This window comes from Burkholderia sp. MS455, from assembly GCF_016899445.1.
GTDB lineage: Bacteria > Pseudomonadota > Gammaproteobacteria > Burkholderiales > Burkholderiaceae > Burkholderia > Burkholderia pyrrocinia_C.
In genome coordinates, this window is record NZ_CP041779.1 from 57672 (window position 1) to 963735 (window position 906064).

Consider the following 906064-nt stretch of genomic DNA (forward strand, 5'->3'; position numbering starts at 1 on the left):
CGTAGCCGCGCCCGTCGAGCGCGACGCCGCCGTATCCGACCACCCTGGCGCCACCCGCCGCCGGCGCCGCGACGACGGCAACCGTGTCGGCCGCATAGGGGGACGCCGTTATGCCACCCGGATGCGCGACGATCGCGCCGCTCAATCCTACCGAGCCCGACCCGTAGCGATCGCCCTTGGCGAACGCGCCCTGAACCGTCGTGTACGGCGTGCGGTACTGGCCGGACACGCTGCCCGAATACGTCGCACCCGCGTCGCGCGACGCGGAAACCGAATAGCTGCCCTGGTTCTGCGTACCGACGAAGCCGCTCGCCGTCATCATCGACGTGACCCCGCGCACGCTGTCGTGCGCGACGTTCGCACTTGCGCGCGGCGCTTGTGCCGAGCGACCGAGCGGCAGCGACACGGTCAGCATGTACTGCGTATCGACGTCGCCGCCGATCGCGCGGGCGCGGTTGACCGAGATGCTGTAGTCGACGACGCGGAAACGGTTGCTGTAGCCGATCTGGAATTGCGTGTCGGTGCCGCGGCGCTCCCAGTAATTCTGCGTGTACGCGCTCACGAACAACTGGCCGCCGTTGTCGCCGAATCGCTGCGAGGCGGTGACCGATACCCGGTTGCGCGCGCGCCAGAGCGGCTGTGCAGCGAGGCCTGTCGCGTTGCGCCTGGCGTTGTCGACGTAGGCGAGCGCGTTGTCGAGATCGAGATAGCCGGACGACGAGAAGCGATACGCGGCCACCGACAGGTTGCTGTTCGTCGCTTCCAGCGTCTTGCTGTACGTGATGCGCACGCTCGCGCCGCTTGCCCGCCGGCCGTTCGACGACGTGAATGCGCCCGACACGTCGAGCGCCATCGCGCCGATCGGCGTGTTGAACGCACCGCCGACGAGCAGGTTCTGGTAGTCCTCGTTCGCGAGCACGCCGCCATACAGCGTCAGCAGGTTGGACACGCCACGCGCGTAGGTCGCCTGCACGATGTGCGGCGTATACGACAGATTCCTCTTGCGCACCACGCCCGCGACGAAACCGAACCGGTTCATGCCGGGCCGCAGCGATTGCACGACCGATGCGTACGGCACCTTGAATACCCGCTCGCTGCCGTCCGATTCGGTGACGGTCACGTCGAGATCGCCGCCGTAACCGGTCGGATAGAGGTCGTCGATCACGAACTGGCCGGGCGGCACGGTCGTTTCGTAGATGACCGCGCCGCTCTGGCGCACGGTCACACGCGCATTCGAATTCGCGATACCGCGAACGACCGGTGCATAGCCGCGACGGGAATCGGGCCACATGCGATCGTCGTTGGCGATCTGCACGCCGCGAAACGGAAACGTATCGAACAGCTCGCCGGACGTGTTCGCGTCGCCGAGCCTGACGCGCGCCTTGAGCGCCGTCAGGTCGCGTTGAACGTAGGTGTTCGCGATGCTGTAGTGCTGGCCGCCGCGATTCTGCCAGTTCAGCGCGCCGTCGTGACGGAAGTACCATCCGCCCGCATTGATGCCGGCGTTCAGTCCGACGTATGCCGCACTGTCGCTCCGGCCGTTCGCGACGTTTCCGTAGAGATTCGCGCTGTAGCTGACGAATCCCGCGGTCACGCCGCTGTCCCACATCGACGGATCGACGTAGCCGCGGGCCGTGCGGCGCAACAGCGCTTGCGGGACATGGATGTCGAGGCGCGCCGAGCCGGCGTCGAACGACGCCGACGCGCCCGGCAGCAGCGAATCGAACGATTCGCACGCGGCGGGATCGGCGAGCGGCGCGAGCGCTTCGGGCGCGATCCGGCTCGTATCCGCGTTGATCCTGTCGAGCATGCGGCGGCTGAAGCACACTTGCGGGCCGTTTGCGCCCGATTCGCGCACGGTGACGTCGTCGCGGCCGAGCAGCGCCCCGTTCAGGTACACGTCGGCCCGGTATTCGCCGGGCCAGACCGGGTTGCCCTTCTCGAAACGGGACAGGTCGATTCCGCTGTCCGGCGACGTCAGCACGAAGTCCGGGTCGAACTGCAGCGTCCGGGACGGCAGCCCGTCCCCCCGGCCCGGCCCGCCGATCCGGGGCTGCGGATCGGCGGGCGCAAGCTCGCTCGCCGCTGCGCCGAGCGGCAGCGCCGACCAGGCGAGCAACGCCGTCGCGTACGAGCGCCGGAGCACGAGCGCCGGCCGACCGGTGCGCGGACCGGATGCGGGATGGATGCATTTCATGGGCTTCGTTTCGAATGCTCGAATTGGACGGATCGCTGACGTGCCGCGGGCTCGGTCTGAATCCGACCCGCGTCGCCCGGCAACGCGCGCAGGCGGCTCGAATGCCGAGGTCGAATCAAGGCGTGGCCTCGAGCACCGCCGGCCATTTCACGTCGGTGCCGAAGTCGTTGATCGTCGAATAGTCGAGCTTTGTGCCGGCCGGGAGGCTCGGCAGCGGCATGTTCAGCGCAAACAGACGGTCGGCAGCGGGCGCGATCATCGCGCCGTCGTCGATCGTGTACGTGCGGCCGTCGTGCACGACTTGCGCCGACAGCACGGTGACGTTGAACGGCGACGAATTGGTCGCGCGCAGCAGATGGCCTTTGCCGCCGTCCGGCGCGGGCGCGAGTGACCATTTCACGCCTTTGGCCGCCTCGACCGCCCCATCGGCGTCGAGGCCGGCCGGCCGGAAGAACACCTTGATTCGCGAACGGAACGCGAGCTGCAGCATGGTCGTCGACGGCTGATCGGCGGTTTTCGGCGGAATGTCGAGTACGTTCAGCCAGAACACGGATTCCCGGTCTTGCGGCAGCGGATCGCCGGTATAGACGATCCGCAACGTCTGTCCCTTGCCCGGATCGACGCGAAAGATCGGCGGCATCAACACGAAAGGCACCTTGGCCGTGCCCGGGCGCGAGCGCGGGTCGCCGTCGTCGAGCCATGCCTGCACGAGCGCCGGATCGGTGCCGACGTTGTCGATCTTGGCGGTGATCTCCCGATCGCTGGCCGGATAGACGAGGCGCGTGCCGGAAATGATCACGCCCGCGATGCCGTGCTGTACGGTGCAGGCCAGCACGACGCATACGCAGATCGGCAACCGGCGGAAGAGAAACGAGAGGAGCGAGTACATCGTTCGATGAAGAGGGAAGGGGAAGGCCGCGCGACGGGACGCTTCCCCGGAGCGGCGGTACCGCAGGCCGGAATGGCCCGCGTCGCGCGAGTCGTCGATGCCGGCCGTACGAGACGGCCGGCATGACGGCTTACAGATAGTCGATCGAATACGTGACCGACGTGCTTACACTGCCGGCCGTCGCCGCGCCGAGCGAGTAGTACTGCGCGCCATAGACCATCGAGGCTGCGTTGTTGACGAGGTCGACCGGACGACCGTTGCGCTGGCTGACGTCACCGGCCTTCAGCGCTTTGCCGTCCATGTCGAGAAGCTGCACGGCGACGTTGGTCGCGGCGTTGGTCAGTGCGCGGTTGTAGAGCGTGCCGTCCCCGCCGTTGACGTTCGGGCCGGCCTCGAAGAACGCGCGCACCGATTTGCCCGCGTTCGTACAGTTGCTGAGCGCGATGGTGAAGTTCGTCGCACCCGTTACCGCGCCCTTCGACGCCAGCGAAGCTGCGCCCACGCTCGGAAGCTGGACCGTACCGTTGTTGTCGGCATCGTTGACCTTGATGGTGCAGCTGGCGCCGCTCAGCGCACCCGTGATGTTCACGGTGCCGTCGTATGCATGCGCCGCGAGCGGCATGAACGACATCGCCGACGCCGTTGCTGAGGCCAATAGAATTTTCTTCATCATGATCCGGTATCCTTTTTAATCGCTCAAAAATTCCCACCGGGCACGCAAGCGTGTCGGGAGGGATAAAATTAACTTGCTCGATTCGTTCCGACTATCGCAATCCATCCAAAAACGGCTCCCGTTCACGATCCCGTTGGCCGATGCGGGCCGCGGGGTCGAGTGGCGTGCCGAAGCGACCGAAGCAATCGGCACGCATGTCGTCCGGATGGCGAGTCGTCGCACCGAACGCTTGCCTATCGGCCGGTCGGGCGAGCCGCGGCGGCGAGGACGGCGAGGACCGACACAGTCGCCGCGGCCGCGATTGCGACGCCTGTCGCGAAGACGACCTTGCCGAGCGTCTCGACGGCGCCCGTCTGGGTGTTGTCCGAAGGAAACGGATTGACCCAGGGTTCGCGCGGCGCGGCCGGCTTGAACAGGCTGTTGATCCAGTCGGCGATGGCGCCGCCCGAAACGGTCGCGAGTTCCATCTTGCTGATTTCACGCATGATTCACCTTCTGACGAAATCGGATTGGCATGGCCGGCATCGCGTCGCGCGTGCCGGCCCGTGCTATGACGGCAGCAGGCGCCGCCGGAACGGCGCCCCCGCCTCGCATTACTTCGGTGCCGGCAGGTTCGGGTCGAACAGGCCTTCCATCACGCGGTTGAAGACCTTGAGCGTCTGCTGTGCCCCATTGACCCAGCCGTAGATCTTGCCGCCGACCAGGCCCAGGCCGGCGCCGACGAGCAGGCCGACACCGGCGCTGAGGATGCCTGCGCCCAGGATGCCGCCGGTGCTGCCGCCGGTTGCGGCCCCCTTGAAGCCGCCGGCAACCAGACCTGCAACGCCGCCCAGCACCCCCGCCCCCAGGTTGCCGAAAAGGCCGCCGCTTACTTCATTCAATTCCATCGTGGTCAACTCGCGCATTTGAAGTTCTCCCTACAGTTACGCACTGCCGATCGTCGAAAGCCGGATCGGCATCGGCTCTCCCGTCGCGCATCGCGCGCGACGGGCACTCCACTTGCGGCGGCGCTAGGCGACCGCCGGATCGAACCGCGCGTCGACGCCCATTTCGCGTGCGCTGCCTCGCGCGAGCTCGACGACGCGATCCGCGCTCCGGATCGTCTCCGGCCGGTGCGCGATGATGATCCGCGTGATGTTCATCGCGCGCACCGCATCGTTGATCAGCCGCTCGCGTTCGACGTCGAGATGGCTGGTCGCCTCGTCGAGCACGAGAATCGCGGGTTTCCGGTAAAACGCGCGGGCGAGCAGCACGCGCTGGCACTGGCCGCCTGACAGCGACGAACCCATGTCGCCGACGAGGCTCTGATAGCCCATCGGCATCGCCGCGATGTCGTCGTGGATCTGTGCGAGCCGCGCGGCTTCCTCGATGCGCGCCTGGTCGGGCTGCGGATCGAAGAAGCCGATGTTGTCGGCGATCGAGCCGGCGAACAGGATGTCGTCCTGCATCACGCAGCCGATCAGCTCGCGGTGCTGATGGAGCCCGAGTTTGCGGATGTCGATGCCGTCGACGCGCACGCTGCCGTGCTCGGGCGTCAGCAGGCCGAGCAGCACCTTCGCCATCGTGGTCTTGCCCTGGCCCGACGGGCCGACGAGCGCGACCGATTCGCCCGGCGCGATCGAGAACGAGCAGCCGTCGAGCACCCACGGTTCGGTCTCCGTGTAGCGAAAGCGCACGTCGCGCACGTCGATCGCGGGCGCCGCCGCGTGGCCGCCCGCCGCCGGCGCGCGCGCGGCCTTCGCTTCCATGTCGGATTCGGCGTCGGTCAGCACGATATCGGCGAGCCGCTCGCCGTGCAGCCGCAGCATCCGGAAATCGATCACCGTGCCGATCAGGCCCGCGCCGCGCGCCATGAACTGATCGGCAAAGCTGACGAACGCGACCAGCATCCCCGCCGAGAACTGCCCGTCGATCACCTGTTTCGCGGCCAGCCACACGAGCGCCACGCGGCCCGCGCCGGAGATCACGCCCTGCAGCGTCGAGAAGCCGATCGACAACCGCTGGATCACGACGTTCTTGTTGGTGGTCTCGACCACGGCATTCGCATAGGTCGCCACGCGCGCCTCCTGCTTGTTCGCGAGCTTGATCGCCTGCACGCCGCGGATCGACTCGAGCAGGTTCGATTCCGCGCGGGCCGCGTACACGATGTGTTCCTCGTTCGCCTGCCGGAACGGCCGGTACGCAAGCCAGCGGATCGCGCCGTACGCGGCGAACAGCCCGAGCACGAGCCACGTGAGCGTCGGGCTGTAGACGAACAGCATCGCGAGCGTGACGATTGCCATCGCGCCGTCGAGCAGCGCGCCGACGAATTGCGTCGTGAGCGTGCCCTGGATCGTGCCGATCGCGCCGAACCGCGACACGACGTCGCCGATGTGGCGCTGCTCGAAGTACGTCATCGGCAGCCTGAACAGATGCGAGCAGACGTTCGCCGTCCACTGCACCCCGAGCAGGCTCGAGAACCACGTGACGACCCACGAGCGCAGCGCCGCGACCGCGTTCTGGAACAGCACGACGAGCAGGAAGCCGATGCCGAGCAGCGTCAGCAGGTCGGCGTCGGCCGACACGAGTACCTGGTCCATCACCCACTGCATGTAGAACGGCGTGACGATGCCGAACACCTCGAGCGCGACCGACAGCAGCAGCACCTGCGCGAACGCCGCGCGGATGCCGGTGACGCCGCCGATGAGCGTCGCCATCGAGATCGATTCGCGCTCGCGCGCCCGCGCGAACGACGGCGACGGCATCAGCTCCAGCGCGACGCCCGTGAAGTGGTCGGACACCTCGGCAAGCGGCACGTCGCGCACGCCGCGCGCTGGATCGTGGATCGTGATCCCGCTGCGCGACACCGACTTCAGCACGACGAAATGATTCATGTCCCAGTGCAGGATGCACGGGCGCCGCAGCTTGCCGAGCTCGTCGAGTTCGAGCCGCAGCGCGCGCGACGCGAGGCCGAGCCGGTAGGCCATCAGCATCACGTCGTTGAGCGTCGCCCCTTTCAGCGACGGGCTGAAGCGTCTGCGCAGGCTGACGAGGTCGAGATCGCGGCCGTGATAGCTCGCGATCATCCCGACGCACGCGAGCCCGCACTCGGCCGCCTGCGTCTGCAGCATCACGGGCAGACGACGGCGCCAGCCGAATTGCAGGGCATCCATCCATTTCATCGTTCAACGGGCTCCATAGCGAATCGAATGCGCGGGGCGTTCATGCCGACGCGCGGCGGCCGAGCGCGTACAGCGGCTCGAGCACCCACTCGATCAGCCGGCGCTGGTCGATCAGCACGTCGGCCTCGAGCGCCATCCCGGGGCGCAGCGTTTCGCGCCTGCCGTACGCGACGATGTCCTGGCGATCGAGCGCGACGACCACGCGGTACAGCTGCTCGGGCACGTTGGTGCGCCCGGTGAGGTTCGCGACTTCCTGAGGCGACAACGCGGTGCGCGATACGTCGGTCACGCGGCCGAACTGCTGGCCGAATTTCTGGAACGGGTAGGCCTCGTAGCGAAGCACGACGCGCGCGCCGGTACGCACGAAGCCGATCGCGCGGCTCGGCACCATCAATTGCGCCTCGAGCAATGCGCCCTGCGGCAGCAGCGAAACGACCGACTGGCCCGCGTTGACGACCTGCCCCGGTTTCGCGAGCAGCGTCGCGACGACGCTCGCCTGGGGTGCGCGCAGGATCACCGCGCGGCGTGCCTCGTTTTCCGCGATCAACTGGTCGACGTCGGCGAGCTTGCGCTCGATGTCGTTCTGCTGATTGCGGGTATTGAGCGGCAATTCGCGCAGCTGCTGGCGGATCTGGTCGAGCTGCTGCTCGACGTCGAGCCGCTGGCGCGCGAGATCCTGCAGCCGCGCCTGCGCATCGAGCAGCGCGGCTTCCTGCTGCTCGACCTGGCTGTTCGACGCGTAGCCCTGCTCGCGCATCGACTGCAGCTTGCCGAGCTGCCGCAGCGAGAGTTCGGCCTGGCGCGTGCGCTGCGTCTTCTGCAGCGCGATCTGCGCGAGCTGGTCGTTCAGCGCCGCGGCGCGCGCATGCAGCCCGCGTTTCGCTTCGCCGCTCAGTTGCGACTGGCTCGCGAGATCGGTCTCGAGGCGCGCACGCTGAAGATCCAGCTGCTCGCGGACCCGCTCGCGCGTGCCGCCGAGCTCGGTCGCGACTTCGGCCGACACGGCCATCAGCTCGGCGCCGGCCGCGACGGTCTGTCCCTCGCGCACGCGCGTGTCGATCACCGTGCCCGTCAGCGGCGGCATGACGGCCAGCAGCCCTTTCGCGGGCAGCAGCTGGCCGGCGACGCGCTCGCGCTTCGTGTAGGTGCCGAGCACGAAGAACGCGACGACCGCAAGCGCTGCGGCCGTCGCGACACCGATCGTCAGCCAGCGCCACGGCGGCGAATACAGGCTGACCGTGCCCATCAGCTTGTGCTTGGTCGCGTCGAGCGCTTCCTGACGGAACAGCGAATCAGTCATGTGTCGCTACCGGTGAGACCGAATGGAGGGAGACGGAATCGCGCATGGTCAGCCTGCCGGGCGGCATGCAATCGCGGCGACGTCCGCTTCGCCGAGCGTGCCGAGCGCGGCCGACAGCTGCAGTCGCGCGCGCAGATAGCGATAGCGCGCGTCCGCAAGATCGCGGATCGCCTCGAAATAGCGCTGCTGCGCGTTGAGTTCGTCAATCTGCGTGCGCAGCCCGACTTCGCGGCCCAGGTGGGTCGACTTCACCTTGCTGTCGGCCGACGCGAGAGCGCGTTCTTGCGCGCGGATCAGCGCGGCGCCGTTGGTGATGCCGAGATACGCGGCACGGGCGTGCTCGCGGGCCTTGCGGCGCGCATCCTCGAGCGCGTCGCGTGCCTGCTCGCGCCGCCGGTAGGCTTCGCGGCTCGCCGACAGCGGGCCGCCGCCAGCGAACAGCGGGATCGTGACCGTCACGCCGATCATCGACGAACGGGTTTTCGACGTCGTGCCGAACACCGTGTCGAGCCCGTTCTCGTTGGCGCCGCGGCTCCAGTTCGTGCCATAGCTCGCCTGCAGGTTCACGACCGGCAGGTGCGCGCCCGTCGCGGCGACGACGTCGGCCTGTGTCTGCTCGGCCAGCTTCTCGGCGATCCGCACCTCGACGTTCTCGAGCGCGGCTTCATCCATTGCGGTCGCGAGATCGACTGGCGGCGTCGGCGGCGTGCACTGCCATGCGACCGGCGCAAGCGTATCCGCCGCGAGGCCCGTGAGCCGCCGCAGCGTGCCGCTCGCGATTTCGAGATCGTTCTGCGCGCTGACCTTGCGCGCGAGCGCTTCGTCGAGGTTCGCGCGCGCCTCGTCCACGTCGGTGCGCGTGCCATCGCCGATCCGCAGCGCTGCCTGCGCCTGGTCGAGTTGCTTATGGAATGCCTGCTGGGCGGTTTCGGCGGCCTGCAACACTTCGCGTCCGAACAGGACGTCGAAATAGGCGCTGGCGACATCGGTGATCAGGGTTTGCGACGCCTTCTCGTACTCGATGTCCGCCTGGTCGGCAAGCGTGCCGCCGCGCTTGAAATCGGCGACGCGGGATACATCGAACAGCGGCTGTGTGACGGTTACGGAAGCGCTGTGACGGCGGACCGCTGCCGCATACGCCGCGGTGGGCTGGTCCTGCTTCGTGTAGTTGCCAGTGAGTTCCGCGCGCGGCAGCAGTCCGGCGAGACCCTGCCAGCGTTTCTCGCGACCGGCGAGCTGCGCGTTGCGAGCCGCGCCGATGCCCGCATCGAAGCGCCGCGCCGCGTTCACCGCGTCGAGCAGGTCGGCCGCGTGCACCGGCCATGCGGCGCCGAGCCAGCCGAGAACGGCCACCAGCCGGAAGGATCGTGTCGAAATCATCTGCCTGTACGCACCGCCGCATGTCGGTCGCGAGAACCGCGGCGAGGTTACGCCGCAAAGCAGAGGATTATTCAGTCATGCGTGACGGCACGATATCGTCGTTTGTCCAATTTTCGGCTCGTACTGGCAGGGGCGCGAAGGGCGGAATGCGACGGAGCACCGAGCGGGGATAGCGGCACGCCGCACGAAGCACAGGCAAGCGCCCCGCGACAAAGGAGAACGCTGAGGAAGTCCGGTCGGAGCGAAATGCCGCCATCAGCCAACAAATCGACAGTTTGACGAGCCTCGCCAGTTGCGACGGCAGCACTAGTGTTCCCATGTTGGTGGCCGTCAATGCCCCGCCTGTTTTCGGCAGGCCGCGACATCGGAAAAAATTGGATGTTTCGCTATAGGTTCGATGTTTATTTAGGACTATTTTTCGAACAATTTCATTGGTGAAATTTTGCCTAGATATTTCCCTTTGAATGAACGGTGAATTGTAATGGAAGACTGTCTTGATAACCGCGTGATTCGCACGATCTCGCGCGGCCCGGTGCTCGTCTCGGTACTTCTGGCTTGGGCTCTCACATACGTCGGCGGCATTTTTTTCTGGGTTGGCCAATTTGTATTCGAACTTCCATTTGGCCCCTCCTCCGGTGCGCTGCCTGAAATAGTGAAGTACGACCTATTGACTCGCCTGTTTGTCGGCTCACTCGTTGCTCCAATAGTGGAAACATTTCTATTCCAGTGGCTTCCCATTCGGTTGATTCGCCGCACATTCGGAGCGAGTGTTTGGTCAGCCATTGGTACTTCAACTCTTGTGTTCAGTGCAACGCACGGCTACAGCATCCTGTACGTGGCAGTCGCTTTATGGGGCGGGCTGATTTTCGCAACGGTCTTCGTGCTGCGTGATTACCCCGGCGGCCGCCCCTTTTTGGTCGTCGCCACCGCCCATGCCGCCCGCAACATGCTGGCAAGTATCCTCATCTGACGCGAACGAATCGTTCCCGGGTCAATCGGGAGAATCGTCGCCAATTGGCCGGATGAATAGGCCCTGAATCCAAATCGGCCGAGGCAGCGCCCGTACCTCGGGACGAATGATCCGCGCGTCAGCGCCAGCCGAGCAGCACACGCCCCATCGCATCCAGCCCCATGTCGAACAGGTGCGACACGAACGGCACGAGGTTCGGCACCATCAGCTGCACGAGCAGCAGCCCGACGAGCATCGTCACCGGAAAGCCGACCTGGAACACGCCGATCTGCGGCGCCGCGCGGTTCAGGATGCCGAGCGCGAGGTTCGCGATCAAGAGCGCCGCGACCACCGGCAGCGCGAGCAGCAGCCCCATCTCGAACACGGTCGCGCCGAACGCGGCGAGCGTGCGCCAGCCGGGCGCGTGCAGCAGGTCGGCCGACACCGGCAGCGACTGGAACGATGCGGCGAGCGCGGCGAACACCTGCAGGTGGCCGTCCACCGCGAGGAACGCGAGCATCGCGACCGCGTTCAGGAAGCGCCCCATCACGGGCGTCGCGCCGCTCGTGTGCGGATCGAAGAAGGTCGCGAAGCCGAGGCCCATCGACAGCCCGATGAAGTCGCCGGCCGCCTCGACGGCCGCGAACACGAGCTGCATCGTGAAACCCATCGCGACGCCGATCAGGAACTGCGTGACGACAATCCAGATGCCCTGCGCGGAGAACACGGTGACGTCCGGCATCGCGCCGAGCGTCGGCGCGACGACCAGCGCCATGAATGCGGCGACGCCGATCTTCACGCGCACGGGTACCGCCGCGTGACCGACGACGGGCGCCGTCGCGACGAGCGCGAGCATCCGCACGAACGGCCACAGGAAGGCGGTGAGCCAGCCGTTGAGCTGCGCGTAGGTAACCGAGAACATCGCCGCCGGGTGGTGCGCGCGGCTCAGCCGGCGCCGAGCGTCGCGACGTGCAGCAGCGTCTGCCGCAGGTAGTCGAGCATCGTCGTCAGCATCCACGGACCGGCAATCACGAGCGTCGCGGCGACCGCGAGCAGCTTCGGGATGAACGACAGCGTCGCCTCGTTGATCTGCGTCGCGGCCTGGAACAGGCTCACGACGAGGCCGACCGCGAGCGCGACCAGCAGCAGCGGGGCCGCGAGGAGCAGGCCGACCATCATCGCCTGGTGCGCGAGGGTCATCACTTGTTCGGGCGTCATCGCGCGTGTTCCTCCGCTGCTTACGTGAAGCTCTGCGCGAGCGAGCCGATCAGCAATTGCCAGCCGTCGACCAGCACGAACAGCATCAGCTTGAACGGCAGCGACACGGTGGACGGCGACACCATCATCATCCCCATCGACATCAGCACGCTCGCGACGACCATGTCGATGATCAGGAACGGGATGAAGACCGTGAAGCCGATCTGGAAACCCGTCTTCAGCTCGCTCGTGACGAACGCCGGCACCAGCAGCGACAGCGGCACGTCCTCGGGCCCCTGCATCGGCGCCGCCTTCGAGATCTTCGCGAACAGCGCGAGATCGGTCTCGCGGGTCTGCTTCAGCATGAAGGTCTTGAACGGCGCGACGCCGCGCTGCACGGCCTGCTCCATCGGCATCGTGCCGTCGGAGAACGGCTTGTAGCCGTCGTTGTACGCACGGTCGAGCACCGGCGACATCACGAAGAAGGTGAGGAACATCGCGAGGCCGACGAGCACCTGGTTCGGCGGCGTCGTCGCGGTGCCGAGCGCCTGTCGCAGCAGCGACAGCACGATGATGATGCGCGTGAAGCTCGTCATCATCAACACCATCGCCGGCAGGAACGACAGCATCGTGAGCAGCAGCATCGTCTGCACGCTCAGCGAATAGGTGGTGCCGCCGTGCGGGCCCGGGCTCGCGTTGAACGCGGGCAGGCCGTTCGCCTGCGCGTATGCGAGCGCGGGAGCGACGCAGAGGATCAGCACGGGCGCGAAGCGCGCCGCGCGACGCAGGAATTCGTGTTTCATCGGAATGCGGGAACGGAAAGAGGGCGCAGCGCCATGTCAGCGGTCCTTGCCGCGACCGAGCCGCTTCGCGGCTTCGCCCGCGAGCGCGTCGCGAAACCGCGAACCGAACGTGCCGGGCAGGCCGCCTTCGGACGAGGCGGCGCCGGCGGGCACGTCGGCCGAACCCGATGCCGCGGCGGCGGTTGCCGCCGCCGGGCCGGCCGGCAGCGTATGCAGCAGCCGAACGTTGCCCGGCGCGACGCCGAGCACGAGCCAGGTGTCGCCGATCTCGACGATCGTCGCGCTTTCCTTGGCGCCGAGCCCGACGCTCGACACGACCTTCAGCGGGCCGCCGCGCCGTGCGGGCTGGAAGCCGAAGCGGCGCGCGAGCCACGCGCACGCGAATACGAGACCGATCACGACCGCGAGCCCGACGAGCGTCTGCAACACCGCGCCGATGCCGAGCGACGGCGCGGCCGAGCCGACCGTCACGCTCGACGCGATCGAACCGGCGTTATTCACCGCGTTCATGTCGGCGGCGCCGGCCGGCGCGCTGGCGAGCGACACGGAAAGCGAAGCGGCGACGGCAAGCGCCGCCGCGATCGCGATGCGCGCGCGGCGGCCGGGCTTCGCGACGTTCATCGATTCAGCTTCCGGATGCGTTCGGCCGGGGTGATGATGTCGGTCAGGCGGATGCCGAACTTGTCGTTGACGACCACCACCTCGCCCTGCGCGATCAGGCAGCCGTTCACGAGCACGTCCATCGGCTCGCCCGCCATGCCGTCCAGCTCGACCACCGAGCCCTGCGCGAGCTGCAGCAGGTTGCGGATCGCGATCTTCGTGCGGCCGAGCTCCACGGTCATCTTGACCGGGATGTCGAGGATCATCTCGATGTCGTTGTGCGTCGAGCTCGCCGCGGCCTTCGACAGCGGCTGGAACACGCCGGCGCCCGTCGCGCCCGGCTGCACCGGCTGATGGTTCTGCTCGGCAAGCGCGGCGGCCCAGTCGTCCAGCCCCTGCTCCTCTTCCGCAGCGGCCGGTGCCGCCTGCGTGTCGGCGGCCGATGCCGCGAGGGCCGCATCGGCGATGGCTTGCACGTCGTCCTCGGGCGTCTGGTTCAGCTCACTCATATCCACCTTCCTTCATCGTATCGCCCGCGCTGATCATCTTCTGCACGCGCAACGCATATTGACCATTGAAAATTCCGTAGCCGCACTCCATCACCGGCACGCCGTCGACCTTCGCGGTGATCGTGTCGGCGATTTCCAGCGGCAGCACGTCGCCCGCGCGCAGGTTCAGGATCTTCTCGAACGTCGACGGGATCTCGGCGAGATTCGCGCACAGCTCGACTTCGGCGGCCTGCACCTGCTGCGACAGCACGCGCACCCAGCGGCGGTCGACTTCGAGCGCCTCGCCCTGGATCGGCGAGCTGAGCACGTCGCGGATCGGCTCGACCATCGAGTACGGCATGCAGATGTGCAGCGTGCCGCCCGTCGGCCCGAACTCGATCGAGAACTGCGTGACGATCACGATCTCGTTCGGCGTCGCGACGTTCGCGAACTGCGTGTGCATCTCCGAGCGCACGAATTCGAACTGCAGCGGCCGCACGCTCTTCCACGCGGTCGCGTAGTGCTCGAACACGAGGTTCAGCAGCTTGCCGATGATCCGCTGCTCGGTGGCCGTGAAATCGCGGCCTTCGACACGCGTGTGAAAGCGCCCGTCGCCGCCGAACAGGTTGTCGACGACGAAGAACACGAGGTTCGGGTCGAACACGAACAGCGACGTGCCGCGCAGCGGCTTCACGTGCACGAGGTTCAGGTTCGTCGGGATCGGCAGGTTGCGGGTGAACTCGCTGTACTTCTGCACCTTCACCTGGCTCACGGAAATTTCCGCCGTGCGCCGCATGAAGTTGAAGATGCCGATCCGCAGCAGCCGCGCGAAGCGGTCGTTGATGATCTCGAGGCCGGGCATCCGGCCGCGGACGATCCGCTCCTGCGTCGCGATGTTGTAGGGGCGGACGCCCGATGTGTCGCGCAGCTCGTCGACTGAATCGGTTTCGCCCGTGACGCCCTTGAGGAGGGCATCGACCTCCTCCTGGGACATGAACTCCTGGTGGCCCATGCGCGCTCCTTTCGCGGCCGCGTTACTGGACGACGAATTCGGTAAACAACACGTCGTCGACCTTCGCGCGCTGGTTGCCCGGCTGCGTCGGCTGCTCGATCAGTTCCCGCAGTTCCTTCGAGAGCGAACGTTTGCCGTCCGGCGTCGCGAGATCCTCGGGATGCTTGTTCGACAGCGCGAGCAGGATCCGGCTGCGGATCTCCGGCATCCGCGCGGTCAGTTGCTCCTGCGCCTTCGGGTCGGTGAGCTTCAGCGACAGGCCGACGCGCAGGTAGTGCTGCGCGCCGTCGTCCGACTGCAGGTTCACGGTCAGCGGGTCGAGCGGGAAGAATACCGGCGCGGCGAGCGGCGCCGGCTCGGCAGGCGCGCTCGCATGGCCGACGCCTTCCTTGCTCAGGAACACGTACATGCCGCCGGCTGCGGCGGCGGCCGCGCCCAGCGCGATGACGGCGATGAGCGCGATGCGCTTGAACTTGCCGGAGGAAGCCGGCTTGTCGGCGGTCGGGTTTGCGGTCGTGGAGGCCATGTGAATGCGTGCGTGATGTCTCGTAGCATGCATTGTTCGGCATCCGGGCCGAGCCCGATGGGCGGAAAAGAGGGGGGAATTGTGGCTATATCTCAGCCGATTGTCGGCCCGGTGCCGGCGGGATGCACGGTGGATGGGGGCGGAAACGGCGACCGGGGCAAGCCCGGCCGGGCGACGGCACAGGAGGCGCCATCGTTACGATGGCGGCCGGCCCGTTGCGCCGAGCCGGCCGACGCCGGCAGGATGGCTCGACGACGTGCTCAGATCGGCAGCAGCGTCAGCAGCGGCGCGATCAGCACCATCGCGACGCCGGCGATCATCATCGTGAGGCTCGACACGACGCCTTCCTCGCTGCCGATCTCGCGCGCCTTCGCGGTGCCGACGCCGTGGGCGGCCGCGCCGAACAGCGCGCCGCGCGCGAGCCGCGTGCGCATCGGCACGAGCGCGAGCACGATCTCGCCGAGCAGCATCCCGCAGATGCCGGTCGCGATCACGAACAGGGCCGTGAGGTCCTTCGGCGCGTGGATCTTGTCCGACACGGCGAGCGCGAACGGCGTCGACACCGAGCGCGTCATCAGCGAGCGCTGCAGTTCGGGCGACAGGTGCAGCAGCTTCGCGAGCAGCAGCGACCCGCACACGCCCGCGCCGATCCCGACCGCGACGCCGACCGACAGCGACAGCCAGTGCCGGCGGATCAGGTCGCGATACTCGTAGATCGGCACCGCGAACGCGATCGTCGCCGGGCCGAGCAGCCACATCAGCCAGCGCGTGTCGCGGAAGTAGACCGAATACGGGATGCCGGTCAGCAGGACGAGCAGCACCAGCACGCCCGGCACGAACACGAGCGGCGAGAACAGCAGCGTCTTCCTGTATGCGTAGAGCCGCTTCGACACGAAATACAGCACGACCGTCAGCACGAAGCAGCCGAACGAGATCGCGGTATTCACCTTGTCGGCGGACAGGTTCGACAGCAAGGCAGGCATGCGCGGCTCCGGCTCAGTGGGCAGACACGGCGCTCAGGCGCGCACGGCGGCGTTCGGCGAACACGCGCTGCGCGGCGAGCCGGCGTTCGAGCTTCGCGGCGAGGTCGACCGCGACGGCCACCGCGACCATCACGAACGCAGTGCCCGCGAGCATCACCAGCGCGATGCGCCAGCCGTCCTCGCGGAACAACCCGCCGTACTGGACGGCCGCGACGGCGGCCGGCACGAAGAACAGCAGCATGTCGGACAGCAGCCAGTTCGCGCCGTCCTTCACCCACGCGGGTGCGACGCGGCCCGAGAACAGCAGCACGAGGAGCACCGCGAGGCCGATCACGCCGGACGGGATCGGCAGTCCGACAGTGCGCACGGCCCAGTCGACCGCCAGCCACAGCGCGCCGAGCGCGGCGGCCTGCAGCGCGATCCGGCCGGTACGCGTCATGCTGCCCGAAGCGGCAGGGCGGGCGGCGAGTGCGGCGGTCGGCTTGGTCATGGCGGGCTCCCTACAGAAATTCCGTTGATGGTGCGAGTATAGGGTTTCCCCTAACCATAAATAAAATGACTTGTCTCTATCCTTGTCATTCCAATTCGGAATTCGTTTTTGATTGCCGCACCAATTTGGGGAGTCATCGATGGAATTGCGCGCGCTGCGGTACTTCGTCGAGGTGGTCCGCCAGCAGAGCTTCACCGCGGCGGCCGACAAGCTGTTCGTGACCCAGCCGACCATCAGCAAGATGGTGAAGGCGCTGGAGGACGAGATCGGTTCGCCGCTGCTGCTGCGCGACGGCCGGCAGATGGTGCTGACCGACGCGGGGCGGATCGTGTTCCAGCGCGGCCAGGACGTGCTCGCCGCGCAGGCGCAGCTGCAGTCGGAGCTGAACGATCTCGGCACGCTCGGGCGCGGCGAGCTGACGATCGGCATCCCGCCGCTTGGCGGCTCGCTGTTCACGCCGATCATCGCCGCGTACAAGCAGCGCTATCCGAACATCGAGCTGAAGCTGTTCGAGCAGGGCGCGCGGATGATCGAGGCGGCGCTGATGTCGGGCGAGCTGGAGCTGGGCGGGCTGCTGGAGCCGGTCGATCCGGCCACGTTCGACGTGCTGCCGATGGTGCGCGCGCCGCTGTGGCTCGTCGCGCCGCGCGAGTCGCGCTGGGAGGATCACGCGGCCGTGCCGCTCGCGGATCTCGCGCGCGAGTCGTTCGTGTTCTATGCGGAAAGCCTCGCGCTGCACGACGCGGTGCTCGACGCGTGCCGGAAGGTCGGCTTCACGCCGTCGATCGTGAGCCGCAGCGGCCATTGGGATTTCATGGCCGCGCTCGTGCATGCGGGCGTCGGCATCGCGCTGCTGCCCGAGCCGTACTGCCGGCGGCTCGACGCGGGGCAGTTCACGTGCCGGCCTATCGTCGAGCCGGAAATCACTTGGGCGATCGCGCTCGGCTGGCTGAAGAAGGGGTATCTGTCGCACGCGGCGCGCGCGTGGCTGGAAGTGGCACGGGCGACGCTGCCCGTCGCGCCCGTCGACGATCTCGCGTTCGGCGGGTTGCGGGCGAGGGAGTGACGGCCGAACGCGGGGACGATCAGACGTGCTGGACGGGGCCCGGATACCGGGCAACGGTGTGATCGTGCGTAAGCAGGGTAACGCCCTCGGAGATCGCCTGCGCGATCAGCAGGCGATCGAACGGGTCGCGATGCACCGGCGGTAGTTGCTCGACGGCGAGGACGTGTGCGCTCGTGATCGGCAGTTCCACATAGCCGGCGTCGAGCAAACTGCGGCGAAGTACATGCGGCTCGACTTGGAAATCGTCACGGTCCAGCCCACGCTTGATGACGATCTCCCAAAGACTCGCCACGCTGAAGAGCAGGGTATAGGCGGAATCCTCGATGAGCGCACGGGCGCGGCCCGGCAGTTCCGCCGCGTCGGCGGCGGCCCAGAGGATCAAATGGGTATCGAGCAACAGCTTCACGCGTCGCCCTCGAACAGTTTCCGGATGTCGTCCCCGCCCATCGAGTCGAAATCGTCCGGGACGCGAATCTGTCCCTTCATGAAACCGATCCGGCTCGGCGGAGCCGGTTCCCGCGTATCGATCGGCACCACCTTGACAAGCGGCTTGCCGGCTTTTGCGATCACGAACGGTTCACCGGCATGGACGGCTTCGTCGATCAGGCGCGAGAGATTCGTCTTCGCGTCGTGCATGTTGTAGGTCTGCATGGCATCCCCAATTAAACTAAGTTTAACAACAAATTGGGCTTAGTTTAATTGAGCAGTGGGATCTGCGCAATCAGTAGGAAGATCTAGGACACACGCCGCTGCGCCATGTCGCCATCAATGCCCCATCGCCGGCCCCGCGCCCTTCCTCGGCTTCGTGATCCACACGAGTGCCGCGAGCGCGATGAACATCACCGCCGACAGGTGGAAGAAGTCGTTGGTCGCCATCATGAATCCCTGCTGCGTGACGAGCTGGTTGAGCTGCGCATTGGCCGTCTGCCCGACGATGCCGAGCTGCGCGAGCGCGCCCTGGTAGTCGGTCGTGTTCTGCGCGTAGACGCTCACCGATTCCGACAGCCGCGCATGGTGGTAGATCGCGTCGTTCTCCCAGAACGTCGAGCTGGCCGCGGTGCCGATCGCGCCCGACAGCGTGCGCAGGAAGTTCGACAGCCCCGACGCGCTCGCGAGCCGCTCGTCGGAGATGCTCGACAGCGTGATCGTCGTCATCGGCACGAAGAAGCACGCGACGCCGATCCCCTGCACGAGCCGCGGCAGGATCACGTGGTTGAACGGCACGTCGAGCGTAAACGTCGCGTTCCACAGCGACACGCCCGCGAACACGATGAACGCGAAACTCGCGACCATTCGCAGGTCGAGCCGGTGCATGTTGCGGCCGATCAGCGGCGACAGCACCAGCGCGAGCAGCCCGACCGGCGCGGTCGCGAGGCCGGCCTTGCCGGCCGTGTAGCCCATCACCGTCTGCAGCCACAGCGGGAAGATCACGACCGAGCCGAAGAACGCCATGAAACCGAACGAGATGATCAGCGCGCCAAGCGCGAAGTTGCGGTCCTTGAACAGCGACAGGTCGACCACCGGCTCCTTCTCGGTCGCCTCCCACACGAGCATGAACGCGAGCGACACGACCGCGATCAGCGCGAGCGCGACGATGAACGACGAGTTGAACCAGTCGCGGTCCTTGCCGAGGTCGAGCATCATCTGCAGGCACGACACGCCGATCACGAGCAGCGCGAGGCCGACCGCGTCGATCCGCTGCTTCGACGTCTTCGTCTCGCGGCCGCGCAGCAGGAAGTACGCGCAGGTCGCCGAGAACACGCCGATCGGCAAATTGATGTAGAAGATCCACGGCCACGTGTAGTTGTCACTGATCCAGCCGCCCAGCAGCGGGCCGAAGATAGGCGCTACGATCACCGTCATCGCCCATAGCCCGAGCGCGAGCCCGCGCTTCGCGGGCGGGTAGCTGCGCATCAGGATCGTCTGCGACAGCGGCACCATCGGCCCCGACACGAGGCCCTGCAGCAGCCGGAATGCGATCAGCGTCTCGAAGTTGGTCGCAAGGCCGCACAGCGCCGACGCGACCGTGAACGCGAGCACCGACAGCGTGAACAGCCGCACCTCGCCGACCCGCCGCGCGAGCCAGCCGGTCAGCGGCACCGCGATCGCGGACGCGACCGAGTACGACGAGATCACCCACGTGCCTTCGCTCGTCGCGACGCCGAGGCTGCCCGAGATGGTCGGCACCGCGACGTTCGCGATCGACGTGTCGAGCACTTCCATGAAGGTGCCGAGCGCGAGCCCGACAGTGAGCAGCGCGAGCGCGCCGCCAGTCAGCGGCGCGGGTTCGGCGGCGGGGGAGGCGGCAGATGCCGTGGTGGCGGACATCGGAATCTCCTAGACGCGGCGCGCGCGACGCGCCGGCACAACGCACGGGCGCGCGACGCAGCGCGGCCCGGCCGGGTGGAACGGATCAGGAAAGAAACGCAGCGCGTGCCTTGTCATCTTCTGCCCAGACAGAGAAATAAACGAATGCTTAACCTAGACATGGGGCCTCCGTGCGCATCAGCAGTCCGGTTCGTCGGGCTTCGGGCAACCGGTCGTGCCGGGCCCGTTGGCGATGAAGCGCTGCAACAGGCCGGTGAGCGTCGCGAGTTCGTCGGCCGAGAAACCGTCGAGCTGCGCGTTGAGTGCGGTCGCGATCAGCGACGGCAGCGCGCGGGCCGCATCGGCGCCGCGTTCGGTCAGCGTCAGCTCGATCATCCGGCGGTCCTGCTCGCTGCGCGAGCGCGCGACCAGCCCCTTGCGTTCGAGCCGGTCGAGCATGCGTGTCATCGAACCGCTGTCGTACGACATCTTGCGAGACAGCTCGAACGGCGTGCGCGCATAGCCGCGCGACAGCAGCAGGATCACGCCGATCTGCTGCGCGGTGAGGTCGAGCGGCTCGAGCGCGCGGTCCATCCGCTCGACGAGCGCCTGCTTCGCCTTCGACAGGTAATAGCCGAGGCTCGTTTCCAGCGCGATGTTCTCGGGATCGTAGAGGCTGCCGGTCATGCGATTGCGCACGCAGCAACAGTGCGTTTCGGGTTAAAACGCGCCCAGTATCTTGAAAAATGATTGCTTAGTCAATATTATTTGAGGCAATCAGTTACGACGTGCATGTTGCACTGCCGGAGACTATGTTCTGACCGATTCGCCCGCGCTGCCGGGCACCCGAGGATGTTCGCGATGCTGTTCCTGAAAAATGCCGCCGGCGCGCTGCGCCGCAACCTGACCGATACCGCTCATCATGTGTTTTCCGGGCCGCACCGCGGCTGGAAGATCGCGCTGTACGTGACGATGCTGGTCGTGCCTGGCGGCTCGCTCGCGGCGCTCGGGTTCGCATGGTTCGATCATCGCCGGCAGCGCAACGCGAAGGGCGGCGCACGCCGCACGAGCCAGCCGGCCGCGACGGAGCCGTCGTCATGGCGGCCCGCCGCCGAGCCCGTCCCGGTGCCGGTGCGCTGCCACTGACACTGTCGCTCCCGCTTTCCCGACTGTCCTGCCTGTTCCGACTGATTGCCGGCCGCGGCCGCCGCGGCCGCCGTCGCGCGCCTGTCTTGCCGCAAGCGATCCGTAATGGCCGGTAACCCGGCCGCTCGCACCGGTAACACATTCCGGCCGCCGCGCACCGTACCCTTAGGGCTGCGCGGCTTCCCCGCCGTCAGTTACCATTTGTCCGCCAGCGGCATGACGACCGCATCGCGCGACGCCGCTCGCCGGCCGTCGCGCCCAGACAGGAAAACCACGATGCCGTACGCCTCCCTCCCGCGCGCCCTTCGCCCGCTGAGCGCCGCCGTCGCCGTTGCGACGGCCGTGCTGCTCGCCGGCTGCGCCGTCGGGCCCGACTATCACCGGCCCGACACGTCGATTCCCGCCGCATTCAAGGAAGCGCCGGCCGGCTGGAAGGTCGCGCAGCCCGCCGATCGCGCCGATCGCGGCCCGTGGTGGACGGTCTACAACGATCCGCAGCTCGATGCGCTGATCGGCAAGCTCAATGCGTCGAACCAGACCATCGCGCAATCGGCGGCCGCATACCGGCAGGCGCGCGCGCTCGTCACCGAGGCGCGCGCCGCGTATTTCCCGACCGTCGGGCTGACCGCGTCGGGCTCGCGCGCCCGTACGCCGCGCACGTCGCTGTCGTCGGGCTCGTCGTCGAGTGTCGGCAGCGGCTCGTCCGGATCGATCGGCAACAGCTACAGCGTCGGCCTCGACGCGAGCTGGGAGCCCGACCTGTGGGGCAAGGTAAGCCGCACCGTCGGCGCGCAGCGCGCCGGCGAAGCGGCGGCTGCGGCCGATCTCGCGAACGCGCGGCTGTCGCAGCAGGCGCTGCTCGCGCAAACCTATTTCCAGCTGCGCACGTCCGATGCGCTGCAAAAGCTGCTCGACGACACCGTGAAGTCGTACGAACAGTCGTTGAAACTCACACAGAACCAGTATGCGCAGGGCGTCGCCGCGCGCGCGGACGTGATCCAGGCGCAGACGCAACTGCAGAGTGCGCAGGCCGCGTCGATCGACAACGGCGTCGCGCGCGCGCAGTACGAGCATGCGATCGCGACGCTGATCGGCGAACCGGCATCGACCTTCTCGCTGCCGCCGAACCCGCTCGCGGCCGAGCCGCCGATCACGCCGGTCGACGTGCCGTCCGCGCTGCTCGAGCGCCGGCCCGACATCGCGGCCGCCGAACGCCGCGCGGCCGCCGCGAACGAACAGATCGGCGTCGCGATTTCCGCATTCTTCCCGACGCTCACGCTGTCGGCCACCGGCGGCTTCCAGAGTTCGGTGTGGTCGCAGCTGTTCACGCTGCCGGCGCGTTTCTGGACGGTCGGCCCGCAACTCGCGGCCACGCTGTTCGACGCGGGGCTGCGCGCCGCGCAGACCGACGCCGCGCGCGCGACCTACGACCAGGACGTCGCCGCGTATCGCCTCGCGGTGCTCACCGCATTCCAGGACGTCGAGGACAACCTCGCGTCGCAACGCATCCTCGCGCAGGAAATCGACGTGCAGCGGCAGGCCGTCGACAGCGCCGAACACTCGCTCGCGATCGTCACGAACCAGTACAAGGCCGGCACGGTCGCATATCTGAACGTGCTGACCGCGCAGACCACCGCGTTCACCGCGCAGCAGAAGCTCGCGACGATCGCCGGGCAGCGGATGGTGTCGTCGGTCGGGCTCGTGAAGGCGCTCGGCGGCGGCTGGGATGCGTCGGACATGACGCGCGAAACGGGCGACATCGCTGCGCCGGCGCTCGTGCCGGCGTCCGGTGCGGCCGCGCCCGCGGCAACCGCGTCGTCGGCCGCCGCGCCGCTCGCGCAGAAGTAGGAAGAGAAGAGGGCGACGCGCGCGTCAGCGCATCGCGTCGCCGAAGATCAGCGACACCTCGTTGTTCCCGATCGGGTGACCGAGCAGGTTCAGCAGCCCCGCGAGGTTCGCCTGCTGCTCGGGCGCCGCATGCGCGGTGCCGCGGAACGATCCCTGGCCTGGGCCGAAGCTGCCGTGTCCGTCGAGGAACAGCGGGCCCTGCGTCGTCGACAGGTCGAGATCGGCGCCCGCCCCCTTCGCCTGCAGCACCGCGCGGTACGAACCGAGCGGCTTCACGCGCGACACGCGCGAACTCATCGAGTCGATCGTCACCGTCAACTGGCCGAACGCGTTGTTGCCGAACAGGCGCCAGTCGGTCCAGCCGAGCCGCACGTCGCCCTGCAGGTCGAGCGTGTTGAACGGCGTGCCGAGCCCCGCGAGCAGCGACGCGGGCACGGCCATCGTGCCCGCCGACAGCACCGCGCCGCGCCACGTCGCATCGAGCGTGACGGCATCGGGCATCGCCTCGGTCTGGCGCATGCGCATCTGCACGCGCCCGGTCAGCAGCGGCCAGAAGCCCGTGGTCCATTCGACCCGGCCCGGCAGCAGCGTCGCCGCGCTCTGGTCGGCGCCCGGCGCGAGCATCAGCGTACCCGAGCCGTGCCACAGCGACCCGTCCGGATCGACGAGATTCACGTGAGCGCCGGTCGCACGCGCGAACTGCGGCGCGATCCACGCGGCCGGCGCGAGCGCGACGAGCGTCACCGCCGTCGCCAGTCCGCCCGCCAGTACCCACGGCAATGCGGCGGCGAGCCGCTTCGTCCATAGCCTCATCGGCCGACCGCCGCTTGCGTCATCCACTGCGTCATTTCTGCGTCGACGGTTGCATCACGGCCGTCAGGTCGACCTGGCCGTCGTCCTTCAGCGCGGTCGCGTGCGCCTCGCCGACCTGCACCTTGAACTGACGGCGCGCATCGTCGAGCCACTGCGTCCACACCGGAAACGACACGTTCTTCATCTGGATCTGCACGCCGTTGCCGACGATCTGCACCTGCGCACCCTGCAGCCCGTGATCGGACAGCGACGCGGTCAGCGCGTCCTTCAGCGCCAGGCCGGTCGGCGCGACGCCCTGCGCGGCGGCCGTCAGCGACTTCGCCTCGTTCGCCTGCGCGGTCATCTGCGCGAGTTCGCGGCGCATCGTCGGCAGCTCGCGCTGGATCCGTGCGCGGCCTTCCTGCGCGGGCGACCACAGCACCGAATACGCGATCGCGACCGCCAGCACGGCGCCGCCCCAGCCGAGCAGCATCTTCTCGCGCTGCGAGCGCTCGCCCCAGAACTGGGTCAGCGTCTGGTTCAGTTGTTCCGTCTTCATGAGCGGCTCCGGATCGTCCATTTGCCCGTGTTGCTGTCGACTTCGCCGGACAGTCCGTTGCGCGCGAGGCGCTGCGTGAAATCGGGATCGACCTTGACCTCCGGCTTGAAGCCGACGTCGAGCCGCCGGTCGTGATAGTCGAGCGACGCGATGCCGTTCAGCGGCAGCGCGCCCATCGAGCGCGTCAACCCGCTCGCCAGCGCGAGGAAATCGTTCGGCGACAGCTCGCCGGCCGCCAGGCGCAACTGATCGAGCTGGCGCTGCATCTGCGCGGGCGGATCGAGCACCGTCGTCGTCTTCGGGAATGCGGACAGCAGCGTTTCGGTGATCTGCGCGGACAGCGCATCGCGCTCGCGCGACAGCTTCCACCAGTGCAGGTTCATCCCGATCACCGCGACGCCGAGCGTCGCCGCGACGAGTGCGATCGGCACGCGCAGGCGCTTCACCGTCGCGCGGTCGAAGCGCCACGGCTGCGACTCGAATTCGAACTGGCACAGATCGAAACGCTCGGTTAGCGCACGCCGCGCGAACGTGTCGAACGACAGCGGCGCGGCGCCCGGCAGCAGCGGGCCGTCGGTGCGGCCGACCGACGCGAGCCGCGGCTCCGCGCCCGGCTCGCCGAGTTCGTACAGTTCGACGTCGCCGCCGCCCGCGAGCGCGGCCAGCGTGCCGGCCGCGCGCGACGCGGGCGCAGCGAAGCCTTCGCCGAGCGCACCGCGCGCAACCGCAAGTTCGAGGCGCGGCGCACCGGCCGCGGCCGGCAGCGCGCCGGCTTCGACGAGCGCCGGTTCGACCGCCGTCGCGAGCCCGAGCACGGCGGCGACCGTCGCCGGGCGGGCGGGCGGCTCGACGGCGTCCGCGACAAGCGCGGCATCGGCCGCGACGGCCGCTTCACCGTCGGCCGGCGCGGCCGAAGCCGTTTCGGCCGACGTGCGCGGCGCCGGCAGGCAGCGGGTCGCGGGCACCGCGCTCAGGTGCCGGTGGCCGGCCGCCGCGAACGCGTCGCAGATCGTGCGGAACCACGCGCGATCGACGACGGCCAGCACGCGGCGCCCGTCGGGCAGCGCGGCCGGATCGAGCGCGATGTGGCAGCCGAGCGGATCCTGGATCAGCTGATCCTCGACGATGTTGGGCAGCGCCTGGCGCAGCTTCGGCCCCTTGAGCGGCGGCACCTTCGCGGCCAGCAGCAGCACGTCGCGCGCGGCGACGATCAGCACCGTCGCATTCGCGCGCGGCAGCAGCGCGAGCGCGGCGCGGCCCGCGCGCTGCACCTGGCCGGCCTTGTCGACGAGCGTGAACGGCAGCTCGGGCCACTGCCATTCCTGCAACGGCACGGCAGGCTCGCGCGGCGGCAAAGAAACAATCAACGTGCTCACAAGAGCTCCTCTCCCGAATGGCGTCGTTATAGCTGGTCGCGGATACGCACGACCCGCGTCGAGTGCGTGGTCGGATCACGATACACGAGCGACGTGCGGTCGACCTCCGCACGTTCGTGCTGGATCCGGCCATGCACGATGAAATAGCTCGAATTGACGTCGACGAGGCTCGAGTCGAGCGTCACGTTCGGCGCGCCGGCGCCGCGCAGCGCGAGCTGCACGTCGCCGACGTTGCGGAAAAACACGGTCTCGCGGCGCGACACCAGCGCCTGCGCGGACGACACGCTCATCCCCGGCATGAGCGCCGCGATCACCTCGGCCGGCGCGGTGTTCATGTTCACGGGCGTCGTGGTCGGCAGCACGGTGACGAACGGGCGCAGCCGCGCGACCATCTCGGGCGTCACGCCGTCGACGTCGAGCAGGCTGTCGACGCTCGTCATCATCAGCGGCGCGGGCCCGCGGTCGCCGCCGGACATGCCGGGATCGTCGGTGAAGCCGCCGGTCTGCTGGTCGCTGGTTACCGGCGCAGTGGCCGGCGCCGTGCCGCCGCCGCCGGGCAGCGTCGGCATCTGGAAGCGTGTCGCCGAATGCAGCAGGCCCGCGCGCACCTGCAACGCGATGCGTTTCGCGAACGCGCCGTCGTAGCCGAGCGTCGTCAGCAGGCGCTGGAACGCCTGCAGCTGCGTGACGTTCAACTGCAGCACGCCGGGCGCCGGCGACGACACGAGGTTGCGCAGGTTGAACTTCGCCTGCGCGTCCTCGATCGAGCCGGAGAGATAGGTGTCTTCGCCGCCGTTGTCGTTGGGCGCGCCGATCCGGCCGAGGAAGTCCGACAGCTTCGTCTTCGCGATCGGCACGCCCCAGATCCCGCCGAGATACGTGATGCCGGGCGCCGTATCGCCTTCGGAGCGCAGGATCATCCGCGTCCAGTCGAGCGCGCCGCGCGCGACCCACTGCGCCTGCGCGATCACGCGCTGGTTCTCGATGCGGCGGATCTGCACCTGCTGGCGCCACAGCATCCCCGAGACGAGGATCGCCGACAGCGCGACGACGAGCAGCGCGGTGATGATCGCGGCGCCGCGCTGGCGGCCGCGTGCATGCGCGCGCGCGGCAGCGCGGTTGATGGTGAGCGGACGGTGAGAGCGCGCGCGCATCGTCATTCCCCGACGAGGAACACGCGCGTGACCGGCACGCGCAGCGACGTCGCACCGATGCTGACCTGCAGCCCCGTCACCGCGCGCGGCGGCGGCGCGTTGCCGATCTGCGGCACCTTGAGCGCATCGTTGTTCTGCGCGAGCGCGTCGTCGGCCGTCTGCAGGTTGGTGGTCCAGCCCACGCGCGGCACGTACAGCTTCGCGTCGATCGCGCCGACGCCGCCCATCAGCGCGACCCAGCTCCAGCCTTCGACGCTGCTGTCCTTCAGCACGCCTTGCAGCCGGTTCGCATCGTCGAGCGGCGGCGACGCATAGCGCACGACGCGCCCGCCGGCGATCCGGTAGCGGACCACCTGCAGCCGCGGCGCCGCGCCCGGCACGTCGAATTCGCGAACGATCTGCAGCGTATTGCCGGCGACACCGATCGCCGGCTGGCCGGCCTCGTCGTCGGTCGCGGCAAGCCGCGCGTCGATGCGCATCTGGTCGAACATCTGCGCGAAGACGCGCTCGTCTTCCATCGCGGACGCCACCTTGTCGCGGCCGCGCATGACCTGGTCGAGCCCGCGCCACGCGAGGATGGCGACCACCGCGAGGATCGCGATCGCGATCATCAGCTCGATCAGCGTGAAGCCCCGGGCGGAGCGCGCGTGCGGGCGCCGCATCGGCGCGTCAGAGCGGACGGCTGGTTTCATTCGCGACCACCGTCACCATCTGCGCGAGCACGCCGGAGCGCCCGGGCATGCTCACCGAAACCCGGACGCGCCGGAACACGGGGTTCGGCGTGGCGCTCACGCTCTGCGTGCAGACGAGCTGCACGTTGCCTTGCGAACAGTCGAAACTCTGGTCGCCGATCTGCGGCCACGCGTGCGTGAGCCGCAACTGCGCGAGCGCGTTGTCGGCGCTCCAGCCGGCCAGCAGCCGGCGGTGCAGTTCGGATGCATTGGTCGCCATCGTGCCGACCGCGCGGATCGACGCGGCGAGCGCGACCGCGATGATCGCGAGCGCGACCAGCACCTCGATCATCGTGAAGCCGCGCGACGAAGAAACGGGGAAGGGCAGGCGACGACGCATCGTCATTGCACCTCGTAGCGGCCGTTGCCGGTGCCGACGATCGTCGCGCTGCCGACGGCCGAATGCAGCGTCACGCGCACCGGCGTGTCGACGCTCTCGGTGCCGAACACGACGCGGTTCGCGCGCGTGTCGGAGCCCGGGTAGTCGATGTCGGCGCCCGTGACGCCGCCATCCCAGTCGCGCGGGCGCAGCAGGTCGTCGCGCAGCGTGCGCCAGCCGTCGGGCGAGCTCACGTCGAAACGGAAGCCATGCGCGGTCGGTTGCCACGCGATCGGGCGCGCGCGCACCTGTGCTTCATCGCCGGCGGTCTCGAACAGCAGCGCGATGCGCTGCGCTTCCTCGCGCAGGTCGGTGCGCGGATTGCGCGTCAGCGACAGCGACGCGAGCGACACGAGCAGCCCCGCGATCACGAGCACGACCAGCATTTCGAGCAGCGTGAAGCCGCGCGCGAGCGAGCGCGAGCGCCGCACGCCGTGCTTCATCGGCCCGCCATCGGCGCGCGCCGATACGGACGGCGCCGTGCCGCGATGCGCACGGCAATCGCGGCCGCGGCGGGAAGTCGTGCGAATGGCGAGCATGAAGAGCGGGAACGAAGCGTCGGGACGATCAGCGCCGGCTTATTGCCACGAACCGATGTCGGAGTCGTTGCTCTCGCCGCCTTCCTTGCCGTCGGCACCATAGCTGAACACGTCGATCTCGCCATGCACGCCCGGATTCAGGTACTTGTACCCGTTACCCCACGGATCGTTCGGCAGGCGCTCGAGATAGCCGCCGTCCTTCCAGTTGTTCGGGATCGGATCGGTGGACGGCTTCTGGATCAGCGCGTTCAGGCCCTGTTCCTGGGTCGGGTAACGGCCGTTGTCGAGACGGTACAGCTTGAGCGCCTGCATGATCGTGCCGATGTCCTGCTTCGCGGCGATGCGGCGTGCCTCGTCCGGGCGGCTCATGATCTTCGGCACGATCAGCGCCGCCAGGATCCCGAGGATCGCGACCACCACCATGATCTCGATCAGCGTGAAACCGCGCTGACGACGCACGGCCGCGTTGCGGCGAGTGATCCACGTTTGCATGACTGACTACCTCTTTCCAAAAAATGTCGTCGATTGAGTGACGCACCCGGCGCACCGGACGATTACCTGACAGCAACCTTCCGGACCCGCGGGCGCGGAGCACGCATTGTAAGGCGCGCGTCGCCGAGGGCTTTCACCCAACGCAAATTTCATATACATCCGTACAATAGCGCGCATGAACGCGCTCTCGATCCGGATCCTTTCCCTAGCCCTCTTCGCGGGTTTGTGCGCGACGGCCACCTACTGGGTCGTCACGCTGTCGGCCCGCGAAGCGCCGCTGCCCGCCGCCGCCGCGCGGCCGCCGATCCGCACCGAGGACGCCGCGGCGCTCTTCGGCGGTCAGCTCGACAAGAATCCCGTGCAGGACATCCACCTGTTCGGCATCCTCGCGCTCCAGCGCGGCGCCGCCGCGATCATCGGCATCGGCGGCGAACCGCCGCGCGCCGTGTCGCTCGGTGCCGAGGTCGCGCCCGGCGCGAAGCTCGCCGAAGTCCGCCCCCGCTCGATCATCGTCGACCGCAACGGCGCCCGCGCCGAAATCCAGCTTCCGGCGAACACGCCGTCCCCCGCGATCTACATGCGCTGAACGGCGACGGCCTCATCGACCATCAGGGGCCGTCACTGCACCATGTTGTTCAGCTCGATGATCGGCAGCATCACGGCCAGCACGATCACGAGCACGATGCCGCCCATCGCCAGGATCAGCAGCGGCTCGAGCAGGCTCGTCAGGAACATCGTGCGGCGTTCGAGCTCGCGCGCTTCGCCTTCGGCCGCGCGATCCAGCATCGTCGTCACGTCGCCCGTCGCTTCGCCGGAACGGATCAGGTGCACGAGCACCGGCGGAAACGTCTTCACGTTGTTCAGCGCGCGCGACAGCGCGGAGCCTTCGCGCACGCGCACGATCGCGTCGTCGATGTTCGCGCGCATCGCGCGGTTCGACAGCGTCTCGCCGGCCGCCTGCAGCGCGCGCAGGATCGGCACGCCGGCCGCGGTGAGGATGCCGAGCGTGCTCGCGAAGCGCACCGTGTTGTAGCCGCGCACGAGCTTGCCCGCGAGCGGCGCGGTCAGCACCCAGCGGTCGAACGCGAGCCGCGGCCCGGCGCGGGACAGCGTCGCCTTCACGAACCAAACGACGAGTGCGACCACGATCAGGATCGCCCACCACCAGTGCCGCACGAATTCCGACAGCGCCATCATCACGACCGTGAGGATCGGCAACTGCTGTTTCGTGCTCGCAAACACGTTGACGACCTGCGGCACCACGTAGCTCAGCAGGAACGTGACGATGCCGAACGCGATCAGCGTGACGATGCCCGGATACGTGAAGGCCAGCAGGATCTTCTGCTTCAGCGCGTTGCTCTGCTCGATGTAGTCGGCCAGGCGCGACAGCACGATGCCGAGCTTGCCCGTGTGCTCGCCCGCCGCGACGAGCGCGCGGTAGATTTCCGGAAAATCGCGCGGATGCTGGCCCAGCGCATTCGCGAGCGAATGGCCGCCGAGCACCTCGGCGCGGATCGCGGCCATCAGTTCGCGGATGTAGTCGCGTTCGGTCTGCTCGGTCAGCACGCCGAGCGCCTCGTCGAGCGGCAGCCCCGCGATCAGCAGGCTCGCGAGCTGGCGCGTGAGGATCGCCTGTTCGCGCTGCGACAGCTTGCGGCCGAACGCGAGCCGCTGCGTACGCGCGCCGCGCGTCGCGCTGGCGGCCGGCTCGACGACGAGCGGCGTGAGCCCCTGCGTGCGCAACTGGCCGCGCGCGGAACGCGCGCTGTCGGCATCGATGACGCCTTTCTGCGCGTGTCCCGCCGCATCGATCGCTTCGAAACGGAATGCCGGCATCGCGCTATGCGCCTCCCGTCACGCGCAGCACTTCCTCGAGCGACGTCGCGCCGGCGGTCAGCCAGCGTTCGGCGTCGTCGCGCAGCGTGCGCATCCCTTCCGCGCGGCTGGTGGCCAGAATCTCCGCGTCGGCCGCATTGCGATGGATCAGTGAGCGGATCGTATCGTCGACCAGCAACAGTTCGTATACACCGCGCCGGCCCGCGTAGCCCGAATGCCCGCACTTGTCGCAGCCGACCGGATGCCACAGCGTGCGGCCATCCTCGTGCCGCTCTTCCTTGCAGACGGGGCAGAGCTGCCGCACCAGGCGCTGCGCGAGCACGCCGAGCAGCGACGATGCGAGCAGGTACGGCTCGACGCCCATGTCGGTCAGACGCGTGACGGCCGATGCCGCATCGTTCGTGTGCAGCGTCGCGAGCACCAGGTGGCCCGTCAGCGACGCCTGCACCGCGATCTGCGCGGTTTCGAGGTCGCGGATTTCGCCGATCATGATCACGTCCGGATCCTGGCGCAGGATCGAGCGCAGCGCACGGGCAAAGGTCATCCCGATCCGCTCGTTCACCTGCGTCTGGCCGATGCCGCCAAGGTCGTATTCGATCGGATCCTCGACGGTCATGATGTTGGTCGTCGCGGTTTCGAGCCGCGACATCGACGCATACAGCGTCGTCGTCTTGCCCGAGCCCGTCGGGCCCGTGACGAGCACGATGCCGTGCGGTCGCGCAATCAGCTTGTCGAACTGGACGAGCGTGTCGCGGCCCATCCCGAGCGCTTCGAGATTCAGGCGCTTCGCATCCTTTTCCAGCAGGCGCAGCACCGCGCGCTCGCCGTGCCCGGTCGGCAGCGTCGACACGCGCACGTCGACCGGCCGGCCGCCGACGCGCAGCGTGATGCGGCCGTCCTGCGGCAGCCGTTTCTCCGCGATGTCGAGCTGCGCCATGATCTTGATCCGCGAGATCAGTGCGCCGTGCAGCGCCTTCTTCGGGCGCACGACGTCGCGCAGCGTGCCGTCGACGCGAAAACGCACGACGGACGAATTCTCGAACGGCTCGATGTGAATGTCCGATGCCTGTTCGCGCGCCGCTTGCGTGAGCAGCGCGTTGATCATCCGGATGATCGGCGCGTCGTCTTCCGATTCGAGCAGATCCTCGACTTCCGGAATGTCCTGCATCAGCCGCGACAGGTCGACTTCGCCTTCGACCTCGCCGACCACCTGCGCGGCGCTGCCGTCATGACGCGAGTAGGCCTGGTTGATCGCCTGCGCAAGCTCGTCGGCCGGCACGCGGTGCACGGAAATCGAGCCGAAGTTGCGCGCGATCTCCGCGAGCGCGGCGTCGCTCGTGCGTTCGCTGATCCACACCTCGAGCGTGTCGTCGAGCTGGTGCGCGATCAGCACCTGGCCGCTCTTCGCGAAGCCGTACGGCAACAGGCGCGCGGCAAGCGGCGACGGCGGCTGCCGGTCGCCCGGCGCGCCGTCGTGGGCGGAAGACGCGAGCATGTCGCTCACTGCGAGGCTCCCGGGGCGGTCAGCGGCTGTTGCGGCACCGCCTGCTGCGGCACGCTCTGCGGCTGCGCGGGCGTCTGCTCCGGCAACGGCTGGGCCGGAACCGGCACGACCTGACGCTGCACCTGCTGGCGGCGCATCTTGTCGAGATCGAACAGGTTCCCTGCCGGTGTGCCACCCTGGCTCGGGCCGAGCGGCATGGGCGGGACGATCGGGTCGTCCTTGTCGCGAATCACGTTGTTGTCCGACTTGTACGCGCCCGTCACGCCCTGGATGTAGTCGTAGCGGTTGGCCGTGACTTCCTGCGCGGTACTGCGATCGGAGATGATCACCGGGCGCAGGAACACCATCAGGTTGGTCTTCTGGCGCTGCTTCGATTCCGAACGGAACAACTGGCCGATCCACGGGATGTCGCCGAGCAGCGGTACCTTGCTGTTCGACACCTGGTAGTTGTCCTGCATCAAACCGCCGAGCACGATGATCTCGCCGTTGTCCGCCAGGATCGTCGACTGGATCGAGCGCTTCGTGAAGGTCGGGCCGGTCTGCGCGTTGGTGGTACCGCTGACGACCGCCGAATCCTCCGTGTAGAGCTGCAGCTTCAGGATCCCGCCGTCGGTAATCTGCGGCTTCACGTGCAGCGTCAGGCCGACGTCGCGACGGTCGTAGGTATTGAACGCATTGCTCGTCGTACCGCTCGTCAGGTTCGAATACGAACCGGTCGCGATCGGCACGTTCTGGCCGACGACGATCTTCGCTTCCTCGTTGTCGAGCGTGATCAGGTTCGGCGTCGACAGCACGTTCGCGTCGCTCACGCCCGCGAAATACTGCAGCAACGCGCCAAGCCCCTGTACGCCGAACATGTTGTGCAGCCAGCCGATGTTGAGGCCTTGGCTCAACGCCCCGAGATTGGAAGCCAGCCCGCCTCCGGTGATCCCGCCGGCGGCGTTGGTCACGCCGCCCGCCGTCAGGTTGACGATGCTGTTGCCCAGGCCCAGCCCGGGGTTCAGGTTCGTGCCGCCGAGAAACTGGCCGCTCGCCACCTGCCACTGGATGCCGAGGTTGCCCTGCGTCGTCGAGTTCAGCTCGACGATCAGCGCTTCGATATAGACCTGCGCACGCCGCGCGTCGAGCTGGTCGATCACCGAGCGCAGGTTCCGGTAAACCGGATCGGACGCGGTGATGATCAGCGAGTTGGTCGCCGCATCGGCCTGGATCATCCCGCCCGGCTGGTTGTCGTCGCTCTTTTCCTTGTCGCCGCCAAGCAGGCCGCCGGAGCCGAGTCCGCCGCTGCCGGACGTGCCGCCGTACGACGACGAGGACGACGAACCGCCGAGGCCGCCCGACGGCAGCGGCGGGGTGCCGGACGACCCGGTCGAGAAGTTGCCGCTCGACGACGAGCCGCCGCTCTGGTTGAAGCTGTTCGCATCGTTGGACGACGCCGACGAGCCGCTGTCGTTGCCGCCCTTGCCGAGCATCCCGCGCAGCGTCTTCGCGAGCTTCACCGCATCGGCGTTGCGCAGCGGCACGACGTGCATGTTGCCGGGCACCGCGCTCGGCGCATCGAGCTGCTGTACGAGGCGCTTCGCGGCCGCGAGGCGCGAAGCGCTCGACGCGCGCAGCATCAGCGAGTTGGTGCGCGGGTCGGCCGTGACCGACACCTTCAGCGTTGCATCGCTGTTGCCGATCGCGCCCGGATCGAGCATTTTCTGCAACTGCGCGGCGAGGTCGATCGCGTTCGCGTTGCGCAGCGGAACGACCTGCACCTGCGCGCCCGCGGCGCTGTCGACGCCCGCGATGATCTGCGCGATGCGGCGCACGTTGTCCGCATAGTCGGTCACGACGATCGTGTTGTTCGCCGGGTAGGCCGTCACCGTGTTGTTCGGCGAGATCAGCGGCCGCAGCACGGGCAGCAGGTTGTTCGCCGATTCGTTGTGCAGCTCGAACACCTGCGTGATCACCTGGTCGCCGCGCGCCTGCGGCGCATTGCCGACATAGGTCGGCACGCCCTGCAGCTTCGCGTCGGCCTCGGGCACGACCTTCAGCACGCCGTGATCCTGCACGAGCGCGAAGCCCTGCATGCGCAGCGCCGACTGCAGCGTCTTCAGCGCCTGGTCTTCCGGCACCGGACGTTCGGCAACGAGGTTGAGCTGCCCCTTCACACGGGGGTCGACGATGATGGTCTTGCCGGTTGCGGCGCCGATCGCCTTCGCGACCTGGTCGATATCCGCATTCACGAAGTTGAGCGTGACCTGAGCGTAGGCGGCCTGCGAGACGATGATGCCGGCGACGACGAGGGTCGTGGCAATGCGCCGCATAACGAAGCGATTTCTTGTCATGGATGAATGGGTCGATGCCGGCTCAGGCCGCTTCCGGCGGTAGTGCTGGGATCCAAGTCCGAAAAAGGCGACATTAGCAGTTTTTCATGTCCGAAATATCACATTGATCCGAAGACTGTCTCACATACGACATGTATCCGGCGAGTCGTATGCAATATGTAAGATTCCGCGCCATACCGGCATGCCGGCCATCGCCCCCGTTTCGCGATGAACCGACACGGAAATGCGGTATAACCCGGCTGTCGTATTTCCGCATGTCGCAACCTGACGGACTGTCGGTATGATACGTGCGACAAGTTTCTCGCCGCACGAATAACAGGCACGGGTTTTCCCGATCCTCGCACAATTCCTTTTCATTTTCGCCCCATGAACAGACGGTTCGCTTCGATTGCGTGGATTGCCGCCGGCGTGTGGTTCGCCAGCGCAAACGCTCGCGCGGATTGTTTCGACGAGGCGGCCAGATACCAGCAGGTCAATCCGCTGATCCTGCGCGCGATCGCGTGGCAGGAATCGCGTAACCGGCCCGGCGCGCTGAACAAGAACACGAACGGCTCGATCGACTACGGCCTGATGCAGATCAATTCGGTTCACCTGTCGACGCTGTCGCGCTACGGGATCGACCGCGGCACGCTGATGGAACCATGCAAGAACGTGTACATCGCCGCGTGGCATCTGAAACAGAAGATGAACCGCTACGGCAACACGTGGCAGGCCGTCGGCGCCTACCATTCCGAAACGCCGTCGCTGCGCGACAAGTACGCGCGGCAGATCGCCGGCATCCTGACGCAATGGAAGCTGCTGCCGCCCGCGCCATGACGTCGCGCCGCATCGCGGCCTGACGCGGCGCCGGCCGCCCGGCGCGCGTTTGATGCACAATGCGGGCTCACGCCGCAGGTTCGCCCGTCCGCGGGCCGATCGCGCCCCGGAAGGGCGCCGCGGCCGCTTTTTCATCTTTTCCGTTGGTGTGTACCGCAATGAACCAGCCGTTGCCCGTCACCGTGCTGTCCGGCTTCCTCGGCGCCGGCAAGACCACGCTGCTCAATCACGTCCTCGCGAACCGTGCGGGCCTGAAAGTCGCCGTGATCGTCAACGATCTCGCGGCGGTCAACATCGACGCGTCGCTCGTGCGCGACGCGCAGGCGCTGTCGCGCGTGGAAGAACGCCTCGTCGAAATGTCGAACGGCTGCATCTGCTGCACGCTGCGCGACGACCTGCTCGTCGAGATTCGCAATCTCGCGTCCGAAGGCCGCTTCGACGCGATCATGATCGAATCGACCGGTATCGCCGAGCCGATGCCGATCGCCGAAACCTTCACGTTCGTCGATGACGACGGCGAGTCGCTGTCGAAAATCGCGCGGCTCGACACGCTCGTCACCGTGGTCGATGCGTACAACTTCCTGCGCGACTACGGCTCCGACGACGCACTCGCGACGCGCGGCATCGCCGCATCGGAAGAAGACGATCGCACGCTCGTCGAACTGCTGATCGAGCAGATCGAATTCTGCGACGTGCTGGTGATCAACAAGGCCGACCTCGTCGGCGCGGACGAACTCGCGCGCCTGCAGCACATCCTCGCGCGGCTCAATCCGCGCGCGCATCAGGTCGTGTCGACGTTCGGCAACGTGCCGCTCGACGAAGTACTGAACACGGGCCGCTTCGATTTCGACGAAGCCGCGAATGCGCCGGGCTGGCTCGCGTCGCTCGATCACGATCACACGCATTGCGACGACCCCGAATGCCATGACGAACATCATGCGCACGTGCACGGCGAAGCCGACGAATTCGGGATCGGCAATTTTGTTTACCGCGCGCGCCGGCCGTTCCATCCGGCACGACTCTGGGCGCTGCTGCACCAGGAGTGGCCGGGCGTGCTGCGCAGCAAGGGCTTCTTCTGGCTCGCGACGCGCAACGACATCGCGGGCTCGCTGTCGCAGGCGGGTGGAGTATGCCGGCATGGCCCGGCGGGTCTCTGGTGGGCCGCGCAGGATCGCGCGGAATGGCCGGACGACGACGAGCTGCTCGCCGAAATCCGCGCCGAATGGCACGGCGATCTCGACGACCGCACGGTCGGCGATCGCCGGCAGGAACTCGTGCTGATCGGCATCGCGCTCGACGCCGATGCATGGCGCGAGAAACTCGACGCGTGCCTGCTCACCGATGCGGAATTCGCCGTCGGCGCGGCGGGATGGAGCGCGTTCGACGATCCGTTCCCGGCGTGGGATGTCGATTCGCACGACGACGACGATCACGGCGACACGCAAATCGTGCACGCGTAACGGCATAGTAACGGCTTGTAAAAACAACCGTTAAATCTTGCAAGAGCGGCGCGGACTGTGGCGAAAATGCCGCGCGCGCCCAACAAAAAACCCGCCGAAAGGCGGGTTTTTTCTGGAACAGGCGCTGGTTTAACGCTTGTTGACGGCGTCCTTGAACGCCTTGCCAGCCGTGAACTTGACCGTCTTGGCTGCCGGGATCTTGATGGTTTCGCCGGTCTTCGGGTTGCGGCCCGTACGTGCTGCGCGCTTGCCCGAACCGAAGCTGCCGAAGCCGATCAGCTGAACCGCATCACCCTTCGACACGGCCTTCTTGATGACTTCGAGCAGCGTGTCCAGCGTTTCGCCGGTTTGAGCCTTGCTGGCGCCCGTTTGGGCGGCGACGGCGTCGATCAGTTCCTGTTTGTTCATTAAGGTTCCTTTATCAGGTTAGGTTGACACGAACAGCGCGAACGCGCCGATTATACGTGCGCGAACCGTGCCGTCGAGAGTCAGACTCCGACGACACAGCGCCGAATCCTGGCCCGCGCGACGCGCCCTCCGGCTTGCCGGCGGCCACCCCGCGGTACGGCGTTGCTATGATAGCGCAGCGCAAACCCAATAACGACAAGGGTTTCAAAGATTTTCATCAGTATTTCGCCGAATGAATCGTCGATTGCCAGTTTTTTGACCTGCGCCAACCGGACAGGATACGCAGCGCCGTCCGCCCGTGCGCGGCCCCGTTGGCTTTTTCCAACGGCCGCTCGGACGACCTCGCGCAATCCCTTGCCAGGCTTGGCTGCCACGTTTTTTGTTTCGCATGCCCGACCGACTTGTTCCCGCCACGCTCGCGCTTCGCGACGACGGCACGCTCGCTTCGCCCGAGTACGGCGACCTCCATCGCGGCGCATCAGGTGCGCTTGCGCATCACCTGTGCGTCTCCGGCAACGGGCTGCCGGCGCGCTGGCAAGGCCGCCGCACGTTCACGATCGTCGCGACGGGATTCGGCGCGGGCAGCCACTTCCTCGCGACATGGGGCGCGTGGCGCGACGATCCGGCGCGCTGCGAGCGGCTGCATTTCGTCGCAGTCGAGCCGCATCCGTTCTCGCGCGACGACCTGCGCCGCGCGGTTTCGCATATCGTTGCGAACACAACCATATCGGCCGACGTCGACGCCCTGGTCGACGCCTGGCCGATGCTCGTGCCGGGCCTGCACCGGCTGGAATTCGACGCAGGGCGTGTGGTGCTCACGCTCGCGTTCGGCGATGCCGTCGACATGCTGACCAAGCTCGTCGCGCGCGCCGATGCGTTCCATCTCGACGGCTTCACGTCGTCGAACGACGCGGATCTCCGCGCGACCGACGTGGTTCGTGCGCTCGCGAAAATCGCCGGCGAAGGCGCGACGTTTGCAACGCATGCGAATTCCGGCGCCGTGAAACACGCACTCGGCGAATCGGGTTTCACGTATCGTGAAGTCGACGATTCGCTCGTCGGCGAATATGCGCCGCGCTGGCGTACGCGCCGGCACGAGCCGCCGCGCGCACTGCCCGTTGCGGCACGCCGCGCGATCGTGATCGGCGCGGGCCTGGCCGGCTGCGCGGTCGTCGAACGCCTGGCCGCGCGCGGCTGGGACGTCACGCTGATCGAGCGGCACGAACGGATCGCGAGCGAAGCGTCGGGCAATCCGGCCGGCGTATTCCATCCGCTGATGACACGCGACGACAACGTCGCAAGCCGGCTCACGCGCAGCGGCTTCCTGCACGCGATCGCACGCTGGCGCGCACTCGAACGCTCGGGCCATGCGTTCGCGCGCAGCACGCACGGAATGATCCATCTTGCCGAATCGGCCGGCGACTTCGCGCGGATGCGCGACGCATTCGATGCGTTCGGCGCACCGTCCGACTATGCATCGCTGCTCGATACCGATGCCGCGCGCGCACATCTGAACCTGCCGGTCGCGCATGGCGGCCTGCTGTTTCCGCACGGCGGCGCCGTCTGGCCGGCCGGGCTGTGCGCGGCGCAATGCGCGGCGGCCGGCGAACGCGTGCGCTTGCTCGCGTCCACCGACGTCGCGCGGCTCGAGCGACGCGGCGACGCATGGCATGCGCTTGATTCGACGGGCGGCACGCTGGCCGAAGCGCCCGTCGTCGTGCTTGCGAACGCGGGCGACGCCGTGCGTCTCGCGGGGCTGCAGCATGTCGTGCTGCAACCGGTGCGCGGCCAGCTCACGCTGCTGCCGCCGGGCAGTACTGCACCGCTGCCGTGCCCGGCGATCGGCGACGGTTACGCAGTGCCGCTCGACGACGGCACGCTGCTGATCGGCGCGACATTCGAACCCGACGACGTCGATCCGGCGATGCGCGCAGCCGGCCACGTCGAAAACCTCGACCGCGTGCGGTACCTGCTGCCGGGCCTGATCGGCGACGTTCCGGATCTCGGCACGCTGCGCGGCCGCGTTGCATTCCGCTGGGTCGTCGCCGATCGTCTGCCGCTGATCGGCCCGCTCGCGGACGAAGCGCAGGCCGTCGCGAACGCACGCGCGCTGAGCGGCGCAAAGGCGCGCGACCTGCCGCGCACGCCCGGCCTCTACGGCGCATTCGGTTTTGGTTCGCGCGGCCTCGTGTGGGCCGCGCTCGGCGCCGAACTGATCGCATCGCAACTCGAAGGCGAACCGTGGCCGCTCGAGCGCGAACTCGCCGAAGCCGTCGATCCCGCACGCTTCCTGATCCGCGCACTGCGCGCACGCCGCATCGGTTCGGCCGGCTGACCGGCCGCGCGAATCGTTCACAGTTTCCCGATTTCCCCGTGCAAGGTTATCCACCCAATGCTGTGGATAACCTTGCGAAATCCACACGCACTTCGTGTGTAATCACAGTGGACGTAAACTGGGCAACTCGGCACAGCTGTGAGGCGGCCCCAAAGTTGCTCATCTCAAACTTCTGTGCACGAACAGCCTGTGCAACGGGTTATGGTTTCGCCAACACATTGATCCATCAGCGTAAACCGAAGTTATCCACAGAACTGTGCGTCCTTTGTTAACTTCTACTACGTATATATACAAGTAAACCTTTGAAACCAAAGACCTGTGGTGCCGCACAGCGCCGCGAGTCGTATTCAATGGGTTCCAGACCGAAAAAGCTGTGGCACAATCGGTTTCCTTCGCGTTCGTCCGGCCAGGCGCCGGACAAGCTTCAATGGAACGGTCGGCACGATTTCGAATCTGAATCTTCGAGACTGCGCAGTCCGTTCACACACCAGGCCGACAATCCAGATCGGCAACCTGTGCGACTTTCCGCCGGATGGCGGAACAGGCGGACCCCATGTCCCGCCGTCGTCGACCACAACAATCACATTCGGGGCGATACCCAGCCGGCGCGCATCCATTTCTGACGCTTGACCCCGCGTCGCTGGCGGTTGCTTCCAAAGGAGAAGTCACCACGATGAAGTCGGCGTTCTCATTTCTGCCCAACTGGCCGCTCGCGCCGGATGCCGTGTTCTGGGCCGGGCTCGCGCTGTTCGCGGCCGGCCTGTGTGGCGAACTGTGCTATCGCGCATGGCGCCTGCCGCGCATCACCGGTTATGCGGTAATCGGCCTCGTCGCCGGTTCGTTCGGATTCGGCGTGATCGACGCAAGCACCGACGAAACGTCGCGGCTGCTGATCGACGTCGCGCTCGGCCTGCTGCTGTTCGAGCTCGGCAGCCGCCTCGACCTGCGCTGGATCCGGCGCAATCCGTGGCTCGTCGCGTCGAGTCTCGCGGAAGCCACGCTGACGTTCGTGCTCGTGCTGTTCGTGATGCTTGCGCTCGGCGTGTCGGGAATGGTCGCGCTCGTGCTGTCGGCGATCGCGATCGCGACGTCGCCGTCGATGGTGATCCAGCTCAAGACCGAACTGCGCGCGGAAGGGCAGGTGTCGCAGCGCCTCATCACGCTCACGGCGCTCAACAGCGTGTACGCGATCGTGCTGACCAAGCTCGTCACGAGCTGGCTGCACCAGGAAGCGTACGGCAACGTGTTCGCGACGATCCTGCAGCCGCTCTACCTGATCGCCGGTTCGTTCATCGTCGCGTATCTCGTCGCGCGTTCGTGCAATTTCCTGTTCCGCCACATGACGTCGACGATGCGCGACGAGCATTCGTTCGTCGCGCTGTTCGGGCTCGTGATGCTGGCGATCGCGGTGGCACAGGCGCTGAAGCTGTCGACGCTGCTCACGCTGCTGCTCGCGGGCATCATCGTGAAGAACCTCGAAGCGCGTCCGCAGCTGTGGCCCGAGCATTTCGGCACGGCCGGCTGGCTGCTGACGGTGGTCCTGTTCGTGCTGACGCTCACGTCGTTCACGTGGGGCGACATCGCACTCGGCGGGCTGCTCTCGATCGTGCTGATCGTCACGCGGCTTGTCGCGAAGCTGGCCGGCGTCGTCGCGTTCGCGAAGCCGAGCGGCATCGGGATGAAGCAGGGCGTCGCGCTCGGCATCGCGCTGACGCCGATGTCCGCACTGTCGTACCTGCTCGTCGACGATACCTACCAGCTCTATCCGAATTTCGACCCGCACCTGCGCGCGATCGTGATGTGCACGATCGTGATCCTGCAGCTCGTCAGCCCGTTCGTGGTCTACCGCTGCCTGTCGGCGGTCGGCGAACGCAGCGACAGCAACTGATTCCGGAACCTGCCATGGCACTCGAAACCTTCGTCAATTCCGAACCGTTCACGTTCGGCGTCGAACTGGAGATCCAGGTCGTCAACACGCACAACTACGACCTGACCAAGGCTGCATCCGACCTGATGCGCCTGATCCAGGGCGAGACCTTTCCGGGCAACATCACGCCGGAAATCACCGAGAGCATGATCGAGCTGTCGACCGGCATCTGCCATTCGCACGAGCAGGCGGTCAGCGAGCTGCATGCGATCCGCGACGTGCTCGTGAAGGCGGCCGACCAGCTCAACGTCGGGCTCGCCGGCGGCGGCACGCACGCGTTCCAGCAATGGAGCGACCGGCAGATCTACGATGCGCCGCGCTTCCAGTACATCTCCGAGTTGTACGGCTATCTGGCCAAACAGTTCACCGTGTTCGGCCAGCACGTGCACATCGGCTGTCCCGATCCCGACAGCGCACTGTTCCTGCTGCACTCGATGTCGCGCTTCATTCCGCACTTCATCGCGCTGTCCGCGTCGTCGCCGTTCGTGCAGAACGTCGACACGGGCTTCCATTCGGCACGCCTGAATTCGGTGTTCGCGTTCCCGCTGTCGGGCCGCGCGCCGTTCGTGCTGACCTGGGACAGCTTCGAGGAGTACTTCATGAAGATGGTGAACACGGGCGTCGTCAACTCGATGAAGGATTTCTACTGGGACATCCGCCCGAAGCCCGGCTACGGGACGATCGAGGTGCGGGTGATGGATACGCCGCTGTCGGTCGATCGGGCAGCGGCGATCGCCTGCTACATCCAGACGCTCGCGCGCTACCTGCTGACCGACCGGCCGTTGAAGCTGTCGGAGGACGACTACCTCGTCTATACGTTCAATCGTTTCGAAGCGTGCCGCTTCGGGCTCGAGGGCACCTGCGTGAATCCTCAGACGGGTGAACGCCGCACGATCGCGGAAGACATCCTCGACACGCTCGACCGGATCGCGCCGCATGCGGCCGCGCTCGGTTCGCGCGCGGCGCTCGACGAGATCGGTGCGCTGGCGAAGGCGCGCGTGAACGACGCATCGTGGTTGAGAACCGTTTTCAAACAGGAAAAATCGCTGAACGAAACGGTCCGGCAGCAGTGCTTACGCTGGCGTGAATGAAAAAATGTTTTGCAGATTGCGGGCTCGACCGCGTTGCGATTCGCTGAACGACAGCCGGCCCGGTTTCAGGCCGAAATCGTTGCCAGTCGCCCCGAAAATCTGTGGATAACCCGACATTCCTCTGCAAAGTCAACGATCTGCGGGCGGGATAACCCGGTGGATCAATGCCATTCGCCCGATGGCCGATCCGAACAGGAAAATGCCGGCGCAGCCCGTTTCGCGGTGCGCGGCATTGCAGGCACAACGAAAAAATTCAGTTATCCAGTGATTTTCCACAGAATGCGGGGGATAACTTAGCTGTGCGATTTTCCGCTCTCGCTTAGAATGTCGGCTTTGCGGACACCGGAACGACGCGTGTCTCACCGGTCGCCGCGAATGCGACCGCCGCGTGTGCCTCGCGACGGCCGTGCTGACGCACTCGCAAGAGCGCGTCTGTTTTGAGATGGACATTCGATCTCCACACTACGGCCGCTCGGCATTCCGGGCGGCGGCAAAGCGAAAAGACTATGAGCGAAGGCGTTTACGGGAACCAGGCTTCGGGACGTGTCACCCACAGCCTGCTGCGGTTGAGTACGGCCATGCGAAGCCAGGCATGGGATTGGGCGGAAGGCGCGGGCCTGACGCCGACGCAGGGCGAAATTCTCGTGCTGCTGCTGCAGCGCAAGGGTCCGATGCGGCTCGGCGAGATCGCGCGCGAGACGCAGCTCACCGCGGCGACCACGAGCGATGCGGTCAGCACGCTCGAGACGAAGGGGCTCGTCGAGAAGCGCCGTGCGCTGGACGACGGCCGCGCACTGGCCGTGCGCCTGTCGGCCCGTGGCCGTACGGCCGCGAAGAAGGCGCTGCAATGGCCTGAATTCCTGACGAAAGCGGTCGGCAAGCTCGGCGCGGACGAGCAGGGCGCACTGTATCGCGCGCTGCTGAAGACGCTGCGCGAGCTGCAGGTGGCCGGCGCGACGCCGCCGCAGCGCATGTGCGTGACGTGCGCCCACTTCCAGCCGGGCAAGCTGTCGAAGAAGACCGTGCATTACTGCGCGGCGCTCGACATCTCGATGTCCGACAGCGACCTGCGTCTCGACTGCTCGGTGCAGGAAGAAGCCGACGCGGCGACGCAGAAGAAGACCTGGAAGATTTTCGCAGGCTGACGTCCGTCGATCGACCGGGAGGCCGATGATGAACGCTGAAGTCGTGGCGATCCGCCATGTGCATTTCGAGGATCTCGGGAGCTTCGAGCAGGTGCTCGGCGAACGGGGCCGGCGGGTGCGCTATGTAGACGTCGGGTCGTCGCGGTTCGAGGTGCTCGACGTGCTCCAGCCGTCGCTGTTCGTCGTGCTCGGCGGGCCGCTCAGCGTGTACGACGATGCGCAGTATCCGACGATTGCGCCGCTCGCGGCGCTCGTGCGCCAGCGCATCGACGCGGGGCTGCCGATCCTCGGCATCTGCCTCGGCGCGCAGTTCATCGCCCGTGCGCTCGGCGCGCGCGTTTATCCGGCTGCACAGCACGAACTCGGCTGGGCGCCGCTGACGCTCACCGATGCCGGTCGCGCGTCGCCGCTGCGCCATCTCGATGGCGCGGCGACATCGATGCTGCACTGGCACGGCGATACGTTCGACCTGCCGGGCGGCGCGATCCATCTCGCATCGACGCCGGCCTGCCGCCACCAGGCATTCGCATGGGGGCAGCACGTGCTGGCGCTGCAGTGCCATCCGGAAATCCGCACCGACCGCTTCGAACCGTGGCTGATCGGGAACGCCGGCGAAATCGCGGCGACGCCGGGCATGGACGCCCGTCAGTTGCGCGCCGATACCGCGCAGCACGGCCCCGCGCTCGAGACGGCCGCGCGGCGCATGTTCGCGGAGTGGCTCGACAGCATCGGGCTCTGACGCCGCGGGCGACGCCGTTCGCCGCGAATCCCTGGCCCGGCCCGCATCCGTTGCAGGCCGGCGCATCGCTGCTTGCAACGCATTTCCCGCCGCGCCGGCAACCTGCTGCCGGCCGTACCTGACCATCCGCTTACTGCCGACCGCGCCATCTGCACGCTTCAAGCCCGCGTGCTACGCTCGTCCGCTCTTTCCCTTTCCAGGCGAGCGGCCTCCATGACTGCGCTGTTTTCCCCGTTCACGCTGCGCGGCGTGACCCTTCCGAACCGGATCGTGATCTCCCCGATGTGCCAGTATTCGGCCGAACGCGGCGAAGCGACCGACTGGCACATGATTCACCTCGGCCATCTCGCGCTGTCGGGCGCGGGCCTGCTCTGCATCGAGGCGACTGCGGTGGAGCCCGACGGGCGCATCACGCACGGCGACCTCGGCCTTTGGGACGATGTGACCGAAGCCGCGCTGAAGCCCGTGCTGGCCGCGATCCGCAAGCATTCGCCGGTCCGCATCGCGATGCAGTTGTCGCATGCGGGGCGCAAGGCGTCGAGCGACGTGCCCTGGCAGGGCGGTCAGCTCGTGTCCGTCGCCGACGGCGGCTGGCTGCCGCATGGGCCGTCGGCCGTACCGCACAAGGAAGGCGAGACGCCGCCGCTCGCGCTCGATGCCGCAGGCCTGAACCGGATCCGCGATGCGTTCGCGGCGGCCGCGAAGCGCGCCGCGCGGCTCGGCATCGACGCGATCGAAGTGCATGCCGCGCACGGCTACCTGCTGCACCAGTTCCTGTCGGCGCTCGCGAACTGGCGCACCGACGAATACGGCGGCTCGCGCGAAAACCGGATGCGTTTTCCGCTCGAGATCTTCGAGATCGTGCGCGCGGCGTTTCCGGAGGATCGGCCGGTCGGCGTGCGCGTGTCCGCGACCGACTGGGTCGAAGGCGGCTGGGAGCTCGACGACACGATCGCGTTCGCGCACGAACTGAAGCGCCGTGGCTGCGACTGGATCGACGTGTCGTCCGGCGGCGTGTCGCCGCTGCAGAAGATTCCGCTGGCGCCCGGCTACCAGGTGCCGTTCGCGCAGGCCGTGAAGCGCGCGGTCGGCATGCCGACGATGGCGGTCGGCCTGATCAACGAGCCCGCGCATGCGAACCGGCTCATCGAGGCCGGCGATGCCGATTTCGTCGCGATGGCGCGCGCGATGCTGTACGACCCGCGCTGGCCGTGGCATGCGGCGGCCGAGCTCGGCGCGCAGGTGACGGCGCCGCCGCAGTACTGGCGCTCGCAGCCGCGCGAGCACAAGGCGTTGTTCGGCGACATCGCGTTCGGCCAGCGTTGACGCGTCAAGCGCGCAATATTGCGCGCGATGTTGAACGAAGCAATATCGAACGTGTAGGATGCGGATGATTCGCCGCATGCCCCGACGCGGCACCGACCGGTGCCGCGTTTTCGTTTGGCGCGCGCCAGGTCGCGATCGCGGCCGTCTTCCATTCATTCGTCTTCACAAGGATTCGTTCGATGAGTTCACGCAGGATCGCGGTGCGCCGCTCGGGAGTACACGGCAAGGGCGTGTTCGCGGTGGCGCCGATCAGGGCCGGCGAACGCGTAGTGGAATACAAGGGCGAGCGAATTTCGTGGAAGGAAGCGCTGCGTCGCCATCCGCACGATCCGAGCGAGCCGAACCATACGTTCTACTTCGCACTGGACGAAGGCGGCGTGATCGACGGCAAGGTCGACGGCAACAGCGCGCGCTGGATCAACCATTCGTGCGCGCCGAACTGCGAAGCGGAGGAGGTCAAGGGCCGCGTGTATATCCACGCGCTGCGCGACATCGGGCCGGAAGAGGAGCTGTTCTACGACTACGGCCTCGTGATCGACGCGAAGCTGACGAAGAAGCTCAAGCGCGAATACGCATGCCATTGCGGCGCGGCTTCGTGCCGCGGCACACTGCTCGCGACGTCGGACGACGGCGAGAAGAAGAAAAAGAAGAAGGACAAGAAGGACGGCAAGTCCGAGTCCAGCGCGAAGGACAAGAAAAACAGGAAGTGACGCAGGCGGCCGCGCATCGTGCGCTGCCGCTTCAGCAGTCCTTCCCGTTTCCTTATCCGTCGGGCGGTCCGGTCAACGCTCGCCCGACGCGAATCGCCCGATGGTCGCTCAATGCGCCGACGCGGCGGCCGGCGTTTCGCTGGCCGGTTTCTCCGTGCGCTGGGCGAGCGGCACCCGCACCACGAAGCGCGAACCGCCTTCCGATGCATCCTCGTACGACACGGTGCCGCCATGCATCGCGATGATGTCGTGCACGATCGCGAGGCCGAGCCCGGCCCCCGTCTCGACGCCGTTGCCGCTTTGCGCGTCGCCGCGGAAGAAGCGCTTGAACAGGTCGGCCTGCTGGTTAGCGGGTACGCCCGGGCCGTTGTCCTCGACGACGATCTCGGCGGCCGGCTGGCCGTCTTCGAGCGCACTGCGCGCGACGTTCACCGTGATCCGCGCACCGTCCGGCCGCGCGAGCGGCACGTATTTCAGCGCATTGTCGAGCAGGTTCGCGATCACCTCGCGCAGCAGCACGGGGTTGCCGCGCACAATCAGCTTCTCGTCGTCGCCGGGGTCGTCGCTGCGCTGGAAGCCGAGGTCGACATGCGACGCGAGCGCACGCGGCACCCACTCGGCACCCGTTTCGAACGCCATCGCCGCGAGGTCGACGTCGACGAACCGCGCGGCCTGTTCGCCCGGCTCCGCGCGCGCGAGCGACAGCAACTGATTCGACAGCCGCACCGCGCGGTCGGCGGCCGCACGCAGCTCGCGCACCGCGGCGAAGGTCTGGTGCGGGTCGCGCGCGACGGCCGCCTGCTCCGCATGCAGCTTCACGGCCGTGAGCGGCGTGCGCAACTGGTGCGCGGCATCGGCGATGAACTTGCGCTGCGCGTCGAGCGCGGTCTTCAGGCGGCCGAGCAGCGCATTCATCGCGCTCGTCAGCGGCCGGATCTCCAGCGGTACCTCGGTTTCGTCGACCGGTTCCAGCGACGTGTGGGTCTGCCGGTTCAGCGAATCGGCGAGATGCGTGAGCGGGCCGAGCTGCTGGTTCACGACACGCCACACGATGCCCCAGCCCGCGAGCAGCAGCAGCAGCAGCGGCATCATGATCGCGACGAGGAATTCGGCCGCGATCCGGTAGCGATGCCGCACCGGCTGCGCGACTTCGACGACCATCGGCTTGCCGCCTTCGACATTGTCGACGCGCACCTGCGCGACGCGCACCGCGCGGTTGTCGTACTCGGCCTCGAACACGTACGCGTGATGCATGCGGCGCACGTTGATGCCCCGCAGCGGCAGCTTCGGATCGCCGGCGAGTTCCTGTTCGCCGTCGCTGATCCGGTAGATCAGCGCTTCGGCGGGATCGGAAAACATCGCCTGCGCGAGCGGCGGCACCGTGAACGGCGCGTCAGGGCCGGCGATCTGGATCTGTTTCGAGATGGCGGTCGCGAGATCGGCGAGCGAGCGGTCGATCACGTGCTGCGTGTATTGCCACGCGAGCCAGTAGGCAATCAGGCCGCTCATCAGCGCGAGCATCGACAGCGGTGCGGCGAGGCGCCGGAGCAGCGAGCGGCGCAGGCTGGTGGTCACAGCCGGATCAGGAGACATTTCGACGGGCAAATGGATAAGCGCCGCTCACGGGGAGCGGCGCGGTCGTGCGCCGGGCGGCGACGCGGAGCAGGGCGCATAACGCCGGCGGCACACGGCCGGCCGGCGCTTGGCCGCTCAGACGCTCGCCGTCTGGCGGATTTCCTGCAGCAGGTAGCCGAAACCGCGCACCGTGACGATTTCGACGCGGCACTGCTCGAGTTTCTTGCGCACGCGGTGCACATAGACTTCGATCGCGGTATCGCCGAGATCGCCGCCGAAATGCGTGAGGTGATCCTGCAACTGGGCCTTGCTGACGACGCGGCCGTGACGCAGCAGCAGCATCTCGAGCACCGCGAATTCGCGCGGTGACAGTTCGAGCGGCTTGTCGTCGTTGAAGATGCGGCGGTCGACGCCCGACAGGCGGACGCCGCCGAGCGACACTTCCGGACGCGGCATGTCGCTGTGCGGGCCGCTGCGGCGCATCACCGCGCGGATGCGCGCTTCGAGCTCGGCCGGCTCGAACGGCTTGAGCATGTAGTCGTCGGCGCCCGAGTTCAGGCCCTGGATCCGGTCGTTCAGCTCGTCGCGTGCGGTCAGCACGATCACGGGCGTATGGCGGTTGGTCTGGCGGAAGCGCGTGAGCAGCGTCATTCCGTCGATGCCCGGCAGGCCGAGGTCGAGGATCACGAGTTCGTGGCGGTTTTGTGCCAGCGCCTGTTCGGCAAAAATGCCGTCATGCACCATGTCGACGGTGAAGCCAGCCTGCTCGAGGCTGCTCTGGATACCGCGTGCGATGGGGCGGTCGTCTTCGATCAGAAGGAGTCGCATGAAGTTCGCTCAAGTACAATGGGTTGGCGGTTCAGGCACGCGGACAGCACGAAGCCGTTTCCACAGGGGCGCCGCATCGCGTGACATCAAGCATGGCGGCCAGCGAACGATTAAATCCAATCATGTCCGATATTTCGATCAACGACCTTGAAGCCGCGATCAATTTCTGGCGCGCCCGCTCGCCGTCGAGCGGCGACGAACTCAAACTCTGCGAAGAGGCCAGCGCGCTCTCCAAGCCGTATGCGCTGCTGATTGTACAGCGCGAAAGCGCGCTGCAACTGGAAGGTTTGGACCCCAAGGCGCGGAAAGCATACGAGACTTACGTGCGGCTTAAGGATGGCTTGGAAAGCTGAAGGCTTTCGCTGACTACATCCTAGAAAACGTTCAGCGAAATGAAAAGTTGACGCCCGCGCGCCGAAAGACGCGCGGCGGCAGAAGAAGGGCTCAGGCGGCCGGTTGCGCGTGCGCGCCGGCGCGGTCGACGAACAGCGCGAGTTCGATGTCGCGTTCGGTCAGGCCGTCGGCGTCGTGGGTCGACAGCGTGACGTCGACGCGGTTGTACACGTTGAACCATTCAGGATGGTGGTTCATTTCCTGCGCCTTGATCGCGACGCGCGTCATGAAGCCGAACGCTTCGTTGAAATCGGCGAAGCGCAGGCTGCGCTGGATCGCGTCGCGGCCCGGCACGGCCGTCCAGAGCGGCAGGCCTTCGAGCCGGGTCTTGCGTTCTTCTGATGTGAGCTTGTGGATCATCTTGCACCTCTCGTTCGGTAACGGCGCCCGTGCGCGGCTGCGCCGCGCGGCGCAGCCGGCACCGGTCATTGTTTCATAGTTGTGGGACGGCCATCAGGCGACGGGTTGGCCGGCATCCGGCGCACGCTGGCGCGTTACGCGTCGGCGTCGTCAGGCCAGCCTTCGCCCGTGCCGCGATGCAACACGCGGTCGGTATCGAGCACCGCGCCAGCCGCGAATTCGGGCAGCGCCGCGAGCCGGTCGGCCAGCGCGCGGCCGTCGACGTCGGCGAGCGCGAACAACTGCGCGAAATCGTCGATCACGAAGTAGGTCTTCTGGAACGTGTCGATCCGGTATTTCGTGCGCATCACGCGTTCGAGGTCGAAGCCGAGCCGGTTCGGCGCCGCGCTTTCGAGGCTGTACAGGCTCTCGCCCTTGCTCGACACGATCCCGGCGCCGTAGATCGACAGCCCGTTCGTGCCGCGCGGGTCGCGGATCAGCCCGAATTCAACTGTATACCAGTAGAGGCGAGCGAGCCGCGCAAGCGCCGCTTCGTCGTCGGCGACCGCGAGCGCGGTGCGGCCGTACGCCTGCATGTAGTCGGCGAACACCGGGTCGATCAGCAGCGGCACATGGCCGAACAGGTCGTGGAAGCAGTCGGGTTCCTGCAGGTAGTCGAGCTGGTCGGGACGGCGCATCCACCACGTGACCGGAAAACGCCGGTTCGCGAGATGCCCGAAGAATACGCGGTCCGGCACGAGGCCCGGCACGGCGACGATTTCCCAGCCCGTCGCGGGCTTCAACTGGCGGTTCACGTCCGCGAACGACGGTACGCGATCGGCCGGCAGGTCGATCTTGCCGAGCCCCGCGACGAACGCGTCGCAGGCGCGCCCGCGCAGCAGCGCCGACTGGCGTGCATAGAGCTGCTTCCACACCGCATGGTCGACCTGGCCGTAACGTTCGAGCGACTGGTCGATGGTGAAATCTGCGCGGGTTTCGAGGCCCGCGTCGAACTGCTCCTGCAGTTTCGCGGTGACGACGGTGGACATGATCAGGCTCTGCACGCTGTGGTTGGGAACCATGCAAGTGTAGAGCGGCCTGCGCGCGGAATGGGCGCAAAGTTGGCGTTGATTTGCCTGATGATGCGATAATCTCGCATCAAATTGCGAATCAATGCGGAGAATGCTCATGCTGGAACTCGATCACTTCGATCTCGCGCTGCTGGACGTGCTGCAGCGCTTCGGTCGCGCGACGCATCAGCAGCTCGGCGAGGAGGTGCCGCTGTCGCCGTCGCAGATCGGCAGGCGGCTGCAGCGGCTCGAGGCGGCCGGCGTGATCGAAGGCTACCGCGTGATGCTGCGGCCCGAAAAGCTCGGGCTCGGCGTCACCGCGTTCACGAGCCTGAAGCTCAAGCACCACGGCGATTCGATCATCGAGCAGTTCCAGCAGCAGATCGACGTGCTGCCGGAAGTGCTCGAATGCCATGCGGTGGTGGGCGATGCCGACTACCTGCTGCGGATCGTCGCGCCCGACCTGAACGCGCTGTCGCAGTTCGTGATGAAGAAGCTGATGCGCGTGCCGGGCGTCGACAGCGTGCGCTCGAACATCGTGCTGACGACCTTCAAGCGCAACGGTGCGCTGCCGCTCGCGCACCTGGCGCCCGGCGCCGCGTGACGCGGCGGCCAGAGCAAGCCTGCTATTAGCGGGAACCGGCCCCAGGCGGCGCGTGCCGCACCGTCGCCGGCGGGGCCGGATCAGGCCGCTTCGTGCGGCGTGTCGGCGTTCAGCAGGTCGACGTACGCGACCGCGACGAGATCGTCCTGCGACACGCCGAGCCTCGTGAACACGTCGTGCGCTTCGGCTTCGCCGCCGGCTTCGTCGTCGTCGGGGCCGAGCACGACTTCCAGTTCGATGAAGTCGCCGAGGCCGTCGACGCGGTCGAGGTGGATGCGCGTGCGACCCGCGAGGTACACGTGCCGTTCCTTCGTCACGATCCCGCGCGTGGTCAGCGCGGTCGCGAGCAGCGCGTGCATCGCGTCGGGATTCGTCACGGGGCTGCGCGTGTAGTACGACGCCTTCGGGCCGTCGCGGTCGTCGCGCTGGTAGAAGATCAGTTCGGCCGGCGTGCCGTCCTCGAAGCGGCGCAGCTTCAGCCGGCCGCGCGGCACGTCATAGAAGAAATCCTGCTGGCGGTAGAACAGCGGCGCTTCGGCCGCGAGCGTCGCCGCGCGTTCGCGCAACTGGTCGAATTCGCGGGCGCGGGCTTTGATCTCGATGTTGCGGGCCATGCGGGTCTCCTTCAATCGGGGTCTCGCGGTGTGCGAACGCACAATCTAGCAAAAAGGCGGGGACGGCGGCGTGACGACGGGCAGGGGGCGGCGAGATGACGCGTGTTGCGCGCGGCGCCGGCGCCCGGCGTGTGGCGGCCGCGCCTTCATCAACATCGCTCATATCGCCCATTGGGCTTCGATCAGCCGCAGCGCGGCCGCAATCGTCGGCTCGTCGCACCGCTCGGCGAGCGTCACGAACGTCAGTTCGGTCGGCACCGTCACGCGTTCGACGATCGTCAGCGCGTGCGCGTGCGCTTCGGCCAGCGCGGTCGAGTCGCGCGCGAGCGTCAACCCGATGCCCGATTTGACGAGGTCGAGCATCGACTGCTCCTGGTCGACCTCGGCGACCTTCACGGGCTGCGCGCCGGCTTCCGCAAAGCGCCGCGACAGCAGCCGGTGATGCGCGGACGCCGGCGGCGTCCAGATCCACGGTAGCGCGGCGAGCGCACGCCAGTCGTGCGCGCGCTGCACGCGCTCCTTCCAGCCGGCCGGCGCGAGCACGCGGTACTGGAAATGCGTGAGCGTGACGGTGTGGAACAGTGCGCCGTCGAGCTGATCGTCCTCGCCCGGCCGGCCGATGTAGTAGCCGACGTCGAGCGCTTGTGCGCGCACCTGTTCGATCACCCAGCCCGACATCCCGTGCCGCAGCGCGGTTTCGATCTGCGGATGGGTCTCGACCAGCGCGCGCAGGAAGCCGCCGAGCCGCAGGAAGCCCGGATCGAGGATCGTGCCGATCCTCAGCCGGCCGCGCACCTCGTGCCGCAGCGCAGCAGCGGCGCGCTGCACGTCGGCGGCCGCGGCGAGCGCGCGTTCCGCGTGCGGCAGCAGCGTCTGGCCGTCGCGCGTGAGCGCGAGCCCGCGCGACGTGCGCGTGAACAGCGTGACGCCGAGCGTTTCCTGCAGATGCTTGATCTGCAGGCTGACGGCCGGCTGCGTCAGGTGCAGTTGCGCGGCGGCGCGCGTCAGATTGCCTTCGCGCGCGACCGTCGCAAACGCGCGGAGCAGGGTGAGATCCATCGTCGTGATATGAGCGCTGCTTATAACGCAGTTCAGCATAACTCATTGGATCGGCGGCCGGCAGCCGGAGTACGCTTCATCGGTCGCGTCGCCCGGCGCGTTCCGGCGGCACCTGGCGGGGAGTATGGCCGGGCAGGCGGGCGCTGCTGCAGACACCCGCCGTGACGCACTATGCTGGAAATGATGCGCGGCATCGCAGCGCGCGGCGCACAACAACGAGATTTGCATGGGATCGGCGTAAGCGCTAACACCATCCAGCCACGCCATGGGACCGGCGTAAGTGCTGAAGCACGAACTTAGGTCGACAGCTTTGCATGGGACCACCGTAAGCGCTAACGTTGGTCGACAGCCGTGGGGATGGAGTAAGCGCTGAAGCGCCAACTCCATCCAGCCACGCCATGGGATCAGAGTAAGCGCTAAAGCGCTAACTCTGATCGACAGGAGACAAGCAGTGACTACTCAACGCACGCTCGAAGGCGATTTCGATTACGTGATCGTCGGCGCGGGCACCGCGGGCTGCGTGCTCGCGAACCGCCTGACCGAGGATCCCGACATCCACGTGCTGCTGCTCGAAGCGGGCGGCAAGGACGACTATCACTGGATTCATATCCCGGTCGGCTATCTGTATTGCATCGGCAACCCGCGCACCGACTGGCTGTACAAGACGCAGCCCGAAGCGGCGCTCAACGGCCGCGCGCTGTCGTATCCGCGCGGCCGCGTGCTCGGCGGCTGCTCGTCGATCAACGGGATGATCTACATGCGCGGCCAGCGCGAGGATTACGACAGCTGGGCGCAGGAAACCGGCGATGCGGGCTGGTCGTGGGACAGCGTGCTGCCGATCTTCAAGCGCAGCGAGGATCACCATGCGGGCGCGAGCGACGCGCACGGCGCGGGCGGCTACTGGCGCGTCGAGAAGCAGCGGCTGCGTTGGGAGATCCTCGAATCGTTCGCGCAGGCAGCGCAGCAGACGGGCATCCCTGCGACCGACGATTTCAACCGCGGCGACAATTCCGGGGTCGGCTATTTCGAGGTGAACCAGAAGCGCGGCGTGCGCTGGAATACGTCGAAGGCGTTCCTGCGGCCTGCGATGGCGCGCCCGAACCTGACCGTGATCACCGGCGCGCAGGCGCAGCGCGTGAACTTCGAAGGGCGGCGCGCGATCGGCGTCGAGTATCACGGCGGCGGCACCGATTATGTCGCGCGGGCGCGTGCGGAAGTGCTGCTGACGTCCGGCGCCGTGAATTCGCCGCAACTGCTCGAACTGTCGGGTATCGGCTGCGGCCGGCGGCTGCAGGCGCTCGGCATCGACGTCGTGCAGGATCTGCCGGGCGTCGGCGAAAACCTGCAGGATCACCTGCAATTGCGGATGGCGTTTCGCGTCGAAGGCGTGCGCACGCTCAACACGCTGTCCGCGCACTGGTGGGGCAAGCTGATGATCGGCGCGGAATACGCGTTGCTGCAGCGCGGGCCGATGTCGATGGCGCCGTCGCAGCTCGGCGCGTTCGCGAAATCCGATCCAGACGATCCCGCGCTCACGCGCCCCGATCTCGAATACCACGTGCAGCCGCTGTCGCTCGAGCGCTTCGGCGAGCCGTTGCACAGCTTCAACGCATTCACGGCATCGGTCTGCCATCTGCGGCCGACGTCGCGCGGCAGCGTGCATGTCACGAGCGCCGATCCGGGCATCGCGCCCGCGATCGCGCCGAACTATCTGTCGACCGACCACGATCGCCATGTCGCCGCCAACGCGCTGCGCCTCACGCGCCGGATCGCGTCCGCGCCGGCGCTTGCGCGCTATCGTCCCGAGGAAATCCTGCCGGGCACACGGTATCGGACCGAGGCAGAACTGATCGAAGCGGCCGGTGCCGTCGGCACGACGATCTTCCATCCGGTCGGCACCTGCCGGATGGGGCGTGCCGACGATGAGCGCGCGGTAGTCGACAGCCGGCTGCGCGTGCGCGGCATCGCGGGGCTGCGGATCGTCGATGCATCGGTGATGCCGTTCATTACGTCGGGCAACACCAATTCGCCGACGCTGATGATCGCCGAGCGTGCGAGCGACATGATTCGTGCCGATCGCCGCGCGGCGCGCGACGCGACGCCGGTGCGAACGGAGGCCACGGTGACGGCCGCGTGACGGAACGCTGACACGCGCGACAGCGGGCCGTCATGCGGGCGCCTGCTGATTCGATATGCGAAACAAGCTGCCGTGCCGTTGCAGCGGCCATGCCGGTTGCGGCGGTTCGAACGGCAAGATCCATGCGGGCCGCGCGGCTTGTTTGATTGCACGCGTGCCGCGCCGTGCGGGCGGTCAACAGCCGATGATGCACGTGTCAAAAAAGCGTGGCGAAAAACCGTGCATGGCCGCATGCGGCATCGCGGCCAGCCCTATAAGTGCAAATCCCGATGATTGCACTGCACCAACGGCGCGACAATGTTGCGCAATGTGCATACGCGTCGGCGCGGGAGACCACCCTCGAGGCGTACCACGGCGCCCGGGGGCAGCCGGCTGATCCGCTGACCTGTTCGCGGCCGCTTGCGCCACGCTTCCCGGTGCTTCGCCTGACTTCGTACGGAAGGGAACATGATTCTCGGCGACACGATTCTGGAAACACGCGGACTGACGAAGGAATTCAGGGGTTTCACCGCCGTGAACGGCGTCAACCTGCGTGTGCGGCGCGGCGCGATTCATGCGCTGATCGGGCCGAACGGCGCGGGCAAGACGACCTGCTTCAACCTCCTCACCAAGTTCCTGACACCGACGGCCGGCCAGATCGTCTTCAACGGGATCGACATCACCGACGAGCGGCCTGCGCAGGTGGCACGGCGCGGCATCATCCGCTCGTTCCAGATCTCGGCCGTGTTCCCGCACCTGACCGCGCTGCAGAACGTGCGCATCGGCCTGCAGCGCGCGCTCGGCACCGAATTCCACTTCTGGCGCAGCGAACGCACGCTGAAGCGGCTCGACGATCGCGCGATGGATCTCCTCACGCAGGTCGGCCTCACCGATTTCGCGCACGTGCCGACCGTCGAACTCGCGTACGGCCGCAAGCGTGCGCTCGAGATCGCGACGACGCTCGCGATGGAACCCGAACTGATGCTGCTCGACGAACCCACGCAGGGGATGGGCCACGAGGATGTCGACCGGGTGACCGCGCTGATCAAGAAGGTCGCCAGCGGCCGCACGATCCTGATGGTCGAGCACAACATGAACGTGATCGCGGGCATCTCCGACACGATCACCGTCCTGCAACGCGGCGAGGTGCTGGCCGAAGGCTCGTATGCGGAAGTGTCGAAGAATCCGCTCGTCATCGAGGCCTACATGGGCAGCGCCGATGCGGCGCTCGCGGGGGCGCATGCATGAAGCACAGCGAACGGGAGGAACGCGAATTGAGCGGCGTCGAGAGCGGTACGCCCGCGCTGGAGATCACGGGCCTGGAGGCCTGGTACGGGGAATCCCACATATTGCACGGTGTCGACCTGACGGTGCATCGCGGCGAGGTCGTCACGCTGCTCGGCCGCAACGGCGCGGGCCGCACGACGACGCTGCGCGCGATCATGGGCCTCACGGGGCGCCGCAGCGGGTCGATCAAGGTCGCGGGCAGCGAGACGATCGGCCTCGCGACGCACCGCATCGCGCATTTCGGCATCGGCTACTGCCCGGAGGAGCGTGGAATCTTCTCGAGCCTGTCGTGCGAGGAAAACCTGATGCTGCCGCCGCCGATCGGGTCGCGCGAGCATGCGATGTCGCTCGACGAGATCTACGCGATGTTCCCGAACCTCGCGTCGCGCCGGCAGAGCCAGGGCACGCGGCTGTCCGGCGGCGAGCAGCAGATGCTCGCGGTCGCGCGGATCCTGCGCACCGGCGCGAACCTGCTGCTGCTCGACGAGATTTCCGAAGGCCTCGCGCCGGTGATCGTGCAGGCGCTTGCGCGGATGATCGTCGCGTTGAAGGCGCGCGGCTACACGATCGTGATGGTCGAACAGAATTTCCGCTTTGCCGCGCCGCTTGCCGACCGCTTCTACGTGATGGAGCACGGCCGCATCGTCGAGCATTTCCGCGCGGCCGAACTGGAAAGCAAGATGCCGACGCTGCACGACCTGCTCGGGGTGTGACGCCGCCCCGTTTCCCTTGCCGCTAGCCGTGGCGGCCCTCGAATAACCACAACGCATCAGAACAACAGGAGACGTCAATGAAAATGAAGACCCTCGCACACGCCTGTCTCGCGCTCGCGACCGCCGCACTCACCGCCGGCGCCGCGCATGCCGCGGATACCGTGAAGATCGGCTTCATCACCGACATGTCGGGGCTTTACGCGGACATCGACGGGCAGGGCGGCCTCGAGGCGATCCGCATGGCGGTCGCCGACTTCGGCGGCAAGGTGCTCGGCAAGCCGATCGAGGTCGTCTATGCGGATCACCAGAACAAGGCCGACATCGCCGCGTCGAAGGCGCGCGAGTGGATGGACCGCGGCGGGCTCGACCTGCTGGTCGGCGGCACGAACTCGGCCACCGCGCTGTCGATGAACCAGGTCGCGGCCGAGAAGAAGAAGGTCTACATCAACATCGGCGCGGGCGCCGACACGCTGACCAACGAGCAGTGCACGCCGTACACGGTCCACTACGCGTACGACACGATGGCGCTCGCGAAGGGCACCGGTTCGGCGGTGGTGAAGCAGGGCGGCAAGTCGTGGTTCTTCCTGACCGCCGACTACGCGTTCGGCAAGGCGCTCGAGAAGAACACGTCGGATGTCGTGAAGGCGAACGGCGGCCAGGTGCTCGGCTACGTGCGGCACCCGCTGTCGGCGTCGGACTTCTCGTCGTTCCTGCTGCAGGCGCAGTCGTCGAAGGCGCAGATCCTCGGCCTCGCGAACGCGGGCGGCGACACGATCAACGCGATCAAGGCCGCGAAGGAATTCGGCATCACGAAGACGATGAAGCTCGCCGCGCTGCTGATGTTCATCAACGACGTGCACAGCCTCGGCCTCGAGACGACGCAGGGCCTCGTGCTGACCGACAGCTGGTACTGGAACCGCGATGCGGCATCGCGCCAGTGGGCGCAGCGCTACTTCGGCAAGATGAAGAAGATGCCGTCGAGCCTGCAGGCGGCCGACTACTCGTCGGTGACGACCTACCTGAAGGCCGTCCAGGCTGCCGGCACGACCGACTCCGACAAGGTGATGGCCGAGCTGAAGAAGGCGAAGGTCAACGACTTCTACGCGAAGGGCTACATCCGTGCGGACGGCAGCATGATCCACGACATGTACCTGATGGAGGTGAAGAAGCCGTCCGAATCGAAGGAGCCGTGGGACTACTACAAGGTGCTCGCGACGATTCCGGGCGAACAGGCGTTCACGACCAAGCAGGAAACGCGCTGCGCGATGTGGAAGTAAGCGCCGCGCCGTGGCGCGCGGCCTGATGCGTGCCACGGCGGCGGGCCGGGCGGTGCGCCGGGCACGCACCTGCCGTGCGCCGCATGCGCGCGCAGCGCCTGACGGTTGCGCGCGCAACGAACCTCATTCTGACAGGCGGCAGATTCGATGGAAATCTTTGGCATTCCGTTGCCGGCGATGCTGAGCCAGTTGCTGCTCGGGCTCGTCAACGGCTCGTTCTACGCGATCCTGAGCCTCGGGCTCGCGGTGATCTTCGGGCTGCTCAACGTGATCAACTTCGCGCATGGCGCGCTGTTCATGCTGGGCGCGATGCTCGCGTGGATGGGGCTGACGTACCTCGGGCTGCCGTACTGGGCGATGCTCTTGCTGGCGCCGCTGGTCGTCGGCGCGTTCGGGATCGCGATCGAGCGCTCGATGCTGCGCTGGCTGTACAAGCTCGATCACCTGTACGGGCTGCTGCTGACGTTCGGCCTGACGCTCGTCGTCGAGGGCGTGTTCCGCTCGATCTACGGATCGTCCGGCCAGCCGTACGACGTGCCGTCGCAGCTTTCCGGCGCGACCAATCTCGGCTTCATGTTCCTGCCGAACTATCGCGCGTGGGTCGTCGTCGCGTCGCTCGCGGTGTGCCTTGCGACGTGGTTCGTGATCGAGAAGACGCGCCTGGGCGCGTACCTGCGCGCGGGCACCGAGAACCCGAAGCTCGTCGAGGCGTTCGGCGTGAACGTGCCGATGATGATCACGCTCACCTACGGCTTCGGCGTCGCGCTCGCCGCGTTCGCGGGCGTGCTGGCCGCGCCGGTGATCCAGGTGTCGCCGCTGATGGGCCAGCCGATGATCATCACCGTGTTCGCGGTGGTCGTGATCGGCGGGATGGGCTCGATCCTCGGCTCGATCGTCACGGGCCTGATGCTCGGCGTGATCGAGGGTTTCACGCGCGTGTTCTATCCCGAAGCGTCGGCCACCGTCGTGTTCGTGATCATGGCGATCGTGCTGCTGTTCCGCCCGGCGGGCCTCTTCGGCAAGGAAAAATGATGCAGAGAAAAGTGCTCTACGGCGTGCTGCTCGCCGCACTGCTCGTCGCGCCGTTCATCGGCGCGTATCCGGTCTTCGTGATGAAGGTGCTCACGTTCGCGCTGTTCGCGGCCGCGTTCAACCTGCTGATCGGCTATACGGGGCTGCTGTCGTTCGGCCATGCGATGTTCCTCGCGACCGCCGGCTACGCGACCGGCTATTCGATGCAGACGCTCGGTTTCACGCCGGAGCTCGGCGTGCTCGTCGGCACCGTCGCCGCGACGCTGCTCGGGCTCGTCGTCGGGTTGTTCGCGATCCGCCGGCAGGGCATCTACTTCGCGATGATCACGCTCGCGTTCGCGCAGATGGTCTACTTCATCTACCTGCAGGCGCCGTTCACGCACGGCGAGGACGGCCTGCAGGGCGTGCCGCGCGGCCACCTGTTCGGGCTGCTCGACCTGTCGAACGACGTCGCGCTGTACTACGTCGTGCTGGCGGTGGTCGTCGTCGCGTGCGCGTTCATCGTGCGGGTCGTCCATTCGCCGTTCGGGCAGGTGCTCGTCGCGATCAAGGAGAACGAGGCGCGCGCGATCTCGCTCGGCTACGACACCGACCGCTTCAAGCTGCTCGCGTTCATCCTGTCGGCCGGGCTCGCGGGGCTGGCCGGCTCGCTGAAGGTGCTCGTGCTCGGCTTCGAGACGCTCTCCGATGCGCACTGGACGATGTCGGGCCTCGTCGTGCTGATGACGCTCGTCGGCGGGATGGGCACGCTGTTCGGGCCGTTGCTGGGCGCGGCCCTGATCGTCGCTTTGGAAGACCGGCTGGGCGACATCGGCGAATGGCTCGCGTCGACGACGGGCGTCGCGTGGTTCCATTCGCTCGGCGAATCGACGACGATCGTCACCGGGCTGATCTTCATCGCGTGCGTGCTCGCGTTCCGGCGCGGCATCGTCGGCGAGATGGTCGCGCGGATCAAGCCGCTCAGGGCGTCCTGAGCGCGTGCCGCGCGCGTCGCGCCACGTTGATGCGAAGCACCATCCGGCGCGCTCCGGAACGGCGTCGCAGCGGGCTCGAGACGGTGCCGCGCGGCAGGCTGGTGCCCCATTTTCGTGCGGCGATGCACCATAGGGGTAAATGCTAAGTTGCCGTGGTGCTTAAGCCTCTTTAAGATTCATTTCAGTTCTGATGCACCGCGAAACGAATTTGCAGGTGGAGAACGAGGAGACAATCGAGGCACAAAGTGCCCGGACCCCAAAGCGCTGTTGGACGGAATCCAACAGCGCTTTTTCATTTGCGTGCACGGATTTCCACCGATGGTGCATCGGCCTGCGCAATTGCCGTATTCCGCGCTTGCATTCGCACCGCGCCTTTTCCGCGCTTCGCCGCGTCCCCCGTTTTTTTCCTTTCTCGCAATCCGGTCGCAGATGGCACGTTGCGATGCGCAGGCCGTCCGGGCTTACCCGGTTGGCGTGCGCGAAACGCGTCCGTTACACTTGGCTTTCGCCGACCGCGCGGTCGGGAAAATCGGTCGGCAGTTCTCCTACAAGCACAATGCAGAAGAGGGAGTACGGTTGGATGAGCAGCGCAGGACGATGGATCGGGGCAGAAAGGGCGGCTGGCGCCGCTCGTTCGTCATTGAGTGCGCATCGGTACTTCCCGGCCTTTCCGAGCCGTCCTGCGGCCGGTACGCGCGCTCCTGCGCGATTCGCCGGCATGGTGCCTTCGCCGGTCGTTGCGCTCGCACCCGTTTCGGCATGAACCGCCGCTTTTCCTATTTTTCGCCGCCGCCGCGCGTGGGCGGGCCGAGCCTGGCCGGCGCACCTTCCGGCAATCGTTGCGCGCGCATCGATCGCGCGCTCGCTCCGGCATTTCTTCGCCTTCTTCATCCTGACGACACTGCTGCTGCGCATCGTGGCGGTCGAACGAACGTGTCGGCCGCGATGTACGCGCACGCGCATGCGCCGCGCCGTCGGGATCCTGCCAGGGTGGCGGCGTTTCACGGGAAAACGAGCGTAGGCGCGGCAAGACGAGATAGTTAAATTATTAACTTGTTTGGGAAACGGGAGCCGCCCGAGCGACCCGCGGATTTTTCGAGCAGCGTTTGGAGACAACATAAATGAAGATGAATCGATGGATGGAGGCCGTGCTTGCCGTGGGCCTCGTGTGCGCGGCGGCCACGGCGTCGGCACAGGTGAAGATCGGCGTGACGCTGTCGGCCACCGGGCCGGCCGCTTCGCTCGGGATTCCGGAAAAGAACACGATCGCGCTGCTGCCGAAGGAAATCGCGGGCAAGAGCGTGCAGTACATCGTGCTCGACGATGCGTCCGACACGAGCCGCGCGGTGCAGAACGTGCGCAAGCTGATCGACGAAGACCACGTCGACGCGATCATCGGTTCGTCCGTCACGCCGAATTCGCTCGCGATGCTCGACCCGGTGTCGCAGGGCAAGACGCCGACGATCTCGCTCGCGGCGAGCGCGCAGATCATCGCGCCGATGGACGCGAAGCGCGCGTGGATGTTCAAGGTGCCGCAGAACGACCAGCTGATGGCCGACGCGATCGCCGGCTACATGGCGAAGCACAGCGTGAAGACGGTCGGCTTCATCGGCTTCGCCGATGCGTACGGCGACAGCTGGTACAAGACGTTCAGCGCGGCGGCCGAGAAGAACGGCCTCAAGATCGTGTCGAACGAGCGCTTCAACCGCACCGATGCATCGGTGATGGGGCAGGTGCTGAAGCTGATGGGCTCGAATCCGGATGCGATGCTGATCGCCGGCTCCGGCACGCCGGCGGCGCTGCCGGCCAAGACGCTGAAGGAGCGCGGCTACAAGGGCAAGGTGTACCAGACGCACGGCGTCGCGAACAACGACTTCCTGCGCGTGTGCGGCAAGGATTGCGAAGGCGAGATCCTGCCGGCCGGCCCGGTGCTCGTGACCGACCAGCTCCCGGATTCGAACCCGGTGAAGAAGGCGGCGCTCGGCTACAAGGCCGCGTACGAGAAGGCCTACGGCGCGGGCTCGCTGGCGACGTTCGGCGGCCATGCGTGGGATGCGGGGCTGCTGCTGCAGCGCGCGATTCCGGAGGCGCTGAAGAAGGGCCAGCCGGGCAGCGAGGCATTCCGCGAGGCGCTGCGCGCGTCGCTCGAAAGCGTCAAGGATCTGCCGGTGTCGCACGGCGTGATCAACATGACGTCGACCGATCACAACGGCTTCGACACGCGTGCGCGCGTGATGGTGCAGATCGTCGACGGCAAGTGGAAGCTGCAGGCCGAGTAAGCATCACGTGAAACCGGCGTGCGTGGCGCGAACGGCGCCGTGCCCGCCGTCGGCAGGGCGCCGGGCCTGACGGGCCGCGCCCGTGCCGCATGGAACCACCGGGGCCCGCCGCGTGGCGCCTGACGCTTCGATCTTGCCGTCCGTGCGCCCCGGCCGTTCCCGTCGCCGTTTCTCCGCAGCATTCTCGATACAAGACACGTATGGATCTCTCGATTGCGGCGATCCTCGCGCAAGACGGCATCACGACCGGCGCCATTTATGCATTGCTGTCGCTGGCGCTCGTGCTGGTGTTTTCCGTTACGCGGGTGATCTTCATTCCCCAGGGCGAATTCGTTGCCTACGGTGCGCTGACGCTTGCGGCGTTGCAGGCGCAGAAATTCCCCGCCACCTGCTGGCTGCTGTTCGTGATGGGCATCGCGTGCTTCCTGCTGGAAGTCGGCGGCCTGATCCGGCATCGCGAACGCCGCCATCAGCTCGGCCGCACGCTCGCGACGCTCGGCAGCCGCTACATCCTGCTGCCGCTCGCGGTGTTCGCGATCACGCGCAGTTTTGCCGTGCAGCCGATGCCGATGCTCGCGCAGATTGCGCTGACACTCGCGATCGTCGTGCCGATGGGGCCGTTCGTCTACCGGCTCGTGTACCAGCCGATCGCCGAAGGCACGACGCTGCTGCTGCTGATCGTGTCGGTCGCCGTCCATTTCGCGATGGTGGGCCTCGGGCTGGTGATGTTCGGCGCGGAAGGCTCGCGCACCAACGGATTCTCGGACGCGTCGCTGTCGATCGGCAGCATGACGGTGTCGGTGCAGAGCATCCTGGTCGTCGTCACGGCACTCGTGCTGATCGGTGCGCTCTACGTGTACTTCGGCCGCACGATCGCTGGCAAGGCGCTGCGCGCGACGTCGGTGAACCGGCTCGGCGCGCGGCTCGTCGGCATCGGCACGACCGAAGCAGGGCGGCTCGCGTTCACGTTCGCGGCGGGGCTCGGCGTGCTGTCCGGGATCCTCGTCGGCCCGCTGACGACGATCTACTACGACTCGGGCTTCCTGATCGGCCTGAAGGGCTTCGTCGGCGCGATCATCGGCGGGCTTGTCAGCTATCCGCTCGCGGCCGCCGGCTCGCTGCTCGTCGGCGTGCTCGAATCGTATTCGTCGTTCTGGGCGAGCGCATACAAGGAGGTGATCGTGTTCACGCTGATCATTCCGGTGCTGCTGTGGCGCAGCTTCGTGACGCCGCACGCGGAAGAGGAAGAGGAGTGACGCGATGAAGACGATGGTACGCAACAAGACCTTCTGGGTGTTTCTCGTGGTGCTGTTCGCGCTGCCGGTGCTGCCCGGCGCGCTGCAGGTGCCCGAGTACTGGATCACGCTGCTCAACTACATCGGCCTCTATGCGATCGTCGCGATCGGGCTCGTGCTGCTGACGGGCGTCGGCGGGATGACGAGCTTCGGGCAGGCCGCGTTCGTCGGCATCGGCGCATATGCGACCGCGTTCCTGACGACGCGCTACGGCGTGTCGCCGTGGCTCGCGCTGATCGTCGGCGTCGTGCTGACGGCGCTCGTCGCGCTGGTGCTCGGCGCGGTCACGATGCGGCTGTCCGGGCACTTCCTGCCGCTCGGCACGATCGCGTGGGGCCTCGCGCTGTTCTACCTGTTCGGCAACCTCGAACTGCTCGGCAAGTACGACGGGATCAACGGGATTCCGGCGCTGAACCTGTTCGGCATCACGCTCGACAGCGGCCGCAGCCTGTATTTCCTGATCTGGGCCGTCGTGCTGGCCGCGATCGTGTCGGTACAGAACCTGCTGAACAGTCGGCCGGGTCGCGCGATCCGCGCGCTGCGCGGTGGCGGCGTGATGGCCGAGGCGATGGGCGTGAACACTGCGTGGATGCGCGTCGTGATCTTCGTCTATGCGGCCGTGCTGGCAGCCGTGTCGGGCTTTCTGTACGCGCACCTGCAGCGCGCAGTGAACCCGACCCCGTTCGGCCTGAACCACGGGATCGAATTCCTGTTCATGGCCGTGGTGGGCGGCGTGTCGCATGTCTGGGGCGCGGTGCTCGGCGCGGCAATCCTCACCGTGCTGCAGGACTACCTGCAGACGCTGCTGCCGAAGCTGCTCGGCTCCGAAGGCAACTTCGAGATCATCGTGTTCGGCGTGCTGATGGTGCTGCTGCTGCAGTACGCGCGCCAGGGCGTGTGGCCATTCGTCGCGAGGCTGTTCCCGCGCGGGCCGCGCGCGCATGTGCCCGAGCATGCCGATCCGTTGCCGCAGCGCGCGAAGCCAGCGGCCGGCGAGCCGCTGCTCGTCGTCGACAACGCACGCAAGCAGTTCGGCGGGCTCGTGGCCGTCAACGACGTCAGCTTCGACGTGAAAGCAGGGCAGATCATCGGGTTGATCGGCCCGAACGGCGCCGGCAAGTCGACCACGTTCAACCTCGTGACGGGCGTGCTGAAGCCGACGGGCGGCACGATCACGTTCCGTGGCGAGCGCATCGACGGGCTCACGTCACGCCAGATCGTCCGACGCGGCATCGGTCGCACGTTCCAGCACGTGAAGCTGCTGCCGGCGATGACGGTGCTCGAGAACGTCGCGATCGGCGCGCATCTGCGCGGACATACCGGTGTCTGGCGCAGCGTGGCGCGGCTCAATGCACACGAGGAAGCGCAGTTGCTGGCCGAAGCCGCACGCCAGATCCGCCGCGTCGGGCTTGAAAAGCACATGTACGACGAAGCAGGCAGCCTCGCGCTCGGCCAGCAGCGGATTCTCGAAATCGCGCGTGCGCTGTGCTGCGACCCGACGCTGCTGCTGCTCGACGAGCCGGCCGCCGGGCTGCGTTACCAGGAGAAGCAGCAGCTCGCCGACCTGTTGCGGCGGTTGAAGGCGGAAGGCATGAGCGTGTTGCTCGTGGAACATGACATGGATTTCGTGATGAACCTCACCGACCGGCTGGTGGTGATGGAATTCGGCACGCGGATCGCGGAAGGGCTGCCGCAGGACGTGCAGCAGGATCCGGCGGTGCTCGAAGCGTATCTGGGCGGGGTGGAGTGATGACGGACACGACGATGCCGATTCTCGACGTGCGCGGGCTGGCAGTCCGGTACGGGAAAGTGGAGGCGCTGCACGGCGCGGCGATCAAGGTCGGTGCCGGGCAGATCGTCAGCGTGATCGGCCCGAACGGCGCAGGCAAATCGACGCTGCTGAACGCGATCATGGGCGCGCTGCCGGTGACCGGGCATGCGTCGGGCGCGGTCGTGTATCGCGGCAACGACGTCGGCGCGTTGCCGGTCGAGCAGCGTGTCGCGCGCGGGATGTGCCTTGTACCGGAAAAGCGCGAGCTGTTCAGCACGATGACGGTCGAGGACAACCTCGTGCTGGGCGCGTATCGGCGCAAGCAGGCAGGTGAGTCGAACTTCCTCGACCAGCTCGATCACGTGTTCGCGCTGTTTCCGCGGCTGAGGGAGCGGCGCAAACAGGCGGCCGGCACGCTGTCAGGCGGCGAGCGGCAGATGCTCGCGGTCGGCCGCGCACTGATGGGCAAGCCCGACCTGCTGATGCTCGACGAGCCGAGCCTTGGGCTCGCGCCGCTGATCGTGAAGGAGATCTTTCATATCATCAGCGCGTTGCGTGGTACGGGCGTTGCAACGCTGCTGATCGAGCAGAACGCCCGGGCCGCGTTGCAGATCTCCGACTATGGTTATGTGCTGGAGACGGGCGAGTTTGCGCTAGAAGGGCCGGCGGCCGAACTTGCGCAGAATCCGCGCGTGATCGAAACGTACCTCGGGTTGGCGAAGAAGACGGCTTGATAGTCGCGGCGGTTGGCGGGAAACGGGCGGCGTGTTTCACGTGAAACACGCCGTTTTTGTTTGTGGGGTTGGAGCAATGTCTCGATGGCCGGTGGTTCGCGGCCAGGGGATAAGTATCTGGGGAATAGTCGGAAGTTCTGTGTGGCGGCGGTGGGTAACGTGTCCACAGAGCGGGTGACGATCCTGCGTCTCGTTCGGGAGTGGGTGGCCGCGTGTTCCACAGGCTGGATTCCTGGTGCATGGATCTCTGCACGGGCTGACGATGTGCCGAATCTCGGGGATAAGTGCCGGACCAACAACAGGGAAGTCTGTGATGAGGCGGTGGCACAGAATCTGGTGCCAAGGCTGTCATGTCGGCCACAGGAGTCGATGTCGGTCTGTCCTCTACGGGCCATTTCCCAACTGATCTATTTTTTGCACAGCCACGACGATGTGCGCCATCCCGGCCGGGAGCCTTGCTAGAGAAGGCACGACCCCACGAATTCACCCAGCCGCAGCCGAAAAAACGACGAAATGAACAGACCCTACCATTCGGACGGCCTTCGAGTGAAAAGCGAACCCGCTATAATTCGGCCCATACATTTCTCTGATAGGTTCGTGCGCAGCCCTGCGTACGGAATCCACCATGCTTTTTCCCACAGAATTTGACGTCATCGTCGTCGGTGGCGGTCACGCCGGCACGGAAGCGGCGCTGGCGTCCGCCCGGATGGGCGCGAAGACGCTGCTGCTGACCCACAACATCGAAACGCTCGGGCAGATGAGCTGCAATCCGTCGATCGGCGGCATTGGCAAGGGCCATCTGGTCAAGGAAGTCGACGCGCTGGGCGGCGCGATGGCCGCCGCGACGGACGAGAGCGGTATTCAGTTCCGGATCCTCAATTCGTCGAAGGGCCCGGCCGTGCGTGCGACGCGTGCGCAGGCCGACCGCATCCTGTACAAGGCCGCGATCCGCCACCGGCTCGAGAATCAGCCGAACCTGTGGCTGTTCCAGCAGGCCGTCGACGACCTGATGGTCGAAGGCGACCGCGTGGTGGGCGCCGTCACGCAAATCGGCATCCGCTTCCGTGCTCGCGCAGTCGTGCTGACGGCCGGTACGTTCCTCGACGGCAAGATCCACGTCGGCCTGAACAACTACACGGGCGGTCGCGCGGGCGATCCGGCGGCCGTGTCGCTGTCGTCGCGCCTGAAGGAGCTGAAGCTGCCGCAGGGCCGCCTGAAGACCGGTACGCCGCCGCGTATCGACGGCCGAACGATCGACTTCTCGAAGCTGGACGAGCAGCCGGGCGACCTCGATCCGATCCCCGTGTTCTCGTTCCTGGGCCGTGCAGAGCAGCATCCGCAGCAGTTGCCGTGCTGGGTCACGCATACGAACGAGCGCACGCACGACATCATTCGCGGCGGTCTCGACCGTTCGCCTATGTATACAGGCGTGATCGAAGGCGTAGGGCCGCGTTATTGTCCGTCGATCGAGGACAAGATCCATCGGTTCGCATCGAAGGAATCTCACCAGATCTTCCTCGAGCCGGAAGGGCTGACGACCAACGAGTTCTACCCGAACGGGATCTCGACGAGCCTTCCGTTCGACGTCCAGCTCGAGCTCGTGCACTCGATGCGCGGCCTCGAGAACGCGCATATCCTGCGCCCCGGCTACGCGATCGAGTACGACTACTTCGACCCGCGCGCGCTGAAGGCATCGCTCGAGACGAAGGCGATCAACGGGCTGTTCTTTGCGGGCCAGATCAACGGCACGACCGGCTATGAAGAAGCGGCCGCGCAAGGCCTGCTGGCCGGCCTCAATGCGGGCCGCTACGTGCAGGAGAAGGACGCATGGTGCCCGCGCCGCGACCAGGCATACCTTGGCGTGCTGGTCGATGATCTCGTGACGCGCGGTGTGGCCGAGCCGTACCGGATGTTCACGAGCCGCGCCGAATATCGCTTGAGCTTGCGTGAAGACAACGCCGACATGCGCTTGACCGAGATCGGCCGCGAACTGGGCCTCGTCGACGACGTGCGTTGGGACGCATTCAGCCGGAAACGCGACGCTGTTTCACGTGAAACCGAACGCCTGAAGTCGACGTGGGTCACGCCGAAGACGCTGCCGCCGGAAGAGGCGACCGCGCTGCTCGGCAAGGCGATCGATCACGAATACAGCCTCGCCGAGTTGCTGCGCCGTCCGGGCGTCAGCTACGACGGCGTGTGCGGCCTGAAAGGCGGCGAATGCGGCCCGGCCGAGCCGTTGACCGACGATTCGGTGCTGCTCGAACAGATCAAGGAGCAGGTCGAGATCGGCATCAAGTATCAGGGTTATATCGAGCGCCAGGCATCCGAGATCGAACGTAACGACGCGAACGAGAACACGCGCCTGCCGGACGGTATCGATTACCGCGAAGTTCGTGGCTTGTCGTTCGAGGTGAGCCAGAAGCTCAACGAGTTCCGGCCGGAAACGATCGGGCAGGCGTCGCGCATTTCGGGCATCACGCCGGCGGCGATCTCGCTGCTGATGGTGCACCTGAAGCGCCGCGGCCTGGGCCGCCGTAATGGCACTGCCGCAGAGGCAACGGAGCAGGGGGACGGCGCCGTCCCGACGCAACAATGACGGCGCGTCGCGCGCCGGCGGTTAATCGGGACGTACTGGAAGGGATGCTCGTCGACGGCACGACGGCGCTCGACCTTGCACTGACGGATGCACAACGCAACCAGTTGCTCGACTATGTCGCGCTGCTCGGCAAGTGGAACGCGGTCTACAACCTGACCGCGATTCGCGACCCGAAGCAGATGCTGATTCAGCACATCCTCGATTCGCTTTCGATCGTCCCGCATCTGCGTGGCCGTGCGTCGCCCCGCGTGCTCGACGTCGGCTCGGGCGGCGGGTTGCCCGGGATCGTGCTGGCGATCGTCGAGCCGGACTGGCAGGTCACACTGAACGATATCGTGCAGAAGAAGTCGGCATTCCAGACGCAGATGCGCGCGGAGCTGAAGCTCGCGAACCTGTCGGTGGTCACCGGGCGAGTCGAATCGCTGCAGCCGGGCGTCGAAGTGCCGGAAAAATTCGACATGATCGTATCCCGCGCCTTCGCTGATCTGTCCGACTTCGTTAAACTTGCTCGACATCTGGTCGCGCCGGGCGGATCGATCTGGGCAATGAAGGGCGTACACCCGGACGACGAGATTGCACGGTTGCCGGAAGGCAGCCGTGTGAAGCAGACGATGCGGCTGGCGGTGCCGATGCTCGATGCCGAGCGGCATCTGATCGAAGTGGCCGTCGACGAAGCGAAATGAAGGCGCGCGGTACGCGCCGTTTGTTTGAAGGTAAAGGGAACACACCAACGATGGCAAAGATCTTCTGCGTTGCGAACCAGAAGGGGGGCGTCGGCAAGACGACGACATCGGTCAATCTCGCCGCAAGCCTTGCAGCGCAGGAGCAACGAGTCCTGCTGATCGATCTCGACCCGCAGGGCAACGCGACGATGGGCAGCGGGATCGACAAGGCCGCGTGCGAATCGACCGTGTACGAGGTGCTGGTCGACGGCGTGTCGGTGACCGATGCGCGCGTGCGTCCGGAAGGCGTCACCTACGACGTGCTGCCCGCGAACCGCGAGCTGTCCGGTGCCGAGATCGAACTGATCAGCATCGACAACCGCGAGCGCCGGCTGAAGGCCGCGCTCGAGCACGTGGCCGACGACTACGACTTCGTGTTGATCGATTGCCCGCCGACGCTGTCGCTGCTGACGCTGAACGGGCTGTGCGCGGCGCATGGCGTCGTGATCCCGATGCAGTGCGAATACTTCGCGCTGGAAGGGTTGTCGGACCTCGTCAATACGATCAAGCAGGTTCACGCGAACATGAACCGCGACCTGAAGATCATCGGCTTGCTGCGCGTGATGTTCGATCCGCGCATCACGCTGCAGCAGCAAGTCTCCGATCAACTGAAAGCGCACTTCGGCGACAAGGTGTTCGACGCGGTAATTCCGCGCAACGTGCGCCTGGCGGAAGCGCCGAGTTACGGGCTGCCGGGCGTCGTGTTCGACCGCAACTCGCGTGGTGCGCAGGCGTATATCCAGTTCGGTGCCGAGATGATCGAACGCGTTCGCGCGTTCGAGGTGTCGTGATCCGGACATGAGCGAAGCGAGGAAGAAAGACATGAACGCGGTACCAAAGAAGAAGGGCTTGGGACGTGGCCTCGAAGCGCTGCTCGGCGGCAGCGCCGATATCACTGAAGCGGTGAAGATCGAAGGGGCGCCGAACACGCTCGCGCTCGGCAAGCTGCAGGCCGGCAAGTACCAGCCGCGGACGCGGATGGACGAAGGCAGCCTGCAGGAGCTCGCGGCAAGCATTCGCGCGCAGGGCGTGATGCAGCCGATCCTGGTACGGCCCATTTCATCAGACAAATACGAGATCATCGCGGGCGAGCGGCGTTTCCGCGCGGCGCGCCTGGCAGGCCTCGACGAAGTGCCGGTGCTCGTGAAGGATGTGTCCGATCAGGCCGCCGCGGCGATGGCGCTGATCGAGAACATCCAGCGCGAGGATCTGAACCCGCTCGAAGAGGCGCACGGCATCCAGCGCCTGCTCGACGAGTTCGGTTTCACGCACGAACAGGCGGCCGAATCGGTCGGCCGTTCGCGCAGCGCGGTGTCGAACCTGCTGCGCCTGCTGAACCTCGCTTCGCCGGTGCAGACGATGCTGTTGGCCGGCGATCTCGACATGGGGCACGCGCGCGCGCTGCTCGCCGTCGATGCGGCAACGCAGATCACGCTCGCCCACCAGGTCGTCAACAAGCGCATGTCGGTGCGCGAAACCGAAAAGCTCGTCGCACATACGACGAAGGAAGCGCCGGCCGTGAAGGCGCGTGCGAAGGACGACGGCGGCCGCGACACGCGCCGTCTCGAGGAGGAGTTGTCTGACCTGCTCGCGTCGACGGTGAAGATCAAGCTCGGCCGCCGCGGGCGAGGGCAGGTGATGATCGACTTCGGTAACCTCGACGCGCTCGAGGGCATTCTCGCGCGGCTGCGCGGCAACGTAGCGACCGAAGAGTAACGAATTGACGATGAAGGAGACGGGCGCACCGGCGCCGCGCCGGTGGCTCGGATGGCTTGCGCAGGAGCCCGTGCTATCGGTGCTCGTGCTTGGCCTGCTCGTGCTGCAATGGGTGCGTCCGCAACCATTTTCCGTACTCGCCGGTCGAGTCGACTGGCAGACGGTCGCGACGCTCGCGGGCCTGCTGATGCTGACCAAGGCGCTCGAGTTGTCCGGCTGCCTGATGTGGCTCGCGCACCGCATCGTGCATCACGTGCATTCCGAGCGCGGGCTCGCGATGTTGCTCGTCGTGTTCGCGGCAGCGCTGTCGATGTGGCTGACCAACGACGTCGCGCTGTTCGTCGTCGTGCCGTTGATGGTGTCGCTGCGTGCGCTGACGCCGCTGCCGTTCCGGCGGCTCGTGATCGTCGTCGCGCTGGCCGTCAACGCGGGGTCCGTCGCGACACCGCTTGGCAATCCCCAGAATCTTTTCCTGTGGCAATTGAGCGGCATGTCGTTCGGCCGTTTCGTGGTCACGCTCGGGCCGCTCGCGATCGCGCTGATGGCGCTGCTGCTCGCGCTGACCGCGTGCGCGTTTCGCGCGAAACCGCTCGACCTGTCCGGCGACGTCGTCGCATTGCCCGTGCAGCGCATGCACGCGCTGATCGCCGCGGTGCTGTTCGCGGCATTCGTGCTGCTCGCCGATGCGCACCATCCGCTGCCGGGTCTGGTTGCGGTCGCGATCATGCTGTTCGCCGTAAAACGTGATGCAGTCCTGAAGATCGACTGGCTGCTGCTGCTGATCTTCGTCCTGATGTTCGTGGTGCTGCGCAGCGCGGCTGCGCTGCCCGTCGTGCACGACGCGATTGCGCATGCGCGCCTCGATTCGCCGCTGCGCGTATTTGCGGCCGGCGCCGTCCTGTCGCAGGGGATCAGCAACGTGCCGGCCGCTATCCTGCTATCGGAATTCACGCACGACTGGCGCGCGCTCGCGTTCGGCGTATCGGTCGGCGGCTTCGGTTTCGCGATCGGTTCGCTCGCGAACCTGATCGCGGTGCGTCTCGCGAAGGAGCCGCGCATGTGGCTGCCGTTCCACCTGGTCTCGATTCCGTTCGCGCTCGTGAGCGCGGTACTCGGCGCGTGGCTGCTCGTGCACGGTTGAGCGTTGCGGCACAGGTGTGCGGTTCGAGAGGCGGGGAGGGTGCACGGCGTTCGCGATGGTTGCGAGGCTGTTGATAAGTGCGGCGATTCACAGTCGATCGTCTGTGGTGGCGCGACAACTGGCTGGATGGTTCGATGCACCGGCATCCGATCGAATTGCGTGTATCGGGTGCGGCTGACTGGCCGCAGTGTTTTGCTTGTCCGGGGATGTCGCGCCGAGTCGTTCCGGGCAGTTGCATCACAGCGGATTTTCGGCGGCGATCGTGCCGTTTCGTTCGATCCCGCGTCGGGCATCGCTTCCACGCCATCCACCGTCACCGGACATTTTTCGAGCAAGAAATGCCGGGGCAAAAATTTGACCTTACAACTGTCATCGTACGTCGTCGAATCGCGTGTTTTTCACATGATGAGGCGTCGTTTTATGCAGGTTTTTGTCGCGTCTAAAGCCTTGAATCACTTGCAACTATCGCTTACAATCGCCCGGATTTGTTAGCTAGGCACCCCTGAAAGCTTTCGGAAAGCTTGGGGCCGGATTCAAGGATTTTGCGGAAGATTGCGATGGCGGGTCAGGCGCCGGACGACAGGCACGATGATCAGCGCACGCAACGCACCGCTTCGGCGGCCGGCGAGCGGCGCGAATCCGACGATGACTGGGATGCCGAGCAGCAAGATAACAACATCGTTCCGCTCACACGGGCAGAGGCCGAAAGGCTGTTCGGCCCGGACGTGAGCAAGCCCTCGCGCGTGACCCCCTACAAGGTGGTGTTCGCGCAAGTGGTCTTGTCCCTGGTTGCAACGCTGGCGTGGTGGCTGTTTTCGAAGTCGCCGGGCGCCGCTGCGCAATCCGCGTTTCTGGGTGGGGCGATCGGCTGGGTACCAAGTGCGCTGTTCGTGGCACGACTGAAGGCAGGTGGTTCGGCCACCGTGATGAGCTGGGTGATGGGCGAAGCCCTGAAGCTCGGCCTGACGATCGGGATGTTCGCAGCAGTGGCGTTCGGCTGGGCCGGCGTGCACTGGGTGCCGTTCCTCGTCACGTACCTCGTCGTGCTGAAGACGTACTGGATCGCGCTGGCCTGGCGGTAAGCAACAAGCAGCGTGCGGTTTCGACAACGAACCGCACCGGCCCGTTCCCGCAATAGCGTGTTGCGGAACAGGCAAAACGATTTTCGACAATTTGGGTGGCATTAACGATATGGCAGCTAGCGAAGGCACGCGCGGTCCGGATCCGTCCGAGTACATTGCGCACCACTTGCAGAATTTCTCCACCTCGCATCAGACGTCGATTTTCGACATCCACGTCTGGAATCTCGACACGCTGTTCTGGTCGATCGTATGCGGCATCGTGACGATCCTCCTGCTGCGTCTGGCCGCCCGCAAGGCGACGTCGGGCGTGCCGGGCCGTTTCCAGTGCGCGATCGAGATGCTCGTCGAAATGGTCGAAGACCAGTCGAAGGCCATCGTCCACGGCAATCGCACCTTCATCGCTCCGCTCGCCCTCACGGTGTTCGTGTGGGTCGCGCTGATGAACTCCCTCGACTTCCTCCCGGTCGACCTGCCGGGCCGCGTCATCGGCCTGCTCGGTCTGTCGGACGTGATTTCCCACCATCGCATCGTCCCGACGGCCGACCTGAACGGCACGCTCGGCATCGCGCTCGGCGTGTTCGTCCTGATGATCTACTACAGCATCAAGATCAAGGGCGCGGGCGGCTTCGTGCATGAGCTGCTGTCGGCCCCGTTCGGTGCCCACCCGCTGCTGTGGATCCCGAACCTCGCGCTCAACATCGTCGAATATCTCGCGAAGACCGTCTCTCTCGGTATGCGGCTGTTCGGCAACATGTACGCGGGTGAGCTGTTGTTCCTGTTGATCGCCCTGCTCGGCAGCATGTGGAGCTTCGGTGGCGACGCAACGTTCCTCGGCTTCGTTGGTCACGTGATCGCGGGTAGCGTCTGGGCAATCTTCCACATCCTGATTGTTCTGTTGCAGGCATTCATTTTCATGATGCTGACGCTGGTGTATCTCGGCCAGGCGCACGACAAGCACTAAGCGCGGCGTGCAAGAAAGAGTCTTCGTTTTAGTTTTTTAAATCTCAGTTCCAAGTCTTTTCACAAAGGAGTGATCATGCAAGCTTACATCGCCAACATCCAGGGTCTGACCGCCATCGGTATCGGCATCATCATCGGCCTGGGTGCAATCGGCGCCTGTATCGGTATCGCGCTGATGGGTGGCAAGTACATCGAAGCCTGCGCACGTCAGCCGGAACTCATCAACCCGCTGCAAACGAAGATGTTCCTGCTGGCTGGTCTGATCGACGCTGCATTCCTGATCGGCGTTGGTGTCGCAATGCTGTTCGCGTTCGCGAACCCGCTCCTGTCGAAGCTCGTCGCAGGCTAAGGTTCCTCGGAAATATGTGTCCGGCGCAAGCCGGCGCAGGGCGGAACGGAGACTTGGGGCGCTGATCGAATGCAACTCGATGAGCGCCTTACCGTTTCATTTTTCCGGAATAGCAGATAAGGAAACACCGTGAATCTCAACGCAACTCTGTTTGCGCAAATGGTCGTGTTCCTGGTCCTCGCGTGGTTCACGATGAAGTTCGTGTGGCCGCCGTTGATCAACGCCCTCGACGAACGTTCGAAGAAGATCGCCGACGGCCTCGCCGCCGCGGAGAAGGGCAAGGCGGAACTCGACGCAGCGCACAAGCGCGTGGACCAGGAACTCGCGCAGGCCCGCAACGACGGCCAGCAGCGCATCGCCGACGCTGAAAAGCGTGCCCAGGCGGTCGCCGAGGAAATCAAGGCCAACGCCCAGGCTGAAGCCGCCCGCATCGTCGCCCAGGCGAAGGCGGAAGCAGAACAGCAAATCGTGAAGGCGCGCGAAGCGCTGCGTGGCGAAGTCGCCTCGCTGGCCGTGAAGGGCGCCGAGCAGATCCTGAAGCGCGAAGTCGATCAAACGGCCCACGCCCAACTGCTGAATCAACTGAAAGCCGAGCTCTGATCATGGCCGAACTTGCAACCATCGCCCGCCCTTACGCAGAAGCGCTGTTCCGCGTGGCCGAGGGCGGTGACATCGCCGCCTGGTCCACGCTCGTGCAAGAGCTGGCCCAGGTTGCGCATCTGCCGGAAGTACTGTCGGTCGCGTCGAGCCCGAAGGTGACGCGCACGCAAGTAGCCGAGCTGCTGCTTGCTGCGGTGAAGTCGCCGCTCGCGGCCGGCGCCGAAGCGAAGAACCTCGTGCAGATGCTGGTCGACAATCATCGCATCGCGCTGCTGCCGGAAATCGCCGAGCAGTTCGAGGCGCTCAAGAACGAACGTGAAGGTGCTGCCGACGCCGAGATCGTGAGCGCGTTCCCGCTGAACGGCGCGGATCTCGAAAGTCTCGTCTCGGGCCTCGAACGCAAGTTCAAGCGCAAGCTGAAACCGACGGTCGAAGTCGATTCGTCGCTGATCGGCGGCGTGCGCGTGACGGTGGGCGACGAAGTGCTCGACACCTCGGTTCGCGCGCGCCTCGCATCGATGCAGGCTGCGTTGACCGCCTGAGCGCCACGCCGGCACGCAACAGAATTGACTATCAGGAGCGAATAATGCAACTCAATCCCTCTGAGATCAGCGAGCTGATCAAGAGCCGGATCCAGGGCCTTGAAGCGAGCGCAGACGTTCGCAACCAGGGCACCGTGATCTCCGTGACCGACGGTATCGTGCGTATCCACGGCCTGTCGGACGTGATGCAGGGCGAAATGCTCGAGTTTCCGGGCAACACGTTCGGCCTCGCGCTGAACCTCGAGCGCGACTCGGTCGGCGCGGTGATTCTCGGCGAATACGAACACATCTCGGAAGGCGACGTCGTCAAGACGACGGGTCGCATTCTGGAAGTCCCGGTCGGCCCGGAACTCGTCGGCCGCGTGGTCGATGCGCTCGGCAACCCGATCGACGGCAAGGGCCCGGTCAACGCGAAGCTGACCGACGCGATCGAAAAGATCGCCCCGGGCGTGATCTGGCGCAAGTCGGTGTCGCAGCCGGTGCAGACGGGCATCAAGTCGATCGACGCGATGGTGCCGATCGGCCGTGGCCAGCGTGAGCTGATCATCGGCGACCGTCAGTGCGGCAAGACCGCGGTGGCGCTCGACGCGATCATCAACCAGAAGGGCAAGGACCTGATCTGTATCTACGTCGCGATCGGCCAGAAGGCTTCGTCGATCATGAACGTGGTTCGCAAGCTCGAAGAAACGGGCGCGATGGAATACACGATCGTCGTCGCCGCCACGGCATCGGATTCGGCAGCAATGCAGTATCTGGCACCGTACGCCGGCTGCACGATGGGCGAATACTTCCGCGACCGCGGCCAGGACGCGCTGATCATTTATGACGACTTGACCAAGCAGGCTTGGGCATACCGTCAGATCTCGCTGCTGCTGCGCCGCCCGCCGGGCCGTGAAGCGTACCCGGGCGACGTGTTCTATCTGCACTCGCGTCTGCTGGAGCGTGCGGCTCGCGTGTCGGAAGAGTACGTCGAGAAGTTCACGAACGGCGAAGTGAAGGGCAAGAGCGGTTCGCTGACGGCACTGCCGGTCATCGAAACGCAGGCAGGCGACGTGACCGCGTTCGTTCCGACGAACGTGATCTCGATTACCGACGGCCAGATCTTCCTGGAAACCGACCTGTTCAACGCAGGCATCCGCCCGGCAATCAACGCCGGCGTGTCGGTGTCGCGAGTCGGTGGCGCCGCTCAGACGAAGGTCGTGAAGAAGCTGTCGGGCGGTATCCGTACCGACCTCGCGCAGTACCGTGAGCTGGCCGCATTCGCGCAGTTCGCATCCGACCTCGACGAAGCGACCCGCAAGCAGCTCGAGCGCGGCCGCCGCGTGACGGAACTGCTGAAGCAGCCGCAGTACCAGCCGCTGCAGGTGTGGGAACTGGCCGTGTCGCTGTACGCCGCGAACAACGGCTACCTCGACGACCTCGACGTGAAGCAAGTGCTGCCGTTCGAGAAGGGCCTGCGCGAAAGCCTGAAGACCAGCAACGCTGACCTCATCAAGCGCATCGAAGACACCAAGGATCTCTCGAAGGACGACGAAGGCGCACTGCGCTCGGCGATCGAATCCTTCAAGAAGTCCGGTGCCTATTGATCCGCGAGTGACACACTGAGGCCGCGCGGGTGCTGATGCGCCCGCGCCGCTTCGGTCAAGGAGCAAGCTATGGCTGGAATGAAGGAAATTCGCGGCAAGATCAAGAGCGTGCAGAACACGCGCAAGATCACGAAGGCGATGGAGATGGTGGCCGCATCGAAGATGCGCCGCGCGCAGGAACGCATGCGCGCTGCTCGTCCGTATGCGGACAAGGTCCGTGCCATCGCCGCGCACATGAGCCGCGCGAACCCGGAGTACCGCCACCCGTTCATGGTGGCGAACGACGGCACGAACACGGCCGGCATCATCCTCGTCACGACGGACAAGGGGCTGTGCGGCGGGCTGAACACCAACGTGCTGCGTGCGACGGTGCAGAAGTTCAAGGAGCTGGAAGAGAAGGGCCAGAAGGTCGAAGCCACGGCGATCGGCAGCAAGGGCCTCGGTTTCCTGAACCGCTTCGGCGCGAAGGTGATGTCGCAGGTCGTGCACCTCGGCGACACCCCGCATCTGGACAAGCTGATCGGCGCGGTGAAGACGCAGCTCGACCTGTACTCGGAAGGCAAGCTGTCGGCGGTTTATATCGCTTACACGCGCTTCGTCAACACGATGAAGCAGGAAGCCGTGATCGAGCAGCTGCTGCCGCTGTCGTCGGAACACTTCGAAGCCGATGACGGTACGCCGGCCACGTCGTGGGACTACATCTACGAGCCGGACGCGCAGGCAGTCGTTGACGAACTGCTCGTGCGTTACGTCGAGGCGCTGGTGTACCAGGCCGTCGCGGAGAACATGGCGTCCGAGCAATCGGCGCGGATGGTCGCGATGAAGGCCGCGTCCGACAACGCGAAGACGGTGATCAGCGAATTGCAGCTCGTGTACAACAAGAGCCGTCAGGCCGCGATTACGAAAGAACTGTCGGAGATCGTCGGCGGCGCAGCCGCTGTTTAAGCGCGCGCCCGGACGACAACTGCGCCTTTGCGCGAGTAAAGAATCAGGTATTTAAAGGAAAAGCGATGAGTACTGCTGCTTTGGTAGAAGGCAAGATCGTACAGTGCATCGGCGCCGTTATCGACGTGGAATTCCCGCGCGACAGCATGCCGAAGATCTACGACGCGCTTATTCTCGATGGCTCGGAACTGACGCTCGAAGTCCAGCAGCAGCTGGGCGACGGCGTGGTCCGCACCATTTGTCTGGGTGCATCCGACGGCCTGCGCCGCGGTCTGACCGTGAAGAACACGGCAAATCCGATCTCGGTGCCGGTCGGCAAGCCGACCCTCGGCCGGATCATGGACGTGCTCGGCCGTCCGATCGACGAAGCCGGCCCGATCGTGAGCGAACACACGCGCTCGATCCACCAGAAGGCCCCGGCGTTCGACGAACTGTCGCCGTCGACCGAACTGCTCGAAACGGGTATCAAGGTCATCGACCTGATCTGCCCGTTCGCAAAGGGCGGCAAGGTTGGCCTGTTCGGCGGTGCCGGCGTGGGCAAGACCGTCAACATGATGGAGCTCATCAACAACATCGCGAAGGAACACGGCGGTTACTCCGTGTTCGCGGGCGTGGGCGAGCGTACCCGTGAAGGGAACGACTTCTACCACGAAATGAAGGACTCGAACGTTCTCGACAAGGTCGCGCTGGTGTACGGCCAGATGAACGAGCCGCCGGGCAACCGTCTGCGCGTCGCGCTGACCGGCCTGACGATGGCCGAGCACTTCCGTGACGAAGGCCTCGACGTGCTGTTCTTCGTCGACAACATCTACCGTTTCACGCTGGCCGGTACCGAAGTGTCGGCACTGCTCGGCCGTATGCCGTCGGCAGTGGGCTATCAGCCGACGCTGGCTGAAGAAATGGGCAAGCTGCAAGAGCGCATCACGTCGACCAAGAAGGGCTCGATTACGTCGGTCCAGGCCGTGTACGTCCCTGCGGACGACTTGACCGACCCGTCGCCGGCTACGACCTTCGGCCACCTTGACGCAACCGTCGTTCTGTCGCGTGACATCGCTTCGCTGGGTATCTACCCGGCGGTCGACCCGCTCGACTCGACGTCGCGCCAGATCGACCCGAACGTGATCGGTGAAGAGCACTACTCGATCACCCGTCGCGTTCAGCAGACGCTGCAGCGCTACAAGGAACTGCGCGACATCATCGCGATTCTGGGCATGGACGAACTGTCGCCGGAAGACAAGCTGTCGGTCGCGCGCGCACGTAAGATCCAGCGTTTCCTGTCGCAGCCGTTCCACGTCGCTGAAGTGTTCACGGGCTCGCCGGGCAAGTACGTGCCGCTGAAGGAAACGATCCGCGGCTTCAAGATGATCGTCGACGGCGAGTGCGACCACCTGCCGGAACAGGCGTTCTACATGGTCGGCACGATCGACGAAGCCTTCGAAAAGGCCAAGAAGATCCAGTAAGGGTCGGGTGTAACGCAGCGGGCGCCGAGCGTTCGCGACGACTGCCGTTCCGGCAGCTTTTCGCGGACAGGCGCCCACGTAATACGCTCAACCCTAGCCGTGCATGGGACGGGAGTCAGCGCAGAAGCGCCGACTCCCGCCGACAGGAGTCGATATGGCAACCATCAAAGTAGACGTCGTCAGCGCGGAAGAGCAGATCTTCTCGGGCGAGGCGAAATTCGTCGCGCTGCCGGGCGAAACGGGTGAGCTGGGTATTCTGCCGGGCCACACGCCGCTGATCACGCGGATTCGTCCGGGTGCGGTGCGCATCGAAGTCGAGGGCGGCAACGACGAATTCGTGTTCGTCGCGGGCGGCATTCTCGAAGTGCAGCCGGGCGCCGTGACGGTGCTCGCCGATACCGCGATCCGCGGCAAGGACCTCGACGCGGCGAAAGCCGAGGAAGCGCGCAAGCGTGCCGAGGAAACGCTGCAGAACGCGAAGTCGGACCTCGACCTCGCGAAGGCGCAATCCGAGCTCGCGACCGCGATGGCGCAGCTCGAGGCGATCCAGCGTCTGGCGAAGATCCGCAGCCGGCACTGAGCCGCGCCGCGTATCCCGCGAAAGAAAGCAGCCTTCGGGCTGCTTTTTTTTCGCCTGTCCTTTGCGTGCCGCGGTGTTTCGTCCGGTCGTGCTATTTCATCCGTCCGCCGCGAATTGATGTCAGAGTGTCGTCAGCGGAGCGCGTCATCATCCGCAGTCAGGCCGCCCGTCGCGAGTGTGGCGACGGAGGCGGGCGCAGCAAGCGCACGCGGGCCGATCGGACAAAAAAGACGGAGACATTCATGGCAGCAGACCTTGGCGTGGGGGCGCTGATCGCGCCCGAAAACGGACTGTCGTACGTGCGCGGCGCGACCGACGTGCCGCTATCCGAAGCGACGATCGGCCGGTTCCTGTGCGATACCGCCGGCCGCTTCCCCGAACGTCCGGCGGTCGTGTTCCGCGAGCAGCAGGTGCGCTGGACCTGGCGCGAATTTGCAGACGAGGTCGACGTGCTCGCGGCCGGCCTCGCCACGCTCGGGATCGTGAAGGGCGACCGCGTCGGCATCTGGTCGCCGAACCGCAGCGAATGGCTGCTCACGCAGTTCGCGACCGCGCGTATCGGCGCGGTGCTCGTCAACATCAACCCGGCCTACCGGCTGTCGGAACTCGAATACGCGCTGAACAAGGTCGGCTGCAAGGCCGTGATCGCGGCCGAGCGCTTCAAGTCGTCGGCGTATGTCGAGATGCTGCAGACCATCGCGCCGGAGCTCGCGACCGCGACGCCGGGCAACTTGCAGGCGGCGCGCGTGCCGAGCCTGCGCACGGTCGTGTCGATGGGCGACGTCGCGCCGGCCGGCATGTTCCGCTTCGCAGACGTGATGACGCGCGGCCGCCAGGCCGTCGACCCCGCGCTGCTCGATGCGATCGGCGCGACGCTCGAGTCCACCGACGCGATCAACATCCAGTTCACGAGCGGCACGACGGGCAGCCCGAAGGGCGCGACGCTCACGCATCGCAACGTCGTCAACAACGCGCGCTCGATTGCGATGGCGATGCGCTTCACCGAGCAGGATTCGCTTTGCATTCCGGTGCCGCTGTACCACTGCTTCGGGATGGTGCTCGCGGTACTCGCGTGCGTATCGAAGGGCGCGGCGATGGTGTTCCCGGGTGAGGCATTCGACCCGGTCGCGACGCTCGCGGCCGTGGCCGACGAACGCTGCACCGCGCTCCACGGCGTGCCGACGATGTTCATCGCGGAGCTCGATCATCCCGAGTTCCCGACATTCGACCTGTCGACGCTGCGCACGGGGATCATGGCCGGCTCGCCGTGTCCGATCGAGACGATGAAGCGCGTCGTGTCGCAGATGCACCTGGCGGAGATCACGATCGCATACGGGATGACGGAGACGAGCCCCGTATCGTTCCAGAGCTCGACCGACGATCCGCTCGAGAAGCGCACGACGACGGTCGGGCGCATCCAGCCGCATCTCGAAGTGAAGATCGTCGATCCGAACGGCGACATCGTGCCGGTCGGCGTGACGGGCGAGCTGTGCACGAAGGGCTATTCGGTGATGCTCGGCTACTGGGACGACGACGCGAAGACGCGCGAGGTGCTGGTCGACGGCTGGATGCATACGGGCGACCTCGCGACGCTCGACGCGGACGGCTACTGCAACATCGTCGGCCGGCTGAAGGACATGGTGATTCGCGGCGGCGAGAACGTCTATCCGCGCGAGATCGAGGAATTCCTGTTTCGGCATCCGAAGATCCAGAGCGCGCAGGTGTTCGGCGTGCCCGATGCGAAATACGGCGAGGAGCTGTGCGCGTGGATCGTGCTGCGCGCGGACGAGCAGATGACCGAGGACGACGTGCGCGCGTTCTGCAACGGGCAGATCGCGCACTACAAGATTCCGCGCTATATCCGCTTCGTCGACGAGCTGCCGATGACGGTGACGGGCAAGGTGCAGAAATTCGTGATGCGCGACCGGATGATCGAGGAACTGAAGCTCGACGTGCAGAAGACGGCGTAAGTTGGCCCGGCGGCCCGGCGGCGGGAAAACGCGGCGGCCAGCGGGCCGTTGCGTTTTCGATGGACGAAAAAAAGCGGGCTTATTAGCCCGCTAAAAACCACACGCTACGGGGTTAGCGCGAGGAGACCAAAGATGAAACCGAGTCCGGCGGGGGCCGGAAACGACTCCAACAGGGATGCCCCTGGGAAGGGCTTCGGTACGTGACCGACTGGCTCGCAGCGCTTCGCGTCCGCTCACACTTGGCACACGAGACCGCATCCGTGTTGAAACCGTTGAGGCCATTGTGGGCGAATTACCGACCCATCGCGGTAACAAAGTGTTTCAGGTTGTAACGCCCGCCAGATAAGGCTTTCCGGGATTTTTTGCTGTTTTCGGGGTCCTGAAAAAGGTCATTTTTACCCATATTTTCCGCACCGTTTTCATCATATGCATACGGCGCGTTTTTCACGCGTATCGGGCGCGATGAATTGCCGATTTACACGTAAGAAAACGCACCGCGCGGCAGATACCGCGGATGACGATTCATTCGTCAGAAAGATTTTGAAACGTGATCGGGATGTGTGGAAGTCGGCCGTTTGGCCGATTCGGGTGATTTCGCGCGGCAGCGGTTCGCCAGGGCAAGGTGGCGATGTGTAACTGCGGCAGGCCGGCCGCCGCCGCGCAGCGATTTCAGCGGGCAGCGGCCACGGGGTCGGTGCCCGTCATCGGCCGCCGCAAAACATGCGCGCTTACTTCAGCCACTTGTCCGAAATCGCCTGGTATTCGCCGGTCGACAGAGCGAGATGCAGCCACTGGTCGACGTACTGCTGGAACGCGACATCGCCGCGCGGCACCATGTACGCCTTCTCGCCGAACTGGAACGGTTTGTCCGGATGGACCGAGCACAGCCCCGGATTCAGTTTTTGCTGCAGCTGCGTCTCGGACGCATCCGTCACCATCACGTCCGCCTTGCCCGCGAGGATCTGCTTGAAGATCGTCACGTTGTCCGGATAGACGGTCAGGTTCGCGTGCGTGAAGTACTGCTTCGCGAAACGTTCGTTGGTGCCGCCCGGGTTCACGATCACGCGTGTTTCGGGCCGGTCGATCTGCGCGACGGTCTGGTATTTGTCGGCGTCCGCGCAGCGCACGATCGGCGTCTTGCCGTCGACGACGTACGGCTGCGTGAAGAACACGCGCTTCTGGCGCTCGAGCGTTGTCGATACGCCGCCCACCGCGACGTCGCATTTCGCGACGAAATCGCCGGTCAGGTTCGACCAGCTCGTCTTCACGTAGTCGGCCTTCACGCCGAGCGACTTCGCGAGCGATTCGGCCATGTCGATATCGATGCCCTCGAAGCGGCCGTCCGCGCGGTAGTACGAATACGGCTTGTAGTCGCCTGTCGTGCAGACGCGCAGCGTGCCGCGCGCGAGCACGTCGTCGAGCCGCGAGCCGGCGCCCGGGGCGGCGGGGGCGCTGCCCGCGCCGGTCTGCGCGTGCGCGGCGGCGCAGCAGAGCAGTGCGGCCGCGGCGAGCGTGGCGAATGTCTTCATCGGTCTCCTCCTTCGTTCGGTTCGATATGAGCGTCCGATCATAACGGAGCCATCGCGCGCGTCATATGGCCGCCATCGCATCGGCATGCGCAGCCTGACGCCGGCTGTCCGGTAAAATGCCGCTTTGCCTTCGCATCGTCGCTCCTACCGTGGCCCATAACCTGCTCAACGACACCTTCCTGCGTGCGCTTCTGCGCGAGCCGACCGACTACACGCCGATCTGGCTGATGCGCCAGGCCGGCCGCTACCTGCCCGAATACAACGCGACGCGCGCGCGCGCCGGCAGCTTCCTCGGCCTCGCGAAGAATCCCGACTACGCGACCGAGGTGACGCTGCAGCCGCTCGAGCGTTTCCCGCTCGACGCCGCGATCCTGTTCTCGGACATCCTGACGATTCCGGACGCGATGGGGCTCGGCCTCGACTTCCAGGTCGGCGAAGGGCCGAAGTTCGCGCATCCGGTGCGTACCGAGGCCGACGTCGCGAAGCTCGCGGTGCCGGACATCGAAGCCACGCTCGGCTACGTGACCGGCGCCGTGCGCGAGATCCGCCGCGCGCTGACCGACGGCCAGGGCCGCCAGCGCGTGCCGCTGATCGGCTTCTCGGGCAGCCCGTGGACGCTCGCGTGCTACATGGTCGAAGGCGGCGGGTCGGACGATTTCCGCACGGTGAAATCGATGGCGTATTCGCGCCCCGACCTGATGCACCGGATCCTCGACGTGAACGCGCAGGCGGTGGCCGCGTACCTGAACGCGCAGATCGAAGCGGGCGCGCAGGCCGTGATGATTTTCGACACGTGGGGCGGCGCGCTGGCGGACGGCGCGTACCAGCGCTTTTCGCTGGACTACATCCGTCGCGTGGTCGCGCAGCTCAAGCGCGAGCACGACGGCGAGCGCGTGCCGGTGATCACGTTCACGAAGGGCGGCGGGCTGTGGCTCGAGGAGATCGCGGCGACCGGTGTCGACGCGGTCGGGCTCGACTGGACGGTCAACCTCGGCGCCGCGCGCGAGCGCGTCGCGGGGCGCGTCGCGCTGCAGGGCAACCTCGACCCGACGATCCTGTTTGCGCCGCCGGCCGCGGTGCGCGAACAGGCGCGCGCCGTGCTCGACAGCTACGGCAACCATCCGGGCCACGTATTCAACCTCGGGCACGGCATCTCGCAATTCACGTCGCCCGATCACGTCGCCGAACTCGTCGACGAGGTACATAACCACAGCCGCGCGATCCGTAGCGGAGCCGCCGGCTGAACGCAAGCGCTGTCATGCTGCACTGCGGGGTGACAGCGTTTCGCTGCCGGCGCTAAACAGGGCGCAACCCCGTACCGGTTGCCGATTCGTTGCTTGTCAAGACTTGACTTATGCACATTTTCCACGTTGCAGCGCGGTAGAGCCCCGTGTCGGTCAAATTGTCTCGCTATGGTTTGGTAATTTGAATAGCAGCCTTATGGAATAAGGCTCCGCGGGGCACCGCCGCAAACGGCGGAAAACCGTGGAAAACACGGCCCGGCGCGCGTTGCGGCCATTGAGCGGCGAGTTCTCAACAAAGTTATCCACAGGCTGGGCAGGGTATACGGCGATTCCTAATGCGAATCCAAAACTTAGCGCCGAATCTGAAGTTTTACTTTAAGTTCGCTGCCGCGATGCGGGCGCGGGTGCAAGCCGCCCATGCGGCACGTACCGCCGCCGGGGCGCCGTGATGAACGGCACCTACCTGCGCGTCGCGCTCGACCATCCGCTCGCGACCCTGTTCGACTACCGCTGCGATGCGCAACCGGCACCCGTGCCCGGCACGCTCGTGCAGGTGCCGTTCGGCAAGCGGCAGGCCGTCGGGCTCGTCTGCGAAGTGACGACTCACACCGACGTGCCGCCGTCCCGGCTGCGCGCGATCGACGCGATCTGCACCGACTTGCCGCCGCTGTCGGCGGACTGGCTCGCGCTCGTGTCGTTCGCCGCCGACTACTATCAGCGCGGGCGCGGCGAGGTCGCGCTGCCGGCGCTGCCGCAGGCGCTGCGCGACGCCGGACGCTGGGGGCGGCTGCTGGCGCCCGAGGTGCGCTACCTGCCGACGGAAGCCGGTCGTGCGGCACTGCCCGATGCGTTGCCCGCACGCGGGGCCGCGCTGCGGCGGCTCGCGCAGGCGCTCGTCGACACCGGCTCGCTGGGACTGCCCGACGCGCGCGCGCTGCATCCGAAGGCGGCCGCGACGCTCGATGACTGGGCGGCGCGCGGTTGGGTCGACGTCGAGGAGATCGGCTGGAACGACGCGCCTGTGCCCAAAGCTGTGGATAACCTGTCGACAACCGGTGGACGAGCTGTGCCGCCGGCGCTTACCGACCAGCAGGCCGAGGCGCTCGACGCGATCCGCGCGGCGCAGGGTTTCGCGCCGTTCCTGCTGCACGGCGTGACAGGCAGCGGCAAGACCGAGGTCTATCTGCATGCGCTCGCATCGCTGCTCGACGCGCGGCCGGACGCGCAGGCGCTCGTGCTCGTCCCCGAAATCAACCTGACGCCGCAGTTCGAGGCCGCGTTTCGCGCGCGCTTCGCGGGTGCGCTCGCAGACGACGCGATCGTCACGCTGCACAGCGGGCTCGCCGAGGGCGAGCGCGCGCGCAACTGGCTCGCCGCGCACACGGGCCGCGCGCGGATCGTGCTCGGCACGCGCCTCGCGGTGCTCGCGTCGATGCCGACACTCGCGCTGATCGTCGTCGACGAGGAGCACGAGCCCGCGTACAAGCAGCAGGAAGGGCTGCGCTACTCGGCGCGCGATCTCGCCGTGTGGCGCGCGAAGCAGCTCGGCATCACGGTCGTGCTGGGCTCGGCAACGCCGTCGCTCGAAACCTGGTGGCAGGCCGAGCAGGGCCGCTACACGCGGCTCACGCTGTCGCGCCGCGCGGTGGCCGACGCGACGCTGCCGACCGTGCGGCTGATCGATCTCGAAGAGGAGCGGCGGCGCGGGCGCGCGTCGATGGGCGGGCTGTCGGGGCCGCTCGTCGCGGCGCTGAAGGCGCGGCTCGAACGCGGCGAACAGAGCCTCGTGTTCCTGAACCGGCGCGGCTACGCGCCGCAACTCGCGTGCGACGCCTGCGGCTGGGTCGCGGGCTGCCCGCGCTGCAGCGCGTACGTCGTGCTGCACAAGCCCGAGCATGCGCTGCGCTGCCACCACTGCGGTTGGGAGGCGCGCATTCCGCGCTCGTGCCCCGAGTGCGGCAACGTCGACATCGCGCCGCTCGGGCGCGGCACGCAGCGGATCGAGGAGGCGCTCTCCGAGGCCGTGCCGGGCGCGCGCGTGCTGCGGATCGACGCGGACAGCACGCGCCGCAAGGGCAGCGCGCAGGCGCTCTTTTCCGACGTGCACGCGGGCGAGGTCGACATCCTCGTCGGCACGCAGATGATCGCGAAGGGGCACGACTTCCAGCGCGTGTCGCTGGTCGGCGTGCTCAATGCCGACACCGCGCTGTTCTCGCACGACTTCCGCGCGAGCGAACGGCTGTTCGCGCAGCTGATGCAGGTGAGCGGCCGCGCGGGCCGCGCCGGGCTGCCGGGCGAGGTGATGGTGCAGACGCGCTACCCGCGTCACGCGCTGTACCACGCGCTCGGGCGGCAGGATTACGTCGGCTTCGCGAATTCAACGCTCGGCGAGCGCCGCGACGCGCACCTGCCGCCGTTCGTCTACCAGGCGCTGCTGCGCGCCGAAGGGCGCACGCTCGACGCGGCGCTCGCGTTCCTGCTGCAGGCCGCGGCCGCGTTGCCGGGGCTGCCGGGCGCCGATCGCGTGACCGTGTACGACGCGGTGCCGATGACGATCGTCAAGGTCGCGAACGTCCACCGTGCGCAGCTGCTGCTCGAAAGCGCATCGCGGGCGGCGCTGCAGCATGCGCTGCGCGCATGGCAGCCGGAGCTGCGTGCACTGAAGGGCGTGCTGCGATGGAGCGTCGAAGTCGATCCGCTGGATATCTGAGCGGCGCCCCGCGCAGCCGTCGCGCGGGGCACCGCGTTGAAGCCCGGGCTGCCGGGCCCTTCCGAACCGCCTCTCGTCGCGCACTCATATCAGGCGACTCACTCGCCGCCACACCCAGTGCAACCCGTTTTCGTCCGCTGCCGTGCGCGCCGGAGGTTGCACGCGCATGTCGAATCGGTTCGATCAGGGAAAACACCGATCCCCGGACCGCGGGCAACTCCTAGGTTGCAACCTTCTAAGTGGCTGATTATATTGGCTAACCAAAGGGTGCAACCCATCTCTCAATTTGGTTGCACCTTTTTATTGCGTGCCGTAGGATTTCGCGCATCCTCTCACACCACATTGCCGGGCTCGCACCGGCGCACGAACCCACCATGGCAAGCACGACTCTCGGCGTCAAGGTCGACGACCTACTCCGCTCGCGCCTCAAGGACGCAGCCGCGCGTCTAGAGCGCACTCCCCACTGGCTGATCAAGCAGGCGATCTTCGCGTATCTCGAGCGGATCGAGCACGGCCAGCTGCCGCCCGAGCTGTCGGGCCACAGCGGCGTCACGGAGCTCGCCGACGGTCAGGCTGCGGACGGCGACGACGACAACTCGCCGCATCCGTTCCTCGAGTTCGCGCAGAACGTGCAGCCGCAATCGGTGCTGCGCGCGGCGATCACGGCCGCGTACCGCCGCCCCGAGCCGGAATGCGTGCCGTTCCTGCTCGGCCAGGCGCGCCTGCCCGCGAACCTGCAGGCGGACGCGCAGGCGCTCGCGACGAAGCTCGTCGAGGCGCTGCGCGAGAAGAGCTCGGGCGGCGGCGTCGAAGGGCTGATCCACGAGTTCTCGCTGTCGAGCCAGGAAGGCGTCGCGCTGATGTGTCTCGCCGAAGCGCTGCTGCGCATTCCCGATCGCGCGACGCGCGATGCGCTGATCCGCGACAAGATCAGCAAGGGCGACTGGCGCTCGCACGTCGGCCACGCGCCGTCGCTGTTCGTGAACGCGGCGACCTGGGGGCTGATGATCACCGGCAAGCTCGTGACGACCAACAGCGAAGCGGGCCTGTCGTCGGCGCTCACGCGCCTGATCGGCCGCGGCGGCGAGCCGCTGATCCGCAAGGGCGTCGACATGGCGATGCGCCTGATGGGCGAGCAGTTCGTCACCGGCGAAACGATCTCCGAAGCGCTGGCGAACAGCCGCAAATACGAAGCGCGCGGCTTCCGCTACTCGTACGACATGCTCGGCGAAGCGGCGACGACCGAAGAGGACGCGCAGCGCTACTACGCGTCGTACGAACAGGCGATCCACGCGATCGGCAAGGCGGCCGGCGGCCGCGGCATCTACGAAGGCCCGGGCATCTCGATCAAGCTGTCGGCGCTGCACGCGCGCTATTCGCGCTCGCAGCAGGACCGCACGATGAGCGAGCTGCTGCCGCGCGTGCGCGCGCTCGCGCTGCTCGCGCGCCGCTACGACATCGGCCTGAACATCGACGCGGAAGAAGCCGACCGGCTCGAACTGTCGCTCGACCTGCTCGAGGCGCTGTGCTTCGATCCGGATCTTGCGGGCTGGAACGGCATCGGCTTCGTCGTGCAGGGTTACCAGAAGCGCTGCCCGTTCGTGATCGACTACCTGATCGATCTCGCGCGCCGCAGCCGTCACCGCCTGATGATCCGTCTCGTGAAGGGCGCGTACTGGGATAGCGAGATCAAGCGTGCGCAGGTCGACGGCCTCGAAGGCTATCCGGTCTATACGCGCAAGATCTACACCGACGTGTCGTACCTCGCGTGCGCGAAGAAGCTGCTCGCGGCGCCCGACGCCGTCTACCCGCAGTTCGCGACGCACAACGCATACACGCTGGCCGCGATCTACCAACTCGCGGGCCAGAACTACTACCCGGGCCAGTACGAATTCCAGTGCCTGCACGGGATGGGCGAGCCGCTGTACGAGGAAGTCACGGGCCGCGACAAGCTGAACCGTCCGTGCCGCGTGTACGCACCGGTCGGCACGCACGAGACGCTGCTCGCGTACCTGGTGCGCCGCCTGCTCGAGAACGGCGCGAACACGTCGTTCGTGAACCGCATCGCCGACAAGACCGTGTCGGTGAAGGAGCTGGTCGCCGATCCGGTCGACGAAGCGATGAAGGTCGTGCCGCTCGGCGCGCCGCACGCGAAGATTCCGCTGCCGCGCAACCTGTACGGCGACGAGCGTCCCAACTCGATGGGCCTCGACCTGTCGAACGAACACCGTCTCGCGTCGCTGTCGTCCGCGCTGCTCGCGAGCGCGCATTTCCCGTGGCGTGCGGCGCCGATGCTCGCCGACGACGCGCTCGCCGACGCACCGGCCCGCGACGTACGCAACCCGGCCGACCAGCGCGACACGGTCGGCACGGTCAGCGAAGCGACGTCCGAACACGTGAGCGCGGCGCTCGCGCACGCAGTGGCCGCCGCGCCGATCTGGCAGGCGACGCCGGTCGACGCGCGCGCCGATTGCCTGGTGCGTGCAGCCGACCTGCTCGAAGCGCAGATGCACACGCTGATGGGCCTGATCGTGCGCGAAGCCGGCAAGTCGCTGCCGAACGCGATCGCCGAGATCCGCGAAGCGGTCGACTTCCTGCGCTACTACGCCGCGCAGATCCGCGACGAATTCTCGAACGACACGCACCGTCCGCTCGGGCCCGTGGTCTGCATCAGCCCGTGGAACTTCCCGCTCGCGATCTTCATGGGCCAGGTGGCGGCAGCCTTGGCAGCCGGCAACACGGTGCTCGCGAAGCCGGCGGAACAGACGCCGCTGATCGCTGCCCAAGCCGTGCGCCTGCTGCGCGAGGCCGGCGTGCCGGCCGGCGCGGTGCAGTTGCTGCCGGGCACCGGCGAGACCGTCGGCGCGGCGCTGGTCGCCGATCCGCGCACGCGCGCGGTGATGTTCACCGGCTCGACCGAAGTCGCGCGCCTGATCAACAAGACGCTGTCCGCGCGCCTCGACCCGGACGGCAAGCCGATTCCGCTGATCGCGGAAACGGGCGGCCAGAACGCGATGATCGTCGACTCGTCGGCGCTCGCGGAGCAGGTCGTCGCGGACGTGATGCAGTCGTCGTTCGACTCGGCCGGCCAACGGTGTTCGGCGCTGCGCGTTCTGTGTCTGCAGGACGATGTCGCGGACCGCACGCTGACGATGCTGAAGGGCGCGATGCACGAGCTGGCGCTGGGCAACCCGGACCGTCTGTCGACCGACGTCGGCCCGGTGATCGACGCCGAAGCGAAGCAGACGATCGACACGCACGTCGCGGCGATGAAGGACAAGGGTCACGCGGTCACGCAACTGCCGGCGCCCGATGCGTGCGCGCACGGCACGTTCGTGCCGCCGACGCTGATCGAGATCGGCAGCATCGACGAGCTCAAGCGTGAAGTGTTCGGCCCCGTGCTGCACGTCGTGCGCTACCGCCGCAACCAGCTCGACAAGCTGCTCGAGCAGATCCGCGCGACGGGTTACGGCCTGACGCTCGGCATCCACACGCGGATCGACGAGACGATCGCGCACGTGATCTCGAACGCGCACGTCGGCAACATCTACGTGAATCGCAACGTGATCGGCGCGGTGGTCGGCGTGCAGCCGTTCGGCGGCGAAGGGCTGTCGGGCACGGGCCCGAAGGCCGGCGGCGCGCTGTACCTGCAGCGCCTGCTCGCGACGCGTCCGTCGGGCCTGCCGCGCTCGCTCGCGCAGACGCTGGTGGCGGACGGCGCGGTCGAAGGCGACGCGCGCGGCAACCCGGCGGCGGCGCTGACCACGCTGCGCGACTGGCTGATCGAGCAGCGCGAACCGGCGCTGGCCGCGCGTTGCGACGGTTATCTCGCGCAGGTGCCGGCCGGCGCGACCGCGGTGCTGACCGGCCCGACGGGCGAGCGAAACACGTATACACTCGGCCCGCGCGGCACGGTGCTGTGTGTCGCGGCAACGCCGGGCGGCGCGCGCGCGCAGTTCGCGGCGGTGCTCGCGACCGGCAACCGCGCATTGTTCGCCGGCGCGGCCGGCGAGGCGCTCGTCGCCGCGCTGCCGGCGTCGCTGAAGCCGCACGCGGCCGTGCGCAAGCAGGCCGACGCGGCGTTCGACGCGGTGCTGTTCGAAGGCGACAGCGACGAACTGCAGACGCTCGTGAAGGACGTCGCGCAGCGGCCGGGCCCGATCGTGTCGGTGCAGGGCGTGTCGGTGGGCGCGTTCGAGAACGGCGACGCGGAAGACTACGCGCTGGAGCGGCTGCTGACCGAGCGCTCGGTCAGCGTGAATACGGCCGCGGCGGGCGGCAATGCGAATTTGATGACGATCGGCTGATCATCCTTGCCGTTCGGATCAAACAAAGAAGCGGCAAGGCGATCCCGAAGCCGCTTCATTTACCCTGGTACCAAGGAGATGCTATGCAACACACGATGAAAAAGGTGGCAGGCGCGACGTTCGTCGCGGTCATGTCGCTGGCGGGGACGGCCCATGCGGATGACGTGAAGATCGGTTACGCAGGGCCGATGACGGGCGCGCAGGCGCACTACGGCAAGGATATGCAGAACGGGATCGTGCTCGCGCTGGAAGACTTCAACGCGACGAACCCGAAGATCGGCGGCAAGCCCGTGAAGTTCGTGCTCAGCACGCAGGACGACCAGGCCGACCCGCGCACGGGCACGACGGTGGCGCAGAAGCTCGTCGACGACGGCATCAAGGGCATGCTCGGCCACTTCAACTCGGGCACGACCATCCCGGCTTCGCGCATCTACGCGAACGCGGGCATTCCGGAAATCGCGATGGCGACGGCACCGGAATACACGCAGCAAGGCTACAAGACGACCTTCCGCATGATGACGTCCGACACGCAGCAGGGCTCGGTGGCCGGCACGTTCGCGTCGAAGGATCTCGGCATGAAGAAGATCGCGATCGTCGACGACCGCACGGCCTACGGCCAGGGTCTCGCCGACCAGTTCGAGAAGGCCGCGAAGGCCGGCGGCGCGACGATCGTCGACCGTGAATTCACGAACGACAAGGCGGTCGACTTCAAGGCGATCCTGACCAAGCTGAAGGCGGCGAAGCCCGACCTCGTCTACTACGGCGGCGCGGATTCGCAGGCAGCGCCGATGGTCAAGCAGATGAAGGCGCTCGGCATGACGGCACCGCTGATGAGCGGCGAAATGGTGAAGACGCCGACGTTCCTGAAGATCGCGGGCAACGCGTCGGAAGGCACGATCGCTTCGCTGGCGGGCCTCCCGCTCGAAGAGATGCCCGGCGGCAAGGCCTACGCCGACAAGTACAAGAAGCGCTTCGGCGAAGAAGTGCAGACCTATTCGCCGTATGCATACGACGGCGCGATGGCGATGCTCAACGCGATGAAGAAGGCCGATTCGACCGATCCGGCGAAGTACCTGCCGGTGCTCGCGAAGAGCGACATGGCGGGCGTCACGTCGACGCACGTCGCGTATGACGCGAAGGGCGACCTGAAGAACGGCGGCATCACGATGTACAAGGTCGAGAAGGGCGAGTGGAAGCCGCTGAAGAGCATCGGCGGCAAGTAAGCAGTCTGTGACTCGCGGGCGGCGGCGCACGTCGCTGCCCGTCCGATCATGCGAAAAAGCCACCGGGCCGTCGGGCCTGGTGGCTTTTTTCATGGGGCGTGAGCGGGCGCTACTCCTTGCGCACGCGCAGCAGGAATTTCTGCAGCTTGCCGGTCGGCGTGCGCGGCAGCGCCTGCGCGAACGCGAACTCGCGCGGGATCTTGTACGCGGCGAGCCGCTCGCCGCAGAACGCGCGCAGCGCGTCCGCGTCGGGCGCCGCGCCCGTGCGCATCACGACGTGCGCGACGACCGTCTCGCCCCAGTCCGGATGCGGGACGCCGACGACGGCCGCCTCGGCGATGTCCGGATGCGCGCCGAGCACGTCTTCCACTTCCTTCGAATAGACGTTTTCGCCGCCCGTCACGATCATGTCCTTCAGCCGGTCGACGATGAACAGGTAGCCATCCTGATCGATTCGCGCGACGTCGCCGGTGCGATACCAGCCGCCCGGTGCGAACGCGGCGCGCGTCGCGGCCGCGTCGTCGAGATAACCGAGCATCATGCTGTCGGCCTTCAGCCAGATCTCGCCGGTCTCGCCCGGCTGCGCATCGATGCCGTCCATCCGCACGACGCGCAGGTCGACGCCCGGGCCGCCGTGGCGGCCGATCGAACCGGCCTTCGCGATCTGCTCGTCCGGATACAGCGTCGTGCCGGCCGGCCCCGTTTCGGTCATCCCGTACACGTGGAAGAACGCGTCGCTGCGATACGCGCGTGCGAGCCGTTCGGCCTGCGCGGCGCCGATCGGGCCGCCGCCGTACAACCATGCGCGCACGCTCGACAGGTCGAACGCCGCGAAGCCGTCGATCGTGTCGAGCGGCAGCGTGTACGACACCGGCGCGCCGAAATACAGCGTCACGCGCTCGCGCTCGACGGTCTGCAGGAAGCGCAGCGGATGGTATTCGCGCAGCAGCACGACGGTGCCGCCCGCGACCAGCGTGCCGCCGAACCAGTTGTTGAGCGGCGACGAATGCCAGATCGGCATCGCCATCAGCGTGCGTTCGTTGCGGCCGATGCCGGTCGCGAGCGCCGCCGACATCGCGGCGAGCGTCACGGTGCGGTGGCTGTGCACGCAGCCTTTCGGGCGGCCGGTCGTGCCGGACGTATAGAGGATTTGCGCGATGTCGCCGTCGGCCGGTTCGATGCCGGCGAGGCCGTCCATCGTCGCGCACATCGTGTCGAAGCACGGCACGCCGTCGAGTTCGCCTTCGGTCACGAGTTGCCGCGCCGGATGAACGATGCGTTCGACCACCGGTGCGAGCGCCACATCGAACAGGAGCGCCTTGCTGCGGCTGTGTTCGAGCACGTAGTCGACTTCCGGCGCCTGCAGCTTGTGGTTGACCGGCACGAACGTCGCGCCGAGCCGCCACGCGCCGAACATCAGGTCGACGAAGGCCGGCGTGTTGAAGCACATCGCGGCGACGCGGTCGCCGGCCGCGATGCCGAGCGCGCTCAGCACGGCCGCTGCGCGGTGCGAGCGCTCGCGCGCGGCGGCATAGGTGATCGTCGCGGATTCGCTGACGAGGAACGGCTTGTCGGGCGTCGCGCGGGCGGCGCGGTCGAGGGCGGCGACGAGGTTCATCGTGGCTCCGGGCGGGGCGAACGAAGGTGAACTCAGGCGAACGAACCGGCGTCAGGCCGGATACGCGCGCTGCAGCAGCGCGGCGACGTCGAGCGCGTGCGGATCGAAGCCGCCCGCGATGCGGCCCCAGTCGGGCGCCGCGATCCGCGTCGCGACGAACGCGTCGGCGACGGCCGCCGGCGCATCGCGGCGCAGCAGGCACGCCTGCGCGACGAGCGCGAGCCGCTGCGCGAACACGCGGCCCGACGCTTCGAGCGTGTCGGCACGCGCGGCGAGCATCGCGCGCAGCGCGTCGAGCGCCGTGCGGATGCGCGGTTCGCCCGCGCCGAGGTCGGCGAGTTCGGCGAACAGCGCGGCGGCCGAGTCGGGCTCGCGCGACACCGCACGCAGCACGTCGAGGCACATCACGTTGCCCGAGCCTTCCCAGATCGAGTTGACGGGCGCCTCGCGGAACAGCCGCGCGATCGGGCCGTCGTCGACGTAGCCGTTGCCGCCGAACACTTCCATCACCTCGCCGGTCAGCTCGACCGCGCGCTTGCAGACCCAGAATTTCGCGGCGGGCGTGACGATGCGCTTCCACGCGCGTTCGCGCGGCGAGTCGTCGCGCTCGAACGCGTCGGCAAGGCGCATCGCGAGTACGAGCGCGGCTTCGCTTTCGAGCGCGAGATCGGCGAGCACGGTGCGCATCAGCGGCTGTTCGGCGAGCGCGCGGCCGAACGCGTGGCGCTGGCGCGTGTACGCGATCGCCTGCACGACGCCCTGGCGCAGCATCGCCGCGCTGCCGAGCACGCAATTCAGCCGCGTGTAGGTGGCCATCTCGATGATGGTCGGAATGCCGCGGCCTTCGTCGCCGAGCATGATCCCCCACGCGTCGTTCAGCTCGATCTCGCTGCTCGAGTTGCTGCGGTTGCCGACCTTGTTCTTCAGCCGCTGGATCTCGACCGCGTTCTTCGTGCCGTCCGGCCGCCAGCGCGGCACGTAGAAGCACGACGGGCTGCCGCCTTCGGTGTGCGCGACGACGAGGTGCGCATCGCACATCGGCGCGGAGAAGAACCACTTGTGGCCGCGCAGCAGGTATTCGCCGCCGCGCCCGCCCGCGCCGACGGGCGTGGCGAGCGTCGTGTTCGCGCGCACGTCGGAGCCGCCCTGTTTCTCGGTCATCCCCATGCCGAACCAGATCGAGCGCTTGTCGGCGACCGGCACGTCGCGCGGATCGTAGTCGTCGCTGTAGAGCTTGTCGCGCAGCAGGTTCCACAGCGCGGGCTCCTTCTGCAGCACGGGAATCGCGGCCTGCGTCATCGTCGCCGGGCACAGCGTGCCGGCCTCGATCTGGCCGTGCAGGTAGAAGCCGGCCGCGGTCGCGGCCCAGCGGCCGCGGCGTGTGTCGCGGAACGCGAGCGATACGAAGCCTTCGTGGCGGTATTGGCCGAGCAGCGCGTGCCACGCCGGGTGGAAATCGACGCGGTCGATGCGCCGGCCGCGCCGGTCGAACGCGTTCAGTTCCGGCGGGTGCTGGTTCGCTTCGTCGGCGAGCCGCGCGGTGTCGGCGCTGCCGAGCCGCGCGCCGTACGCGTCGAGCTGCGGCATGGCCCAGTCGGCGCCGGCGCGGGCGAGCGCGTCGCGCAGCGCGACGTCCGTCGCGAAGAGGTTATAGTCGACCAGTTCGTCGAACTGGTTCGTGACGGCGTGAGTCGATTCGGTCATCGAGGTTGTCTCCGGTCTCATGCTTCGCGGGCGGCCGGCGTCATGCAACACGGATGGCGCTGCGGCGCTGGTTCCGGCTCCCGGTAAACGCATTCCCTGCTGAATTCCAGAGTAGCAAATATGCCGCCGCGACATGTTCAGGTTCCGGCGCCGCCCGGCCAGCCGGCGGCGCAACCCGCGCCCGCGTTGCGCCGCCGGCCGCGCCAGTCGCGCGCGCAGGCGAGCTCCGACGCGCTGCAGCAGGCGTTCGTTCGGCTTTTGCTCGAACGCGGCTACGCGAAGGCGACGATCCGCGAGATCGCGGCCGCCGCGGGCGTGAGCGTCGGCACCTTCTACGAGTATTTCGGCGACAAGCAGAGCCTCGCGGCGCTCTGCATCCACCGTCATGTGCAGGCGATGGCCGACCGGCTGCGCGATGCGGCAGAGCGGCTGCGCGGCGCGCCGCGGGCCGAACTTGCCGTGGCGCTCGTCGACCTGCAGGTCGACGCGATCGGCGCCGACGCCGCGCTGTGGAGCGCGTTCTTCGCGCTGGAGCGGCAGGTGTCGCCGCTCGCCGCATACCGCCGGCATTACGACGCATATGTCGCGCTGTGGCGCGACGCGCTCGCGCACGCGGCCGATCCGCCGCCGGCCGCGCGGCTCGACGGGCTCGCGCGGATGGCGCATGCCGTCTGCTACGGCGGCCTCTCGCAGGCATTGCTGACGCTCGGGCCCGCGCTCGACTTCGCCGCGCTACGCGGCGAATTGCGGGCCGTGCTGCTCGCGTATCTGGCGGCGGCGGGCGCGTAGCATCCCCTACGGGTAATGCCTGATTCGCATATCAGGTCGGCAGTTCAGCCTTGCCGCTGCGCGCTTCACACCGTGAGCCATGAGAAAAATGCATGGCCGCCATGACGAACTTTCGATTGTCCGCCGATATTGGCTGGGGCTAAATCATGCGGCAGATGCAGGGCCGCGCGCGTTGCGCGGGCCAGCCCGAAGGACATCAGAAGGAGGAGTCATGCGAAGCGCCACCGCGCCCCGTTCGAAACTGCCCGACGTCGGCACGACGATCTTCACGGTGATCGGCCAACTGGCCGCGCAACACGATGCGTTGAACCTGTCGCAGGGCGCGCCGAATTTCGCGCCCGATCCGGCGCTCGTCGAAGGCGTCGCGCGCGCGATGCGCGACGGGCACAACCAGTACTCGCCGATGGCCGGCGTGATGGCGCTGCGCGAGCGGCTCGCCGAAAAGACCGAGGCGCTGTACGGCGCGCGCTACGACCCGGCGACCGAGATCACGGTGATCGCGAGCGCGAGCGAAGGGCTGTACGCGGCGATCAGCGCGCTCGTGCATCCGGGCGACGAGGTGATCTATTTCGAGCCGTCGTTCGACAGCTATGCGCCGATCGTGCGACTGCAGGGCGCGACGCCGGTCGCGATCAAGCTGTCGCCCGAGCATTTCCGCGTGAACTGGGACGAGGTGGCTGCGGCGATCACGCCGCGCACGCGGATGATCATCGTGAACACGCCGCACAACCCGACCGCGACCGTGTTCTCGGCCGACGATCTCGAGCGGCTCGCGCAGCTCACGCGCGACACCGGCATCGTGATCCTGTCCGACGAGGTCTACGAGCACGTCGTGTTCGACGGCGCGCTGCACCAGAGCGTGGCGCGCCACCGCGAGCTGGCCGAGCGCAGCGTGATCGTGTCGTCGTTCGGCAAGTCGTTCCACGTGACCGGCTGGCGGGTCGGTCATTGCCTCGCGCCGGCCGAGCTGATGGACGAGATCCGCAAGGTGCACCAGTTCATGGTGTTCGCTGCCGACACGCCGATGCAGGTCGCGTTCGCGGAGATCCTCGCGCGGCCGGACAGCTATCTCGGCCTGTCGGCGTTCTACCAGGCCAAGCGCGACCTGCTCGCGCGCGAGCTGGCCGATTCGCGTTTCGAGCTGCTGCCGAGCGAAGGCTCATTCTTCATGCTCGCGCGCTTCAGGCACTTCTCGGACGAAAGCGACAGCGATTTCGTGCTGCGCCTGATCCGCGACGCGCGCGTCGCGACGATTCCGCTGTCGGCGTTCTATACCGACGGCACCGACGCCGGTGTGATCCGGCTCAGTTTTTCGAAGGACGACGCGACGCTGGTCGAAGGCGCGCGGCGGCTGCGTTCGCTGTAAGCAAGGAAACCGGCGACGAGGACGTCGCATCGACCAGACCAAGGAGATCACGATGAAGCACACGGCAACCCTGAAACTCGCATTCGCACTCGCGTGCGCAATCGGCTCCGGCGCGGCGCTCGCCGATACGCAGACGCTGCGCTTCGGCCTCGAGGCGCAATACCCGCCGTTCGAATCGAAAGCGCCGAACGGCGACCTGCAGGGCTTCGACATCGACGTCGGCAATGCCGTCTGCCAGACGGCGAAGCTGTCGTGCAAATGGGTCGAGACGTCGTTCGACGGCCTGATTCCCGCGCTGAAGGGCCGCAAGTTCGACGCGATCAACTCGGCGATGAACGCGACCGAGCAGCGGCGCCAGGCGATCGACTTCACGACGATCATCTATCGCGTGCCGACCCAGCTGATCGCGCGCACCGGCAGCGGCCTGCTGCCGACGCCCGAATCGCTGAAGGGCAAGCGCGTCGGCGTGCTGCAGGCGTCGATCCAGGAAACCTTCGCGAAGGCGCACTGGGAACCGGCCGGCGTCGCGGTCGTCGCGTACCAGGACCAGAACCAGGCGTATGCGGACCTCGTGGCGGGCCGCCTCGACGCAACGCTCGTGCTCGCACCGTCCGGCCAGCGCGGCTTCCTGTCGCGCCCTGACGGCAAGGGCTTCTCGTTCGTCGGCCAACCCGTGCACGACGACCGGATCCTCGGCAGCGGCATCGCATTCGGCCTGCGCAAGGGCGACGACGCGCTGAAGGCGAAGCTCGACGCGGCGATCGACAAGCTGAAGGCGGACGGCACGGTGAAGTCGCTCGGCCTGAAGTATTTCGGCGATATCGACATCTCGACGAAGTAAGCGGGGCCGCGCGCGATGCAGAACCCGAACCCGGCCGCCGCGGGCGGCGAACAGGGCGGCGCGCTATTGTCGGACGATGCGCTCGGCGCCATGCTCGTCGCCGAACTGGGCGACGCGCTCGTCGTGCGTGCGGCCGACATCGATCCGCGTTACTTCACCGCGTACAACGAGCCGGCCGGCGTGCGGCCGCGTGCGCTGGTGCGCCCGCGCAGCGTCGACGACGTGTCGCGCACGCTCGCGCTATGCACGCGGCTCGGCCAGCCGGTCGTGCCGCAAGGCGGGCTCACGGGGCTCGCGCGCGGCGCGGTCGCGCTCGGCGGCGAGGTCGTGTTGTCGATGGAACGCTTCGCGGGCATCGAAGCGCTCGACGCGGCGGCCGGCACGATGACCGTGCGCGCCGGGACGCCGCTGCAGACGGTGCAGGAAGCCGCGGAAGCGGCGGGCTTCACGTTCGGCGTCGATCTCGGTGCGCGCGGCTCGTGCCAGATCGGCGGCATGCTCGCGACCAATGCGGGCGGCACGCGCGCGATCCGCTACGGGATGATGCGCGAGCAGGTGCTCGGGCTCGAGGCCGTGCTCGCGGACGGCACGGTCGTGTCGTCGATGAACCGGATGCTGAAGAACAACGCGGGCTACGACCTGAAGCAGCTGTTCATCGGCAGCGAGGGGACGCTCGGCGTCGTCACGCGCGCCGTGCTGCGGCTGCATCCGTTGCTCGCCGCGCCGGCCACCGCACTCTGCCGCGTGCGCGATTACGACGCGGTGGTCGGATTGTGGAACCGCGTGCGCACGCTGCCCGAGGTCGTCAGCTTCGAGGCGATGTGGCCGGCGTTCTACGACTACGTCGCGCGCCATACGCCGGGTGTCACTGCGCCGTTCGCAGGTGACGGCGGGTTCGCGGTGCTGATCGAATGCGCGACGAGCGCGCCGGGCGGCGATGCGCATCGAGCGCTGGAAACCGGCCTCGCGGCGGGGATCGAGGCAGGGCTCGTGGACGATGCGGTGCTCGCGACGTCGGAGCGGCAGGCGCGCGACCTGTGGACGCTGCGCGAAGGCCTTGCGATCGATGCGCTGCCGCAGCTCGTCAACTTCGACGTGAGTTTGCCGACGGGCGAACTCGGCGCGTTCGCCGAACGCTGCGAGGCGGCGCTGCGCTCACGTTGGCCGGCGCTCGCGTGCCTGTTCTTCGGCCATGTCGGCGACGGCAACGTGCATATCGGCGTGTCGCTGGCCACGATGACCGACGCGGACGCCGATGCGCTCGATCACTGCGTGTACGCGGTGGTGCGGGACATGGGCGGCTCGGTGTCGGCCGAGCACGGGATCGGGGCGCTCAAGCGTCCTTATCTCGCGCACACGCGCAGCGACGCGGAAATCGGGCTGATGCGGCGCCTGAAGGCTGCGCTGGACCCGCGCGGCATCCTGAATCCCGGCAAGGTGCTTTGACAGGGGCGATTCCCGTTGTCAGCGGGAATCGGCCTTCGTGACTTGTCAGCCGTCCACCCAGCGCAGCGCGCCGATCTTCAGGTGTTCGACGACGCTGCGCGCCCAGTCGAGCTCCGCATTGAGCAGCACGAGCGCGTGCTCGTTCTGCAGCAGGAACAGGCGCGGTACCTGGTCGGCCTGCGCGGCGTTGCGCAGTGCCTCCAGGCGTTCGCGCTCGGCGTCGAGCCGGGCAATCCGGAGTTCGAGCTGGTGCCGTGCATCTTCGGCATCGAGCAGCGGCAGGAACGCGAGGCCGGCGCCGAACACCGGATATTCGCGCGCGGGTTCCGCGAGCAGCGCATGCAGCCACGTTTGGCCCGCCGTGTGCCCGGCCTCGGTCAGCGCATATAGCGTGCGCTCGGGGAAAGCACCGTCGCGCTCGGTGTCGTGCACGGCGATCAGCCCGTCGCGCAGCAGCCGGTCGATCGTCTGGTAGAGGCTCGTGCGCTGCCGCACGTTGACGACTTCGTCGTACCCGCGGGCCTTCAGTTGCTGCAGCATCCCGTACGGATGCATCGGCGTTTCGGTGAGCGTCGCGAGGACGGCCAGTGCGAGCGGGGACGGGCGGCTCGTTGACATGAATAGTTATGTTGTACCTAGTAAGAATATAACTATTTTCAATCAGACTATCTTATTTCACAAGGGTTTCAGCCGAGGTGCGAGCGCTTCGCGGCCGGCGCGACGGTTTCCATCGTCGCGAGACCATGCACGATTCCGCAATCCTCGACCGAATGCTCGCCAACGCATTGGCGGCGCAATTCGGTGAGCTGGTCGCGCAGATGCGTGAGTTCCGCGAGGCGCGCGTCGACGTGTCCGATGTGGTCGTCGAGCAGCGAATTGATCGAATCGCAGCGGTCGGCCGGCGTGTCGGTGAGCCGCAGCAGCGCGCGGATCTCGTCGTGCGCCATGTCGAGCGCGCGGCAGTTGCGGATGAAGCGCAGCCGTTCGACGTGCACGTCGGTGTAGTTGCGGTAGTTCGCGTCGGTGCGCTCCGCGTCCGGCATCAGCCCCTCTTTTTCGTAGAAACGGATCGTTTCGGGGGTGCAGCGGGCCGCTTTGGCCAGTTCGCCAATCTTCATGCCTTTCTCCCGTGTAAGGGTTGACCTTGTAGTGGCTTCAGGGTGTTAACTCTACACCGTCAAGCCATAAAGGAGGTTGTCATGACCGACGCCCAGCGTACCCACGACCCACGACACCGCCATGCCGGCGGCGCCGACACGTGCTGCGCCGACGCGCGCGACACGCACGCGGCGACCGTTGCCAACGCGGCGCCGGCGGCCGGCGAGCACGCGCACGGCGACGCCGCATCGCGCGGCCGCGACCATGATCATGGCGGCGGCGGTGAGGGGCGCGATCACGACCATGCACACGGCGACACACATCGGCACGGTGCCGCGTGCTCGCACGACGATGCGGGCCACGATCATGCACATGGCGACGCGCATGTACACGGCGCGGCGTGCTCGCACGACCACGCCGCGCACGACGATGCCGACCACGACCACGACCACGACCACGACCACGACCACGACCACGACCACGCGGCCGGCGACTGCTGCGCGCCTGCCGCGCTGACGCTCGCACCGCTGCCGGTCGCGCAGGCGACCGCGTCGGGCCGCGTGCGCTCCGCGTTCCGGATCATGCAGATGGACTGCCCGACCGAGGAAACGCTGATCCGCAAGAAGCTCGGCGGGATGAGCGAAGTATCGGCGCTCGAATTCAACCTGATGCAGCGGATGCTGACCGTCGAGCACGTGCCGGGCGCCCAGCCGGCGATCGAAAGCGCGATCCGCACGCTCGGCATGACGCCCGAGGCCGCAGCGGCCGGCGCGCCGTCAGCGCGTGTCGCCGACGTGCCCGCGAAGCCTTGGTGGCCGCTGGCGCTGGCGGGCGTCGCCGCGATCGCGTCCGAGGGGGCGACCTGGGCCGGCTTGCCGGTGTGGCTGTCGGCGGCGCTCGCGCTCGCGGCGGTGCTCGCGTGCGGGCTCACTACGTACAAGAAGGGCTGGATCGCGATTCGCAACGGCAACCTGAACATCAACGCACTGATGAGCATCGCGGTGACGGGCGCGATGGCGATCGGCCAGTGGCCGGAAGCCGCGATGGTGATGGTGCTGTTCACGATCGCCGAGCTGATCGAGGCGAAGTCGCTCGACCGCGCGCGCAATGCGATCCAGGGCCTGATGCAGCTCGCGCCGGACACCGCGACCGTGCAGGATGCCGACGGATCGTGGCGCATGATCGAGGCCGCGCAGGTCGCGCTCGGCGCGGTCGTGCGCGTGAAGCCGGGCGAGCGGATCGGGCTGGACGGCGAAGTCGTCGCGGGCCGCTCGACGGTCAACCAGGCGCCGATCACCGGCGAGAGCCTGCCTGTCGAAAAGACGGCCGGCGATGCCGTGTACGCGGGCACGATCAACGAAGCGGGTTCGTTCGAATACCGCGTGACGGCCGTCGCTGCCAACTCGACGCTCGCGCGGATCATCCACGCGGTCGAGGAGGCGCAGGGCGCGAAGGCGCCGACGCAGCGCTTCGTCGACCAGTTCGCGCGCGTCTACACGCCGATCGTATTCGCGGTCGCGCTGCTGGTCGCGGTGGTGCCGCCGTTCGTGATGGGCGGCGCGTGGCACGACTGGATCTACCGCGCGCTGGTGCTGCTCGTGATCGCGTGCCCGTGCGCACTGGTGATCTCGACGCCGGTGACGATCGTGTCGGGGCTCGCGGCCGCGGCGCGGCGCGGGATTCTCGTGAAGGGCGGCGTCTATCTGGAAGAAGGGCGCAAGCTCGCGTGGCTCGCGCTCGACAAGACCGGCACGATCACGCACGGCAAGCCGGTGCAGACCGACTTCGACGCGCATGCGACCGACGTCGATGCCGAGCGTATCCGGCACCTCGGCGCGAGCCTCGCCGCGCGCTCGGATCACCCGGTGTCGCAGGCGATCGCAGCCGCGGCGCGCGACGCCGGAACGGCGGCGTTCGCCGATGTGCAGGACTTCGAAGCGCTGGTCGGGCGCGGCGTGCGCGGCACGATCGACGGCGCGCGCTACTGGCTCGGCAACCATCGGCTCGTCGAGGAACTCGAGCGCTGCTCGCCGGCCCTCGAAACGAAGCTCGATGCGCTCGAGCGGCAGGGCAAGAGCGTCGTCGTGCTGGTCGACGACGCGCGCGTGCTCGGCATCTTCGCGGTGGCCGACACGATCAAGGACACGAGCCGCGACGCGATCGCGGATCTGCACGCGCTCGGCATCCGCACCGCGATGCTGACGGGCGACAACCCGCACACTGCGCAAGCCATCGCACAGCAGGCCGGCATTGACGACGCGCGCGGCAACCAGCTGCCCGAAGACAAGCTCGCGGCGGTCGAGGAACTGTCGGCTGGCGGTGCGGGCGCGGTCGGGATGGTCGGCGACGGGATCAACGACGCACCGGCGCTCGCGCGGGCCGACATCGGCTTCGCGATGGGCGCGATGGGCACCGACACGGCGATCGAGACGGCCGACGTCGCGCTGATGGACGACGACCTGCGCAAGATTCCCGCGTTCGTGCGGCTGTCGCGCGCGACGCACCGCGTGCTGGTGCAGAACATCGGTTTCGCGCTCGGCGTGAAGATCGTTTTCCTCGGCCTCACGGTCGCGGGGCTCGGCACGATGTGGATGGCGGTATTCGCGGACGCGGGCGCGAGCCTGATCGTTGTCGCCAACGGCTTGCGGCTGCTGTCGTCCTCAGGGGCGTTCGGCGGCGCGCGGGCCACGCGTTGAGGAGCGTGCGATGAGTTTTCTGAAACGGATCCTGGGTGGCCACGGCGGTGGGCGCGGCAGCGGGCACGGCAACAGCAATAGCGGAAGCGGCGGCGGGCATCACGGCGGGCAGCGCCGGGACGGGCACGGCGGCCACGATGCGCGCGGTCGCGATCGTCACGGCTGGGGCTGGCAGGCGCCGGCCGATGGTCAAGTCGGCCAAGGCGGCAACGTGCCGCTGAGCCAGCTCGCCTGCGCGGGCTGCGGCGCGCTCAACGCGGCGGATGCGCGTTTCTGCGCGCAGTGCGGCGCGTCGCAGCGCGCCAAGGCTTGCAGCCGCTGTCACGCGGCGCTGGCCGCCGACGCGCGCTTCTGCCCGGGCTGCGGGACGCAGGCCGGCTGACGCGCAATCGCCGGCCTGGTTGCCGGCATCGGAACCGCCAACGACGGCATGGCGCCCGCAACGGACATCGCCCTGGAACAGCGCGCCGGCTCGCCCCGGCGCACCGGCCCTTCGATCAGCGCAGCGGCAGGTAAATCTCGGTGCGCAGGTCGGCCGGCGCCGCGTCCATCGGCGTGTTGAGGTACAGCTCGAACGGCGGCGCGTCGGCGGCCTCGCGGCCCGAGTGACGCAGCCAGTCGCCGTAGAGCCACTGGTAGGCCGTCTTCAGGTCCGCATACGGCCCCGTATGCAGCAGCACCGCGTATTCGCCGCCCGCTACCGTCGCGCGTTCGACGGGCGGCACGGGCTCGACGTCCGGCGCACCGTCGGCCGGCATGAAGCAGGCCTTCGCGCGCAACTGCGCTTCGGGCGTCGTGTCCGGATCGTCGTAGAAAATGCCGATCATCTTCGCGCCCGGGCCGATCAGCCCGTGTTGCCCGACCCATGCGCCGATCCGCGCGAACGCGTCGCCGACCTTCATGTATGCGCCGGTGTGCGCCACCGCGTAGCCGCGCAGTTCCGGCAGGCGCCGGATCTCGACTTCATGCTTGAACATGTCTTCCTCTCCTCTCTGTAGCGGATAGATGGGCCGGTGGACGCCCGTGCGCCGGTGCTGCGCGGGCGGCACGCCGTATGCGTCGCGAAACGCCCGCGCGAACGCGTGCGTCGAACCGTAGCCCGCGCGCCGCGCGATCTCGTCGATGGGCCGCGCCGTGCAGACGAGATCCTCGGACGCGCGCACGATCCGCATCCGCCGCACCGTCAGCACGATCGACTCGCCGTACAGCGCGCGGTAGACGCGCTGCCAGTGATACGGCGATAGGCACGCGACTTCGGCGAGCCGGTTCAGGTCGAGCGGGCCGTCGAGGTGCGCGCGGATGTATTCGTGGACGCGCGCCACGCTGGCCGCATAGCGGACCCACGCGGGTCTGTCGGTTTTCGTTTCGACTGTCATCGGCGTGTCCGGGCAAGAACCGAAGCCACGGTAGCATGGCCCGAATGGATAAATCTTGCGGAAATGCATAGCGGCCGACAAATCCGCCCCTTTTTATTTGCCGAAATGGGGTCTTGTCCCCCTGCGATCTATGACTAAAGTTAAAGACGGTGAAATCGGGTGAAGGCGTCATTTTTCTCGGGTAAGTTGCTCAAGCGGCAACGCACACCATTCGAAGTACGCAGGTAGTTCGTCGATGTTCAATCGCAACGCCACGTTTTTCGGGAGAACAAGAAATGGATGCTTCCAGCTTCATCACGTCGCTGCAGACCACGCTAGGCGGATATCTGCCGAAGATCGCCGGCGCGATCGGCATCCTGGTGATCGGCTGGCTGATCGCGGTGGTGGCGCGGGCCGGCGCGCTGCGCCTGCTCAGCGCGCTGAAGGTCGATCAGCGGATCAACGAAAGCACCGGCCAGGGCGCGTACGTCGAGCGGATCATCGCCGGCGGCCTGTTCTGGCTCGTGCTGCTCGTCACCGCGGTGGGCATCTTCAACGTGCTCAACCTGTACGCGGTTTCCAATCCGTTCTCGCTGCTCGTCACGCACATCGTCAACTACCTGCCGAACCTGATCGGCGGCGCGGCGCTGACGCTGATCGCGTGGCTCATCGCGTCGCTGCTGCGCAGCCTCGCGAACCGCGCGCTGAAGGCCAGCAAGATCGACGACAAGCTGTCCGAAGGCGCGGGCATGCAGCCGATGAGCGGTTATCTCGGCGACGTGCTGTTCTGGCTCGTGATCCTGATGTTCCTGCCGGCGATCCTCGCGTCGTTCGCGCTGTCGGGGCTGCTGTCGCCGGTGCAGGGGATGGTCGACAAACTGCTCGCGATCGTGCCGAACCTGTTCGCGGCCGCGGTGATCGGCTTCGTCGGCTGGGTCGTCGCGCGCGTGCTGCGCGGCCTCGTGACGAACCTGCTCGTCGCCGCCGGCGCCGACCGCCTCACGCAGCGTCTCGACAGCCCGACGCCGGTGCGCGTGTCGAGCCTGATCGGCACGATCGTCTACGTGTTCGTGTTCGTGCCGACGCTGATCTCCGCGCTCGACGCGCTGAAGATCGACGCGATCTCGGGCCCCGCGACCAACATGCTGAACCAGTTCCTCGGCGCGGTGCCGGACATCGTCGCGGCGATCGTGATCGTGCTCGTCACGTTCTACTTCGCGCGCTTCGTCGCATCGCTCGCGCAGAAGCTGCTGGAAGCCGCCGGCGCCGACGGGCTGCCGGCCGTGCTCGGCGTCGAACGCGTGTTCTCGGGAATCCTGCAGCCGTCGGTGCTGGTCGCGCGGCTGATCGTGTTCTTCGCGATGCTGTTCGCGTCGGTCGAAGCCGCGAACCGGCTCGGCTTCTCGCAGGTGCGCGACGTCGTCACGCTGTTCATCGAATTCGGCGGCCATGTGCTGATGGGCGGCGTGATCCTCGTGATCGGCGTGTGGCTCGCGGGCCTCGCGCGCCGCGTGATCGAGCAGGCCGATCGCGAGCACAGCGTGCTGTTCGCGCGCATCGCGCAATTCGCGATCCTCGGCCTCGTGTTCGCGATGGGGCTGCGCGCGATGGGCATCGCGAACGAGATCGTCCAGCTCGCGTTCGGCCTCGTGCTCGGCGCGATCGCGGTGGCCGTCGCGCTGTCGTTCGGCCTCGGCGGCCGCGAAGCGGCCGGCAAGCTGCTCGACCGCTGGTTCAACCAGCGCAGCGGCCAGTAAGCCCGCCGCGCGCATCCGTCCGGCCGCTTCGCGCGGCCGGCGGCGGTGGCACGCAGGGGCGGTCGGGCGTGCGCGCCCGGTGCATCGGAGCGCGTCGCGCGGCCGGGCTCGGCGTTTCCGTCAGCGAAATGTCAGCCGCGATCTTTGCCGAATTTCGATAACACGTCGTTTAATGACTCTCTAGCATCGATTCTCAGTCGCGCAGGCCGTCAGGCCCGGCGCATTTGAGGAGAGAGTCCGATGAAAGCAGAGTCGAATGGCCGGCCCGCCGCCGGCGCCAAGTCGTCCGGCCAGCCCGCGCTGCAGCAGACGCTCGGGACCTGGCAACTGTGGGGCATCGCGGTCGGCCTCGTGATTTCCGGCGAATACTTCGGCTGGAGCTACGGCTGGGCGAGCGCCGGTACGCTGGGCTTCGTCATCACCGCGCTGTTCGTCGCGGCGATGTACACGACCTTCATTTTCAGCTTCACCGAGCTGACGACGTCGATCCCGCACGCGGGCGGCCCGTTCGCGTATGCGCGCCGCGCATTCGGCCCGACGGGCGGTTATCTCGCCGGCGCCGCGACGCTCGTCGAGTTCGTGTTCGCGCCACCCGCGATCGCGCTCGCGATCGGCGCGTACCTGCACGTGCAGTTTCCGGGGCTCGAACCGAAACATGCGGCGATGGGTGCGTATCTCGTGTTCATGGCGCTGAACATCGTCGGCGTGCAGATCGCCGCAACGTTCGAGCTCGTCGTCACGCTGCTCGCGATCTTCGAGCTGCTGGTGTTCATGGGCGTCGTGTCGCCGGGCTTCACGTGGAGCAACTTCATGAAGGGCGGCTGGTCGGGCGCCGATCATTTCAGCGTCGGCGCATTCCACGGGATGTTCGCGGCGATCCCGTTCGCGATCTGGTTCTTCCTCGCGATCGAAGGCGTCGCGATGGCCGCCGAGGAAGCGAAGAACCCGAAGCGCTCGATTCCGATCGCCTACGTGGCCGGGATCCTGACCCTCGTCGCGCTCGCGATCGGCGTGATGGTGTTCGCCGGCGGCGCGGGCGACTGGACCAAGCTCGCGAACATCAACGACCCGTTGCCGCAGGCGATGAAGTACATCGTCGGCGCGAACAGCGGCTGGATGCACATGCTCGTGTGGCTCGGCCTGTTCGGGCTCGTCGCGTCGTTCCACGGGATCATCCTCGGCTATTCGCGCCAGATCTTCGCGCTGGCCCGCGAAGGCTACCTGCCGGAGTGGCTCGGGAAGGTGCATCCGCGCTTCAAGACCCCGCATCGCGCGATCCTCGCGGGCGGCGTGGTCGGCATCGCGGCGATTTACAGCGACGAGCTGATCCAGTTCGGCGGGCAGACGCTGACCGCGAATATCGTGACGATGTCGGTATTCGGTGCGATCGTGATGTATATCGTGAGCATGGCGTCGCTGTTCAAGCTGCGCCGCTCGCAGCCGAACATGGCGCGGCCGTTCCGCGCGCCGCTGTACCCGATCTTCCCGGCATTCGCGATTCTTGCGGCGCTCGTCTGTCTCGGCACGATGGTGTACTTCAACGGGCTGGTCGCGCTGGTGTTCGTCGGCTTCCTCGCGGTGGGCTACGCGTACTTCCTCGCGACCCGTTCGCAGCGCGCGAGCGCGCCCGGCGACGCGCTGCTGGAGGAGTGAGCATGGCGAAGGTGAACGGCCGTTCCTGACGGCATCCGGCGCGCCCCGTCGAACGGGCGCGCCGTCGGCTTTTGGCAAGGAAGGAGACTCGCACGATGTCCTATACGGAGACGATCGGTCCGCGCACGTACCGCTTCGCGGACCTGAAGATGCTGCTCGCGAAGGCGAGCCCGCTGCGTTCCGGCGACCAGCTCGCCGGCGTCGCGGCGGCGAGCGAGGAGGAGCGCGTCGCCGCGAAGATCGCGCTCGCGGGCGTGCCGCTGAAGGCGTTCCTGAACGAAGCGGTGATCCCGTATGAAGACGACGAGGTCACGCGCCTGATCGTCGACGATCACGATGCAGCCGCGTTCGCGGAAATCTCGCATCTGACCGTCGGCGACTTCCGCAACTGGCTGCTGTCGCCCGTGGCCGACGGCGCGGCGCTCGAACGGATCGCGCCGGGCCTCACGCCCGAGATGGTCGCGGCCGTGTCGAAGCTGATGCGCAACCAGGACCTGATCGCGGCCGCGCGCAAGCGCCGCGTGGTCACGCGCTTTCGCAACACGGTCGGGCTGGCCGGCCGGATGTCGGTGCGGCTGCAGCCGAACCACCCGACCGACGACGTGAAGGGGATCGCCGCGTCGATGCTCGACGGGCTGATGTACGGCTGCGGCGACGCGATGATCGGCATCAACCCGGCGACCGACAGCCTCGCGGCGATCGTGAAGCTGCTCGCGATGATCGACGGGTTCCGCGAACGCTACGGCGTGCCGACGCAGTCGTGCGTGCTCACGCACGTGACCAACACGATCGCGGCGATCGAGAAGGGCGCGCCGGTCGATCTCGTATTCCAGTCGATCGCGGGCACCGAGAAGGCGAACGCGAGTTTCGGGATCTCGCTCGCGCTGCTCGGCGAGGCGCGCGAGGCCGCGTTGTCGCTGAAGCGCGGCACCGTCGGCAACAATCTCATGTACTTCGAGACGGGCCAGGGCAGTGCGTTGTCGGCGAACGCGCATCACGGCGTCGACCAGCAGACCTGCGAAGTGCGCGCGTATGCGGTTGCGCGCAAGTTCGAGCCGTTCCTCGTGAACACGGTGGTCGGTTTCATCGGGCCCGAATACCTGTACGACGGCAAGCAGATCATCCGCGCGGGGCTCGAGGATCACTTCTGCGGGAAGCTGCTCGGCGTGCCGATGGGCTGCGACATCTGCTACACGAACCACGCGGAAGCCGACCAGGACGACATGGATACCTTGCTGACGCTGCTCGGCGCGGCCGGCATCAACTTCATCATGGGGATTCCGGGCGCGGACGACGTGATGCTGAACTACCAGAGCACGTCGTTCCACGACCAGCTCTACGTGCGCGAGGTGCTCGGCCTGCGCCGCGCGCCGGAGTTCGAGGAGTGGCTGGAGACGATGGAGATCGCCGATGCGCACGGCGCGCTGCGCGCCGCGTCGGCCCGCGTGCCGCTTCTGGCCGGCGCGAACGACTGGATGGGGTTGTCAGCATGAGCGATGCCGTCGAAAAGAATCCGTGGGGCCAGCTGAAGTCGTTCACGAACGCGCGGATCGCGCTCGGCCGCGCGGGCAACAGCCTGCCGACCGCGCCGCTGCTGGCCTTCAACCTGTCGCATGCGCAGGCGCGCGACGCCGTGCACCAGCCGCTCGACGCGGACGCGCTGCGGCGCGAGATCGAGGCGGCCGGCCTGCTGCCGACGCTCGGCGTGCTGAGCGCCGCGCCGGACCGCGACCACTATCTGCGCCGGCCCGATCTCGGTCGCAAGCTTTCCGATGACAGCCGCGGGCTGCTGGCCGGTTACGGCGCGGCGCTCGACGATGCGCCCGACGTCGTGTTCGTGGTCGGCGACGGGCTGTCGGCGTTCGCGGCCGCGAAGCAGGCGCTGCCGCTGCTGCAGGCCGTGCGCCCAAGGCTCGACGCGGACGGCTGGCGGATCGGCCCGGTGGTGGTCGCAAAGCAGGCGCGCGTCGCGCTCGGCGACGAGATCGGCGAGCTGCTGCGCGCGAAGGTCGTCGCGATGCTGATCGGCGAACGGCCGGGGCTCAGCTCGCCGGACAGCCTCGGCGTGTACCTGACGTGGGCGCCGAAGGTCGGCTGCCACGACGCGCTGCGCAACTGCATCTCGAACGTTCGGCCCGAAGGGCTGCCGCACGCGGCCGCCGCGCACAAGCTCCATTACCTGATGACGCATGCGCGCAGGCTCGGGCTGACGGGCGTCGGGTTGAAGGACGACAGCGACGCGCTGCTGCCGCCGGCGCAAGCGGAGCGGATCGGGGCGGTGTGACAGCGCGCTGCGCGACTGCGTGCGGGGCGGCTACCTGAACAGCCGCTCGCACAGGAAATCGACGAACACGCGCAGCTTCGGCGACAACTGCCGGCTCGACGGCCACACGATCGAGAACTGCCCCGGCGCGATCCGGTAGTCGTCGAGCACGGTGACGAGCGCGCCGTGTTCGAGCGCGTCGCGCGCGAGGAAATCGGGCATGTAGCCGATGCCGAGCCCCGCGAGCACGGTGCCGCGCAGCGCTTCCATGTTGTTGCAGGTCATTGCGGTGCGCAGCTTCAGCGGCGTGCCGTCGTCGGCCGCGAGCGCCCAGTCCTGCAGCTTGCCGGTGGTCGGGAAGCAGTAGCGCACGCATTCGTGCGCTTCGAGATCGCGCGGCGTGTGCGGCGTGCCGGCCTGCGCGAGATACGCGGGCGTCGCGCACAGCACGAATGCGAACGGGCCGAGCCGCCGCGACATCAGGCTCGAATCCGACAGCGGGCCGCTGCGGATCACCGCGTCGAAGCCGCCTTCGACGACGTCGACCATCCGGTCGTTGAAGTCGAGATCGAGCTCGACGTCCGGATAGCGCTGCCGGAACTCGGGCAGCACCGGCAGCAGGAAGCGGTAGCCGATCACCGGCAGGCTCACGCGCAGCTTGCCGCGCGGGCGCTGCGCCGATGCCGTCACGGTCGCTTCCGCATCGCGGAAATCCTCGAGGATCCGTTGGCAGCGTTCGTAGAAGTGCCGCCCCTCTTCGGTCAGCGTGACGCGCCGCGTCGTGCGGTTGAACAGGCGCACGCCGAGCGACTGCTCGAGTTTCGCGATCGTCTTGCCGACCGCCGACGCCGAGATGCCGAGCGCGCGGCCGGCCGCGACGAAGCTCAGCGCTTCGGCGGTGCGGACGAAGGCGACGATGCCGGTCAGGTTTTCCATCGAATCGAAGTGCATGCGCCGACGGGCGCGGCTCAGGGAATTGCGGAATTTTAGTCCGTTATCTGCGGACCTTCGCGTGGTTTTTCGCGGATTGAATCGGATTTATCTTCTGTCGCTCTGGCGGCGCATCCGCGCCGGCTTTTCGAGGAGCGATGATGGATCACCCGTTTTCAGCCGTATCGGCGGTTTCGGCGGTTTCGGCGCGGCGGCGCGCGTGGGTGCTGGCCGCCGTCTGCATGGCCGCCGTCGCGCTGCCGCTGTCGTTTTCGGGCGGCGCGGTCGCGACGCCGGCGATCGGCCGCGACCTGCATGGCGGCACGGTCGCGATGAACTGGATCACCAACGCGTTCATGCTCGCGTTCGGCAGTTTCCTGATGGCGGCCGGCGCGCTGGCCGACCAGTTCGGCCGCAAGCGGCTGTTCGCGATCGGCGTCGGCGGTTTCACGCTGATGTCGGTTGCGCTCGCGTTCGCGCCGTCGATGCTCGCGGTCGACCTGCTGCGCGCCGCGCAAGGGCTCGCGGCGGCCGCGGCGCTCGCGGGCGGCACGGCCGCGCTCGCGCAGGAGTTCGACGGCGCGGCGCGCACGCGCGCGTTCAGCCTGCTCGGCACGACCTTCGGCATCGGGCTCGCGTTCGGGCCCGTGCTGGCCGGCGGCCTGATCGGGCACTACGGCTGGCGCGCGATCTTCGTCACGAGCGCGGTGGCCGGCGTGCTGTCGCTCGCATTCGGGCTGCCGCGCATGCGCGAGTCGCGCGACCCGCATGCGACGGGGCTCGACTGGCCCGGCACGGCCGCGTTCACCGCCGCGCTGACGCTGTTCACGTTCGGCGTGATCGAGGCGCCCGCGCGCGGCTGGACGAGCGCGCTCGTGATCGTGCTGCTGGCCGGCGCGGCGCTCGGCGCATGCGCGTTCGTGACGATCGAGACGCGCGTCGCGCGGCCGATGCTCGACCTGTCGCTGTTCCGCATCGCGCGTTTCGTCGGCGTGCAGGTGCTGCCGGTGTCGACCTGCTGCTGCTACATCGTGCTGCTCGTCGTGCTGCCGCTGCGCTTCATCGGCATCGACGGCTTCAGCGAGATCGACGCCGGCTGGCTGATGCTCGCGATCTCCGCGCCGATGCTCGTCGTGCCGTTCGCCGCCGCGACGCTCACGCGCTGGCTGTCGGCCGGCGTGATCTCGGCGCTCGGGCTGGTGGTCGCGGCGGGCGGGCTGATGTGGCTGGGTGTCGCGCTGCGCGGCGGCGCGGGGACGGCGGCGATTGCGCCGATGCTGGCGATCGGGGTTGGCGCCGGGATGCCGTGGGGGCTGATGGACGGGCTGTCGGTGAGCGTCGTGCCGAAGGAGCGCGCGGGGATGGCGACGGGGATCTTCAGCACGACGCGCGTGGCCGGCGAGGGGATCGCGCTTGCGATCGTCGGCGCGGTGCTGGCCGCGCTCGCGCAGACGGGGCTGCGGCAGGCGGCCGGTGCCGCCGGCACGCCCGACGCGACGCTGCGTGCGGCCGCGCGGCTCGCGACCGGCGACCTCGCGGGTGCGGCTGCTGCGTTGCCGGGTGTCGGTCACGCGGCGCTGCTTGCGAGTTATACGCACGCGTTTGATCGGCTGCTGACCGGGCTGGCCGTCGTCACGGTGCTGTGCGCGGTGGTGGTGTTCGTGTTTCTCGGCGGGCGGCCGGCGGCTGAAGCGGGCGACGACTCGGACGGGCATGCGCCTGCCGGCGCGCCCGCGCGCAGCCGGATCGAACCGGCTTGTGCGGAGACGCACGGGCGTTGAGCGTTGCGTCGTCGAGCATGGGCGTTCAGGTAATGGCAGCCGGAGCGCCGGCGCATTTCGTCATGAGCGCATCCGCACGCTGACGATCCGCCCATCGCATCACGCCAGCACGAGCGGCGGCAGCGCCGCATCCGTGCGCGCCTGCGCGTGCTCCACCTCGATCACCACATAGCGCCGCGCGTCGGGCCACAGATGCGCGCGGCTTCCCGCATCCTCGTCGATCGTCGCGCGGCCCTGCACGAGCCAGGTCGTCCGGCGCACGAAATCGACGAACAGCAGCGCGATGGCCGGATTCACGAGCAGGTTGCCGATCGTGTTGAACAGGTTGTTGCCCGCGAAGTCGGGCAGCACGAGCGTGCGGCGGTCGGGGATGTCGACGAGCGGCTCGAACGCGCCGTCGGCGCGCGGCTGGCGGCCGCGGTACGAGCAGTCGCTGTCGCCCGCCGCGTCGGCGGTCGCGACGATCAGGAACACCTGCTCGCGGATGAACGCGACGGCGTCGTCGGTCAGGGGGCCGGAGTCGCTCATGGTGTCGGCCGGCGCGAACGCCGCTGCGTGTGAACGGGATGCGCGATTCGCACGCAAGCGACATGCCACGCATCGCGTCCCCGATGCCCGTGTCGTCCGGCACGGCCACTGTGGAAAATCCGAACACCGGCCACGCCGCTGCGCAATCGCGGTGTTCCGAATCGGCACACCCGCCGTGCTGCGTGCGTGAACACCGCACGGCGCGCACGCGGGCCGGCCGTGGTCGTCGTGCTTTCGTTCCGCGCCCGTCCGTTTGGCACGCATGTTGCGTAAACGGATACAGCGCGATCCAACCGGCGCTGCATTCACACAAGCACGATGAACAGGAGACATGTATGAACCCGTTTGACCTGAAACAACTGGGCCTCGACGTCGAATACCCGTACCGTCAGCAGTACGACAACTACATCGGCGGCAAGTGGGTGGCGCCGGTGAAGGGCGAGTATTTCGAGAACGTGTCGCCGATCAACGGCCAGCCGTTCTGCCGCATTCCGCGCTCGGGCGCCGACGATATCGAGCTGGCGCTGGACGCCGCGCATGCCGCGCGCCGCAAGTGGGGCAAGACGTCCGTGGCCGAGCGCGCGAACCTGCTGCTCGCCGCCGCCGACCGGATGGAAAAGAACCTGAAGCTGCTGGCCGTGGCCGAGACGATCGACAACGGCAAGCCGCTGCGCGAGACGATGGCGGCCGACCTGCCGCTCGCGGTCGACCACTTCCGCTACTTCGCGGGCTGTATCCGCGCACAGGAAGGCGGCATCTCCGAAATCGACGACAACACCGTCGCGTACCACTTCCACGAGCCGCTCGGCGTCGTCGGCCAGATCATCCCGTGGAACTTCCCGCTGCTGATGGCCGCGTGGAAGCTCGCGCCGGCGCTCGCGGCCGGCTGCTGCGTCGTGATGAAGCCGGCCGAGCAGACGCCCGCGTCGGTGCTCGTGCTGATGGAACTGATCGGCGACCTGTTCCCGGCCGGCACGATCAACATCGTGAACGGCTTCGGCAAGGAAGCGGGCGAGGCGCTCGCGACCAGCAAGCGGATCGCGAAGATCGCGTTCACGGGCTCGACGCCGGTCGGCAAGCACATCCTGCGCGCGGCGGCCGAGAGCCTGATCCCGTCGACGGTCGAACTGGGCGGCAAGAGCCCGAACATCTTCTTCGCCGACGTGCTCGATCGGGAAGATGCGTTCCTCGACAAGACGCTCGAAGGGCTCGCGATGTTCGCGCTGAACCAGGGCGAGGTATGTACGTGCCCGTCGCGCATCCTGATCCAGGAATCGATCTACGAACGCTTCATCGAGAAGGCCGTCGCGCGCGTCGAGCGCATCAAGTCCGGCCACCCGCTCGACCTGCAGACGATGATCGGCGCGCAGGCGTCGCAGCAGCAGCTCGACAAGATCCTGTCGTACATCGACATCGGCCGCGGCGAAGGCGCGCAATGCCTGACGGGCGGCGAACGCACGGCGCCGGCTGCCGAACTCGGCACGGGCTACTACGTGAAGCCGACGATGCTGCTCGGCAACAACAAGATGCGCGTGTTCCAGGAAGAGATCTTCGGGCCGGTCGCGTCGGTGATGACGTTCAAGGACGAGCAGGAAGCGATCGAACTCGCGAACGACACGTTCTACGGGCTCGGCGCGGGCGTGTGGACGCGCGACGGCACGCGTGCGTACCGGATGGGCCGTGAGATCGAGGCCGGCCGCGTGTGGACCAACTGCTACCACCTGTACCCGGCGCACGCGGCGTTCGGCGGCTACAAGCAGTCGGGGATCGGCCGCGAGACGCACAAGATGGCGCTGTCGAACTATCAGCAGACGAAGTGCCTGCTGGTCAGCTACCAGGCCGAGGCGCTCGGGTTCTTCTGACCTGATCGTCAAGGCAGTGGCGAAGCGCCGGGGCCGGCCGGTCGGCAAAGCAGCGCCGGCCGTACGGTTGCCGGTGTTCTGCGGCGACACGCGTGATGCGCGGGCTGCGTAGAACGTTCGACGGCCGGGCGATGTTTGCCCGACCGTCGAGCGGCGCACACGCGGGTGCGATGTGCTGACTGCCTGCCATCCGGTCACCGGCACTTCGCCATTTTCGACTTCGACATCCGACACCCGGCGCTGGCCTCGCACCGTCGCGGCCAGCGCCGGAAACGATACCGGCAGCCGCGTGTTCGCTGCGGCCCGGTGCGCCGATGCGTTTAACGAAAACCGGCATGGCAGACCTTCCCCGATCCTTTCCGCGCCACCCCGTATTCCACGCGGGCGAACTCGACGCACAGCACCGCTTCGGCGTGGCGGACGAAGCCGAGCGGATGAGCGAGGCCGTCACGACGCGCGTGAGCATCGGCGTGCGGCAGTTCGTCGAAACGCAGCCGTTCATGTTCGTCGGCACTGCATGCGGGGGCCGCGCACCCATGACCTGCGACATCGTGCAGAGCCTGCGCGACGCGAACGGCGACCTGCTGCCCGTCGTCCGCGTGATCGACACGAAGACGCTGCGGTTCGTGTTGCCCGCACCCGGCGATGGCCGGATCGACGCGACAGCGTGCAACGGCAGCGGGGTCGGGTTGCTGTTCGTCGATTTCGTGCGCGGCATCCGCTACCGGATCAACGGCCGCGCGACGCTGCGCGCAGATTTGCCCGAAGCGGAAGCGGCGCCCTGGCCGACCGGCAGCGCGATCGTCGAGCTGGCGGTCGCGCAGGCTTACGGCAACTGCGGCACGAGGGTCGTGCGGCTGAAACCGGCCGGGTAGCCGGTATTCGGCAGCCGGTGGCGACGGCAGCGGATATGCGCGGTCGCAGCGCGGATCGCACCGGCGGCGTGCGCGGCACGCCGCCTCCGGGTGCGCCCGTATCGCGCGAGCCGGCCGGGTAGCGTGAAATGACGGGTTGTGCGCCGGGCCGCGCGGTTCGGCACGGGACTTGCGTGACAGGTACGGTTCCGGGCAGGTGAGGGAGAACACGATGGATCAACACGTGGCGAGTATCGAAGAACCGACGGCCGAAGACACGCGTCGCAACGCGCAAGGCGACGACGCACTGGCCGGGCAGGCGGTCGTCAGCGTCGCGCACGACGCGGACGAGCAGGCGCGCAACCTGATCGGCTGGCGGCAGACCTACGACCAGCTCGCGGCCGGCCGCTTCGTCGGCACGCTGACCGAGCTGCCGCTCGACACGATGAAGCTGTTTCGCGAATCGACGAGCCACCTGCTGCGCCAGGCATGCGAGGTGCGCGGCGATGCGTACTGGTTCGGCATCCCGCTCGTGTGCGACGGCGCGGCACGCGTCGATGCATGCCGGATCGGGCCCGGCGCGCTCGCGTTCCGGCCCGGCAACGTCGAATTCGAACTGCTGACGCCCGCGCAGTTCTCGATCTACGGCGTCGTCGTGCGCGGCGACGTGCTGCGCCGCTATGCGGAGGAGGTCGAACGCTGCGCACTCGACGAGCGGCTGTTCACGCAGCGCGTGATGCAGGTCGGCGATGCGCGGCTCGCGCGCCTGTGCGCACTGCTCGGCCGCCGGCTGGACGGTGCGGTGGCCGTGGCTGGCCCGCTGCCCGATACGCAGCGCGACGAGCTGCAGGCCGAGGTGCTGGCCGCGCTGTTCGATGCGTGTGCGCAACCGGCCGACGACAGCGCCGGCCGCGCGCCGTCGACGCGCCGCTGGATCGTCGAGCAGGCGCGCGACTACGTGCTTGCGCACCGCACGCGCCCGGTCGGCGTGCCCGAGCTGTGCGAACAGCTGCACGTGAGCCGGCGCACGCTGCAATACTGCTTCCAGGACGTGCTCGGGATGGCGCCCGCGACCTATCTGCGCACGCTGCGGCTGAACGGCGCGCGGCGCGACCTGTGCGGCCGCGCGGCCGGCTCGGTGCAGGACGTCGCGGAGGCGTGGGGCTTCTGGCATCTCAGCCAGTTCGCGACCGATTACCGAAGGCTGTTCGGCAAGCGGCCGTCGGAGACGCTGCGCGATCGCGCGGTGATGGTCGCGGCGCGGTGACGACGGCGTTCCGGCTGGCTGCCGCGTGCTGTTCCGTTATCCGGTGGTCGCTGCCGCTTCACGCGGCGTAGGCCACGGAAGCCGGTCCCAGTCGATCGCGCGATACGCGGCCTCGACCGCCGCGAGATCGGCCGGCCGCTCGCTGCGATGCAGCCCGCGCAATTCGGCCGGCACGTCGAGTTCGACCGGCACGCAATGCGGATAGTCGCGCACGCGCAGCGCCGGCCCGATCGTCGTGAAACACGCGAGCGTCGGCACGTCGAAGCCGTCGGCGAGATGCAGCGCGGCCGTGTCGGGCGCGAACAGCAGGCTTGCACCCTTGACCCATGCGATGAAGCGCGCGGTGTCGGTCGCGTCGCCGCTCACGTCGGTGTAGGCCGGATGCGCGACGGGGCCGAACCCGGCCACCGGCAGCCCGTAGCGTTGCGCGAGCCGTTCCACGAACGCCGCGCGCAGCGCGGGCGGCACGCTGCGCACCGCGGTGCTCGCGTTCGGGCAGAACAGCACGTACGGTCGCTGCCATGCGGCCGGCAGCGCGGGTAGCGGCAGCCGCGCGAGCCAGCGGTTGCGCTTCGCGGCGGCCGGCACGGCGGCCGGGTCGGCGCCGAGCGCGTCGAGGAAGAAATCGATCATCGGCAGCCGCGCGAACGCGGGCCAGTACAGGTGATTGCCGACGTCGATGCACGGCGCGTCCGCCGGCAGCGCGTCGACGGGGCACGGCAGCGTGCGCGATGGAGCGACGACGTCGGCCGCGAGCGCATACAGCGCGTCGACATAGCGCGGCGTGCGGGCCGGCCGGTACAGCGTGAAACGCAGGCCCGCGTGCGCCGCGCGCAGTGCGGCGAGCGCGGTCAGCCCGATCACCGAATCGCCGAGCGTGACGCCCATCCCGTTGATCACGTGCACATGCCGTGCGCCGTCGTAGTCGAGCCGGAGCGGCCGGTGCGCGGCGTGCAGCAGGCCGAGCGCGGCCGCGGCCGGCACGTGGCCGACTGCGCGGGCATCGCCGTACTCGACGTCGTAAGGCGCGACGAGCGTGCCGTCCGGCGCGAGCAGCGTGCCGGGGAGCACGAGCGCGTCGTCGTGCGACAGCGCGGTGACGGGCGGCGCGGTGCGCATTTCCACCGTCATCCGCCGCGTGCGCGGCGGCCCTGTTCGCGGATTTGCTCGAGCGTCGCGGCCGGCGTGCTGGCGTCCTGCGGGATGCGGATCTCGATCAGCGCAGGCAGCCCGCAGGTCAGCGCGCGTTCGAGCGCGGGCGCGAAATCGGCGGTGCGCTCGACCGTCTCGCCATGCGCACCGAACGCGCGCGCATACGCGGCGAAATCGGGATTCGTGAGCCCCGTGCCGTGCACGCGGCCCGGGTAGTTGCGCTCCTGATGCATGCGGATCGTGCCGAAATGCCCGTTGTTGACGACGATCGCGACGATGTTCAATCCGTACTGCATCGCGGTGGCAAGCTCGTTGCCGGCCATCATGAAGCAGCCGTCGCCCGCGAGCGCGACGACGGCCCGCGACGGGTACAGCGATTTCGCGGCGAGCGCGGCCGGGATGCCGTAGCCCATCGCGCCGCTCGTCGGCGCGAGCTGCGAGCGGAAGTGCCGATACGCGAAGTGGCGATGCAGCCAGATCGCATAGTTGCCGGCGCCGTTGGTCAGGATCGCGTCGTGCGGCAGGCGCTCGCGCAACTGCACCATCACGTCGCCGAGCTGGACGTCGCCGGGCATCGGCAGCGGCGCATGCCATTCGCGGTACGCGCGATGCGCGTCGGCGGCCGTGCCGGCCCACACAGGGCGCTCGGGCGGTTCGAGCGCGGCGAGCGGCGCGGCGATCTCGGGCATTCCCGACACGATCGGCAGGTCGGCCGCATACACGCGGCCGAGCTCGTCCGCGCCCTGGTGCACGTGGATCAGCGTCTGGCGCGTCTTCGGGATGTCGAGCAGCGTGTAGCCGCCGGTCGTCGCTTCGCCGAGGCGCGGCCCGATCGCGAGCAGCAGGTCGGCGTCGCGGATGCGCTTCGCGAGCGCCGGATTGATCCCGAGCCCGACGTCGCCCGCGTAGTTCGGGTGCGCGTTGTCGATCGTGTCCTGGTAGCGGAACGCGCACGCGACCGGCAGTTGCCAGCGCTCGACGAAGCTGCGCAGGTTCGCGCACGCGTCGGGCGTCCAGCCGCTGCCGCCGATGATCGCGAGCGGCCGTTCCGCGCGCGCGAGCCGCTCGCGCAGTTCGTCGATCTGCGCGGCCGACGGCGCGGCGGCGACGCGTTTCGCAGCCGGCACGACGGGCCGCGGCGCGCACGCTTCGGACAGCACGTCTTCCGGCAACGCCAGCACGACCGGGCCCGGACGGCCCGACATCGCGACGTGGAACGCATGGCTCAGGTATTCGGGGATGCGGCGCGGGTCGTCGATCTGCGCGACCCATTTCGCCATCTGGCCGAACATCCGGCGGTAGTCGATTTCCTGGAAGGCTTCGCGGTCGAGGTGCTCGCGTGCGCACTGGCCGACGAACAGGATCATCGGCGTCGAATCCTGGAACGCGGTGTGCACGCCGATCGACGCATGCGTCGCGCCGGGCCCGCGCGTGACGAACGCGATGCCGGGGCGGCCGGTCAGCTTGCCGACCGCCTCGGCCATGTTCGCGGCGGCCGCCTCGTGGCGGCAGACGACCGTCTGGATGCGCGCGGTGTCGTCCGCCAGCGCATCGAGTACGGCGAGGAAACTCTCGCCCGGCACGCAGAACACGCGTTCGACGTGATTGGCGAGCAACGCATCGACGAGCAGTCGCGCACCGGTGGTGGCGCGCGGCTCGAGATCCTTGGAATGCGACATGGGCTGCCGTCTCCCTGGGTAGCGGGACGTACAGCTTACGCCTGTCGGCGGGGCGGTGAAAAGTGTCGGAACACGGAGTGACTCGGACGGCGCATCGCCCGCGTTCGCCGGTTGCGGTTGGCCGAACGGCCAGCTTGTGCGCGATCGCTTGACAGGGAGAATTGAGGGCTACGGATGTCGACGCGAATACGGGTCTCGAGCCTCGATGTCGTACGTCCCAAGTAATAATAAAATGGGATGCCATTCAATAGTAAAATTTCTGGAATGACTAACGGAATCGAGAATCCAGCATGGCAACCGAAACGATCGATCAAAAGACGCTCGTCCAGCTCGTCGAGGCCGGCGCCGTTCGCGCCGCGCGTGTGATCGGCTGTGGCAACGGCTGGGCCGTTTCGGCCCGTTGCGGCGCAAGCGAGCGGCTCCTGTCGGCCAAACGCGGCGACGTGCGCGTGTTCCGTCGTTTTGAAACGCTGGTCGGGTTTCTGCGCGATATCGGTATCAGCCGGTTCGATGTGGACGCGTCGGATTTCGACCCGGATGCAGCCGGCCGGGCGACCCGGCCCGATCGTGCGGCCGCGCTGAAAGCGGCCCATGAAGCGGCTGTCCACGACCGCTGGTTTCGCGAGCAGGTGCAGCAGGCGCTGGACGATCCGCGCCCGTCGATTCCCGATGCCGAGGTCAGCGCAGAGTTTGCGTCGCGCCGTGCCGCGCTGCGTCAACGGATCGCGGGCAAGCGGGGTAATGCTGTTTGACCCTCGCGCTGCATTGGCATCCGAAGGCGTGCGAGGACCGCGCCGCGATCATGGACTACGTCGCCCAGCACGACCCGCTGGCCGCGCTCGAGCTGGACGAGCGGCTGGAGGAGCGGGCCGCGGCGTTGCCCGCGCGCGCCGAACTGTATCGGCAAGGGCGCGTGGCGGGCACGCGCGAGCTGGTGGTCGCACCGAACTACGTGCTCGTATATCGCATCCGCCCGGCCGACAACATCGTGGAGATTCTCCGCGTATTGCATGCGCGGCGGCAGTGGCCGTGATGCATGGCCCCGGGCTCGGTGCTCGATGCAATTCACCAAGTGTCGGAACGGGGCTGAATCAAGCCCTCGAGCACCGGAGGAACATCATGACGGGAGGGGAAAGATGGGCGTGCAAATGTTCTGCTTACGGATCGAGGCACGATCCCATTGAGCACACCTCTGCCGAGCGGATCATCATGTACACACATGGATTTACAAGAGATCAGAAATGACCTAAAGTACATCCGACGTACATCCGGATGGGAGATCGACATGCATACCACCAGGGTATTTCGGAACGGCAACTCGCAGGCCGTACGGATTCCAGCGGACCTTGCCTATGAGCGCAGCGATATCGAACTGGAAATCGAGCGAGTGGGTGACGAAATCCGTATTCGGCCTACGCGGCGGCCTCTGGCACGAGTGCTCGAGAAGTTCGCGAAATTCGGGCCGGATTTCATGTCCGAAGGACGCGGCGATCAGGAGCAGGCTGAGCGCGAGGGTCTGTGATGCCGCGCTATATGCTCGACACCAACATGTGCATCTATCTGATGAAGAATCAGCCGGAGCAGGTCGCAAGACGATTCGCGCAATGCTACACAGGGGACGTCGTGATGTCGGCGATCACGTATGCCGAACTCGAGTACGGCGTCGCTGCGTGTGCGAGTCCTGCACGGGAGCGCCGCAATCTTGCCGCGCTGATCGACGATATTCCCGTTGCGCCGTTCGACGTCGCGGCTGCGCAAGCGTACGGTCCTGTCCGTGAAGCAACCCGCGAGCGGAAGAAGGATCATCTCGACAAACTGATCGCGGCTCATGCCGTGTCGCTCGATGTCGTCCTCGTGACCAACAACGAGCGGGATTTTGCGAGCTATCCGGGGTTGCGGATGGAAAACTGGCTCACCAATTAGCACGTTGGCTAGGCTCGACGGTAATGCGGGATGTCGATTCGCCCCGCGTTACCGTCGGGTCCTGCCTCAACACTCGACGATATTCACCGCCAGCCCGCCGCGCGACGTTTCCTTGTACTTCGTCTTCATGTCGGCGCCCGTCTCGCGCATCGTCTTGATCACCGAGTCGAGCGACACGTAGTGCGAGCCGTCGCCGCGCAGCGCCATGCGCGCCGCGTTGACGGCCTTCACCGACGCCATCGCGTTGCGCTCGATGCACGGGATCTGCACCATCCCGCCGACCGGGTCGCAGGTGAGGCCGAGGTTGTGCTCCATCCCGATCTCGGCCGCGTTCTCGACCTGCTGCGGCGTGCCGCCGAGCACGGCCGCGAGCGCGCCGGCCGCCATCGAGCAGGCAACGCCCACTTCGCCCTGGCAGCCGACTTCCGCGCCCGAGATCGACGCGTTGAGCTTGTAAAGAATGCCGATCGCGGCGGCCGTCAGCAGGAAGTCGATCACGCCCTGCTCGTTCGCGCCGGGCGTGAAGCGCGTGTAGTAGTGCAGCACGGCCGGGATGATGCCGGCCGCGCCGTTGGTCGGCGCGGTGACGACACGGCCGCCGGCCGCGTTTTCCTCGTTGACCGCGATCGCGTACAGGTTGATCCAGTCGATCATCGACAGCGGGTCTTGCAGCGCGCGCTCCGGGCTTCCCGTCAGCGTGCGGTACAGCTGCGGCGCGCGGCGCTTGACCTGGAACGGGCCGGGCAGATTGCCGTCGGCATCGGGGTTGCCGATCCCGCAGCCGCGCGACACGCACGACTGCATCACGGCCCAGATCTTCAGCAGCCCGTCGCGCGTTTCTTCCTCGGTGTGCCACGCTCGCTCGTTTTCCCACATCAGCTGCGCGATCGACTTGCCGGTCGATTCGGTCAGCGCGAGCAGCTCCGCGCCGGTGCGGAACGGGTGCGTCATCTGCTCGGCCGCGCTCAGCACCTTCGTGTTCGGCGCACCGGCCGTCACGACGAAGCCGCCGCCGACCGACAGGTACGTGCGCTCGACCAGCACCGCGCCGTTCGCGTCGGACGCGCGCAGCTTCATCCCGTTCGGATGCTCGGGCAGCGCCTGGCGGTAGAACGCGATGTTCTCCTTCAGCACGAACGGCACCGGATGCGTGCCGAGCAGCGCAAGTTTCTTCGACTTGCGGACCTCTTCCAGCCGCGCGTCGATCGTGTCGGGATCGACGGTGTCGGGCGCGTCGCCGAGCAGGCCGAGCATCACGCCGCGGTCGGTGCCGTGGCCCTTGCCGGTGGCGCCGAGCGAGCCGTACAGCTCGACCTTCACGTGGGCCGTCGCATCGAGCTGCCCGTCGCGCTCGAGGCCCTGGACGAACATCAGCGCCGCGCGCATCGGTCCGACCGTATGCGAACTGGACGGACCGATGCCGATCTTGAAGAGGTCAAACACGCTGACTGCCATTTCGATACCTGCCTTGCTTATAAGAGTAGTGCTAGCGCGCCTGTAATGGCAGGCACGCGGCGAGCCATGCGGGCGGCGTCGGGGAAAGCTGCTGCGCGACGCGGGCATAGCGCCCGTCCAGCCGCGCGGCCAGATGAAAGAGTTCGGTGGCGTTTTTCGGGTCCCACTGCCCCGTGTAGCCCGGCAGGCCGGCCTCGCGGCGCTTCGCGTCGAACGGCACCGGCGAATTCACGAATTCCTCGTGGGTCTTCTCGCCGAGCGCGTACGGCACGAGCCAGTCGAGCGCGGCCTCGAGCGTCGCGCCGTTCGCGCCGCGCTCGCGCAGCCAGTTGCGGTTGAAGCGGCGCGCGGCAAGCGCGGCCGTCACCAGCGGCTGCAGGTCGTACACCGCGTAGTGCAGCGCATCGCGCTCCTCGAAGTCCCACGTCTTGCCGTCCGGGCCGATGTTGTCGGCGAGATGCTCGACGAACAGCCGCTGCGCGGCGTTCATCATCCTGCGGTCGCCGAGCGTGAACGCGGACAGCGCGATCAGCTTGATCCGGTGGCTCTGCCAGTTGTTGCGCCAGGTGCCGGTGAGCGGGCGCTTCTGCGCGTCGATCTGCGCGACATAGCCGGCGCCGAGCTTCGCGATGAACGCGGCCGTCGCGTTGCGGGTCTTCACCGGCAGCGCGCTCGCGGTCATGTCGTACGCGATGATCAGGCTTTCGAAGCGCGTCTCGTCGATCGGGTTGAAGCTCGGCTGGTAGGTCGCGACCCACGCGGACAGGAAGCGGTCGACGAGTTGCAGGTAGCGCGGCGCGTTCGTCACGCGCCATGCGAGCGCCGCGTCGCGCATCAGGTCCATGTCCTTCAGCGCGGCGGCGCTCTGGTCGTAGATGCCTTCGTGCGGCAGCGTGCCCTCGGTGTGCACGCGCGGCATCGCCTTCGGCTGCTCGCCGACGCGCGCGTCGACGCTGCGGATCAGCGCCTGCACGCCCGGCTCGGCCTGGGTCGTCTCGCTCGCCTGCAGTGCCGGCGCCGCGCAGAAATTCATCGCCGCGCGCGCGCTGCCGGCCGCGCCGAGGCCGGCAGCGGCAAACGACAGCGACGCGACGAGCATCGGCACGAACCGGCGCGCGCGCGGCCGGCTCTGCATTGCACCATGGCCCGGAAACATCGGACGCACCATGCGGAACTCCTTCGTTGGCTGGATCGCGTGTGATGTTAGCCGGATTGGCGGACGAACGCGCACCGGTTCGAGCGGCGAACGCAAAAACCGCACGCAACACGGAGTTGCGTGCGGTGCGATCACCATCGGACAGCTCGGGGCCTGGCGCGCGTTATGCGTACTCCGACATCGGCACGCACGAGCAGAACAGGTTGCGGTCGCCGTACGCGTTGTCCGCGCGGCCGACCGGCGGCCAGTACTTGTTCGTGCCGAGCGACGCGACCGGGTACGCAGCCTGCTCGCGCGAGTACGCGTGCGGCCATTCGTTCGCGGTGACGACGGCCGCCGTGTGCGGTGCGTGACGCAGCGGGTTGTCCTCGCGGTCGGCGCGGCCTTCCTCGACTGCGCGGATTTCCTCGCGGATCGCGATCATCGCGGCGATGAAGCGGTCGAGTTCTTCCTGCGATTCCGATTCGGTCGGCTCGACCATCAGCGTGCCCGGCACCGGGAAGCTCATCGTCGGCGCATGGAAGCCGTAGTCCATCAGGCGCTTCGCGACGTCGTCGACGCTGATGCCGCTCGAATCCTTGATCGGACGCAGGTCGAGAATGCATTCGTGCGCGACCAGCCCGCCCGGGCCCGAGTACAGCACCGGGTAGTGCGGCGCGAGGCGCTTCGCGATGTAGTTCGCGTTGAGGATCGCGGTTTCCGTCGCGGCGGTCAGGTTCTTCGCGCCCATCATCGCGATGTACATCCACGAGATCGGCAGGATCGACGCCGAGCCGTACGGGGCGGCCGACACCGCGCCGATGCCGTTTTCGTCGCGCGCGTAGCCGGTCGAACGCTGGTTCGGCAGGAACTTCGCGAGGTGCGCGCCGACCGCGACCGGGCCGACGCCCGGGCCGCCGCCGCCGTGCGGGATGCAGAAGGTCTTGTGCAGGTTCAGGTGCGACACGTCGCCGCCGAACTGGCCCGGCGCGGTCAGGCCGACCATCGCGTTCATGTTCGCGCCGTCGACGTACACCTGGCCGCCGTGCGCATGGACGATCTCGCAGATCTCGCGGACGTTCTGCTCGAACACGCCGTGCGTCGACGGATACGTGATCATGATCGCCGCGAGGTCCTTCGAGTGCTGCTCGGCCTTCGCCTGCAGGTCGGCGATGTCGACGTTGCCTTGTGCGTCGCACGCGACGACCACGACCTTCATGCCGGCCATGTGCGCGGATGCCGGGTTCGTGCCGTGCGCGGACGCCGGGATCAGGCATACGTCGCGGTGGGCTTCGCCGCGCGATGCGTGGTAAGCGTGGATGATCAGCAGGCCCGCGTACTCGCCCTGCGAGCCCGCGTTCGGCTGCAGCGACACGGCCGCGTAGCCGGTGGCCGCGACGAGCATCTGCTCGAGCTGGTCGATCATCTCGCGGTAGCCGACGGTCTGGTCGGCCGGCGCGAACGGGTGGATGCCGCCGAACTCGGGCCACGTGACGGGCAGCATTTCCGACGTCGCGTTCAGCTTCATCGTGCACGAGCCGAGCGGGATCATCGAGCGGTCGAGCGCGAGATCCTTGTCCGACAGGCTGCGCAGGTAGCGCAGCATTTCGGTTTCGGAATGGTGGCGGTTGAACACGTGGTGCGTCAGGTATGCGCTCGTGCGCTCGAGGCCGGCCGGCAGCGCGGCGACGCCGGCGAGGCCGGCGTCCAGCGCGTCGACGGCCGGCGCGGTGCCGCCCGCGGCCTGCGCGAACACGTCGAGCAGATCGGCGAGGTCGTCGCGCGTCGTCGTTTCGTCGACCGACACGCCGACTTGCGTGTCGCTCACGCGGCGCAGGTTGATGCGCTTTGCCTTCGCGAATTCGTGAACCTGCGCGGTGCGCGCGCCGGTGTCGATCGTCAGCGTGTCGAAGAACGTGTCGTTGACGGTCGCGAAGCCGAGCTGCTTCACGCCGGCGGCGAACAGCGCCGCGATGCGGTTCACGCGCAGCGCGATCGTCTTCAGCCCGTGCGGGCCGTGATAGACCGCGTACATGCTGGCCATGATCGCGAGCAGCGCCTGCGCGGTACACACGTTCGACGTCGCTTTCTCGCGGCGGATGTGCTGTTCGCGGGTTTGCAGCGCGAGGCGCAGCGCGGGCTTGCCCTGCGCGTCGACCGTCACGCCGACGAGGCGGCCCGGCATCTGGCGCTTGAATTCATCGCGCACCGCGAGATACGCGGCGTGCGGGCCGCCGAAGCCCATCGGCACGCCGAAGCGCTGCGTGTTGCCGATCGCGACGTCCGCGCCCCATTCGCCGGGCGGCGTCAGTACCGTGAGCGCGAGCAGGTCGGCCGCGACGACCACGTGGCCGCCGGCCGCGTGGATCGCTTCCGTGAGTGCGCGGTAGTCGCGCACGTCGCCGTTCACGCCCGGGTATTGCAGCAGCACGCCGAACGCGTTCGCCTGCACGGCGTCGGCGGCCGGGCCCGTCTTGACCTCGATGCCGATCGGCAGCGCGCGCGTGCGGATCACTTCGAGCGTCTGCGGCAGCACGTCGTCGGCGACGTAGAACACGTTCGACTTCGGCTTGCCGGTACGCTGCAGCAGCGTCATCGCTTCGGCCGCGGCGGTGGCCTCGTCAAGCAGCGACGCGTTCGAGATCGCGAGGCCCGTGAGGTCGGTCACCATCTGCTGGAAGTTCAGGAGCGCCTCGAGGCGGCCCTGGGAAATTTCGGGCTGGTACGGCGTGTAGGCCGTGTACCACGCCGGGTTTTCGAGCACGTTGCGCAGGATCACCGCCGGCGTGTGCGTGTCGTGGTAACCCTGGCCGATATACGAGCGGAACACCTGGTTCTTGTCCGCGAGAGCCCGCAGCGCGGCGAGGGCTTCGGCCTCGCTCTTCGGCTGCGCGAACGGGCCGAGCGGCAGCGTTTCGGCGCGGCGGATCGAGGCCGGGATCACGGCGTCCATCAGGGCGGCGCGCGACGCAAAGCCGAGCGTGTCGAGCATGGCCTGCTGGCTGGCGGCGTCGGGGCCGATGTGGCGTTCGGCGAACGCGTCGTGCGTTTCGAGCGCGGCGAGCGAGAGGGGCGTGCGGTTCATCAGGCGGTCCGGGTGTTCGAGCTTCATGGCGTGACTCTGGTCCCGCGCGGGACGGGCGGCTGGCCGGCCCCGCGCGGTTCGGGTAAGGAAATTAGTCGATCAGCTTGGTGTAGGCGGCAGCGTCGATCAGCTTGTCGGTCGATGCGCCGGCCGCGAGCTTGATCTTGAAGAGCCAGCTCGCGTACGCGTCGCCGTTGACCTGATCCGGCGCGTCGACGATCGCGCCGTTGACTTCGACGATCTCGCCCGACACCGGCGAGTAGATGTCGGATGCCGCCTTCACCGATTCGACGACGCCGACCGCGTCGCCCGCGGTCACCGACTTGCCGACTTCGGGCAGTTCGAGGAAGACGATGTCGCCGAGCGTGCTCTGCGCGTGATCGGTGATGCCGACCGTCAGCGTGCCGTCTGCCTCGGTGCGGATCCACTCGTGTTCGTCGGTGTATTTCAGATCGGCCGGGACGTTGCTCATCGGATGCTCCTGGATAAAAGGGTGTGATTCGTTTTGCTGGCGCGCCGCCGGGGCGCGCCGGGGTGTGGTTGCGCCGGGCGCCATCTCCCGGCTTCCCGGGAGGAGGCCCCCCGGCCGTTACGCAGCGAGGACCTTGCCGTTGCGCACGAACGGCAGTTTTACCACGCGCGCGGGAAGATTCTTGTCGCGAATTTGCACCTGGATCGTGTCGCCGACCTGGACGGCCGTCGGCACGCGCGCGAACGCGATCGATTCCTGCATCGACGGCGAGAACGTGCCGCTCGTGATCTCGCCTTCGCCGTGCGGCGTGACGACTTTCTGGTGCGCGCGCAGCACGCCGCCCGCCTTGCCGTTTTCCTTCTGCAGGATCAGGCCGACGAACGCGGCGCGCGTGCCGTCTCGCTCGAGCGCGGCGCGGCCGACGAAGTCGCGCGGTGCGGTGAGGTCGACCGTCCACGCGAGGCCCGCGTCGAGCGGCGACACGGTGTCGTCCATGTCCTGGCCGTACAGGTTCATGCCGGCCTCGAGGCGCAGCGTGTCGCGCGCGCCGAGCCCGCACGGGCGCACGCCGCTTTGCTGCAGTGCGTTCCACAGCGCTTCGACATGCACGGCCGGGACGATCACCTCGAAGCCGTCTTCACCGGTATAGCCGGTGCGCGCGACGGTGAGATCGCCGAACGGCGTGCCGGCGACCTGCGCGGCGTTGAACGGCTTCAGCTCGCTCGTCGCGGCGCGCGCGGCGGGCACGGTCGTCCAGACCTTTTCGCGGGCGTTCGGGCCCTGTACGGCGACGATCGCGAAATCGCGGCGCGGCGCGATCGTGACGCCGTAGCCGCCTTGCTCGTTGAGCTGGTTGAACCACGCGATGTCTTTCTCGGCGGTGCCGGCGTTGACGACGACGCGGAAGAATTCTTCGGTGAAGTAATAGACGATCAGGTCGTCGACGACGCCGCCCTGCGGATTGAGCAGGCACGAGTAGAGTGCCTTGCCGGGCGTCTTGAGCTTGCCGACGTTGTTCGCGATCGCGTGCTCGAAGAACGCGCGCACGCGGCTGCCGGTGAAATCGACGACGCACATGTGCGACACGTCGAACATGCCGGCGTCGGTGCGCACGGCTTCGTGTTCTTCGATCTGCGAGCCGTAGTTGACGGGCATGTCCCAGCCGCCGAAGTCGACCATGCGGGCATTGAGCGCGCGGTGCGCGGCGTTGAGCGGGGTGTGATTCAGTGCAGTCATCGAGGCCTCAGGCAAGGCGCTTGCGCGCGGATCAGAACGGCCATGTGCCGACCGCCGCGGCCGACGGGCTGCGAGCGATCAGGTACATGCCCCTCTGTCCTCGATACCTGAGAGATTGCGCTGCGGGCAAAGCCCGGCGAGCGCGCGCCCCTTCGGTGGGCAGCTTGCCCGCGCAGCATGTGCGCAGCGGGCTACTGCCGCTCTCCAGAGTGCGGGGAGTGCGGCCCGCGCAATGCGCGGACGGGATTCCCCGACGCGGTCGGTCCTTTTGCCTGAGAGTTTGCGGGTGTGCCCCTTCGGCGGCGCGACCGGCGTTTCAGCAACGCGGTCACACGCTCTCCCGACGCGTGCGGGCGACTGTACGCGAGCGGTTGGACCTTGTCAATTTGAGCAAAAGAATGTCGCTTCGCGACAAGCGGCGGCAGCCCGTGCCGCCGCTTTTTTCCACTCCGGCGGGCGCCGGTGCGTTACTCGCCGATCGCGCGCGCGGCCGTGTCGAGTTCCTGGTTCAGCACGCGCTGCTCGTCGCCGGACAGGCCGCCGCTGTGCTGCGCGGCCATGTCGTTCGCTTCCTGGCGGATCACGTCGAGACGGTGGTGAAGCTGCGCGCCGTACGGCGGCGGGTAGTAGCCGCCGTTCACGCGCGCATCGATGCGGCGATGCAGGTTGTCGATCCGGCCCTGGATCTGTTGCGTCCGCTCGTTCGCGACGACCTGCGGATTCGGCCGAGGCGGGGGCGCCGGACGAACCGGCTGCTGCGGCTGCACGATACAGGCCGCGAGCGAGGAAACCAGCACGCAGCACGCTGCTGCGCGAATCAACCGTTGCATCAACATTCTCCTGACGGATTGGTGTCGGATCGACTTTTTTGAGAAACGCGTCAGACAGGTCTACCGCTGACTTTCGTTCCCCCGGCATTTGTAACCGAATGTTCCGGCTGATCCAGGCGCACGCGTGCCGGCCGGCCGCAACCGGCCGGCCGGCGGTGTCAGACCGTGCGGCGCACGAACGGCAGCCGGCGGCCGTCGTGCTCGCTCTGCGCGGCGAGCTCGATGATCGTCATCACGTCGACGGCGTCCTGCGCGGTGACGGGGAACGGCGCGCCGTCGCGGATCGACGCGGCGAGCGCGCGGTAGAACTCCGCGTACTGGCCGTCGAGCGTCGGCACCGGGCGCTCGACTTCGACTTCGCCGTCGAGCACGCGCAACAGGCCGGGCGGGTTGCCGCCGCCGAACTCGACGTCGTCCGCGGTGAGGCCGGCCTTGAGCTGGTCTTCCTGCGTGTCGAGCCCGAACTTCTGGTAGCTGCCGCGCGTGCCGTGCAGCGTGAAGCGCGCGGGCTCGATCGCCGCCAGCGCGCTCGCATGCAGCGCGATGTCCTTGTCCGGATAGCCGAGCAGCAGGTGCACGAAATCGGGCGCCGTGCCGTTGTCGCGGCGCGTCTTGACGGTCGCGCTCACCGTTTCCGGCACGCCGAACAGCGCAAGCGCCTGGTCGATCAGGTGCGGGCCGAGGTCGAGCAGCAGGCCGCCGCCGCGTGCGGGCTCCTCGCGCCAGCGCGTGCGCGGCGTCGGCCGGAAGCGGTCGAAGTGCGACGCAAAGTAGGTGAGCCGGCCGAGCTCGCCCGATTCGACGACGCGGCGCACGGTGAGGAAATCGCCGTCCCAGCGGCGATTGTGGAACGGCGCGAACAGCCGGCTGCGCGCGTTCGCGAGCCGTGCGAGCGCGAGCGCCTCGTCGGCGGTGAGCGTGACCGGCTTGTCGACGACCACGTGACGGCCGGCTTCGAGCACCTGGCGCGCGAGCGCGAAATGCGTGTCGTTCGGCGTGGCGATCACCACGCATTCGATGTCGTCGAGGCCGAGCAGCGCGTCGAGGTCGGGGACGACGCGCGCGCCCGGATACGCGGCCTGCGCGCGATCGGGCTGGCCCGTCGCGATCGCGGCGACTTCAGTGCGGCCGCTCGTGGCGATCACGGGCGCGTGGAACGTCGCGCCGGCGAAACCGAAACCCATCAAACCAATCCTGAGCAATGACGACATGGCAATTCCTGGCTGCGAAGGAAGTTAAAGGATGGCGCGCCGAGGCGGCGCGAAGACGACCGGCTATTTTGGCATGGCGCCGCCGCTTGTACTGGCGCGTTGGGCGAAATGCACGGGGAGATGCGGCGCATGCGCAAAGGAAGCCGGCATTTGCGCGAGACCGCGCAGCGTGCGCGCGTGGCTGCCTGCCCGGCATCGAGGCAAACGGCCTGCGCGCGAGCGCTGTGCCGTGTCATGCGGCCGCCCGCTGCCGCACGGCGGCAGCGACCTGTGCGGCCCACACGGCGCATGCCGCTTCGCCTGGGTGGAAGCCGTCGGCGGCCATCAGGTGGCGTTCGAGCGGCAGCGCGACCCGCAGGAACGTGCAATGCGGCTGAGCGGCGGCCCAGCCGGCGAGTGCAGCGTTGAGCCGCTTCGCGCGCAGCCCGAGATACCACGCGAGCGGCTGCGGCAGCGCCGGAAAGCGTTCCATCGGCGGCACCGCCGACAGGATCACGTGCCCGACCCGGAAGCGCGCGGCGAGCAGCCGGACGAGTTCGGCCTGCGCCGCCTGCCAGCGCGCCGGCGGGACACCGCCCGTCACGTCGTTGACGCCGAGCGACGTCACGGCAACGTCGAACGGCTCGGCCGGCTCGGCCGGCTCGGCGGCGAGCCAGTCGACGAGATCCCGGGTGGTCAGGCCCGTGCGCGCGAGCAGTTTCCAGCTCACGCGGTGCGTGGCCGCCAGCGCGCTCGCCAGTTGCCCGGACAGCGCGTCGCGCTGCGTCGCGACGCCGACGCCCGCGGCGGCGGAATCGCCGACCACCAGCACGCGCAGCGGCGGGCCGTCGCCGGCAACGCCGTCGCGCGGGCCGGCCGCCTCGGGCAGCCGCGGCGTGACGCGCCGCACGTAGCGCCCCTGCGCGAACAGCAGCGGGCCGAGGGCGGCGGTGGCGAGCGGGTATCCCATGGTGTCGATCCGGTGGCGTTTCGGGCGGTTCATACGGACTCGGCGCGGGGCGGCGTCGGCGTGTGCGTATTGTGGCCGATCGGTGCGCGAACGGGGCCGGATTGGCCGGACGGACAGGGCGCGGCCGGGCGATCGGCCCGCACGGCCCCGTCCGGCGGCGCTCCCGAAATACGCGCCGCCGACGTGTTAACATGCGCGTCCTGCCCGCGTGTCCGCCTGCTTCGCCAGCCTGCCGCGCACGGCATCCTCCCGGCGTTCCGCCGTCAACCGCAACACCATCCGTCATCATGTCCGCAGGCCTCAATCCCGCCCAGAACGAAGCGGTGCGCTACCTCGACGGTCCCTGTCTCGTGCTCGCCGGCGCGGGCAGCGGCAAGACCCGCGTGATCACGCAGAAGATCGCGCACCTGATCGAAGCGAAAGGTTTCGAGCCGCGCCACATCGCCGCCGTCACGTTCACGAACAAGGCGGCCGCCGAAATGCGCGAGCGCGTGTCGAAGCTGCTCGAGGGCAAGACGCTCACCACGCCCGGCAAGGAAGGCCGCAAGGTGCCCGTCAACCAGCTCACCGTCTGCACGTTCCACTCGCTCGGCGTGCAGATCCTGCGCCAGGAGGCCGAGCACGTTGGCCTGAAGCCGCAGTTCTCGATCATGGATTCGGACGACTGCTTCGGGATGATCCAGGAGCAGCTCGGCACCACCGACAAGGGGCTGATCCGCAAGATCCAGAGCATCATCTCGCTGTGGAAGAACGGCCTGATCATGCCCGACGAGGCGATGGCGATCGCGGCCAACGAGGACGAGCACCAGGCCGCGCTGGTCTACCGCAACTACGTCGCGACGCTGCATGCGTACCAGGCGGTCGACTTCGACGACCTGATCCGCCTGCCCGCCGAGCTGTTCGCGAAGAACGAGCAGGTGCGCGACCGCTGGCAGAACAAGCTGCGCTACCTGCTGATCGACGAGTACCAGGACACCAACGCGTGCCAGTACGAGCTGCTGAAGCAGCTCGCCGGCCCGCGCGCCGCGTTCACGGCGGTCGGCGACGACGACCAGGCGATCTACGGCTGGCGCGGCGCGACGCTCGAGAACCTCGCGCAGCTCGGCAAGGATTTCCCGAAGCTGCACGTGATCAAGCTCGAGCAGAACTACCGGTCGACGGTGCGGATCCTGACCGCCGCGAACAACGTGATCGCGAACAACCCGAAGCTGTTCGAGAAGAAGCTGTGGTCCGAGCACGGGATGGGCGATTCGATCACCGTCACGCCGTGCAACGACGAGGAGCACGAGGCCGAATCGGTCGTGTTCCGGCTGTCCGCGCACAAGTTCGAACGGCGCGCGCAGTTCCGCGACTATGCGATCCTGTATCGCGGCAACTTCCAGGCGCGCATCTTCGAGCAGGTGCTGCGGCGCGAGCGGATCCCGTACGTGCTGTCCGGCGGCCAGTCGTTCTTCGACAAGGCCGAGATCAAGGACCTGTGCGCGTACCTGCGGCTGATCGCGAACGCCGACGACGATCCCGCGTTCATCCGCGCGGTCACGACGCCGCGCCGCGGGATCGGCAACACGACGCTCGAGGCGCTCGGCTCGTTCGCTGGGCAGGCGAAGGTGTCGCTGTTCGAGGCCGTGTACATGGGCGGCATCGAGGCGCGGCTGTCCGCGCGCCAGGTCGAGCCGCTCAGGATGTTCTGCGACTTCATCCAGCGCCTGACCGAGCGCGCGGACAAGGAGCCCGCGACCGTCGTGCTCGACGACATGATGGAGGCGATCCACTACGAGGCCTACCTGTACGACGCGTTCGACGAGCGGCAGGCGCAGTCGAAGTGGCAGAACGTGCTCGAATTCCTCGAATGGCTGAAGCGCAAGGGCACGAAGCCCGAGACGGAGGCCGTCGATGGCGAGGCGGAGGGCTTCCACAACGCGGACGGGCTCGCCGATACGGGCAAGAACCTGCTCGGCCTGATCCAGACCGTCGCGCTGATGTCGATGCTCGAGGGCAAGGACGAAGATCCGGACGCCGTGCGGCTGTCGACCGTCCATGCGTCGAAGGGGCTCGAGTATCCGCACGTGTTCCTGGTCGGCGTCGAGGAGGGCATCATGCCGCACCGCGGCGGCAGCGAGGACGACGGCCCGATCGACAGCGAGCGGATCGAGGAAGAGCGCCGGCTGATGTACGTCGCGATCACGCGCGCGCAGCGCAGCCTGCACCTGAACTGGTGCAAGAAGCGCAAGCGGGCGCGCGAGACGGTCGTGTGCGAGCCGTCGCGCTTCATCCCCGAGATGGGCCTCGACGAAGCGCCGCCGCCCACGCCGGAAGAAGCGCCGATGTCGCCGAAGGATCGGCTCGCGAGCCTGAAGGCGCTGCTGCAGAAGTGATGCGGCGGCGCTGTCGGGCGCACGGCGATCCGGCGGCCGGCGGCCCGGCAAAACAAAACCCCCGCGATGCGTGTGCGCCGCGGGGGTTTTTTACGGGTGGGCCGGTGCTACTTCGACGCGTTGACCATGTAGTCGACGGCCGCCTTCACGTCGGCGTCCGATGCGTTCGCCCCGCCCTTCGGCGGCATCGCGCCCTTGCCGTGCAGCGCGTAGTTGTAGACCGTATCCATCGAGTCCTTCAGGCGTGGCGCCCAATCTTCCTTGCTGCCGAACTTCGGCGCGCCGAGCACGCCCGCCGCGTGGCACGCCTGGCAGGTCGACGTGTACAGCGCCTTGCCGGCGGTTGCCGCATCGGCGCTGGCCGGTGCGGCCGCGGGCTGTTCGCCGGCCTTCGGGATCGCGGCGATCGCGGCCTGCGCCGCGGCGATCTGCGCGCTCGCGGCGTCGGCAGCGCCCGACGCGCCTGCCGCGCCGCTGGCGGGCTGCGCCGCGTTGGCGGCCGGCGCGGCCGGTTCGGGGAAGTTCGCGCCGTCGTTGTTCGCCATGTAGACGATCGCGCGGGCGATTTCATAGTCGCTGACGTCGTCGGGGCTGGTGCCGCCGCGCGGCGGCATCGCGCCCTTGCCGGCGAGGGCCGTCTTCAGCAGCGTGTCGAAGCCTTGCGAGATGCGCGGCGCCCAGTCGTCCTTGTTGCCGAACTTCGGCGCACCGGCGGCGCCCGTGCCGTGGCAGGTCACGCAGACGGCCTTGTAGACTGCCTCGCCGGTCTTGTACGTGCGGGGCGCGTTGGCGTCCTTCACGTCGACCTGCGCGAGCGGCTTGATACGTGCGGCGACCTGCTCGTCGGACAGCGCGTCCGTGCCGGCGCCGGAACGGAACACATGGTTTGCATAGGTGGCGAACAGGACGATCAGGACGATCGGGATCGCGAACGACGCGATGATGACGGCAACCAACTGCCCGGGGGTTTTGACGGGAGATTCGTGGGGTGCTTCGCTCATGCTTGCCTCGTCTCCATGAATAGGAATTGTGAGCGCGGTGCAACGGCAAAATGGCAGTCCAATGAAGCACGGACGATTATAGACGGAACGTTTACATCACGGCGAGCGGCGCGATGGCGCGTGTTTACCCGCACGCAGCGCGGCCCGGCGGCGATTCGGCGGGCAAGGTGGACGCGTCATGGGAAACCGGGTATCCTTGCCGTCTTGCCAATTGTGGACGGCCTGTATATCGGGGTCGTTTCACTGTCAAATGCGCCCGTAGCTCAATGGATAGAGTACTGCCCTCCGAAGGCAGGGGTTGCTGGTTCGATCCCAGCCGGGCGCGCCAAGTCTAGTCAGGCTCTCAGCGGTTTCCTTCCTTCGTCGGACAGTCTCATTGCAGCTGAATTGCAGCTAGCATCGGCACCGGCTCGGCCGTCAGCGGCGTGACCCACTGCGCCAGGTGCGCCACCGACAGGTGCGCGTAGCGTTGCACCATCTCGAACGTTTCCCATCCGCCCAGCTCCTCAACACCTGCAACGGCGTGCCGCGCTGCACATGCCAGCTCGCCCAGGTGTGGCGCAGATCGTGCCAGCGGAAGTCGCGAATGCCGGCACGCTCGAGCGCCTTGCGCCAGGCGGCCGTCCCCGTCTGGTAGACCGGCCGGCCCTGGTACACGAACACGCTGTCGGCGAACTCCGGCGCGCGCTTCTTCGCGAGTTGGCGTCGCAGCACGACAATTTCCGTAACGTGCTCATGGACGCGCCGAACGGGAAGAAGGGCGCCATCCGGCTCATTCCCGTGCCGGAGGTCGCGGCGAAGGACGAGTTCTTCAACATCAAGAACGTGACGCGCGACGATCTGTTCGCCGCGCATCGCGTGCCGCCGCAACTGCTTGGTATCGTGCCGGGCAATTCGGGCGGGTTCGGCACGCCGGACACGGCCGCGCGCGGGTTCGGCCGGAACGGAATCAAACCGCTGCAGGCGCGCTTCGTTATGCAGTTTTATGCGCCTTGGTTATGCAGTCTCGGTGTGTAGTCTTGGCGTTGCAAGCGTTCGCGCTTGCGCGAGATTTCACCAGGAGAAATTACGCGACAACAACACGGTTGCGACCTTGATGCTTCGCGCGGTACAGGCGTTCGTCCGCCTTGCGCAGGATCGCGTCGATCGTCTCTCCGTCCCGGCCGAATTCGGAGGCGCCAACGCTCACGGTGACCTCAATCGGCTTGCCGATGCCGGCCTCAAATGGTGCGCCCGCGATCGCTGCACGGATGCGTTCACCGATCGACTGTGCGGTATCCAGCGCGGCTTGCGGCAGCAGCACCATGAATTCTTCTCCGCCCACCCGCGCAACGCCGTCGTACGGCCGGATCGCATCGAGGCATTTGTTGACGAAGCGCTGCAACACCTGGTCGCCTGCCTGATGCCCGTAGCTGTCGTTGATTGCCTTGAAGTGGTCAAGATCGAGCGAAAGCAATGAGAACGGCGCGCCGTTGCGTTTCGCCAGAGCAATTTCCGCTTCCACGCGCTCGATGAATTGCCGCCGGTTGGCCGCGCCCGTGAGCGGGTCCGTTGCAGCCAGATGCTCGAGCTTCTCGTTGGTCCGCTGCAGCGCCTGCAGGGCCTGCTCCGTCCTCGCCATGGCTTCTCTCAACCGGGCAAACAGCTCTTCCTGGCTGTAGATCTTCGAAAATGAACGCGTCGTGTGAAAGGCCTGCACCACACCGAAACTGAGCAGGAAGAAGCCGGCAGCAAAAATCGCATGCGCGAGCCACCACATGTGATTCCACGGCCGCCCGAGGATGAAGGCGAGCGACGCCAGTGCGAACGACGCCACCGAAATGCCGTAGATCGTCATCAGGGGCGAGCGGATGCGACGCACGACCAGGGCGACAACATTCACGGTGGAGAACACCAGTGCACCCCCCTCCAACGAAAGGCGCACCCACAGGTTGCCGGCCACCGGCGAATAGGCGAGCGCGGCGACCGCCACGTCGATCAGCCCGAACAGCGCGATCCACGTGATCCAGGTGCGGCGATCGACGCGGGTTGCGTCGCTGTCGGCCTTGCGGCTGTAGGCGAGCTGCCCGACAAAGATCAGGATCGACATGGTCAGACGCGAGGCCGGCCCATACAGCAGGAACAGCCAGATATTGTGATGCGCCATGCCGGTGAAGGCGCCATGCAACGCGTAGACGAGGGAGAAGCCAAGAAAGCCTAGCGTAAGCCAACGCAGCAACGGCTCGCCGGACAGGCGATAGCAACGCCAGCAGACATAGGTGACGAACACGCCTTCGAGCGTGGCAGCTGCGATCGCCAGCTCGTGAAAAGCGTGATTCTCGAATTTCAGCGACGGATCCTGGAAGAAGTACAGGTAGGCAATCAGATACGCCGGCACCAACGCGAAGCCAGTCAGCAGGAGCTTGGCGTATATCCGGGTGACCAACTGGGCTGCGCCAGTCGGCTCTTTGGCGGCAACATTGGCGTGCATGTTCAGTCTTCGATTTCTTCGGACGAATTCAGTATAGGCACGGGAACGCATTCGGCGAGACCTTTATGCGTCCCGCTCCGGGAATCTGATTCCGCAGTGGATTTCCTGGCGCACTGTTTTCCTTCCCGTAGTGAAATCGCAGCCAGTTGGCGCCCATCAGCGCCTTTCGGTGTCGTGATCCTCGATCGGCTGTGGCTGAGGCTGCAACTGCGACTGGGACTGCGACTGCGCTTGCCGGGCACACCTCTTCCGAGCCCGTCGTATCGCCCGGCTCAGGGCAGGACCGGTGGACAGGCGTCGCACTGCTGCACCGTTATGCGAGAATCGCCCGCAACGACAACTCCAAGCGTCGATCGCGGCGGCCGTCCGCGCATCGCGCCGACTCCCGATGGCTGCCATTCCGTCTTCCTCGACCGCAGTCGATGCCCGCGCGCTGACCGATGCGCAGCATGCCTTGCTCGCGCGCCTGAACGCGTACTCCCCCGACGATCCGGACGCGCCGCTGCCGTACAGCCGGCGCCTCGCCGACGCCGAAGGCTGGTCGCACGCGCGCGCGCTGGCCGTGATCGACGAATACAAGCGCTTCGCGTTTCTCGCGCAGGTGGCCGGGCACCCGGTCACGCCGTCGGTCGCGGTCGATGCCGCCTGGCATTTCCACCTGCAATACACGCTCGAATACTGGGACGTCTTCTGTGCCGGTGTGCTGCGCGCGCGGCTGCATCACATGCCCGGCTCGGGCGCGCCGGACGAAGCCGCCGTGTACGCGCAGCGCTATCGCGACACGCTCGACAGCTATCGCCGGCTGTTCGGCTGCGAGCCGCCGGAATCGATCTGGCCACCTGCGTGCCTGCACGCCGCGCACGGATCGCCGCCGCCGGACCTGCCGGCCGCGGACGAGCCGGCCGAATCGGATTCGCCTGCCGCCTCGCCGGGCGGCAGGACCTGGCGCAACCGGCTGTCGAAGCTCGTGTGGCCGGCCGCCGCCGCGAGCGTCGCCGCGACCTGCGCATCGGCGCAGGACTTCAACGTGCTGAACTACACAGGGCCGCAGTTTCTCGCGTTCTACGTGCCGGCTTGCATCGTCGCGTTGCTGTTGATCGTGGGCCTGCAACAGATCGAATATCGCTGCCGGCGCTGGGGCGCGCGCGCTCGCGAAGCGCCGCCGAACCTGACGGTCGAGGAAGTCGCGTATCTCGTCGGAGACGAATCGAGGGTCGTGCAAGTCGCGACGCTGTCGCTCATCCAGGCGGGCGCGATCGACCTGAGGATGGCAGGGCGACTGGGCGCGCGCGTGCAGAGCATCGACGTGAGGCGCGCCGGCGCATATGCGGACGAATGCTACTGGCTGGATGGGCAACCGGGCGGAGAGGCCAGCTTCGGCGCGTTCCGGCAGCTGCTGGCGCGTCGGTTCTCCGAATTCGCGGATTCGTTGCGCAACTGCGGCTGGTTTTGGGTGCCCGGCGAGATGCGGACGGCGCGCATGGCCGCGCGCACGATTGCGCTGCTGGTGCTCGGCACGGGCGCGGCGAAACTGGCGGTCGGGCTGAGTCGAGGGCGGCCGGTCCTGTTGCTCGTCATCTGTATGGCGGCGTTCGCGATCGCATACCACTTCGTCGCGCGGCGCCTGACCGGATTCGGGCGCGGCGGCCTGACGGTGGGTGGGCAGGCGTCGCTTGACGCGTACCGGAGCGCACGCCAGGGCGAGTCCGATTCGCCGAATGAGTCGCTCTGGGCTGCTGCGCTGTTTGGTGCGGGAGCGCTGGCCGGCACCGCGTGGGCCGCGCATTCGAGTGCTTTGATGGAGCCGCCGCCGTTGATGCGAGCCCCGGTGGCGGCGCGCACGGGTGGTTCGGATTCGTCCGGCAGCAGCGGCTCGTCGTCGAGCTGCGGTTCGTCGAGTTCGTGCAGCTCCAGTTCATGCAGTTCGAGCAGTTGCGGCGGGTGTTCGTCGAGCAACTGAGCTCGTGGCTTGCACTGCGCATCGCGGGCCGCCACGGGCGGCGCGACCCATCGTCTGAACAGCCGCGCGGAATGGGCTCAGATCGCCGCATCGCCCGCGTGCACGCTTCGGTAAGCTGTCAATCGACGCTATCCGTGCCGAAACGGCCGTCCGGGCGCAGCGCGCCCCGCGCATGCCGGGCCGCAGCCGTGCCGGCCGGACGCGCCGAACGCCCGCCGCTTTGCCCAGCCTTCCATGACGACGCCTGCTTCCGACGTTCCCGCGCCCGTTCAACAAGCCGCGACCCTGTGCCAGACCGGACGGTTCGCCGACGCGCTGTCGCTCGTCGCGCCGCTGCTCGACAGGCCGGCACCGGCCGTTGCGGCGCTGCACGTCGCAGCCGTCTGCGCGCTCGGCCTGAACCGGCTGGCCGACGCGGAAACCTGGTGGCGGCGCGCGATCGACGCGACGCCAGGGTTCGATCCGCCATACGACGGCCTTGGCGCGCTGCTCGTGTCGCAGGGCCGCCTGCCCGAAGCGGAGGCGATCCTCCGCCGGCAACTCGCGTCTGTCACGCCGTTGCGTGCATCTCACCATCACCGGTTCGGCAAGGTGCTCGAAGCGCTTGGCCGGCTCGATGAAGCCGAACAGGCATTCGGGCAGGCGCTGCTGATCGAGCCGCAGTCCGCCGACGTGCTGACCGATCTCGGCAACGTGCTCCGCGTTCTCGGCCGGCCGGCCGAGGCGGAACTCGCGTACCGGCTCGCGATTGCGGTTCGCGCCGACCACGCGCTAGCGCACGCGAATCTCGGCGCGATCCTCGTCGACATGCAGCGGCTGCCCGAAGCGGAAGCGGCCAGCCGGCAGACAATCGCGCTCTGCCCGGACCATCCGGAAGCGCATTACAACCTCGGCATCGCGCTGCAGAATCTCGATCGCCTGCCCGAAGCGGAAGCGGCGTATCGCGATGCGATCCGCTGCCGCCCCGGCCTGCCGCAGCCGCACAACAATCTCGGCTGCGTCCTGCGCGCGCAGGGCCGCCATGACGAAGCGACGGCCGCGTTCAGCGACGCGCTCGCGCTCGCGCCGCAGATGGCCGAAGCGCACTACAACCTGGGCACGACGTTCGCGCATGCCGGGCGCCACGACGATGCCGAACGCGCATACCGCCGCGCGCTCGAACTGCGTGCCGATTACGGCGATGCGCGTTTCGGGCTGGCGACGCTGCTGCTCGGCCTTGGCCGGTTCGAGGAAGGCTGGCGCCGCTACGAATCGCGCTACGAGCAGTCGGCGTTCGTGTGTCGCCGGACGCGCGAGGTGCTGCGGTGCGCGCAGTGGCAAGGCGAGCCGCTTGCCGGCAAGACGCTGCTCGTCTGGCAGGAGGATGGCCTCGGCGACATGCTGCAGTTCAGCCGTTATTTCGCGGAATTTCAAGCGCGGCATGCGGTGCGCGTGGTCTTCGCGTGCCAGCCCGCGCTGCATCGGCTGATGGAGACGGTCGACGGCGTCGACGAAGTGCTCGATCACGATGCGGCCGCCGCGCGTGCGCAGGAATTCGACTACTGGACGAGCCTGCTGAGCGCGCCGCTGCACGTCGGCACGACGCTCGACACGATTCCGCCGCCGGTGCGGCTCGTACCTGATCCCGCCCGCGTCGCGCGCTGGCGCGCGCGCCTCGATGCGCTGCCGGCCGGCCCGCGCGTCGGGCTCGTGTGGAAGGGCAACCCGAAGCATCACAACGATGCGCACCGCTCGCTGCCGTCGCTGGCTTTGCTGACGCCGCTGTGGAGCGTTTCAGGCGTGAATTTCGTGAGCCTGCAGAAGGGGCAGGGCGAGGACGAGGCGCGCGATCCGCCGGGCGGCTTGCTGTTGCTGCATCTCGGCTCGGAGATCGACGATTTCGCGGATACCGCTGCGATCGTCGCGCAGCTCGATCTCGTGGTGTGCGTCGATACGTCCATCGCGCATCTAGCCGCGTCGCTCGGCAAGCCTTGCTGGGTGCTGCTACCGAATCAGGACGTCGACTGGCGCTGGATGCACGACCGCGACGATTCGCCGTGGTATCCCGGCACGGTGCGGCTGTTCCGGCGTGGGCGCGACGAGAACTGGATTCAGGTGGCCGAGCGCGTGCGCGGGGCGTTTGCGGCGTATTTTGCAGCCCGTTGCGCGACGGCGGACGAAACGACACCAACCGTCCTGACGTGATGGCGCGTACCGAATCGACGCGACTACGCGGCATACTGCGTGGAATGCAGCCAAGCCGCACCTGCTTTTCAGATCATTTGAGGCCCTCGTGGAAAACATCGTCATCGTCGGCTCGTCCGGTCACGCAAAGGTCGTGATCGATATCGTCGAACAGGCCGGCCGGTACCGGATCGCCGGGCTGATCGATTCGTTCCGGCCGCGCGGCGAGGAGACACTCGGCTACCCGGTGCTGGGCGCCGAGCGCGACCTGCCGCATCTGCTCGACGCGCACGGGATCGCCGGGCTGCTGGTTGCCATCGGCGACAACCACGCGCGCGAGAAAGTGACGGCCGATCTCGCGGCCCTCGTGCCCGGCCTGCCGTGCGTGTCGGCGGTGCATCCGGCTGCGCGTATCGGCAAGGCGTCGACGATCGGCGTGGGCACGGTCGTGATGGCCGGCGTGGTGATCAATCCGTGCAGCACGATCGGCGACGGATGCATCGTCAACACGAATGCGTCGCTCGATCACGACGGCGTGATGGAGAATTTCTCGAGCCTCGCGCCAGGCGTCGTCACGGGTGGCAACTGCCGGATCGGCCAGGGCGCCGCGATCGGCCTCGGCGCGATGCTGCGGCACCGGATCGCGGTCGGCGAGCACAGCGTAGTCGGTGCGGGCGCGGTCGTGCTGCGCGACGTCGAGCCGTACACGGTCGTGTACGGCAATCCGGCTCGCCGGATCCGCGGCCGCGCGGCCGGCGAGCGCTACCTGTAAGCGTCGTGCGTCAGTAAGCGATCAGATCGACGATACGGCGGACCATCGCGTCGGTGAGCGCCGGGTAGATCGGCAGGCACAGCACCTTGCGTGCGGCTTCCGACGCGACGGGCAGGTTGTCGCGGTTCGCGGACGGCAGCCCGCGGTACATCGGGAATTCCGAAATCAGCGGATGGAAGTAGCGGCGCGCGTACACGTCGTAGTCGCGCAGCTTCCGGTACAGCGCATCGCGGTCGAGCGGATAGTCTTCGTCGACGAGGATCGCGAAGTACGCGTGGTTCGCGACGGTCTGGCCGCCGAGCGGCACGCAGCGGATGCCGCGCACGTCGCCCAGCAGCGCGCGGTACAGCGCGTCGATCTCGCGGCGGCGTGCGAGCGCGCCGTCGATGTGCTGCAGTTGGAGCATCCCGAACGCGGCGTTGATCTCGCTCATCTTGCCGTTGATGCCGGGTGCGACGACCGTGACTTCGTCGACGAAACCGAAGTTCTTCAGGTGATCGATGCGTTGCTTCGTCTTCGCGTCGGGGCAGATGATCGCGCCGCCTTCGAACGTGTTGAAGACCTTCGTCGCGTGGAAGCTCAGCACCGACAGATCGCCGTGGGTGAGCACGCTGCCGGCCCCGGTCTGCACGCCGAACGCATGCGCCGCGTCGTAGATCACGCGCAGGTTGTAGTTGTCGGCGATCTTCTGGATCGCGTCGACGTCGCACGGGTTGCCGTAGCAGTGCACGGGCATGATCGCGGTGGTCTGCGGCGTGATTGCCGCTTCGATGCGTGCGGGGTCCAGATTGAGCGTGCCGGGCGTAACGTCGACGAATACCGGCTTGATGCCGTTCCACAGCAGCGAATGCGCGGTGGCGACGAACGAGTACGGCGTCGTGATCACCTCGCCGTTGATGCGCAGCGCCTGCAGCGCGGTGAGGAGGGCGAGCGTGCCATTCGCGAACAGCGACAGGTACGGCACGCCGAGATACTCGCACAGCGCGCGCTCGAACTGCTGGTGAAACGGGCCGCCGTTGGTTAGCGTGCGGGTTTCCCAGATCTTCTCGAGGTACGGCAGGAAATCTTCGAGCGGCGGCAGGTGCGGTTGCGTGACGTAGATGCGTTCGTGCGGCAGTTGCGCGACAGACGATGCGGGAAGGCTGGCGGTCATGGCGGTCTCTCTTTCTCGATAGCGCGTGGCGTTCAGGCCTCGGCCGCGGCCTGTGCGGTCGCCGTGTCGTCGAACAGCGGCGTGTCGAATGCGGTGACGGGTTCGCCCGCGCACCAGCGCGTCCACATCGTGCGCAGCGCCGACGACAGCCCGGCCGCGACGATGGCCGGCCGGAACGCGGCGGATTCCGTGCAACGTGCACGCAGGCCCATGCGCAGCGCTTGCAGCGCGGCGGTGTCGTGGCCGAGCGCCAGCGCAGTCGCGACGAAATCGTCCTCGCCCGTCGCGATGTATTCGTCGAGTCCGACGTGTTGCAGCCAGCCCGCGCTGCCGCGCCCGGCCATCGTCGCGCCGGGGAGCGTCACGGTCGGTACACCCATCCACAGCGCGTTCAGCGTCGTCGTCGAGCCGGTGTACGGGAACGCGTCGAGGCAGAGATCGACGCCGTGGTGCTGCTGCATGTAGACCGGAATATTCGAACGGCGGTGGAACGTCAGGCGGCCGACATCGATGCCCGCGGCGGCAAACCATTCGGTCAGCGTGCGCTGGTCGCCGTCGTTGCCGATTGCGCCGAGCACCATGCGTGCGGTCGGGTCCGCATGCAGCACGCGCGCCCAGACTTCGATCACGTGCGGGCTCAGCTTGTTCAGGCGGTTGAAGCTGCCGTAGGTCGTATAGCCGTTGTGCAGCGCCGGCAGCACGTTGACCGGCGGGCAGTTCGGCGGCGGCATGTATGGCGCGATCGCGGGCAGCCGCACGATCTGCTCGACGAACTGGTCGTCGAATGCGCCGTGCGGCGCGACGAAGCGGTCCGTCAGGTAGTAGTCCATCGCGGGGAGGCCCGTGGTAGCTGGATAGCCGATCCATGATGCCTGCACCGGTGCCGCGCGCTGCGCCAGCGCGACGAGCCGGTTGCGGCCGGTATGGCCCGACAGGTCGATTACGATGTCGAGCCGGTCGTTGCGCAGACGCTCGAGGAAGGCCTGGTCACTCATTCCGGCGACGTTGCGCCAACTTGTCGCGTGGACCTTGAAGCGTTCGGACGTCCCGTCTTCCTCGACGTGATTGTGATAGAAGTGCATCGCGATGCCGGGATCGGTCGCGAGATGTTCGATCACGGGCACTGCATAGGAGGCGACTGCGTGGCTGAACAGGTCGCCCGACACGAAGCCGATCTGCAACTGGCGGGCCGGGTCGCGCGGGTTCGAGAACGTGGCCGTGCGCTTGCGCTTGTGGTTGTCGTAGCGCTGGCCGAACTTACGGTGTTCGGCAACGAGCGTTTGCGGATCGAAGTCGCTGCTGTGTGCGATGCAGAACAGCATGCTGCTGTGGGTCACGCTGTCGGTCGGGTCGATTTCGATCGCGCGCCGGAGCCAGCCGAGCGCCTCCTGCGTTGACCCTTGTTCGAGCAGCACGAATCCGAGCGTGCCGTTCGGGGCGGCGAGGGCGGGCGCGAGCTCGACCGCGCGCCGGCAGGCGGCGATCGCATCGTTCGGACGGCGCAGCGCGAATAGCACGAGGCCGTGGATCCGCAACCCTTCCGGGTGGTCCGGCCGGAGCTCGAGCAGGCGCCGGCACTGTTCGTCGGCCTCCGCGAGGCGGCTCATCACTCGCAACGTGTCGGCAAGCAGGATGCGCACGAGCACTTCATCTGGCAGCAATTTGATCGCGCGCAGTCCGGCATCAATCATCTCTGCATAGCGACCGTCCTTGTGCAGCGACGCGGTCAGCGCGCGCCAGCATGCGCCGTCGTCCGGATACTCGGTGGCAAGCCGTTGCGCAAGCGTGGTGGCTTCCGCGTATTTGCCCTTTGCGAACAGCGCCGCGTGTTTCTGCAGGAGGTTCTGATTCGCGCGGCGGACCGGCTTGCCGGTGTCGTCCTGTCTGATCGCGGCGGCGGCGGTTTCCTCGACGATCGCCGCGTCGATGCCGCTTGGGTCGACGGCGGCGGTCGCGGCCGCGGTCGCGAGTGCCGTGTCGGGCATCGCCATCTGCGCGATCAACCCGTCGAGCGCGGGGCCGCGCACGCCGCGCTGTTGTGCGATCTCGATCGCGATCCACGCGGCGGGCGTTTGCCCGCTGCGATACAGCGCGTGAATGTAGCTGACCCAGTAGTAGCCGTTGGCCGGATTCGCGCCGATTGCGGCTTCGAAATGCGGCACCGCGTCGGCCGGGCGGCCCGTATCGACCAGCAGCACCGCGAGGTTGTAGTGTGCGTCCGCGTGCGCGGGCACCGCGTCGAGGATGGCCTCGTATAGCGCCTGCGCGTCGTCGAAGGCACCGCTGCGCTGGCGTTCGAGCGCGTTGTCCATGACGAGCGCAATGTCCTGCGCGAGTTGCTGCTCGGGCGTGAGCGTGGCGGTGGCGGACGGATCGGACGGGGGCATGATGAAATCTGCGGAAAGTCGGTCGATACCATTATCGGTAGCGTGCCGCCGCGCCGATGCCGCGAGGTGACGGTAAAAGCCCGGTCAGTTTGGCCGATTGAACGGGCTGCCGCGGCACGGCGACGCGGCCGTCGGCGTGCCAAAAAAACGCCCGCACGAGGCGGGCGGAGGCGAACGAGCACGCCCTCACATCAGCGCGTAGTTCTTGTTGTCGGGTTGGCGAGCGCGGGTTGGCGCGGCGTTTGCGGTGCGTCAGCGGCTCGCGACGTTCTGGTACTGGCCGACGGCCTGCACGCGGCCCATCGCCGCCTGGTATTCGTCGGTCAATTCCTGCTGCGCGCGTTGCGCGTCGGCGAAGATGCGCTCGTTGCTGGCCTGCATGCGGCGGATCGCGGCGATGCCGGCCGGCGGCTGGTCGGCCGCGAGCAACGCGACGAGCGGCTCGCGCGCGTCGACGAGGCGTGTCGCCTCGATCCAGTCGGCCATCGACGCCGCATGTTCGATCGCATCGGTGAGCGCGTCGAGCTGCGCGATCAGTTCGGTCTGTTCCATCGTGGCTCTCCTGTCCGGCCGGCGATCAGCCCTTGTTGTTCGACATCGCGCCAGCGCTGTTCGCGCCGCCGAACAGCTGCGTCAGGTACTGCGAGTTGCTGTTCATCGTCGCCATCAGCTTGTTGAGCGCGGTGAACTGCGCCTGGTACTGGTTGGTCAACTGCGTCGCGTAGTTCGACAGGCTCGTCTGCTGCGTCGTGACACTCTTCAGATCGTTGCTGAGCGCCGTCGTGCGCGCGGCGATCAGCCCATTCGTCTTCGTGTAATTCGTGATGTTCGTCGTCAGCTGCTCGCCGATTCCGTTCGTCGAGTTGAACAGCGACGCAACACCCGACGGGTTGGTCTGCAGCGCGGTGTTGAGCGCCGCGCTGTCGGTCTTCAGCGTGCCGTCGGCCTGCAGCGTGACGCCGATCGACGCGAGGTTGATCGTCGAGCCGTTGTTGTTCACGCCGCTCGCGACGATCGACGCGAGCGAGTTCTTGATCGTGTTCAGCGTCGAATCGCCGAGCAGCGGGCCTTGCGACGACGCGCCGGACGTGAAGCTCGACAGCGAGCTCATCGTCGTGACGAGCGTGTTGTAGAGCGTCACGAAGTTGTTGACCGCGGCGGCCTGGGTTTTCGTGTCGGTGGCGACCGTCAGCGTCTGGGTCTGGCTCGCGTTGACGGCGGCCGTGGTCAGGTTCAGCGTGACGCCGGTGATCGCGCTCGTCACGGTGTTGCTCGCGCTCGTGCCGGCGATGCCGTTGATCGTGAACGCGGCGTCCTGCGCGGCCGTGCTCTGCTTCCACGCGGCGCTGCCGTTCGCGGACGTGAACGTCGACTGGCCGCCCGTCGTGCTGGCCGTCGACGTGACGCCGAGGCTGGACAGGCCGTTGTCGCCGGACACGTTGCTGAGCGCGACGCTGATCGTGTTTGCCGCGCCGGTCGGTGTCGAGCTGAGCACGAGGTGCGCGCCGTCGCTGCCGTTGACGACCGATGCGACGATGCCCGGGTTGCCGGTTGCAGTGTTGATCGCGGCGGCGATGCCGGACAGCGTGTTGTTCGTGCTGCTTACGTTGACCGTGAACGACTGGCTGCCGAGCGACAGCGTCATCGTGCCGGTGCCGAGCGCCGTCGACGAACCGAATGCGGCCGACGACAACGACTGCGACGTCGCGATCTGCGTGACGCCGACCGAATAGCTGCCGGCGACGGAGCCGGCGCCGGCGGTCGCGGTGAGGCCGGTGCCGCTTGCGGTCGCGGTGAAGGTGTTCTGCAGCGAGCCGTTCGACAGCGTCGTGAGGCTGGCCTGCAGCGCGCTCAGCGCCGCCGAAAGGGCGCCGTACGCGGAAATCTGGGTGTTGTCGCTGGCCTGCTTTGCGGTGAGCGCGGCGCTTTGACCGGCGATCTTCGCATTGACGAGCGCCGTCACGAGCGAGTTGACGTCCATCGACGAGTTGCCGGTCGAACCGCTGATGATCGATTGCGCGGCTTGCTGCAGCTGGCTGTTGGCCGCGTTGGTGGCGGAATTGATCGTCGACATCGTGTTGCTCCGTGCGGCGGATGATCCGTGAAATGCTGGGTGAAGACCTGGCCGCGGGGCGAAGCCCCGCGCGCCAAGCGTTTGCGGCCGGGCCGCGCGTTACGCGGGGCCCGGCCGTCGGTTGCTACGCGATTACTGCAGGAGCTTCAGGACCTGCTGCGGCAGCGAGTTCGCCTGTGCGAGCACCGAGATGCCTGCTTGCTGCAGCACCTGGTTCTTCGACATGTTCGCGGTTTCCTGCGCGAAGTTCGCGTCGGTGATCTGCGACTGTGCCGACGACAGGTCGGTCGACTCTGCCTGCTGCGCCGTTGCGATCGCCGTGAAACGGTTTTGTGCCGCGCCGAGTGCCGCCTGCACGTTGTTCACCGTTTGCAGCGCGTTGTCGATCGACACCATCGCGACGTTCGCACCGCTGACCGTGCTGATGTCGAGGCCCGACACCGTTGCCGGCTTGTTGACGGCGTTGATCTGCGCGACGGCGTTCGTGATTGCGGTGAGCGATGCCGACGACATGCTGGAGCTGGTTGCGCTCGTGCTGATCGCGATCTGCGTGACAGTCGCGCCGTTGGATGCGGCTGCGGTCGACGTCGTGAAGATTGCCGATGCCGTTGCACCCGTGATCGCCGTGCCGTTCTGGTCGGTGAACGTGAAGCCGCCCTTGCCATCCGACGTCACGTTGACGGCCGTGATCGCTGCGCCCGACGACGTGTACTTGCCGGTGGAGTCGAGGCTCAGGCCCGTGACCGTGCCGACCGTCTGGCCGCTCTGCACGACGCCGCCGCCGATCTGCGCGGCCGACATGCTCTGGCTCAGGTCCAGCGAAATCGTCTGGCCGACGTTCGCGCCGACCTGGAACGACACGATGCCTGCGTTGCCGTTCAGGATGTTCGTGCCGTTGTACGTCGTTTGCGACGCGATACGGTTCACTTCCTGAACCTGCTGCGAGACTTCCTGTTGCAGTGCTGCCTGGTCGGTCGTGGACATCGTGCCCGTCGACGCCTGGACGGCCAGCTGGCGGATACGTTGCAGGCTGTTCGTCAGCGACGACAGTGCGCTCGATGCCGTTTGGATCATCGACACGCCGTCGTTCGCGTTCGACACGCCCTGGTTCAGGCCGTTGATCTGCGTTTGCATCCGCGTCGAAATCGCGAGGCCGGCTGCATCGTCGGCTGCGCTGTTGATGCGCTTGCCCGACGACAGACGCGTGATGGCTTGCGACAGTGCGCCTTGCGAGCCGTTGAGGTTCTGCTGAGCAACCAGCGAGTTGATGTTGCTATTGATTCCGAGCATGGAAAAATCTCCTGTTTAAGCCGAAAGCCCTGGAAAGCCGTTTTGGCGTCGGCGGAAGCACTCGTTCATTGCTGGCCGCCTCAGAGCAGGATTTCGGCGTACCAAAACAAAACTTGAGGGGTGTGTTGAGATTCGTCCCGATTTTTTATCGTTCTTTGTCATTTCGGACGGGGCGGGCCAGATGCCCGGTTAACGGGGGCAGAGGCCGGACTGTCGACGGAGTTGCAAGGCTGTGCGCACGAAATCGACAAAAGGATGGTTTTGTCTGTGATTCCCTGATATGATGGCGGGCTGAATTGAGATTTCTGTCACGCCTTTGCCGGTTTCGGCATGTCTGCTGGCAGTCAAACGCGGCGCTGCACGCGGTTGTGAAGCGTACTCGCGGTGCTTTCCGCCTCTCTTTTCCGGCCTCCGAGGCCGTATTTCCGCTCGTTTCGCCTGTTGTGGGGACGCTCGGATGGCCGGTGCGTGGCGCTTGGCCGCTACGTTTTTGACCGTTTAAGCAATTTAGGAACGACATGACGACGATTCTTCTGAAAGAAAACGAGCCGTTCGAAGTGGCGATTCGCCGCTTTCGTCGCGCTATCGAAAAAAATGGCCTGATCGCTGAACTGCGCGAACGCCAGTCTTACGAAAAGCCGACCGCAGTCCGCAAGCGCAAGAAGGCAGCAGCCGTCAAGCGCCTGCACAAGCGCCTGCGCAGCCAGATGCTGCCGAAGAAGCTCCACTAAGAGCGTCTTACGGTTCGCCGCGAAACGGCGGAGTGTGCCTCGAAAGAGGCCGCTCCGCCGTTTTGCTTTTGGAAGCCGGGAAAGTTCGTACCGTGGTGGCAGGGATGGCAGGGACGGCGGTCGGTCATGCCGGCGCGGTCACGCGTTGGCGGGGTGACTGGACGGGGTGGAGCCGATGCAGGCTCAGGTGGATGGTTGGCGCTGGTCAGCCCGCCTTGCGCCGGCGTGCCGGCTGCTTGCCGCCGAGCGCCGCGCATTGAGCGTGGCACGGGCAGCCGGCCTCGTGATCGTTGACCATGCCGGTCGCCTGCATCAACGCATAGCAGATCGTCGAGCCGACGAACTTGCAGCCGTATGCTTTCAGCGCCTTGCTGAGCGCGTCGGACTGTTCGGTCGACGCAGGCGCGTCGCGATACGACTCCCATGCGTTCTGGACCGGCGTGTTGCCGACGAACGACCACAGGAACGCGGCGAGCGACCCGTGCTCGTCACGGATGCGCTGCACGGCGCGCGCGTTGGTTACCGCCGATTCCACCTTCGCGCGGTTGCGCACGATGCCGGGGTTCTCCAGCAGTTTCTCGATGTGCTTCGGTGTGAAGCGCGCGACGGCGTCGACGTCGAAATCGGCGAACGCTTCGCGATAGCCCGCGCGCTTGTTCAGGATCGTCGACCACGACAGCCCGGCCTGCGCGCCTTCCAGGATCAGCATTTCGAACAGGTGGCGATCGTCGTGCGACGGCACGCCCCACTCGGTATCGTGATAGTGAGCATCCGCTTCCGTCTTCACCCAGTTGCACCGCTGCGACATCGTCTGCCTCGTTTTCAGTGTCGGTTCGATCGCGCCAGCATAGCGGAAGCCCTTTTCGCGGGATAGCCGGCCGAACGGCAGATGGGCGTGCGGCGCCGATCCGGTTAAGCTTGGCGCCTGTTCGAATCAGCGGGATGGAAGCATGGCGGCATTACTTTTTGCGATCGGCATCGACGGCGGCGGCACGGGCACGCGCGCGGTGCTGGCCGACCGGCACGGGCGCGAGCTCGCGCAGGGGCGCGGCGGCCCGTCGGGGCTCGGTCTCGGCATCGAGCGCGCGTGGGCGTCGATCGGCGCGGCCTGCGCGGATGCGTTCACGCGCGCCGGTTTCGCGTTCGAGTGGTCGCAGTGCGCGCTCGGCTGCGGGCTCGCGGGCGTCAACAATGCGGCGTGGCTCGCCGCGTTCCGCGCGCAGGCGCCGCTCGGCGCGCTCGCAATCGAGAGCGACGCGTATACGACCGTCGTCGGCGCGCACGGCGGCGCGCCGGGGCTCATCGTCGCGCTGGGCACCGGCAGTATCGCGGCGGCGCTCGATGCGGGCGGCGCGTGCCGGATCGCGGGCGGCTTCGGCTTTCCGTCCGGCGACGAGGCGAGCGGCGCGTGGCTCGGCGTGCGTGCGCTCGCATATGCGCAACAGGCGCTCGACGGCCGCGTGCCGCGCGACGCGTTCGCCGACGCGCTGCTCGCGGAAACGGGCGCGCAGGATCGCGACGCGCTCGTCCAGTGGTCGTGCGATGCGAACCAGACGATCTATGCGCGGCTCGCGCCGATCGTGTTCGCGCACCGCTCGCACCCGGTCGCGGGCGCGCTGATCGCGCAGGCCGGCGAAGAGATCGGCAAGATGATCGATGCGCTCGATCCGCAGCAGGCGCTGCCGGTCGCGCTGTGCGGCGGGCTCGCGGACGCGCTCGCGCCGGCCGTGCCGGCGCGCCACGCCGCGCGGCTGCGCGCGCCGCTCGACGATTCGGCGCATGGCGCGCTGCAGCTTGCGCTGCAGGCGCTGCGGGCTGCGGAAGGCGGTTGAAGGCGGGTTGACGGCGCGCCGCAGCGGCGCCGAAGGCGGCGCCTGACCTGGAACCGTCCGGCGTGCAGCCGGGCGCGACGTTAGAATGGCCGTTCCGCAGAGCCCTGAGCGCCATTCTTCCGTCCCATGTACAAAGTCATCGCCACCGATCTCGACGGTACCCTGCTGAACAGCGACCACCAGCTCGATCCGTACACGATCGATACCGTCCGCCGGCTCGAGCGCGACGGCCTGCAGTTCGTGATCGCCACGGGGCGCCATTACGCGGACGTCGCGGGCATTCGCGACGTGCTCGGCATCCGGCCGTACCTGATCACGTCGAACGGCGCGCGCGTGCATGCGCCGGACGACACGACGATCCACGCGCAGGACATCGATCCCGCGATCGTCCGCGGTCTCGTGCAGCCGGACGTCGTCGGCACGCACGGCCGCGTGATCGTCAACCTGTTCACCGACCAGGGCTGGCTGATCGACCGCGATGCGCCGCACCTGCTCGAATTCCACCAGGATTCGGGCTTCCGGTACGACGTGATCGACATGCCCGCGCACGACGGCACGGACATCGCGAAGGTGCTGTACATCGGCGAACCGGCCGATCTGGCGATCGTCGCCGAGCAGATGCGCGTACGGTTCGGCGATGCGCTGTACGTCACGTACTCGCTGCCCGACTGTCTGGAAGTGATGACGGCGAACGTGTCGAAGGGCCGCGCGCTGCGCACGGTGCTCGCGCGGCTCGGCGTCGATACCGGCCACTGCATCGCGTTCGGCGACAACATGAACGACATCGACCTGCTCGAAACCGCCGGTCACGCGTTCATGATGAACAATGCGAATCCCGACCTGGTCGCGCGGCTGCCGCACATCCCGCGAATCGGCAACAACTTCGATGCGGGCGTCGCCCGCCACCTGCGCACGCTGTTCTCGCTCGAGGACAACGTCGCCGCTTCCTGAGCGAACGCCCCGAGCGTGCTTCCCGAGCGGCAATGAAAAACGGGCGCCAAGGGCGCCCGTCGAAATTGCCTGCCTCGATGTTCTTCGACAGCGTGAGGCTCGCTGCTCTGCTCGCGTAACCCCGTAGTGTTTTATTCGCTTGTGCGAGCCGATGCCGGCAGCAGGTCGACGGCGTCGTCGCGCCCTGCGACCAGCGGGTAGATGATCCCTGCGAGTACCGCGCCGATCAGCGGCGCCACCCAGAACAGCCAGAGCTGGCCGATCGCGTCGCCGCCGACGAACAGCGCCGGGCCGGTCGAGCGCGCCGGGTTCACCGACGTGTTGGTGACCGGAATCGAGATCAGGTGAATCAGCGTCAGGCACAGGCCGATCGCGATCGGCGCGAAGCCGGCCGGCACGCCGCGCTTGTCGGTGGCGCCGAGGATCACGAACAGGAAGAAACCCGTCATCACGACTTCGCAGATGAACGATGCCGCCAGCGAGTAATGGCCGGGCGAGCGCTCGCCGAAGCCGTTCGTCGCAAAGCCGCTGCCGACGACGTCGAAGCCCGGCTTGCCGGTCGCGATCAGGTACAGCACGAACGCGCCGAGCGTTGCGCCGACAACCTGCGCGACGATGTACGGCGCGAGATCGCGTGCCGGGAAACGCCCGGCGACCGTCAGGCCGACGCTCACCGCCGGATTCAGGTGGCAACCCGAAATGTGGCCGATTGCGAATGCCATCGTCAGCACGGTCAGGCCAAAGGCAAGTGCGACACCGGCAAAGCCGATGCCGAGGCCCGGAAAGGCGGCGGCCAGCACGGCGCTTCCGCACCCGCCGAGCACCAGCCAGAACGTGCCGAATACCTCTGCAGCGAGACGCTGAGAAAGCTTCATGTAAGGACCTCGTTCAAGTGGGTTGAAAACAACCGGACGACACGACGGATTTATTCCGTCGCCCGGAATTGGTCTGGATTATAGGAAATGAATCGGGTCCGGGAGGGTCAACGATTGTTAAATTTGAATGGCTGACGAATGCCTTTTATTAGAATAAGCCCGCATTCTCGATATAGCCGAATTGGTTAAAGATGACAGTATTTATTTCGAAGGGCAGGGCGGCAGTGCGGATGGCGTAACGGATGTTTGTGTCCCGGTCGGATTCGCCGGGGCCGCATCATCGAAAAGGGAGTCGAAAAAATGTCTCAATACGCGAAACTCAAGGCGCAGATCGCCGATCTGCAGGCCCAGGCGGACGACGTACGCCGCCAGGAAGTGGCGGCGGTGATTGCCGACGTCCAGCGAATGATTGCCGAATACGGCCTGACGGCCCAGGACCTGGGCTTCGCGGAGCGGGCGCGGCGCGGCCGCCCGCCGAAGAAGGCGCCGCTGCCCCCGAAATACCGTGATCCGAAGTCGGGTGCGACCTGGAGCGGGCGCGGCAAGCCGCCGAATTGGATCGTCGGGAAAAACCGCGATCGATTCCTGATCGAATGACTGAGAGCCAAAAAGAAAGAGCCGCATCGTCGATGCGGCTCTTTTGCTTTGCGGTTTTGCGCGCCGATTTCGGCGCGGATTTTACGGAGTATTTCCGCGCGGATTTCCGCGTCAGGCGCCTGCGACCCGGCGCAATGCCGGTTGCCTGGTAGCCGTGCAAAGCGATTCGTAAGTCTCGACATAACGCTGCGCCATGGCCTTCGAGCTGAAACGTGTGTCGAAACGTTCGCGGATCGCGGTGCGCGACAGGCTGTCGATCCGGTGCAATGCGCCGACCGCGCCCTGCACGTCCTCGACGATGAAGCCGGTCACGCCGTCCTCGATCACTTCCGGCACCGAGCCGCGATTGAATGCGACGACCGGCGTGCCGCACGCCATCGCCTCGATCATCACCAGGCCGAACGGTTCCGGCCAGTCGATCGGGAACAGCAGCGCCTTCGCGCCGGACAGGAACGCGGGCTTCTGCGCTTCGTTGATCTCGCCGATGAATTCGACGTGTGCCTGGCCGAGCAGCGGCTCGATCACTTCCTTGAAGTAGTCGGCGTCGGCCTTGTCGACCTTCGCGGCGATCTTCAGCGGCAGCCCGCTTTGCGCGGCGATCCGGATCGCCGTGTCGACGCGCTTTTCGGGACAGATCCGGCCGAGGAACGCGAGATATTCGGGCTTCACGCCCGGCTGCGGCGTGAGCAGCGTGTCGGGCAGCCCGTGGTACACGGTGCCGGCCCACGCGGCCTGCGGCAGCGGCTTGCGCTGGTTGTTCGAGATCGACACGACCGGCGCGTCCGGGAACGAGTCGAACACGGGCTGCAGCTCCGGCAGATCGAGGCGGCCGTGCAGCGTCGTCACGTACGGCGTGTCGAGACGCGACATCAGCGGGAACGGCAGGTAGTCGAGGTGAAAGTGCAGCACGTCGAATTCATGTGCGACGCGGGCGACCTGCTCGAGGAGCCGCATGTGGGGCGCCATCGAATCGCGGATCGACGGGTCGAGCCGCAGTGCGCGCGGCCAGGCCGCCTCGAGGCGGGCCGACGTGACGGAGTCGCCGCTGGCGAACAGCGTCACGTCGTGCCCGAGTTCGACGAGCGCCTCGGTGAGGTAGGACACGACACGCTCGGTGCCGCCGTAGAGTTTCGGCGGGACGGCTTCGTAAAGGGGCGCGATCTGGGCAATTCGCATGGATGTTCTCCGATGTCGATCCGTGTGGGCGCTGCGGCGCCGATGCGGATCCCCTACAAGGTTGCGGAACTCGCCGACGCACGCTGTTGGCGGTACGTGGCCGGGCCCTGGGCGGGGTGCGCGGGGCGCCGGACGGCAAGCTGCGGGGCGGGCCGGCACGGCTCGCGCCGCCGCCCATTGGAGTCCATTATCGATATCGGCCTGAGGGGTTCGAGTGTTTTTTCAAACACTTAAGGCTTGTTACACGATGAAATACGCGAAAACCCCGAGAAAAAGGGCGGGAAAACAGAAATCGAGACAGAATCAACTATTGTTGCGCCATCGTGAAAAACCACTATAATTTTTACCGATCCGATTGTCGGCGGCCTTGCCGGCAAGCCTGCCGCCATTGCGCGGCGGCCATCGGACCCATCTCGGCCGAATTCGCGCCGTCACCCGCTTTCCCGATTGCCCCCTTTCAAATCGCCTTGTCGGAAAAATTCCTACACGGTTTACAGACAAATCCTGCGCGGCATACGCCACTTCGCTGATACCGACATAAATGCCGTTTGGCCAAAATTCGCCCTGTAAGAATATAAACGAGCCGACTGAGCGCCTGGTGCGCCCTGATCGAGCAAACGTTGTCATAACACGAATGGCCAAAGCAAAGCTCTTTAACGGGGGAATCATGAGCGCTACCAGCGAAATGCTCAGTGAGATCAAAGAGGTCAACCTGTCGTACCTCCTCCTCGCGCAACGCCTGTTGCGGGAAGACAAGGCGATGGGCATGTTCCGCATGGGAATTTCCCAGGAACTGGCCGACGTGCTCGCGAACCTCACGCTCGCACAGACCGTGAAGCTCGCCGCGTCGAACCAGATGCTGTGCCGCTTCCGCTTCGACGATCACGCATTGCTGTCGTCGCTCGCCGACAAGGGCCGTAGCGATGTCGTCGCGCATGCCCACTCGGCCATCCTGATGGCCGGGCAGCAGGTCGAAGGCGTCCGCTGATCCATCCCGCCTTGCGTTTGTCCCGGCGTGCCGCGCCGGCCGGCAGCGTATTGGCCATCCATCCGAACCACGTCAAGCGGACGGTTATCACCATGGCAAGCAAAAGCGTCGTGATCGAGGTGAAGGAAATCACCCTCGCCATCGAACTGATCGAACTGGGCGCCAGGCTGCAGTTGCTGGAGGCGGAGACGAGCCTGTCGCGGGACCGTCTGATCAAGCTGTACAAGGAACTGAAGGGCGTGTCGCCGCCGAAGGGGATGCTGCCGTTCTCGACCGACTGGTTCATGACGTGGCAGCCGAACATCCACTCGTCGCTGTTCTACAACATCTACCGGTTCATGCAGGACCACGGCCGCTGCGAGCCGATCCAGTCGATCGTGAAAGCGTACCGGCTCTATCAGGAGCACGTGAACCTGTCCGGCGACGAGGCCGCGCTGAGCCTCACACGCGCGTGGACGCTCGTGCGCTTCTTCGATTCGGGGATGCTGCAGATGACCCCGTGCACGCGCTGCGGCGGCCACTTCGTCGCGCATGCGCATGATCCGCATCAAGGTTTCGTCTGCGGCCTGTGCCAGCCGCCGTCGCGCGCGGGCAAGACCCGCAAGGCCGCCGCGGCGCGCGCCGAACTGGCCGCCGCCGCGGCCTGAGCGCCGCCGGGCGGGGCGCGAGCGGCTGCCGCGGGCCGCGCGAACCGTCTGCCGACTGCTGGTAAACACCGTCGGGCCGCCGCCGGGCGGCCGCGAAAGTTTTCCTGCCGACTGCCGTAAACCTGTTTAACGGCGATCTTCCCGCCGGTCTTTCATGAGGGACAGGCAGTGCTGATTATCGTGGGAACACTCGTGACGCTGTTGTCGGTCTTCGGCGGTTATGCGCTGGCAGGCGGGCATCTGGGCGCCTTGATCCAGCCCATCGAGATCCTGATGATCGTGGGCGCCGGCGTCGGCGCATTCATCCTCGGCAACGGTGGCAAGACCATCAAGGCCACGCTGCGCGTGCTGCCGACGCTCTTCAAGGGCTCGAAATACACGAAGGACGTCTATATGGAGCTGATGGCGCTCCTGTACGTGCTGCTCGCGAAGGCGCGCAAGGAAGGCACGCTGACGCTCGAGGCCGACATCGACGATCCGGAAAAGAGCCCGATCTTCACGCAATACCCGAAGATCCTCGCCGATCACCACATCGTCGAATTCCTGACCGACTACCTGCGCCTGATGGTGGGCGGCAACATGAACGCGTTCGAGATCGAGAGCCTGATGGACGAGGAGATCGAGACGCACCACTCGGAAGGCGAAGGCCCCGCGCACGCGCTGATGCGCGTCGGCGACGCGATGCCGGCGTTCGGCATCGTCGCGGCCGTGATGGGCGTCGTGCACACGATGGCGTCCGCGGACAAGCCGCCCGCGGTGCTCGGCGCGATGATCGCGCAGGCGCTGGTCGGCACGTTCCTCGGGATCCTGCTGTCGTACGGGCTGATCGGGCCGCTCGCGAGCCTCGCGGAGCAGCGCGTCGCCGAGTCGACCAAGATGTTCCAGTGCATCAAGGTGACGATCCTCGCGACGCTGAACGGCTATGCGCCGGCGATCGCGGTCGAGTTCGGCCGCAAGGTGCTGTTCTCGACCGAGCGGCCGTCGTTTTCCGAGCTCGAAGAGCACGTGCGCCGCGTGAAGGCGAAGTGACGCGGAGCGACCAATGAGCAAGAGCAAGGATCGCGCGATCGTCGTCAAGCGGGTGGCCCCGGCGAAGAAGGGCCATCACGGCGGCGCATGGAAGCTTGCATACGCGGACTTCATGACCGCGATGATGGCGTTCTTCCTGCTGATGTGGCTGCTGAGCTCGGTCACGCCGGTGCAGCTGAAGGGGATCGCCGAATACTTCAACACGCCGCTGAAGGCCGCGCTGTTCGGCAGCGGCGACCGCAACTCGCAGGACTCCAGCATCATCAACGGCGGCGGCCGCGACCTGTCGAGCACCGACGCCGGCACGCTGCGCCGCACCGACGGCACGACGTCGCTCGCCGAGCGCGTCGCGAAGCCGGTCGACGAGCATGCGCAAGCGCAGGCGCAGGGCGCGATCGAGCGGCTCGAGCAGGCGCGCCTGCACGACCTGCAGATCAAGCTGATGGCCGCGATCGAGGCCAACCCGACGCTGCGCCAGTTCAAGCAGCAGATCCGCATCGATTCGACGCTGATGGGGCTGCGCATCGAGATCGTCGATACGCAGAAGCGGCCGATGTTCGCGATGTCGAGCGATCACGTCGAGCCGTACATGCGCGACATCCTGCGCGAAATCGGCAAGACGCTGAACGACGTACCGAACCGGATCATCGTCCAGGGCCACACCGACGCCGTGCCGTACGCGGGCGGCGAGGGCGGCTACAGCAACTGGGAGCTGTCGGCCGACCGTGCGAACGCGTCGCGCCGCGAGTTGATTTCCGGCGGCATGGACGAGGCGAAAGTGCTGCGCGTGCTCGGCCTCGCGTCGACGCAGAACCTGAACAAGGCCGACCCGCTCGATCCGGAGAACCGCCGGATCAGCGTGATCGTGCTGAACCGCAAATCCGAAGAAGCGCTGATGCGCGACGACGCGACGACCACGACGCTGTCGGCCGACGCGGCGGGCTCGAAGCTGCTCGCGCAGCAGCTCGCCGGCCCGGCGCCGGCCGTGCGTCCGGCGGTCGCGAGTGCCGCCGCCGCGGCGCCGAAACCCTGACGTTCCCGAGATTCCGAGACAGACATGATCCGAACCATTCTCGCCATCGACGACTCCGCGACCATGCGTGCGCTGCTGCAGGCAACGCTTGCGCAGGCCGGCTACGACGTGACGGTGGCGCCGGACGGCGAAGCCGGCTTCGACATGGCCGCGACCGCGCCGTACGACCTGGTGCTGACCGACCAGAACATGCCGCGCAAGAGCGGGCTCGAGGTGATCGCCGCGCTGCGCAAGCTGACCGCGTATGCGGACACGCCGATCCTCGTGCTGACGACCGAAGGCAGCGATGCCTTCAAGGACGCCGCGCGCGACGCGGGCGCGACCGGCTGGATCGAGAAGCCGATCGATCCGGTCGTGCTGGTCGACCTGGTCGCGACGCTGTCCGAGCCGGCTGCCTCCTGAAATGAACGCGACGAATCCAACCGGTGACCGGGCATGACTCTCGATATCACGCAGTTCTACCAGACCTTTTTCGACGAAGCGGACGAGCTGCTCGCGCAGATGGAGCAGCTTCTGCTGAACCTCGACGTCGACTCGCCCGACCCCGAAGACCTGGCCGCGATCTTCCGCGCCGCGCATTCGATCAAGGGCGGCGCGGCGACGTTCGGCTTTTCCGCGCTGACCGATACGACGCACATCCTCGAATCGCTGCTCGACCGCGCGCGCAACCATGAGTTGACGCTGACCAAGGAGATGATCGACGCGTTCCTCGAGACCAAGGACGTGTTGTCCGACCAGCTCGTCGACTACCGCGCAAGCGCCGAACCGGACGCGGCAGCCGCCGCGACGATCTGCGCAAAGCTCGAACGGTTGAAGGCCGAGAGCGGCGCGGGTGCGCCGGCGGCCGCTGCGGCCGCGCCTGCCGCGCCGGTCGCCGCTGCTGCCGAACCGGCCGCACCGGCCGCGGAGCCCGCCGCCGGCGGCGATCGCGCGCCCGATCATGTGGTCGAGCAGGCCGTCGCGGCCGCGCATCCGGCGGCCGACGCGGGCGAAGACGGCCCGCACCTGAAGATCACGCTGGCGGGCGTCGACGCGAAGGACCGGGAACTGCTCAGCGAAGAACTCGGCAACCTCGGCCGGATCGTCGGCCGCGAGGAAGCGGGCGACGACCTGACGCTGTGGCTCGAATCGGACGTGCCGTCCGACGACATCGTCGCCGTGTGCTGCTTCGTGATCGACGAAAGCCAGATCCGCATCGCGCACGGCACGGCGCCGGCCGCGCCGGCGGCACCGGCTGCCGCGCAGGACGCCGCTGCTCCGGCCGCCGAACCGGCCGCCGCCGCGCAACCCGCCGCGCGGGTCGAGGTATTCGCGCCGCAGGCCGCCGCGCCGCAACAGGCCGCACCGGCACCGGCTCCCGCAACCGTCGAGCCGGCCGCGGCCGCAGCAACGCAACCGCCGCAGCAACCCCAACGGCCGCAGGCCGAACACGCGGCGCAGGCCGCCGCGCATCACGACGACAAGCGTGCGCGCCCGGCCGCCGCGGCCGCATCGGGCGCCGAAGGCAGCTCGATCCGCGTCGGCGTCGAGAAGGTCGACCAGCTGATCAACCTCGTCGGCGAGCTCGTGATCACGCAGGCGATGCTCGCGGAGACCGCGAGCGCGTTCGATCCGGCGCTGCACGACCGCCTGTTCAACGGGATGGCGCAGCTCGAGCGCAACGCGCGCGACCTGCAGGAAGCCGTGATGTCGATCCGCATGATGCCGATGGACTACGTGTTCAGCCGCTTCCCGCGGCTCGTGCGCGACCTCGCAGGCAAGCTCGGCAAGCAGGTCGAGCTCGTCACGTTCGGCCAGGCGACCGAACTCGACAAGAGCCTGATCGAACGGATCATCGATCCGCTCACGCACCTCGTGCGCAACAGCCTCGACCACGGGATCGAGACGGTCGACAAGCGCGTCGCCGCCGGCAAGGACGCGGTCGGCCAGCTCGTGCTGTCGGCCGCGCATCACGGCGGCAACATCGTGATCGAGGTCAGCGACGACGGCGCGGGCCTGAACCGCGAGCGGATCCTCGCGAAGGCCGCGAAGCAGGGCATGCAGGTGTCCGACAACATCAGCGACGAAGAGGTGTGGAACCTGATCTTCGCGCCGGGCTTCTCGACCGCCGAGACGGTGACCGACGTGTCGGGCCGCGGTGTCGGGATGGACGTCGTGAAGCGCAACATCCAGTCGATGGGCGGCCACGTCGAGATCTCGTCGCAGGCCGGCCGCGGCACGACCACGCGGATCGTGCTGCCGCTGACGCTCGCGATCCTCGACGGGATGTCGGTGAAGGTCGGCAGCGAGATCTTCATCCTGCCGCTGAACTTCGTGATGGAGTCGCTGCAGCCGTCGATCGACGACATCTACACGGTCGGCAACGGCGAGCGCGTGGTGCGCGTGCGCGGCGAATACCTGCCGCTGGTCGCGCTGCACGAGGTGTTCTCGGTCGAGGACGCCCGCACCGACCCGACGCAGGGGATCGTCACGATCATGCAAACCGAGGGGCGCCGCTTCGCGATGCTGATCGACGAGCTGGTCGGCCAGCAGCAGGTGGTCGTGAAGAACCTCGAAACCAATTATCGCAAGGTGCACGGCATCTCGGCGGCGACCATCCTCGGCGACGGCAGCGTCGCGCTGATCGTCGACGTCGCGGCGCTGAACCGAGAAACCCGTGCGACGCACGGCGCCCGAGCCGGCGCCGAGCTCGCGATGTTCTGACTCTCGCCATTCAACCGATTGGGGGCAAACGTGTCTGCTGAAGTCCAAATGATCAATCCGGCCGCGGCGAACGCGGCGACGAGCCGCCGCGACGCGGCGCAAGGCGACGCGACGGGCCAGGAATTCCTCGTGTTCACGCTCGGCGACGAGGAATACGGGATCGACATCCTGAAGGTGCAGGAAATCCGCGGCTACGACAGCGTCACGCGCATCGCGAACGCGCCGGACTTCATCAAGGGCGTGATCAACCTGCGCGGGATCATCGTGCCGATCGTCGACATGCGGATCAAGTTCCATCTCGGCCGCGTCGAGTACGACCATCAGACCGTCGTGATCATCCTGAACGTCGCGCATCGCGTGGTCGGGATGGTGGTCGACGGCGTGTCGGACGTGCTGACGCTGCAAACCGACCAGATCATGCCGGCGCCGGAATTCGGCGCGACGCTGACGACCGAGTACCTGACGGGCCTCGGCACGGTCGACGGCCGGATGCTGATCCTGATGGATATCGAGAAGCTGATGTCGAGCCGTGAAATGGCGCTGATCGAGACACTCGGCGGGTAAGCGCGCCGCGCGCGCAGGAATTTCGGGAGAATCTGCAATGTTGCATAACTGGTCGATCCGCACGACGCTCACGGCGGTCGGACTCATCCTCGTGTGCCTGGCCGCCGCGGTCGGCGGGCTCGGCCTCTACGCGCTCGATCACGCGAGCCGCTCGCTCGACGAGATCGCGCACGTCGACCTGCCGGCGATCCACACGCTCGACGACACGGCCGCGCACCTGCTGCGTGCGCGTGTCGCGCTCGATCGTTTCCGTACGCTGACCGAAGCCGGCAATGCGGCCGACGCGACGAAGGTGCTCGACCGCGCGCAGGAGCTGTTTGCGAAGTCGAACCAGAACTGGCAGGCGTTCCAGTCGTTGCCGAAGCTCGGCGTCGAGCAGACGCTCGTCGACGAGCTCACCGCACGCTACACGACGATCGTGAAGGAAGGCGTCGAGCCCGAATTTGCCGCGGCGCGCGCGGGCGACATGGCGGCGTACCACGCGATTGCCGACACGAAGATCAGCCCGATGTTCGTCGCGTTCGACCAGACGGCGGCAGCCGTGATCGTATCGCTGCAGAAGCACGCGGAAGAGCGCCAGGCCGCGACGCAGTCGCAGATCTCGCTGATGGTCGCGCTGATCGCGGCCGGCATCGCGGTCGCGTTCGTCGTCGTGATCGCGATCCGCTTCGCGATGCGCGGGCTGATCGTGAAGCCGCTCGAGGACGCGATCGCGCACTTCGAGCGGATCGCCGGCGGCGACCTCACGCAGCCGGTGAACGTGTCCAGCACGAACGAGATGGGGCGCCTGTTCGGCGGCATCAAGCGGATGCAGGACGCCGTCACGACGATGGTGCAGTCCGTGCATCGCGGCACCGAATCGATCGACGTCGGCGCGCGCGAGATCGCGACCGGCAACATCGACCTGTCGCAGCGCACCGAGGAGCAGGCCGCGTCGCTGCAGGAAACCGCATCGAGCATGGAGCAGCTGACGGGCACCGTGCGGCAGAACGCGGAGAACGCGCGGCAGGCGAGCCAGCTCGCGGTGAACGCATCGGACATCGCGACGCAGGGCGGCGAGGTGGTCGGCCAGGTCGTATCGACGATGCAGGACATCGCGGCGAGCTCGGGCAAGGTCGTCGACATCATCGGCACGATCGAAGGCATCGCGTTCCAGACCAACATCCTCGCGCTGAACGCGGCGGTCGAAGCCGCGCGTGCGGGCGAGCAGGGCCGCGGCTTCGCGGTGGTCGCGGGCGAGGTGCGTTCGCTCGCGCAGCGCAGCGCGAGCGCCGCGAAGGAAATCAAGCAGCTGATCGGCGATTCGGCCGAGAAGGTCGACAGCGGGTCGGCGCTCGTCGCGCGCGCGGGCTCGACGATGGACGAGATCGTGCAGGCCGTGCGCCGCGTGACCGACATCATGGGCGAGATCAGCGCCGCGTCGGAAGAGCAGTCGACCGGCATCGAGCAGGTCAACCGTGCGGTCAGCCAGATGGATTCGGTCACGCAGCAGAACGCGGCGCTCGTCGAGCAGGCAGCGGCCGCGGCCGCGTCGCTCGAGGAGCAGACGCGCCAGATGAAGGCGATCGTGTCGGGCTGGCGCGTGACGGGCGGCATCGTGTTCGCGCCGGCGCGCGGCGTCGCGCGGCCGGTCGCGCATGGATCGGCGGCCGTGCCGGCACTGCCGTCGGAGCCGCGTCGCGACGCCGCGCCGGTCGCCGCGCTGCCGGCGCCGCAGGCTGCGGCACAACCGGCACGGCGCGCCGCGTCGCATGCGGCCACGTCGGCGGCGGCGGGCGCAAGCCAACCGAAGCGCGCGGCGGACCCCGATGTGCGTACGCAGAAGGAAGCACCTACGTCCCGCGGCGCCGCTGCAGGCGGTTACGGGCCGCGTCTCGCGAAGTCGGCGGCCGCCCCGGCGGACAAGCCGGCCGCGAAGCCCGCGCTCGTGCGCCCCGCGCTGAACGGCGAGAAGCCGGCGCTGGCCGCGGCCGGCACGTCCGACGACGACTGGGAGACCTTCTAAGCCATGCCGAACGCGCGCGCGCCGTTTCGACCCGATGCACCGGATGCCTCGCCTCGCGCGGGCGAGCCGGGGCGCGACTTCGCGTTCACCGGCGCGGATTTCGCCCGCATCCGCGCGCTGATCCACCAACGCGCGGGGATCTCGCTGTCCGAGCACAAGCGCGACATGGCGTACAGCCGTCTCGCGCGGCGGCTGCGCGCGCGCGGCCTCGACACGTTCCGCGACTACCTCGACCTGCTCGAGCAGGAAGACGATCCGCTCGAGTGGGAAGCGTTCACCAACGCGCTGACGACCAACCTGACCGCGTTTTTCCGCGAGTCGCATCACTTCCCGATCCTGTCGGCGTTCGTGAAGGGGCGGCCGGCGCCCGTGTCGGTATGGTGCTCGGCGGCGTCGACCGGCGAGGAGCCGTACTCGATCGCGATCACGCTGATCGAGGCGCTCGGCGAATCGGCGGCGCGCGGCGCGTCGATCCTCGCGACCGATCTCGACACGCAGGTGCTCGCGAAGGCGGAAGCCGGCATCTATACGTACGACCAGGTCAAGCACCTGTCGCCCGAGCGGCTGAAGCGCTTTTTCCTGAAGGGCACGGGCGCGCAGGCCGGCCGCGTGAAGGTGCGCCCCGAGCTGCGCGCGATGATCCGCTTCGAGCAGCTGAACCTGACCGATGCGGACTACGGGATCGCGAAGCCGTTCGACGCGATCTTCTGCCGCAACGTGATGATCTATTTCGACAAGCCGACGCAGGGGCAGGTGCTGTCGCGTTTCGAGCCGCTCGTGAAGCCGGGCGGGCTGCTGTTCGCCGGCCATTCGGAAAACTTCACGTACGTCACGCAGGCGTTCCGCCTGCGCGGGCAGACGGTGTACGAACTGACTCGCGACGCCGCGCAGGGTGCGCGGCCGCGTGGCGCGCAGGCGCCCGCCATGCCGTCGCGCGTGCCCGCGCGGGCCGCGGACGCCGCGCCCGCCTATGGAGATCGCGGATGAGCGCGCTGCCGATCGCGACCAATCGCTATTTCGACAACCACTTCGGCCGTCCCGGCGTGAAGCTGTTGCCGAACGAGTTCTACACGACGTCCGAGGACATGGTGCTGATGACCGTGCTCGGCTCGTGCGTCGCCGCGTGCCTGCACGACCCGTACGCGGGCATCGGCGGGATGAACCACTTCATGTTGCCCGACGACGGCACCGATCCGGGCGCGGCCGCGTCGGAATCGATGCGCTACGGCGCGTACGCGATGGAAGTGCTGATCAACGAGCTGATCAAGGCCGGCGGGCGCCGCGAGCGCATCGAGGCGAAGGTGTTCGGCGGCGCGGCCGTGCTGGCCGGGATGACGACCATCAACATCGGCGATCGCAACGCGGATTTCGTGCGCCGCTACCTCGCGCTCGAACGCATCCGCATCACGGCGGAAGACCTGCAGGGCGTGCACCCGCGCAAGGTCGCGTTCATGCCGCACACGGGGCGCGCGATGGTGAAGAAGCTGCGGCTGCAGGTGCCGGGCGTCACCGAGCGCGAAGCCGCGCTCGCGCGCGAGGCCGAGCGCGCCGCACGGTCGCGCGCGCACGTCGAGCTGTTCGCGGCGAAGCGGCCGGCCGCGCCGCAGCCGGCGCGCCCGCGCATCGAGCTGTTCGGCGCGCGCGGCGCGAGCCCGGGCGGTACCGGCGCGGGGAGTGCCGCCGGCGTGCGGGCGGCGAACCCGTATGCCGGGAGCCCGGGCGCCGGAAGCGCGTACGCGGGGAACCTATCGAAAAAGCAGGAGGCATGACCGCAGTGCAGAAGATCAAAGTATTGTGCGTCGACGATTCGGCGCTGATCCGCAGCCTGATGACGGAGATCATCAACAGCCAGCCCGACATGGAGGTGTGCGCGACCGCGCCCGATCCGCTCGTCGCGCGCGATCTCATCAAGCAGCACAACCCCGACGTGCTCACGCTCGACGTCGAAATGCCGCGCATGGACGGGCTCGACTTCCTCGAGAAGCTGATGCGCCTGCGGCCGATGCCGGTCGTGATGGTGTCGTCGCTGACCGAGCGCGGCTCGGAGATCACGCTGCGCGCGCTCGAACTCGGCGCGGTGGATTTCGTCACGAAGCCGCGCGTCGGGATTCGCGACGGGATGCTCGACTACGCGGAAAAGCTCGCCGACAAGATCCGCGCGGCGTCGCGCGCACGCGTGCGCCAGGCGCCGCAGCCGCAGGCCGCCGCGCGCACGGCGGACAGCCAGCCGGCCGCGCCGATGATCAACAACCCGCTCGTCAGTACCGAGAAGCTGATCATCATCGGCGCGTCGACGGGCGGCACCGAGGCGATCCGCGAGGTGCTGACGCCGCTGCCGCCGGATGCGCCGGCCGTGCTGATCGCGCAGCACATGCCGCCCGGCTTCACGAAATCGTTCGCGCAGCGGCTGAACGGCCTGTGCCGGATCGCGGTGAAGGAAGCCGAGCACGGCGAGCGCGTGCTGCCGGGTCACGCGTACATCGCGCCGGGCCATGCGCACCTGCTGCTCGCGAGAAGCGGCGCGAACTACATCGCGCAGCTGTCGGACGAGCCGCCGGTGAACCGTCACCGCCCGTCGGTCGACGTGCTGTTCCGCTCTGCGGCGACGCACGCGGGCAAGAACGCGATCGGCGTGATCCTCACCGGGATGGGCCGCGACGGCGCGGCCGGCCTGCTGGAAATGAAACGCGCGGGCGCTTACACGTTCGCGCAGGATGAAGCGAGCTGTATCGTGTTCGGGATGCCGCGCGAGGCGATCGCGCTCGGCGGTGCGGACGAGGTTGTGCCGCTCGCCGACATGAGCCGCCGCGTGATGGCGCGACTGGCGACGATGGGCGACCGCGTGCAGCGCGTGTGAATGGAATGTCACCGGACGCGTGCCACGATACGCGTCCCGACGGAAACGAATCTGGAAAGGAACGACGATGGACAAGAGCATGAAAATCCTGGTGGTGGACGATTTCCCGACGATGCGCCGGATCGTCCGCAACCTGCTCAAGGAACTGGGCTACACGAACGTCGACGAAGCGGAGGACGGTGCGGCCGGTCTCGCGCGGCTGCGCGGCGGCGGCTTCGAATTCGTGATCTCGGACTGGAACATGCCGAACCTCGACGGCCTCGCGATGCTGAAGGAAATCCGCGCGGACGCGACGCTCACGCACTTGCCGGTGCTGATGGTCACGGCCGAGTCGAAGAAGGAGAACATCATCGCGGCCGCGCAGGCGGGCGCGAGCGGCTACGTCGTGAAACCGTTCACGGCCGCGACGCTCGACGAGAAGCTGAACAAGATCATCGACAAGATGGCGAAGACCGGGAGCTGACGTGAACGAGCCGATCCATGCGGCGCTCGCCGGCGCGGGGTTCAGCGCCGACAGCCACCCCGAAGGCGCCGATTTCGCGAGCGACCGCATTCTCGCGCGCATCGGCCAGGTCACGCGGGCGCTGCGAGATTCGATGCGCGAGCTCGGGCTCGACAAGCATGTCGAGCGCGCGGCGGAAGCCGTGCCCGATGCGCGCGACCGGCTGCGCTACGTCGCGACGATGACCGAGCAGGCCGCCGTGCGCGTGCTGAATGCGATCGAGGTCGCGAAGCCCATGCAGGAGCGCATCCAGAACGAGGCCGAGGCGCTCGACATGCGCTGGGCGCAGTGGTATGCAGCGCCGATCGAGCACGCGGAAGTGCGCGAGCTGATGGACGACACGCGCACGTTCCTGCGCACGCTGCCCGAGTCGACGTCGGCGACCAGCGCGCAGCTGCTCGAGATCATGCTCGCTCAGGATTTCCAGGACCTGACCGGGCAGGTGATCAAGAAGATCATGGACATGGTCTACCTGATCGAGCAGCAGCTCCTTACCGTGCTCGTCGAGAACATCGCGCCCGAGCGGCGCGAGCAGTTCGCGGCCACCGCGGCCGCGCTGGCGGCCGAGCAAATGAGCGCGACCGGCAGCCCCGAGTCGCTGCTGAACGGCCCGCAGATCGCGCCGGAAGGCAAATCCGACGTGGTCCAGGACCAGGGGCAGGTCGACGACCTGCTCGCGAGCCTGGGCTTCTGATCTTGCTGCAGTGCATCGGTGCGACCCGTTTCGCGGGGCCGCCCGATGCGCGCGTCACGCCGTTCCCGCCACGTTTTCCCACGCTCGCCGCGCACGCGCGCGCTGTTCGGGCTGCGTCGAATTGACACTTAGACACACTCAGCAGGCATACTACGCGTCAGCAGTAATGGAGCGTCATTCGTACGAATTCATATGTTGACCGGTGGCGCGGGCACGATGGCTGTGCCGCCGGCAACGAAGCCAGTCCCTTGGGGGGGAACGTGAAGCTGAAACGCTTGGGCTGGGCCGTCGCACACGCGACGGCTGCAATGGGTGTGCTGTGGACCGTCCACGCACACGCGGAACTGGGCGGCGCGCCGATGTCGCCGCCGGCGGACGATCGGGCTGCAACCGTGCGCGCGATGCAGCGCGCGATGCGTTCGGCCGACGGCGTGCAGACGAGCACGGCCGCCTATACCGTCCGCGAGATCACGCTCGGATCGGGCACCGTCATCCACGAATACACGTCGGCCGCCGGCAGCGTGTTCGGCCTCGCATGGCGCGGGCCGACGATGCCGGATCTCGCGTCGCTGCTCGGCAGCTATTTCCCGCAGTACACCGCCGGCGTTCAGGCGGCGCATGCGGCGCGCGGCTGGCGCGCGCCCGTGTCCGTCGACACCAGCGGCCTCGTGATCCGGACGGGCGGCCACATGGGCGCCTTCTCGGGCCAGGCGTGGCTGCCGGCGGCACTGCCTGCCGGCCTCGCCGGCAACGACATCCAGTGACAGCGGGAGAGCGATCTTGAGAATTTCTCGTACATTCAAGCGCTGGCTCGGCGTGCTGGGCCTCGCGGCCGCGACGGCCGTGCTCGTGACGGCATGCGGCGGCGGCGATGACGGCGGCAGCTCCGGCAACAACGGCGGCAGTAACGGCAACGGCAGCGGTTCTAGCGTGTCGGACGGTAATACCGCGAACACGGCCGTCATCACCGTCGGCACCGGCGTCGCGAACGTGATCAACATCCCGACCGTCAACGTGAAGGTCTGCGTGCCGGGCACGTCGAACTGCCAGGTGGTCAACAACGTGCTCGTCGATACCGCGTCCTACGGGCTGCGGCTCGTCGGCAGCGCGGTGTCGGGCGTGCTCGGCAGCCTGCCGCAGGTGACGAGCGGCGGCGCGCCGGTCGCCGAGTGCGGCAAGTTCGTGTCGAGCTACACGTGGGGCTCGGTGCGCACGGTCGACCTGTCGATCGGTACCGAACAGGCGAACTCGCTGCCCGTGCAGATCATCGGCGACCTCGGCACGACGAGCGTGCCGAGCTCGTGCACGAACGGCGGCGCGTCGGCCAACTCGGCGAGCGCGCTCGGCGCGAACGGGATCCTCGGCATCGGGCCGGCGCCGGTCGACTGCGGTACGACCTGCGCGACGTCGACATCGTCGAACAACAACTACTACGCGTGCCCGAACGGCAATGCGAGTTGCGCGGTCGCGCTCGTGCCGGTCGCGCAGCAGGTGGCCAACCCGGTTCATCATTTCGCGACCGACAACAACGGTGTGATCGTGCAGATGCCGACCATCTCGAGCAGCGGACAGGCCAGCGCGAAGGGCCTGCTGATCTTCGGGATCGGCACGCAGGGCAACAACGGGCTCGGTGCGTCGACCGTCATGACGTCGACCACGACAGGCGACGTCAGCGCGTCGTTCCTCGGCAGCACGGTGACGGCTTTCTTCGATACCGGTTCGAACGCGTATTTCTTCAACGATTCGTCGCAGACGGTCTGTTCGAGGAACACGCAGTTCTACTGCCCGTCCTCGACGACCACCTATACGGCGACGCTGACCGGCCAGAACAGCGCGAGCGGCACCGTGTCGATGCCCGTCGCGAACGCGGATACGCTGTTCTCGAACGCGTCGACGTTCGCGTTCAACGACATCGCGGGCCCGTTCGGTTCGCCCGGATGGCTCGACATCGGCATGCCGCATTTCTACGGCAAGACGATCTACTTCGGGATGGACAAGCGCTCGAGCGGCGGCGCGGCGCCTTTCGTCGCGTTCTGACGCGGTACGGCCGCAGGCAGCAAAGAGGGGGCGAGCGATCGCCCCCCTTTTTTTTGTCGGGAGGCCGCGCGCGAACTACGGATCGGATCGCCGCCGTGCGCGCGCGCAGCGCCTACGATGTAAAACCGGCACCGGTGCCGGTACGACATCGAGGAGACAGCGCCATGAGCCCGCGCATACAACGCATCACGCCGTTCCTGTGGTTCGACCGCGACGCCGAGGCGGCCGCCGGTTTCTACGTGTCGGTGTTCGACAACGCGCGCATCGTGCACGTCGCGCGCTACGGCAAGGCCGGCGCGCACGCGTCCGGACAGGCCGAGGGCACGGTGATGACGGTCGCGTTCGAGCTCGACGGGCAGGCGTTCGTCGTGCTGAACGGCGGCCCCGTGTTCCAGATGACGCCGGCCGTGTCGTTCGTCGTCAACTGCCGCGACCAGGACGAGATCGACCGCTACTGGGCGCGGCTGTCCGAAGGCGGCGACGAGCGCGCGCAGCAGTGCGGCTGGTTGCGCGACCGCTTCGGCGTGTCGTGGCAGGTCGTGCCCATGCAGATGTCCGAACTGATGACGGGCGATCCGGCGCGCGCCGAGCGCGTGATGGCGCAGGTGATGACGATGAAGAAGCTCGATCTCGGCGCGCTGCAGCGGGCGGCGGCCGGTTAGGGCCTAGACCGGAGGCCAGCCGGTGCTTACCGCCGTCGTATGGTCGAGAAAGCGGCGGTCGGGCCCGTACGCGGTGTTTTCGATGCGCGCCGCGTCGGCCGGCGCGACGGCGCGGCCGGCGTCTGCGCACCGGGCGGCAGGTCGGGCGTACCCGGTGTGCCCGCGCAGCCGGCGGCGAGCGCGCAGGCGAGCGACAGCAGCGGAGCGAGCGGATGACGGAACACGGTGCGATGCGAGCGGGATCGGGAATGGCGAAGGGTAGCGCGACCGGCGCGCTCGCGTCATGCCGGTCGGCCGGTAAATCGAATGCCGCACGACCGGATCGATTATCGATCGCGTCGGGATTCATTCGGCTGTAATCAAACGCCGGATTATCTGAGGGTGTGGTTTCTGTCAGGTCTTCAAGATTATTAAAATGACGCGGCATGCAAGCCGGCGGCGCCGCATTACGCCATGACAGCCGTTCCAGAGCCGGTGCGACGGGGTTTCGCTTGTCAGGCATGCGAAAAGAGATGGAGCCCGCCGAAATTCAAACATATAATTCCGGCGTTGTTTCCGGGGTCGCCAATATAAAACAGGAGGGTAATAAAATGAATTTTTCCGAGGCTGTTCGTTCCGTACTCAATCAATACGCGAAATTCGAAGGCCGTGCGCGTCGTGCCGAATACTGGTATTTCGCGCTGCTGAGCTGCGTTCTTTCAGTCGCCGCCCAGGTGATCGGCGCGATCGGCCGCGACGCGGGCCTGATCGCGCTGCTGCTGCTGGGCGCGATCTTCCTGATTTCGCTGGCGCTGATCATTCCGGGCATCGCGGTCAGCGTGCGCCGCCTGCACGATACGGGCCGCTCGGGCTGGTTCCTGCTGCTCGGGCTCATTCCGGTCGTTGGCCCCATCCTGCTGCTCGTGTGGATGTGCTCGCGCGGCACCGCAGGCCCGAATCGCTTCGGCTCGGATCCGATCCCGGCGGTCTGAGCGCCGCCTGCCCCGATGCGACGCCGTCGCGTCGGGGCCTGACTTCCCCGTTTTCTTCGTTTCTCCGTTTTCCCCACTTCACCGTTCCCCGCTTCACTCCGCCGCCGTCCCGTCCGGGAACCTTGCCGGAAACCTCGCTCCACCGTTGCGCCGATCGCCGTGTTTTTCCGCCGCATCGCACCACGTCGCGCACCGCTCCGTCCCCCATCCAGCCTCGTTCGCACCGGCTCGCCCGATTCCCCGAAATACCCCCCTTTCCCGGCTTTGCTCGACCGATCGGCGTTTGACGCCTCCATGAATAATCGGTGTCACTGGAAAGCGGCATTCCGCCGTACCCGACTGGAGGCCCCGTGGCAGACGAGAGCGATCTCGACAAGACCGAAGCCGCCACTCCCAGGCGCCGCGAGAAGGCGCGCGAGGAGGGGCAGGTCGCGCGTTCGCGCGAACTGGCTTCGTTCGCGCTGCTCGCGGCCGGGTTCTACGGCGCGTGGCTGCTCGCGGGCCCGTCGGGCGCGCATCTGCAGGCGATGCTGCGCGGCGCGTTCACGTTCGATCGCGCAACCGCGTTCGACACGAACCGGATGCTGTCGGCGGCCGGCAGCGCGAGCCTCGAAGGCTTCGCCGCGCTGCTGCCGATCCTCGCGCTCACCGGCCTCGCGGCGCTGCTCGCGCCGATGGCGCTCGGCGGCTGGCTGATCTCGCAGAAAACCTTCGAGCTGAAGTTCGACCGCCTGAACCCGATCTCGGGCCTCGGCCGGATCTTCTCGATCCAGGGGCCGATCCAGCTGGGGATGTCGCTCGCGAAGACGCTGGTCGTCGGCGGGATCGGCGGCATCGCGATCTGGCGCAGCAAGGACGAGCTGCTCGGCCTCGCGACGCAGCCGCTCGGCGCGGCGCTGCCCGACGCGCTGCATCTCGTCGCCGTGTGCTGCGGCACGACGGTCGCCGGAATGCTGGTGGTCGCCGCGCTCGATGTGCCTTACCAAATCTGGCAGTACAACAAGAAGTTGCGCATGACGAAGGAAGAAGTGAAGCGCGAGCATCGCGAGAACGAAGGCGATCCGCACGTGAAGGGGCGGATCCGCCAGCAGCAGCGCGCGATCGCGCGCCGCCGGATGATGGCGGCCGTGCCGAAGGCCGACGTGGTCGTCACGAACCCGACGCGCTTCGCCGTCGCGCTGCAATACACGGACGGCGAGATGCGCGCGCCGAAGGTCGTCGCGAAGGGCGTGAACCTCGTCGCCGCGCGCATCCGCGAACTCGCGGCCGAGCACAACGTGCCGCTGCTCGAGGCGCCGCCGCTCGCGCGTGCGCTGTATCACAACGTCGAAATCGAACGCGAGATTCCCGGCTCGCTGTACTCGGCCGTCGCCGAAGTGCTCGCGTGGGTCTACCAGCTCAAGCGCTTCCGTTCGGAAGGCGGCGCGTTCCCCGCAGTGCCGGTCGATCTCGACGTGCCGGCCGAACTCGACAAGGGCACGTCGGTGCCCGCCGACGATGAACGTGAAGAGGCCGAAGACACCCTGGGCAACCAAGGAGCCTCGTGATGATTAGCCCCCACGCTCACATTCGTTCGCTGCCCCCCAAGGGGGCGACTGCCTCCCTTGGGGCGGCCCGGCGGGAGGCAGCATGAGCACCCCGACCGGCCTGTTCGCGAAGCGCACGAACCCGTTCGCGGGCACCAACCTGCGCGCGCTCGCGGGCCCGATCCTCATCTGCATGATCCTGGGGATGATGATCCTGCCGCTGCCGCCGATGCTGCTGGATCTGCTGTTCACGTTCAATATCGCGCTGTCGGTGATGGTGCTGCTCGTCAGCATGTACACGATGAAGCCGCTCGACTTCGCGGCGTTCCCGAGCGTGCTGCTGTTCTCGACGCTGTTGCGCCTGTCGCTGAACGTCGCGTCGACGCGCGTCGTGCTGCTCGAGGGCCACACGGGCCCCGACGCGGCCGGGCAGGTGATCGAGGCGTTCGGTCACTTCCTCGTCGGCGGCAACTTCGCGGTCGGCATCGTCGTGTTCGTGATCCTGATGATCATCAACTTCATGGTGATCACGAAAGGCGCGGGGCGGATCGCCGAAGTGTCCGCGCGCTTCACGCTCGACGCGATGCCCGGCAAGCAGATGGCGATCGACGCCGACCTGAACGCCGGCCTCATCAACGAGGAACAGGCGCGCAAGCGCCGCCTGGCCGTGTCGCAGGAAGCCGAGTTCTACGGGTCGATGGACGGCGCGTCGAAGTTCGTGCGCGGCGACGCGATCGCGGGCCTGATCATCATGGCGATCAACGTGATCGGCGGGCTGATCGTCGGGATGGTCCAGCACGACATGAGCTTCGCGGCGGCCGGCACCAACTACACGCTGCTGACGATCGGCGACGGCCTCGTCGCGCAGATCCCGTCGCTCGTGATCTCGACCGCGGCCGGCGTGATCGTGTCGCGCGTCGCGACCGACGAGGACATCGGCACGCAGATCACCGGGCAGCTGTTCACCAACCCGCGCGTGCTGACGATCACCGGCGTGATCATCGTGATCATGGGGCTGATCCCGGGGATGCCGCATTTCGCGTTCCTCGCGCTCGGCGGCGGCGCGATCTGGCTGGCCCGCACGCAGACGAAGCGCGCGGCGGCCCGCAAGGCGGCCGGCGACGTGACCGACATCGCGCCGCCCGCCGTGCTGCCGTCCGACAGCCACGAGGCGACCTGGGACGACGTGCAGCTGATCGACCCGCTCGGCCTCGAGGTCGGCTACCGGCTGATCCCGCTGGTCGACAAGAACAGCGACGGCGAGCTGCTCAAGCGCATCAAGAGCATCCGCAAGAAATTCGCGCAGGAAATCGGCTTCCTGCCGCCGGTGATCCATATCCGCGACAACCTCGAACTGCGGCCGAACGCATACCGGATCGCGCTGAAGGGCGTCGAGATCGGCGTCGGCGAAGTGTTCCCGGGCCAGTGGCTCGCGATCAACCCCGGCCAGGTGACGGCTGCGCTGCCGGGCGCCCTGACGCAGGATCCCGCGTTCGGGCTGCCGGCCGTGTGGATCGACGTCGCGCTGCGCGAACAGGCGCAGGTGTACGGCTACACGGTGGTCGACGCGAGCACGGTCGTCGCGACGCACCTGAACCATCTCGTCGTCCAGCACGCGGCCGAGCTGCTCGGCCGCCAGGAAGTGCAGGCGCTCGTCGAGCGCACCGGCAAGGACGCGCCGTCGCTCGTCGAGGACCTCGTGCCGAAGACGATCTCGCTGACGACGCTGCAGAAGGTGCTGCAGAACCTGCTCGAGGAAGGCGTGCCGATCCGCGACATGCGCACGATCCTCGAGGCCGTGTCCGAACATGCGGGCCGCGGCGACGCGTTCGAGATCACCGCCGCGGTGCGGCTCGCGCTCGGCCGCGCGATCACGCAGCAATGGTATCCGGGCGCGGGCGAGATGCAGGTGATGGGCCTCGACTCGAATCTCGAGCGCGTGCTGTCGCAGGCGCTCGCCACCGGCGCGAATCCGGGCCTCGAACCCGGCCTCGCGCACAACCTTCTGACCGGCACGCAGCAAGCGATGCTGCGTCAACAGAATCTCGGGCTGCCGCCCGTGCTGCTGGTGCAGCACGCGCTGCGCGCGATGCTCGCGCGTTTCCTGCGCCGCAGCCTGCCGCAATTGAAAGTGCTGTCGTATGCCGAAGTGCCGGACACACGCACGATCAAAGTCGTTAACGTCATCGGGGGTTCCGCTTGAACATTCGCAAATTCACCGGCGCAACGAGCCGCGACGCGCTTCGTCTCGTGCGCGAGGCGCTCGGCGCCGACGCGGTCGTGCTGTCGAACCGCACGCTCGATGACGGCAGCGTCGAAATCGTCGCACTCGCCGATTCGGACCTGGCCGCGGTGACGCCGCCGGCCGCCGCACGGCCGCGGATCGCCGCGCCGCGCGTGCCGGAATCCGTGCCGGCCGCCGCGGTGCCGGGCATCGTGTCGCGCCCGGGTGCCGCGTTCGCGCGCCCGAGCGTCAATCCGTATGCGGCGGGCGATGGCGGGCTGCCGGACGTGTTTTCGTCGGTGTTCGGCGCAAGTGCCGAAGCGAACGAAACGGACGACGCGGACGAGACGGCGGTGCAACCTTCGACGATCGATGCGGACGCGGCGGCTGCGGCAGCACCGTCGACCGCCGAACCGGCCCCCGGATGGCCGGCCCCCGGTACGCCGGCCGCCGGATGGCCGGCCCCCGCTTCCGAACCCGCGCCGTGGCTCGTCGAGCACGCGAAGCGCCTGACGCAGCAGCGCGACGCGCTGATCGCGCGCACGCAGGCGACGCCCGCCGCACCGCAAGCGAGCGCACTCGCGCCGCAGGGTGCCGCGAGCGCATCGTCGCCCGACTGGGCACGCGACATCGTGCGCGATGCCGAACGCCGGATGTCGGTCGCTGCTCCGCGCAAGCCCGACACGAACGCCGCGAACGCAGCGAAAGCGGCCGAGCGCACGCGCTTGTCCGCCGATACCGCCGCCGCGGTGGCCGATGCGGTGAAATCGCGCGTCGAACGAATCGTCAACGATACGGTGATGCACGAGCTCGGCGAACTGCGCGGGATGATGGAAGAGCAGTTCGACAGCCTGATGTGGCACGACCGCCAGCGTCGCAGCGCCGTGCACGGCGCGCTGACGAAGCACCTGTTCGCGGCCGGCCTGTCCGCGCAGCTCGTGCGGATGCTCGTCGACAACCTGCCGTCCGGCGACGGCGCGCAGACCTTCGAGCAGGCCGCCGAATGGGCGCAGTCGGTGCTCGCGGCGAACCTGCCGGTGCTCGACAGCGAGGACGCGCTGATGGAGCGCGGCGGCGTGTTCGCGCTGATGGGGCCGACGGGCGTCGGCAAGACCACCACCACCGCGAAGCTGGCCGCGCGCTGCGTGATGCGCTTCGGCGCGAGCAAGGTCGCGCTGCTGACCACCGACAGCTACCGGATCGGCGGCCACGAGCAACTGCGCATCTTCGGCAAGATCCTCGGCGTGCCGGTGCACGCGGTGAAGGATGCGGGCGATCTCGCGCTCGCGCTGTCCGAACTGCGCAACAAGCACATCGTGCTGATCGACACGATCGGCATGAGCCAGCGCGACCGCGCGGTGTCCGACCAGATCGCGATGCTGCACGGCGCGAACGCACCGGTGCAGCGCCTGCTGCTGCTCAACGCGACGAGCCACGGCGACACGCTCAACGAGGTCGTGCAGGCGTACCGCAGCGCGGGCGAGCATCCGGACCTGGCCGGCTGCATCCTCACGAAGCTCGACGAGGCGACCCACCTCGGCGGCGTGCTCGACACGGTGATCCGCTACAAGCTGCCGGTCCACTACGTGTCGACCGGCCAGAAGGTGCCGGAGAACCTGTATGTCGCATCGACCAAGTTCCTGCTGAAGAGCGCGTTCTGTGTGCCGCGCGACGGCTCGCCCTTCGTGCCGCAAGACGAAGACATGCCGACGCTGCTCTCCGCACTGACCGCACGTTCCACCGCCGAGCTGCACGAGGTGCGATTTGGATAAACGAATCATCGACCAGGCCGAAGGGCTGCGGCGCCTGCTGGCCGGGCGCGCGTCGCGCATCGTCGCGGTGACGGGCGGGCCGGCGGGCGTCGGCTGCACGTCCGCCATCGTGAACCTGGCGGCGGCGCTCGCGTCGCTCGGCAAGGATGTGCTCGTCGTCGACGAGCGCGCCGACGTGCATTCGGCCAGCGCGACGCTCGCGGGCGCGTGGCTGCGCGACGGCGAGCGCACGCGGGTGGCCGCCGGCTTCGGCCTGTGCGCGGCCGCGCGGCTCGCGCGCGCCGGCTACAGCGACACGCAGCTGAGCGACTTCATCGACGGCCCGGCCGACATCGTCCTCGTCGACGCGCAGCTCGGCGCCGACGGCTCGTTCTCGGCGCTCGCGCGCGAAGCGCACGACGTGCTGATCGTCACGCGGGTCGCCGCGCAGGCGATCACCGAGGCGTACGCGTGCATGAAGCGGCTGCATTTCGCGCACGCGTTCGCGCAGTTCCGCGTGCTGACCAATCACGTCGGCAGCCATGCGGATGCGAAGACGGCCTTCGACAACCTCGCGGGCGTCGCAAGCCGCTACCTGACGGTGTCGATTGCCGACGCGGGCTGCGTGAGCGCCGATCCGCTCGTCGAACACGCGCGCGAGCTGACGCATGCGGTGGTCGACGCGTTCCCGTCGGCGGCGGCCGCGCGCGACTACCGGCAGATTGCCGCCGACCTGCTGTACTGGCCGATGCGCCCGCGTTCGGGGGCGGACCGCGCCGTCCACGCGGGCGGCAAGCCGTCGTATCAGGCGGGCGCGGCACACGCCGCGTGAGCGCTACCGGAAGGAGAGAGCCATGATGTACAACGCTCAAGGAAAGATGTCCCAGGCCGACGTGCTCGCGCAATATGCGCCGCTCGTGCGTCGCCTCGGGCTGCAACTCGTCGCGAAGATGCCGGCGAGCGTCGACCTCGACGACCTGATCCAGGCCGGCATGATCGGCCTGATGGACGCGGCCGGCCGCTACAAGGAAGACCAGGGCGCGCAGTTCGAGACCTACGCGACGCAGCGCATCCGCGGCGCGATGCTCGACGAGCTGCGCAGCAACGACTGGCTGCCGCGCAGCCTGCGCAAGACGTCGCGCGAGGTCGAGCACGCGGTGCACCAGGTCGAGCAGCATCTCGGCCGCTCGGCGAGCGAGACCGAGATCGCGCAGCACCTGAACATGCCGCTCGACGAATACCAGGGGATGCTGCAGGACCTGCACGGCAGCCAGCTCATCTACTACGAGGATTTCGACCGCGCGGCCGACGACGAGCCGTTCCTCGACCGCTATCGCGTCGATCACGCCGATCCGCTGTCGGCGCTGCTCGACGAGCACTTGCGCGAGGCGCTCGTCGAGGCGATCGAGCGGCTGCCGGAACGCGAGAAGCTGCTGATGTCGCTGTACTACGAACGGGGTCTGAATCTGCGCGAGATCGGCGCGGTGCTCGAAGTGAGCGAATCGCGCGTATGCCAGCTGCACAGCCAGGCCGTTGCGCGCCTGCGCGCGCGGCTGCGCGAACAGGCGTGGGTCGGCGCGGAGTCCTGACCCTTTCCGGACGGCAACGCGCGCCGACGCTGCGCGCTTGCGCATTTTGCGCGCCGATTTGCTACAATCCCTCCCGTTTTCCGAGGAGCGTTGCGACGGACCACTCTGCGTCCGCCAGGCTCGGAAGGCTTCACCAAGCAGCCGTGCGGCACGCGTTTCGCGACCGTCGCGCCGGCTCCGCTTCCTGAACGGCGCTCACGTCACCAATCTAGAACTTTTTTAGAAAGGAGGGCGTGATGAACGCCATTATCGATTCGCAAGCTTCCAAGGATTACGTCGTCGCCGACATGGCGCTGGCCGGCTGGGGCCGCAAGGAACTGAACATCGCCGAGACCGAAATGCCGGGCCTCGTGCAGATCCGCGACGAATACAAGGCGCAGCAGCCGCTGAAGGGCGCGCGCATTGCCGGCTCGCTGCACATGACGATCCAGACGGGCGTGCTGATCGAGACGCTGAAGGCGCTCGGCGCGGACGTCCGCTGGGCCTCATGCAACATCTTCTCGACGCAGGACCACGCAGCGGCCGCGATCGTCGAAGCCGGCACGCCGGTGTTCGCGTTCAAGGGCGAATCGCTCGACGAATACTGGGAGTTCTCGCACCGCATCTTCGAATGGCCGAACGGCGAATTCGCGAACATGATCCTGGACGACGGCGGCGACGCAACGCTGCTGCTGATCCTCGGCTCGAAGGCCGAGAAGGACCGTTCGGTGATCGCGAAGCCGACCAACGAGGAAGAAGTCGCGCTGTACAAGTCGATCGCGAAGCACCTCGACATCGACGCGACGTGGTACTCGAAGCGCCTCGCGCACATCAAGGGCGTGACCGAAGAAACCACGACCGGCGTGCACCGCCTGTACCAGATGGAAAAGGACGGCCGCCTGCCGTTCCCGGCGTTCAACGTGAACGATTCGGTCACGAAGTCGAAGTTCGACAACCTGTACGGCTGCCGTGAATCGCTCGTCGACGGCATCAAGCGCGCGACCGACGTGATGATCGCGGGCAAGGTCGCGGTCGTTGCCGGCTACGGCGACGTGGGCAAGGGCTGCGCGCAGTCGCTGCGCGGCCTCGGTGCGACCGTGTGGGTCACCGAAATCGATCCGATCTGCGCGCTGCAGGCGGCGATGGAAGGCTACCGCGTCGTGACGATGGAATACGCGGCCGACAAGGCCGACATCTTCGTGACGGCGACCGGCAACTACCACGTGATCAACCACGATCACATGAAGGCGATGCGCCACAACGCGATCGTCTGCAACATCGGCCACTTCGACTCGGAAATCGACGTCGCGTCGACCCGCCAGTACCAGTGGGAAAACATCAAGCCGCAGGTTGACCACATCATCTTCCCGGACGGCAAGCGCGTGATCCTGCTGGCGGAAGGCCGCCTCGTGAACCTCGGCTGCGCGACCGGCCACCCGTCGTTCGTGATGTCGAACTCGTTCGCGAACCAGACGCTCGCGCAGATCGAGCTGTTCGTGCGCGGCGGCGAGTACGAGAACAAGGTGTACGTGCTGCCGAAGCATCTCGATGAAAAGGTCGCGCGCCTGCACCTCGCGCGCATCGGCGCGAACCTGTCCGTGCTGTCGGACGAGCAGGCTTCGTACATCGGCGTGCAGAAGGACGGCCCGTTCAAGCCGAACCACTACCGCTACTGATGCGCCGCCGCCGTCCCGGGCGCGCCCCGCTGCGGAGCCCGCGGTGCGGCGGCACGGCGGCGGATCGCCGGCCGTTGCGTTGCGTCTTCGGGCGCACGCGACGGCCGGCGGCGGCCACTGATCGCACAGATCGACAACCGAACCGGAGCACTCCATGAGCGTCATCCTCACCTGGGTCATCAACGCGCTCGCGCTGCTGATCATCACGTACCTCGTGCCGTCGATCCACATCAAGAGCTTCGGCACCGCGCTGATCGTCGCGGTCGTGCTCGGCCTGATCAACACGGTGATCCGCCCGGTACTGATCCTGCTGACGCTGCCCGTCACGATCGTCACGCTCGGGGTGTTCATCCTCGTCGTGAACGCGCTGTGCTTCTGGTTCGCGTCGTCGCTGCTGAAGGGCTTCGAGGTGTCGGGGTTCTGGTCCGCGTTCTTCGGTTCGATCCTGTATAGCATCGTGTCCTGGCTGCTGTCCGCGCTGATCTTCGGCCAGCGCGACATCGGCTGACTCCTTTCGAATCATGAAACCGATCGAACTCTCGTTTGAATTCTTCCCGCCGAAGACGGCGGACGGCGTCGAAAAGCTGCGCGCAACCCGTGCGCAGCTGCTGCCGCTGAAGCCGAAATTCGTCTCCGTGACGTTCGGCGCCGGCGGCTCGACGCAGCAGGGCACGCTCGATACCGTGCTCGACATGCAGAAGGACGGCCTCGAGGCCGCGCCGCACCTGTCGTGCATCGGCTCGTCGCGCGACAGCCTGCGCGCGATCCTCGACCAGTACCGCTCGCACGGCATCCGGCATATCGTCGCGCTGCGCGGCGACCTGCCGTCGGGGATGGGCGCGGTGGGCGAGCTGCGCTATGCGTCCGAGCTCGTCAGCTTCATCCGCGCCGAGCATGGCGACTGGTTCCACATCGAGGTCGCAGGCTACCCCGAGTACCACCCGCAATCGCGCTCGCCGAAGGCCGATCTCGAGAATTTCGCGCGCAAGGTGAAAGCCGGCGCGAATTCCGCGATCACGCAGTACTTCTTCAACGCCGACGCGTATTTCCGCTTCGTCGACGATGTGCGCAAGCTGGGCGTGGACGTGCCGATCGTGCCGGGCATCATGCCGATCACGAACTTCTCGCAGCTGATGCGCTTCTCCGAGATGTGCGGCGCCGAAGTGCCGCGCTGGATCGCGCGCCGGCTCGAGAGCTTCGGCGACGATCGCGACGCGATCCGCGCGTTCGGCGCGGATGTCGTCACCGATCTGTGCCGGCGCCTGATCGACGCGGGCGTGCCGGGGCTGCATTTCTACACGCTGAACGCAGCGACCGCGACGCGGACGATCTGCGAACGGCTCGCCGTGTAAGCGCCGCCGCGCGTTTTGCATGCCCGAAAGCCCCGCCGGTCTTGCCGGCGGGGCTTTTTTTCGATGCTTGCGTCAGCGCTGCGCCTGCATCAGCGGCGGGCGGCGGTCGAACCACGGCCGTGCCTGTTCGAGCTGTCGCGCGAGCCTGAGCAGCAGCGCGTCGTCGGTGTGGCGCGCGGCGAACTGCACGCCGATCGGCAGCCCGCGCGCGTTCCAGTAGAGCGGCACCGACATCGCCGGCTGACCGGTCAGGTTGAACAGCTCGGTGCAGCCGGCCCACGCGAACGCCTTCTCCGACGACTTCGCGAGCATTTCCTTCAGCAGCGGCTTCACCGGCAGCGCGGCGAGCAGCTTCATCTGCGCCGATTCGAACGGCGTCGGCTGCAGTTCGCCGATCTTCACCGGCGGCCCCGCGAGCGATGCGCACAGGATCGCGTCGTAGCGCGACACGAGGCCGGCCACCTGCACGGTCAGCTGGCGCTGCCATTCGAGCACGTCCGGCAGGCGCGTGCGCGCGAGGCGCCGGCCGACCACGGCCATCGCCCACGTCGCCGCTTCGAATTCGCCGCGCCGCGGCGCGCGGCCGGTCAGCGCGCGCGCACCGAGCACCATCTCCTCGGCGATCGTCGCCCACAGCGTGAGAAAGGTTTCGGCCGCGCGCGCGTAGTCGACGTGCAGCGTCGCCGGCTCGACATGGTGGCCGAGCGATTCGAGCAGCGCGGCCGCGTCGTCGAGCGCCGCGCGCGTGTCGTCGGCGAGCGCCGGCGCGAGCATCGGATCGACGACGAGGCCGATTCGCAGCGCGCCGGGCGGCGTATCGAGTTCACCGAGGAACGTGCCGGGCGCGCCGTGCGGCAGCGTCTGGCCGGTCGTCACGTCGAGCAGCAGCGCGCTGTCGCGCACGCTGCGCGAGACCGCATGCTGGACGACGAGCTCGCCGTTCGACGGCTGGTCGACGAGCATCGGGTTGCGGCTCGGCTTCAGGCCGAACAGCCCGCAGCACGATGCCGGAATGCGGATCGAGCCGCCGCCGTCGGACGCATGCGCGAGCGGCACGATGCCGGCCGCGACGGCCGCCGCCGCACCGCCGCTCGAGCCGCCGGGCGTGTGGTCGAGATTCCACGGGTTGCGGCATGCGCCGAACAGTTCGGGTTCCGTGTACGGCATCTGGCCGATCTCCGACGTGTTGGTCTTGCCGAACACGTTGAGGCCCGCCGCGCGGCTGCGCGCGATCACCGGCGAATCGTCGCCGGGCACGTAGTACCGGTAGTGCCGGCTGCCCATCGACAGCGGCAGCCCGGCGACCGCCGCACCGAGATCCTTGACGAGATACGGAACGCCCGCGAACGGCGCGCCGGCGCCGGGTTCGGGCGCGCAGGCCGCACGCTGGCGCGCGGCTTCGTAATCCTGCAGCACGATCGCGTTGATCGCGCCATTGACCGCTTCGGCCTGGCCGATCGCGGCATCGAGCAGTTCGCGCGGGCTGGCCTTGCGGTCGCGCACGAGCGCGGCGAGGCCGATCGCGTCATGCGCGAGATAGTCCGAGTGCATCGCTGTCACCCCCGTTGTGACTCGTGGCGATGAAGGGAGAATAACGCGGGCCCGGCGCGATGGGCCCGCGGCGGGGCGTTTTTACAGGTGCTCGGCGAGGAACGTCAGCGTACGGCCGTGCGCGAGCGCCGCCGCGCGCTGGTTGTACGACGCGCGATCGGTGCAATTGAAGCCGTGCTCGGCGCCCGGATACACGTGGAACGATGCGTGGCCGCGGCCGGCGAACGCGGCCTTCACCTGATCGACGGCCGCGAGCGGGATCCCGTGGTCGTTTTCCGCGTAGTGGAACAGGATCGGCTGCGTGACCTTGCCGGCCAGGTCGAGCGCGTTCTGGATGCCGCCGCCGTAATAGGCGACCGCCGCGTCGAGCTTGCCGGCCGCGGCCGCACGGTAAGCGAGCTGGCCGCCGAAGCAGTAGCCGATCGCGGCGAGCTTGCCGGCCACTTCGGGGCGCGCGCGCAACGCGTCGGCCGCCGCGCCGATGTCCGCGACCGCGAGACCGACGTCGGTCTTTTTCAACAATTCGATGCCCTTGTCGCGATCCGCGCCTTCGTAGGTCAGCTCGACACGCGGCTGCGTGCGCCAGAACACGTCCGGCGCGAGCGCGACGTAGCCGTCGGCCGCGTACTGGTCGGCGACCGCGCGGATGTGCGAGTTCACGCCGAAGATCTCCTGGATGATGATGACGGCAGGGCCCTTGCCGCGCTTGGGCAGCGCGAGATAGCCGCCGAAGCTGTCGTTACCGGTCGGGATGTCGATCCATTGGGCAGTCACGTTTTGAACTCCTGGCGAACGGGGTGCGCCGCGCGCGCCCCGGGTGGAATAGGGCGGCCTAGTGTGCCACCAATCGTCTGGTGTTGCAGCGCACGCGCAACGCGCGCGCCTGCTGCGCGCGCCCGCTTCTCGCGCAGCGATCGTTTCGATCTCGATTATTCATTTTTCGGCGGCGAGCCGCTTCGATAGAGTCGATGTGCCGGCTTTTACAAAGCGCTTTCGCGCATCGTCATCGAAGGATTCGTCATGCCTGCCCGTCCGTATTCCACGCCCTTTTCCGAACGCTTCGGCCTGCGCCTGCCGCTCGTGCAGGCGCCGATGGTCGGTGCGACCACGGCCGCGATGGTCGCCGCCGCATCGAACGCCGGTGCGCTCGGCAGCCTTGGCGCCGGCGCGTTCGAGCCGGATCGTCTCGCGACCGAAGTCGCGGCGATTCGCGCGGCGACCGATCGCCCGTTCGCGGTCAACCTGTTCGTGCAGCCGGACGCCGCGCCCGACGCGGCGACCGTCGCGCGCGCACTCGCGGCGATCGACCCGCTGAACGCGACGCTCGGGCTGCCGCCGGGCGCCGCGCCCGCGCGCTACGCGCCCGACTTCCGCGCACAGCTCGATGCGCTCGTGTCGCTGCGCGTGCCGGTCGCGAGCTTCACGTTCGGCGTGCTCGACGCGGCCGACGTCGCACGCCTGAAGGCCGCCGGCATCTATGTGATCGGCACCGCGACGCACGTGGCCGAAGGGCTCGCGTGGCAGGCGGCCGGCGCCGACGCGCTGTCCGCGCAGGGCGCCGAGGCGGGTGGTCATCGCGGCACGTTCATCGGCGCCGCCGAAGACGCGCTGATCGGCACGTTCGCGCTCGTGCCGCAGCTCGTCGACGCGACGGGCCTGCCCGTACTCGCCGCGGGCGGCATCATGGACGGCCGCGGGATCGCGGCCGCGCTCGCGCTCGGCGCACAGGGCGCGCAACTCGGCACCGCGTTCCTCACCTGCACGGAAAGCGCGATCGCGGCGGACTGGAAGGCACGCTTGCTGGCGAGCGCGGATACGTCGACGCAGGTCACGCGCGCGATCACCGGCCGCCATGCGCGCGGGTTGCGCAATACGCTGATGGCGCGGCTCGGCGAACGCGTGGCCGACGCCGCGCCGTACCCGGTGCAGAACGCGCTGACGCAGCCGCTGCGCCAGGCCGCCGCGCGCGCGAACGACGGCGACTACCTGTCGCTGTGGGCCGGGCAGGGCGCGCCGCTTGCACGGCGGCGCGACGATGCGCTGACGACGTCGCAGCTCGTCGCTGCGCTCGACGCCGAATGGCGCGCGTCGACGGCCTGAACGGGGCGTTTCATCGACCGTCTGAACCATTCGTATCGAACGACGAAACGCGCGTGTTGTCACGCGCGTTTCATTCAATGATCACGGGCACAAAATACCGAATCGAAATGCCCCGGGAATCCTTTGAAGCGACCTTTCGGCGAGCTGCCAAAAATTAGCGGAAACCCTTATCCGGCGCGGCTTGCGGCGACTTTCGAGTCATCATTCCGAAGTGCGCATATCGGTAGTGTTACCACTACCCCAAAAAAGTCCCACAAATTAATTTGATCACCTACACTTGCGCGCAAGTACGGACGGGCGGTTGCTAAAAGCGGCTGTTTAACGTGCTTGAGGCCAAGTGCATGAACGATGCAACCGGCGAATCGTCCAGTGATTGCAAACACAGGGATGGCAGCGGGGCACCGGGCGATGGCGTTTATTGGGACCGAAACTGGAGACTTACATGAATATCAAAATGCAGAAGCTGTTGCCGATCACCGCAGCGGCGATGCTGTGCGTTGCAGCTGCAAGCAACGCTGCCGCCGATCAAGTCGTCAAGATCGGCCACGTCGCGCCCTTGACGGGCGGCATTGCACACCTGGGCAAGGACAACGAAAACGGTGCGCGTCTCGCAGTCGAGGAGATCAACGCGAAGGGTCTCACGGTCGGCGGCCAGAAAATCACGCTGCAACTCGACCCGCAGGATGACGCGGCCGACCCGCGGCAGGCCACGCAGGTTGCGCAGAAGCTCGTCGACGACAAGGTCGTCGCCGTCATCGGCCACCTGAACTCGGGCACGTCGATCCCGGCCTCGAAGATCTACAGCGATGCGGGCATCGTGCAGATCTCGCCGTCGGCGACCAACCCGGCCTACACGCAGCAAGGCTTCAAGACCACGTACCGCGTGGTGGCAACCGACGCGCAGCAGGGCCCGGCACTCGCGAACTACGCGCACTCGAAGGGCATCAAGAGCGTGGCGGTGGTCGACGATTCGACCGCATACGGCCAGGGTCTCGCGAACGAGTTCGAGAAGAAGGCGAAGGCGCTCGGCCTGAAGGTGATGTCGCACGACGCGACGAACGACAAGGCGGTCGACTTCCGTGCGATTCTGACCAAGATCAAGGGTGAGAATCCGGACGCGATCATGTACGGCGGCATGGATGCCACCGGCGGCCCGTTCGCGAAACAGGCGAAGCAGCTCGGCCTGCGCGCGAAGATCCTCGCGGGCGACGGCGTGTGCACGGAAAAGCTGGCCGACCTGGCCGGCGACGCGACCGACAACGTCGTGTGCTCGGAAGCCGGCGCTTCGCTCGAGAAGATGCCGGGCGGCGGCGCGTTCAAGGCGAAGTACGAGAAGCGCTTCGGCCAGCCGATCCAGATCTACGCACCGTTCACGTATGACGCCGTGTACATCGTCGCCGACGCGATGAAGCGCGCGAACTCGGCGGACCCGGCGAAGATTCTCGCGGCGATGCCGGCGACGAACTACACGGGCGTGATCGGCACGACGACCTTCGACTCGAAGGGCGACCTGCAGCACGGCGTGATCTCGCTGTACAACTACAAGGGCGGCAAGAAGTCGCTGCTCGACGAAGTGAAGATGTAACGCAACAGGCGGTCGACAGTAGGGGTGAAAGCGCGCATGCGGCAACGCATGCGCGCTTTCTTTTTGGCCGACGGGCGCGATGCCGTCAGATCTTCAGGTGCGCGAGCACCTTCGGCGCGACGGCCGCGACGAGCGCCGCGCACAGCGCGACGACCGACAGGCCGATCGTCAGGTTCGCGGCCTGGGCGACCGCGCCGATCACGACCGGGCCGAACAGCAGTCCGAAATACGCAAGCCCGGCCACATGCGCGAGCCCTTCGGCCGCGTGGATGCCTTTCACGCGCGCGGCGGCCGCGAACAGGACGGGCATCATGTTCGCGAGGCCGAGGCCCATCAGCGTGAAGCCGGTCAGCACGGTGACCGGATAGGGCAGCAGCAGCGCGCCGATCATCCCCGCGCACGCGAGCGACGCACTCGCGAACACGAGCTGCGGCGCGCCGAAGCGGGCGCGCACGGCGTCGCCCGCGAAGCGCGCGATGGCCATCCCGCCCGAGAACGCCGCGTACGCGGCGCTCGCGAGCGCGGGGCTCGCCGCGACGACGTCGCGCATGTAGACCGTCGCCCAGTCGTACATCGCGCCTTCGGCGATCAGCGCGACGAGCGCGATGCCGCCGAGCATCCACAGCGCGGGCGAGCGCCAGCGGTTGCCGCCGCCGTGCGCGTGTTCGTGGTGCGGCACATGCGGCAGCACGGCCGGGCTCGCGGCCACGAGCACCGCGGCGCTCGCCGCCGCCGCGAGCGCGAGATGCACGGCCGGCGCCATGCCGGCCGACAGCAACGCGCCGCCGGCCGCCGCGCCCGACATCCCGCCGATGCTGAACATCCCGTGCAGCGACGACATGATCGGCTTGCCGAGCGCGATCTCGACCGCGCTGGCCTCGGCGTTCATCGCGACGTCGAGCGTCGCCATCGAGAAGCCGAACAGCGCGAGCACGCCGAGCAGCATCCAGTAGTCGGGCACGACGAGGATCAGCGCCGCGCACGCGGACATCACGAGCCCGCCGGCGAGGCACGCGGTGCGCGAGCCGACGCGCGCGATCCAGCGCGCGATGGTCAGCATCGCGGCGATCGAGCCGCCGGCGACCGCGAACAGCGCGATCGACAGCAGCCCGGGGCTCAGCGCGAACCTGTCGCGCACGGTCGGCACGTGTACGCCCCACGACGCGTACATCATGCCGGCGACGAAGAACAGCGCCATCGACGCCGTGCGCGCACGCTGGCGGGCCGGGAGCGGCAGCACGCGATGCGCGTCGGGCGGCGCGGCGAACGGGGACGACGATTCGGGGGAGGCGGATTCGGACACGGAAGGCTCGTCAAAGGATGCGCGGACGCACGCGGCGTCCGTTGGAATCGTCCGATTCTATCGAACCGCTTACGATCCTGCCGGGCGCTGCCCGTTCGGTGGATGATCCGGCGATCCGGCGATCCGGCGATCCGGCGATCCGGCGATCCGGTCACGTCGCGGAAGCGCACCGTCCGTCCGGTGCCCGGCGCCGTATCGGCCGTTCGGCCGATACGCGGCGCGCGGCGCCCGCGAGTAACATCGAAGCGCACGCGGCGTGCCCGAAGCGCCGCCCTTCGACCGCAGGAGTCCTCTTGAACATCGATCCCGCCTTCGCCCTGCATCTGCTGCACCGCTGCGCGCTCGGCACGCTTGCCACCCATGCGCGCGATCCGCAGGGCTTCCCGTATCCGACGGTCGTCCCGTTTGCACCCGATGCAAGCCATCGGCCCGTGATTCTCGTGAGCGGCCTGGCCGAACACACGCGCAATCTCGCCGCCGATCCCCGCGCGGGCTTCCTCGTCGTCGATGCGCCCGACGGCGACGTGCTGAACGCCGAACGCGCGACGCTGCTCGGCCGCTTCGTGCCGCTCGGCGACGATCCGCACGTCACCGCGCGATACCTGCGCTACGAGCCGGACGCCGCGCGTTATCTCGCGCTCGGCGATTTCACGTTCCGGGCGCTCGATATCGAGCGGCTGCGCTATATCGGCGGCTTCGGGCGCATGGGCTGGGTCGACGGCACGCATCTCGATGCGCTGCCGCCGCTCGGGTTCGACGAGGAGCAGGCACTGTGGGACGCATATGATGCCGGCGATGCGCGCCGCGACGGGCTCGACCTGCTCGGCGTCGATCGCCACGGCGCCGACTGGCGGTGCGACGGCCGCCGCGTACGCACGCCGTTCGACGCGCCGCTGGCCGATGCCGGCGAACTGCGCGACCGGCTGATCGCATGCGCGCGGGATGTGGCGTGACGTCGCGGATTGCCGGTTTGTCCATTTGGCAAGTCGCACCATCCGATTTTCACAAAGCTGTCGTCCTATGAAAGCTTTGATTTTTTGTATGCAGGGTAATTGCGTATATTGATAGATCTAATCGGCAATCGCTAATGTCCTAATCTCTGTGTAGGAACGTAAAAATTTGAGAAAAGGCCGCGGCCGGTCAAAATGACATGTGCGAATTACAATTGATCTCGGGATTTTCATGAATCTCGCTTCTATCAAATCTTTTTTGTGCTAATCTCTGCCTTCGAAAATCCGAGGCACATATATTTCATGAATGGTGAGCTGGCTGCAGACCGGCGCCATTAGTCAGATAGAAAGGGAAACTATGTCTTCTTACAAGGACCTGCTGGCCCAGCGGGAGAAGCTGGAGAAGCAAATCGAAGAAGCGAAGTCGCGTGAATACGCTGAAGTGCTGAATGACGTGAAGCAGAAAATTGCCGACTACGGCTTTTCGCTCGCCGAACTCGGCCTCAACCGCGCGAAGGCAGGTAAGGTTGGCCGTCCGCGCGCTGGCGTGGCCGCGAAATACCGCGATCCGGAAACGGGCGCGACGTGGTCGGGCCGCGGCAAGCCGCCGCGCTGGATCGCCGGCAAGAACCGCGAACAGTTTGCGATTTAAACGTCCGTTTAAGTCGTCTGCCTCAAAAGAGCCGCGTGTCCGTTCAGGAGCGCGGCTTTTTTGTTTCCCGACACTCGTCGGTGCGCTGGGATTTGTCATGAAAATGTAACAATCCAGCGTGAATGAAAATGCGACACGTTCGTATAAGCGATTGATTTGAATGAGAAATTTGTTGATATTGGCGAGTCTCGCGGGGCGCTTTTGATAGAATTCGTATCGCACACCGATATCTCATATTTCATGTCCACGTTTTCCGGCGACGCGCAAAGCGCAGATAAGCACGCAGTTGCGCGCAAGAGCACGCTCGTCAGTATTGTGCTGAATGTCGTGCTTGCGACATTTCAGATCGTCGTCGGCACGATTGCGCATTCGCAGGCGTTGATTGCCGACGGTGTGCATTCGATTTCCGATTTGATCTCGGATTTCGTCGTGTTGGTTGCGAATCGGCATAGCGGCGCATCGCCGGACGCCGACCACAATTACGGACACAGCCGCTACGAGACGGTCGCGTCGCTGTTTCTCGGCGCTATCCTGATTGCGGTCGGAATCGGCATGCTCTGGCGCGCCGGCGACCGCCTCGTTAATCTCGAAAACATCCCGGCCGTGCATTTTTCCGCACTGGTCGTCGCGCTGACGGTGCTCGTGTCGAAAGAAGCGCTGTTTCGCTACATGCTGCGCGAGGCGCGGCGCGTGCGCTCGGCGATGCTCGTCGCGAACGCATGGCATGCGCGTTCGGACGCCGCGTCGTCGCTCGTCGTCGCGATCGGCATCGTCGGCAGCCTGGCCGGCGTGCGGCTGCTCGACCCGATCGCGGCGGCGATCGTCGGCTTCATGGTTGCGCGGATGGGCTGGACGTTCGGCTATGACGCGCTGCAGGATCTGTCCGACCGCGCGCTCGACACGGCCGACACGGCCGAGATCCGCGCGCTGCTCGAGGCGACGCCCGGCGTGCGCGACGTGCACGACCTGCGTACGCGCAAGATGGGCGATGCCGCGCTCGTCGACGCGCACATCCTCGTCGATCCGAAGATCTCCGTGTCCGAAGGGCATTACATCGCCGAGACCGCACGCGCACGCGTGCTGACCGACCCGCGCGTGCTCGACGCGCTGATCCACGTCGACCCCGAGAACGACGCGGCGCGCCGTCCGGCGCTCGCGCTGCCGCCGCGCGGCGAGATCGCGGCGCGGCTCGAAGCCGCGCTCGCGCAGCGTGGGCTGCGCGCGGCGGCGATCAACCTGCATTACCTGAGTACCGGGCTCGAGATCGATGTGACGCTCGCGAGCGATCCGGGCGACACCGATGCGGCGCTGGCCGGCCGGCTCGACGCCGACGCGCTCAAGCGCGAGTTCGGCGCGCGCCGGATCGACTTCACGCGCGCGATGCCCACGCAGGCGTGACGCGATGCCTGCGAGCGCGGGCCGTCCGCACGGGGCCGCGCGTTACAGCGGCAGTTGCGTGTCGAACTTGATTTCGCGCAGCACGACGCTCGTGCGCACCTGCGACACGGCCGGGATCTTGAAGATGCGTTCGTGCAGGAACACGTCGTAGGCCTTGATGTCGGGCGCGACGATCTTGAGGATGTAATCGGCTTCGCCGGTCGTGCTGTAGCACTCGGTGACTTCCGGGCAGGTCGCGATCTCGCGCTCGAACTGCTCGACGCCGCCTTCGTTGTGGCGGGTCAGGTGCACGTGCGCGAGCGCGCACACGTGCAGGCCGAGCTTCTCGCGATCGAGCAGCGCCGTATAGCGCTGGATCACGCCCGACTGTTCCATGTCCTTGATGCGGCGCCAGCACGGCGTGCTCGACAGCCCGACCTGGTCGGAGATTTCCTGTACGGAACGGCGCGCGTCGAGCTGCAACAGGCGAAGGATTTTTTGCGAAAAGGAATCGAGCGTCACCTGCGCCTCCATGCGGCAGCTACAACACGCTGAATGTTAGAGGGCCGGGAAAGGAAAGGCAATCTGGCGTGGCGCTGTTGAGCGGGATTCGCTAATTTGCTCGCGGATCCGTGGGGTTTTGTCCCGTCCCCGCGTTTTCCGATCGATCGGTATCCGACACGGCGAGGCCCGCGAGCGCGGCTTGCTGCCGGCGCAGGTCGGCGAGCATGTTGCAGAACAGCGCGCCTTGCTCGATCGCGTCGTCGAGCGCGACGTGCGTATGCGGATGGTCGTCGAACCAGTGCTTCGGAAAGCGCGGCTTGATCGCCTTGCGGTACGGCAGGCCCGTCATCGCGAACGCGAGCGTCTTGATGTCGAGCGCCGACCACGAGAACGGGCAGCGCCCCGCGAAGCGCATCATGTACCAGAACATGAACGTGAAATCGAAACCGGCCGGCATCGCGACGAACACGGGCTTGCCGGGCAGCGCCTCGACCCAGTCGACATATGCGACCAGCGCCGCCTCTGGCGCCTGCAGGTCGCGCCGGCACGCGGCCCACGCTTCGGGCTCCGTCTTCCACCATGCTTCCTGCACCGGATGCGCCTGTGCACCCGGCAGCGTCTCGAGGTTCGCCGAGAACGTCGCGATCAACTGCTTGTCCTCGGTATAGGCGGCCGATGCGAAGCTCAGCATCGAGTGCGGGCCCGGAATCGGGCCGTCGGCCTCGACGTCGGTGCTGACGTAGATTTCCTGAATGGCAGTCTGGTTCATCCGAATACCTTGTCGGACACGAACGGGTTCGTGCGGCGCTCGTCGCCGAACGTCGACACGGGGCCGTGGCCCGGCACGAACGTGACGTCGTCGCCGAGCGGCCACAGTTTTTCCTTGATCGAACGGACAAGGTCTTCATGATTGCCGCGCGGGAAATCGGTACGGCCGATCGAGCCCGCAAACAGCACGTCGCCGACGATCGCGACGCGATGCGCGCGGCTGAAGAACACGACATGGCCGGGCGTGTGGCCCGGGCAGTGATAGACCTCGAGCGTTTCGTCGCCGAACCGCACGGTGTCGCCGTCGTTCAGCCAGCGATCCGGTTCGAAGGCTTCGGCGGCCGGAAAACCGAAGCGCTCGCTCTGCGTCGGCAGCTTCTCGATCCAGAAACGCTCTTCTTCCTGCGGCCCCTCGATCGGCACGCCGTAGTGCGTCGCGAGCGTCTTCGCGCCCGCGCAGTGATCGATGTGCCCGTGCGTGAGCAGCACCTTCTCGACCTGCACGTTCTGCCGCGCGACTTCCTGTTCGATCCGGTCGAGATCGCCGCCCGGATCGACGACGGCGGCGCGGCCCGTCTTCTCGCAGACGAGCAGCGAGCAGTTCTGCTGGAACGGCGTGACCGGAATGAGCGTGACTTTCATGGAGGCACCGGCGGCTAAAAGGAGCGATTGTACCGGTCGCGCGCGCTGCCTGCCGCCCATGCGGCGCACCGCGCGACGCGCGTCTACGGGCAATCCCGGAGCATGTCGATTGTTACCGCCATAGTGAGAATCAATGGTCCGGCCGGGCCGCTTTTCGAGATGGCGTTTTGATTTATGTATAATGCGCCCCATTGCGCGTGAATTTCACGCAATTCGCTGGTGTTTCGACCCCGTTAAAAGAGGCGTCGAATTCACCGTCAAGCATCAGCCGCCGGGGAGTCCGGCGGTGTATCCAGCACCGAGCATTCGGTGCTCACGTCTTGTCCGGCCGGGTGCTGCGCGCCCGCCTGCGGCCCTGCTGCCGCGCCGCCGGATGAGGCCTGTGCCGCCGTTCCTGTGCGTTGGTCGTATCGACGCGCGCGAACGTGAAGCCATGTTCGATGGCGGCATGTGGGGTCTGGTCAGGCTGTTGGGGACAGGTTGCGCCAGACGTGAAAGCTAATCAGGACGGTTGCGGCATAGACGAAAGCCGCGCCCATGCTAGCCGCCTGCTCGCATTCGAGCGGGGCGTGCACGCATTTGCCGTCCGGGCCGCGTATGTGCGCTGTGAAACAGCGTCGTGAAGGAGCGGCCCGAACCAGAAGGCGACACGTCGATGAACGTACGATTTCCGAGTCGATTCGGGACCATTGCATTATTTTTTGCGCTGACGGGCTGTGCGGTGCCACCCAGCCAGACCACCGGAAGCGCGAACCAGAAGAACGCGGTCGACAAGACGGCCGCTGCCGCGAAGGCGGACAACAACAAGCAGCAACTGAATTTCGATTCCGCACTGGCGTCGATGCCGGCCGCGGACAGCAAGGACGCGAAGAAGCCGTCGCTGGCGGACGCCGAGCCGATCGACGGCAAGGATGTGTCCGACTTCCGCCAGACGGGGCGCGCCTCCTGGTACGGGAGGGATTTCCACGGCCGCCGCACTGCGAACGGCGAGCGTTTCAACATGAACGCGCTCACCGCCGCGCATCGCACGCTGCCGCTGTCGTCGTACATCAAGGTGACGAATTCGTCGACCGGCAAGTGGGTCGTCGTGAAGGTCAACGATCGCGGGCCGTTCAAGCGCGGCCGTGTGCTCGACCTGTCGTACGCGGCCGCCAAGGTGATCGGCCTCGTGCACGCCGGCACGGGCCGCGTGAAGATCGAAGGGCTGTCGCCGCAGGAAGCGCGCGACGCGCGCGACGAAATGCTCGCGTCGGTCTCGGCGAAGTAACGCGGCGGATCGTCCGCTCATGCACAAAGGGCTGCCTTCCGGCAGCCCTTTGTCGTTTCCGCGCGGCGCCGTCGCGCGTCAACCTTCCTTCAGCGCGAGCGCGCGCGCATACAGCGTGTTGCGCGACGCGCCCGTCAGCGCGGCCGCGAGCTTGGCCGCGCTCTTCACCGGCACTTCTTCCAGCAGCAGCCTGAGCAGCGCATCGTGCGCGGTGTCGTCGGCTTCGCCGCTCGCCGCCGGCGCGCCTTCGACGACCAGCACGAATTCGCCGCGCTGCCGGTTCGCATCGCCGGCGAGCCAGGTCTGTCCTTCGGCCAGGGTGCCCTGGAACAGTTGCTCGTGTAGCTTGGTGAGTTCGCGCGCGATCAGCAGCCGGCGCGCGGGGCCGAACGCGTCGGCGAGCGCAGCGACGGTTTCGGCGATCCGGTGCGGTGCTTCGTAGAACACCAGCGCGTACGGATGCGACACCAGCGCCTGCAACGCGGTCGCGCGCTGCCTGGCCTTCGGCGGCAGGAAGCCCGCGAACGTGAACGCGCCGGCCCAGCCGCCGGCCACGCTCAGCGCGGTCACGGCCGCGCTCGCGCCCGGCAGCGGGATCACCGCGAAGCCGGCCTCACGCACTGCGTCGACGAGCCGCGCGCCGGGGTCCGAAATACCGGGTGTGCCGGCGTCCGATACGTATGCCACGCGTTCGCCGGCGCGCAGCAGTTCGATCACGCGCTGCGCGGCTTCGCGTTCGTTGTGCTCGTGCGCGGCGACGAGCGGCTTCGAGATCCCGTAGCGGGCGAGCAGCTGGCCCGTGTTGCGGGTGTCTTCGGCCGCGATGCGGTCGACGAGGCCGAGCACGTGCAGCGCGCGCAGCGTGATGTCGGCGGTGTTGCCGATCGGCGTGGCGACCACGTAGAGTGCGGCGCTCGGGTAGTGCTGCGTATGCGCGAGTTCGAGGAGGGCAGTCATGGCAGGCAATGCGCGCAATCGCGGCGCAGGCGGAACAAGGACGGCATTGTGCCACGCGGCGCCGGCGCGGCCGGATGGCGTGCGCGGTTTGCCGCGCGCGGGCGACAACTTTTCCGGTGCGGCGCGATCCAAACCGGTCGGCGCGGCATTCGAGCAGCGTGCACGGCAGTTTCTCGAACGCCGCGGCCTCGTGTGCGTGGCGGCGAACGTGACGATGCGCGGCGGCGAGCTCGATCTCGTGATGCGCGAGCCCGACGGCATGCTCGTGTTCGTCGAAGTGCGCGCGCGGCGCAGTGTCCGGCATGGCGGCGCGGCCGCGAGCGTCGGCTGGCGCAAGCGGCGGCGCCTGGTTGCCGCGGCGCTCCAGTTCTGGGCGCGGCACGGTGACGGTGCCGCGTGCCGTTTCGACGTCGTCGCGTTCGAGGCCGGGCGGCTCGCGTGGCTGCGCGACGCATTTCGTACCGACGATGCGTAGCGGCGAGCTGTGACGAGATGTAAAGAGTTCTTGCCGGACCGCTGGAGAGGGTGCCGGAGTACGGTAAACTCGCCGCACCCACGATGTCGCGCGATGCGTGCCACGCGCCCAGTTCACCAGGAATCGATGTCAGTCGAACGTATTCAGCAACAATTTCGCGACAGCGCCGCGCTTCATGCCGAAGCGGCCGACGCGCTGTCGTTGCCGATCGCAGCCGCGGTCGACGCGATGTTCGCCGCGCTGGCGAACGGCAACAAGATCGTCGCGTGCGGCGACGGCCCGTCGGCCGCCGCCGCACACTATCTCGCGGTGTCGCTCGTCGGCGGCTTCGAGCGCGAGCGTCCGGGCCTGCCCGCGATCGCGCTGGCCACCGATGCGTCGCAGGCCGGCCTCGCGGGCGCGGCGGCGGAGCAACTGTTCGCGCAACAGGTGCGCGTGCTCGGCCAGACCGGCGACATCCTGCTGGTGCTCGACCCGACCGGCGCGTCGCCGCGCGTGCTGGCGGCCATCGGCGAAGCGCACGAGCGCGAGATGACCGTCGTCGCGCTGACGGGCGGCAACGGCCACGCGGTCGCGGCCGCGCTGTCCGACACCGATATTCCGATCAGTGTGCCCGCCGTTCGCGCGGCGCGCATCCACGAAGTCCATCTGCTGACCATCCACTGCCTGTGCGACGGCATCGACGCGATGCTGCTGGGTGAGGATTGAACGAAGGAGAGCCGTCGATGAATCAAAGCCGCGTCAAACAGACGCTCGTCAGAACCACGCTGCTCGCCGCGCTGACGGCGGGCCTCGCCGTGTCGCTGCAGGGCTGTGTGCTCGGGGTCGTGGGCGCAGCGGCCGGCGGCGGCGCGCTGATCGCGACCGATCGCCGTACGCTCGGTGCGCAGACGGAAGATCGCGAGATCCAGGTCAAGGCGCTTTCGCAGATCAACAACGGGCTGCCCGACCAGTCGCACGTGAACGTGACGGTGTTCAACCGCCGCGTGCTGCTGACGGGCGAAGTGCCGAACAATGCGTCGAAGCAGCGCGCCGAGGAAATCGTGCGCGGCATCAACAACGTGAACGGCATCGTCAACGAGCTGTCGGTCGAGCCGGCGGCGTCGCTGTCGTCGCGTGCGAACGACTCGTACCTCGAAGGGCGCGTGAAGTCCGAGCTGATCGCGACGAAGGGCATTTCGGCGAACTACTACAAGGTCGTCAGCGAGCGCGGCAACCTTTACCTGATGGGTCTCGTAACGGTCGACGAAGGCAATCGCGGCGCCGAGGCCGCGAGCCAGGTGCCGGGCGTCGAGAAGGTCGTGAAGGTGTTCCAGTACGTCAAGCCGCAGGACGCGCAGGCGCTGCAGGCCGCGTCGCCCGCGAGCGACACATCCGGCACGCAGGCTGCCGCCGCGCCGGCGGACACCGCGACGGTCGGCGCGGTGCCCGACGCGTCGGTGCAGTCCACGCCGCTGCAGCCGCCCGCGCCGATCTCGAATTCGTCGAACGTGCACCCGGGCAACCCGAAGGCGCCGCCGCAATGAAGATCGTGCGGATGAAACAGTGGATGGTGCAGGGCGCCGCGGCCGCGGCGCTCGTGGCCGGCATGCTGGGCGCCGCGCATGCGGACGTCGGCGACGGCCTGAAGGTGGCGCGCGGCAACGCATGCATGGGCTGCCACGCGGTCGACCGCAAGTTGGTCGGCCCGTCGTTCAAGGATATCGCCGCCCGCTACAAGTCCGATCCGCAGGCCGCGGCGAAGCTGCAGAAGAAGGTGAAGGAAGGCGGCTCCGGCGTCTGGGGTGCAATTCCGATGCCTGCGCACCCGCGGATGAGCGATGCCGACGTCCGTTCGGTGGTCGAATGGGTGCTGGCCGGCGCGCCGTCAAAGTGACGCTTCGGGGCTACGCGAAACCCCTATTGCCAAGCGCGGAAATGCGTGTGTATGATGGTCGACTGTTGGGGCGGTAGCTCAGCTGGGAGAGCGTCGCGTTCGCAATGCGAAGGTCGGGAGTTCGATCCTCCTCCGCTCCACCAACGGAATTCGAAGGGCTCGGTCGTAAGATCGGGCCCTTTTTGTTTTTGGCGACGCCGGCGCCTCGGATCTATCTCAAAATACAAACGTATACATTTGCATACGGACGCACTATGCTTTGAGCAATCGACTCGAAGGGGCTGAACGTCATGCAAACCGTATCGGTACGAATTCCAGAGGACGATCTCGCGTGGCTGGTCGAACTGCAACTGCCGGATGCGACGAGCCCGAGCGACAAGATTCGCGCGCTGATTGCCGACGCGCGCCGCCGGGGCAGGGGGGCACACGATTTCGTCCGTTGCGCGGCGCTGTTCAGGGAGCAGGTGCGGCCGGTGCTCGACGCGATCGACGCTTACGAACACGCCACGCACCAGCGCTCCGAAATCGTGACCCTGCTCGCGGCGCAACTCCCTGAACTTATGGCCAGCCTCGTGACGGCGGCGCCGCCGGGCAAGCCGATCGCCGAGGCTGCTGGCGAACTTGAAGCGCGGCTGACCGCGAAGAGCATGCGCTTGCTGCTCGGCATGCTGCGCCTTGCCGTGACCGGCAATCCCCCCGTCTATCAACCGGCCGTGCTCGATTCATACGTGCACGAGGTCAAGGAACTGGCGAACCTCATTCAGCCGGCGCAGGCAAATCCGTGAGCAGCCCGCGAAGCCGGCATCTGGTGGCCGGGCCGACCTGGCCCGCCTGAATCCCTGAAGGAGTGACAAGTCGTGACGACAGAACATTTTGGTATCCGGGTCAAAAGGCTGTTGACCGCGAACGTGCATGCGTTGATCGGTTCGCTGGAAAGCCGCATGCCGCAGGCCATCCTCGAGCAGTACCTGCGCGAATTCGACGACGTGATCGCACAGGCGCGGGTGGTGCTGGGGCGGCACGAAGCCGCGCGGTACCAGGCGGCCAAGGCGATCGCGCGCATCAACAACGAGATCGAGCGACTGAATGACCTGCTTGGCACCGCGCTCGCCCGGAACGACGATGCGGCCGTGCGTGCCGGTGCGGAACGGCAGATCGAACTGGAGGACCAACTCGGCGTGCTCCAGCTGTCGCTGCACGAGGCAAGCGAGCGCGCGCAGGTCGCCGAGGCCGACCTGCTGGGAGTGCGCGCGAAGCGGGCGGAGATGGAAGCGGGGCTGCGCGAGTTGATCTCGGCGCGGGCCGCCGCGCCCGGCGACGGCGAGCGCCGTACGGAGGGCGCCGACCCGAGGGCGGAGCAGCTCGAACAGGGTTTCAACCGGACGATGGCCGGCGCGACGGGGACGGCGGGGATGGGCACCAGTCCTTCGTCGGCCAATCCGTCGTTGTTGTATCGTCTCGAAACGCTGCACAAGGAACAGCGGATCGAGGAACGCGTCGCCCGCCTGAAGTCGCAACCCGGAACGCTGCCGGACGACATGTCCTGATGATTCGATTCCGAACCTGAGAGCAAAACGACAATGACTTCTTCACTGATGCTGCCGGGCAACGCACCGTTCGTCGTCGCGATTGCGCTAATGATCGTCATCGGGGTGCTGGAGTGCGTGTCGATGCTGCTGGGGCTGAGCCTGACTGAGCATGCGGGCAACTTGCTCGTCCTGCATTTCGGTCTCGACCACGCCGACGGCGGCCCCGACGCCAGCGTCGTCGGCCAGTTTCTCGGCTGGCTGCATGTCGGCCGGGTCCCGCTGCTGATTCTGCTGATCCTGTTCCTGCTCGGCTTTTCGGTTCTCGGGCTCGCCTTGCAGACGTCGCTGCAGGCCGTGGCGGGCTTCATGCTGCCCACCGCGTTGGCCGTGGGGCTGGCGACAGTCGCGGCACTGCCGTTCGTACGTCACACCGGCAAGTTCGTCGCGCGCTTTCTCCCGCAAAGCGAAACCACGGCGGTTTCCGAAGCCGATTTCATCGGCCGCACCGCGCGGATCGTCACCGGCGAAGCGTCGCTCGGCAATCCGGCCGAAGCGCGGCTCGTCGACGAACACGGTCAGCAGCACTACGTCCGGGTGGAGCCTGACGAGGCAGGCCGGGCCTTCGCGAAAGGCACGACGGTCCTGCTCGTGTCGCGTATTTCGGGTTCGCGCTATCACGCAATCGAAAACCCCCGGCCCGAACTGCTCTGAATCCCGTTTCGCCAGGCAGCCGCCGTTCCGGGCGGCGCGGGCTGGCGCACCTCGCTGTCACCATCCGTATATAGGAGTCGAACAAACATCATGATGAATGCACTCTCATTCTGGGGCGCTGTCGCATTGGCAGTGGTGGTGGGTATCTGCGTGATCGGCATGATTTTCGCGCGTCTATACGTGCGCGCGTCCGCGGAGCGAGCCTTCGTCCGCACCGGTCTCGGCGGGCAGAAGGTGATCATGAGCGGCGGCGCCGTGGTGCTGCCGGTGTTTCACGAGGTGATCCCGATCAACATGAACACGTTGAAGCTCGAAGTGAGCCGGGCGACGCGCGACAGCCTCATCACGAAGGACCGGATGCGCGTCGACGTGGTCGTCGCATTCTTTGTGCGGGTCGCACCGACCGAGGAAGGCGTGTCGACCGCGGCGCAGACGCTCGGCCAGCGCACGCTCGCGCCGGAAAATCTGCGCGCCCTCGTCGACGACAAGTTCGTCGATGCACTGCGCTCGACCGCTGCACAGATGACGATGCAGGACCTGCAAGATGCTCGCGAAAAATTCGTGCAGGGCGTGCAGAACACGGTCGCGGAAGATCTGACGAAGAACGGACTGGAGCTGGAAAGCGTGTCGCTGACCAATTTCAACCAGACGTCGAAGGAGTACTTCGATCCGAACAATGCGTTCGATGCCGAAGGCCTGACGAAGCTCACCCAGGAAACCGAGCGGCGCCGCAAGGAGCGCAACGAGGTCGAGCAGGACACTGAGGTGGCCGTGCGCGAAAAGAACCGCGACGCGCTCTCCCGCAAGCTCGAAATTGAGCAGCAAGAAGCGTTCATGAAGCTCGAGCAGGAGCAGCAGGTCAAGACGCGCTCGGCCGAACAGAACGCCCGTATTGCCGCGTTCGAGGCCGAGCGTCACCAGGAGGCGGAACAAAGCCGGATCGGCGCCGAGCGGCAGATCCAGGAATCCGAGATCCAGCGCGAGCAAGCGTTGCGCACCCGCAAGGTGGAAGCGGAACGCGAAGTGCGCGTGAAGGAGATCGAACAGACGCGGGTTACGCAGATGGCGGCGATCGAGCAGGCGAAAGTGACCGAAATTGCGCAGCAGGAGAAGGAGATCGTGATCGCAGAGAAGTCCGAGGCGCAATCGCAGGCGCAGGCTCGTGCGAATGCATCGCTCGCGGACGCGGTGCGTGCCGAGCAGCTGGTCGAGACGACGCGCAAGACCGCCGAGGCGGATCGCGCGAAACAGGTCGCGCTGATCGAAGCGTCCCAGGAGGCGGAAACGCAGGCGGTTCACATCACGACGCAGGCGCGGGCTGAACGGGACGCGGCCCAGATGCAGGCTGCCGCGATGGTTGAGCTGGCCGAGGCGGCGCGCAAGAAGGGGCTCGCGGAGGCCGAGGCACAGCGTGCTCTGAACGACGCGATCAACGCGCTGTCGTCGGATCAGACGAGCCTCAAATTCAAGCTCGCGCTGCTGCAGGCTCTACCGGGCGTGATTCAGCAGACCGTCGAGCCGATGAAGTCGATCGACGGCATCAAGATCATCCAGGTCGACGGGCTCAATCGCAACGGCGCAACGGACGGCGGCGCGCCGGCCGCGGCTGGGGGCAATCTGGCCGAGCAGGCGATGTCCGCGGCGTTGTCCTATCGCGCCCACGCACCGCTGATCGATTCGCTGCTCGGCGAAATCGGCCTGTCCGGCGGATCGCTGCAAGGAATGGTGCCGGCTGTCCATCCGAGCAAGCCGGCGGCGAGTCCCGTACCGGTGACGCACGCCGTACCGGTGGCGCACCCCGCACCAGCCGCCGCTGCTTCGCGCGAGGGCGGCGCCGAGACCGCATAACGCGGGTCAGCGGCGCATCGGCCGTCTGCCGGGCCGGCGGGAGCCTCTTGCTTCCGCCGGCCGCCGTCACCCCCGCCCGAAACTCGGCCGCTTCGGATCGTACGTCCACCCCGGCACGAGATAGCGCATCGCAACCGCGTCATCGCGCGCCGTGCCGCCCACCTCGTTGTACAGCGCGTGTGCGGCCTCGACCTGCGCCATGTCGAGCTCGATCCCGAGCCCCGGCCGCTCCGGCACGGCCACCTTGCCGCCGACGATCGCGAGCGGCTCGCGCGTGAGCCGCGCGTCGCCTTCCTGCCAGATCCAATGTGTGTCGATCGCGGTGATCGTGCCGGGCGCGGCGGCCGCCGCATGCGTGAACATCGCGAGCGACACGTCGAAGTGGTTGTTCGAGTGCGAGCCCCACGTGAGCCCCCAGTCGCGGCACAGCTGCGCGAGCCGCACCGAGCCCTGCATCGTCCAGAAATGCGGATCGGCGAGCGGGATGTCGACCGCCTGCAGCCGCACTGCGTGATCCATCTGCCGCCAGTCGGTCGCGATCATGTTGGTTGCGGTCGGAATGCCCGTCGCGCGGCGGAATTCGGCCATCACCTCGCGGCCCGAATAACCGCCTTCCGGCCCGCACGGATCCTCCGCATACGCAAGCAGGTGGCCTTGGCCACGGCATAGCGCGACGGCCTCGTCGAGCGACCATGCGCCGTTCGGATCGAGCGTCGTGCGCGAGTCCGGGAAACGCGCCTTGATCGCCGCGATCGCTTCCATCTCGTCGGCACCGGCCATCACGCCGCCCTTCAGCTTGAAGTCGGCGAAGCCGTAGCGCTCGACCGCGGCCTCGGCCTGCCGCGCGATCGCGGCCGACGTGAGCGCCGCTTCGTTGCGCAGCCGGAACCACGCGTCCGATGCGTGCGTTTCGTCGCGATACGGCAGATCGGTGCGGCGCCGGTCGCCGATGTAGAACAGATACGCGAGCATCGGCACCGCGTCGCGCTGCTGGCCTTCGCCGAGCAGCGCCGCGACCGGCACGTCGAGATGCTGGCCGAGCAGGTCGAGCAGCGCGGCCTCGATCGCGGTGATCACGTTGTCGAGCCGCAGGTTGATCTCGTGCGGCTGGCGCAGCACGGCTGCTTCGCCGGCCGACGTCACCTCGTGCCGGATCGTGCGGCCCGCGCCTCCCCCCGCGCCGGACAGCGCCGCGCGCACTGCGTTGAGCGTCGCCTGGTAGCGTCCGATCGACTGGCCGACCACGAGATCCGTCATGCGCTCGAGCGCGTGGCGGATCCCTTCGCCGCCCGGCACCTCGCCGACGCCGGTATGCCCGCTGCTGTCGTCGAGGATCACGAGGTTGCGCGTGAAGCAGGGTGCGTGTGCGCCGCACAGGTTGAGCAGCATGCTGTCGCGGCCGGCGACGGGAATCACCTGCATGCGCGTGACGCGCGGGGTGCCGGCACGGCGGGATTCGGACATCGGTTCGCTCCTGGTTCCGGTGGCGCGCGGGCCGCCGGACGCGCCGGCGCGGCCCGCGCCGTTCAATGAAGCTCGACGCGGCGGATCTCGCCGACGACGAACAGGTAGCAGATCACGGCGACGAGCGCGTGCGCGACGACATAGACGAGCGCACCGTTGAACGAGCCGCTGCGGTCGACGATATAGCCGATCGCGATCGGCGTCGTGATGCTCGACAGATTGCCGCACGTGTTGAGCAGCGCGCCGCTCAGCCCCGCGATCTGGCGCGGCGCGGTGTCCGCGTTGACGGCCCAGCCGAGCGCGCCGAGCCCCTTGCCGAAGAACGACAGCGCCATGAACAGCACGACGAGCACGTGCGAATCGGTGTAGTTGCAGACGATCATCGACATCGACAGCAGCATGCCGAACACGATCGGCACCTTGCGCGCGACCGACAGCGACCGGCCCTGCTTGAGCAGCGCGTCGGATACGACGCCGCCGAGAATCCCGCCGAGGAACCCGCACACGGCGGGGATCGACGCGACGAGCCCCGCGTTGAGGATCGACATCCCGCGCGCCTGCACGAGATAGACCGGAAACCACGTGATGAAGAAATAGGTGAGCGCGTTGATGCAGTACTGCGCGACGTACACGCCGATCAGCATCCGGCTCTTCAGCAGCGCTTTCACGTGACGCATCGACGGGCCGCCGCCGTGCGCGCCCGTCGCCTGGTCGATGTTGACGAGCGCGCCGCCTTCGGCGAGGTAGTCGAGTTCCGCGCGGTTGATGTTCGGGTGGTCCTTCGGGTCGTACATCGTGCGGTTCCACACCGCGACGAACGCGAAGCCGAGCACGCCCATCACCGCGAACACCGACTGCCAGCCGAACGCGTGCACGAGCCAGCCCATCAGCGGCGCGAACACGACGGTCGCCGCGTACTGCGCGGCGTTGAAGATCGCCGACGCGGTGCCGCGCTCGGCGGCCGGGAACCACGCGGACACGATCCGGCTGTTGGCCGGAAACGACGGCGCCTCGGCCGCGCCGACCAGGAAGCGCAGCCCGAACAGCAGCGCGAACGCGGCCGCGCCGCCGAAGAAGCCGATCGCGCCCTGCAGCAGCGTGAACAGCGACCAGAAGAAGATGCTGAACGCATAGACGATGCGTGACCCGTAGCGGTCGAGCAGCCAGCCGCCCGGCAGTTGCGCGACCACGTACGACCAGCCGAACGCGGAGAAGATGAAGCCGATCTGCACGTGGCTCAGGTGCAGCGCGCGGGCGAGGCTTGGGCCGGCGATCGCGATCGCCGCGCGATCCGCGTAGTTGATCGTCGTGACCGCGAACAGGACGGCCAGCACGAGCCAGCGCACGCGTGTGCGCCGGGCCGTTGCCGACGCGGACGCCGGCAGCGCTTGAAGCGGATTCATGACTGTCTCCTCCGAAAGGCGGAAGGTTGCCGTCGTGCGGCAGGCGCATCGGGTGCGCGCGTTATTGGTAGGTGCCGCCGGCCGGAGGCCGGGCGCCGGACGCCGATGCAGGCAGGGCGTCCGGGCCATTCTGTCATGTCGATATTTGCGCTTTCATGCCAATTGCTGACTTGATCGATTCAGCATTTGAATCGATCAAGTCATTCGATCGCTCGGGCATGCGCGTCGTCCGCCCCGACTCGATGATGGCGCGCCACGTGCCGCGCGAGAAACTCGACGGTGGTGCGCACGCCGGGCAACTGGCCGCGCCGGTGCGGCATCAGCAGCGTCGTCGTGACGGTGCCTGCCCGCCAGCCGGGCAGCACGCGTGCGAGCGCGCCGGACGCAAGCGCATCGCCTGCGATCCAGTCGGGCAGGCAGGCGATGCCGAGGCCGGCCGTCGCAGCCTGCAGCAGCAGAGTCGATTCGTCGGCCTGCAGCCGGATGCGCGGCGCCACTTCGACGGTGTCGCCGCCGCGCTGTAGCCGCCACGGCTGCTGACCCGGGTGGAGCCCGTCGTGCCGCGCGAGGTCGGCCGGCTCGTCCGGTACGCCGGCGCGCGCGAGATAGCCCGGCGACGCAACGATGATGATCGGCGACGTCGCGAGCGGCCGTTGCACGAGCGCGGAATCGGGGAGCGGGGCGAAATGGCTGCGCACCGCGATGTCGAAACCTTCCTGCGCGATGTCGACGAGGCGATCGCTCGCATGAATCTGCAGCAGCAGCTTCGGGTGCGCGATGGCCAGCGCCGGCAGGCATGGCGCGAGGATGTGCTGCGCAATCGGCACCGAACTCGTGATCCGCACGATGCCGGCCGGTTCGGCGGCCTGCCGCAGCACCGCGTCGCGCGCGCTGTCGGCCTCGATCACGGCCGCGCGCGCATGCTCGAAGAATTCGGCGCCCACCGGTGTCAGCCGGAAGCTGCGCGACGTGCGATGCACGAGCCGCGCGCCGAGCGTGCGTTCGAGCTCGGCAACGCGCTTGCTCACCGTCGATTTCGGCAGGTCGAGACGGCGCGCGGCCGCCGACATGCTGCCTGCGTCGACCGCCTGCACGAACAGATAAAGATCGTTCAGATTCACTGTCAGCGTCCACAAAAAGAAACGACGGGTTTCGATTCTAGCGGCTACCGCATCATCGTTCGCCATGGGAGCATGATCGCTCGTTCAACTTCCGCGGAATACCACGATGTCCCCGATCCTTCTCTACGGCATTCCCGCCGGCTGCTCGTTCGGCTCGATCGTCGCGCTCGAATGGGCCGGCCACCCGTACCGGCTGTCGCGCATCACGATGCCGGGCCTCGTGACGAGCGACGCGTTCCTCGCGCTGAACCCCGTCGCCGAGACGCCGGCGTTCGTGACCGCGAACGGCGACGTGCTGACCGAAAGCCTCGCGATTCTCGGCCACGTCGGCGCGCAGGCGCTCGACAGCGGCCTCGCGTTCCGCCAGGGCAGCGCGGATTTCGACCGGCTGAACCGGATGCTGGCCTGGTTGAACACGACGTTCTTCAACGCGTTCGGCGCGCTCTGGCATGTGTACGAACACGGCAGCGAAGGCGCCGAGAAAGCGGCCTTGCAGGCATACGGTCGCGGCAAGGTGCTGAAGGCGCACCGGCAGCTCGAGGCGCTGCTCGCGCGAGGCGAGGGCCCATGGCTGCTGGGCGCGCGTCGCACGCTGGCCGATGCGTACTTCGCCGGGATCGCCCGCTGGGCCGACTATCACGCGGTGTTCGAGCGCGATGCGTTCCCGCGCATCGCCGCGCTGCGTGCGCGGCTCGCCGACGACGCAGGCGTGCACTTCGCGCACGCAGTCGAGGAAAACTTGCCGCTGTCGGCGTCGTCGGCGTTCGAAGGCCATGTCTCGCTCGACGACGTGCTCGCAAGCGCGCGCGGCCTGGCGATTCCGGCCCGGACGGTCTGACCGCGCAACGCGGTCGCCCAAACGGAGGGGAGCGGACGATATTTTTTACCCGGGTGATATTGACATTCAATTTATACCCGGATAAAAATAACGCCATTCCGATTCCTGCCTGCGGGCGACCACGATGACAACTTCCACGCTTCTTCCTTCGTACACGGCCTTCGACGGCCATCGGCGGCTCGCGTCGGGCCCGCTCGCGACGGTCGCGCTCGCGGCCAGGCAAGCAGGCGATGCAACGTCCGGCACGATCCTGATCTTCGACGACGCGACGGGCCGCTCGATCGACCTCGACCTGCGCGGCACGGCAGACGATATCCGCGCGCGCTATGCGCCGCTGCCGGGCGACGCGTCCGGTGCCGCCGGCGAGCCGGTGGGCGCGGGCGAACAACGCGGCCGCGGCCGGCCGAAGCTCGGCGTCGTGTCGCGCGAGGTCACGCTGCTGCCGCGTCACTGGGAATGGCTCGGCGCGCAGCCGGGCGGCGCGTCCGTCGCGCTGCGCAAGCTCGTCGAGGACGCGCGGCGCACGCATGCGGCGGCCGACCGGCGCCGCGACGCGCAGGCGCGCGCGTACCACTTCATGTCGGCGATGGCGGGCGACCTGCCCGGTTTCGAGGAGGCCGCGCGGGCGCTGTACGCGAACGACGCGGTAAGGCTGGCCGAGCTGGTCGCCGGATGGCCGGACGACGTACGCGACCATGCGCTCGCGCTGGCGCGCGGCGACTTGCCGCCGTCCACCGAAGACTGTTGACGGAACGCGCGACGCGATGACCACATTCGATCTGAACCGCGGCGCGATCGCGCCGGTCGCCGACGAGGTCGATCTCGTCGACCTGCGCGTGACCGGCGCCATCCCGCGCGAACTCGACGGCACGCTGCTGCGCAACGGCCCGAATCCGCCGGGCGGCCGCTTCGAAGGGAACGACGTGCTGTCGTGGTGGCCGGAAGCCGCGATGCTGCACGCGATCGCGTTCGAACGCGGCCGCGCGGCCATCTACCGGAACCGCTGGGCGCGCACGCGCCGCTGGGCCGCCGTGCATGCGCCCGCGCAGGCGCCGCATCTGCCCGATACCAATCCGAACGTGAACGTGCTGCAGCACGCCGGCGAATTGCTCGCGCTGGCGGAGGGCGGCGCGCCGTTCGCGATCACCGCCGCGCTCGATTCGCTCGGCGTGCCGGAGCGGCATGCGGGTTTCGATGGCGGGATGACCGCGCATCCGAAGGTCGATCCGGAAACGGGCGAACTGATCGCGTTTCGCGCGGACTGGCGCGCGCCGTGGCTGCGCTACGGCGTCGTCGACGCGCAGGGCGTGCAGCGCGTCGACCTCGCGCTCGACGTGCCCGCGCCGTCGATGATGCACGACCTCGCGATCACGGCAACCCGCAGCCTGCTGCTCGACCTGAACGTCGGCTACGACTTCTCGATGCTGAAGCAGGGTCACCGGATGCCGCTGCGCTGGCACGACGACCGGGCCGCGCGCATCGGCGTGATCGCGCGCCACGGCGGCGACGTGCGCTGGTTCGGCATCGAGCCGTGCTTCATCCAGCACGTCGTGAACGCGTACGACTGCGACGAATCGTGCATCGTGCTCGATGCGGTGCGCTATCCGTGGTACCTGCGGCTCGACGCGCGCACGGGCCGCTTTGCCGACAACCCGGTCGGCGAGCTGTGGCGCTATGTGATCGATACGGCGAACGGGCTGATCGACGAAGGGCCGCTCGCCGACGGCGGCATCGAGCTGCCGCGCATCAACGAAAGCCGCACGGGGCGCCGCTACCGCTATGTGTATGCGGCCGAGCAGCCGAACAATACGGAAATGCGCGGCGTGATGCGCTTCGACCACGTGCGCGGCACGACGACGCGCTACGCGGTGCCGGCCGGTGACCAGAACGGCGAGCCCGTGTTCGTGCCGCGCCCGGGCGGCGTCGACGAGGACGACGGCTGGCTGCTGGTGATGGTCTACCGCGCGGCGACGGATACGAGCGACGTCGTGATACTCGATGCGCGCGCGATCGATGCGGGGCCGGTCGCGACCGTGCACCTGCCGCGCCGCGTGCCGGCCGGCTTCCACGGCGCGTGGGTGCCGCGCGTGCGCTGAGCGGCCGTGCGCGTCACTGCGCGCGCAGCGCGTCGACGATCTTCAGCCGCGCGGCGCGCATCGCCGGCAGGAACCCGCCGACGAGCCCCATCACGAGCGAGAACAGCAGCGTCTTCACCACGATCGCGGGCGTCAGCACGAAACGGAACGACAGGTCCGCGAAGGTCTGGAAATTGGTCGTCGAGAACGACGCGAACTGCATCAGCGACGCGCACGCGAGCCCCGCGACGCCGCCGACGAAGCCGAGCAGCAGCGCTTCCAGCAGGAACGCGGCGAGCACGCTCATGCGCTTGAAGCCGAGCGCGCGCAGCGTGCCGATCTCGGCGACGCGGTTCGCGACCGACGCATACATCGTGATCATCGCGCCGATCATCGCGGCGATCGAGAAGATCGTCGACAACGTGATGCCGAGGATGTTGATGAACTTCGACAGCGCCTTCGACTGGTCGCCGTAGAAGGTCTGCTCGCGCTTCGCCTCGTCGGTCAGCCGCGGGTCGACGTCGATGTCGGCCTTGAAGCGCGCGAAGCCGTCGGCGCTCGGGATGCGCAGCACCATCGACGAATAGCTGGTGCGCCGGAACGACTGCATCAGCTGGTCGACGTCGCCCCAGATCTCCGAATCGAAGCCGCTGCCGCCCGCGTCGAAGATGCCGACGATGGTCCAGTCGCGCTGCGCGAAATGCAGGCGGTCGCCGAGCTGCGTGCTGCTGAAGCCTTTCGCGATCGCGCTGCCGACGATGATTTCCGACGAGCCGGGCACGAACATGCGGCCGGCCACCAGCTTCACATGCGGCCGCAGCGCGAGGCCGGACGGCGACACGCCGCGGATCACGACGTTCGACGGCTTGCCGCTCGACGTCTTCACGAGCGAGATCAGCACCACGGCTTCCTTCGACACGAGCGGCCGGCCGTCGGGGCCGAGCGCGACGGCCGGGTGCATCTCGAGCGCGTTGGCCTGCTGGTGGTCGATCGAACTCTGGATCTCGGTTTCGGCGCCCTTGCGGATCACCACGGCGTTGTCGGGTTCGCCGGTCGACACGAGCGTCTGCGTGAGCCCCGCGTCGAGCATCTGCACCGCCGCGAACACGAAGATCACGAGCGCCATCCCGCCTGCGGTGAGCGCGGTGGTGAGCCGCCTGGTCCACAGGTTGCGCGCGATGTAGGTGAGCGGGATTGCCATGCGCGTGTCTACCCGATCGCCCGCAGGCCTTCGACGACGCGCACGCGCGCCGCCTGCCAGGCCGGCACGATCGCGGCCGCGACGCCGACCGCGACCGAGCACGCGGCCTGCAGCACGACCGTCTCGGCCGACACCCTGAACACCGGGAAGATGCTGCCGGCCGCCTGCTTGAACAGGCTCGCGGCGGGCGGCGTCGCGAGGATCCCGAGCCCGCCGCCGGCCACCGCGATCACGACCGATTCGCCGAACACGATCAGCGCGAGGAAGCCGGGGCCGAAGCCGAGCGCCTTCAGCGTCGCGTATTCGGCCGTGCGTTCGCGCGCGCTCATCGCCATCGCGTTGGCCATCACGGCCATGATGATCAGGATCACCACGTACGACACCAGGCGGATAGCCGCGATGATCTGGTTCGACATCGCGACGAAGCCGAGCTGGAACGCCTGCTCGGTCTCGGTCAGCGTCTCGGCGAGCGAGTTCTTGAACACCGCGTCGACGTTGCGCGCGATCGTCGCGCCGTCGTCGGGGTTCGCGACGCCGAGCACGAATACGCCGACCTGGTCGGCCTGTTTCGGCGTGCGCTGTCGCACCGTCTCGTTCAGGTAGTCCCAGTGGAACACCAACTGGCGCGTGATCGTCGAATCGTCGCGGCCGTCGAGGATCCCGCGCACGACGAAGTCCCACGTACCGGGATAGATCGTGCCCTTCAGCGGGATCACGTCGCCGACCTTGAAGCCGAACTGCGTCGCGAGCTGGCGCCCGACCAGGCAGCCGCGGCGGTCGCGGTTATAGTCGGCGCGCTGCTGCGCCGGGATGATGAATTCCGGATACAGGTCGAGATAGTTCTCCGACACCGCGAAGCTCGCGAAGAAGTTCTTCGGGTCGCGGTAGATGCCGCCGAACCAGTTCGAGCGGACCACCGCCGTCACGCCTTCGATGCCGCGTATCCGGTTCTCGTAGCTGACCGGCAGCGGAAACACGAGCGAGATCGCATTGCGCGTGACGAGCCGTCCGCTGGACGCGGCGGCCGCGCCCGCGTACCACGCGTCGACGACCGTGTGCAGCAGCCCGAACGCCAGCACCGCGATGGTCAGCCCGAGCACGGTCAGCAGCGTGCGCAGCCGGTGCCGCAGCGCGTTGCGCGCGATCAGCTTCAGCACGTACATCGCGCGCGCTCCCGCAGCCGGTCAGCCGGCGTACCCATCGATCAGCTCCCCTTTTTCCAGATGCACGACCGACCGCGCGGCGCCGGCCGCGTGCGCGTCGTGGGTCACCATGATGATCGTCTTGCCGAGCTCGGCGTTCATCCGCTGCAGCATCGCGAGCACGTCGGTGGCCGACACGCGGTCGAGGTCGCCGGTCGGCTCGTCGGCGACGATCAGCACGGGATCGGTGATCAGCGCGCGCGCGATCGCGACGCGCTGCTGCTGGCCGCCCGACAGCTCGGACGGGTAATGGGTCATCCGGTCGCCGAGGTTCACCATGTCGAGCACGAGCTCGACGCGCTCGCGCCGCTCGCGGCGCGACAGGTGCGTGAGCATCAGCGGCAGCTCGACGTTCTCGAACGCGGTGAGCACGGGCATCAGGTTGTAGAACTGGAAGATGAAGCCGACGTTCGCCGCGCGCCATTCGGCCAGCTGCGCCTCCGCGAGCTGCGAGATGTCGAGGCCGCCCACGCGCAGCTCGCCGCTGTCTGGCCGGTCGATGCCGGCCACCAGGTTCAGCAGCGTGCTCTTGCCGGAACCCGACGGCCCCATCAGCGCGACGAAGTCGCCTTCGCCGATATCGAGCGTGATGTCGGTCAGCACGGGCACGATCTGGCTGCCGCGCCGGTACGACTTCGCGACGTGGCTGATCTCGACGAGGGGCGGCGGCGCGTCGTTCACGCTGGTGCTACTTCTTCGCGACGGCCACTTTCGCGCCGTCCTTCAGCTTCGCGCCCGGCGCGAGCACGACCGTCTCGCCGGGTTTCACGCCGCGGATCGCGACCAGCTCGCCGATTCGCATGCCGGTGGTCACGGCCGCTGCGCGCACGGTGTCGTCCTGCACGACGAACACGACCGGCCGGCCGTCGCGTTCGACGACCGCGCTCGCCTGCACGGCCGTCACGGGCTGCCGGTCCTGCGCCGACACGGGCTTCGACAGGAATGCGATCTTCGCGCTCATGTCGGGCAGCACGCGGTCGTCGCGGTCGACGAAGCGCACCTTCACGAGCACGGTGGCCTTCGAGCGGTCGACGGTCGGCACGATGCGCGATACGCGGCCCGCGAAGCGCAGGTCGGGCAGCGCGTCGAGCTGGATCTCGCACGGCTGCTCGGCGCGGATCTTCGCGATGTTCGATTCGGCGACGTCGGCCTCGACTTCGAGCGTGTCCATGTCGGCGATCGTCACGACCGCACCCTTGCTGTCCGACGCGGACGAGAACGGCGTGATGTTGTCGCCGACGTTCGCATGCTTCGCGAGCACGATGCCGTCGAACGGCGCGCGGATCACCGTCTGGTCGACCGCGACCTGCGCGGCCTGCGCATTGGCGTCGGCGGACGCGATCGCGGCCTCGCCGCTGCTGAGCGACGCGCGCGCCTTGTTCACGCGGGCCGTGTCGATGTCGAGCTGCGCGGCCGGCACGGCGCCCTTCGGCGCGAGCGCCGCGGTGCGGCGCAACGCGATTGCGGCGTCCTTCAGCTCGGCCTGCTGCACGCCGAGGTTCGCGCGGGCGACCTTCGCCTGCGCGAGCGCCTGTGCCAGCGACGCCTCGACGTCGCGGCTTTCGAGGCGCGCGATGATCTCGTCCTTCTTCACGCGCGTGCCCTCGAGCACGCCGAGCCATTCGACGCGCCCCTGGCCCTTCGACGCGACCGCGGCCTTGCGCTGCGGCACGACGTAGCCGGTCGCATTGAGCTGCGTGTCGTTCTGGTACGGGTAGGCGGACGTGACGGACGTGGTTTCGACCGTCGGCCGGCCGGTGAGCGCGACGCCGGCGACGATCGCGGCGATGACGAGCGCGGCGGCGACCGCATAGCGGACCCACCGGCGCCGCCGTGGCACCGGCGCGATCGGACGCCGGTCGATTTTCAGTTTGTCCAGATTGTGATCGGGCAATTTGAGCGCCTCGCGACGGCGGCGGTCTGGCGACCGGCCGCGATCCGGTTTCCGGGGAAAGGGACGGATGGACGCCCAGTATAGCGTTGCGGGGCAGCGCGCGAGAGCCGGTTTGCCGGGCCGCGCGGGCCGCCGGCGGACGGGCCCCGCGATGCCGGATAGGCATGCCGGGGCGGCCGGAAACCGGCGTCGTCGGGGAAAACCCGCGAGGCGCAAGCGGTGTGTCAACTTGCCGCGAAGGCGGCGCGTTATGGAGCCAGTACGTCAGTCTTTGTCGCGGCGAAACGGCGCAAGCCGGCCGCCCGGCGGCGACCGGAAACCCCGGCGCGACTGGCGTTCCGATGCGAATGCCTCGCATCTCTTACCGGTACGTTTGACTTTTTCTCCGCTAAAGGAAGAACAATGAAGAAGACGCTCGCTTCGATCATGACCGCAGCATTCGCACTCGCATCGGTTTCGGCATTCGCACAGGCGTCCGCGCCGGCAGCTGACGCGATGGCTCCCGCTTCGGCACCGATGAAGAAGGATCACAGCAAGCCGAAACACCAGCTGAAGAGCCACGGTTCGGCGAAGGGCAAGGCGAAGGCCGCCGCCGCTTCGGCTGCTGGCACGAACGACAAGGGCACGCAGAACTAAGCGATTCGCCCGGGGCCGGTGCTGCCGGCCACCCGTCGAAAAACCCCGCATGCTTCGGCATCCGGGGTTTTGTTTTTCAGGCGTCGCCGGGGCTGGCCGGCGGCGCCGGCGCGCGCATCTCGTCGACCACCGAACGCATGCGCCGCCAGTGCGAGCCTTCCCAGAACACGCGCCGGCAGACGTCGCACGCGGCAAAGCGCCGGTGCCGCTGCCGGACCCCGTCCGGCACGCGCGGCGCGGCGGCGGCCTCGTCGAGCGGATGCAGCGGCGCATTGCAGCGCAGGCACAGCCGGAACGGCCGCATGTGCGGGGCGAGATCGAGCCGTTCGAACAGTTCGCGCAACTGGTCGGCCGGCTGCACCGCGTGCAGGTAGCAGCCTCGCGCGACCGCGCGCCGCTTGAGCAGCTCGCGGTCGCGGGTCAGCACGACCCGGCCCTCGCGGCCGGCGAGCGCCGCGAGCTCGTCGTCGCGGTAGTGGTTGTCGTAGCAGGTATCGAAGCCCGCGAGGCGCAGCAGTTGCGCGAGGCCGCCGAGATGCGCGTCGGCGACGAAGCGCCATTGTTCCGGTTGCGGCGCGGTTGCACCGTTGGCTGCCGGCTGCGCGCGCTCCGGAAAGGCCTCGACACGGTCGCCGTCGTCGAGCGGCCGGTCGAGCTCGGCCGGCGCGTCGTTCACGCGGAGCCGGCCGATTTCGGTATGCGGGACGCCAAGCGCCTCGATCGCATGCTTCACCGTCGCATCGCGCGCACACGCGTGTCCGAACGCGCGGTCGCGCTGCGCGCGCGGAAGAAAGGCGTTCAGTTCGCCGTGGAAGCGGAAGGTCGCGGTCGCCATCCGTGCAGTATCGCACCGCGCCCGGCCGGCGGCAGGCGCTGCAGACGGCCGGCATCTGTGTTTAACTCGCGGCTTCACGGAGCGAAGGAGCGGGCAATGGATCTCGGGTTTATCGGGCTGGGCGAAATGGGGCAGGCGATCGCGACGAACCTGCTGAAGGCGGGGCACACGGTGCGGGTCTGGAACCGGTCGCGCGAGCGGGCCGAGCCGCTCGCGGCATTCGGCGCGCAGATCGTCGACACGCCGGCCGACGCATTTCGCGGCGACGCCGTGTTCTCGATGCTCGGCGACGACGCGGCCGCGCGCGCCGTGTTCGACGACGCGCTGCTCGCGCAGGCGCCGCGCGGCCTGATCCACGTGAACATGGCGACGGTGTCGGTTGCGCTCGCCGAATCGCTCGCGCATGCGCACGCGTCGCGCGGCATCGATTACGTCGCCGCGCCGGTGATGGGGCGGCCCGACGTCGCGGCCGCCGCGCGCCTGACGATCATGGCGGGCGGCCCGGCCGAGGCGATCGACCGCGTGCAGCCGCTGTTCGACGCGATCGGCCAGAAGACCTGGCGGTTCGGTTCGCTGCCGCAGCATGCGAACGTCGCGAAGATCGCGGCGAACTTCACGCTCGCGTCGGCGATCGAGACGCTCGGCGAGGCGTCCGCGCTGCTCGGCGCGCACGGCGTCGCGATGCGCGACTTCCTCGACGTGATCACGAGCAGCGTGTTTCCGGGGCCCGTCTACGAAGGCTACGGCTCGATGATCGCCGAGCGGCGTTACGAGCCCGCGCGCTTCAAGGCACGCCTCGGGCTGAAGGACGTCCGGCTCGCGCTGGAGGCCGGCGACGCCACGTCGGTGCCGCTACCGGTGGCGAGCGTCGTGCGCGACAGCCTGCTCGATGCGCTCGCGCACGGCGGCGGCGAGCAGGATTTCGCGGTGCTCGGCGAAGTCGCGCTGCGTCGCGCGGGCCGCTGACCCCGGGCGCGACAGAAGCGCGGCGCGCACGGCATAATCGGCGTTTCGTCTTTCTACTTTCTTTCACGCAGAGGCGGGCATGAACTTGCATACGTGGTGGCTTTTCGTGGCGACGGTGTTCGTCGTGTCGGCGATTCCGGGCCCGAACATGCTGCTCGTGATGACGCATGGCGCGCGGCACGGGCTGCGGCGCTCGTCGTCGACGATGGCCGGCTGCCTCACCGCGCTGGTGCTGATGCTGTCGGTATCGGCGGCGGGTCTCGGCGTGTTTCTCGAAGCGTGGCCGGCGATGTTCAACGCGCTGCGCTTCGCGGGCGCGGCCTACCTGATCTATCTCGGCGTGAAGGCGTGGCGCGCGCGCGTCGACGAAGCGCCGTCGGCCGCCGACGTCGAAACCGTGTCGCGCCAGGCTGCGGCGGCGTCGCGCTGGGTGCTGTTCCGCAACGGCTTCCTGGTCGCGGGCAGCAACCCGAAGGCGATCCTGTTCGCGGCCGCGCTGCTGCCGCAGTTCATCAACGCGGCCGAGCCGACGCTGCCGCAGTTCGGCATCCTCGTCGTCACGTTCGCGGTGATCGAGGTGAGCTGGTATCTCGTCTATGCATCGTTCGGCACGCGCATCGGCGCGACGCTGAAGAGCCAGAGCGTCGCGAAGATCTTCAACCGGCTGACGGGCGGGTTGTTCGTCGGCTTCGGCGCGATGATGGCGCTGATCCGTCACTGATTCCGGACTGATTCAGGCGCGCCGAACGCCCCGCCCCTCGCGAGAGGGCGGGGCGTTCGTCTTTTTGCGTCCGCTTCACGTTCGCTCATGCACGCGGGCGAGTCGACGCCGCCACGCCGGCCAGGCGTCCGGCCGAGAGGCCGAATGCGGTGGCCGCGCCGGCGAACGCGAACCCGACGCCGCACACCGCACTCCATCCGCCCGATGACCACGCGCTGCCCGCGAGCGCCGCGCCGAGCGCGCCGCCGACGAAGAACAGCCCGACGAACAGCCCGTTCAGGCGCCCGCGCGCGGCCGGGTTCAGCAGGTTGATCTCGCGGCGGCCGATCGTCTGGTCGACGATGACCCCCGCGTCGAGTAGCGCCGCGCCGCCGGCAAGCAGCGCCAGGCCGAGGCCGCGATGCGCGTGCGCGTCGAAGCCGAACCAGCCGGCACCCGCAATCCCGAGCACGACGAGCGCCGCGAGCATCGTGCCGTGCGCGATCCGCTGCGCGGCCGGGCCGTATCCGCGGTCGCCGGCGCGGCCGGCGAGCGGCGTGACGATCGCGCCGCTGGCGCCGGCGAACGCGAACAGCGCGATCCCGTGCAGGTCGAGGCCGAACGGCGGCTGCGCGAGCCGCAGCCCGACGGCGGTCCAGAACGCGCTGAACGCGGCCATCGCGAGCGCGGCCGACAGTGCATGACGGCGCAACACCGGTTCGTCGGCGAGCAGGCGCCCCATCGATGCGAGCAGCGCGCGGTAGCCGGCCGTGATCGACGGCGTGCGCGACGGCAGGCGCAGCGCGAGCACGACGGCGATCGCCGCGTTCGCGAGCGCGGCCAACGCGTAGAACGCGCGCCAGCCGGCCGAGCCCGCGATCAGGCTCGCGAGCGGCCGCGACAGCAGGATGCCGAGCATCAGCCCGCTCATCACGTTGCCGACCGCGCGGCCGCGCTGCGCTTCGGGCGCCATCGACGCGGCCATCGGCACCAGCATCTGGATCACGCTCGACGCGGCGCCGGCGGCGAGCGTCGCCAGCAGGAACACGGCGCCCGACCGCGTGAATGCGGGCAGCGCGAGCGCAGCCGCGCAGGCGACGAGCGTCGCGACGATCAGGCGGCGGTTCTCGAGCAGGTCGACCAGCGGCACGAGCAACACGAGCCCGGCCGCGTAGCCGAGCTGCGGCAGCATCGCGACGAGGCCGGCGAGGCCCGCCGGCAGGTGCAGGTCGGTGCTGATCGGGCCGGTCAGCGGTTGCGCGGCGAACAGGTTCATCACGATCACACCGACCGTCGCGGCGAAGAACAGCGTCATGCCCGCGCTCAGCGCGGGCGGCGCGTCGGCGGGCGTGCGAACGGCGGCGGGACAGGAGTCGGCAGGGCAGTTCATCGGAAGCCTGGGGTGCGGGTCGAAGGAACTCCCATCGTAGGCGGCCGATGTTTATGCGACAATTGAAATATGTCTAACATGATTATGCGAGTTTGTTTTGAATACGCGTGATCTCCTGGCGTTCGTCGCGGTGGTCGACAGCGGGTCGATGATCGCCGCGGCCGCAAAGCTCCACCTGACGCAGCCGGGCCTGACGCGGCGCGTGCAGAATCTCGAAACGCTGCTCGGCATGCCGCTGCTCGAACGGCAGAGCAAGCCGCTGAAGCCGACCGCCGCCGGGCGCGACGTCTATGCGCTCGCGCGCAACGTGCTGGGCGCGGTCGATGAACTGATGGCGGCGGGCGCGCCGGACAGCGAGCCGTCGGGCGAGCTGCGCATCGGCGTCCCGCCGTTCCTGTCCGAGCTGGCGCTCGAGCGGCCGATCGACCGGCTGCGCGACGCGTTCCCGCGCCTGACGCTGCGCGTGACGGCCGGCTGGTCGCCGGCGCTGATGCAGGGCATCGAGCGCGGCACGCTCGACGTCGCGGCCGTGATGGTGCCGGCGAGCGCGGCGCTGCCCGACGCGTTCACCGCGACGCTGCTCGCCACGCAGCCGACGGTGCTCGTCGCCGCGCGCGACTTTCCGCTGCCGGATGGTCCGCTGTCGCTCGACACGCTGTCGGGTTTTCCGTGGGTGCTGAGCCAGGACGGCTGCGGGATGCGCTCGGCGCTGAGCCGCGCGCTCGGCGCGGCCGGGCTGCCGTTCGACGTCGCGGTCGAGGCGTTCGGCTCGGAGCTGCAGCTGTCGCTCGTCGCGCGCGGCGCCGGCATCGGGATCGCGGCGCCGAACGCGCTGGCGCGCAGCGCGCATCGCGATGCGCTGAGGGTGGTGGAAACGGCGGGGCTGGAGACTCGGATCAACGTATGGATCGTGCACGGCGCGCTGCCGGGCCGGCTGGTGCGGCCGGTCGCGCTGCTGCGCGACGCGCTGGCCGAGGTGCTGGACGGGGAGATCGGGAAGGGGTCAGAAGCCAGCGAAGCGATTTAGAGTCGGCATTCGAGGGAAAATCCTTATTTTCTCTACGGAAATGTTGCATTGCGGAAACCGATTCGCTATAGTGGCACCTGTCTCCTCCATGTCTCCTCTGATATGGATTCAGCCCGCCTCTTAGGCGGGCTTTTTTTTTGCCTGCGATTTTGCCGCGGCGTTCCAGTCGTCGTCCGTCGCCGGGCTCAGAACTTGTACGTCATCCCGACGTAGCTGATGATCGGGTCGGCCTTCAGGTCCGATTTCGACTCGGCCAGCACCGAACCGTCGGCCGCCTTGATCGTCACCGTCGACGTCGTCTTCAGCGGGATGTACGTCACCGACGCGATCAGCCCGAAATGCTCCGTCATGTTGTACTGCAGGCCCGCGTTGAACACCGGCTGCCATGACGACGACGCCTTCGCCTCCACCGATGTCGTACCCGGCTTGCCCGCGCCCGCCGCGAGAATCGCGCCGAGGTTGTCCTGCGTCTGCTTGATGAAGTTCGTGTTGAGCTGCAGGTCGCTGAACCAGTTGTACGACACGCCGAGGCCGAGGAACGGCCGGAACTTCGCGGTCGCCTGCCCGAAGTAGTATTGCAGCAGCACGGCCGGGCTCCACTGCCGCACGCTCTTCACGATCGGGTTGACCGACGCCAGCCCGATGTTCTGCGTGCCGAGCGCGCCGGCCGGGCCGGGCGGCTTGATCGTGCCCTGGCCCGACACCTTGAACACCGGCGGCACGCCTGCCACCGACGTGACCGCGATATGGTCGGTCAGGAAGTGGCTGACCGTCAGGCCGACGGTGTCGGCGCCGCTGGTGCGCAGCCCGGTGCCCGGCGACGTGAACGACGGCGGCAGCCGCAGCGGCGTGTTGATCGGTGTCGGTGCGACGTTGGTCGTCATCGGCGTGCTGCTCTGCTGCGGCATCACGTGGAACCAGCCCAGCGTGACGACGTTGCTGCCGGCGCTCTGCGCGTGCGCCGCGAGCGGCGCCAGTGCGGCGGCGCCGGCCGCCGCGCAGAGAAGGGTTTTCTTCATCACGGCGTTCCCCTCCGCTTACTGGACGAACGCGCCGATCGTGAAATACGGCGTCGATCCCGCGTTGTCGAGGAAACCGAACACGCCACCCGAGAAGATGAACTTGCCGGTCGGCGACGTGCTGCCCGAACCCGTGTGGATCGTCGTGACCGTGCCCGGCACCTTCTGCGTGTAGTCGAGGTCGAGCACTCTCGTGAGCGACGCCTGGGACGGCTGGAACGGATCGAGCAGCGTTGCCTGGGTGTTGATCAGCGCGGTGGTCCGGTAGTTGAACTCGCTGTCGACGCCGATGTACTCGCCGTTCTGCGAGCCGGCCGCGATCGCCGTCTGCGGCGCGAGGATCGAGATGCTCGATTCGTCGTCGGCGGTGAGGCCCGGCACGCCGTTGCTGTCGGGTGTCGGGTTCGGGTTCGCGACACCCGTGCGCACGAGGATCGGCACGAGCTGGTTGCGCAGCTTGCCGACGATCATGAAGCCCTTGCCCTGCGGCGTGGCCGACAGCGTCGGCTTCAACTGGCTCCGGTAGTTGTTCGACTGGAACGCGCCGCTGCCGTCCGCGGCCGGCACGAAGTTCGTGCCCTGCTGCATGCATGCGCCGCCGGCGAACTGGCCGGTCGTGTCGCACTTGGTCCACGAGCCGTCCGCGTTGATCGTCACCTTCGCGTCGATCGACGCGGGCGCGAAGTTTTGCGACGGCACCTCGCCGAAGCCGACATGGCTGTACGTGCCCGCGACTTTCGCGATGTCGGTCTCGATCGACGAGAAGCCGATGAACGGGTAGTACGGGAATTTCGTGTCCGGCACCGCGGCCTGGCCGAGCACGCCGCCGAACTGGATTTCCTTGCCCGGAATCGTGCCGCCGGCGACGCCGAAGCCGACGAAGATCCGTGCCGGGCGCGTCGAGTCGAGGCTCGCGCCGTTCAGGCGGAACGCGCACTGGTTCAGCTTGTTGGTCGGCAGCAGCGTTTCCTGCGTGAGCGTGCCGCTGTCGACGGTGCCCGCGCGGGTCGGCGTGACGGTGCCGGTCGTGCGCGGTACCGCCGATTCGACATACGTGACCTGCCACGTCATCTTGGTCGTGTCGAGCTGGACCTTGGCGAGTTCGCCGCTGCCCGCGCCGCCGGTAAACACGGTGCTGTAGTCGAGCGACGCGGGACAGAGCCGGTCTTCGACGAGCGGGGGCGGGTTGTCGCTGCCGCCGCCGCAGGCGGAAAGAAGGGGGGCGGCAAAGGCCGCCGCCAGAATGAGGTTGCGCTTCATGTTGCTCCTCCAGATTTGTCTTGTGTGGCGGCCAGCTCCCTGTCGGCCGCTTCTGTTGCTTGTGCTCGTCCTGCGTGCGCGGTGCCGCGCGCTTCGTCCGTCGCGCGGCGGCGGGCGGGCCGCCGCCGCGTCCTCGATCGCTACTTGCTGATCTGCGCGCCCACGCCGAAGTACGGTGTCGACGACGTCGTCGAGTTCGCCGACGTCGACGTGACGCCGCCGTTCACCGTGCCCTGCACGAGTGCCGCGTACAGCCCGCCCGTCGCGATCACCACGCCCGATGCGGACGGGTAGGTCGCGCCGCTCGGCGGCGTCGTCTTCGCGTTCAGCAGGCCCGGCGTCGCCTGGCCGTAGTCGAGCGTGAAGCCGTCTTCCTCGGCCTGCGTGGTCGGGTTGATGAACGATGCGTTGCTGCCGCGGATCAGGGCGGCCGTGTACTTGAAGTTCGAGTCCGCGCCCGCGTAGCCGCCGTCGATCGAGCCCGACGTGATCGCCGTCGCCGCGCCGAGCACCGCGATGCCCGATTCGTCGTCGACCTGCGCGTCGAGGTGCAGCGGCGGCGTACCGAGGTTCACGTTGCCCGTGCGCACGATCACCGGCACCGTCGCGCCGTTGAGCTGGCCGATCACCATGTGCGCGGTCGCCGACTTGCCGGTCGCGCCGACGATCGGCAGTTGCGTTTGCGGCAGCGTCTGCGGTGCCTTCGTGCTGTCGAAGTAGCCGCCGTTCGCGCTCGTCTTCCACGGATCGCCGGTCGTCTGGCAGCCGCCCGAACCGGTCGACGTGCACGCGCCGTTCGCATCGAACGTCTCGCTCGAGTTCGATCCCTTCGTCGCGTAGTTGCCCGACGGCACGAGGTGGTAGATCAGCGCGTTGTACGTGCCCGGCAGCTTCGACAGGTCGGTCGTCGTGTTCGCGAAGCCGAGGAACGGATAGAAATCGAAGTGGCGGTTCGGCACCTGGCCGACGTTCTGCACGACGCCCGGGATGATCGTCAGCCCGTCGTACTGGATCGTCGCGCCCGGAATGCCGCCGCCCGCGACGCCCATCCCGACGAGCAGCATCGGCGGGTTCGCCTGGTTGAAGTCGGCGGCCGTCGAATAGGTCGAGCCGTCCGGCGCGGGGCCCGTGCCCGGCGTGAGGACGAACGCGCAGCGCGTCTGCTCGGCGGTCGGCAGCGCGCCGGTCGGCGGGTGGATGACCTTGCCGGTGATCGTCGTGCCGACGCGGCTGGGCGTGACGGTGCCCGTCTTCAGCGGAATCGGCGATTCGAGCCACTTGAGCGTGTACGTCATCGCGACTGCGTCGATGTTGACGCTGACGATCTCGCCGCTACCGGCACCGCCGAGATACGTGTTCTTCACGATGTCGGCGTTGGCCGGACACAACGAACCGTTGACGGGCTGCGACGGCGGCGGCCCTTGCGTGCCGCAGCTCGATCCGGAACATTGGGGCGCATTGATCGGCGCGAGCGCGCCGCCGGAATCCCCCCCACCACATGCAACCAGGAAAGGGGCAATGGCAAAGGCCGTTGCCACCCCCTTCGATAAGGCGTGCGACATGCCGCTGTCTCCAATCGTTTAATTGTGCGAGCTAATGTCGCCGCCTTGATTTTTGCTGTCAATTGATGAACCCGTCTAAAAAAGGCGATTGAAACGGATGTCGTGTTTTAAATCCTTGTCCGACACGGCATTCAGTAAGAATTAAAACGTGCGAGGGGCTGGCAAAAGCTGCCGAAGTGGGGGATGTGCCACGCGCGGAAGGCTGTCGAAGAACCTTCCCGCGCACAGCGGCAGTGTTTAAAGCGGTGGTATCCGGTTTATCCCTATTCGGGATTGACTGGAGAAATAAGGGGGGAGTTAATTCGCTGGTAATCGCGCAATGGAAAGCTTGTAAATATTTGTAAATGCGCGAACAGGATTTTATTTATTGCGTGATGCGGGTAAATAAAAAGCCGGCCAGCGGCCGGCTTTGCATCGCACGAGAGGATGGTCAGCGCGTGAGGCCCGCATCCTCGGCCGCGCCGATGTTGAGGTTCATGCACTGGATCGCGGCACCCGACGCACCCTTGCCGAGGTTGTCGAGGCGCGCGACCGTGACGAAGCGCTCTTCGTTGCCGAACACGAACAGGTCGACACGGTTCGTGTCGTTGTTCGCCTGCACGTCGAAGAAGCCGCCGTCGAGGTTCGCGTCCGCGTTGAATGGCGCGACGCGCACGAATGCTTCGTCCGCGTAGTATTCGGCGAACACGCGTTGCACGTCTTGCGGCGTCGCACGCTTCGCGAGCTGTTCGGGCGTGAAGTAGGTCGTCACTGCGAGACCCTTCAGGAACGGGCCGACGATCGGCGTGAAGATCGGCGGGTTCGCGAGGCCCGTGTGCGCGGCCATTTCCGGCAGGTGCTTGTGCGTGAGGCCGAGCGCATACGGGCGCGGGCTCGCGAGCTTGCCACCCGGCGCCGCGTTCTCGTAGTCGGCGATCATCGACTTGCCGCCGCCGCTGTAGCCGGTGATCGAGTAGCTGTGCGCGGCGAACGTCGGCGCGACGATGCCCGCATCGACGACCGGACGCATCGCGAGCACGAAGGCCGATGCGTGGCAGCCCGGCACCGCGATGCGCTTCGACGTGCGAATCTTCTCGCGCTGCGCGCGGGTCAGTTCGGGCAGGCCGTAGGCCCAGTCGGCGCTCGTGCGGAACGCGGCGCTCGCGTCGATCAGCGTCGTGTTCGGGTTCTCGACGAGCGAGGCCGATTCGCGCGACGCGACGTCCGGCAGGCACAGGAACGTGATGTCCGACGCGTTGATCAGGCGGCGGCGCTCGTCGACGTCCTTGCGCTTCGCTTCATCGATGCGCAGGATCTCGATATCGTTGCGCGCCGACAGGTATTCGAAGATCTTGAGGCCGGTCGTGCCTTCCTGGCCGTCGACAAAAACTTTGGTGCTCATTTCGCTCTCACTGGATGAAACGGGGGCCCGCGCCCGGAGATCGCCATTTTAAGACGTCATCCGGTGCGTCTGTACCGTGCGGGGCGAAAAAAGACGGCCGGGGCAGGCCGTCTTGTGTCCCTTTGAGGCCCGCCGGCGCAGGCGCGGGCGTCAGGGCGCGCTCAGCGGCTGCCGGCAACCCAGCGTGCCGTCGCTTCGGCGATGCGCCGGCCAAATACCTTCCCGGTCTCGAGGTCACCCGGCAGCGGGCCCTCGTCGGGCGTCGCATCCGCCGGCGACTGCGCGAGCAGGCCCGTGGAGCCGCCGAGGTAGTTGATGTCGTTGCGCGTGGCCGCCTTCGAGTTGGCCGGCATCAGGCTCGTGCCGACCCACACCATCCCATGCTGCATTGACAGCGTGACGAAATATTGAATCGTCGAGAACTTGTCGCCGTTCATCGTCGCGGAGTTCGTGAAGCCCGCGGCGATCTTGTCCTTCCACTTCTGCGTGAACCACGCTTTCGACGTCGCGTCGGCAAACTGCTTGAACTGTGCCGATGGGCCGCCCATGTAGGTCGGCGCGCCGAAGACGATCGCGTCGGCCGCGTCGAGGGCGGCCCAGCCCGCGTCGTCGAGGTCGCCGACGGCGATCAGGCGCACGGTCGCGCCGGCGTCCTGCGCGCCCGCGTGAACGGCCTCGGCCAGTTTCTGCGTGTGACCGTAGCCGCTGTGATAGACGATGACGATGTTCGACATGAAGCGTTCTCCGGAAAGGGACGGGAATGGCGGCCGCAGTGGCCTGCCGCGTCACGCGTCGCCGGCGGGCGGCGCGACCGATGCGCGGCGTGCGATGCCGCGACCGGTGACGACGAGTCTAGCAAGCCGAAATGACGGGAAAACGCGTGCATGCGGCGCACTGAAATTCGCGGCGGCCGGTAATCGCGGCATGGCGGCGTCGCGTGACGCCCGTTACTGCCGTCACTGCCCGTAGCTGACCGTGAATTGCGCGCTGCCGATCGCGAGCGTGCCGATCTCATGCTCGAACATCGGCGCGGGTCGGCCCTGCGCGATGCGCAGGTCGTTGCCCTTCAGCGCGTAGACCGTGATCACGTAGCGGTGCGGCTTGCCGGGCGGCGGGCACGGGCCGCCGTAGCCGTCGATCCCGAAGTCGTTGCGCGCCTCGATCGCGCCGATGCGCCGCAGGAAGCCGGACGCGCTCGCGTCGGTGGGCAGGCTCGTGACCGTGGCCGGGATGCCTGCCACGGCCCAGTGCCACCAGCCGCGCCCGGGTGCGTCGGGATCGAAGATCGTGACTGCGTAGCTGCGCGTGCCGGGCGGCGGGTTGTGCCAGGCGAGCTGCGGCGAGCGGTTCGCGCCCTTGCAGTCGCCGCGGTCGAACACGTTCGCGGCGCGGACGCGCCCGCCGGGCGTCAGGTCGTCGCTCGACATGGTGAACGGGCCTTCCGCATGAACGGGCAGCGCCGCGAAGACGGCGGTGCAAACGAGGAGAGCGATGAACGGAGACGGGCGACCCGATGGCGCAGGCGGAGTGATCCGGCGATCCACACGCATATGGCGCTTCTCCCGTCACGTGGGCCGGGCCGATGCTCCCGGCGTTGTTGGCGTTGTGCGTTGCCCGCGTCGCTGATGGCGGCGATGGATCAAGTCTAGCATTAGGGTTCGATGAGCGATGCACACCGCGACCCGCGGTCGCGACCGGTTCTTGCGCGGAACGACGGACGAAAAAAAGCCGCCTGCGATGAAGCAGGCGGCTTTTTCAGCCAGGGCGCCGGCATGCATGCCGGCGCGGCGTCACTCCTGGGCGCCCGTCGCGCCGCCGTGCGCGGCCGACCACTCGGCCGGCGCGTGCAGGAATTTCTCGACTTCGTCGAGCGTCTTCGTCTCGAAGTAGCCCGATGCCTTCGCGACGCGCAGCACGTCCCACCACGTCGCCAGCGCGTGCAGGTCGACGTCGATGTCCTTCAGGACCGACACGCTTTCCTTGAAGATGTCGTAGTGGAACAGCACGAAGCAGTGGTTCACCGTCGCGCCCGCGGTACGCAGCGCATTGACGAAGTTGATCTTGCTGCGGCTGTCGGTCGTCAGGTCTTCCACCAGCAACACGCGCGAGCCTTCTTCCAGATGGCCTTCGATCTGCGCGTTGCGGCCGAAACCCTTCGGCTTCTTGCGCACGTACTGCATCGGCACCATCATCCGGTCCGCGATCCATGCCGCGAACGGGATGCCGGCCGTCTCGCCGCCCGCCACCGCGTCGATCTGCTCGAAGCCGATGTCGCGCGTGATCGTCGTTTCCGCCATTTCCATCAGCGCACGGCGCACGCGCGGATACGAGATCAGCTTGCGGCAGTCGATATAGACGGGGCTCGCCCAGCCGGACGTGAAGATGAACGGTTTTTCGGCGTTGAAGTGCACCGCCTGCACTTCGAGCAGGATTTTGGCGGTCGTATCCGAGATCGACTGACGATCGTAGCCTGTCATGGGCATTCCTTGGGTGTTGAGCGAGGAGCGGGCGCAGGCCCGGTGGCGCAGCACGGGAACCCGGCCGGGGGCCGGGGGCGCGATCGGAAGGCCGATCGCATCGCTGCGCGCGTAGCCGGCTATTTTACCCGATTCAGGCCGGTTTTCGGCGGAATTCGCGCAGGTTCGCGATGCCGCCCACCACCGGCGAAACAAGCGGGGGCGGATCGCTCCGATGCGATGCCGGGGATGCGGCGCTGCACCAACATGTGTCATGCGCGGGGTGTACACTAGGCGACCCTTAGAAATCGTTCAGTACTTTGTACTTTCCTCTTGCCACCCGCCAAGGTTCGATGGCGTGCCGACCCGGCGCGTCGCGTGCCGTCTCGCAGTCGACCATCCCCTCGATTCAAGCAGACGCGGCCGAAGGTGCTGTGTACTGAACCGTCAAAATTTCGCATGTCTCTCGCAGGTCAATCATGGACGAACAACTGAAGCAAGGTCAATCATGGACGAACAACTGAAGCAGGCCGCTCTCGCTTATCACCTGAACCCGAAACCCGGCAAGATTTCGGTCACCCCGACCAAGCCGCTGTCGAACCAGCTCGATCTGTCGCTCGCGTATTCGCCGGGCGTCGCCGCCGCGTGCGAGGCGATCCACGCCGATCCGCTCGACGCGCAGAAGTACACGTCGCGCGGCAATCTCGTCGGCGTCATCACGAACGGCACGGCCGTGCTCGGTCTCGGCAACATCGGCCCGCTCGCCGCGAAGCCGGTGATGGAAGGCAAGGGCTGCCTCTTCAAGAAATTCGCGGGCATCGACGTGTTCGACATCGAGCTGTCGGAGTCCGACCCCGACAAGCTCGTCGAGGCGATCGCGATGCTCGAGCCGACGCTCGGCGGCATCAACCTCGAGGACATCAAGGCGCCGGAATGCTTCTACATCGAGCAGAAGCTGCGCGAGCGCATGAAGATCCCCGTCTTCCACGACGACCAGCACGGCACCGCGATCATTGCGTCGGCCGCGATCCTGAACGGCCTGAAGGTCGTCGGCAAGAAGCTGTCCGAAGTGAAGCTCGTGTGCTCGGGCGCCGGCGCCGCGGCCATCGCGTGTCTGGACCTGCTGGTGAACCTCGGCCTGACGAAGTCGAACATCCTCGTCGCCGATTCGAAGGGCGTGATCTACGAAGGGCGCGGCAATCTCGATCCGTCGAAGCAGCGCTATGCGGCCACGACCGACGCGCGCACGCTCGCCGATGCGATCGTCGGCGCGGACGTGTTCCTCGGCTGCTCGAGCGCGGGCGTGCTGAAGCAGGACATGGTCAAGACGATGGGCGACCGGCCGCTGATCCTGGCGCTCGCGAACCCGGAACCGGAAATCCGCCCGGAAGACGCGAAGGCCGTGCGCCCGGACGCGATCGTCGCGACCGGCCGTTCGGACTACCCGAACCAGGTCAACAACGTGCTGTGCTTCCCGTTCATCTTCCGCGGCGCGCTCGACGTCGGCGCGACGACGATCACGGAAGAAATGAAGCTCGCGTGCGTGCGCGCGATCGCCGAGCTGGCCCAGGAAACCGACCAGAGCGAGGAAGTCGCGAAGGCGTATGAAGGCCACTCGCTCGAATTCGGGCCGGAATACCTGATTCCGAAGCCGTTCGACCCGCGCCTGATCATCAAGATCGCGCCGGCTGTCGCGCAGGCCGCGATGGATTCGGGCGTCGCGACGCGTCCGATCCAGGACATGGACGCGTACCGCGAGCAGCTCGGCGCGACCGTCTACCGCACCGGCATGGTGATGCGCCCGGTGTTCGCGACCGCGAAGAAGAAGCAGGCCCGCATCGTATACGCCGAAGGCGAGGACGAGCGCGTGCTGCGTGCCGCGCAGTTCGTGCTGCAGGAAAAGATCGCGCAGCCGATCATCGTCGGCCGTCCGTCGGTCATCGAGATGCGCCTGCAGAAGATCGGCTCGAAGCTGAAGGCCGGTGTCGATTTCGAGATCGTCAATCCGGAAGACGACACGCGCTACCACCGCTACTGGCAGGCATACCACGACATCGCCGCGCGCGACGGCGTGACGCCGGAAGTCGCGAAGGCCGCGATGCGCAAGTTCAACACGCTGATCGGCGCGATGCTCGTGCATCTGGGCGACGCGGACGGGATGGTCTGCGGGATGATCGACACGTTCCACAGCCACCTGAAGTTCATCGAGCAGGTGCTGGGCCGTGCGAAGGGCGCCGAGCACTTCGCGGCGATGAACCTGCTGATGCTGCCGGGCCGCAACCTGTTCCTGTGCGACACGTACGTGAACGAGCAGCCGAGCGCCGAACAGCTCGCCGACATGACGATCCAGGCCGCGGCCGAGATCGAGCGCTTCGGCATCACGCCGAAGGCCGCGCTGCTGTCGAACTCGAACTTCGGCAGCGCGCCGTCGTCGTCGTCGCGCCGGATGGCCGAGGCTCGCAAGCTGATCGTCGAACGTGCGCCGAACCTGGAAGTCGACGGCGAAATGCACGGCGACGCGGCGCTGTCGGAAGTGATCCGCAAGCAGGCCTTCCCGGGCACGACGCTGTCGGGTGAAGCGAACCTGCTGATCATGCCGAACGTCGAAGCCGCGAACATCGCGTACAACCTGCTGAAGATGGTCGGCGGCGAAGGCGTGACGGTCGGCCCGTTCCTGCTCGGCGCGGCGCAGCCGGTCCACATCCTGACGCCGGCCGCGACCGTGCGCCGGATCATCAACATGACGGCCGTTGCCGCCGCGAACGTGAACACGAAGTAAGTTCGCGCCCGCGTGTGCCGCGCTTCAGGCGCGGCGCAATGAAAAACGCCACGGAACGCAGGTTCCGTGGCGTTTTTTTATCGTGATCCGCTGCCGGCGCGGGCAGGTGTCCGAACCGCGAACGCCCGCCGCGCGCCGTTACGCGACCTGCTGGTGCGACTGGCCGCCCGTCGGCGAGCGCCACTTCGCGAGCAGCGTGTTCCACTTCTGGCGTACCGCGCGCAGGTTGTTCTCCTTCACGTGGCCGTAGCCGCGAATGCCGTCCGGCAGCGCCGCGAGCTCGAGTGCGAGCGGGCGGTTGGCCGCGTTCAGCTTGGCCGTCACTTCGTCGATCAGCGCTTCGTATTCGCCGATCAGCGCACGCTCGGCGCGGCGCTCCCCGGTGCGGCCGAACGGGTCGAGCCCCGTGCCGCGCAGGAACTTCGCCTTCGCGAGCAGCCGGAACGCCGACATCATCCACGGGCCGTACGCCTTCTTCACGAGATGGCCGTGCGCGTCCGTCTTCGCGAACAGCGGCGGCGCGAGGTGGAATTTCAGCTTCCAGTCGCCTTCGAACTGCGCGGACAGCCGCGCGAGGAACGCGGGATCGGACTGCAGCCGCGCGACCTCGTATTCGTCCTTGTACGCCATCAGCTTGAACAGGTTGCGCGCGACCGCTTCGGTCAGTTGCTCCTGCACCGTATCGCCGTCCGCCAGCGCGCGCTCGGCCGCGCGCACCTTGTCGACGAATGCCGCGTAGCGCGATGCGTACGCGGCGTTCTGGTACGCGGTGAGGAATTCCACGCGCTTTGCGATCAGCGCGTCGACCGCCTTCTTCGTGTGCAGCGCGATCACCGTGGCGCCTTGCGCGGGGCGCGCATCGCCGGCCGCTGCCTGCTTTACGCTTGCCAGGTCGTACGCGGCGCGCCGGCCCCAGTCGAAGGCCGCGCGGTTCTTCTCGACCGACACGGCGTTCAGTTCGATCGCGCGTTCGAGCGATGCGAGCGTGAGCGGCAGCCAGCCCTTCTGCCACGCGTAGCCGAGCACGAACGGGTTCGTGTAGATCGCGTCGCCGAGCAGCGCGACCGCGAAGCGGTTCGCGTCGATGAAATCGACGGCAACGCCTGCCGCCGCGCGGATGTCATTCTCCGCGGACAGGCCGGGGAACGCCCAGTTCGGGTTCTTGATGAACTCGGCGGTCGGCGTCTGCGCGCTGTTGACGACCACGCGCGTCGCGTCGTGCCGCATCCGCGACGTGCACTCGTCGCCTGCCGTGACGATCGCGTCGCAGCCGATCACGAGGTCGGCTTCGCCCATCGCGATCCGCGTCGCGTGGATGTCGGTCGGCGCGTGCGAGATCTGCACGTGGCTCATCACGGCGCCGCCCTTCTGCGCGAGGCCCGTGACGTCGAGCACGGTCACGCCCTTGTTCTCCAGGTGCGCGGCCATTCCGAGCAGCGCGCCGATCGTGACGACACCCGTGCCGCCGACGCCCGTGACGAGCACGCCGTACGCGCGGTTGATGTCCGGCAGCGTCGGTTCCGGGATCGGCGGCAGCGCGCTGCCGTCGACCGAAACCGCCTTCGGCTTCTTCAACTGGCCGCCCTCGACCGTGACGAAGCTCGGGCAGAAACCCTTCAAGCACGAGAAGTCCTTGTTGCAGCTCGACTGATTGATCTGGCGCTTCGTGCCGAACTCGGTTTCCAGCGGCTCGACCGACAGGCAGTTCGACTGCACCGAGCAGTCGCCGCAGCCTTCGCACACCGCTTCGTTGATCACGACGCGCTTGGCCGGGTCCGGATAGGTGCCGCGCTTGCGGCGGCGGCGTTTCTCGGTTGCGCAGGTCTGGTCGTAGATCAGGATCGTCGTGCCGGCGATCTCGCGCAGCTCGCGCTGCACGTCGTCGAGCTGGTCGCGGTGATGGATCGTCACGCCCGGCGCGAGCAGCGCCTTCTGGCCGTCGTACTTCTCCGGCTCGTCGGTGACGATCACGATCTTCTTCGCGCCTTCGGACGCGAGCTGGTGCGTGATCTGCGGCACCGTCAGCACGCCGTCGACCGGCTGGCCGCCCGTCATCGCGACCGCGTCGTTGTAGAGGATCTTGTAGGTGATGTTCGCTTTCGACGAGATCGCCGCGCGCACCGCCAGCAGGCCCGAGTGGAAATAGGTGCCGTCGCCGAGGTTCGCGAACACGTGCTTCTCGTCCGTGAACGGCGCCTGGCCGATCCACGGCACGCCTTCGCCGCCCATCTGGCTGAAGGTGCTCGTGCTGCGGTCCATCCACACGGTCATGTAGTGGCAGCCGATGCCGGCGATCGCGCGCGAGCCTTCCGGCACGTTGGTCGACGTGTTGTGCGGGCAGCCCGAGCAGAACCACGGCTTGCGCTCGGTCTGCACGTGCGGCTTCGCGAGCGCCATTTCCTTCGCGTTGATCACCGCGAGCCGCGCGGCGATGCGCGCGCGCACGTCGGACGGCAGCTCGAACTTCTCGAGGCGCGTCGCGATCGCCTTCGCGATGATCGCGGGCGACAGTTCGTAGTGCGCGGGCAGCAGCCAGTTGCCCATCGGCACCGACCATTCGCCGCCGGCGCCGTCCTTCTCGTCGAACTTGCCGAACACGCGCGGCCGTTGCGCGTCGGGCCAGTTGTACAGCTCTTCCTTGATCGCGTATTCGAGGATCTGGCGCTTTTCCTCGACCACCAGGATTTCGTCGAGGCCGCGCGCGAATGCCTGCGCGCCCTGCGCCTCGAGCGGCCACACGCAGCCGACCTTGTAGAGCCGGATGCCGATCCGCGCGCAGGTTTCGTCGTCGAGGCCGAGGTCGGTCAGCGCCTGGCGCACGTCGAGGTACGCCTTGCCGCCGGTCATGATCCCGAAGCGCGCGCCCGGCGAATCGATCTCGATCCGGTCGAGCTTGTTCGCGCGCACATAGGCGAGCGCCGCGTACCACTTGTAGTCGAGCAGCCGCGCTTCCTGCACGAGCGGCGGGTCGGGCCAGCGGATGTTCAGGCCGCCGTCCGGCATGATGAAGTCGGTCGGCAGCACGATCTCGGTGCGATGCGGGTCGATGTCGACCGACGCCGACGATTCGACGACGTCCGTCACGCACTTGAGCGCGACCCACAGGCCCGAGTAGCGGCTCATCGCCCAGCCGTGCAGGCCGAAATCGAGATATTCCTGCACGTTGGACGGGAACAGCACCGGCAGCCCGCAGGCCTTGAAGATGTGTTCGGACTGGTGCGCGAGCGTCGACGATTTCGCCGCGTGGTCGTCGCCGGCGAGCACCAGCACGCCGCCGTGCTGCGACGAGCCGGCCGAGTTTGCGTGCTTGAACACGTCGCCGGTGCGGTCGACGCCCGGGCCCTTGCCGTACCACATGCCGAACACGCCGTCGTGCTTCGCGCCGGGGTACAGGTTCACCTGCTGCGAACCCCACACGGCGGTGGCGGCGAGATCTTCGTTGATGCCGGGCTGGAAGACGATCTGGTGGGCCGCCAGATACTGCTTGGCCTTCCAGAGCGACAGATCGAGGCCGCCGAGCGGAGAGCCGCGATAGCCGGAGATGAAGCCGGCCGTATTGAGACCGGCGGCGCGGTCGCGTTCCTGCTGGAGCATCGGCAGGCGCACGAGGGCCTGGATGCCGCTCATGTACGCGCGGCCGCGCTCCAGTGTGTATTTGTCATCAAGCGTGACGGACTTCAGCGCGGCTTCCAGCGACGCGCGTTGGCCTGCGTCTAGCGGGGCATTCATTAACAGTCTCCTCCACCCAGTTTGGGATCACCAAAACTCGACTGCTCCGGCGTCTTGTGAACGCGTCGACAGTGGCCGGCATATTGGCCGGTTTTAAGCGATGGTAGCACTGGGGCAAACCCGCCGCCCACCGGCCGGAATGCGGCGGCGCACCAGGGAAAAGGGCTGGATCATGCGTTACATCATGTAAATGCATGTAAAGCGGGCCCCATCTGCGGGCAAATGCCGTTAATCTTGTCGGCCTGCCGGAGGTGCCCGGCCGCGTTGGTTCGTTTCGACGCAATCGGGGAGGCGCCGGCAGTTTTACAGGAGGTGCAATGAACACACGTCATATCCAGAGTTTCCTGATCGTGTCCGCCGCGTTTTTCGCGATGACCGGCCCGGTGCGCGCGCAAGGCGCGAGCGCACTGGCGGCAGCCGGTGTGCAGATGCGTCAGATCGTGCCGGCCCAGGATGCCGTCGCGCAGCCGGCGGCCGAGCGCGTCGTCGAGTCGAAGGCGAACGCGCGTTGATCCGGTCGCGCGGCCTGCGGGCCGCGCCGGAAATGCCAAAAGGGCGGGAATCGTCGGATTCCCGCCCTTTTTCTTTGTGCCACCGGATCGTGCGGCCGGCCCGGTTGCCCCGGGCCGCCGCGCGCCGGACGCGTCAGGCCTTGTCCTGCACGACGCCGCGGCGGATCTGGTCGAGCTCGATCGATTCGAACAGCGCCTTGAAGTTGCCTTCGCCGAAGCCCTGGTTGCCCTTGCGCTGGATGATCTCGAAGAAGATCGGCCCGATCTGGTTCTCGGTGAAGATCTGCAGCAGCAGGTCGTCGCGCGCGCCGTCGATCAGGATCTTGCGCTTCTTCAGTTCGTCCAGCGATTCGCCGTGGTTCGGCACGCGGCGGTCGACCAGTTCGTAATACGTGTCGATCGTGTCGAGCAGCTTCACTTCCTTGCCGCGCAGGCCGTCGACCGCGCCGTAGATGTCGTTCGTGCCGAGCGCGATGTGCTGGATGCCTTCGCCGTGGTACGCGTCGAGGTATTCCTGGATCTGGCCGGCCGTGTCCGAGCCTTCCTCGTTGATCGGGATGCGGATCTTGCCGCACGGCGACGTCATCGCCTTCGACTTCACGCCCGTCACCTTGCCTTCGATGTCGAAGTAGCGCACTTCGCGGAAGTTGAACAGGCGTTCGTAGAACTCGGCCCATTCCTGCATGCGGCCGCGATGCACGTTGTGCGTCAGGTGGTCGATGTAGGTGAGGCCGTGGCCGACCGGGTTCGGGTTCGCGCCGGCGATCGGCTCGAAATCGACGTCATAGATGCTGATGTCGCCGATCGAGCCCGGCTGCGCGCCGTTCTTGCCGCGCCAGCGATCGACGAAGTAGATCAGCGAATCGCCGATGCCCTTGATCGCCGGGATGTTCAGCTCCATCGGGCCAGTCTTGTTGTCGAAGCCCCATGCGCCGAGTTCGAGCGCGTGCTTGTATGCCTTCGCGGCGTCCTGCACGCGGAATGCGATCGCGCAGATCGACGGGCCGTGCAGGCGCGCGAAGCGTTGCGCGAACGAATCGGGTTCGGCGTTGATGATGAAGTTGATGTCGCCCTGGCGGTAGACCGTCACGTCCTTGTGGCGGTGGCGCGCGATCGCGGTGAAACCCATCCGTTCGAACAGTTGTCCGAGCGCTTTCGGGTCCGGTGCCGTGTATTCGATGAATTCGAAGCCGTCGGTGCCGACGGGGTTGTCCCAGTTGGGGATCTGCATGTCGTGTCTCCTGTGCGGGGCGATCGGCCGGGGCGACGTGTGCGTGCCCGGCCCGGTTCGATGTCGAAGGCGGCGCACGCGTCGGCGTGCGCAACGAATCGGTACGTGCGACAAAGTGTAGCGGGCGGCCGCGAGCGGAAACTTGCGAACTTAATCGTCCATGCCTACGATGACGCAATTTCCAGTCTCTAAATAATCATTGGAGGGCAGAAGATGGCGCAAGCCGAATTGGATGCCATCGACCGGCGGATCCTCGCGATTCTTCAGGAGAACGGGCGCCTGTCGAACCAGGAGATCGCCGAGCGCGTGAACCTGTCGCCGAGCCCGTGCTTGCGGCGGATCCGGCGGCTCGAGGAGATCGGCGTGATCACCGGCTATGTCGCGCTGCTGGATCCGCAGAAGCTGGGGCTCGACCTGCTCGCGTATGTGAGCGTGCGGCTCGAGAAGCGCGGCGGCCTGGCGCCGGTCCGGGCCGACGAGACGTCGGCGCGCGCGGGCGCGACCCACGCGGAGCTGTTTCGCGCGGCCGTGCAGACCTGGCCGGAAGTGGTCGCGTGCCACGCGATGACGGGAGACATGGATTACCTGCTGCGCGTGCAGGTCGAGGACATGGCGCATTTCTCCCGTTTCGTGCAGGAGCATTTGCTGCATCACCCGTCGGTGATCGACGTGAAGACGAGCTTTTCGCTCGAATGCTTCAAGGAGACGACGGCGTTGCCGATTCGTTCGGTGCGCTAGCGCGCCCGGCGGCGGGAGGAGGAGGGAATAAAGGGGCCGGGCGCGCCGCTGCGGCGTGCCCGGCCGGCCGATATTACGCCGTCAGCGCGGCGGGCATCAGCGATTCGATGAACTTCGACGTGCGGTGCGCCTGGCGCTTGAGCGCGTAGTCGAACACCGCCGCCTGTTCCTGCAGCATCTCGGCGATGATCGTCGAGTGGTCGGCCGGCGGCAGCGACAGGTACGCGTCGGCTTCGCCGTACGCGTACTCGATGCGCATCCCGGATTTCTTCGCGATGTGCATCATCGTCGCGTTACGCGACAGGCAGTGCATGTACAGCATCGTCACGTGCGTGTTGCGGCTGCGGATCGCCGCGCGCTCGAACAGCTTCGAGCCGACGCCGTGGCCGCGTGCGCTTTCGAGCACCGACACGCCGAACTCGGCCGTGCGCTTGTCGCCCTCGGCCGGCAGGTAGGCCAGGTGGCCGACGCCGATCAGTTCGAGTTCGTGGTCGAACACGCCGAACACGGTGTCGCGACCGAAGTCGATCGTGCGGACATAGTTCTCGATCACGTGGTCGGGCACCATCTGGCCGAAGCGCAGCAGGCGGTCCTCTTCGTCGAGCGAGAGAAAGTGGGTGAGCATCTGCTCACGGTCTTTGGAAGCCAGTTCCCTGACGAGAACCGGCGCACTACCGGCGGTGCCGACGACATCGGCATTGCCGTTCAATTGCGTGTTCATCGTGGGTTCCTCAATATGTGACCGTACAGCGGGTTGTGCAACGCAACAGCATTTTACCCGACCGTCGGCCCCCGGATTGGGGAAAACCCGTATTTAACCTTATTTATGCTGGAGGATGAATTCTAAATCTGCTTAGTTAATCCTATATCTATTTGATTTTTAACGAATTTAAAATTCATCATATGAAATGCGCGACGGGCCGTCGCAGTGTGCCCGTCCCGCAACGCTTGCTGCTATGCGGCAATCAGGCCGCCGTCGACAGCCCGCGTTCGATCAGGTCGATCACCTGCTCGGCGAAGTCTCGGTAGCCGAGACGGCCGCCCGGCTTCAGCCACGTGAACGTCCAGTTGATCATCCCGAACACCATCATCGTCACGGATGTCTGGTTTTCCTTCGAGATGCGGTCAGGGTACGCGCGCGCGAGCTGCCGCGTGAACGCGGCGACGATATCGCGCTGGCGGTCGAGCACGATCTCGCGCTGCGCGTCCTCGAGATACTTCACGTCGTTGAGCAGCGCGACGTGACGGCTGTGCGACGTCTCGTATTCGGAGAGGAACGCGCGCACGAGTTCCGCGAACGCGTCGCGCTCGCTGAGGCCGCGCCGCTGGCTCGCCCCTTCGACCTCGGCGATGATCAGCATCAGCCGCTTCGTGTAGCGGTCGAGCAGGTCGAACAGGATCGCTTCCTTGCTCTCGTAATAGTGATAAAGGCGTGCCTTCGACGTGCCGCTCGCGGTCGCGAGATCGGACATCGACGTGCTCGGGTAGCTCGTCTGCGCGAATTTCTCGGCGGCGAGATCGAGGATCTGCTCGCGCTGGGATTCGTGGTCGGGCGCTCGGGTACGGGCCATGGTCGAATGCGGAAGATTAGCGGTGCGCGATGGCCGCGCGGGCCGCGCGCACCTGCGTGGAAGAGAGGGCGGCGGGTGCGTCGTCCTGCAGCTCGAGCCGGCCGGCCGCCGCGAGTTCGCGACAGCGCCACCAGGCGATCGAGTCGCTGACGAACAGGCCGCCGCGGTCGGCGTCGGCCATGATGCCGCCGACGAGGCGCCGCGCGGGCAGCCAGTCGGTTTCCGCGCGCGCGACGATCAGCGCGTCGAGATCGGCATAGTAGCCGCTCTTGATCGTGTTGCTGACCCAATAGCGAAGTTCGGCGTTCAGGTGCTTCGCTTCCTGCCATTCGAGTGCGAGGCGACCGATGCGCAGCACCGAGATCGGCGCGGCCACCGGCCGTTTCCGCGCCAGTTCCGCGGGCGAGAACATCCCGGTCGTGCATGCCTGGTCGGTGCGCGACAGCGATGCGCGTTGCGCCGAGTCGAGATCGGCGGCCGACAGCCGCACTTCGTTCAGGCGCTGCGGGACATTGCGCAGGTGATAGGCGACGCGGCGCAGCAGCAGCTTGTCGCCGACGCTCGGCGCGTGCCAGACGACCACCTGGCCCGCATCCATTGCGAGCTGGTCGAGGCGCGCGAATTCGCCTTCGATTTCCGCGTTCCAGTCGGGGATCTGGTCGCCGAGCACGCGCTCCCAGAAGGCGGCACGCGTGTCGGGCGTCTCGTCGGCGCCCTTGAGCGGCTCGACGCCGAGATCGTCGAGCAATCCGACGACGCGCTCGTCGCGTCCGGCTTGCGCGAGTGCCTCGCTCAGCGACGCGGCGGCGGTGCCGCCCTGAATCACATGAATGGTACTCATCGGCCTGTCGTCAACAAAAGAAAGCCGCCGGCCGGGCGGACGTTGCGATGTCCAGCCGGCCGGCGGCCCCTAGTGTAAGCGAGATGTGTGACGGCGAGAAACCGTCCGGCGCCGCGACGCGATGCCGCTCAACGCTCGTCGAAGCTCACGACGACCTTGTCGCTGATTGGGTGGCACTGGCACGTGAGCACGAAACCGTCCTTCACTTCGTGCGCCTCGAGCGTGTAGTTCTTCTCCATCCGCACTTCGCCCTCGATCACCTTCGCGCGGCACGTGCAGCACACGCCGCCCTTGCACGCGTACGGCAGCGCGAGGCCCGCGCGCAGGCCGACATCGAGCAGGCTCACCCCTTCGTACGGCAGGCGCAGCTTGCGCTTCTTGCCGTCGAGCACGATTTCCAGGTCGGCGGCCGGCGTCTGGTCGGTGATCTCCACGACCGGCGCTCCGGCCTGCGGCAGCGGCGTGCCGAAGCGCTCGACATGCACCTTCGCCTGCGGCACGCCGGCCGCCTTCAGCGCCGCTTCGGCTGCGTCCATCATCGGCGCGGGGCCGCAGACGAACGCCTCGTCGATCGCGTCGGCCGGCATCAGCGTAGTAAGGAATTCCGCGCATTTCGCCTGGTCGAGCACGCCGTTGAACAGTTCGACGTCCTGCTGGTCGTCCGACAGCACGTGATAGAGGACGAAGCGGTTCATGTAGCGGTTCTTCAGGTCCTCGAGCTCCTCCGCGAACATGATCGCGTCGACGCTGCGGTTGCCGTAGATCAGCGTGAACGTGCTGCGCGGCTCGAGTTCGAGCGTCGTCTTCACGATCGCGAGCACGGGCGTGATCCCCGAGCCGCCGGAAAACGCGACGTACTGCTTGCCGTGGTCGGCATTCAGGTGCGTGAAGAAGCGGCCGTCCGGCGTCATCACGTCGATCGTATGGCCCGGTTTCAGCGTATCGAACGCGAAGTTCGAGAAGCGGCCGCCGCGCACGCGCTTGATGCCGATGCGCAGTTCGCCGTCGCGGTCGTAGTCCGTCGTGCCGACGCAGATCGAATACGAGCGGCGCGTCTCCTCGCCGTCGATGTGGGTCTTCAGCGTGACGAACTGGCCCTGCGTGAAGCGGTAAGCGTCGCGCAGCTCGGGCGGCACGTCGAACGAGACGGTGACGGCGTCGGCGGTCTCGGGCCGCACGTCGCGGATACGCAGCGGATGAAATTGCGGGGTCGTCGACCCCCGCCGGGCCGCCTCGCGCGACGGATCTGCTTCCGGGGGATGGGGGAGCTGCGCCCCCCCAAGCGAATGAAGAGAGCGTGGGGGCTGTTTCATTTCAGTAGGGTTTGAAGTAGTCGAAGGGTTCGCGGCAGTCGACGCAGCGATACAGCGCCTTGCAGGCCGTGGACGCGAATTGCGCGAGACGTTCGGTATGGGCAGAGCCGCAGCGCGGGCACGCCGGCGCCGCGACCGGTCGCGGCACGAAGCGCACGACGTTTTCCCGCGGCGCGGCGCTGCCGCACTGGCCGACCGGCGGCGCGATGCCGTACGCGCGCAGCTTGTCGCGCGCTTCCTGCGTGATCCAGTCGGTCGTCCACGCGGGCGCGAGCACCGTTTCGATCCGGTGCGGCGGGAGGCCGGCCGCCTGCAGTGCGGCGGCGACGTCCTCGGCGATCTGCGACATGGCCGGGCAGCCCGAATAGGTCGGCGTGATCACGACTTCGAGCAGGCCGTCGTCCGTGCGGCGAACGTCGCGCAGGATGCCGAGCTCGCGGATCGACACGACCGGGATCTCGGGGTCGGGCACGGCTTCCAGCACGTCCCATGCGCGGGCGAGCAGCGGATCGTCGTGACGCGCGGCGGGCGCGGCGTCGGCGGGGGCGGCGGTCTGGACGGACATCGTCGGGCTCCGTGGCGTTGGCCGGTTACCAGGTCGCGCCGGGGTGCTGGCGCGCGAGGCTCTGCATTTCCGCGAGCAGGTAGCCCATGTGCTCCGAGTGCTCGCCCTGCTTGCCGGTCGTCACATGCTTCGCGGGCGCCGGCAGCGTGAGCGTCGCCTCGGCGAGCGCATCGTCCACGTCCGCGCGCCATGCGGCTTCGATCGCGGCCGGTGCCGGGCCGATGCCCGGTGCGGCGATCGCGTCGTCGATCGCATCGGCTGCGAAGAATTCGCGCGTGTACGGGGTCAGGTAGTCGAGCGCATCCTGCGCGCGACGGTGCGATTCGTCGGTGCCGTCGCCGAGGCGAATGAGCCATTCGCGCGCGTGTTGCACGTGATAGCGGGTTTCCTTCACCGATTTCGCGGCGATCGCGGCGAGTTGCGTGTCGGTCGACGTTTCCAGCGCGGTCCATACGTGCAGCATCAGCGCCGCGTAGAGGAAGTTGCGCACGATCGTCACCGCGTAGTCCTTGTCGGCGTGCGCGGTGCCGGAGACCGGGCCGTAGTGCGGCAGTTCGGCGAGCGTGAAGTTCGCGAACTCGCGCTCGGTACGGAAGTACGCGTAGTCGTCCTCGGTCTTCGTCGCGCCGGTGAGCTGGCGCTCGAGTTCGGCGGCGTGCGTATACAGCATGCGCGCCTGGCCGATGAGGTCGAGGCTCATGTTGGTGAGCGCGATGTCTTCCTCGAGGATCGGGCCGTGGCCGCACCATTCGGCGTTGCGCTGACCCAGGATCAGCGCGTTGTCCGCGAGGCGCAGCACGTAGGAGAGGTGTTCGGGCGTGATCGTCATGGCGCGGGCGTTACATGTGGTTGACTTCGTCGGGCAGCGTGTAGAACGTCGGGTGACGGTAGATCTTGTCGCCCGCCGGTTCGAACAGTTCGGCCTTCTCGTTCGGATCCGATGCGGTGATCGCCGACGACGGCACCACCCAGATGCTCACGCCTTCCTGGCGGCGCGTGTAGACGTCGCGCGCCATGCGCAGCGCCATCGACGCGTCGGCGGCATGCAGGCTGCCGCAATGCTTGTGGTCGAGGCCTTGCTTGCTGCGCACGAACACTTCCCAGATCGGCCATTCCTTGTTCATCACTTTCTCCTGATTCCCTGATTCCTGAATTCGATGGTGCCGCTCAGGCGGCGTGCTGTTCGGCGCGGGCGCGACGCTTCGCTTCGTGCGCGAGCGCGGCTTCGCGCACCCATGCACCGTCCTCGTGCGCTTTCACGCGGGTCGCGAGGCGTTCCTTGTTGCACGGGCCGTCGCCGTTGACCACGCGCCAGAATTCGTCCCAGTCGATCGCGCCGTAGTCGTGGTGGCCGCGCGCGTCGTTCCACTTCAGGTCGGGATCGGGCAGCGTGACGCCGAGCACCTTCGCCTGGTCGACTGTCGCGTCGACGAACTTCTGCCGCAGGTCGTCGTTCGAGATCCGCTTGATGCCCCATTTTGCGGACTGGCTGCTGTGGACCGAATCGGCGTCGCTCGGGCCGAACATCATCAGCACCGGCCACCACCAGCGGTTCACGGCCTGCTGGACCATCGCGCGCTGCGCGTCGCTGCCCTTCATCATCGACAGCAGCGCGTCGAAACCCTGGCGCTGGTGGAACGACTCCTCCTTGCACACACGGATCATCGCGCGCGCGTACGGGCCGTACGTGCAGCGGCACAGCGGGATCTGGTTCATGATCGCGGCGCCGTCGACGAGCCAGCCGATCACGCCGACGTCCGCCCAGGTCGGCGTCGGGTAGTTGAAGATGCTCGAGTATTTCGCCTTGCCTGCGTGCAGCGCGTCGATCAGCGAATCGCGCGACACGCCGAGCGTTTCGGCCGCGCTATAAAGATAGAGGCCGTGGCCGGCTTCGTCCTGGACCTTCGCGAGCAGGATCGCCTTGCGCTTCAGGCTCGGCGCGCGCGAGATCCAGTTGCCTTCCGGCAGCATGCCGACGACTTCCGAATGCGCGTGCTGCGAGATCTGGCGAACCAGCGTCTTGCGATAGGCGTCGGGCATCCAGTCTTGCGGTTCGATCTTGCCGTCCGCGGCCATCACCGCATCGAACCGTGCTTGCTCGGGCGACTCGGCTGCGGCGTCGAGCGGCGCGACGTTGCCGGGGATGTCGAGGGATTGCGTGTACATGGCGAGATTCTCGTCCGGTTGAATGTGTGCGCAGTATAAACCAACCGACCGGTCGGTTAATAAATTTCTCGCAGATTTGCGGCGAGATTCGGGTAAACGAGGGACGTCGGGGCGCGACCAGGCGGCGCAAGCGTGGACCGCCGCATGAGACTTGCGTCTTCTGCGGCACAATGCCCGCTTTCCGATGAGGATTTTGCCGATGTCATTCCGAAGCAGTTTCGCCGCGGCCGTGCTGGGCGCGGCCGTTTTCGTGTCGCCGTTCGCGGCTTCGGCCGCGCCGGCAGGATGGGTGGCCGCGTGGGCGACCGCGTTGCAGCCGATTCCCGACCTTGCCGCGCCGCCGCCGCTCTATCGCGCACCCGACGTGGCCGGGCGGACCGTGCGCCAGATCGTCTACCCGACGGTGTCGGGACGGGCAGCGCGGATTCGCGTCAGCAATGCATACGGTCACGCACCGCTGGTCGTCGAGGCGGCGAGCCTCGCACGTGCCGGCGACGGCGCCGCACTCGCCGGCGGCGCGGCCGTGCCGGTCAGGTTCGGCGGCAAGGCGTCGGTGGCGCTCGCGCCGGGGCAGGAAGTCGAAAGCGATCCGGTGGCGATCGACGTGACGGCCGGACAGCCGTATGCCATCAGTCTGCAGATGGGACCGAACCAGCGGATGACGGTTTGGCACCGCGTGTCAAACCAGTTCAACTATGTCTCTGCGCCGGGCAATCACGTGAACGATCCGGCCGCCGCCGCGTTCCGTACCCGTTTTACCCAATATGCATGGGTGACCGAGTTGGCCGTCGAGGTTGGTTCCGCGCGAGCCAGCGTGGCCGCGATCGGCGATTCGATCACCGACGGACTGCGTTCGAGCGTGAACCGGAACCGCCGCTGGCCGGACGCGCTGGCGCGTCGGCTGACTGCGTCGGGTGCCGATTCGATCGGCGTCGTGAATCTGGGCATCAGCGGGAACCGGCTGCTTAGCGATTCCGCGTGCTACGGCACGTCGCTGGCGTCGCGGTTCGAGCGCGATGCGCTGTCGCGCTCGGGCGTGAAGGCCGCGGTCGTGCTGATCGGGATCAACGACATCAACTTCGCGGCGATGCCGCCGCGCGCGGGGCTCGATTGCGACCATCCGCACACGCAGGTCACGGCCGCGTCGCTGATCGACGGCTATCGTCGGCTGATCGACGCGGCACACCGCCAGGGTGTGAAGGTCTTCGGCGCGACGCTCACGCCGGCAGGGCTGCCGGCCGGCCGCGAGGCGATCCGGCTCGAGGTGAACCGGTGGATACGCAGCGGTGGCGGGTTCGACGGCGTGGTCGACTTCGACGCGGTGTTGCGCGATCCGGCGCGCCCGAGCGTGCTGCAGCGTCGATACGACAGCGGCGACGGCATCCATCCAAGCGATACGGGCTACACGGCAATGGCTGACGCGGTGCCGGTCGAGCAGTTGCAGGCTGCCGTGGGCGGCAAGTGACGCGCTTCTATATATAGAGGAAGCGTTGCCGGTGGCCCGGACGCCAATAGCAACACCCGGCCCATTCTATTCAAAGCCACCGTGCGCGATAGCGCACGGCGGCTTTTTCAAAATAATTTCACAAAGGGGCTTGCGGAGACGGGGGCGAGTGCATAGAATCACGCCTCTTTCGCGCTAACGGAAACGCGGCGCGGGAGAGGGGAAGCGAAGTCGGCGGTGTGCAGCAGGTTGGGCGCACGGCTGGCGCAGGAAGATGGACCCCGCAGTCGCAACGAAGCAGTTAAAAAGTTGTTGACGAGCTGCGAAACACGGTTCATAATCTCGCTTCTCTGCTGCTGAAAACGCAGCGCTGCTGAGAAACACGAAGTTTCTCGCAGAAATGCTCTTTAAAAATTAACAGCCGATAAGTGTGGGCGCTTGATGGAAGCGAGCTGATCCTCGGATCAGATAGCGAAAGTATCAAGAGTCTCACACTAAAGTAAGTCAGGTTTATGAAGTGATTCATATTCCTGTCAGCTTTGAGTGAGCGACCGGTTCGAAAGAACCGAAAACAGTAACAGGTTTAAACTGAAGAGTTTGATCCTGGCTCAGATTGAACGCTGGCGGCATGCCTTACACATGCAAGTCGAACGGCAGCACGGGTGCTTGCACCTGGTGGCGAGTGGCGAACGGGTGAGTAATACATCGGAACATGTCCTGTAGTGGGGGATAGCCCGGCGAAAGCCGGATTAATACCGCATACGATCTACGGATGAAAGCGGGGGACCTTCGGGCCTCGCGCTATAGGGTTGGCCGATGGCTGATTAGCTAGTTGGTGGGGTAAAGGCCTACCAAGGCGACGATCAGTAGCTGGTCTGAGAGGACGACCAGCCACACTGGGACTGAGACACGGCCCAGACTCCTACGGGAGGCAGCAGTGGGGAATTTTGGACAATGGGCGAAAGCCTGATCCAGCAATGCCGCGTGTGTGAAGAAGGCCTTCGGGTTGTAAAGCACTTTTGTCCGGAAAGAAATCCTTGGTTCTAATATAGCCGGGGGATGACGGTACCGGAAGAATAAGCACCGGCTAACTACGTGCCAGCAGCCGCGGTAATACGTAGGGTGCGAGCGTTAATCGGAATTACTGGGCGTAAAGCGTGCGCAGGCGGTTTGCTAAGACCGATGTGAAATCCCCGGGCTCAACCTGGGAACTGCATTGGTGACTGGCAGGCTAGAGTATGGCAGAGGGGGGTAGAATTCCACGTGTAGCAGTGAAATGCGTAGAGATGTGGAGGAATACCGATGGCGAAGGCAGCCCCCTGGGCCAATACTGACGCTCATGCACGAAAGCGTGGGGAGCAAACAGGATTAGATACCCTGGTAGTCCACGCCCTAAACGATGTCAACTAGTTGTTGGGGATTCATTTCCTTAGTAACGTAGCTAACGCGTGAAGTTGACCGCCTGGGGAGTACGGTCGCAAGATTAAAACTCAAAGGAATTGACGGGGACCCGCACAAGCGGTGGATGATGTGGATTAATTCGATGCAACGCGAAAAACCTTACCTACCCTTGACATGGTCGGAATCCTGCTGAGAGGCGGGAGTGCTCGAAAGAGAACCGGCGCACAGGTGCTGCATGGCTGTCGTCAGCTCGTGTCGTGAGATGTTGGGTTAAGTCCCGCAACGAGCGCAACCCTTGTCCTTAGTTGCTACGCAAGAGCACTCTAAGGAGACTGCCGGTGACAAACCGGAGGAAGGTGGGGATGACGTCAAGTCCTCATGGCCCTTATGGGTAGGGCTTCACACGTCATACAATGGTCGGAACAGAGGGTTGCCAACCCGCGAGGGGGAGCTAATCCCAGAAAACCGATCGTAGTCCGGATTGCACTCTGCAACTCGAGTGCATGAAGCTGGAATCGCTAGTAATCGCGGATCAGCATGCCGCGGTGAATACGTTCCCGGGTCTTGTACACACCGCCCGTCACACCATGGGAGTGGGTTTTACCAGAAGTGGCTAGTCTAACCGCAAGGAGGACGGTCACCACGGTAGGATTCATGACTGGGGTGAAGTCGTAACAAGGTAGCCGTATCGGAAGGTGCGGCTGGATCACCTCCTTTCCAGAGCTATCTCGCGAAGTTGAGCGCTCACGCTTATCGGCTGTAAATTAAAGACAGACTCAGGGGTCTGTAGCTCAGTCGGTTAGAGCACCGTCTTGATAAGGCGGGGGTCGTTGGTTCGAATCCAACCAGACCCACCATTGTCTGGCGGTATGTGGGTACCTGAGGTCTCTGTATACATGGGGGCATAGCTCAGCTGGGAGAGCACCTGCTTTGCAAGCAGGGGGTCGTCGGTTCGATCCCGTCTGCCTCCACCAATCTTCAATGGGAAGCGTTTGGATCACACGAAAGTGACGTGTGAGACGAGCATTTGCCATTGGCGATTGAGCCAGTCAGAGTGATATGAGTAACACCATATCGGCTGTCGTTCTTTAACAATCTGGAAGAAGCAAGTAATTTGGATAGCGGAAGCGTCTTGAGATGGACGTGAAAACTATCCGGGTTGTGATTGTATCGATGTATCTCAAGATGATTCGAACTTCATTGTTCGGCTCGATTTTGGAATACGGCACAACGCGAGAACTCAACCTGTAGCGACTGTCGATGAGACAGACTCGTTATAGGGTCAAGCGAACAAGTGCATGTGGTGGATGCCTTGGCGATCACAGGCGATGAAGGACGCGGTAGCCTGCGAAAAGCTACGGGGAGCTGGCAAACGAGCTTTGATCCGTAGATGTCCGAATGGGGAAACCCACTCCTTTTGGAGTATCCATGGCTGAATACATAGGCCATGTGAAGCGAACGCGGTGAACTGAAACATCTAAGTAACCGCAGGAAAAGAAATCAACCGAGATTCCCAAAGTAGTGGCGAGCGAAATGGGATGAGCCTTGCACTCTTTATTTGTATTGTTAGCCGAACGCTCTGGAAAGTGCGGCCATAGCAGGTGATAGCCCTGTAGGCGAAAACAGTATGAAAGAACTAGGTGTGCGACAAGTAGGGCGGGACACGTGAAATCCTGTCTGAAGATGGGGGGACCATCCTCCAAGGCTAAATACTCGTGATCGACCGATAGTGAACCAGTACCGTGAGGGAAAGGCGAAAAGAACCCCGGGAGGGGAGTGAAATAGATCCTGAAACCGCATGCATACAAACAGTCGGAGCCTCGTAAGGGGTGACGGCGTACCTTTTGTATAATGGGTCAGCGACTTACGTTCAGTAGCAAGCTTAACCGTATAGGGCAGGCGTAGCGAAAGCGAGTCCGAATAGGGCGTTCAGTTGCTGGGCGTAGACCCGAAACCAAGTGATCTATCCATGGCCAGGATGAAGGTGCGGTAACACGTACTGGAGGTCCGAACCCACTAACGTTGAAAAGTTAGGGGATGAGCTGTGGATAGGGGTGAAAGGCTAAACAAACTTGGAAATAGCTGGTTCTCTCCGAAAACTATTTAGGTAGTGCCTCGTGTCTCACCTTCGGGGGTAGAGCACTGTCATGGTTGGGGGGTCTATTGCAGATTACCCCGCCATAGCAAACTCCGAATACCGAAGAGTGCAATCACGGGAGACAGACATCGGGTGCTAACGTCCGGTGTCAAGAGGGAAACAACCCAGACCGCCAGCTAAGGTCCCCAAATATAGCTAAGTGGGAAACGAAGTGGGAAGGCTAAAACAGTCAGGAGGTTGGCTTAGAAGCAGCCACCCTTTAAAGAAAGCGTAATAGCTCACTGATCGAGTCGTCCTGCGCGGAAGATGTAACGGGGCTAAGCTATATACCGAAGCTGCGGATGCGTGCTTTGCACGCATGGTAGGAGAGCGTTCCGTAAGCCTGCGAAGGTGCGTTGAAAAGCGTGCTGGAGGTATCGGAAGTGCGAATGCTGACATGAGTAGCGATAAAGGGGGTGAAAGGCCCCCTCGCCGTAAGCCCAAGGTTTCCTACGCAACGTTCATCGGCGTAGGGTGAGTCGGCCCCTAAGGCGAGGCAGAAATGCGTAGCTGATGGGAAGCAGGTCAATATTCCTGCACCATTGTTAGATGCGATGGGGGGACGGATCGCGGAAGGTTGTCCGGGTGTTGGAAGTCCCGGTCGCTGCATTGGAGAAGGCGCTTAGGCAAATCCGGGCGCAGGATTCAAGGGTGTGGCGCGAGCTCCTTAGGGAGCGAAGCAATTGGAAGTGGTTCCAAGAAAAGCCTCTAAGCTTCAGTCTAACGATGACCGTACCGCAAACCGACACAGGTGGGCGAGATGAGTATTCTAAGGCGCTTGAGAGAACTCGGGAGAAGGAACTCGGCAAATTGGTACCGTAACTTCGGGATAAGGTACGCCCTTGTAGCTTGATGCGCCTGCGCGCAGAGGGTGAAGGGGTTGCAATAAACTGGTGGCTGCGACTGTTTAATAAAAACACAGCACTCTGCAAACACGAAAGTGGACGTATAGGGTGTGACGCCTGCCCGGTGCCGGAAGATTAAATGATGGGGTGCAAGCTCTTGATTGAAGTCCCGGTAAACGGCGGCCGTAACTATAACGGTCCTAAGGTAGCGAAATTCCTTGTCGGGTAAGTTCCGACCTGCACGAATGGCGTAACGATGGCCACACTGTCTCCTCCCGAGACTCAGCGAAGTTGAAGTGTTTGTGATGATGCAATCTACCCGCGGCTAGACGGAAAGACCCCATGAACCTTTACTGTAGCTTTGCATTGGACTTTGAACCGATCTGTGTAGGATAGGTGGGAGGCTATGAAACCGGAACGCTAGTTTCGGTGGAGCCGTCCTTGAAATACCACCCTGGTTTGTTTGAGGTTCTAACCTTGGCCCGTGATCCGGGTCGGGGACAGTGCATGGTAGGCAGTTTGACTGGGGCGGTCTCCTCCCAAAGCGTAACGGAGGAGTACGAAGGTACGCTAGGTACGGTCGGAAATCGTGCTGATAGTGCAATGGCATAAGCGTGCTTAACTGCGAGACCGACAAGTCGAGCAGGTGCGAAAGCAGGTCATAGTGATCCGGTGGTTCTGTATGGAAGGGCCATCGCTCAACGGATAAAAGGTACTCTGGGGATAACAGGCTGATACCGCCCAAGAGTTCATATCGACGGCGGTGTTTGGCACCTCGATGTCGGCTCATCTCATCCTGGGGCTGTAGCCGGTCCCAAGGGTATGGCTGTTCGCCATTTAAAGAGGTACGTGAGCTGGGTTTAAAACGTCGTGAGACAGTTTGGTCCCTATCTGCCGTGGGCGTTGGATATTTGAAGGGGGCTGCTCCTAGTACGAGAGGACCGGAGTGGACGAACCTCTGGTGTACCGGTTGTCACGCCAGTGGCATCGCCGGGTAGCTATGTTCGGAAGAGATAACCGCTGAAAGCATCTAAGCGGGAAACTCGCCTTAAGATGAGATATCCCTGGGGACTAGATCCCCTTGAAGGGTCGTTCGAGACCAGGACGTTGATAGGTCAGGTGTGTAAGCGCAGTAATGCGTTCAGCTAACTGATACTAATTGCCCGTAAGGCTTGATCCTATAACAAGTCTGTTTCGACAGTCGTTAGCGCTTCAGCGCTTACGAATGTCGAACGTCGAGTGCGAGGCACTCGACGTACTGCGGTTGAAGTACCGCGTACGTGTGAGATACAGCTCACAACTCAAGATTACTGCTTCTTCCCAGATTGGTTCTGTTGGCCACGCCAGCAGAACAACCCCCTTTGCCTGATGACCATAGCGAGTCGGTCCCACCCCTTCCCATCCCGAACAGGACCGTGAAACGACTCTACGCCGATGATAGTGCGGATTCCCGTGTGAAAGTAGGTAATCGTCAGGCTCCCTAAGCCAGAAACCCCCGCCCAACCAGGCGGGGGTTTTTGCATTTCGGCGGCGGAAATACAGGCTGCGCAAAGCAACGAGCAGGTGGAGCTGGAGCGCTGACGGTGCAAATCAGGACAGTGCGGGACGGCGCAGCCCATCCGCGCAATCGGCAAAGACGCGCTCAGGCCAACCAGATCGGCCCACATGGTGGCGGCACGAGTTGCCATGACCATCTCGACTCGCCTACTCCCGCCGTGACGGCGACCATATCTTAGGCATGGAGTCGATGCCATCCTGGCGGCATGAGTTACCGGTTTCCCCAACGGTTGGAAGCCATGCGCAGCAGGGTGGCATTGGCAGCACGCAGATCGAACAGTTCGGCGTCGAAGCCGGGGCCGACCCAGGAGCTAATGTCAAATGTGGTGTACGACAGTCGAGCAGCATGATCAAGCGGCAAGCGGTTGAGCAGGAGCCGGTGTGCTCTCGGTCACCGGTGTTCCGTCCTTGAAGGGCACGCCGTTCAAGATCTGTTCGATTTTGTCGACACCGCGAATGCGGCGCCATGATTCCTCTGCTGCTTCGATGAGCTTGAAGGCCATGCCGAGGAAGGTCGCGCGCGACAGACAGTTTCGCGTGCGGGTCGTGCGGTGGCGGACCGTCGCGAAGGTCGACTCGATCGGATTCGTCGTGCGCACATGCTGCCAGTGCTCGGCCGGGAAGTCGTAAAACGCGAGCAGCTCGTCGCGATCCTTCGTGACCTTCTCGACAGCTTTCGGATATTTGGCCGTATAGGTCGCGACGAACTGATCGTAGGCGACGATCGCATCGGCGCGCGTCGCGGCGTTCCAGATCTCCGCGAGCGCGGCCTTGGCCTTGCCCTGCTGCGACTTCGGCAACGCGTTGAGCACGTTGCCGATCTTGTGAAACCAGCAGCGCTGGTGCCGCGTCTGCGGGAACACTTCCTCGAGTGCCGCCCACAAGCCCATCGCGCCGTCGCCGACGGCTAGCAGTGGGCCGGCTTGTAGACCGCGAGCCTTCAGATCGAGCAGTAGCTCGACCCACGAATCCTTCGACTCGCGGTAGCCGTCGGCGAGCGCGACGCGTTCCTTGCTGCCGTCTGGCTTCACGCCGATGATCACCAGCAGACATTGCCCGTCGGAATCCTCGCTGCGCGCCCCAGTATGAATGCCGTCGGCCCACCAGTAGACCCAGCGGGCCGCCGACAAGTCCCGATTGTTCCATTGCGCGAATTCGTCCGCCCAGATCGCTTTGAGACGAATGACGGTATTTGCCGACAGGCCTTTCGCCTGGTCGCCGAGCAATACGCTGAGCGCTTCGCTCATGTCGCCGGTCGAGACGCCGCGCAGATACAGCCACGGCAGCGCCGACGACACACGCGGCGACTTGCGCACGTAGGGCGGCACGATCTCCGAGTTGAACTTTACCCCCGAGCCCGAGCGATCGCGGACCTTCGGCACCTGGACCGTTACCGGTCCGATTGCCGTGACAACGTCTCGCTCAGGCAGATAGCCGTTGCGCACGATCGCCCGCCGGCCGTCCAGCGTCTTCACGTTCGAATATTGCTCGAGCAATGCCTTCAATTCCGCCTCGATCGCTTGCTGGATAATCTGCCGCGCGCCTTGCTGGATCAACTCGTCCAGGCCGACGGGCCCCTTGAATTCTGTTTCCGTTGCTTGACTGTCGTTCGCTTCCCGATTACGTTTCGCCATGGTGGTGGATTGGTTGCTGGGTTCGTTACCTTGGAAAGCAACATTCTCCTGCAATCGCCACCGCCTCCCGCCGATTCCGCTCCACACCGCCGTACACCACTTCCGACATTAGCTCCCGACCCAGTTTCGGTAATGTTCGGCTTCTTCGCTATCCGAATCATCGTATAGCGTGTTCAGGAGCGCTTCGTAGCCTGTCGGGCCACCCACGTCCTCCGGCGGGCATGCCCGAGCACCGTCGATGACCTGGGCCGCGCCCCAGGGTTCGCCCTCGACGGTTTCCATTTCCTCGACGACGATGACGTGAACCCAGCCGTCTCCGAAGTCGTAGCGGTAAAGGAAGCGAGAGCCGGGTTTCAGGATCTTCTGAAGTCGAGACTTACGATCGTCGGCCGTTGTGTTCGGGTCAGCGAAGTCCAGCACGTCATCGACCTCGAACATGGCGTAGGTCACGCCGTCGATCAGAAAGTCATGCAGGTGGGTGTCTTCCCAGCCGAAGGCCGCCTGCAGGATATGGTGCAGCTTGCGCAGCGACTCGGTTCCTTCGACCTCGATCCGGCGCCAGATGGGCGGCTCGATATGTTGAAGCTGCACGTGCAGAGTAAAGCGCTGGAACGATTTCACCATCTGATGTCCGGGGAACGGAAAGCCTGCGGCATTATCACCTTACGATGCCAGGGTGGTCATTTTCCAGGGTTGAAGTCCTTCGATCCGGTTAATCGGATGTTCTGCAATGCGCACAAGCCCGGTGCGCAGATACGCCTCTGCATCAATGCCGTTGAGCTTGGCCGTCCCGATCGGGCTGTAAATCGTGGTAGCACGCTCCCCACCTGAGTCCGCGCTGGTGAACAGGTAGTTTCGGCGCCCCAGGGCCACTCCGCGCAACGCGAGCTCGACCGCCAGGTGCCCGTCGCCCGTCGTCGTAGTAGCGCGAGCGCTTCCCACCGGTTCAACGCGTAGAGGATTGCCCGACTCGTGTCAGATTCGCGTGAGAGCGTCTCCAGTGCGGCGCTCATCCGTCAATGCGAAGTGCGTCTCGCTGGCGTCGATGGCGGGTGCGAGCCAATCCGGTGGCCAGGCGCCGCGTGTCGTTGCAAGGTACCGGATCGGCGGCATGTGAGGCCAAAGCCATGAAGGCAATTGCAACAGCGAACTGGGGCATGAAGAATCGTACGGGGAACGGAAGGATGATTCGAGACGGCTTGTGCCTTTCTGCGAAGTAGGGGCGGGCAGGGGGGGTGCCGTGTTCGCGTCGATAGTATCTTCGCGATACCGGCCGCGGAATCGCCAACGCTGCCGGCACGAAATTTGCGGAAATTTTGCATCTACCCGCTTGGCATTGTGCACGAGAGGTCGTATGATGGCGGTCTTTCGTTTTTAGCGCAGATGCAGATCAGCGCTAAAGGCGGAGTCTGACGAAGATGTGGCGCCGATCGGCAATATCTCGTGCTTGCCTTAGCCGGGCAAGGGCGGAGGATCGGTGGTAGCGCAAGTGTCGGGAAGAGGTTTGAAAATAATCTTCCTGATGTGCTTGACAAGAGTGCGATGCACCCCCATAATCGTCAGTTCTCTACGGAGGGGTGCCCGAGTGGCTAAAGGGGGCAGACTGTAAATCTGTTGGCTTACGCCTACGTTGGTTCGAATCCAACCTCCTCCACCAAGATATCAGCGTAGTTGAGCGGTAGGGAATCGTTAGTGGCCCGTGCGGGTGTAGCTCAATGGTAGAGCAGAAGCCTTCCAAGCTTACGACGAGGGTTCGATTCCCTTCACCCGCTCCAGACCGCGAAGTTGAAGCGTAAAGCGCCCATGTGGCTCAGTGGTAGAGCACTCCCTTGGTAAGGGAGAGGTCGGCAGTTCGATCCTGCCCATGGGCACCAGCAGTAAAAAGTCAGTGTCTTGTTTGCGCGCGGCGCAACCTGTGAAATTCCTTTTGGGAGTTGAAAATGGCCAAGGAAAAGTTTGAGCGGACCAAGCCGCACGTGAACGTTGGTACGATTGGTCACGTTGACCACGGCAAGACGACGCTGACGGCAGCGATCACGACGGTTCTGACGAAGAAGTTCGGCGGCGAAGCGAAGGCATACGACCAGATCGACGCGGCACCGGAAGAAAAGGCGCGCGGCATCACGATCAACACGGCACACGTCGAGTACGAAACGGCTAACCGCCACTACGCACACGTCGACTGCCCGGGCCACGCTGACTATGTGAAGAACATGATCACGGGCGCGGCACAGATGGATGGCGCGATCCTGGTTTGCTCGGCAGCAGACGGCCCGATGCCGCAAACGCGTGAGCACATCCTGCTGGCGCGTCAGGTTGGCGTTCCGTACATCATCGTGTTCCTGAACAAGTGCGACATGGTGGACGACGCTGAACTGCTCGAGCTGGTCGAGATGGAAGTTCGCGAACTCCTGTCGAAGTACGACTTCCCGGGCGACGACACGCCGATCGTGAAGGGTTCGGCGAAGCTGGCGCTGGAAGGCGACACGGGCGAGCTGGGCGAAGTGGCGATCATGAGCCTGGCCGACGCGCTGGACACGTACATCCCGACGCCGGAGCGTGCAGTTGACGGCGCGTTCCTGATGCCGGTGGAAGACGTGTTCTCGATCTCGGGCCGTGGTACGGTGGTGACGGGTCGTGTCGAGCGCGGCATCGTGAAGGTCGGCGAAGAAATCGAAATCGTCGGTATCAAGCCGACGGTGAAGACGACCTGCACGGGCGTTGAAATGTTCCGCAAGCTGCTGGACCAAGGTCAGGCAGGCGACAACGTTGGTATCCTGCTGCGCGGCACGAAGCGTGAAGACGTGGAGCGTGGCCAGGTTCTGGCGAAGCCGGGTTCGATCACGCCGCACACGCACTTCACGGCTGAAGTGTACGTGCTGAGCAAGGACGAAGGCGGCCGTCACACGCCGTTCTTCAACAACTACCGTCCGCAGTTCTACTTCCGTACGACGGACGTGACGGGCTCGATCGAGCTGCCGAAGGACAAGGAAATGGTGATGCCGGGCGACAACGTGTCGATCACGGTGAAGCTGATCGCTCCGATCGCGATGGAAGAAGGTCTGCGCTTCGCAATCCGCGAAGGCGGCCGTACCGTCGGCGCCGGCGTCGTCGCCAAGATCATCGAGTAAGCCAGTTATTCGTTGATCGACAGTTTTGGGGCTGGCAGTAGCCGGCCCCAGCATGGTTTAGGGGTATAGCTCAACTGGCAGAGCGTCGGTCTCCAAAACCGAAGGTTGGGGGTTCGATTCCCTCTGCCCCTGCCAAAAAATAGCCACGTGTCCTACGTGGCATTTGTTTTAAGGTGTTATGGCGAATCCATCCGTCGAAACTGTAAATACCTCCGGCGATAAGCTAGTGCTGGCCCTGGGCGTATTGCTGGTGTTGGCCGGATTCGTGGGCTTCTTCTGGCTGGCCAATCAGCAGTGGTATGTCCGCGGTGCCGCGTTGGCGGTAGGTATCATCGCTGGCGTGGCCGTCGGGCTGATGTCCGCACCTGGCAAGAGCCTCATCGCGTTTGCCAAGGATTCGTACAAGGAAGTCCGGAAGGTCGTTTGGCCCACCCGCAAGGAAGCAACGCAAACAACACTCGTCGTGTTCGGTTTCGTGCTCGTGATGGCGATTTTCCTCTGGTTGAGTGACAAATCGATCGAGTGGGTAATTTTCTCGGCGATTCTGGGTTGGAAATGATATGAGCGATACTCCGGCATCCCCGAGCGGAAAACGTTGGTACGTCGTGCACGCCTACTCCGGCATGGAGAAGAGCGTGCAACGTGCGCTTCAGGAGCGCATCGAACGTGCTGGCATGCAGGACAAATTCGGTCAGATCCTGGTTCCGACCGAAGAAGTGGTCGAAGTCAAAGGCGGCCACAAGGCTGTGACCGAGCGTCGTTTCTTCCCCGGCTACGTGCTGGTGGAAATGGAAATGACGGACGAAACGTGGCACCTCGTGAAGAACACTGCGAAGGTCACCGGCTTCGTCGGCGGTGCGCGTAACCGCCCGACCCCGATTTCCCCGAAGGAAGTCGAGAAGATCATGTCGCAGATGCAGGAAGGCGTCGAAAAGCCGCGCCCGAAGACCCTGTTCGAAGTTGGCGAGATGGTGCGTGTCAAGGAAGGCCCGTTCACGGACTTCAACGGCACCGTCGAAGAAGTCAACTACGAAAAATCGCGCGTGCGTGTGTCGGTCACCATCTTTGGCCGCTCAACCCCGGTTGAACTCGAGTTCGGCCAGGTCGAAAAAGTTTGATCCCGATTCGGTGGGCAGCCTCGGCTGCCCACCTTCGCGCTTACGGCCCGCGTTACGGCCGTTGAGGAGCGTCAGTAGCCAGCGGCGAAAGCGCGTTATCACTCACCGAACGCCGCCTGGCGTTCCAACGAGGTTTTCAAATGGCAAAGAAGATTGTCGGCTTTATCAAGCTGCAGATCCCTGCAGGTAAAGCCAACCCGTCGCCGCCGGTCGGTCCGGCACTGGGCCAGCGCGGCCTGAACATCATGGAGTTCTGCAAGGCGTTCAACGCGCAGACTCAAGGCATGGAGCCGGGTCTGCCGGTGCCGGTGGTCATCACGGCATTCGCTGACAAGAGCTTCACGTTCGTGATGAAGACGCCGCCGGCGACCGTCCTGATCAAGAAGGCGGCGAAGGTGGGCAAGGGCTCGAGCAAGCCGCATACCGACAAGGTCGGTTCGATCACGCGCGCTCAAGCCGAAGAAATCGCGAAGACCAAGATGCCGGACCTTACGGCAGCTGATCTGGACGCAGCCGTTCGCACCATCGCTGGTAGCGCACGCTCGATGGGCATCACTGTGGAGGGCGTGTAAATGGCTAAGATCTCCAAGCGCCGTCAGGCATTTGCCGCCAAGGTTGATCGCCAGAAGCTGTACGCGATCGAAGACGCACTGAGCCTCGTGAAGGAATGCGCGAGCGCGAAGTTCGACGAGTCGATCGACGTCGCAGTCCAGCTCGGCATCGATGCAAAGAAGTCGGACCAGGTTGTTCGTGGTTCGGTCGTTCTGCCGGCCGGTACGGGCAAGTCGGTTCGCGTTGCCGTGTTCGCGCAAGGCGAGAAGGCCGAGCAGGCTCGTGCAGCAGGCGCGGAAATCGTCGGTATGGAAGACCTGGCTGAGCAGATCAAGGCTGGCCAGATGGACTTCGACATCGTGATCGCTTCGCCGGACACGATGCGTATCGTCGGTACGCTCGGCCAGATCCTCGGCCCGCGCGGCCTGATGCCGAACCCGAAGGTCGGTACGGTCACGCCGGACGTCGCAACGGCCGTCAAGAACGCGAAGGCTGGTCAGGTGCAATTCCGTGTCGACAAGGCCGGTATCATCCACGCGACGATCGGCCGTGCATCGTTCGAGCCGACCGCACTGCGTTCGAACCTGTCGGCGCTGATCGAAGCGCTGCAGAAGGCAAAGCCGGCAACGAGCAAGGGCGTGTACCTGCGCAAGATCGCACTGTCGAGCACGATGGGCGTCGGCGTGCGTGTCGACCAGGCTACGCTGGCAGCACAGTAAGCAAGTATTCAGGCCGCTTCGCTTGCGAAGCGGCCTTCATGGGCTTTGGGCGGTTGTTCGTGCAGCAAGGCGGGCAACCGGTTATCAAAGACCGTTGGTGGGACGCAGCAGGCAGGCGATCCCTTAATTCAAGCCAACGCAGATGGCGAACCCGAAAAAGTTTTGCAGTGGTGAAGCCGCAGGCCGTGAAGCGATTCGCGGCGTGAGGTGGAAATACTCCTAACGAGGTCGGACGCCGTTGTTGAACGAGGTACGTGAGGTTTCGTGCCGAACGTATCGTTTCTGGAGGCTAACCGTGCCGCTTAATAGAGAAGACAAGCAAGCCGTCGTAGCTGAGGTTTCCGCGCAAGTCGCGAAGGCCCAGACCGTTGTGCTGGCTGAGTATCGTGGAATTGCGGTTGGCGATCTGACCAAGCTGCGCGCGCAAGCGCGTGAGCAACAGGTTTACCTGCGCGTGTTGAAGAACACGCTGGCGCGTCGCGCTGTCGAAGGTACGCCGTTTGCTCCGCTGGCAGAGCAGATGACTGGTCCGCTGATCTACGGCATCTCGGAAGATGCAATTGCTGCTGCTAAGGTCGTCAACGACTTCAGCAAGAGCAATGACAAGTTGGTCATCAAGGCTGGTTCGTTCGATGGCAAGGTGATGGACAAGGCTGGCGTGCAAGCGCTGGCAAGCATCCCGAGCCGCGAAGAACTGCTCTCGAAGCTGCTGTTCGTTATGCAATCGCCTGTTTCGGGCTTCGCGCGTGCTCTGGCCGCGCTGGCCGAGAAGAAGCAAGCGGAAGCTGCGTAATCGAACGTGCATCAGCGTCATTGATCGCTGGCTGTATCCGAATTCAATTTAGGAGTATTTCAAATGGCAATCGCAAAAGAAGACATCCTGGCAGCAGTCGAAGGGATGACCGTTCTGGAACTGAACGAACTGGTCAAGGCGTTCGAAGAGAAGTTTGGCGTGTCGGCAGCTGCAGTGGCAGTCGCTGGCCCGGCAGGCGGCGGCGCTGCTGCTGCTGCTGAAGAGAAGACCGAGTTCACGGTCGTTCTGGCTGAAGCAGGCGGCAACAAGGTTGCAGTCATCAAGGCAGTTCGCGAACTGACGGGCCTGGGCCTGAAGGAAGCGAAGGACCTGGTTGACGGCGCACCGAAGGCTGTCAAGGAAGGCGTCGACAAGGCTGCATCGGAAGAAGCCAAGAAGAAGCTGGAAGACGCAGGCGCGAAGGTCGAAATCAAGTAAGTTTCGACGCGCTGTGCGAAGGCTGGCGGTATTTTCACCGCCGGCCTTTTTGTGCTTTGTGGGGACGTTATTCTGGCACTCATTCGGGAGCCCGAATAATCGGCCCCAGAAGCCAAAGAAAACCGTCTAATCGTTGTCATTGGTCACGATTGGCGTTTCTCTTTGTCTTCTGAAGCGACTGCAGAAGGCAAGTTTGGTCGGGTAGCGGGCAACACAGGCATCCGCTGCCGTCAGCCAGCGGTTGGTAGCGGCCAACCACCAAGCTTCTCGGCTCGTTCAAGCCGTCGGACGGCCATCGGGTCTCAGTCGGTGAACACTCGGGTTTGAAACGTCCAGGTATTCCGCCTCGATAGCACCCGCCGTGATTCGGAGATCGTATGCAATATTCCTTCACCGAGAAGAAGCGCATTCGCAAGAGTTTCGCGAAGCGCCCCATCGTTCACCAAGTTCCTTTCTTGCTGGCTACCCAGCTTGAATCATTCAGCACGTTTCTGCAAGCCGATGTGCTCGCGACGCAACGCAAGCCTGAAGGTTTGCAGGCCGCGTTCACATCGGTATTTCCCATTGTTTCGCACAACGGCTTCGCGCGCCTCGAGTTCGTGAGCTATGCGCTGTCCGCGCCGGCATTCAACATCAAGGAATGCCAGCAGCGCGGCCTGACGTACTGCTCCGCGCTGCGCGCGAAGGTCCGCCTCGTCATCCTCGACAAGGAATCGCCGAACAAGCCGGTCGTCAAGGAAGTGAAGGAGCAGGAAGTGTACATGGGCGAACTTCCGCTCATGACGCCGACGGGCTCGTTCGTCATCAACGGCACCGAGCGTGTCATCGTCTCGCAGCTGCACCGTTCGCCGGGCGTGTTCTTCGAACACGACAAGGGCAAGACGCACAGCTCGGGCAAGCTGCTGTTCTCGGCACGGATCATTCCGTACCGCGGCTCGTGGCTCGACTTCGAATTCGATCCGAAGGACATCCTGTACTTCCGCGTCGACCGTCGCCGCAAGATGCCGGTCACGATCCTGCTGAAGGCCATCGGCCTGACGCCGGAACAGATCCTCGCGAACTTCTTCGTGTTCGACAACTTCACGCTGATGGACGAAGGCGCGCAACTCGAGTTCGTGCCCGAGCGTCTGCGTGGCGAAGTCGCGCGTTTCGACATCACGGATCGCGATGGCAAGGTCATCGTCCAGAAGGACAAGCGGATCAACGCGAAGCACATTCGCGACCTCGAAGCCGCGAAGACCAAGTTCATCTCGGTGCCGGAAGACTATCTGCTCGGCCGCGTGCTGGCGAAGAACGTCGTCGACGGCGATACCGGCGAAGTGATCGCGAGCGCGAACGACGAAGTCACGGAAAGCGTGCTCGAGAAGCTGCGCGAAGCGGGCATCAAGGACATCCAGACGCTCTACACGAACGATCTGGACCAGGGTCCGTACATCTCGTCGACGCTGCGTGTCGACGAAACGACCGACAGGACGGCCGCGCGCATCGCGATCTACCGCATGATGCGTCCGGGTGAGCCGCCGACCGAAGAAGCGGTCGAGGCACTGTTCAACCGTCTGTTCTACAGCGAAGAAGCGTATGACTTGTCGAAGGTCGGCCGCATGAAGTTCAACCGCCGCGTCAGCCGTGACGAGATCACCGGTCCGATGACGCTGCAGGACGACGACATCCTCGCGACGATCAAGATCCTCGTCGAGCTGCGCAACGGCAAGGGCGAAGTGGACGACATCGACCACCTCGGCAACCGTCGCGTGCGTTGCGTCGGCGAACTGGCGGAAAACCAGTTCCGCGCCGGTCTCGTGCGCGTCGAGCGCGCGGTCAAGGAACGCCTCGGCCAGGCCGAGAGCGAAAACCTGATGCCGCACGACCTGATCAACTCGAAGCCGATTTCGTCGGCAATTCGCGAGTTCTTCGGTTCGTCGCAGCTTTCGCAGTTCATGGACCAGACCAACCCGCTGTCGGAAATCACGCACAAGCGCCGTGTTTCCGCACTGGGCCCGGGCGGTCTGACGCGCGAGCGTGCAGGCTTCGAAGTCCGCGACGTGCACCCGACCCACTACGGCCGCGTGTGCCCGATCGAAACGCCGGAAGGTCCGAACATCGGCCTGATCAACTCGCTCGCACTGTACGCGCACCTGAACGAGTACGGCTTCCTCGAGACGCCGTACCGCAAGGTCGTGGACAGCAAGGTGACCGACCAGATCGACTACCTGTCGGCGATCGAGGAAGGCCGCTACATGATCGCGCAGGCGAACGCCGCGATCGACGAGAACGGCACGCTGATCGACGAACTCGTGTCGTCGCGCGAAGCCGGCGAAACGATGATGGTCACGCCGGACCGCATCCAGTACATGGACGTCGCGCCGTCGCAGATCGTGTCGGTCGCAGCCTCGCTGATCCCGTTCCTCGAGCACGACGATGCGAACCGTGCACTGATGGGCTCGAACATGCAGCGTCAGGCCGTGCCGTGTCTGCGTCCGGAAAAGCCGGTCGTTGGTACGGGCATCGAGCGCACCTGCGCGGTTGACTCGGGCACGACGGTTCAGGCGTTCCGCGGCGGCGTCGTCGACTATGTCGACGCAGGCCGTATCGTGATTCGCGTGAACGACGACGAAGCGGTCGCAGGTGAAGTCGGTGTCGACATCTACAACCTGATCAAGTACACGCGTTCGAACCAGAACACGAACATCAACCAGCGTCCGATCGTGAAGATGGGCGACAAGGTCTCGCGCGGCGACGTGCTGGCCGACGGCGCCTCGACGGACCTGGGCGAGCTCGCGCTCGGCCAGAACATGCTGATCGCGTTCATGCCGTGGAACGGCTACAACTTCGAGGATTCGATCCTGATCTCGGAGAAGGTCGTGGCCGACGATCGCTACACGTCGATCCACATCGAAGAGCTGAACGTCGTTGCACGCGACACGAAGCTCGGGCCGGAAGAAATCACGCGCGACATCTCGAACCTGGCGGAAGTCCAGCTCGGCCGTCTCGACGAATCGGGCATCGTGTACATCGGTGCTGAAGTCGAAGCGGGCGACGTGCTGGTCGGCAAGGTCACGCCGAAGGGCGAGACCCAGCTGACGCCGGAAGAGAAGCTGCTGCGCGCGATCTTCGGCGAGAAGGCCTCGGATGTGAAGGACACGTCGCTGCGCGTGCCGTCGGGCATGAGCGGTACCGTGATCGACGTCCAGGTGTTCACGCGTGAAGGCATCCAGCGCGACAAGCGTGCGCAACAGATCATCGACGACGAACTGAAGCGCTACCGTCTCGACCTGAACGACCAGCTCCGCATCGTGGAAGGCGACGCGTTCCAGCGTCTCGCGCGCATGCTCGTGGGCAAGGTCGCGAACGGCGGTCCGAAGAAGCTCGCGAAGGGCACGAAGATCGACCAGGCTTACCTGGAAGACCTCGACCACTACCACTGGTTCGACATCCGCCTGGCGGACGACGAAGCAGCGGCGCAGCTCGAAGCGATCAAGAACTCGATCGAGGAAAAGCGTCACCAGTTCGACCTCGCGTTCGAAGAGAAGCGCAAGAAGCTCACGCAAGGCGACGAACTGCCGCCGGGCGTGCTGAAGATGGTCAAGGTGTACCTCGCGGTGAAGCGCCGTCTGCAGCCTGGCGACAAGATGGCCGGCCGTCACGGTAACAAGGGTGTCGTGTCGAAGATCGTCCCGATCGAAGACATGCCGTACATGGCCGACGGCCGTCCGGCAGACGTCGTGCTGAACCCGCTCGGCGTGCCGTCGCGGATGAACGTGGGTCAGGTTCTGGAAGTGCACCTCGGCTGGGCCGCGAAGGGCCTCGGCTGGCGTATCGGCGAAATGCTGCAGCGTCAGGCGAAGATCGAGGAACTGCGCGTGTTCCTTACGAAGATCTACAACGAGTCGGGCCGCCAGGAAGATCTGGAAAGCTTCACCGACGACGAGATCCTCGAACTCGCAAAGAACCTGCGCGAAGGCGTGCCGTTCGCAACGCCGGTGTTCGACGGTGCGACCGAGGAAGAAATGGGCAAGATGCTCGACCTCGCGTTCCCGGACGACATCGCGGAACAGCTCGGCATGAACCCGTCGAAGAACCAGGTCCGTCTGTACGACGGCCGCACGGGTGAAATGTTCGAACGTCGCGTGACGCTTGGCTACATGCACTACCTGAAGCTGCACCACTTGGTCGACGACAAGATGCACGCGCGTTCGACCGGTCCGTACTCGCTCGTCACGCAGCAGCCGCTGGGTGGTAAGGCGCAGTTCGGTGGCCAGCGTTTCGGTGAAATGGAAGTGTGGGCACTCGAAGCGTACGGCGCGTCCTACGTGCTGCAGGAAATGCTGACGGTGAAGTCGGACGACGTGACCGGCCGGACGAAGGTGTACGAAAACCTGGTCAAGGGCGATCACGTGATCGATGCAGGCATGCCGGAATCCTTCAACGTGCTCGTGAAGGAAATCCGCTCGCTCGGTATCGATATCGATCTCGACCGCAATTAATCGGACTACGGAGAGAAAGCAATGAAAGCTCTGCTCGATCTATTCAAGCAAGTCCAACAGGAAGAAGTTTTCGACGCGATCAAGATCGGTCTGGCTTCGCCTGACAAGATCCGTTCGTGGTCGTTCGGCGAAGTGAAGAAGCCGGAGACCATCAACTACCGTACGTTCAAGCCGGAACGCGATGGTCTCTTCTGCGCGAAGATCTTCGGGCCGATCAAGGACTACGAGTGCCTGTGCGGCAAGTACAAGCGTCTGAAGCATCGCGGCGTGATCTGCGAGAAGTGCGGCGTCGAAGTGACGCTGGCGAAGGTGCGCCGCGAGCGCATGGGCCACATCGAACTGGCCTCGCCGGTCGCGCACATCTGGTTCCTGAAGTCGCTGCCGTCGCGTCTGGGCATGGTGCTCGACATGACGCTGCGCGACATCGAACGCGTGCTGTACTTCGAAGCGTACGTGGTGATCGAACCGGGCATGACGCCGCTGAAGGCGCGGCAGATCATGACCGAAGAGGATTACTACAACAAGGTCGAGGAATACGGCGACGAATTCCGTGCCGAGATGGGCGCGGAAGGCGTGCGTGAGCTGCTGCGCGCGATCAACATCGACGAGCAGGTCGAGACGCTGCGCACCGAGCTGAAGAACACCGGCTCGGAAGCGAAGATCAAGAAGTACGCGAAGCGCCTGAAGGTCCTCGAGGCATTCCAGCGCTCGGGCATCAAGCCCGAGTGGATGATCCTCGAAGTGCTGCCGGTTCTGCCGCCGGAACTGCGTCCGCTCGTGCCGCTGGACGGCGGCCGTTTCGCGACGTCGGACCTGAACGACCTGTATCGCCGCGTGATCAACCGTAACAACCGGTTGAAGCGTCTGCTCGAGCTGAAGGCGCCTGAAATCATCGTCCGCAACGAAAAGCGGATGCTGCAGGAAGCCGTCGACTCGCTGCTCGACAACGGTCGTCGCGGCAAGGCGATGACGGGCGCGAACAAGCGTCCGCTGAAGTCGCTCGCCGACATGATCAAGGGCAAGGGCGGTCGTTTCCGTCAGAACCTGCTGGGCAAGCGCGTCGACTACTCGGGCCGTTCGGTCATCGTGGTCGGCCCGACGCTGAAGCTGCACCAGTGCGGTCTGCCGAAGCTGATGGCGCTCGAGCTGTTCAAGCCGTTTATCTTCAACAAGCTGGAAGTGATGGGCGTCGCGACGACCATCAAGGCTGCGAAGAAGGAAGTCGAGAACCAGACGCCGGTGGTGTGGGACATCCTCGAAGAGGTGATCCGCGAGCACCCGGTGATGCTGAACCGTGCGCCGACGCTGCACCGTCTCGGTATCCAGGCGTTCGAGCCCGTGCTGATCGAAGGCAAGGCGATCCAGCTGCACCCGCTCGTCTGCGCGGCGTTCAACGCCGACTTCGACGGTGACCAGATGGCCGTCCACGTGCCGCTGTCGCTCGAAGCGCAGATGGAAGCGCGCACGCTGATGCTGGCGTCGAACAACGTGCTGTTCCCGGCCAACGGCGATCCGTCGATCGTGCCGTCGCAGGATATCGTGCTGGGTCTGTACTACGCGACCCGCGAAGCGATCAACGGCAAGGGCGAAGGCCTGTCGTTCACGGGCGTGTCGGAAGTGATCCGCGCGTACGAGAACAAGGAAGTCGAGCTGGCATCGCGCGTCAACGTGCGGATCACCGAAATGGTCCACAACGAAGACAAGTCGGAAGGCGCACCGGCATTCGTGCCGAAGATCTCGCTGTACGCGACGACCGTCGGTCGCGCGATCCTGTCGGAGATCCTGCCGCACGGCCTGCCGTTCTCGGTGCTGAACAAGCCGCTGAAGAAGAAGGAAATCTCGCGCCTGATCAACACGGCGTTCCGCAAGTGCGGTCTGCGCGCGACGGTGGTGTTCGCCGACCAGCTGATGCAGTCGGGTTTCCGACTCGCGACGCGCGCCGGCATTTCGATCTGCGTGGACGACATGCTCGTGCCGCCGCAGAAGGAAACGATCGTCGGCGACGCCGCGAAGAAGGTGAAGGAATACGACCGCCAGTACATGTCGGGTCTCGTCACCGCGCAGGAACGCTACAACAACGTGGTCGACATCTGGTCGGCGACGTCGGAAGCGGTCGGCAAGGCGATGATGGAGCAGCTGTCGACGGAGCCGGTGACGGACCGCGACGGCAACGAGACGCGCCAGGAGTCGTTCAACTCGATCTACATGATGGCCGACTCGGGCGCCCGGGGTTCGGCGGTGCAGATTCGTCAGCTGGCCGGTATGCGTGGCCTGATGGCGAAGCCGGACGGCTCGATTATCGAGACGCCGATTACCGCGAACTTCCGCGAAGGCCTGAACGTGTTGCAGTACTTCATCTCGACCCACGGTGCACGTAAGGGTCTGGCTGATACGGCACTGAAGACCGCGAACTCGGGTTACCTGACGCGTCGTCTGGTCGACGTCACGCAGGATCTGGTCGTGGTGGAAGACGATTGCGGCACGTCGAACGGCGTCGCGATGAAGGCGCTGGTCGAAGGCGGTGAAGTCGTCGAAGCACTGCGCGACCGTATCCTCGGCCGCGTCGCGGTCGCGGACGTCGTGAATCCGGAAACGCAGGAAACGCTGTACGAATCGGGCACGCTGCTCGACGAAACGGCGGTCGAGGAAATCGAACGCCTCGGCATCGACGAAGTGCGCGTGCGCACGCCGCTGACCTGCGAAACGCGTTACGGCCTGTGCGCGGCCTGCTACGGTCGCGACCTCGGCCGCGGCTCGCTCGTGAACGTCGGCGAAGCAGTCGGCGTGATCGCGGCACAGTCGATCGGTGAACCGGGCACGCAGTTGACGATGCGTACGTTCCACATCGGTGGTGCGGCATCGCGTGCGGCAGTGGCCTCGTCGGTCGAAGCGAAGAGCAACGGTATCGTGCGCTTCACGGCGACGATGCGCTACGTCACGAACGCGAAGGGCGAGCAGATCGTCATTTCCCGATCGGGCGAAGCGATGATCACCGACGACTTCGGTCGCGAGCGCGAGCGTCACAAAGTGCCGTACGGCGCGACGCTGCTGCAGCTCGACGGCGCGACCATCAAGGCAGGCACGCAGCTCGCCACGTGGGATCCGCTGACGCGTCCGATCATCACCGAGTACGGTGGTACGGTGAAGTTCGAGAACGTCGAGGAAGGCGTGACGGTCGCGAAGCAGATCGACGACGTGACCGGCCTGTCGACGCTGGTCGTGATCGACGTGAAGCGTCGCGGTTCGCAGGCTTCGAAGAGCGTGCGTCCGCAGGTGAAGCTGCTCGACGCAAACGGCGAAGAAGTGAAGATTCCGGGCACGGAACACGCGGTGCAGATCGGCTTCCAGGTCGGCGCACTGATTACCGTGAAGGATGGCCAGCAGGTGCAGGTCGGTGAAGTGCTCGCACGTATCCCGACCGAAGCGCAGAAGACGCGTGACATTACCGGCGGTCTGCCGCGGGTGGCGGAACTGTTCGAAGCGCGTTCGCCGAAGGATGCCGGCATTCTCGCGGAAGTCACCGGTACGACGTCGTTCGGTAAGGACACGAAGGGCAAGCAGCGTCTCGTCATCACGGATCTCGAGGGCAACCAGCACGAGTTCCTGATCGCGAAGGAAAAGCAGGTGCTGGTCCACGATGCTCAGGTCGTCAACAAGGGCGAAATGATCGTGGACGGTCCGGCCGATCCGCACGACATCCTGCGTCTGCAGGGTATCGAGGCGCTGTCGCGCTACATCGTCGACGAAGTGCAGGACGTGTACCGTCTGCAGGGCGTGAAGATCAACGACAAGCACATCGAGGTGATCGTTCGCCAGATGCTGCGTCGTGTGCAGATCACCGATAACGGCGATACGCGCTTCATCCCGGGCGAACAGGTCGAACGTTCCGACATGCTGGACGAGAACGATCGCATGATCGCCGAGGACAAGCGTCCGGCTTCGTACGACAACGTGCTGCTCGGTATCACGAAGGCGTCGCTGTCGACCGACTCGTTCATCTCGGCGGCATCGTTCCAGGAAACGACCCGCGTGCTGACCGAAGCGGCGATCATGGGCAAGCGCGACGATCTGCGCGGCCTGAAGGAAAACGTGATCGTCGGCCGTCTGATTCCGGCCGGTACGGGTCTCGCGTTCCACAAGGCACGCAAGGCGAAGGAATCGTCGGATCGCGAGCGTTTCGACCAGATCGCAGCAGAAGAGGCGTTCGATTTCGGCACGCCGAGCACGCCTGCTGCGGAAGAGCCGCAACAGCACCCGGCAGCTGAATAAGCGCGGGCGGCGCGAGCCGCCTCGCCTCGCTGTCATCGAAACCGCCCGGTTTTGCCGGGCGGTTTTTTTTATCCGTCGTTCACGCGCATGACGCGCTTGCGCATCGCCGGCACCAGCTGCGAGCGGCGCTCCACATGGCTGCAGGTGCTGTCGCTGGCATTGCGATCGCTTGCGGCGCGGCCGAGGCAGGCCCGTCATGTGCGCGAACGAACCCTGTCCGATCGGCCAACGTTGCACGATTCGCCGCGCGTCGCGCGAGCGGGTTGTTAAAATTGCGGTCATCCTTCCGCCGTCCTCGTTCTCACTCATGTCCCGCGCCCTCGAAATTCTCGACGAAGTCTTTGGTTATTCCGCATTTCGCGGCCAGCAGGGCGAGATCGTCGAGCACGTCGCCGGCGGCGGCGATTGCCTCGTGCTGATGCCGACCGGTGGCGGCAAGTCGCTGTGCTACCAGATCCCGGCGCTGCTGCGCCGCGAGACCGGGCAGGGCGCCGGCATCGTCGTGTCGCCGCTGATCGCGCTGATGCAGGACCAGGTCGCCGCGCTGCGCGAAGTCGGCGTGCGCGCGGCCTACCTGAATTCGACGCTGTCGGGCGCCGAGGCCGCGGCGACCGAGCGCGCGCTGCGCGAGGGCGAGATCGACCTGCTGTATGTCGCACCTGAACGGCTGATGACGGGGCGTTTCCTCGAGTTGCTCGAGCGCGCGAAGATCGGCCTGTTCGCGATCGACGAAGCGCACTGCGTGTCGCAATGGGGGCACGATTTCCGTCCGGAATACATCCAGTTGTCGGTGCTGCACGAGCGGTTTCCGTCGGTGCCGCGCATCGCGCTGACCGCCACGGCCGATGCGATCACGCGCGACGAGATCATCCATCGCCTCGCGCTCGACGACGCACGCGTGTTCATATCGAGCTTCGATCGCCCGAACATCCGCTACCGGATCGTCGAAAAGGACAACGCGCGTTCGCAACTGCTCGACTTCATCCGCGCCGAACACACGAATGCCGACGGCACGACCGATGCGGGCGTCGTTTATTGCCTGTCGCGCCGCAAGGTAGAGGAGACGGCCGAGTGGCTGAAGGCGCAGGGCGTGCGCGCGCTGCCGTATCACGCGGGGATGGAGTTCGAGGTGCGGCAGAAGCACCAGGAAATGTTCCAGCGCGAGGAGGGCATCGTGATGTGCGCGACGATCGCGTTCGGCATGGGCATCGACAAACCCGACGTGCGCTTCGTCGCGCACCTGGATCTGCCGAAGAGCGTCGAAGGCTATTACCAGGAAACCGGTCGCGCGGGCCGCGACGGGATGCCCGCGAATGCGTGGATGGCGTACGGCCTCGGCGACGTCGTCCAGCAGCGCAAGATGATCGACGAGTCCGACGCGGACGACGCGCACAAGCGCGTGCAGACGTCGAAGCTCGACGCGCTGCTCGGGCTGTGCGAGACGATCTCGTGCCGCCGCGTGCGGCTGCTGAACTACTTCGGCGAGGCGAGCCAGCCGTGCGGCAACTGCGACACGTGCCTCGAGCCGCCCGATTCGTGGGACGCGACGCGCGAGGCGCAGATGGCGCTGTCGTGCGTGTTTCGCGCGCAGCGTTCGAGCGGCTTCAATTTCGGTTCGAGCCATCTGATCGAAATCCTGCGCGGCGGGCGCACCGAGAAGGTGCTGCAGCGCGGGCATGACCAGCTCAGCACGTTCGGGATCGGCGCGTCGCTATCCGAGCCCGAGTGGCGCGCGATTTTCCGGCAGCTCGTCGCGTACGGCTACCTGGCGGTCGATCATGGCGGCTTCGGCGCGCTCATGCTGACCGAGGCCGCGAAGCCCGTGCTGAAGAACGAGGAGAAGGTCACGCTGCGCCGCTACGTGAAGCCGCAGCGCACGCGACAGTCGTCGAGCCGCAGCGGCACGCGCGTCGATCCGACGGCCGGCATGGGCACGCGCGAGCGCGCACGGTGGGATGCGCTGCGCGCGTGGCGCGCGGAAACCGCGAAGACTGACGGCGTGCCGGCCTACGTGATCTTCCACGATGCAACGCTCGCCGAGATCGCGCGCAACGCGCCGGAGACGATCGACGACCTGCGCCATATCCCCGGCATGGGCGTGCGCAAGCTCGAGCGCTTCGGCGACGAGATCATCGACGTCGTCGAATCGGCCTGACACAGGTGTTCAGACCCTTCCTGTAAACCGCGCGGCCTGCCGGCAAATCACGCAAGCCGTTGACTTAGTTGGCATTTCCGGAATATTATGTTGGGTTCCGGTATTCGGTGGGCCGAGTCGCGTACGAAGGTTCGCGTCCGTTTCGCCGGTTCGGAAGTCAACTGTGCGCCGATTCTCGCTTTGCCCGAAATCGGTGTGCAGATTTTGTTCAATTTCAGGAATAAACAATGCCAACCATCAACCAACTGGTTCGCAAAGGCCGTCAGTCGGAAACGACGAAGAGCAAGAGCCCGGCCCTGCAGGACTGCCCCCAGCGTCGCGGCGTGTGCACCCGTGTGTACACGACGACGCCGAAGAAGCCGAACTCGGCACTCCGTAAGGTCGCCAAGGTTCGTCTGACGAACGGCTTCGAAGTGATTTCGTACATCGGCGGTGAAGGCCACAACCTGCAGGAGCACTCGGTTGTGCTGATCCGCGGCGGCCGTGTGAAGGACTTGCCGGGTGTGCGTTACCACATGGTTCGCGGCTCGCTGGATACCCAGGGCGTCAAGGACCGTAAGCAAGCGCGCTCGAAGTACGGCGCGAAGCGTGCAAAGGCTGCCAAGTAAGCGGCTTTTGATCAGGGATCGCCTCTGGGCGGTCAAGGCGGGAGTGCCGGATTGCCGGTGCTGTCGAGTAAGTGGTCACCCGGCCAAGCTGGTTAGTCGTGAAGATGTGATCGGGTTTGTTGGTGGCCGCGGAGCTGGATACAGCTCCAACTGAACAAGTAAAGGAAGAATCATGCCGCGTCGTCGCGAAGTCCCCAAGCGGGAAGTGTTGCCGGATCCGAAGTTCGGCAACGTTGATGTAGCCAAGTTCATGAACATGCTGATGCTGTCCGGCAAGAAGTCGGTCGCAGAGCGCATCGTTTATGGCGCATTCGAACAGATCCAGACCAAGGGTGGCAAGGACCCGCTGGAAGTGTTCACGGTTGCGCTCAACAACGTGAAGCCGGTGGTCGAAGTGAAGAGCCGTCGCGTTGGTGGTGCCAACTATCAAGTTCCGGTCGAAGTGCGCCCGTCGCGTCGTATGGCATTGGCGATGCGCTGGCTGCGTGAGGCTGCGAAGAAGCGCAGCGAGAAGTCGATGGCTCTGCGTCTGGCAGGTGAACTCTCCGAAGCGGCCGAAGGCCGTGGCGGCGCGATGAAGAAGCGCGATGAAGTTCACCGCATGGCAGAAGCCAACCGCGCGTTCTCGCATTTCCGTTTCTAAGCGCCTGGCTGGGCTGTTAGCGGAAATAAATTCCGGGCGGGTGCGCTTTTCAGGCGCCTCGCCCGTTTGTGTTGAAGCATGATGCAGCAGGGCTGCATCATGTCATCCCAGTAGAGGATCAAAGTGGCTCGCAAGACTCCTATCGAGCGCTACCGCAATATCGGTATTAGCGCTCACATCGACGCCGGCAAGACGACGACGACCGAGCGCATTCTGTTTTACACCGGTGTGAACCACAAGATCGGTGAAGTTCACGACGGCGCAGCCACGATGGACTGGATGGAGCAGGAACAGGAGCGTGGCATCACGATCACGTCCGCTGCTACCACGGCCTTCTGGAAGGGCATGGGCGGCAACTATCCGGAACACCGCATCAACATCATCGACACCCCGGGGCACGTCGACTTCACGATCGAAGTGGAGCGCTCGATGCGCGTGCTCGACGGCGCGTGCATGGTGTACTGCGCAGTGGGCGGCGTGCAGCCGCAGTCGGAAACGGTGTGGCGCCAGGCGAACAAGTACAAGGTGCCGCGTCTCGCGTTCGTCAACAAGATGGACCGTACCGGCGCGAACTTCTTCAAGGTCTACGACCAGCTCCGTCTGCGCCTGAAGGCGAACCCGGTTCCGGTCGTGGTGCCGATCGGCTCGGAAGAAAACTTCAAGGGCGTCGTCGATCTGATCAAGATGAAGGCGATCATTTGGGACGAAGCGTCGCAAGGCACGAAGTTCGACTACGTCGACATTCCGGCCGAACTCGCCGAGACCTGCAAGGAATGGCGCGAAAAGATGGTCGAGGCGGCTGCTGAAGCCAACGAAGACCTGATGAACAAGTACCTGGAAGAAGGCGATCTGCCGGAAGCCGACATCGTCAAGGCGCTGCGCGACCGTACGATCGCGTGCGAAATCCAGCCGATGCTGTGCGGTACCGCGTTCAAGAACAAGGGCGTGCAGCGCATGCTCGACGCCGTGATCGATTTCCTGCCGTCGCCGGTCGACATCCCGCCGGTCAAGGGCGAACTCGAAAACGGCGATTCCGCAGAGCGCCGTGCGTCGGACGACGAGAAGTTCTCGGCACTCGCGTTCAAGATCATGACCGACCCGTTCGTCGGCCAGCTGATCTTCTTCCGTGTGTACTCGGGCGTGGTGAATTCGGGCGACACGCTGCTGAACTCGACGAAGGACAAGAAGGAACGTCTGGGTCGTATTCTGCAGATGCACGCGAACCAGCGCGAAGAAATCAAGGAAGTGCGCGCAGGCGACATCGCTGCTGCGGTCGGCCTGAAGGAAGCGACCACGGGCGACACGCTGTGCGATCCGGCGAACCCGATCATTCTCGAGCGCATGGTGTTCCCGGAGCCGGTGATCTCGCAGGCTGTCGAGCCGAAGACCAAGGCTGACCAGGAAAAGATGGGCCTCGCGCTGAACCGCCTGGCGCAGGAAGATCCGTCGTTCCGCGTGCAGACCGACGAAGAGTCGGGCCAGACCATCATTTCGGGCATGGGCGAGCTCCACCTCGAAATTCTGGTCGACCGGATGAAGCGTGAATTCGGCGTGGAAGCAACCGTCGGCAAGCCGCAGGTTGCCTACCGCGAGACGATCCGTTCGACGGCGAAGGATGTCGACGGCAAGTTCGTCAAGCAGTCGGGTGGTCGCGGCCAGTACGGTCACGCGGTCATCACGCTCGAGCCGAACGAACAGGGCAAGGGCTACGAGTTCTTCGACGAGATCAAGGGTGGTGTGATCCCGCGTGAATACATCCCGGCGGTCGACAAGGGTATCCAGGACACGCTGAAGTCGGGCGTGCTGGCAGGCTTCCCGGTCGTCGACGTGAAGGTTCACCTGACGTTCGGTTCGTACCACGACGTTGACTCGAACGAAAACGCGTTCCGCATGGCCGGTTCGATGGCGTTCAAGGAAGCGATGCGCAAGGCGAACCCGGTCGTGCTCGAGCCGATGATGGCCGTCGAAGTCGAGACGCCGGAAGACTACATGGGCAACGTGATGGGCGACCTGTCGGGCCGTCGCGGTATCGTCCAGGGCATGGAAGACATGGTTGGCGGCGGCAAGATCGTGCGCGCCGAAGTGCCGCTGTCGGAAATGTTCGGTTATTCGACGTCGCTGCGCTCGCTGACGCAAGGTCGTGCAACGTACACGATGGAGTTCAAGCACTACGCTGAAGCTCCGCGCAACGTTGCCGACGCGATCATCAGCGCGAAGTCGAAGTAAATCTGAAGCTATCAACTGATTATTTTTTGAAAGAAGAGAATCATGGCAAAGGAAAAGTTTGAGCGGACCAAGCCGCACGTGAACGTTGGTACGATTGGTCACGTTGACCACGGCAAGACGACGCTGACGGCAGCGATCACGACGGTTCTGACGAAGAAGTTCGGCGGAGAAGCGAAGGCATACGACCAGATCGACGCGGCACCGGAAGAAAAGGCGCGCGGCATCACGATCAACACGGCACACGTCGAGTACGAAACGGCTAACCGCCACTACGCACACGTCGACTGCCCGGGCCACGCTGACTATGTGAAGAACATGATCACGGGCGCGGCACAGATGGACGGCGCGATCCTGGTTTGCTCGGCAGCAGACGGCCCGATGCCGCAAACGCGTGAGCACATCCTGCTGGCGCGTCAGGTTGGCGTTCCGTACATCATCGTGTTCCTGAACAAGTGCGACATGGTGGACGACGCTGAACTGCTCGAACTGGTCGAGATGGAAGTTCGCGAACTCCTGTCGAAGTACGACTTCCCGGGCGACGACACGCCGATCGTGAAGGGTTCGGCGAAGCTGGCGCTGGAAGGCGACACGGGCGAGCTGGGCGAAGTGGCGATCATGAGCCTGGCCGACGCGCTGGACACGTACATCCCGACGCCGGAGCGCGCAGTTGACGGCGCGTTCCTGATGCCGGTGGAAGACGTGTTCTCGATCTCGGGCCGTGGTACGGTGGTGACGGGTCGTGTCGAGCGCGGCATCGTGAAGGTCGGCGAGGAAATCGAAATCGTCGGTATCAAGCCGACGGTGAAGACGACCTGCACGGGCGTTGAAATGTTCCGCAAGCTGCTGGACCAAGGTCAGGCAGGCGACAACGTTGGTATCCTGCTGCGCGGCACGAAGCGTGAAGACGTGGAGCGTGGCCAGGTTCTGGCGAAGCCGGGTTCGATCACGCCGCACACGCACTTCACGGCTGAAGTGTACGTGCTGAGCAAGGACGAAGGCGGCCGTCACACGCCGTTCTTCAACAACTACCGTCCGCAGTTCTACTTCCGTACGACGGACGTGACGGGCTCGATCGAGCTGCCGAAGGACAAGGAAATGGTGATGCCGGGCGACAACGTGTCGATCACGGTGAAGCTGATCGCTCCGATCGCGATGGAAGAAGGTCTGCGCTTCGCAATCCGCGAAGGCGGCCGTACCGTCGGCGCCGGCGTCGTCGCCAAGATCATCGAGTAACATCGACGATCCGCGGATCCCGACGGGGTCCGCGATTCCGCGGTATGCAGTCGTACCGTCGAAACCGGGTGCCCAGCTTGCGCTGGCGCCCGGTTTTGTTTTTCCGGTGCTCCGTTGCATGGGCCGAGAAACCCGCACCACCGCTCCACAATTTCGTGTAGAATCGCGGGCTTAGCAGTGGAAGTACTGTCCGGAACCTGATGTCTCGCTCCCCGCAGGCGTCATGTTTCACGTTCTTTTAGTGTCCGGCGATGCAACATCGCCTCGCTCTTTTCAAGGAATCGTCATGCAGCAACAGAAAATCCGCATTCGCCTGAAGGCTTTCGACTATCGTCTGATCGATCAATCGGCTGCCGAGATCGTCGATACCGCGAAGCGGACTGGCGCAATCGTCCGTGGCCCGGTGCCGCTGCCGACGCGCATTCAGCGTTTTGACATCCTGCGTTCGCCGCACGTCAACAAGACGTCGCGCGATCAGCTCGAAATCCGCACCCACCAGCGCCTGATGGACATCGTCGATCCGACCGACAAGACGGTTGACGCGCTGATGAAGCTCGATCTGCCGGCTGGCGTCGACGTGGAAATCAAGCTGCAGTAAGGCTTCCAGCGCCGATCGGCTTGCCGGGCGGCGCTAAGTCTTTGTATTGCTTGCGGAAAACGAGAGGTCGGGCTATACTGCTTGGCTTTTCGCGTATTCGCGTAAAAAAGTTGGGCCTTGCGTGCCCGGCATTTTGTAAATCAGCCCCGACCAATCGCAGTCGGGAATGGAGAAAATGATGAGCCTTGGACTCGTAGGTCGCAAGGTTGGCATGACCCGTATCTTCACGGCTGAAGGGGATTCGATTCCCGTCACCGTGCTGGACGTGTCGGACAACCGCGTGACGCAGATCAAGACTGTTGAAACCGACGGCTACACGGCCGTGCAGGTTGCATTCGGCTCCCGCCGCGCCTCGCGCGTGACGAAGCCGCTGGCAGGTCATCTCGCCAAAGCCGGTGTCGAAGCCGGTGAAATCCTCAAGGAATTCCGCATTGACGCGGCCAAGGCAGCCGAGCTGTCGAATGGCGCCGTGGTCGGTGCAGATCTTTTCGAAGTGGGCCAGAAGGTCGACGTGCAAGGCGTGTCGATCGGTAAGGGCTACGCCGGTACGATCAAGCGTTACAACTTCTCCTCCGGCCGTGCCACGCACGGTAACTCGCGCTCGCACAACGTGCCGGGCTCGATCGGTATGGCGCAGGATCCGGGTCGCGTGTTCCCGGGTAAACGCATGACGGGTCACATGGGTGACGTGACCGTGACGGTGCAGAACCTCGAAATCGCTCGTATCGACGCAGAGCGCAAGCTGCTGCTCGTCAAGGGTGCGATTCCGGGCGCGAAGGGTGGCAAGGTTTTTGTCACGCCGGCCGTCAAGACCAAGGGGGCGAAATAATGGAACTCAAGCTCCTGAACGAAAATGGTCAGGAAGGTGCAGTGGTCAACGCATCGGACGTCGTGTTCGGTCGTGACTACAACGAAGCGCTGATCCACCAGGTCGTCGTCGCTTACCAGGCGAATGCTCGCCAGGGTAACCGCGCGCAGAAGGACCGCGAGCAGGTCAAGCACACCACCAAGAAGCCGTGGCGCCAGAAGGGTACGGGCCGTGCTCGTGCCGGTATGTCGTCGAGCCCGCTGTGGCGTGGCGGTGGTCGTATCTTCCCGAACTCGCCGGAAGAAAACTTCTCGCACAAGGTCAACAAGAAGATGCATCGCGCAGGTCTCTGCTCGATCTTCTCGCAGCTGGCCCGTGAAGGCCGTCTGTCGGTCGTCGAGGACATCGTCCTCGAAGCGCCGAAGACCAAGCTGCTGGCCGACAAATTCAAGACCATGGGTCTCGACTCCGTGCTGATCATCACCGACACGGTTGACGAAAACCTGTACCTGGCTTCGCGCAACCTGCCGCACGTGGCAATTGTCGAGCCGCGCTACGCTGACCCGCTGTCGCTGATCTACTTCAAGAAAGTGCTGGTCACGAAGGCTGCGGTCGCCCAGATCGAGGAGTTGCTGTCATGAGCGAGATTCGCAAGAACGATCATCGTTTGATGCAGGTCCTGCTCGCACCGGTGATCTCGGAAAAGGCGACGCTGGTTGCCGACAAGAACGAGCAAGTCGTGTTCGAAGTCGCACCGGATGCCACGAAGCAGGAAGTGAAGGCGGCTGTCGAGCTGCTGTTCAAGGTGGAAGTTGATTCCGTCAACGTGCTGGTTCAGAAGGGCAAGCAGAAGCGCTTTGGCCGTTCGATGGGCCGCCGCAAGGACGTGAAGAAGGCGTACGTTTGCCTGAAGCCCGGCCAGGAAATCAACTTTGAAGCGGAGGCCAAGTAATCATGGCAATCGTGAAAGTTAAACCGACTTCGCCGGGTCGCCGCGCGATGGTCAAGGTGGTCAACAAGAACCTGCACCAGGGCAAGCCGTTCGCGGCACTGCTCGACTCGCAGAGCTCGACCGCCGGCCGTAACAACAACGGCCGCATCACCACGCGCCACAAGGGCGGTGGTCACAAGCAGCACTATCGTATCGTCGATTTCCGTCGCACGAAGGATGGCATCCCGGCAAAGGTCGAGCGTCTCGAATACGACCCGAACCGCAGCGCGAACATCGCGCTGGTGCTCTACGCAGACGGCGAGCGTCGCTACATCATCGCCCCGAAGGGCCTGACCGTCGGCCAACAGCTGATGTCGGGTTCGGAAGCGCCGATCCGTGCAGGCAACACGCTGCCGATCCGCAACATTCCGGTCGGTACGACGATCCACTGCATCGAGATGCTGCCGGGCAAGGGCGCGCAAATGGCGCGTTCGGCCGGCACGTCGGCCATGCTGCTGGCGCGCGAAGGCGTCTACGCGCAGGTTCGCCTGCGTTCGGGCGAAATCCGCCGCGTGCACATCGAGTGCCGTGCAACGATCGGTGAAGTCGGCAACGAAGAGCATAGCCTGCGCCAGATCGGCAAGGCTGGCGCGAACCGCTGGCGCGGTATCCGCCCGACGGTGCGTGGCGTTGCGATGAACCCGGTCGATCACCCGCACGGTGGTGGTGAGGGCAAGACGGCTGCAGGTCGCGACCCGGTGAGCCCGTGGGGTACGCCGGCTAAGGGTTACCGCACCCGCAGCAACAAGCGCACGACGACGATGATCGTCCAGCGCCGTCACAAGCGTTAAGGAGTAGGCAATGGCACGTTCTGTTAAAAAAGGTCCGTTCTGCGACGCCCATTTGCTGAAGAAAGTTGAGGCGGCTGCAGCTTCGCGCGACAAAAAGCCGATCAAGACCTGGTCGCGTCGCTCGACGATTCTGCCGGATTTCATCGGCCTGACGATCGCTGTTCACAACGGCCGTCAACACGTTCCGGTGTACATCTCGGAAAACATGGTCGGCCACAAGCTTGGCGAGTTCGCACTGACCCGTACGTTCAAGGGTCACGCAGCCGACAAGAAGGCCAAGAAATAAGGGGCAATCAAGATGGAAGTGAAAGCAATTCATCGCGGTGCCCGCATCTCGGCGCAAAAAACGCGCCTTGTGGCTGACCAGATCCGCGGTTTGCCGGTCGACAAGGCGCTGAACGTTCTGACGTTCTCGCCGAAGAAGGCGGCTGGCATCGTGAAGAAGGTTGTGCTGTCGGCAATCGCGAATGCGGAGCACAACGAAGGCGCCGATATCGACGAGCTCAAGATCAAGAGCATCTACGTCGACAAGGCTGCATCGCTCAAGCGTTTCACCGCGCGCGCCAAGGGCCGCGGTAACCGCATCGAGAAGCAATCCTGTCACATCACTGTGACGGTCGGGAATTAAGGAGCCATACGATGGGACAGAAAATTCATCCGACTGGCTTCCGCCTGGCTGTCAGCCGTAATTGGGCTTCGCGTTGGTACGCGAACAACAACAATTTCGCGGCGATGCTGCAGGAAGACATCGGTGTTCGTGAATACCTGAAGAAGAAGCTGAAGAACGCTTCGGTCGGTCGGGTCGTCATCGAGCGTCCGGCGAAGAACGCGCGCATCACGATTTACAGCTCGCGTCCGGGCGTGGTCATCGGCAAGAAGGGCGAGGATATCGAACAGCTGAAGACGGAACTGCAACGCCGCATGGGCGTTCCGGTCCACGTCAACATCGAAGAGATCCGCAAGCCGGAAACCGATGCGCAACTGATCGCTGACTCGATCACGCAACAGCTCGAGCGTCGGATCATGTTCCGTCGCGCGATGAAGCGTGCGATGCAGAATGCGATGCGTCTGGGTGCCCAGGGCATCAAGATCATGAGCGCTGGCCGTCTGAACGGTATCGAAATCGCTCGTACGGAGTGGTATCGCGAAGGTCGCGTGCCCCTTCACACGTTGCGTGCCGATATCGACTACGCGACTTCGGAAGCGAAGACGACCTACGGGATCATCGGCGTCAAGGTGTGGGTGTACAAGGGCGACACGCTCGGCCGCAATGACGCACCGGTGGTGGAAGAAGTAGCCGAAGACAAGCGTCCGCGTCGCAATGCGCGTCCGGGCGATCGTCGTCCGCGCCGTGACGGCGAAGGCGGCGCTCCGGGTGCTCGCCGTGGCGCACCGCGCCGTGGCGCCGGCAAGCCCGAAGACGGCAAGACTGGAGAATAACGATGCTGCAACCGAAACGCAGAAAGTATCGTAAAGAGCAGAAGGGTCGTAACACCGGCAAGGCGACGCGCGGCAACGCAGTGTCGTTCGGTGAATTCGGCCTGAAGGCGATCGGTCGCGGTCGTCTGACCGCACGTCAAATTGAAGCGGCGCGTCGTGCAATGACGCGTCACATCAAGCGTGGCGGCCGCATCTGGATCCGGATCTTCCCGGACAAGCCGATTTCGCAGAAGCCGGCCGAAGTGCGTATGGGTAACGGTAAGGGTAACCCGGAGTACTACGTCGCCGAGATTCAGCCGGGCAAGATGCTCTATGAAATGGACGGCGTAACCGAAGAACTGGCACGCGAAGCGTTCCGTCTGGCTGCAGCCAAGCTGCCGCTGAAGACGGCATTCATCGTGCGCCAGCTCGGCGCCTAAGGAGAAAACATGAAGGCTTCCGAACTTCTCCAGAAAGACCAGGCCGCGCTCAACAAGGAGCTGGCGGACCTGCTGAAGGCGCAATTCGGCCTGCGCATGCAACTCGCGACCCAGCAGCTCACGAACACGAGCCAGCTGAAGAAGGTTCGTCGCGACATCGCACGTGTGCGGACCGTCATGACTCAGAAGGCGAACCAGAAATGAACGATAGCGTGAAAACCTCGCTGAAGCGGACGCTGGTCGGTCGGGTCGTCAGCAACAAGATGGACAAGACCGTCACCGTGCTGATCGAGCACCGCGTCAAGCACCCGATCTACGGCAAGTATGTCGTGCGCTCGAAGAAATACCACGCGCACGATGAAGCGAACACCTGCAACGAAGGCGATCTCGTCGAAATCCAGGAAACTCGTCCTGTTTCGAAGACGAAGGCCTGGACGGTGTCGCGCCTCGTCGAAGCAGCTCGCGTCATCTAAGCGGGCCGTGCGGTAGGCAGTAACAGGCACTTCTCCACGAAGTGCTTGAAATCGCAAAGTTTTTGCTTGCGTGACCAGGATTATTTGTTATAATCCTGGTCTTCCCTCTTTATGGGAGCCCCGTCGCGGGCGAAGTTGGTGGGGGAAGCGGACTGGCGCCAGCCTGTCCGAAAGATTCACCGAATTGCGATGGCGGGTTTCGTTTGCCGTCGCTGCTGTTCCAACCCAAGCAGCCGATTGGCTGACGGGACCAAGACTGACCGAATGCATCATGGTGGTGCATCCGGATTAAGTTGGGAAAGACAAACCATGATCCAGACCGAATCTCGGCTCGAAGTAGCCGACAACACGGGTGCACGTGAAGTCCTGTGCATCAAGGTGCTCGGCGGCTCGAAGCGTCGTTATGCCGGCATTGGCGACATCATCAAGGTGAGCGTCAAAGAGGCAACGCCGCGCGGGCGCGTGAAGAAAGGCGAAATTTACAACGCCGTGGTGGTCCGCACCGCCAAGGGTGTGCGCCGTCAAGACGGCTCGCTGATCAAGTTCGACGGCAACGCCGCTGTGCTTTTGAATAACAAGCTCGAGCCGATCGGCACCCGTATCTTCGGGCCGGTGACGCGTGAGCTGCGTAGCGAACGATTCATGAAGATCGTTTCGCTGGCGCCGGAAGTGCTGTAAGGAGTCGCGATGAACAAGATTCGCAAGGGTGACGAAGTGATCGTCGTTACCGGCAAGGACAAGGGCAAGCGCGGCGTCGTGCTGGCTGTCGGTGCTGAGCATGTGACGGTTGAAGGTATCAACCTCGTCAAGAAGCATGTGAAGCCGAACCCGATGAAGGGTACGACGGGCGGCGTGGAAGCGAAGACGATGCCCCTGCATATTTCGAACGTCGCACTGGTCGACGCGAATGGCAAGGCGTCGCGTGTTGGCATCAAGGTCGAGGAAGGCAAGAAGGTTCGCTTCCTGAAGACGACCGGTGCCGTACTGAGCGCCTGACGCAGCGGAGTAAAAAATGGCTCGTTTTCAAGAGTTTTACAAAGAAAAGGTTGTGCCCGGCCTGATCGAGAAGTTCGGTTACAAGTCGGTCATGGAAGTGCCGCGCATCACCAAGATCACGCTGAACATGGGTCTTGGCGAAGCGATCGCTGACAAGAAGATCATCGAGAACGCCGTTGGCGACCTCACGAAGATCGCTGGTCAGAAGCCGGTCGTGACGAAGGCGCGCAAGGCAATCGCAGGCTTCAAGATCCGCCAGGGTTATCCCATCGGCGCGATGGTGACGCTGCGTGGTCGTGCGATGTATGAATTCCTCGACCGTTTCGTGACCGTCGCCCTGCCCCGCGTGCGTGACTTCCGCGGCGTGTCGGGTCGTGCTTTCGATGGCCGTGGCAACTACAACATCGGTGTGAAAGAGCAGATCATTTTCCCCGAAATCGACTACGACAAGATCGACGCACTGCGTGGGCTGAACATCAGCATCACGACGACTGCGAAGACCGACGACGAAGCAAAGGCTCTGCTCGCCAGCTTCAAGTTCCCGTTCAGAAACTGAGGTTACCGTGGCTAAACTGGCACTGATCGAACGTGAAAAGAAGCGCGCCCGCCTGGTCGCGAAGTTCGCAGCAAAGCGCGAAGCGCTGAAGGCGATCGTCGAAGACCAAAGCAAGTCGGAAGAAGAGCGCTACGAAGCACGCCTGGAGCTGCAGCAACTGCCCCGCAACGCAAACCCGACCCGCCAGCGTAACCGCTGCGCGATCACGGGCCGTCCGCGTGGCACGTTCCGTAAATTCGGCCTCGCGCGTAACAAGATTCGTGAAATCGCATTCCGTGGCGAGATTCCTGGCCTGACCAAGGCGAGCTGGTAATAGGAGAAACGTAAATGAGCATGAGTGATCCTATCGCCGATATGCTGACTCGCATCCGCAACGCGCAGATGGTCGAGAAGGTATCGGTCGCGATGCCCTCGTCGAAGGTCAAGGTTGCAATCGCGCAAGTCCTGAAGGACGAAGGTTATATCGACGATTTCGCGGTGAAGGCTGAAGGCGCGAAGGCAGAACTGAACATCGCGCTGAAGTACTACGCTGGCCGTCCGGTCATCGAACGCCTCGAGCGCGTGTCGAAGCCTGGCCTGCGCGTCTACCGCGGTCGTAACGACATTCCGCAGGTCATGAATGGCCTCGGCGTGGCAATCGTGTCGACGCCGAAGGGCGTGATGACCGACCGCAAGGCGCGCGCTACCGGCGTCGGCGGCGAAGTCATCTGCTACGTCGCTTAAAGCCGAGGAGAGAGAAACATGTCTCGAGTAGGTAAGAGCCCGATCGCGCTGCAAGGCGCGGAAGTCAAGCTGGCCGACGGTGCAATCACCGTCAAGGGCCCGCTGGGCACCATCACGCAAGCGATCAATCCGCTCGTGAACGTGGCGAACAACGACGGCACGCTGAATCTGTCGCCGGTCGACGAAAGCCGCGAAGCAAACGCACTGTCGGGCACGATGCGCGCGATCATCGCGAATGCCGTGCACGGCGTGACCAAGGGTTTCGAGCGCAAGCTGACGCTGGTTGGCGTCGGTTACCGTGCGCAAGCGCAAGGCGACAAGCTGAACCTGTCGCTGGGTTTCTCGCACCCGGTGGTGCACCAGATGCCGGAAGGCGTCAAGGCTGAAACCCCGACGCAAACCGAAATCGTGATCAAGGGGATCAACAAGCAACAAGTCGGTCAAGTAGCTGCGGAAGTTCGCGGTTACCGTCCGCCGGAGCCCTACAAGGGCAAGGGCGTGCGCTATTCCGACGAGGTTGTGATCCTCAAAGAAACGAAGAAGAAGTAAGGGTGCGCAATCATGGATAAGACTCAATCTCGCCTGCGCCGCGCTCGCCAGACGCGTATCAAGATCGCTGAGCTGCAGGTCGCGCGTCTCGCCGTGCATCGCACGAACACGCACATCTACGCTCAAGTGTTCTCGCCGTGCGGCACCAAGGTGCTCGCCAGCGCGTCGACGCTCGAGGCAGAAGTGCGCGCCGAGCTCGCCGACAAGTCGGGCAAGGGCGGCAACGTTAACGCCGCGACGCTGATCGGCAAGCGTATTGCCGAGAAGGCAAAGGCCGCCGGCATCGAATCCGTCGCCTTCGACCGCTCGGGCTTCCGCTACCACGGCCGCGTGAAAGCGCTGGCTGAGGCAGCTCGCGAAGCTGGGCTCAAGTTCTAAGGAAGGAATTCGTCATGGCAAAGATGCAAGCGAAAGTTCAGGCTGACGAGCGCGACGACGGCCTTCGCGAAAAGATGATTTCGGTCAATCGCGTGACCAAGGTCGTGAAGGGTGGCCGTATTCTCGGCTTCGCCGCACTGACCGTGGTTGGCGATGGTGATGGCCGCATCGGTATGGGCAAGGGCAAGGCGAAGGAAGTGCCGGTCGCTGTCCAGAAGGCAATGGAACAAGCTCGCCGCAACATGTTCAAGGTGCCGCTCAAGAACGGCACGCTGCAGCACGAAGTGCACGGCAAGCACGGCGCATCGGCCGTCCTCCTCGCTCCGGCGAAGGCAGGTACGGGCGTGATCGCCGGCGGCCCGATGCGCGCAGTGTTCGACGTGATGGGCGTTCAGAACGTTGTGGCGAAGAGCCACGGTTCGACGAACCCGTACAACCTCGTTCGCGCCACGCTGGACGGCCTGCGCAAGCAGTCCACCCCGGCAGACATCGCGGCGAAGCGCGGCAAGTCCGTCGAAGAAATTTTGGGCTAAGCCCGGGTGGTCACCATGTCTGAAAAAACTGTCAAGGTTCAGCTCGTTAAGAGCCTGATCGGGACCCGCGAATCGCACCGCGCGACCGTGCGTGGCCTGGGCCTGCGCCGACTCAACTCGGTCAGCGAGCTGCAGGACACGCCGGCGGTCCGCGGCATGATCAACAAGGTCTCGTACCTCGTTAAGGTCATCGCGTAAGCGGCCCTACGGATCAAGGAGTTGATATGGAATTGAATAACCTGAAGCCGGCAGCTGGCGCCAAGCACGCCAAGCGTCGCGTCGGCCGTGGCATCGGTTCGGGCCTCGGCAAGACGGCTGGCCGTGGTCACAAGGGTCAGAAATCGCGTTCGGGCGGCTTTCACAAAGTCGGTTTCGAAGGCGGTCAGATGCCGCTGCAACGTCGTCTGCCGAAGCGCGGCTTCACGTCGCTGACGAAGGAATTCGTCGGTGAAGTGCGCCTGGGCGACCTCGAGAAGCTGCCGGTCGACGAGATCGATCTGCTCGCACTGAAGCAAGCCGGCCTGGTCGGCGAGCTGACGAAGAGCGCAAAGATCATCGCGACGGGTGAACTGAAGCGCAAGATCGTCGTGAAGGGTCTCGGTGCCACCAAGGGTGCGCGCGCTGCGATCGAAGCGGCTGGCGGTTCGTTCGCCGAGTGACACGCGTAGCGCGTCGTCACTTGCATTCATCGGAGAAGGTACTTGGCTAACAGCCCGAGTCTTGCAAAACCCGGTCGAAGCACGGCGAAATTCGGCGATCTGCGTCGGCGAGCGATGTTCCTGCTCCTGGCGCTGATCGTCTATCGCATCGGCGCGCACATTCCCGTGCCGGGCATCGATCCGGATCAACTGGCCAAGCTGTTCCAGAGCCAGGCGGGTGGCATCCTGGGCATGTTCAACATGTTCTCGGGTGGCGCACTTTCCCGCTTCACGATCTTTGCGCTGGGGATCATGCCGTACATTTCGGCGTCGATCATCATGCAGTTGCTGGCGATCGTTTCGCCGCAACTCGAGGCGCTGAAGAAGGAAGGGCAGGCAGGGCAACGGAAGATCACGCAGTACACGCGGTATTTCACCGTGGTGCTCGCGACCTTCCAGGCGTTCGGTATCGCGGCTGCGCTGGAAAACCAGCCGGGCCTCGTCACCGATCCCGGCATGCTGTTCCGTCTGACGACGGTCGTGACGCTGGTTACCGGCACGATGTTCCTGATGTGGCTCGGCGAGCAGATTACCGAGCGTGGTCTGGGCAACGGTATCTCGATCATCATCTTCGGCGGGATCGCAGCAGGGTTCCCGAATGCCGTCGGTGGGCTGTTCGAGCTGGTGCGTACGGGTTCGATGAGCATCATTTCGGCGATCATCATCGTCGTTCTGATTGCCGCGGTGACTTACCTGGTCGTGTTCATCGAACGCGGTCAGCGCAAGATCCTCGTGAACTACGCGAAGCGCCAGGTCGGCAACAAGATCTACGGCGGACAGTCGTCGCACCTGCCGCTGAAGCTGAACATGTCGGGCGTGATTCCGCCGATCTTCGCATCGTCGATCATCCTGTTCCCGGCGACGATTCTCGGCTGGTTCAGTACCGGTCAGCCGACGGGAAGCTGGATTTCCAATACGTTGCATAACGTTGCGGAAGCGCTGAAGCCGGGCCAGCCGGTCTATGTGCTGCTGTACACGCTGGCAATCGTGTTTTTCTGCTTCTTCTACACCGCACTGGTGTTCAACAGCAGGGAAACCGCGGACAACCTGAAGAAGAGCGGCGCGTTTGTTCCGGGCATCCGTCCGGGCGATCAGACTGCACGATATATCGACCGCATCCTCACGCGTCTGACGCTGGCCGGTGCGATCTACATCGTCTTCGTGTGTCTGCTGCCGGAATTCCTGGTGCTGCGCTGGAACGTGCCGTTTTATTTTGGTGGAACGTCGCTGCTGATCATTGTCGTCGTCACGATGGACTTTATGGCGCAGGTGCAGTCGTACGTTATGTCGCAACAGTATGAGTCGCTGCTCAAGAAGGCCAACTTCAAGGGCGGCAACATCCCAACGCGTTAATAAGGACTATGGCCAAAGACGATGTAATCCAGATGCAGGGTGAGGTGATCGAAAACCTCCCGAATGCGACCTTCCGTGTGAAGCTGGAAAACGGCCATGTCGTGTTGGGGCATATTTCCGGAAAGATGCGGATGCACTACATCCGCATTCTGCCCGGCGACAAGGTGACGGTTGAGTTGACGCCTTACGATCTGTCTCGTGCGCGGATCGTGTTCCGGGCGAAGTGATTTGAAAAAAGGGTATTATCATGAAAGTGATGGCATCGGTTAAGCGCATTTGCCGCAATTGCAAGATCATCAAGCGCAAAGGCGTCGTTCGCGTGATCTGCAGCTCGGATCCGCGCCACAAGCAGCGCCAAGGCTGACCGCGCGTTTGTTTGCGCTTTTTGTTTGAGGAAAAACAATGGCTCGTATCGCAGGGGTTAACATCCCGAATCACCAGCACACCGAGATCGGCCTGACGGCTATCTTCGGTGTCGGCCGCACCCGTTCGCGCAGCATCTGCGTGGCAGCTGGCGTCGATTTTTCGAAGAAGGTCAAGGACCTGACCGACGCAGACTTGGAAAAGCTGCGTGAAGAAGTGGGCAAGTTTGTCGTCGAAGGCGATCTGCGCCGTGAAGTGACGATGAACATCAAGCGCCTGATGGACCTCGGTTGCTACCGTGGCGTCCGTCATCGCAAGGGCCTGCCGATGCGCGGTCAGCGTACGCGTACGAACGCACGTACCCGCAAGGGTCCGCGTCGTGCAGCGCAAGCGCTGAAGAAGTAAGCGGAACTGACAGTTACAGGAAAACGTAATGGCTAAGGCTTCGAACACCGCGGCGCAACGCGTTCGCAAAAAGGTTAAGAAGAACGTCGCTGAAGGTGTGGTTCACGTCCACGCGTCGTTCAACAACACGATCATCACGATCACCGATCGCCAAGGCAACGCGCTGGCGTGGGCGACGTCGGGCGGCCAGGGCTTCAAGGGCTCGCGCAAGTCGACGCCGTTCGCTGCACAGGTCGCAGCCGAGTCGGCCGGCCGCGTCGCGATGGAATATGGCGTGAAGAATCTGGAAGTGCGGATCAAGGGCCCGGGCCCGGGTCGCGAGTCGGCAGTGCGTGCACTGCACGGCCTCGGCATCAAGATCACCGCGATTTCGGACGTCACCCCGATTCCGCACAACGGCTGCCGCCCGCCGAAGCGTCGTCGTATCTAAGAATGCGCTGGCACGTTCGTGCTAGCGCATTGCCTGTCGCCGCTCAGCGTCGACGGGCGTTGCTTTTTTGATTGACTAAGCCCACCGTTCGCCCCAAAGGGAGCGGACTAGCGCGGATTTCGATCCGCGTGACTGATTGATAAAGGAATGCAAAGTGGCACGTTATATCGGCCCCAAAGCCAAGCTGTCCCGCCGTGAAGGCACCGACCTGTTCCTGAAGAGCGCGCGCCGCTCGCTCGCCGACAAGTGCAAGCTCGACAGCAAGCCGGGTCAGCACGGCCGTACCTCGGGCGCACGTACGTCCGACTACGGTACGCAGCTGCGCGAAAAGCAGAAGGTCAAGCGTATCTACGGCGTGCTGGAGCGTCAGTTCCGCCGCTACTTCGCTGAAGCCGACCGCCGCAAGGGCAACACGGGTGAAAACCTGCTGCAACTGCTCGAGTCGCGCCTCGACAACGTCGTGTATCGCATGGGCTTCGGCTCGACCCGCGCCGAAGCGCGTCAGCTCGTGAGCCACAAGTCGATCACGGTGAACGGCGTCGTCGCGAACGTCCCGTCGCAGCAAGTGAAGGCGGGTGACGTCGTCGCGATCCGCGAAAAGGCGAAGAAGCAGGCGCGTATCGTCGAAGCACTGTCGCTGGCCGAGCAAGGCGGCATGCCGAGCTGGGTTGCAGTCGATGCGAAGAAGTTCGAAGGCACGTTCAAGCAAATGCCGGAACGCGCTGACATCGCAGGCGACATCAACGAAAGCCTGATCGTCGAATTGTATTCGCGTTAATCCGATTGACGGCCGAGGTACCCTGATTGCGTTGCGCAAGGAAGGGCCTCGGCTGTTTATTTTCTGGTTGTTACCGGTCAGCCTTATCGGTGTAACGAGCCGAGGGTATTGAAAAGGAAAGCCCATGCAAACCAGTTTGCTGAAACCCAAGATCATCGCCGTGGAATCGCTTGGCGAGAACCACGCGAGGGTGGTCATGGAGCCGTTCGAACGCGGGTACGGCCATACCTTGGGCAATGCGCTTCGCCGCGTGCTGCTGTCGTCGATGGTTGGCTACGCGCCGACCGAAGTCACGATCGCGGGCGTGGTGCACGAGTACTCGACGCTTGATGGCGTGCAAGAAGACGTCGTCAACCTGCTGCTGAACCTGAAGGGTGTGGTGTTCAAGCTGCATAACCGTGACGAAGTGACGGTTACGCTGCGCAAGGAAGGCGAAGGCGTGGTCACGGCCGGCGATATCGAGCTGGCTCACGATTGCGAAGTCATCAACCCGAATCACGTGATCGCGCACCTGTCGAAGGGCGGCAAGCTCGACGTTCAGATCAAGATCGAGAAGGGCCGCGGCTATGTGCCCGGCAACGTCCGTCGCTACGGTGAAGACACGGCCAAGATCATCGGCCGCATCGTCCTCGACGCATCGTTCTCGCCGGTTCGCCGCGTGAGCTACGCTGTCGAAAGCGCACGTGTCGAGCAGCGTACCGACCTCGACAAGCTCGTGATGAACATCGAGACGAGCGGCGTGATCACGCCGGAAGAAGCGATCCGTCAATCGGCCCGCATCCTGGTCGACCAGCTGTCCGTGTTCGCGGCGCTGGAAGGCACGGAAACGGCTGCCGAGGCACCGTCGCGCGCACCGCAGATCGACCCGATCCTGCTGCGTCCGGTGGACGATCTCGAGTTGACGGTTCGTTCGGCGAACTGCCTGAAGGCCGAGAACATCTACTACATCGGCGATCTGATCCAGCGCACGGAAAACGAGCTGCTGAAGACGCCGAACCTCGGTCGCAAGTCGCTCAACGAGATCAAGGAAGTGCTCGCTTCGCGCGGTCTCACGCTGGGCATGAAGCTCGAGAACTGGCCGCCGGCTGGTCTCGACAAGTAAGCCCGGTTGTTGCTGCAGTTGGCAAAGATGCGGATTTTCCTTTAAAATCCGCATCTTGCTTTTTTTCGTTACCGGCCCGTGCACCCTTCGAGGTGCGATAGAAGAGCTGGATCAAAACTTTGAATCAAGGAAACTGAAATGCGCCATCGTCATGGTCTGCGGAAACTGAACCGCACGAGCAGCCACCGTCTGGCTATGCTCCGTAACATGTCCAACTCGCTGATCGAGCACGAAGTCATCAAGACGACGCTGCCGAAGGCGAAGGAACTCCGTAAAGTCGTCGAGCCGCTGATCACGCTCGGCAAGAAGCCGTCGCTGGCAAACCGTCGCCTGGCGTTCAACCGCCTGCGCGATCGTGACTCGGTGGCGAAGCTGTTCGACGTGCTCGGTCCGCGTTTCGCGAACCGTCCGGGCGGCTACCTGCGCGTGCTGAAGTTCGGCTTCCGCGTCGGCGACAACGCACCGATGGCACTGGTCGAGCTGCTCGACCGTCCGGAAGTCGACGAAACGGAAAACGTGCAAGAAGCTGAATAAGCTTCCGGTACGCAGCAGTATCTGAAAGGGGCCGAGCGATTGCTTGGCCCTTTTTGTTTTTGAGGCGCCGGCTGCGATCGATTGTCGCAGGCCGGTCCCGGCAGCGTTGCGCGGGCTGCGCTACGATACGGGGCAGCCAGCGTGGTCCCAGGGTGGGTTGCCGCGCCGGCAGGAGCCGGTAGACCAGCCAGGAGGACGCGGATGATAGTGGTGCTGATGCTGACGACGGTGCCCGACGCGGCGACGGCCGCGGCGCTCGCCGACGGTGCGCTCGACGCGCGGCTTGCCGCGTGCGTGTCGGAGCTCGGCACGATCAAGTCGCGCTATCACTGGCAGGGCAAGGTCGAAACGGCCGACGAGATCCAGTTGCTGTTCAAGACGAGCCCCGTGCGGGCGCTCGAACTGGAGCGATTTATTCTTGCGCATCATCCGTACGAGACGCCCGAAATCGTCTCGTGGCAGGCGACGGCATCGGCCGCGTACGGCCAGTGGGTGACCAGCGAAACTCAACGTCTATTTCATGTTTAACGGTATGGCGCTTCCCGTGCGCGTGCGCGCGCTGCGGTTTCTTGCAGTTCTGTTGTCGTGCGTGCTCGTGCTGGGCGGGCTGTCGGTTGCGCGCGCGGCCGACGATTTCCTCGATCCGTCGGTTGCGTTCAAGTTCAGCGCGAGCGAATCGCCGGGACAGGTGGACGTCCGCTTCAGGGTCGCCAACGGCTATTACCTGTATCGCGAGCGGTTCTCATTCGCAGTGAAGAGCGGGCAGGCGACGCTCGGCGAGCCCCAATTGCCGGCCGGCCACGTGAAGTTCGACCAGACGTTCCAGAAGGACGTCGAGACCTATCGTGACGAAGTCGTGGTGCACGTGCCGGTCAAGCAGGCGTCGGGGCCGTTCGAGCTCGCGGTGACGTCGCAGGGGTGCGCGGACGAAGGGATCTGCTATCCGCCGGCGGAGCACGTCGTGAAGATCGACGGCGCCGCGCTGGGTGCAGCCGCATCGTCGTCCGGTGAAACGGCTGCCGCGGGTAGCTGGTTCGACAAGGTCACGAGCGCCGATTTCGCGCAGTCGCTGCTCGAAGGGCACGGCTTCTTCACGATCGTCGCGCTGTACTTCGTCGCTGGCGTCGTTCTGAGCCTCCTGCCCTGTTCGTACCCGATGATTCCGATCGTGTCCGCGATCATCATCGGCCAGGGCACGCGCGCGACGCATGCGCGCGGCTTCGCGCTGTCGCTGACCTACGTGGTCGGCATGGCGCTGGTCTATACGGTGCTCGGCATCGCCGCGGCGCTGGTCGGCCAGAGTCTCGGCGCGTGGCTGCAGAACCCGTGGGTGCTCGGCGCGTTCGGCGTGCTGCTCACCGCGTTCGCCGTATCGCTGATTTCGGGTAAGGACATCGCGCTGCCCGAGCGCTGGCAGAACGGCGCGGCCGAGGCATCGAGCGCGCGCCGGGGCGGCCACTTCATCGCGGTCGCCGCGATGGGCGCATTGTCGGCGCTGGTCGTCGGCGCATGCATGACGGCGCCGCTGTTTGCCGTGCTCGCGTTCATCGCGCATACCGGCAATGCGTTGCTCGGCGGCGCCGCGTTGTTCGCGATGGGGCTGGGGCTCGGCGTGCCGCTGCTCGTGGTCGGCATCGGTGCGGGTACGGTGCTGCCGCGCGCGGGCGCATGGATGGATGGCGTGAAGGTGTTCTTCGGCATCGTGTTGCTCGCGGCCGCGCTGTGGATCGTGTGGCCCGTGCTCGCGGGCGGTCTGAAGATGGTGCTCGCCGCGTTGTGGCTACTCATCGCGGCCGCGGCACTCGGGTTGTTCACGCCGAATGCCGGCGCCGCGTCGATCTGGCGCCGCCTGGGCCGCGGCGTGGGCGCCGCGCTCGCGATCTGGGCAGCGACGCTGCTCGTCGGCCTAGCTGCAGGGTCGACCGATCCCGTCAAGCCGCTGGCTGTGCTTGCGGCTCGCACGGTTGCGTCGGGCGGTGCGGCGGCGGGCACGGCAGCCGCGCAGGACGGGCCCGCGTTCGCATCGGTGCGCTCCAGCAGCGAGCTCGACGTGCTGCTGAAGACGTCGGGCCGGCCCGTGATGCTCGACTTCTACGCCGACTGGTGCGTGAGCTGCAAGGAGATGGAGCATCTGACGTTTACCGACGCGCGCGTGCAGGCGCGGCTCGCGAAGCTTCACCTCGTGCGCGCGGATGTCACCGCGAACAACCCGGACGATCAGGCGCTGCTCAAGCGCTTCAACCTGTTCGGGCCGCCGGGCATCATCTTTTTCGATCGCAGCGGCAACGAAATCGGGCGCGTGGTCGGCTATCAGGCGGCCGAGGCGTTCCTGCGCAGCCTCGATCGGGCCGCTGTCCCGACGGTATGACGCTGCCCGCTGGGGGCGGCGGTGAACCGGGGCGCTCGCTCGGCATCAGCATGACGATGCGACGTCGGCAGGCAGGTGGCTTCGATCGGCGGCAAAAAAAAACGGCGGAACACCGAGGTGTCCCGCCGTTTTTCCTTACGCCTGCCGGCGCGCGATCAGCGTTGCGCTTTCAGCAGACGCGCGGCGTCGAGCGCGAAGTACGTGAGCACGCCGTCGGCGCCTGCACGCTTGAACGCGAGCAGCGATTCGAGCACGACCTTGTCGTGGTCGAGCCAGCCGTTCATCGCGGCAGCCTTCAGCATCGCGTATTCGCCGCTCACCTGGTACACGTAGGTCGGGAAGCGGAACTCGTCCTTCACGCGACGCACGATGTCGAGGTACGGCATGCCGGGCTTGACCATCACCATGTCGGCGCCTTCGTCGATGTCGAGGCGCACTTCGCGCAGCGCTTCGTCACTGTTCGCCGGATCCATCTGGTAGGTCATCTTGTTGCCCTTGCCCAGGTTGGATGCCGAGCCGACCGCGTCGCGGAACGGGCCGTAGAACGCCGACGCGAACTTGGCCGAGTAGGCCATGATGCGCGTATGGATATGGCCGTCGCTTTCCAGCATCTCGCGGACCGCGCCGATGCGGCCGTCCATCATGTCCGACGGCGCGACGATGTCGACGCCTGCTTCGGCCTGCGCACGCGCCTGATCGACCAGGATCTCGATCGTGTCGTCGTTGATCACGTAGCCGTTCTCGTCGAGCACGCCGTCCTGGCCGTGGCTCGTGTACGGATCGAGTGCGACGTCGGTCAGCACGCCGAGCTCGGGGAAGCGCTTCTTCAGCTCGCGCACCGCACGCGGGATCAGGCCTTCCGGATTGGCTGCCTCGCGGCCGTCAGGCGTTTTCAGCGACGGCTCGATGGCCGGGAACAGCGACAGCACGGGCACGCCGAGTTCGACGCATTGCTCGGCGACATGCATCAACAGATCGACGGACACGCGCTCGACGCCGGGCATCGACGGCACCGGCTGCCGTTCGTTGGTGCCTTCGACGACGAACACCGGATAGATCAGGTCGTCGGTGGTCAGGCGGTTTTCGCGCATCAGGCGCCGGGAGAAGTCGTCGCGGCGCATCCGGCGCGGACGATGAAGCGGATGGAAGCTCATGTCGATTGGGCAGAAATCAGGGCAGTAAGGACCTTACGGAACCCTTAGGTCATTTTCGGGAGCGTTGGTATATGATAGCGATCGAGCGGCACGCGTCGCGTGCAACTCCCCGCTTCTCCTCCCTGAGCGGGTGCCTGTCGTTTTTCGATTAGGCTGTTTGACCCGCCGTTAAACGGCGGGTTTTTTTATGAGCCGGCCGAATCCGCAGGCGCCGTCAGGTGCGCGCCGCCGATTCCGGCCGCGCGTTGCCCGATCATTGTGCTACAGGCTCGCTTTTTTCGTCGGCGACGGACGGCCGCACCCAGCTCTCGATCAGCTCATGCGCCTCGTCGAGCCCCGTGCGCTTCAGCGCGGAGAACAGCTGGACCGTCAGCTTGCCCTGGACGCCCTGGTCGCGATACGCATCCAGCCCCTTTTGCGTGGCCCGCAGCGCGTTGATGCTTTCCTGCCGCGTCAATTTGTCGCACTTCGTCAGCAGCGTGTGGATCGGCTTGCCGGTCGGCGTGAACCACTCGATCATGCGGCGATCGAGGTCGGTGAGCGGACGGCGCGAATCCATCATCAGGATCAGGCCGCAGAGCTGCGAGCGGGTTGCGAGGTAGGACGACAGCAGCATTTCCCAGTGCGCCTTCGCGGCGCCCGGCACTTCCGCGTAGCCGTAGCCGGGCAGGTCGACGAGGTTCGCGACGGGCTCGGCGGCCGGGCCGACGGAGAAGTAGTTGATATGCTGCGTGCGGCCGGGCGTCTTCGACGCGAAGGCCAGCCGCTTCTGGTTGCACAGCACGTTGATCGCCGTCGACTTGCCGGCGTTCGAGCGGCCCGCGAACGCGATTTCCGGCTGTACCGTCGGCGGCAGGTCGCGCAGATGGTTGACGGTCGTGTAGAAGCGGGCTTGATGGAGCAGAAAGGCCATGGGAACCGGAAGGACGGGCGGCGCGAGCCGCTTGGTGGAGGCGGGGTAGCCCCGATAGGCGCGGGAGCTTTCAACACGATATTGTACAATACGGCGGTTTTGCCGAAGGCCACCGGGCGCCTGCCTCGCGCTTTTATGTGGCTTCTGCGGTAGACTGGTCGCCGTCGTTTTTTGCAGAACCTCAAATTCCCACAAGACGAAACAGGGTGTGCGAATGAATCGACTGTGCAAGTCTCTGATGGTGCTTCAGGTTGCAGCAGGGTTCGTAGGTTTCGTAGCGGAGGCAAACGCGGCGGATGCGGCAAAGCCGGATCTCGACCGCGGCAAGGCGATTGCCGGGCAGGTCTGCGCGTCGTGTCACGGCGCCGACGGCAATAGCGCGTCGGGCAGTTTCCCGAAGCTTGCCGGCCAGCATCCCGAGTATCTGGTCAAGCAGTTGAACGACTTCAAGGCGCAGCCGGGCGCGAAGGGGCCGGTGCGTAACAACGCGGTGATGGTCGGATTCGCGAGCGCGCTGAGCGCGGACGACATGCGCAACGTCGCCGCATACTACGGGTCGCAGACGACGAAGCTCGGTACCGCACGCGATGCGGCGACCGTGCCGATCGGCCAGAAGATCTATCGCGGCGGCATCGCGGAGAAGGGCGTGCCCGCCTGCGCGAGCTGCCACGGGCCGACCGGGCAGGGGCTTCCGGTCCAGTACCCGCGTCTGTCGGGGCAGTGGGCCGATTACACGGTCGCGCAGTTGACCGCGTTCCAGCAGGGAGTTGGCGCGCGCAACAACAACGACGCGATGCATCAGATCGCGACGCGCCTGTCGGACAACGAGATCAAGGCCGTCGCGGATTACATCGCGGGCCTGCGTTGAGCGGTCGGTCGCGAATGGAATGACCGGGCGCCCGAAGGGCGTCCGGAGTCAGAACAAGAAAAGGGTGGGGCGCCGCACCGTTGCGGTCGCCTTGCCCTTTTTTGTTGTCAGTCGGAGTTTGAATGAGCGTTACCACGTCGGGGTTGCAGTCGAAGTCGGGTCAGGGTGCGTCGAAGCGCGCGGTCGAGCTGCTGAGTTCGATGCGTTTCGCGATCGCGCTGCTGGTGGTGCTGTCGATCGCGAGCATCGTCGGCACGGTCCTGACCCAGGACGATCCGTATCCGAATTACGTGAACCAGTTCGGGCCGTTCTGGGCGGACATCTTCCGCTCGCTCGGCCTGTACAACGTGTACAGCGCGTGGTGGTTCATGCTGATCCTGATCTTCCTCGTCGTGTCGATCTCGCTGTGCGTGATCCGCAACGCGCCGAAGATGCTCGCCGATGCGAAGAGCTGGAAGGACAAGGTCCGCGAAGGCAGCCTGCGCGCGTTCCACCACAAGGCCGAGTACACGGCTTCTGGCACGCGCGCGACCGTTGCGGCGGCGCTTGCCACCTTCGTCACCAAGGCCGGCTACAAGCACGTCGTGCGTGAAACCGACGGCGCGACGCTGATCTCCGCGAAGCGCGGTGCGATGACCAAGTGGGGCTACATCTCAGCGCACGTCGCGATCGTCGTGATCTGTATCGGTGGCCTGCTCGACAGCAACCTGCCGATCAAATTCCAGATGTGGATGTTCGGCAAGAGCCCGGTCAACACGAGCGCGACGATCAGCGAGATTTCTCCCGACCATCGCCTGTCCGCGTCGAACCCGACGTTCCGCGGTTATGCGTGGGTGCCCGAGGGGCAGTTCGTGTCGACGGCGATCCTGAACCAGCCGAGCGGCTCGCTGATCCAGGACCTGCCGTTCTCGATCCAGCTCAACAAGTTCATCGTCGACTACTACACGACGGGCATGCCGAAGCTGTTCGCGAGCGACATCGTCGTGATCGATCGCGAGACCGGCCAGAAGATCCCGGCGCGCGTCGAGGTCAACAAGCCGTTCACGTACAAGGGCGTGTCGATCTACCAGTCGAGCTTCCAGGACGGCGGCTCGCAGATGCAGATGACGGCCTACCCGATGACGGGCGGCAACGCGAAGACCTTCCCCGTGCAGGGCACGATCGGCAGTTCGGCACCGCTGCAGATGCCGGGCGCCGACGGCGATACGATCGAGTTCTCCGATTTCCGCGCGATCAACGTCGAGAACATGGTCGACGCGAACGGCAAGCCGGACGTGCGCGGCGTCGCGAAGACGGCGTCGCTGAAGGAGGCGTTCGACGAACGGCTCGGCTCCGGCGCGAAGACGTCGAAGCCGATGCAGCTCCACAACATAGGCCCGTCCGTGCAGTACAAGATCCGCGGCAAGGACGGCCAGGCGCGCGAATTCAACAACTACATGCTGCCCGTCGACATGAACGGCGTGCGCGTGTTTCTCGCCGGCGTGCGCGCGAGCCCGAACGACCCGTTCCGCTACATGCGGATTCCGGCCGACAGCCAGGATTCGATCGGCGAATGGATGCACCTGCGCGCCGCGCTCGAGGATCCGGCCGTGCGTGCCGAAGCCGCCGCGCGCTTCGCGCAGCGTTCGCTGCCGGGCACCGACGCATCGCTGCGCGGCCGCCTGCAGGACAGCGCATCGAAGGTGCTGACCCTGTTTGCCGCCAGCGACGACAGCGGCGGCCGCGGCGCCGATGGCCAGCCGATCGGCGGTTTCCAGGCCGTGGCGACGTTCATCGACCGCTCGGTGCCGAAGGCCGAGCAGGAGAAGGCCGCGAGCCTGCTGCTGCGGATGCTCGAGGGCTCGATGTGGGAGGTCTGGCAGATCGCGCGCGAGCGCGCCGGCCAGCCGGCTGCCCAGCAGGGCACCGACACGATCCGATTCGTGCAGAACGCGATCAATGCGCTATCTGACAGCTTTCTGTATGGATCGCCCGTCTATCTGCAGCTAGACTCATTCAAGCAGGTGCAAGCTTCGGTATTTCAGCTGACGCGCGCACCCGGCAAGAATCTGGTGTATCTTGGCAGCCTGCTGCTGGTCGCCGGCATCTTCTCGATGTTCTACGTGCGCGAACGGCGCCTCTGGTTCTGGCTCAAGGATGCCGGCCCGGGTGTCGAGGTGGTGATGGCGATGTCCACGGCCCGCAAGACCTTCGATTTCGAGAAAGAATTCGTGCAGACGCGCGACGCGGCCGGCGCCGCCTTGCGCGCCGCACCTCGCGATGCCGCGCCCGCCGGCGCGGCATCGACGGCCCGCCCGCCTGCCGGCGGCGGTTCCGATTCCGAGAATTCCACCCGGTAACATCATGGATCTCACGCAAGTCTCCTCTTCCCGTCGGGCGTCGGCCCAGGCCCCGGTTTCGGCGCCGCTGTTCGACGATCGTCCGTTCCTCGCGCGCCTGTCGCTGATCGACTGGCTGTTCGCACTGGCGCTCGTGGCGGGCGCGGGTTATGCGCTCGTGCACTACAACGCGCACATGGATTACTACGACAAGGCGGTGATGATCGGCACCGTGCCGGCGCTCGTCGCGCTCGGCTGGCGCTGGAAGCCGGCCCGGCTGATGATGGCGTCGATCGCCGTGCTGTCGCTGCTGTCGATCCAGATCTACCAGGGCGATCTCGCGCGCGCCGATTCGGCGTTCTTCCTCAAGTACTTCCTGTCGAGCCAGTCGGCGATCCTGTGGATGAGCGCGTTGTTCGTGCTCGCGACGATCTTCTACTGGATCGGCTTGCTCGCGCGCTCGGAAACGGGCGCCGCGATCGGCCAGAAGCTCACGTGGGTCGCCGTGCTGATGGGCTTCACGGGGCTGATGGTGCGCTGGTATGAGTCCTACCTGATCGGCGCCGACGTCGGGCATATCCCGGTATCGAACCTCTACGAGGTGTTCGTCCTGTTCAGCCTGATCACCGCGCTGCTCTATCTGTATTACGAAGGCCACTACGGCACGCGTTCGCTCGGCGCGTTCGTGCTGCTGGTCATCAGCGCGGCGGTCGGCTTCCTGATGTGGTACTCGGTCGCGCGCGATGCGCAGCAGATCCAGCCGCTCGTGCCTGCGCTGCAGAGCTGGTGGATGAAGATCCACGTGCCGGCGAACTTCATCGGCTACGGCAGCTTCGCGCTGTCGGCGATGGTGTCGGTCGCGTACCTGATGAAGGAGCGCGGCGTGCTCGCCGATCGCCTGCCGACGCTCGAGGTGCTCGACGACGTGATGTACAAGTCGATCGCGGTCGGTTTCGCGTTCTTCACGATCGCGACGATCCTCGGCGCGCTGTGGGCGGCCGAGGCATGGGGCGGCTACTGGAGCTGGGACCCGAAGGAAACCTGGGCGCTGATCGTGTGGCTCAACTACGCGGCGTGGCTGCACATGCGGCTGATGAAGGGCTTGCGCGGCGCGGTTGCCGCCTGGTGGGCACTCACGGGCCTGCTCGTCACGACGTTCGCGTTCCTCGGCGTCAACATGTTCCTGTCCGGGCTGCATAGCTACGGCAAGCTGTAAGATTTCGGCCGCTCGTCCGACTATAAGACCGCCGGTGCACTGCGTGCCCGGCGGTTTTCTTTTGTAACGGGCGGGCGATCCGGGCGTCGAACGGCGCATGACGGGCCGGGTCGAACGCTCATGAAGCGTGCGCGCGGCGCATGCAGGAGGAGCAGCACGATGTGGATCAAACGCCCTTTGCGGAACGTACTGACCGGCGCCGATATCGCGCACAGCGAGATCACGCCGCGCGCGGTGTTCGAGAACCGGCGGCGCGTCTTGCAGGCGGCCGGCCTCGCGGCGGCGGGCGGCTTGCTCGGCGGCAGCGGTGCGGCATTTGCCGCGTATGCGTCGCCCGACGCGCGGGCGGCGAAGCTCGCGGCGAAAACGAACCCGAAGTTCGTCGCGGCCGACAAGGTGACGCCGTTCAAGGACATCACGTCCTACAACAACTTCTACGAATTCGGCACCGACAAGAGCGACCCGGCGCAGAACGCCGGCACGCTGCGGCCGCGCCCGTGGCGCGTGAGCGTCGAGGGCGAGGTGCTGCACCCGAAAGTGTTCGATCTCGACGAACTGCTGAAGCTCGCACCGCTCGAGGAGCGCGTGTACCGGCTGCGCTGCGTCGAAGGCTGGTCGATGGTGATCCCGTGGATCGGCGTGCCGCTGTCCGAGCTGATCAAGCGTGTGCAGCCGACCGGCAATGCGAAATACGTGCAGTTCATCACGCTGGCCGATCCGTCGCAGATGCCGGGCCTCTCGACACCCGTGCTCGACTGGCCGTATTCGGAAGGGCTGCGGATGGACGAGGCGATGAATCCGCTGACGCTGCTGACGATGGGTGTCTACGGGCAGGTGCTGCCGAACCAGAACGGCGCGCCGGTGCGAATCGTCGTGCCGTGGAAGTACGGCTTCAAGAGCGCGAAGTCGCTCGTGAAGATCCGCTTCGTCGACCAGCAGCCGAAGACGAGCTGGAACACGTACGCAGCGAACGAATACGGCTTTTATTCGAACGTGAACCCGAACGTCGATCATCCGCGCTGGAGCCAGGCGACCGAGCGGCGCATCGGCGAGGACGGCTTCTTCACGCCGAAGCGCAAGACGCTGATGTTCAACGGCTACGGCGATCTGGTTGCGTCGATGTATCAGGGCATGGACCTGAAAAAGAACTTCTGAGCGCGACGGTGAGAAACGACATGCCTCCTTCGACGCTGACACCCGCGCGCGCAGCCGGCAGCGGATCGACCGCACGCGCGGCCCGGGCCGGTGCGATCCGTACCGGCGCGCCGCGCTGGCTCGTGCCGGCCAAGGTGCTGGTTTTCGCGGCCGGCCTCTATCCGCTTGCGCGTCTCGTGCTGTTCGGGCTGACTGACCGGCTCGGCGCGAACCCGATCGAATTCATCACGCGCTCGACCGGCCTGTGGACGCTCGTGATGCTGTGCATCACGCTTGCCGTCACGCCGCTGCGGCGCATGACGGGCTTCGCGACGCTGCTGCGCTTTCGCCGGATGATCGGGCTGTTTGCGTTCTTTTACGCGACGCTGCATTTCACGACCTACCTGTGGTTCGACAAGTGGTTCGACGTCGTCGCGATCCTGAAGGACGTCGGCAAGCGCCCGTTCATCACGGTCGGCTTTGCCGCGTTCGTGCTGCTGATCCCGCTCGCAGCGACGTCGCCGCGCGCGATGGTGCGCCGGCTCGGCCGCCACTGGGCGACGCTGCACTGCGCGATCTACGCGATCGCGCTGTTCGGCGTGCTGCACTTCTGGTGGATGAGAGCCGGCAAGCACGATCTCGCGCAGCCGAAGCTTTACGCGGCGATCATCGCCGCGCTGCTCGGCTGGCGGCTGGCCGCATGGGGATGGCGGCGCGTGCGCGCGTGACGGCACGGCCTGCAAAAACAAAAGGCGATGACCGGGAAGTCATCGCCTTGTTTCGCGAGCTGCGCGGGCGCCGTCGCGTCGTTACTGCGTGACGGCCGAGCCCGACGCCGGTGCGGGCATTTTCGATGCGTCGCTCGACAGTTCGGGCGTCAGCGTGAGCGGCGTGCCGGACGAATCGGGCACACTGTCGGATGACGCGTTTTCATCGGTCGGCTTCACGTCCGACGGCGGCGTGTCCTGCTGCTGGATCGGCTTGGGCAGCGGAGGCACGGTAGGCAGATAGAGCGGGCCGCTTTGACCGCAGCCGGCAAGAATCGCCAAAGCCGCTACAATCGCGCTCATCCGGAAAACGACTCGCATGATCGTCCCTGAACAATTGAACCGATAGAGTTTAGCATGTCCGATACCGAATACCTGACCCGTGCCGAGGCCGTGCTGACGGCCGTCGAGCGTACCGTCGACACCGCGAACGACGGCGACCACGACATCGATCTGGAGCGCAACGGCAGCGTCCTGACGCTGACGTTCGAGAATGGCTCGAAGATCATCGTCAACCTGCAGCCGCCGATGAAGGAAGTGTGGATCGCCGCGAAGGCGGGCGGATTCCACTACCGTTTCGTTGATGGCGAATGGCACGATACGCGCACGGGCACCGAGTTCTACGCGGCGCTCACCGAATACGCGACGCAGCAGGCCGGCCTGCCGATCACGTTCAGCGCGTGACGGCCGGGGCGCCGGGCCCCGGATGTCGTACCAAAAGAAAAAGCGCCCCGCAGTTCATTCGCGGGGCGCTTTTTTCATGTCCGGGGCCGCGGGTCAGTGGCCGCGGAACAGGTTCATGATGTCCTGCTTTTCCTGCTCGTCGACGTGCGGCGCCGGCGCCGCTTCGTCGACGTTCTGCGCGGCCGGCGCCTGCGGCACACCGACCGTCGACACGAAACCGTGCCCCGGCGTGAAGTCGGTGAAGTACAGCTCGCTGCCGAGCGACTCGACGCCGTCCGGCACCGGCGGCTTGAACTCCGGCACGCCCTTCAGCGCCGCGCCCATGTAGTCGATCCAGACGGGCAGCGACAGGCCGCCGCCGGTTTCGCGATCGCCGAGGCTGCGCGGGTTGTCGTAGCCGATCCACGCGATCGCGGCGAGCGTGTGCTGGTAGCCGGCGAACCACGCGTCGTGCGAATCGTTCGTCGTGCCGGTCTTGCCCGCGAGGTCGGTGCGCTTCAGGATGTTGGTCCGCGCGCCCGTGCCGCGCTGCGCGACGCTCTGCAGCAGGCTGTTCATCACGTATGCGTTGCGCGCGTCGATCGCGCGCGGCGCGTTCTGCTCGGCGACGAGCGGTTGCGCGCGTGCGACGATCGCGCCGTTCGGATCGGTGACTTCGGCGATCAGGTACGGATTGACGCGGTAGCCGCCGTTCGCGAAGACCGAGTACGCGCCGGCCATCTGCAGCGGCGTGACCTGGCCCGCGCCGAGCGCCATCGGCAGGTAGGCCGGATGGCGCTCGGCGTCGAAGCCGAAGCGCGTGATGTACTGCTGCGCGTACTTCGTGCCGATGTGGTTCAGGATCCGGATCGACACGAGGTTGCGCGAGCGCTGCAGCGCGGTGCGCATCGACATCGGGCCTTCGAAGCCGCCGCCGTAGTTCTTCGGCTCCCACGGCTGGCCGCCCGTTTCGGCGGCGCTGAAATATAGCGGGCCGTCGTTGATCACGGTTGCCGGCCCGAGGCCCTTGTCGAGCGACGCCGAGTAGATGAACGGCTTGAACGACGAACCCGGCTGCCGCCACGCCTGCGTGACGTGGTTGAACTTGTTCTTGTTGTAGTCGAAGCCGCCGACGAGCGAGCGGATCGCGCCGTCCTGCGGGATGATCGACAGGAACGCGCCTTCGACCTGCGGCAACTGCGTGATCGACCATTTGCCGGTGTCGCTCTTCACGACGCGGACGATCGCGCCCGGGCGGATGCGGCGGTTCGGCTGCGCGTTGGTCGACAGCGCGCCCGACGCGAAGCGCAGGTTGTCGCCTTCGATCGTCGCAGTGCTGCCGTCGATGAACGCGACCGTGATCTGGCGCGGGCTCGCGGCCGTGACGACCGCGGCTATCAGTTCGCCGTTGTCGGGGTGCTCGAGCAGCGCGTCGTCGATCGCCTGTTCGCGGTCGTCCGCACCGGCCGGCAGCTCGATGAAGCCTTCCGGCCCGCGATAGCCGTGCCGGCGCTCGTAATCCATGATGCCCTTGCGCAGCGCGGTGTACGCGACCTGCTGGTCAGCGGAGTCGATCGTCGTGACGACGTTGAAGCCGCGCGTGTAGGTTTCCTCGCGGTACTGCGCGTACATCATCTGTCTGACCATTTCCGCGACGTACTCGGCGTGCACGCTGAAATCGCGGCCCGGGCCCTTGACGACGAGCGGCTGCGCGACGGCCTCGTCGTACTGCTCGCGCGTGATGAAGTTCAGCTCGAGCATCCGCTGCAGGATGTATTCCTGGCGCACCTTCGCGCGCTTCGGGTTCACGACCGGGTTATACGCGGACGGCGCCTTCGGCAGCCCCGCGAGCATCGCCGCCTCCGCGAGCGTGATGTCCTTCAGGTCCTTGCCGAAATAGACCCGCGCGGCGCTCGCGAAGCCGTACGCGCGCTGGCCGAGATAGATCTGATTCATGTAGACCTCGAGAATCTGATCCTTCGTCAGCGCGCGCTCGATCCGGTACGCGAGCAGCATCTCGTAGATCTTGCGCGTGTAGGTCTTCTCGCTCGACAGGAAGAAGTTGCGCGCGACCTGCATCGTGATCGTGCTCGCGCCCTGCGATGCATGACCGTTCGTCAGCGCGACGAAGCCGGCGCGGATGATGCCGGTGAGGTCGACGCCGCCGTGATCGTAGAAGCGTGCATCCTCGATCGCGAGGATCGCCTTCTTCAGCGAGTCGGGCACGTCCTTGAAATGGACGACGTCGCGGCGCTCTTCGCCGAATTCGCCGATCAGCACGTGATCGGACGTATAGATGCGCAGCGGCACCTTCGGGCGGTAGTCGGTCAGCGCGTCGAGCGACGGCATGTTCGGCCACGCGACGACGAGCGCGTAGCCGAGCACGAGGCCGCCGGCCACGACGAGGGCCACGCACATCGCGGCGAAGCCGAGCAGGACTTTTTGCCACCAGGGACGCTTCTTCGGCTCCGGGGCGGGAGGCGGGGACGTAGGAGTCGTGGATTGCATAGGCATACCGGAAAACAGTCTCGCGATTATAGCTGCCCGGTAAGACCGGTCCTGACACGGGGGCTGCCCGCCGGAAAGCCGCGGGTTGACGTGACTTCAGCATAGCCCGCGCACGGCTGTTCCGAGCCGATGCTGGCCGTTCGGCCGACTGTCGGCCGAACGCGCCGCTTTGCAGAATCAGGTCTCGGAAACGCGGCGTGGGCCGCGACGATCGCGGGAGGCCGGGATGGCGGGACGATGGGGGGCGCGGTTCGCGCAGGGCAGGCACGGGGCGACGGGAATCGACGTCGGTGCGGACGAGGTGAGGGTGGTCGCGCTGAGCCGGCGCGCCCGTGCTGTCGATGTGCGCGTCGAGGGGCTCGAGCGGGAGCCGGTCGGGTTGGCGGGCGGGCCGGAAGACGCGCGCTGGGCGGCGGTCGCGCGCTCGCTGTCGGCGGCCGTGTCGCGGCTGTCGGCGGCGAGTGTGCGGTGCGAGGCGTGCGGCGTGATGGCGCTGTGCGATGAAGAGATCCGTACCGCGACGCTCGACCTGGCCGGGCGTGGCGACGTCGAGGATGCCGCTCGGCAGGCGGCCGAGCGCATTTCGGGGCTGGCGCCGGACAGCCTCGCGTTCGACTGGCGGCAGGATGGCGGCGCGCAGTCTGGCGAGATCGAGGTCGCGGTGGCCCCGCTGGCGCTGCTCGAACGGCGGATCGACGTGGCCGCCCAGGCCGGTGTCGACCTGACGGCCGTCGACGGCGAGTCGGCGGCCGCGCTGCGCGCGTTGCGTTATGCGGCGCAGTTCGAGCTCGACGCGCATGGTCCCTATGCCGCGCTCTGGTTCAGCGACTCGGGCGTGCGAGCGTGGCGGGTCGACGGTGCGCTGGCCGCGCAGGTGCTCGCGCTGTCAGGCGGGGCGCCGGAGGCGTTCACCGACGCATTGCGCCAGCGCGTGCTCGGGGCCGTGCGTTGCGTACTCGTGGCCGGGGACGAGCGGTGCATCGCCCGCTTCGGGACGTCCGTCGCCGATATCGGCGACGTGCTCGGCGCGGTTGCGGTGCCGTTCGACTGCACGGGCTGGGATGGGCAGCCGTGCCCGCCCGCCGGCATGCCGGGCGGCCCTGCATTCGCCGTCGCGTTCGGGCTGGCGTTGCGCGGGGTGTGGGAATGATGACCGGTCGCATGCCGGCACGCGCGTCCGGGCCGGCTGAGGTCGTTCGTGCGGGGCTCGGCGGTTTCAACCTGCTGCCGTACCGCGAGCGGCTGGCGCAGGCGTTGCGACGTCGCCGGGCCGCGCAGTGCGGGACGGCAATCCTGCTCGGCGTGCTCGGCGCCGGTTTGTGGACGGGCGCTGCCGCATGGCTGCGGTGGCGTGTGGACGCCGAGCACGTAAGCGTGGAGACGCGGCTGCGGCAGTTGCAGCCGCGGGTGGAAGTTGCGACGCGCGCCGCCAGTGCAGCAGCCGCCGCCGCTCGGCGCGGCGCGCAGGCAGCCGAACTCGCCGCGCCTTACCGGCGCGTCGCAGCGCTGCTGGCGACGCTGGCGCAGGTGCGAGACGACGCGGTTCGGCTCGACACGCTGCGCACGACACCGACGGGTGCCGAACTCGATGTGCGCGCCACGAGTTACCGCGCGGCCGAGCGATGGCTCGCCGGGATGGCGCGCGAGCAGCGGGACTGGCGGATCGATATCGACGCGTTGAAGCCTGCTTCGGATGCACCGGTCGCGTCGACAGGGATGCCGTTCCGGTTCTCGGTCCAACTGCGCTGGCGCGATGCGATGTCGTCGCGGAAGGCGGCGGGAGGCGGAGCATGATGGCGATCGCGCATCGGCCTGCGCCGCGCGGCGAAGCATGGCTGCGCGGCATGCGGCGCGTGTCGCCCGAGGCTGCCCATGCGGCCGGCTGCGCGCTGGCGTTCGCAGCCGTGCTGGCAGGGGGAATTCATCTGGCGAATACCGCCGACTGGAGCGGGCTCGCGCACAGTCGCACGTTGCTGGCAGAGGCGCAGGTGCGTGAGGCCGATGCACGGCGCGTGCTTGCGGCCGCCGGGCAGCGGCGCGACGCAGGTCCGGCACCAGCGCGCGATGACCGCTTGTCGCCTGTGCCGGAATGGGGCGTGCTGATGCTCGAACTGGCCGATCTCGCAGCGTCGAGCGGGCTGCGTCGCGTATCGATCGAACCGCAGCAAGCCGGCGGCGCGGCGCCGGACGGCCGGCGCACGGTGCGTGTCGTCGCGGATGGCGGTTTTCGCGCGTTGTTGCACGTGGTCGGCGGGCTGGCGAGCTTCCCGGTGCTGGCGGTGCCGTCGGCGCTGTCTGTCGAGCGAGGATTGCAGGCGGCGCGCGTGGAAATGTCCGTCGACGTTTTTCCGGCGCTGCCGGCTGCAACGGGCGCTGGCGGCACGGTGGCGGTTCCGGCAGCGGCGCTCGACGAGGACCCGTTCGACACGGCTGGTTTGTCCGCAGCGGATGGTCAGGCTGCCCGCCTGGCCGGCACGATTCGCGACGCGCGCGCCGGTCTCGCGCTGTTCGACGGCGGCGACGGCACGTTCACCGCCGTGGCGCCCGGCGAAGCGCTCGGGGCTGCGCGCGTGGTGCGTGTCGAGCCCGCGGCCGTGACGCTCGCGACGGCGGACGGGGCGCACCGGCTCGTCCTCGATGACGGAGGCCGGCCATGATGAAGTACGGATGTCGGGCACTCGCCGTCGTCTGGGCCGGATTGACGGCGGCCGGGGCAAGCGCGTCATTGCCACCGCTGCCGGCCGTCTGGCCAGCAGCGGCGATGGATGCGCAGGTGCCGGGCCTGCCGCCGCCCGGAGGCTTGGCCGACGGCATGGACGATGCCGTGTCGGCGGGGGGCGGCCCGCAACGGTTCGATCACGCGGCTCACGCGGCGCGTCAGGCAGAAACCGCCGCTCCGGCTCCCCGGCTGGAGGGGCCGCCGATCCCGTTGGCGCCGCCGGCCCGGATGAGCGACGACGCGGCACGGCAACCGGGCGATGCGAACGACGCGCGTCGAATCTCGCTGAATCTGCAGGGCGTCGGTCTCGCAGCTGCATTCGACGCGTTCGCCCGGTTCACGGGGCTCAATATCGTCGTCGGCGAGCAGGTGCGCGGCACCGTCACGTTACGTCTGAACAATGTTCGCTGGCGCGATGCATTCGACACGCTGCTCGACACGCACGGGCTCGCGATGTCGCGGCGCGGCAACGTGATATGGGTCACGCCGGCGGCCGAACTGGCCGCGCGCGAACGCGAGCGCTTCGAGATGCATGCGCGGGCCGCCGATCTGGAGCCGCTCGCGAGCCGTACGTTTGCGCTGCACTACCCGCGCGCGCAGGACGTGCAACGGCTGCTGACCGGCGCGACCGGCCAGCGCCTGCTGTCGAAGCGCGGCGCCGCGGCGGCCGATCCGCGCACGAACCTGTTGTTCGTCACCGATCTCGAACCGCGTATCGTGCAGATCGCGGGCCTGATCGATGCGATCGACCGGCCATCGCGGCAGGTCCGGATCGAGGCGCGCATCGTCGAGGGCGAACAGGGCTTCTCGCGCAACCTCGGCGCACGAGTCGCGCTGCGTGCGCAGGGGCGCCCGCCGTCGGGCGACGGCACCACGTTCACGGCGGACGCGCGCAACGCGCTCGACCTTGCCGCGCGGCCGCTCGGCGGTTTCGAGGCGGCAACCGCCGGCTTCACGCTGTTTGCCGCGCCGCTCAGCCGCGTACTCGACATCGAACTGAGCGCACTCGAAGCGCAAGGGCGGGGACAGATCGTTTCGCGTCCGCGCGTGGTGACCGCCGATCGCGTCAAGGCCATCGTCGAGCAGGGTTCGGAGCTGCCGTACCAGGCGAAGATCGGCAACGGCGTGAGCGGCGTGCAGTTCCGCCGCGCGACGCTCAAGCTCGAGGTCGAGCCGCAGATCACGCCCGACGGGCGCGTGGTGCTCGACCTGGACGTGACGAAGGACAGCGTCGGCGAGCCGACGGCGGCCGGCCCGGCTATCCATACGAAGCACGTGCAGACGCGCGTCGAGGTCGAGGACGGCGGGACGGTCGCGATCGGCGGGATCTACGAGCAGCTGCGCCGGAACGATGTGACGCGCGTGCCGCTCTTGGGCAAAATACCGATTCTGGGCGCGCTTTTCCGGCACCGCGCGCAGCGCGACCAGCGCAGCGAACTGGTCGTCTTCATCACGCCGACCGTCGTCGATGCGCGCTGCGATGCGCGCGGCGCGGCTGGCGCGGATCACGACAAAACGGGGCCGGAAGCCGCCGGCGCAGGCTCGACAAGGCAGCCGCTTTGCCAGTAAGCTGCGCCACACACCAGCAAGATTGAAGCAGAGGAAGCCGTTGCAAGCGCGGGACCCACATGCAAACGTATTTTTCGTCGGCCTTATGGGAGCGGGTAAGACCACCGTGGGCCGTGCGGTCGCGCGTCGTCTCGACAGGACGTTCTTCGACTCCGACCACGAAATCGAGGCCCGCACGGGCGCGCGCATTCCGGTGATCTTCGAGCTGGAGGGCGAGACCGGGTTTCGCGATCGCGAAACGCAGGTGATCGCCGAGCTCACGCAGCGCGAGAACATCGTGCTTGCGACGGGCGGCGGCGCGGTGCTGCGCCCGGAAAATCGCGACTGCCTGAAAAGCAATGGCATCGTCGTCTATCTGCGTGCCAATCCGCACGATCTGTGGCTGCGCACGCGCAAGGACAAGAACCGCCCGCTGCTGCAGACCGAGGATCCGAAGGGGCGTCTCGAAGCGCTCTACGACGTGCGCGACCCGCTGTACCGCGAATGCGCGGATTTCGTCATCGAGACCGGCCGTCCGTCGGTCAACGGTCTCGTCAACATGGTGCTGATGCAACTCGAACTGGCGGGCGTCATCGCCAAGCCGCTACAAGCATGATTACTGTCAACGTCGATCTGGGCGACCGCGCCTATCCGATTCATATTGGCGCCGGCCTGATCGGCCGCGCCGAGCTGTTCGCGCCTCACATCAAGGGTTCGTCCGTCACGATCGTCACGAACACGACGGTCGATCCGCTTTACGGCGACACGCTGCGCGCGGCGCTCGCGCCGCTTGGCAAGCATGTGTCGACGGTCGTGCTGCCGGACGGCGAGGCGTACAAGAACTGGGAAACGCTGAACCTGATCTTCGACGGCCTGCTGACCGGGCGCGCGGATCGCAAGACGACGCTCGTCGCACTCGGCGGCGGCGTGGTCGGCGACATGACGGGCTTTGCCGCCGCGTGCTACATGCGCGGCGTGCCGTTCGTCCAGGTACCGACGACGCTGCTGTCGCAGGTCGATTCGTCGGTCGGCGGCAAGACGGGCATCAACCACCCGCTCGGCAAGAACATGATCGGCGCGTTCTACCAGCCGCAAGCCGTGATCGCGGACATCGGCGCGCTGGCGACGCTGCCCGATCGCGAACTGGCGGCTGGTGTCGCCGAGATCATCAAGACCGGCGCGATCGCCGATGCGGAATTCTTCGACTGGATCGAGGCGAACGTCGACGCGCTGAACCGTCGCGAGCCGGCAGCGCTTGCGCACGCCGTGAAGCGCTCGTGCGAGATCAAGGCGAGCGTGGTCGCGGCCGACGAACGTGAAGGCGGCCTGCGCGCGATCCTGAACTTCGGCCACACGTTCGGCCATGCAATCGAGGCCGGGCTCGGCTACGGCGAGTGGCTGCACGGCGAGGCCGTCGGCTGCGGGATGGTGATGGCGGGCGACCTGTCGGTGCGGCTCGGCCTGCTCGACGAAGCGTCGCGGCAGCGGCTCGACGCGGTGATCGCGGCCGCGCATCTGCCGACCCGCGGGCCCGCGCTCGGCGACGCGCGCTACATGGATTTGATGCGCGTCGACAAGAAGGCCGAGGCCGGCGCGATCAAGTTCATCCTGCTGAAGCGATTCGGCGATACGCTGATCACGCAGGCGCCGGACGAAGCCGTATTCGCTACACTGGCGCAGACAACCCGGTAACGGCGGCCCGGATGCCCCGGCGCCCCTGACATGGAGGAGACGTGAGCGAGACATCCAGCAGCACACTGCCCGAAGCCGGCCGCGCATCCGCTGCGCCGGTGGCCGAGCCGCCGACGCTGGCGGCGCTGGAAGCCCATCTCGCTCCGTATGCCGCACACGCGTCGCAGTCGCGCGGCCGCCGCCATCCGGAAACGCCGCCGGCGGCGCGCACCGAATTCCAGCGCGATCGCGACCGCATCGTCCATTCGACCGCGTTTCGCCGGCTCGAATACAAGACGCAGGTCTTCGTCAATCATGAAGGCGACCTGTTCCGCACGCGCCTCACGCACAGCCTCGAAGTCGCGCAGATCGCGCGCTCGGTCGCGCGCAACCTGCGCCTGAACGAGGATCTCGTCGAAGCGATCTCGCTCGCGCACGATCTCGGCCATACGCCGTTCGGCCATGCCGGCCAGGACGCACTGAATGCGTGCATGCGCGAGCACGGCGGCTTCGAGCACAACCTGCAGAGCCTTGCCGTCGTCGACGAGCTCGAGGAGCACTACGGCGCGTTCAACGGGCTGAACCTGTGCTTCGAGACGCGCGAAGGCATTCTGAAGCACTGCTCGCGCGAGAATGCGCGCAAGCTCGGCGCGCTCGGCGAGCGCTTCCTGCAGGGCCGCCAGCCGTCGCTCGAAGCGCAGCTCGCGAACATCGCCGACGAAATTGCCTACAACAACCACGACGTCGACGACGGCCTGCGTTCCGGCCTGATCACGATCGAGCAGCTCGCGGAAGTCGAGCTGTGGCAGCGCCACTACGAGGCGGCGCTCGCCGAATTCCCGCACCTCGAAGGCCGCCGCCTCGTGCACGAGACGGTGCGCCGCATCATCAACACGCTGATCGTCGACCTGATCGACGAGACGACGCGCAATCTCGCGCGCGTCGCGCCCGCGTCGCTCGACGACGTGCGCGCCGCGCCGCCGCTCGTGTCGCACAGCGCGACGGTCGCCGCGCAGGCGGCCGCCCTCAAGCGTTTCCTCTTCAAGAACCTGTATCGCCACTACAAGGTGATGCGCATGGCGAGCAAGGCGCAGCGCGTCGTCACGGGGCTGTTCGACGCGTTCATCGACGATCCGCGCCTGCTGCCGCCGCCGTACCAGTCGGACGACGCAGCGCAGCAGCCGCGTCTCGTCGCGCACTACATCGCCGGAATGACCGACCGCTTCGCGCTGAAGGAATACCAGCGCCTGTTCGTCATCAACGACAACTGACTGTCACAAACGATCACTAGACTTCGCCGGTTCAATGGCGACGGGAATGTTGCATACGCTGTTGGTAACGTTTTCATAGGAGAGAGGTCGATGAAGAAGAAGCCTGCGGGGACCATGGTTCGTTCGATCGCGCTCGGCGGCGCGCTGATGTTCGGAGTGCAGCACGTGGCGCTCGCCGCGACGGAGATCCAGTTCTGGCATGCGATGGAGGCCGCGCTCGGCGAGCGGGTCAACGCGATTGCCGAGCAGTTCAACGCGTCGCAGAGCGACTACAAGATCGTGCCGGTCTTCAAGGGCACCTACGACCAGGCGCTCGCGGCCGGCATCGCCGCCTATCGCAGCGGCAACGCGCCGGCGATCCTCCAGGTCTATGAAGTCGGCACGGCCACGATGATGCAGGCGAAGAAGGCCGTCGTGCCCGTCTACGACGTGTTCAAGCAGGCCGGCGTGCCGCTCGACGAAAAGGCGTTCGTGCCGACCATCTCGAGCTATTACAGCGACGCGAAGACGGGCCACCTCGTGTCGATGCCGTTCAACAGTTCGACGCCGGTGCTGTACTACAACAAGGACGCGTTCAAGAAGGCCGGGCTCGACCCGAACCAGCCGCCGAAGACGTGGGCCGACGTGCAGGCCGATGCCGAGAAGCTGCGCAAGTCGGGGATGGCGTGCGGCTTCACGACCGGCTGGCAGGGCTGGATCCAGCTCGAGAACTACAGCGCATGGCACGGGCTGCCGTTCGCGAGCCGCAACAACGGCTTCGACGGCACCGACGCCGTGCTCGAATTCAACAAGCCGCAGCAGATCGCGCACATCGCGTTCCTGCAGCAGATGGCGAAGGACGGCACGTTCACGTACGCGGGCCGCAAGGATGAAGCGTCGGCGAAGTTCTACAGCGGCGACTGCGGGATCCTGACGACGTCGTCGGGCGCGCTCGCGAACGTGCAGAAATTCGCGAAGTTCAGCTACGGCACGGGCATGATGCCGTACGACGCGAGCGTGAAGGGCGCGCCGCAGAACGCGATCATCGGCGGCGCGAGCCTGTGGGTGCTGGCCGGCAAGGATCCGGCGACCTACAAGGGCGTCGCGAAATTCCTCGCATACCTGGCATCGCCGGCCGTCGCCGCGAAGTGGCACCAGGACACGGGCTACCTGCCGGTCACGACGGCCGCGTACGACCTCACGCGCCAGCAGGGCTTCTACGCGAAGAATCCGAGCGCCGAAACCGCGATCAAGCAGATGCTGAACAAGCCGCCGCTGCCGTACACGAAGGGGCTGCGTCTGGGCAACATGCCGCAGATCCGCACGATCGTCGACGAGGAGTTCGAACAGGTCTGGGCGCAGAAGAAGTCGTCGAAGGACGCGCTCGATTCGGCGGCCTCGCGTGGCGACGAGCTGCTGCGCCGCTTCGAGAAGTCGGGCGGCTGAGCACGCATCGCTTCGTGCCGCCGGCCGCGCCGCGCTTGCGCGCGTGCGGTCCGGCGGCGCGGTTTCCTTTCCGTTTCGCCTGACCGGATATCCGCGATGCAATCCCGTTCCCGCTTCGGTACGAGCCTGGTGCCGTACCTGCTGATCGCGCCGCAGCTCGCGATCACCGCCGTGTTCTTCCTGTGGCCGGCCGGCGTCGCGCTGTGGCAGTCGACGCAGATGCAGGACGCGTTCGGCACGTCGAGCGAATTCGTCGGCTTCGCGAACTTCACGCACCTGTTCGCCGATCCGCTGTATCTCGATTCGTTCCGCACGACGCTCGTGTTCAGCTCGCTCGTCACGGTGAGCGGGCTCGTCGTGTCGCTGCTGCTCGCCGCGTGCGCCGACCGCGTGACCCGCGGCGCGCGCGCGTATCGCACGCTGCTGATCTGGCCGTACGCGGTCGCACCGACGATCGCGGCCGTGCTGTGGGCGTTCCTGTTCAACCCGAGCATCGGGCTCATTACGTATGCGCTCGCGAAGGGCGGCATCGTGTGGAACCACGCGCTGAACGGCGGGCAGGCGATGTTCCTCGTCGTGCTCGCGTCGGTGTGGAAGCAGGTGAGCTACAACTTCCTGTTCTTCTACGCGGGCCTGCAGGCGATCCCGCGCTCGCTGATCGAGGCGGCGGCGATCGACGGCGCGGGGCCGGTGCGGCGTTTCTTCCACATCGTGCTGCCGCTGCTGTCGCCGACGAGTTTCTTCCTGCTGGTCGTGAACCTCGTCTACGCGTTCTTCGACACGTTCCCGGTGATCGACGCGGCCACCGGCGGCGGCCCGGCGCAGAGCACGAAGACGCTGATCTACAAGATCTTCGCGGAGGGCTTCCAGGGGCTCGACATCGGCAGCTCGGGCGCACAGTCGGTCGTGCTGATGATCATCGTCGTCGGGCTCACGGTGATCCAGTTCCGCTTCGTCGAACGCAGGGTGCAATACGCATGATCGAAAATCGCAAGGGTTTCGACCTGTTCTGCCACGCGGTGCTGGTCGCGGGCATCGTGCTGATCGTGTTTCCTGTCTACGTCGCGTTCTGCGCGGCGACGATGAATGCGCAGGAAGTGTTCACGGTGCCGCTGTCGCTCGTGCCGAGCACGCATCTGTTCGAGAACATCGCATACATATGGGGGCACGGCAGCGGCGGCACGACGGCGCCGTTCGGCCGGCTGCTCGTGAACAGCTTCGCGATGGCGCTCGGCATCGCGGTCGGCAAGATCGCGATGTCGATCCTGTCCGCGTACGCGATCGTCTATTTCCGCTTCCCGTTTCGCAACACGGCGTTCTGGCTGATCTTCGTCACGCTGATGCTGCCGGTGGAAGTGCGGATCTTCCCGACCGTGCAGGTCGTGTCGACGCTGCACCTGACGAACACCTACGCGGGGCTCACGCTGCCGCTGATCGCATCGGCGACCGCGACGTTCCTGTTCCGCCAGTTCTTCATGACGCTGCCCGACGAGTTGATGGACGCCGCGCGCATCGACGGCGCGGGCGCGCTGCGCTTCTTCTGGGACGTCGTGCTGCCGCTGTCGAAGACGAGCATCGCGTCGCTGTTCGTGATCACGTTCATCTACGGCTGGAACCAGTATCTGTGGCCGATCCTGATCACGACGGAGGCGTCGCTGTCGACGGCGGTGGTAGGCATCAAGACGATGATCGCGAGCGGCGACGCCGCGACCGAATGGCAGTACGTGATGGCGGCGACGCTGCTGGCGATGATGCCGCCGCTCGTCGTCGTGCTGGCGATGCAGCGCTGGTTCGTGCGCGGCCTCGTCGATTCCGAGAAATAAATGACGGACGGCAACCGGGAGAAAGACCAAGTATGGCTGCGCTGAGCTTGAAGGGCGTCAGGAAATCCTACGACGGCAAGCAGCATGTGCTGCATGGCATCGACGTCGAGATCGCCGACGGCGAATTCATCGTGCTGGTCGGCCCGTCGGGCTGCGGCAAATCGACGTTGCTGCGGATGATCGCGGGGCTCGAGAGCGTGACGGATGGCGAGATCGCGATCGGCGAGCGCGTCGTCAACGCGCTGGAGCCGAAGGATCGCGATATCGCGATGGTGTTCCAGAACTATGCGCTGTACCCGCACATGACGGTCGCGCAGAACATGGGCTACGGGCTGAAGATCCGCGGGATCGAGCGTGCGGCGATCGACTCGCGGGTGGCCGCGGCCGCGAAGATCCTCGAGCTCGAGCCGCTGCTCGCGCGGCGGCCGCGCGAGCTGTCGGGCGGCCAGCGGCAGCGCGTCGCGATGGGGCGCGCGATCGTGCGCGAGCCGTCGGTGTTCCTGTTCGATGAACCGTTGTCGAACCTCGACGCGAAGCTGCGCGTGCAGATGCGGCTCGAGATCCAGCGGCTGCATGCGCGGCTCGCGACGACGAGCGTCTACGTGACGCACGACCAGATCGAGGCGATGACGCTCGCGCAGCGCGTGATCGTGATGAATCGCGGCTACGCGGAGCAGATCGGTGCACCGGTCGACGTGTACGAGAAGCCGGCGACGGTGTTCGTTGCGGGCTTCATCGGTTCGCCCGCGATGAACCTGATGCACGGCCGGCTGTCGGACGACGGCGCGACCTTCACGGTCGCGGGCGGCGGCCCCGCGCTGCCGGTCGCCGGCGCGCCCGGTATCGGCGCCGCGATCGCCACCGGGCGCGACTGGGTGCTCGGCGTGCGCCCCGAACACATGACGCCGCAGCCGGGCGTCGCGCAGGCGACGCTGCCCGTCGACTCGTGCGAGCTGCTCGGCGCGGACAATCTCGCGCACGGCCGCTGGGGCAATCACGACGTCGCGGTGCGCCTGCCGCACGCGGACCGTCCGGCGCGCGGCACGGCGCTGGCGGCCGCGCTGCCCGCGCACCGGCTGCATTTCTTCGATCCCGAAACCGGCAAGCGTGCCGGCTGAACCTGCTGCATTTGCCGAGAAACCGACGATGATTTCCCGTACCGACTGGCCTTATCCGCGCGTCGTCGCCCATCGCGGCGGCGGCACGCTCGCGCCGGAGAACACGCTCGCCGCGCTCGACGAGGGGGCGCGACGCGGTCACCGGATGGTCGAGTTCGACGCGAAGCTGTCGGCTGACGACGTAACGTTCCTGCTGCACGACGACACGGTCGATCGGACCTCGAACGGCCAGGGGGCGGCGGCGGGCATGCGTTATGCGGCGCTGGCCGCGCTCGACGCGGGCGCGTGGCTCGACGCGCGCTTCGCGGGCGAGCGGATGCCGACGCTCGAGGCGGCGGCGGCGCGCTGCATCGCGCACGGCCTGGCCGCGAATGTCGAGATCAAGCCGTGCCCGGGGCGCGAGCGCGAGACGGGGCAGCGCGTGGCGGCCGATGCGGCCGCGTACTGGCGTAATGCCGAAGTGCCGCCGCTGCTGTCGTCGTTCTCGTTCGATGCGTTGCAGCAGGCGCGCGCGACCGTGCCGGCGCTGCCGCGCGGAATGCTTTACGAGGCCGTGCCGGACGACTGGCATGCTCAGGTCGTCGGCGCGCTCGGCTGCGTATCGTTGCATGCAGACCACAAACGGCTCGACGAACCGCTCGTGCGTGCGATCAAGGCGGCCGGGCTGCGCGTCCTGGTGTACACGGTGAACGACCTCGAACGGGCGCGCGAACTCGCGCGCTGGGGCGTCGATGCGGTCTGCACGGACCGGATCGACCTGATCGCCCCCGATGCGCTGGATGACATCGCGTAGCGGTCGGTCCCGCGCGACGGTGGGTGCGGGAAGACCCTGAGGCAAAAAAACGACGCCCCGGCGGGAATCCCGCCGGGGCGTTTTGCATTGTGGAGACGTTACGTCACGAAAATTCCGCTACAAATTGCAGCAGGATTAACCATTCCCCAAATATTCGACTACGCTTAGAAGCGGTAGCCGACGTTCAGGTACGTGACGATCGGATTGAGCGAGATCTTCGCTTTCGACGTTTCGGTCAGGGTGCCGACCGGCGTCCGGCGGGCCGTCGTGAAGGTTGCGGTCACGCTGACCGGGATGTACGAGATCGACAGGCCCGCGAACCAGTGTTTCGTGAAGTTGTACGTGAAGCCGGCGTTGAAGACGGGCGCCCACTGGTTGCTGGTCGTTGCGCTGGTCGGGCCGCCGAGCACGCCGTTCTCGAACGTGCCGTTCGTGATCTTTGCGCCGGTGAACCAGATATACGTCGCGCCGACGCCGACATACGGACGGAACTTCGCGTTGGCGTCGTTGAAGTGGTAGCGAAGCAATACGGCGGGGCTCCACTGATACGCACGGCCGAGTACGCCGAACTTTTCGAACTGACCCTTGCCTGTAATGTCGAACTTCGGCGGTATCCCCATGACGAGCTCGGTGGAGATGTGGTCGGTGACGAAGTAGCCAGTTGCGAGTCCAAGCGTGTCGGCGTCGTTGATGCCGGCGCCCGTGTTGGGAATCGATTGGTTGATGGGCGTGCCGCCGACGCCGTACACGAACAGCGGGTCGCTGCTGTCCTGCGGGGCCAGATGGAACCAGCCGGTACTGACGTAGAAATCACCTGCGGATTGTGCATGTGCCGTACCGCCCGCAAACGTGAATGCGAGCGCTGCGGCCCCCGTAATGGCCAGTTTTCGTTTCATTGTGTCTCCTCCGATCAAAGGCGTGCTCATTATGACGACTGCGTTTAAAACCAAACAAGCTCGTAAGTTAGAGTTTTCACCCTAGGATTAGTACGACCGTACGTATCCGCGCACCGACAGGGCGGGCATTCTACGCAGGTGTGCATTTTCGGACCTCCGGGTATTTCCTAACGCGTTCAAACGGACATTCAGCATGGCACGGCTAGCACGACTCTACGTTCCCGACCAGCCGCAGCACGTGATACTGCGCGGCCTGGATCAGCAACCCGCGTTCGTCGACGACCAGGACTACGAACTCTTCATCGATTGCCTGAAGGCCGCCGCGCGCGATCATCACCTGTCGGTGCATGCCTATGTGCTGCTGCCGCGCCAGGTGCAACTCCTCGTGACGCCGAGCGACGAGGCGAGCCTGCCGAAAGCGATGCAGGCCGTCGGTCGCCGCTACGTCGCGCATTTCAACCGGCGCTATTCGCGGCGCGGCACCCTGTGGGAAGGCCGCTATCGCGCGACCGTGATCGAAGGCGAGCGCTATTTCCTGCTCGCGAGCCGCGTGGTCGAGATGAGCCCGGTGCGCTCGCAACTCGTCGCGACGCCCGAAGCCTATCGCTGGTCGAGCTACCGGCATCACGTCGGGCTCACCGTCGACAGCCTGATCACCGACCATCCGCTCTACTGGGCGCTCGGCAACACGCCGTTCGACCGCCAGCGTGCGTACAAGGAGCTGTGCGAGCAGCCGCTCGACGAGCGGCAGGCCGACCAGTTGCAGCAGGCGACGCTGAAGGGCTGGGTGCTCGGCGGCGAGAACTACCGCGAGTGGGCGGCGCGCACCGCGAACCGGCGCGTGTCGCCGCTGCCGCGTGGACGCCCCAGAAAGGTGCGTGAGAACACGCCGCCGATCCAGCAGTAACGCGGGAACGGCAGCCGGGAAGCGGCGCTGCGGGCGCCGCTTCTTTTTGCACCAAAACTATACGGCCCCAATAAAACAGCACCAGATCGAAGCATCCGTTTAATTGGGGTTCGATCAATCGGTTTTTGTTGCTATTCCTTTGATTCGTCGCGTATATTCCGAATTCCGGTGGCCCGGGCGAAGCATGCCCACCCACTGTCGGCCGTGCCGTCTCCCGTCGGGAGCGGGATCGACGGCAACAACAAAACGGTTCAACGGCCCTCCAGGCCCCCTTTACGACGGTGTCCCCATGAACGACCACCAGCAGCCGCTCGCCGCGGTGCCCGCCGCACAAGGTCTGTACGACCCGCAAAACGAACACGACGCCTGTGGCGTCGGCTTCGTCGCTCACATCAAGGGCAAGAAGAGCCACGAGATCATCCAGCAGGGTCTGAAGATCCTCGAGAACCTCGATCACCGCGGCGCGGTCGGCGCCGATCCGCTGATGGGCGACGGCGCGGGCATCCTGATCCAGATTCCGGACGCGTTCTATCGCGAAGAAATGTCGAAGCAGGGCGTGATGCTGCCGCCCGCCGGCGAATACGGGGTCGGGATGATCTTCCTGCCGAAGGAAAACGCGTCGCGTCTCGCGTGCGAGCAGGAGCTCGAGCGCACGGTGAAGGCCGAAGGCCAGGTCGTGCTCGGCTGGCGCGACGTGCCGGTCGACCATGCGATGCCGATTTCGCCGACCGTGAAGGCGAGCGAGCCGCTGATCCGCCAGATCTTCATCGGCCGCGGCAAGGACATCATGGTGACGGACGCGCTCGAGCGGAAGCTGTACGTGATCCGCAAGACGGCGAGCCACCGCATCCAGGCGCTGAAGCTCAAGCACGGCAAGGAATACTTCGTGCCGTCGATGTCGGCGCGCACGGTCGTCTACAAGGGGCTGCTGCTCGCGGGCCAGGTCGGCGTGTATTACCGCGACCTGCAGGACGCGCGCGTCGTGTCGGCGCTCGCTCTCGTGCACCAGCGCTTCTCGACCAACACGTTCCCGGCGTGGGAACTGGCCCACCCGTACCGGATGATCGCGCACAACGGCGAGATCAACACCGTGAAGGGCAATGTGAACTGGCTGAACGCGCGTACCGGCGCGATCGCGTCGCACGTGCTCGCTGATGACCTGCCGAAGCTGTGGCCGCTGATCTACCCGGGCCAGTCGGACACCGCATCGTTCGACAACTGCCTCGAGCTGCTGGTGATGGCCGGCTACCCGCTCGTGCACGCGGTGATGATGATGATCCCGGAAGCGTGGGAACAGCACACGCTGATGGACGACAACCGCCGCGCGTTCTACGAATACCACGCCGCGATGATGGAGCCGTGGGACGGCCCGGCCGCGATCGCGTTCACCGACGGCCGCCAGATCGGCGCGACGCTCGACCGTAACGGCCTGCGCCCGGCGCGCTACATCGTCACGGACGACGACCTCGTCATCATGGCGTCGGAAGCCGGCACGCTGCCGATCCCCGAATCGAAGATCGTCAAGAAGTGGCGCCTGCAGCCGGGCAAGATGTTCCTGATCGACATGGAACACGGCCGCATCATCGACGACAAGGAACTGAAGGACAACCTCGCGAACGCGAAGCCGTACAAGAGCTGGATCGATGCCGTGCGCATCAAGCTCGACGAGATCGAGCCGAAGGCCGAGGAAGTCGCGGCCGGCCGCACGCAGGGCGCCGCGCTGCTCGACCGCCAGCAGGCGTTCGGCTATACGCAGGAAGACCTGAAGTTCCTGATGGCGCCGATGGCGCAGCAGGGCGAAGAGGCGGTCGGTTCGATGGGCAACGACTCGCCGCTGGCGGTGATGTCGAACAAGAACAAGACGCTCTATCACTACTTCAAGCAGCTGTTCGCGCAGGTCACGAACCCGCCGATCGATCCGATCCGCGAGAACATGGTCATGTCGCTCGTGTCGTTCATCGGCCCGAAGCCGAACCTGCTCGACACGAACAACATCAACCCGCCGATGCGTCTCGAAGTGTCGCAGCCGGTGCTCGACTTCAAGGACATCGCGAAGATCCGCGCGATCGACCAGTACACGGGCGGCAAGTTCAGCGCGTACGAACTGAACATCTGCTACCCGGTCGCTTGGGGCAAGGAAGGCATCGAGGCGCGCCTCGCGTCGCTGTGCGCGGAAGCCGTCGACGCGGTGAAGTCGGGCTACAACATGCTGATCGTGTCGGACCGCAAGACGGACGCCGAGCACGTCGCGATTCCGGCGCTGCTCGCCACGTCGGCGATCCACACGCACCTCGTGCAGCAAGGGCTGCGCACGAGCACGGGCCTCGTCGTCGAAACGGGCTCCGCGCGTGAAACGCATCACTTCGCGCTGCTCGCGGGCTACGGCGCGGAAGCCGTGCACCCGTACCTCGCGATGGAAACGCTCGCGAAGATGGCCGAGGGCCTGTCGGGCGACCTGTCGCCGGAGAAGGCCGTCTACAACTTCACGAAGGCGGTCGGCAAGGGCCTGCAGAAGGTGATGTCGAAGATGGGCATCTCGACGTACATGTCGTACACGGGCGCGCAGATCTTCGAAGCGCTCGGCCTGTCGAGCGACCTCGTCGAGAAGTATTTCAAGGGCACGGCGTCGAAGGTCGGCGGCATCGGCCTGTTCGAAGTCGCGGAAGAGGCGATCCGCCTGCACCGCGACGCGTTCGGCGACAGCCCGGTCCTGCGCGACATGCTCGACGCGGGCGGCGAGTACGCGTACCGCGTGCGCGGCGAAGACCACATGTGGACGCCGGACTCGATCGCGAAGCTGCAGCACGCGACGCGCAGCAACTCGTACCAGACGTACAAGGAATACGCGCACCTGATCAACGACCAGACCAAGCGTCACATGACGTTCCGCGGCCTGTTCGAGTTCAAGGTGTCGCCGGCGAAGGCGATTTCGATCGACGAAGTCGAACCGGCGAAGGACATCGTCAAGCGCTTTGCGACGGGCGCGATGTCGCTCGGCTCGATCAGCACCGAAGCGCACGCGACACTCGCGATCGCGATGAACCGGATCGGCGGCAAGTCGAACACCGGCGAAGGCGGCGAGGACGAAAAACGCTACCGCAACGAGCTGCGCGGCATTCCGATCAAGTCGGGCGAGACGCTGAAGTCGGTGATCGGCGACGAGATCGTCAGCGACATTCCGCTGAAGGACGGCGATTCGCTGCGCTCGAAGATCAAGCAGGTCGCGTCGGGCCGCTTCGGTGTCACCGCCGAGTACCTCGCGTCGGCCGACCAGATCCAGATCAAGATGGCGCAGGGCGCGAAGCCGGGCGAAGGCGGCCAGCTGCCGGGCCACAAGGTGTCCGAATACATCGGCAAGCTGCGCTACTCGGTGCCGGGCGTCGGCCTGATCTCGCCGCCGCCGCACCACGACATCTACTCGATCGAGGATCTGGCGCAGCTGATCCACGACCTGAAGAACGTGAACCCGAGCTCGAGCATCTCGGTGAAGCTCGTATCGGAAGTGGGCGTCGGCACGGTCGCGGCCGGTGTCGCGAAGGCGAAGGCCGATCACGTCGTGATCGCCGGCCATGACGGCGGCACGGGCGCATCGCCGCTGTCGTCGGTCAAGCACGCGGGCACGCCGTGGGAACTCGGCCTCGCCGAAACGCAGCAGACGCTGGTGCTGAACCGCCTGCGCGGCCGCATCCGCGTGCAGGCCGACGGCCAGATGAAGACGGGCCGCGACGTCGTGATCGGCGCGCTGCTCGGCGCGGACGAATTCGGCTTCGCGACGGCACCGCTCGTCGTCGAAGGCTGCATCATGATGCGCAAGTGCCACCTGAACACGTGCCCGGTCGGCGTCGCGACGCAGGATCCGGTGCTGCGTGCGAAGTTCAAGGGTCAGCCCGAGCACGTCGTGAACTACTTCTTCTTCGTCGCCGAGGAAGTGCGCGAGATCATGGCGCAGCTCGGCATCGCGAAGTTCGACGACCTGATCGGCCGCGCCGACCTGCTCGATACGCGCAAGGGCGTCGAGCACTGGAAGGCGAAGGGCCTCGACTTCTCGCGCGTGTTCTACCAGCCGGAAGAATGCGAGGACGTCGCGCCGCGTCACGTCGACGTGCAGGATCACGGCCTCGAGCGTGCGCTCGACCACGTGCTGATCGAGAAGGCGAAAGCCGCGATCGAGAACGGCGAGCATGTGTCGTTCATCCAGCCGGTGCGCAACGTGAACCGTACGGTCGGCGCGATGCTGTCGGGCGTGATCGCGAAGAAGCACGGCCATGACGGCCTGGCCGACGACGCGGTGCACATCCAGCTGAAGGGCACGGCCGGCCAGAGCTTCGGCGCGTTCCTCGCGAAGGGCGTGACGCTCGACCTCGTCGGCGACGGCAACGACTACGTCGGCAAGGGCCTGTCGGGCGGCCGGATCATTATTCGCCCGACCAACGACTTCCGCGGCAAGTCCGAGGAAAACATCATCTGCGGCAACACGGTGATGTACGGTGCGATCGAAGGCGAAGCGTTCTTCCGCGGCGTCGCGGGCGAGCGCTTCTGCGTGCGCAACTCGGGCGCGACGGCGGTCGTCGAAGGCACGGGCGACCACGGCTGCGAATACATGACGGGCGGCACGGTCGTCGTGCTCGGCGAGACGGGGCGCAATTTCGCGGCCGGCATGTCGGGCGGCCTCGCGTACATCTACGATCCGGACGGCATGTTCGCGGCGAAGTGCAACAAGTCGATGGTCGCGCTCGAGCCGGTGCTGCAGCAGGCCGAGCAGGAGCGCACGGTCGATCGCGCACTCTGGCACGCAGGCACGACGGACGAAGCGCTGCTCAAGGGGCTCGTCGAGCGTCATTTCCAGTTCACGGGTTCGCCGCGCGCGAAGTCGCTGCTGGAAAACTGGGACGCGGCGCGCCGCCAGTTCGTGAAGGTGTTCCCGCACGAATACAAGCGCGCGCTGGGCGAGATCGGTGCGAAGAAGGCGGCGAAGGAAGTGCTGGCCGCCTGAGCGACGAACGACATAGCGAATGCCGCGCGCGCATGATTGCCGCGCGCGGCTCCCCCACCCGATACACCGAACAGAAGAGCACCTTATGGGCAAGGCAACCGGTTTTCTGGAGTTCGAACGCCGCCACGAGGCGTACGAAGCACCGCTCACGCGCGTGAAGCACTACAAGGAATTCGTCGCGGCACTGACCGACGCGGACGCGAAGGTCCAGGGCGCGCGCTGCATGGATTGCGGCATCCCGTTCTGCAACAACGGCTGCCCGGTCAACAACATCATCCCGGACTTCAACGATCTCGTTTACCGCCAGGACTGGCAGCAGGCGATCGAAGTCCTGCACTCGACCAACAACTTCCCGGAATTCACGGGCCGCATCTGCCCGGCGCCGTGCGAGGCCGCGTGTACGCTCGGGATCAACGAAGACCCGGTCGGCATCAAGTCGATCGAGCACGCGATCATCGACAAGGCCTGGGCGGAAGGCTGGGTGAAGCCTGAGCCGGCCGCGCACAAGACGGGCAAGAAGGTTGCCGTCGTCGGCTCGGGCCCTGCGGGCCTCGCCGCCGCGCAGCAGCTCGCGCGCGCGGGCCACGACGTGACGGTGTTCGAGAAGAACGATCGTGTCGGCGGCCTGCTGCGCTACGGGATTCCCGACTTCAAGCTGGAGAAGTGGCTGATCGATCGCCGCATGCGCCAGATGGAAGCGGAAGGCGTGACGTTCCGCACCAGCGTGTTCATCGGCAAGGATCCGCTGCCCGAGTCGATCGGCAGTCTCGCGAAGGAAACCATTTCGCCGGACACGCTGAAGGAAGAATTCGATGCGGTCGTGATCGCCGGCGGTTCGGAAACGCCGCGCGATCTGCCGGTGCCGGGCCGCGAACTCGCGGGTGTTCATTTCGCGATGGACTTCCTGCCGCAGCAGAACCGCGTGAACGCGGGCGACAAGCTCGTCGACCAGCTGCTCGCGAAGGGCAAGCACGTGATCGTGATCGGCGGCGGCGATACGGGTTCGGACTGCGTCGGCACGTCGAACCGTCACGGCGCGAAGCAGGTCACGCAGTTCGAGCTGCTGCCGCAGCCGCCGGAAGAGGAAAACAAGCCGCTCGTGTGGCCGTACTGGCCGATCAAGCTGCGCACGTCGTCGTCGCACGAGGAAGGCTGCGAGCGCGACTGGGCGGTCGCGACGAAGCGTCTCGAAGGCAAGAACGGCAAGGTCGAGAAGCTGATCGCGGTGCGCGTCGAGTGGAAGGACGGCAAGATGCAGGAAGTGCCGGGCTCCGAGTTCGAGATGAAGGCCGATCTCGTGCTGCTCGCGATGGGCTTCACGCAGCCGGCGGCGCCCGTGCTCGACGCGTTCGGCGTCGCGAAGGACGCGCGCGGCAATGCACGTGCGGCGACCGAAGGCGATCGTTCGTACTACACGTCGGTCGACAAGGTGTTCGCGGCAGGCGACATGCGTCGCGGCCAGTCGCTGGTGGTGTGGGCGATTCGCGAAGGCCGCCAGTGCGCGCGCTCGGTCGATGCGTACCTGATGGGGCATTCGGAACTGCCGCGCTGAGCTGAATACCGCGAGCGGGTTTCGATGAAAACCGGGCGTCCGAAAGGGCGCCCGGTTTTTTTGTCGCTGGCGCGCGCCGATGCCCATCGGTCAGCCGGTACCGCGCGTTCCCCCGACGCCGTTCGATCCGGCCGCGTCGCTGCGCTGCGCTCGCCATTTTCGCGAAGCGTCGCCTAATCTGATCACATCCGTCGCCGATTTTCCATCATCTTCTTTCCTTTCGTTTTGTAATAATCCTTGGAAACTGTCATATCATGTCGCCCCTCGGGCCGCATTCGCGGTGGTCGCATGTGACCGACCCTATTTACAAGGACTCTGGATGGAAGCACTCCTGCATGGGCTGATCGACGCCGTCAACGGCGTGTTGTGGAACTACGTGCTGATTGCGCTGCTGCTCGGCGCCGGTGCGTGGTTCACGTTGCGGTTCCGGATGATCCAGTTGAAGGCGCTGTTCCTCAGCATGAAACTGGTCGGCAGCAAGGGCGAGCCGGGCAGCATCTCGTCGTTCCAGGCGTTCGCGACCGGGCTCGCGAGCCGCGTCGGCACCGGCAACATCGCCGGCGTCGCGGTCGCACTGACGGTCGGCGGGCCGGGCGCGATCTTCTGGATGTGGATGACGGCGCTGGTCGGGATGTCGTCCGCGTTTGTCGAGGCGACGCTCGCGCAGATCTTCAAGGTGTCGCACCCGGACGGCAGCTATCGCGGCGGCCCCGCGTACTACATCCAGACCGGCCTGCGTTCGCGCGGCTTCGGCGTGCTGTTCTCGCTGTCGCTGATCCTCGCGTTCGGCTTCGTGTTCAACGCGGTGCAGGCCAACGCGATCGCCGACGCGTTCCATACGTCGTTCGGCTGGAGCCGCGAGACGGTCGGTCTCGGTCTCGTGCTGCTGAGCGCGCCGATCATCTTCGGCGGCATCCGTCGCATCGCGAAGGTCGCGCAGGTGATCGTGCCGCTGATGGCGATCGGCTATCTCGCGCTCGCGGTCTACGCGGTCGCCACGCACATCGCATTGGTGCCGGGCGTGATCGCACTGATCGTGAAGAGCGCGTTCGGCTTCGAGCAGGCGGCGGGTGGCCTGACGGGCTATGCGGTCAGCCAGGCGATCGCGATCGGCGTGAAGCGCGGGCTGTTCTCGAACGAAGCAGGGATGGGCAGCGCGCCGAACGCGGCCGCGACCGCGAGCACGCGGCACCCCGTCACGCAGGGGCTGATCCAGATGCTCGGCGTGTTCGTCGACACGATCGTGATCTGCAGCGCGACCGCGTTCGTGATCCTGCTGTCGGGCCAGTACGAGCTCGGCACCGGCATGGAGGGCGCGGCGCTCACGCAGCGCGCGATCTCGAGCCACGTCGGCGACTGGGGCGGCATCTACATGGCCGTCGCGATCTTCTTCCTCGCGTTCTCGTCGGTGATCGGCAACTACGCGTATGCGGAAGGCAACGTCGAATTCATCACGAAGCGGCGCGGCGTGCTGCCGCTGTTCCGCGTCGCGGTGCTCGGGATGGTGATGTTCGGCAGCGTCGGGCAACTGCCGCTCGTGTGGGCGATGGCCGATACGAGCATGGGGCTGATGGCGATCATCAACCTGATCGCGATCCTCGCGCTCGGCAAGTATGCGCACGCCGCGTGGGCCGACTATCGCCGCCAGCGCGCGGCAGGCATCGCCGATCCGGTGTTCACGCGCAACACGATCCCGGAACTCGCGCGCGTGCTGCCGGCCGACGTGTGGGGCGAGCACGGCCCGCTGCCGCAGCGTCCGGTTTCCGCCGAAGCGGCGAGCGCGCCGCGTGCCGCGGTGAGCGAGTCATGACCGGCGACCGGCTCCGTGCGTTCGTCGCGCTGATGCCCGATGCGGCCTCGCGCGATGCGCTGCATGCGTTGCCGGTCGCCCGCGGTGCACGGCGCACGCTGCCCGCGCAACTGCACCTGACGCTCGCGTTCATCGGCGCGATCGAACGGGAACGGTGCGACGCGCTGGCCGCGCACCTGCCCGCGCTCGCAGCCGCGCATGCTCTGCCGCTGCTGCCGGCCGAGCGGATCGCGTGGTGGCCGAGCCTGCCGCGCGCGAGGCTGATCGTCGCGGAACTCGAGGCCGATCCGGCCTGCGTCGCGCTGAATGCCGGGCTGATGGCGCTGCTGGCTGAACTCGGCGTGCCGGTCGACCGGCGGCCGTTCCGGCCGCACGTGACGCTCGCGCGGCTGCCGCGCGACGCGGTCGGACAGCCCGCGCACGGCGGCGCGCCCGGGCGGCCGGTCGTGCTGCGCATCGAAGCGCTGACGCTGTTCGAAAGCAGGTTGTCGCACGAGGGCGTGTCGCATCGGCCGATCGTATCGGCGCCGATCGCATGGGCGGACGGCCGGGCGGTGCGGTGAGCGGCGCTCGAGATGCAATGCGATGGCCGCGCGTTGTGCGGATCAGGCCATCGCGTCGTGTCACACCGCATCGCATCGACGGTGTCGACCGGCGCCGGGTCTACCGTCCGTAGCGCGCGAGCGTCAGGCCCGACAGGTCGATCTCCGGCTCGCGTCCGGTAACGAGATCCGCCACCACCTTGCCCGAACCCATCGACATCGCCCAGCCCGTCGAGCCGTGGCCGACGTTGAGCCAGAGCCCGTCGATCCCGCTCGCGCCGAGCAGCGGCGGCCCGTCGGGCGTCATCGGCCGGCGGCCGACCCAGAAGCGCGCCGACGCGCGATCGGCCGCGTGCGGGAACCAGTCGTCGAGCACCTTCATCAGCGTATCGAGCGCCTGCTGCCGCAGCGCCGCGTGCCGGTTGCCGAGCTCCGCGGTGCCCGCGACGCGCAGCGTCGGGCCGAAGCGCGTGATCGCCGTCTTCAGCGATTCGTCCATCAGCGCGGCGCGCGGCGCCTTTGCATCGTCGACGACCGCGAGCGTCGCCGAGTAGCCTTTCACCGGATACAGTGGCACGTCGATGCCGTGCGGCCGCAGCAGGCCGGCGCTGTCGACGCCGAGCGCGACGACGATCGCGTCGGCGGCGAGCGGGGCGTCACTTCGTGCGGCGGCGCTTTCGTCCGGTGAATCGATCCGCACGCCGCGCACCTTGCCGCCCGCGACGTCGAGCGCGCGGGTCGCGGTGCGAAAGCGGAACGTCACGCCGTTCGACTCGCACAGCGCACGCAATTCGCGCGTGAAGCGTGCGCAGTCGCCGGCTTCGTCGTCGGGCAGGTAGATGCCGCCGACGGGCGCCTGCCGCGCCCAGCGCAGGCCCGGCTCGATCGCCGTGCAGCCGGCCGCGTCGAGTTCGCGAAACGCGATGCCGGCATCGCGCAGCACCTTCAGCGCGGGCTGCACCATCTCGACGTCGAATGCGCCGCGCAACAGTTGCAGGTAGCCGCGGCTCGCGCCGTAGTCGAACGGATAACGGTCGCGAAACGCATGCAGGCACGCGCGGCTGTAATACGCGATGCGCTGCATGCGCTGCTTGTTCACGCGGAACCGCTCGAACTCGCATTCGCGCAGCCAGCGCGCGATCCAGCGCCACTGCGCCGTGTCGAGCGTCGGCCGGAAGATCAGCGGCGACGCGGGCTTGAACAGGTACTTGAGGATCTTGCCGGGCATCCCGGGCGCGGCCCACGGCGTCACGTAGCCGGGCGCGATCACGCCCGCGTTGCCGAGGCTCGTCGCCTGCGCGACGTCGGCCTCGCGTTCGATCACGGTGACGTCGCAGCCTGCTTCGCGCAGGTGCCACGCGGTGGTGACGCCGACCACGCCGGCGCCGAGAACGATCACGTGCATGCGGTTTCCGGAACGAAGAGGGCGTTCACGACGCGACGGCCGGATCGTCGACGAGCGACTTGCCGCGCGTTTCCGGCAGCACGAGCGCGGCGACGATCACGAGCAGGTAGCCGCCGCCCGCGACGAGGCCGATCGCCTTCACGAGCGACATCGATTGCGACAGCGAGCCGACGAGAATCGGGAAGAACGAGCCGAGCCCGCGGCCGAGGTTGTAGCAGAAGCCCTGGCCCGAGCCGCGGATCGCGCCCGGATACAGCTCCGACAGATACGCGCCGACGCCCGCGAAGATCCCCTGCACGACGATGCCGAGCGGGAAGCCGAGCAGCAGCATCGCGGTATCGGTGATCGGCAGCATCGTGTACGCCATGCCGAGCGAGAACGAGCCGATCGCGAACAGGATGAACGACGCGCGGCGGCCGAGCCGGTCGGACAGGATCGCGCCGACCACGTAGCCGACGAACGAGCCGACGATCAGCACGACGAGATAACCGCTCGTGTTGAACACGGACAGGTGGCGGACGGTTTTCAGGTAGGTGGGCAGCCACGTCGTGATTGCGTAGTAGCCGCCGAGCATCCCGGTGCACAGCGCGCTGCCGAACAGCGTCGCGCGCAGGTGCGGCGGCGAGAAGATCTCGAGGAAGTGGCCCGACACGCGGCCTTCGTCGCGCGCGCGGCGCGTGGCCGTATAGATGTCGGGATCGCTGACGTTGCGGCGGATGTACAGGATCCACAGCGCGGGCACGATGCCGATCCAGAAGCACGCGCGCCACGCGACCTGCTCGGGCAGCAGCGCGAAGAACGCCCAGTACAGGATCGCGGCCGCGGCCCAGCCGAACGACCAGCTGCTTTGCACGGTGCCGACGGCCTTCGCGCGATGCTCGGGCGAGCGGATCGTCTCGGCCATCATGATCGTCACGACCGACCATTCGCCGCCGAAACCGAAGCCCTGCAGCGTGCGCGTCGCGAGCAGCTGCCAGAACGAATGCGTGAAACCGGACAGGCACGTGAACAGCGCGAACGTCGCGATCGTCCACTGCAGCACGCGCACGCGGCCGTAGCGGTCGGCGAGGATGCCGGCGGCCCAGCCGCCGACTGCCGACGAGATCAGCGAACTCGTCGCGATCATCCCGGCCTCGCTCTTCGTCATTCCCCACGTGGCGATCAGCGTCGGGATCAGGAACGAGTAGATCATGAAGTCGAACGCATCGACCGCGTAGCCGCCGAATCCGGCGTACAGCGTCTTGCGCTCGCGCGACGACAATTCGTTGAACCACTGGAATGCCTGCATGCTTGCCGCCCTCTCTCGTCTCGTATCGCGCTGCCGCGTGACGGTTATTTTACGGTCGCGATGCGGCCGGCCAAAAAGGCCGATGCAGGTTCGTGCGGGAAAGCGGGTATGCGGGAAGGAGGGGGCGATGCCGCTTCAGAGCGTCAGGCCGCCGTCGACGTGGATGACCTGGCCGGTGATCTGCCGCGCCGCGTCCGACAGCAGGAACGCGATCAATGCGGCGACGTCGTCGGGTTCGGCGATCCGGCCGAGCGGTGTCGCCTGTTCGGCCTGCGCCCACGTGGCGGCGTTGCCGGCGCTCGGCCCGTGGTCCTTGCGTGTGAAGCCGGGCGCGACCGCGTTGACGGTGATGCCGCGCGCGGCGAATTCGGCGGCCGCGGTGCGCACCAGCGATTCAAGCGCGGCTTTCGCGGCGGCGGTGGCCGCGAACGGCGCATCGGCACGGTAGCGGTGCGCGACGAACGAACTGAGCGCGACGATCCGCGGCGCGGCCGACGCTTCGAGCAGCGGCCGCGCGCGGCCCGCGAGCGCGGAGAACGCGCCGGGCATCGCCGCGAAGGCGGACGCGAGCGTGTCCGCGGAAAGATCGGAAAAGGCCTGCCGCGCGGCGAAGCCGGCGTTCGCGACGAGCTGGTCGAGCCCGCCGAAGCGCGTGGCGGTTGCGTCGACGAGCGTGGCGGCGACGCCCGGCGCGGCGAGATCGCCGGTGAGCGTGATGCATTGCGCGCCGGCCGCCGTGCAGGCGCGCGCGACTTCGGCGAGCCGGGCCCGCGCCGCATCGTCCGCGCCGCGCGCGTGCAGTGCCAGCGCGATGCCGGGCGCCGCGAGCCGTCGCGCGAGCGCCGCGCCGATCCCCGAGCCTGCGCCGGTGATCAGCACGATGCGCGCGGCGCGTGCGCTCACGCAGCCACCTTGTCGCCGGCGTTCACGCGCTCGACGTTGATCGTGCCGACGTGGAACGCGGCCAGCGACTCGCGATGCGCGATGCTGACGATCGCGGCCTTCGGCAGCCGTTCGGCGAACAGGTGGTACAGGCGTGCCTCGTTGTCGGTGTCGAGCGCGCTGGTCGCTTCGTCGAGGAACAGGAAGTCGGGCTTGTGCAGCAGCACGCGTGCGCCGGCAAGGCGCTGCTGCTCGCCCGGCGACAGCACGCGCGTCCAGTGCGCGGTTTCGTCGAGGCGCTCGACGTAATCCTCGAGGCGGCATGCGCGCAGCGCGTCGCGGCACGCGTCGTCGCTGAACGTGTCGGGCGTCGCCGGATAGGTGAGCGCGGCCTTCAGCGTGCCGATCGGCAAATAGCTCGTCTGCGGCACGAACATCATCCGCGCGCCGACCGGCGCGTCGATCGCGCCGTCGCCGAACGGCCAGAGGCCCGCGAGCGCGCGCATGAACGTGCTCTTGCCGGAACCCGATTTACCGATCACGAGCCAGCGCGAACCCGGCTCGATCGTCACGTTGCCGATCTCCGCGAGCGCGTTGCCGTTCGGCAGCGCGAGCTTGAGCGACGACGTCGACAGCTTCGCCGCGTCGACGTAGTGCAGGTTGATGCCGCCGTGCTCGGTCGCGGGCGACAGGCTTTCCTTCAGGTGCGACGTGCCCATCACGCGCTTGAATTCGCGCAGACGGTTGACGGTGGCGCGCCATTCGACGAGGGTCGAGTAGCTGTTGATGAACCACGAGAACGAATCGCTGACGGTGCCGAACGCGGACGAGATCTGCATCAGCACGCCGAACGAGAACGCGCCCGCGAAGTACCGCGGCGCGGCGACGACGAGCGGGAAGATGATCGCGATCTGCCCGTAGAAGCTCAGCACGAACGTGAGCCGCTTCGTGTACTTCATCACGCGCCACCAGTTGTCGCGGATGCGCATGAAGAGGTTTTGCGCGTTGCCGGTCTCGGTTTTCTCGCCGTCGTAGAACGCGATCTGCTCGGCGTTCTCGCGCACGCGGATCAGCCCGAAGCGGAAATCGGCCTCGACGCGCTGCTGCTGGTAGTTGATCGACACGAGCGGATGACCGACCTTCTGGATGATCAGCGAGCCGACCACCGCGTACAGCGCGGCCGCCCACACCATGTAGCCGGGAATCGAGATCGGCGTGGCGCCGAGCGTGAACGTCAGCGCACCGGCGAGCGACCACAGGATCGTGATGAACGACACGAGCGTGACGACCGTCGACAGCAGGTCGAGCGACAGCGCGAGCGTCGTGGTCGAGAACGACTGGAGGTCGTCGGTGATCCGCTGGTCGGGGTTGTCCGCGAGGCGGTCGCGTTCGATCCGGTAGAACGCGCGATCGCCGAGCCACTGGCCGAGAAAACGGTCGGTGAGCCACTGGCGCCAGCGGAAGCCGAGCATCTGCCGCAGGTAGCGGCCGTACACCGCGAGGATGATGAACGCGAACGCGAGCGCGGAGAACTGCATCAGCAGGTTCGGGAAGTCGTGCACGTTCTTCGACTGCAGCGCGTTGTAGAACTGCGCGTTCCACTTGTTCAGCTGGACGTTGATCCACACCACGCAGAGGTTGATCGCGATGATCGTGACCAGCAGCCCCCACGCGACTTTCCATTCGGACGATACCCAGTAGGGCTTGATGAGGCTCCATGCGGATACCGGGCGCTCGTCCTGCGGCGCGTCGGAGGCGGCGGAGCGGACGGGGTCGATCGATTGGGTCATGTGCTTCCTGATGAGTAGCCGGCGCGCGGGCCGGGCGAGGCCGGGCGCGCGCCGCGATACGGCATGCCGGGGCGAGGCGCCGACTGACGGCGGGCGTTGCGGATGGTCGCCCGCGCGTCTTAAACGGCGCTTAAGGGCCGGCGGTGACGCGGCAACCGGCCGCTCGTGCGGCCGGCCTGCGGGCATTGTGCCAGAGCGGCGCAGCGCGCCGGCGAATTTGCCGCAGGGGGACAGTTTGCGGCGCTTTCCGCTTTTATGGTCTAATGGCCGACGACGAAACAGGGGTGCTTTGCATGCGGCCGGCGGAAGTTCAGCGCGGTGCGGCGAGGCTGAGAAAGACCCTTCGCACCCGATCCGGGTAATACCGGCGAGGGAAGTTTCTGATCCCGCCGGGCCGCGCTGGCTGCCATCCCACATGGTCAGCGCCCGAGTCCCGCCCGGCCGGCCTTTGCTGCCGGTTTCGTCCTTTTGGGTACGCGTATGCGCGTTACGGAAGGAATGATGACCGCACAATCTTCAGTCTTTTGCATGGCTCCCGGCCCGATGTCGCGTGCGTTCGCACGGGACGGCGCGTGCGCGTCGACGTTCGTCGTGCGCGCCCGCGCGGTTCGCGAGGAGCGTGCGCGATGAACGTCCAGGATTCACGGCCCGCACGGCCCGACTTCGCGGTGCTCGGCGGCGGCCTCGTCGGCCGCCTGATTGCATGGCGGCTCGCGGGCGACGGGCATCGCGTCGCGCTCTACGAGCGCGGCGGCCCGGACGGCGAGCAGTCGGCCGCGTGGATCGCGGCCGCGATGCTCGCGCCGCTCGCGGAAGCGGCGAGCGCGGAACTGCTGATCACCGAGCTCGGCGTCGCGTCGCTCGCGCGCTGGCCCCAGTGGCTCGCCGAGCTGCCCGAACCCGTATTCTTCCAGCATCGCGGGACGCTCGTCGTCTGGCATCACGCGGACCGCGCGGAGGCGCCGCTGTTCGAGCGGCGCGTGCGCGCGAACGCGCCGGCCGACCTGTTCGACGGCGGCTTCGTCACGCTCGCGGGTGCGCAGGTCGATGCGGCCGAACCCGCGCTCGCGGGCCGCTTCGCGCGCGGCCTGCTGCTGCCGCGCGAAGGCCAGCTCGACAACCGCCAGGCGCTGCGCGCGCTCGCGGCGGGCCTCGCCGAACGCGGCGTCGACTTGCACTGGCACGTCACGATCGACGATGCGAACCTTCCCGCCGCGCATTTCACGATCGATTGCCGCGGGCTCGGCGCGAAATCCGCGCTGCCCGCGCTGCGCGGCATCCGCGGCGAAGTCGCGCGCGTGCATGCGCCCGGCATCGGGCTCACCCGGCCCGTGCGGCTGCTGCATCCGCGCTATCCGCTGTATATCGCGCCGAAGCAGGACGATCTCTACGTAATCGGCGCGACCGAGGTGGAGGGCGAGGACATGTCGCCCGTCAGCGTGCGCTCCGCGCTCGAACTGCTGAGCGCGGCGTTCTCCGTGCATCCGGCGTTCGGCGAGGCGCGCATCCTCGAACTCAATGCGCAGTGCCGGCCGACGCTGCCCGATCATCGCCCGGCGGTGATCTGGGACGGCGCGTCGACGCTCGCCGTCAACGGCCTGTACCGGCACGGCTTCATGATCGCGCCGGAAGTCGCGCACGCGGCGGCGGCGTTCGCCGAAGCCGCGCTCGGCGGCGCGTTCGGCGATGCCGACGCGTTCGCCGCGTGGCGCGCCGCCGCCCGCTGGCCGACGCTCCTTCACCACCGCAACGACGCGCGCCAGCCGGCCTGACGCGCGCCGCCGACCGAATCCGACGAAGCATCATGGATATCCAGATCAACCAACAGACCCTGACGCTGCCCGACGGCGCGACGGTGGCCGACGCGCTCGCCGCGTACGGCGCGCGTCCGCCGTACGCGGTCGCGCTGAACGGCAACTTCGTCGCGCGCACGCAGCATGCGGCGCGCGCGCTCGCGGCGGGCGACAAGCTCGACGTCGTGCACCCCGTCGCGGGCGGCTGAGCGCCGCCGGTTCGTCCCCGCACTTCCAGGAAAACGACATGACGTCCCTCACATCCGCCGACGCGCTGACGCTGTATGGCGAAACCTTCGCGAGCCGCGTGCTGCTCGGCACGTCGCGCTATCCGTCGCTGCAGTCGCTGTCCGATTCGATCGCCGCGTCGCGGCCGGGGATGGTGACGGTCGCGCTGCGCCGCCAGATGACGGGCGGCACGGCCGAAGCCGGCTTCTTCGACCTGCTCAAGCGCCACGCGGTGCCGCTGCTGCCGAACACGGCCGGCTGCCAGACCGTCGCCGAGGCCGTGACGACCGCGCACATGGCGCGTGAGGTGTTCGGCACCGACTGGATCAAGCTCGAGCTGATCGGCGACGACTACACGCTGCAGCCCGACCCGGTCGGGCTGATCGAGGCCGCCGCGCAACTGGTGAAGGACGGTTTCAAGGTGCTTCCGTACTGCACCGAGGATCTCGTGATCGGCCGGCGCCTGCTCGACGCCGGCTGCGAGGCGCTGATGCCGTGGGGCGCGCCGATCGGCACGGGCAAGGGCGTCGTGAACCCGTACGGCTTGCGCGTGCTGCGCGAGCGGCTGCCCGACGTGCCGCTGATCGTCGACGCGGGGCTCGGCGTGCCGTCGCACGCGTGCCAGGTGATGGAGTGGGGCTTCGACGGCGTGCTGCTGAACACGGCGGTGTCGCAGGCCACGCACCCCGAGATCATGGCGCGCGCCTTTGCGCAGGGCGTCGAGGCCGGCCGCGCCGCGTATCTCGCCGGGCCGATGGACGCGCGCGAGACCGCGCACGCGAGCACGCCGGTCGTCGGGATGCCGTTCTGGCACCAGGACGGGGGCGGCGCATGAGCGCGCGCTTCGCCGACACATTCTGGCCGCCGGCCGATGAACTGGCCGAAGCGGCCGAGCGGATTCGCGCACGGCTCGGCGACTGGCCGGGCACGGCGGCGCCGTGGCGGCTTTGCGTGGCGGCGCCCGACGTGCCGGCCGACGGCGACGTGCTGATCGTGTCGGCCGGCGACCGCACCGCGCAGGCGCGCGCGTCGGCCGCGTCGCGACCGGCGTCGCCGGACGCGGTCGCGATCGAATTCGACGAGCAGGGCGCGGTGCTGCATGCGGCGGGCGCGCGCTACGCGCTCGACGCCGCGCATCCGCTCGCGGACGACTGGATCGCGGCGCTCGCCGCATTTCTCGATTGCGGCTTCGCGCCGGTCGACGCGCTGGTGCTCGCGCTGGCGTGGCGCGACGGCGACGAGACGCGTGCGGTCGACGCATGGCCGGTCGACGCCGCGCGGTTCCCGCGCGTCGCCGGGCTGCCGGCCGCGCCCGAGCCCGCGTTCGCGCCGTGCCCGGCGCAGCTCGGCCTGTATCCGGTCGTGCCGGACGCGGAATGGGTCGAACGCGTGCTCGATTGCGGCGTGCGGACCGTGCAACTGCGCGTGAAAGGCGCGGCGCCGGACGCGTTGCGCCGGGAAATCGCGCGTGCGGTCGCGGCCGGGCGTCGTTATCCCGATGCGCGCGTGTTCATCAACGATCACTGGCAGATCGCTGCAGATGAAGGCGCATACGGCGTTCATCTGGGCCAGGAAGATCTCGAAACGGCCGATCTGGCCGCGATCGCGCGTGCGGGCCTGCGGCTCGGGCTGTCGAGCCATGGTTATTACGAAATGTTGCGGGCGCTGCACGAGCGCCCGAGCTATCTCGCGCTCGGCCCCGTGTATGCGACCGCGACCAAGGCCGTTGCCGCACCGCCGCAGGGCCTCGCGCGGATCGCCCGCTACGCGCGCTTTGCGGGCGCGCGGGCGCCGCTCGTCGCGATCGGCGGGGTGGGGCTCGATACGCTGCCGGACGTGCTGGCGACGGGTGTCGGCAGCGTCGCGGTGGTCAGCGCTGTCACGGCCGCGGCCGACTATCGGACCGCGCTTATTGCATTGCAGCAATGTTTTCCCGGACAATTTGACAATCATTGACCGCAGGGCCCGGAACGGCGTCACGACATCATTCCAATGCAGGCCCTATAATTCGGCGTTCTGCGTAAAAGGACTGTCCGCTCCGTGAGCCCCACTCCTACCGAGACCCTGCTGGAACTTCGCGACGTCGACTTTGGCTACGGCGACCGCCTCGTCCTGTCCAACCTGAACCTGCGCTTCGGGCGCGGGCAGGTCGTCGCGGTCATGGGCGGGTCGGGTTGCGGCAAGACGACCGTGCTGCGCCTGATCGGCGGCCTCGTGCGCGCGCGCCGCGGCCAGGTGCTGTTCGACGGCGCCGATGTCGGCGCGCAAACGCGCGACGGCCTGTATGCGCTGCGCCGCAAGATGGGCATGCTGTTCCAGTTCGGTGCGTTGTTCACCGACATGTCGGTGTTCGAGAACGTCGCGTTCGCGCTGCGCGAGCACACCGACCTGCCCGAAGACCTGATCCGCGACCTCGTGCTGATGAAGCTCAACGCGGTCGGCCTGCGCGGCGCGCGCGACCTGATGCCGTCCGAGGTGTCGGGCGGGATGGCGCGCCGCATCGCACTGGCGCGCGCGATCGCGCTCGATCCGCAGCTCATCATGTACGACGAACCGTTCGCGGGCCTCGATCCGATCTCGCTGGGCATCACCGCGAACCTGATCCGCACGCTGAACCAGGCGCTCGGCGCGACGTCGATCCTCGTCACGCACGACGTGCCGGAATCGTTCGCGATCGCCGACTACGTGTATTTCCTGGCCAACGGCGGCGTGCTCGCGCAGGGCACGCCCGACGAGCTGCGCGCGTCGACCGACCCGAGCGTGCGGCAGTTCATCGACGGCGCGCCGGACGGCCCGTTCAAATTTCATTACACGAGCCCGCCGCTTGCAGCGGATTTCGGGCTCGGCGGAGGGCGCGCATGATCAGCGCGATCGGACGTTACGTCATCGGCGGCCTCGAGCGCACGGGCTACGGCACGCGCCTGTTCGTGCGCCTCGTGCTGGAATTCTTCCCGCTGCTGCGCCGGCCGCGGCTCGTCACGAAGCAGATCCACTTCCTCGGCAACTATTCGTTCGTGATCATTGCCGTGTCGGGGCTGTTCGTCGGCTTCGTGCTCGGCCTGCAGGGGTATTACACGCTGAACCGCTATGGGTCCGAGCAGGCGCTCGGCCTCCTGGTCGCGCTGTCGCTCGTGCGCGAGCTTGGGCCCGTCGTCACCGCGCTGCTGTTCGCGGGCCGCGCGGGCACGTCGCTCACGGCCGAGATCGGCCTGATGAAGGCCGGCGAGCAGCTCACCGCGCTCGAGATGATGGCGGTCGACCCGATCAAGACGGTGATCGCGCCGCGCATGTGGGCGGGCATCATCGCGATGCCGCTCCTGGCCGCGATCTTCAACGCGGTGGGCGTGCTCGGCGGCTACGTCGTCGGCGTCCTGCTGATCGGCGTCGATCCGGGCGCGTTCTGGTCGCAGATGCAGGGCGGGGTCGAGGTTTGGGCCGACGTCGGCAACGGCGTGCTGAAGAGCATCGTGTTCGGGTTCGCCGTGACCTTCATTGCGCTGTACCAGGGGTATGAAGCGAAGCCCACGCCCGAAGGCGTGTCGCGCGCGACCACCAAGACGGTCGTGTTCGCGTCGCTCGCCGTACTCGGCCTCGATTTCCTGCTGACCGCGCTGATGTTCAGCTAGGCCTCAGCCAAGCCATATTTTGGGATGACGATGAAAAAGACTGCTCTCGACTTCTGGGTCGGCCTGTTCGTGGTGGTGGGCTTCCTTGCGGTGCTGTTCCTGGCGCTGAAGGTCGGCAACATGAGCTCGCTGTCGTTTCAGCCGACCTATGCGGTGAGGATGAAATTCGACAATATCGGCGGGCTGAAGCCGCGCGCGGCCGTGAAGAGTGCCGGCGTCGTGGTCGGCCGCGTGAAGTCGATCGGCTTCGACACGAACACCTACCAGGCGCTCGTGACGATCGATGTCGACGGCCAGTATCAGTTCCCGAAGGATTCGTCGGCGAAGATCCTGACGTCGGGCCTGCTCGGCGAGCAATATATCGGTCTCGATCCGGGCGGCGACACCGAAATGCTGAAGGCAGGCGACACGATCACGATGACGCAGTCGGCGATCGTGCTCGAGAACCTGATCGGCCAGTTCCTGTACAGCAAGGCCGCCGATGCGGGCGGCGCGAAGCCGGCGGCCGGCGCGCCGGCCGCACCCGCACCGGTGGCGGTGCCGGCGTCCGCCGTGTCCGCCGCGCCCGGTTCGGCAGCGCAATAACCACACGAGAGAATACAAGAGGGGAATGACCATGCAGACGATCCGCATCAGGCACGCCGCGCTCGCGGTGGCGGCAGTCGCCGCGTTGAGCGGTTGCGCGACCGTGCAGACGCCGACCAAGGGCGATCCGCTCGAAGGCTTCAACCGGACGATGTACAAGTTCAACGACACGGTCGACACGTACGCGCTGAAGCCGGTCGCGCAGGGTTACCAGAAGGTCGTGCCGCAGCCGGTGCGCGACAGCGTGACGAACTTCTTCTCGAACATCGGCGACGTTTACGTTGCGGCGAACAACATCGTGCAGTTGCGGATCGCGGACGGCGTCGGCGACATCATGCGCGTCGTGATCAACACGGTGTTCGGCGTCGGCGGCCTGTTCGACGTCGCGACGATCGCGAAGCTGCCGAAACACACCGCCGACTTCGGGGTCACGATGGGCCGCTACGGCGTGCCGTCGGGCCCGTATCTCGTGCTGCCGCTGCTCGGCCCGAGCACGGTGCGCGACACGGCCGGCCTTGGTGTCGACTACGTCGGCAACCCGCTGACCTATGTGAAGCCGGATGGCCTGAGCTGGGGCCTGTTCGGCGTGAATCTCGTCAACACGCGCTCGAACCTGCTCGGCGCGGGCGACGTGCTGGATGCCGCGGCGCTCGACAAGTATTCGTTCGTGCGCAACGCGTACCTGCAGCGCCGCCAGATGCTGATCGACAACGCGCGCGGCGAGGCAGGCTCGACGGCAAGCAACGATGCGCTGCCGAAGTACGACCTGCCGGACGACGGCGCGGCGCCGGCGGCCGCCGGCGCGGCCGGTTCAGCGGGTGCAGCGGCGGTGGGTGGTGCGGTGGCACCGGCGGGCGCATCGGGCACGGCGGTTGCTGCCCCGGCATCGGGCACGGCCGTTTCGCCGAACCCGGCCAGCGAAACGAACGTGCCGGCGATGCAGGTGGCGCCGCCGTCTCCGGGCGGGTTCCGCTTCCCGAGCATCCGGCTGCACTGACGGAATTACATTCGTTACAGCCGGAAACGATTCAGTCGGTAGCGCACGCGAACTTGCGCGTAAGCTACCTGCTCCAATCTTCGCATCGACTCATTCATGCAGGTCACTATGATGAAAAAACTGTTCCTGATCCCCGTTTTCGCGGCGCTGTTCTCGTTCGGCGGCGCAGCTCACGCGCAAGTCGACCAGTCGAACCCGCAGGCGCTGATCAAGACGGCGACGCAGCAAGTGCTCGACGAAGTCAAGCAGCAGACGATCAAGCAGGGCGACACCAATCGCATCATTACGATCGTCAACAAGGACATCCTGCCGTACACCGATTTCCGCCGCACCACGCAGCTCGCGATGGGCCGCAATTGGCGCACTGCGACGGCCGAGCAGCAGCAGCAGATTCAGGAGCAGTTCAAGCTGCTGCTGATCCGCACGTATTCGGGCGCGCTCGCGCAGCTGAAGCCGGACCAGCAGATCCAGTACCCGCCGTTCCGCGCGGATCCGGCCGATACCGACGTCGTGGTCAAGACGGTCGCGATGAACAACGGCCAGCCGGTCCAGATCGATTACCGCCTGTACAAGTCGGCGAGCGGCTGGAAGGTGTATGACCTGAACGTGCTCGGCGCATGGCTGATCCAGACGTACCAGCAGCAGTTCAACGAGAAGATCCAGCAAAGCGGCGTGGAAGGCCTGATCCAGTTCCTGACGCAGCGCAACCAGCAGCTTGCCTCCGGCAAGCAAGCGTCGTGAGCGGCTTCGAAGCCGGCTCCTCGCTGACCGTCGCGAGCGCGAAGTCCGCGCTCGCGGACGGTCTGGCGCGCATCGTCGCGGGTGCGACCGCCGTCGATTGCGCGGCGCTGACGCAGTTCGATTCGTCCGCGCTCGCCGTGCTGCTTGCATGGCAACGTGCCGCCAAATCGCGCGGCGCGCCCCTCGACATCCTCAATCTCCCCCCGAAGCTCGCCAGCCTCGCGCGCGCCTATGGCGTCGACGCACTCATCGAAGGCGCCGAGCGACATTGACCCTGTCCGACCGGAGCCTGCCGCGCCAGCCGGCGCGCGCAAGCTTCAGGCCGCGCGCCTTCCGCGCCGGCTCCGCCAGCCGGTTTGCCCTATAATCAAGCGTTTTGCGGGGCAGCCAATCGGCGTCCGGCCCCCATTTTCTTTCGCAGCAAGCACAGAATAGGCGTCGCGGCCGTTGCGTCGCGCACAGTCATGTCAGCCATAGAAATCCGTCACGTCAAGAAGCGCTACAAGTCGCTTCAGGCGCTCAAGGGCGTCAGCCTGTCGGTCGAGGAAGGCGAGTTTTTCGGTCTGCTCGGCCCCAACGGCGCAGGCAAGACCACGCTCATCAGCATCCTCGCCGGGCTTGCCCGGGCCGACGAAGGCAGTATCTCGGTGCGCGGCCACGACGTCGTCAAGGACTTCCGTGGTGCGCGCCGCGCACTCGGCGTCGTGCCTCAGGAACTCGTTTTCGACCCGTTCTTCACCGTCCGCGAGACGCTGCGCATCCAGTCCGGCTATTTCGGGCTGCGCCGCAACGACGACTGGATCGATGAAGTGATGGCCAATCTCGACCTCACCGAGAAGGCCGACGCGAACATGCGCGCGCTGTCGGGCGGGATGAAGCGCCGCGTGCTCGTCGCGCAGGCGCTCGTGCACCGGCCGCCCGTGATCGTGCTCGACGAGCCGACCGCCGGTGTCGATGTCGAATTGCGCCAGACGCTGTGGAAATTCATCTCGCGCCTGAACCGCGAGGGTCACACAATCGTGCTGACTACCCATTACCTCGAGGAAGCCGAGTCGCTGTGCGACCGCATCGCGATGCTGCGCCGTGGCGAAGTGGTCGCGCTCGACCGCACCGACGCGCTGCTGCGCCGCTTCGCGGGGCTGCAGCTCTACCTGCGCCTGGCGACCGGCGCGCTGCCGGCCGAGCTGCGCGGGCTGGAGACCGATCCGGCCGCACGCGCGCCGGGCGAGCACCTGCTGCGCCTCACGAGCTACGACGATGTCGAGCGCATCCTCGCGCAGTGTCGCGCGGCGGGCGGCACGTTCGACGAGATCGAGGTCCGCAAGGCCGACCTCGAGGATGTGTTCGTCCAGGTGATGAACGGGGCCGAGGTGATCGAGGGATTGGCATGAAACAGGAACCCCCACGCTCTCTGCGTTCGCTGCCCCCCGAGGGGGCGCCCGGCACTCTTGGGGCGGCCCGGCGAGTGTCGGGAAGCGGTTTTCAAACGCTGTTCTACAAGGAACTGCTGCGCTTCTGGAAGGTGTCGTTCCAGACGGTGTGCGCGCCGATCGTGACGGCGCTGCTGTATCTGACGATCTTCGGCCACGCGCTGTCGGGCCGCGTCGAGGTGTATCCGGGCGTCGAGTACGTGAGCTTTCTCGTGCCGGGCCTCGTGATGATGAGCGTGCTGCAGAACGCGTTCGCGAACAGCTCGTCGTCGCTGATCCAGTCGAAGATCACCGGCAACCTGGTGTTCATGCTGCTGCCGCCGCTGTCGTACCGCGACATCTTCGGCGCGTACGTGCTCGCGTCCGTCGTGCGCGGGCTCGCGGTCGGCGCGGGCGTATTCGTCGTGACGATCTGGTTTATCCCGATGCATTTCGCGGCGCCGCTGTTCATCATTGCGTTCGCGCTGCTCGGCTCGGCGATCCTCGGCACGCTCGGCTTGATCGCCGGGATCTGGGCCGAGAAGTTCGACCAGCTCGCCGCGTTCCAGAACTTCCTGATCATGCCGCTGACGTTCCTGTCCGGCGTGTTCTATTCGACGCACTCGCTGCCGCCCGTGTGGCGCGAGATCTCGCGTCTCAATCCGTTTTTCTACATGATCGACGGCTTCCGCTTCGGGTTCTTCGGCGCGTCCGACATCAACCCGTTCGCGAGCCTCGCGATCGTCGCCGGTTTCTTCGTGCTGCTCGCGATGGTCGCGATGCGGCTGCTCGCGACCGGCTACAAACTGCGTCATTGATATCGACAGGCAGCGGCCGCCCCGGGGCGGCGCGCGCCGACAGGAGCCTTACACCATGTTGCCGACTCCCGAACAGGTCAAGCAATACATCGCCGGCGGTCTCGCCTGCACGCATCTGGAAGTCGAAGGCGACGGCCAGCATTTCTTCGCGACGATCGTGTCGGCGGCCTTCGAAGGCAAGCGGCCGATCCAGCGGCACCAGCTCGTCTATGCGGCGCTCGGCGATCGCATGAAGCAGGAAATTCACGCGCTCAGCATGAAGACGCTGACGCCCGCCGAATGGCAGAACGCATAACCGGAAATCACTGAGTGCAAGTCACCGTCAACGAGCGCGACGCCGTCCAGAGCGTCGCCACGGCACACCCGGCCGCCAACGGGGAATCGCACGGACATGGGATGGACAAGCTCGCGATCGAGGGCGGGCGCCGCCTGTCCGGCGAGATCGTCGTGTCGGGCGCGAAGAACGCCGCGCTGCCGATCCTGTGCGCGGGGCTGCTCACCGCCGATCCGGTCGATCTCGACAACGTGCCGAACCTCAAGGACGTGCGCACCACGCTGAAGGTGCTGAACCAGATGGGCGTGAAGAGCGAGACCGACGGCTGCCGCGTGCAGCTCGATGCGTCGCGCGTCGACAACCTCGTGGCGCCGTACGAGCTCGTGAAGACGATGCGCGCGTCGATCCTCGTGCTCGGGCCGCTGCTCGCGCGCTTCGGCGAGGCGAAGGTGTCGCTGCCGGGCGGCTGCGCGATCGGCGCGCGTCCGGTCGACCAGCACATCAAGGGCCTGCAGGCGATGGGCGCCGAGATCAGCATCGAGCACGGCTTCATCGAAGCGCGCGCGAAGCGCCTGAAGGGCGCGCGCATCGTGACCGACATGATCACGGTGACGGGGACGGAAAACCTGCTGATGGCCGCGACGCTCGCCGACGGCGAAACGGTGATCGAAAACGCGGCCCGCGAACCGGAAGTGAGCGATCTCGCACACTTGCTGGTCGAGATGGGCGCGAAAATCGACGGCATCGGCACCGATCGCCTCGTGATCCAGGGCGTCGAGCGGCTGCACGGCGCGCGCCATTCGGTGATTCCCGACCGCATCGAGGCCGGCACGTTCCTGTGCGCGGTCGCGGCGGCGGGCGGCGACGTGATGCTGACGGGCGTGCGCCCGCACATCCTCGACGCGGTGATCGACAAGCTGCGCGAAGCCGGCGTATCGATCGAGGAAGGCGACAGCTGGCTGCGCGTGAAGATGGACCGCCGGCCGTCGGCGGTGACGATCCGCACGTCGGAATACCCGGCGTTCCCGACCGACATGCAGGCGCAGTTCATGGCCCTCAATACGGTCGCGACGGGCACCGCGCAGGTCGTCGAGACGATTTTCGAGAACCGTTTCATGCACGTGCAGGAGCTGAACCGGCTCGGCGCGAACATCACGATCGACGGCAACACGGCGCTCGTGACGGGCGTCGAGAAACTGTCGGGCGCGAACGTGATGGCGACCGACCTGCGCGCGTCGGCGAGCCTCGTGATCGCCGGGCTGCGTGCCGACGGCGAAACGATCGTCGACCGCATCTATCACCTGGACCGTGGGTACGACCGCATGGAAGCCAAACTGACCGCCGTCGGCGCGAACGTGCGCCGCCTCTCCGGGAGCCAAGCATGAGCGTGCCGCTGACCCTCGCCCTGTCGAAGGGCCGGATTTTCGAGGAAACCCTGCCGCTGCTCGCCGCAGCCGGCGTGCAGGTGGCCGAGGATCCGGAAACGTCGCGCAAGCTGATCCTGCCGACGACCGACCCGAACCTGCGCGTGATCATCGTGCGCGCGAGCGACGTGCCGACCTATGTCGAATACGGCGCGGCCGATTTCGGCGTGGCCGGCAAGGACGTGCTGGTCGAGCACGGTGGCTCGGGCCTGTACCAGCCGATCGATCTGAACATTGCGCGCTGCCGGATGTCGGTGGCCGTGCCGGCCGGCTTCGACTATGCGAACGCGGTGCGCCAGGGCGCGCGCCTGCGGGTCGCGACGAAGTACGTCGAAACGGCACGCGAGCATTTCGCGGCGAAGGGCGTGCACGTCGACCTGATCAAGCTGTACGGCTCGATGGAACTCGCGCCGCTGGTGGGCCTGGCCGACGCGATCGTCGACCTCGTCAGCTCGGGCGGCACGCTGAAGGCGAACAATCTGGTCGAGGTCGAGGAGATCATGGCGATCTCGTCGCGCCTCGTCGTGAACCAGGCTGCGCTGAAGTTGAAGCGCGCGGCGCTCAAGCCGATCCTCGACGCGTTCGAACGCGCGTCGCAGAATGGCGGTTGAGCGCATCACCGTAACGGAACTCCCATGGCCATCACCATCCGCAAACTCGATTCGACGAGCGACGGCTTCGACGCCGCGCTGCGTGCGGTGCTCGCATTCGAAGCGAGCGAAGACGAGGCGATCGAGCAATCGGTCGCGCAGATCCTCGCCGACGTGAAATCGCGCGGCGACGCCGCGGTGCTTGAGTACACGAACCGTTTCGACCGGCTGAACGCGGACAGCGTCGCCGCGCTCGAACTGCCGCAGGATGCGCTGCAGACGGCGCTCGACGGCCTCGCGCCGAAGGCGCGCGCGGCGCTGGAAGCGGCCGCGGCGCGCGTGCGCGCGTACCACGAGAAGCAGAAGATCGAGTGCGGCACGCATAGCTGGCAGTACACGGAAAGCGACGGCACGGTGCTCGGCCAGAAGGTCACGCCGCTCGACCGCGTCGGCCTGTACGTGCCGGGCGGCAAGGCCGCGTATCCGTCGTCGGTGCTGATGAACGCGATTCCCGCGCGCGTTGCGGGCGTCGGCGAGATCGTGATGGTCGTGCCGACGCCGGACGGCGTGAAGAACGACCTCGTGCTCGCCGCGGCGCTGCTCGGCGGCGTCGATCGCGTGTTCACGATCGGCGGCGCGCAGGCGGTCGGCGCGCTCGCGTACGGCACGGCAACGGTGCCGCCCGTCGACAAGATCTGCGGGCCCGGCAATGCATACGTCGCGTCGGCGAAGCGCCGCGTGTTCGGCACGGTCGGCATCGACATGATCGCGGGGCCGTCGGAAATTCTCGTGCTGTGCGACGGCACGACCGATCCGAACTGGGTCGCGATGGACCTGTTTTCGCAAGCCGAGCACGACGAACTCGCGCAGTCGATCCTGCTGTGCCCGGACGCCGCGTTCCTCGAGCGCGTCGAGAAGGCGATCAACGAGCTGCTGCCGTCGATGCCGCGCCAGGACGTGATCCGCGCGTCGCTCGAAGGCCGCGGCGCGCTGATCAAGGTGCGCGACATGGCCGAGGCATGCCGGATCGCGAACGACATCGCGCCCGAGCACCTGGAAATCTCGGCACTGGAGCCGCAGCAATGGGGCCAGCAGATCCGCCACGCGGGCGCGATCTTCCTCGGCCGCTACACGAGCGAGAGCCTCGGCGACTACTGCGCGGGGCCGAACCACGTGCTGCCGACGTCGCGCACCGCGCGCTTCTCGTCGCCGCTCGGCGTGTACGACTTCATCAAGCGCTCGAGCCTGATCGAGGTCAGCGCCGAAGGCGCGCAGACGCTCGGCGAGATCGCGTCCGAACTCGCGTACGGCGAGGGGCTGCAGGCGCACGCGAAGAGCGCCGAGTTCCGGATGAAGGGGTAACCCGCGCGCTCTGCGCGGGGCCGGGGCGGGCGCTGACGCGCCGCTCTCGGCTGAGGAGACGCAGCGCAGGGCGGCAGCCGCCGCCTTGCCGACCATTTGATGCCGGCGCGACGCACGCCGGCTTGAAACCATGACGACGCCACAAGACATCATCCGCCGCGACGTGCTCGCGATGACGAGCTACCCGGTGCCGGACGCGAGCGGATTCGTGAAGCTCGACGCGATGGAGAACCCGTATCCGCTGCCCGAACCGCTCGCCGCGGCGCTCGGCGAGCGTCTCGCGCAGGTCGCGCTGAACCGCTATCCGGCGCCGCGCCCGGCCGCGCTGCTCGACAAGCTGCGCCACGCGATGGGCGTGCCGGCCGCATGCGACGTGCTGCTCGGCAACGGGTCGGACGAAATCATCAGCATGATCTCGGTCGCGTGCGCGCAGCCGGGCGCGAAGGTGCTCGCACCGGTGCCGGGCTTCGTGATGTATGAACTGTCCGCGAAGCTCGCGCAGCTCGAATTCGTCGGCGTGCCGCTGAAGGCCGACCTGACGCTCGACGTCGACGCGATGCTCGCGGCGATCGCAGAGCACCGCCCGGCGATCGTCTATCTCGCGTACCCGAACAACCCGACCGGCACGCTGTACGACGATGCAGACGTCGAGCGGATCGTCGCGGCCGCGCGGCACAGCCTGATCGTGATCGACGAGGCGTACCAGCCGTTCGCCGAGCGCTCGTGGCTGCCGCGCGCTGCCGAGTTCGACAACGTCGTCGTGATGCGCACGGTGTCGAAGCTCGGCCTCGCCGGCATTCGCCTCGGTTATCTCGTCGGGCGGCACGCGTGGCTGACCGAATTCGACAAGGTGCGTCCGCCTTACAACATCAACGTGCTGACCCAGGCGACCGCCGATTTCCTGCTCGACCACCTCGACGTGCTCGACGCGCAGGCGGCCGAACTGCGCGCGGAGCGCGCGCGCCTCGCGCAGGCCGTGGCCGCGCTGCCGGGCGCGACGGTGTTCCCGAGCGCCGGCAATTTCCTGCTGGTGCGCGTGCCGGACGCGGCCGCCGTGTTCGACGCGCTGCTCACCGAGCGGGTGCTGGTCAAAAACGTGAGTAAAATGCATCCGTTACTGGCCGAATGCGTGCGGCTGACCGTCGGTTCTCCCGACGAAAACGCCCGCCTGCTGGCTGCTTTGAAACTCGCGCTGCCCGGTTGAGCCCAGGGCGCGGCGGCGCGCGACGATCAATCCCCATTTACATCAGACTCAATCAAGGAATTGCCATGCGTGTGGCGGAAGTCGTTCGCAATACCAGCGAAACGCAGATCCGTGTGAAGCTCGATCTCGACGGCACCGGCCGGCAGAAGCTGGCCACCGGCGTGCCGTTTCTCGACCATATGCTCGATCAGATCGCGCGACACGGTCTGGTCGATCTCGAGGTCGAAGCGCATGGCGACACGCATATCGACGACCACCACACGGTCGAGGATGTCGGCATCACGCTCGGGCAGGCCGTCGCGAAGGCGATCGGCGACCGCAAGGGCATTCGCCGCTACGGCCATTCGTACGTGCCGCTCGACGAGGCGCTGTCGCGCGTCGTGATCGACTTCTCGGGCCGGCCGGGCCTCGAATTCCACGTGCCGTTCACGCGTGCGCGGATCGGCACGTTCGACGTCGACCTGTCGATCGAGTTCTTCCGCGGTTTCGTGAACCACGCGGGCGTCACGCTGCACATCGACAACCTGCGCGGGATCAACGCGCACCATCAGCTCGAGACGGTGTTCAAGGCCTTCGGCCGTGCGCTGCGCGCGGCGGTGGAGCTGGACGAGCGTGCGGCGGGGCAGATCCCGTCGACGAAGGGCAGCCTCTGAACTTCCGAACGGACGGACGCTAAGGACAACCTCACGGCTTCGGCGCGCGGCGCCGGCTTGCGATGGATCTGCTCAAATCGTTCATTTCGCTGCTTGCGCTGATCAATCCGATCGGCGCGGTGCCGTTCTTCCTGAGCCTGACGGCGCAGCAGACGGACATCGAGCGGCGCCGCACGATCCGGATCGCGTCGGTGTCGGTGTTCTGCGTGATGACGGTGACGACGCTGCTCGGGCAGCAGATCATCGACTTCTTCGGCATTTCGGTCGGCTCGCTCGAAGTGGGCGGCGGGATCATCATGCTGCTGATGGCGATCAACATGCTGAACGCGCAGATCGGCAACACGCGATCGACGCCGGAGGAGCGCCACGAGGCCGAGCTGAAGGACAACATCGCGGTCGTGCCGCTGGCGATTCCGCTGCTCACGGGCCCCGGCTCGATCAGCACGGTGATCATCTATGCGGCGAACTCGCGTCACTGGTATGAGCGGGCCGGGCTGGTCGCGATCGGCGCGGTCCTGGCTTTGCTGTGTTTCGTCGCGATGCGGCTCGCCGAGCCGATCGCGAACTGGATCGGCCGCACGGGCATCAACATCGCCACGCGGCTGATGGGTCTGATGCTGTCGGCGCTGGCGGTGGAATTCATCGTCAATGGACTGAGGGCGCTACTGCCTGCACTGAGATGAAAACTTCGATTGCGATTGTGGATTATGGGATGGGCAACCTGCGCTCGGTCGCGCAGGCGCTCAAGAAGGCCGAACCGGCCGCCGACGTGGCGATCGTCGACACGCCGGCCGCGATTCGCGCGGCCGACCGCGTCGTGCTGCCCGGCCAGGGCGCGATGCCCGACTGCATGCGCTGCCTCGGCGAATCGGGCCTGCAGGAGGCCGTGATCGAGGCGTCGCGCACGAAGCCGCTGCTCGGCGTATGCGTCGGCGAGCAGATGCTGTTCGACTGGAGCGCGGAAGGCGACACGAAGGGCCTCGGCCTGCTGCCGGGCAAGGTCGTGCGTTTCGAGCTCGACGGCCGGTTGCAGGACGACGGCTCGCGCTTCAAGGTGCCGCAGATGGGCTGGAACCGCGTGCGCCAGTCGCAGCCGCACCCGTTGTGGGACGGCGTACCCGACGACGCGTATTTCTACTTCGTGCACAGCTATTACGTGTGCCCGGACAACCCGGCGCATACGGTCGGCGAAACGGCCTACGGCGCGCCGTTTACGTCCGCGGTCGCGCGGGATAACCTCTTCGCGACCCAATTTCACCCCGAGAAAAGCGCGGAGGTCGGGTTGCGTCTGTATCGCAACTTCGTACACTGGAAACCGTGAACGTCGCGTGCGTGCCACAATCGGCGGGCCGGAGAGGCCCGTCTTGCGGGGCTCGCGCGCCAATGCGCCGAAAGAGTTGTACTAAACTAGCGAGACGGCGCGGTACCGGATTGGCCGGTACGCGCCGGATTCTTTTCTTCTTCCACGACGATACCCGATTGCTATGTTGCTGATTCCGGCCATCGATCTCAAAGACGGTCAGTGTGTGCGCCTGAAACAGGGCGATATGGACCAGGCCACGATTTTCTCCGAGGACCCGGCGGCGATGGCCCGCAAGTGGGTCGATCTCGGCGCCCGGCGGCTGCATCTGGTCGACCTGAACGGCGCGTTCGCCGGCAAGCCGAAGAATCTCGAGGCGATCGAAGCGATCCTCGACGAAGTCGGCGATGAAATCCCCGTACAGCTCGGCGGCGGCATCCGCAGCCTCGAGACGATCGAGAAGTATCTCGACGCGGGCCTGTCCTACGTGATCATCGGCACGGCGGCCGTGAAGGATCCGGGCTTCCTGCAGGATGCGTGCACCGCGTTCGCCGGCAACATCATCGTCGGGCTGGACGCGAAGGACGGCAAGGTCGCGACCGACGGCTGGAGCAAGCTGACGGGCCACGAAGTGATCGATCTCGCGCAGAAGTTCGAGGATTACGGCGTCGAATCGATCGTCTACACGGACATCGGCCGCGACGGGATGCTGCAGGGCATCAACATCGAGGCGACCGTGAAGCTCGCGCAGGCGGTCGGCATTCCGGTGATCGCGAGCGGCGGCCTGTCGAACCTCACGGACATCGAGAATCTGTGCGAAGTGGAAGAGCACGGCGTCGAAGGCGTGATCTGCGGCCGTGCGATCTACTCCGGCGATCTCGATTTCGCGGCCGCGCAAAAGCGCGCGGACGAACTGAACGGCGAGCTCGACAACGCGTAAGCGCGGTTGTCCCGTTCGCCGGGGCTGCCCGCAGGGCGGCCCCGACCGGAAGCCTCGCGCGAGGCTTCCGTAACCGGCCGTCCCATCGCGGCATTTGGCGCAACATCATGGCTCTAGCTAAACGCATCATCCCCTGCCTGGACGTGACCGCCGGGCGTGTCGTCAAGGGCGTCAATTTCGTCGAGCTGCGCGACGCGGGCGACCCCGTCGAAATCGCCCGCCGTTACGACGACCAGGGCGCCGACGAACTGACGTTCCTCGACATCACCGCGACGTCCGACCAGCGCGACCTGATCCTGCCGATCATCGAGGCGGTTGCGTCGCAGGTGTTCATTCCGCTGACCGTCGGCGGCGGCGTGCGCGCCGTCGAGGACGTGCGGCGCCTGCTGAACGCGGGCGCGGACAAGGTCAGCATGAATTCGTCGGCGGTCGCGAACCCGCAGCTCGTGCGCGACGCGGCCGACAAGTACGGCTCGCAGTGCATCGTCGTCGCGATCGACGCGAAGCGCGTGTCGGCCGACGGCGAGACGCCGCGCTGGGAAGTGTTCACGCACGGCGGCCGCAAGGGCACGGGCCTCGACGCGATCGAATGGGCGCGCAAGATGGCCGAGCTCGGCGCGGGCGAGATCCTGCTCACGAGCATGGACCGCGACGGCACGAAGTCGGGTTTCGACCTCGCGCTCACGCGCGGGGTGTCGGACGCGGTGCCGGTGCCGGTGATCGCGTCGGGCGGCGTCGGCTCGCTGCAGGATCTCGCGGACGGCATCAAGGATGGCCGCGCCGACGCGGTGCTGGCCGCGAGCATTTTCCACTACGGCGAGCACACGGTCGGCGAGGCGAAGCGCTTCATGGCCGACCAGGGCATTCCGGTGAGGCTGTGATGAATACGGAAACGAAATCCCTGCCCGAGTGGCTCGACAAGGTCCGCTGGGACGACCACGGCCTCGTGCCGGTGATCGCGCAGGAAGCATCGACGAACGACGTACTGATGTTCGCGTGGATGAACCGCGAGGCGCTGGCGAAGACGATCGAGACGCAGCGCGCGGTCTACTATTCGCGCTCGCGCAAGCGCCTGTGGTTCAAGGGCGAGGAGTCGGGCCACGTGCAGCACGTGCACGAGGTGCGGCTCGACTGCGACGAGGACGTCGTGCTGCTGAAGGTCGAGCAGGTGTCGGGCATCGCGTGCCACACCGGCCGGCATTCGTGCTTCTTCCAGAAATTCGAGGGCACCGTCGACGACGGCGACTGGGTCGCGGTCGAACCGGTGCTGAAAGATCCCGAACACATCTACAAATGACGCAATCGACCGAAGACACGCTGCTGCGCCTCGCGGCGGTGATCGATAGCCGCAAGGGCGGCGATCCCGATCAATCGTACGTATCGCGCCTGTTCCACAAGGGCGACGACGCGGTGCTGAAGAAAATCGGCGAAGAGGCGACGGAAGTCGTGCTGGCCGCGAAGGACGTGCGCCAGGGCGGCGCGCCGACCGCGCTCGTCGGCGAGGTGGCCGACCTGTGGTTCCACTGCCTCGTGATGCTGTCGCACTTCGACTTGAGCCCGGCCGACGTGATCGCCGAGCTCGAGCGTCGCGAAGGGTTGTCGGGCATCGAGGAGAAGGCGCTGCGCAAGCGCCGCGAGCGCGAGGAAAACGGCGGGTGACACGCATCGGCCCGCCGCGGTGGCGACAGTGCGGTAAGCTGTAAGAATTGTCATCTAACGGGGGTAGCATCATGACCGATACGCCAAGCCAGTTTCCGCCGCCGTCGGTGCCGGGGGCCGCGGACGCCGAACGCCTGAACGGGTTGCGCACGCTGACTCACGTGCTCTATGGCCTCTATGCGTTTCATTGGCTGACGGGCGGCGTCACGGGCATCATCGCGATCATCATCAACTACGTGAAGCGCGGCGACGTGGCCGGCACGCCGTACGCCGATCACTTCGAGTGGCAGATCCGCACGTTCTGGCGCGCGCTGATCGCCTACGTGATCGGGTTCGCGCTGATGTTCGTGGTGGTCGGATTCGCAGTGATGTTTGTCACATGGATCTGGACGCTGTACCGTATCATCAAGGGTTGGCTGTACCTGAACGACAACAAGACGCTCGATCCGCAGGCGTGGTTCTGACCGGCCGCGCGCGGGTGTCTGCAGGAGCAACATGAGTCACGATCCGAATTGCCTGTTCTGCAAGATCGCCGCAGGCGAGATCCCGAGCACGAAGGTGCATGAGGATGACGAATTCGTCGCGTTTCGCGATATCCGCCCGGCGGCCGAGACGCACGTGCTCGTGATTCCGCGCCGGCACCTGCCGACGCTGTCGGCGGCGAGCGATGGCGATGCGCCGATGCTCGGGCGGCTGATGCTGCTCGTCGCGCGTCTCGCCGACCAGCTTGGCGTCGCGTATACGGGCGGTGAAAGCGGTTTTCGCACGGTGATCAACACGGGCCCCGGCGGCGGGCAGGAGGTTTACCACCTGCACGCGCATATCCTGGCCGGCCCGCGTCCGTGGCATCGGATGGGTTGACGGCGCGGGGCGTTCTCCCCGCATCGATAGTCGAAGCCGGCGCGTCGCCGGCGATTTGCGCCGCGCAGCGGCGTGGTTGAGGAGAGGTTTCATCATGGGTGGATTGAGCATTTGGCACTGGCTGATCGTGCTGCTGATCGTCGCGCTGGTTTTCGGTACGAAGAAGCTGCGCAACATCGGCAACGATCTCGGCAGCGCGGTGAAGGGCTTCAAGGACGGCATGAAGGAAGGCGAAACGCCGGCCGACGCGCAGCAACTGCCGCGCTCGGGCTCGGTCGACGTCAACGCGAAGGAAACGACGCGTTCCGATTCGAACAAGGCGTAATGCCGGCACGCTGACAGGCATTCTCGATGCTGGATCTCGGTCTTTCGAAGATGGCGCTGATCGGCGTCGTCGCGCTCGTGGTGCTCGGCCCCGAGCGCCTGCCGCGCGTCGCGCGTACGGCAGGCGCGTTGTTCGGCCGCGCGCAGCGGTACATCAACGACGTGAAGGCCGAGGTCTCGCGCGAAATCGAACTCGACGCGCTGCGGACGATGAAGACCGATTTCGAGTCGGCCGCGCGCAATGTCGAGACGACGATTCACGACAACCTGCGCGAGCACGAGAAGGAACTGAACGACACGTGGCATTCCGCGGTCGGCGGTCTTAACGAGGCTTCCGGCGATGCCGGGTCGTACGGTTCCGACACGCCGGCGGCGCCGTCGTGGCGCGGCAGTACGGCCGCGCTCGCGCCGAAGCGCCGCAACTGGCGTGTCAAGCAGGCGGCGACGCCTGTCTGGTACAAGCGCGCGATTACCCGCCGCACGCACGTGCAGTCGGGCGCCGCGCGTGTCGCGCGCCACCAGCCGGCCAGCCTGCGCCGGCCGACGCGCTTCTTCTGAGTCGAGCGCATGCTCGCTCGTCAATCCTACCGAGGGCCGGTGTGAGCGACCCCCAGCAGAACCCGGGCGACGCCCCGGAAGAAACCTTCATTTCCCATCTCGTCGAGCTTCGCGATCGCATCATTCGCGCGGGGCTGGCCGTGATCGTCGTGTTCCTCGGGCTCGTCTACTGGGCGCCCGACATCTTCAAGCTGCTCGCGCGGCCGTTGATGCAGAACCTGCCGAAGGACGGCAAGATGATCGTCACGGACGTCACGGGCTCGTTCTTCGTGCCGATGAAGGTCACGATGCTCGTCGCGCTCGTGATCGCGCTGCCGGTCGTGCTGTACCAGATCTGGGCATTCGTCGCGCCGGGGCTGTACCAGCATGAGAAGAAGCTCGTCGTGCCGCTCGTCGGCAGCAGCTACTTCCTGTTCCTGTGCGGGATGGCGTTCGCGTACTTCTTCGTGTTCCCGACGATCTTCCGCGTGATGGCGCATTACAACGCGCCGCTCGGCGCCGAGATGACGACCGACATCGACAACTACCTGAGCTTCGTGCTCGGGATGTTCGTCGCGTTCGGGGTCACGTTCGAGGTGCCGATCGTCGTCGTGCTGCTCGTCCGGATGGGCGTGCTGACGGTGAAGAAGCTGAAGGAGATCCGGCCGTACGTGATCGTCGGCGCGTTCGTCGTCGCCGCGGTCGTCACGCCGCCGGACGTGTTCTCGCAGCTGATGCTCGCGCTGCCGCTGATCGTGCTGTACGAGGCCGGGATCCTGGCCGCGCGGTTCTTCGTACCGAAGAAGCCGGCCGAAGAGGGTGAGGCGGAGAACGGCGAAGCCGCGAGTTGACGACGGTGCGCCGGGCGGCGCGCGGCGGGTGGCCTTCTTTCGGCCATGCCTGTGCGGCCCGGTGGCGTTGGGGAGCAAAGCAAAGTGGGGTTGAGGTCACATCCGCGGCAACACGGTCTTCGACGCAAAGCAAAAGGGCAGCCATCGGCTGCCCTTTTGCGTTTCCGCTCACGGCCGGCGCGCGTCGGCACGCCAACCGTGAACGTCATTCGGTATCGCTGTCCTGTTCGTCGAGCGTCTGCTTCGGCGGCGGCGGGCGCTTGCCGATCACGACGTTCACGTTGAACTCCTTGCCCTTGCGCACGACGTGCACCTTGGTCGGCGTGCCCGGCTTGATCTGCGCGACGACGTTCAGCAGCTTCGTCGTATCGGTGATTTCCTCGCCGTTGACCGTGACCAGGATGTCGCCCGGCTTGATGCCGGCCTTGTCGGCCGGGCCGCCCTGCAGCACGCCCGCAACGATCGCGCCCGATTTCTGCTGGAGCCCGAACGACTCGGCGATCTCCGGCGTGACGTCCTGCGGCTCGACGCCGATCCAGCCGCGCGTGACCGAACCCGTCGTGATGATGCTTTCGAGCACGGTGCGCGCGGTCGATACCGGAATCGCGAAGCCGATGCCGAGCGAGCCGCCCGAGCGCGAGTAGATCGCCGTGTTGATGCCGAGCAGGTTGCCGTTCACGTCGACCAGCGCGCCGCCCGAGTTGCCGGGGTTGATCGGTGCGTCGGTCTGGATGAAGTTCTCGAACGTGTTGATGCCGAGGTGGTTGCGGCCGAGCGCGCTGATGATCCCCATCGTAACCGTCTGGCCGACCCCGAACGGGTTGCCGATCGCGAGCACGACGTCGCCGACCCGCGACTGGTCGGAGCGGCCGAGCGTGATCGTCGGCAGGTTCGTCATGTTGATCTTCAGCACGGCGAGGTCGGTCTCGGGATCGCTGCCGATCACCTTCGCGGTGGCCGTGCGGCCGTCGGCGAGCGCGACCTCGATCTGGTCGGCGCCGTCGACGACGTGCTGGTTCGTTAGAATGTAACCTTCAGGGCTCACGATAACGCCCGAGCCAAGGTTGGCTGCCGGTTCGTCCTGCTGCTTGCGGGCGTTGCGGTCGCCGAAGAAGTAGCGGAACAGCGGATCTTTCGCGCGCGGGTCGGGCGGCAGCGAGCCGTCCTTGCTGGAGAATACGTTGACGACGGCCGGCATCGCCTTCTGCGCGGCTTCCGCGTACGACGTGGTCGCCGGTGCGCCGCCGATGCCCGGTGCGACTTCCCGCAACGCAACGATCGGCGTCGCGAGCTGCTTGCCGAGCTGTCCTTGCCGTTGCAGCCATTGCGGCTTGAGCGTCACGACGATGAACATCAGCGCGAGCAGCACGGTAACCGCCTGCGCGAAGAACAGCCAGAAGCGTCTAAGCATCTGAATGGATTAGAGGTTTATATGGATCGGATCGAACTTGAATTGTACTTGAACAATACCCTTGAAACCGCGCGCTTCAAGGACTATTGCCCGAACGGCCTCCAGGTCGAGGGGCGCCGCAAGATCGAGAAGATCGCCACCGGCGTGACGGCGTCGCTCGCGTTCCTCGAAGCCGCGCTCGAATGGGGGGCGGATGCCGTGCTCGTTCATCACGGCTATTTCTGGCGCAACGAGGCGCCGCAGATCACGGGCCGCAAGTACCAGCGCCTGAAGCTGCTGCTCGCGAACGACCTGAACCTGTTCGCGTTCCACCTGCCGCTCGACGCGCACCCCCGGCTCGGCAACAACGCGCAGCTCGGCGAGAAGCTTGGGCTGATCGGCGAGCAGCGTTTCGGCGACGGCGACCTCGGCTGGATGGCGACGCTGCCGATGCCCGTCACGCTCGAGCACTTCGTCGCGAAGGTCGAGCACACGCTCGGCCGCACGCCGCTCGTGCTTGGCGATCCGGACCTGCAGCTGCGCCGCATCGCGTGGTGCACAGGCGCCGCACAGAGCTATTTCGACGCGGCGATCGACGCCGGCGCGGACGTATACCTGACGGGCGAGGTGTCCGAATACGTGACGCACACGGCCGCCGAAAGCGGTGTCGCGTTCGTTGCGGCAGGGCACCATGCGACCGAACGCTACGGAATCCAGGCGCTTGGCGCCCACTTGTCGGAAGAATTCGATCTCGAACACCTTTTTATCGATATTCATAATCCGGTCTGAACGCCGGATTTGCGGCAGCGCATCGAAATTCCGAAATGTAGCAGACGCTTAAAAGAGAAATGATTTAATCGCTCCGATAGTGGGGGATAACCCTTAACTATCAATCACTTCGAAGGGATTTTCATCTCCGGGCCTTGTAAATGACGACTCCATTCGAGCAAACTAGCGGCGGAATGGAAAGTCGTGACGGAAAATCCAACTCAGAAGTGGGGCGTGTGATGCGAGACAAGGAAGAGAAACGCGTCGACAGCGGCCGCCGTACCTGGCTGATTGCGACATCCGTAGCAGGTGGCGTAGGAGGCGTAGCCACCGTCATACCTTTCGCGGCGTCGCTTGCGCCGTCCGCGAAAGCGAAAGCGGCCGGTGCACCGGTCGAGGTCGACATCAGCAGCCTGAAGCCCGGCGAGATGGTCACCGTGCCGTGGCGCGGCAAGCCCGTCTGGATCCTGAATCGCACCGATTCGATGCTGGCCGACGTAGTCAAGGCCGACAAGGAAGTGGCCGATCCGACCACGAAGTCCCCGTATTCGATGCCGTTGCCCGCGTATTGCGCGAACGAATATCGCGCGCGGACCGATCGCAAGAACATTCTCGTCGTGATGGCCGTATGTACGCACCTCGGCTGCACGCCTAGCCAACGCTTCACGCCGGGGCCGCAGCCGAACCTGCCGGACGACTGGCCGGGCGGTTTCCTGTGCCCGTGCCACGGTTCGACCTACGACCTCGCCGGCCGTGTGTTCAAGAACAAGCCGGCGCCTCAGAATCTCGACATCCCGCCCTACATGTTCACGTCGGCGACGACCCTCGTGATCGGCAAGGACGAGAAAGGAGAAGCGTGATGGCCGCCGACAACAAGGAAGTCTCCACGACAGGTCTCACCGGCTGGATCGACCAGCGCTTCCCGCTCACGTCCACGTGGAAGAAGCACGTTTCCGAGTACTACGCGCCGAAGAACTTCAACTTCTGGTACTTCTTTGGTTCCCTCGCGCTGCTCGTGCTCGTCAACCAGATCGTCACGGGCATCTTCCTGACGATGAACTACAAGCCCGACTCGACGCTCGCGTTCGCGTCGGTCGAGTACATCATGCGCGAGGTGCCGTGGGGCTGGCTGATCCGCTACATGCACTCGACCGGTGCATCGATGTTCTTCGTGGTCGTCTACCTGCACATGTTCCGCGGGCTGCTGTACGGGTCGTATCGCAAGCCGCGCGAGCTCGTGTGGATCTTCGGCTGCGCGATCTTCCTGTGCCTGATGGCCGAGGCGTTCTTCGGTTATCTGTTGCCGTGGGGCCAGATGTCGTTCTGGGGTGCGCAGGTGATCGTGAACCTGTTCTCGGCGATCCCGTTCGTCGGCCCGGACCTGTCGCTGTGGATTCGCGGCGACTACGTCGTGTCCGACGTCACGCTGAACCGCTTCTTCGCGTTCCACGTGATCGCGATTCCGCTGGTGCTGGTCGGCCTCGTGATCGCGCACCTCGTCGCGCTGCACGAAGTGGGGTCGAATAATCCGGACGGCATCGAGATCAAGGCGAAGAAGGACGAGAACGGCATTCCGCTCGACGGCATCCCGTTCCATCCGTACTACTCGGTGCACGATTTCCTCGGCGTGTGCGTGTTCCTGATGGTGTTTGCGCTGATCGTGTTCTTCTCGCCGGAGATGGGCGGCTACTTCCTCGAGGCGAACAACTTCGTTCCGGCGAATCCGCTGCAGACGCCGCCCGAGATCGCGCCGGTCTGGTACTTCACCGCGTTCTACGCGATGCTGCGCGCGACCACCGACCCGTTCAAGATCGTGCTGATGATCGTGATCGCGGTGCTCGGCGTGCTTGCGCTGATCCGCGCACGCGGCAAGTGGAAGGCCGGGCTGCCCGTGCTGGCCGCGGCGATCGTCGTGTTCATGTACCTGACGGAGTCGAAGTTCTGGGGCGTCGTCGTGATGGGCTCGGCGGTGATCACGCTGTTCTTCCTGCCGTGGCTCGACCGCAGCCCGGTGAAGTCGATCCGCTACCGGCCGCTGTTTCACAAGGTGTTCCTCGGGATCTTCGTCGCGGCGTTCCTGACCCTCGCGTTCCTCGGCACGCGGCCGCCATCGCCGGCTGCGACGCTGATCGCGCAGGCCTGCGCGCTGATCTACTTCGCGTTCTTCCTCGGCATGCCCGTCTGGACGCCGCTTGGCACGTTCAAGCAGCCGCCGGAGCGGGTGCGCTTCAAGCCCCATTAACGTGAGCGAGGAGAGAACGACATGAAGAAACTGCTTTCGACACTCGCGCTGATCGGGGCGACCGCGTGTGCGCTGCTGGTGGCGCCAGCCGTGCGGGCGGAAGGTAATTTTCCGCTCGACCGGGCGCCCGATAACACGGAAAATCTCGTTTCGCTTCAGCACGGCGCGCAATTGTTTGTAAACTATTGCCTGAACTGCCACAGCGCGAACCTGATGCGCTACAACCGTCTGACGGATCTGGGCATATCCCAGAAGGAGATCGAAACGAATCTCCTGTTCACGACCGACAAGGTCGGAAACACGATGTCCGTCGCGATGCGGCCCGAAGACGCGAAGAATTGGCTCGGCACCTCGCCGCCCGACCTGTCGGTCGAGGAGCGCGCGCGCGGCCGCGATTGGCTGTATACGTATCTGCGGAGTTTCTACCGCGACGATACGCGGCCGTCCGGCTGGAACAACGCGGTGTTCGAGAACGTCGGCATGCCCCATGTGTTGTGGCAACTGCAGGGGCAGCGCATCGCCAAATTCGAAGACAAGACGGACGAGGAGACGGGCGAGAAGGTCCACACGCTCGTCGGCTTCCAGCAGGTCACGCCGGGGACGTTGTCGTCACCGGACTATGATGCTGCGGTTGCCGACCTGGTGGCCTATATGACATGGATGTCCGAGCCGGCCCAGCATACCCGCAAGCGCCTCGGCGTGTGGGTGCTGGTCTTTCTCGGTGTCCTGACTTTCCTGGCCTGGCGGCTCAATGCCGCGTACTGGAAAGACATCAAGTAAACACGCCTGACCGGCGTGGGGCCGGCGCAACGCGGAACCCGTGAAAGGGGTTTCGCCGCGTGCCGGCCCTCGGCTTTTTTGAGGAAACGCAAATATGATGGTTCTGTATTCCGGCACAACTTGCCCGTTCTCCCAGCGTTGCCGGCTGGTGCTGTTCGAGAAGGGCATGGACTTCGAAATCCGTGACGTCGACCTGTTCAACAAGCCGGAAGACATTTCGGTGATGAACCCGTATGGTCAGGTGCCGATCCTGGTCGAGCGTGACCTGATCCTGTACGAATCGAACATCATCAACGAGTACATCGACGAGCGCTTCCCGCATCCGCAACTGATGCCGGCCGACCCCGTGCAGCGCGCACGCGCGCGCCTGTTCCTGCTCAACTTCGAGAAGGAACTGTTCGTTCACGTCAGCACGCTCGAGAACGAGAAGGGCAAGGCAGCGGAGAAGAATCACGAGAAGGCACGCCTCGCGATCCGCGATCGCCTGACGCAGCTCGCGCCGATCTTCGTGAAGAACAAGTACATGCTCGGCGAGGAGTTCTCGATGCTCGACGTCGCGATCGCGCCGCTGCTGTGGCGCCTGGATCACTACGGCATCGAGCTGTCGAAGAACGCTGCGCCGCTGATGAAGTACGCCGAACGGATCTTCAGCCGTCCGGCCTATATCGAAGCACTGACGCCGTCCGAAAAGGTCATGCGTCGTTGATGATGCAATGAAGGCAAGACGGAGAGGGCGGCGCGGCGTGCCGCGCGCCCGCTCCGGGTTCGAGGATTGTGATGCAAGAGATTTCAACGAAGCCTTATCTGCTGCGCGCGTTGTACGAGTGGTGCACCGATAACGGTTACACGCCGCATATCGCGGTGAGGGTCGACAACTCGACGCGCGTGCCGCGTCAGTTCGTGCGTGACGGCGAGATCGTGCTCAACATCAGCTTCGAGGCGACGAGCCAGTTGCAGATGGGCAACGAGTGGATCGAGTTCACTGCCCGGTTCTCCGGGAAGGCGCACAAGATCGAGATTCCGGTTGCCAACGTGCTCGCGATCTATGCGCGCGAGAACGGGCAGGGGATGGCGTTCCAGGTCGATGCGGTCGCGGGCGAAGGCGAGGATTCGGGCACGTTCGACGATGAAGCCGCGCAGGCGGATGACGTGCAGCGCGACGAGTCGCCTGCCGCACTGACGCCGGTCGCGGAGCGAGGCGCGAACGAGGAACCCTCCGAAGGTGCCGACGAACCGCCGAAAACCGACGGCGACGGCTCGAAAGGCGGCTCCAGACCTCGCCTCAAGATCGTGAAATGAGGTAGAATCTCGCGCTTACGCCGGCTTAGCTCATCTGGTAGAGCAGTTGATTTGTAATCATCAGGTGGCGGGTTCGAGTCCTGCAGCCGGCACCATATCTGACAAGGGGTTACGCGATGTTTGCGTAGCCCCTTCGCGTTTCCAAAACACCCCTCACGTTTCCAAAAACGTGCGGCGGTGCTCGCAGACCAGCTCGTCTACGATGGCGAGTGCGCACGAATGGACCGTCGTGCGAGGTCAAACTGTCGCCTGGCCGGCGCAGTCCACAACGACAAATCCAACAACAACCGACCGTGAAAGAATCTCGTATTCCCGAGCTTGACTTGCTTCGCTTCGTCGCCGCAATCGCCGTCGTGTTCTTTCACTACGCGTTCCGCGGCAACGCGGCCGACGATCTGACGACCATGCACTATCCGGCGCTCGAACCGGTCGCGCAGTACGGTTTCCTCGGCGTGCACCTGTTTTTTATGATCAGCGGCTTCGTGATCCTGATGACGGCAGGCGACGGGAGCATCAAACGGTTCATTGCGTCGCGCGCGTCGCGCCTGCTGCCTGCCTTCTGGGTCTGCTGCACGATCACCTTTCTCATGACGCTCGCATTCGGCGGCGATCGATTCGTCGCGACCTGGCCGCAATACTTCGTGAACATGGTGACGCTCGGTGGCGGATTCGGTGCCGATCCGATCGACGGTGCGTACTGGTCGCTCGGCGCGGAGTTGCGGTTCTATCGCCTGGTCGGGATTCTGCTCATCATCGGCCAGATCCATCGGGCCGAACGCTGGCTGTTCGCCTGGCTGATAGCTACGGTGCTCGTGGAACTGTTCCCGTTCATCAAGCTGAAGGGCTTCCTGGTGACGGACTACGCCGGCTTCTTCATCGCCGGCGCGGCGTGTTTTCTCATTCGTGCGCGTGGCCTGTCGCGATCGCGCATCGCGCTCGTCTGCGCGGCCTGGGTGCTTTCGCTGTACCACGAGTTCCAGCTCCTGCCGCACTTCGGCGAGAACTTCGGGAAGGCGCTGGACCCCGCGATCGTGGCGGTCGTGATGACCTCGTTCTTTGTTGTGATGCTGACGCTCGCGTTGCGCCGCACGCCCATGCTCTCCAGCCCGCGGTGGGTCTGGTTCGGAGCGGTCAGCTACCCCCTGTACTTGATCCACCAGAATGCCGGCTACATGCTGTTCAATCAAGTCGGCCTGGCCGTCAACCAGGTTGTGATGTTTTGGGCCGTTTTTGCTGCGGCGATCGGCGCTGCGCTGTTGGTGCACGTCACCGTTGAGAAGCCCGCTGCAGGTCCACTGAAACGCGCGTTGTTGCGCATGCTCGACGCGCTACTTCGCCACACGCCGACGCTGCCAGGCCGTCGGCGCCGGCAACAAGGCGATCAGCGCGACGGCTTTACTGGTCGAGCGTCTCGCACGTAGCGCGCCGTCATACCTGGGCCGCTGTGGCCTGCGAGGCGCTGTCCTGCTTCGAGCCCTTCGTCGATCGATCGTCTTGTGCGTTACGCCGCGTGCACGAAGGTCGCGGAACGGAAACTTTGCCTTCTCGATGCTGGCCAGTTCGCGCGCCTTGTCGAACCGCGAGCGCAGCTTGCCCTTGGTGAGCGGATATGCAGTCTCGACGCCGTTGGCTCAGCATTGGCGCCGTGCGGTTCCGCGACTTTGCACCATCGGCGGGATAAATGGATTCTCGGTGAGCCTCTACTCTCATTACCGTCACAGCGAACGATCCGAGAAATTTCGCGGGCGAAAAAAAAGCCGGCGCGAAGCGGGCTTGACTATGGACAGAGCGGGGTTAATTCACGGAAGGCCCACCGAGGCGACAGCCGGGCCTACCCGGATGGCCGCAGGATGCCCCGGATGCTCGCGAACAAAATTTGTCGCTAGCGTTCTAATGCTGGGTCCGCAGTTTGTCCTTCCGGTAATTTCCCCCCGATGTCCCTAGGAACGAACGTAGGAAAGATCCGGTAAGGTGAGGATTGTTCACTGTAGCGCCGCGTTCTGAAATGTAGAGCGCGCGTTCCTTCAGAATATCGAGCATTTTTGTTTGCGAGATTCGGCGTTCTCCACTTTCAACGAAGTCCGGCGCTGCTTGGTACTGTGCCGCCGTGTATTGCTTTTTGTGAAGCTTCTTTGCGTCGTCCACCGAGTACGAAGTCTGCTCACCGCACACAGCAAAGAGGTCCTCAAGGCTCAATATCGCGTTGGCTCGTTAATGAGCCAACGTCGGTCGGCTACCTCGCCCTTTCCGCCACACTGCCGGCGACGGGCCGGGCATGACGATGTTGGACCGCCGGCAGCTTACTCGTTGAACGGCCCGGCTTCAAAGGTGTCGACTCCGTCGGCATATTCTCGCACCCATATATCGCGGTGATCCTCGCCAGAGCCCTTTACTGCGAACGACGCATGCGGCAGACATGAAGCCAACTTGTCGAACAGCATGATGATCGCCATGCTGTTCAGAAAGAAGAGAGTTGAAGTTGGTAGAGCCGAACCACATGCCTCGGTGAGGTTGGTCAATACGTCGTGGCTTAGCGAATATTCGTCAAGAAACTTCAAGAGTTCGTCGCGGACACTGGCAACATTCAACGGCTCGCCATCGAACGGATGAACCCAAACATGAGTGTGAAAGCTCATTCGAACTTACTCCGTTATTTTTCTCATTCAAGCACTGGCTCTTCACAGCGTGCAGAGTGAATCGTGATTGTTGACGATCTACCGCCTGTTGTCGATCGGCCGCACCATATTGAAAGAAGGGCCAAGAGATTTTTCTCTTGACCCTTCGTCGTTTCCGAGCCGTTGTTCAGTCGGCCGGTTGGCCGGACATCCCCTTACCGATCTGCATCACATGTGCGGTGCGCAACGCATCGCCGAACATTTTCCCCATCGCCGCGCCGCATTCTTCGCGAGACTGCCCGATCGAGACACCTCTCCCGATCGGTTCGCGCGTCCTATAAATCGGCGTAATCGCGCAGCGGATACCGGCCGGCTTGTCGTTGTTTGCCGGAAAGTACAAGCGCAGCCAGCGTCAACCCGACGATGCCGCGCATCAAGAACCGGATCACCATCGAGCCGAACGCGCGCCTGTCGCGCCGTTGCTCCCCGTTTTACTGTCACGGTCGCGTCACGATGCGCCCATAAGGTTACGTTCCCGTCGCGGCGACATCGCCGGGGCCGGGGCGTGCGCAACCAGCTTCCGACGACGTGCCCGCGTCGCAGGCGGGCAACCGGGATCTCGCTCCCGGCGGCGCACCGTTCACGCATTCCACCATTTCATTCGAACATTTGAAAACACGATCGACGCCGATTCGACCCGGATCGCGAACGATCAGGAGACTGGGACCATGCTGAGTCCGCATGAATTTTCGATGCTGCTGCGCATTGCGCGTGCGCCTGACAGCGTCGATCAATCGAATCAGGCCTTCGCCGTGCTGGTCGAAAAGCGGCTGGTCGTCGATACGCAGGTGCGCATGAACGCGGTAGCCGTGCGCCCGGCGCTGACGCCGATCGGCCAGATGCTGCTGGCGCGCTTCGACGAAGCGGCCTGAGAGGAAGCGTCACGCCTTCATCGAGACGAAGGGCGTGACGCGCCGAGACGCCGGAAACCGCTTACTGCGCGACCGGCACCGTCACGTCGCTGCCGAACCAGTGCATCGAGATCTTCTTCAGCGTGCCGTCCTTTTGCAGCGACTCCAGCGCGTTGTTGATCGCCTTCTCGAACTTCGGGTTGCCCTTGCGGAACGGGATCGCCATTTCCTGCTTGCCGCCGTTCAGCACCGCGCCCGCGCGCAGCGGCAGGTTCGACGTCTTGATCATGTACGGCAGCATCAGGCGATCGTCGAGCGTCGCCTCGATCCGGCCCGCGGCGAGGTCGCGCAGCTTCTCCGGCGCGCCCGGATACGTCTGCACCTCGATGCCCGGCACGGTGCGCGCCATCTGGTCGTAGTTGGTGCCGAGCGTCACGCCGAGCTTCTTGCCCTTGAAATCGTCGAGCGACTTGAAGTTGCGCGTGTCGTCCTTGCGCTGGATCAGCTGCGCGGCCGAGTACGTGTACGGCTGGCTGAAGTCGAGCACTTCCTTGCGCTGCGGCGTGATCGTGACCTGGTTGACGATCACGTCGAACTTGCCGGCCTGCAGGCCCGCGATGATGCCGCTCCATTCGGTCGGGATGAACTGCGTCTTCACGCCTAGTTTGCCGGCGACCGCGTTCGCGACGTCGACGTCGAAGCCTTCGAGTTGACCCGACGTACCGCGCGAATTGAACGGCGGATACGTGCCTTCGAGGCCGACGCGCAGCACGCCGGCTTTCTTCACCGAATCGAGCAGGTCTTCCGCGTGCGCGGCGACGGCCGTGAAGCCGAGGGCCGATGCGAGCAGCAGGCCCGACAGCAGGAACTTCGAACGTTTCATCGCAGATCTCCAGTGTTCAGTACGGTGTTGTGGTGAGCGCTGGGCGCTGGCCGCGCCCGGTGGGCCGCAATACGGGCACGTAGACACTACTCGCAACCGCGCCGCACCGAAAGTCGAATTGGCCCTGATTGCAATCGATTTCATGGGGAGAGGCGACTGACTTCCTGTGGCATGGACAGGAATCGGTTCGGCTGGGGGCGAGCAATTCGGTGAGCAGTCCCGCCCGGATATTTTCCGATTGCACTCGAAATGTTCTTTTAAATCAGGTCATATCTCGGGTTCGTGCCGTAATTTATCTGTAAAATCGCGCGAGCGGAATCAAATGCCGGCGCCATCCGAGGGCGCGTCAAAAGAAGAAAAGGCCGTTCATGAACATGCAGAACACAATTGCCGCATTGCGCGGCGGGTTGCTTCAGCAGGACCGGCTGCTGAAGCTCGATACGCCGTTAGGAGCCAATGTCCTGACCGTGCATCGGGCAGTCGGCCGCTCGCGCATCGGGCGCGCGTACGAGTTCACGCTCGACGTGCTGTCGACCGATAGCGATCTGGAACTTAAAAAGCTGATCGCGCAGCCCGTCACGTTGTGGATTCAGCAGGGCGACCGCAGCTACCGGCCGATCAACGGATACGTGCATACCGCGCGCCGGCTGGGCGCCGACGGCGGGCTCACGACATATCAGCTCGCGTTCGCCGATTTCACCCATTTCCTGAAGTTCCGCCGCGATCAGCGGCTCTGGAACGACACGACCGTCGACCAGATCATCAGTGACGTGCTGAACAAGCATCCGCAGGCGCAGGGCCATTTCCGCTTCGCATTGTCGAAGCCGCTGCCGAACCGTTCGTACACGCGCCAGCACGACACCGACTGGCATTTCGTGCATCGGCTGATGGAGAACGAAGGGCTCTACTGCGCGTGGCAGCAGGCTGACGACGGCAAGTCGCATACGCTCGTGATCACCGACAACCTGCAGGCGTTCGCGCCGCTGTCGCCGGAGACCGTGCGCTTCTATCACGGCGGCGCGGCAAGCGAAGCCGACGCGTTCACGCAATGGTCGGGCACGCGTACGCTGCAGAGCGTGACGCGCACGACGCGCACGTTCGACTACAAGAATCCTTCGCAGCCGTCGAACCCGAAAGGCACGTCGCTGCCGACGATGGGCGGCCAGGGCGAGTTGCCCGACCAGCTCGAAGTCTACGAGTACACGGGCGCTTATACATACCTGGACCAGACGCGCGGCGACCATCTGACAAAGGTCAAGATGGAGGAATGGGAGTCGCAGGCAAAGCGTTTTCATGGCGCGGGTGGCGTGCGCGCGATCGATGTGGGCAGACGCTTCACGCTGGCCGACCATCCCGAGCACGATCGCGATCCCGCCGATCAGCGCGAATTCGCCGCGATCGAGGTGGCGTGGTGGATCGAGAACAACCTGCCCGTCGCGAGCGACAGCGCGGACTTTCCATACAGTCTGCGCGAGGCATTGACGCAGGCGCAGGAGCGCTACGGCGCCGATCCCGCATTTCGCGTGCCGCACGATGATGGCTCGACCGGCTTCTATCTCGTCGAAGTCGAAGCGCAACGCGCGAGCGTGCCGTATCGCAGCCCGTTCGAGCATCACAAGCCGGAGATGCATCTCGAGACGGCGATCGTCGTCGGGCCGCAGGGCGAGGAAGTCTATACGGACGCGTTGAATCGGATTCGCGTGCAGTTCGTCTGGGACCGCCTGAACCCGGGCAACGAGAACGCGTCGTGCTGGGTGCGCGTCGTGCAGTCGGATACGGGGGGCGGCTACGGCGGCGTGCACGTGCCGCGCATCGGCGAGGAAGTGCTGATCGACTACGTCGGCGGCGACTGCGACCGGCCGCTTGCGGTCGGGCGCGTGTACAACGGCGCGAACCAGCCGCAGTGGCATACCGACGGGATCCTGTCCGGATATCGGTCGAAAGAGTATTCGGGCAGCGGCTACAACCAGCTCGTGATGGACGACGCGACCGGGCAGAACCGCGTGCAGCTGATGAGCAGCAGCGCGAACAGCCTGCTGCATCTCGGTTACATCATTGACCAGAGCGGCAATTCGCGCGGCGCGTATCTCGGCAGCGGGTTCGACCTGCGCTCCGATGCGTACGGTGCGGTGCGGGCGAGCCAGGGCCTGTACGTGACGACGCATCCGAAGCCGGCGAACAGCCAGCCGCTCGACGTGAAAGAGGCGCAGCAGCAGCTCGTGACGGGCGAGAGCCTGGTCGAGGCGATGTCGGGCGTGAGTGAACAGCATCAGGCGGAAAGCCTGAAGGACGCGCAGGACACGATGCGCGCGTTCACGGACGCGACGCAGGACAGCGCATCGGGCAGCGCGTCCGGCGGGCGCACGGCAGGTGGCGGCACGGGCAATGCGAACGCGTTCAAGGAGCCGGTGATGCTGTTCGGCAGCCCTTCTGGGATCGGGATGTCGACGCAGCAGTCGGTGCACATGGTTGCGAACGATCACGTGAACGTCGCCAGCGGACAGAGCGTACACGTCGCGGCGGGCAAGTCGCTGATCGGCAGCATCGGGCAGAAGCTGAGCCTGTTCGTGCAGAACGCGGGGATGAAGCTGTTCGCGGGCAAGGGCAAGGTCGAGATCCAGGCGCAGTCGGACAACGTCGAAGTGACCGCGCAGAAGGCGGTGAAGATCGTGTCGGCGACCGACCGGATCGAGATCGCGGCCGATCAGGGAATCTTGCTGACGAGCGGCGGTGCATACATTCGGATCAAGGATGGCAACATCGAAGTTCATGCCCCCGGAAAGATCGATGTGAAGGGCGCGTCGCATACATTCGCTGGGCCGGCGAGCATGGGATATCCGCTGCCAAGTCCGCGGCCGGATCAGCCGGGGCAGCTGGAGTTGCTGCACAAGTACGCGAACGGCGAGGCGGTGAAGGGCGGCTTGTTCACCGTGAGGGACGTGAACGGCGCGGTGCTGAAGAAGGGCGCGCTCGACAACAGCGGTCAAACGGTCGTGAGCGGGCTGCCACCCGGTGCGGTGCGTGTCGAGTTCGGCAAGGACCCGCGCGAGTCGGATCAGGCGGCGAACTACTTCAATCAGGCGAAGTGGCCGGCGCAGCCCGTCGAGCCGTCGCCGGAAGCCGCGCAGGCTGCGGCGACAGGGCAGCTTGCGAGCCAGCTGCAGGGGATGGCGCCTGCAGCGGCAACGGCTGCCATGGGGCTTGCGAGCGGCGGTGGCGCAGGCGCTGCGTTGGGCGGGCTGGCGAGTTCCGCGTTGCCGGCTGCGGCGAGTGCGCTGGGTGGGGCGGGCGCGGCGTCGGCGTTGCAGACGGCCTCAAGTCTGAGCGGCGCCGCGAAGCAGGTGGCCGGGATGGTGCAGGCTGCGCGGCAAGGCGGTTTCGCGGCGCTGGCCGCGCCGGCTGCGAACGCGGCATCCGGAGCTCTGCAGAGCGCGCTGCCCGGTGTTGCCGGGATCGCGGGCAAAGGCGCGACGACGGTGGCGTCGGCGGCCGGTGCGACCGGCATGAAGCTGCCGACAAGCGGGTTCGGCGGACCGCTGAAGTCCTGAGAGGGCGGCGCATCAGCCGTCAAGAACAACTAAATCGCGATTCGAACGAAAAACGACATGGCACAACAACTACCACCGGGCGCCGAGAAGGAGCAGGCTGTTTCCTGGCTCAGTGATATTTCGCCGAAGGATGTGGCGCAGGGCGGCAATCGCTTCGACGCATGGCTGCGCAAGATCAGCGGCAACCACGTGACATTCGAGGACGTGAAGACGGTTGCCGGCGCAGTGCCGATCGTCGGCAACATCATGGCGGCGCTCGATGCGCTTGGCGATATCGCCCATATCATCGAGAAACGCGGCGGGCAGGTGCTCGATTACATGGGCCTCGCGATCAATCTGATCGGCATCATTCCGATTCCGCCGACGCTCGCGCCATTCCGGATGTCGGCGCGTCCGCTGCTCGCGCTCGTGCGCAACCAGTTGCTGATCACGCGCGGCAATCTCGGTGCGGCGATCATTTCCGTGCTCATTACGCATATCAACGCGACCTGTGCGACGGAGATCGAGGACTTCCTCGACAAGCTGAAGAACGGTCTCGTGAAGCTGCTCGACGGATGTGCGTCGAAGGCGGAAGAGTTGATGAGTGCGATTGCGACCGGCATGGACAAGGCGTTGCACGGTCAGCTGTTCGACAACAGCGGCAACCTGAAGCGCGCGGAGCAGCTCGCGAAGAAGATGCGCGACAACCGTCCGTGGTACAGCGCGAGCCGGGTGGGTGACGGGCTCGCGTTTGCGTATGAGGGTTACAAGGCGCTCGGCAAAACGGTCGGCAATGCGACAGTCGGGACGGCGGCGAAGCTAGCGCCGGATTCGTGGCTCGAGCCGTTTCGCAGTACGGTGACGTTTCTGAGGACGGAGGCGCCGAAGGTTGCGTCGTCGATCCGCTCGCTGGCCGGCAGCGAGGAGGGCAAGATGATGTGGCTTGTCTTGCAGTTGATCGAGGCGGTCGGGCGCGTGAAGGCGCGTGCGAAGCTGCATGAGCAGAGTACGGACGTCAAGTCGGCAGGGAGGAGCCAGTCTCGGAAGACGCGGGGGCAGGAAGGGTTGGAGGCGAACACAGGGCAGGCGCCGGTGGAGGGGCCGGGGAAGAGTGGCTGTCAATGGTGCCCGATTGGGTCGTCGCCCGCGTCTATCGACTTTGCGTTCGGGGACGAAACGTTCTCGCACAAGGATTTTGACTTGCCGGGTGCATTGCCTCTCGTGTGGGAGCGCAGGTACCGCTCGAGGCTCTCCGCATACGATGGCAGTGAGTTGGGGGCGCGATGGATCACGCCCTATACGACCCGCATCGACATCAAGGGTGATCAATGGATCTATCGCGACGCAGAGGGGCGCAGTATCGAATATCGTGCGCTCGCGGCCGGCGAAGTACACGATGATTTGTCAGAAAAACTGACGTTGTCGCGTCTCGACGATACGTGGTTGACGGTTGCATACGGTCACGTAGCGTTGCATGTGTACGAGCGCCGTGGCGATGTCTTTCGGCTGGCGATGCAGAAGGATCGCGCCGGAAACGCGATTACGCTCGACTACGATGCACTCGATCGTCTTGCGCGACTGATCGATGCGAGCGGCAATGTGCTCGCGTTCGAGCACGACAGGCATGGCCGGATCGTGCAAATCGAACAGGTACTCAAGGACGGCGAGCGCCGCACGCTCGCGAGCTATGAATACGACGGGATGGGGGATCTCGTTCGTGCGGTCGATCGTCATGGCAATGCGCGCACCTATCAATACCATCGACATCTTGTTACGCGCTATACCGATCGCACGGGGCGTGGGATGACGCTCGAATGGGACGGCGCGGATGCGGACGATAATGCGAACGCGAAGTGCGTCCGCGAGTATGCCGATGACGGCAGCCTCGACATCCGTCTTGCGTGGAATCCGAACATTCGCCTCACGTACGTGACCGATGCGCTTGGTCAGATGACGCGGTATTACTTCAATATCCACGGATACGTGTACCGGGTCGTGTATCCGGACGGCAACGAGGAATGGTTCCGGCGCGACGAGCATCACAACCTGGTCCTGCATATTCGACAGGACGGCAGCGTCGAGCGGATGGAATATGACGCGCGTGGCAATATGGTCCGGCATGAGCGTGTGGACGGCACCGTCGTTGAAATGGCATACGATGACAAGAATCAGATGATTCGTGTCGTCGATCCGAGCGGGTACGTTTGGCACCGCAAATACGACGACGCGGGCAATCTTGTCGAAATGCTCGACCCTCTGGAGCAGGCCACCGCATACAGCTACAACGACAAGGGGCTGCCGACTCGTGTTATCGATGCCAAGGGCGGATCGAAGGCGATCGAGTACAACGATGCCGGGCAACTGACGAGCTACACGGATTGCTCCGGAAAGAAGACCGAGTGGCGATATGACGACATTGGCAGAGTGATCGAGGCGAAGGATGCGTCGGGTGGCGTGACGGCCTATGGCTATGGCCAGAATGGGCAATTGGCCGAGATACGTTCGCCTGCCGGTCTCGAACAGATGCATCACGACGCCGAGGGCCGGTTGTTGCGGCATACCGACCAGTTGAATCGATCGATACGATACAGCTATGACGCGGTCGGCCGGATCGCGAGCCGCACGGATGCACTTGGGCAGATGCTGGCGTATCGCTATGACCCAGTGGGGCGGTTGTCGGTGCTGACGGATGCCAATTTCGCGACGCATCGGTTTCACTACGATCAAGCAGGGCGCTTGACCGAGCAGGTCGGCTTCGACGGCAAGTCGACTCGCTACGAACGCGACAAGGAAAGCGGGAGCCTCATTGCGGTCGATGATGCGGGGTGCGTGACCTCGCTGGAAGTCGACGTAAACGGTCGTTTGCTGAAGCGGATTTCCGGGGAGAGTGAAGAACGCTTTGCCTATGATCCGAGCGGCCGACTGATCGAGGCGGTGAACCGATACAGCCGCGTGCAGTTTTTCTTCGATCCCATTGGCAATATGGTGCGCGAGCATCACGCGTACGATCTGTTCGGCGAGCGACGCAGCTACGTCTGGCATCACGAATACGATGAACTGGGCAATCGGCGCCGGACCGTGCGACCGGACGGCCACGCGATCGACTGGTTGATATACGGCTCGGGACATGTGCACGGCATGCTGCTCGATGGCGAGGAGCGCGTGCAGTTCGAGCGCGACGACCTGCATCGCGAGACGGGGCGGGTGCTGTCGAGCGAAGTCGGGCAGCGCACGACCTATGACCCGGCTGGACGGATACTGCAGCAGACGCTGCAGCGGGCGACGTCGCAGGCGCCTTTCGCGGAGCGTCGGTATCGTTACGATGCGGCCGGGCAGTTGTCGCGAATCGAAGACAGCCGCAAAGGGGGAGTCGACTATCGATACGATCCGGTCGGACGCCTGATCGAAGCCGTCAGTCCGGTCGCGAAGGAGCGATTCGCGTTCGATCCGGCCAGCAACATCATCGATCCGGCGCAGCCGGTGACCACGGCTTCGCGACCGAGTCCGGTCAGGCCGGAGAATACGTTGCCCGGTGAAATGTCGAAGGTGCTCGGCAACCTGCTGAAGGCCTACGCCGGGATGCATTTCGAGTACGACGCGCGCGGGAATCCGGTGCGCAAGCGTACGCCGGCAGGGGAGCAGGAATACGAGTGGGACGATTTCAACCGTTTGCAGGCGTCGAGGGTTGCCGAGACGTCGCGGCAGAGCCAATCGCGGTATTTCTATGACGCGTTGGGTCGCCGGATCGCGAAAGAGGTAAACGGCGAGAGGACCGTGTTCGGGTGGGATGGCGATATGCTCGCGTACGAAAGTAACGCGGAGCGCGGTACGCACTATATCTACGAGCCGAAAACGTTCGTACCGCTTGCGCAGTACGTGGCCGAACCCGTGGACGGCATCGCGACGCCGGAATGGAAAGACACCGATCGCTACGTGCCGGAAGACGATCCGCTGCAGAAGGTGCCGCAGCGACGATCGAACGCCAAGCTGTTCCATTACCACTGCGACCAGATCGGTACGCCGCAATTGCTGACCGACGACTACGGCGATGTGGTGTGGGAGGCCTCGTACAAGGCTTGGGGCGAAGCACGCGAGGTGATCGCGCAGGCGTCGAAGGCGGCCGGGATTGTGCCGAAGAATTCACTTCGGTTCCAGGGGCAACAGGTCGACGAGGAGACGGGACTCGCCTATAACCGGCATCGGTACTACGATCCGCAAATCGGCAGATTCGTCAGCCGAGATCCGATCGGATTGGCGGGTGGCATCAACGTTTATCAGTATGCGCCGAACCCGATTCAATGGACCGATCCGCTCGGGCTTTGTCCGGGGAAGGCCATCATTCGGCAGTCGCGCAATGAGCACGGGCCACATTTCGATGTTGAAGTGGTTCCGGATTCAGGGCGCACTTTGCGAACGCACCAGGTGATTGTGGACGATGAGCACAACACTATTATTACGGGGCAGTATCTCGCGCCTGCATCTACGGTTCAGAATACAATTCACGTCGATTTGCCGGACGCTACCGCTGCCTACCAGGCCCAGGCCAGCCGCTTGGGCCGTGACGGCAAGGTGTATGACAAAAACACCAACAGTTGTGTGACGCACGTCGGAGACATTCTGCGAGCCGGTGGGGCGCAGAATGTACCAACCACGACGCGCGAAACCATTAAATGGCTGATTGCGAACGGACGACGTCAATAGGATCTGATATGGGCAGGATACTGTGTAAGTCGCATGGCGCATCCGGAGTGGTGCATGTTTCGAGCGATATCGCGGCCGATATGAAAAAGGACGGCGTCCGGTTGGAGATGTTCCGGTACGACATCGACTGGCTGGGCGATGGGCTCCCCAACATCTCGTACTTTGTCTCGACGGATATCGCGAAACGGTTCGGGTTGCCTGAGCCTGGTGACGCGCCATTTGACCCGGATTTCGAAGAAAAGCATGCGGCTGTCTTCGACGGGCTGACCGCTGTTTGCGAAAAGTGCTTTGACGAATATCTGAGAAGAGCCGCCTGACCGGCTCGGCAATTCCGGCGCAACCCGGATGGTTGAGGCGTGTGCAGGTGTTCGTCCGGTACGGCGGGCGAGCGCTATGCGCATCGCCGTGATCTCGCGGCGAGCATTGCCGTCATCTTCATTCCCGAGCAGTGCGTCGGATCGAAATTCGCGTCGATCCGAGCCTATCCGGAACTTTGTGTGTGAGGCATAAACTGATGGCCAAGGAGCCACTTTATGCCACGCAAACGCAAGGAAGAAGTGACGATTGAGCCGGGCAAGGGCTTGAACCTGGACCCGGAACTGATCAAGCAACTGGTGCCCGGGACGCTGGACCGCGCAACGATCAACGAGCAGCTCGCTGCGCTCAAGAAGGCGATCTTCGAGCGCGCGCTGGGCGGCGAGTTGACGCACCACCTGGGCTACGAGAAGGGCGAAGCCAAGCCGGTAGGCCGCACGAACCATCGCAATGGCACCAGCCGCAAGCGCATCGCGACCGACGACGACCTGCTCGACGTCGAGATTCCGCGCGACCGCGAAGGCACCTTCGATCCGGTGCTGATCGCCAAGGGCGAGCGACGCTTCACCGGCTTCGACGACAAGATCATCGCGATGTACGCACGCGGCATGAGCGTGCGGGAGATTCAGGGTTTCCTGCTGGAGATGTACGGCATCGAGGTGTCGCCGGACTTCATCAGCACGGTGACCGATGCCGTGATCGACGAAGTGCGCGAATGGCAGCAGCGGCCGCTCGAGCCGATGTACCCGGTCGTGTTCTTCGACGCCTTGCGAGTCAAGATCCGCGACGAAGGCGTCGTGCGCAACAAAGCGATCTACCTGGCACTGGGCGTGCGCCGCGACGGCACACGTGACGTGCTGGGCCTCTGGATCGAGCAGACCGAGGGGGCTAAGTTCTGGCTGCGGGTGGTGAACGACCTGAAGCTGCGCGGCGTGCAGGACATCCTGATCGCCGTGGTCGATGGCCTGAAGGGCTTCCCGGAAGCGATCAACACGGTGTTCCCGGAAACGACGGTCCAGACCTGCATCGTGCATCTGATCCGGAACTCGCTGGACTTCGCCAGCTGGAAAGACAGGAAATCGGTCGCAGCGGCGCTCAAGGAGGTCTACCGGGCACCGTCGGCCGAAGCAGCCGCCGTGGCGCTGGATGCGTTCGATACGAGCCCGTGGGGTACGAAATACCCCCCGATTGCCGCACTCTGGCGCCGGGCCTGGGATCAGGTGATTCCGTTCTATGCCTTCGCGCCCGACATCCGGAAAATTGTATATACGACCAACGCGATCGAGTCGCTGCACATGCAGCTTCGGAAGATCATCAAGGCGCGCGGCCACTTCCCGTCGGACGAGGCCGCGCTCAAACTGATCTGGCTGGCCCTGCGCAACGTCGTTGCCAAGTGGACCGGCTCCCGGCACGATTGGAAGAGCGCCATGACCCAGTTTGCGCTGCTTTACCCGGAACGATTCAACATTGGAGTCTGAATCTCAACCCGCCTCACACACGAAATTCCGGATACCTCCGTCGATCCGACTGCGTTTCGATTGATGCGCATCGAGCAGATCGATCACAACAACAGCCGACCGATCTCACAGGCGTGGAATTGGCATAATCACGGTTTTCCGCCGCGATTTCACGACCACCGCGACGGATTCACCCAGTTACAACCGCAATACTCATGTCGATCTCCACCGCGACCGAAGTGTCGCTGAAACACATTCTCGAACACCCCGGCGATTTCTCCGGATGGCTCTGTCTGCCGCCGATGCCGTGGACGCTCGATACCGAGGGAGCATTCTCCGACGACACGAAGGACGCTGACGAAGACACGGCGCCTGTCATAGCAACCCAACCCGGCTGGCAGATCACATTGGACAGCTCAACGATCGAGGACATCGTGATCAACGCGCATGACCAGATAGACGAACCTACGCTTGCGCAGTTGTTCGATGCGTTCGTGTTCTATGTCGAAAACGACGCATTCATTCTTTTCTGACGACACGCAACGAGCGCGCCGAAACAAAAAAGGACCGCTCGGCGGTCCTTTTCCTCATGAGGCGACGCTCTCGCGAAGCACCCCTCAAGGCAACGAAATCGTCAAATTAGCCGACTCCGGGCCTACCTTGATCACCTGCGAATAAGGCGCCAGCGCCTGCAGCGTCTTGTCCTTCAGATACGTATTGAGCCCAAGGAACCCCAGCAGCGCCACCAGCGCAAACACCGCCCCGATCGCCCAAACCGGCACCTCGCGCTTCAACCGGTGCGCGATCTGATCCGGCAACGGCCAATGCGGCGCGAACTGCGCCCGCTTGCCCTTCATGTGCGCGATCTCATCCCCCAGCCGCGCCGTCAGATAAGCGAGCTTCTCCGGCCCCTCGAGCAGATACTTCCCCTGGAATCCGAGCAGCAGGCACATATGAAACACCTCGAGCGATTGCAGCCGCGCCGCGCCCTGCGCACGACATTCCTCGAGATACTGAAAGAACTTCTCGCCCGCCAACTGCTCGCCGAACAGCACGAGCTGCAGCGGCCGCCGCTCCCAGTCCGTGCGAATCTTGTACTGCGACGACAGCACCATCTCGTCGATGGCCGCGCAGAACGCGAACTTCGCGGCGTACACATCCTCGGCGGCGATATTCAGCTTCTTCGCGCCGCGCTCGAAATCCGACAGGAATTCCTGGATCCGCGTGCTGAACTCGCTCGCGCTGTCCGGCTCGCGGCCGTTCTTGAGCAGGAACAGCATGAAGAAGCCGTCGTACAGCAGGTCGAGCAGCGAACGGGCCTGGAACGCGGAGTCCGTCGACGCCGGGGTATGCATGGGTGCCGGCGCATTGTCGCCGAACAGGGAAGGCGCGTAGCTCATGATGTGACCGCGATCAGTTCGAACTTCAGGTCATTGATGCCAGTCGGCGCGTAGATCATCGCGGACTGGGCCTGCAGCATGCGCTCGTACAGCGCGCCGCGCGAATCGAGCGAGAAGTAGCACGCGCCCGGCCGCACCGGAATCGCGGGCGGCACCTGCGGCGTGTACGACAGCCGCACGCCGGGCATCGCCGACAGCACGAGCTTGTCGACGTCGTCGGGTGCGCCGACCTTGAAGCGGGCCGGCACGGCATCGACGAGCTCGACGCTCGGCATGTCCGCGGACACCGCCAGGTAGAACTCGGTCTTGTCGTCGATCTTGCCCGAATCGAGGCGGCCGAGGTGGAACGACGGACGCACCTCGTCGAGCGTGATCGCGAAGTAGCGCGTCGAGATCACGGTGTCGAGCAGCTCGCGCAGCATCAGGTCCAGACGCGCAAAACTCGGCCCCGGATCGTCGTGGCGGTACACGGGCAGATCGGCGAGCGTATAGCCCTTCGAGAACGTCATCAGCTGGCCCGCGAGGCGCAGCAGTTCCTGGAACAGCCGCTCCGGATGCAGCGCCGCGTGCTGGTGCAGGTGCGCGAGCGTCGCGAACGCGGCGTTCGCGGTATGCAGCAGCCAGAACGACGCGATGTCGCCCGAGCGAAATTCGATGATGTTCTTCGACGGCTCGCGGTGGAAGCCGTACAACGCGTTCACCTTCGCCTGCAGCGCGTCGACCAGCTGGCGCAGCCGCTGGTGCAGGATCGGCGACGCGTCGATCGCGAGGCACGGCGGCACGAAGCTGTCGTCGATCTCGAAACCGGACGTCGCGGTGCGGCGCACGCGCACGAGCGGCACGGACAGCAACTGATCGCGCGGTTCGCTGTGCGCGATCAGCTTGACCTGCGTCTTCAGGAACGTGATGTCGGCTTCGGCCGCGTCGGTGAAGTTGTCGGCGACGCTCGTCTGCTCGCTGACGAAGCGCGTCATGAAGCCGGCGGCCGGATCGTCGCTGTAGTTGGTGCCGTTTTCGCGCAGCGGGTGCAGCGCGAGATAGAACACGAATTCGTTGATGCCGTCGGGCAGCGTGTCCAGTGCGATCGGCGGCGGCAGGTCGTCGGCCTGCGGCGCGGCATACAGCGCGCCGTCCGGGAACACGAGCGCGAGATCGGCAACCCGCAGCACGTTGCTGCCGAGTGCGTCGCGGTCGATGCGCACGGAGCGCACGCCCCAGTTGTACGGCTGGATCGCCTGGATGGACTCGAACAGGCGCGCCTCGTGGTACGCGTCCTGTCGCTGAAAGTGTTGAGGCCGGAGGAACAGCCCTTCCCCCCACAGCACCTTGGCCGAATAACTCATGTCAAATCCGGTTAATGTGGCGTTGCGATGTAATCGATTTGTTCGTGCCCGAATTAAATCGCCAATTGTTAACTCTTGTTAATTGACATTCGCGCGTCATGCTTAACCGCAGGAGACCGAAGACAGCATATTCAGCGGTTGTGAAGGCGCACCCTGTTGCGGTGCGATGACGGTGCCGTCGGTGACCGTCATCGCGCAATTATGCAGGCCGATGATTATGCCGGATTTCTCCGACTTCGCCGGATCGAACGTCAGTTTCCATCGTTGCAGTGCGGGATCGCGGAACAGCGCGACGATGCCGAATGCCTGCGCTTCGCGCGAGACTTTCTCGGTCGCCGTATAGCGCTGGCCCGGAATCAGCGTGATTTCACGCACATTCAGCAGGTCGGCGCCGAGCGCGGCCTTTTCCTTGGTCGGATCGGTGAACGCGTCGAACGGCGCCTGCTGGAACGACGTCGGATCCTTCAGCGCGTAGAGCCGCACGACGAGCGCGAGCGGCTTGTGGTCGGTCGCGGCATTCAGGTTCGGCGCGGCAGCCAGCGTGATCCCGAGATTGCGCGGCGGCTTCTGTGCGTCCGGCAGCTCGGGCTTGCCGATGCCGGCGGCCGACATCACGGCGCTCGCAGCCGAGCCGAGCAGCGGGGCGGCCGCGCATCCGGCCAGAAGGGCGCAGGCAACCAGCGGCAGCGCGTAGCGAATCATGGACGATCTCATCGTGTTTCCGGCGTGCCGCCTTTATCCCTGTCAAAACTGCCGGGTATTTCCGCGTTCGCCGCGTATCCCCGACATTGCATCGCTCAATTATTAAGCACGCCTGCGTCGCGGCAAGCGCCCGGAAATTTTTTCCGCCACCCGGGCGGCGCGTCGTGCGGCCAGTAAAACTTGCGCGTCCCGGCCGAAGGAAAAACCGCCGCGAGCCCGCAGCGAGAGGTCATTCGAGGGGGTAGCGCCCGGTTTTAAAAGGAATTACTCTTCACACGACGATTGAATTATGAAAAATTGATCGGTACTATACCCGCGCGCTTCTTGCAAAGCAAAAGAACCAGATTCTCAACGATTTTAAAACTCACGCGCCGGTGGATATAACGATGAAAGACCGTCTCTTCGCAAAACTGTCTGGGGTAGTGCTGGCTTGCGGCGTGATCGCCGGCTGTGCGAGCCAGTCGACCACGCCGCCGAGCGCCGAGGTTTTCAACAAGTCGCTGGCCGATGCGGACGCCGTTGCGAAGTCGGGTGATCAGGACAAGGCTCTCGGCCTGTATCAGCAGCTCGCGAAGTCGGATCCGACGCGCGAGGAGCCGTGGTCGCGCATCGCGCAGATCCAGTTCGCACAGAACCACTACGGCCAGGCGATCGTCGCCGCCCAGGAAGCGCTGCAGCGCGATGCGACCGACCGGCAGGCGAAGAGCGTGCTGGCCGTCGCCGGCCTGCGGATCGCGACGCAGTCGCTCGGCGAATTGCGCCAGGATGCGTCGCTCGCGGGCGACGCGAAGTCGGACGCGCAGACGCTCGCGAAGCAACTGCGCGACACGCTGGGCGAATCGGCGCTGTTCCCGCCGGAGCAGAAATCGCAAACGAGGAAGATCCGCCGCCCGATTCACCGCCCGAAGGTGGCAGCCGGCGCGGCGGCACCAGCGGACAGCGGCGCCACGACGCCGCCTCCGCCCCCGCCGACGTCGAGCGGCAGCGCGCCGCAGAAAGGCGGCGCCGACCCGTTCAGCGCGCTGCGCAACTGACGCGAAAGCAACTGACGCGAAAACCACAACTAACCTGGGAGCCGTCGATGGCCAAGAAAGAAAGCATTCAGAAAAGCTTGCAGAAAATACGGCCGCCGCGCGTCCAGCTGACCTATGAGGTCGAGAAGGGCGACGCGATCGAGGTGAAGGAGCTGCCGTTCGTCGTCGGGGTCGTCGGCGATCTGGCGGGCCAGTCCGAAATCGAGCAGCCGAAGCTGCGCGACCGCAAGTTCGTCAATATCGACCGCGACAACTTCGACGACGTGATGAAGGCGATCGAGCCGCGTGCCGCGTTCCAGGTGGAAAACCGCCTGAGCCCGGAAGGCGGCAAGTTCGCGGTCGACCTGAAGTTCCGCTCGCTGTCGGATTTCAGCCCGGACGAAGTCGTCGAACGGGTCGAGCCGCTGCGCCGCCTGCTCGAGGCGCGCTCGAAGCTCGCCGACCTGCGCAACAAGCTCGCCGGCAACGACAAGCTCGAGGATCTGCTGTCCGAGGTGCTGAAGAACACGCAGCAGCTGCAGGAGCTCGCGAAGGGCACCGGCGGCGACAAAGACGGCGAATGACGACGGAGTGTTGAGATGAACCAGCAAACGGCTGCGGCCCAAACCAGCGGCGCGGAATACGCCGCCGGGACCTCGTTGCTCGACGACATCGTCGAGAAGAGCAAGGTCGCGAAATCCGATTCCGAACATGCGCGCGCGAAGGACCTGATCGGCGAACTCGTGCACCAGGTGCTCGACGGCACGGTGATCGTGTCGGACAACCTGTCGGCCACGATCGACGCGCGCGTCGCGGAACTCGACCGCCTGATTTCCACGCAGCTTTCCGCGGTGATGCACGCGCCGGAATTCCAGCGCCTCGAAAGCACGTGGCGCGGGATGGATTACCTGGTCAAGGAAAGCAATACGGGCCAGACGATCAAGATCAAGGCGCTGCACGCACCGAAGCGCGACCTCGTGCGCGACTTCAAGGGCGCGAGCGAGTTCGACCAGAGCGCGCTGTTCAAGAAGGTCTACGAAGAAGAATTCGGCACGTTCGGCGGCTCGCCGTTCGGTGCGCTGATCGGCGATTACGAGATCTCGCGCCAGCCGGAAGACATGTACTTCATCGAGCAGATGTCGCACGTCGCGGCGGCCGCGCACGCGCCGTTCATCGCGTCGGCGTCGCCCGAGCTGCTCGGCCTCGAGTCGTTCTCCGACCTCGGCAAGCCGCGCGATCTCGGCAAGGTGTTCGATACCGTCGAATACGCGAAGTGGAAGTCGTTCCGCGACGCCGAGGATTCGCGCTACGTCGGCCTGACGCTGCCGCGCTTCCTCGGCCGCCTGCCGTTCAATCCGAAGGACGGCCAGACCGCGGAGAACTTCAACTTCGTCGAGGACGTCGACGGCACCGATCACGACAAGTACCTGTGGTGCAACGCCGCGTGGGCGTTCGCTGCGCGCCTGACGGCCGCGTTCGACGACTTCGGCTGGTGCGCGGCGATCCGCGGCGTCGAGGGCGGCGGCCTCGTCGAGGACCTGCCGACCCACACGTTCAAGACCGACGACGGCGAAGTCGCGCTGAAGTGCCCGACCGAGATCGCGATCACCGATCGCCGCGAGAAGGAGCTGAGCGACCTCGGCTTCATCCCGCTCGTCCATTGCAAGAACTCAGATTACGCCGCGTTCTTCGCTGCGCAGTCGGTGCAGAAGCCGAAGAAATACAGCACCGACAGCGCGAATGCGAACGCCGTCCTGTCCGCCCAGCTTCAGTACATCTTCTCGGTATCGCGCGTCGCGCACTACCTGAAGGCGATGATGCGGGACAAGATCGGCAGCTTCGCATCGGCGCAGAACGTGGAGACTTTCCTCAACCGGTGGATTTCGCAGTACGTCCTGCTCGACGACAATGCCTCGCAGGAACAGAAAGCGCAATTCCCGCTGCGCGAGGCATCCATACAAGTGTCGGAGATTCCGGGCAAGCCGGGCTCGTATCGTTCGGTCGCATTCCTGCGCCCGCACTTTCAGCTCGACGAACTCTCGATTTCTCTGCGACTTGTCGCTGATCTGCCCAAACCGGCAAATTCATAAGCGAGTAAATCGCCCGGGCGGGCCGCCTGGGTAGGACGTTAAAACCACCTCTTTGGGGAGTCGAAGGGCCATGTTACATATGCACTTGCAGTTTGGTAGTCCGGCGGTGAAGGGCGAATCCGCGGACAAAGACCATCAGGGCTGGATCGAACTGAAATCGTGGGATCACTCGATCGTTCAGCCGCGTTCGGCAACCGCATCGACCGCTGGCGGTCACACGATGACGCGTTGCGAGCACGGCGACATGATTTTCACGAAGGAAATCGATTCGTCGAGCCCGCTGCTGTACCAGCACGCCTCGGGCGGCACCACGTTCGACGAGGTGACGGTCCATTTCTCGCGCGCAGACGGTGAAGGCAAGCGCGTGCAGTATCTGGAAGTCAAGCTCAAGTACGTGATCATCTCGAGCATCGCCCCGAGCGTTCGCGAAGAAGGTCTGCCGCTCGAGACGTTCTCGCTGAAGTACGCGGCCGTGCAGTGGAAGCAAACCCAGCAGAAGATCGGCGGCAACCAGGGCGGTAACACGCAGGGCGCCTGGAGTCTGACGAAGAACGACAAGACCTACGCGGTCTAAGGTCGGTTGCGGCAACGGGGCGCACGGCGTCCCGTTGCCGTTTTCGTAGTTCATACCGGCCGATGAAACGATTCGAACCCAGTTTTCTCGACAAGCTGTTCGACGACGAACCGCACCTGCCGGCCTCGGCAGCGATGCGGCAATTGTCGCTGGACGAGCTCAAGACCACGGTCGCCCGCGACGTCGAGGCGATCCTCAACACCCGTATCGCACACACCGAGAACGAGCTGGCCGAGCTGCCGGAATGCCAGAAATCGGTGCTGACCTACGGGCTGAACGATTTCGCGGGGTTGAGCCTCGCGAGTCACTACGACCGCGCGTTCATCTGCAAGTCGATCCAGCAGGCCATCGCGCGCCATGAGCCGCGCCTGCAGCAGGTGCAGGTGACGTTCGAGCTGAACGAGCAGGCGACCAACGCGCTCTACTTCGCGATCCAGGCGCTGCTCGTCGTGCACCCGGCCGAGGAGCCGGTGAATTTCGACGCGATGCTGCAGCCGTCGACGCTGCAGTATTCGGTCACGCGCGCACGCGCCGCGAGAATGCAGTAAATCAAGCCGCCGAGCGGGCCGGACCGCCCGGTGGTCGATCAGGTCCGGCAGGAAATATTGAGGTTCGGGGTCGTCGATGGAAGAATTGCTGCCGTATTACGAGCGCGAATTATCGTTTTTGCGGCGCTATTCGCGAGATTTCGCCGAACGCTATCCGAAGATCGCGGCGCGGCTCGCGTTGTCCGGCGAGCATTGCGAGGATCCGCACGTCGAGCGGATGATCGAGTCGTTCGCGCTGCTCGGCGCGCGCATCAACAAGAAGCTCGACGACGACTACCCCGAATTCACCGAAGCGCTGCTGGAAGTGCTGTATCCGCACTACCTGCGGCCGTTTCCGTCGTGCTCGATCGCTCAGTTCACGCCGGCTTCGCCCGGCCAGCAGACCGAACCGGTCGTGATCGACCGCGGCACCGAGCTGAAGAGCCGCCCGATCCGCGGCGTGCAGTGCCGGTTCCGCACCGCCTACGACGTGACGCTCGCGCCGGTCCGCATCTCGGAAGCGCGCTACACGCCGGTCGCGCTCGCGCCGAGCGCGACGGTGCTGCCGTCCAACGCGACGGGCGTGATCTCGATCACGTTCGAGTCGCTCGCCGCGCAGCTCGATCTCGGCGCGCTGAAGGTGCCGACGCTGCGCGCGCATCTGCACGGCGAGCAGTCGTTCGTCGCCGCGCTGACCGACTGCCTGTTCGTCAACGTGCTCGGCGCGTATGTCGAGCCCGAACGCAACGGCCGCTGGACCGCGCTGCGCAAGCTGCCGATCGAGCAGGCCGGCTTCGACGAGGACGGCGCGCTGATCGATTACCCGGCGAAATCGCATCCCGCGTATCGCCTGCTCACCGAATACTTCGCGTTCCCCGACAAGTTCGATTTCGTCGATTTCGACCTCGCGGCGATCGCGCGCGCGTCGGGCCGCTGCCAGCGCGCGACGCTGCATCTGGTGCTGCAGGACGTGCGCAGCGATTCGCACGTCGCACGGCTGCTCGAGCTGCTGACGGCAAGCCACTTCCGGTTGTTCTGCACGCCGATCGTCAACCTGTTCCGCCAGCACGGCGAGCCGATCCGCATCACGCACCGCGCGGTGTCCTACCCGGTGATCGCCGAGGCGCGCCGCGCGTTCGCGTACGAGGTGTACTCGATCGACTCGGTGAAACTCGTCAGACAGCAGGCGCATGAAGAATCGGTGATCGAGTTCCGGCCGTTCTATTCGCTGCATCACGGCGAATCGGCGCGGATCGGTCACTACTGGTTCGCGCGCCGCAACGACTGGGTCGCGCAGAAGAGCCCCGGCTACGAAACCGAGATCTCGATCGTCGACATCGACTTCGAGCCGACGTCGCCGCAGACCGACACGCTGAGCCTCGACCTCACCTGCACGAACCGCGACCTGCCGGCGATGCTCGCGTTCGGGCTCGAAGGCGGCGACCTGTTCCAGGAAGGCGGCGCGCAGACCAGCGGCATCTCGATGCTGCGCCGCCCGACGCAGAGCGTGCGCTTCGAGCGCGGCCGCGCCGCGCACTGGCGGCTCGTGTCGCATCTCGCGCTCAATCACGTGTCGCTGGTCGCGCACGGCCTCGCGCCGCTGAAGGAAATGCTGACGCTGTACGACCTGCGGCGCACCGCCGTGTCGATGCGCCAGATCGACGGCCTCGCCGGCATCGAGCAGCGCGGTGCGGTGCAGTGGCTGCCCGGCAAGCCGTTCGCGACCTTCGTGCGCGGCATCGAGATCCGCCTGACGATCGACGAGGAGCACTTCGTCGGCGCGAGCCTCGCGTCGTTCGTGCGCGTGCTCGACAGCTTCTTCGGGCTTTACGTCCACCTCAACAGTTTCGTTCAACTAGTCGTCGTGTCGAAACGCACCGGCGAGGAGATCATCCGATGCAAGCCCCGGACCGGCGAATCGATCCTGGCGTAGTCGACGCGCTGCTCGACGAGCCGCACCGCTTCGAATTCTTCCAGGCGGTGCGCGTGCTCGAAGGGCTGTTCGCGCGGCAGGCGTCGGATGCCCCCGGCGCATGGCGGCAGGGCGATGTGGTCGCGCAACGCATCGAATTCCGCAACACGCTGTCGCTCGGCTTTCCGCCGAGCGAGATCGAGGGCGCGCGCTCGTTTGACGACGACGGCACGCTGCTTGATTCGGGCGAGCAGCGCGGCGCCGCGCTCGCGGCCGGCGAGCTCGGCCACGTCGAGCTGACGCCCGCGTTCTTCGGGCTGCTCGGTGGGCAGGGCGCGCTGCCGCTGCACTACACCGAGCAGATCGTCGCGCGCGAGCACCTGAAGCGCGACCACGCGGCGCGCGCGTTCTTCGACGTGTTCTCGAACCGTGCGACCGCGCTGTTCTATGCGGCGTGGAAGAAATACCGGCTGCCGTTCCATTACGAGCTCGACCGCGACGAGCGCTATTTGCCGCTGCTGCTCGCGATCGCGGGCGTGCCGAGCGACGAGGTGCGCGACAGCCTCGCGGCCGGCGCGGGCGGCGTACTCGACGAAGCCGTTGCCGGCTACGCGCTGGCCGCGCGGCACCGGCCGATGTCGGCCGCGTACCTGCAGCGCACGCTGTCCGACTATTTCCGCGTGCCGGTGAAGATCGACCAGTTCGTCGGCAAGTGGTATGACGTGCCGCCCGACCAGTTGAGCGTGCTCGGCGAAGTCAACGCGGTGCTCGGCGCGACGGCGCTCGTCGGCGAACGCGTATGGCAGCGCGACATGCGCGCGCGGATCGTCGTCGGCCCGCTGTCCAAGCGCGACTACGAGGCGTTCCTGCCCGGCGGCCCGCAGGCCGTCGCGCTCGAACGGATGCTGACGCTGCTCGCCGGCGTCACGCTCGAATACGAGGTGAAGCTGGTGCTCAAGCGCACCGAGGTCGGCGCGAGCGTGCTCGGTGCGGGCTCGCGGCTCGGCTGGGACGCGTTCCTCTGCACGCGCGACGCGATCGACGACCGCTCGGACGCCCGCTACGAACTGCACGTGATTCACTGATTCCTAACGACAACAAACACGCAATCGAACCTGAGATCGACGCCATGAGCACGCCTCTGAAGACCCTGATCACGAAACTGAACCCGCTGTGCCGGCACGCGGCCGAGCGTGCGGCGAGCGCGTGCCTGGCGCGCGGCCACTACGAGGTCGATCTGGAGCACCTGTTCCTCGCGTTGCTCGAGGAGCCGGCCGGCGACCTGCCGCTCGCGCTGCGCGCGAGCCGCGTCGATCCGCATGCGCTGCGCGCGGACCTCGAGCGCGAGCTGACGCGCCTGAAGACCGGCAACACGCGTACGCCGGTGTTTTCGGTGCACCTGATCGCGCTGTTCGAACAGGCGTGGCTGATCGCATCGCTCGATTCGCAGCTCGGCCGCATCCGTTCGGGGCACCTGCTGCTCGCGCTGCTGACCGCACCGGACCTTGCGCAGTTCGCGCAGCGGATGTCGTCGCAGTTCGCGGAAGTGAACGTGACGGACCTGAAGCACAAGTTCGACGAGATCGTGGCAGGGTCGAGCGAAGCCGAGCCGCGCCAGGCCGATACCGACGACGGCGGCGTGGCGCCGGCCGCCGACGGTGCCGCGCCCGCGGCCGGCCCGTCGAAGACGCCCGCGCTCGACACGTACACGACCAACCTCACGCAGCGCGCGCGCGACGGCAAGATCGATCCGGTGATCGGCCGCGAAGCCGAGATCCGCCAGGCGATCGACATCCTGATGCGCCGCCGCCAGAACAACCCGATCATGACCGGCGAGGCCGGCGTCGGCAAAACGGCGGTCGTCGAGGGCCTCGCGCTGCGGATCGCGGCCGACGACGTGCCGCCGCCGCTCTCCGGCGTCGCGCTGCACGTGCTCGACATGGGGCTGCTGCAGGCAGGCGCGAGCGTGAAGGGCGAGTTCGAGAACCGGCTGAAGAGCGTGATCGACGAAGTGAAGAAGAGCGCGCATCCGATCATCCTGTTCATCGACGAGGCGCACACGATCATCGGCGCGGGCGGCCAGGCCGGCCAGAACGACGCGGCGAACCTGCTGAAGCCGGCGCTTGCGCGCGGCGAGCTGCGCACGATCGCCGCGACGACGTGGAGCGAATACAAGAAGTACTTCGAGAAGGACGCGGCGCTCGCGCGGCGCTTCCAGGTCGTGAAGGTCGAGGAGCCGGGCGAGCCGCTCGCGGCCGCGATGCTGCGCGGCATGTCGGGCCTGATGGAGAAGCACTTCAACGTGCGGATTCTCGACGATGCGATCACCGAGGCCGTGCGCCTGTCGCACCGCTACATCAGCGGCCGCCAGCTTCCCGACAAGGCGATCAGCGTGCTCGACACCGCATGCGCGAAGGTCGCGCTCGCGCACAGCGCGACGCCGGCGGCGATCGACGACACGAAGAAGCGGATCGAGCGGATCGACGCGGAAATCGCGTCGCTGGAACGCGAGGCAGCAGGCGGCGCGCCGCACGACGAGCGGCTCGGCGAGCTGCGCGGTGCGCGCGACACGGCGCTGGAGCAACTCGCGAAGGACGAAGCGCGCTACGAGGCCGAGCGCGCGATCGTCGCCGAGATCACCGAATTGCGCGAAACGCTCGACAAGGCGCGCGGCCCGTCCGAGGACGGCCAGCCGGTCGACGTGCAGGCGTCGCGCGACAAGCTCGCGGAACGCGTCGCGGCGCTGCACGCGCTGCAGGGCGGCGAGCCGATGGTGCCGCTGCAGGTCGACGGCCACGTCGTCGCCGAGATCGTCGCCGCGTGGACGGGCATTCCGCTCGGCCGGATGGTGAAGGACGAGATCGACACCGTGCTGAACCTGCAGCCGCTGCTGACCGCGCGCGTGATCGGCCAGGACCACGCGCTCGACGCGATCGCACAGCGCGTGCGCACCGCGACCGCGAACCTCGAGGATCCGAACAAGCCGCGCGGCGTGTTCATGTTCGTCGGGCCGTCGGGCGTCGGCAAGACCGAGACGGCGCTCGCGCTGGCCGACATCCTGTATGGCGGCGAGCGCAAGATGGTCACGATCAACATGAGCGAGTACCAGGAAGCGCACAGCGTGTCGGGCCTGAAGGGCTCGCCGCCCGGCTATGTCGGTTATGGCGAAGGCGGCGTGCTGACCGAGGCCGTGCGCCGCAACCCGTATTCCGTCGTGCTGCTCGACGAGGTCGAGAAGGCGCACCCCGACGTGCTCGAGATGTTCTTCCAGGTGTTCGACAAGGGCACGATGGACGACGCGGAAGGGCGCGAGATCGACTTCCGCAACACGCTGATCATCCTGACGTCGAACGTCGGCTCGTCCGCGGTGATGGCGGCGTGCCTGAACAAGCCGGCCGAGGAGCTGCCCGATCCGGACGCGCTCGCCGAGACGCTGCGCCCGCAGTTGTACAAGACGTTCAAGCCCGCGTTCCTCGGCCGGATGAAGGTCGTGCCGTACTATCCGATTTCCGACGACGTGCTGGCCGAGATCATCGAGCTGAAGCTCGAGCGGATCCGCCGCCGGATCGACGCGAACCACAAGGCCGCGTTCGAATGGGACGAGTCGCTCGTCGATGCGGTGCTCGCGCGCTGCACCGAGGTCGATTCGGGCGCCCGCAATGTCGACCATATCCTGAACGGCACGCTGCTGCCGGAGATCGCGGGCCACGTGCTTGGCCGGATCGCCGACGGCGAGGCCATCGCGCGCATCGCGGTGCGTGCGGACGAGGCCGGCGAATTCGCCTATACGGTCGAATGAGCCCCCGCGCGCGACATCTGATGCATCAACGGATTCACTGAACCATGCCGATCAATCTCCCCGAGCTGCTGACGCCGATCAGCGACGCGTCGCCCAGCGGCGACGACCTGCTGTTTTCGAACGAATTCGACGCGATCCAGGACGCGCGGCGCTACGACGATCCGACGCTCGACCAGGGCGAATGGGTGACCGAGATCAAGGAGGCCGACTGGGGCTTCGTCGTCGACCATGCGGGCGAGCTGCTGCGCGCACGCACGAAGGACCTGCGGCTCGCCGTATGGCTGACCGAGGCGCTCGCGCTCGAGGACGGCATCACCGGCCTCACCGAAGGCTATGCGCTGCTCGAGGGCCTGTGCCGCGAGTTCTGGGACAGCGTGCACCCGCTGCCCGAAGGCGACGACACCGAGTACCGGCTCGGCAACGTCGCGTGGCTGGCCGGCCGCACGGCCGAGCTGCTGCGCGCGGTGCCGCTGACGGACGGCGCGTCGAACGCGTTCAGCACGCTCGACTGGGAAGTGGCACAGCACGTCGCGCAGTCCATCAAGCGCGACCCCGAACACGCGGACGACATCGCGCGCGGCAAGCCGTCGATCGACCAGATCGATGCGTCGCGGCGCGTGACGCCGATCGCGTTCTACACGGCGCTGCTGGCGAACCTGAAGGCGTTCGAATTCGCGCTCGATGCGTTCGAGGAGCGGCTCGTCGAGCGTGCGGGCGATTCGGCGCCGAGCTTCCGGCAGGCGCGCGACGCGTTCGAGACCGTGTACCGGCTCGCCGAGCGCTTCGCGCGCGAGCAGGGCTATACGGGCAGCGCGCCGCACACGCAAGCGGCGCAGCAGGCGCAGCCCGAGCGCATCGAGCCGGTGTTCGGCAATTCGATCCAGACCGAGGAGACCCACGTGCAGTCGCAGACCGCTCCGCGTCCTCCGGTGACGCAGATGATCGCCGGCATCCAGAACCGTGCGCAGGCCGTCGACCAGTTGCGTGCGGTGGCGCGTTATTTCCGCCAGACCGAGCCGCACAGCCCGGTCGCGTATCTCGCCGACAAGGCGGCCGAATGGGCAGACATGCCGCTGCACAAGTGGCTCGAGAGCGTCGTGAAGGACGACGGCTCGCTGTCGCATATTCGAGAACTGCTGGGCGTGCGGCCGGACGAGCAGTCGTAATGACCGTGTCGGGCCAAGGTTACTCGGGGGTGTCCGAGGTGCCGTGAGAGAAAGGCTGTTTCCTGAGAGCGCGGGCCCACGCGGGATCGCGGTAGCAACAAGATGGATGACGCATGAACGTGACCGAACTCGCACAGGCGATTCGCGGTGGCCTGATTCAACAGGATCGTCTGTTGAAGACGGACATTCCGTCGTTGCCGAACAATGCACTCGTGCCGCGTCGGGCCGTGACCCATTCCGAACTGGGGCGCGATTTCAGCGTCACGCTCGATCTCGTTTCCACCGCGAGCGACATCGAGCTCAAGACGCTGATCGCGAAGCCGATGACGCTGTGGATCCAGCAGGCGAACCAGTCGTACCTCCCGATCAACGGCTATATCCATACGGCGCGCAGGCTCGGCGCGGATGGCAGCCTGTCGAGCTACCAGCTGACTTTCTCGTCATGGATGCACTTCCTCAAGTTCCGCAGCGACATGCGGTACTGGCAGGACCAGAGCGTCGACACGATCCTTGCCGACGTGTTCGGTACGCATCCGCAGGCCAAGGGGCGGTATCAGTTCGCGCTGTCGAAGCCGCTGCCGTCGCGGTCCTACTGTCGACAGAGCGAAACCGACTGGAACTTCGTGCATCGCCTGATGGAAGACGAAGGGCTGTTCGGTTTCTGGCGGCATGGCGAGGACGGCAGCGCGCACACGCTCGTCATTACCGACGACCTGCACGCGGTCGACGAACTGTCGCCGAATCTTGTCAGGTTCGACCGCTCGGGAACGGGTAGCGAAACCGCCGGTTTCACGCAATGGGCCGCGTCGCGGACCTTGCAGAGTTCGCTGCACACCACACGCACGTTCGATTACAAGTCGCCGTCCTCGGCGGCCAATCCGAACGGCACGACGTTGCCGACGAAGGCCGGCCAGGGCGATCTGCCGAACCAGACGGAAATCTACGAGTACACCGGCGCATATACGTATGCGGGCCAGGACCGCGGCGAACATCTGTCGAAGATCCGCCTGGAGGAATGGGAGTCGCGCGCGAAGCGCTTCTTCGGCGTGGGCGGCGTGCGCGGGATCGACGCCGGGCGGCGCTTCACGCTGGCGGATCACCCCGAGCACGACCGCGATGCGGCGCAAGACAGGGAATTCGCGGCATTGAAGGTGTCGCGGTACATCGAGAACAACCTGCCGATCTCGGACCACGAAGCGAATTTTCCGCACAGCCTGCAGGATCGGCTGGCACGGGTGAAAGTCGGCCACGGTGAGGCGGGCGCATTCGAAGTCGGGCATGACGACGGTTCGGCCGGGTTCTATCTCGTCGAAGTCGAAGCGCAGCGCGCGGCCGTGCCGTATCGCAGCCCGTTCGAGCACCGGAAACCCGCGATGCAGCTCGAAACGGCTGTCGTCGTCGGACCGAAGGGCGAGGAGGTTTATACGGACGAACTGAACCGGATCAAGGTCATGTTCGTCTGGGATCAGCAGAGCGCCGGTCGCGAAAACGCGTCGTGCTGGATGCGCGTCGTGCAGTCGGATACCGGCGGCGGTTATGGTGGCGTTCATATTCCGCGGATCGGCGAGGAAGTGATGATCGGCTACATCGGCGGGGATTGCGACCGGCCGATCGTGATGCATCGCGTCTACAACGGTGCCGCCAAGCCGCAGTGGCATAGCGACGGGATCCTGTCGGGGTTCCGGTCGAAGGAGTATGCGGGATCGGGTCACAACGAGATGGTGCTCGACGATGCGACCGGGCAGAACCGTGCGCGCCTGTTCAGCAGCAGCGCGAATTCGCTGCTGCATCTCGGCTATCTGATCGAACAGAGCGGCAACACGCGCGGCGCGTATCTCGGTTCGGGTTTCGATCTGCGCACGGATGCTTACGGTGCGGTGCGTGCGGCACAAGGGCTGTATGTCACGACGCACCCTAAGCAGGCGAACAGCCAGCCGCTCGATGTGAGCGAAGCGCAGCAGCAGCTCGCCAATGCCGACGGGCTGCTCGAGTCGATGTCGCAGGTCAGTGAAATGCATCAGGCCGAAAGCCTCGGTACCGGGCACGATGCGCTGAAGCAATTCACCGACGCGACGAAGAACAGTGTGGCGGGTGCGTCGTCGGGCGGTAGGACCGCCGGCGGCGGGACGGGGAGTGCGAATGCGTTCAAGGAACCGGTGATGCTGTTCGCGAGCCCCGCGGGGATCGGGATGGCGTCGCAGCAGAGCACGCACCTGGCTGCGGACCGGCACGTCAATCTTGTCAGCGGTCAAAGCACGATTATTGCCAGTGGGAAGTCATTGATCGCCAGCGTAGCAGACAAAATCAGTTTTTTCGTGCAGAACGCCGGAATGAAGCTTTTCGCCGCGAAGGGAAAGGTTGAGGTGCAGGCGCACATGGGCGATATCGAGCTCACGGCGCAGAAGGCAGTGAAAGTGTTGTCAGCAACGGAGAACATTGAGATTGCCGCCAAACAGGAAATCCTGCTGACGTCGGGTGGCGCCTACATCAAGATCAAGGATGGCGAAATCAAAATTCATGCGCCAGGAAAGATCGATTTCAAAGGGGGCGCGCACAGTTTTTCGGGGCCGGCTCAGGCGAACTATCCTTTTCCACATCTTCCCATCAATCACCTTTACGATCGACCAGTCTGGGTCGTGGATGATCAGGGTTTCTCCATTCCCGACAGGCCAATCCGCGTCCATCTCAAGAACGGCAAGACTATTGCGGGCAAGACGGACCATGACGGTGTTGCGCAGCTCGCAATCAGCGATCAGGCGGATATTCTCCGCATCGAGATTCTGAAGAAACTGAGCGGGAAGAACATATGACTCTCAATAACGATCCATCCGGATACCCATATCCGCCGACTAACGATGATGTTTTTCCGCCCTTTGTTCGACCAATGGCGGAGCCAGACGCTGATCACAGTACTGATGGCCTGGACGCGATGCCGTACGCATATGAAATGGGCAATATCTGCAAGATTGATCTTGCAGATTCGGTGCTGGAGGCGCTCCGCCGGAACGGCGAGTTGAAGGAAGCACAGCACGAAGACGATGTGCCTCTGACGAAGAAGGCGGATCCTTCTCCGCCCACGGCGTCACCACCAGCAGCTCCTGCGGCACCACCCAAAAAGAAGAACAAGAACGACAGTGCTGATCATCAGGCTCTGCTCGATCGCCTGAACAAGAAGCCGCACGTGATCGAGTTTAAGGGCGTTGTGCTGGACCGGAATGAGCGTCTCAAGATCATTGCAGCCGTCGCAGTCTGTGAGAGTGGCAAAGATCCGTTTACGGCCGAAAATCTGGACTCTGAATTTCACATGAAGATTAGTCCAAATGTGTCGTACGCACATATTGTTCATATCGGACTTTCATACGGCATCATCCAGTTTACTCAAGATAGTGGTGCGCTTGGTAGGCTGCTGCAGAAAATGAAAGGGAAGGATCCTAATACTTTTGCAGTGACGTTTGGCGATAACAACGACGAATTGATTACGCTGACTACGTCTGGGATTGACGTCAAGGGTGTTGATTATGCCTCAGGGCAGGCACATTGGAATTCGATTCGCAAGTCGTCGGAGGGCAGGAGGTTAAGTGAGCTCGCGCGAATGAATAAGCTGCCGGTTAGTAGTGAAATTCGCGGAAAACGGGTGCAGCCGATCTCAACGAATATTGGTGGCCCAAAGCAGGATCTGTGGGAGGGGGCTTGGAAACAGCGCTTTATTACTGCTGGTAAGATTGATGTTTTTCAGGAGGCGCAACTTGAATTCGCGGTTGAAGGTTACATGAATCCCGCATTAAAATTTTGCAAAGAAAACAACATTCGATCTGCGCTTGGAATCGCCTTTGTCGCCGCATGTGCTATCCGTGGCGCACCCAAGAATTTCATTACCGGGGCCGCTGCAGCGCTGGGGTTGACCACGCCTTTCTCCGACGGCGCGGATGAGAAGAAGGCAGTTCAATATATCGCGGATCTGAATTTGAAAAAAAATAATAGCATCGGTGGTAAGCTGGTGCAGAAGGATGAGATTGTTCGAGCAAAAAAACTCATAAAGGATGAGACGGGCTTTTTGGCCGAAGATCTCTATTGGACGGAGACGTATACAGATGCATACGACAAGCAATGAGTGAGGTGGAGATGAGGTCTTTTTTATTGGTTGGTGCGGTAATTTCTTTGGTGGTATCGGTGAATGCATTTGCGCTCGATTGCAACAATCCGCCAGGAGGAATCGATCCCGAAAGTGCGCAGGTGAATTATCAATGCGCCGAGAAGAGCCGGCGCGCCGCAGATTCGACTCTGAATCAAACGTATAAAAAGCTCCTGAGTACCCTCAAGGATGACCCGGACAGCGGAATCATTCCCAAGACGCAGATCGTTTCAGCTCAACGAGCCTGGGTAGCATTCCGGGACGCAGAGTGTGATTTCCGAACAAGCGTGAACGGAGGTGCGCGTCAGTGGCTGACTGTAAATCACGCCCAATGTCTCACGGAGTTGACGGCGGAACGAACAAAGGTTCTTCAGGATTACCTGAAACAGGTGCTGGATCAATGAGCATCGATGCGTTGGGCTTGCTTGATCGCTTTTGACGTAAACGCAACGGGCGGCGCCTCAATTGCCGCCGCCCGCGCACGACTCCATTCGGTTCCAGATGCTCGTTCGGCCTCGCGCGCTTACTGCCCCACCCGGAACTCGATCCTCCGATTCCTCGCCCTTCCATCCGCCGTATCATTCGGCGCGATCGGCTGGTCCGGCCCGACGCCCGTCGTCGTCATCTGCTGCGGCGGGATGCTCTTCGTGATCAGGTAACCCTTCACCGCGTCCGCGCGCGCCTGGCTCAGCGCGATGTTCGACGTCCGGTTCCCCGAGTTGTCGGTGTGGCCGATGATGTCGACCGTGCGGTTCTGCATCTTCGCGAGCGCGGCCGCCATCTGGTCGAGGATCAGCCTGCCCTGCGGCGTCAGCGTCGCGCTGCCGGTCTCGAACTCGATCGTCCGGTTCGCGAGCGTCTGGTCGAGCACGCCCTGCTCGGACGCCGACACGCGCAGCCCGTTCTTGATCGTGTAGGTCGGGTTCAGCGTGTTCGCCATGTCGCTCGCGAGCTGCTGGCGCTGCGCCTCGTTGTGCACCTCGCCCTTCATCTCGATCTGCGTGCCGTTGATCTTCAACTGCCCCTTGCTGATCTGCTTGAGCTGCGCGCCGAGCAGCTTCTGCACGTTCGCGCTCCAGTTCGGCGGCGTCGCGACGTCGCCGACCTCGATCTGGTCGACGACGTTCGTCGCGCCGTAGGTATCGCGCAGCTTCTGCAGCACGGCGGCCTTGGTCGCCTCGTCGGGCACCTTGCCGCCGACGACGACCTGGCCGGGCGCCGCGTTCGCGGGCGGCGGCGTGATCGTGCCGGCCGTGCCGTGCACCACCGTGCCGGACGCGGTCGCAGGCGCGGCGCCGGGATTCGTGTTCGACGACGGCAGCGCGGTCGTCGCGACCGAGCCGTTGCCGACCGGCGTGACGGTCGCGCCGGTGTTCTGCGCGAAGGCTGCGCCGCTGGCAACGAGGCCGGCGGCGAAAAGAGCAAGGAGGGTGGAGCGGGCGGGCGAGAGCCGCGGGCGCCGGGCGTGAATCGTGCGATGCATCCCGTCAGCCTCCGATGAACGCTTCGCGGAACGCGTCGATGGCGACGCGCAGCGAGAGTTGCGGTTGGTCGAGGTAGCTGACGAGCTTGCTGATCTGGTGATCGTTTTGCGCATGGGCGTCGATCCACTCGGGATCGTCGATGTCGATGTTGTGGGCGGCGTAGGTCTGCGGATCGACAACGCTCAGCAGTGTCTTCGCCGACGCGCCGTTGAAGCCGATGATCAGGCGTTCGCGTTCGGCGATCGAGCCGATGAAGATCGCGAGCTCGAAGTCGGCCTGTGCGACGAACGGCGCGATCAGTTCGAGCCAGAACGCGGCGACGAGGCTTCGATAGAACGGATCGACCGGCAGCGGCAGCGTGAGGCCGCGCTCGATGTGCGACGAGCCGCTTTGCATCACCGGCCGCAGCAGCGAGCCGAGCGCGAGCATCGCGCCGCGCAGCCGCACGGGGTGGCCGCTTTCGAGCAGCATCTGCTGCAGGCCGTACAGCGACTGGTGTTCGACGAAATCGTTGAAGGTGCCGTCATGCGACGTGCCCGGGCCGCCGACGTCGATCGGCACCTGCGTGTCGCCGAGCGCCTGCAGCGCGCCGGGCGGCTCTTCCTTGCCGAGCAGCGGCGGGATCTGCGTGGCGACGCGCGACCACAGCCGCGCGAACGCGAGCGGGCTGCGCGCGAGGAACGCGAGCGGCCGGTCGACCTCGAGCGCGGTTGCACCGAGGAACGGGAAGCGGCGCATCGACACGTCGTGGCTCGCGACCATGTGGCCCGCGATCGCGAGCTTGCTGCGCGAGCCGAGGAACGCGAAATGCATCGGCTTCGCATCCTCGTAGACGAGCTTCCAGCGCGGGTCTTCCGCGAGCAGTTCGAGCGCCTGCGCGATCCAGCGATCGAGTGTCTGCAGCAACTGCGGATTGTGCGGGCTCTTCACGAAGTCGCCGCGCGACGGAATCTTGCCGAAGTAGGCGATTTGCGCCTGTACGGTTTGCGTCATTGCGCCCCCTGTGCATTCGTTGCGTTGGCGGCCGCGATGGCCGGCGCTGCGCCCGGCGTGCCCGTGCCGGACTGGGTCGCGTTCTGCGCGGCGCCCGCGCTCGCGTCGGCGACCGACGACGGCAGTTGCAGGCCGCGCAGGCTCTGCTGCTGCGGCTGGTCGCCGCCGCCACCCGTCGGTTGCGACGTGCTGATGATGCGCATCGTCACCGACACGTTCACGCTGCCCTGTACCCACGTCAGGTCGAAGGTGCCGTCCGGACGGCGCTTGCGCTGCGCCGAGTTGATCAGCTTCTCGAGGCCGTATCGGCCCGGCTCGTTGACGAGCTGCACCGTGCGGCCGTCGAAGGTCGTCGCGGACAGCGTCGCGCCCGGCGAGCCCTGCGGGTTCGGCCACACGAAGTTGGTCCACTGCGGCGGCGTGTTGCGGTAGCGCAGTTGCTGGCCGTCGATCGCGATCGTGTATTCCGTCGTGCCCGTGCTCGGCTGCGGCAGGATCTGGAACACCGTCTGCGGCTCGGACGCCGCGGCCGCGCCGCCTGCCGCCCCGCCCGCGAGCGGTGCGACCCAGCGCGCGAAGCCGTTCGTGAAGTCCGGCGTGAGCCCGATGCCCATGTCGCCCCACGTGCGGGCGGCGAGCGTGTCACCGCGGCGCACCGCGAGCGGCCCCAGCGTCGTGCCGACGAACTTCGCGATCGAGCCGTCCGGACCGAACACCTGCGCGATCTCGCCGGCGCCGGCCTCGACCTTCGCGTTGGCCGCGAACGGGTACTTCGTCGCGAGCGAGTTCTGGAACGGCTGGTAGACCTGCGCGTTCCACACCTTGTTGACTTCGGCGCTGGCCGGCTGGATCACGACCGCGAACGCCTGCATCAGCGGCCGCACGAGCAGCGGACGCAGCGACTTGCGTTGCGAATCGGTGAGGCCCGTCAGCATCTGCTCGTCGACGAGCTTCAGCGACTCGGCGAGTTCCGAACCGTTGCCGTCGAGCGTCTGCTGCATCAGCTGGCGCGCGCCGGGGCCCGGGTCGCCCTGGTTCTTGATCACGTTGAAGCGGGTCCGGACCTTCGACAGCGAATCCATGTAGCCCTTGAGCATCGACGTGCCGTCATGCGTCGCGACGATCCGCGCGAGGCCGATGAACTCCTGGCCGACCGGACCCATCGGCACCTCGGCCGGATTGCCGTTGATGTCGATGTTGGCGGCCGCCACCTGGCCGGCCTGCGAGCGCGAGAACAGTTGCTTGACCCAGTTCACGACGCCCGTCTGCGCCTTCTTGATCGCCACGTTCGCGAGCGATGGGTTGTCCCACGACGTCTGGTCGTACGCGGTCTCGAGGATCTTGCGGATCGGCGAATCCTGCGGGTCGCCGAGGCGGTTCATCCCGTCGACGGCCTGGCCGAAGCTGCTGAAGCCCTGCACCGCGATGCCCTGCATGAACTTCTGCCAGTGCTGCGCGTACTCGGTCTTGTACATGCCGACCAGCGTCTTCTGGATCTGCTCGGGGCTGCCCTCGAGCGTCAGGTCGTCCTGCGTCGACGTGTTCAGCACCCAGTCCTTCGCCTGCAGTTCCTTGGTCGCCGCGTCGCGGATCGCCGGCTGCACGTAGTCGAACCACGCTTCGCGCGTGAACGTGCCCGGAATCGCGTAGCTGCCGGCCACCAGCCCCTGGTTGCCGTCGCCGACGATGCGCGCGATGGTCATCGGCGCGAAGCGGGTCGACGCGCGTGCCTTGATTTCCTCGTAGACGCGCTGGCGGGCCGGCATCCCGCGCACCACGCGGCGCAGGTTCTCGCGGGTCTGGTCAACGAGCGCGAGGTTCGCGTCGATCATCGGCCAGTCGTTGTCGTTCACGCGGGCGAGGTAGAACGAGATCATGCGCTCCGCGCTCTTGATCATCTCGTCACGCGGCATGTTGCCGCGATTCGTCTCGAGCCAGCCGCGCCAGAAGCGGGCGAGCTGGTCGGTCAGGTGCGCCTGCTCGACGTGGCGCTTGTCGGACAGCATCAGGTACGTCTTGAGCGCGTTGTACGCGTCCTGCACGTTGGTCGGCGACGCGTCGCTGTAGAGGCCGCCCTGCGGCGCGGCCGGCTGTTGCGGCGCGGCGGCCGGCGCGGTGCCGGACGCGGCCGGTGCGGCACCGGCCTGCGGTGCGGCGCCTGCCGGGTTCGTCGAGACCGGCATCGTGCCGCCCTGCACGGCGCCCGATTCGGGCGGGCGGGTCATCGGCACGAGCTGCTCGGGGTGCGCGTTCACGTCCTTCATGAACGACGCGAGGTTCTGCGACACGGGGGCCAGCAGGATCTGGCGCACGCCGTTGTAGTACTCGGTCAGCAGGTGCTGCTCGAGACGGTCGCCCTGGTACAGGCCGAGCGACACCGACAGCGGTTTGTCGCGGCGGAACTGCTCGAGCTGCTCGATCCGGTCTTCGAGGATGTCCATCGCCTGCAGGCGCGACTGCAGGTCGTTGCGACCCTGCTGCAGGCGCGTGACGTTGTCGAGGTCGGCCTGCACGTTCGAGACGAGCTGCTGGTTGCCGATCGTCGACCAGGTCCAGCCGCCGAGCGCGAGTGCGAGCGCCGCGACGAAGCCGAAGAAGGTCGCGTAGCGCAGCCGCGTCTTGGTCGGGCTGGCGAACTGGCGCACCGTCTGGCGGTCCGCGAAGATCACCTTCGAGAACAGGTCGCGCAGGAAGAAGCCGTTCTTCGAGAACGCGCTGTGCGGCTTCGGCAGCGCGGTCGCGTCGAGGCCGAAGCGGTGCGCGATGCGCTGCGCGGCCGCGCTGTTGGTTTCGCCTTCCTGCAGCGCGCTGGTGAAGTAGAAGCCGCGGAAAATCGGCTTGTACTGGAACGGATTGTTCTCGAACAGCGTCGCGAGGAACGCGCGCAGCGACGGCTTGATCGTCGAGAATTCGAGCGGGAAGCTCAACTGGCCCGGCGACAGCTGGTTGCCGCGCGACAGCGAAAGCTGCGCGACGCTGATCTCCTTCAACCCTTCGTAGAGTTCCTCGAAGTGCGTGTCGAACTGCGCGACGACGTCGCGCTTGTCGTCGGGCTCGTAGGGCAGCGTGGCGCCCCACACGCGGTCGTACTCGTGCTTGTCGCTGCTGCTGAAGAATTCGGTGAAGCCGGTGATCAGGTCGGCCTTCGTGAACATCACGTAGACCGGCGCGAACACCTCGAGCTTTTCCGTCAGCTCCTGGACGCGCTGGCGAAGGTTTTTCGCGAGGTTGATCGCGAATTCGGGGCGGTTGCCGGTGAGTTCGGCGATGCTCGCGGTGACGATGATGCCGTTGATCGGCGCCTTCGGGCGATAGCGCTTGAGCAGGCCGAGGAAGCCGAGCCACTCGCTGCGGTCTTCCTCGTGCACCGAATAGCGGCCTGCCGTGTCGAGCAGGATCCCTTCGGTCGTGAAGAACCAGTCGCAGTTGCGTGTACCGCCGATGCCGTGGATCACGGCGCTGTTCTTGTCCGCGAACGGGAACTGCAGGCCGGAATTGAGCACGGCGCTGCTCTTGCCCGCGGCCGGGTTGCCGATCACGATGTACCACGGCAGTTCGTACAGCGCGGAGCCGCCCGAGACCTGGCCGATCTTCGACGTCTTGATCGTCTTCACCGCGTCCGACAGGCGCGTGCGCAGCACGTCGAGGTCGGCCGTCTTCGCGTCGGGCGCGAGCGCGGCGGCGGCGGGTGCGGCGATCTTGCCGGTTTCCGCCTGCTCTTCCAGCACCTGGCCGAGCTGCTGGTTCGCGCGCTTCACGCGCCAGCGGCGCCACAGCGCGACGACGAGCCACAGCGCGAGGATCGCCGCGAAGGCGATCGCCGCCCACAGGAGCGGCAGCTGCAGCATGTCGGCAACGATGAAGAGGATGGCCGCTAGCGCGACGATCCCGACGATCGAGAGCGTACGCGGATGAGTCAGCACGTTGAGGATGCGTTGCATAGGACGTTCAGGTTCCGGTGCGATTCGGTGAGGCGACGCAGGCGCGCCGAGCGGCAAGGGTGGCGCCGCGATGTGTCGCCATGCTGTCAAACGGGATGAAGGGGGCCGGCATCAATGCGCCCGCGGCATCGGAGAAGGCGCGCGCATTAATGAAAGGACGCTGTGAGATTTAAAACGGAAGCGGCGGCCGCAAAAAATCGCGCACCGGAATGCCCGATCGATTGCGCCGCCCGAATCGTTTCCTGCCGGATGATTAAAAAGCCCCATGCCGCCCTCATTATTTCTTGTCCGGCAGCCCTGGCTAGCTGCCGCGTCCCAGTTTAAAACCGGGTTTATGGTATTCCACGTGCCCGAGATCCATCATTTTCCAGCGGCCCCCCCAGGTCAGGCCGACCTGCTCGGCGACCTGGCCGTACAACTGGTAGCCGCGCATCGCCCACGGATCTTTCTCGGAAATGACCAGCTTGCCGTCGCGCAGGAATGCGTTGTCGGCCGCCAGCCCGAATTGGTGATAACTCTGGAAGGCGGCCGCATTGGTCACGTTGCTGCCCATCTGCGCCAGCCGGTTTTGCCGTTCCGGGCTCCGGTAACCTTCCAGCAGCGCCATTTCATAACCATATTGTTCGTGCATGATCTTGTAGACCAGCAGCAAACGCGTACGGAAATCCGGGTCCAGCAGGTTCCAGTCGCGGCTCGCATCCTTCAGCGCCGGGCGCACCTGTTCGACTTCCCGGGTGGCAAAGACTTCCGGCGGCAGCGGCGGAGGCGGCACGAGCTGTTCGCCCTGCAGCAGCGCGGCGATCTTCTCGTCGGGCACGCGCGCCGTGTCGTCGTACTGGAACAATTGCCGGCCGCGTAACGCAATGGCGACCAATGGCGGCGTCGCAAGAATACCTGCCGATACCGTAATCATCAAGCGCCGCCGAACCAGTAAATTTTGCACATCGTTTAATGCGCCGCGCGTAGCGCTTGCCGATTTAACAATCTGACTCCGCGTACGCGCGGCGCGATCGTTCGCACGGCGCGTAAGACGGCCGTGAAACTGGGCGACGGATTCGAAAACCGTCGCGCGGATACCCGGTAAAAGCAACAGTGCCGCAACCGCGACGGCAAGGGCGAAATAGGCGACGAGTGCGACGGCAATCAACGAAATCCCCGGAAATTGGAATTGATTGTGTTTTGCAATGCTTGCTCTTAGAATCAGGCTGCTTTGAGAGGCCGGGCTATATTATCGCGGTGAATTAAACCAGGATTCAATGAGACGCTGAATGAGTGCGCCGGAAAATTCAAATTCGAAAACTCCACCCAGCCTGCTGTCCGATACTAAACCGGAAGGCAACGGAGGAGCTCAGCAGTCTCGCATTCTCGCGAATCTGGAAGGGCGTGTCACGCCGCCCGCCGAGCCGGCGCGCCGTTCGCTGAAGGCACCGATCGCGGCCGTCGTCGCATTGGTGGTTGCCGTCGGCGGCTGGGGCGCATGGCGCATGCAGCAGCATTCGGGCGAGCAGGCCGTCGCTGTCACGGCTGCCGCCGCGCCCGCAGCGGCCGAATCTGCGAAGGCCGCACCGGCCAGCGGTGCCGCCGCGCAGGTCGCGCAGAATGGCGCGTCCGCCGCGCAGCCGGCCACGATCGTCAACGACGATTCGGCTTCCCGGACCGTTGCATCCGCATCGTCCGCGTCCGGTGCGGACAACAGCCGCCTGTCGCGCGCGCTCGCCGATGGCGCCGACGACGCATCGGGCGCAGCCACGGCCGGCGCTGCCGCAGCCGCCACGGCCGCCGCGGCTGCGACGACGAAAACCGCGAAGGCCGACGCCGCGAAGAGCACGAAGGTCGCGCAGGGCAAGGCCAACACGAAGGCCGAGACGAAGGCCGAAGCTCGCAAGCATCGCAAGGAACAGGAAGCCGAGCTCGCGCAGGCGAAGAAGCGCCGCGATGCGGCGTCCACGCGTACCGCGAGTGCGAAGGCGGCCGGGAAGGACGATCCGGATGCCGATCTGCTCGCGGCGCTCGTCGCGCGCACGAAGCCGGCCGACAAGAAACTCGCCGCGCAGAAGGCGCAGGCCGTGCCGACCAAGACGGCGGCGGCGACCGGTTCGCTTGGGGCGCGTGTGAAGGAGTGTTCGGAGCGCGGCTTCTTCGAGGATCAGTTGTGCCGCTGGCGCGTCTGCGACGGCCACTGGGGCAAGGACCCGGCGTGCCCGAACGCCGCGCAGTCGGAGACGCGGCAGTAACGCGTCTTGCACATGCCGCGATGCCGTATCTGCGCCGCCCGTTGGGCGGCGCGTTGCTTTTGGGGCACGGAAGCTGCCGGTATCATGCGGTGCGACACTGTCACGAGTGCGTCACGCCCGTCGGGCATACGTCTCCTTTCTTTTCCCGGCGCGGGCCCGCGACCCGCGATGTGCGGCGCGCCGCGCATCGCACGACTTTCGACACGATGGACCTGATCGTACAGACTTACGGTGCCGATACGTCCGGCATGGTGTGCGGCTTCCGCTTCGTTCCGGGCGGATCCGGCGCAATGCTCGACGCCGATGCGGCCGCCGCGTGGCTGCGCACGTGCCGCGAGCGCGACGCGGTCGCGTCGGACGATTTCGTCTGGCTGCACTTCAATCTCGCGCACGGCGCGAGCGAGCGCTGGATGCGCACGCATCTCGGGCTGCCGGACAGCTTCTTCGCATTCCTCCACGAAGGTTCGCGCTCGACGCGCATCGAGCAGGAAGACGGCGCGTTGCGCGCGATCGTCAACGACGTGATGTTCAACCTCGAGCTGACGCCTTCGGAGATCGCGACGCTGTTCGTCCATGTCGAGCAGCGCATCATGGTCACCGCGCGGCTCAAGCCGCTGCGCTCGGTCGACACGCTGCGCGCATGCGTGCGCGACGGCGAGCAGTTCCGGTCGCCAGCGGAACTGCTCGTGCACCTGCTGCGCGACCAGGCCGACCTGCTGATCCAGATCATGCGGCGCACGAGCATCGACGTCGATCGCATCGAGGATCGCTTTTTGTCGCAGCGGCTCACGTCGAGCCGCATCGAGCTCGGCGCGATGCGCCGGACGCTGACACGCCTGCAGCGCATGCTCGCGCCCGAGCCCGGGTCGATCTTCCGGCTGCTCGCGAAGCCGCCCGCGTGGCTGCACGTGGAAGACACGCAGGAGCTGCGCGAATCGACCGAAGAGTTCTCGCTGGTGCTCGGCGATCTGGCCGGGCTCAACGAGCGGATCAAGCTGTTGCAGGAAGAGATCGGGTCGCGTCTCGACGAGCAGAACAACCGGACGCTGTTCACGCTGACGCTCGTGACCGTGATCGCGCTGCCGATCAACATCGTCGCCGGCTTCTTCGGGATGAACGTCGGCGGCGTGCCGTTCTCGGAGAACAAGCACGGCTTCTGGCTGATGGTGCTGCTCGTCGCGGGCTTCACCGCGCTCGCCGCATGGTGGGCGTTCCGACGTCGCGACGATCGCTAGCGCTAGCGCCGGCGCCGTTTCAGCGCGTCAGCGCAGCAGCGCGATCGCGCGTTCGCCGATCACCATCCCGAGCAGGCCGACGAGCGCGACGAGCGGCGGGGCCGGCGAGCGCACGTGCAGCAGCGCGTACACCACGCCGACGCCGAGGCCCACCGCGAGCGAAGTCAAGTAATCCATCATGGCGGTCTCCCGTGCGGTCCGGCGTCAGGGCTTGAGAATGACGCGCTCGCGCGCACCGGCCAGCACCGCGCGATATGCGTCGTGCGCACGTTCGAGCGGGTACACGTAGTCGTTGCCGATCGGAAACGGGCGCAGCGTGCCGTTGCCGAAGCCGGGTGCGAGCGTGTCGAGGATCTGCGCGACCGCGGCGCCGCCGAGCTGCAGCGAATCGATACCCACGTACGTATGCTGGCCGCGATAGAACGCGAAGATGTCGAACGGCACGCTGCGGTCGATCGTCGAGATGAAGATCTGCCGCGCACCGATCGCCATCGATGCGTTCGCGGCTTCGAAATACGGGCTGCCGACCGTGTTGTAGACGATGTCCGCGCCGCGGCCGCCGGTCGCCGCGTGCACGGCGTCGGCGACCGGCAAGCTCGACGCGTCGATCATGTGCACGTCGCCCGATGCATGGCCGCGATAGCCGCCGGGGCCGCGCTCGACGCCGATCACGGTCGCGCCGCGCGCGCTCGCGAGCTGGATCGCGGCCTGGCCGACCTTGCCGTTCGCACCGAACACCAGCACGACGTCGTCGGCCGTCGGCATGCCGGCCCGGCGCAAACCCTCGTACGCGGTGACGAACGGCACTCCGACGCCGGCCGCTTCGTCGAGCGTCAGCACGGCCGGCTTGCGACGCACCAGTGCCGCGTCGAGCACGAGGCATTCCGCGTGCGAGCCGTCGCGCCCCACGCCGAGATCGCCGCCCGATCCCCACACGGGCGCACCGATCCACTCGGCAGGGCCGCTGCGCACGATGCCGGCCCAGTCGCGCCCCGGTGTGCGCGGCCACACCGCGTGCGGCATGCGGCCGAGCGCGGCCTTCACGTCGCTCGGGTTGACGCCGGCCGCGCGCACCTCGATCAACATCTGGCCGTCGGCCGGCACGGGTTGGTCGATTTCCCTGACGCGCGCGTCGAGCGACTCGATGTCGGCGGCGGGGGCGTCGAAGCGGATGCTGCGCATGATGATCTCCGTGGCGGATGGTTGCCGCGCTGCCCGGCGGGCCGGCGCGTGCAACGGGTGGAAAGGATGAATGCAGTCTAGTCGGGGCGATTTGACGTGGAAATACGCAAAGGCGGATGATTGTTTTGCGATTTACGCATAGCAAAACCCGAGGCCCCTGAATGGACGACTTCCTTTCCCCGCATCTGGCGCTGTTCGTCGACGTGGTCGACCAGCAGAGCTTCTCGGCGGCCGCGCGCCGGCTGGGCGTCGCCGCGTCGTCGGTCACGCGGCGCATCGACCGGCTCGAGGCGCAGCTCGGCATCCGCCTCCTGCATCGCACCACCCATGCACTGCGGCCGACCGAGGCCGGGCAGTTGCTGTACGGGCGCGCGCAGCGGATGCTGGCCGAGCTGCGCGGCCTGCAGGAAGACCTGCACAGCCAGCACGACGAGCCGAGCGGGCTGCTGCGCGTCGACTGTCCGGCGCCGTTCGGCCGCCTGCACCTGATGGCCGCGCTGGCCGCGTTCATGCAGCGTCATCCGGCGCTGCAGGTCGACCTGGTGCTGACCGACAGCATGGTCGACCTGCAGGGTGCGCGGCTCGGCTCCGACGTCGATCTCGCGGTGCGCGTCGGTCCGCTCGAGGACACGCGCTTCGTCGCGACCGTACTGGCGCCGCAGCGGCGCGTGCTGTGCGCGAGCGCGGCCTACCTCGCGCGGCGCGGCGAGCCCGAATCGCCCGACGCGCTCGCCGGACACGACTGTCTCGCGTGGCATGGCGCGCCGCCGCCGGGCGCCTGGCGCTTCGGCGACCGCCGCCACGCGCCGGCGCAGCCGAGGTTTCGCAGCAATCATTCGGAGGCGTTGCTCGAAGCGGCGATCGACGGGCTCGGTCTCGCGCACCTGCCGACCTGGCTCGCCGGGGATGCATTGCGCGACGGACGGTTGCGCGCGGTGCTGCCGCAGTATGCGGCGGCGCCCGAGCACGCGACGATCCACGTATTGCGCCAGCAGGCTCGCGGCAGCGCGCGTGCGTCGCGGCTCGTCGCGTTCCTGGCAACGTGGTTCGCGCAGCCGGCGTGGGATGCCGCGTGGGCGTAAGCGCAGGAAGAGGCGTCGGGCGATAGCGCCGCGCCGAAAGAAAAAAGGGCCTCGCTCGCGAGGCCCGTCAAAGGTCGGGAGGCGGTACGCCGGCCGGCGCCGCAGGCTGCGCGGCGCCGGCCGGACGCGCACCGTTACTGCGTCACTACCTTGCGCGGCTTGAAGATGCCCTGGTATTGCAGGGCCGGGCGTTCCTTCGTCGCCGGCGCGATGCCGCCGAAGGTCGGCGTCTGGCGCAGCTTCATCGCGGCCGGCGAAGCGACCGAACCGATCGACGTCGAGCGCGAAGCCGGCGCGAGGTTGTTCGCGACCAGCAACGCGGCCTCGCTCTTCAGGTTCGACAGCAGCACCGGATCGGACGAGCCGTTGACCTGCGTGAGCAACCCGCTCCAGGCCGCGTCGCTATAGTTCACGACGTAGTAGTCGAGCCCGCTCGGGTCCGCGACCACGCCCGTGCAACCGTCGATCCGCGTTTGCGTCTGCGTGTCCTTCAGCGCGAGCGTCGTGCGTTTCGCGAGACCCTGGCCGTACGCGAGCGTGATCGGCACCGTCCACTGCAGGCCCGGATACGCGTTCTTGTTCGGGAACGGCTGCTGTTTCAGCGTGACGACCGTCTGGTTCTTCGTCATGTCGCACTGCGTGTCGAGCGAGATCAGCGGCACGCCGGTCTGGCGCACGTAGCTGTCGCCGATCGGGCCGACCGACTGGCCGCTCTCCTTCGACAGCGCATCCCACAGGCGCTTCGGCGTGCCGTTGCCGAACGAGTAGTCGACCAGGTACTGTTGCAGACCCTTGCGCAGCGTCTGTTCGCCGAGATAGTTCTCGAGCGTCTTCAGCACGTGGCCGCCCTTGTCGTACGTGAACGCGCTGGCGCTCAGCACGAAGTCGTTCGACGCCCAGTCGTTGAAGTTGGGTGCGACCGGGAACGCGTTCGGGCCGATGTCACGATTGATCACGCGGTACTTGTTTTTCACCTGGTCGAGCCAGCTGAACTCGTCGGGGAAGAACTGGATCGTCGTCTTCGTCTCGAAGAACGTCGCGAACGATTCGTTGAGCCACACGTTGTCCCACCAGTCGGTCGTGACGAGATCGCCGAACCACTGGTGCGCGACTTCGTGCGTCAGCACCTCGTTGCCGTAGCGCGACATCGGCTGGCCCGGCTGCGGCAGGATGTCGTCGGCGAACTCGAGGATCGACCCCCAGTTCTCCATCCCGCCGAAGTTCAGGTCCTTCTGCTCCTTGAACGCGTCGTTCGCGGCGACCGTGTCGAACTTCGTCAGCGGCAGCGCGATGCCGGTGTAACGGTAGTAGTAGTCGAGCGCCTGCTTGGTGCGGTCCATCGCCGGCTTCGCCCAGTCCTTCATGCCCGGCGGCGTGAACACGCGCAGGTGCAGGCCGCCCTTGCCGCCCGGCAGCGGGCTCGTGAAGTCGTCCTCGTAGGTGTCGAACAGGCCGCCGCCGAAGAACAGCAGGTACGACGGCATCGGCGGGGTCTTCTCGAACTGCACGAGCTTGTAGCCGCCGCCGACGCTGGTCGACGGCTTCTCGGCCGCGTTCGACACGACCCGCCAGTTCTGCGGCACTTCGGCCGTCACTTCATAGGTCGGGCGGAATGCCGGCTCGTCCCAGCCCGGGAACCACTGGCGCGCGAGGTTGGTTTCGCCCTGCGTGAGGATCGCGCCGCTCGTCGTGCCGTCGGTGCTCTTCAGGTCGACGCGGAAGATGCCTTCCGCCGCCGAGCAGCCCGGATACGGATCGTCGCCGCAGCTGCCGCCGGTGTGGTTGACCGGATCGTCATACGACTTGAAGTTGATGATGCCCGACCACTCCATGTGCAGCGAATAGTTGCCCGGCGCGATGGTCCCGCTCGGCGGACGCAGCTGATAGAAGTCGCCCTTGTCCTGCGGCGTCGCGATCAGCTGGATGTTGCCCGGCTGCAGCGTGATGCGGCCGTTCGTGAACTTGATCCGGTGGCCGGCGATCACGATGTTGTTGACCGGCTTCAGCACCTTGATCTCGACGTCGGCGCGGCCGTCGAACGCGTTCAGCGCTTCGTTCGGGCGGAACCACAGCCGGTAGTTCACGGGTACGACGGTGTCCGGCAGCTCGACAGGCGACACGCTCTTGTCGACGTTGGATGCGCTCGGCGGCGCGGTGACGGCGGGCGACGAGCCCGAGTGCGGCGCGCCGGCGGAGCTGAGCGCGGAAGCCGAGCCCGCGCCGCCGTCGTCGCCGCCGCACCCGGCGAGCGCGAGTGCGGCGACGAGCGGCAGATAACGCATCTTGCGAATGTTGATCGACATGACTGAAACCTCGATTGTTGAAAGAATCGTTCAGTGCTGCGAAAACGCCGGCAAAAGCAATCCCCTCGCCGTTAATCAACAGCGATGAAAATGCCAATGACGGATTATTCGAAAAAGACGGCGGCCGACTACGTGAAGGTAATCATGGTTTACTGCCCCCTCTGGATTTCCGGATGTCGGTTAACTTGCCGGTTCAAAATGGACGGGCGCGTGTTGTACTGAATTGATTTCGCGCGCACGACACGGGGCCGCACGCCCGGCACGGGCGCGCAATCCCTTTGAACCGACGACCTACGGGGCTGGCCGGGCCAGTCCGCAGGACGGAAGGAAGGCGGGTTGCCGTTCCGTAAATTCGCCGTCATGCGGTTTCAAGGTTTGTCGGCCAGCTCGAAGGATGCGTAAATATACTTGATGGTTTTAGGTAAAGGAAACGAAAAATTTAGAAGATGCATCTATTGAATTTTTCCCGCTTCATTGAATGCTGGAAGTCATTAATACGCTTTCCGTTTGGCTGGCGGCTTCGTAGTTTTAATCTATTAACGATCTGGCGAGGCTGCGAAAACTACGAAACCCGGCGTGCCACGGCACGCTCGGTACAATGCATCGACGACCCGTTCACCGATTGCCGCGAGGAGACCTTCCGATGCCACGAGCCCTGTTCCGTATCGCGCCGCTGCGCGCCGTGCTGCTGCTGTTTGCCGCCGTGTTCCTGCTCGGCGGTTGCGCGGGGCTGACGCGCGACCCGGTGCGCGTGTCGGTCGCCGGGCTCGATCCGCTCGTCGGGCAGGGGCTCGAGATGCGTTTCAGCCTGAAGCTGCGCGTGCAGAACCCGAACGATGCGCCGATCGAGTACGACGGCATCTCGGTCGCGCTCGACCTGAACGGCACGCCGTTCGCGAGCGGCGTCAGCGATCGCTCGGGCACCGTGCCGCGTTTCGGCGAGGCCGTGCTCGACGTGCCGGTTTCCGTGTCGGCATTCGCCGCCGCGCGGCAGGCGTGGAACCTGCCCGGCGCGGCTGCGAACGGCGAGCTGCCGTATGCGCTGCGCGGCCGGCTCGCCGGCGGCGTGCTCGGCACCGTGCACTTCAACGACGCGGGCACGCTGCGCCTGCCCGCGATGCCGGGATGGGGCGGATAGCCCGCGCGCCGCGCGGATGCCGGCGTCATCCCGGACGAAGCGGCGCGCGCCGGCCCTGACGATTCCTGACGATTGAATTGCATCGGCCTTGCGTTTTCCCGGCGGGATCGCGCTTAAACTGGCCGGGTCCGGAGGGCCGGACGAACTTTCACTCGAGGGGATCCCAATGGCAGCGAAATTCGTCATCAAGAAAGCGAGCGACGGTCAGTTCCTGTTCCACCTGAAGGCTGGCAACGGCGAGATCATCCTGCGTAGCGAGCTTTACAAGACCAAGGCGTCGGCGGAGAACGGCGTCGCGTCGGTGCGCAAGAACGCGCCGGACGACGCGCGCTACGAGCGCAAGACCGCGAGCAACGGCCAGTTCATGTTCAACCTGAAGGCCGGCAATCACGAGGTCATCGGCACGAGCGAGCTGTACAAGGCCGAAGCGGGCCGCGAGAACGGCATCGCGTCGGTGAAGCAGAACGCGCCCGACGCGGCGCTCGACGACGAGACCTGACGCGCGCGTCCCGGGCGGCGGTGCGTGCCGCCGCCCGCGCTTTGCCGCGCGGGCAAAGCGCGGTATGGTGTGAGCCGCGCGGCGCCCGCAATCCGGTCGCGCCGCCCGTTGAAGCCAACCGTAACCGAGTTCGCGTGACCGATTTCCCCGTTTTCCACTGGACCGACGCCGACGGCGCCGATCATGCCGTGCGCTGGCGCTCCGAAGCCGGTGTGCAGCCGCCTAAGCGCGCGGTGCCCGCCGACGACCGCCTCACTGCCGACGCGGCCTACCGCCTTGCGTGCGAGGGCACCGCGCTCGTCTGGCAGGGCGACTTCCAGAATGCGCGCCAGCTCGTGCAGGCGATGGCGCGCCGCGTCGAGCGCAAGCCGAAGAAGGCGCAGGCCGCGGCCGGCGTCGACGCATTCAACCTGCATCGTCTCGCGCAGTCGCAGCGTGCCCGCACGCTCGGGATGCTGCTGATCCCCCTCGACGCCGACTACACGATCCCGCTGCGCCGCGCGCCCGACGTGCGTGCCGCATGCGAGGAGGCGTACGGCCCCGGCGGCGCGCCGTCGGTCGTGTCGCTGCGCGAACTGCTCGGCCTCGTCGGCGCGCATGAATGGCGCAAGAAGGGCGTGCCGATCCCGGCGCTCGGCGGCGCGCCGATCCATCCGCACTACGGCGTGTTCTCGCCGGTGCGCGGCGAATATGTCGAGCTCGTCGCGCGCGCGCCGCTGCCGGCGACGTCGCTCGCGTTCGACATCGGCACGGGCACCGGCGTGCTCGCGGCCGTGCTCGCGTCGCGAGGTGTCGAGCGCGTCGTCGCGACCGACCAGGATCCGCGTGCGCTCGCCTGTGCGCGCGAGAACGTCGCGCGGCTCGGTCATGCGGATCGCGTCGACGTCGTCGAGGCCGACCTGTTTCCGGCCGGCCGTGCGCCGCTCGTGGTCTGCAACCCGCCTTGGGTGCCGGCCCGGCCGAGCGCGCCGATCGAATACGCGGTCTACGATCCCGACAGCCGCATGCTGCGTGGTTTCCTCGCGGGGCTCGCCGCACATCTCGAGCCGGGCGGCGAGGGCTGGCTGATCCTGTCCGATTTCGCCGAGCACCTCGGCCTGCGGCCGCGCGACACGCTGCTGCAATGGATCGACGAGGCGGGCCTCGTCGTGCTCGGCCGCGACGACATCCGCCCCGCGCACCCGAAGTCGGCCGACGCCGACGATCCGCTGCATGCGGCACGCCGCGCCGAGGTCACATCGTTGTGGCGGCTCGGCGCCCGAGCCTGACCGCGCATTTTCGGTAAACTGTCACTCTCCCTCACGAATTCCCGCCGCCGGGCCGTGGTCGACCGACCGTGGCCCGGCGCCGCATCACGATGTCGAACAAGACCCACGAAATCCGCCCGGAGCAGTCCGTCGAGCTGCTGAAGGAACTGCACATCCTCACCCGCGACGGGAAGCTGAACCAGGACAGCCGCCGCAAGCTGAAGCAGGTCTATCACCTGTTCCAGTTCATCGAACCGCTGCTTGCCGGCGTGCAGGCCGACAAGGGCAGCGTGACGCTCGTCGATCACGGCGCCGGCAAGTCTTATCTCGGCTTCATCCTGTACGACCTGTTCTTCAAGCAGCAGCCGGGGCACGGCACGCCGGCATTCGCGTCGCACGTGTACGGGATCGAGACGCGCGAGGAGCTCGTCACGCGCTCGGCCGAGCTCGCCGCGCGGCTCGGGTTCGGCGGCATGTCGTTCCTGAACCTGTCGGTCGCCGATTCGATCACGTCGCCGCAGCTTCCCGAAACGGTCGACGTCGTCACCGCGCTGCACGCGTGCGATACGGCGACCGACGACGCGATCCGCTTCGCGCTCGCGAAGCGCGCGCAGCACATCGTGCTGGTGCCGTGCTGCCAGGCGGAAGTCGCGGGCGTGCTGCGCCGGAACAAGGGCAAGTCGCTCGCGAACGCGCTGACCGAGGTGTGGCGGCATCCGCTGCATACGCGCGAATTCGGCAGCCAGATCACAAACGTGCTGCGCTGCCTGCAGCTCGAGGCGCACGGCTACCAGGTCAGCGTGACCGAGCTGGTCGGCTGGGAGCATTCGATGAAGAACGAGCTGATCATCGCGCAGTACAAGAACCTGCCGCGCCGGCGGCCAGGCGAGCGGCTGAACGAGATCCTCGGGATGTTCGGGCTCGCCGAACTGAACGAGCGCTTCTTCGTGCCGGAGGCCGCGGCAGCGGGGGGCGAGGCCGTCGAGCCGGCCGAAGGCTGACGCGCGCGCGGGCCGAACCGCGTAGCGGCCGGCGCGAGCGCGCGGCGCATCAGACGTCGTCTCCCGGCCGGCGCATCCATTCGCGCCAGCCGTCGTGGCCGAGGCGGCGCAGCGTTTCCTGATTCTTTTCGTAGATCGCGGACGCGTCCGGGAACGCGTCGACCGCGCGCGCGATGCTGTCTTCGCGCAGCAGGTGCAGGATCGGATACGGCGCGCGGTTCGTGTAGTTCTCGATGTCGTCGGGTTCGCTGCCTTCGAACCGGTATTGCGGATGGAAGCTCGCGATCTGCAGCACGCCGTCGAGCCGCAACTGCTGCACGAGCCGGTCGGCGAAGAACAGCGCATCGTTGTAGTCGACGAAATCGGCGAACGCATGCGGGAAGATCACGAGCGTCGTGTCGACCTGCTGCGGGTCCGCCGCGTCGAGCGCGCGCAACTCGGTTTCGAGCTCGGCGAGCGCGTCTTCCAGCGTCGTCGCTTCGCTGATCGCATAGCGCACCTGTTCCTTCACATAGACGCTTTTCGCGAACGGGCACAGATTGAGCCCGATCACCGCGCGCGCGAGCCAATGCCGCGTGGCGGCGAGGATATCGTCGTGCGATTCGGGGCGGGTGTCGGTCATCGTGAAACCAGTTGGGCGGTGGAGCGGAGAGGGCCGCATTGTAGCGGGCACGCCGGGTTCGGGCGTGCGCCGCCCGTCATGCGCACGCGGCTTCGATCAACTGCGTGACGAGCGCCGGCGCGATGCCGATCGGCGTTTCGCCGTGCCGGTAGGTCTGGCTCGCCGCGTAGATGCCTTCGACCACCAGCGCGAGCGCATCGGCGAGCGCCTGCGGCTGCCGTGCGCCGGCGTCTTCGCACAGCGCGACGAGCCGCTTCATCAACTGTTCCTTGTTCTGCGCGACGCGCTCGCGCGCCGGGTGCGACGCATCCGGGAATTCCGCGGCGACGTTGACGAACGGACAGCCGCGATAGTCCTTCTGCGTCGCGCGCTCGGCAAGATCGACGAAATACTGGATCAATTGCGCCTTCGGCTGGCCCGGATGCTTGGCGACGCTCGTCTCGAGGCGCTCGAAGAAGCACGTGTCCATCCGCTCCAGGTACGCGAGGATCAGCTCGTCCTTCGACGAGAACTGGCGGTACAGGCTCATCTTGTTGACGCCCGCGCGCTCGACGACCGCCTCGACGCCGACCGTGCGAACGCCTTCCCTGTAAAACAGCTCCTCGGCGGCGCGCAGCAGGTGCTCGTGCGCGGTGGCCCCGTCGATCGGACGGCGCGTGCGGCGCGCCAGCGGCGGTTTGGCGGCTTCGATGCCGGACATGATGACCCTCGACTACGTGATGAATTGCTTGACATGTTACCGACTGGTAACTACGATCGCAACACAGTTGTGACCGGTCGGTAACAATGTTGGCCGGATCGACAGACAAATGCCAAGCGTCGGCCCGGGTCAGCCGATGCAGTGTGCGGCGGAGGTGGCCTGGCTGGGTGAGGCGGAGCAGGTGCGATGGCGCCGGAGCCGCCAACTGGAGAACATGACGATGAACTGGGCGGTGACACGAATCGGCGGGCGCTTCCACTACGGATGGCTCGCGGCAGCGGTGGTATTCCTGATCCTGCTGGCGGCAGCCGGCACGCGCGCGACGCCGAGCGTGCTGATGGTGCCGCTCGAGCGCGAACTCGGCTGGAGCCGCGCGGCGATTTCGCTGGCGATCTCGGTGAACATCGCGCTGTACGGGCTGACGGGGCCGTTCGCGGCCGCCGCGATGCAGCGCTTCGGGCTGCGCCCGACGATCCTCACCGCGCTCGTGACGATGAGCGCGGGCGTCGCGCTGTCGTCGATGATGACGCAGAGCTGGCAGATGGTCGTGATCTGGGGCCTGATGGTGGGCTGCTCGACGGGCGTCGTCGCGCTGACGCTGTCCGCGACCTTCGTCACGCGCTGGTTCCATGCGCGGCGCGGCCTCGTGATGGGCATCCTGACCGCGAGCACGGCCACCGGCCAGCTCGTGTTCCTGCCGATGCTCGCGGCGATCGCGCAGCGCCATGGCTGGCGCCCGGTCGTGCTCGTCGTCGCGGTGGCGGCCGCGATCGTGATTCCGCTCGTCGCGTTCCTGCTGCCCGAACGGCCGACCGACGTGCAGTTGCGCCCGTACGGCGAGCCGGCCGATGCGCCGCCCGCGCCCGACGCGACGAAGGAGAACCCGCTCGCGGTCGCGTTCCGCACGCTGCTGATGGCGAGCCGTTCGCGCGATTTCTGGCTGCTGTTCTTCAGCTTCTTCATCTGCGGCGCGAGCACCAACGGCTATGTCGGCACGCACCTGATCGCGATGTGCAGCGACTACGGGATGACCGAAGTGCAGGGCGCGTCGCTGCTCGCGGCGATGGGCGTGTTCGACCTGTTCGGCACGACGCTGTCGGGCTGGCTGTCCGATCGCTACGACAATCGCGTGCTGCTGTTCTGGTATTACGGGCTGCGCGGGCTGTCGCTGATCTACCTGCCGCATGCGTTCGGTATCGATTTCTTCGGGCTGCCGCTGTTCGCGATGTTCTACGGGCTCGACTGGATCGCGACCGTGCCGCCGACCGTGCGCCTCGCGACCGACGTGTTCGGCAAGGCTGCGGCGCCGGTCGTGTTCGGCTGGATCGTCGCCGGCCACCAGCTCGGCGCGGCATTCGCGGCGCTCGGCGCGGGGCTGCTGCGGGCGAGCCTCGGCACCTACACGATCGCGTCGATGATCTCGGGCGGGCTGTGCATCGTCGGTGCGCTGATCGTGCTGCGAATCAACCGCGGCCCGTCGCGTGCGGCAGCGCAGGCAGCCTGAGCACGGTGGCCCGGCCGGCCGCACCGCATGCGGCCGGCCATTGCAGGTACGGTGATTTGCATAGCCCGGGAGGATCGGGCGCGCAACCGCTCAAGCGGGTATGCTTGCGGTTCGCCAGGCGTTCGCGCCCCTTCATCGATGTCAGCGAGGAACTGCATGTCCGTCAAACCTGCTCCCACCACTGTTTCGATTCACGATCTGATCGCGGGCCGCTGGAGCCCGCGCGCCTATTCGGATGAGTCCGTCAGCGCCGGCGATCTGCACGCGGTGCTCGAAGCCGCGCGCTGGGCGCCGTCCGCGTACAACGCGCAGCCGTGGCGCTTCATCGTATTCGAGCGCACGCAGGACGAAGACGCATTCAAGCGCGCATTCGCGACGCTGGTGCCGTTCAATCAGGGCTGGAATGCGCCGGCGCCCGTGTTGATCGCGGTGACCGCGCATACGCTCACGCCGAAGGGCGAACCCGCGCCGACCGCGCTGTACGACGCGGGCGCCGCCGCGATGTCGCTGGTGCTGCAGGCGCACGCGCTCGGCCTCGCCGCGCACCAGATGAGCGGTTTCGACGTGAAGGCGTTCCGCGACGCGTTTGCGATTCCGTCCGACGTCGCGATCCTGTCGATCATCTCGCTCGGCCACTATGGCAACGTCGACAAGCTCGATCCCGTGCTGCGCGATCGCGAGAAGGCGCCGCGTACGCGCCATGCGATCGGCGAGGTCGTGTATGCGGGCGCGTGGAAGAAGAGCTTCGACGCGGCAGCCTGACCTGCCGGGCGGGCGGGCGGCAGCATCGCCGCACCTCGTCCGCGCATATCCGCGGCGCGCCAGGCCGCGCGCCGTCGTCGCCGAAGCCCGTTCCGCGGCACCGGTGGCGGGCCCCGGTTGTGATCCCGCGGGCTTCATGTTAAAAAGCCCGTCCTTTCCGTTTTCGCGCCGGCCCTGCTGCGGCAACTTCCCATGACTTACTGCGCGATCGATTTCGGCACGTCCAATTCCGCCGTGGCGCTGCCCGACGGCGACGGCATGCGCCTCGCGCCCGTCGAGGGCGACCACCTGACGCTGCCCACCGCGATCTTCTTCAACAACGACGAGGAGACGGTCGAGTACGGCCGCGCGGCGCTGGCGTCCTATATCGACGGTTTCGACGGCCGGCTGATGCGTTCGATGAAGAGCATCCTCGGCTCGCCGCTCGCGGAAACGACGACCGATCTCGGCGACGGCAGCGCGATCGCGTACACCGAAATCATCGCGCGCTTCCTGACGCACCTGAAGCGCAAGGCCGAAGTGCGCGCGGGCGCGCCGATCGGCCGCGCGGTGCTTGGCCGGCCCGTGTTCTTCGTCGACGACGATCCGCGCGCCGACCGTCTCGCGCAGGATCAGCTCGAGGCGGCCGCGCGGTCGGTCGGCTTCGCGGACGTTCACTTCCAGTACGAACCGATTGCCGCCGCGTTCGATTACGAATCGCGCCAGCAGGCCGAACGCCTCGTGCTCGTCGCCGACATCGGCGGCGGCACGTCCGACTTCTCGCTGGTGCGCGTCGGGCCCGGGCGGATGGCGCGGCTCGAGCGCAAGGACGACGTGCTGGCTCACCACGGCGTGCACGTCGCGGGCACCGACTACGACCGGCGTGTCGAGCTGGCGGCGATCCTGCCCGCGTTCGGCTACCGTTCGCTCGACCCGGAAGGGCGCGAACTGCCGAACAAGATCTACTTCGATCTCGCGACCTGGCACCTGATCAATACGGTCTACACGCCGAAGCGGCTCGGCGAGCTGAAGCTGATGAAGCACCTGTACCAGGATCAGCAGCAGTACGACCGGCTCACGAGCGTGGTCGAGCAGCGGCTCGGGCATGCGCTGATGGCGCGCGCGGAAGAGGCGAAGATCGGCGTCGCGGCGGGCGGGGAGACGATGATCGACCTGAACGACGTGGAAGAAGACCTGCTGATCGCGTTCGACGCCGATCGTCTCGTCGATGCGAGCCGCGACGACACCGCGCGCATCGTCGATGCCGCGCGCGAGACGGTGCGGCTCGCGGGCGTTGCGCCGCGCGACGTCGGCGCACTGTATTTCACCGGCGGCTCGACGGGGCTCGCGTTCCTGTCGGGTGCGCTCGCGGGCGCATTCCCGGATGCGCAGCCGGTATTCGGCGACCGCCTCGCGAGTGTCGCGACGGGGCTCGGCATTCACGCGCAGCGGCTGTTCGGTTGAATGTAGACAGCCGCGTTCCACCGTGCCGGATTGGCGCGGAAAAACAAAAAGCCCCGCCGAAGCGGGGCTTTTTTACATCAAATCTCGCGCAGAACTTACAGCGGCTTGATGTTCGCAGCTTGCAGACCCTTCGGGCCCGTCTTCACTTCGAATTCGACCTTCTGGTTTTCTTGCAGCGTCTTGAAGCCTTCGGTGCGGATTTCCGAGAAGTGCGCGAACAGATCGTCGCCGCCGCCTTCCGGGGTGATGAAGCCGAAGCCCTTTGCGTCATTGAACCACTTGACGGTACCGGTTGCCATGTTACTTGTTCCTAAAAAGATAAAACGGGGCCGAAGCCCATGGGGTGCGGAAAATCAAGGAAGGGGGTAATAGGACCAACCGGAGTACCGTTGATGGGCGAACTACGAAAGAACCAATTCACTCGCCGCTTGAAATCCTGCGAAGTCCTTTATACGGCTAATCGATCGTGTGGTCAACCGTATTTCCATGCTCTCAGGGTTATTGCGTAGATCAGGTTTACAAAGCTTGCGAGCGATGCGAATTTTTTGTAGGGGACGAACGATTTTGGCGCCACGTTCGAGGTGCAACCGTTAAACTACGCGCCGCGCGGACGGGTTGCCCCGATCGGATGACTCGTCCCCCCAAGAATGCGTGCGCGGTGCTGTCCGAGCCGATCCCGGACTGCGGGCCGACCATGCTTTTTGAGACACAGGAGAGGATGTGAAGAGTTCTATTCAACGGAACATCGGCCCGTTTGCATTGATGCTGACGGGGCTGGGTTCGATTATCGGCTCGGGCTGGCTGTTCGGCGCCTGGAAGGCCGCGAAGATTGCCGGTCCGGCGGCGATCTGCGCATGGATCATCGGCGCGGTCGTGATTCTCGCGATTGCACTGACTTACGCCGAACTGGGCGCCATGTTCCCCGAGTCGGGCGGCATGGTGCGCTACGCGCGCTATTCGCACGGTTCGCTGGTGGGCTTCATCAGCGCATGGGCCAACTGGATCGCGATCGTCTCCGTGATCCCGATCGAGGCCGAAGCGTCGATCCAATACATGAGCACGTGGCCGTATCCGTGGGCGCACAGCCTGTTCGTGAACGGCGAGTTGACGACACCAGGGCTGCTGCTGTCGGCCGTGCTGGTCGTCATCTACTTCATGCTGAACTACTGGGGCGTGAAGGCCTTCGCGCGTGCGAACACCGCAATCACGATCTTCAAGTTCCTGATCCCCGGCCTCACGATCCTCGGCCTGATGCTGACGAGCTTCCATTCGGAGAACCTCGGCACTGCATCCAATGCAAGCTTCGCGCCGTACGGCTGGTCGGCGGTGCTGACCGCGGTCGCGACGAGCGGCATCGTGTTCGCGTTCAACGGCTTCCAGAGCCCCGTGAACCTCGCGGGCGAAGCGCGCAATCCGTCGCGCAGCGTGCCGTTCGCGGTGATCTCGTCGATCCTCATCGCGCTCGTGATCTACGTGCTGCTGCAGGTGGCCTACATCGGCTCGGTGAATCCGGCCGACGTCGCGCAGGGCTGGTCGCACTTCAATTTCTCGTCGCCGTTCGCGGAACTCGCGATCGCGCTGAACCTGAACTGGCTTGCGATCCTGCTGTACGTCGACGCGTTCATCAGCCCGAGCGGCACCGGCACGACCTACATGGCGACGACCACCCGGATGATCTACGCGATGGAGCGCAACAACACGATGCCGAAGATGTTCGGCAACGTGCACCCGCTCTACGGCGTGCCGCGCCAGGCGATGTGGTTCAACCTGCTGGTCTCGTTCATCTTCCTGTTCTTCTTCCGGGGCTGGAGCTCGCTCGCGGCGGTGATCTCGGTCGCGACGGTGATCTCGTACCTGACCGGCCCGATCAGCCTGATGGCGCTGCGCCGCGCGGCGACCGACATCGAGCGCCCGCTGTCGATTCCGCTGATGAAGCTGATCGCACCGTTCGCGTTCGTCTGCGCGTCGCTGATCCTGTACTGGGCGAAGTGGCCGCTGACGGGCGAAATCATCCTGCTGATGATCGTCGCACTGCCGGTGTATTTCTACTTCCAGGCGAAGTCGGGCTGGACCGGCTGGGGCGCCGACCTGAAGGCCGCATGGTGGCTGGTCGCGTACCTGCCGACGATGGCCGTGCTGTCGCTGACGGGCAGCAAGGAATTCGGCGGTCACGGCTATCTGCCGTACGGCTGGGACATGCTGATCGTTGCCGCGATTTCGCTCGTGTTCTACTTCTGGGGCGTGAATACCGGCTACCGGACCCAGTATCTCGACGAGCGCGAGTCGCACGACGAGATCCTCGAAGGGGTCGGTGTCTGACGCGTGACCTGCCGCCGGATCCGGCGGCGGCAGGAAGCAGCGAAAAAAACCCGCCCGGGCAATGCCCGGGCGGGTTTTTTGTTTGTTGTCGCCGGTTGTCTCGCGGAATTCAGGCGGCCGCGCTCGCGAACACGTAGTTCGTCATCGCGAGCACGCGCTGGTAGGTGCCGAGCGACTGGATGCCGAGCTGGTAGTCGTCGTCCGCCGCGCCGAGCGCCGTGAACACCGGCAGCAGATGTTCGTCGGTCGGATGCATCAGCGCCGCATGCGGTGCCTGCCGGCGGTAGTCGAGCAGCGCGTCGACGTCGCGCGCGGCGAGCTTCGCCTCGAACCAGTCGGTGAATTCCGCCACGCGCGGGTCCGCATCCTCGGGCGCCGCGCCGAAATCGGCGGCACGCAGGTTGTGCGTGATCTGGCCCGAACCGATCACCATCACGCCTTCGTCGCGCAGCGGCCGCAGCGCGCGGCCGAGCGCGAAGTGATGGGCCGCGTCCGCGCGCGGCTGGATCGACAACTGCGCGACCGGCACGTCGGCCTCCGGGAACATCAGCAGCATCGGCACCCACGCGCCGTGGTCGAGCCCGTGCTCGGTCGTCGCGGTCGCGATGCCCGCCGCGTTCAGCAGCGCGGCCGCGCGCTCGGCGACGTCGGGGGCGCCCGGCGCCGGATAGCGGATCTCGTACAGTGCGCGCGGAAAGCCGTAGAAGTCGTGGATCGTTTCCGGGTGCGCGGCGACGCTCGCGACCGGCTGTTGCGTGCCCCAGTGCGCGGACAGCATCAGCACCGCGCGCGGGCGCGGCAATTCGGCGCCGAGGTGCGTGAACGCACCGGACGGCAGCGTCGGGTCGATCGGCAGCGTCGGCGCGCCGTGGGACAGGTACAGCGAAGGCAAGCGGTTCATGGCGGTGGCCTGCAAAAGGGTTTGCCTGTGACTATAGGCGTGCACCGTGCATTGATAAATCTGCGCCGCGGAATTTGATTGATGCTTGTTTGTTGATAATCGTCGCGATGCAACGCGCTCTGGTGCGGATGGACGTCAGTACGCGTGAATTCTAATGAGTTGACGATTGAATCGGCGAAGATGAACGAAGAAGCGGGGGCGGCGATCGGCTTACTGCGCGTGCCGGATGCCGGCCCACGGCGTCGTCAGCGGTGCGCTGAGCGCGAACAGGTCGAGCACGCGGGTGACGGTCTGATCGACGAGCTCCTCGATCGTCTTCGGCATCGCGTAGAACGCGGGCAACGGCGGAAAGACGATGCCCCCCATTTCGGTGACGGCGGTCATGTTGCGCAGATGCGCGAGGTTGAACGGCGTTTCGCGCACCATCAGCACGAGACGGCGGCGTTCCTTCAGCGTGACGTCGGCCGCGCGCGTGATCAGGTTGTCGGACAGCCCGTGCGCGACGCTCGCGAGCGTCTTCATCGAGCATGGCGCGATCACCATCCCATCGGTTGCGAACGAGCCCGACGCGATCGTCGCACCGACGTCGCGCACCGAATGCACGACGTCCGCACGGCTTTCGACATCGGCCTTCGGCAGCTTCAGTTCATGCTGGATGTTGAGCCAGCCGGCGTTCGAAATCAGCAGATGCGTTTCGACGCCGCCGGCGGCGCGCAGCAGATCGAGCAGCCGCACGCCGTAGATCGCACCGGTGGCGCCGGTGATCGCGACGATCAGCCGGCGTGGCGGCGCGCTGGGAGATGCCATCGAAAGGGGAGCGGGTGGGGCGTGTTACGCGGCGGCGAACAGTTGCTGCAGCTCGCCCGACTGGTACATCTCCATCATGATGTCCGAGCCGCCGATGAATTCGCCCTTCACATAGAGCTGCGGGATGGTCGGCCAGTTCGAGAATTCCTTGATGCCCTGGCGGATTTCGTCGTCCTCGAGCACGTTGACCGTCTTGAACTGGTCGACGCCGCAGGCCTTCAGCACCTGCACCGCGCGGCCCGAGAAGCCGCACATCGGGAATTGCGCGTTGCCCTTCATGAAGAGCACGACCTGGTTTTCGTCGACGATTTGCTTGATACGTTGTTGGGTGTCCATGACTGACCTTGCGTTTGCGGGGCGTTAGATCGAAATGATAGCGGATTTCAACCGGGCGGGCCGGGCATCAGCCCGGCAGGCGGCCACCGGTCGTGCGTTCGATCGCAGCCAGATCGGCGAGCGATTCGACCGCGACGAAACCGTGCGACGACAGCACCGCGCGGACTGCTTCGGCCTGGTCGTAGCCGTGCTCGATCCACAGCGTGCCGCCCGGTTTCAGGTAGGCGCCGGCGCCCGCGACGATCGTGCGGATCGCACTGAGGCCGTCGGCGTCGTCGGTAAGCGCGCCGCGCGGCTCGAAACGCAGGTCGCCCTGCGCGAGGTGCGGATCGTGCTGCGCGATGTACGGCGGGTTGCTGACGATCGTGTCGAATGCGAGCGCCGGATCGAGCGCCGTGTACCAGTCGCTCTGCAGCCAGTGCAGTGGGCCGCCGGGGCGGTGCGCGTCGAGCAGCTTGCCGGCGTTGCGTTGCGCGACTGCGAGCGCGGCCGGCGAACGGTCGAGCGCCCACACGCGTGCGTCGGGACGCTCGGCCGCGATCGATACGGCGATCGCGCCGCTGCCGGTGCCGAGATCGAGCACGGCCGGATGCGGCAGCCCGTCGATCGCGTCGAGCGCGGCTTCGACGAGCAGTTCGGTTTCGGGGCGCGGGATCAGCACGTCGGGCGTCACGTCGAACGGCCGGCCGAAGAATTCGCGCATCCCGACGAGCTGCGCGACCGGTTCGCCGGCCACGCGGCGCGCTTCGAGCGCGCGATAACGTTCGACCGCGGCAGCGTCGAGCGGTGCGTCGCCACGCGTGATCAGTTGCGTGCGGGTCCAGCCGAGCGCGTGCGCGAGCAGCACGCGCGCATCGACCGCGTCGAGCGGCGACGCGCGCAGCAGTTCGTCGGCGGTGGTGTCGGGCATCGCGGCCTCAGTCGGCGTCGCCGAGCGACGCGAGCAGTTCGGCCTGGTGCTCGCTGACGAGCACGCCGATCAGTTCGTCGAGATCGCCGTCCATGATCGCCTCGAGCCGGTACAGCGTCAGGTTGATCCGGTGATCGGTCATCCGGCCTTGCGGGAAGTTGTACGTGCGGATCCGCTCCGAGCGGTCGCCGGAGCCGATCAGGCTCTTGCGCGTCGCCGCTTCCTTCGCGTGCTGCTCGTGATACTGCTTGTCCTTGATGCGCGCGGCGAGCACCTTCAGCGCGCGATCCTTGTTCTTGTGCTGCGAACGGTCGTCCTGGCACTCGACGACGATGCCGGTCGGGATGTGCGTGACGCGCACCGCCGAATCGGTCTTGTTGATGTGCTGGCCGCCCGCGCCGGACGCACGGAACGTATCGATCCGCAGGTCGGCCGGATTGATCTCGACCTCGCCGATCTCGTCGGCTTCCGGCATCACCGCGACCGTGCACGCGGACGTATGGATGCGCCCCTGCGTCTCGGTCGCCGGCACGCGCTGCACGCGATGGCCGCCCGATTCGAACTTCAGGCGCGAATACGCGCCCTGGCCCGCGATCCGCACGATCACTTCCTTGTAGCCGCCGAGATCCGACGCGCTCTCCGACATCATCTCGACCTGCCAGCGATGGCGTTCCGCGAAGCGCAGGTACATGCGCAGCAGGTCGCCCGCGAACAGCGCCGATTCGTCGCCGCCCGTGCCCGCGCGGATTTCGAGGAAGATGTTGCGATCGTCGTTCGGATCCTTCGGCAGCAGCATTTTCTGCAACTCGACCTCGAGGCGGGCCATGCTTTCTCGCGCGCTGCGGATCTCGTCCTCGGCGAAATCGCGCATCGACGGATCGGCGAGCAGCTCCTGCGCGGCCGTTTCGTCGCTGCGCGACTGGCGCCACAGCGCGTATTGCTCGACGACCGGGCCGAGTTCCGCATGTTCGCGCGTCAGCTTGCGGTACTGGTCGAGATCGGCCGTGACGTTTTCGCGGCTCAGCAGGTCGTTCAGTTCGGCCAGCCGTGTGGACAGCTGGTCGAGCTTGCGTTGCATGCTCGTCTTCATGGTGTGGAGCGGCGCTCCCGGGCAAGGGTATTCGGAAAGGATAGGCCGGCTCGCGGCCGGCGGCAGGGCGACCGGCCGGCGCTAGTGGCCGGACTGGTCGTTCGACCGCGGCGCGTGCTGGTAGAAGCCGCGCATCAGGTCGATCAGCGAATCGCGATCGGCGCCGTTCACGCGGTTGAGCGCGCTCGTCGGGCCGTGGATCAGCTTGTTGGTCAGCGCCTGCGACAGCGCTTCGAGCACGGCGGCCGGATCGTCGCCGCGCGCGAGCAGCTTCTGCGCCTTGTCGACTTCGGCACGGCGCAGCGCGTCGGCCTGCGTATGCATGTGACGAATCACGGGCACGACGCTGCGCGTGTCGAGCCATTGCATGAAATTCTGCACGCGCGTCTCGATGATCGCTTCTGCCTGCGCGACCGCCGCCTGGCGCGATGCGTTGCCTTCGCGCACGATCGCACCGAGATCGTCGACGGTGTAGAGGAACACGTCCTTCAGCTTGCCGACTTCGGGCTCGATGTCGCGCGGCACCGCGAGATCGACCATGAAGATCGGCCGGTGGCGGCGCGCCTTCACCGCGCGCTCGACCGCGCCGAGGCCGATGATCGGCAGCGTCGACGCCGTGCACGACACGATGATGTCGAATTCCTGCATGCGGGCCGGCAGATCAGCGAGCGGCATCGCGCGGCCGTTGAAGCGTTCGGCGAGCCGTTGGCCGCGTTCGGCCGTGCGGTTCGCGACGACGAGTTCGCGCGGGCTTTGCGCGGCGAAGTGCGTCGCGCACAGCTCGATCATCTCTCCGGCGCCGATGAACAGCACGCGCTGATCCGATACCTTTTCGAAGATCCGCTGTGCGAGGCGGACCGCGGCGGCGGCCATCGACACCGATTGCGTGCCGATCTCGGTCGTGCCGCGTACTTCCTTCGCTACCGCGAACGTGCGCTGGAACAGCTGGTTCAGATAGGTGCCGAGCGCGCCGGCTTCCGTCGCGGTGCGCACGGCGTCCTTCATCTGGCCCAGAATCTGCGTTTCGCCAAGCACCATCGAATCGAGGCCGGATGCGACGCGGAATGCATGGCGGACCGCTTCCGACTGAGGCAGCGCATAAACATGCGGGGCGAACTCGTCGACCGGAATCCGGTGATACTCCGACAGCCAGCGGAGCGCGCCTTCACGTGCCGCGCGATCGTCGGTCGCGCAATACAGTTCGGTGCGGTTGCAGGTGGAGAGGATCGCCGCTTCGGGCGTATTGGGCGCCTGGGGCCCGAGAAACACGTTCTTGAACGTGACGAGAGCCGGCTTGATCTGCTCGAGCGGAAACGCCACGCGTTCGCGCAGGGCGACAGGCGCAGTGTGGTGATTGATTCCGATCGTGAGGAGTTGCATATCGAGGGCTATCGTTTAGCCCCATATTATAGCGTTTCAGCGATTTCCTCACTCGCCGCATACCGGGCATCGGCGTGGCGCGGCCGGGAATTGGGGGGCTCGATCGGCACGCGGTCGAGCTGGTAGCCATAGCCGTAGAGCGGCAACAGGCGGTAGCCATGCTCCGGAAGCAGCTGTAACTTGCTGCGCAGCCGGGACGCATGCGTATCGAGCGTGCGCGACTTCATGTCGCGGCGGCGGGCCCACACCGTTTCGAGGATATGGGCGCGCGACACGGGCCGCGACAGGTTCGCGAACAGCAACTGCGCGAAGCGGAACTCCTTGGGCGTGAGGGAAACGATTGCGTTGCCGAAGCGCACAAGGCAATGCGTGGCGTCGAATGCGTATTCGCCATACATTTCGCGCGAGCGGGTCGGCGGCCGGCGCACGCCGGCGCGCCGGCTCAGCGCGTTGACGCGCGCGAGCAGTTCGGGCCCGCTCACGGGGCGCACGAGGCAATCGTCGGCGCCCGCGTGCAGGCACGATACGATTTCGCTTTCGCGCGGCAACTGCATCACGGCGATGGCCGGCAGCCCGGGCAGGATCGTCTGCGCGCGCGGTATGACTTCCTCGGCAGGCTGGTCGCCGGCCCAGTTGCCGGTGATCAGCATGTCGCAGGTGTCGGTGGCGAGCCATTCGAAGAACGCCGTGCTGGACGAAAACGCGTGGCACACATGACCGCCTGCAAAGAGCAGGCGGTTCAGGAGCGCGGCATGACGCGCCTCCGGATCGATCAGAGCGATTCGCATGAGAGTTTCTTCAATACGGTAGCCGGTGCGCGCTTGCCATAACGTCGAGTCGGCCCCTACACTCGAACGTTCGCGGCGCCCGGCTGGTCTCGGGTTCGATGGATGAATCGATGCTAGCCGCTGGCAACGTTCACGCCTATGGGACGAATCCGAATTTATAGAAGGCGTCGAATGAACTGGTTTGGAATCCTTGTCCTGGGAGCGGCCATCGGGCTGTTCGGCCGATGGCTGCACCCGATGCGGCGCACGGGCCGGCCGGCGTGGTGGGTCGCGGTACTCGTCGGCATCGTGGGTGCGGCTGCCGCCCGCATGGCCGGCAATCTCTCGGGACTGTTTTACGATGGCGAGACGCTCGAATGGCCGGTCTGCACCGGCGTCGCGTTCCTTGCCGTAGCCGTGACGGTCGCGCTGTCGGCCCGTCGCTGAATGCTCTCAGGTGAAATCATGAATGCCCGTCTTCCCGAAGTCTCGTCGGTGCCGGCCCGCCTCGCGCTGCTGCGCGGCGCCATGGCCCGCGAGGACCTGGCCGCCTATCTCGTGCCGTCCGCCGATCCCCATCTGTCCGAATACCTGCCCGAGCGCTGGCAGGCCCGCCGCTGGCTGTCCGGCTTCACGGGCTCGGTCGGCACGCTGGTCGTGACCGCGGATTTCGCGGGGCTGTGGGTCGACAGCCGCTACTGGGTGCAGGCCGATGCCGAACTGGCCGGCACGGGCGTGCAGTTGATGAAGATGACGGGCGGGCAGCAGAGCGCGCCGCACGTCGACTGGCTCGCGCAGAACGTGGCGGCGGGCGCGACGGTCGGCGTCGACGGCGCCGTGCTCGGCGTCGCGGCCGCGCGCGGGCTGACGGCCGCGCTGAGCGCGCGCGGCATTGCGCTGCGCACCGATCTCGACCTGCTCGACGCGATCTGGCCCGAGCGGCCGGGGCTGCCCGATGACGCGGTGTTCGAGCACGCGGCGCCGCAGGCGGACACGACGCGCGCGAGCAAGCTGGCGGAAGTGCGCCGCGCGATGCACGCGCAGGGCGCGCAGTGGCATTTCGTGTCGACGCTCGACGATCTGGCCTGGCTGTTCAACCTGCGCGGCGCCGACGTCAACTTCAATCCCGTGTTCGTTGCGCACGCAATGATCGGCGCCGATCGCGCGACACTGTTCGTCGCCGACGGCAAGGTGTCGCCGGCGCTGGCCGCGTCGCTCGCGCAGGACGGCGTCGACGTCCGTGCATATGATGCCGCGCGCGCATCGCTCGCGGCATTGCCCGACGGTGCGACGCTGCTGGTTGACCCGCGCCGCGTGACGTTCGGCACGCTCGAGGCCGTGCCGGCCGGCGTGAAGCTCGTCGAGGCCGTGAATCCGTCGACGTTCGCGAAGTCGCGCAAGACGTCCGCCGAGATCGAGCACGTGCGCGTGACGATGGAGCACGACGGCGCCGCGCTCGCGGAATTCTTCGCCTGGTTCGAGCAGGCAGTGAACCGCGAGACGATCACCGAACTGACGATCGAGGAGAAACTCACGGCCGCGCGCGCACGGCGCCCCGGCTATGTGTCGCCGAGCTTCGCGACGATCGCCGGCTTCAACGCGAACGGCGCGATGCCGCATTACCATGCAACGCCCGAGTCGCACGCGACGATCGCCGGCGACGGCCTGCTGCTGATCGATTCGGGCGGCCAGTACGTGACGGGCACGACCGACATCACGCGCGTCGTGCCGGTCGGCACCGTCGGCGACCTGCAGCGGCGCGATTTCACGATCGTGCTGAAATCGATGATGGCGCTGTCGCGCGCACGCTTCCCGCGCGGCATCCGCTCGCCGATGCTCGACGCGATCGCGCGCGCGCCGATGTGGGCGGCCGGGCTCGACTACGGCCACGGCACGGGGCATGGCGTCGGCTATTTCCTGAACGTGCACGAGGGCCCGCAGGTCATCTCGCACTACGCGCCGGCCGAGCCGTACACGGCGATGGAAGAGGGGATGATCACGTCGATCGAGCCGGGCGTGTACCGCCCCGGCCAGTGGGGCATCCGGATCGAGAACCTGGTCGTGAACCGCGCGGCCGGGAAGACCGAGTTCGGCGATTTCCTCGCGTTCGAGACGCTGACGCTGTGCCCGATCGACACGCGCTGCGTGCTGATCGAGATGCTGCACGACGAAGAGCGCGCGTGGCTGAACACGTATCACGCGACGGTGCGCGAGCGCGTCGGCCGGCACCTGAGCGGCGACGCGAAGGCATGGCTCGACGCGCGCACGCAGCCGATCTGACGCGGCGTGCGATAACGGCCGGGCGGCGGCCGAACCACAACAGCGAGGGTAAAACATGGCGGACACCGCAGTGATCGTGGTCGACATGCAGCGCGGGCTGGTGGAGCGGGCACAGCCCGCGTACCGGCTCGACGACGTGGTGTCGGGCATCAACCGGTTGACGGCGGCGGCACGCGCGGCGAATGCGCCCGTGTGCTTCGTGCAGCACGACGGCGACGCGGACGACGACATCGTGCCCGGCACGCCGGGCTGGGAGCTGCATGCGGGGCTGGTCGTCGGGAGCGACGACTGGCGCGTGCGCAAGCAGGTGAGCGACTCGTTCCACGACACGCCGCTCGCGGCGCAGCTCGACCGCCACGGCATCCGTTCGGTGCTGATCTGCGGCTATGCGACCGAGTTCTGCGTCGATTCGGCCGCGCGCCGTGCGGCACTGCTCGGCTACCGGACGACCGTCGTGTCCGACCTGCATACGACGAACGAGCGCGCGCACCTGTCGGCCGCGCAGATCGTCGCGCATCATCACTTCGTCTGGGCAAACAATTCGCTGTCGGGCAACGCGGTCACGCCGCGTCCTCTCGCCGACGTGCTCGCCGCGGAGTTCGCATGACGATCAAGGCCGTGGTGTTCGATTTCGGCGGCGTGCTGATCGACTGGAGCCCCGACTACCTTTACCGGCAACTGATTCCCGACGAGGACGAGCGACGCTGGTTCCTCACGCATGTCTGCGCGATGGACTGGGTGATTCGCCAGGACGGCGGGCAGACGATCGAGGAAGGTACGGCCGAGCTCGTCGCGAAGTTTCCGGAGCACGACGCGCTGATCCGCGCGTTCTACGCACGCTGGTACGAGATGATCGGCGGCGTGCTCGACGAAGGCGCCGCGCTCGTCGACCGGCTCGACGCGCAGGGGATGCCGCTGTTCGGGCTGACGAACTGGTCCGCGCAGACGTTTCCGTATGCGTGGGACAACTTCCCGGTCCTGCGGCGCTTCAAGGACATCGTCGTGTCGGGCCGCGTGAAGCTCGTGAAACCCGATCCGGCGATCTACCGCGAGATGCACGCGCGGATCGATCCGCACCTGCCGGGCATCGCGCCGCATGAGCTCGTGTTCATCGACGACAACGCGAAGAACGCCGCGGCCGCGACGGCGCTCGGCTGGCACGGCATTCATCACACGAGCGCGGCGCAGACCGAGGCGCGGTTGCGCGAGCTGGGCGCGCTCGCGTAGGCGGCGGGCGGGCGCCCGGCAGATAAAAAAAGCGGGCCACGGGCCCGCTTTGTCGTTTTGCCTCCTGGAGCGGCCACCTACGGCATCCGGCCCCGCGTTGCCGCAGTGCCGGGCCCCCGGGGCCGCGCCGGTCAGCGGCTGATCGGCTTGTAGCGCAGTCGGTGCGGCTTCGCGGCTTCCTCGCCGAGGCGCGCGCGCTTGTCGGCTTCGTACTCCTGGTAGTTGCCGTCGAAGAACGTGACCTGCGAATCGCCTTCGAACGCGAGGATGTGCGTCGCGATCCGGTCGAGGAACCAGCGATCGTGCGAGATCACCATCACCGAGCCCGCGAATTCGAGCAGCGCGTCTTCCAGCGCGCGCAGCGTTTCGACGTCGAGGTCGTTCGACGGTTCGTCGAGCAGCAGCACGTTGCCGCCCGAGATCAGCGTCTTCGCGAGGTGCAGGCGGCCGCGTTCGCCGCCGGACAGGTTGCCGACGATCTTCTGCTGGTCGCCGCCCTTGAAGTTGAAGCGGCCGATGTACGCGCGCGACGGCGTCTCGTACTTGCCGACCGTCAGCACGTCGGCGCCGCCCGAGATTTCCTCGAACACCGTCTTCGAGCCGTCGAGCGCATCGCGGCTCTGGTCGACATATGCGAGCTTCACCGTCGGGCCCATCACGACCTCGCCCGAATCCGGCTGCTCCTTGCCCGTCAGCATCCGGAACAGTGTCGACTTGCCGGCGCCGTTCGGGCCGATGATGCCGACGATCGCACCGGCCGGGATCTTCAGGTTCAGGTTGTCGATCAGCAGGCGGTCGCCGAACGCCTTGCTGACGTTCTTGAACTCGATCACTTCATTGCCGAGGCGGTCGCCGACCGGAATGAAGATTTCCTGCGTCTCGTTGCGCTTCTGGTATTCCTGGCTGTTCAGCTCCTCGAAGCGTGCGATACGTGCCTTCGACTTCGCCTGACGGCCCTTCGGGTTCTGGCGCACCCACTCCAGTTCCTTCTTGATCGCCTTCTGGCGAGCCGATTCCGACGCTTCTTCCTGCTTCAGGCGCTCTTCCTTCTGGTCGAGCCAGCTGCTGTAGTTGCCCTTCCACGGAATGCCGTGGCCGCGGTCGAGTTCGAGAATCCACTCGGCCGCGTTGTCGAGGAAGTAGCGATCGTGCGTGACGGCAACGACGGTGCCCGGGAAGCGCACCAGGAACTGTTCGAGCCAGTCGACCGATTCGGCGTCGAGGTGGTTGGTCGGTTCGTCGAGCAGCAGCATGTCGGGCTTTTCGAGCAGCAGCTTGCACAGCGCGACGCGGCGCTTTTCGCCGCCCGACAGGTGCTCGATCTTCGCGTCCCACGCCGGCAGGCGCAGCGCGTCGGCGGCCACTTCAAGCTGCTGCTCGGGGCTGCCGCCGTCGCTCGACGCGAGGATCGCCTCGTACTTCGCCTGTTCGGCCGCGAGCGCGTCGAAGTCGGCGTCCGGCTCGGCATACGCCGCGTAGATCTCTTCGAGCTTCTTGTTGGCCTGGAACAGGTCGCCGAGGCCTTCCTCGACGGCTTCGCGCACGGTCTTCGTCGGGTCGAGCTGCGGTTCCTGCGGCAGGTAGCCGATGTTCAGGTTCGGCATCGGCGTCGCTTCGCCTTCGATGTCCTTGTCGACGCCCGCCATGATGCGGATCAGCGTCGACTTGCCCGAGCCGTTCAGGCCGAGCACGCCGATCTTCGCGCCCGGAAAGAACGACAGCGAGATGTCCTTCAGGATCTGGCGCTTGGGCGGCACGATCTTGCCGACCCGGTTCATCGTGAAAACGTATTGGGCCATTTGGGTGTGAAAGTCAGAAGTTGAGACGGCCGCGCAGCGCGCTGGCATGGCGGCGTCGGGTGATTCGGTACGGAGCGTGCCGCGCAAGGCGCGGCGGCGTCGCCGTGTGGCGGCGGCGCGAGCGGCTATTGTACTTCGCCGCCGGGTGTCGCTGGCACGACGCAGGCATTCTGGCGCGCGGCGTTCATAGCCACGCGGCGACGCCGCCGTGCCCCGAGCACGTGCCGCGCCGGTGGCGGCTGAAGCTGTACGTGCCGTCGCGGCAGCGCGCGCTTGCGCCGTCGGGCACGCGGCCCGATTTCGAATGTGCGGGCGCATGCACGGTTTCGCCGTCGCGGTTGTGATACGTGTCGTGACGGTCGAGATCGGCTTCGTTGCCGTAGCCGGGCGGTGCGCGGTACGCATATGCGGAAGGAGGCAGGGCGGCGCACGCAACGAGGAGCGCGATCGACAGCGTCGCGACGTGCGTCGCTCGGCGGGGCAGGGCAGGCATGGTCTCTCTCGGTCTGTTGTTATCGATGTCGGGCCGATGGCCCGCGCCGCATGTTAGCTGATCGGCCATGGATCGGCGCCGGCGCCTCGCGGTCGAGCGACGTCAAGCCGTGCCGGACATCGATGCCGCGCCGTCGGCCTGCGCGGCGTCGAGAATCCACCGGCGGAACGCGGCGACCTTCGGCCGTTCCGCGTGATGCGGCGGATAGACGAGGTAGTACGCGAAATCGTCGAGCCACGCGACGTCGGCGAGCTGCACGAGCCGGCCGCTTTCGAGCTCGCCGCGCACCATCGCGGCCGGCAGCAGCCCGGCGCCCTGGCCGGCGACGATCGCCTGCAGCAACAGGCCGGAGTCGTCGAACGCGGGGCCGCGGGGCGGGCCGAAATCGTCGATACGCTGCGCGCCGAACCAGATGTGCCAGCCCTTGCGCTCGGCATCGTGCAGGTGCGGCCAGCCGACGAGATCGGCCGGTGTCGCCGGCATGCCGAGCCGCGCGACGAGTTCGGGCGACGCGAGCGCGACGATTTCCACCGTCAGCAGGCGCTCGCTGCACAGCCCGATGTAGCGCCCGAGGCCGTGACGGATCGCGACGTCGACGCCGTCGCGGGCGAAATCGGCGAGTGCATGGCTCGTGACGATCTGCAGGTCGACGTCCGGGCACGCGTGCCGGAACTGCGCGAGGCGCGGCACGAGCCACGCGGACGCGAAGAACGGCGTGACGCTCACCGTCAGCACGCCGCTGTCGGCGGCGCCCGACACGCGCTGCGACGCATCGGCGATCTGCCGGAACGCATTGCGCACCGGCGGCAGGTAGTCGCGGCCGGCGGCCGTCAGCAGGATGCCGCGGTTGACGCGCTCGAACAGCTGCACGCCGAGATGCGTCTCGAGCGTGCGGATCATCTGGCTCACCGCGCCGGGCGTGACCGACAACTCCTCGGCCGCCGACTTCACCGACAGGTGGCGGGCGGCCGCTTCGAATGCACGCAGCGCGTTGAGCGGCGGCAGGCGGGAACGATTCATTCAGATTTTCTAAAGCGAAAGGCCGACGAAATATCGTTTGAGACGACGCGTACGCGCGAGTACCGTTGTCGCATCGGATCGCATTCTTCAGGGCTGCCTTGCGGCGGCCGATGCGATCAACATAGTTCAACTATATCCATGAGGCAATCCGGACGCCGCGCGGCGTCCGAAGGGACCTGAGAGGAGCATCGTCATGAACCGCCCGGGCGCATCGCGCCACTTCTACGGCTGGTACGTGGTCGCGGCCGCGTTCGCCGTCACGTTCGTCGGGTTCGGCAGCGCGTATACGTTCAGCGCGTTCGTCGAGTCGCTGCAGCGCGATTTCGCCGCATCGCGCGGGCAGATCTCGCTCGTGTTCTCGCTCGCCGGCTTCCTGTATTTCGGCTTCGGTATCGTCAGCGGGCCGCTGGCGGATCGCTTCGGCTCGCGGCGGCTCGCCGTCGCCGGCATGCTGCTGACGGGGGCGGGGCTCGCCGCCGCCGGCGCCGCGCACACGCTGCTGCAGGTCTATGTCGCGTACGGGCTCGGTGTCGGTCTCGGCGTCGGCTGCGCCTATGTGCCGGCCGTCGGCGCGGTGCAGCGCTGGTTCGTCCGCCGGCGCGGCTTCGCGTCGGGGCTCGCGGTCGCGGGGATCGGCGTCGGCACGCTCGTGATGCCGCCGCTCGCGTCCGCGCTGATCGCGCATGTCGGCTGGCGCGGGGCTTATTTCACGCTGGCAGCGCTCGCGGTGGTCCTGGGGGCAGGCATGTCGCTGCTGATCGAGAACGATCCGCGCGGCCGCGGGTTGTTGCCGGATGGCGATGCGGCCGGCGGCGGCGGCCGGAATACCAGTGCTTCCGTAGCCGCCACGACCGTGCACGCTGGCGCGACGGTGCGCGAGGCCGTCACGTCGCGGCCGTTCGCGAGCCTCTACGCCGCCTGTCTCGTATGCTCGTTCGGCGTATTCGTCCCGTTCGTCCACCTCGTGCCGTATGCGCTCGATCATGGCGTCGCGCCATCGACGGCCGTGCTGCTGCTCGGCGCGATCGGCGTCGGCAGCACGGCCGGCCGCTTTTTCCTCGGCGGCATCGCCGACCGCTTCGGCCGCCGCGTATCGCTGCTCGCGATGTTCGCGGGCATGGCCGTCGCGCTCATTGCGTGGGCGGGCGCCGGCACCGTTGCGACGCTTGCCGCGTTCGCACTCGTGTTCGGCGTGTTCTACGGCGGTTGGGTCGCCGTGTTGCCGGCGGTCGTGATGGACTATTTCGGCGGACGCAACGTGAGCGCGATCATCGGCATCCTGTACACGAGCGTCGCGTTCGGCACGCTGATCGGGCCAGCCGCCGCCGGCTTCATCTACGACGCGGGGGGCGGCTATCTCGTGCCGATCCTCGCGAGCGCCGTCGCCAATGCGATCGCGTTCGCCATCGTCGCGACCACCGGACGTGCGCCGGTGTCCGCGCGCGCGGCCGGCGGATAGCGCACGCCGCTGGGCGTGCCGCGCGATTTCCGATAGGGTGGCCGGACCGTCAACCGTCGACCAACGGTCGGGGAGGCATCGTGACATTCGACGAAGTCCGGCAGATCGCGCTGGCGTGGCGCGGCGTCGAGGAAGGCACGTCGTACGGCACGCCCGCACTCAAGGTGAAGGGCAAGCTGCTCGCGCGGCTGCGCGAGGACGGCGACACGCTCGTCGTGAAGGGCGTCGGCCCCGACGAACGCGCGTGGCTGATCGAATCGGAACCCGACGTGTATTACGTGACCGATCACTACGCGGGCTGGCCGATCGTGCTGGTGCGCCTGTCGGCCGCGCATCCCGACGCCGTGAAAAACATGCTTCTGCGGGAATGGCACGCCATCGTGCCTGCCAAATGGCGTGACGAAGCCGCGCGCGGCCGGAACTGAGCGTCCGGCGCGCCACACTGCCGGATTGCCTTTGACGGAAGCGCCCTGACGGCGCCGAGCCGGCGCCGACCGGACCACTTGTTGCATCGGTTCGCATCGATGCAACAAGTGGTCCCATCGAAATTCTTCAATTGGTTCTTAGTGAAGAACCGTTTGATGCTTACACTCCTTCGCTTCGAAGGCGGCTGACGAAAGCCGACGGAACGGGCGCACGCGATGCGCCGGCGCCTCGTGCGCCGCATCGCCCACGCAGCTTCGCAGACTGCGCGGCGTACCGACCCGAACGGCCCCATCCGGCCCCATGCCCGCGTGCGATGCGTGCGCGGTCGCAGCCGGATTCAAGAACGACAACTCCCCGCGCCGCCTTCACGCGACACCCGGTCGTATCGGAACCGTTTTTTGGAGAGAGACAGATGAGTGGAAGCAACACAGGCCTCGGCACGGGCCTGAAGCAGCGTCACGTGACGATGATGTCGATTGCCGGCGTCATCGGCGCCGGTTTGTTCGTCGGCTCCGGCCACGCGATCGCGGAAGCCGGTCCGGCGTCGATACTCGCGTATGCGATCGCGGGTGTGCTGGTCGTCCTGGTGATGCGCATGCTCGGCGAGATGGCCGTCGCGCATCCGGACAGCGGCTCGTTCTCGACCTATGCCGATCGCGCGATCGGCCACTGGGCCGGCTTCTCGATCGGCTGGCTGTACTGGTGGTTCTGGGTGCTCGTGATCCCGATCGAGGCAACGGCTGCGGCAACCATCCTCAATGCATGGTTCCCGGGCATCGCGACCTGGATCTTCGCGCTCGGCATCACGCTGCTGCTCACCGTCACCAACCTCTTTTCCGTCAAGAACTACGGCGAATTCGAATTCTGGTTCGCGCTGATCAAGGTCGTCGCAATCGTCGTGTTCCTGTGCATCGGCGGCGCGGCAATCGTCGGGATCATACCGGCGCCGGCCGTATCGGGCGTGTCGAACCTGTTCGCGCATCAGGGCTTCATGCCGAACGGCGCCGGTGCGGTGCTGGCGGCGATGCTGACGACGATGTTCTCGTTCCTCGGCACCGAGATCGTGACGATCGCGGCCGCCGAATCGGACAATCCGCAGCGCCAGATCGTGCGTGCGACCAACTCGGTGATCTGGCGCATCACGCTGTTCTATCTCGGCTCGATTCTCGTCGTCGCGGCCATCGTGCCGTGGAACGACCCGCTGCTGCCGAAGCACGGCTCGTATCAGCGCGCGATGGAGCTGATCGGCATCCCGAACGCGAAGGCGATCATCGACGTGATCGTGCTCGTATCGGTCGCGAGCTGCCTGAATTCGGCGCTGTACACGGCGTCGCGGATGCTGTTCTCGCTGTCGAAGCGCAAGGACGCGCCTGCGTTCCTGCATCGCACCGATTCGACCGGCACGCCGCGTGCGGCCGTGCTCGCGTCGACGGCATTCGGCTTCGTGACCGTGATCGCGAACTACCTGATGCCGGAGCAGGTGTTCGGCTTCCTGCTCGCGACGTCGGGCGCGATCGCGCTGCTCGTGTATCTCGTGATCGCGATCTCGCAGTTGCGGATGCGCAAGACGCTCGAATCGGGCGGCGCCGACCTGACGCTGCGGATGTGGATGTTCCCGTGGCTCACGTGGGCCGTGATCCTGTTCATCTGCGGCACGCTGACCGTGATGTTCGTGAGCGAGGAGCACCGGATGGAAGTCGGTGCGACGGCCGTGCTGGCGTTGATCGTGCTGTTTGCGTCGTGGCTGAACAAGCGCGGCCGCGATGCGCAGGCGAGCGCGGGGCGGCGGGTGTCGGCGACGTGATGCAGTGATGTGACGGCGTGGCGGCGGGCGTAAGCGTTCTGCGCCGGCTGACAGAGTGGCTCCTGCAATTAAACAGGGCCAGACCGACATTTGCCGGTCTGGCCTTTGTTTTTTCCAGCGGGTAGGCGGCCGCGGATAAGCAATATGTATGGACTGCGGCATCAATATGCACAGACGCGCTATGAGGCCTTGACCGGCTGGGAAGCACCCGCAGCCGGAGGAGTTCGTTATTCGGGCATGTCCGCTGATCAGCGCCTCTACAAGATCAACAAGTTCGATAGCGCATCAGTCTTGAACTAGGACATAAGAGGATCGGTGTAGTCTCGATTTATCTGGGCTGATAGCAATACTCAAACTGCCTGTCCCAGGGGGAGCGCGTTCAGTTCCGCACGAGCATCCCGCCAGGCGGGATAGTGATGATCGAGCAAGGCGATGAAATGCTCATTGTGCGTCGGCTCGACCAGATGGATCATCTCGTGCACGATCACATATTCGAGCAAGTCACGAGGCTTCTTGACCAGTTCCGTATTGAGCCGAATATGAGCCCGCCGGTGATTGCAACTGCCCCATTTGGTTTTCATTCGCTGTAGAAAATATCCTTCAACTTTCACGCCGATACGTCGTTCCCAATGCGCGATCAAAGCTGGAATCGCTTCATGCAACAAGGATCGTTGCCAACGTTGATAGATAGCTTCGCGCCTGCCTGCATCGGCTCCAGGACGAACGTTCAGTGTGATGCGTCGGTGATCCATCTTCACGATAGGCGGAGCATCGCGCTCCACCACTGTGAGCAGATAGCGGCGTCCCCAGATGTAATGGCTTTCCCTGGTAATAAATCGACGAGGCGTTTCGCGTGCCTGTGCCAGCAATTGCGCCTGTTGCTGGCGAATCCAGCGTAATTTGGAAACGGCATAGGCACGCGCCACTTCCAGCCGTGTACCTGTTGGCGCTACCAGCGTCACCTTACCCTCGGGCGGATGCACGGAAAGATGAACATTCTTCACGGCCTTGAATGTGACGGTGATGTCCAGTTCCCCCAGGCGTATGTGCGTCTGTGCCATCAATAGCCCGGCTGATTTTTTAGCAGATCAAACAGCTTGAGCGTGGCCTCGCGGTTGCGGCCTGTCAGTGGGTACAGGATGTTCTGAACAATGCGTTCTTTGGCTTCGTCGCCGCGCCATCCCGCCGGGGCTTCGTCACGCATCAGGCGGTCGATCTTCAGTGCCAAAAAGGCCAACGGGTCACCGTAATCCGCCTCCGGCTCTTTGACGATGCTATCCCCAGGCTGGGCGTCATCGGAAATGATGTCTGGCAGGTTGCGATAAATCACCAGCGCACTGGTATTGTCGCGCAGGATGGCGGGTTCATCACTGTCGTGCTGTTTCTCGTGCACCTTCTTCACCAGGGCTTCTGCATTACGCAGGAATGCTTCGTAGGCTTCGGTGCTTTCGCGGCTTTGCTGGATCAGGTCATCAAGCAGCTTGGACATCTGTTCGTAAAAGCGCGGATCGGTCAGGCGGTCACGGATGATGGTCTTGCGGACGTTATTGATGATGGTTTCCGCAATGGCGTTTTTCGACAGCTTGCCCTTCTCATTGAGCTTTTTGGCGATGGCGTCGTGGATGCCGGTCTCGATGATCAACTCGGTCAGCGACAGTTCGGCCAGTTCACCCAAGCCTTTCACCCGCTCGGCCTGGATATAGGTGTTGATGAGGTGGCGCATGTCAGCCTCGTAGGGCTTGATGTCCAGTTCTTCGCCGCTGTAGTGCTTGATGGCCGAACGCACCTCGGCATAGAACTCGGTTTCCCGCCGCAAGGTATCTGCTTCGCTATCGGCGTAACCCGCCTCGGCCAGGTTTTGGGCGATGGCCGCGAAGGCACGCAGGTAGGTCGCCACCGCCTTGTAAAAGGTAATGCGCAGCGCCTCGCTTTCCAGCAGTGCCTCTGGATCACCGGCATGGCCGCAGAAATAGTGGATGAAATGCTCCAGGTCACGCGGCTGCAGAACCGGCTCGCACAGGTAATGCAGCGCTTCCCGGGCCTCGTCCAGTTGCTTGCGGCCTTCTTCCAGCCAGTTCTTCAGATGAACGTTGTTGTCGCCACCGTTGCCCGCGTCGATGTCCAACTCGTCGGAGCTGTACACCGCAATGGCCTGCTGCACGTCACCGAACAGTTCCTTGTAATCGACGATATGGCCATAGTCCTTGTCGTCACCATCGAGCCGGTTGGTACGGCAGATGGCCTGGAACAGGTTGTGGTCGTGCAGTTCGTTGTCTAGGTAGATGTAGGTGCAACTGGGCGCGTCGAAGCCGGTGAGCAGCTTGCTGACCACGATCAGCAGCTTCGTGCTGGCTGGTTCCTCGATGAAGCGGCGCTTGGTTTCGTCCTCGTACTGTTTGGTGGTCTGGCCGTTGCGTAGCACGTACTGCTTGTAGGTGTCGTACTTGTAGCGTTCGTCGCTGCCGGAGGATTCCTTCGAGATGGCCGCCGGGTTGGGTTCGTACGAGGTGATGACGCCCACATGGGGGCCAAAATGGGTGTTCTGGAACAGCCGGAAGTAATGGCAGGCATCGTAGATTGAGGCAGCCACCAGAATCGCCGTGCCACGATCATTGTCCAGGCGGGGCTTGAGGCTGAAATCTTCGATGATGTTGGCGACGATGCGGTCCTTGCGCTCTTTGGCGCTCATCAACTCCTCCATCGTTGCCCAGCGCTTGCGCAAGATGGATTTCTGGAAGTTGTTCAGCCCGCGCGTTTTCTTCTCGAACCAGGCGTCGATGGCCTCGCGTGAGGTCAACCGCTGCGGCACGTCGCGCGCCTCGTATTTCAGATCCAGTACCACTCTGTCAGCCACCGCTTCGTGGAACTTGTAGGTGTGGATATAGGTGCCGAACACATCCCGGGTGGTTTGCCTGTCCTTGCGCAGCAGCGGTGTGCCAGTGAAACCGATGAAAATCGCATCGGCCAGCCAGCGCTTCATCTGCTTGTTCATGTTGCCGCCCTGGGTGCGGTGGCACTCGTCCACGAATACGTAGAAGCGTCCGTGAATTGGCGGCGGCTCGCCCTTGAGGTCGGCGGCATCGAACTTGTGGATCAACGCACACAGTAGGCGCGGCGTGGTGGCGCCGAGTTTCTGCACAAAGTCCGCCCGCGAGGTGATGCGCGGTGAAGGGGACTCCTCGCCGATCACCCCGGCGTTGCGCATCACACCTTCAATCTGCTTGTCCAGTTCGTCGCGGTCGGTCACCACCAGCACCCGCGCCTGCGGGTCATGTTCCAGCAGCCACTTGGCCAGCAGTACCATCAGGATGCTTTTTCCGCTGCCCTGAGTGTGCCAGATCACGCCGCCCTCGCGTTTGGCAATGCGCTCCTGAGCGGCCTTGATGCCCTGGTACTGGTGCTGCCGGGGTACCTTCTTGAAGCCCGCGTCGAAGATCACGAAGTTGCGAATCACGTTCAGCAACCGCGCCTTGCCGCATATCTGTGCCAACGGGCGATCCAGCAAGGCACCTTCGGTGGCCGTGGCTTGTGGTTCCTCGTCCTTCCACTGCACGAAGAACTGCTCCGGTGTGCCAGTGGTGCCGTAGCGCAGGCCCTGCGCATCGCTGCCCGCCAGCAGTAACTGCACCGTGCTGAAGAAGCCCTGGTTGAAGGCTTCCTCCTGATTGCTTATGAGCTGGCGGATGCCATCGCCCACATCCACCGAACTGCGTTTGAGTTCAATCACTGCCATTGCCAGGCCATTGATGTACAACACGATATCCGGCCGGCGGGTGTTCTCGCCCTTTAGTGTCACTTCTTCAGCCAGCGCGAAATGATTGCGCTCGGGTTGTACCCAGTCGATCAACTGCACCGTCTCGTGCGACTGTCCCGCCGCGATCTGCACCGGTACGCCATAGCGCAGCAGCTGGTAGGTGCGCAGGTTGGCCTGATAGGGCGTGATGCCAGTGACATCCGCCGCGACTTCCAGTTTCTGCAAGGCGGCGCTGATGTGGGCAGGCGAATAGCCGCGTGCGGCCAGATTGGCGCGCAGCAGGTCGACTTCAATGGCGCGGTTGTTGTCGCGTTTGCTCCAGTTGCCCAGGTGTTCGTAGCCCTTGCCGCTATCGGCCAGCGGGGTAGTAAACAGCCGCGCCACGCGGTTCTGTGAGTTGCGCTCGGAGCGCGGCAGGGGTTGGCTCATCGCATCACTCCTCTTCGCCATCATCCATAGGCTTGCCCAGCTCCCGCTCAATCTGCTCAATGCTAGGCAAGCTGGTCTGCAATTCGGCGGGCAGGGACTCGACCAATTGGTACTCGGCCACACCCAGCGGCTGGGTGTTGTTGCGCAACGCATACTCGGCCACCACCTTGTTCTTGCCTTTGCATAGCAGCAGGCCGATGGTCGGGGCGTCATCTGGGTGCTTCACCTGTGTGTCCACTGCCGTCAGGTAGAAGCCCAACTGCCCGAGGTGCTCAGGCTTGAACTTGCCGCCCTTCAACTCGATCACCACATAGCATCGCAGCTTGAGGTGGTAGAACAGCAGATCGATGAAAAACGAGCTATCGTTGAAAGTGGTGTATGCGGCGTAGGGTTGAGGCAGGAGAAGGCGGTGGCGATTGAAGGAGAATGTTGCTTCTCACGGTAACACTTCCTCAATCGAACTCCACCACCATGGCGAAACTTACGCAGGATACGAGCGGCAGTCAAACAACAGAAGCAGACATCAAGGGTACGCCCGGCCTGGACGATCTGATCCAGCAAGGGGCGCGGCGGATCATCCAGCAGGCAATCGAGGCGGAACTGGCGGCAATGCTCGAACAGTATTCGAATGTGAAGACGATCGATGGCCGGCGCGCTGTCGTGCGCAACGGGTACCTGCCAGAGCGCGAGATCGTCACGGCAGTCGGTCCGGTGCCCGTTCAGGTGCCGAAGGTCCGCGATCGTTCGGGCTCCGGCATCAAGTTCAATTCGACGATCGTGCCGCCCTATGTGCGCAAGTCGCCGCGCGTGTCATCGTCGCTGCCGTGGCTGTACCTGCGAGGAGTCTCAACCGGCGACATGGGCGACGCACTGTCCGAGCTGCTCGGCGAACAGGCTAAAGGGCTGTCAGCGAGCGTCGTGAGCCGCCTGAAGGCCGCCTGGTCAGAAGAGTACGAGAAGTGGAACAAGCGCGACCTGTCCACCTCGCGCTGGGTCTACTGGTGGGCCGACGGCATCCATACGCAAGCCCGCGCAGAGGATTCGGACGGGCAGTGCCTGCTGGTGATCATCGGCGTGAAACCGGACGGCAGCAAGGAGCGCGTGGCGCTCAACGACGGCTATCGCGAATCGAAGGAATCCTGGAAAGAGCTGCTGCTCGATCTGAAGAAACGAGGTCTGCAGGCGCCGCCGCTGCTTGCCGTCGGCGATGGCGCGATGGGGCTGTGGGCGGCGCTTGAAGAGGTGTTCCCGCAGACACGGCACCAGCGCTGCTGGTTTCACAAGATCGGCAACATACTCAACGTCATGCCCAAATCGCAGCACGGCAAGGCCAAGGTTGCGCTCGCCGAGATCTGGAATGCCGCGACAAGAGCCGACGCAATCGCCGCGTTCAACCAGTTCGTCGACACGTACGCGGCCAAGTACCCAAAGGCCGTCGAGAAGCTCACGAAAGACCGCGACGCACTGCTCGCGTTCTACGACTTCCCGGCCGAACACTGGCAGCACGTGCGGACCACGAATCCGATTGAATCGACGTTCGCGACGGTGCGCCACCGCACGAGCCGCACGCGCAACTGTCTGTCGCGCTCGACCTTCCTCGCGATGGCGTTCAAGCTGATCGAAGCGGCCGAGCAGACCTGGAGGAAGATCCGCGGCGTCGACAGGATCGAACCGCTTCTGAAGGGCATTCCCTTCAAGGACGGCACCCCGGTGATGGAAAGCACACCGGCTCCTCAAGCGCTAGCCGCCTGATCATGCCGCCCGACCCGCGTACACCAGTCTTGACGATTGCTCATGAAAAACTCATCACCACCTACGTCCAGCAGCACTTGTCGGCCCACGAAGGCAAAGCCTGCACCCAGCTCCAACAAGAATTCGGTGACATGCCTGACTAGCGCACCCTCGATTTCCCTCTCCTGGGCTTCGTCGGTCAGGCCAAGAAAATCGAAGCGATACGGGTCTTTGATCGACTCTCGCGCCAGATCCGATTGTGGCGCTGGCAGTGTCGCCGGGAAGTTGGTCACGGCCTTGCCGCTACGCTCCAGCAAACGGGATTCGATCTGCATCACCAGGACATTGCGCGACCAGTTGTGCTCGATGGCCTTGGCGGCGTACCAGCGACGGGTCTCAGGACCGGGCAGCTTGTCCAGCAGGGCCAACTGGTGATACCAGGGCAATTGTGCAAGTACCTCTTGCACAAATGATTCATCCGGCCAGGCCTCGGCAAACGCCCGCATGTACTTGAGGTTGCGCGGTGAAAAGCCCTTCATGTCCGGGAAGACTGTACGCAGGTCGTGCGCCAGCCGCTCGATCACCTTCGCCCCCCAACCCTGCTCGGCCTGCCGCGCCAGAATGTCGCGGCCGATCTGCCAGTACAGCCCCACCAGTTCCCGATTGACAGTCAGCACCGCACGTTGCTGCGCGGTGTGAATGCGGCTCTTCAGGTCGGCCAGCCAGTCGGCGTAGCCTTGTGGGGTTGAAATTAGGGAGGCAGGCTTGTCGATCATGGCAATGTCACTCCTTTGGGCACAAATCCTTTTTCTCGCATCCAGCCAAGAGCCGCCAGCCAACGATCCTCAGGTATCCGCTGCTTCGCTTCGTGCCAGTTGTTCAGCACCTCATGCACGATCATTTCATCGGAGACAGCTTCTTTTTCTCGCAGCAAATCGCTCCACGCCGCCAACAAAGTGGCGACGATTTCGCATTGCACCGTTTTCGCCGTCTTGAAGGTGTGCAGAATCTTCTCAAGGGACGCAGATATCCCAGAGAAATGCCGTTCAAAATATGGCCTGTGCCCACCACGTTTCGCCAGCGGCACGTACTGGTAACGTTCACCTTCCTTCCGCGCCTCGAACCATTGTTGCTTCTGCAACTGGCTGTCTATCGAGCGAAGCGCCCGATTGTCATAGGGACCTGCCGCTTTGCGATGATAAGTGGAGCCAGTATCCACCTCGCACAGATGCTCGGCGAGGAACATCATCTTCTCGAACTTGACATGGCCGAAGGTCGGCTGGTCATGCAATTGATCGATGATTTCGGCAGCCAACACACTTCGCAGGAAATGGACATTCGCTTTGCGTCCCTCCGTTTGCTTCACCACCTCACCAGCCGTATTAGGCTTAGACGTTACCAGCCGAGTCCGGCCCGTCAGCAGTTCCTGCATCATGGCCTGCTTGAGGGCATGGGTCTTAGTGCGGCGGGTTTCGAGGGCGGTGATTTCGGTGTCCATGTCGCTGAGAACTTCCGCAATAGCGGTTTGCTCTGCCTTCTCTGGCAGATAGACTTCAATTTCAGCGAGCGCTTTTGCGCTGATATGCACAACCGCATCGCCTTGTCCCAAGCTGGCTTTCTGGCTGGCTAGGCTCGAAGTGTTGCAGCAGTAGCCCATATACATGGGGTCAGCTTCACTGAGCCGCAAAATCACTATATCGCCGCCGGCATACGCTTCTTGAGCACCAGTGAAGGCAGCGCATTTTCCGATTTCTTCCTTTGTCTCTCCAGATCCAGCGAACAGCAAGTCTCCTGCCTTGATTCGGGTGGCTGACTGTGCAACTTCTTGCGAAATGTATGAATTGAACGAGCGGATTACATCAAGATGGTGCGTATACAGCTCACCATAGCGAACGCAAGGCAGCAAACCGCTCTGTGCTTCATCTTTGCGTACACCAGAACCTTTCAGAAATGTTCCAAGATCCCCCAGCCGCTTCACCACCCACTTTCCACTGAACCCCAGCAGGCGGATTCGGCCGGTGAGAAGTTGCTGCATGGTGGCCTGTTTGATGGCGCGCTTTTTGGCGATCAGGCGGTCCAGTCCGTCCAGCAGCGCGTCCATATCGCTGAGGGCGGTGGCGATGGCGCGTTGTTCCTCAACCGGAGGAAGTGGAATTTTCAATGCCTTGAATACAGGCATGTAGATGGTGTTGTGGATGCTACCTGCCATCAGGCTGCGCCACACACGATCCATGTTTCGGAATAGGTAAACAAGGAAGTAGTTGTTTAACGATGGTCCGCAAACATAGCAAGCGAAATCCTGACTAGTCGCCATGGATCTAGCCATTACGCAGCACTTTCCCACAGTGGCTGTTCTAGAAAAAACAACTGTTCCAGCGGATAATAAGCGAGCAGATGAATTTTTCAATCCATCTTCAGTAATGGTTTGCGTAGTGGAGTATATTTCTAAGGCATCTAATTTATCTGTGTCGTGCAGTGATATCCACTGTACGGCGCCGTTCCAATAGTTCGAGTTTTTCTTGCTTGGAGTATGCCCGCTCTCAAGTCTTGCTATAGATGTGATCTTCACATCCGACCAATCCTCCGGAATCACCCCTACTTCCGTCTGTTTGTACCCCGGCTTCACTTCCATACCGCCCCCATCTGTTCCAGGTGTTCTTTCACCTTGGCACTGAGGGCTGCCACCTCACCTTCCAGCTTCGGCAGCGGGCTGTCGTAGCGCTCGGCCAATTCGCGGATGCGCTGGGCCAGGGTTTGCGAGATGCGATCCAGTTCCTGTTGCACATCGGCTTGCAGGCGGGCCAGCCATTTGTCTTGCACGACAAGCGTTTTGACCTCGGCTTCGCTGAGGGTGAAGTAGTGGTCATGGGCTTGCTGGTAGAGTTCCGCCTCCAGCGTTTTGACGGTGTTCTTCAGTGCAGCTTCACGGGCACTGAGTTGCTGCCATTGCTTGAGCACGGCACGTTCGTCGGCGCTGTCGGGGTCATCGCCGATCTCTGCAATGCGGTCTTTCACCTGCGCGGCGTTGATCCTGTCGAAGCCTGCGAAGGCACCGTCTTCGCCGCTGTGTTCTTCTTCCAACTCGGTGATCTGGCTGGCGAGGCTTTCCAGCTCGGCCTGTTTGGCCTCCAGTTTGTCCTGCTCGTCGGCCAAATAGCGGGCGACGATGTATTGCTTGGGCAGCAGGTCGCAGATCCAGCCCTTGTCGCGGGTCTTGCCCTTCTTGTCGATTTCCACGATGCGCCGGGGCAGGGCCACCCAGCCGTCGGCGGCGATCAGGTAGGCGTCGTCCTGCATGGTCTCAGCCCAGTAGTCCATCAGATGCTGGTAGATGTCGTAGGGGTCGAGCAGGGGCACGGCGTGGAAGGTGGCGAGCAGGGTTTCGGAGACCCGTGCGATCAGCGCCTTGGGCTTGTCGCCGGGCTGGATGCCGGTGAGCAGCGGCGTGACGGCCTGCTGCCATTTGTCGAACAGGGTTTCGACCTTGCTGCGAAATCGCTGGAATTGCGGATGGTCGAGGATGACAGCGCGCACTTCGGCCATCGGCTGGCGCAGCCGCGCATAACCGGGACGCTCGGCCTCGAACAACGCCTGACGCAGGGCTGGCATTTCCTGCCAGTCGGCGGCGAAGGCGTCGATGTCGCATTCGGGGATGCCGCCGTTGAGGTGGGCGTCGATGTCGTGCAGGTCTTCCGGTTCGCTGCTGTCGATGTAGCGTGGCAGGTTGAGGTTGTAGTCGTTCCTGTCGCTGGCGATTTCATCGAGCGGCACCATGGCTGCATAGCGCGGCACGTCCACCCCGCGGCGGAAGGTATCGACGATGCGGTGGATGTCCTGCTCGCGCAGGCGGTTCTTGGGGCCGTCCTTGATGAAGCCTTTGCTGGCGTCGATCATGAAGATGCCCTTGCGACTGCTGGCGTTTTCCTTATCCAGCACCAGGATACAGGCGGGGATACCAGTGCCGTAGAACAGGTTGGCCGGCAGGCCGATGATGCCCTTGAGGATGCCGGAGTGCACCAGTTGCCTGCGGATATGGGCCTCGGCATTGCCACGGAACAGCACGCCGTGCGGCAGAATGACGGCCCCCTTGCCGGTGGTGGCCTTCATGCTGCGGATGACGTGCAGCAGGTAGGCGTAGTCGCCCTGTTTGGCGGGCGGTTCGCCCCAGGTAAAGCGTTGGTAAGGGTCATTCGCCGGGTTGAGGCCGGTCGACCATTTCTTGTCGGAGAACGGCGGATTGGCGACCACATAGTCGTAGGTGCGCAGTTGTTCTCTGCCTGATCGGTCGCCGTCCTTGAACTTGGGGTTCACCAGCGTGTCGCCACTGAGGATGGTGGCGCTGGGGAAGTCGTGCAGGATCATGTTCATCCGCGCCAGACCGGCAGTGGTCACGTCCTTTTCCTGCCCTTCCAGGGTGATCTGCCGGCCTGCCTCGGCGGCCACTTTCAGCAACAGCGAGCCCGAGCCGCAGGTCGGGTCATACGCGGTGGTGGAGCCTCGAGTGTTGGCGTGCGAGATGCCGATCACCTGGGCGATGACGCTGCTGACTTCAGACGGCGTGTAGAACTGGCCCTTGCTCTTGCCGGAATCCTGCGCGAAGTGGCGCATCAGGTATTCGTAGGCATCGCCGAGCAGGTCGTCGTTGTCGGCCCGGTTGTTGGCGAAGTTCAGTTCGGGCTTTTCGAAAATGGCGATCAGGTTGCCCAGCCGCTCGACCATCGCCGCGCCTTCGCCGAGCTTGTTGGGATCGTTGAAGTCCGGGAAGTCGCTGCGTGCCAGCTTGGTGTTGGCATCGATCAGTTTCTGGATGACCTGGGTATTGATCCTGTCGCCGATGTCAGCCTTGCCCTTGAGCGCAACCATATCCTTAAACGAGGCACCGGGCGGGATGACCACGGGCGGGGCGAAGTCGTCGCTGTTGCCGTACTTGTCGCTGATGTACTTGATGAACAGCATGAACAGTACGTAGTCCTTGTACTGGCTGGCGTCCATGCCGCCGCGCAGTTCGTCGCACGAGGCCCAGATGGAACTGTAGAGGTCGGATTTCTTGACGACGCCGTTGCGCGGGGTAAACGTCTTGGCGGCAGGGGCAGCAGTCGCCTGGTCCCGCGATGACGAACCTGCTTTCGCCTTTGTCTCCAGGTACGGCACGGAGGCTTCGGGTGCCTTCAGCGATGGAGCAGATTGTTTATTGGCCGCATAGGCTGTCGTGGCCAGCGCAACCGAGCCGCCGCGCCCTCGGCCGGGAACGATCCGGCTTTCCTCAAGCAATTGCTGCTTGATGCCGTCATAGGTGGATTCTTGCCATCCCAATGCCTCTCGCAGTCGATGGTTCCCGGCGGAACCACCCATGGCTTCGAGCATGCTGATAAAGCGGTCGATCTTCTGTTCGGTACTTGTCACTTCAATATCCATCGTTGTTGCCGGCTTGGCTGGATGCCGGCGCGCTGTTTTCTGCGGTGCCCAGTATTTCGGCGGTACGGCGCCATTTCGCCCCACGGCCTTTACCGGTTGATTCGATCAATCCTTCCGACTTCATCGCCCGCAACACCAGCCGCACCATGTCTCTGCTCACACCTGGGCAGGCCTCTTCAATCTCCGAAATCGAAAACGGTAGGCCGCGCCCCAGGACTTCCGCCCGCACCCGGTCCCCCTTACTGCCACGCCTCCGCTCGATAGTGCCGACACGGTCCTCGAATTCACGATAGGCCCGCAGCAAGGCACCCCAGAAGTAATCAAGCCAGGGCTTGACGTCGTGCTGCCCCTGATGCCAGCCCTGCGAACTGGCTTCCAGAGTCTCGTAATAGCCTTCCTTGGTGTCCTCGAAGATGCGTTCCACGCTGATGTAGCGGCCCACGGCATAGTCGAAGTGGTAGAGAAGCAGCAGGGTCAGCAAGCGGGACATGCGGCCGTTATCATCCGGGAAGGGATGGATGCACAGGAAGTCGAGCATCGCCAGCGGCACCAGCACCAGAGGGTCGGCCAAGTGTCGATCCAGTGAGGTCGCGTAGTATCGGGTCAGATCGGCCATGGCCATCGACGTCAGGTGCGCAGCGACCGGCTGGAAGCGCAACAGTGAAGTGCCGTCTGGATGACGTTCTATGATGTCGTTGTTGGTGGCTTTCCAACGCCTGCCTGCCGGTGGCATGTAGCGGTACAGGAGGGTGTGCAGTTGCAGCACCACGCCCTCATTGAAGGGCATGTGTATGGCGGACTCGTGGATCAGTGCCAAAGCATCGCGGTAGCCGGCGATATCCTGTTCGGAGCGACTCTTTGGCGTTGAGTTGCGGATGACCAGGGACTTCAGCCGTGAGGGAGCCACGACAACGCCTTCCAGGCGGTTGGACGACTCGGTGGACTCGACTACCGCGATCTGGTGTAGGCGTTTTAGGGCTTCAGGCGACTGCGCGGCATAGAGCTGTTGCTTGCCCTGGTACTCGCCCAGTGAGCGCAACGTGGCAGCCTGGGTGCCATCGAAGCGAAGCGCGGCGAGGTACTCGGGTGTGAGCGAGTGCATGAAAATGTAAGCAACGGCTATGTAAATGGGGTAATCATAGCCATTAAATGGGGCATTGTGTCGAAAAATACCTCATTGCCATGATTGGGCTACCTCGTTTCTTGAACACAAAACAAGGAAGTAGGAGGCTTGAGGAACCGCATGGCTGGTCAAAAAGAAAGGGGAGTCCTGAGCCAGAAAAAATGAGGAAATTCATAATCAAATTACCCCTATTTCTCTCTTTATTATCCTAAGCTCTTCATCTGAAGTAACTCTATCTTTCGGCGACCCGTACAGTCCCAGCAGACAATGGTCTGACAGGTAATGTTGCCAAGACAGACTTCCCGTGAAGAGCTTATTTCCAGCATCAAGCCCTCGGCAAAAGCAAACGGCATGATAAACGCTCGGTTAGCGGATACGAAATTCGCGGGCAACGTCAGTGCTCGCGTTGATCGTGCTGCTCGCGTCGTGGCGCGATGCGCAGGCGAGCGCGGGGCGTCGGGTGTCGGCGATGTGATGCAGTGATGTGACGGCGTGGCGGCGGAGCCGCCTGTCATGAAAGTGGCCCGATCGGCGTTTGCCGGCCGGGCCATTTGTTTTGTCGGGGTAAACGGATGCACTTGCCGATGGCAACGCAGGGCGTTCGGCAATGGGGTGCGGCATCTGCATCTGCAATCGGCGGTGCCGACGAAGATGACGAACAGGCTCTCCGCGGGCACTTCCCGCAAGCCTTCACGAGTCGCTCCGGAATAAAGAAAGGCCCGCTGTTCGCGGGCCTTTCCGGGCTACTCTGACACTGCACGAAACAGCGTCGTTTGACGCGTCAGACGTTGAACAGGAAGTTCATCACGTCGCCATCGTGCACGACATATTCCTTCCCTTCCGCGCGCATCTTGCCGGCTTCCTTCGCGCCCTGTTCACCCTTGTACGTGATGAAATCGTCGAACGCGATCGTCTGCGCGCGGATGAAGCCGCGCTCGAAGTCGGTATGGATCACGCCGGCCGCCTGCGGCGCCGTGTCGCCGGTATGGATCGTCCACGCGCGCACTTCCTTCACGCCCGCGGTGAAGTAGGTCTGCAGGCCGAGCAGCTTGAAGCCCGCGCGGATCACGCGGTCGAGGCCCGGCTCTTCCATGCCCATGTCGGCTAGGAATGCTTCCTTGTCCGCGTCGTCGAGATCCGCGATTTCCGCCTCGATTGCCGCGCATACGGCGACCACCGGCGCATTCTCGCTTTCCGCGTACTTGCGCACCGCATCGAGGTGCGGATTGTTCTCGAAGCCGTCGTCCTTCACGTTGGCCACATACATCGCCGGCTTCGCGGTGATCAGGCAGAACGGCTTGAGCAGTGCCTCTTCGTCGTCCGACAGTGCGAGACCGCGCACGGCCTTGCCCTGGTCGAGCTGCGCGCGCACCTTGTCGAGCACCGCGACGAGCTTGGCCGCTTCCTTGTCGTTGCCCGACTTCGCGGCCTTCGAATAGCGCGTGAGCGCCTTCTCGACGGTGCCGAGGTCGGCGAGCGCGAGTTCGGTGTTGATTACCTCGATGTCGTCGATCGGGCTGACCTTGCCGGCGACGTGGATGACGTTCTCGTCCTCGAAGCAGCGCACGACGTGCGTGATCGCATCGGTTTCGCGGATGTTGGCGAGGAACTGGTTGCCGAGGCCTTCACCCTTGCTCGCACCCGCGACGAGGCCCGCGATGTCGACGAATTCGACGACGGCCGGTACGACACGCTCCGGCTTGACGATCTCGGAGAGTGCCTTCAGGCGCGTATCGGGCACTTCGACGATGCCGACGTTCGGCTCGATCGTGCAGAACGGGTAGTTCTCGGCGGCGATGCCGGCCTTGGTCAGCGCATTGAACAGGGTGGACTTGCCGACGTTGGGCAAGCCGACGATGCCGCATTTGAGGCTCATGGAATCCTTCGAACGGGTAAAGCGGCGCGGCCGGACAGGGCACGGCGGCGCGGGAATAAAGGGCGGCCGGCGCTTGGGGTGCGGCGGGCCGGCGGTCAAAGGCGCTATTGTACCGTGCCGACGCCCCGGATTCCGGGCTTGCGCCGAACGGCCGATGCGGCGGGCCGCCGCGCCGCCGCGTCCACCTGCGATTCTGCTGATTTCCCGCAAAGTCCGGCCGCGTAAGGGTTTGGCCCCGCGGCTATAATGCCCGCCATGACTGCCCACCACTCCTTCGACGTCGCCGTGGTCGGCGGCGGGCTCGTCGGCAAGACGGCCGCGCTCGCGCTGACCCAGTCCGGCTACAAGACTGCCTTGCTTGCCCAGCCGGCCACGCCGCGCCCCGCCGATCTCGCGTTCGACACGCGCGTCTACGCACTGTCGTCCAGTTCGCAGGCCCTGCTCGAGCGGCTGCGGGTCTGGCAGGCGCTCGACCACGGCCGGCTCGCGCCTGTTTACGACATGCGTGTGTACGGCGATGCGCACGCCGAACTGCATTTTTCCGCGTACCAGGCCTCCGTGCCGCAACTCGCGTGGATCGCCGAATCGTCGCTGGTCGAGGCGTCGCTCGATGCCGCGCTGCGGTTCCAGCCGAACCTCACGTGGTTCGATGCGCGTGCGCAGGGCTTCGACGTGCGCGACGATGCGGCCGTGCTCACGCTGTCGTCGGGGCAGGTGCTCGAAGCGGACCTCGTCGTCGGCGCGGACGGCGCGCATTCGTGGGTACGGTCCCAAATGGGGGCCAAAGTCGAACGGCGCGACTACCGGCAGACGGGCGTCGTCGCGAACTTCAAGGCGTCGCTGCCGCACCGCGAGACGGCTTACCAGTGGTTCCACGAAGGCGAGATCGTCGCGCTGCTGCCGTTGCCGGACGGCCACGTGTCGCTCGTATGGTCCGCGCACACCGCGCATGCGGACGAACTGCTCGCCCTCGATCCGGCGCAGCTCGCGGCCGAGGTCGAGCGCGTGTCGCACGGCCAGGTCGGCACGCTCGAATGCGTGACGCCGGCCGCCGGCTTCCCGCTGGCGCTGCAGACGGTCGACAAGCTGATCGCGCCGCGCGTCGCGCTCGTCGGCGATGCCGCGCACCTGATCCACCCGCTCGCGGGGCAGGGGATGAACCTCGGGCTGCGCGACGTCGCGGCGCTCGCCGACGCGATCGCCGGCAAGGAAAGCTTCCGCAATCTGGGCGATACGGTGCTGCTGCGCCGCTATGAGCGTTCGCGCCGCGAGGACATCCGCGCGCTGATGGTCGCGACCGACGGCCTGCAGCGGCTGTTCGCGGTGCCGGGCCCGCTCGCGAAGGCCGTGCGCAACGCGGGCATGGCGTTCGTCGGGGCGCAGCCGCTCGTGAAGCGCTGGCTCGTGTCGGCCGCGCTCGGCTGATCGAACCTTCGGCCGGTTCGCCGGTCGGACTCGGTTCCGTTACGGCGTACACTGTGCCGTGCACACCGATTGAGCTGAAGGAAGATTTCGATGAAAAAAACGATCCGCATCGCGTCGCTGGCGCTGGCCGTCACGATGGCGACGCTGGGCTGCACCGCGCAGGCCGACCAGACCACCGACAAGCTGAAAGCCACGCTGCAGGCCCGTCTCGGCAACGACGCGCCGATCAAGAGCGTGTCGAAATCGCCGGTCGCGGGCCTGTACGAAGTGAACCTCGGCTCGCAGATCATCTATAGCGACGCGGCCGGCGACTACGTGCTGCTCGGCGATCTCGTCGACACCAAGACGCACAAGAACCTGACCGACGCACGCCTGTCCGAAATCAACAAGATCGACTTCGCGAGCCTGCCGTTCGCGAATGCGATCAAGGTCGTCAAGGGCAACGGTGCACGCAAGATCGCGGTGTTCTCCGATCCGAACTGCCCGTACTGCAAGAAGCTCGAGACGACGCTGCAGTCGGTCGACAACGTCACCGTCTACACGTTCCTGTATCCGGTGCTGTCGCCGGATTCGACCGCGAAGTCGAAGGCGATCTGGTGCGCGACCGACCGCGCGAAAACCTGGCAGGGCTGGATGCTCGATCACCGTGCGCCGTCCGGCGCCGGTACCTGCGATACCAGCGCGCTCGACAAGAACCTCGCGCTTGGCCGCGGGATGAACGTCACCGGCACGCCGACGATCTTCCTGCCGGACGGCCGCCGCCTGCCGGGCGCGGTATCGGCCGACCAGCTCAACCAGGCGCTCGCCTCGAGCAAGTAACCGACCGACACGCCGGGCCGCATGGCCCGGCCAGCGAGGGGCGCCCGCATGATCTGCCGGCGCCTCTCTTCGTTTTCGCCGCCGTATTCGACCGATTGCCACGATGACCCAGCCGATCCGCTATTCGATTGTCCCGAAAGATCTTGCCGCGCACCTGTTCGAAGTGTCGGTGACGGTTGCCGACCCCGACCCCGAAGGCCAGCGCTTCTCGCTGCCGGTATGGATTCCGGGCAGCTACCTCGTGCGCGAGTTCGCGCGCAACATCGTGACGCTCGGCGCGTTCAACGACGCAGGCCGCAAGGTGCGGATCGCGAAGACCGACAAGCACACGTGGCAGGCCGCGTCCGTGAGCGGCGCGCTGACGCTGCGCTACGACGTGTATGCGTGGGACCTGTCGGTGCGCTCCGCGTATCTCGACGAATCGGGCGGCTTCTTCAACGCGACGGCCGTGTTCCTGAGCGTCGCCGGCCGCGAGGACGCGCCGTGCGAAGTCGACATCGCGAAGCCGGCCGGCCCGGCATTCCGCGCGTGGCGCGTCGGCACCGCGCTGCCCGAGGCGCGCGGCACGAAGCGCTACGGCTTCGGTGCGTATCGCGCAGCGAACTACGACGAGCTTTCCGACCATCCGGTGACGATCGGCGAATTCGCGCTCGCGACGTTCGACGCGCACGGCGTGCCGCACGACATCGTGGTCGCGGGGCGCGTGACGCAGCTCGACCTGGAGCGGCTGCGCACCGACCTGAAGCGCGTGTGCGAAGCGCAGATCGCGCTGTTCGAGCCGAAATCGAAGAAGGCGCCGATGGACCGCTACGTGTTCATGACGCTCGCGGTCAGCGACGGCTACGGCGGCCTCGAGCATCGCGCATCGACGGCACTGATCTGCAACCGCACCGACCTGCCGGTGAAGGGGCGGCCCGAGACGACCGAAGGCTATCGCACCTATCTCGGCCTTTGCAGCCACGAGTACTTCCATACGTGGAACGTGAAGCGCATCAAGCCGGCGGCGTTCGTGCCGTACGACCTGACGCGCGAGAACTACACGTCGCTGCTGTGGCTGTTCGAAGGCTTCACGTCGTATTACGACGACCTGATGCTGGTGCGCAGCGGACTGATGTCGCAGGACGAGTATTTCGCGGCGCTCGGCCGCACGATCGGCGGCGTGCTGCGCGGCACCGGGCGGCTCAAGCAGAGCGTCGCGGAAAGCTCGTTCGACGCGTGGATCAAGTACTACCGCCAGGACGAGAACGCGACCAACGCGATCGTCAGCTACTACACGAAGGGTTCGCTCGTCGCGCTCGCGTTCGATCTGGCGATCCGCTCGCAGACGCGCAACCGGAAGTCGCTCGACGACGTGATGCGCCTGCTGTGGCAACGCTACGGTCGCGATTTCTATCGCGGCAAGCAGGCGGGCGTCGCGGAAGATGAAGTCGAGACGTTGATCGAAGAAGCGACGGGCGTTGCGCTCGGCCGTCTGTTCGCCGACGCCGTGCACGGCACGCGCGACCTGCCGCTCGGCGAGCTGCTCGCGCCGTTCGGCGTCACGCTCGCGCCGGATGTCGCGAACGGCGCGGCCGCGAAGCCGACGATCGGTGCGCGCTTGCGCGGCGGCGCGGACTGCACGTTCGCGGCTGTCTATGAAGGCGGCGCCGCGCATCGCGCGGGGCTGTCGGCCGGCGATACGCTGATCGCGGTCGACGGGCTGCGCGTCACGGGCACGAACCTTGACGCGCTGCTCGCGCGCTACCGGCCGGGCGACAAGGTCGAGGTTCACGCGTTTCGCCGCGACGAGCTGCGTACCGCGAAACTGAAGCTCGACGGCCCGGAGGTCACGCGCTACCGGTTGACGGCGGCAGCGAAGCCGGCCGCGGCATCGAAGGCCCGGGAGGCCTGGCTGAAGGGCTGAGTGCACGGCTGCGGCAATCGGGGCGCGATCGAGGATTGTTCTGCTGCTGCAACAATCCGTCGCCCTGAACCCGCTTTTTCCGGCAAATGCGGCCACGCACAATGGCGTCACTCGCGCTACCGAAGCGCAACCCAACCGGAGCCTGACATGACGACCATTCTGCAAATCAATTCCGCGGCGCGTTCGCAAGGCGCGCAATCCACGCTGCTGGCCAACGAACTGACGGCAAAGTTGCAACAATCGAACCCCGGCGCGAAGGTCGTGGTTCGCGACCTGCTGGCCGATGCGCTGCCGCACCTCGACGAATCGGTGCTCGGCGCGTTCTTCACGCCGGCCGACCAGCGCAGCGCGGAGCAGAATGCGATCGTCGCGAAGAGCGATGCACTGATCGTCGAGCTGCAAGCCGCCGACATCATCGTGATCGGCGCGCCGATGTACAACTTCGGCATCTCGTCGCAACTGAAGACGTACTTCGACTGGATCGCACGCGCAGGCGTCACGTTCCGCTACACCGAGAACGGTCCGGAAGGCCTGATCAAGGGCAAGAAGGTTCACGTGGTGACGGCTCGCGGCGGCAAGTACGCCGGTACGCCGAACGACAGCCAGACGCCGTACCTGCGCACGTTCCTCGGCTTCGTCGGCATGACCGACGTGAGCTTCATCTTCGCGGAAGGCCTGAACCTCGGCCCGGATGCGCAGAGCGCCGCGCTCGCCAGCGCACGCGAAGCGATCGCCGCCGCGTAAGGTCGATGCGGGTGCGACGCACCCGCTGCATCGTCCGAAAAAAACGCCGCGTCCCCGAAGGGGCGCGGCGTTTTTGCATTCCGGCCGGCGACAAAGCCGGCGCGGCCGTTACGCGAGCGTTTCGGCCACTTCCGGCAGGCGCCAGTCGATCGGTTCGCGGCCAGCTTCGACCAGATAGTCGTTCGCGAGCATGAAATGGCGGCAGCCGAGGAAGCCGCGGTGCGCGGACAGCGGCGACGGATGCGGCGCCTCGAGCACGCAATGCGCGCTCGCGTCGAACAGCGCGCGCTTCGCCTGCGCGTGTGCGCCCCACAGCATGAAGACGAGCCCGCGGTGGCGGCCTGCGAGTTCGCGGATCAGCGTGTCCGTGCATTGCTCCCAGCCGCGCTTCGCATGGCTCGCGGCCGCGCCGCGCTCGACTGTCAGCACGGTGTTGAGCAGCAGCACGCCCTGGCGCGCCCACGTGTCGAGGCAGCCGTGGCGCGGCGTGTCGTGACCGAAGTTCGCGGCGATTTCCTTGAAGATGTTGCGCAGCGACGGCGGCGTGCGGACGGCCGGCGGCACCGAGAACGCGAGGCCGTGCGCCTGCGGCGTGCCGCGATCGTCGCCGTGGTACGGGTCCTGGCCGAGGATCACGACCTTCACGTCGTCCGGGCTCGTCAGGCGCAGCGCGCGGAACACGTCGGTCGGGTAGACCGCCTTGCCGGCCGCGCGCTCGTCGTCGACGAAGCGGCAAAGTGGCGCGTACGCGTCGCTGTCGGTAAAGGGTTTCAGCACGTCGCGCCAGGCGGCCGGCAGCGCGTCGAATTGCGCGGCGAGATGCGGGACGTCGGCGGCAACGGGCTGCGGCGCTGCGGAGGCCGGGGCCGAAGCGGCGGCTTTCTTTGCGGGCTTGCGCTCGGAGGAGGGCGACGCGGAAGTCGGGGACGGAATAGCGGCCGGTGCCGTTTCCGGCACGGGATCGTCGAACAGCGACGCCTGTTGCGGCGCGCGGGAAGTCTTGCGGGTTGCCATGCGTGATGCGTGTTTATTGCGCGCGCAGCCGGTAGCCGCGCTGCGCCTTGCTGATGTTTTCGGGAGCGAGGCCCGGCAGCGCCTGCTGCAGTTCGGCGGCGAGCGTCGCGAGCGCCGCTTCCGGGCCGTCGATCAGTTCGAGTTCGATTTCGCTGATCGGTTCGCGGCGCGTTTCGTGTTCCGCCTGGACGACGATCTCGCCGAGGTCCACCGCGGCTTCGACGGTTGCGCCGCCGATTGCGATGCGCCACAGCGTACGCGAAAAATCCGTGCGGAACAGTGCGCGCAGCGCGCTCGCCGCGTCACGCAGCGCAGCGGCGGCTTCCGGCACGTCGCAGGCCGCGACGAGCGCATCGATCTCGAGCGCGTCGCCGGCCACGGGTAGTTCCCATTCGTGGCGGCGATGCAGGCCGCCTTCCGCGCTGCCGACCGTCTTGAACGTCTGCAGCCAGCCTTGCGGCGCGCGGCGCACGCGCACCGCGCTCTTCGAGCGGGCCAGCGCGAGATCGGGCGTGTCGTAATAGACGTTCGCGAGCGTGATGTCGCGGCCGGGTTCGCCGGTCAGCGTCTCGAAGAAGCGCCGCGCGGCACCGGCCTGGCCGGCCGGCAGCGCGAGCTTGATTTCCTTTTCGATCGCCATCAGAAGAACATCCGTGCGAGCTCCTCGCCTGGCTGATCGGCGCGCATGAACGCTTCGCCGACGAGGAACGTGTTCACGTTCGCCGCGCGCATCGTGTCGACGTCGGTGCGCGACAGGATGCCCGATTCGGTCACGACAATCCGGTCCGGCGGAATCATGTCGAGCATGTCGAGCGTGGTCTGGATCGACGTCTCGAACGTGCGCAGGTTGCGGTTGTTGATGCCGAGCAGCGGCGTCTTGAGCGTCAGCGCCTGCTCCATCTCGTTGCGGTCGTGCACTTCGACCAGCACGGCGAGGCCGAGCGAGTGCGCATATGCTTCGAGGTCCTGCATCAGCGGCGTGTCGAGTGCGGCGGCGATCAGCAGGATCGCGTCGGCGCCCATCGCGCGTGCCTCGAGGATCTGGTACGCGTCGACGATGAAGTCCTTGCGCAGCACCGGCAGCGTGCAGGCCGCGCGCGCCTCTTCGAGGTAGCGGACGCTGCCCTGGAAGAACTGCTCGTCGGTCAGCACCGACAGGCATGCGGCGCCGTGCGCCGCATACGAGCGCGCGATGTCGGCCGGCACGAAATGCTCGCGCAGCACGCCCTTCGACGGGCTTGCCTTCTTGATTTCGGCGATCACGGCGGCGTCGCCGGCCGCGTGCTTCGCACGCAGCGCGCCGACGAAGTCGTGCAGGTCGCGCGCGGATGCGTCCAGCTTCAGTGCCTCGAGCGGCGTGCTGCGCATGGCCGCCGCGACTTCTTCGCGCTTGACGGCGATGATTCGGTCGAGAATGTCGCTCATGTGGGTTCCTGCTTGAGTCGTAAGGGGAGTCAGCGCTTGAACTGCTGCGTGAAGCGCACGAGTTCGTCGACCTTCGCGCGCGCCTTGCCGCTCGCGATCGCTTCGCGGGCGAGCTGGATGCCGTCCGCGATCGATTCGGCGACGTTCGCCGCATAGAGTGCAGTACCCGAGTTCAGCGTGACGATCTCGCGGGCGACGCCCGGCTGGTTGTCCAGCGCGCCGAGCAGCATCGTGCGCGATTCCTCGGCATTTTCCACCTTCAGCGTGCGGTTCGACACCATCTGCAGGCCGAAGTCTTCCGGATGGATCTCGTATTCGTGCACCTTGCCGTCGCGCAATTCGCCGACGAGCGTCGCGGCGCCGAGCGACACCTCGTCCATCCCGTCCTTGCCGTATACGACGAGCACGTGCTGCGCGCCGAGACGCTGCATCACGCGCACCTGGATGCCGACGAGGTCGGGGTGGAACACGCCCATCAACTGGTTCGGCGCGCCGGCCGGATTGGTCAGCGGGCCGAGGATGTTGAAGATCGTGCGCACGCCGAGCTCGCGGCGCACGGCCGCGATGTTCTTCATCGCCGGGTGATGGTTCGGCGCGAACATGAAGCCCATGCCCGTTTCGGCGATCGACGCGGCGACCTGGTCCGACTGCAGGTCGATGTTCACGCCGAGCGCCTCGAGCACGTCGGCGCTGCCTGACTTGCTCGACACACCGCGGTTGCCGTGCTTCGCGACTTTCGCGCCGGCCGCCGCCGTGACGAACATCGACGCGGTCGAGATGTTGAACGTGTGCGAGCCGTCGCCGCCGGTGCCGACGATGTCGACGAAGTTCGAGTTGTCCTGCACGTCGACGTGGTTCGCGAATTCGCGCATCACGGTCGCGGCGGCGGCGATCTCGCCGATCGTCTCCTTCTTCACGCGCAGCCCGGTGATGATCGCGGCGGCCATCACGGGCGACATGTCGCCGCGCATGATGAGCCGCATCAGGTGCAGCATCTCGTCGTGGAAGATCTCGCGGTGTTCGATCGTGCGCTGCAGCGCTTCCTGCGGGGTAATCGTCATCATGAGGCTCCCGTCAGGCGGCTTGCGCGGCCGCGGCGCGGGCCTGCTTCAGGAAATTCTCGAGCAGCGCATGGCCGTGCTCGGACAGGATCGATTCCGGGTGGAACTGCACGCCCTCGACCGGCAGCGTCTTGTGGCGCACGCCCATGATTTCTCCGTCGTCGGTCCACGCGGACACCTCGAGGCAGTCGGGCAGCGATTCGCGCTCGATCGCGAGCGAATGGTAGCGCGTGACGTCGAAATGCTTCGGCAGGTCGGCGAACACGCCGCGGCAGTCCGTTTCGATCCGGCTCACCTTGCCGTGCATGATGGTCTTCGCGCGCACGACGCGGCCGCCGAATGCTTCGCCGATCGCCTGGTGGCCGAGGCAGACGCCGAGGATCGGCTTCCTGCCCGAAAATTCGCGCAGCACGTCGAGCGTGATGCCCGCGTGCTGCGGGTTGCTCGGGCCCGGCGACAGGCAGATCGCGTCGGGATTCAGGCGCGCGATCTCGTCGAGCGTGATTTCGTCGTTGCGGTACGTGTGCACGTCCTCGCCCAGTTCGCCGAAGTACTGGACCAGGTTGTAGGTGAACGAATCGTAGTTGTCGATCATGAGCAGCATGGTCAGTCTCCGGTCAGAAGTCGCTATCGAGGCCGTCCTGGACCTGTTCGGCCGCACGCAGCACCGCGCGCGCCTTGTTTTCGGTCTCTTGCCATTCGGATTCGGGCACCGAATCCGCGACGACGCCGGCCGCCGCTTGCACATACAGGTTGCCGTTGTGGATCAGGCCCGTGCGGATCGCGATCGCGAGATCCATCTCGCCCGAGAACGACAGGTAGCCCACCGCACCGCCGTACAGCCCGCGCTTGATCGGCTCGAGCTCGTCGATCAGCTCCATCGCGCGTACCTTCGGCGCGCCGGACAGCGTGCCGGCCGGGAACGTCGCGCGCAGCACGTCGTAGTTCGTCATGCCGGGCTTCAGCTTGCCTTCGACCGAGCTGACGATGTGCTGCACGTGCGAGTACTTTTCGATGACCATCTTGTCGGTCACCTGCACCGAGCCGATTTCCGCGATGCGGCCGACGTCGTTGCGCGCGAGGTCGATCAGCATCACGTGTTCGGCGATCTCCTTCGGATCGTTGAGCAGCTCGGTCGCGAGTTCCGCGTCGCGCTCGGGCGTGTTGCCGCGCGGGCGCGTGCCGGCGAGCGGGCGAATCGTGACGATCTGGTCGTCGCCGCGCTTTTCCTGGCGCACGAGGATTTCCGGCGATGCGCCGACCACGTGGAAATCGCCGAAGTTGTAGTAGTACATGTACGGTGACGGATTCAGCGAACGCAGCGCGCGATACAGCGACAGCGGATTGTCGCGGTACGGCTTGGTCAGCCGCTGGCCGACCTGGATCTGCATCAGTTCGCCGGCCGCGATGTATTCCTTCGCCTGGCGCACGGCGGCCAGATAGTCTTCCTTCTTGAACTCGCGGAACGTCTCGGTGCGCACGCTCGCCGACGTGACGGGCGGCTGCACGGTCGTGCGCAGGCGCTGCTTCAGTTCGCGCAGGCGCTGTTTCGCCTTCGCGTAGGCTTCCGGCTGGCCCGGGTCCGCGTAGATGATCAGGTACAGCTTGCCGGCGAGGTTGTCGATCACCGCGACTTCCTCGGTCAGCAGCAACTGGATGTCGGGCAGGCCGAGATCGTCGCGCGGCGCGGTGTTTGCGAGCTTCTTCTCGATGTAGCGCACCGCGTCGTAGCCGAAGTAGCCGGCGAGACCGCCGCAGAAGCGCGGCAGGCCCGGACGCTGCGTCACCTTGAAGCGCGCCTGGAACGATTCGATGAATTGGAACGGGTCGCCGTCATGCGTCTCGACGACCTGGCCGTCGCGCACGACTTCCGACACGCCGTTGCGGGTGCGCACGAGCGTGCGGGCGGGCAGGCCGATGAACGAGTAGCGGCCGAAGCGTTCGCCGCCGACCACCGATTCGAGCAGGAACGAGTTGGCGCCCGCCCGTTCGGGCTGGGCCAGCTTCAGGTAGAGGGACAGCGGCGTTTCGAGATCGGCGAGGGCTTCCGCGATCAGCGGGATACGGTTGTAGCCTTCGTTCGCGAGCGATTGGAATTCGAGTTCGGTCATGTTCCGGTCCTGTTCGGGACGAGCGGCGCGTGCGCCAGGGATCACTTGACGCTGCGCGGGTTGCCGTCGGCGAAAGGGCGGTCGATCGAGAAGTGCCTGTTGCCGGCCGGCACTCCGGGCGTGAACGTCGCGAGCCTGCGGCCGATCCTGAACGCAAGCGTTCGGACGCGGTGGAACTCGAGGTGGTGCGACGATCGGCGCGCGGATGCGCAGCGAGATAAAAAACGGCGCTGAAGACGTGCTTCAGCGTACCTCATCGAAGAGGTTAGCGCGACCAGCGACGCCAGGGCCAGGCTCCCCGGTCGATGCTGCTCAGACTCCGTTTTTTATTCAGAAACATGCGGATGGAAGAAATAATCAGATGGTTGGCCGGCCGGCGTTGTGCGCGGTGATCGCGCGGGCCGCGACCAGCAACGAATCGACTATACCATCCGAATTTATCGTTTGTATAGCTTTGCCGTGGTTATAGCCATACGGCACCGTCAGTGTCGCCATCCCGGCTGCGCGGCCCGCCAGCGCATCGTTTTCCGAGTCGCCGATCGCGACCGCCGCGTCCGGCGCGACGCCGAGCGCGTCGCAGGCCGTCAGCATCGGCAGCGGGTCGGGCTTCTTGCGTGCGACGCTGTCGCCGCCGAGCACGATGCCGAAGCAATCGGCCAGCCCGTATTGTTCGAGCAGCTCGACCGCGAAGCGGTGCGGCTTGTTCGTCACGCACGCGAGCCGGATGCCGGCCGCGCGCAGCGCGTCGAGACCGGCGGCCACGTCCGGATAGAGGCGCGTATGGCGGCCGTTGATCTTCGCGTATTCGGTCTGGTAGATCGCCAGGGCGTCGTCGAAGCGCGCGCGCGCCTCGTCGGCCGGGAAGCGCGGCTTCAGCACGCTGTGGATCAGGTGCTCGGAGCCCTTGCCGACGTAGCCGATCACCTCGTCGCGCGATGTGGCCGGCGCGTCGAGCCGCGCAAGCATCCCGTTCAGGCCGGCCGTGAAATCGTCGGCCGTGTCGACCATCGTGCCGTCGAGATCGATCAGCGCCGCGTCGATGCGCGGCGCGGCGAAGCGGATCGGGGCGGCGTTCGTTGCGGCCCCGGCCGGCGCACGGCCGGCGAGCGACGATTCGGCCACGGCGTCAGCTCCGCTCGACGGTGGCGAGCGCGGCGCGCATCTCGTCGATCACCTTGCGGTAGTCGGGCTTGCCGAAGATCGCCGAACCCGCGACGAAGGTGTCGGCACCGGCCGCCGCGATTTCCGCGATGTTGTCGGTCTTCACGCCGCCGTCGACCTCGAGCAGGATCTCGCGGCCCGTGCGCTCGGTGTACGCGTCGATACGTGCGCGTGCTTCGCGCAGCTTGTTCAGCGTTTCCGGAATGAACGACTGGCCGCCGAAGCCGGGGTTGACCGACATCAGCAGCACGAAGTCGAGGCGGTCCATCACGTGGTCGAGATAGTTCAGCGGCGTGGCCGGGTTGAATACGAGGCCGGCCTTGCAGCCGTGGTCGCGGATCAGCGACAGCGTGCGGTCGATGTGATCGGAGCCTTCCGGGTGGAAGCTGATCAGGTTCGCACCGGCCTTCGCAAAATCGGGCACGATCCGGTCGACCGGGCGTACCATCAGGTGCACGTCGATCGGCACCTGCACGTGCGGGCGGATCGCTTCGCACACGAGCGGGCCGATCGTCAGGTTCGGCACATAATGGTTGTCCATCACGTCGAAGTGGATCCAGTCGGCGCCGGCGGCGACCACGTTGCGGACTTCTTCGCCGAGCCGTGCGAAATCGGCCGACAGGATGCTGGGAGCGATGCGGAATTGGGTCATGGCAGGGGGAGCGGGGACGTTGCGGCGCAAAACCGACATTCTACCGCCCGGCGGCCGGCTCGCGGCGGCAGGCCGTGCGGTTGCGGCCCGATTCCGCATCAAGCAGAATGCCGAACCAAAGCGGCGCGTCCGCGGCCCCGTCGCCCATGCCGGCACGGACAGTCACCCTCCAGTGGAAACACCATGAGTCAGTATCAGTTCACCGTTTCGGTGAAAACCAGCTACTTGCCGGAACAATCCGACCCCGATCGCCGTCAATACGCATTCGCGTACACGCTGACGATCCGCAACACGGGGCAGGTCGCGGCGCAGCTGATCGCGCGTCACTGGATCATCACGGACAGCGAGAGCCACGTGCAGGAAGTGAAGGGGCTCGGCGTCGTCGGGCACCAGCCGCTGCTGCAGCCGGGCGAGCAGTTCGAATACACGAGCTGGGCCGTGATCGCGACGCCGGTCGGTACGATGCGCGGCGCGTACTTCTGCGTGGCGGAGGACGGCGAGCGTTTCGAGGCGCCGGTCGACGAGTTTGCACTGCACATGCCGCGCACGCTGCATTGAGCGCGCGGAGCGCGTCAGCGCGGCTGGCGATCGTTGTTGCGGGCGTGCTTCTTTCTGCCCGACGACGTCCACACGACGATGAAGATCAGCAGGGCAAGCGCTACGAAGGCTTCGAGCGCGAAGATGAGCATCGGATATTGGTCGAGAAAATCTGACATGGCGGTTTCCATCAAGAACGGACATTGTATGTGGTTTGGGCCCCGGCTGGCCGGCTGGGTTGCGGCGGCCGCGGCGGCGGCGCTGCTTGCCGCGTGCGGCGGCGCGCCGACGCGAACGTCTGCGCTCAAGCCGCCGACCGGCGCGGCGATCGTGCCGGGGCAGGTTGCCGCGAAGCGGCTCACGCCGGTTGCGTGGCAGCAGGTGCCGGGCTGGCAGGACGATTCGCTGCTCGGCGCGACGGCCGCGCTGCGGCAAAACTGCGCGCGGCTCGCGCGTCAGCCGGCCTGGCAGCGCGCTTGTGCGGCCGCCGACCGGCTCGACGAGCTCGATGTCGGCAGCGCACGCACTTTCTTCGAAACGTATTTCACGCCGTTCCAGCTCGCGAATACCGACGGGACGCTCGACGGGCTCGTGACCGGCTATTACGAGCCGCTGCTGCATGGTTCGCGCGTGCGCCGCGGCCCGTATCAATACGCGCTCTATCGCTGGCCGGCCGGTTATCGCGCGGGCGCCGCGCTGCCTGCGCGCGCGCAGCTCGAGCGTGCGGGCATCCTGAACGGCAACGAACTCGTGTGGGTCGACGATCCGATCGAGGCGTTCTTCCTGCAGGTGCAGGGCTCGGGGCGCGTGCTGCTCGACGATGGTTCGGTGATGCGGGTCGGCTTCGGCGGCACCAACAACCAGCCGTACCGCTCGATCGGCAAGTGGTTGCTCGATCGCGGCGAGCTGGCGCCCGCACAGGCGACGATGCAGGGTATCAAGGCGTGGGCGAAGGCGAATCCGAACCGTGTCGACGCGTTGCTCGACACGAATCCGCGGTTCGTGTTCTTCCGCGACATGCCGATCAAGGAGGACGCGCCGCACGGCGGCGCGGACGGCCCGATCGGCGCGCTCGGCGTGCCGCTGACGGCGGAGCGTTCGATCGCGGTCGATCCGTCGTCGATCCCGCTCGGCACGCCCGTGTTCCTGCAGACCACGCGTCCGCTGACGAATACGCCGATGAACCGGCTCGTGTTCGCGCAGGATACGGGCTCCGCGATCAAGGGCGGCGTGCGGGCCGACTATTTCTGGGGACTCGGCGACGACGCAGGCGACCAGGCCGGCCGGATGAAGCAGGTCGGCCGGATGTGGCTGCTGTTCCCGAATTCGTGACGTGAGGCGGCATCGGCTTCTCGGGAGCCGCCCGCGCATGAGGCGGGGTATTCGTGGGCGCGACGGTGCGCGTGGAGTGCGTCGGTTCGAGAGCGGTGTACCCGTGTGGTTTCAGTTCGTGTGATGCGCCTGTCGCGTTGAACGACGTCGTGGAACACAATAAATAGCCCGATTGGCGTTGGCCGATCGGGCTGTTTCGTTTGTTGCGCAACGGGATTGCCTCTGCGCGCGACGCACGCGCAGCGTCTGCCGTCAGCCCTTGCGCTTGTCGACGACGCGGCGTGCCTTGCCGACCGAGCGCTCGATTCCGTTCACGGGCAGCACGTTGATCACGGCAGTCACGCCGATCAGCGACTTGATGTCATGCGCGAGCGCTTGTTTCGCCGCGTGGATCGCCGCCGTATCCGGAGCAGTGTCGGGACAGGGCTCGACGCTGAGCGTCAGCACGTCGAGCGGGCCTTCCTTCGTCAGTACGATCTGATAGTGCGGTGCGAGCGCGCGCTGCTTGAGCAACTGTTCCTCGATTTGCGTCGGGAACACGTTGACGCCACGCACGATCATCATGTCGTCCGAGCGGCCGGTGATCTTTTCCATCCGGCGCATCGTGCGAGCGGTGCCGGGTAACAGGCGCGTGAGGTCGCGTGTCCGGTAGCGGATGATCGGCAGCGCCTCCTTCGTCAGCGACGTGAACACGAGCTCGCCGAATTCGCCGTCCGGCAGCACTTCGCCGGTTTCCGGATCGATGATTTCCGGATAGAAGTGATCTTCCCAGATGGTCGGGCCGTCCTTGGTCTCGACGCATTCGGACGCGACGCCGGGGCCCATCACTTCGGACAGCCCGTAGATGTCGACCGCGTCGATGCCCATCCGCTGCTCGATCGCGACGCGCATGTCGTTGGTCCATGGCTCCGCGCCGAAGATGCCGATGCGCAGCGAGCTTTGCACGGGATCGAGGCCCTGGCGCTCGATTTCGTCGGCGATCGACAACATGTAGCTCGGCGTCACCATGATGATGTCGGGCCGGAAATCCTGGATCAGTTGTACCTGCTTCTCGGTCTGGCCGCCGCCGAACGGGATCACGGTCAATCCCGCACGTTCGGCGCCGTAGTGCGCGCCGAGCCCGCCGGTGAACAAGCCGTACCCGTAGCTGACGTGTACCTTGTCGCCGCGACGTGCGCCGGCGGCGCGGATCGAGCGCGCGACGAGATTCGCCCACGTGTCGATGTCGCCGGCCGTATAGCCGACGACCGTCGGCTTGCCGGTCGTGCCCGATGATGCGTGGATGCGCGAGATCTGGTCCTGCGGCACGGCGAACATCCCGAACGGGTAACTGTCACGCAGGTCGCCTTTCGTCGTGAACGGGAAGCGTGACAGGTCGGCGAGCGTTTTCAGGTCGTCGGGATGCACGCCCGCGTCGTCGAATTTGCGACGATAGACGGGAGAGTGGTCATACGCATGCCGGAGCGACCACTTGAGGCGTTCGAGCTGCAGCGCGGTCAGCTCGTCGCGTGAGGCGGTCTCGATCGGCTCGAGCGGTAGCGGGGTAGTCATGCATGTCTCCAGTGTTTGTTATGTGCGAGCCGTTGACGTCAGCGGTCTTCCGGTATGACCGTGCCCTTGATCTGGGCGGATTTGCCGCGAAACATCGCGACCGTTTCGCCTGTCTGGTTCGTGACGCGGATGTCGTAGATGCCGTGGCGGCCGGCGCGCGCCTGTTCGATCGCCTCGGCCGTCAGCACGTCGTTGCCGTGCACGGGGCGCAGGAATTCGATCGAGCAGCCGGCAGCGACCGTATTCAGGTTGTACGAGTTGCACGCGAACGCGAACGTCGAATCGGCGAGCGTGAAGATGATCCCGCCGTGGCAGGTCTGATGTCCGTTCAGGAACTCTGGCCGCACGCGCATCTGCAGGCGTGCGTAGCCCGCGCGTACTTCAGCGATTTCCATGCCGAACGCGCGGCTGCATGCGTCGGCGTCGTACATCGCCTGCGCGGTGGCGCGGGCGAGCGAATCGGGATCGAGTGTGGCGGTGGCGTCCGTCATGTCAACGTCCCTCGAAGCGCGGTGCGCGCTTCTCGATGAATGCCTGCACGCCTTCCGCGTAGTCGTGCGACTGGCCCAGCTTGCGCTGCATGTCGCGTTCCAGGTCGAGCTGCTGGTCGAGCGTGTTCGTGACGCTGTCGCGCATCGATTGCTTGATCGATGCGATCGCGAGCGTCGGCTGCTGCGCGAGCTGGGTTGCGAGCTGGCGGGCTGATGCGGCGAGTGCGTCGTCGTCGACCGCACGCCAGATCAGGCCCCACTGTTCGGCCTGTTCGGCGCCAAGCTTGTCGCCGGTCAGCGCGAGCCCCAGCGCACGTGCCATGCCGACGCGTTGCGGCAGGAACCACGTGCCGCCTGAATCGGGTACGAGCCCGATCTTGACGAAGGCCTGGATGAAACTGCTCGAGCGGGCGGCGAACACGAGATCGCATGCGAGCGCGAGATTCGCGCCGGCGCCGGCCGCCGTGCCGTTGACGGCGGCGATCACCGGCAGCGGCAGACGCTGCAGGCGGCGGATCAGCGGATTGAAATGCTCGTCGATCAGCGTGCCGAGGTCGGTGGACGCGCCGGGCGTGAAGTCGAGGTCGGCGAGGTCCTGGCCCGCGCAGAAGCCGCGCCCCGCACCCGTCAGAATCAGCGCGCGTGCGCCGGCCGCTTCGACTTCATCGAGAGCCGACTGCAGTTCGCGATGCATCGCCCGCGTGAAGCTGTTCAGCTTGTCGGGGCGGTTGAGGGTGATCGTGGCCACGCGCGCGGCCTGATCGATATCCAGCTGAATCGCCTGATAGGACATGCAGTGTCTCCTTCATGACTTCGTTATAGGCGCGCGACGCATCGGTTACACGCGTTCGATCGCGAGTGCGATGCCCTGTCCGACGCCGATGCACATCGTACAGAGCGCAAAGCGGCCGCCCGTACGCTCGAGTTGATGGAGCGCAGTGGTCACGAGCCGGGCTCCCGATGCACCGAGCGGATGACCGAGTGCGATCGCGCCGCCGTTCGGGTTCACGCGCGGATCGTCGTCGGCGACGCCGAGCATGCGCAGTACCGCGAGACCCTGCGACGCAAACGCCTCGTTCAACTCGATCACGTCGAACTGGTCGATGGTCATGCCGAGCTGGCGCAGCAGTTTCTGCGTGGCCGGCGCGGGGCCGATGCCCATCACGCGCGGCTCGACGCCTGCCGTCGCCATGCCGATGACGCGCGCGCGGCGGCGCAGGCCATACTGATCGGCTGCCTGTGCATTGGCGAGCAGCAGCGCGCACGCGCCGTCGTTGACGCCCGATGCATTGCCGGCCGTTACAGAGCCGTCCGGGCGCACGACGCCCTTCAGCTTCGCGAGTGCTTCGAGCGACGTTTCGCGCGGATGTTCGTCGCGCGACACGACCACCGGATCGCCCTTCTTCTGCGCAATCGTGACGGCGACGATTTCCTCGGCGAGCGTGCCGTCCTGCTGCGCACGCGCGGCCTTTTGCTGGCTGCGCAGCGCGAACAGGTCCTGGTCGGCACGGCTGATGTTGTAGTCGACCGCGACGTTCTCGGCCGTCTCCGGCATCGAATCGACGCCGTGAAGCTGTTTCATCAGCGGATTGACGAAGCGCCAGCCGATCGTCGTATCGTAGATGTCGGCCTGGCGTGCGAACGCGCTCGCGGCCTTGCCCATCACGAACGGCGCGCGCGTCATGCTCTCGACGCCGCCGGCGATCATCAGGCGCGCTTCGCCCGACTTGATCGCGCGCGCGGCCGTGCCGACCGCGTCCATCCCGGAGCCGCACAGCCGGTTCAGCGTCGTACCCGGCACGGCGGTCGGCAGGCCCGCGAGCAGCGCCGACATGCGCGCGACGTTGCGGTTGTCTTCGCCGGCCTGGTTCGCGCAGCCGTAGATCACGTCGTCGATCGCCGTCCAGTTGACGTGGCGATTGCGCTCGATCAGCGCCTTGAGCGGCACCGCGCCGAGATCATCGGCACGGACATCTTTCAGGGCACCGCCGTAGCGGCCGATGGGGGTGCGAATCGCGTCGCAGATGTAGGCGTCTGTCATGGGCGTATCGATGAGCAACGAACCCGCCGGGTGGCGGATTCGTTCATGGTAGAGAACGTGGCGGCGTTTGCACGTCCGCCATTCGGGTTATGCCGTTTGGCCAGCTTCCGCGGGTACCGCCTTCGGGGCAACATGGACGCGGCTTTGCACCACGCGGAACCGGTTGGCGACGAACGCCGGGTCGGCCAGCGCCGCGTTGGCAGCCGGGTTGGCTCCCGTGCCGTGGAAATCGGAGAACGCGGCCGACTGGTTGACGAACACGCCGCCCGTCAGATTGATCGACAGCGCGACACCGCCGCGCACCGCTGCGTCGTGGGCGGCGTCGACGATTGCGTCGTCGGTGCTGTAGACGGAGAGGGTCAGCGCGCCATGTTCCGCCGCGATTTCACCGGCGAGATCGAGCGACTGCGCGGTCGAGTCGGTCGCGATCACGAACGAGATCGGGCCGAACCACTCCTGCGTGAATTTCTCGCGATCGGTCACGTCGAGTTGCAGCACGAGCGGTGTGCGCACGCGGGCATCGGGGAACGCGGGGTGCTGAAGGGCCACGCTGTCGGCGAGTACGCGGCCGAGCTGGCGGGCGTCGTCGATACGTGCGGTCACGCCGTCGTTCTGAATTGCGCCGATCAGTTCGACCGAGCGTGCCGGGTCTCCGGTGAGTTTTTGCACGGCAACCGCGATGGCTTGCGCGACTTCGTCGAAGCTCGCATGGCCGTCCGCCGTCTGGATGCCGTCGCGCGGCACATAGATGTTCTGCGGCGCCGTGCACATCTGGCCGGAGTATAGCGCCAGCGAGAACGCGATGTTCTTGGCTGCGGCCTTCAGGTCGTCGGTCGAGTCGATCACGATCTGGTTGACGCCGGCCTTCTCGGTGTAGACCTGTGCCTGGTGGGCATGGCGTTCGAGCCACGTGCCGTTCTGCGTGCTGCCCGTGAAGTCGATCAGCTTGATCTCGGGGCGCAGCGCGATGTCCTGAACGAGGGCGCCGTCGTTGGGCTCGGTCGCAAGGAGCGTGACGACGTTCGGATCGAACCCGGCTTCGCGCAGCACGTCGCGGGCGATCCGGACCGTGATCGCGAGCGGCAGGATCGCACCCGGATGTGGTTTGACGATTACGGTGTTACCGGTTGCCAGATCGGCGAACAGGCCCGGGTAGCCGTTCCAGGTCGGGAACGTGCAGCAGCCGAGCACGAGCCCCGTGCCGCGCGGGACGATCGTGTAGCGCTTGTGCATCGCGAGCGGCGGGTTCTTGCCTTGCGGCTTTTCCCAGTGCGCATCGGCCGGGATGCGGCGCAGTTCGTCCCATGCATAGGCGACAGCCTCGAGCGCACGATCCTGCGCGTGCGGGCCGCCGGCCTGGAACGCCATCATGAATGCCTGCCCCGTGGTGTGCATCACGCTGTAGGCGATCTCGAAGCTCGCGCGGTTCAGGCGCGCGAGGATTTCGAGGCTGACGCCGATCCAGGCGCTGGGGCCGGCTTCGCGCCACGCGCGTTGCGCGGCGGCTGCGGCGGCGATCAGTGCGTCGGGCGTCGACTTCGGATACCGGATGCCCAGTGCGATGCCGTACGGCGATCGCTCCGCGCCGACCGTTTCGCCGGACGCCGGCTGGTCGAGCGCGAACGTCTTGTCGAGGTGCGACTTGAAAGCTGCTTCGCCGTCTGCGTTCGCGCTTTCCCCGTACACTTTGGGACTCGGCATTTCGGCGAACGGGCTCCAGTACCCGCGGCTCTCGATGGCGGCGAGTGCGTGCTTCAACGTGTCTTCGTGCTTCGTGAACAGTGCATGGGTCATGGCGGCGGCCTGATGGACGATGAGAGGGGTTGGATCGATTAATTAACCGACCGGTTGGTCGGAGAATGTTAGCATCAAACTATTCGCATGTGCGAGGCGTTTCTCATTTCATTGATCGAGGAGAAATAGATGGCTTACGAGAACATCCTGGCGGAGACCCGGGGGCGTGTCGGGCTGGTTACGCTGAACCGTCCGAAGGCGCTGAACGCGCTGAACGATGCGTTGATGGATGAGTTGGGCGATGCGCTGAAGGCGTTCGATGCGGACGACGGCATCGGCGCGATCGTCGTGACGGGGAGCGAGAAGGCGTTCGCAGCCGGCGCGGACATCGGCATGATGGCGACCTATTCCTATATGGATGTTTACCGGGGTGACTACATCACGCGCAACTGGGAGACGGTCCGTCAGATCCGCAAGCCGATCATTGCCGCGGTGTCGGGCTTTGCGCTGGGCGGCGGTTGCGAGCTCGCGATGATGTGCGACATCGTCTTCGCGGCGGACACGGCCAAGTTCGGCCAGCCGGAGATCAAGCTGGGCATCATGCCGGGCGCGGGCGGCACGCAGCGTCTGCCGCGCGCGGTATCGAAGGCGAAGGCTATGGACATGTGCCTGACCGCGCGCTTCATGGACGCCGCCGAAGCGGAGCGAGCCGGGCTCGTGTCGCGCGTGCTGCCGGCCGACAAGCTGCTCGACGAGGCGATTGCGGCCGCGGCGACGATTGCCGAGTTCTCGCTGCCGGCGGTCATGATGGTCAAGGAGTCGGTGAATCGCGCGTACGAGACGACGCTGGCAGAGGGTGTCCACTTCGAGCGCCGGCTGTTCCATTCGCTGTTTGCGACTGAGGACCAGAAGGAAGGGATGGCGGCATTCGTCGAGAAACGGAAGCCCGAGTTCAAGAACCGCTGAGTGGGCTGCGCCGCGGCAGGTGTCTTGCGACTGGTTGGCGCTGGTTGCAGCGCGGTCGCCAGACCCGTCGAGCCCCAAGCCACCGTGCGCGATAGCGCACGGCGGCTTTTTCAAAATAATTTCACAAAGGGGCTTGCGGAGACGGGGGCGAGTGCATAGAATCACGCCTCTTTCGCGCTAACGGAAACGCGGCGCGGGAGAGGGGAAGCGAAGTCGGCGGTGTGCAGCAGGTTGGGCGCACGGCTGGCGCAGGAAGATGGACCCCGCAGTCGCAACGAAGCAGTTAAAAAGTTGTTGACGAGCTGCGAAACACGGTTCATAATCTCGCTTCTCTGCTGCTGAAAACGCAGCGCTGCTGAGAAACACGAAGTTTCTCGCAGAAATGCTCTTTAAAAATTAACAGCCGATAAGTGTGGGCGCTTGATGGAAGCGAGCTGATCCTCGGATCAGATAGCGAAAGTATCAAGAGTCTCACACTAAAGTAAGTCAGGTTTATGAAGTGATTCATATTCCTGTCAGCTTTGAGTGAGCGACCGGTTCGAAAGAACCGAAAACAGTAACAGGTTTAAACTGAAGAGTTTGATCCTGGCTCAGATTGAACGCTGGCGGCATGCCTTACACATGCAAGTCGAACGGCAGCACGGGTGCTTGCACCTGGTGGCGAGTGGCGAACGGGTGAGTAATACATCGGAACATGTCCTGTAGTGGGGGATAGCCCGGCGAAAGCCGGATTAATACCGCATACGATCTACGGATGAAAGCGGGGGACCTTCGGGCCTCGCGCTATAGGGTTGGCCGATGGCTGATTAGCTAGTTGGTGGGGTAAAGGCCTACCAAGGCGACGATCAGTAGCTGGTCTGAGAGGACGACCAGCCACACTGGGACTGAGACACGGCCCAGACTCCTACGGGAGGCAGCAGTGGGGAATTTTGGACAATGGGCGAAAGCCTGATCCAGCAATGCCGCGTGTGTGAAGAAGGCCTTCGGGTTGTAAAGCACTTTTGTCCGGAAAGAAATCCTTGGTTCTAATATAGCCGGGGGATGACGGTACCGGAAGAATAAGCACCGGCTAACTACGTGCCAGCAGCCGCGGTAATACGTAGGGTGCGAGCGTTAATCGGAATTACTGGGCGTAAAGCGTGCGCAGGCGGTTTGCTAAGACCGATGTGAAATCCCCGGGCTCAACCTGGGAACTGCATTGGTGACTGGCAGGCTAGAGTATGGCAGAGGGGGGTAGAATTCCACGTGTAGCAGTGAAATGCGTAGAGATGTGGAGGAATACCGATGGCGAAGGCAGCCCCCTGGGCCAATACTGACGCTCATGCACGAAAGCGTGGGGAGCAAACAGGATTAGATACCCTGGTAGTCCACGCCCTAAACGATGTCAACTAGTTGTTGGGGATTCATTTCCTTAGTAACGTAGCTAACGCGTGAAGTTGACCGCCTGGGGAGTACGGTCGCAAGATTAAAACTCAAAGGAATTGACGGGGACCCGCACAAGCGGTGGATGATGTGGATTAATTCGATGCAACGCGAAAAACCTTACCTACCCTTGACATGGTCGGAATCCTGCTGAGAGGCGGGAGTGCTCGAAAGAGAACCGGCGCACAGGTGCTGCATGGCTGTCGTCAGCTCGTGTCGTGAGATGTTGGGTTAAGTCCCGCAACGAGCGCAACCCTTGTCCTTAGTTGCTACGCAAGAGCACTCTAAGGAGACTGCCGGTGACAAACCGGAGGAAGGTGGGGATGACGTCAAGTCCTCATGGCCCTTATGGGTAGGGCTTCACACGTCATACAATGGTCGGAACAGAGGGTTGCCAACCCGCGAGGGGGAGCTAATCCCAGAAAACCGATCGTAGTCCGGATTGCACTCTGCAACTCGAGTGCATGAAGCTGGAATCGCTAGTAATCGCGGATCAGCATGCCGCGGTGAATACGTTCCCGGGTCTTGTACACACCGCCCGTCACACCATGGGAGTGGGTTTTACCAGAAGTGGCTAGTCTAACCGCAAGGAGGACGGTCACCACGGTAGGATTCATGACTGGGGTGAAGTCGTAACAAGGTAGCCGTATCGGAAGGTGCGGCTGGATCACCTCCTTTCCAGAGCTATCTCGCAAAGTTGAGCGCTCACGCTTATCGGCTGTAAATTAAAGACAGACTCAGGGGTCTGTAGCTCAGTCGGTTAGAGCACCGTCTTGATAAGGCGGGGGTCGTTGGTTCGAATCCAACCAGACCCACCATTGTCTGGCGGTATGTGGGTACCTGAGGTCTCTGTATACATGGGGGCATAGCTCAGCTGGGAGAGCACCTGCTTTGCAAGCAGGGGGTCGTCGGTTCGATCCCGTCTGCCTCCACCAATCTTCAATGGGAAGCGTTTGGATCACACGAAAGTGACGTGTGAGACGAGCATTTGCCATTGGCGATTGAGCCAGTCAGAGTGATATGAGTAACACCATATCGGCTGTCGTTCTTTAACAATCTGGAAGAAGCAAGTAATTTGGATAGCGGAAGCGTCTTGAGATGGACGTGAAAACTATCCGGGTTGTGATTGTATCGATGTATCTCAAGATGATTCGAACTTCATTGTTCGGCTCAATTGGAATACGGCACAACGCGAGAACTCAACCTGTAACGACTGTCGAGAGACAGACTCGTTATAGGGTCAAGCGAACAAGTGCATGTGGTGGATGCCTTGGCGATCACAGGCGATGAAGGACGCGGTAGCCTGCGAAAAGCTACGGGGAGCTGGCAAACGAGCTTTGATCCGTAGATGTCCGAATGGGGAAACCCACTCCTTTTGGAGTATCCATGGCTGAATACATAGGCCATGTGAAGCGAACGCGGTGAACTGAAACATCTAAGTAACCGCAGGAAAAGAAATCAACCGAGATTCCCAAAGTAGTGGCGAGCGAAATGGGATGAGCCTTGCACTCTTTATTTGTATTGTTAGCCGAACGCTCTGGAAAGTGCGGCCATAGCAGGTGATAGCCCTGTAGGCGAAAACAGTATGAAAGAACTAGGTGTGCGACAAGTAGGGCGGGACACGTGAAATCCTGTCTGAAGATGGGGGGACCATCCTCCAAGGCTAAATACTCGTGATCGACCGATAGTGAACCAGTACCGTGAGGGAAAGGCGAAAAGAACCCCGGGAGGGGAGTGAAATAGATCCTGAAACCGCATGCATACAAACAGTCGGAGCCTCGTAAGGGGTGACGGCGTACCTTTTGTATAATGGGTCAGCGACTTACGTTCAGTAGCAAGCTTAACCGTATAGGGCAGGCGTAGCGAAAGCGAGTCCGAATAGGGCGTTCAGTTGCTGGGCGTAGACCCGAAACCAAGTGATCTATCCATGGCCAGGATGAAGGTGCGGTAACACGTACTGGAGGTCCGAACCCACTAACGTTGAAAAGTTAGGGGATGAGCTGTGGATAGGGGTGAAAGGCTAAACAAACTTGGAAATAGCTGGTTCTCTCCGAAAACTATTTAGGTAGTGCCTCGTGTCTCACCTTCGGGGGTAGAGCACTGTCATGGTTGGGGGGTCTATTGCAGATTACCCCGCCATAGCAAACTCCGAATACCGAAGAGTGCAATCACGGGAGACAGACATCGGGTGCTAACGTCCGGTGTCAAGAGGGAAACAACCCAGACCGCCAGCTAAGGTCCCCAAATATAGCTAAGTGGGAAACGAAGTGGGAAGGCTAAAACAGTCAGGAGGTTGGCTTAGAAGCAGCCACCCTTTAAAGAAAGCGTAATAGCTCACTGATCGAGTCGTCCTGCGCGGAAGATGTAACGGGGCTAAGCTATATACCGAAGCTGCGGATGCGAGCTTTGCTCGCATGGTAGGAGAGCGTTCCGTAAGCCTGCGAAGGTGCGTTGAAAAGCGTGCTGGAGGTATCGGAAGTGCGAATGCTGACATGAGTAGCGATAAAGGGGGTGAAAGGCCCCCTCGCCGTAAGCCCAAGGTTTCCTACGCAACGTTCATCGGCGTAGGGTGAGTCGGCCCCTAAGGCGAGGCAGAAATGCGTAGCTGATGGGAAGCAGGTCAATATTCCTGCACCATTGTTAGATGCGATGGGGGGACGGATCGCGGAAGGTTGTCCGGGTGTTGGAAGTCCCGGTCGCTGCATTGGAGAAGGCGCTTAGGCAAATCCGGGCGCAGGATTCAAGGGTGTGGCGCGAGCTCCTTAGGGAGCGAAGCAATTGGAAGTGGTTCCAAGAAAAGCCTCTAAGCTTCAGTCTAACGATGACCGTACCGCAAACCGACACAGGTGGGCGAGATGAGTATTCTAAGGCGCTTGAGAGAACTCGGGAGAAGGAACTCGGCAAATTGGTACCGTAACTTCGGGATAAGGTACGCCCTTGTAGCTTGATGCGCCTGCGCGCAGAGGGTGAAGGGGTTGCAATAAACTGGTGGCTGCGACTGTTTAATAAAAACACAGCACTCTGCAAACACGAAAGTGGACGTATAGGGTGTGACGCCTGCCCGGTGCCGGAAGATTAAATGATGGGGTGCAAGCTCTTGATTGAAGTCCCGGTAAACGGCGGCCGTAACTATAACGGTCCTAAGGTAGCGAAATTCCTTGTCGGGTAAGTTCCGACCTGCACGAATGGCGTAACGATGGCCACACTGTCTCCTCCCGAGACTCAGCGAAGTTGAAGTGTTTGTGATGATGCAATCTACCCGCGGCTAGACGGAAAGACCCCATGAACCTTTACTGTAGCTTTGCATTGGACTTTGAACCGATCTGTGTAGGATAGGTGGGAGGCTATGAAACCGGAACGCTAGTTTCGGTGGAGCCGTCCTTGAAATACCACCCTGGTTTGTTTGAGGTTCTAACCTTGGCCCGTGATCCGGGTCGGGGACAGTGCATGGTAGGCAGTTTGACTGGGGCGGTCTCCTCCCAAAGCGTAACGGAGGAGTACGAAGGTACGCTAGGTACGGTCGGAAATCGTGCTGATAGTGCAATGGCATAAGCGTGCTTAACTGCGAGACCGACAAGTCGAGCAGGTGCGAAAGCAGGTCATAGTGATCCGGTGGTTCTGTATGGAAGGGCCATCGCTCAACGGATAAAAGGTACTCTGGGGATAACAGGCTGATACCGCCCAAGAGTTCATATCGACGGCGGTGTTTGGCACCTCGATGTCGGCTCATCTCATCCTGGGGCTGTAGCCGGTCCCAAGGGTATGGCTGTTCGCCATTTAAAGAGGTACGTGAGCTGGGTTTAAAACGTCGTGAGACAGTTTGGTCCCTATCTGCCGTGGGCGTTGGATATTTGAAGGGGGCTGCTCCTAGTACGAGAGGACCGGAGTGGACGAACCTCTGGTGTACCGGTTGTCACGCCAGTGGCATCGCCGGGTAGCTATGTTCGGAAGAGATAACCGCTGAAAGCATCTAAGCGGGAAACTCGCCTTAAGATGAGATATCCCTGGGGACTAGATCCCCTTGAAGGGTCGTTCGAGACCAGGACGTTGATAGGTCAGGTGTGTAAGCGCAGTAATGCGTTCAGCTAACTGATACTAATTGCCCGTAAGGCTTGATCCTATAACAAGTCTGTTTCGACAGTCGTTAGCGCTTCAGCGCTTACGAATGTCGAACGTCGAGTGCGAGGCACTCGACGTACTGCGGTTGAAGTACCGCGTACGTGTGAGATACAGCTCACAACTCAAGATTACTGCTTCTTCCAAGATTGGTTGCGCTGCGAAGCAACGCAACAACCCCCTTTGCCTGATGACCATAGCGAGTCGGTCCCACCCCTTCCCATCCCGAACAGGACCGTGAAACGACTCTACGCCGATGATAGTGCGGATTCCCGTGTGAAAGTAGGTAATCGTCAGGCTCCCTTAGCCAGAAACCCCCGCCAACCAGGCGGGGGTTTTTGCATTGGCGCGGCCAAAATGCCGGGCGGCCAAGCAACGGCACCGCAGTCGGGGCCAGAGCCGGAGCGCCGATGGCGTCCAAGTCGTCCCTCCCTACGTGCCCGATGGCAGTGCCGCATTCTGTCAATAGCTGATATCTTTAGCGGTTCATCGGCTTATTGGTTGCATCTTCGATCAAAGGCACAACTCCCTCCACCTCACGTATCGACAGGCACGGTCGGACGTGATCAATTTTCCACCGTCCACGTCGAATTCAAAGCAGGAGGCACAGTTCTCCTTCCGCGAACGGTGCGCATAGCCACTAAGGCCCTTCGGCTCCCGCAATCGCTCTTCGACTAAATAACCCAGGATCCGTACGAAACAAGCGCGTTATCTGGCGTGCCCACGTAAAATTTGCGAATCCCCATCTCTGCATTCAAAACGATGAACGCCGCCACACAGGTAGCCCGGGCCGTTTGCCCGCACGATTGTCCGGACACGTGCGCCATGCGTGTGACCGTCGAAAACGGCAAGGCGATCAAGGTCACGGGCGATCCCGACCATCCGCCGACGCAGGGCGTGTTGTGCACGAAGGTCAGCCGGTATGCCGATCGGGTTCATCATCCCGATCGCCTCACGGTTCCGCTCAAGCGTGTCGGCGCGAAGGGGGAAGGGCACTTCGTGCCGATTAGCTGGAGCGACGCGTTCGACGAGATCGGCCGCCGCCTCGGTGAAATCGCCGCGCGCGGGCCGGAAGCGATCGTGCCGTACAGCTACGCGGGGACGATGGGGCTTGTGCAGGGCGAGGGCATCGCCCAGCGGTTCTTCCACAAGCTCGGCGCATCGAGGCTCGAGCGCGCGATCTGTTCGGCGGCCGGTGCAGCGGGGCTGCGTTACACGTATGGCGGTAGCCTCGGCATGCACCTCGAGCATTTCGAGGAAAGCGAACTCATTCTGATATGGGGCGCGAACCCGATCGCGTCGAGCCTGCACTTCTGGACACGCGCGCAGGAAGCGAAGCGCCGTGGCGCCCGTCTTGTCGCGATCGACCCGTATCGTTCGCTGACAGCGGAGAAATGCCATCAGCACATCGCGTTGAAGCCGGGTACCGACGGCGCATTTGCGCTCGGCATGATGCACGTACTGATTACCGAAGACCTGCTCGATCACGACTACATCGCCAGCCATACGTTCGGCTTCGACGCACTCAAGGCGCGGGCGATGTCCTATCCGCCGGAACGCGTCGCGCAGATCTGCGGTATCGATGCGTCGGAGCTGATCGACCTTGCGCGTCGTTACGGCGCAACTCGCAAGGCGTCGATTCGCCTCAACTACGGCATGCAGCGCGTCCGCGGCGGTGGCAACGCCGTGCGCGCGATTGCGAGCCTGCCGGCGCTGACAGGGGCCTGGCGGGATCGGGCTGGCGGGCTGTTGCTCTCGTCGTCGGAATCCGCACCGGTCAACCAGCAGGCGCTGCTGCGCCCGGATCTGATGCCGGGTTGGCCGCACAAGCTGCCGCGCATCATCAACATGAACGCGATCGGCGATGCGCTGTTGCACACGGGTGATGCAACGTTCGGGCCGAAGGTCGAGGCGGTGATCGTGTACAACTCGAATCCGGTGGCAGTCGCGCCGGATTCCTCCAAGGTTGCCGCAGGGTTTGCGCGCGACGATCTGTTCACGGTCGTTCTCGAACATTTCAAGACGGATACCGTCGATTTCGCCGACATTGTGCTGCCGGCGACCACGCAGCTGGAGCACCTGGACGTCCACAAATCGTACGGCCACACCTATGTGATGGCAAACCTGCCGTCGATTCCGCCGGTCGGGGACGCGCGGCCGAACACGGAGATCTTTCGCGGCATCGCGCGCAGCATGGGGCTCGACGAGCCCGCGCTTTATCACAGCGACGAAGAGGTCGCGCGCGCGGCGCTCCGGTGGGACGATCCGGCGCTCGACAGCGACTGGGACACGCTGAAACGGGAAGGCTGGCTGAAGTTGAAGCTGCCGGACGCGCCGTTCGCGAATGGCGGTTTCCGCACGCCGTCCGGCAAGTGCGAGTTCTACAGCCCGCGACTCGAGCAGATGGGCATGGACCCCATTCCCGACTACCTGCCGCCGTTCGAGTCGGCCGAGGCCGCACCCGAGCTCGCCGCACGCTATCCGCTCGCGATGATTTCGCCGCCGGCCCGCCACTTCCTGAACAGCACGTTCGTGAACGTCGACAGCCTGCGCACTACGGAAGGCGAGCCGCATCTCGACATGCACCCGGCCGACGCCGATGCGCGCGGCATCTCGGAGGGCGACATCGTACGCATCTTCAACGACCGCGGATCGATGCAGGCGCTCGCGAGAATTACCGATCGCGCACGTGCAGGGCTCGTTGTCGGGTTGTCGATCTGGTGGAAGAAGCTGTCGCCGGACGGCAGGAACGCAAACGAAGTAACGAGCCAGGCGCTGACCGATCTCGGCAATTCGGCGACGTTTTACGACTGTCTTGTGGAGGTTGAGCGAGTTTGATCGAATATTCCCGTATGATCAGACGATTTTCCGCGAAAGTTCGAAGTGGACATCTAACCCTGTTGTCTCGGGACGGGCGAGCCGTTACGATGCGTTTTAGCACGACCATTCGAAAATCTGTGAGGAGACGCGCAGTATGGAAAAAATTTGGCTGAAATCGTACCCGCCCGGCGTTCCAGCCGAAATTGATGCGTCTCCTTATCCGTCTGTCCCGGACCTCCTCGACGAAAGCTTCCGGCTGTATCGCGACCGCACGGCGTTCGTCTGCATGGGCAAGGGCATCACGTACGGCGAACTCGACAAGCTGTCGCGCCAGTTCGGCGCGTGGCTGCAATCCCGTGGTCTCGCGCGCGGTGCGCGCGTCGCGATCATGATGCCGAACGTGCTGCAGTACCCGGTGACAATCGCCGCGGTACTGCGCGCCGGCTATACCGTCGTCAACGTCAATCCGCTCTACACGCCGCGCGAGCTCGAACATCAGTTGAAGGACAGCGGCGCCGAGGCGATCGTCATCCTCGAGAATTTCGCGTCGACGCTGCAGGCAGTCATTGCGAATACGGCCGTCAAGCATGTCGTCGTCGCGTCGATGGGCGACTTGCTGGGCATCAAGGGATGGCTCGTCAATTACGTCGTGCGCAACGTGAAGAAGATGGTGCCTGCGTGGCAGTTGCCGTCGTTCACGCGCTTCAAGGCAGCGTTGTCGGAAGGCGCGCGGCAGGCGTTCAAGCCGCAGAAGATCGGCCCCGACGACGCCGCGTTCCTGCAATACACGGGCGGTACGACCGGCGTCGCGAAGGGTGCGACGCTGCTGCACCGGAACATCGTGTCGAACGTGCTGCAGGCCGGCGCCTGGCACCATCCGGCTCATGAGAAGTACCCGGAGGTGAAACAGTTCGTGACGGTTGTCGCGCTGCCGCTGTATCACGTGTTCGCCCTGACCGTCTGCGGTTTCCTGACGATGCGCACGGGCGGGATGGGCATCCTGATCCCGAACCCGCGCGACATCGGCGGGATGATCAAGGAACTGAAGGGCTACCAGATCTCGACGATTCCGGCCGTCAATACGCTGTACAACGCACTGCTGAACCATCCCGAATTCAGTCAGCTCGACCTGTCGAAGCTCGTGATCGCCAACGGCGGCGGCATGGCGATCCAGGAGGGCGTCGCGAAGCGCTGGTATGAAAAGACCCATACCGCGATCATCGAAGGATACGGTCTGTCCGAGACGTCGCCGGTGGCGACCTGCAACCCGGTGACGGCGACCGAATACAGCGGGACGATTGGCTTGCCTCTGCCGTCGACCGAAGTGGCGATTCGCGACGACGCCGGCAACGACGTCGCGCTCGGCGAGCCCGGCGAGATCTGCATCCGTGGGCCGCAGGTGATGGCCGGCTACTGGAACCGGCCGGACGAGACCGAGAAGGTCATGTTCCCGGACGGCTTCTTCAAGACGGGCGACGTCGGCGTGATGGATGCGCGCGGTTACGTGAAGATCGTCGACCGGAAGAAGGACATGATTCTCGTGTCCGGCTTCAACGTGTATCCGAACGAAGTCGAGGACGTGGTGGCGTCGCATCCGGGCGTGTTCGAGGTGGCGGCGGTCGGCGTTCCGGACGAGCATTCCGGCGAAGCGGTGAAACTGTTCATCGTGAAGAAGGACCCGGCGCTCACCGACAAGGACATCCTCGCCTACTGCAAGGAGCGGCTCACCGGTTACAAGCGGCCGAAACTGGTCGAGTTCCGCACGGAGTTGCCGAAAACGAACGTCGGCAAGATTCTGCGGCGCGAACTGCGCGACGGACGCGCGTAACGTCGAAATCGACCGCGAAAGCCCGGCTGTGTGCCGGGTTTTTTATTTGCTGCGCCGCGTGGGCGCGAAATTCGACGCCGCCGGATCCAACCGCGCGCAACAGGCGTCCGACGAAGGGGACTCCCTCCGGCCGGGACGATTCGGTCGAGTGGCCGGCGGGAGCGCCGAGGTCGGATGGCACGGCATTTCGGCGCATGCGTTGGCAGCGCCCGGCATTTGCGTATGCTTTGCCGCAGGACCATGCAGATGGTCGTGAATCGCACCGAGATCGTCCGGCACGCCGCTTCCGTTTTCATCGCCGGCAAAGAAAAAGGCGCCCGAAGGCGCCTTCAATATGCTGCGGCTTGTCAGGCAAGCTGATTAGAACTTGTGACGGATGCCGACGCGTGCTGCGACCTGGTTGCTGGTGCTCGAACCTGCGAGACCGTTGATCGCTGCCGTTGCCTGAACGACATTGCCTTTCGCGTCGAGCACGTTGCCCGATGCGTGCTGGTACACGCCGATCACGTAGACGTCGGTGCGCTTCGACAGGAAGTAGTCGACGCCCAGCGAGCCCTGGTGGTACTTGGCTGCCGAGTTGCCGTCGATCTTGCTGCCTTGCGTGTAGTCGTACGCTGCGCCGAGAATCAGCGCCGGGGTCAACTGATACTTGAAGTTGATTTCGCCGTTGTTGAACGTCGCGGTCTGGTTCACGAACGGACCGACCGAGAAGCCCTTGAACTTCGTGTTCGAGTACGTCGCGCCGATCGTCGCCGCGCCGAACGTGTAAGCGCCGCCTGCACCGATGACCTGGTACGTGTTCGCGTTGTTCGCGTATGCGCCGTAGACCGGCGACGATACTGCCGTCGTCGCAGCCGTCGAGCCGTTGTTGAACATGCCGCCGAAGTTGCCCGGCGTGCGTGCGTTCAAGTAGCCGACACCCAGGACCAGCGGGCCGTTGTTGTAGCCTGCGCCGAGCGACCAGACCTGGTTCTTCGAGAACTGGCCTGCCTGACCGCCGAAGCTGTACAAGCCGCCGAACGTGAGGCCGCCGTACGATGGGCTCGTGAACTTGACCGCGTTGTTTACGCGATAGGCGTTGTTGAAGTTGTCGAGGTCGCCCGGGTGAGCGGCGATGTAGCCGCCCCACTGGTCGCCTGCCTCGAGCGGGCCGACGAAGTCGACGACGGAGTCGTACTGACGACCCAGCGTGACCGTGCCGTACTGGCTCGACAGGCCGACGTAAGCCTGACGGCCGAACATCAGGCCGCCCTGACCGAGCTTGCCGCTGTTCACGTCGAAACCGTTTTCGAGGGTGAAGATCGCCTTCAGGCCGCCACCGAGGTCTTCGGTGCCGCGCAGGCCGAAGCGGCTGCCTTGCATCACGCCGCTGGCCATGCTGTACAGGTGCTTGCCGCCCGCGTTGTTGTTGAAGAGCAGGCCTTCATCGATGATGCCGTAAAGCGTCACGCTGCTTTGCGCATGAGCAGCGCCAGCGAACGCGCCCAGCGCGACGAGCGCGAGAAGCGACTTTTTCATTAACGGATCTCCAAGAATCACTGAATTTTTTTGGCGGGGCGGATAGTTATGTTCTGTTGACGGGCCCCATCAACTTCGCAAGAAGTCGCACGTAATGTAGCAAAACCGTTTTTTGCCACAAAGCGAAATGCCGCAGCTCAAGGTCGCCATGTTTCCTTTATGCAACAATGGTTAAAATCACGGGTTAACCGCAATTTCCGCTGAATAATCAAGTCGGTTACGCAGCGGACTCGTGCTCTCGCCGCTCGCGGCGGCACATGCAGCCAGGAGAACAGGATGGTGTTGGATGAACTGATCAGCGAATTCGATCGCGGCCTGCGATCGCTGACCGGCATTAGCCGGATGAGCCGGCCGGTGCCCGCGCCGGCCGCCGCGCCGGACGTCGAGCTGACGCCCGCGGAGCGTACGCATGCCGCAGGGCTGATGCGCGTGAACCACGTCGGCGAAGTCTGCGCGCAGGCGCTCTACCAGGCGCAGAAACTCACCGCGCGCACGGCGTCTGCGAAGGCGATGTTCGAGGAGGCCGCGCGTGAGGAGGAGGACCACCTCGCGTGGACCGCGCACCGCCTGAAAGAGCTCGATTCGCGTCCTAGCCTGCTGAACCCGCTGTGGTATGCCGGCGCGCTCGCGATCGGCGTGGCGGCCGGCACGCTTGGCGACAAGGTCAGCCTCGGTTTCATGGCCGAGACGGAGCGGCAGGTCGAGAGTCACCTGGAAGGTCATATGTCGGAACTGCCGGCGACCGATACGGCATCGCGCGCGATCGTCGACCAGATGCGCATCGACGAGGTGAAGCACGGCAAGGCCGCGACCGACGCCGGCGGAATCGAACTGCCGCTGCCTGCGCGGATGCTGATGCGTGCCGCGTCGAAAGTCATGACGAGCACTGCATACTATCTCTGAGATTTGCGCCGGGCGACGCATGACGTCGCCCCGGCTCACCGCCTCCGATACCGCCCGTTTATTCCACGTTTTCCCGCCCCCGAAAGCCCCGTCCGCACGCCCGTCTGGCCCGCCTTTCTCATGTATCACCTTCACATGTTGCACTAGCTCATTCATTTATAACGGTTTTTGGAATGAGGGGGCGCATGAGCATGTGCGCGTAAGTCCTTGTTCTAACTAACAAAATTCGTCAAAAAAGCGGGCCGCTCCCTTGACCGTGCCACACCCTTCCTCTAAAGTGGGAGACAGTGTGAGAAAGTGTATTTTTGTGTGATTTGGCGGGCTATTCCGGCTAAATTCTCAGCATTGGTCGGGTACTTCGGTGCCCTGAACGGGAGAGCGGAAAGTGTTCCAAGGGGCGTCGGCGCTGACGCTCGATGCGAAAGGGCGGATGTCGGTGCCGGCTCGCTATCGCGAAGCGCTGCAAGGACAGGCAGAAGGACGGGTGACTGTGACCAAGCACCCGGACGGCTGCCTGTTGCTGTTTCCGCGCCCCGAATGGGAAGTGTTCCGCGCCAAGATCGCCGCGCTGCCGATGGACGCGCACTGGTGGCGGCGAATTTTTCTCGGCAATGCGATGGACGTCGATCTCGACAGCGCGGGCCGGATTCTTGTATCGCCCGAGCTGCGCATGGCAGCCGGACTGGAAAAGGAAGTCATGTTGTTGGGAATGGGTAGTCACTTCGAGCTGTGGGATTCGCAGACCTACAACGCGAAGGAGCAGGCGGCGATGGCGCAGGGCATGCCCGACGCGCTGAAGAATTTCACGTTCTGATTGCGGTGACGGAGACGCCCGCGATGGGAAACGAATTGCAGCATCGGACAGTGCTGTTGGATGAAGCGGTCGAGTCGCTCGTGACGCGGCCGGACGGCGTTTATGTCGACGGCACGTTCGGGCGCGGCGGCCACAGCCGCGCGGTGCTCGCGCGGCTGGCGGCGGCCGGGCGGCTGATCGCGTTCGACAAGGATCCGAGGGCGATCGAGACGGCGCAGGGCATCGAGGATGCGCGCTTCTCGATCGTGCATGACAGCTTTGCTTCGATGCGCGACGCGCTTGCGGCGCGCGGCGTCGAGAAGGTGTCGGGTGTGTTGCTGGACCTGGGCGTGTCCTCGCCGCAGGTGGACGATCCGGCGCGCGGCTTCAGCTTCCGCGCCGATGGTCCGCTGGACATGCGAATGGATCCGACGCGTGGCGAGTCGGCAGCCGAATGGCTCGCGCGGGCTTCGGTGCAGGAATTGACGGAGGTGATACGAGATTATGGGGAAGAACGGTTTGCTTTTCAGATTGCAAAGGCGCTTGTTGCTCGCCGGGCAGAGTCCGACCGTCTTGGGCCTCTCGACACCACGGGCGAGCTTGCCCAAATCGTGGGTCACGTCGTCAAAACCCGTGAGAAGGGCAAGGATCCGGCAACCCGCACCTTTCAGGCTATACGGATTCACGTCAATCAAGAGCTTGCGGACCTGCAAGTCGTACTAGACGCGGCACTGTCGTTGCTGGAGCAAGGGGGGCGGCTGGTGGTCATCAGCTTTCATTCACTCGAGGACCGGATCGTCAAGCGATTCATGCAGGCGCACGCCAGTGCGCCTGCGGTCGATCGTCGCCTGCCGATCCGTGCCGTCGATCTCCCGAGCCCGCCGCTCAAGATCATCAGCCGCCAGTTTCCGAGTGAAGCGGAGGTCGCCGCGAATCCGCGCGCCCGGTCCGCCGTGATGCGCATTGCGGAGCGCGTCACGCCATGAGCCGCTTCAATATCTTCCTGCTGATCATCGTGATGGGCTGCGCGCTGTCGGTCGTCAACTCGACGAACCAGCAGCGGCAGATCTTCATCCAGCTGCAGCGCGCGCAGTCGCAGGAGCGTCAGCTCCAGCAGGATTATGCGCAGCTTCAATATCAGCAGAGCGCGCTGTCGAAGACGTCGCGCATCGAGCAGCTTGCGAACGATTCGCTGAAGATGCAGCCGATCACGACCGGCCGCACGCAATACCTGACGCTGCCGCCGGGCGCCGCGAAGGCGATCGACGCGCCGATCCCTGCTTCGGCCGACACGGCCGGCAAGGGCAAGGGGGGCGCGCGATGAAGCCGTCGCAAAAGCGCCAGAACGTGAAATTCACATCGAGCCCCGTGCTGGGTGTGCACCTGCCGATGTGGCGCTCGAAGCTCGTCGTGTTCATGCTGTTCATGGCGTTCGTCGCGCTGGCCGCGCGGGCGTTCTGGATCCAGGGGCCCGGCAACGCGTTCTACCAGAAGCAGGGCGAAAGCCGCTACCAGCGCACGCTCGAGCTGCCCGCGACGCGCGGCAAGATCCTCGACCGTAACGGGCTTGTGCTCGCGACGAGCCTCCCGGTGCGTGCGATCTGGGCGATTCCCGACGCGGTGCCGGACGATCTCGACGCCGACAAGGTCAACCAGCTCGGCAAGCTCCTCGGCATGACGTCGAAGGAGCTGCGCGTGAAGCTGTCGCAAGACAAGGGTTTCGTCTACGTAAAGCGCCAGGTGCCGATCGACATCGCGGACAAGGTCGCCGCGCTCGACATTCCGGGCATCTATCAGCGCAACGAATACAAGCGCTTCTATCCGGAAGGCGAGATCACCGCGCACTTGATCGGCTTCACGAACGTCGAGGATGAAGGGCAGGAGGGCGTCGAACTGGGCGACCAGAAGATGCTGTCCGGCACGTCGGGCGTGCGCCGCGTGATCAAGGACCGGATGGGGCACATCGTCGAGGACGTCGCCGAGCAGATCCCGCCGCACAATGGAACCGATGTCGACCTGTCGATCGACAGCAAGATCCAGTACATCGCGTACGCGAACCTGAAGGCCGCCGTCGAGAAGTTCAAGGCGAAGGCCGGCGCGGCGATGGTCGTCGACGTGCGCACGGGCGAGGTGCTCGCGCTCGTCAACTACCCGACGTACAACCCGAACGACCGCTCGCGCATGACGGGCGAGCAGTTGCGCAACCGGATCATGACCGACGTGTTCGAGCCGGGTTCGATCATGAAGCCGTTCACGGTGTCGCTCGCGCTCGACCTGCATCGCGTGACGCCGAACACGCTCGTCGAGACGGGCAACGGGCATTTCGTGCTCGACGGCGCGCCGATCACCGACGACGCGGGTTTCGGCACGCTGACGGTCGGCGGCGTGATCCAGAAGTCGAGCAACATCGGCGCGACGAAGATCGCGATGACGATGCGGCCCGAGGAAATGTGGAATATGTATACCAGCATCGGCCTCGGCCAGGCGCCGAAGGTCGGCTTCCCGGGCGCGGTGGCCGGCCGCTTGCGGCCGTGGAAGAGCTGGCGCCGCATCGAGCAGGCGACGATGTCGTACGGCTATGGCCTGTCGGTGTCGCTGTTCCAGCTCGCGCGGGCGTACACGGCGATCGCGCACGATGGCGAGCTGATGCCCGTGACCATTTTCAAGACCGACCCCAACCAGCAGGTCGCGGGCACGCAGGTGTTCAACCCGACCACCGCGCGCGAAGTGCGCGCGATGCTCGAGACGGTGGTCGCGCCGGGCGGCACGTCGCCGGATGCGGCCGTGCCGGGTTATCGCGTCGGCGGCAAGAGCGGTACCGCGTACAAGCATGAAGGCCATGGCTATACGCGCAAGTACCGCGCATCGTTCGTCGGCATGGCGCCGATGCCGAATCCGCGCATCGTCGTCGCGGTGTCGGTCGACGAGCCGACCGCCGGCAGCCACTTCGGCGGTCAGGTGTCCGGCCCCGTATTCTCGGCGATCGCCGGCGACACGATGCGTGCGCTGAACGTGCCGCCGAACATGCCGATCAAGCAGCTTGTCGTGTCTGACGATTCGCCGGCAGCACCTTCCGCAGCGGGGCCGCAAAAGCTGGCCGCGGGGGGCGGTGCGAAGCATATGATCGTGTCCAGCACGACGCGTAATTCACCAGGAGTTGTTCGATGAGCGCCGCCCGCAGTTCCCATCCGGCGCATCAGCAGATCGCAGCCGCGCTTGCGTGGCTGCGTCAGCATGTGGCCCCCGCGGCACAACTGCATGCCGACACGCGCAGCCTCGAGGCTGGCGACGTGTTTGTCGCGTATGCGGTCGACGGGGCAGACAACCGCGCCTTCATTGCCGACGCCGTCGCACGCGGTGCGGCCGCCGTGCTGTATCAACCGGAAGGGCTGGCCGCCGCGCCGGCCGTGCCCGTCGCGCTGGCGGTGCCGGCGCTCGACCAGCTCGCCGGCGAGATCGCCAGCGGCTGGTACGGCGATCCGAGCGACAGCCTGCTTGCGGTGGGCGTGACCGGTACGAACGGCAAGACCTCGTGCACGCAGTGGATCGCCGCCGCGCTGACGGCGCTGCACCAGCCGTGCGCGGTGATCGGCACGCTCGGCAGCGGGATGCCAGGCCAGCTCGTGCCGACGGGCTTCACGACACCCGACGCGTCGCAGCTTCAGCGCAGCCTTGCGCAGTTGCGCGACGCGGGCGCGCGGGCCGTGGCGATGGAAGTATCGTCGCACGCGCTGCATCAGGGGCGCGTGAACGGTACGGCGTTCGACATCGCGGTATTTACGAATCTCACGCAGGATCACCTCGACTATCACGGCACGTTCGACGCGTACGAGGCGGCGAAGGCGAAGCTGTTCGCATGGCGTGGCCTGCGCGCGGCGGTCGTCAACCGCGACGACGCAGCCGGCCAAAGCCTGCTCGAGAAGCTGGCCGGCCGCGTGCGCACGATCGGGTACGGGATCGGCGACGCGCAGGCGCCCGACGCCGATCGCGAGCTGGTTGCGCTCGACGTGCGCGCTACCGCGACCGGCACGGCATTCCGCCTGCGTTCGTCGTGGGGCAACGCGGACGTCGAAGTCGGCACGCTCGGCACGTTCAACGTCAGCAACCTGCTCGCCGTGCTCGGCTCGCTGCTCGCGGCCGACGTGCCGTTCGACGCGGCACTCGCCGAGATCGAGCGGCTCGAGTCCGTCAACGGCCGGATGCAGCGGCTTGGCGGGCGGCTGCAGAACGACGAACCGCTCGTCGTGATCGACTACGCACACACGCCCGACGCGCTCGAGAAGACGCTCGACGCGCTGCGCCCGATCGCCGCGGCGCGCGGCGGCCGGCTCGTGTGCATGTTCGGCTGCGGCGGCGACCGCGACGCGACGAAGCGGCCGCTGATGGGCGCGATCGCGGAGCGGCTCGCCGACGAAATCGTCGTCACGAGCGACAACCCGCGCAGCGAAGATCCGCAGCGCATCATCGACCAGATCGTCGCGGGCATGACCGTGCCCGCTCGCGCACGCCGGATCGAGGATCGCGCGAGCGCGATCCTGCAGGCCGTGCGCGGCGCTGCACGCGAGGATGTCGTCGTGCTGGCCGGCAAGGGCCACGAGGCGACGCAGGAAATCATGGGCAAGAAACGTACGTTCTCCGACCAGGATCACGCGCGGCTCGCGCTGGCAGCGCGAGCGACGCACGGCAAGGGAGGCGGCGAATGACGATGCTCAGCCTCGACGAAGCCGCTCGCCTGATTCCCGGCGCAACCGTTCACGGCGACGCGGGCGTCACGTTCGACCGTGTGTCGACGGACAGCCGCACGGTCGGCCCGGGCGACCTGTTCGTCGCGCTGAAGGGCGAGCGCTTCGATGCGCACGACTTCCTCGGCGATGTCGCGGCGCGCGGAGCTGCCGCGGCGCTCGTCGCGCACGTGCCGGCGGGCCTCGCGATGCCGGCGATCGAAGGCGGCGAAACGCGCGCCGCGCTCGGCGCGCTCGCGCACGGCTGGCGCAAACGATTCCCGCTGCCGCTCGTTGCGGTGACGGGCAGCAACGGCAAGACGACCGTCAAGGAAATGATCGCGTCGATCTTCGCGGCGGCGGTCGGCACCGACGCGCGGCTCGCAACCGCCGGCAACCTGAACAACGACGTCGGCCTGCCGCTGACGCTGCTGCGCCTGTCGGCCGCGCATCGCCTCGCGGTGATCGAGCTCGGGATGAACCACCCGGGCGAGACCGAAATCCTCGCGCGTCTCACGGCGCCGACGGTCGCGCTCGTCAACAACGCGCAGCGCGAGCACCAGGAATTCATGGCGACGGTCGAAGCCGTCGCGCTCGAACACGCGGCCGTGATTCACGCGCTGCCGCCGGACGGCGTCGCGGTGTTCCCGGCCGACGATGCGTACGCGGGCATCTGGCGCGTCGCGGCGACGGGCAACCGGATCCTCGATTTCGCGCTGAACGATGCCGACCGGCAGACCGAAGCGCAGGTCACGGGCCGTCTGCAAGGCGGCGAACTCGCGATCGACACGCCGGCCGGCGCCGTCACGGTGCGGCTGCGTGCGCTCGGCGAGCACAACGCGCGCAACGCGCTGGCCGCGACGGCCGCGGCGCTGGGCGCCGGCGTCGCGCTGTCGGCGATCAGGCAGGGCCTCGAATCGTTCGAGCCGGTCAAGGGCCGGCTGCAGGTGAAGCAGGCGATCGCCGGCAGCCTCGCGGGCGCGACGGTCGTCGACGATACGTACAACGCGAACCCCGATTCGATGCGTGCCGCGATCGACGTGCTCGCCGCGCATCCGGCGCCGCGCGTGCTGGTGATCGGCGACATGGGCGAAGTCGGCGACGAAGGGCCGGCATTCCATCGCGAGATCGGTGCCTATGCGCGCGAGCGAGGGATCGACGCGCTGTTCGCGCTCGGCGATGCGTCGCGCGATGCCTGTACGGCATACGGCGACACGGCCCGCCATTTCGACGACGTCGGCGCGCTCGTGTCGGCGCTGCTCGCGGCGGGCTACGGCGCGCAGGCGACGGTGCTCGTGAAGGGCTCGCGGTACATGAAGATGGAGCGCGTGGTTGACGCGCTGACGAACCAACCCGCAGCGGGCGCGACGCCCGCTGCCCACTGAGTAGAAGGAAGGAAGCATGCTGCTGGCGCTGGCGCAATGGCTGCAAGGAGACGCAAGCTTTTTGCGCTTGTTCACGTACCTCACGTTCCGGGCGGTGATGGCCACCATCACCGCGCTGGGGATAGGGCTCGTGTGCGGACCGTGGGTGATCCGCAAGCTGACGCAAATGAAGGTCGGGCAGGCCGTGCGCAAGGACGGTCCGCAGACGCACCTCGTCAAGTCCGGCACGCCGACGATGGGCGGCGTGCTGATCCTGATCGGCATCGCGGTCGCGACGCTGCTGTGGGGCGACCTGACGAACCGTTTCATCTGGATCGTGATGCTCGTCACGTTCGGTTTCGGCGTGATCGGCTGGGTCGACGATTACCGCAAGGTCGTCCACAAGGATCCGCGCGGGATGTCGTCGCGCGAAAAGTATTTCTGGCAGTCGGTGATCGGTCTGTTCGCGGCCGTCTACCTCGCCTTCAGCGTGTCCGAGGCGAACAACGTGCGCGTGTTCGACCTGTTCATGGCGTGGGTGCGCAGCGGGTTGTCGATGGGGCTGCCGGCACGCGCCGACCTGATGCTGCCGTTCCTGAAGTCGATCAGCTACCCGCTCGGCGTTTGGGGCTTCATCGTGCTGACCTACTTCGTGATCGTCGGCGCGAGCAACGCGGTGAACCTGACCGACGGCCTCGACGGCCTCGTGATCATGCCGGTCGTGCTGGTCGGCGCGTCGCTCGGTGTGTTCGCGTACGTGATGGGCAGCGCGGTGTATTCAAAATACCTGCTGTTCCCGCACATTCCCGGCGCGGGCGAGCTGCTGATCTTCTGTTCCGCGATGGGCGGGGCAGGGCTCGCGTTCCTCTGGTACAACACGCACCCCGCGCAGGTGTTCATGGGAGACGTGGGCGCGCTGGCGCTCGGCGGCGCGCTCGGCACGGTCGCGGTGATCGTGCGCCAGGAAATCGTGCTGTTCATCATGGGCGGCATCTTCGTCGCGGAAACGCTGTCGGTGATGCTGCAGGTTTCGTGGTTCAAGTACACGAAGAAGCGCTACGGCGAAGGGCGGCGCTTGCTGAAGATGGCGCCGCTGCATCACCATTTCGAATTGTCCGGCTGGAAGGAAACGCAGGTGGTGGTGCGTTTCTGGATCATCACGCTGATGCTGTGCCTGTTCGGTCTGACCACCCTCAAGCTGCGGTAAAGGAAAGGTAACAAGGATGTCTGGCGAGATGTTTGGAGATCGGCAACGGCCGATGGTGCTCGTACTGGGGCTCGGGGAATCGGGTCTCGCGATCGCGCGATGGTGCGCGAGGCACGGGTGCCGGCTGCGGATTGCCGATACCCGCGAGGCGCCGCCCAACCTTGCCGCGCTGCAGGCAGAAGGCATCGATGCGGAGTTCGTCGGCGGGCCGTTCGCGCCCGCGTTGCTCGACGGCGGCGTCGAGATCGTCGGGCTGAGCCCCGGCCTGTCGCCGCTCGAACCGGCGCTCGCGGCGCTGGTCGGGGCCGCGAACGAGCGCGGGATCGCGGTGTGGGGCGAGCTGGAATTCTTCGCGCAGGCGCTGCGCGCGCTCGGCACGAGCGGCTACCAGCCGAAGGTGCTCGCGATCACCGGCACCAACGGCAAGACCACGACGACGAGCCTCACGGGCCTGCTGTGCCAGCGCGTGGGCAAGAAGGTTGCCGTCGCAGGCAACATCAGCCCGGCGATGCTCGACCGGCTCGCGGGCGCGATCGACGAAACGGCGCTGCCCGACGTGTGGGTGCTCGAACTGTCGAGCTTCCAGCTCGAGACCGCGCGCACGTTCGCGCCCGATGCGGCCGCGATCCTCAACATCACGCAGGACCACCTCGACTGGCACGGCAGCTTCGATGCGTACGCGCATGCAAAGGGCCGGATCTTCGGCGCGACGACGACGCGCGTGCTGAACCGCGACGACGCGGTCGTGATGAAGTTCGCGCCGGTAGCGGGCGTGGCCGACGCGCCGCGCACGGTCACGTTCGGCCTGAACGAGCCGACCCAGGACGGCGACTACGGGCTGTCGCGCGACAACGGCATCGCATGGCTGGTGGAAGCCGTCGATCGCGACGCGCCGGAGGAAGCGGCGCCGACCCGCCGGCGCAAGCGCGACGCCGCGCATACGCCCGACATCGCGCAGAAGCGCTTGATGCCGGCCGACGCGCTGCGGATTCGCGGGCTGCACAACGCGGCGAACGCGCTGGCCGCGTTCGCGCTCGCGCGTGCGATCGACCTGCCGGCTGCGCCGCTGCTGCACGCGTTGCGCGAATACCGCGGCGAAGCGCATCGCGTCGAAGTGATCGCGACGATCGACGACGTGGACTACGTCGACGACAGCAAGGGCACGAACGTCGGCGCGACGGTCGCCGCGCTCGACGGGCTCGCGCAGAAGATCGTGCTGATCGCCGGCGGCGACGGCAAGGGGCAGGATTTCGCGCCGCTGGTCGCGCCGGTCGCGCGCTGGTGCCGCGCGGTGATGCTGATCGGCCGCGATGCGCAGGCGATCCGCGACACGCTCGCCGAAACGGGCGTGCCGCTCGCCGATCACGCAACGCTAGAAGGTGCGGTGCATGCAGCGGCCGACCTGGCGGAGCCGGGCGATGCGGTGCTGCTGTCGCCCGCGTGCGCGAGCCTCGACATGTTCAGGAACTACGCCCATCGCGCGGATGTGTTCCGTGCGGCGGTCGACGAAATCGCCATCGACAAAGGAGCGACGCCATGAGCTGGTCCGATCGCCTCGTCTCCCGTTTCAACGACCGGCGCGATGCCGGCGGCAACGCCGCGGGCGGTCGCGTCGCGTCGGCCACGCGTGCCGCGACGGGCGGCCTCGCGAGCGTCGTCAACGGCGTGCGCCCGAGCCGCTCGCGGATGCTCGACTTCGACTATTCGCTGCTGTGGGTGGCGATCGCGCTGCTCGGGCTCGGCGTCGTGATGGTGTACTCGGCGTCGATCGCGATGCCCGATTCGCCGAAATACGCGTCGTATCACGATTACGCGTTCCTGATGCGCCACTGCGTGTCGCTCGTCGTCGCGTTCGTCGCGGCGGTCATCGCGTTCCGCGTGCCGGTGTCGACGTGGGACAAGTACGCGCCGCATCTCTTCCTGATCGCGCTCGTCAGCCTCGTGATCGTGCTGATCCCGCACGTCGGCAAGGGCGTGAACGGCGCGCGCCGCTGGATTCCGCTCGGCATCACGAACATGCAGCCGTCGGAAGTCATGAAGCTCGCGGTGACGATCTATGCGGCGAACTACACGGTGCGCAAGCAGGAGTACATGCAGAGCTTCGCGAAGGGCTTCCTGCCGATGGCGTGCGCGGTCGGCCTCGTCGGCGCGCTGCTGCTGCTCGAGCCGGACATGGGCGCGTTCATGGTGATCGCCGCGATCGCGATGGGCGTGCTGTTCCTCGGCGGCGTGAACGGCAAGCTGTTCGGCGGCCTCGTCGCGACGGCGGTCGGCACCTTCACGATGCTCGTGTGGCTGTCGCCGTGGCGTCGTGAGCGGATCTTCGCGTATCTCGATCCGTGGGACGAGCGCTACGCGCAGGGCAAGGCCTACCAGCTCACGCACTCGCTGATCGCGTTCGGCCGCGGCGAGTGGTTCGGCGTCGGCCTCGGCGGCAGTGTCGAGAAGCTGAACTACCTGCCCGAAGCGCATACCGACTTCATCCTCGCGGTGATCGGCGAGGAGCTCGGTTTCGTCGGCGTGATGGTCGTGATCCTGCTGTTCTACTGGATTGTGCGTCGCGCTTTCGAGATTGGCCGCCAGGCGCTCGCACTCGACCGCACGTTCGCTGGGCTGACGGCGAAGGGAATCGGCATCTGGTTCGGCGCGCAGACGTTCATCAACATGGGCGTGAACCTCGGGCTGCTGCCGACCAAGGGCCTGACGCTGCCGCTGGTGAGCTATGGCGGTTCCGGCATTCTGCTGAACTGCGTCGCGCTCGCGGTGCTGCTGCGGGTCGACTACGAAAATCGCGTACTGATGCGGGGAGGGAAGGTATGACCGCGTCGCGACGCACGCTGATGGTGATGGCAGGCGGCACCGGGGGCCACGTGTTCCCGGGGCTCGCGGTCGCGCACCGGATGGAAGCGGCGGGCTGGCGCGTCGTGTGGCTCGGCAATCCGGCCGGGATGGAAGCGACGCTCGTGCCGAAGCACGGCATTCCGATGGAATACGTGCGGTTCGGCGGGTTGCGCGGCAAGGGCCTGAAGACCAAGCTGACGCTGCCGTTCAACCTGCTGCGCGCATGCTGGCAGAGCCTTGGCGCGCTGCGCCGCGTGCGGCCGGACGTCGTGCTCGGGATGGGCGGCTACATCACGTTCCCGGCGGGCGTGATGACAGCGCTGTCGGGCCGTCCGCTCGTGCTGCACGAACAGAATTCGATCGCGGGCCTGACGAACAAGGTGCTCGCGAAATTCGCGAAACGCGTGCTCGTCGCGTTCCCCGGTGCGCTGCCGCACGCGGAATGGACCGGCAACCCGATTCGCACGGAACTTGCACGCACGGAAGCGCCCAAAGCACGCTATGCATCGCGCAGCGGCCCGCTGAACGTGCTGGTCGTCGGCGGCAGCCTCGGCGCGGCCGCGCTGAACGAAGTCGTGCCGCGCGCGCTGGCGATGCTGGCGCCGGGCGAACACCCGCGCATCGTGCACCAGGCCGGCGCGAAGCATATCGACGCGCTGAAGGCGAATTACGAAGCGGCCGGTTTCGCGGCCGGCGATGACGTGCGGCTCGTGCCGTTCATCGACGACATGGCAGCTGCGTACGCGGCAGCGGATCTCGTGATCTGCCGCTCGGGCGCGATGACGGTGTCGGAGATCGCGGCGGTGGGCGTGGCGGCGCTGTTCGTGCCGTTCCCTTACGCGGTCGACGATCACCAGACGACCAACGCCGCGTTCCTCGCGGATGCGGGCGGGGCGGTGCTGGTGCAGCAACGCGACCTGTCGGCGGATTTGCTCGCCGACTGGCTGCGCGGCCAGACGCGGGCGTCGCTCGCGGACATGGCGGAGCGTTCGCGCTCATTGGCGAAGCCCGAGGCCACCGATGAAGTCGCGCGCGTTTGCGCGAAGGTGGCCGGCGCGAACCTGGAAATATTGCAATGAAACATATCGTCAAACACATTCATTTCGTCGGGATCGGCGGCGCGGGCATGAGCGGCATCGCCGAAGTGCTCGTCAACCTCGGCTACGAGGTCAGCGGCTCGGACCTGTCGCGCAATGCGGTGACCGATCGTCTTCAGGCGCTCGGCGCACGGATCGCGATCGGCCACGACGCGGCGAACATCGAGGGCGCGAACGCGGTCGTCGTGTCGACGGCCGTGCGCTCGGACAACCCGGAAGTGCTGGCCGCGCGCCACCAGCGCGTGCCGATCGTGCAGCGCGCGGTGATGCTCGCGGAGCTGATGCGCCTGAAGCAGGGGATCGCGATCGCCGGCACGCACGGCAAGACCACGACGACGAGCCTCGTCGCGAGCGTGCTCGCGGCAGGCGGCCTCGATCCGACCTTCGTGATCGGCGGGCGGCTGATCAGCGCCGGCGCGAACGCGCGGCTCGGCACGGGCGATTTCATCGTCGCCGAGGCCGACGAATCGGACGCGTCGTTCCTGAACCTGTATCCGGTGATCGAAGTCATCACGAACATCGACGCCGACCACATGGACACCTACGGCCACGATTTCGCGCGGCTCAAGCAGGCGTTCATCGAATTCACGCAGCGCCTGCCGTTCTACGGCAGCGCGGTCGTGTGCGTCGACGATCCGAACGTGCGGCAGATCATCCCGTTCATCTCGAAGCCGGTCGTGCGCTACGGCCTGTCGCCGGACGCGCAGGTGCGCGCGGAAGACATCGATGCGCGCGACGGCCGGATGTATTTCACGGTGATCCGCGAAGGGCGCGCACCGCTCGCGGTCGTGCTGAACATGCCGGGCCTGCACAACGTGCAGAACGCGCTCGCGGCGATCGCGATCGCGACCGACCTCGGCGTGGCGGACGACGCGATCCAGCAGGCGCTGGCGGAATTCAACGGTGTCGGCCGGCGCTTTCAGCGTTACGGCGAGGTGCCGACCGCGGACGGCGGCCAGTACACGCTGATCGACGACTACGGCCATCACCCGGTCGAGATGGCGGCGACGATCGCGGCCGCGCGCGGCGCGTTTCCCGGCCGCCGCCTCGTGCTGGCGTTTCAGCCGCACCGCTACACGCGTACGCGCGACTGCTTCGACGATTTCGTCAACGTACTGTCGACGGTCGATGCACTGGTGCTGACGGAAGTCTACGCGGCCGGCGAGGCCATGATCGCGACGGCCAACGGCGACGCGCTGTCGCGCGCGCTGCGCGCGGTGGGGAAGGTCGACCCGGTGTTCGTCGCGACGGTCGACGACGTGCCGGACGCATTGGCGAAGGTCGCGCGCAACGGCGACGTGGTGATCACGATGGGCGCGGGTTCGATCGGCGGCGTGCCGGCGAAGCTCGTGCAGAACACACAACAGAAGGCATGACATGAGCGGGATCGATCCGAAACGTTTCGGCAAGGTGGCAGTGTTGTTCGGCGGCGAATCCGCCGAGCGCGAGGTGTCGCTCACCTCGGGCCGCCTCGTGCTGCAGGGCCTGCGTGACGCGGGCGTCGATGCACATCCGTTCGACCCGGCCGAGCGGCCGCTGTCGGCGCTGAAGGACGAAGGCTTCGTGCGCGCGTTCAACGCGCTGCACGGCGGCTACGGCGAGAACGGCCAGATCCAGGGCGCGCTCGATTTCTACGGGATCCGCTACACGGGCAGCGGCGTGCTCGGGTCGGCGCTTGGTCTCGACAAGTTCCGCACGAAGCTCGTGTGGCAGCAGACGGGTGTGCCGACGCCGCCGTTCGAGACGGTGATGCGCGGCGACGATCTCGCGGCGCGCGCGACCGACATCGTCGCGAAGCTCGGCCTGCCGCTGTTCGTGAAGCCGGCGAGCGAAGGCTCGAGCGTCGCGGTGCTGAAGGTGAAGACGGCCGACGCGCTGCCGGCCGCGCTGGAGGAAGCCGCGACGCACGACAAGATCGTGATCGTCGAGAAGAGCATCGAGGGCGGCGGCGAATACACCGCGTGCATCGCCGGCGATCTCGACCTGCCGCTGATCAAGATCGTGCCGGCGGGCGAGTTCTACGACTACCACGCGAAGTACGTTGCCGACGATACGCAGTACCTGATCCCGTGCGGCCTGCCGGCCGAACAGGAAGCGGAGCTGAAGCGCATCGCGCGCCGCGCGTTCGACGTGCTCGGCTGCACCGACTGGGGCCGCGCGGATTTCATGCTCGACGCGGCCGGCAATGCGTATTTCCTGGAAGTGAACACGGCCCCCGGGATGACCGACCACTCGCTGCCGCCGAAGGCCGCGCGCGCGGTCGGCATCAGCTATTCGGAGCTGGTCGTGAAGGTGCTGTCGCTCACGCTCAACGACTGACGCAGGAACGAAACGACGTATGTGGAACAACGTTCGCCAACTCAACCTTGCCGCCAGCGCGCTGTACGCGCTGCTGCTGCTCGTGTTGGCGGCGGCCGGCTGCTACTGGCTGATCCAGCGCCCGACGTTCGCGCTGCGGGAAATCCGGATCGACGGCGACACCGAGCACATCAACTCGCCGACGGTGCGCGCGGGCGTGGTCGGCCGGCTGAAGGGCAATTTCTTCACGGTCGATCTCGACACGGCGCGTGCCGCGTTCGAGCAGATGCCGTGGGTGCGCCACGCGAGCGTGCGCCGGGTGTGGCCGAATGCGCTGGCTGTCACGCTCGAGGAGTACAAACCGCTCGGGACCTGGGGCAGCGACCAGCTGGTGAGCGTCGACGGCGAGCTGTTCACCGCGAACCAGGGCGAACTCGACAAGGAACTGCCGGCGTTCGACGGCCCGGAGGGCAGTGCGAAGGAAGTCGTCACGCGGTATCGGGACTTCGGGAAATGGTTTGCGCCGCTGAAGGCGGCGCCGGAAGAAGTGACGCTGTCGGCGCGGTACGCGTGGACGGTGAAGCTGTCGAACGGCATGCAGGTCGAGCTGGGCAAGGAACGCAACAGCGACACGCTGCATGACCGGAGCCAGCGCCTTGTCGCGGCCTGGCCGGCCGTCACGGAGCGTTGGGGCAACGACATCGAGTACGCGGATCTGCGCTATCCGAACGGATTCGCGATTCGCGCGGCAGGCATGCGGTTCCTGACCGATACCGACAAGCGCAAGAAGTAACGAGAGATCACACGCAAGAGCACTTTATGAGCAAAGACTACAAGGATCTGCTGGTTTCCCTCGACATCGGCACGTCGAAGGTGGTGGCCATCGTCGCCGAGCTGAAAGGCGAGGGTCACTACGAGGTGATCGGCCTCGGCCAGAGCGAGTCGAAGGGTCTGAAGAAAGGTGTGGTGGTCAACATCGAGGCCACCGTGCAGTCGATCCAGCGCGCGCTCGAGGAAGCCGAGCTGATGGCCGACTGCAAGATCACCAACGTGTTCACGGGGATCGCGGGCAGCCACATCCGCAGCTTCAACTCGAGCGGCATGGTCGCGATCAAGGACAAGGAAGTCACGCAGACCGACGTCGCGCGCGTGATCGAGACCGCGAAGGCGATCAACATCCCGACCGACCAGCAGGTGCTGCACATCCTCACGCAGGAATTCATCATCGACGGCCAGGAAGACGTGCGGGAGCCGATCGGGATGAGCGGCATCCGCCTGGAGGTGAAGGTGCACATCGTGACGGGCGCGGTGAGCGCTGCGCAGAACATCGTCAAGTGCGTGCGCCGCTGCGGGCTGGAAGTGAACGACCTGATCCTGCAACCGCTCGCGTCGTCGCTGGCCGTGCTGACGGAAGACGAGAAGGATCTCGGCGTGGTGCTGGTCGACGTCGGCGGCGGCACGACGGACATCGCGATCTTCGCCGAAGGCGCGATCCGCCACACCGCGGTGATTCCGATCGCCGGCGACCAGATCACGAGCGATATCGCGATGGCGCTGCGCACGCCGACGCCGGACGCGGAAGACATCAAGGTCGGCTACGGGATCGCGAAACAGGCGCTCGCCGATCCGGACGAGATGGTCGAAGTGCCGGGCCTCGGCGAGCGCGGCCCGCGCACGCTGTCGCGCCAGGCGCTCGCGGCCGTGATCGAGCCGCGCGTCGAGGAACTGTTCTCGCTCGTGCAGCAGGTCGTGCGCGAGTCGGGTTACGAAGAACTGCTGAGCTCCGGCGTGGTCATTACCGGCGGTGCCGCGATGATGCCGGGCATGGTCGAGCTCGGCGAAGACATTTTCCTGAAACCGGTGCGCATCGGCGCGCCGGAGTATGCAGGCGGCCTCTCCGACGTCGTGCGCAATCCGCGCTACTCGACGGCGATGGGGCTGCTCGTCGAAGGCAGTGCCCAGCGCATGCGCGGCCGCAAGGTCGCCGTGCAGTCCGGCAACGCGGGGCAGGTGTTCTCGCGTATGAAGGAATGGTTCCTGAGCAACTTTTGAGCACCCCCACGGCTCGGCATGCCGAGCCTGCCCCCCGAGGGGGCCAAGAAAACTTGGGGCGGCCCGGCGTTTTCTTGGGGACAAACCGAATCGAAATTCGCGCTGGTGCCGGCGGCTGGCGCGCGACAGGGGGTTGCCCGATCTCCTGCCGAATAACGGCCGATTAGCAGTCATTCTCTTGACGGAGGCAACATGGAATTCGAAATGCTGGAAACCGAGACCAACGGCACCATCATCAAGGTGGTCGGCGTTGGCGGCGCTGGCGGCAATGCCGTCCAGCACATGATCAACCGCGGCGTGCAGGGCGTCGACTTCATCGTGATGAACACGGACGCCCAGGCGCTGTCGCGTTCGCGTGCATCGTCGGTGATCCAGCTTGGCAACACGGGTCTCGGCGCCGGTGCGAAGCCGGAAATGGGCCGTGCGGCAGCGGAAGAAGCGCGCGAGCGCATCGCCGACGCACTGCGCGGCGCGCACATGGTGTTCATTACGGCCGGCATGGGCGGCGGTACGGGCACGGGCGCGGCACCGGTGGTCGCGCAGATCGCGAAAGAGATGGGCATCCTGACGGTCGGTGTCGTCAGCAAGCCGTTCGAGTTCGAAGGCGGCAAGCGGATGCGCGTCGCTGAAGCAGGCTCGCAGCAACTGGAGGATCACGTCGACTCGCTGATCGTCGTGCTGAACGACAAGCTGTTCGACGTGATGGGCGACGACGCCGAGATGGACAAGTGCTTCCAGTGCGCGGACGACGTGTTGAACAACGCGGTCGCAGGCATCGCCGAAATCATCAACGTGGACGGCCTCGTGAACGTCGACTTCGAAGATGTGAAGACGGTGATGGGCGAGCAGGGCAAGGCGATGATGGGCACGGCAACGGTCGCCGGCGTCGATCGCGCACGCCTCGCGGCGGAACAGGCCGTGGCGAGCCCGCTGCTCGAAGGCGTCGATCTGTCGGGCGCGCGCGGCGTGCTGGTCAACATCACGTCGAGCCGTTCGCTGCGCCTGTCGGAAACGCGCGAAGTGATGAACACGATCAAGAGCTACGCGGCGGAAGATGCCACGGTGATCTTCGGTGCGGTGTACGACGACGCGATGGGCGATGCGTTGCGCGTGACGGTCGTGGCGACGGGTCTGGGCCGTGCGGCGAAGAAGCAGCAGTCGGCTCCGATGACGCTGCTGCGCACGGGTACGGACAACCAGCCGGTCAGCGCGGTGTCGCATGGCTATGCGCAGCCGCATCACGTCAGCACGGCCGACTACGGCGCGCTCGATACGCCGGCGGTGTGGCGCAACTCGCGCGAAACCGCGGCATCGCACGTGCAGGCGCTGCAGGAGAAGGGTGTCGACACCTACGACATCCCGGCTTTCCTGCGCAAGCAGGCTGACTGACGCAAACACAGGCGAAGCCGCGGCGGAATCGCCGCGGTATCGCCGGCGTGACGGATGCTGCGGACCACGACAGGCCGCGTCGGATGCGACGCCGGGCCGGGAAACGTGCCCTCTTCGCTTCGGCGGGGCGGGATGGGCCGTGCTGTCCGCAACACGCTGAAAAACCGTATCGCTATGAGGGACCAGCCATGATTCAAGTGGGCGACGCGCTGCCCGACGCGCAGTTGTTCGAGTTCATCGACGACGCGCGCGAAGGGTGCACGCTGGGGCCGAATGCCTTCAGCGTGCGCGACCAGGTCGCGGGAAAGCGGGTGGTGATCTTCGGATTGCCGGGCGCTTTCACGCCGACCTGCTCGGCGCAGCATGTACCGGGCTACGTCGAACACGCCGGGCAACTGCGCTCGGCGGGGATCGACGAGATCTGGTGCGTGTCCGTCAACGACGCATTCGTGATGGGCGCATGGGGACGTGATCTGCACACCGCGGGCAAGGTGCGCATGATGGCGGACGGCAGCGCGGCTTTCACTCATGCGCTGGGGCTGACGCAGGATTTGTCCGCGCGTGGCATGGGAATTCGTTCCCTGCGCTACGCGATGGTGATTGACGGCGGTGTGGTCAAGACGCTGGCCGTCGAGGCGCCGGGCAAATTCGAAGTGAGCGATGCGGCGAGTGTTCTCGCAACGTTGACGTCCTGATCGCGCGGTGCGCCGTTGCCTGCCGGCAACGCTGCTCACCGGCCTCAGGACAGTTGTAACACGGGCTGATGACCGGAAACGCCTCCGTTCCGGGCATCGGCCCGTCCCGTATCTGCGCGGGTAAACTGCCGAAACAGATTGATACGCAGTTTCAAACAGCGTTGAATAGGGAATTACGCTATAATCTCATCTATCGAATATAACTCCTGATTGATATCTTCAATCAAGACGAAGAACACCATGCTGAAGCAGCGCACCATCAAATCGATCGTGAAGACCGTGGGCATCGGTCTCCACTCGGGCCGCAAGATTGAACTGACGCTCCGTCCCGCCGCGCCGGGCACGGGCATCGTCTTCTCGCGCATCGACCTGCCTACGCCCGTCGACATTCCCGCATCGGCGATGTCGATCGGCGACACGCGGCTCGCGTCGGTGCTGCAGAAGGATGGTGCGCGCGTGTCGACGGTCGAGCACCTGATGTCGGCATGCGCTGGCCTCGGTATCGACAACCTCTATGTCGACGTGACGGCCGAGGAAATCCCGATCATGGACGGCAGCGCGGCGACCTTCGTGTTCCTGATCCAGTCCGCCGGCATCGAGGAGCAGAACGCGCCGAAGCGCTTCATCAAGGTGACGAAGCCGGTTGAAATCCGCGACGGCGACAAGTTCGCGCGTCTCGATCCGTATTTCGGATTCAAGCTGAAGTTCTCGATCGACTTCCGCCACCCGGCCGTCGACAAGACGGGCCAGGAGCTCGAGGTCGACTTCGCGAATACGTCGTACGTGCGCGAGATCGCACGCGCGCGCACGTTCGGCTTCGCGCACGAAGCCGAGATGCTGCGCGAGCTGGGCCTGGCGCGCGGCGGCAGCATGGACAACGCGATCGTGCTCGACGAGTACCGGATCCTGAACAACGACGGGCTGCGCTACGATGACGAGTTCGTGAAGCACAAGATGCTCGACGCGATCGGCGACCTGTACGTGGTCGGCCATCCGCTGCTGGCGTCGTACACCGCGTACAAGTCGGGGCATGGGCTGAACAACGCGCTGCTGCGCGAGCTGCTCGCGCACGAAGATGCATACGAGATCGTCACGTTCGACGATCCGCAGGCCGCGCCGAGCGGCTTCGCGTTCGACGCGCAGACTGCGTTCGCCTGACCGGCGTTCGGTATCGCCAATAAAAAAACGGCCCGCGGGCCGTTTTTTTATTGGCCGGCCGCCGCCGGCGGCGCGCTCAGCGCGGCGATTTCGCGCCGTGCCGGGCCGCCATCCGCGCGAGCGCGGCCTGCAGCGGCGACGGTTCGAGGTGGTCGGCGAGGTCGCGCAATGCGGCGGCTCCGACCGAGGTCATCCGCGCCTGCTTCACGTGCGGCGGCTCCGGCGCGTCCTTCGGACGCACGCGCACGCGCAGCGTCGCGACGGGCCAGCCGCGCTTCTGGAGATCGCCGAGCAGCCGCGGTTCGACCTGCCGCAGCCGCGCGGCCAGCGCATTGTGCGCCGCAAAGAGGGTCAGGGTGCCGTCCTTGATGAAGCCCGGATCGACATGATTCGCAAGATAGTCGGGCAGGAGCGCGGACAGATCGCGCTGCAGCGACGCGATCTGCTCGACGCCGGCGCGCAGCGCAGTGAACGCGTCGGTGCGGCCGAGCACTTCGGACACGGGTTGCGGGCGATGCGCGGCGAGCGGGCCGAAACGCTTGGAAAATCGGTTCATCGAGGCATTCTTCGGGCGCGCACGCGCGCGGACGTTGACGCCGATTGTACCCGCGCCGGCTCGTGCACGGGCGGCTTTCGCCCCGTCCGCGCGGCCTCGGCGCGCAATGCCCGTCCGGCCGAGACACGGGCGCACGCGTCCCCGCGTGCTAAAATTCACTGTTTGAGTCCACTAATTCGCTAAGCCGCCGAGGCTCGGGCGCCGGGGCGCGCAACACGCGCCGGGCGCCGGTGCTGCGACGCAGGATCCGATCCGATGACAACCGGTTTTCTCCAGAAAATTTTTGGCAGCCGCAACCAGCGGCTCGTCAAGCAATACCAAAAGACCGTCACGACGATCAATGCGCTCGAAACGCAGATCGAGAAGCTGACGGACGACCAGTTGCGCGGCAAGACGGATGAATTCCGCCAGCGGGTCGCGGCCGGCGAGTCGCTCGACAAGCTGCTGCCCGAAGCGTTCGCGGTCTGCCGCGAGGCGAGCCGTCGCGTGCTGAAGATGCGGCACTTCGACGTGCAGTTGATCGGCGGCATGGTGCTCCACTACGGCAAGATCGCGGAAATGCGCACCGGCGAAGGCAAGACGCTCGTCGCGACGCTGCCCGTGTACCTGAATGCGCTGGCCGGCCGCGGCGTGCACGTCGTGACCGTCAACGACTACCTCGCGCAGCGCGACGCCGAATGGATGGCGCGCCTCTACAACTTCCTCGGTCTGTCGGTCGGCATCAACCTGTCCGGCATGGAGCACGACCAGAAGCAGCAGGCCTACGCGGCGGACATCACGTACGGCACGAACAACGAGTTCGGCTTCGACTACCTGCGCGACAACATGGTCTACGAGACCGACGCGCGCGTGCAGCGGGCACTGAACTTCGCGGTCGTCGACGAAGTGGACTCGATCCTGATCGACGAGGCGCGCACGCCGCTGATCATCTCGGGCCAGGCCGAGGACCACACCGAACTGTACGTGCGGATGAACGCGCTGCCGCCGCTGCTCGAGCGCCAGATCGGCGAGGAGAAGGCCGACGGCACGGGCGTCGAGAAGCCGGGCGACTACACGCTCGACGAGAAGTCGCGCCAGGTGTTCCTGACGGAATCGGGCCACGAGAAGGCCGAGCGGCTGCTCGCCGAATGGGGCCTGATCGGCGATGGCGAGAGCCTGTACGCGCCGCAGAACATCACGCTGATGCACCACGTGTACGCGGCGCTGCGCGCCCACACGCTGTTCCACAAGGACCAGCACTACGTCGTGCAGAACGGCGAAGTGGTCATCGTCGACGAATTCACGGGCCGCCTGATGGCCGGCCGCCGCTGGTCCGACGGCCTGCACCAGGCCGTCGAGGCGAAGGAGCACGTGAAGATCCAGAGCGAGAACCAGACGCTCGCATCGATCACGTTCCAGAACTACTTCCGGATGTACGCGAAGCTCGCGGGCATGACGGGTACCGCGGACACCGAAGCGTACGAATTCAACGAGATCTACGGTCTCGAGACGGTCGTGATCCCGACCAACCGTCCGCCGAAGCGGATCGACAAGCAGGACCAGATCTACAAGACGGCCAAGGAGCGCTACGACGCGGTGATCCGCGACATCCGCGACTGCTACGAGCGCGGCCAGCCGGTGCTGGTCGGCACGACGTCGATCGAGAACTCCGAGCTGCTGTCGCACCTGCTGAAGCAGGCCGGGCTGCCGCACGAAGTGCTGAACGCGAAGCAGCACGAGCGTGAAGCCGCGATCGTCGCGGAAGCCGGGCGTCCGAAGCGCGTCACCATCGCGACCAACATGGCCGGCCGCGGCACCGACATCGTGCTCGGCGGCAACGCCGAGAAGCAGGCCGCGTTCATCGAGGCCGACGAAGCGATCCCGGCCGACGAAAAGGCGCGCCGCATCCAGCAGCTGCACGACGAGTGGGAAACGCTGCACGAGCAGGTGAAGGCCGCGGGCGGCCTGCACATCATCGGCACCGAGCGCCACGAATCGCGCCGGATCGACAACCAGCTGCGCGGCCGTGCGGGCCGCCAGGGCGATCCGGGCTCGTCGCGCTTCTACCTGTCGCTCGACGATCCGCTGCTGCGCATCTTCGCGGGCGATCGTGTGCGCTCGATCATGGATCGCCTGAAGATGCCGGAAGGCGAGGCGATCGAGGCCGGCATCGTCACGCGTTCGATCGAATCCGCGCAGCGCAAGGTCGAAGCGCGCAACTTCGACATCCGCAAGCAGCTGCTCGAATACGACGACGTGTCGAACGACCAGCGCAAGGTCATCTACCAGCAGCGCAACGAACTGCTCGAAGCACACGACATCACCGAGACGATCACCGCGATGCGCCACGGCGTGATCGCCGAAGTCGTCCGCCAGTTCGTGCCGGAAGGCAGCATCGAGGAGCAGTGGGACGTGCCCGAGCTCGAGGAAGCGCTGCGCAACGACTGGCAGCTCGACCTCGCGATCCAGGAAATGGTGAACGAGTCGACGTCGATCACGGCCGAGGAGATTCTCGATGCCGTGATGACGGCCGCAGACGAGCAGTACGACGCAAAGGTCGCGATGGTCGGCCGCGAATCGTTCAGCGCGTTCGAGCGTTCGGTGATGCTGCAGACGGTCGACCGCCTGTGGCGCGAACACCTCGCGGCGCTCGATCACCTGCGCCAGGGCATCCACCTGCGCGGCTATGCGCAGAAGAACCCGAAGCAGGAATACAAGCGCGAAGCGTTCGAGCTGTTCGCCGCGATGCTCGACGCGATCAAGCAGGAAGTCACGCGGATCGTGATGAACGTGCAGATCCAGTCGCCGGAGCAGCTCGAGGAGGCGGCCGAGCAGATCGAGGAGCGCAGCGGCCATCTCGAGAACGTCGAGTACCAGCACGCCGAGTTTGCCGAAGCCGCCGCGCCGGTGGCCGGCGGGGCGGCCGTTGCGGCTGCCGCTGCGACGGCCGACATGGTCGGCAGCGCAATGGCCCACAGCGGCCCCGGCGGCGAGCTGCCGAAGGTCGGCCGCAACGATCCGTGCCCGTGCGGCAGCGGCAAGAAGTACAAGCACTGTCACGGGAAGCTGTCATGATCGACGGCGGCGCGCGTCACGCGTGCCGCTTCGTTCGCAGCTTCGAGTGCTGATGTGAGTTGCGGCGGCCCGCGCGTGCGGCCGCTGGTTCTTCCAATCGATGCCGGCATGTGCCGGCATTTTCCATCCGGCAGGTGTGCCCCATGGCTGTCAATTTTCCGTCGATCGATCCCGCCCAACTGCATCCCGTCGCCGGCGTCACGCTCGGCTGGGCGGAAGCGAACATCCGCAAGCCGAATCGCAAGGACGTGCTGGTCATCTCCGTCGACGAAGGGGCGACGGTCGCGGGCGTGTTCACCGAAAACCGTTTCTGCGCCGCGCCGGTCACCGTCTGCCGCGAGCATCTGGCGAAGGTGCGCGCGGGCGGCGCGAGCATTCGCGCACTCGTCGTGAATACGGGCAATGCGAACGCCGGCACCGGCGAGCCGGGCCTCGTGAACGCACGCGAGACCTGCACGGAACTCGCGCGCCTCGCGGGCATCGAGTCGGCGCAGGTGCTGCCGTTCTCGACCGGCGTGATCCTCGAGCCGCTGCCGATCGACCGCCTGAAGGCCGGCCTGCCGTCCGCGCTCGCGAACCGCAAGGCCGCGAACTGGTTTGACGCCGCGCAGGCGATCATGACGACCGACACGCTGCCGAAGGCCGCGTCGCGCCAGGTCGCGATCGACGGCCATACGGTCACGCTGACGGGCATCAGCAAGGGCGCCGGCATGATCAAGCCGAACATGGCGACGATGCTCGGCTTCCTCGCGTTCGACGCGAATGTCGCGCAGCCGGTGCTCGACACGCTCGTGAAGGAAGTTGCCGACCGCTCGTTCAATTGCATCACGATCGACGGCGACACGTCGACGAACGACTCGTTCATCCTGATCGCGTCGGGCAAGAGCACGCTGCCTGCAATCACGTCGACCGATTCGCCGGCCTATGCGGCGCTGCGCGATGCGGTGACGGAAGTCGCGCAGGTGCTGTCGCAACTGATCGTGCGCGACGGCGAAGGCGCGACGAAATTCATGACGGTGCAGGTCGAGGGCGGCAAGAGCGTCGCCGAATGCCGCCAGATCGCGTACGCGATCGGCCATTCGCCGCTCGTGAAGACGGCCTTCTACGCATCCGACCCCAATCTCGGCCGGATTCTCGCGGCGATCGGCTATGCGGGCGTCGCGGATCTCGATGTCGGCAAGATCGACCTCTATCTCGACGACGTGCTTGTCGCGAAGGCGGGCGGCCGCAATCCGGCCTACCAGGAAGAGGACGGCCAGCGCGTGATGAAGCAGAGCGAAATCACGATTCGCGTGCTGCTCGGCCGCGGCGATGCGCAGGCCACCGTGTGGACGTGCGACCTGTCGCACGATTACGTGAGCATCAACGCGGATTACCGTTCCTGATCGGGAGCGTTCGAACGACATGGACAAGCTTGAACAGTTTCTGACGCGCGCGGAAGCGCTGCTCGGCCGGCTCGAGGGGATGCTGCCGCCCGCGCCGGCGGCCATCGACTGGAACGCCGCGCACGCATTCCGCTGGCGCAAGCGCCAGGGGCGCGGCTACCTGCAGCCGGTGCCGGCCGTATCGTCGATCGCGCTCGGCGACCTGCACAACATCGATCGCCAGAAGGGGCTGATCGAGCAGAATACACGGCAGTTCGTGCAGCAGAAGCCGGCCAACAACGTGCTGCTGACGGGCGCGCGGGGCACCGGCAAGTCGTCGCTGATCAAGGCGTGCCTGAACGCGTATGCGAAGGACGGGCTGCGCCTGATCGAAGTCGACAAGGACGACCTGCACGATCTCGGCGACATCGTCGAGCTGATCTCGCAGCGTCCCGAGCGGTTCATCGTGTTTTGCGACGACCTGTCGTTCGAGGAAGGCGAATCGGGCTACAAGGCGCTGAAAGTCGCGCTCGACGGCTCGATCGCCGCGCAGTCGGACAACGTGCTGATCTACGCGACGTCGAACCGCCGCCATCTGCTGCCCGAGTACATGAGCGACAACGAGTCGTACAAGCATCTCCCGGATGGCGAGATTCACCCTGGCGAAGTCGTCGAGGAGAAGATCTCGCTGTCGGAGCGCTTCGGCCTGTGGGTCAGCTTCTATCCGTTCAAGCAGGACGACTACCTCGGCATCGTCGCGCACTGGCTGCGTCATTTCGGCTGCGCGGACGCGGAGATCGAGTCCGCGCGCGGCGACGCGCTCGTGTGGGCGCTCGAACGCGGTTCGCGGTCGGGCCGCGTTGCGTGGCAATTCGCGCGTGACTGGTCGGGTCGCAAGGAGCAGGCATGAGCACGGATCTCGCACAGGGCGCCGTGCGCGCGCCGGATGGCCGCAAGGTGACGGAAGTCGCGGTCGGGGTGATGGTGCAGCCGGATGGCCGGTACCTGCTCGCGCAGCGGCTGCAAGGCAAGCCGTATGAAGGCTACTGGGAGTTTCCGGGCGGCAAGCTGGAGGCCGGCGAAAGCGTCGAGGACGCGCTGGCGCGCGAACTGCACGAGGAACTCGGCATCGTCGTCACGGCCAGCCACCGCTGGCACACGCTCGAACACGATTATCCGCATGCGTACGTGCGGCTTTATTTCTGCAAGGTGACGGGCTGGACCGGCGAGCCGCACAGCAAGGAAGGGCAGGCGTTCGTATGGCAGCAACTGCCGGTCGACGTCGCGCCGCTGCTGCCGGCGGCGCTGCCGGTGCTCGAACTGCTCGAAAAGGAAGCGGCGTCGCACTGATGCCGCGGCGGCCTGCCTGAAAGGCGGGCCATATCGCCGGCGGGCGGTGCCGCGCGCCGCTCAACTGTCGCGGCGGTCGTCCGTGCCGTCTTCTTCCGACGAAGGGCCTTCGTCGGACGTACCGCCGATCCGGTACTTTTCCGCAGCCCAGGCGCCGAGGTCGAGCTGCTTGCAGCGAGCCGAACAGAACGGGCGGAACTGATTTTCAGGGGCCCAGCGCACTTGGGCGCCGCAGGACGGGCATTTCACAACGGTAGTCATACGAAAGCGTCGATCCGGCACGCGGCCGTTACAGATTGCACAGTGTCAGATGGAACGGCACGTCGATGTCCACCGCGCGCGGCCGCACATCGCCGTCCTGCATGGTGAACCGTACCCACAGCATGTATTTGTTCGCGCTCGCTTCGGGAATGACGCGCAACTCCGGCGGCACGCGCACCTGCATCAACTGGTACGTGCGGCCGGACAGCATCTGCTGGTAGCTGCCCTGCATCGCCATGACCTTCGACGCCTGGCCCGATTCGCGCGCGAGGCGCAGCACGATCGACGCGGCGTCGCGCAGCGGCAGCATCGGCATGATCCACTTCGCGATGTCCTGGCGCCGCTGCTCGGCGGGCCATTGCTGCCACGCGTAGTACGACGGCAGGTCGAACTTGCAGGTGCCGCCGGGAATCACCGCGCGGCTGCGGATGCTGGCGAGCCACTCGTTGTCGATGAGGTGCTGCCCGGTTTTGCCCTGCATCTGCGCGAGATTCGCGAGCGTCTGCTCGATTTCGCCGAGCACGGCTTCGAGCGCGTTCTGCTCGATGCCCGGATTGCCGCGAAAGGGGGCGAGCGTCTGGCGCTGACGTTCGAGCTCCTTCATCAGATCCGATTTCAGGTCCGCGCGGCCGGTTACCTCGGCGATTTCGAACAGCGTCGTCAGCGCGACGTGGTGTTCACGCGGGTCCTCCTGAGCCAAAAAGAACGCGAAGCGCTCGAACAGGTCTTCGAGGCGCAGCAGCGTGCGAATTCGCTCGTTGAACGGATACTCGTAAAGAATCAAGCGCGCTCGCCTCTAGGGTAGGAATTGAAACAATGCAGCACATTCTAATGCTCACTCTCTACCCTAGCAACGCACCAATTTCGTACGCCATCACGATCGCGCGCGAGGGTCAGTGCGCGGCGGCCGCGAACCCGAGGTAGCGTTGGTGCAGCGCATCGACCTGCGCGGCGAGCGCATCGGGCGTCGTCGCGTCGTTGACGATCACGTCGTCGGCCGCCGCGAGACGGGCTTCGCGCGTCGCCTGTCTCGCGATGATTGCCTCGACCTGCTCGCGCGTGAACCCGTTGCGCTGCATCACGCGCGCGATCTGCGTCTCGACCGGGCAGTCGACGACGAGCACGCGATCGCTGCGCGCCTTCCAGTTGCCCGACTCGACGAGCAGCGGCACGACGAACATCACGTACGGGCCCTGCGCTTCGCGCGCGTCGCGATCGGTTTCCGCGCGGATCAGCGGATGCGTGATCGCTTCGAGACGCCGGCGCGCGTCGTCGTCGCTGAAAATCAGTGCGCGCATCTTCGCGCGATCGAGCGAACCGTCCGCGGCAACGAAGCCGCGGCCGAACGCCTGTTCGATCGCAGGCATCGCGAGGCCGCCCGGCGCGGTGATGCGGTGGGCGATCAGATCGGTATCGACGAGCGATGCGCCGCGGGCGCCGAACAGGTCCGCGACGGTCGTCTTGCCGCTGCCGATGCCGCCGGTGAGTCCTACTGCGAACATGTCAGCCTCCGAGCGCCGCGTAGAAAGGGGTGCCGAAAAACAGCGTCGCGACGCCGCCCGCCGCGAGGAACGGGCCGAACGGAATCGGCTCCTCGAAGCGCATGCGGCCGCGCCAGGTCGCGACGAGCCCGACGATCGCGCCCGTCACCGCGGCGAACAGCACGACCTGCGGGAGCGCGGCCCACCCCATCCATGCGCCGAGCGCAGCGAGCAGCTTCAGGTCGCCGAAGCCGATGCCCTCGATGCCGCGCAACCACTTGAACAGCCAGTAGATCGACCACAGGAACAGGTAGCCGGCCATTGCGCCGATCACGGCCGAGCGCAGCGACGTGAACGTGCCGCCGAGGTTCAGCACGAGCCCGGCCCACAGGAGCGGCAGCGTCATCGAATCGGGCAGGTAGCCGGTGCGGATATCGATCGCGCTCATCGCCAGCAGCGCGGCGCACAGCGCGAAGGCGGCGAGCGCGGCGACGGTCGGGCCGAACGCGGTGAGCGAGCCGGCGGCGAGCAGCGCGCACGCGAGTTCGACGAGCGGATAACGGATGCCGATCGCGTGGCCGCAGCGGCGGCAGCGTCCGCGCAATATCAGGTAGCTGACGAGCGGGATGTTTTCCCATGCGCGCAGCACGTGGCCGCAATGCGGGCATGCGCTGCGCGGGCGCCACAGATCGTAGCGCAGCGGATAACCGTCGTCGGGGACGGTGCTGGCGTTGCCGGTCGCTTCGGCGATCTCGGCCTGCCATGCGCGCTGCATCATCACGGGCAGCCGGTGCACGACCACGTTCAGGAAGCTGCCGACGCAAAGGCCGATGACGACCGCGAACGCATACTGCAGCGCGGGCGGCAGCATCGCCAGCGCGAGCAGCGTGCTCTCGGGCGAATCGGGAACGGCGGACAGGGGCGCGGGTGTCATGAGGCTCAAGGTTCGGACTAAAAGGCGACAGAATCGGTTGCGATGCTACACCACGTTGCCGAGCTGAAGGATGGGCAGATACATCGCGATCACGAGGCCGCCGACGAGTGCGCCCAGTACGATGACGATCAGCGGTTCGCCGAGAGCCGCGAGCGTATCGAGACGCGCGTCGAGCTGGCGTTCGCACAGCGCGGCGAGGTCGGCGAGCATCGTGTCGAGCGTGCCGGTCTCCTCGGCGACGGCGATCGGCTGCACGACGTCGTCCGGAAAGCAGCCCGCCGACTGCATCGCGTCGGCGAGACGCGCGCCGCGCAGCACGCGTGCCGCGATGTGCGTGGTGGCCAGCTCGAACACCGGATGGCCGGCAGTGCGCTCGAGCGTGGCGAAGGCATCGGCGAGCGGCACGCCGGCGCCGAGCAGCGTCGCAAGCGAGCGGCACCAGCGTGCGGCTGCGAACCGCGTGAGCGCGCTGCCTGCGAGCGGGGCGTGCAGCAGGCATCGCGCGAGCGCATGGCGCAGCGGCGCCGAGCGCCGAAGCGCGTGATGAGCGGCAAGCCCCGTTGCCGCGGCACCGGCCACGAGCACACCGCCCCACGCCGACAGCGCGGAGGACAGAGCAAGCAGTGCGCGGGTCGGTGCCGGCAGTGCGGTGCCGAATCCGTCGAAGATCTGCCGGAACGTCGGCACGACCCACACCATCAACGCAGCCGAGATCGCGAGCGCGAACAGGATGACGGCTGCCGGATACGCGAGCGCGGCACGCAGCTTGCGCCACTGCGCGTCGGCGCGCTCGCGGTGTTCCGCGACCCGTGTCAGCACGATGCCGAGCGAGCCGGACGCTTCGCCGACCTCGATCAGTTGGCGATACAGCGTGCCGAACTGCGTGGGATAGCGGGCGAGCGCATCGGCGAAGCGCTGCCCGCCGACGATCTCGCGGGCGAGACCCGCGGCGATGCGCGGCACGCCGTCGCGCGTGCGCGTGCGCGCGAGCATCTCGAGCGACGGCGCGAGCGGCAGCCCGGCCTGCAGCAGGCTCGCGAGCTGGCGCGTGAAACGCGTTATGTCGCGTGCGCCGGCCGTCGGCGGCCGGGCCGGCCCGCGGACGTCGAGCGACAGCACCGCGATGCCGTCGCGTGCGAGCGCGGCGCGCGCAGCCGCGGCGTCGAAGGCGATGACGGTCCCGCGGCGCGGCGCGCCGTCACGGCGGCGGCCGCGCCACACGAAGCGGGTTTCGCGCGGCGGTGTGCGCATGCTCAGGCCACCGGTGTTGCGGCGACGGCTTCCGCGATGCTCGTCGTGCCGTCGCGGACGCGCGCGAAGGCCGCGTCGCGCAGATTGCGCACGCCTTCGGCCGCCGCGCATTGAGCGAGTTCGCCGACGCTCGCCCGCGCGACGATGCGTTCCGCCAGCGCGGGCGATACCGGCATCGTCTGATGCAAGCCGATGCGGCCTCGATAGCCGATACCGTGACACGCGGAACAGCCGCGCGCGACGAACGGCCGCCATCCGGCAGCCAGGGCCGCCGGGTCGCAGCCGGCTTCACGCAGCACGCGCGCAGGTGCGTCCGAGTGCATGCGGCACGCGACGCACAAGCGCCGGACGAGGCGCTGCGCGGTGACGAGGTGCAGCGCGGCCGCGAGGTTGTACGGCGCGACGCCGATGTCGAGCAGCCTCGCGACGGCGGCCGGCGCGTCGTTCGTGTGCAGCGTCGACAGCACGAGATGGCCGGTCTGCGCGGCCTTGATCGCGACGTCGGCCGTCTCCGCATCGCGAATCTCGCCGACCATGATGATGTCCGGATCCTGTCGCAGCAGCGCGCGCAGCGCCGTCGCGAACGTGAGCCCCGCCTTTTCGGCGACACCGACCTGGCTGATCCCGTCGAGCTGGATCTCGGCGGGATCCTCGACCGTGCAGACGTTGTGTGCGTCGCGATCGAGCATCTGCAGCGCGCAGTAGAGCGACAGCGTCTTGCCGCTGCCGGTCGGGCCCGTGACGAGCACGAGGCCGTGCGGTGCGCGTATCGCGGCCTCCATCGCTGCTGCCTGCTGCGCGTCGAAGCCGAGGCGAGCGAGCGTGAGATCGGGCGGCAGCGTTTCGAGGCGACGCAGCACGAGCTTTTCGCCGAACAGCGTGGGCAGCGAACTGACGCGGTAGTCGCCGCGCGTGCCGCCGTCGATCGCGATGCGCAGCCTGCCGTCCTGCGGCAGCCGTCGTTCGGCGATGTCCATGCGCGCGAGGACCTTGATCCGCGTGACGAGCGCATCGCGCAGGTGTAACGGCGGCCGCGCATGTTCGTGCAGCACGCCGTCGATGCGCAGGCGGATGCGCCAGCCGGCTTCGAACGGTTCGACGTGGATGTCGGATGCGTCGCGCACGCGTGCCGCGTGAAGCGTGTCGGTCAGCAGCCGTACGGCCGGTGCGTCGTCGAGCTGGGCCGCGTCGAGCGCGTGTGGTGCGGCGGCGGGCGACGCATCGGAGTGGGCGGGCGGCGGCTGCGTGCGCAGCGGCGCCCCGGGAGGAGGGAAATGCATGTGAGCCGGCGCGTCGGCCGCCTGTTGAACGTGACCTGCAGATGGTCGCGCATTGCGGGCGGTGCCGGCAGTCGGCCGTTCGGCTAGCGTAATGCGGTGCGTGCGGTGCGCGTGCCGCGCGGCTTGAAGAGCTTGACGGTGCGCACGGCCTGGTCGTCGCTGCGCATCACCTCGAGCATCACGTCGCCGATTTTCAGGCACACGTCGTCTTCCGGAATTTCCTCGAGGGTTTCGAGAATCAGCCCGTTCAGCGTCTTTGGCCCGTCGGTCGGCAGCTTCAGGTGCAGCCAGCGGTTCAGTTCGCGCAGCGGCATGCCGGCCGTGACGATGCATTCGCCGTTCTCGTCCCAGCCGCCCGCGCGTTCGCTGCGCGGCATCGACGTCGTGAATTCGCCGATCAGCTCCTCGATGATGTCTTCGGGCGTGACGAGCCCTTCGAGCTCGCCGTATTCGTTGACGACGAGCGCGGTACGCTGCCGGGTCTCCTGGAAATACTGGAGTTGCTGAACCACCGGCGTGCCCGACGGCACGTAGTACGGCTCGGCGAGCAGCGAGCGCAGCGTTTCGCGGTCGAACTCCTGGTTGTGCAGCGCGGTCAGCGTCTTGCGCACGTGCAGCACGCCGAGCACCTTGTCGATGTCGCCTTCGTAGACGACAAGCCGGTTGTGATAGCAGGTTTCGAGCTGGTGCAGGACGTCGTCGAGCGGCGCATAGAAGTTGAGCGATTCGATCTGGCGGCGCGGCACCATCACGTCGTCGACCGTGATGTTCTCGAGGTCGAACAGGTTGAGCAGGATGCTGCGGTGCTTGGTCGGCATGAAGCTGCTCGACTCGAGCACGATGGCCCGCAGTTCGTCGGCCGACATCCGCTGGTCGCGACCCTTCTTCGTGTTGATGCGTAGCACCCACAGCACGCCGTTCGCGAGCGCGTTGACGAACCAGACGACCGGCTTGAACACGCGCATCAGCGGCGCGATCACGAGGCTCGCGGGCAGGGCGATGCGTTCGGGGAAGGTCGCGCCGACGATCTTCGGCGCGATCTCCGCGAACACGATGATCAGGAACGCGACGATGCCGGTCGCGATCGACAGCGCGAGATTGTTGCGGCCGAACGTATGGAGCGCGAGCGACGTCGTCAGGACCGGGATGATCGTGTTGAACAGGTTGTTGCCGATCAGGATCACGCTGAGCAGCAGGTCAGTACGCGTGAGAAGCCCCTGGGTGGTCTTCGCGCCGAGTGCGCCCTGGCCGGCGAGATGCTTCAGCCGATGGCGATTGAGCGCCATCATCGCGGTCTCGGAAATGGAGAAGAAGCTGGAACAGAGGAGAAGCAGGAAGACGGCGCCGATTTGCGCCCATAAGGGAATTTGGTCCACGCGTCGGAAAGGGCAGTGAAGGACAGGAATGGAGGGAATATAGCAGAGGCCGGCGACCGCGATGTGTCGTGCGCGACACGATGGGCCCGCAACGGCCGGACGAAAAAAAACCGTGCACGCGGTGCACGGTTTTTTTACAAATCTGGTCGGGGTGAGAGGATTCGAACCTCCGGCCTCTACGTCCCGAACGTAGCGCTCTACCAGGCTAAGCTACACCCCGATTTTTGCTCTTCGGACTTCGCCGTCTTCGTGAAGATCGTTGCGTCGTCACAAGCAAGAACGTAACTATAACGATGTTTTTTCTAAAAGGGAATACTTTGCTGAAGAAAATTTTCGAGACAACGCATCGCCGCGGTTCGCGACGTGTTTACGACTGCCGCGACGTCGAGTACGAGCACAGCGCGAGCAGGCTCTCCTTATAGATCGAATCGGGGAATGCGGCGATCGCTGCCGCTGCCGCCTGCGCTTCCTGGCGTGCGCATTCGAGCGTGTGATCCAGCGCGCCCGAACGCGTGATCGCTTCGAAAATCGTGTCGAAGCGATCGGTGCCGCCCTGTTCGATCGCCTCGCGTGCAAGCGCCGACTGTTCCGGCGTGCCGCGTTCGATCAGATAGATGAGCGGCAGCGTCGGTTTGCCTTCGCGCAGGTCGTCGCCGGCGTTCTTGCCCATTGCCTCGACGGTGCCCGCGTAGTCGAGCCAGTCGTCCATGATCTGGAACGCGGTGCCGATCCGGCGGCCGTATTCGGCGGCGGCGGCTTCGGTCGGCGCATCGGCGCCGGCGAGCACCGCGCCCAGGCGCGCCGACGCCTCGAACAGCTTGGCCGTCTTGTAGCGGATCACCTGCATGTAGCGCGTTTCGTCGACGTCCGCGTCATGCATGTTGAGGAGCTGCAGCACCTCGCCTTCGGAAATGATCGTCGTCGCTTCGGACAGGATCTCCATCACGCGCATCTTGCCGACGCCGACCATCATTTCGAACGAGCGCGAATAGAGGTAATCGCCTACCAGCACGCTCGCCGCGTTGCCGAACAGCGCGTTGGCGGTCTGGCGGCCGCGGCGCAGCTCGGATTCGTCGACGACGTCGTCATGCAGCAGCGTGGCGGTATGGATGAACTCGACGACGGCGGCCAGCACGTGCCGCTGGTGCGACGTCTCGCCGAGCGCGCCGGCGACGAGCAGCAGCAACGCCGGACGCAGCCGCTTGCCGCCCGCGCCGATGATGTACTCGGCGATCTGGTTGATCAGCAGCACGTCGGACGCGAGGCTTTGCCGGATAACGCGATTCACCTGCTCCATGTCGCTGGTGATCGGAGCGAGCAGGTGGGCGGCGCTGAGGGTGGGGGAGGCGGTGGACGACGACATGATGATGGAATTGGGTGATGCCGCGGATTATAAGTCGAATCCGAGATATCCCGGTCTGTCGGACGTGCCGGAGCCGCGATTTTGGCCGTCCGGCCGAGGCCGCTGCGCGGCAATCGTCGATCGGTTTTGACTTCGGTGCTAACCCCATGTATAATCACGTGTTTTCCGCGCGTGGTGTGCGGAAAAATTGGATCCAGAGTGAGGTTCTCAATGTACGCGGTCATAAAAACCGGCGGCAAGCAGTACAAGGTTGCCGTTGGCGAAAAACTCAAAGTAGAACAGATACCGGCTGACATTGACGCTGAAATCACGCTCGACCAGGTTCTCGCAGTGGGCGAAGGCGAATCGATTAAGTTCGGTACGCCGCTGGTCAGTGGGGCTTCCGTCAAGGCCACCGTTGTGTCGCACGGTCGTCACGCCAAGGTCACCATCTTCAAGATGCGTCGCCGGAAGCACTACCAAAAGCACGGCGGCCACCGCCAGAACTACACTGAGCTGCGCATCGACGCGATCAACGCGTAAGCGCCTCGGTTAAGGAGCAATCAGATGGCACACAAAAAGGCAGGCGGCTCTTCCCGGAACGGCCGCGACTCCGAGTCGAAACGTCTCGGCGTGAAGGTGTACGGCGGCCAGGCAATCAATGCCGGCGGCATCATCGTGCGTCAGCGCGGCACGCGCATGCACGCAGGCGAGAACGTCGGCATGGGCAAGGATCACACCCTGTTCGCGCTGGTCGACGGTCACGTGAAGTTCGCGACGAAGGGCGCGGACAAGAAGCATCTGGTCATCGTCGTCCCGGCGGCTGCCTAAGTTCAGGCACCCACGGGCTTCGAGCCGAAAGGCCCCGCAGTCTTCGCGGGGCCTTTTTTATTTGGCCGCCGGGCGCATGTGCGTTCCGGCGACCGTCGTGCAACCGGCGTACGATCGGCCGAAAGGCAGATTGTTCAAGCGCGCCGGCGCGCGGCACAATAGCGGAAATACTGGGCGGAGTGACGAATGAAGTTCATTGACGAAGCACGAATCGAAGTCATCGCCGGCGACGGAGGCGATGGCAGCGCGTCGATGCGCCGCGAGAAATTCGTCCCGTTCGGCGGGCCGGACGGCGGCGACGGCGGCCGGGGCGGTAGCGTCTACGCGATCGCCGACCGCAACATCAACACGCTGATCGACTACCGTTACGCGAAGAAGCACCTGGCGCGCAACGGCGAAAACGGTCGCGGCTCGGATTGCTACGGCAAGGGCGGCGACGACGTCACGCTGCGCATGCCGGTCGGCACGATCATCAGCGACATGGATACCGGCGAGCTGATCGCCGACCTGACCGAGCATGACCAGCAGGTGATGCTCGCCCAGGGTGGCGCCGGCGGCCTCGGCAACCTGCATTTCAAGTCGAGCACGAACCGCGCGCCGCGTCAGAAGACGGACGGCAAGCCCGGCGAGCGGCGCATGCTGAAGCTCGAGCTGAAGGTGCTCGCCGATGTCGGCCTGCTCGGCATGCCGAACGCGGGCAAGTCGACGTTCATCTCGTCGGTGTCGAACGCGAGGCCGAAGATCGCCGACTACCCGTTCACGACGCTCGCGCCGAATCTCGGCGTGGTGCGCGTCGGCCCGAGCAAGAGCTTCGTGATCGCCGACATCCCGGGGCTGATCGAGGGTGCAGCCGAAGGCGCGGGCCTCGGGCATCAGTTCCTGCGTCACCTGCAGCGCACCGGCGTGCTGCTGCATCTTGTCGATCTCGCTCCGTTCGACGAAAGCGTCGATCCGGTCGCGGAAGCGACCGCGATCGTCGGCGAGTTGCGCAAGTACGATGAGGCGCTCTACGAGAAGCCGCGCTGGCTCGTGCTCAACAAGCTCGACATGGTGCCGGAAGACGAGCGCGAGGCGCGCGTCGCGGATTTCCTCGACCGCTTCGGTTGGGACGGCCCCGTGTTCGAGATTTCGGCGCTGACGGGGCAGGGCTGCGAAGCGCTGTGCTACGCGATCTACGACTACCTGTCCGAGCATTCGGATGCGCATCGCGCGGCGGAGGCGGAAGATCTCGCGGCGGACGTGCGTTTCCGCGATGCGCCGCCCGCGAACGGCGGTGCAACGCCGGGCGACGACGCCTGAGCGGTTCCGGAACGCGCCGGGTGTGCCGCCCGGCGTCGGCGTTCAATCGCGCCCGGCCGGGCAGGCATCAGATACAGGAGACAGTGCAGGATGCGTTCGATCATCGCGGATTCGAAGCGATTGGTGGTGAAGGTGGGCTCCAGCCTCGTGACCAACGACGGCAAGGGGCTCGATCATGATGCAATCGGCCGCTGGGCCGCCCAGATCGCCGCGCTGCGCGCTCAGGGCAAGGAAGTCGTGCTCGTCAGTTCGGGCGCGATTGCCGAAGGGATGCAGCGGCTCGGCTGGAGCAAGCGGCCGCGCGAAATCGACGAGCTGCAGGCCGCCGCCGCAGTTGGCCAGATGGGGCTCGCGCAGGTCTATGAGAGCCGTTTCACCGAACACGACATCCGCACCGCGCAGATCCTGCTCACGCACGCCGACCTGGCGGATCGCGAGCGTTACCTGAATGCGCGTTCGACGCTGCTCACGCTGCTGCGGCTCGGCGTCGTACCGATCATCAACGAGAACGACACGGTCGTTACCGACGAAATCAAGTTCGGCGACAACGACACGCTCGGTGCGCTCGTCGCGAACCTGATCGAAGGCGATGCGCTGATCATCCTGACCGACCAGTCGGGGCTGTTCACCGCCGATCCGCGCAAGGATCCGAACGCGACGCTCGTCGCCGAGGCTAATGCCGGTGCGCCGGAACTCGAGGCGATGGCGGGCGGTGCGGGCTCGAGCCTCGGCCGCGGCGGGATGCTGACGAAGATTCTCGCGGCGAAGCGTGCGGCGCACAGCGGCGCGAACACCGTGATCGCGAGCGGTCGGGAGTCCGACGTGCTCGTGCGTCTGGCGGCCGGCGAGGCGATCGGCACGCAACTGATCGCACGTACCGCGCGGATGGCGGCGCGCAAGCAATGGATGGCCGATCACCTGCAGGTGCGCGGCCATGTCGTGATCGATGCCGGCGCGGTCGAGAAACTGACGGCCGGCGGCAAGAGCCTGCTGCCGATCGGCGTGACCGGCGTGCAGGGGGCGTTCGCGCGCGGCGAGGTGATCGCGTGTGTCGGCCCCGACGGGCGCGAAGTGGCGCGTGGGCTCACGAACTACAGCAGCGCGGAAACGAAGCTGATTCAGCGCAAGCCGAGCGGCGAGATCGAGACCGTGCTCGGCTACATGCTGGAGCCTGAACTGATCCATCGCGACAACCTCGTGCTGGTGTGACTGTCCGCTCCGAATCCGGTAGCCAAATAAAAAGCCCGCGTGATGCGGGCTTTTTGCATGGTGCGGGACGGAGCAGGCGGGTCGTGCCGCGTACCGTCAGCGCAGTTGGCTCATCGCGGTGCGGTGAAACCGGATGTTCTCCAGAATCTGTTTGGTCGAGCCTTGCGGCATCTTGTTCGCGCAGAAGTAGTCCTGATAGAGCGACGAGTGGTACGCATTCAGTTCGCCGTTCTCGATGCGCCGCCAGTCGTTCTCGACCGTGCGGTCCCAGCCGTCGTGTTCCGCATTCAGGCCGGCGTACTGCCGCCATTCGTAGGTGTCGCAGCGGATGCCTTCGTAGTTCACATTGCGCGCGCCGGCCGGGCTCGTGATGACGACGGCGTAGCGCACGACGCCATCGGTGCCGACCGCGAGCGACTTCGCATCGACGAAGAACTTGAGCGGCGTGTTCTGCGATACGTTGAACGGCAGCAGGTCGCCTGTCTGCGGCAGCGGCGGCAGCGTGTCGACCGCGTTTTCCTTCCAGGTGCCCTGGCGGTCCAGCAGATACACGAACTCGCTGTCATCCTTGTTGGTCGGCGTCTTCGAATTCGCGCAACCGGCCAGCACGGCCGCTGCGGCAATCGATGCGAGCGCGAGAGCAATCGCTTTCAATATGCATTCCTCGTAAAAAAAGGGCGCGACACCAAGGTCGCGCCCGGTCATGCAGTCCGACTCGTCATTTGCCGACGATCACGTGGGGCGGCATCTCGTCGAGCGTGCCCGCTTCCACTTCGATCTCCGAACAGACTACCGATGTGTCGACAATCGTCAACGTCTGCTGGGCCTGTGCGCCGATGACGCGCGGATAGCGCGACAGACGCGGCCCGCGCGGCTTTTCGGCTCGCTGCGCCGGGCGGCGCAGGAAGCGCGACAGTTCCGTCAGCGCCAACTGATAGACATCCCGCTTGAACTCGATCACCGCATCGAGCGGCACCCAGTACTCGTTCCAGCGCCACGCATCGAACTCCGGGTGATCGGTCGCGCGCAAGCAAATGTCGCAATCGCGTCCAACCATCCGCAGCAGGAACCAGATCTGCTTCTGGCCGCGGTAATGACCGCGTACTTCGCGTTTGATGAACTTGTCAGGCACCTCGTAACGCAACCAGTCGCGAGTGCGGCCGATTATCTTGACGTGTTCCGGATGCAGGCCCGTTTCCTCGTGCAGTTCCCGGTACATCGCCTGCATGGGGGTCTCGCCGTACTTGATCCCACCTTGAGGAAACTGCCAGGAGTGCTCGCGGAGCCGCTTGCCCCAAAACACCTCGTTGCGCGCGTTCAAGAGGATGATGCCGACGTTCGGGCGAAAGCCTTCACGATCCAGCATACAACCACCTTCGAATCCTTTAAAATTGCTTTGATTATAAACAGATAACGGGCGCTGCGCACCGTGACGGAGCGAATCCGCGCGGGGCGCACCGGCTGAATTGTCCCTGATTAGTCTGCTACGTCATCTGCGCCATCGTCGTTCGTCGCGCGCAGCTTTTTCACCTTGAAACTTTTTCGGGCGCCCCGCCTGGGGGCGCCGTTTTTGGAACCGTCCGCATGAAAGCTTCCCGTTTCTTTATCGGCACCCTGAAAGAAGCACCCGCCGACGCAGAGATCGTCAGCCACAAGCTGATGGTACGCGCCGGCATGATCCGCCGCGTCGCCGGCGGCATCTATAACTACCTGCCGGTCGGCCTGCGTTCGATTCGCAAGGTCGAGGCGATCGTGCGCGAGGAAATGAACCGGGCGGGCGCCATCGAGCTGTTGATGCCGGCCGTGCAGCCGGCCGAGCTGTGGCAGGAATCGGGCCGCTGGGAACAGTACGGCCCCGAGCTGCTGCGCTTCAAGGACCGCAAGGACAACGATTTCGTGATCGGGCCGACGCACGAGGAAGTCGTCACCGACATCGCGCGCAACCAGATCAAGAGCTACCGGCAGATGCCGGTGAACTTCTACCAGATCCAGACGAAGTTCCGCGACGAGATCCGTCCGCGCTTCGGCGTGATGCGCGGCCGCGAATTCATCATGAAGGACGCGTATTCGTTCGACAAGGATGCGGCCGGTCTGAACGAGTCGTATCGCAAGATGTACGACGCGTACGTGCGCATCTTCACGCGCCTCGGCCTCGAATTCCGCGCGGTCGCGGCCGACAGCGGCTCGATCGGCGGCAACTTCTCGCACGAGTTCCACGTGATCGCCGACACCGGCGAGGACGCGATCGCCTACTGCCCGACGTCCGAGTTCGCGGCGAACATCGAGGCGGCCGAAGCGCTGCCGCTGATTGCCGAGCGCGCGGCGCCGGCCGAAGCGATGGAAAAGGTCGCGACGCCGGGCAAGGCGAAGTGCGAAGCCGTCGCCGAACTGCTGGCCATCCCGCTCGAGCGCACGATCAAGTCGATCGTGCTCGCGACCGACAACGAAGGCGCCGAGCCGACCATCTGGCTCGTGATGCTGCGCGGCGACCACGACCTGAACGAGATCAAGGTGTCGAAGCTGCCGGGCCTGAAGAATCACCGCTTCGCGACCGAGCAGGAAATCGTCGAGTGGTTCGGCACGCCGCCGGGCTACCTCGGCCCGGTCGGCACGAAGAAGCCCGTGAAGGTGATCGCGGACCGCACGGTCGCGAACATGAGCGATTTCGTCGTCGGCGCGAACGAGGTCGACTATCACATCGCGGGCGTGAACTGGGGCCGCGACTTGCCGGAGCCGGACGTCGCCGACGTGCGCAACGTGCAGAAGGGCGACCCGTCGCCGGACGGCAAGGGCGTGATCGACATCTGCCGCGGCATCGAGGTCGGCCACGTGTTCCAGCTCGGCACCAAGTACTCGGAAGCGCTGGGCGCGACGTTCCTCGACGAGTCGGGCAAGCCGCAGCCGATGCTGATGGGCTGCTACGGCGTCGGCGTCACGCGCATTCTCGGCGCGGCGATCGAACAGAACTTCGACGATCGCGGCATCATCTGGCCGGAGTCGATCGCGCCGTTCGAGGTCGTGCTGTGCCCGATGGGCTATGACCGCAGCGAAATGGTGCGCGAGACCGCCGACAAGCTGTACGCGGAACTCGTCGCGGCCGGCATCGACGTGATCCTCGACGACCGCGGCGAGCGCCCGGGCGTGATGTTCGCCGACTGGGAGCTGATCGGCGTGCCGCATCGCCTCGTGATCGGCGAGCGCGGCCTGAAGGACGGCAAGATCGAGTACCAGGGCCGCCGCGACGCCGAAGCGACGCTGCTGCCGGCGGACGCGGCCGCGGCGACGGTCGCGGAGAAGATCCGCGCCGCGCTCGCGCACTAAGCGCGGCGACCGGGGGACACGATGGAATACACGTTCCTGTCGGCCACCGTGCTCCTCGTGCTGATCACCGATCCGCTCGGCAACATCCCGCTGTTCATTTCGGCGATGCGGGACGTGCCGCGCGAGCGGCGCGTGAAGCTGATCCTGCGTGAAGTGGGGATCGCGTTCGTGATCCTGCTGTTCTTCATGGTGGTCGGCGACCGCTTCCTGCGGATGATGAGCCTTACCGACCTGTCGTTGCGGCTCGGCGGCGGGATCGTGCTGTTCCTGATCGCACTGCGGATGATCTTCCCGCATCCGGACGGCGCGCTCGGCAGCGATCCGCGCGCGGGCGGCGAACCGTTCATCGTGCCGCTCGCGATTCCGGCACTCGCCGGGCCGTCGGCGCTCGCGACGGTGATGCTGCTGACGTCGCAGGCGCCGGGCAAGATGTTCGAGTGGGTCGGCGCGCTGACGGTCACGATGCTCGTCTGCGCGGTCACGCTGGTATTGGCCGAAAGGATCCAGCAGTGGCTCGGCGAGCGGACGGTCGCGGCGTTCGAGCGGCTGATGGGCCTCGTGCTCGTCGCGATTTCGGTCGAGATGCTGCTGGCCGGCATCCGCGCGTTCGTGCACCAGCTGTAGGGCGGCGCGCGCACGAAAAAAGCGGCGCTCCGGGAAACCGGAGCGCCGCTTTCTTTTATATAGCGGGCAGGGCGGCGATCAGACGTTCGCGGTCAGCGCGCGGATCGTCGGCAGGTTGCGCCAGTAGCCCTTCGCATCCATCCCGCAGCCGAACACGTAGCGGTCCGGCACCGAGAAGCCGCAGAAGTCGGGGTGCAGCGGTTTCGCCTTCGCGAGCGTCTTCTCGCACAGCACGGCCGACATGAAACGCTGAGCGCCCATGTCGAGGATGCGGTCGCGGATCGCGGCCATCGTTTCGCCTTCGTCGAGGATGTCGTCGAGCACGAGCACGATCCGGTCCTTTACCGACTCGCGCGGCGCGACGCGCCAGTGCATCTCCGGGCTGCCCTGCGTCGTGTTGCGGTAGCGGGTCAGGTGGATGTAGTCGAATTCGAGCGGGAAATCGAGATGCGGCAGCAGCATCCCGGTAAACACCGCGGCGCCGCCCATCACCGAGAGAACGAGCGGGAACGCATCGCCGATCTCGGCGCGGATCGCGTCGGCCATCCGGGCGATCGACGCATTGACGGCGTCGGCCGAGACGATCTCTTCGGAGTGGTCGAAAATGTGGAGGGCTTCTTCGCGGTTCATGTGTTGTGGCGGGCAGTCGGTATACAAATAAGGATGAAGCAGAACGGACGGCGCGCGCTACAGCAAAAACCCGCGCGCCGGCCGACGGGCGGAATCAGCGCATGCCGGGCATCATGCCCTTCAGGCCGCGCATCATCTTCTGCATGTTGCCGCCCTTCAGCTTCTTCATCATCGTACGCATCTGGTCGTACTGGTTCAGCATCCGGTTGACTTCCTGCACCGGCACGCCCGCGCCGGCCGCAATGCGGCGCTTGCGCGTCGCCTTGATGATTTCGGGTTTCGCGCGCTCGGCGGGCGTCATCGAGCTGATGATCCCTTCCATCCGGCGGATCTGCTTTTCGGCCTGGCCCATGTCGGCGCCGGCCGCGGCCTGCTGGAATTGCGCGGGCAGCTTGTCCATCAGCGACGACAGGCCGCCCATGTTCTTCATCTGCGAGATCTGCGCGCGGAAATCGTTCAGGTCGAAGTCGCCGCCTTTCTTGACCTTGTCGGCGAGCTTCTGCGCGGCCTGCACGTCGACGCCGCGCTGCGCTTCCTCGACGAGCGCGAGGATGTCGCCCATGCCGAGGATCCGGTTCGCCATCCGGTCGGGGTGGAACACCTCGAGGCCGTCGAGTTTTTCGGCGACACCGACGAACTTGATCGGCTTGCCCGTGATGTGGCGCACCGACAGCGCGGCGCCGCCGCGCGAATCGCCGTCGAGCTTGGTCAGCACGACGCCGGTGAGCGGCAGCGTGTCGTTGAACGCCTTCGCGGTGTTGACCGCGTCCTGGCCGAGCATCGCGTCGACGACGAACAGCGTTTCAGCCGGCTTCAGCGTGCCGTGCAGCGCGGCGATTTCCTGCATCATCGCCTCGTCGATGCCGAGGCGGCCGGCCGTGTCGACGATCAGCACGTCATGGTAGTGGCGCTTCGCCCAGTCGACGGCCGCGATCGCGATGTCGACGGGCTTCTGGTCCGGCGTCGACGGGAAGAAGTCGGCGCCGACCTGTTCGCTCACCGTTTTCAACTGCATGATGGCGGCCGGGCGATACACGTCGCACGACACGGTCAGCACCTTCTTCTTGTACTTCTCGCGCAACAGCTTCGCGAGCTTGCCGACGGTCGTGGTCTTGCCTGCGCCCTGCAGGCCGGCCATCAGGATCACGGCGGGCGGCGTGACCGCGAGATTCAGCTCGGCGGCCTTGCCTTCATAGTCGCCGCCGATCACGGCGGTCAGTTCCTTCTGGACCACGCCGACGAGCGCCTGACCCGGCGACAGGCTGCTGATCACTTCTTCGCCGAGCGCCTTTTCCTTGACCTTGGCGATGAATTCGCGGACGACCGGCAGCGACACGTCGGCTTCCAGCAGCGCGAGACGCACCTCGCGGAGCATCTCCTGCGTGTTCGCCTCGGTGAGCCGGGCCTCGCCGCGCAGCGTCTTGACGACGCGCGCCATCCGTTGAGTGAGATTGTCGAGCATGGGGAGCGATGGACAGTGGGGCCCGAAGGCGCGGCGGAACCGAACAAAGGGAGCCGTCGCGGGAAGGGGGCCTAGTGTAAACTTCGAACATGGATATTGTACTGTATGCCCTCACCGCATTCCTGTACGGCGGCCTCGCCGTCGCAGGCTGGCGCACGCACCGCCAGGGCGCGACGCCGCTCGTCGCGAGCGTGCCGGCCGTGCCGGTTCCCGCGTCCGCCGCGTCCGGGATGAGCGGGGCCGGCCGCGCGCTGCTGTTCGCCGCGCTCGTCGCGCACGGCGTGCTGCTCCACATGACGATTTTTCCGAACGACGCGATGGTGTTCGGCTTCGCGTTCGCGCTGTCCGCGATGTTCTGGCTCGGCGCCGGCATCTACTGGATCGAGAGCTTTTTCTTCCCGCTCGACAGCCTGCGCCTGCTGGTGCTGCCGCTCGCGTGCGGCGCGTCGCTGCTGCCGCTGGTGTTCGGCGGCGTGCGGGTGCTTCCTTATGCCGCAGCGCCGTTGTTCAAGCTGCACTTCCTGATCGCGAACATCGCGTACGGCCTGTTCGCGATCGCGGCGCTGCACGCGATCCTGATGCTGATGGTCGAGCGGCGCCTGCAGTCGCTGCGCAACGGCGGGCGCGACGGCTCGACGGGCTGGATCGCGAGCTGGCTCGAAACGCTGCCGCCGCTGCTCACGCTCGAGAAGCTGCTGTTCCGCCTGATCGGCGCCGGCTTCGTGCTGCTCACACTGACGCTCGCGTCGGGCATCCTGTTCAGCGAGCAGGTCGACGCGCGCGCGCTGCGGCTCGACCACAAGACCGTGTTCGCGATCCTGTCGTGGCTGATGTTCGGCGGCCTGCTGGTCGCCCGCAAGACGTCGGGCTGGCGCGGGCGCGGCGCCGCGCGCTGGGTGCTCGTGTCGTTCGCCGCGCTGCTGCTCGCGTATGTCGGCAGCCGGTTCGTTTTCGAGGTGCTGCTGCACCGTTCCGTGGTTTGACCGCAGGCTTACGATGCGACAGATTCTTCTCCTGATTCTTCTCTTCTTCGCCGGTTCGTGGCTCGCGCGCAAGCTGCGCCAGGCCCAGGAGCACGCGCAGGCACGCACCGGCCGCGGCGCGGGTGACGGCGGCGCGCCGGGTGCCGGCGCCGCGCGCCCGAACGGCGACACGCGGTCGCTGCCCGAGCCGATGGTGCGCTGCGCCGAATGCGGCGTGCATGCGCCGAAGGGCGACGCCGTCGCCGCGGGCGGCGAATACTTCTGCAGCGCCGAGCACGCACAGCGCCACGCCGCGCGCGCGAGCGGTCACGACGCACGATGAGCGACAGGCCGCCGTTGTCGGTCGACGCGAACGGCTGGGTGCGCGAAGCGCGCCATGCGCCGTCGCCGAACTTCGAGGCGCGGCCCGCGGGTGCGGTGCCGACGCTCGTGGTCGTCCACAACATCAGCCTGCCGCCCGGCGAATTCGGCGGCGACGCGATCGAGGCGCTGTTCCTGAATCGCCTCGACTGCGATGCGCACCCCTATTACCAGAGCCACCTGCGCGGCGTGCGCGTGTCCGCGCACTTCCTGATCCGCCGCGGCGGCGAGCTCGTGCAGTTCGTGTCGTGCGACGAGCGCGCGTGGCACGCGGGCTCGTCCGAGTTCTTCGGCCGGGCGCGCTGCAACGATTTCTCGATCGGCATCGAGCTCGAAGGCGCGGACGACGTGCCGTTCGACGACGCGCAGTACGCGATGCTCGCCGCGCTCTCGCGCGCGCTCGCCGCACGTTATCCGGTCGACGCATTCGCGGGGCACTCGGACGTCGCGCCGGGCCGCAAGACCGACCCGGGCCCGCATTTCGATTGGCAACGCTTCGCGAGCGATGCCGGTTTTTCCGCCGAATACTTTCCTTTCCGTCAGCACTGATCGCGGGGTTTTTTGACCGGAGAAAGTTTTTTCTCCGACCAATGCCTTGTCGTGTCGGCGCGCGAGCGATGTCAAGACCTCTATCGCAAATTATCCGTTTGGACGTCGTCCGAATGTCCACTATACTTGGTGCCAGTTGAGCAGTTCTGTACTAGATATAGTGTGTGTCGCAGGGGAAACCCGAGCGGCACCGGCCGGCGGGCAACGCCGGCGGACAGGGTTCTCAGGGCGGCGCGTCAGGCCGGGCGGTCAGAGCGTCGCGATCAGCGCAGCGAATTTCGACGGGGCGGGGTACACATGACGAAGCACACGACCGGCTCGGTTGTCGCGCATCGACCGAACCGGCTTCCCCGACGCATCGCTCGCCTCTTACCGCTCGCGCACCGCATTGCGCAGCGTTCGTTTTAATCCGCGGTTCTCTCCGCACCATCCAACACCAGGAGCTTTGCACATGCAAACCACCGACAACGCGACGTCCCAGTACGAGAGCGCCTCGAGCCGTCCGCTCGGCGGGACCGAACAGGGCGCGCAAGCGCTCGCGCCGCAAGCCACGTTCGCCGACTACAAGGTGATCCGTCGCAACGGCAGCGTGGTGTCGTTCGAGCCTTCGAAGATCGCGATCGCGGTGACCAAGGCTTTCCTGGCCGTCAACGGCGGGCAGGGCGCGGCATCGGCGCGCGTGCGCGAGCAGGTCGAACAGCTGACGCACAACGTCGTGCGCGCGCTCGTGCGCAGCCGCCCGAACGGCGGTACGTTCCATATCGAAGACATCCAGGACCAGGTCGAACTCGCGCTGATGCGCGGCGGCGAGCACAACGTCGCGCGTGCGTACGTGCTGTATCGCGAGAAGCGTCACCTCGAGCGCCAGCATGCGGGCGAGGAAGCAGCGGCGGCAGGCGGCGAGTCGAGCACCGGCATCAACGTCGTCGACAACGGCGTCTCGCGTCCGCTCGACATGAACGCGCTGCGCGCGCTGATCGTGTCGTCGTGCGATGGCCTCGGCGCTGCGGTTAACCCTGAGCCGATCGTCGCGGAGACGGTGAAGAACCTGTACGACGGCGTGCCGATGAGCCAGGTCTACGACTCGGCGATCCTCGCTGCGCGCACGATGATCGAGAAGGACCCGGCATACAGCCAGGTCACGGCCCGCATCCTGCTGCACACGATCCGCCGCGAGATCCTCGGCGAGGAAGTCCTGCAGGCGGAGATGTCGACCCGTTACGCGGAGTACTTCCCGCAGTTCCTGAAGCGCGGCGTCGACGCCGGCCTGCTCGACGACAAGCTGCTGCAGTTCGACCTGAAGCGCCTCGGTGAAGCGCTCGACGCGAACCGCGACCTGCAGTTCGGCTACCTCGGCCTGCAGACGCTGTACGACCGCTACTTCCTGCACGTCGACGGCACCCGCATCGAAATGCCGCAGGCATTCTTCATGCGCGTCGCGATGGGTTTGTCGCTGAACGAGATCGACCGCGAAACGCGCGCGATCGAGTTCTACAACGTGCTGTCGAGCTTCGACTTCATGAGCTCGACGCCGACGCTGTTCAACTCGGGCACGCACCGCTCGCAACTGTCGTCGTGCTACCTGACGACGGTCGCGGACGATCTCGACGGCATCTATGAAGCGCTGAAGGAAAACGCGCTGCTGTCGAAGTTCGCCGGCGGTCTCGGCAACGACTGGACGCGCGTGCGCGCACTCGGCTCGCATATCAAGGGCACGAACGGCAAGTCGCAAGGCGTGGTCCCGTTCCTGAAGGTCGTGAATGACACGGCCGTCGCGGTCAACCAGGGCGGCAAGCGCAAGGGCGCGGTCTGCGCGTACCTCGAATCCTGGCACCTCGACATCGAGGAATTCCTCGAGCTGCGCAAGAACACGGGCGACGATCGCCGCCGTACGCACGACATGAACACGGCGAACTGGATTCCCGACCTGTTCATGAAGCGCGTGATGGAAGGCGCCGACTGGACGCTGTTCTCGCCGTCGACCTGCCCGGACCTGCACGACAAGTTCGGCGCCGATTTCGAGAAGGCTTACACGGCTTACGAAGAGAAGGTCGCGCGCGGCGAGATCAAGCTGTTCAAGAAGATCCCGGCGCAGCAGCTCTGGCGCAAGATGCTCGGCATGCTGTTCGAGACGGGCCACCCGTGGATCACGTTCAAGGATCCGTGCAACATCCGCTCGCCGCAGCAGCACGTCGGCGTCGTCCACTCGTCGAACCTGTGCACGGAAATCACGCTGAACACGAGCGACACCGAAATCGCGGTGTGCAACCTCGGCTCCGTGAACCTGCTCGCGCACCTGGTGAAGCAGGCCGACGGCAGCTACGCGCTCGACCACGACAAGCTCAAGCGCACGATCAGCGTCGCGATGCGCATGCTCGACAACGTGATCGACATCAACTACTACGCGGTGCCGAAGGCGCGTAACTCGAACCTGAAGCACCGCCCGGTCGGCATGGGCATCATGGGCTTCCAGGACTGCCTGCACCTGCTGCGCACGCCGTACGCGTCGGAAGCGGCGGTCGAGTTCGCCGATCGCTCGATGGAAGCGGTCTGCTACTACGCGTACTACGCGTCGACCGAGCTGGCCGAAGAGCGCGGCCGCTACTCGAGCTACCGCGGCTCGCTGTGGGATCGCGGCATCCTCCCGCAGGACACGCTGAAGCTGCTGACGGAAGCGCGCGGCGGCTACGTCGAGGTCGACACGTCCGAGTCGCTCGACTGGACGACGCTGCGTTCGCGGATCGCCGCGCACGGCATGCGCAACTCGAACTGCGTCGCGATCGCGCCGACGGCGACGATCTCGAACATCATCGGCGTGTCGGCGTGCATCGAGCCGACCTTCCAGAACCTGTACGTGAAGTCGAACCTGTCGGGCGAGTTCACGGTGGTGAACGAGTTCCTCGTTCGCGACCTGAAGGAACGCGGCCTGTGGGACGAAGTGATGGTCGCCGACCTGAAGTACTTCGACGGCATGCTGTCGCGCATCGACCGCATCCCGGCCGACCTGCGCGCGATCTACGCGACCGCGTTCGAAGTCGATCCGACGTGGCTGGTCGAAGCCGCATCGCGTCGCCAGAAGTGGATCGACCAGGCGCAGTCGCTGAACATCTACATGGGCGGCGCGTCGGGCAAGAAGCTCGACGAGGTCTACAAGCTCGCCTGGCTGCGCGGCCTGAAGACGACCTACTACCTCCGCACGATGGCGGCGACGCACGTCGAGAAGTCGACGGTCGCACACGGCGCGCTGAACGCGGTGCCGACGGGTGGTGCGAGCGGCGGTGGTTCGAGCAGCGGCGGCGCGCAAGGCGCGGCAGGCGGCTTCGGTGCGGCAGGCGGCGATGCGTCGTCGGGCGCGATCGGCGCAGCGGCGGCACTCGCGCCGGTCGAGGCCGACGGTCCGGTGTGCACGATGCGTCCGGGCGATCCGGGCTTCGACGAATGCGAAGCGTGCCAGTAACGCAGCGCGCCTGACCTGAAGATGTGCCGTGCGGCGCGCACGACGACCGATCGAGGTTGAAGTGTGCGCCGCTCTCAACTAAAAAAATGATAAGGAATCTGTAACGCGGCACCAGCGTTGCAGGCAGCGACAAGCGATCGAAACATCCCCGACGACGTCGCGTTTCGATCAGCGTTCGATGCGTCGAGCGCACCTCGCGATACACGCGCGACACACGTCGCGCTCTGCATGAACGACGATGCGTTGCTCAAAGTGTTGTATCGAGGTCGCAACGCGAATCGAAAAAAGGATTTTTCGTGAGCGAACCCTTTTATCGCTCAGGAAAAGATGGTACAAACCGTTCTAAATTGATGGTGAGAATTTATGCTCAACTGGGATGACGAGAAGACTGCCGTAACTCCCGCGAGCGGAGCGCAGCACAATGCGATGCGCGCCCCCGCAGGAGTGGCTGTCGGAATGCAGGCTGCGTCGCCTGCCGCCCATCAGGTCCGTGACATTTTCGAAGGCGATCTTGCGGTGCCGCCGCAAGCATCGGCTGTTCCCGCCGGCGGTTCGGAAGCGCGGGTCAATGTCGCCGACAAGCGCATCATCAACGGCCAGACTGACGTCAATCAGCTGGTGCCGTTCAAGTACAAGTGGGCGTGGGAAAAGTATCTGGCCGGTTGCGCGAACCACTGGATGCCGCAGGAAATCAACATGTCCCGCGACATCGCTCTGTGGAAGGACCCGAACGGTCTGACCGAGGATGAGCGCCGCATCGTGAAGCGCAACCTTGGCTTCTTCGTGACGGCCGATTCGCTCGCGGCGAACAACATCGTGCTCGGCACGTACCGCCACATCACGGCGCCCGAGTGTCGGCAGTTCCTGCTGCGCCAGGCGTTCGAAGAGGCGATCCACACGCACGCGTATCAATATATTGTCGAATCGCTCGGTCTCGACGAAGGCGAGATCTTCAACGCGTACCACGAGGTCGCGTCGATCCGCGCGAAGGACGAATTCCTGATCCCGTTCATCCACACGCTGACGGACCCGGCCTTCAAGACCGGCACGCTCGAAGCGGATCAGAAGCTGCTGAAGTCGCTGATCGTGTTCGCCTGCATCATGGAAGGCCTGTTCTTCTATGTCGGGTTCACGCAGATCCTCGCACTCGGCCGCCAGAACAAGATGACGGGTGCTGCAGAGCAATATCAGTACATCCTGCGCGACGAGTCGATGCACTGCAACTTCGGCATCGACCTGATCAACCAGATCAAGCTCGAGAACCCGCATCTCTGGACCGCGGAATTCCGCGCGGAGATTCGCGAGCTGTTCAAGCAGGCTGTCGAACTCGAATACCGCTACGCCGAGGACACGATGCCGCGCGGCGTGCTGGGTTTGAACGCGTCGATGTTCAAGAGCTATCTGCGCTTCATCAGCAACCGCCGTTGCCAGCAGATCGGCCTCGATCCGCTGTACCCGAACGAGGAAAACCCGTTCCCGTGGATGAGCGAGATGATCGACCTGAAGAAGGAGCGCAACTTCTTCGAGACGCGTGTGATCGAGTATCAGACGGGGGGCGCGCTGTCCTGGGAATGACCCGCAGCAGCGAACCCGTTACATGATGGAGCAGCCGGCGGCCTCTCGGCCCCGGCCCAAGGTTTAGGAGCAAGAACGCCTGATGCAAAGCATGCCCGGTGCCTTAGCGGCCCAACGACACGACCGGCACTTTGCGAACCCTTCAGTGGGATGGGCAAACTTCCCTCCGGATAAAGCGGACGGCCGTGTGGCGGTCCGCTTGATCAAGCGATTAGGGGTAGCGGCGCGAGGCGCGCCGGCTACCGACTTGATTTGGCGCGCGAGGCCGGGTGGTCACGCGCGCCATACCGTATTCATTAGCGTAAGCGCGCGGTATCCGCGTACGCCGATGAATAGCCCGCTTCGAAGCGCACGTCCTGAACAGCGTCCGCGGGAAGCGGGTTTTGACGAAGGGTGTAGTTTGAACTGACTCTCATCTGAACCTGAAGGAGAACAACATGGCTACCGCCAAGAAAAAACCGGCTGCTAAGAAAGTTGCTGCCAAGAAGACCGTCGCGAAGAAGGCCGCTGCTCCGGCGAAGAAGGCCGCCGCAGTGAAGAAGGTTGCTGCGAAGAAGGTCGCGGTGAAGAAGGTTGCCGCGAAGAAGGCAGCACCGGCGAAGAAGGCCGCTGCGAAGAAGGTCGCGGCAAAGAAGGTCGCAACGAAGAAGGTTGCAGCCAAGAAGGTCGCAGCGAAGAAAGTCGCAGTGAAGAAGGTTGCTGCGAAGAAGGCAGCGCCGGCCAAGAAGGCTGCTGCGAAGAAGGTTGCAGCGAAGAAAGTCGCAGTGAAGAAGGTTGCTGCGAAGAAGGCCGCGCCGGCCAAGAAGGCTGCTGCCAAGAAGGCTGCGCCTGCGAAGAAGGCTGCTGCCAAGAAGGCTGCGCCTGCGAAGAAGGCCGCTGCGAAGAAGGCTGCGCCCGCCAAGAAGGCTGCCCCTGCGAAGAAGGCTGCCGCGCCGGCGAAGAAGGCTGCTGCTCCGAAGAAGGCCGTCGTGAAGAAGGCTGCACCGGCAACGACCGCGTCGACCGCATCGGTCGCGCCGGCATCGGGCGTGAAGACCGCGCTCAACCCGGCAGCGGCATGGCCGTTCCCGACCGGCAGCCGTCCGTAATCGCGGCTGACCAGCATCACCCGGGCACTCACGTGGTGTCCGTGGGTTGAGTAGCGCTACTCAATCAGTCCCGCCATCTGGCTCAGGTGGCGGGATTTTTTTCGTCCGTATTCGCCCATGTACCGGCCGCGGCGAGGACGGACGAAAAAAAACGCATGTGCAGCTTCGCACATGCGTTCGACTGCGGCTTGCGCCGCATGCTGAGGTACCCGGTTAGTGCGTGACGCGCGTGACGCCGCCGCTCGACAGCAGCCGCACACGCTCGCCGGTGCGGAACGCTTCGCCGTTTGCTGCCTGCGTGATCGAGCGCAGGTCGCCGTTGTCGAGGCGCACGGTGATTTCGACACCGTTCGCCGTGCTGAGGTTTTCGCCGACCGCGTTGCCCGCGACCGCACCGACGAGGCCGCCGGCGATTGCCGTCAGGATCGATCCCTTGCCGCCGCCGATCGCGCTGCCTGCGACCGCGCCGAGTGCGCCGCCGCCGAGCGTGCCGATCGCGCTGCCGCCGCCGTCGGACTGGATGCGCACCGCGCGGACGCTTTCGACCGTGCCCATGCGGACCGTCTGTTCGCGCTGCGCCTGGCCGACGCTATAGACATCTGCCGAACCGGGTGCCGTGAAGCAGCCGGCGAGGGTCAGCGTGGCAGTCAGCATGGCCGCGAGCGTGAGGTTTTTTTTCGTCAACATTTTGGCTCTCCCACAATATTCATTTGAGACTGTAACCGAATGCAGCCTCGAAGCGCGCGTCGATTTCGGCGCGCGTCAGTACGTAAGTCTGGGGCCCCTGGTGAGCGATCTTGATCGAACCCATCAGGCTCGCGAGGCGGCCCGTGGTTGCCCAGTCGAGGCCGTTCTCGATACCGAACAGCAGGCCGCCCCGGAAGGCATCGCCGCAGCCGGTCGGATCGACGACACGCTCGGCCGGCACAACCGGAATCTGATCCGTGCCCTGCTTGTGGCGGATGGTCGCGCCGTGCTCGCCACGCGTAATGACGAGGGCGTCGACCCGGCTGGCGATTTCGTCTTCGGACCATCCCGTTTTGTCGCTCACCAGCTTGGCCTCGTAGTCGTTGACCGCGACATAGGTCGCAAGTTCAATGCTGCGGCGCAGCGTCGCGCCGTCGAACAGCGGCAGGCCCTGGCCCGGATCGAACACGAACGGCACACCGGCCTTGGCGAGCTCTTCCACGTGCTGCACCATCCCGTCGAAGCCGTCGGGGCCGACGATCGCGAGCTTGATGTCCGGCGCGTCGCCCGCGTGGTTCAGGTGCGACTGCATCATCGCGCCGGGGTGGAACGCAGTGATCTGGTTGTTGTCGAGATCGGTCGTGATCATCGCTTGCGCCGTGTACGTGTCGGGCAACACGCGAACGTGATCGCAGCGCAGGCCGAGCTGATCGAACCGGTCGAGATACGGCTGCGCGTCGAGCGCGCCCATCGTCCCCATCATGCGCGCATCGCCGCCGAGCAGGTGCAGCGCGTACGCGATGTTGCCCGCGCAGCCGCCGAATTCGCGGCGCATCGTCGGCACGAGGAAGCTCAGGTTGATGAGGTGCACCTGGTCGGGCAGGATGTGCTCGCGGAACCGCCCTTCGAAGGTCATGATGGAGTCGTAGGCGATCGAGCCGCAAATCAGCGTAGCCAAGGTGTGCGTTCCTGTAGAAATGAAAGGCCCTGCGCGACAGCGCCGCGCGAAGGGCGCGGCGCGGCAGGGGACAGCGGGGGGAAAGCTTACTTCAGTGCGGCGAGCGCGGCGTCGTAGTTCGGCTCGTCCTTGATCTCGCCGACGAGTTCCGCGTGGATCACCTTGTCCTGCGCGTCGAGCACGACGACGGCACGTGCGGTCAGGCCGTTCAGCGGGCCGCTCGTCACGTCGACGCCGTATGCGTTCGCGAACGCGCGGCCGGTGCGGAACGTCGAAGCCGTCACGACGTTCGCGAGGCCTTCGGTCGTGCAGAAGCGCGTGGCGGCGAACGGCAGGTCGGCGGACACGACGACCACGACCGTGTTGTCGAGCGACGACGCGGCTTCGTTGAACTTGCGGGTCGACGTCGCGCAGGTCGGCGTGTCGAGGCTCGGCACGATGTTCAGCACCTTGCGCTTGCCGGCGAAGCTGGCGAGCGACAGGTCGGCGAGGTCCTTGCCGACCAGCTTGAAATCGGCGGCTTGGGCGCCGACGGCCGGGAACGTGCCGGCGAGATCGATCGGGTTGCCACCCAGCGTAACTTTGCTCATGTTCGTGCTCCGAAATAGCGCGCCGCTCGGGCGCGCGGGTTGAGACGGGCGCGCAGGCGCGCGCCGCGGCGCGTCACGGATAGAAGATCTGGACGCGGAAATTCGAGGCGGGCGTGCCGTTCGTTTCGACGCGGACGATCATCGTCTGCGTCTTGCCGGGCGGCAGCCCGGCGTCGATCGGCGTACCCGGGCGCACGTAGTCGCGCGGCGCGAGCACGCGGCGCACGGTCACGTGATTGGTGTCGTCGAGCAGCGTCAGTTCGAGCGACGGGTACGCGAGCGCGACGCGGTAGCGGTTCGTCAGCGGCACTTTCAGCTCGAGCACGCGCGGGCCGTCGAGCTGGCGCAGGTCGGTCGCGTCGAGCCGCAGGCCGTCGATCGCGCGCGGCGGCGCGACCGTGCAGCCGAGCGGCGCGCAGGCCTGACGGAACCAGCCCTGCGTGACGGGCCAGTAGATCATCAGCGTCTCGCGCTGCCACCATGCGAGTTGCGCGACGAGCAGGAAGGCCAGTACCGCGGCGACGAGGCCGCCGAAAAAGCCGCCGAGCACCCCCCGCCGCTGCGGCGCGCGCGTCTCGCGCGTGACGGCGAAGGGCGGGCGATCGTCGTCGGTCGGCGCGGCGGGGAACGGCGCGGCGGTGACCGCGGCCGGTGTTTTGTCGTGCCGGGCGGCGGCGTCAGGTTCGGATCCGGTTTCGGGTGCGGTGACGGCCGGCGCCGGAGCGAACGCAAAACGCGGTTCGCGCGGCGCGCGCTCGTCGTCCGGTACGGCGAAGTGCGCGTTGCCCACGGGTTCGGTGTCGTCGGTAGCGGTTTCTGCTTCCGACGGAATGTGGGCGACGAAGCGGGGCTCATGCGGGTCGCGTTCGACGGGGGACACGACGGGCGCCGGCGATGCTTCGATTTCCTGTTCCGTCTGCGTCGAATGCGGTTCGGCCGGTTGTGCGGCGTCGGCGGATGCATCGAGCTCGGTCGGGGACGGGAACGGCGCGGGCGTACCCGACAGGTGAACGATGCCGGCTTCGGTGGACGGGAGCGCGAGCGGCACCAGCGGCGCAGTGCGCACGGTCTGCACGTTGTGCTGCAGCGACGGATCGACGCCGGCGTCGAGCCATGGCGCCCACATGTCCCAGCCTTCCGGCTTGTAATCGGTGTCGGACGGCAACCCGGCCGGCGCGTCGGCGGCGAACAGCCGCGCGGGCGCGGCCTGGTGGTGCGCGTCGCCGTTCTCCGGCGCGGCAGCCGTTTCGGTCAATGCCGGTTCGGGCTGCTGCGCGTGCTCGGGAACGAGCGATTCCGACGCGTTGAAGACTTCGTGGCAATGCCCGCAGCGCACGAGCCCTTCATGCAGCGAGAGCTGTTCCTGCTGCAGCCGGAAGACGGTTTCGCAATGGGGGCAGCGCGTCGCAAGAAGCATGTCGAGCCGGGCGGCCTGCTGGCCAGAGTAAAGGACAGCGCTATTCTAATGGCTTTCCCGCCGGGTTCCGGCAAGGCATACCCAACCTTCGTGTTCGCGCCAGACCGAGATGTCGATGTAGCGCGCATAGACGGCCGCGACTTCGTCCGCCTGGCGCGCGAGCACGCCCGACAGCGCGATGCGCCCGCCCGGTTTGACCTTCGACGCGAGCATCGACGCCATCAGCTTCAGCGGGTTCGACAGGATGTTCGCGACGACGATGTCGAATTCGCCGTCCGGGCATGCATCGGGCAGCCCGTACGTGACTTCCGCGCGGTTGCGTTCGCTGTTCTGCCGTGCCGATTCGACCGCCTGCGGATCGATGTCGATGCCGATGACGGGGTTCGCCCCGCATTTCTTCGCGAGGATCGCGAGAATGCCGGAGCCGCAGCCGTAGTCGAGCACCGACTGGCCGGGCTTCACCGATTGTTCGAGCCATTCCATGCAAAGGCGCGTGGTCGGGTGGCTACCGGTGCCGAACGCGAGGCCGGGGTCGAGTTCGAGTACGAGCGCGTCGAGATCGGGCGCGTCGTGCCACGACGGCACGACCCAGATCCGCTCGCCGATCGGGATCGGCTCGAACTGCGATTGCGTGAGCCGCACCCAGTCCTGTTCCTCGACTTCGCGGACGTCGAATTTCGGCGTCCCGGCGAGGCCGATCTCGTTCGCGGCCGCCGCGAGCAGCACGGCCGGATCGTGGTCGGGCGACAGCAGTGCGACCACGCGCGAGTGCTGCCACGCGGTGCGGTCGGGCACGAGGCCGGGCTCGCCGAAGAGCGGCTGTTCGTCGGGCGTGTCGGCGTCGGCGTCCTCGACGGACACCGACAGCGCGCCGAGGTCGAGCAGCGCGTCGGACAATGCCTCCGCGTGCTCACGGGCCAGTTCGACGACGAGTTCGCGATAGCTCATGCTTACGCTTCTTCCGGTGCGACCTGCTGCTTCTGTGCGAGCCGGTTTTCGAGGTAGTGGATGCTGGTGCCGCCTTCGACGAACTTCGAGTCGATCATCAGCTCGCGGTGCAGCGGGATGTTGGTCTGGATGCCTTCGACGACCATTTCCGACAGCGCGATGCGCATCCGGCTGATCGCCTGCTCGCGGGTCGCGCCGTAGGTGATCAGCTTGCCGATCATCGAATCATAGTTCGGCGGCACGAAATAGCCATTGTAGGCATGCGAATCGACGCGCACGCCGGGGCCGCCCGGCGTATGCCACGACGTGATCCGGCCCGGCGACGGCGTGAACTTGAACGGATCTTCCGCGTTGATCCGGCATTCGATCGCATGTCCGCGGAACTGGATGTCGCGCTGGCGCAGCGCGAGCTTCTCGCCGGCCGCGATGCGGATCTGTTCCTGCACGATGTCGACGCCCGTGATCAGTTCCGACACCGGGTGCTCGACCTGCACGCGCGTGTTCATTTCGATGAAGTAGAACTCGCCGTTTTCGTACAGGAATTCGAACGTGCCCGCGCCGAGGTAGCCCATCTTCTTGCACGCGTCCGCGCAGCGGTCGCCGATGCGGTCGATCAGGCGGCGCGGAATGCCGGGTGCCGGCGCTTCCTCGATCACCTTCTGGTGGCGGCGCTGCATCGAGCAGTCGCGCTCGCCGAGCCAGATCGCGTTCTTGTACGCGTCGGACAGCACCTGGATCTCGATGTGGCGCGGGTTCTCGAGGAACTTCTCCATGTACACCTGCGGGTTGCCGAACGCGCGGCCGGCTTCCTCGCGGGTCATGTTGACCGCGTTGACGAGCGCGGCCTCGGTGTGCACGACGCGCATCCCGCGCCCGCCGCCGCCGCCCGCCGCCTTGATGATGACCGGGTAGCCGATCGTGCGCGCAATCTTGACGATCTCCTTCGGATCGTCCGGCAACGCGCCTTCCGAGCCCGGCACGCACGGCACGCCGGTCTTGATCATCGTCTGCTTCGCGGTGACCTTGTCACCCATCATGCGGATCGTTTCCGGGCGCGGGCCGATGAACGTGAAGCCCGACTGCTCGACGCGTTCCGCGAAATCGGCGTTCTCCGACAGGAAGCCGTAGCCGGGGTGGATCGCCTCGGCGTCGGTGACTTCCGCGGCGCTGATCAGCGCCGGCATGTTCAGGTAGCTCAGGTTCGACGGGGCCGGGCCGATACAGACGGCTTCGTCCGCGAGGCGTACGTACTTGGCTTCCTTGTCGGCTTCCGAGTAGACGACCACCGTCTTGACGCCGAGCTCGCGGCACGCGCGCTGGATGCGCAGCGCGATTTCACCGCGATTGGCAATGAGGATTTTTTCAAACATAGCGAGTATTCGTCTCTTCGAGGGGCGCGCGAACGGCGCCTGGCGAGCATCGGCGGCGCGCGGCTGGCTTAGCCGCGCGGCGGACTTAGCCGATCACGAAAAGCGGCTGGCCGTATTCGACGGCCTGGCCGTTCTCGACGAGGATTTCCTTGATCACGCCGGCTTTGTCGGACTCGATCTCGTTGAGCAGCTTCATCGCTTCGATGATGCAGATCGTCTGGCCTTCCTTGACCGTGTCGCCGACCTGGACGAACGGATCCGCGCCCGGCGACGGCGCGCGATAGAACGTGCCGACCATCGGCGACGTCACGACGTGGCCCTGCGGGACGGCCGGCGCGGCTGCGGCGCCGGCTGCCGGCGCAGCGGCACCGTCCGTCGGCAGCGCGGCCGACGGAGCGGGCGCGCTGAATTGCGGGGCATACCCAGCCGTCGGCTGTACGTAGACCGGCGGTGCGTTCTTGACGATGCGCACCTTGCCTTCGCCTTCCGTCACTTCCAGCTCGGAGATGCCGGATTCGGAAACGAGGTCGATCAGAGTTTTCAGCTTACGAAGATCCATCGGGAATTCCCCTTTCAATACGTGAAAGCGCCGGTTAGGGGCCGGCGCTGAATCTAGATCGCGAAATCAGCCGCGCGACGTGCCTTGCAGCTTGTCCAGCGCGTACTCGAGCGCGTACAGATAACCTTTCCAGCCGAGCCCGCAGATCACGCCTTCGGCCTGGTCGGAAAAGTAGGAGTGGTGCCTGAACGCTTCGCGGCGATGCACGTTCGACAAGTGAACCTCGACGAACGGGATGCCAACGCCGGCGATCGCGTCCCGGATCGCGACGCTCGTGTGCGTATACGCGGCCGGATTGATCAGGATGAAATCGGTCTGTTCCTCCCGCGCGGCCTGGATGCGGTCGACCAGCGCGCCTTCATGGTTGCTCTGGAACGACGACAGTTCGGCGCCGGCTTCCCGGGCACGCGCGGCAAGCGCCTGATCGATCTGTGTCAGCGTGACGCGGCCGTACACCTCCGGTTCCCGGGTGCCGAGAAGGTTCAGGTTGGGGCCGTGCAGCACCAGCAATCGTGTCATGGTCGCTTCTATTTCTGCGGAATTGCGCGAACTTTAGCGCTATTTAGAGAAATTTGTCTAGTTTTGCCGAACGGCCGAGTTCGTCGGACCTGCAAGAATTACCGGTGCGGATGCAAAGTATCGGCGAATTCACGCGAAATTGCGGCGATCGACGGACAAATTGCTGCGAACGTGCGGGCCGGCGTTCGGGCAGCTTACAGCGCGTCGAGCGTCTTTTTCAGCTCGGACGGCTGGATTTGTCCCAATTTTGTCTCGCGAATCTTGCCGGTTTCGTCGATGACGACCGTAAACGGCAACGCGCCAGCGGTGTTTCCGAAATTACGGGCCAGATCGGCGCCCGCATAACCGCTGATGAAAACCGGATAGTCGACCTTCACTTTCTGCAGAAAGTTCTTCACGTTCTGCTCGGAATCGACGCCGATCCCGATGAAACGGATGCCTTTCTGTTTGTACTGATGCGACAGCGCGACGAGTTCGGGCATCTCTTCGACGCACGGGCCGCACCATGACGCCCAGAAATTGACGACGACCTTCTGGCCCTTGAAGGCAGCCAGCGTGGCCGGCTTGCCGTCGACACCCGTCAGCGCCGCTGCCCACAACTGGTCGACCGGGCTGCCCGCTGCGGCGGGCGAGGCGACGGCGACGCCGTCGTCGGCATTGTCGCGGAACCAATGGCCGGCGGTAATCCCGCCGGCGACAGCGGCGGCTGCGACCACTGCGAGCGCCAACATGCGTTTCATCATCATCGTTGAATCATTCAGGTTCGGAAGGGGCTTTGCCTGCTTCGACGAGCGTGCGCAGTGCGGCGGCATCCGCGCGGGCGACCCGGCCGCGCGAGTCGGCCTTGACCGCGCCGCGCAGGTCGTCGCTCGCATAGAGCGCGAGGTGGATGCCGATCGCGTCCACGTCGCGCCGCGGGCGCCACAGGAAGCTCAGCGTCTCGACGTCGCCGCGGCCCGCGAAGTGCCGCGTCTCGGACACGTCGTACTGGATGTTCTGGTTCAGCAGGTAGATCGCGACGTCCTTCGGGTTGTCGGTGAATGCCTGCAGATGGATATCCGAATGCGCGTTTGCGGTGCCGTTCAGCACGGCGCCCGTCACATACGGACGGAACTCGGCGAGCCGGCGCATCCAGTCGAGCGCGATCTCGCGCAGCAGGCGCAGTTCGTCCGGCTGCGTGTCGCTCTGGAATAGTGCGAGGTACTCGCGCAGTTCTTCCTCGATCTGATCGTTATCCGGCAGCCATTCGCCGGCAACGCGCGAATCGCCGAGCAACTGGCGCGCGGCCTTGCGTTTCGCGCCGGCATAGTCCAGCCCGTCCTCCGCGATCAGGCGGGCGGCGGACTGGGCGATTTCCTCGCGGACGCGCCGCGGGTCGACAAGAGGTTTGCGAGACATGATCCGGCAATCATACTAGATCGCCGCGGCGCCCGAACACGGGTGCGGCGGCCTGCCGCCCGGTGCGCCGGCGGCGTTCGCGCGCATCGTTCGGGCCGCCGGGCACGGCAGGCCGTCAGTTACAATACTGCTCTTTGTGTCGCGGCGACGAGCGCCGGTCGCACGGCCTGTCCGGCGCGCCGCAGACGCATCTTTTCCGAATCGACGGCGCCCGGCGGCGCGAAAGCATTCATCTATGCACATCCACATTCTTGGCATCTGCGGCACCTTCATGGGCGGTCTCGCCGTACTCGCGCGCGAGGCGGGCCACACGGTGACGGGTTGCGACGCGGGCGTCTATCCGCCGATGAGCACGCAGCTCGAGGCGCAGGGCATCACGCTGATCGAGGGCTACGGCGCCGAACAGATCGACCTGAAACCGGACCTGTTCGTGATCGGCAACGTCGTCACGCGCGGCAATCCGCTGATGGAGGCGATCCTCGATCGCGGCCTGCCTTACGTGTCGGGCCCGCAGTGGCTCGGCGAGCACGTGCTGGCCGGCAAATGGGTGCTCGCGGTCGCGGGCACGCACGGCAAGACGACCACGTCGTCGATGCTCGCGTGGCTGCTGGAAGACGCGGGCCTGAACCCGGGCTTCCTGATCGGCGGCGTGCCGCTGAACTACGGCGTGTCGGCGCGGCTCACCGATTCGAGCTTCTTCGTGATCGAGGCCGACGAATACGATACGGCGTTCTTCGACAAGCGCTCGAAGTTCGTCCATTACCGGCCGCGCACCGCGGTGCTGAACAACCTTGAATTCGATCACGCCGACATCTTCCCGGATCTCGCCGCGATCGAAACGCAATTCCATCACCTCGTGCGCACCGTGCCCGGTGTCGGCCGGATCGTCACGAACGGCCGCTCGGACGCGCTCGAGCGCGTGCTGGCGCGCGGCTGCTGGAGCGAGGTCGAGCGGTTCGGCGTCGACGGCGGCTGGCAGGCGCTGCCGGCCGAGGACGGCGTGCCGGTCGACGAGCGTTTTGCCGTGTATTCGCACGCGGAGCGTGTCGGCGAAGTCGCGTGGCAGGTGCAGGGCGATCACAACCGGATGAACGCGCTCGCGGCGATCGCCGCCGCGCGCCACGTCGGCGTGCCGCCCGCGCAGGCCGCAGCCTCCCTCGCAGCGTTCCGCAACGTGAAGCGCCGCATGGAAGTGCGCGGAAGCGTGGACGGCGTGACCGTCTACGACGACTTCGCGCACCATCCGACCGCAATCGAAACCACGATCGCCGGCCTTCGTGCGCGCATCGGTAGCCGGAATGCCCGCATCCTCGCGGTACTCGAGCCGCGCTCGAACACGATGAAGCTGGGCGTGATGAAGGCGCAATTGCCCGCGAGCCTGGCCGATGCCGATCTCGTGTTCGGCTACGGCGCGCCGACCGGGCGCGACGCGCTCGGCTGGAATCTCGGCGAGGCGCTCGCGCCGCTCGGCGGCAAGGCGCACGCGTTCGACGATCTGCACCTGCTGGTGAAGGCCGTCACCGAGGCCGCGCGCCCGGGCGACCACGTGCTCGTGATGAGCAACGGCGGCTTCGGCGGCGTGCACCAGAAGCTGCTCGACGCGCTCGGGAGCCGCACGTGATCCTGTATCTGCACGGCTTCCGGTCGTCGCCGGAATCGCAGAAGTCGAGGCTGCTCGCCGCGCGCATGGCCGAACTCGGCCGCACGGCCGAGTGGCGGTGCCCGTCGCTGTCCGTGTCGCCGCTCGACGCGATCGCCGTCGCGGAAGCCGAGGTTGCCGGTGCGCGCGACGTGACCGTCATCGGCAGCTCGCTTGGCGGCTATTACGCCACGTGGCTGGCCGAAAAGCACGGCTGGAAGGCCGTGCTGCTGAATCCGGCCATCGTGCCGCAGCGCGATCTCGAGCAGCATCTGGGCGAACAGCCGCTGTGGCACGGCGGCGGCACGATCGTCGTCGAGCGCCATCACCTGCACGAGCTCGATGCGCTGCGCGTGCCGGCGATCACGCGTGCCGAGCGCTACTATCTGTTCGCGGCGACCGGCGACGAAGTGCTCGACTACCGCGAGATGCTGGCCCATTACCCGGGCGCGAAAACGCGCGTGATCGAAGGCAGCGATCACGGCATCAGCGAATTTGCCGACTATGTCGACGACGTTCTCGCGTTTTGCGACGGAAAAGCGCGATAAACCGGCCGCGTGCCGATCGAATCCCCATCATCATGCGGCGCCGCCGATGCGGCGTCCGGCAGTCTGAACGAGAGTACTGAGTGAACGTTTTCTTCGAGGAATCGGGCAGTTTCAAGGCGGGCAGCGTGCTGTCGCGCCAGGGCGACGCATTTCAGGTCGAGTTGCCCGGCGGGCGGCGTGCGAAGGTGCGCGCGAAAGACGTGCTGATCGAATTCGACAAGCCGGCCGCGGGCGAACTGATGCAGGAGGCCGACACGGCCGCGCAGCAGATCGATCTGGATTTCCTGTGGGAATGCGCGCCGGCCGACGAGTTCGCGTATACGGCGCTGGCCGAGGAGTACTTCGGCGCGGCGTACGGCCCGGTCGAGCGCGCGGCGCTGGTGCTGCGGCTGCACGGCTCGCCCGTCTACTTCCGCCGCAAGGGGCGCGGCCAGTACCAGCGCGCGCCGGAAGAGCAGCTCAAGATGGCGCTTGCGTCGCTCGAGCGCAAGCGCCAGCAGGCGCTCGTCCAGGCGCAGTATGAAGAGGAGCTGAAGGCCGGCAAGCTGCCGGAAGCGTTCGCGGGCAAGGTGCTCGGGCTGCTGACGCGGCCGGACAAGAACGCGATCGAATACAAGGCAATGGAAGCGGCCGCCGGCGCGCGCGGCGTGTCGCCGGCGCGGCTGATGCTCGACTGCGGCGGCATCGCGTCGCCGCGTGCGCTGCACGAGGCGCGCTTCCTCGCGGAATTCTTCCCGCACGGCACGGGCTTTCCGCCCGTCACGGTCGGCGCGCTGCCGGACGACCTGCCGCGCGCGAACGTCGAGGCGTTCTCGATCGACGACATCACGACGACCGAAATCGACGATGCGTTCTCGGTCGAACACCTGTCCGACGGCCGCGTGCGGATCGGCGTGCACATCGCGGCGCCGGCGCTCGGCATCGTGCGCGGCGACGCGATCGACGCGATCGCGCGCACGCGCCTGTCGACCGTCTACATGCCGGGCGACAAGATCACGATGCTGCCGGACGACGTCGTCGACGTGTTCACGCTGAAGGAGGGCGATTACCGCCCGGCGCTGTCGCTGTACATCATCGTCAACCGCGAAACGCAGGACATCGTCGCGAACGAGACGCGCGCCGAACTCGTGTTCGTGAAGAACAACCTGCGTCACAACACGCTCGACGAGCTCGTCAACGAAGAGACGCTCGCGGCCGGCACCGGCGACTACCCGCACAAGGACGACATCGCCGTGCTGTGGCCGCTCGCGCAGGCGCTGTTCGAGAAGCGCCAGCTCGCGCGCGCGGGCTACGGCCTGAAGCGCGAAGTGCAGCGCAACACCGACTACAACTTCTACGTCGAAGGCGAGCACGTGTCGATCACGCCGCGCCGCCGCGGTTCGCCGCTCGACCTGATCGTGTCCGAGCTCGCGATCCTCGCGAACTCGACCTGGGGCGCGTTCCTGCACGATCATACGGTGCCCGGCATCTACCGCTCGCAGCGCGGCTTCGGCGCGCCGGGCCCGAAGCGCACGCGGATGCAGACGACGGCCGCGCCGCACGAAGGCCTCGGCGTGCCGCAGTACGCATGGAGCACGTCGCCGCTGCGCCGCTACGTCGACCTCGTGAATCAGTGGCAACTGCTCGCATGCGTGCAGCATGGCGTCACCGCCAAGCTCGCCGCGCCGTTCAAGCCGAAGGACGCCGACCTGTACGCGGTCGTGCAGGGCTTCGACGACACCTATACCGCGTACGCCGACTACCAGCGCCGGATGGAATATTTCTGGTGCCTGCGCTGGCTCGCGCAGGAGCAGAAGAAGCACGTCGTCGCGAGCGTCGTGAAGGGCGATCTCGTGCGCCTCGAGGAAATTCCGCTGCTGCTGCACGTGCCGGGGCTCGGCGTGCATGCGCGCGGCACGCGCGTGCTGCTCGACGTGATGTCGCTCGACGAGCTGACGATCGAGGCATCGGTGCGGCTGCTGAACGTGCTCGATGCGCCGACCGTGACCAGCGGCGATGCGGCCGAGGAAGAGGATGATGCCGAAGGCGGCGACGACACGCTGATCGACGCGGAAGACGCCACGGCGGAAACCGAGGCGGAAGCGCTGGCCGAAGCGGACGGTGCGGCGGCAGGTGCGGGCGGCGAAGCCGCGAGCGGCAACGACGGCGACGAGGGGCGCGCATCATGAACGCGGTTGCGTCGACGAGCGGCGCCGACCGCTACGTGGTGTTCGGCAACCCGGTGGCGCACAGCAAGTCGCCGTTCATCCACGCGCAGTTCGCAGCGCAGACCGGCGAGGCGATCGAGTACGCGCACCGGCTCGCGCCGGTCGACGGTTTCGAAGCGGCCGTGCGCGCGTTCGTTGCCGAAGGCGGTCGCGGCGCGAACGTGACGGTGCCGTTCAAGCTCGAAGCGCATGCGCTCGCCGACACGCTGTCGCCGCGCGCGGCGGCGGCGGGCGCGGTGAACACGCTGCGCATCGAAGCCGACGGACGCATCCACGGCGACAACACCGATGGCGTTGGTCTGGTGCGCGACATCGAAGCGAACCTCGGCGTGTCGCTCGCGGGCGCACGCATCCTGCTGCTCGGCGCGGGCGGCGCCGCGCGCGGTGTCGTGCTGCCGTTGCTCGAGCGCGCGCCGCTGTCGATCACGATCGTGAACCGCACCGCCAGCAAGGCCGAGGCGCTCGTCGGCCAGTTCATGCAGGCCGCGCACGATGCGGGCTGCACGCTCGCGGGCGGCGGCCCCGACGTGGTACGCGCGGAGCCGTACGACGTGATCGTCAATGCGACGGCCGGCAGCCTCGATGCCGCGCTGCCGGCGTGCGACGCGGCCGCATTCGGCGCGGGCACGCTGGCGTACGACATGATGTACGGCGCGCAGCCGACCGTGTTCATGCAGCATGCGGCGTCGCTCGGTGCACGCACGGCCGACGGGCTCGGGATGCTCGTCGAGCAGGCGGCCGAATCGTTCTTTATCTGGCGCGGCGTGCGGCCGGACGGTGCACCGGTACTTGCCGCGCTGCGCCAGGCGCTCGCGGCGAGCTGAACGGAGCGCGGCACGTGGTGGCGGTAAGCAGCACGCAGCGCACGCGGACGGTGAGCCCGGCCCGCTGGATCGTCTACGCGGGTGCGGTGTTCGCGGGCGCGTGGCTCGCGACGCAGTTGTTCTACCTCGCGCAGATTGCGCTGTGGTCGTTCGTGAACCCGGGTTCGACCGCATTCATGCGCACCGACGCGTGGTGGCTGTCGCGCGACAAGCCGCCCGCGCGGATCCAGCACCAGTGGGTGCCGTACGACCAGATCTCGCGCAACCTGAAGCGCGCGCTGATCGCATCCGAAGACTCGACCTTCGCGACCAACAACGGCTACGACGTCGACGCGATCCTGCAGGCGTGGGAGAAGAACAAGGCGCGCGGCCGGATCGTCGCGGGCGGTTCGACGATCACGCAGCAGCTCGCGCGCAACCTGTTCCTGTCGCGCGAGAAGAGCTATATCCGCAAGGGGCAGGAGCTCATCATCACGTGGATGCTCGAAACGGTGCTCGACAAGGAGCGGATCTTCGAAATCTACCTGAATTCCGTCGAATGGGGCCGCGGCGTGTACGGCGCCGAAGCGGCCGCGCGCTATTACTACAGGATTCCCGCGAGCCGGCTCGGCGCGTGGCAGTCGGCGCGTCTCGCGGTGATGCTGCCGAAGCCGCGCTGGTTCGACGCGCATCGCGGCTCGGCCTACCAGGCACAGCGCGCGGCCATCATCGCCCGCCGGATGGGCGCGGCCGCGCTTCCGCAATCGGAGTGAGCGGCGCGCTCGCGCCGCCGCATTGTCCGTTCTGCCGTCAATGCGCCATTGGTGCGCGATTGGTGCGCCGCAGCGCATTCGCGTCGCGCGCATTTCGGGCCACATCCTTTAGACGAATTCGTCTATTTCGCTTTGCTGAGCAATGCCGGCGACCGCGCGATTTTGTTGGCCGATAGGGCGCGAAATCCGCGCTTTTTTAGTATTCCCGGGTAAACGCGAAAGGCGTTGAAAGCGGCGCGAAATGCAACGTTTCGCGAACCGAAGCATTCCTGAAAGGTGTGCGCCGCACCGGCCGCCGGCCAAATATTTCAAAATTTTTCAAAGCCGATGTGCTCGCGTATATTGGCCAGCGCCTCGGCTTATCGGCCGCAATCGAGGCGGGGGGCGGCTTATCCGGCTGCTCGACACAAAAAACATCCGAGAGAAGGAAAGCAACGATGCCAGCGAGCAAAGCGAAGCTGTTGTTGGGGGTGGTTTTTTCTTCGCTGATTCTGACGGCCTGCAACGACGACGTGACATCGTCCGCCGCTGCCAGCGCCGACAACTCAGCCGATCCCGCCAGTCAGGTGGACAGGGCGTACAACGATCCGAACAGTTATTCGTCGAGCGCGAACGCGTCGCTCGACGCATCCGCCGCGGTCGAAAAGGCCGCCGTCACGCATCACCAGATCACGCTGAACGGCAAGACGATCCGCTACACGGCCACGGCCGGCCACCTCGTCGCGCGCAATCCGCAGACGGGCGCGCCCGAGGCATCGTTCTTCTACGTGGCCTACACGGCCGACAACCAGCCCGCGGCGAAGCGGCCCGTCACGTTCCTGTACAACGGCGGCCCCGGTTCGGCATCGGTGTGGCTGCACCTCGGCTCGTTCGGCCCGCGGCGGGTCCAGACGGGCGACCCGAACGCGAACGCGTCGACGTTCCCGTTCGTCGACAACCAGGAAAGCCTGCTCGACACGACCGACCTCGTGTTCGTCGACGCGATCGGCACCGGCTTTTCCGAAGCGATCGCGCCGAACACGAACCAGACGTTCTGGGGCGTCGACCAGGACGCCGGCGCGTTCCGCGATTTCGTGACGCGCTACCTGACCGTGAACCAGCGCAACGATTCGCCGAAATACCTGTTCGGCGAGTCGTACGGCACGCCGCGCACCGACGTGCTCGCGAACCTGCTCGAGACGGCCGGCGTGAAGCTTGCCGGCATCGTGCTGCAGTCGTCGATCCTGAACTACAACACGAACTGCGACATGGCGAGCGACTATATCGGCAACTCGAACAACGGGTCGAGCCCGGTGAGCTGCGCGGGCTTCGCGCCGTCCTACGGCACCGTCGGTGCGTATTACCAGCTCGACAATCCGAACCCGTCGAACCTGCCGCAGTATGCGGACCAGATGCGCGTGCTGACGGCCGGCAGCTACGCGCCCGCCGTGAACGCGTACCTGGCGAGCCATACGCCGCCGCCGCCGAGTCTCGTCACGACGATGGCGAACTCGACCGGCGTGAAGCAGGCGCTGTGGAACGCGGACTTCAACGTGATCCCGACCTTCTTCGACAACAGCTTCCAGCTGTCGCTGATCCCGGGCACGCTGATCGGCCGCTACGACGCGCGCGTGAACGTGCCGGTGTCGAGCCCGCTGGCGGCGGACGGCGATCCGTCGAGCACGTTCATCACGAAGCCGTTCACCGACACGATCGGCAGCTACCTGCCGAACGAGCTGAAGTACACCGCGCAGTCGGCCTACTCGTTGAGCAGCAATGCGATCAACACGTGGGACTGGACGCACGACGGCCTCGCGATGCCCGACACGATCCCCGATCTGGCCGCTGCGCTGACGTTGAATCCGTCGTTGAAGGTGCTGTCGCTGAACGGGTATCACGACATCGCGACGCCGTTCTACCAGACCGAGCTCGACCTCGCGCGGCTCGGGACGCAACCGAACCTGACGATCAAGGACTATCAGGGCGGCCACATGGTCTATCTCGACGATACGTCGCGTCCGCAGGAGAAAGCCGATCTCGTGACTTTCTACAACGCGGCCGCGCACTGATGCTGCGCCGGGCCGGCGACAGGCGCCCCCGGCGGCGCCTCGCCTGCCGTCGACGACCTCATTCCAGACTGGAGCCTGATATGAAGAATCGTTTCATCGTCGTTGCCGCGGCGCTCGCATGCGCCGCCGCTGCAGCATCCGTATCCGCGTTCGCGCAGGCGAGCGACGCCGCCGCACCGGCGCGTGCGCGCCAGGCGCAACTCGGCGATCCGTACGTGCCGCCGGCCGCGCGCAAGCCGACCGCCGGCACGCAGACGACGGGCGCCGCGCTGCATGCGCAGGTGGTGCGCAAGCTCGCGCGGCAGTTCGACTCGGCCGATACGCAGAGCACGGGTTCGATCACCGAGGCGCAGGCGCGCGCGGCCGGGCTCGGTTATGTCGCGAACCACTTCCGGCAGATCGATTCGGGCGGCAGCGGCCGCGTGTCGTTCGCCGACGTGCAGCGCTACATGCAGGCACGCAGCACGAGCCAGCAGTAAGCGCGGTACGTAGTGAACAAACGGGGGCGGAACCTGCTGCGCGGCGGGTTCCGCCCCCGTGCACATGGCGTTGCCGTCGCGCCATGCGCGCAGCGTACCTCGTCTGAATTCTCATTATCTGGACAACGCATTCAAATATTGGAGACGAGTGCGTGCGCTCCTACAATCCGAAGCACATCGACAGCTTCGGACCCACGCATCGCGCGGCGCCCGACGCACACGGAGACATATTCCATGAAGTTCGCCGGGCGCTTTACTCGGTGCATCGACCGCCGCCACGCCGCAGCACCGGACGCAGTTCCGGCGCCGCGCGAGCGGCTTCACCGATTCCGTTGAAGAAGCCCGCCCCATGACCAAGATGCCCGTATCCCTTGCCCTCGACGCCCGGCGTGCGACGCCGGACGACGGGTCGCTGACCGACAGCATCGGCGCGACCAGCACGCCGCTCGATCTCGCCGCGCAGCAGGCCGGCACGCAGACGCTGCTGCGCGGTCTCGCGATCCTCGAGGCGATCGCGAACGGCGCGCGCGACATGCGCGCGATCGGCGCCGCGCTCGGCACGACACGCAGCACGACGCACCGTCTTGTCAGCAGCCTCGTGCAGGCGCGCTACCTGCGCCAGGTGCAGGGCGGCTACCTGCTCGGCCCGAAGCTGATCGAGCTCGGCACGATCGCGCTCGAGCAGATGCCGCTCACCGCGGTGGCGCGGCCGCATCTCGAAGCGCTCGCGGAAGCGACGCTCGACACGATCCATCTCGGCGTGCGCGACGGCGACGACGTGCTGTACATCGACAAGATTCCCGGCACGCGAGGCCTCGAGATGCGCTCGCGCGTCGGCCACCGGATGCCGCTCGCATCGACGGGCATCGGCAAGGCGATGATGCTCGACCTCGATCCCGACCTGTGGCGCTCGCTGTTCGAGGCCGCGCGGCGCGCGCTGGCCGGCGTCACTTTCAAGCCCGACAACCGGCCGGAGACGAGTGCGTTCCTGCAGCGCATGGCCCATTACGCGGCCGGCGGCTATACGTTCGACCTCGAGGAGAACGAGGCGTCGATCCGCTGCGTGGCCGCGCCGATCCGCGACGCATCGGGTGCGATCGTCGCGGCCGTGTCGGTCGCGAGCACGATTCCGTACATGCCGCATGACCGGATGGACGAACTGATTCCTCTCGTGCAGCGCGAAGCGCGAGCCATTTCCGCGGAACTGGGCTGGAGCCCGCCGCAGGGTACCCGCAGGATCAAACGATGACGACTTCGATCCGGGCCGTTCCGGTTGCCAGCTCCGCCACCCCGTCGCTGATCGCGCTCGACTGGGGCACGACGTCGCTGCGCGCGTATCTGTACGACGCGCACGGCGCGCTCATCGACACGCGCAGCCGCGCGGCAGGTGTCATGCACGTGCCGGGCGGCGGCGCGCGCGCGTTCGATGCGGTGTTCGAGGACGCCTGCGGCGACTGGCTCGACCGCACGCCCGGGCTGCCGGTACTCGCCGCCGGGATGGTCGGCAGCGCGCAGGGCTGGCGCGAGGCGCCGTACGTTGCGGTGCCGGCCGGCGCCGACGCGCTTGCCGCGGGTCTCATTACAGTGACGACGTCGCGCGGCGCGACGGTATCGATCGTGCCGGGCGTGATCGCGACGGGCGAATTGCCCGACGTGATGCGCGGCGAAGAAACGCAGATATTCGGTGCGCTCGCGAGCGATCCCATGCTTGACGCCGATCGTTCAGGGCTACTGATCGGCTTGCCGGGCACCCATGCGAAATGGGCATGGGTGAAGGACGGGCTGATCGAACGCTTCCAGACCTTCATGACGGGCGAGCTGTTCGCGGCGCTGCGCGACCACACGATCCTCGGCCGCACGATGCGCGCGGGCGCGTCGCCCGATCGCGCGGCGTTCGCGCGCGGCGTGTCGGTCGCGCGCGGCGCGCAGCGCACAGGGCTGCTCGCGACGATTTTCAGCACGCGCACGCTCGGCCTGACCGACCGGCTCGCGCCCGACGCGCAGGGCGACTACCTGTCCGGCCTGCTGATCGGCCATGAACTCAATGCGCTCGACGCGATGCTCGCGGAGCGCGGCATCGCGCTCGCGGACCAGCCGCTGCTGCTGATCGGCGACGACGTCTTGTGCGCACGCTACGTCGATGCGCTCCGCGTATTCGGCCACACGCACGCGCGGGTCGTCGCGCATGCGACCGAGCGCGGCCTGTGGCGGATCGCGGCGCGCGCCGGGCTCGTGCGCGCGGACGGCGAGCCTGTCCTGGCCGACCAATGAACCGATTGCAGAGGAACCCAGTCATGCCGTCCGACCTTACGTTGCCCGCACCGTACACGCCCCACGCCGCACTGATGCGCGCGTTCGACGCGTGCCCGCTGATCGCGATCCTGCGCGGGATCACGCCAGCCGACGCGGCCGACCACGGGCATGCGCTGTACGAAGCCGGTTTCCGGATCGTCGAGGTGCCGCTCAACTCGCCGGATCCGTTCGACAGCATCGCGAAGCTGCGGCGCGCGCTGCCCGACGATGCGATCGTCGGCGCGGGCACCGTGCTGCGCGCCGAGTACGTCGATCGCGTGCAGGACGCGGGCGGCGCGCTGATCGTGATGCCGCACAGCGACGCGGCCGTGATACGCCGCGCACGCGAGCGCGGCCTCGCGAGCGCGCCGGGCGTCGCGACGCCGACCGAAGCGTTCGCTGCGCTCGCGAACGGCGCCGACGTGCTGAAGATGTTCCCGGCCGAGCAGCTCGGCGTGACGGTCGTGAAGGCATGGCGCGCGGTGATCGACCGCGCGGTGCCGCTGATCCCGGTCGGCGGAATTTCGCCGGACAACATGCAGCCGTTCCTCGCGGCCGGCGCGAACGGCTTCGGGCTCGGCTCGGCGCTGTACCGGCCCGGCCAGGCGGCCGACGCGACCGCGGCGAACGCGCGCGCGTTCCAGGCCGGATTGCGCGTCGCGCGCGGCGGAGCCGCATGATGGGCCGCCTCGCGGGCAAGGTCGCGATGGTGACGGGCGCGGGCCGCGGAATCGGCGCCGCGATCGCCCGTGCGTTCGTGCGCGAAGGCGCGGCCGTCACGCTCGTCGATCTCGACTTCCCGCAGGCGCAGCACACGGCCGCCGCGATCGCGCACGACGTCGACGGCGCGCGCGTGCTGCCGCTGCAAGCGGACGTCACACGGCAGGAGGCGGTGCGCGATGCGCTCGCGCAGGCCGAAGCGGCATTCGGCCCGCTCGACGTGCTCGTGAACAACGCGGGCATCAACGTGTTCGCCGATCCGCTGACGATGACCGACGACGACTGGCGTCGCTGCTTCGCGGTCGATCTCGACGGCGTGTGGCACGGCTGCCGCGCGGCGCTGGAAGGCATGGTCGAACGCGGCCGCGGCAGCATCGTGAACATCGCGTCGACGCATGCGTTCCGGATCATCCCGGGCTGCTTTCCGTACCCGGTCGCGAAACACGGCGTGCTGGGTCTCACGCGCGCGCTCGGCATCGAATACGCGGCGCGCAACGTGCGCGTGAACGCGATCGCGCCGGGCTACATCGAGACGCAGCTCACGCGCGACTGGTGGGACGCGCAGCCCGATCCCGCCGCGGCGCGCGCCGAGACGCTCGCGCTGCAGCCGATGAAGCGGATCGGCCGGCCCGACGAGGTCGCGATGACGGCCGTGTTCCTGGCGTCCGACGAGGCGCCGTTCATCAATGCCGCGTGCATCACCGTCGACGGCGGGCGCGCGGCGCTGTATCACGACTGACGCAACGATTCGAAAGACCGCACGTGCGACGGCCGCGCGCACGCTGCGTCGAAACCAACAAGCGGCTGCATCCTGTTCGATGAAAACAAGGAGACACTGGAGATGAAACGCAGAACGTTCGTAACGCTGGCCGCGGCAGCCGCGGTGGTGATGGGTAGCCCGGTTGCGCACGCGGCCGACCCGGTCAAGATCGGCTTTCTGGTGAAGCAGCCGGAAGAGCCGTGGTTCCAGGACGAGTGGAAGTTCGCCGAGATGGCGGCGAAGGAAAAGGGCTTCACGCTCGTGAAGATCGGCGCGCCGTCGGGCGAAAAGGTGATGAGCGCGATCGACAACCTGTCCGCGCAGAAGGCGCAGGGCTTCATCATCTGCACGCCCGACGTGAAGCTCGGGCCGGGCATCGTCGCGAAGGCGAAGTCGCACAACCTGAAGATGATGACGGTCGATGACCGCCTCGTCGACGGCGCGGGCAAGCCGATCGAAGCGGTGCCGCACATGGGGATCTCCGCGTACAACATCGGCAAGCAGGTCGGCGACGGCATCGCGGCCGAGATCAAGAAGCGCGGCTGGAACGTGAAGGAGGTCGGCGCGATCGACATCACCTACGAGCAGCTGCCGACCGCGCACGACCGCACGAGCGGCGCGACCGACGCGCTGGTGGCCGCCGGTTTTCCGAAGGCGAACGTGATCGCGGCGCCGCAGGCGAAGACCGACACCGAGAACGCGTTCAACGCGGCGAACATCGCGCTCACGAAGAACCCGCAGTTCAAGCACTGGGTCGCGTACGGCCTGAACGACGAGGCCGTGCTCGGCGCGGTGCGCGCGGCCGAAGGGCGCGGCTTCAAGTCGGACAACATGATCGGCATCGGCATCGGCGGTTCCGATTCGGCGCTGAACGAGTTCAAGAAGCCGCAGCCGACGGGCTTCTACGGCACCGTGATCATCAGCCCGAAGCGCCACGGCGAGGAAACCTCGGACCTGATGTACTCGTGGATCACGCAAGGCAAGGCACCGCCGGCGCTGACGCTGACGACGGGCATGCTCGCGACGCGCGACAACGTGTCGAAGGTGCGCGAGGAGATGGGGCTCGCGTCGAAGTAAGCGGCCCGCCGGCTGCCGCGGCGATGCGGCGGCCGGCGGTCGATCGATCAGGAAGTAGGAGACGACGTGTCAGCGGCACTGCGTTTTGACAATATCGGCAAGGTATTTCCCGGCGTGCGCGCACTCGACGGCATTTCGTTCGACGTGCATGCGGGCGAGGTGCATGGCCTGATGGGCGAGAACGGCGCGGGCAAGTCGACGCTGCTGAAGATTCTCGGCGGCGAATACCAGCCCGATGCGGGCAGCGTGTTGGTCGACGGTCGGCCCGTGCAGTTCGCGAGTGCGGCCGCGTCGATCGCGGCCGGCATCGCGGTGATCCACCAGGAGCTGCAGTACGTGCCCGACCTGACGGTCGCGGAAAACCTGCTGCTCGGCCGCCTGCCGAACGCGTTCGGCTGGGTGAAAAAGCGCGAGGCGAAGCGCTACGTGCGCGAGCGGCTCGCCGCGATGGGCGTCGATCTCGATCCCGACGCGAAGCTCGGGCGGCTGTCGATCGCGCAGCGGCAGATGGTCGAGATCTGCAAGGCGCTGATGCGCAATGCGCGCGTGATCGCGCTCGACGAACCGACGAGTTCGCTGTCGCATCGCGAGACCGAGGTGCTGTTCAAGCTCGTCGACGACCTGCGTGCACAGGGCCGCGCGCTGATCTACATCTCGCACCGGATGGACGAGATCTACCGGCTGTGCGATGCGTGCACGATCTTCCGCGACGGGCGCAAGATCGCGTCGCACGATGCGCTGGCCGACGTGCCGCGCGAGAGGCTCGTCGCCGAGATGGTCGGCCGCGAGATTTCGGACATCTACCATTACGCGCCGCGCGCGCTCGGCGACGTGCGGTTCTCCGCCGAAGGCGTCGACGGCCCGGCGCTGCGCGAACCCGCGAGCTTCTCGGTGCGCGCGGGCGAGATCGTCGGTTTCTTCGGGCTGGTCGGCGCGGGCCGCAGCGAACTGATGCGGCTCGTGTACGGCGCGGACCGCCGGCGCGCGGGCGTGCTGACGCTCGACGGCGCGCGCATCGACGTGAAGCGCACCGGCGACGCGATTCGCCACGGCATCGTGCTGTGCCCCGAGGACCGCAAGGAAGAAGGGATCATCGCGATCGCGTCGGTCGCGGAGAACATCAACATCAGCTGCCGCCGCCATTCGCTGCGCGCAGGGCTGTTCATCGACCGCAAGACCGAAAGCGAAACGGCCGACCGCTTCATCCAGCGGCTGAAGATCAAGACGCCGAACCGGCGGCAGAAGATCCGCTTCCTGTCCGGCGGCAACCAGCAGAAGGCGATCCTGTCGCGCTGGCTCGCGGAGCCCGACCTGAAGGTCGTGATCCTCGACGAGCCGACGCGCGGGATCGACGTCGGCGCGAAGCACGAGATCTACGACGTGATCTACCGGCTCGCGGAGCGCGGCTGCGCGATCGTGATGGTGTCGTCGGAACTGCCGGAAGTGCTCGGCGTGTCCGATCGCATCGTCGTGATGCGCGAAGGCCGGATCGCAGGCGAGCTGCCGCGCGAACGGGCGAACGAGCACGCGGTGCTGAACCTCGCGCTGCCGCAGACGAGCGCCGCCCAGGCGGCCTGACGCGGCGCACGACATTCGAATCGACCAGGCGCGGCGTGGGCCGCGCGATGCAGGAGCAGGAGACACAATCATGCAAGTCAGGGAAAACCTCGCCGGCGCAGCCGTGAAGCAGTCGGCCGACGCGCTGGTTCCACAGCAAAGCGACCGGCAGAAGTGGTGGCAGCACCTCACCGAGTACAGCCTCATCGCGATCTTCGCGGTGATGTTCATCACGATGTCGCTGACGGTCGATCACTTCTTCTCGATCGACAACATGCTCGGCCTCGCGCTGTCGATCTCGCAGATCGGCATGGTCGCGTGCACGATGATGTTCTGTCTCGCGTCGCGCGACTTCGACCTGTCGATCGGCTCGACCGTCGCGTTCTCGGGCGTGCTGTGCGCGATGGTGCTGAACGCGACCGACAACACGTTCGTCGCGATCGTCGCGGCGGTCGCGGCCGGCGCCGCGATCGGCTTCGTGAACGGCGCGGTGATCGCGTACCTGCGCATCAACGCGCTGATCACGACGCTCGCGACGATGGAGATCGTGCGTGGGCTCGGCTTCATCGTATCGAAGGGGCAGGCGGTCGGCGTGTCGTCGGACACGTTCATCGCGCTCGGCGGGTTGTCGCTGTTCGGCGTATCGCTGCCGATCTGGGTCACGCTGCTGTGCTTCATCGCGTTCGGCGTGCTGCTGAACCAGACCGTGTACGGCCGCAACACGCTCGCGATCGGCGGCAACCCCGAGGCGTCGCGGCTCGCGGGGATCAACGTCGAACGCACGCGCGTATACATCTTCCTGATCCAGGGCGCGGTGACCGCGCTCGCGGGCGTGATCCTCGCGTCGCGCATCACGTCGGGCCAGCCGAACGCCGCGCAGGGATTCGAGCTGAACGTGATCTCCGCTTGCGTGCTCGGCGGCGTGTCGCTGATGGGCGGCCGCGCGACGATCTCGGGCGTCGTGATCGGCGTGCTGATCATGGGTACCGTCGAGAACGTGATGAACCTGCTGAACATCGATGCGTTCTACCAGTACCTGGTGCGCGGCGCGATCCTGCTCGCGGCCGTGCTGCTCGACCAGCTGAAGAACCGCGGCGTACGCGACTGACCTGATTTCACGGAGACGAACCGCATGACCATCGACACTTCCGCGCACGACCCGCACGCCGCGAGCCATGCGCGCTTTGCGCGATACCCGAGCCTCGAGGATCGCGCGGTGCTGATCACGGGCGGCGCGACCGGCATCGGCGCGTCGTTCGTCGAGCACTTCGTGCGGCAGGGCGCGCGCGTCGCGTTCGTCGACCTCGATGCGGCCGCGGGCACCGCGCTGGCGGAAAGCCTCGCGCATGCGCCGCACGTACGCCACGCGCCGCTGTTCATCCAGTGCGACCTGACCGACATCGACGCGCTGCGTCATGCAATCGACGCGATCCGCGCGCGCATCGGCGCGATCGCGGTGCTCGTGAACAACGCGGCGAACGACGCGCGCCACGCGATCGGCGACGTGACGCCCGAGTCGTTCGACGCGGGCATCGCGGTGAACCTGCGCCACCAGTTCTTCGCCGCGCAGGCGGTGATCGACGACATGAAGCAGCACGGCGGCGGCGCGATCGTCAATCTAGGCTCGATCAGCTGGATGCTGAAAAACGGCGGCTATCCCGTCTACGTGATGGCGAAGGCCGCGGTGCAGGGCCTGACGCGCGGCCTCGCACGCGACCTCGGCCCGTTCGGCATCCGCGTGAACTCGCTGGTGCCCGGCTGGGTGATGACAGACAAGCAGCGCCGGCTGTGGCTCGACGACGCGGGCCGTGCGGCGATCAAGGCCGGCCAGTGTCTCGACGCCGAACTGCTGCCCGCCGACCTCGCGCGGATGGCGCTGTTCCTCGCGTCCGACGACAGCCGGATGATCACCGCGCAGGACGTGATCGTCGACGGCGGCTGGGCCTGACCGTTCGCACCGACCCGCATCGCTTCTTCGACGAAGGAAAGGAGCTCATCATGACCGCCACGTCCTCGCGCGCATCGTCGTCCACGAGCCAGTCGCGCCGCGCCCGCCTGGCCGCCGCCGCGCAGCCGGTCAGCCCCGGCCCGCAGACGGCCGCATTCGCGCAGGGCGTGGGCGCCGCGCATGCGGCGGCCGTATCGCTGTCGAATGCGTCGCTGCGGCTCGACGTGCTGCCGCATCTGGGCGGCGGCATCGCACGCTTCGACTGGCGCGGCGACAACGGTGCGCTGGTGCCGGTGTTTCGCCGCTGCGAGCATCCGGAGACGGCGACGGACCCGAACGAGCTCGCGTGTTATCCGCTGCTGCCTTACTCGAACCGGATCGGCGGCGCGCGCTTCGAATGCGACGGGCGCAAGGTCGCGGTGCCGCGCAACCGGCGCGACGAGCCGCTGCCGATCCACGGCGACGGCTGGCTCGCGCCGTGGCAGGTGGACGATGCGACCGACACGACGCTGCAACTGTCGCTCGATCGCGCGGGTGGCGCGCCGTATGCGTTCCGCGCGATCCAGTCGTTCGAACTCGACGACACGACGCTGTCGATCGCGCTGACGATCGAGAACGCGGGGCGCGCCCGGCTGCCGTTCGGGCTCGGCGTGCATCCGTTCCTCGTGCGCGACGCGGTGACCGAGCTGGCCGCGGCGGCCGGCGGGCTGTGGCTGTCGGGCGCCGATTTCCTGCCGGTGCGGCACGTGAGCGTGCCGCCGGCCTGGCAGTTCGGCGTCGCGTATCCGCTGCCGGGGGCGCTCGTCAATCACGCGTTCACCGGCTGGGGCGGCCACGCGACGGTGAGCTGGCCGCGCCGCCGGCTTTCGCTGACCGTCGCGGCCGACGCCGACGCGTACGTGCTCTATACGCCGCCCGGCGAGGATTTTTTCTGCTTCGAGCCGGTCGATCATCCGATCAATGCGGTGAACCTGCCGGGCGGCGCGGCCGCGCACGGAATGACGCTGCTCGCGCCGGGCGAGCGGCTCACGAGGCGTTTCGCGTTCACCGTCGGGCGCGCCGATGCGCGCGGCAACGCCGCGACTCGCGAGGCGCGCCGGAGACGCGGGTAAAATACGCGGTCTACCAACGGTTTGCCGCGAGTACCCGCCATGTCTTCCCCGCTTACTTTCATCGAATCGCTGCGCGCCGCGTGGCAGCGCACGAATTCGCTGCTGTGCGTCGGCCTCGATCCCGAGCCGTCGCGCTTTCCCGTGCAGTTCGACGGCCAGCCCGACGCGATCTTCGAATTCTGCCGGCAGATCGTCGACGCGACCGCGCAGTACGCGAGCGCGTTCAAGCCGCAGATCGCCTATTTCGCCGCGCATCGCGCGGAAGACCAGCTCGAACGGCTGATCGCGCACATCCACCTCCAGCATCCGGGCCTGCCCGTGATCCTCGACGCGAAGCGCGGCGACATCGGCAGCACGGCCGAGCAGTACGCGCGCGAGGCGTTCGAGCGCTATCGCGCGGACGCGGTCACGGTGAACCCGTACATGGGCTACGACTCGGTCGAGCCGTACTTCGAGCACGAAGGCAAGGGCGTGATCGTGCTGTGCCGCACGTCGAACCCGGGCGGCTCGGACCTGCAGTTTCTGGAGACCGGAGGCCGGCCGCTGTACCAGGTCGTCGCGGATCTCGCGGCGAACAAGTGGAACGCGAGGAACGGCCAGCTCGGCCTCGTGGTCGGCGCGACGTTCCCGAAGGAAATCGAGATCGTGCGCGGGATCGTCGGCGACATGCCGCTGCTGATCCCCGGCATCGGTGCGCAGGGCGGCGACGTGCAGGCGACCGTCAACGCCGGCCGCACGGCCGACGGCACGGGCATGATGATCAACTCGTCGCGCGCGATCCTGTACGCGAGCAACGGCGAGGATTTCGCCGAAGCCGCGGCGCTCGCCGCGCAGAAGACCCGCGATACGATCAACGCGCATCGCTGAAACGCTCCGGCCGCCCCTCCGGGCGGCCGACTTCGGCAGGCCCGAACCGGCGGGCCGGTGCCGCTTTCCCGCTCAACTTTCCCGCTTCGTCCGCTTGTCGGCTCAGCGTTCGCGCTCGTCGAGCAGTTTCAGCAGCCCGCGCAGCGCATGCACGGCCGCCTGCGTGCGGATCTGTTCGCGGTCGCCCTTGAACACGAGCGTTTCGACGTCGGTATGGAGCCGGTTGCTCCAGCCGAACGACACGGTGCCGACCGGCTTTTTCTCGCTGCCGCCCGCCGGGCCCGCGATGCCCGTGACGGACAGCGCGACCTGCGCGCGGCTGTTGCGCAGCGCGCCTTCGGCCATCGCGCGCGCGACGGGCTCGCTGACGGCGCCGTGCTTGTCGATCAGGTCGGGCGGCACGCCGATCATGTCGATCTTGGCCTGGTTCGAATACGTGACGAAGCCGCGCTCGAACCACTGGCTGCTGCCGGAGATGTCGGTGATCGCCGCGGCGATCATGCCGCCGGTGCAGGATTCGGCGGTGGCGAGCGTCAGGTGCTCGTCACGCAGCTTGTTGCCTGCGCGGATCGCAAGCTGGTGGACGACGGAATCGGTTGGCATGCGCGTCGGGAAACGAGAGTCGGGAAATCGGTCAGCCGACGACGGAGCGCCACAGGGCGATCACGAGCAGCGTCATGAACGCGGCGACCAGGTCGTCGATCATGATGCCGAGCCCGCCTTTCAGGCGACGGTCGAAATAGCGGATCGGCGGCGGCTTGAGCATGTCGAAGAAGCGGAACGCGACGAACGCCCACAACTGGCCGATGAAGGTCGCCGGCGTGACGAACAGCATCACGAGCCAGATCGCGACGATCTCGTCCCAGACGACGGCGCCCGGATCGGACGTGCCCATCTTCCTCGCGGTGAAACCGGTGATCCACGTGCCCGCCGCGAAGCCGGCCGCGATCAGCATCCACCATTCGGGTACCGTCAGGTAGCGGCTCAGCACGACGAACGTGAGCCAGCCGAGCAGCGAACCGAACGTGCCGGGCATGATCGGCGCGAGCCCGCTGCCGAAGCCGAGCGACACGAGGTGCGCCGGGTGCGACAGCATGAAGCGCGCGCTCGCGCGCTTCGGGGCATTCCCGTTCGGTGCGGCGCCGGGTTCGGCCGCGGCGTGCGCGGGCGTCGGGTCAGTCTGCATGGAAGTGGTCGAAGCCGTGCAACGTGAGAGCCAGGGGCGCGCCGGCGGCGTCGCGCCACGCGATCGCGGGCCGCTCCGACGGCGCGGACAACGCGCGTATTGTACCGATTCGCGTGACCGGCACGCCGGCCGTCGCGCCGGCCGCTTCGACCGCCGCGCGGGCGGCAGCCGGTGCCGTGAAGCACAGCTCGTAGTCGTCGCCGCCCGCCAGCGTGCAGCGGCGCTGCACGTCGGGCGGCAGCGTCGCGAGCGCGGCCGAGCGCGGTACCGCGTCGGCGTCGATCTCGGCGCGAACGTTCGAGCGTGCCAGGATGTGCTGCAGGTCGCCGGCGAGGCCGTCGGAGAGGTCGAGCGCCGCGTGCGCGACCCCCGCGAGCGCGAGGCCGAGCGCGACGCGCGGTTCGGGGCGCTCGAGCGCGTGCCGGAACGCGGCCGCTTCGTTCGCGCCGGCCGCCCATTCGCCGCGTGCGACGCCGAGGCCGGCGCGCGCGTCGCCGAGCGTGCCGGACACCCAGACGTCGTCGCCGTCGCGCGCGGCATCGCGCCGCAGCGCCGCGTCGGGCGCGACTTCGCCGAATACGGTCACGCACAGGTTCAGCGGCCCGCTTGTCGTGTCGCCGCCGACCAGCTCGCAGCCGAATCGCTCGGCGAGCGCGAACAGCCCGTTGCTGAACGCCTCGAGCCACGCCGCGTCGGCGCGCGGCAGCGCGCACGCGAGCGTGAACGCGCGCGGCTCGGCGCCCATCGCCGCGAGGTCGGACAGGTTGACCGCGAGCGTCTTGTGGCCGAGCGCGTCGGGCGCGACGTCGGGGAAGAAGTGGCGGCCCTCGACCAGCATGTCCGTCGAAATGGCCAGCAATTTCCCGGATCGAGGTGCGATCAGCGCGCAATCGTCGCCGATGCCGAGCGTCGACGCGCGTGCGCCCTGTGCCGCGCGGCGCGCGAAGAAGCGATCGATCAGCGAAAACTCGGAGAGGGCGGCTGGCACGGCGGGCGGATCCGATACGGTTCAGGGAACGGCATTGTACGAGGCGAACGGCGGCGTTCCTGCACCGTTCGGTTCATTTTTGTCGCGGCTGTCGCACCCGAATCGCCGGTCTGGCGGCCTTCGATTGGCGCTACAATGCCGTCGAACAGTTATTCTAATCCGCCCGTCACGAGACACATGTCCACCCAAGCCTCCTCCAAAGCCAAGCTCCGCGAAGCCGCCCTCGACTATCACGAATTCCCGACCCCCGGGAAGATCGCGATCGCTCCGACCAAGCAGATGATCAACCAGCGCGACCTCGCGCTCGCGTATTCGCCGGGCGTGGCGTATGCGTGCGAGGAGATCGTCGAGAACCCGCTCAACGCTGCGCGTTTCACCGCGCGCAGCAACCTGGTCGGCGTCGTCACGAACGGCACGGCGGTGCTCGGTCTAGGCAACATCGGCCCGCTCGCGTCGAAGCCGGTGATGGAAGGCAAGGCCGTGCTGTTCAAGAAGTTCGCCGGCATCGACGTATTCGACATCGAGCTGAACGAGTCGGATCCGCACAAGCTCGTCGACGTGATCGCCGCGCTGGAGCCGACCTTCGGCGGGATCAACCTGGAAGACATCAAGGCGCCGGACTGCTTCATCGTCGAGCGCGAAGCGCGCAAGCGGATGAAGATCCCGGTGTTCCACGACGACCAGCACGGCACCGCGATCGTCGTGGCCGCGGCCGTCACGAACGGCCTGAAGGTCGTCGGCAAGGACATCAAGAAGGTGAAGCTCGTCGCGTCCGGCGCGGGCGCGGCCGCGCTTGCGTGCCTCGACCTGCTGGTCGACATCGGCCTGCCGATCGAGAACATCCTGGTGACCGACCTGGCCGGCGTCGTCTACAAGGGCCGCACCGAACTGATGGACCCGGACAAGGAGCGTTTCGCACGAGAAACCGAAGCGCGGACGCTGGCCGAAGTGATCGAAGGCGCGGACATCTTCCTCGGCCTGTCGGCCGCGGGCGTGCTGAAGCAGGAGATGGTGAAGGGCATGGCCGAGCGCCCGCTGATCCTCGCGCTCGCGAACCCGACGCCGGAAATCCTGCCGGAACTCGCGCTCGAAGTGCGCCCGGACGCGGTGCTGGCCACGGGCCGCACCGACTACCCGAACCAGGTCAACAACGTCCTGTGCTTCCCGTTCATCTTCCGCGGCGCGCTCGACGTCGGCGCGACGACGATCACGCGTGAAATGGAGATCGCGGCCGTCAATGCGATCGCCGAGCTCGCGCAGCAGGAACAGAGCGACATCGTCGCGACCGCGTACGGCATCCAGGACCTGTCGTTCGGCCCCGAATACCTGATTCCGAAGCCGTTCGACCCGCGCCTGATCGTGAAGATCGCGCCGGCCGTCGCGCAGGCCGCGATGGACGGCGGCGTCGCGACGCGTCCGATCGAGGACATGGAGGCGTACCGCGTCCATCTCCAGCAGTTCGTGTATCACAGCGGCACGACGATGAAGCCGATCTTCCAGATCGCGCGCAGCGCGCCGGCGGAGAAGAAGCGCGTCGTGTTCGCGGAAGGCGAAGAAGAGCGCGTGTTGCGTGCCGTTCAGATCATCGTCGACGAAAAGCTCGCGACGCCGATCCTGATCGGCCGGCCCTCGGTGATCGAGCACCGTATCCAGCGCTACGGCCTGCGCCTGAATCCGGGTGTCGACTTCACGGTTGTCAACACCGAGCACGACGAGCGCTACCGCGACTTCTGGCAGTCGTACCACAAGCTGATGGCGCGCAAGGGCATCAGCGAGCAGCTCGCGCGCGTCGAGATGCGCCGCCGCACGACGCTGATCGGCGCGATGCTGGTGAAGCGGGGCGAAGCGGACGGGATGATCTGCGGCACGATCAGCACGACGCACCGCCACCTGCACTTCATCGACCAGGTGATCGGCAAGCGCGCCGGCTGCAGCGTCTATGCGGCGATGAACGGCCTCGTGCTGCCGGGCCGCCAGATCTTCCTCGTCGATACGCACGTCAACGTCGATCCGACCCCGGCGCAGCTTGCCGAGATCACGATCATGGCGGCTGAAGAAGTGCGCCGCTTCGGCATCGAGCCGAAGGTCGCGCTGCTGTCGCATTCGAATTTCGGCACGAGCAACGCGCCTTCGGCGCAGAAGATGCGCGATACGCTCGCGATCCTGCATGAAACCGCGCCTGACCTGAAGGTCGACGGCGAGATGCACGGCGACGTCGCGCTCGACGCGGCGCTGCGCAAGGAAATCCTGCCGGAATCGACGCTGGAAGGCGACGCGAACCTGCTGATCCTGCCGAACATCGACGCCGCGAACATCGCGTACAACCTGCTGAAGACGGCCGCCGGCAACAACATCGCGATCGGGCCGATCCTGCTGGGTGCTGCCCAGCCGGTGCACGTGCTGACCGAATCGGCGACCGTTCGCCGCATCGTCAACATGGCGGCGCTGCTGGTCGCCGACGTGAACGCCGCGCGCTGAGCGAAAACGAACGCGCCAGGCCGGTCGAACCGGCGTGGCGCGTCGGGCGAAATTGTAAACAAAAGCAAAAAGAGGCGTGCCCGCAATGGGCACGCCGTCGGGCAGGGCGCAAACGCGCTTCCCTCAAAGCAACAGCAGCATCTCTCCACTCCGGGTAGCGAGCGTGGCAAGGAGGCAGGGTCTTGCCATACGAGAGATGCCGCCCGCATTTTATCGTATGTAAGATAAATGTAGTGTGATTTCGGTAAGAAATACGTCAATCCGCGCGTCGTCGGGCTTTCGATTCCCAAACGGACATTGATTCGCGCGGACAATAACGCTACGCTAACGCCTTTGTTGGTCGTCAACTACTTGATTTAACAGCGGGAACCCTGGTTCATGGCACGCAAGTGGCTCCGCAACGGCGCGCTCGCGTCCGTCTTCGCGATGTTCGCGATGGGTATCGTCGGCACGCCGACGGGCAGTCTGGTTTCCGCCGCTTACGCACGGGAGGCCGTTTCGGCCGACGTGGCCGCCAGCGGGCTCGATACGATCCCGACCGCCCGTCTTCCGCGCGAGGCCGTGACCACGCTGGGCCTGATCGGCGCCGGCGGCCCCTATCCGTACGAGAAAGACGGCGTCGTGTTCGGCAACCGCGAGCGGATTTTGCCGAAGGCGAAGCGCGGCTACTACCATGAGTACACGGTGCCGACGCCGCGTGCCCGCAATCGCGGCGCGCGCCGGATCGTCTGTGGCGGGCCATTGCGCCGGATCGACAACTGTTATTACACGGGCGACCACTACAACAGTTTTAAACGTATTGTTGAATGACTTCGGGACGAATGGCATGAGCGACTCCATCTACGCGCACGATTCGGCGGCGGCGGAACTGTTCGCGGCCGGCGACGGCAATCTGTTTCAGCGCGTGATTCAATTGAACGCGGCGGCACAGGCCGTCGGCGCGCCGGAGCAACAGGAAGCCGAGCCCGGGCTTTCATCGAACGAGGAGCCTATGAGCCTTTTCACGACCGTGCGACCCAATCTCGTGCAGTCGATCCGCGCGTTCCGCGTGCAGGATCTCGCCGACGAAGCCGGTCGGCTCGGCCAGCACTTCCTGTACGCGTATTGCGGCGCCGCGCAGTCGAAGCAGGAAGTGATGGAAACGATCGCGACGTCGTTCCTGTTCCCGAAGCATTTCGGGAAGAACTACGACGCGCTGTACGACTGCCTGACCGACCTCGTCGCGAAGGCCGGCGCGCAGCCCGGTTTCGTGATCGTCCTCGAAGGGCTGCCGATCGCGCAGAAGTTCGACAAGGAAGGGCGCGAGACGCTGCTCGACGTGTTCCGCGAGGCGGCCGAGTTCTGGGCCGAGCGCAAGGTCGCGTTCCGCGTGTTCTACTCGTTCGCGTAAGCGCGAATCGGCCCGCGGCTCTGCGCGGCCGGCCCGGCGAAAAGCCCGCCTCGAGCGGGCTTTTTTACGTGTGCGCGGCGCATACAGGCCGGCACGGCATGAACGCGGCAATCCGTGCCGCGTCATTCTTCAGGCGACCGTTGCCAGGCAAGGCGATCTTCTCCGGCATGGCGCAGGTCTTGGACGCGGCGCCGGTGACGCGCCCCGTGACGGTCAAGATCGACCTCTACAGCCTGGACGGAGGCTGGGCAACCGGAAGCCCGCAAGACGTGCTGAGCCCGGTTCTCGATTTCGATGCCGCACGGATCGTCGAGCGACAAGCCGCGATAAGCCGCAGCGTGGAAACACGCGCATTCCTGCCGTGACGCAGGCCGCACATCGCGCCGCGGCAGGGTGACGTGTGGGCCGGGAAGTGTCGTGCCGCCTCGCGGCGGCACGCCCATTTCGTCACCATCCGCCCCAGCGCGCTGCCAATGCCGCGAGCACGGCCGCGCCGGCCGTCTCGGTGCGCAGCACGCGGGGCCCAAGCGACAGCGCGGTGAAGCCGCGCGCGCGGGCCGCGTTTTCCTCGTCGGGCGACAGTCCGCCTTCGGGGCCGATCAGCAGCGTGACGGGCGCTCCGGGCGGCGTGTCGGGCAGCGACGCGAACGGGATGCTCGCGCGCGGCGACAGCAGCAGCCGAAGTTCGCCGTCGGCCGGCGCGGCCGGCAGCGTATCGAGCCACGCGTTGAAGCCGAATACCGGCGCGACCTCGGGCAAGCGGTTGCGCCCGCACTGTTCGCACGACGCGCGCACGACGCCGCGCCAGTGCGCGACGCGCTTGTCCGCGCGTTCGCCGGCGAGCTTCACGACGCCGCGCGCGGTCGACAGCGGCACGATCGCCGCGACGCCGAGCTCGACGGCCTTCTCGATCACCCAGTCCATCTTGTCGCCGCCGGCGATCCCTTGTGCGAGCGTCACGCGATAGGGCGGCTCGGCCTCGGCCGGTTCGAACGCATCGATCTGCGCGAGCGCGCTGCGCTTGTCGATCTCGACGAGCCGCGCGCGGTATTGGCCGCCCGTGCCGTCGAACAGCGCGAGCACGTCGCCGGGCTGCAGGCGCAGCACCTGAGCGTGGCGCGCGACGTCGGCCGGCAGCGCGAGCGTGGCGTCGGCGCGCAGTGCCGCATCGACGAAAAAGCGCGGCACGGCCGCGGTGGTGGTGGCTTCGTTCATGCGTGTGGCGGTTTCGGTCATGCGTCGAGGCGGCGCGCGAGCGCCCAGCGGTAGCCGTCGAGATCCTCGATCTGCGCGAACCGGTCGCCCCAGAACTGGTCCTGCGGCGCGCTCAGCGATTTCGCGCCCGCGTCGAGCGCGCGCTGCCAGGTTGCGTCGACATCGTCGACGTACAGATAGAACGACTGCGGTGCGGTGGCGTGCGCGCTTTTCGGCGTGAGCGCGATCGAGCCGAATGCGCCTTCGGGTGCGAACATCACGATCAGCCGGCCGTGATAGGCCATCTCGACGTGCATGATCGCGCCGTCCTCGTCGTGCACGTCGCGCAGCTCGAAGCCGAATGCGGCCTTGAAGAAATCGATGGCCGCGCGCGCGTTGCGTACGGCCAGATAGGGCGTCAACCAAGGCACGTTGGCCGGACGTGGATCGGTCATCGGTCATTCTCCTGCGTGGGGGGAAAGCGGAACGGCTCGGCCGCCCGGACGCTCAGCGGCGAGCGCCCAGTGTATCGCGCAGCGCGTGCGGCAGGGCAAAGAGGGACGGATGCAGCCGCGCGTCGTAGTAGCGCAAGCCCTGGACGTGGCGCGCGGCGAGCCGTTCGTCGATGTCGTGCGCGAACAGCGCGGCCGCATCGAGCGTGTCGCTCGCGATCGCCATCAGCCACTGCGAGCCGTACAGCGGCACGTGCGCGGACAGCGGATCGACGACCGCGAAGCTCGCGCGCAGGTCGTCGAGCAGCGCGGCGATGCGCGCGGCGTGGAACACCGGCGAGCCGAGATGCATCGAGATCGCGCCGCACGGCGTGAGAATCCGCTTGAGCCGCGCGTAGAACGCGCGCGTATAGAGGCCGGCCGCCGGCGAATCGGGCGGCGTGAGGTCGAACACGACGAGATCGAAATGCTCGACGGTCGACTCGACGAAATGCGCGGCGTCGCCGATCACGACCTCGACGCGCGGGTCGTCGAGCGCGCCCTGGTGCACGTCGTCGAGATAACGACGCGCCATCCCGACCACCTCGTCGTCGAGCTCGGCGATCACGATCCGCTCGATGCACGCGTGCTTGAGCAACTGGCGCGCCGCGCCGCCGTCGCCGCCGCCGAGCACGAGCGCCTTCTTCGGCGACGGATGCGCGAGCGCGGCCGGGTGCGTCATGCACTCGTGATAGACGTACTCGTCGCCGACCGACGTCATCGGCCGGCCGTCCAGCGTAAACAGCCGGCCGAGCTGCGGGGTTTCCCAGACTTCGATCTGCTGGTGCGGGGACGCGACGCGCGCGAGCCGCCGAGCATTCGGGAAGCCGTAGGTGGCGTCGGGCGCAGGGTGAAAGAGTAGTGTGGTGCTCACGGGCGGGCCGCTAAGGGCAGTCGGTTCTGACGTCTGAATTATAGGAGGCGCGCGGTTTGACGGAAAACCGTGCCGGAACACCGCGCGCCGACAAGGGAAATGTCGGCCCATCTGTTAAAATGACGAGCTTTGCAGCCCCGTCCGTAGGCTCCGTCCGCTTCGCGTCCGTCAGGCGCCGCACCGCGCGCCGGGAACGATTGACGCTCGAGCTTCCGGATGCCGCCGTGCCCCCGTTTCCTCGACTCGTTCTCCGGACTCGACATGACGACTTCGTCTCCCGCCTCCACCACCCTGATGGCCAACGCGATCCGTGCGCTCGCGATGGACGCCGTCCAGCAAGCGAACTCCGGCCACCCCGGCATGCCGATGGGCATGGCCGAAATCGGCGTCGCGCTCTGGTCGCGCCATCTGAAGCACAACCCGACGAACCCGCACTGGGCAGACCGCGACCGCTTCGTGCTGTCGAACGGCCATGGCTCGATGCTGCTGTACTCGCTGCTGCACCTGACCGGCTACGACCTGCCGATCGAAGAGCTGAAGAACTTCCGCCAGCTGCACTCGAAGACGCCGGGCCACCCGGAATACGGGATCACGCCGGGTGTCGAGACGACCACCGGCCCGCTCGGCCAGGGTCTCGCGAACGCGGTCGGCATGGCGCTCGGCGAAGCGCTGATGGCCGACGAGTTCAACCGCGACGGCGCGAAGATCGTCGATCACCACACGTACGTGTTCCTCGGCGACGGCTGCCTGATGGAAGGCATCTCGCACGAAGCCTGCTCGCTCGCGGGCACGCTGAAGCTGAACAAGCTGATCGCGCTGTACGACGACAACGGCATCTCGATCGACGGCGACGTCGTGAACTGGTTCCACGACGACACGCCGAAGCGCTTCGAAGCGTACGGCTGGAACGTGATCCCGAACGTGAACGGCCATGACGTCGACGCGGTCGACGCGGCGATCGCGAAGGCGAAGCTGTCGGACAAGCCGACGCTAATCTGCTGCAAGACGGTGATCGGCAAGGGCGCGGCGACCAAGGCCGGCGGCCACGACGTGCATGGCGCTGCGCTCGGCGCGGAAGAAATCGCGAAGACGCGCGAAGCGCTCGGCTGGAAGTGGGAGCCGTTCGTGATTCCGCAGGAAGTCTATGCGGCATGGGACGCGAAGGAAGCCGGCAAGCGTGCCGAGACCGACTGGGACGCGACGTTCGCGCAATATCGCGCGAAGTTCCCGGCAGAAGCCGCCGAATTCGAGCGCCGGATGGCTAACCAGCTGCCGGCCGACTGGGCGCAGAAGGCGGCGGCGATCATTGCCGGCGCGAACGAGCGCGCCGAGACGGTCGCGACCCGCAAGGCGTCGCAGCAGGCGATCGAAGGGCTGGCCGCGGCGCTGCCCGAGTTGCTCGGCGGCTCGGCCGACCTGACCGGCTCGAACCTGACCAACTGGAAGGCCTCGAAGGCTGTCCGCGCGAATCCGGAAGGCGCGGGCGTCGTGCTGGGCAACCATATCAACTACGGCGTGCGCGAATTCGGCATGAGCGCCGCGATCAACGGCCTCGCGCTGCACGGCGGCCACAAGCCGTTCGGCGGCACGTTCCTGACGTTCTCCGACTACAGCCGCAACGCGCTGCGCGTGGCCGCGCTGATGAAGGTGCCGTCGATCTTCGTGTTCACGCACGATTCGATCGGCCTCGGCGAAGACGGCCCGACGCACCAGTCGATCGAGCACGTGTCGAGCCTGCGCCTGATCCCGAACCACGACGTGTGGCGTCCGGCCGACACGGTCGAGACGGCCGTTGCATGGACGCACGCGGTTGCCGCGGATCGTCCGTCTAGCCTGATCTTCAGCCGCCAGAACCTCGCGTTCAACCCGCGCACCGACGCGCAGATCGCGAACATCGAGAAGGGCGGCTACGTACTGAAGGACTGGGACGAAGAAATCGTCGCGCGCAAGATCATCCTGATCGCGACGGGTTCGGAAGTCGAGCTCGCGATGAAGGCCGTCGAGCCGCTCGCGCAGCAGGGCATCGCGGCGCGCGTCGTGTCGATGCCGTCGACCAACGTGTTCGATCGCCAGGACGCCGAATACCGCGAACGCGTGCTGCCGCACGGCGTGCGCCGCGTCGCGATCGAAGCCGGCGTAACGTCCTTCTGGCACAAGTACGTCGGCCTCGAAGGCGGCGTCGTCGGGATCGACACGTTCGGCGAATCGGCGCCGGCCGGCGTGCTGTTCAAGTACTTCGGCTTCACCGTCGAGCACGTCGTCGAGACCGCGAAGGCCGTGCTGGCCTAAAAGCATTCGCGACGCGCGCCACCCGTTGCGCGCGTCGCACCGTGAAGCTGCACGAAACGAATTTTTTCAGCCATCAGGAGATAGACCATGACGATTCGCGTCGCAATCAACGGCTACGGCCGTATCGGCCGCAACACGCTGCGCGCGTTTTATGAAAACGGCAAGAAGCACGATCTCGAGATCGTCGCGATCAACGACCTGGGCGATGCGAAGACCAACGCGCACCTGACCCAGTACGACACCGCGCACGGCAAGTTCCCGGGCGAAGTGTCGGTCGACGGCGACTACCTCGTCGTGAACGGCGACAAGATCCGCGTGCTGGCGAACCGCAACCCGGCCGAACTGCCGTGGGGCGAGCTCGGCGTCGACGTCGTGATGGAGTGCACGGGCTTTTTCACGACCAAGGAAAAGGCGAGCGCGCACCTGAAGGGCGGCGCGAAGAAGGTGATCATCTCGGCGCCGGGCGGCAAGGACGTCGACGCGACGATCGTCTACGGCGTGAACCACAACGTGCTGAAGGCCGAGCACACGGTCATCTCGAACGCATCGTGCACGACGAACTGCCTCGCGCCGCTCGTCAAGCCGCTGAACGACAAGATCGGCCTCGAAACCGGCCTGATGACGACGATCCACGCATACACGAACGACCAGGTGCTGACGGACGTTTATCACGAAGACCTGCGCCGCGCGCGTTCGGCCACGCACAGCCAGATCCCGACGAAGACGGGCGCTGCTTCGGCCGTCGGCCTCGTGCTGCCGGAACTGAACGGCAAGCTCGACGGTTACGCGATCCGCGTCCCGACGATCAACGTGTCGATCGTCGACCTGTCGTTCATCGCCAAGCGCGACACGACGGTCGAGGAAGTCAACGCGATCATGAAGGAAGCATCGGAAGGCGCGCTGAAGGGCATCCTCGGCTATAACGACGCACCGCTGGTGTCGATCGACTTCAACCACAACCCGGCTTCGTCGACGTTCGACGCGACGCTGACCAAGGTGTCGGGCCGCCTCGTCAAGGTGTCGAGCTGGTACGACAACGAGTGGGGTTTCTCGAACCGCATGCTGGATACGGCTGTCGCGTTCGCGAACGCGAAGTAATCCCGCACGTCGAGCGGCCGCGGCAACGCGGCACGCGCGGCGAACGAGCCCGGCCCGGTTTTCCGGCCGGGCTTTTTCATTGCCCCGACTTCGTCATCGCCTGTCCGCCGTCACCTGCTCGAGTGCGTCGACGAACGCACGCTTAAGCGGGCTGTCGACGTCGGTCCACGCGAGGCCGATGCCGCTTCGGTGGCCGGCCAGGTCGAGCGGCCGCGCGAGCACGTTCGGCGGCAGCGCGCTGGCGGCCTCTGCCGGGATCAGCCCGATGCCCATCCCCGCCGCGACGAGCGCGAGCATCGTCGTGAATTCCCCGAACTCCTGCGCGATTTCGAGCGTCGTGCCCGCGCGGCTCAACGCGAGCAGCATGTCGTCGTGAAAGCCGGGCGCATAGCGGCGCGCGAGCACGAACGCGGGCTGGCCGCGCAGTGCGGCCGGCGGGATCGTGTCGTGCGCGGCGAGCGGATGGTCGAGCGGCAGCGCGACGACGAAGCCTTCTTCCAGCACCACGCGCGTGTCGATGCCCGCATACGCGGCCGGCAGCCGGATCATTCCGAAATCGATCCGCCGGTCGCGCAGCGCGGCGATCTGGTCGGGCGTCGGCATGTCCTTCAGTTCGAGCGCGATCAGCGGATAGCGCTCGCGCATCGTGCGCAGCACGGCCGGCAGCAGCGTAGGCAGCACCGACGACACGAACGCGATCCGCAGCGTGCCGATCTCGCCGCGGCTCGACAGCCGCGCCATCTGTTCCGCACGCGCGGCCTGCTGCAGCGTCGCGCGCGCTTCCGGCAGGAACACGCGCCCCGTGTCGCTCAGTTCGACCTTGTGGCGGTCGCGCTCGAACAGCCGCGCACCGAGTTCTTCCTCGAGCGCCTTGATCTGCATGCTCAGCGCGGGCTGCACGATGAACAGGCGCTGCGCCGCGCGCCCGAAATGCAGCTCTTCCGCGAGCGTGACGAAGGCGCGCAATTGCTTGAGTTCCATGGGCGGCGGGCAGGAGAGGGCGGTAATCAGATTTCATGATAACCGGATCAAAAAAGACCATTGGCGCGGCATCGGGCCGGCAGCCGAAGATACCGTCAACGCGAGACCGGCCGCGACGGGCAGCCGGCTCCACTGGCACGAGGAGACATGCATGACCAACGCGCTTGACCGGTTCCGCCTTGACGGCCGCCGCGCACTGATCACGGGTTCCGGACGCGGGATCGGGCTGACGCTCGCCCGCGGGCTCGCGGAAGCCGGCGCGGCGATCGTCATCAACGATCGCAATGAAGAGAAGGCCGCGACGCTCGCGCGCCGTTTCCGCGACGAAGGCTTCGCGGCCGACCATGCGGTGTTCGACGTCGCCGAGCATGCGCAGGTGCGCGCGGCGATCGACGACTTCGAGGCGCGCGTCGGCGCGATCGACATCCTCGTGAACAACGCGGGCATCCAGCGCCGCGCGCCGCTCGACGCATTCGAGCCCGACGACTGGCATGCGCTGATGCGCGTGAATCTCGACGGCGTGTTCAACGTCGCGCAGGCCGTCGCGCGTCACATGATCGCGCGCGGCCACGGGAAGATCATCAACATCTGCTCGGTGCAGAGCGAACTCGCGCGGCCGACGATCGCGCCGTACGCGGCGTCGAAGGGCGCGGTGCGGATGCTGACGAAAGGGATGTGCGCCGACTGGGCGCGCCACGGCATCCAGGCCAACGGCCTCGCGCCCGGCTATTTCGAAACGGAGCTGAATCGCGCGCTGGTCGACGACGCGGCGTTCTCGGACTGGCTGTGCAAGCGCACGCCGGCCGGCCGCTGGGGGCGCGTCGACGAGCTGTGCGGCGCGGCGATTTTCCTTGCGTCGGCCGCATCCGATTTCGTCAACGGTCAGACGCTGTTCGTCGATGGCGGCCTGACCAGCGCCGTATAGGGAGGAAGGTCATGCGTATGCGTTGCATGTGTGTCGTGATCCACGGGCCGAACGACCTGCGGGTCGAAGAACAGGACGCGGGCGAAATCGGCCCGGGCCAGGTGCGCGTCGATGTTGCGATGGGCGGCATCTGCGGGTCCGACCTGCATTACTTCCGGCACGGCGGCTTCGGCGCGATCCGGCTGCAGCAGCCGATGGTGCTCGGCCACGAGGTTGCCGGTACGGTCGCGGAGGTCGCGCAGGACGTGACGTCGGTGAAGGTCGGCGATCGCGTCGCGGTCAACCCGAGCCGGCCGTGCGGTGCGTGCCGCTACTGCCTCGAAGGCTTGCCGAACCAGTGTCTGGACATGCGCTTCTACGGTAGCGCGATGCGGATGCCGCACGTGCAGGGCGCGTTTCGCAACGCGCTCGTGTGCGACGCGGCGCAGTGCGTGAAGGTCGCCGATCATGTGCCGCTGTCGCTCGCGGCACTCGCCGAGCCGTTCGCGGTCGGGTTGCATGCGGTGTCGCGCGCGGGCCCGCTGATCGGCAAGCGCGTGCTCGTGTCGGGCTGCGGGCCGATCGGCGTGCTGGCGATCGCGGCGGCGCGCGTGCACGGCGCGGCGGAGATCGTCGCGACCGACGTCGTCGAAGCGCCGCTGGAAGTGGCCCGCGCGCTCGGCGCCGACCACACGATCAATGCGGCGGCCGATGCCGGATGGGTCGCGCGCTACGGCGCCGACAAGGGCACGTTCGACGTGATGATCGAGTGTTCGGGCAATGCGCGCGCGTTGCGCGACGGGCTGGACGTGATGCGTCCGCGCGGCGTCGTCGTGCAGCTCGGGCTCGGCGGCGATGTCAGCCTGCCGCAGAACGTCGTGGTCGCGAAGGAGTTGTCGATCTGCGGATCGTTCCGCTTCCATGCGGAATTCGCGCTCGCGGTGCAACTGATCAACGCGGCGCGCGTCGACCTGCGGCCGGCCATCACGCGCGTGTTCCCGATGCGCGACGCGAACCTCGCGTTCGAACTGGCCGGCGACCGGCAGCGCGCGATGAAGGTGCTGATCGATTTCGCGGGCGAGGCCGCGTGATCGTCCGGCGCCAGCGCGTGCTTTTTTCGTGATCGACGCGAATCCGGTCGCTGCGGCGTGATGCTCGTGCGGCGCGCGCCGCACGGCCGTCAGGCGCCCGGCGTCGGGAAGAAGATGCCCGCGCGCTGCGCGGCGTTCGCGATGTGCGTTTCGATCGCGCTGCCCGCGGCGGCGGCATCGCGCGCGATCAGCGCATCGACGATCGCGCGGTGCTCGTGCCACGTCGACAGCAGCAGCTCGCGCCGGTAGAACGGCATGCGCTGGCTTTCCTTCATGATGTCCGCGCTGCCGCGCAGGATCGATTCGATCGCCGCGTTGCCGGCGAGATGGACGATCCGCATATGGAAGTCGAAGTCGAGCTGCGACGCCTCGTCGAGCGCGTTTTCGGTCAGCGCGACGTGCAGGTCGGCGAGATTGTCTTCGAACCACGCGATGTCGTCGTCGCTGACCACGCGCGCGGCCATCCGCGCGGCGAACCCTTCGAGCGCGTAGCGCATCTGGTAGGTATCGGGCGGCGACGACTGCTCGGCAAACTGCCAGGCATGCGCGGCAGTTGCCTGCGCGCTTTCGACGTACACGCCCTTGCCCGCGCGGATGCGCAGCATCCCGAGCGCCTCGAGCGTCGACAGCGCCTCGCGCAGCGACGCACGGCTGATCTCCAGCTCCTCGGAGAGCTGACGCTGGGCCGGCAGCAGGCTGCCGACCGGATAAACGCCTGCCTCGATCCGGTCGCGGATCGTCGCGATGGCGGCGTCGGTCACGGTGTGCGGAACATTTTTCATGATGTGAACGATGGCCGGTCTGACCGGCATTGTAATCCGCACGGGCGCAGTGCATGACCGCACTACGGGAAAGCCACGATCCGGCCCGCTTTCGGGGCCGCCGGACGCATGCCAAGGGGCGGGAAATCCCTATTTTGTCCGTCCTTGACGTCACTATATCGGCTTCCTACTATCCACCATAACATCACTGGTCTTACCAGTATGAACAGACGAAACTGCAACCGTTGGATCGGGAGAGCGCCGTGTCGAAATTCCTCAATTCGCTGTTTGGCCGGGTAGTCGTCGCATTGATCCTGGGGGTCGCGCTCGGCGCGTTCTTCCCGCATTTCGCCGAGTCGCTGCGACCGCTCGGCGACGGCTTCCTGAAGCTCATCAAGATGGTCATCGGCCCGATCGTGTTCTGCGTCGTGGTCAGCGGGATGGCCAACGCGGGCGACCTGAAGAAGGTCGGCCGGGTCGGCCTGAAGGCCGTCATCTACTTCGAGATCATGACGACGCTCGCGCTCGGCATCGGCCTCGTGCTCGCGTGGGTCACGCGCCCGGGCGTCGGGATGAACATCGACCTGCATTCGCTCGACGCGTCGTCGCTCGCGTCGTACGCGAAGAACGCCGAAAGCCTGAAGGACACCGCCGGCTACCTGATGAAGATCATCCCCGACACCGCGATCGACGCGTTCGCGAAGGGCGACATCCTGCAGATCCTCGTGTTCGCGGTGCTGTTCGGCTCCGCGCTGTCGCTGCTCGGCGACAAGGCGCAGCGCGTCAACTCGCTGATCGAGGAACTGTCGCACGTGTTCTTCCGGATCATCGGCTTCATCATCAAGCTCGCGCCGCTCGGCGTGCTCGGCGCGATCGCGTTCACGACCGGCAAGTACGGCGTCGCGTCGCTCAAGCAGCTCGGCTACCTCGTCGCGGTGTTCTACCTGAGCTGCTTCGTGTTCGTCACGGTGGTGCTCGGCATCGTGATGCGGCTCGCGGGTTTCTCGGTGTTCAAGCTGATCCGCTACCTGCGCGAGGAACTGTCGATCGTGCTCGGCACGGCGTCGTCGGACGCGGTGCTGCCGCAGGTAATGCGCAAGCTCGAATACATGGGCGTCAAGGATTCGACGGTCGGCCTCGTGATCCCGACCGGCTATTCGTTCAACCTCGACGGCTTCTCGATCTACCTGACGCTCGCCGTGCTGTTCATCGCGCAGGCCACCAACACGCCGCTGTCGACGCATGACCTGATCGTGGTGCTGCTCGTGTCGCTCGTCACGTCGAAGGGTGCGCACGGGATTCCCGGTTCGGCGATCGTGATCCTCGCGGCGACGCTGTCGGCGATCCCGGCGATTCCGGTGCTCGGCCTCGTGCTGATCCTGCCGGTCGACTGGTTCGTCGGCATCGCCCGCGCGCTGACCAACCTGATCGGCAACTGCGTCGCGACGGTCGTCGTCGCGGTATGGGAGAACGATATCGACAAGGTCCGCGCGAAGCGCGTGCTGAACCGCGAGCTGCGCTACGTACCGGCCGAAGAGGAAGGCCGCGCGGCGCCGGTCGCCGGCGACCAGGCCCACGCGCTCTGAGCGCCGCGCGGGGCGCCTTCGCCCCCGGTTGACCCGCGCGATCGATTTACATGCGGCCGGCGCCCCGATGCGCCGGAACTTGATCAGAAATTGCTTTGCATGGGATGAGAGTAAGCGCTGAAGCACTAACTCCCATCGACCGCGAAGCATGGGATGGGAGTAAGAGCTAAAGCGCTAACTCTCATCGACCGCGAAGCATGGGATGGGAGTAAGTGCTAAAGCACTAACTCCCATCGACAGGAGACGACATGGCAGCCCCCATCCTCGATCCGAACGCGCCGGCCTTCACGCGGCGCTACATGAACCTCGCCGACCCGCGCCTCGGTGCGCAGGCATTGTTTGCGAGCGACGAATTCTTCGCGCCGAAAGAGCGCATGCTGAATCCCGAGCCGGCCGTGTTCATTCCCGGCAAGTACGACGACCACGGCAAGTGGATGGACGGCTGGGAAACGCGCCGCAAGCGCACGACGGGCCACGACTTCTGTGTGGTGCGGCTCGCGCGGCCGGGCGTGATTTTCGGCGTCGATCTCGATACGAGCCACTTCACCGGCAACTTCCCGCCGGCCGCGTCGATCGAGGCGTGCGTCGCCGACGGCGACACGCCGCCCGACGACGCCGAATGGCGCACGATCGTTCCCGCGACGACGCTGCAGGGCAATTCGCATCACTACGTGAGCGTCGACGACGCGCAGCCGGTCACGCACCTGCGCGTGAACCTGTATCCGGACGGCGGGCTCGCGCGGCTGCGCGTGTACGGCCAGCCGCAGCGCGACTGGCGCCATGTGCCGGCCGGCGAACTCGTCGATCTTGCCGCGATCGAGAACGGCGGTTATCTGGTGGCCGCGAACAACCAGCACTTCGGCCCGGCATCGCAGATGCTGATGCCGGGGCGCGGCGCGAACATGGGCGATGGCTGGGAAACGCGGCGCCGCCGCGAGCCCGGCAACGACTGGGCGATCGTCGCGCTCGCGCGGCCGGGTATCATCCGGCGCGTCGAGGTCGATACGGCGTTCTTCAAGGGCAACTTCCCCGACCGCTGCTCGCTGCAGGCCGCGCGGGTTGCGGGCGGCACCGACGATTCGCTGGTCACGCAGGCGATGTTCTGGGCCGAATTGCTCGGCGAGCAGAAGCTGTCGATGGACCACGTGCATACGTTCGACCAGCTCGCGGCGCTCGGCCCCGTCACGCACGTGCGCTTCAACATCTTCCCGGACGGCGGCGTGTCGCGCCTGCGTCTGTGGGGCGAGCCGGCTTGAAGGAGGGCGACGGCGTGAGCGGACCCCATATCCTGCGCGTCGAGCGCCTGACCCGCGAAGCGTTCGCGCCGTTCGGCGACGTGATCGCGCTCGAGGGCGCACGGCATTTCCCGATCAACGGCGGCACGACCGAGCGCTTCCACGATCTCGCGACGATCGACGTCTGCGCGGACGGCGGCCGGCCGCTCGTCAGCGTGTTTCGCGCGCAGCCGCGCGCGCTGCCGGTCGCGGTCACGCTGATGGAGCGCCATCCGCACGGCAGCCAGGCGTTCATCCCGCTCGCGGCCGTGTCGCGCTATGCGATCGTCGTCGCGCCGGCCGGCGAATTCCGGCCCGACGCGATGCGCGCGTTCCTGGCCGAAGGCTGGCAGGGCGTGAACTATGCGAAGGGCGTCTGGCACCATCCGCTGCTCGCGCTCGACGCGGTCAGCGATTTCGTGATCGTCGATCGCGGCGGGCCGCAGCCGAACTGCGACGAGATCCCGCTCGACCGTGCGTGGGCGCTCGAGTTCGAGCCGGCCTGCACGAGCACGGCCTGACGCGGCGCGAGGCAGGCGTCCGGTTCCCGGCGCCGGTTTCGCGCGCGCCGAAGGGCTTTCGTAAGATTTTCGAGCCGGCACGCGCGCGGCGCGGAGCATGATCCCGAAAAGAACACGGCCCGGGCGGCGAGATGCCGGCCGGGCCGTGCTTCGTGCGCGGGTGGCGCGATTCAGTGCTTGCGGTGCGGGCAGTTCTCGGTCGTGCAGGAACCGTACATCGCGAGCGAGTGCTCCTGGAGCCGGAAGCCGCGCTCCTTTGCGATCGCCTGCTGGCGGCCTTCGATCTCGGCGTCGAAGAATTCCTCGACGCGGCCGCAATCGAGGCACACGAGGTGGTCGTGGTGCGAGCCTTCGTTCAGTTCGAACACGGCCTTGCCGGATTCGAAGTTGCTGCGCGTGAGCAGGCCGGCCTGCTCGAACTGCGTCAGCACGCGGTAGACGGTGGCGAGCCCGATGTCGAGCTGCTCGTTGAGCAGGTTCCGGTAGACGTCTTCCGCCGTCAGGTGGCGCACGGGGCTCTGCTGGAAGATCTCGAGAATCTTGAGGCGCGGTAGGGTGGCCTTTAGCCCGATATTCTTGAGATCCGTCGGATTGGTCATGGCTAGGCATCCCTAGAGTACAATGCAGGGCTTCAATGTTACCGGCTTTTCGCCGTTCCAGATACACGCGCGGCCTGCGACGCAGGCCAGCACGGTGAAGGAAATGATCCCAGAAACGCTTTCGCACTTTCAGAGGAGTCGCATGCGGAGTGCCATCATCGCTGCCGCCGCCGTTGCGGCGCTGGCTGGTTGTTCGTCGTACGACAGCGTGACGCAGCGCATCGCGCAGAGCATCACGCCCTATCGGATCACCGTCGTGCAGGGCAACTTCGTGTCGCAGGAGAAGGCCGCACAACTGCAGGTCGGCATGACGCGCGAGCAGGTGCGCGCGTTGCTCGGCACGCCGCTGCTGGCGGACATGTTCCACGCCGACCGCTGGGATTACCTCTTCTACTTCAAGCGCGGCTCGACATCGATCGTCCAGCAGCGCGATCTCGTCGTGACCTTCTCGGGCGATCGCCTCGCGGGCTGGACCGGCGCCGAGAACCTGCCGTCCGAGCTCGACCTGCTGGCCGACATCGACGGCGACCGCGGCGGCAAGAAGGCGAAGGCGGCCGCGGCGGCGAAGGCCGCTTCCGAGGCGGCTGCCGCGCGCGCTGCACAAGCGGCGAGCGCGCCGGCGCCGGAGGCTGTCGCCAGCCCGTCCGCCGTGCCGGCGTCCGGCGCGGTGGTCGACCAGGATGCGAACGCGCAGGCCGCCCGCGCGGCGAACCGCGCGACCAACCAGGTATCGGGTCAGGGCTCGAACGCGCGCCGCTTCGCGCCGGCCGCGCAGGCTGCCGCCGGTGCGCCGGTGCCGGGCGGCCAGCCGCCGGGCGCGGTGCCGGCGATCCAGCCGCAGTTCCAGTTCCATCGTCCGCCGCAGCCGAACGCGTCGAGCGAGGCGTCGCCGCCGGTCGGCCCGCAAGGCTCGGACACGCTGCAGAACCAGCCGCTCACCGCGCCGGCCCAGTCGCAGTAAGCGGCCGGCGTGCGGAAACGGGGCGGCTTGCGCCGCCCGCCTTTAGACCTGTCGTGTAGAAAGCCATGAAGATTGCGATTGCCGGCGCATCGGGCCGAATGGGCCGGATGCTGATCGAAGCCGTTCTCAACGATCCCGACGCACAGCTCGTCGGCGCGCTCGACCGCGCCGATTCGCCGTTCCTCGGCCAGGACGCCGGCGCGTTCCTCGGCAAGGAAACCGGGATCAAGCTGACCGACGACCTCGACGCGGTGTTCGCGCAGGCCGACTACCTGATCGATTTCACGCGCCCGGAAGGCACGATCGCGCACGTCGAGGCCGCGCTGCGCCACGACGTGAAGCTCGTGATCGGCACGACCGGCTTCACCGCCGAGCAGAAGGCCGAACTGCAGGCCGCCGCGGGCAAGATCGGCATCGTGTTCGCAGCGAACATGAGCGTCGGCGTGAACGTCACGCTGAAGCTGCTCGAATTCGCGGCCAAGCATTTCTCGCACGGCTACGACATCGAGATCATCGAGGCGCATCACCGCCACAAGGTCGATGCGCCGTCGGGCACCGCGCTGATGATGGGCGAAGCCGTCGCCGGCGCGCTCGGGCGCTCGCTCGACGATTGCGCGGTGTACGGCCGCCACGGCGTGACGGGCGAACGCGATCCGTCGTCGATCGGCTTTGCCGCGGTGCGCGGCGGCGACATCGTCGGCGATCACACCGTGCTGTTCGCCGGGATCGGCGAGCGCATCGAGATCACGCACAAGTCATCGAGCCGCGTGTCGTACGCGCAGGGCGCGCTGCGCGCGGTCCGCTTCCTGTCGGCGCGCGGCGCCGGCCTGTTCGACATGCAGGACGTGCTCGGCCTGCGCTGACACCCAACGGGGAAACTCCGATGGCGATTCCCACCGGCGTTGTCCACTACCTCGAAAGCGGCGATGCGATCACGCATGCCGTCGCCTATGTGCTGCTGGCGATGTCCGTCGCCAGCTGGTGCTTCCTCTTCATGAAAGCCTGGCTGCTGGTCCGCGCGAAGCGGCAGGGGCCGCGCGCGCTCGCCGCGTTCTGGCGAGCGCCGTCGCTCGACGCGGGCATCGCCGCGCTCGCCGGCGCCGATCGCGAGCGCGTGTTCGTGCCGCTCGCCGAAGCCGCGCGCGATGCGGCCGACGATCACGATCCGGCTGCGCTGGCCGCGCGCGTCGAGCGCGGCGAACGCGTGCTGCGCGCGTTGCGCCACGCGATGCTGCGCTCGCAGCGGCGTCTCGAATTCGGCCAGGTGCTGCTCGCGTCGATCGGCAGCACCGCGCCGTTCGTCGGGCTGCTCGGCACCGTGTGGGGCATCTACCACGCGCTCGGCAGCATCGCCGCGAGCGGGCAGGCGCAGATCGAGAACGTCGCGGGGCCGGTCGGCGAGGCGCTGATCATGACCGCGTTCGGGCTCGTCGTCGCGATTCCGGCCGTGCTGGCCTACAACATCCTCGGGCGGCTCGTGCGGCAGCTCGCCGAGGAACTCGACGGCTTCGCGCGCGACCTGCACGTGTTCGTGTGCGCGCAGGGCGCCTGACGCGCCGGCCCGGGAGGAACGACCATGGCATTCGGCGGACTCGAGCACCACAAGACCTCCGCGCCGATGGCGGAGATCAACATGACGCCGCTGATCGACGTGATGCTGGTGCTGCTCGTCATCTTCATCATTACCGCGCCGCTGATGACGCACGCGATCCGGCTCGACCTGCCGAAGGTCGCGGCCAGCGTCGCGCGCGACACGCCGCAATCCGTCACGCTGTCGATCGACGACGCGGGCAAGCTGTACTGGGACGACGCGCCGGTTGCGCTCGACGCGCTGCCCGCGCGCTTCCGGGCCGCCGCCGCGGGCGGCGCGCCGCCCGAGCTGCGGCTGCGTGCGTCGCGCGCGACGCGCTACGACGTGATCGCGCAGGTGATGGGTGCCGCGCAGGCCGCGGGCCTCACGCGGATCGGCTTCGTGACCGACGTGCCGCCGCAGGCGGGCGGTTCCGCCGCGCCGTCTGCCGTGCCGGCGAACCGCTGAGCGGATCTTCCGGCCGGTCCACGCCCGCCGCGGGATCGGCCGACCGCCGCGAGACCGGCCGTACGGGCCGGCGCGGGCGGTATAATCATCGTTTTTCCCGGTTGGCAGGCTTTTTCAGGTAACCCGGAATTTTCCAGGCTACCCGGGCATGCTGCGGGTTACCCGGAAAATACCCGGAAACCGTGAACAGGTCCGGCAACAGCGAACCTGCAGGTCCGCCGGGCAAGCACGAATTTCGATCCACTCCTGCGCGCGAGCCGTCGCGCCGCTTAAAGCCTAGTCCGAACCACACCATGCACGAGAGATACGTACCCGCCGACGTCGAAGCCGCCGCCCAGGGCGACTGGCGCGCAGCCGATGCCTACAAGACGAAGGAAGATTCGCAGAAGCCGAAGTTCTACTGCGTGTCGATGCTGCCGTACCCGTCCGGCAAGCTGCACATGGGTCACGTGCGCAACTACACGATCAACGACGTGATGTACCGCTATCTGCGGATGAACGGCTACAACACGCTGATGCCGATGGGCTGGGACGCGTTCGGGATGCCGGCCGAGAACGCCGCGATGGCGAACGGCGTGCCGCCCGCGAAGTGGACCTACGACAACATCGACTACATGAAGGGCCAGATGCAGTCGATGGGCCTCGCGATCGACTGGTCGCGCGAGATCGCGACGTGCAAGCCCGACTACTACAAGTGGAACCAGTGGCTGTTCCTGAAGATGCTCGAGAAGGGCATCGCGTACAAGAAGACGGGCACCGTGAACTGGGATCCGGTCGACCAGACCGTGCTCGCGAACGAGCAGGTGATCGACGGCCGCGGCTGGCGTTCGGGCGCGCTCGTCGAAAAGCGCGAGATCCCGATGTACTACCTGCGGATCACGCAGTACGCGGATGAGCTGCTGAACGATCTCGACGGCCTCGGCTGGCCCGAGCGCGTGAAGATCATGCAGCAGAACTGGATCGGCAAGAGCTTCGGCGTGAACTTCGGCTTCCCGTACGAACTCGACGGCGAGAAGAAGCTGCTGCGCGTGTTCACGACGCGCGCCGACACGATCATGGGCGTCACGTTCTGCGCGGTCGCGGCCGAGCACCCGCTCGCCACGCGTCTTGCACAGGACCAGCCCGAACTGCTGGCGTTCATCGACGAATGCAAGCGCGGCGGCGTCGCCGAGGCCGACGTCGCGACGATGGAGAAGAAGGGCGTCGCGACGGGCTTCTCGGTCACGCATCCGCTGACGGGCGAGCCCGTCGAGGTGTGGATCGGCAACTACGTGCTGATGAGCTATGGCGAAGGCGCGGTGATGGGTGTGCCCGCGCACGACGAGCGCGACTTCGCGTTCGCGAAGAAATACGACCTGCCGATCAAGCAGGTGATCGCGGCCGAAGGCCAGACGTACTCGCTCGACGCGTGGCAGGAGTGGTACGGCGACAAGGAAGTCGCGGCCTGCGTCAACAGCGGCAAGTACGACGGCCTCGCATACGGCGCGGCGGTCGACGCGATCGCGGCCGACCTGAAGGCCGGCGGCTTCGGCGACAAGCAGGTCACGTGGCGCCTGCGCGACTGGGGCGTATCGCGCCAGCGCTACTGGGGCACGCCGATCCCGATCATCCACTGCCCGTCGTGCGGTGACGTGCCGGTGCCGGAGAAGGATCTGCCCGTCGTGCTGCCGGAAGACCTCGTGCCGGACGGCTCGGGCAATCCGCTCGCGAAGTCGGAAGCGTTCCTGAACTGCACGTGCCCGAAGTGCGGCGCGGCCGCGAAGCGCGAAACCGACACGATGGATACCTTCGTCGATTCGTCGTGGTACTTCTCGCGCTACACGGCGCCGGACGCCGAGACGATGGTCGACGCACGCACCGACTACTGGATGCCGATGGATCAATACATCGGCGGCATCGAGCACGCGATCCTGCACCTGCTGTATTCGCGCTTCTGGACCAAGGTGATGCGCGACCTCGGCCTCGTGAAGTTCGGCGAGCCGGCGAAGAACCTGCTCACGCAGGGGATGGTGCTGAACGAGACGTTCTACCGCGAAGACGCATCGGGCAAGAAGACCTGGTACAACCCGGCCGACGTGACGGTCACGCACGACGACAAGGGCCGCCCGGTCGGCGCGACGCTGAACACGGACGGCCAGCCGGTCGTGCTCGGCGGCATCGAGAAGATGTCGAAGTCGAAGAACAACGGTGTCGATCCGCAGGTGCTGATCGACCTGTACGGCGCCGATACCGCGCGCCTGTTCACGATGTTCGCCGCACCGCCCGAGCAGCAGCTCGAGTGGTCGGGCGCCGGCGTCGAGGGCGCGAGCCGCTTCCTGCGCCGCGTGTGGAGCTTCGGTTACGCGAACCGCGAAGCGCTCGCCGCGCGCGCGGGCTTCGATGCGGCCGCGCTCGGCGAAGCCGACAAGGCGCTGCGCCGCGAGATCTACAGCGTGCTGAAGCAGGCCGATTTCGACTACCAGCGCCTGCAGTACAACACGGTCGTGTCGGCCGCGATGAAGATGCTGAACGCGGTCGACGGCGCGAAGGGCGCGACGCCCGGCGTGCTGCGCGAAACGTACGGCGTGCTGCTGCGCGTGCTGTACCCGGTCGTGCCGCACGTCACGTTCGAGCTGTGGAAGGCGCTCGGCTACGCGGACGAATTCGGCCCGCTGCTCGATGCACCGTGGCCGAAGGTCGACGAAGCCGCGCTCGAGCAGGCCGAGATCGAACTCGTGCTGCAGGTGAACGGCAAGGTGCGCGGCGCGTTGAAGGTCGCGAAGGACGCGAGCCGCGAGGCGATCGAAGCCGCGGCGGTGGCCGACGACGCGTTCGCGAAGTTCAGCGACGGCAAGCCGGCGAAGAAGATCGTCGTCGTGCCGGGCCGCCTCGTGAACATCGTCGTCTGACGGCCGCCGGCCGTCGGACGTACCCAGAAGGAGCGAAGGTGATCCGCAGATCGTTTTTGATGCTCGTCGGCAGCGCGGTTGCGCTGTCGGCATGCGGCTTCCAGTTGCGGGGCCAGCAGGACTATGCGTTCAAGCACCTGCTGGTGGCCGGCGCGCCGGCGCCCGTCGAGGCGCGGCTCACGCGCCTCGTCGAGGCCGGCAGCGACACGAAGATCGTCAAGTCGGCGGACGACGCCGACGCCGTGCTGCGCATGTGGGAGTCGCGTGGCCAGAACACGCTGACGCTCAACAAGTACGGTTCGGCGCAGGAGTACGCGCTGTTCTATACGCTGAACTACACGCTGACGAGCAAGGACGGCACCGTGCTGATCCCGCCGAGCGCGATCGCACTGAACCGCGCGATGACGTACAGCGACCAGTACACGAACGCGAAGGCGCAGGAAGCCGACATCCTGTACGGCGACATGCAGAACGATGCGGTCGACCAGTTGATGCGGCGTCTCGCGATCGTCCACTCGCTGACGCCGGCGCCGGAGGACGTGGTGCCGGGCGTCGCGCCGCGCGCGCCGCTGCCGCCGCCGCCGCTCTGATCGACGGCGCACGCACCGATGCAATTGCGACTTGATGCGCTGGAGCCGCACCTCGCGAAGGGGTTGGCCGGGCTCTATACCGTCTACGGCGACGAGCCGCTGCTCGCGCAGGAAGCATGCGACCGCATTCGTGCGGCCGCGCGCGCGGCCGGCTTCACCGAGCGTTCGGTGCATACGGTCGAGCGCGGCTTCGACTGGAGCGTGCTGCTCGGCGCGACCCAGGCGATGTCGCTGTTCGGCGAGCGCCAGCTGATCGAGCTGCGCATTCCGTCGGGCAAGCCCGGCAAGGAAGGCGTCGACGCGTTGAAGACGCTCGCGGCCACCGCCAACCCCGATGCGCTGATGCTCGTCACGTTGCCGCGTCTCGATGCGGCCACGCAGAAATCCGCGTGGTTTACCGCGCTGCAGAACGGCGGCGTCGCGCTGAAGATCGATCCGGTCGACCGCGTGCAACTGCCGAACTGGATCGGCCAGCGTCTGTCGATGCAGGGCCAGCGCGTCGCGGCCGGCGACGACGGGCGGCGCGCGCTGCAGTTCATCGCGGAGCGCGTCGAGGGCAACCTGCTCGCCGCGCACCAGGAAATCCAGAAGCTCGGGCTGCTGTATCCGCAGGGCGCGCTGTCGTTCGAGCAGGTACACGATGCGGTGCTGAACGTCGCGCGCTACGACGTGTTCAAGCTGAACGAGGCGATGCTCGCCGGCGACGCCGCGCGGCTCGCGCGGATGATCGACGGGCTGAAGGGCGAGGGCGAGGCGATCGTGCTCGTGATGTGGGCCGTCGTCGAGGAGCTGCGCACGCTGCTGCGGATCAAGCGCGGCGCGACGGCCGGCAAGCCGCTGGCGACGCTGTTGCGCGAAAACCGCGTGTGGGGCCCGCGCGAACGGCTGATCGGCCCCGCGCTGAACCGCGTGTCGGAACCCGTGCTCGAGAAGGCGCTCGCGTTCGCCGCGCAGCTCGACCGGCAGGTCAAGGGGCTCACGGCCGTCGTGCCGGGCCGCCGCACGCAGGACCAACCGCCGCCCGATCCGTGGGACGGGCTGTTCCAGCTCGCGATGACGGTCGCGGGCGCGCGCGGCGAGCGACCGCCGACCGCGGGTCGCGTGCGACGCTAAGTCCCGTTCGGGCCTTCAGCGCGCGCTGCGCAACCCGCTTACAATGCTTCGAAAGCCGGGGCGGCCATCCGCGGCGCGGCCTTCCGGTTGCCGCGCCCCACGGATGGCCACCCGCGGATGGCCGCCCCACGGATGGCCGCCCCCTCGCTTCCCCACGAATTCATGCCGCCCAGCGCGGCTTGCTTCTCGAGTCACACGATGGATATCGATCAGTACATGACCGACCTGGGCCGTCGCGCCCGGCACGCTTCCCGCGCGATGGCGCGCGCCAGCACGGCCGCGAAGAACGTGGCGCTCGACGCCGTGGCCCGCGCGATCGAACGCGACGCGCAGACGCTGAAGGACGCGAATGCGCGCGACGTCGCCCGCGCCCGTGAAAAAGGGCTCGATGCGGCGTTCGTCGACCGCCTGACGCTGTCGGACAACGCGTTGAATACGATGGTCGAAGGCCTGCGCCAGGTTGCGTCGCTGGCCGATCCGATCGGCGAGATCGGCAACCTCAAGTACCGCCCGAGCGGGATCCAGGTTGGCCAGATGCGCGTGCCGCTCGGCGTGATCGGCATCATCTACGAATCGCGCCCGAACGTGACGATCGACGCGGCCGCGCTGTGCCTGAAGTCGGGCAACGCGACGATCCTGCGCGGCGGCTCCGAAGCGCTCGAATCGAACACGGCGCTCGCGAAGCTGATCGGCGAAGGGCTCGCGGCGGCCGGCTTGCCGCAGGACGCGGTGCAGGTCGTCGAAACCGCCGATCGCGCGGCGGTCGGCAAGCTGATCACGATGACCGAATACGTCGACGTGATCGTGCCGCGCGGCGGCAAGAGCCTGATCGAGCGCCTGATCAACGAGGCGCGCGTGCCGATGATCAAGCACCTCGACGGCATCTGCCACGTGTATGTCGACGATCGCGCCGATCTCGACAAGGCGTTGACCGTCTGCGACAACGCGAAGACGCACCGCTACGGCACCTGCAACACGATGGAGACGCTGCTCGTCGCGAGCGGCATCGCGGCGAAGCTGCTGCCGCCGCTCGGCAAGCTGTACCGCGACAAGCAGGTCGAGCTGCGCGTCGATGCTGCCGCGCGCGCGGTGCTCGCCGACGCGGGCGTCGGCCCGCTCGTCGACGCGACCGAGGAAGACTGGCACACCGAATATCTCGCGCCGGTGCTCGCGATCAAGGTGGTCGACGGCCTCGACGCCGCGATCGAGCACATCAACCAATACGGCTCGCATCACACGGATGCGATCGTCACCGAGGATCACGACCGCGCGATGCGTTTCCTGCGCGAGGTCGATTCGGCGAGCGTGATGGTCAACGCGTCGACGCGCTTCGCGGACGGCTTCGAATTCGGTCTCGGCGCGGAAATCGGCATCTCGAACGACAAGCTGCACGCACGCGGCCCCGTGGGCCTGGAAGGGCTGACGTCGCTGAAGTACGTCGTGCTCGGACACGGCGAAGGCCGCCAGTAAAGCGAGGCGCACAACCGATGGCAATGCTCTGGGTCAAGACGTTCCATATCGTTCTGATCGCCGCGTGGTTCGCGGGGCTGTTCTACCTGCCGCGCATCTACGTGAACCTGGCCATGGAAACCGATCCGGCCGCGGTGCGACGCCTGCTGCTGATGGCGCGCAAGCTGTTCCGCTTCATGACGATGATCGCGGTGCCGGCGCTGGCCTGCGGGCTGTGGCTCTGGCTTGTAATCGGCATCGGCCAGGGGCAGGGCTGGATCCATGCGAAGGTGACGGTCGTGCTGCTGCTCATCGTCTATCACGCATACTGCGGGTACCTGCTGCGGGTGTTCGAGCGCGGCGAGAACCGCCGCACCGACAAGTGGTACCGCGTGTTCAACGAGCTGCCGGTGCTCGGCATGCTCGCGGCGGTCGCGCTGGTCGTGATCAAGCCGTTTTGAGCGGTGCGGCCGGCGAGGCTGCCGGCCCGATCCATGCGCAACGGCGCCCCTTGGGGCGCCGTTGTTCGTGTGCGCGCTGCTTCCGTGTGGCGCCTGTTCAATCCTTCGTGCCGTCGTCGATCCGCCGGCGCGTGATCGCTTCCTTCGCGCGGCCGACCCGTTCCATCAGCGCGGGGCCGCGCGACAGCGCGACGCCGACCGCGAGGATGTCGCCGATCGCGAGATGCGACATCCGCGACGTCATCGGCGAGAACACGTCCGTTTCCTCGGCGACGTTCGACGCGAGGCTCACCGTCGCGAGCTTCGCGAGCGGCGAATGGCTCTGCGTGATCGCGACGACTTTCGCGCCGCACGCGAGCGCGGAGCGCGCGGCGTCGACGATGTCGCGCGTGCGGCCGGTGTTCGAGATCGCGACGACGACATCGTGCGGCCCGAGCAGCGCCGACGACATCGAGAACGTGTGCGGATCCGAATACGCGACGCTCGGCACGCCGAGCCGGAAGAACTTGTGCTGGATGTCCTGCGCGGCGATGCCCGAGCCGCCGGCGCCGTAGAACTCGATGCGCGACGCGTTCGACAGCAGCGCGATCGCCTCGGCGACGCTGCCCGCGGACAGGCTGTTGCGCACCTCGATCAGCGCGCCGATCGTGCGGTCGAACACCTTGCCGATGATGCCGGGCGCCGGTTCGTCGGGCTCGACGTCGCGATACACCGACGACACGCCCGGCGCGACGCTCTGCGCGAGCCGGATCTTGAATTCGCGAAAGCCGCTGCAGCCGAGCGCCTGGCAGAAGCGCGCGATGGTCGGCTGGCTGACGCCCGCGCGCGTCGACAGCTCGGTCATCGCGAGGTCGAGCACCTCGCGCGGCGCGGCGAGGATGTAGTCGGCGAGCTTGCGCTCGGACGGGCGCAGCTCGGCGCGGATCGCTTCAATGCGAGGCAGCATGGGACAGTGGCTGGAAATCGGGTTCGGATGAGCGAGTGTATCGCAATCGAATTGTAGAAAATCTACATGAAAATACTAGCGTTATTGCAGTGCTTGCGACACGATGACGGTACGGGTAATTAGGGTTTTCACTGAGTAAAGCCTTGCTGGTGGCGGGAACGAGGGTTGCGCGCGAATCGATCTGCATTGCACGCTTGTAGTTTTTCTACTAGACTTGCTTCGTTCAGTCGATGCATTCGACCGTCCCCACGATTCCAACCGCCGGTGTCGGCCGGCATACAGGAGCGCCCAGCATGACGTCGCTGCACCCCACTCTGGCGAAGGTCACCGAACGCGTGATCGCCCGCAGCCAATCGACCCGTTCCGCCTATCTGCACCGCATCGACGGCGCGCAGGGCAAGTTCCCGGCGCGCGGCGCGCTGTCCTGCGCGAACCTCGCGCACGGCTTCGCGGGCCTCGAGGGCAGCGACAAATTCGCGATCAAGACAATCCGCGAGCCGAACATCGGCATCGTGTCCTCGTACAACGAGATGCTGTCCGCGCACGCGCCGTACAAGGATTTCCCCGACATCATCAAGGCCGCCGCGCGCGAGAACGGCGGTGTCGCGCAGTTCGCGGGCGGCGTGCCGGCGATGTGCGACGGCGTCACGCAGGGCAACCCGGGGATGGAGCTGTCGCTGTTCTCGCGCGAGGCGATCGCGATGGGCACGGCGATCGCGCTCACGCACAACATGTTCGACGCGGCGCTCTGCCTCGGCATCTGCGACAAGATCGTGCCGGGCCTCCTGATCGGCGCGCTGCAGTTCGGCCACCTGCCGACCATTTTCGTGCCGGCCGGCCCGATGACGAGCGGCCTGTCGAACGACGACAAGGCGAAGATCCGCCAGCAGTTCGCGACCGGTCAGGTCGGCCGCGACGCGCTGCTCGAAGCCGAATCGGCCGCGTATCACGGCCACGGCACCTGCACGTTCTACGGCACCGCGAACAGCAACCAGATGCTGATGGAGCTGATGGGCCTGCACCTGCCGGGTTCGGCGTTCGTCCATCCGCACACGCCGCTGCGCACCGCGCTGACGGCCGAGGCCGCGCGCCGCGTGCTCGACCTGACCGTCGAGCGCGGCCGCTACACGCCGATCGGCCATGTGATCGACGAGAAGGCGATCGTCAACGGGATCGTCGCGCTGCTCGCGACGGGCGGCTCGACCAACCACACGCTGCACCTCGTCGCGATCGCGCGCGCGGCCGGCATCCTGATCGACTGGAACGATTTCGACGAACTGTCGGCCGTCGTGCCGCTGCTCGCGAAGATCTACCCGAACGGCAAGGCCGACGTGAACCACTTCCACGCGGCGGGCGGCGTCGCATTCCTGGTGCGCAACCTGCTCGAAGGCGGGCTGCTGCACGAGGACGTGACGACGGTCGCCGGCAAGGGGCTGTCGCACTATACGAAGGAGCCGAAGCTGATCGACGGCAAGCTCACGTGGGTCGACGGCGCGGCCGAGAGCCACGACACGAAGGTGCTGCGCGGCATCCGCGACCCGTTCCAGCCGGACGGCGGCCTGCGCCTGATGCAGGGCCGGCTCGGCCGCGGCGTGATCAAGATTTCGGCGGTCGCGCCCGAGCACCGCAAGGTGACGGCGCCCGCGATCGTGTTCGATTCGCAGGAAGCCGTGCAGGAAGCGTTCGATCGCGGCGAGCTGAAGCGCGATTTCGTCGCGGTCGTGCGCTTCCAGGGCGCGCGCGCGAACGGGATGCCCGAGCTGCACCGTTTGACGCCGCTGCTCGGCGTGCTGCAGGATCAGGGCTTCCACGTCGCGCTGGTGACCGACGGCCGCATGTCGGGCGCGTCGGGCAAGGTGCCGGCCGTGATCCACGTGTCGCCGGAAGCGCTGCTGGCCGGCCCGCTCGGCAAGGTGAAGACGGGCGACACGCTCGTGATCGACGCGGAAGCCGGCGTGCTCGACATCGAGGTCGACGACGCCGAGTGGCACGCGCGCCCGGTCGCGCAGCCGCTGCACCAGGCCGAGAACGAGGTCGGTTTCGGGCGCGAACTGTTCGGCGTGTTCCGCGCGGCCGCGGCGCCGGCCGAGCAGGGCGCATCGGTTTTCGGGACGCTGGTCGGCGAAGCGGCCGTCCGCGTCGACGCATGAATTTCAAGGAGCGAATTTGATGAAGACGATTGCTGAAATCGTGAAGCTGGGCCCGGTCATTCCGGTGCTCGCATTCGACTCGGTCGAGCAGGGCGAGCACGTGTCGCGCGCGTTGCACGCGGGCGGCGTGAAGGTGCTCGAGATCACGCTGCGCACGCCGGCCGGCCTGGAGGCGATCCAGCGCGCGAGCCAGCTCGCGGACGACATCGTCGTCGGCGTCGGCACGATCACGAAGCCCGAGCACTGCGCGCAGGCGAAGAAGGCCGGCGCGAAGTTCGGCGTGTCGCCGGGCCTGACGAAGGACCTGCACCTCGCGTCGCTCGACGCGGGCCTGCCGCTGCTGCCGGGCGTGATGACGCCGAGCGACATCATCCAGGCGCTCGAATTCGGCTACGAGATCGTGAAGTTCTTCCCCGCGCAGCAGGCGGGCGGCGTGCCGATGCTGCAGGCGTTCCACGGCCCGTTCCCTGCGCTGAAGTTCTGCCCGACGGGCGGCATCACGGTCGACACCGCGCCGAATTTCCTGAAGCTGCCGAACGTCGTGTGCGTCGGCGGCTCGTGGCTCACGCCGAAGGCGGCGCTCGCCGCGCAGGACTGGGCCGAAGTCACGCGCCTCGCGCAAGCTGCGAGCCAGCTGCCCCGTTAAGATTTGTACGGAATGACGGTTTGACCCTCGGAAGACAAGCGCTTAGTGCTTGTTTTACCGAGGGTTTTTGCTGATGGAACCGGTTCTATCCGCGAACCCTAAAGATAAGTAAAATTCAGCGTCCTGACGGTGGGGGTCTCCCCGCTGTTTCGGAGACCTGCATAGCCGGGCATACTCGCAACGATCCGCCCGGTTCGAATAATCCCAAGGAGGAGTCCACATGGGGGCTGTCCAAGGCAGCATGCTGCTCATCTATACCGTGATCGCGATCGTGGCGTTGATCGTGATGATCGCGCGGTTCAAGATCTATCCGTTCCTGGTGCTCATCATCGTATCGCTCGGCCTCGGCCTGGTGGTCGGGATGCCGATGGACAAGATCGTCAAGTCGTTCGAGACGGGCAACGGCAATACGCTCGGCCACATCGCGATCGTCGTCGGCCTCGGCACGATGCTCGGCAAGATGATGGCCGAATCGGGCGGCGCCGAACGGATCGCGACCACGCTGATCGACTGGTTCGGTGAAAAGAACATCCACTGGGCGATGATGTTCGTCGCGATCATCGTCGGCCTGCCGGTGTTCTTCGAAGTCGGCTTCGTGCTGCTGATCCCGATCGCGTTCAACGTCGCGAAGCGCACCGGCAAGTCGCTGCTCGTCGTCGGCCTGCCGATGGTGGCCGGCCTGTCGGTCGTGCACGGGCTGATCCCGCCGCACCCGGCCGCGCTGCTCGCGGTCCAGCAGTACGGCGCCGATATCGGCAAGACGATCGCATTCGGCCTGATCGTCGGCGTGCCGACCGCGATCGTCGCGGGCCCGCTGTTCGCGCTGACGATCTCGAAGTTCGTGAAGCTGCCGGAGAACAACCCGCTCGCCGCGCAATTCGTCGACACGCACACCGAAGGCAAGAAGCGCGAGCTGCCGGGCTTCGGCATCACGCTGTTCACGATCCTGCTGCCGGTGATCCTGATGCTGGTCGGCAGCTGGGCCGACCTGGTCTTCGCGCCGAAGACGCTGCCGAACAACCTGCTGCGCTTTGCCGGCAACTCGGACGTCGCGCTGCTGATCGCCGTGCTCGTGAGCTTCTTCACGTTCGGCAAGCTGCAGGGCTTCAACCGCGACCAGATCCAGAAGTTCTGCGGCGAGTGCCTGGCACCGATCGCCGGGATCACGCTGATCGTCGGCGCGGGCGGCGGCTTTGGCGGTATCCTGCGTGATAGCGGGATCTCGCAGCAGATCGTCGCAACGGCCACGCAGGCGCACCTGTCGCCGCTGCTGCTCGGCTGGTTCGTCGCCGCGCTGATTCGTCTGGCCACGGGCTCGGCGACGGTCGCGATGACGACCGCCTGCGGCATCGTCGCACCGATCGCGGCGGCATCGGGGGCGGCGGTTCGTCCGGAACTGCTGGTGCTCGCGACGGGCTCGGGCTCGCTGATCTTCTCGCACGTGAACGACGGCGGCTTCTGGCTGATCAAGGAATATTTCGGGATGACGGTCGGCCAGACGTTCAAGACGTGGACGCTGCTCGAAACGATCATCTCGGTGCTCGGCCTGAGCTTCACGCTGCTGCTGAGCATGGTTTTGTAACAAGGGGTAGTCAATGATTCTGATCGCAATGGGCGTGTCGGGCGCGGGCAAGTCGCGAATCGGCGAAATGCTGGCGGAACGCCTGTCGTGCAGCTATACCGACGGCGACGCGTTTCACAGCGCGGCGAACAAGGAAAAGATGCACCACGGCATTCCGCTCACCGACGACGACCGCTGGCCGTGGCTGCGCTCGATCCGCGAGGCCATCGAGGAAAAGCAGCGCGCGGGCGAGACGGCCGTGTTCACGTGCTCGTCGCTGAAGCGTTCGTACCGCGACGTGCTGCGCGGCACCGACACCGACGTGCGGTTCGTGTATCTGCAGGGTTCGTTCGACGTATTGCGCGAGCGCCTGAAGACCCGCACCGGCCATTTCTTCGATCCGTCGCTGCTGAAGAGCCAGCTCGACACGCTCGAGGAGCCGGGCCCGGACGAAGCGATCGTGGTCAGCATCGAGCTGACGCCCGAACAGATCGTCGATCAGGTGATGGTGAAGATCGGTCTCGCGCAGCAGCACTGAGCGCGATTCGCAGCAATCGTGATGAAAAAGGCGCCCTTCGGGGCGCCTTTTTCGTTGGCGGCGCGCCAGCCGGTCAGGCCGCGTGCGCGCGCTTCGCGATGCCGTCGAGCAGCACGTCGAGCATCGTGTCGTGCACGATCTCCGGATCGAGCTGCGCATAGAGCGGGGCGGCCGACCTGACGAGCGGATGCTCGGTGTCCGGCAGCGCGTTCATTTCCGCCAGCTCCACGTCGTTCGCGGGCCGCGTGAGGCCGCCGGCCTCGGCGGCGGCGAGCCCGATCACGCTCGCATACCAGCCGACGCACACCGACGGCAGCGCCGCGCGCGGAATGCCGGCGTCGACCAGCGCACGGTGCACGGCCTCGATGTGCGCGAGATCGGCCGGCCCCGTGCTCATGTGGCGCTGCAGCAGCGCGAACGCGGCCGGGTGGCGCAGCGCGAGCGCGCGGTACTGGCGCGCGAGATCGCGCAGCCGTTCGCGCCACGGCAGCGTGTCGTCGACCGGCACGAGCGAGCGCGACAGCGCGTTCGCGATCGCGCGGCTCAGGCCGTCCTTCGACTTGAAGTGATACAGCACGCTCATCGGGTCGCAGCCGACCGACTGCGCGAGCTTGCGTACGCTGAATGCGGCTTCGCCGACGTCTTCGAGCAGCGCGAGCGCGGCCGCGACGATCGCGTCCTTGTCGAGGCCGCGCGGGCCCTGGGCGGGTTTGTCTTTCATCGATGCGGGCTGGCGGCCGGAGCGGATCCGGCCGTAAACTTGACGAAAGCTTATTCTACACTGTAGAATTATTTCTGCGATGTAGAAATTGGGTGTCCCGGCACCTTTCAATGCGTGCTTTCGCACAGTCCGGGATCCAGGCGGCACGAGCGTGTCCGCCGTCAACACGGGCCATCGCGCCCCTTTTCTCGTTGACACCCATGTGGAACCGGCTGCCCCACACGCAAAGCCAGAAGGCTTCGACAGGCGGCCCAAGACCATGCAAGTGCAATCATGACTTCCAATCACCAACCCCTGATCCAGGGCGAATCGCGTTTCGAGCAAACGCAACTGAACATCGAGAAAGACAACTGGAACTGGTGCAACCCGGCCCGCTACGACGGCGAGCGCCCGGCCAACTGGTACGAGGCGTCGCTGTCGCACCACGCGAATGGCGCGCCGCTCGCACACGACGCCGTGTGCGACGTGCTCGTGATCGGCGCGGGCCTGCTCGGTGCATCGGCCGCGCTGCATCTCGCGGAAGCGGGCGTCGACACGATCCTCGTCGACAAGCATCACGTCGGCTCGGCCGCATCGGGCCGCAACGGCGGGCAGTTGACGCCAGGCCTCGCGCGCTGGGAAGCGGCCGACATGATCGACCATCTGTCGCACGACGATGCGAAGCGGCTGTGGCGCTTCGCGTCGACCGAATCGATGGACCTGATCGATGCGATCGGCGCGCGTTACGCGCTCGATCTCGACCGCAAGCGCGGCCACGTCACGGCGGCGGTCCACCCCGGCCACATGAGCGCGCTGCTCGACGGTGCGGATGCGCGCCGTCATCTCGGCGACGCGGGCGTGACGCTCGTCGGCCGCCATCAACTGCACGACGAATACGTGCGCTCGGGGCTGTACCACGGCGCGGCGATCGACGCGATCGGCGGGCAGATCCATCCGCTCGCGCTCGTGCGCGGCCTCGTGCACGGCTTCCGGCTGAACGGCGGCGCGCTGTTCGAGGGCACCGAGGTGCTCGAGCTCGACGAAACGCCTGCGGGCGTCGTCGCGACGACGCCGGGCGGCACGATCACCGCGCGCCGCGGCGTCGTGCTCGCGCTGCACAACACCACGTTCCGGCTGCTCGACGACGGCGGGGCCACAACGGTGCCGTTCTTCACGTACGTGAGCGTGACGGCGCCGCTCGACGTCGATGTCGCGACGCTGATGCCGGCCGGCATGCCCGTGTACGACACGCAGTTCCAGATCGACTACTACCGGCCGGTGCGCGGCAACCGGCTGCTGTTCGGCGGGCAGGGCACCGGCAGCTGCTGGGCGCAGCCCGACGTCAATGCGTATCTGCTGACGCGGCTGAACACGGTGTTTCCGCAGGCCGACGGCAGCTTCGCGCTCGACTACTGCTGGAGCGGCGTCAGCGACTTCACGCTGAACGGCGCCACCGACAGCCGCAAGACCGACAGCCGCGTGCCGATGTACATGGTGCAGGGCTGGAGCGGCCACGGCGTTGCGCAGACGGTGCGGATCGGCAAGGCGATCTGCGACGATTTCGTCGGCCGCAACGACGATTTCTCGATGCTGACCGGCATCGACCATCGCGAGATTCCGCTCGGGCGGCAGTTGTCGCCGATCGCGATCCCGGCTGCGAAAGCGGCGATGAGCGTGATGAGCGCGCTCAACCCGGGCCGGATGATTTCGTTCTGAGCACTTGAAAGGAAAAAGCCCGCTGCGATTGCTCGCAGCGGGCTTTCGTTCGTCCGGGGGAGGCGGCGCTTACGCGATCCGCTTCGCGAGTTCGACGGCCTTGCCGATGTACGACGCGGGCGTCATCGCGAGCAGGCGGTCCTTCGCGTCCTGCGGGATCGCGAGCGTGCCGACGAACTGCTGCAGCGCTTCGCGCGTGATGCCCTTGCCGCGCGTCAGTTCCTTCAGCTGCTCGTACGGGTTCTCGATGCCGTAGCGGCGCATCACCGTCTGCACCGGCTCGGCGAGCACTTCCCAGCAGTTGTCGAGATCTTCGTTCAGGCGCTGCGGGTTCACCTCGAGCTTGTCGAGGCCGCGGATCAGCGAGTCGTACGCGAGCAGCGAGTAGCCGAGCGCGACGCCCATGTTGCGCAGCACCGTCGAGTCGGTCAGGTCGCGCTGCCAGCGCGACACCGGCAGCTTGTCGGCGAGGTGGCGCAGCGTCGCGTTCGCGAGGCCGAGGTTGCCTTCCGAGTTCTCGAAGTCGATCGGGTTGACCTTGTGCGGCATCGTCGACGAGCCGATTTCGCCGGCCTTCGTCTTCTGCTTGAAGTAGCCGACCGAGATGTAGCCCCACACGTCGCGGTCGAGGTCGAGCAGGATCGTGTTCGCGCGCGCGACCGCGTCGAACAGCTCGGCCATGTAGTCGTGCGGCTCGATCTGGATCGTGTACGGGTTGAACGTAAGCTTCAGGCGGTTTTCGATCACGTCGCGCGAGAACGCTTCCCAGTCGAATTCCGGATACGCGGACAGGTGCGCGTTGAAGTTGCCGACCGCGCCGTTCATCTTGCCGAGGATCTCGACCTTCTCGATGCGTGCGATCGCACGCGCGAGACGCGCGGCGACGTTCGCGAGTTCCTTGCCGAGCGTCGTCGGGCTGGCCGGCTGGCCGTGCGTGCGCGACAGCATCGGCTGTTCGGCGTGCGCGTGCGCGAGCGCGACGAGGCGCTGGTGGACCGTGCGCAGCGCCGGCACGATCACGTGTTCGCGCGCGCCGGCGAGCATCATCCCGTGCGACGTGTTGTTGATGTCCTCGGACGTGCACGCGAAGTGGATGAATTCGCTCGCCTTCTCGAGTTCGGCCTGGCCCTTCACCGATTCCTTCAGCCAGTATTCGACGGCCTTCACGTCGTGGTTCGTCACGCGCTCGATTTCCTTGATGCGCGCGGCGTCGTGCGCGGTGAAGCGCTCGGCGAGCTGCAGCAGGAATTGCTCGGACGCGTCGGAGAAGCGCGGGACTTCCGCGAAGCCGGCGCGCGACAGCGCGATCAGCCAGTGCACCTCGACGGTGACGCGGTGGCGCATGAAGGCGGCTTCGGAGAGCCAGTCGCGCAGCGCTTCGGTCTTGCTGGCGTAGCGGCCGTCGATGGGCGAGAGCGCGGTGAGGGCGAAAAGCGTATCGGGACGAGTGTCGGACATGGTCGGGCGGGCCTTGGGGCCGGGTCGAGCGAGGGGAGGGAGAATCCGGCATTTTACCATCGGCGCGCGACGATCCCGGCCGTGCGCAGCCGGCGGGCGCCGCCGCGTGCCGACGCCGCCCCGGAGCCGGTGCGCAGCGGGCCGCCGGGCCGGGCGCGCCGCCGCCGGCCGGGCCCGCCCGCCGGTAGAATGCAGGCTTCTTCCCGACCGCCGCCCGCCGCGCCCGCCTGCATGGAACTGAAATGGCTCGAAGACTTCGTTTCGCTCGCGGAAACGCGCAGCTTTAGCCGGTCCGCCGAACTGCGGCACGTTTCGCAGCCGGCGTTTTCGCGGCGCATCCAGGCGCTCGAAGCGTGGCTCGCGACCGAACTGATCGACCGTTCGGTCTATCCGACGCGGCTCACGCAGGCCGGGCAGATCTTCTACGAGCAGGCGCTGACGATGCTGTCGCAGGCGCACGAGGCGAGGACGCTGTTGCGCGGCCACGTCGGCGCGCCGGTGCCGACGATCGAGTTCGCGGTGCCGCACACGTTGTCGCTCACGTATTTCCCGCGCTGGCTGCAGCGGATCGAGGCGAAGATGGGCCAGGTCCACACGCGGCTGCGCGCGCTGAACGTGCACGACGCCGTGCTGTCGCTCGTCGAGGGCGGCTGCGATCTCGTGATGGGCTACCACCACCCGAGCCACCCGGTCGCGCTCGATCCGGCGCGCTACGACATGCTGATCCTCGGCAGCGAGCCGATCAGCCCGTTCTCGGCGCCCGGCCGCGCGGGCCGGCCGCGCCATACGCTGCCCGGCACGGCCGACGCGCGCGTGCCGTACCTGTCGTATACGCCGAACGCGTATCTCGGCCGGATGACGGAAGTCATCATCGCGAACGCGCCGACGCGGCTGTTCCTCGATCGCGTCTACGAAACCGACATGGCCGAAGGGCTGAAGGCGATGGCGCTCGCGGGGCACGGCGTCGCGTTCCTGCCGCACAGCGCGGTCGAGGACGCGGTCGCGAGCGGCCGGCTGATCCGGCTCGACCGTGCGGCGCGCGGCGGCGCGCATCCGTTCACGCTGACGATGGAGATCCGGCTGTACTGCGACAAGCTCGCGCTGCAGGGCGACGATCCGCGGCAGAAGCTCGTGCGCGCGCTGTGGGAGGTCGTGCGCGACGAACTGCGCGAGACCGCCGGTTAGCAACTGGCCTGCAGCCGGCGACTGCGCACGATCGACCGCGACCGGCTGACGGCGGGCTTGCCGCGCCTGTCGGACGGCTGTCCGGCGGCCGGCCCGCGCGCGGGCAACGCGATTGTTCGCGGATGCGATGCACGGCCGATCGCGTGCGTTCTTGCGCAAATCGACCGCAGATTTGCGAAAAATCGCGATCATGCAAGAAACGCATAATCGAATAAGCAAACGGCATTGGATAAAAAAAACGGGTTTTTCGACAATGTGCGCACCTGTTGACCGTTGGAGCATCCATGTCTTCGCAATTGCAGTCCATCCCGTCCTACCTGCACGCCGACGATCTCGGCCCGTGGGGCAACTATCTTCAGCAAGTCGATCGCGTCGCGCCGTATCTCGGCTCGCTGTCGCGCTGGCTCGAAACGCTGAAGCGCCCGAAGCGCATCCTGATCGTCGATGTGCCGATCGAGCTCGACAACGGTACCGTCGCGCACTTCGAAGGCTATCGCGTGCAGCACAACGTGTCGCGCGGCCCGGGCAAGGGCGGCGTGCGCTACCACCAGGACGTGACGTTGTCGGAAGTGATGGCGCTGTCCGCATGGATGTCGGTGAAGAACGCGGCCGTGAACGTGCCGTACGGCGGTGCGAAGGGCGGCATCCGCGTCGACCCGCGCAAGCTGTCGCGCGGTGAGCTCGAGCGCGTGACGCGCCGCTACACCAGCGAAATCGGCATCATCATCGGCCCGAACACCGACATTCCGGCGCCGGACGTCAACACCAACGAACAGGTGATGGCGTGGATGATGGACACCTTCTCGATGAACCAGGGCCAGACGTCGACCGGCGTCGTGACCGGCAAGCCGATCGCGCTCGGCGGTTCGCTCGGCCGCAAGGAAGCGACGGGCCGCGGCGTGTTCGTCGTCGGCTGCGAAGCGGCGAAGAAGAAGGGCCTCGAGATCGAAGGCGCGCGCATCGCGGTGCAGGGCTTCGGCAACGTCGGCGGCATCGCGGCGAAGCTGTTCCAGGAAGCGGGCGCGAAGGTGATCGCGGTGCAGGATCACACGGGCACGATCTACCGGCCGGCCGGCCTCGATTCGAACAAGCTGCTCGACCACGTCGCACGCACGGGCGGTGTCGCGGGCTTCGAAGGCGCGGAGCCGATGCCGAACGACGAGTTCTGGACGGTCGAGACCGACATCCTGATCCCGGCGGCACTGGAAAACCAGATCACCGAGAAGAACGCGGCGAAAATCCGCACGAAGATCGTCGTCGAAGGCGCGAACGGCCCGACGACGACGGCGGCGGACGACATCCTGAGCGCGAACGGCGTGCTCGTGATCCCCGACGTGATCGCGAACGCGGGCGGCGTGACCGTGTCGTACTTCGAGTGGGTGCAGGATTTCTCGAGCTTCTTCTGGACGGAAGACGAGATCAACCACCGTCTCGAGCGCGTGATGCGTGAAGCGTTTGCCGGCGTGTGGGCGGTCGCGGAAGAGCACAAGGTGACGGTGCGTACGGCGGCGTTCATCGTCGCGTGCACGCGCATCCTGATGGCGCGCGAAATGCGCGGCCTCTACCCCTGATCATTGACTATGATCTAGCCATGACGCAATCCATCCGGTTGCGTGCATGAACCCTCGCGGGCGGTGCCGAATCCGGTGCCGCCCGCGCGCGCATTGGGGCGCGGAAAGGGTGCCCGGAGCCGGGAGGAGGGCGCCGGACAGCGCGATTCGTAGTTCGGTAAACAACCAGTACTTTCAAAAATATTACTTTGATACACTGGCGCGGGTTTTAGCCAAGGAGATGACCAAAATGAAATACCACAAGGCAGTCCTGATGGTCGCGGCGCTGTGCGCGTTCGCAAGCGGCGCGCAAGCACAGGAGACGGGCACGCTGAAGAAGATCAAGGACACGGGCGTGATCGCGCTGGGCCACCGCGAATCGTCGATTCCGTTCTCCTACTACGACCAGAGCCAGCAGGTGGTCGGCTATTCGCGCGACTTCCAGATGAAGGTGGTCGACGCGGTGAAGAAGAAGCTGAACCTGCCGAACCTGCAGGTGAAGAACATCCCGGTCACGTCGCAGAACCGTATTCCGCTGGTGCAGAACGGCACGGTCGACATCGAGTGCGGCTCGACGACCAACAACACCGAGCGCCAGCAGCAGGCCGCGTTCTCCGACACGATCTTCGTGATCGGCACGCGCCTGATGACGAAGAAGGATTCGGGCGTCAAGGATTTCGCGGACCTGAAGGGCAAGACGGTCGTGACCACCGCCGGCACGACGTCGGAGCGCCTGCTGCGCAAGATGAACAACGACAAGCAGCTCGGCATGAACATCATCAGCGCGAAGGATCACGGCGACTCGTTCAACACGCTGGAATCGGGCCGCGCGGTTGCGTTCATGATGGATGACGCGCTGCTCGCGGGCGAGCGCGCGAAGGCGAAGCAGCCGGGCGAGTGGGTGATCGTCGGCACGCCGCAATCGGAAGAGGCGTACGGCTGCATGATGCGCAAGGGCGACGCGGACTTCAAGAAGGTCGTCGACGACGCGATCTCGCAAGTCGAGAAGTCGGGCGAAGCCGCGAAGATCTACGCGAAGTGGTTCGAGAACCCGATCCCGCCGAAGGGGCTGAACCTGAACTTCCCGCTGTCCGATTCGATGAAGAAGCTGTACGCGAACCCGAACGACAAGGCACTCGACTGACCGCACGGCCGTTGATGCAGAAATGACGCTAATGAGACGGAAGAGGCCACGCTTCTTCCGTTTCTTTTTGCTGGAGTCTTGCCCATGTCTTACCACTGGAACTGGGGCATCTTCCTGAGCCCCGTGTCGACCGGCGAGCCGACGACTTATTTCGGATGGCTGATGTCCGGCTTCCGGGTGACGATCGAAGTGTCGCTTGCCGCCTGGGTCATCGCGCTGATCGTCGGTTCGCTGTTCGGCGTGCTGCGCACGGTGCCGAACAAATGGCTGTCCGCGATCGGTACCGCGTACGTGTCGATCTTCCGGAACATTCCGCTGATCGTGCAGTTCTTCATCTGGTATCTCGTGATACCGGAACTGCTGCCCGCATCGATCGGCACCTGGATCAAGCAGTTGCCGCCCGGCACGCAGTTCTTTACCGCGTCGATCGTCTGTCTCGGCCTGTTCACGGGCGCGCGCGTGTGCGAACAGGTGCGCTCGGGGATCAACGCGCTGCCGAAGGGCCAGCGCGCCGCGGGCCTCGCGATGGGCTTCACGCAATGGCAGACGTACCGCTATGTGCTGCTGCCCGTTGCGTACCGGATCATCGTGCCGCCGCTCACGTCGGAATTCCTGAACATCTTCAAGAACTCCGCCGTCGCGTCGACGATCGGCCTGCTCGACCTGTCCGCGCAGGCGCGCCAGCTCGTCGACTACACCGCGCAGACCTATGAGTCGTTCATCGCGGTCACGCTCGCGTACGTGCTGATCAACCTCGTCGTGATGTCGCTCATGCGCTGGATCGAAGGCCGTACGCGGCTGCCCGGCTATATCGGAGGCAAGTGATGCATCAGTTCGACTGGAGTAGTATTCCCGGCGCGCTGCCGACGCTGTGGACGGGTGCGATCGTCACGCTGCAGATCACGCTGATCGCGATCGTCGTCGGGATCGTGTGGGGCACGCTGCTGGCGCTGATGCGGCTGTCGGGCGTCAAGCCGCTCGCGTGGTTCGCGCAGGGCTACGTGACGGTGTTCCGCTCGATCCCGCTCGTGATGGTGCTGCTGTGGTTCTTCCTGATCGTGCCGCAGCTGCTGCAGGGCGTGCTCGGGTTGTCGCCGACGATCGACATCCGCCTCGCGTCGGCGATGGTCGCGTTCTCGCTGTTCGAAGCCGCGTATTATTCCGAGATCATCCGCGCCGGCATCCAGTCGGTGCCGCGCGGGCAGGTGAACGCCGCGTTCGCGCTCGGCATGAACTACTCGCACGCGATGCGCCTCGTGATCCTGCCGCAGGCGTTCCGCGCGATGGTGCCGCTGCTGCTCACGCAGGCGATCGTCCTGTTCCAGGATACGTCGCTCGTGTACGTGATCAGTCTCGCGGACTTCTTCCGCACGGCCGCCAATGTCGGCGATCGCGACGGCACGACCGTCGAGATGGTCCTGTTCGCCGGCGCATGCTATTTCGTGATTTGCTCGTTGGCGTCTGTTCTCGTCAAGAGTCTCCAGAAAAAGGTCACACGATGATTTCCATCAAGAACGTTTCCAAGTGGTACGGCCAGTTTCAGGTTCTCACCGACTGCACGACCGAGGTCAAGAAAGGCGAAGTGGTCGTCGTGTGCGGCCCGTCGGGCTCCGGCAAGTCGACGCTGATCAAGACCGTCAACGGCCTCGAGCCGTTCCAGCAGGGCGAGATCCTCGTGAACGGCCAGTCGGTCGGCGACAAGAAGACGAACTTGTCGAAGCTGCGCTCGAAGGTCGGGATGGTGTTCCAGCATTTCGAGCTGTTCCCGCACCTGTCGATCACCGAGAACCTGACGCTCGCGCAGATCAAGGTGCTCGGCCGCGGCAAGGACGAGGCGGCCGACAAGGGCATGAAGCTGCTCGATCGCGTCGGCCTGAAGGCGCATGCGCACAAGTATCCGGGCCAGCTGTCGGGTGGCCAGCAGCAGCGTGTCGCGATCGCGCGCGCGCTGTCGATGGACCCGATCGCGATGCTGTTCGACGAACCGACGTCCGCGCTCGATCCCGAGATGATCAACGAAGTGCTCGACGTGATGGTCGAACTCGCGCAGGAAGGGATGACGATGATGGTCGTCACGCACGAGATGGGCTTCGCGAAGAAGGTCGCGCATCGCGTGATCTTCATGGACAAGGGCGCGATCGTCGAGGACGACCGCAAGGACGATTTCTTCTCGAATCCGAAATCGGAACGCGCGAAGGACTTCCTCGCGAAGATCCTGCACTGAGCGTTTCACGCGCGCCAATGCGAAACCGCCCGGCCCAGCGCCGGGCGGTTTTTTTTCGTCCGCCGTTACCAGCTATACCGGTAGCCGACCTGCCCGACGATGCCGCGCCGGTACGCGCCGCCGATGTTGCGCGCGATCTTCGCGTTCGCGTACAGCTCGCCCGACTTGCCGAAGCCCGCGGTCACGCCGACGCCGAGCTCGTACCACGTGCGGCCGAGATGCGTCGCGAACGGCGTGCCGCCGACGACGGTCTGGCCCGGCGACAGGAAGTCGTGCAGCACGTCGGCCGTGAAGTACGGCGTCGCGGCGCCGCCGCCCGAGCCCGCCTCGAGGTTCGGCCGGAAGATGCGTACGCCGACGCGGCCGCGCAGCGCATTCGTCGTCGTGCCCGACACGGCCGACACGTTGTCGTTGAACCCGTTGAGCTTCAGGTACTGGTACATCAGTTGCGCCTGCGGCTCGATCGCGATCGGCGTGCCGCCGATGCCGAACGGCTTGCCGACCTCCTGCGACAGCGCGAAGCCGAAGCCGTTCTGCGACGCCTCGTTGCCGTAGCTGTCGCGATAGCGGTTGCCGTAGTGCGTGACCTGCCCGACGCTGTCGAAGTACGTGCCGTCCGTCAGGTAGCGCGTCCAGTAGCCGCCGACGCTCTGCGCATGCATCTCGACCGAGCCCGTCGACGTCGACAGGTTCGGCGAGCCGGCGCGCGCCATGTCGCTGAAGCTCGCGTTCGACACGCCGATGCTGGCCGTCACGCCCGCATGCGTGCTGCCGCCGCCGGGCGCCTGAGCGAGCGTCCAGTCCTTGCCGAACTGCGCGAAGAACGTGCGCTCGTCGGCCGCGAAGCGGCCCGCGTTCGCATCGAGGCTCTGGCCGCCGATGCGCCCCCACACGCCATCGCGGTTGCCGGGCTGCTGCTTGCCGAGGTTGTAGATGTCGCCGACGCGCTCGTGCAGCTTGCCGAGCGTCGAGAAGCCGTAGTCGGCGTTCAGCAGCGGCGTCAGCGCATAACCGGCGACGCCCGGACGGTACGCGAGCGTGCCGCCGCTGCCATTCCCGTTGCCGTCGCCGCCGCCGCCGCCGGACGGGTGGATCGGGTCGCCGGGGTCCGTCGGATCGAGCTGCGAGCGCAGGTACCAGCCGTTCGCGTCGCCCTGGCCGCCGCGATAGAGCCGGTATTCGTATGCGCCGGCCTGTACCGGGCCCGCGAGATGGAACGCCGACGCGGTGGTCGTGCCGCCGTTGGCCGTGACGACCACGGGAATCCCGTCGCCGGTCGTCTGCGCGCCGGTGCCGGCCGTGTTGGCGATCTTCAGGCCGGTCGTGCCGCTCGCGGCGCCGCCGTTCACGATCAGCCGGTCGGTCGGCGATGCATCGGTGCCGAGATACGTGTTGAGCGCGATCGTGCCGCCGTTGCCGACATAGCTGCCGGTCGTCAGCGTCTTGTAGCTGCCCGTGAGCGTCGGCGAGCCGGCCGGCGCGGCGAACGCGACCAGGCCCGCGTTGTTCAGGCTGCTCAGCACGGAGCTGCCCGTCATGCGCCACGTGCTCGTGCCGTCGATCGTCAGCGCGACCGGGTCGATCGTGCCGCTCAGCGTCGTGCCGTTCGCGAGGAACACGTTGCCGGTGCTCGACGCGTCGGAGACGATGTCGCCCGCGAGGTTCACCGCCGATGCGCTGAACGTCACGTTGCTGCCGTTCGCGAGGCTCAGCAGCGTGCCGTTGCCGGCCGTCACGACCGTGCCGTTGCGCACCGCGATGTCGGCCGTGCCGCCGCGCGCGGCGAATGCCGGCCCGGCGGCGGACGTCACGCTGCCGCCGTCGACGAGCACCGAGCTCGTCGCGCCGTTCGCGAGCGTGTCGGATGTCAGCACCCCGGCCGTCGCGCCCTTGAGCGTCGTGCCGGTCAACGCGAGCACACCGCCGCTGTCCGCGGTCGCGCCGTTGCCGGCCGCGCTGGCGATCGACGATCCCGTATCGCCGATGCGGCCGCCGTTGCGCGCGACGACGCCGTCGGCCGCGGCACCCGATGCGGTGACTTTCGCGCCCGACAGCAGCGCCGTCGCGCCGCCGTCCATGACGACCGCATGCGCGCCGGCGCCCGTCGTCGCGACGGTCGTGCCGTTGGCCGTGAGCGTCGAATCCGCGCCCGATACGAACAGGCCGCGCGCGCTGATGCCGGCGGTGCGGACGACCGTTGCCGCATCGGTTGCGATGCGCGCGCCCGCGCCGGTCGATGCGAGGCCGTCGGCACCGTTGCCGGTGGTCGCGACCTGCGTGCCGGACAACGCGATCACCGTGTTCGTGCCGAGGTTGTGGATCCCGCTTCCCGAGCCGCCGACCGCGATCGACGTCGCGCCGGCCGCGAGCCCGCCGCCCGATACGGTCGAGTCGATCAGCACACCGTCGGCGCTGCCGTTCGCGACGACGGTGCCCGCGCCCGACAGCGCGACCGATGCGCCGGCACCCGTCAGGCGCACGCCTGCAATGCCGTCGTCTGCTTCGATCGAACCCGTGTTGGCGAGCGTCGCCGACGCACCCTGCACGAGCGCGCCGGTGCCGTCGGCTACGCGGATCGTCGACGCGTTGTTCACCGTGCCGAGCGTGCCGGCCACGACGCCCGTCGAGCCGGCGCCCGTCAGCAGCACCGTGTCGCGGTTCTCGAGCGTGCCGAGGTTTTGCGCGACGAAGCCCGTCACGCCGGCCGTCGACGACGAGACTGCGGCGTCGTTGATCAGCGTCGTCGCGACCGGCGCGCCGGCATTCGCGCCGGCGAGGTCGTGCGCCTGGCCGTCGACGACGCCCGCGATCGCACCGGCCGCGTTCAGGTTGATCGTCGCGCCCGCATCGATCGTGCCCTTCGCGCCGCCTTCGACCGCGATCGCGATGCCGTTCGCGCCGTTGACGTTGTAGATCGCGTTGCCCGTCGACAGCGTGGTGCCGGCGTCGGTCGCGAGCACGCCGCGCGCACGCTGGCCGTTGACGTCGGTCGTGAGGGTGCCGGCGGCCGACTGGCCCGTGTAGGTCGCGCCGCCCGCGACGCGGAACAGCGTCGAGTCGTCGGTGTCGACGCTGAGGTGCCGCGCGGCGACGTTGATCTTCGAGCCTGCGCCATACGCGTAGAAGCCGATCTGGTTCGTGCCGGACATGAAGGCCGGCACCGCGTTGGCGCCGACGTCGATCGTCGCGCCCGAGCGCGCGTGCACGCCGATCGCGCCGGTGCCCGTCAGGTTGAGCGCGCCGTCGAGCGTGGCTTTCGCGAGCGGCCCCTCGGCCCAGACGCCGTAGTTGCGCGTGCCCGATGCCGGATCGAGGCCGCCGGCCACGTCGATCGTGCCGGTCGACGTCACGGCCGTCGCGTTCGTGCCGGTCCCGACGACCATGATGCCGATGCCGTTCACGCCATTCAGCGTGATCGTGCCGGTGTTGGTCACGGTCGCGGCGCTATCGACCGCAAGCATGCCGACGTTCGCGAGCGGCGTGCCGGGCGCCGCGCCGTTGACGACGATCGAGCCCGCGTTGGTCAGCGTGCCGGACGACGAGCCGATGCTCGCCAGCGCGGCGCCGTTCTGCGTCTGCGAGCCGATCACGATCGTGCCGAGGTTGGTCGCGGTGCCCGATGCGCCGAGCAGGATGCCGTACGCGTGCGCGGACAGCGCGACGTCGTTCGCGGCCTCGGGCGACGCGGCATCGTACTGGGCCGCGCGGCCGAGATAGATCGTGCCGCCGGCTTCGTTCGTGAAGCTGCCGCCGGCGACGAGGCCGCCGATCACCTGGCTGTCGAGCGTCGTCGCGTTGACGCCGACGTTGATCGTGCCGGCGTTCGACCCCGTCGCGCCGCCCGTCACGGCTACCGCGTAGTTTTGCAGGTCCGGCTGGTTGCCGTCGAGCGTCCACGCGCCGACGTTCATCATGCCGTTGTTGACGAACGAGGTGCCCGCACCGTTCGCATACACGCCGTTGCCTTCCGTGTACGCGTTGAAGCCGAAATTGCCCGGCTGCGCGCTGCCGGCCGTGTTGAAGTTGTCGCCGGACGCATAGCCGGACGAGATCGTGCCGTTGTTGACGCCGCTTGCGCCGCTCAGCAGGCGCACCAGCGTGAAGTCGCCCGACAGGCGCCCGTCGTTGATGAAGTGCGCACCGCTCTCCGCGAGGACGGCCGAACTCGAGACGATCGTGTTGGTGCCGCGGAAGTCGATCTGGCCGTCCTTGTCGATATGCAGCGTCGCGTTCGCGCCCATGCCGTGCATCGCCGACAGGAAATCGATCGGCAGCGTGTTCTTGTCGCCCGCGGACACGTTGTTCTGGTACTGGAAGGTTTGCTGCGAGAACGTGACGGCCTGGCTGAATGCGTTGTCGTAGGCGGCCTGCGAGCCGAGCGCGCCGCTTTGCACCGAGCGCACGAGAAAGTCGTTGTATGCGGCGAGCGATGCGGCGTCGGTGACCTTCCATGTGCTGCCGTCGAACGCGGCGAAGGTGCCCGCGTAGGCTGGCACGTCGAGCTGGACGTTGCCGACTGCGCCGCCGTCCGCAAGATAGTTGCCGGCAGTGAACAGGATCTGGTTGCGCGAATTCCAGTTGACGGTGCTTTTCGCGGAGCCCGTGCCGTCCGCGAGGGTAAGGTCGGTCTCCTTCGCGGCCATCGAGATTGCGTTGCCGGCTGCATCGGGCGCGTTCGACGCGTTGCCGATCGACACGTTGAGCGCGCCGCCGGTGCGGCCGACGGTGCCGATGCGCGTGTTCACATACTGATTGCCGTTCACGTCGTTGTAGACGGGCACGGTCTTCGCGCCGGCCGTCGACGCGGAAAACGCGGACGAGTTGTAGGTGGCGACCGACGTGCGGGTGCCCGTGATCGAGTCGGGCGTGCTGATGCTCTGTGTCTTGCCGCCGAGCGACAGCAGCGGCTGGTTCGGGTTGCCCGAGACGACGGTCGCGTTGCCGATCGGCGTGAGGGTGTAGCCGGGGTCGCCGCCGACGCCGGTCCAGGCACCCGTCACGCCGACCGTGTCGCCGCCCGACACGGTGGTTGCGCCGGCCAGGTTGTCGTTGACGGTCGGGCTGAAGCCGCCGAGCGCGCAGGTGCCGCCGCTCGCGACGGCCGAGCCGCTGCCGCAGGTCGACGCGTACGCGGAGCCCGCCGACAGCGCGGCCAGCGCGGCGCCAAGCGCCACGACACGAAGCGGCGACGGGCGTGTTGCCGTGCGGGCGGCGCCGCGGCTTGCGCCGGATTCGCCGCCCGAGCGCTTGCCGCGCGCCCGTGCTGTTTCCGCAACCGCGACCCAGCAGCCGGCGGTTTCGCTCCATATCGATCGAAATGAGTGATTCACGACAAGCCCCTCTCTCTTTTTTGAAATGGTATTCACCGCGATGCAGTGAAATCGCAATCCGCGGTGGAGTAATGGCCTGAGTGGACGTGCAGCGGCGGTGGCCGCTTCTGTGCCAATCGTGATTCGTTACACCGAGGATGGGTGGAGTCTAATGATCGGAAGGGCAGCCGATTATCAAAAAAATAGTGAATGTGGCGATAATGCCGATTTCATTCTGATTTTTTCAATTGTGTGGCGAATCGAACTGAAGGCTTTGATAGGTAAGGGTTTGGGCGATTTTTTCGGCGAGAACCCATGATTGCCGGATCGGTGGGGTGGCGCACGGTTCGCAGAGGGGCAGTGCGTTAGAATGCGGTTTCCGGATTATATATGCTAAGGATTGCCCGGTTTATTTATTTTGGATTTGAATCATTTTCGCTTGGATATTAATAAAATCAAGCGAATGTTGTGTGGCGTCGATTCGAAATGCCGGAATGTGGTCCGGATGAAACGGAACCGGTATTCGGGAAGTGATTTTCTCCGACGATGAAAATCGCCGCAGCGCGTGCGCGCGAAATCGCCTGCCACGCCCGAACGTTGCGGACGACGGTCTTGCCGTGCGGGAATTGGAAAGCGGAAAGGGCGCCGGCGCGGCGCTCAGAAGTCGATCGCGTCGTCGGAATCGCCGTCGGCGGCGGTTGCGAACGTTTCGCGCGATTCGCGCGGTGCCGAGGCCGACGCGTCGAGCGCCGGATTGCGCAGCTTCTCGAGCACGCGTTCGGGCACCGGGATCTGCATCCGTGCGGCGACGTCGCCGCACTGGAACATGATCAGCTCGCCCGGCTCGAACGCGGTCCAGACCTCGTTGTCGGTGAGCGGCTGCGTCGCGATCACCGCGACGCGATCCTCGGGCGTCGTGTATTTCGCGAAGTCGATCGACAGGTCTTCGTCGACGAGATGCGCGGTCGAGAACGGCCAGCGCCGCACGAGATAGTGCAGCCGCGTCGAGCAGTGCGCGAACAGCGCCTGGCCGTTCGACATCAGGAAGTTGAACACGCCGTGATCGGTGATGCCGCGCGTGAGCTCGCCGACGCGCTCGAACAATTCGGGCAGCGGCGGCTGCGCGCCGGGAAATGCCTCGCGCAGCCCCTGCATCAGCACGCAGAAAGCCTGTTCGCTGTCGGTCGTGCCGACCGGGTGGTAGACGCTGCCGTCCATGTTCGGCGCGTAGTCCTGCAGGTCGCCGTTATGCGCGAAGATCCAGTGCCGCCCCCACAGCTCGCGCATGAACGGATGGCTGTTCTCGAGCAGGATGTGCCCTTGCGTCGCCTTGCGGATGTGCGCGATCGTGTTCTTGGACTTGATCGGGTAGCGCTTCACCATCTCGGCGATCGGCGACGTGGCCGATGCCTGGTGATCGATGAACAGGCGGCAGGCCTTGTCTTCGAAGAACGCGATGCCCCAGCCGTCGGCATGGTGATCGGTGAGCCCGCCCCGGGCCGCGAAACCTGTGAAGGAGAATGTGACGTCCGTCGGCGCGGCGCAGTTCATTCCTAGGAGTTGGCACATTTTACTTGGGGCGGCAGGCAGAAGCGGGGGGTAACGAACCGGGCGAACCCCGGTACAATGCGGCTTCTAGCATATCACCGAGCCCTGAGCGGTAAAAAGCGGATTCCGCTGGCCAAAGGCCTCGTGTTGCGGTTTGCCGTCAGTCGGCCCGCGCACGCGCGTTCCGGCCCCGCTGATGGCCAGTCCGTTCCTCACGACGCCTCCTATGACTGCCTCGAACGCTTCCTCCCCGGCGACGCTTTCGCTCGCCCGTCCCGATGACTGGCACCTGCACCTGCGAGACGGCGACATGCTGGCCGCCGTGCTGCCGCACACCGCGCGCCAGTTCGGCCGCGCGATCGTCATGCCGAACCTGAAGCCGCCGGTGACGACCACCGCACAGGCGCAGGCCTATCGCGAGCGCATCCTCGCCGCGCTGCCGGCCGGGATGACGTTCGAACCGCTGATGACGCTGTACCTGACCGACAACACGCCGCCCGACGAAATTCGCCGCGCGCGCGAAAGCGGCTTCGTGCACGGCGTGAAGCTGTATCCGGCAGGCGCTACGACGAACTCCGACCACGGCGTCACCGATCTCGCGAAATGCGCGAAGACGCTCGAGGCGATGCAGGAAGCGGGCATGCCGCTGCTCGTGCACGGCGAGGTGACCGATGCGTCGATCGACCTGTTCGACCGCGAGAAGGTCTTCATCGACCGCGTGATGACGCCGCTGCGCCGCGATTTCCCGGGCCTGAAGGTCGTGTTCGAGCACATCACGACGAAGGACGCGGCCGACTACGTGCGCGACGCCGACGCGGCGCCGGGCCTGCTTGGCGCGACGATCACCGCGCATCACCTGCTGTACAACCGCAACGCGATGTTCGTCGGCGGGATTCGTCCGCATTACTACTGCCTGCCCGTGCTGAAGCGCGAGACGCATCGCGTCGGGCTGGTCGAGGCCGCGACGTCGGGCAGCCCGCGCTTCTTCCTCGGTACCGACAGCGCACCGCATGCGCGCGGCGCGAAGGAAACCGCGTGCGGCTGCGCGGGCTGCTACACGGCGCTGCATGCGCTCGAACTGTATGCGGAAGCGTTCGACCACGCCGGCGCGCTCGACAAGCTGGAAGGCTTCGCGAGCTTCTTCGGCGCCGATTTCTACGGGCTGCCGCGCAGCGCCGAGACGGTCACGCTGCGCCGCGAGGCGTGGGAACTGCCGCGCGAGATCTTCGCGGGCGACACGCCGGTCGTGCCGCTGCGCGGCGGCGAGACGATCGGCTGGAAACTCGCGTGACCGGCGCGCCGCCGCGCGAAGCAGGCCACACGGCCGGCAGCGGGGCGGCGGATTTCGCACGGATCGACTGGTCCGCGCCGTGGCTTGCGCAGTACGCGGAGCCCGGCCGCGCCGCGCAGGCGGTCGCACGGGCGGGCGATGCCGCGCTGCTCGACGCGCTGAACGGCGTTTTGCGCGACGGCGGGCGCGTCAGCGGTCGCGGCAGGCCGCTGCGGTTCGTGCCGCAGGCCGAACTGCCGCCCGGTGTCGCGTACGAGACCCATATCGCCGACACCGGCGGCGTGCCGACCCGCCACAATCTTCACGACTTCTTCAATGCGCTCGTCTGGTTCGCGTATCCGCACATCAAGGCCGCGTTGAACGCGCGCCAGTCCGCCGCGATCGACGCGGCGGGCGGCGTCGGGCCCGTGCGCGGCACGCTGCGCGATGCGCTCACGCTGTTCGACGAGAATGCCGCGCTGTTCGTGACGGCCGACCGCGCGCTCGCCGATGCGCTGCGCGGCTTCGACTGGCCGCGGCTGCTGGTCGCCGCACGCGACGCGTGGGGCACGCGCTGCGAAGCGCGGCTCGTTGGCCATGCGCTGCTCGAGAAACTCGTCGAGCCTTACAAGTCCTGCACTGCGCATACGTGGATCGTCGAAGTGAGCGCCGACTATTTTTCGTGGCCCGACGCGCAGCGCACTGCGCATGTCGATGCGCGTGTCGCTGCCGAACTCGCGACGCGCGAGTTCACGAGCCGCGATTTCTCGCCGCTGCCGGTGCTCGGCGTACCGGGCTGGTGCGACGCGAATGCCGACGCCGCGTTCTACGACGATCCGGCCGTATTTCGCAGCGGCCGCCGCACGCGCGCAGCCGGCGGCGGCGCGCAGTGCTAGAATGCGCGTCGCAAAGCAGGCTAGGCAGTCGCGGCCTCGCCGCCTTCGGGCGCGCGGGGGCGAGGAAAGTCCGGACTCCACAGGGCAGGGTGATGGCTAACGGCCATCCGTGGCGACACGCGGAACAGGGCAACAGAAAGCAAACCGCCGATGGCCCGGCGCAAGCCGGGATCAGGTAAGGGTGAAACGGTGCGGTAAGAGCGCACCGCGGCGACGGCGACGTTCGCCGGCACGGTAACCTCCACCCGGAGCAATTCCAAGTAGGCAGGCGCGCATCTTCGGATGCAGGACGGGGCCCCCGTCTCGTCTGCGGGTAGGAAGCTTGAGCGCGTCAGCAATGGCGCGCCTAGAGGAATGGCTGCCACGCGTTGTGCGCTTCGGCGCGCAGCGTGCACAGAATCCGGCTTATCGGCCTGCTTTGCCGTTCGAATGCGAAAGGGCCGGCGTCTCCTTGCGGAGCGCCGGCCCTTTTTTCATGCGCGCGCCGTGCGTTCAGGCGGCGACGATGTCGAACGAATGCGTGAGTTCGGCCGTCTTCGCGATCATGATCGACGCGGAGCAGTACTTGTCGTGCGACAGGTTGATCGCGCGTTCGACCGTGGCCGGGTTCAGGTTGCGGCCGGTGACGGTGAAGTGGAAGTGCACCTTCGTGAACACCTTCGGGTCTTCGCTCGCGCGCTCGGCCTTCAGCGTGACCGAGCAGCCGGTGACTTCCTGGCGGCTTTTCTTCAGGATCAGCACGACGTCATAGGCCGTGCAGCCGCCGGTGCCGAGCAGCACCATTTCCATCGGGCGCGGCGCGAGGTTGTGGCCGCCGCCTTCGGGCGCGCCGTCCATCGTGACGAGATGCCCGCTTCCGGTCTGGGCGGAAAACGCCATGCCGTCCTGACCCATCCAGCTTACTTTGCATTCCATGCTTGCACTCCAGCGTTGCCTGATTCGGATTCGATCCGGCATTGTAGCCCGCAGCGCTTCGGTCGGCTGATGCGGTGCACGACGTGCAGTACCGGAGCCGCGCGAGCGGCGCGCAACAGCGTGCCGAACGGCGATTTCCCTGCTGATTTTAGGGGTTTTACTCTAGGTGCGGGCTATTTTCGCTCGCTCTGGTCGAATCTATGTGATTGATTTTAAACAGGAAATTGAATTTTTCTGTCGATCGCCTGAAATTCCGCATTATGGTGTTTGATTTCGTAATGCAAATTTTCTTGTGAAGCCGGCGGCGCGTTCGTATAATGAGCCTCATTGGTTGTCGCGCTGCGGCAACCTCCGAATGTCTCCTCCACCCTCCTCCTAAGGTGGATTAAGCCCGAACCAGCCGTTCGGGCTTTTTTTCGTCCCATGCAAACATCGGCGCGCGGCTTGCGCGCCTCGGTATCCGTTACGCGGGCTGCCGTGCGGCCGGCTGCGGTGTCGCGTCGGGCAGCGTGCCGCGCAAGCGTGCGTCGGGTGCCGGCGCGGTCACGGCCGACGCATGGCCGTGGCCGCGTGCGCAGAAGTGGCGGACGCGTTCGCGCACCGCACGCAGGCGGGCGACGCGATCCTCGGCATGGGCAGTCCGGGCTTCGGCAATGCGCGCATCGAGCGCGTCGAGCTTGGCTTCGCAGCCGACCTGGGCGGCGACGGCAGGCACCGCGGCGGCCAGCAGCGCGGCCGCGAAGAAGGGCGTAAGTCGTTGTTTCATCATGCTTGTTTGTTGTTTTCCGTGTTCGGCCGGTCTGGCGCGGCAAGGTCATGTGCCGCGCGTCGATGGGTGCCTCCCCGGGCGCTCGGATCGCCTGGCTTGTCGGGGCACGACCGAATTTTCGCCCATTTCGGGCGCCGCGGACACGGGGCGAGGATTCCCTTTGACCGCGTTGCCGTATTTCCTTTATAATTCAGGGCTTTTCCGCATTCATGCCCACGGAAAAAGAACAGGGAGAGCCTGCACCGCGCCTCGAAGCGCACACAGACAAGCAGGAAGAACACATCGGGCAAAGCATTTTTTTTGGATCGATCATGAAGACGTTTTCCGCAAAAGCCCATGAGGTGACGCGCGAATGGTACGTGATTGACGCGACGGATAAGGTTCTCGGCCGTGTTGCCAGCGAAGTGGCACGCCGTCTGCGCGGCAAGCACAAGCCTGAGTTCACCCCGCACGTCGACACTGGTGATTTCATCATCATCATCAACGCGAGCAAGTTGAAGGTCACGGGCAACAAGACGCTGGACAAGAAGTACTACCGTCACTCGGGCTACCCGGGCGGTATCTATGAAACGACGTTCGGCAAGATGCAGGAACGCTTCCCGGGCCGCGCGCTCGAGAAGGCGGTCAAGGGCATGCTGCCGAAGGGCCCGCTCGGCTACGCGATGATCAAGAAGCTGAAGGTCTACGCAGAAGCGACGCATCCGCATTCGGCTCAACAGCCGAAGGCGCTCGAGATCTAAGGGGACCCACATGATCGGTAACTGGAACTACGGTACGGGCCGCCGCAAGAGCGCAGTCGCACGTGTCTTCATCAAGGCTGGCAAGGGCGACATCATCGTCAACGGCAAGCCCATCGCTGACTACTTCTCGCGCGAAACGTCGCTGATGATCGTGCGTCAACCGCTGGAACTCACGAACCACGGCCAGACGTTCGACATCAAGGTGAACGTGAACGGCGGCGGTGAAACGGGTCAGGCAGGTGCAGTGCGCCACGGCATCACCCGTGCACTGATCGACTACGATGCGACGCTGAAGCCGTCGCTGTCGAGCGCAGGCTTCGTGACGCGCGATGCGCGTGAAGTCGAGCGTAAGAAGGTCGGTCTGCGCAAGGCACGCCGCGCCAAGCAGTTCTCGAAGCGTTAATTCCGCTTCATGGCCGCGCCGCTTCCGGGCGGCGTCCGCCGGAAAAACCGCCAGCTTTCGTGCTGGCGGTTTTTTTATGTCCGCTTCCAGGCTCGTGCTGCGGCGGCTCGCACGGGCAGGTTTGATGAAATCGACAAGAACCTATTGATTTCATGGACTTCAGCACGATCTTCTGATCGGCCCTACAATAGCGGCTAAAGCTTCTTGGAGAGTTCGCAATGAACGCTGTTACCGAATCCGCAGCAACGACGACCGAAATGCCGCTTCCGTTCGTCTTCACCGACGCAGCGGCCGACAAGGTCAAGCAACTGATCGACGAAGAGGGCAATCCCGACCTGAAGCTGCGCGTGTTCGTGCAGGGTGGCGGCTGCTCGGGCTTCCAGTATGGCTTCACGTTCGACGAGGAAGTCAACGAGGACGACACCGTGATGGACAAGAACGGCGTCCAGCTCCTGATCGACTCGATGAGCTACCAGTATCTGGTTGGCGCCGAGATCGACTACAAGGACGACATCAACGGCGCCCAGTTCGTGATCAAGAACCCGAACGCGACCACCACCTGCGGGTGCGGTTCGTCGTTCTCGGTCTGAGCGCACGACAGATCAGCGCCGGTTCGCCGGAATGAAAAACGGGGCTTCATGCCCCGTTTTTTTATGCCCGTGCGCGGCGCCTGCCGGGGGCAGGCTTTGCGTCAGCCCGGATAGAGCGCGCCGAGCACGCGGTTGCCGGCCGCACCGGTGACCGTCGCGAGATTGCCGGGCTGGCGCGCCGTGAAGCGGTACGCGAGCCACGCGAACGCGAGCGCCTCGACCTGTTGCGGCGGCACGCCGAGCGCGGCCGTCGTATCGACCGTGGCCGGCACGCCGGCCTCGCGCAGCGCGTGCCGGAGCGCGTCGAGCAGCACCGGATTGCGCGCACCGCCGCCGCACACGAAGACTGCCTTGCAGCCGGGTGCGTGCTGCGCGATCTCCCGTGCGACCGAGACCGCGGTGAGTGCCGTGAGGGTCGCCTGCACGTCCTCCGGCGCGGCCTGCGCGAACGCGGCGAGCTTCGCGTCGAGCCACGCGGGATTGAACAGGTCGCGTCCGGTGCTTTTCGGCGGCGGCGCGGCGAAATACGGTTCGTCGAGCAGCGCATCGAGCAGCGGCACGTGCACGGTGCCGCGCGCGGCGAACTTGCCGCCGTCGTCGTAAGGCTTGCCCAGATGGCGGGTCGCCCACGCGTCGATCAGCGCATTCGCGGGACCGCAGTCGAAGCCGCGCACGTCGCCACCTTCGCCGGGCAGGATCGTGATGTTGCTGATCCCGCCCAGATTGCAGACGACGCGCGTCTCGCCCGGCGCACCGAACACCGTCGCATGGAACGCCGGCGCGAGCGGCGCGCCGTGGCCGCCGGCGGCCACGTCGCGGCTGCGGAAGTCGGCGATCACATCGACATGGGTCAGCTCGGCGAGCAGCGCCGGGTTGTTGAGTTGCCGCGTATAGCCACGCTCGGGGCGATGGCGCACCGTCTGGCCGTGCACGCCGATCGCGCGGATCTCGTCGCGCGACAGCCCTGCGGTGCGCTGCAATTCGTGGCAGCACACCGCGTAGCGCGTGACGAGCGCGTTCGCCGCGAGCGATTCGCGGTCGATCTCGTTGTCGCCGGGTTGCTGCAGCGCGAACAGCGCGTCGCGCAGCGATTGCGCGAAGCCGACGAACGCTTCCGCGAGCACGGCCGGCGCCTTGCCGGCCTCGAAACGCACGGCGACGCCGTCGACGCCGTCCATGCTGGTTCCCGACATCAGCCCGAAGTAGATGCCGTCGGCCGGATGGACGTTTTGCGGCTGTCGTTGCGGCACGTTGGGTTCTCCTGGATCGTACGGCGCGGGCCCGTGCCGCGCACCTTGCGCCCGATTATCCGCGCAACGTGACGCGCCGTTAAGCGATGCGCGCGCAAGTTATGGGAAAATCCCTGTTTTTGCGACATTCTTCCTGGCACCGATGAGCACCGAACCCAGTTCCAAGCCCGTTTTCCCGATCACCGACGAAGTCCGGCATGCGCTCGCCGTCACGAAGCGCGGCGTCGACGAGCTGCTGATCGAGGAAGAGTTCGCGCAGAAGCTCGCCCGCAGCGCGGCCACCGGCACGCCGCTTCGCATCAAGCTCGGCCTCGACCCGACCGCGCCCGACATCCACATCGGCCACACGGTCGTGCTGAACAAGATGCGTCAGCTGCAGGACCTCGGCCACACGGTGATCTTCCTGATCGGCGATTTCACGTCGCTGATCGGCGATCCGTCGGGCCGCAACGCGACGCGCCCGCCGCTCACGCGCGAGCAGATCGAGTCGAACGCGAAGACCTACTTCGAGCAGGCCGCACTCGTGCTCGATCGCGAAAAGACCGAGATCCGCTACAACAGCGAATGGTCGATGCCGCTCGGCGCGGACGGGATGATCAAGCTCGCGTCGCGCTACACGGTCGCGCGAATCCTCGAGCGCGAGGACTTCACGAAGCGCTTCCAGAGCGGCGTGCCGATCTCGATCCATGAATTCCTGTACCCGCTGATGCAGGGCTACGATTCGGTCGCGCTGAACGCCGATCTCGAACTCGGCGGCACCGACCAGAAGTTCAACCTGCTGGTCGGCCGCGAACTGCAGAAGCAGTACGGCCAGGAACAGCAGTGCATCCTGACGATGCCGCTGCTCGAAGGCCTCGACGGCGTCGAGAAGATGTCGAAGTCGAAGGGCAACTACGTCGGCATCAGCGAGAAGCCGACCGACATGTTCGGCAAGCTGATGAGCATCTCGGACACGCTGATGTGGCGTTACTTCGAACTGCTGTCGTTCCGCAGCATGGACGAGATCGTCGGCTTCAAGCGCGAAGCCGAGGGCGGCCGTAACCCGCGCGACTTCAAGGTGCTGCTCGCGCAGGAAATCGTCGCGCGCTTCCATTCGCAGGCCGACGCCGAGCGTGCGCTCGAAGACTTCAACCACCGCGCGAAGGGCGGCGTGCCGGACGACATTCCGTCGGTCACGCTCGCGGGCGCACCGCTGGCGATCGGCCAGTTGCTGAAGCAGGCCGGCCTCGTGCCGTCGACGAGCGAAGCGCTGCGCAACATCGAGCAGGGCGGCGTGAAGATCGACGGCGCGACCGTGTCGGACAAGGGCCTGAAGGTCGAGGCCGGCGAGTTCGTCGTGCAGGTCGGCAAGCGTCGCTTCGCGCGCGTCACGCTGACCGCATGATCGCGCTGATCCAGCGCGTGAAGCGCGCCGACGTGCGCGTCGGCGACCGCACGACGGGCGAGATCGGCGCGGGCCTGCTCGCGCTGGTCTGCGCGGAGCGCGGCGACACCGACGCGGCGGCCGACAAGTTGCTGGCGAAGATGCTCGGCTACCGCGTGTTCAGCGACGCGGCCGGCAAGATGAATCTCCCGGTGTCGAATATCGACGGCGCGGGTCGCGCAGGCGGCCTGCTGCTCGTGTCGCAGTTCACGCTGGCGGCCGATACCAACAGCGGGTTGCGCCCGAGCTTCACGCCGGCCGCGCCGCCCGATGAAGGCGCGCGGCTGTTCGACTATTTCGTCGCGGCCGCGCGGGCGCGCCATCCCGTCGTCGAGACGGGCGAGTTCGGCGCCGACATGCAGGTGTCGCTCGTCAACGACGGCCCCGTGACGTTCTGGCTGCAAGTGCGGCCCTGATTCTTCCCCGGAGACGCGCCGCGATGGCCACCACGCAGATTCTTTTCATCCGCCATGGCGAGACGGCCTGGAACCGCATCAAGCGCATCCAGGGGCATATCGACATCCCGCTGGCCGATTCGGGGCTCGCGCAGGCGCAGCGACTGGCCGCGCGGCTCGAGCGAGAGGCGCGCGAGGGTGCGCGGCTCGACGCGGTCTATTCGAGCGACCTGATGCGCGCGCAGCAGACCGCGCAACCCTTTGCCGATTCGCTCGGGCTGCCGCTGCAGTTGCGGGACGGGTTGCGCGAGCGTTCGTACGGCGCATTCCAGGGGCACGACAGCACCGAGATCGAGGCGCTGTTTCCGGACGCGTATGCGGCCTGGCAGACGCGCGATCCGGGCTTCGCGCCGGAGGGCGGCGAGTCGCAGCGCGCGTTCTATCACCGCGTGCTGCATGCGCTCGAGCCGATCGTCGCCGCGCATCCGGGCGGCCGGATCGCATGCGTCGCGCATGGCGGCGTGCTCGATTGCGTGTATCGTTTTGCGAATGGTCTCGATCTGTCGGCGCCGCGCAACTACCAACTGCTCAATACGAGCATCAACGTCGTCGATTACGTGGATGGCCGCGCGCAAGTCGTGCAGTGGGCCGACGTGTCGCACCTGGACGCCGACAGCGACGACGACGGCTATCGCAAGGTGCTCTGAGCACGCGGGGCCGCCCGGCATGGCCGGCCGGGATTCCCCTGAAGGGCGGAACGGGCAGCACGTGCGACCGTGCGCCGGTGCAAGCCCGTCAGCTTGCACAGGTATTCGACGGTAAATTGAAATGATCTGAAGAGGCGAATCGTCAGGCGGAAGGTGCGCCGTCGGGCGGGGGCGCGGTCGCGCGACGGCGCGCACGCTTCGACGCGCCGTTGACGAGCGCCCAGCGCAGCACGGGTGCGACGGCCCGTACGCCGGGCCGGACCACCGCGCGCCGCAACGGCGCGAACGTCGACACGCGGAGCATGCGCTGCGCCCACGGCGGCAGCAGGTCGATCCCGGCATGCATCATCAGCGACGCGGCCGGCCGCAGCGCGGGCTTCGCGACCGGGACATTCAGCAGGATGGCCATCACGTCGAAGGTATGCGGCCCGGCCTCGAGTTCGGGCTGCATGCGCGCGAGATACGCGGCGACCTCGGCGCGCGAACGAGGCACCTCGTGCGCGCCGAGCAGTTCGGCGACCAACGCCGTTTCGGCGTAATAGCGGTCCTGCAATTCTCCCGACAGCGCCGGATTTACGTAGCACAGATGCGCGGCGAGGAAGCTCGATACTTCCGCGATATGCACCCAGGTCAGCAACGCAGGATCGTCGGCGCGGTACGGCCGACCGTCGGGCGCGGTACCCGATACGCGCGAGTGGATCGTTTTCACGCGCTCGATCAGTGCGAGCGCGTCCGCGCGACTGCCGAACGTCGTGCCGGTGATGAACGTGGCGGTGCGCCGCAAGCGGCCGAGGATGTCGGTGCGAAACGACGAGTGATCCCAGACGCCCGCGAGCGCGAGCGGATGGAGCGCCTGCAGCAGCAGCGCGGCGATGCCGCCCGTCATCATCGACGTGAAGTCGGCATGCACGCGCCAGCAGACGGCGTCGGGGCCAAACAGCCCGGGATCGCCGGGCGGCGAAGAGAGATCGAGCGTCGGGCCGCCGCCGCCCGCGGTCAGGTGCGTGATGCCGGCCACGAGGCGCTTGCGGATCGGCTCGGCCCAGCGCGGGCCCGGTGCGGGTGCGGCGGGGTGGCGGCTAGGCGGCGTCGTCATGGCTGGCGTGGCTCGGGCGGCCGGTTACTTCCCGGCGGGCGTATCCCACATGCCGCGTTCGGTGCTGCCGGCGTCGGGCGCGGAGAGCCCGAAGTGGCGATATGTGAGCAGCGTCGCGACACGCCCGCGCGGCGTGCGCTGCAGGAAGCCCTGCTGGATCAGGTACGGCTCGAGCACGTCCTCTATCGTGTCGCGTTCCTCGCCGATCGCGGCCGCCAGGTTGTCGATGCCGACCGGGCCGCCGTCGAACTTGTACAGGATCGCTTCGAGCAGCTTGCGGTCCATCAGGTCGAAGCCGACCGGATCGACGTCGAGCATCGCGAGCGCGGCATCGGCCACCGCCGCGGTGATCTGGCCGTCGGCCTTCACTTCCGCGAAGTCGCGCACGCGGCGCAGCAGCCGGTTCGCGATCCGCGGCGTGCCGCGCGAGCGCTTCGCGATTTCCAGCGCGCCGTTCGGATCGATCTGCGCGTTCAGCAGCGACGCCGAGCGCCGCACGATGCGCGACAGTTGATCGGCGTCGTAGAACTCGAGGCGCGAGACGATCCCGAAACGGTCGCGCAGCGGGTTGGTCAGCATCCCCGCGCGGGTGGTCGCACCGACCAGCGTGAACGGCTGCAGGTCGAGCTTCACGCTGCGCGCGGCCGGACCTTCGCCGATCATGATGTCGATCTGGTAATCCTCGAGTGCCGGATACAGGATTTCCTCGACGACCGGCGACAGCCGGTGGATCTCGTCGATGAACAGCACGTCGTTCGCTTCGAGGTTCGTCAGCAGTGCGGCGAGATCGCCCGCGCGCTCGAGCACGGGGCCCGACGTCTGCCGCAGGTTCACGCCCATCTCGCGCGCGATGATGTGCGCGAGCGTGGTCTTGCCGAGACCCGGCGGCCCGAACAGCAGCACGTGGTCGAGCGGCTCGGAGCGGCGCTTGGCGGCTTCGATGAAGATCTCGAGCTGGCCGCGCACCTTTTCCTGGCCGACGTAGTCGTCGAGCTGGCGCGGCCGCAGCGCGCGTTCGAACACCTCCTCGTGCGACGAGGTGGGCGTGGCGGCGATGATCCGCTGCTCGGTGGCGAGTTTGTCGGTTTCAATCATGCGGCCATTGTACCGCGCGCCGCTCGCGGTCCGAACTGGCCGGACGGCCGACTGGCGCGCGCCGCGCGGCGGCGCGACACTGCGTCCGACAGTCGGTTCTCGCGGGCGTTACGCCTTCGACAGCGCCTTCAGCGCGAGCTTGATGCCTTCGGACACGCCGGTGCCGGCCGGCACGTTCTTGATCGCGGCGAGGCCCTCCTTTTCGGAGTAGCCGAGCGCGAGCAGCGCGTTGAGGATGTCGGTCGCATGGTCGGATGCCGACGCGGCGCCGGCGAGCGCGCCGAGGTCGGCGCCGAGCTTGCCCTTCAGCTCGAGCAGCAGGCGCTCGGCCGTCTTCTTGCCGATGCCGGGCAGGCGCGTGAGGCGTGCGGCGTCCTGCATCGTCACGGCCTGCGCGAGCTCCTGCACGCTCATGCCGGACAGCACGGCAAGCGCCATGCGTGCGCCGATGCCGGTGATCTTCAGCAGCTCGCGGAAGGTCGTGCGCTCCTGCGGTGTCAGGAAGCCGTACAGCAGGTGCGCGTCCTCGCGGACGATCTGCTGCGTGAGCAGCACGACGCGCTCGCCCGTCTGCGGCAGGTTGTAGAAGGTGCTCATCGGCACGTCGATTTCGTAGCCGACGCCGTTGCAGTCGACGAGCAGGTGAGGCGGGTTCTTTTCGAGCAGGATGCCGGCGATGCGACCGATCATGGATGGCGGGATGCAAGGAAGAAAGCGCGAGTGTAGCGCACGCGCGGCGCAATGCCGATGGGCTTGGCCGTCAGGTCGAGGCGGTGCGTGTCGCGTATGCGCCGCGCGCGGGCAAGACAGTCGGTCCGGTGTGCCGGGCGATGGCGCGCGCCGGCATCAGCCGACCAGCCGCCCGCGCCGCACGCGCAGCCCTTTCTTCGCGAGCGCCGGCGCAAGGCCGCCGAGCGTGCTGAGCGTGTTGCCGCCGTGCGCATGGCAGATCGCCATGCCGAGCGCGTCGGCCGCGTCGGAGCCCGGTTGTCCGGAGAGGTTGAGCAGCCGCGTGACCATTTCCTGCATCTGCGTCTTGGTCGCGCGGCCGTAGCCCACCACGGCCTGCTTGAGCTGCAGCGCCGTGTATTCGGCGACCGGCAGCCCGCCCGCGACGAGGCCGCAGATCGCGGCGCCGCGTGCCTGGCCGAGCAGCAGCGTCGACTGCGGGTTCACGTTGACGAACACCTTTTCGATCGCGGCCTGGTCGGGCGCATGTTCGCGCACGATCGTCGACACGCCCTGGAAGATCGTGCCGAGCCGGGTGGCCAGGTCGGCCGTCGGCGTGCGGATCACGCCGCTCGTGACATAGGCGAGCCGGTGGCCGCTGACGTCGATGACGCCGAAGCCGGTGACGCGCAGGCCGGGGTCGATGCCGAGAATTCGCATGAGTGAGGAGAGAGGCGTGATGCAGCGATACTACAACGAATGGTGCGGCGAGCCGGTCGCACAGTCGCGCGACGGCGCCGCGCAATAAAAAACCCGGCGGGTGCGACGCCGCCGGGTTGTCGTACTACGGCCGCGCGGGCCGCGTGCGATCAGTGACGGAAGTGGCGCACGCCCGTCAGGATCATCGCGATGTTGTGCTCGTCGGCTGCCGCGATCACTTCGTCGTCGCGCACCGAGCCGCCCGGCTGGATCACGCAGGTCGCGCCGGCCGCCACGACGACGTCGAGGCCGTCGCGGAACGGGAAGAACGCATCCGACGCGACGGCCGAACCGGCCAGCGTCAGGCCCGCGTTCTGCGCCTTGATGCTCGCGATGCGCGCGGAATCGACGCGGCTCATCTGTCCTGCGCCGACGCCGAGCGTCATGCCGTTGCCGCAGAACACGATCGCGTTCGACTTCACGTACTTCGCGACGCGCCACGCGAACAGCAGGTCGTCCATTTCCTTCGGCGTCGGGTGGCGCTTCGTGACCACGCGCAGCTCGTGCGGCTGCACGTTCTTCGAATCGAGCGACTGCACGAGCAGGCCGCCGCCCACGCGCTTCAGGTCGAATGCGTTATGGCCGTCGCCCAATGCGATTTCGAGCAGGCGCACGTTCTGCTTCGCGGCGAACACCTGCTTCGCGGCGTCGGAGAACGACGGCGCGATCAGCACTTCGACGAACTGCTTCGCAACAGCCTGCGCGGCCGCTTCGTCGACTTCGCGGTTGAACGCGATGATGCCGCCGAACGCGGAGGTCGGGTCGGTCTGGAACGCCTTCGCGTACGCGTCGGCCGAGTCGTTGCCGACCGCGACGCCGCACGGGTTCGCATGCTTGATGATCACGCAGGCCGGCGCGTCGAACGTCTTCACGCATTCCCACGCCGCGTCCGAATCCGCGATGTTGTTGTACGACAGTTCCTTGCCCTGCAGCTGGCGGTAGTTCGCGAGCGCGCCGGCCGGCGTCGAGATATCGCGGTAGAACGCCGCGCTCTGGTGCGGGTTTTCGCCGTAGCGCAGGTCCTGCACCTTGTCGAACGCCATGTTCAGCGTCGCCGGGTACGCATTGCGCGACGCGTGCTTCAGCTCGTCGGTCAGGCTCGTCAGGTAGTTCGTGATCGCGCCGTCGTATTGCGCGGTATGCGCGAACACCTTCGTCGCAAGGCGGAAGTTGGTCGGGTAGCCGACCGTGTTGCCGTTCGCCTTCATTTCATCGAGCACGACCGCGTAGTCCGCCGGATCGACGACGACCGTCACGTCGCGGTGGTTCTTCGCAGCGGAGCGCAGCATCGTCGGGCCGCCGATGTCGATGTTCTCGATCGCGTCGGCGAGCGTGCAGTCGTCCTTCGCGATCGTCGCGACGAACGGATACAGGTTCACGACGAGCAGGTCGATCGTCGGGATGCCGTGCTGTTCCAGCGCCTGCATGTGCTCGGGCAGGTCGCGGCGCGCGAGGATGCCGCCGTGCACCTTCGGGTGGAGCGTCTTCACGCGCCCATCGAGCATTTCCGGAAAGCCCGTGTAGTCGGCCACTTCGGTAACGGGCAGGCCCGCGTCGGCGAGCAGTTTCGCGGTGCCGCCCGTCGACAGCAGCTTGACGCCGAGGTCGGACAGCGACTTCGCGAAGTCGACGATGCCGGTCTTGTCGGAAACGGAAATGAGCGCTTGCTTGATCATGATGGAACCACCAATAGCCAGGGAAACGGGGACGGGACGGCCGACTACAGCAGGCCGTGCTGCTGCAGCTTCTTGCGCAGCGTATTGCGATTGATGCCGAGGTACTCCGCGGCGAGCGACTGGTTGCCGCCTGCCTGTACGAGCACGACCTCGAGCATCGGCTTTTCGACGCAGGACATCACCATTTCGTAGACGTCGTGCGGATTGGAGCCGTCTAGATCCCGGAAATACACGTCCAGGCTCTCGCGGACACATTGTTCGATGTTGTGCTTGCTCATGCTGCTAACTGGTTATGGTCGTCCGACTCGCCCTGGCCGTTTTCCTCTTCGTCATCGACGTAGACGAGATGGTCCGACAGCGCTTTTTGCGCCTCGAAGAATGCATTGACGGCGGCGAGCTGCTCGCGGGAGGAATCGAGCGTGTTCATCCTGTGCCGGAACCCGTTGGCACCGGAAAGGCCGCGAGTGTACCAGCCGATGTGCTTGCGCGCAGTACGGACTCCCGTGAATTCACCATAGAAAGCGTAGTGGTCTTCCAGGTGTTCGTTCATCACGTGCTGGATCTCGTCGATCAACGGCGGGGGCAGCAGCTCGCCGGTTTGCAGGAAATGATCGATTTCGCGGAACAGCCACGGCCGTCCTTGCGCGGCACGACCGATCATCAATGCGTCGGCGCCCGTTGCATCGAGCACGGCCTTCGCTTTTGCGGGCGACGTGATGTCGCCGTTCGCGACGACCGGAATCCGCACGGCCGCCTTCACGGCCGCGATGGTGTCGTATTCTGCGTCGCCGCGATACAGGTCGGCGCGCGTGCGGCCGTGCACGGTGAGCATCGAGATGCCGGCGGCTTCGGCCAGGCGCGCGACCGTGATCGCGTTCTTGTGCTCGCGGTCCCAGCCGGTGCGGATCTTCAGCGTGACGGGCACCGCATCGGGCCCCGTGCCGACCGCCGCGACGACGGCCTCGACGATCCGCTGCACGAGCGGTTCGTTCTGCAGCAGCGCGGAGCCGGCCGCGACGTTGCAGACCTTCTTCGCCGGGCAGCCCATGTTGATGTCGATGATCTGCGCGCCGTTGTCGACGTTGTAGCGGGCCGCTTCGGCCATCATCGCCGGATCGGCGCCGGCGATCTGCACCGCGATCGGCTCCACTTCGCCTTCGTGGTTCGCGCGCCGCATCGTCTTCGCGCTTTTCCACAGCTGCGCGTTGGACGCGACCATCTCGGACACGGCGTAACCGGCCCCCAGCCGCTTGCAGAGCTGGCGGAACGGACGATCCGTCACCCCGGCCATCGGGGCGACGAACAGGTTGTTACGCAATACGTGAGAGCCGATAACGGGCATCGCAATGGCACCGCCCGCGACCGGCGCGGGCATGAAAAGGGCGGAGGGAAACGCGTATTTTACCGTATTCCCATGCCCCGCCGATTTGACCCGGTTTGTGTGGTCCGGCTGAGCGCACCGCGCGGTGCGCCCGCGCGTCAGTTGCGCTGGCCGAACATCATCTGGCGCGCGATCGCCTTCTTGAGCGGCGGCACGAATTCGAGCGCGGTGAGCGCGGCGCCGCGCAGCAGCGGGAGCGGGCCCGAGTCGATCGTAAACAGCCGCGCCAGCGTGTCGGTCGCGCCGATCGTGAAGCGCCGGTCGAGCGCGCGGCGCGCGTTGAAGGTCGCGAGTGCGGTCGCTTCGAAGCCCTGCGCGGACAGCGTGTCGACGAGCGTATGCGCATCGCGCAGCCCGAGGTTGAGCCCCTGGCCCGCGACGGGGTGCAGGGTCTGCGCGGCATTGCCGACGATCGCGACGCGGCCGCTGACGAGCGTCTGCGCGGCGTTCAGCCCGAGCGGGAACGACGCGCGGCCCGCGATCGCGACGAACTGGCCCATGCGTTCGCCGAACGCGCTGCCGAGCTCGCGCAGGAACGCGTCGTCGGGCAGCGCCGCGCGGCGTGCCGCTTCGTCGGGCGTGCAGCACCAGACGAGCGCGTAGTCGGCCTGGCGCGGCCCGCCGAGCGGCAGCAGCGCGAGCGGGCCTTCGTGCGTGAAGCGTTCCCATGCGACGTTCGGGCGCGGCGCCGATACCGTGACCGTGCCGACGAGCGCGGTCTGCCCGTAGTCGCGGCGATGCTTGCCGGCGTCGGCGTGCTGTTCGTGGAACAGCCCGCCTTCGGCGTTGATGACGATGCGCGCGCGCAGCGTGCGCTCGCCCTGCGGGCCGTCGAGCGTCAGCGTGACGCCGTCGGCGTCCTGCCGCGGCGCGCGCGCGGTGGTCGACGTGAGCCAGTCGACGCGGGTGCCGCGCACGGCACCCGCGAGCGCCTGCACGAGCGAGCCGTAGCGCACGACATAACCGAGCGCGGCGAGGTCGTGCTCGTCGCGGTCGATCAGCGTGCGGCCGAAATGGCCGCGCTGCGATACGTGGATATGTTCGATCGGCGTTGCGTCGGCAGGCCACGCGAGCGTGTCGAGCAGCACGCGGCTGCCGTGCGAGACGGCGATCGCGCGCGGGTCGTTCGCGCTCGCGGCCGGTTCGCGCGCATCGATCAGCGCGATCGACGCGTGCTGCGTTGCGCTGCGGCGCGCGAGCCAGCCGGCGAGCGCGAGCCCGACGGGGCCCGCGCCGACGATGGCGAGGTCGTAATCCGGTATGGCCGGGGAGGAAGCGGTCGTCATCTTGATTCGTGAAACGGAGGTAACGGTCGGCAGGCCGGTCATGCGCCCGCGCGCATCAGCGCTTCGATCTCGGCGGCGTCGACAGGCACGCCGCGCGTGATCAGCTCGCAGCCGTGCTCGCGCACGATTGCGTCGTCCTCGATGCGGATGCCGATGTTCCAGTACTCGGGCGGCACGTCGTCGGCTGCGCGCACATACAGGCCGGGCTCGACCGTCAGCGTCATGCCGGGCTTCAGCGTGCGCCACGGCAGCGCGCCGTTGCCGTCGCGCTCGGCGAGCCGCTCGCGGTAGTCGCCGCAGTCATGCACGTCCATGCCGATCCAGTGGCCCGTGCGGTGCATGTAGAAGCGCGTGTACGCGCGCTCGGCGATCACGTCGTCGACGTTCGAGAAGCGCGCTTTCGGGATGATGCCGGTATCGAGCAGCCCCTGCGCGAGCACGCGCACGGCCGCATCGTGCGGCGCCTCGAACGGCACGCCCGCGCGCGTCGCATCGATCGCGGCCTGCTGCGCGGCGAGCACGATGTCGTACAGCGCCCGCTGCGCGGGCGAGAAGCGCCCGTTGGCCGGGAACGTGCGCGTGATGTCCGATGCGTAGCCGTCGAGTTCGCAGGCGGCGTCGATCAGGATCAGGTCGCCGTCCTGCGCGGCCGCGTTGCCGGCCGGGTAGTGCAGCACGCACGCGTTCGCGCCGGTCGCGACGATCGAGCCGTACGCAGGCGCCTGCGCACCGTGCTTGCGGAACGTATACAGCAGCTCGGCCTCGAGTTCGTATTCGCGGATGCCGGGGCGGCACGCCTGCATCGCGCGGCGGTGCGCGAGCGCGGAGATGTGTGCGGCGCGCATCATGATCGCGAGTTCGTGTTCATCCTTCACGAGCCGCATGTCGTCGACGAGCGGCGTGAGGTCGAGCATCGCGTCCGGCGCGGCGACGCCCGTGCGCGCCAGCGCGCGCACCGCGTCGAGCCAGCCCGCGAGCTGCCGGTCGAAGTCGGCCGACGCGCCGAACCGGTAGTGCACGGTGCCCGCGTCGGCGAGCAGGCGCGGCATCTCGGTGTCGATCACGTCGACCGCGAACGCCGCGTCGAAGCCGAACGCGTCGCGCGCGGCTTCGGGCCCGTAGTGAAAACCTTCCCAGATCTCGCGGTCGACGTTCTTGCCGCGGCAGAACAGGATCGACTCCGGCGCGCCGTGCGGCGCGGCCGCGTTCAGCACGAGCACGGCATCCGGTTCGGTGAAGCCCGTCAGGTAATGGAAGTAGCTGTCGTACCGGTACGGGTAGGCCGTATCGCGGTTGCGCAGCAGTTCCGGCGCGGTGGGGACGATGGCGACGCCGCCGCCGGCGGCGCGCAGTGCGGCAAGCACGCGTTCACGGCGCTGGCGGTAGACGTCGACGGCGATGGCGGTATCGTGGGGCGCATTCATCGTGCGATTGTAGCGCCGGCGGACGCGGCGCGTGAGAGAGGGGCGGGAAGTCGCGCCGGAAGGACCGCTACGGCGGCTGTTGCAAACCATCCACAGGCCGGCCGGGCGATTTTCTACCGCGCGCCGCTGGCCGGTTATGATCGGCGACAACGTATACTCTCGGCGGTTCCCTTAAAAAGGCAGATGATGAAATTAATCGGTTCGCTCAGCAGCCCGTACGTCCGAAAGGCGCGGATCGTGCTTGCTGAAAAGAAGATCGACTACAAGCTGGAGCTCGAGAACGTGTGGGCGCCGGAGACGGATATTCATGCATCGAATCCGCTCGGCAAGGTCCCGTGCCTCGTGATGGAAGATGGTGCCGCGGTGTTCGATTCCCGCGTGATCTGCGAATACGTCGATACGCTGTCGCCGGTCGGCAAGCTGATTCCGCCGTCGGGTCGCGAGCGCGTCGAAGTGCGCTGCTGGGAAGCGCTGGGCGACGGCGTGCTCGACGCGGCGGTCGCGATTCGTCTCGAACACACGATGCGCGACGAGGTGCAGCGTAGCGCGAGCTGGATCGCGCGCCAGCAGCGCAAGATCGACGATGCGCTCGTTGCGATGTCACAGGGTCTTGGCGGCAAGACGTGGTGCGTCGGTAATCATTACTCGCTCGCCGACATCGCGCTCGGCTGCGCGCTCGGTTATCTCGACTTCCGGATGCCCGAGGTCAACTGGCGCGATCGCCACCCGAACCTCGACAAGCATTTCGTGAAGCTGCTGCAGCGGCAGTCGTTCGCCGACACGCAGCCGCAGAACTGAGCCGCTGCCGGCAACGCAGTCACGCCACGCAGCCACACATTCGGCAGACGAAAGAAAAGCGCCCCGCGGGGCGCTTTTCTTTTTGCCGGGCCGCCCGGAGCGGGGCGGTTGCGAGCGTCACTCGATCGACGCGTAGACGGTCTCGCCGAGCGTGAACGAATCGCTGCGCGCAATCGGCCACCACTTGTCGTACAGCGAGAAGCCGCAATGGTTGCCGTCGAGCAGCGCGCCGGGCTTCAGGTATTTCAGCAACTGCGACATCAGCCGGACCTCGTGCGGCGCGATGCGCTGCACGATGTGATGCGCGCGCAGCTCGGACGGATGCGCGAGGCCGGCCGCCTGCACGAGTTCCTGCAGCGCGTGCAGCGTATTGCGGTGGAAGTTGTACACGCGGTCGGCCTTGTCGGGCACGACGAGCGCGCGCTGGCGCACCGGGTCCTGCGTCGCGACGCCGGTCGGGCAGCGGCCCGTGTGGCAGGTCTGCGCCTGGATGCAGCCGACCGCGAACATGAAGCCGCGCGCCGAGTTCACCCAGTCCGCGCCGATCGCGAGCGTGCGCGCGACGTCGAACGCGGTGATGATCTTGCCGCTCGCGCCGATCTTCACGCGGTCGCGCACGCCGATCCCGACGAGCGTGTTGTGCACGAGCAGCAGCCCTTCCTGCAGCGGTACGCCGACGTGGTCGGTGAATTCGAGCGGCGCCGCGCCCGTGCCGCCTTCCGCGCCGTCGACGACGATGAAGTCCGGCACGATGCCGGTCTCGACCATCGCCTTCGCGATCCCGAAGAACTCCCACGGATGGCCGACGCACAGCTTGAAGCCGGTCGGCTTGCCGCCCGACAGCGTGCGCAGCCGTTCGACGAATTCGAGCAGCCCGCGCGGCGTCGAGAATTCGGAGTGCGTCGCGGGCGAGATGCAGTCCTTGCCCATCGGCACGCCGCGCGTCTCGGCGATCTCCGGCGTGATCTTCGCGGCCGGCAGCACGCCGCCGTGGCCGGGCTTCGCGCCCTGCGACAGCTTCACCTCGATCATCTTGACCTGCGGATCGGTGGCCTGCTTCGCGAACTTGTCGGGGTTGAACGTGCCGTCGTCGTTGCGGCAGCCGAAGTAGCCCGACGCGATTTCCCAGATGATGTCGCCGCCGTTCTCGCGGTGGTACTTCGACAGCGAGCCTTCGCCGGTGTCGTGCGCGAAACCGCCTTTCTTCGCGCCGAGGTTCAGCGAGCGGATCGCGTTCGCGGACAGCGAGCCGAAGCTCATTGCCGAGATGTTGAAGATCGAGATGTCGTACGGTTGCGCGCGATTCGCGCCGACGCGGATGCGGAAATCGTGGTTCGGCAGCCTGGTCGGCGCGAGCGAGTGGCTGATCCATTCGTGCGCGACGGCCTTCACGTTCAGCTCGGTGCCGTACGGGCGATTGTCGGCGACGTTCTTCGCGCGCTGGTAGACGAGGCTGCGCTGCGCGCGCGAGAACGGTTTCTCGTCGGTGTCGTCCTCGACGAAGTACTGGCGGATCTCGGGGCGGATGAACTCGAACAGGAAGCGGAAGTGGCCCCAGAGCGGGTAGTTGCGCAGGATCGCGTGGCGGTCCTGCTTCAGGTCGTACAGGCCGAGCGCGACGAGGGCGGCGGGGATCAGGATCCACAGCCAGGAGAGTGCGTGGATCGACGCGAGCGCGGCCGTCGCGGCGAGCAGCAGGACGGCACACCACATCGCCAGATAGCGTCGTGAAAGCATGGGGACTCCGTAAGAATCTTGAAATGCCGCCATGCGTACGCTGCGCGGCGGCACGCCGACCGCGGTGGAATCGTGTTCCGCCGGGCGCGGCGTGCCGCAAGTCTAAACCGAATAGGTGTCAGCGTGCTTCGGCGAGCGCCGGTGCGCGGCCTTCCGCGGGCGCTGCCTGGCCGGGCTGGCCGGTTGCCGCGAACTCGATGATGCCGCCGCCGAGACAGATCTCGCCGTCGTACAGCACGGCCGACTGGCCGGGCGTGACGGCCCATTGCGCGTCGTCGAACGCGAGCGAGAAGCGCTCGCCGCCGGCATGCGCGAACGTGCACGCGGCATCGGCCTGCCGGTAGCGCGTCTTCGCGCCGCACGCGAAGCCTTCCGCCGGCGGCTCGCCGGCGACCCAGCTCACGTTGCCGGCGACGAGCTGGCGCGACAGCAGCCACGGATGATCGTGGCCCTGCACGACATACAGCGTGTTCGACGCGATGTCCTTCGCGGCGACGAACCACGGCTCGCCGCTGCCGCTCTTGCTGCCGCCGAGGCCGATGCCCTTGCGCTGGCCGAACGTGTAGAACGCGAGGCCGATGTGCTCGCCGACGACCTTGCCGTCGGGCGTCTTCATCGGGCCCGGTTTCGTCGGAAGGTAGCGGTTCAGGAAATCGCGGAACGGCCGTTCGCCGATGAAGCAGATGCCGGTCGAATCCTTCTTCTTCGCGTTCGGCAGCCCGATCTGCGCGGCGATCTCGCGCACCTTGGTCTTCGGGATCTCGCCGAGCGGGAACATCGTCTTCGACAGTTGCGCCTGGTTCAGCCGGTGCAGGAAGTACGACTGGTCTTTCGTATGATCGAACGCCTTCAGCAGTTCGAAACGCCCGTCGCGCTCGCGCACGCGCGCATAGTGGCCGGTCGCGATCATTTCGGCGTCGAGCGACATCGCGTGATCGAGGAACGCCTTGAACTTGATCTCGGCGTTGCACAGCACGTCGGGGTTCGGCGTGCGGCCGGCCGAGTATTCGCGCAGGAACTCGGCGAACACGCGGTCCTTGTATTCCGCCGCGAAGTTGACGGCTTCCACGTCGATGCCGATCAGGTCGGCCACCGACACGACGTCGATCCAGTCCTGGCGCGTCGAGCAGTATTCGCCGTCGTCGTCGTCTTCCCAGTTCTTCATGAACAGGCCGACCACGTCGTAGCCCTGTTCCTTCAGCAGCCACGCGGTCACCGACGAATCGACGCCGCCCGACATGCCCACCACTACACGGCGCTTGCTCATTTGTTGACCGCCTGACGTTCGAATGCTTCGGGGCGCGGTGCGACCGAATGCGTGTGCACGAAATCGAGCGGAATGCGCCGCCCGGCGAGATAGTCGTCGACGCAGCGCATCACCGCGGGCGAGCGATGGCGCTCGCTGCATGCGCGCAGTTCGTCGGCCGTCATCCACAGCGTGCGGACGATGCCGTCGTCGAGCACGTGGCCCGCGACCGGCTCGCCGGCCGTGCCGCAGAACGTGAAGCGCAGGTAGGTCGCGCCGGCGGTGCCGGGGCGGTCGTAGTGCGCGAGATAGACGCCGACGAGCGCGTCGGGCGTGAACGGGTGCGCGGTTTCCTCGAGCGTCTCGCGGATCACGGCGTCGGCCAGCGTTTCGCCTGCTTCGAGATGGCCGGCCGGCTGGTTGATGCGCAGGCCCGTCGAGGTTTCTTCCTCGATCACGAGAAAGCGGCCGGCGTGCTCGACGAGCGCGGCGACCGTCACATGCGGGGTCCAGATTTCGGGTTTCATGGTTCGGCATTTTACCGGTTGCGCCCGAACGCTGCCCGGCGTCTGATCTGACGATAGGCGAATCCGACCCTCGCAAATCGATCGTCCCGGCGATGCGTGGCGCAATGAGCCGAGTTAATGTCGCATTCGAGCACGATCGTGCGGAATGTGCTGGCGCGACCGTCGCTTTCGGTTAAAGTGCAGCGTGAATGCCGTTGCCCGTGAGCCGGTAAGTCAGCCTGTCCGGCTCGTTGTGCAGTAAAAATCGCAAGAAAAGAAATACTGACAATGACTGGAGGAACTGACGATGCATATTGGAGTGCCTGCTGAAACGCGGGCGAACGAGGCGCGTGTGGCCGCGACGCCGGAAACCGTGAAGAAATACGCGGCTGCCGGCCATCGCGTCAGTATCGCGAAAGGGGCCGGCGTCGCAGCCAGTTATCCCGACCAAGCCTATGCGGCCGCCGGTGCCGAATTGACCGACCAGTCGGCTGCTTTTGATGCCGACATCGTGTTGAAGGTCCAGGCGCCCACCGACGCGGAACTGCCATCGCTGAAGCGCGGCTCCGTGCTGGTCGGCATGCTCGAGCCGTTCAACGGCGAGCAGGCGGCGAAACTGGCCGCGGCCGGCGTGACAGGCTTCGCGCTCGAAGCCGCACCGCGCACGACGCGTGCGCAGAGTCTCGACGTGCTGTCGTCGCAGGCGAACATCGCGGGCTACAAGGCCGTGCTCGTCGCCGCGGCGCTGTATCCGCGCTTCTTCCCGATGCTGATGACGGCCGCGGGCACTGTGAAGGCCGCGCGCGTGCTGATTCTCGGCGCGGGCGTCGCTGGCCTGCAGGCGATCGCGACCGCGAAGCGGCTGGGCGCCGTGATCGAGGCTTCCGACGTGCGGCCGGCCGTGAAGGAGCAGATCGAGTCGCTCGGCGCGAAATTCCTCGACGTCCCGTTCGAAACCGACGAAGAGCGCGAGGCCGCGCAGGGTGTCGGCGGTTATGCGCGCCCGATGCCGCCATCGTGGCTCGGCCGCCAGGCCGCGCTCGTGCACGAGCGCGCGAAGCAGGCCGACATCGTGATCACCACCGCGCTGATTCCCGGGCGCCCGGCGCCGACGCTGATCTCGGTCGAAACCGCGCAGTCGATGAAGCCGGGCTCGGTGCTCGTCGATCTCGCGGCCGGCCGCGGCCCGGAATTCGACGGCAGGAAGAGCGGCAACTGCCCGCTGACGGTCGCCGACCAGGTGATCGTCCACAACGGCGTGACGATCGCCGGCTATACGAACCTCGCATCGATGGTCGCGTCGGACGCGTCGGCGCTGTACGCGCGCAACCTGCTCGACTTCATGAAGCTGATCGTCACGAAGGAAGGCACGCTGAACATCGACCTGACCGACGACATCGTCGCCGCGACGCTGTTGTGCCGCGACGGTGAAGTCACGCGCAAATAACGGGGGAGACCATGGAAGTCATCAATCACACGGTGATCAACGTGATCATCTTCGTGCTGGCGGTGTACGTCGGCTACCACGTCGTCTGGAACGTCACGCCGGCGCTGCATACGCCGCTGATGGCCGTGACCAACGCGATCTCGGCGATCGTGATCGTCGGCGCGATGCTTGCGGCAGCGCTCACCGTCGGCTTGACCGGCAAGTTCTTCGGCACGCTCGCGGTCGCGCTCGCGGCCGTCAACGTGTTCGGCGGTTTTCTCGTGACGAGGCGAATGCTCGAGATGTTCCGCAAGAAGGAGCCCAAGCGTGTCGAGGGCGGCAAGGAGGGCGCGCGATGAGCATGAACGTCGTTACCCTGCTGTACCTCGTCGCATCGGTGTGCTTCATCCAGGCGCTGAAGGGCCTGTCGAACCCGAAAAGCGCGCGGCGCGGCAACCTGTTCGGGATGGTCGGGATGGCCATCGCGATCCTCACGACGGTCGCGCTGATCGTCAAGCAGGCGGCCTGGCTCGGCGCGAACCTGCCGCTCGGCATCGCGCTGGTGCTCGGCGCGCTGGTCGTCGGCGGCGGTGTCGGTGCGTTCGTCGCCGCGCGCGTCGAGATGACGAAGATGCCGGAGCTCGTCGCGGCGATGCACTCGCTGATCGGTCTCGCGGCCGTGTGCATCGCATATGCGGTGGTGTCGGAGCCGGAAGCGTTCGGGCTCGTGCCGCAGGACGCCGTCGCGTCGAACTTCATCCCGTACGGCAACCGCGTCGAGCTGTTCATCGGCACGTTCGTCGGCGCGATCACGTTCTCCGGTTCGGTGATCGCGTTCGGCAAGCTGTCGGGCAAGTACAAGTTCCGGCTGTTCCAGGGCGCGCCGGTCGTGTATGCGGGCCAGCACCTGATCAACCTGATGCTTGCGATCGCGATGCTCGGCTTCGGCATCCTGTTCGTCATCACGCAGGCGTGGCTGCCGTTCATCATCATGACGGCGATCGCGTTCGTGCTCGGCGTGCTGATCATCATCCCGATCGGCGGCGCGGACATGCCGGTGGTCGTGTCGATGCTGAACTCGTACTCGGGGTGGGCTGCGGCCGGCATCGGCTTCTCGCTGAACAACGCGATGCTGATCATCGCCGGCTCGCTGGTCGGCTCGTCGGGCGCGATCCTGTCGTACATCATGTGCCACGCGATGAACCGCTCGTTCTTCAACGTGATCCTCGGCGGCTTCGGCGGCGAGGCGGCGGCCGGCGGCGCGGCGGGCGCGCAGGAACAGCGCCCGGTGAAGTCGGGGTCGGCCGACGACGCGGCGTTCATGCTCGGCAACGCGGAATCGGTCGTGATCGTGCCGGGCTACGGGCTGGCCGTCGCCCGTGCGCAGCACGCGCTGAAGGAACTGACCGACAAGCTGATCGAGAACGGCGTCGACGTGCGCTATGCGATCCATCCGGTTGCCGGGCGGATGCCGGGGCACATGAACGTGCTGCTCGCGGAAGCGGAAGTGCCGTACGACATCGTGTTCGAGATGGAGGACATCAACGGCGAGTTGGGCCAGGCCGACGTGGTGCTCGTGCTCGGCGCGAACGACGTGGTGAACCCGGCCGCGAAGAACGATCCGAAATCGCCGATCGCGGGGATGCCGATCATCGAGGCGTACAAGGCGCGCACGGTAATCGTCAACAAGCGTTCGATGGCGGCCGGCTACGCGGGCCTCGACAACGATCTCTTCTACATGGACAAGACGATGATGGTCTTCGGCGATGCGAAGAAGGTCATCGAGGACATGGTGAAGGCCGTCGAGTAACGCACGCACCGGCAATGCGGGCGCCTGCTTCAATGCGCGGGCGGCCCGCCCGGACGGGCCCGACCGGCGCAAGCCGGCCGGGCCTTTTTCATGGCGCGACGAAGTTCGCGATGCGCGCGGAGATCGCGTCAGCGCATCGGCGCTTCAGCGATCCGCATGTAGTCGGCGATCCGCCGTCCTTCCATGTCCGGAAACTGCTCGTTCACGGTGATGTCGCCCATCCGCGCGATATCGAAGGTGCGGAAATCGTCGCGCAGCTCGCACCACGCGCCGATCGTCCAGCGCCCGCCCCAGTAGACGAGCCCGAGCGGCCACACGCGGCGTTGCGAATGCGCGCCGAGCCGGTCGCGGTAGCCGAAGCTGACGATGTGGCGCGTGTCGATGGCCTGGTGGATCGCGTCGACCTTCGCGCAAAACGTCTCGTCGATGTGGAACGACGGCGCGAACACGGGCAGGCGGTCGAGCGCCGTGCGCTTGTCGGCCGGCATCGCCGACGCGATCTTCGCAAGCGCCGAGCGGGCGCCGCTCGCGAAGCGCGCACCGCCCCAGGTCTCGAGCATGCGCGCACCCGTGGCGAGCGCCGCGAGCTCCTCGGCCGTGAACGTGAGCGGCGGCAGGCTTGCGTTGCGGTTCAGCCGGTAGCCGATGCCGGCTTCGCCTTCGATCGGCACCCCTGACAGTTGGAGGTCGCGCACGTCGCGATAGACCGTGCGCGGCGACACCGACAACCAGTCGGCCAACTGCTGCGCGGTCGTGAGACGGCGCCCGCGCAACAGCTCGGCGATCTGGAACAGGCGGTCGGCACGGCGTGTCATGGCAGCACCTCGATTCCAACGGCTAAGGGGACTTCGCGATGATAGCGCCGCACCGCCCCGATGGCCGATGCGCTCAATGGCATTTCGGCGCGTGCAGGCCGACGCGGTTGCCTTCGGTATCGATCAGGTAGCCGATGTAGCCGTAGTTGTTCGGCAGCTCGACGACCGAGCCCTGCACGACGCCGCCCGCGCGCTTCGCGCGCTCGAGCGCCGCGACGACCGAGTCGCCGGCGTTCAGGTAGACGAGCACGCCGTTCGCGCTCGGCTTCATCTGCTGCGGATCGAACACGATGCTGCCGCCCGTGCTCGACGCCTCGTGATCGAACATCGCCATCGGCACGCCGCCGATGACTTCGCGCTGCAGCGTGGTTTGCAGCACGGTTTCGTAAAAGCGGATCGCGCGGTCGAAATCGAGGGACGGAATGTCGAACCAAGCGATTGCGCGTTCCAGGGTTGCGGTGGCAGTTGCGGACGTCATGACGAACTCCTTGTTGCGTTGTTATTCGGGTTCTGTGTGGAAACCAGCGTTGCATTGCGCCGGGATTGCAGTGTGATCGCGGCCTGCTGACACCGTATTGTCAGTAGAGTTGTCATCCTTGACATGCAACCATTTGGTTGCATAATAAGACCATCGACCCGGGAGCGGCATGGACCTCGTTTTCAAGGCGCTGGCCGATGCCACGCGCCGTCAGTTGCTCGACCTGCTGCATGCGAAAAGCGGCCAGACCCTGTCCGGGCTGTGCGACGGACTCGCGATGAGCCGGCAGGCCGTGAGCAAGCATCTCGCGTTGCTCGAGGCCGCGAACCTCGTCGCGACCGCATGGCGCGGCAGGGAGAAGCTGCATTACCTGAATCCGGTGCCGATCCACGACATCGCGGAACGCTGGATCGGCAAGTTCGAGCGTCAGCGCCTGCAGGCGCTGGCGGATCTCAAGCGCGGGCTGGAAGCGGCCCGCGGCACAGGAGACGACGATGGGTAATCCCGCCTTTGTGTACGTGACCTTCATCGCGGCGACGCCCGAGCGCGTGTTCGACGCACTGACCAACGCCGAGCTGACGAAGGACTACTGGGTACGGCATCGCAACGCGTCGCCCGACTGGCGGCCGGGCTCGCGATGGGAACATCAGGACTACGACGATCCGTCGCGTGTCGACATCGTCGGCGAAGTGGTCGAGAACGATCCGCCGCACCGGCTGGTCGTCACGTGGCGTACGCCGTCGGGAGACGGCGAGGAGTCGCGCGTGACCTATCTCGTCGAGCCGTACGAGGGCGTCGTGAAGCTGACCGTCACGCACGACGGGCTCGAGGCCGGTTCGGAGATGGATCGCGGGATTCGCGGCGGGTGGCCGGTCGTGCTGTCGAGCCTGAAGACGCTGCTCGAGACGGGGCAGGCACTGCCGTTCACGATGGGGCGCTGGTCGAAGTCGAAGCACTGACGCGCGCCGGCGGGAGGAGCGCGCGGGTGCCGCGATGGCGGCCCCGCGCGATGGTGTCGCTTACGCGTTGCCTTCCGGCGCGGCCGGGCGCGCCTTCACGCTGCCGGCGATCAGGTCGAAGCGGAACAGCCGGCATTCGAGCGCGCCGTTGAACAGCGGCGTCTTCGCCGATTCGCGCAGCCGCAACTGGCCCGGCAGCGAACGGTCGGACGTCAGCAGGAATGCCTGCCAGCCCGTGAAGCGCTGTTTCAGCGCATCGCCGAGCGCGTTGAAGAACTCGCTGTCCGGCGCGTCGGTGTGCGTGCGGCGGAACGCATCGTCGTTGCCGCGGTTGCGGCCCGTCTCGCGCACCTCGCCGCGCGCGCTGCGGCCGCGCACTTCGATCCGCTCGCCGTACGGCGGGTTCGCGAGGATGATGCCCGGCCCGTCGCACGGCGGCGTCATCCCGCGGGCGTCGACCTGCTTGAGCCACACCGACGGCACGCCTGCGCGCTCGAGGTTCGCGCGCGCCTTCTCGAGCATGTCGCCGGAAATGTCGCTGCCGTACACGCCGAGCGCGTCGCCGCGCTTGCCGCGCGCCGCGCGCTTCGCGTCGAGCGCCGGGACCTTCAGCCCCTGCCACGCGGTGATGTCGTACTGCTTGAGCTTTTCGAAGCCGAACCGGCGCTCGACGCCCGGCGCCACGCCGAGCGCGATCTGCGCGGCTTCCGCGAGGAACGTGCCGCTGCCGCACATCGGGTCGTACAGCGGCGTGCCGGGCGCCCAGCCCGTCAGGCGCAGGATGCCGGCCGCGAGGTTCTCGCGCAGCGGCGCCGCGCCCTTGTCAAGGCGCCAGCCGCGCTTGAACAGCGGCTCGCCCGATGTGTCGAGGTACAGCGTGCACTCGTTGGCCGTCAGGAACGCGAACACGCGCACGTCCGGCGCACCCGTGTCGATGCTCGGGCGGGCGCCGGTCTTGTCGCGCATCCGGTCGCAGATCGCGTCCTTCACGCGCAACGTCGCGAATTCGAGGCTTTTCAGCGGCGACTTGATCGCGGTGATGTCGACGCGCAGCGTCTGGGTCGCCGCGAACCAGCGCTCCCACGGCTGCTCGAGCGCGAGCGCATAGACATCCTGCTCGTTGCGGTACGCGCGGTGCGCGATCTTCAGCAGGATCCGGCTCGCGATCCGAGAATGGAGGTTCGCGGCCATGCCGGCGGCCCAGCCGCCGCTGAAATGGACGCCGCCCGGCACCTGCGTGCCCGCGGTGAACGGCGCGCCGTTCAGGTGGCGGCCGGCGATTTCGGCCAGCTCGGCGGCAAGCGCCGCTTCGAGGCCGCGCGGGCAGGGGGCGAAGAATTCGTACAGGGTGGGCGAGGACATAAGGCGGGTGAGGACGTGCAAAAGTCCACCATTGTACGCGGCGCGGGCGACCGGGGCCGGCGTTTCGGCGCGGCGACGCAGGCGCGACGGCGGCGTTCGCGCGGGGAGGCCGGCGCGACGGCGCCCGGTCGGGCACCGCCGCGCCGCCGCAGGCTCAGTGCGCGCCGGGCTGGCCGGTGCGCGCGGCCTGGCCGCCGGCCGGCCAGAACAGCGCGAGCGGATTCGACAGCACCGTGCGGACGATCGCGGCGACGAGCGCGCGCACCTTGGTCGGGCGCAGGCTGCGCGAGCGCACGGCCATCGTGAACGCGAGTGCGAAGCTCACGAGCACGTTGAGGATCGCCATGCTGAGCACGCCGGCGCCGGCCCACCACAGCTCGGGCGTCCCGAGCGCACCCTTGCCCAGCACGCCGAGCGCGACGCCGATCGAGCCGGCCGACAGCGTCACGTGCCGCACCTCGAACGGGAACATGAACACGGTGACGATCGCCGGAACGAGGCCGAGCATCAGGCCAAGGCCGACGTTCGCGACCACGCCCGCGACGTTCGACCGGCAGAAGTGCGCGAGCTTCGCGGCGCCGGCCGCGCCGAGCGTCAGGCGCAGCCGGCGGTTGTAGGTGAGCGCGTCGCCGACCCGGTGCAGCACGAACCAGTTGTCGGCCCAGCCCGCCAGCAGGCTCGACGCCCACAGCAGCACGCCCGTCAGCGCCGCGTAGAGCGGCGTCGGGCCGAGCAGCGAGAACGAGTGCAGCGTCGCGTGCGCCTTCTCCGGCGAGATCAGGTTCGCGTGCAGCACGTTGCCCGCGAACAGCTGCACGAGCAGGCACACGGGCAGCACGACGAGCACGTTGCCGGAAATCGCGGCCGCCTGCGTGCGGATCAGCGCGATCACCGACGACACGAACGCCTTCACGCCTTCGTCGTGGCCGGTGTCGTCGAGTTCGCGCGCGAGCGTCGGCGCGGTCATCGCGGGCTGCTTGGTCGCGAGCGTGAAGTGCAGGAAGTGCATCAGCATGAAGCTGGCCGCGTAGTTGATGCCCGCGAGCAGCCCTTCGAGCATCGACTGCAGGTGCGCGCCCGTGATCGCAAACTTCACGCACACGGTCACGACCGTGACGAGGCCGCCGCCGGCGGCCATCCGCAGCATCTTCAGGTACTCGGCGCGGCCGCGCGAGATGTAGTGCTCGCCGGTGTCCGCGTTGGTCTCGACGAGCTTGCGCGCGAACAGCGAGAAGTTGCTGCGCACGAGGTGCGTGACGCTCTGGCTGTTCTGGTTCGCGTCGACCAGCTCGGCCGTCAGGCGTGCCATCCCGTGCAGGTCGTCGCGTGCCATCCACGCGTTCAGCAGCGTTTCGGCGCGCAGGATGCGCATGCGCATCCGTTCGACCTGGAACACGATGTCGACCGACACGCCGTTGCGGTACAGGTGCGAGAACACGTTGTCGACCGCGATCCGGCATTCGTCTAGCAGCACGCGCAGGTAGTTCACCTCGTGCAGCAGCTTGCTCGGGTCGCCGCCGTCCTCGACGGCCGCATGTGCGGTCTCGACCGCGAGCATCGCGCGCGTGAGGCGATAGAACGGCTGCGTTTCGAGCGGCTGGCGCGCGTCGTCGTCGGACAGCCGGCTGCGCACCGTCTGCGACAGGCCGGTCGAGCTGATCTGGCAGGTCAGGTTGTGCAGCGCGGCCAGCAGATCGCGCGAGAACGAGCCGGGCTCGTGGCGCTCTTCGTCGGTGACGTCGAACGAGAACAGCTCGGCGAGGCGCGCGAGCAGGTCGTCGGGCAGCGCGTCGATCCATTGCGCGTCCCCGGGGGCCGGGAACATCAGCGTGAACAGCGCCGACAGTTCGCGGCGGTTCGGCGCGGGCGGGATCAGCGACGAGTCGATCCGCTCGAACAGCGCGCCGAAGAAGCCCGAGTGCACGGGCATGCCGGCGTCGCACAGCAGCGAGATGCCGTCGCACTCGCGCAGGATGCCGCGCAGGATGCGTGCGGCATGCGATTTCCATGCGGGGTTGCGATCGAGCACGTGGAACAGGTAGCGCAGCCGCGCATGGGCCGGATACGCGCGTGCGTCGGCGTCGCGCTCGGCCGGCGCGTCCTGCATCGTGCCGTTGCGGCGCAGCCAGTGCGCGAGCTCGATCAGCCATTCGCTGCGCTCGGCGTATGACGCATCGGCGTCGGCGTGCGCGAGCAGCGCATCGAGCTGGTGGCCGGCATTGCGCGACGCGCGCCACTTCTTGATCAGGGTCGTCAGGGAACGAAACATAAACGGAATAGCGAAAGCCCTGGACGGGCGGGTTCGGGATGCCGGCCGGGAATGCGGCACGGCGCCGGGGAGAGCGGGTGAGACGGGGCCGGTTGCCGGACGATCCGCGGCACGGCTGCCCCGCTGCGGTGCACGCCGATCGCGTCCGGGCGCGGGGAGGCACGGCAGTCGGGCCGAATGCGGCCCGGTGCCGCCGGCTCGCGCGCACGACGAGCGGCGCGAGCCTGAAAGTGCGTAGGATCGTCAATCGGGCCGGAAAATGCAAGCCGACCGCGTTGCATGGTGCCGGTTCCGGTCGACTTTGACAAACAATGCAAAGCCGCCGTTCGGCCGATGAAGGCGCGCTGTGCGATCAGCTGCGGCAGCGTCATGCAAGCGGCTGCCGGCAGCCGCGCCGCGTCGGACGAAGCCGCACTGGCGAACGGTTCTTCAGACGTCCGTCAGCGCTGCCGGCTCATGCGCCGCCGGACTTGCCCGTCGCGCCGGCGTCGCCGCCGGACGTCGGGACGGCCGGGCACGGCACGACCGGCGCGGCGGCCGTCTTGCTGCCGGCCGCGGGCGCCGCCGCGGGCGTCGCGCCGCGGCTTGCGGCCATCGCGCGCACGCCGGCCGCGGCCTGCGTGGCGATCACGTCGAGCGCGCGCCGATGGCCGGCGACGAGCGCGTCGTAGCTGTCGGCGACCGGTTCCGCGACGCTCGTGCGGCAGGTCATCACGGCCTGCGTGCCGAGCGGGCGCACGCTCCACACGGCGTCGACCGCTGCGCGCTTGCCGGGCCACGACTCGAAGCGCTGCACGTTCACGCTGACGCGATACACGGGCACGCCGGGCGGGTACGCGGAATTCGCGACGTCGATCGTGCCGAGCTGCGCGGCGAGATCGTCCGACAGCGCACGGCGGATCTCGTCGGCGGGCGGCGACGCCCAGCGTTCCTGCTCGAGCACGTCGACCTGCGCGGCGTTCTTCTGCACGACCAGCTGGTTCTTCGCGACCTGCTCGGGCACGCCGACGGACGGCACCTCGATCAGGAACGCCGGGTTGGCCGGCGCGGTGCGCACCGGGGCCGCGGCGTCGGCCGGGCTGAGCGTATAGAACCGCGCGGGCGGCGAGCTGCACGCGGCGAGCGCGAGTGCGGCGAAGGCCGCCGCCGCGCCGCTCGCAAAACCGTTCACGCGTGTCGTCATTGTTTATCTCCTGGCTTGCCCTTGAGCAGCGATTCGGGGTGACGCTCCAGATAATCGGCGAGCGCGTTCAGCGACTGCAGCGTGCGCGTGAGCTCCTTCAGCGCGCCGCGCACGTCGGACTGCAGCGGCGAATCCTGCTGCAGCGTCGCCTCGGCGGTCGAGAAGGTCTGCTTCGCGGCCGACAGCGTGTCGCGCGCTTCCGGCGCGACCTGCGTGTCGAGCTGCTTGAACAGCTTGTCGGCGTTCGACAGCGCGCTGTTCAGGTTCGCGCCGATCTGGTCGAACGGCACCTTGTCGAGTTTCTTCGCGATGTCGGCGACCTGCAACTGCAGTTCGTCGAGCGTGTTCGGCACGGTCGGCAGCTCGAGCGGCTGGCGCGCCATGTCGATCTTCACGGCCGGCGCCTTCGGGAAGAAGTCGAGCGCGACGTAAAGCTGGCTCGTCAGCAGGTTGCCGGTGCGCAGCTGGCCGCGCAGCCCGTGCTGGACGAGCCGTTCGACGATCTCGCGGCGGGCCGGTTCGCCCTTGCTCTCGATCGTTTCGCGGAAGCGGCGGCCGAGGCGCTCCGGATACACGTTCATCGTCACCGGCATCGTGAAGTTCTTCGTCTTCGGATCGTAGTCGATGCCGATGTTCGTTACTTCGCCGAGCACGATGCCGCGGAAGTCGACCGTCGCGCCGACGGCGAGCCCGCGCAGCGACTGGTTGAAGTTCATCACGACCTGCAGCGGCTGGCCGTCCGGGTCGCGCATCGCGTCGCCCTCGTCGGAGGCCAGACGGAACGTCGTGTTGTTCGGTGCCGTCGCGCCGCTGCCCTGGTTCGGCGGCGTCTGGAATGCGATGCCGCCGAGGATCACCGTCGCGAGCGACTGCGTGTTCAGCTTCAGGCCGCTCGAATCGAGCCGCAGGTCGACGCCGCTGGCCTGCCACCAGCGCGAGTTTACGCCGACGTACTGGTCGTACGGCGCAGTAACGAACACGTTGACCGTGACGCCCGTGCCGTCCTTGTCGAGCGAGAAGCCGACCACCTGGCCGACCTGCACGCGGCGGTAGTAGACGGGCGAGCCGATGTCGATCGAGCCGAGCGAATCGCCGCGCAGCACGTATTGCGTGCCTTTCTGGTCGCCCGTGACGGCGGGCGGCGTTTCGGAGCCCGTAAAGTCGGTCAGCGTATCCTGCCCGTGGCCGGCGTCGACGCCGATATACGCGCCGGACAGCAGCGTGCCGAGGCCCGACACGCCGGTCGCGCCGACGCGCGGCCGCACGATCCAGAAGCGCGAGCCCTTGACCGCGAAGTCCTCGGCTTCCTTCTTGAGCTGCACCTGGACGAGCACGCGCGACAGATCTTTCGACAGCTTGATCGTCTTGACCATGCCGATCTCGACGTCCTTGTACTTGACCTGGGTCTTGCCGGGTTCGAGCCCTTCGGCGCTGTGGAAGCTGATCGTGATTTCCGGACCGCGCTCGCGCACGGACTTGATCACGAGGCCGATGCCGATCAGCGCGGCGATCAGCGGCACGAGCCACACGAGCGACGGCAGCCAGCCGCTTTTCGTCGAGATCGTCGGGTCGGGCGGCCGGGGCTGGTCGTGCTGCGGGCCTTGCGGACTATTCATGGTGATTCCCTGAGGTTTCGACTGGATCCCAGATCAGGCGGGGATCGAACTGCATCGATGCGAGCATCGTCAGGATCACGACCGAGCCGAACGCGATCGCGCCGGGGCCGGCCGTGATGACGGCGAGCGAACGGAAATGGACGAGCGCGACGGTGAGCGTCACGACGAAGATGTCGAGCATCGACCAGCGGCCGATGCGCTCGACGATCCGGAACAGGCGCGTGCGCTGCAGCGGCCGCCACGGCGAGCGGCGCTGCGCGCTGATCACGAGGATCAGCAGCACGCCGAGCTTGAGCATCGGCACGAGGATGCTCGCGACGAACACGACGACGGCGAGCGGCCAGTCGCCCGACACCCAGAAATAGATGACGCCGCTCATGATCGTGTCTTCCTGCGAGCCGACGATCGATGCGGTGCGCATGATCGGCAGCAGGTTCGCCGGAATGTAGAGGATCGCGGCCGCGAGCAGCAGCGCCCAGGTGCGCATGATGCTGTTCGGGATGCGGAAATGCAGCGCGGTGCCGCAGCGCGCGCAGTGCGCATGCGGCCGGTCCAGCGTCTGCACGAGTCCGCACGTGTGGCAGCTCGCATAGCCCTCGCGGGCGGCGGTCGGCGTCGTCATCGGCGGGCGGCCTCGGGCGGCGGCGCGGCGCTGTCGGGCGGCTCCGGCTGTCCGGGCGGGCGCCCGGCGCGCAGGTCGTCGGCGATGTCCCACAACGTGCGCGGATCGAACATCAGCACGACGGCGATCATCAGCGTGAGCGCGGCGAACGCGAACAGCGCGGCATCGGGAACGACACGTGCGAGGCTCACCATCTTCACGATCGTCACGACGATCCCGAGCATGAACACCTCGATCATGCCCCATGGCCGCACGAGCTCGATCGCGCGCAGCACCAGGTTGAAACCGGGCGGCACGACGCTGCGCCGGATCGGCAGCAGCAGGTACAGCAGCGCGGCCATCTCGACGAGCGGGAACAGCACGGTCGAGCAGAACACCATCACGCCGACGACCGCCATGTCCTGGCGCCACAGCGAGTCGATCGCGCCGATCAGCGTCGTCTGCACGCGATTGCCGTTCACGTCCATTTCGAGGATCGGGAACGCCTGCGCGATCGTGAACGTGATCAGCGCCGCGAGCGCGAGCGCGCAGATCCGCTCGATCTGCGTGGTGCTGTCGCGATAGAGCAGTGCGCCGCAGCGCGGACAGCGCGCGATTTCGCGGCGGCCGAGGCGCGGTTTGTGCAACAGTGCGTCGCACTCGTGACAGGCAATCAGGTCGTTTCGTTGCATGGAAAAAGCGGTTGCGCGACGGCGGGAGAACGCGTCGACGGGGCCGGAACCCGCGCCAATCTTACCAAAACGTCTTTTTCGCGGTGTCAACGATCGTGTGTTCAGTGACCGATCGGTAACATGACGGGGAGCGGGCAGCAGGCTGACACGCCTGTTCTCAGAGTCCGCGCAGGTCCAAAGGTTGCGGTAGCATGGCGCCCTTGACAAGCGTCGGACTCATGGCCGGCGCGGCTGTTCGCTGAACTGAGGAATCCAAGATGGTATCGAATTCGCTGCCGGCCAGGCCGGTACGCTATACGCAGAGCGCGATCGCGCTGCACTGGCTGATCGCGCTGCTGATCGTCTGCGCCTTCGCACTGGGCTGGGTGATGACGGACATCCCCGGCTTCACGCCGACGAAGCTGAAGTACTTCTCGTGGCACAAGTGGCTCGGTGTGACGGTGTTCGCGCTGGCCGTGGTGCGCGTGCTGTGGCGCGCGACGCACGTGCCGCCGCCGCTGCCGGGCGGCACGCCGGCGTGGCAGCGTGCGGCGTCGCACGGCGTGCACATCCTGCTGTACGCGCTGATGCTGGTGATTCCGATCACGGGCTACCTGTACAGCTCGGCGTCGAACATCCCGGTCGTGTACCTCGGCATCGTGCCGCTGCCGCGGCTGATCGATCCCGATCCGGTGCTCAAGGAAACCTTCAAGACGCTCCACGTGTCTTTGAATTACATTCTGCTTGCGCTCGTCTCGCTGCACGTGCTCGCGGCGCTCAAGCACCAGTTGTTGGACCGCGACGGCCTGCTGTCGCGGATGCTTCCCTTTGCCAAATGAAGGATTCCATGAAAGTGTCTTTCTCCCGCTCCATGCTGACCGCGTTCGCCGCGGTGTCACTTGTCGCGTCGGGCGCGGCGCTCGCCGATGTCGATCTCGCGAAGAGCAAGGTGTCCGCCGTGTCGAAGCAGATGAACGTGCCGACCGAGGGCGCGTTCAAGAAGTTTTCCGCGCAGGTGAAGTTCGATCCGGCGAAGGCCGCGCAGGGCAGCGCGCAAATGACGATCGACGTCGCGAGTTATGACCTCGGCGACAAGATGTACAACGACCAGGTCGCCGGCAAGGACTGGTTCGACGCGAAGACGTATCCGCAGGCGACGTTCGTGTCGTCGGCGATCGCACCGGCCGGCGGCAACAAGTACAACGTGACCGGCAAGCTGACGATCAAGGGCAAGTCCGAGGCCGTCACCGTGCCCGTCACGGTCACGCAGAGCGGCGCGACGCAGACCTTCGACGGCGTCCTGCCGATCAAGCGTTCGGCGTTCAACGTCGGCACCGGCGAGTGGAAGGACACGTCGATCGTCGCGGACGAAGTGCAGATCAAGTTCCATCTGGTCGCCACGAAGTAAGCGGCGGCCTGTCGCATCACCCGAATGCCGCGCGAGGGCGCGGCGCCGTTCCAAGGAGAATGAGTTGAAAAAGCATCTGATGATCGCCGCCGGCGCACTGGCCGCTTCGCTGTCGTTCTCGGCATTCGCCGACAGCGCGACGTACCAGTTCGACCCGAGCCACACGTACCCGAGCTTCGAGGCCGACCACTTCGGCGGCCTGTCGGTCTGGCGCGGCAAGTTCGACAAGTCGAAGGGCTCGGTGACGCTCGATCGCGCGGCGAAGACCGGCACGGTCGACGTGACGACCGAGATCGGCTCGATCAGCACGGGCAGCACGAAGCTCGACGAGCACCTGCAGACGGCCGAGTTCTTCGACGCATCGAAGTACCCGGAAGCGACCTACAAGGGCGCCATCAAGTTCGACGGCGACAAGCCGGTGTCGGTGGTCGGCAACCTGACGCTGCATGGCGTCACGAAGCCGCTGACGCTGAAGATCGATTCGTTCAAGTGCATGCCGCACCCGATGCTCAAGCGTGAAGTGTGCGGCGTCGACGCGATCGGCGAATTCAGCCGCGACGATTTCGGCCTCGACTACGGCAAGCAGTACGGCTTCAAGATGAAGACGAAGCTGCTGATCACGGCCGAAGCCGTCAAGCAGCAGTAACGCCGCCGGCCGGGCCTGCCGCCGCGCCGGCCCGCCGCGAGCCAACCGCCGCGTTCCCGTTGCCGGGAGCGCGGCGGTATTTTTTTGCGCGCCTATAATCGCCCGAGCGCCGCTCGCGGCGCCCGGCGGGCCGACGGCGCGGGCGTGGCCGCAGCCGCCTCGAACAGAACGTACAACGACAAGGAGATCGCCGATGCATGCCGCCACGCAGTCCCGTTCCATTGCCTCGTCGCCGCGCGTGTGGCGCGCGGTGGTCGCCGCGTCGATCGGCAACGCGCTCGAGTGGTTCGATCTCGTCGTCTACGGCTTCTTCGCGGTGACGATCTCGAAGCTGTTCTTTCCGGCCGGCAACGACACCGTGTCGCTGCTGCTCACGCTCGGCACGTTCGGCGTGTCGTTCTTCATGCGGCCGCTCGGCGCGATCGTGCTCGGCGCGTATGCCGACCGCGCGGGCCGCAAGGCCGCGCTTACGCTGTCGATCCTGCTGATGATGGTCGGCACGCTGATCATCGCGGTGCTGCCGACCTACGAGACGATCGGCGTCGCCGCGCCGGTGATCCTCGTCGCCGCGCGACTGATGCAGGGCTTCTCGGCCGGCGGCGAGTTCGGCAGCGCGACCGCGTTCCTCGCCGAACACGTGCCGGGCCGGCGCGGCTTCTTCGCGAGCTGGCAGGTCGCGAGCCAGGGGCTCACGACGCTGCTCGCCGCCGGCTTCGGCACCGTGCTGAACGCACAGCTCTCGGCCGCGCAGATGGCTTCGTGGGGCTGGCGCGTGCCGTTCTTCTTCGGGCTGCTGCTCGGGCCCGTCGCGTACTACATCCGCACCAAGGTCGACGAGACGCCCGAATTCCTCGCGGCCGAGGGCACCGCGAACCCGCTGCGCGACACGTTCGCATCGCACAAGGCGCGTCTGGTCGCCGCGATGGGCGTGGTCGTGCTCGGCACCGTCGCGACCTATCTCGTGCTGTTCATGCCGACCTACGGCGTGAAGCAGCTCGGCCTCGCACCGTCCGCCGCGTTCGCGGCGATCCTCGCCGTCGGCGTGATCCAGATGGCGTTCGCGCCGCTCGTCGGCCACTGGTCGGATCGTTACGGCCGCGTGCGCGTGATGATCGCGCCGGCCGTCGGCATCCTCGTGCTGATCTATCCGGCATTCGCGTATCTGGTCGCGCATCCGGGCTTCGGCACGCTGATCGCGCTGCAGGTGCTGCTCGCATTCCTGATGACGGGCTACTTCGCGGCGCTGCCGGGCCTGCTGTCCGAGGTGTTTCCGGTGCAGACGCGCACGACCGGGATGTCGCTCGCGTATAACGTCGCGGTGACGATCTTCGGCGGCTTCGGGCCGTTCATCATCGCGTGGCTGATCCGTGCGACCGGCCTGAAGACCGCGCCGAGCTTCTACCTGATGTTCGCGGCCGTGCTGAGCCTCGCGGCGCTGGTCGTGCTGCGCCGGCGATTCGGCTTCCGGTAGCAGGGCGGACGGCGGCGCGTCAGTTGCCGCCGCGTTCGCACACGGGCTGCGCGGGCATCAGTTGCGCCGGCGCGTCGACGGTCCGCACGGGGCGCCCCGCGAGCGCGGCGAGCGCCTGCTGCAACTGCCAGTCGTCGGCGGTGCCGAATGCGCGCTGCGGCAGCGCCGCGCTCTTCGACGTATCGACCTTCGCGCGTACGCGCGCTTCGCGCAGCTTCTGCCGTTCCTTGCGCACGTGCTCGAACGGGTCGGGTGTCAGCCGGTCCGCATACGGCGCGCGTGCGAGATCGACTTCCCGGTACCACAGCAGTACGCCGTCGACGTCCGAGTCGCGGCGCGGCGGCACGAGCCAGTCCGGCACGACGCCGTAGCCGTCCATCGGGCAGCCGTTCGGCCGCAGGTTGCGCGCGAACGTGAAGTTCAGGCGCGTGCCGTCGATCAGGTCGACGCCGGTCTGCGCGAGCCCTTTCCCGTAGGTGGGCATGCCGAGCAGTTTCGCGCGGCCGAGATCCTTCAGCGCCGCCGCGGTCGCTTCGGCGGCCGACGCGCTTTGTCCGTCGACGAGCACGACGAGCGGCACGGTGCGCCACCAGTCGTCGGCCTGCAGCGGCGCGAGCGGAGCCTGTCCGTGCATCACCGGCAGTTCGTAGTCGGGCCAGTTGGTCGTGTAGCGGCGGCGGTTGGCATCGCCGCGCTCGACCGTCACCATCGCGGTGCGGTCGCGTCCGGCGAACAGCGCGGCGATGCCGATCGCCGCATTGAGCGCGCCGCCGCCGTTGATGCGCAGGTCGAGAATCATCCCTTTCACCGGCGGGCCCGCGCGGCGCGCGACCTGCACCGCGTCGATGTAGTCGCCGACCGCCGGCTCCGGAAAGCTCGACAGCCGTGTGTACAGGATGTCGCCGTCGAGCCGCTTCGCGATCGCCGGATGCGGCTTGACGATCGCGCGCACGGGCGCGAAGCTCAGCGCCGCGTGGTTCGGGCCGCGCTGCACCGTGAGCTTCAGCGGGACGCCCGCATCGCCCTTCGCGAGTTTCACGAGCTCGCTGCTGTCGATGCCGACGACGCTCCTGTCGTTCATCGCGACGACGAGGTCGTCGGGACGCACGCCGGCCTTCTCGGCCGGTGCGTCGGGAATCACGTCGATGATGTGCAGCCCGTCGGGCCGCGTCTCGAAGACGATCCCGATGCCCGGCGTGCCGTCGCGCGCGCGCCGCTCGTCGTCGAGCTGCTCCTGGCGTTCCTTCGCGTTGAAGAAGCGTGCGTACGGCAGCGTCTTGATCCCGTCGTGGGTCGCGGCGTCGAGCAGCGCGCCGATGTCGACGTCGGTCAGGTGCTGCTTCTTCAGCACTTCGACGGCGGCCTTCAGTTCGCAGATCTGCGGCTCCCAGTCGGGCGGGCAGGGCGACGGCGATGCGGCGGCAGGCTGGGAGGCCGGGGGAACAGGCGGGGCGACGGGTTGTGAGACAGGCGGTGCGGCGGGCGGCGCGGCTGTTGGTGCGGATGCCGACTGTGCGCCGGCAGGTTGCGTGTACGGCAGCAATGCAGCCGCGACGGCTGCGCAGCCGGCGAGGCGACGAACGACACACATCGGAGGCATCATCGGGGCCGCATGTTCGGACGGGGGCGAGGGTGCATGCCTGCCGGCGCGCGGCCGGCATGTAGCGGGGCAGGGTGGTAACGATTGTAGCCGACGCCCGTGACGGCGCCTGTCGGGCTGGCCGCACGCTGCACGGCGGCGGCCCTCGCATGAAAAAAAGGCCGGTCCAACAGGACCGGCCTTCTTGCGGTTGCCGAAACGGCGCGGCGCTTAAACCTGCGCGCCCGCGTTCGGATCGTCCGGATCGTGCGCGGTCTTCTTGTCCTTGATCAGGTCTTCGCGCTTGATGCCGAGCCACATCGCGAGCGAGCCCGCGACGAACACCGACGAGTAGATGCCGAACATGATGCCGACCGTCAGCGCGAGCGCGAAGTAATGCAGCGTCGGGCCGCCGAAGAAGAACATCGACAGCACCATCATTTCCGTCGACGTGTGCGTGATGATCGTCCGCGACATCGTGGTCGTGATCGCGTGGTTGATCACTTCCTGCACGCTCATCTTGCGTTCGCGGCGGAACGTCTCGCGGATCCGGTCGAAGATGACGACCGACTCGTTGACCGAGTAGCCGAGCACCGCGAGGATCGCCGCGAGCACCGCCAGCGAGAACTCCCACTGGAAGAACGCGAAGAAGCCGAGAATGATCACGACGTCGTGCAGGTTGGCGATGATGCCGGCGACCGCGTACTTCCATTCGAAGCGGAACGACAGGTAGATCACGATGCCGATCACGACGCACGCGAGCGCGAGCAGGCCGTCGGTCGCGAGCTCCCGGCCGACCTGCGGGCCGACGAACTCGACGCGCTGCAGCGTGACGTCCGGGCTCTGCGCCTTCAGCGCGGTCATCACCTGGTCGCTCTGCTGCGCGGACGTGAGGCCTTCCTTCAGCTGCAGCCGGATCAGCACGTTGCGCGACGTGCCGAAGTTCTGCACCTGCGCGTCGGCGTAGCCGAGCTTGCCGAGCGTCGCGCGCACCGGTTCGAGTTCCGCGGCCTGCTGGTACTGCACCTCGATCACCGTACCGCCGGTGAATTCGACGGACAGGTGCAGCCCGCGGTGGAACAGGAAGAACACGGCGGCGAGGAACGTGACCAGCGAGATCACGTTGAACACCAGCGCGTGCCGCATGAACGGAATGTCTTTACGGATGCGGAAAAATTCCATGGTCTCGTCTCCGGGGCCTTATTGGGTCGAGCCCGGTTTCTTCGGCGACACGCCTTGCTGCGCGCGGTTGCGCAGCTGCGGCTTGCCGGCGCGCGGCGCATTGCCCTTCGCGGGTGCGGCGAGCTTCGCGGCGCGCGCGGTGTCGGTCGATTCGTCCGCGTCGGTGAACGACGCGGCGGCAGCGGCGCCTTCCGGCCTCCACACCTGGCCGATCGCGAGCGACTTCAGCTTCTTGCGGCCGCCGTACCAGAGGTTGACGATCCCGCGCGAGAAGAACACCGCGGAGAACATCGACGTCAGGATGCCGAGGCAGTGCACGATCGCGAATGCGCGAACCGGGCCCGAGCCGAACGCGAGCAGCGCGAGGCCGGCGATCAGCGTCGTGACGTTCGAGTCGAGAATCGTCGCCCACGCATGCGCGTAGCCGGCCTGGATCGCGAGTTGCGGCGGCTGGCCCGCGCGCAGTTCTTCACGCACGCGCTCGTTGATCAGCACGTTCGAGTCGATCGCCATGCCGAGCGCAAGCGCGATTGCGGCGATACCGGGCAGCGTCAGCGTCGCCTGCATCAGCGACAGCACGGCGACGAGCAGCAGCAGGTTGACCGACAGGCCGATCACCGAGACCACGCCGAACAGCATGTAGTACGCGATCATGAACACGGCGATCGCGCAGAAGCCCCAGATCACCGAGTGGACGCCCATCTTGATGTTGTCGGCGCCGAGGCTCGGGCCGATCGTGCGTTCCTCGATGATGTCCATCGGTGCGGCGAGCGAACCGGCGCGCAGCAGCAGCGCGAGGTCGGCCGCGGCCTGCGGCGTCGGCTGGCCCGTGATCTGGAAGCGGTCGCCGAGTTCCGACTGGATCGTCGCGACCGTCAGCACCTCGCCCTTGCCCTTCTCGAACAGCACCATCGCCATCGGCTTGCCGATGTTGTCGCGCGACACGGTGCGCACCGCGCGGCCGCCGGCCGAATCGAGGCGGATGTTGACCGACGGACGCTGGTGTTCGTCGAAGCCGGCCGATGCATCGATGATGCGGTCGCCGGTGAAGATCACGTCCTTCTTCAGCAGCACGGGCGCCTGGATGCCCTGCGTGAACAGTTCCTCGCCGGGAGGCACCGGGTCGTTCGGGTTCGGGTGCGTGTTGATCGGGTCGGCGAGGCGTGCCTCGAGCGTCGCGGTGCGGCCGATGATGTCCTTCGCCTTCGCGGTGTCCTGCACGCCCGGCAGCTCGACGACGATGCGGTCGCTGCCTTGCTGCTGCAGGATCGGTTCCGACACGCCGAGTTCGTTCACGCGGTTGTGGAGCGTCGTCAGGTTCTGCTTGAGCGCGGCGTCCTCGACGGACTTCTGCACGGCCGGCGTGAACGTGCCGACGACTTGCGTGCCGCCGCCGCCGGGCTGGGTCGCCCATTGCAGTTCGGTGACCGACTGCGCGAGCACCTTGCGCGCGTCTTCCGCGGTCTGCGCGTCGCTGAAGTTGACGACGACGGACTGGTCGACGCGGCTCACGCCGCCGTCGCGGATGTTCTTGTCGCGCAGCAGCGAGCGCGCGTCGGATGCGTCGGAGTCGAGCTTCTTCGTGAGCGCGCCCGTCATGTCGACCTGGAGCAGGAAGTGGACACCGCCGCGCAGGTCGAGGCCGAGATACATCGGCAGCGCGTGCAGGGCAGTCAGCCAGCGCGGCGATGCGCTCTGCAGGTTCAGTGCGACGACGTACTGCGGATCGTTCGGGTCGGCGTTCAGCGACTTCTGCAGCAGGTCCTTGACGCGCAGCTGCGTATCGGTGTCCTTCAGGCGCACGCGGATATTCGCGCCGGTCGCCGTGTTCTCGAAGGTGACGTCGTCCGGCGTGATCTGCGCGGATGCGAGCGCCGATTCGACCTGGGTCAGCGTGGTCGAGTCGAGCTTGACCGTGGCCTTGCCGCTCGACACCTGCACCGCCGGCGCTTCGCCGAAGAAGTTGGGCAATGTGTACAGAAGGCCGATGGCGAGCGCCACGACCATCACGACATATTTCCAGAGTGGGTAACGATTCATGAGGGGGCCGAACGGGTGGTTGGCGTGAAAGCGTCGCGTCCGGCGCCGCGGCGGCCCGCTCTCTCAGGCGGGCACGGCGCGGGGGGCCGGACGCTCGGTGAAGGGCTTACAGCGACTTGATCGTGCCCTTCGGCAGAATGGTCGTGACCGCAGCCTTCTGCACGGTGATTTCGGTGCCTTCGGCGATCTCGACGCCGATGTAGCCTTCGGTGACCTTCGTCACCTTGCCGACGAGGCCGCCGCTCGTGACGACTTCGTCGCCCTTGGCCATGGCCGCGAGCATGTTGCGGTGCTCCTTCTGACGCTTCATCTGCGGACGGATCATGATGAAGTAGAGCACGCCGAACATCAGGATGAGCGGCAGGAAGCTCATCAGGCTCGATTCGGCGCCACCGGCACCTTGAGCGAAGGCATTGGAAATGAACGGCACGTTGGTCTCTCCGTAGGGGAAGATCGAAAAATAAGCCGGTTATTCTACCACCGGCCCCATGCGCAAACGGCGCAGCAAATGCGCTTTCGGATCAAGCTGTTAAAGCGCGAACCGACACCATTGCGACTTGTTTGGAAAGGCAATTGTAATATTTGGCGGTCGGGTTCGGCAGTTGGAGCGCGTTATTTAGTACACGTCCTATGTGGCGAACCGCCGCGCGGCCCGTCGGCCCGTCAGTCGACGCCTCTGGCGCGGTCCTCCGCGAAGCGCTGGCGGAACGCGTCGAACGTATGGGTCTCGATCGCGTCGCGGATCTCGCTCATCAGCTGCAGGTAGTAGTGCAGGTTGTGGATCGTGTTGAGCTGCGCGCCGAGGATTTCGCCGACGCGGTGCAGGTGATGCAGGTAGCCGCGCGAGAAGTTCCGGCACGTGTAGCACGCGCAGCTTGCATCGAGCGGCTTCAGCGAGTTCTTGTGCGTCGCGTTGCGGATCTTCACGTCGCCGAAGCGCGTGAACAGCCAGCCGTTGCGCGCGTTGCGGGTCGGCATCACGCAGTCGAACATGTCGATGCCGTTGGCGACGCCCTCGACCAGATCCTCCGGCGTGCCGACGCCCATCAGGTAGTGCGGCTTGTTGGCCGGCAGCTTCGGGCCCACGTGCCGCAGCACGCGCATCATGTCTTCCTTCGGCTCGCCGACCGACAGCCCGCCGATCGCGAGGCCGTGGAAGCCGAGTTCCGACAGGCCCGCGAGCGATTCGTCGCGCAGGTCCTCGAACATCCCGCCCTGGACGATCCCGAACAGCGCATTCGGGTTGCCGAGCCGGTCGAACTCGTCGAGCGAGCGCTTCGCCCAGCGCAGCGACATGCGCATCGAGTCGGCCGCTTCCTTGTGCGTGGTCGGCACGCCGTCGGTCGCGTACGGCGTGCATTCGTCGAACTGCATCACGATGTCGGAGTTCAGCACCTTCTGGATCTGCATCGACACTTCCGGCGACAGGAACAGCTTGTCGCCGTTGATCGGCGACGCGAACGTGACGCCGTCCTCGGTGATCTTGCGCAGGTCGCCGAGCGAGAACACCTGGAAGCCGCCCGAGTCGGTCAGGATCGGCTTGTTCCAGCCCATGAAGTCGTGCAGGCCGCCGTGCGCGTCGATCGTGTCGAGGCCCGGGCGCAGCCACAGGTGGAACGTGTTGCCGAGGATGATCTGGGCGTTGATCTCGTGCAGCTCGCGCGGCTGGATCGCCTTCACGGTGCCGTAGGTGCCGACCGGCATGAAGATCGGCGTTTCGACCACGCCGTGGTTGAGCTTCACGCGGCCGCGGCGCGCGTGGCCGTCGGTCGTCAGCAGTTCGAATTCGAGCCCGTTTGCCGGGCGGTCCTGCACGGGGGCGTGCGTATCGTGATCGTGGGATGAGCCTTCGGTCATCGTGTCGTGCTCCTTGCTACCGGAGAACAGTCCGGCGCATGTTGGAAACGCTGCCGGGAGACCGGCAGCGGTAAAAAAACGGGTGCTGCCATCGCGGCGCGCGGGGCGGGCAAACGGCGAATGCGGGCCATGCCTACGCGTGCCGCGGCGCGCTTACGCGCGCGGCACCTCCGGCGTGTCGCGCCGCGTGAGCAGCATCGCGTCGCCGTAGCTGAAGAAGCGGTAGCGTTGGTCGATCGCGTGCCGGTACGCGGCGCGGATCGTCTCGACACCCGCGAACGCGGACACCAGCATCAGCAGTGTCGACTTCGGCAGGTGGAAGTTCGTGACGAGCCGGTCGACCACGCGAAAACGATAGCCGGGCGTGATGAAGATGTCGGTCTCGGCCTGCGTCGCCGCGAGCGGGCGGCCCGCTTCGTCGGCCGCGCGCGCGGCGGCTTCGAGCGCGCGCATCGACGTCGTGCCGACCGCGATCACGTTGCCGCCGCGCGCGCGGGTCGCGGCGATCTTGTCGACGAGCGACTGCGGCAGGTCGTACCACTCGCTGTGCATCCTGTGCTCGGCGATGTTGTCGACGCGCACCGGCTGGAACGTGCCGGCGCCGACGTGCAGCGTCAGCGTCGCGCGCTCGACGCCCATCGCGTCGAGCTTCTCGAGCAGCGGCTGGTCGAAGTGCAGCCCGGCCGTCGGCGCGGCGACCGCGCCCGGATTGCTCGCATAGACGGTCTGGTAGCGCGTTTCGTCGGTCGCGTCGGGATCGTGCTCGATATACGGCGGCAGCGGCAGGCGGCCGTACTGCTCGATCAGCGCGAGGCACGGCTCGGGGAAGTGCAGCGTGAAGAACGGCTCGACGCGCTCGCCGACGGTCACGTCGAACGCATCGGCAAGGCGCAGCGTCGTGCCGGCGCCGGGCGACTTGCTCGCGCGGATCTGCGCGAGCGCCGTGTGCGTGCCCGTCACGCGCTCGATCAGCACCTCGATCTTGCCGCCGCTGGCCTTCTGGCCGAAGAAACGTGCCTTCAGCACCCTGGTATCGTTGAAGACGAGCAGGTCGCCGGGCGCGATGCACGACGGCAGCTCGGTGAAACGGCGGTCGACGAGGCGCGCGGGCTCGACGGTGCGGTCGACCTCGAGCAGGCGGCTCGCGGTGCGGTCGGGCAGTGCGGTTTGCGCAATCAGCTCGGGCGGCAGATTGAAATCGAAATCGGAAAGCGTGAACATGCGGGCTGGTTCGAAGCGGCCGGCGGGCGTCGCCGGCGGGGCGGAAACGCGTAAATGGGGCGCGCGAGCCGCTATGATGACGGGATGCGCGGCCTGGCCGGCGTCGTTCGTTCGGACGACGTGAAAGCCGCTATTGTACTTGCCTTGCGAAGCACCCAGACGATCCGATGCCTGTGTCACCACGCCGTTCCACCGCCGCCGTTGCCGATTCCGCCGATCCGTTCGACACGGAGGATGTTGCGTTGCCTGCGCATCGTGCGGGGGAGCGTGACGCGCAGGAGCCTGCCGAGCCGCCGCGCGCCGCGCCGCGCCGGGCCGGCCCGAAGCGCGGCGCCGACGGGCGGCTCGCACAGCCGGCCGCCGCCGCGCCCGACGCTGAAGGTGGCGCCGCGAGCGACGAGGCGGGCGCAGCCGGCGCGAAGCGCAAGAAGAAGGCGGCCGCCGACAAGCCCGTGAAGACCGCCGACAAGCTCGCGAAGCTCGGTCTCACGCGCTCGATCGATCTCGTGCTGCATCTGCCGATGCGCTACGAGGACGAAACCACGCTCACGCCGATCGGCGAGCTGCTGCCGGGCGGCATCGCGCAGACCGAAGGCGTCGTGTTCGACAACGAGGTCGCGTACCGGCCGCGCCGCCAGCTCGTCGTGAAGATCCAGGACGACGACGGCGAGCAGCTCGTGCTGCGCTTCCTGAATTTCTACGGCTCGCAGGTCAAGCAGATGGCCGTCGGCCAGCGGCTGCGCGTGCGCGGCGACGTGCGCGGCGGCTTCTTCGGGATGGAGATGGTGCATCCGGCGGTGCGCGTCGTCGACGCGGATACGCCGCTGCCGCAGGTGCTGACGCCCGTCTATCCGAGTACGGCCGGCGTGTCGCAGGCCTATCTGCGCAAGGCGATCGAGAACGCGGTCGAGCGCACGCCGCTGCCCGAGCTGCTGCCGCCCGAGATCGATCGCGCGTACCTGCGGCCGCTCGGCGTGCCGTCGCTCGAGCAGGCCGTGCGCATCCTGCATCACCCGGGCGTCGATTCCGACGAAGCCGCGCTGATGGACGGCTCGCATCCGGCGTGGACGCGCATCAAGTTCGAGGAGCTGCTCGCGCAGCAGCTGTCGCTCAAGCGCGCGCACGAGGAGCGCCGCACGCGCGCGGCGCCCGCGATGCCGCGCCGCGCCGCGAGCGATGCCGACGCGCTGACCACACGGCTCTACGCGGCGCTGCCGTTCACGCTGACCGGCGCGCAGTCGCGCGTCGTCGACGAGATCGCGCACGACCTCACGCTCGCGCACCCGATGCAGCGCCTGCTGCAGGGCGACGTCGGCAGCGGCAAGACGGTCGTCGCGGCGCTGGCCGCCACGCAAGCGATCGACGCCGGCTACCAGGCCGCGCTGATGGCGCCCACCGAAATCCTCGCGGAACAGCACGCGCGCAAGCTGCGCGCATGGCTCGAGCCGCTCGGCGTCACGGTCGCGTGGCTGGCGGGCAGCCTGAAGGCGAAGGAGAAGCGCGCGGCGATCGAGGCGGCCGCGCTCGGCACCGCGCAGCTCGTGATCGGCACGCACGCGATCATCCAGGACACGGTCGAATTCGCGCGGCTCGGCCTCGTGATCGTCGACGAGCAGCACCGCTTCGGCGTCGAGCAGCGTCTCGCGCTGCGCGCGAAGGCCGCGAACGCGGCCAACGGCGCGCGCGATTTCCAGCCGCACCAGTTGATGATGTCGGCCACGCCGATTCCGCGCACGCTCGCGATGACGTATTACGCCGATCTCGAAGTCTCGACGATCGACGAGCTGCCGCCGGGCCGCACGCCCGTGCTGACGCGCCTCGTCGGCGACGCGCGGCGCGAGGAGGTGATCGCCCGGGTGCGCGAGGCCGCGCTGACGGGGCGCCAGGTGTACTGGGTGTGCCCGTTGATCGAGGAGAGCGAGACGCTGCAGCTGCAGACGGCCGTCGAGACCTACGAGACGCTCGCCGCGGCGCTTCCCGAACTGAAGGTCGGGCTCGTGCACGGCCGGCTGTCGCCGGCCGACAAGGCGGCCGTGATGGAAGCATTCACGCGCAACGACGTGCAGCTGCTGGTCGCGACGACCGTGATCGAAGTCGGCGTCGACGTGCCGAACGCGTCGCTGATGGTGATCGAGCACGCGGAGCGCTTCGGCCTCGCGCAGCTGCACCAGTTGCGCGGCCGCGTCGGGCGCGGCACCGCGGCGTCGGTGTGCGTGCTGCTGTACACGGGGCCGTTGTCGATTACCGGTCGCGAGCGGCTCAAGACGATGCGCGAGACGACCGACGGCTTCGAGATCGCGCGGCGCGACCTCGAAATCCGCGGTCCCGGCGAATTCCTCGGCGCGCGCCAGTCCGGCGCGGCGATGCTGCGCTTCGCGAACCTCGAGACCGACGGCTGGCTGATCGATCCGGCCCGCGAGGCCGCGACGCGACTGATCGCCGCGTACCCCGACGTCGTCACGCAGCATCTCGCGCGCTGGCTCGGCGCGCGCGAGCAGTACCTGAAGGCCTGATCCACCGGTTGGGGGCCGGATCCTGAGCCGCCAAAAACCGTCAATCGACGCATCGCGATGCAGAGAAACTTGGCGAACCGGTGCCGGAGGGTGTATAAATTAAACCTATCGCATGTATATCTCTGATTGACCCACAATGACGCTGACTGAATTGAAATACATCGTCGCGGTCGCGCGCGAGCGGCATTTCGGCCGCGCGGCCGAAGCATGCTTCGTGAGCCAGCCGACGCTGTCGGTGGCGATCAAGAAGCTCGAAGACGAGCTCAACGTGCAGATTTTCGAGCGCGGCGCGAGCGAAGTGAGCGTGACGCCGATCGGCGACCAGATCGTCACGCAGGCGCAGCGCGTGCTCGAGCAGACCTTCGCGATCAAGGAGATCGCGAAGCAGGGCAAGGACCCGCTCGTCGGCCCGTTCCGTCTCGGCGTGATCTACACGATCGGGCCGTACCTGCTGCCGACGCTCGTCAAGCAGATGATCCAGCGTGTCCCGCAGATGCCGCTGATGCTGCAGGAGAACTACACGCTGAAGCTGCTCGAACTGCTGAAGCAGGGCGAGATCGACGCCGCGATCATGGCGCTGCCGTTCCCGGAAACCGGCCTGATGGTGCGCCCGCTGTACGACGAGCCGTTCGTCGTCGCGCTGCCGGCCGGCCATCCATGGGAGAAGCGCGAGGAAATCGATGCCGAGGACCTGAAGCAGGAAACCATGCTGCTGCTCGGCAACGGCCACTGCTTCCGCGATCACGTGCTCGGCGTGTGCCCGGAGCTGATGCGCTTCTCGCAGACGGCCGACGGCATCCAGAAGACCTTCGAGGGCTCGTCGCTGGAGACGATCCGCCACATGGTCGCGAGCGGCGTCGGCATCACCGTGCTGCCGCGGATGTCGGTCACCGAGGTCGGCCCGCGCGCGAACGGCCCCGATGCCGAGTTGCTGTCGTACGTGCCGTTCCACGAGCCGGTGCCCGACCGCCGCGTGGTGCTCGTGTGGCGCAAGAGCTTCACGCGGATGCCCGCGATCGACGCGATCAGCGATGCGATTTCCGCATGCGAACTGCCGGGCGTCGCGAAGCTCGACATGCCGGCGACGATGAACTGACCGAGCCGCGGCATGCGTGCTGGCAACACGATGAACGGGGTCTTGCGACTCCGTTTATTTTTCTCTATCGCATAGATGAAATTAATTAAATTCAAATAATCGATAGATGAAAATAGAATGTTTTACATGGATCGGCGTCATGTCGACGTTCAATCTGCATGCTGAATGCAAGCGCCAAAGGAGGATGTCATGATGCGGTCGGTATTGCAGCACGCGCAGCGGAACATCCCGTCGCGCGACGGGGTCGTACATCGCGCCAGGGTCGCGGTTCGCAGCCTGCGTCCGATTGCGTTCGCGTACCTGGCGGACCGTGTGTATGGCGGATGAACGTTGCCGCATGCCGGTCCTGCGTGCCCCCGCGTCACCCGCCGTCAAGCCATGAGAGAGCACCGCATGTCCGAAAGCTGGAACACCACGCGCATCACCGGCACGACGCCTGCCGGGGGCCGGTTCCCCGAGCGCCCCGCCTGCGGCGCGTCGCAGCGGGAGCGCGCGGCGAAGGCCACGCACGACATTCCGTAGTACGACAGGAGGGACCCTACCTGTTCCGTTTCCCATCCCCGCAATGACACTCCACAGACAGCGCCCGGCATGCCGCCGGCGCGAGCAGGTGGAGGCATACGAGCAAGCCAAGGAGAAAACGCATGTCGACCGAAACGAAGTGCCCGTTCAACCACACCGCAGGCAGCGGCACGACGAACAAGGACTGGTGGCCGAATCAGCTGAACCTGAACATCCTGCATCGGCACTCGGCGCTGTCCGATCCGATGGACAAGGATTTCGACTACGCCGAGGCGTTCAAGAAGCTTGACCTCGCGGCGGTGAAGAAGGACCTGCACGCACTGATGACGACGTCGCAGGACTGGTGGCCGGCCGACTTCGGCCACTACGGCGGCCTGTTCATCCGCATGGCCTGGCACAGCGCCGGCACGTACCGCACGGCCGACGGCCGCGGCGGCGCGGGCGGCGGGCAGCAACGCTTCGCGCCGCTCAACAGCTGGCCGGACAACGTGAGCCTCGACAAGGCGCGCCGGCTGCTGTGGCCGATCAAGCAGAAATACGGCCGCAACATCTCGTGGGCCGACCTGCTGATCCTGACCGGCAACGTCGCGCTCGAATCGATGGGCTTCAAGACCTTCGGCTTCGCCGGCGGCCGCGTCGACACGTGGGAACCGGATGACGTCTACTGGGGCTCGGAAAAGATCTGGCTGGAACTGAGCGGCGGCCCGAACAGCCGCTACTCGGGCAAGCGCGACCTGGAAAGCCCGCTCGCCGCGGTGCAGATGGGCCTCATCTACGTGAACCCGGAAGGCCCGGACGGCAACCCCGACCCGGTCGCCGCCGCGCACGACATCCGCGAGACGTTCGCGCGGATGGCGATGAACGACGAAGAGACGGTCGCGCTGATCGCCGGCGGTCACACGTTCGGCAAGACGCACGGCGCCGGCCCGGCATCGAACGTCGGCCCCGAGCCGGAAGCCGCGGGCCTCGAGCAGCAGGGTCTCGGCTGGAAGAGCTCGTTCGGCACGGGCAAGGGCGCGGACGCGATCACGAGCGGCCTCGAAGTCACGTGGACGTCGACGCCGACCAAGTGGAGCAACGACTTCTTCAAGCACCTGTTCAGCTATGAGTGGGAGCTCACGAAGAGCCCGGCCGGCGCGCACCAGTGGGTCGCGAAGGACGCCGGCGAAGTGATTCCGGATGCGTACGACGCGTCGAAGAAGCATCGCCCGACGATGCTGACGACCGACCTGTCGCTGCGCTTCGACCCGGCATACGAAAAGATCTCGCGCCGCTTCTACGAGAACCCGGCCGAGTTCGCCGACGCGTTCGCACGCGCGTGGTTCAAGCTCACGCACCGCGACATGGGGCCGCGCGCGCGTTATCTCGGCCCGGACGTGCCGGCGGAACATCTGCTGTGGCAGGACCCGATCCCGGCCGTCGACCACAAGCTGATCGACGACGCCGACGTCGCGGCGCTGAAGGCGAAGGTGCTCGCATCGGGCCTGTCGGTGTCGCAGCTCGTGTCGACCGCATGGGCGTCGGCTGCGACGTTCCGCGGTTCGGACAAGCGCGGCGGCGCGAACGGTGCGCGCATCCGCCTCGCGCCGCAGAAGGACTGGGAAGTGAACCAGCCGGCTGAACTCGCGAAGGTGCTCGCGACGCTCGAAGGCGTGCAGAAGGCGTTCAACGACGCGCAGACGGGCGGCAAGAAGGTGTCGCTTGCCGACCTGATCGTGCTGGCCGGTGCGGCCGGCGTCGAGCAGGCCGCGAAGAATGCGGGCGTGGCGGTGACGGTGCCGTTCGCACCGGGCCGCGCGGATGCGTCGCAGGAGCAGACCGACATCGACGCGATGGCCGTGCTCGAGCCGGTGGCGGATGGTTTCCGCAACTTCCTGAAGCATGCGTACAAGACGCCGGCCGAGGCGCTGCTGGTCGACAAGGCGCAACTGCTGACGCTGAGCGCGCCCGAGATGACGGTGCTCGTCGGTGGCCTGCGCGTGCTCGGCACGAACGTCGGCGATGCGAAGCACGGCGTGTTCACCGACCGTCCGGAAACGCTGACGAACGACTTCTTCGTGAACCTGCTCGACATGGGCACGGAGTGGAAGCCGGTGTCGGCCGCGAACGACGTGTTCGAAGGGCGCGATCGTGCGACGGGCAAGGTCAAGTGGACGGGCACGCGCGTCGATCTGATCTTCGGCTCGCACGCGCAACTGCGCGCGCTGGCCGAGGTGTACGGCAGCGCGGATGCGAAGGAGAAGTTCGCACGCGACTTCGTCGCGGCCTGGAACAAGGTGATGAACCTCGACCGCTTCGATCTCGCATGAGCCTGGCCGCCGCGTAATGCGGCAGTGCGGTAACGCAGTAACGCAGTAACGCGGAACGGCCGGTCGAACGACCGGCCGTTTTTTCTCGAATATCGATGTCTTGTCGAAGGAGTGACGACCATGACGCAAATGATGCTGGACATGCGCGCCGCGTTCGCGGCGCCGGTGACACGGGCGCCGACCGCGATGGTGCGGCGCTTCGTCGGTTTTGCGATCGTTGGCGGCGGCGCTGCCGTGCTGGTCGCGCAGGCACTGCACGCGCTTGCGCCGGTTGCGGGCTACTGATCGCGCGGTTTTTCGCACGACGCTGCACGGGGCGAGCCGCATACGGATGCCGCAAGCGGGCGGCACGCGGATTGCCCGATACATGTCCGCCGGTTCAACGTGATGGGTGAGGAATCCTGAAGGTGGCCGGGAAAGGTAATGCCACGCAGATCAGGATCGGCATCAGCGACAAGGACCACGGGAAAATCGCGCACGGTCGTCTCGCCTGCTGGCCGATACGTCCTCGCCATACCTGAAGGCCCTTGTGGTACGCACGATTGCGCTACCGATGAGCGCTGCAAACCAACGTTCAGGCCGCAAGTTTGCGGTGCCGGGGGGCTATTCTGACGATCTGCGCACAAGACGGCACCGTATCTCGATACTGCCGAGATGGGGCGTTGCCTGTTCGGGCGACAGTTCTGGTCGATCAAAACCATCGCAACGTTCGAGTTTCCACATCGCCGTTTCCAGCGCGTATTCCTGCGCGGTCAAACCGTCTCCGTCGTCGATGCCATACACGCGTGATTCGGGGAGCGGAATTGCGTCATCCGGCTGCTCGTCGGTACGAGCGTCGTGTCTCGGCGGCTTCGCGTGCCGTTGACCGGAGCCGGCATGATCTTCATTGAGCAGCCAGCTGATTTGTGCGAATCTGTATCGCAGACTTCGGCGTTCATCCTTCTCTACCGGCCCGGTACGGGAGACAACCATGGCTCTCGATCGAAGCGCGCGTCCGGAACGGACCGCGTTCGTCTTTGCAGGCGGGGGCAGCCTCGGTGCGATCGAGGTGGGCATGCTGCGCGAACTGCTCAATCACGGTGAACGGCCCGACTTCGTGGTCGGCGCTTCCGCCGGCGCGATCAACGCCGCGTATTTCGCCGGGCAGCCCGACGGAGACGGCGTCGCAAAGCTCGAAGCGCTGTGGTGCAACATCCGCCGGCGCGACATCATGCCGTTTTCGATGCTCGGCCTGTTAAGGACGGTTCTGCAGAACCGCGCACACCTCGTCGAGGCGACCGCGCTGCGAATGCTGCTGGAAAGGCATCTGCGGTATCGGTACGTGGAGCGCGCGTCGCTGCCGCTGCACGTCGTCGCGACCGACATGCTCAGCGGCAACGAAATCGTGCTTTCGTCAGGCCTCGTCGTCGATGCCGTGCTCGCCAGCGCGGCGATCCCGGGCGTGTTCCCGCCGGTACGGATCGACGATCGACTGATGGTCGATGGCGGCGTCGCGAACAATACGCCGATCTCGATTGCCGTCGCGCGGGGCGCGACGCGCATCGTCGTGCTGCCGGCCGGCTTCGCGTGCGCGTTGCGCAAGCCACCGGGAAGCGCAATCGCGCAGGCAATGCATGCGCTGACGCTCGTGATCGCACGCCAACTCGTGCGCGATCTCGAGTTCTACCAAAGTCGCGCCACGATTTGCGTGGTGCCGCCGTTATGTCCGCTCGACGTCTCGCCGTACGATTACACCCGGTGCAAGGACTTGATCGACCTCGCGGCCGAACGGACCCGCGCGTGGCTCGGCGATGGCGGCCTCGAACAGACGTTCATTCCGGGGGCGTTGCACGAGCACACGCACTCGGCTCAGCGGCCGACCTGCGATGCCGGTGCGTAGAGCCCGCCCGACGCGGGCACGGACCCGGGCCGATCCGCCCGTATCGGGCCAAACCGCGGCCGGTGTGCCGAACGGCTCGATCCGCGCTCGCCTCGAATCTGTCCCTTGATATACGTGCATCGCGGCGCGACCATGTGCAGCGGGCCGCGGCGGCCGGTCCGCGCACGGCTGCGGCCGGCTGCGGCCCGCTGCGACATGACGGGAAGCGCCGCTCGGCTCTAAAATGCCGGGATTCTCTTCCCGGTGCTTCGCCATGCTTGCCCGCTTTCCCCTGTATCTGCGGCTCGTCCGGATGGACAAGCCGATCGGCAGCCTGCTGCTGCTCTGGCCGACGCTCAATGCGCTGTGGATTGCGTCGGACGGCCACCCGCGCTGGCCGCTGCTCGTGATCTTCACGCTCGGCACGCTGCTGATGCGCTCGGCCGGCTGCGCGATGAACGACTACGCCGACCGCGATTTCGACCGTCACGTGAAGCGCACGGCCGACCGGCCGCTGACGTCGGGCAAGATCCGCGCATGGGAAGCCGTTGCGATCGCGGTCGCGCTGTCGTTCATCGCGTTCCTGCTGATCCTGCCGCTGAACACGCTGACGAAGGAACTGTCCGTCGTCGCGCTGTTCGTCGCGGGCTCGTACCCGTTCATGAAGCGCTTCTTCGCGATTCCGCAGGCGTATCTCGGCATCGCGTTCGGTTTCGGCATTCCGATGGCGTTCGCGGCCGTGCAGGACACGGTGCCGACGATCGCGTGGGTGATGCTGGTCGCGAACATTTTCTGGTCGGTCGCGTACGACACCGAATACGCGATGGTCGATCGCGACGACGACATCAAGATCGGCATCCGCACGTCCGCGCTGACGTTCGGCCGCTTCGACGTCGCGGCGGTGATGGCGTGCTATGCGGCGACGCTCGGCATCTACGTGTGGATCGGCGTGACGCTCGGCTTCGGCCTGGCGTACTGGGCCGGCTGGGCGGTGGCGGTCGGCTGCGCGCTGTATCACTACACGCTGATCAAGGACCGCGAACGGATGCCGTGCTTCGCGGCGTTCCGGCACAACAACTGGCTCGGCGGCGTGCTGTTCGCGGGGATTGCCGTGCATTACCTGCTGGCCGGCAACTGAACGAAGCCGTGCGCCGGCGCGCATTGCCAATAAAAAAGCGGCCCGATGGCCGCTTTTTTTACGTCCGGTGCCAGGGCAGCCGGCACGACGGGCGCGCTTACGCGCGGCCGAGCTCGTCGCCCATTTCCTTCGCGCGTGCCTCGGCCGCGAGCGCGCCGCGCACGATCGCTTCCTTCACGCCCTGCGCGTCGAACGACGCGAGCGCGGCGGCCGTCGTGCCGCCCTTCGACGTCACGCGCTCGCGCAGCACGCTCGCCGGTTCGCCCGATTGAGCGGCGAGCTGCGCGGCGCCCGCGAACGTCGCGACTGCGAGCGCGCGACCCTGTTCGTCGTTCATGCCGAGGCGGCGCGCGGCTTCCTGCAGCGCTTCGATGAAATAGAACACGTATGCGGGGCCGCTGCCCGAAATGGCCGTGACGGCGTCGAGCTGCGATTCGTCGTCGAACCATACGATCTCGCCGACCGCGCCAAGCACGTTCGATGCGAGTTCGCGGCCTGCCGCGTCGACGCCCGGCAGTGCGGCGAGGCCTGTCACGCCCATGCCGACGAGCGCGGGTGTGTTCGGCATCGTGCGCACGACGCGGGCATAGTCGCCGAGCCAGCGCGCGAGGTCCGTGCCGCGAATGCCGGCCGCGATGCTGATCACGAGCTGCGACTTCAGGTGCGGCGCGAGCGCCTGCGCGACGTCCTTCAGTACCTGCGGTTTCACCGCGAGCACGACCGCGTCGTAATCGGCGAGCGTCGCGTCGACGGCCGCGCCGGTACGCACGCCGAATTGCTGCGCGGCGCGCGCGCGCACGTCCTCGTTGATGTCGATGGCATACAGGCCTTCAGCGGCGACGCCGCGCTTGATCAGGCCGCCGATCAGGGCCGCGGCCATGTTGCCGCCGCCGATGAATGCGATTTTCATGATGTCCGATTGAGCGAGTGAGTGAACGGAAAGGCGGAAAGGGCGCCGCGCTCAGCGCGAATAATCGCGCGCGCCGAAGATCGCGGTGCCGACGCGCACGATCGTCGCGCCTTCGAGCACGGCCGCGTCGAGATCGGCGGACATGCCCATCGACAACGTGTCGAGCGGCAGGCCGCCGGCACGCAATGCGTCGAACAGGTCGCGCAGCGCGCGATGCGGTGCGCGTTGCGCTTCGATATCGCCGGCCGGTTCGGGGATCGCCATCAGGCCGCGCAGCCGCAGCGACGGCAGCGCGGCGACCGCGCGCGCGACGTCGGCCACGTCGGCCGGCGCGACGCCGCTCTTCGACGCCTCGCCGCTGATGTTGACCTGCACGCACACGTTGAGCGGCGGCAGGTGCGCGGGGCGTTGTTCCGACAGGCGCTGCGCGATCTTCAGCCGATCGACCGAATGGACCCAGTCGAAGCGCTCGGCGACCGGGCGCGTCTTGTTCGATTGCAGCGGCCCGATGAAATGCCATTCGAGCGACGCGCGCAGATCGGCGAGCGCGTCGATCTTGTCGATCGATTCCTGCACGTAGTTTTCGCCGAATGCGTGTTGCCCGGCCGCGTGCGCGGCGCGTACGTCGTCGGCTGGAAACGTCTTCGAGACGGCGAGCAGCGACACGGTGGCGGGATCGCGGCCGGCCGCGCGGGCGGCGTCGGCGATGCGGCGATGAACGGATTCGAGACGGGCGGCGAGATCGGACATGACGGGCGCGAAGACAGGCACGGAAGCGGGCATGAAGCCGATGCGCCGCGGCACGCGGCGCATCGATCCGCCCATTATACGGACGCCGCGCGCGCAGCCCGCCTCAGCCGTACAGCAAATGCTCGACGAGCTGGATCCAGTGCACGACCGGAATCTGCGTGCCGCTCTGCAGGTGCGCGATGCAGCCGATGTTGCCGGACACGATCATCTGCGGTTCGAGCGCCTGCAGCTTCAGCAGTTTCTGCTTGCGCAACCGGTACGACAGCGACGGCTGCGTCAGCGAATAGGTGCCGGCCGAGCCGCAGCACAGATGGCTGTCGGCCGGCAGCCGCACGTCGATGCCGAGCGTCTCGAGCAGGCGTTCGACCTTGCCGCGCGACTGCTGCCCATGCTGCAGCGTGCACGGCGGGTGGTACGCGACTGTGTGGATCGCGCGGCGCCGTGCGAGCGTCGCGAGCTCGGCCTCGAATGCGAGCAGCACGTCGGAGATGTCGCGCGTCAGCGAGACGATGCGCTGCGCCCTCTCCGCGTAGGCCGGGTCGTCACGCAGCAGGTGCGCATATTCGAGCACCGTCGCGCCGCAGCCCGACGCGTTCATCACGATCGCCTCGGCGCCTTGTTCGACATGGGGCCACCATGCGTCGATGTTGCGGCGCGCGTCGTCGAGCGCCTCGTCGTGATAGTTCAGGTGCAGGCGGATCGCGCCGCAGCAGCCCGCGTCGGGCGCGACGACCGTCTCGATGCCGAGCGCGTCGAGCACGCGCGCGGTCGCGATGTTGATGTTCGGCAGCATCGACGGCTGCACGCAGCCGCCGAGCATCAGCATCTTGCGCGTATGCGTGCGGTGCGGCCATTCGAGCAGCCGCGTGCGCGGCGGCACCTTGTCGCGCAGCCGCTTCGGCAGCAGCGGCCGCACGTGCTGGCCGAGCCGCATCATCGGCGAGAACAGCGCGGCGTTCGGCACGAGGCTCGCGAGCACGCGGCGCACGATCCGCTGCTGCACGGGGCGCCGCACCTGCGCCTCGACGTGCTTGCGGCCGATCTCGACGAGCCGGCCGTACTGGACGCCGGACGGGCAGGTCGTCTCGCAGCTTCGGCACGTCAGGCAGCGGTCGAGATGCTGCTGCGTGCTGCGCGTGACGGTCGCGCCTTCGACCATCTGCTTGATCAGGTAGATGCGCCCGCGCGGGCCGTCGAGTTCGTCGCCGAGCAGTTGATAGGTCGGGCAGGTCGCGGTGCAGAACCCGCAATGCACGCACTTGCGCAGGATCGCGTCGGCCTCGTCGCCGTCGGGCGTGTTGCGGATGAAATCGGCGAGGTTCGTTTGCATCGAGCCCTCAGAGATCAGGGTAGAGCCGGCCGCGGTTGAAGATGCGCGCGGGATCGAACGCGGCCTTCAGCCCGCGGTGGATTTTCATCATCGGGGCGGGCAGCGGCGTGAACACGCCCGCGCTGCGGTCGTACGTGTCGCCCGCGCGGAACAGCGTCGCGTGGCCGCCGGCCTGCTTCGCGCTCATGCGCACGGTCTGCGCATCGGCGTCGGTGATCCACCAGCGCTGCGCGCCACCCCATTCCATCAACTGGGTGCCGGGCAAGTGCATCGGCTCGGTGATCGACGGCAGCGCGAGGCGCCACAGCGCATAGCCGGGCGGGATGCCGTTGAAGAACGGATCGGTATGCTCGCGCAGGCCGGCCCAGAAGCGCTCGGCTTCGACCGCGTCGACGACTTCGCCGCCGAGCAGTGTCTTCGCGGATTTCACGGCCGCTTCGGCGCCCGACAGGCGCAGCACGAGCGTGCCGTTGCGCCACGCGCTCGCGCTGACGGGCAGCGGATGGCCGCCCCATTCGTTGAGCTTGCGCACCGCGTCGGTCGCGGTCATCTCGAACTTCAGCGTGACTTCGGCGACGGGCATCGGCAGCACCTTGATCGACAGGTCGAGCATCAGCCCGAGCGTGCCGAGCGAACCGGCCATCAGCCGCGACACGTCGTAGCCGGCGACGTTCTTCACGACCTGACCGCCGAAGCGCAGCACCTCGCCGCGACCGTTCATCAGCGTGACGCCGAGCACGAAATCGCGCGGTGCGCCGCAGGTAGCGCGGCGCGGGCCGGCGAGACCCGCCGCGATGCAGCCGCCGACAGTGGCCGCGCGGCCGAAGTGCGGCGGCTCGAACGGCAGCATCTGGCCGCACTCGGCGAGGACGGCTTCAAGCTCAGCGAGCGGCGTGCCCGCGCGGACCGTGACGACGAGTTCGGCCGGGTCGTACGACACGACGCCCTGAAACGCGCGCGTGTCGAGGATTTCGCCCTCGAGCGCCTGGCCGTACCAGTCCTTGGTGCCGCCGCCGCGAATCCGCAGCGGCCGGCCGTCGGCGCTGGCCGCGCGGATGCGCTCGGCCCATCCGGCGACGATGTCGTCCTCTTCCATGTTCTGTTGCTGCCTCGACTTGTTGTTCGGTCGATTGTACCGGGGTGGCGCGATTCCACATCGCGACTATCCCTAAGCCCGGTATTGCGGACCGCATGCCCGTGCCGCCGCGCGAATGGGTCGAGCGGGCCGCGCGGGCACGGCAGCACGGCGCGAGCGGTGCCGCCGGCGCGCGCCGCCCCCCGCGCGACGCTCAGAATCGGGGCAGGTCGGGGTGCGGAAGCAGCCCGCCGCGCACGTGCTGGCGGCCGTATTCGGCGCAGCGCGCGCGGGTCGGGATGCCCTTGTCGGGGTTCAGCAGCCCCGCGGGATCGAATGCGCGCTTGACCGCGAAGAACGCGTCGCGCTCCTGCGGCGAGAACTGTACGCACATCGAATTGAGCTTCTCGATGCCGACGCCGTGCTCGCCCGTCACGCTGCCGCCGAATTCCACGCAGCATTCGAGGATTTCCGCGCCGAACTCTTCCGCGCGGCGCAGCTCGTCCGGATCGTTCGCGTTGTACAGGATCAGCGGATGCATGTTGCCGTCGCCTGCATGGAACACGTTGATGCAGCGCAGCCCGTAGCGCGTCTCGAGCTGCTCGATGCGTGCGAGCAGCGGGCCGATCGCGCGGCGCGGCACGGTGCCGTCCATGCAGTAATAGTCGGCGGAAATACGGCCGGCGGCCGGGAACGCGTTCTTGCGGCCCGACCAGTAGCGCAGCCGCTCCTGTTCGTTGCGCGACACCTGGATGCGCGTTGCGCCGTGCTCGCGCAGCACGGCCGTCATCCGCACGATCTCTTCCGCGACTTCTTCCGGCGTGCCGTCCGATTCGCACAGCAGGATCGCTTTTGCGTCGAGGTCGTAGCCCGCGTGCGTGAACGCCTCGACGGCCTGCGTGGCCGGCTTGTCCATCATCTCGAGCCCGGCCGGGATGATGCCCGACGCGATGATCGCCGCGACGGCCTCGCCGCCCTTGACCACGTCGTCGAAGCTCGCCATCACGAGTTGCGCGGTCTGCGGCTTCGGGATCAGCCGCACCGTGACTTCGGTGACGATCGCGAACATCCCTTCGCTGCCGATCATCACGGCGAGCAGGTCGAGGCCCGGCATGTCGAGCGCGAGCGAGCCGAACTCGACGATCTCGCCGTCGATCGTCACCGCGCGCACGCGCATCACGTTGTGCACGGTCAGCCCGTATTTCAGGCAATGGACGCCGCCGGAATTTTCCGCGACGTTGCCGCCGATCGTGCAGGCGATCTGCGACGACGGATCGGGTGCGTAATACAGGCCGTACGGCGCGGCGGCTTCCGAGATCGCGAGGTTGCGCACGCCGGGCTGCACGATCGCGGTGCGCGCGTACGGGTCGACTTCGACGATGCGCGTGAAGCGCGCGAGCGACAGCACGACGCCGAGCGCGATCGGCAGCGCGCCGCCGGACAGGCTCGTGCCAGCGCCGCGCGGCACGATCGGCACTTCCATGCGGCGGCAGATCTGCACGATCCGCTGCACCTGCGATTCCGTTTCGGGCAGCGCGACCGCGAGCGGCAGGCGGCGGTAGGCGGACAGGCCGTCGCATTCGTACGGCGCCGTGTCTTCGTCGCGGTACAGCAGGCAGTGCGTCGGCAGCACGGCCATCAGGGCCTGCACGACCTCGCGCTGGCGCTGCGCGCGTGCTGCGCTCGACAGTTCGACGGGAGCGTTCATGGAGTCTCCTGCAGCAGCGGGCGCGATGTCGCGCCGCCGTCTCAGCACGTGAAAATCTTGCCGGGATTCATCAGGTTGCGCGGATCGAGCGCGAGCTTGATCGCGCGCATCGTGTCGATCGCGTTGTCGCCGTGCTCCTTCGGCAGGAACCGCATCTTGTGCAGCCCGACGCCGTGCTCGCCCGTGCAGGTGCCGCCGAGGCGCAGCGCGCGCTCGACGATCCGGTCGTTGATGTGCTCGGCTTCGGCGAGTTCCTCGGGTTTGTCGGGATCGATCAGGATCGCGACGTGGAAATTGCCGTCGCCGACGTGGCCGACGATCGGGCAGGGCAGCGACGACGCGCGCAGGTCGACTTCGGTTTCCTCGACGCACGCGGCGAGCTGCGAGATCGGCACGCAGACGTCGGTTGTCACCGCGCGGCAGCCCGGCTTCAATTGCAGCATCGCGAAATATGCGTTGTGACGCGCGGCCCAGAGCCGGCTGCGGTCCTCCGGGCGGGTCGCCCATTCGAAGCCCTGGCCGTTGTTCTGGCCGGCGAGCGCCTGCACGAGTTCGGCTTGTTCCTTCACGCCGGCCTCGGTGCCGTGGAATTCGAAGAACAGCGTCGGCGCTTCGGTGAGCGTCAGGTTCGAGTGGCGGTTGATCGAGCGCACGGCGAGCGAATCGACGAATTCGACGCGCGCGATCGGCACGCCGATCTGGATCGTCTCGATCACGGTGCGCACCGCGTCGCCCATCGTCGGGAACGTGCAGATCGCGGCCGACACGGCTTCGGGCAGCGGGTGCAGCCGCAGCGTGATCTCGGTGATCACGCCGAGCGTGCCTTCGGAACCGACGAACAGGCGCGTGAGGTCATAGCCGGCCGACGACTTGCGCGCGCGCGAGCCCGTTTTCACGACGCGGCCGTCGGCGAGCACGGCGGTCAGGCCGAGCACGTTCTCGCGCATCGTGCCGTAGCGCACGGCGTTGGTGCCCGATGCGCGGGTCGCGGTCATCCCGCCGATGCTGGCGTCGGCGCCCGGGTCGATCGGGAAGAACAGGCCGGTGTCGCGCAGCGCTTCGTTGAGCGCCTTGCGCGTGATGCCCGGTTCGACCGTCACGGTCAGGTCTTCGGCGTTGATCGACAGCACGCGGTTCATTTCGGACAGGTCGAGCGATATGCCGCCGCGCACCGCGAGCAGGTGGCCTTCGAGCGACGAGCCGGCGCCGTACGGAATCAGCGGCACGCTGTAGAGCGAGCACAGCGACACGGCTTCGCGCACGTCGTCCGCGCTGTGCGCGAACACGACGGCATCGGGCAGTTGCGGATCGAACGGCGATTCGTCGCGGCCGTGGTGCTCGCGGATCGCGTCGGCGGTCGACACGCGCTCGCCGAAGGCGGCGCGCAGCGCATCGAGCATGGCGGGGGGAAGCGGGCGGCGCGTGGCGGCAGGCGGGGCGGGGTGATTCACGAATGTCTCCTGACTGCTTGTCGAACTTTCGGTCCATTCTACGCCGTAACGCCCGCTGCGAGCCCCGCCGCGGGCTGCGATAATCGTGTTTCAACCCAACCGGGCCGCGTTGCGGCCGCGCACGAGAGGACATTCGCATGGGCAACCGCTTGAGCAAGATCGCGACGCGCACGGGCGACGACGGCACCACCGGCCTCGGCGACGGACGGCGCATCGGCAAGGACGACGTGCGGATCGCGGCGATCGGCGACGTCGACGAACTGAACTCGAATCTCGGCGTGCTGCTCGCCGAGACGCTGCCGGACGACGTGCGCACCGCGCTCGTCACGATCCAGCACGACCTGTTCGATCTCGGCGGCGAGCTGTGCATCCCCGGCCATGCGGTGCTCGACGACACGCATCTCGCGCGCCTCGACCGGTGGCTCGCCGACTACAACGCGACGCTGCAGCCGCTGAAGGAATTCATCCTGCCGGCCGGCTCGCGCGCGGCATCGCTCGCGCACGTGTGCCGGACGGTGTGCCGCCGCGCGGAGCGCTCGATCGTCGCGCTCGGCCGCGACGAAACGCTCAACGATGCGCCGCGGCGATACGTGAACCGGCTGTCCGACCTGCTGTTCGTGCTGGCGCGCGTGCTGAACCGTGCCGACGGCGGGACGGACGTGCTGTGGGAGCGCGGGCGCGTCCGCTAGCGCGCCGTGGCGCTTTTGCGCACTGCGACAATTTGTCCGGGTGAAGTCGATTTTTAAACATGTATCGTATGAGCATGTTTAACGGAGAACGAACATGACCCAGATCACCGCTGACCAGATGGCTCGCGTGAAGGCCACTGCCCCTGTCCTCGCCGTGCACGGCGCGACGATCACGAAGCATTTCTACCAGCGCATGTTCGCGCGCCATCCGGAACTGAAAAACCTGTTCAACCAGACGCACCAGAAGACCGGCAGCCAGCCGGAAACGCTCGCGAAGGCGGTTTATGCGTATGCGGCGAATATCGACAATCTCGGCGCGCTCGGCGGTGCGGTGTCGCACATCGCGCACAAGCACGCGAGCCTGAACATCCGTCCCGAGCATTACCCGATCGTCGGCGAGAACCTGCTCGCGTCGATCGTCGAAGTGCTCGGCGACGCGGTCGATGCCGACACGCTCGAAGCCTGGCGCGTCGCGTACGGCCAGCTCGCGCAGATCCTGATCGGCGCCGAGGCCGACCTGTACGCGGGCGCCGCATGGAGCGGCTTCCGTCCGTTCAAGGTGGCGAGCAAGGTGCGCGAGAGCGACGAGATCACGTCGTTCTACCTGAGCCCGGCCGACGGCGGCGCGGCGCCGACCTTCGAGCCGGGACAGTACGTCACGGTGAAGCGCTTCGTCGGCGATCTCGGCGTCGACCAGCCGCGCCAGTACAGCCTGTCCGACGCGCCGCACGGCAAGTGGCTGCGTATCTCGGTGAAGCGCGAGTCGGGCCGGCCCGAGGCGATCCCGGCCGGCAAGGTGTCGACGCTGATGCACGACGGCGTGGAGCAGGGCGCGATCGTCGAAGTGACCGCGCCGATGGGCGAATTCTCGCTGAAGCGCGGTGTCGATACGCCGGTCGTGCTGATCTCGGGCGGCGTCGGCCTGACGCCGATGGTGTCGATGGCGTCGACGCTGGTTGCAGAAGGCAGCAAGCGCGAGGTGCGCTTCATCCATGCATGCCGTTCAGGCGCGGTGCACGCGTTCCGCGACTGGCTGAACGATGCGGTGCGCGAGCATGCGAACGTCAAGCGCACGGTGCTGTACGAACTGGTCGGCCCGGACGATCGCGCAGGGATCGACCATGACCTCGAAGGGCGGCTCACGCCGGAACGCGTGAAGGGATTCGCGCTGGTGCCGGACGCCGACTACTACATCTGCGGCCCGATCGCGTTCATGAAGGCGCAACGCGATGCGCTGGTCGCGCTCGGCGTCGCGCCGGAGCGCATCAATACCGAAATCTTCGGCTCGGGCGCGCTCGAGTGATGCGCTGAAGGATGATCTGCGGCAAACGAAAAAGCCCGGCGCAAGCCAGGCTTTTTTATCGCTTGTGATGCCGCGCGAATGACGTCAGGCGCGCAACATCAGGGTCGCGTGGTAGCGCCACACCTTCGGATCGGCGCTGACGAGCGGCATGCCTTCGTGGAGTGCCTGCGCGACCATCACGCGATCGAACGGGTCGGCGTGGTCCGGGAAATCGGGCAGCGCGGCGACTGCTTCGACGTGATCGCTGCTGATCGGCAACTCCGCGAAGCCGGCGAGCCGGAACGCCGAGCGTGCGTCGCGCGGATGAACAGGAAGGTTGCCCTTGCGGTACTTGATCGCGATTTCCCAGATGGATGCGGCGCTGACGTACAACGTGTTATCGGGAGCTTCGATCAGCGCGACCGCAGTCGGCGACAATTGGGGAGCGCCTTCGGCAGCCCAGAGCGCGATATGCGTATCGAGCAACAGCTTCACGGTGCGAGCCCTCGTTCCGCGCTGGCGTCGAAGTCGCTGGCGATCGATTCGTCGCCGGCGTTGAATGCCTCCACCGTGGTCGGGATGTTCAGTCCGGCCAGCAACTGGCGGGCTGCCCCGATCCGCTTAGGCGCCACGTAGGGGACGATTCGCGCGACCGGATGGCCGTTGCGAGCGATAACGACTTCGGATTCGCGCCCCAGCTCGAGCGCTTCGACAAGGCTCGAGAGCCGTGACTTGGCATCGTGCATGTTGACGGTCGGCATGGTCGGCTCCTGATTAGCTAGACAATGTTAGCTAGTCTAGCAGAGCCGAACGCCGACTGCAGGCTGGCCAGATGGCCAGCCTGCCGGCAGGCGGGGGCCGTGCCGATTCAGCCTGCTCGTGCTTGTCAGTTGCCGCTGCCGCGCGCCACGCGCCGCGCCTTGACCGATTCCGCGAGCCCTTCGAGCACTTTCACGCTGTCGTCCCACGCAATGCACGCATCGGTGATGCTCTGGCCGTAGGTCAGCGGGCAGCCTTCCTTCAGGTCCTGACGGCCTTCGACGAGATGCGACTCGATCATCACGCCGACGATCCGCTCGTCGCCCGCCGCGATCTGGCGGCCGATGTCCGCGCACACCGGGATCTGGTTCTCGTGCTTCTTCGAGCTGTTCGCGTGGCTCGCGTCGATCATCAGGCGCGCGGCGAGGCCGGCCTTGCCGATGTCCGCGCAGGCGGCGTTCACGCTGTCCGCGTCGTAGTTCGGCGTCTTGCCGCCGCGCAGGATCACGTGGCAGTCCTCGTTGCCGGCCGTCGACACGATCGCCGAGTGGCCGCCCTTCGTCACCGACAGGAAATGGTGCGGCTGCGACGCGGCCTTGATCGCGTCGACCGCGATCTTCACGTTGCCGTCGGTGCCGTTCTTGAAACCGACCGGGCACGACAGCCCCGATGCGAGCTCGCGGTGCACCTGCGACTCGGTCGTGCGCGCGCCGATCGCGCCCCACGAGATCAGGTCGGCGATGTACTGCGGGCTGATCATGTCGAGGTATTCGGTCGCGGCCGGCAGCCCCATCTCGTTGATCTGCAGCAGCAGCTCGCGCGCGGTGCGCAGCCCTTCGTTGATCTTGAAGCTGTTGTCGAGGTGCGGATCGTTGATGAGCCCCTTCCAGCCGACCGTCGTGCGGGGCTTCTCGAAGTACACGCGCATCACGATTTCCAGTTCGCCCTTGAAGCGCTCGCGCTCCTTCACGAGCCGGCCCGCGTATTCGATCGCCGCCTTCGTATCGTGGATCGAGCACGGCCCGATCACGACGATCAGCCGGTCGTCCATCCCGTGCAGGATGCGGTGCATCGACTGGCGCGAGTTGTAGATCAGCTCGGACGCGGCTTCGGAGCACGCGAATTCGCGGATCAGGTGGGCGGGCGGCGTCAGTTCCTTGAGTTCGCGAATGCGGACGTCGTCGGTATTGTGCGGGGGCATGCTGTTTCTCCTAATTTTGCGGGCGCCGTTCGGTCAGTGTGCGTGCGGCAGATTCATCAATTCAAGCGATTCAGTGGTTTCGGTCGGGGCCGCGAGACCGCTGCGGCGGCGACCGGGTGGCGAAGGGCGAAAAAAAACCGCCGGGTTCGCCGGCGGTTTTTTCGGGAATTTCGGTTGCGCTTTACGCGCCATCAACCCTCTCGATCCGCCAGCGGTCTGAGATGCCAAAAAAAGTAAAAATAAAACTTGGCGGACATGACGGAGATTCGGTTCGTCAAAAAAGTTGATTCGGAATTTATACCCCGTCGCCGGGCGGCTGGCAACCGGGAGGCGTCGAAAATGCGGACAATCCGCGCGTTCTCTTCAAAATACGCGGATTGTCTGCGCCGCGATGCGGTTATGCCGTACCGCCGACGGTCATCTTGTCGATCCGCAGGGTCGGCTGGCCGACGCCGACCGGCACGCTCTGGCCTTCCTTGCCGCACACGCCGACGCCCGTGTCGAGCGACATGTCGTTGCCGATCATGCTCACGTACTTCAGCGATTCGGGGCCGCTGCCGATCAGCGTCGCGCCCTTCACCGGGTAGGTGATCTTGCCGTTCTCGATCATGTACGCCTCGGACGCCGAGAACACGAACTTGCCGTTCGTGATGTCGACCTGGCCGCCGCCGAAGTTCACCGCGTACAGGCCGCTCTTCACCGACGCGATGATTTCCTGCGGATCCTTGTCGCCGTTCAGCATGTACGTGTTCGTCATGCGCGGCATCGGCAGCGCTGCGTACGACTCGCGCCGCGCATTGCCCGTGACCGGCATCTTCATCAGGCGCGCATTCAGCGTGTCCTGGATGTAGCCCTTCAGGATGCCGTCCTCGATCAGCGTCGTGCACTGCGTCGGGTTGCCTTCGTCGTCGATGTTCAGCGAGCCACGGCGGTTCGGCAGCGTGCCGTCGTCGACGACGGTCACGCCCTTCGCGGCGACCTGCTCGCCGATCCGGCCCGCGAATGCCGACGAGCCCTTGCGGTTGAAGTCGCCCTCGAGGCCGTGGCCGATCGCCTCGTGCAGCAGCACGCCCGGCCAGCCCGGCCCGAGCACGACCGTCATCGCGCCGGCCGGCGCGGGGCGGGCGTCGAGGTTCACGAGTGCCGCGTGCACGGCGTCGTCGACGTAACGCGACAGCACTTCATCGGTGAAGTAGCCGTAGTCGAAGCGGCCGCCGCCGCCGCCGGAGCCGATCTCGCGGCGGCCGTTCTGTTCGGCGATCACCGTGACCGACACGCGCACGAGCGGGCGGATGTCGGCCGCGAGTGCGCCGTCGCTGCGTGCGACGAGCACGACGTCGTATTCGCCGGCGAGGCCCGCCATCACCTGCGTGACGCGCGGGTCGCGCCCGCGCGCCATCTGCTCGATGCGCTCGAGCAGCTTGACCTTGGCCGTCGCGTCGAGCGACGCGAGCGGGTCGGACGGCAGGTACAGGTCGCGGCCCGAAATGCCCTTCAGCGACGTCGCCGCCTTGATCTTCTGCCGGCCGCCGCCGGCCGCCGCGATCGCCTTGGTGGCCGCGGCCGCCTGCGCGATCGCTTCCGGCGACAGGTCGTCGGAATACGCGAACGCGGTGCGGTCGCCCGCGACCGCGCGCACGCCGACGCCCTGGTCGATGCTGAAGCTGCCCGACTTGACGATGCCTTCCTCGAGGCTCCACGCTTCGCTGCGGGTCGCCTGGAAGTACAGGTCCGCGTAGTCGACGCGATGCGTGAAGATGTCGGCGATCGTGCGCGTGAGCAGGCTTTCGTCGAGGCCGTACGGCGTGAGCAGGATGTCCTTCGCCAGCGCGAGGTTGCGGATGCCGGGTTCGATGATGTTCATGCGGATATCGGGGTTTCTCAAAAAGTTGTCGGGTGCTTCTGGGCAGATGGGTGGGCCGCGCGGCGTTTCAAGCGGTGCGGCGGATTCAGGTCAGCACGCGGTGCCGCCACGCGGGCAGGCTCTGGCGCACGTCGGCGATGCGCTGTGGATCGATCGCGCCGAGCACGACGCTTGCGCCCACGTCGCGGACCGCGACGACTTCGCCCCACGGGTCGATCAGCATGCTGTGGCCCCAGGTGCGCCGGCCGTTCTCGTGCTTGCCGCCCTGAGCGGCCGCGAGCACGTAGCACTGGTTCTCGACGGCCCGCGCGCGCAGCAGCGTTTCCCAGTGCGCGCGGCCCGTCGTATACGTAAACGCCGACGGTACGACGATCATCGCGCAGTCGCCCATCCTGCGATACAGCTCCGGAAAGCGCAGATCGTAACAGACCGACAGGCCGACCCGCCCGAACGGCGCGTCGAACGCGACGACCGTATCGCCCGCGCGGATCGTGCGCGCCTCGTCGAACGACTCGTCGCCTTTCTCGAAGTTGAACAGGTGGATCTTGTCGTAGCGCGCGGCCTCGTTGCCGGACGGATCGAACACGAGCGTCGTGTTCAGCACGCGATCGGGCTCCGGCGCCTTAAGCGGCAGCGTGCCGCCGATCACCCAGATGCCGTGGCGGCGCGCGGCGTCCGCGAGGAAGCGCTGGATCGGGCCGTCCTGGTAGGGTTCGGCGAGCGCGAGCTTGTCGGTGTCGCGGTGGCCCATGAAGCAGAAATACTCGGGCAGCAGCACGAGCTGCGCGCCTTCGCCGGCCGCTTCCGCGATCAGGCGGCGGGCTTCGGCGAGATTGCGCGTGACGTCCGGCGTGCTCACCATCTGCAGCGCGGCGACCCGAAAGGGCGTGGCGGAACGGGTGTGGTCGGTCATCGCGGGATCGGTTGCGTCATAAATGGGGTGCGGCCCGACAGCGCGCGGAACTCAGTGGTTCGTTGCATCGGCCGGACCGTGATTCATCTTACCCTGATCGCCCCGCACCCGCTCGATGTGCGGGTGCGCCCACGAGCCCGTGATCGCGTAGTCGAGCGCGAACGCGCGCGACAGCGTCTCCGACAGCGCGTAGTTCGCGGCCAGCACGCCGACGCCGAGCAGCGGATTGACGATCGCGGCTGCGATCGCCGCCGTGCCGGCGCCGATCTTCGGTGCGACGTGCGCGTGCAGGTCCTGCGTTTCGGCGCCGAGGTCGACCGCGCCGCGCACCGTCACGTTCGCGGGCCCCGTCGTCATCGAGAAGTCGTCGGTGCGCGCGATCCCGTTAGAGATCCGCCCGGTGCCCGTGATCTTGTCGAACGGCAGCCCCTTGCCGACCACGTCGCGGAAATTCAGCGTCAGGAAGCGCGCGAGGCTCTGCAGGCTCAGCACGCCGAGCAGCTTCGCCGCACCCGGATCGACCTTCAGGATCTGCCCGTGCTCGAGGTCGAGCGCGACCTGGCCGCCGAGCGACGGGAAGTCGACCGCGGTCGGGCCGCCGCGCCAGCCGACCTTGCCCGTTACCGTGCCGTGTCCGTCCGCGAGCGTGCGCGGCAGGCCGACGCGGTCGAGCAGCGCGCCCGCGTTGTCGATGTCGAGCTTGAAGTCGAACACGGTGCGGCGCGGCGCATCGTTTTCGTCGGCGCCGCCGGCGAGCGCGCGGCGCGACGTGCGCCAGTTGCCGGTCGCCGTCAGCTTCGCGGCCGGATTCGACAGTTCCAGCTTGTCGAGCTGCCACACGGGCGTGCCGTCTTCGTCGATGTTGCGCGCGTTGACGACGAGGCGGCCGATGTCGTGGGCGCGCGCGACGACCTGGTCGACGATCAGGTCGATCGACGGTATCGGGCGGTCGGTCGGCGTCGGCAGGTTCATCGCGCGGCCGACGAGGTCGTGCTGCGCGCTGTCCGGAATCACGAGTTTCGCGAGCCGTGCGTTCAGTACGCCCGCGCCGTTGTGGCCGCCGCCCGGCGCCCACGACAGGTAGCCCGATACCTGGTTCGACGCGATGTTCGCCTGCCATAGCTCGTCGACGTGCGATGCACCGACGATCACGTTTTCCCAGTTGCGCTTGAGCAGCTTCAGCGTGCCGAAGTGGAACGCGAAGCGCTTCGGCGCGAAGCTCGCGAGATCGACGCGCGGCGCGGCCTGCGGCTCCGGCGCGCGCGGCGTGTCGGGCTTCAGCGTGCGGGCGAGCGCGAGCCACGCGTCGGCATCGAGTTCGTCGACGTCGACGGCCGCGCTCACGCCGTCCTGCGGCATGTCGGGCATCCGGTGGATGCCCATCGCGCCGCGCACCGCGCGCAGCGGCTGGCCGCGCGTCGCGTCGAGCAGGTAGGTCGCGGACACGGGGCCGAGCGTCAGGTCGGCGTGTTCGAGGCGCCTGCCGTCCGCCTGCGGCGCCGGCTGCAGCGTGAAGCTGAACGGCATCGGCGTGCCGGCCGCTTTCGCGAACGGCGCCGGGAAGTCCAGCGCGACGCCGGTCAGGTCGGAGCGCGCGGCGACGTCGGGCAGGCGGCCCGGCACGCCGCGCACGGCGACCTTGTACGGCGCGTCGCCGATCACATGTTCGAGCAGCGCCGCGGCCGCGCCGTGCAGGTTCAGCCCGCGCGCGGCGTCGAGCGCGAGCCGGCCGTCGACGTCCACCGCGTACGGGCCGTGCGACCGGAAGTTGCCGTTCGCATGTACCGGACCGCCGAGGAATCGGCCCGACAGGTCGTGCAGCGACGCGCCGGCATCGGTGAAGCGGACCTGGCCGCGCAGCGCGGACAGCGGCGGCACGCCGTCGGCCGACAGCGTGTTTCCGCCGAACGCGAGCGCGCCTTCGATGGCCGTGTGCTTGTGTGCGATGCGCTGCGGAATCGTCAGCTTGAGCGACAGCGCCGCGGGGCCCTGCGCGTCGAGCCGCTGCGCCACATGGCCGCTCATCGCGCCGAGCGAGCTGTTGTCCGCGTAGTCGAGCAGGTCGGCGAGCGGGCCGTTCGCATGGCCTTCGATCACGAGCGGCGAATCGGCCGGGCGGCCGAGATCGTCGATGCGGCCCGCGACCTTCGTCAGCGCGACGCGCTTGTAGTGCGCGCGGTCGATGTCGAAGCGCAGCTTGTTCTGCGCGAGCTCGAACACGCCGTCGATCCCGTCGAGCGCCGGCCAGACGCTCGGCGTGCCGTTCGCGAGCTTGCGCGGCGGGTACGGCGTCGGTTCGAAGCGGCCGCCGGTGAACGGCGCGACGATGTGGAACACGCCGGCGTCCGGCTCGTGTTCGAACGGGAATTTCTCGAGCGGGCCGCGGGCGACGATCGATGCGCCCTTGGTCACCTTGCCGTCCTGCAGCGCATGGCCGAGATAGTCGCGCAGGTGCTCGGACATCCCGGTCGGCAGGTAGCGCGGAATGCGCGCCACCGACGCGCGGGCGAAATCGGCGCGCAGGTCGAGCGAGCCGCGGCCGTGGCCGGGGTTCGTGTACGAGCCCGACACCGCGATTTCCGCATCGGGGTTCGAGACGAGCAGGTCGGGCAGCGTCACGTCGACGCGCGCGTGCTTGTCGCCGGGCGCGGGCGTGATCACCCATTTGGCGTTGCCGCGCAGCCGGTCGAACGTCAGGCGCGGCTCGTCGAACTCGCCGGGCACCGTGACGGCCGCGTTGACCGTGTCGAAGTGCGCGGCGCCGCCCGTCTCGTTCGCATCGACGCGGCCCCACAGGTTCTCGACGCCCGGCCAGCCGGCACGCGGGTGGCCGCGCGGCGACAGGCCCGGCGGCGGCTCCTGCGCGGCGAAGCTGATGCCTTGCAGGTCGCCGAGGAAGCGGTAGCGGACGATCGGCGCGGCGCCGGTGCGCCGCTCCTCGTCGGCGAGCTCGGCCCGCGCGGGTTTCGCGCGCTCGACCTCGATGTGATAGTTCGACACCATCCCGCGCGGGTCGATCTTGATCAGTTCGTTGCGCAGGTGCGCCGGCAGCGGCAGCCCGCGGATGAACTCGCTGAGGATGCCGAGATCGACGCGGTCGCCGACGACGCTGATCAGTTGCCCCTGGCTGGCCGTCGGCACGCGGTAGCGGGCCGTCAGCGTCGACAGCGCGAGCGAGCGGGCGAGCGGCGTGCCGTCCGGCAGCGGCGGCTGGCCGAGTTCCGCGTTGAAGCGCGTCAGGTGCAGCGTGTAGTCGTGACCGGCATCGAGCACCATGTCCCAGCCGAAGCCGACCGTCGGCACGTCGAGCCGCGGCTGCGTCGGACGCACGCGCAGCGCGACGTCGGCACCCTGCAGGTCGCCGCCCGCCGAGCGCAGGTGGCCGTCGCTGAAGGTCGCCCAGATCGCGTTGTCGATCCGGCCCGCGTGGATCATGAGCGGTATGTCGAGGTAGCGGGCGAGCGTCTGCAGGTCGACGGGGCCTGTCGACAAGTAAGCGTCGCCGGTCCAGTTCGACGGCTTGCCGACCGGCGCGAGTGCCTTGTGCGTGAAGCGCGCGCGGAAATCGAGCGGGCCGAGCAGCAGCGTGCCGTTCGCGGGCGCCTGCAGCGCGGCCTTGTGTACGCGACCGTCGTTGAGCACCGCGATCCGGATGCCCGACAGCACGAGCTCCGGCGCGTCGTGCTGCGCGTCGCGCCAGCGCAGCGTGCCGCCGCGCAGCACGATTGCTTCCTGCCTCAGCAGCCACGTGCCGAACGTGTCGCTGCCGCCGTGGGTGGTCGCCACGCCGACGCCCGCGACGCTCAGCGAGCCGTCGGCCGCGCGCGCGACGACGAGGTCGGGCTGGTCGACGATCAGGCTCGACAGCGCGGGCGACAGCCGCAGCAGCGACATCCACGACAGCGCGGCCGTCGCGTGCGGCACCGACAGCGCGACCTTGCCGTCGCGGCCGCGGATCGTCAGGTTCGTGAGTTCGACGCCCGGCTGCATGCCGGACCAGTTCGGGGAAAGCTTGCCGATCGAAAGCTGCGTGTGGAGCTTGTCGGACACGACGCGCTCGATGCGCGGGCGGAATTCGTCGATGCGGGGCAGCAGCACGTAGCGCAGCCCCAGGAACGCGCCGGCCGCAACGAAGTAAGTGCCGATCCCGACTGCCAGCGTCACCTTGAACACGCGACGCAGGACCGGATGATCGTGCTTCGGAGGTCCCGCTTCGGGCGCAGCTACGGCGGATTCCTGACGGTCGGACATGCGGCGGACGGGCGGCGATATGGTAGTTTTGCAGATTGACGTTGAAATGTATCACATGGGTTCGTGCCGGCGGCCGTTGCGGCCGCACGGCACGGGCTTTCCGGCGCGCGGTTTCGCGGCGGACGCACGCGCGTCCCGCGATGCCGCGCCGAGTCCAAGGGGCCGGCCGGCAGCGGGGCGCGCACGCGTTTGCCCGCGCCGGCCGGCCTTACCGCCAGGCCCGCTTCTCGATGACCGACGCTTCCGCCCTGATCAGCACGTCCTATTCCCGTTATATCGCGCGCGCGGCCGCCGCGCGGCCCGCGCTGGCCGAGCAGGTCGCCGCGTGGGCCGCCGCGCCGCTCGCCCGCGCGCAGCTCGATGCGCGCCTCACCGAACTGCTCGCGATGCCGGACGGCGCGGCCGCGCCGTCCGAGGAGCAACTGAAGCGCGCGCTGCGGCAACTGCGCGCGGAGGCGTTCGGCGCGGTCGCGGAGCGCGACCTGCGCGGGCTGGCGGACGTCGCCGAGGTGACGTCCGCGATGACCGATCTCGCCGAGGTGGCCGTGCAGCGCTCGCTGGCGCTGCTGTCGGCCGAACTCGAGGCGCAGTACGGCGAGCCGCGCGGCGCCGACGGCCAGCGCGTCGCGCTCGGCGTGGTCGGGATGGGCAAGCTCGGCGGCCGCGAGCTGAATGTGTCGTCGGACATCGACCTGATCTTCGTGTACGAGGACGACGGCGAGACGACTGGCGGCGCGCGCGCGCCGCTGTCCACGCAGGAATACTTCACGCGGCTCGGCCGGCGCCTGATCGGCGTGCTGTCCGAGGTCACCGCCGACGGCTACGTGTTTCGCGTCGACATGCGGCTGCGCCCGAACGGCGATTCGGGGCCGCTCGTGTGCAGCATCGGGATGCTCGAGGAATATTTCTACGTGCAGGGGCGCGAGTGGGAGCGCTATGCGTGGATCAAGGGGCGGCTCGTGTCGGAAGGGGGCAGCGATGCGGCGCGGCGGCTGGAGTCGCAGCTCGAGTCGATCGTCAAGCCGTTCGTGTACCGCCGCTATCTCGATTTCGGCGTGATCGGCGCGATCCGTTCGCTGCACCAGCAGATTCGGCAGGAAGCCGCGCGCCGTGCGTCGATGCGCCCCGACAAGGCCGACGACATCAAGCTCGGCCGCGGCGGGATTCGCGAGATCGAGTTCAGCGCGCAGGTGTTCCAGCTGATCCGCGGCGGCCAGGATGCGGAATTCCGCGTGCGGCCGACGCTCGCGGTGCTGCGCCATGCGCAGGCGCGCGGGCTGATCGGCGAGGACGTGTGCGCACGCCTGACCGACGCTTACCAATTCCTGCGTACGCTCGAGCACCGGCTGCAGTACCGCAACGACGCGCAGACGCACGCGATGCCGGTCGAGCCCGACGAGCGCGCGGCATTGGCCGCGTCGCTCGGCTTTGCCGACTATGCGGCGCTGATGACGGTGCTGGACGAACACCGGAACTTCGTCGAGGCTCAGTTCGACCAGATCTTCGCCGACAAGGTGAACGGCGCGCCCTGCGGCGCAGGCGAAGAGACGGCCGCCGCGTGGATCTGGAGCGGCGCGCTCGCCGACGACGGCGAGGACGACGCGCTCGCGGCCCGCCTCGACGGCCTCGGCTTCGCCGATCCGGCGGCGGTGCTCGCGCGGCTGCGCGCGGTCTGGCAATCGTCGCGCTACACGGGCCTGCCGGAAAAGAGCCGGCACCGCTTCGACCGCGTCGCCCAACGCGCGCTGGAGGCGGCGCCGCGGATCGACGCCGCGCGCCGTGACGACACGATCGTGCGCCTGTTCGACCTGCTCGAGACGGTCAGCCGGCGCGGCGTCTATCTCGCGTTGCTGACCGAATATCCGGCCGCGCTCGACCGCGTGCTGTCGGTGCTCGGCGCGACGCGCTGGGGCGGCGGTTACCTGATCCGCCACCCGCAACTGCTCGACGAACTGCTCGACGACGAGGCGATCGCGAGCCCGTTCGACTGGCCCTCGTTCAAGGACGCGCTGCGCGCGCGCCTCGCGGCGGCCGACGGCCCCGAGCAACAGATGGACCTGCTGCGGCACGCGCAGCATGCGGAGGTGTTCCGGATCCTGCTGATCGATCTTGCCGGGCAGCTGTCGGTCGAGCATGTGAGCGACCGGCTGTCCGAGCTGGCCGACGCGGTGCTCGACGTGACGATCGAAGTCGTCTGGTCGCAGCTCGCGAAGCGCCATCGCGACGTGCCGAAATTCGCGGTGATCGCGTACGGCAAGCTGGGCGGCAAGGAGCTCGGCTACGCATCGGATCTCGACCTGATCTTCCTGTACGACGACCCCGACGAGCGCTCGGCGGACGTCTACACGACCTTCACGCGGCGGCTCATCACGTGGCTCACGACGGCGACCGGCGCGGGTGCGCTGTTCGACATCGACCTGCGGCTGCGGCCGAACGGCGAGGCCGGGCTGCTCGTCACTGATCTCGACGCGTTCCGCCGCTACCAGCTGCGCGAGGGCGACGCCGCGAATACCGCGTGGGTATGGGAGCACCAGGCGCTGACGCGCGCTCGCTACAGCGCGGGCGACGCGCAGATCGGCGCGGACTTCGAGGCGATCCGCCAGCAGGTGCTGACGACGCCGCGCGACGGCGGCGTGCTCGCGAAGGAGATCGTCGACATGCGCGGCAAGGTGTTTGCCGGCCACCCGAACCAGACCGAGTTGTTCGACCTGAAGCACGATCGCGGCGGGATGGTCGACATCGAGTTCATCGTCCAGTACTGGGTGCTGCTGCACGCGTCGAGCGACGCCGAGCTGATCCGCAACACGGGCAACATCGCGCTGCTGCGCGAGGTCGCGCGCTTCGGGCTGATGGGCGAGGACGAGGCCGAACGCGTCGGCGCGGCCTACCGCAAGTACCGGAAGCTGCAGCACAAGCTGCGACTCGACGGGATGGAGAAGGCGCGCGTCGATCCGGCCGTGGTGGCCGACGAGCGGGCGGCCGTGACGGCGCTGTGGACGCGGGTGTTCGGGGCGGTCGAAACGGGCGTTTGAACGAAGGCGGGGCGGGTTGCGGGCGCTTCGTCCGCAGGCGTTTTGCCGTGAAAGCCGAACGGTGCGAGCCCGTTCGGCGTGGACGGGACAGCGGGACAGCCCGACGGCCGCGTCAGGCCGCCAGCATTTCCTTCGCGTGCTTGCGCGTCGTCGCCGTGATCTCGAGCCCGCCGAGCATCCGCGCGACTTCCTCGATCCGGTTGGCGCGGTCGAGCGCGACGACCGTCGATACCGTGCCGCCGCGGTTGTCGGCGCCCTTCGCGACCTGGAAGTGGTGGTCGCCGCGCGCGGCAACCTGCGGCAGGTGCGTCACGCACAGCACCTGGCGGTCGCGCCCGAGCTGGTGCAGCAGGCGGCCGACCACTTCGGCGACGCCGCCGCCGATCCCCGTATCGACTTCGTCGAAGATCAGCGTCGGCGTCGGGCTCGCCGCGCTCGCGATCACGGCGAGCGCGAGGCTGATCCGCGCGAGCTCGCCGCCCGACGCGACCTTCGCGAGCGGCCGCAGCGGCACGCCGGCGTGCCCGGCGACCCGGAACTCGACCTGCTCGAGCCCGTGCGGGCCGCCGTCGGCGAGCGGCACGAGCGCGACTTCGAAACTTCCGCCCGCCATCGACAGTTCCTGCATGCCGGCCGTGACGGCCGTGCCCAGTGCCTTGGCGGCCTGCGCGCGCGCCTTCGACAGGTGTTTCGCGTCGGCGAGATAGGCTTCCCGCGCCTTGGCCTGCACCGCCTCGAGCGCGCCGAGATCGGCGGCCGCGTCGAGCGCGGCGAGCTGCGCGCGGCGAGCCGCATGTTCTTCGTGCAGCGTGTCGGGCGGCAGCCGGAACTTGCGGGCGGTCGAGTGCAGCGCATCGAGACGCGTTTCGACCTGCGCAAGCCGCTCGGGATCGAGATCGACGCGCTGCGCATAGTGCGACAGCGAATAGACGGCTTCCTGCAGCTGGATTTCGGCCGGTTCGAGCGACGCGAGCGCGTCGCCGAGCGCGGTGTCGTAGTCGGCGAGGCTGCGCAGCTTCGACACGATCGCGCCGAGCTGCGCGAGCATCGCGTCGTCGGACTCGGACAGCGCGTTGAGCGCGCCGCGCACGCCTTCGATCAGGTTCGCCGAATGCGACAGGCGCTTGTGCTCGTTGCTGACTTCGTCCCATTCGCCGGCTTGCGGCGCGAGCTTGTCGAGCTCCGCGAGCTGCCACGCGAGCTTTTCGCGTTCGAGCTGCAGCTCGCGCTCGTGCGCCTTCGCGGCGTCGATCGCCTGCGTCGCGTCGCGCCAGACGCGCCACGCGCGCGCGACGTTCGCGGCATCGGCGACGAGCCCCGCGTGCGTGTCGAACAGCTCGCGCTGCGCATCGGGCCGCATCAGCAGCTGGTGCGCGTGCTGGCCGTGGATGTCGACGAGCATCTCGCCGAGTTCGCGCAGTTGCGCGAGCGTCGCGCTGGTGCCGTTGATGAACGCGCGCGACCGGCCGTTCGCGTCGATCACGCGGCGCAGCATCACGGTGTCCTCGGCATCGAACGCGTGTTCGTCGAGCCAGCGCGCGACACGATCGTGCGGCGTGAATTCGGCCGTGATGTCGGCGCGGCCGCAGCCGGTGCGCACGACGCTCGCGTCGGCACGTTCGCCGAGCGCGAGGGCGAGGGCGTCGATCAGGATCGATTTCCCGGCGCCGGTTTCGCCGGAAAAGACGGAAAAGCCGCTGTCGAATTCGAGATCGAGCGCGGCCACGATGACGAAGTCGCGGATCGAGAGGTGGCGGAGCATGGTGTCGGGCGGTGGGGCGTCAGGACGCCGTGTCGTCGTCTTCGTTCGACGCGTGTTCGTTCCAGTGCAGCTTCTTGCGCAGCGTCGCGTAGTAGCTGTAGCCGATCGGGTGCAGGAACGGCACCGTGTGCTTCGAGCGGCGCACCTCGATCGTGTCGTTCAGTTCGAGCGAGGTGAACGACTGCATGTCGAAGTTCACGTTGACGTCGCGCCCGCCGACGATCTGGATCGCGATCTTCGAATCGTCGGGCAGCACGATCGGCCGGTTCGACAGCGCGTGCGGCGCGATCGGCACGAGCACGATGCCCTGAAGCTGCGGATGGAGGATCGGGCCGGCCGACGACAGCGCGTACGCGGTCGAGCCCGTCGGCGTGGCGACGATCAGGCCGTCCGAACGCTGGTTGTACATGTACCGGCCGTCGACCGACGCGCGCAGCTCGACCATCCCGGAGAAGCCGCTGCGGTTCACGACGACGTCGTTGAACGCGAGCGCGTGGTAGATCGGTTCGCCGTCGCGCACGATCCTGGCCTCGAGCAGCGAGCGCTCCTCGCGTTCGAACTTGCCCGCCAGCATCACGGGGACGAGCGCGTGCATGTCGGCCGCCGCGATGTCCGTGATGAAGCCGAGCCGCCCGTGGTTGATGCCGATCAGCGGTGTCCGGTACGGCGCGAGCTGGCGGCCGATGCCGAGCATCGTGCCGTCGCCGCCCAGCACGACCGCCACGTCCGCACGCGCCCCGATTTCGGCCGGGGTGAGCGCCGGATAGCCGGCGATGCCGAACTCGCGCGCGGTATCGCCTTCGAAGACGACCTCGAAGCCCAGCTTCGCCAGGCTGGCAGCCAGGGTGGCGAGCGGCTCGGCGATGCCGGGCGTGTTGCTCCGGCCGACGAGCGCGACGGTGTTGAACTGATTACCGGTTTTCATGCCGGCATTACACCATAGCTCGTTGACGAAAAGAACCGGATGTGCGCGGACGGGGCCGGATCGGGCCGGCCCGCGCAACGGTGGCCGACGCCACTCGCCGCGGTCGCGTGGTTGCGCTAAAATTTTCCACCATGCTAGATCCTCGCGCACGAACCCTCCTGAAAACCCTGATCGAACGGTATATCGCCGACGGTCAGCCAGTCGGATCGCGCACGTTGTCCCGTTATTCCGGGCTCGAGCTGAGCCCGGCGACGATCCGCAACGTGATGTCCGACCTGGAGGAGCTCGGCCTCGTGTCGAGCCCGCACACGTCGGCCGGCCGCGTGCCGACGCCGCGCGGCTACCGGCTGTTCGTCGACACGATGCTGACGGTCGAGGCGCCGATCGATGCCGAGGCCGTCGCGCGGCAGGTGCAGAACACGCTGCAGGCCGGCGAGCCGCAGCAGCGGGTGGTGGCTGCCGCCGCGAGCGTGCTGTCGAACCTGTCGCAGTTCGCGGGCGTCGTGCTGACGCCGCGCCGTAGCCACGTGTTCAAGCAGATCGAGTTCATGCGCCTGTCGGACAAGCGCATCCTGCTGATCATCGTCACGCCCGAGGGCGACGTGCAGAACCGGATGCTCGCGACGCCGCGCGACTATTCGCCGTCGCAGCTGACCGAGGCGTCCAACTACATCAACGCGCATTTCGCCGGCCTGTCGTTCGACGAGGTGCGCCGCCGCCTGCGCGACGAGATCGACCAGTTGCGCGGCGACATGACCACGCTGATGCACGCGGCCGTGACGGCCAGCACCGAGGTGCCCGACACCGAGGACACCGTGCTGATTTCCGGCGAGCGCAACCTGCTCGAGGTGGCGGATCTTTCCTCCGACATGGCGCGGCTGCGCAAGCTGTTCGACGTGTTCGACCAAAAGACGGGCCTCCTGCAACTGCTCGACGTGTCGAGCCACGCCCAGGGCGTGCAGATCTTCATCGGCGGCGAATCGACGCTCGTGCCGATCGAGGAAATGAGCGTCGTCACCGCGCCTTACGAGGTGAACGGGCAGATCGTCGGCACGCTCGGCGTGATCGGCCCGACCCGCATGGCGTACAACCGCGTGATACCGATCGTCGACATCACCGCGCGCCTGCTGTCGCTCACGCTGAGTCAGCAGTAGCCGGCAATCGCCAGCCCGATCCCGCCCCGTCATCGTGCCGCGGCGCCGCCTGCGCCGACAGTCGGCCGAACGGCACCGGGCGGCCCGCTATAATTGAGAGCCGTCCGGTCCCGTGCCCCGAGCACGTTCTTGCCCATGCGTTTCGATCTTGAGCCGCCTTCGAGCACCGCGGCCGCCCATCGTATCGGCGTGCTGCTGATCAATCTCGGCACGCCCGACGCCCCCACGCCGCGCGCGGTGCGGCGCTATCTGGCCGAATTCCTGTCGGATCCGCGGGTCGTCGAAATCCCGCAGGCCGTCTGGCAGGTGCTGCTGCGCACGCTGATCCTGCCGCTGCGCGGCCGCGCGTCCGCGAAGAAATACGCGGCCGTATGGATGCCCGAGGGCTCGCCGCTGCGCGTGCACACCGAGCGTCAGACCGACGGCGTGCGGCATCTGCTCGTGTCGAACGGCTATCACGTGCTGGTCGACTACGCGATGCGCTACGGCAGCCCGAACATTGCGCACGCGCTCGCGCAGTTCAAGCGCTCGGGCGTCGAGCGCGTGCTGCTGATGCCGATGTATCCGCAATACTCGGCGTCGACCACGGCCACCGCGTTCGATGCCGCATTCGACGCGCTCGCGCGCATGCGCAACCAGCCGGAGGTGCGCACGGTGCGGCACTACGCCGACCACCCGGCCTATATCCACGCGCTCGCCGAGCAGGTGCGCCAGTACTGGGCGCAGCACGGCCGGCCCGACTTCGCGGCCGGCGACAAGCTCGTGCTGAGCTTTCACGGCGTGCCGAAGCGCACGCTCGACCTCGGCGACCCCTATCACGACCAGTGCCAGCAGACGGGCGCGTTGCTGATGGCCGCGCTCGGGCTGTCGACGACCGAATGCCGCGTCACCTTCCAGTCGCGCTTCGGCAAGGCCGAATGGCTGCAGCCTTACACGGCGCCGACGCTGCGCGGGTTCGGCGAGGCCGGCGTGCGGCGGGCCGACGTGTTCTGCCCCGGCTTCACGGCCGATTGCCTGGAGACGATCGAGGAGATCGGCATGGAAGTGCGCGACGAATTCCTCGCCGGCGGCGGCAAGGCGTTCCACCGCATTCCATGCCTGAACGGCGCGCCCGCATGGCTCGGCGCGATCGGCGAGATCGTCGCCGAGAACCTGCAGGGCTGGCCCGTCAGGGCCGCGCAGCCCGAAACGGTGAGCTGACATGGAACGAATCGCACGCTCACTTCATTCGCTGCGCCCTGGGGAGGCGGTCGGCCTCCTTGGGGCGGCCCGGCGGAGGCTGACGTGAAACGACCCCCACGCTCTCTTTGTTCGCTGCCCCCCGAGGGGGTGGTTAGCCTCCTTGGGGCGGCCCGGCGGAGGCTGACATGAACTACAAGATTTCCACGGAACCGGGCGCGAAGCTGCGCGTCGACAAATGGCTGTGGGCGGCCCGGTTCTTCAAGACGCGCTCGCTCGCGACCGATGCAGTCGACAAGGGGCACGTGAAGATCGGCGGCGCGGCAGTCAAGCCGGCGAAGGAGGTGCGCGTCGGCGACGAGGTCGAGATTGCGATCGACGGCATCGTCTGGCACATTGCCGTGCTGGGCGTGTGCGACGTGCGCGGACCGGCGAGCGTCGCACAGACGCTTTACGAGGAAACGGAAGCGGGGCGGGCCGCGCGGCTCGTTGAACTGGAGCGGCGCCGCACGTATCGCGAGCCGGCGGCCCAACTGCACGGCCGGCCGACGAAGCGCGACCGGCGCATCATCGACAGATTTTCTGGTGGGAGCTGAACATCTGGTCGAAGGTCGCCCGCGCGCTTCCGTATTCGGTCGTGCGGTCGGTAACGGCTCCCGACAGGCAGATGGTGGTGGTGCCGGCAATGAGTACCAGCGCGACCAACGATATCGCAAAGGTCAGTTTCACGGTACTCCCCCTCGAAAGAAGGGTAAACACGGCGCCAGGTGGATGTAAGGCGACGGTCAGCTAGGGTAAACACGCTTTTCCGACGCTTGAGTGGAGTGTAGTGCAGCGGGCCTGTGCCAAGCTAGTACTTGCCACGTAAGCGTTGTTACAGGCCGTTTCGCCCGATCTGGCGGACTATGCGAGGCCTGCACCGGCGGAGCGAGCGGTTGTTTCGCGGTATTGGAGAATGCCGGCGAATAACCGTCTTGAAATCGCGGTTTTCGCCCTTATTTGCACCAACGATGTGCGGTGCCGCCAGGTATACGATCCGGCGGTTGCCGATTTGGCTTCAACCTCTAATCGACTTTCAGCGACATGGAAAACACGCAAGAGAACCCGTCTACCCAATCGGCCGAAGACATCGGCAGCGAGAAGCAGGCGGCGCAAGGCGCCGCTCCCGCCGCCGAAGCAGCCGACGCGGCGCTCGCGGAGGCTCAAGCCAAGGTCGCCGAGCTGCAGGAGAGCTTCCTGCGGGCGAAGGCCGAGACCGAGAACGTGCGCCGCCGCGCGCAGGACGACGTCTCGAAGGCGCACAAGTTCGCGATCGAGAGCTTCGCGGAACACCTGCTGCCGGTGCTGGACAGCCTGGAAGCGGCCGTCAGCGACACGTCCGGCGACATCGCGAAGGTGCGCGAAGGCGTCGAACTGACGCTGCGCCAGCTGACGAGCGCGCTCGAGAAGGGCCGCGTCGTCGCGATCAACCCGGTCGGCGAGAAGTTCGATCCGCACCAGCACCAGGCGATTTCGATGGTGCCGGCCGAGCAGGAGCCGAACACCGTCGTCACGGTGCTGCAAAAGGGCTATACGATCGCCGACCGCGTGCTGCGTCCGGCGCTCGTCACCGTCGCGCAGCCGAAGTAAGGCTGCAGCGATGGTTCCCGCCGGCGTCGATCCGGCCGCGTTCGACGCGTTCGACATGCAGGCGCTGGCCGCGGACACGTTCGACGCGGGGATCGAAGGCGCGGGCGACGCGCTGGCGGTGGTGTTCTTCTGGGGCGTCGACTGCTTCAACTGCGAGATCGCGAAGAAGGCGATGCTCGCCCAGCCCGATGCAATTCGTGCGCTGGACCTGAAGTGGTTCCATTGCAACGTGTACGAACACCATCAGCTCGGGCGCCGGTTCGGGCTGCACGGCGTGCCGACGTGGTTCTTCTTCCACCGCGGCAAGCGTCTCGGCCGCGCGACGGGCTGGCATGGCCTCGCGCAGTTCCAGGCGGCAGTTTCGGCGGCGCGCGCGAAGATCGCGGCGGCGGGGCATGTTCCGGCGGCCGGCGATCCGGCGACCGGCGATCCGGTAGCCAGCGGCGATTGAAAAAATTTAATATCCGCATCGCTTGTCGGGTCTTGAAAACGGACCGGACGGACGCATTTCGGAAACAGAGTTGAATTCTGGCGCGCGAAACCGCCAAAAAAGGCAGGGTTTCGCGCAGCAAACAGGCATTTCTGGAGATTAGGAAAATGGGAAAGATCATCGGTATTGACCTCGGCACCACGAACTCGTGCGTCGCCATCATGGAAGGCAACCAGGTCAAGGTCATCGAGAACTCGGAAGGCACGCGCACCACGCCGTCGATCATCGCATACATGGACGACAACGAAGTGCTCGTCGGCGCGCCGGCCAAGCGTCAGTCGGTGACCAACCCGAAGAACACGCTGTTCGCGGTGAAGCGCCTGATCGGCCGCCGCTTCGAAGAGAAGGAAGTCCAGAAGGACATCGGCCTGATGCCGTACACCATCATCAAGGCCGACAACGGCGATGCATGGGTCGAGGCACATGGCGAAAAGCTCGCGCCGCCGCAGGTTTCGGCGGAAGTGCTGCGCAAGATGAAGAAGACGGCCGAAGACTACCTCGGCGAGCCGGTCACGGAAGCCGTGATCACGGTGCCGGCTTACTTCAACGACAGCCAGCGCCAGGCGACCAAGGATGCCGGCCGCATCGCGGGCCTCGAAGTCAAGCGGATCATCAACGAGCCGACGGCAGCCGCGCTCGCGTTCGGTCTCGACAAGGCCGAGAAGGGCGACCGCAAGATCGCCGTGTATGACCTCGGCGGCGGCACGTTCGACGTGTCGATCATCGAGATCGCGGACGTCGACGGCGAAATGCAGTTCGAAGTGCTGTCGACCAACGGCGACACGTTCCTCGGCGGCGAGGACTTCGACCAGCGCATCATCGATTACATCATTGGCGAGTTCAAGAAGGAGCAGGGCGTCGACCTGTCGAAGGACGTGCTCGCGCTGCAACGCCTGAAGGAAGCCGCCGAAAAGGCGAAGATCGAGCTGTCGTCGAGCCAGCAGACCGAAATCAACCTGCCGTACATCACGGCGGACGCGTCGGGCCCGAAGCACTTGAACCTGAAGATCACCCGCGCGAAGCTGGAAGCGCTGGTCGAGGATCTGGTCGAGCGCACGATCGAGCCGTGCCGCATCGCGATCAAGGACGCGGGCGTCAAGGTGTCGGATATCGACGACGTGATCCTGGTCGGCGGCCAGACCCGCATGCCGAAGGTCCTGGAGAAGGTGAAGGAGTTCTTCGGCAAGGATCCGCGCCGTGACGTGAACCCGGACGAAGCCGTCGCGGTTGGCGCGGCGATCCAGGGCCAGGTCCTGTCGGGCGACCGCAAGGACGTGCTGCTGCTCGACGTGACTCCGCTGTCGCTCGGCATCGAGACGCTCGGCGGCGTGATGACGAAGATGATCAGCAAGAACACGACGATCCCGACGAAGCACGCGCAAGTGTATTCGACGGCGGACGACAACCAGGGCGCCGTGACGATCAAGGTGTTCCAGGGCGAACGCGAAATGGCGGCAGGCAACAAGCTGCTCGGCGAGTTCAACCTCGAAGGCATCCCGCCGGCACCGCGCGGCGTGCCGCAGATCGAAGTGACCTTCGACATCGACGCGAACGGCATCCTGCACGTCGGCGCGAAGGACAAGGCGACCGGCAAGGAAAACAAGATCACGATCAAGGCCAACTCGGGTCTGTCCGAGGCTGAAATCGACCAGATGATCAAGGACGCGGAAGCGAACGCAGCGGAAGACCACAAGCTGCGCGAGCTGGCCGATTCGCGCAACCAGGGCGACGCGCTGGTCCACAGCACGAAGAAGGCGCTCGCCGAGTACGGCGACAAGCTGGACGCGGGCGAGAAGGAAGCGATCGAAGCGTCGCTGAAGTCGCTCGAGGAAGTGCTGAAGGACACGTCGGCCGACAAGGCGGCGATCGACGCGAAGGTCGAGGAGCTCGGCAAGGTTTCGCAGAAGCTCGGCGAGAAGATGTACGCCGACATGCAGGCCCAGCAGGCGGGTGCCGCCGGCGCGGCGGGTGCAGCGGAAGGCGCGGCCCACGCGGGTGGCGCGCAGCAGGCTGCCGACGACGTCGTCGACGCCGAGTTCAAGGAAGTGAAGAAGGACTAAGCCGGGTTGCAACGGCACCGCACGCCGCGCGCTCGAACGCGCGCGGCGCGGCTGACAAGCGGCTGAAAAGCGGTCTGTCTTTCCTTCCGGATGGCCGGATCGACTCCACGCCTGGCGGGCTTCGCGGCCCTCCGGGCACATTTGTTTTTTGGCGGGTGCTGCGCGAGCCGTCCGCGGACGGGCGCAGCGCCAGACGAGTCGAGAGACTTTACTGCGGGCGAAAGGAGCCGCCGCGTGCGCGATGCGTGGCGGCACAGTGAATCGATATGGCGAAACGGGATTACTACGAGGTTCTGGGCGTCGCGAAGAATGCGAGCGACGACGAAATCAAGAAGGCGTATCGCAAGCTTGCGATGAAGCATCACCCTGACCGCAATCCGGACAACAAGGATGCGGAAGAGCATTTCAAGGAGGCGAAGGAAGCCTATGAAATGCTGTCGGACAGCCAGAAGCGGGCCGCGTACGACCAGTACGGCCACGCGGGCGTCGATCCGAACATGGGCGGTGCGGGCGCACAGGGTTTCGGCGGCTTCGCGGATGCATTCGGCGACATCTTCGGCGACATCTTCGGCCAGGCCGCGGGCGGCGCCGCGCGCGGCGGCCGCGGCGGCCCGCAGGTGTACCGCGGCGCCGACCTGCGCTACAGCATGGAAATCACGCTCGAGCAGGCTGCGCACGGCTACGACACGCAGATCCGCGTGCCGAGCTGGGTGTCGTGCGAGGTCTGCCACGGGTCGGGCGCGAAGCCCGGCACGAAGCCGGAAACCTGCCCGACCTGTCACGGCCAGGGCACGGTGCGCATGTCGCAGGGCTTCTTCAGCATCCAGCAGACCTGCCCGAAGTGCCATGGCACCGGCACTTATATCCCCGAGCCGTGCGTGCACTGCCACGGGTCGGGCAAGGTGAAGGAAACCAAGACGCTCGAAGTGAAGATCCCGGCCGGGATCGACGACGGGATGCGGATCCGCTCGGCCGGCAACGGCGAGCCGGGCATCAACGGCGGGCCGCCGGGAGATCTGTACGTCGAGATCCACATCAAGCCGCACGCGGTGTTCGAGCGCGACGGCGACGATCTCCACTGCCAGATGCCGATCCCGTTCACGACCGCCGCGCTTGGCGGCGAGATCGAGGTGCCGACGCTGGCCGGCCGTGCGTCGTTCCCGGTACCGGAAGGCACGCAGTCGGGCAAGACGTTCCGCCTGCGCGGCAAGGGCATCAAGGGGCTGCGTTCGAGCATCGCGGGTGATCTGTACGTGCACGTGCAGGTCGAGACGCCCGTGAAGCTGACCGACCACCAGCGCGATCTGCTCAAGCAGTTCGAGAAGTCGCTGGCCGAGGGCGGCGCGCGTCACAGCCCGCAGAGCAAGAGCTGGTTCGACCGTGTGAAGAGCTTCTTCGAGTAATGGCATGACTGAAGGCAGCGAGAGCGCGTCGTTCGCGCTCTTGGACGATTGCGACTCGACCGCGTCCGCGCGGTCGAGTCGTTTGTATTCGGGATTCGTGCACGAACGCGTGTGCACGGATCCGGCGCGGCTCGACGAAATCGACGCGGCGGTTGCGCAGGACCTGCGCGACGGGCTGCATGCGGTGGTCGTCGGCGACTACGAATTCGGACGCAACCTGCAACGAGCGCAGCCGGGCGATGCCCCGCTGCGCTTTTTGCTATATGCGCGCTGCGAGCACCTGTCGTGCGACGAAGTCGACGCGTGGCTCGCGCAGCAGGACGGCAGCGGCTCGCCGTCGATCGCGGGCGTCGCGCATGTGACGAAGAGCGTGTCGCGCGACGCGTTCGACGCGGCGATCGCCGCGGTGCACGACGCGCTGCGCGCAGGCGATTCGTATCAGATCAACTACACGTACCGGCTGAATTTCGACGTATTCGGCACGCCGCTCGCGCTGTACCGGCGGCTGCGCGCGCGCCAGCCCGTGCGTTATGGCGCGCTGATCGCGCTGCCTGACGGCGCGTGGGTCGTGTCGTGCTCGCCGGAACTGTTCGTCGAGAAGCACGGCGACGTGCTGCGCGCACGGCCGATGAAGGGCACCGCGCCGCGTTCGGCCGATCCCCGCGAAGATGCGGCAGCTGCCGCGTTCCTCGCGAGCGATCCGAAGAACCGCGCGGAAAACGTGATGATCGTCGACCTGTTGCGCAACGACGTGTCGCGGATCGCGCGCACCGGTACGGTTCGCGTGCCGGCGCTGTTCTCCGTCGAGCCGTATGCGTCGGTGTGGCAGATGACGTCGACGGTCGAGGCCGGCTGGCGCGACGGCACGACGTTCGCGCAGATGCTGCGCGCATTGTTTCCGTGCGGATCGATCACGGGTGCGCCGAAGCACATGACGATGCAGTTGATCGACGCGATCGAGTCGACGCCGCGCGGGCTCTATACGGGCGGGATCGGCTGGCTCGATGCGCCGCAGGAAGGCGCCGGTTCCGATGCGCGCGGCAATCGCGCGGCCGGTTGCGGCGATTTCTGTCTGTCGGTCGCGATCCGCACGCTGACGCTGGACGCGGCCGGCGAAGGTGCGGCTGGAGAGGGTGCGGCCGCCACCGATACCGAAGAAGCACGTGATCAGGCAACGGCAACCGCCGGCCGGCGCCGCGGCATGATGGGTGTCGGCGCGGGCATCGTGCTCGACAGCGTCGCGGCCGACGAATATGCGGAGTGCGAATTGAAAGCGCGATTCCTGACGGACGCCGATCCCGGCTTCCAGTTGTTCGAAACGACCGCCGCCACGCGTGCGGACGGCATCCGGCATCTCGATCGTCATCTCGCGCGGCTGCAGCGCAGCGCGGATGCGTTCGGCTTCCGGTTCTATGCCGATGCGTTGCGCCGCGAGATCGACGCGCGCTGTGCGGCGCTCGACGGCGACGGTGCTTACCGGATGAAGCTCTCGCTCGCGAAGGACGGCACGATCGAGATCGTCGCGGCACCGCTCAAGCCGCTGCCGGCGGGGCCGGTCGGCGTACTGCTGGCGTCCGAGCACGGTTTCGCGCCGACCCGCGCGAGCGACGCACTGCTTTTGCACAAGACGACGCGCCGCGCCGAATACGATCGCGCGTGGCAGGCGGCGGAGGCGCTCGGCGGTTTCGACATGCTGTTCGTCAACGAGCGCGGCGAGGTGACGGAAGGCGGGCGCTCGAACCTGTTCGTGAAGCTCGACGGCCAGTGGGTGACGCCGCCGCTGGCATCCGGCGTGCTGCCGGGCGTGATGCGCGGCGTGCTGCTCGATGACCGCGCGTTCGGCGCGACGGAGCGCGTCGTGACCCGCGACGATCTTGCGCGCGCGCAGGCGCTGCTGCTGACCAATGCGCTGCGTGGCGCGCTCGACGCGGTATTGAAGTGATCAAGTGATGAATCGCGCGCCGTGCTTGCAGCGACGCCGCGAACCTTCACTCTTGCAGCGTACCAACAAAAAGCGCGGCGCCCCGCAAAGGACGCCGCGCTTTTTCATATCCGGGTGCCGGCGAACGCGCTGCCGGCCGTACACGTCAGAACGAATGTTCCGGACCGGGGAACGAACCGTCCTTCACCGCGCGCACGTACGCTTCGACGGCCGCCTGGATGTTCGGCTGACCCTGCATGAAATCCTTCACGAAGCGCGGCCGCTTGCCGGGGAAGATCCCGAGCATGTCGTGCAGCACGAGCACCTGCCCCGAGCAGTCCGCGCCCGCGCCGATGCCGATCGTCGGAACGCGCAGCATGTGCGTGACCTCGGCCCCGACGAGGGTCGGCACGGCCTCGAGCAGGACGACCTGCGCGCCGGCCGCTTCGACCGCGCGCGCGTCGCGCAGCAGTTGCGCGGCGCCAGCCTCGGTCTTGCCCTGCACCTTGAAGCCGCCGAACGCGTGCACCGATTGCGGCGTGAGGCCCACGTGCGCACACACGGGCACCGCGCGCTCGACGAGGAAGCGGATCGTATCGGCGAGCCATTCGCCGCCTTCGAGCTTGATCATTTGTGCGCCCGCGCGCATCAGCTTGACGGCGCTCGCGAACGCCTCGGACGGCGTGCCGTACGTGCCGAACGGCAGGTCGGCCATGATCAGCGCGCGCGGCTGTGCGCGTGCGACACAGGCGGTGTGGTACGCGATGTCGTCGAGCGTGACGGGCAGCGTGGTCGTATGGCCCTGCAGCACGTTGCCGAGCGAATCGCCGATCAGCAGCACGTCGGCGCCCGCGCGATCGAGCAGCGCGGCAAAGCTCGCGTCGTAGCACGTGAGCATCGCGATCTTCTCGCCGGCGTCGCGCATTGCCTGCAGCTTGGGTACCGTCACGGCAGGCCGGCTCGATTCCTGGAGATAGGTCATGGGAAATCCGGTTCGATGGGTGAAGAACGACAGGCGGGACGCGTCAGCGCGTCGTCTCGCCCTTGACGAAGAATTCCTTGCGGCCGCGCATCGTCTCGATGCGCTCGATCAGCAGCGCAAGATCTTCGGGGGAATCCAGCGGGTTCAGGTGTTCCGCGGCGACCGTCAGCACCGGCGTGCGGTCGTAGTGGTAGAAAAATTCGTTGTACGCGTCGACGAGCGAGCGCAGGTACGTGTCGCTGATCTGCAGTTCCATCGGCAGCCCGCGCTTCTGGATGCGCGAGAACAGCACTTCGGGGCTCGCCTGCAGATAGACGACGAGGTCGGGCGACGGCGCCTGCGGCACGTCCACGTGCGTCGCGATCGACCGATAGAGCTGCCATTCGTCTTCCGGCAGGTTCAGCCGCGCGAAGATGTCGTTCTTCTGCGGCATGAAATCGGCGACGACGGGGCGGCCCGTTTCCAGCGCGCCGACCAGTTCGCGCGCCTGCTGCGCGCGCTGCAGCGCGAACGACAGCTGCACGGGCAGCGCGTAGCGCGCGGTGTCGCGATAGAAGCGTTCGAGGAACGGATTGTCCTGCGGGCGTTCGAGCAGCGTCTGCATCGACCAGCGCTCGGCGAGCAGGCGCGCGAGCGTCGTCTTGCCGACGCCGATCGGGCCTTCGATCACGAGATAGCGGTGCGGGGCGCGCAGGTCGGGGGCGGTGACGGTCAGCGGAGTGGGGTTCATCGGCAGCGGTTCTTGTCGGTGTCGTCGCTGGCCGCGAGCGCCTTCTGCATCAGGCACTGGCAGGTCTGCACCTTTTCGACGCGCTGGTCCGCGACGGCGGCGAGGAACGCATCGGCGCGGCCGCGCGCGGGGATGTCGAGTGCCGGCTCGATCTCGACGAGCGGCACGAGTGCGAATGCGCGGTCGGTGAGGCGCGGGTGCGGGACGATCAGGTCGGGTTCGTCGATCGAGTCGGCGCCGAACAGCAGGATGTCGAGGTCGAGCGTGCGCGGCGCGTTGCGATACGGGCGCTCGCGCCCGAAGTGATGTTCGATCTTCTGGCAGAGCGCGAGCAACTCGCGGGCAGACAGCGTCGTGTCGAGCTTGACGGCGCAGTTGTAGTAGTCGTCGCCGCCCGCTTCGAACGGCGCCGTGCGATACAGGCTCGATTTGCCGAGGATCGAGATGGTGCGCTGCTGTGCGAGGCACACCACCGCGTCCTTCAGGGTCTGGCGCGCATCGCCGAGATTCGCCCCCAGTCCGATATATGCAACCGTCATGGCATCACTTCCTACGTCGTTCGCCGGCGCGTGCGTCAGTCGTCGGAACCGCCCGCGGTGTCCGGTGCCTGCTCGGCGGCACCTTCACCCGGCTTGCGGTTTCGCGCGCCGCCGCGGCGGCGCCGCTTGCGGGGCGACTTTTCCTTCGAGCCGCCCTGCGTGAGCAATGCCTCGCGGGCAGCCGCGTCGCCTTCGATGAAATCCGTCCACCACTGTCCGACATCCGCATCGAGCTCGCCGGATTCGCAGCGTAACAGGAGGAAATCATACCCCGCTCTAAACCTTTGGTGTTCCAGCAGCCGCATCGCGCTGCGGCCCGAGCGTTTCTCGAGGCGCAACTGCAGGCCCCAGATCTCGCGCATGTCGGCCGAATAACGCTTGTGGATCGCGAGTTTCTCGGTCTGCATGTCGATCACGTCGTCCATCGCGCGATGGAGCGCCGGCACCGGGATCTCGCCTTCGGCCGTGTATTGCTCGAAGCGCTGGCGCATGTCGTGCCACAGCAGCGTCGCGAACAGGAAACCGGGCGATACCGTCTTGCCGGCGCGCACGCGCGCGTCGGTATTGTTCAGCGCGAGCGTGATGAACTTCTCGCCCTGCGGCTGTTCGAGCACGACGTCGAGGAGCGGCAGCAGCCCGTGGTGCAGGCCTTCCTTGCGCAACTGCTTCAGGCACGCGAGCGCATGGCCCGACAGCAGCAGCTTCAGCATTTCGTCGAACAGGCGCGCGGCCGGCACGTTGTTGATCAGGTCCGCCAGCGCGTTGATCGGCTCGCGCGTATGCGGCTCGATCTCGAAGCCGAGCTTCGCCGCGAAGCGCACGACGCGCAGCATCCGCACCGGATCCTCGCGGAAACGCGTGGCCGGGTCGCCGATCATCCGCAGCAGGCGGGCGCGCATGTCGGCCATCCCGTCGTGGTAGTCGAGCACCGTCTGCGTCGACGGGTCGTAGTACATCGCGTTGATCGTGAAGTCGCGGCGCGCGGCATCTTCGTGCTGCTCACCCCACACGTTGTCGCGCAGCACGCGGCCGCTCGCGTCGACCGCGTGCGTGCGGCGATCGAGTTCGTCGCGCTTCAGGCGCCTCGGCGGTTCGGCCGACGGGGCAGCCTCGGGCGGCGCGTCGACCAGCGCGCGGAACGTCGATACCTCGATCAGTTCCTGGCCGAACTGCACGTGGACGATCTGGAAGCGGCGACCAATCAGGCGCGCGCGGCGGAACAGGCGCTGCACCTCGGTCGGCGTCGCGTCGGTCGCGACGTCGAAGTCCTTCGGCGCGATGCCGAGCAGCAGGTCGCGAACCGCGCCGCCGACGATGAACGCGCGAAAGCCTGCCTGCTGCAGCGTATCGGTCACGCGCACGGCATTCCTCGAGATCAGCGACGGATCGATCTGGTGCACGCTGGCCGGCACGACGGTCGGCTCATGGTTGCTGCGCGGTTTCTTCGCGCCGCCGCGTGCGCTTTTCGTGGGGCGCGGGGCAGCAGGGGCCGCTTCGTCGGCCGGAGCCGCTTCGGGGGGCGTTTGCTGGGCTTCGTCCTGGCCGAGCAGCTTGCGGATGAATTTTTTGATCACGACGTTCAGAATAAATCGAGGATACGCCAGCCGCGGGTGCTTGCATGCGCACGCAGCGTGTCGTCAGGGTTGGTCGCGATCGGGTCGGTGACTTTCTCGAGCAGCGGGATGTCGTTGTGCGAGTCGCTGTAGAAGTAGCTGTGCGCGAAGTCGTCCCAGTGCTTGCCGAGCGACGCGAGCCATGCTTCGGTACGCACGATCTTGCCTTCGCGATAGCTCGGCGTGCCGGTCGGCCGGCCCGTGTACGGCGAATCGGGATGCCCGTCGGTCGTTTCGACTTCGCACGCGATCAGCGTATCGACGCCGAACGCGGTCGCGATCGGGCGCGTGATGAATTCGTTGGTCGCCGTCACGACGCAGCACAGGTCGCCCGCATCGAGATGCTTGCGCACGAGTTCGAGCGCGGCGGGCGTCATCGCGGGCCGGATCACCTCGTGCATGTACTGCTCGTGCCATTCGGCGAGCTGCGCGCGCGAATATTTCGCGAGCGGCGTGAGCATCGCCGTGAGGTACGCATGGATGTCGAGCTTGCCGGCCTTGTAGTCGGCGAAGAACTGATCGTTCTGACGCGAGAAGCTTTCCGCGTCGACGATGCCGAGCTTCACCATGAAGCGACCCCATTCGTGGTCGCTATCGGTCGGGATCAGCGTGTGATCGAGGTCAAAGAGTGCCAGATTAGTCATGGAAGCGCATTTTACTCGAAGCGGTTCGGGCCCGTGCCCGGTGGTGTGATGTCGTCGCCGGGACGCGCAAGCATGCGGCGCAGCAGCGGCAGCGTGACGGCGCGTTTCTGCTCGAGCGAGAAGCGGTCGAGCGCGTCGAGCAGCGCCATCAGGCTCGGCATGTCGCGGCGGAAATGGGTCAGCAGGTAGGCGGCGATGTCGTCGGTGAGCGCGATCCCGCGCTCCTTCGCCGCGAGCTTGAGCACGGCGATCTTGCCGGCGTCGGACGGCGGCGACAGGTGGAACACGAGCCCCCAGCCGAGGCGCGTGCGCAGATCCTCGCGCACGTCGAGCGCGAGCGGCGCCGCGGGGCCCGCCGCGACGAACGCGCTCGACGGATGCGCGCGGACTTCGTTGAACAGGTTGAACAGCGCGACCTGCTGCGTGTCGGTCATCCGGTCGCAGTCGTCGATCGCGTAGATGCCGATGCGCGGGTCGAACGTGAACGCGCCGAGCGGGCTCTGCGGCGTCAGGTAGCGCGCATAGCCGTACGACGCGTCGCTCACGAGCGCCTGCAGCAGGTGGCTGCGGCCGCTGCCGGGCTCGCCCCAGATGTAGAACGACCGGTCCGGCACGGGGCCCGCCGCGAGCGCGAGGTCGAGCTTCTGCAGCCGCGTGACGAGCTCGTCGTTCTCCTCGCTCATGATGAAGTTGTCGAACGTGGCGGGCGGCGGCGTGCCGAGATCGAGCGTCAGTTGACGGGACACAGTCACAATGCGGGTCGGTTGAAAATACGCGCGCCGTACGCCGGGCACGCGCCGGGGACCGCGGCTCCGTGGGCTGCACGCGCGACCGCACGCACGGCGGCGCGCCGGTTTCGGCGCGGCTCGCTGGGCGATGAAAACGGGGACGTGTCGACCAAGATGCAATCCCTGACGATTCGGTGCTGGGAATTCCGGCCAACGGGCCGGCTTCGGGTAAAATCGCATTTTACCGACCTTCTCGCATTCCCCCATGAATCCTCCGAAATCCGCTCCCGACGCTCAGGGTCTGTCCTATCGCGACGCAGGCGTCGACATCGACGCTGGCGACGCGCTCATCGACAAGATCAAGCCTTTTGCGAAGAAAACCCTGCGCGACGGCGTGCTCGGCGGCATCGGCGGGTTCGGCGCGCTGTTCGAAGTGCCGAAGAAGTATCGCGAGCCCGTGCTCGTGTCGGGCACCGACGGCGTGGGCACCAAGCTCAAGCTGGCGTTTCATCTGAACAAACACGACACGGTCGGCCAGGATCTGGTCGCGATGAGCGTGAACGACATCCTCGTGCAGGGCGCCGAGCCGCTGTTCTTCCTCGACTACTTCGCGTGCGGCAAGCTCGACGTCGATACGGCCGCAACGGTCGTCAAGGGCATCGCGCAGGGCTGCGAACTGTCGGGCTGCGCGCTGATCGGCGGCGAAACGGCCGAAATGCCGGGCATGTACCCGGACGGCGAATACGACCTGGCCGGCTTCGCGGTCGGTGCGGTCGAGAAGAGCAAGATCATCGACGGCAGCACGATCGCCGAAGGCGACGTGGTGCTGGGCCTCGCATCGAGCGGCATCCACTCGAACGGCTTCTCGCTCGTGCGCAAGATCATCGAGCGCGCGAACCCCGACCTGTCGGCCGATTTCCACGGCCGCTCGCTCGCCGACGCGCTGATGGCGCCGACCCGCATCTACGTGAAGCCGCTGCTCGCGCTGATGCAGAAGCTGCCGGTGAAGGGCATGGCGCACATCACGGGCGGCGGCCTCGTCGAGAACATTCCGCGCGTGCTGCGCGAAGGCCTCACCGCCGAGCTCGACCAGAACGCGTGGCCGCTGCCGCCGCTGTTCAAGTGGCTGCAGGAGCACGGCGGCGTCGCCGACGCGGAAATGCACCGCGTGTTCAACTGCGGGATCGGCATGGCCGTGATCGTCGCGGCGGCCGATGCCGACGCGGCGATCGCCGACCTGAGCGCCGCCGGCGAACAGGTGTGGAAAATCGGCACCGTGCGTGCGACCCGCGAAGGCGAGGCGCAGACGGTCGTGGTCTGACGCACCGCCAGCAGCAGATGCAGCAGGGAAAGCCGCCCGGAGTCGATCCGGGCGGCTTTTTTTTCGGGCGCGTGCGGCGCCGATGAAGGAGGGACGACGATGACCGAAGACGAACATGCGATCCGCGAGCTCGTGGAAAACTGGTTCGTGTCGAGCCGGCGCGGCGATCTGGCGACCGTGCTCGACCTGATCGCCGACGACGCGATCTTCATGGTGGCCGGCAAGCCGCCGTTCGACAAGGCGGCGTTCGCGGCCGCGTCGCGTGAAGCGAACGCGGGTGCGGAGCATGCACCGAAGGTCGACGGCCGCTACCGGATCGACGAGCTGCGCGTGATCGGCGACTGGGCGTACATGCGCAATTTCCTCGAGATCGACGCGACGCCGCCGGGCGGCGAAACGATCCGCCGCTCGGGCCATACGCTGACGATCTTCCGCAAGGCCGGCGGCCGCTGGCAGCTCGTGCGCGATGCGAATCTCGTGACGCTCGCGCACTGAGCGCGGCAATGCGTATGGCGGCGCCCGCCGCCGCTCAGGCGGACGGCCGCGGTGCGCCCGCCGGCCGCGTGCCGGCCAGCAACGGCGGCACGAGCAGATAGAGCAGCGCGGCCGCGGCCCACACGAGCCCCGGCCATGTCGCGCGCGTCGCCGCATAGGTCGCGGTGACGACCAGCGGGCCCGCCACGCCGATCAGGCTGGCCACGCTCGCGAGCGTGCCCTGCAGTTCGCCCTGGCGCGCATCGTCGACCTGCCGCGCGAGCATCGCCTGCAGCGCCGGCAGCGTCATGCCGCCCGCCGCGAACAGCGGCAGCAGCGCGAACGGCACCCATGCGGCGGTCGCGAACGCGATCGCCGCGAGCCCGAGCGCGTCGCCCGCGAGCCCCAGCGCGAGCGCGCGACGCTCGCCGAGCCGCGCGATCAGCGGCCCGATCGCGAACGCCTGCGCGAGCGCATGGCACGCGCCGTAGCCCGCGAGCGACAGCCCCGCGATCGGCGTCGACCAGCCGAAATGTTCCTGGCCGTACAGGATCCACAGCGTCGCGGGCGCCTGCGACACCAGCGCGACGATCACGTAGATGCCGATCAGCGGCACGAGCGCGGGTGCGCCGCTCAGCCGGCGCAGGCTCGCGAACGGGTTGAGCGCGGCGACCGTGCGGCCTGCGCGGGCCGGGCGCGGCCGCGATTCCGGCAGCGCTCGCCACACGAGCAGGAGATTCAGCGCATTGAGCAGCGCGGCCGCGACGAACGGCGCGCGCAGGTGCAGCGCGCCGAGCAGCCCGCCGATCAGCGGGCCCGCGATGAAGCCGATGCCCATCATCGCGCCGAGCTGGCCGAAGCGCCGTGCGCGGTCGGGTTCGGCCGTGACGTCGGTGACGTACGCGGTCGCGACCGCCACGTTCGCACCCGTGATGCCCGCGATCAGCCGCCCCGCGTAAAGCCACGCAAGCGTCGGTGCGAGCGCCATCAGCAGGTAGTCGAGCGCGGCACCCGTGAGCGACGCGAGCAGTACGGGCCGGCGGCCGAAGCGGTCGCTCAGCGCGCCGAGCAGCGGCGCGCACAGGAACTGCGCGAACGCGTACAGCGCGAGCAATACGCCGTAGTGCGTGTCGGTATGGCCCGCACCGGCGAGCGAGCGCAGCAGGCCGGGCAGGATCGGCATCACGGTCCCGACGCCGATCGCGTCGAGCAGGACCGTGGCCAGGATGGCAATCAGGGACGGATTCAAGAGGGTGACTCTATCGATGATAGAGTGGCGATTATTCCATAGTTCCCCTATCGGTGATAGAGATGAAGGACACAGGGGCGCGATTGACGCGCGATACGGTATTGCGCGCGGCGCTCGAACTGCTTGATGAAGTCGGTATCGACGGGCTGTCGACGCGGCGGCTCGCCGAGCGGCTCGGCGTGCAGTCGCCGACGCTTTACTGGCATTTCAGGAACAAGGCCGAGCTGCTCGACGCGATGGCCGAAGCGATCATGCTCGAGCGCCACGGCGCGTCGCTGCCGCGGCCGGGCGAAGCGTGGGATGCGTGGCTTGCCGGCAACGCGCGCAGTTTCCGCCACGCGCTGCTCGCATATCGCGACGGCGCGCGCCTGCATGCCGGTACGCGGCCGCGCGCGCTGCATTTCGGTTCGATCGAACGCAAGGTCGCGCTGCTCTGCGATGCGGGCTTCGCGCCGGACGAAGCGGTCGACGTGATGTATGCGCTCGGCCGCTTCGTGGTCGGATGGGTGCTGGAAGAACAGGCGAAGCCGGACGGCGAAGCCGATGCGCCGCTGCCGGACGCGGCCGGGTATCCGCTGCTCGCGAAGGGCTGGGCCGCGCTGCGCGAGCGCGGCGGCGACGAAGCGTTCGAGCGCGGCGTCGCGCTGATCGTCGATGGCGCCCGCGCGCATCTGGCAGCGCGCCGGCGCGGCTGATGCGGGCTGCTGGCGGCTCGTTCAGCCTGACGCGCGGCCGTCGAGTACGCGTTCGAGCGCGTCGAGCGCGCGGGCCGTCGAGTCCGGCGCGATGCAGTCGACGACGATCCGTTCCGGCATCGCGCGCAGCCAGGTGAGCTGGCGCTTGCACAGCTGGCGCGTCGCGAAGATGCCCTTGTCGCGCATCGTCCGGTAGTCGGTGTCGCCGTCGAGGAATTCCCACGCCTGCCGATAGCCGACGCAGCGCATCGACGGCAGGTCGGGATGGAGATCGTCGCGACGGCGCAGCCGTTCGACTTCGTCGATGAAGCCCGCGTCGAGCATCGCGTCGAAGCGCTGCGCGATGCGTGCGTGCAGTACCGCGCGATCCGACGGTTCGAGTGCGACCGGCACGAAGCGGTACGCGGCGGCCGCATCGTCCGCGCGCCGCGGCGCGGCAAGCAGCGCCGACATCGGCTGCCCGCTCAGCATGAAGATTTCGAGCGCACGCTGGATCCGCTGCGAATCGTTCGGCGCGAGCCGCGCGGCCGTGTCGGGATCGACCTGCGCGAGCCGCGCATGCAGCGCGGGCCAGCCGTCGCGCGCGGCGTCGGCGTCGAGCTGCGCGCGCACGTCCGGATCGGCGCCCGGCAGGTCGTTGAGCCCCTGCGTCAGCGCCTTGTAGTACAGCATCGTGCCGCCCGCGAGCAGCGGCGTGCGGCCGCGCGCGGCGATCTCGCCGATCAGGCGGAGCGCATCCGCGCGGAATTCCGCGGCCGAATACGCGTCGGCCGGATCGATGATGTCGATCAGGTGATGCGGCACGCTCGCGCGTTCTTCGCGAGTCGGCTTCGCGGTGCCGATATCCATGTCGCGGTAGACGAGCGCCGAATCGACGCTGACGATCTCGATCGGGCGGCGCGCGGCGAGCGCCAGCGCCGCGGCCGTCTTGCCCGAAGCGGTGGGGCCGAGCAGGCAGGCGATCGTCGTCGGGGTGGACTGCGAAGGAGCGCTCATTGCCCGCGCATGAAGAGACGGTCGAGATCGTTCAGCGTGAGCTGATACCAGGTCGGCCGGCCGTGATTGCACTGGTCCGCGCGCTCGGTCGCCTCCATCTGGCGCAGCAGCGCGTTCATCTCGTCGAGCGTCAGGCGCCGGTTCGCGCGCACCGCGTGGTGGCACGCGAGCGTGCCGAGCAGTTCGTGCTGACGCTCGGTGAGCACGCGCGAGCCGCCGAACGCGTGCAGGTCGGCGAGCACCGCGCGCGCGAGCGACTGCAGGTCGGCATCCTTCAGCAGCGCCGGCACCGCGCGGATCGCAAGCGTCGTCGGCGACAGCACCGCGAGATCGAAGCCGAGCGATTCCAGCGTGTCGCGTTCCTCCTCGACCGTGCCGATCTCGACCGGCGTGGCCGTCATCGACACCGGCAGCAGCAGCGGCTGCACGGCGACCGAGCGATCGGCGAGCGCGTTCTTGAACTGTTCGTACAGGATCCGCTCGTGGGCCGCGTGCATGTCGACGATCACGAGCCCGTGCGCGTTCTGCGCGAGCACGTAGATGCCGTGGATCTGGCCGAGCGCGAAGCCGAGCGGCTGCTCGTCGTGCGCGGTGGCGGCGATCGGCGACGCGGTGAAGCCCGGCAGCGGCGCACCCGGCGCGTCGGCCGAATCGCGGGCGACGGCGGTCGTGCCGTCCGGCGTGCCCGCGCCGCTGTCCTTGCGGCCGAACAGCGCATCGTAGAGCGCGAGCGGCTGCGCGACGGGCAGCGTGCCCTGCGTCATCCGCGCCTGGCGCATCCAGGTGTTGCCCGCCGACGATGACGACGGCGACGAGAAGCCGCTGCCGCCGGTGGCCGGGCCGTGGCCTTGGCCGAGCGGCGTGTCCAGGAACGAGGCGGGCCCGCGCGGCGCGGGTTCGATGTGCGCGGCGTGACCGCCCGCGGTGGTTTCCGGCGACGCGCCCGCGTGGCGCGCGAGCGCGCGCTGGACCGCGTGGAATACGTACTGGTGGATCGAGCGCGAATCGCGGAAGCGCACCTCGATCTTCGACGGATGCACGTTCACGTCGACGGCTTCGGGCGGCAGGTCGAGGAACAGCACGTACGACGGGTAGCGGTCGCCGTGCAGCACGTCCTCGTAGGCCGCGCGCACCGCGTGCGTCAGCAGCTTGTCGCGCACGAAGCGGCCGTTGACGAAGAAATATTGCTGGTCGGCGCGCCCGCGGCTCGCAGTCGGCAGGCCTGCGCAGCCGTAGACGGCGAGCGGGCCGGCCTGTTCGTCGAGCGGCAGGTGCGCGGTCGCGAAGCTGTCGCCGAGGATCTTCGCGACGCGCTGCGCGGGCTCGGTCGCATTCCAGTGCTCGACGGCCTTGCCGTTGTGCAGCACCGAGATTGCGACGTCCGGCCGCGCGAGCGCCGCGCGGCGGATCATTTCCAGGCAGTGGCCGAACTCGGTCTGCTCGCTTTTCAGGAACTTGCGCCGCGCGGGCGTGTTGAAGTACAGCTCGCGCACCTCGATCGTCGTGCCGGTCGAGCCGGCGGCGGGCGACAGCACGCCGGTCTGCGCATCGATCTTCATCGCGTGCGCGGCATCGGTTGTCCGGCTCGTGATCGACATCTCGGCGACGGACGCGATCGACGCGAGCGCTTCGCCGCGGAATCCGAGCGTCGCGACCGCCTCGAGCTCCTCGAGCGAGCGGATCTTGCTGGTGGCATGGCGCATCAGCGCGAGCGCCAGCTCGTCGGGCGGAATCCCGCAACCGTCGTCGGTGATCGAGATGCGCTTGACGCCGCCTTCTTCCAGCACGATGCGCAGCGTCGTCGCGCCGGCATCCATCGCGTTCTCGAGCAGCTCCTTGACGACCGACGCCGGGCGTTCGACGACCTCGCCCGCGGCGATCTGGCTGATCAGCTGGTCGGGCAGGGGCTGGATCGCGCGCAGCGGGCGCGGAGCGGGGGCGGGCGCGGCGCCCGCGGCCGTTTCGGTGATATCGGACATGGCCGAATTATAGCGAGGCGGCGGATGCGTGCCGGGGCGGCCGGCAGTTACGTTTTTTCACGGAGCCTTAAGGTAGTTTCGGTATGATGGCTCCGTCGCGCGCGCCGCCTTGGCCGGCGGGTGCTTCCGCCTTTTCCGACCATTCCGGTCCTTTCGCCCTTTCGCCTTCGAGGAATCGCATTTGGATACGCTGCTTCATTTCGTCAACCTTGTCCTGCATATCGACGCATTCCTCGGCGATTTCATCCGGCAGTACGGCGCATGGGTCTACCTCGTTCTGTTCCTGATCGTGTTCTGCGAGACGGGGCTCGTCGTGTTCCCGTTCCTGCCCGGCGATTCGCTGCTGTTCATCGGCGGCGCGTTCGCGGCGACAGGCGAAATGAACGTCGGCGCGCTGATCGTGCTGCTGCTCGTCGCGGCGATCTCCGGCAACACCGTGAACTACCTGATCGGCCGCTGGGTCGGCCCGAAGGTATTCAATACCCATATCCCGGTGCTCGAGCGCTTCCTCGATCGCGCCGCGCTGCAGAAGACCCACTCGTTCTACGACAAGCACGGCGGCAAGACGATCGTGCTCGCGCGCTTCATCCCGGTCGTGCGTACGTTCGCGCCGTTCGTCGCGGGAGCGTCGTCGATGAGCGCCACGCGCTTTCAGCTCTTCAACGTGATCGGCGCGCTGGTCTGGGTGCTGCTGCTCGTGCTGCTCGGCTATTTCTTCGGCAACATCCCGTTCGTCCGCCAGTACCTGAACGTGATCGTGCTGGTGGGCATTGGCGCGGCGATCGTGCCGGTCGCGCTCGGCGCGGTATGGAAGCTCGTGCGCGGGCGGCAGTCGGACAAAGCGCGGGGGACGGGCGGGCGCTGAGCTGGCGCGCTTCAGCTCCTGTTCCGAGCAATAAAAAAGCGTGGCGGTTGCCACGCTTTTTTTCGTCCGGCGCCGCCGTTACGCGTTGCGATGCGAGAGCGGCGTTTCGGGCGTCGGGTATTGCGCGTCGCGGAACGTCTCGATGATCACGCGGTTGGTATCGCAGTACACCTGCCAGTAGTTCTCGGGCGCCGTGGACGGGCGCACGAACAGCAGCGGGCCTTCCGGCGTGAACTGCAGCACGCCGACGTCCGGCGCCGGATTGGTCAGCACGTTCGGGATCTGCTGGATCGACGTCTTCAGGCGGTTGATCGCGTCGACTGCGTCGACGCCGTTCGCGATCTTCGCGGTCAGGTCGACGCGGCGGTGCGACGTCGCGCTGTAGTTCGCGATGTTGTCCGAGAAGATCTTGTTGTTGCCGACGATCGTCACGATGTTGTCGGCGGTGACGATCGTCGTGCCGAACAGGCCGAGCTCCTTCACCGTGCCCGTGACGCCGCCTGCGCTGATCACGTCGCCGATCTTGAACGGGCGCAGCACCTGCATGAACACGCCGGCGGCGAAGTGCGCGAGCAGGCCGCCCCAGGCCGTGCCGATCGCGAGGCCGAGGCCGGCGAGCAGCGCGGCGAACGAGGTCGTCTGCACGCCGAAGATCTGCAGGATCGCGAGGATCAGCAGGATCGTCAGCAGCACGCCGACGACGGAGGTCAGGTAGTCGGTGAGCGTCGGGTCGACCTTGCCGCTGCGGCGTACGACCTTGCCGAGCAGGCGCGTGCCGATGCGGATCGCCCAGCGGCCGATGAACCACAATACGAGCGCGGCGAGGAGGTTGAGGCCGAAGTCGAGGCCGCGGGTCATCAGGAATTGCTGGGCGGTGGCGAGATCGGGCATGAAGTCTCCGGGAGTGGGAAGGGAAAGGGTGAAGATCGAACGTAAGGGGGCTCGATCGATGGGCCCTTTATAGCCGACGCGGCGCCATGAGGCAACGGGCCTGGTGGTTGGCGCGTTGGTCAACGCTTGCCTGACGCGTCGATCCGCAACGATTCTCTTTATCGCTCTTTGCGGTTCGCGTACCGCGCCTGACGACGCGCACGCCTGCGGCCGCTACTTTTGCCGCGGCCCGAACGGCCGCTGCTGCACGTCCGCCCCGTGCGCGACGATTGCCATGCCCTCCGGCACTTCCTCCCACGCGCCGCGCAGGTCGACGAGCGGCTCGGACACGACCATGAACGCGTCGTCGCCGACTTCGGCGATGCGCGGGTCATGCGGATACAGTTCGTGCAGGTGCTTGAACGACGTGCTGTGGAACAGCGAACGCGATTGCCGTTCGCTCGAGTAGCGCACCGCGATGATCCGTTCGCCGTCGGTCGCGCAGACCGTCATGTTGAGCGGGTCGGCCACGCGATGCCGCGCGGCGGTTTCCTCGACCACGCCGGCCATCCGTTCGAGCGCCTGCAGCGGCGTCTGCTCAAGGCCGTACGTCAGCGCGAGGCGGAACATCAGCTCGGAATCGGTCGAGCCTTCGAGCGTCGGGAACAGTGCTGGATCGACCTTCATCGTCAGGTCGCGGCGCAGCTTGTGGAAGCCGCGGATCAGCCCGTTGTGCGCGAACAGCCAGCGGCCGTGGCGGAACGGGTGACAGTTGGTTTCCTGCACGGGCGTTTCGGTCGCCGCGCGGATATGCGCGATGAACATCCGCGAGCGGATCGCGCGCGCGGCTTCGCGCAGGTTGCGGTCGTTCCACGCGGGATGCACGGAGCGATAGCGGAACGGCAGTTCGTCGGGGGGCCCGTACCAGCCGATGCCGAAACCGTCGCCATTGGTGGTCGTGGCGCCGAGCTCCGAATGCAGGCTCTGGTCGATCAGCGAATGCTTCGCGCGGAACAGCACGGTCTCGAGATGGATCGGATTGCCCGTATAGGCGAGCCAGCGGCACATGGAGCGCTCCCTCACGATGAATCGTTCGCGCATGGTAGCCGACTTCGCCGCGCGGCCGCGTCTGCGGCCTGCCGGCACGGTTGTCCGTGCGAGCGCGCTGCCGATACTCATACGTAACGCATCCGCATCCGCGATGCGCAACCGCCCGGCCAGGCGGCCGGGCGTCACGCAGCGAGGCGGCCCGCGACGGCGCCGCCGCATCCGTCACGCTCAGTTGCCGAGCGCGTCCATCACGCGCGCCGAATAGACGAGCGCCGCGCCCGCATTCAGCGCAATCGCGACGCCGAGCGCTTCCGCCACTTCCTCCCTGGTCGCGCCATGCTTTGTCGCTTCGGCCGTGTGAACGGCGATACAGCCGTCGCAGCGCGTCGTGACGGCCACCGCGAGCGCGATCAGCTCGCGCGTTTTCGCGTCGAGATGGCCCGTCTTGGCGCCGGCCCCTGCCAGCGCCTGGTAGCCAACCAGCGTATCGGGCGACAGCTTGGCGATATCGCCGATGCGCGTCGAGAGTTCCTTCCGGTATTCGTTCCAGTTCAGCATGATGCGTCCTTTCGAGTAGAGGTGAGGAGGGCGGCGGGGGCCGCGATCTCGGGCGATGCAGGGCTATTCTGATCGTTCGCGCTGAGGGTTTCGATACGCTAGAGTGTCAATTTTTAGCGCGATCGTCTCATGGATGCATTGAGTCAACTGTTGTCGCTGGGCCGCAGCCATGTCGAACTCGACGTGCGCTGCCTGCTCGACGGGCCGTTCGCGATGCCGCACGACCCGTTGCCGCCCGGCGAGGCGGCGTTCCACCTGCTGCTGGCCGGCACGTGCCGGCTGCGTACCGCCGACGGGCGCACGCTGCAGCTCGCCGACGGCGATTTCGTGCTGCTGCCCGCGGGCGGCGCGCACGACCTGCTCGACGCGGGGGCCGGCCGGTCGCGGCCGGTCGCGCCGCTGCGCGAACCGGACGCCGCCGGCGGCGCGGTGGTGCCGGTCAAGTCGAATCTCGATCCGGCCGAACCGGGCAGTGCGAGCGTGGACCTGCTGTGCGGACGTTTCGTCTATGCGCGCGGCGCGGGCGAACTGCTGATGCGCACGCTGCCGCAGGTGCTGCACGTCGGGTTGCGCGAGGCGTCGGGGTTTGCGCCGCTGCAATTGCTGACGAGCGTGCTGCGCACCGAGGCGTCGAATGTGCAGCCGGGCGCCGGCGCGATCGTGAATGCGCTCGGCCAGGCGCTGCTCGCGTATGCGTTGCGCGCGTACGGCCGCGACGCGCGCGTGCCGTCCGGCTGGCTCGCGCTCGCGGCCGATGCGCGGCTCGGCCCGTCGGTCCAGGCCGTGCTGCAGGCGCCGGAGCAGCCGTGGACGGTCGAGTCGCTCGGCGACGCAGCGGCGATGTCGCGCGCGACCTATGCACGGCATTTCCGCGAGAAAGCCGGGATGAGTGTCGGCGCGTTCGTCGCGCAGATCCGGATGATGCACGCGTGCGCGCTGCTGCAGGATACGCAGCGTGGGCAGGCGGAGATCGGCCAGGCGGTCGGTTATCAATCCGAGGCGGCCTTCGGCAAGGCGTTTCGTGCGGTGCTCGGCACGACGCCCGGGCGCTGGCGGCGAGCACAGCGCGGCATGTAAGACTGCAAGCGCGGCCGTCTTGGCGCGCGCCAAAGCTGCTACCATGCGCGAAACGCAGTTCAACGAAAACGATTTCGAACAAGAAGAAAGAGAGGGCAAAGCAATGAACCAGACCACCATCCAGCAGCCGTCGTTCGCATTCGTGGCCGCGTCGTGGGCCGCACTGATCGCAGGTTTCGCGGCATTCCTGATCGGGCTTTGGAACGCCGGCATGCAGCTCAACGAGAAGGGCTACTACTTCACCGTGCTGGTGTTCGGCCTTTATGCGGCGATCTCGCTGCAGAAAAGCGTCCGCGATCGCGCGGAAGGCATCCCCGTCACCGGCATCTACTACGGCATCAGCTGGATCGCGCTGCTGCTGTCGATCGCGCTGCTGGTCGTCGGCCTCTTCAACGCAACGCTGCAGCTGAGCGAGAAGGGCTTCTACGCGATGTCGTTCGTGCTCGCGCTGTTCGGCGCGGTGGCCGTGCAGAAGAACACGCGCGACCTGCAGAGCGCGAAGCCGCGTTATACCGACGCCGAGCCGTCCACCCAGGAGTGACGGTGCACGGAACGGGCGCCCGCCGAGGCTGCCCGTTTCGCGACGACGCCAGCGGCGCCCCGCATTCGCCGGCGCGCCGCAGGTTCCCCGTCCTTCCGTTTCATCCATGCCGTCGCGCATGACGATGGAGATATTCAGGATGCCAGACATCACCGAAGCCGCATCGTGCACGAGCACGGCCTTGGCCGCCCGTGCCGTTGCGGCGAAGGCCGCGCTCGTGCTGGAGACGAACAACCTGCGCGGCGGCGCCGGCCTCGCACAGGCTGTCGACAGCCTGAAGCGCCTCGTGTCGGCGCTGTCGAAGCAGACCGTGCCGCCCGCGGCGCTCGCGCAATGGATCATCACGCACGACGGCCTGCCTGCCGACGCGTGCGCGCAGATCGCCGCGCTCGCCGGCCGCCCGATCGACTTCGTCGAGATCGGCGCGAGCACCGGCTACTACGATGCGAAGAACGACGGTTTCGATCGCGTCGACGCGGCGCGCTGCGACATCGTCGTGTTCGGCGATGCCGATTGCCGGCCAGCCGACGACTGGCTCGAGCACCTGCTTGCACCGTTCGCACGCGATGCGGGCGACGCACCCGTCGCGGTGGCGGGGCGGACCAGTTATGCGCCGAACGTGCTCGGCATCGCGCTGACGTCGATCGATTTCATGTATTTCCCGAGCCCGCTGCGCGACGGCGCGACACGCAACTTCTACGCGAACAACGTCGCGTTCCGGCGCGACGTGTTCGCGCAATTCCGCTACGAGCCGCTCGACGGCGTCTATCGCGCCCATTGCCAGGTGATGGGGCTGCGGATGCAGGCGGCCGGCGTGGCCGTCGAGTTCGCGCCGGCCGCGCATACCGAGCATCGGCTGCCGGACACGCATCGCGAATCGCTGAAGCTGCGCTGGATGCGCGGCGAGGACAGCGTCGGGCTGACGCCGTATCTCGTGAATGCGTACCTGCCGCGCCAGTGGCAGTGGCTCGGCCGCAGCGGCCCGCTCGGCCCGTTCTGCGTGATGGCGATGCGGCTCGGCTACAGCCTGCGCGCGCTCGATCGCCAGCAACTGCCGCGGCTTGGCGCCGTCCGCTATCTCGCAGCCGTCGGCGTCACGATCGCCGCGTCCGCCGTCGATACGCTCGGCGCGCTCGCACGCGGTTTCGGGCTCGCGGGACGGGCATCGGCCCGGCGCGATCTTGACGCGCTGTCCTATCACCGTCATTGAAACGGCGCCGCGCACCGCGGCCCCGCCACTCCGACTCCCTGCATTCATCCCGACGACGACCATGCCTTCATTCGCCGCCCGTGTTGCCTGCCTCGCCCTGTTTGCCGCCAGCGCCGGCGCCCATGCCGTGCCGGACGATCACGCGGGGCGCCGGATCGTCCACTTCGCGTCGCAAAGCGGCTGCCCGTTCGCGAGCGCGGCCGCGACGGACTGCAATCGCGTCGCGCTCGATGCGCCCGACGTTCACGCGAGCATCGATACCGACGCGCACGCGATCGTCTTTTCGAGCGACGCGAATCGCCGCACGAAGGACGTGCTCGGCGACGTGCTGCTGCAGGGCACGGGCGTCGACGGCGACGGCCGGCGCGTGCCGTTGAGCGTGCACGTGCTGCTGCGTCGCGACGGTGCGAAATGGGATCGCGACGTGTACGTCCATGCGCCGGTGCACGGCAAGTTCACCGATGTCCGGATCGATCCGTATCGCGTGCGCGTGAAGGAGGGCGGCGGCGAGCGCGACGTGCTCACGCCGGACGAAACGCTCGCGCTGTTCGCGCATCCGTCGCTGGCATCGCGGCTCGCGCGGCATCTCGTGAAGGTGAGCGCGACCGATCCGAAGCAGCCGTCAGCCGACGACATCACGATCGCGCTCGGCGTCGGCGGCCTGACGAAGCCGGTCGCACGAGCAAGCTTCACGTCGAACGCGCCGCACGATGCGGACGTCGACCGCGCACTCGCATCCGGCACGTGGTCGATCCGTTTCGATGCACTGAGCAATCACATTCCGGTGTGGGTCGCGCAGCGCGAGCTGTTCCTGTTCGGTCTCGACGGCAGCGCGCTGTCGAAGGAGGTGCGCGAGCGCGGCTTCAGGAAGAACGACCGGATCGAATTCGGTGCGCGCGACGGCAACGGTTATCTGCGCGTGAACGGCCGCGAGGAGGCGTTCGCGGGCGCGTCCGCGTCCGCGCATGCGTTCATGCAGGAAAGCTTCGTCGGCCTGATTCTCGGCTGGCGTCGCGATCCGGCTGCCGCTGCGACATCCGCGACGAAATCCGCGTCCGCACGGGGCGTGCCGGCATGACCGCGGCAGGCGAACTGCCCGCATCGCCGCAGGCGACGCACGGCGAGCGCTTCGACTGTCTCGATGCGCCCGTGCCGCGCGGCGCGGCGCGGGTACGTGCGTATCTCGTCGATCGCATCAAGCGGGCGGCGATCCGGCAGCTTCATCGCAGCACGCATGGCGAGCGCTGGATGCTGCGCATGTACCTGATCGGCGAAGAAGCGACCGAGTGCGCGTTGCACGAGGACTGGGCCGGACAGCCGCCGGACTGGCTCGCGCCGCGGATCGAGCAGCATCTCGCGGACGAGCGCCGCCACGCGGCCGCGTTTGCCGATGCGCTGCGCATGCGCGGCGTGGCGCCGTCGACGAAACCACACGAACCCGATTGGCTGAGCCGGCGCAAGATCATGCGATGGCGCCGGCTCGCGCAGCGCTACGCACCGCATTTCGCGCAAGGCGTGCTTGTGCCGGCCTATGCGACGGGCCTGTGCGCGGAACAGATGGCGATGCGCGTGCTGGCGCGCCACTGCGCGACGATCGGCGACGCGCATCCGCTGTATCCGCTGCTCGCGCGCGTGCTCGCCGACGAGACGCGGCACGTCCGGCTCTGTTCGGACACGCTGCGCCGTCTCGTCGCGCCGTCCGAGGCGGCGCATCTCGCCGCGCTGCTGGACGAGATCCGCGCGATCGACGCCGGTTTCGGCGTGACGGGGGCGCTGGCGATGTACGCGGCCGGCTGGATCCAGTCGCTTCGCCCGCGCGCATGATGCCGCGGATCGTCTATCTCGCGACGGCCGACGCGCGCGGCCACCTGATGCGCGCACAACTGCTCGTCCATGCGTTGCGCACGGCCGGCGCGCAGGTCGACGTGCTGACGACGTCCGATGCGGGGCGGGCATTCCTGTCCGCGTTCGGCATCGACGCTCCCGTGCTGTCCCGCCACTACGCGGTTCAGTTCGACGCGCGGCAGAACATGCTGCGCGATGCGACCGATCGCAACGTCGCGCATTACATGTTCAGGCCGACGCGCATGCTGCGCGACATCGCGCGGCTGCGTGCGATCGTTCGCGATGCCGACCTCGTGATCAACGACTCGTTTCATCCGGCGCTGCTGTTCATGGGCGCGATGCCGGGCTGGCGGCGCCGCATCGTTCACGTGTACGGCGGCAGTCTGCGCCGTGCGCTGACGGCGAATTTCGACGCGCGGCTGCCGCGCGCGCTGGCGCGCGCATTTGCGCGGATCGTCGACTGGCAGATCGATTCGGCACTGTGCTGCATCGAACACGACTTTGCATACGAGGCGGCCGACGCTGCGCAGCGATCGCGCGGGCATTGCCGGTTGCCGACGCCGGTGCCGGTCGTCGCCAAACTGCCGGCTTCGGAGCCGGCCGCCGCCGCCGTTTATCTGAATCCGCATTTTCGCGATGTCGCGCTCGCCGATGCGCTGTCGGCCGGCATGCGCGACGCGGGGCTCGCCGCGCACCGCGTGGGTGAGGGTTACGCCGGGCGCGACGGCTGGACCGGTGTCGATACCGACTGGGCGATGCGTGCCGCGCACGCGCCGCTGATCGTGTCCGCACCCGGAATGGCCGCGCTTTCGATTGCGCGCGTATATCGCCGCCCGATCCTGCTCGTGCTGACCGATCAGCCCGAGCAGGCGAGCAATGCCGCGCGCGCGGCACGGCTGCAACTCGTGCATCGCATCGTCACGTGGCGCGGCGATGCGGCCGCGTTTCGGCAGGAGGTCGGGCAGGCCGCAGCGGACCTGATGCGCAATCCGGGTACGCGAGCGGGAACGATCGCCGGCCGCGAGCATGCGCGTGCGCGCGTGGATGCGTGGACGTCGCACCTCCTCGCGCTGCGGCCGCATGCACGGACGGCCGATGCGAATCCCCGATGCGAAGCGCCGGCGCCGCGATGAACACGATGCTGCTGCGTGACGATTGCCGACCCGATATCCGGCAGATGCTGGCCGCGACGTTCGGCATGGCCGTGGGCCTCGCGATCTTCTTTCTGCTGGAGCGCAGCGTCACGCCGCGCTACGTGTTCGCCACGCCGATCGACGCGCGGATTCCGTTCATCGCATGGTCGTGGTTCGTCTATGTCGGCTTCTTTCCGTTCGTGATTGCGCTGGCCGCATATGCGCGGCCGCCTGCGTTCGCCGCGTTCAAGGAGGCCGTGCTGATCGCGTTCGTGCTCGGTGTCGTCTGTTTCCTGCTGTTTCCGGAAGCCGTGCCGCGGCCCGACGTCGCGGAGATCGGCAATACGTTCGTGCGCGACCGTCTCGCGCGCATGTGGCAGCTCGATCTCGCGGCCAACGGTTTTCCGAGCCTGCATGTCGCGGTGACGTGTCTCGCGTGCCGGATGCTGACGGACCGGAGCCGGAGCCGGCTCGCTGCGACAGCGATCGGTCTGCTGATCTGTGCATCGACGCTCACACTCAAGCAGCATAAGGTCGCTGACGTATTAGGCGGTGTCGCGCTCGCGATGGTCGGCACGCTGTGGGTCGAACGGCGTTCGCTGCGCAGGAGGCTCGCGTGACGGATGCCCAGGTTCATCACGCCGAGCCGAACGCCGGGCTTGCGTCGTTTGTGCCCGATCCCGCGCTGTTTCGCGTGAGCGCGCCGCGTGTCGGCGCGGCGCTGGCAGGCGACTGGCTGATGATTGCCGGGGCGTTCGCGATGGCGATCGCGTTCCCGCATCCGCTCGTATACGCATTCGCGGCGATCGTGATCGCGCGCAGCCAGCTTGCGCTCGCGGTCATGATGCACGAAAGCGCGCACGGGTTGCTGGCACGGAACCGGCGCGTCAACGACGTACTGGGTCAGTTGTTCGCAGCCGGTCCGCTGTGGCTATCGCTGCGCACGTATCGTGCGGGCCATCTGAAGCACCATCGCGCGCCGATGCAGTCGGACGATCCCGTCGCGCTGCTGTTCGGCGTGCACGACTATCCGGTGACGCGCGGCCGGCTGATCGGCCGCCTGCTCGCGTATGCATGCGGGATCGGCTACGTGACGAGCGTCGTGAAGCTCGCGCGCGGGGAGTTTGCGCACGCGTTGCCGAAGGTCGGGAAATCGCGTGCGTATGCGGCATGGGAAGTCGCGTCGATGCTGGCCGGCAACGGCTTGCTGTTCGGCGCGCTCGTGCTGGCCGGACATCCGCTGCTGTACATCGGGTTGTGGATCGTGCCGTCCGTCACGCTGTTGCCGCTCGCCGGGCAGGTGCGCGCGATCTTCGAGCACGCGGGGCTGCCGGCTTGCGAGGACCAGAGCCGCAACGCGCGCACGATCGTCCGGCGTTCGTGGCAGACGTTCCTGTTCGGTCCGCACGCGATCCATTTCCATATCGAACATCACCTGTACACGCGGATGCCGTTCCATAACCTGCCGGTCGTGCATCGACAACTCGCGCAGCGGCAGTTGTTGCGTGAAGGCAATCTGTACGCGGGATACGGTGCGGTGCTGCGCGACGTGAGCGTGCGCTGACTTGCGAGCGGGGATTATGCGGTTGTATGCGCCGGGGCGACGGTGGGCGAGGATGCCGGATGCTTGCGTACACAATCGGATACGAAGTAGAGAATTCGAGCCCGACACGGCAAGAGGCAGACGCAAAAAAGCCTCCGCGCGGGAGGCTTTAATTGCAACTATCGAAAAGATAGATGGTAGGGTGGGAGGGACTCGAACCCTCGACTCTCTGATTAAAAGTCAGATACTCTAACCAACTGAGTTACCACCCCACGTCCTCAAAAACTGCTCGAGAACGAGAAAACGGCTTCAGGCTGTAGCTGATGCGGCTTGCTTGCGACCCAAAGAGCAAAAGATTATAGCGACGGATTTTCGGTGAGTCAACAATCCGCCACGATAATTATTTGATCGTTTCGAGCTTGCCCTGCGCCGTCTGCGCCGCGTTCGACCCGGCGTACTGCGACACCACCTGCTCGAACGTCTTCTTCGCGGCCGCCTTCTGGCCTTGTTCGAGCTGGTTCGTACCGATCGCCACGAGAGCGTCGGCCGCTCGCGGGTGTTGCGGGTACTTGCTGACGATCCCTTGCCACGTCGCCGTCGAACCGCGGTAGTCGCGCAGCGCGTATTGCGCGTTGCCGAGCCAGTACTGCGCGGTCGGCTGGTGGGGGCTCTGCGGATACTTCGCGATGAAGCTGCGGAACGATGCCGCCGCCGCCTTGAAGTTGCCGTTGCGGAACTGCTGCTGCGCCGCGTTGAGCGCATCCGTTTCACCCGGCTGCACGGTGCCTTCGACACCGTCGATCGTCGCCTGCTGCGGCTCGAACTTCTTGAGCCGCGCGTCGAGATCCTGGTAGTACTCCTTCTGCTGCCGCTCGAGCGTCGTCAGCCGGTTCGTCAGGTCCTCGTTCTCGCCGCGCAGCGTCGCGACCTGCTGGTTCAGCTGGTCGAGACGGCCGGATTGATCGAGGATCGTACGCTGGGCGGCGGACAACTGGCTCGCCAGGTTGTCGGTCTTGCTGCGCAGCTCGAGCACGGCGCGGCGTGCTTCGTTGTCGTCGAACACGCCGGCGTGCGCCGGCGCGGCCGACCACGCCGCGCCGGCGACGCAGAATGCTGCGGCAACGCGCAGCCAGGATACACGATGCGTCATACGGCGATTCTTCCGTTACTTACTGTTGGTAGACGAGGTCGGCGCGACGGTTCTGCGCCCACGACGCTTCGTCGTGACCCGTTGCCTGCGGCTTTTCCTTGCCGAGGCTCACGGCTTCCATCTGCGAATCGTTCACGCCGAGCAGCGCCATCGCGCGGCGGACGGCTTCCGCACGCTTCTGGCCCAGCGCGAGGTTGTACTCGCTCGTGCCGCGTTCGTCGGTGTTGCCCTGGATCAGCACGTGGCGCTGCGGATGGCTCTTCAGGTACTGAGCGTGCTGCTGCATCAGCGGCTGGTACTCGTCCTTCACCGAATAGCTGTCGAAGTCGAAGTAGATGCTGCGCTTCGCGAGCGGGCTGTTCGGGTCGTTCAGCGGATCGACGTTCACTTGCGCGACGTTGTCGGCGCTCGGTTGCGTGCTGACTGCACCCGCGTTTGCCTTGTCGTCGAGCTTCACGCCCGATTTGCACGCTGCGAGCGCGCTGATCATCATCACGGCCAGAGCCAGACGAGCTTTATTCGACATCATGGTTACTCTCCTTGTGGTCATTGCATGAAGGGCCCCCAGGACGGCTCACGAACGGAGCCGCCCTGGACGGACAGGATCTGTGGCGGCGCGCTGCCGTCGGAGGGCACTGCAGCCAGAACGTTGCGACCACCCGACTGGGTAGCGTACAGAAGGTACTGGCCGTTTGCCGCGAAGCTCGGCGATTCGTCGTGATTCGTATTCGTGATGGCGTTCGCCGCTCCGGATTGCAGATCCTGAACGTACAGCTTGAAGCCCCCACCGGTGCGGGAGATGTAGGCGAGCAGCTTGCCGTCCGGGCTCACACGCGGGCTCGTGTTGTAGCTGCCGGTAAAGGTCACGCGCTGCGCGGCACCGGCGCTTTCGCCCTGTGCCGGCATCCGGTAGATCTGCGGCGCGCCGCCGCGATCGCTCGTGAAGTAGATCCAGCGGCCGTCCGGCGAGTAGTACGGCTCGGTGTCGATCGAGCTGCTCTGCGTGAGACGGCGCAGGCCGCCGCCGTTCGCATTGACCGTATAGATTTGCGTATTGCCCGTCAGCGACAGCGCGACGGCGAGCGTGTTGCTGTCCGGCGACCATGCCGGTGCGCTGTTGTTGCCCTTCTGGTCCGAGACCATGTAGCGGCGGCCGGTCGGCAGGTCATGGATGTAGACGATCGGCTTCTTGCGCTCGAACGACACGTACGCGACCTTCGTGCCGCTCGGCGACCAGGCCGGCGAGATGATCGGCTCGGTGCTCGACAGTGCGATGCGCGCGTTCTGGCCGTCCGAATCCGAGATCTGCAGCTGGTAGCGATTACCGGTCTTGATCACGTACGACAGGCGCGTGGCGAACACGCCGCGCACGCCGAGCAGCTTCTGGTAGATGTAGTCGGCAATCTTGTGGCCGGCCGTGCGCAGCGTGGTGTCGGTGGCCGTCAGCGACAGGCCGCCGAGGCTTTGCTGCTTCACGGTGTCGTACAGGATGAAGTTGACCTTGTACTGGCCGTTCGCGTCGCGGTTCACGCTGCCGGCGACGAACGCATTCGCGCCCTTGGCCTTCCATGCGCCGAGATCGACCGAGGCGGTCTCGGGCACGGGCGTGCTGCCCGCGTCGATGTTGGTGAATTTGCCGCTGCGGGCGAGGTCGGCGCGGACGATCGACGTGACCTGCTGCGGCAGGCCTGCCTCATTCGCGAAATTCGCTGTGGCAATGGGGAACTGGGTCGAACCGACACCGGTGATCAGCACGTTGACCTGGGCGTTAGCGGCGCTGCCCGCCGCAATCAGACACGAGGCCACGAGTGCCCTGAAACCTAGTTTTGTCATCAAACTCATGCTTCTTGCTTCCCGTATGACTTGGATCGCTGCGCAACCGCAGAGAGACAGTAAAAATACCCGATTCGTTCCCGTCCGACAGCGACGCCCGGAGTGTAAGCGTATTTCCTTTCACTCCGCCGCCTTGAAGGTAATCGTAATGTCCGACGGGGTACGACCGTTAGAATCGGGCGGCAACGGGACCGATGCCTGGATCGCATTGACCACGGCTTGATCCCACCCCGAATTCCCGCTGGAGCGGGAGACCGATGCGCTCAATACGTCACCGGACGGCGTGCACCGAATCTTGACGACGGTGGTCAGGCCTGCTCGCTCGCCGCCCCAAACGATGTTCGGCTTGACGCGGCGGCGCACCTTGTCGGCATAGCCGGGCGATGCGGCATTGCCGCCGGAGCCCGTGCCCGTGCCGCTCTTCGCGAGGCCTTCGCCGCCGCCTTCGCCGGCACCGGACAGGCCCTGCATCTGCGCAAGACGCGCGCTGCGTTCGCGGTCGAGCTTCGCCTTCGCCGCCGCATCGGCCTTTGCGCGCGCCGTGGCTTCGGCCTTCGCCTTGGCCTGGGCTTCCGCCTTCGCCTTCGCGGCCGCGTCGGACTTCGCCTTCGCCGCTTGCTGCGCTTCGAGCTGCGCCTGCTTTTGCTGCTGGAGTTTCTGCTGTTCGAGCTTCTGCTGCTCGGCGAGCTGCTGTTGCTTGAGCTTGTCGGCCTGCTTCTGCCTGTCGCGTTCCGCGGCCTTCTGCGCGGCGAGCGCGGCAGCCTGCTGCGCCGCAAGTTGCGCGCGCCGGGCGTCCTCTTCCTGCTGGGCCTTCAGTTGCTGCGCGCGGCGCTGCTGCTCGAGCAGCGCTTCGCGCGCGGCTGCTTCCTGCTGCCGCTTCTTCTGCTGCAGCGCGATGTCGGCCTGTTCGTCACGCACCGGGGGAGGGGGCGGCGCGACCTTCGCGGGCGGCGTCACGACAGGCCGCGGCGCGGCGACGTCGGGCACTTCGGTCCACAGCTCGGCTTCGGCGCCGGCCGGCGTGCTGTTCTGCCACTGCACGCCGTGATAGAGAAACAGCGCGAGCAGCACGTGCATCAGCGCGGCGAGCGCGAATGCACGCCAGGTGCCGCGCTCGCGAGGCGGCCGAGGCGGATAGCCGGTGCTGCGCAGGGATTGCTGCCGGTTCATTGCGATTTGACGAGGAGGCCGACGCGCTTGACGCCGCGCGCCTTCAGATCCGACATCACGGTCATGACCGCATCGTACTGCACGGTCTTGTCGGCCGCGATCACGACCGGCTGGTCGGGATGATCGGCTTGACGGGCCGAGATGAAGCTGTCGAGCTCGGCCTTCGTCATCGTGTCTTCCTGGGTCGCGCCCGAGTCGCCCTTGTACTTGACGCTCATCGTGCGGTCGGCCTTGATGTTGACGACGACGGGCGGCGTCTGCTCCTGCGGCGCGGCATTGCCGACGGTCGGCAGGTTGATGATCGACGGGGCGACGAGCGGTGCGGTGACCATGAAGATCACGAGCAGCACCAGCATCACGTCGATGTACGGCACGACGTTGATGTCGGCCATTGCGCGGCGCGAGCGGCCGCCGCGCATGCTGGATCGGATGGGACTTCCTGCCATGGCGAGCTCCTTACTGGGCCTGACGCTGCAGGATGTTCGAGAACTCTTCGATGAAGGTCTCGAAGCGGATCGCGAGGCGGTCGATGTCGTGCGCGTAGCGGTTGTACGCGACCACCGCCGGAATCGCGGCGAACAGGCCGATCGCGGTCGCGACGAGCGCCTCGGCGATGCCCGGCGCGACGTTCGCGAGCGTGGCCTGCTGCACGTTCGCGAGGCCGCGGAAGGAGTTCATGATCCCCCAGACCGTGCCGAACAGGCCGATGTACGGGCTGACCGAACCGACCGATGCGAGGAACGCGAGGTTCGCTTCGAGCACGTCCATTTCACGCTGGAACGACGCGCGCATTGCGCGGCGTGCACCGTCGAGCACGAGGCCCGGATCGCTGAGGCGCTTTTCCTTCGCCTTCAGGAATTCGCGCATACCCGATTCGAAGATCCGCTCGAGCGCGCCGATCGTGTGGCGGTTGTTGGCCGCACTCTGGTACAGCGCCTGCAGGTCGCCGCCCGACCAGAAATCCCTCTCGAAGCGTTCGGTCTGCGCGCGTGCGCGGCGGATCGCAAACCACTTGCGGAAGATGAAGGTCCACGACATCAGCGACAGCAGCAGCAGCAGCCCCATCACGGCCTGGGCCAGCACGCTCGCGTTGAGGACGAGGGAAATGATCGACAGGTCTTGAGAAGTGTTCATAGAGGTTTGAGTAACGTCCCTTCGGGGCGCCCGGTATGCGTGCGGCGCGGCGCGCCGGCCAAGCCTGGCGCCGAACCTTGCTTAGTATCGAATCAGGAAGGCAAGTTCATAGGCTTTGTCTAAACGGCGCTCATGCGAGCTTCGTTGACAATACAGTCTGCCCGGCGTCGATGACGGGCCCGCGTTGCAGCGCGTCGAGCACGGCCGGCGGGATGGCCGCGGGCCGGATACCGTTACGGTCGACGCAGCCGAGGCGGATATGTCCGGCCACGAGCAGCGTGTCGCCACACCAGGCTTCCTGCGTGAATTCCACCGATGCGCGGCCGATGCGTCCGGGCCGGCTCGTGATCGCCAGCGTGTCGTCGAGTCGCGCCGGTGCGCGGTAGTCGAGCGACGTGCTGCGGACGATGAAGATCGCGCCGGTATCGTCGGCGAGCCGACGCTGGTCGATGCCGCATGCGCGAAGCCACTCGGTGCGGGCGCGCTCGAAGAACTTCAGGTAGTTGGCATAGAAGACGATGCCGCCTGCATCGGTATCCTCGTAGTACACGCGCACCGGCCAGGTAAAGCCGGAACGCCCTTCCGGGGAGCGGGTAGGCTGAGTCATGGCGCGCATTCTACCGGAACGCAGGAACCGGATTCGTAACCGTTTCGTAACGGAATGTAGTACGACGCGGCACACCGCGGGCCGGCCGGAGGCCGGCCGCGGCTGCGCGCGATGGGTCAGCCGCGATGGATCGTGAGGCCGGCCGGTGCCTGGGCGACCGGCATCATCTCGATCGTGTTGATGTTCACGTGTGCCGGGCGCGTCGCGATCCAGTAGATCGTGTCGGCGATGTCCTCGGACGTGAGCGGCTGGACGTTCTGGTACACGTTCGCCGCCTTCGCGTCGTCGCCGCGAAAGCGGACGTTCGAGAATTCCGTGCCGCCGCACAGGCCCGGCTCGATGTCGGTCACGCGCAACGGCGTGCCGATCAGGTCGGCGCGCAGGTTCAGGCTGAATTGTCGGACAAAAGCCTTGGTTGCGCCGTATACGTTCCCGCCCGGATACGGATAGGTTCCGGCAACCGAACCGAGATTGAAGATATGGCCGCGGCCGCGCTCGATCATGCCGGGCAGCAGCGCGTGCGTGACGGTCACCAGGCCCGAGCAGTTCGTGTCGATCATGGTCTGCCATTCGTCGAGGCTGGCCTTGTGGGCCGGCTCGACGCCAAGCGCGAGGCCGGCGTTGTTGACGAGCACGTCGAGTGCCGCGAATTCGGCGGGAAGGGCGGCCGGCACGGCTTCGACGGCCGCGCGGTCGCGCACGTCGAGCTCGAGCGGCAGAAGCGCATCGCCGAGCTCGGCGGCGAGCGCGTCGAGACGATCCTTGCGACGCGCGGTCGCGACGACGTGGTGGCCTCCTTTGACGAAGGCACGGGCGATGGCGGCGCCGAAGCCGGCGGACGCGCCTGTGACGAACACGATCATTGCTGCTCCTGGTCGATAACAAAGTAGCGGGTGATATCCCGCAAGCCTACTGAGATTGCCGCACCGCGGCAAGGCGGCAAAGCGTTTCGGCACGGGCGCGTAGAGTCTGGCCCCAATTGCTCCCGGCGCGCTGCCGTGCGGTTGCCTATTCATGACGCATCCAATACACTAACGCGCTCATCACCCCTGCGTGACTGGCGATAGAACCCTTCGGGTTCAAGGTGGAGCATCCCACCGTGAAGCGCGGGGCGCCGTTTTTGCCGTTCGCCTGGGCAGCCGTTGTGCGCCGTCGCGTGCATCGCCGGTGGCTGTCCTGCCTCGCGTCATCCGGATTCTTCCGCCACGTCGAGCTGGTCCCGCCAGCAGCGCACCGTACTCGGCCACCCCGGTCAACCTGTACACACTTAACGGAAACCGTATGTTTGACAGAGCCCAAAGCACCATCGCGAACGTCGATCCCGAAGTCTTTGCAGCGATCGAGCATGAAAACCGCCGCCAGGAAGATCACATCGAGCTGATCGCGTCGGAAAACTACACGAGCCCGGCCGTGATGGCCGCGCAGGGCTCGCAGCTCACGAACAAGTACGCGGAAGGTTATCCGGGCAAGCGCTACTACGGCGGCTGCGAGTACGTCGACGTGGTCGAGCAGCTGGCGATCGACCGCGTGAAGCAACTGTTCGGCGCGGAAGCGGCGAACGTGCAGCCGAACTCGGGTTCGCAGGCGAACCAGGGCGTGTTCTTCGCGATGCTCAAGCCGGGCGACACGATCATGGGCATGAGCCTCGCGCACGGCGGCCACTTGACGCACGGCTCGCCGGTGAACATGTCGGGCAAGTGGTTCAACGTGGTGAGCTACGGCCTGAACGAGAACGAAGACATCGACTACGAAGCGGCCGAGAAGCTCGCGCAGGAACACAAGCCGAAGCTGATCATCGCGGGCGCGTCGGCGTTCTCGCTGAAGATCGATTTCGAACGCCTGGCGAAGATCGCGAAGTCGGTGGGCGCGTACCTGATGGTCGACATGGCGCACTACGCGGGCCTGATCGCGGCCGGCGTGTACCCGAACCCGGTGCCGCACGCCGATTTCGTCACGACGACGACGCACAAGAGCCTGCGCGGCCCGCGCGGCGGCGTGATCCTGATGAAGTCCGAGTACGAGAAGCCGATCAACTCGGCGATCTTCCCGGGCATCCAGGGCGGCCCGCTGATGCACGTGATCGCGGCGAAGGCGGTGGCGTTCAAGGAAGCGCTGTCGCCGGAGTTCAAGGCGTACCAGGAAAAGGTGGTCGAGAACGCGCGCGTGCTGGCTGAAACGCTGGTGAAGCGCGGGCTGCGGATCGTGTCGGGCCGCACGGAAAGCCACGTGATGCTGGTCGACCTGCGTGCGAAGAACATCACGGGTAAGGCTGCGGAAGCGGCGCTCGGCGCGGCGCACATCACGGTGAACAAGAACGCGATCCCGAACGACCCGGAAAAGCCGTTCGTGACGAGTGGCGTGCGCCTGGGTTCGCCGGCGATGACGACGCGCGGCTTCGGGCCGGCGGAAGCGGAGCAGGTGGGCAACCTGATCGCCGACGTGCTGGAGAACCCGGAAGATGCAGCGACGATCGAGCGCGTGCGTGCGCAGGTCGCCGAGCTGACCAAGCGTTTCCCGGTCTATCGCTGATCGACGATGCGCTGCCCGTTCTGCCGGCATGACGACACGCAGGTCGTTGATTCGCGCGTGTCCGAAGATGGCGCTGCGATTCGGCGGCGCCGTCGCTGCTCGGCTTGCGACAAGCGCTTCACGACGTACGAGCGGGTCGAGCTGTCCCTGCCGTTCGTCGTGAAGAAGGACGGCAGCCGCACGGAATTCGACCGCCGCAAGATCGTCGCCAGCATGCAACTCGCGCTGCGCAAGCGGCCGGTTGCCGCCGACGCGATCGATGCGGCGGTCGCTCGCATCGAATATCAACTGCTCGCGACAGGCGAGCGTGAAGTGCGTAGCGAGAAGCTCGGCGAACTCGTGATGAACGAGTTGCGCGGCCTCGATACGATTGCCTATGTCCGCTTCGCATCGGTGTATCGCCGGTTCGAGGACGTTTCTGAATTTGCCGACGTGATCGAAGAGTTCCGTCGCGCCTCTCCCGCCAAGACCCCGCGTAAGCGCTGACGCGCTGCGTCCGTTCATCATCTTCTCCGTTGGTTCAGTTCGCGCCGATTGTGTCGGTCGCGATCGCATGTCGCCAGTCGGCCGTTCGGCAAATGGCGTGCGTCCGCACGTGTCGCTACAGTCGTCGCATCACCTTGGCGGAGGACGACTGCGATGGGACTGCGTTATCCATCCTTGAAAAGCGTGGTGCGACGCTCGGGCGGGTTCACGCTCGTCGAGCTGATGGTCGTTATCGCGCTGGCGGCCGGGCTTGCACTCTATGCGGCACCCGCGTTCGACCAATGGCGCATGCGCGAACGCGTGGATGCGCGCTCGCTTGCGTTGCTCGGGGCGCTGTCGTTTGCGCGTACCGAGGCGACGCGTCTCGGCGTGCGCGTCACGCTGTGCCGGGCCGGGGGCGACGGTGTTTGCCTGCGTGCCGGCGAGCGGTGCGATCCGGCCGAATGGTCGTGCGACTGGCTCGTCAGCGGGCAATTCGACGGGCAGTCGCGCGTGCTGCGGCGCTATCCGCGCGATGCCGAAGTGGCCGTCGCGGGCGCCGCGCACGATCTGGCTTTCGCGCCGCCGGTCGGCCAGGCGATCGGCGGAATCCGGCGTTTCGAATTGCGTCCGCGCCGCGACCCGTCCGGAGCCGACGACGCACGCGCTTCGCGTTGCGTGCGGATTGCGGCGGGCGGCCGCGCGCGCGTTGTCGCCGGCCGTTGCGACGCGGCGTGATGACCATGCGCAACGCAATGCACGGCACGTCGCTGATCGAGGCGATGCTGGCCGTCGCGCTGCTCGCGACCGTGATGCTGGCGGTGGCCGGCAGCCAGCTCGCGATGGCGCACACGCAGCGGGCGACGATCTGGCGTGAACGCGCGCTGTGGCTGGCCGATGCGCGTATCGAGGGCCCGCGCGCCGGCGCAGGAGCCGACGACGGTCTCGCGGCGCTGGCGGCTGCATCGTTGCCCGGCGGTGCGATGACGCTCGACGACGGGCCGGCCGGCGTCCGGTACGCGATTGTCGGCTGGAGAGGCGGCAATGCAGCGGTTTCGCCGCGATGCGAAGTTGCAGGTGCGCCGGCGCAGCCGCCGTCTTGCGTCCGGATTCCGTTTCGGGAGGCTGGTGCAGATGAACGCTGATCGCCGCATGCGTGCGCATACGCTGCTCGAAGTGCTGATCGCGATGACCGTCGGCCTCCTCGTGCTCGCGGCGGCCGGTGCGCTGTACCACGCGCAGCGCGTTGCGCAGCGGCGCGCGGAAGACGGGTTCCGGATGCGCGATGCAGCCGGCACCGCGCTGATGCTGATCGGCCAGCAGCTCCAGATGGCAGGATTCCGGCCGCTCGATGCAGAACGCGCGTCATCGTTGCCGCCGGTATTCGGCTGTTCGATGGCGCGCGTGCGCGGCGACGGTGCGCAGGTACGGTGCGAGCCTGCGAGCGCTTCGTCGGACGCACTGCTGATCCGATATGTCGGCGATGCCGTGTCGACGTGGCCGACGGCGAGCGGCCAGGTGTCGGATTGTCTCGGGCAGGGTGTCGGCGTGTCCGGCGAACGGGCACCGGTGGAGAACCGCTTCGATGCGCACGTCAGTCCGTCGACCGGCGAGCCCGAACTGTACTGCGAAGGAAACGGCCGTCCAGGCACGCCACAGCCGGTCGTGTCGGGCATCGATCAGTTGCGTGCGCGCTATCTTCGTCGCGGAGGCATGCAGTTCGTCGATGCCGATGCGATGCGTGTCGACGACTGGCGCGATGTCGTGGCCGTGCATGTCTGCGTGCGGGCACGCGGCGAACCGATGCGCGAGCCGGCCCGCCACGTCGACTGCGACGGTCGAGCTGCGGTTGCACAGGACGGCCGTGCACGTTTGACGCTGCATCGTGTCGTCGCGTTGAGGAATGCAGCGATCGCATTCGACGATACGTTGCGCGACGCAACGCACGCACGCGAGGTGTTGCGATGAGCGAAGCAGGAAGGTACGCGCGGGAGATATCGCGATGTGTTGCGGCAGGCAACCTGCCCGGACACATTGTGGCGAACGGTGACGAACTGCGACAGGGCGTGCGCACGGGAGCCGTGGCAACGAACCGGCGCGAGCCGCGCATACGTTTCCGGTCAGCCGGTCGCGATTGGCGTCGCGACGCGGGCCTTGCATTGCCCGCAGTGATCGCGGTTGGTGCCGCCGTTGCAGCACTGACAGGCACGTGGTTCGAAGCCGCGCTGACGGAATCGCGCCGCACGCGTGCATTGTCTGATCGGCTGATCGCATTCCATGCGGCCGATGCCGCGCTTGCGGCATGTACTGCGCGATTGCTTCGCGGTTCGGCGCCCTACGTGAACGAAGGCGAATCGCACACGGAGCCCGACGCGTGGCGGCGCATGCCGGCGATGGCGGCCGCCGAAGCGTTCGCGCCGTTCGCCGGATGGCCGATGGCCGCACAGCCGCCGCGATGCCTGATCGAGGCGTGGCGCGGGGCAGGGCCGGCCGGTGGCCGCGCTTACGTCGTTACCGCGCGTGGCGTCGGCGCGCATGCGTCGAGTGCCGTCTGGCTGCAACACCAGGTCGCAATACGTGACGGACGCATCGTCGCGCTGCGCTGGCGGCGCGTCGCGGCGGGGCTTCGATGAACGGTCGCGCGTCCGTGTACCGATCGGCGGGATTCACGCTGCTCGAGCTGATGATCGTGCTCGCGATCGTCGCGGTGCTGGCCGGATGGGGCATCCCGTCGTATCGCGAGCATGTCGTGCGCGTTCACCGCGCGTCGGCGGTGTCCGCGCTGTATCGGGCAGCCCAATATCTCGAAACGCTGGACGGCGCACCGCCGCCGGCATTGCCGGACGCGCTCGCGCAGGCGCCGCCGGACGGGCGGGCCGTTTATCGATTGGCGCTCAGGCGGCCGGACGGCGACGACTCGCCGGTAACCTACGAGCTGGAAGCAAGCCCGCTCGACACGGGCCCGATGCACGACGATGCGTGCGGCGCCTTCACGCTGCGTTCGGACGGGACGAAGGGCAATGCGCGAAGGGATGGCGCCGACGAACAGGGTGCTGCTTGCTGGGGCGTGCGTTGAATTCGCACGAAGGGCGCGCAACGGTGCATGGCCGTGCGCGCAGGTCGCCGAGTATCAGTCGTCGTGTGCGTCGAGCTCGCGCTCGTCGCGCGACTGCTTCCAGATCCGGTAGACCTCCCATGCGGCGAAGCCGAGCGTGCCCCACTTCAGCGCGGGGCCGGCGCTCGCGCGCAGCAGCGAGCGAACGGGTTTCGCCAGCACGAGCGATGCGAGCGAACTCAGCATCGGATACTGGTTGACGAGGTGGCCGAGGCTCGCGTTCAGGTTTTTTGCGGACTGGCTGAACTTGCTGCCGGAAAGGCCGGGGATGAATACCTTGAGCCAGCTGAAGCGCGTGACGGCCTGGCGCATTTCGCCGGCGGCCGCCGCGAGTTCGAGCCTCTCGACTTCGGATCGCAGGATCAGCAATTCCTTGCGGAGCGCGCGATGCTGCGACGCGCTCCAGTTCGATCGCGACGAATGGGGGCGGTGTGCATTGCCCGTGACGTTCTGGCTCATGGCGCGTCGGCGAAGTAGGTGGGAAGGGGGAACACGACTGCGTTCACGGCTTGCCGCGGAACAGTTCGCGGTCTTTATCGAGTTCGGCGAGCGTCGCCTCGAACACGGTCGGCGCATCGCGCAGGCCCGAGCGCGCCTTCAGCGCGCACACGATGCCGCCTGCGGCATACAGCGCGGTGATCGCTGCGAGCGATTGCCAGCGATAGGTATCCCAGAACGCGATCGCGACGAGCACGGTCAGGCTCACGAGCGCCATCGTCGCGAGCATCATTGCGGCGAGCCCGAGGAACAGCACGCCCATCAGGCGTTCCTTCTCTTCGGCAAGCTCGATGCCCACCAGTTCGAGGCGCGTTTGCAGAAGCCCGATCGCGGAGCCGACGAGGCGGCGCAGCGGTCCTTGGCCGGATGGCTGCGAGGTGGTGTCTGTCGTCATGGGTGAGGTGCTTGCGCGTGCAGTGAGCAGCTAGGACAAAGCCGGCCGGCGGCAACCGCCGGTCGGCTTCGACGCCCGCGGGCCGCGCGACGCGGCCCACGGGACGGAACGGCGCAGCGCGCGTTACTTGCGGTTGATCAGCAGACCGATCAGCACGCCGACGCCGGCTGCAACGCCGATCGACGTCCACGGATGCTCGTGCACGTAATCGTCGGTCGCGCGAGCGGCCTTCTTGCCTTTCTCGACGACCACGACCTGGACGTCGGCGGCCTTGTCCTTGGCCTGCTTCAGGCGCGACATGGCTTTCTCGCGCAACTCGGCCGCACGGTCGCCCGTGCTGCTGGCGGCTTGCTTGAGCAGGTCTTCGGCGTCCGCGAGAACGGTTTTGATATCCGACATCAGTTTCTCCTTGTTGATTTCCGACATTGCAACTCCCTTCGTGCTGTCATGCTGCAGGTTCACATCGTAGCGAAACGCCTGCCTGCTGGCGAGCCGGGAAGACGTACGGCGGCGTGCAAGACCGCATGGTAAACGATTTGTAATTATCAGCAGAGCGTCAAACGGGGTGAAAAGTTTCCCACGTGGCCGGCCGTCTTGCCGCAACACCGCGTAAAAATGACAAAAAAGTATGAATATCAAACGGAATAATCGTTCGCACGGCCCATTGCTTCCCGTAAGCTGATGGGCTGTCCCGCGCCATACGGCGCGCGGTTTCAACCAGCATCGTTCGAGGAGGGAACATCATGAGTCTGCGTCTTGGCGACATCGCACCGGATTTCGAGCAGGAATCGAGCCTGGGCACCATCAAGTTTCACGAGTGGCTCGGCGACAGCTGGGGTGTCCTGTTCTCCCATCCGGCCGACTACACGCCGGTGTGCACGACTGAACTCGGGCTGACCTCGAAGCTGAAGGGCGAATTCGAGAAACGCAACGTGAAGGTGATCGCGCTGTCGGTCGACGGCGTCGAATCGCACAAGGGCTGGATCAACGACATCAACGAAACGCAGTCGACGGTCGTCGGCTTCCCGATCATTGCCGATGCGGACCGCAAGGTTTCGCAGCTGTACGACATGATCCATCCGAACGCGAACGAAACGCTGACGGTGCGCTCGCTGTTCGTGATCGACCCGAACAAGAAGGTGCGGCTCACCATCACCTATCCGGCCAGCACGGGCCGCAACTTCGACGAAGTGCTGCGCGTGATCGACTCGCTGCAACTGACCGACAACTACAAGGTCGCGACGCCCGGCAACTGGAAGGATGGTGACGACGTCGTGATCGTGCCGTCGCTGCAGGATCCGGAAGAGCTGAAGAAGCGGTTCCCGAAGGGCTTCAACGCGGTGCGTCCGTATCTGCGCCTCACGCCGCAGCCGAACAAGTAAGCATCGGCGCGTGAACGCGGTACCGGGCCGGCGGCCCGGTCCGCGGATCCGATATCGGATGAAAAACGGCCCGCCCGGCAGTCATGCCGGGCGGGCCGTATCTTTTTGCGCGTACGCTGCATCGCTGCCGGGCGCGCCGCATCCGGACGATCAGAAGAATGCCTGGATGCCCGTCTGCGCGCGGCCGAGGATCAGCGCATGGATGTCGTGCGTGCCTTCGTACGTGTTGACCACTTCGAGGTTCACGAGGTGGCGCGCGACGCCGAATTCGTCGGAGATGCCGTTGCCGCCGAGCATGTCGCGCGCGAGCCGCGCGATGTCGAGCGACTTGCCGCACGAATTGCGCTTCATGATCGACGTGATCTCGACGGCCGCCGTGCCTTCGTCCTTCATCCGGCCGAGGCGCAGCACGCCTTGCAGGCCGAGCGTGATTTCGGTCTGCATGTCGGCGAGTTTCTTCTGGATCAACTGGTTCGCGGCGAGCGGCCGGCCGAACTGCTGGCGGTCGAGCACGTACTGGCGCGCGGTGTGCCAGCACGATTCGGCGGCGCCGAGCGCGCCCCATGCGATCCCGTAGCGCGCCGAGTTCAGGCATGTGAACGGGCCGCGCAGGCCGCTCACGTTCGGCATCAGGTTCTCTTCTGGTACGAACACCTCGTCGAGGACGATCTCGCCGGTGATCGACGCGCGCAGCCCGACCTTGCCGTGGATCGCGGGCGCGGACAGGCCTTTCCAGCCCTTCTCGAGGATGAAGCCGCGGATCGCGTCCTTGCCGTTCTCTTCGAGCTTCGCCCACACGACGAACACGTCGGCGATCGGCGAATTCGTGATCCACATCTTCGCGCCGGACAGCGAGTAGCCGCCGGGCGCCTTCTTCGCGCGCGTGACCATGCTGCCCGGATCGGAGCCGTGGTTCGGCTCGGTCAGCCCGAAGCAGCCGATCCATTCGCCGGTCGCGAGCTTCGGCAGGTATTTCTGCTTCTGAGCGTCCGAGCCGAATTCGTGAATCGGCACCATCACGAGCGACGACTGCACGGACATCATCGACCGGTAGCCCGAATCGACGCGCTCGACTTCGCGCGCGATCAGCCCGTAGCTCACGTAATTGAGGCCGGGGCCGCCGTATTCCTCCGGAATCGTCGGGCCGAGCAGGCCGACTTCGCCCATCTCGCGGAAGATGGCTGCGTCGGTGCGTTCGTGGCGGAACGCTTCGGTGACGCGCGGCGCGAGCTTGTCCTGCGCGTAAGCCTGCGCGGCGTCGCGCACCATCCGCTCTTCCTCGGTCAGTTGCTGGTCGAGCAGCAGCGGATCGTCCCAATGAAAAGTTGCAGCACTCATCGTCTCATCTCCTGTCGGTCCGCGTTAGCGCTTCAGCGCTTGCGCAGACCCCATGCTTTGCGGTCGTCCCCGCTTTGATCGGGCTCATGCCAAATGATCGCTTGACTGAAGTTCCGCTGTGCGGAACAATGTTTTGCAAATCGAACCCAGTGTAGCACCAGATGACACTTTCAACCATCGACGAAACCACGATCGACGAACGCAAGTTCGTCGTCGCGCTCGCGCGCGGGCTCGACCTGCTGCGCGCATTCCGGCCCGGCGAGACGATGCTCGGCAACCGCGACTTCGCGGAGCGCACGGGGCTGCCGAAGGCGACCGTGAACCGGCTCGCCTATACGCTGACCGTGCTCGGCTATCTGCGCTACGACGAGACGCTCGGAAAGTATGCGCTCGACGCCGGCGTGCTGTCGCTCGGCTACGCGCTGCTGTCGGGCTCGGGGACGATCGACCTCGCGCGGCCGCACATGCAGGCGCTCGCGCGCGAGATCGGCGCGGCCGTATCGCTCGGCTGCCGCGACGGGCTCGACATGATCTATCTGGAGACGATCCGCAGCGAGACCGCGCTGACGCTCGGGCTCGCGCCCGGTTCGCGGCTGTCGATGCTGACGAGTTCGATGGGGCGCGCGTACCTGGCCGTGCAGCCGGAGGACGTGCGCCGCGCGCTTTATGCGGAACTGCATCGCGCGGCCGGCGGCGCGGCCGACGCCGATGCGCTCGTCGCCGCCGCACGGCATGCGGTGGCCGAGTTCTCGGCGGGCGGTTGCTGCTATTCGTTTCGCGCGTGGCATATGGACGTGAACGCGGCGGCCGTGCCGTTTCGCGAGCCGCGCGAGGGGCGCTGGCTGATCCTGAGCTGCAGCGGCCCCGCATCGTCGATGGACGAGGACGTGTTCCGTACGCAGGTCGGGCCGAAGCTGAAGGCGCTCGCGCAGCGGCTCGGGCAGACGGCGTGAGCAACGCGGCGCGCGGCTATCGCCGTCTCGCCGCAGCGGTTTCGTCTCCGGTGTCGGTGAGAGCCGATGACGGCGCTGCCGCCGTCTCTTGTGCTGCGGTCGAACCGAGCTCATCATCGTTCGCCGGCTTCCCGACGACGAGGTTCGCGATGTCCCACCCAGAAACGATGGAAGGCGGATGCGCGTGCGGCGCGATCCGCTACCGTATCGCCCACGTTCCGACCGACGCCGGCTTCTGCCACTGCCGGCTCTGTCAACGCACGACCGGCGCGGCGGTCGTCGCATCGGCATCGGTGCCGATCGACGCGTTCGAATACCTGCAGGGCGAGCCGACCGTCTACGCGTCGAGCGCGTGGGGCGAGCGGCGCTTCTGCGGCCGTTGCGGCGCGCAGCTCGAATACCGGCTTGGCGACGCGCCGAAAACGGTCGAAATCAATTATGCGACGCTCGACGAGCCGTCGCGGCTGCGCCCGGCGTGGCACGTCTGGTATGGGGATCGGTTCCCGGGCATCGAGATCGACGACGATCTGCCCAAGTACGACGATGGCGGACGAGCGTAAGCGCTAACCATCGGCACCGACGGGCAGGCGTCGGGCAGCGGGTCGCGCCAGGCGGCCCGATCGCCCCATCCCGCAGCAGCACGACACCCGCATCCGGCATGCGGCGCGCGGCTCTCCGCGCGCGCCTGCCGTCCCATCCGTTCAGGCCGTCACGACCTTCGCGAACGCGGGCCCCTGCATGAACCGCACGTCGTGCTGGCGCAGCAGCTCGCACTGCGTCTCGTCGACGACGCCGTCGAAGATCAGCGGAATCCGCACGCGCTGCGCATACGCGACGAGCGCCTTGACCATCCCGTCGCGCAACGCGATGCCCGCATCCATCTTGATGTAGTCGGGCCGCGCCATCTCCGATTCGACCGCGAGGATGCGGCCCGGATCGGGCAGCTTGTCCGCGACCTTGAAGCCGTGATGCTGGTAGCTGCGCGTCAGGTAGCCGAGGAAGGTCTTGTGCGCGACGGCGACCGCCGGCAGCTCGATCACGATCCGCTCGGTCGGCAGCCCGAAGCGCTGCAGCACCGACGAGAAATGCTTGCCGTGGTCGTACTTCACGCTCTTGAGCAGCCGTTCGTGCACGCGCAGGAACAGCAGCCCGTGGCGCTGCGCGCCGAAGAAGTTGATCGCGTGCAGCGCGCGCGACAGGCGGTCGATCGCGACGAGCGTCTGGTCGTCGACGGCCGAGTCGACCGGATCGTGCGCGGCGCCCGTGACGACCGTGACAGCCTGGAAGCCGAGTTCGTCGCCGTAGCGCTCGATCGCGTCGGTGAACGACGTCGATTGCGGCGCGCCGGGCATCGTCACGTCGTAGATCGGTTCGTAGGCGCTGCCGAGCGTGCGCTCGGGCAGATTCGCGCTCGCGGTGCCGCCTTCGGCAAGCGCGAGGTGATCCCGCAGATACGGCAGTTGCCCGGCACGGGCGACCAGCTCGGGAATGGTGGGCGGAATCATCGGCGTAAGAAGGAAAAACGGCGGCCGAACGGGCCGCCTCGTATCTCGATATTAGCAGCGCGCGCCACGCTCGGCTCGGCGTTTCGCTCATATGGTTATCCCGTCCTCGAACCGGCGGCTAGGGTTTACGTTTATTTCACTATTCGTAATTGGTTTTACTATTCGTAAATCCAGGATTTGTCGCCGATCAAGAAATGCGGCATTCGGGCGTCGTTCTACGGCGCCGTTCGCGAATCAACGGGAAGCAAGGAGCGAGACGTGGCGGTTGACAGGAAAGGCGGGCGGGAGCGCCGGCAGGTGACGGGCGGAATGACGGGCGCGCCGGCGCGCGCACGGCAGGGTTGAGGCGCGGATGGCGACCATGAGCATCGATTACCAGACGCTGAAGTTCGAGTACCGTCCGCGCGCGCATGACGCGGCCGTTCACCCGGTGATCGTCGTCGGCGCGGGCCCGGTGGGCCTGTCGGCCGCGATCGACCTCGCGCAGCAGGGTGTGCCCGTCGTGCTGCTCGACGACGACGACACGCTGTCCACCGGCTCGCGCGCGATCTGCTTCGCGAAGCGCACGCTCGAGATCTTCGACCGGCTCGGCTGCGGCGAGCGCTTCGTCGACAAGGGCGTGAGCTGGCACGTCGGCAAGGTGTTCCTGCAGGACGAACAGCTTTACGCATTCGACCTGCTGCCCGAGGAAGGGCATGCACGCCCCGCGTTCATCAACCTGCAGCAGTACTACGTCGAAGGCTATCTGGCCGATCGCGCGTTCGAGCTGCCGAACATCGACATCCGCTGGAAGCACAAGGTGACGGGCGTCGAGCAGTCGGCCGAGCATGCGGTGCTGACGATCGAGACGCCGGACGGCGTCGCGACGCTGCGTGCGCAATACGTGATCGCGGCCGACGGCTCGCGCAGCCCGATGCGCACGATGATGGGCCTCGAAAGCCACGGCCGTACGTTCAAGGACCGCTTCCTGATCGCCGACGTGAAGATGAAGGCGGAGTTTCCGACCGAGCGCTGGTTCTGGTTCGATCCGCCGTTCCACCCGAACCAGTCGGTGCTGCTGCACCGCCAGCCCGACAACGTATGGCGCATCGACTTCCAGCTCGGCTGGGACGCCGATCCCGTCGCCGAGAAGCAGCCGGAGCGCGTGATCCCGCGCGTGCGCGCGCTGCTCGGGCCGGACGCCGCGTTCGAGCTCGAATGGGTGAGCGTCTACACATTCCGCTGCCAGCGGATGGAGTCGTTCCGTCACGGCCGCGTGCTGTTCGCGGGTGATTCCGCGCACGGCGTGTCGCCGTTCGGCGCGCGCGGCGCGAACAGCGGCGTGCAGGATGCGGACAACCTCGCGTGGAAGCTGAAGCTCGTGCTCGACGGCCGCTCGGCCGACCGCCTGCTCGATACGTACGCGAGCGAACGCGAGTTCGCGGCCGACGAGAACATTCGCAACTCGACGCGCTCGACCGATTTCATCACGCCGAAAAGCCCGGTGTCGCGCGTGTTCCGCGACGCGACGCTGAAGCTTGCGCGCGATTGCGAATTCGCGCGCAAGCTCGTGAACAGCGGCCGCCTGTCGGTGCCGGCCGTGCTGGCCGATTCGCCGCTGAACACGCCGGACCGCGGCGGCGACGCATTCGCATGCGCGATGCGACCGGGCGCGGCGGCGGCCGATGCGCCGGTGCGTGTGCAGGGTGCGGCGGGCTGGCTGCTGCAGCACTTGCGCGGCGGCTTCACCGGCGTGCTGTTCGGGTTGCCGGGCGACGCGGCCGCGCTCGCGCAGGCCGTCGACGGCCTCGCGCTGCCGGTGCGGCCGGTGCTCGTCGTGCCCGCCGGGCACGCGCAGCCGGTGGCCGGCATCGACGTCGTGGAGGACGTCGGCGGTTTCGCCGCGCAACGCTATGACGCGAAGCCCGGCACGTTCTACCTGCTGCGTCCCGACCAGCATGTCTGCGCACGCATGCGCACGCTCGACCGTCAGGCGCTTGCCGACGCACTGGCGCGCGCGACCTGCGCACGCTGAATACCGCATTGGACACGATAAAGACACCGGAGACCCCGTCATGCCCTCACTCGACACCCGCCCGCGCCTGGCCGATCCGGACGCGTTCTACGAAGCGCTGATCGACATGCATCGCGATCTGTCCGATGCCGACAGCCAGCTCGTCAACGCGAAGCTGATCCTGCTGCTCGCGAACCAGATCGGCGACATCGACCTGCTGCGCGAAGCGATGGCGCTCGCGCGCCAGGGCGTGACGCCGCCCGTGCATCCGGCCGCCGAGGTCGCGCAATGAGCGCGGCGTCGGCCGATGCGCGCGTGCTCGAAGTCGAGCGCGTGATCGACGAGACCCATCGCCCGGGCTTTCACTGGATGCTGCTCGTGTTGTGCGGGCTGTGCCTCGTGATCGACGGTTTCGATGCGCAGGCGATGGGCTACGTCGCGCCGAGCGTGATCGCCGAATGGGGCGTGCCGAAGCAGGCGCTCGGCCCGGTGTTCAGCGCGAGCCTGTTCGGGATGCTGCTCGGCGCGCTCGGGCTGTCGGTGCTGGCCGACCGGATCGGGCGGCGCCCGGTGCTGATCGGCTCGACGCTGTTCTTCGCGGTGACGATGCTCGCGACACCGTTCGCAAGCTCGATTCCCGTGCTGATGGCGCTGCGCTTCGTCACGGGCCTCGGCCTCGGCTGCATCATGCCGAACGCGATGGCGCTGGTCGGCGAGTTCAGTCCGGCCGCGCATCGCGTGAAGCGGATGATGATGGTGTCGTGCGGCTTCACGCTCGGCGCTGCGATCGGCGGCTTCATCAGCGCCGCGCTGATTCCGGCGCTCGGCTGGCGTTCGGTGTTCTTCGTCGGCGGCGCGGTGCCGCTCGCGCTTACGATCGCGATGGTCGCGCGGCTGCCCGAATCGCTGCAGTTCCTGGTGCTGAAAGGGCGCATCGCGCAGGCGCGCGACTGGCTTGCGCGTTTCGCGCCGCAGGCCGGCATCGATGCGGACACGCGCCTCGTCGTACGCGAGCGGGCCGCGACCGGCGCGCCGGTGGCCGAGCTGTTCAGCCACGGCCGCCTGCCGGTCACGCTGCTGCTGTGGGCGATCAGCTTCATGAACCTGATCGATCTGTACTTCCTGTCGAACTGGCTGCCGACCGTGATGCGCGACGCGGGTTATTCGCCGGGCACGGCGGTGATCGTCGGCACGGTGCTGCAGACGGGCGGCGTGATCGGCACGCTGTCGCTCGGCTGGTTCATCGAACGCTACGGCTTCGTGCGCGTGCTGTTCGCCTGCTTCGCGTGCGCGGCCGTGTCGGTGGGGCTGATCGGCTCGGTCGCGCATGCGCTGCCGTGGCTGCTGGTCGTCGTGTTCGCGGGCGGGTTCTGCGTGGTCGGCGGGCAGCCGGCCGTGAACGCGCTCGCGGGCCAGTATTACCCGACGTCGCTGCGCTCCACGGGCATCGGCTGGAGCCTCGGCATCGGCCGGATCGGCTCGGTGCTCGGGCCGCTCGTCGGCGGACAACTGATTGCGCTGAACTGGTCGAACGGCGCGCTGTTCCACGCGGCCGCGGTGCCCGTGCTGTGTTCGGCGCTGTTCGTTCTTGGCCTGGCGGGCGTAACGCGGCGAAACGGCGCGCAGGCGCCGAATGTCGCGATGAATTGATGGAGAAAGGAAACGATGACGCTTGACCTGTCGAAACCGGCGACCGCCGGCTACCTGAGCGGTTTCGCGAACGAATTCGCGACCGAGGCGCTGCCCGGCGCGCTGCCGCACGGCCGCAACTCGCCGCAGCGCGCGCCGTACGGGCTGTATGCGGAGCAGCTGTCGGGCACCGCGTTTACCGCGCCGCGCGGCCACAACCGCCGCTCGTGGCTGTACCGCATCCGCCCGGCCGCCGTGCACCGGCCGTTCGAGCCGTATGCGGGCCCGCAGCGGCTCGTGTCGGAATTCGGCGACTCGGCCGACGTGCCGCCGACGCCGCCGAACCAGCTGCGCTGGGATCCGCTGCCGATGCCGGTCGAGCCGACCGATTTCGTCGACGGGTTGGTGACGATGGCCGGCAACGGCTCGGCGGCCGCGATGAACGGCTGCGCGATCCACCTGTACGCGGCGAACCGCTCGATGCAGGACCGCTTCTTCTACAGCGCGGACGGCGAACTGCTGATCGTGCCGCAGCAGGGGCGGCTCTTCATCGCGACCGAATTCGGCCGGCTTGACGTCGAGCGGTTCGAGATCGCGGTGATCCCGCGCGGCGTGCGCTTTTCCGTCGCGCTGCCGGACGGCGACGCGCGCGGCTACATCTGCGAAAACTTCGGTGCGCAGCTGCGCCTGCCGGATCTCGGCCCGATCGGCTCGAACGGTCTCGCGAACCCGCGCGACTTCCTGACGCCGCAGGCCGCGTACGAGGATCGCGAAGGCGCGTTCGAGCTGATCGCGAAGCTGAACGGCCGACTGTGGCGCGCGGACATCGGCCATTCGCCGCTCGACGTCGTCGCGTGGCACGGCAACTACGCGCCGTACAAATACGACCTGCGCCTGTTCAACACGATCGGCTCGATCAGCTACGACCATCCCGATCCGTCGATCTTCCTCGTGCTGCAGTCGCAGAGCGATACGCCGGGCGTCGACACGATCGACTTCGTGATCTTCCCGCCGCGCTGGCTCGCGGCCGAGGATACGTTCCGCCCGCCTTGGTTCCACCGCAACGTCGCGAGCGAGTTCATGGGGCTCGTGCACGGCGCGTACGACGCGAAGGCGGAAGGCTTCGTGCCGGGCGGTGCGAGCCTGCACAACTGCATGTCGGGCCACGGGCCCGACGCGGACACGTTCGAGAAGGCGTCCGCGAGCGACACGACGAAGCCGCACAAGGTCGACGCGACGATGGCGTTCATGTTCGAGACCCGCACGCTGATCCGGCCGACGCGCTACGCGCTCGACACCGCGCAGTTGCAGGCCGACTACTTCGAATGCTGGCAAGGCATCAGGAAACACTTCAACCCGGAGCAAAGATGAGCGACACCCAAGACTGGCGCGCGACGCTCGACCCGGCCCGCAAGAGCTGGGTCGATACGGCGAACGATCCCGCCTGCGATTTCCCGATCCAGAACCTGCCGTTCGGGATTTTCAGCGATGCGAAGCAGGCGGCGCGCCGTGCGGGCGTCGCGCTCGGCGACCAGATCGTCGATCTCGCCGAATTGAAGCGAGCCGGGCTGCTGAAGCTGCCGCTGCCGAGCTTCGAGGATTTCATCGAGATGCGCGATCGCGCGTTCGAGCAGCCGACGCTGAACGATTTCATCGCGCTCGGCCGCGATGCATGGCGCAGCGTGCGCGTGCAACTGTCGGACCTGTTCTCGCGCGACAACGCGCGGCTGCGTGACGACGCGGCGCTGCGCGCGCAGGTGCTCGTCGCGCAGCGCGACGCGACGCTGCATCTGCCGGTCGAGATTCCCGGCTACACCGATTTCTATTCGTCGAAGGAGCACGCGACCAACGTCGGGTCGATGTTCCGCGATCCGAAGAATGCGCTGCTGCCGAACTGGTCGGAGATGCCGATCGGCTATAACGGCCGCGCGTCGTCGGTGGTCGTGAGCGGCACGCCGGTGCGGCGCCCGAACGGGCAACTGAAGCTGCCCGACCAGGAGCGCCCGGTGTTCGGCGCGTGCCGCAAGCTCGACATCGAGCTGGAGACGGGTTTCATCGTTGGCAAGGGCAACGCGCTCGGCGAGCCGATCGCGTGCGAGGACGCGGAGGCGCATATCTTCGGGATGGTGCTGCTGAACGACTGGAGCGCGCGCGACATCCAGCAGTGGGAATACGTGCCGCTCGGCCCGTTCAACGCGAAGACGTTCGCGACGACGATCTCGCCGTGGATCGTCACGCTCGACGCGCTCGAACCGTTCCGCACCGCGCAGCCGGAGCAGTCGCCGCAGCCGCTCGCGTATCTGCGCCACGCGGGCAGGCATGCGTTCGACATCGCGCTCGAAGTGACGCTGCGGGCCGAAGGGGCGGCGCATGCGACGTCGATCTGCCGCACCAACTTCAAGCACATGTACTGGACGATGGCGCAGCAGCTCGCGCATCACACGGTCGCGGGCTGCAACACGCGGGTCGGCGACCTGATGGGCTCGGGCACGATCAGCGGGCCGACGAAGGATTCGTTCGGCAGCCTGCTCGAACTGACATGGAACGGCAAGGAGCCGGTTGCGCTGGACGGCGGCGGCAGCCGCGCATTCATCGAGGATGGCGACGAGCTGACGCTCGCCGGATGGTGCCAGGGCGACGGCTATCGCGTCGGCTTCGGCGCCTGCGCGGGCAAGATCATGCCGGCGCGGAGCGCGTAACGCGCAAGACGCAGCACGCAGCACACGGCACGGCAGTACCGGGCGGCCCGCATCATGCGGGCCGTCGTCATTGTGTGGCGGCGCGTGCGTGTCAGACCGCGCGTTGCAACGCGGCGCGGCGCTCCCATAGTGCGGCCCCGACGAACGCCGCGACGCAGACGACCAGCACGCCGACCAGCGCGTTGCTGCCCAGTTGCTCCATCAATGCGCCCGCGACGAGCGGGCCGCCGAAGCTCGCGGCGCTCCACGACGCCGACACGAGCGAGCTCGCGGTGACGAGCGCCGCGCCGCGGAAGCGTTCGCCGCACGCGACGAGCGACAGCGTGTAGATGCTGCCGGCCGCCGCGCCGAGCACGAACAGCAGCGGCCAGCACAGCCACGGGTTCGCGATCACGAGCGGCAGCAGCGGCAGGCCCGCCAGCACGATCCAGCCCGCGCCGAGGTGCACGCGTTCGCGGCCGAGCTTGTCCGCGAGCCAGCCGATCGGGAACTGCATCGCGGTATCGCCGAACAGCATGATCGACGCGAGCAGCACGGCGGTCGCGCTCGCGACGCCGTGATCCATCGCGTAGAGCGGCAGCAGCGACAGCGCGAGCGTATCGAACAGCGCGAAGAACCCGGTGCCGATGATCAGCGCGGGCATGCGCGGCAGCACGTCGAGCCAGCGACCGTGAGCCTCGTGATGCGCGTCGTCGCCCGCGAGCGGCGCGCGCCGGATCGTCGCGAGCGTCGGCAGCGCGAGCAGGAACAGCGCGCCGCACAGTGCGAAGCGGATGCTCGTCGCGCCCGCGATCTGGCTGACGAGCACGGGGCCCGCCATCTGGAACAGCGTGAAATTGGTCGCGTAGATCGCGACGACGCGGCCGCGCGTCGAATCGTCGGCGAGCTGGTTGACCCACGCTTCGCCGATCGTGAACAGCAGCATCAGCGCGGCGCCGCACAGCACGCGCAGCACGCCCCACAGGATCAGGTTCGACGTGAACTGCATCAGCGCGGTGGCTGCCGCGAGCAGCACGACCGACGCGACGATCGCGCGGCGCGAGCCGATGTGCCGCGCGAGCGCGGTGACGAACGGAACGATCGCGAGGCCGCCGAGCGCCTGCGCGGCCGTCAGCATGCCGACGACGTTGGTGCCGTGTCCGGCTTCGGTCAGTGCGAGCGCGGTGAGCGGCAGCGTGGCGCCGGTCCCGAGGCCGACGACCGCGACGCTCAAAATGAGCGCGAGGAAATCACGATTGAGAATGGCTTTCATCGGCCGGGATGCTACACCGCGGACCTTGAAAGGTCCATGAAGGCCGTCAGGATCGAATGCGTTGCGCGCGCAACGAATGCGTGTCGGCGCGTTACACGTATTCAGTCGGCGCGGCCAGCGGGCGGCGTTCGAGCGACGCCGACCACAGCGTGAGCGCCAGCGCCGCGACGGCCATCGCGACGCCGACCCACGGCAGGTTCACGAGCGACACGCCGGAGCCGATCGCCATTCCGCCGAGCCACGCGCCCGTCGCATTGCCGAGGTTGAACGCGCCCTGGTTCAGCGTCGATGCGAGGTTCGGCGCGTCGCTCGCGCGATCGACGATCAGGATCTGCAGCGGCGGCACGATCGCGAACGCGAGGATGCCCCACACGAAGATCGTCGCGAGCGCGGCGAACGGCAAATGCATCGTGCCCGCGAACAGCGCGAGGACGAGGCCGATCAGCGCGAGCGTCGCGATCAGCGACGGCATCCGGCGCCAGTCGGCGAGCCTGCCGCCGAGCGTGCCGCCGACCGTCAGCCCGAGGCCGAACAGCAGCAGCACATAGGTGACCTGACGCGGCGAGAAGCCGGTCACGTCCTCGAGGATCGGCGTGATGTACGTGAACACGCTGAACAGGCTCGCGGACGCGAGCACGCTGATGCCGAGCACCATCAGCACCTGCGGGTGCTTCAGCACGCTGAATTCGCGCGTGATGCTGGTGTCGGGCATCGCGAGGTTCTTCGGCAGGCAGACCGCGAGCGCGGCGGCCGCGGCGATGCCGATGCCGGTGACGGCCCAGAACGTCGCGCGCCAGCCGAACGCCTGGCCGAGCGCGGTGCCGAGCGGCACGCCGAGCACGTTCGCGAGCGTGAGGCCCGTGAACATCAGCGCGATCGCCTGCGCGCGGCGGTTCGGCGCGACGAGGTTGCTCGCGACCACCGAGCCGATCCCGAAGAACGCGCCGTGGCAGAACGCGGTGACGACGCGCGCGGCCATCAGCACCGCATAGCCCGGTGCGATCGCGCAGAACAGGTTACCGGCGATGAACAGCCCGATCAGGCCCATCAGCGCGCGCTTGCGCGGCATCTTCGCGGTGACGATCGCGAGGATCGGCGCGCCGATCGTCACGCCGAGCGCATAGCCCGACACGAGCATCCCGGCGGCCGGAATCGACACGCCGAGGTCGCGCGCGACGTTGGGCAGCAGCCCCATGATCACGAATTCGGTGGTACCGATTCCAAATGCGGCGACGGCGAGGGCGAAAAGAGGCAAGGGCATCGCGGTAGGCTCGGGAAAAGCCGCTGCTCGGGTGGGCGCAGGATGCGCGGGGCGGGCGGCGGGAAGGCGAACGACAGCGCGATTCTACTTCAGTGAAAACCCTTATGCTTGGGGCCAAAACGGATGTTGCCGGCGTGCGACGGGGTAGCGGGCGGGAAGCTCACAATGTGGGATTTGGCGGCGGTTTGCGGCGTGCGAATTCGTCGGGGTCGGAGCGGTGGCGGCTACCGGGCCGCGCTTCAGGCGATGCGTTCGGGCGACCCGTCGGAGGGTGCGGCGGATCGAGCCGGTTCGGCGATGGTGTCCGGTGTGCGTGGCACGCTTGCGTCCGGTTCGGCGTTCGTGTCCGCAGGCGATGCACGCGATGCAGGCGATCCGGCGGCGTCGATCGAGGCCGGATCGTCCCAGCCGTTCTCGAACAGGCATGCTTCGATCGGCATTCGCGCGGCCCAGCGCTCCTGCTCGAGCATCGGCTTTGCATAGAACGCGTCGACGTGCCCGACGCACAGCACGGCGATCGGCTTCGCACCGGCGGGCATCCGCAGCAGCGTGCGCAGCGCATCGACGTCGAACAGCGACACCCAGCCCATCCCGAGCCCTTCCGCGCGCGCGGCGAGCCACATGTTCTGGATCGCGCACGCGGCGGACGCGAGGTCCATCTCCGGCAGCGTGCGGCGGCCGAACACGTGGTGTTCGCGGCCGTCGGCGAGCGCGACGACCAGCAGCTCGCCGCATTCGCGCACGCCTTCGACCTTCAGCCGCATGAATTCGTCCTGGCGCTCGCCGAGCGCGTCGGCGGTCGCGCGGCGCTCGGCCTCGACCAGCGCGTGGATCGCGGTGCGCAGCGCGGGATCGGTGATGCGGATGAAGCGCCACGGCTGCATGAAGCCGACGCTCGGCGCGTGGTGCGCCGCGCGCAGCAAGCGCGCGAGCACCGCTGGATCGACGGGCGCCGGCGTGAAATGGCGCATGTCGCGCCGTTCGAAAATGGCGCGGTAGACGGCGGCGATGTCGGAGTCGTCGAAACGCATGAGCGGCAAAAGCAGGGGATGACGTCGGCGCAACGATAGCAGACCGCGCGCGGGCCGCGTTACATCATTCGAAACAAAATGCGGAATTGTTGATGTAAAAGATCGTGTTTTCAGCGTTGATCAAAAGCAAACGATTGCGGTGGCGCCGGCAACCATGAAATGAGCCGGTTTCGTCGATTTCTCAGCGATTCGCCGTCACGAGGTTCTGCGGCGTGCCGGCATGCCACGCCTCGATGTTCAGCAATGTGGTGTGCGCGATCTCCGCCAACGCCTCGCGCGTGAAGAATGCCTGGTGCGACGTGACGATCACGTTCGGGAACGTCAGCAGGCGCGCGAGCACGTCGTCCTGCAGCGGCAGGTCGGAGTGATCCTCGAAGAAGAGCCCGCTTTCCTCCTCGTACACGTCGAGCCCGAGATGGCCGAGCTGGCCGCTCTTGAGCGCGTCGATCAGCGCCTGCGCATCGACGAGGCCGCCGCGGCCGGTGTTGATCAGCATCGCGCCGTGCTTCATCCGCGCGAGCGTCTGTTCGTTGATCAGATGGTGCGTCGACGGCAGCAGCGGACAGTGCAGGCTGACGATGTCGGCCTGGTGCAGCAACGCGTCGAGCTCGACATAGCGCGCACCGAACGCGATCAGCTCGTCGTTGTACGGCGGCACCGAGTGCGCGAGCACGTGCATCCCGAAGCCCATCATGATCTTCGCGAACACGCTGCCGATGACGCCGGTGCCGATCACGCCGACGGTCTTGCCGTGCAGGTCGAAGCCGAGCAGGCCGTTCAGCGAGAAGTCGCCTTCGCGGGTGCGCGCGACGGCGCGCGGCAGGCGGCGGTTGAGCGCGAGGATCAGCGCGACCGCATGCTCGGCGACCGCGTGCGGCGAATACGCGGGCACGCGCACGACCGCGATGCCGAGCCGCTCGGCGGCCGCCAGGTCGACGTGGTTGAAGCCCGCCGAGCGCAGCGCGATCAGGCGCGTGCCGCCGTCCGCCAGCCGTTCGAGCACGGCTGCGTCGACGGTGTCGTTGACGAACGGGCAGACGACGTCATAGCCGTGCGCGAGGATCGCGGTTTCCGCGTCGAGGTGCGACGGCTGGAAGTGCAGCCGATAGCCGAACTGCCGGTTGGCGGCGGTGAACGAATCGTCGTCGTACTGCCGGCTGCTGAACAGGATCACGCGCACGCTGCACCTCCGATGGCTGACGCGCGCAGTTTACTGCAGGCCCGTGACGATGTCGGAGCGGTCGGGGCCGCGCGACGGACGCAGGAAGCCGTAATCCTTCCGCTCGCGGGCCGTCTGCGCGCTGAAGTGGTCGAGCGCGTGCTCGACGAAGCTGCGCGTGCGGGCGGGCACGTACTGGCGGTTCGGATAGACGAGCGACAGTTGCGCATCCGGGTCGTCGATCCGGTAGCCGGGCAGCAGCCGCACGAGCGTGCCGCTGCTGAGCGCGTCGGCGACGCACGGCTCGGGCAGCACCGCGATGCCGGCGCCGGCAATGGCGGCCGCCTGCACGAGTGCGAGCTGGTTGAGCGTGCAGGCCGGGCGCACCGTGACCGAATGCGCGACGCCGTCGTGGCCGACCAGCTGCCACGCGGGCGCATGCTGGTGCGGCGCGAGCGTGACCCAGTCGTGGCCGGGCAGGTCGTCGGGCGCGCGCGGCTCGCCGCGCCGGTCGAGATAGGCAGGCGCCGCGCAGGCGACGAACGGGTTCGGCGCGAGCGCATGGCCGATCAGCGTCGGGTTGCCGTCGAGCCGGTTGCCCGTGACGATGCCGACGTCGTAGCCCGATTCGAGCACGTCGAGCGGCCCCTCGGCGACGGTCAGCTGCACGCGCAGCTCGGGGTAGCGGTGCCGGAAGCTGCTGACGAGCGGCGTCAGCGCGAGCGGCGACAGCAGGCCCGACGCGATGACGCGCAGCGTGCCGGCCGGTTCGCGCACGGCATGCGCGACGGACGACTCGAGGTGGTCGAATTCCTCTAGCAGCGCGCGGCAACCGTCGAGGTAGCGCACGCCGGCCTCGGTGAGCGACAGGTTGCGCGTGGTGCGGTGGATCAGCCGTGTGTTCAGGTGCCCCTCGAGCATCGCGATCGAACGCGTGACGAGCGCATTGGACACGCCGAGATGGTGCGCTGCGCGCCGGAAGCTCTGCTGCTCGGCGACGCAGACGAATACACGCATGGTCTGAATCTGGTTCATGGCTTGTGTATTTCTGGCCCGGTTGATTGATTATGGTTGTGATTTTTCGCCGCGCAACCTCGAAAATGCATCGCGCGGCACCCAGTTCTCCTTCGTATCGAAAAATCTGTTTTCGATTCCGCAGATGATTGTTAAATATAGTTGCGATATCCGTCAACCTGAGAAAACGGGCGGGTTGCGGAAAATCGAAATCGCGAGTACCGGTTAAAAGTCGGGCTGTCTCGTGTGCCTGCCGTTCAAAGGCGGCAGAGTATTGGAATATGCATCGTGTCGACGAATAATTCGTATGTTAATCAATTGGTTGTTCGTGATTCGATCAGGTTTGCTCCGGTGGTTTGGGGAATCGCGCCCCAATACATGCTGCAGTAATGGATGTTTTTACCCATGCGCAGATTTTGCGTATTGCATTCCGTTCGGCGATTTTTATCGAACATCCGGTCTATTCCGTTCGATACGCAAGTCGCGCTGAACCGTCGGCATCGATGAAACGCGGCGATATTGGCGGAGAAAATCGCGCGCATGGAACCGTTTCACAACCGGCCGGCAATGCCATTCCAATCCGGAACGCCGGCGCGCGATGCCTGGGCGGCCGGCTGGCCCGGTCCGGCGACCGGGCCACCGTCGCGCTGTCCGGCCGCGCGTGCCTCTTGCGCGAGGCCGCGGAACGCGGAATGATCGATCAGTTCGCCATGCAGTTGGGTTTGGCGGGCGTCCGTGTATTTCCCATCCTCACCTTTTGCCAGCCATGTCCATCGATTACTCGCCGATTCCCTGTCCCGTCGTCGTGCCGCTCGACGCGATCCTGCCCGAAGAACCGCTGCTGATGATGGGGGCCGGCCCGGTTCCGATCCCGGCCGCCGTCGCGAAGGCGAACACGATCGTGATCAACCACCTCGGCGCGACGATGGCGAAGATCATCGAGCAGGTGAAGGAGATGGCGCGCTACGTGTTCCAGACCCGCACGAAGTGGGTGCTCGGCGTCGCGGGCCCCGGCTCGGCCGCGATGGAAATGGCGATCTCGAACCTCGCCTGGCGCGGCACGCGCGTGCTGTCGATCCGCAACGGCTTCTTCAGCGCGCGGATGGCCGAGATGGCCACGCGCGTCGGCGCCGACGTCGCGACGCTCGAAGTGGCCGACCGCGCGGTCGCGAGCCTCGACGAGATCGCGGACGCGATCGCGCGCGAGCGGCCCGAGATCGTCACGATCGTGCAGGGCGAGACGTCGAACACCGTGTGGAACCGCGATCTGCGCGACATCGCTGCGCTCGCGAAGGCGGCCGGCGCGCTGGTCGTCGTCGACGCGGTGTGCACGCTGTCGACGATGCCGCTCGACATGGACGCGTGGGGCATCGACGCGGTGATCACCGGCGGCCAGAAGGGGCTGTCGTCGATCCCGGGCGTGTCGCTGATCGCGTTTTCCGACGCCGCGTGGGAGCGCATGAAGCATCGCCCCGAGCCGAACACGCACTGGTGCCTCGACATGGCGCTCGCGGAGAACTTCTGGCACAACGCCGGCTATCACTACACGGCGCCGGTGTCGGGCGTGCTCGCGCTGCACGAGGCGCTGCGGCTGGTTTGCGCGGAGACGCTCGAAAGCCGCTTCGCGCGCCACCTGCGCTGCTCGCTCGCGCTGCAGGCGGGTGTCGAGTCGATGGGGCTCAAGCTCTATGCGCCGAAGGACTGCCGGCTCAATTCGGTGGTCGGGATCGAGACGCCGGAAGGGCTCACGCCCGGGATGGTCTGCGGCCATATCTCGAAGCAGTACCAGGTCGAGATCTCGGGCTCGTTCGGGTTGCCGATCGTGCGGATCGGGCAGATGGGCGAGCAGTGCCGTGAACACAACCTGTTCCGCACGCTGCATGCGTTCGGCCGCACGATGGTCGACCTGAAGGTGCCGGTCGACCTGCCGGCCGGTGTCGCGGCGCTCGAACAGGAACTGTCGCAACGCGGCGTATAACGCCGCAGGGGGCAACCGGCCTCGGGGGCCGGCTGGCCGCGATCGGTCGATCGCGCTCAGCGGCCCTGCATCGCACGCCGGTACGTATTCGGCGTCGTGCCGTGCGCGTCGCGAAAGCGATGGCTGAAGTGGCCCGCGTTTGCGTATCCGCACTCGGCCGCGACCTGCGCGAGCGGTAGCGACGTCGTGCGCAGCAGTTCGCGCGCCCGCGCGAGCCGCTGCTCGGCGACCCACGCGTGCGGCGCGCGGCCGAACGACAGCCGGAACATCCGCGAGAAGTGGTATTCGGACAGCGCGGCGACGTCGGCCAGTTCGCCGAGCGTCAGCGGCTGCGTCAGGTACGTGTCGATGTAGTCGCGCACGCGGCGGCGCACGGCCGGCGCAAGCCCGCCGCGGAACGACGCGTCGGTACGCGTCGTGCTTTGCCCGCGCAGCAGCAGGCTCAGCACCTCGTGCGCGGTCTCGTTCACACGCAGCCGCTCGTCGGCATCGTCCCAGCCGTCCAGCGCGAGCGAGCGCAGCAGCGCGGCGACGCGCGCATCCTCGAAATAGGTGCGGTCGGCGAGCTTCAGCTCGCGCGGCTCGCGGTCGAGTTCGCGGATCGCGCGCTGCGTGAAGTGCTCGGGCAGGAAATAGAGATGGATGAAGTGCATCTCGCCGCGTACCCACCAGCGCGATTCGTGGTCGCCCGGCAGCGCGCACAGCAGGCTCGGCGCGCCGTAGCGCGGCACGCGTTCGCGCTCGGTCCGGTAGCCGCCGTCGAGGTAGCACGACAGCGTGTGGTGGCCGGGTTGCTCGTAGATCGTCTCGCTTTCGTCGGTGATTCGCGTCCATTCGGCGATCGCGAGATGGTCGCCGAGCCACGCGAAGCGCTCGAGCGTCGCGTTCGCGTCGGCGAGCGTGCGGCAGACCGACTGCAGGCCGAACGGCAAATCGCCGCCGGCCAGGGTGGCAGCGTCGACGGGCGGGGCGGAGAGGGAGAAGCTCATGGTGCGACGAGTATAAGCGGGCGCGCCGCACCGGGTGCGGCGGCCGGAAAAAGACCGCAATTCCGGACAATCGGTGCGCGCCGCGCGGCGGCATAGTCGGGATCCCGTTTCATCCGATTTCCGGACGTCGCCACCATGAACCTGTCGCTTTATTTCGTCACCGTGCTGATCTGGGGCACCACCTGGATCGCGATCAAGTGGCAACTCGGCTCCGTGCCGCCGCCCGTGTCGATCGCGTGGCGCTTCTGGCTCGCGGCCGCCGTGCTGTTCGCGCTGCTGCGCGTGATGCGCCGGCCGGTCCGGCCGCCGCGCGAAGCCTGGCGCTACCTCGTCGCGCAGGGCTTCGCGCTGTTCTGCCTGAATTTCCTGTGCTTCTACTACGCGGAGCAGGTCGTGCCGAGCGGGCTGGTCGCGGTGATTTTCTCGACCGCGCCGCTGCTGAACTCGATCAACGGCCGGCTGTTCATGGGCCGCCCGCTGCGGCCGTCGGCGATTGCCGGCGCGCTGCTCGGCCTGATCGGCATCGCGTGCCTGTTCTGGCAGCAGATGGCCGGCCATCTCGACGATCACGCGACCTGGATCGGGCTCGCGATCGCGTTCGCGGGCACGATGTGCTTCTCGGCCGGCAACCTGCTGTCGAGCCGGATGCAGTCGATGGGGCTGCACCCGCTCGCGACCAATGGCTGGGCGATGCTGATCGGCGCGGCGATCCTGACCGTCGGCAGCGCGGTGGCCGGGATGTCGTTCACGCTCGACATGAGCCCGCGTTATCTCGGCGCGCTCGTCTACCTCGCCGTGCCGGGCTCGGTGATCGGTTTCACCGCGTACCTGACCCTCGTCGGCCGGATCGGGCCGGAGCGCGCCGCGTACTGCACGGTGCTGTTCCCGATCGTCGCGCTGGCCGTGTCGACGGTGTTCGAGGGCTACCAGTGGTCGCCGCTCGCGGTGATCGGGCTGCTTCTGGTGGTGGCCGGCAATCTCGTCGCGTTCGACCTGACGCGCCGGCTGTTTCTCCGGACGGCCTGAGCGCGCCGGCCGTCGCAACGGTCTCCGCATAAGAAAACGCCTGCGCGATGCAGGCATTTTCTTTTTGAGGCTGCGGCGTCGCGACTTCAGCGACCGGCCGCTGTGCGGTGAGCAGCGTGATCAGGCGGCCGCGCCGCTCCCCGCCACACGCGCCTGCCGCTGGTACAGCATCATCGACAGCGCGACGCCCGCGGCGGCGGCCACCGCCGCGAACAGGAACACCTGCGGATAGCCGAACGCACCCGCGACATAACCGGCGAGCGGGCCCGTGATGCCGAGCGACAGATCAAGAAACACCGAGTACGCGGACAGCGCCGCGCCGCGGCTCGCGGGCGGCACGAGCGCGACGGCCTCGACGCCGAGCGCCGGGAAGATCAGCGCGAAGCCGAAGCCCGTCAGCGCGGCGCCGACGAGCGCGACGTGCGGCACCGGCGCGAGCCACAGCAGCACGAGGCCCGAGCATTCAAACGCGAACGACACGATCGCGACGCGGAAGCCGCCGTAGGTCTTGATCGTGTTCGCGAACAGCAGGCGCGCGCCGATGAACAGCGTGCCGAACACGGTCAGCGACAGCGCGGCGTTCGGCCAGTGGCGCGCCGCGTAGTACAGCGTGACGAAGGTCGCGATCGAGCCGAAGCCGGCCGAGCCGAGCGCGAGGCCGAGGCCGTGCGGCAGCACGCGCGTGAACACGCTCGCATACGACATCCGTTCGCCGTGCACGAGCGGCACGGAATCGATCAGGCGCGCGAGGTAGAAGCCGAGCGCGGCGAGCGCGATCACGATCACGCCGATCAGCGCCGGATTCAGCGTATGCGCGATCGCGACGCCGACCGGTGCGCCGAGCGCGAGCGCGCCGTAGGTCGCGATGCCATTCCACGAGATCACCTTCGCGTTGTGCGCGACGCCGACCCGGCCGATGCCCCACAGGATCGCGCCGGTGCCGCACAGGCTCTCGCCGACGCCGAGCACGAGCCGGCTTGCGACCAGCAGCACGAGGCTCGCGACCGGCCAGTGTGCGAGCAGCAGCGCGACCAGCAGCAGCACGCCCGACACGCCGCAGCCGACCAGCCCGCGCAGCACCGTCTGCTTCGGGCCGAGCGTATCGGCGAAGCGCCCGGCGAGCGGCCGCGACGCGAGCGTCGCGAAATACTGGACGCTGATCGCGCCGCCCGCGACGATCGCGGAAAAGCCGAGGTCGTCATGGACGAAGCCCGGCAGCACCGCGAGCGGCAGGCCGATGGTCAGGTAGCAGATGAACGTGAAGCAGACGACGGACACGATTTGCAGCGTGACCGCGAACCCGCTGCGTGCTGGTGTGGCGGAATCGGATGACATGGGGTCGGAACGAATGAGCGAAACGGAGCGTGACGGAACGGAAGACGGCGCAAAACGGAATCGGGATTTTCCCATGGAACCGGTTTTCACGCAGGTACCATTTAGTTAATCGCGACCCGTTTTCGCGCGCAACGGATCGGCGCCGGCACGCCGGGAAGGCCGTGCGGAAAAGGCGTCGGGCGGCCCCGGCGCTCATATCGCGGCAGTTATATGGGCCTCATGCGTGATGGGCTATGGGTTGCGAAATTTGATGGTGATAGCGTGCAAACTGTCAGAGAAACGTCGGTCGGGCGCTCCGCGCAGGCCGCTTTACCCCCCCATTTGAAGAATCATCGAGACATGAGTGAGCCGATCCGCTTCTACCATCGTCACGCGATCCGCGAGGTCAGCGGCGCGGACGTCACGCGCACCGTGCTGCAGTACCTGCGCGAGGACGCGCATTGCACCGGCACCAAGGAAGGCTGCGCGGAAGGCGACTGCGGCGCGTGCACGGTCGTCGTCGGCGAGCTGACCGACGCCGGCGCGGTCGAGTTCAAGGCCGTCAACGCATGCATCCAGTTCCTGCCGACGCTCGACGGCAAGGCGTTGCTGACGGTCGAGGATCTGCGCCAGCCGGACGGCTCGCTGCATCCGGTGCAGCAGGCGATGGTCGACTGCCATGGTTCGCAATGCGGGTTCTGCACGCCCGGCTTCGTGATGTCGATGTGGGCGCTGTACGAGAAGCATGGCCACGAAAGCTGCGGCAGCGCGTGCGCGAAGGCGAAGGACGTGCCGACGCGCACCGAGATCGCCGACGCGCTGACGGGCAACCTGTGCCGCTGCACCGGTTATCGCCCGATCGTCGATGCGGCAGTGCAGATGTTCGACGCGGCCGGCGAAGGTGCGCCGGCGCCGTCGGCACCGGTCGACACGGCCGCGCTCGCCCGCACGCTCGCGTCGCTCAGGCGCGACGACACGTTCGACTACGCGACGATCGACGGCGCGCGCTTCGCGGCGCCGCGCACGCTCGACGCGCTGGCCGCGCTGAAGGTCGAACGGCCCGACGCGCGGATCCTCGCGGGCAGCACCGACATCGGCCTGTGGGTCACGAAGCAGATGCGCCGGCTAGACGACCTGATCTACGTTGGCCAGATCGCCGAACTGCAGCGCGTCGCGGAGCGGGGCGACTGGATCGAGATCGGCGCGGGCGTGACGGTCGAGAACGCGTATGCGGCACTGGCCGGCACCTATCCGGAGCTGACCGAGATGTGGAAGCGCTTCGCGTCGCTGCCGATCCGCAACGCGGGCACGCTCGGCGGCAACGTCGCGAATGGCTCGCCGATCGGCGATACGATGCCCGGCCTGATCGCGCTCGGCGCGCGCGTCGTGCTGCGCGGCGGCGACACGGTGCGCGAGCTGCCGCTCGAGGCGCTCTACACGGGCTACCAGCAGAAGGACATGGCGCCGCACGAATTCGTCGTCGGCGTGAAGGTGCCGACCCGCACCGGCGCGCGCGAGAAGCTGCAGTTCCGCACGTACAAGCTGTCGAAGCGGTTCGACTCCGACATCTCGGCCGTCTGCGCGGCGTTCGCGTTCATCGCGGACGGCGACACGATCCGCGAGCCGCGCATCGCGTTCGGCGGGATGGCCGCGACGCCGAAGCGCGCAACGCACACCGAAGCCGTGCTCGACGGCGCGCTGTGGCACGAAGCCACCGCGCAGGCCGCGATGCAGGCGCTCGAGCGCGACTACCAGCCGCTGTCCGACATGCGCGCGACGAGCACGTATCGCCTCGATACCGCGAAGAACCTGATGCATCGCTTCTGGCTGGAGACGCGCCCGCACGACCCGCTGCCGCCGCAAGCCCTGAACGTGCGTGAAGTGGCCGCCGAAGCCGGCGCCGACGCGGCGCGCGTCTGAAGACGGAGAACACCGAAGATGAACCAGCAAGCAGAACCGTTCCTGAGCACCCTCGACCCGCAGGCCGACGCCGCGCAGGTGCACGTATCGCGCGCGCACGAATCCGCGCACCTGCACGTGAGCGGGCGTGCCACCTACACCGACGACATTCCGGTCGTCGCGGGCACGCTGCACGCGGCGCTCGGATTGTCGGCAAAGCCGCACGCGAAGATCGTGTCGATGAACTTCGACGCGGTGCGCGCGACGCCGGGCGTGGTCGCCGTGTTCACGGCCGACGACATCCCGGGCGTCAACGATTGCGGCCCGATCATCCACGACGACCCGGTGCTGGCCAAGGGCATCGTGCAGTTCGTCGGCCAGCCGATGTTCATCGTCGTCGCGACGTCGCATGAAACCGCACGGCTTGCCGCGCGCCGCGCGAAGGTCGAATACGAAGAGCTGCCCGCGATCCTGACCGCGCAGGAAGCACGCCAGGCCGAAACCTACGTGATCCCGCCGCTGAAGCTCGCGCGCGGCGACGCGGCCGCGCGCCTCGCCGCCGCGCCGCACCGCGAGTCGGGCGAAATGCTGCTCGGCGGCCAGGAGCAGTTCTACCTGGAAGGGCAGATCGCGTACGCGGTGCCGAAGGACGACGACGGGATGCACGTGTACTGCTCGACGCAGCACCCGAGCGAGATGCAGCACCTCGTCGCGCACGTGCTCGGCGTCGCGTCGCACAACGTGCTGGTCGAATGCCGCCGGATGGGCGGCGGGTTCGGCGGCAAGGAATCGCAGTCGGGCCTGTTCGCGTGCTGCGCGGCGCTCGCCGCGTGGAAGCTGCTGTGCCCGGTGAAGCTGCGTCCGGACCGCGACGACGACATGATGATCACCGGCAAGCGGCACGACTTCCATTACCGCTTCGACGTCGGCTACGACGACGACGGCCGCCTCGACGGCGTGGCGCTCGAGATGACGTCGCGCTGCGGTTTCTCGGCCGACCTGTCGGGCCCGGTGATGACGCGCGCGGTGTGCCACTTCGACAACGCGTACTGGCTGGGCGACGTCGACATCGCCGGCTACTGCGGCAAGACCAACACGCAGTCGAACACCGCGTTCCGCGGCTTCGGCGGCCCGCAGGGCGCGTTCGCGATCGAATACATCCTCGACGACGTCGCGCGCTCGCTCGACCGCGATCCGCTCGACGTCCGCTACGCGAACCTGTACGGCAAGACCGAGCGCAACGTGACGCCGTACGGGCAGACGGTCGAGGACAACGTGCTGCAGGAGCTGCTCGGCGAACTCGAGACGACGAGCGACTACCGCGCACGGCGCGCGGGCGTGCGCGCATTCAACGCGCGCAATACGGTGCTGAAGAAGGGCATCGCGCTCACGCCGGTGAAGTTCGGGATCGCGTTCAACGTCACGCACTTCAACCAGGCCGGCGCGCTGGTGCATATCTATACCGACGGCTCGGTGCTCGTGAACCACGGCGGCACGGAGATGGGGCAGGGGCTCAACACGAAGGTCGCGCAGGTCGTCGCGCACGAGCTCGGCATCCGCTTCGGCCGGATCCGCGTGACGGCGACCGACACGAGCAAGGTCGCGAACACGTCCGCGACGGCCGCGTCGACGGGCTCGGACCTGAACGGCAAGGCCGCGCAGGATGCGGCGCGCCAGTTGCGCGAGCGGCTCGCGGTGTTCGCGGCGAAGCAGTACGGCGACGGCAACGTCGATGCGGCCGACGTGAAGTTCGGCAACGACGTCGTATGGGTCGGCGGCCAGGGTGTGCCGTTCGGCGAAGTGGTCGCGAAAGCGTACCTTGCACGTGTGCAGTTGTGGTCCGACGGTTTCTACGCGACGCCGAAGCTGTACTGGGATCAGTCGAAGCTGCAGGGCCGGCCGTTCTACTACTACTCGTACGGCGCAGCCGTGTCGGAAGTCGTGATCGACACGCTGACGGGCGAGATGCGCACGCTGCGCGTCGATGCGCTGCACGACGTGGGCGCGTCGCTGAACCCGGCGCTCGACATCGGCCAGGTCGAAGGCGCGTTCATCCAGGGGATGGGCTGGCTGACGACCGAGGAGCTGTGGTGGAACCAGGGCGGCAAGCTGATGACGCATGCGCCGTCCACGTACAAGATCCCGACCGTGAACGACACGCCGCCCGAATTCAACGTGCGGCTGTTCGAGAACCGCAACGTCGAGGACAGCATCCACCGGTCGAAGGCCGTCGGCGAGCCGCCGCTGCTGCTGCCGTTCTCGGTGTTCTTCGCGGTGCGCGACGCGGTCGCGGCGGTCGGCGATTACAAGGTGAACCCGCCGCTCGACGCGCCGGCGACCGGCGAGTCGATCCTGCGCGCGGTGAATGCGGTGCGTGCGGCTCGGGCAGGCTGACATGAACGGGCCCGCACGCTCGCTTCGCACCGCGTCGACCCCGACGTTCGCGCAGGGCACCGGCCGGCGCAACCGCGCGACCGGCGCGCCGGCGCCGATGCACATCGTGCTGTTCGGCGCCGGGCACGTCGGTCACGCGCTCGTCACGCTGCTCGGCGCGCTGCCGTGCGTCGTGCAGTGGGTCGACACGCGCGACGAGCTGTTCCCGGACGAATGTCCGCCGAACGTGCAGCCGGAGCCGACCGACACGCCGGAGGCCGTCGTCGACGCGGCGCCGCCCGGTGCGTACTTCCTCGTGATGACGCACAACCACGCGCTCGACTTCGCGCTTGCCGCTCAGATCATGCGGCGGCGCGACTACGCGTACTTCGGGATGATCGGCTCGCGCACCAAGCGCGTGAAGTTCGAGCGCCGGCTCGCCGCGCGCGGCGTCGATCCGGCGCGGCTCGCGGAGATGGTGTGCCCGATCGGCGTCGCGGGCATCGTCGACAAGGCGCCGGGCGCGATCGCGGTGGCCGTGTGCGCGGAACTGCTGCAGGCGCGCTCGGGCATGCCGGTGGCCGACGCGAAGGCGGCCGCGGCAGGGCGCGCGCGCGACGACGTTTCCTGCGCGCAGTAACGTCGCGCGGCCGGCGCACGGCCGCGCGTTTTTGCATACACTGCACGGCAACGCGCGGCATCGGGCCGCGCATTTTTCCGTGCAGGCGCCATGTCCGATCACCCGATCTATCTCGACGCGCTCGATGCGAGCCTCGTCGCCATCGAGCGCTGGCTGTCCGGCGTCGACACCGCGCCCGCGGCGCTCGACGCGCTGCTCGCGCCGTTCTCCACCGGTTTCACGATGATCCTGACCGACGGCCGCGTAGTCGACCGCGACGGCACGCGCGCGCTGTTCGCGAAGCTCGCCGGTGCGAAGCCGGGGCTGCGCATCACGCTATCGGAAATCCGCGTGCTCGCGGCCGACGCATCGCATGCGGTGATCACCTATCTCGAAGCGCAGCACGCGGCATCGGGCGAGCTGCCCGCACGGCGCGCGACCGCCGTGTTCGAACGCGACGCGGCGGGCGTCGTGCGCTGGACCCATCTGCAGGAAACCTTCTGCACGGCCTGAGCGGCCGCGCCTTGCGCCTTGCATCAGCGCTTGCGAGTGCGGGCGACCGTCAGCTCGTCGGACACGCTCTGCATCAGCGCGCACAGCCACGCGATGTCGGTCGGGCGGTCGGGCTGCGGATGCGTGAGCAGGTAGCTCTTGATGCGCGGGAACGGCACGGGCGGCGTGACGACGACGAGCGGTAGCAACTGTGCGTAGTGCGTCGCGAAGCGGCGCGTCGTCGTGAAGATCAGGTCCGACTGCAGCAGCACCTGCGGCACGATCCCGAAGTAAGGCAGCGTCGTCACGATGCGCCGCGCGAGGCGCGCGCGTGCGAGGCCGATCTCGATCGCGTTGCGCTTGTCGCCGGTGTACGGCGTGGGCGCGACATGCGCGGCCGACGCATACGCTTCGCGCGTGAGCGGCACGTGCGCGAGCGGGTGCGCTTCGCGCATCAGGCACACGATCGTGTCGGAGAACAGGTCCTGGCGCGCGAACTGCGGGTCGGGCTTCGGCCAGTTGCCGATCACGAGATCGAGCGCGCCCGATTCGAGCGCGCCCGCGTGGTCGAGCGCGGGATTCAGCGAATCGATTTCCAGGTGCGCATGCGGCGCCGCGTCGCGAAAGCGTTCGATCAGCGTCGGCATGAAGAAATCGTTCAGGTAGTCGGGCGCGGCGACGCGGAACGTGCGCCGCGCGGACGACGGGTCGAAGTCGCCGTGAGGCGTCGCGATGAAGTCGACCTCGCGCAGCGCGCGCTGCGCGGCTTCGAGCAGCGACGCGCCGTATTCGGTCGGCACCATCCCGGATTTGCCGCGCACGAGGATCGGGTCGTTCAGCGTCTCGCGCAGCTTGCGCAGCGCGGTGCTGATCGCGGGCTGGGTCTGGTTCAGCCGCAGTGCGGCCTGCGTGACGCTGCGCTCGAGCAGCAGCGTGCGCAATACGCGCACGAGCCAGATGTCGAGCGAGGCGGTACGGTCGTCGTCTTCCATCGGTGCGGGTGATTCGGGCGAAGCGTAACCTTACCGCAGCTGCACGTTGCCGTGCGTGATACCGGCCATCAGGCCCGGCCCTTCGGCAGCGTGCTGATCCGCTTGACCTCGCTCGATTCGAGCCAGTTCGGCGTGCGCGCGCAGTACAGCACCATCGGCAGCGCGTCTTCACCCCAGAACAATTGCTTGTTCATCCAGAACGTCGGCACGCCGAACACGCCGAGCGCGATCGCGTCGGCGTTGTTGCGGGCCAGCTGCGCACTCGTCTCCTCGAATTCGATCAGCTCGTCGCCGTGGCCGACGCCGACGCGTTCGCACAGCGCAGCGAAACCGTCGGGCGTCGACGGATCGTTGCCGTCGCGCCAGATGAAGCGGTACATCTCCAGTACCGTCGCGATATCGGCGCGCAGCGCGATCGCGAGGCGCAACACCTTGTCGGAATCGAACGGGTGCGCGGGCGGCATCTTGAAGCGGATGCCGAGCTGTTCCGCGCGAAACAGCGCGTGACGGTACGTGAACACGCGCTTGGCCGGCACGTCGGCGCTGGGGCGTTGTCCCCAGTGGCGCTGCAGGTCGATGAGCGACACGGCGACCGGTTCGAACGGCACGTCCGGCCATTTGTCATGCTGTTCGAGCAGCAGATAGGAGAACGGCGACACGAAGTCGAAGAACCAGGCGGGCTGGGCGGTGTCGAGGCCGGTTGTCATGACGATCTCCAGAGGGTGGGGCGTACGGCGGCCTCCATGGTACGCGGGCGGGCGCGCATGCAGCAATGATCGCGGATCGTCCGCTTACGCGGAACCGGGAGTCGCCCGGGGGGGCTCGCCGGTCGGCGGCGCGGCATCGGTGCGCGCAGGCGGCTGGCCGCCGGCGCCGGGCGACGCCGCCGGCATGTCCTGGTCGTGCGCGGTGAGCCGTTCGCGCACGAAGCCGATGTGCTCGCGCAGCACGTAGAACTGCCCCGCGTAGGCGAGCGGCATCTTCATCCGGTTCACCGCTTCCTCGATGTCGTCGAGCTCGTCGAGCAACCGGACGCGTTCCTCGGCCGTGTGCTCGCCGAGCGCGCGACGCTCGAGCGCGATCAGCGCGCCATACCAGCGATAGATGCGCGAACGCACGCGCCAGCCGTACAGCGATGGCACGAGCCGCAGCCCGGGGATCAGCACGACGATCAGCGGCACGATCACGACGAGCAGCCGGTCGACGAGGCTCGCGACCCAGAACGGCAATCTCCGGTACAGGAAGGTCTTGCCCGACTTGTAGTAGCGCGCGGCATCGTCGGACAGCGGAAAGCCGCGCGTGACGGACGACGGGAATTCGCCTGCGTGCTGCAGGATCGTTGCATGGCCGTGCACCTCGCGCGCGGCCTCGATCAGCAGGTCGGACAGCGCGGGGTGCAGCGAGTCGCGCGCGACCAGTTCGATCGTCGGCGCGACGGTATGGATGTCGGCGGGCGGCAGGTTCCGGCCGAGATCGTAGACGCCCATCGGCAGCGTGATTGCGGTCAGGTACGGGAAGCGCCGCGCGTACGCTTCGGCCTGCGTGAACGAATACACGTGCACGCCGGGCGCGCGGAACAGTTTCGCCATCACGGGGATCTGCGTCGAGTCGCCGGACAGGAACGCGGCGTCGATCTTGCCGTCGAGCAGCGCGGTCGCGGCGTCCTCGCCGGCCGTCGGCAGCAGCTCGGTCGGGCCGCCCGGCACGATGCCGTTCATCTTCAGCAACGCGAGGCTCAGCTCGCGTGCGCCGCTGCCTTCCGCGCCGAGCGCGAGCCGCTTGCCCTTGAAGTCGGACAGGCGCGCGACGATCGGGCCGCGGTACATGATCGCGAGCGGCACGTAGCCGATGCTGCCGAGCGAGACGAGTTGTTCGTCGCGCTCCTTCGGGCCGATGCCGCTCTGCACGAAGCCGACGTCGACCGGCGCGTTCGGGTTCGACAGCCGCACGAGGTTCTGCGCGGATCCTTCGGACGATTCGACGTCGAGCGTGACGCCGTTCTTCGCGAGGATGGCCTTGTATTTCTGCGCGGCGTTCCAGTACGTGCTGCCGGGCGGCCCGGCCGAGATCACGAGCGTGGACGGCGGCGCCGGCTGGATCAGCCTGACCGCGAGCCAGACGGCCGCGCCCGCGAGCAGCACGGTGGGGCCGATCGACAGCGCGAGGTCGCGCCACGACACCGCGACGAAGCGGGCGAGGATGCGGCGAGGCGGACGAGGGAGGGCAGGCTTCATGGGGTCGGCGGATGACGCTGGCGTGACGCATCGATGACGGCCGTCATGGACGATGCGGATTCTCGCGGCGATGGTACCCGGTTTCGCCGCGCATGCGCGAGTCGGGTGCCGCGGCGCGGCGCCGCGACGACAGCGGCGGGCGGCGCTTCGTCAAAAGCTTTGCGCTTCCGCGGGCGCTGGATTACATTGTGCGACGCAGCCGCGCCCGATTCGCGCGCGACCCGGCACGCAATTAGACCGGGCGCGTCCGGCCGGCGGCTGTCCGGCCCGGCCGGCCCGCTATCGCGCGCGCCGGCTGTCGGCCCGCCTCGCCTCTCTCGCATCGCCGTGGAAATCACCGGCTGTCCCGCCCGTTCGCGCGCGGGCCGGCTGTCTTTGGGGGTATCCGGCCGTACTGTGCACGGCCGTTCCGGAGTTACAAGGAGATAGCATGAAGTCGATCGTGTTGAGAGCGTTGGGCGTCGCCGCCGTGGCGGCCTGTTTGTCGGGCAGCGTGTATGCGCAGTCGAGCGATGCGGCGGCCACCGAAGCGCCGGCGGCCGCGACGAGCGCGCCGAAGGCCGCCGCGAAATCCGCGAAGAAGGCGAGCCGCAAGCTCGGCTACGCGGTGCGCAAGGCGATTTCGAAGGAACCCGGCGTGAATGTGTCGAACCTCGTCGTGCGTTCGAAGGGCGGGGCGATCACGCTGGAGGGCACGATGCCCGAACAGGCACAGATCGACAAGGCCGAAGCCGCAGCCAAGGACGTGAAGGGCGTGACGTCGGTCACGAACAAGCTGACGGTCCAGCAGCAGTAATGCCGGGCGGCGGCGCGCGAGCGCCGCGCATGCCCGCTTTCGGGCGGGCTCCGGCATGCCGGAGCCCGTTTGCGCTTCAAAGTCCGCAAGCCGCGTGCGACGCGGCGGCGGACCGATAACGATATCGAGAGGGCGGCGATGGCGAGGCTCGGGTGGGGCAGGCGGATGGTTTTCGGCGCGGCGCTGGCCGCTGTCGCGATGCTCGGCGCCTGCAACGGCGACGAATCGGCCGAGCGCAACCGGCTGCCCGGCTTCGTGTCCGGCAGCGTGCGCACGACGGCCTACGACGGCGCCAGTGACGATTTGTTGACGGCCGGCCTCGGCAAGACGGGGCTCGCGGCGGCGACCGCGCCCGGCTTTGGGAATCCGTCCCGGCCGACGAGCGCCGAGCTGCGCCGCCTCGCGATCTGGTCGAACTACCGCGCGCTCGTCGACATGAGCGCGAACGGCGGCTACGGCCGCTTCTGGGGGCCGAACGTCGACCTCGACGGCAACGACACGCTCGGCGAAGGCAAGATCCCCGGCACCGAATATCTCGCGTATTCCGACGACGGCAGCGGCAGCAAGAACGTGACGCTGCTCGTGCAGGTGCCCGCCAGCTTCGACCCGGCGCAACCGTGCATCGTCACCGCGACGTCGTCGGGCTCGCGCGGCGTGTACGGCGCGATCTCCGCGGCCGGCGAATGGGCGCTCAAGCGCGGCTGCGCGGTCGCATACAACGACAAGGGCGGCGGCAACGGCGCGCACGAGCTCGGCACCGATACGGTCACGCTGATCGACGGCACGCTCGCCAACGCGGTGCTCGCCGGCACTGCGAGCCTGTTCACCGCGAACGTGACGAGCGGCGATCTCGCCGCGTTCAACAGCCGCTTCCCGAACCGCTATGCGTTCAAGCACGCGCATTCGCAGCAGAATCCCGAACAGGACTGGGGGCGCGTGACGCTGCAGTCGGTCGAGTTCGCGTACTGGGCGCTCAACGAGCAGTTCGGACCGCTGATCGACGGCTCGCATCACGGCGTGCGCTATCGAGCAGGCGACATCACGACGATCGCCGCGTCGGTCAGCAACGGCGGCGGCGCGTCGCTCGCGGCGGCCGAGCAGGACAACCGCGGCTGGATTACCGCGGTCGTGGTCGGCGAACCGCAGATCAACGTGCGGATGTCGCCGAACGCGATCGTGCGCACGGGCGGCCAGCCCGTGCCGTCGTTCGGCCGGCCGCTGGCCGACTACGCGACGCTCGCGAACCTGCTGCAGCCGTGCGCGGCCGCGTCGGCGTCGCTCGCTGGTGCGCCGTACCTGAGCGCGCTGCCGGCCGCGACCACGCAGTCGATCCGCACGCAGCGCTGCGCGACGCTCGCCGCGGCCGGGCTCGTGTCGGGCGCCGACCCGCAGAGCCAGGCGGCCGACGCGCTCGCGCAGCTTCACGCGGCCGGCTATCTGGCCGATTCCGACCTGCTGCAGGCGCCGATGTGGGATTCGCAGGCGATTCCGGCGATCGCGGTCACCTATGCGAACGCGTACACGCGCTCGCGCGTCATCGACAACCTGTGCAATTTCAGCTTCGCGACGACGAACGCGGCGACGGGTGCGGTCGCTTCGCCGGCCGCGTCGCCGATGACGGCCGTGTTCGGCGTCGGCAACGGCGTGCCGCCGACGGCCGGCATCAACCTCGTGTTCAACACGGGCGCGGGCGTCGACCACCGGCTAGCGACGCCCGATGCGAGCTTCGCGGGCGCGCTGTGCCTGCGCCAGCTCTGGACCAACGGGATGCTCGGGATGCCCGCGAACGTCGACGCGGTGCGCGTGAACGCGAACCTGCAGGGCAAGCCGGCGATCATCGTGCAGGGCCGCAGCGACGCGCTCGTGCCGGTGAATCACGCGTCGCGCGCGTACGTCGCGCAAAACGGCATCAGCGAGGGCGGGCGCAGCAAGCTCGTGTTCTACGAGGTGACGAACGGCCAGCACTTCGACGCGTTCCTGCCCGTCGCGGGTTTCGACACGCGCTTCGTGCCGGTCCACTACTACAACCTGCAGGCGCTGAACCTGATGTGGCGGCACCTGAAGAACGGTGCGCCGCTGCCGCCGTCGCAGGTGATCCGCACGGTGCCGCGCGGCGGCACGCCGGGCGCCGCGCCCGCGCTGACCAGCGCGAACCTGCCGCCGATCTCGGCCGCGCCGGGCGCGAACGCGATCACGACCGGCGCCGGCGCGATCGACGTGCCGCTCTGACGGCGCCCGCCGCGCCGCCATCACGAAGCCGGATAGCCGTCCGGCTTTTTTTATTGCCTGGAATCGGTCCCGTGCCGCCTTTTATCCGAATGGCGAGTGCCGTAACAAATTATTACTTTACGGCGGTAAATCCGGAACCTATTATGCGCCGGTATTTTCACTTAATTTAATAAATTCCAGATACGAGATATTTCTTTCATTTTAATTAATCGATCCTTTCGATTCTGTTAAATCGGCTCGAGTTGCGATTGGTCGCCGTTCTGCGATTAATCGGCATCTTGCCGGCGGGGATTGTTCGTCTGCTCGAAGCGAGGCGGCCTTGTTGGGCCGGGCTTTGCGGGGTGTGCTTTGGCCGTCGATTTTGTGTGCATGCGAATGCGCGGAATGAATTCGTATTGCTGCGGATTATCGAATTGTCGTTCGCAATGGAATTGATTTCATTGTGCGGTCGCAAAAAATATGGGTGGGGTAAATCGTGCCGATCGGTATTCGCCGATCCGGTAAAAAACTCGGAGTGCGTCGCATAACGAATGCATTCCCGGTGCGGAGCGCCGGCGCAAACGATCCTTTGCGGCCGGCGGTATTTATCGTTCTGTTCGAGAGGCAATAATGACGACACGGAAGTCCTTGAAAGACGGTTTCGCGCTATTCGGAACGACACTGAGCATGCCGCTCGCCGCAGCCGCGGCCGCGGCGCTGCTCGTCACGGGGTGCGGCGGCGACGACGGGCCGAGCCCGTCCGCTTCGGCCGCAACCGCGGCCGCGACGACGTCCGGCGGCAGCACGTCGGCCAGCACCGACGCAACGGCCGCCGCCGCGGCCGACCAGCCGTACGTCGACAACGACGTGTACGGCACCGGGCCGAACGACGCGGTCACGGATTCGACGGAAGGCGCCGCGGTCGTGCACCGCCAGGTCACGATCGGCGGCAAGACCGTCAAGTACACGGCTACCACGGGCCACCTGACGACGATCGATCCGATCACGTCGGCGCCGAACGCGAAGATGTTCTACGTCGCGTACACGCAGGACAATCCCGATCCGTCGAAGCCGCGCCCGGTCACGTTCTTCTACAACGGCGGCCCCGGCTCGTCGTCGGTCTATCTGCTGCTCGGCTCGTACGGGCCGAAGCGCCTGCAGTCGTCGTTCCCGAACTTCACGCCGCCCGCGCCGTACAAGCTGCTCGACAACCCGGACAGCCTGCTCGACCGTACCGACCTCGTGTTCATCAACCCGGTCGGCACCGGTTATTCGGCGGCGATCGCCCCGGCGAAGAACAAGGACTTCTGGGGCACCGACCAGGACGCGCGCTCGATCGACCGCTTCATCCAGCGCTACCTGACCAAGTACTCGCGCTGGAATTCGCCGAAGTTCCTGTACGGCGAATCGTACGGCACCGCGCGCAGCGCGGTCGTGTCGTGGGTACTGCACGAGGACGGCATCGACCTGAACGGCATCACGCTGCAGTCGTCGATCCTCGACTACGCGAATGCGCTGTCCGCGCCGGGTACGTTCCCGACGCTCGCGGCCGATGCGTTCTACTGGAAGAAGACGACGGTCAACCCGACGCCGACCGATCTCGACGCGTACATGGTCCAGGCCCGCAACTACGCGGACAACACGCTCGCGCCGCTTGCGCAGAAGCCGAACCCGCAGGACGGCGGTTTCGTGAACGTGCGGCTGAACCTGAACCTGCAGACGGCGCAGCAGATGGGTTCGTATATCGGCACGGATCCGACGTCGCTGATCCAGACCTTCGGCAACCCGGCCGCGCTCGGCAACGTGCCGTCGTCGAACGACAACCCGCCGTACACGTTCTTCCTGACGCTCGTGCCGGGCACGCAGATCGGCCAGTACGACGGTCGCGCGAACTTCACGGGCAAGGGCATCGCGCCGTACATCCTGCCGAACTCGGGCAGCAACGATCCGTCGATCACGAACGTCGGCGGCGCGTACACGGTGCTGTGGAACAGCTACATCAACACCGACCTCAAGTACACGTCGACGTCGTCGTTCGTGGACCTGAACGACCAGGTCTTCAACAACTGGGACTTCAGCCACACGGACCCGACCGGCGCGAACCGGGGCGGCGGCAATACGCTGTACACGGCCGGCGACCTCGCGTCGACGATGAGCGTGAACCCGGACCTGAAGGTGCTGTCGGCGAACGGCTATTTCGATGCGGTCACGCCGTTCCACCAGACGGAGCTGACGCTCGCGCAGATGCCGCTCGATCCGACGCTCAAGGCACAGAACCTGACGATCAAGAACTACCCGTCGGGCCACATGATCTACCTGAACGACGCGTCGCGGACCGCGCTGAAGGGTGATCTCGCCAGCTTCTACGACGGCATCCTCGCGAACCGCACCGCGCTGCAGCGCGTGCTGAGGCTGCAGGCGCGCACGCAGCAGCTCAAGCAGCAGCAACTGAAGCAGCAGGGGCAGTAAGCGCCGCGGGCGGCTTTGTGCCGCCTGAAGTGACGTAAAAGCGCAGCCCGATCACGCGCCTCGGCTCTTCGCGCGACGTGTGTCGATGGCGGTGCTGCAATTCTCCAAGGTGCCCCCGGGAGTCATGGACCTCGGGGGCATCGTCTTGTCCGAGGACCGACTCGTCGGCCCCGGAAGCTGCCGATGACGGCGTTGCATAATCCTCAAAAAGGGGATGAATGGCCCTCTATTGAGGATTTGTTGAAAAATCCCCATAATGAGGATGTTTATCCCTCTATTGAGGATTTTCGTGAGTCTCGCAGACTTTCTCTTCACACCGGGCATGCAACGGGTGCTTGGCGCCACACTGCTGCAGCCTGATCGTAGTTTTACGCTCCAGGAACTGCTGCGTCTGGCAAACAGTGGGCGCGGCAGCGCCCAAAAGCAGGTGGACCGGCTGGTCGAGGTCGGCGTACTCAAGGAAGACGCCCGACGAGGCCGACAACGGAGCATCCGCGCGAACACGGAATTCATCCTCTATCCGGAACTGGTCAGCATCGCGCGCAAGTCATTTGCTGTTGTGGAGCCGTTGAAGGAAGCCTTGTTGCCTTTTGCCGCGCACATCTCCACGGCGTTCGTGTTTGGCTCGGTGGCCAAGGGTACCGACAGTGGCCATAGCGACATCGACCTGATCGTCATCGGGAACGTCCCCCTCCTCGAGCTATCTGAAGCCCTGCACGTGGCCGAGCAAAGTCTGCTGCGCCCCGTCAACTTCTCTTTGTACGAGCCTGCTGAATGGGCTGCGCTGTTGGACGCGGACCCTGTCATGACCCAGATCGCCCAAGGCCCAATGCTGAGGATACTGTGATGCCGCGCCCGACTGAATACGAAAACCTCATCAAGACGAAAGCCTTCGATGCTGTTGCTCCGACGCCCGGGGCAATCGCGGGCTTCCTGCGCAATGCCGCGGACTATAAGGCCACCGCCGATGAGTTGGATCCCGCCCGACATCTGCAAGTATTTACCTTGGCCTACGAAGGCTATTTTCAGGTGGTCCAGGCCATCCTGGAGTTCTACGAGGTGCGAACCAAAGATGCGGGCCGTAACCTGGCCATCCAGCGTGTGTCGACCTCGCTGGGCGTGAATACCCAGGAATTTGCCTTCATCACGAAGGCCCACGAGCGTCGCAACGGCACGTCGTACGTCTCACCGTTTCCCCCGGTGTCGAAGGCAGAGGCCGCCACCATGCTGAGCATCCTGGCCAAATACTTACCCGTTGCGCATACGCTGACCGGTACGCCGTGAGATCCGCTCGGAAGTCCGTCAAGACAGGAAGTAACGGTTGGGTTGCGAGCCGGGATGGTGTTTTTTCGTTAGGGGAGAGAGGGTATCGATGCGACGCTGCGGGGCGTCGCGAAGTGCCGCTTACGCGAGCACGAGCCGCACGCCGACCGCGACGAGCGTCGCGGCGAGCAGGTTGCGCAGCAGCCGCTCGGGCGCGCGCGCCGACAGCAGGCTGCCGAGCACGATGCCGGGCAGCGAGCCGAGCAGCAGCGACAGCAGCATCGACCAGTCGACCGAGCCGAGCAGCCAGTGGCCCATGCCCGCGACGAGCGTGAGCGGCACCGCGTGCGCGATGTCGGAGCCGACGATGCGGGTCGTCGCGAGCATCGGATACAGCAGCAGGAGCACGGTCACGCCGATCGCACCGGCGCCGACCGACGTCATCGACACGAGCACGCCGAGCATGGCGCCCGTGAGCACGGTCGACCACAGCGTGCGCGCGGGGCTCGGCGCGAGCGGGTTGCGCGCGGCGAACGCGGTGAGCTGCGGCCGGAAGATCAGCGCGAGCGACGTGAGCAGCAGCGCGATGCCGAGCACGAGCTGGATCATCCGCGCGGTGCCCGGCGTGTTCATCCCGTGCGTGTGCAGCCACCACAGCGTGAGCGCCGCGGCCGGGACGCTGCCCGCCGCGAGCCGGCCCGTGATGCGCCAGTCGATCGAACCCTTCAGGCCGTGGACCAGCGTGCCGGTGGCCTTGGTCGCGGCTGCGTACAGCAGGTCGGTGCCGACCGCCGTCGCGGGGTGGACGCCGAACAGCAGCACGAGGATCGGCGTCATCAGCGAACCGCCGCCGACGCCCGTCAGGCCGACGAGGATGCCGACGAACAGGCCGGACAGGGAGTACAGCAGATCGATATGGGGAAGCGACATCGGAAGCAGGCGGTTATGCGGCGTTCGGCGGCGGCGCGCGGCCGCTGCGCGCGCGTCAAAGTCCGCCATTGTCGCAAATGTGGCGGGTGGATGTACGACTGCGTTAAAAATCGGCCGCAAAGGCCCGTGCGGCGGGCGGCCGGACGAGTGTGAAACGCGTGTTCGAGCGAGGGCGGGGCCGATAACGGTGACGGCCCGAAAGGTATGACGAGTATGACGAACCGGGAATGCCTGCCGCGGCGCGGCACCCGCAAAAAAGGGCGCGACACGGCGCGCCCTGGTTCGATGCCGGCGACCGGCTTGGTCGGCCGGCGGTCAGTGCATCGCGGGGCCGACGCCTTCGACGCCGTTCTGCGGCCGGATGCGCAACGCGAGGCCGATCAGCGCGGCCGCGGCGGCGAACGCCGCGCCGAACGCGAATGCCGCGTGGTAGCCGCCGTTCAACGCGTCGAGCGGCGCGGCCTGCGCGGCCGCGAGCGCGTCGGTGCGGGCCGCCGCGAGGCTCGCGAGCACCGCGAGGCCGAGCGCGCCGCCCATCATGAACGCGGTGTTGACGATCCCCGACGCGAGCCCGGAATCGGCCGGATCGACGTCGCTCATCGCGGCGAGCAGCACCGGGTTGAACGCGATGCCCGCACCGATGCCGAGCAGCGTCATGCCGGGCAGCACGTGCCAGACGAAACCGCCGTCGACCGGCGCGCGCGAGAACAGCGCAAGGCCGCAGGCCGCGATCAGCAGGCCGGCCGCGATCGGGCCGCGGATCCCGAAGCGCATCACGATGCGCGCCGACAGCCCGAGCGAGAACGCGGCCATGATCAGGTTCGCCGGCAGGAACGCGAGGCCGACCTGCAGCGGCGCGTAGCCGAGCACGCGCTGCATGTACAGCGCGGACAGGAAGAACCACGCGAACATCGCGGCCGCCCACAGCACGCCGATCACGTTCGCGAGCGCGACGTTGCGCGCGGCGAACAGCGTGAGCGGCATCAGCGGATGCGCGGCGCGCGCCTCGATCGCGATGAACAGCGCGAGCAGCGCGACGGCCGCGCCGATCAGCACGACGGTCTGCGTCGACAGCCAGCCGGCCTCGTTGCCGCCGACGATCCCGTAGACGGCCAGCATCAGCGACGCGGTCACCGTGACCGCGCCCGCGACGTCGAGCCGCGCGGCGCCGGCCGGCGCGCGCATGCGCGGCAGCAGCGCGACGCACATCGCATAGACCGCGATGCCGATCGGCAGGTTGACGAGGAAGATCCAGTGCCACGACAGCGAGCTCGTCAGCAGCCCGCCGAGCAGCACGCCGATGCTGCCGCCGCCCGCGCACACGAAGCCGTAGACGCCCATCGCGCGCGCGCGTTCGCCGGGCTCGGTGAACAGGTTCATGATCAGCGACAGCGAGACGGCCGATACGACCGCGCCGCCGAGCCCCTGCACCGCGCGCGCGGCGATCAGCATCGCCTGCGATTGCGCGAGGCCGCACGCGAGCGACGCGAGCGTGAACACGACGAGGCCGGCGAGGAACATGCGGCGCTGGCCGTACAGGTCGCCGAGCCGGCCGCCCAGTAGCAGGCAGCCGCCGAACGTCAGCAGGTACGCGTTGACGACCCACACGAGGGCCGTTTCGGTGAAATGGAGGTCGGTGCTGATCGACGGCAGCGCCACGTTCACGATCGTGCTGTCGAGCACGATCATCAGCACGCCGAGGCAGAGCACGATCAGCGCGTACCAGCGCTTCTCGCCGTGAATCCCGTGTGTCATGGGCCTGCCGCCTTCTGATAGTTATTTGAAAGGATGCATTGTAGACGCCATCGGCGCGGGCTTCCTGCCGGTTTGTGGCAGCAGCGACGCGTAGTGGCACGTCCGGGCGGGACGCACGGGAGGGGCCGTTGTGCGAGTTACGAACGCGCCGGCAGTTCGCAGCCGTCGGGGCCGCACGCGGCCGCGTCGCTGCCGGCGAGTTCGACGATACCGTCGCGCCACGCGTGGTCGAGCGCCTGCGCGAACGCGTCGGCCGGCTGCGCGCCCGACACCGCGTAGCGGCCGCCGAACACGAACAGCGGCACGCCGCGCCCGCCGATCTGCGCGGCGCGCGCGATGTCGGCTTCGACTTCGTCGCGGTACGCGTCGCTGCGCAGCACGTCGTCGACGGCCGAGCGCTCGAGCCCCGCTTCGACCGCGAATTCCGTGAGTTGCGCATGATCGAACAGCGAACCGTGCTCGCAGAAATACGCGCGGTACAGTCGCTCGGTCAGCGCGTGCGCGCGGCCTGTGGCTTCCGCAAGCTTCACGAGCCGGTGGCCGTCGAGCGTGTCGCCGACGAGCGTGCCGGGCAGGTCGTAGCGCAGCCCGACGCTCGCGGCCGCGTCGGTCACCTGGCGCAGCATCTGGTCGACCTGCGCGGGCGACATCCGGTACTTGTCCGCAAGCATCGCCTCGACCGGCTCGACGGGCTGGCCGGGCATCAGCCGGTACGCGCGCAGCGCAACGTCGACGCGGTCGGCGTGCGCGAACGCGGCGAGCGCCTCGTCGAAGCGGCGCTTGCCGATCCAGCACCACGGGCAGATCAGGTCGGACCAGATTTCGACGGTGAGGGTCGGGCGGGCAGTCGGCGCGGGAGCGGTCGTCATGGGCGGTCCGGGGCGGCAAAAAAAATGTAACCGGGACTATATCACTTTATGCTTCGACGCTTGGTCCTGGCCGGGCCAGTGCGAAACGGGCTCGCGCCCGACGTATCACGAAGCATAGGCACGGAAGGTACGGACCGATAGCGATTGCCGATGCCGATGCCAGATGCCAGATGCCAGATGCCAGATGCCAGATGCCAGATGCCGGATGCCAGATGCCGGATGCCAGATGCCGGATGCCGGATGCCGGATGCCGGATGCCGGATGCCGGATGCCGGATGCGGCGGCGGGGCCCTGCGAACCGGCCTGCGGGGCATGCCGTTTGCCGCTTACGCGTCGCCTTGCGTTTCCTTCAGGTGCTTGAGGTGCTTGTAGACCGTCGCGCGCCCCATCCCGAGCACGTTCGCGACATAGTTGGCCGCGCTCTTGCCGCGGAACGCGCCTTCCGCGTAAAGCGCCTCGACGAGCTCGCGCCGATGCTCGCGCGTGAGCCCGTTCAGCCCGACCTGTCGCTCGCGCAGCCAGCCGTGCAGGAACGTGTTGATGCGCTCCTGCCAGTCGTCGCGGAACAGCTCGTCCGGCTGCGCGACGACGCCCGCGCCCTTGATGAACAGGTCGAGCGTCGCGCGCACCTCGTCGAACACCGCGATGTTGAAGTTGATGCACATCATTCCGGCCGGACGGCCTTCGTCGTCGAACAGCACGTTGCTGACGCAGCGCATCCGCCGGCCGTCCCAGTTCAGCTTCTCGTACGGGCCGATCACGCGCTCGCGCGCCGAATGATCGATTTCCTCGAGTGCGGAATCGTCGCCGACCTCGCGCTTGGACAGGTTGTTCGCGAGATACAGCACGGTCTGGTCGTGCAGGTCGTGGATCACGACTTCCGCGTACGGGAAGAACAGCGCGGCGATACCGTCGGCGATCGGCGCATAGCGGGTGAGCAGCAGGTCTTTGACGGGGGATTTCTTCTTGCGCATCGGTGTCGCCATCTCGGGTGGGCGGGGGCCGGGCGGCACATCGGGCCGGCGTGCCGGCGCGCCGGTGGCCGGCATGCCCGTGCGCCCGCGCGCGGCCGCCGCGGCGGTTGCGCCATTGTATCGGCCCCGCGCTCGCGCGATGCTCATGCGCGCGTCAGGTGCGTGTACAGCGCGTGCGCGATCGCGATGTCCTCGAGCCCGAGGCCGATCGAGCGGAAGAACGCGTGACGCGTGCGCGACGGCGCCGCGCAGGTGCCGGCGACGAGCGCGGGCAGGTCGCCGACGATCCGTTCGGCGTCCCAGCCGTGATCGGCCGCCGCGATCTGCATCTCGCCTGCGCTCGCGGGCGTCGTGTGCCGGTAGTCGCAGTACACGTCCATGTCGGGCAGCCACGCGGGCGGGATCTCGTGCGCACGTGCGACGTTCGTGCTGATCGACGTGACGAGCGCGGGGCGCGTGAGCATCCCGTCGCCGAGCACGGGCGTGCCCGACGACGTGCACAGCATCACGACGTCCGCGTCGCGCACGCAGGCTTCGACGCTCGCAGCCGCGCGTGCGCGCGGGTCGAGCCCGGCGAGCGTCGCCCGTAGCGCCGCGTCGCCGGCGAGCCCGGGCGAATACACGCGGATCGTCTCCCAGTCGCGCAATGCCGCCGTGTGCCGCAGGTGCGCGAAGCCGACCGCGCCCGCGCCGACGATCGCCAGATGGCGCGCATCGCGCGGCGCGAGGCAGTCGACCGCGAGCGCCGTCGTGCCGGCCGTGCGTTCGACGGTCAGCCGCCCCGCGTCGCACCACATCAGCGGCTGGCCGGTGCGCATCGACATCAGCGCGGTCCAGGCGGTGACGATCGGTTTACTGTCCGTCACGACATACGGCGACAGCTTCGCGCCGAACACCTGCTCGTCGGCGAGCGCGCCGAGATACGTGATGAAGTCGCCGGCCTGATCGGGAAACAGCGTGAGGGTCTGCGGCGGCTGCACCGCGCGCGCCGACGCGAGCGACGCGAACATGCGGCGCAGCGTGCCGAGTACGTCGAGCGACGGCAGGGCCGCGCGCACCGCGGCTTCGTCGACGGTCAGCGGCAGGGGCGGGACGGTTTGCGTCATGGGGACATCTCCGGTCGGGGCCGGACAGGAATGTCTCGAAAGACGGTGTCCGGCGGTGTTCGTGATGGACGAAAAGTCTAATATAGACAAGCTAAATATGGAGAATTTTTCTTTTCGAGACTTTGTGTCGTCGCTGGATTTGTGGAAAACACCGGAAAATCAACGGTGTTTTGCATGCTCGATGCAATTTCGACGTGACGCGACGACGCACGATCCTCGTATCCCCTATAGTCCATAGTGGACTTTAAGTCTATATTTCGCGTGCAGGACACGATGTGTCGCCGTGTGGCGGCCGCCTGTGTCGAATGCCGATCCGGCGCCCGGTCGCGGGCGCCGCGCGACCGATCTTCATTGCCTCAATCGAGAACAGAAGGACCGTCTCATGAACTGGAAGCTTTCCCTCTGCGCCGCCGCGGCGCTTGCGTGCACGGCCGTCACGGCCCACGCGGAACAGGCCACGTTGCGCTTCGGGATCGAAGCCGCCTATCCGCCGTTCGAGAGCAAGACGCCGGCCGGCCAGCTGCAGGGTTTCGACGTCGACATCGGCAACGCCGTGTGCGCGAAGCTGAACATGAAATGCGTGTGGGTCGAGAATTCGTTCGACGGCCTGATCCCGGCGCTGCAGGCGCGCAAGTTCGACGCGATCAACTCGGCGATGAACATCACCGCGAAGCGCAAGCAGAGCATCGACTTCACGCCGGCGATCTACGTGGTGCCGATCGTGATGGTCGCCAAACGCGGCTCGCCGCTGCGGCCCGACGTCGCGAGCCTGCACGGCAAGCACGTCGGCGTGCTGCAGGGCTCGTCGCAGGAGGATTTCCTGAAGGCGCACTGGGCCAATGCGGGCGTGGCCGTCGTGTCGTATCAGGACCAGGACCAGATCTATGCGGATCTCGTCGCGGGACGTCTCGACGCGGCCGTGCAGGAAGCGCAGACCGCGCAGGACGGTTTCCTCGACAAGCCGGCCGGCCGCGACTACCAGATCGTCGGCGAGCCGCTGAATGATCCGGCGACGCTCGGCGAGGGCACGGGCTTCGGGCTGCGCAAGGGCGACAAGGCGCTGCAGGCGAAGATCGCCGGCGCGCTCGACGCGCTGAAGAAGGACGGCACGCTGGGTGCGCTGTCGCAGAAGTATTTCAAGCGCGACATCGTCGCGAAGTAAGCACGGCCGCGCCGGCCGCAGCGCCGGCGCGCGTCGCATCGAATCTCGACGCTGGGCGGGGAAGCATGGATTTCGACGTCATCGTTCTGGGGGCCGGCATCGTCGGCGTGTCGTCGGCGCTGCATCTGCAGGATCGCGGGCTGCGCGTCGCGCTCGTCGACCGGCGCGCGCCCGGCGAGGAAACGAGCCACGGCAATGCCGGGCTGATCGAGCGCTCGTCGGTCGTGCCGTATGCGTTTCCGCGCCGGCTCGGCACGCTGCTGCGCTATGCGCGCAACCGCTCGGTCGATCTCTATTGGGACTATCGCGCGCTGCCCGCGTATGCGGGCTGGCTCGCGCACTTCTGGCGCGAATCGTCGCCGCAGCGGCTCGCGGCCGCCGCGCGCGACATGCTGCCGCTCGTCGCGGCGAGTGTCGTCGAGCACGATGCGCTGCTCGCGCGCACCGACGCGCAGCCGCTCGTGCACGACGGCGGGTGGATCGAGGCATTCCGTTCGCCCGCGCTGTTCGACGCGGAAACGCGCGCGCAGCAGCGCGTGGCCGACGCGCACGGGTTGCGGATGACCGTGCTCGACGCGCGTGCGCTGCGCGAACGCGAGCCCGGTCTCGGCGACGCATTTTGCGGTGCCTTCCACTGGCAGGACCCGAAGACCGTGTCGAGCCCGGGCGGGCTGACGAAGGCCTATGCGCGACTGTTCGAACGCGACGGCGGCACGTTCGTGCTCGGCGACGCGAAGACGCTCACCCAGGTGGATGGCGGCTGGCGCGTCAGTACCGAAGATGGGCCGATCTCCGCACGCTCGGCCGTGGTTGCGCTCGGGCCGTGGTCCGATCAGGTGTTCGCGCCGCTCGGCTACCGGATTCCGTTGCGCGCGAAGCGCGGCTACCACATGCACTACCTGCCGACGCGCACGCCGCTGAACGTGCCGGTATGCGATACCGAGGCGGGCTTCGTCGTCGCGCCGATGGAAGGCGGCCGCCTGCGGCTCACGACCGGCGTCGAGATCGCGCTGCGCGGTGCGCCGCCGACCGGCGTGCAGCTCGCGCGTGCCGAGCCGCTGGCGCGCGACGCGTTCGGCATCGGCGAGCGGCTCGATCCCGAGCCGTGGCTCGGGATGCGGCCGTGCACGCCGGACATGCGTCCGGTGATCGGGCCCGCGCCGCGCCATCGCCATCTGTGGTTCGCGTTCGGCCATTGCCACCACGGGCTCACGCTCGGCCCCGCGACCGGGCGCCTGCTCGCCGAAATGATGACGGGCGCGCCGACCTATATCGATCCCCATCCGTACCGGCCGGCGCGCTTCGGCTGAGCCGGCATCGCGGCGATGCGGCGACGGCCCGGGCCGCCGCCCCGCGCGCTGCATCGCGTTCTCCGGCTGCGATGCGGCCGCAACAATTTTTCATTCGGCTATCCGAATTATCGAAAACCGGGTATTCGGAAATGATCTGCGTAATCACCAAGAAAGAAATCGCGCAATAAATAAAATCAGTAAATTCGCGATTTATCAATGCATTTTCATATTGATGAAATGCGCAATGGGCAGCCGCCCATGACGATTCAGGGCACCGTCTCGACCGGGTGTTCCGGCGTTACGCGGAATGTACCGGAACACGTTACTGCGTGGCTCGCAAACGTTACGTTACATCCGCGCTCCGCGGGCCTTTTTCGTCAGACGATTCGGGCTCCGCGACCCGTGTATTTCGCCTGAAATCCATAAAAAATCGTTATTGACAGGCAATTGGCAGATGAATCAATCGGCTTTTTTGAATTGGCACGCTTCGTGCGATCCGTCCCCATGCTTTATCAACGTAGTGCCAACCGAGATGGGGTGAATAAGGATGGGACAAAATTTTAAACTGACGGGTGTGGCGCTGTCGGTCGCGACGGTGTTCGGGGTACTGGCTTCGGGTTCCGCGATGGCGGGGGCCCTCGATTCGTTGCCGATCCCGCAAGTGATCGTCAGTCCGCCGACGAACAGCGTGTCGGTCGGGCTGGTTGCGACGGGAACGTCGCCGCTGGGCTCGGTCATCGTGACGGCGGGCGGCTCGGGCGCGATCCAGACGTCGCTCGGCGATCCCGGCCAGATGCTGTCGGGCGCCGTGGGGGCGGTGACGGGCGCACTCGGCGGTGGCGGCAGCACGGTGCAGCCGCTTGCGCCGGTGCAAGGGGTGCTGAACCAGATGACGGGGGCGCTGGGTGGCGTCGGAGGCGGTGCGAACCCGCTGGCGCCGGTTCAAGGCGTAGTGAATCAGGTGACGGGCGCACTCGGCGGCGGCAATCCGGCTGGCGCACTGACCGGCGCCCTCGGTACGGTAACGGGCGCACTGGGTAACGTCGGCGGCGGTGCGAACCCGTTGGCGCCGGTCCAGGGCGTCGTCAATCAAGTCACGGGCGCACTCGGCAGCGGCAACCCGGCAGGCGCATTGACCGGCGCCCTCGGCACCGCAACGGGCGCCTTGGGCGGTATCGGCGGCGGCTCGAACCCGCTGGCACCGATCCAGAGCGTGGTCGACCAGGTGACGGGCACGCTCGGCAGCGGTAACCCGGCCGGCGCGCTGAGCAACGCGGTCAACACGATCACGGGCACGCTCGGCAATGTCGGCGGCGCGGGGAGCCCGCTCGCGCCGGTGCAAGGCGTCGTCACGCAGCTCGCCGGCACGCTCGGCAACGACAATCCGGCCGGTGCACTGACGAACGCGCTGAACTCGGTGACGGGTGCGCTCGGCAACCTCGGCGGCTCGAACCCGCTCGCGCCGGTGCAGGGCGTCGTGAACCAGGTCGTCGGCACGCTGTCCGGCGCAGGCGGCGGCAGCCCGATCACGCCGATCACGAACCTCGTCAACGGCCTGCAGAACGCGCTGCCGACCGGCGGCAACGCTGCCGGTGCACTGACCGGTGCACTCGGCTCGGTGACGGGTGCGCTCGGCAACCTCGGCGGCAACAATCCGGCTGCGACGCTGAGCAACGCGGTCGGCACGGCCACGGGCGCACTCGGCAATGCAGTCGGCTCCGTTGCGGGCGCGCTCGGCGCGCTGGGCGGCACGAGCCCGCTCGCGCCGGTGCAGGGTGTCGTCAACCAGGTCGTCGGTACGCTCGGCAGCGGCAATCCGGCCGGTGCGCTGACGGGCGCGCTGAACTCGGTGACGGGTGCCCTCGGCAACCTCGGCGGGGCGAACCCGCTGGCGCCGGTGCAAGGCGTCGTGAACCAGGTCGTTGGCACGCTGACGAGCGCGGCGGGCAACAGCCCGATCGCACCGATCACGAACCTCGTGAACGGCCTGACTGGCGGCAGCAACCCGGCCGGCGCACTGACCGGTGCGCTCGGCTCGGTGACGGGCGCACTCGCGAACGGTCCGGCGGCGCTCGGCCAGGCGGCCGGCGCGCTGTCGGGTGCAGCCGGTTCGACGGCAGCGGCAGGCGGCAGCCTGCTCGGTTCGGGTTCGAGCGCGGCCGGCGGCACGGCGGGCGCGGTCGGTTCGCTGTTGACGACGGGTGCCAACTCGACGGCGACGGTCGTCAATGCGGTCGGCACGTCGGTCGGCACGGCGCTCGGTTCCGCGCCGGGCCTGTCGGTGACGCCGCATTCGGGCAACGGCTCGCCGAACAACCCGCTCGCACCGGTGACGACGCTGCTGCAATCGCTGACCGGCGCACTGCCGAGATAACGCGCCGGAAACGCACGGCGGCGCCGTATCGGCCGCCGTGCGAAACGGCCGTGCAGCATGGGTCGCGCAACGCGGCATGACAAGGATGTCATGCCGCGTTGTCTTTTGGGTTTCCCGCTTTCTTTCGTCGTATGAATGGCCGATGCCGGGCCGCCGCCGATCGTCGCAGGGCGGCATGGAATAACCGGCCGCTTTCGTCCGTTTACATACCGAGTCCCGGCACGACCGGCTGGCGGGATAATGGTCTCGACGAAGCCGATCGTCCCGTCCGGCGCCGCCGTGTCGCGATGCCATGTCAAAAGGAGAACGGGAATGAAACGGATGCTTTTCGCCGCCGCGCTGATGGCGGCGATCGTGCGGCCGGCGGCCGCGGAACCGCCACAGGTCGGCGACGGGAAACTGGTCGACGAAGATCACATGACGCTATACGTGTTCGATCGCGACGCACCCGGCAAGAGCGCGTGCGACAGCGCGTGCGCGGCCAACTGGCCGCCTGCGATCGCAGACTCGTACGACAAGGCGTCGGGCGCGTGGAGCCTCGTCACGCGCAGCGACGGCAAGAAGCAATGGGCGTACCACGGACACCCGCTGTATCGCTGGAAGATGGACCACAAGGCCGGCGACGCGGGCGGCGACGGGATCGGCGGCATGTGGCACGTTGCACGTCCGTAACGGCGCGGCGACGCGCGACGCATCGATGAGCTACGAATCGGACCTGCTGGTGTGGCTGCCCCATCTCACGCGTTATGCGCGTGCGCTGACGGGCGACCGGGCCTGGGCGGACGATCTCGTGCAGGACACGCTCGAGCGCGCGCTGAACCGGCCGCCGCGCGACGGCGGCAACCTGCGCGCGTGGCTGCTGACGCTGCTGCGGCACCGCTTCATCGACCAGTTGCGTGCGCGGCACGAGATCGCGGTCGACGATGCGACGGCACCGTGGCAGACGATGGCCGCGCCGTCCGGCGAGATCGGCGGGCTGGTGCTGCGCGACGTGCAGCGCGCGCTGTACCGGCTGCCCGTCGAACAGCGCGAGGTGCTGCTGCTGGTCGCGCTCGAGGAGTTGAGCTATCGCGACGCCGCGCAGGTGCTCGGCGTGCCGGTGGGAACGGTGATGTCGCGGCTCGCGCGGGCGCGCGGGCAGATGCGCGCACTGCTGTCGGACGAGCCGTCGGCGCACGGCACGGCCGCGTTACGGGTAATCGGGAAGACATGATGGATGAATCGCGCAAGCCTTCGAACGAGCGGGACGACGATGCGTCGGCGCAACTGCTGTCCGCGTTGCTGGACGGCGAGCTGTCCGGGCACGAGCAGCGCGAGATGCTCGAGCGCCTGCAGTCCGATCCGAAGGAAGCCGAACGATTCGCGCATTACCGCGCCCAGTGCGATGCGCTGCAGGCGCTGTTTCCGTTGCCGGGCGCCGCGCCCGCGCTGTTCGTGCAGCGCCGCGCGCCGCGCCGGCGCGCTATCGCGTATGCGTTCGCGGGGCTGGCGGCCGGGCTGCTGATCGGCGTCGCGCTGCATGCGGGCTGGGCAGCGTTCGGCAGCGAACCGGCGTTCGCCGCGCGCGCGGATGTCGCGTATGCGGTGTACGCAGCCGATCGCGAGCATCCGGTCGAGGTCGGCGCGGGCGATCCCGCGCACCTTGCCGCGTGGCTGTCGGCGCGCGTCGGGCGGCCCGTGCGCGCGCCGTCGCTCGACGAATACGGCTACGTGTTGCTGGGCGGCCGCTTGCTGCCCGGCGACGCGGGGCCGGCCGCGCAGTTCATGTACCAGCGGGCGGACGGCAAGCGCGTGACGCTGTACATGACCGCTTACGACGCGCGGCACCTCGCGCCGCGGGCGATGTCGGCCGACGGCCGCTACACGTATTTCTGGTCGGATCGCGGCATGGGCTATGCGCTGTCCGGCCGCGGCGACGAACGGCACCTGCGCGAGCTCGCGATCGAAGCGTGCGGCGCGCTAGGCGGCTCGACCGACGCGTGGAAGGGATGACGTGCGCGGCGCCGGCAGGGAGCAGGCGATGAAGATGAAGATGAAGAGGACGATGACGAAGGCGCTCGTGCTGATACCGGTGCTGGCGGCGCTCGCCGCGGGCGCCGCGCTTGCGTGGGCCGACGGCGACGCGCCGGTGCGCGTGCCGGTGGACGCAGACGGCGTGCAACGGGTGACGATCGTCGGCGGCAGCTATTTCTTCCGCCCGAACCACGTGATCGTGCGCGCGCGCGTGCCGGTCGAGCTGACCGTGTCGGCCGAGCCCGGCGTGGTGCCGCACAGTTTCGAGATCGACGCGCCGCAGGCCGGCATCGCGGTGCACACCGAACTCGGCACGACGCCGAAGACCTTTCGCTTCACACCGGCGCAGCCGGGCCGGTTCGCCTACTATTGCACGCATCGGCTGCTGTTTTTCAGGAGCCATCGCGAGCGCGGGATGGAGGGCGTGCTCGACGTCGAGGCGGCGCCGTGATCGCCGCGTTGCTGGCCGCGAGCCTGATAGGAGCGAGCATGACAGCCGATCCCGTGACCGTCGCGCAGGCGCATTTCGACCACGTCCGCTCGTACCGCGCGACGATCCGGTCGTCGGCGCGGGGTGGCGAACACGCCGAAATCCGCTACGCGTACCTGAAACCGGGCTTCGTCCGGATGGATTTCGTGTCGCCTCATCACGGCGCGGTGCTTGCATACGATCCCGGCGACGGCAAGGTGCGGCTGCGCCCGTTCGGTGCGCACGCGCCGCCCGCGTTGACGCTGTCGCCGTCCAATCCGCTCGTGCGCGACCGCAGCGGCCACCGGGTCGACCGGTCGGACGTCGGCGAACTGCTGCGCAACGTTCATGCGCTGCAGCAGGGCGGCGCGACGGTGACCGAAGGCGAGGAGGCTGTCGGCGGCCGGACCGCGCTGCGCGTGTCGGTCACGGGCGCGCCCGCGCATGCGGTCGGCGGCGTGCATCGCTACCGGCTGTGGCTGGACGCCGAGGACGGCTTTCCGCTGAAGGTCGTCAGCTTTGCGGACGATGACGACGTGCCGCTCGAAACCGTGACGCTCGACGATATCGAGATCGACGTCGCGTTTCCCGAGCGCTTCTTCGCGCCCTGATCGGTGCGCTGATTCATGCCCCTGACGCGCATGCCGGAGGCTGCATGGCGGAATACCGGTTCTCGACGACCTGGCGCGTGGACGCCCCGCTCGCAGCGGTCTGGGACGCGATCTACCAGGTCGACCGCTGGCCCGACTGGTGGAAGGGCGCCGTGCGCACCGTCGAGATCGAGCCGGGCGACGCGCGCGGCGTCGGTGCGCTGCACCGGTATACGTGGAAGGGCGCGCTGCCGTACCGGCTGACCTTCGACATGCGCGTGAGGCGCGTCGAGCCGGGGCATGCGCTCGAAGGCCGCGCGAGCGGCGCGATCGAAGGCGACGGATGCTGGTCGTTTGCCGGCGACGGTGCGTGCACCGTCGTGCGCTACGACTGGCACATCCGCACGCAACTGATGTGGATGAACTGGCTGGAGCCGATCGCGCGCCCGTTATTCAAATGGAATCACGACGTCGTGATGCGCGAAGGCGCGAAGGGCCTCGCGCGGCTGCTGGGCGCGGCGGTCGAGACGGAGGGCCGGACGTTCCGGCCGCTGTCGGGCGCGGGCTGCGCCGATACGTGACGGCGTGCGACGGCGCGTGAGGGCCGTCCGGCGTACGCGAAGGCGGCGCTGCAGCATGCCGGACCGGCGCCGGTGCAGGTTTTTTGATGCGCTGTCGCCGGCCTCGGGAACTCCGTGCTTACCCGGTGTCCAAACGGGGCTGGATGGGATGCGCGGGCCCCACGGGCCCGCCGGCCGGGCCGGGCAGCGTTCGTCATGGTTTTGTTTCTAAAGGGTTTTTTGTTGTTTTCGCGTGCTTTTCCCTCTGCCGCGCCGTTCAAAAAATTCCTCCGGTTTCCCTTCTTGAATTTGTCAAAACCCGTCCATATAATTAGCACTCGCTGCACGAGAGTGCTAACAATTCTCTGCCGGGCGATCCGCCGGGCAGATTCCCAAGCGTTCTTCAATCTCAGTCAAGAGAGGAGTGAATATGAACCTTCGTCCTTTGCACGATCGCGTGATCGTCAAGCGTCTGGATCAAGAAACCAAGACCGCCTCGGGCATCGTCATCCCCGAAGCCGCTGCTGAAAAGCCGGATCAAGGCGAGATCCTCGCGGTCGGCCCGGGCAAGCGTGACGACAAGGGTGCCCCGATCGCGCTCGACGTGAAGGTCGGCGATCGCGTCCTGTTCGGCAAGTACGCAGGCCAGACCGTGAAGGTCGACGGCCAGGAACTGCTGGTCATGCGCGAAGAAGACATCATGGCCGTGGTCAACGCTAACTAAGCGTCCTTCGACGGTACATATTCCCAAGAATTCAAGGAGTTAGAAGATGGCAGCTAAAGACGTCGTATTCGGCGATTCCGCCCGTTCGAAGATGGTCGAAGGCGTGAACATTCTCGCCAACGCAGTCAAGGTCACGCTGGGTCCGAAGGGCCGCAACGTCGTGCTCGAGCGCAGCTTCGGCGGCCCGACGGTCACCAAGGACGGTGTGTCGGTCGCGAAGGAAATCGAGCTGAAGGACAAGCTCCAGAACATGGGCGCGCAAATGGTCAAGGAAGTCGCTTCCAAGACCAGCGACAACGCAGGCGACGGCACGACGACGGCAACCGTCCTCGCGCAATCGATCGTTCGCGAAGGCATGAAGTACGTCGCATCGGGCATGAACCCGATGGACCTGAAGCGCGGCATCGACAAGGCAGTCGCAGCGGCTGTCGAAGAGCTGAAGAAGATCAGCAAGCCGTGCACGACGAACAAGGAAATCGCACAGGTCGGCTCGATCTCGGCGAACAGCGATTCGTCGATCGGCGATCGCATCGCTGAAGCGATGGACAAGGTCGGCAAGGAAGGCGTGATCACCGTCGAAGACGGCAAGTCGCTGGCCGACGAACTCGACGTCGTCGAAGGCATGCAGTTCGACCGCGGCTACCTGTCGCCGTACTTCATCAACAACCCGGACAAGCAAGTCGCCGTCCTCGAGAACCCGTTCGTGCTGCTGCACGACAAGAAGGTGTCGAACATCCGCGATCTGCTGCCGGTGCTCGAGCAAGTCGCGAAGGCTGGCCGTCCGCTGCTGATCATCGCTGAAGACGTCGAAGGCGAAGCGCTCGCAACGCTGGTCGTCAACAACATCCGCGGCATCCTGAAGACCGTCGCGGTCAAGGCGCCGGGCTTCGGCGATCGTCGCAAGGCGATGCTGGAAGACATCGCGATCCTGACCGGCGGTCAGGTCGTCGCGGAAGAAACCGGCCTGACGCTCGAGAAGGCAACGCTGGCAGAACTGGGCCAGGCGAAGCGCATCGAAGTGGGCAAGGAAAACACGACGATCATCGACGGCGCAGGCGAAGCCGTGAACATCGAAGCACGCGTGAAGCAAGTGCGCGCGCAAATCGAGGAAGCGACGTCGGACTACGACCGTGAAAAGCTGCAAGAGCGCGTGGCCAAGCTGGCCGGCGGCGTGGCAGTGATCAAGGTCGGTGCTGCGACCGAAGTCGAAATGAAGGAAAAGAAGGCACGTGTCGAAGACGCACTGCACGCAACGCGCGCAGCTGTGGAAGAAGGCATCGTGGCAGGCGGCGGCGTTGCGCTGATCCGCGCTCGCACCGCGATCGCAGGCCTGACCGGCCTGAACGCCGACCAGAACGCCGGCATCAAGATCGTGCTGCGCGCAATGGAAGAGCCGCTGCGCCAGATCGTCACGAACGGCGGCGAAGAAGCCAGCGTCGTGGTGGCGGCAGTTGCTGCAGGCAAGGGCAACTACGGCTACAACGCAGCGACGGGCGAGTACGTCGACATGGTCGAAGCCGGCGTCGTCGACCCGACCAAGGTCACGCGCACCGCACTGCAGAACGCAGCTTCGGTTGCAGGCCTGCTGCTGACGACGGACGCAGCCGTTGCAGAACTGCCGAAGGAAGATGCACCGATGCCGGGCGGCATGCCGGGCGGCATGGGCGGCATGGGCATGGACATGTAATCGACTTCGGTCGATGGTGTCGGGAACGCGCAGCGATGCGCGTTCCAGCCAAAAGAAAAGACCCGCAGCGATGCGGGTCTTTTTTGTTTGCGCGCCGGATTCGCGTGCGCGCGCCGGCCGGCGTTCACGCCCGCCGCGCGCGTTTCAATGCCGGTGCGACGTCCTCGGCACCGGTTCGACCTTCGTGGCCGGCGGCGTGTCCGCATCGTCGTTGCTGCGCGCCCAGAAGAACCGGTCGGGCAGGTACGCGCCCATGCCGGGCCGGAACGCGTCGCGCACGGCCTGGTACAGGTACTCCTGCGCCTCGCGGACTGCCTCGGGCGGCTCCTGGCCGTTCGCGAGCAGCGCCGCGATGGCCGCGCCGAGCGTATCGGTGATGCCCATCAGCCGGTGCGGCGAGCGATCCCACATGTCTTCGCGGAGCTGGCCTTCCTCGCCGTACAGCGTGTTGACGAGCCGGTGCGAGCCCGTCTCGGACGACAGGATGTACTCGCAGCCTTGCGACAGCAGATGCGACACGGCCGCGTCGAGATTCGGCGCCTCGGCGTCGCCGTCCGGCTGCGCGAGCGCGATCAGCGTCGCGTGGTCGGCGACCAGCAGCGTCGTCTGCGGCGCCAGCAGGTCGGCGATCGATTCGCGCAGGTCGTCGGCCGCGAGCACGTGCTCGTCGTCGAGCGTGAAGTCCGGCGCGAGCACGAGCGGCACGCCGTCGTAGTCGGCGACGACCTCGGCGATCGCGCTGACGACTTCCGCGCGCGTCGCCGCGCCGATCTTGAACGCGGCGACCGGCATGTCCTCGAGCAGCATGCGCGCCTGGGCGGCGACGACGTCGGGGTCGAGGCCGGTCACTTCGTCGCAGGCGGCCGAGTCGCGCACGGTGTAGCCCGTCAGGACGGATACGCCGTGACAGCCCATGCTCGCCAAGGTCATCAGATCGGCTTGAATGCCGGAGCCGCCGGTGGGATCGGATAGGCCGAAGGTGAGGACGATCGGAGGGGCGTTGCTGGACATGTAAAAATGGGGCAAGAGAAAAACGGGAAAAGCGACGGAGATGCGGACGGCGAGGCGAAATGGGCTTTTTCGGCCCTGTGTTGCCCGGCAGGCCGCACTTTTCAGCCATTATGCGGCGGAATCCGGCCCGCACGACGGATTTTTTAGCGCAGCGCAACGTAGTCGCCGGACTCCAGCGCGATTGCTAGGCAGTCCGGCCCCGACACGGTACCATCATGGCTCCCGAATTTACCGACTTTCCCGACGCGGCTTAAGATGGAATACAAGAGCTGGATGTGCCTGATTTGTGGCTGGATTTACGACGAAGAAGCCGGGCTGCCGGAAGAGGGCATTGCCCCGGGCACGCGCTGGGAAGACGTCCCGATCAACTGGACGTGTCCCGAATGCGGCGCCCGCAAGGAAGACTTCGAGATGGTCCAGATCTGACCGGACCTTCAGCCCACGGACACCCCGCTCCGGCCTCGCATCGGCCCGGCGCTCGCGCGCCGAGGTTCGCGCGAGCGGCTTGACGATGACAGGCGCGCGTGTCCATGACGTCCGATCCGGCGAACCTTCCCCTCCCTGACGCACTGCCCAACCCGCGCGGCGGGGCCGTGCGCGCGGCCGATGCGTGGCTCGCGGCGGCCGCCGACGCATTCGAGCGTCGCGACGACGCGGCCGCGCCGCTGTCCGCGGCGGCGGCCGTGCTGGCGGAAGCCGGCTGGCTGCCGGCCGCGCGTTTTGCCGGGCAATTGTCGGCCGCTGTACCACTCGTCGCCGTCGAGCCGACTTCGGCGGGCTGGCGTGCCGCGCTGCGCGATTTCAGCGCGGCCGTCGGGCGCCACAACCTGCGCGAGCTCGCCTGCTCGCCGGTTCTTTTCGAGCATTTCCGTGCATTGCGTGCGCAAAGCGCCGCCGACCTGCGCGCAAGCGCGCCGCTCGACGCGCTCGCGCTCGTCGGCCGCGCGGTGCCGCCGGCCACGCTGCGCGCGCTGCCCGATGCGTTCGCGACCCGGATACGCGCCCGCTACGAGCAGGCGCTGCTCGGTGTACTGCGGGCGCAGCACGCCGCGCCCGATGCGGCGCTCGACGAACTCGATGCGATGCAGGCGGCGCTGGCCGACGACACGCCGTACGATTTCTGGCGGCTCGCGGCCGCGTGCCTGCGCGCGCTGCGCGCGAGCGGCGCGCCCGAACTGAAGCGCTTTCTCGCGCGGACGAACCTGCTGCTCGGCGAGCAGGTGCAGGGCCTGCGCAGCGCGCCGCCCGAATTCGTGCGCGAGACGGTTGCGCTGCTGTGGCGCGATTTCGCGCTGTTCGGCGCCGCGGCCGAGGACGTTGCGCTCGTCGACGTACTGCACGACTACGGGCTGACGGTCGACTGGCACGTCGCCGGCACGCCGGCGTCCGAAGCGTTGTGGGAGGCCGATGCCGCGCGGGCCGAGCACGACGCGGTTGCCGTCGCACCGACCCGCGCGCTCGGCGTCGTGACCGTCAATGCACATGCGTATGAGGATTTCCTGCAGACCGCCGATGCGTCGATGGCCGACCTCGCGGCCGATCCGGCCGCGGCCGACACGAGTGCCGCGTGGCGCGCGTCCGGCGCCGCCTACCGGGTCGGTACGGCCGCGTGCGCGCTCGGGCTCGGCCACGCGGCGCTGCTGGCCGACACGCTCGGCCTCGCGTGGCGCCGTGCCGCGCACGGCGTACCGCTCGCCGACGGCGGCCTCGACGCGCACGGTCACGCGTCCGACATGTTGCGCGCGGCGCTGCTGAAGATCGCGGCCGGCGTCGCGCCGCCGGACCTGACCGCGGCGTCCGAAGCGCTCGGCACGGCGCTCGGCCGGACCTGACGAACAAGGGGACGGACACGCGGTGGCGACCCTTGCCGCACGGGCCCGCAACACGCTGCCGACAGTGCCCGCGCGCGTGTTAGAGTGCCGTGTGATCCGCGCGCGCCGTTGCCAGCGCGGCGCGGCGTTGCTTGTTGATCGCGGCCCGGTCAGGCCGCGGCGTCTTTGCTAAAATTCAAACCATGTCAAAGCCTTCCGATCGCATCAACCTCACCAACCAGTTCCTGATCGCCATGCCGAACATGGCCGATCCGACGTTCTCGGGAACGGTGGTCTACCTTTGCGATCACAGCGAGCGCGGTGCGCTCGGCCTCGTCATCAACCGTCCAACCGACATCGACCTCGAATCGCTGTTCAACCGCATCGACCTGAAGCTCGACATCGAGCCGCTGCTGCACATCCCCGTGTACTTCGGCGGCCCGGTCCAGACCGAGCGCGGCTTCGTGCTGCACGAGCCGGTCGAGGGCGCGAGCTACAACTCGTCGATGTCCGTCGACGGCGGGCTGGAGATGACGACGTCGAAGGACGTGCTCGAGGCGGTCGCGACGGGCACCGGCCCGAAGCGCTTCCTGCTGACGCTCGGCCATGCAGGCTGGGGCGCAGGGCAGCTCGAGGAAGAAATTTCCCGCAACGGCTGGCTGACGGTCGCCGCCGATCCGCGCATCGTGTTCGACACGCCGGCCGAGGAGCGCTTCGAAGCCGCGCTCGGCCTGCTTGGCGTCAGCTCGTCGATGCTGTCCGGCGAAGCAGGGCACGCATGAGTGGCGCGAGCGCGCGCGATGCGACGCTCCTGGCGTTCGACTACGGCGAAAAGCGAATCGGGGTCGCGATCGGCAATGCGCTGACGCGCTCGGCTCGCGCGCTCGTCGTGATCCAGAACCTGAACCGCGAACACCGCTTCAAGGCGGTCGGCGACCTGCTGGCCGAATGGCGGCCGGACGCGCTCGTCGTCGGCCTGCCGATGCATCCGGACGGCACGCCGCACGACATGACGCAGCAGGCCAAGCGCTTCGGCAACCAGCTGAACGGCCGCTTCGGGCTGCCCGTCACGTGGGTCGACGAGCGCTATTCGTCGGTCGAGGCCGAGGCCGGGCTGCGCGAGCGCAACGTGCGCGGCCGCGCACGCGCCGAGATGCTCGATGCCGAGGCCGCGCGCGTCATCCTTCAACAGTATCTCGATCAATTGTCCGACCATGAGCACCATTGACGCCGAGGCGCTTTACCGCGTCCTGCTCGACCAGATCCGCGCCGCATACGGCACGGCTTTCGCCGAACCGGGCGGCCCGCGGCTCGCTGGCATCTACAGCGGCGGCGCGTGGCTCGCCGAGCGCCTCGCCCGCGATCTCGGCGCGCCGGCGTTCGGCGTCGTGAACGTCGCGCTGCATCGCGACGACTACGCGAAGAAGGGGCTGCACAGCCAGGCCAGCCCGACGTCGCTGCCGTTCGATGTCAACGGCGCGCGCATCGTGCTCGTCGACGACGTGCTGTACACCGGGCGCACCGTGCGCGCGGCGCTCAACGAGCTGTTCGACTACGGCCGTCCGGCCTCGGTCGAGCTCGCGGTGCTCGCCGACCGCGGCGGCCGCGAGCTGCCGGTCGCCGCGCGCTTCGCGGGCGGCGCGCTAGACGTGCCGGCCGGCGCGACGCTCGTGCTCGCGCGCGACGATGCCGCGCAGTTCACGCTGCGCGTCGAGGCGCACGGCGCCTGAACGACACGCGAAACCGTATCCCGGGCCGCTGGTTTGCACCGCGGCCCGTTTGCATAGTTGGAATCACGCACACCATGACCACCGACACCACTGGCCGCACCGGCAATCCCGCGGCGGCCGCGAGCCCCGACCGGTTCCGCTACGGTTTCCTGAAGGGCAACCCGCAGCTCACGAAAAACGGCGAGCTGAAGCACCTGCTGTCGATCGAGGGCCTGCCGCGCTCGATCGTCAACCACATCCTCGATACGGCCGAGCAGTTCGTCAGCGTGACAGACCGTGAAGTGAAGAAGGTGCCGCTGCTGCGCGGCAAGTCCGTCTTCAACCTGTTCTTCGAGAACTCGACGCGCACGCGCACGACCTTCGAAATCGCCGCGACGCGCCTGTCGGCCGACGTGCTGAACCTGAACATCAATGCATCGTCGACGAGCAAGGGCGAATCGCTGCTCGACACGATCAACAACCTGTCGGCGATGCATGCCGACCTGTTCGTCGTGCGCCACGCGTCGAGCGGCGCGCCGTACCTGATCGCCGAGCACTGCGCGCCGCACGTGCACGTGATCAACGCCGGCGACGGCCGCCATGCGCACCCGACGCAGGGCCTGCTCGACATGTACACGATCCGTCACTACAAGCGCGACTTCACGAAGCTGCGCGTGGCGATCGTCGGCGACATCCTGCATTCGCGCGTCGCGCGCTCCGACATCCACGCGCTCACCACGCTCGGCGTGCCGGAGGTGCGCGCCATCGGCCCGCGTACGCTGCTGCCGGGCGGCCTCGAGCAGATGGGCGTGAAGGTGTTCAACAACCTCGACGAAGGGCTGAAGGGCGTCGACGTGATCATCATGCTGCGCCTGCAGAACGAGCGGATGAGCGGCGCGCTGCTGCCGTCCGCTCAGGAATACTTCAAGACCTGGGGCCTGACGCCCGAGCGCCTCGCGCTCGCCGCGCCCGACGCGATCGTGATGCACCCGGGCCCGATGAACCGCGGCGTCGAGATCGACTCGCAGGTCGCCGACGGTCCGCAGTCGGTGATCCTCAACCAGGTCACGTTCGGCATCGCCGTGCGGATGGCGGTGATGGGCATCGTCGCCGGCAACAACGACTGAGCCCGCTTTCGCGCATCCTGATCCAGGCATTCAACGCAATCAACGCATTCACAGACAGCGCATGAAGATTCATATCAAAGGCGGCACGCTGATCGACCCGGTCGCCGGCACCGAGCGGCAGGCCGACGTATTCGTCGCGGCGGGCAAGATCGCCGCGATCGCCGAGGTTGGCGCGGCGGCGCCGGCCGATTTCAACGCCGCGAAGACCATCGACGCGTCGGGCCTGATCGTCGCGCCCGGCCTCGTCGACCTGTGCGCGCGGCTGCGCGAGCCCGGCTACGAGCACAAGGCGACGCTCGCATCGGAGATGGCCGCGGCCGTCGCGGGCGGCGTCACGACCCTCGTGTGCCCGCCGGACACCGATCCCGTGCTCGACGAGCCGGGCCTCGTCGAGATGCTCAAGTTCCGCGCGAGCAACCTGCGCCAGGCGAACGTCCATCCGCTCGGCGCGCTGACCGTCGGCCTCAAGGGCGAAGTGATCACCGAGATGGTCGCGCTGACCGAATCCGGCTGCGTCGGCTTCACGCATGCCAACGTGCCGGTGCGCGACACGCAGGTGCTGCTGCGTGCGCTGCAGTACGCGAGCACCTACGGCTACACCACGTGGCTGCGCCCGCTCGACGCGTTCATCGGCCGCGGCGGCGTTGCCGCGAGCGGCGCGCTCGCGTCGCGGCTCGGGCTGTCCGGCGTGCCGGTCGCGGCCGAGACGATCGCGCTGCACACGATCTTCGAACTGATGCGCGTGACGGGCGCGCGCGTGCACCTCGCGCGGCTGTCGTCGGCGGCCGGCCTCGCGCTCGTGCGCGCGGCGAAGGCCGAGGGGCTGCCCGTGACCTGCGACGTCGGCGTGAACCACCTGCACCTGATCGACGTCGACATCGGCTATTTCGATTCGCAGTTCCGGCTCGACCCGCCGCTGCGCGGCGAGCGCGATCGCGAAGCGATCCGCGTGGCGCTTGCAGACGGCACGATCGACGCGATCTGCTCCGACCACACGCCCGTCGACGACGACGAGAAGCTGCTGCCGTTCGGCGAAGCGACGCCTGGCGCGACGGGGCTCGAGCTGCTGCTGTCGCTGACGCTGAAGTGGGCGGACGAGACGCGCACGCCGCTCGCGCAGGCGCTGCGCCGCATCACGTCCGCGCCGGCCGACGTGCTGAAGCTGCCGGCGGGCCGTCTGGCCGAAGGCGGCACGGCTGACCTGTGCGTGTTCGACCCGCGTGCACACTGGCGCGTCGAGCCACGTGCGCTGAAGAGCCAGGGCCACAACTCGCCGTTCCTCGGCTACGAACTGCCCGCCTGCGTGCGTACGACGCTCGTCGCCGGACAGATCGCGTTCGAGCGCCACTGAACCACGCCGGACCCTCGCCATGACTGCCATTCGCAAGCTGCGTCTCGTCTTTCATCTGTTGCGCGGCATGGCGATCGTCGCGCTGCGTTTTTCGCACGTCACGCCCGCGCGCCGCGCCGAGATGACGCGCCGCTGGTCGCTCAAGATGCTGCGGATCTGCGGGATGCGCATCGTCGTCCACAACGACGGCGCGCGGCTCGACGCGAGTGCTCTCGTCGTCGGCAACCACGTGTCGTGGCTCGACATCTATGCGGTCAACGCGTGGCGGCCGACGCCGTTCGTGTCGAAGGCCGAGGTGCGGCAGTGGCCGGTCGTCGGCTGGCTCGCCGAGAAGCTCGACACCGTGTTCCTGCAGCGCGAGAAGCGCACCGAGGCGATGCGGATCATGCACGAGATGGCCGAGCGCCTGCGCAACGGCGGGCTGATGTGCGTGTTTCCGGAAGGGACGACGTCCGACGGGCAGGAACTGCTGCCGTTCCATGCGAACCTGTTCCAGGCTGCGGTATCGGCCGGCTGCGCGGTTCAGCCGATTTGTCTGATGTATGAGGATGCGCAGCGGCGGCAGTCGGTGGCGCCGGCTTACACAGGCGAGCTGTCGCTTGGCAAGTCGCTCGACATGGTGCTGCGCGGCGGCCCGCTCGTCGCTCATCTGTACGTGTGCGAACCGATCGCGCCGGGCGGTGACCGGCGCGCGACGTCCGCGGCGGCGCGCGACGCGATCTCGGCCGCGCTCGCGTCGATGCAGGAAAAGGTCGGCAAGCCGTCGGCCGAGTCGGTCGCGGAGCTGGCGAAGCATGCGTATCCGGCGACCGAGCTCGGTGCCGGTGCGGCTGGCGACGGGGCGGCCGACGAGCCGGTGCCGGGGCGCGAGGGGTAAGGCGCTTCCCGGTCGGACGCCTCAGCGCGTAATCACTCGCCGCCCGGCGCGCCGCACGCTTCGCACTGCACCTGCGTGACCGTGCGCTGCGCCGGGTCGGCTGTCAGCCGCACGGCCGACAACTGGTTTCCCCACACGCATCCCGAATCGAGCGCGACGAGGTTGTCGCGCAGCATCAGGCCGAGCGCGGCCCAGTGGCCGAACACGACCGTCACGTCCTCCGTGCGGCGCCCCGGCACGTCGAACCACGGCAGGTAGCCGGGCGGCGCGCTGGCGGGGCCGCCGTTCGCCCTGAATTCCATCGCGCCATCGGGTGTGCAGAAGCGCAGGCGCGTGAACGCGTTGAACGCGACGCGCATCCGGTCGCGTTTCTTCAGGTTCGGGCTCCACTGGTTCGGCTCGTTGCCGTACAGCTTCTGCAGCGTGTCGCGCCAGTCGGGCGCGCGCAGCGCGCGCTGGAGTTCGTCGGCGAGCTCGAGCACGAGCGTGGCGTCCCATTGCGGCAGCACGCCCGCGTGTACGAGCAGCATCCCGTTCTCGGCGTGCACGAACGGGCGGTGGCGGACCCAGTCGAGCAGCGCTTCGGCGTCGGGCGCGTCGAGGATCTCGCCGATCGTGTCGCCCGGGCGTTCGGTGCGCAGGCCCGCGGAGACGGCCAACAGGTGGAGATCGTGATTGCCGAGTACCACGGTCGCGCGCGGGCCGAGGTCGACCAGCGCACGCAGCGCGGCGAGGGAGTCCGGCCCGCGGTTGACGATGTCGCCGGCGATCCAGAGCGGGGTGTCGGCGGCGGGCGAAAGCTGGTCGAGCAGCGACTGGAAAGCTGAATGACAGCCTTGGATGTCGCCGATGGCGATGGGGGGGCGGGTCATGAAGGGGCGAGTCCTGCAGGTTTTCCAACAAACAAGAAAATTGATTGGTTTCAGCCAGCATTCTGCAACTGGAATTTCCCGAAATGCCATTGATTCGGCAAGAAATTTTATTCCTTCCCAGGGTCCGGAGCGCTGTATCAAGTTGTTAGCAACATGGCTTTTGCGGCGGGCGGCTCCCTATAATTGTCGTTTTCCCGAACAAAATTAGCATTTCATGACTTTGGCGACCATGTTGACCGGTTAAAATTCCCGGTTTGATGTGGCGACCATCGCCAAGTGCTTCGAATTTTGACGCGGCGACCGCCTGAAGGTGCTCGCCGCGCATTACTACAGAGGGAGTGTCATGATTCTGGTTACGGGCGGCGCAGGGTTTATCGGTGCCAACTTTGTACTCGACTGGCTGCGCGATTCCGACGAAGCGGTGCTCAATGTCGACAAGCTGACCTATGCCGGCAACCTCCGCACGCTGCAATCGCTGGACGGCAATCCGAAGCATGTGTTCGCCCGCGTCGACATCTGCGATCGTACCGCGCTCGACGTGCTGTTCGCCGAGCACAAGCCGCGCGCGGTGCTGCACTTCGCCGCCGAAAGCCACGTCGACCGCTCGATCCACGGCCCGGCCGATTTCGTGCAGACCAACGTTGTCGGCACGTTCACGCTGCTGGAGGCGACCCGCCAATACTGGAATGGCCTGAACGACGCCGACAAGGCCGCGTTCCGCTTCCTGCACGTGTCGACCGACGAGGTGTTCGGCTCGCTGTCCGCGACCGACCCGCAATTCTCCGAGACGACGCCTTACGCGCCGAACAGCCCGTATTCCGCGACGAAGGCGGGCTCGGATCACCTGGTGCGTGCGTACCATCATACGTACGGCCTGCCGACGCTGACGACGAACTGTTCGAACAACTACGGCCCGTACCAGTTCCCCGAGAAGCTGATTCCGCTGATGATTGCGAATGCGCTTGCCGGCAAGCCGCTGCCCGTGTATGGCGACGGCCAGAACGTGCGCGACTGGCTGTATGTCGGCGACCACTGCAGCGCGATCCGTGAAGTGCTGGCGCGCGGGGTGCCGGGCGAGACGTACAATGTCGGCGGCTGGAACGAGAAGAAGAACCTCGAGGTCGTGCATACGCTGTGCGACCTGCTCGACAAGGCACGCCCGAAGGCGGCCGGTTCGTACCGCGACCAGATCACCTACGTGACGGATCGCCCCGGCCACGATCGCCGCTACGCGATCGATGCGCGCAAGCTCGAGCGCGAGCTTGGCTGGAAGCCGGCAGAAACGTTCGAGACGGGCCTTGCGAAGACCGTCGACTGGTATCTCGACAACCAGGTGTGGGCCGACGAAGTTGCATCGGGCGAATACCGGAAGTGGGTCGAAACCAACTACGCGAAACGCGCTTGAGGAGACACGCGATGGCACGTAAAGGCATCATCCTCGCAGGCGGTTCGGGCACGCGGCTGTATCCGATCACGCATGTCGTATCGAAGCAGCTGCTGCCAGTGTACGACAAGCCGATGATCTACTACCCGCTGTCGACGCTGATGGTCGCGGGCATTCGCGATGTCCTGATTATCTCGACGCCGCAGGACACGCCGCGCTTCGAGTCGATGCTCGGCGATGGCAGCCAGTGGGGCATGAACATCCAGTACTCGGTGCAGCCGTCACCTGACGGCCTTGCTCAGGCGTTCATCATCGGCAAGGAATTCGTCGGCAACGATCCGTCGGCGCTGATTCTCGGCGACAACATCTTCTACGGCCACGATCTCGCGAAGCAACTCGAGCGTGCGCATGCGCAGGAAACCGGCGCGACGGTATTTGCGTATCACGTGCACGATCCTGAGCGTTACGGCGTCGTCGAGTTCGACAAGTCGTTCCGCGCGCTGTCGATCGAAGAGAAGCCTGCGAAACCGCGTTCGAACTACGCGGTGACTGGCCTGTATTTCTACGACAACCGCGTATGTGACATCGCGGCCGACATCAAGCCGTCGCCGCGCGGCGAGCTGGAAATCACCGACGTCAATTCGCAGTATCTGAAGGATGGCGCGCTCAATGTCGAGATCATGGGGCGTGGTTACGCATGGCTCGATACCGGCACGCACGATTCGTTGATCGAGGCAGCCAGCTTCATCGCGACGCTGCAGAAGCGGCAGGGTCTCGTGGTCGCGTGCCCGGAAGAGATTGCCTACCGCCGGAGCTGGATCGACGCGGAGCAGGTGCTGAAGCTTGCGCAGCCGCTCGCGAAGAACGCGTACGGGCAGTACCTCAAGAACATTCTCACGGATCAAGTCGCATGGCCATCCAAGTAACGGCGACGGCGCTGCCCGAAGTCAAGATCATCGAGCCGAAGGTGTTCGGCGACGCGCGCGGTTTTTTCTACGAAAGCTTCAACGGGAAGGAATTTGCCGAGCAGGTCGAACCCGGCATCGAGTTCGTGCAGGACAACCATTCGCGCTCGTCGAAGGGCGTGCTGCGCGGGCTGCATTACCAGATCCGGCATGCCCAGGGCAAGCTGGTGCGCGTGGTCGAAGGCGAGGTGTTCGACGTCGCTGTCGACATCCGGAAGAACTCGCCGAATTTTGGCAAGTGGGTGGGTGTCATCCTGTCCAATGACAATCATCGCCAGTTGTGGGTGCCGCCCGGCTTCGCACACGGGTTCGTCGTGCTGTCAGAGGCGGCGCAGTTTCTTTACAAGACGACTGACTATTGGTTCCCCGAGCACGAGCGCAGCATTATCTGGAACGACCCGGACATCGGCATTGAATGGCCGATCGATTTCGAGCCGCTGCTGGCCGCGAAGGATGCGGCCGGCAAGCGTTTGAGCGAAGCCGAAGTCTATGCGTGAGGTGGGTGTGAAACCTGAACCGACGATTCTCGTGACGGGTGTGAACGGGCAGGTCGGGTTCGAACTGCTGCGCTCGCTGCAGGGCCTGGGGCGCGTGGTGGCATGCGACCGTTCGATGCTCGATTTGTCCGATCTCGATCGGGTGCGCGCCATCGTTCGCGAGTTCAAGCCGTCGATCATCGTCAATCCGGCCGCGTATACGGCCGTCGACAAGGCGGAAACGGACGTCGATGCCGCGCGTCGGTTGAACGCCGACGTGCCGCGCGCGTTTGCAGAGGAAGCGGCGCGCATCGGCGCAGCGCTGATTCATTATTCGACCGACTACGTGTTCGACGGCACCAAAGAGGGGGCCTATGTCGAAACGGACGCGACCAATCCGCAGAACGTGTACGGCCTGACCAAGCTCGAGGGGGAGCAGGCCATCGCGGCGGCCGGCTGCGCGCATCTGATCCTGCGCACGAGCTGGGTGTATGGGCGGCGCGGCAAGAACTTCCTGCTGACGATGCTGAAGGTCGGTGCCGAACGCCCGGAGTTGCGCGTCGTAGCGGACCAGATCGGCGCACCGACGTGGGCCAACACTATTGCGACCATGACAGCGCATATCGTTGCCCAGGGACTCGCGTCGGGGTCCGCGCAATGGTGGCAGGAGCGCTCCGGTGTCTATCATCTTGCTTGTGCTGATGCGACTTCATGGCATGGATTTGCTCAGGCAATTTTTGCGCAAGCGAAGTGGGAGTCGCCCCCTCGCGTCCTGCCGATTTCGACCTCGGACTATCCCACCCCGGCGAAGCGGCCGGCAAATTCGCGCCTGTCCCATGAAAAGCTGGAAAGGGTGTTCGGAATTCAGCCGCCTCGCTGGGACGAGGCATTGCAGCTGTGTCTCGAAAGTTGCTGAACGGCCGCGATGGCGTGTCCGAGGCGTGGGGGCATTTATCGATCAAGGCGCGATTGCGCGGATACTTCGCGCCGTTTTTGACGCTGGTTTCCGCGAAGTCAATGATGGCGGCTGTTGCCATCCCAGATGCCGATAGGAGGACATCGATGCCGCAGAAATTCATCACGCACGATTGCTCCAAATTCAAGTCTTCCCCGGTATAGAAATCCAATGTTGTTCAACCACTTGATCTGGCATGTGCGCCGCATACACTTTCTTGCGCATCGCGTGATCGGAAGCATTGCCACTCGCGGGTGGCGCAATACTGTTGCGCGCATCACGCAGGAATTTCGCCCGCCGTCAACCGATGCCCTGCGCTGGACGCTCGAATCCGTTCAACATCCGTTCAGCCCATTTGCGCTACCCACCAGTTCCGCGCCGCAGGTGTCGGTGATCATCCCTGCTTACGGCAAGCTGGCATACACCTTGGCCTGCCTGCGGTCGATCGCGCGACATGGTGCTGACTCCGCCTTTGAGGTAATCGTCGTGGACGATGCCTCGCCGGATGACAGTGCCCAAACCCTTTCGCAGATAAAGGGGCTGCGCTTGATACGCAACGAGCGCAATCTCGGCTTTATTGGTAGCTGCAATGCGGGCGCGGCCGCTGCTCAGGGTACCCACCTGCTATTTCTCAACAACGACACGCAAGTCACGCCCGGGTGGCTCGATCACCTGCTCACCTGCTTTGCCGACGAGAGCGACTGCGGTATCGCCGGCAGTCGTCTGGTGTATCCGGATGGTCGACTGCAGGAAGCGGGGGGCATTGTGTTCTCCGATGCATCCGGCTGGAATTTTGGGCGCTTCGAATCGCCGGACGATCCGCAGTTTCTATACCGGCGACGGGTCGATTACGTCTCCGGTGCGTCGCTGATGATCGAGGCCGCTCTGTTCAGGCAGCTAGGCGGCTTCGATTCGAACTATGCGCCCGCCTACTACGAGGATACGGACCTTGCATTCGCCGTACGGGCCGCGGGCAAGCAGGTGTTCTATCAACCGGAAAGCTTGGTGATTCATAACGAAGGCATCAGCTCGGGTACCGACACCTTTTCGGGCGTAAAGCAGTATCAGGTGATCAACCGCAATAAATTCAAGAGAAAGTGGGCAACCGAACTCGCGGCACAACCGGACGCAGGCACGCCTGCGGTACGGGCGATTCAGTGTGTTGCGTCGCCGCACATCTTGATCGTCGACGCGTTGACTCCCAATGCGTCCCGCGACTCTGGCTCGCTGCGCATGATCAATATCATGCGCTTGCTGAGCGAGATGGGTTGGCGGATCAGTTTCATGGCAAGCAATGGCTTGGCTTCGCATGCGGAAATTGCCGCGCTTGGTCGTGTTGGGGTGCACGTGCTATGCAAGCCCTGGACTCCATCGCTGACCCGCTGGTTAAAGCGTGAAGGTGATCAGCTTGCTGCCGTGATGCTTTGCCGACATTACGTTGCCGCGCCCAATCTCGCGCTGATTAAGCGTCTCGCACCCCAAGCACGAATCCTGTTCGACACGGTCGATCTTCATTTTTTGCGTGAGCAGCGTGCTGCCGCATTCACCAATAACCCGGCATTGGCACGAAAGGCGAATTTGTCCCGACAGCATGAGCTGACGCTCATTCGAGCATGCGACGTGTCGTTCGTTGTCAGTCCGATCGAGCACGATCTTCTGACTCGCGAACTGCCTGATGCGTCCGTCGAGTTGTTGTCCAACATACACGACGTGCCTGGTCGTCACATCGGCTTTGCTGCGCGGCAGGGACTGGTTTTTGTTGGTGGCTTCAATCATCCGCCCAACGAGGATGCCGTGCGCTGGCTCGTCGGGGAGATATTTCCGCATATTCGGGCCAAGCGGCCGGATATTCCGCTGCACATCATCGGCGATATGCCTGAAGCGGCGCAATCCGAGCTGGCCGGGCCCGGTATTCACATTCACGGTCGCGTGCCCGATCTGACGCCATGGATGGACGGATGCCGTGTGGCGCTTGCTCCGCTACGCTACGGCGCAGGCGTAAAGGGTAAGGTGAACATGGCAATGAGCTACGGTTTGCCGGTGGTCGCAACCCATATCGCAGCCGAGGGCATGCGACTATCGGATGGGGACAGCGTATTGCTGAGCGACGATGCCGAAGGTTTTGCCGCCGCAGTGTTGCGGGTCTACGAAGACGAGTTGTTGTGGCATCGGTTGTCTGATCGAGGCATGGACAATGTGCGTGAATACTTCTCGCTCGAGGCGGCCCGCTCCGTCTTGCGACGAGTGCTGCCGCCGGTATCCAGCAGGAGTTGACATCATCCAAGGCCTCCGGCATGCCGGGATGGCACCTTGGCGGTGATGTACCATACGACTCTACTTGGCACCCCAAAAAACCTCCGTGCCATGGGGCCCGAAACACCCTTGGCCGTGGCTCGACGTGTTGAACGCAAAGCGGGTTTGAGTTGGTGGCGATGCTGCAGTGAATGCAACGAAGCGACAGCAAGAAGTTGTCGCGAGCTGCACCGGATTCTTGACGAAGCCGTGCATTGGTCGTGAAGTTTAAGGAGTTTATTCAGATCATGAAGTTAATTCCCGTAATTATGAGTGGTGGTTCAGGGTCACGTCTCTGGCCGCAGTCGAGAGAGCGTTACCCGAAGCCGTTTCTCACCTTGCCTGATGGAAGCACGCTTATTCAGCGCACCTATGAGCGAGCCGCATCGCTTCCGGGGGTGGATCACTTGTTCACGGTAACTAATAAGGATCTCTATTTTCTTACTCAAGACCACTATGCAGCATCCAACTGCAAGGTAACGGACGAGCACTATATCCTGGAGCCGTTCGGGCGAGATACTGCCGCGGCTGTCGCATTGGCGACCTTGGAGGTTGCTCGAGAGTATGGCGAGGATGCTCTACTTTTGGTGTTGGCGGCGGACCATCTTATCGAGGATCAGGTGGCATTTCAGGCGGCCGTGGACCGCGCCATGGAGATCGCGAGCGCGGGTCGGATTGTGACTTTCGGCATTTCGCCGACTCGCCCTGAAACAGGTTTTGGCTACATCGAAGCCGATGGCGAGGAGGTGCGGCGCTTCGTCGAGAAACCCGACTATGAAACCGCAGTCGACTATGTGAGGAGCGGTCGCTTTTATTGGAATTCCGGGATGTTCTGTTTTGCGGCGGGCGTCATGCTTGCTGCCATGGAGCAGTATTGCCCGGAATTGCTCGATGGAGCGAAGTGTGCGCTGGACCGGTCCCGCGCGGATCGCACAAGCCGCTCAAACATTATTGTTGACGAGGCGACATTCGCGACAGTGCAGTCGATCTCGATCGATTATGCGGTGATGGAGAAGGCAAAAAATGTTGCGGTAATTACCTGCGACTGCGGTTGGTCGGACATCGGTTCGTGGGCCGGCATGGCCGAATTGCTCGACGCTGACGAGCATGGTAACCGTGTGCTCGGCGAGGCGCGCCTGCTCGATGCCAGGAATTGCTACGTGAACGGCGGCAACCGAATGATCGGTCTGTTGGGCGTCTCGGATCTTGTCGTGGTTGATACCCAAGATGCCTTGCTGATTACCCACCGTGAGCGAGTGCAGGACGTCAAGGCGATGTATGGCAGCCTGAGAATGGAAAATCACGAAGCCGCCATGATTCATCGTACCGCTCACCGGCCGTGGGGCACGTATACCGTGCTGGAAGAGGGGGCGGGTTTCAAGATCAAGCGCATTGAAGTCAAGCCGGGTGGTCGGCTCAGTTTGCAGGCGCATTTCCATCGTGCGGAACACTGGATTGTGGTTTCCGGCAGCGCGCGCGTGACCAATGGAGCGCAGGAGCTACTGCTTACGCAGAATCAATCAACGTACATTCCGTGCGGGCATCGGCATCGTCTTGAAAATCCGGGGAAGATTCCGCTTGTGCTTATTGAAGTGCAGAGCGGAGAGTACCTGGGCGAGGACGACATCGTTCGCTTCGAGGATCAGTATGGCCGAGTCGGTGACGGTGATCGCGCCGAGACTCAGCCCCAAGTTTGATTTGCATGAGATCCGGATTTTCGATCCTTGGTCGCCGCAGCCTCGCGTGTTAGCGATCGTGGCTTCCGAGCGATCGGGCTGGTTGGCGCACGTACGGAATTTAATACTTCAGTCATGAACAGTAACTTACCTTCAAAGAGCTCCGCGTCGGAATATTCGACTTCGCCAGTCTCGATGATATTTTCTATTTGGCGCAATCGGGAAATTACTTGGCTGCTTGCGAAGCGCGATGTGCAGGCTCGGTACAAGGGGTCGTACATCGGGCTACTGTGGACTCTGGTTAATCCGCTGCTGATGCTGCTGATCTATACATTCGTGTTTACGTTTATATTTAAATCACGATGGGCTGGGGCGGTGGATGGTGGTCGCTCACAGTTCGCGCTGGTCATGTTTGTTGGCGTCATTATTCATGGCTTGTTTTCCGAAGTGATCAATCGTGCACCGGGTTTGGTGCTGGAAAATCCAAACTATGTGACGAAGGTGGTTTTTCCGTTGGAAATTCTTCCAGCTATCGGACTTGGGGCGGCGCTTTTTCACGCACTCGCCGGTATCTTGATCCTGTTGATTGGAATATTGATCTATAGCGGGGAATTGCACTGGCAGGTTATCTTGCTTCCATTTGTTCTTTTTCCGTTCCTGGTCATGGTTATTGGTATTGCCTGGATGCTCGCTGCACTGGGTGTTTTTGCTCGCGATTTGAAGCAAAGTACTACTTTTATAACTACTGCAATGTTGTTTCTTTCGCCTGTTTTCTATCCGGAAACGGCCTGGCCAGAGCAGTATCGAACTCTTTTTCTGCTTAATCCGTTAACATTTATCATCGGGCAGTTTCGGGAAATTTTTCTTTGGGGGCATTATCCTGATTTTGCCGGATTGGGTGTGTATTTGTTTGTTGCGCTGATTGTGGCTTGGTTTGGTTTCTTTTGTTTTCAGAAGATGAGAAAGGGATTTGCCGATGTTCTCTGATCAATTTGATAATTCCGAAGCCGCGACCGGCGACGCCGTAATTGCAGCCAAAGGCTTGGGAAAATATTACGAGATCTACGGAAACCCGAAGGATCGACTGAAGCAATTCCTGCTGCCGACTCTCGATCGCGCGAGGGGTAAAGAGCCGCGGAAGTACTACAAGCAATTTTGGGCGTTGAGCGACGTGTCCTTTGAGGTGCGGCGGGGAGAAACCGTTGGCGTTATCGGACGAAACGGCTCAGGCAAGTCAACGTTGCTCCAACTTGTCTGCGGAACGCTTTCTCCTTCTACCGGCACGATGGAAACGCGAGGCCGCATTGCCGCTCTTCTCGAGCTCGGGTCCGGTTTCAATCCGGAGTTCACGGGGCGCGAGAACGTGATGCTTAGCGGCGCCTTGTTCGGATTGTCCCGGGACGAGATCGCAGCGCGTTATGACGATATCGTTGCTTTTTCCGGCATAGCCGATTTTGTTGATCAGCCAGTTAAGACTTATTCGAGTGGCATGGTCGTGCGCTTGGCTTTTTCCGTGATCGCGCACGTTGATGCGGACATATTGGTAGTGGACGAGGCGCTATCCGTAGGGGACGCATATTTTACCCAGAAGTGCATGCGATTCTTGCGCTCGTTCATGAAGCGTGGGACGTTGTTGTTCTGTAGCCATGATATGGGGGCTATTGTCAATCTATGCAATCGCGTCGTCTGGCTGGACAAAGGCCAAATCAGGATGGCGGGAAATCCGAAGGCAGTCTCGGAAAAATATTTGGAGTCGTTGTTCGATCCGGTAGTTGTGGAAGATCCACAGCCGGTTGATGAGTTGATCGAAGTCGAGGAGACAATTTCCCACATCGAGGAATATATCGACATGCGCATGCCGATGATCAACGCGTCGCCGCTGCGAAACGATATCGAGGTCTTCCAGTTCGACGAGGCGCGCGCTTCGTTCGGCGCGGGCGGGGCCCAAATCACCGGAGTGCGATTGCTCGATGCCAGCGGGAGTCCCGTTTCCTGGGCGGTTGGCGGAGAAGAAATGATACTGGAGATTTCGGCGCGGGCGACGGCCGATCTCGGGCGCCCAATTATAGGTTTTGTGTTCAAAGACAAGCTTGGTCAGATTATCTTTGCTGATAATACGTACATCCCCTACAAAAATAAATCGATCGAAGTGAATCGGGGTAACAAGCTCGTGGCGAAATTCAGATTCAAATTTCCGGTTTTGCCGTCCGGAGAATACAGCATCTCTCCCGCGATAGCAGAGGGCACGCAAAGTGATCACGTACAGCATCACTGGGTGCACGATGCGATGATTCTTCAGGTCCATTCCAGCTCGACATGCATAGGCCTGTTTGGTGTGCCTATGAAAGAGATTATTTTGGAAGCTATATGATGTCTTATCCGAGCGAGCAAGAGGATCGAAGCATGGATTTCACCGGTGAACGGTTCGTACCCGGGGTGACTGGCGAAATAGAGATGGAACACTACCATCGCTATTATCTCGTCAGCGAACTTATTAAGGGGAAGGACGTCCTTGACATTGCGTGTGGCGAGGGATACGGCTCCGGGTTGATGGCGTTGGGTGCGCGTAGCGTGATCGGCGTGGATATCGACAGCACTACTGTCGAGCACGCGAGTATGCATTATCGTCAACCGAATCTTCGTTTCGAAACCGGGTCATGCGCGGCAATCCCTCTCCCTGATCACAGTGTTGACGTGGTGGTGAGCTTCGAAACGATCGAGCACCATGATCAGCATGAAGAGATGATGCGCGAGATTTCTCGGGTGCTGCGCGAGAACGGGATTTTGATAATCTCGAGCCCGGACAAGTACGAGTATTCTGAAAGACCTGGATTTAAAAATCAATTCCATGTCAAAGAACTGTACTTGGATGAATTCAAGAGCTTGCTGTCGCGCCACTTTTCCAATGTCGACATTTACGGCCAGCGCGCTGTATTTGGTTCGCTGATTGCTTCTATGTCTGGAAATGTCGGCAGCGCCGGACGACACTTCTGGACCCGGACAGGTAACGGAGCGCTTGACGTTCGGGAGGCAGGATTGCCTCGCGAGCCGGTCTATTTTATTGCCGTGGCGTCAAATGGCCAGGTACCGGAATTTGCACCTTCGATGTTCGAGGTCGAGGGTTATATCGAATCTCGAGTACAGGGTGTATCCGAGGATTATCAAGCGGAGATTCAGCGTATTGCCCTGGAACGTGATGGTCTGTTGAAGGACAAGGATCAAGCATGGGAAAAATACCTTCAGCAAGTGGTAAAAGACTACGGGACGGAGATCAATCGCATCGCGGCTGAACGAGATGCCATGCTGAAAGACAAGGATGCAGCATGGGGACGGGAAGTCGAGCATGTCGCAAATGAATACCAGGCCAAGATTTCCGTGATCGAAGGGGAGCGGTCGAGGGCGGCGACGGAGATTGATAGTATGCGCGATCAGGTAGCAGAGGACGCCGTTTTCAAGGAAATGGTGCCGCTGGTCAGCCTGATTGTTGTTAATTTCAATGGTATCAGGTTCTTGCCTGGACTATTGCAGAGCCTGACGCAGATTGATTATCCGAGATATGAGATTATCTTGGTCGATAATGCATCGAGCGATGCTTCGATCGATTACGTTGCCGAGCATTTCCCAAGCGTGCGCATCGTCAAATCGAGCAAGAATCTTGGTTTTGCCGGCGGAAACAATCTCGGCATGCAGGCAGCGAATGGTGATCTGATCGGGCTTATCAATAACGATACCGAGGTCGATCCGAAATGGCTTCGCGAATTGGTGGCGGCGTTGGTCCACGATCCGAAGGTGTGGGCGGCGGGCTCAAAGCTTGTTTTTTTCCGAAAATACGTCGAAATCGTAGTAAAGAGTGGTGTTTTCAAGCCGTCTGAAAAAGGACTGTCCTCCGATCAGCGTGAATTGGGCCTCTTGTTGGACGAGAATAGTGCGTTCGTCGGGTGCGACTATCGGAAGCCTATTTTTGGCGCCGGATTTTGGGGAAGTGAACAATTGGCGGGGCGACGTGTTCGCTGGACTTCGGGAGAGGCAAGATTGTTATTGCCGGTGATGCCGGCAGCAGATAACGACGACGAGTACCAACTGTCATTGATCGTTTCGGGAACGGAAGCGGGTTCTGGAACATCGTTTAGTATCGAAATGTGTGGCACGCAAATTGGTCACGGTGTGCTGTCGTCGGAGTTCGATGAGCACCTTTTGCGTATACCGCGCGCGTTGGTGAGTGGTGCGTGCTTCGACTTATTGAATAACACCGGTACGCGCTTGAGCGAAAGAGGTGATGCTAGTGACCGCGGAATCTACGAGCCTGACCGCGGGCAGTATGATCGGGAGGAGGGCGTTGAGGCGCTTTGCGGTGCGGCAATGCTTATAAGACGCACCGCCCTCGAGCGAACTGGTCTGTTTGACTCTAGATTTTTCATGTATTACGAGGACGCGGACCTCTGCTGGCGCATCCGCCGGGCCGGTGGTGCGCTCCGATATGTACCGACGAGCGTCGTGCGCCATATTCATACTGGATCCAGTGTGGAGTGGTCCCCTATGTTCATCTACTACGTTTCCCGCAATCACGTACTGATTCGCTTCAAGCATGCCGCGCTACGTGTGGCAGTGGGCAGCTATCTTGTCGAGGCTGCGCGTTGTGTGCGGGCAAGTGTGGCGTGGGCACGTAATGCCATTGGCGGCGGTCACGATCAGCGCGCGCGCGCGGAGTTCGGGTTGCGTCTCCGTTTGCAGATTGATTTGATCAAGAAAATTCCGGGAACGCTTTTGCGGCGATGGGGTTTCAAAGGTACCCCACTGGATCGACTATAAGGCATGATGTAATGAAAATCGGAATTTACAATAGATATTGGGGCACAATGGGTGGGGGTGAAAAATACACCGGAACCATTGCTCAAATATTAAGTGAAGGTCACGAGGTCGATCTTATTCACACTTCGAAGATCGACGTAAATGAATTTCAGGCTCGTATGAACCTGGATCTTTCTCGCGCGCGCTGGGTCGAGTGGCCAGGCGACTCCTGCGCGCAGTTGGCGCCTAGGTCGGCTGATTACGATTTGTTTATTAACTCGACTTACTGTTCCTCCATGGTTTCGCAGGCAAAGTCGTCCATTTACGTGGTCTTTTTTCCGCATCAACTGTCGCCTCGTCCAATGGGTCCAAGGCGTAAGGCATTGGCTTCCTTGCTTGGTGCGATGGGGCGATCGCCACGACTGCTCGGGGAGGCTGGAGCAAGACTGGCTTCGCGAGCGTACGGGAGGATCCAGCGAGGAAGCAACGAATTCATTTCAAGCTATCAGATCAAAATTACGATTTCCCAATTCACGACTGAATGGGTTGATCGTCGCTGGGGATGCAAAGGAGTAGTGCTGTCGCCGCCCATTGACGTGGAGCGCTACGCGGATATAGAGAGTTCGGGAAAATCGCGTGTCATTCTGAGCGTGGGCCGCTTCTTTCACGGTGGAAAGGACGGGCACAACAAGAAGCATCTCGAACTCTTGCGCGCTTTTCGTGCCATGTGCGACAGTGGTCGTGTTCCGGAGGGATGGGAGTATCATCTCGCGGGCAGCGTCAATTTGAATACCTCAGAAGATATTGAATATTTTCGGGAGGTGAATGATCTTGCGAAGGGATATCCTGTAAAAATTCTCGGCAATATTTCTGCTGACGCTTTGAAGCAGGAGTATGCAAAGGCGAGCATTTTCTGGCATGGGTCAGGATGGGGGGAAGATGCGGAGTCATTTCCGGAGCGGATGGAGCACTTTGGTATGACGACCTGTGAGGCGATGGCGGCGGCGTGTGTGCCGGTGGTAATGCCTCAAGGGGGGCAGCCGGAAATTGTCAATAACGGAGTTAATGGATATTATTTCCGTGATGCGAACGAACTGGCCGCCCGTACTGAGACGCTAATGGCGAAGTTTGGTCATCGAGATTTGGAGGCGATGGCGGCTCGGGCCCGTGAAGATGTAAAGCGTTATTCCCTGCCTCATTTTCGAAAGGGAGTCCTTGAATTGATGGATTCTATTTAAGTCTATTGATGACTGAAGCTCCCTTCCGCTTCGCACAAAAGCCGAGTTTCAGGCAGCAGGAGGCTGGCACCATGTCAGCTTTCCTTCGCGCGCGGGAGGGACTTCTGCAAACCACCGGCTAACCCATATCTTGACGAGCGAGAGCGATGGGGTCTGACTGGCCACGAGTCGCGGTGGTGGTGTGATGAAATTTGCATCGGTAGCAGATTGATCAGTGCTTGCGTGCACGTTAATCGCCGCCGACGGAGGCCGGGCTTGCTTCCGGTTTGATAGAGTTCGCGTGTCCGTTTATTCGTTTAATGGACGCGACATTAACAAGCCCTTGGGTCAAATTCAGGATGCGTTGGCTGGTGGCCGCTTACCCTGGAGGGGCGAGCGATGCGGTCAATGCGTGTTTATCGCTCGGATTGCCCGATGGCGAGCGTGTTTCCACCGGGCCTTCCTTATGTGTTGCCGTGATCGATACGTCCGCGCCGACGGTGCGATTGCTGGCTAGGCCGCGGCCAGCATCCATTCCAATGTATCTCGCAGCGGAATGGCGTCGATGGTGCCCACTGCGCGCACAAGCTCTTGGCAATTTCCAATCAGCTTATGAACCTCGTTCGCGCGTACGAACTGTGGATTCACACATATCTCCGGATCGTGACCGGTCAGTTCACGCGCGATCGCGAGAATATCGTGCAGCGAATGTCCAACTCCCGAGCAAACGTTGAACGTTCGCCCTGCGAAATCGCCTTCGATCAACCTGCGATACGCGGACGCGACCATGCGAACGTCCGAGAAGTCGCGCACCACGTGCAGATTACCCAACTCGATGCGCTTTGCCTTGTCGCGGAAATGGCGAACGATCTTGGGCAAAAGGAATCGGTTATCTTGCCCGACGCCGGTGTAATTGAACGGTCTTGCAATGACAATCGGGAATTTGTCTTCCCACATCCGTGCCACCAGTTCCATCGCGAACTTGCTGATGGCGTAGTCGTTGACCGGGGCCGGGGGAGTCTGTTCGTCGATGGTTTCCCGATCGCAATTGCCGTATACGTTAGCGCTGCTCGCGAGCAGCACCGATCGAGGCTGGCATTCCGAACGCTCCAATGCGTCAAGGAGGTTTCGGGTACCGACGACATTGGTCTGGTAGATATCTCCAGCCGTGCCGTGTTGCACGAACGCGATTGCAGCGAGGTGCACGATCGCATCGGGTTTTTCCGATGACAGTAGTTGCGTCAGATTCTCGCGATCGAGAAGATCGCAGACGTGCGCTCGCCCTGGAATATTTGCTTTTTCCGCGCGAACGATCCCGCAAACGTCATGGCCGGATTGCGACAATTCGGTCGCTAGGTAGCGACCGGTAAACCCATCCAGCCCAGTTACGAAGACCTTTGCCATGCTTTAAAACGAGACGCCGGCTTCGTTTCGGCGAATATCCGCCTCGACCATCATCTGGCACAGTTGCTCCAGCGTGGTTTGCGGTGTCCAGCCGAGTTCCTCTCGTGCCTTGGCCGGATTACCGATCAGCAAATCGACTTCCGCGGGACGATAAAACTTCGGGCTGATCCTGACGATAAGCTTGCCGGACCGGGTGTCGACTCCGATTTCCTTTTCGCCGCTGCCTTCCCAGGCGAGTTCGAAGCCGGCAGCTTGCGCAGCCATGGAAACGAAATCCCGAACGGTTTCGGTGCGGTTCGTGGCAAGCACATAGGTATCGGGGTGAGCAGCTTGAAGCATGCGCCACATCCCTTCGACGTATTCCTTCGCGTATCCCCAGTCCCGTTTGGCGTCCAGATTCCCGAGTTCCAGCACGTCCAGTTTGTTCAGGCGAATCTTTGCAAGGCTATCCGTGATTTTGCGCGTGACGAACTCTTTGCCACGCAGCGGCGATTCGTGATTGAACAGAATGCCGCTGCATCCGAAGATGTCGTAGCTTTCGCGGTAGTTGACCGTGATCCAGTGTGCATAAAGCTTGGCGACACCGTACGGGCTGCGCGGATAGAAAGGTGTGCTTTCTATTTGGGGAACGGCCTGGACCTTCCCGAACATTTCTGAAGTACTGGCCTGGTAGAAGCGAATCTTCGGGTTGACGATCCGAATGGCTTCGAGCAGATTCAGTGCTCCGAGACCGGTAATCTGCGCGGTGGTGGAGGGCTGATCGAACGACACACCGACGAAACTCTGCGCCGCGAGGTTGTAAACTTCCGTCGCTTGCGTGGTTTGAAGCAGACGAATGCTGGCTCCCAGGTCAGTCAAATCGTATTCGACCAAGTGAAGATCAGGATGACCAACGATCCCGATCTCCTCGATTCGCCAGAAATTTACTGAACTGGTACGGCGATAGGTGCCGTACACGGTATAACCTTTCTCGAGGAGAAGCTGCGCGAGGTAAGCCCCATCCTGACCTGTAATGCCGGTAACGATTGCGACTGTCATGTGCTATTCGGTTGGTTCGTAAAATGAAGTTTCGGTGTGCCGCTACATGCACCAGTACACGTGCTCGTTTTGAGGGTCGCTCCGAATCGGTCGCCACAGTGGGCGCTTGCCGGTGGCATGTACTGCTGGCCGCATTGGACGGATTCTAACATCCGGAGAGCCCGATTTCGCTGCGGTGTGCGAGGATCCGGCTGTCGCCGTGGCCCGTTCGGCAAGTTCATAGGGTCGCAACATCGGGTTGCCTGAAGCGGCAAATTTCAGCAAACTTGCGCGGCGCCGTCTCAAACGCGACGGCCCGGTTTCTTCCACATCCGATCACCGCCGCACTCTTGATGCCCCTCGACCCCGCGTCATCCTTTTCCGCCAACGGTCTTTCCGTTTCGATTGTTGTCTACCGGCCGGATCGCGCGCAACTTGAGCACACGCTGACCAGTCTCGGTGCTGCCTGCGACGAGTTGCGCATCGCTCGCCCTGGCCTGCCGATCATTCTGTACTTGATCGACAACGGCGGATTGGGCGCGTTGCCCGAAGCCATCGAGTCGCTCCGGGCGCGGGGCGTGGCATGCGAGATCGTGTCCGGCCAGGGCAACGTCGGCTACGGCCGAGGTCACAACCTCGCAATCGAGCGAGCGACTGGGCGGTTCCATCTGATCCTGAACCCCGACATCGACCTCGACCGGACCACGCTGTCGGTTGGGCTCGCATTCCTCGACGCTCACACGGAATCGGGTCTCGTCTCCCCTTGGATCGGCGACGACGAAGGCGGGCAGCAGTATCTCTGCCGCCGCTATCCGTCGCTGACTGATCTCCTTGTGCGTGGCTTCGCACCCGCGGGTGTGCGACGGCGGTTTGCACGACGCCTTGACCGATACGAGCTCCGGGACCGGATCAACTCACGGGAGGTCTTCTGGGACCCACCCATCGTCAGCGGTTGCTTCATGCTGTTCCGCACTGACGTTTTGAAGAAACTGGGCGGCTTTGATCCGCGCTACTTCCTGTATTTCGAGGACTACGACCTTAGCCTGCGCACGCACGATGTCGCGCGCGTTGCGTACGTCCCGTCGGTTCGAGTGATTCATCACGGCGGCGGCGCATCCCGCAAGGGCCTCGCGCACATCCGCATGTTTGCCGCGTCGGCCTTCAAGTTTTACAACCGCTTTGGCTGGAGGCTGTGGTGAGCCATTTCGTCGTCACCGGCGCGAACGGCTTCGTCGGGCGCGCATTCTGCCGCCGCGCGCTGGACGCCGGGCATGCCGTCACGGCATTGGTGCGGCGCCCGGGCGGATGCATCGGCGGCGTGCGCGAATGGGTGCATGGCGCAGCCGATTTTGACGGCCTCGACGAAGGGTGGCCGACTGACCTCGCGGTCGATGCCGTGATTCATCTCGCCGCCCGCGTACATGTAATGCGCGACGAGTCGCCGGATCCGGACGCCGCTTTCAACGCGACCAACGTCGCCGGCACACTGCGTCTTGCCGAAGCCGCGCGCGGTCACGGCGTGCGCCGCATTGTCTATGCCAGCAGCATCAAGGCGGTCGGCGAGAGCGATGGTGGAGTACCGTTGTCGGAAGCCGCAAAGCCTGATCCGCAGGATCCCTATGGCCGCTCGAAGCTGCGCGCGGAGCGGCAGCTCGCGCAGTTCGGCGCGTCGAACGGACTCGACGTCGTGATCGTGCGTCCGCCGCTCGTCTACGGTCCGGCCGTCCGCGCCAACTTCCTGCGCATGATGGATGCGGTTGCGCGCGGGATGCCGCTGCCGCTCGGTTCCATCCCGGCACGCCGCAGCGTCGTCTATGTCGACAACCTTGCCGACGCGCTGCTTCAATGCGCGATCGATCCACGCGCGGCCGGCGAATGCTTTCACGTTGCCGACGACGATGCGCCGTCGGTCACGGGCCTCTTGCGTCTGGTCGGCGAGGCGCTCGGCAAGCCGGCCCGCCTGATTGCCGTTCCGTCCGCCGTGCTGCGGGCGCTCGGTGCGCTGACCGGCCGCCGCGCCGCGATCGACCGCCTGACCGGCAGCCTGCAGCTCGATACGGGTCGGATCACGCGCGTGCTCGGCTGGCATCCGCCTTATACGACCCGAGAGGGCCTCGAAGCGACCGCCGCATGGTATCGTTCGCGCGAGACACAACAATAGCCGACATGCATTTCCCGATATCCACGTGGCCCGGTGCGGTGGCGGTGGCGTTGGCTGCCGCCATTGCGTCGACGGTCATTCTGCGCGCGCTGCTCGCAACCGGCCTCGCGTGGCGCCTTGCCACCGATATTCCGAACGACCGTTCGCTCCATACGCTGCCGACGCCGCGCGTCGGCGGATGGGGCATCGTGCCGGTCTGCATCGTCGCGCTGTTGGCGTTGGCGCCGCACCTGTGGCTGATTGCCATCGCCGCCGCCGGGCTCGCCGCGATGTCCCAGATCGATGATCGGCGCGGGCTGCCGGCCCGCGTGCGGTTTTCGGCGCATCTCGCGGCGGTCGTCGCGCTGATCGTCGTGTTTCCCGCCGCCGAGCCGTGGTGGCTGCTGCTCGGCGTTGGTTTCGTGATGGTCTGGCTGACGAACCTTTACAACTTCATGGACGGCGCCGACGGCCTCGCGGGTGGCATGGCACTGTTCGGCTTCGGCGCGTACGCGATCGCGGCGCTGGCCGGCTCGACGCCGTCGCCGGATCTGATCGCGGCCGGCTCGGCAGTTGCCGGCGCCGCGCTCGGTTTCCTGCTGCTCAATTTCCATCCGGCCCGGCTGTTTCTCGGCGACGCTGGCTCGATTCCGCTCGGATACCTGGCCGGTGCGCTCGGCTACTGGGGCTGGCGGGGCGACGTCTGGCCGATCTGGTTCCCGGCGCTGGTGTTCGCGCCCTTTATCGCTGACGCATCTGTAACACTTTTGAGACGTCTGATACGTGGCGAAAAATTCTGGCAGGCGCACCGGGAGCATTATTATCAAAGGATGGTCCGAGCGGGCGTAGGTCACCGCCGGACCGCACTTTATTGGTACCTCATCATGCTCGTAGGCATAATCGTCGCCGTGTGGGCAAAGGGCCGCCCGGAAAGGCAGCAATGGCTGTCGTTCTTCGCCTGGTACGGCGTCCTGGCATGCATCGGATTGGCGATCGACATGCGTTGGCGCCGGTTTCAGTCGGCCGCCGAAAATAACTCTTGAGGTTCCCGCCGATGTTGCGATCCAAAGCATCATGGCTTTCGCTGAGCGCTTTCCTGTTTGACCTGACGGCGGTCACCGCCGCGTGGTTGTTCGCGTATCTCGTTCGATTCAACGGGAGCGTGCCGTCCGATTTCATGGGCGGCGCGCTGATGGCGCTCGTTTGGGTGCTGCCCGTCTACGCGTTGATGTTCCACTTGTTTGGCCTGTACCGCGGGCTGTGGGTGTTTGCGAGCCTTCCCGACCTGATGAGGATCTCGAAGGCGGTGACCGGCGGCGGCGTGATCGTGATGATTGGTGCCGTGATGTTCCAGCCATCACCGATCATCCCGCGCTCGGTGCTGCTCGTGTCGCCGCTGATATTGTTCCTCGCGATGGGGGGCGCCCGCGCGCTGTACCGTGCAACGAAAGAGTTCTACCTGTACGGCGGGCTCGTCGGGCAGGGCAAGCCGGTGCTCGTACTCGGCGCCGGCACGGCCGGTGCGAGTCTCGCGCGTGAGCTGTCGCGTTCGGGCGAATGGCGGCTGGCCGGCCTCCTCGACGACGACCCGACCAAGCAGGGCCGCGAGATCTACGGCCACAAGGTGCTGGGCTCGTTCAACGACCTCAAGCGCTGGACTGACGCGATGAAGGTCGAGTACGCGATCATCGCGATTCCGTCGGCCTCCGTCGAAACGCAGCGTCGCGTCGCGACGCTGTGCGTGCGGGCCGGCGTGAAGGCGATGGTGCTGCCTTCGCTGACCGCGCTGATGCCGGGGCAGGGCTTCCTGTCGCAGGTGCGGAACATCGATCTCGAGGATCTGCTCGGCCGCGACGCCGTGACGATCGACACGCCGCACGTCGAGGCGCTGCTGCGCGGCCGCGTCGTGATGGTGACGGGCGCGGGTGGCTCGATCGGCTCCGAGCTGTGCCGGCAGATCCTGCGCTTCGCACCGGCGCAGCTTATCGCGTTCGACCTGTCCGAGTACGCGATGTACCGGCTGACCGAGGAACTGCGCGAGCGCTTCCCTGACCTGCCGGTTCTGCCGATCATCGGCGACGCGAAGGATTCGCTGCTGCTCGACCAGGTGATGTCGCGCCACGCGCCGCACATCGTGTTCCATGCAGCCGCCTACAAGCACGTGCCGCTGATGGAGGAGCACAACGCATGGCAGGCGCTGCGCAACAACGTGCTCGGCACGTATCGCGTGGCCCGTGCGGCGATCCGCCACGACGTGCGTCACTTCGTGCTGATCTCGACCGACAAGGCCGTCAATCCGACCAACGTGATGGGCGCGAGCAAGCGCCTCGCCGAAATGGCCTGCCAGGCATTGCAGCAGACGAGCGGGCGCACGCAGTTTGAGACCGTGCGCTTCGGCAACGTGCTCGGCAGCGCGGGCAGCGTGATCCCGAAATTCCAGCAACAGATCTCGAAGGGCGGCCCCGTGACGGTCACGCACCCGGAGATCACGCGTTTCTTCATGACGATCCCGGAAGCGTCGCAGCTCGTGCTGCAGGCGTCGAGCATGGGGCATGGCGGCGAGATCTTCATTCTCGACATGGGCGAACCGGTGAAGATCGTCGATCTCGCGCGCGACCTGATTCGTCTCTACGGCTTTTCTGAAGGGCAGATCCGAATCGAATTCACGGGGCTGCGTCCTGGCGAGAAACTCTACGAGGAACTGCTCGCGGACGACGAAACGACCACGCGCACACCGCATCCGAAGTTGCGGATCGCACGTGCCCGGGAAGTGCCGGACCATCTGCTCGATGAACTGTTGCCGTGGCTGATGCAGCACCGCGTGCTGAGTGACGACGAGGTGCGGCGCGATCTGCGGCGCTGGGTGCCTGAATATCAGACGACGGTTATCCCGGTGCTGCAGAGCGTGCCGAGACGGGCGGTTGCCAGCGAGTGATCGCGCCGTAATCGATCGCGGTGAAATAACAAGCGATCGCGGAATTCATGCCGTTCAGTAGCGAACTGAACGGCATTTTTATTGATGGGATCGCCGCGAACAAAGTCGGATTGGCGCGTGGCGAATGGTGGATGTGATGCTTTCAGTTTTGCAACATCCGAGGCGCGATGTGACGTTATCGGGGAGCGATCGGAGGCGCAAATTGCACTGAACGAGCACAGGGTTCGATATGTCCGCGTATTTGACTACCGGTCGATCTCTGCATATGTTTTCCTCAAGATAGCCATGCGATTGCCGTAAAGAACGATGTGAAAAACTGAATAAAAATCTACGTTCGATACCAATCCGATGAAAGCGGAACATATTGCCAGGGGAATGAGCGCGACACTCATGGTGCTCGTGCTTGCAGGCTGCGGCGGCGGCGACGATGCAAGTCCGGCGGTGGCCGCGGCGCAGGCCGGCAAATTGTCGGCGCTGCGAGCCACAGGCAACGCGGTGAGCGCGGCGCCGATGAGCGCAACGGCGCCGGTCCATGTTGCACTGGTGCTCAAACTGAATGACGAAGCCGGGTTGAACCGCTTTCTGCAGCAAGCGCGAACGCCCGGCAGCGCCAGCTTCGGGGCCGTGCTGACGTCCGCGCAGATTGCCGCGCAGTACGCGCCCACCGCAGGCCAGGTCGCCACCGTGAAGGCCTATTTGGGAAGTAAGGGCTTCACGAACATCAAGGTGGCCGACAACAACATGATCGTCGAAGCCGATGCCCCGGCCGGCGTGATATCCGGCGTGTTCCAGACGTCCCTCGTCCCGGTCGCGATGGCGGACGGCACCAGCACGCATATCAATACCGCCCCGGAGACGATGCCCGATGCGATCAGCGGGGTCGTTCAACGGGTTCTCGGGCTCGATACCGCGACTCGCCTGCATCCGAATTTCGTGCGCGCCTCCAATGCCGGCGCTGCGCCGAGTGCAAATGCGTCGCCGACTACTTCCGCGGTCACGGTGGGTCACAACCCGACGGACTTTCCCGGCATCTATTCCGTCGGCAGCGCCCCGACGGCGGCCAACACCACGGTAGGCATCATTGCCGAAGGAGACGTGACGCAGCCTGTCATCGATCTGTCGACGTTCGAGAGCAACAACCATTTGCCCGCCGTACCCGTTTCGGTGATCCATGCCGGGCTGCCGAGCGCGGACACGAGCGCGAACGTCGAATGGTCGCTCGATAGCCAGGCCATCGTCGGGATGTCCGGCGGCGTCAAGCAACTCAATTTTTATGTTGCGTCATCATTCGCGTGGAGCGATATGGCGCTTGCAATCAATCGCGCCGTGACCGACAACACCGCTCGGGTCATCAACATGTCGATCGGCGGTTGCGAGAACTGGGCGCCGACGGCGGCCATCGACACGCTGTTCCAGCTCGCCGTCGCGCAGGGGCAGACTTTCGCGGTCAGTTCCGGGGATTCAGGCAGCGTGGCGTACGGCTGTACCGGCACGTCGGTGCAATACCCGGCGACGTCCCCGTATGTCGTGGCCGTTGGGGGCACCACGCTCTATACGAACGGGAACGGCAGCTACGCGGGCGAGACGGCGTGGGACTCCAGCGGGGGCGGCATCAGTGGCATCGAGCCCATTCCATCGTGGCAGTCGAACGTTCCGGCGCTGAAGGGGCGGGCGTTCCGGGGCCTGCCGGATCTTGCGTTCGATGCCGATCCCAACAGCGGCGAATTGGTCATCGTCGGCGGACAACTCGAGACGGTGGGCGGTACGAGCCTCTCCGCGCCGCTGTTTACCGCGACCTGGGCGCGCCTGCTGTCCGGCAGTTGCGCGACGAGCCTCGGATTCGCGGCGCCGACGATATACAGCGCGCAATCAACGACCGGGTCGGTCTTTCGCGATATCACCAACGGCAGCAACGGCGCATACAGCGCCGGTTCCGGATGGGACTTCGTGACCGGATGGGGCACGCCGAACGTCAGCGTGCTGCATTCCGCGATATGCGTTCCGACGTCGCCAATCTACGGCGGCGACGTCAGTGCAGGTACGATTCTCAAGCCGGGGCAAATCGTGTATTCGGCGTCCAAAAGCCATGAGCTAGTCATGCAGGATGACGGCAACCTCGTGCTGTTCAACGTGGCTAATGGTGCCGCGATTTGGAATTCCGGCACGTATGGCAACGTCGGGGCGTATGCCGTCTTTCAGACCGATGGCAATTTCGTGGTCTACGGCGCGAGCGGCAACGCGCTGTGGTACTCGGCGACCAACAGCGCGTCCTACGGCCAGTATCTTGCAGTGCAGGACGACGGCAACATGGTGATCTACCGATCGTTCGTCCCGGTATTTGCCACATCGACCGCTACCAACGGATATACGAATTCCACGAGCGGCCCGACCGTCTGGAATGGCGGCGTTACCCTCGGCAGCGGCCAAAGTTTCACTTCAGGCAATGGCGCGAACGTGCTGGTCATGCAGGGAGACGGGAATTTGGTGCTGCTTCGCCAAGGCGTTGCGCAGTGGAATTCGGGTACCTATAGTCACCCGGGCGCATTTGCGACGATGCAAACGGATGGCAATCTGGTCGTCTACAGTTCGACGGGCGTCCCGCTCTGGTATACCGGCACCAGTGGCAATTCAGGCGCGGCCACTTACGTTCAAGACGACGGTAACGTCGTGATCTATACGCGGCTGCCGCGCTGGAGCACGAATACCGCCGGGACCTAGTATTTCACTCGTCCATTCTCGATCGCACCGTTGCGGCCCCGTCACCAACGGCGGGCCGTGCGACTCGGTGACACGTCGGCCACCCGTGCCGCTCAATGCCCGCCCCGGTGCTTCCTCACCACCATCCACCTCGGCGCCCTGAACCGCACGATGCTGAGATAAAGCCATACATACGTCAACGCGAACAGCACGACGAACACGAACAGATGCACGGTATGCCGCCAGAACAGCGTCGCCGGGATCACCGCGACGAGGCACAGCAGCCAAAGATAAGGCGAGGTGAGCGAATTCCGCCGCGTCAGATCATGCGCATGCTTCGTCCCCACCGCCCAGCGCATCAGCCGCTTGTACACGAGCATGTGCAGGTGCACGCCGTCCGGAATCCCCGGCGACATCCCGCGGATGAACTTCTTCCGGTAGATCGAGAAGCACGTCTCGAAGATCGGGTACATAAAAAGCAGCACCGGATACCAAGCTGACACTTCGCGATTGCGCATCACGAGCATGATCGCGAGTTCCGCGAGCATGAACCCGATGAAATACGCGCCGCCGTCGCCGAGAAAGATCAGCCCGGCCGGGAAATTCCACAGGAAAAAACCGAGCACGGCGCCCATCATGATGATCGACGCGGACATCACGACCGGATCGTTGACATGGAACGCCACGTACGCGAGCGACGCGAACATCATGAAGCTGACCATCGACGCGAGTCCGTTGAAGCCGTCGATGATGTTGATCGCATTCGCGAGGGCCGCGACCGCGAGCACCGTGATGAACGCCGAGATGGCCACGTAGCCGAGCAGGAAATCGAGCGGCGGCACGCTGATGCGCTTGACCGCGATACCCATCACCCCGAACGCGAGCGCGGCCGCGCCCATCGTGCACAGCAGCCGCGCACGCGGGGACACGCGCTTGGTCAGGTCCTCGACGAGGCCGGACAGGAACGCCGGCAGCCCACATGCGGCGATCCCGAGAATGCTGCCGGCGATCGTCGGATAGCGCCGCGACAGGATCAGCGCGGCAATGACGACCCCGGCGAGGATCCCGATGCCCCCAACGCGCGGCACGGGCCGCACGTGGAATTTCTGCACGCCGGCCAGGTCGCTGTCGACCGAGAATTTCTCGTGAAGGTGCGCGTAGCGCACGATGAACAGCGTGACGAGCAGGGAGACGATGAAGCCGGACGCGAAGCTGAGCATGGGATCGCTCGAAAAATGGACAGCGGATTATACAAAACCGCGCGGGTTGCCCTCCTGCCATCGCCAGTGGTCGGCACACATCTCTTCAATACCGAGCGTCGCGCGCCAGCCGATGATGTCGGCCGCGGCCTGCGGATTCGCGTAGCACTCGGCGATGTCGCCCGGGCGGCGCGCGACGAGCTCGTACGGCACCGGGCGGCCCGATGCCTTCTCGAACGCGCGCACGACTTCCAGCACGCTGTAGCCCTGGCCCGTGCCGAGGTTCACGACGAAGCTCGCGTCGCGCTTCGCCAGCGCGTCGAGCGCGGCGATGTGCCCCTTCGCGAGATCGACGACGTGGATGTAGTCGCGCACGCCCGTGCCGTCCGGCGTCGGGTAGTCGGAGCCGAACACGCGCAGCTTCTCCAGCTTGCCGACGGCGACCTGCGCGACATACGGCATCAGGTTGTTCGGGATGCCGGCCGGATCCTCGCCGATCAGCCCGCTCGCATGCGCGCCGACCGGGTTGAAGTAGCGCAGCGTCGCGATGTGCCACGCCGGGTCGGACACCTCGAGATCGCGCAGGATCTGCTCGGCGATCAGCTTCGACTGGCCGTACGGGTTGGTCGCGGACAGCGGGAACGATTCGTCGATCGGCGAGCGCTCGGGCACGCCGTACACGGTTGCCGACGAACTGAACACGAACTGCTTGACGTTGCGCTCGCGCATGACCTTGAGCACGGCGAGCAGGCCGCCGATGTTGTTCTGGTAGTACTCGAGCGGTTTCGCGACCGATTCGCCGACGGCCTTGAGCGCCGCGAAGTGGATCGTGCCGGTGATCGGGTGAGCGTCGAACACCTTCGCGAGCGCGGTTTCGTCGCACACGTCAACCTGGTGGAACGCGGGCGTCCTGCCCGTGATCTGCTCGATGCGCCGCACGGACTCGGCCTTGCTGTTGACGAGGTTGTCGACGATCACGACATCGTAGCCGTTGTCGAGCAGCTCGACGGCCGTGTGCGAGCCGATATAGCCCGCACCGCCGGTAACGAGGATGGTGCCTTTAGCGGTCATGCTGATGCGCTCCTTCAGAGGGTGATGCCTGTCAACGAATGAATGGTCTGCCGGTAACGTTCGACGACCTGCTGCTCGTCGAATTCCGCCGTGACCTTCCGCCGGCCGCGCGCGCCCATCGCGTCGCGTCCGGCCGTTCCGAGTTCGATCATGCGGAGCAGTTGCTCCGCGAGGCTCGCGCTGTCGCGCACGCGGCACAGGAAACCCGTTTCGCCGTCGGCGACGACGTCGCGGCAGCCCGGCACGTCGGTCGCGACGATCGGGCGGCCCATCGCCGAGGCTTCCATCAGCGTGCGCGGCACGCCTTCGCGGTACGACGGCAGCACGACGCAGTCGGTGGCTGCGATATGCGGGCGCACGTCGTGCGCTTCGCCGAGATACTCGACGATGCCTTCGCCGACCCACGCGTCGACATCCACGCGGCCGATCGCGCTCGGATTGTCGACGCCGAGCGGCCCGAGCAGCTGGAAGCGCGCGTTCGGGAAGCGGGCCCGCACGATGCGCGCGGCCTCGACGTATTCGCGCACGCCCTTGTCCCACAGCAGCCGGCCGATCAGGATGAAGACAGGCGCGTCGCCGCCGGGCAGCGGCACGGGCGCGAACTGTTCGAGGTCGACGCCTTCGCCGTGCAGCAGCCGCGCGCGGTCGGGATGCGCGAGCAGCCGCTCGTCGGTGAACGTTGCGAGATCGTCGCGGTTCAGGAACCAGACTTCACGCGGGAAGCGGAACGCGAAGCGGTACAGGCGTTTCGCGACGCTCGCCGCGCGGCTCTTCTGGATGAAGACATAACCGAGCCCCGTCGTCACCGCGATCGACGGCACGCGCGCGAGCCATGCGGCGATCGAGCCGTAGATGTTCGGCTTGATCGTGTAATGGAACACGAGATCGGGCTTCAGTGCGCGGTAGTGACGCACCAGCGCGGCGAGCGTGCCGAGATCCTCGCGCGGGCTCGTGCCTTTCGACGCGACCGCGAGCGCCACGTAGCGGCAGCCCATCTGCTCGAGCAGCGGCACCGTGCGGTCGTGCGGTGCGATCACGATGACCTCGGCGCCGCGCGCGACGAGCGCACGGATCAAGCCGTGGCGGTACGTGTAGATCGCCCAGGCCGTGTTGCAGACGAGCGCGATGCGCAGCGGGGAGGTGGCGGACATGAAAAAAAGAAAAAAATAAAGCGTCGAAAATGCCGAAGGGGCCGGATCCGCGCTCAAGCGGACGGCCGCGCGGCGAACAGCGTCCGCTTGATCCGCTGCAGCGTGCGGTACGGCGTCACGAAATGCAGCAGGTTCTTGGCGAGGCCGGCCCAGTCGTACGGGTTCAGCGCGTTGAAGTGGCGCAGCAGCAGCGACAGCGTCGACACCAGTTGGCGCCGGCGCTTGGTCGCGCTGATCCCGCCCTCGTTGAGTTCGTAATAAAGGCCGAGTTCCGGCAGGTTCGCGCAATCGTAGCGTTGCATTAACCGTAAAAAAAGATCGAGATCCTCGGCCGCGCGGTATTTCGCGCGATAGTTGCCGACCTCCAGCACGGCGTCGATGCGCAGCATCACCGACGGATGCACGAGCGGTGAGCGCAGGAAGCGCGTGCGGCGCAGCGTGCGCGGATCGGCGGGCGGCGTCAGCATGAAGCGCGGCTCGCCGGCGCGCGACACGACCTGCGTCCACATGCCGACGCAGGCCACGCGCGGATGGGCGCCGAGATACGCACGCTCCTTTGCGAGGCGTTGCGGCGCGGCGAGATCGCCCGCGTCGATGCGCGCCGCATAGCGGAAGCCGCGCGCCGCGAGCGCGTCGATGCCGGCCGCGAGCGCGCGCTCGATGCCGCCGTTGCGCGGCATGCGCAGCACCTCGATCGCGAGGCCGGGCAGGTCGGGCGCGACGATCGGCGGCGTGCTGCCGTCGTCGACGATCAGTACGTGCACGGGCGCGTCCTCGCGAAACGACGCGAGGGTCCGGACGACGTCGTCGTGCCCGTTGTAGGCCGGCATCAGCACGGCCACGTCGTCGAGCGGGGGCGGGCAATCGGGGGGCGTCATGTTTGCAGCTTGAAACGGATGTAATAAAAATTGACGGCGGCCGCGGCCAGGTAGCCGGCCGCCAGCCCGACGAGCGCGCCGTACAGGCCGAGCCGCGGGATCGCGAACAGGTTGACGAGCGCGGCGATCGCGAGCGCGAGCAGCCATTTCGACAGCAATACGAATTTTGCTTGATATTTGAGAACGATAAGATTGCCTATCGCCTCGATGCCGGCCGGCACGGACAGCCAGACGGCCCAGCGGAAGATGTCGACCGATGCTTCGTAGCCGCGGCCGAACACCTTGCCGACGATCAGCGGGGCGGCCGCGTCGAGCACGAGCGCGCCGGCCGTCATCAGGCAGGCCGTCATCGCGATCAGCCGGACGATGTTGCGGCGCAGCCGCGCGACGTCCTGCACGCGGTAGACGAATGCGGGCGCGATCGTTTGCGCGAGCATCAGCGCGAGCGTGATCCAGTTCTCGTTGAGCTGCTGCGCGGCCGAGTAGCGGCCGAGATCGGCGAACGACACGTGGCGCTCGAGCATCAGGCGGTCGAGCTTCAGGAACAGGTACATGCAGATGAGGCCGAGCCAGAACACGGTGCCGGCCGTCGCAAAGTGCCTGAACAGCGGTTTATCGAACGTCCAGCCGAGCGCGCCGCCGTTACGATGCCGGTAGTAGAGCAGCAGCGCGAAGCCGATCGCGGCGGCCTCGAGCGCCCACAGCCACCCGAAGCGCGCGGGGCCGGCGGCCGCGCGGACCAGCAGCCAGACGAGCAGCGCCTTCGCCAGCGCGGTGATCATGCTGGTGACGAGCTGCGGCTTGCTGTAGGTCATGCTTTGCAGCCACGCGTTGATCACGCCGACGAACGGCTCGCGGAACACCATCGTGACGGCCAGGCCGGCGAGCATCGCGCCGACCAGCGGATCGAAGGCGCCCGCGGCGATCGCGATCCAGGTCGCGACGAGCGCGGCGGCCGATACGGCGATGCGCAGCGCGAACGCGCTGCCGAGCACCGCGCCGAGCTGGGCAGTCGGGCGCTGGACGATGGTCGGCACGAGGATTTCCGCGCCGCACACCCAGGTGAGCGGTGCCAGTACCAGGAGGAGCGTATTCGCATACTGCCATTTGCCGAACACATCCGGCCCGAAATAACGGGCCAGAAGACCGCTGATCGCGATCGCGACGCCGATCTGCGTGAGCCGTTCGAGCCCCAGCCAGACGAGGTTCGCGACGGCCTTCGCGACATCCGGGTTGCCGAAGCGCTTCAGCATGCGCGGCGGCCGCATGTACGCGGGGCGGCCGGCAGGGCGCCCGGAGGCTGCGGGTTGGCGGCGGCGGGACGGCTAGGCATTAAAATGGGCGACATGCGCGTCATCAAAACCCGCGATTATAAGTGGGATCGGGGCCGCTCCAGCCGTTCCGTTCCTTGTTTCGCCGGGCCTGCCTGTATCATGCGCGGCACCGGCGAGACGCGGCCAGACAATTTTCCATGCACGCAACCGAGAGAGAAGAGAATCGATGATCTCCCAATCCATCTTCAAGGCATATGACATTCGTGGCGTGGTCGGCAAGACGCTCGACGTCGACACGGCGCGCGGGATCGGCCGGGCATTCGGCAGCGAAGTGCGCGCCCAGGGCGGCGACGCGGTCGTCGTCGCGCGCGACGGCCGCCTGTCCGGGCCCGAACTCGTCGGCGCGCTCGCGGACGGCCTGCGTGCGGCGGGCGTCGACGTCGTCGACGTCGGCATGGTGCCCACGCCGGTCGGCTATTTCGCGGCGAGCGTGCCGCTTGCGCTGAAGGGCGGCGAGCGCCGCGTCGATTCGTGCATCGTCGTCACGGGCAGCCACAACCCGCCCGACTACAACGGCTTCAAGATGGTACTGCGCGGCGCCGCGATCTACGGCGAGCAGATCCAGGCGCTGTACCGCCGCATCGTCGACGAGCGCTTCGAGACGGGCAGCGGCACCTACGAGCAGGTCGACGTCGCCGATCAGTACATCGCGCGCATCGTCGGCGACGTGAAGCTCGCGCGGCCGATCAAGCTCGTCGTCGACGCCGGCAACGGCGTCGCGGGCCCGCTCGCGACGCGCCTGTTCAAGGCGCTCGGCTGCGAACTCGTCGAGCGCTTCACCGACATCGACGGCACGTTCCCGAACCATCACCCCGATCCCGCGCACCCGGAAAACCTGCAGGACGTGATCCAGGCGCTGAAGGACACCGATGCCGAGCTCGGCTTCGCGTTCGACGGCGACGGCGACCGCCTCGGCGTCGTCACGAAGGACGGCCAGATCATCTATCCGGACCGCCAGCTGATGCTGTTCGCGGAAGAAGTGCTGTCGCGCAACCCGGGCGCGCAGATCATCTACGACGTGAAGTGCACGCGCCACCTCGCGCAGTGGGTGAAATCGAAGGGCGGCGAGCCGCTGATGTGGAAGACGGGCCACTCGCTCGTGAAGGCGAAGCTGCGCGAGACGGGTGCGCCGCTTGCCGGCGAAATGAGCGGCCACGTGTTCTTCAAGGATCGCTGGTACGGCTTCGACGACGGCCTCTACACGGGCGCGCGCCTGCTCGAGATCCTCACGAAGACGGCCGACCCGAGCGCACTGCTCAACGGGCTGCCGGACGCGATGAGCACGCCCGAACTGCAGCTGTGGCTCGAAGAGGGCGAGAACTTCCGCCTGATCGACAAGCTGCAGAAAGAGGCGAAGTTCGACGGCGCCGAGGAAGTCGTGACGATCGACGGCCTGCGCGTCGAGTACCCGGACGGCTTCGGCCTCGCGCGTTCGTCGAACACGACGCCGGTCGTCGTGATGCGTTTCGAGTCGGAGACGCAGGAAGGGCTCAAGCGCATCCAGGAGGACTTCCGCCGCGTGCTGACGGCCGCGAAGCCGGACGTCAAGCTGCCGTTCTGAGCGTCGGCGGCCTGCGGGCCGCCAACGGCGCGACGGCCGATCCACCGGTCGCGTCATCCCCGAAAAGCGGCGCACGCCACAGCGTGCGGCCGCTTTTTGTCTGTCTGCTCCCCCGGGCGAGATAAAATCGCTCCTTTATGTCTGTCGCCGGCTGCCAGCCGGCGTTTTTTCAGCGTGCAAAAGATCCTGATCGTGCGCGTGTCGTCGCTGGGCGACGTCGTGCACAACATGCCGGTGATCGCCGATATCCGGCGCCGCCACCCCGATGCGCAGATCGACTGGCTCGTCGAGGAAAGCTTCGTCGACCTCGTGCGGCTCGTCGACGGCGTGCGCGAGGTGCTGCCGTTCTCGCTGCGCCGCTGGCGCAAGAAGCCGTTCTCGGGCGCCACGTGGCGCGAGATCCGCGCCTTCCGCCGGCGCCTCGCGGCCGAGCAGTACGACCTCGTGATCGACTGCCAGGGCCTCATCAAGACGGCCTGGGTCGCGAGCTGGGCGCGCGGCCCGCTCGTCGGGCTCGGCAACCGCACCGACGGCGCCGGCTACGAATGGCCCGTGCGCTTCTTCTACCGCAAGCGTGTGCCGATCGCGCCGCGCACGCATGTCGTCGAGCGCTCGCGGCAACTCGTCGCGGCCGCGCTCGGCGATCCGGTGCCGACGCCGGCCGATCCGGTCGACTTCGGCCTCGACACGCGCGCGGCGGCGCTCGCGGTGGCCGCGCTCGGCCTGAACTTGCCGGTGCCGTACGTGGTGTTCGTCCATGCGACGTCGCGCGCCGACAAGCAGTGGCCGGACGCCGCGTGGATCGAGCTCGGCCAGGCGCTCGTGCGGCGCGGCGCGTCGCTCGTGCTGCCGTGGGGCAACGACGCGGAGCGCGCGACGAGCGAGCGGCTCGCGAAGGAGTTCGGCGCGGCGGCGATCGTGCCGCCGAAGCTGTCGCTGCCGGCCGTGGTCGGGCTGATCGACGGCGCGGCCGCGACCGTCGGGGTTGATACAGGTCTGGTTCACATCGCGGCCGCGCTGAAGCGTCCGACGGTCGAACTGTACAATTTCGCGACGGCCTGGCGGACCGGCGGCTACTGGTCGCCGAACGTCGTCAATCTCGGCACGGCGGGGCAACCCCCGTCGATCGCGCAGGTGAAGTCGGCGCTCGCGGGCTTCGGTCTCCTGTAACGCCTGTCAATTACGCGAACCGATCATGAGCGAATCCCAGATCATCGAAGTCCCGTCCGCCGACTGGAGCGGACACAACCTGTCGGCGCCGCGCGAGCAGCTGCTGGCCGCGGTCGAGGAAGGCAAGGTGCTGTATTTCCCGCACCTGCGCTTCGCGATCGAAGGCGGCGAGGAAGCGCTGCTCGATCCGGCGCTCGCCGATCCGAAACGCAAGAACATCAGCCTCGCGCCGAACGGCGGCGCGCTCGCCGGCGTGCTCGGCGACAGCGTCACGCAGTCGGCCGTGCGCGCGCTCGTCGCGCGCTTCCAGCAGCAGGCCGGCACGCTCGTCGACGGCCTGTTCCCCGAATACCGCGGCAAGCTGCGCGTCGCGCCGACGAGCCTGCGGCTGATGCAGGTCGAGACGCGCCAGACGTCGTGGCGCAAGGACGACAGCCGGCTGCACGTCGACGCGTTCCCGTCGCGGCCGAACTACGGCGAGCGCATCCTGCGCGTGTTCACGAACGTGAACCCGGCCGGCGTGCCGCGCGTGTGGCGCGTGGGCGAGCCGTTCGAGGACGTCGCGAAGCGTTTCCTGCCGCGCATCAGGCCGCAGTTCCCCGGTTCCGCGTGGCTGCTGAACCTGCTGCACGTGACGAAGTCGCCGCGCAGCGCGTACGACCACCTGATGCTGAACCTGCACGACGGCATGAAGGCCGATCTCGACTACCAGAAGACGTGCCCGCAGCAGACGATGCCGTTCCCGCCGGGCAGCGTGTGGATATGTTTCTCGGATCAGACTTCGCACGCTGTGATGTCCGGCCAGTTCATGCTCGAGCAGACCTTCTTCCTGCCGGTCGACGCGATGGTCCGCCGCGAATGTGCGCCGCTCGGCATTCTCGAGCGCCTGACGGGCAGGGCGCTGGTTTGAGCGCGCACCTGCTTCGGAGCAATACGAGGGCCGCCGCATGCTGAGGGCGATCTATCGCGCGCTGTGGTGGCTCGTCGCACCCGCTGCGGTCATCCGGCTTTATGTGCGCTCGCGCAAGGAGCGCGGCTATCGCGAGCACATCGGCGAACGTTTCGGCCGCGTGGCGGGCCGCTCGCGCGACGACCGTGCGCCGCTGATCTGGGTGCATGCGGTATCGGTCGGCGAAACGCGCGCCGCGCAGCCGCTGATCGATGCGCTGATGCACGCGCGCCCCGATGCGCGCATTCTGCTCACGCACATGACGCCGAGCGGCCGCGCGACCGGCGAACAGATCTTCGGCGATCGCGTGCTGCGCTGCTACCTGCCGTACGACATGCCGGGCCTGGTGCGGCGCTTCCTGCACGCATGGCGGCCGACGCTCGGCCTCGTGATGGAAACCGAGGTGTGGCCGACGCTGATCGACGAGTGCCGCCGCGCGGACGTGCCGCTCGTGCTGACCAATGCGCGGATGTCGGCGCGTTCGTTCCGGCGCGCGGCGAAGTTCGGCGCGGCGACGCGCGACGTGTTCGGCGGCTTCTCGCGCGTGCTCGCGCAGAGCCCGGCCGATGCGGAGCGGCTGACGTCGCTCGGTGCGCGCAACGTGACCGTGCTCGGCAACCTGAAGTTCGACATGGCGACGCCGCCGGAACTCGCGGCGCGCGGCCATGCGTGGCGCGATGCGATAGGCGCGCGGCCCGTGTGGGTTGCCGCCAGCACGCGCGAGAACGAGGAGGCGCTGGTGCTGCAGGCGTTCGCCGCGATGCGCACGCCCGGCGCGCTGCTGGTGCTCGTGCCGCGCCACCCGCAGCGTTTCGCCGAGGTCGAGGCGCTCGTCGAGCGCGGCGGGCTCAAGTGCGTGCGACGCTCGGCATGGGCGGCCGACACGGCCGCGCTCGCGGCCGGCCACCCGGCTGCCGAACCGCTGCCGGGCGACGTGACGGTGCTGCTCGGCGATTCGATGGGCGAGCTCGGCGCGTACTACGCGGCCGCCGACGTCGCGTTCATCGGCGGCAGCCTGCTGCCGCTCGGCGGACAGAACCTGATCGAGGCGTGCGCGGTCGGCGTGCCGGTGCTGATCGGCCCGCACGTGTTCAACTTCACGCAGGCGACCGCCGATGCGGTCGCGGCCGGCGCGGCGATGCAGGTCGAGGATCCGCTCGATCTCGCGCACGTGCTCGACGCGCTGTTCGCCGACAAGGCGCGGCGCATCGCGATGGGCGCGGCCGGCGCCGCCTTCGCGTCGCGTCACCGCGGCGCGACCGCGCGCACGGTCGACGTGCTCGCGGCACTGCTGCCGCCCGCCGAACGCGGCGAGCGTGAGCAGCAGGACGCTTCCGACGAATAGGCGAGGGCGGCGCGATGCCGCCCCGGGCATGCGTGGCGGCGTCGTGTGCCGCCGCCGCGCTGCTCAGACCGTCAGCAAGCCCTTCTTCTCGATGAACGCGATCACGTCCGCGACGCCGTCGAGCGCCTTCAGGTTCGTCATCACGTAAGGCCGCTCGCCGCGCATCTTCTTCGTGTCGGACGCCATCACGTCGAGGTTCGCGCCGACCAGCGGCGCGAGATCGGTCTTGTTGATCACGAGCAGGTCGGACTTCGTGATGCCGGGGCCGCCCTTGCGCGGAATCTTCTCGCCGCCCGCGACGTCGATCACGTAGATCGTCAGGTCCGACAGCTCGGGGCTGAACGTCGCCGCGAGATTGTCGCCGCCCGATTCGATGAACACGATGTCGGCGTCGGGAAAGCGCGACAGCATCCGGTCGACGGCCTCGAGGTTGATCGACGCATCCTCGCGGATCGCCGTGTGCGGGCAGCCGCCCGTCTCGACGCCCATGATGCGCTCCTCGGGCAGCGCGCCCGCAACGGTCAGCAGCCGCTGGTCTTCCTTCGTATAGATGTCGTTGGTGATCGCGACGAGGTCGTACTTGTCGCGCATCGCCTTGCACAGCATTTCGAGCAGCGTGGTCTTGCCGGAGCCGACGGGGCCGCCGATGCCGACGCGCAGCGGCGGCAGTTTCTTCGTGCGGCGGGCGGAGGAGGGAGCAGGTGCGTTCATGGCGGGTAGCGTCGTGTTCAGGAGCGGAACAACCGCGAGTACTGGGTTTCGTGCCGCGCGGACAGGATGCCGAGCTGCGGCGCGAACGTGTTGACGGCATCGGGCGGCGTCGCAAGCGCGCGGCGCACGGCCGCGTCGATCGCGCCGCGCAGCGCGACGATGATGCGTTGCCCGGCGAGCTGGCCGAGCGGCACGGCCTTCAGCGCGGCGGATGTCTGGTTCTCGACCCAGCCGAAGGCGTACGCGGCGAGCGTCGCGTCGGCGCCGGCATCGTGCGCGGCGGCCGCGTATGCGAATGCGGTCGGCAGCGCGATAGGCGACATCGATGCGAGCGTCGCGCGGCGCGCGGCATCGCCCCATTCGAGCGACGCGCAGAGCTGCGCGAGCGACCAGCCCATCTGTTCGGTCTCGCGACGCAGTTCCGCCGATTCGCGGCTCGCGATGAACCACGCATTTTCGGCGGCGAGCGCGTTCGCGTCATGCGCATGCCAGCGCGCGAGCTGGTGCGCGAGGAACGGCAGCTCGCCGTGCGCGAGCACGTCGGTCAGGCCGCTCGCGATCCAGTCGCGCGCGGAATCGGCGTCGTGGATCAGGTTCGCGTCGAGCGCGGCTTCGAGGCCCTGCGAATAGCTGTACGCGCCGATCGGCAGCGCCGGCGACGCGAGGTGCAGCAGCGCGACGAGTTCAGTGGTGGTCATGGCCGTGGCCGTGCGTGCATCCGGGACCATGCTGATGATCGTGATCGTGATCGTGATCGTGATCGTGATCGTGATCGTGATCGTGATCGTGATCGTGCGAATGCGAATGCCCGTGGTGTTCGCCGAATACCTGCTGCGCGAGCGCATAGTCCTCGGCGAACGTCGCGTCGTGCCCGTGCTTGTGGCCGCCGCCGTATGCGCCGGCTTCCGGCTGGAACGGCGCGCTCGACGTTTCGACCTGCGTGCCGAGCCGGCGCAGCATGTCCGCGAGCACCGGATCGGCTTCGAGCTTCAGGTAGCCGTCGCCGATCTCGACCGGCGTGTGACGGTTGCCGAGGTGGTACGCGGCGCGCATCAGCGTGAGCGGATCGATCGCGCGTACGAGCAGTACGGCTTCGGGCGCCGCGGCGACGCGCACGAGCGCGCCGTCGTCGGCGACGAGCACGTCGCCGTCCCGCAGCACGGTGCCGCGCGGCAGCAGCACTGCGACGTCCTCGCCGGTGTCGAGCGTCGCCGCGAGGCGGCTCTTGCAGCGGGCGTCATACGCGAGCGTGAGCGTCGGTGCGCGCGCGACGAGCGACGCGGCGAGTTTCACGTTCGGGGCAATGCGTTTGTCGAGGGTGCGCATAAAACGAAAACCGGAAATCAGAACAGGAAATAGCGCTGCGCCATCGGCAGCACCGTCGCCGGCTCGCAGGTGAGCAACTGGCCGTCGGCGATCACGTCGTAGGTTTCGGGATCGACGCTGATCGACGGGCGCCATGCGTTGTGGATCATGTCGGCCTTCGTCACGTTGCGGCAGTTGCGCACGGGCACGATCCGTTTTGCAAGGCCGTAGCGCTCCGCGATGCCCGCATCGGCCGCCATCTGCGACACGAAGGTCAGCGACGTGCGCGCGAGCGCGCCGCCGCGCGTCGCGAACATCTCGCGATAGTGGACGGGCTGCGGCGTCGGGATCGACGCGTTCGGGTCGCCCATCTGCGCGACCGCGATCATCCCGCCCTTCAGGATCATCGACGGCTTGATCCCGAAGAACGCGGGCTCCCACAGCACGAGGTCGGCCCACTTGCCGGGCTCGATCGAACCGACTTCGTGCGCGATCCCGTGCGTGATCGCCGGGTTGATCGTGTACTTCGCGACGTAGCGCTTCGCGCGGAAGTTGTCGTTGCGCGCGCCGTCTTCGGGCAGCGCGCCGCGCTGCACCTTCATCTTGTGCGCGGTCTGCCAGGTGCGGATGATCACTTCGCCGACGCGGCCCATCGCCTGCGAATCGGACGACAGCATCGACAGCGCGCCGAGATCGTGCAGGATGTCCTCGGCCGCGATCGTCTCGCGGCGAATGCGCGATTCGGCGAACGCGAGATCCTCGGCGATCGACGGATCGAGGTGATGGCACACCATCAGCATGTCGAGATGCTCGTCGAGCGTGTTGATCGTGTACGGGCGCGTCGGGTTGGTCGACGACGGCAGCACGTTCGCCTCGCCGCACACCTTCAGGATGTCGGGCGCATGGCCGCCGCCCGCGCCTTCGGTGTGGTACGTGTGGATCGTGCGGCCCTTGAACGCGGCAACCGTCGATTCGACGAAGCCGGCTTCGTTCAGCGTGTCGGTGTGGATCGCGACCTGCGTGTCGGTGTCGTCGGCCACCGACAGGCAGTTGTCGATCGCGGCGGGCGTCGTGCCCCAGTCTTCGTGCAGCTTCAGGCCGATCGCGCCGGCCGCGATCTGCTCGACGAGCGGCTGCGGCAGGCTCGCGTTGCCCTTGCCGAGAAAGCCGAGGTTGATCGGCCAGCCGTCGGCCGCCTGCAGCATCCGCTCCATGTGCCACGGGCCCGGCGTGCAGGTCGTCGCGTTGGTGCCGGTGGCCGGCCCCGTGCCGCCGCCGAGCATCGTCGTGACGCCCGATGCGAGCGCCTCGTCGATCTGCTGCGGGCTGATGAAGTGGATGTGCGTGTCGATGCCGCCCGCGGTCACGATCAGCCCTTCGCCGGCGATCACTTCGGTCGCGGCGCCAATCGCGATCGTCACGCCCGGCTGGATGTCGGGATTGCCGGCCTTGCCGATCGCGGCGATGCGGCCGTGCTTGATCGCGATGTCGGCTTTCACGATGCCCCAGTGATCGAGGATCACCGCGTTCGTGATGACCGTGTCGGGCACGTCGGCGGCCACGCGCTGCGACTGGCCCATCCCGTCGCGGATCACTTTCCCGCCGCCGAATTTCACTTCCTCGCCGTAGGTCGTGAAGTCGCGTTCGATCTCGATCAGCAGTTCGGTATCGGCGAGCCGGACGCGGTCGCCCGTCGTCGGCCCGAACATTTCCGCGTACGCGCGGCGGCTCAAGCGTAGTGTCATGTCGTGCTGTTCCTGAAGAGACGGGCGTGAGGCGTCGCTCAGAGCGGCCCCATCACCTTGCCCTGAAAACCGTAGACGGCGCGATCGCCCGCGAGCGCGACGAGCTCGACCGTGCGCGTCTGGCCCGGCTCGAAGCGCACGGCCGTGCCGGCCGCGATGTTGAGCCGGAAGCCGCGCGCGGCTGCGCGGTCGAACGACAGTGCGTCGTTGACTTCGAAGAAGTGGTAGTGCGAGCCGACCTGCACCGGGCGGTCGCCGGTGTTCGCGACGACGAGCGTCAGCGTTTCGCGGCCCGCGTTCAGTTCGTGCTCGCCGTCGTCGGTGAGGATTTCGCCGGGGATCATGCGTTGCCTCACGGAATCGGATGATGAACGGTCACGAGCTTCGTGCCGTCGGGGAAGGTCGCCTCGACCTGGATGTCGGGAATCATTTCGGGCACGCCATCCATCACGTCGTCGCGCGTGAGCAGCGTCGTGCCGTAGTGCATCACCTCGGCAACCGTCTTGCCGTCGCGCGCGGCTTCCATCAGCGCGGCGGTGATGAAGGCGACCGCCTCCGGATAGTTGAGCTTCAGGCCGCGCGCGCGACGGCGTTCGGCCAGCAGCGCCGCCGTGAAGATCAGCAGCTTGTCCTTTTCTCGGGGAGTCAGTTTCATGAAGGCAAACGTTCAGGAAAACGTAATTTTTATCGGTACGCGCGCAACCGGGCGGACGTGCGGGTCATCGTAGCACCGCGCCGTTTTGCGCGCGCCGTGTATCGGTTATGTAAGCAGCAAGGCGCGTGCCATGTGCATGGAACGCAGCGCAATGCGCGTTCGTGGTGCGCGGTGCATGGGTAACGTGCAGCGCCTGATGCGGGGATGCGCCGAAACGGTGCGTGGCGCGGGCGCGCTCAGGTTTGCCAGAGACGCAGCGGCCGTGCGTCGACGCCGTGCACGATCGGCCGCAACTGCAGCCAGCAATCGGTGAAGTGGCGCTGCAGCGCTTCCATCGACGTCGACAGCGCGCGCACGAGCACGACGCCGGGCGTTACGCAGGTTGCGCCCGTGCGCAGCGTATCGTCGAACGGCATCCGCGCGGCGAGCAATTCGGCCAGTGCGGCGTCGCACGCGGCGCCGGCGGCCCACAGCGTGCCGTAGGCGGGAAAACCTGCGAGGCCCTGTAGCGCGCCGCGCAGCGGATCGCGCGCGTCGAGCAGCGCGCGCTCGGTCCACAGTGGCCGGCCGTCGGCACCGACGAGCGCGGAGGTCGACGCGATGCGGCCCGCCGACCAGGTTTCGCCGGCCGCCTGCCGGCCGAGCTGCGTCGCGTCCCAGCCGATCGCGCTCGCGCCCGCGCCGAGCGTCACCGTGAAATCGAGCGCTGCGTGCGCCGCGTCGAAGAACAGGTTGTTCTGCGGCAGCCAGTCGAGCTTCGCGTGCTCGCCGACCGCGATGCCGATGCGCTGCGTCGCGTCGAGGCCGTTCGACTTGTACCACTTGGTCGCGCCGGGCGTCGTCAGCACCGCGTGCGTGCCGTCGCCGAGCGCGATGTCGATGTCGAGCCGGTCGCCGCCCGCGACGCCGCCAGGCGGGTGGACGATCACCGCATGGCAGATCGCGTCGCCTTCCGGGTACAGCGGCCGCTGCACGCGCAGCGGGCCGTCGTGCAGCCGGTGCGCGAGCGTCGTGCGCGCGCCGTGCCGCTCGAAGCCGAGTTCTAGGCGGCCGCGCCATGACTTGGCGACGGCGGGGCGGGACAGCGGGGCGTGGGAATCGGGGGCGGACATCGGCGGCGAGCGGGAAACGAGAGAAACGGGCGCGAAGGACGTGGATGCTACCGGAACAATAATCCAGATGCCGCGTTCGTTGAAAGCGCCGCGTGCGGCCGCGCCGCGAACCGGCCGGCCGTGCCCGCTGCCGTGCCGCGCGTCACACCGCGATCAGCTCGCGCACGCCGTTCGTCTCCATGTCGCGTGCGTCGCCGCCCGCGACGATCTCGCCGCGGCTCATCACCCAGTAGCGGTCCGCGATCGATCGGGCGAAGTCGTAATACTGCTCGACGAGCAGCACGGTCATGTTCGATTCGTCGACGAGCTGGCGCAGCGTGCGGCCGATGTCCTGGATGATCGACGGCTGGATGCCCTCGGTCGGCTCGTCGAGGATCAGCAACTGCGGCTCGCTCATCAGCGCGCGGCCGATCGCGAGCTGCTGCTGCTGGCCGCCCGACAGGTCGCCGCCGCGCCGCGCGCGCATGTCCTTCAGCACCGGGAACAGGTCGTAGATGCGGTCGGGCACTTTCGACGGCGCCTTGCGGCTCGCCGCGCCGACGAGCAGGTTTTCCTCGACGGTCAGCCGCGGAAAGATGTCGCGGCCCTGCGGCACGTACGCGAGCCCGGCCGCGACGCGCGCATACGGCGGCAGCGCGCCGAGCGCCGTGCCGCGCCACGACACGGTGCCGCTCTTCGCGGCGACCACGCCCATCAGGCAGCGCAGCAACGTGCTCTTGCCGACGCCGTTGCGGCCGAGCAGCACGGTGAGCTTGCCGTCGTCGGCGGCGAGGTTCACGTTGCGCAGGATATGGCTGCCGCCGTAGTACTGGTTCAGTGCTTCGATCTTCAGCATCGTTTCAACGTCCGAGATAAGACTCGATCACCGCGTCGTCGCGCTTGACCTGGTCGAGCGTGCCTTGCGCGAGCACCGCGCCTTCGGCCATCACCGTCACGCGGCCCGTGTCGCCCGCGAGCGCCGCGACGAATTCCATGTCGTGCTCGACGACCATCATCGAGCAGGTGCCGCGCAGCGTGTTCAGCAGCTCGGCGAGTTCCATCGTCTCGTGGTCGGTCATCCCGGCTGCCGGCTCGTCGAGCAGCAGCAGCGCGGGGCGCTGCATCAGCAGCATGCCGATCTCGAGCCGCTGCTTCTGCCCGTGCGACAGCTCGCCGGCCGCGCGGTACGCGTGGCTTTCGAGGCCGATCAGCGCGAGCGTCTCCTCGATCTTCGCCTGTGCCGTGTGGTCGAGCCGCGCGCGCAGCGATGCGAGCCAGCCCTTGTCGGTCTGCATCGCGAGTTCGAGGTTTTCCCATACCGGATGCTGTTCGAACACGGTGGGTTTCTGGAACTTGCGGCCGATGCCGGTGCGCGCGATCTCGGGCTCGCTCATCCGCGCGAGGTCGAGCGTCTGGCCGAGAAACACCTTGCCGGCGTCGGGGCGCGTCTTGCCGGTGATCACGTCCATCATCGTGGTCTTGCCCGCGCCGTTCGGGCCGATCACGCAGCGCAGCTCGCCCGCGTCGATCGCGAGCGACAGCTTCTTCAGCGCGCGGAAGCCGTCGAAGCTCACCTCGATATCCTCGAGGTAGAGGATCGTGCCGTGCGACGTGTCGATGCCGGGCGGCACGACGCGGCCCATCGAAGCGGTGCCGCTGACGGCCAGCAGCTCGTCTTCCGGCGGCGGCGTGAATTGATAGAGGGCTGTTCCGTTCATCCACGTTTCCCCTTCGCGAGCACGGTTTCGACGAGGCCCATGATCCCGCGCGGCAGCAGCAGCGGCACGAGCACGAAGATCAGGCCGAGGAAGAACAGCCAGTATTCGGCGAAGTACGCGGTAAAGAAACTCTTCGCGCCGTTCACCGCGAACGCGCCGACGATCGGCCCGATCAGCGTGCCGCGCCCGCCTACCGCGACCCAGATCGCCATTTCGATCGAGTTGCCGGGCGACATCTCGCCGGGATTGATGATGCCAACCTGCGGCACGTACAGGGCGCCCGCGATGCCGCACAGCACGGCCGACACGGTCCACACGAACAGCTTGTACGCGAGCGGGCTGTAGCCGAGGAACATCAGCCGCGTCTCGCCGTCGCGCACCGCGGTGACGACGCGCCCGAGCTTGCTCGTGACGATCGCGCGCGCGGCGATGAACGCGAGCACCAGCGTCGCGAACGTCAGCAGCAACAGCACCGTGCGCGTGCCGGGCGACGTGATCGCGAAACCCGCGATGCGCTTGAAGTCGGTGAAGCCGTTGTTGCCGCCGAAGCCCGTCTCGTTGCGATAGAACAGCAGCATCGCGGCGAACGTCAGCGCCTGCGTGATGATCGACAGGTACACGCCTTTCACGCGCGAACGGAACGTGAAGAAGCCGAACACCCACGCGAGCACGGCCGGCACGAGCACGACGAGCGCGAGCGCCCACGCGAGATGCTGCGTGCCGCTCCAGTACCACGGCAACTGGTGCCAGTCGAGGAACACCATGAAGTCGGGCAGGTCGCTGCCGTACTTGCCGTCGCGGCCGATCTCGCGCATCAGGTACATGCCGATCGCATAGCCGCCGAGCGCGAAGAACAGCCCGTGGCCGAGGCTAAGAATCCCGCAGTAGCCCCATACGAGATCGAGCGCGAGCGCGGCGATCGCGTAGCACATCAGCTTGCCGGCGAGCGTCATCGCGTAAGCGGACAGATGGAACGCGCTCGCTTCGGGCGCGACGAGCGCGGCGAGCGGCACGCCGATGCCGATCGCGATGCACAGCGCGACGAGCGCGAGCCATGCGCGGCGCGACAGCAGCGCAGGGCGCGGCGGCAGGCCGAGCGCGAAGCCGTCTGCCGCGCGTGCGGCGGCAGCGGGCTTCGGTGCGTCGGCGACCGGCTTCGACATCGAATCGGTAATGAAAGTCACGTCAAGCCTCCGCGCTGCGGCCCTTCGGGGCGAACATGCCCTGAGGACGTTTCTGGATGAACAGCACGATCATCACGAGCACCGCGATCTTCGCGAGCACGGCGCCCCAGAACGGCTCGATCGCCTTGCTCGCGAGGCCGAGCCCGAAGCCGCCGAGCACGGTGCCGGCGATCTGCCCGACGCCGCCGAGCACGACCGCCATGAACGAATCGATGATGTAGTTCTGGCCGAGATCGGGGCCCACGTTGCCGATCTGCGACAGCGCGCAGCCGCCGAGGCCGGCGATGCCCGCGCCGAACGCGAACGCATACGCGTCGACGCGCGCGGTCTTCACGCCGACGCATGCGGCCATCCGGCGGTTCTGCGTGACCGCGCGCACGAACAGGCCGAGCCGCGTCTTCGTCAGCACGGCCCATGCGACGAATACCACCGCAAGCGCGAACGCGAGGATCGCGAGCCGGTTGTACGGCAGGATCAGGTTCTGCATCACGGTCACGCCGCCGCTCATCCACGACGGGTTCACGACCTGCACGTTCTGCGCGCCGAACAGCATGCGCGTCGCCTGGATCAGGATCAGGCTCACGCCGAAGGTCGCGAGCAATGTTTCGAGCGGGCGGCCGTACAAGTGTCGCAGCACGAGCCGTTCGAGCACGATGCCGACGAGCGCGGCCGTCGCGAACGACGCGGGCACGGCGACGAGCGGATACCAGTCGAATGCGCCGGGCGCGTAGCGCTGGATCAGCGTCTGCACGACATAGGTTGCGTACGCACCGATCATCAGGAATTCGCCGTGCGCCATGTTGATCACGCCGATCAGCCCGTACGTGATCGCGAGGCCGAGCGCGGCGAGCAGCAGCACGCTGCCGAGCGACAGGCCCGCGAACAGCGTGCCGACGATCTCGCCGCGGCGCTGCAGCGAGTGCAATGCGTCGAGCCCCTGCTGTGCGGCATCGCGCACGCGCGCGTCGGGCTCCGCGTAGCTGCCGTCGGCGTTCTTCGCGACGAGCGGGCGCAGTTGTTCGATCATGTCGAGGTCGTGGCGAGCGGCCACCACCTGCACGGCTTCGAGGCGTTTCGCAGGATCGGCATCGTGCAGCGCGGCGATCGCCCACAGTGCATCGAGGCGGCGCTTCAGCGCGGGATCGGTTTCCTTTGCGCGCGCGCGGTCGATCATCGGCTTGAGTGCCGGGTCGGGCGACTTCAGCAGCGCATCGATCGCGTCGCGTCGCGCGGCGACGTCGGGCGATGCAAGCGCGAGGCCCGACAGTGCGCCCGCGATCTTCGTGCGCAGCAGGTTGTTCAGCATCACGGGCTGCGCGTCACCGGCCGGCGTCGCGGCCTGCGTGAGCGCGTCGTGCGCCGTGTCGCCGGCCTGGATCAGCAGGCGGCCGTCGCCGGTCGCGAGCGCGTCGCCGGTCGACAGCGCGTTGAGCACGGCAACGGCGCGCGGATCGGCATCGGCGGCGAGCCGGTCGATCGCGGCCGTCTTCGCGTCGAAGTCGTCGCCGGCGAGCGCGGCGGTATCGGCGGCCGTCAGCGCGAACGCGGCGCGCGGCAGTGCACCCGCGAGGGCGGCGCATGCGACGATCGCGACGGCGGCTCGGCGAAAGCGGATAGGCATCGGGAAATCCTGTCGGGCGTGGGGAAGCGGATTCATGCGGCGATGCGCCGGCGCTTGCGGTTCGTCACCACAGGCGCGGCCGGCGCCTCGGCACCGGCATGCGAGCGGCACGTCACGCCGATGCGCGACGCGCCGCACCGCGTCAGGCCAGCGCCGCGCGCTGCCGGCGCAGGAACGCGGGGATCGACGAGACGATGTCCGGCTTGCCCTGGTTGCCTGCGATGAACGGGCTCCACGGCTGCGCGCGCACCGCGGTCTTCGTCTTCCATACGACGTTGAATTGCCCGTCGCCGCGGATCTCGCCGATCATCACCGGCTTGTGCAGGTGATGGTTGCCGTCCATCGCGAGCGTGAAGCCCGACGGTGCGGCGACGGTCTGGCCGATCATCGCGACGCGCACCTTGTCGACGTCGGTGCTCTTCGCCTTCTCGACGGCCTGCTTCCACATGTGGATGCCCACGTAGGTCGCTTCCATCGGGTCGTTGGTCACGCGCTTCGCGCCGCCCGGCAGGTTGTTCGCCTTCACCCATGCGGCGAACTGGTCCTTGAACTTCGTGTTGGTCGGGTTCTTCACCGACATGAAGTAGTTCCACGCGGCGAGATGGCCGACGAGCGGCTTCGTGTCGATCCCGCGCAGTTCCTCCTCGCCGACCGAGAACGCGACGACCGGCACGTCGGTCGCCTTGATGCCCTGGTTGCCGAGCTCCTTGTAGAACGGCACGTTCGAGTCGCCGTTGATCGTCGAGATCACGGTCGTCTTGCCGCCCTGCGAGAAGGTCTTGATGTTCGCGACGATGGTCTGGTAATCGCTGTGGCCGAACGGCGTGTAGACTTCCTGAATATCGGCGTCCTTCACGCCCTTCGATTTCAGGAACGCGCGCAGGATCTTGTTGGTCGTGCGCGGATACACGTAGTCGGTGCCGAGCAGGAAGAAGCGCTTCGCGCCGCCGCCTTCCGCGCTCATCAGGTACTCGACGGCCGGAATCGCCTGCTGGTTCGGCGCGGCGCCCGTGTAGAACACGTTGCGCGACATTTCCTCGCCTTCGTACTGCACCGGGTAGTAGAGCAGCCCGTTCAGTTCCTCGAACACCGGCAGCACGGACTTGCGCGACACCGAGGTCCAGCAGCCGAACACGCACGCGACCTTGTCCTGCGTGAGCAGCTGGCGCGCCTTCTCGGCGAACAGCGGCCAGTTCGACGCGGGATCGACCACCACGGGCTCGAGCTTGCGGCCCATCACGCCGCCGCTCTTGTTGATGTCGGCGATCGTCATCAGCGCGGTGTCCTTCAGCGACGTCTCCGAGATCGCCATCGTGCCCGACAGCGAGTGCAGGATGCCGACCTTGATCGGGCCGGTGCCCGCATCGGCCGCATGCGCGAACGGGCTCTTGCCCGCCAGCGCGAGCGCGCCGGCCATCGAACCGAACTTCAACAGACTGCGACGTTTCATCGGGTTCCCCTTGACGTGTTGGATATGCGTGCGCCGTGGCGGCGCCTGCCATCGGATAACGCAAGGCATGTGCCAGTCCGCATGCATGCACGCCGGACGTGCCGGTGTGGGCGAACGCGCGGTGCGCATGACGCTTCGTGCGGCATCAATGGTCCGTTGCGGTGCAGATTCGCGGGCGCAAATGGTGCACGGACGCGCTTCACCGTTACGGTGCCTGCTCGCGCTGCCGGAACGGCGCGACGATCCGCTATGCGGGTGACATCCCCGCGTTCTCGCCGCCGCTCGTCATCGACGACGCGCAGATTGCCGGGCTGTTCGCGATCGTCGCCGATGCGCTGAAGGAAACGGAGTAGGGCGGGAAAGCGAAACGGGCGCGCAGTGCGCGCCCGTTCGGCGGATCGTGTGGCCGGCGCGGCGCCGGTCACCGTATGGCGGCGCGCGATGCGCCGCCGGAGAGATCAGTAACGCGGCACGGACGGATCGACGTCGCGCGACCACGCGTCGATCCCGCCTTGCAGGTTGTACAGCTTCGTGAAGCCGCGCGATTCGAGGAACATCGCGACCTGCGCGCTGCGCATCCCGTGATGGCACACGCAGACGATTTCCGCTTCGTCGTCGAGTTCTTCGCTGCGCGCGGGAATCTGCTGCATCGGGATCGACACGCTGCCGGCGATCTGCGCGGTCGCGATTTCCCACGGCTCGCGCACGTCGAGCACGACCGGCGCGGGGCGCGCCGTATCGCCGAGCCATTCCGCGAGCATTGCGGGCGTCAGGATCTGCATGGAGGCTCCGCCGCTCAGAACTTGAAGCGCGACGGCTCGATCGCGTTGACGAGGTGGTCGATGTAGGTTTCGAACACGTCGGCGACGCGGTACTGCTTGTCGTCGATGCGCGTGATGATCTGCGCCTTCATCACCGGACGGCCGCCGACGAACGCCGACAGGCGGCCGCCGACCTTCAGCTGTTCGAGCATTTCCTGCGGCACGACGGGCAGGCCGCCCGCGACGCAGATCACGTCGTACGGCGCCTTGCCGGCCCAGCCGCGCGAACCGTCGCCGAGCACGACTTCCGCGTTGGTCACGCCGTCGTTGCGAAGGTTGTCTTCCGCGAACTTCGCGATCGCCGGATCGATCTCGACAGCCGTCACGTGCTGCGCGCGATGCGCGAACAATGCGGCCAGGTAGCCCGAGCCCGCGCCGATCAGCAGCACGTTTTCGTGCTTCTTGACCGTCAGCTCCTGCAGCACGCGCGCTTCGACGCGCGGGAACAGCATCTTGCTGCGGCCGCCGGGCAGCGGCAGTTCGAGATCGGCGAACGCGAGATCGCGGTATTCGGGCTGAACGTAGTTTTCACGCTTGACGATCGACAGCAGGCCCAGGACGTCCAGATCCAGCACGTCCCACGGCCGGATCTGCTGTTCGATCATGTTGAAACGCGCGTTTTCGATATTCATGGTGTGGTCACGCAGCCTGGTCGGCCATCAGCGGGGGTAGATAAACCACGCGATTGTACCAAACAGGGCGGCGGTCAAGCCTTCAGGCAGCCTGCAACAGACCTTTACCCTTTGCTCTTCTTGATCTGCGCCTCGAATGCGAGGTCGAGCTTGCTCGCCTTGCGCGGCTTTTGGGGGCCGAATTCGTCGACGAATTTGACGAACGCGTCGAGCGGCAGCGGCTCGCAGCGCTTCTCGGCGGTGCCGCCCGAGCGGTCGACGAGATAGAACAGGCCGCCCGCCATCGCGACGGCCGCGAATTGCGGGTTGCCGGAGCGGGTCTTCAGGCGTTCGACCGCGTGGGTCGCTTTGGTGGTGCGCATCGTGCGGGGTTCTGGCGGAGCGGAAGCCTCACACTGTAGCAAACCGGCGCCACGCCCGCGTGCGGCCGCCGGTTTGGCGCCGGCGCTAGACCGTGCGCGAATAGCGCTGTTGAGACGTCTGGCCGAGATACGCGTCGAACGCCATCGCGATGTTGCGCACGACCATCCGGCCGGCCGGATGGATCGTCAGTCGGTCGCGCGCGATCGTCAGCAGCCCGTCGCGTTCGAACGGGCGCAGCGCGTCGAGCTCGCGCGCGAAATGATCGGCGAAGCGGATGCCGTGCGCGGCCTCGACATGCGAGAACGGCAGTTCGAGGTTGCACATCAGTTGCGTGATCACGTCGCGGCGCAGCCGGTCGTCGGGCGTGAGCCGCACGCCGCGCACGATCGGCAGCCGGCCCGCGTCGAGCGCGGCGCCGTACGCGGGCAGGTCCTTCGCGTTCTGCGCGTACACGTCGCCGACCTTGCCGATCGACGACACGCCGAAGCCGACGAGGTCGGTATCCGCGCGCGTGCTGTAGCCCTGGAAGTTGCGCTGCAGCGTGCCGTTCCGTTGTGCTTGCACGAGCTCGTCGGACGGCCGCGCGAAGTGGTCCATCCCGATGTACACGTAGCCGGCCGACGTCAGCATGTCGATCGCGAGGCCGAGCAGCGCGATGCGCGTTTCGGGCGGCGGCAGCGTCGCATCGTCGATCTGCCGCTGCATCTTGAACAGGTGCGGCATGTGCGCGTAGCCGAACACCGACAGCCGGTCGGGCGCGAGTTCGATGATCGTCTCGAGCGTGCGCGCGAACACGGCGACCGTCTGGTGCGGCAGCCCGTAGATCAGGTCGACGCTGACCGAATGGAAGCCCGTCGCGCGCGCGGCGGCGAGCAGGTCGGCCGTCATCGCGAGCGGCTGGATGCGGTTGATCGCCTGCTGCACGACCGGATCGAAATCCTGCACGCCGAGGCTCAACCGGTTGAAGCCGATCGTGCGCAGGTGCACGAGCGTCGCGGGCGTGACCGTGCGCGGGTCGATCTCGATCGAGAACTCGGCGTCCGCGTCCGGCGCGAGCGCGAAGTGCTCGCGGGTGGCCGCCATCAGCTCGGCCGTTTCGTCGTCGGAAAGAAAGGTCGGCGTGCCGCCGCCCCAGTGCAGTTGCGTGACCGGGCGCGACGGATCGAACAGCGCGGCCTGCAGCGCCATCTCGCGCTTGAGCTGGTCGAGATACGGGCGCGCGCGGCGGCGGTTGTTGGTCGCGATCTTGTTGCAGCCGCAGTAGAAGCACGCGGTGTTGCAGAACGGGATGTGGAAATACAGCGACAGCTCGCTCGACGACGCGCCGGGGTCGCGGGCCGCGCGCACGTAGTCGGCCGGGTCGAAATCGTCGCGAAACTGCAGCGCGGTGGGGTACGACGTATAGCGCGGCCCGTTCGCGCCGTATTTCGTGAGCAAATCGGGACGGAACATTATGTCGGCAGAACCGGAGCTCATGATGGTCTCGCGCTTTTCACTTTTCAGATGCTTTCGAGTATATAAACGCGCGATTCGGCTGCATTGCGTAATAACGTCGCAGCCGGCGATGGCACAATGCGAGGTGGGCTGCCGGACACCGCGTCCGGTTGTCGCACCGTTTTTTGTTGTTCGTTCGAGAGAGCCGAGTGTCCGTCGAAATGCCTGTCCGCCCGGCGCCCGCCGATGTCCCGCCGCCGCATGCGTGCCGCGAGGGTTGCGGCGCGTGCTGCATCGCGCCGTCGATTTCCAGCCCCATTCCGGGCATGCCCGACGGCAAGCCGGCCGGCGTGCGCTGCGTGCAGCTAGGCGACGACCTGCGCTGCCGGATCTTCGGCCTGCCCGAGCGTCCCGCGTGCTGCTCAGGGCTGCAGCCGTCCGCCGACATGTGCGGCGCATCGCGCAGCGACGCGCTCGCGTGGCTTACGCGCCTCGAGGTCGCGACGCAGCCGGCGCCGCGTGGCGGCATGGGGCGGTAGCGGATTGCCGGCCGCGTTCGACGCGAATACGACGCATGGAACCCGCGGCGCGGGTTGAAACACTAACTCCGGTCGATTGCCCGGCATGGGCGCAGCGCCGACAGCCCGATCGCCGCTGCGCCGGATACAGGAGATTGTTCAAGCATGACCGCACCTCGCGCGCCCGGCCGGCGCCGTTTTCTCGCCGCAACCGTCGGCGCCATCGGCGTGACGCTGTCGCTCGCCGCGTGCGCGTCGACATTCCCGTTCATCCCCGATCACTACACGTTCTCGCGCGGCGACGTGCAGAAAGCCGTCGCGCGCAAGTTCCCGTACCAGAAGACGGTCGCGCAGGTCGTCGACGTGTCGCTCGCGAACCCGGCCGTCAACCTGCTGCCCGACCAGAACCGCGTCGCCGTGCAACTCGACGCGAATTTCGCGAGCCCGTTCCTGCGCGCGCCCGTCAGCGGCAAGTTCACCGTGTCGGGCCAGCTCGCGTACGACGCGCCGAGCCGCTCGGTCGTGCTGAAGGCGCCGTCCGTCGACAGCCTCGTGCTCGACGGCGACGCGCAGATGTACGGGCAACAGGTCGGCGCTGCCGCCGGCCTGCTCGCGACGCAGGTGCTGACCAACTATCCGATCTACACGTTCAAGCCCGAACAGCTGCAATTTGCCGGGGTGAACTACGAACCCGGTACAATTACGATTCTTACAAACGGCATACGCGTGGCGATCGTCGAAAAATGACGTCGAGCCGCGCGGCCGAGCGGGCCGCGCGGCAACCTGGCCCTTCCTTTCGACCATTTCGGAGTTGGGCCACGGATGGACTGGATCCTGATCTGCAAGGCATTGATCCTCGGCGTCGTCGAGGGGCTGACGGAATTCCTGCCGGTGTCGAGCACCGGTCACCTGATCGTCGCGGGCAGCTTCCTGAATTTCAATGATTCGCACGCGAAAACCTTCGACGTCGTGATCCAGTTCGGCGCGATCCTCGCGGTTTGCTGGGAGTACCGGCAACGGATCGCATCGATCGTGTCCGGGCTGCCGAGCCGGCCCGACGCGCGGCGCTTCACGCTGAACGTCGTGATCGCGACGATTCCCGCGATCGCGCTCGGCCTCCTGTTCGAGAAGAAGATCAAGGCCGTGCTGTTCTCGCCGGTGCCCGTCGCGTTCGCGCTCGTCGTGGGCGGTGCGATCATCCTGTGGGCCGAGGCGCGGCAGCGCGAGCGCGGCGAGCCGCCGCGCGTGATGTCGGTCGATGCATTGACGCCGCTCGATGCGCTGAAGGTCGGCATCGCGCAGTGCTTCGCGTTGATTCCCGGCATGTCGCGGTCGGGCTCGACGATCATCGGCGGGATGCTGTTCGGCCTCGACCGGCGTGTCGCCACCGAATTCTCGTTCTTCCTCGCGATTCCGATCATCTTCGGCGCGACGCTCTATGAAACCGTCAAGGACTGGCAGGCGTTCACCGTCGATTCGCTCGGCCTGTTCGCACTCGGGCTGGTCGCCGCGTTCGTCAGCGCGTTCGTGTGCGTGCGCTGGCTGCTGCGTTACGTCGCGACGCACGATTTCACGGTGTTCGCGTGGTACCGGATCGCGTTCGGGCTGTTCGTGCTGCTGGTCGGGTACAGCGGCTGGTTGAACTGGGCGTGATGCGGGCGCCGGTGTCCGGCGTGTTTCCATAAGCAAACGGCCCGATCGGCAGATGCCGGTCGGGCCGTTTTGTCGTCCGGGGCGGCGCGACGTGCGCCGCCTCTGCGGAATGGCTCAGCCTGCGCGCTTGCGGAACACCAGGTCCCACACGCCGTGACCGAGCCGCAGCCCGCGCCGTTCGAACTTCGTCACCGGGCGGTAGTCGGGGCGCGGCGCGTAGTCGGCGGCCGTGTTTTCGAGTGTCGGTTCCGCGCCGAGCACTTCCAGCATCTGTTCCGCATAGTTCTGCCAGTCGGTCGCGCAGTGAATGTACGCACCTGGCTTCAGGCGCGACGCGAGATGCGCGACGAGCGGCGGCTGGATCAGCCGGCGCTTGTGGTGGCGCGCCTTGTGCCACGGATCGGGGAAGAAGATGTGCACGCCGTCGAGGCTTTCCGGCGCGAGCATGTGCTCGAGCACTTCGACCGCGTCGTGCTGGATGATGCGGATGTTCGGCAGGTTCTGCTCGCCGATCAGCTTCAGCAGCGCACCGACGCCCGGCTCGTGCACTTCGACGCCGAGGAAGTCGTCGCCGGGGCGGTTCGCGGCGATTTCCGCGGTCGATGCGCCCATTCCGAAGCCGATCTCGAGGATGCGCGGCGCGCTGCGGCCGAACACCGCGTTCCAGTCGGGCATTTCCGGCGCATACGGGACGACGAAGCGCGGGCCGAGTTCGTCGAGCGCGCGGCGCTGGCCGGTCGACACGCGGCCGGCGCGCGTGACGAAGCTGCGGATGCGGCGGTGGTGCAGCGGGTTGACTTCGTCGGCGCCGTCGGGAATGGCGTCGTCGTGCGGCGGCAGGCCGGCTTCGTTCGGATCGTCGTGCATCATCGGTACAGAGAAAGGCTTTGTTGCGGGCGAGGGCCCGTTGCGCGCAGCAGTGCGCCGGGGAACCGGCACATGGTACAAAAAAGCCGCCTTCGACGAGGCGGCTTTTGCGCAGGCTGCGATGCAGCCGGAAAGTGGAGCGGGCGATGGGAATCGAACCCACGTCATCAGCTTGGGAAGCTGAGGTAATGGCCATTATACGACGCCCGCAGAACGGCGGATTGTACAGGGTTTGGCGTGGGGATGGCAAGCGGGTGGTTTGGGGCGGTGGCAGCGAAACTGGCATGGCTGGATCGTGGGGCGGTGGCATCGCCGAGAATGGTCGTCAAAGATCGGCCAAAAAACGGTCCGTCAACGCAATTTGCTCGATTGGTTCAATCCGTAAATCTGGGGCCATTCCGCCCGAGCCAGGGGCAACGAACTGGCAGCGCGCTTGCAGCCGAGTCGGTGTCGAAAATAGACGAGTCGGTGTCGGAAGCACGCAAGCCCCGGTAGCGCTTCCGAACTAACGTGACGGATCACTTATCCGATCGTTTGGAGCTGACATGTCCGATTTCATCACCGTTTTGCGCGAAACCTGCCCGACTCCGGTCCTTGACGCGACCAAGTGGAAGCGCATCGGCGGCGATCCGCACACCGTGAACCTCAACGCTTACGTCTCCAAGGACGGCAGCAAGATCATGGGCACCTGGATCTGCACCCCGGGCAAGTTCGAGGTGAACTACGAGAAATGGGAGTTCTGTCATTTCCTCGACGGCTACTGCATCATCACGCCGGAAGGCGAGGAGTCGGTGCACCTGAAAGCCGGCGATGTGTTCGTGATCGAACCCGGCATGAAAGGGACCTGGGAAGTGGTGGAGACGGTGCGCAAGTACTTCGTCTTCGCCTGAGCGGGTTTGTAGATTCGACCACGCATATCGTCGTCGTCCGGATACCTTCCCGGTTCGCGGCCTCTGTCATCGCGGCCCTTGCATGTTGCATGGGCCCGTACACATTTAAAACAAGACGACGCTCGCAGAACACGTGATTCGACACGCAACCACACCGAAATGGCAACGGGACGATTCTGACCGGTTGAACGGCTGCCGTGTTCGCGATATCGGTCCGCGGCATCTTCGCCGTGACCTAGGCCGACTTCTCGGCGACCGTACAGCCGCGGCGGCGCGATCGCCGACACCGGTAACGAACGCCTGCAACCGGCCGCGCCAGCGCCTATGATGCAGCAGTCCGCCCACCGTTCCAGCGACAGCGCGTGAGAACCATCCGCATGCGCCGGACGTCCACCGGAACCCGACCATGCGCATCACCGCCGTCCGCGAGCAACCGATCCCCGTCTCTCGTTATGCCGACCCGTCCATTCCCTCCGGCGGCCTGACGACGAGTGTCGTCGCGGTCGTCACCGATGTCGTGCGCGACGGCTGCCCCGTGACGGGCTACGGCTACGCATCGGTCGGCCGTTTCGCGCAGGGCGGCCTGATCCGCGAGCGGTTCGCGCCGCGCCTGCTGGCTGCCGCCGACACGCTCGCCGACGAAGCCGGCACCAACCTCGACCCGTTCCGCGCATGGCGCGCGATGATGGCTGGCGAAAAACCCGGCGGACACGGCGAACGATGCGTCGCGGTCGGCACGCTCGACATGGCGATCTGGGACGCCGCCGCGAAAATCGCCAACCTGCCGCTTCATCGCTTTCTCGCCGACCGGCTCGCACGCACGGCAGCGCCACGCGTGCGCGTGTACGCGGGCGGCGGCTACCGCTATCCGCATGACGATCTCGTGCGCCTGTCGGACGAGATGCGCCGCATTGCCGATCTCGGCTACACGCACGCGAAGATCAAGATCGGCGGCGCGGATCTCGATCAGGACCGACGACGCATCGAAGCCGCCGCTGCCCAGCTCGTCGACAGCTCGCATCTCGCGGTCGATGCAATGAACACATACGACGCGACGACCGTGCAAGCCGCCGCGACGATGCTCGCGCCGTTCGACCTCTGGTGGTTCGAGGACATCTGCGACCCGCTCGACCTACCGCTCCAGGCGGAGCTTGCCGCGCGATACTCACCGCCGATCGCGGCCGGCGAAGCGCTGTTCTCGCTCGCGGAAGCGATGCTGCTCGACCGCTACGGCGGCCTGCGCAACGACCGCGACGTGCTCGTGTTCGATCCGGTGCATTGCTACGGGCTGCCGGGCTATCTGCAGATCGTCGACCACTTCGTGTCGCGCGGCTGGCGGCGCGACGCGTTCTGGCCGCACGGCGGCCACCTGTTTTCGCTGCACGTCGTTGCGGCGCTCGGGCTCGGCGGCGCGGAAGTCAATCCGTTCGCGTTCCATCCGTTTAGCGGACTGGCCGATGGCGAAACCGTCGACGCCGGCTACGCACGCGTAATGCAAGCACCCGGCATCGGCTTCGAACTGCATGCCGACGCGCACAAAGCGTTTCGCAAGCTATCGGGCCGCTGACGCCTGAAGCGCATCGAGCGCGAAACGCACCGCGAAGCCGAGCATCATCACCGCGACGACGAAATCGAGCACGCGCCACGCAAGCGAACCACGCGCGGCACGCGCCCGCGCCGCGCCGGTCACGCGCGGCCGACATCGCCGGCCGCCCACTCCGTCCGCCGCCCGAGCATGTCGAACAGCCGCACGATCTCGGCCTTCACCTTCTGCACCGCGTTGCTGACGAGCGCCGTATCGTGCCAGCACAGCGACAGGTCGCGCGCGAACAGCCGGTGCGCGACCGTCGACAGCTTGAGCTTGCGTTCCTCGATTTCGACGTGCGCGGCCGTCCACGGCAGGATCGTCACGCCGAGCTGCGCCATCACGGCCGCGAACAGCAGCCCGGTCGAGCTCGCCTCGAAGCTGATCTCGTACGACAGCCCGGCCTCGCGCATCGCCCAGTCGACGCGGTTGCGGATCGTGTTCGGCGCGCTCGGCAGCACGAGCGGCATCCGCGCGATCGTATCGAGCGGCACGGGATCGTCCGGCACCGGAAACCCGGGCCACGTGATCAGGTACAGCGTTTCCGTCAGCAGCCGGTGGATCGCGATGCCGCGCGTGTCGACCGCGTCGACGACGATCGCGAGATCGAGCCGCGCACGCTCGAGCAGCGTGTCGAGATCGGCGCTCGGCGCCTCGATCAGCTCCAGCATGATGCCCGGATAGCGGTCGCGCACCGCGCGTGCGAGCGGAATCGCCAGCACGCGCGCGGTGCTCGACGGCATGCCGACCGTCACGCGGCCCTGCGGCGTATCGGCGTCGCGGCGCAGCAGCTCGCGCGTGCCGTCGGCCTGGCGCAGCAGTTCGAGCGCATGCTGGTAAAGCGTGCGGCCGGCGGCTGTCGGCGCGACGCCGCGCACGCTCCGTTCGAGCAGCTGCATCCCGAGATCCTGTTCGAGATTGCGCATCTGCTGGCTCACCGCGGGCTGCGCGACATGCAGCGCCTCGCTCGCATGCGTGACGTTGCCGCATTCGACGACCTTCACGAAATAGCGCAACTGTCTCAAGTCCATCGCCGTCGTCTCCCGATTCAAGCCATAAGCCAATCCGATCGATCAAGATGAATATCATATTTTTCGGCGATCGAAGGTATTTCTATACTCGTCTCACAAAAGAGCCAGCCTGCCGGCCATCCCGGACCGGACGCGGCAACAGCGCCGGCCCCGCCGGCAAGGAGACGAAGATGTTCAAGGCGATCGACGCGCCGGCGGCCGGCGCGAAGCCGCGGCGCACGCCGCTCACGCGCGAGCAGGTCAAGGGCTTCTGGGCCGTGTACGCGGGCTGGGTGCTCGACGGCGTGGATTCGGTGATCTACGCGCTCGTGCTGATTCCCGCACTGACCGAATTGCTGCCGGCATCCGGCATCGCGGCAACGCCCGCGAATCTCGGGATGTACGGCTCGATCCTGTTCGCGCTGTTCCTGATCGGCTGGGGGCTGTCGTTCGTCTGGGGGCCGCTCGCCGACCGCTTCGGCCGCGTGCGCACGCTCGCCGCGAGCATCCTGATCTATTCGGTGTTCACCGGCGCGGCCGCGTTCGTGCACGACGTCTGGGCGCTGGCCGCGTGCCGGCTGATTGCCGGGATCGGCGTCGGCGGCGAATGGGCGCTCGCGGGCACCTACGTCGCCGAGAGCTGGCCGGAGGACCGCCGCAAGATGGGCGCCGGCTACCTGCAGACGGGCTACTACTTCGGCTTCTTCATCGCGGCCTGCCTGAACTACACGATCGGTGCGACCTACGGCTGGCGCGCGATGTTCCTGTGCGGGCTGGCTCCCGCGCTGCTCGCGGTGTTCACCGTGATGCGCGTGAAGGAGCCGGGGCAGTGGCGTCGGCACGACGCGCGCGACGGCGACGTGGCCGACGCACGGCGCGCGCATCCGCTGCGCGAGATCTTCGCGCCGGCGTTCCTGCGTCGCACGCTGACGAGCGCGAGCCTCGTCGGCGTCGCGATCGTCGGGCTGTGGGCCGGCTCGGTCTACGAGGCGAGCGCGGTCAGTACGCTGGCGGCGCGCGCGGGCATCGATCACATCGGCGCAATGCGGCTTGCATCGGTCGGCGCGGCGATCCTGTCGTGCGCGACGATCGCCGGCTGCCTGGTCGCGCCGTGGCTGTCGGAGCGGCTCGGCCGCCGCGCGGCGCTCGGCGTGTATTTCACGGGCATGGCCGGTGCGATCGTGTTCGCGTTCGGCTGGGCGTTCTACCAGCCGAACGGGCTCACGGCGTTCATGGTGTCGCTCGCGTTCCTCGGTTTCTTCGGCGGCAACTTCGCGATCTTCTCGCTGTGGCTGCCCGAGCAGTATCCGACGCGCGTGCGGGCGACCGCGTTCGCGTTCAACGCGTCGGTTGGCCGCTTCATCGGCGCGGGCGTGAACTTCCTGCTCGGCGCCGCGATTCACGGCTACGGTTCGCTCGGCGTGCCGGTCGCGTGGACCGCGGCCGCCTTCGTGCTCGGCATCCTGATCCTGCCGTTCGCGGTCGAAACGCGCCACCAGACGCTGCCCGAATGAGCGGCGCGCCGCGATCGCACGGAAGCACGCAACATCCAGTCATCAATATCAGGAGTCCGGAATGCAGGCATTACAAGGAATCAGGGTCGTCGATCTGAGTCGCGCGCTGTCGGGGCCGTTCTGCTCGATGGTGCTCGCCGATCTCGGCGCCGACGTGATCAAGGTCGAGTCGGGGCCGAACGGCGACATGAGCCGCGCGTGGGGGCCGTTCGATCGCGGCGTGAGCACGTACTACCTGTCCTGCAACCGCAACAAGCGCGGCGTCTGCGTGGATTTCCGGCAGCCGGCCGGCCTCGACGTCGTGCGGCGGCTGATCGCGCAGGCTGACGTCGTGATCGAGAATTTCAAGGCCGGCACGATGGACGCGATGGGGCTCGGCTACGCCGCACTCAGCGCGCGCGATCCGCGGCTCGTGATGGGCAGCGTCACCGCGTTCGGCCCGCGCGGCCCGTTGCGCGACTGGCCGGGCTTCGACCAGATCGCGCAGGGCTATGCGGGGCTGATGAGCCTCACCGGCTTTCCGGACGGCGAGCCGACCCGCACCGGCACCGCGATCGGCGATCTCAGCTCGGGGATGTGGGTCGCGACCGGCGTGACGGCCGCGCTGTTCGAGCGCGAGCGCACGGGGCGCGGGCAGCATGTCGGCACGTCGCTGCTCGAAAGCCTCGTCGCGCTGCTGAGCGTGCACGGGCAACGCTACCTGAGCCTTGGCGACGTGCCGCGCCGTACCGGCAACGCGCATGCGGTGATCGCGCCGTACGGCGTGTTCGAGACGGCCGACGGGCCGCTCAACCTCGCGCCGATCACGACCGACATGTGGCTGCGGCTGTGCCGGTTGATGGATCTGCCCGAGTTGCCGAACGATCCGCGCTTCGCGACCAACGATGCGCGCGTCGAGCACCGCGACGCGCTGAAGGCGCTGCTCGAAAGCCGGCTGCGCACGCGCGGCAAGCGCGAATGGACGCAGCGTTTCGTCGAGGCCGGGCTGCCGGCCGGGCCGATCAATACGCTCGACGAAGTGTTCGACGATCCGCAGCTCGCATACTGCGGGCTGGTCGAACCGGTCGCGCATCCGACGCTCGGGACACTGCACCAGGTCGTCACGCCGCTCGGCGGGATGGGCGACGAAGTGCCCGCGCCGCGCACGCGCCATGCGCCGCCGCTGCTCGGCGAGCATACGGTCGACGTGCTGCGCGAAGCGGGCTACGGCGACGACGCGATCGACGCACTGTTGGCCGGGCGTGCGATCTTCCAGGCGGAAGCGATGGCGGAGGCCGTGCAATGACCGATGCGACGAAACACGAAAGCGCATCGCGCGTGACGGTCGACATGATCGGCGAGCGGATCGCGCGCGTGCGGTTCGCGAATCCGGCGCGGCGGCACGCGCTCGATGCACCGTTGCTCGATGCGCTCGTCGCGCGCCTCGATGCGCTTGCCGAGCTGGGGCCACCTCCCGTCGTGATCCTGTCGAACGACGGCAGCGGCGACGTGTGGAGCGCGGGGCACGACCTGCGCGAACTGGCCGACGACCGCGATCCGCTCGCATACGGCAAGCCGCTCGAACGGGCGCTGCGGCGCGTGCGGACCTATCCGGGGGCGGTGATCGCGGCGGTGGCGGGATCGGCATGGGGCGGGGCGGTCGATCTCGTGATGAGCTGCGACCTGGTCGTCGCGGCGCGCGACGCGCGCTTCGCGATGACGCCCGCGAACATCGGCCTGCCGTATTCGACGAGCGGCCTGCTGCGCTTCTACGACAACCTGCCGATCCACGTGCTGAAGGAAATGTTCTTCTGCGCGCAGCCGCTCGATGCGGAGCGCGCCGCGCATCACGGGCTCGTGAACCGGCTGGCCGAAGCGGGCGGCGTCGACGATGCGGCGCTCGACGTCGCGCGCACGATCGCCGCGAAGGCGCCGCTCGCGGTGCACGCCGTGAAGGAGCAGTTTCGCGTGCTGCAGGACGCACGGCCGTTGCCGGTCGATGCGTTCGAGCGGATCGCAGAGCTGCGCCGGCACGCGTGCGAAGGCGCGGATTTCGACGAAGGGCTGCGTGCGTTTGCGGAGCGGCGCGCGCCGGTGTTTCGCGGCGTTTAGGCGTTCAGGTGTTCGCGTGGCGCGGCGTTGAGGTGCGACGGCGGTATGCGCTACACGCCGCCGATCGCGTGCACGCCGACGAGCAGCAGCGCGCCCGCGGCGATCAGCAGCAGCGCGTGAATGCGCGAAACCATCACACACAGCGTCGATGCGACCGCGATCGCGCGTGCTGGCCAGCCGCCGTCGAGCGCCTGCAGCAGCACCCACACCGACGCGACGATCATGCCGGCCGCGACCGGACGCAGGCCGGCTTCGAGCGCGATCTGCCAGCGCGCGCCCTGGTGTCGCCGCCACAGGTGTGCGACGCCGTAGATCAGGAACGCGGTCGGGCCGAACAGCGCGAGCGTCGCGATCACCGCGCCCCAGAAGCCGGCCACCTGCCAGCCGATCAGTGTGGCAAGCAGCGAGCCGGGGCCGGGCGCCATCCGCGCGATCGCGAAGTCGTTCACGAACTGCGTGGCGGTCATCCAGTGATGTACGTCGACGATCTGCCGCTGGAGGTCGGCGATGATCGTCTGTCCGCCGCCGATCGTCGCGATCGACAGCGGCGCGAACACGCCGAACAGCGCGGCGTAGCGTTGCGACGCGGTCATGGCTTGTCGTTCCCGGTCGGCGCGGCGGCCGCGCGGCGGTATTCGAGCGCGACGCTCAGCGTGCCGCCGACCAGCACGGTCCATACGAGCGGCCAGTGCAGCACCGCGACCGACACGAAGGTGAGCGTCATTACCGCGAACGGCAAAGCGCGGCGCGGCAGCCGGCGCACGGCCGTGATCGCCATCGAGATCGACAGCCCGATCGCCGCGGCCGCCGCGCCGGCGAGCGCGACATGCGTGAGCGGGAAGCGCGTGAGGGTCGAGAACGCGACGCCGAACAGCACGATCAGCACGGCCGGCGGCGCGATGATGCCGGTGAAGCCGGCCACCGCGCCGCGCCATCCGGCGAGCCGGTAGCCGATCCAGATCGCGAGGTTCTTCACGTTGACGCCCGGCAGCGCCTGCGACAGCGCGAGGCCGTTGAGGAACGCCTCTTCGTCGAGCCAGCGCCGCTCGTGCACGAAGTCGCGCATCATCCGCCCGCTGAGCCCGCCGCCGAAGCTGGTCAGGCCGATCTGCGCGAACGCGACGAACAGCGCGAGGACGCCGGGCGGCGGTGCATCGCCTGCGGGCGGTGCAGGCGGAATTGTGGCGGAGGGCGAGGGCATCGTGCGTGCGGCGCGTGGCGATCGGGCGGGCGCCCATCTTAGCAAGCGGCGCCTGTCAGCACGCTGACATCGGTGCGGCGTTGGCGTGACGAAAGCCCGCAGTCGAGATCCTGCGCAACCGCACGGATTCGAACCGCTGCCGCTATGCTCGCACGACCGTCACGCCGGCGGCCTCGATCGGCTTCGTCAGCGCGGCTTCGGTTTCCTTCTCGACCACGACGGTTTGCGCGAGCGTGATGTCGCCGATCACGAACTGCGACGCCGCGCGCAGTTTCGACTGCGACGCGAGCACGACCGTCTCGGCCGCGCGTTCGGCCAGCGCGCGCTTGATCGCCGCTTCCTCGAAATCGCCGGTGCTCAGCCCCGCGACTGGATGTACGCCCGTGACGCCCATGAAGTAAAGATCAGCATGGATGCGCGCGATGCCTTCCATCGCCGCGGCGCCGACCGCGACGATCGAATGCTTGTAGAGTCGCCCGCCGATCAGGATCACGTCGATCGACGGATGCGCGGCCAGCGCGACGGCGACGCTCGGGCTGTGCGTGACGATCGTCGCGCGCAGGTCGGCCGGCAACTGGCTGACGAGCAGCGCCGACGTCGTGCCACCGTCGACGATCGCCACTTGCCCGGGCGCGATCATCTGCGCGGCCCGGCGTGCGATGCGCCGCTTTTCCGCCGTTTCGAGCACCTCGCGCTGCGCGAACGGCGCGACGGCCGGCGACGCCGGCAGCGCGCCGCCATGCACGCGCTGCAGCAGGCCTTCGGCCGCCAGCTCGCGCAGGTCGCGGCGGATCGTGTCTTCGGACACGCCGAATTGCGCGCTCAATTCGACGGCCAGCACCTGGCCGTCGCGCGCGAGCGTATCGAGGATCGCTTTCTTGCGTTGCGTCGTCAGCATCGTGTTTGCACGAAATGTCTTGAAGTTGCACGAATATGCACGTTACCATGGGCGCCGTCTTTTGTCGAATGGGAGGCTGCGATGGCTGCAACGCGGGATCGCGTGCGCATCGTCGATACGACGGTGCTGTCCGATGACTGGTATGTGCTGAAGAAGGTGACGTTCGATTTCCTGCGCCGCGACGGAACGTGGCAGCGCCTGAGCCGCGAGACCTACGACCGGGGCAACGGCGCGACCATCCTGCTGCGCAATGCCGGCACGGGCGACGTGCTGCTGACGCGGCAGTTCCGGATGCCGGCGTTCGTCAGCGGGCACGACGGGATGCTGCTCGAAGCCGCTGCCGGCCTGCTCGACGATGCGACGCCCGAAGCACGCATCCGTGCGGAGGCCGAGGAGGAGACCGGCTATCGCGTGCGCGGCGTGCGCAAGGTGTTCGAGGCGTTCATGAGCCCTGGGTCCGTGACGGAGAAGCTGCATTTCTTCGTCGGCGAATACGATGCGTCGCTGCGCACCGGCGACGGCGGCGGCGTCGCGGAAGAGGGCGAGGATCTCGAGGTCGTCGAGATGCCGCTGCAGGCGGCGCTGGACGCGGTCGAGCGCGGCGAGATCGTCGACGCGAAGACGATCATGCTGCTGCAGTACGTCGCGCTGCGGGAAACCGCCGGCGCGCGCACGGCATGACGCCGCTGCTCGTGCTGGTCGCCGGCCCCTATCGCAGCGGCACGGACGGCGACCCGGCGCGCATCGCCGCGAACCTGCACCGGCTGGAAGCGGCGGCGCTCGCCGTGTATCGCCGCGGGCATGTGCCGATGATCGGCGAGTGGGTGTCGCTGCCGCTCGCGGTCGCGGCCGGGTCGCGGCAGGTCGGCGACGAGATCAGCGAGGCGTTCCTGTATCCGGCCGCGCACCGGCTGCTGCGGCGCTGCGATGCCGTATGGCGGATCGACGGCGCGTCGCGTGGCGCCGATGCGGACGTCAGCCTCGCGCGGCAGCTCGGCAAGCCGGTCTATTTCGCGGTCGACGAGATTCCGGTCGCGCAAGACGATTCGGATGGCTGAGCAGGCGGGGAGGCGGGCGGATCGCGACGTTGCCCGGGCTTCGCTGCGTCGGCTGCAGCGGGAAAAGCCGGGCGCCGCGCGGACTCACGACGTTGCGATCGCGTCGTGCCTGTGCATCGCGCATGCGGCACGGCACCCGAACCGGCGTATGATCGCGACGCCGCCCGCGCACCGTTCGACGTTACCGCCGCCCCATCATGCCGTTCCCCGATTCCGACGACTCCACCGCTGCCGCCGCGCAGCTTCCCGCCGATCTCGTCGCTGCCGCCGTTGACGCGCTCGCGCGCGCCGACGCGTTGCTCGTGACGGCCGGCGCGGGCATCGGCGTCGATTCCGGGTTGCCCGATTTTCGCGGCACGGACGGCTTCTGGCGTGCGTATCCGGCGCTGCGCCACGAGCGTTTCGAATTCCACGAGATCGCATCGCCGCACGCGTTCCGTGCGCGTGCGCAACTCGCGTGGGGGTTCTACGGGCACCGTCTCGCGCTTTACCGCGCGACGGTGCCGCATGCGGGTTTCGCGATCCTGCGTCGCTGGATCGACGCGATGCCGAATGGCGGCTTCGTGCTGACGAGCAACGTCGACGGCCAGTTCCAGAAGGCCGGTTTCGATCCGGCGCGGATCGTCGAGATCCACGGCTCGATTCATGCGATGCAGTGCCTGCGGCCATGCTCGGACGACACGTGGGACGCGGCGCCGTTCGTGCCGGACGTCGACGAAGCTACCTGCCGGCTGGTCGGCGAAGCGCCGCGCTGTCCGCGCTGCGGGGGCCTCGCGCGGCCGAACATCCTGATGTTCGGCGACACCGGCTGGCTCGGCGCGCGCTACGACGCGCAGGAACGTGCGCTGGAAGACTGGATCGCGCGGGCCGGGCGCGTCGCCGTGGTCGAGATCGGCGCGGGTACCGCGATTCCGACCGTGCGCCTGCTGAGCGAGCGGCTCGGCGCCGACGTGATCCGCATCAACGCGCGCGAAGCGCATGCGCGCCGTGCGGACGTGATCGGGTTGAAGGGCGGTGCGCTGGCGACGCTGACCGCGCTCGACCGCGCATGGCGCGGCGGCTGAACGCCGCGCCGCGGACCGACCGGCGGCGGCCGGGTAGTTACGGCCGGGCGACGAGCGCCTGCACGAGCGACGGCGCTTGCGGCGAACCGAGACCCGTCACGTAGTCGTAGCCGCCGGCTGCGTTGCAGACGCTGCCGCAATTGCCGTTGGACCCGGTCGTCACGTCGTGAAAATCGCTGCCGTACGCGGTTTTCCCGACCGTATAGAGCGAGTCGTAGGTGCCGCTCAACCGGCTCTTGCCGGACGCCGCGCGCAGCGAATTCGCGATCGCGACGAGCGCCGACCATTGCGGTGCGCCCGCGCTCGTGCCGCCGACCTGGAACCAGCCCGCCTGCCCCTGGTAGGTGACCGAGTCGTACACCGCGAAACCGCTGGACGGATTCGCGTCGTAGCTGACGTCGGGCACGCCGCGCTTGCCGGCGACCGGAACCGGCCACGCGGTCTGGCCGGCCGGCTCGGCCTCGACGGTGCTCACGCCGCCGCCGCTGCCGCTCCACGCCGCCTCGCCGACGTAGTTGCCGTACGCATCGATGGACAACGTCGTGCCGCCCACCGCCACCACGTACGGCGACGCGGCCGGGTATTCGGTCCCGGTGCCGCTGTCGCCGGACGATGCGACGAACGTGACGCCCGCGACGTTGAAGTGGCTGTCGAAGCCGGTCTCGCTGCCGAACTCGCTGCCGCCGAAACTCATCGACACGACCGACGCGCCGCGCGTGACCGCGACGTCGACCGCGGCCAGCAGGTCGCTGAAGCTGGCCGACGCGGCCTCGACGAGCATGATCTTGGCCTTCGGCGCGATCGCATGCACCCATTCGACGTCGAGCGACATCTCGAGCGCCCAGCCCGAATCGGTCCTGGGCCGCGTACCGCGTGCGTACACCTTGGTGAAACAACCGTTCGACGACGTGCAGGCCGGCAGCGAGAACGCGTTGCTGAACACGCCGAGATCGGCCTCGATCTTCGGGTCGTCGTACGCGTCGACGATCGCGACGACCATCCCGTCGCCCTGGTTGGCGATCGTGTCGAACCCGTACGCGTGTCGGGCGAGCGCGGGCGTGAGGCCGGATATCGAAGCCGTGCTCGCGCGCGGCTTCGTGTGGAACGGCGGGCGCGCGTATCCTTTCGGCGCGCGGTTGCCTTCGACGTAGGACGGCGGTCCGTTGCCGTCGGCGAGCGCGACGCTCGATGCGAGCAGCGACGCACACAGTGCCGGAATCAACATGAATGACGGGCGGATATTGTTCATTTTTCGAGTCTCCATGTCGATGGAGTGGGTTGGCGGAACAAGTCTACAAAATCGGCGAAGTCAATTGCATGAAATATCGGCCGGATACGGGAATGTCTGATAAGGGAAACTACGCGGAAGCCCCGTGAAATATGGGATTTTCAACGTTGGCGCACAGCGTGCGAAGCGGCTTTGCCGATTTTGAAAATGCGGCTAGATAATCAATCTGTTTTTTTAATTTATTTGTAATGTCCTGCGTAATGCATCGGAAAATATCGAGTGCGGCGGATTCGCGGGAATAATGAAATGCATCGCGCCCGTGCGACACGATCCGGCGTATGACGGCCCGCTCCGCCGGCGTTGCCGCCGCGGCGCGATTCCGCATACAGTTCAGCGTAGGCCGCATCCGCCACGCGGCGTCGTCAGCGAGGAGTGCCCTTGTTCTATTCGATCGTCGCGATCTTCGTCGGCGCCGGGCTCGGCGCGTTGCTGCGCTGGTTCCTGAGCCTCGCGCTCAACGCATTCTTTCCCGAGGTGCCGCTCGGCACGCTCGCCGCGAACCTGATCGGCGGCTACGTGATCGGCATTGCCGCCGTCGTGTTCACGACCCGCGTCGGGCTGCCGCCCGAGTGGCGGCTGTTCGTGATCACGGGCTTCCTCGGCGGCCTCACGACGTTCTCGACCTATTCGGTCGAAGTGATGACGCATGCGTTGCAGGGCGAATTCGGATGGGCGTTTGCGGTGGCTGCCCTACACTTGACTGGATCGTTCGCGCTGACGGCGCTCGGCATGTGGACCGCGCGCGCGTGGCTCGCGGCGGCCTGAGCGTGCCGCCATCGGAGGGAGCGATGGACAGGGTGTTCTTGCGTTTCTATGTGCACGAGCAGCACCGGCTGCACTGGAAGCCGCTGTGGGAATGGCTGCTGGAGGAGGCGAACCGGATGGGCGTCGCGGGCGGTTCCGCGTTTCGCGCGATGGCCGGCTTCGGCCAGCATCGTGTGCTGCATGAGGACCGCTTCTTCGAACTGCAGGGTTCGCTCGCGATCGAGGTCGAATTCATCGTCACCGAGGACGAGGCGCAGCGTTTGCTCGAACGGTTGTCGCGCGAGAAAGTGCGCGTGTGCTACGCGATGATTCCTGCGCGCTTCGGCGTGATCGACACGCTCGGCGCGCCGCCGGCGCAGGGGCCGGCGGCGTAGGGGGCAGCGTCGGTCAGATGCCGAAGATCGTCAGCGACACGGCGGCGCGCGTGACGATCATCAGCAGCACCTGCACGATCACGAACAGCAGGATCGGCGACAGGTCGATGCCGCCGAGGTTCGGGATGATGCGGCGCAGCGGGTTCAGGAACGGCGCGGTGAGCTGGTAGAGGATCGGCATCGCCGGCGAGCGCGGGTTGAGCCACGACAGCAGCGCCATCAGGATCGTCATCCAGATCACGAGGTTGAGTGCCCACTTCACGACGGTGAGCAGCGCGACCACGACGAGCGTCGGGATCACCGCGGCCGGGTCGAAGCCGGCCATCACGACCATCAGCACGACGTAGACGAGCGCGGTCAGCAGCGCGGCGACGACGCTGGCCCAGTCGATGCCGCGTACGCCCGCGATCACGCGGCGCAGCGGCAGCACGAGCCAGTTGGTCGCCTGCAGCACGGCCTGCGTGACGGGGTTGTACGGCGGCACGCGGACGGCCTGCATCCAGACGCGCAGGATCAGCGCGGCGCCGAACAGCGTGAAGACGGTATTGAGCAGAAAACGGGCGATCTCGCCGAACATCGTTGGCATCCTTTTTATACAGTCGAGTAGCGTGCGGCCGCCAACGCCGGATGGCGGCGCATCGGCCGACACCTTATCACGCCTCGTCTTGCGACGGGGAGGGGGGCGCGGCCGTGCGCGCGAGCGACGTTTCGACGGCTTCGGCGAGCGCCGGCAGCGACGCCGGCGGCGCGGCACGCTTCGCGGCGAGCGCGACCGCACGGCGCGTCATCAGCGCGTACAGCGTCGCGTGATCGCCGCCACGCGCTTCGAGCAGCGCGAGCTGGCGTTCGACGATCCCGGTATCGCCGCGCGACACCGGGCCGGCGAGCGCGTTCGCGAGCCCCTTGTCGCGCGCGGTTTCGATTGTGCCGGCGAGCATCGGCAGCAGTGCGCGCAGCGCGGCTTCCTCGTCGAAACCGAGGCCGCGCCACAGCTCGACCGCTTCCGACAGCCCGCACAGCGCGAAGCTCGCCGCGTAATGCGCGGCCGCGTGATAGAGCATCCGGCCGCCGGCCGGAATCGACAGCGGATGGCAGCCGAGTGCGGCGGCAAGTCGCATCAGCGTCGCGTGCAGCGCGCCGTCGGCTTCGATCGTGACCGAGCAGCCGTCGATGCGTGCGAGGTCGGCGTCGGTGCCGCCGAACAGGTAGAGCGGATGGAAGCCGCCGGTGGCCGCGCCTTGCCGTTTCGCCGGATCGAGCAGCGCGACCGCCGACGCGCCGCTGCAGTGGACGACTGCCTGACCGGCGGCGCGCGATGCATCGAAGCGGAGCGCCGCGGCGGTCGACGCGAGATGGTCGTCGGGAACCGTCAGGAAGATCAGGTCGGCGGCGTCGGCGACCTGCTGCGGCGTGTCGACGGCTCGGCAGCCGGCGATGCGCGCGGCGAGCGCCGCGGCCGATTCGGGCGTGCGGCTCGCGATCGCGACAACGGGAAAGCCGGCCTGCGCGAAGCGCTGCGCAACGCAGCGCGCGAGGCGGCCGGCGCCGATGAAGCCGAGACGGGGTGTGTCGGGAAGAGGCATGGCGGCGGACGTAAGCGAAAACGAAGCAGCCGCCAGTATCGCAGGAATGAAGGTGTGGTCGTGGAAGGTCGATTGCCGCGCGGACGCATGTGTTCATTACCGGCGTGCGGCACGATTCGCACGCGTATTTGCGTCCGGCGCTACGGTTGAATTCCGATCGATGAATCCGACCCCGAAACATGTCGTGCGCGCGGTCCTCTTGAATCGTCGGCGTCCTGTTTCAAATTTGTAATCGTTCATTACGTGCGCATGCCCGCCGCGCGTGCCGTATCCGGTAAGACTGACCGGCCGTCGCGTCGCGCCCCGACTCGTCGGACGGAATCGCGCGACCTGCAAGGGTCGCCGCAGGCCGCGGAAGCCACGCCGCACGGCGGCTCCGGCCGCCTGCAATTGCAATTTGCAACAAATGCGAAACACGCGAGAGGCGGGTTTTCGCTACATTGCTTCCATGCGACGTGCATGCCCGCCGTTGCCGACAGGAGCGCATAAAATACCGCTCCAGCAGGAGAATCGAAGTGAAAAAGCTCATTCCGTTCATCGCCGCCGCCGCGCTGGGTCTGGGTGCCGCAAGCGCCGCGCAGGCTCACGTGTCGATCGGGGTCGGCATCGGTATCCCGGTCGCGCCCGCGTATCCGGTCTATGCACCACCGCCGCCCGTGTACTACGCGCCGCCGCCCCCGCCCGTGTACTACGCACCGGCACCGGCCTACTATGCGCCTCCGCCCGCCGTGGTCGTCGGCGGCTACGGCGGTTACTACGGCCGCCCGTACTGGCGTCATGGCTACGGCGGCTGGGGCCATCACGGCTACTGGCGTCGCTGATCCGTCCCGCGCGGCCTGACCGCGCGTGGCAAAACGGCGCAACGTCCCGCGAGGGGCGCTGCGCCGTTTTTTATTAGTGCCGCCGCTCGACGCGCGGCTCGTGCAGGTCGGCTTCGCTTACGCCGCGTGCGCGATCAGGTCGCGGTAGCCGCCGACGATCACGCTGTACGAGAAATACGCGAACAGCAGCGCCGACGCGACGTGGCACGCGCGCATCAGTCCGGCGCCCGCGCGCTTGCGGCCCTGGCTCGCGAGCGTGCACATGAAGAGCGTCCACGCGAGGCCGCCGAGGAAGAAACCCGACAGGAACACCGACGCGGTGGCCGGCGTGGTCGCGCCGGCTTTTGCGATCAGTGCGCCGCCGACCGCCGCGAACCACAGGATCGCGCTCGGCGACGACATCGCGAGCAGCATCCCGCGCAGGAAACTGCGCCGCGCGCTTGCGCGCGGCGGCGGTGCCTCGTCCGCGTCGTCTGCCGACCTGGCCGGCGCCAACGCTTCGCGCGTCATCTTCCACGTGAGGAACAGCAGCACGGCGCCGCCGCCGATCCACACGATCCAGCGCACGGCCTCGAACTGCAGCAGCACGGCCATCCCCGCGAGCGCGAGCGCCGCGTAGAGGAGATCGCCGACGCACGAGCCGACGCCGAGCCAGAAGCCCGGCCGGAAGCCGTGCGACAGCGTCAGCGACAGCATCGCGACGTTCACGAGGCCGATGTCGAGACACAGCGACAGCGACAGGAAGAAACCGTCGGACAGCATCGAGGCGGGAGGAAAGCTCATCTTCGTCGTTCTGGTGATGGGTGCGATGCACGGGCCGGCGGGCGCCGGCCGTACGGCCTCAGAGTCCGATCTCCTGCCAGAGCCGGTCGACGCGCGCCTTCACGGCCGCATCCATCTCGATCGGACGGCCCCATTCCCGGTTCGTCTCGCCGGGCCACTTGTTGGTCGCGTCGAGCCCCATCTTCGAGCCGAGACCGGCAACCGGCGACGCGAAGTCGAGATAGTCGATCGGCGTGCTGTCGACCATCACCGTGTCGCGCACGGGGTCGACGCGCGTCGTGATCGCCCAGATCACTTCCTTCCAGTCGCGGATGTTCACGTCCTCGTCGACGACCACGATGAACTTCGTATACATGAACTGCCGCAGGAAGCTCCACACGCCGAACATCACGCGCTTCGCGTGGCCCGCGTAGCTCTTCCTCATCTGGACGATGGCCATCCGGTAGCTGCAGCCTTCGGGCGGCAGGTAGAAATCGGTGATCTCCGTGAACTGCTTCTGCAGCAGCGGCACGAATACCTCGTTGAGCGCGACGCCGAGCACCGCGGGCTCGTCGGGCGGTTTGCCCGTGTAGGTCGAATGGTAGATTGCGTCGCGGCGCATCGTGATGCGCTCGACGGTGAACACAGGGAACCACTCCTGCTCGTTGTAATAGCCGGTGTGGTCGCCGTACGGCCCTTCGAGTGCGTGTTCGTACGCGGCGGACGCATTGCCGGCCGGCCGCGGCGGCGCGGCGGCCGGAGCGGGAGCAGGGGTGCCGTCCTGCGGATGGATGAAGCCTTCGAGCACGATCTCCGCGCGTGCGGGCACCTGCAGCGTGTCGACGCCGGGCGTCAGGCACTTCGCGAGCTCGGTGCGACTGCCGCGCAGCAGGCCGGCGAACTGATATTCGGACAGCGAATCGGGCACGGGCGTCACCGCGCCGAGCGTCGTGGCCGGATCGGCGCCGAGCACGACCGCGACCGGATACGGCTTGCCGGGGTTCTGCAGCGCGAATTCGCGGAAGTCGAGCGCGCCGCCGCGATGCGCGAGCCAGCGCATGATCAGCTTGTTGCGGCCGATCAGCTGCTGGCGGTAGATGCCGAGGTTCTGGCGCGACTTGTTCGGACCGCGCGTGACCGTCAGGCCCCACGTGACGAGCGGCCCCGCGTCGCCGGGCCAGCAGGTCTGGATCGGCAGCTTGTGCAGGTCGACGTCGGCGCCTTCCCAGACGATCTCCTGGCACGGCGGCGACGACACCGACTTCGGCGCCATGTCCCACACGGCCTTCGCGAGCGACAGCAGCTTGCCGGCGTCTTTCAGGCTCTTCGGCGGGTCGGGCTCCTTCAGCGCGGACAGCAGGCGCCCGAGATCGCGCAGCGAGCCGAGCGCGGCATCGTCGCCTGCATCGACGCCCATCCCGAGCGCGACGCGGCGCGGCGTGCCGAACAGGTTGCCGAGCACGGGAAACGCATTGCCGGGCGGCGCGTTGAACAGCAGCGCAGGGCCGCCGGCGCGCAGCACGCGGTCGCACAGCTCGGTCATTTCGAGCACGGGCGACACGGGTTGCGTGACGCGCCGCAGTTCGCCGAGCGCCTCGAGGCGTTGGATGAAATCGCGTAAGTCTTTGTATTTCATGAAGAAGGTCCGGGCCGCCCGCATGGCGGGCGACGGTGGGCGGGCGCAGCGGCCGGCTGCGGCCCCGAATCGACCGACGATTTTACCCGGGCCGCCGCATGGACGCCCGGCCGCGAAAAAAGTCGATCGCGCGCAAACGCCCTACGGCACGGGGCTCCCGATCTGAAGGGCGGCTTTAAATTACTTTTTGTTATGATTTTGAGATTTTATAGTGTTGACGATCTATAAAACCCTGCTAGAATCCGCTCACATTGGTTGCAGGGTAAAAGGCTTCGAGCCGCCAATCACCGATCTTTGACGCAGCGCGTCACCGTCCGCCGAACCCTGCACGGCGTATTCGACGGCCTTAGTCGTAGTCCCAGCCAGCGCTACCAGACGCTGGTTTTTTGCGTGGGTGCCACCGCGTATGCCCGTCTCGCCCAGTGTGCGAAGGCGTCGGCCTTCTTACACCGTGGCCTCGAACGGTACTTATACCGTTTCCCCGATGCTTGCACGTCCCAACCAAGGCGTGCGGCGTCGTGATTCCGCGGCGCGTTTCTGTCTCGCCATCGAGCTGAGCGAGCCGCACGAGTCATGTTCATGGGAGATGATCTGAATGAACGCTTGGTTATCGTGGCGTCCCACTGAGCAGCATGCGCAAATCGTGCGCGACATGCTGCGTCGCGGGACGCGTGTCAGTCACCATCTATTCAGCGTTGTCGGCTGTCTCGCTGTCGCGGTTGCACTTGCACTGTGGCTGCTGCCAACCGTGCGCGGCACGCTTGCCGCGAAGCTGATGCCGGTCGTATCCGCGGCCGTGCAGGCCGGGCCTGCCCGTTTGCTGTCCGGCCATCCGCTGCCGAATTTCGCGCCTGCCGGCGCGCAGCCGCAGCAGGAAGAGAGTCCCGAAACGGACGCGCTTGCGGTCGGCCTCGATGTCGCACCGGAAGCCGCTGCGCAGGGCGATGCGTCCGATCCGGCCCGCAACGGCCCGTCGCCCGTCGCGCTCGCGAAACTGATCCCGACCCAGCGGGTGCCGGCCGACGCGCGCGACGATCGTGCGCTCGCGTCGAACCGCGAACAGGCGCTCGTCGCGACCTATCTGTCGCGCCGTTACCGCATCGCACAGGAGCCGCTCGGCCAGCTCGTCAAGGCCGCGTTCCAGACCGGCCGTGACGTCGGCCTCGATCCGCTGCTACTGCTGTCCGTGATGGCGATCGAGTCGGGCTTCAACCCTTACGCCGAAAGCGGCGTCGGCGCGAAGGGCCTGATGCAGGTCATGTCGAAGGTCCATTCCGACAAGTTCGAGTATTTCGGCGGCACCGATACCGCACTGCAGCCGCTCGCGAACCTCCAGGTCGGCGCGCTCGTGCTGAAGGACTGCATCGCCCGCGGCGGCTCGCTCGCGAACGGGCTGCGGCTGTACAACGGCTCGACGAACCCCGACGACAACGCATACGGCGCGAAGGTGATGGCCGAGCGCGGCCGGCTGCGCGACGTGTCGCACGGCCGCAGCGTGCCGGTCAATGCACCGCAGGCGCCGGCGAAGCCGATCGTCACGGCCGCTGCCGTAACGGCATCGGCAGGCGGCGCGAAGCGCGTGCGTGCGACGCTCGAAACCGCGACGTCGGCGAAGACGACGGCGTCGAAGGAAACGTCGCCGCAGGACGACGCGAGCGTCGATACCGCGAAGCAGGCGCACGGCGACCATTCGGAGCTCGGCGCGTAACCTGACGCGTACCGCGCGGTTCCGGCCGGCAGGAAATGAAAAAGGCACCCGATGCGGGTGCCTTTTCCTTTTGTGGCGTGTGGAACGGCCGGTGTGCCGGCCGCGACGTCAGTGCTGCCCGAACAGCGTCGCGAGCCGATCGACCGCTTCTTCGAGCCGCGAGTAGGCCGTTGCATAGGACAGACGGATATAGTCGCGTGGCGCATGGACACCGAAGTCCATGCCGGGCACCAGCACGACGCCCGCGTCGTGCAGCATCGCCTGCGTCAGCGCGGCGCTGTCGCCGGCCGCCGGGTGGGCAACGCCGCCGCAATGCGCATACACGTAGAACGCACCGTCGGGCATCACCGGAACCGTGAAGCCGAGCCGTTCGAGCGCCGGTGCGATGAAATCGCGGCGGCGCTTGAATTCGAGCCGGCGTGCTTCGTAGATGTCGAGCGTGGCCGGCTCGAAGCACGCGAGTGCCGCGTGCTGCGCAAGTGCGGACGGGCAGATGAACAGGTTCTGCGCAAGCTTTTCGAACGTACCGACCAGCGCGGGCGGCACGACGAGCCAGCCGAGCCGCCAGCCGGTCATGCTGAAATACTTCGAGAAGCTGTTCACCGTGATGACATCGTCGCCGAACGACAGCGCCGACACGGGCGCAGCGTCGTAGCTGAGCCCTTGGTAGATCTCGTCGACGATCGTGAAACCGCCGCGTGCGCGCACGGCTTCGACGATCCGCCTCAGTTCGTCCGGTTCGAGCGACGTGCCGGTCGGGTTCGACGGCGACGCGAGCAGCACGCCGCGCGTGCGGTCGCCCCAGCGTGTGCGGACGTCGTCCTCGGTGAGCTGGAAGCGCGCGTCCGGGCCGCTCGGCACGAGCACGGCGCGGCCTTCGGCCGCCGCGACGAAGTGTCGATTGCACGGATACGACGGGTCGGGCATCAGCACCTCGTCGTCGCGGCCGACGAGCGCGAGGCACGCGAGCAGCAGCGCGGCCGACGCGCCGGCCGTTACGACGATCCGTTCGGGGCTGATCGTGAGGCCATACGCGCGCGCGTAGTGCGCGGCGATCGCCTCGCGCAGCGGCGCAATGCCGAGCGCGCTCGTGTACTGCGTGACGCCGCGGCGCAGCGCGGCCGCGGCCGCTTCGACGACAGGTTCCGGCGCGGTGAAATCCGGTTCGCCGATGCCCATGTGGATAACATCGCGCCCGGAGGACTCGAGCCGCTGTGCCTCCTTCATCAGTTCCATCACGTAGAAGGGCTGGATCGCGTCGACGCGTGCGGCGAGCGTGACGAGCGAATCGGCGGTGGTATTCATCGGTCGGGCGGGGCGGGGGAGAGAATGAAAAACGGGCGCTTGCGCGCCCGTGGACAAACAAACGGTATCAGCCGTTGCGGCGCGCCTGCGTTTCGGCGGGGCGCAGCTTCGCGGCGAGCTTGTCGAGCACGCCGTTCACGTACTTGTAGCCGTCGGAGCCGCCGAACGTCTTCGCGAGTTCGACCGCTTCGTTGATGATCACGCGATACGGCGTTTCGACGTGGTGCGTGAGCTCGAACGTCGCGATCAGCAACACGGCGCGTTCGACCGGCGACAACTGCTCGATCGGACGGTCCAGCGACGGCGTCAGCGCTTCGACGAGTGTCGCGTGCTCGCGGATCACGCCGTGCAGGATGGCTTCGAGCAGCTCCTTGTCAGCCTTGTCGTAACCGAGCGCGCCGCGCAGTTGCGCGTCGATCTCGCCGGAGGGCGCGTTCGACAGCAGCCACTGATACAGGCCCTGCGTCGCCAGCTCGCGCGATTGTCGGCGGGCGCTCTTCTTCATGCGCGCTCCTCTTCGTCGTCTTCGTCCTCTTCTTCATCCTCGTCGTCGCCGAGTTGGTCGAGCGCCATCGTCAGGTTGGCCATCTCGACGGCGACGCGTGCGGCGTCACGACCCTTTTCGGTCATGCGCGCGACGGCCTGCTCGTCGTTTTCGGTCGTCAGGACCGCGTTCGCGATCGGCAGGTTGAAGTCGAGGCCGATGCGGGTGATGCCCGCGCCGCTCTCGTTCGACACGAGTTCGAAGTGGTAGGTCTCGCCGCGGATCACCGCGCCGAGCGCGATCAGCGCGTCGAACTGGCCGCTTTCTGCCAGCTTCTGCAGCGCGAGCGGGATTTCCAGCGCGCCGGGCACCGACACGAGCAGCACGTCTTCACCGGTGACGCCGAGGCGCTCCAGTTCTTCGACGCACGCGTCGGCGAGACCGTTGCACACGGGTTCGTTGAAGCGCGATTGCACGATGCCGATACGCAGGCCGTCGCCTTCGAGATTCGGTTGGTATTGTCCGATTTCCATGATCTTGTCCGTGGTGTGGATGAACGGTTATAGGGCGAAAGCGCCGTGGCGGGTTACGCGTTGGACGCCGGGCAGGACTTGGCTTCGCCGCCGGGCATCGGAATGAAGCCCGTGACTTCGAGGCCGTAGCCGGACATGCTGCCCAGCTTGCGCGGATTCGACAGCACCTGCATCTTGCCGACGCCGACATCGCGCAGGATCTGCGCGCCGATGCCGAACGTCTTGAAATCGACCGGCCGGCGCTTCAGCGCAGCGGCCTTTTCTTCCTCGTCGAACGCCTTGAAGACATCGATCAGGTGTTCCTTCGTGTCGCCGCAGTTGAGCAGCACGATCACGCCGAGGTCGCGCTCCGCGATCTCGCGCATCGCGGCGTCGAGCGTCCACGAGTGGGTCGACACGCCGGTTTCGAGCAGGTCGAGCACCGACAGCGGCTCGTGCACGCGCACCGGTGTATCGACGTCGGGCGACGGCGCGCCGCGCACCAGCGCGATGTGCGGCGAACCGCTCGGCTGGTCGCGGTACAGCACCGCGCGGAACGTGCCGTGCGCGGTCTGCATCGTGCGCTCGGCGATCCGCTCGATGATCGATTCGGTGCGGCTGCGATAGTGGATCAGGTCGGCGATCGTGCCGATCTTCAGGCCGTGTTCCTTCGCGAATTCGATCAGGTCGGGCAGGCGCGCCATCGTGCCGTCGTCCTTGATGATCTCGCAGATCACCGCGGCCGGCGTGAGGCCCGCAAGCGCGGTGAAGTCGCAGCCGGCCTCGGTGTGACCCGCGCGCACGAGTACGCCGCCCGGCTGCGCCATGATCGGGAACACGTGGCCCGGCTGCACGATGTGCTCGGGACGCACGTCGTGCGCGACCGCCGTGGCGATCGTGTGCGCACGGTCGGCGGCCGAGATGCCGGTCGTCACGCCTTCGGCCGCTTCGATGCTGACCGTGAACGCGGTGCCGTATTGCGTGCCGTTGCGGTAGGTCATCAGCGGCAGGTGCAGCTGCTTGCAGCGTTCCTGCGTCAACGTCAGACAAACCAGGCCGCGGCCGTACCTGGCCATGAAGTTGATCGCTTCCGGCGTGACGAATTCGGCGGCGATCACGAGGTCGCCCTCGTTTTCGCGGTCTTCTTCGTCGACCAGGATCACCATCCGGCCGGCTTTCAGCTCGGCGATGATGTCGAGCGTGGAGGCGAGCGTCATAAGGGGGCGAGAAAGAGGAAAGTGCGTATTTTACGCCAGCCGGACGGCGTTTCGGCTGGCGCGGGTTGCGCTCGGCCGGCAAGCGCTCCGGAAGGCGGTGCGGCCGGCCTGCGCGGCAGGCCCGGCCGGGCCGCCGCGCGTCATGCGTGCAAGTCGCGCCCGCCGAGGTAGTCGAGCTTGCCGAGCTCGACGCCGCTGTGGCGCAGGATGTCGTACGCGGTCGTCACGTGGAAGAAGAAGTTGGGCAGCACGAAGTTCAGCAGGTACGACTGGCCGGTGAATTCGATCGGGCCGACGCGCATCTTCAGCACGATCTGGCGCGCCTCGCTGCCGTCGATCTGCGCGGCGTCGAAGCTTTTCAGGTAGTCGATCGTCTTCTGGATGCGCGCGTCCAGTTCGTCGAAAGTCTGTTCGACGTCCGGGTAGCTCGGGATCTCGGCGCCGGCGAGCCGCGCGGCGCAGCCCTTGGCCGTGTCGGTCGCGATGTAGACCTGGCGGACGAGCGGCAGCATGTCCGGGTAGAGGCGCGCGCCGACGAACACCGACGGGTCGATCTGCTTCTCGGCCGCGTGCGCCTGCGCCTTGCCGAGGATGTGCTGCAGGTTGGTCAGGCCGCGGATCAGGACGGGCAGCGAAGCCTGGTACATCGAGATGGACATGGGAACGACTCCTGTGGGAAGAGGGGCGGCCGGTGCGCGGCGCGTCGTGCGTTGCGGCGTTGAAACCGCTGTCGACGCATCTTAGCGCGACGGCGTGACCCGTGCGCGTCGTTGGCCGTTCGGCCGAGGATCGGGCCCGCGAGTCGACGAGCGGATGCGACGGGGAATCGTATCGATGGACCGCAGATATCGGAATCGACCGGCCGACCGGACAGGCTGCGGTTTGAAATGGGGCCGGGGCGTCGCCCCGTCATCGACGAGACAGTGAAGCGCTGAAAGGCGGATCGCCCGACGAGGCGGCAACGCGTTCATGGAGCGGCTCGCCGGTACACGTAGCGGTTCGCGCACGGCGGCCGGTGTGGGCAGAAAACGGCGGCGATGCGGACCCGGGCGGCCGGGGGCCGAACCGCCGGCCGCGATTCTCAAGAAGGCACGAAAAAGGACGATCAGTCCTGATGCACGCCTTGCGACGTCGACAGCATTCGCTCCACATACCGCGCAATCATGTCGACTTCGAGATTGACCTTGTCGCCGGCCTTCAGGTGACGCAGCGTCGTGACCTCGACCGTGTGCGGAATCAGGTTGATCGAGAATTCGCAGCCGTCCGCGCGATCGTCGACCGTGTTGACGGTCAGGCTCACGCCGTTGACCGTGATCGACCCCTTGTACGCGAGATAGCGGCCCAGCTCGCGCGGCGCGACGATCCGCAGCTCGTGCGACTCGCCGACCGGCGCGAAGCGCGACACGGTGCCGAGGCCGTCGACGTGGCCCGACACGATGTGCCCGCCGAGGAGGTCGTGCGCGCGCAGTGCCTTCTCGAGGTTCACTTCGCCGGGCTGGGCGAGGCCGACCGTGCGGTTCAGGCTTTCGCGCGACACGTCGACGTCGAACGCGGCGTCGGTCTTTTCGATCACCGTCATGCACGCGCCCTGGATCGCGATGCTGTCGCCCAGCGCGACATCGGCGAGATCGAGCCCGCCGGCCAGCACGGTCAGGCGCACACCTGCATCGGCCGACGTGCCGAGCGGATCGATCGATTCGATGCGGCCGACGGCCGCGACAATTCCGGTAAACATCGTGACGGTCCCGTTCAGTGCGTGGCGTCGGGTGGCGCGACACGCGCCAGGATTCGCAGATCGTCGCCGATCCGCTCGATGCCGTGGAACGACAGCCGCGGGCGTGCGTCGAGGCTCGCCGGTGCGGCGAGATCGAACATGCCGGCCGCGTCGGCACCCAGCAGGCTCGGCGCGAGGTAGACGAGCAATTCGTCGACGCATTGCTCGCGCAGCAGCGAGCCGTTCAGCTTGTGGCCGGCCTCGACGTGCAATTCGTTGACGCCGCGCGCGCCGAGCGCCGCCAGCATCGCGGGCAGGTCGACCTTGCCGTGCGCATTCGCGAGCGACACGATTTCCGCGCCGCGCGCCTTCAGCACGTTCGCGCGCATTTCGCCGCTCGCGTCGAGCCGGCCGCAGAAGATCAGCAGCGGCGCGCCCTCGAGCAGTCGCGCGTCGAGCGGCAGGTCGAGGCGGCTGTCGACCAGGATGCGCTGCGGCTGGCGCGGCGTATCGATGCCGCGCACGGTCAGCAGCGGGTTGTCCTCGCGCACGGTGCCGATGCCGGTGAGGATCGCGCAGGCGCGCGCACGCCACGCGTGCCCGTCGAGGCGCGCGGCCTCGCCGGTGATCCATTGGCTTTCGCCGGACGGCAGCGCGGTGCGGCCGTCGAGCGACGCGGCGGTCTTCATCCGCACCCACGGACGGCCGCGCGTCATCCGCGACACGAAGCCGATGTTCAGTTCGCCGGCTTCGTGCGCGAGCAGCCCGCAGCGCACGTCGATGCCCGCGTCGCGCAGCATGCCGAGGCCGCGCCCCGACACCTGCGGATTCGGGTCTTCCATCGCGGCGACGACCTTCGCGACGCGCGCTTCGCTCAGCGCGTTCGCGCACGGCGGCGTGCGGCCGAAATGGCTGCACGGCTCGAGCGTCACGTAGACGGTCGAGCCCGCGACGTCGTGGCCGCGCGAGCGCGCGTCCTTCAGCGCCTGCACTTCCGCGTGGTCCTGGCCGGCCGGCTGCGTGAAGCCTTCGCCGATCACGTCGCCGTCCTTGACGATCACGCAGCCGACGCGCGGATTCGGCGCCGTCGTATACATGCCGCGCGCGGCGAGCGCGAGCGCGCGCTCCATGTGGGCGAAATCGGTATCCGAGAACATGCGCGCGGCCCCCGGTCAGGCGGCGAGTGCCGCGAACGCGCGGCGTGCGGCCGCGAGCGTCGCGTCGATCACCGCGTCGTCGTGCGTGCTCGACACGAAGCCGGCTTCGTATGCGGACGGCGCGAAGTACACGCCCTCGTCGAGCATCAGGTGGAAGAAGCGGTTGAAGCGTTCGGTGTCGCTCTTCGTGACTTCCGCGAAGCTGGTCGGCACGCGCTCGGCGAAGTAGAGGCCGAACATCGCGCCGATCGAGTCGGCCGCGAACGGCACGCCGGCCGCGCGCGCTTCGGCCGCGAGGCCGTCGGCGAGACGCTTCGTCTGCGCGGTGAGCGCATCGTAGAAGCCGGGCGCCTGGATCAGTTGCAGCGTCTTCAGGCCCGCGGCGACCGCGATCGGGTTGCCCGACAGCGTGCCGGCCTGGTAGACGCCGCCGAGCGGCGCAAGGTGGGCCATGATGTCGCGGCGGCCGCCGAACGCGGCGGCCGGCATCCCGCCGCCGATCACCTTGCCGAGGCAGGTGAGGTCGGCCGTGATCCCGTAGTACGCCTGCGCGCCGCCGAGCGCGACGCGGAAACCGCACATCACCTCGTCGAAGATCAGCACGGCGCCGTGCTTCGTGCACAGCGCGCGCAGCGCGTTCAGGAATTCGGGCGTGCCGCGCACGAGGTTCATGTTGCCGGCCACCGGCTCGACGATCACCGCGGCGATCTCGTCGCCGAACGCGCCGAACGCTTCCTCGAGCGCGGCGACGTTGTTGTATTCGAGGACGGTCGTGTGCTTCGCAATGTCGGCGGGCACCCCGGCCGACGTCGGGTTGCCGAACGTCAGCAGGCCGGAGCCGGCCTTCACGAGCAGGCTGTCCGCGTGGCCGTGGTAGCAGCCCTCGAACTTGACGATGCGGCTGCGGCCCGTGAAGCCGCGCGCGAGACGCAGTGCGCTCATCGTGGCCTCGGTGCCGCTCGACACCATCCGTACCTGCTCGATCGACGGCACGAGCTTGCAGATTTCCTCGGCGATCTCGATCTCGGCCTCGGTCGGCGCGCCGAACGAGAAGCCGTCGGCGAGCACGTTCTGCACGGCCGACAGCACGTCCGGATGGACGTGGCCGACGATCATCGGGCCCCACGAGCCGATGTAGTCGATGTACTGCTTGCCGTCGGCATCCCAGAAATACGGACCTTGCGCGCGCGCGACGAAACGCGGCGTGCCGCCGACCGAACGGAATGCGCGCACCGGCGAGTTGACGCCGCCGGGAATGGTCTTCTGGGCGCGTTCGAAGAGGATCTGATTATTGGACATGGGCGAAACCTGCGAGAGAAGGGCGCGGGGGCCTGTGCACGGGCCGCGGCGCCTGGGCGGAACGATCGTCTGATTGTACCGGAGACGCGCGCGGCGGGCCCGCGCGACGGTCTGCGGCCTTTCGGCACGTGGGCGGGAAAGGAGGGCCCGATTTGTCCCGGCGATCGGCCCGGTTATCGCGGGGGCTTGCGCTTGCCGGTCAGCTCCGCCCAACGCTTCTCGAGCGGGCCTTCGACCATCGGCTTGATCGACGTGCCGGAGCTCTGCGCATCCCAGGTCTGCACCGAGTACGGGTGGACGCGCAGCGCGTCGCGCGCGATCACGACGTCCCGGTGCGCGTCGACCAGCCAGTCGTACACGAAGTCGATGCACAGCCGGTAACCGCGCTTCGTCGACGGATCGGGCACTTCGTACGGCGCGCGCGTCACGTAGCCGGAGCCGAACACGCCCTTGGGCTCCTTCGCGACGCGGTGCAGGAACACGCGGTCGCCCGGCAGGATGCCGCGTGCGAAGCCGCAGCCCCACACGTCATGCACGGCCTCGCCGGCCTTCACGCGCGCGGCGACGTCGGGCAGCTCGGGCCATGGCCATTTCTTGGGGCTCCAGATCAGCAGGAAAGCGGTCATCGTTCGGTCGTGCGTCGAATTGGTCAGACAAGAGAAGCGGGCAGCAGCAAGCTTAATCGAATCCGCGCGCGATCCAGCGATCCAGCGCGACGGGCGCCACGCAGGTGCTTTCCGGCCTGCCGCCGTATGCGGCCCGCAGCACGCAAAAAAGTTGCGCGTACAATCATGGGCCTGAGCGCGCCGTCCGCGGCGCGGCCTCCCGTCTTCACCGCCACGCGCGCCCCGATGCGCGCGGGCTCCATTCCGGATACCCATGTCTCACGTCGTCCGGCGCCGGCCCGATGCCCGGCTGATCCTGTTGCTCGGCGCGCTCGCCGCCTGCGGGCCGATCGCCACCGACATGTACCTGCCGAGCCTGCCGTCGATCGCCGACGGCTTCTCCGTCAGCCCCGGCGCCGCGCAGCGCACGCTGACGAGCTTCATGGCCGGCTTCTCGGTCGGCATGCTGCTGTACGGCCCGCTGTCCGACACGTGGGGCCGCCGCCCCGTGCTGCTCGGCGGCATCGCGCTGTTCACGCTCGCGAGCGTCGGCTGCTTCGTGTCGGGCTCGATCGACATGCTGATCGTCGTGCGCTTCCTGCAGGCGCTCGGCGCCGGCGCCGCGTCGGTGCTGGCCCGCGCGATCGCGCGCGACGCGCACGAGCCGAGCGACGCGGCGAAGGTGCTGTCGATGGTCGCGATCGTCACCGCGGTCGGGCCGCTGCTCGCGCCGCTGATCGGCGGCCAGATCCTGCGCTTCTCGGGCTGGCGCGGCGTGTTCGTCGTGCTGGCCGTGTTCGGCGCGGTGTGCGCGGCGACCGCGTACCTGCGCGTGCCCGAAACCTGGCCGAAGGAGCGGCGCAAGAGCACGGCCGTGCTCGCGTCGTTCGCGTCGTACGGGCGCATCCTGTCCGACCCCGTCGCATGGGGGCACATGCTGTGCGGCGGCATGGCATTCGCGTCGATGTTCTCGTACATCACCGCGACGCCGTTCGTATACATCGAGTATTTCCACGTGTCGCCGCAGCACTACGGGCTGCTGTTCGGCCTGAACGTCGTCGGGATCATGATCGGCAACTTCGCGAACACGCGGCTCGTCGGCCGCGTCGGCTCGCTGCGCATCATCGCGGCCGCGTCGCTCGTGAGCTGCATCGCGTCGCTCGCGGTCGCGCTCGTCGCGCTGACCGGGTGGGGCGGGCTGTGGTCGATCGTCGTGTGCCTGTTCTTCGTCGTCGGCGTGGTCGGGATCCTGTCCGCGAACTGCACGACCGACCTCATGCATCGCTATCCGCACAACGCGGGCGCGTCGGCCGCCGTGTTCGGCGCGATGCAGCTCGCGCTCGGCGCGCTCGCGAGCGTCGCGATCGGCGCACTCGCGGACGGCACGCCGTTCGCGATGGGCGTGACGATCGGCGTCACGGGCGTGCTGTGTTTCGCCGGACGCATCCTCGTGCTGCGCTGGCACGGGCGGCCGGTGAAAGCGGGCGCCTGAACCGGCGCAGCCGGGCGGCACAACGAAAAACGCCACCGCGCGCGATGCGCCGGTGGCGTTTTTTTTGAAGTGCGGGAGGCGGCCGACGCCGCGCCGTGCATCAGTCCCGCGCGACGTCCTTCGCCGCCGGCGACGCGCCGTGGCTCAGCCAGTCGAGCACGTCGGCCGTTTCGTCGTCGCTCGCACGCGCCTTCGCCTGCGCGACGGCCTCGGGCAGTTCGCCGTTCGGCGACGCGCGGCGGATCGCGACGCCCACCGCGAGGATGTCGATCATCAGCAGATGCAGGATCCGCGAGATCATCGACAGCTGCGACTCGCGCATCTCGATGTGGTCGGTCTCGAGCGCGACGGTCGCGCGCTTCGCGAGCGGCGTGTTGCTCGACGTGATCGCGATCACCTTCGCGCCGGCCTGCATTGCTACGTCGAGCACGCGCAGCAGCTCGGGCGCGCGTCCCGACTTCGACACCGCGACGATCACGTCGCCCTTGCCGAGCAGCGCGGCCGATGCGGCCTGCATGTACAGGTCGCCGTACGCGATCGTCGGAATCCCGAAGCGGAAGAACTTGTAGTGCGCGTCCTGCGCGACGATGTTCGAGTTGCCGAGCCCGTAGAACTCGATGCGCCGCGCGCCGTTCAGGATCTCGATCGCGTTCTCGACATGCTCGAAGTTCAGGTGCTCGCGCAACTGCAGGATCGCCGACACCGTGTTGTCGAGCACCTTCGCGCCGAAGTCGGTGGCCGTGTCGCCGAGATGCACCTGGCTGTGGCTCATCGGGATCGTGCCGGTGAGGCCGGTGGCGAGCTTCAGCTTGAAGTCCGACAGCCCCTGGCAGCCGAGCGAGCGGCAGAAGCGGATCACGGTCGGCTGGCTCACGTCGGCCTTGCGCGCGATGTCGACGATCGGATCGTTGATGATCGAGCGCGGATGGTTCAGCGCGAGATCGGCGACGCGGCGCTCGGCCGGCGTCAGCGCATCGCGCATCTGGCGGATCCGCTCGAACACGGCCGACGACGCGCCGCCCGAGCGGTTCGACAGCTGCTCCGCGAGGATCGCCGACACGCCGAGGAACGCCGGGTATTCGGCGGTGATCAGGTAGGTCGGGATGTTCTCGAGATAGTGCGTGAAGCGGCCCTTCGCCTCGAAGCGCGCGCGGAACGACGAGCGCGTGAACAGTTCGCCGAGCTTCAGCGCGACGCCGCCGCCGATGTACACGCCGCCGAGCGCGCCGAGCGTCAGCGCGACGCTGCCGGCGAACGCGCCGAGAATCCCGCAGAAGCATTCGACCGTCTCGAGCGCGAGCGCTTCGCCGGCATGTGCGCGCTCGACGATCTCGACCGTGTCGACGCTTGCGGCGACGCGCTTCTTGTCGCGCGCGGCGAGCGCGCGATAGATGATCTCCATGCCGGGGCCCGCGCACACGCGCTCGAACGACACGTGCGGAAACTTCTTGCGCGCGTACTGCAGCACCAGGTCCTCGCGCTCGTCCTGCGGCGCGAACGACGCGTGGCCACCCTCGCTGCCGAGTGCGATCCAGCGGTCGTCGGCCGGAATCAGCCCCGACACGCCGAGCCCGGTGCCGGGCCCGAGCAGCCCGATCACGCTGTTCTGGCGGCGCGTGCCGCCGCCGACCTGCACGCGCTGCGCGTCGGTCAGGCCCGGCAGCGCCATCGCGAGCGCGGTGAAATCGTTGACGACGAGCAGCGTGTCGAAACCGAGCGCACGGCGCGTCGCCTCGATCGAGAAGCTCCAGTCGTGGTTGGTCATCGTGACCTGGTCGCCGTCGACCGGATTGGCGATCGCGATCGCCGCGTGGTTCACGCGGCTGATCTTCACGTCCTTCAGGTACTTGCGGATCGCGTCGGTGATCGTCGGATAGTCGGTGCCGGGATATACGCGGATCTGCGTGATCTCGCCCGGACCGGTTTCCAGCGCGAAGCGCGCGTTGGTGCCGCCGACGTCCGCGAGCAGGCGCGGGCCGTCGGCATGCTGACCCGCGACGACCGCCTTAGTTTGCGCACCAGTAGACATCGAGCTGGGTCCCCTTGTCGTTGGCCAGTTGGGAAATCGCGTTCTTCTGCAGCGACGCGGCCGCGGCGTCGAGCACGGCGCGCTTGGCGGGGCCCGCGATCAGCAGGAACAGCCGGTCGACGCGCTTGAGCGCATCGAGCGAAAAGCTCACGCGCGCATGCGGCGCGGCGCCCGGATGCACGGCGACGAAACGCTCGGGCGTCGCGATCGCGTGATCCCATTCGGGCGCGTCGGCGAAGATCGACGCGGTGTGGCCATCCTCGCCCATGCCGAGCACCGCGACGTTCGGCACGCGGTAGTCGGCGTTCGCGTTCAGCGCGGCGACGTGCGCGTCGAGCGTGGCGCGCGTGTCGACGAGCGGCAGGAAGCGGGCAGGGGCCGCCGCGTGCTGCAGCAGCGTGTCGCGCACGAGGTGCGCGTTGCTGGCCGCGTCGTCCTCCGGCACCCAGCGGTCGTCGACCAGCGTCACGTCGACGCCGGCCCAGTCGAGCGTGGCATGCGACAGCGTTTGCAGGAACGGGCGCGGGCTCGTGCCGCCGGACACCGCGAGCGTCGGGCGCACGGTGCCGGCGAGCGCGGCGCGCAGCGCATCGCCGACGGCGCGCGCAAGCGCTTCGCTTTGCGCTTCCTGGGTGTCGAAAGCGTGGATCTCGATCACATCTCCTCCGGACTGCTTTGTATGTTCAAATCGTACGAATCGTGGGGCACGTTGCCGCACGCAGTCACGCGCGCGGCAACGGCTTGCATCAGTTTTCTTCTTCGAGCCAGCAGGTGCCGTGCTGCGCGAGCATCGCGCTCGCCGCAGCCGGCCCCCACGTGCCCGCCGCGTACGGCTTCGGCGGCTTCAGCGAGCGCGCCCATTCGTTCAGGATCGGCTCGACCCAGCGCCATGCGGCTTCCTGTTCGTCGCGCCGCACGAACAGCGCGAGCCGGCCGTTGATCACGTCGAGCAGCAGGCGCTGGTACGCCTCCATCTGTCCTTCCTTGAAGAACCGGTCGAACGCGAGGTCGAGGTGCACGCTCGCGAGGTTCATCCCTTCGCCGGGCTGCTTCGCGAGGCAGTACAGGCGGATCGTCTCGTTCGGCTGCAGCCGGATCACGAGGCGGTTCGAGCCGGGACGCAGCGCGGTCGGTCCGAGCGCCGAATGCGGCACCGGGCGGAAGTTGACGACGATCTCCGCGACGCGGTCGGCGAGACGCTTGCCGGTGCGCAGGAAGAACGGCACGCCGGCCCAGCGCCAGTTCTCGATCTCGACCTTCAGCGCGACGAAGGTTTCGGTCTGGCTGTCGGGCTTCACGCCCGGCTCGGTCGCGTAGGCCGGCACCTGCGCGCCCTTGATCACGCCCGCATGATACTGGCCGCGCACGGCAACCTTGCCGATCTCGCGCGGATCGACCGGCTTCAGCGCGCGCAGCACGCGCAGCTTCTCGTCGCGCACCGAGTCGGAATCCATCGAGTGCGGCGGCTCCATCGCGACGATCGACAGCAGCTGCAGCAGGTGGTTCTGCACCATGTCGCGCAGCGCGCCGGTGTTGTCGTAGAAATCGCCGCGCGCTTCGACGCCGAGCTCCTCGGCGATCGTGATCTGGATGCTCTCGACCCATTCGCGGCGCCACAGCGGCTCGAACAGCGCATTGCCGAAGCGCAGCGCGAGCAGGTTCTGCACCGGCTCCTTGCCGAGGTAGTGGTCGATCCGGTAGATCTGGCCTTCCGCGAAGATCTCGCCGACCGCGTCGTTGATCGCATTCGACGAGCGCAGGTCGTAGCCGAGCGGCTTCTCGAGCACGATGCGCGAGCCTTCGCTCAGGCCGACCGACGCGAGCGCGTTGCAGATCGGCACGAACAGCGACGGGCCCGTCGCCAGATAGAACACGCGGATGCCGGGCAGCGACGCGATCGAGTCGCGCAGCACGGCGTAGTCTTCCGCGCGGCCGAGATCGAGCTTCACGTACTCGATGCGCTGGAGAAAGGACTTCCACGCGGCTTCGTCGAAGGCCTTGCCGGCCGCCTTGACCGCATGCGGCTTCACATGCGTGTCGACCCACTCGAGATAACCCGCCTGATCCGATTCGTGCCGCGCCACGGCGACGATCCGGCCGCTCTCCGCCAGCATGTTCGCACGATGCGCTTCGAACAGCGCAGGCAGGATCTTGCGCATCGACAGATCGCCGGTGCCGCCGAAAAGTACGAAGGTAAAGCTGGAATCGGTATGCATGTGTCTCCGCCGGGTTTTGGGGTGCTGGGAAGCAATCCGTAGTGCGATAAAAATATTTTTGACACTGAATTGTAGTTTAACTACAATCCGCCGCAAGGGGTAGCACCTGGGTGAAGAAAAAAAGAAGTGCGGTCGATGAACTGCGCGAGCTTCGCCTTCGGGAACGCCTTGTGCCGAATGTTATCGGACATTGACGGCGCGCATCGTCCGCGCACCGTTGGCCCCGGGCTCGCGTCGCATCATCGCGGCGGGCCAGAAACACAAAGAGGAGACACGCCGTTGAATCTCGATTCACGCTTTCTGTAAGAGCCCGGCCGGTCATCGGCCCCGTACGCTGCATGCGTCCCGCGGCTCGATTTCCCCGTCGTTATCAAGAAGCCGGTTCCCGGTCAGGGAACCTCACGAGTTGATTCAGTCTGGAGGAGATAAGTAATGAAAGTTCGCTCGATCATGGGTGCGCTCTGCGCGGCAGGTCTGATGGCTGGCGCCGTGGCGGCGCAGGCAGCCGAGAACGTAACGGTGCTGCACTGGTGGACCTCGGGCGGCGAGTCGAAGGCCGTCGGCGTGCTGAAGGACGACCTGCAGAAGCAGGGCTACGTGTGGAAGGACTTCGCGGTCGCGGGCGGCGCCGGCGCCGCGGCGATGACCGCGCTGAAGACCAAGGTGATCAGCGGCGACGCACCGTCGGCCGCGCAGATCAAGGGCCCGCTGATCCAGGACTGGGCCGACCAGGGCGTGCTCGTCAACATCGATTCCGCCGCCGGCGACTGGAAGCAGAACCTGCCGCCGGAAATCGACAAGATCATCAAGTACAAGGGCCACACCGTCGCCGCGCCGTTCTCGGTGCACCGCGTGAACTGGCTGTACATCAACAAGGCCGCGCTCGACAAGATCGGCGCGAAGGTGCCGACCACCTGGCCTGAATTCTTCGCGGTGGCCGACAAGCTGAAGGCCGCGGGCATCCAGCCGGTCGCGATGGGCGGCCAGCCGTGGCAGGACCTGACCCTGTGGGAAGACGTCGTGCTGTCGCAGGGCCCGGCGTTCTACAAGAAGGCGCTGGTCGATCTCGACCAGGCGACGCTGACGTCGCCGCAGATGCTGTCCGTGTTCGACACGGTGCGCAAGATCCAGGGCTACTTCGATACCGGCCGTAACGGCCGCGACTGGAACCTCGCGACCGCGATGGTCATCAACGGCAAGGCCGGCATGCAGTTCATGGGCGACTGGGCGAAGGGCGAGTTCGAGAACGCGGGCAAGAAGGCGGGCAAGGACTACATCTGCGCGGCGGTGCCGGGCACCGCGAATTCGTACACGTTCAACGTCGATTCGTTCGTGTTCTTCCAGCAGAAGGGCGACAAGGCCGCGACGGCCGGCCAGCTCGCGCTCGCGAAGACGATCATGACGCCGGACTTCCAGGAGCAGTTCAGCCTGCTGAAGGGCTCGGTGCCGGTGCGCCTCGGCGTGAAGATGGACAAGTTCGACGACTGCGCGAAGAAGTCGTATGCCGACGAGCAGACCGCGATCAAGTCGGGCGGCTTCGTGCCGTCGCTCGCGCACGGGATGGCGCAGGGCGATGCGACCGCCGGCGCGATCACGGACGTCGTGACGAAGTTCATGAACTCGCAGCAGGATTCGAAGAGCGCGGTCGCCGCGCTCGCGAAGGCCGCGAAGGTCAAGTAACGCGCGACAGGCGCCCGGCCGGACACGCTTCATCGGCCGGGCGTTTTTGCAAGTGCAGCAAACGGGCTCGCCCGCGGGCCCGTGCCGTACCCGGCGCCGGCCCGGCCTGCGCCGCCCTCGTTCCAGGAGTCGAATCAAGTGGCTGCCCCTCTTAGCGGAAACGGATCCGGCGGTGCCGATGCACGGCGTACGTCGCCGATGTCGGCCCTCGCCGATCGCTGGATTCCGAAGCTCGTGCTCGCGCCGAGCGTCGCGATCGCCGTGGTGTTCATCTACGGCTTCATTCTGATTACCGGCTATCTGTCGCTGACCAACTCGCGACTGTTGCCGAACTACGAATTCGACGGTTTCGGCCGTTACTCGGACCTGTTCCAGAACGACGTGTGGTGGACCTCCGCCGCGAACCTCGGCTGGTTCGGGATTCCGTTCATCGCGATCTGCGTCGCGCTCGGGCTGTTCCTCGCGATCCTGCTCGACCAGCGGATTCGCAACGAAGGCGCGCTGCGCGCGATCTTCCTGTACCCGATGGCGCTGTCGTTCATCGTCACCGGCACCGCTTGGCAGTGGATCCTGAACCCGGGCCTCGGCCTCGAGAAGGTGATGCACGACTGGGGCTGGACGAGTTTCTCGTTCGGCTGGCTCGACGATCCGGACAAGGCGATCTTCTGCGTGGTGGTCGCGGCCGTGTGGCAGTCGACCGGCTTCGTGATGGCGCTGTTCCTGGCAGGCCTGCGCGGTGTCGACGCGGAGATCTTCAAGGCCGCGCAGGTCGACGGCGCGACGCTGCCGACCATCTACCGCAAGATCGTGATCCCGAGCATGCGCCCGGTGTTCTTCTCGGTGCTGCTGATCCTCTGCCACATCACGATCAAGACCTTCGACCTCGTCGTTGCGCTGACGGCGGGCGGCCCGGGCACGTCGTCGTCGCTGCCGGCGATGTTCATGTATACGTTTTCGTTCAACCGCGGCCAGCTCGGGCTCGGCGCGGCGTCGTCGGTGATGATGCTCGCGACCGTGGTCGCGGTGCTGGTGCCGCTGATGTATATGGAATCGAGGAGCACCCGCAATGCAGCCTAAGATGACGATCAGCCGGGCAGTGATCTACGCGGCGCTGATCCTGTTCGCGCTGTATTTCCTGTTCCCGATCTACGTGATGCTGTCGACGTCGTTCAAGGACCTCGACCAGTTGCGCACCGGCAACCTGCTGACGCCACCCACCAGCTGGACCATCGACCCGTGGGTGAAGGCGTGGAGCGGCGCATGTACCGGCGTGCGCTGCGACGGGATGAAGCCGTTCTTCCTGAATTCGCTGCAGATGGTGATCCCGGCCGTGCTGATCTCGTCGCTGATCGGCGCGTTCAACGGCTACGTGCTCACGCACTGGCGCTTTCGCGGCGCGGACGCGCTGTTCACGATGATGCTGGTCGGCTGCTTCATCCCGTTCCAGGTGATCCTGCTGCCGATGGCGCGCCTGCAGGGGATGCTCGGCCTCGCCAATACGATTCCCGGCCTCGTGTTCGTGCACGTCGTGTACGGGATCGCGTTCACGACGATGTTCTTCCGCAACTTCTACGTGAGCGTGCCGTCCGAGCTCGTGAAGGCCGCGCGCATCGACGGCGCGGGCTTCTTCACGATCTTCACGAAGATCCTGCTGCCCGTGTCGCTGCCGATCTTCATGGTGTGCCTGATCTGGCAGTTCACGCAGATCTGGAACGACTTCCTGTTCGGGATCGTGTTCTCCGGCGTCGATTCGATGCCGATCACGGTGGCGCTGAACAACCTCGTCAACACGTCGACGGGCGTGAAGGAGTACAACGTCGACATGGCCGGCGCGATCATCGCCGCGCTGCCGACGCTGCTCGTCTACATCGTCGCCGGCCGCTACTTCGTGCGCGGGCTGACGGCGGGCGCGGTGAAGGGGTAGGCGCGGCCTTATCCGATACGACGAACCGGCCGCGCACGTCGCGCGGCGCATCGAAACGAACCCGACGCGGCGCCGTAGCGCCGCGCGAGACGAGACAGAGGATTCACAGCATGGCAAGCCTTTCCATCCGTGACGTGTACAAGACCTACCCGAACGGGGTGCCGGTCCTGAAGGGTGTCGACATCGAGATCGAGGACGGACAGTTCCTGATCCTGGTCGGCGGTTCGGGCTGCGGGAAATCGACGCTGCTCAACATGATCGCCGGGCTCGAGACCGTGACGAGCGGCGAGATCTGCATCGACGGCAAGGTCGTCAACGACCTGTCGCCGAAGGATCGCGACATCGCGATGGTGTTCCAGTCGTACGCGCTGTATCCGTCGATGACGGTGCGCGAGAACATCTCGTTCGGCCTGAACATCCGCAAGGTGCCGAAGAACGAGCAGCAGCAGATCGTCGACCGCGTGTCGCAGATGCTGCAGATCCAGCACCTGCTCGACCGCAAGCCGGGCCAGCTGTCGGGCGGCCAGCGCCAGCGCGTCGCGATGGGCCGCGCGCTCGCGCGCGATCCGTCGCTGTTCCTGTTCGACGAGCCGTTGTCGAACCTCGACGCGAAGCTGCGCATCGAGATGCGCGCGGAAATCAAGCTGCTGCACCAGCGCCTCGGCACGACGATCGTCTACGTGACGCACGACCAGATCGAGGCGATGACGCTCGGCGACCGGATCGCGGTGATGAAGGACGGCGTGGTCCAGCAGTTCGGCGCGCCGCAGGAGATCTACGATTCGCCGTCGAACCTGTTCGTCGCGGGCTTCATCGGCGCGCCGCCGATGAACTTCATCAACGGCAAGCTGGTCGAGCAGGGCAGCGGGATCGCGCTCGAGATCGACACGGGCCTCGCGCGCAGCGCGCTGAAGCTGCCGTTCGACGCGAAGCGGATGAACGGCCACGTCGGCCGCGAGGTGATCCTCGGCCTGCGTCCGGAGCGCATCACCGACGCGCGCAACGCGCACAACGGCGAGGCGTCGAGCCTGCAGCCGATCGACGTGCGCGTCGACGTGACCGAGCCGACCGGGCCGGACACGCACGTGTTCGCGCAGGTGAACGGCAAGCGCATCGTGAGCCGCGTGCATCCGGCCGCGAACCCACAGCCGGGGCAGACGCAGTCGCTGCTGTTCGACGTGTCGAAGGCCGTGCTGTTCGATCCGGTGTCGGAAGAGCGGATCGCGTGATGCGGCGTTCGCGCTGAATGAAGGAGAAGGGGCCGCCTCGAATGAGCGGCCCCTTTTGTTTTGGCGCTGAAGTTGGCGTTGCGGCGGCAGTCAGTGCGGCAGCCGCACGTCGAATTTGAACGTCGCCAGCCGCGCGGCGAGGATGAAGCCGGTCGCGAGCAGCACGCTGTACACCGAATCGAACTGCAGCCACACGAGCAGCAGGTAGAACCAGCAGCCGACGAATGCGCAGGTCGCGTAAGGCCGCGAATCGCGCAGGATCAGCGGGATGTCGTTGCACAGCACGTCGCGGATGATCCCGCCGACCACGCCGGTGATCACGCCCATCATCACCGCGATGAAGCGCGGCATTTCGGCGTCGAGCGCGATCGCCGTGCCCGAGATGCTGAAGATGCCGAGCCCGATCGCGTCGGCGACCAGCAGCAGCCGCTCGGCCGACAGCCGCGACAGCATCCGCAGCACGAACGGCGCGAACAGCGCGAGTACGAAGATCGCGATCACGTAGTCGTCGTGCACGACCCAGTAGAACGGCCGGCGCTCGAGCAGGATGTCGCGCAGCGTGCCGCCGCCGAACGCGGTGGCGAGCGCGACGACGAACGTGCCGACCGAGTCGAGGCGGTTCTTGCGCGCCTCGATGAAACCCGAAATCGCAAACGCCAGCGTGGCGATCGCCTCCAGTACGGCGATCGCGAGCGTCAGCCTAGGATGCGGCACGCGGCCCCCGGTCGGCCGGCGCCGCGAGCGGCTGCAGCAGCACGAGCACGGCGCCCGCGCCGCCGTCGATGCCGCGCGCCTCGCAGAACGCGATCACTTCTTCCTTCTGTACGAGCCACGCGCGCACCTTGCCTTTCAGCACGGGTTCCTTGCCGATCGAGCCGAGCCCCTTGCCGTGGATCACGCGCAGGCAGCGCAGCCCCTTCCTGCCGGCTTCGCGGATGAATTCGGCAAGCGCGTCGCGCGCCTCGTCGCGGCGCATCCCGTGCAGGTCGAGCTGCGCCTGCACGATCCACGCGCCGCTCCTCAGCTTGCGCACCACGTCGCGGCTGATGCCGGGGCGGTGGTAATACAGCGAGTCGTCGCTGTCGAGCAGCGTTTCGGGATCGAATTCGTCGGACAGCGTCGCGTTCAGCACGGCTTCCTCGTCGCGCTGCGTCTGCTTCGGCACCGGGTCGGGCGGCATGCGGCCGGACGCCGCGCGCGGCGGCGCGTTCAGCGGCCGGATCGCGCCGATTTCGTTACGGAACAGGTTCGCGTCGGCTTCCGCCTTGCGCTCGGCCTTCGCGGTTTCGATGCGCTCGCGTTCGCGGCGATCGGCTTCGCCTTGCAGCGACTTGCGCAGCGCGCCGAGGCCGGCGAGGCCCTGGCCGCGCAATGCGGCCGGATCGGGCGCGGGCGGCGCGGCGGCCGGCGCGGGGTTCGCGGGACGGGCGGCGATCTGCCGCTTCGCGGGATCGCTCGGATGGGGCTGGTTCTTCGCCATGATTCGATAGCAGGGCAGGCGCGTTCGGGCGCGCGGGCAAAAAAAAGCCGCTGCGCGGCGGCAGCGGCTTTCCGGTCGGGCCCGCTTCGCGGCAGCGGACGCCATTGTAGCGCCCGGCGCGGCAGGGCTTGCGGCTTACTTCTTGTCGTGCAGGCTTTCGAGGTAGCGCTGCGCGTCGAGCGCGGCCATGCAGCCCGTGCCCGCGCTCGTGATCGCCTGGCGGTACACGTTGTCCTGCACGTCGCCCGCGGCGAACACGCCCGGCACGCTCGTCGAGGTGGCGTTGCCGTGCAGGCCGCTCTTCGTCAGGATGTAGCCGTCCTTCATCTCGAGCTGGCCCTGGAACAGGTCGGTGTTCGGCTTGTGGCCGATCGCGACGAACACGCCCTGCACGTTCAGGTCTTCCGTCGCGCCGGTCTTCACGTTCTTGATGCGCAGGCCCGTGACGCCCGAATCCGCGCCCGTCACCTCGTCGAGCACGTGATCCCACTTGATCACGACGGCGCCTTCCTTTTCCTTCTCCAGCAGGCGGTCGATCAGGATCGGCTCCGCGCGGAACTTGTCGCGGCGGTGGATCACCGTGACCTTCTTCGCGATGCCCGTCAGGTAGAGCGCTTCCTCGACGGCCGTGTTGCCGCCGCCGATCACCGCGACTTCCTGGCCGCGGTAGAAGAAGCCGTCGCAGGTTGCGCAGGCCGACACGCCCTTGCCCATGAACGCTTCTTCGGACGGCAGGCCGAGGTACTGCGCGGACGCGCCGGTCGCGATGATCAGCGAGTCGCACGTGTATTCGCCCGAGTCGCCGATCAGGCGGATCGGCTGCTCGTGCAGCTTCGCGGTGTGGATGTGATCGAAGACGATTTCGGTGTTGAAGCGCTCGGCGTGCTCGAGGAAGCGCGCCATCAGCTCCGGACCCTGCACGCCTTTCGCATCTGCCGGCCAGTTTTCGACATCGGTCGTGGTCATCAGCTGGCCGCCCTGCGCGATGCCGGTGATCAGCACCGGGGACAGGTTGGCGCGTGCCGCGTAGACGGCAGCCGTGTAGCCGGCGGGGCCGGAACCGAGAATCAGGACTTTGGCGTGTTTGGGCGTGGACATGTGCGAATCCGTAAGAGACGGCCGCGGCGGGCGGGGTAAGGCTCGCCGTACGATCCGGGGTTGGCCGGGATGCCGTCATAGATGGGTATCAGTCGCGCATTATAAAGGCCCCGTTGCTGCGTTGCCGAACGAGAGTTTCAATCGAGGCGATAGTGTCGCGCGGCGCAACGGCCGCGCACGCGGGGCGGGCGGGACGCGCGGCGGCGCGTTGTCGCACGGGGGTTGCAGGGCGGGACGCAGGCTCGAAGCGGCGCGGCAGCGGTGCCCGGCGGGGAGCCGGACCGGGGCAAAAGGGCCGCTGCGGAGCACTTCCGCCAAGCCGGCCGTACCCCGGCCCCGTTATGTAACCGTCATTTACACTTGGCGGCCCGGTGCAGCGTTTACAATAAGCGCGATCGAACGACAGGCGGGCGCACGGCCCGTCCTCTTTATACGGATTCATGGCAAAAGCTCCTTATTCCGCCCAGGCACAGGCGTTGCCGCACCGGATGTCGAAGCTCCTCACGGAGATCCGCTGGATTCTCCAGGTCGCGCTCTGCGCATTTCTGGTGATGGCCCTGCTGAGCTACAGCCGGCGCGATCCGAGCTGGACGCACGCCGCGCAGGTGGACCACATCTCGAACTGGGCCGGCCGCGTCGGCGCGTGGACGGCCGACATCATCCTGCTGCTGTTCGGTCTGTCGGCCTACTGGCTGATCGTGCCGCTCGGGCGGCGCATCGCCGTCAACTACCGCCGCATCACGCGCCACGAGGCGATTCCCGACGAACCCGAGCGGCCGATCGGCTGGCTCACCGAGATCTTCGCGTTCGTGCTCGTCGTGCTGGCGTGCGACGGCATCGAGGCGCTGCGCATGTGGTCGCTGAAGGTGCAGTTGCCGCGTGCGCCGGGCGGCGTCGTCGGCGAGGCCGTCGCCGGTGCGATGTCGCATGCGTTCGGCTTCACGGGCGGCACGCTGCTGCTGCTGATCGCGCTCGCGATCGGCCTGTCGCTGTATTTCCGCTTCTCGTGGCTGTCGGTCGCCGAGCGCGTCGGCGGCGCGATCCTGTCCGCCGTCAACGTCGCGAAGCTGCGCCGCGAGGCCGAGCGCGACCGCAAGCTCGGCGAGGCCGCGGCCGTGCGCCGCGAAGGCAAGGTCGAAGAGGAGCGCGTGCGCATCGAGGATCATGAGCCCGTGACGATCGTGCCGCCGGTCGTCACGCCGGCGAAGTCCGAGCGCGTCGAGCGCGAGCGCCAGGTGCCGCTGTTCACCGACCTGCCGGGCGATTCGACGCTGCCACCGGTGTCGCTGCTCGATCCCGCGCCGAAGACGCAGGAAGCGATTTCGGCCGATACGCTCGAATTCACGTCGCGCCTGATCGAGAAGAAGCTGAAGGATTTCGGCGTCGAGGCGAGCGTGGTTGCCGCGTATCCGGGCCCGGTCGTCACGCGCTACGAGATCGAGCCGGCCACCGGCGTGAAGGGCAGCCAGATCGTCAACCTCGCGAAGGATCTCGCGCGCTCGCTGTCGCTCGTGTCGATCCGCGTCGTCGAGACGATCCCCGGCAAGAACTACATGGCGCTCGAACTGCCGAACCAGCGCCGCCAGACCGTGCACCTGTCCGAGATCATCGGCTCCGAGGTGTATGCGGCCGCATCGTCGGCGCTGACGCTGAGCCTCGGCAAGGACATCGGCGGCAAGCCCGTGTGCGCGGACCTCGCGAAGATGCCGCACCTGCTCGTTGCCGGCACGACCGGTTCGGGCAAGTCGGTCGGGATCAACGCGATGATCCTGTCGCTGCTGTACAAGGCGACCGCCGAGCAGGTGCGCCTGATCCTGATCGATCCGAAGATGCTCGAAATGAGCGTCTACGAAGGCATTCCGCACCTGCTGTGCCCGGTCGTCACCGACATGCGCCAGGCCGGCCACGCGCTGAACTGGACGGTCGCGGAGATGGAGCGGCGCTACAAGCTGATGAGCAAGCTCGGCGTGCGCAACCTCGCGGGCTACAACAACAAGATCGACGACGCGGCGAAGCGCGAGGAGAAGCTGCCGAACCCGTTCAGCCTGACGCCGGAAGATCCCGAGCCGCTCGGCCGCCTGCCGAACATCGTCGTCGTGATCGACGAGCTGGCCGACCTGATGATGGTCGTCGGCAAGAAGGTCGAGGAGCTGATCGCGCGGATCGCGCAGAAGGCGCGCGCGGCCGGCATTCATCTGATCCTCGCGACGCAGCGTCCGTCGGTCGACGTGATCACGGGCCTGATCAAGGCGAACGTGCCGACGCGAATCGCGTTCCAGGTGTCGTCGAAGATCGACTCGCGCACGATCCTCGATCAGATGGGCGCCGAATCGCTGCTCGGGATGGGCGACATGCTGTACCTGCCGCCGGGCAGCGGGCTGCCCGTGCGCGTGCACGGCGCGTTCGTCGGCGACGACGAAGTGCATCGCGTCGTCGAGAAGCTCAAGGAGCAGGGCGAGCCGAACTACGTCGAGGGCCTGCTCGAAGGCGGCACCGCCGACGGCGACGAGGGCTCGGCCGGCGCGGGAACCGGCGAAGGCGGCGGCGAGTCTGATCCGCTGTACGACCAGGCGGTCGAGATCGTCATCAAGAACCGCCGCGCGTCGATCTCGCTCGTGCAGCGTCACCTGCGGATCGGCTATAACCGCGCGGCACGGCTGCTCGAGCAGATGGAGCAGTCGGGGCTCGTATCGGCGATGTCGTCGAGCGGCAACCGCGAAATTCTTGTGCCGGCGCGCGACGCGGAATGAGTCCGCGGCGCCCGCAGCGCCGGCCACCCACGGAGAAAACCGCAATATGCAGCAACATTCGTTCGCAATGTCTCTTCGTTCGACGCGGCGCTGGCTCGGTGCGGCGTTCGCCGGCGCATCGCTGATGCTCGCGGCGACGCACGCGTTCGCGGGCGGCACCGAGCAACTGAAGGCCTTCGTGTCGCAGGTGCGTTCGGCGAAGGGCGACTTCACGCAACAGATCGTCAAGGCGCCGGCCAAGGGCGCGAGCGCCGCGCAGGCCGCGCCGAAGCCCACCGACAATTCGAGCGGCACGTTCGTGTTCGCGCGGCCGGGCAAGTTCATCTGGACGTACCAGAAGCCGTACCAGCAGGTGCTGCAGGCCGACGGCGACAAGCTCTATGTGTACGACCGCGACCTGAACCAGGTCACCGAGCGCAAGCTGAACGGCGCGCTGGGCGCGAGCCCCGCCGCGATCCTGTTCGGCAGCAACGATCTCGACAAGAGCTACACGCTGCGCGATGCCGGCGAGAAGGGCGGCATCGAATGGCTCGAGATGCTGCCGAAGGCGCAGGACACGCAGTTCCAGCGAATCGGCATCGGCTTCCGGAACGGCACGCTCGCCGCGATGGAACTGCATGACGTGTTCGGCAACGTCACGCTGCTGACGTTTACGAACATCCAGACGAATCCGCCGCTGAAGGGCGATACGTTCAAGTTCGTCGTGCCGAAGGGCGCCGACGTGATCAACGGCTGACCGGCGCCGCGCGCCGCTTTTCCGGAAACGACACGGGCCTGCCGGCGACGGCAGGCCCGTGTCGTTTCCGGGCGCGGGCACCAGGCGCGAGCCACCGGGCACCAGGCGCGGCGGCGCCGTCGCGCGGCTGTCATAATGTCGGGTCCGGCGGCCGGTTCGGCCGCCATCGTTTGATGTGGAGCGAGGGTTCATGTCCGACCTGTTTCAAGTCGAGCCGCGCCGGCCGCTCGCCGAGGCGCTGCGGCCGAAGACACTCGCCGAGGTGATCGGCCAGACGCATTTGCTGGGCGAAGGCAAGCCGCTGCGGCTCGCGTTCGAATCGGGCAAGCCGCATTCGATGATCCTGTGGGGGCCGCCCGGCGTCGGCAAGACGACGCTCGCGCGGCTCACCGCGCTCGCGTTCGACTGCGAGTTCATTGCGTTGTCCGCGGTGCTCGGCGGCGTGAAGGACATCCGCGAGTCGATGGAGCAGGCGAAGGACACGCTGAACCGCACCGGCCGCCACACCATCCTGTTCGTCGACGAGATCCACCGCTTCAACAAGGGGCAGCAGGATGCGTTGCTGCCGTTCGTCGAGTCGGGGCTCGTGACCTTCATTGGAGCGACGACCGAGAACCCGAGCTTCGAGGTCAACTCGGCCTTGTTGTCGCGCGCGCAGGTGTACGTGCTGAAGTCGCTGGACGACGACGAGATGCGCCAGTTGCTGAAGCGCGCGCAGGAAATCGCGCTCGACGGCCTAGCGTTCGACGACAAGGCGATCGATACGCTGGTCGGTTATGCGGACGGCGACGCACGGCGCTTCCTGAACCTGCTCGAACAGGCGCAGACGGCGGCATCGTCGGCCGGCATCGCGACGATCGACGCCGAATTCGTCAGCAGCGCGATGACGCTGAACGCGCGGCGCTTCGACAAGGGCGGCGACAACTTCTACGACCAGATCTCGGCGCTGCACAAGTCGGTGCGCGGTTCGAGCCCCGACGGCGCGCTGTACTGGTTCTGCCGGATGATCGACGGCGGCGCGGATCCGAAGTATCTCGCGCGGCGCATCGTGCGGATGGCGTGGGAAGACATCGGCCTCGCCGATCCGCGCGCGCTGCAGATGGCGAACGACGCGGCCGAGACCTACGAGCGGCTCGGCTCGCCGGAAGGCGAACTCGCGCTCGGGCAGGCGGTGATCTATCTCGCGTGCGCGGCGAAGAGCAACGCCGGCTACAACGCGTTCAACCAGGCGATGGCGTTCGTGAAGCAGGACAAGTCGCGCGAGGTGCCCGTGCATCTGCGCAACGCGCCGACCAAGCTGATGAAGGAGCTCGGCTACGGCCACGCGTACCGTTACGCGCACGACGAACCGAACGCGTATGCGGCCGGCGAAACGTACCTGCCGGACGGGGTGCGCGAGCCGCACTGGTACAAGCCGGTGCCGCGCGGGCTCGAATCGAAGATCGCCGACAAGCTCGCGTGGCTGCGCGAACTCGACCGCGAGGCCGGCAAGAAGGACTGACGGGCAGCGCGCGGATCGGCCGGCGCGGTTCCGGATGCGTCAGCGCTTGCGGCCCGGCTGCTGTTTCTTCCAGTACTCGAACGGCTCTTCGTGGCAGTCGATGTCGAGCTCGGCGACCCGTGCTTGCAGGCGTTCCTGCGCGTCGGCGATCGCGAGGTTGTAGATCGCGGGCGCAATCTCCTCGACGAAGAAGTGCAGCAGCGCGCCGGCCTGGATGTTGCCGATCGGCTCGTCCATGTTTTCTGTGAAATAACGTTGCAGCGATGCGATTGCGCGGTCGCGTACTTCCTTGTCCAGTTCGATGGCCATCGGGTTCCTTGAATGGCGGTGATGCGGATGCGGGTGCGTCGTACGACGCGTTGCGTGCGGCCGGTGCAGGCGTTTCGCCGTCCGCAATGGTTTGGCACAATGTGACGCCCCGGCCGCTTAGGCAAGCCGGTATGGCGATACTGCCACGACCGGCCGTTTTCGGGCATCGTCCATCAGGCCGGTGCCGTGGCGGCCGCGCGGTGCGTTAGAATTCCCGTCTCACACAACGATTTTCCAAGTCCTCCCATGCTCGACATCCAGTTGCTGCGCAAAGACCTCGACGGCGTCGCCAAGCGCCTCGCCGATCGCGGCTACACCCTCGACATCGCCGCGTTCTCCGCACTCGAAGCGGAACGCCGCGCGATCCAGACCCGCACCGAAGAGCTCCAGGCGCGCCGCAACAGCCTGTCGAAGCAGATCGGCGCGATGAAGGGGAAGGGCGAGGACACGTCGGCCGTGATGGCCGAGGTCGGCGGGATCGGCGACGAGATGAAGGCGGGAGAAGCCAAGCTCGGCGACATCCAGGCGCGCTTGTCCGACCTGATGCTGGGCATGCCGAACGTCGCGCACGAAAGCGTGCCGGTCGGCAACGACGAAGCCGACAACGTCGAGGCGCGCCGCTGGGGCACGCCGCGCCAGTTCGACTTCGAGGTGAAGGATCACGTCGATGTCGGCACGCCGCTCGGCCTCGATTTCGAGACGGGTGCGAAGCTCGCCGGCGCGCGCTTCACGATGCTGCGCGGCCCGATCGCACGCCTGCACCGCGCACTCGCGCAGTTCATG

824 protein-coding genes, 14 tRNA genes, 6 rRNA genes, 1 other RNA gene, 10 pseudogenes and 5 riboswitches (2 of these 860 only partly in view) are annotated in these 906064 nt (G+C 66.4%); of the genes and pseudogenes, 515 read left to right on the forward strand and 340 right to left on the reverse strand.

What is annotated here, in order from left to right; all coding sequences use genetic code 11:
* The 8 genes from FPJ27_RS19355 to FPJ27_RS19390 all read right to left on the reverse strand — a co-directional run.
* On the reverse strand, positions 1-2197 hold the 5' portion of the coding sequence (locus tag FPJ27_RS19355) for a fimbria/pilus outer membrane usher protein (protein ID WP_204425186.1). The gene continues 473 nt to the left of window position 1, outside the view; 2197 of the gene's 2670 nt are visible here — the first part of the coding sequence; its start codon is at positions 2195-2197; its stop codon lies off the left edge, out of view.
* 115 nt (positions 2198-2312) lie between these two features.
* Positions 2313-3086 carry a fimbria/pilus periplasmic chaperone gene (locus FPJ27_RS19360; RefSeq protein WP_204425188.1) on the reverse strand — a complete coding sequence of 258 codons (774 nt, stop codon included), beginning with the start codon at positions 3084-3086 and terminating at the stop codon, positions 2313-2315.
* Positions 3087-3216: 130 nt separating this feature from the next.
* Positions 3217-3759 (reverse strand): fimbrial protein, encoded by a 543-nt coding sequence (locus tag FPJ27_RS19365; RefSeq protein WP_239483359.1) that lies wholly within the window; start codon positions 3757-3759, stop codon positions 3217-3219.
* 233 nt (positions 3760-3992) lie between these two features.
* The gene (locus FPJ27_RS19370) at positions 3993-4244 is read right to left on the reverse strand and encodes a hypothetical protein (protein WP_072442569.1); all 252 of its coding nucleotides are present in this window, start codon (positions 4242-4244) and stop codon (positions 3993-3995) included.
* A gap of 108 nt (positions 4245-4352) precedes the next feature.
* Entirely contained in the window at positions 4353-4664 is a 312-nt protein-coding gene (locus tag FPJ27_RS19375; protein ID WP_072442571.1) for a hypothetical protein, read from the reverse strand.
* A gap of 105 nt (positions 4665-4769) precedes the next feature.
* Positions 4770-6911 carry a peptidase domain-containing ABC transporter gene (locus tag FPJ27_RS19380; RefSeq protein WP_239483360.1) on the reverse strand — a complete coding sequence of 714 codons (2142 nt, stop codon included), beginning with the start codon at positions 6909-6911 and terminating at the stop codon, positions 4770-4772.
* Positions 6912-6960: 49 nt separating this feature from the next.
* The gene (locus FPJ27_RS19385; RefSeq protein WP_204425193.1) at positions 6961-8220 is read right to left on the reverse strand and encodes an HlyD family efflux transporter periplasmic adaptor subunit; all 1260 of its coding nucleotides are present in this window, start codon (positions 8218-8220) and stop codon (positions 6961-6963) included.
* 48 nt (positions 8221-8268) lie between these two features.
* Complete coding sequence (locus tag FPJ27_RS19390; RefSeq protein ID WP_204425195.1) at positions 8269-9600, reverse strand: TolC family outer membrane protein; 1332 nt, start codon at positions 9598-9600, stop codon at positions 8269-8271.
* Positions 9601-10081: 481 nt separating this feature from the next.
* On the opposite strand from FPJ27_RS19390, the gene FPJ27_RS19395 reads away from it, so the two are divergent.
* Positions 10082-10570: a CPBP family glutamic-type intramembrane protease gene (locus FPJ27_RS19395; RefSeq protein ID WP_204425204.1), complete on the forward strand. Its 489-nt coding sequence runs from the start codon at positions 10082-10084 to the stop codon at positions 10568-10570.
* 118 nt (positions 10571-10688) lie between these two features.
* On the opposite strand, the gene fliR is transcribed toward FPJ27_RS19395, so the two are convergent.
* The 9 genes from fliR to FPJ27_RS19440 all read right to left on the reverse strand — a co-directional run bounded on the left by fliR (position 10689) and on the right by FPJ27_RS19440 (position 16648).
* Entirely contained in the window at positions 10689-11471 is a 783-nt protein-coding gene (gene fliR / locus FPJ27_RS19400; protein ID WP_072442581.1) for a flagellar biosynthetic protein FliR, read from the reverse strand.
* A 23-nt stretch (positions 11472-11494) separates the two neighbouring features.
* Positions 11495-11767 (reverse strand): flagellar biosynthesis protein FliQ, encoded by a 273-nt coding sequence (fliQ, locus tag FPJ27_RS19405; protein ID WP_006401718.1) that lies wholly within the window; start codon positions 11765-11767, stop codon positions 11495-11497.
* Positions 11768-11787: 20 nt separating this feature from the next.
* Complete coding sequence (gene fliP, locus FPJ27_RS19410) at positions 11788-12549, reverse strand: flagellar type III secretion system pore protein FliP (RefSeq protein ID WP_072442583.1); 762 nt, start codon at positions 12547-12549, stop codon at positions 11788-11790.
* A gap of 36 nt (positions 12550-12585) precedes the next feature.
* On the reverse strand, positions 12586-13170 hold the full coding sequence (gene fliO / locus FPJ27_RS19415) for a flagellar biosynthetic protein FliO (RefSeq protein ID WP_204425206.1): 585 nt from the start codon (positions 13168-13170) through the stop codon (positions 12586-12588).
* Positions 13167-13658 (reverse strand): flagellar motor switch protein FliN, encoded by a 492-nt coding sequence (gene fliN / locus FPJ27_RS19420; protein WP_204425208.1) that lies wholly within the window; start codon positions 13656-13658, stop codon positions 13167-13169. The genes fliO and fliN overlap by 4 nt, the downstream gene beginning before the upstream one ends.
* Positions 13651-14649 (reverse strand): flagellar motor switch protein FliM, encoded by a 999-nt coding sequence (gene fliM, locus FPJ27_RS19425; protein WP_204425210.1) that lies wholly within the window; start codon positions 14647-14649, stop codon positions 13651-13653. The genes fliN and fliM overlap by 8 nt, the downstream gene beginning before the upstream one ends.
* A 22-nt stretch (positions 14650-14671) precedes the next feature.
* A complete protein-coding gene (gene fliL, locus FPJ27_RS19430; protein WP_047899414.1) occupies positions 14672-15208 on the reverse strand; it encodes a flagellar basal body-associated protein FliL in 537 nt (178 codons plus the stop codon).
* A gap of 227 nt (positions 15209-15435) precedes the next feature.
* Entirely contained in the window at positions 15436-16158 is a 723-nt protein-coding gene (locus FPJ27_RS19435; protein WP_034183794.1) for an LrgB family protein, read from the reverse strand.
* A 13-nt stretch (positions 16159-16171) separates the two neighbouring features.
* A complete protein-coding gene (locus FPJ27_RS19440) occupies positions 16172-16648 on the reverse strand; it encodes a CidA/LrgA family protein (RefSeq protein WP_072442592.1) in 477 nt (158 codons plus the stop codon).
* Between the two features lie 139 nt (positions 16649-16787).
* Between FPJ27_RS19440 and FPJ27_RS19445 the strand changes: the two genes are divergently transcribed.
* The gene (locus FPJ27_RS19445; RefSeq protein WP_072442594.1) at positions 16788-17714 is read left to right on the forward strand and encodes a LysR family transcriptional regulator; all 927 of its coding nucleotides are present in this window, start codon (positions 16788-16790) and stop codon (positions 17712-17714) included.
* 19 nt (positions 17715-17733) lie between these two features.
* Here FPJ27_RS19445 and FPJ27_RS19450 read toward each other — a convergent pair whose 3' ends face one another.
* From FPJ27_RS19450 to FPJ27_RS19465, 4 genes are all read right to left on the reverse strand, one after another.
* Positions 17734-18120, reverse strand: coding sequence for a type II toxin-antitoxin system VapC family toxin (locus FPJ27_RS19450; RefSeq protein ID WP_175962650.1), 387 nt, complete (start codon positions 18118-18120; stop codon positions 17734-17736).
* Positions 18117-18365: a type II toxin-antitoxin system prevent-host-death family antitoxin gene (locus tag FPJ27_RS19455; protein ID WP_060364783.1), complete on the reverse strand. Its 249-nt coding sequence runs from the start codon at positions 18363-18365 to the stop codon at positions 18117-18119. Before FPJ27_RS19455 ends, FPJ27_RS19450 begins: the two co-directional genes overlap by 4 nt.
* 114 nt (positions 18366-18479) lie before the next feature.
* Positions 18480-20042: a DHA2 family efflux MFS transporter permease subunit gene (locus FPJ27_RS19460; RefSeq protein WP_072442596.1), complete on the reverse strand. Its 1563-nt coding sequence runs from the start codon at positions 20040-20042 to the stop codon at positions 18480-18482.
* A 177-nt stretch (positions 20043-20219) separates the two neighbouring features.
* Positions 20220-20708: a MarR family transcriptional regulator gene (locus FPJ27_RS19465; protein ID WP_072442598.1), complete on the reverse strand. Its 489-nt coding sequence runs from the start codon at positions 20706-20708 to the stop codon at positions 20220-20222.
* 174 nt (positions 20709-20882) lie between these two features.
* Between FPJ27_RS19465 and FPJ27_RS19470 the strand changes: the two genes are divergently transcribed.
* Both FPJ27_RS19470 and FPJ27_RS19475 read left to right on the forward strand, forming a co-directional pair.
* Entirely contained in the window at positions 20883-21167 is a 285-nt protein-coding gene (locus FPJ27_RS19470) for a multidrug ABC transporter ATPase (protein ID WP_111017789.1), read from the forward strand.
* A gap of 276 nt (positions 21168-21443) precedes the next feature.
* Positions 21444-23015 (forward strand): efflux transporter outer membrane subunit, encoded by a 1572-nt coding sequence (locus tag FPJ27_RS19475; protein WP_204425220.1) that lies wholly within the window; start codon positions 21444-21446, stop codon positions 23013-23015.
* Between the two features lie 24 nt (positions 23016-23039).
* Here the strand turns inward: FPJ27_RS19475 and FPJ27_RS19480 are convergent, their stop codons facing one another.
* From FPJ27_RS19480 to gspG, 8 genes are read right to left on the reverse strand one after another with little or no spacing between them, the layout of a single operon-like run.
* Positions 23040-23828, reverse strand: a complete 789-nt coding sequence (locus tag FPJ27_RS19480) for a type II secretion system protein N (RefSeq protein WP_204425235.1) — start codon at positions 23826-23828, stop codon at positions 23040-23042.
* 31 nt (positions 23829-23859) lie between these two features.
* Positions 23860-24366 (reverse strand): type II secretion system protein M, encoded by a 507-nt coding sequence (locus FPJ27_RS19485; protein ID WP_072442711.1) that lies wholly within the window; start codon positions 24364-24366, stop codon positions 23860-23862.
* The gene (gene gspL / locus FPJ27_RS19490; protein ID WP_204425237.1) at positions 24363-25742 is read right to left on the reverse strand and encodes a type II secretion system protein GspL; all 1380 of its coding nucleotides are present in this window, start codon (positions 25740-25742) and stop codon (positions 24363-24365) included. Before gspL ends, FPJ27_RS19485 begins: the two co-directional genes overlap by 4 nt.
* A 26-nt stretch (positions 25743-25768) precedes the next feature.
* Complete coding sequence (gspK, locus tag FPJ27_RS19495) at positions 25769-26896, reverse strand: type II secretion system minor pseudopilin GspK (protein ID WP_072442713.1); 1128 nt, start codon at positions 26894-26896, stop codon at positions 25769-25771.
* 2 nt (positions 26897-26898) lie between these two features.
* Positions 26899-27588: a prepilin-type N-terminal cleavage/methylation domain-containing protein gene (locus FPJ27_RS19500; RefSeq protein WP_083534217.1), complete on the reverse strand. Its 690-nt coding sequence runs from the start codon at positions 27586-27588 to the stop codon at positions 26899-26901.
* Complete coding sequence (gene gspI, locus FPJ27_RS19505) at positions 27566-27967, reverse strand: type II secretion system minor pseudopilin GspI (protein ID WP_204426327.1); 402 nt, start codon at positions 27965-27967, stop codon at positions 27566-27568. The genes FPJ27_RS19500 and gspI overlap by 23 nt, the downstream gene beginning before the upstream one ends.
* A 2-nt stretch (positions 27968-27969) precedes the next feature.
* Positions 27970-28545, reverse strand: a complete 576-nt coding sequence (locus FPJ27_RS19510) for a GspH/FimT family pseudopilin (protein WP_204425248.1) — start codon at positions 28543-28545, stop codon at positions 27970-27972.
* 39 nt (positions 28546-28584) lie between these two features.
* Entirely contained in the window at positions 28585-29037 is a 453-nt protein-coding gene (gene gspG, locus FPJ27_RS19515; protein ID WP_006751354.1) for a type II secretion system major pseudopilin GspG, read from the reverse strand.
* Between the two features lie 175 nt (positions 29038-29212).
* Between gspG and FPJ27_RS19520 the strand changes: the two genes are divergently transcribed.
* Complete coding sequence (locus FPJ27_RS19520) at positions 29213-29623, forward strand: type II secretion system protein N (protein WP_072442614.1); 411 nt, start codon at positions 29213-29215, stop codon at positions 29621-29623.
* 32 nt (positions 29624-29655) lie between these two features.
* On the opposite strand, the gene gspF is transcribed toward FPJ27_RS19520, so the two are convergent.
* Genes gspF through gspD form a run of 3 tightly spaced genes read right to left on the reverse strand, consistent with a single transcriptional unit; the run spans position 29656 to position 34710 of the window.
* On the reverse strand, positions 29656-30873 hold the full coding sequence (gene gspF / locus FPJ27_RS19525) for a type II secretion system inner membrane protein GspF (protein WP_072442616.1): 1218 nt from the start codon (positions 30871-30873) through the stop codon (positions 29656-29658).
* Between the two features lie 4 nt (positions 30874-30877).
* Complete coding sequence (gene gspE / locus FPJ27_RS19530; RefSeq protein WP_110281399.1) at positions 30878-32368, reverse strand: type II secretion system ATPase GspE; 1491 nt, start codon at positions 32366-32368, stop codon at positions 30878-30880.
* Between the two features lie 5 nt (positions 32369-32373).
* Positions 32374-34710: a type II secretion system secretin GspD gene (gspD, locus tag FPJ27_RS19535; RefSeq protein ID WP_204425258.1), complete on the reverse strand. Its 2337-nt coding sequence runs from the start codon at positions 34708-34710 to the stop codon at positions 32374-32376.
* A gap of 366 nt (positions 34711-35076) precedes the next feature.
* Between gspD and FPJ27_RS19540 the strand changes: the two genes are divergently transcribed.
* Both FPJ27_RS19540 and FPJ27_RS19545 read left to right on the forward strand, forming a co-directional pair.
* Entirely contained in the window at positions 35077-35526 is a 450-nt protein-coding gene (locus FPJ27_RS19540) for a lytic transglycosylase domain-containing protein (RefSeq protein WP_072442622.1), read from the forward strand.
* A gap of 146 nt (positions 35527-35672) precedes the next feature.
* Positions 35673-36986: a GTP-binding protein gene (locus FPJ27_RS19545; protein ID WP_275557403.1), complete on the forward strand. Its 1314-nt coding sequence runs from the start codon at positions 35673-35675 to the stop codon at positions 36984-36986.
* Between the two features lie 129 nt (positions 36987-37115).
* Here the strand turns inward: FPJ27_RS19545 and FPJ27_RS19550 are convergent, their stop codons facing one another.
* Positions 37116-37394, reverse strand: a complete 279-nt coding sequence (locus FPJ27_RS19550; protein WP_006401505.1) for an HU family DNA-binding protein — start codon at positions 37392-37394, stop codon at positions 37116-37118.
* A gap of 388 nt (positions 37395-37782) precedes the next feature.
* On the opposite strand from FPJ27_RS19550, the gene mnmC reads away from it, so the two are divergent.
* The 7 genes from mnmC to FPJ27_RS19585 all read left to right on the forward strand — a co-directional run bounded on the left by mnmC (position 37783) and on the right by FPJ27_RS19585 (position 46667).
* Complete coding sequence (gene mnmC, locus FPJ27_RS19555; RefSeq protein WP_204425260.1) at positions 37783-39729, forward strand: bifunctional tRNA (5-methylaminomethyl-2-thiouridine)(34)-methyltransferase MnmD/FAD-dependent 5-carboxymethylaminomethyl-2-thiouridine(34) oxidoreductase MnmC; 1947 nt, start codon at positions 37783-37785, stop codon at positions 39727-39729.
* A gap of 673 nt (positions 39730-40402) precedes the next feature.
* Positions 40403-41617, forward strand: a complete 1215-nt coding sequence (locus FPJ27_RS19560) for a cation:proton antiporter (protein WP_034183813.1) — start codon at positions 40403-40405, stop codon at positions 41615-41617.
* Between the two features lie 14 nt (positions 41618-41631).
* Positions 41632-42747: a YbdK family carboxylate-amine ligase gene (locus FPJ27_RS19565; protein ID WP_034183814.1), complete on the forward strand. Its 1116-nt coding sequence runs from the start codon at positions 41632-41634 to the stop codon at positions 42745-42747.
* Between the two features lie 506 nt (positions 42748-43253).
* Entirely contained in the window at positions 43254-43892 is a 639-nt protein-coding gene (locus tag FPJ27_RS19570; protein WP_072442632.1) for a MarR family winged helix-turn-helix transcriptional regulator, read from the forward strand.
* Positions 43893-43920: 28 nt separating this feature from the next.
* On the forward strand, positions 43921-44631 hold the full coding sequence (locus FPJ27_RS19575) for a glutamine amidotransferase (protein WP_204426328.1): 711 nt from the start codon (positions 43921-43923) through the stop codon (positions 44629-44631).
* 213 nt (positions 44632-44844) lie between these two features.
* Positions 44845-45957, forward strand: a complete 1113-nt coding sequence (locus FPJ27_RS19580; protein WP_204425262.1) for an NADH:flavin oxidoreductase/NADH oxidase — start codon at positions 44845-44847, stop codon at positions 45955-45957.
* A gap of 179 nt (positions 45958-46136) precedes the next feature.
* A complete protein-coding gene (locus tag FPJ27_RS19585) occupies positions 46137-46667 on the forward strand; it encodes an SET domain-containing protein-lysine N-methyltransferase (protein WP_072442636.1) in 531 nt (176 codons plus the stop codon).
* 108 nt (positions 46668-46775) lie between these two features.
* Here the strand turns inward: FPJ27_RS19585 and FPJ27_RS19590 are convergent, their stop codons facing one another.
* Positions 46776-48260: a sensor histidine kinase gene (locus FPJ27_RS19590; protein WP_072442637.1), complete on the reverse strand. Its 1485-nt coding sequence runs from the start codon at positions 48258-48260 to the stop codon at positions 46776-46778.
* A gap of 117 nt (positions 48261-48377) precedes the next feature.
* A complete protein-coding gene (locus tag FPJ27_RS19595) occupies positions 48378-49070 on the reverse strand; it encodes a response regulator transcription factor (protein WP_006401494.1) in 693 nt (230 codons plus the stop codon).
* A 122-nt stretch (positions 49071-49192) separates the two neighbouring features.
* Here FPJ27_RS19595 and FPJ27_RS19600 point away from each other — a divergent pair, with 122 nt between their 5' ends.
* On the forward strand, positions 49193-49423 hold the full coding sequence (locus tag FPJ27_RS19600) for a DUF3717 domain-containing protein (protein WP_034183818.1): 231 nt from the start codon (positions 49193-49195) through the stop codon (positions 49421-49423).
* A 91-nt stretch (positions 49424-49514) separates the two neighbouring features.
* On the opposite strand, the gene FPJ27_RS19605 is transcribed toward FPJ27_RS19600, so the two are convergent.
* Both FPJ27_RS19605 and phhA read right to left on the reverse strand, forming a co-directional pair.
* On the reverse strand, positions 49515-49823 hold the full coding sequence (locus FPJ27_RS19605; RefSeq protein ID WP_072442639.1) for a 4a-hydroxytetrahydrobiopterin dehydratase: 309 nt from the start codon (positions 49821-49823) through the stop codon (positions 49515-49517).
* Positions 49824-49957: 134 nt separating this feature from the next.
* On the reverse strand, positions 49958-50884 hold the full coding sequence (gene phhA, locus FPJ27_RS19610) for a phenylalanine 4-monooxygenase (RefSeq protein ID WP_177318412.1): 927 nt from the start codon (positions 50882-50884) through the stop codon (positions 49958-49960).
* A gap of 106 nt (positions 50885-50990) precedes the next feature.
* Between phhA and FPJ27_RS19615 the strand changes: the two genes are divergently transcribed.
* On the forward strand, positions 50991-51476 hold the full coding sequence (locus FPJ27_RS19615) for an Lrp/AsnC family transcriptional regulator (RefSeq protein ID WP_006408082.1): 486 nt from the start codon (positions 50991-50993) through the stop codon (positions 51474-51476).
* Between the two features lie 80 nt (positions 51477-51556).
* Here the strand turns inward: FPJ27_RS19615 and FPJ27_RS19620 are convergent, their stop codons facing one another.
* On the reverse strand, positions 51557-52090 hold the full coding sequence (locus FPJ27_RS19620) for a class IV adenylate cyclase (RefSeq protein WP_204425264.1): 534 nt from the start codon (positions 52088-52090) through the stop codon (positions 51557-51559).
* Positions 52091-52249: 159 nt separating this feature from the next.
* On the reverse strand, positions 52250-53149 hold the full coding sequence (locus tag FPJ27_RS19625) for a LysR family transcriptional regulator (protein WP_204425266.1): 900 nt from the start codon (positions 53147-53149) through the stop codon (positions 52250-52252).
* 451 nt (positions 53150-53600) lie between these two features.
* On the opposite strand from FPJ27_RS19625, the gene FPJ27_RS19630 reads away from it, so the two are divergent.
* The 26 genes from FPJ27_RS19630 to FPJ27_RS19755 all read left to right on the forward strand — a co-directional run bounded on the left by FPJ27_RS19630 (position 53601) and on the right by FPJ27_RS19755 (position 82876).
* Positions 53601-55286, forward strand: a complete 1686-nt coding sequence (locus tag FPJ27_RS19630; RefSeq protein ID WP_204425268.1) for a GMC family oxidoreductase N-terminal domain-containing protein — start codon at positions 53601-53603, stop codon at positions 55284-55286.
* 447 nt (positions 55287-55733) lie between these two features.
* Positions 55734-56513: an ABC transporter ATP-binding protein gene (locus FPJ27_RS19635; protein WP_006477266.1), complete on the forward strand. Its 780-nt coding sequence runs from the start codon at positions 55734-55736 to the stop codon at positions 56511-56513.
* Positions 56510-57265 carry an ABC transporter ATP-binding protein gene (locus FPJ27_RS19640; RefSeq protein ID WP_072442649.1) on the forward strand — a complete coding sequence of 252 codons (756 nt, stop codon included), beginning with the start codon at positions 56510-56512 and terminating at the stop codon, positions 57263-57265. The genes FPJ27_RS19635 and FPJ27_RS19640 overlap by 4 nt, the downstream gene beginning before the upstream one ends.
* Before the next feature lie 77 nt (positions 57266-57342).
* Positions 57343-58542 (forward strand): ABC transporter substrate-binding protein, encoded by a 1200-nt coding sequence (locus FPJ27_RS19645; RefSeq protein ID WP_072442651.1) that lies wholly within the window; start codon positions 57343-57345, stop codon positions 58540-58542.
* A gap of 147 nt (positions 58543-58689) precedes the next feature.
* Positions 58690-59574: a branched-chain amino acid ABC transporter permease gene (locus FPJ27_RS19650; protein WP_072442653.1), complete on the forward strand. Its 885-nt coding sequence runs from the start codon at positions 58690-58692 to the stop codon at positions 59572-59574.
* Entirely contained in the window at positions 59574-60548 is a 975-nt protein-coding gene (locus FPJ27_RS19655) for a branched-chain amino acid ABC transporter permease (protein WP_072442717.1), read from the forward strand. Before FPJ27_RS19650 ends, FPJ27_RS19655 begins: the two co-directional genes overlap by 1 nt.
* 267 nt (positions 60549-60815) lie before the next feature.
* Positions 60816-61592 (forward strand): hypothetical protein, encoded by a 777-nt coding sequence (locus FPJ27_RS19660; protein WP_204425270.1) that lies wholly within the window; start codon positions 60816-60818, stop codon positions 61590-61592.
* A gap of 77 nt (positions 61593-61669) precedes the next feature.
* The gene (locus tag FPJ27_RS19665; protein WP_204425272.1) at positions 61670-62827 is read left to right on the forward strand and encodes an ABC transporter substrate-binding protein; all 1158 of its coding nucleotides are present in this window, start codon (positions 61670-61672) and stop codon (positions 62825-62827) included.
* A gap of 200 nt (positions 62828-63027) precedes the next feature.
* Positions 63028-64083 (forward strand): branched-chain amino acid ABC transporter permease, encoded by a 1056-nt coding sequence (locus FPJ27_RS19670; RefSeq protein ID WP_072442657.1) that lies wholly within the window; start codon positions 63028-63030, stop codon positions 64081-64083.
* A 4-nt stretch (positions 64084-64087) separates the two neighbouring features.
* Positions 64088-65872 carry a branched-chain amino acid ABC transporter ATP-binding protein/permease gene (locus FPJ27_RS19675; protein ID WP_204425280.1) on the forward strand — a complete coding sequence of 595 codons (1785 nt, stop codon included), beginning with the start codon at positions 64088-64090 and terminating at the stop codon, positions 65870-65872.
* Positions 65872-66627 (forward strand): ABC transporter ATP-binding protein, encoded by a 756-nt coding sequence (locus FPJ27_RS19680; protein ID WP_131946230.1) that lies wholly within the window; start codon positions 65872-65874, stop codon positions 66625-66627. The genes FPJ27_RS19675 and FPJ27_RS19680 overlap by 1 nt, the downstream gene beginning before the upstream one ends.
* Positions 66628-67252: 625 nt before the next feature.
* Complete coding sequence (gene mnmG, locus FPJ27_RS19685; RefSeq protein WP_204425282.1) at positions 67253-69223, forward strand: tRNA uridine-5-carboxymethylaminomethyl(34) synthesis enzyme MnmG; 1971 nt, start codon at positions 67253-67255, stop codon at positions 69221-69223.
* Positions 69220-69906 carry a 16S rRNA (guanine(527)-N(7))-methyltransferase RsmG gene (gene rsmG / locus FPJ27_RS19690; protein WP_204425284.1) on the forward strand — a complete coding sequence of 229 codons (687 nt, stop codon included), beginning with the start codon at positions 69220-69222 and terminating at the stop codon, positions 69904-69906. Before mnmG ends, rsmG begins: the two co-directional genes overlap by 4 nt.
* Before the next feature lie 50 nt (positions 69907-69956).
* Positions 69957-70736 carry a ParA family protein gene (locus FPJ27_RS19695; RefSeq protein ID WP_072442664.1) on the forward strand — a complete coding sequence of 260 codons (780 nt, stop codon included), beginning with the start codon at positions 69957-69959 and terminating at the stop codon, positions 70734-70736.
* Positions 70737-70767: 31 nt separating this feature from the next.
* The gene (locus tag FPJ27_RS19700) at positions 70768-71661 is read left to right on the forward strand and encodes a ParB/RepB/Spo0J family partition protein (RefSeq protein WP_034183983.1); all 894 of its coding nucleotides are present in this window, start codon (positions 70768-70770) and stop codon (positions 71659-71661) included.
* 10 nt (positions 71662-71671) lie between these two features.
* Complete coding sequence (locus FPJ27_RS19705) at positions 71672-72802, forward strand: SLC13 family permease (RefSeq protein WP_204425285.1); 1131 nt, start codon at positions 71672-71674, stop codon at positions 72800-72802.
* Positions 72803-73359: 557 nt separating this feature from the next.
* Positions 73360-73884 carry an ATP synthase subunit I gene (locus tag FPJ27_RS19710; protein ID WP_072442667.1) on the forward strand — a complete coding sequence of 175 codons (525 nt, stop codon included), beginning with the start codon at positions 73360-73362 and terminating at the stop codon, positions 73882-73884.
* A gap of 109 nt (positions 73885-73993) precedes the next feature.
* Positions 73994-74845 (forward strand): F0F1 ATP synthase subunit A, encoded by an 852-nt coding sequence (gene atpB / locus FPJ27_RS19715; protein WP_039351439.1) that lies wholly within the window; start codon positions 73994-73996, stop codon positions 74843-74845.
* A gap of 75 nt (positions 74846-74920) precedes the next feature.
* Entirely contained in the window at positions 74921-75193 is a 273-nt protein-coding gene (atpE, locus tag FPJ27_RS19720) for a F0F1 ATP synthase subunit C (RefSeq protein ID WP_021160442.1), read from the forward strand.
* 129 nt (positions 75194-75322) lie between these two features.
* Positions 75323-75793, forward strand: coding sequence for a F0F1 ATP synthase subunit B (locus tag FPJ27_RS19725; protein ID WP_006751767.1), 471 nt, complete (start codon positions 75323-75325; stop codon positions 75791-75793).
* 2 nt (positions 75794-75795) lie between these two features.
* The gene (locus FPJ27_RS19730) at positions 75796-76335 is read left to right on the forward strand and encodes a F0F1 ATP synthase subunit delta (RefSeq protein WP_006751768.1); all 540 of its coding nucleotides are present in this window, start codon (positions 75796-75798) and stop codon (positions 76333-76335) included.
* 44 nt (positions 76336-76379) lie between these two features.
* A complete protein-coding gene (gene atpA / locus FPJ27_RS19735; RefSeq protein WP_034183836.1) occupies positions 76380-77921 on the forward strand; it encodes a F0F1 ATP synthase subunit alpha in 1542 nt (513 codons plus the stop codon).
* Positions 77922-77990: 69 nt separating this feature from the next.
* Positions 77991-78866 (forward strand): F0F1 ATP synthase subunit gamma, encoded by an 876-nt coding sequence (gene atpG, locus FPJ27_RS19740; RefSeq protein WP_034183837.1) that lies wholly within the window; start codon positions 77991-77993, stop codon positions 78864-78866.
* Positions 78867-78931: 65 nt separating this feature from the next.
* Entirely contained in the window at positions 78932-80326 is a 1395-nt protein-coding gene (atpD, locus tag FPJ27_RS19745) for a F0F1 ATP synthase subunit beta (protein WP_034183838.1), read from the forward strand.
* Positions 80327-80480: 154 nt separating this feature from the next.
* A complete protein-coding gene (locus FPJ27_RS19750) occupies positions 80481-80906 on the forward strand; it encodes a F0F1 ATP synthase subunit epsilon (protein ID WP_006477288.1) in 426 nt (141 codons plus the stop codon).
* A gap of 242 nt (positions 80907-81148) precedes the next feature.
* Positions 81149-82876: an AMP-binding protein gene (locus tag FPJ27_RS19755; protein WP_204425287.1), complete on the forward strand. Its 1728-nt coding sequence runs from the start codon at positions 81149-81151 to the stop codon at positions 82874-82876.
* Between the two features lie 728 nt (positions 82877-83604).
* On the opposite strand, the gene FPJ27_RS19760 is transcribed toward FPJ27_RS19755, so the two are convergent.
* Positions 83605-84405: a transporter substrate-binding domain-containing protein gene (locus FPJ27_RS19760; protein ID WP_204425289.1), complete on the reverse strand. Its 801-nt coding sequence runs from the start codon at positions 84403-84405 to the stop codon at positions 83605-83607.
* A 149-nt stretch (positions 84406-84554) separates the two neighbouring features.
* Here FPJ27_RS19760 and hemE point away from each other — a divergent pair, with 149 nt between their 5' ends.
* From hemE to FPJ27_RS19780, 4 genes are all read left to right on the forward strand, one after another.
* Positions 84555-85649 carry a uroporphyrinogen decarboxylase gene (gene hemE / locus FPJ27_RS19765; RefSeq protein ID WP_231944009.1) on the forward strand — a complete coding sequence of 365 codons (1095 nt, stop codon included), beginning with the start codon at positions 84555-84557 and terminating at the stop codon, positions 85647-85649.
* Between the two features lie 448 nt (positions 85650-86097).
* On the forward strand, positions 86098-88359 hold the full coding sequence (locus tag FPJ27_RS19770) for a primosomal protein N' (RefSeq protein ID WP_204425291.1): 2262 nt from the start codon (positions 86098-86100) through the stop codon (positions 88357-88359).
* A 374-nt stretch (positions 88360-88733) separates the two neighbouring features.
* Entirely contained in the window at positions 88734-92666 is a 3933-nt protein-coding gene (gene putA, locus FPJ27_RS19775) for a trifunctional transcriptional regulator/proline dehydrogenase/L-glutamate gamma-semialdehyde dehydrogenase (RefSeq protein ID WP_204425292.1), read from the forward strand.
* Positions 92667-92749: 83 nt separating this feature from the next.
* The gene (locus FPJ27_RS19780; RefSeq protein WP_072442678.1) at positions 92750-93889 is read left to right on the forward strand and encodes a branched-chain amino acid ABC transporter substrate-binding protein; all 1140 of its coding nucleotides are present in this window, start codon (positions 92750-92752) and stop codon (positions 93887-93889) included.
* A 109-nt stretch (positions 93890-93998) separates the two neighbouring features.
* On the opposite strand, the gene FPJ27_RS19785 is transcribed toward FPJ27_RS19780, so the two are convergent.
* Both FPJ27_RS19785 and FPJ27_RS19790 read right to left on the reverse strand, forming a co-directional pair.
* On the reverse strand, positions 93999-95507 hold the full coding sequence (locus FPJ27_RS19785) for an AMP-binding protein (protein WP_204425294.1): 1509 nt from the start codon (positions 95505-95507) through the stop codon (positions 93999-94001).
* A 51-nt stretch (positions 95508-95558) separates the two neighbouring features.
* Positions 95559-97211: an acyl-CoA dehydrogenase family protein gene (locus tag FPJ27_RS19790; RefSeq protein WP_204425299.1), complete on the reverse strand. Its 1653-nt coding sequence runs from the start codon at positions 97209-97211 to the stop codon at positions 95559-95561.
* 120 nt (positions 97212-97331) lie between these two features.
* Between FPJ27_RS19790 and FPJ27_RS19795 the strand changes: the two genes are divergently transcribed.
* From FPJ27_RS19795 to FPJ27_RS19810, 4 genes are all read left to right on the forward strand, one after another.
* Positions 97332-98000, forward strand: a complete 669-nt coding sequence (locus FPJ27_RS19795; protein WP_204425300.1) for a TetR/AcrR family transcriptional regulator — start codon at positions 97332-97334, stop codon at positions 97998-98000.
* A 211-nt stretch (positions 98001-98211) separates the two neighbouring features.
* Entirely contained in the window at positions 98212-99366 is a 1155-nt protein-coding gene (locus FPJ27_RS19800; protein WP_152860568.1) for a pyridoxal phosphate-dependent aminotransferase, read from the forward strand.
* Positions 99367-99418: 52 nt separating this feature from the next.
* Complete coding sequence (locus FPJ27_RS19805; protein ID WP_034183849.1) at positions 99419-100207, forward strand: ABC transporter substrate-binding protein; 789 nt, start codon at positions 99419-99421, stop codon at positions 100205-100207.
* Between the two features lie 15 nt (positions 100208-100222).
* Positions 100223-101653: an FAD-binding oxidoreductase gene (locus FPJ27_RS19810; RefSeq protein ID WP_204425301.1), complete on the forward strand. Its 1431-nt coding sequence runs from the start codon at positions 100223-100225 to the stop codon at positions 101651-101653.
* Positions 101654-101698: 45 nt separating this feature from the next.
* Here FPJ27_RS19810 and FPJ27_RS19815 read toward each other — a convergent pair whose 3' ends face one another.
* On the reverse strand, positions 101699-102271 hold the full coding sequence (locus FPJ27_RS19815) for a PadR family transcriptional regulator (protein ID WP_072442686.1): 573 nt from the start codon (positions 102269-102271) through the stop codon (positions 101699-101701).
* Positions 102272-102339: 68 nt separating this feature from the next.
* A complete protein-coding gene (cadR, locus tag FPJ27_RS19820) occupies positions 102340-102771 on the reverse strand; it encodes a Cd(II)/Pb(II)-responsive transcriptional regulator (protein ID WP_034183852.1) in 432 nt (143 codons plus the stop codon).
* An 81-nt stretch (positions 102772-102852) separates the two neighbouring features.
* On the opposite strand from cadR, the gene FPJ27_RS19825 reads away from it, so the two are divergent.
* Together FPJ27_RS19825 and FPJ27_RS19830 are read left to right on the forward strand one after the other, a co-directional pair.
* A complete protein-coding gene (locus tag FPJ27_RS19825; protein ID WP_204425303.1) occupies positions 102853-105447 on the forward strand; it encodes a heavy metal translocating P-type ATPase in 2595 nt (864 codons plus the stop codon).
* A 10-nt stretch (positions 105448-105457) separates the two neighbouring features.
* A complete protein-coding gene (locus FPJ27_RS19830) occupies positions 105458-105829 on the forward strand; it encodes a zinc ribbon domain-containing protein (protein ID WP_204425305.1) in 372 nt (123 codons plus the stop codon).
* Between the two features lie 115 nt (positions 105830-105944).
* Here the strand turns inward: FPJ27_RS19830 and FPJ27_RS19835 are convergent, their stop codons facing one another.
* A complete protein-coding gene (locus FPJ27_RS19835; RefSeq protein ID WP_204425307.1) occupies positions 105945-106823 on the reverse strand; it encodes an AraC family transcriptional regulator in 879 nt (292 codons plus the stop codon).
* 275 nt (positions 106824-107098) lie between these two features.
* Here FPJ27_RS19835 and FPJ27_RS19840 point away from each other — a divergent pair, with 275 nt between their 5' ends.
* From FPJ27_RS19840 to eutC, 4 genes are all read left to right on the forward strand, one after another.
* The gene (locus tag FPJ27_RS19840) at positions 107099-108559 is read left to right on the forward strand and encodes a mechanosensitive ion channel (RefSeq protein ID WP_204425309.1); all 1461 of its coding nucleotides are present in this window, start codon (positions 107099-107101) and stop codon (positions 108557-108559) included.
* Between the two features lie 240 nt (positions 108560-108799).
* Positions 108800-110212: an ethanolamine permease gene (eat, locus tag FPJ27_RS19845; RefSeq protein ID WP_204425311.1), complete on the forward strand. Its 1413-nt coding sequence runs from the start codon at positions 108800-108802 to the stop codon at positions 110210-110212.
* Positions 110213-110307: 95 nt separating this feature from the next.
* Positions 110308-111705, forward strand: a complete 1398-nt coding sequence (locus FPJ27_RS19850) for an ethanolamine ammonia-lyase subunit EutB (RefSeq protein WP_204425313.1) — start codon at positions 110308-110310, stop codon at positions 111703-111705.
* On the forward strand, positions 111702-112496 hold the full coding sequence (gene eutC, locus FPJ27_RS19855; RefSeq protein WP_204425315.1) for an ethanolamine ammonia-lyase subunit EutC: 795 nt from the start codon (positions 111702-111704) through the stop codon (positions 112494-112496). Before FPJ27_RS19850 ends, eutC begins: the two co-directional genes overlap by 4 nt.
* Before the next feature lie 30 nt (positions 112497-112526).
* Here the strand turns inward: eutC and FPJ27_RS19860 are convergent, their stop codons facing one another.
* Complete coding sequence (locus tag FPJ27_RS19860; protein ID WP_034183984.1) at positions 112527-113411, reverse strand: LysR family transcriptional regulator; 885 nt, start codon at positions 113409-113411, stop codon at positions 112527-112529.
* A 155-nt stretch (positions 113412-113566) separates the two neighbouring features.
* On the opposite strand from FPJ27_RS19860, the gene FPJ27_RS19865 reads away from it, so the two are divergent.
* Positions 113567-115186, forward strand: coding sequence for an MFS transporter (locus FPJ27_RS19865; protein ID WP_204425317.1), 1620 nt, complete (start codon positions 113567-113569; stop codon positions 115184-115186).
* Between the two features lie 99 nt (positions 115187-115285).
* On the opposite strand, the gene FPJ27_RS19870 is transcribed toward FPJ27_RS19865, so the two are convergent.
* Positions 115286-115714: a pyridoxamine 5'-phosphate oxidase family protein gene (locus tag FPJ27_RS19870; protein ID WP_204425319.1), complete on the reverse strand. Its 429-nt coding sequence runs from the start codon at positions 115712-115714 to the stop codon at positions 115286-115288.
* Between the two features lie 335 nt (positions 115715-116049).
* Here FPJ27_RS19870 and FPJ27_RS19875 point away from each other — a divergent pair, with 335 nt between their 5' ends.
* The 3 genes from FPJ27_RS19875 to FPJ27_RS19885 all read left to right on the forward strand — a co-directional run bounded on the left by FPJ27_RS19875 (position 116050) and on the right by FPJ27_RS19885 (position 119697).
* Complete coding sequence (locus FPJ27_RS19875; protein WP_072445299.1) at positions 116050-117576, forward strand: aldehyde dehydrogenase family protein; 1527 nt, start codon at positions 116050-116052, stop codon at positions 117574-117576.
* 335 nt (positions 117577-117911) lie between these two features.
* Positions 117912-118451 carry a hypothetical protein gene (locus tag FPJ27_RS19880; RefSeq protein ID WP_204425329.1) on the forward strand — a complete coding sequence of 180 codons (540 nt, stop codon included), beginning with the start codon at positions 117912-117914 and terminating at the stop codon, positions 118449-118451.
* A gap of 211 nt (positions 118452-118662) precedes the next feature.
* The gene (locus FPJ27_RS19885; protein WP_204425331.1) at positions 118663-119697 is read left to right on the forward strand and encodes a helix-turn-helix domain-containing protein; all 1035 of its coding nucleotides are present in this window, start codon (positions 118663-118665) and stop codon (positions 119695-119697) included.
* A gap of 36 nt (positions 119698-119733) precedes the next feature.
* On the opposite strand, the gene FPJ27_RS19890 is transcribed toward FPJ27_RS19885, so the two are convergent.
* On the reverse strand, positions 119734-120828 hold the full coding sequence (locus FPJ27_RS19890; RefSeq protein WP_204425333.1) for an ADP-heptose--LPS heptosyltransferase: 1095 nt from the start codon (positions 120826-120828) through the stop codon (positions 119734-119736).
* Positions 120825-122528 carry a thiamine pyrophosphate-binding protein gene (locus FPJ27_RS19895; RefSeq protein ID WP_204425335.1) on the reverse strand — a complete coding sequence of 568 codons (1704 nt, stop codon included), beginning with the start codon at positions 122526-122528 and terminating at the stop codon, positions 120825-120827. The genes FPJ27_RS19890 and FPJ27_RS19895 overlap by 4 nt, the downstream gene beginning before the upstream one ends.
* Positions 122529-122818: 290 nt before the next feature.
* Between FPJ27_RS19895 and FPJ27_RS19900 the strand changes: the two genes are divergently transcribed.
* The 4 genes from FPJ27_RS19900 to FPJ27_RS19915 all read left to right on the forward strand — a co-directional run bounded on the left by FPJ27_RS19900 (position 122819) and on the right by FPJ27_RS19915 (position 124451).
* Positions 122819-123280 carry a hypothetical protein gene (locus FPJ27_RS19900; RefSeq protein WP_072445304.1) on the forward strand — a complete coding sequence of 154 codons (462 nt, stop codon included), beginning with the start codon at positions 122819-122821 and terminating at the stop codon, positions 123278-123280.
* The gene (locus tag FPJ27_RS19905; RefSeq protein WP_072445305.1) at positions 123277-123561 is read left to right on the forward strand and encodes a type II toxin-antitoxin system mRNA interferase toxin, RelE/StbE family; all 285 of its coding nucleotides are present in this window, start codon (positions 123277-123279) and stop codon (positions 123559-123561) included. Before FPJ27_RS19900 ends, FPJ27_RS19905 begins: the two co-directional genes overlap by 4 nt.
* Positions 123562-123813: 252 nt before the next feature.
* Positions 123814-124050, forward strand: a complete 237-nt coding sequence (gene vapB, locus FPJ27_RS19910; RefSeq protein ID WP_204425338.1) for a type II toxin-antitoxin system VapB family antitoxin — start codon at positions 123814-123816, stop codon at positions 124048-124050.
* On the forward strand, positions 124050-124451 hold the full coding sequence (locus tag FPJ27_RS19915) for a type II toxin-antitoxin system VapC family toxin (RefSeq protein ID WP_204425339.1): 402 nt from the start codon (positions 124050-124052) through the stop codon (positions 124449-124451). The genes vapB and FPJ27_RS19915 overlap by 1 nt, the downstream gene beginning before the upstream one ends.
* A 66-nt stretch (positions 124452-124517) precedes the next feature.
* On the opposite strand, the gene FPJ27_RS19920 is transcribed toward FPJ27_RS19915, so the two are convergent.
* From FPJ27_RS19920 to FPJ27_RS19955, 8 genes are all read right to left on the reverse strand, one after another.
* Positions 124518-125906 carry an L-serine ammonia-lyase gene (locus FPJ27_RS19920; protein WP_072445307.1) on the reverse strand — a complete coding sequence of 463 codons (1389 nt, stop codon included), beginning with the start codon at positions 125904-125906 and terminating at the stop codon, positions 124518-124520.
* A gap of 31 nt (positions 125907-125937) precedes the next feature.
* Complete coding sequence (locus FPJ27_RS19925; RefSeq protein ID WP_072445308.1) at positions 125938-127074, reverse strand: alginate lyase family protein; 1137 nt, start codon at positions 127072-127074, stop codon at positions 125938-125940.
* A gap of 151 nt (positions 127075-127225) precedes the next feature.
* Positions 127226-130153 (reverse strand): aminomethyl-transferring glycine dehydrogenase, encoded by a 2928-nt coding sequence (gene gcvP / locus FPJ27_RS19930; protein ID WP_204425341.1) that lies wholly within the window; start codon positions 130151-130153, stop codon positions 127226-127228.
* A 64-nt stretch (positions 130154-130217) separates the two neighbouring features.
* Complete coding sequence (gene gcvH / locus FPJ27_RS19935) at positions 130218-130598, reverse strand: glycine cleavage system protein GcvH (RefSeq protein WP_034183871.1); 381 nt, start codon at positions 130596-130598, stop codon at positions 130218-130220.
* 117 nt (positions 130599-130715) lie between these two features.
* Entirely contained in the window at positions 130716-131834 is a 1119-nt protein-coding gene (gene gcvT / locus FPJ27_RS19940) for a glycine cleavage system aminomethyltransferase GcvT (protein WP_204425350.1), read from the reverse strand.
* An 84-nt stretch (positions 131835-131918) separates the two neighbouring features.
* A riboswitch (glycine riboswitch) is annotated at positions 131919-132052 on the reverse strand.
* Positions 132053-132083: 31 nt separating this feature from the next.
* Positions 132084-132187: riboswitch (glycine riboswitch) on the reverse strand.
* Positions 132188-132301: 114 nt separating this feature from the next.
* Positions 132302-132664, reverse strand: a complete 363-nt coding sequence (locus FPJ27_RS19945) for a hypothetical protein (RefSeq protein WP_072445317.1) — start codon at positions 132662-132664, stop codon at positions 132302-132304.
* 158 nt (positions 132665-132822) lie between these two features.
* Positions 132823-133875 carry an oxidoreductase gene (locus tag FPJ27_RS19950; RefSeq protein ID WP_204425352.1) on the reverse strand — a complete coding sequence of 351 codons (1053 nt, stop codon included), beginning with the start codon at positions 133873-133875 and terminating at the stop codon, positions 132823-132825.
* A 232-nt stretch (positions 133876-134107) separates the two neighbouring features.
* Complete coding sequence (locus FPJ27_RS19955) at positions 134108-134824, reverse strand: SGNH/GDSL hydrolase family protein (protein WP_204426329.1); 717 nt, start codon at positions 134822-134824, stop codon at positions 134108-134110.
* 287 nt (positions 134825-135111) lie between these two features.
* Here FPJ27_RS19955 and FPJ27_RS19960 point away from each other — a divergent pair, with 287 nt between their 5' ends.
* Positions 135112-137199: a UvrD-helicase domain-containing protein gene (locus FPJ27_RS19960; protein ID WP_072445314.1), complete on the forward strand. Its 2088-nt coding sequence runs from the start codon at positions 135112-135114 to the stop codon at positions 137197-137199.
* A 107-nt stretch (positions 137200-137306) separates the two neighbouring features.
* On the opposite strand, the gene FPJ27_RS19965 is transcribed toward FPJ27_RS19960, so the two are convergent.
* Positions 137307-138200 carry a c-type cytochrome gene (locus FPJ27_RS19965; RefSeq protein WP_072445315.1) on the reverse strand — a complete coding sequence of 298 codons (894 nt, stop codon included), beginning with the start codon at positions 138198-138200 and terminating at the stop codon, positions 137307-137309.
* A 252-nt stretch (positions 138201-138452) separates the two neighbouring features.
* Between FPJ27_RS19965 and FPJ27_RS19970 the strand changes: the two genes are divergently transcribed.
* Positions 138453-138528 (forward strand) — tRNA-Arg (locus tag FPJ27_RS19970).
* Positions 138529-138573: 45 nt separating this feature from the next.
* Here FPJ27_RS19970 and FPJ27_RS19975 read toward each other — a convergent pair.
* Positions 138574-138926 (reverse strand): annotated as a pseudogene (locus tag FPJ27_RS19975) (tyrosine-type recombinase/integrase); the annotation flags it as partial.
* Here FPJ27_RS19975 and FPJ27_RS19980 point away from each other — a divergent pair.
* A pseudogene (locus FPJ27_RS19980) lies at positions 138918-139172 on the forward strand (capsid portal protein); the annotation flags it as partial. The pseudogenes FPJ27_RS19975 and FPJ27_RS19980 overlap by 9 nt on opposite strands.
* Positions 139173-139266: 94 nt before the next feature.
* Here FPJ27_RS19980 and FPJ27_RS19985 read toward each other — a convergent pair.
* Positions 139267-140670 carry a GGDEF domain-containing protein gene (locus tag FPJ27_RS19985; protein ID WP_204425361.1) on the reverse strand — a complete coding sequence of 468 codons (1404 nt, stop codon included), beginning with the start codon at positions 140668-140670 and terminating at the stop codon, positions 139267-139269.
* A gap of 388 nt (positions 140671-141058) precedes the next feature.
* On the opposite strand from FPJ27_RS19985, the gene FPJ27_RS19990 reads away from it, so the two are divergent.
* The 3 genes from FPJ27_RS19990 to FPJ27_RS20000 all read left to right on the forward strand — a co-directional run bounded on the left by FPJ27_RS19990 (position 141059) and on the right by FPJ27_RS20000 (position 145565).
* A complete protein-coding gene (locus FPJ27_RS19990) occupies positions 141059-142630 on the forward strand; it encodes a TIGR04222 domain-containing membrane protein (RefSeq protein WP_204425363.1) in 1572 nt (523 codons plus the stop codon).
* A 234-nt stretch (positions 142631-142864) separates the two neighbouring features.
* On the forward strand, positions 142865-144814 hold the full coding sequence (locus FPJ27_RS19995) for a tetratricopeptide repeat-containing glycosyltransferase family protein (protein WP_204425365.1): 1950 nt from the start codon (positions 142865-142867) through the stop codon (positions 144812-144814).
* An 88-nt stretch (positions 144815-144902) separates the two neighbouring features.
* A complete protein-coding gene (locus FPJ27_RS20000) occupies positions 144903-145565 on the forward strand; it encodes an acetyltransferase (protein WP_204425367.1) in 663 nt (220 codons plus the stop codon).
* Between the two features lie 10 nt (positions 145566-145575).
* On the opposite strand, the gene FPJ27_RS20005 is transcribed toward FPJ27_RS20000, so the two are convergent.
* The 5 genes from FPJ27_RS20005 to FPJ27_RS20025 form a co-directional block, all read right to left on the reverse strand.
* Positions 145576-146718, reverse strand: coding sequence for a DegT/DnrJ/EryC1/StrS family aminotransferase (locus FPJ27_RS20005; protein ID WP_204425369.1), 1143 nt, complete (start codon positions 146716-146718; stop codon positions 145576-145578).
* Positions 146719-146750: 32 nt separating this feature from the next.
* On the reverse strand, positions 146751-149105 hold the full coding sequence (locus FPJ27_RS20010; RefSeq protein WP_204425371.1) for a tetratricopeptide repeat protein: 2355 nt from the start codon (positions 149103-149105) through the stop codon (positions 146751-146753).
* A gap of 252 nt (positions 149106-149357) precedes the next feature.
* A complete protein-coding gene (locus FPJ27_RS20015) occupies positions 149358-149657 on the reverse strand; it encodes a flagellar protein FliT (protein WP_034183887.1) in 300 nt (99 codons plus the stop codon).
* A 25-nt stretch (positions 149658-149682) separates the two neighbouring features.
* Entirely contained in the window at positions 149683-151179 is a 1497-nt protein-coding gene (gene fliD / locus FPJ27_RS20020) for a flagellar filament capping protein FliD (protein WP_204425381.1), read from the reverse strand.
* 132 nt (positions 151180-151311) lie between these two features.
* A complete protein-coding gene (locus FPJ27_RS20025; protein WP_105392340.1) occupies positions 151312-152469 on the reverse strand; it encodes a flagellin in 1158 nt (385 codons plus the stop codon).
* A 518-nt stretch (positions 152470-152987) separates the two neighbouring features.
* Here FPJ27_RS20025 and rpsU point away from each other — a divergent pair.
* Positions 152988-153200 (forward strand): 30S ribosomal protein S21, encoded by a 213-nt coding sequence (gene rpsU / locus FPJ27_RS20030; protein WP_006401410.1) that lies wholly within the window; start codon positions 152988-152990, stop codon positions 153198-153200.
* A 205-nt stretch (positions 153201-153405) separates the two neighbouring features.
* Here the strand turns inward: rpsU and FPJ27_RS20035 are convergent, their stop codons facing one another.
* Positions 153406-154008 (reverse strand): DNA-3-methyladenine glycosylase I, encoded by a 603-nt coding sequence (locus FPJ27_RS20035; RefSeq protein WP_204425383.1) that lies wholly within the window; start codon positions 154006-154008, stop codon positions 153406-153408.
* Positions 154009-154150: 142 nt separating this feature from the next.
* Between FPJ27_RS20035 and FPJ27_RS20040 the strand changes: the two genes are divergently transcribed.
* Positions 154151-155032, forward strand: a complete 882-nt coding sequence (locus tag FPJ27_RS20040) for a BadF/BadG/BcrA/BcrD ATPase family protein (protein WP_072443087.1) — start codon at positions 154151-154153, stop codon at positions 155030-155032.
* A gap of 126 nt (positions 155033-155158) precedes the next feature.
* The gene (locus tag FPJ27_RS20045) at positions 155159-155983 is read left to right on the forward strand and encodes a Cof-type HAD-IIB family hydrolase (RefSeq protein ID WP_072443089.1); all 825 of its coding nucleotides are present in this window, start codon (positions 155159-155161) and stop codon (positions 155981-155983) included.
* A gap of 131 nt (positions 155984-156114) precedes the next feature.
* Here the strand turns inward: FPJ27_RS20045 and aqpZ are convergent, their stop codons facing one another.
* On the reverse strand, positions 156115-156858 hold the full coding sequence (aqpZ, locus tag FPJ27_RS20050; RefSeq protein WP_072443091.1) for an aquaporin Z: 744 nt from the start codon (positions 156856-156858) through the stop codon (positions 156115-156117).
* 300 nt (positions 156859-157158) lie between these two features.
* On the opposite strand from aqpZ, the gene FPJ27_RS20055 reads away from it, so the two are divergent.
* Positions 157159-157455, forward strand: a complete 297-nt coding sequence (locus FPJ27_RS20055) for an H-NS histone family protein (protein WP_006489320.1) — start codon at positions 157159-157161, stop codon at positions 157453-157455.
* A 111-nt stretch (positions 157456-157566) separates the two neighbouring features.
* On the opposite strand, the gene FPJ27_RS20060 is transcribed toward FPJ27_RS20055, so the two are convergent.
* The gene (locus FPJ27_RS20060) at positions 157567-158631 is read right to left on the reverse strand and encodes a glycosyltransferase family 4 protein (protein WP_034183895.1); all 1065 of its coding nucleotides are present in this window, start codon (positions 158629-158631) and stop codon (positions 157567-157569) included.
* 667 nt (positions 158632-159298) lie between these two features.
* Between FPJ27_RS20060 and flhD the strand changes: the two genes are divergently transcribed.
* The 25 genes from flhD (at position 159299) to metF (ending at position 185420) form a co-directional block, all read left to right on the forward strand.
* On the forward strand, positions 159299-159619 hold the full coding sequence (gene flhD, locus FPJ27_RS20065; RefSeq protein ID WP_011350590.1) for a flagellar transcriptional regulator FlhD: 321 nt from the start codon (positions 159299-159301) through the stop codon (positions 159617-159619).
* A 92-nt stretch (positions 159620-159711) separates the two neighbouring features.
* Positions 159712-160266 (forward strand): flagellar transcriptional regulator FlhC, encoded by a 555-nt coding sequence (gene flhC / locus FPJ27_RS20070; protein WP_011350591.1) that lies wholly within the window; start codon positions 159712-159714, stop codon positions 160264-160266.
* Positions 160267-160434: 168 nt separating this feature from the next.
* Positions 160435-161295, forward strand: coding sequence for a flagellar motor stator protein MotA (motA, locus tag FPJ27_RS20075; protein ID WP_072443097.1), 861 nt, complete (start codon positions 160435-160437; stop codon positions 161293-161295).
* 13 nt (positions 161296-161308) lie between these two features.
* Positions 161309-162328, forward strand: a complete 1020-nt coding sequence (motB, locus tag FPJ27_RS20080) for a flagellar motor protein MotB (RefSeq protein WP_072443099.1) — start codon at positions 161309-161311, stop codon at positions 162326-162328.
* A gap of 24 nt (positions 162329-162352) precedes the next feature.
* Complete coding sequence (locus tag FPJ27_RS20085) at positions 162353-162730, forward strand: response regulator (protein WP_047899513.1); 378 nt, start codon at positions 162353-162355, stop codon at positions 162728-162730.
* A 33-nt stretch (positions 162731-162763) separates the two neighbouring features.
* Complete coding sequence (cheA, locus tag FPJ27_RS20090; protein WP_204425385.1) at positions 162764-165031, forward strand: chemotaxis protein CheA; 2268 nt, start codon at positions 162764-162766, stop codon at positions 165029-165031.
* A 48-nt stretch (positions 165032-165079) separates the two neighbouring features.
* Positions 165080-165595, forward strand: a complete 516-nt coding sequence (gene cheW, locus FPJ27_RS20095; protein ID WP_072443103.1) for a chemotaxis protein CheW — start codon at positions 165080-165082, stop codon at positions 165593-165595.
* Positions 165596-165632: 37 nt separating this feature from the next.
* Positions 165633-167600 carry a methyl-accepting chemotaxis protein gene (locus FPJ27_RS20100; RefSeq protein WP_204425387.1) on the forward strand — a complete coding sequence of 656 codons (1968 nt, stop codon included), beginning with the start codon at positions 165633-165635 and terminating at the stop codon, positions 167598-167600.
* A gap of 3 nt (positions 167601-167603) precedes the next feature.
* A complete protein-coding gene (locus FPJ27_RS20105; RefSeq protein WP_204425389.1) occupies positions 167604-168587 on the forward strand; it encodes a CheR family methyltransferase in 984 nt (327 codons plus the stop codon).
* Entirely contained in the window at positions 168584-169369 is a 786-nt protein-coding gene (gene cheD / locus FPJ27_RS20110) for a chemoreceptor glutamine deamidase CheD (RefSeq protein WP_072443108.1), read from the forward strand. Before FPJ27_RS20105 ends, cheD begins: the two co-directional genes overlap by 4 nt.
* Entirely contained in the window at positions 169366-170457 is a 1092-nt protein-coding gene (locus FPJ27_RS20115; RefSeq protein ID WP_072443110.1) for a chemotaxis response regulator protein-glutamate methylesterase, read from the forward strand. The genes cheD and FPJ27_RS20115 overlap by 4 nt, the downstream gene beginning before the upstream one ends.
* A 67-nt stretch (positions 170458-170524) precedes the next feature.
* Positions 170525-170920, forward strand: coding sequence for a chemotaxis response regulator CheY (gene cheY / locus FPJ27_RS20120; RefSeq protein ID WP_034183905.1), 396 nt, complete (start codon positions 170525-170527; stop codon positions 170918-170920).
* Position 170921: 1 nt separating this feature from the next.
* The gene (cheZ, locus tag FPJ27_RS20125; RefSeq protein ID WP_204425391.1) at positions 170922-171653 is read left to right on the forward strand and encodes a protein phosphatase CheZ; all 732 of its coding nucleotides are present in this window, start codon (positions 170922-170924) and stop codon (positions 171651-171653) included.
* A gap of 260 nt (positions 171654-171913) precedes the next feature.
* Positions 171914-172417 carry a DUF2844 domain-containing protein gene (locus FPJ27_RS20130; protein ID WP_105392373.1) on the forward strand — a complete coding sequence of 168 codons (504 nt, stop codon included), beginning with the start codon at positions 171914-171916 and terminating at the stop codon, positions 172415-172417.
* A gap of 16 nt (positions 172418-172433) precedes the next feature.
* A complete protein-coding gene (locus FPJ27_RS20135; RefSeq protein ID WP_204425393.1) occupies positions 172434-173690 on the forward strand; it encodes a DUF3443 domain-containing protein in 1257 nt (418 codons plus the stop codon).
* A gap of 164 nt (positions 173691-173854) precedes the next feature.
* Positions 173855-174352: a VOC family protein gene (locus FPJ27_RS20140; protein WP_204425395.1), complete on the forward strand. Its 498-nt coding sequence runs from the start codon at positions 173855-173857 to the stop codon at positions 174350-174352.
* A 590-nt stretch (positions 174353-174942) separates the two neighbouring features.
* Positions 174943-175323: a DUF805 domain-containing protein gene (locus FPJ27_RS20145; RefSeq protein WP_072443120.1), complete on the forward strand. Its 381-nt coding sequence runs from the start codon at positions 174943-174945 to the stop codon at positions 175321-175323.
* 350 nt (positions 175324-175673) lie between these two features.
* A complete protein-coding gene (gene flhB / locus FPJ27_RS20150) occupies positions 175674-176870 on the forward strand; it encodes a flagellar biosynthesis protein FlhB (protein WP_204425397.1) in 1197 nt (398 codons plus the stop codon).
* Positions 176871-176952: 82 nt separating this feature from the next.
* A complete protein-coding gene (gene flhA / locus FPJ27_RS20155; protein ID WP_072443124.1) occupies positions 176953-179052 on the forward strand; it encodes a flagellar biosynthesis protein FlhA in 2100 nt (699 codons plus the stop codon).
* Positions 179049-180845 carry a flagellar biosynthesis protein FlhF gene (gene flhF / locus FPJ27_RS20160; protein WP_204425400.1) on the forward strand — a complete coding sequence of 599 codons (1797 nt, stop codon included), beginning with the start codon at positions 179049-179051 and terminating at the stop codon, positions 180843-180845. Before flhA ends, flhF begins: the two co-directional genes overlap by 4 nt.
* Positions 180838-181656: a flagellar biosynthesis protein FlhG gene (locus FPJ27_RS20165; RefSeq protein WP_072443128.1), complete on the forward strand. Its 819-nt coding sequence runs from the start codon at positions 180838-180840 to the stop codon at positions 181654-181656. Before flhF ends, FPJ27_RS20165 begins: the two co-directional genes overlap by 8 nt.
* A gap of 22 nt (positions 181657-181678) precedes the next feature.
* Complete coding sequence (locus tag FPJ27_RS20170; RefSeq protein WP_006484033.1) at positions 181679-182413, forward strand: RNA polymerase sigma factor FliA; 735 nt, start codon at positions 181679-181681, stop codon at positions 182411-182413.
* Positions 182414-182489: 76 nt separating this feature from the next.
* Positions 182490-182617: riboswitch (S-adenosyl-L-homocysteine riboswitch) on the forward strand.
* Positions 182618-182649: 32 nt separating this feature from the next.
* On the forward strand, positions 182650-184068 hold the full coding sequence (ahcY, locus tag FPJ27_RS20175; RefSeq protein WP_034183916.1) for an adenosylhomocysteinase: 1419 nt from the start codon (positions 182650-182652) through the stop codon (positions 184066-184068).
* Positions 184069-184222: 154 nt separating this feature from the next.
* A complete protein-coding gene (locus FPJ27_RS20180) occupies positions 184223-184576 on the forward strand; it encodes a phage holin family protein (protein ID WP_011882923.1) in 354 nt (117 codons plus the stop codon).
* Between the two features lie 13 nt (positions 184577-184589).
* Positions 184590-185420, forward strand: coding sequence for a methylenetetrahydrofolate reductase [NAD(P)H] (gene metF / locus FPJ27_RS20185; protein WP_072443130.1), 831 nt, complete (start codon positions 184590-184592; stop codon positions 185418-185420).
* Positions 185421-185492: 72 nt separating this feature from the next.
* Here the strand turns inward: metF and FPJ27_RS20190 are convergent, their stop codons facing one another.
* Entirely contained in the window at positions 185493-186971 is a 1479-nt protein-coding gene (locus FPJ27_RS20190; RefSeq protein ID WP_204426330.1) for an amidase family protein, read from the reverse strand.
* Between the two features lie 81 nt (positions 186972-187052).
* A complete protein-coding gene (locus FPJ27_RS20195; RefSeq protein WP_034183920.1) occupies positions 187053-187745 on the reverse strand; it encodes a dienelactone hydrolase family protein in 693 nt (230 codons plus the stop codon).
* A gap of 246 nt (positions 187746-187991) precedes the next feature.
* Here FPJ27_RS20195 and FPJ27_RS20200 point away from each other — a divergent pair, with 246 nt between their 5' ends.
* Together FPJ27_RS20200 and FPJ27_RS20205 are read left to right on the forward strand one after the other, a co-directional pair.
* Complete coding sequence (locus FPJ27_RS20200) at positions 187992-189071, forward strand: nitronate monooxygenase (protein WP_204425407.1); 1080 nt, start codon at positions 187992-187994, stop codon at positions 189069-189071.
* A gap of 442 nt (positions 189072-189513) precedes the next feature.
* Positions 189514-190656: a branched-chain amino acid ABC transporter substrate-binding protein gene (locus FPJ27_RS20205; protein WP_034183922.1), complete on the forward strand. Its 1143-nt coding sequence runs from the start codon at positions 189514-189516 to the stop codon at positions 190654-190656.
* Positions 190657-190741: 85 nt separating this feature from the next.
* Here FPJ27_RS20205 and FPJ27_RS20210 read toward each other — a convergent pair whose 3' ends face one another.
* Complete coding sequence (locus tag FPJ27_RS20210; protein ID WP_204425409.1) at positions 190742-191959, reverse strand: MFS transporter; 1218 nt, start codon at positions 191957-191959, stop codon at positions 190742-190744.
* A gap of 293 nt (positions 191960-192252) precedes the next feature.
* On the opposite strand from FPJ27_RS20210, the gene FPJ27_RS20215 reads away from it, so the two are divergent.
* The 3 genes from FPJ27_RS20215 (at position 192253) to FPJ27_RS20225 (ending at position 194959) form a co-directional block, all read left to right on the forward strand.
* Positions 192253-192912, forward strand: coding sequence for a pyridoxamine 5'-phosphate oxidase family protein (locus FPJ27_RS20215; protein ID WP_204425411.1), 660 nt, complete (start codon positions 192253-192255; stop codon positions 192910-192912).
* 355 nt (positions 192913-193267) lie between these two features.
* A complete protein-coding gene (locus FPJ27_RS20220; protein ID WP_034183924.1) occupies positions 193268-193561 on the forward strand; it encodes an H-NS histone family protein in 294 nt (97 codons plus the stop codon).
* Between the two features lie 240 nt (positions 193562-193801).
* Entirely contained in the window at positions 193802-194959 is a 1158-nt protein-coding gene (locus FPJ27_RS20225; RefSeq protein ID WP_072443138.1) for a cation diffusion facilitator family transporter, read from the forward strand.
* 42 nt (positions 194960-195001) lie between these two features.
* Here FPJ27_RS20225 and FPJ27_RS20230 read toward each other — a convergent pair whose 3' ends face one another.
* The 3 genes from FPJ27_RS20230 to FPJ27_RS20240 form a co-directional block, all read right to left on the reverse strand.
* Positions 195002-195472, reverse strand: a complete 471-nt coding sequence (locus FPJ27_RS20230) for an Lrp/AsnC family transcriptional regulator (RefSeq protein WP_006477376.1) — start codon at positions 195470-195472, stop codon at positions 195002-195004.
* A gap of 79 nt (positions 195473-195551) precedes the next feature.
* Entirely contained in the window at positions 195552-196211 is a 660-nt protein-coding gene (locus tag FPJ27_RS20235) for an exonuclease (protein ID WP_034183926.1), read from the reverse strand.
* Entirely contained in the window at positions 196208-196852 is a 645-nt protein-coding gene (locus tag FPJ27_RS20240) for an MBL fold metallo-hydrolase (protein WP_034183927.1), read from the reverse strand. The genes FPJ27_RS20235 and FPJ27_RS20240 overlap by 4 nt, the downstream gene beginning before the upstream one ends.
* A 655-nt stretch (positions 196853-197507) precedes the next feature.
* Here FPJ27_RS20240 and FPJ27_RS20245 point away from each other — a divergent pair.
* The gene (locus FPJ27_RS20245) at positions 197508-198119 is read left to right on the forward strand and encodes a septal ring lytic transglycosylase RlpA family protein (RefSeq protein ID WP_072443142.1); all 612 of its coding nucleotides are present in this window, start codon (positions 197508-197510) and stop codon (positions 198117-198119) included.
* A 78-nt stretch (positions 198120-198197) separates the two neighbouring features.
* On the opposite strand, the gene rsmI is transcribed toward FPJ27_RS20245, so the two are convergent.
* A complete protein-coding gene (gene rsmI, locus FPJ27_RS20250; protein WP_072443144.1) occupies positions 198198-199076 on the reverse strand; it encodes a 16S rRNA (cytidine(1402)-2'-O)-methyltransferase in 879 nt (292 codons plus the stop codon).
* Between the two features lie 46 nt (positions 199077-199122).
* On the opposite strand from rsmI, the gene FPJ27_RS20255 reads away from it, so the two are divergent.
* From FPJ27_RS20255 to FPJ27_RS20295, 9 genes are all read left to right on the forward strand, one after another.
* Entirely contained in the window at positions 199123-199551 is a 429-nt protein-coding gene (locus tag FPJ27_RS20255; RefSeq protein ID WP_177318417.1) for a YraN family protein, read from the forward strand.
* A gap of 126 nt (positions 199552-199677) precedes the next feature.
* A complete protein-coding gene (locus FPJ27_RS20260) occupies positions 199678-200259 on the forward strand; it encodes an SIS domain-containing protein (protein ID WP_204425413.1) in 582 nt (193 codons plus the stop codon).
* 17 nt (positions 200260-200276) lie between these two features.
* Positions 200277-201077 (forward strand): BON domain-containing protein, encoded by an 801-nt coding sequence (locus tag FPJ27_RS20265; protein ID WP_204425415.1) that lies wholly within the window; start codon positions 200277-200279, stop codon positions 201075-201077.
* On the forward strand, positions 201074-201427 hold the full coding sequence (locus FPJ27_RS20270; protein ID WP_204425417.1) for a c-type cytochrome: 354 nt from the start codon (positions 201074-201076) through the stop codon (positions 201425-201427). Before FPJ27_RS20265 ends, FPJ27_RS20270 begins: the two co-directional genes overlap by 4 nt.
* A gap of 67 nt (positions 201428-201494) precedes the next feature.
* A tRNA-Ala gene (locus tag FPJ27_RS20275) sits at positions 201495-201570 on the forward strand.
* Positions 201571-201717: 147 nt separating this feature from the next.
* Complete coding sequence (locus FPJ27_RS20280) at positions 201718-202212, forward strand: hypothetical protein (RefSeq protein ID WP_072443152.1); 495 nt, start codon at positions 201718-201720, stop codon at positions 202210-202212.
* A gap of 156 nt (positions 202213-202368) precedes the next feature.
* Positions 202369-202974 carry a PspA/IM30 family protein gene (locus FPJ27_RS20285; protein ID WP_239483362.1) on the forward strand — a complete coding sequence of 202 codons (606 nt, stop codon included), beginning with the start codon at positions 202369-202371 and terminating at the stop codon, positions 202972-202974.
* 48 nt (positions 202975-203022) lie between these two features.
* On the forward strand, positions 203023-203667 hold the full coding sequence (locus FPJ27_RS20290; RefSeq protein ID WP_239483363.1) for a YqiJ family protein: 645 nt from the start codon (positions 203023-203025) through the stop codon (positions 203665-203667).
* 90 nt (positions 203668-203757) lie between these two features.
* Entirely contained in the window at positions 203758-205515 is a 1758-nt protein-coding gene (locus tag FPJ27_RS20295; protein ID WP_110281406.1) for a flotillin family protein, read from the forward strand.
* A 66-nt stretch (positions 205516-205581) separates the two neighbouring features.
* Here FPJ27_RS20295 and FPJ27_RS20300 read toward each other — a convergent pair whose 3' ends face one another.
* The 3 genes from FPJ27_RS20300 to FPJ27_RS20310 all read right to left on the reverse strand — a co-directional run bounded on the left by FPJ27_RS20300 (position 205582) and on the right by FPJ27_RS20310 (position 209569).
* Positions 205582-206979 carry an enolase C-terminal domain-like protein gene (locus tag FPJ27_RS20300; RefSeq protein WP_204425419.1) on the reverse strand — a complete coding sequence of 466 codons (1398 nt, stop codon included), beginning with the start codon at positions 206977-206979 and terminating at the stop codon, positions 205582-205584.
* A gap of 62 nt (positions 206980-207041) precedes the next feature.
* Positions 207042-208382, reverse strand: a complete 1341-nt coding sequence (locus FPJ27_RS20305) for an MFS transporter (protein WP_072443159.1) — start codon at positions 208380-208382, stop codon at positions 207042-207044.
* A 200-nt stretch (positions 208383-208582) separates the two neighbouring features.
* Positions 208583-209569 (reverse strand): LysR family transcriptional regulator, encoded by a 987-nt coding sequence (locus FPJ27_RS20310; RefSeq protein WP_204425421.1) that lies wholly within the window; start codon positions 209567-209569, stop codon positions 208583-208585.
* A 40-nt stretch (positions 209570-209609) separates the two neighbouring features.
* Here FPJ27_RS20310 and FPJ27_RS20315 point away from each other — a divergent pair, with 40 nt between their 5' ends.
* The 3 genes from FPJ27_RS20315 to FPJ27_RS20325 all read left to right on the forward strand — a co-directional run bounded on the left by FPJ27_RS20315 (position 209610) and on the right by FPJ27_RS20325 (position 212437).
* On the forward strand, positions 209610-210341 hold the full coding sequence (locus FPJ27_RS20315) for a glutathione S-transferase family protein (RefSeq protein WP_204425423.1): 732 nt from the start codon (positions 209610-209612) through the stop codon (positions 210339-210341).
* 124 nt (positions 210342-210465) lie between these two features.
* Positions 210466-211089 carry a DUF2239 family protein gene (locus FPJ27_RS20320; RefSeq protein WP_204425425.1) on the forward strand — a complete coding sequence of 208 codons (624 nt, stop codon included), beginning with the start codon at positions 210466-210468 and terminating at the stop codon, positions 211087-211089.
* 16 nt (positions 211090-211105) lie between these two features.
* Complete coding sequence (locus tag FPJ27_RS20325) at positions 211106-212437, forward strand: carotenoid oxygenase family protein (protein ID WP_204425427.1); 1332 nt, start codon at positions 211106-211108, stop codon at positions 212435-212437.
* 13 nt (positions 212438-212450) lie between these two features.
* Here the strand turns inward: FPJ27_RS20325 and FPJ27_RS20330 are convergent, their stop codons facing one another.
* Genes FPJ27_RS20330 through FPJ27_RS20345 form a run of 4 tightly spaced genes read right to left on the reverse strand, consistent with a single transcriptional unit; the run spans position 212451 to position 216713 of the window.
* Positions 212451-213617, reverse strand: a complete 1167-nt coding sequence (locus tag FPJ27_RS20330; protein ID WP_204425429.1) for an ABC transporter permease — start codon at positions 213615-213617, stop codon at positions 212451-212453.
* Between the two features lie 8 nt (positions 213618-213625).
* Entirely contained in the window at positions 213626-214780 is a 1155-nt protein-coding gene (locus FPJ27_RS20335; protein ID WP_072443172.1) for an ABC transporter permease, read from the reverse strand.
* Between the two features lie 21 nt (positions 214781-214801).
* Complete coding sequence (locus FPJ27_RS20340) at positions 214802-215500, reverse strand: ABC transporter ATP-binding protein (protein ID WP_204425432.1); 699 nt, start codon at positions 215498-215500, stop codon at positions 214802-214804.
* A 7-nt stretch (positions 215501-215507) separates the two neighbouring features.
* Positions 215508-216713: an efflux RND transporter periplasmic adaptor subunit gene (locus FPJ27_RS20345; RefSeq protein ID WP_204425433.1), complete on the reverse strand. Its 1206-nt coding sequence runs from the start codon at positions 216711-216713 to the stop codon at positions 215508-215510.
* A gap of 402 nt (positions 216714-217115) precedes the next feature.
* Between FPJ27_RS20345 and FPJ27_RS20350 the strand changes: the two genes are divergently transcribed.
* Positions 217116-217349: a hypothetical protein gene (locus tag FPJ27_RS20350; RefSeq protein WP_072443178.1), complete on the forward strand. Its 234-nt coding sequence runs from the start codon at positions 217116-217118 to the stop codon at positions 217347-217349.
* Positions 217350-217425: 76 nt separating this feature from the next.
* Here FPJ27_RS20350 and FPJ27_RS20355 read toward each other — a convergent pair whose 3' ends face one another.
* Positions 217426-218184, reverse strand: a complete 759-nt coding sequence (locus FPJ27_RS20355) for a Mut7-C RNAse domain-containing protein (RefSeq protein WP_204425435.1) — start codon at positions 218182-218184, stop codon at positions 217426-217428.
* Positions 218185-218280: 96 nt separating this feature from the next.
* On the opposite strand from FPJ27_RS20355, the gene FPJ27_RS20360 reads away from it, so the two are divergent.
* On the forward strand, positions 218281-219150 hold the full coding sequence (locus tag FPJ27_RS20360; RefSeq protein WP_034183944.1) for an NAD(P)-dependent oxidoreductase: 870 nt from the start codon (positions 218281-218283) through the stop codon (positions 219148-219150).
* 79 nt (positions 219151-219229) lie between these two features.
* Positions 219230-219871, forward strand: coding sequence for a LysE family translocator (locus FPJ27_RS20365; RefSeq protein WP_204425437.1), 642 nt, complete (start codon positions 219230-219232; stop codon positions 219869-219871).
* A gap of 85 nt (positions 219872-219956) precedes the next feature.
* On the opposite strand, the gene FPJ27_RS20370 is transcribed toward FPJ27_RS20365, so the two are convergent.
* Positions 219957-221240, reverse strand: a complete 1284-nt coding sequence (locus tag FPJ27_RS20370; protein WP_204425439.1) for an MFS transporter — start codon at positions 221238-221240, stop codon at positions 219957-219959.
* A 97-nt stretch (positions 221241-221337) separates the two neighbouring features.
* Between FPJ27_RS20370 and FPJ27_RS20375 the strand changes: the two genes are divergently transcribed.
* Positions 221338-222267 carry a LysR family transcriptional regulator gene (locus tag FPJ27_RS20375; protein ID WP_204425441.1) on the forward strand — a complete coding sequence of 310 codons (930 nt, stop codon included), beginning with the start codon at positions 221338-221340 and terminating at the stop codon, positions 222265-222267.
* A 185-nt stretch (positions 222268-222452) separates the two neighbouring features.
* Here the strand turns inward: FPJ27_RS20375 and FPJ27_RS20380 are convergent, their stop codons facing one another.
* From FPJ27_RS20380 to FPJ27_RS20410, 7 genes are all read right to left on the reverse strand, one after another.
* Positions 222453-223286, reverse strand: coding sequence for an OmpW family outer membrane protein (locus FPJ27_RS20380; RefSeq protein ID WP_072443188.1), 834 nt, complete (start codon positions 223284-223286; stop codon positions 222453-222455).
* Positions 223287-223304: 18 nt separating this feature from the next.
* Complete coding sequence (locus FPJ27_RS20385) at positions 223305-224546, reverse strand: DUF2957 domain-containing protein (RefSeq protein WP_204425443.1); 1242 nt, start codon at positions 224544-224546, stop codon at positions 223305-223307.
* A 140-nt stretch (positions 224547-224686) separates the two neighbouring features.
* A complete protein-coding gene (locus tag FPJ27_RS20390; RefSeq protein WP_072443192.1) occupies positions 224687-226108 on the reverse strand; it encodes a DUF2957 domain-containing protein in 1422 nt (473 codons plus the stop codon).
* A gap of 430 nt (positions 226109-226538) precedes the next feature.
* Positions 226539-227489 (reverse strand): N-acetyl-gamma-glutamyl-phosphate reductase, encoded by a 951-nt coding sequence (argC, locus tag FPJ27_RS20395; protein WP_204425445.1) that lies wholly within the window; start codon positions 227487-227489, stop codon positions 226539-226541.
* Between the two features lie 161 nt (positions 227490-227650).
* Complete coding sequence (locus FPJ27_RS20400) at positions 227651-228223, reverse strand: flavodoxin family protein (protein WP_072443196.1); 573 nt, start codon at positions 228221-228223, stop codon at positions 227651-227653.
* 222 nt (positions 228224-228445) lie between these two features.
* On the reverse strand, positions 228446-229039 hold the full coding sequence (locus FPJ27_RS20405) for a YbhB/YbcL family Raf kinase inhibitor-like protein (RefSeq protein WP_072443198.1): 594 nt from the start codon (positions 229037-229039) through the stop codon (positions 228446-228448).
* Between the two features lie 240 nt (positions 229040-229279).
* Positions 229280-229966, reverse strand: a complete 687-nt coding sequence (locus FPJ27_RS20410; protein WP_034183954.1) for an orotate phosphoribosyltransferase — start codon at positions 229964-229966, stop codon at positions 229280-229282.
* 487 nt (positions 229967-230453) lie between these two features.
* Here FPJ27_RS20410 and FPJ27_RS20415 point away from each other — a divergent pair, with 487 nt between their 5' ends.
* Complete coding sequence (locus tag FPJ27_RS20415; protein ID WP_072443200.1) at positions 230454-232724, forward strand: NADP-dependent malic enzyme; 2271 nt, start codon at positions 230454-230456, stop codon at positions 232722-232724.
* Between the two features lie 138 nt (positions 232725-232862).
* Here FPJ27_RS20415 and FPJ27_RS20420 read toward each other — a convergent pair whose 3' ends face one another.
* Positions 232863-236453, reverse strand: a complete 3591-nt coding sequence (locus FPJ27_RS20420) for an indolepyruvate ferredoxin oxidoreductase family protein (RefSeq protein WP_204425446.1) — start codon at positions 236451-236453, stop codon at positions 232863-232865.
* A 317-nt stretch (positions 236454-236770) separates the two neighbouring features.
* Between FPJ27_RS20420 and FPJ27_RS20425 the strand changes: the two genes are divergently transcribed.
* On the forward strand, positions 236771-236965 hold the full coding sequence (locus tag FPJ27_RS20425; protein ID WP_072443204.1) for a hypothetical protein: 195 nt from the start codon (positions 236771-236773) through the stop codon (positions 236963-236965).
* A gap of 133 nt (positions 236966-237098) precedes the next feature.
* On the opposite strand, the gene hppD is transcribed toward FPJ27_RS20425, so the two are convergent.
* Positions 237099-238196, reverse strand: a complete 1098-nt coding sequence (gene hppD / locus FPJ27_RS20430; protein WP_072443206.1) for a 4-hydroxyphenylpyruvate dioxygenase — start codon at positions 238194-238196, stop codon at positions 237099-237101.
* Between the two features lie 213 nt (positions 238197-238409).
* On the opposite strand from hppD, the gene FPJ27_RS20435 reads away from it, so the two are divergent.
* A complete protein-coding gene (locus FPJ27_RS20435; protein WP_011655746.1) occupies positions 238410-238934 on the forward strand; it encodes an Lrp/AsnC family transcriptional regulator in 525 nt (174 codons plus the stop codon).
* 73 nt (positions 238935-239007) lie between these two features.
* Here the strand turns inward: FPJ27_RS20435 and FPJ27_RS20440 are convergent, their stop codons facing one another.
* The 8 genes from FPJ27_RS20440 to paaA all read right to left on the reverse strand — a co-directional run bounded on the left by FPJ27_RS20440 (position 239008) and on the right by paaA (position 245390).
* Positions 239008-239655: a GNAT family N-acetyltransferase gene (locus FPJ27_RS20440; RefSeq protein ID WP_204425447.1), complete on the reverse strand. Its 648-nt coding sequence runs from the start codon at positions 239653-239655 to the stop codon at positions 239008-239010.
* A gap of 244 nt (positions 239656-239899) precedes the next feature.
* Complete coding sequence (locus FPJ27_RS20445; RefSeq protein WP_027783292.1) at positions 239900-240505, reverse strand: TetR/AcrR family transcriptional regulator; 606 nt, start codon at positions 240503-240505, stop codon at positions 239900-239902.
* A gap of 16 nt (positions 240506-240521) precedes the next feature.
* Positions 240522-241346 carry a DUF3658 domain-containing protein gene (locus FPJ27_RS20450; RefSeq protein WP_204425448.1) on the reverse strand — a complete coding sequence of 275 codons (825 nt, stop codon included), beginning with the start codon at positions 241344-241346 and terminating at the stop codon, positions 240522-240524.
* 128 nt (positions 241347-241474) lie between these two features.
* Positions 241475-242533 (reverse strand): 1,2-phenylacetyl-CoA epoxidase subunit PaaE, encoded by a 1059-nt coding sequence (gene paaE, locus FPJ27_RS20455; protein WP_239483389.1) that lies wholly within the window; start codon positions 242531-242533, stop codon positions 241475-241477.
* A gap of 127 nt (positions 242534-242660) precedes the next feature.
* Positions 242661-243224, reverse strand: a complete 564-nt coding sequence (gene paaD / locus FPJ27_RS20460; protein ID WP_072443214.1) for a 1,2-phenylacetyl-CoA epoxidase subunit PaaD — start codon at positions 243222-243224, stop codon at positions 242661-242663.
* Between the two features lie 25 nt (positions 243225-243249).
* Complete coding sequence (paaC, locus tag FPJ27_RS20465; RefSeq protein ID WP_072443216.1) at positions 243250-244053, reverse strand: 1,2-phenylacetyl-CoA epoxidase subunit PaaC; 804 nt, start codon at positions 244051-244053, stop codon at positions 243250-243252.
* 10 nt (positions 244054-244063) lie between these two features.
* Positions 244064-244348 (reverse strand): 1,2-phenylacetyl-CoA epoxidase subunit PaaB, encoded by a 285-nt coding sequence (gene paaB, locus FPJ27_RS20470; RefSeq protein ID WP_010092957.1) that lies wholly within the window; start codon positions 244346-244348, stop codon positions 244064-244066.
* 43 nt (positions 244349-244391) lie between these two features.
* On the reverse strand, positions 244392-245390 hold the full coding sequence (gene paaA / locus FPJ27_RS20475) for a 1,2-phenylacetyl-CoA epoxidase subunit PaaA (protein ID WP_204425449.1): 999 nt from the start codon (positions 245388-245390) through the stop codon (positions 244392-244394).
* Positions 245391-245589: 199 nt separating this feature from the next.
* Here paaA and FPJ27_RS20480 point away from each other — a divergent pair, with 199 nt between their 5' ends.
* The 6 genes from FPJ27_RS20480 to rrf (FPJ27_RS20505) all read left to right on the forward strand — a co-directional run bounded on the left by FPJ27_RS20480 (position 245590) and on the right by rrf (FPJ27_RS20505) (position 252694).
* Positions 245590-246855 (forward strand): SGNH/GDSL hydrolase family protein, encoded by a 1266-nt coding sequence (locus tag FPJ27_RS20480; RefSeq protein WP_204425450.1) that lies wholly within the window; start codon positions 245590-245592, stop codon positions 246853-246855.
* Between the two features lie 564 nt (positions 246856-247419).
* Positions 247420-248952: ribosomal RNA gene (locus FPJ27_RS20485) — 16S ribosomal RNA — on the forward strand.
* A 63-nt stretch (positions 248953-249015) separates the two neighbouring features.
* Positions 249016-249092, forward strand: a tRNA-Ile gene (locus FPJ27_RS20490).
* Positions 249093-249133: 41 nt separating this feature from the next.
* Positions 249134-249209: transfer RNA gene (locus tag FPJ27_RS20495), tRNA-Ala, on the forward strand.
* Positions 249210-249515: 306 nt separating this feature from the next.
* Positions 249516-252397, forward strand: a 23S ribosomal RNA gene (locus tag FPJ27_RS20500).
* A 184-nt stretch (positions 252398-252581) separates the two neighbouring features.
* A 5S ribosomal RNA gene (gene rrf, locus FPJ27_RS20505) occupies positions 252582-252694 on the forward strand.
* The 16S, 23S and 5S rRNA genes sit together here with 2 tRNA genes alongside, the layout of an rRNA operon.
* Before the next feature lie 291 nt (positions 252695-252985).
* On the opposite strand, the pseudogene FPJ27_RS20510 reads toward rrf (FPJ27_RS20505), so the two are convergent.
* The 4 genes and pseudogenes from FPJ27_RS20510 to FPJ27_RS20525 all read right to left on the reverse strand — a co-directional run.
* A pseudogene (locus FPJ27_RS20510) lies at positions 252986-253084 on the reverse strand (plasmid pRiA4b ORF-3 family protein); the annotation flags it as partial.
* 40 nt (positions 253085-253124) lie between these two features.
* Positions 253125-254408 (reverse strand): IS256 family transposase, encoded by a 1284-nt coding sequence (locus FPJ27_RS20515; RefSeq protein WP_204420906.1) that lies wholly within the window; start codon positions 254406-254408, stop codon positions 253125-253127.
* A 114-nt stretch (positions 254409-254522) separates the two neighbouring features.
* Positions 254523-255032 (reverse strand): annotated as a pseudogene (locus tag FPJ27_RS20520) (plasmid pRiA4b ORF-3 family protein); the annotation flags it as partial.
* Positions 255033-255071: 39 nt separating this feature from the next.
* Positions 255072-255415 (reverse strand): annotated as a pseudogene (locus FPJ27_RS20525) (transposase domain-containing protein); the annotation flags it as partial.
* Between the two features lie 564 nt (positions 255416-255979).
* On the opposite strand from FPJ27_RS20525, the gene FPJ27_RS20530 reads away from it, so the two are divergent.
* The 49 genes from FPJ27_RS20530 to dsbD all read left to right on the forward strand — a co-directional run bounded on the left by FPJ27_RS20530 (position 255980) and on the right by dsbD (position 294063).
* Positions 255980-256065: transfer RNA gene (locus tag FPJ27_RS20530), tRNA-Tyr, on the forward strand.
* 44 nt (positions 256066-256109) lie between these two features.
* A tRNA-Gly gene (locus FPJ27_RS20535) sits at positions 256110-256183 on the forward strand.
* A gap of 24 nt (positions 256184-256207) precedes the next feature.
* A tRNA-Thr gene (locus FPJ27_RS20540) sits at positions 256208-256282 on the forward strand.
* A 66-nt stretch (positions 256283-256348) separates the two neighbouring features.
* On the forward strand, positions 256349-257539 hold the full coding sequence (gene tuf, locus FPJ27_RS20545) for an elongation factor Tu (protein ID WP_006482910.1): 1191 nt from the start codon (positions 256349-256351) through the stop codon (positions 257537-257539).
* Positions 257540-257598: 59 nt separating this feature from the next.
* A tRNA-Trp gene (locus FPJ27_RS20550) sits at positions 257599-257674 on the forward strand.
* Positions 257675-257717: 43 nt separating this feature from the next.
* Positions 257718-258098 carry a preprotein translocase subunit SecE gene (gene secE / locus FPJ27_RS20555; protein WP_034183753.1) on the forward strand — a complete coding sequence of 127 codons (381 nt, stop codon included), beginning with the start codon at positions 257718-257720 and terminating at the stop codon, positions 258096-258098.
* A 1-nt stretch (position 258099) separates the two neighbouring features.
* Entirely contained in the window at positions 258100-258657 is a 558-nt protein-coding gene (gene nusG, locus FPJ27_RS20560; RefSeq protein WP_006400672.1) for a transcription termination/antitermination protein NusG, read from the forward strand.
* A 140-nt stretch (positions 258658-258797) separates the two neighbouring features.
* On the forward strand, positions 258798-259229 hold the full coding sequence (gene rplK, locus FPJ27_RS20565) for a 50S ribosomal protein L11 (RefSeq protein ID WP_204425452.1): 432 nt from the start codon (positions 258798-258800) through the stop codon (positions 259227-259229).
* Positions 259230-259928, forward strand: coding sequence for a 50S ribosomal protein L1 (gene rplA / locus FPJ27_RS20570; RefSeq protein ID WP_006482906.1), 699 nt, complete (start codon positions 259230-259232; stop codon positions 259926-259928). It begins immediately after the preceding gene.
* A 295-nt stretch (positions 259929-260223) separates the two neighbouring features.
* Positions 260224-260721, forward strand: a complete 498-nt coding sequence (gene rplJ, locus FPJ27_RS20575) for a 50S ribosomal protein L10 (protein ID WP_027788582.1) — start codon at positions 260224-260226, stop codon at positions 260719-260721.
* A 63-nt stretch (positions 260722-260784) separates the two neighbouring features.
* Entirely contained in the window at positions 260785-261159 is a 375-nt protein-coding gene (gene rplL, locus FPJ27_RS20580) for a 50S ribosomal protein L7/L12 (protein ID WP_034183755.1), read from the forward strand.
* 377 nt (positions 261160-261536) lie between these two features.
* Complete coding sequence (gene rpoB, locus FPJ27_RS20585) at positions 261537-265643, forward strand: DNA-directed RNA polymerase subunit beta (protein ID WP_204425454.1); 4107 nt, start codon at positions 261537-261539, stop codon at positions 265641-265643.
* 21 nt (positions 265644-265664) lie between these two features.
* Positions 265665-269912, forward strand: a complete 4248-nt coding sequence (gene rpoC / locus FPJ27_RS20590) for a DNA-directed RNA polymerase subunit beta' (protein WP_034183757.1) — start codon at positions 265665-265667, stop codon at positions 269910-269912.
* A gap of 307 nt (positions 269913-270219) precedes the next feature.
* On the forward strand, positions 270220-272067 hold the full coding sequence (gene recQ, locus FPJ27_RS20595; protein WP_034183758.1) for a DNA helicase RecQ: 1848 nt from the start codon (positions 270220-270222) through the stop codon (positions 272065-272067).
* Between the two features lie 227 nt (positions 272068-272294).
* Complete coding sequence (rpsL, locus tag FPJ27_RS20600) at positions 272295-272675, forward strand: 30S ribosomal protein S12 (protein ID WP_006400662.1); 381 nt, start codon at positions 272295-272297, stop codon at positions 272673-272675.
* Between the two features lie 172 nt (positions 272676-272847).
* A complete protein-coding gene (rpsG, locus tag FPJ27_RS20605; protein ID WP_006477195.1) occupies positions 272848-273318 on the forward strand; it encodes a 30S ribosomal protein S7 in 471 nt (156 codons plus the stop codon).
* 123 nt (positions 273319-273441) lie between these two features.
* Positions 273442-275544, forward strand: a complete 2103-nt coding sequence (gene fusA, locus FPJ27_RS20610) for an elongation factor G (RefSeq protein ID WP_105393663.1) — start codon at positions 273442-273444, stop codon at positions 275542-275544.
* Between the two features lie 42 nt (positions 275545-275586).
* Entirely contained in the window at positions 275587-276777 is a 1191-nt protein-coding gene (gene tuf, locus FPJ27_RS20615; protein WP_006482910.1) for an elongation factor Tu, read from the forward strand.
* Positions 276778-277063: 286 nt separating this feature from the next.
* Complete coding sequence (gene rpsJ / locus FPJ27_RS20620) at positions 277064-277375, forward strand: 30S ribosomal protein S10 (protein WP_004199280.1); 312 nt, start codon at positions 277064-277066, stop codon at positions 277373-277375.
* 178 nt (positions 277376-277553) lie between these two features.
* Positions 277554-278204 carry a 50S ribosomal protein L3 gene (gene rplC, locus FPJ27_RS20625; protein ID WP_006482922.1) on the forward strand — a complete coding sequence of 217 codons (651 nt, stop codon included), beginning with the start codon at positions 277554-277556 and terminating at the stop codon, positions 278202-278204.
* Positions 278204-278824, forward strand: a complete 621-nt coding sequence (gene rplD, locus FPJ27_RS20630) for a 50S ribosomal protein L4 (protein ID WP_040143046.1) — start codon at positions 278204-278206, stop codon at positions 278822-278824. Before rplC ends, rplD begins: the two co-directional genes overlap by 1 nt.
* Positions 278821-279135 (forward strand): 50S ribosomal protein L23, encoded by a 315-nt coding sequence (rplW, locus tag FPJ27_RS20635; protein ID WP_004199275.1) that lies wholly within the window; start codon positions 278821-278823, stop codon positions 279133-279135. The genes rplD and rplW overlap by 4 nt, the downstream gene beginning before the upstream one ends.
* Before the next feature lie 2 nt (positions 279136-279137).
* Entirely contained in the window at positions 279138-279965 is an 828-nt protein-coding gene (gene rplB, locus FPJ27_RS20640) for a 50S ribosomal protein L2 (RefSeq protein ID WP_006482900.1), read from the forward strand.
* A 10-nt stretch (positions 279966-279975) separates the two neighbouring features.
* On the forward strand, positions 279976-280251 hold the full coding sequence (gene rpsS, locus FPJ27_RS20645; protein WP_004199273.1) for a 30S ribosomal protein S19: 276 nt from the start codon (positions 279976-279978) through the stop codon (positions 280249-280251).
* A 12-nt stretch (positions 280252-280263) separates the two neighbouring features.
* Positions 280264-280593 (forward strand): 50S ribosomal protein L22, encoded by a 330-nt coding sequence (rplV, locus tag FPJ27_RS20650; protein WP_004199272.1) that lies wholly within the window; start codon positions 280264-280266, stop codon positions 280591-280593.
* 11 nt (positions 280594-280604) lie between these two features.
* On the forward strand, positions 280605-281405 hold the full coding sequence (gene rpsC / locus FPJ27_RS20655; RefSeq protein WP_006482899.1) for a 30S ribosomal protein S3: 801 nt from the start codon (positions 280605-280607) through the stop codon (positions 281403-281405).
* 2 nt (positions 281406-281407) lie between these two features.
* Positions 281408-281824 carry a 50S ribosomal protein L16 gene (gene rplP / locus FPJ27_RS20660; RefSeq protein WP_006482873.1) on the forward strand — a complete coding sequence of 139 codons (417 nt, stop codon included), beginning with the start codon at positions 281408-281410 and terminating at the stop codon, positions 281822-281824.
* Between the two features lie 9 nt (positions 281825-281833).
* Entirely contained in the window at positions 281834-282028 is a 195-nt protein-coding gene (gene rpmC / locus FPJ27_RS20665) for a 50S ribosomal protein L29 (RefSeq protein ID WP_006400652.1), read from the forward strand.
* On the forward strand, positions 282025-282297 hold the full coding sequence (gene rpsQ / locus FPJ27_RS20670) for a 30S ribosomal protein S17 (protein ID WP_006752928.1): 273 nt from the start codon (positions 282025-282027) through the stop codon (positions 282295-282297). Before rpmC ends, rpsQ begins: the two co-directional genes overlap by 4 nt.
* 309 nt (positions 282298-282606) lie before the next feature.
* Positions 282607-282975 carry a 50S ribosomal protein L14 gene (gene rplN, locus FPJ27_RS20675; RefSeq protein ID WP_006482918.1) on the forward strand — a complete coding sequence of 123 codons (369 nt, stop codon included), beginning with the start codon at positions 282607-282609 and terminating at the stop codon, positions 282973-282975.
* Positions 282976-282984: 9 nt separating this feature from the next.
* The gene (rplX, locus tag FPJ27_RS20680; RefSeq protein WP_006477187.1) at positions 282985-283293 is read left to right on the forward strand and encodes a 50S ribosomal protein L24; all 309 of its coding nucleotides are present in this window, start codon (positions 282985-282987) and stop codon (positions 283291-283293) included.
* A gap of 16 nt (positions 283294-283309) precedes the next feature.
* Complete coding sequence (rplE, locus tag FPJ27_RS20685) at positions 283310-283849, forward strand: 50S ribosomal protein L5 (RefSeq protein ID WP_006482882.1); 540 nt, start codon at positions 283310-283312, stop codon at positions 283847-283849.
* Positions 283850-283856: 7 nt separating this feature from the next.
* On the forward strand, positions 283857-284162 hold the full coding sequence (gene rpsN, locus FPJ27_RS20690; protein WP_006482884.1) for a 30S ribosomal protein S14: 306 nt from the start codon (positions 283857-283859) through the stop codon (positions 284160-284162).
* Between the two features lie 14 nt (positions 284163-284176).
* Positions 284177-284572: a 30S ribosomal protein S8 gene (gene rpsH, locus FPJ27_RS20695; RefSeq protein ID WP_034183605.1), complete on the forward strand. Its 396-nt coding sequence runs from the start codon at positions 284177-284179 to the stop codon at positions 284570-284572.
* An 18-nt stretch (positions 284573-284590) separates the two neighbouring features.
* A complete protein-coding gene (gene rplF, locus FPJ27_RS20700) occupies positions 284591-285121 on the forward strand; it encodes a 50S ribosomal protein L6 (protein WP_006758786.1) in 531 nt (176 codons plus the stop codon).
* 12 nt (positions 285122-285133) lie between these two features.
* Positions 285134-285499, forward strand: a complete 366-nt coding sequence (gene rplR / locus FPJ27_RS20705) for a 50S ribosomal protein L18 (RefSeq protein ID WP_006477183.1) — start codon at positions 285134-285136, stop codon at positions 285497-285499.
* A gap of 14 nt (positions 285500-285513) precedes the next feature.
* Positions 285514-286032, forward strand: a complete 519-nt coding sequence (gene rpsE / locus FPJ27_RS20710; RefSeq protein ID WP_006482895.1) for a 30S ribosomal protein S5 — start codon at positions 285514-285516, stop codon at positions 286030-286032.
* A gap of 15 nt (positions 286033-286047) precedes the next feature.
* Complete coding sequence (gene rpmD, locus FPJ27_RS20715) at positions 286048-286230, forward strand: 50S ribosomal protein L30 (protein WP_006400644.1); 183 nt, start codon at positions 286048-286050, stop codon at positions 286228-286230.
* A 26-nt stretch (positions 286231-286256) separates the two neighbouring features.
* A complete protein-coding gene (gene rplO, locus FPJ27_RS20720) occupies positions 286257-286691 on the forward strand; it encodes a 50S ribosomal protein L15 (protein ID WP_006482880.1) in 435 nt (144 codons plus the stop codon).
* 42 nt (positions 286692-286733) lie between these two features.
* On the forward strand, positions 286734-288083 hold the full coding sequence (gene secY, locus FPJ27_RS20725; RefSeq protein WP_072443819.1) for a preprotein translocase subunit SecY: 1350 nt from the start codon (positions 286734-286736) through the stop codon (positions 288081-288083).
* 8 nt (positions 288084-288091) lie between these two features.
* On the forward strand, positions 288092-288310 hold the full coding sequence (gene infA / locus FPJ27_RS20730; RefSeq protein WP_004521905.1) for a translation initiation factor IF-1: 219 nt from the start codon (positions 288092-288094) through the stop codon (positions 288308-288310).
* 20 nt (positions 288311-288330) lie between these two features.
* The gene (gene rpmJ, locus FPJ27_RS20735; RefSeq protein ID WP_004199844.1) at positions 288331-288447 is read left to right on the forward strand and encodes a 50S ribosomal protein L36; all 117 of its coding nucleotides are present in this window, start codon (positions 288331-288333) and stop codon (positions 288445-288447) included.
* Between the two features lie 38 nt (positions 288448-288485).
* The gene (rpsM, locus tag FPJ27_RS20740) at positions 288486-288851 is read left to right on the forward strand and encodes a 30S ribosomal protein S13 (protein WP_006477178.1); all 366 of its coding nucleotides are present in this window, start codon (positions 288486-288488) and stop codon (positions 288849-288851) included.
* A gap of 28 nt (positions 288852-288879) precedes the next feature.
* Complete coding sequence (rpsK, locus tag FPJ27_RS20745; RefSeq protein WP_004197937.1) at positions 288880-289281, forward strand: 30S ribosomal protein S11; 402 nt, start codon at positions 288880-288882, stop codon at positions 289279-289281.
* Between the two features lie 154 nt (positions 289282-289435).
* Positions 289436-290059, forward strand: coding sequence for a 30S ribosomal protein S4 (gene rpsD, locus FPJ27_RS20750; RefSeq protein ID WP_012362893.1), 624 nt, complete (start codon positions 289436-289438; stop codon positions 290057-290059).
* A gap of 124 nt (positions 290060-290183) precedes the next feature.
* Positions 290184-291161 (forward strand): DNA-directed RNA polymerase subunit alpha, encoded by a 978-nt coding sequence (rpoA, locus tag FPJ27_RS20755; RefSeq protein WP_006477176.1) that lies wholly within the window; start codon positions 290184-290186, stop codon positions 291159-291161.
* A gap of 138 nt (positions 291162-291299) precedes the next feature.
* Positions 291300-291695 carry a 50S ribosomal protein L17 gene (gene rplQ / locus FPJ27_RS20760; protein WP_006477175.1) on the forward strand — a complete coding sequence of 132 codons (396 nt, stop codon included), beginning with the start codon at positions 291300-291302 and terminating at the stop codon, positions 291693-291695.
* A gap of 201 nt (positions 291696-291896) precedes the next feature.
* Entirely contained in the window at positions 291897-292223 is a 327-nt protein-coding gene (gene cutA, locus FPJ27_RS20765; protein ID WP_072443822.1) for a divalent-cation tolerance protein CutA, read from the forward strand.
* Positions 292216-294063 (forward strand): protein-disulfide reductase DsbD, encoded by a 1848-nt coding sequence (dsbD, locus tag FPJ27_RS20770; protein ID WP_204425458.1) that lies wholly within the window; start codon positions 292216-292218, stop codon positions 294061-294063. The genes cutA and dsbD overlap by 8 nt, the downstream gene beginning before the upstream one ends.
* Before the next feature lie 155 nt (positions 294064-294218).
* Here the strand turns inward: dsbD and hemB are convergent, their stop codons facing one another.
* Positions 294219-295217: a porphobilinogen synthase gene (hemB, locus tag FPJ27_RS20775; RefSeq protein ID WP_034209736.1), complete on the reverse strand. Its 999-nt coding sequence runs from the start codon at positions 295215-295217 to the stop codon at positions 294219-294221.
* Between the two features lie 253 nt (positions 295218-295470).
* Complete coding sequence (gene yihA / locus FPJ27_RS20780) at positions 295471-296130, reverse strand: ribosome biogenesis GTP-binding protein YihA/YsxC (protein ID WP_204425462.1); 660 nt, start codon at positions 296128-296130, stop codon at positions 295471-295473.
* Between the two features lie 214 nt (positions 296131-296344).
* Here yihA and FPJ27_RS20785 point away from each other — a divergent pair, with 214 nt between their 5' ends.
* The 5 genes from FPJ27_RS20785 to msrQ all read left to right on the forward strand — a co-directional run bounded on the left by FPJ27_RS20785 (position 296345) and on the right by msrQ (position 302394).
* Complete coding sequence (locus tag FPJ27_RS20785) at positions 296345-296998, forward strand: c-type cytochrome (protein ID WP_204426332.1); 654 nt, start codon at positions 296345-296347, stop codon at positions 296996-296998.
* Positions 296999-297120: 122 nt separating this feature from the next.
* Positions 297121-299337 carry a cytochrome c biogenesis protein ResB gene (locus FPJ27_RS20790; RefSeq protein ID WP_204425464.1) on the forward strand — a complete coding sequence of 739 codons (2217 nt, stop codon included), beginning with the start codon at positions 297121-297123 and terminating at the stop codon, positions 299335-299337.
* A gap of 4 nt (positions 299338-299341) precedes the next feature.
* Positions 299342-300532, forward strand: coding sequence for a c-type cytochrome biogenesis protein CcsB (ccsB, locus tag FPJ27_RS20795; protein WP_072443831.1), 1191 nt, complete (start codon positions 299342-299344; stop codon positions 300530-300532).
* A gap of 159 nt (positions 300533-300691) precedes the next feature.
* The gene (msrP, locus tag FPJ27_RS20800) at positions 300692-301687 is read left to right on the forward strand and encodes a protein-methionine-sulfoxide reductase catalytic subunit MsrP (RefSeq protein WP_175963248.1); all 996 of its coding nucleotides are present in this window, start codon (positions 300692-300694) and stop codon (positions 301685-301687) included.
* 20 nt (positions 301688-301707) lie between these two features.
* Complete coding sequence (msrQ, locus tag FPJ27_RS20805) at positions 301708-302394, forward strand: protein-methionine-sulfoxide reductase heme-binding subunit MsrQ (RefSeq protein WP_204425466.1); 687 nt, start codon at positions 301708-301710, stop codon at positions 302392-302394.
* 81 nt (positions 302395-302475) lie between these two features.
* Here msrQ and FPJ27_RS20810 read toward each other — a convergent pair whose 3' ends face one another.
* The gene (locus tag FPJ27_RS20810) at positions 302476-302754 is read right to left on the reverse strand and encodes a lipoprotein (RefSeq protein ID WP_072443836.1); all 279 of its coding nucleotides are present in this window, start codon (positions 302752-302754) and stop codon (positions 302476-302478) included.
* A gap of 36 nt (positions 302755-302790) precedes the next feature.
* Between FPJ27_RS20810 and cyaY the strand changes: the two genes are divergently transcribed.
* Complete coding sequence (cyaY, locus tag FPJ27_RS20815) at positions 302791-303117, forward strand: iron donor protein CyaY (protein ID WP_204425474.1); 327 nt, start codon at positions 302791-302793, stop codon at positions 303115-303117.
* 93 nt (positions 303118-303210) lie between these two features.
* Here the strand turns inward: cyaY and FPJ27_RS20820 are convergent, their stop codons facing one another.
* Positions 303211-305604, reverse strand: a complete 2394-nt coding sequence (locus tag FPJ27_RS20820) for a penicillin-binding protein 1A (protein WP_083534274.1) — start codon at positions 305602-305604, stop codon at positions 303211-303213.
* Between the two features lie 226 nt (positions 305605-305830).
* Here FPJ27_RS20820 and FPJ27_RS20825 point away from each other — a divergent pair, with 226 nt between their 5' ends.
* The 12 genes from FPJ27_RS20825 (at position 305831) to ugpQ (ending at position 317972) form a co-directional block, all read left to right on the forward strand.
* Positions 305831-306754 (forward strand): competence protein ComA, encoded by a 924-nt coding sequence (locus FPJ27_RS20825; protein ID WP_204425483.1) that lies wholly within the window; start codon positions 305831-305833, stop codon positions 306752-306754.
* Positions 306754-307398 carry a fimbrial protein gene (locus FPJ27_RS20830; protein WP_239483390.1) on the forward strand — a complete coding sequence of 215 codons (645 nt, stop codon included), beginning with the start codon at positions 306754-306756 and terminating at the stop codon, positions 307396-307398. Before FPJ27_RS20825 ends, FPJ27_RS20830 begins: the two co-directional genes overlap by 1 nt.
* The gene (locus FPJ27_RS20835) at positions 307395-308261 is read left to right on the forward strand and encodes a pilus assembly protein (RefSeq protein ID WP_204425485.1); all 867 of its coding nucleotides are present in this window, start codon (positions 307395-307397) and stop codon (positions 308259-308261) included. Before FPJ27_RS20830 ends, FPJ27_RS20835 begins: the two co-directional genes overlap by 4 nt.
* On the forward strand, positions 308258-309892 hold the full coding sequence (gene pilQ / locus FPJ27_RS20840) for a type IV pilus secretin PilQ (protein ID WP_204425493.1): 1635 nt from the start codon (positions 308258-308260) through the stop codon (positions 309890-309892). Before FPJ27_RS20835 ends, pilQ begins: the two co-directional genes overlap by 4 nt.
* Positions 309893-309932: 40 nt before the next feature.
* Positions 309933-310487, forward strand: coding sequence for a shikimate kinase AroK (gene aroK / locus FPJ27_RS20845; protein WP_204426334.1), 555 nt, complete (start codon positions 309933-309935; stop codon positions 310485-310487).
* Positions 310484-311563: a 3-dehydroquinate synthase gene (gene aroB, locus FPJ27_RS20850; protein WP_204425495.1), complete on the forward strand. Its 1080-nt coding sequence runs from the start codon at positions 310484-310486 to the stop codon at positions 311561-311563. Before aroK ends, aroB begins: the two co-directional genes overlap by 4 nt.
* A 65-nt stretch (positions 311564-311628) precedes the next feature.
* The gene (locus tag FPJ27_RS20855; protein WP_239483391.1) at positions 311629-312813 is read left to right on the forward strand and encodes a deoxyguanosinetriphosphate triphosphohydrolase; all 1185 of its coding nucleotides are present in this window, start codon (positions 311629-311631) and stop codon (positions 312811-312813) included.
* A gap of 90 nt (positions 312814-312903) precedes the next feature.
* Positions 312904-314238 (forward strand): sn-glycerol-3-phosphate ABC transporter substrate-binding protein UgpB, encoded by a 1335-nt coding sequence (gene ugpB, locus FPJ27_RS20860; protein WP_204425497.1) that lies wholly within the window; start codon positions 312904-312906, stop codon positions 314236-314238.
* A 96-nt stretch (positions 314239-314334) separates the two neighbouring features.
* On the forward strand, positions 314335-315219 hold the full coding sequence (gene ugpA, locus FPJ27_RS20865) for a sn-glycerol-3-phosphate ABC transporter permease UgpA (RefSeq protein ID WP_204425499.1): 885 nt from the start codon (positions 314335-314337) through the stop codon (positions 315217-315219).
* On the forward strand, positions 315216-316061 hold the full coding sequence (gene ugpE, locus FPJ27_RS20870) for a sn-glycerol-3-phosphate ABC transporter permease UgpE (RefSeq protein WP_072443849.1): 846 nt from the start codon (positions 315216-315218) through the stop codon (positions 316059-316061). Before ugpA ends, ugpE begins: the two co-directional genes overlap by 4 nt.
* A 32-nt stretch (positions 316062-316093) precedes the next feature.
* A complete protein-coding gene (locus tag FPJ27_RS20875; protein WP_204425501.1) occupies positions 316094-317179 on the forward strand; it encodes a sn-glycerol-3-phosphate import ATP-binding protein UgpC in 1086 nt (361 codons plus the stop codon).
* Between the two features lie 28 nt (positions 317180-317207).
* A complete protein-coding gene (gene ugpQ, locus FPJ27_RS20880) occupies positions 317208-317972 on the forward strand; it encodes a glycerophosphodiester phosphodiesterase (RefSeq protein WP_204425509.1) in 765 nt (254 codons plus the stop codon).
* 164 nt (positions 317973-318136) lie between these two features.
* Here ugpQ and FPJ27_RS20885 read toward each other — a convergent pair whose 3' ends face one another.
* Positions 318137-318868, reverse strand: coding sequence for an OmpW family outer membrane protein (locus tag FPJ27_RS20885; RefSeq protein WP_072443852.1), 732 nt, complete (start codon positions 318866-318868; stop codon positions 318137-318139).
* 193 nt (positions 318869-319061) lie between these two features.
* Between FPJ27_RS20885 and FPJ27_RS20890 the strand changes: the two genes are divergently transcribed.
* From FPJ27_RS20890 to thpR, 5 genes are all read left to right on the forward strand, one after another.
* Positions 319062-319775 (forward strand): transposase, encoded by a 714-nt coding sequence (locus FPJ27_RS20890; RefSeq protein WP_027783329.1) that lies wholly within the window; start codon positions 319062-319064, stop codon positions 319773-319775.
* Positions 319776-320064: 289 nt separating this feature from the next.
* Positions 320065-324768 (forward strand): glutamate synthase-related protein, encoded by a 4704-nt coding sequence (locus FPJ27_RS20895; RefSeq protein WP_204425512.1) that lies wholly within the window; start codon positions 320065-320067, stop codon positions 324766-324768.
* An 85-nt stretch (positions 324769-324853) separates the two neighbouring features.
* The gene (locus FPJ27_RS20900; protein ID WP_034183631.1) at positions 324854-326320 is read left to right on the forward strand and encodes a glutamate synthase subunit beta; all 1467 of its coding nucleotides are present in this window, start codon (positions 324854-324856) and stop codon (positions 326318-326320) included.
* A gap of 319 nt (positions 326321-326639) precedes the next feature.
* On the forward strand, positions 326640-328130 hold the full coding sequence (locus FPJ27_RS20905) for an alanine/glycine:cation symporter family protein (protein WP_204425514.1): 1491 nt from the start codon (positions 326640-326642) through the stop codon (positions 328128-328130).
* A complete protein-coding gene (thpR, locus tag FPJ27_RS20910) occupies positions 328127-328693 on the forward strand; it encodes an RNA 2',3'-cyclic phosphodiesterase (RefSeq protein ID WP_204425523.1) in 567 nt (188 codons plus the stop codon). The genes FPJ27_RS20905 and thpR overlap by 4 nt, the downstream gene beginning before the upstream one ends.
* 100 nt (positions 328694-328793) lie before the next feature.
* On the opposite strand, the gene FPJ27_RS20915 is transcribed toward thpR, so the two are convergent.
* The 4 genes from FPJ27_RS20915 to FPJ27_RS20930 all read right to left on the reverse strand — a co-directional run bounded on the left by FPJ27_RS20915 (position 328794) and on the right by FPJ27_RS20930 (position 334037).
* The gene (locus FPJ27_RS20915; protein ID WP_204425524.1) at positions 328794-330077 is read right to left on the reverse strand and encodes a D-amino acid dehydrogenase; all 1284 of its coding nucleotides are present in this window, start codon (positions 330075-330077) and stop codon (positions 328794-328796) included.
* Positions 330078-330102: 25 nt separating this feature from the next.
* Entirely contained in the window at positions 330103-331365 is a 1263-nt protein-coding gene (locus FPJ27_RS20920; protein ID WP_034183636.1) for an MFS transporter, read from the reverse strand.
* Positions 331366-331500: 135 nt separating this feature from the next.
* Complete coding sequence (locus tag FPJ27_RS20925) at positions 331501-332268, reverse strand: SDR family oxidoreductase (protein WP_204425525.1); 768 nt, start codon at positions 332266-332268, stop codon at positions 331501-331503.
* Positions 332265-334037, reverse strand: coding sequence for an ABC transporter ATP-binding protein/permease (locus FPJ27_RS20930; RefSeq protein ID WP_204425526.1), 1773 nt, complete (start codon positions 334035-334037; stop codon positions 332265-332267). Before FPJ27_RS20930 ends, FPJ27_RS20925 begins: the two co-directional genes overlap by 4 nt.
* A 270-nt stretch (positions 334038-334307) precedes the next feature.
* Positions 334308-334430, forward strand: a riboswitch (TPP riboswitch).
* Between the two features lie 233 nt (positions 334431-334663).
* On the opposite strand from FPJ27_RS20930, the gene FPJ27_RS20935 reads away from it, so the two are divergent.
* From FPJ27_RS20935 to tatC, 29 genes are all read left to right on the forward strand, one after another.
* Positions 334664-335809, forward strand: a complete 1146-nt coding sequence (locus FPJ27_RS20935) for an FAD-dependent oxidoreductase (RefSeq protein WP_204425527.1) — start codon at positions 334664-334666, stop codon at positions 335807-335809.
* Positions 335810-335841: 32 nt separating this feature from the next.
* On the forward strand, positions 335842-336039 hold the full coding sequence (gene thiS, locus FPJ27_RS20940) for a sulfur carrier protein ThiS (RefSeq protein WP_027783340.1): 198 nt from the start codon (positions 335842-335844) through the stop codon (positions 336037-336039).
* A gap of 38 nt (positions 336040-336077) precedes the next feature.
* The gene (locus FPJ27_RS20945; RefSeq protein ID WP_059232578.1) at positions 336078-336893 is read left to right on the forward strand and encodes a thiazole synthase; all 816 of its coding nucleotides are present in this window, start codon (positions 336078-336080) and stop codon (positions 336891-336893) included.
* Entirely contained in the window at positions 336890-338014 is a 1125-nt protein-coding gene (gene thiE / locus FPJ27_RS20950; RefSeq protein WP_204425528.1) for a thiamine phosphate synthase, read from the forward strand. Before FPJ27_RS20945 ends, thiE begins: the two co-directional genes overlap by 4 nt.
* A gap of 84 nt (positions 338015-338098) precedes the next feature.
* A complete protein-coding gene (locus tag FPJ27_RS20955) occupies positions 338099-338920 on the forward strand; it encodes an ABC transporter ATP-binding protein (protein WP_006477138.1) in 822 nt (273 codons plus the stop codon).
* The gene (gene mlaE, locus FPJ27_RS20960; RefSeq protein ID WP_072443872.1) at positions 338917-339684 is read left to right on the forward strand and encodes a lipid asymmetry maintenance ABC transporter permease subunit MlaE; all 768 of its coding nucleotides are present in this window, start codon (positions 338917-338919) and stop codon (positions 339682-339684) included. The genes FPJ27_RS20955 and mlaE overlap by 4 nt, the downstream gene beginning before the upstream one ends.
* Positions 339685-339708: 24 nt before the next feature.
* Complete coding sequence (gene mlaD / locus FPJ27_RS20965; RefSeq protein ID WP_072443874.1) at positions 339709-340269, forward strand: outer membrane lipid asymmetry maintenance protein MlaD; 561 nt, start codon at positions 339709-339711, stop codon at positions 340267-340269.
* 31 nt (positions 340270-340300) lie between these two features.
* Positions 340301-341266: a VacJ family lipoprotein gene (locus FPJ27_RS20970; RefSeq protein WP_072443926.1), complete on the forward strand. Its 966-nt coding sequence runs from the start codon at positions 340301-340303 to the stop codon at positions 341264-341266.
* Between the two features lie 111 nt (positions 341267-341377).
* The gene (locus FPJ27_RS20975) at positions 341378-342007 is read left to right on the forward strand and encodes an ABC transporter substrate-binding protein (protein WP_204426335.1); all 630 of its coding nucleotides are present in this window, start codon (positions 341378-341380) and stop codon (positions 342005-342007) included.
* Positions 342004-342279, forward strand: coding sequence for an STAS domain-containing protein (locus FPJ27_RS20980; protein WP_072443876.1), 276 nt, complete (start codon positions 342004-342006; stop codon positions 342277-342279). Before FPJ27_RS20975 ends, FPJ27_RS20980 begins: the two co-directional genes overlap by 4 nt.
* Positions 342280-342471: 192 nt before the next feature.
* Positions 342472-343398, forward strand: coding sequence for an ABC transporter ATP-binding protein (locus tag FPJ27_RS20985; protein WP_072443878.1), 927 nt, complete (start codon positions 342472-342474; stop codon positions 343396-343398).
* Positions 343395-344234, forward strand: a complete 840-nt coding sequence (locus FPJ27_RS20990; RefSeq protein ID WP_239483364.1) for an ABC transporter permease — start codon at positions 343395-343397, stop codon at positions 344232-344234. Before FPJ27_RS20985 ends, FPJ27_RS20990 begins: the two co-directional genes overlap by 4 nt.
* Positions 344235-344289: 55 nt before the next feature.
* Positions 344290-344529 (forward strand): BolA family protein, encoded by a 240-nt coding sequence (locus FPJ27_RS20995; protein ID WP_006477131.1) that lies wholly within the window; start codon positions 344290-344292, stop codon positions 344527-344529.
* A 14-nt stretch (positions 344530-344543) separates the two neighbouring features.
* Positions 344544-345893, forward strand: coding sequence for a UDP-N-acetylglucosamine 1-carboxyvinyltransferase (gene murA / locus FPJ27_RS21000; RefSeq protein WP_204425535.1), 1350 nt, complete (start codon positions 344544-344546; stop codon positions 345891-345893).
* Positions 345890-346543, forward strand: a complete 654-nt coding sequence (gene hisG, locus FPJ27_RS21005) for an ATP phosphoribosyltransferase (RefSeq protein ID WP_034183648.1) — start codon at positions 345890-345892, stop codon at positions 346541-346543. Before murA ends, hisG begins: the two co-directional genes overlap by 4 nt.
* Before the next feature lie 24 nt (positions 346544-346567).
* Positions 346568-347884 carry a histidinol dehydrogenase gene (gene hisD / locus FPJ27_RS21010; protein ID WP_072443884.1) on the forward strand — a complete coding sequence of 439 codons (1317 nt, stop codon included), beginning with the start codon at positions 346568-346570 and terminating at the stop codon, positions 347882-347884.
* Positions 347885-348014: 130 nt separating this feature from the next.
* Positions 348015-349088 (forward strand): histidinol-phosphate transaminase, encoded by a 1074-nt coding sequence (hisC, locus tag FPJ27_RS21015; RefSeq protein ID WP_072443886.1) that lies wholly within the window; start codon positions 348015-348017, stop codon positions 349086-349088.
* Between the two features lie 65 nt (positions 349089-349153).
* Entirely contained in the window at positions 349154-349741 is a 588-nt protein-coding gene (gene hisB / locus FPJ27_RS21020; protein WP_011546606.1) for an imidazoleglycerol-phosphate dehydratase HisB, read from the forward strand.
* A 62-nt stretch (positions 349742-349803) separates the two neighbouring features.
* Complete coding sequence (locus tag FPJ27_RS21025; RefSeq protein ID WP_072443888.1) at positions 349804-350424, forward strand: MarC family protein; 621 nt, start codon at positions 349804-349806, stop codon at positions 350422-350424.
* The gene (hisH, locus tag FPJ27_RS21030; protein WP_072443891.1) at positions 350421-351062 is read left to right on the forward strand and encodes an imidazole glycerol phosphate synthase subunit HisH; all 642 of its coding nucleotides are present in this window, start codon (positions 350421-350423) and stop codon (positions 351060-351062) included. Before FPJ27_RS21025 ends, hisH begins: the two co-directional genes overlap by 4 nt.
* 163 nt (positions 351063-351225) lie before the next feature.
* A complete protein-coding gene (gene hisA, locus FPJ27_RS21035; RefSeq protein ID WP_034183653.1) occupies positions 351226-351981 on the forward strand; it encodes a 1-(5-phosphoribosyl)-5-[(5-phosphoribosylamino)methylideneamino]imidazole-4-carboxamide isomerase in 756 nt (251 codons plus the stop codon).
* A 107-nt stretch (positions 351982-352088) separates the two neighbouring features.
* Positions 352089-352862, forward strand: a complete 774-nt coding sequence (gene hisF, locus FPJ27_RS21040; protein WP_034183654.1) for an imidazole glycerol phosphate synthase subunit HisF — start codon at positions 352089-352091, stop codon at positions 352860-352862.
* Positions 352862-353278 (forward strand): phosphoribosyl-AMP cyclohydrolase, encoded by a 417-nt coding sequence (gene hisI, locus FPJ27_RS21045; protein ID WP_204425544.1) that lies wholly within the window; start codon positions 352862-352864, stop codon positions 353276-353278. Before hisF ends, hisI begins: the two co-directional genes overlap by 1 nt.
* Positions 353275-353640, forward strand: a complete 366-nt coding sequence (locus tag FPJ27_RS21050) for a phosphoribosyl-ATP diphosphatase (protein ID WP_006485344.1) — start codon at positions 353275-353277, stop codon at positions 353638-353640. The genes hisI and FPJ27_RS21050 overlap by 4 nt, the downstream gene beginning before the upstream one ends.
* Before the next feature lie 71 nt (positions 353641-353711).
* Positions 353712-354104 carry a hypothetical protein gene (locus FPJ27_RS21055; protein WP_072443897.1) on the forward strand — a complete coding sequence of 131 codons (393 nt, stop codon included), beginning with the start codon at positions 353712-353714 and terminating at the stop codon, positions 354102-354104.
* A 31-nt stretch (positions 354105-354135) separates the two neighbouring features.
* Complete coding sequence (locus FPJ27_RS21060; protein WP_096472296.1) at positions 354136-354501, forward strand: histidine triad nucleotide-binding protein; 366 nt, start codon at positions 354136-354138, stop codon at positions 354499-354501.
* Between the two features lie 94 nt (positions 354502-354595).
* Entirely contained in the window at positions 354596-354826 is a 231-nt protein-coding gene (gene tatA, locus FPJ27_RS21065) for a Sec-independent protein translocase subunit TatA (protein ID WP_034183658.1), read from the forward strand.
* A 26-nt stretch (positions 354827-354852) separates the two neighbouring features.
* Positions 354853-355383, forward strand: a complete 531-nt coding sequence (tatB, locus tag FPJ27_RS21070; protein ID WP_072443901.1) for a Sec-independent protein translocase protein TatB — start codon at positions 354853-354855, stop codon at positions 355381-355383.
* Between the two features lie 41 nt (positions 355384-355424).
* On the forward strand, positions 355425-356213 hold the full coding sequence (gene tatC, locus FPJ27_RS21075; protein ID WP_072443903.1) for a twin-arginine translocase subunit TatC: 789 nt from the start codon (positions 355425-355427) through the stop codon (positions 356211-356213).
* Between the two features lie 205 nt (positions 356214-356418).
* On the opposite strand, the gene FPJ27_RS21080 is transcribed toward tatC, so the two are convergent.
* Entirely contained in the window at positions 356419-357624 is a 1206-nt protein-coding gene (locus FPJ27_RS21080; protein ID WP_204425552.1) for a Do family serine endopeptidase, read from the reverse strand.
* 21 nt (positions 357625-357645) lie between these two features.
* Here FPJ27_RS21080 and FPJ27_RS21085 point away from each other — a divergent pair, with 21 nt between their 5' ends.
* From FPJ27_RS21085 to FPJ27_RS21120, 8 genes are all read left to right on the forward strand, one after another.
* A complete protein-coding gene (locus FPJ27_RS21085; RefSeq protein ID WP_204425563.1) occupies positions 357646-358392 on the forward strand; it encodes a Nif3-like dinuclear metal center hexameric protein in 747 nt (248 codons plus the stop codon).
* Positions 358393-358610: 218 nt separating this feature from the next.
* Positions 358611-359231 carry a ubiquinol-cytochrome c reductase iron-sulfur subunit gene (gene petA / locus FPJ27_RS21090; protein WP_034183663.1) on the forward strand — a complete coding sequence of 207 codons (621 nt, stop codon included), beginning with the start codon at positions 358611-358613 and terminating at the stop codon, positions 359229-359231.
* Entirely contained in the window at positions 359231-360613 is a 1383-nt protein-coding gene (locus FPJ27_RS21095; RefSeq protein ID WP_111015465.1) for a cytochrome bc complex cytochrome b subunit, read from the forward strand. The genes petA and FPJ27_RS21095 overlap by 1 nt, the downstream gene beginning before the upstream one ends.
* A 21-nt stretch (positions 360614-360634) precedes the next feature.
* Positions 360635-361393: a cytochrome c1 gene (locus FPJ27_RS21100; protein WP_072443911.1), complete on the forward strand. Its 759-nt coding sequence runs from the start codon at positions 360635-360637 to the stop codon at positions 361391-361393.
* A 94-nt stretch (positions 361394-361487) separates the two neighbouring features.
* Positions 361488-362099, forward strand: coding sequence for a glutathione S-transferase N-terminal domain-containing protein (locus FPJ27_RS21105; RefSeq protein WP_006400565.1), 612 nt, complete (start codon positions 361488-361490; stop codon positions 362097-362099).
* A 71-nt stretch (positions 362100-362170) separates the two neighbouring features.
* Complete coding sequence (locus tag FPJ27_RS21110; protein ID WP_204425565.1) at positions 362171-362692, forward strand: ClpXP protease specificity-enhancing factor; 522 nt, start codon at positions 362171-362173, stop codon at positions 362690-362692.
* A 19-nt stretch (positions 362693-362711) separates the two neighbouring features.
* Positions 362712-362787 (forward strand) — tRNA-Thr (locus tag FPJ27_RS21115).
* 228 nt (positions 362788-363015) lie between these two features.
* Positions 363016-364113 (forward strand): acyltransferase, encoded by a 1098-nt coding sequence (locus FPJ27_RS21120; RefSeq protein ID WP_204425567.1) that lies wholly within the window; start codon positions 363016-363018, stop codon positions 364111-364113.
* 879 nt (positions 364114-364992) lie between these two features.
* On the opposite strand, the gene FPJ27_RS21125 is transcribed toward FPJ27_RS21120, so the two are convergent.
* Complete coding sequence (locus FPJ27_RS21125) at positions 364993-365328, reverse strand: hypothetical protein (RefSeq protein WP_204425569.1); 336 nt, start codon at positions 365326-365328, stop codon at positions 364993-364995.
* A 707-nt stretch (positions 365329-366035) separates the two neighbouring features.
* Between FPJ27_RS21125 and FPJ27_RS21130 the strand changes: the two genes are divergently transcribed.
* The gene (locus FPJ27_RS21130) at positions 366036-366239 is read left to right on the forward strand and encodes a hypothetical protein (RefSeq protein ID WP_174417328.1); all 204 of its coding nucleotides are present in this window, start codon (positions 366036-366038) and stop codon (positions 366237-366239) included.
* 61 nt (positions 366240-366300) lie between these two features.
* Here the strand turns inward: FPJ27_RS21130 and FPJ27_RS21135 are convergent, their stop codons facing one another.
* Complete coding sequence (locus FPJ27_RS21135; RefSeq protein ID WP_175963203.1) at positions 366301-367101, reverse strand: cystine ABC transporter substrate-binding protein; 801 nt, start codon at positions 367099-367101, stop codon at positions 366301-366303.
* Positions 367102-367469: 368 nt separating this feature from the next.
* Here FPJ27_RS21135 and FPJ27_RS21140 point away from each other — a divergent pair, with 368 nt between their 5' ends.
* The 5 genes from FPJ27_RS21140 to FPJ27_RS21160 all read left to right on the forward strand — a co-directional run bounded on the left by FPJ27_RS21140 (position 367470) and on the right by FPJ27_RS21160 (position 377634).
* Complete coding sequence (locus tag FPJ27_RS21140; RefSeq protein WP_204425571.1) at positions 367470-370649, forward strand: type VI secretion system Vgr family protein; 3180 nt, start codon at positions 367470-367472, stop codon at positions 370647-370649.
* A gap of 57 nt (positions 370650-370706) precedes the next feature.
* Positions 370707-375329: an RHS repeat-associated core domain-containing protein gene (locus tag FPJ27_RS21145; RefSeq protein WP_204425573.1), complete on the forward strand. Its 4623-nt coding sequence runs from the start codon at positions 370707-370709 to the stop codon at positions 375327-375329.
* A gap of 8 nt (positions 375330-375337) precedes the next feature.
* Positions 375338-375646, forward strand: a complete 309-nt coding sequence (locus FPJ27_RS21150) for a hypothetical protein (RefSeq protein WP_175963199.1) — start codon at positions 375338-375340, stop codon at positions 375644-375646.
* A gap of 216 nt (positions 375647-375862) precedes the next feature.
* Positions 375863-377122: an IS256 family transposase gene (locus FPJ27_RS21155; RefSeq protein ID WP_204421550.1), complete on the forward strand. Its 1260-nt coding sequence runs from the start codon at positions 375863-375865 to the stop codon at positions 377120-377122.
* 194 nt (positions 377123-377316) lie between these two features.
* The gene (locus FPJ27_RS21160; RefSeq protein WP_175963198.1) at positions 377317-377634 is read left to right on the forward strand and encodes a hypothetical protein; all 318 of its coding nucleotides are present in this window, start codon (positions 377317-377319) and stop codon (positions 377632-377634) included.
* 84 nt (positions 377635-377718) lie between these two features.
* Here FPJ27_RS21160 and icmH read toward each other — a convergent pair whose 3' ends face one another.
* The 3 genes from icmH to tssJ form a co-directional block, all read right to left on the reverse strand.
* The gene (gene icmH, locus FPJ27_RS21165) at positions 377719-378501 is read right to left on the reverse strand and encodes a type IVB secretion system protein IcmH/DotU (RefSeq protein WP_072442947.1); all 783 of its coding nucleotides are present in this window, start codon (positions 378499-378501) and stop codon (positions 377719-377721) included.
* Positions 378498-379844: a type VI secretion system baseplate subunit TssK gene (gene tssK, locus FPJ27_RS21170; RefSeq protein WP_034183674.1), complete on the reverse strand. Its 1347-nt coding sequence runs from the start codon at positions 379842-379844 to the stop codon at positions 378498-378500. Before tssK ends, icmH begins: the two co-directional genes overlap by 4 nt.
* Before the next feature lie 102 nt (positions 379845-379946).
* Positions 379947-380558 (reverse strand): type VI secretion system lipoprotein TssJ, encoded by a 612-nt coding sequence (gene tssJ / locus FPJ27_RS21175; protein WP_072442950.1) that lies wholly within the window; start codon positions 380556-380558, stop codon positions 379947-379949.
* Between the two features lie 374 nt (positions 380559-380932).
* Here tssJ and FPJ27_RS21180 point away from each other — a divergent pair, with 374 nt between their 5' ends.
* The 12 genes from FPJ27_RS21180 (at position 380933) to FPJ27_RS21235 (ending at position 396163) form a co-directional block, all read left to right on the forward strand.
* Positions 380933-381580: a tetratricopeptide repeat protein gene (locus FPJ27_RS21180; RefSeq protein ID WP_204425575.1), complete on the forward strand. Its 648-nt coding sequence runs from the start codon at positions 380933-380935 to the stop codon at positions 381578-381580.
* A 47-nt stretch (positions 381581-381627) separates the two neighbouring features.
* Complete coding sequence (gene tssB, locus FPJ27_RS21185; protein WP_204425585.1) at positions 381628-382143, forward strand: type VI secretion system contractile sheath small subunit; 516 nt, start codon at positions 381628-381630, stop codon at positions 382141-382143.
* Positions 382144-382158: 15 nt separating this feature from the next.
* The gene (tssC, locus tag FPJ27_RS21190) at positions 382159-383649 is read left to right on the forward strand and encodes a type VI secretion system contractile sheath large subunit (protein ID WP_072442954.1); all 1491 of its coding nucleotides are present in this window, start codon (positions 382159-382161) and stop codon (positions 383647-383649) included.
* A 70-nt stretch (positions 383650-383719) separates the two neighbouring features.
* Positions 383720-384223, forward strand: coding sequence for a type VI secretion system tube protein Hcp (locus tag FPJ27_RS21195; protein WP_006477093.1), 504 nt, complete (start codon positions 383720-383722; stop codon positions 384221-384223).
* A 62-nt stretch (positions 384224-384285) separates the two neighbouring features.
* Positions 384286-384771, forward strand: a complete 486-nt coding sequence (gene tssE / locus FPJ27_RS21200; RefSeq protein ID WP_072442955.1) for a type VI secretion system baseplate subunit TssE — start codon at positions 384286-384288, stop codon at positions 384769-384771.
* A 76-nt stretch (positions 384772-384847) separates the two neighbouring features.
* A complete protein-coding gene (gene tssF / locus FPJ27_RS21205) occupies positions 384848-386683 on the forward strand; it encodes a type VI secretion system baseplate subunit TssF (protein WP_175963195.1) in 1836 nt (611 codons plus the stop codon).
* The gene (tssG, locus tag FPJ27_RS21210; protein ID WP_072442958.1) at positions 386647-387747 is read left to right on the forward strand and encodes a type VI secretion system baseplate subunit TssG; all 1101 of its coding nucleotides are present in this window, start codon (positions 386647-386649) and stop codon (positions 387745-387747) included. Before tssF ends, tssG begins: the two co-directional genes overlap by 37 nt.
* Before the next feature lie 44 nt (positions 387748-387791).
* Entirely contained in the window at positions 387792-390461 is a 2670-nt protein-coding gene (tssH, locus tag FPJ27_RS21215; RefSeq protein ID WP_204425594.1) for a type VI secretion system ATPase TssH, read from the forward strand.
* Positions 390462-390505: 44 nt separating this feature from the next.
* Positions 390506-391627, forward strand: coding sequence for a type VI secretion system protein TssA (gene tssA / locus FPJ27_RS21220; protein ID WP_072442964.1), 1122 nt, complete (start codon positions 390506-390508; stop codon positions 391625-391627).
* A 113-nt stretch (positions 391628-391740) separates the two neighbouring features.
* The gene (locus tag FPJ27_RS21225; protein ID WP_204425597.1) at positions 391741-394437 is read left to right on the forward strand and encodes a type VI secretion system tip protein VgrG; all 2697 of its coding nucleotides are present in this window, start codon (positions 391741-391743) and stop codon (positions 394435-394437) included.
* Positions 394434-395738, forward strand: a complete 1305-nt coding sequence (locus FPJ27_RS21230) for a hypothetical protein (protein ID WP_204425599.1) — start codon at positions 394434-394436, stop codon at positions 395736-395738. The genes FPJ27_RS21225 and FPJ27_RS21230 overlap by 4 nt, the downstream gene beginning before the upstream one ends.
* Positions 395735-396163, forward strand: a complete 429-nt coding sequence (locus tag FPJ27_RS21235) for a lysozyme inhibitor LprI family protein (protein ID WP_204425600.1) — start codon at positions 395735-395737, stop codon at positions 396161-396163. Before FPJ27_RS21230 ends, FPJ27_RS21235 begins: the two co-directional genes overlap by 4 nt.
* 119 nt (positions 396164-396282) lie before the next feature.
* Here FPJ27_RS21235 and FPJ27_RS21240 read toward each other — a convergent pair whose 3' ends face one another.
* The 4 genes from FPJ27_RS21240 to FPJ27_RS21255 all read right to left on the reverse strand — a co-directional run bounded on the left by FPJ27_RS21240 (position 396283) and on the right by FPJ27_RS21255 (position 403324).
* Positions 396283-397242, reverse strand: coding sequence for an OmpA family protein (locus tag FPJ27_RS21240; protein ID WP_204425601.1), 960 nt, complete (start codon positions 397240-397242; stop codon positions 396283-396285).
* 4 nt (positions 397243-397246) lie between these two features.
* A complete protein-coding gene (gene tagF, locus FPJ27_RS21245; protein ID WP_034183687.1) occupies positions 397247-398236 on the reverse strand; it encodes a type VI secretion system-associated protein TagF in 990 nt (329 codons plus the stop codon).
* Positions 398233-402177 carry a type VI secretion system membrane subunit TssM gene (gene tssM / locus FPJ27_RS21250; protein ID WP_204425603.1) on the reverse strand — a complete coding sequence of 1315 codons (3945 nt, stop codon included), beginning with the start codon at positions 402175-402177 and terminating at the stop codon, positions 398233-398235. The genes tagF and tssM overlap by 4 nt, the downstream gene beginning before the upstream one ends.
* A 301-nt stretch (positions 402178-402478) precedes the next feature.
* The gene (locus FPJ27_RS21255; protein WP_034183689.1) at positions 402479-403324 is read right to left on the reverse strand and encodes a M15 family metallopeptidase; all 846 of its coding nucleotides are present in this window, start codon (positions 403322-403324) and stop codon (positions 402479-402481) included.
* Positions 403325-403445: 121 nt separating this feature from the next.
* On the opposite strand from FPJ27_RS21255, the gene FPJ27_RS21260 reads away from it, so the two are divergent.
* The gene (locus FPJ27_RS21260) at positions 403446-404411 is read left to right on the forward strand and encodes a phage tail protein (RefSeq protein WP_204425606.1); all 966 of its coding nucleotides are present in this window, start codon (positions 403446-403448) and stop codon (positions 404409-404411) included.
* A gap of 206 nt (positions 404412-404617) precedes the next feature.
* Entirely contained in the window at positions 404618-405646 is a 1029-nt protein-coding gene (locus FPJ27_RS21265; protein ID WP_072443063.1) for a transporter, read from the forward strand.
* Between the two features lie 27 nt (positions 405647-405673).
* Here the strand turns inward: FPJ27_RS21265 and FPJ27_RS21270 are convergent, their stop codons facing one another.
* Both FPJ27_RS21270 and FPJ27_RS21275 read right to left on the reverse strand, forming a co-directional pair.
* Positions 405674-405826 carry a DUF1427 family protein gene (locus tag FPJ27_RS21270; protein ID WP_072442978.1) on the reverse strand — a complete coding sequence of 51 codons (153 nt, stop codon included), beginning with the start codon at positions 405824-405826 and terminating at the stop codon, positions 405674-405676.
* 24 nt (positions 405827-405850) lie between these two features.
* Positions 405851-406828 carry a zinc-binding alcohol dehydrogenase family protein gene (locus FPJ27_RS21275; RefSeq protein ID WP_204425608.1) on the reverse strand — a complete coding sequence of 326 codons (978 nt, stop codon included), beginning with the start codon at positions 406826-406828 and terminating at the stop codon, positions 405851-405853.
* 161 nt (positions 406829-406989) lie between these two features.
* Here FPJ27_RS21275 and FPJ27_RS21280 point away from each other — a divergent pair, with 161 nt between their 5' ends.
* Positions 406990-407910, forward strand: a complete 921-nt coding sequence (locus FPJ27_RS21280) for a LysR family transcriptional regulator (RefSeq protein ID WP_072442982.1) — start codon at positions 406990-406992, stop codon at positions 407908-407910.
* A 134-nt stretch (positions 407911-408044) separates the two neighbouring features.
* Here FPJ27_RS21280 and FPJ27_RS21285 read toward each other — a convergent pair whose 3' ends face one another.
* The gene (locus FPJ27_RS21285; protein ID WP_204425610.1) at positions 408045-410213 is read right to left on the reverse strand and encodes a M1 family metallopeptidase; all 2169 of its coding nucleotides are present in this window, start codon (positions 410211-410213) and stop codon (positions 408045-408047) included.
* A gap of 14 nt (positions 410214-410227) precedes the next feature.
* On the opposite strand from FPJ27_RS21285, the gene FPJ27_RS21290 reads away from it, so the two are divergent.
* From FPJ27_RS21290 to FPJ27_RS21310, 5 genes are all read left to right on the forward strand, one after another.
* On the forward strand, positions 410228-410440 hold the full coding sequence (locus tag FPJ27_RS21290; RefSeq protein ID WP_161785072.1) for a hypothetical protein: 213 nt from the start codon (positions 410228-410230) through the stop codon (positions 410438-410440).
* Positions 410441-410856: 416 nt separating this feature from the next.
* Positions 410857-411351, forward strand: coding sequence for an LEA type 2 family protein (locus tag FPJ27_RS21295; RefSeq protein WP_034183694.1), 495 nt, complete (start codon positions 410857-410859; stop codon positions 411349-411351).
* Positions 411352-411517: 166 nt separating this feature from the next.
* A complete protein-coding gene (locus tag FPJ27_RS21300; RefSeq protein ID WP_072442988.1) occupies positions 411518-411850 on the forward strand; it encodes a YegP family protein in 333 nt (110 codons plus the stop codon).
* Positions 411851-411984: 134 nt separating this feature from the next.
* Positions 411985-413118 (forward strand): class I SAM-dependent methyltransferase, encoded by a 1134-nt coding sequence (locus FPJ27_RS21305; protein WP_204425612.1) that lies wholly within the window; start codon positions 411985-411987, stop codon positions 413116-413118.
* An 89-nt stretch (positions 413119-413207) separates the two neighbouring features.
* Positions 413208-414098 carry an SAM-dependent methyltransferase gene (locus FPJ27_RS21310; protein WP_034183749.1) on the forward strand — a complete coding sequence of 297 codons (891 nt, stop codon included), beginning with the start codon at positions 413208-413210 and terminating at the stop codon, positions 414096-414098.
* Positions 414099-414147: 49 nt separating this feature from the next.
* On the opposite strand, the gene FPJ27_RS21315 is transcribed toward FPJ27_RS21310, so the two are convergent.
* On the reverse strand, positions 414148-414720 hold the full coding sequence (locus tag FPJ27_RS21315) for a DUF1415 domain-containing protein (protein ID WP_096472334.1): 573 nt from the start codon (positions 414718-414720) through the stop codon (positions 414148-414150).
* A gap of 76 nt (positions 414721-414796) precedes the next feature.
* A complete protein-coding gene (locus FPJ27_RS21320; protein ID WP_204425614.1) occupies positions 414797-415420 on the reverse strand; it encodes a TetR/AcrR family transcriptional regulator in 624 nt (207 codons plus the stop codon).
* 220 nt (positions 415421-415640) lie between these two features.
* Between FPJ27_RS21320 and FPJ27_RS21325 the strand changes: the two genes are divergently transcribed.
* The 3 genes from FPJ27_RS21325 to FPJ27_RS21335 all read left to right on the forward strand — a co-directional run bounded on the left by FPJ27_RS21325 (position 415641) and on the right by FPJ27_RS21335 (position 419129).
* Positions 415641-416924, forward strand: a complete 1284-nt coding sequence (locus tag FPJ27_RS21325) for an MFS transporter (RefSeq protein WP_175963253.1) — start codon at positions 415641-415643, stop codon at positions 416922-416924.
* Positions 416925-417080: 156 nt separating this feature from the next.
* Positions 417081-417686, forward strand: a complete 606-nt coding sequence (locus FPJ27_RS21330) for a nitroreductase family protein (protein ID WP_072442998.1) — start codon at positions 417081-417083, stop codon at positions 417684-417686.
* A 192-nt stretch (positions 417687-417878) separates the two neighbouring features.
* Positions 417879-419129 carry an Hsp70 family protein gene (locus tag FPJ27_RS21335; protein WP_204425616.1) on the forward strand — a complete coding sequence of 417 codons (1251 nt, stop codon included), beginning with the start codon at positions 417879-417881 and terminating at the stop codon, positions 419127-419129.
* Between the two features lie 95 nt (positions 419130-419224).
* On the opposite strand, the gene FPJ27_RS21340 is transcribed toward FPJ27_RS21335, so the two are convergent.
* The gene (locus FPJ27_RS21340) at positions 419225-419428 is read right to left on the reverse strand and encodes a cold-shock protein (protein WP_034183701.1); all 204 of its coding nucleotides are present in this window, start codon (positions 419426-419428) and stop codon (positions 419225-419227) included.
* A 421-nt stretch (positions 419429-419849) separates the two neighbouring features.
* On the opposite strand from FPJ27_RS21340, the gene FPJ27_RS21345 reads away from it, so the two are divergent.
* Positions 419850-421448, forward strand: coding sequence for an APC family permease (locus FPJ27_RS21345; protein WP_111015414.1), 1599 nt, complete (start codon positions 419850-419852; stop codon positions 421446-421448).
* A 109-nt stretch (positions 421449-421557) separates the two neighbouring features.
* Here the strand turns inward: FPJ27_RS21345 and FPJ27_RS21350 are convergent, their stop codons facing one another.
* The 7 genes from FPJ27_RS21350 to FPJ27_RS21380 form a co-directional block, all read right to left on the reverse strand.
* The gene (locus tag FPJ27_RS21350) at positions 421558-422349 is read right to left on the reverse strand and encodes a class III extradiol ring-cleavage dioxygenase (protein WP_034183703.1); all 792 of its coding nucleotides are present in this window, start codon (positions 422347-422349) and stop codon (positions 421558-421560) included.
* A gap of 210 nt (positions 422350-422559) precedes the next feature.
* A complete protein-coding gene (locus FPJ27_RS21355) occupies positions 422560-423156 on the reverse strand; it encodes a UbiX family flavin prenyltransferase (RefSeq protein ID WP_034183704.1) in 597 nt (198 codons plus the stop codon).
* A gap of 24 nt (positions 423157-423180) precedes the next feature.
* On the reverse strand, positions 423181-423492 hold the full coding sequence (grxD, locus tag FPJ27_RS21360; RefSeq protein WP_011883132.1) for a Grx4 family monothiol glutaredoxin: 312 nt from the start codon (positions 423490-423492) through the stop codon (positions 423181-423183).
* Between the two features lie 67 nt (positions 423493-423559).
* The gene (prmC, locus tag FPJ27_RS21365) at positions 423560-424402 is read right to left on the reverse strand and encodes a peptide chain release factor N(5)-glutamine methyltransferase (RefSeq protein WP_204425618.1); all 843 of its coding nucleotides are present in this window, start codon (positions 424400-424402) and stop codon (positions 423560-423562) included.
* 7 nt (positions 424403-424409) lie between these two features.
* The gene (gene prfA, locus FPJ27_RS21370) at positions 424410-425492 is read right to left on the reverse strand and encodes a peptide chain release factor 1 (protein WP_034183706.1); all 1083 of its coding nucleotides are present in this window, start codon (positions 425490-425492) and stop codon (positions 424410-424412) included.
* A gap of 81 nt (positions 425493-425573) precedes the next feature.
* On the reverse strand, positions 425574-426872 hold the full coding sequence (gene hemA, locus FPJ27_RS21375) for a glutamyl-tRNA reductase (RefSeq protein WP_204425621.1): 1299 nt from the start codon (positions 426870-426872) through the stop codon (positions 425574-425576).
* Positions 426873-426898: 26 nt separating this feature from the next.
* On the reverse strand, positions 426899-427660 hold the full coding sequence (locus FPJ27_RS21380) for a response regulator transcription factor (protein WP_072443013.1): 762 nt from the start codon (positions 427658-427660) through the stop codon (positions 426899-426901).
* 171 nt (positions 427661-427831) lie between these two features.
* Here FPJ27_RS21380 and FPJ27_RS21385 point away from each other — a divergent pair, with 171 nt between their 5' ends.
* From FPJ27_RS21385 to FPJ27_RS21400, 4 genes are read left to right on the forward strand one after another with little or no spacing between them, the layout of a single operon-like run.
* Complete coding sequence (locus FPJ27_RS21385) at positions 427832-428086, forward strand: hypothetical protein (RefSeq protein ID WP_204425623.1); 255 nt, start codon at positions 427832-427834, stop codon at positions 428084-428086.
* 18 nt (positions 428087-428104) lie between these two features.
* Positions 428105-429919 (forward strand): aminopeptidase P family protein, encoded by a 1815-nt coding sequence (locus FPJ27_RS21390; RefSeq protein WP_072443016.1) that lies wholly within the window; start codon positions 428105-428107, stop codon positions 429917-429919.
* A gap of 55 nt (positions 429920-429974) precedes the next feature.
* Positions 429975-430526 carry a cysteine hydrolase family protein gene (locus FPJ27_RS21395; protein WP_072443018.1) on the forward strand — a complete coding sequence of 184 codons (552 nt, stop codon included), beginning with the start codon at positions 429975-429977 and terminating at the stop codon, positions 430524-430526.
* Entirely contained in the window at positions 430523-431146 is a 624-nt protein-coding gene (locus tag FPJ27_RS21400; RefSeq protein ID WP_204425625.1) for an HAD-IA family hydrolase, read from the forward strand. Before FPJ27_RS21395 ends, FPJ27_RS21400 begins: the two co-directional genes overlap by 4 nt.
* Before the next feature lie 131 nt (positions 431147-431277).
* On the opposite strand, the gene ettA is transcribed toward FPJ27_RS21400, so the two are convergent.
* The 3 genes from ettA to gcvA form a co-directional block, all read right to left on the reverse strand.
* Positions 431278-432945: an energy-dependent translational throttle protein EttA gene (gene ettA, locus FPJ27_RS21405; RefSeq protein WP_072443022.1), complete on the reverse strand. Its 1668-nt coding sequence runs from the start codon at positions 432943-432945 to the stop codon at positions 431278-431280.
* A gap of 184 nt (positions 432946-433129) precedes the next feature.
* Positions 433130-433438, reverse strand: a complete 309-nt coding sequence (locus FPJ27_RS21410; RefSeq protein WP_204425627.1) for a DUF3761 domain-containing protein — start codon at positions 433436-433438, stop codon at positions 433130-433132.
* Between the two features lie 102 nt (positions 433439-433540).
* Positions 433541-434458, reverse strand: coding sequence for a transcriptional regulator GcvA (gene gcvA / locus FPJ27_RS21415; protein ID WP_072443026.1), 918 nt, complete (start codon positions 434456-434458; stop codon positions 433541-433543).
* 193 nt (positions 434459-434651) lie between these two features.
* On the opposite strand from gcvA, the gene FPJ27_RS21420 reads away from it, so the two are divergent.
* The 3 genes from FPJ27_RS21420 to gabP all read left to right on the forward strand — a co-directional run bounded on the left by FPJ27_RS21420 (position 434652) and on the right by gabP (position 438147).
* Positions 434652-435917 (forward strand): MFS transporter, encoded by a 1266-nt coding sequence (locus FPJ27_RS21420; protein ID WP_072443028.1) that lies wholly within the window; start codon positions 434652-434654, stop codon positions 435915-435917.
* Between the two features lie 80 nt (positions 435918-435997).
* Positions 435998-436342, forward strand: a complete 345-nt coding sequence (locus FPJ27_RS21425; protein WP_204425630.1) for an MmcQ/YjbR family DNA-binding protein — start codon at positions 435998-436000, stop codon at positions 436340-436342.
* 413 nt (positions 436343-436755) lie between these two features.
* Positions 436756-438147, forward strand: coding sequence for a GABA permease (gene gabP / locus FPJ27_RS21430; protein WP_204425633.1), 1392 nt, complete (start codon positions 436756-436758; stop codon positions 438145-438147).
* Between the two features lie 350 nt (positions 438148-438497).
* Here gabP and FPJ27_RS21435 read toward each other — a convergent pair whose 3' ends face one another.
* The 3 genes and pseudogenes from FPJ27_RS21435 to FPJ27_RS21445 form a co-directional block, all read right to left on the reverse strand.
* Positions 438498-439208, reverse strand: a complete 711-nt coding sequence (locus FPJ27_RS21435) for a SprT family zinc-dependent metalloprotease (protein WP_204425635.1) — start codon at positions 439206-439208, stop codon at positions 438498-438500.
* On the reverse strand, positions 439208-442330 hold the full coding sequence (locus FPJ27_RS21440) for a type I restriction endonuclease subunit R (RefSeq protein ID WP_204425637.1): 3123 nt from the start codon (positions 442328-442330) through the stop codon (positions 439208-439210). The genes FPJ27_RS21435 and FPJ27_RS21440 overlap by 1 nt, the downstream gene beginning before the upstream one ends.
* A 4-nt stretch (positions 442331-442334) precedes the next feature.
* Positions 442335-442685 (reverse strand): annotated as a pseudogene (locus FPJ27_RS21445) (PDDEXK nuclease domain-containing protein); the annotation flags it as partial.
* 71 nt (positions 442686-442756) lie between these two features.
* On the opposite strand from FPJ27_RS21445, the gene FPJ27_RS21450 reads away from it, so the two are divergent.
* On the forward strand, positions 442757-444082 hold the full coding sequence (locus FPJ27_RS21450; RefSeq protein WP_239483157.1) for an IS256 family transposase: 1326 nt from the start codon (positions 442757-442759) through the stop codon (positions 444080-444082).
* A 41-nt stretch (positions 444083-444123) separates the two neighbouring features.
* Here FPJ27_RS21450 and FPJ27_RS21455 read toward each other — a convergent pair.
* The 6 genes and pseudogenes from FPJ27_RS21455 to ychF form a co-directional block, all read right to left on the reverse strand.
* A pseudogene (locus tag FPJ27_RS21455) lies at positions 444124-444837 on the reverse strand (PDDEXK nuclease domain-containing protein); the annotation flags it as partial.
* Positions 444834-446693 (reverse strand): restriction endonuclease subunit S, encoded by a 1860-nt coding sequence (locus FPJ27_RS21460; RefSeq protein ID WP_204425640.1) that lies wholly within the window; start codon positions 446691-446693, stop codon positions 444834-444836. The pseudogene FPJ27_RS21455 and the gene FPJ27_RS21460, both read right to left, overlap by 4 nt.
* A complete protein-coding gene (locus tag FPJ27_RS21465; RefSeq protein ID WP_239483365.1) occupies positions 446684-449476 on the reverse strand; it encodes a class I SAM-dependent DNA methyltransferase in 2793 nt (930 codons plus the stop codon). The genes FPJ27_RS21460 and FPJ27_RS21465 overlap by 10 nt, the downstream gene beginning before the upstream one ends.
* Positions 449466-450578 (reverse strand): Fic family protein, encoded by a 1113-nt coding sequence (locus tag FPJ27_RS21470; RefSeq protein ID WP_204425642.1) that lies wholly within the window; start codon positions 450576-450578, stop codon positions 449466-449468. The genes FPJ27_RS21465 and FPJ27_RS21470 overlap by 11 nt, the downstream gene beginning before the upstream one ends.
* A gap of 387 nt (positions 450579-450965) precedes the next feature.
* Complete coding sequence (locus FPJ27_RS21475) at positions 450966-451226, reverse strand: hypothetical protein (RefSeq protein WP_204425644.1); 261 nt, start codon at positions 451224-451226, stop codon at positions 450966-450968.
* 154 nt (positions 451227-451380) lie between these two features.
* Positions 451381-452475, reverse strand: a complete 1095-nt coding sequence (gene ychF / locus FPJ27_RS21480; RefSeq protein WP_072443034.1) for a redox-regulated ATPase YchF — start codon at positions 452473-452475, stop codon at positions 451381-451383.
* Positions 452476-452721: 246 nt separating this feature from the next.
* Between ychF and FPJ27_RS21485 the strand changes: the two genes are divergently transcribed.
* The 4 genes from FPJ27_RS21485 to FPJ27_RS21500 all read left to right on the forward strand — a co-directional run bounded on the left by FPJ27_RS21485 (position 452722) and on the right by FPJ27_RS21500 (position 457366).
* Positions 452722-453900 (forward strand): UbiH/UbiF family hydroxylase, encoded by a 1179-nt coding sequence (locus FPJ27_RS21485; protein WP_204425646.1) that lies wholly within the window; start codon positions 452722-452724, stop codon positions 453898-453900.
* Between the two features lie 90 nt (positions 453901-453990).
* The gene (locus FPJ27_RS21490; protein WP_034183722.1) at positions 453991-454719 is read left to right on the forward strand and encodes a DsbC family protein; all 729 of its coding nucleotides are present in this window, start codon (positions 453991-453993) and stop codon (positions 454717-454719) included.
* Between the two features lie 103 nt (positions 454720-454822).
* On the forward strand, positions 454823-456622 hold the full coding sequence (locus tag FPJ27_RS21495) for a PDZ domain-containing protein (RefSeq protein WP_204425648.1): 1800 nt from the start codon (positions 454823-454825) through the stop codon (positions 456620-456622).
* Between the two features lie 147 nt (positions 456623-456769).
* A complete protein-coding gene (locus FPJ27_RS21500) occupies positions 456770-457366 on the forward strand; it encodes an NAD(P)H-dependent oxidoreductase (RefSeq protein WP_204425650.1) in 597 nt (198 codons plus the stop codon).
* 108 nt (positions 457367-457474) lie between these two features.
* Here the strand turns inward: FPJ27_RS21500 and FPJ27_RS21505 are convergent, their stop codons facing one another.
* From FPJ27_RS21505 to rpe, 8 genes are all read right to left on the reverse strand, one after another.
* Positions 457475-458380, reverse strand: a complete 906-nt coding sequence (locus FPJ27_RS21505) for a uracil-DNA glycosylase (protein ID WP_072443041.1) — start codon at positions 458378-458380, stop codon at positions 457475-457477.
* Positions 458381-458393: 13 nt separating this feature from the next.
* Entirely contained in the window at positions 458394-459020 is a 627-nt protein-coding gene (locus tag FPJ27_RS21510) for a CYTH domain-containing protein (protein WP_204425652.1), read from the reverse strand.
* Positions 459020-459805, reverse strand: a complete 786-nt coding sequence (trpC, locus tag FPJ27_RS21515) for an indole-3-glycerol phosphate synthase TrpC (RefSeq protein WP_204425654.1) — start codon at positions 459803-459805, stop codon at positions 459020-459022. The genes FPJ27_RS21510 and trpC overlap by 1 nt, the downstream gene beginning before the upstream one ends.
* Positions 459806-459834: 29 nt before the next feature.
* On the reverse strand, positions 459835-460866 hold the full coding sequence (gene trpD / locus FPJ27_RS21520) for an anthranilate phosphoribosyltransferase (protein ID WP_034183751.1): 1032 nt from the start codon (positions 460864-460866) through the stop codon (positions 459835-459837).
* Positions 460867-460879: 13 nt separating this feature from the next.
* Positions 460880-461470 carry an aminodeoxychorismate/anthranilate synthase component II gene (locus FPJ27_RS21525; protein WP_072443047.1) on the reverse strand — a complete coding sequence of 197 codons (591 nt, stop codon included), beginning with the start codon at positions 461468-461470 and terminating at the stop codon, positions 460880-460882.
* A gap of 13 nt (positions 461471-461483) precedes the next feature.
* Positions 461484-462977, reverse strand: a complete 1494-nt coding sequence (gene trpE / locus FPJ27_RS21530) for an anthranilate synthase component I (protein ID WP_204425656.1) — start codon at positions 462975-462977, stop codon at positions 461484-461486.
* Between the two features lie 357 nt (positions 462978-463334).
* Positions 463335-464099, reverse strand: coding sequence for a phosphoglycolate phosphatase (locus FPJ27_RS21535; RefSeq protein WP_204425658.1), 765 nt, complete (start codon positions 464097-464099; stop codon positions 463335-463337).
* A 4-nt stretch (positions 464100-464103) separates the two neighbouring features.
* Complete coding sequence (gene rpe / locus FPJ27_RS21540; protein ID WP_011883156.1) at positions 464104-464790, reverse strand: ribulose-phosphate 3-epimerase; 687 nt, start codon at positions 464788-464790, stop codon at positions 464104-464106.
* A gap of 183 nt (positions 464791-464973) precedes the next feature.
* On the opposite strand from rpe, the gene apaG reads away from it, so the two are divergent.
* Positions 464974-465348 (forward strand): Co2+/Mg2+ efflux protein ApaG, encoded by a 375-nt coding sequence (apaG, locus tag FPJ27_RS21545; RefSeq protein ID WP_083534227.1) that lies wholly within the window; start codon positions 464974-464976, stop codon positions 465346-465348.
* 14 nt (positions 465349-465362) lie between these two features.
* Here apaG and FPJ27_RS36605 read toward each other — a convergent pair whose 3' ends face one another.
* A complete protein-coding gene (locus FPJ27_RS36605) occupies positions 465363-465506 on the reverse strand; it encodes a hypothetical protein (RefSeq protein ID WP_014898203.1) in 144 nt (47 codons plus the stop codon).
* Positions 465507-465534: 28 nt separating this feature from the next.
* Between FPJ27_RS36605 and FPJ27_RS21550 the strand changes: the two genes are divergently transcribed.
* Positions 465535-466659: an MltA domain-containing protein gene (locus tag FPJ27_RS21550; RefSeq protein WP_239483366.1), complete on the forward strand. Its 1125-nt coding sequence runs from the start codon at positions 465535-465537 to the stop codon at positions 466657-466659.
* Positions 466660-466911: 252 nt separating this feature from the next.
* On the opposite strand, the gene paaK is transcribed toward FPJ27_RS21550, so the two are convergent.
* The 5 genes from paaK to paaN form a co-directional block, all read right to left on the reverse strand.
* On the reverse strand, positions 466912-468210 hold the full coding sequence (paaK, locus tag FPJ27_RS21555) for a phenylacetate--CoA ligase PaaK (RefSeq protein WP_204425662.1): 1299 nt from the start codon (positions 468208-468210) through the stop codon (positions 466912-466914).
* Positions 468211-468248: 38 nt separating this feature from the next.
* Positions 468249-468701 (reverse strand): hydroxyphenylacetyl-CoA thioesterase PaaI, encoded by a 453-nt coding sequence (paaI, locus tag FPJ27_RS21560; RefSeq protein WP_204425664.1) that lies wholly within the window; start codon positions 468699-468701, stop codon positions 468249-468251.
* A 1-nt stretch (position 468702) separates the two neighbouring features.
* Complete coding sequence (paaG, locus tag FPJ27_RS21565; RefSeq protein ID WP_204425666.1) at positions 468703-469494, reverse strand: 2-(1,2-epoxy-1,2-dihydrophenyl)acetyl-CoA isomerase PaaG; 792 nt, start codon at positions 469492-469494, stop codon at positions 468703-468705.
* 45 nt (positions 469495-469539) lie between these two features.
* Positions 469540-470742 carry a 3-oxoadipyl-CoA thiolase gene (gene pcaF / locus FPJ27_RS21570; RefSeq protein WP_204425675.1) on the reverse strand — a complete coding sequence of 401 codons (1203 nt, stop codon included), beginning with the start codon at positions 470740-470742 and terminating at the stop codon, positions 469540-469542.
* An 87-nt stretch (positions 470743-470829) separates the two neighbouring features.
* Positions 470830-472536 carry a phenylacetic acid degradation protein PaaN gene (gene paaN, locus FPJ27_RS21575; protein ID WP_204425683.1) on the reverse strand — a complete coding sequence of 569 codons (1707 nt, stop codon included), beginning with the start codon at positions 472534-472536 and terminating at the stop codon, positions 470830-470832.
* Between the two features lie 129 nt (positions 472537-472665).
* On the opposite strand from paaN, the gene FPJ27_RS21580 reads away from it, so the two are divergent.
* The 8 genes from FPJ27_RS21580 (at position 472666) to FPJ27_RS21615 (ending at position 483628) form a co-directional block, all read left to right on the forward strand.
* Positions 472666-473442 carry an enoyl-CoA hydratase gene (locus tag FPJ27_RS21580; protein ID WP_072443055.1) on the forward strand — a complete coding sequence of 259 codons (777 nt, stop codon included), beginning with the start codon at positions 472666-472668 and terminating at the stop codon, positions 473440-473442.
* Between the two features lie 567 nt (positions 473443-474009).
* Positions 474010-475542, forward strand: a 16S ribosomal RNA gene (locus FPJ27_RS21585).
* Between the two features lie 63 nt (positions 475543-475605).
* Positions 475606-475682 (forward strand) — tRNA-Ile (locus FPJ27_RS21590).
* A gap of 41 nt (positions 475683-475723) precedes the next feature.
* Positions 475724-475799, forward strand: a tRNA-Ala gene (locus tag FPJ27_RS21595).
* Positions 475800-476102: 303 nt separating this feature from the next.
* Positions 476103-478984, forward strand: a 23S ribosomal RNA gene (locus FPJ27_RS21600).
* Between the two features lie 182 nt (positions 478985-479166).
* Positions 479167-479279, forward strand: a 5S ribosomal RNA gene (gene rrf, locus FPJ27_RS21605).
* Positions 479280-479742: 463 nt separating this feature from the next.
* Positions 479743-481818: a molybdopterin oxidoreductase family protein gene (locus tag FPJ27_RS21610; RefSeq protein ID WP_204425685.1), complete on the forward strand. Its 2076-nt coding sequence runs from the start codon at positions 479743-479745 to the stop codon at positions 481816-481818.
* A gap of 136 nt (positions 481819-481954) precedes the next feature.
* The gene (locus FPJ27_RS21615) at positions 481955-483628 is read left to right on the forward strand and encodes a long-chain fatty acid--CoA ligase (RefSeq protein WP_204425687.1); all 1674 of its coding nucleotides are present in this window, start codon (positions 481955-481957) and stop codon (positions 483626-483628) included.
* 360 nt (positions 483629-483988) lie between these two features.
* Here FPJ27_RS21615 and FPJ27_RS21620 read toward each other — a convergent pair whose 3' ends face one another.
* Positions 483989-485146, reverse strand: coding sequence for a porin (locus FPJ27_RS21620; protein ID WP_072436398.1), 1158 nt, complete (start codon positions 485144-485146; stop codon positions 483989-483991).
* Positions 485147-485422: 276 nt separating this feature from the next.
* Between FPJ27_RS21620 and coq7 the strand changes: the two genes are divergently transcribed.
* The 18 genes from coq7 to lpxC all read left to right on the forward strand — a co-directional run bounded on the left by coq7 (position 485423) and on the right by lpxC (position 505664).
* Positions 485423-486049, forward strand: coding sequence for a 2-polyprenyl-3-methyl-6-methoxy-1,4-benzoquinone monooxygenase (gene coq7, locus FPJ27_RS21625; protein WP_034182629.1), 627 nt, complete (start codon positions 485423-485425; stop codon positions 486047-486049).
* A 385-nt stretch (positions 486050-486434) separates the two neighbouring features.
* Positions 486435-486863 (forward strand): division/cell wall cluster transcriptional repressor MraZ, encoded by a 429-nt coding sequence (mraZ, locus tag FPJ27_RS21630; protein ID WP_006487094.1) that lies wholly within the window; start codon positions 486435-486437, stop codon positions 486861-486863.
* A 23-nt stretch (positions 486864-486886) separates the two neighbouring features.
* On the forward strand, positions 486887-487828 hold the full coding sequence (gene rsmH, locus FPJ27_RS21635) for a 16S rRNA (cytosine(1402)-N(4))-methyltransferase RsmH (protein WP_034182630.1): 942 nt from the start codon (positions 486887-486889) through the stop codon (positions 487826-487828).
* Positions 487825-488166: a cell division protein FtsL gene (gene ftsL / locus FPJ27_RS21640; RefSeq protein WP_009694564.1), complete on the forward strand. Its 342-nt coding sequence runs from the start codon at positions 487825-487827 to the stop codon at positions 488164-488166. Before rsmH ends, ftsL begins: the two co-directional genes overlap by 4 nt.
* Positions 488163-490010: a penicillin-binding protein 2 gene (locus FPJ27_RS21645; protein WP_034182631.1), complete on the forward strand. Its 1848-nt coding sequence runs from the start codon at positions 488163-488165 to the stop codon at positions 490008-490010. Before ftsL ends, FPJ27_RS21645 begins: the two co-directional genes overlap by 4 nt.
* A complete protein-coding gene (locus tag FPJ27_RS21650; RefSeq protein WP_204425689.1) occupies positions 490007-491545 on the forward strand; it encodes a UDP-N-acetylmuramoyl-L-alanyl-D-glutamate--2,6-diaminopimelate ligase in 1539 nt (512 codons plus the stop codon). The genes FPJ27_RS21645 and FPJ27_RS21650 overlap by 4 nt, the downstream gene beginning before the upstream one ends.
* Positions 491542-492948, forward strand: coding sequence for a UDP-N-acetylmuramoyl-tripeptide--D-alanyl-D-alanine ligase (gene murF, locus FPJ27_RS21655; protein ID WP_204425691.1), 1407 nt, complete (start codon positions 491542-491544; stop codon positions 492946-492948). The genes FPJ27_RS21650 and murF overlap by 4 nt, the downstream gene beginning before the upstream one ends.
* A 16-nt stretch (positions 492949-492964) precedes the next feature.
* The gene (gene mraY / locus FPJ27_RS21660; RefSeq protein ID WP_006477019.1) at positions 492965-494134 is read left to right on the forward strand and encodes a phospho-N-acetylmuramoyl-pentapeptide-transferase; all 1170 of its coding nucleotides are present in this window, start codon (positions 492965-492967) and stop codon (positions 494132-494134) included.
* Positions 494135-494162: 28 nt separating this feature from the next.
* Positions 494163-495674, forward strand: coding sequence for a UDP-N-acetylmuramoyl-L-alanine--D-glutamate ligase (gene murD, locus FPJ27_RS21665; protein ID WP_204426337.1), 1512 nt, complete (start codon positions 494163-494165; stop codon positions 495672-495674).
* Positions 495671-496954: a putative lipid II flippase FtsW gene (ftsW, locus tag FPJ27_RS21670; protein WP_072436393.1), complete on the forward strand. Its 1284-nt coding sequence runs from the start codon at positions 495671-495673 to the stop codon at positions 496952-496954. The genes murD and ftsW overlap by 4 nt, the downstream gene beginning before the upstream one ends.
* Positions 496951-498054 (forward strand): undecaprenyldiphospho-muramoylpentapeptide beta-N-acetylglucosaminyltransferase, encoded by a 1104-nt coding sequence (murG, locus tag FPJ27_RS21675; RefSeq protein ID WP_072436392.1) that lies wholly within the window; start codon positions 496951-496953, stop codon positions 498052-498054. The genes ftsW and murG overlap by 4 nt, the downstream gene beginning before the upstream one ends.
* Positions 498051-499448 carry a UDP-N-acetylmuramate--L-alanine ligase gene (murC, locus tag FPJ27_RS21680; RefSeq protein ID WP_175963137.1) on the forward strand — a complete coding sequence of 466 codons (1398 nt, stop codon included), beginning with the start codon at positions 498051-498053 and terminating at the stop codon, positions 499446-499448. Before murG ends, murC begins: the two co-directional genes overlap by 4 nt.
* A 1-nt stretch (position 499449) precedes the next feature.
* Positions 499450-500391 carry a D-alanine--D-alanine ligase gene (locus FPJ27_RS21685; RefSeq protein ID WP_059236317.1) on the forward strand — a complete coding sequence of 314 codons (942 nt, stop codon included), beginning with the start codon at positions 499450-499452 and terminating at the stop codon, positions 500389-500391.
* Between the two features lie 19 nt (positions 500392-500410).
* Positions 500411-501163 carry a cell division protein FtsQ/DivIB gene (locus FPJ27_RS21690; RefSeq protein ID WP_034182639.1) on the forward strand — a complete coding sequence of 251 codons (753 nt, stop codon included), beginning with the start codon at positions 500411-500413 and terminating at the stop codon, positions 501161-501163.
* Positions 501164-501189: 26 nt separating this feature from the next.
* Positions 501190-502422, forward strand: coding sequence for a cell division protein FtsA (gene ftsA, locus FPJ27_RS21695; protein WP_034182640.1), 1233 nt, complete (start codon positions 501190-501192; stop codon positions 502420-502422).
* A gap of 192 nt (positions 502423-502614) precedes the next feature.
* A complete protein-coding gene (gene ftsZ / locus FPJ27_RS21700) occupies positions 502615-503811 on the forward strand; it encodes a cell division protein FtsZ (protein WP_006477012.1) in 1197 nt (398 codons plus the stop codon).
* A gap of 188 nt (positions 503812-503999) precedes the next feature.
* A complete protein-coding gene (locus FPJ27_RS21705) occupies positions 504000-504506 on the forward strand; it encodes a peroxiredoxin (protein ID WP_072436389.1) in 507 nt (168 codons plus the stop codon).
* A 240-nt stretch (positions 504507-504746) separates the two neighbouring features.
* Positions 504747-505664: a UDP-3-O-acyl-N-acetylglucosamine deacetylase gene (gene lpxC / locus FPJ27_RS21710; RefSeq protein ID WP_047899723.1), complete on the forward strand. Its 918-nt coding sequence runs from the start codon at positions 504747-504749 to the stop codon at positions 505662-505664.
* A 76-nt stretch (positions 505665-505740) separates the two neighbouring features.
* Here lpxC and FPJ27_RS21715 read toward each other — a convergent pair whose 3' ends face one another.
* On the reverse strand, positions 505741-506220 hold the full coding sequence (locus FPJ27_RS21715; RefSeq protein WP_047899724.1) for a DUF721 domain-containing protein: 480 nt from the start codon (positions 506218-506220) through the stop codon (positions 505741-505743).
* Positions 506221-506475: 255 nt separating this feature from the next.
* On the opposite strand from FPJ27_RS21715, the gene secA reads away from it, so the two are divergent.
* The 4 genes from secA (at position 506476) to FPJ27_RS21735 (ending at position 511988) form a co-directional block, all read left to right on the forward strand.
* The gene (secA, locus tag FPJ27_RS21720; protein ID WP_072436388.1) at positions 506476-509274 is read left to right on the forward strand and encodes a preprotein translocase subunit SecA; all 2799 of its coding nucleotides are present in this window, start codon (positions 506476-506478) and stop codon (positions 509272-509274) included.
* A gap of 143 nt (positions 509275-509417) precedes the next feature.
* Positions 509418-510659, forward strand: a complete 1242-nt coding sequence (argJ, locus tag FPJ27_RS21725; protein WP_204425693.1) for a bifunctional glutamate N-acetyltransferase/amino-acid acetyltransferase ArgJ — start codon at positions 509418-509420, stop codon at positions 510657-510659.
* 19 nt (positions 510660-510678) lie between these two features.
* A complete protein-coding gene (locus FPJ27_RS21730) occupies positions 510679-511548 on the forward strand; it encodes an ATP-binding protein (RefSeq protein WP_204425695.1) in 870 nt (289 codons plus the stop codon).
* On the forward strand, positions 511545-511988 hold the full coding sequence (locus FPJ27_RS21735; protein WP_072436384.1) for an NUDIX domain-containing protein: 444 nt from the start codon (positions 511545-511547) through the stop codon (positions 511986-511988). The genes FPJ27_RS21730 and FPJ27_RS21735 overlap by 4 nt, the downstream gene beginning before the upstream one ends.
* Positions 511989-512048: 60 nt before the next feature.
* Here FPJ27_RS21735 and FPJ27_RS21740 read toward each other — a convergent pair whose 3' ends face one another.
* The 9 genes from FPJ27_RS21740 to FPJ27_RS21780 all read right to left on the reverse strand — a co-directional run bounded on the left by FPJ27_RS21740 (position 512049) and on the right by FPJ27_RS21780 (position 519934).
* Positions 512049-512249, reverse strand: coding sequence for a DNA gyrase inhibitor YacG (locus FPJ27_RS21740; protein WP_072436383.1), 201 nt, complete (start codon positions 512247-512249; stop codon positions 512049-512051).
* 28 nt (positions 512250-512277) lie between these two features.
* Entirely contained in the window at positions 512278-513033 is a 756-nt protein-coding gene (gene zapD, locus FPJ27_RS21745) for a cell division protein ZapD (protein ID WP_034182650.1), read from the reverse strand.
* Between the two features lie 109 nt (positions 513034-513142).
* On the reverse strand, positions 513143-513751 hold the full coding sequence (gene coaE, locus FPJ27_RS21750; protein ID WP_175963129.1) for a dephospho-CoA kinase: 609 nt from the start codon (positions 513749-513751) through the stop codon (positions 513143-513145).
* A gap of 1 nt (position 513752) precedes the next feature.
* Positions 513753-514664: an A24 family peptidase gene (locus tag FPJ27_RS21755; protein WP_204425697.1), complete on the reverse strand. Its 912-nt coding sequence runs from the start codon at positions 514662-514664 to the stop codon at positions 513753-513755.
* A gap of 45 nt (positions 514665-514709) precedes the next feature.
* Positions 514710-515915, reverse strand: coding sequence for a type II secretion system F family protein (locus tag FPJ27_RS21760; protein WP_204425699.1), 1206 nt, complete (start codon positions 515913-515915; stop codon positions 514710-514712).
* Positions 515916-515917: 2 nt separating this feature from the next.
* Complete coding sequence (locus FPJ27_RS21765; RefSeq protein ID WP_204425707.1) at positions 515918-517195, reverse strand: ATPase, T2SS/T4P/T4SS family; 1278 nt, start codon at positions 517193-517195, stop codon at positions 515918-515920.
* A gap of 83 nt (positions 517196-517278) precedes the next feature.
* Positions 517279-518571 carry an HlyC/CorC family transporter gene (locus FPJ27_RS21770; RefSeq protein WP_034182655.1) on the reverse strand — a complete coding sequence of 431 codons (1293 nt, stop codon included), beginning with the start codon at positions 518569-518571 and terminating at the stop codon, positions 517279-517281.
* 143 nt (positions 518572-518714) lie between these two features.
* Positions 518715-518791: transfer RNA gene (locus FPJ27_RS21775), tRNA-Pro, on the reverse strand.
* Positions 518792-518938: 147 nt separating this feature from the next.
* On the reverse strand, positions 518939-519934 hold the full coding sequence (locus FPJ27_RS21780) for a polyprenyl synthetase family protein (protein WP_034182656.1): 996 nt from the start codon (positions 519932-519934) through the stop codon (positions 518939-518941).
* Positions 519935-520144: 210 nt separating this feature from the next.
* Here FPJ27_RS21780 and rplU point away from each other — a divergent pair, with 210 nt between their 5' ends.
* The 4 genes from rplU to proB all read left to right on the forward strand — a co-directional run bounded on the left by rplU (position 520145) and on the right by proB (position 523252).
* Positions 520145-520456, forward strand: coding sequence for a 50S ribosomal protein L21 (gene rplU / locus FPJ27_RS21785; protein ID WP_006025184.1), 312 nt, complete (start codon positions 520145-520147; stop codon positions 520454-520456).
* A 24-nt stretch (positions 520457-520480) separates the two neighbouring features.
* On the forward strand, positions 520481-520744 hold the full coding sequence (rpmA, locus tag FPJ27_RS21790) for a 50S ribosomal protein L27 (protein ID WP_006476999.1): 264 nt from the start codon (positions 520481-520483) through the stop codon (positions 520742-520744).
* 186 nt (positions 520745-520930) lie between these two features.
* Positions 520931-522043 carry a GTPase ObgE gene (gene obgE, locus FPJ27_RS21795; protein WP_204425709.1) on the forward strand — a complete coding sequence of 371 codons (1113 nt, stop codon included), beginning with the start codon at positions 520931-520933 and terminating at the stop codon, positions 522041-522043.
* A 90-nt stretch (positions 522044-522133) separates the two neighbouring features.
* Complete coding sequence (proB, locus tag FPJ27_RS21800; protein WP_204425711.1) at positions 522134-523252, forward strand: glutamate 5-kinase; 1119 nt, start codon at positions 522134-522136, stop codon at positions 523250-523252.
* 96 nt (positions 523253-523348) lie between these two features.
* On the opposite strand, the gene FPJ27_RS21805 is transcribed toward proB, so the two are convergent.
* Positions 523349-523957 (reverse strand): CNP1-like family protein, encoded by a 609-nt coding sequence (locus FPJ27_RS21805; protein WP_072436377.1) that lies wholly within the window; start codon positions 523955-523957, stop codon positions 523349-523351.
* Between the two features lie 13 nt (positions 523958-523970).
* Positions 523971-524618, reverse strand: a complete 648-nt coding sequence (locus tag FPJ27_RS21810) for an RNA pyrophosphohydrolase (protein WP_034182660.1) — start codon at positions 524616-524618, stop codon at positions 523971-523973.
* Between the two features lie 218 nt (positions 524619-524836).
* On the opposite strand from FPJ27_RS21810, the gene FPJ27_RS21815 reads away from it, so the two are divergent.
* Both FPJ27_RS21815 and FPJ27_RS21820 read left to right on the forward strand, forming a co-directional pair.
* Positions 524837-526573: a proline--tRNA ligase gene (locus tag FPJ27_RS21815; protein WP_204425713.1), complete on the forward strand. Its 1737-nt coding sequence runs from the start codon at positions 524837-524839 to the stop codon at positions 526571-526573.
* A 21-nt stretch (positions 526574-526594) separates the two neighbouring features.
* On the forward strand, positions 526595-527197 hold the full coding sequence (locus FPJ27_RS21820; RefSeq protein WP_111015362.1) for a MarC family protein: 603 nt from the start codon (positions 526595-526597) through the stop codon (positions 527195-527197).
* Positions 527198-527275: 78 nt separating this feature from the next.
* Here FPJ27_RS21820 and FPJ27_RS21825 read toward each other — a convergent pair whose 3' ends face one another.
* Together FPJ27_RS21825 and ffh are read right to left on the reverse strand one after the other, a co-directional pair.
* A complete protein-coding gene (locus FPJ27_RS21825) occupies positions 527276-527827 on the reverse strand; it encodes a hypoxanthine-guanine phosphoribosyltransferase (RefSeq protein ID WP_034182663.1) in 552 nt (183 codons plus the stop codon).
* Positions 527828-527921: 94 nt separating this feature from the next.
* Complete coding sequence (gene ffh / locus FPJ27_RS21830; RefSeq protein WP_047899743.1) at positions 527922-529289, reverse strand: signal recognition particle protein; 1368 nt, start codon at positions 529287-529289, stop codon at positions 527922-527924.
* Between the two features lie 89 nt (positions 529290-529378).
* On the opposite strand from ffh, the gene ccsA reads away from it, so the two are divergent.
* From ccsA to FPJ27_RS21865, 7 genes are all read left to right on the forward strand, one after another.
* Positions 529379-530272, forward strand: a complete 894-nt coding sequence (gene ccsA / locus FPJ27_RS21835) for a cytochrome c biogenesis protein CcsA (RefSeq protein ID WP_034182665.1) — start codon at positions 529379-529381, stop codon at positions 530270-530272.
* A 13-nt stretch (positions 530273-530285) separates the two neighbouring features.
* Positions 530286-530594 carry a PP0621 family protein gene (locus FPJ27_RS21840; RefSeq protein WP_034182666.1) on the forward strand — a complete coding sequence of 103 codons (309 nt, stop codon included), beginning with the start codon at positions 530286-530288 and terminating at the stop codon, positions 530592-530594.
* Entirely contained in the window at positions 530591-531181 is a 591-nt protein-coding gene (gene ampD / locus FPJ27_RS21845) for a 1,6-anhydro-N-acetylmuramyl-L-alanine amidase AmpD (RefSeq protein ID WP_204425715.1), read from the forward strand. The genes FPJ27_RS21840 and ampD overlap by 4 nt, the downstream gene beginning before the upstream one ends.
* Positions 531182-531632: 451 nt before the next feature.
* Positions 531633-534638 (forward strand): ribonucleoside-diphosphate reductase subunit alpha, encoded by a 3006-nt coding sequence (locus tag FPJ27_RS21850; RefSeq protein WP_072436372.1) that lies wholly within the window; start codon positions 531633-531635, stop codon positions 534636-534638.
* Between the two features lie 363 nt (positions 534639-535001).
* Positions 535002-536213: a ribonucleotide-diphosphate reductase subunit beta gene (locus FPJ27_RS21855; RefSeq protein WP_034182669.1), complete on the forward strand. Its 1212-nt coding sequence runs from the start codon at positions 535002-535004 to the stop codon at positions 536211-536213.
* Positions 536214-536295: 82 nt separating this feature from the next.
* Positions 536296-536622, forward strand: a complete 327-nt coding sequence (locus tag FPJ27_RS21860; RefSeq protein WP_072436369.1) for a hypothetical protein — start codon at positions 536296-536298, stop codon at positions 536620-536622.
* Positions 536623-536650: 28 nt separating this feature from the next.
* Positions 536651-537301, forward strand: a complete 651-nt coding sequence (locus tag FPJ27_RS21865; RefSeq protein WP_069746258.1) for a histone H1-like DNA-binding protein — start codon at positions 536651-536653, stop codon at positions 537299-537301.
* Positions 537302-537514: 213 nt separating this feature from the next.
* On the opposite strand, the gene FPJ27_RS21870 is transcribed toward FPJ27_RS21865, so the two are convergent.
* From FPJ27_RS21870 to FPJ27_RS21915, 10 genes are all read right to left on the reverse strand, one after another.
* Complete coding sequence (locus FPJ27_RS21870) at positions 537515-537988, reverse strand: glycine zipper 2TM domain-containing protein (protein WP_204425717.1); 474 nt, start codon at positions 537986-537988, stop codon at positions 537515-537517.
* A 19-nt stretch (positions 537989-538007) separates the two neighbouring features.
* Entirely contained in the window at positions 538008-538946 is a 939-nt protein-coding gene (locus FPJ27_RS21875; RefSeq protein WP_072436368.1) for a carbohydrate kinase family protein, read from the reverse strand.
* An 86-nt stretch (positions 538947-539032) separates the two neighbouring features.
* Positions 539033-539536 carry a thiol peroxidase gene (gene tpx, locus FPJ27_RS21880; RefSeq protein ID WP_034182673.1) on the reverse strand — a complete coding sequence of 168 codons (504 nt, stop codon included), beginning with the start codon at positions 539534-539536 and terminating at the stop codon, positions 539033-539035.
* A 73-nt stretch (positions 539537-539609) separates the two neighbouring features.
* On the reverse strand, positions 539610-540953 hold the full coding sequence (locus FPJ27_RS21885; protein WP_204425720.1) for a DUF3426 domain-containing protein: 1344 nt from the start codon (positions 540951-540953) through the stop codon (positions 539610-539612).
* Positions 540954-540998: 45 nt separating this feature from the next.
* Positions 540999-541901, reverse strand: coding sequence for a 50S ribosomal protein L11 methyltransferase (gene prmA / locus FPJ27_RS21890; protein WP_204425722.1), 903 nt, complete (start codon positions 541899-541901; stop codon positions 540999-541001).
* Positions 541902-541903: 2 nt separating this feature from the next.
* On the reverse strand, positions 541904-543271 hold the full coding sequence (gene accC / locus FPJ27_RS21895) for an acetyl-CoA carboxylase biotin carboxylase subunit (RefSeq protein ID WP_072436365.1): 1368 nt from the start codon (positions 543269-543271) through the stop codon (positions 541904-541906).
* An 85-nt stretch (positions 543272-543356) separates the two neighbouring features.
* The gene (gene accB / locus FPJ27_RS21900) at positions 543357-543830 is read right to left on the reverse strand and encodes an acetyl-CoA carboxylase biotin carboxyl carrier protein (protein ID WP_072436364.1); all 474 of its coding nucleotides are present in this window, start codon (positions 543828-543830) and stop codon (positions 543357-543359) included.
* Between the two features lie 66 nt (positions 543831-543896).
* A complete protein-coding gene (aroQ, locus tag FPJ27_RS21905; protein WP_072436363.1) occupies positions 543897-544349 on the reverse strand; it encodes a type II 3-dehydroquinate dehydratase in 453 nt (150 codons plus the stop codon).
* A gap of 194 nt (positions 544350-544543) precedes the next feature.
* Positions 544544-545095 (reverse strand): TlpA disulfide reductase family protein, encoded by a 552-nt coding sequence (locus FPJ27_RS21910; RefSeq protein ID WP_204426338.1) that lies wholly within the window; start codon positions 545093-545095, stop codon positions 544544-544546.
* Positions 545096-545102: 7 nt separating this feature from the next.
* Entirely contained in the window at positions 545103-545747 is a 645-nt protein-coding gene (locus tag FPJ27_RS21915; protein ID WP_034182679.1) for a hypothetical protein, read from the reverse strand.
* Positions 545748-545982: 235 nt separating this feature from the next.
* On the opposite strand from FPJ27_RS21915, the gene mpl reads away from it, so the two are divergent.
* The 17 genes from mpl (at position 545983) to pyrF (ending at position 564577) form a co-directional block, all read left to right on the forward strand.
* On the forward strand, positions 545983-547368 hold the full coding sequence (mpl, locus tag FPJ27_RS21920) for a UDP-N-acetylmuramate:L-alanyl-gamma-D-glutamyl-meso-diaminopimelate ligase (protein ID WP_204425724.1): 1386 nt from the start codon (positions 545983-545985) through the stop codon (positions 547366-547368).
* Positions 547365-547934: a YqiA/YcfP family alpha/beta fold hydrolase gene (locus FPJ27_RS21925; protein ID WP_204425726.1), complete on the forward strand. Its 570-nt coding sequence runs from the start codon at positions 547365-547367 to the stop codon at positions 547932-547934. The genes mpl and FPJ27_RS21925 overlap by 4 nt, the downstream gene beginning before the upstream one ends.
* 80 nt (positions 547935-548014) lie before the next feature.
* Positions 548015-550102 carry an RNB domain-containing ribonuclease gene (locus tag FPJ27_RS21930; protein WP_204425728.1) on the forward strand — a complete coding sequence of 696 codons (2088 nt, stop codon included), beginning with the start codon at positions 548015-548017 and terminating at the stop codon, positions 550100-550102.
* Positions 550099-550965, forward strand: coding sequence for a shikimate dehydrogenase (aroE, locus tag FPJ27_RS21935; RefSeq protein WP_204425731.1), 867 nt, complete (start codon positions 550099-550101; stop codon positions 550963-550965). The genes FPJ27_RS21930 and aroE overlap by 4 nt, the downstream gene beginning before the upstream one ends.
* A 14-nt stretch (positions 550966-550979) precedes the next feature.
* Positions 550980-551717 (forward strand): monofunctional biosynthetic peptidoglycan transglycosylase, encoded by a 738-nt coding sequence (mtgA, locus tag FPJ27_RS21940; RefSeq protein ID WP_204425733.1) that lies wholly within the window; start codon positions 550980-550982, stop codon positions 551715-551717.
* Positions 551718-552154: 437 nt separating this feature from the next.
* Entirely contained in the window at positions 552155-553765 is a 1611-nt protein-coding gene (locus FPJ27_RS21945) for a peptidase S10 (RefSeq protein WP_204425735.1), read from the forward strand.
* 80 nt (positions 553766-553845) lie between these two features.
* Complete coding sequence (locus tag FPJ27_RS21950; RefSeq protein WP_072436355.1) at positions 553846-554244, forward strand: EF-hand domain-containing protein; 399 nt, start codon at positions 553846-553848, stop codon at positions 554242-554244.
* 349 nt (positions 554245-554593) lie between these two features.
* Entirely contained in the window at positions 554594-555493 is a 900-nt protein-coding gene (locus FPJ27_RS21955; protein ID WP_204425737.1) for an IclR family transcriptional regulator, read from the forward strand.
* Positions 555490-556515, forward strand: a complete 1026-nt coding sequence (locus FPJ27_RS21960) for a 2-dehydro-3-deoxygalactonokinase (protein WP_072436353.1) — start codon at positions 555490-555492, stop codon at positions 556513-556515. Before FPJ27_RS21955 ends, FPJ27_RS21960 begins: the two co-directional genes overlap by 4 nt.
* A gap of 23 nt (positions 556516-556538) precedes the next feature.
* Complete coding sequence (locus FPJ27_RS21965) at positions 556539-557216, forward strand: 2-dehydro-3-deoxy-6-phosphogalactonate aldolase (RefSeq protein WP_034182689.1); 678 nt, start codon at positions 556539-556541, stop codon at positions 557214-557216.
* On the forward strand, positions 557216-557995 hold the full coding sequence (locus FPJ27_RS21970; protein WP_204426339.1) for an SDR family oxidoreductase: 780 nt from the start codon (positions 557216-557218) through the stop codon (positions 557993-557995). Before FPJ27_RS21965 ends, FPJ27_RS21970 begins: the two co-directional genes overlap by 1 nt.
* Before the next feature lie 102 nt (positions 557996-558097).
* Entirely contained in the window at positions 558098-559093 is a 996-nt protein-coding gene (locus tag FPJ27_RS21975) for an arabinose ABC transporter substrate-binding protein (protein WP_034182691.1), read from the forward strand.
* A gap of 66 nt (positions 559094-559159) precedes the next feature.
* Positions 559160-560671, forward strand: coding sequence for an L-arabinose ABC transporter ATP-binding protein AraG (gene araG / locus FPJ27_RS21980; RefSeq protein ID WP_204425739.1), 1512 nt, complete (start codon positions 559160-559162; stop codon positions 560669-560671).
* A 70-nt stretch (positions 560672-560741) separates the two neighbouring features.
* Positions 560742-561758: an L-arabinose ABC transporter permease AraH gene (gene araH / locus FPJ27_RS21985; RefSeq protein ID WP_072436350.1), complete on the forward strand. Its 1017-nt coding sequence runs from the start codon at positions 560742-560744 to the stop codon at positions 561756-561758.
* Positions 561759-561782: 24 nt separating this feature from the next.
* Positions 561783-562598, forward strand: a complete 816-nt coding sequence (locus FPJ27_RS21990) for an SDR family oxidoreductase (protein WP_204425741.1) — start codon at positions 561783-561785, stop codon at positions 562596-562598.
* Between the two features lie 50 nt (positions 562599-562648).
* Positions 562649-563710, forward strand: coding sequence for an aldose 1-epimerase (locus FPJ27_RS21995; RefSeq protein WP_204425743.1), 1062 nt, complete (start codon positions 562649-562651; stop codon positions 563708-563710).
* A 39-nt stretch (positions 563711-563749) separates the two neighbouring features.
* Complete coding sequence (pyrF, locus tag FPJ27_RS22000; protein WP_174420938.1) at positions 563750-564577, forward strand: orotidine-5'-phosphate decarboxylase; 828 nt, start codon at positions 563750-563752, stop codon at positions 564575-564577.
* Between the two features lie 102 nt (positions 564578-564679).
* Here pyrF and FPJ27_RS22005 read toward each other — a convergent pair whose 3' ends face one another.
* The 3 genes from FPJ27_RS22005 to thiL are packed head-to-tail and all read right to left on the reverse strand — an operon-like array spanning position 564680 to position 566751.
* On the reverse strand, positions 564680-565180 hold the full coding sequence (locus tag FPJ27_RS22005; RefSeq protein WP_072436346.1) for a CinA family protein: 501 nt from the start codon (positions 565178-565180) through the stop codon (positions 564680-564682).
* 31 nt (positions 565181-565211) lie between these two features.
* Complete coding sequence (locus tag FPJ27_RS22010) at positions 565212-565763, reverse strand: phosphatidylglycerophosphatase A (RefSeq protein ID WP_204425745.1); 552 nt, start codon at positions 565761-565763, stop codon at positions 565212-565214.
* Complete coding sequence (gene thiL, locus FPJ27_RS22015; protein WP_072436344.1) at positions 565753-566751, reverse strand: thiamine-phosphate kinase; 999 nt, start codon at positions 566749-566751, stop codon at positions 565753-565755. Before thiL ends, FPJ27_RS22010 begins: the two co-directional genes overlap by 11 nt.
* 177 nt (positions 566752-566928) lie before the next feature.
* On the opposite strand from thiL, the gene FPJ27_RS22020 reads away from it, so the two are divergent.
* From FPJ27_RS22020 to FPJ27_RS22035, 4 genes are all read left to right on the forward strand, one after another.
* Positions 566929-569229: an NADP-dependent malic enzyme gene (locus FPJ27_RS22020; RefSeq protein WP_072436343.1), complete on the forward strand. Its 2301-nt coding sequence runs from the start codon at positions 566929-566931 to the stop codon at positions 569227-569229.
* Positions 569230-569607: 378 nt separating this feature from the next.
* Complete coding sequence (locus tag FPJ27_RS22025) at positions 569608-570039, forward strand: ribonuclease (RefSeq protein WP_034182701.1); 432 nt, start codon at positions 569608-569610, stop codon at positions 570037-570039.
* A 16-nt stretch (positions 570040-570055) separates the two neighbouring features.
* A complete protein-coding gene (locus FPJ27_RS22030; protein ID WP_027783519.1) occupies positions 570056-570619 on the forward strand; it encodes a barstar family protein in 564 nt (187 codons plus the stop codon).
* Positions 570620-570717: 98 nt separating this feature from the next.
* Positions 570718-570984 (forward strand): hypothetical protein, encoded by a 267-nt coding sequence (locus FPJ27_RS22035; protein WP_239483367.1) that lies wholly within the window; start codon positions 570718-570720, stop codon positions 570982-570984.
* An 82-nt stretch (positions 570985-571066) separates the two neighbouring features.
* Here the strand turns inward: FPJ27_RS22035 and FPJ27_RS22040 are convergent, their stop codons facing one another.
* From FPJ27_RS22040 to speE, 3 genes are read right to left on the reverse strand one after another with little or no spacing between them, the layout of a single operon-like run.
* Complete coding sequence (locus FPJ27_RS22040; RefSeq protein WP_204425747.1) at positions 571067-571834, reverse strand: 16S rRNA (uracil(1498)-N(3))-methyltransferase; 768 nt, start codon at positions 571832-571834, stop codon at positions 571067-571069.
* A 17-nt stretch (positions 571835-571851) separates the two neighbouring features.
* The gene (locus FPJ27_RS22045) at positions 571852-572268 is read right to left on the reverse strand and encodes a VOC family protein (protein ID WP_072436342.1); all 417 of its coding nucleotides are present in this window, start codon (positions 572266-572268) and stop codon (positions 571852-571854) included.
* Positions 572269-572320: 52 nt separating this feature from the next.
* Positions 572321-573178, reverse strand: a complete 858-nt coding sequence (gene speE / locus FPJ27_RS22050; RefSeq protein WP_072436341.1) for a polyamine aminopropyltransferase — start codon at positions 573176-573178, stop codon at positions 572321-572323.
* Between the two features lie 216 nt (positions 573179-573394).
* Between speE and tkt the strand changes: the two genes are divergently transcribed.
* Positions 573395-575467, forward strand: a complete 2073-nt coding sequence (tkt, locus tag FPJ27_RS22055) for a transketolase (RefSeq protein ID WP_204425750.1) — start codon at positions 573395-573397, stop codon at positions 575465-575467.
* 87 nt (positions 575468-575554) lie between these two features.
* A complete protein-coding gene (gap, locus tag FPJ27_RS22060; RefSeq protein ID WP_010091320.1) occupies positions 575555-576565 on the forward strand; it encodes a type I glyceraldehyde-3-phosphate dehydrogenase in 1011 nt (336 codons plus the stop codon).
* Between the two features lie 93 nt (positions 576566-576658).
* Here the strand turns inward: gap and FPJ27_RS22065 are convergent, their stop codons facing one another.
* Entirely contained in the window at positions 576659-577546 is an 888-nt protein-coding gene (locus FPJ27_RS22065) for a LysR family transcriptional regulator (protein ID WP_204425752.1), read from the reverse strand.
* 151 nt (positions 577547-577697) lie between these two features.
* Here FPJ27_RS22065 and FPJ27_RS22070 point away from each other — a divergent pair, with 151 nt between their 5' ends.
* Both FPJ27_RS22070 and FPJ27_RS22075 read left to right on the forward strand, forming a co-directional pair.
* Positions 577698-578471 (forward strand): SDR family NAD(P)-dependent oxidoreductase, encoded by a 774-nt coding sequence (locus FPJ27_RS22070; protein WP_204425759.1) that lies wholly within the window; start codon positions 577698-577700, stop codon positions 578469-578471.
* A gap of 11 nt (positions 578472-578482) precedes the next feature.
* On the forward strand, positions 578483-579541 hold the full coding sequence (locus FPJ27_RS22075) for an L-idonate 5-dehydrogenase (RefSeq protein WP_072436338.1): 1059 nt from the start codon (positions 578483-578485) through the stop codon (positions 579539-579541).
* Positions 579542-579630: 89 nt separating this feature from the next.
* Here the strand turns inward: FPJ27_RS22075 and FPJ27_RS22080 are convergent, their stop codons facing one another.
* Positions 579631-580353, reverse strand: a complete 723-nt coding sequence (locus tag FPJ27_RS22080) for an FCD domain-containing protein (RefSeq protein WP_072436337.1) — start codon at positions 580351-580353, stop codon at positions 579631-579633.
* Between the two features lie 212 nt (positions 580354-580565).
* On the opposite strand from FPJ27_RS22080, the gene FPJ27_RS22085 reads away from it, so the two are divergent.
* From FPJ27_RS22085 to FPJ27_RS22095, 3 genes are all read left to right on the forward strand, one after another.
* A complete protein-coding gene (locus FPJ27_RS22085; protein ID WP_204425761.1) occupies positions 580566-581888 on the forward strand; it encodes a C4-dicarboxylate transporter DctA in 1323 nt (440 codons plus the stop codon).
* A gap of 248 nt (positions 581889-582136) precedes the next feature.
* Positions 582137-583144, forward strand: coding sequence for an allantoicase (gene alc, locus FPJ27_RS22090; RefSeq protein WP_034182710.1), 1008 nt, complete (start codon positions 582137-582139; stop codon positions 583142-583144).
* Between the two features lie 14 nt (positions 583145-583158).
* Positions 583159-583683, forward strand: coding sequence for an ureidoglycolate lyase (locus FPJ27_RS22095; RefSeq protein ID WP_072436443.1), 525 nt, complete (start codon positions 583159-583161; stop codon positions 583681-583683).
* A 170-nt stretch (positions 583684-583853) separates the two neighbouring features.
* On the opposite strand, the gene fur is transcribed toward FPJ27_RS22095, so the two are convergent.
* Positions 583854-584282: a ferric iron uptake transcriptional regulator gene (gene fur / locus FPJ27_RS22100; RefSeq protein ID WP_011350926.1), complete on the reverse strand. Its 429-nt coding sequence runs from the start codon at positions 584280-584282 to the stop codon at positions 583854-583856.
* A 142-nt stretch (positions 584283-584424) separates the two neighbouring features.
* On the opposite strand from fur, the gene FPJ27_RS22105 reads away from it, so the two are divergent.
* The 9 genes from FPJ27_RS22105 (at position 584425) to FPJ27_RS22145 (ending at position 593782) form a co-directional block, all read left to right on the forward strand.
* The gene (locus tag FPJ27_RS22105) at positions 584425-585243 is read left to right on the forward strand and encodes an outer membrane protein assembly factor BamE (protein ID WP_072436334.1); all 819 of its coding nucleotides are present in this window, start codon (positions 584425-584427) and stop codon (positions 585241-585243) included.
* Between the two features lie 65 nt (positions 585244-585308).
* Positions 585309-586106, forward strand: coding sequence for a 4-hydroxy-tetrahydrodipicolinate reductase (gene dapB / locus FPJ27_RS22110; RefSeq protein ID WP_034182713.1), 798 nt, complete (start codon positions 585309-585311; stop codon positions 586104-586106).
* Positions 586107-586126: 20 nt separating this feature from the next.
* Positions 586127-586795, forward strand: coding sequence for a MotA/TolQ/ExbB proton channel family protein (locus FPJ27_RS22115; protein WP_059581034.1), 669 nt, complete (start codon positions 586127-586129; stop codon positions 586793-586795).
* A 24-nt stretch (positions 586796-586819) separates the two neighbouring features.
* Entirely contained in the window at positions 586820-587281 is a 462-nt protein-coding gene (locus FPJ27_RS22120) for a biopolymer transporter ExbD (protein ID WP_072436333.1), read from the forward strand.
* A gap of 293 nt (positions 587282-587574) precedes the next feature.
* Positions 587575-590169 (forward strand): leucine--tRNA ligase, encoded by a 2595-nt coding sequence (gene leuS, locus FPJ27_RS22125; protein ID WP_204425769.1) that lies wholly within the window; start codon positions 587575-587577, stop codon positions 590167-590169.
* 38 nt (positions 590170-590207) lie between these two features.
* Positions 590208-590759, forward strand: a complete 552-nt coding sequence (gene lptE / locus FPJ27_RS22130) for an LPS assembly lipoprotein LptE (protein WP_034182717.1) — start codon at positions 590208-590210, stop codon at positions 590757-590759.
* Positions 590760-590777: 18 nt separating this feature from the next.
* The gene (holA, locus tag FPJ27_RS22135; RefSeq protein WP_204425771.1) at positions 590778-591872 is read left to right on the forward strand and encodes a DNA polymerase III subunit delta; all 1095 of its coding nucleotides are present in this window, start codon (positions 590778-590780) and stop codon (positions 591870-591872) included.
* A 198-nt stretch (positions 591873-592070) separates the two neighbouring features.
* A complete protein-coding gene (locus FPJ27_RS22140; protein ID WP_204425773.1) occupies positions 592071-593342 on the forward strand; it encodes a glutamate-5-semialdehyde dehydrogenase in 1272 nt (423 codons plus the stop codon).
* Between the two features lie 17 nt (positions 593343-593359).
* On the forward strand, positions 593360-593782 hold the full coding sequence (locus FPJ27_RS22145; protein WP_204425775.1) for a CopD family protein: 423 nt from the start codon (positions 593360-593362) through the stop codon (positions 593780-593782).
* Positions 593783-593879: 97 nt separating this feature from the next.
* Here FPJ27_RS22145 and FPJ27_RS22150 read toward each other — a convergent pair whose 3' ends face one another.
* On the reverse strand, positions 593880-594728 hold the full coding sequence (locus FPJ27_RS22150; RefSeq protein ID WP_021158790.1) for a MurR/RpiR family transcriptional regulator: 849 nt from the start codon (positions 594726-594728) through the stop codon (positions 593880-593882).
* Positions 594729-595021: 293 nt separating this feature from the next.
* Between FPJ27_RS22150 and edd the strand changes: the two genes are divergently transcribed.
* The 4 genes from edd to FPJ27_RS22170 all read left to right on the forward strand — a co-directional run bounded on the left by edd (position 595022) and on the right by FPJ27_RS22170 (position 599623).
* The gene (gene edd / locus FPJ27_RS22155) at positions 595022-596878 is read left to right on the forward strand and encodes a phosphogluconate dehydratase (protein ID WP_204425777.1); all 1857 of its coding nucleotides are present in this window, start codon (positions 595022-595024) and stop codon (positions 596876-596878) included.
* A 19-nt stretch (positions 596879-596897) separates the two neighbouring features.
* A complete protein-coding gene (eda, locus tag FPJ27_RS22160) occupies positions 596898-597524 on the forward strand; it encodes a bifunctional 4-hydroxy-2-oxoglutarate aldolase/2-dehydro-3-deoxy-phosphogluconate aldolase (RefSeq protein WP_034182721.1) in 627 nt (208 codons plus the stop codon).
* A 220-nt stretch (positions 597525-597744) separates the two neighbouring features.
* Complete coding sequence (locus tag FPJ27_RS22165) at positions 597745-599106, forward strand: GntP family permease (protein WP_034182722.1); 1362 nt, start codon at positions 597745-597747, stop codon at positions 599104-599106.
* 13 nt (positions 599107-599119) lie between these two features.
* Positions 599120-599623, forward strand: a complete 504-nt coding sequence (locus FPJ27_RS22170) for a gluconokinase (protein WP_072436328.1) — start codon at positions 599120-599122, stop codon at positions 599621-599623.
* 73 nt (positions 599624-599696) lie between these two features.
* Here FPJ27_RS22170 and FPJ27_RS22175 read toward each other — a convergent pair whose 3' ends face one another.
* Positions 599697-600344 (reverse strand): TetR/AcrR family transcriptional regulator C-terminal domain-containing protein, encoded by a 648-nt coding sequence (locus tag FPJ27_RS22175; RefSeq protein ID WP_204425779.1) that lies wholly within the window; start codon positions 600342-600344, stop codon positions 599697-599699.
* A gap of 273 nt (positions 600345-600617) precedes the next feature.
* Here FPJ27_RS22175 and FPJ27_RS22180 point away from each other — a divergent pair, with 273 nt between their 5' ends.
* Positions 600618-602039 (forward strand): FAD-dependent oxidoreductase, encoded by a 1422-nt coding sequence (locus tag FPJ27_RS22180; RefSeq protein WP_204425781.1) that lies wholly within the window; start codon positions 600618-600620, stop codon positions 602037-602039.
* A 69-nt stretch (positions 602040-602108) separates the two neighbouring features.
* Here FPJ27_RS22180 and purB read toward each other — a convergent pair whose 3' ends face one another.
* Positions 602109-603497 carry an adenylosuccinate lyase gene (gene purB / locus FPJ27_RS22185; RefSeq protein ID WP_072436325.1) on the reverse strand — a complete coding sequence of 463 codons (1389 nt, stop codon included), beginning with the start codon at positions 603495-603497 and terminating at the stop codon, positions 602109-602111.
* A 231-nt stretch (positions 603498-603728) separates the two neighbouring features.
* Between purB and FPJ27_RS22190 the strand changes: the two genes are divergently transcribed.
* The 6 genes from FPJ27_RS22190 to FPJ27_RS22215 all read left to right on the forward strand — a co-directional run bounded on the left by FPJ27_RS22190 (position 603729) and on the right by FPJ27_RS22215 (position 609600).
* Entirely contained in the window at positions 603729-604682 is a 954-nt protein-coding gene (locus FPJ27_RS22190; RefSeq protein WP_175963080.1) for a LysR substrate-binding domain-containing protein, read from the forward strand.
* A gap of 284 nt (positions 604683-604966) precedes the next feature.
* On the forward strand, positions 604967-606253 hold the full coding sequence (locus tag FPJ27_RS22195) for a Glu/Leu/Phe/Val dehydrogenase (protein WP_034182728.1): 1287 nt from the start codon (positions 604967-604969) through the stop codon (positions 606251-606253).
* 229 nt (positions 606254-606482) lie between these two features.
* Positions 606483-607376, forward strand: a complete 894-nt coding sequence (locus FPJ27_RS22200; protein ID WP_072436441.1) for a glutamate/aspartate ABC transporter substrate-binding protein — start codon at positions 606483-606485, stop codon at positions 607374-607376.
* Positions 607377-607460: 84 nt separating this feature from the next.
* Positions 607461-608201: an amino acid ABC transporter permease gene (locus tag FPJ27_RS22205; protein WP_034182729.1), complete on the forward strand. Its 741-nt coding sequence runs from the start codon at positions 607461-607463 to the stop codon at positions 608199-608201.
* The gene (gene gltK, locus FPJ27_RS22210; RefSeq protein ID WP_072436321.1) at positions 608201-608878 is read left to right on the forward strand and encodes a glutamate/aspartate ABC transporter permease GltK; all 678 of its coding nucleotides are present in this window, start codon (positions 608201-608203) and stop codon (positions 608876-608878) included. Before FPJ27_RS22205 ends, gltK begins: the two co-directional genes overlap by 1 nt.
* Complete coding sequence (locus FPJ27_RS22215; RefSeq protein WP_034182731.1) at positions 608875-609600, forward strand: amino acid ABC transporter ATP-binding protein; 726 nt, start codon at positions 608875-608877, stop codon at positions 609598-609600. The genes gltK and FPJ27_RS22215 overlap by 4 nt, the downstream gene beginning before the upstream one ends.
* Positions 609601-609665: 65 nt before the next feature.
* On the opposite strand, the gene FPJ27_RS22220 is transcribed toward FPJ27_RS22215, so the two are convergent.
* Both FPJ27_RS22220 and FPJ27_RS22225 read right to left on the reverse strand, forming a co-directional pair.
* A complete protein-coding gene (locus FPJ27_RS22220) occupies positions 609666-614930 on the reverse strand; it encodes an autotransporter outer membrane beta-barrel domain-containing protein (RefSeq protein WP_204425783.1) in 5265 nt (1754 codons plus the stop codon).
* A 636-nt stretch (positions 614931-615566) separates the two neighbouring features.
* Positions 615567-616478: a class II glutamine amidotransferase gene (locus FPJ27_RS22225; protein WP_204425785.1), complete on the reverse strand. Its 912-nt coding sequence runs from the start codon at positions 616476-616478 to the stop codon at positions 615567-615569.
* A 205-nt stretch (positions 616479-616683) separates the two neighbouring features.
* Between FPJ27_RS22225 and pyrC the strand changes: the two genes are divergently transcribed.
* From pyrC to rnpB, 3 genes are all read left to right on the forward strand, one after another.
* Positions 616684-617748: a dihydroorotase gene (gene pyrC, locus FPJ27_RS22230; RefSeq protein ID WP_204425787.1), complete on the forward strand. Its 1065-nt coding sequence runs from the start codon at positions 616684-616686 to the stop codon at positions 617746-617748.
* Entirely contained in the window at positions 617745-618623 is an 879-nt protein-coding gene (locus FPJ27_RS22235; protein ID WP_204425789.1) for a DUF3025 domain-containing protein, read from the forward strand. Before pyrC ends, FPJ27_RS22235 begins: the two co-directional genes overlap by 4 nt.
* Before the next feature lie 12 nt (positions 618624-618635).
* Positions 618636-619047: RNase P RNA component class A (gene rnpB, locus FPJ27_RS22240), an RNA gene on the forward strand.
* Positions 619048-619115: 68 nt separating this feature from the next.
* Here the strand turns inward: rnpB and FPJ27_RS22245 are convergent.
* Complete coding sequence (locus tag FPJ27_RS22245) at positions 619116-619580, reverse strand: OsmC family protein (RefSeq protein ID WP_072436316.1); 465 nt, start codon at positions 619578-619580, stop codon at positions 619116-619118.
* Between the two features lie 421 nt (positions 619581-620001).
* Positions 620002-620307, reverse strand: coding sequence for a DUF1090 family protein (locus tag FPJ27_RS22250; RefSeq protein ID WP_072436315.1), 306 nt, complete (start codon positions 620305-620307; stop codon positions 620002-620004).
* A gap of 311 nt (positions 620308-620618) precedes the next feature.
* On the opposite strand from FPJ27_RS22250, the gene rplM reads away from it, so the two are divergent.
* The 3 genes from rplM (at position 620619) to erpA (ending at position 622040) form a co-directional block, all read left to right on the forward strand.
* Positions 620619-621047 (forward strand): 50S ribosomal protein L13, encoded by a 429-nt coding sequence (gene rplM, locus FPJ27_RS22255; RefSeq protein ID WP_009687896.1) that lies wholly within the window; start codon positions 620619-620621, stop codon positions 621045-621047.
* Between the two features lie 10 nt (positions 621048-621057).
* Complete coding sequence (gene rpsI, locus FPJ27_RS22260; RefSeq protein WP_006476904.1) at positions 621058-621450, forward strand: 30S ribosomal protein S9; 393 nt, start codon at positions 621058-621060, stop codon at positions 621448-621450.
* A 218-nt stretch (positions 621451-621668) separates the two neighbouring features.
* The gene (erpA, locus tag FPJ27_RS22265; protein WP_174421732.1) at positions 621669-622040 is read left to right on the forward strand and encodes an iron-sulfur cluster insertion protein ErpA; all 372 of its coding nucleotides are present in this window, start codon (positions 621669-621671) and stop codon (positions 622038-622040) included.
* Between the two features lie 101 nt (positions 622041-622141).
* Here erpA and FPJ27_RS22270 read toward each other — a convergent pair whose 3' ends face one another.
* Positions 622142-623290 carry an anhydro-N-acetylmuramic acid kinase gene (locus FPJ27_RS22270; protein WP_204425791.1) on the reverse strand — a complete coding sequence of 383 codons (1149 nt, stop codon included), beginning with the start codon at positions 623288-623290 and terminating at the stop codon, positions 622142-622144.
* Between the two features lie 142 nt (positions 623291-623432).
* On the opposite strand from FPJ27_RS22270, the gene tyrS reads away from it, so the two are divergent.
* Genes tyrS through FPJ27_RS22285 form a run of 3 tightly spaced genes read left to right on the forward strand, consistent with a single transcriptional unit; the run spans position 623433 to position 625815 of the window.
* A complete protein-coding gene (tyrS, locus tag FPJ27_RS22275; RefSeq protein ID WP_204425793.1) occupies positions 623433-624674 on the forward strand; it encodes a tyrosine--tRNA ligase in 1242 nt (413 codons plus the stop codon).
* Positions 624671-625129 carry a D-aminoacyl-tRNA deacylase gene (dtd, locus tag FPJ27_RS22280; RefSeq protein ID WP_034182741.1) on the forward strand — a complete coding sequence of 153 codons (459 nt, stop codon included), beginning with the start codon at positions 624671-624673 and terminating at the stop codon, positions 625127-625129. Before tyrS ends, dtd begins: the two co-directional genes overlap by 4 nt.
* Positions 625130-625152: 23 nt before the next feature.
* A complete protein-coding gene (locus FPJ27_RS22285) occupies positions 625153-625815 on the forward strand; it encodes a histidine phosphatase family protein (RefSeq protein ID WP_072436312.1) in 663 nt (220 codons plus the stop codon).
* A gap of 142 nt (positions 625816-625957) precedes the next feature.
* Here the strand turns inward: FPJ27_RS22285 and FPJ27_RS22290 are convergent, their stop codons facing one another.
* From FPJ27_RS22290 to FPJ27_RS22330, 9 genes are all read right to left on the reverse strand, one after another.
* Positions 625958-626911: an oxygenase MpaB family protein gene (locus tag FPJ27_RS22290; protein WP_072436311.1), complete on the reverse strand. Its 954-nt coding sequence runs from the start codon at positions 626909-626911 to the stop codon at positions 625958-625960.
* Positions 626912-626935: 24 nt separating this feature from the next.
* The gene (ruvB, locus tag FPJ27_RS22295) at positions 626936-628006 is read right to left on the reverse strand and encodes a Holliday junction branch migration DNA helicase RuvB (RefSeq protein ID WP_034182744.1); all 1071 of its coding nucleotides are present in this window, start codon (positions 628004-628006) and stop codon (positions 626936-626938) included.
* A 108-nt stretch (positions 628007-628114) separates the two neighbouring features.
* Positions 628115-628696 (reverse strand): Holliday junction branch migration protein RuvA, encoded by a 582-nt coding sequence (ruvA, locus tag FPJ27_RS22300; protein ID WP_006401679.1) that lies wholly within the window; start codon positions 628694-628696, stop codon positions 628115-628117.
* A gap of 156 nt (positions 628697-628852) precedes the next feature.
* On the reverse strand, positions 628853-629395 hold the full coding sequence (ruvC, locus tag FPJ27_RS22305) for a crossover junction endodeoxyribonuclease RuvC (protein WP_034182746.1): 543 nt from the start codon (positions 629393-629395) through the stop codon (positions 628853-628855).
* 149 nt (positions 629396-629544) lie between these two features.
* A complete protein-coding gene (gene purH, locus FPJ27_RS22310) occupies positions 629545-631110 on the reverse strand; it encodes a bifunctional phosphoribosylaminoimidazolecarboxamide formyltransferase/IMP cyclohydrolase (RefSeq protein WP_034182747.1) in 1566 nt (521 codons plus the stop codon).
* Positions 631111-631154: 44 nt separating this feature from the next.
* Positions 631155-631388: a Fis family transcriptional regulator gene (locus FPJ27_RS22315; protein ID WP_006476892.1), complete on the reverse strand. Its 234-nt coding sequence runs from the start codon at positions 631386-631388 to the stop codon at positions 631155-631157.
* Positions 631385-632452 (reverse strand): tRNA dihydrouridine synthase DusB, encoded by a 1068-nt coding sequence (gene dusB, locus FPJ27_RS22320; protein WP_174421738.1) that lies wholly within the window; start codon positions 632450-632452, stop codon positions 631385-631387. Before dusB ends, FPJ27_RS22315 begins: the two co-directional genes overlap by 4 nt.
* A 137-nt stretch (positions 632453-632589) precedes the next feature.
* Entirely contained in the window at positions 632590-633777 is a 1188-nt protein-coding gene (locus FPJ27_RS22325; RefSeq protein WP_204425795.1) for a UbiH/UbiF/VisC/COQ6 family ubiquinone biosynthesis hydroxylase, read from the reverse strand.
* A 38-nt stretch (positions 633778-633815) separates the two neighbouring features.
* Positions 633816-635201: an aminopeptidase P N-terminal domain-containing protein gene (locus FPJ27_RS22330; protein WP_204425797.1), complete on the reverse strand. Its 1386-nt coding sequence runs from the start codon at positions 635199-635201 to the stop codon at positions 633816-633818.
* Between the two features lie 186 nt (positions 635202-635387).
* Here FPJ27_RS22330 and FPJ27_RS22335 point away from each other — a divergent pair, with 186 nt between their 5' ends.
* Complete coding sequence (locus tag FPJ27_RS22335) at positions 635388-635999, forward strand: glutathione S-transferase N-terminal domain-containing protein (protein ID WP_204426340.1); 612 nt, start codon at positions 635388-635390, stop codon at positions 635997-635999.
* A 117-nt stretch (positions 636000-636116) separates the two neighbouring features.
* Here the strand turns inward: FPJ27_RS22335 and FPJ27_RS22340 are convergent, their stop codons facing one another.
* From FPJ27_RS22340 to FPJ27_RS22350, 3 genes are all read right to left on the reverse strand, one after another.
* Positions 636117-637736 carry an FMN-binding glutamate synthase family protein gene (locus FPJ27_RS22340; protein ID WP_204425799.1) on the reverse strand — a complete coding sequence of 540 codons (1620 nt, stop codon included), beginning with the start codon at positions 637734-637736 and terminating at the stop codon, positions 636117-636119.
* Positions 637737-637854: 118 nt separating this feature from the next.
* Positions 637855-639003: a tRNA 2-thiouridine(34) synthase MnmA gene (mnmA, locus tag FPJ27_RS22345; protein ID WP_204425801.1), complete on the reverse strand. Its 1149-nt coding sequence runs from the start codon at positions 639001-639003 to the stop codon at positions 637855-637857.
* Positions 639000-639509 carry an NUDIX hydrolase gene (locus FPJ27_RS22350; RefSeq protein WP_049030822.1) on the reverse strand — a complete coding sequence of 170 codons (510 nt, stop codon included), beginning with the start codon at positions 639507-639509 and terminating at the stop codon, positions 639000-639002. Before FPJ27_RS22350 ends, mnmA begins: the two co-directional genes overlap by 4 nt.
* 286 nt (positions 639510-639795) lie before the next feature.
* On the opposite strand from FPJ27_RS22350, the gene FPJ27_RS22355 reads away from it, so the two are divergent.
* Genes FPJ27_RS22355 through FPJ27_RS22365 form a run of 3 tightly spaced genes read left to right on the forward strand, consistent with a single transcriptional unit; the run spans position 639796 to position 642724 of the window.
* Complete coding sequence (locus FPJ27_RS22355) at positions 639796-640935, forward strand: Re/Si-specific NAD(P)(+) transhydrogenase subunit alpha (RefSeq protein WP_034182753.1); 1140 nt, start codon at positions 639796-639798, stop codon at positions 640933-640935.
* An 11-nt stretch (positions 640936-640946) separates the two neighbouring features.
* Positions 640947-641273: an NAD(P) transhydrogenase subunit alpha gene (locus tag FPJ27_RS22360; protein ID WP_174384030.1), complete on the forward strand. Its 327-nt coding sequence runs from the start codon at positions 640947-640949 to the stop codon at positions 641271-641273.
* Positions 641270-642724, forward strand: a complete 1455-nt coding sequence (locus tag FPJ27_RS22365) for an NAD(P)(+) transhydrogenase (Re/Si-specific) subunit beta (RefSeq protein ID WP_204425803.1) — start codon at positions 641270-641272, stop codon at positions 642722-642724. Before FPJ27_RS22360 ends, FPJ27_RS22365 begins: the two co-directional genes overlap by 4 nt.
* Before the next feature lie 128 nt (positions 642725-642852).
* Here FPJ27_RS22365 and FPJ27_RS22370 read toward each other — a convergent pair whose 3' ends face one another.
* On the reverse strand, positions 642853-643539 hold the full coding sequence (locus FPJ27_RS22370; RefSeq protein WP_204425805.1) for a YafY family protein: 687 nt from the start codon (positions 643537-643539) through the stop codon (positions 642853-642855).
* 73 nt (positions 643540-643612) lie between these two features.
* Positions 643613-644017: a VOC family protein gene (locus FPJ27_RS22375; protein ID WP_072436303.1), complete on the reverse strand. Its 405-nt coding sequence runs from the start codon at positions 644015-644017 to the stop codon at positions 643613-643615.
* A gap of 169 nt (positions 644018-644186) precedes the next feature.
* Between FPJ27_RS22375 and FPJ27_RS22380 the strand changes: the two genes are divergently transcribed.
* Together FPJ27_RS22380 and FPJ27_RS22385 are read left to right on the forward strand one after the other, a co-directional pair.
* On the forward strand, positions 644187-644519 hold the full coding sequence (locus tag FPJ27_RS22380) for a winged helix-turn-helix domain-containing protein (protein ID WP_072436302.1): 333 nt from the start codon (positions 644187-644189) through the stop codon (positions 644517-644519).
* On the forward strand, positions 644512-644976 hold the full coding sequence (locus FPJ27_RS22385; protein WP_204425808.1) for an SRPBCC family protein: 465 nt from the start codon (positions 644512-644514) through the stop codon (positions 644974-644976). The genes FPJ27_RS22380 and FPJ27_RS22385 overlap by 8 nt, the downstream gene beginning before the upstream one ends.
* A 60-nt stretch (positions 644977-645036) precedes the next feature.
* Here FPJ27_RS22385 and FPJ27_RS22390 read toward each other — a convergent pair whose 3' ends face one another.
* From FPJ27_RS22390 to FPJ27_RS22415, 6 genes are all read right to left on the reverse strand, one after another.
* On the reverse strand, positions 645037-646338 hold the full coding sequence (locus FPJ27_RS22390) for a class I SAM-dependent RNA methyltransferase (RefSeq protein WP_204425810.1): 1302 nt from the start codon (positions 646336-646338) through the stop codon (positions 645037-645039).
* Positions 646339-646492: 154 nt separating this feature from the next.
* Positions 646493-648607: a site-specific recombinase gene (locus tag FPJ27_RS22395; RefSeq protein WP_204425812.1), complete on the reverse strand. Its 2115-nt coding sequence runs from the start codon at positions 648605-648607 to the stop codon at positions 646493-646495.
* Positions 648608-649061: 454 nt separating this feature from the next.
* Complete coding sequence (locus FPJ27_RS22400; RefSeq protein ID WP_204425814.1) at positions 649062-649790, reverse strand: PqiC family protein; 729 nt, start codon at positions 649788-649790, stop codon at positions 649062-649064.
* Positions 649787-651406, reverse strand: a complete 1620-nt coding sequence (locus FPJ27_RS22405) for an MlaD family protein (RefSeq protein WP_072436297.1) — start codon at positions 651404-651406, stop codon at positions 649787-649789. Before FPJ27_RS22405 ends, FPJ27_RS22400 begins: the two co-directional genes overlap by 4 nt.
* A complete protein-coding gene (locus tag FPJ27_RS22410; protein ID WP_204425816.1) occupies positions 651399-652028 on the reverse strand; it encodes a paraquat-inducible protein A in 630 nt (209 codons plus the stop codon). Before FPJ27_RS22410 ends, FPJ27_RS22405 begins: the two co-directional genes overlap by 8 nt.
* Positions 652025-652699, reverse strand: coding sequence for a paraquat-inducible protein A (locus FPJ27_RS22415; protein WP_204425818.1), 675 nt, complete (start codon positions 652697-652699; stop codon positions 652025-652027). The genes FPJ27_RS22410 and FPJ27_RS22415 overlap by 4 nt, the downstream gene beginning before the upstream one ends.
* A gap of 257 nt (positions 652700-652956) precedes the next feature.
* Here FPJ27_RS22415 and FPJ27_RS22420 point away from each other — a divergent pair, with 257 nt between their 5' ends.
* The 4 genes from FPJ27_RS22420 to FPJ27_RS22435 all read left to right on the forward strand — a co-directional run bounded on the left by FPJ27_RS22420 (position 652957) and on the right by FPJ27_RS22435 (position 656203).
* Positions 652957-653517: a cytochrome b gene (locus FPJ27_RS22420; RefSeq protein WP_204425820.1), complete on the forward strand. Its 561-nt coding sequence runs from the start codon at positions 652957-652959 to the stop codon at positions 653515-653517.
* 8 nt (positions 653518-653525) lie between these two features.
* A complete protein-coding gene (locus FPJ27_RS22425; RefSeq protein WP_072436439.1) occupies positions 653526-654086 on the forward strand; it encodes a YceI family protein in 561 nt (186 codons plus the stop codon).
* 64 nt (positions 654087-654150) lie between these two features.
* Positions 654151-654732: a YceI family protein gene (locus FPJ27_RS22430; protein ID WP_072436293.1), complete on the forward strand. Its 582-nt coding sequence runs from the start codon at positions 654151-654153 to the stop codon at positions 654730-654732.
* A gap of 193 nt (positions 654733-654925) precedes the next feature.
* A complete protein-coding gene (locus FPJ27_RS22435) occupies positions 654926-656203 on the forward strand; it encodes an MFS transporter (protein WP_204425822.1) in 1278 nt (425 codons plus the stop codon).
* Positions 656204-656222: 19 nt separating this feature from the next.
* On the opposite strand, the gene FPJ27_RS22440 is transcribed toward FPJ27_RS22435, so the two are convergent.
* The 6 genes from FPJ27_RS22440 to queA all read right to left on the reverse strand — a co-directional run bounded on the left by FPJ27_RS22440 (position 656223) and on the right by queA (position 664082).
* The gene (locus FPJ27_RS22440; RefSeq protein WP_204425824.1) at positions 656223-657794 is read right to left on the reverse strand and encodes a S41 family peptidase; all 1572 of its coding nucleotides are present in this window, start codon (positions 657792-657794) and stop codon (positions 656223-656225) included.
* A gap of 219 nt (positions 657795-658013) precedes the next feature.
* Entirely contained in the window at positions 658014-658964 is a 951-nt protein-coding gene (gene secF, locus FPJ27_RS22445) for a protein translocase subunit SecF (protein ID WP_034182770.1), read from the reverse strand.
* An 18-nt stretch (positions 658965-658982) separates the two neighbouring features.
* Entirely contained in the window at positions 658983-661004 is a 2022-nt protein-coding gene (gene secD, locus FPJ27_RS22450) for a protein translocase subunit SecD (protein ID WP_204425826.1), read from the reverse strand.
* Between the two features lie 106 nt (positions 661005-661110).
* Positions 661111-661434: a preprotein translocase subunit YajC gene (yajC, locus tag FPJ27_RS22455; protein WP_034182772.1), complete on the reverse strand. Its 324-nt coding sequence runs from the start codon at positions 661432-661434 to the stop codon at positions 661111-661113.
* A 233-nt stretch (positions 661435-661667) separates the two neighbouring features.
* Complete coding sequence (tgt, locus tag FPJ27_RS22460; protein WP_204425828.1) at positions 661668-662861, reverse strand: tRNA guanosine(34) transglycosylase Tgt; 1194 nt, start codon at positions 662859-662861, stop codon at positions 661668-661670.
* 153 nt (positions 662862-663014) lie between these two features.
* Complete coding sequence (queA, locus tag FPJ27_RS22465) at positions 663015-664082, reverse strand: tRNA preQ1(34) S-adenosylmethionine ribosyltransferase-isomerase QueA (protein WP_204425830.1); 1068 nt, start codon at positions 664080-664082, stop codon at positions 663015-663017.
* Positions 664083-664249: 167 nt separating this feature from the next.
* Here queA and recG point away from each other — a divergent pair, with 167 nt between their 5' ends.
* The 6 genes and pseudogenes from recG to FPJ27_RS22490 form a co-directional block, all read left to right on the forward strand.
* A complete protein-coding gene (gene recG, locus FPJ27_RS22470; RefSeq protein ID WP_204425832.1) occupies positions 664250-666595 on the forward strand; it encodes an ATP-dependent DNA helicase RecG in 2346 nt (781 codons plus the stop codon).
* A 136-nt stretch (positions 666596-666731) separates the two neighbouring features.
* Positions 666732-667691 (forward strand): LysR substrate-binding domain-containing protein, encoded by a 960-nt coding sequence (locus FPJ27_RS22475; RefSeq protein WP_034182776.1) that lies wholly within the window; start codon positions 666732-666734, stop codon positions 667689-667691.
* A 393-nt stretch (positions 667692-668084) separates the two neighbouring features.
* A complete protein-coding gene (locus FPJ27_RS36825) occupies positions 668085-668213 on the forward strand; it encodes a hypothetical protein (RefSeq protein WP_256260557.1) in 129 nt (42 codons plus the stop codon).
* A gap of 122 nt (positions 668214-668335) precedes the next feature.
* Complete coding sequence (gene katG, locus FPJ27_RS22480) at positions 668336-670522, forward strand: catalase/peroxidase HPI (protein WP_204425834.1); 2187 nt, start codon at positions 668336-668338, stop codon at positions 670520-670522.
* Between the two features lie 120 nt (positions 670523-670642).
* Positions 670643-670807, forward strand: a complete 165-nt coding sequence (locus FPJ27_RS22485) for a hypothetical protein (protein WP_177318333.1) — start codon at positions 670643-670645, stop codon at positions 670805-670807.
* A gap of 122 nt (positions 670808-670929) precedes the next feature.
* Positions 670930-671045, forward strand: a pseudogene (locus tag FPJ27_RS22490) (DNA starvation/stationary phase protection protein); the annotation flags it as partial.
* Between the two features lie 80 nt (positions 671046-671125).
* On the opposite strand, the gene FPJ27_RS22495 reads toward FPJ27_RS22490, so the two are convergent.
* Entirely contained in the window at positions 671126-671494 is a 369-nt protein-coding gene (locus FPJ27_RS22495; protein ID WP_204426393.1) for a hypothetical protein, read from the reverse strand.
* Here FPJ27_RS22495 and FPJ27_RS22500 point away from each other — a divergent pair.
* Both FPJ27_RS22500 and ubiA read left to right on the forward strand, forming a co-directional pair.
* Positions 671493-672401, forward strand: coding sequence for a patatin-like phospholipase family protein (locus FPJ27_RS22500; protein WP_204425836.1), 909 nt, complete (start codon positions 671493-671495; stop codon positions 672399-672401). The two genes, FPJ27_RS22495 and FPJ27_RS22500, sit on opposite strands and share 2 nt — an antisense overlap.
* 253 nt (positions 672402-672654) lie before the next feature.
* On the forward strand, positions 672655-673518 hold the full coding sequence (gene ubiA, locus FPJ27_RS22505; protein WP_072436284.1) for a 4-hydroxybenzoate octaprenyltransferase: 864 nt from the start codon (positions 672655-672657) through the stop codon (positions 673516-673518).
* 97 nt (positions 673519-673615) lie between these two features.
* On the opposite strand, the gene proC is transcribed toward ubiA, so the two are convergent.
* The 6 genes from proC to FPJ27_RS22535 form a co-directional block, all read right to left on the reverse strand.
* Complete coding sequence (proC, locus tag FPJ27_RS22510; protein ID WP_034182779.1) at positions 673616-674428, reverse strand: pyrroline-5-carboxylate reductase; 813 nt, start codon at positions 674426-674428, stop codon at positions 673616-673618.
* Between the two features lie 51 nt (positions 674429-674479).
* On the reverse strand, positions 674480-675178 hold the full coding sequence (locus FPJ27_RS22515) for a YggS family pyridoxal phosphate-dependent enzyme (protein WP_204425838.1): 699 nt from the start codon (positions 675176-675178) through the stop codon (positions 674480-674482).
* 103 nt (positions 675179-675281) lie between these two features.
* On the reverse strand, positions 675282-676508 hold the full coding sequence (gene glcF, locus FPJ27_RS22520) for a glycolate oxidase subunit GlcF (protein ID WP_072436282.1): 1227 nt from the start codon (positions 676506-676508) through the stop codon (positions 675282-675284).
* 7 nt (positions 676509-676515) lie between these two features.
* Positions 676516-677604: a glycolate oxidase subunit GlcE gene (gene glcE, locus FPJ27_RS22525; RefSeq protein WP_204425840.1), complete on the reverse strand. Its 1089-nt coding sequence runs from the start codon at positions 677602-677604 to the stop codon at positions 676516-676518.
* A gap of 193 nt (positions 677605-677797) precedes the next feature.
* Positions 677798-679291 (reverse strand): FAD-linked oxidase C-terminal domain-containing protein, encoded by a 1494-nt coding sequence (locus tag FPJ27_RS22530; RefSeq protein ID WP_175962461.1) that lies wholly within the window; start codon positions 679289-679291, stop codon positions 677798-677800.
* A gap of 41 nt (positions 679292-679332) precedes the next feature.
* Positions 679333-680742 carry an FAD-linked oxidase C-terminal domain-containing protein gene (locus FPJ27_RS22535; RefSeq protein ID WP_204425842.1) on the reverse strand — a complete coding sequence of 470 codons (1410 nt, stop codon included), beginning with the start codon at positions 680740-680742 and terminating at the stop codon, positions 679333-679335.
* 137 nt (positions 680743-680879) lie between these two features.
* Between FPJ27_RS22535 and FPJ27_RS22540 the strand changes: the two genes are divergently transcribed.
* Complete coding sequence (locus FPJ27_RS22540) at positions 680880-681431, forward strand: cob(I)yrinic acid a,c-diamide adenosyltransferase (protein ID WP_034182784.1); 552 nt, start codon at positions 680880-680882, stop codon at positions 681429-681431.
* Between the two features lie 94 nt (positions 681432-681525).
* Entirely contained in the window at positions 681526-682734 is a 1209-nt protein-coding gene (hmpA, locus tag FPJ27_RS22545; protein WP_204425844.1) for an NO-inducible flavohemoprotein, read from the forward strand.
* Between the two features lie 84 nt (positions 682735-682818).
* Here the strand turns inward: hmpA and FPJ27_RS22550 are convergent, their stop codons facing one another.
* From FPJ27_RS22550 to aroG, 3 genes are all read right to left on the reverse strand, one after another.
* Complete coding sequence (locus FPJ27_RS22550) at positions 682819-683208, reverse strand: type II toxin-antitoxin system VapC family toxin (RefSeq protein ID WP_072436276.1); 390 nt, start codon at positions 683206-683208, stop codon at positions 682819-682821.
* Positions 683205-683474: a type II toxin-antitoxin system Phd/YefM family antitoxin gene (locus FPJ27_RS22555; protein ID WP_072436275.1), complete on the reverse strand. Its 270-nt coding sequence runs from the start codon at positions 683472-683474 to the stop codon at positions 683205-683207. Before FPJ27_RS22555 ends, FPJ27_RS22550 begins: the two co-directional genes overlap by 4 nt.
* Before the next feature lie 125 nt (positions 683475-683599).
* Complete coding sequence (gene aroG / locus FPJ27_RS22560) at positions 683600-684673, reverse strand: 3-deoxy-7-phosphoheptulonate synthase AroG (protein ID WP_034182785.1); 1074 nt, start codon at positions 684671-684673, stop codon at positions 683600-683602.
* 116 nt (positions 684674-684789) lie between these two features.
* Here aroG and FPJ27_RS22565 point away from each other — a divergent pair, with 116 nt between their 5' ends.
* A complete protein-coding gene (locus FPJ27_RS22565; protein ID WP_177318332.1) occupies positions 684790-684960 on the forward strand; it encodes a hypothetical protein in 171 nt (56 codons plus the stop codon).
* A 110-nt stretch (positions 684961-685070) separates the two neighbouring features.
* Here the strand turns inward: FPJ27_RS22565 and tldD are convergent, their stop codons facing one another.
* From tldD to FPJ27_RS22580, 3 genes are all read right to left on the reverse strand, one after another.
* Positions 685071-686537, reverse strand: coding sequence for a metalloprotease TldD (gene tldD, locus FPJ27_RS22570; protein ID WP_204425847.1), 1467 nt, complete (start codon positions 686535-686537; stop codon positions 685071-685073).
* A gap of 85 nt (positions 686538-686622) precedes the next feature.
* A complete protein-coding gene (locus FPJ27_RS22575) occupies positions 686623-687450 on the reverse strand; it encodes a carbon-nitrogen hydrolase family protein (RefSeq protein WP_034182786.1) in 828 nt (275 codons plus the stop codon).
* 51 nt (positions 687451-687501) lie between these two features.
* Positions 687502-691701, reverse strand: coding sequence for an AsmA-like C-terminal region-containing protein (locus tag FPJ27_RS22580; protein ID WP_204425849.1), 4200 nt, complete (start codon positions 691699-691701; stop codon positions 687502-687504).
* Between the two features lie 230 nt (positions 691702-691931).
* Between FPJ27_RS22580 and glnE the strand changes: the two genes are divergently transcribed.
* Positions 691932-694733, forward strand: a complete 2802-nt coding sequence (gene glnE, locus FPJ27_RS22585) for a bifunctional [glutamate--ammonia ligase]-adenylyl-L-tyrosine phosphorylase/[glutamate--ammonia-ligase] adenylyltransferase (protein WP_204425851.1) — start codon at positions 691932-691934, stop codon at positions 694731-694733.
* A 112-nt stretch (positions 694734-694845) separates the two neighbouring features.
* Here glnE and recN read toward each other — a convergent pair whose 3' ends face one another.
* Both recN and FPJ27_RS22595 read right to left on the reverse strand, forming a co-directional pair.
* Entirely contained in the window at positions 694846-696495 is a 1650-nt protein-coding gene (recN, locus tag FPJ27_RS22590) for a DNA repair protein RecN (RefSeq protein ID WP_072436272.1), read from the reverse strand.
* A gap of 19 nt (positions 696496-696514) precedes the next feature.
* The gene (locus tag FPJ27_RS22595; RefSeq protein WP_072436271.1) at positions 696515-697420 is read right to left on the reverse strand and encodes an NAD kinase; all 906 of its coding nucleotides are present in this window, start codon (positions 697418-697420) and stop codon (positions 696515-696517) included.
* Between the two features lie 131 nt (positions 697421-697551).
* On the opposite strand from FPJ27_RS22595, the gene hrcA reads away from it, so the two are divergent.
* The 3 genes from hrcA to FPJ27_RS22610 all read left to right on the forward strand — a co-directional run bounded on the left by hrcA (position 697552) and on the right by FPJ27_RS22610 (position 700349).
* Positions 697552-698574: a heat-inducible transcriptional repressor HrcA gene (hrcA, locus tag FPJ27_RS22600; RefSeq protein WP_011544637.1), complete on the forward strand. Its 1023-nt coding sequence runs from the start codon at positions 697552-697554 to the stop codon at positions 698572-698574.
* Positions 698575-698709: 135 nt separating this feature from the next.
* Complete coding sequence (hemH, locus tag FPJ27_RS22605) at positions 698710-699774, forward strand: ferrochelatase (protein WP_072436436.1); 1065 nt, start codon at positions 698710-698712, stop codon at positions 699772-699774.
* 167 nt (positions 699775-699941) lie between these two features.
* Positions 699942-700349 (forward strand): RNA-binding S4 domain-containing protein, encoded by a 408-nt coding sequence (locus tag FPJ27_RS22610; protein ID WP_204425853.1) that lies wholly within the window; start codon positions 699942-699944, stop codon positions 700347-700349.
* Here the strand turns inward: FPJ27_RS22610 and FPJ27_RS22615 are convergent.
* Positions 700321-700482: a hypothetical protein gene (locus tag FPJ27_RS22615; RefSeq protein WP_175962470.1), complete on the reverse strand. Its 162-nt coding sequence runs from the start codon at positions 700480-700482 to the stop codon at positions 700321-700323. The genes FPJ27_RS22610 and FPJ27_RS22615 overlap by 29 nt on opposite strands.
* 354 nt (positions 700483-700836) lie before the next feature.
* Here FPJ27_RS22615 and grpE point away from each other — a divergent pair, with 354 nt between their 5' ends.
* The 5 genes from grpE to FPJ27_RS22640 all read left to right on the forward strand — a co-directional run bounded on the left by grpE (position 700837) and on the right by FPJ27_RS22640 (position 707277).
* Positions 700837-701382: a nucleotide exchange factor GrpE gene (gene grpE / locus FPJ27_RS22620; RefSeq protein ID WP_034182793.1), complete on the forward strand. Its 546-nt coding sequence runs from the start codon at positions 700837-700839 to the stop codon at positions 701380-701382.
* A 10-nt stretch (positions 701383-701392) separates the two neighbouring features.
* A complete protein-coding gene (locus FPJ27_RS22625; RefSeq protein ID WP_204425855.1) occupies positions 701393-701833 on the forward strand; it encodes a thioredoxin family protein in 441 nt (146 codons plus the stop codon).
* 146 nt (positions 701834-701979) lie between these two features.
* On the forward strand, positions 701980-703932 hold the full coding sequence (gene dnaK / locus FPJ27_RS22630; RefSeq protein ID WP_072436268.1) for a molecular chaperone DnaK: 1953 nt from the start codon (positions 701980-701982) through the stop codon (positions 703930-703932).
* Positions 703933-704198: 266 nt separating this feature from the next.
* The gene (dnaJ, locus tag FPJ27_RS22635; RefSeq protein WP_072436267.1) at positions 704199-705335 is read left to right on the forward strand and encodes a molecular chaperone DnaJ; all 1137 of its coding nucleotides are present in this window, start codon (positions 704199-704201) and stop codon (positions 705333-705335) included.
* 4 nt (positions 705336-705339) lie between these two features.
* Positions 705340-707277 (forward strand): bifunctional anthranilate synthase component I family protein/class IV aminotransferase, encoded by a 1938-nt coding sequence (locus tag FPJ27_RS22640; RefSeq protein WP_204425857.1) that lies wholly within the window; start codon positions 705340-705342, stop codon positions 707275-707277.
* Between the two features lie 145 nt (positions 707278-707422).
* Here the strand turns inward: FPJ27_RS22640 and panB are convergent, their stop codons facing one another.
* The 6 genes from panB to hda are packed head-to-tail and all read right to left on the reverse strand — an operon-like array spanning position 707423 to position 712516.
* Positions 707423-708238, reverse strand: coding sequence for a 3-methyl-2-oxobutanoate hydroxymethyltransferase (gene panB / locus FPJ27_RS22645; protein ID WP_072436265.1), 816 nt, complete (start codon positions 708236-708238; stop codon positions 707423-707425).
* A gap of 43 nt (positions 708239-708281) precedes the next feature.
* The gene (locus tag FPJ27_RS22650; RefSeq protein ID WP_072436264.1) at positions 708282-708968 is read right to left on the reverse strand and encodes a deoxynucleoside kinase; all 687 of its coding nucleotides are present in this window, start codon (positions 708966-708968) and stop codon (positions 708282-708284) included.
* The gene (gene folK / locus FPJ27_RS22655; protein ID WP_204425859.1) at positions 708965-709507 is read right to left on the reverse strand and encodes a 2-amino-4-hydroxy-6-hydroxymethyldihydropteridine diphosphokinase; all 543 of its coding nucleotides are present in this window, start codon (positions 709505-709507) and stop codon (positions 708965-708967) included. Before folK ends, FPJ27_RS22650 begins: the two co-directional genes overlap by 4 nt.
* 35 nt (positions 709508-709542) lie before the next feature.
* Positions 709543-711081 carry a polynucleotide adenylyltransferase PcnB gene (gene pcnB, locus FPJ27_RS22660; protein ID WP_204425860.1) on the reverse strand — a complete coding sequence of 513 codons (1539 nt, stop codon included), beginning with the start codon at positions 711079-711081 and terminating at the stop codon, positions 709543-709545.
* Positions 711082-711086: 5 nt separating this feature from the next.
* A complete protein-coding gene (locus FPJ27_RS22665; RefSeq protein ID WP_034182802.1) occupies positions 711087-711764 on the reverse strand; it encodes an HAD family hydrolase in 678 nt (225 codons plus the stop codon).
* An 11-nt stretch (positions 711765-711775) separates the two neighbouring features.
* Complete coding sequence (gene hda, locus FPJ27_RS22670) at positions 711776-712516, reverse strand: DnaA regulatory inactivator Hda (protein WP_279388899.1); 741 nt, start codon at positions 712514-712516, stop codon at positions 711776-711778.
* Positions 712517-712757: 241 nt separating this feature from the next.
* Here hda and purM point away from each other — a divergent pair, with 241 nt between their 5' ends.
* A complete protein-coding gene (gene purM, locus FPJ27_RS22675; RefSeq protein ID WP_174379876.1) occupies positions 712758-713813 on the forward strand; it encodes a phosphoribosylformylglycinamidine cyclo-ligase in 1056 nt (351 codons plus the stop codon).
* 99 nt (positions 713814-713912) lie between these two features.
* The gene (locus tag FPJ27_RS22680; protein ID WP_034183413.1) at positions 713913-714308 is read left to right on the forward strand and encodes an SgcJ/EcaC family oxidoreductase; all 396 of its coding nucleotides are present in this window, start codon (positions 713913-713915) and stop codon (positions 714306-714308) included.
* Between the two features lie 34 nt (positions 714309-714342).
* Here FPJ27_RS22680 and tet(64) read toward each other — a convergent pair whose 3' ends face one another.
* Positions 714343-715536 carry a tetracycline efflux MFS transporter Tet(64) gene (tet(64), locus tag FPJ27_RS22685; RefSeq protein ID WP_204425861.1) on the reverse strand — a complete coding sequence of 398 codons (1194 nt, stop codon included), beginning with the start codon at positions 715534-715536 and terminating at the stop codon, positions 714343-714345.
* Between the two features lie 62 nt (positions 715537-715598).
* On the opposite strand from tet(64), the gene tetR reads away from it, so the two are divergent.
* Positions 715599-716231 carry a tetracycline resistance transcriptional repressor TetR gene (gene tetR / locus FPJ27_RS22690; RefSeq protein ID WP_204425862.1) on the forward strand — a complete coding sequence of 211 codons (633 nt, stop codon included), beginning with the start codon at positions 715599-715601 and terminating at the stop codon, positions 716229-716231.
* A 21-nt stretch (positions 716232-716252) separates the two neighbouring features.
* Here tetR and miaA read toward each other — a convergent pair whose 3' ends face one another.
* Together miaA and mutL are read right to left on the reverse strand one after the other, a co-directional pair.
* On the reverse strand, positions 716253-717227 hold the full coding sequence (miaA, locus tag FPJ27_RS22695) for a tRNA (adenosine(37)-N6)-dimethylallyltransferase MiaA (RefSeq protein ID WP_204425863.1): 975 nt from the start codon (positions 717225-717227) through the stop codon (positions 716253-716255).
* Complete coding sequence (mutL, locus tag FPJ27_RS22700; RefSeq protein ID WP_072436256.1) at positions 717224-719206, reverse strand: DNA mismatch repair endonuclease MutL; 1983 nt, start codon at positions 719204-719206, stop codon at positions 717224-717226. The genes miaA and mutL overlap by 4 nt, the downstream gene beginning before the upstream one ends.
* Positions 719207-719387: 181 nt before the next feature.
* Here mutL and FPJ27_RS22705 point away from each other — a divergent pair, with 181 nt between their 5' ends.
* Positions 719388-720071: a DedA family protein gene (locus FPJ27_RS22705; protein ID WP_072436255.1), complete on the forward strand. Its 684-nt coding sequence runs from the start codon at positions 719388-719390 to the stop codon at positions 720069-720071.
* A gap of 78 nt (positions 720072-720149) precedes the next feature.
* Here FPJ27_RS22705 and FPJ27_RS22710 read toward each other — a convergent pair whose 3' ends face one another.
* From FPJ27_RS22710 to FPJ27_RS22720, 3 genes are all read right to left on the reverse strand, one after another.
* The gene (locus FPJ27_RS22710; RefSeq protein WP_204425864.1) at positions 720150-720962 is read right to left on the reverse strand and encodes a mechanosensitive ion channel family protein; all 813 of its coding nucleotides are present in this window, start codon (positions 720960-720962) and stop codon (positions 720150-720152) included.
* A 213-nt stretch (positions 720963-721175) separates the two neighbouring features.
* Complete coding sequence (locus tag FPJ27_RS22715) at positions 721176-722009, reverse strand: class II glutamine amidotransferase (protein ID WP_204425865.1); 834 nt, start codon at positions 722007-722009, stop codon at positions 721176-721178.
* Positions 722010-722219: 210 nt separating this feature from the next.
* A complete protein-coding gene (locus tag FPJ27_RS22720; RefSeq protein WP_204425866.1) occupies positions 722220-722549 on the reverse strand; it encodes a carboxymuconolactone decarboxylase family protein in 330 nt (109 codons plus the stop codon).
* Between the two features lie 129 nt (positions 722550-722678).
* On the opposite strand from FPJ27_RS22720, the gene FPJ27_RS22725 reads away from it, so the two are divergent.
* The 8 genes from FPJ27_RS22725 (at position 722679) to FPJ27_RS22760 (ending at position 729919) form a co-directional block, all read left to right on the forward strand.
* Positions 722679-723626: an AraC family transcriptional regulator gene (locus FPJ27_RS22725; protein WP_072436250.1), complete on the forward strand. Its 948-nt coding sequence runs from the start codon at positions 722679-722681 to the stop codon at positions 723624-723626.
* A 103-nt stretch (positions 723627-723729) separates the two neighbouring features.
* Positions 723730-724167: an inner membrane protein YiaA gene (gene yiaA / locus FPJ27_RS22730; RefSeq protein WP_204425867.1), complete on the forward strand. Its 438-nt coding sequence runs from the start codon at positions 723730-723732 to the stop codon at positions 724165-724167.
* Positions 724168-724306: 139 nt separating this feature from the next.
* Positions 724307-725377, forward strand: a complete 1071-nt coding sequence (locus FPJ27_RS22735) for a glycosyltransferase family 2 protein (RefSeq protein WP_204425868.1) — start codon at positions 724307-724309, stop codon at positions 725375-725377.
* 61 nt (positions 725378-725438) lie between these two features.
* The gene (locus FPJ27_RS22740) at positions 725439-726455 is read left to right on the forward strand and encodes a hypothetical protein (protein ID WP_204425869.1); all 1017 of its coding nucleotides are present in this window, start codon (positions 725439-725441) and stop codon (positions 726453-726455) included.
* Positions 726452-727201, forward strand: coding sequence for a hypothetical protein (locus FPJ27_RS22745; protein WP_204425870.1), 750 nt, complete (start codon positions 726452-726454; stop codon positions 727199-727201). The genes FPJ27_RS22740 and FPJ27_RS22745 overlap by 4 nt, the downstream gene beginning before the upstream one ends.
* Entirely contained in the window at positions 727198-728355 is a 1158-nt protein-coding gene (locus FPJ27_RS22750) for a hypothetical protein (RefSeq protein WP_204425871.1), read from the forward strand. Before FPJ27_RS22745 ends, FPJ27_RS22750 begins: the two co-directional genes overlap by 4 nt.
* Complete coding sequence (locus tag FPJ27_RS22755) at positions 728352-728975, forward strand: phosphatase PAP2 family protein (RefSeq protein WP_204425872.1); 624 nt, start codon at positions 728352-728354, stop codon at positions 728973-728975. The genes FPJ27_RS22750 and FPJ27_RS22755 overlap by 4 nt, the downstream gene beginning before the upstream one ends.
* The gene (locus FPJ27_RS22760; RefSeq protein WP_204425873.1) at positions 728972-729919 is read left to right on the forward strand and encodes a fatty acid desaturase family protein; all 948 of its coding nucleotides are present in this window, start codon (positions 728972-728974) and stop codon (positions 729917-729919) included. The genes FPJ27_RS22755 and FPJ27_RS22760 overlap by 4 nt, the downstream gene beginning before the upstream one ends.
* 174 nt (positions 729920-730093) lie before the next feature.
* Here FPJ27_RS22760 and FPJ27_RS22765 read toward each other — a convergent pair.
* From FPJ27_RS22765 to FPJ27_RS22805, 9 genes are all read right to left on the reverse strand, one after another.
* Positions 730094-730170, reverse strand: a tRNA-Lys gene (locus FPJ27_RS22765).
* A 128-nt stretch (positions 730171-730298) separates the two neighbouring features.
* A complete protein-coding gene (gene ybgF / locus FPJ27_RS22770; RefSeq protein ID WP_204425874.1) occupies positions 730299-731048 on the reverse strand; it encodes a tol-pal system protein YbgF in 750 nt (249 codons plus the stop codon).
* Between the two features lie 19 nt (positions 731049-731067).
* A complete protein-coding gene (pal, locus tag FPJ27_RS22775) occupies positions 731068-731577 on the reverse strand; it encodes a peptidoglycan-associated lipoprotein Pal (RefSeq protein ID WP_034182820.1) in 510 nt (169 codons plus the stop codon).
* A 17-nt stretch (positions 731578-731594) separates the two neighbouring features.
* Positions 731595-732890 (reverse strand): Tol-Pal system beta propeller repeat protein TolB, encoded by a 1296-nt coding sequence (gene tolB, locus FPJ27_RS22780; protein ID WP_034182821.1) that lies wholly within the window; start codon positions 732888-732890, stop codon positions 731595-731597.
* 111 nt (positions 732891-733001) lie between these two features.
* Positions 733002-734051, reverse strand: a complete 1050-nt coding sequence (gene tolA / locus FPJ27_RS22785) for a cell envelope integrity protein TolA (protein ID WP_034182822.1) — start codon at positions 734049-734051, stop codon at positions 733002-733004.
* A complete protein-coding gene (tolR, locus tag FPJ27_RS22790) occupies positions 734048-734497 on the reverse strand; it encodes a protein TolR (RefSeq protein ID WP_006484943.1) in 450 nt (149 codons plus the stop codon). The genes tolA and tolR overlap by 4 nt, the downstream gene beginning before the upstream one ends.
* A gap of 10 nt (positions 734498-734507) precedes the next feature.
* The gene (tolQ, locus tag FPJ27_RS22795; protein WP_034182824.1) at positions 734508-735185 is read right to left on the reverse strand and encodes a protein TolQ; all 678 of its coding nucleotides are present in this window, start codon (positions 735183-735185) and stop codon (positions 734508-734510) included.
* Positions 735186-735315: 130 nt separating this feature from the next.
* Complete coding sequence (gene ybgC / locus FPJ27_RS22800) at positions 735316-735801, reverse strand: tol-pal system-associated acyl-CoA thioesterase (protein ID WP_072436240.1); 486 nt, start codon at positions 735799-735801, stop codon at positions 735316-735318.
* Positions 735802-735908: 107 nt separating this feature from the next.
* Positions 735909-736655: an SDR family NAD(P)-dependent oxidoreductase gene (locus FPJ27_RS22805; RefSeq protein WP_072436239.1), complete on the reverse strand. Its 747-nt coding sequence runs from the start codon at positions 736653-736655 to the stop codon at positions 735909-735911.
* 180 nt (positions 736656-736835) lie between these two features.
* Positions 736836-736936: riboswitch (ZMP/ZTP riboswitch) on the forward strand.
* A gap of 137 nt (positions 736937-737073) precedes the next feature.
* Between FPJ27_RS22805 and glyA the strand changes: the two genes are divergently transcribed.
* From glyA to FPJ27_RS22840, 7 genes are all read left to right on the forward strand, one after another.
* Positions 737074-738321 (forward strand): serine hydroxymethyltransferase, encoded by a 1248-nt coding sequence (gene glyA, locus FPJ27_RS22810; RefSeq protein ID WP_072436238.1) that lies wholly within the window; start codon positions 737074-737076, stop codon positions 738319-738321.
* A gap of 6 nt (positions 738322-738327) precedes the next feature.
* Positions 738328-738807 carry a transcriptional regulator NrdR gene (nrdR, locus tag FPJ27_RS22815; protein WP_006476792.1) on the forward strand — a complete coding sequence of 160 codons (480 nt, stop codon included), beginning with the start codon at positions 738328-738330 and terminating at the stop codon, positions 738805-738807.
* Between the two features lie 153 nt (positions 738808-738960).
* Complete coding sequence (locus tag FPJ27_RS22820; protein ID WP_204425875.1) at positions 738961-739524, forward strand: GspH/FimT family pseudopilin; 564 nt, start codon at positions 738961-738963, stop codon at positions 739522-739524.
* The gene (locus FPJ27_RS22825; protein ID WP_083533892.1) at positions 739524-739931 is read left to right on the forward strand and encodes a hypothetical protein; all 408 of its coding nucleotides are present in this window, start codon (positions 739524-739526) and stop codon (positions 739929-739931) included. Before FPJ27_RS22820 ends, FPJ27_RS22825 begins: the two co-directional genes overlap by 1 nt.
* Complete coding sequence (locus FPJ27_RS22830) at positions 739921-740754, forward strand: type IV pilus assembly protein (RefSeq protein WP_072436236.1); 834 nt, start codon at positions 739921-739923, stop codon at positions 740752-740754. The genes FPJ27_RS22825 and FPJ27_RS22830 overlap by 11 nt, the downstream gene beginning before the upstream one ends.
* 203 nt (positions 740755-740957) lie before the next feature.
* Positions 740958-741419: a pilus assembly protein gene (locus tag FPJ27_RS22835; RefSeq protein ID WP_072436433.1), complete on the forward strand. Its 462-nt coding sequence runs from the start codon at positions 740958-740960 to the stop codon at positions 741417-741419.
* On the forward strand, positions 741416-741862 hold the full coding sequence (locus FPJ27_RS22840) for a type IV pilin protein (RefSeq protein WP_072436235.1): 447 nt from the start codon (positions 741416-741418) through the stop codon (positions 741860-741862). Before FPJ27_RS22835 ends, FPJ27_RS22840 begins: the two co-directional genes overlap by 4 nt.
* 54 nt (positions 741863-741916) lie before the next feature.
* On the opposite strand, the gene FPJ27_RS22845 is transcribed toward FPJ27_RS22840, so the two are convergent.
* The 3 genes from FPJ27_RS22845 to FPJ27_RS22855 form a co-directional block, all read right to left on the reverse strand.
* Complete coding sequence (locus FPJ27_RS22845) at positions 741917-742360, reverse strand: DUF3318 domain-containing protein (RefSeq protein WP_072436234.1); 444 nt, start codon at positions 742358-742360, stop codon at positions 741917-741919.
* Between the two features lie 43 nt (positions 742361-742403).
* Entirely contained in the window at positions 742404-742793 is a 390-nt protein-coding gene (locus FPJ27_RS22850) for a phage holin family protein (protein ID WP_072436233.1), read from the reverse strand.
* A 123-nt stretch (positions 742794-742916) separates the two neighbouring features.
* Complete coding sequence (locus tag FPJ27_RS22855; protein ID WP_026044969.1) at positions 742917-743219, reverse strand: YqjD family protein; 303 nt, start codon at positions 743217-743219, stop codon at positions 742917-742919.
* Between the two features lie 317 nt (positions 743220-743536).
* Here FPJ27_RS22855 and FPJ27_RS22860 point away from each other — a divergent pair, with 317 nt between their 5' ends.
* Positions 743537-744175, forward strand: coding sequence for a peroxiredoxin (locus FPJ27_RS22860; RefSeq protein WP_072436232.1), 639 nt, complete (start codon positions 743537-743539; stop codon positions 744173-744175).
* Between the two features lie 150 nt (positions 744176-744325).
* Here the strand turns inward: FPJ27_RS22860 and FPJ27_RS22865 are convergent, their stop codons facing one another.
* A complete protein-coding gene (locus FPJ27_RS22865; protein ID WP_204425876.1) occupies positions 744326-745513 on the reverse strand; it encodes an acyl-CoA dehydrogenase in 1188 nt (395 codons plus the stop codon).
* 161 nt (positions 745514-745674) lie between these two features.
* Between FPJ27_RS22865 and FPJ27_RS22870 the strand changes: the two genes are divergently transcribed.
* Complete coding sequence (locus FPJ27_RS22870; protein ID WP_204425877.1) at positions 745675-746466, forward strand: IclR family transcriptional regulator; 792 nt, start codon at positions 745675-745677, stop codon at positions 746464-746466.
* Between the two features lie 149 nt (positions 746467-746615).
* Positions 746616-747026 carry a GFA family protein gene (locus tag FPJ27_RS22875; protein ID WP_072436230.1) on the forward strand — a complete coding sequence of 137 codons (411 nt, stop codon included), beginning with the start codon at positions 746616-746618 and terminating at the stop codon, positions 747024-747026.
* A 141-nt stretch (positions 747027-747167) separates the two neighbouring features.
* Here the strand turns inward: FPJ27_RS22875 and FPJ27_RS22880 are convergent, their stop codons facing one another.
* Entirely contained in the window at positions 747168-747971 is an 804-nt protein-coding gene (locus tag FPJ27_RS22880) for an EAL domain-containing protein (RefSeq protein WP_072436229.1), read from the reverse strand.
* A 352-nt stretch (positions 747972-748323) separates the two neighbouring features.
* Between FPJ27_RS22880 and FPJ27_RS22885 the strand changes: the two genes are divergently transcribed.
* The 5 genes from FPJ27_RS22885 to fahA are packed head-to-tail and all read left to right on the forward strand — an operon-like array spanning position 748324 to position 754292.
* Positions 748324-749985 carry an FAD-dependent oxidoreductase gene (locus FPJ27_RS22885; protein ID WP_204425878.1) on the forward strand — a complete coding sequence of 554 codons (1662 nt, stop codon included), beginning with the start codon at positions 748324-748326 and terminating at the stop codon, positions 749983-749985.
* Between the two features lie 40 nt (positions 749986-750025).
* Entirely contained in the window at positions 750026-750256 is a 231-nt protein-coding gene (locus tag FPJ27_RS22890) for a DUF2783 domain-containing protein (protein WP_204425879.1), read from the forward strand.
* Positions 750253-751614, forward strand: coding sequence for an MFS transporter (locus tag FPJ27_RS22895; protein ID WP_204425880.1), 1362 nt, complete (start codon positions 750253-750255; stop codon positions 751612-751614). Before FPJ27_RS22890 ends, FPJ27_RS22895 begins: the two co-directional genes overlap by 4 nt.
* 15 nt (positions 751615-751629) lie before the next feature.
* Positions 751630-752964: a homogentisate 1,2-dioxygenase gene (gene hmgA, locus FPJ27_RS22900; protein ID WP_204425881.1), complete on the forward strand. Its 1335-nt coding sequence runs from the start codon at positions 751630-751632 to the stop codon at positions 752962-752964.
* On the forward strand, positions 752961-754292 hold the full coding sequence (gene fahA / locus FPJ27_RS22905; RefSeq protein ID WP_204425882.1) for a fumarylacetoacetase: 1332 nt from the start codon (positions 752961-752963) through the stop codon (positions 754290-754292). Before hmgA ends, fahA begins: the two co-directional genes overlap by 4 nt.
* Before the next feature lie 91 nt (positions 754293-754383).
* On the opposite strand, the gene FPJ27_RS22910 is transcribed toward fahA, so the two are convergent.
* The 5 genes from FPJ27_RS22910 to FPJ27_RS22930 form a co-directional block, all read right to left on the reverse strand.
* Positions 754384-755544: an MFS transporter gene (locus FPJ27_RS22910; RefSeq protein ID WP_204425883.1), complete on the reverse strand. Its 1161-nt coding sequence runs from the start codon at positions 755542-755544 to the stop codon at positions 754384-754386.
* A gap of 91 nt (positions 755545-755635) precedes the next feature.
* Positions 755636-756805: an MFS transporter gene (locus FPJ27_RS22915; RefSeq protein ID WP_072436222.1), complete on the reverse strand. Its 1170-nt coding sequence runs from the start codon at positions 756803-756805 to the stop codon at positions 755636-755638.
* Between the two features lie 239 nt (positions 756806-757044).
* The gene (gene bluB / locus FPJ27_RS22920; protein WP_072436221.1) at positions 757045-757836 is read right to left on the reverse strand and encodes a 5,6-dimethylbenzimidazole synthase; all 792 of its coding nucleotides are present in this window, start codon (positions 757834-757836) and stop codon (positions 757045-757047) included.
* Between the two features lie 181 nt (positions 757837-758017).
* Entirely contained in the window at positions 758018-759016 is a 999-nt protein-coding gene (locus FPJ27_RS22925; protein WP_204425884.1) for a 2-hydroxyacid dehydrogenase, read from the reverse strand.
* A gap of 30 nt (positions 759017-759046) precedes the next feature.
* On the reverse strand, positions 759047-760030 hold the full coding sequence (locus tag FPJ27_RS22930; RefSeq protein ID WP_204425885.1) for a LysR family transcriptional regulator: 984 nt from the start codon (positions 760028-760030) through the stop codon (positions 759047-759049).
* 368 nt (positions 760031-760398) lie between these two features.
* Between FPJ27_RS22930 and FPJ27_RS22935 the strand changes: the two genes are divergently transcribed.
* Complete coding sequence (locus FPJ27_RS22935) at positions 760399-760854, forward strand: hypothetical protein (protein ID WP_204425886.1); 456 nt, start codon at positions 760399-760401, stop codon at positions 760852-760854.
* A complete protein-coding gene (locus FPJ27_RS22940; RefSeq protein ID WP_072436218.1) occupies positions 760776-761987 on the forward strand; it encodes an alanine--glyoxylate aminotransferase family protein in 1212 nt (403 codons plus the stop codon). Before FPJ27_RS22935 ends, FPJ27_RS22940 begins: the two co-directional genes overlap by 79 nt.
* Before the next feature lie 56 nt (positions 761988-762043).
* On the opposite strand, the gene FPJ27_RS22945 is transcribed toward FPJ27_RS22940, so the two are convergent.
* Complete coding sequence (locus FPJ27_RS22945) at positions 762044-762976, reverse strand: AraC family transcriptional regulator (RefSeq protein WP_204425887.1); 933 nt, start codon at positions 762974-762976, stop codon at positions 762044-762046.
* A gap of 135 nt (positions 762977-763111) precedes the next feature.
* Here FPJ27_RS22945 and FPJ27_RS22950 point away from each other — a divergent pair, with 135 nt between their 5' ends.
* The gene (locus tag FPJ27_RS22950) at positions 763112-764002 is read left to right on the forward strand and encodes an EamA family transporter (RefSeq protein WP_204425888.1); all 891 of its coding nucleotides are present in this window, start codon (positions 763112-763114) and stop codon (positions 764000-764002) included.
* 120 nt (positions 764003-764122) lie between these two features.
* Here the strand turns inward: FPJ27_RS22950 and FPJ27_RS22955 are convergent, their stop codons facing one another.
* Positions 764123-765337: an MFS transporter gene (locus tag FPJ27_RS22955; RefSeq protein ID WP_175962516.1), complete on the reverse strand. Its 1215-nt coding sequence runs from the start codon at positions 765335-765337 to the stop codon at positions 764123-764125.
* A gap of 339 nt (positions 765338-765676) precedes the next feature.
* Between FPJ27_RS22955 and xdhA the strand changes: the two genes are divergently transcribed.
* The 4 genes from xdhA to FPJ27_RS22975 all read left to right on the forward strand — a co-directional run bounded on the left by xdhA (position 765677) and on the right by FPJ27_RS22975 (position 770720).
* Complete coding sequence (gene xdhA, locus FPJ27_RS22960) at positions 765677-767236, forward strand: xanthine dehydrogenase small subunit (protein WP_204425889.1); 1560 nt, start codon at positions 765677-765679, stop codon at positions 767234-767236.
* Between the two features lie 18 nt (positions 767237-767254).
* A complete protein-coding gene (gene xdhB / locus FPJ27_RS22965) occupies positions 767255-769609 on the forward strand; it encodes a xanthine dehydrogenase molybdopterin binding subunit (protein ID WP_204425890.1) in 2355 nt (784 codons plus the stop codon).
* A 1-nt stretch (position 769610) separates the two neighbouring features.
* Entirely contained in the window at positions 769611-770228 is a 618-nt protein-coding gene (xdhC, locus tag FPJ27_RS22970) for a xanthine dehydrogenase accessory protein XdhC (protein ID WP_072436431.1), read from the forward strand.
* A 90-nt stretch (positions 770229-770318) separates the two neighbouring features.
* Entirely contained in the window at positions 770319-770720 is a 402-nt protein-coding gene (locus FPJ27_RS22975; RefSeq protein ID WP_111017722.1) for a nuclear transport factor 2 family protein, read from the forward strand.
* Between the two features lie 23 nt (positions 770721-770743).
* Here FPJ27_RS22975 and FPJ27_RS22980 read toward each other — a convergent pair whose 3' ends face one another.
* The 3 genes from FPJ27_RS22980 to FPJ27_RS22990 form a co-directional block, all read right to left on the reverse strand.
* Entirely contained in the window at positions 770744-771691 is a 948-nt protein-coding gene (locus FPJ27_RS22980) for a LysR family transcriptional regulator (RefSeq protein WP_034182857.1), read from the reverse strand.
* 68 nt (positions 771692-771759) lie between these two features.
* Positions 771760-772398, reverse strand: coding sequence for a DsbA family protein (locus tag FPJ27_RS22985; protein WP_204425891.1), 639 nt, complete (start codon positions 772396-772398; stop codon positions 771760-771762).
* Between the two features lie 84 nt (positions 772399-772482).
* Entirely contained in the window at positions 772483-773925 is a 1443-nt protein-coding gene (locus FPJ27_RS22990) for a TAXI family TRAP transporter solute-binding subunit (RefSeq protein WP_204425892.1), read from the reverse strand.
* A 430-nt stretch (positions 773926-774355) separates the two neighbouring features.
* Here FPJ27_RS22990 and FPJ27_RS22995 point away from each other — a divergent pair, with 430 nt between their 5' ends.
* The 5 genes from FPJ27_RS22995 (at position 774356) to FPJ27_RS23015 (ending at position 780682) form a co-directional block, all read left to right on the forward strand.
* Entirely contained in the window at positions 774356-774721 is a 366-nt protein-coding gene (locus FPJ27_RS22995; RefSeq protein ID WP_072436208.1) for a BON domain-containing protein, read from the forward strand.
* A gap of 138 nt (positions 774722-774859) precedes the next feature.
* On the forward strand, positions 774860-776950 hold the full coding sequence (locus FPJ27_RS23000; RefSeq protein ID WP_204425893.1) for a D-(-)-3-hydroxybutyrate oligomer hydrolase: 2091 nt from the start codon (positions 774860-774862) through the stop codon (positions 776948-776950).
* Positions 776951-777559: 609 nt separating this feature from the next.
* Positions 777560-779398 carry a peptidase S1 gene (locus tag FPJ27_RS23005; protein ID WP_204425894.1) on the forward strand — a complete coding sequence of 613 codons (1839 nt, stop codon included), beginning with the start codon at positions 777560-777562 and terminating at the stop codon, positions 779396-779398.
* A 289-nt stretch (positions 779399-779687) separates the two neighbouring features.
* On the forward strand, positions 779688-780245 hold the full coding sequence (locus FPJ27_RS23010; protein ID WP_072436430.1) for a nucleotidyltransferase domain-containing protein: 558 nt from the start codon (positions 779688-779690) through the stop codon (positions 780243-780245).
* A complete protein-coding gene (locus FPJ27_RS23015) occupies positions 780245-780682 on the forward strand; it encodes a hypothetical protein (RefSeq protein ID WP_072436205.1) in 438 nt (145 codons plus the stop codon). Before FPJ27_RS23010 ends, FPJ27_RS23015 begins: the two co-directional genes overlap by 1 nt.
* Before the next feature lie 120 nt (positions 780683-780802).
* On the opposite strand, the gene FPJ27_RS23020 is transcribed toward FPJ27_RS23015, so the two are convergent.
* From FPJ27_RS23020 to FPJ27_RS23040, 5 genes are all read right to left on the reverse strand, one after another.
* The gene (locus FPJ27_RS23020; RefSeq protein WP_034183419.1) at positions 780803-781591 is read right to left on the reverse strand and encodes a sulfite exporter TauE/SafE family protein; all 789 of its coding nucleotides are present in this window, start codon (positions 781589-781591) and stop codon (positions 780803-780805) included.
* Positions 781592-781906: 315 nt separating this feature from the next.
* Positions 781907-783346, reverse strand: a complete 1440-nt coding sequence (locus FPJ27_RS23025; protein ID WP_204425895.1) for a DHA2 family efflux MFS transporter permease subunit — start codon at positions 783344-783346, stop codon at positions 781907-781909.
* A 137-nt stretch (positions 783347-783483) separates the two neighbouring features.
* Entirely contained in the window at positions 783484-784215 is a 732-nt protein-coding gene (locus FPJ27_RS23030; protein ID WP_204425896.1) for a DsbA family oxidoreductase, read from the reverse strand.
* 326 nt (positions 784216-784541) lie between these two features.
* Positions 784542-785336: a PAS domain-containing protein gene (locus FPJ27_RS23035; RefSeq protein ID WP_204425897.1), complete on the reverse strand. Its 795-nt coding sequence runs from the start codon at positions 785334-785336 to the stop codon at positions 784542-784544.
* Complete coding sequence (locus tag FPJ27_RS23040; RefSeq protein WP_072436201.1) at positions 785333-786295, reverse strand: ornithine cyclodeaminase family protein; 963 nt, start codon at positions 786293-786295, stop codon at positions 785333-785335. Before FPJ27_RS23040 ends, FPJ27_RS23035 begins: the two co-directional genes overlap by 4 nt.
* 382 nt (positions 786296-786677) lie before the next feature.
* On the opposite strand from FPJ27_RS23040, the gene FPJ27_RS23045 reads away from it, so the two are divergent.
* The 11 genes from FPJ27_RS23045 (at position 786678) to groL (ending at position 797166) form a co-directional block, all read left to right on the forward strand.
* Entirely contained in the window at positions 786678-787457 is a 780-nt protein-coding gene (locus tag FPJ27_RS23045; protein WP_204425898.1) for an ABC transporter substrate-binding protein, read from the forward strand.
* Positions 787458-787522: 65 nt separating this feature from the next.
* Complete coding sequence (locus FPJ27_RS23050; protein ID WP_204425899.1) at positions 787523-788767, forward strand: FAD-binding oxidoreductase; 1245 nt, start codon at positions 787523-787525, stop codon at positions 788765-788767.
* 529 nt (positions 788768-789296) lie between these two features.
* Positions 789297-791123 carry a hypothetical protein gene (locus tag FPJ27_RS23055; RefSeq protein ID WP_204425900.1) on the forward strand — a complete coding sequence of 609 codons (1827 nt, stop codon included), beginning with the start codon at positions 789297-789299 and terminating at the stop codon, positions 791121-791123.
* A gap of 312 nt (positions 791124-791435) precedes the next feature.
* Positions 791436-791795, forward strand: coding sequence for a hypothetical protein (locus FPJ27_RS23060; protein WP_204425901.1), 360 nt, complete (start codon positions 791436-791438; stop codon positions 791793-791795).
* A 25-nt stretch (positions 791796-791820) separates the two neighbouring features.
* Positions 791821-792336: a sigma-70 family RNA polymerase sigma factor gene (locus FPJ27_RS23065; protein WP_072436428.1), complete on the forward strand. Its 516-nt coding sequence runs from the start codon at positions 791821-791823 to the stop codon at positions 792334-792336.
* Positions 792333-793115, forward strand: a complete 783-nt coding sequence (locus tag FPJ27_RS23070) for an anti-sigma factor (protein ID WP_204425902.1) — start codon at positions 792333-792335, stop codon at positions 793113-793115. Before FPJ27_RS23065 ends, FPJ27_RS23070 begins: the two co-directional genes overlap by 4 nt.
* A gap of 40 nt (positions 793116-793155) precedes the next feature.
* The gene (locus FPJ27_RS23075) at positions 793156-793587 is read left to right on the forward strand and encodes a quinol oxidase (RefSeq protein WP_239483392.1); all 432 of its coding nucleotides are present in this window, start codon (positions 793156-793158) and stop codon (positions 793585-793587) included.
* Positions 793584-794216, forward strand: coding sequence for a DUF1571 domain-containing protein (locus tag FPJ27_RS23080; protein WP_072436195.1), 633 nt, complete (start codon positions 793584-793586; stop codon positions 794214-794216). Before FPJ27_RS23075 ends, FPJ27_RS23080 begins: the two co-directional genes overlap by 4 nt.
* Positions 794217-794260: 44 nt before the next feature.
* A complete protein-coding gene (locus FPJ27_RS23085) occupies positions 794261-794776 on the forward strand; it encodes an SRPBCC family protein (protein ID WP_204425903.1) in 516 nt (171 codons plus the stop codon).
* 409 nt (positions 794777-795185) lie between these two features.
* The gene (locus FPJ27_RS23090) at positions 795186-795479 is read left to right on the forward strand and encodes a co-chaperone GroES (RefSeq protein ID WP_026044985.1); all 294 of its coding nucleotides are present in this window, start codon (positions 795186-795188) and stop codon (positions 795477-795479) included.
* A 46-nt stretch (positions 795480-795525) separates the two neighbouring features.
* On the forward strand, positions 795526-797166 hold the full coding sequence (gene groL, locus FPJ27_RS23095; RefSeq protein ID WP_072436194.1) for a chaperonin GroEL: 1641 nt from the start codon (positions 795526-795528) through the stop codon (positions 797164-797166).
* A 144-nt stretch (positions 797167-797310) separates the two neighbouring features.
* Here groL and FPJ27_RS23100 read toward each other — a convergent pair whose 3' ends face one another.
* Complete coding sequence (locus FPJ27_RS23100) at positions 797311-798177, reverse strand: hydroxymethylpyrimidine/phosphomethylpyrimidine kinase (protein ID WP_072436193.1); 867 nt, start codon at positions 798175-798177, stop codon at positions 797311-797313.
* A gap of 255 nt (positions 798178-798432) precedes the next feature.
* Between FPJ27_RS23100 and FPJ27_RS23105 the strand changes: the two genes are divergently transcribed.
* From FPJ27_RS23105 to FPJ27_RS23140, 8 genes are all read left to right on the forward strand, one after another.
* Positions 798433-798603, forward strand: coding sequence for a rubredoxin (locus tag FPJ27_RS23105; protein ID WP_004186709.1), 171 nt, complete (start codon positions 798433-798435; stop codon positions 798601-798603).
* 104 nt (positions 798604-798707) lie between these two features.
* Positions 798708-800009, forward strand: a complete 1302-nt coding sequence (locus FPJ27_RS23110) for a hypothetical protein (RefSeq protein WP_204425904.1) — start codon at positions 798708-798710, stop codon at positions 800007-800009.
* Positions 800010-800191: 182 nt separating this feature from the next.
* Positions 800192-800770, forward strand: a complete 579-nt coding sequence (locus tag FPJ27_RS23115; RefSeq protein ID WP_006491354.1) for a YqgE/AlgH family protein — start codon at positions 800192-800194, stop codon at positions 800768-800770.
* Positions 800767-801216 (forward strand): Holliday junction resolvase RuvX, encoded by a 450-nt coding sequence (ruvX, locus tag FPJ27_RS23120; protein ID WP_027788201.1) that lies wholly within the window; start codon positions 800767-800769, stop codon positions 801214-801216. The genes FPJ27_RS23115 and ruvX overlap by 4 nt, the downstream gene beginning before the upstream one ends.
* Positions 801203-801718 carry a bifunctional pyr operon transcriptional regulator/uracil phosphoribosyltransferase PyrR gene (gene pyrR / locus FPJ27_RS23125; protein ID WP_204425905.1) on the forward strand — a complete coding sequence of 172 codons (516 nt, stop codon included), beginning with the start codon at positions 801203-801205 and terminating at the stop codon, positions 801716-801718. Before ruvX ends, pyrR begins: the two co-directional genes overlap by 14 nt.
* Before the next feature lie 74 nt (positions 801719-801792).
* Positions 801793-802824, forward strand: coding sequence for an aspartate carbamoyltransferase catalytic subunit (locus FPJ27_RS23130; RefSeq protein WP_072436190.1), 1032 nt, complete (start codon positions 801793-801795; stop codon positions 802822-802824).
* A 61-nt stretch (positions 802825-802885) separates the two neighbouring features.
* Positions 802886-804175, forward strand: coding sequence for a dihydroorotase (locus tag FPJ27_RS23135; RefSeq protein WP_204425906.1), 1290 nt, complete (start codon positions 802886-802888; stop codon positions 804173-804175).
* 19 nt (positions 804176-804194) lie between these two features.
* The gene (locus FPJ27_RS23140) at positions 804195-805052 is read left to right on the forward strand and encodes a lysophospholipid acyltransferase family protein (protein WP_204425907.1); all 858 of its coding nucleotides are present in this window, start codon (positions 804195-804197) and stop codon (positions 805050-805052) included.
* Between the two features lie 32 nt (positions 805053-805084).
* Here the strand turns inward: FPJ27_RS23140 and FPJ27_RS23145 are convergent, their stop codons facing one another.
* The gene (locus tag FPJ27_RS23145) at positions 805085-805924 is read right to left on the reverse strand and encodes a symmetrical bis(5'-nucleosyl)-tetraphosphatase (protein ID WP_204425908.1); all 840 of its coding nucleotides are present in this window, start codon (positions 805922-805924) and stop codon (positions 805085-805087) included.
* Between the two features lie 343 nt (positions 805925-806267).
* On the opposite strand from FPJ27_RS23145, the gene rfbB reads away from it, so the two are divergent.
* The 10 genes from rfbB to FPJ27_RS23195 all read left to right on the forward strand — a co-directional run bounded on the left by rfbB (position 806268) and on the right by FPJ27_RS23195 (position 819698).
* Complete coding sequence (gene rfbB / locus FPJ27_RS23150; RefSeq protein WP_204425909.1) at positions 806268-807329, forward strand: dTDP-glucose 4,6-dehydratase; 1062 nt, start codon at positions 806268-806270, stop codon at positions 807327-807329.
* Positions 807330-807340: 11 nt separating this feature from the next.
* The gene (gene rfbA, locus FPJ27_RS23155; protein WP_204425910.1) at positions 807341-808234 is read left to right on the forward strand and encodes a glucose-1-phosphate thymidylyltransferase RfbA; all 894 of its coding nucleotides are present in this window, start codon (positions 807341-807343) and stop codon (positions 808232-808234) included.
* Complete coding sequence (gene rfbC / locus FPJ27_RS23160) at positions 808219-808770, forward strand: dTDP-4-dehydrorhamnose 3,5-epimerase (protein WP_204425911.1); 552 nt, start codon at positions 808219-808221, stop codon at positions 808768-808770. Before rfbA ends, rfbC begins: the two co-directional genes overlap by 16 nt.
* Positions 808763-809665, forward strand: coding sequence for a dTDP-4-dehydrorhamnose reductase (gene rfbD, locus FPJ27_RS23165; protein ID WP_204425912.1), 903 nt, complete (start codon positions 808763-808765; stop codon positions 809663-809665). The genes rfbC and rfbD overlap by 8 nt, the downstream gene beginning before the upstream one ends.
* A 210-nt stretch (positions 809666-809875) precedes the next feature.
* Positions 809876-811978, forward strand: a complete 2103-nt coding sequence (locus FPJ27_RS23170; RefSeq protein WP_204425913.1) for a glycosyltransferase — start codon at positions 809876-809878, stop codon at positions 811976-811978.
* A 266-nt stretch (positions 811979-812244) separates the two neighbouring features.
* Positions 812245-813693, forward strand: coding sequence for a mannose-1-phosphate guanylyltransferase/mannose-6-phosphate isomerase (locus FPJ27_RS23175; RefSeq protein WP_204426342.1), 1449 nt, complete (start codon positions 812245-812247; stop codon positions 813691-813693).
* A gap of 114 nt (positions 813694-813807) precedes the next feature.
* The gene (locus FPJ27_RS23180) at positions 813808-814659 is read left to right on the forward strand and encodes an ABC transporter permease (RefSeq protein WP_204426343.1); all 852 of its coding nucleotides are present in this window, start codon (positions 813808-813810) and stop codon (positions 814657-814659) included.
* On the forward strand, positions 814649-816043 hold the full coding sequence (locus FPJ27_RS23185) for an ABC transporter ATP-binding protein (RefSeq protein WP_204425914.1): 1395 nt from the start codon (positions 814649-814651) through the stop codon (positions 816041-816043). The genes FPJ27_RS23180 and FPJ27_RS23185 overlap by 11 nt, the downstream gene beginning before the upstream one ends.
* Before the next feature lie 32 nt (positions 816044-816075).
* Positions 816076-818481, forward strand: coding sequence for a glycosyltransferase (locus FPJ27_RS23190; RefSeq protein ID WP_204425915.1), 2406 nt, complete (start codon positions 816076-816078; stop codon positions 818479-818481).
* 11 nt (positions 818482-818492) lie between these two features.
* On the forward strand, positions 818493-819698 hold the full coding sequence (locus FPJ27_RS23195) for a glycosyltransferase family 4 protein (RefSeq protein WP_204425916.1): 1206 nt from the start codon (positions 818493-818495) through the stop codon (positions 819696-819698).
* Positions 819699-820190: 492 nt separating this feature from the next.
* On the opposite strand, the gene FPJ27_RS23200 is transcribed toward FPJ27_RS23195, so the two are convergent.
* Complete coding sequence (locus tag FPJ27_RS23200) at positions 820191-821081, reverse strand: NAD-dependent epimerase/dehydratase family protein (RefSeq protein ID WP_204425917.1); 891 nt, start codon at positions 821079-821081, stop codon at positions 820191-820193.
* A 3-nt stretch (positions 821082-821084) separates the two neighbouring features.
* A complete protein-coding gene (gene gmd, locus FPJ27_RS23205) occupies positions 821085-822119 on the reverse strand; it encodes a GDP-mannose 4,6-dehydratase (RefSeq protein WP_204425918.1) in 1035 nt (344 codons plus the stop codon).
* A 332-nt stretch (positions 822120-822451) separates the two neighbouring features.
* Here gmd and FPJ27_RS23210 point away from each other — a divergent pair, with 332 nt between their 5' ends.
* The 5 genes from FPJ27_RS23210 to FPJ27_RS23230 all read left to right on the forward strand — a co-directional run bounded on the left by FPJ27_RS23210 (position 822452) and on the right by FPJ27_RS23230 (position 829891).
* The gene (locus FPJ27_RS23210) at positions 822452-823297 is read left to right on the forward strand and encodes a glycosyltransferase family 2 protein (RefSeq protein WP_204425919.1); all 846 of its coding nucleotides are present in this window, start codon (positions 822452-822454) and stop codon (positions 823295-823297) included.
* Positions 823294-824259 carry an SDR family oxidoreductase gene (locus FPJ27_RS23215; RefSeq protein WP_204425920.1) on the forward strand — a complete coding sequence of 322 codons (966 nt, stop codon included), beginning with the start codon at positions 823294-823296 and terminating at the stop codon, positions 824257-824259. Before FPJ27_RS23210 ends, FPJ27_RS23215 begins: the two co-directional genes overlap by 4 nt.
* 5 nt (positions 824260-824264) lie before the next feature.
* Positions 824265-825281 carry a glycosyltransferase family 4 protein gene (locus FPJ27_RS23220; RefSeq protein ID WP_204425921.1) on the forward strand — a complete coding sequence of 339 codons (1017 nt, stop codon included), beginning with the start codon at positions 824265-824267 and terminating at the stop codon, positions 825279-825281.
* A gap of 11 nt (positions 825282-825292) precedes the next feature.
* A complete protein-coding gene (locus tag FPJ27_RS23225) occupies positions 825293-827173 on the forward strand; it encodes a nucleoside-diphosphate sugar epimerase/dehydratase (protein ID WP_204425922.1) in 1881 nt (626 codons plus the stop codon).
* Positions 827174-827521: 348 nt separating this feature from the next.
* The gene (locus FPJ27_RS23230) at positions 827522-829891 is read left to right on the forward strand and encodes a protease pro-enzyme activation domain-containing protein (protein ID WP_204425923.1); all 2370 of its coding nucleotides are present in this window, start codon (positions 827522-827524) and stop codon (positions 829889-829891) included.
* Positions 829892-829983: 92 nt separating this feature from the next.
* Here FPJ27_RS23230 and FPJ27_RS23235 read toward each other — a convergent pair whose 3' ends face one another.
* From FPJ27_RS23235 to FPJ27_RS23255, 5 genes are read right to left on the reverse strand one after another with little or no spacing between them, the layout of a single operon-like run.
* Positions 829984-831090: a glycosyltransferase gene (locus FPJ27_RS23235; RefSeq protein WP_204425924.1), complete on the reverse strand. Its 1107-nt coding sequence runs from the start codon at positions 831088-831090 to the stop codon at positions 829984-829986.
* Between the two features lie 27 nt (positions 831091-831117).
* Complete coding sequence (gene galE / locus FPJ27_RS23240) at positions 831118-832140, reverse strand: UDP-glucose 4-epimerase GalE (RefSeq protein WP_204425925.1); 1023 nt, start codon at positions 832138-832140, stop codon at positions 831118-831120.
* A gap of 14 nt (positions 832141-832154) precedes the next feature.
* Complete coding sequence (locus FPJ27_RS23245) at positions 832155-833291, reverse strand: glycosyltransferase family 4 protein (protein WP_204425926.1); 1137 nt, start codon at positions 833289-833291, stop codon at positions 832155-832157.
* A gap of 53 nt (positions 833292-833344) precedes the next feature.
* On the reverse strand, positions 833345-834169 hold the full coding sequence (locus tag FPJ27_RS23250; protein ID WP_204425927.1) for a glycosyltransferase: 825 nt from the start codon (positions 834167-834169) through the stop codon (positions 833345-833347).
* A complete protein-coding gene (locus tag FPJ27_RS23255; RefSeq protein WP_204425928.1) occupies positions 834166-835422 on the reverse strand; it encodes an oligosaccharide flippase family protein in 1257 nt (418 codons plus the stop codon). The genes FPJ27_RS23250 and FPJ27_RS23255 overlap by 4 nt, the downstream gene beginning before the upstream one ends.
* A gap of 247 nt (positions 835423-835669) precedes the next feature.
* Here FPJ27_RS23255 and FPJ27_RS23260 point away from each other — a divergent pair, with 247 nt between their 5' ends.
* The 4 genes from FPJ27_RS23260 (at position 835670) to waaA (ending at position 840528) form a co-directional block, all read left to right on the forward strand.
* Positions 835670-837064 carry a phosphomannomutase/phosphoglucomutase gene (locus tag FPJ27_RS23260; RefSeq protein WP_175962573.1) on the forward strand — a complete coding sequence of 465 codons (1395 nt, stop codon included), beginning with the start codon at positions 835670-835672 and terminating at the stop codon, positions 837062-837064.
* Positions 837065-837238: 174 nt separating this feature from the next.
* Positions 837239-838234 (forward strand): lipopolysaccharide heptosyltransferase I, encoded by a 996-nt coding sequence (waaC, locus tag FPJ27_RS23265; protein WP_072436161.1) that lies wholly within the window; start codon positions 837239-837241, stop codon positions 838232-838234.
* A 25-nt stretch (positions 838235-838259) separates the two neighbouring features.
* Positions 838260-839144 (forward strand): Kdo hydroxylase family protein, encoded by an 885-nt coding sequence (locus FPJ27_RS23270; RefSeq protein WP_072436160.1) that lies wholly within the window; start codon positions 838260-838262, stop codon positions 839142-839144.
* A gap of 37 nt (positions 839145-839181) precedes the next feature.
* Entirely contained in the window at positions 839182-840528 is a 1347-nt protein-coding gene (waaA, locus tag FPJ27_RS23275) for a lipid IV(A) 3-deoxy-D-manno-octulosonic acid transferase (RefSeq protein ID WP_204425929.1), read from the forward strand.
* A 63-nt stretch (positions 840529-840591) separates the two neighbouring features.
* Here waaA and ureG read toward each other — a convergent pair whose 3' ends face one another.
* The 12 genes from ureG to urtA form a co-directional block, all read right to left on the reverse strand.
* Positions 840592-841239, reverse strand: coding sequence for an urease accessory protein UreG (gene ureG / locus FPJ27_RS23280; protein ID WP_072436159.1), 648 nt, complete (start codon positions 841237-841239; stop codon positions 840592-840594).
* A gap of 17 nt (positions 841240-841256) precedes the next feature.
* A complete protein-coding gene (locus tag FPJ27_RS23285; protein ID WP_204425930.1) occupies positions 841257-841937 on the reverse strand; it encodes an urease accessory UreF family protein in 681 nt (226 codons plus the stop codon).
* Positions 841924-842565 carry an urease accessory protein UreE gene (gene ureE / locus FPJ27_RS23290; protein ID WP_204425931.1) on the reverse strand — a complete coding sequence of 214 codons (642 nt, stop codon included), beginning with the start codon at positions 842563-842565 and terminating at the stop codon, positions 841924-841926. Before ureE ends, FPJ27_RS23285 begins: the two co-directional genes overlap by 14 nt.
* Before the next feature lie 17 nt (positions 842566-842582).
* Complete coding sequence (ureC, locus tag FPJ27_RS23295; protein WP_204425932.1) at positions 842583-844289, reverse strand: urease subunit alpha; 1707 nt, start codon at positions 844287-844289, stop codon at positions 842583-842585.
* 38 nt (positions 844290-844327) lie between these two features.
* Positions 844328-844633 (reverse strand): urease subunit beta, encoded by a 306-nt coding sequence (locus FPJ27_RS23300; protein ID WP_034182910.1) that lies wholly within the window; start codon positions 844631-844633, stop codon positions 844328-844330.
* An 8-nt stretch (positions 844634-844641) separates the two neighbouring features.
* Positions 844642-844944, reverse strand: a complete 303-nt coding sequence (gene ureA / locus FPJ27_RS23305) for an urease subunit gamma (RefSeq protein ID WP_006406310.1) — start codon at positions 844942-844944, stop codon at positions 844642-844644.
* 236 nt (positions 844945-845180) lie between these two features.
* Entirely contained in the window at positions 845181-846056 is an 876-nt protein-coding gene (locus FPJ27_RS23310) for an urease accessory protein UreD (protein WP_204425933.1), read from the reverse strand.
* Positions 846057-846198: 142 nt separating this feature from the next.
* Positions 846199-846891: an urea ABC transporter ATP-binding subunit UrtE gene (gene urtE / locus FPJ27_RS23315; RefSeq protein ID WP_047900002.1), complete on the reverse strand. Its 693-nt coding sequence runs from the start codon at positions 846889-846891 to the stop codon at positions 846199-846201.
* A 4-nt stretch (positions 846892-846895) separates the two neighbouring features.
* The gene (gene urtD / locus FPJ27_RS23320; RefSeq protein ID WP_204425934.1) at positions 846896-847753 is read right to left on the reverse strand and encodes an urea ABC transporter ATP-binding protein UrtD; all 858 of its coding nucleotides are present in this window, start codon (positions 847751-847753) and stop codon (positions 846896-846898) included.
* Positions 847750-848937 carry an urea ABC transporter permease subunit UrtC gene (gene urtC / locus FPJ27_RS23325; RefSeq protein WP_204425935.1) on the reverse strand — a complete coding sequence of 396 codons (1188 nt, stop codon included), beginning with the start codon at positions 848935-848937 and terminating at the stop codon, positions 847750-847752. Before urtC ends, urtD begins: the two co-directional genes overlap by 4 nt.
* A 1-nt stretch (position 848938) precedes the next feature.
* Complete coding sequence (urtB, locus tag FPJ27_RS23330) at positions 848939-850558, reverse strand: urea ABC transporter permease subunit UrtB (RefSeq protein WP_204425936.1); 1620 nt, start codon at positions 850556-850558, stop codon at positions 848939-848941.
* Between the two features lie 142 nt (positions 850559-850700).
* Positions 850701-852008, reverse strand: coding sequence for an urea ABC transporter substrate-binding protein (urtA, locus tag FPJ27_RS23335; RefSeq protein WP_034182917.1), 1308 nt, complete (start codon positions 852006-852008; stop codon positions 850701-850703).
* Between the two features lie 233 nt (positions 852009-852241).
* Here urtA and FPJ27_RS23340 point away from each other — a divergent pair.
* Positions 852242-852361, forward strand: a pseudogene (locus FPJ27_RS23340) (beta 1,6 glucan synthase); the annotation flags it as partial.
* 105 nt (positions 852362-852466) lie between these two features.
* On the opposite strand, the gene FPJ27_RS23345 reads toward FPJ27_RS23340, so the two are convergent.
* From FPJ27_RS23345 to hemN, 4 genes are all read right to left on the reverse strand, one after another.
* Entirely contained in the window at positions 852467-852790 is a 324-nt protein-coding gene (locus tag FPJ27_RS23345; RefSeq protein WP_006488544.1) for a rhodanese-like domain-containing protein, read from the reverse strand.
* Between the two features lie 14 nt (positions 852791-852804).
* Positions 852805-853461 (reverse strand): protein-L-isoaspartate O-methyltransferase, encoded by a 657-nt coding sequence (locus tag FPJ27_RS23350; protein WP_072436152.1) that lies wholly within the window; start codon positions 853459-853461, stop codon positions 852805-852807.
* Between the two features lie 104 nt (positions 853462-853565).
* Positions 853566-853823, reverse strand: coding sequence for a hypothetical protein (locus tag FPJ27_RS23355; RefSeq protein WP_175962587.1), 258 nt, complete (start codon positions 853821-853823; stop codon positions 853566-853568).
* 85 nt (positions 853824-853908) lie between these two features.
* A complete protein-coding gene (hemN, locus tag FPJ27_RS23360; protein ID WP_204425937.1) occupies positions 853909-855300 on the reverse strand; it encodes an oxygen-independent coproporphyrinogen III oxidase in 1392 nt (463 codons plus the stop codon).
* Between the two features lie 179 nt (positions 855301-855479).
* Between hemN and FPJ27_RS23365 the strand changes: the two genes are divergently transcribed.
* The 3 genes from FPJ27_RS23365 to FPJ27_RS23375 all read left to right on the forward strand — a co-directional run bounded on the left by FPJ27_RS23365 (position 855480) and on the right by FPJ27_RS23375 (position 857429).
* On the forward strand, positions 855480-855797 hold the full coding sequence (locus FPJ27_RS23365) for a YkgJ family cysteine cluster protein (RefSeq protein ID WP_072436150.1): 318 nt from the start codon (positions 855480-855482) through the stop codon (positions 855795-855797).
* A 144-nt stretch (positions 855798-855941) separates the two neighbouring features.
* Positions 855942-856523 (forward strand): DUF1439 domain-containing protein, encoded by a 582-nt coding sequence (locus tag FPJ27_RS23370; protein ID WP_072436149.1) that lies wholly within the window; start codon positions 855942-855944, stop codon positions 856521-856523.
* Between the two features lie 75 nt (positions 856524-856598).
* Positions 856599-857429, forward strand: a complete 831-nt coding sequence (locus FPJ27_RS23375; protein WP_034182924.1) for an undecaprenyl-diphosphate phosphatase — start codon at positions 856599-856601, stop codon at positions 857427-857429.
* A 114-nt stretch (positions 857430-857543) separates the two neighbouring features.
* Here the strand turns inward: FPJ27_RS23375 and trmB are convergent, their stop codons facing one another.
* Positions 857544-858299, reverse strand: a complete 756-nt coding sequence (gene trmB / locus FPJ27_RS23380; protein ID WP_204425938.1) for a tRNA (guanosine(46)-N7)-methyltransferase TrmB — start codon at positions 858297-858299, stop codon at positions 857544-857546.
* Between the two features lie 132 nt (positions 858300-858431).
* A tRNA-Gly gene (locus FPJ27_RS23385) sits at positions 858432-858506 on the reverse strand.
* 335 nt (positions 858507-858841) lie between these two features.
* On the opposite strand from FPJ27_RS23385, the gene FPJ27_RS23390 reads away from it, so the two are divergent.
* Both FPJ27_RS23390 and FPJ27_RS23395 read left to right on the forward strand, forming a co-directional pair.
* Complete coding sequence (locus FPJ27_RS23390; RefSeq protein WP_047900015.1) at positions 858842-859186, forward strand: cupin domain-containing protein; 345 nt, start codon at positions 858842-858844, stop codon at positions 859184-859186.
* Positions 859187-859592: 406 nt separating this feature from the next.
* Positions 859593-860753, forward strand: a complete 1161-nt coding sequence (locus tag FPJ27_RS23395; protein ID WP_204425939.1) for an enolase C-terminal domain-like protein — start codon at positions 859593-859595, stop codon at positions 860751-860753.
* A gap of 119 nt (positions 860754-860872) precedes the next feature.
* Here FPJ27_RS23395 and FPJ27_RS23400 read toward each other — a convergent pair whose 3' ends face one another.
* Positions 860873-861802, reverse strand: coding sequence for a LysR substrate-binding domain-containing protein (locus FPJ27_RS23400; protein ID WP_204425940.1), 930 nt, complete (start codon positions 861800-861802; stop codon positions 860873-860875).
* Between the two features lie 170 nt (positions 861803-861972).
* Between FPJ27_RS23400 and FPJ27_RS23405 the strand changes: the two genes are divergently transcribed.
* The 3 genes from FPJ27_RS23405 (at position 861973) to scpB (ending at position 865386) form a co-directional block, all read left to right on the forward strand.
* Entirely contained in the window at positions 861973-863295 is a 1323-nt protein-coding gene (locus FPJ27_RS23405; protein WP_204425941.1) for an MFS transporter, read from the forward strand.
* A 61-nt stretch (positions 863296-863356) separates the two neighbouring features.
* Positions 863357-864580, forward strand: a complete 1224-nt coding sequence (locus FPJ27_RS23410) for a CoA transferase (RefSeq protein ID WP_204425942.1) — start codon at positions 863357-863359, stop codon at positions 864578-864580.
* The gene (gene scpB, locus FPJ27_RS23415; protein ID WP_204425943.1) at positions 864577-865386 is read left to right on the forward strand and encodes a methylmalonyl-CoA decarboxylase; all 810 of its coding nucleotides are present in this window, start codon (positions 864577-864579) and stop codon (positions 865384-865386) included. The genes FPJ27_RS23410 and scpB overlap by 4 nt, the downstream gene beginning before the upstream one ends.
* 50 nt (positions 865387-865436) lie before the next feature.
* Here scpB and FPJ27_RS23420 read toward each other — a convergent pair whose 3' ends face one another.
* The 3 genes from FPJ27_RS23420 to FPJ27_RS23430 all read right to left on the reverse strand — a co-directional run bounded on the left by FPJ27_RS23420 (position 865437) and on the right by FPJ27_RS23430 (position 867485).
* Positions 865437-865979: a chromate transporter gene (locus tag FPJ27_RS23420; RefSeq protein ID WP_072436142.1), complete on the reverse strand. Its 543-nt coding sequence runs from the start codon at positions 865977-865979 to the stop codon at positions 865437-865439.
* A complete protein-coding gene (locus tag FPJ27_RS23425; protein ID WP_204425944.1) occupies positions 865976-866587 on the reverse strand; it encodes a chromate transporter in 612 nt (203 codons plus the stop codon). The genes FPJ27_RS23420 and FPJ27_RS23425 overlap by 4 nt, the downstream gene beginning before the upstream one ends.
* A 142-nt stretch (positions 866588-866729) precedes the next feature.
* Entirely contained in the window at positions 866730-867485 is a 756-nt protein-coding gene (locus FPJ27_RS23430; protein WP_204425945.1) for a DeoR/GlpR family DNA-binding transcription regulator, read from the reverse strand.
* An 81-nt stretch (positions 867486-867566) separates the two neighbouring features.
* Between FPJ27_RS23430 and FPJ27_RS23435 the strand changes: the two genes are divergently transcribed.
* The 3 genes from FPJ27_RS23435 to FPJ27_RS23445 all read left to right on the forward strand — a co-directional run bounded on the left by FPJ27_RS23435 (position 867567) and on the right by FPJ27_RS23445 (position 869607).
* A complete protein-coding gene (locus FPJ27_RS23435) occupies positions 867567-868166 on the forward strand; it encodes an NUDIX domain-containing protein (RefSeq protein WP_048243154.1) in 600 nt (199 codons plus the stop codon).
* Positions 868163-868543, forward strand: a complete 381-nt coding sequence (locus FPJ27_RS23440; RefSeq protein ID WP_204425946.1) for a DUF4406 domain-containing protein — start codon at positions 868163-868165, stop codon at positions 868541-868543. The genes FPJ27_RS23435 and FPJ27_RS23440 overlap by 4 nt, the downstream gene beginning before the upstream one ends.
* A gap of 197 nt (positions 868544-868740) precedes the next feature.
* Complete coding sequence (locus FPJ27_RS23445) at positions 868741-869607, forward strand: Sir2 family NAD-dependent protein deacetylase (protein WP_204425947.1); 867 nt, start codon at positions 868741-868743, stop codon at positions 869605-869607.
* Positions 869608-869644: 37 nt separating this feature from the next.
* Here FPJ27_RS23445 and FPJ27_RS23450 read toward each other — a convergent pair whose 3' ends face one another.
* Positions 869645-870856, reverse strand: a complete 1212-nt coding sequence (locus tag FPJ27_RS23450) for a S53 family peptidase (RefSeq protein WP_204425948.1) — start codon at positions 870854-870856, stop codon at positions 869645-869647.
* Between the two features lie 417 nt (positions 870857-871273).
* Here FPJ27_RS23450 and crcB point away from each other — a divergent pair, with 417 nt between their 5' ends.
* Both crcB and FPJ27_RS23460 read left to right on the forward strand, forming a co-directional pair.
* On the forward strand, positions 871274-871660 hold the full coding sequence (crcB, locus tag FPJ27_RS23455) for a fluoride efflux transporter CrcB (RefSeq protein WP_072436136.1): 387 nt from the start codon (positions 871274-871276) through the stop codon (positions 871658-871660).
* Positions 871661-871683: 23 nt separating this feature from the next.
* Entirely contained in the window at positions 871684-872034 is a 351-nt protein-coding gene (locus FPJ27_RS23460; protein ID WP_034183430.1) for a DUF190 domain-containing protein, read from the forward strand.
* A 13-nt stretch (positions 872035-872047) separates the two neighbouring features.
* Here FPJ27_RS23460 and FPJ27_RS23465 read toward each other — a convergent pair whose 3' ends face one another.
* Both FPJ27_RS23465 and FPJ27_RS23470 read right to left on the reverse strand, forming a co-directional pair.
* The gene (locus FPJ27_RS23465) at positions 872048-872611 is read right to left on the reverse strand and encodes a YggT family protein (protein WP_072436135.1); all 564 of its coding nucleotides are present in this window, start codon (positions 872609-872611) and stop codon (positions 872048-872050) included.
* Positions 872612-872687: 76 nt separating this feature from the next.
* Positions 872688-873617, reverse strand: a complete 930-nt coding sequence (locus FPJ27_RS23470) for a DUF2520 domain-containing protein (protein WP_204425949.1) — start codon at positions 873615-873617, stop codon at positions 872688-872690.
* A gap of 515 nt (positions 873618-874132) precedes the next feature.
* Here FPJ27_RS23470 and FPJ27_RS23475 point away from each other — a divergent pair.
* Entirely contained in the window at positions 874133-874438 is a 306-nt protein-coding gene (locus tag FPJ27_RS23475; RefSeq protein WP_027783774.1) for a hypothetical protein, read from the forward strand.
* Positions 874439-874555: 117 nt separating this feature from the next.
* Here FPJ27_RS23475 and FPJ27_RS23480 read toward each other — a convergent pair whose 3' ends face one another.
* Positions 874556-875221: a LysE family transporter gene (locus FPJ27_RS23480; protein ID WP_204425950.1), complete on the reverse strand. Its 666-nt coding sequence runs from the start codon at positions 875219-875221 to the stop codon at positions 874556-874558.
* Positions 875222-875279: 58 nt separating this feature from the next.
* Positions 875280-876836, reverse strand: a complete 1557-nt coding sequence (locus FPJ27_RS23485; RefSeq protein WP_204425951.1) for a UbiD family decarboxylase — start codon at positions 876834-876836, stop codon at positions 875280-875282.
* Between the two features lie 595 nt (positions 876837-877431).
* On the opposite strand from FPJ27_RS23485, the gene FPJ27_RS23490 reads away from it, so the two are divergent.
* Positions 877432-878544, forward strand: coding sequence for a lytic transglycosylase domain-containing protein (locus FPJ27_RS23490; RefSeq protein WP_072436130.1), 1113 nt, complete (start codon positions 877432-877434; stop codon positions 878542-878544).
* Between the two features lie 108 nt (positions 878545-878652).
* Here the strand turns inward: FPJ27_RS23490 and FPJ27_RS23495 are convergent, their stop codons facing one another.
* The 9 genes from FPJ27_RS23495 to FPJ27_RS23535 all read right to left on the reverse strand — a co-directional run bounded on the left by FPJ27_RS23495 (position 878653) and on the right by FPJ27_RS23535 (position 886858).
* Positions 878653-879849 carry a pyridoxal phosphate-dependent aminotransferase gene (locus FPJ27_RS23495; RefSeq protein WP_204425952.1) on the reverse strand — a complete coding sequence of 399 codons (1197 nt, stop codon included), beginning with the start codon at positions 879847-879849 and terminating at the stop codon, positions 878653-878655.
* 67 nt (positions 879850-879916) lie between these two features.
* The gene (gene nusB, locus FPJ27_RS23500; RefSeq protein WP_072436128.1) at positions 879917-880354 is read right to left on the reverse strand and encodes a transcription antitermination factor NusB; all 438 of its coding nucleotides are present in this window, start codon (positions 880352-880354) and stop codon (positions 879917-879919) included.
* Entirely contained in the window at positions 880351-880866 is a 516-nt protein-coding gene (gene ribH, locus FPJ27_RS23505) for a 6,7-dimethyl-8-ribityllumazine synthase (protein ID WP_006476661.1), read from the reverse strand. Before ribH ends, nusB begins: the two co-directional genes overlap by 4 nt.
* A 53-nt stretch (positions 880867-880919) precedes the next feature.
* On the reverse strand, positions 880920-882062 hold the full coding sequence (gene ribBA, locus FPJ27_RS23510) for a bifunctional 3,4-dihydroxy-2-butanone-4-phosphate synthase/GTP cyclohydrolase II (RefSeq protein ID WP_034182948.1): 1143 nt from the start codon (positions 882060-882062) through the stop codon (positions 880920-880922).
* Between the two features lie 140 nt (positions 882063-882202).
* Positions 882203-882721: a DUF1993 domain-containing protein gene (locus FPJ27_RS23515; protein WP_072436127.1), complete on the reverse strand. Its 519-nt coding sequence runs from the start codon at positions 882719-882721 to the stop codon at positions 882203-882205.
* Positions 882722-883167: 446 nt separating this feature from the next.
* Entirely contained in the window at positions 883168-883797 is a 630-nt protein-coding gene (locus FPJ27_RS23520) for a riboflavin synthase (RefSeq protein WP_204425953.1), read from the reverse strand.
* Positions 883798-883811: 14 nt separating this feature from the next.
* Positions 883812-884933 (reverse strand): bifunctional diaminohydroxyphosphoribosylaminopyrimidine deaminase/5-amino-6-(5-phosphoribosylamino)uracil reductase RibD, encoded by a 1122-nt coding sequence (gene ribD, locus FPJ27_RS23525; RefSeq protein WP_204425954.1) that lies wholly within the window; start codon positions 884931-884933, stop codon positions 883812-883814.
* 15 nt (positions 884934-884948) lie between these two features.
* Positions 884949-886232, reverse strand: a complete 1284-nt coding sequence (hemL, locus tag FPJ27_RS23530) for a glutamate-1-semialdehyde 2,1-aminomutase (RefSeq protein WP_072436124.1) — start codon at positions 886230-886232, stop codon at positions 884949-884951.
* Between the two features lie 173 nt (positions 886233-886405).
* On the reverse strand, positions 886406-886858 hold the full coding sequence (locus tag FPJ27_RS23535) for a hypothetical protein (RefSeq protein WP_072436123.1): 453 nt from the start codon (positions 886856-886858) through the stop codon (positions 886406-886408).
* A 253-nt stretch (positions 886859-887111) separates the two neighbouring features.
* Between FPJ27_RS23535 and FPJ27_RS23540 the strand changes: the two genes are divergently transcribed.
* A complete protein-coding gene (locus FPJ27_RS23540) occupies positions 887112-888329 on the forward strand; it encodes a Bcr/CflA family multidrug efflux MFS transporter (RefSeq protein ID WP_072436122.1) in 1218 nt (405 codons plus the stop codon).
* Between the two features lie 100 nt (positions 888330-888429).
* Here FPJ27_RS23540 and FPJ27_RS23545 read toward each other — a convergent pair whose 3' ends face one another.
* From FPJ27_RS23545 to zwf, 3 genes are all read right to left on the reverse strand, one after another.
* The gene (locus tag FPJ27_RS23545; RefSeq protein WP_072436121.1) at positions 888430-890358 is read right to left on the reverse strand and encodes a bifunctional transcriptional regulator/glucokinase; all 1929 of its coding nucleotides are present in this window, start codon (positions 890356-890358) and stop codon (positions 888430-888432) included.
* Positions 890336-891016, reverse strand: coding sequence for a 6-phosphogluconolactonase (gene pgl, locus FPJ27_RS23550; protein ID WP_072436120.1), 681 nt, complete (start codon positions 891014-891016; stop codon positions 890336-890338). The genes FPJ27_RS23545 and pgl overlap by 23 nt, the downstream gene beginning before the upstream one ends.
* Positions 891017-891104: 88 nt before the next feature.
* On the reverse strand, positions 891105-892574 hold the full coding sequence (gene zwf / locus FPJ27_RS23555; protein ID WP_204425955.1) for a glucose-6-phosphate dehydrogenase: 1470 nt from the start codon (positions 892572-892574) through the stop codon (positions 891105-891107).
* 432 nt (positions 892575-893006) lie between these two features.
* Here zwf and FPJ27_RS23560 point away from each other — a divergent pair, with 432 nt between their 5' ends.
* From FPJ27_RS23560 to ugpC, 4 genes are all read left to right on the forward strand, one after another.
* Entirely contained in the window at positions 893007-894254 is a 1248-nt protein-coding gene (locus FPJ27_RS23560; RefSeq protein ID WP_204425956.1) for an ABC transporter substrate-binding protein, read from the forward strand.
* 138 nt (positions 894255-894392) lie between these two features.
* Positions 894393-895331 (forward strand): sugar ABC transporter permease, encoded by a 939-nt coding sequence (locus FPJ27_RS23565; protein ID WP_034182958.1) that lies wholly within the window; start codon positions 894393-894395, stop codon positions 895329-895331.
* Complete coding sequence (locus FPJ27_RS23570; RefSeq protein ID WP_048243129.1) at positions 895321-896178, forward strand: carbohydrate ABC transporter permease; 858 nt, start codon at positions 895321-895323, stop codon at positions 896176-896178. The genes FPJ27_RS23565 and FPJ27_RS23570 overlap by 11 nt, the downstream gene beginning before the upstream one ends.
* Before the next feature lie 110 nt (positions 896179-896288).
* The gene (gene ugpC / locus FPJ27_RS23575) at positions 896289-897407 is read left to right on the forward strand and encodes a sn-glycerol-3-phosphate ABC transporter ATP-binding protein UgpC (protein WP_204425957.1); all 1119 of its coding nucleotides are present in this window, start codon (positions 896289-896291) and stop codon (positions 897405-897407) included.
* 90 nt (positions 897408-897497) lie between these two features.
* Here ugpC and FPJ27_RS23580 read toward each other — a convergent pair whose 3' ends face one another.
* From FPJ27_RS23580 to trxB, 3 genes are all read right to left on the reverse strand, one after another.
* Positions 897498-898121, reverse strand: a complete 624-nt coding sequence (locus FPJ27_RS23580; protein WP_204425958.1) for a trimeric intracellular cation channel family protein — start codon at positions 898119-898121, stop codon at positions 897498-897500.
* Positions 898108-898887, reverse strand: a complete 780-nt coding sequence (locus FPJ27_RS23585; RefSeq protein ID WP_204425959.1) for a Smr/MutS family protein — start codon at positions 898885-898887, stop codon at positions 898108-898110. Before FPJ27_RS23585 ends, FPJ27_RS23580 begins: the two co-directional genes overlap by 14 nt.
* Before the next feature lie 135 nt (positions 898888-899022).
* A complete protein-coding gene (trxB, locus tag FPJ27_RS23590; RefSeq protein WP_072436113.1) occupies positions 899023-899985 on the reverse strand; it encodes a thioredoxin-disulfide reductase in 963 nt (320 codons plus the stop codon).
* A gap of 440 nt (positions 899986-900425) precedes the next feature.
* Between trxB and FPJ27_RS23595 the strand changes: the two genes are divergently transcribed.
* The 3 genes and pseudogenes from FPJ27_RS23595 (at position 900426) to FPJ27_RS23605 (ending at position 904972) form a co-directional block, all read left to right on the forward strand.
* A complete protein-coding gene (locus FPJ27_RS23595; RefSeq protein WP_034182964.1) occupies positions 900426-902735 on the forward strand; it encodes a DNA translocase FtsK in 2310 nt (769 codons plus the stop codon).
* Positions 902736-902823: 88 nt separating this feature from the next.
* Positions 902824-903471: pseudogene (gene lolA, locus FPJ27_RS23600) on the forward strand (outer membrane lipoprotein chaperone LolA); the annotation flags it as partial.
* A gap of 190 nt (positions 903472-903661) precedes the next feature.
* Positions 903662-904972, forward strand: a complete 1311-nt coding sequence (locus FPJ27_RS23605; RefSeq protein ID WP_204425960.1) for a replication-associated recombination protein A — start codon at positions 903662-903664, stop codon at positions 904970-904972.
* Between the two features lie 39 nt (positions 904973-905011).
* Here FPJ27_RS23605 and FPJ27_RS23610 read toward each other — a convergent pair whose 3' ends face one another.
* Complete coding sequence (locus FPJ27_RS23610; protein WP_072436110.1) at positions 905012-905281, reverse strand: DUF2164 domain-containing protein; 270 nt, start codon at positions 905279-905281, stop codon at positions 905012-905014.
* A gap of 246 nt (positions 905282-905527) precedes the next feature.
* Here FPJ27_RS23610 and serS point away from each other — a divergent pair, with 246 nt between their 5' ends.
* Positions 905528-906064, forward strand: partial view of a serine--tRNA ligase gene (gene serS / locus FPJ27_RS23615; protein WP_034182968.1) — the beginning only. 765 nt of this gene lie beyond the right edge of the window; the window shows 537 of its 1302 coding nt (coding positions 1-537); it begins with the start codon at positions 905528-905530; its stop codon lies beyond the right edge, outside the window.

What these genes read in the sequence shown, in the direction of transcription:
- FPJ27_RS19360 (WP_204425188.1), bottom strand. Translation starts at nt 3,086, where the DNA reads ATGTACTCGCTCCTCTCGTTTCTCTTCCGCCGGTTGCCGATCTGCGTA.
- FPJ27_RS19365 (WP_239483359.1), bottom strand. Translation starts at nt 3,759, where the DNA reads ATGATGAAGAAAATTCTATTGGCCTCAGCAACGGCGTCGGCGATGTCG.
- FPJ27_RS19370 (WP_072442569.1), bottom strand. Translation starts at nt 4,244, where the DNA reads ATGCGTGAAATCAGCAAGATGGAACTCGCGACCGTTTCGGGCGGCGCC.
- FPJ27_RS19375 (WP_072442571.1), bottom strand. Translation starts at nt 4,664, where the DNA reads ATGCGCGAGTTGACCACGATGGAATTGAATGAAGTAAGCGGCGGCCTT.
- FPJ27_RS19380 (WP_239483360.1), bottom strand. Translation starts at nt 6,911, where the DNA reads ATGGATGCCCTGCAATTCGGCTGGCGCCGTCGTCTGCCCGTGATGCTG.
- FPJ27_RS19385 (WP_204425193.1), bottom strand. Translation starts at nt 8,220, where the DNA reads ATGACTGATTCGCTGTTCCGTCAGGAAGCGCTCGACGCGACCAAGCAC.
- FPJ27_RS19390 (WP_204425195.1), bottom strand. Translation starts at nt 9,600, where the DNA reads ATGATTTCGACACGATCCTTCCGGCTGGTGGCCGTTCTCGGCTGGCTC.
- FPJ27_RS19395 (WP_204425204.1), top strand. Translation starts at nt 10,082, where the DNA reads ATGGAAGACTGTCTTGATAACCGCGTGATTCGCACGATCTCGCGCGGC.
- fliR (WP_072442581.1), bottom strand. Translation starts at nt 11,471, where the DNA reads ATGTTCTCGGTTACCTACGCGCAGCTCAACGGCTGGCTCACCGCCTTC.
- fliQ (WP_006401718.1), bottom strand. Translation starts at nt 11,767, where the DNA reads ATGACGCCCGAACAAGTGATGACCCTCGCGCACCAGGCGATGATGGTC.
- fliP (WP_072442583.1), bottom strand. Translation starts at nt 12,549, where the DNA reads ATGAAACACGAATTCCTGCGTCGCGCGGCGCGCTTCGCGCCCGTGCTG.
- fliO (WP_204425206.1), bottom strand. Translation starts at nt 13,170, where the DNA reads ATGAACGTCGCGAAGCCCGGCCGCCGCGCGCGCATCGCGATCGCGGCG.
- fliN (WP_204425208.1), bottom strand. Translation starts at nt 13,658, where the DNA reads ATGAGTGAGCTGAACCAGACGCCCGAGGACGACGTGCAAGCCATCGCC.
- fliM (WP_204425210.1), bottom strand. Translation starts at nt 14,649, where the DNA reads ATGGGCCACCAGGAGTTCATGTCCCAGGAGGAGGTCGATGCCCTCCTC.
- fliL (WP_047899414.1), bottom strand. Translation starts at nt 15,208, where the DNA reads ATGCATGCTACGAGACATCACGCACGCATTCACATGGCCTCCACGACC.
- FPJ27_RS19435 (WP_034183794.1), bottom strand. Translation starts at nt 16,158, where the DNA reads ATGCCTGCCTTGCTGTCGAACCTGTCCGCCGACAAGGTGAATACCGCG.
- FPJ27_RS19440 (WP_072442592.1), bottom strand. Translation starts at nt 16,648, where the DNA reads ATGACCAAGCCGACCGCCGCACTCGCCGCCCGCCCTGCCGCTTCGGGC.
- FPJ27_RS19445 (WP_072442594.1), top strand. Translation starts at nt 16,788, where the DNA reads ATGGAATTGCGCGCGCTGCGGTACTTCGTCGAGGTGGTCCGCCAGCAG.
- FPJ27_RS19455 (WP_060364783.1), bottom strand. Translation starts at nt 18,365, where the DNA reads ATGCAGACCTACAACATGCACGACGCGAAGACGAATCTCTCGCGCCTG.
- FPJ27_RS19460 (WP_072442596.1), bottom strand. Translation starts at nt 20,042, where the DNA reads ATGTCCGCCACCACGGCATCTGCCGCCTCCCCCGCCGCCGAACCCGCG.
- FPJ27_RS19465 (WP_072442598.1), bottom strand. Translation starts at nt 20,708, where the DNA reads ATGACCGGCAGCCTCTACGATCCCGAGAACATCGCGCTGGAAACGAGC.
- FPJ27_RS19470 (WP_111017789.1), top strand. Translation starts at nt 20,883, where the DNA reads ATGCTGTTCCTGAAAAATGCCGCCGGCGCGCTGCGCCGCAACCTGACC.
- FPJ27_RS19475 (WP_204425220.1), top strand. Translation starts at nt 21,444, where the DNA reads ATGCCGTACGCCTCCCTCCCGCGCGCCCTTCGCCCGCTGAGCGCCGCC.
- FPJ27_RS19480 (WP_204425235.1), bottom strand. Translation starts at nt 23,828, where the DNA reads ATGAGGCTATGGACGAAGCGGCTCGCCGCCGCATTGCCGTGGGTACTG.
- FPJ27_RS19485 (WP_072442711.1), bottom strand. Translation starts at nt 24,366, where the DNA reads ATGAAGACGGAACAACTGAACCAGACGCTGACCCAGTTCTGGGGCGAG.
- gspK (WP_072442713.1), bottom strand. Translation starts at nt 26,896, where the DNA reads ATGCGCGCGCGCTCTCACCGTCCGCTCACCATCAACCGCGCTGCCGCG.
- FPJ27_RS19500 (WP_083534217.1), bottom strand. Translation starts at nt 27,588, where the DNA reads ATGAAACCAGCCGTCCGCTCTGACGCGCCGATGCGGCGCCCGCACGCG.
- gspI (WP_204426327.1), bottom strand. Translation starts at nt 27,967, where the DNA reads ATGCGTCGTCGCCTGCCCTTCCCCGTTTCTTCGTCGCGCGGCTTCACG.
- FPJ27_RS19510 (WP_204425248.1), bottom strand. Translation starts at nt 28,545, where the DNA reads ATGCTCGCCATTCGCACGACTTCCCGCCGCGGCCGCGATTGCCGTGCG.
- gspG (WP_006751354.1), bottom strand. Translation starts at nt 29,037, where the DNA reads ATGCAAACGTGGATCACTCGCCGCAACGCGGCCGTGCGTCGTCAGCGC.
- FPJ27_RS19520 (WP_072442614.1), top strand. Translation starts at nt 29,213, where the DNA reads ATGAACGCGCTCTCGATCCGGATCCTTTCCCTAGCCCTCTTCGCGGGT.
- gspF (WP_072442616.1), bottom strand. Translation starts at nt 30,873, where the DNA reads ATGCCGGCATTCCGTTTCGAAGCGATCGATGCGGCGGGACACGCGCAG.
- gspE (WP_110281399.1), bottom strand. Translation starts at nt 32,368, where the DNA reads ATGCTCGCGTCTTCCGCCCACGACGGCGCGCCGGGCGACCGGCAGCCG.
- gspD (WP_204425258.1), bottom strand. Translation starts at nt 34,710, where the DNA reads ATGACAAGAAATCGCTTCGTTATGCGGCGCATTGCCACGACCCTCGTC.
- FPJ27_RS19540 (WP_072442622.1), top strand. Translation starts at nt 35,077, where the DNA reads ATGAACAGACGGTTCGCTTCGATTGCGTGGATTGCCGCCGGCGTGTGG.
- FPJ27_RS19550 (WP_006401505.1), bottom strand. Translation starts at nt 37,394, where the DNA reads ATGAACAAACAGGAACTGATCGACGCCGTCGCCGCCCAAACGGGCGCC.
- mnmC (WP_204425260.1), top strand. Translation starts at nt 37,783, where the DNA reads ATGCCCGACCGACTTGTTCCCGCCACGCTCGCGCTTCGCGACGACGGC.
- FPJ27_RS19560 (WP_034183813.1), top strand. Translation starts at nt 40,403, where the DNA reads ATGAAGTCGGCGTTCTCATTTCTGCCCAACTGGCCGCTCGCGCCGGAT.
- FPJ27_RS19565 (WP_034183814.1), top strand. Translation starts at nt 41,632, where the DNA reads ATGGCACTCGAAACCTTCGTCAATTCCGAACCGTTCACGTTCGGCGTC.
- FPJ27_RS19570 (WP_072442632.1), top strand. Translation starts at nt 43,254, where the DNA reads ATGAGCGAAGGCGTTTACGGGAACCAGGCTTCGGGACGTGTCACCCAC.
- FPJ27_RS19575 (WP_204426328.1), top strand. Translation starts at nt 43,921, where the DNA reads ATGAACGCTGAAGTCGTGGCGATCCGCCATGTGCATTTCGAGGATCTC.
- FPJ27_RS19580 (WP_204425262.1), top strand. Translation starts at nt 44,845, where the DNA reads ATGACTGCGCTGTTTTCCCCGTTCACGCTGCGCGGCGTGACCCTTCCG.
- FPJ27_RS19585 (WP_072442636.1), top strand. Translation starts at nt 46,137, where the DNA reads ATGAGTTCACGCAGGATCGCGGTGCGCCGCTCGGGAGTACACGGCAAG.
- FPJ27_RS19590 (WP_072442637.1), bottom strand. Translation starts at nt 48,260, where the DNA reads ATGTCTCCTGATCCGGCTGTGACCACCAGCCTGCGCCGCTCGCTGCTC.
- FPJ27_RS19595 (WP_006401494.1), bottom strand. Translation starts at nt 49,070, where the DNA reads ATGCGACTCCTTCTGATCGAAGACGACCGCCCCATCGCACGCGGTATC.
- FPJ27_RS19600 (WP_034183818.1), top strand. Translation starts at nt 49,193, where the DNA reads ATGTCCGATATTTCGATCAACGACCTTGAAGCCGCGATCAATTTCTGG.
- FPJ27_RS19605 (WP_072442639.1), bottom strand. Translation starts at nt 49,823, where the DNA reads ATGATCCACAAGCTCACATCAGAAGAACGCAAGACCCGGCTCGAAGGC.
- phhA (WP_177318412.1), bottom strand. Translation starts at nt 50,884, where the DNA reads ATGGTTCCCAACCACAGCGTGCAGAGCCTGATCATGTCCACCGTCGTC.
- FPJ27_RS19615 (WP_006408082.1), top strand. Translation starts at nt 50,991, where the DNA reads ATGCTGGAACTCGATCACTTCGATCTCGCGCTGCTGGACGTGCTGCAG.
- FPJ27_RS19620 (WP_204425264.1), bottom strand. Translation starts at nt 52,090, where the DNA reads ATGGCCCGCAACATCGAGATCAAAGCCCGCGCCCGCGAATTCGACCAG.
- FPJ27_RS19625 (WP_204425266.1), bottom strand. Translation starts at nt 53,149, where the DNA reads ATGGATCTCACCCTGCTCCGCGCGTTTGCGACGGTCGCGCGCGAAGGC.
- FPJ27_RS19635 (WP_006477266.1), top strand. Translation starts at nt 55,734, where the DNA reads ATGATTCTCGGCGACACGATTCTGGAAACACGCGGACTGACGAAGGAA.
- FPJ27_RS19640 (WP_072442649.1), top strand. Translation starts at nt 56,510, where the DNA reads ATGAAGCACAGCGAACGGGAGGAACGCGAATTGAGCGGCGTCGAGAGC.
- FPJ27_RS19645 (WP_072442651.1), top strand. Translation starts at nt 57,343, where the DNA reads ATGAAAATGAAGACCCTCGCACACGCCTGTCTCGCGCTCGCGACCGCC.
- FPJ27_RS19650 (WP_072442653.1), top strand. Translation starts at nt 58,690, where the DNA reads ATGGAAATCTTTGGCATTCCGTTGCCGGCGATGCTGAGCCAGTTGCTG.
- FPJ27_RS19655 (WP_072442717.1), top strand. Translation starts at nt 59,574, where the DNA reads ATGCAGAGAAAAGTGCTCTACGGCGTGCTGCTCGCCGCACTGCTCGTC.
- FPJ27_RS19665 (WP_204425272.1), top strand. Translation starts at nt 61,670, where the DNA reads ATGAAGATGAATCGATGGATGGAGGCCGTGCTTGCCGTGGGCCTCGTG.
- FPJ27_RS19670 (WP_072442657.1), top strand. Translation starts at nt 63,028, where the DNA reads ATGGATCTCTCGATTGCGGCGATCCTCGCGCAAGACGGCATCACGACC.
- FPJ27_RS19675 (WP_204425280.1), top strand. Translation starts at nt 64,088, where the DNA reads ATGAAGACGATGGTACGCAACAAGACCTTCTGGGTGTTTCTCGTGGTG.
- FPJ27_RS19680 (WP_131946230.1), top strand. Translation starts at nt 65,872, where the DNA reads ATGACGGACACGACGATGCCGATTCTCGACGTGCGCGGGCTGGCAGTC.
- mnmG (WP_204425282.1), top strand. Translation starts at nt 67,253, where the DNA reads ATGCTTTTTCCCACAGAATTTGACGTCATCGTCGTCGGTGGCGGTCAC.
- rsmG (WP_204425284.1), top strand. Translation starts at nt 69,220, where the DNA reads ATGACGGCGCGTCGCGCGCCGGCGGTTAATCGGGACGTACTGGAAGGG.
- FPJ27_RS19695 (WP_072442664.1), top strand. Translation starts at nt 69,957, where the DNA reads ATGGCAAAGATCTTCTGCGTTGCGAACCAGAAGGGGGGCGTCGGCAAG.
- FPJ27_RS19700 (WP_034183983.1), top strand. Translation starts at nt 70,768, where the DNA reads ATGAACGCGGTACCAAAGAAGAAGGGCTTGGGACGTGGCCTCGAAGCG.
- FPJ27_RS19705 (WP_204425285.1), top strand. Translation starts at nt 71,672, where the DNA reads ATGAAGGAGACGGGCGCACCGGCGCCGCGCCGGTGGCTCGGATGGCTT.
- FPJ27_RS19710 (WP_072442667.1), top strand. Translation starts at nt 73,360, where the DNA reads ATGGCGGGTCAGGCGCCGGACGACAGGCACGATGATCAGCGCACGCAA.
- atpB (WP_039351439.1), top strand. Translation starts at nt 73,994, where the DNA reads ATGGCAGCTAGCGAAGGCACGCGCGGTCCGGATCCGTCCGAGTACATT.
- atpE (WP_021160442.1), top strand. Translation starts at nt 74,921, where the DNA reads ATGCAAGCTTACATCGCCAACATCCAGGGTCTGACCGCCATCGGTATC.
- FPJ27_RS19730 (WP_006751768.1), top strand. Translation starts at nt 75,796, where the DNA reads ATGGCCGAACTTGCAACCATCGCCCGCCCTTACGCAGAAGCGCTGTTC.
- atpA (WP_034183836.1), top strand. Translation starts at nt 76,380, where the DNA reads ATGCAACTCAATCCCTCTGAGATCAGCGAGCTGATCAAGAGCCGGATC.
- atpG (WP_034183837.1), top strand. Translation starts at nt 77,991, where the DNA reads ATGGCTGGAATGAAGGAAATTCGCGGCAAGATCAAGAGCGTGCAGAAC.
- atpD (WP_034183838.1), top strand. Translation starts at nt 78,932, where the DNA reads ATGAGTACTGCTGCTTTGGTAGAAGGCAAGATCGTACAGTGCATCGGC.
- FPJ27_RS19750 (WP_006477288.1), top strand. Translation starts at nt 80,481, where the DNA reads ATGGCAACCATCAAAGTAGACGTCGTCAGCGCGGAAGAGCAGATCTTC.
- FPJ27_RS19755 (WP_204425287.1), top strand. Translation starts at nt 81,149, where the DNA reads ATGGCAGCAGACCTTGGCGTGGGGGCGCTGATCGCGCCCGAAAACGGA.
- FPJ27_RS19760 (WP_204425289.1), bottom strand. Translation starts at nt 84,405, where the DNA reads ATGAAGACATTCGCCACGCTCGCCGCGGCCGCACTGCTCTGCTGCGCC.
- FPJ27_RS19770 (WP_204425291.1), top strand. Translation starts at nt 86,098, where the DNA reads ATGAACGGCACCTACCTGCGCGTCGCGCTCGACCATCCGCTCGCGACC.
- putA (WP_204425292.1), top strand. Translation starts at nt 88,734, where the DNA reads ATGGCAAGCACGACTCTCGGCGTCAAGGTCGACGACCTACTCCGCTCG.
- FPJ27_RS19780 (WP_072442678.1), top strand. Translation starts at nt 92,750, where the DNA reads ATGCAACACACGATGAAAAAGGTGGCAGGCGCGACGTTCGTCGCGGTC.
- FPJ27_RS19785 (WP_204425294.1), bottom strand. Translation starts at nt 95,507, where the DNA reads ATGAACCTCGTCGCCGCCCTCGACCGCGCCGCCCGCGCGACGCCCGAC.
- FPJ27_RS19790 (WP_204425299.1), bottom strand. Translation starts at nt 97,211, where the DNA reads ATGACCGAATCGACTCACGCCGTCACGAACCAGTTCGACGAACTGGTC.
- FPJ27_RS19795 (WP_204425300.1), top strand. Translation starts at nt 97,332, where the DNA reads ATGCCGCCGCGACATGTTCAGGTTCCGGCGCCGCCCGGCCAGCCGGCG.
- FPJ27_RS19800 (WP_152860568.1), top strand. Translation starts at nt 98,212, where the DNA reads ATGCGAAGCGCCACCGCGCCCCGTTCGAAACTGCCCGACGTCGGCACG.
- FPJ27_RS19805 (WP_034183849.1), top strand. Translation starts at nt 99,419, where the DNA reads ATGAAGCACACGGCAACCCTGAAACTCGCATTCGCACTCGCGTGCGCA.
- FPJ27_RS19810 (WP_204425301.1), top strand. Translation starts at nt 100,223, where the DNA reads ATGCAGAACCCGAACCCGGCCGCCGCGGGCGGCGAACAGGGCGGCGCG.
- FPJ27_RS19815 (WP_072442686.1), bottom strand. Translation starts at nt 102,271, where the DNA reads ATGTCAACGAGCCGCCCGTCCCCGCTCGCACTGGCCGTCCTCGCGACG.
- cadR (WP_034183852.1), bottom strand. Translation starts at nt 102,771, where the DNA reads ATGAAGATTGGCGAACTGGCCAAAGCGGCCCGCTGCACCCCCGAAACG.
- FPJ27_RS19825 (WP_204425303.1), top strand. Translation starts at nt 102,853, where the DNA reads ATGACCGACGCCCAGCGTACCCACGACCCACGACACCGCCATGCCGGC.
- FPJ27_RS19830 (WP_204425305.1), top strand. Translation starts at nt 105,458, where the DNA reads ATGAGTTTTCTGAAACGGATCCTGGGTGGCCACGGCGGTGGGCGCGGC.
- FPJ27_RS19835 (WP_204425307.1), bottom strand. Translation starts at nt 106,823, where the DNA reads ATGACAGTCGAAACGAAAACCGACAGACCCGCGTGGGTCCGCTATGCG.
- FPJ27_RS19840 (WP_204425309.1), top strand. Translation starts at nt 107,099, where the DNA reads ATGGATGCTTCCAGCTTCATCACGTCGCTGCAGACCACGCTAGGCGGA.
- eat (WP_204425311.1), top strand. Translation starts at nt 108,800, where the DNA reads ATGAAAGCAGAGTCGAATGGCCGGCCCGCCGCCGGCGCCAAGTCGTCC.
- FPJ27_RS19850 (WP_204425313.1), top strand. Translation starts at nt 110,308, where the DNA reads ATGTCCTATACGGAGACGATCGGTCCGCGCACGTACCGCTTCGCGGAC.
- eutC (WP_204425315.1), top strand. Translation starts at nt 111,702, where the DNA reads ATGAGCGATGCCGTCGAAAAGAATCCGTGGGGCCAGCTGAAGTCGTTC.
- FPJ27_RS19860 (WP_034183984.1), bottom strand. Translation starts at nt 113,411, where the DNA reads ATGGAAAACCTGACCGGCATCGTCGCCTTCGTCCGCACCGCCGAAGCG.
- FPJ27_RS19865 (WP_204425317.1), top strand. Translation starts at nt 113,567, where the DNA reads ATGGATCACCCGTTTTCAGCCGTATCGGCGGTTTCGGCGGTTTCGGCG.
- FPJ27_RS19870 (WP_204425319.1), bottom strand. Translation starts at nt 115,714, where the DNA reads ATGAGCGACTCCGGCCCCCTGACCGACGACGCCGTCGCGTTCATCCGC.
- FPJ27_RS19875 (WP_072445299.1), top strand. Translation starts at nt 116,050, where the DNA reads ATGAACCCGTTTGACCTGAAACAACTGGGCCTCGACGTCGAATACCCG.
- FPJ27_RS19880 (WP_204425329.1), top strand. Translation starts at nt 117,912, where the DNA reads ATGGCAGACCTTCCCCGATCCTTTCCGCGCCACCCCGTATTCCACGCG.
- FPJ27_RS19885 (WP_204425331.1), top strand. Translation starts at nt 118,663, where the DNA reads ATGGATCAACACGTGGCGAGTATCGAAGAACCGACGGCCGAAGACACG.
- FPJ27_RS19890 (WP_204425333.1), bottom strand. Translation starts at nt 120,828, where the DNA reads ATGACGGTGGAAATGCGCACCGCGCCGCCCGTCACCGCGCTGTCGCAC.
- FPJ27_RS19895 (WP_204425335.1), bottom strand. Translation starts at nt 122,528, where the DNA reads ATGTCGCATTCCAAGGATCTCGAGCCGCGCGCCACCACCGGTGCGCGA.
- FPJ27_RS19900 (WP_072445304.1), top strand. Translation starts at nt 122,819, where the DNA reads ATGGCAACCGAAACGATCGATCAAAAGACGCTCGTCCAGCTCGTCGAG.
- vapB (WP_204425338.1), top strand. Translation starts at nt 123,814, where the DNA reads ATGCATACCACCAGGGTATTTCGGAACGGCAACTCGCAGGCCGTACGG.
- FPJ27_RS19915 (WP_204425339.1), top strand. Translation starts at nt 124,050, where the DNA reads ATGCCGCGCTATATGCTCGACACCAACATGTGCATCTATCTGATGAAG.
- FPJ27_RS19920 (WP_072445307.1), bottom strand. Translation starts at nt 125,906, where the DNA reads ATGGCAGTCAGCGTGTTTGACCTCTTCAAGATCGGCATCGGTCCGTCC.
- FPJ27_RS19925 (WP_072445308.1), bottom strand. Translation starts at nt 127,074, where the DNA reads ATGGTGCGTCCGATGTTTCCGGGCCATGGTGCAATGCAGAGCCGGCCG.
- gcvP (WP_204425341.1), bottom strand. Translation starts at nt 130,153, where the DNA reads ATGAAGCTCGAACACCCGGACCGCCTGATGAACCGCACGCCCCTCTCG.
- gcvH (WP_034183871.1), bottom strand. Translation starts at nt 130,598, where the DNA reads ATGAGCAACGTCCCGGCCGATCTGAAATACACCGACGAACACGAGTGG.
- gcvT (WP_204425350.1), bottom strand. Translation starts at nt 131,834, where the DNA reads ATGACTGCACTGAATCACACCCCGCTCAACGCCGCGCACCGCGCGCTC.
- FPJ27_RS19945 (WP_072445317.1), bottom strand. Translation starts at nt 132,664, where the DNA reads ATGCAACGGTTGATTCGCGCAGCAGCGTGCTGCGTGCTGGTTTCCTCG.
- FPJ27_RS19950 (WP_204425352.1), bottom strand. Translation starts at nt 133,875, where the DNA reads ATGTCGTCATTGCTCAGGATTGGTTTGATGGGTTTCGGTTTCGCCGGC.
- FPJ27_RS19955 (WP_204426329.1), bottom strand. Translation starts at nt 134,824, where the DNA reads ATGGGATACCCGCTCGCCACCGCCGCCCTCGGCCCGCTGCTGTTCGCG.
- FPJ27_RS19960 (WP_072445314.1), top strand. Translation starts at nt 135,112, where the DNA reads ATGTCCGCAGGCCTCAATCCCGCCCAGAACGAAGCGGTGCGCTACCTC.
- FPJ27_RS19965 (WP_072445315.1), bottom strand. Translation starts at nt 138,200, where the DNA reads ATGAGCGAAGCACCCCACGAATCTCCCGTCAAAACCCCCGGGCAGTTG.
- FPJ27_RS19985 (WP_204425361.1), bottom strand. Translation starts at nt 140,670, where the DNA reads ATGCACGCCAATGTTGCCGCCAAAGAGCCGACTGGCGCAGCCCAGTTG.
- FPJ27_RS19990 (WP_204425363.1), top strand. Translation starts at nt 141,059, where the DNA reads ATGGCTGCCATTCCGTCTTCCTCGACCGCAGTCGATGCCCGCGCGCTG.
- FPJ27_RS19995 (WP_204425365.1), top strand. Translation starts at nt 142,865, where the DNA reads ATGACGACGCCTGCTTCCGACGTTCCCGCGCCCGTTCAACAAGCCGCG.
- FPJ27_RS20005 (WP_204425369.1), bottom strand. Translation starts at nt 146,718, where the DNA reads ATGACCGCCAGCCTTCCCGCATCGTCTGTCGCGCAACTGCCGCACGAA.
- FPJ27_RS20010 (WP_204425371.1), bottom strand. Translation starts at nt 149,105, where the DNA reads ATGCCCCCGTCCGATCCGTCCGCCACCGCCACGCTCACGCCCGAGCAG.
- FPJ27_RS20015 (WP_034183887.1), bottom strand. Translation starts at nt 149,657, where the DNA reads ATGGAACAGACCGAACTGATCGCGCAGCTCGACGCGCTCACCGATGCG.
- fliD (WP_204425381.1), bottom strand. Translation starts at nt 151,179, where the DNA reads ATGTCGACGATCAATTCCGCCACCAACGCGGCCAACAGCCAGCTGCAG.
- FPJ27_RS20025 (WP_105392340.1), bottom strand. Translation starts at nt 152,469, where the DNA reads ATGCTCGGAATCAATAGCAACATCAACTCGCTGGTTGCTCAGCAGAAC.
- rpsU (WP_006401410.1), top strand. Translation starts at nt 152,988, where the DNA reads ATGACGACGATTCTTCTGAAAGAAAACGAGCCGTTCGAAGTGGCGATT.
- FPJ27_RS20035 (WP_204425383.1), bottom strand. Translation starts at nt 154,008, where the DNA reads ATGTCGCAGCGGTGCAACTGGGTGAAGACGGAAGCGGATGCTCACTAT.
- FPJ27_RS20040 (WP_072443087.1), top strand. Translation starts at nt 154,151, where the DNA reads ATGGCGGCATTACTTTTTGCGATCGGCATCGACGGCGGCGGCACGGGC.
- FPJ27_RS20045 (WP_072443089.1), top strand. Translation starts at nt 155,159, where the DNA reads ATGTACAAAGTCATCGCCACCGATCTCGACGGTACCCTGCTGAACAGC.
- aqpZ (WP_072443091.1), bottom strand. Translation starts at nt 156,858, where the DNA reads ATGAAGCTTTCTCAGCGTCTCGCTGCAGAGGTATTCGGCACGTTCTGG.
- FPJ27_RS20055 (WP_006489320.1), top strand. Translation starts at nt 157,159, where the DNA reads ATGTCTCAATACGCGAAACTCAAGGCGCAGATCGCCGATCTGCAGGCC.
- FPJ27_RS20060 (WP_034183895.1), bottom strand. Translation starts at nt 158,631, where the DNA reads ATGCGAATTGCCCAGATCGCGCCCCTTTACGAAGCCGTCCCGCCGAAA.
- flhD (WP_011350590.1), top strand. Translation starts at nt 159,299, where the DNA reads ATGAGCGCTACCAGCGAAATGCTCAGTGAGATCAAAGAGGTCAACCTG.
- flhC (WP_011350591.1), top strand. Translation starts at nt 159,712, where the DNA reads ATGGCAAGCAAAAGCGTCGTGATCGAGGTGAAGGAAATCACCCTCGCC.
- motB (WP_072443099.1), top strand. Translation starts at nt 161,309, where the DNA reads ATGAGCAAGAGCAAGGATCGCGCGATCGTCGTCAAGCGGGTGGCCCCG.
- FPJ27_RS20085 (WP_047899513.1), top strand. Translation starts at nt 162,353, where the DNA reads ATGATCCGAACCATTCTCGCCATCGACGACTCCGCGACCATGCGTGCG.
- cheA (WP_204425385.1), top strand. Translation starts at nt 162,764, where the DNA reads ATGACTCTCGATATCACGCAGTTCTACCAGACCTTTTTCGACGAAGCG.
- cheW (WP_072443103.1), top strand. Translation starts at nt 165,080, where the DNA reads ATGATCAATCCGGCCGCGGCGAACGCGGCGACGAGCCGCCGCGACGCG.
- FPJ27_RS20100 (WP_204425387.1), top strand. Translation starts at nt 165,633, where the DNA reads ATGTTGCATAACTGGTCGATCCGCACGACGCTCACGGCGGTCGGACTC.
- FPJ27_RS20105 (WP_204425389.1), top strand. Translation starts at nt 167,604, where the DNA reads ATGCCGAACGCGCGCGCGCCGTTTCGACCCGATGCACCGGATGCCTCG.
- cheD (WP_072443108.1), top strand. Translation starts at nt 168,584, where the DNA reads ATGAGCGCGCTGCCGATCGCGACCAATCGCTATTTCGACAACCACTTC.
- FPJ27_RS20115 (WP_072443110.1), top strand. Translation starts at nt 169,366, where the DNA reads ATGACCGCAGTGCAGAAGATCAAAGTATTGTGCGTCGACGATTCGGCG.
- cheY (WP_034183905.1), top strand. Translation starts at nt 170,525, where the DNA reads ATGGACAAGAGCATGAAAATCCTGGTGGTGGACGATTTCCCGACGATG.
- FPJ27_RS20140 (WP_204425395.1), top strand. Translation starts at nt 173,855, where the DNA reads ATGAGCCCGCGCATACAACGCATCACGCCGTTCCTGTGGTTCGACCGC.
- FPJ27_RS20145 (WP_072443120.1), top strand. Translation starts at nt 174,943, where the DNA reads ATGAATTTTTCCGAGGCTGTTCGTTCCGTACTCAATCAATACGCGAAA.
- flhA (WP_072443124.1), top strand. Translation starts at nt 176,953, where the DNA reads ATGAGCACCCCGACCGGCCTGTTCGCGAAGCGCACGAACCCGTTCGCG.
- FPJ27_RS20170 (WP_006484033.1), top strand. Translation starts at nt 181,679, where the DNA reads ATGATGTACAACGCTCAAGGAAAGATGTCCCAGGCCGACGTGCTCGCG.
- ahcY (WP_034183916.1), top strand. Translation starts at nt 182,650, where the DNA reads ATGAACGCCATTATCGATTCGCAAGCTTCCAAGGATTACGTCGTCGCC.
- FPJ27_RS20180 (WP_011882923.1), top strand. Translation starts at nt 184,223, where the DNA reads ATGAGCGTCATCCTCACCTGGGTCATCAACGCGCTCGCGCTGCTGATC.
- metF (WP_072443130.1), top strand. Translation starts at nt 184,590, where the DNA reads ATGAAACCGATCGAACTCTCGTTTGAATTCTTCCCGCCGAAGACGGCG.
- FPJ27_RS20190 (WP_204426330.1), bottom strand. Translation starts at nt 186,971, where the DNA reads ATGCACTCGGACTATCTCGCGCATGACGCGATCGGCCTCGCCGCGCTC.
- FPJ27_RS20200 (WP_204425407.1), top strand. Translation starts at nt 187,992, where the DNA reads ATGCCTGCCCGTCCGTATTCCACGCCCTTTTCCGAACGCTTCGGCCTG.
- FPJ27_RS20205 (WP_034183922.1), top strand. Translation starts at nt 189,514, where the DNA reads ATGAATATCAAAATGCAGAAGCTGTTGCCGATCACCGCAGCGGCGATG.
- FPJ27_RS20220 (WP_034183924.1), top strand. Translation starts at nt 193,268, where the DNA reads ATGTCTTCTTACAAGGACCTGCTGGCCCAGCGGGAGAAGCTGGAGAAG.
- FPJ27_RS20225 (WP_072443138.1), top strand. Translation starts at nt 193,802, where the DNA reads ATGTCCACGTTTTCCGGCGACGCGCAAAGCGCAGATAAGCACGCAGTT.
- FPJ27_RS20230 (WP_006477376.1), bottom strand. Translation starts at nt 195,472, where the DNA reads ATGGAGGCGCAGGTGACGCTCGATTCCTTTTCGCAAAAAATCCTTCGC.
- FPJ27_RS20235 (WP_034183926.1), bottom strand. Translation starts at nt 196,211, where the DNA reads ATGAACCAGACTGCCATTCAGGAAATCTACGTCAGCACCGACGTCGAG.
- FPJ27_RS20240 (WP_034183927.1), bottom strand. Translation starts at nt 196,852, where the DNA reads ATGAAAGTCACGCTCATTCCGGTCACGCCGTTCCAGCAGAACTGCTCG.
- FPJ27_RS20245 (WP_072443142.1), top strand. Translation starts at nt 197,508, where the DNA reads ATGAACGTACGATTTCCGAGTCGATTCGGGACCATTGCATTATTTTTT.
- rsmI (WP_072443144.1), bottom strand. Translation starts at nt 199,076, where the DNA reads ATGACTGCCCTCCTCGAACTCGCGCATACGCAGCACTACCCGAGCGCC.
- FPJ27_RS20260 (WP_204425413.1), top strand. Translation starts at nt 199,678, where the DNA reads ATGTCAGTCGAACGTATTCAGCAACAATTTCGCGACAGCGCCGCGCTT.
- FPJ27_RS20265 (WP_204425415.1), top strand. Translation starts at nt 200,277, where the DNA reads ATGAATCAAAGCCGCGTCAAACAGACGCTCGTCAGAACCACGCTGCTC.
- FPJ27_RS20270 (WP_204425417.1), top strand. Translation starts at nt 201,074, where the DNA reads ATGAAGATCGTGCGGATGAAACAGTGGATGGTGCAGGGCGCCGCGGCC.
- FPJ27_RS20280 (WP_072443152.1), top strand. Translation starts at nt 201,718, where the DNA reads ATGCAAACCGTATCGGTACGAATTCCAGAGGACGATCTCGCGTGGCTG.
- FPJ27_RS20285 (WP_239483362.1), top strand. Translation starts at nt 202,369, where the DNA reads ATGCCGCAGGCCATCCTCGAGCAGTACCTGCGCGAATTCGACGACGTG.
- FPJ27_RS20290 (WP_239483363.1), top strand. Translation starts at nt 203,023, where the DNA reads ATGCTGCCGGGCAACGCACCGTTCGTCGTCGCGATTGCGCTAATGATC.
- FPJ27_RS20295 (WP_110281406.1), top strand. Translation starts at nt 203,758, where the DNA reads ATGATGAATGCACTCTCATTCTGGGGCGCTGTCGCATTGGCAGTGGTG.
- FPJ27_RS20300 (WP_204425419.1), bottom strand. Translation starts at nt 206,979, where the DNA reads ATGTCCGAATCCCGCCGTGCCGGCACCCCGCGCGTCACGCGCATGCAG.
- FPJ27_RS20305 (WP_072443159.1), bottom strand. Translation starts at nt 208,382, where the DNA reads ATGAATCCGCTTCAAGCGCTGCCGGCGTCCGCGTCGGCAACGGCCCGG.
- FPJ27_RS20310 (WP_204425421.1), bottom strand. Translation starts at nt 209,569, where the DNA reads ATGGCGAACGATGATGCGGTAGCCGCTAGAATCGAAACCCGTCGTTTC.
- FPJ27_RS20315 (WP_204425423.1), top strand. Translation starts at nt 209,610, where the DNA reads ATGTCCCCGATCCTTCTCTACGGCATTCCCGCCGGCTGCTCGTTCGGC.
- FPJ27_RS20320 (WP_204425425.1), top strand. Translation starts at nt 210,466, where the DNA reads ATGACAACTTCCACGCTTCTTCCTTCGTACACGGCCTTCGACGGCCAT.
- FPJ27_RS20325 (WP_204425427.1), top strand. Translation starts at nt 211,106, where the DNA reads ATGACCACATTCGATCTGAACCGCGGCGCGATCGCGCCGGTCGCCGAC.
- FPJ27_RS20330 (WP_204425429.1), bottom strand. Translation starts at nt 213,617, where the DNA reads ATGGCAATCCCGCTCACCTACATCGCGCGCAACCTGTGGACCAGGCGG.
- FPJ27_RS20335 (WP_072443172.1), bottom strand. Translation starts at nt 214,780, where the DNA reads ATGTACGTGCTGAAGCTGATCGCGCGCAACGCGCTGCGGCACCGGCTG.
- FPJ27_RS20350 (WP_072443178.1), top strand. Translation starts at nt 217,116, where the DNA reads ATGAAGAAGACGCTCGCTTCGATCATGACCGCAGCATTCGCACTCGCA.
- FPJ27_RS20355 (WP_204425435.1), bottom strand. Translation starts at nt 218,184, where the DNA reads ATGGCGACCGCGACCTTCCGCTTCCACGGCGAACTGAACGCCTTTCTT.
- FPJ27_RS20360 (WP_034183944.1), top strand. Translation starts at nt 218,281, where the DNA reads ATGGATCTCGGGTTTATCGGGCTGGGCGAAATGGGGCAGGCGATCGCG.
- FPJ27_RS20365 (WP_204425437.1), top strand. Translation starts at nt 219,230, where the DNA reads ATGAACTTGCATACGTGGTGGCTTTTCGTGGCGACGGTGTTCGTCGTG.
- FPJ27_RS20370 (WP_204425439.1), bottom strand. Translation starts at nt 221,240, where the DNA reads ATGAACTGCCCTGCCGACTCCTGTCCCGCCGCCGTTCGCACGCCCGCC.
- FPJ27_RS20380 (WP_072443188.1), bottom strand. Translation starts at nt 223,286, where the DNA reads ATGAAGAAAACCCTTCTCTGCGCGGCGGCCGGCGCCGCCGCACTGGCG.
- FPJ27_RS20385 (WP_204425443.1), bottom strand. Translation starts at nt 224,546, where the DNA reads ATGAAGCGCAACCTCATTCTGGCGGCGGCCTTTGCCGCCCCCCTTCTT.
- FPJ27_RS20390 (WP_072443192.1), bottom strand. Translation starts at nt 226,108, where the DNA reads ATGTCGCACGCCTTATCGAAGGGGGTGGCAACGGCCTTTGCCATTGCC.
- argC (WP_204425445.1), bottom strand. Translation starts at nt 227,489, where the DNA reads ATGAGCACCAAAGTTTTTGTCGACGGCCAGGAAGGCACGACCGGCCTC.
- FPJ27_RS20400 (WP_072443196.1), bottom strand. Translation starts at nt 228,223, where the DNA reads ATGTCGAACATCGTCATCGTCTATCACAGCGGCTACGGTCACACGCAG.
- FPJ27_RS20405 (WP_072443198.1), bottom strand. Translation starts at nt 229,039, where the DNA reads ATGCGTGTGGATCGCCGGATCACTCCGCCTGCGCCATCGGGTCGCCCG.
- FPJ27_RS20410 (WP_034183954.1), bottom strand. Translation starts at nt 229,966, where the DNA reads ATGACAGGCTACGATCGTCAGTCGATCTCGGATACGACCGCCAAAATC.
- FPJ27_RS20415 (WP_072443200.1), top strand. Translation starts at nt 230,454, where the DNA reads ATGGACGAACAACTGAAGCAGGCCGCTCTCGCTTATCACCTGAACCCG.
- FPJ27_RS20420 (WP_204425446.1), bottom strand. Translation starts at nt 236,453, where the DNA reads ATGAATGCCCCGCTAGACGCAGGCCAACGCGCGTCGCTGGAAGCCGCG.
- FPJ27_RS20425 (WP_072443204.1), top strand. Translation starts at nt 236,771, where the DNA reads ATGAACACACGTCATATCCAGAGTTTCCTGATCGTGTCCGCCGCGTTT.
- hppD (WP_072443206.1), bottom strand. Translation starts at nt 238,196, where the DNA reads ATGCAGATCCCCAACTGGGACAACCCCGTCGGCACCGACGGCTTCGAA.
- FPJ27_RS20435 (WP_011655746.1), top strand. Translation starts at nt 238,410, where the DNA reads ATGGCGCAAGCCGAATTGGATGCCATCGACCGGCGGATCCTCGCGATT.
- FPJ27_RS20440 (WP_204425447.1), bottom strand. Translation starts at nt 239,655, where the DNA reads ATGAACACGCAATTGAACGGCAATGCCGATGTCGTCGGCACCGCCGGT.
- FPJ27_RS20445 (WP_027783292.1), bottom strand. Translation starts at nt 240,505, where the DNA reads ATGGCCCGTACCCGAGCGCCCGACCACGAATCCCAGCGCGAGCAGATC.
- FPJ27_RS20450 (WP_204425448.1), bottom strand. Translation starts at nt 241,346, where the DNA reads ATGAGTACCATTCATGTGATTCAGGGCGGCACCGCCGCCGCGTCGCTG.
- paaD (WP_072443214.1), bottom strand. Translation starts at nt 243,224, where the DNA reads ATGTCCGTCCAGACCGCCGCCCCCGCCGACGCCGCGCCCGCCGCGCGT.
- paaC (WP_072443216.1), bottom strand. Translation starts at nt 244,053, where the DNA reads ATGACGATCACGCCCGAACACCTCTCCTACGTGCTGCGCCTCGCGGAC.
- paaB (WP_010092957.1), bottom strand. Translation starts at nt 244,348, where the DNA reads ATGAACAAGGAATGGCCGATCTGGGAAGTGTTCGTGCGCAGCAAGCAA.
- paaA (WP_204425449.1), bottom strand. Translation starts at nt 245,390, where the DNA reads ATGTACACGCAATCCCTCGACATCCCCGGCAACGTCGCGCCGCTCGAC.
- FPJ27_RS20480 (WP_204425450.1), top strand. Translation starts at nt 245,590, where the DNA reads ATGTCATTCCGAAGCAGTTTCGCCGCGGCCGTGCTGGGCGCGGCCGTT.
- FPJ27_RS20515 (WP_204420906.1), bottom strand. Translation starts at nt 254,408, where the DNA reads ATGGCGAAACGTAATCGGGAAGCGAACGACAGTCAAGCAACGGAAACA.
- tuf (WP_006482910.1), top strand. Translation starts at nt 256,349, where the DNA reads ATGGCCAAGGAAAAGTTTGAGCGGACCAAGCCGCACGTGAACGTTGGT.
- secE (WP_034183753.1), top strand. Translation starts at nt 257,718, where the DNA reads ATGGCGAATCCATCCGTCGAAACTGTAAATACCTCCGGCGATAAGCTA.
- nusG (WP_006400672.1), top strand. Translation starts at nt 258,100, where the DNA reads ATGAGCGATACTCCGGCATCCCCGAGCGGAAAACGTTGGTACGTCGTG.
- rplK (WP_204425452.1), top strand. Translation starts at nt 258,798, where the DNA reads ATGGCAAAGAAGATTGTCGGCTTTATCAAGCTGCAGATCCCTGCAGGT.
- rplA (WP_006482906.1), top strand. Translation starts at nt 259,230, where the DNA reads ATGGCTAAGATCTCCAAGCGCCGTCAGGCATTTGCCGCCAAGGTTGAT.
- rplL (WP_034183755.1), top strand. Translation starts at nt 260,785, where the DNA reads ATGGCAATCGCAAAAGAAGACATCCTGGCAGCAGTCGAAGGGATGACC.
- rpoB (WP_204425454.1), top strand. Translation starts at nt 261,537, where the DNA reads ATGCAATATTCCTTCACCGAGAAGAAGCGCATTCGCAAGAGTTTCGCG.
- rpoC (WP_034183757.1), top strand. Translation starts at nt 265,665, where the DNA reads ATGAAAGCTCTGCTCGATCTATTCAAGCAAGTCCAACAGGAAGAAGTT.
- recQ (WP_034183758.1), top strand. Translation starts at nt 270,220, where the DNA reads ATGTCCCGCGCCCTCGAAATTCTCGACGAAGTCTTTGGTTATTCCGCA.
- rpsL (WP_006400662.1), top strand. Translation starts at nt 272,295, where the DNA reads ATGCCAACCATCAACCAACTGGTTCGCAAAGGCCGTCAGTCGGAAACG.
- rpsG (WP_006477195.1), top strand. Translation starts at nt 272,848, where the DNA reads ATGCCGCGTCGTCGCGAAGTCCCCAAGCGGGAAGTGTTGCCGGATCCG.
- tuf (WP_006482910.1), top strand. Translation starts at nt 275,587, where the DNA reads ATGGCAAAGGAAAAGTTTGAGCGGACCAAGCCGCACGTGAACGTTGGT.
- rpsJ (WP_004199280.1), top strand. Translation starts at nt 277,064, where the DNA reads ATGCAGCAACAGAAAATCCGCATTCGCCTGAAGGCTTTCGACTATCGT.
- rplC (WP_006482922.1), top strand. Translation starts at nt 277,554, where the DNA reads ATGAGCCTTGGACTCGTAGGTCGCAAGGTTGGCATGACCCGTATCTTC.
- rplD (WP_040143046.1), top strand. Translation starts at nt 278,204, where the DNA reads ATGGAACTCAAGCTCCTGAACGAAAATGGTCAGGAAGGTGCAGTGGTC.
- rplW (WP_004199275.1), top strand. Translation starts at nt 278,821, where the DNA reads ATGAGCGAGATTCGCAAGAACGATCATCGTTTGATGCAGGTCCTGCTC.
- rplB (WP_006482900.1), top strand. Translation starts at nt 279,138, where the DNA reads ATGGCAATCGTGAAAGTTAAACCGACTTCGCCGGGTCGCCGCGCGATG.
- rpsS (WP_004199273.1), top strand. Translation starts at nt 279,976, where the DNA reads ATGGCACGTTCTGTTAAAAAAGGTCCGTTCTGCGACGCCCATTTGCTG.
- rplV (WP_004199272.1), top strand. Translation starts at nt 280,264, where the DNA reads ATGGAAGTGAAAGCAATTCATCGCGGTGCCCGCATCTCGGCGCAAAAA.
- rpsC (WP_006482899.1), top strand. Translation starts at nt 280,605, where the DNA reads ATGGGACAGAAAATTCATCCGACTGGCTTCCGCCTGGCTGTCAGCCGT.
- rplP (WP_006482873.1), top strand. Translation starts at nt 281,408, where the DNA reads ATGCTGCAACCGAAACGCAGAAAGTATCGTAAAGAGCAGAAGGGTCGT.
- rpmC (WP_006400652.1), top strand. Translation starts at nt 281,834, where the DNA reads ATGAAGGCTTCCGAACTTCTCCAGAAAGACCAGGCCGCGCTCAACAAG.
- rpsQ (WP_006752928.1), top strand. Translation starts at nt 282,025, where the DNA reads ATGAACGATAGCGTGAAAACCTCGCTGAAGCGGACGCTGGTCGGTCGG.
- rplN (WP_006482918.1), top strand. Translation starts at nt 282,607, where the DNA reads ATGATCCAGACCGAATCTCGGCTCGAAGTAGCCGACAACACGGGTGCA.
- rplX (WP_006477187.1), top strand. Translation starts at nt 282,985, where the DNA reads ATGAACAAGATTCGCAAGGGTGACGAAGTGATCGTCGTTACCGGCAAG.
- rplE (WP_006482882.1), top strand. Translation starts at nt 283,310, where the DNA reads ATGGCTCGTTTTCAAGAGTTTTACAAAGAAAAGGTTGTGCCCGGCCTG.
- rpsH (WP_034183605.1), top strand. Translation starts at nt 284,177, where the DNA reads ATGAGCATGAGTGATCCTATCGCCGATATGCTGACTCGCATCCGCAAC.
- rplF (WP_006758786.1), top strand. Translation starts at nt 284,591, where the DNA reads ATGTCTCGAGTAGGTAAGAGCCCGATCGCGCTGCAAGGCGCGGAAGTC.
- rplR (WP_006477183.1), top strand. Translation starts at nt 285,134, where the DNA reads ATGGATAAGACTCAATCTCGCCTGCGCCGCGCTCGCCAGACGCGTATC.
- rpsE (WP_006482895.1), top strand. Translation starts at nt 285,514, where the DNA reads ATGGCAAAGATGCAAGCGAAAGTTCAGGCTGACGAGCGCGACGACGGC.
- rpmD (WP_006400644.1), top strand. Translation starts at nt 286,048, where the DNA reads ATGTCTGAAAAAACTGTCAAGGTTCAGCTCGTTAAGAGCCTGATCGGG.
- rplO (WP_006482880.1), top strand. Translation starts at nt 286,257, where the DNA reads ATGGAATTGAATAACCTGAAGCCGGCAGCTGGCGCCAAGCACGCCAAG.
- infA (WP_004521905.1), top strand. Translation starts at nt 288,092, where the DNA reads ATGGCCAAAGACGATGTAATCCAGATGCAGGGTGAGGTGATCGAAAAC.
- rpmJ (WP_004199844.1), top strand. Translation starts at nt 288,331, where the DNA reads ATGAAAGTGATGGCATCGGTTAAGCGCATTTGCCGCAATTGCAAGATC.
- rpsM (WP_006477178.1), top strand. Translation starts at nt 288,486, where the DNA reads ATGGCTCGTATCGCAGGGGTTAACATCCCGAATCACCAGCACACCGAG.
- rpsK (WP_004197937.1), top strand. Translation starts at nt 288,880, where the DNA reads ATGGCTAAGGCTTCGAACACCGCGGCGCAACGCGTTCGCAAAAAGGTT.
- rpoA (WP_006477176.1), top strand. Translation starts at nt 290,184, where the DNA reads ATGCAAACCAGTTTGCTGAAACCCAAGATCATCGCCGTGGAATCGCTT.
- rplQ (WP_006477175.1), top strand. Translation starts at nt 291,300, where the DNA reads ATGCGCCATCGTCATGGTCTGCGGAAACTGAACCGCACGAGCAGCCAC.
- cutA (WP_072443822.1), top strand. Translation starts at nt 291,897, where the DNA reads ATGATAGTGGTGCTGATGCTGACGACGGTGCCCGACGCGGCGACGGCC.
- dsbD (WP_204425458.1), top strand. Translation starts at nt 292,216, where the DNA reads ATGTTTAACGGTATGGCGCTTCCCGTGCGCGTGCGCGCGCTGCGGTTT.
- hemB (WP_034209736.1), bottom strand. Translation starts at nt 295,217, where the DNA reads ATGAGCTTCCATCCGCTTCATCGTCCGCGCCGGATGCGCCGCGACGAC.
- yihA (WP_204425462.1), bottom strand. Translation starts at nt 296,130, where the DNA reads ATGGCCTTTCTGCTCCATCAAGCCCGCTTCTACACGACCGTCAACCAT.
- FPJ27_RS20785 (WP_204426332.1), top strand. Translation starts at nt 296,345, where the DNA reads ATGAATCGACTGTGCAAGTCTCTGATGGTGCTTCAGGTTGCAGCAGGG.
- FPJ27_RS20790 (WP_204425464.1), top strand. Translation starts at nt 297,121, where the DNA reads ATGAGCGTTACCACGTCGGGGTTGCAGTCGAAGTCGGGTCAGGGTGCG.
- ccsB (WP_072443831.1), top strand. Translation starts at nt 299,342, where the DNA reads ATGGATCTCACGCAAGTCTCCTCTTCCCGTCGGGCGTCGGCCCAGGCC.
- msrP (WP_175963248.1), top strand. Translation starts at nt 300,692, where the DNA reads ATGTGGATCAAACGCCCTTTGCGGAACGTACTGACCGGCGCCGATATC.
- msrQ (WP_204425466.1), top strand. Translation starts at nt 301,708, where the DNA reads ATGCCTCCTTCGACGCTGACACCCGCGCGCGCAGCCGGCAGCGGATCG.
- FPJ27_RS20810 (WP_072443836.1), bottom strand. Translation starts at nt 302,754, where the DNA reads ATGCGAGTCGTTTTCCGGATGAGCGCGATTGTAGCGGCTTTGGCGATT.
- cyaY (WP_204425474.1), top strand. Translation starts at nt 302,791, where the DNA reads ATGTCCGATACCGAATACCTGACCCGTGCCGAGGCCGTGCTGACGGCC.
- FPJ27_RS20820 (WP_083534274.1), bottom strand. Translation starts at nt 305,604, where the DNA reads ATGCAATCCACGACTCCTACGTCCCCGCCTCCCGCCCCGGAGCCGAAG.
- FPJ27_RS20825 (WP_204425483.1), top strand. Translation starts at nt 305,831, where the DNA reads ATGGCGGGACGATGGGGGGCGCGGTTCGCGCAGGGCAGGCACGGGGCG.
- FPJ27_RS20830 (WP_239483390.1), top strand. Translation starts at nt 306,754, where the DNA reads ATGACCGGTCGCATGCCGGCACGCGCGTCCGGGCCGGCTGAGGTCGTT.
- FPJ27_RS20835 (WP_204425485.1), top strand. Translation starts at nt 307,395, where the DNA reads ATGATGGCGATCGCGCATCGGCCTGCGCCGCGCGGCGAAGCATGGCTG.
- pilQ (WP_204425493.1), top strand. Translation starts at nt 308,258, where the DNA reads ATGATGAAGTACGGATGTCGGGCACTCGCCGTCGTCTGGGCCGGATTG.
- aroB (WP_204425495.1), top strand. Translation starts at nt 310,484, where the DNA reads ATGATTACTGTCAACGTCGATCTGGGCGACCGCGCCTATCCGATTCAT.
- ugpB (WP_204425497.1), top strand. Translation starts at nt 312,904, where the DNA reads ATGAAGAAGAAGCCTGCGGGGACCATGGTTCGTTCGATCGCGCTCGGC.
- ugpA (WP_204425499.1), top strand. Translation starts at nt 314,335, where the DNA reads ATGCAATCCCGTTCCCGCTTCGGTACGAGCCTGGTGCCGTACCTGCTG.
- ugpE (WP_072443849.1), top strand. Translation starts at nt 315,216, where the DNA reads ATGATCGAAAATCGCAAGGGTTTCGACCTGTTCTGCCACGCGGTGCTG.
- FPJ27_RS20875 (WP_204425501.1), top strand. Translation starts at nt 316,094, where the DNA reads ATGGCTGCGCTGAGCTTGAAGGGCGTCAGGAAATCCTACGACGGCAAG.
- ugpQ (WP_204425509.1), top strand. Translation starts at nt 317,208, where the DNA reads ATGATTTCCCGTACCGACTGGCCTTATCCGCGCGTCGTCGCCCATCGC.
- FPJ27_RS20885 (WP_072443852.1), bottom strand. Translation starts at nt 318,868, where the DNA reads ATGAAACGAAAACTGGCCATTACGGGGGCCGCAGCGCTCGCATTCACG.
- FPJ27_RS20890 (WP_027783329.1), top strand. Translation starts at nt 319,062, where the DNA reads ATGGCACGGCTAGCACGACTCTACGTTCCCGACCAGCCGCAGCACGTG.
- FPJ27_RS20895 (WP_204425512.1), top strand. Translation starts at nt 320,065, where the DNA reads ATGAACGACCACCAGCAGCCGCTCGCCGCGGTGCCCGCCGCACAAGGT.
- FPJ27_RS20900 (WP_034183631.1), top strand. Translation starts at nt 324,854, where the DNA reads ATGGGCAAGGCAACCGGTTTTCTGGAGTTCGAACGCCGCCACGAGGCG.
- FPJ27_RS20905 (WP_204425514.1), top strand. Translation starts at nt 326,640, where the DNA reads ATGGAAGCACTCCTGCATGGGCTGATCGACGCCGTCAACGGCGTGTTG.
- thpR (WP_204425523.1), top strand. Translation starts at nt 328,127, where the DNA reads ATGACCGGCGACCGGCTCCGTGCGTTCGTCGCGCTGATGCCCGATGCG.
- FPJ27_RS20915 (WP_204425524.1), bottom strand. Translation starts at nt 330,077, where the DNA reads ATGCACGTGATCGTTCTCGGCGCCGGCGTGGTCGGCGTCACCACCGCG.
- FPJ27_RS20920 (WP_034183636.1), bottom strand. Translation starts at nt 331,365, where the DNA reads ATGCAGGCATTCCAGTGGTTCAACGAATTGTCGTCGCGCGAGCGCAAG.
- FPJ27_RS20930 (WP_204425526.1), bottom strand. Translation starts at nt 334,037, where the DNA reads ATGACCCAATCGATCGACCCCGTCCGCTCCGCCGCCTCCGACGCGCCG.
- FPJ27_RS20935 (WP_204425527.1), top strand. Translation starts at nt 334,664, where the DNA reads ATGAACGTCCAGGATTCACGGCCCGCACGGCCCGACTTCGCGGTGCTC.
- thiS (WP_027783340.1), top strand. Translation starts at nt 335,842, where the DNA reads ATGGATATCCAGATCAACCAACAGACCCTGACGCTGCCCGACGGCGCG.
- FPJ27_RS20945 (WP_059232578.1), top strand. Translation starts at nt 336,078, where the DNA reads ATGACGTCCCTCACATCCGCCGACGCGCTGACGCTGTATGGCGAAACC.
- thiE (WP_204425528.1), top strand. Translation starts at nt 336,890, where the DNA reads ATGAGCGCGCGCTTCGCCGACACATTCTGGCCGCCGGCCGATGAACTG.
- mlaE (WP_072443872.1), top strand. Translation starts at nt 338,917, where the DNA reads ATGATCAGCGCGATCGGACGTTACGTCATCGGCGGCCTCGAGCGCACG.
- mlaD (WP_072443874.1), top strand. Translation starts at nt 339,709, where the DNA reads ATGACGATGAAAAAGACTGCTCTCGACTTCTGGGTCGGCCTGTTCGTG.
- FPJ27_RS20970 (WP_072443926.1), top strand. Translation starts at nt 340,301, where the DNA reads ATGCAGACGATCCGCATCAGGCACGCCGCGCTCGCGGTGGCGGCAGTC.
- FPJ27_RS20975 (WP_204426335.1), top strand. Translation starts at nt 341,378, where the DNA reads ATGAAAAAACTGTTCCTGATCCCCGTTTTCGCGGCGCTGTTCTCGTTC.
- FPJ27_RS20985 (WP_072443878.1), top strand. Translation starts at nt 342,472, where the DNA reads ATGTCAGCCATAGAAATCCGTCACGTCAAGAAGCGCTACAAGTCGCTT.
- FPJ27_RS20990 (WP_239483364.1), top strand. Translation starts at nt 343,395, where the DNA reads ATGAAACAGGAACCCCCACGCTCTCTGCGTTCGCTGCCCCCCGAGGGG.
- FPJ27_RS20995 (WP_006477131.1), top strand. Translation starts at nt 344,290, where the DNA reads ATGTTGCCGACTCCCGAACAGGTCAAGCAATACATCGCCGGCGGTCTC.
- hisG (WP_034183648.1), top strand. Translation starts at nt 345,890, where the DNA reads ATGAGCGTGCCGCTGACCCTCGCCCTGTCGAAGGGCCGGATTTTCGAG.
- hisD (WP_072443884.1), top strand. Translation starts at nt 346,568, where the DNA reads ATGGCCATCACCATCCGCAAACTCGATTCGACGAGCGACGGCTTCGAC.
- hisC (WP_072443886.1), top strand. Translation starts at nt 348,015, where the DNA reads ATGACGACGCCACAAGACATCATCCGCCGCGACGTGCTCGCGATGACG.
- hisB (WP_011546606.1), top strand. Translation starts at nt 349,154, where the DNA reads ATGCGTGTGGCGGAAGTCGTTCGCAATACCAGCGAAACGCAGATCCGT.
- FPJ27_RS21025 (WP_072443888.1), top strand. Translation starts at nt 349,804, where the DNA reads ATGGATCTGCTCAAATCGTTCATTTCGCTGCTTGCGCTGATCAATCCG.
- hisH (WP_072443891.1), top strand. Translation starts at nt 350,421, where the DNA reads ATGAAAACTTCGATTGCGATTGTGGATTATGGGATGGGCAACCTGCGC.
- hisA (WP_034183653.1), top strand. Translation starts at nt 351,226, where the DNA reads ATGTTGCTGATTCCGGCCATCGATCTCAAAGACGGTCAGTGTGTGCGC.
- hisF (WP_034183654.1), top strand. Translation starts at nt 352,089, where the DNA reads ATGGCTCTAGCTAAACGCATCATCCCCTGCCTGGACGTGACCGCCGGG.
- hisI (WP_204425544.1), top strand. Translation starts at nt 352,862, where the DNA reads ATGAATACGGAAACGAAATCCCTGCCCGAGTGGCTCGACAAGGTCCGC.
- FPJ27_RS21050 (WP_006485344.1), top strand. Translation starts at nt 353,275, where the DNA reads ATGACGCAATCGACCGAAGACACGCTGCTGCGCCTCGCGGCGGTGATC.
- FPJ27_RS21055 (WP_072443897.1), top strand. Translation starts at nt 353,712, where the DNA reads ATGACCGATACGCCAAGCCAGTTTCCGCCGCCGTCGGTGCCGGGGGCC.
- FPJ27_RS21060 (WP_096472296.1), top strand. Translation starts at nt 354,136, where the DNA reads ATGAGTCACGATCCGAATTGCCTGTTCTGCAAGATCGCCGCAGGCGAG.
- tatA (WP_034183658.1), top strand. Translation starts at nt 354,596, where the DNA reads ATGGGTGGATTGAGCATTTGGCACTGGCTGATCGTGCTGCTGATCGTC.
- tatB (WP_072443901.1), top strand. Translation starts at nt 354,853, where the DNA reads ATGCTGGATCTCGGTCTTTCGAAGATGGCGCTGATCGGCGTCGTCGCG.
- FPJ27_RS21080 (WP_204425552.1), bottom strand. Translation starts at nt 357,624, where the DNA reads ATGCTTAGACGCTTCTGGCTGTTCTTCGCGCAGGCGGTTACCGTGCTG.
- FPJ27_RS21085 (WP_204425563.1), top strand. Translation starts at nt 357,646, where the DNA reads ATGGATCGGATCGAACTTGAATTGTACTTGAACAATACCCTTGAAACC.
- petA (WP_034183663.1), top strand. Translation starts at nt 358,611, where the DNA reads ATGCGAGACAAGGAAGAGAAACGCGTCGACAGCGGCCGCCGTACCTGG.
- FPJ27_RS21095 (WP_111015465.1), top strand. Translation starts at nt 359,231, where the DNA reads ATGGCCGCCGACAACAAGGAAGTCTCCACGACAGGTCTCACCGGCTGG.
- FPJ27_RS21100 (WP_072443911.1), top strand. Translation starts at nt 360,635, where the DNA reads ATGAAGAAACTGCTTTCGACACTCGCGCTGATCGGGGCGACCGCGTGT.
- FPJ27_RS21105 (WP_006400565.1), top strand. Translation starts at nt 361,488, where the DNA reads ATGATGGTTCTGTATTCCGGCACAACTTGCCCGTTCTCCCAGCGTTGC.
- FPJ27_RS21110 (WP_204425565.1), top strand. Translation starts at nt 362,171, where the DNA reads ATGCAAGAGATTTCAACGAAGCCTTATCTGCTGCGCGCGTTGTACGAG.
- FPJ27_RS21125 (WP_204425569.1), bottom strand. Translation starts at nt 365,328, where the DNA reads ATGAGCTTTCACACTCATGTTTGGGTTCATCCGTTCGATGGCGAGCCG.
- FPJ27_RS21130 (WP_174417328.1), top strand. Translation starts at nt 366,036, where the DNA reads ATGCTGAGTCCGCATGAATTTTCGATGCTGCTGCGCATTGCGCGTGCG.
- FPJ27_RS21135 (WP_175963203.1), bottom strand. Translation starts at nt 367,101, where the DNA reads ATGAAACGTTCGAAGTTCCTGCTGTCGGGCCTGCTGCTCGCATCGGCC.
- FPJ27_RS21140 (WP_204425571.1), top strand. Translation starts at nt 367,470, where the DNA reads ATGAACATGCAGAACACAATTGCCGCATTGCGCGGCGGGTTGCTTCAG.
- FPJ27_RS21145 (WP_204425573.1), top strand. Translation starts at nt 370,707, where the DNA reads ATGGCACAACAACTACCACCGGGCGCCGAGAAGGAGCAGGCTGTTTCC.
- FPJ27_RS21150 (WP_175963199.1), top strand. Translation starts at nt 375,338, where the DNA reads ATGGGCAGGATACTGTGTAAGTCGCATGGCGCATCCGGAGTGGTGCAT.
- FPJ27_RS21155 (WP_204421550.1), top strand. Translation starts at nt 375,863, where the DNA reads ATGCCACGCAAACGCAAGGAAGAAGTGACGATTGAGCCGGGCAAGGGC.
- FPJ27_RS21160 (WP_175963198.1), top strand. Translation starts at nt 377,317, where the DNA reads ATGTCGATCTCCACCGCGACCGAAGTGTCGCTGAAACACATTCTCGAA.
- icmH (WP_072442947.1), bottom strand. Translation starts at nt 378,501, where the DNA reads ATGAGCTACGCGCCTTCCCTGTTCGGCGACAATGCGCCGGCACCCATG.
- tssK (WP_034183674.1), bottom strand. Translation starts at nt 379,844, where the DNA reads ATGAGTTATTCGGCCAAGGTGCTGTGGGGGGAAGGGCTGTTCCTCCGG.
- tssJ (WP_072442950.1), bottom strand. Translation starts at nt 380,558, where the DNA reads ATGAGATCGTCCATGATTCGCTACGCGCTGCCGCTGGTTGCCTGCGCC.
- FPJ27_RS21180 (WP_204425575.1), top strand. Translation starts at nt 380,933, where the DNA reads ATGAAAGACCGTCTCTTCGCAAAACTGTCTGGGGTAGTGCTGGCTTGC.
- tssB (WP_204425585.1), top strand. Translation starts at nt 381,628, where the DNA reads ATGGCCAAGAAAGAAAGCATTCAGAAAAGCTTGCAGAAAATACGGCCG.
- tssC (WP_072442954.1), top strand. Translation starts at nt 382,159, where the DNA reads ATGAACCAGCAAACGGCTGCGGCCCAAACCAGCGGCGCGGAATACGCC.
- FPJ27_RS21195 (WP_006477093.1), top strand. Translation starts at nt 383,720, where the DNA reads ATGTTACATATGCACTTGCAGTTTGGTAGTCCGGCGGTGAAGGGCGAA.
- tssE (WP_072442955.1), top strand. Translation starts at nt 384,286, where the DNA reads ATGAAACGATTCGAACCCAGTTTTCTCGACAAGCTGTTCGACGACGAA.
- tssF (WP_175963195.1), top strand. Translation starts at nt 384,848, where the DNA reads ATGGAAGAATTGCTGCCGTATTACGAGCGCGAATTATCGTTTTTGCGG.
- tssG (WP_072442958.1), top strand. Translation starts at nt 386,647, where the DNA reads ATGCAAGCCCCGGACCGGCGAATCGATCCTGGCGTAGTCGACGCGCTG.
- tssH (WP_204425594.1), top strand. Translation starts at nt 387,792, where the DNA reads ATGAGCACGCCTCTGAAGACCCTGATCACGAAACTGAACCCGCTGTGC.
- tssA (WP_072442964.1), top strand. Translation starts at nt 390,506, where the DNA reads ATGCCGATCAATCTCCCCGAGCTGCTGACGCCGATCAGCGACGCGTCG.
- FPJ27_RS21225 (WP_204425597.1), top strand. Translation starts at nt 391,741, where the DNA reads ATGAACGTGACCGAACTCGCACAGGCGATTCGCGGTGGCCTGATTCAA.
- FPJ27_RS21230 (WP_204425599.1), top strand. Translation starts at nt 394,434, where the DNA reads ATGACTCTCAATAACGATCCATCCGGATACCCATATCCGCCGACTAAC.
- FPJ27_RS21235 (WP_204425600.1), top strand. Translation starts at nt 395,735, where the DNA reads ATGAGTGAGGTGGAGATGAGGTCTTTTTTATTGGTTGGTGCGGTAATT.
- FPJ27_RS21240 (WP_204425601.1), bottom strand. Translation starts at nt 397,242, where the DNA reads ATGCATCGCACGATTCACGCCCGGCGCCCGCGGCTCTCGCCCGCCCGC.
- tagF (WP_034183687.1), bottom strand. Translation starts at nt 398,236, where the DNA reads ATGACGCAAACCGTACAGGCGCAAATCGCCTACTTCGGCAAGATTCCG.
- tssM (WP_204425603.1), bottom strand. Translation starts at nt 402,177, where the DNA reads ATGCAACGCATCCTCAACGTGCTGACTCATCCGCGTACGCTCTCGATC.
- FPJ27_RS21260 (WP_204425606.1), top strand. Translation starts at nt 403,446, where the DNA reads ATGAGTGCGCCGGAAAATTCAAATTCGAAAACTCCACCCAGCCTGCTG.
- FPJ27_RS21265 (WP_072443063.1), top strand. Translation starts at nt 404,618, where the DNA reads ATGGACCTGATCGTACAGACTTACGGTGCCGATACGTCCGGCATGGTG.
- FPJ27_RS21270 (WP_072442978.1), bottom strand. Translation starts at nt 405,826, where the DNA reads ATGATGGATTACTTGACTTCGCTCGCGGTGGGCCTCGGCGTCGGCGTG.
- FPJ27_RS21275 (WP_204425608.1), bottom strand. Translation starts at nt 406,828, where the DNA reads ATGCGCAGCATCCGCTTCGACGCCCCCGCCGCCGACATCGAGTCGCTC.
- FPJ27_RS21280 (WP_072442982.1), top strand. Translation starts at nt 406,990, where the DNA reads ATGGACGACTTCCTTTCCCCGCATCTGGCGCTGTTCGTCGACGTGGTC.
- FPJ27_RS21285 (WP_204425610.1), bottom strand. Translation starts at nt 410,213, where the DNA reads ATGTCGATCAACATTCGCAAGATGCGTTATCTGCCGCTCGTCGCCGCA.
- FPJ27_RS21295 (WP_034183694.1), top strand. Translation starts at nt 410,857, where the DNA reads ATGCCACGAGCCCTGTTCCGTATCGCGCCGCTGCGCGCCGTGCTGCTG.
- FPJ27_RS21300 (WP_072442988.1), top strand. Translation starts at nt 411,518, where the DNA reads ATGGCAGCGAAATTCGTCATCAAGAAAGCGAGCGACGGTCAGTTCCTG.
- FPJ27_RS21310 (WP_034183749.1), top strand. Translation starts at nt 413,208, where the DNA reads ATGTCGAACAAGACCCACGAAATCCGCCCGGAGCAGTCCGTCGAGCTG.
- FPJ27_RS21315 (WP_096472334.1), bottom strand. Translation starts at nt 414,720, where the DNA reads ATGACCGACACCCGCCCCGAATCGCACGACGATATCCTCGCCGCCACG.
- FPJ27_RS21320 (WP_204425614.1), bottom strand. Translation starts at nt 415,420, where the DNA reads ATGTCCGGCATCGAAGCCGCCAAACCGCCGCTGGCGCGCCGCACGCGC.
- FPJ27_RS21325 (WP_175963253.1), top strand. Translation starts at nt 415,641, where the DNA reads ATGAACTGGGCGGTGACACGAATCGGCGGGCGCTTCCACTACGGATGG.
- FPJ27_RS21330 (WP_072442998.1), top strand. Translation starts at nt 417,081, where the DNA reads ATGTCCGTCAAACCTGCTCCCACCACTGTTTCGATTCACGATCTGATC.
- FPJ27_RS21335 (WP_204425616.1), top strand. Translation starts at nt 417,879, where the DNA reads ATGACTTACTGCGCGATCGATTTCGGCACGTCCAATTCCGCCGTGGCG.
- FPJ27_RS21340 (WP_034183701.1), bottom strand. Translation starts at nt 419,428, where the DNA reads ATGGCAACCGGTACCGTCAAGTGGTTCAATGACGCAAAGGGCTTCGGC.
- FPJ27_RS21350 (WP_034183703.1), bottom strand. Translation starts at nt 422,349, where the DNA reads ATGAACCGCTTGCCTTCGCTGTACCTGTCCCACGGCGCGCCGACGCTG.
- FPJ27_RS21355 (WP_034183704.1), bottom strand. Translation starts at nt 423,156, where the DNA reads ATGGCATCTCCCAGCGCGCCGCCACGCCGGCTGATCGTCGCGATCACC.
- grxD (WP_011883132.1), bottom strand. Translation starts at nt 423,492, where the DNA reads ATGGACACCCAACAACGTATCAAGCAAATCGTCGACGAAAACCAGGTC.
- prmC (WP_204425618.1), bottom strand. Translation starts at nt 424,402, where the DNA reads ATGCCCGACACCACCGCCGACGAACTGCTGCGCGCGTCGCCGCTCGAC.
- prfA (WP_034183706.1), bottom strand. Translation starts at nt 425,492, where the DNA reads ATGAAGACGAGCATGCAACGCAAGCTCGACCAGCTGTCCACACGGCTG.
- hemA (WP_204425621.1), bottom strand. Translation starts at nt 426,872, where the DNA reads ATGCAACTCCTCACGATCGGAATCAATCACCACACTGCGCCTGTCGCC.
- FPJ27_RS21380 (WP_072443013.1), bottom strand. Translation starts at nt 427,660, where the DNA reads ATGCGAATCGCTCTGATCGATCCGGAGGCGCGTCATGCCGCGCTCCTG.
- FPJ27_RS21385 (WP_204425623.1), top strand. Translation starts at nt 427,832, where the DNA reads ATGAACTGGTTTGGAATCCTTGTCCTGGGAGCGGCCATCGGGCTGTTC.
- FPJ27_RS21390 (WP_072443016.1), top strand. Translation starts at nt 428,105, where the DNA reads ATGAATGCCCGTCTTCCCGAAGTCTCGTCGGTGCCGGCCCGCCTCGCG.
- FPJ27_RS21395 (WP_072443018.1), top strand. Translation starts at nt 429,975, where the DNA reads ATGGCGGACACCGCAGTGATCGTGGTCGACATGCAGCGCGGGCTGGTG.
- FPJ27_RS21400 (WP_204425625.1), top strand. Translation starts at nt 430,523, where the DNA reads ATGACGATCAAGGCCGTGGTGTTCGATTTCGGCGGCGTGCTGATCGAC.
- ettA (WP_072443022.1), bottom strand. Translation starts at nt 432,945, where the DNA reads ATGGCCCAATACGTTTTCACGATGAACCGGGTCGGCAAGATCGTGCCG.
- FPJ27_RS21410 (WP_204425627.1), bottom strand. Translation starts at nt 433,438, where the DNA reads ATGCCTGCCCTGCCCCGCCGAGCGACGCACGTCGCGACGCTGTCGATC.
- gcvA (WP_072443026.1), bottom strand. Translation starts at nt 434,458, where the DNA reads ATGAATCGTTCCCGCCTGCCGCCGCTCAACGCGCTGCGTGCATTCGAA.
- FPJ27_RS21420 (WP_072443028.1), top strand. Translation starts at nt 434,652, where the DNA reads ATGAACCGCCCGGGCGCATCGCGCCACTTCTACGGCTGGTACGTGGTC.
- gabP (WP_204425633.1), top strand. Translation starts at nt 436,756, where the DNA reads ATGAGTGGAAGCAACACAGGCCTCGGCACGGGCCTGAAGCAGCGTCAC.
- FPJ27_RS21435 (WP_204425635.1), bottom strand. Translation starts at nt 439,208, where the DNA reads ATGGCACAGACGCACATACGCCTGGGGGAACTGGACATCACCGTCACA.
- FPJ27_RS21440 (WP_204425637.1), bottom strand. Translation starts at nt 442,330, where the DNA reads ATGAGCCAACCCCTGCCGCGCTCCGAGCGCAACTCACAGAACCGCGTG.
- FPJ27_RS21450 (WP_239483157.1), top strand. Translation starts at nt 442,757, where the DNA reads ATGTTGCTTCTCACGGTAACACTTCCTCAATCGAACTCCACCACCATG.
- FPJ27_RS21460 (WP_204425640.1), bottom strand. Translation starts at nt 446,693, where the DNA reads ATGGAAGTGAAGCCGGGGTACAAACAGACGGAAGTAGGGGTGATTCCG.
- FPJ27_RS21465 (WP_239483365.1), bottom strand. Translation starts at nt 449,476, where the DNA reads ATGGATATTGAAGTGACAAGTACCGAACAGAAGATCGACCGCTTTATC.
- FPJ27_RS21470 (WP_204425642.1), bottom strand. Translation starts at nt 450,578, where the DNA reads ATGCACTCGCTCACACCCGAGTACCTCGCCGCGCTTCGCTTCGATGGC.
- FPJ27_RS21475 (WP_204425644.1), bottom strand. Translation starts at nt 451,226, where the DNA reads ATGCAGATGCCGCACCCCATTGCCGAACGCCCTGCGTTGCCATCGGCA.
- ychF (WP_072443034.1), bottom strand. Translation starts at nt 452,475, where the DNA reads ATGAGCCTCAAATGCGGCATCGTCGGCTTGCCCAACGTCGGCAAGTCC.
- FPJ27_RS21485 (WP_204425646.1), top strand. Translation starts at nt 452,722, where the DNA reads ATGCCCGCCATGACTGCCCACCACTCCTTCGACGTCGCCGTGGTCGGC.
- FPJ27_RS21490 (WP_034183722.1), top strand. Translation starts at nt 453,991, where the DNA reads ATGAAAAAAACGATCCGCATCGCGTCGCTGGCGCTGGCCGTCACGATG.
- FPJ27_RS21495 (WP_204425648.1), top strand. Translation starts at nt 454,823, where the DNA reads ATGACCCAGCCGATCCGCTATTCGATTGTCCCGAAAGATCTTGCCGCG.
- FPJ27_RS21500 (WP_204425650.1), top strand. Translation starts at nt 456,770, where the DNA reads ATGACGACCATTCTGCAAATCAATTCCGCGGCGCGTTCGCAAGGCGCG.
- FPJ27_RS21505 (WP_072443041.1), bottom strand. Translation starts at nt 458,380, where the DNA reads ATGGCAACCCGCAAGACTTCCCGCGCGCCGCAACAGGCGTCGCTGTTC.
- FPJ27_RS21510 (WP_204425652.1), bottom strand. Translation starts at nt 459,020, where the DNA reads ATGGCGATCGAAAAGGAAATCAAGCTCGCGCTGCCGGCCGGCCAGGCC.
- trpC (WP_204425654.1), bottom strand. Translation starts at nt 459,805, where the DNA reads ATGAGCGACATTCTCGACCGAATCATCGCCGTCAAGCGCGAAGAAGTC.
- trpD (WP_034183751.1), bottom strand. Translation starts at nt 460,866, where the DNA reads ATGACGATTACCCCGCAGGAAGCGCTGCAGCGCACGATCGAACACCGC.
- FPJ27_RS21525 (WP_072443047.1), bottom strand. Translation starts at nt 461,470, where the DNA reads ATGCTGCTCATGATCGACAACTACGATTCGTTCACCTACAACCTGGTC.
- trpE (WP_204425656.1), bottom strand. Translation starts at nt 462,977, where the DNA reads ATGACCGAACTCGAATTCCAATCGCTCGCGAACGAAGGCTACAACCGT.
- rpe (WP_011883156.1), bottom strand. Translation starts at nt 464,790, where the DNA reads ATGACCCAATTCCGCATCGCTCCCAGCATCCTGTCGGCCGATTTCGCA.
- apaG (WP_083534227.1), top strand. Translation starts at nt 464,974, where the DNA reads ATGAGTCAGTATCAGTTCACCGTTTCGGTGAAAACCAGCTACTTGCCG.
- FPJ27_RS36605 (WP_014898203.1), bottom strand. Translation starts at nt 465,506, where the DNA reads ATGTCAGATTTTCTCGACCAATATCCGATGCTCATCTTCGCGCTCGAA.
- FPJ27_RS21550 (WP_239483366.1), top strand. Translation starts at nt 465,535, where the DNA reads ATGTGGTTTGGGCCCCGGCTGGCCGGCTGGGTTGCGGCGGCCGCGGCG.
- paaK (WP_204425662.1), bottom strand. Translation starts at nt 468,210, where the DNA reads ATGACTACCCCGCTACCGCTCGAGCCGATCGAGACCGCCTCACGCGAC.
- paaI (WP_204425664.1), bottom strand. Translation starts at nt 468,701, where the DNA reads ATGACGGACGCCACCGCCACACTCGATCCCGATTCGCTCGCCCGCGCC.
- paaG (WP_204425666.1), bottom strand. Translation starts at nt 469,494, where the DNA reads ATGTCCTATCAGGCGATTCAGCTGGATATCGATCAGGCCGCGCGCGTG.
- pcaF (WP_204425675.1), bottom strand. Translation starts at nt 470,742, where the DNA reads ATGACAGACGCCTACATCTGCGACGCGATTCGCACCCCCATCGGCCGC.
- paaN (WP_204425683.1), bottom strand. Translation starts at nt 472,536, where the DNA reads ATGACCCATGCACTGTTCACGAAGCACGAAGACACGTTGAAGCACGCA.
- FPJ27_RS21580 (WP_072443055.1), top strand. Translation starts at nt 472,666, where the DNA reads ATGGCTTACGAGAACATCCTGGCGGAGACCCGGGGGCGTGTCGGGCTG.
- FPJ27_RS21610 (WP_204425685.1), top strand. Translation starts at nt 479,743, where the DNA reads ATGAACGCCGCCACACAGGTAGCCCGGGCCGTTTGCCCGCACGATTGT.
- FPJ27_RS21615 (WP_204425687.1), top strand. Translation starts at nt 481,955, where the DNA reads ATGGAAAAAATTTGGCTGAAATCGTACCCGCCCGGCGTTCCAGCCGAA.
- FPJ27_RS21620 (WP_072436398.1), bottom strand. Translation starts at nt 485,146, where the DNA reads ATGAAAAAGTCGCTTCTCGCGCTCGTCGCGCTGGGCGCGTTCGCTGGC.
- coq7 (WP_034182629.1), top strand. Translation starts at nt 485,423, where the DNA reads ATGGTGTTGGATGAACTGATCAGCGAATTCGATCGCGGCCTGCGATCG.
- rsmH (WP_034182630.1), top strand. Translation starts at nt 486,887, where the DNA reads ATGGGAAACGAATTGCAGCATCGGACAGTGCTGTTGGATGAAGCGGTC.
- ftsL (WP_009694564.1), top strand. Translation starts at nt 487,825, where the DNA reads ATGAGCCGCTTCAATATCTTCCTGCTGATCATCGTGATGGGCTGCGCG.
- FPJ27_RS21645 (WP_034182631.1), top strand. Translation starts at nt 488,163, where the DNA reads ATGAAGCCGTCGCAAAAGCGCCAGAACGTGAAATTCACATCGAGCCCC.
- FPJ27_RS21650 (WP_204425689.1), top strand. Translation starts at nt 490,007, where the DNA reads ATGAGCGCCGCCCGCAGTTCCCATCCGGCGCATCAGCAGATCGCAGCC.
- murF (WP_204425691.1), top strand. Translation starts at nt 491,542, where the DNA reads ATGACGATGCTCAGCCTCGACGAAGCCGCTCGCCTGATTCCCGGCGCA.
- mraY (WP_006477019.1), top strand. Translation starts at nt 492,965, where the DNA reads ATGCTGCTGGCGCTGGCGCAATGGCTGCAAGGAGACGCAAGCTTTTTG.
- murD (WP_204426337.1), top strand. Translation starts at nt 494,163, where the DNA reads ATGTTTGGAGATCGGCAACGGCCGATGGTGCTCGTACTGGGGCTCGGG.
- ftsW (WP_072436393.1), top strand. Translation starts at nt 495,671, where the DNA reads ATGAGCTGGTCCGATCGCCTCGTCTCCCGTTTCAACGACCGGCGCGAT.
- murG (WP_072436392.1), top strand. Translation starts at nt 496,951, where the DNA reads ATGACCGCGTCGCGACGCACGCTGATGGTGATGGCAGGCGGCACCGGG.
- murC (WP_175963137.1), top strand. Translation starts at nt 498,051, where the DNA reads ATGAAACATATCGTCAAACACATTCATTTCGTCGGGATCGGCGGCGCG.
- FPJ27_RS21685 (WP_059236317.1), top strand. Translation starts at nt 499,450, where the DNA reads ATGAGCGGGATCGATCCGAAACGTTTCGGCAAGGTGGCAGTGTTGTTC.
- FPJ27_RS21690 (WP_034182639.1), top strand. Translation starts at nt 500,411, where the DNA reads ATGTGGAACAACGTTCGCCAACTCAACCTTGCCGCCAGCGCGCTGTAC.
- ftsA (WP_034182640.1), top strand. Translation starts at nt 501,190, where the DNA reads ATGAGCAAAGACTACAAGGATCTGCTGGTTTCCCTCGACATCGGCACG.
- ftsZ (WP_006477012.1), top strand. Translation starts at nt 502,615, where the DNA reads ATGGAATTCGAAATGCTGGAAACCGAGACCAACGGCACCATCATCAAG.
- FPJ27_RS21705 (WP_072436389.1), top strand. Translation starts at nt 504,000, where the DNA reads ATGATTCAAGTGGGCGACGCGCTGCCCGACGCGCAGTTGTTCGAGTTC.
- lpxC (WP_047899723.1), top strand. Translation starts at nt 504,747, where the DNA reads ATGCTGAAGCAGCGCACCATCAAATCGATCGTGAAGACCGTGGGCATC.
- FPJ27_RS21715 (WP_047899724.1), bottom strand. Translation starts at nt 506,220, where the DNA reads ATGAACCGATTTTCCAAGCGTTTCGGCCCGCTCGCCGCGCATCGCCCG.
- secA (WP_072436388.1), top strand. Translation starts at nt 506,476, where the DNA reads ATGACAACCGGTTTTCTCCAGAAAATTTTTGGCAGCCGCAACCAGCGG.
- argJ (WP_204425693.1), top strand. Translation starts at nt 509,418, where the DNA reads ATGGCTGTCAATTTTCCGTCGATCGATCCCGCCCAACTGCATCCCGTC.
- FPJ27_RS21730 (WP_204425695.1), top strand. Translation starts at nt 510,679, where the DNA reads ATGGACAAGCTTGAACAGTTTCTGACGCGCGCGGAAGCGCTGCTCGGC.
- FPJ27_RS21735 (WP_072436384.1), top strand. Translation starts at nt 511,545, where the DNA reads ATGAGCACGGATCTCGCACAGGGCGCCGTGCGCGCGCCGGATGGCCGC.
- FPJ27_RS21740 (WP_072436383.1), bottom strand. Translation starts at nt 512,249, where the DNA reads ATGACTACCGTTGTGAAATGCCCGTCCTGCGGCGCCCAAGTGCGCTGG.
- coaE (WP_175963129.1), bottom strand. Translation starts at nt 513,751, where the DNA reads ATGTTCGCAGTAGGACTCACCGGCGGCATCGGCAGCGGCAAGACGACC.
- FPJ27_RS21755 (WP_204425697.1), bottom strand. Translation starts at nt 514,664, where the DNA reads ATGACACCCGCGCCCCTGTCCGCCGTTCCCGATTCGCCCGAGAGCACG.
- FPJ27_RS21760 (WP_204425699.1), bottom strand. Translation starts at nt 515,915, where the DNA reads ATGCGCACACCGCCGCGCGAAACCCGCTTCGTGTGGCGCGGCCGCCGC.
- FPJ27_RS21765 (WP_204425707.1), bottom strand. Translation starts at nt 517,195, where the DNA reads ATGCATTTCCCTCCTCCCGGGGCGCCGCTGCGCACGCAGCCGCCGCCC.
- FPJ27_RS21780 (WP_034182656.1), bottom strand. Translation starts at nt 519,934, where the DNA reads ATGTCGTCGTCCACCGCCTCCCCCACCCTCAGCGCCGCCCACCTGCTC.
- rplU (WP_006025184.1), top strand. Translation starts at nt 520,145, where the DNA reads ATGTACGCGGTCATAAAAACCGGCGGCAAGCAGTACAAGGTTGCCGTT.
- rpmA (WP_006476999.1), top strand. Translation starts at nt 520,481, where the DNA reads ATGGCACACAAAAAGGCAGGCGGCTCTTCCCGGAACGGCCGCGACTCC.
- obgE (WP_204425709.1), top strand. Translation starts at nt 520,931, where the DNA reads ATGAAGTTCATTGACGAAGCACGAATCGAAGTCATCGCCGGCGACGGA.
- proB (WP_204425711.1), top strand. Translation starts at nt 522,134, where the DNA reads ATGCGTTCGATCATCGCGGATTCGAAGCGATTGGTGGTGAAGGTGGGC.
- FPJ27_RS21805 (WP_072436377.1), bottom strand. Translation starts at nt 523,957, where the DNA reads ATGACCGGGCGCGACCTTGGTGTCGCGCCCTTTTTTTACGAGGAATGC.
- FPJ27_RS21810 (WP_034182660.1), bottom strand. Translation starts at nt 524,618, where the DNA reads ATGCTGGATCGTGAAGGCTTTCGCCCGAACGTCGGCATCATCCTCTTG.
- FPJ27_RS21815 (WP_204425713.1), top strand. Translation starts at nt 524,837, where the DNA reads ATGAAAGCTTCCCGTTTCTTTATCGGCACCCTGAAAGAAGCACCCGCC.
- FPJ27_RS21820 (WP_111015362.1), top strand. Translation starts at nt 526,595, where the DNA reads ATGGAATACACGTTCCTGTCGGCCACCGTGCTCCTCGTGCTGATCACC.
- FPJ27_RS21825 (WP_034182663.1), bottom strand. Translation starts at nt 527,827, where the DNA reads ATGAACCGCGAAGAAGCCCTCCACATTTTCGACCACTCCGAAGAGATC.
- ffh (WP_047899743.1), bottom strand. Translation starts at nt 529,289, where the DNA reads ATGCTCGACAATCTCACTCAACGGATGGCGCGCGTCGTCAAGACGCTG.
- ccsA (WP_034182665.1), top strand. Translation starts at nt 529,379, where the DNA reads ATGGATATTGTACTGTATGCCCTCACCGCATTCCTGTACGGCGGCCTC.
- FPJ27_RS21840 (WP_034182666.1), top strand. Translation starts at nt 530,286, where the DNA reads ATGCGACAGATTCTTCTCCTGATTCTTCTCTTCTTCGCCGGTTCGTGG.
- ampD (WP_204425715.1), top strand. Translation starts at nt 530,591, where the DNA reads ATGAGCGACAGGCCGCCGTTGTCGGTCGACGCGAACGGCTGGGTGCGC.
- FPJ27_RS21850 (WP_072436372.1), top strand. Translation starts at nt 531,633, where the DNA reads ATGCAAACCACCGACAACGCGACGTCCCAGTACGAGAGCGCCTCGAGC.
- FPJ27_RS21855 (WP_034182669.1), top strand. Translation starts at nt 535,002, where the DNA reads ATGCTCAACTGGGATGACGAGAAGACTGCCGTAACTCCCGCGAGCGGA.
- FPJ27_RS21860 (WP_072436369.1), top strand. Translation starts at nt 536,296, where the DNA reads ATGCAAAGCATGCCCGGTGCCTTAGCGGCCCAACGACACGACCGGCAC.
- FPJ27_RS21865 (WP_069746258.1), top strand. Translation starts at nt 536,651, where the DNA reads ATGGCTACCGCCAAGAAAAAACCGGCTGCTAAGAAAGTTGCTGCCAAG.
- FPJ27_RS21870 (WP_204425717.1), bottom strand. Translation starts at nt 537,988, where the DNA reads ATGTTGACGAAAAAAAACCTCACGCTCGCGGCCATGCTGACTGCCACG.
- tpx (WP_034182673.1), bottom strand. Translation starts at nt 539,536, where the DNA reads ATGAGCAAAGTTACGCTGGGTGGCAACCCGATCGATCTCGCCGGCACG.
- FPJ27_RS21885 (WP_204425720.1), bottom strand. Translation starts at nt 540,953, where the DNA reads ATGCTTCTTGCGACGCGCTGCCCCCATTGCGAAACCGTCTTCCGGCTG.
- prmA (WP_204425722.1), bottom strand. Translation starts at nt 541,901, where the DNA reads ATGAGCTATCGCGAACTCGTCGTCGAACTGGCCCGTGAGCACGCGGAG.
- accC (WP_072436365.1), bottom strand. Translation starts at nt 543,271, where the DNA reads ATGTTTGAAAAAATCCTCATTGCCAATCGCGGTGAAATCGCGCTGCGC.
- accB (WP_072436364.1), bottom strand. Translation starts at nt 543,830, where the DNA reads ATGGATCTTCGTAAGCTGAAAACTCTGATCGACCTCGTTTCCGAATCC.
- aroQ (WP_072436363.1), bottom strand. Translation starts at nt 544,349, where the DNA reads ATGACACGATTGCTGGTGCTGCACGGCCCCAACCTGAACCTTCTCGGC.
- FPJ27_RS21910 (WP_204426338.1), bottom strand. Translation starts at nt 545,095, where the DNA reads ATGATGATGAAACGCATGTTGGCGCTCGCAGTGGTCGCAGCCGCCGCT.
- FPJ27_RS21915 (WP_034182679.1), bottom strand. Translation starts at nt 545,747, where the DNA reads ATGTCTCGCAAACCTCTTGTCGACCCGCGGCGCGTCCGCGAGGAAATC.
- mpl (WP_204425724.1), top strand. Translation starts at nt 545,983, where the DNA reads ATGCACATCCACATTCTTGGCATCTGCGGCACCTTCATGGGCGGTCTC.
- aroE (WP_204425731.1), top strand. Translation starts at nt 550,099, where the DNA reads ATGAACGCGGTTGCGTCGACGAGCGGCGCCGACCGCTACGTGGTGTTC.
- FPJ27_RS21945 (WP_204425735.1), top strand. Translation starts at nt 552,155, where the DNA reads ATGCCAGCGAGCAAAGCGAAGCTGTTGTTGGGGGTGGTTTTTTCTTCG.
- FPJ27_RS21950 (WP_072436355.1), top strand. Translation starts at nt 553,846, where the DNA reads ATGAAGAATCGTTTCATCGTCGTTGCCGCGGCGCTCGCATGCGCCGCC.
- FPJ27_RS21955 (WP_204425737.1), top strand. Translation starts at nt 554,594, where the DNA reads ATGACCAAGATGCCCGTATCCCTTGCCCTCGACGCCCGGCGTGCGACG.
- FPJ27_RS21960 (WP_072436353.1), top strand. Translation starts at nt 555,490, where the DNA reads ATGACGACTTCGATCCGGGCCGTTCCGGTTGCCAGCTCCGCCACCCCG.
- FPJ27_RS21965 (WP_034182689.1), top strand. Translation starts at nt 556,539, where the DNA reads ATGCCGTCCGACCTTACGTTGCCCGCACCGTACACGCCCCACGCCGCA.
- FPJ27_RS21970 (WP_204426339.1), top strand. Translation starts at nt 557,216, where the DNA reads ATGGGCCGCCTCGCGGGCAAGGTCGCGATGGTGACGGGCGCGGGCCGC.
- FPJ27_RS21975 (WP_034182691.1), top strand. Translation starts at nt 558,098, where the DNA reads ATGAAACGCAGAACGTTCGTAACGCTGGCCGCGGCAGCCGCGGTGGTG.
- araH (WP_072436350.1), top strand. Translation starts at nt 560,742, where the DNA reads ATGCAAGTCAGGGAAAACCTCGCCGGCGCAGCCGTGAAGCAGTCGGCC.
- FPJ27_RS21990 (WP_204425741.1), top strand. Translation starts at nt 561,783, where the DNA reads ATGACCATCGACACTTCCGCGCACGACCCGCACGCCGCGAGCCATGCG.
- FPJ27_RS21995 (WP_204425743.1), top strand. Translation starts at nt 562,649, where the DNA reads ATGACCGCCACGTCCTCGCGCGCATCGTCGTCCACGAGCCAGTCGCGC.
- pyrF (WP_174420938.1), top strand. Translation starts at nt 563,750, where the DNA reads ATGTCTTCCCCGCTTACTTTCATCGAATCGCTGCGCGCCGCGTGGCAG.
- FPJ27_RS22005 (WP_072436346.1), bottom strand. Translation starts at nt 565,180, where the DNA reads ATGCCAACCGATTCCGTCGTCCACCAGCTTGCGATCCGCGCAGGCAAC.
- FPJ27_RS22010 (WP_204425745.1), bottom strand. Translation starts at nt 565,763, where the DNA reads ATGCAGACTGACCCGACGCCCGCGCACGCCGCGGCCGAACCCGGCGCC.
- FPJ27_RS22020 (WP_072436343.1), top strand. Translation starts at nt 566,929, where the DNA reads ATGTCCACCCAAGCCTCCTCCAAAGCCAAGCTCCGCGAAGCCGCCCTC.
- FPJ27_RS22025 (WP_034182701.1), top strand. Translation starts at nt 569,608, where the DNA reads ATGGCACGCAAGTGGCTCCGCAACGGCGCGCTCGCGTCCGTCTTCGCG.
- FPJ27_RS22030 (WP_027783519.1), top strand. Translation starts at nt 570,056, where the DNA reads ATGAGCGACTCCATCTACGCGCACGATTCGGCGGCGGCGGAACTGTTC.
- FPJ27_RS22035 (WP_239483367.1), top strand. Translation starts at nt 570,718, where the DNA reads ATGAACGCGGCAATCCGTGCCGCGTCATTCTTCAGGCGACCGTTGCCA.
- FPJ27_RS22040 (WP_204425747.1), bottom strand. Translation starts at nt 571,834, where the DNA reads ATGAACGAAGCCACCACCACCGCGGCCGTGCCGCGCTTTTTCGTCGAT.
- FPJ27_RS22045 (WP_072436342.1), bottom strand. Translation starts at nt 572,268, where the DNA reads ATGACCGATCCACGTCCGGCCAACGTGCCTTGGTTGACGCCCTATCTG.
- tkt (WP_204425750.1), top strand. Translation starts at nt 573,395, where the DNA reads ATGCCGCCGTGCCCCCGTTTCCTCGACTCGTTCTCCGGACTCGACATG.
- gap (WP_010091320.1), top strand. Translation starts at nt 575,555, where the DNA reads ATGACGATTCGCGTCGCAATCAACGGCTACGGCCGTATCGGCCGCAAC.
- FPJ27_RS22065 (WP_204425752.1), bottom strand. Translation starts at nt 577,546, where the DNA reads ATGGAACTCAAGCAATTGCGCGCCTTCGTCACGCTCGCGGAAGAGCTG.
- FPJ27_RS22070 (WP_204425759.1), top strand. Translation starts at nt 577,698, where the DNA reads ATGACCAACGCGCTTGACCGGTTCCGCCTTGACGGCCGCCGCGCACTG.
- FPJ27_RS22075 (WP_072436338.1), top strand. Translation starts at nt 578,483, where the DNA reads ATGCGTATGCGTTGCATGTGTGTCGTGATCCACGGGCCGAACGACCTG.
- FPJ27_RS22080 (WP_072436337.1), bottom strand. Translation starts at nt 580,353, where the DNA reads ATGCCGGTCAGACCGGCCATCGTTCACATCATGAAAAATGTTCCGCAC.
- alc (WP_034182710.1), top strand. Translation starts at nt 582,137, where the DNA reads ATGGCAGCCCCCATCCTCGATCCGAACGCGCCGGCCTTCACGCGGCGC.
- fur (WP_011350926.1), bottom strand. Translation starts at nt 584,282, where the DNA reads ATGACCAATCCGACGGATCTCAAGAATATCGGGCTAAAGGCCACCCTA.
- FPJ27_RS22105 (WP_072436334.1), top strand. Translation starts at nt 584,425, where the DNA reads ATGCGGAGTGCCATCATCGCTGCCGCCGCCGTTGCGGCGCTGGCTGGT.
- dapB (WP_034182713.1), top strand. Translation starts at nt 585,309, where the DNA reads ATGAAGATTGCGATTGCCGGCGCATCGGGCCGAATGGGCCGGATGCTG.
- FPJ27_RS22115 (WP_059581034.1), top strand. Translation starts at nt 586,127, where the DNA reads ATGGCGATTCCCACCGGCGTTGTCCACTACCTCGAAAGCGGCGATGCG.
- FPJ27_RS22120 (WP_072436333.1), top strand. Translation starts at nt 586,820, where the DNA reads ATGGCATTCGGCGGACTCGAGCACCACAAGACCTCCGCGCCGATGGCG.
- leuS (WP_204425769.1), top strand. Translation starts at nt 587,575, where the DNA reads ATGCACGAGAGATACGTACCCGCCGACGTCGAAGCCGCCGCCCAGGGC.
- holA (WP_204425771.1), top strand. Translation starts at nt 590,778, where the DNA reads ATGCAATTGCGACTTGATGCGCTGGAGCCGCACCTCGCGAAGGGGTTG.
- FPJ27_RS22140 (WP_204425773.1), top strand. Translation starts at nt 592,071, where the DNA reads ATGGATATCGATCAGTACATGACCGACCTGGGCCGTCGCGCCCGGCAC.
- FPJ27_RS22145 (WP_204425775.1), top strand. Translation starts at nt 593,360, where the DNA reads ATGGCAATGCTCTGGGTCAAGACGTTCCATATCGTTCTGATCGCCGCG.
- FPJ27_RS22150 (WP_021158790.1), bottom strand. Translation starts at nt 594,728, where the DNA reads ATGCTGCCTCGCATTGAAGCGATCCGCGCCGAGCTGCGCCCGTCCGAG.
- edd (WP_204425777.1), top strand. Translation starts at nt 595,022, where the DNA reads ATGACGTCGCTGCACCCCACTCTGGCGAAGGTCACCGAACGCGTGATC.
- eda (WP_034182721.1), top strand. Translation starts at nt 596,898, where the DNA reads ATGAAGACGATTGCTGAAATCGTGAAGCTGGGCCCGGTCATTCCGGTG.
- FPJ27_RS22165 (WP_034182722.1), top strand. Translation starts at nt 597,745, where the DNA reads ATGGGGGCTGTCCAAGGCAGCATGCTGCTCATCTATACCGTGATCGCG.
- FPJ27_RS22170 (WP_072436328.1), top strand. Translation starts at nt 599,120, where the DNA reads ATGATTCTGATCGCAATGGGCGTGTCGGGCGCGGGCAAGTCGCGAATC.
- FPJ27_RS22175 (WP_204425779.1), bottom strand. Translation starts at nt 600,344, where the DNA reads ATGAAAGACAAACCCGCCCAGGGCCCGCGCGGCCTCGACAAGGACGCG.
- FPJ27_RS22180 (WP_204425781.1), top strand. Translation starts at nt 600,618, where the DNA reads ATGACTTCCAATCACCAACCCCTGATCCAGGGCGAATCGCGTTTCGAG.
- purB (WP_072436325.1), bottom strand. Translation starts at nt 603,497, where the DNA reads ATGTCCGACACTCGTCCCGATACGCTTTTCGCCCTCACCGCGCTCTCG.
- FPJ27_RS22190 (WP_175963080.1), top strand. Translation starts at nt 603,729, where the DNA reads ATGGAACTGAAATGGCTCGAAGACTTCGTTTCGCTCGCGGAAACGCGC.
- FPJ27_RS22195 (WP_034182728.1), top strand. Translation starts at nt 604,967, where the DNA reads ATGTCTTCGCAATTGCAGTCCATCCCGTCCTACCTGCACGCCGACGAT.
- FPJ27_RS22200 (WP_072436441.1), top strand. Translation starts at nt 606,483, where the DNA reads ATGAAATACCACAAGGCAGTCCTGATGGTCGCGGCGCTGTGCGCGTTC.
- FPJ27_RS22205 (WP_034182729.1), top strand. Translation starts at nt 607,461, where the DNA reads ATGTCTTACCACTGGAACTGGGGCATCTTCCTGAGCCCCGTGTCGACC.
- gltK (WP_072436321.1), top strand. Translation starts at nt 608,201, where the DNA reads ATGCATCAGTTCGACTGGAGTAGTATTCCCGGCGCGCTGCCGACGCTG.
- FPJ27_RS22215 (WP_034182731.1), top strand. Translation starts at nt 608,875, where the DNA reads ATGATTTCCATCAAGAACGTTTCCAAGTGGTACGGCCAGTTTCAGGTT.
- FPJ27_RS22225 (WP_204425785.1), bottom strand. Translation starts at nt 616,478, where the DNA reads ATGTGCCAACTCCTAGGAATGAACTGCGCCGCGCCGACGGACGTCACA.
- pyrC (WP_204425787.1), top strand. Translation starts at nt 616,684, where the DNA reads ATGACTGCCTCGAACGCTTCCTCCCCGGCGACGCTTTCGCTCGCCCGT.
- FPJ27_RS22245 (WP_072436316.1), bottom strand. Translation starts at nt 619,580, where the DNA reads ATGCCGGATCGAATCCGAATCAGGCAACGCTGGAGTGCAAGCATGGAA.
- FPJ27_RS22250 (WP_072436315.1), bottom strand. Translation starts at nt 620,307, where the DNA reads ATGATGAAACAACGACTTACGCCCTTCTTCGCGGCCGCGCTGCTGGCC.
- rplM (WP_009687896.1), top strand. Translation starts at nt 620,619, where the DNA reads ATGAAGACGTTTTCCGCAAAAGCCCATGAGGTGACGCGCGAATGGTAC.
- rpsI (WP_006476904.1), top strand. Translation starts at nt 621,058, where the DNA reads ATGATCGGTAACTGGAACTACGGTACGGGCCGCCGCAAGAGCGCAGTC.
- erpA (WP_174421732.1), top strand. Translation starts at nt 621,669, where the DNA reads ATGAACGCTGTTACCGAATCCGCAGCAACGACGACCGAAATGCCGCTT.
- tyrS (WP_204425793.1), top strand. Translation starts at nt 623,433, where the DNA reads ATGAGCACCGAACCCAGTTCCAAGCCCGTTTTCCCGATCACCGACGAA.
- dtd (WP_034182741.1), top strand. Translation starts at nt 624,671, where the DNA reads ATGATCGCGCTGATCCAGCGCGTGAAGCGCGCCGACGTGCGCGTCGGC.
- FPJ27_RS22285 (WP_072436312.1), top strand. Translation starts at nt 625,153, where the DNA reads ATGGCCACCACGCAGATTCTTTTCATCCGCCATGGCGAGACGGCCTGG.
- FPJ27_RS22290 (WP_072436311.1), bottom strand. Translation starts at nt 626,911, where the DNA reads ATGACGACGCCGCCTAGCCGCCACCCCGCCGCACCCGCACCGGGCCCG.
- ruvB (WP_034182744.1), bottom strand. Translation starts at nt 628,006, where the DNA reads ATGATTGAAACCGACAAACTCGCCACCGAGCAGCGGATCATCGCCGCC.
- ruvA (WP_006401679.1), bottom strand. Translation starts at nt 628,696, where the DNA reads ATGATCGGTCGCATCGCCGGCATCCTGCTCGAAAAGAACCCGCCTCAC.
- ruvC (WP_034182746.1), bottom strand. Translation starts at nt 629,395, where the DNA reads ATGCGAATTCTCGGCATCGACCCCGGCCTGCGCGTCACCGGCTTCGGC.
- purH (WP_034182747.1), bottom strand. Translation starts at nt 631,110, where the DNA reads ATGATCAAGCAAGCGCTCATTTCCGTTTCCGACAAGACCGGCATCGTC.
- FPJ27_RS22315 (WP_006476892.1), bottom strand. Translation starts at nt 631,388, where the DNA reads ATGAGCAAGCACAACATCGAACAATGTGTCCGCGAGAGCCTGGACGTG.
- dusB (WP_174421738.1), bottom strand. Translation starts at nt 632,452, where the DNA reads ATGCCCGTTATCGGCTCTCACGTATTGCGTAACAACCTGTTCGTCGCC.
- FPJ27_RS22325 (WP_204425795.1), bottom strand. Translation starts at nt 633,777, where the DNA reads ATGACGACCGCTTCCTCCCCGGCCATACCGGATTACGACCTCGCCATC.
- FPJ27_RS22330 (WP_204425797.1), bottom strand. Translation starts at nt 635,201, where the DNA reads ATGAATGCGCCCCACGATACCGCCATCGCCGTCGACGTCTACCGCCAG.
- FPJ27_RS22335 (WP_204426340.1), top strand. Translation starts at nt 635,388, where the DNA reads ATGAAATTAATCGGTTCGCTCAGCAGCCCGTACGTCCGAAAGGCGCGG.
- FPJ27_RS22340 (WP_204425799.1), bottom strand. Translation starts at nt 637,736, where the DNA reads ATGCTTTCACGACGCTATCTGGCGATGTGGTGTGCCGTCCTGCTGCTC.
- mnmA (WP_204425801.1), bottom strand. Translation starts at nt 639,003, where the DNA reads ATGAGCAAGCGCCGTGTAGTGGTGGGCATGTCGGGCGGCGTCGATTCG.
- FPJ27_RS22350 (WP_049030822.1), bottom strand. Translation starts at nt 639,509, where the DNA reads ATGAAACCCGAAATCTGGACCCCGCATGTGACGGTCGCCGCGCTCGTC.
- FPJ27_RS22355 (WP_034182753.1), top strand. Translation starts at nt 639,796, where the DNA reads ATGCATATTGGAGTGCCTGCTGAAACGCGGGCGAACGAGGCGCGTGTG.
- FPJ27_RS22360 (WP_174384030.1), top strand. Translation starts at nt 640,947, where the DNA reads ATGGAAGTCATCAATCACACGGTGATCAACGTGATCATCTTCGTGCTG.
- FPJ27_RS22365 (WP_204425803.1), top strand. Translation starts at nt 641,270, where the DNA reads ATGAGCATGAACGTCGTTACCCTGCTGTACCTCGTCGCATCGGTGTGC.
- FPJ27_RS22370 (WP_204425805.1), bottom strand. Translation starts at nt 643,539, where the DNA reads ATGACACGCCGTGCCGACCGCCTGTTCCAGATCGCCGAGCTGTTGCGC.
- FPJ27_RS22375 (WP_072436303.1), bottom strand. Translation starts at nt 644,017, where the DNA reads ATGACGTCCGCAACTGCCACCGCAACCCTGGAACGCGCAATCGCTTGG.
- FPJ27_RS22380 (WP_072436302.1), top strand. Translation starts at nt 644,187, where the DNA reads ATGGACCTCGTTTTCAAGGCGCTGGCCGATGCCACGCGCCGTCAGTTG.
- FPJ27_RS22385 (WP_204425808.1), top strand. Translation starts at nt 644,512, where the DNA reads ATGGGTAATCCCGCCTTTGTGTACGTGACCTTCATCGCGGCGACGCCC.
- FPJ27_RS22390 (WP_204425810.1), bottom strand. Translation starts at nt 646,338, where the DNA reads ATGTCCTCGCCCACCCTGTACGAATTCTTCGCCCCCTGCCCGCGCGGC.
- FPJ27_RS22395 (WP_204425812.1), bottom strand. Translation starts at nt 648,607, where the DNA reads ATGTTTCGTTCCCTGACGACCCTGATCAAGAAGTGGCGCGCGTCGCGC.
- FPJ27_RS22400 (WP_204425814.1), bottom strand. Translation starts at nt 649,790, where the DNA reads ATGACGACACGCGTGAACGGTTTTGCGAGCGGCGCGGCGGCGGCCTTC.
- FPJ27_RS22405 (WP_072436297.1), bottom strand. Translation starts at nt 651,406, where the DNA reads ATGAATAGTCCGCAAGGCCCGCAGCACGACCAGCCCCGGCCGCCCGAC.
- FPJ27_RS22410 (WP_204425816.1), bottom strand. Translation starts at nt 652,028, where the DNA reads ATGACGACGCCGACCGCCGCCCGCGAGGGCTATGCGAGCTGCCACACG.
- FPJ27_RS22415 (WP_204425818.1), bottom strand. Translation starts at nt 652,699, where the DNA reads ATGCAACGAAACGACCTGATTGCCTGTCACGAGTGCGACGCACTGTTG.
- FPJ27_RS22420 (WP_204425820.1), top strand. Translation starts at nt 652,957, where the DNA reads ATGGTATCGAATTCGCTGCCGGCCAGGCCGGTACGCTATACGCAGAGC.
- FPJ27_RS22425 (WP_072436439.1), top strand. Translation starts at nt 653,526, where the DNA reads ATGAAAGTGTCTTTCTCCCGCTCCATGCTGACCGCGTTCGCCGCGGTG.
- FPJ27_RS22435 (WP_204425822.1), top strand. Translation starts at nt 654,926, where the DNA reads ATGCATGCCGCCACGCAGTCCCGTTCCATTGCCTCGTCGCCGCGCGTG.
- FPJ27_RS22440 (WP_204425824.1), bottom strand. Translation starts at nt 657,794, where the DNA reads ATGTGTGTCGTTCGTCGCCTCGCCGGCTGCGCAGCCGTCGCGGCTGCA.
- secF (WP_034182770.1), bottom strand. Translation starts at nt 658,964, where the DNA reads ATGGAATTTTTCCGCATCCGTAAAGACATTCCGTTCATGCGGCACGCG.
- secD (WP_204425826.1), bottom strand. Translation starts at nt 661,004, where the DNA reads ATGAATCGTTACCCACTCTGGAAATATGTCGTGATGGTCGTGGCGCTC.
- tgt (WP_204425828.1), bottom strand. Translation starts at nt 662,861, where the DNA reads ATGACCGAAGGCTCATCCCACGATCACGATACGCACGCCCCCGTGCAG.
- queA (WP_204425830.1), bottom strand. Translation starts at nt 664,082, where the DNA reads ATGTTCACGCTTTCCGATTTCGATTTCAATCTGCCGCCCGAGCTGATT.
- recG (WP_204425832.1), top strand. Translation starts at nt 664,250, where the DNA reads ATGCCTGTGTCACCACGCCGTTCCACCGCCGCCGTTGCCGATTCCGCC.
- FPJ27_RS22475 (WP_034182776.1), top strand. Translation starts at nt 666,732, where the DNA reads ATGACGCTGACTGAATTGAAATACATCGTCGCGGTCGCGCGCGAGCGG.
- FPJ27_RS36825 (WP_256260557.1), top strand. Translation starts at nt 668,085, where the DNA reads ATGTCCGAAAGCTGGAACACCACGCGCATCACCGGCACGACGCCTGCC.
- katG (WP_204425834.1), top strand. Translation starts at nt 668,336, where the DNA reads ATGTCGACCGAAACGAAGTGCCCGTTCAACCACACCGCAGGCAGCGGC.
- FPJ27_RS22485 (WP_177318333.1), top strand. Translation starts at nt 670,643, where the DNA reads ATGACGCAAATGATGCTGGACATGCGCGCCGCGTTCGCGGCGCCGGTG.
- FPJ27_RS22500 (WP_204425836.1), top strand. Translation starts at nt 671,493, where the DNA reads ATGGCTCTCGATCGAAGCGCGCGTCCGGAACGGACCGCGTTCGTCTTT.
- FPJ27_RS22495 (WP_204426393.1), bottom strand. Translation starts at nt 671,494, where the DNA reads ATGGTTGTCTCCCGTACCGGGCCGGTAGAGAAGGATGAACGCCGAAGT.
- ubiA (WP_072436284.1), top strand. Translation starts at nt 672,655, where the DNA reads ATGCTTGCCCGCTTTCCCCTGTATCTGCGGCTCGTCCGGATGGACAAG.
- proC (WP_034182779.1), bottom strand. Translation starts at nt 674,428, where the DNA reads ATGAAAATCGCATTCATCGGCGGCGGCAACATGGCCGCGGCCCTGATC.
- FPJ27_RS22515 (WP_204425838.1), bottom strand. Translation starts at nt 675,178, where the DNA reads ATGTCCGATCTCGCCGCCCGTCTCGAATCCGTTCATCGCCGCATCGCC.
- glcF (WP_072436282.1), bottom strand. Translation starts at nt 676,508, where the DNA reads ATGCAAACGAACCTCGCCGATTTCATCCGCAACACGCCCGACGGCGAC.
- glcE (WP_204425840.1), bottom strand. Translation starts at nt 677,604, where the DNA reads ATGGAAGAGGACGACATCGTCGCCGGATGGGCCGAGCGCATCCGCGCG.
- FPJ27_RS22530 (WP_175962461.1), bottom strand. Translation starts at nt 679,291, where the DNA reads ATGAACGCTCCCGTCGAACTGTCGAGCGCAGCACGCGCGCAGCGCCAG.
- FPJ27_RS22540 (WP_034182784.1), top strand. Translation starts at nt 680,880, where the DNA reads ATGGGCAACCGCTTGAGCAAGATCGCGACGCGCACGGGCGACGACGGC.
- hmpA (WP_204425844.1), top strand. Translation starts at nt 681,526, where the DNA reads ATGACCCAGATCACCGCTGACCAGATGGCTCGCGTGAAGGCCACTGCC.
- FPJ27_RS22555 (WP_072436275.1), bottom strand. Translation starts at nt 683,474, where the DNA reads ATGCCGACCGTCAACATGCACGATGCCAAGTCACGGCTCTCGAGCCTT.
- aroG (WP_034182785.1), bottom strand. Translation starts at nt 684,673, where the DNA reads ATGCCCCCGCACAATACCGACGACGTCCGCATTCGCGAACTCAAGGAA.
- tldD (WP_204425847.1), bottom strand. Translation starts at nt 686,537, where the DNA reads ATGAACATCATCGAACCCGGCATCCGCAACCTCGCGCTGGCGAAGGAC.
- FPJ27_RS22575 (WP_034182786.1), bottom strand. Translation starts at nt 687,450, where the DNA reads ATGACCGACCACACCCGTTCCGCCACGCCCTTTCGGGTCGCCGCGCTG.
- FPJ27_RS22580 (WP_204425849.1), bottom strand. Translation starts at nt 691,701, where the DNA reads ATGTCCGACCGTCAGGAATCCGCCGTAGCTGCGCCCGAAGCGGGACCT.
- glnE (WP_204425851.1), top strand. Translation starts at nt 691,932, where the DNA reads ATGACCGACGCTTCCGCCCTGATCAGCACGTCCTATTCCCGTTATATC.
- recN (WP_072436272.1), bottom strand. Translation starts at nt 696,495, where the DNA reads ATGCTCCGCCACCTCTCGATCCGCGACTTCGTCATCGTGGCCGCGCTC.
- FPJ27_RS22595 (WP_072436271.1), bottom strand. Translation starts at nt 697,420, where the DNA reads ATGAAAACCGGTAATCAGTTCAACACCGTCGCGCTCGTCGGCCGGAGC.
- hrcA (WP_011544637.1), top strand. Translation starts at nt 697,552, where the DNA reads ATGCTAGATCCTCGCGCACGAACCCTCCTGAAAACCCTGATCGAACGG.
- hemH (WP_072436436.1), top strand. Translation starts at nt 698,710, where the DNA reads ATGCGTTTCGATCTTGAGCCGCCTTCGAGCACCGCGGCCGCCCATCGT.
- FPJ27_RS22610 (WP_204425853.1), top strand. Translation starts at nt 699,942, where the DNA reads ATGAACTACAAGATTTCCACGGAACCGGGCGCGAAGCTGCGCGTCGAC.
- grpE (WP_034182793.1), top strand. Translation starts at nt 700,837, where the DNA reads ATGGAAAACACGCAAGAGAACCCGTCTACCCAATCGGCCGAAGACATC.
- FPJ27_RS22625 (WP_204425855.1), top strand. Translation starts at nt 701,393, where the DNA reads ATGGTTCCCGCCGGCGTCGATCCGGCCGCGTTCGACGCGTTCGACATG.
- dnaK (WP_072436268.1), top strand. Translation starts at nt 701,980, where the DNA reads ATGGGAAAGATCATCGGTATTGACCTCGGCACCACGAACTCGTGCGTC.
- dnaJ (WP_072436267.1), top strand. Translation starts at nt 704,199, where the DNA reads ATGGCGAAACGGGATTACTACGAGGTTCTGGGCGTCGCGAAGAATGCG.
- FPJ27_RS22640 (WP_204425857.1), top strand. Translation starts at nt 705,340, where the DNA reads ATGACTGAAGGCAGCGAGAGCGCGTCGTTCGCGCTCTTGGACGATTGC.
- panB (WP_072436265.1), bottom strand. Translation starts at nt 708,238, where the DNA reads ATGACCTATCTCCAGGAATCGAGCCGGCCTGCCGTGACGGTACCCAAG.
- FPJ27_RS22650 (WP_072436264.1), bottom strand. Translation starts at nt 708,968, where the DNA reads ATGAACCCCACTCCGCTGACCGTCACCGCCCCCGACCTGCGCGCCCCG.
- folK (WP_204425859.1), bottom strand. Translation starts at nt 709,507, where the DNA reads ATGACGGTTGCATATATCGGACTGGGGGCGAATCTCGGCGATGCGCGC.
- FPJ27_RS22665 (WP_034182802.1), bottom strand. Translation starts at nt 711,764, where the DNA reads ATGACTAATCTGGCACTCTTTGACCTCGATCACACGCTGATCCCGACC.
- purM (WP_174379876.1), top strand. Translation starts at nt 712,758, where the DNA reads ATGAATCCTCCGAAATCCGCTCCCGACGCTCAGGGTCTGTCCTATCGC.
- FPJ27_RS22680 (WP_034183413.1), top strand. Translation starts at nt 713,913, where the DNA reads ATGACCGAAGACGAACATGCGATCCGCGAGCTCGTGGAAAACTGGTTC.
- tetR (WP_204425862.1), top strand. Translation starts at nt 715,599, where the DNA reads ATGAAGGACACAGGGGCGCGATTGACGCGCGATACGGTATTGCGCGCG.
- miaA (WP_204425863.1), bottom strand. Translation starts at nt 717,227, where the DNA reads ATGAGCGCTCCTTCGCAGTCCACCCCGACGACGATCGCCTGCCTGCTC.
- mutL (WP_072436256.1), bottom strand. Translation starts at nt 719,206, where the DNA reads ATGTCCGATATCACCGAAACGGCCGCGGGCGCCGCGCCCGCCCCCGCT.
- FPJ27_RS22710 (WP_204425864.1), bottom strand. Translation starts at nt 720,962, where the DNA reads ATGCCCGATCTCGCCACCGCCCAGCAATTCCTGATGACCCGCGGCCTC.
- FPJ27_RS22715 (WP_204425865.1), bottom strand. Translation starts at nt 722,009, where the DNA reads ATGTGCCGCTGGCTCGCCTATACGGGCAATCCGATCCATCTCGAGACC.
- FPJ27_RS22720 (WP_204425866.1), bottom strand. Translation starts at nt 722,549, where the DNA reads ATGCTGAACTGGAACGAATACCGGAAGGAACTCTCGACGCGCATCGGC.
- FPJ27_RS22725 (WP_072436250.1), top strand. Translation starts at nt 722,679, where the DNA reads ATGGATGCATTGAGTCAACTGTTGTCGCTGGGCCGCAGCCATGTCGAA.
- yiaA (WP_204425867.1), top strand. Translation starts at nt 723,730, where the DNA reads ATGAACCAGACCACCATCCAGCAGCCGTCGTTCGCATTCGTGGCCGCG.
- FPJ27_RS22735 (WP_204425868.1), top strand. Translation starts at nt 724,307, where the DNA reads ATGCCAGACATCACCGAAGCCGCATCGTGCACGAGCACGGCCTTGGCC.
- FPJ27_RS22740 (WP_204425869.1), top strand. Translation starts at nt 725,439, where the DNA reads ATGCCTTCATTCGCCGCCCGTGTTGCCTGCCTCGCCCTGTTTGCCGCC.
- FPJ27_RS22745 (WP_204425870.1), top strand. Translation starts at nt 726,452, where the DNA reads ATGACCGCGGCAGGCGAACTGCCCGCATCGCCGCAGGCGACGCACGGC.
- FPJ27_RS22750 (WP_204425871.1), top strand. Translation starts at nt 727,198, where the DNA reads ATGATGCCGCGGATCGTCTATCTCGCGACGGCCGACGCGCGCGGCCAC.
- FPJ27_RS22755 (WP_204425872.1), top strand. Translation starts at nt 728,352, where the DNA reads ATGAACACGATGCTGCTGCGTGACGATTGCCGACCCGATATCCGGCAG.
- ybgF (WP_204425874.1), bottom strand. Translation starts at nt 731,048, where the DNA reads ATGACGCATCGTGTATCCTGGCTGCGCGTTGCCGCAGCATTCTGCGTC.
- pal (WP_034182820.1), bottom strand. Translation starts at nt 731,577, where the DNA reads ATGATGTCGAATAAAGCTCGTCTGGCTCTGGCCGTGATGATGATCAGC.
- tolB (WP_034182821.1), bottom strand. Translation starts at nt 732,890, where the DNA reads ATGAGTTTGATGACAAAACTAGGTTTCAGGGCACTCGTGGCCTCGTGT.
- tolA (WP_034182822.1), bottom strand. Translation starts at nt 734,051, where the DNA reads ATGAACCGGCAGCAATCCCTGCGCAGCACCGGCTATCCGCCTCGGCCG.
- tolR (WP_006484943.1), bottom strand. Translation starts at nt 734,497, where the DNA reads ATGGCAGGAAGTCCCATCCGATCCAGCATGCGCGGCGGCCGCTCGCGC.
- tolQ (WP_034182824.1), bottom strand. Translation starts at nt 735,185, where the DNA reads ATGAACACTTCTCAAGACCTGTCGATCATTTCCCTCGTCCTCAACGCG.
- ybgC (WP_072436240.1), bottom strand. Translation starts at nt 735,801, where the DNA reads ATGCGCGCCATGACTCAGCCTACCCGCTCCCCGGAAGGGCGTTCCGGC.
- FPJ27_RS22805 (WP_072436239.1), bottom strand. Translation starts at nt 736,655, where the DNA reads ATGATCGTGTTCGTCACAGGCGCGTCCGCCGGCTTCGGCGCCGCCATC.
- glyA (WP_072436238.1), top strand. Translation starts at nt 737,074, where the DNA reads ATGTTTGACAGAGCCCAAAGCACCATCGCGAACGTCGATCCCGAAGTC.
- nrdR (WP_006476792.1), top strand. Translation starts at nt 738,328, where the DNA reads ATGCGCTGCCCGTTCTGCCGGCATGACGACACGCAGGTCGTTGATTCG.
- FPJ27_RS22820 (WP_204425875.1), top strand. Translation starts at nt 738,961, where the DNA reads ATGGGACTGCGTTATCCATCCTTGAAAAGCGTGGTGCGACGCTCGGGC.
- FPJ27_RS22825 (WP_083533892.1), top strand. Translation starts at nt 739,524, where the DNA reads ATGACCATGCGCAACGCAATGCACGGCACGTCGCTGATCGAGGCGATG.
- FPJ27_RS22830 (WP_072436236.1), top strand. Translation starts at nt 739,921, where the DNA reads ATGAACGCTGATCGCCGCATGCGTGCGCATACGCTGCTCGAAGTGCTG.
- FPJ27_RS22840 (WP_072436235.1), top strand. Translation starts at nt 741,416, where the DNA reads ATGAACGGTCGCGCGTCCGTGTACCGATCGGCGGGATTCACGCTGCTC.
- FPJ27_RS22845 (WP_072436234.1), bottom strand. Translation starts at nt 742,360, where the DNA reads ATGAGCCAGAACGTCACGGGCAATGCACACCGCCCCCATTCGTCGCGA.
- FPJ27_RS22850 (WP_072436233.1), bottom strand. Translation starts at nt 742,793, where the DNA reads ATGACGACAGACACCACCTCGCAGCCATCCGGCCAAGGACCGCTGCGC.
- FPJ27_RS22855 (WP_026044969.1), bottom strand. Translation starts at nt 743,219, where the DNA reads ATGTCGGAAATCAACAAGGAGAAACTGATGTCGGATATCAAAACCGTT.
- FPJ27_RS22860 (WP_072436232.1), top strand. Translation starts at nt 743,537, where the DNA reads ATGAGTCTGCGTCTTGGCGACATCGCACCGGATTTCGAGCAGGAATCG.
- FPJ27_RS22865 (WP_204425876.1), bottom strand. Translation starts at nt 745,513, where the DNA reads ATGAGTGCTGCAACTTTTCATTGGGACGATCCGCTGCTGCTCGACCAG.
- FPJ27_RS22870 (WP_204425877.1), top strand. Translation starts at nt 745,675, where the DNA reads ATGACACTTTCAACCATCGACGAAACCACGATCGACGAACGCAAGTTC.
- FPJ27_RS22875 (WP_072436230.1), top strand. Translation starts at nt 746,616, where the DNA reads ATGTCCCACCCAGAAACGATGGAAGGCGGATGCGCGTGCGGCGCGATC.
- FPJ27_RS22880 (WP_072436229.1), bottom strand. Translation starts at nt 747,971, where the DNA reads ATGATTCCGCCCACCATTCCCGAGCTGGTCGCCCGTGCCGGGCAACTG.
- FPJ27_RS22885 (WP_204425878.1), top strand. Translation starts at nt 748,324, where the DNA reads ATGGCGACCATGAGCATCGATTACCAGACGCTGAAGTTCGAGTACCGT.
- FPJ27_RS22890 (WP_204425879.1), top strand. Translation starts at nt 750,026, where the DNA reads ATGCCCTCACTCGACACCCGCCCGCGCCTGGCCGATCCGGACGCGTTC.
- FPJ27_RS22895 (WP_204425880.1), top strand. Translation starts at nt 750,253, where the DNA reads ATGAGCGCGGCGTCGGCCGATGCGCGCGTGCTCGAAGTCGAGCGCGTG.
- hmgA (WP_204425881.1), top strand. Translation starts at nt 751,630, where the DNA reads ATGACGCTTGACCTGTCGAAACCGGCGACCGCCGGCTACCTGAGCGGT.
- fahA (WP_204425882.1), top strand. Translation starts at nt 752,961, where the DNA reads ATGAGCGACACCCAAGACTGGCGCGCGACGCTCGACCCGGCCCGCAAG.
- FPJ27_RS22910 (WP_204425883.1), bottom strand. Translation starts at nt 755,544, where the DNA reads ATGAAAGCCATTCTCAATCGTGATTTCCTCGCGCTCATTTTGAGCGTC.
- FPJ27_RS22915 (WP_072436222.1), bottom strand. Translation starts at nt 756,805, where the DNA reads ATGCCCTTGCCTCTTTTCGCCCTCGCCGTCGCCGCATTTGGAATCGGT.
- bluB (WP_072436221.1), bottom strand. Translation starts at nt 757,836, where the DNA reads ATGCGTTTCGACGACTCCGACATCGCCGCCGTCTACCGCGCCATTTTC.
- FPJ27_RS22930 (WP_204425885.1), bottom strand. Translation starts at nt 760,030, where the DNA reads ATGAACCAGATTCAGACCATGCGTGTATTCGTCTGCGTCGCCGAGCAG.
- FPJ27_RS22935 (WP_204425886.1), top strand. Translation starts at nt 760,399, where the DNA reads ATGGATGTTTTTACCCATGCGCAGATTTTGCGTATTGCATTCCGTTCG.
- FPJ27_RS22940 (WP_072436218.1), top strand. Translation starts at nt 760,776, where the DNA reads ATGTCCATCGATTACTCGCCGATTCCCTGTCCCGTCGTCGTGCCGCTC.
- FPJ27_RS22945 (WP_204425887.1), bottom strand. Translation starts at nt 762,976, where the DNA reads ATGAGCTTCTCCCTCTCCGCCCCGCCCGTCGACGCTGCCACCCTGGCC.
- FPJ27_RS22950 (WP_204425888.1), top strand. Translation starts at nt 763,112, where the DNA reads ATGAACCTGTCGCTTTATTTCGTCACCGTGCTGATCTGGGGCACCACC.
- FPJ27_RS22955 (WP_175962516.1), bottom strand. Translation starts at nt 765,337, where the DNA reads ATGTCATCCGATTCCGCCACACCAGCACGCAGCGGGTTCGCGGTCACG.
- xdhA (WP_204425889.1), top strand. Translation starts at nt 765,677, where the DNA reads ATGAGTGAGCCGATCCGCTTCTACCATCGTCACGCGATCCGCGAGGTC.
- xdhB (WP_204425890.1), top strand. Translation starts at nt 767,255, where the DNA reads ATGAACCAGCAAGCAGAACCGTTCCTGAGCACCCTCGACCCGCAGGCC.
- xdhC (WP_072436431.1), top strand. Translation starts at nt 769,611, where the DNA reads ATGAACGGGCCCGCACGCTCGCTTCGCACCGCGTCGACCCCGACGTTC.
- FPJ27_RS22975 (WP_111017722.1), top strand. Translation starts at nt 770,319, where the DNA reads ATGTCCGATCACCCGATCTATCTCGACGCGCTCGATGCGAGCCTCGTC.
- FPJ27_RS22980 (WP_034182857.1), bottom strand. Translation starts at nt 771,691, where the DNA reads ATGGAAGACGACGACCGTACCGCCTCGCTCGACATCTGGCTCGTGCGC.
- FPJ27_RS22985 (WP_204425891.1), bottom strand. Translation starts at nt 772,398, where the DNA reads ATGACAACCGGCCTCGACACCGCCCAGCCCGCCTGGTTCTTCGACTTC.
- FPJ27_RS22990 (WP_204425892.1), bottom strand. Translation starts at nt 773,925, where the DNA reads ATGAAGCCTGCCCTCCCTCGTCCGCCTCGCCGCATCCTCGCCCGCTTC.
- FPJ27_RS22995 (WP_072436208.1), top strand. Translation starts at nt 774,356, where the DNA reads ATGAAGTCGATCGTGTTGAGAGCGTTGGGCGTCGCCGCCGTGGCGGCC.
- FPJ27_RS23000 (WP_204425893.1), top strand. Translation starts at nt 774,860, where the DNA reads ATGGCGAGGCTCGGGTGGGGCAGGCGGATGGTTTTCGGCGCGGCGCTG.
- FPJ27_RS23005 (WP_204425894.1), top strand. Translation starts at nt 777,560, where the DNA reads ATGACGACACGGAAGTCCTTGAAAGACGGTTTCGCGCTATTCGGAACG.
- FPJ27_RS23015 (WP_072436205.1), top strand. Translation starts at nt 780,245, where the DNA reads ATGCCGCGCCCGACTGAATACGAAAACCTCATCAAGACGAAAGCCTTC.
- FPJ27_RS23020 (WP_034183419.1), bottom strand. Translation starts at nt 781,591, where the DNA reads ATGTCGCTTCCCCATATCGATCTGCTGTACTCCCTGTCCGGCCTGTTC.
- FPJ27_RS23025 (WP_204425895.1), bottom strand. Translation starts at nt 783,346, where the DNA reads ATGACACACGGGATTCACGGCGAGAAGCGCTGGTACGCGCTGATCGTG.
- FPJ27_RS23030 (WP_204425896.1), bottom strand. Translation starts at nt 784,215, where the DNA reads ATGACGACCGCTCCCGCGCCGACTGCCCGCCCGACCCTCACCGTCGAA.
- FPJ27_RS23035 (WP_204425897.1), bottom strand. Translation starts at nt 785,336, where the DNA reads ATGAGCATCGCGCGAGCGCGGGGCCGATACAATGGCGCAACCGCCGCG.
- FPJ27_RS23040 (WP_072436201.1), bottom strand. Translation starts at nt 786,295, where the DNA reads ATGACGCAAACCGTCCCGCCCCTGCCGCTGACCGTCGACGAAGCCGCG.
- FPJ27_RS23045 (WP_204425898.1), top strand. Translation starts at nt 786,678, where the DNA reads ATGAACTGGAAGCTTTCCCTCTGCGCCGCCGCGGCGCTTGCGTGCACG.
- FPJ27_RS23050 (WP_204425899.1), top strand. Translation starts at nt 787,523, where the DNA reads ATGGATTTCGACGTCATCGTTCTGGGGGCCGGCATCGTCGGCGTGTCG.
- FPJ27_RS23055 (WP_204425900.1), top strand. Translation starts at nt 789,297, where the DNA reads ATGGGACAAAATTTTAAACTGACGGGTGTGGCGCTGTCGGTCGCGACG.
- FPJ27_RS23060 (WP_204425901.1), top strand. Translation starts at nt 791,436, where the DNA reads ATGAAACGGATGCTTTTCGCCGCCGCGCTGATGGCGGCGATCGTGCGG.
- FPJ27_RS23065 (WP_072436428.1), top strand. Translation starts at nt 791,821, where the DNA reads ATGAGCTACGAATCGGACCTGCTGGTGTGGCTGCCCCATCTCACGCGT.
- FPJ27_RS23070 (WP_204425902.1), top strand. Translation starts at nt 792,333, where the DNA reads ATGATGGATGAATCGCGCAAGCCTTCGAACGAGCGGGACGACGATGCG.
- FPJ27_RS23075 (WP_239483392.1), top strand. Translation starts at nt 793,156, where the DNA reads ATGAAGAGGACGATGACGAAGGCGCTCGTGCTGATACCGGTGCTGGCG.
- FPJ27_RS23085 (WP_204425903.1), top strand. Translation starts at nt 794,261, where the DNA reads ATGGCGGAATACCGGTTCTCGACGACCTGGCGCGTGGACGCCCCGCTC.
- FPJ27_RS23090 (WP_026044985.1), top strand. Translation starts at nt 795,186, where the DNA reads ATGAACCTTCGTCCTTTGCACGATCGCGTGATCGTCAAGCGTCTGGAT.
- groL (WP_072436194.1), top strand. Translation starts at nt 795,526, where the DNA reads ATGGCAGCTAAAGACGTCGTATTCGGCGATTCCGCCCGTTCGAAGATG.
- FPJ27_RS23100 (WP_072436193.1), bottom strand. Translation starts at nt 798,177, where the DNA reads ATGTCCAGCAACGCCCCTCCGATCGTCCTCACCTTCGGCCTATCCGAT.
- FPJ27_RS23105 (WP_004186709.1), top strand. Translation starts at nt 798,433, where the DNA reads ATGGAATACAAGAGCTGGATGTGCCTGATTTGTGGCTGGATTTACGAC.
- FPJ27_RS23110 (WP_204425904.1), top strand. Translation starts at nt 798,708, where the DNA reads ATGACGTCCGATCCGGCGAACCTTCCCCTCCCTGACGCACTGCCCAAC.
- FPJ27_RS23115 (WP_006491354.1), top strand. Translation starts at nt 800,192, where the DNA reads ATGTCAAAGCCTTCCGATCGCATCAACCTCACCAACCAGTTCCTGATC.
- ruvX (WP_027788201.1), top strand. Translation starts at nt 800,767, where the DNA reads ATGAGTGGCGCGAGCGCGCGCGATGCGACGCTCCTGGCGTTCGACTAC.
- pyrR (WP_204425905.1), top strand. Translation starts at nt 801,203, where the DNA reads ATGAGCACCATTGACGCCGAGGCGCTTTACCGCGTCCTGCTCGACCAG.
- FPJ27_RS23130 (WP_072436190.1), top strand. Translation starts at nt 801,793, where the DNA reads ATGACCACCGACACCACTGGCCGCACCGGCAATCCCGCGGCGGCCGCG.
- FPJ27_RS23135 (WP_204425906.1), top strand. Translation starts at nt 802,886, where the DNA reads ATGAAGATTCATATCAAAGGCGGCACGCTGATCGACCCGGTCGCCGGC.
- FPJ27_RS23140 (WP_204425907.1), top strand. Translation starts at nt 804,195, where the DNA reads ATGACTGCCATTCGCAAGCTGCGTCTCGTCTTTCATCTGTTGCGCGGC.
- FPJ27_RS23145 (WP_204425908.1), bottom strand. Translation starts at nt 805,924, where the DNA reads ATGACCCGCCCCCCCATCGCCATCGGCGACATCCAAGGCTGTCATTCA.
- rfbB (WP_204425909.1), top strand. Translation starts at nt 806,268, where the DNA reads ATGATTCTGGTTACGGGCGGCGCAGGGTTTATCGGTGCCAACTTTGTA.
- rfbA (WP_204425910.1), top strand. Translation starts at nt 807,341, where the DNA reads ATGGCACGTAAAGGCATCATCCTCGCAGGCGGTTCGGGCACGCGGCTG.
- rfbC (WP_204425911.1), top strand. Translation starts at nt 808,219, where the DNA reads ATGGCCATCCAAGTAACGGCGACGGCGCTGCCCGAAGTCAAGATCATC.
- rfbD (WP_204425912.1), top strand. Translation starts at nt 808,763, where the DNA reads ATGCGTGAGGTGGGTGTGAAACCTGAACCGACGATTCTCGTGACGGGT.
- FPJ27_RS23170 (WP_204425913.1), top strand. Translation starts at nt 809,876, where the DNA reads ATGTTGTTCAACCACTTGATCTGGCATGTGCGCCGCATACACTTTCTT.
- FPJ27_RS23175 (WP_204426342.1), top strand. Translation starts at nt 812,245, where the DNA reads ATGAAGTTAATTCCCGTAATTATGAGTGGTGGTTCAGGGTCACGTCTC.
- FPJ27_RS23180 (WP_204426343.1), top strand. Translation starts at nt 813,808, where the DNA reads ATGAACAGTAACTTACCTTCAAAGAGCTCCGCGTCGGAATATTCGACT.
- FPJ27_RS23185 (WP_204425914.1), top strand. Translation starts at nt 814,649, where the DNA reads ATGTTCTCTGATCAATTTGATAATTCCGAAGCCGCGACCGGCGACGCC.
- FPJ27_RS23190 (WP_204425915.1), top strand. Translation starts at nt 816,076, where the DNA reads ATGGATTTCACCGGTGAACGGTTCGTACCCGGGGTGACTGGCGAAATA.
- FPJ27_RS23195 (WP_204425916.1), top strand. Translation starts at nt 818,493, where the DNA reads ATGAAAATCGGAATTTACAATAGATATTGGGGCACAATGGGTGGGGGT.
- FPJ27_RS23200 (WP_204425917.1), bottom strand. Translation starts at nt 821,081, where the DNA reads ATGGCAAAGGTCTTCGTAACTGGGCTGGATGGGTTTACCGGTCGCTAC.
- gmd (WP_204425918.1), bottom strand. Translation starts at nt 822,119, where the DNA reads ATGACAGTCGCAATCGTTACCGGCATTACAGGTCAGGATGGGGCTTAC.
- FPJ27_RS23210 (WP_204425919.1), top strand. Translation starts at nt 822,452, where the DNA reads ATGCCCCTCGACCCCGCGTCATCCTTTTCCGCCAACGGTCTTTCCGTT.
- FPJ27_RS23220 (WP_204425921.1), top strand. Translation starts at nt 824,265, where the DNA reads ATGCATTTCCCGATATCCACGTGGCCCGGTGCGGTGGCGGTGGCGTTG.
- FPJ27_RS23225 (WP_204425922.1), top strand. Translation starts at nt 825,293, where the DNA reads ATGTTGCGATCCAAAGCATCATGGCTTTCGCTGAGCGCTTTCCTGTTT.
- FPJ27_RS23230 (WP_204425923.1), top strand. Translation starts at nt 827,522, where the DNA reads ATGAAAGCGGAACATATTGCCAGGGGAATGAGCGCGACACTCATGGTG.
- FPJ27_RS23235 (WP_204425924.1), bottom strand. Translation starts at nt 831,090, where the DNA reads ATGCTCAGCTTCGCGTCCGGCTTCATCGTCTCCCTGCTCGTCACGCTG.
- galE (WP_204425925.1), bottom strand. Translation starts at nt 832,140, where the DNA reads ATGACCGCTAAAGGCACCATCCTCGTTACCGGCGGTGCGGGCTATATC.
- FPJ27_RS23245 (WP_204425926.1), bottom strand. Translation starts at nt 833,291, where the DNA reads ATGTCCGCCACCTCCCCGCTGCGCATCGCGCTCGTCTGCAACACGGCC.
- FPJ27_RS23250 (WP_204425927.1), bottom strand. Translation starts at nt 834,169, where the DNA reads ATGACGCCCCCCGATTGCCCGCCCCCGCTCGACGACGTGGCCGTGCTG.
- FPJ27_RS23255 (WP_204425928.1), bottom strand. Translation starts at nt 835,422, where the DNA reads ATGCTGAAGCGCTTCGGCAACCCGGATGTCGCGAAGGCCGTCGCGAAC.
- FPJ27_RS23260 (WP_175962573.1), top strand. Translation starts at nt 835,670, where the DNA reads ATGATCTCCCAATCCATCTTCAAGGCATATGACATTCGTGGCGTGGTC.
- FPJ27_RS23270 (WP_072436160.1), top strand. Translation starts at nt 838,260, where the DNA reads ATGAGCGAATCCCAGATCATCGAAGTCCCGTCCGCCGACTGGAGCGGA.
- waaA (WP_204425929.1), top strand. Translation starts at nt 839,182, where the DNA reads ATGCTGAGGGCGATCTATCGCGCGCTGTGGTGGCTCGTCGCACCCGCT.
- ureG (WP_072436159.1), bottom strand. Translation starts at nt 841,239, where the DNA reads ATGAACGCACCTGCTCCCTCCTCCGCCCGCCGCACGAAGAAACTGCCG.
- FPJ27_RS23285 (WP_204425930.1), bottom strand. Translation starts at nt 841,937, where the DNA reads ATGACCACCACTGAACTCGTCGCGCTGCTGCACCTCGCGTCGCCGGCG.
- ureE (WP_204425931.1), bottom strand. Translation starts at nt 842,565, where the DNA reads ATGCGCACCCTCGACAAACGCATTGCCCCGAACGTGAAACTCGCCGCG.
- ureC (WP_204425932.1), bottom strand. Translation starts at nt 844,289, where the DNA reads ATGACACTACGCTTGAGCCGCCGCGCGTACGCGGAAATGTTCGGGCCG.
- FPJ27_RS23300 (WP_034182910.1), bottom strand. Translation starts at nt 844,633, where the DNA reads ATGATCCCCGGCGAAATCCTCACCGACGACGGCGAGCACGAACTGAAC.
- ureA (WP_006406310.1), bottom strand. Translation starts at nt 844,944, where the DNA reads ATGAAACTGACTCCCCGAGAAAAGGACAAGCTGCTGATCTTCACGGCG.
- FPJ27_RS23310 (WP_204425933.1), bottom strand. Translation starts at nt 846,056, where the DNA reads ATGTCCGCCCCCGATTCCCACGCCCCGCTGTCCCGCCCCGCCGTCGCC.
- urtE (WP_047900002.1), bottom strand. Translation starts at nt 846,891, where the DNA reads ATGCTGAAGATCGAAGCACTGAACCAGTACTACGGCGGCAGCCATATC.
- urtD (WP_204425934.1), bottom strand. Translation starts at nt 847,753, where the DNA reads ATGAACGGAACAGCCCTCTATCAATTCACGCCGCCGCCGGAAGACGAG.
- urtB (WP_204425936.1), bottom strand. Translation starts at nt 850,558, where the DNA reads ATGCCTATCCGCTTTCGCCGAGCCGCCGTCGCGATCGTCGCATGCGCC.
- urtA (WP_034182917.1), bottom strand. Translation starts at nt 852,008, where the DNA reads ATGAAACGTCGCAGTCTGTTGAAGTTCGGTTCGATGGCCGGCGCGCTC.
- FPJ27_RS23345 (WP_006488544.1), bottom strand. Translation starts at nt 852,790, where the DNA reads ATGCAGATCCTGACGCCCGCAATGCTCGCGGAATGGCTCGGCGATACG.
- FPJ27_RS23350 (WP_072436152.1), bottom strand. Translation starts at nt 853,461, where the DNA reads ATGAATATCGAAAACGCGCGTTTCAACATGATCGAACAGCAGATCCGG.
- FPJ27_RS23355 (WP_175962587.1), bottom strand. Translation starts at nt 853,823, where the DNA reads ATGCGCACCACCAAAGCGACCCACGCGGTCGAACGCCTGAAGACCCGC.
- hemN (WP_204425937.1), bottom strand. Translation starts at nt 855,300, where the DNA reads ATGAGCTCCGGTTCTGCCGACATAATGTTCCGTCCCGATTTGCTCACG.
- FPJ27_RS23365 (WP_072436150.1), top strand. Translation starts at nt 855,480, where the DNA reads ATGCCTGTCCGCCCGGCGCCCGCCGATGTCCCGCCGCCGCATGCGTGC.
- FPJ27_RS23370 (WP_072436149.1), top strand. Translation starts at nt 855,942, where the DNA reads ATGACCGCACCTCGCGCGCCCGGCCGGCGCCGTTTTCTCGCCGCAACC.
- FPJ27_RS23375 (WP_034182924.1), top strand. Translation starts at nt 856,599, where the DNA reads ATGGACTGGATCCTGATCTGCAAGGCATTGATCCTCGGCGTCGTCGAG.
- trmB (WP_204425938.1), bottom strand. Translation starts at nt 858,299, where the DNA reads ATGATGCACGACGATCCGAACGAAGCCGGCCTGCCGCCGCACGACGAC.
- FPJ27_RS23390 (WP_047900015.1), top strand. Translation starts at nt 858,842, where the DNA reads ATGTCCGATTTCATCACCGTTTTGCGCGAAACCTGCCCGACTCCGGTC.
- FPJ27_RS23395 (WP_204425939.1), top strand. Translation starts at nt 859,593, where the DNA reads ATGCGCATCACCGCCGTCCGCGAGCAACCGATCCCCGTCTCTCGTTAT.
- FPJ27_RS23400 (WP_204425940.1), bottom strand. Translation starts at nt 861,802, where the DNA reads ATGGACTTGAGACAGTTGCGCTATTTCGTGAAGGTCGTCGAATGCGGC.
- FPJ27_RS23405 (WP_204425941.1), top strand. Translation starts at nt 861,973, where the DNA reads ATGTTCAAGGCGATCGACGCGCCGGCGGCCGGCGCGAAGCCGCGGCGC.
- FPJ27_RS23410 (WP_204425942.1), top strand. Translation starts at nt 863,357, where the DNA reads ATGCAGGCATTACAAGGAATCAGGGTCGTCGATCTGAGTCGCGCGCTG.
- scpB (WP_204425943.1), top strand. Translation starts at nt 864,577, where the DNA reads ATGACCGATGCGACGAAACACGAAAGCGCATCGCGCGTGACGGTCGAC.
- FPJ27_RS23420 (WP_072436142.1), bottom strand. Translation starts at nt 865,979, where the DNA reads ATGACCGCGTCGCAACGCTACGCCGCGCTGTTCGGCGTGTTCGCGCCG.
- FPJ27_RS23425 (WP_204425944.1), bottom strand. Translation starts at nt 866,587, where the DNA reads ATGCCCTCGCCCTCCGCCACAATTCCGCCTGCACCGCCCGCAGGCGAT.
- FPJ27_RS23430 (WP_204425945.1), bottom strand. Translation starts at nt 867,485, where the DNA reads ATGCTGACGACGCAACGCAAGAAAGCGATCCTCGATACGCTCGCGCGC.
- FPJ27_RS23435 (WP_048243154.1), top strand. Translation starts at nt 867,567, where the DNA reads ATGGCTGCAACGCGGGATCGCGTGCGCATCGTCGATACGACGGTGCTG.
- FPJ27_RS23440 (WP_204425946.1), top strand. Translation starts at nt 868,163, where the DNA reads ATGACGCCGCTGCTCGTGCTGGTCGCCGGCCCCTATCGCAGCGGCACG.
- FPJ27_RS23445 (WP_204425947.1), top strand. Translation starts at nt 868,741, where the DNA reads ATGCCGTTCCCCGATTCCGACGACTCCACCGCTGCCGCCGCGCAGCTT.
- FPJ27_RS23450 (WP_204425948.1), bottom strand. Translation starts at nt 870,856, where the DNA reads ATGAACAATATCCGCCCGTCATTCATGTTGATTCCGGCACTGTGTGCG.
- FPJ27_RS23460 (WP_034183430.1), top strand. Translation starts at nt 871,684, where the DNA reads ATGGACAGGGTGTTCTTGCGTTTCTATGTGCACGAGCAGCACCGGCTG.
- FPJ27_RS23465 (WP_072436135.1), bottom strand. Translation starts at nt 872,611, where the DNA reads ATGTTCGGCGAGATCGCCCGTTTTCTGCTCAATACCGTCTTCACGCTG.
- FPJ27_RS23470 (WP_204425949.1), bottom strand. Translation starts at nt 873,617, where the DNA reads ATGCCTCTTCCCGACACACCCCGTCTCGGCTTCATCGGCGCCGGCCGC.
- FPJ27_RS23480 (WP_204425950.1), bottom strand. Translation starts at nt 875,221, where the DNA reads ATGAGCTTTCCTCCCGCCTCGATGCTGTCCGACGGTTTCTTCCTGTCG.
- FPJ27_RS23485 (WP_204425951.1), bottom strand. Translation starts at nt 876,836, where the DNA reads ATGAAATACAAAGACTTACGCGATTTCATCCAACGCCTCGAGGCGCTC.
- FPJ27_RS23490 (WP_072436130.1), top strand. Translation starts at nt 877,432, where the DNA reads ATGAACGCTTGGTTATCGTGGCGTCCCACTGAGCAGCATGCGCAAATC.
- FPJ27_RS23495 (WP_204425952.1), bottom strand. Translation starts at nt 879,849, where the DNA reads ATGAATACCACCGCCGATTCGCTCGTCACGCTCGCCGCACGCGTCGAC.
- nusB (WP_072436128.1), bottom strand. Translation starts at nt 880,354, where the DNA reads ATGAAGAAGAGCGCCCGCCGACAATCGCGCGAGCTGGCGACGCAGGGC.
- ribH (WP_006476661.1), bottom strand. Translation starts at nt 880,866, where the DNA reads ATGGAAATCGGACAATACCAACCGAATCTCGAAGGCGACGGCCTGCGT.
- ribBA (WP_034182948.1), bottom strand. Translation starts at nt 882,062, where the DNA reads ATGACGCTCGCCTCCACGCTCGACATCATCGCCGAGCTGAAAGCCGGC.
- FPJ27_RS23515 (WP_072436127.1), bottom strand. Translation starts at nt 882,721, where the DNA reads ATGTCCATCTCGATGTACCAGGCTTCGCTGCCCGTCCTGATCCGCGGC.
- FPJ27_RS23520 (WP_204425953.1), bottom strand. Translation starts at nt 883,797, where the DNA reads ATGTTTACCGGAATTGTCGCGGCCGTCGGCCGCATCGAATCGATCGAT.
- ribD (WP_204425954.1), bottom strand. Translation starts at nt 884,933, where the DNA reads ATGTTCTCGGATACCGATTTCGCCCACATGGAGCGCGCGCTCGCGCTC.
- hemL (WP_072436124.1), bottom strand. Translation starts at nt 886,232, where the DNA reads ATGTCCAATAATCAGATCCTCTTCGAACGCGCCCAGAAGACCATTCCC.
- FPJ27_RS23535 (WP_072436123.1), bottom strand. Translation starts at nt 886,858, where the DNA reads ATGACCGCTTTCCTGCTGATCTGGAGCCCCAAGAAATGGCCATGGCCC.
- FPJ27_RS23540 (WP_072436122.1), top strand. Translation starts at nt 887,112, where the DNA reads ATGTCTCACGTCGTCCGGCGCCGGCCCGATGCCCGGCTGATCCTGTTG.
- FPJ27_RS23545 (WP_072436121.1), bottom strand. Translation starts at nt 890,358, where the DNA reads ATGTCTACTGGTGCGCAAACTAAGGCGGTCGTCGCGGGTCAGCATGCC.
- zwf (WP_204425955.1), bottom strand. Translation starts at nt 892,574, where the DNA reads ATGCATACCGATTCCAGCTTTACCTTCGTACTTTTCGGCGGCACCGGC.
- FPJ27_RS23560 (WP_204425956.1), top strand. Translation starts at nt 893,007, where the DNA reads ATGAAAGTTCGCTCGATCATGGGTGCGCTCTGCGCGGCAGGTCTGATG.
- FPJ27_RS23570 (WP_048243129.1), top strand. Translation starts at nt 895,321, where the DNA reads ATGCAGCCTAAGATGACGATCAGCCGGGCAGTGATCTACGCGGCGCTG.
- ugpC (WP_204425957.1), top strand. Translation starts at nt 896,289, where the DNA reads ATGGCAAGCCTTTCCATCCGTGACGTGTACAAGACCTACCCGAACGGG.
- FPJ27_RS23585 (WP_204425959.1), bottom strand. Translation starts at nt 898,887, where the DNA reads ATGGCGAAGAACCAGCCCCATCCGAGCGATCCCGCGAAGCGGCAGATC.
- trxB (WP_072436113.1), bottom strand. Translation starts at nt 899,985, where the DNA reads ATGTCCACGCCCAAACACGCCAAAGTCCTGATTCTCGGTTCCGGCCCC.
- FPJ27_RS23595 (WP_034182964.1), top strand. Translation starts at nt 900,426, where the DNA reads ATGGCAAAAGCTCCTTATTCCGCCCAGGCACAGGCGTTGCCGCACCGG.
- FPJ27_RS23605 (WP_204425960.1), top strand. Translation starts at nt 903,662, where the DNA reads ATGTCCGACCTGTTTCAAGTCGAGCCGCGCCGGCCGCTCGCCGAGGCG.
- FPJ27_RS23610 (WP_072436110.1), bottom strand. Translation starts at nt 905,281, where the DNA reads ATGGCCATCGAACTGGACAAGGAAGTACGCGACCGCGCAATCGCATCG.